The organism is Microbulbifer sp. TB1203, from assembly GCF_030997045.1.
GTDB lineage: Bacteria > Pseudomonadota > Gammaproteobacteria > Pseudomonadales > Cellvibrionaceae > Microbulbifer.
In genome coordinates this window covers 1-922,746 of sequence record NZ_CP116899.1, presented here as the reverse complement: position 1 = coordinate 922,746, position 922,746 = coordinate 1, and the positions used below count along the sequence as shown (strand labels likewise).

Annotated in this window: 786 protein-coding genes, 6 tRNA genes, 1 other RNA gene and 14 pseudogenes (1 of these 807 only partly in view); 318 read left to right on the top strand and 489 right to left on the bottom strand. The window is 60.1% G+C overall.

Features of this window, described 5'->3' with window-relative positions; translation table 11 throughout:
- From maiA to PP263_RS04000, 3 genes are all read left to right on the top strand, one after another.
- Positions 1-421, top strand: the 3' portion of a protein-coding gene (gene maiA / locus PP263_RS04010) for a maleylacetoacetate isomerase (RefSeq protein ID WP_308367079.1). 230 nt of this gene lie to the left of the window's left edge; 421 of the gene's 651 nt are visible here — the last part of the coding sequence; the start codon falls outside the window, past its left edge; its stop codon occupies positions 419-421.
- 55 nt (positions 422-476) lie between these two features.
- The gene (locus PP263_RS04005) at positions 477-1,322 is read left to right on the top strand and encodes an AraC family transcriptional regulator (protein ID WP_308367078.1); all 846 of its coding nucleotides are present in this window, start codon (positions 477-479) and stop codon (positions 1,320-1,322) included.
- Between the two features lie 81 nt (positions 1,323-1,403).
- On the top strand, positions 1,404-2,141 hold the full coding sequence (locus PP263_RS04000; protein WP_308367077.1) for an SDR family oxidoreductase: 738 nt from the start codon (positions 1,404-1,406) through the stop codon (positions 2,139-2,141).
- A 50-nt stretch (positions 2,142-2,191) separates the two neighbouring features.
- Here PP263_RS04000 and PP263_RS03995 read toward each other — a convergent pair whose 3' ends face one another.
- Together PP263_RS03995 and PP263_RS03990 are read right to left on the bottom strand one after the other, a co-directional pair.
- Positions 2,192-3,178 (bottom strand): mechanosensitive ion channel family protein, encoded by a 987-nt coding sequence (locus tag PP263_RS03995; RefSeq protein ID WP_308367076.1) that lies wholly within the window; start codon positions 3,176-3,178, stop codon positions 2,192-2,194.
- Between the two features lie 146 nt (positions 3,179-3,324).
- The gene (locus PP263_RS03990) at positions 3,325-4,494 is read right to left on the bottom strand and encodes a membrane dipeptidase (protein ID WP_308367075.1); all 1,170 of its coding nucleotides are present in this window, start codon (positions 4,492-4,494) and stop codon (positions 3,325-3,327) included.
- A gap of 39 nt (positions 4,495-4,533) precedes the next feature.
- Here PP263_RS03990 and PP263_RS03985 point away from each other — a divergent pair, with 39 nt between their 5' ends.
- The gene (locus PP263_RS03985) at positions 4,534-5,007 is read left to right on the top strand and encodes an LEA type 2 family protein (protein ID WP_308367074.1); all 474 of its coding nucleotides are present in this window, start codon (positions 4,534-4,536) and stop codon (positions 5,005-5,007) included.
- Positions 5,008-5,263: 256 nt separating this feature from the next.
- Here the strand turns inward: PP263_RS03985 and PP263_RS03980 are convergent, their stop codons facing one another.
- From PP263_RS03980 to PP263_RS03965, 4 genes are read right to left on the bottom strand one after another with little or no spacing between them, the layout of a single operon-like run.
- Positions 5,264-5,629, bottom strand: a complete 366-nt coding sequence (locus PP263_RS03980; protein ID WP_308367073.1) for a hypothetical protein — start codon at positions 5,627-5,629, stop codon at positions 5,264-5,266.
- Complete coding sequence (locus tag PP263_RS03975) at positions 5,622-6,176, bottom strand: sigma-70 family RNA polymerase sigma factor (RefSeq protein WP_183463597.1); 555 nt, start codon at positions 6,174-6,176, stop codon at positions 5,622-5,624. Before PP263_RS03975 ends, PP263_RS03980 begins: the two co-directional genes overlap by 8 nt.
- Before the next feature lie 12 nt (positions 6,177-6,188).
- Positions 6,189-6,995, bottom strand: coding sequence for a DUF6249 domain-containing protein (locus PP263_RS03970; protein WP_308367072.1), 807 nt, complete (start codon positions 6,993-6,995; stop codon positions 6,189-6,191).
- Between the two features lie 34 nt (positions 6,996-7,029).
- A complete protein-coding gene (locus tag PP263_RS03965; protein ID WP_308367071.1) occupies positions 7,030-7,293 on the bottom strand; it encodes a hypothetical protein in 264 nt (87 codons plus the stop codon).
- 107 nt (positions 7,294-7,400) lie between these two features.
- Between PP263_RS03965 and PP263_RS03960 the strand changes: the two genes are divergently transcribed.
- From PP263_RS03960 to PP263_RS03950, 3 genes are all read left to right on the top strand, one after another.
- Positions 7,401-8,003: a DUF924 family protein gene (locus PP263_RS03960; protein WP_308367070.1), complete on the top strand. Its 603-nt coding sequence runs from the start codon at positions 7,401-7,403 to the stop codon at positions 8,001-8,003.
- The gene (locus tag PP263_RS03955) at positions 8,003-8,620 is read left to right on the top strand and encodes a LysE family translocator (protein WP_308367069.1); all 618 of its coding nucleotides are present in this window, start codon (positions 8,003-8,005) and stop codon (positions 8,618-8,620) included. Before PP263_RS03960 ends, PP263_RS03955 begins: the two co-directional genes overlap by 1 nt.
- Before the next feature lie 325 nt (positions 8,621-8,945).
- Positions 8,946-9,299: a YebG family protein gene (locus PP263_RS03950; RefSeq protein WP_308367068.1), complete on the top strand. Its 354-nt coding sequence runs from the start codon at positions 8,946-8,948 to the stop codon at positions 9,297-9,299.
- Between the two features lie 119 nt (positions 9,300-9,418).
- Here PP263_RS03950 and PP263_RS03945 read toward each other — a convergent pair whose 3' ends face one another.
- From PP263_RS03945 to PP263_RS03930, 4 genes are all read right to left on the bottom strand, one after another.
- The gene (locus tag PP263_RS03945; RefSeq protein ID WP_308367067.1) at positions 9,419-9,814 is read right to left on the bottom strand and encodes an MAPEG family protein; all 396 of its coding nucleotides are present in this window, start codon (positions 9,812-9,814) and stop codon (positions 9,419-9,421) included.
- A gap of 121 nt (positions 9,815-9,935) precedes the next feature.
- Positions 9,936-11,249, bottom strand: a complete 1,314-nt coding sequence (locus PP263_RS03940; RefSeq protein WP_308367066.1) for an amidohydrolase family protein — start codon at positions 11,247-11,249, stop codon at positions 9,936-9,938.
- On the bottom strand, positions 11,246-12,595 hold the full coding sequence (locus tag PP263_RS03935; protein WP_308367065.1) for an amidohydrolase: 1,350 nt from the start codon (positions 12,593-12,595) through the stop codon (positions 11,246-11,248). The genes PP263_RS03940 and PP263_RS03935 overlap by 4 nt, the downstream gene beginning before the upstream one ends.
- A 133-nt stretch (positions 12,596-12,728) precedes the next feature.
- The gene (locus PP263_RS03930) at positions 12,729-13,049 is read right to left on the bottom strand and encodes a helix-turn-helix transcriptional regulator (RefSeq protein ID WP_308367064.1); all 321 of its coding nucleotides are present in this window, start codon (positions 13,047-13,049) and stop codon (positions 12,729-12,731) included.
- A 114-nt stretch (positions 13,050-13,163) separates the two neighbouring features.
- Between PP263_RS03930 and PP263_RS03925 the strand changes: the two genes are divergently transcribed.
- Positions 13,164-14,792, top strand: coding sequence for a PAS domain S-box protein (locus tag PP263_RS03925; RefSeq protein ID WP_308367063.1), 1,629 nt, complete (start codon positions 13,164-13,166; stop codon positions 14,790-14,792).
- 68 nt (positions 14,793-14,860) lie between these two features.
- Here PP263_RS03925 and PP263_RS03920 read toward each other — a convergent pair whose 3' ends face one another.
- The 7 genes from PP263_RS03920 to PP263_RS03890 are packed head-to-tail and all read right to left on the bottom strand — an operon-like array spanning position 14,861 to position 19,886.
- Positions 14,861-16,021, bottom strand: a complete 1,161-nt coding sequence (locus PP263_RS03920) for a glutathionylspermidine synthase family protein (protein WP_308368555.1) — start codon at positions 16,019-16,021, stop codon at positions 14,861-14,863.
- 13 nt (positions 16,022-16,034) lie between these two features.
- Positions 16,035-16,634, bottom strand: coding sequence for a DUF1190 domain-containing protein (locus PP263_RS03915; RefSeq protein ID WP_308367062.1), 600 nt, complete (start codon positions 16,632-16,634; stop codon positions 16,035-16,037).
- An 11-nt stretch (positions 16,635-16,645) separates the two neighbouring features.
- Positions 16,646-17,062, bottom strand: a complete 417-nt coding sequence (locus PP263_RS03910) for a DUF350 domain-containing protein (RefSeq protein ID WP_183463623.1) — start codon at positions 17,060-17,062, stop codon at positions 16,646-16,648.
- A 15-nt stretch (positions 17,063-17,077) separates the two neighbouring features.
- Positions 17,078-17,728, bottom strand: coding sequence for a YjfK family protein (locus PP263_RS03905; RefSeq protein WP_308367061.1), 651 nt, complete (start codon positions 17,726-17,728; stop codon positions 17,078-17,080).
- Positions 17,713-18,786: an ion channel gene (locus tag PP263_RS03900; RefSeq protein ID WP_308367060.1), complete on the bottom strand. Its 1,074-nt coding sequence runs from the start codon at positions 18,784-18,786 to the stop codon at positions 17,713-17,715. Before PP263_RS03900 ends, PP263_RS03905 begins: the two co-directional genes overlap by 16 nt.
- A gap of 3 nt (positions 18,787-18,789) precedes the next feature.
- The gene (locus tag PP263_RS03895; RefSeq protein ID WP_308367059.1) at positions 18,790-19,485 is read right to left on the bottom strand and encodes a PspA/IM30 family protein; all 696 of its coding nucleotides are present in this window, start codon (positions 19,483-19,485) and stop codon (positions 18,790-18,792) included.
- Positions 19,482-19,886 (bottom strand): DUF2170 family protein, encoded by a 405-nt coding sequence (locus tag PP263_RS03890; RefSeq protein ID WP_308367058.1) that lies wholly within the window; start codon positions 19,884-19,886, stop codon positions 19,482-19,484. Before PP263_RS03890 ends, PP263_RS03895 begins: the two co-directional genes overlap by 4 nt.
- 137 nt (positions 19,887-20,023) lie before the next feature.
- Here PP263_RS03890 and PP263_RS03885 point away from each other — a divergent pair, with 137 nt between their 5' ends.
- On the top strand, positions 20,024-20,323 hold the full coding sequence (locus PP263_RS03885; protein ID WP_308367057.1) for a DUF6471 domain-containing protein: 300 nt from the start codon (positions 20,024-20,026) through the stop codon (positions 20,321-20,323).
- A 50-nt stretch (positions 20,324-20,373) separates the two neighbouring features.
- Here the strand turns inward: PP263_RS03885 and PP263_RS03880 are convergent, their stop codons facing one another.
- Positions 20,374-20,673, bottom strand: a complete 300-nt coding sequence (locus PP263_RS03880) for a hypothetical protein (RefSeq protein WP_183463636.1) — start codon at positions 20,671-20,673, stop codon at positions 20,374-20,376.
- A gap of 66 nt (positions 20,674-20,739) precedes the next feature.
- Positions 20,740-21,291, bottom strand: a complete 552-nt coding sequence (locus PP263_RS03875) for a DUF1524 domain-containing protein (protein WP_308367056.1) — start codon at positions 21,289-21,291, stop codon at positions 20,740-20,742.
- Positions 21,292-21,721: 430 nt separating this feature from the next.
- Here PP263_RS03875 and PP263_RS03870 point away from each other — a divergent pair, with 430 nt between their 5' ends.
- Positions 21,722-23,743: a hypothetical protein gene (locus PP263_RS03870; protein ID WP_308367055.1), complete on the top strand. Its 2,022-nt coding sequence runs from the start codon at positions 21,722-21,724 to the stop codon at positions 23,741-23,743.
- A 242-nt stretch (positions 23,744-23,985) separates the two neighbouring features.
- On the opposite strand, the gene PP263_RS03865 is transcribed toward PP263_RS03870, so the two are convergent.
- The 3 genes from PP263_RS03865 to PP263_RS03855 all read right to left on the bottom strand — a co-directional run bounded on the left by PP263_RS03865 (position 23,986) and on the right by PP263_RS03855 (position 28,872).
- Positions 23,986-27,093 carry an efflux RND transporter permease subunit gene (locus PP263_RS03865; RefSeq protein WP_308367054.1) on the bottom strand — a complete coding sequence of 1,036 codons (3,108 nt, stop codon included), beginning with the start codon at positions 27,091-27,093 and terminating at the stop codon, positions 23,986-23,988.
- Between the two features lie 12 nt (positions 27,094-27,105).
- Positions 27,106-28,176 (bottom strand): efflux RND transporter periplasmic adaptor subunit, encoded by a 1,071-nt coding sequence (locus tag PP263_RS03860; protein WP_308367053.1) that lies wholly within the window; start codon positions 28,174-28,176, stop codon positions 27,106-27,108.
- A gap of 159 nt (positions 28,177-28,335) precedes the next feature.
- Positions 28,336-28,872: a TetR/AcrR family transcriptional regulator gene (locus PP263_RS03855; RefSeq protein ID WP_308367052.1), complete on the bottom strand. Its 537-nt coding sequence runs from the start codon at positions 28,870-28,872 to the stop codon at positions 28,336-28,338.
- A gap of 156 nt (positions 28,873-29,028) precedes the next feature.
- Here PP263_RS03855 and PP263_RS03850 point away from each other — a divergent pair, with 156 nt between their 5' ends.
- Positions 29,029-29,409: a YchJ family metal-binding protein gene (locus tag PP263_RS03850; RefSeq protein WP_308367051.1), complete on the top strand. Its 381-nt coding sequence runs from the start codon at positions 29,029-29,031 to the stop codon at positions 29,407-29,409.
- Between the two features lie 254 nt (positions 29,410-29,663).
- Here PP263_RS03850 and PP263_RS03845 read toward each other — a convergent pair whose 3' ends face one another.
- Complete coding sequence (locus PP263_RS03845; protein WP_308367050.1) at positions 29,664-30,872, bottom strand: RtcB family protein; 1,209 nt, start codon at positions 30,870-30,872, stop codon at positions 29,664-29,666.
- Between the two features lie 488 nt (positions 30,873-31,360).
- Here PP263_RS03845 and PP263_RS03840 point away from each other — a divergent pair, with 488 nt between their 5' ends.
- Positions 31,361-32,089, top strand: coding sequence for a pseudouridine synthase (locus PP263_RS03840; RefSeq protein ID WP_308367049.1), 729 nt, complete (start codon positions 31,361-31,363; stop codon positions 32,087-32,089).
- Positions 32,090-32,303: 214 nt separating this feature from the next.
- Positions 32,304-32,681, top strand: coding sequence for a hypothetical protein (locus PP263_RS03835; RefSeq protein WP_308367048.1), 378 nt, complete (start codon positions 32,304-32,306; stop codon positions 32,679-32,681).
- 183 nt (positions 32,682-32,864) lie between these two features.
- On the opposite strand, the gene PP263_RS03830 is transcribed toward PP263_RS03835, so the two are convergent.
- Complete coding sequence (locus tag PP263_RS03830; protein WP_308367047.1) at positions 32,865-33,704, bottom strand: 23S rRNA (adenine(2030)-N(6))-methyltransferase RlmJ; 840 nt, start codon at positions 33,702-33,704, stop codon at positions 32,865-32,867.
- 276 nt (positions 33,705-33,980) lie between these two features.
- Between PP263_RS03830 and PP263_RS03825 the strand changes: the two genes are divergently transcribed.
- Both PP263_RS03825 and ppnN read left to right on the top strand, forming a co-directional pair.
- A complete protein-coding gene (locus PP263_RS03825) occupies positions 33,981-34,949 on the top strand; it encodes an alpha/beta hydrolase (protein WP_308367046.1) in 969 nt (322 codons plus the stop codon).
- Between the two features lie 165 nt (positions 34,950-35,114).
- A complete protein-coding gene (gene ppnN / locus PP263_RS03820) occupies positions 35,115-36,491 on the top strand; it encodes a nucleotide 5'-monophosphate nucleosidase PpnN (RefSeq protein ID WP_308367045.1) in 1,377 nt (458 codons plus the stop codon).
- A gap of 497 nt (positions 36,492-36,988) precedes the next feature.
- Here ppnN and PP263_RS03815 read toward each other — a convergent pair.
- The 11 genes from PP263_RS03815 to uvrB all read right to left on the bottom strand — a co-directional run bounded on the left by PP263_RS03815 (position 36,989) and on the right by uvrB (position 47,645).
- Positions 36,989-37,065, bottom strand: a tRNA-Pro gene (locus tag PP263_RS03815).
- Positions 37,066-37,212: 147 nt separating this feature from the next.
- On the bottom strand, positions 37,213-37,569 hold the full coding sequence (locus PP263_RS03810) for a MerR family transcriptional regulator (protein ID WP_183457757.1): 357 nt from the start codon (positions 37,567-37,569) through the stop codon (positions 37,213-37,215).
- Positions 37,547-37,855, bottom strand: coding sequence for an integration host factor subunit alpha (gene ihfA / locus PP263_RS03805; protein WP_183457756.1), 309 nt, complete (start codon positions 37,853-37,855; stop codon positions 37,547-37,549). Before ihfA ends, PP263_RS03810 begins: the two co-directional genes overlap by 23 nt.
- 130 nt (positions 37,856-37,985) lie before the next feature.
- On the bottom strand, positions 37,986-40,385 hold the full coding sequence (gene pheT / locus PP263_RS03800; RefSeq protein ID WP_308367044.1) for a phenylalanine--tRNA ligase subunit beta: 2,400 nt from the start codon (positions 40,383-40,385) through the stop codon (positions 37,986-37,988).
- 206 nt (positions 40,386-40,591) lie between these two features.
- Positions 40,592-41,605, bottom strand: a complete 1,014-nt coding sequence (gene pheS / locus PP263_RS03795) for a phenylalanine--tRNA ligase subunit alpha (protein WP_308367043.1) — start codon at positions 41,603-41,605, stop codon at positions 40,592-40,594.
- Positions 41,606-41,729: 124 nt separating this feature from the next.
- Entirely contained in the window at positions 41,730-42,089 is a 360-nt protein-coding gene (gene rplT, locus PP263_RS03790; protein WP_308367042.1) for a 50S ribosomal protein L20, read from the bottom strand.
- A 36-nt stretch (positions 42,090-42,125) separates the two neighbouring features.
- Positions 42,126-42,320: a 50S ribosomal protein L35 gene (gene rpmI / locus PP263_RS03785; RefSeq protein WP_183457752.1), complete on the bottom strand. Its 195-nt coding sequence runs from the start codon at positions 42,318-42,320 to the stop codon at positions 42,126-42,128.
- Between the two features lie 144 nt (positions 42,321-42,464).
- Positions 42,465-43,007 (bottom strand): translation initiation factor IF-3, encoded by a 543-nt coding sequence (gene infC, locus PP263_RS03780; RefSeq protein WP_183457833.1) that lies wholly within the window; start codon positions 43,005-43,007, stop codon positions 42,465-42,467.
- Between the two features lie 14 nt (positions 43,008-43,021).
- On the bottom strand, positions 43,022-44,950 hold the full coding sequence (gene thrS, locus PP263_RS03775) for a threonine--tRNA ligase (protein WP_308367041.1): 1,929 nt from the start codon (positions 44,948-44,950) through the stop codon (positions 43,022-43,024).
- Between the two features lie 221 nt (positions 44,951-45,171).
- A tRNA-Val gene (locus PP263_RS03770) sits at positions 45,172-45,248 on the bottom strand.
- 387 nt (positions 45,249-45,635) lie between these two features.
- Positions 45,636-47,645, bottom strand: coding sequence for an excinuclease ABC subunit UvrB (gene uvrB, locus PP263_RS03765; RefSeq protein WP_374693694.1), 2,010 nt, complete (start codon positions 47,643-47,645; stop codon positions 45,636-45,638).
- Positions 47,646-47,796: 151 nt separating this feature from the next.
- Here uvrB and PP263_RS03760 point away from each other — a divergent pair.
- Positions 47,797-47,872 (top strand) — tRNA-Asn (locus PP263_RS03760).
- 105 nt (positions 47,873-47,977) lie between these two features.
- Here PP263_RS03760 and PP263_RS03755 read toward each other — a convergent pair.
- The 13 genes from PP263_RS03755 to gyrA all read right to left on the bottom strand — a co-directional run bounded on the left by PP263_RS03755 (position 47,978) and on the right by gyrA (position 64,830).
- Complete coding sequence (locus tag PP263_RS03755; RefSeq protein ID WP_308367039.1) at positions 47,978-49,936, bottom strand: nucleoside-diphosphate sugar epimerase/dehydratase; 1,959 nt, start codon at positions 49,934-49,936, stop codon at positions 47,978-47,980.
- A 45-nt stretch (positions 49,937-49,981) separates the two neighbouring features.
- Entirely contained in the window at positions 49,982-50,872 is an 891-nt protein-coding gene (locus tag PP263_RS03750; protein ID WP_308367037.1) for a glycosyltransferase family 4 protein, read from the bottom strand.
- On the bottom strand, positions 50,869-51,780 hold the full coding sequence (locus PP263_RS03745; RefSeq protein ID WP_308367036.1) for an NAD-dependent epimerase/dehydratase family protein: 912 nt from the start codon (positions 51,778-51,780) through the stop codon (positions 50,869-50,871). Before PP263_RS03745 ends, PP263_RS03750 begins: the two co-directional genes overlap by 4 nt.
- Positions 51,781-51,954: 174 nt before the next feature.
- On the bottom strand, positions 51,955-52,659 hold the full coding sequence (gene pyrF / locus PP263_RS03740; RefSeq protein WP_308367035.1) for an orotidine-5'-phosphate decarboxylase: 705 nt from the start codon (positions 52,657-52,659) through the stop codon (positions 51,955-51,957).
- A 75-nt stretch (positions 52,660-52,734) separates the two neighbouring features.
- Positions 52,735-53,925, bottom strand: a complete 1,191-nt coding sequence (gene lapB / locus PP263_RS03735; RefSeq protein WP_308367034.1) for a lipopolysaccharide assembly protein LapB — start codon at positions 53,923-53,925, stop codon at positions 52,735-52,737.
- Between the two features lies 1 nt (position 53,926).
- Entirely contained in the window at positions 53,927-54,235 is a 309-nt protein-coding gene (locus tag PP263_RS03730; RefSeq protein WP_308367033.1) for a LapA family protein, read from the bottom strand.
- A 68-nt stretch (positions 54,236-54,303) separates the two neighbouring features.
- Positions 54,304-54,612 (bottom strand): integration host factor subunit beta, encoded by a 309-nt coding sequence (gene ihfB, locus PP263_RS03725; protein ID WP_308367032.1) that lies wholly within the window; start codon positions 54,610-54,612, stop codon positions 54,304-54,306.
- Positions 54,613-54,753: 141 nt separating this feature from the next.
- Positions 54,754-56,433 carry a 30S ribosomal protein S1 gene (gene rpsA, locus PP263_RS03720; protein ID WP_308367031.1) on the bottom strand — a complete coding sequence of 560 codons (1,680 nt, stop codon included), beginning with the start codon at positions 56,431-56,433 and terminating at the stop codon, positions 54,754-54,756.
- A 188-nt stretch (positions 56,434-56,621) separates the two neighbouring features.
- The gene (gene cmk / locus PP263_RS03715; RefSeq protein WP_308367030.1) at positions 56,622-57,305 is read right to left on the bottom strand and encodes a (d)CMP kinase; all 684 of its coding nucleotides are present in this window, start codon (positions 57,303-57,305) and stop codon (positions 56,622-56,624) included.
- A gap of 73 nt (positions 57,306-57,378) precedes the next feature.
- Complete coding sequence (locus PP263_RS03710; protein ID WP_308367029.1) at positions 57,379-59,610, bottom strand: bifunctional prephenate dehydrogenase/3-phosphoshikimate 1-carboxyvinyltransferase; 2,232 nt, start codon at positions 59,608-59,610, stop codon at positions 57,379-57,381.
- Positions 59,611-60,714, bottom strand: a complete 1,104-nt coding sequence (gene pheA / locus PP263_RS03705; protein ID WP_308367028.1) for a prephenate dehydratase — start codon at positions 60,712-60,714, stop codon at positions 59,611-59,613.
- 78 nt (positions 60,715-60,792) lie between these two features.
- Entirely contained in the window at positions 60,793-61,872 is a 1,080-nt protein-coding gene (serC, locus tag PP263_RS03700; protein WP_308367027.1) for a 3-phosphoserine/phosphohydroxythreonine transaminase, read from the bottom strand.
- 381 nt (positions 61,873-62,253) lie between these two features.
- A complete protein-coding gene (gene gyrA, locus PP263_RS03695; RefSeq protein ID WP_308367026.1) occupies positions 62,254-64,830 on the bottom strand; it encodes a DNA gyrase subunit A in 2,577 nt (858 codons plus the stop codon).
- 372 nt (positions 64,831-65,202) lie between these two features.
- Here gyrA and PP263_RS03690 point away from each other — a divergent pair, with 372 nt between their 5' ends.
- The 5 genes from PP263_RS03690 (at position 65,203) to murQ (ending at position 70,152) form a co-directional block, all read left to right on the top strand.
- Positions 65,203-66,564: a TRZ/ATZ family hydrolase gene (locus PP263_RS03690; RefSeq protein ID WP_374693693.1), complete on the top strand. Its 1,362-nt coding sequence runs from the start codon at positions 65,203-65,205 to the stop codon at positions 66,562-66,564.
- Between the two features lie 90 nt (positions 66,565-66,654).
- Positions 66,655-67,356, top strand: a complete 702-nt coding sequence (ubiG, locus tag PP263_RS03685; protein WP_308367025.1) for a bifunctional 2-polyprenyl-6-hydroxyphenol methylase/3-demethylubiquinol 3-O-methyltransferase UbiG — start codon at positions 66,655-66,657, stop codon at positions 67,354-67,356.
- Positions 67,357-67,387: 31 nt separating this feature from the next.
- Complete coding sequence (locus tag PP263_RS03680; RefSeq protein WP_308367024.1) at positions 67,388-68,098, top strand: HAD-IA family hydrolase; 711 nt, start codon at positions 67,388-67,390, stop codon at positions 68,096-68,098.
- A 169-nt stretch (positions 68,099-68,267) separates the two neighbouring features.
- Positions 68,268-69,014, top strand: coding sequence for a YciK family oxidoreductase (locus PP263_RS03675; protein ID WP_308368552.1), 747 nt, complete (start codon positions 68,268-68,270; stop codon positions 69,012-69,014).
- A gap of 196 nt (positions 69,015-69,210) precedes the next feature.
- Positions 69,211-70,152: an N-acetylmuramic acid 6-phosphate etherase gene (gene murQ / locus PP263_RS03670; RefSeq protein WP_308367023.1), complete on the top strand. Its 942-nt coding sequence runs from the start codon at positions 69,211-69,213 to the stop codon at positions 70,150-70,152.
- A 199-nt stretch (positions 70,153-70,351) separates the two neighbouring features.
- Here the strand turns inward: murQ and glcF are convergent, their stop codons facing one another.
- From glcF to PP263_RS03650, 4 genes are all read right to left on the bottom strand, one after another.
- Positions 70,352-71,599 (bottom strand): glycolate oxidase subunit GlcF, encoded by a 1,248-nt coding sequence (glcF, locus tag PP263_RS03665; protein WP_308367022.1) that lies wholly within the window; start codon positions 71,597-71,599, stop codon positions 70,352-70,354.
- Positions 71,590-72,678 (bottom strand): glycolate oxidase subunit GlcE, encoded by a 1,089-nt coding sequence (gene glcE, locus PP263_RS03660; protein WP_308367021.1) that lies wholly within the window; start codon positions 72,676-72,678, stop codon positions 71,590-71,592. Before glcE ends, glcF begins: the two co-directional genes overlap by 10 nt.
- 50 nt (positions 72,679-72,728) lie before the next feature.
- Positions 72,729-74,159, bottom strand: coding sequence for an FAD-linked oxidase C-terminal domain-containing protein (locus tag PP263_RS03655; protein WP_308367020.1), 1,431 nt, complete (start codon positions 74,157-74,159; stop codon positions 72,729-72,731).
- A 194-nt stretch (positions 74,160-74,353) separates the two neighbouring features.
- The gene (locus PP263_RS03650) at positions 74,354-74,695 is read right to left on the bottom strand and encodes a hypothetical protein (protein WP_308367019.1); all 342 of its coding nucleotides are present in this window, start codon (positions 74,693-74,695) and stop codon (positions 74,354-74,356) included.
- Positions 74,696-74,849: 154 nt separating this feature from the next.
- On the opposite strand from PP263_RS03650, the gene PP263_RS03645 reads away from it, so the two are divergent.
- The 7 genes from PP263_RS03645 to PP263_RS03615 all read left to right on the top strand — a co-directional run bounded on the left by PP263_RS03645 (position 74,850) and on the right by PP263_RS03615 (position 81,117).
- Entirely contained in the window at positions 74,850-75,269 is a 420-nt protein-coding gene (locus tag PP263_RS03645) for a hypothetical protein (protein ID WP_308367018.1), read from the top strand.
- A gap of 80 nt (positions 75,270-75,349) precedes the next feature.
- A complete protein-coding gene (locus PP263_RS03640; RefSeq protein WP_308367017.1) occupies positions 75,350-75,994 on the top strand; it encodes a YceI family protein in 645 nt (214 codons plus the stop codon).
- Between the two features lie 168 nt (positions 75,995-76,162).
- Positions 76,163-77,320: a sigma-70 family RNA polymerase sigma factor gene (locus PP263_RS03635; protein ID WP_308367016.1), complete on the top strand. Its 1,158-nt coding sequence runs from the start codon at positions 76,163-76,165 to the stop codon at positions 77,318-77,320.
- 84 nt (positions 77,321-77,404) lie between these two features.
- Positions 77,405-77,953: an acyloxyacyl hydrolase gene (locus PP263_RS03630; RefSeq protein ID WP_308367015.1), complete on the top strand. Its 549-nt coding sequence runs from the start codon at positions 77,405-77,407 to the stop codon at positions 77,951-77,953.
- A 193-nt stretch (positions 77,954-78,146) separates the two neighbouring features.
- Positions 78,147-79,085 carry an ELM1/GtrOC1 family putative glycosyltransferase gene (locus tag PP263_RS03625; RefSeq protein ID WP_308367014.1) on the top strand — a complete coding sequence of 313 codons (939 nt, stop codon included), beginning with the start codon at positions 78,147-78,149 and terminating at the stop codon, positions 79,083-79,085.
- 44 nt (positions 79,086-79,129) lie between these two features.
- Positions 79,130-80,110, top strand: a complete 981-nt coding sequence (locus tag PP263_RS03620; protein WP_308367013.1) for a glycosyltransferase family 4 protein — start codon at positions 79,130-79,132, stop codon at positions 80,108-80,110.
- The gene (locus tag PP263_RS03615) at positions 80,092-81,117 is read left to right on the top strand and encodes an ELM1/GtrOC1 family putative glycosyltransferase (protein WP_308367012.1); all 1,026 of its coding nucleotides are present in this window, start codon (positions 80,092-80,094) and stop codon (positions 81,115-81,117) included. The genes PP263_RS03620 and PP263_RS03615 overlap by 19 nt, the downstream gene beginning before the upstream one ends.
- 71 nt (positions 81,118-81,188) lie before the next feature.
- Here the strand turns inward: PP263_RS03615 and PP263_RS03610 are convergent, their stop codons facing one another.
- Positions 81,189-82,289, bottom strand: coding sequence for a glycosyltransferase family 4 protein (locus PP263_RS03610; protein WP_308367011.1), 1,101 nt, complete (start codon positions 82,287-82,289; stop codon positions 81,189-81,191).
- Between the two features lie 205 nt (positions 82,290-82,494).
- On the opposite strand from PP263_RS03610, the gene PP263_RS03605 reads away from it, so the two are divergent.
- Complete coding sequence (locus PP263_RS03605) at positions 82,495-83,397, top strand: TraB/GumN family protein (protein WP_308367010.1); 903 nt, start codon at positions 82,495-82,497, stop codon at positions 83,395-83,397.
- Between the two features lie 65 nt (positions 83,398-83,462).
- Positions 83,463-84,740 (top strand): porin, encoded by a 1,278-nt coding sequence (locus tag PP263_RS03600; RefSeq protein ID WP_308367009.1) that lies wholly within the window; start codon positions 83,463-83,465, stop codon positions 84,738-84,740.
- A gap of 54 nt (positions 84,741-84,794) precedes the next feature.
- On the opposite strand, the gene PP263_RS03595 is transcribed toward PP263_RS03600, so the two are convergent.
- The 3 genes from PP263_RS03595 to PP263_RS03585 are packed head-to-tail and all read right to left on the bottom strand — an operon-like array spanning position 84,795 to position 89,583.
- Entirely contained in the window at positions 84,795-85,457 is a 663-nt protein-coding gene (locus tag PP263_RS03595; protein ID WP_308367008.1) for a class I SAM-dependent methyltransferase, read from the bottom strand.
- Between the two features lie 41 nt (positions 85,458-85,498).
- Complete coding sequence (locus PP263_RS03590; protein ID WP_308367007.1) at positions 85,499-86,023, bottom strand: GNAT family N-acetyltransferase; 525 nt, start codon at positions 86,021-86,023, stop codon at positions 85,499-85,501.
- On the bottom strand, positions 86,020-89,583 hold the full coding sequence (locus PP263_RS03585) for an indolepyruvate ferredoxin oxidoreductase family protein (protein ID WP_308367006.1): 3,564 nt from the start codon (positions 89,581-89,583) through the stop codon (positions 86,020-86,022). Before PP263_RS03585 ends, PP263_RS03590 begins: the two co-directional genes overlap by 4 nt.
- Before the next feature lie 243 nt (positions 89,584-89,826).
- On the opposite strand from PP263_RS03585, the gene PP263_RS03580 reads away from it, so the two are divergent.
- Positions 89,827-90,297 carry an Lrp/AsnC family transcriptional regulator gene (locus tag PP263_RS03580; RefSeq protein ID WP_078085981.1) on the top strand — a complete coding sequence of 157 codons (471 nt, stop codon included), beginning with the start codon at positions 89,827-89,829 and terminating at the stop codon, positions 90,295-90,297.
- Positions 90,298-91,259: 962 nt separating this feature from the next.
- Here the strand turns inward: PP263_RS03580 and PP263_RS03575 are convergent.
- Both PP263_RS03575 and PP263_RS03570 read right to left on the bottom strand, forming a co-directional pair.
- Complete coding sequence (locus tag PP263_RS03575; protein WP_308367005.1) at positions 91,260-91,772, bottom strand: shikimate kinase; 513 nt, start codon at positions 91,770-91,772, stop codon at positions 91,260-91,262.
- 53 nt (positions 91,773-91,825) lie between these two features.
- Positions 91,826-92,548, bottom strand: coding sequence for an acyltransferase (locus tag PP263_RS03570; RefSeq protein ID WP_308367004.1), 723 nt, complete (start codon positions 92,546-92,548; stop codon positions 91,826-91,828).
- Positions 92,549-92,620: 72 nt separating this feature from the next.
- Here PP263_RS03570 and PP263_RS03565 point away from each other — a divergent pair, with 72 nt between their 5' ends.
- The gene (locus PP263_RS03565) at positions 92,621-93,238 is read left to right on the top strand and encodes a class I SAM-dependent methyltransferase (protein WP_308367003.1); all 618 of its coding nucleotides are present in this window, start codon (positions 92,621-92,623) and stop codon (positions 93,236-93,238) included.
- On the opposite strand, the gene PP263_RS03560 is transcribed toward PP263_RS03565, so the two are convergent.
- From PP263_RS03560 to PP263_RS03515, 10 genes are all read right to left on the bottom strand, one after another.
- Positions 93,167-94,282 carry a prenyltransferase gene (locus PP263_RS03560; protein ID WP_308367002.1) on the bottom strand — a complete coding sequence of 372 codons (1,116 nt, stop codon included), beginning with the start codon at positions 94,280-94,282 and terminating at the stop codon, positions 93,167-93,169. The two genes, PP263_RS03565 and PP263_RS03560, sit on opposite strands and share 72 nt — an antisense overlap.
- Positions 94,279-95,043 (bottom strand): class I SAM-dependent methyltransferase, encoded by a 765-nt coding sequence (locus PP263_RS03555; protein WP_308367001.1) that lies wholly within the window; start codon positions 95,041-95,043, stop codon positions 94,279-94,281. The genes PP263_RS03560 and PP263_RS03555 overlap by 4 nt, the downstream gene beginning before the upstream one ends.
- Positions 95,043-96,425 (bottom strand): glycosyltransferase family 4 protein, encoded by a 1,383-nt coding sequence (locus PP263_RS03550; protein WP_308367000.1) that lies wholly within the window; start codon positions 96,423-96,425, stop codon positions 95,043-95,045. Before PP263_RS03550 ends, PP263_RS03555 begins: the two co-directional genes overlap by 1 nt.
- A 140-nt stretch (positions 96,426-96,565) precedes the next feature.
- Entirely contained in the window at positions 96,566-97,396 is an 831-nt protein-coding gene (locus PP263_RS03545; RefSeq protein ID WP_308366999.1) for an OmpW family outer membrane protein, read from the bottom strand.
- 305 nt (positions 97,397-97,701) lie between these two features.
- Positions 97,702-99,087 (bottom strand): glutamine synthetase family protein, encoded by a 1,386-nt coding sequence (locus PP263_RS03540; protein WP_308366998.1) that lies wholly within the window; start codon positions 99,085-99,087, stop codon positions 97,702-97,704.
- A 472-nt stretch (positions 99,088-99,559) separates the two neighbouring features.
- Positions 99,560-100,909, bottom strand: coding sequence for an aspartate aminotransferase family protein (locus PP263_RS03535; RefSeq protein ID WP_308366997.1), 1,350 nt, complete (start codon positions 100,907-100,909; stop codon positions 99,560-99,562).
- 331 nt (positions 100,910-101,240) lie between these two features.
- Complete coding sequence (locus PP263_RS03530) at positions 101,241-101,549, bottom strand: DUF6122 family protein (protein ID WP_308366996.1); 309 nt, start codon at positions 101,547-101,549, stop codon at positions 101,241-101,243.
- A gap of 4 nt (positions 101,550-101,553) precedes the next feature.
- A complete protein-coding gene (locus PP263_RS03525) occupies positions 101,554-102,225 on the bottom strand; it encodes a GntR family transcriptional regulator (protein WP_308366995.1) in 672 nt (223 codons plus the stop codon).
- A complete protein-coding gene (locus PP263_RS03520; protein ID WP_308366994.1) occupies positions 102,222-103,331 on the bottom strand; it encodes a hypothetical protein in 1,110 nt (369 codons plus the stop codon). The genes PP263_RS03525 and PP263_RS03520 overlap by 4 nt, the downstream gene beginning before the upstream one ends.
- 66 nt (positions 103,332-103,397) lie before the next feature.
- Positions 103,398-103,838 carry a lactoylglutathione lyase gene (locus PP263_RS03515; RefSeq protein ID WP_308366993.1) on the bottom strand — a complete coding sequence of 147 codons (441 nt, stop codon included), beginning with the start codon at positions 103,836-103,838 and terminating at the stop codon, positions 103,398-103,400.
- Positions 103,839-103,974: 136 nt separating this feature from the next.
- Here PP263_RS03515 and PP263_RS03510 point away from each other — a divergent pair, with 136 nt between their 5' ends.
- Positions 103,975-105,075, top strand: coding sequence for an aminotransferase class V-fold PLP-dependent enzyme (locus PP263_RS03510; protein WP_308366992.1), 1,101 nt, complete (start codon positions 103,975-103,977; stop codon positions 105,073-105,075).
- A 117-nt stretch (positions 105,076-105,192) separates the two neighbouring features.
- Positions 105,193-105,909, top strand: coding sequence for an SIMPL domain-containing protein (locus PP263_RS03505; protein ID WP_308366991.1), 717 nt, complete (start codon positions 105,193-105,195; stop codon positions 105,907-105,909).
- Positions 105,910-105,932: 23 nt separating this feature from the next.
- On the opposite strand, the gene PP263_RS03500 is transcribed toward PP263_RS03505, so the two are convergent.
- Complete coding sequence (locus PP263_RS03500) at positions 105,933-107,300, bottom strand: amidohydrolase family protein (protein WP_308366990.1); 1,368 nt, start codon at positions 107,298-107,300, stop codon at positions 105,933-105,935.
- Positions 107,301-107,486: 186 nt separating this feature from the next.
- Between PP263_RS03500 and PP263_RS03495 the strand changes: the two genes are divergently transcribed.
- Positions 107,487-107,618 carry a glutathione binding-like protein gene (locus PP263_RS03495; RefSeq protein WP_308366989.1) on the top strand — a complete coding sequence of 44 codons (132 nt, stop codon included), beginning with the start codon at positions 107,487-107,489 and terminating at the stop codon, positions 107,616-107,618.
- Between the two features lie 84 nt (positions 107,619-107,702).
- On the opposite strand, the gene PP263_RS03490 is transcribed toward PP263_RS03495, so the two are convergent.
- From PP263_RS03490 to PP263_RS03475, 4 genes are all read right to left on the bottom strand, one after another.
- On the bottom strand, positions 107,703-110,507 hold the full coding sequence (locus tag PP263_RS03490) for a pitrilysin family protein (RefSeq protein ID WP_308366988.1): 2,805 nt from the start codon (positions 110,505-110,507) through the stop codon (positions 107,703-107,705).
- Positions 110,508-110,720: 213 nt separating this feature from the next.
- Positions 110,721-111,686 (bottom strand): linear amide C-N hydrolase, encoded by a 966-nt coding sequence (locus PP263_RS03485; protein WP_308366987.1) that lies wholly within the window; start codon positions 111,684-111,686, stop codon positions 110,721-110,723.
- A 91-nt stretch (positions 111,687-111,777) separates the two neighbouring features.
- Positions 111,778-112,170 (bottom strand): Spy/CpxP family protein refolding chaperone, encoded by a 393-nt coding sequence (locus tag PP263_RS03480; RefSeq protein ID WP_308366986.1) that lies wholly within the window; start codon positions 112,168-112,170, stop codon positions 111,778-111,780.
- Positions 112,171-112,525: 355 nt separating this feature from the next.
- On the bottom strand, positions 112,526-113,602 hold the full coding sequence (locus PP263_RS03475; RefSeq protein ID WP_183457643.1) for a Glu/Leu/Phe/Val dehydrogenase: 1,077 nt from the start codon (positions 113,600-113,602) through the stop codon (positions 112,526-112,528).
- A 293-nt stretch (positions 113,603-113,895) separates the two neighbouring features.
- On the opposite strand from PP263_RS03475, the gene PP263_RS03470 reads away from it, so the two are divergent.
- The 12 genes from PP263_RS03470 to PP263_RS03415 all read left to right on the top strand — a co-directional run bounded on the left by PP263_RS03470 (position 113,896) and on the right by PP263_RS03415 (position 124,162).
- Positions 113,896-115,845 (top strand): VacB/RNase II family 3'-5' exoribonuclease, encoded by a 1,950-nt coding sequence (locus tag PP263_RS03470; RefSeq protein WP_308366985.1) that lies wholly within the window; start codon positions 113,896-113,898, stop codon positions 115,843-115,845.
- Positions 115,846-116,058: 213 nt separating this feature from the next.
- Complete coding sequence (locus tag PP263_RS03465) at positions 116,059-117,531, top strand: aminoacyl-histidine dipeptidase (protein WP_308366984.1); 1,473 nt, start codon at positions 116,059-116,061, stop codon at positions 117,529-117,531.
- A 396-nt stretch (positions 117,532-117,927) separates the two neighbouring features.
- Positions 117,928-118,758 (top strand): nucleotide-binding protein, encoded by an 831-nt coding sequence (locus PP263_RS03460; RefSeq protein ID WP_308366983.1) that lies wholly within the window; start codon positions 117,928-117,930, stop codon positions 118,756-118,758.
- Between the two features lie 127 nt (positions 118,759-118,885).
- Positions 118,886-119,626, top strand: coding sequence for a toll/interleukin-1 receptor domain-containing protein (locus PP263_RS03455; RefSeq protein WP_308366982.1), 741 nt, complete (start codon positions 118,886-118,888; stop codon positions 119,624-119,626).
- Positions 119,627-119,740: 114 nt separating this feature from the next.
- Positions 119,741-120,142, top strand: a complete 402-nt coding sequence (locus PP263_RS03450; protein WP_308366981.1) for a hypothetical protein — start codon at positions 119,741-119,743, stop codon at positions 120,140-120,142.
- 101 nt (positions 120,143-120,243) lie between these two features.
- Positions 120,244-120,681, top strand: a complete 438-nt coding sequence (locus PP263_RS03445; RefSeq protein WP_308366980.1) for a hypothetical protein — start codon at positions 120,244-120,246, stop codon at positions 120,679-120,681.
- A 104-nt stretch (positions 120,682-120,785) separates the two neighbouring features.
- Positions 120,786-121,316, top strand: a complete 531-nt coding sequence (locus PP263_RS03440) for a hypothetical protein (RefSeq protein ID WP_308366979.1) — start codon at positions 120,786-120,788, stop codon at positions 121,314-121,316.
- Between the two features lie 74 nt (positions 121,317-121,390).
- On the top strand, positions 121,391-121,870 hold the full coding sequence (locus PP263_RS03435; RefSeq protein ID WP_308366978.1) for a hypothetical protein: 480 nt from the start codon (positions 121,391-121,393) through the stop codon (positions 121,868-121,870).
- Positions 121,867-122,175: a hypothetical protein gene (locus PP263_RS03430; RefSeq protein WP_308366977.1), complete on the top strand. Its 309-nt coding sequence runs from the start codon at positions 121,867-121,869 to the stop codon at positions 122,173-122,175. The genes PP263_RS03435 and PP263_RS03430 overlap by 4 nt, the downstream gene beginning before the upstream one ends.
- A 128-nt stretch (positions 122,176-122,303) precedes the next feature.
- Positions 122,304-123,029, top strand: coding sequence for a response regulator (locus PP263_RS03425; protein WP_308366976.1), 726 nt, complete (start codon positions 122,304-122,306; stop codon positions 123,027-123,029).
- A gap of 171 nt (positions 123,030-123,200) precedes the next feature.
- Positions 123,201-123,434, top strand: a complete 234-nt coding sequence (locus PP263_RS03420) for a hypothetical protein (RefSeq protein ID WP_308366975.1) — start codon at positions 123,201-123,203, stop codon at positions 123,432-123,434.
- Between the two features lie 80 nt (positions 123,435-123,514).
- Positions 123,515-124,162: a hypothetical protein gene (locus PP263_RS03415; RefSeq protein ID WP_308366974.1), complete on the top strand. Its 648-nt coding sequence runs from the start codon at positions 123,515-123,517 to the stop codon at positions 124,160-124,162.
- A 137-nt stretch (positions 124,163-124,299) separates the two neighbouring features.
- Here PP263_RS03415 and PP263_RS03410 read toward each other — a convergent pair whose 3' ends face one another.
- A complete protein-coding gene (locus tag PP263_RS03410) occupies positions 124,300-124,761 on the bottom strand; it encodes a YccF domain-containing protein (protein ID WP_308366973.1) in 462 nt (153 codons plus the stop codon).
- A 52-nt stretch (positions 124,762-124,813) separates the two neighbouring features.
- On the bottom strand, positions 124,814-125,827 hold the full coding sequence (locus PP263_RS03405; protein WP_308366972.1) for a hypothetical protein: 1,014 nt from the start codon (positions 125,825-125,827) through the stop codon (positions 124,814-124,816).
- Between the two features lie 266 nt (positions 125,828-126,093).
- Here PP263_RS03405 and PP263_RS03400 point away from each other — a divergent pair, with 266 nt between their 5' ends.
- The 8 genes and pseudogenes from PP263_RS03400 to PP263_RS22655 all read left to right on the top strand — a co-directional run.
- Positions 126,094-128,451 (top strand): TonB-dependent receptor domain-containing protein, encoded by a 2,358-nt coding sequence (locus PP263_RS03400; protein ID WP_308366971.1) that lies wholly within the window; start codon positions 126,094-126,096, stop codon positions 128,449-128,451.
- Positions 128,452-128,515: 64 nt separating this feature from the next.
- On the top strand, positions 128,516-129,649 hold the full coding sequence (locus PP263_RS03395; protein ID WP_308366970.1) for an alkaline phosphatase family protein: 1,134 nt from the start codon (positions 128,516-128,518) through the stop codon (positions 129,647-129,649).
- Between the two features lie 144 nt (positions 129,650-129,793).
- The gene (locus PP263_RS03390) at positions 129,794-130,888 is read left to right on the top strand and encodes a hypothetical protein (RefSeq protein WP_308366969.1); all 1,095 of its coding nucleotides are present in this window, start codon (positions 129,794-129,796) and stop codon (positions 130,886-130,888) included.
- A gap of 282 nt (positions 130,889-131,170) precedes the next feature.
- Entirely contained in the window at positions 131,171-132,280 is a 1,110-nt protein-coding gene (locus PP263_RS03385) for a hypothetical protein (RefSeq protein ID WP_308366968.1), read from the top strand.
- Positions 132,277-134,187 (top strand): transglutaminase domain-containing protein, encoded by a 1,911-nt coding sequence (locus PP263_RS03380; protein WP_308366967.1) that lies wholly within the window; start codon positions 132,277-132,279, stop codon positions 134,185-134,187. The genes PP263_RS03385 and PP263_RS03380 overlap by 4 nt, the downstream gene beginning before the upstream one ends.
- Positions 134,188-134,338: 151 nt before the next feature.
- Positions 134,339-135,331, top strand: coding sequence for a recombination-associated protein RdgC (gene rdgC, locus PP263_RS03375; protein ID WP_308366966.1), 993 nt, complete (start codon positions 134,339-134,341; stop codon positions 135,329-135,331).
- Between the two features lie 45 nt (positions 135,332-135,376).
- Positions 135,377-135,535: pseudogene (locus tag PP263_RS22660) on the top strand (maltose acetyltransferase domain-containing protein); the annotation flags it as partial.
- Between the two features lie 240 nt (positions 135,536-135,775).
- Positions 135,776-135,925: pseudogene (locus PP263_RS22655) on the top strand (DapH/DapD/GlmU-related protein); the annotation flags it as partial.
- Between the two features lie 70 nt (positions 135,926-135,995).
- On the opposite strand, the gene gndA reads toward PP263_RS22655, so the two are convergent.
- Complete coding sequence (gndA, locus tag PP263_RS03365) at positions 135,996-137,516, bottom strand: NADP-dependent phosphogluconate dehydrogenase (RefSeq protein ID WP_308366964.1); 1,521 nt, start codon at positions 137,514-137,516, stop codon at positions 135,996-135,998.
- A gap of 269 nt (positions 137,517-137,785) precedes the next feature.
- Between gndA and PP263_RS03360 the strand changes: the two genes are divergently transcribed.
- The 15 genes from PP263_RS03360 to PP263_RS03290 all read left to right on the top strand — a co-directional run bounded on the left by PP263_RS03360 (position 137,786) and on the right by PP263_RS03290 (position 156,927).
- Positions 137,786-138,862, top strand: coding sequence for a TerC family protein (locus tag PP263_RS03360; RefSeq protein ID WP_308366963.1), 1,077 nt, complete (start codon positions 137,786-137,788; stop codon positions 138,860-138,862).
- Positions 138,863-139,011: 149 nt separating this feature from the next.
- Positions 139,012-139,548, top strand: a complete 537-nt coding sequence (locus tag PP263_RS03355) for a DUF2058 domain-containing protein (protein WP_308366962.1) — start codon at positions 139,012-139,014, stop codon at positions 139,546-139,548.
- A gap of 109 nt (positions 139,549-139,657) precedes the next feature.
- Positions 139,658-142,369 (top strand): S8 family serine peptidase, encoded by a 2,712-nt coding sequence (locus PP263_RS03350; RefSeq protein WP_308366961.1) that lies wholly within the window; start codon positions 139,658-139,660, stop codon positions 142,367-142,369.
- Between the two features lie 181 nt (positions 142,370-142,550).
- Positions 142,551-142,970 (top strand): MAPEG family protein, encoded by a 420-nt coding sequence (locus PP263_RS03345; RefSeq protein WP_308366960.1) that lies wholly within the window; start codon positions 142,551-142,553, stop codon positions 142,968-142,970.
- Positions 142,971-143,489 carry a PH domain-containing protein gene (locus PP263_RS03340; protein WP_308366959.1) on the top strand — a complete coding sequence of 173 codons (519 nt, stop codon included), beginning with the start codon at positions 142,971-142,973 and terminating at the stop codon, positions 143,487-143,489.
- Positions 143,486-144,190: an alpha/beta hydrolase gene (locus tag PP263_RS03335; RefSeq protein ID WP_308366958.1), complete on the top strand. Its 705-nt coding sequence runs from the start codon at positions 143,486-143,488 to the stop codon at positions 144,188-144,190. The genes PP263_RS03340 and PP263_RS03335 overlap by 4 nt, the downstream gene beginning before the upstream one ends.
- Complete coding sequence (locus tag PP263_RS03330; protein WP_308366957.1) at positions 144,187-144,648, top strand: GNAT family N-acetyltransferase; 462 nt, start codon at positions 144,187-144,189, stop codon at positions 144,646-144,648. The genes PP263_RS03335 and PP263_RS03330 overlap by 4 nt, the downstream gene beginning before the upstream one ends.
- A 166-nt stretch (positions 144,649-144,814) precedes the next feature.
- Entirely contained in the window at positions 144,815-146,743 is a 1,929-nt protein-coding gene (locus PP263_RS03325) for a TonB-dependent receptor domain-containing protein (RefSeq protein ID WP_308366956.1), read from the top strand.
- 297 nt (positions 146,744-147,040) lie between these two features.
- Positions 147,041-150,859, top strand: coding sequence for a cobaltochelatase subunit CobN (locus PP263_RS03320; protein WP_308366955.1), 3,819 nt, complete (start codon positions 147,041-147,043; stop codon positions 150,857-150,859).
- A complete protein-coding gene (locus PP263_RS03315; protein ID WP_308366954.1) occupies positions 150,856-151,332 on the top strand; it encodes a MotA/TolQ/ExbB proton channel family protein in 477 nt (158 codons plus the stop codon). The genes PP263_RS03320 and PP263_RS03315 overlap by 4 nt, the downstream gene beginning before the upstream one ends.
- A complete protein-coding gene (locus tag PP263_RS03310; protein ID WP_308366952.1) occupies positions 151,329-151,619 on the top strand; it encodes a DUF2149 domain-containing protein in 291 nt (96 codons plus the stop codon). Before PP263_RS03315 ends, PP263_RS03310 begins: the two co-directional genes overlap by 4 nt.
- Before the next feature lie 52 nt (positions 151,620-151,671).
- Positions 151,672-152,886 carry a zinc metallochaperone GTPase ZigA gene (zigA, locus tag PP263_RS03305; RefSeq protein WP_308366951.1) on the top strand — a complete coding sequence of 405 codons (1,215 nt, stop codon included), beginning with the start codon at positions 151,672-151,674 and terminating at the stop codon, positions 152,884-152,886.
- A gap of 266 nt (positions 152,887-153,152) precedes the next feature.
- Entirely contained in the window at positions 153,153-154,883 is a 1,731-nt protein-coding gene (locus tag PP263_RS03300) for a hypothetical protein (RefSeq protein ID WP_308366950.1), read from the top strand.
- Positions 154,884-154,946: 63 nt separating this feature from the next.
- A complete protein-coding gene (locus tag PP263_RS03295) occupies positions 154,947-155,843 on the top strand; it encodes a hypothetical protein (RefSeq protein WP_308366949.1) in 897 nt (298 codons plus the stop codon).
- Positions 155,827-156,927 carry a hypothetical protein gene (locus PP263_RS03290; protein ID WP_308366948.1) on the top strand — a complete coding sequence of 367 codons (1,101 nt, stop codon included), beginning with the start codon at positions 155,827-155,829 and terminating at the stop codon, positions 156,925-156,927. The genes PP263_RS03295 and PP263_RS03290 overlap by 17 nt, the downstream gene beginning before the upstream one ends.
- A 165-nt stretch (positions 156,928-157,092) precedes the next feature.
- On the opposite strand, the gene gcvA is transcribed toward PP263_RS03290, so the two are convergent.
- On the bottom strand, positions 157,093-158,001 hold the full coding sequence (gene gcvA, locus PP263_RS03285) for a transcriptional regulator GcvA (RefSeq protein WP_308366947.1): 909 nt from the start codon (positions 157,999-158,001) through the stop codon (positions 157,093-157,095).
- A gap of 173 nt (positions 158,002-158,174) precedes the next feature.
- On the opposite strand from gcvA, the gene PP263_RS03280 reads away from it, so the two are divergent.
- A complete protein-coding gene (locus tag PP263_RS03280; RefSeq protein WP_308366946.1) occupies positions 158,175-158,948 on the top strand; it encodes an SDR family oxidoreductase in 774 nt (257 codons plus the stop codon).
- Positions 158,949-159,106: 158 nt separating this feature from the next.
- On the opposite strand, the gene PP263_RS03275 is transcribed toward PP263_RS03280, so the two are convergent.
- From PP263_RS03275 to adk, 14 genes are all read right to left on the bottom strand, one after another.
- The gene (locus tag PP263_RS03275) at positions 159,107-160,402 is read right to left on the bottom strand and encodes a hypothetical protein (RefSeq protein ID WP_308366945.1); all 1,296 of its coding nucleotides are present in this window, start codon (positions 160,400-160,402) and stop codon (positions 159,107-159,109) included.
- The gene (locus PP263_RS03270; protein ID WP_308366944.1) at positions 160,338-161,075 is read right to left on the bottom strand and encodes a hypothetical protein; all 738 of its coding nucleotides are present in this window, start codon (positions 161,073-161,075) and stop codon (positions 160,338-160,340) included. The genes PP263_RS03275 and PP263_RS03270 overlap by 65 nt, the downstream gene beginning before the upstream one ends.
- A 20-nt stretch (positions 161,076-161,095) precedes the next feature.
- A complete protein-coding gene (locus PP263_RS03265) occupies positions 161,096-161,818 on the bottom strand; it encodes an anti-sigma factor domain-containing protein (protein ID WP_308366943.1) in 723 nt (240 codons plus the stop codon).
- A complete protein-coding gene (locus PP263_RS03260; protein ID WP_308366942.1) occupies positions 161,785-162,366 on the bottom strand; it encodes a sigma-70 family RNA polymerase sigma factor in 582 nt (193 codons plus the stop codon). Before PP263_RS03260 ends, PP263_RS03265 begins: the two co-directional genes overlap by 34 nt.
- Positions 162,367-162,499: 133 nt before the next feature.
- Positions 162,500-162,835 (bottom strand): multidrug efflux SMR transporter, encoded by a 336-nt coding sequence (locus tag PP263_RS03255; protein WP_308366941.1) that lies wholly within the window; start codon positions 162,833-162,835, stop codon positions 162,500-162,502.
- Between the two features lie 8 nt (positions 162,836-162,843).
- A complete protein-coding gene (locus PP263_RS03250) occupies positions 162,844-164,409 on the bottom strand; it encodes an AbgT family transporter (RefSeq protein ID WP_308366940.1) in 1,566 nt (521 codons plus the stop codon).
- 165 nt (positions 164,410-164,574) lie between these two features.
- Positions 164,575-165,582 (bottom strand): tryptophan--tRNA ligase, encoded by a 1,008-nt coding sequence (locus tag PP263_RS03245; RefSeq protein WP_308366939.1) that lies wholly within the window; start codon positions 165,580-165,582, stop codon positions 164,575-164,577.
- Between the two features lie 193 nt (positions 165,583-165,775).
- On the bottom strand, positions 165,776-166,879 hold the full coding sequence (locus PP263_RS03240; RefSeq protein WP_308366938.1) for a DUF3524 domain-containing protein: 1,104 nt from the start codon (positions 166,877-166,879) through the stop codon (positions 165,776-165,778).
- 109 nt (positions 166,880-166,988) lie between these two features.
- Complete coding sequence (locus tag PP263_RS03235) at positions 166,989-167,870, bottom strand: NAD(P)-dependent oxidoreductase (protein WP_308366937.1); 882 nt, start codon at positions 167,868-167,870, stop codon at positions 166,989-166,991.
- 6 nt (positions 167,871-167,876) lie between these two features.
- Entirely contained in the window at positions 167,877-168,674 is a 798-nt protein-coding gene (locus tag PP263_RS03230) for an undecaprenyl-diphosphate phosphatase (RefSeq protein WP_308366936.1), read from the bottom strand.
- A 10-nt stretch (positions 168,675-168,684) separates the two neighbouring features.
- Entirely contained in the window at positions 168,685-169,386 is a 702-nt protein-coding gene (gene tsaB / locus PP263_RS03225) for a tRNA (adenosine(37)-N6)-threonylcarbamoyltransferase complex dimerization subunit type 1 TsaB (protein ID WP_308366935.1), read from the bottom strand.
- 702 nt (positions 169,387-170,088) lie between these two features.
- Complete coding sequence (locus tag PP263_RS03220; RefSeq protein WP_308366934.1) at positions 170,089-170,796, bottom strand: hypothetical protein; 708 nt, start codon at positions 170,794-170,796, stop codon at positions 170,089-170,091.
- A gap of 397 nt (positions 170,797-171,193) precedes the next feature.
- Positions 171,194-172,195 (bottom strand): ferrochelatase, encoded by a 1,002-nt coding sequence (gene hemH, locus PP263_RS03215; RefSeq protein ID WP_308366933.1) that lies wholly within the window; start codon positions 172,193-172,195, stop codon positions 171,194-171,196.
- An 89-nt stretch (positions 172,196-172,284) separates the two neighbouring features.
- Positions 172,285-172,953, bottom strand: coding sequence for an adenylate kinase (gene adk, locus PP263_RS03210; protein ID WP_308366932.1), 669 nt, complete (start codon positions 172,951-172,953; stop codon positions 172,285-172,287).
- Positions 172,954-173,380: 427 nt separating this feature from the next.
- Between adk and PP263_RS03205 the strand changes: the two genes are divergently transcribed.
- On the top strand, positions 173,381-174,385 hold the full coding sequence (locus PP263_RS03205; RefSeq protein WP_308366931.1) for a 2-hydroxyacid dehydrogenase: 1,005 nt from the start codon (positions 173,381-173,383) through the stop codon (positions 174,383-174,385).
- 64 nt (positions 174,386-174,449) lie between these two features.
- Here the strand turns inward: PP263_RS03205 and mazG are convergent, their stop codons facing one another.
- From mazG to cysM, 3 genes are all read right to left on the bottom strand, one after another.
- A complete protein-coding gene (mazG, locus tag PP263_RS03200) occupies positions 174,450-175,262 on the bottom strand; it encodes a nucleoside triphosphate pyrophosphohydrolase (RefSeq protein WP_308366930.1) in 813 nt (270 codons plus the stop codon).
- Positions 175,263-175,408: 146 nt separating this feature from the next.
- On the bottom strand, positions 175,409-177,664 hold the full coding sequence (relA, locus tag PP263_RS03195; protein ID WP_308366929.1) for a GTP diphosphokinase: 2,256 nt from the start codon (positions 177,662-177,664) through the stop codon (positions 175,409-175,411).
- Positions 177,665-178,573 (bottom strand): cysteine synthase CysM, encoded by a 909-nt coding sequence (gene cysM / locus PP263_RS03190; RefSeq protein ID WP_308368550.1) that lies wholly within the window; start codon positions 178,571-178,573, stop codon positions 177,665-177,667.
- Between the two features lie 141 nt (positions 178,574-178,714).
- Between cysM and PP263_RS03185 the strand changes: the two genes are divergently transcribed.
- On the top strand, positions 178,715-181,552 hold the full coding sequence (locus PP263_RS03185) for a response regulator (protein WP_308366928.1): 2,838 nt from the start codon (positions 178,715-178,717) through the stop codon (positions 181,550-181,552).
- Between the two features lie 188 nt (positions 181,553-181,740).
- On the opposite strand, the gene acpS is transcribed toward PP263_RS03185, so the two are convergent.
- The 8 genes from acpS to PP263_RS03145 form a co-directional block, all read right to left on the bottom strand.
- The gene (gene acpS / locus PP263_RS03180) at positions 181,741-182,127 is read right to left on the bottom strand and encodes a holo-ACP synthase (RefSeq protein ID WP_308366927.1); all 387 of its coding nucleotides are present in this window, start codon (positions 182,125-182,127) and stop codon (positions 181,741-181,743) included.
- On the bottom strand, positions 182,117-182,869 hold the full coding sequence (gene recO / locus PP263_RS03175; protein ID WP_308366926.1) for a DNA repair protein RecO: 753 nt from the start codon (positions 182,867-182,869) through the stop codon (positions 182,117-182,119). Before recO ends, acpS begins: the two co-directional genes overlap by 11 nt.
- A 51-nt stretch (positions 182,870-182,920) precedes the next feature.
- A complete protein-coding gene (gene era / locus PP263_RS03170) occupies positions 182,921-183,820 on the bottom strand; it encodes a GTPase Era (RefSeq protein ID WP_308366925.1) in 900 nt (299 codons plus the stop codon).
- Between the two features lie 121 nt (positions 183,821-183,941).
- Entirely contained in the window at positions 183,942-184,622 is a 681-nt protein-coding gene (gene rnc / locus PP263_RS03165) for a ribonuclease III (protein ID WP_308366924.1), read from the bottom strand.
- Positions 184,615-185,055: a DUF4845 domain-containing protein gene (locus tag PP263_RS03160; RefSeq protein ID WP_308366923.1), complete on the bottom strand. Its 441-nt coding sequence runs from the start codon at positions 185,053-185,055 to the stop codon at positions 184,615-184,617. The genes rnc and PP263_RS03160 overlap by 8 nt, the downstream gene beginning before the upstream one ends.
- A 30-nt stretch (positions 185,056-185,085) precedes the next feature.
- Positions 185,086-185,865: a signal peptidase I gene (gene lepB / locus PP263_RS03155; RefSeq protein ID WP_308366922.1), complete on the bottom strand. Its 780-nt coding sequence runs from the start codon at positions 185,863-185,865 to the stop codon at positions 185,086-185,088.
- A 257-nt stretch (positions 185,866-186,122) separates the two neighbouring features.
- Positions 186,123-187,928 (bottom strand): translation elongation factor 4, encoded by a 1,806-nt coding sequence (gene lepA / locus PP263_RS03150; RefSeq protein WP_308366921.1) that lies wholly within the window; start codon positions 187,926-187,928, stop codon positions 186,123-186,125.
- A 268-nt stretch (positions 187,929-188,196) separates the two neighbouring features.
- The gene (locus PP263_RS03145) at positions 188,197-189,585 is read right to left on the bottom strand and encodes a DegQ family serine endoprotease (RefSeq protein WP_308366920.1); all 1,389 of its coding nucleotides are present in this window, start codon (positions 189,583-189,585) and stop codon (positions 188,197-188,199) included.
- Positions 189,586-189,760: 175 nt separating this feature from the next.
- Here PP263_RS03145 and mpaA point away from each other — a divergent pair, with 175 nt between their 5' ends.
- A complete protein-coding gene (mpaA, locus tag PP263_RS03140; protein WP_308366919.1) occupies positions 189,761-190,465 on the top strand; it encodes a murein tripeptide amidase MpaA in 705 nt (234 codons plus the stop codon).
- A gap of 55 nt (positions 190,466-190,520) precedes the next feature.
- Here mpaA and PP263_RS03135 read toward each other — a convergent pair whose 3' ends face one another.
- The 18 genes and pseudogenes from PP263_RS03135 to rpoE form a co-directional block, all read right to left on the bottom strand.
- Positions 190,521-192,119 carry an MFS transporter gene (locus PP263_RS03135; protein ID WP_308366918.1) on the bottom strand — a complete coding sequence of 533 codons (1,599 nt, stop codon included), beginning with the start codon at positions 192,117-192,119 and terminating at the stop codon, positions 190,521-190,523.
- Positions 192,120-192,211: 92 nt separating this feature from the next.
- On the bottom strand, positions 192,212-193,243 hold the full coding sequence (locus PP263_RS03130; RefSeq protein WP_308366917.1) for a sulfite exporter TauE/SafE family protein: 1,032 nt from the start codon (positions 193,241-193,243) through the stop codon (positions 192,212-192,214).
- 120 nt (positions 193,244-193,363) lie between these two features.
- A complete protein-coding gene (locus PP263_RS03125; protein WP_308366915.1) occupies positions 193,364-194,839 on the bottom strand; it encodes a cytochrome P450 in 1,476 nt (491 codons plus the stop codon).
- A gap of 22 nt (positions 194,840-194,861) precedes the next feature.
- On the bottom strand, positions 194,862-195,467 hold the full coding sequence (locus tag PP263_RS03120; RefSeq protein ID WP_308366914.1) for a chorismate pyruvate-lyase family protein: 606 nt from the start codon (positions 195,465-195,467) through the stop codon (positions 194,862-194,864).
- Positions 195,468-195,614: 147 nt separating this feature from the next.
- A complete protein-coding gene (locus tag PP263_RS03115) occupies positions 195,615-197,189 on the bottom strand; it encodes an NAD(P)-binding domain-containing protein (RefSeq protein WP_308366913.1) in 1,575 nt (524 codons plus the stop codon).
- 174 nt (positions 197,190-197,363) lie between these two features.
- Positions 197,364-198,467: a 3-deoxy-7-phosphoheptulonate synthase gene (locus PP263_RS03110; protein ID WP_308366912.1), complete on the bottom strand. Its 1,104-nt coding sequence runs from the start codon at positions 198,465-198,467 to the stop codon at positions 197,364-197,366.
- A gap of 481 nt (positions 198,468-198,948) precedes the next feature.
- On the bottom strand, positions 198,949-199,290 hold the full coding sequence (locus PP263_RS03105; protein ID WP_308366911.1) for a helix-turn-helix domain-containing protein: 342 nt from the start codon (positions 199,288-199,290) through the stop codon (positions 198,949-198,951).
- Positions 199,291-199,440: 150 nt separating this feature from the next.
- Positions 199,441-199,620: pseudogene (locus tag PP263_RS22650) on the bottom strand (hypothetical protein); the annotation flags it as partial.
- A 367-nt stretch (positions 199,621-199,987) separates the two neighbouring features.
- Positions 199,988-200,671: a CerR family C-terminal domain-containing protein gene (locus PP263_RS03100; RefSeq protein ID WP_308366910.1), complete on the bottom strand. Its 684-nt coding sequence runs from the start codon at positions 200,669-200,671 to the stop codon at positions 199,988-199,990.
- Positions 200,672-200,679: 8 nt separating this feature from the next.
- On the bottom strand, positions 200,680-203,790 hold the full coding sequence (locus PP263_RS03095) for an efflux RND transporter permease subunit (protein WP_308366909.1): 3,111 nt from the start codon (positions 203,788-203,790) through the stop codon (positions 200,680-200,682).
- A 10-nt stretch (positions 203,791-203,800) separates the two neighbouring features.
- Positions 203,801-204,955: an efflux RND transporter periplasmic adaptor subunit gene (locus PP263_RS03090; protein WP_308366908.1), complete on the bottom strand. Its 1,155-nt coding sequence runs from the start codon at positions 204,953-204,955 to the stop codon at positions 203,801-203,803.
- Between the two features lie 188 nt (positions 204,956-205,143).
- Positions 205,144-206,091 carry an L-Ala-D/L-Glu epimerase gene (gene ycjG / locus PP263_RS03085; protein WP_308366907.1) on the bottom strand — a complete coding sequence of 316 codons (948 nt, stop codon included), beginning with the start codon at positions 206,089-206,091 and terminating at the stop codon, positions 205,144-205,146.
- A 238-nt stretch (positions 206,092-206,329) separates the two neighbouring features.
- A pseudogene (locus tag PP263_RS03080) lies at positions 206,330-207,640 on the bottom strand (endo-1,4-beta-xylanase); the annotation flags it as partial.
- Positions 207,641-207,712: 72 nt separating this feature from the next.
- Positions 207,713-207,997: pseudogene (locus PP263_RS22645) on the bottom strand (cellulose binding domain-containing protein); the annotation flags it as partial.
- Positions 207,998-208,306: 309 nt separating this feature from the next.
- Entirely contained in the window at positions 208,307-208,756 is a 450-nt protein-coding gene (locus PP263_RS03075) for a SoxR reducing system RseC family protein (protein ID WP_308366905.1), read from the bottom strand.
- Positions 208,753-209,682, bottom strand: coding sequence for a MucB/RseB C-terminal domain-containing protein (locus tag PP263_RS03070; RefSeq protein WP_308366903.1), 930 nt, complete (start codon positions 209,680-209,682; stop codon positions 208,753-208,755). The genes PP263_RS03075 and PP263_RS03070 overlap by 4 nt, the downstream gene beginning before the upstream one ends.
- Positions 209,683-209,705: 23 nt before the next feature.
- Entirely contained in the window at positions 209,706-210,389 is a 684-nt protein-coding gene (locus PP263_RS03065; RefSeq protein ID WP_308366902.1) for a sigma-E factor negative regulatory protein, read from the bottom strand.
- A 169-nt stretch (positions 210,390-210,558) separates the two neighbouring features.
- Positions 210,559-211,173, bottom strand: a complete 615-nt coding sequence (gene rpoE, locus PP263_RS03060; protein WP_308366901.1) for an RNA polymerase sigma factor RpoE — start codon at positions 211,171-211,173, stop codon at positions 210,559-210,561.
- A 164-nt stretch (positions 211,174-211,337) separates the two neighbouring features.
- Here rpoE and nadB point away from each other — a divergent pair, with 164 nt between their 5' ends.
- On the top strand, positions 211,338-212,945 hold the full coding sequence (nadB, locus tag PP263_RS03055; RefSeq protein WP_308366900.1) for an L-aspartate oxidase: 1,608 nt from the start codon (positions 211,338-211,340) through the stop codon (positions 212,943-212,945).
- 49 nt (positions 212,946-212,994) lie between these two features.
- On the opposite strand, the gene PP263_RS03050 is transcribed toward nadB, so the two are convergent.
- Positions 212,995-213,444: a protein YgfX gene (locus PP263_RS03050; RefSeq protein ID WP_308366899.1), complete on the bottom strand. Its 450-nt coding sequence runs from the start codon at positions 213,442-213,444 to the stop codon at positions 212,995-212,997.
- Complete coding sequence (locus PP263_RS03045) at positions 213,419-213,664, bottom strand: succinate dehydrogenase assembly factor 2 (RefSeq protein WP_308366898.1); 246 nt, start codon at positions 213,662-213,664, stop codon at positions 213,419-213,421. Before PP263_RS03045 ends, PP263_RS03050 begins: the two co-directional genes overlap by 26 nt.
- 135 nt (positions 213,665-213,799) lie before the next feature.
- Here PP263_RS03045 and PP263_RS03040 point away from each other — a divergent pair, with 135 nt between their 5' ends.
- Both PP263_RS03040 and PP263_RS03035 read left to right on the top strand, forming a co-directional pair.
- Positions 213,800-214,843, top strand: a complete 1,044-nt coding sequence (locus tag PP263_RS03040; protein ID WP_308366897.1) for a folate-binding protein — start codon at positions 213,800-213,802, stop codon at positions 214,841-214,843.
- Positions 214,844-214,959: 116 nt separating this feature from the next.
- Positions 214,960-215,598: an RpiB/LacA/LacB family sugar-phosphate isomerase gene (locus PP263_RS03035; RefSeq protein ID WP_308366896.1), complete on the top strand. Its 639-nt coding sequence runs from the start codon at positions 214,960-214,962 to the stop codon at positions 215,596-215,598.
- Between the two features lie 243 nt (positions 215,599-215,841).
- On the opposite strand, the gene PP263_RS03030 is transcribed toward PP263_RS03035, so the two are convergent.
- A complete protein-coding gene (locus PP263_RS03030) occupies positions 215,842-216,006 on the bottom strand; it encodes a hypothetical protein (protein ID WP_308366895.1) in 165 nt (54 codons plus the stop codon).
- A 13-nt stretch (positions 216,007-216,019) separates the two neighbouring features.
- On the opposite strand from PP263_RS03030, the gene PP263_RS03025 reads away from it, so the two are divergent.
- From PP263_RS03025 to PP263_RS03015, 3 genes are all read left to right on the top strand, one after another.
- Complete coding sequence (locus tag PP263_RS03025) at positions 216,020-216,361, top strand: hypothetical protein (protein ID WP_308368549.1); 342 nt, start codon at positions 216,020-216,022, stop codon at positions 216,359-216,361.
- A 249-nt stretch (positions 216,362-216,610) separates the two neighbouring features.
- A complete protein-coding gene (locus tag PP263_RS03020) occupies positions 216,611-217,081 on the top strand; it encodes a hypothetical protein (RefSeq protein ID WP_308366894.1) in 471 nt (156 codons plus the stop codon).
- Entirely contained in the window at positions 217,074-217,292 is a 219-nt protein-coding gene (locus tag PP263_RS03015; RefSeq protein ID WP_308366893.1) for a hypothetical protein, read from the top strand. Before PP263_RS03020 ends, PP263_RS03015 begins: the two co-directional genes overlap by 8 nt.
- On the opposite strand, the gene PP263_RS03010 is transcribed toward PP263_RS03015, so the two are convergent.
- The 12 genes from PP263_RS03010 to PP263_RS02955 all read right to left on the bottom strand — a co-directional run bounded on the left by PP263_RS03010 (position 217,258) and on the right by PP263_RS02955 (position 231,538).
- Positions 217,258-218,814, bottom strand: a complete 1,557-nt coding sequence (locus tag PP263_RS03010; RefSeq protein WP_308366892.1) for a class I SAM-dependent DNA methyltransferase — start codon at positions 218,812-218,814, stop codon at positions 217,258-217,260. The genes PP263_RS03015 and PP263_RS03010 overlap by 35 nt on opposite strands.
- An 89-nt stretch (positions 218,815-218,903) precedes the next feature.
- Positions 218,904-220,439 (bottom strand): Fic family protein, encoded by a 1,536-nt coding sequence (locus tag PP263_RS03005; protein ID WP_308366891.1) that lies wholly within the window; start codon positions 220,437-220,439, stop codon positions 218,904-218,906.
- 3 nt (positions 220,440-220,442) lie between these two features.
- Positions 220,443-221,633 carry a hypothetical protein gene (locus tag PP263_RS03000; protein WP_308366890.1) on the bottom strand — a complete coding sequence of 397 codons (1,191 nt, stop codon included), beginning with the start codon at positions 221,631-221,633 and terminating at the stop codon, positions 220,443-220,445.
- 2 nt (positions 221,634-221,635) lie between these two features.
- A complete protein-coding gene (locus PP263_RS02995) occupies positions 221,636-222,556 on the bottom strand; it encodes a hypothetical protein (protein ID WP_308366889.1) in 921 nt (306 codons plus the stop codon).
- A complete protein-coding gene (locus PP263_RS02990; RefSeq protein WP_308366888.1) occupies positions 222,549-223,604 on the bottom strand; it encodes a nucleoid-associated protein in 1,056 nt (351 codons plus the stop codon). The genes PP263_RS02995 and PP263_RS02990 overlap by 8 nt, the downstream gene beginning before the upstream one ends.
- 46 nt (positions 223,605-223,650) lie before the next feature.
- Positions 223,651-225,051 carry a restriction endonuclease subunit S gene (locus PP263_RS02985; protein ID WP_308366887.1) on the bottom strand — a complete coding sequence of 467 codons (1,401 nt, stop codon included), beginning with the start codon at positions 225,049-225,051 and terminating at the stop codon, positions 223,651-223,653.
- Positions 225,048-227,834, bottom strand: coding sequence for a DEAD/DEAH box helicase family protein (locus PP263_RS02980; protein WP_308366886.1), 2,787 nt, complete (start codon positions 227,832-227,834; stop codon positions 225,048-225,050). Before PP263_RS02980 ends, PP263_RS02985 begins: the two co-directional genes overlap by 4 nt.
- Before the next feature lie 223 nt (positions 227,835-228,057).
- Positions 228,058-228,780 carry a uracil-DNA glycosylase gene (gene ung, locus PP263_RS02975; protein ID WP_308366885.1) on the bottom strand — a complete coding sequence of 241 codons (723 nt, stop codon included), beginning with the start codon at positions 228,778-228,780 and terminating at the stop codon, positions 228,058-228,060.
- Between the two features lie 122 nt (positions 228,781-228,902).
- Positions 228,903-229,490: a uracil-DNA glycosylase family protein gene (locus tag PP263_RS02970; RefSeq protein ID WP_308366884.1), complete on the bottom strand. Its 588-nt coding sequence runs from the start codon at positions 229,488-229,490 to the stop codon at positions 228,903-228,905.
- A 27-nt stretch (positions 229,491-229,517) separates the two neighbouring features.
- Complete coding sequence (locus tag PP263_RS02965) at positions 229,518-230,489, bottom strand: esterase-like activity of phytase family protein (protein ID WP_308366883.1); 972 nt, start codon at positions 230,487-230,489, stop codon at positions 229,518-229,520.
- 14 nt (positions 230,490-230,503) lie between these two features.
- Positions 230,504-230,986, bottom strand: a complete 483-nt coding sequence (locus PP263_RS02960; RefSeq protein ID WP_308366882.1) for a YajQ family cyclic di-GMP-binding protein — start codon at positions 230,984-230,986, stop codon at positions 230,504-230,506.
- Between the two features lie 15 nt (positions 230,987-231,001).
- Complete coding sequence (locus tag PP263_RS02955) at positions 231,002-231,538, bottom strand: YaeQ family protein (RefSeq protein ID WP_308366881.1); 537 nt, start codon at positions 231,536-231,538, stop codon at positions 231,002-231,004.
- A gap of 81 nt (positions 231,539-231,619) precedes the next feature.
- Here PP263_RS02955 and PP263_RS02950 point away from each other — a divergent pair, with 81 nt between their 5' ends.
- The 4 genes from PP263_RS02950 to PP263_RS02935 are packed head-to-tail and all read left to right on the top strand — an operon-like array spanning position 231,620 to position 234,437.
- Entirely contained in the window at positions 231,620-232,234 is a 615-nt protein-coding gene (locus PP263_RS02950) for a LemA family protein (protein ID WP_308366880.1), read from the top strand.
- 4 nt (positions 232,235-232,238) lie between these two features.
- Positions 232,239-232,982 (top strand): TPM domain-containing protein, encoded by a 744-nt coding sequence (locus tag PP263_RS02945; RefSeq protein WP_308366879.1) that lies wholly within the window; start codon positions 232,239-232,241, stop codon positions 232,980-232,982.
- Positions 232,982-233,593, top strand: a complete 612-nt coding sequence (locus PP263_RS02940; protein WP_308366878.1) for a TPM domain-containing protein — start codon at positions 232,982-232,984, stop codon at positions 233,591-233,593. The genes PP263_RS02945 and PP263_RS02940 overlap by 1 nt, the downstream gene beginning before the upstream one ends.
- Before the next feature lie 4 nt (positions 233,594-233,597).
- Complete coding sequence (locus tag PP263_RS02935; RefSeq protein WP_308366877.1) at positions 233,598-234,437, top strand: PDZ domain-containing protein; 840 nt, start codon at positions 233,598-233,600, stop codon at positions 234,435-234,437.
- Positions 234,438-234,481: 44 nt separating this feature from the next.
- On the opposite strand, the gene PP263_RS02930 is transcribed toward PP263_RS02935, so the two are convergent.
- From PP263_RS02930 to ffh, 17 genes are all read right to left on the bottom strand, one after another.
- Entirely contained in the window at positions 234,482-235,120 is a 639-nt protein-coding gene (locus tag PP263_RS02930) for a hypothetical protein (RefSeq protein WP_308366876.1), read from the bottom strand.
- A gap of 382 nt (positions 235,121-235,502) precedes the next feature.
- A complete protein-coding gene (gene lysS / locus PP263_RS02925; protein WP_308366875.1) occupies positions 235,503-236,990 on the bottom strand; it encodes a lysine--tRNA ligase in 1,488 nt (495 codons plus the stop codon).
- A gap of 100 nt (positions 236,991-237,090) precedes the next feature.
- Positions 237,091-238,186, bottom strand: a protein-coding gene (gene prfB / locus PP263_RS02920) for a peptide chain release factor 2 (protein ID WP_308366874.1) whose coding sequence is annotated in 2 segments (ribosomal slippage) — positions 237,091-238,113 and positions 238,115-238,186 — 1,095 coding nt in all. Because the reading frame shifts where the segments join, the coding sequence is not laid out codon by codon here.
- 441 nt (positions 238,187-238,627) lie between these two features.
- The gene (locus tag PP263_RS02915; protein ID WP_308366873.1) at positions 238,628-239,728 is read right to left on the bottom strand and encodes a permease; all 1,101 of its coding nucleotides are present in this window, start codon (positions 239,726-239,728) and stop codon (positions 238,628-238,630) included.
- Positions 239,721-240,116: a Cu(I)-responsive transcriptional regulator gene (gene cueR / locus PP263_RS02910; protein WP_308366872.1), complete on the bottom strand. Its 396-nt coding sequence runs from the start codon at positions 240,114-240,116 to the stop codon at positions 239,721-239,723. Before cueR ends, PP263_RS02915 begins: the two co-directional genes overlap by 8 nt.
- Positions 240,117-240,301: 185 nt before the next feature.
- Positions 240,302-240,742, bottom strand: coding sequence for a hypothetical protein (locus PP263_RS02905; RefSeq protein WP_308366871.1), 441 nt, complete (start codon positions 240,740-240,742; stop codon positions 240,302-240,304).
- A gap of 18 nt (positions 240,743-240,760) precedes the next feature.
- Positions 240,761-241,387 carry a LysE family translocator gene (locus PP263_RS02900; protein ID WP_308366870.1) on the bottom strand — a complete coding sequence of 209 codons (627 nt, stop codon included), beginning with the start codon at positions 241,385-241,387 and terminating at the stop codon, positions 240,761-240,763.
- A complete protein-coding gene (locus PP263_RS02895; protein ID WP_308366869.1) occupies positions 241,384-242,313 on the bottom strand; it encodes a DMT family transporter in 930 nt (309 codons plus the stop codon). Before PP263_RS02895 ends, PP263_RS02900 begins: the two co-directional genes overlap by 4 nt.
- A gap of 115 nt (positions 242,314-242,428) precedes the next feature.
- Positions 242,429-244,156, bottom strand: coding sequence for a single-stranded-DNA-specific exonuclease RecJ (gene recJ, locus PP263_RS02890; protein WP_308366868.1), 1,728 nt, complete (start codon positions 244,154-244,156; stop codon positions 242,429-242,431).
- Positions 244,157-244,286: 130 nt separating this feature from the next.
- A complete protein-coding gene (gene thrC, locus PP263_RS02885) occupies positions 244,287-245,678 on the bottom strand; it encodes a threonine synthase (protein WP_308366867.1) in 1,392 nt (463 codons plus the stop codon).
- Positions 245,679-245,822: 144 nt separating this feature from the next.
- Entirely contained in the window at positions 245,823-247,118 is a 1,296-nt protein-coding gene (locus PP263_RS02880; protein ID WP_308368548.1) for a homoserine dehydrogenase, read from the bottom strand.
- 237 nt (positions 247,119-247,355) lie between these two features.
- Positions 247,356-248,102 (bottom strand): thioredoxin fold domain-containing protein, encoded by a 747-nt coding sequence (locus PP263_RS02875; protein ID WP_308366866.1) that lies wholly within the window; start codon positions 248,100-248,102, stop codon positions 247,356-247,358.
- A gap of 263 nt (positions 248,103-248,365) precedes the next feature.
- The gene (rplS, locus tag PP263_RS02870) at positions 248,366-248,716 is read right to left on the bottom strand and encodes a 50S ribosomal protein L19 (RefSeq protein WP_308366865.1); all 351 of its coding nucleotides are present in this window, start codon (positions 248,714-248,716) and stop codon (positions 248,366-248,368) included.
- Positions 248,717-248,937: 221 nt separating this feature from the next.
- Entirely contained in the window at positions 248,938-249,702 is a 765-nt protein-coding gene (gene trmD, locus PP263_RS02865) for a tRNA (guanosine(37)-N1)-methyltransferase TrmD (RefSeq protein WP_308366864.1), read from the bottom strand.
- A 2-nt stretch (positions 249,703-249,704) separates the two neighbouring features.
- Positions 249,705-250,244: a ribosome maturation factor RimM gene (gene rimM / locus PP263_RS02860; protein WP_308366863.1), complete on the bottom strand. Its 540-nt coding sequence runs from the start codon at positions 250,242-250,244 to the stop codon at positions 249,705-249,707.
- Positions 250,245-250,261: 17 nt separating this feature from the next.
- On the bottom strand, positions 250,262-250,501 hold the full coding sequence (gene rpsP, locus PP263_RS02855; protein ID WP_078084810.1) for a 30S ribosomal protein S16: 240 nt from the start codon (positions 250,499-250,501) through the stop codon (positions 250,262-250,264).
- 383 nt (positions 250,502-250,884) lie between these two features.
- Positions 250,885-252,288 (bottom strand): signal recognition particle protein, encoded by a 1,404-nt coding sequence (gene ffh / locus PP263_RS02850; protein WP_308366862.1) that lies wholly within the window; start codon positions 252,286-252,288, stop codon positions 250,885-250,887.
- 162 nt (positions 252,289-252,450) lie between these two features.
- Between ffh and PP263_RS02845 the strand changes: the two genes are divergently transcribed.
- Positions 252,451-253,251, top strand: a complete 801-nt coding sequence (locus PP263_RS02845) for a cytochrome c biogenesis protein CcsA (protein ID WP_308366861.1) — start codon at positions 252,451-252,453, stop codon at positions 253,249-253,251.
- A gap of 54 nt (positions 253,252-253,305) precedes the next feature.
- Complete coding sequence (locus PP263_RS02840) at positions 253,306-254,577, top strand: HlyC/CorC family transporter (RefSeq protein WP_308366860.1); 1,272 nt, start codon at positions 253,306-253,308, stop codon at positions 254,575-254,577.
- 7 nt (positions 254,578-254,584) lie between these two features.
- On the opposite strand, the gene rnhB is transcribed toward PP263_RS02840, so the two are convergent.
- From rnhB to rpsB, 15 genes are all read right to left on the bottom strand, one after another.
- Complete coding sequence (rnhB, locus tag PP263_RS02835; protein ID WP_308366859.1) at positions 254,585-255,202, bottom strand: ribonuclease HII; 618 nt, start codon at positions 255,200-255,202, stop codon at positions 254,585-254,587.
- A gap of 91 nt (positions 255,203-255,293) precedes the next feature.
- A complete protein-coding gene (gene lpxB, locus PP263_RS02830) occupies positions 255,294-256,475 on the bottom strand; it encodes a lipid-A-disaccharide synthase (RefSeq protein ID WP_308366858.1) in 1,182 nt (393 codons plus the stop codon).
- Positions 256,476-256,604: 129 nt separating this feature from the next.
- Positions 256,605-257,384: an acyl-ACP--UDP-N-acetylglucosamine O-acyltransferase gene (lpxA, locus tag PP263_RS02825; protein ID WP_308366857.1), complete on the bottom strand. Its 780-nt coding sequence runs from the start codon at positions 257,382-257,384 to the stop codon at positions 256,605-256,607.
- A gap of 81 nt (positions 257,385-257,465) precedes the next feature.
- The gene (gene fabZ / locus PP263_RS02820) at positions 257,466-257,903 is read right to left on the bottom strand and encodes a 3-hydroxyacyl-ACP dehydratase FabZ (RefSeq protein ID WP_183457433.1); all 438 of its coding nucleotides are present in this window, start codon (positions 257,901-257,903) and stop codon (positions 257,466-257,468) included.
- Positions 257,904-258,022: 119 nt separating this feature from the next.
- The gene (gene lpxD / locus PP263_RS02815) at positions 258,023-259,093 is read right to left on the bottom strand and encodes a UDP-3-O-(3-hydroxymyristoyl)glucosamine N-acyltransferase (protein WP_308366856.1); all 1,071 of its coding nucleotides are present in this window, start codon (positions 259,091-259,093) and stop codon (positions 258,023-258,025) included.
- Positions 259,094-259,112: 19 nt separating this feature from the next.
- On the bottom strand, positions 259,113-259,610 hold the full coding sequence (locus PP263_RS02810) for an OmpH family outer membrane protein (RefSeq protein WP_308366855.1): 498 nt from the start codon (positions 259,608-259,610) through the stop codon (positions 259,113-259,115).
- Positions 259,611-259,677: 67 nt separating this feature from the next.
- On the bottom strand, positions 259,678-262,245 hold the full coding sequence (gene bamA / locus PP263_RS02805; protein WP_308366854.1) for an outer membrane protein assembly factor BamA: 2,568 nt from the start codon (positions 262,243-262,245) through the stop codon (positions 259,678-259,680).
- A 212-nt stretch (positions 262,246-262,457) separates the two neighbouring features.
- Positions 262,458-263,813 carry an RIP metalloprotease RseP gene (rseP, locus tag PP263_RS02800; protein WP_308366853.1) on the bottom strand — a complete coding sequence of 452 codons (1,356 nt, stop codon included), beginning with the start codon at positions 263,811-263,813 and terminating at the stop codon, positions 262,458-262,460.
- A 9-nt stretch (positions 263,814-263,822) separates the two neighbouring features.
- Positions 263,823-265,013: a 1-deoxy-D-xylulose-5-phosphate reductoisomerase gene (gene ispC / locus PP263_RS02795; protein ID WP_308366852.1), complete on the bottom strand. Its 1,191-nt coding sequence runs from the start codon at positions 265,011-265,013 to the stop codon at positions 263,823-263,825.
- 98 nt (positions 265,014-265,111) lie between these two features.
- Positions 265,112-265,957, bottom strand: coding sequence for a phosphatidate cytidylyltransferase (locus PP263_RS02790; RefSeq protein WP_308366851.1), 846 nt, complete (start codon positions 265,955-265,957; stop codon positions 265,112-265,114).
- Between the two features lie 232 nt (positions 265,958-266,189).
- On the bottom strand, positions 266,190-266,942 hold the full coding sequence (gene uppS / locus PP263_RS02785) for a polyprenyl diphosphate synthase (protein ID WP_308366850.1): 753 nt from the start codon (positions 266,940-266,942) through the stop codon (positions 266,190-266,192).
- A complete protein-coding gene (frr, locus tag PP263_RS02780; RefSeq protein WP_308366849.1) occupies positions 266,942-267,499 on the bottom strand; it encodes a ribosome recycling factor in 558 nt (185 codons plus the stop codon). Before frr ends, uppS begins: the two co-directional genes overlap by 1 nt.
- Entirely contained in the window at positions 267,496-268,233 is a 738-nt protein-coding gene (pyrH, locus tag PP263_RS02775; RefSeq protein ID WP_308366848.1) for a UMP kinase, read from the bottom strand. Before pyrH ends, frr begins: the two co-directional genes overlap by 4 nt.
- A gap of 154 nt (positions 268,234-268,387) precedes the next feature.
- Positions 268,388-269,251, bottom strand: coding sequence for a translation elongation factor Ts (gene tsf / locus PP263_RS02770; RefSeq protein WP_308366847.1), 864 nt, complete (start codon positions 269,249-269,251; stop codon positions 268,388-268,390).
- Between the two features lie 91 nt (positions 269,252-269,342).
- Positions 269,343-270,089, bottom strand: coding sequence for a 30S ribosomal protein S2 (rpsB, locus tag PP263_RS02765; RefSeq protein ID WP_308366846.1), 747 nt, complete (start codon positions 270,087-270,089; stop codon positions 269,343-269,345).
- Positions 270,090-270,393: 304 nt separating this feature from the next.
- On the opposite strand from rpsB, the gene map reads away from it, so the two are divergent.
- The 7 genes from map to dapE all read left to right on the top strand — a co-directional run bounded on the left by map (position 270,394) and on the right by dapE (position 279,222).
- Entirely contained in the window at positions 270,394-271,164 is a 771-nt protein-coding gene (gene map / locus PP263_RS02760; protein ID WP_308366845.1) for a type I methionyl aminopeptidase, read from the top strand.
- Between the two features lie 270 nt (positions 271,165-271,434).
- Entirely contained in the window at positions 271,435-274,170 is a 2,736-nt protein-coding gene (locus PP263_RS02755) for a [protein-PII] uridylyltransferase (RefSeq protein ID WP_308366844.1), read from the top strand.
- Between the two features lie 182 nt (positions 274,171-274,352).
- Positions 274,353-275,528 (top strand): succinyldiaminopimelate transaminase, encoded by a 1,176-nt coding sequence (gene dapC / locus PP263_RS02750; RefSeq protein WP_308366843.1) that lies wholly within the window; start codon positions 274,353-274,355, stop codon positions 275,526-275,528.
- A gap of 43 nt (positions 275,529-275,571) precedes the next feature.
- On the top strand, positions 275,572-276,240 hold the full coding sequence (gene nth / locus PP263_RS02745; protein WP_308366842.1) for an endonuclease III: 669 nt from the start codon (positions 275,572-275,574) through the stop codon (positions 276,238-276,240).
- A complete protein-coding gene (locus PP263_RS02740; protein ID WP_308366841.1) occupies positions 276,237-276,614 on the top strand; it encodes an ArsC family reductase in 378 nt (125 codons plus the stop codon). Before nth ends, PP263_RS02740 begins: the two co-directional genes overlap by 4 nt.
- Positions 276,614-277,645, top strand: a complete 1,032-nt coding sequence (dapD, locus tag PP263_RS02735) for a 2,3,4,5-tetrahydropyridine-2,6-dicarboxylate N-succinyltransferase (protein ID WP_308366840.1) — start codon at positions 276,614-276,616, stop codon at positions 277,643-277,645. Before PP263_RS02740 ends, dapD begins: the two co-directional genes overlap by 1 nt.
- 449 nt (positions 277,646-278,094) lie before the next feature.
- Positions 278,095-279,222, top strand: a complete 1,128-nt coding sequence (gene dapE, locus PP263_RS02730; protein WP_308366839.1) for a succinyl-diaminopimelate desuccinylase — start codon at positions 278,095-278,097, stop codon at positions 279,220-279,222.
- 96 nt (positions 279,223-279,318) lie between these two features.
- Here the strand turns inward: dapE and PP263_RS02725 are convergent, their stop codons facing one another.
- From PP263_RS02725 to PP263_RS02715, 3 genes are all read right to left on the bottom strand, one after another.
- Positions 279,319-279,699 (bottom strand): hypothetical protein, encoded by a 381-nt coding sequence (locus PP263_RS02725; RefSeq protein WP_308366838.1) that lies wholly within the window; start codon positions 279,697-279,699, stop codon positions 279,319-279,321.
- A gap of 8 nt (positions 279,700-279,707) precedes the next feature.
- A complete protein-coding gene (locus tag PP263_RS02720) occupies positions 279,708-280,259 on the bottom strand; it encodes a flavodoxin (RefSeq protein WP_308366837.1) in 552 nt (183 codons plus the stop codon).
- Between the two features lie 274 nt (positions 280,260-280,533).
- A complete protein-coding gene (locus PP263_RS02715) occupies positions 280,534-281,007 on the bottom strand; it encodes a Spy/CpxP family protein refolding chaperone (protein WP_308366836.1) in 474 nt (157 codons plus the stop codon).
- Between the two features lie 175 nt (positions 281,008-281,182).
- Between PP263_RS02715 and PP263_RS02710 the strand changes: the two genes are divergently transcribed.
- The 3 genes from PP263_RS02710 to PP263_RS02700 all read left to right on the top strand — a co-directional run bounded on the left by PP263_RS02710 (position 281,183) and on the right by PP263_RS02700 (position 284,051).
- The gene (locus PP263_RS02710; protein WP_308366835.1) at positions 281,183-281,884 is read left to right on the top strand and encodes a response regulator transcription factor; all 702 of its coding nucleotides are present in this window, start codon (positions 281,183-281,185) and stop codon (positions 281,882-281,884) included.
- A complete protein-coding gene (locus PP263_RS02705) occupies positions 281,877-283,253 on the top strand; it encodes an ATP-binding protein (protein WP_308366834.1) in 1,377 nt (458 codons plus the stop codon). Before PP263_RS02710 ends, PP263_RS02705 begins: the two co-directional genes overlap by 8 nt.
- Positions 283,254-283,367: 114 nt before the next feature.
- The gene (locus tag PP263_RS02700; protein ID WP_308366833.1) at positions 283,368-284,051 is read left to right on the top strand and encodes an SRPBCC family protein; all 684 of its coding nucleotides are present in this window, start codon (positions 283,368-283,370) and stop codon (positions 284,049-284,051) included.
- A gap of 71 nt (positions 284,052-284,122) precedes the next feature.
- Here PP263_RS02700 and rluB read toward each other — a convergent pair whose 3' ends face one another.
- From rluB to PP263_RS02675, 5 genes are all read right to left on the bottom strand, one after another.
- Complete coding sequence (gene rluB, locus PP263_RS02695) at positions 284,123-284,986, bottom strand: 23S rRNA pseudouridine(2605) synthase RluB (RefSeq protein ID WP_308366832.1); 864 nt, start codon at positions 284,984-284,986, stop codon at positions 284,123-284,125.
- Positions 284,983-285,969: an SMC-Scp complex subunit ScpB gene (scpB, locus tag PP263_RS02690; RefSeq protein ID WP_308366831.1), complete on the bottom strand. Its 987-nt coding sequence runs from the start codon at positions 285,967-285,969 to the stop codon at positions 284,983-284,985. The genes rluB and scpB overlap by 4 nt, the downstream gene beginning before the upstream one ends.
- Before the next feature lie 231 nt (positions 285,970-286,200).
- Positions 286,201-287,103, bottom strand: a complete 903-nt coding sequence (locus PP263_RS02685) for a ScpA family protein (protein WP_374693715.1) — start codon at positions 287,101-287,103, stop codon at positions 286,201-286,203.
- A gap of 103 nt (positions 287,104-287,206) precedes the next feature.
- Positions 287,207-287,830: an L-threonylcarbamoyladenylate synthase gene (locus tag PP263_RS02680; RefSeq protein ID WP_308366830.1), complete on the bottom strand. Its 624-nt coding sequence runs from the start codon at positions 287,828-287,830 to the stop codon at positions 287,207-287,209.
- Between the two features lie 407 nt (positions 287,831-288,237).
- The gene (locus PP263_RS02675) at positions 288,238-289,095 is read right to left on the bottom strand and encodes a PHP domain-containing protein (RefSeq protein ID WP_308366829.1); all 858 of its coding nucleotides are present in this window, start codon (positions 289,093-289,095) and stop codon (positions 288,238-288,240) included.
- 158 nt (positions 289,096-289,253) lie between these two features.
- Between PP263_RS02675 and PP263_RS02670 the strand changes: the two genes are divergently transcribed.
- The 7 genes from PP263_RS02670 (at position 289,254) to PP263_RS02640 (ending at position 294,279) form a co-directional block, all read left to right on the top strand.
- Positions 289,254-289,997, top strand: coding sequence for a VC0807 family protein (locus PP263_RS02670; RefSeq protein WP_308366828.1), 744 nt, complete (start codon positions 289,254-289,256; stop codon positions 289,995-289,997).
- A gap of 38 nt (positions 289,998-290,035) precedes the next feature.
- Positions 290,036-290,335: a YciI family protein gene (locus PP263_RS02665; RefSeq protein WP_308366827.1), complete on the top strand. Its 300-nt coding sequence runs from the start codon at positions 290,036-290,038 to the stop codon at positions 290,333-290,335.
- Positions 290,336-290,375: 40 nt separating this feature from the next.
- A complete protein-coding gene (locus PP263_RS02660; RefSeq protein WP_308366826.1) occupies positions 290,376-291,062 on the top strand; it encodes a TIGR04211 family SH3 domain-containing protein in 687 nt (228 codons plus the stop codon).
- Between the two features lie 82 nt (positions 291,063-291,144).
- Positions 291,145-291,729, top strand: coding sequence for a peptidylprolyl isomerase (locus PP263_RS02655; RefSeq protein ID WP_308366825.1), 585 nt, complete (start codon positions 291,145-291,147; stop codon positions 291,727-291,729).
- Positions 291,726-292,490, top strand: coding sequence for a pyridoxine 5'-phosphate synthase (locus PP263_RS02650; protein ID WP_308368546.1), 765 nt, complete (start codon positions 291,726-291,728; stop codon positions 292,488-292,490). The genes PP263_RS02655 and PP263_RS02650 overlap by 4 nt, the downstream gene beginning before the upstream one ends.
- 152 nt (positions 292,491-292,642) lie before the next feature.
- Positions 292,643-293,515, top strand: a complete 873-nt coding sequence (locus PP263_RS02645) for a DUF2520 domain-containing protein (protein ID WP_308366824.1) — start codon at positions 292,643-292,645, stop codon at positions 293,513-293,515.
- Positions 293,512-294,279 carry an RNA methyltransferase gene (locus PP263_RS02640; protein ID WP_308366823.1) on the top strand — a complete coding sequence of 256 codons (768 nt, stop codon included), beginning with the start codon at positions 293,512-293,514 and terminating at the stop codon, positions 294,277-294,279. Before PP263_RS02645 ends, PP263_RS02640 begins: the two co-directional genes overlap by 4 nt.
- A gap of 809 nt (positions 294,280-295,088) precedes the next feature.
- Here PP263_RS02640 and PP263_RS02635 read toward each other — a convergent pair.
- A complete protein-coding gene (locus PP263_RS02635; RefSeq protein ID WP_308366822.1) occupies positions 295,089-296,330 on the bottom strand; it encodes a carbohydrate porin in 1,242 nt (413 codons plus the stop codon).
- Positions 296,331-296,635: 305 nt separating this feature from the next.
- Complete coding sequence (locus PP263_RS02630) at positions 296,636-297,901, bottom strand: carbohydrate porin (protein ID WP_308366821.1); 1,266 nt, start codon at positions 297,899-297,901, stop codon at positions 296,636-296,638.
- A 748-nt stretch (positions 297,902-298,649) separates the two neighbouring features.
- Here PP263_RS02630 and PP263_RS02625 point away from each other — a divergent pair.
- On the top strand, positions 298,650-299,819 hold the full coding sequence (locus PP263_RS02625; protein WP_308366820.1) for a hypothetical protein: 1,170 nt from the start codon (positions 298,650-298,652) through the stop codon (positions 299,817-299,819).
- A 2-nt stretch (positions 299,820-299,821) separates the two neighbouring features.
- On the opposite strand, the gene PP263_RS02620 is transcribed toward PP263_RS02625, so the two are convergent.
- From PP263_RS02620 to PP263_RS02585, 8 genes are all read right to left on the bottom strand, one after another.
- Positions 299,822-300,721: an alpha/beta hydrolase gene (locus PP263_RS02620; protein WP_308366819.1), complete on the bottom strand. Its 900-nt coding sequence runs from the start codon at positions 300,719-300,721 to the stop codon at positions 299,822-299,824.
- 3 nt (positions 300,722-300,724) lie between these two features.
- A complete protein-coding gene (locus PP263_RS02615) occupies positions 300,725-301,825 on the bottom strand; it encodes an NAD(P)-dependent alcohol dehydrogenase (protein WP_308366818.1) in 1,101 nt (366 codons plus the stop codon).
- A 98-nt stretch (positions 301,826-301,923) separates the two neighbouring features.
- Positions 301,924-303,399: a benzaldehyde dehydrogenase gene (locus tag PP263_RS02610; RefSeq protein WP_308366817.1), complete on the bottom strand. Its 1,476-nt coding sequence runs from the start codon at positions 303,397-303,399 to the stop codon at positions 301,924-301,926.
- A gap of 65 nt (positions 303,400-303,464) precedes the next feature.
- A complete protein-coding gene (locus tag PP263_RS02605) occupies positions 303,465-305,987 on the bottom strand; it encodes a TonB-dependent receptor (protein ID WP_308366816.1) in 2,523 nt (840 codons plus the stop codon).
- Between the two features lie 119 nt (positions 305,988-306,106).
- A complete protein-coding gene (locus tag PP263_RS02600) occupies positions 306,107-307,072 on the bottom strand; it encodes a helix-turn-helix domain-containing protein (protein WP_308366815.1) in 966 nt (321 codons plus the stop codon).
- 212 nt (positions 307,073-307,284) lie between these two features.
- Positions 307,285-309,675, bottom strand: coding sequence for a TonB-dependent receptor domain-containing protein (locus PP263_RS02595; protein WP_308366814.1), 2,391 nt, complete (start codon positions 309,673-309,675; stop codon positions 307,285-307,287).
- 203 nt (positions 309,676-309,878) lie between these two features.
- Complete coding sequence (locus PP263_RS02590) at positions 309,879-311,198, bottom strand: MFS transporter (RefSeq protein ID WP_308366813.1); 1,320 nt, start codon at positions 311,196-311,198, stop codon at positions 309,879-309,881.
- Positions 311,199-311,227: 29 nt separating this feature from the next.
- Positions 311,228-312,049 carry a p-hydroxycinnamoyl CoA hydratase/lyase gene (locus PP263_RS02585; protein WP_308366812.1) on the bottom strand — a complete coding sequence of 274 codons (822 nt, stop codon included), beginning with the start codon at positions 312,047-312,049 and terminating at the stop codon, positions 311,228-311,230.
- Between the two features lie 141 nt (positions 312,050-312,190).
- Between PP263_RS02585 and PP263_RS02580 the strand changes: the two genes are divergently transcribed.
- A complete protein-coding gene (locus PP263_RS02580; RefSeq protein WP_308366811.1) occupies positions 312,191-312,646 on the top strand; it encodes a MarR family winged helix-turn-helix transcriptional regulator in 456 nt (151 codons plus the stop codon).
- A gap of 159 nt (positions 312,647-312,805) precedes the next feature.
- Here the strand turns inward: PP263_RS02580 and PP263_RS02575 are convergent, their stop codons facing one another.
- The 13 genes from PP263_RS02575 to PP263_RS02515 form a co-directional block, all read right to left on the bottom strand.
- Positions 312,806-313,822 carry an aromatic ring-hydroxylating dioxygenase subunit alpha gene (locus PP263_RS02575; protein WP_308366810.1) on the bottom strand — a complete coding sequence of 339 codons (1,017 nt, stop codon included), beginning with the start codon at positions 313,820-313,822 and terminating at the stop codon, positions 312,806-312,808.
- A 22-nt stretch (positions 313,823-313,844) separates the two neighbouring features.
- Positions 313,845-315,410: an AMP-binding protein gene (locus tag PP263_RS02570; RefSeq protein ID WP_308366809.1), complete on the bottom strand. Its 1,566-nt coding sequence runs from the start codon at positions 315,408-315,410 to the stop codon at positions 313,845-313,847.
- 37 nt (positions 315,411-315,447) lie between these two features.
- Positions 315,448-316,617: a 4-hydroxybenzoate 3-monooxygenase gene (gene pobA, locus PP263_RS02565; protein ID WP_308366808.1), complete on the bottom strand. Its 1,170-nt coding sequence runs from the start codon at positions 316,615-316,617 to the stop codon at positions 315,448-315,450.
- Between the two features lie 37 nt (positions 316,618-316,654).
- Positions 316,655-318,052 carry an aldehyde dehydrogenase gene (locus PP263_RS02560; RefSeq protein WP_308366807.1) on the bottom strand — a complete coding sequence of 466 codons (1,398 nt, stop codon included), beginning with the start codon at positions 318,050-318,052 and terminating at the stop codon, positions 316,655-316,657.
- 164 nt (positions 318,053-318,216) lie between these two features.
- Positions 318,217-319,203, bottom strand: coding sequence for an aldo/keto reductase (locus PP263_RS02555; RefSeq protein WP_308366806.1), 987 nt, complete (start codon positions 319,201-319,203; stop codon positions 318,217-318,219).
- 21 nt (positions 319,204-319,224) lie between these two features.
- The gene (locus PP263_RS02550) at positions 319,225-320,175 is read right to left on the bottom strand and encodes a Gfo/Idh/MocA family oxidoreductase (protein ID WP_308366805.1); all 951 of its coding nucleotides are present in this window, start codon (positions 320,173-320,175) and stop codon (positions 319,225-319,227) included.
- A 34-nt stretch (positions 320,176-320,209) separates the two neighbouring features.
- Positions 320,210-321,049, bottom strand: coding sequence for a class III extradiol dioxygenase subunit beta (locus PP263_RS02545; protein WP_308366804.1), 840 nt, complete (start codon positions 321,047-321,049; stop codon positions 320,210-320,212).
- A 4-nt stretch (positions 321,050-321,053) separates the two neighbouring features.
- Positions 321,054-321,449, bottom strand: coding sequence for a protocatechuate 4,5-dioxygenase subunit alpha (gene ligA / locus PP263_RS02540; protein ID WP_308366803.1), 396 nt, complete (start codon positions 321,447-321,449; stop codon positions 321,054-321,056).
- Between the two features lie 23 nt (positions 321,450-321,472).
- Positions 321,473-322,381, bottom strand: coding sequence for an amidohydrolase family protein (locus PP263_RS02535; protein WP_308366802.1), 909 nt, complete (start codon positions 322,379-322,381; stop codon positions 321,473-321,475).
- 2 nt (positions 322,382-322,383) lie between these two features.
- The gene (locus tag PP263_RS02530) at positions 322,384-323,403 is read right to left on the bottom strand and encodes an amidohydrolase family protein (RefSeq protein WP_308366801.1); all 1,020 of its coding nucleotides are present in this window, start codon (positions 323,401-323,403) and stop codon (positions 322,384-322,386) included.
- 6 nt (positions 323,404-323,409) lie between these two features.
- Complete coding sequence (locus PP263_RS02525) at positions 323,410-324,318, bottom strand: DUF1932 domain-containing protein (protein WP_308366800.1); 909 nt, start codon at positions 324,316-324,318, stop codon at positions 323,410-323,412.
- Positions 324,315-325,424 carry a 4-oxalomesaconate tautomerase gene (locus PP263_RS02520; protein WP_308366799.1) on the bottom strand — a complete coding sequence of 370 codons (1,110 nt, stop codon included), beginning with the start codon at positions 325,422-325,424 and terminating at the stop codon, positions 324,315-324,317. Before PP263_RS02520 ends, PP263_RS02525 begins: the two co-directional genes overlap by 4 nt.
- 1 nt (position 325,425) lies before the next feature.
- Positions 325,426-326,115 carry a 4-carboxy-4-hydroxy-2-oxoadipate aldolase/oxaloacetate decarboxylase gene (locus PP263_RS02515; RefSeq protein WP_308366798.1) on the bottom strand — a complete coding sequence of 230 codons (690 nt, stop codon included), beginning with the start codon at positions 326,113-326,115 and terminating at the stop codon, positions 325,426-325,428.
- A 149-nt stretch (positions 326,116-326,264) separates the two neighbouring features.
- On the opposite strand from PP263_RS02515, the gene PP263_RS02510 reads away from it, so the two are divergent.
- Positions 326,265-327,464 (top strand): LysR family transcriptional regulator, encoded by a 1,200-nt coding sequence (locus tag PP263_RS02510; RefSeq protein WP_308366797.1) that lies wholly within the window; start codon positions 326,265-326,267, stop codon positions 327,462-327,464.
- A gap of 95 nt (positions 327,465-327,559) precedes the next feature.
- Here PP263_RS02510 and PP263_RS02505 read toward each other — a convergent pair whose 3' ends face one another.
- Together PP263_RS02505 and PP263_RS02500 are read right to left on the bottom strand one after the other, a co-directional pair.
- On the bottom strand, positions 327,560-329,557 hold the full coding sequence (locus tag PP263_RS02505) for an alkaline phosphatase D family protein (RefSeq protein ID WP_308366796.1): 1,998 nt from the start codon (positions 329,555-329,557) through the stop codon (positions 327,560-327,562).
- Positions 329,558-329,718: 161 nt separating this feature from the next.
- On the bottom strand, positions 329,719-330,681 hold the full coding sequence (locus tag PP263_RS02500; RefSeq protein ID WP_308366795.1) for a hypothetical protein: 963 nt from the start codon (positions 330,679-330,681) through the stop codon (positions 329,719-329,721).
- A 324-nt stretch (positions 330,682-331,005) separates the two neighbouring features.
- On the opposite strand from PP263_RS02500, the gene PP263_RS02495 reads away from it, so the two are divergent.
- The 4 genes from PP263_RS02495 to PP263_RS02480 all read left to right on the top strand — a co-directional run bounded on the left by PP263_RS02495 (position 331,006) and on the right by PP263_RS02480 (position 337,048).
- Entirely contained in the window at positions 331,006-332,541 is a 1,536-nt protein-coding gene (locus PP263_RS02495; RefSeq protein ID WP_308366794.1) for an adenylate/guanylate cyclase domain-containing protein, read from the top strand.
- Entirely contained in the window at positions 332,534-333,610 is a 1,077-nt protein-coding gene (locus PP263_RS02490) for a hypothetical protein (protein WP_308366793.1), read from the top strand. The genes PP263_RS02495 and PP263_RS02490 overlap by 8 nt, the downstream gene beginning before the upstream one ends.
- A gap of 412 nt (positions 333,611-334,022) precedes the next feature.
- Positions 334,023-335,411 carry an MFS transporter gene (locus tag PP263_RS02485; RefSeq protein WP_308366792.1) on the top strand — a complete coding sequence of 463 codons (1,389 nt, stop codon included), beginning with the start codon at positions 334,023-334,025 and terminating at the stop codon, positions 335,409-335,411.
- Positions 335,408-337,048, top strand: coding sequence for a glycoside hydrolase family 43 protein (locus PP263_RS02480; protein ID WP_308366791.1), 1,641 nt, complete (start codon positions 335,408-335,410; stop codon positions 337,046-337,048). Before PP263_RS02485 ends, PP263_RS02480 begins: the two co-directional genes overlap by 4 nt.
- 194 nt (positions 337,049-337,242) lie before the next feature.
- On the opposite strand, the gene PP263_RS02475 is transcribed toward PP263_RS02480, so the two are convergent.
- From PP263_RS02475 to PP263_RS02430, 9 genes and pseudogenes are all read right to left on the bottom strand, one after another.
- Positions 337,243-339,966: a response regulator gene (locus PP263_RS02475; RefSeq protein ID WP_308366790.1), complete on the bottom strand. Its 2,724-nt coding sequence runs from the start codon at positions 339,964-339,966 to the stop codon at positions 337,243-337,245.
- A 675-nt stretch (positions 339,967-340,641) separates the two neighbouring features.
- A complete protein-coding gene (locus tag PP263_RS02465; RefSeq protein WP_308366789.1) occupies positions 340,642-341,496 on the bottom strand; it encodes a transporter substrate-binding domain-containing protein in 855 nt (284 codons plus the stop codon).
- A complete protein-coding gene (locus PP263_RS02460; RefSeq protein ID WP_308366788.1) occupies positions 341,486-343,477 on the bottom strand; it encodes a response regulator in 1,992 nt (663 codons plus the stop codon). Before PP263_RS02460 ends, PP263_RS02465 begins: the two co-directional genes overlap by 11 nt.
- A 227-nt stretch (positions 343,478-343,704) precedes the next feature.
- Positions 343,705-344,712 (bottom strand): ATP-binding protein, encoded by a 1,008-nt coding sequence (locus PP263_RS02455; protein ID WP_308366787.1) that lies wholly within the window; start codon positions 344,710-344,712, stop codon positions 343,705-343,707.
- A 305-nt stretch (positions 344,713-345,017) separates the two neighbouring features.
- Positions 345,018-345,194: pseudogene (locus tag PP263_RS02450) on the bottom strand (GMP synthase (glutamine-hydrolyzing)); the annotation flags it as partial.
- 245 nt (positions 345,195-345,439) lie between these two features.
- A complete protein-coding gene (locus PP263_RS02445) occupies positions 345,440-346,003 on the bottom strand; it encodes a hypothetical protein (RefSeq protein ID WP_308366786.1) in 564 nt (187 codons plus the stop codon).
- 745 nt (positions 346,004-346,748) lie between these two features.
- Positions 346,749-349,529, bottom strand: a complete 2,781-nt coding sequence (locus PP263_RS02440; RefSeq protein WP_308366785.1) for an immunoglobulin-like domain-containing protein — start codon at positions 349,527-349,529, stop codon at positions 346,749-346,751.
- Between the two features lie 296 nt (positions 349,530-349,825).
- A pseudogene (locus tag PP263_RS22640) lies at positions 349,826-350,095 on the bottom strand (GMP synthase (glutamine-hydrolyzing)); the annotation flags it as partial.
- 10 nt (positions 350,096-350,105) lie between these two features.
- Complete coding sequence (locus tag PP263_RS02430; RefSeq protein ID WP_308366784.1) at positions 350,106-350,333, bottom strand: hypothetical protein; 228 nt, start codon at positions 350,331-350,333, stop codon at positions 350,106-350,108.
- 126 nt (positions 350,334-350,459) lie between these two features.
- On the opposite strand from PP263_RS02430, the gene PP263_RS02425 reads away from it, so the two are divergent.
- Positions 350,460-350,684: a helix-turn-helix transcriptional regulator gene (locus PP263_RS02425; protein WP_308366783.1), complete on the top strand. Its 225-nt coding sequence runs from the start codon at positions 350,460-350,462 to the stop codon at positions 350,682-350,684.
- Between the two features lie 146 nt (positions 350,685-350,830).
- Here PP263_RS02425 and PP263_RS02420 read toward each other — a convergent pair whose 3' ends face one another.
- The 3 genes and pseudogenes from PP263_RS02420 to PP263_RS02410 all read right to left on the bottom strand — a co-directional run bounded on the left by PP263_RS02420 (position 350,831) and on the right by PP263_RS02410 (position 352,357).
- Positions 350,831-351,166: a hypothetical protein gene (locus tag PP263_RS02420; RefSeq protein WP_308366782.1), complete on the bottom strand. Its 336-nt coding sequence runs from the start codon at positions 351,164-351,166 to the stop codon at positions 350,831-350,833.
- A 124-nt stretch (positions 351,167-351,290) separates the two neighbouring features.
- A pseudogene (locus PP263_RS02415) lies at positions 351,291-351,452 on the bottom strand (gamma-glutamyl-gamma-aminobutyrate hydrolase family protein); the annotation flags it as partial.
- A 62-nt stretch (positions 351,453-351,514) separates the two neighbouring features.
- A complete protein-coding gene (locus tag PP263_RS02410; protein WP_308366781.1) occupies positions 351,515-352,357 on the bottom strand; it encodes a YihY/virulence factor BrkB family protein in 843 nt (280 codons plus the stop codon).
- Between the two features lie 422 nt (positions 352,358-352,779).
- On the opposite strand from PP263_RS02410, the gene PP263_RS02405 reads away from it, so the two are divergent.
- Positions 352,780-352,971, top strand: a complete 192-nt coding sequence (locus PP263_RS02405) for a hypothetical protein (RefSeq protein ID WP_308366780.1) — start codon at positions 352,780-352,782, stop codon at positions 352,969-352,971.
- Between the two features lie 137 nt (positions 352,972-353,108).
- Here PP263_RS02405 and PP263_RS02400 read toward each other — a convergent pair whose 3' ends face one another.
- The 4 genes and pseudogenes from PP263_RS02400 to guaB form a co-directional block, all read right to left on the bottom strand.
- A complete protein-coding gene (locus PP263_RS02400; protein ID WP_308366779.1) occupies positions 353,109-354,299 on the bottom strand; it encodes a tetratricopeptide repeat protein in 1,191 nt (396 codons plus the stop codon).
- Positions 354,300-354,576: 277 nt separating this feature from the next.
- Positions 354,577-355,049: pseudogene (locus PP263_RS02395) on the bottom strand (hypothetical protein); the annotation flags it as partial.
- A 92-nt stretch (positions 355,050-355,141) separates the two neighbouring features.
- Positions 355,142-356,719, bottom strand: a complete 1,578-nt coding sequence (guaA, locus tag PP263_RS02390) for a glutamine-hydrolyzing GMP synthase (RefSeq protein WP_308366778.1) — start codon at positions 356,717-356,719, stop codon at positions 355,142-355,144.
- Between the two features lie 188 nt (positions 356,720-356,907).
- Positions 356,908-358,395 carry an IMP dehydrogenase gene (gene guaB, locus PP263_RS02385; RefSeq protein ID WP_308366777.1) on the bottom strand — a complete coding sequence of 496 codons (1,488 nt, stop codon included), beginning with the start codon at positions 358,393-358,395 and terminating at the stop codon, positions 356,908-356,910.
- Between the two features lie 160 nt (positions 358,396-358,555).
- On the opposite strand from guaB, the gene xseA reads away from it, so the two are divergent.
- Together xseA and PP263_RS02375 are read left to right on the top strand one after the other, a co-directional pair.
- Complete coding sequence (xseA, locus tag PP263_RS02380) at positions 358,556-359,911, top strand: exodeoxyribonuclease VII large subunit (protein WP_308366776.1); 1,356 nt, start codon at positions 358,556-358,558, stop codon at positions 359,909-359,911.
- 60 nt (positions 359,912-359,971) lie between these two features.
- A pseudogene (locus PP263_RS02375) lies at positions 359,972-361,915 on the top strand (transporter substrate-binding domain-containing protein); the annotation flags it as partial.
- 220 nt (positions 361,916-362,135) lie between these two features.
- Here PP263_RS02375 and PP263_RS02370 read toward each other — a convergent pair.
- The 5 genes from PP263_RS02370 to pdxH form a co-directional block, all read right to left on the bottom strand.
- The gene (locus tag PP263_RS02370; protein WP_308366775.1) at positions 362,136-363,119 is read right to left on the bottom strand and encodes an NAD(P)H-quinone oxidoreductase; all 984 of its coding nucleotides are present in this window, start codon (positions 363,117-363,119) and stop codon (positions 362,136-362,138) included.
- 132 nt (positions 363,120-363,251) lie between these two features.
- Positions 363,252-365,540: a TonB-dependent receptor domain-containing protein gene (locus tag PP263_RS02365; protein ID WP_308366774.1), complete on the bottom strand. Its 2,289-nt coding sequence runs from the start codon at positions 365,538-365,540 to the stop codon at positions 363,252-363,254.
- A gap of 304 nt (positions 365,541-365,844) precedes the next feature.
- Entirely contained in the window at positions 365,845-367,137 is a 1,293-nt protein-coding gene (locus tag PP263_RS02360; protein WP_308366773.1) for an RDD family protein, read from the bottom strand.
- Positions 367,137-368,828, bottom strand: coding sequence for a molecular chaperone HscC (locus tag PP263_RS02355; RefSeq protein WP_308366772.1), 1,692 nt, complete (start codon positions 368,826-368,828; stop codon positions 367,137-367,139). The genes PP263_RS02360 and PP263_RS02355 overlap by 1 nt, the downstream gene beginning before the upstream one ends.
- Positions 368,829-369,066: 238 nt before the next feature.
- Entirely contained in the window at positions 369,067-369,705 is a 639-nt protein-coding gene (gene pdxH / locus PP263_RS02350) for a pyridoxamine 5'-phosphate oxidase (RefSeq protein ID WP_308366771.1), read from the bottom strand.
- A gap of 222 nt (positions 369,706-369,927) precedes the next feature.
- Between pdxH and PP263_RS02345 the strand changes: the two genes are divergently transcribed.
- The 7 genes from PP263_RS02345 to sodC all read left to right on the top strand — a co-directional run bounded on the left by PP263_RS02345 (position 369,928) and on the right by sodC (position 377,776).
- Entirely contained in the window at positions 369,928-371,532 is a 1,605-nt protein-coding gene (locus tag PP263_RS02345; RefSeq protein WP_308366770.1) for a 5-guanidino-2-oxopentanoate decarboxylase, read from the top strand.
- Positions 371,533-371,602: 70 nt separating this feature from the next.
- Positions 371,603-373,036: an aldehyde dehydrogenase family protein gene (locus PP263_RS02340; protein WP_308366769.1), complete on the top strand. Its 1,434-nt coding sequence runs from the start codon at positions 371,603-371,605 to the stop codon at positions 373,034-373,036.
- Positions 373,037-373,379: 343 nt separating this feature from the next.
- Entirely contained in the window at positions 373,380-373,595 is a 216-nt protein-coding gene (locus tag PP263_RS02335) for a hypothetical protein (protein ID WP_183463506.1), read from the top strand.
- 111 nt (positions 373,596-373,706) lie between these two features.
- Complete coding sequence (locus PP263_RS02330; RefSeq protein ID WP_308366768.1) at positions 373,707-374,906, top strand: glycine C-acetyltransferase; 1,200 nt, start codon at positions 373,707-373,709, stop codon at positions 374,904-374,906.
- Between the two features lie 119 nt (positions 374,907-375,025).
- Complete coding sequence (gene tdh, locus PP263_RS02325; protein WP_308366767.1) at positions 375,026-376,051, top strand: L-threonine 3-dehydrogenase; 1,026 nt, start codon at positions 375,026-375,028, stop codon at positions 376,049-376,051.
- Positions 376,052-376,232: 181 nt separating this feature from the next.
- On the top strand, positions 376,233-376,877 hold the full coding sequence (locus PP263_RS02320; RefSeq protein ID WP_308366766.1) for a GNAT family N-acetyltransferase: 645 nt from the start codon (positions 376,233-376,235) through the stop codon (positions 376,875-376,877).
- A 365-nt stretch (positions 376,878-377,242) separates the two neighbouring features.
- On the top strand, positions 377,243-377,776 hold the full coding sequence (gene sodC, locus PP263_RS02315) for a superoxide dismutase [Cu-Zn] SodC (RefSeq protein WP_308366765.1): 534 nt from the start codon (positions 377,243-377,245) through the stop codon (positions 377,774-377,776).
- A gap of 72 nt (positions 377,777-377,848) precedes the next feature.
- Here the strand turns inward: sodC and PP263_RS02310 are convergent, their stop codons facing one another.
- The gene (locus PP263_RS02310; RefSeq protein WP_308366764.1) at positions 377,849-379,063 is read right to left on the bottom strand and encodes a cation:proton antiporter; all 1,215 of its coding nucleotides are present in this window, start codon (positions 379,061-379,063) and stop codon (positions 377,849-377,851) included.
- A 121-nt stretch (positions 379,064-379,184) separates the two neighbouring features.
- Here PP263_RS02310 and PP263_RS02305 point away from each other — a divergent pair, with 121 nt between their 5' ends.
- Both PP263_RS02305 and PP263_RS02300 read left to right on the top strand, forming a co-directional pair.
- On the top strand, positions 379,185-380,273 hold the full coding sequence (locus PP263_RS02305; protein WP_308366763.1) for a PA0069 family radical SAM protein: 1,089 nt from the start codon (positions 379,185-379,187) through the stop codon (positions 380,271-380,273).
- Between the two features lie 107 nt (positions 380,274-380,380).
- A complete protein-coding gene (locus PP263_RS02300; RefSeq protein WP_308366762.1) occupies positions 380,381-380,671 on the top strand; it encodes a GIY-YIG nuclease family protein in 291 nt (96 codons plus the stop codon).
- A 207-nt stretch (positions 380,672-380,878) separates the two neighbouring features.
- On the opposite strand, the gene PP263_RS02295 is transcribed toward PP263_RS02300, so the two are convergent.
- From PP263_RS02295 to PP263_RS02250, 10 genes are all read right to left on the bottom strand, one after another.
- Positions 380,879-381,787, bottom strand: coding sequence for a LysR family transcriptional regulator (locus PP263_RS02295; protein WP_308366761.1), 909 nt, complete (start codon positions 381,785-381,787; stop codon positions 380,879-380,881).
- 88 nt (positions 381,788-381,875) lie between these two features.
- Positions 381,876-382,655 (bottom strand): aldolase/citrate lyase family protein, encoded by a 780-nt coding sequence (locus PP263_RS02290; protein ID WP_308366760.1) that lies wholly within the window; start codon positions 382,653-382,655, stop codon positions 381,876-381,878.
- Entirely contained in the window at positions 382,652-384,460 is a 1,809-nt protein-coding gene (locus tag PP263_RS02285; RefSeq protein ID WP_308366759.1) for an IucA/IucC family protein, read from the bottom strand. Before PP263_RS02285 ends, PP263_RS02290 begins: the two co-directional genes overlap by 4 nt.
- A complete protein-coding gene (locus tag PP263_RS02280) occupies positions 384,457-386,310 on the bottom strand; it encodes an IucA/IucC family protein (RefSeq protein ID WP_308366758.1) in 1,854 nt (617 codons plus the stop codon). The genes PP263_RS02285 and PP263_RS02280 overlap by 4 nt, the downstream gene beginning before the upstream one ends.
- Before the next feature lie 14 nt (positions 386,311-386,324).
- Positions 386,325-388,193 (bottom strand): IucA/IucC family protein, encoded by a 1,869-nt coding sequence (locus tag PP263_RS02275; protein WP_308366757.1) that lies wholly within the window; start codon positions 388,191-388,193, stop codon positions 386,325-386,327.
- A gap of 94 nt (positions 388,194-388,287) precedes the next feature.
- Entirely contained in the window at positions 388,288-389,292 is a 1,005-nt protein-coding gene (gene sbnA, locus PP263_RS02270) for a 2,3-diaminopropionate biosynthesis protein SbnA (RefSeq protein ID WP_308366756.1), read from the bottom strand.
- A gap of 137 nt (positions 389,293-389,429) precedes the next feature.
- Positions 389,430-391,577 (bottom strand): TonB-dependent receptor, encoded by a 2,148-nt coding sequence (locus PP263_RS02265; protein WP_308366755.1) that lies wholly within the window; start codon positions 391,575-391,577, stop codon positions 389,430-389,432.
- Between the two features lie 65 nt (positions 391,578-391,642).
- Positions 391,643-392,860, bottom strand: a complete 1,218-nt coding sequence (locus tag PP263_RS02260) for an MFS transporter (protein WP_308366754.1) — start codon at positions 392,858-392,860, stop codon at positions 391,643-391,645.
- 3 nt (positions 392,861-392,863) lie between these two features.
- Positions 392,864-393,859 (bottom strand): 2,3-diaminopropionate biosynthesis protein SbnB, encoded by a 996-nt coding sequence (gene sbnB, locus PP263_RS02255; RefSeq protein WP_308366753.1) that lies wholly within the window; start codon positions 393,857-393,859, stop codon positions 392,864-392,866.
- A 419-nt stretch (positions 393,860-394,278) separates the two neighbouring features.
- Positions 394,279-394,407, bottom strand: a complete 129-nt coding sequence (locus PP263_RS02250) for a hypothetical protein (RefSeq protein WP_308366752.1) — start codon at positions 394,405-394,407, stop codon at positions 394,279-394,281.
- A 93-nt stretch (positions 394,408-394,500) separates the two neighbouring features.
- Here PP263_RS02250 and PP263_RS02245 point away from each other — a divergent pair, with 93 nt between their 5' ends.
- The 5 genes from PP263_RS02245 to PP263_RS02225 all read left to right on the top strand — a co-directional run bounded on the left by PP263_RS02245 (position 394,501) and on the right by PP263_RS02225 (position 398,035).
- On the top strand, positions 394,501-394,821 hold the full coding sequence (locus PP263_RS02245; RefSeq protein WP_308366751.1) for a DUF3301 domain-containing protein: 321 nt from the start codon (positions 394,501-394,503) through the stop codon (positions 394,819-394,821).
- Positions 394,822-394,832: 11 nt separating this feature from the next.
- Entirely contained in the window at positions 394,833-395,045 is a 213-nt protein-coding gene (locus tag PP263_RS02240; RefSeq protein ID WP_183463474.1) for a DUF1653 domain-containing protein, read from the top strand.
- A gap of 67 nt (positions 395,046-395,112) precedes the next feature.
- The gene (locus PP263_RS02235) at positions 395,113-396,180 is read left to right on the top strand and encodes a saccharopine dehydrogenase NADP-binding domain-containing protein (protein ID WP_308366750.1); all 1,068 of its coding nucleotides are present in this window, start codon (positions 395,113-395,115) and stop codon (positions 396,178-396,180) included.
- Between the two features lie 260 nt (positions 396,181-396,440).
- The gene (locus tag PP263_RS02230; RefSeq protein WP_308366749.1) at positions 396,441-396,971 is read left to right on the top strand and encodes a phosphatase PAP2 family protein; all 531 of its coding nucleotides are present in this window, start codon (positions 396,441-396,443) and stop codon (positions 396,969-396,971) included.
- Complete coding sequence (locus PP263_RS02225) at positions 396,968-398,035, top strand: MJ1255/VC2487 family glycosyltransferase (RefSeq protein ID WP_308366748.1); 1,068 nt, start codon at positions 396,968-396,970, stop codon at positions 398,033-398,035. Before PP263_RS02230 ends, PP263_RS02225 begins: the two co-directional genes overlap by 4 nt.
- A gap of 248 nt (positions 398,036-398,283) precedes the next feature.
- Here PP263_RS02225 and PP263_RS02220 read toward each other — a convergent pair whose 3' ends face one another.
- On the bottom strand, positions 398,284-399,138 hold the full coding sequence (locus PP263_RS02220; protein ID WP_308366747.1) for an AraC family transcriptional regulator: 855 nt from the start codon (positions 399,136-399,138) through the stop codon (positions 398,284-398,286).
- A gap of 160 nt (positions 399,139-399,298) precedes the next feature.
- On the opposite strand from PP263_RS02220, the gene PP263_RS02215 reads away from it, so the two are divergent.
- Entirely contained in the window at positions 399,299-400,216 is a 918-nt protein-coding gene (locus PP263_RS02215) for a DMT family transporter (protein ID WP_308366746.1), read from the top strand.
- A 65-nt stretch (positions 400,217-400,281) separates the two neighbouring features.
- On the opposite strand, the gene PP263_RS02210 is transcribed toward PP263_RS02215, so the two are convergent.
- From PP263_RS02210 to PP263_RS02165, 10 genes are all read right to left on the bottom strand, one after another.
- Entirely contained in the window at positions 400,282-401,631 is a 1,350-nt protein-coding gene (locus PP263_RS02210) for an ATP-binding protein (RefSeq protein WP_308366745.1), read from the bottom strand.
- A gap of 15 nt (positions 401,632-401,646) precedes the next feature.
- Entirely contained in the window at positions 401,647-402,321 is a 675-nt protein-coding gene (locus tag PP263_RS02205; RefSeq protein WP_308366744.1) for a response regulator transcription factor, read from the bottom strand.
- A 19-nt stretch (positions 402,322-402,340) separates the two neighbouring features.
- Positions 402,341-402,658: a PepSY domain-containing protein gene (locus PP263_RS02200; RefSeq protein WP_308366743.1), complete on the bottom strand. Its 318-nt coding sequence runs from the start codon at positions 402,656-402,658 to the stop codon at positions 402,341-402,343.
- Positions 402,659-402,698: 40 nt separating this feature from the next.
- The gene (locus PP263_RS02195) at positions 402,699-403,256 is read right to left on the bottom strand and encodes a glycine zipper 2TM domain-containing protein (protein WP_308366742.1); all 558 of its coding nucleotides are present in this window, start codon (positions 403,254-403,256) and stop codon (positions 402,699-402,701) included.
- A 162-nt stretch (positions 403,257-403,418) separates the two neighbouring features.
- On the bottom strand, positions 403,419-404,753 hold the full coding sequence (locus tag PP263_RS02190) for an ABC transporter permease (RefSeq protein WP_308366741.1): 1,335 nt from the start codon (positions 404,751-404,753) through the stop codon (positions 403,419-403,421).
- Positions 404,750-405,934, bottom strand: a complete 1,185-nt coding sequence (locus PP263_RS02185; RefSeq protein WP_308366740.1) for an efflux RND transporter periplasmic adaptor subunit — start codon at positions 405,932-405,934, stop codon at positions 404,750-404,752. The genes PP263_RS02190 and PP263_RS02185 overlap by 4 nt, the downstream gene beginning before the upstream one ends.
- Entirely contained in the window at positions 405,931-406,983 is a 1,053-nt protein-coding gene (locus PP263_RS02180; protein ID WP_308366739.1) for an HlyD family efflux transporter periplasmic adaptor subunit, read from the bottom strand. Before PP263_RS02180 ends, PP263_RS02185 begins: the two co-directional genes overlap by 4 nt.
- Positions 406,980-407,960 carry an HlyD family efflux transporter periplasmic adaptor subunit gene (locus PP263_RS02175; RefSeq protein WP_308366738.1) on the bottom strand — a complete coding sequence of 327 codons (981 nt, stop codon included), beginning with the start codon at positions 407,958-407,960 and terminating at the stop codon, positions 406,980-406,982. The genes PP263_RS02180 and PP263_RS02175 overlap by 4 nt, the downstream gene beginning before the upstream one ends.
- Positions 407,948-408,628: an ABC transporter ATP-binding protein gene (locus tag PP263_RS02170; RefSeq protein ID WP_308366737.1), complete on the bottom strand. Its 681-nt coding sequence runs from the start codon at positions 408,626-408,628 to the stop codon at positions 407,948-407,950. Before PP263_RS02170 ends, PP263_RS02175 begins: the two co-directional genes overlap by 13 nt.
- 125 nt (positions 408,629-408,753) lie before the next feature.
- Positions 408,754-408,990 carry a DUF2188 domain-containing protein gene (locus PP263_RS02165; protein ID WP_308366736.1) on the bottom strand — a complete coding sequence of 79 codons (237 nt, stop codon included), beginning with the start codon at positions 408,988-408,990 and terminating at the stop codon, positions 408,754-408,756.
- 381 nt (positions 408,991-409,371) lie between these two features.
- Between PP263_RS02165 and PP263_RS02160 the strand changes: the two genes are divergently transcribed.
- The 24 genes and pseudogenes from PP263_RS02160 (at position 409,372) to PP263_RS02055 (ending at position 438,204) form a co-directional block, all read left to right on the top strand.
- Positions 409,372-411,243: a hypothetical protein gene (locus PP263_RS02160; RefSeq protein ID WP_308366735.1), complete on the top strand. Its 1,872-nt coding sequence runs from the start codon at positions 409,372-409,374 to the stop codon at positions 411,241-411,243.
- A gap of 835 nt (positions 411,244-412,078) precedes the next feature.
- Positions 412,079-413,206 (top strand): hypothetical protein, encoded by a 1,128-nt coding sequence (locus tag PP263_RS02155; protein WP_308366734.1) that lies wholly within the window; start codon positions 412,079-412,081, stop codon positions 413,204-413,206.
- 71 nt (positions 413,207-413,277) lie between these two features.
- The gene (locus PP263_RS02150; protein ID WP_308366733.1) at positions 413,278-416,205 is read left to right on the top strand and encodes an RHS repeat-associated core domain-containing protein; all 2,928 of its coding nucleotides are present in this window, start codon (positions 413,278-413,280) and stop codon (positions 416,203-416,205) included.
- A gap of 10 nt (positions 416,206-416,215) precedes the next feature.
- Complete coding sequence (locus tag PP263_RS02145; RefSeq protein WP_308366732.1) at positions 416,216-416,677, top strand: hypothetical protein; 462 nt, start codon at positions 416,216-416,218, stop codon at positions 416,675-416,677.
- Between the two features lie 185 nt (positions 416,678-416,862).
- Positions 416,863-417,105, top strand: coding sequence for a hypothetical protein (locus PP263_RS02140; protein WP_308366731.1), 243 nt, complete (start codon positions 416,863-416,865; stop codon positions 417,103-417,105).
- Between the two features lie 143 nt (positions 417,106-417,248).
- On the top strand, positions 417,249-417,716 hold the full coding sequence (locus tag PP263_RS02135) for a hypothetical protein (protein ID WP_308366730.1): 468 nt from the start codon (positions 417,249-417,251) through the stop codon (positions 417,714-417,716).
- Positions 417,717-417,787: 71 nt separating this feature from the next.
- Complete coding sequence (locus tag PP263_RS02130) at positions 417,788-419,614, top strand: DUF6531 domain-containing protein (protein WP_308366729.1); 1,827 nt, start codon at positions 417,788-417,790, stop codon at positions 419,612-419,614.
- Positions 419,615-419,684: 70 nt separating this feature from the next.
- Entirely contained in the window at positions 419,685-420,149 is a 465-nt protein-coding gene (locus tag PP263_RS02125; protein ID WP_308366728.1) for a hypothetical protein, read from the top strand.
- A 616-nt stretch (positions 420,150-420,765) separates the two neighbouring features.
- On the top strand, positions 420,766-422,064 hold the full coding sequence (locus PP263_RS02120; protein WP_308366727.1) for a DUF6531 domain-containing protein: 1,299 nt from the start codon (positions 420,766-420,768) through the stop codon (positions 422,062-422,064).
- A 63-nt stretch (positions 422,065-422,127) separates the two neighbouring features.
- On the top strand, positions 422,128-425,049 hold the full coding sequence (locus PP263_RS02115) for an RHS repeat-associated core domain-containing protein (RefSeq protein WP_308366726.1): 2,922 nt from the start codon (positions 422,128-422,130) through the stop codon (positions 425,047-425,049).
- Positions 425,046-425,411, top strand: coding sequence for a hypothetical protein (locus PP263_RS02110; protein ID WP_308366725.1), 366 nt, complete (start codon positions 425,046-425,048; stop codon positions 425,409-425,411). Before PP263_RS02115 ends, PP263_RS02110 begins: the two co-directional genes overlap by 4 nt.
- 446 nt (positions 425,412-425,857) lie before the next feature.
- A complete protein-coding gene (locus tag PP263_RS02105) occupies positions 425,858-426,151 on the top strand; it encodes an IS66 family insertion sequence element accessory protein TnpB (RefSeq protein ID WP_308366724.1) in 294 nt (97 codons plus the stop codon).
- A gap of 38 nt (positions 426,152-426,189) precedes the next feature.
- Positions 426,190-426,330 (top strand): annotated as a pseudogene (gene tnpB / locus PP263_RS22635) (IS66 family insertion sequence element accessory protein TnpB); the annotation flags it as partial.
- Positions 426,331-426,397: 67 nt separating this feature from the next.
- Positions 426,398-426,547 (top strand): IS66 family transposase zinc-finger binding domain-containing protein, encoded by a 150-nt coding sequence (locus PP263_RS22630; protein ID WP_374693689.1) that lies wholly within the window; start codon positions 426,398-426,400, stop codon positions 426,545-426,547.
- The gene (locus PP263_RS02095; RefSeq protein ID WP_308366722.1) at positions 426,498-426,674 is read left to right on the top strand and encodes a helix-turn-helix domain-containing protein; all 177 of its coding nucleotides are present in this window, start codon (positions 426,498-426,500) and stop codon (positions 426,672-426,674) included. The genes PP263_RS22630 and PP263_RS02095 overlap by 50 nt, the downstream gene beginning before the upstream one ends.
- 905 nt (positions 426,675-427,579) lie before the next feature.
- Positions 427,580-428,941: a hypothetical protein gene (locus tag PP263_RS02090; protein ID WP_308366721.1), complete on the top strand. Its 1,362-nt coding sequence runs from the start codon at positions 427,580-427,582 to the stop codon at positions 428,939-428,941.
- Between the two features lie 34 nt (positions 428,942-428,975).
- Positions 428,976-430,748: a DUF6531 domain-containing protein gene (locus tag PP263_RS02085; RefSeq protein ID WP_308366720.1), complete on the top strand. Its 1,773-nt coding sequence runs from the start codon at positions 428,976-428,978 to the stop codon at positions 430,746-430,748.
- A pseudogene (locus PP263_RS22625) lies at positions 430,723-431,370 on the top strand (DUF6531 domain-containing protein); the annotation flags it as partial. The gene PP263_RS02085 and the pseudogene PP263_RS22625, both read left to right, overlap by 26 nt.
- 93 nt (positions 431,371-431,463) lie before the next feature.
- A complete protein-coding gene (locus PP263_RS02080) occupies positions 431,464-432,537 on the top strand; it encodes a hypothetical protein (RefSeq protein ID WP_308366719.1) in 1,074 nt (357 codons plus the stop codon).
- 71 nt (positions 432,538-432,608) lie between these two features.
- Positions 432,609-435,533, top strand: a complete 2,925-nt coding sequence (locus PP263_RS02075; protein WP_308366718.1) for an RHS repeat-associated core domain-containing protein — start codon at positions 432,609-432,611, stop codon at positions 435,531-435,533.
- A 12-nt stretch (positions 435,534-435,545) separates the two neighbouring features.
- Complete coding sequence (locus PP263_RS02070; protein ID WP_308366717.1) at positions 435,546-435,947, top strand: hypothetical protein; 402 nt, start codon at positions 435,546-435,548, stop codon at positions 435,945-435,947.
- A gap of 345 nt (positions 435,948-436,292) precedes the next feature.
- A pseudogene (locus PP263_RS02065) lies at positions 436,293-436,481 on the top strand (transposase); the annotation flags it as partial.
- A gap of 75 nt (positions 436,482-436,556) precedes the next feature.
- Positions 436,557-437,678, top strand: coding sequence for a transposase (locus tag PP263_RS02060; protein ID WP_308366716.1), 1,122 nt, complete (start codon positions 436,557-436,559; stop codon positions 437,676-437,678).
- 154 nt (positions 437,679-437,832) lie between these two features.
- A complete protein-coding gene (locus tag PP263_RS02055; RefSeq protein ID WP_308366715.1) occupies positions 437,833-438,204 on the top strand; it encodes a DUF6404 family protein in 372 nt (123 codons plus the stop codon).
- Positions 438,205-438,423: 219 nt separating this feature from the next.
- Here PP263_RS02055 and PP263_RS02050 read toward each other — a convergent pair whose 3' ends face one another.
- From PP263_RS02050 to PP263_RS02040, 3 genes are read right to left on the bottom strand one after another with little or no spacing between them, the layout of a single operon-like run.
- Positions 438,424-439,788 (bottom strand): L-cystine transporter, encoded by a 1,365-nt coding sequence (locus tag PP263_RS02050; RefSeq protein WP_308366714.1) that lies wholly within the window; start codon positions 439,786-439,788, stop codon positions 438,424-438,426.
- A 51-nt stretch (positions 439,789-439,839) separates the two neighbouring features.
- Complete coding sequence (locus PP263_RS02045) at positions 439,840-440,265, bottom strand: TlpA disulfide reductase family protein (protein WP_308366713.1); 426 nt, start codon at positions 440,263-440,265, stop codon at positions 439,840-439,842.
- Positions 440,240-441,595, bottom strand: a complete 1,356-nt coding sequence (locus PP263_RS02040; protein WP_308366712.1) for a YihY family inner membrane protein — start codon at positions 441,593-441,595, stop codon at positions 440,240-440,242. The genes PP263_RS02045 and PP263_RS02040 overlap by 26 nt, the downstream gene beginning before the upstream one ends.
- Positions 441,596-441,963: 368 nt before the next feature.
- Here PP263_RS02040 and arsC point away from each other — a divergent pair, with 368 nt between their 5' ends.
- The 6 genes from arsC to PP263_RS02010 all read left to right on the top strand — a co-directional run bounded on the left by arsC (position 441,964) and on the right by PP263_RS02010 (position 446,599).
- The gene (gene arsC, locus PP263_RS02035) at positions 441,964-442,308 is read left to right on the top strand and encodes an arsenate reductase (glutaredoxin) (protein ID WP_308366711.1); all 345 of its coding nucleotides are present in this window, start codon (positions 441,964-441,966) and stop codon (positions 442,306-442,308) included.
- Positions 442,308-442,922: an NAD(P)H:quinone oxidoreductase gene (gene wrbA, locus PP263_RS02030; protein ID WP_308366710.1), complete on the top strand. Its 615-nt coding sequence runs from the start codon at positions 442,308-442,310 to the stop codon at positions 442,920-442,922. Before arsC ends, wrbA begins: the two co-directional genes overlap by 1 nt.
- Positions 442,919-443,266 (top strand): DUF2069 domain-containing protein, encoded by a 348-nt coding sequence (locus PP263_RS02025; protein WP_308366709.1) that lies wholly within the window; start codon positions 442,919-442,921, stop codon positions 443,264-443,266. Before wrbA ends, PP263_RS02025 begins: the two co-directional genes overlap by 4 nt.
- A 60-nt stretch (positions 443,267-443,326) precedes the next feature.
- The gene (sppA, locus tag PP263_RS02020) at positions 443,327-445,186 is read left to right on the top strand and encodes a signal peptide peptidase SppA (protein ID WP_308366708.1); all 1,860 of its coding nucleotides are present in this window, start codon (positions 443,327-443,329) and stop codon (positions 445,184-445,186) included.
- The gene (locus PP263_RS02015; protein ID WP_308366707.1) at positions 445,176-445,754 is read left to right on the top strand and encodes a hypothetical protein; all 579 of its coding nucleotides are present in this window, start codon (positions 445,176-445,178) and stop codon (positions 445,752-445,754) included. Before sppA ends, PP263_RS02015 begins: the two co-directional genes overlap by 11 nt.
- Before the next feature lie 128 nt (positions 445,755-445,882).
- On the top strand, positions 445,883-446,599 hold the full coding sequence (locus PP263_RS02010) for a glycine zipper 2TM domain-containing protein (RefSeq protein ID WP_308366706.1): 717 nt from the start codon (positions 445,883-445,885) through the stop codon (positions 446,597-446,599).
- Between the two features lie 170 nt (positions 446,600-446,769).
- Here PP263_RS02010 and PP263_RS02005 read toward each other — a convergent pair whose 3' ends face one another.
- The 3 genes from PP263_RS02005 to PP263_RS01995 form a co-directional block, all read right to left on the bottom strand.
- Positions 446,770-447,732: a hypothetical protein gene (locus PP263_RS02005; RefSeq protein WP_308366705.1), complete on the bottom strand. Its 963-nt coding sequence runs from the start codon at positions 447,730-447,732 to the stop codon at positions 446,770-446,772.
- Positions 447,733-447,735: 3 nt separating this feature from the next.
- Positions 447,736-448,128: a hypothetical protein gene (locus PP263_RS02000; RefSeq protein WP_308366704.1), complete on the bottom strand. Its 393-nt coding sequence runs from the start codon at positions 448,126-448,128 to the stop codon at positions 447,736-447,738.
- A 126-nt stretch (positions 448,129-448,254) separates the two neighbouring features.
- The gene (locus PP263_RS01995) at positions 448,255-448,662 is read right to left on the bottom strand and encodes a DUF3175 domain-containing protein (protein ID WP_308366703.1); all 408 of its coding nucleotides are present in this window, start codon (positions 448,660-448,662) and stop codon (positions 448,255-448,257) included.
- 112 nt (positions 448,663-448,774) lie between these two features.
- Here PP263_RS01995 and PP263_RS01990 point away from each other — a divergent pair, with 112 nt between their 5' ends.
- The 4 genes from PP263_RS01990 (at position 448,775) to PP263_RS01975 (ending at position 453,329) form a co-directional block, all read left to right on the top strand.
- Entirely contained in the window at positions 448,775-449,623 is an 849-nt protein-coding gene (locus PP263_RS01990; RefSeq protein ID WP_308366702.1) for an HAD-IIB family hydrolase, read from the top strand.
- Between the two features lie 28 nt (positions 449,624-449,651).
- Positions 449,652-450,875 carry a glycosyl transferase gene (locus PP263_RS01985; RefSeq protein WP_308366701.1) on the top strand — a complete coding sequence of 408 codons (1,224 nt, stop codon included), beginning with the start codon at positions 449,652-449,654 and terminating at the stop codon, positions 450,873-450,875.
- 15 nt (positions 450,876-450,890) lie between these two features.
- Positions 450,891-452,645, top strand: a complete 1,755-nt coding sequence (locus PP263_RS01980) for a sugar phosphorylase (protein ID WP_308366700.1) — start codon at positions 450,891-450,893, stop codon at positions 452,643-452,645.
- Positions 452,646-452,813: 168 nt separating this feature from the next.
- Entirely contained in the window at positions 452,814-453,329 is a 516-nt protein-coding gene (locus PP263_RS01975) for a hypothetical protein (protein WP_308366699.1), read from the top strand.
- A gap of 19 nt (positions 453,330-453,348) precedes the next feature.
- Here the strand turns inward: PP263_RS01975 and PP263_RS01970 are convergent, their stop codons facing one another.
- From PP263_RS01970 to PP263_RS01940, 7 genes are all read right to left on the bottom strand, one after another.
- Positions 453,349-453,702: a hypothetical protein gene (locus PP263_RS01970; RefSeq protein WP_308366698.1), complete on the bottom strand. Its 354-nt coding sequence runs from the start codon at positions 453,700-453,702 to the stop codon at positions 453,349-453,351.
- A gap of 147 nt (positions 453,703-453,849) precedes the next feature.
- Positions 453,850-454,215 carry a hypothetical protein gene (locus PP263_RS01965; RefSeq protein WP_308366697.1) on the bottom strand — a complete coding sequence of 122 codons (366 nt, stop codon included), beginning with the start codon at positions 454,213-454,215 and terminating at the stop codon, positions 453,850-453,852.
- Positions 454,216-454,517: 302 nt separating this feature from the next.
- A complete protein-coding gene (locus PP263_RS01960) occupies positions 454,518-454,955 on the bottom strand; it encodes a helix-turn-helix domain-containing protein (RefSeq protein WP_308366696.1) in 438 nt (145 codons plus the stop codon).
- Positions 454,956-454,963: 8 nt separating this feature from the next.
- Entirely contained in the window at positions 454,964-455,587 is a 624-nt protein-coding gene (locus PP263_RS01955) for a phage tail protein (RefSeq protein ID WP_308366695.1), read from the bottom strand.
- Positions 455,584-458,424: a hypothetical protein gene (locus PP263_RS01950; RefSeq protein WP_308366694.1), complete on the bottom strand. Its 2,841-nt coding sequence runs from the start codon at positions 458,422-458,424 to the stop codon at positions 455,584-455,586. The genes PP263_RS01955 and PP263_RS01950 overlap by 4 nt, the downstream gene beginning before the upstream one ends.
- Before the next feature lie 136 nt (positions 458,425-458,560).
- Positions 458,561-459,067, bottom strand: a complete 507-nt coding sequence (locus tag PP263_RS01945; RefSeq protein ID WP_308366693.1) for a hypothetical protein — start codon at positions 459,065-459,067, stop codon at positions 458,561-458,563.
- 51 nt (positions 459,068-459,118) lie between these two features.
- Positions 459,119-459,739, bottom strand: coding sequence for a hypothetical protein (locus PP263_RS01940; protein ID WP_308366692.1), 621 nt, complete (start codon positions 459,737-459,739; stop codon positions 459,119-459,121).
- A gap of 332 nt (positions 459,740-460,071) precedes the next feature.
- On the opposite strand from PP263_RS01940, the gene PP263_RS01935 reads away from it, so the two are divergent.
- Positions 460,072-460,869, top strand: a complete 798-nt coding sequence (locus PP263_RS01935; protein WP_308366691.1) for a hypothetical protein — start codon at positions 460,072-460,074, stop codon at positions 460,867-460,869.
- Between the two features lie 33 nt (positions 460,870-460,902).
- On the opposite strand, the gene PP263_RS01930 is transcribed toward PP263_RS01935, so the two are convergent.
- Positions 460,903-463,389: a protein kinase gene (locus PP263_RS01930; RefSeq protein WP_308366690.1), complete on the bottom strand. Its 2,487-nt coding sequence runs from the start codon at positions 463,387-463,389 to the stop codon at positions 460,903-460,905.
- A gap of 291 nt (positions 463,390-463,680) precedes the next feature.
- Here PP263_RS01930 and PP263_RS01925 point away from each other — a divergent pair, with 291 nt between their 5' ends.
- Positions 463,681-465,225, top strand: coding sequence for a sigma 54-interacting transcriptional regulator (locus PP263_RS01925; protein ID WP_308366689.1), 1,545 nt, complete (start codon positions 463,681-463,683; stop codon positions 465,223-465,225).
- Here the strand turns inward: PP263_RS01925 and PP263_RS01920 are convergent, their stop codons facing one another.
- Positions 465,226-466,473, bottom strand: a complete 1,248-nt coding sequence (locus PP263_RS01920; RefSeq protein WP_308366688.1) for an MFS transporter — start codon at positions 466,471-466,473, stop codon at positions 465,226-465,228. It lies immediately after the preceding gene.
- Positions 466,474-466,632: 159 nt separating this feature from the next.
- Positions 466,633-466,794: a hypothetical protein gene (locus PP263_RS01915; protein WP_308366687.1), complete on the bottom strand. Its 162-nt coding sequence runs from the start codon at positions 466,792-466,794 to the stop codon at positions 466,633-466,635.
- Positions 466,795-466,892: 98 nt separating this feature from the next.
- On the opposite strand from PP263_RS01915, the gene PP263_RS01910 reads away from it, so the two are divergent.
- Entirely contained in the window at positions 466,893-467,798 is a 906-nt protein-coding gene (locus PP263_RS01910) for a LysR substrate-binding domain-containing protein (protein WP_308366686.1), read from the top strand.
- 60 nt (positions 467,799-467,858) lie between these two features.
- On the opposite strand, the gene PP263_RS01905 is transcribed toward PP263_RS01910, so the two are convergent.
- The 21 genes from PP263_RS01905 to leuC all read right to left on the bottom strand — a co-directional run bounded on the left by PP263_RS01905 (position 467,859) and on the right by leuC (position 493,416).
- Complete coding sequence (locus PP263_RS01905) at positions 467,859-468,737, bottom strand: DUF1080 domain-containing protein (protein ID WP_308366685.1); 879 nt, start codon at positions 468,735-468,737, stop codon at positions 467,859-467,861.
- Positions 468,738-468,764: 27 nt separating this feature from the next.
- A complete protein-coding gene (locus PP263_RS01900) occupies positions 468,765-469,988 on the bottom strand; it encodes an MFS transporter (RefSeq protein ID WP_308366684.1) in 1,224 nt (407 codons plus the stop codon).
- Between the two features lie 96 nt (positions 469,989-470,084).
- On the bottom strand, positions 470,085-472,139 hold the full coding sequence (locus PP263_RS01895) for a DUF3488 and transglutaminase-like domain-containing protein (RefSeq protein WP_308366683.1): 2,055 nt from the start codon (positions 472,137-472,139) through the stop codon (positions 470,085-470,087).
- Positions 472,139-473,071: a DUF58 domain-containing protein gene (locus PP263_RS01890; RefSeq protein ID WP_308366682.1), complete on the bottom strand. Its 933-nt coding sequence runs from the start codon at positions 473,069-473,071 to the stop codon at positions 472,139-472,141. The genes PP263_RS01895 and PP263_RS01890 overlap by 1 nt, the downstream gene beginning before the upstream one ends.
- A 58-nt stretch (positions 473,072-473,129) precedes the next feature.
- Positions 473,130-474,041, bottom strand: coding sequence for an AAA family ATPase (locus PP263_RS01885; protein ID WP_308366681.1), 912 nt, complete (start codon positions 474,039-474,041; stop codon positions 473,130-473,132).
- A gap of 312 nt (positions 474,042-474,353) precedes the next feature.
- Positions 474,354-475,535: an O-succinylhomoserine sulfhydrylase gene (locus PP263_RS01880; protein WP_308366680.1), complete on the bottom strand. Its 1,182-nt coding sequence runs from the start codon at positions 475,533-475,535 to the stop codon at positions 474,354-474,356.
- A gap of 203 nt (positions 475,536-475,738) precedes the next feature.
- Positions 475,739-477,226 (bottom strand): amidophosphoribosyltransferase, encoded by a 1,488-nt coding sequence (gene purF, locus PP263_RS01875; RefSeq protein ID WP_308366679.1) that lies wholly within the window; start codon positions 477,224-477,226, stop codon positions 475,739-475,741.
- Between the two features lie 23 nt (positions 477,227-477,249).
- Entirely contained in the window at positions 477,250-477,744 is a 495-nt protein-coding gene (locus PP263_RS01870) for a CvpA family protein (RefSeq protein ID WP_308366678.1), read from the bottom strand.
- Between the two features lie 109 nt (positions 477,745-477,853).
- Entirely contained in the window at positions 477,854-478,495 is a 642-nt protein-coding gene (locus tag PP263_RS01865; RefSeq protein WP_308366677.1) for an SPOR domain-containing protein, read from the bottom strand.
- On the bottom strand, positions 478,476-479,732 hold the full coding sequence (gene folC / locus PP263_RS01860) for a bifunctional tetrahydrofolate synthase/dihydrofolate synthase (RefSeq protein WP_308366676.1): 1,257 nt from the start codon (positions 479,730-479,732) through the stop codon (positions 478,476-478,478). The genes PP263_RS01865 and folC overlap by 20 nt, the downstream gene beginning before the upstream one ends.
- A 114-nt stretch (positions 479,733-479,846) precedes the next feature.
- The gene (gene accD / locus PP263_RS01855; protein ID WP_308366675.1) at positions 479,847-480,701 is read right to left on the bottom strand and encodes an acetyl-CoA carboxylase, carboxyltransferase subunit beta; all 855 of its coding nucleotides are present in this window, start codon (positions 480,699-480,701) and stop codon (positions 479,847-479,849) included.
- 166 nt (positions 480,702-480,867) lie between these two features.
- Positions 480,868-481,707, bottom strand: coding sequence for a tryptophan synthase subunit alpha (trpA, locus tag PP263_RS01850; RefSeq protein ID WP_374693688.1), 840 nt, complete (start codon positions 481,705-481,707; stop codon positions 480,868-480,870).
- Positions 481,708-481,716: 9 nt separating this feature from the next.
- Entirely contained in the window at positions 481,717-482,934 is a 1,218-nt protein-coding gene (gene trpB / locus PP263_RS01845) for a tryptophan synthase subunit beta (RefSeq protein ID WP_183456005.1), read from the bottom strand.
- A 47-nt stretch (positions 482,935-482,981) separates the two neighbouring features.
- A complete protein-coding gene (locus tag PP263_RS01840) occupies positions 482,982-483,593 on the bottom strand; it encodes a phosphoribosylanthranilate isomerase (protein ID WP_308366673.1) in 612 nt (203 codons plus the stop codon).
- 138 nt (positions 483,594-483,731) lie between these two features.
- Entirely contained in the window at positions 483,732-484,625 is an 894-nt protein-coding gene (truA, locus tag PP263_RS01835; protein WP_308366672.1) for a tRNA pseudouridine(38-40) synthase TruA, read from the bottom strand.
- A gap of 133 nt (positions 484,626-484,758) precedes the next feature.
- Positions 484,759-487,662, bottom strand: a complete 2,904-nt coding sequence (locus tag PP263_RS01830) for a FimV/HubP family polar landmark protein (protein ID WP_308366671.1) — start codon at positions 487,660-487,662, stop codon at positions 484,759-484,761.
- Positions 487,663-487,857: 195 nt separating this feature from the next.
- A complete protein-coding gene (locus PP263_RS01825; RefSeq protein WP_308366670.1) occupies positions 487,858-488,853 on the bottom strand; it encodes an Asd/ArgC dimerization domain-containing protein in 996 nt (331 codons plus the stop codon).
- Between the two features lie 123 nt (positions 488,854-488,976).
- On the bottom strand, positions 488,977-490,092 hold the full coding sequence (gene asd, locus PP263_RS01820) for an aspartate-semialdehyde dehydrogenase (RefSeq protein WP_308366669.1): 1,116 nt from the start codon (positions 490,090-490,092) through the stop codon (positions 488,977-488,979).
- 76 nt (positions 490,093-490,168) lie between these two features.
- Positions 490,169-491,242 carry a 3-isopropylmalate dehydrogenase gene (leuB, locus tag PP263_RS01815; RefSeq protein ID WP_308366668.1) on the bottom strand — a complete coding sequence of 358 codons (1,074 nt, stop codon included), beginning with the start codon at positions 491,240-491,242 and terminating at the stop codon, positions 490,169-490,171.
- Between the two features lie 93 nt (positions 491,243-491,335).
- On the bottom strand, positions 491,336-491,983 hold the full coding sequence (gene leuD / locus PP263_RS01810) for a 3-isopropylmalate dehydratase small subunit (RefSeq protein WP_308366667.1): 648 nt from the start codon (positions 491,981-491,983) through the stop codon (positions 491,336-491,338).
- Positions 491,980-493,416 (bottom strand): 3-isopropylmalate dehydratase large subunit, encoded by a 1,437-nt coding sequence (gene leuC / locus PP263_RS01805; RefSeq protein ID WP_308366666.1) that lies wholly within the window; start codon positions 493,414-493,416, stop codon positions 491,980-491,982. The genes leuD and leuC overlap by 4 nt, the downstream gene beginning before the upstream one ends.
- A gap of 358 nt (positions 493,417-493,774) precedes the next feature.
- Here leuC and PP263_RS01800 point away from each other — a divergent pair, with 358 nt between their 5' ends.
- Together PP263_RS01800 and PP263_RS01795 are read left to right on the top strand one after the other, a co-directional pair.
- A complete protein-coding gene (locus PP263_RS01800) occupies positions 493,775-494,692 on the top strand; it encodes a LysR family transcriptional regulator (RefSeq protein ID WP_308366665.1) in 918 nt (305 codons plus the stop codon).
- Between the two features lie 38 nt (positions 494,693-494,730).
- Positions 494,731-495,480 (top strand): TIGR04219 family outer membrane beta-barrel protein, encoded by a 750-nt coding sequence (locus tag PP263_RS01795; protein WP_308366664.1) that lies wholly within the window; start codon positions 494,731-494,733, stop codon positions 495,478-495,480.
- Between the two features lie 165 nt (positions 495,481-495,645).
- On the opposite strand, the gene aroC is transcribed toward PP263_RS01795, so the two are convergent.
- Entirely contained in the window at positions 495,646-496,737 is a 1,092-nt protein-coding gene (gene aroC / locus PP263_RS01790; protein ID WP_308366663.1) for a chorismate synthase, read from the bottom strand.
- Positions 496,738-496,925: 188 nt separating this feature from the next.
- Complete coding sequence (gene prmB, locus PP263_RS01785) at positions 496,926-497,843, bottom strand: 50S ribosomal protein L3 N(5)-glutamine methyltransferase (RefSeq protein WP_308366662.1); 918 nt, start codon at positions 497,841-497,843, stop codon at positions 496,926-496,928.
- A 72-nt stretch (positions 497,844-497,915) separates the two neighbouring features.
- Here prmB and folE point away from each other — a divergent pair, with 72 nt between their 5' ends.
- Positions 497,916-498,455: a GTP cyclohydrolase I FolE gene (gene folE, locus PP263_RS01780; protein ID WP_308366661.1), complete on the top strand. Its 540-nt coding sequence runs from the start codon at positions 497,916-497,918 to the stop codon at positions 498,453-498,455.
- A gap of 129 nt (positions 498,456-498,584) precedes the next feature.
- Positions 498,585-498,929 (top strand): 5-carboxymethyl-2-hydroxymuconate Delta-isomerase, encoded by a 345-nt coding sequence (locus PP263_RS01775; RefSeq protein ID WP_183455972.1) that lies wholly within the window; start codon positions 498,585-498,587, stop codon positions 498,927-498,929.
- A 43-nt stretch (positions 498,930-498,972) separates the two neighbouring features.
- Here PP263_RS01775 and PP263_RS01770 read toward each other — a convergent pair whose 3' ends face one another.
- The 7 genes from PP263_RS01770 to PP263_RS01740 all read right to left on the bottom strand — a co-directional run bounded on the left by PP263_RS01770 (position 498,973) and on the right by PP263_RS01740 (position 506,251).
- Positions 498,973-499,839 carry an alpha/beta hydrolase gene (locus PP263_RS01770; protein ID WP_308366660.1) on the bottom strand — a complete coding sequence of 289 codons (867 nt, stop codon included), beginning with the start codon at positions 499,837-499,839 and terminating at the stop codon, positions 498,973-498,975.
- 117 nt (positions 499,840-499,956) lie between these two features.
- The gene (sixA, locus tag PP263_RS01765; protein ID WP_308366659.1) at positions 499,957-500,412 is read right to left on the bottom strand and encodes a phosphohistidine phosphatase SixA; all 456 of its coding nucleotides are present in this window, start codon (positions 500,410-500,412) and stop codon (positions 499,957-499,959) included.
- A gap of 28 nt (positions 500,413-500,440) precedes the next feature.
- Positions 500,441-500,857, bottom strand: a complete 417-nt coding sequence (locus PP263_RS01760) for a DUF4389 domain-containing protein (protein ID WP_308366658.1) — start codon at positions 500,855-500,857, stop codon at positions 500,441-500,443.
- 35 nt (positions 500,858-500,892) lie between these two features.
- The gene (locus tag PP263_RS01755; RefSeq protein WP_308366657.1) at positions 500,893-501,933 is read right to left on the bottom strand and encodes an NAD(P)H-dependent glycerol-3-phosphate dehydrogenase; all 1,041 of its coding nucleotides are present in this window, start codon (positions 501,931-501,933) and stop codon (positions 500,893-500,895) included.
- 205 nt (positions 501,934-502,138) lie between these two features.
- Positions 502,139-504,055, bottom strand: coding sequence for a molecular chaperone HtpG (htpG, locus tag PP263_RS01750; protein ID WP_308366656.1), 1,917 nt, complete (start codon positions 504,053-504,055; stop codon positions 502,139-502,141).
- A gap of 107 nt (positions 504,056-504,162) precedes the next feature.
- Entirely contained in the window at positions 504,163-505,356 is a 1,194-nt protein-coding gene (locus tag PP263_RS01745) for a serine hydrolase domain-containing protein (protein ID WP_308366655.1), read from the bottom strand.
- Positions 505,357-505,648: 292 nt separating this feature from the next.
- Positions 505,649-506,251: a peroxiredoxin C gene (locus tag PP263_RS01740; RefSeq protein ID WP_308366654.1), complete on the bottom strand. Its 603-nt coding sequence runs from the start codon at positions 506,249-506,251 to the stop codon at positions 505,649-505,651.
- 333 nt (positions 506,252-506,584) lie between these two features.
- On the opposite strand from PP263_RS01740, the gene PP263_RS01735 reads away from it, so the two are divergent.
- The 3 genes from PP263_RS01735 to bfr all read left to right on the top strand — a co-directional run bounded on the left by PP263_RS01735 (position 506,585) and on the right by bfr (position 509,019).
- Positions 506,585-506,797, top strand: a complete 213-nt coding sequence (locus PP263_RS01735) for a bacterioferritin-associated ferredoxin (protein ID WP_183455956.1) — start codon at positions 506,585-506,587, stop codon at positions 506,795-506,797.
- 138 nt (positions 506,798-506,935) lie between these two features.
- On the top strand, positions 506,936-508,264 hold the full coding sequence (locus PP263_RS01730; protein ID WP_308366653.1) for a DUF2254 domain-containing protein: 1,329 nt from the start codon (positions 506,936-506,938) through the stop codon (positions 508,262-508,264).
- A gap of 278 nt (positions 508,265-508,542) precedes the next feature.
- The gene (bfr, locus tag PP263_RS01725) at positions 508,543-509,019 is read left to right on the top strand and encodes a bacterioferritin (protein WP_183455952.1); all 477 of its coding nucleotides are present in this window, start codon (positions 508,543-508,545) and stop codon (positions 509,017-509,019) included.
- A 134-nt stretch (positions 509,020-509,153) separates the two neighbouring features.
- On the opposite strand, the gene grxD is transcribed toward bfr, so the two are convergent.
- Both grxD and PP263_RS01715 read right to left on the bottom strand, forming a co-directional pair.
- Entirely contained in the window at positions 509,154-509,486 is a 333-nt protein-coding gene (gene grxD, locus PP263_RS01720; protein WP_308366652.1) for a Grx4 family monothiol glutaredoxin, read from the bottom strand.
- 117 nt (positions 509,487-509,603) lie between these two features.
- Positions 509,604-510,977, bottom strand: a complete 1,374-nt coding sequence (locus PP263_RS01715; RefSeq protein ID WP_308366651.1) for an MBL fold metallo-hydrolase — start codon at positions 510,975-510,977, stop codon at positions 509,604-509,606.
- Positions 510,978-511,284: 307 nt separating this feature from the next.
- Here PP263_RS01715 and PP263_RS01710 point away from each other — a divergent pair, with 307 nt between their 5' ends.
- From PP263_RS01710 to PP263_RS01685, 6 genes are all read left to right on the top strand, one after another.
- Positions 511,285-512,469, top strand: coding sequence for an aspartate aminotransferase family protein (locus PP263_RS01710; RefSeq protein WP_308366650.1), 1,185 nt, complete (start codon positions 511,285-511,287; stop codon positions 512,467-512,469).
- Positions 512,470-512,488: 19 nt separating this feature from the next.
- Positions 512,489-513,400 (top strand): ornithine carbamoyltransferase, encoded by a 912-nt coding sequence (gene argF, locus PP263_RS01705; protein WP_308366649.1) that lies wholly within the window; start codon positions 512,489-512,491, stop codon positions 513,398-513,400.
- A gap of 797 nt (positions 513,401-514,197) precedes the next feature.
- Positions 514,198-517,098 (top strand): ribonucleoside-diphosphate reductase subunit alpha, encoded by a 2,901-nt coding sequence (locus PP263_RS01700; protein WP_308366648.1) that lies wholly within the window; start codon positions 514,198-514,200, stop codon positions 517,096-517,098.
- Between the two features lie 445 nt (positions 517,099-517,543).
- Positions 517,544-518,836 (top strand): ribonucleotide-diphosphate reductase subunit beta, encoded by a 1,293-nt coding sequence (locus tag PP263_RS01695; protein ID WP_308366647.1) that lies wholly within the window; start codon positions 517,544-517,546, stop codon positions 518,834-518,836.
- A gap of 348 nt (positions 518,837-519,184) precedes the next feature.
- Positions 519,185-519,676: a hypothetical protein gene (locus PP263_RS01690; protein WP_308366646.1), complete on the top strand. Its 492-nt coding sequence runs from the start codon at positions 519,185-519,187 to the stop codon at positions 519,674-519,676.
- A complete protein-coding gene (locus PP263_RS01685) occupies positions 519,673-519,969 on the top strand; it encodes a hypothetical protein (protein ID WP_308366645.1) in 297 nt (98 codons plus the stop codon). Before PP263_RS01690 ends, PP263_RS01685 begins: the two co-directional genes overlap by 4 nt.
- Positions 519,970-520,159: 190 nt before the next feature.
- On the opposite strand, the gene PP263_RS01680 is transcribed toward PP263_RS01685, so the two are convergent.
- The gene (locus PP263_RS01680) at positions 520,160-520,843 is read right to left on the bottom strand and encodes a hypothetical protein (RefSeq protein WP_308366644.1); all 684 of its coding nucleotides are present in this window, start codon (positions 520,841-520,843) and stop codon (positions 520,160-520,162) included.
- A gap of 190 nt (positions 520,844-521,033) precedes the next feature.
- On the opposite strand from PP263_RS01680, the gene PP263_RS01675 reads away from it, so the two are divergent.
- The 4 genes from PP263_RS01675 (at position 521,034) to PP263_RS01660 (ending at position 523,880) form a co-directional block, all read left to right on the top strand.
- Positions 521,034-521,789, top strand: a complete 756-nt coding sequence (locus PP263_RS01675) for an NYN domain-containing protein (RefSeq protein ID WP_308366643.1) — start codon at positions 521,034-521,036, stop codon at positions 521,787-521,789.
- Positions 521,790-521,796: 7 nt separating this feature from the next.
- Positions 521,797-522,513 (top strand): hypothetical protein, encoded by a 717-nt coding sequence (locus tag PP263_RS01670; protein ID WP_308366642.1) that lies wholly within the window; start codon positions 521,797-521,799, stop codon positions 522,511-522,513.
- Between the two features lie 43 nt (positions 522,514-522,556).
- On the top strand, positions 522,557-523,210 hold the full coding sequence (locus tag PP263_RS01665; RefSeq protein ID WP_308366641.1) for a DUF429 domain-containing protein: 654 nt from the start codon (positions 522,557-522,559) through the stop codon (positions 523,208-523,210).
- Positions 523,211-523,484: 274 nt separating this feature from the next.
- Positions 523,485-523,880: a polysaccharide deacetylase family protein gene (locus PP263_RS01660; protein WP_308366640.1), complete on the top strand. Its 396-nt coding sequence runs from the start codon at positions 523,485-523,487 to the stop codon at positions 523,878-523,880.
- Here PP263_RS01660 and PP263_RS01655 read toward each other — a convergent pair.
- Positions 523,872-524,813 carry an IS1595 family transposase gene (locus PP263_RS01655; RefSeq protein ID WP_308365347.1) on the bottom strand — a complete coding sequence of 314 codons (942 nt, stop codon included), beginning with the start codon at positions 524,811-524,813 and terminating at the stop codon, positions 523,872-523,874. The two genes, PP263_RS01660 and PP263_RS01655, sit on opposite strands and share 9 nt — an antisense overlap.
- A gap of 242 nt (positions 524,814-525,055) precedes the next feature.
- On the opposite strand from PP263_RS01655, the gene PP263_RS01650 reads away from it, so the two are divergent.
- The 10 genes from PP263_RS01650 (at position 525,056) to PP263_RS01605 (ending at position 533,872) form a co-directional block, all read left to right on the top strand.
- Positions 525,056-525,553, top strand: coding sequence for a hypothetical protein (locus PP263_RS01650; RefSeq protein WP_308366639.1), 498 nt, complete (start codon positions 525,056-525,058; stop codon positions 525,551-525,553).
- Positions 525,554-525,596: 43 nt separating this feature from the next.
- Entirely contained in the window at positions 525,597-526,364 is a 768-nt protein-coding gene (locus PP263_RS01645) for an SIMPL domain-containing protein (protein ID WP_308366638.1), read from the top strand.
- Between the two features lie 30 nt (positions 526,365-526,394).
- Positions 526,395-526,934 (top strand): signal peptidase I, encoded by a 540-nt coding sequence (gene lepB / locus PP263_RS01640; protein WP_308366637.1) that lies wholly within the window; start codon positions 526,395-526,397, stop codon positions 526,932-526,934.
- A gap of 93 nt (positions 526,935-527,027) precedes the next feature.
- Positions 527,028-528,107, top strand: coding sequence for an SGNH/GDSL hydrolase family protein (locus PP263_RS01635; protein ID WP_308366636.1), 1,080 nt, complete (start codon positions 527,028-527,030; stop codon positions 528,105-528,107).
- A 690-nt stretch (positions 528,108-528,797) separates the two neighbouring features.
- Positions 528,798-529,664, top strand: a complete 867-nt coding sequence (locus tag PP263_RS01630) for a hypothetical protein (RefSeq protein WP_308366635.1) — start codon at positions 528,798-528,800, stop codon at positions 529,662-529,664.
- Positions 529,665-529,673: 9 nt separating this feature from the next.
- A complete protein-coding gene (locus tag PP263_RS01625; protein WP_308366634.1) occupies positions 529,674-530,840 on the top strand; it encodes a DUF4785 domain-containing protein in 1,167 nt (388 codons plus the stop codon).
- A gap of 410 nt (positions 530,841-531,250) precedes the next feature.
- The gene (locus tag PP263_RS01620; protein ID WP_308366633.1) at positions 531,251-531,517 is read left to right on the top strand and encodes a hypothetical protein; all 267 of its coding nucleotides are present in this window, start codon (positions 531,251-531,253) and stop codon (positions 531,515-531,517) included.
- Positions 531,518-531,559: 42 nt separating this feature from the next.
- Positions 531,560-532,168, top strand: a complete 609-nt coding sequence (locus PP263_RS01615; protein WP_308366632.1) for a helix-turn-helix transcriptional regulator — start codon at positions 531,560-531,562, stop codon at positions 532,166-532,168.
- Positions 532,169-532,458: 290 nt separating this feature from the next.
- The gene (gene lepB / locus PP263_RS01610) at positions 532,459-532,995 is read left to right on the top strand and encodes a signal peptidase I (RefSeq protein WP_308366631.1); all 537 of its coding nucleotides are present in this window, start codon (positions 532,459-532,461) and stop codon (positions 532,993-532,995) included.
- 295 nt (positions 532,996-533,290) lie between these two features.
- Entirely contained in the window at positions 533,291-533,872 is a 582-nt protein-coding gene (locus tag PP263_RS01605; protein WP_308366630.1) for an SLATT domain-containing protein, read from the top strand.
- A 67-nt stretch (positions 533,873-533,939) separates the two neighbouring features.
- Here the strand turns inward: PP263_RS01605 and PP263_RS01600 are convergent, their stop codons facing one another.
- From PP263_RS01600 to PP263_RS01580, 5 genes are all read right to left on the bottom strand, one after another.
- The gene (locus PP263_RS01600) at positions 533,940-534,698 is read right to left on the bottom strand and encodes a carbonic anhydrase family protein (protein ID WP_308366629.1); all 759 of its coding nucleotides are present in this window, start codon (positions 534,696-534,698) and stop codon (positions 533,940-533,942) included.
- Positions 534,699-534,799: 101 nt separating this feature from the next.
- Positions 534,800-535,678, bottom strand: coding sequence for an aldo/keto reductase (locus PP263_RS01595; RefSeq protein ID WP_308366628.1), 879 nt, complete (start codon positions 535,676-535,678; stop codon positions 534,800-534,802).
- A 222-nt stretch (positions 535,679-535,900) separates the two neighbouring features.
- Complete coding sequence (locus PP263_RS01590) at positions 535,901-537,199, bottom strand: type II toxin-antitoxin system HipA family toxin (protein WP_308366627.1); 1,299 nt, start codon at positions 537,197-537,199, stop codon at positions 535,901-535,903.
- 5 nt (positions 537,200-537,204) lie between these two features.
- Complete coding sequence (locus PP263_RS01585) at positions 537,205-537,546, bottom strand: helix-turn-helix transcriptional regulator (RefSeq protein WP_308366626.1); 342 nt, start codon at positions 537,544-537,546, stop codon at positions 537,205-537,207.
- 17 nt (positions 537,547-537,563) lie between these two features.
- The gene (locus tag PP263_RS01580) at positions 537,564-537,701 is read right to left on the bottom strand and encodes a hypothetical protein (RefSeq protein WP_308366625.1); all 138 of its coding nucleotides are present in this window, start codon (positions 537,699-537,701) and stop codon (positions 537,564-537,566) included.
- Positions 537,702-538,047: 346 nt separating this feature from the next.
- On the opposite strand from PP263_RS01580, the gene PP263_RS01575 reads away from it, so the two are divergent.
- The 6 genes from PP263_RS01575 to PP263_RS01550 all read left to right on the top strand — a co-directional run bounded on the left by PP263_RS01575 (position 538,048) and on the right by PP263_RS01550 (position 545,697).
- Positions 538,048-539,091: an XdhC family protein gene (locus PP263_RS01575; RefSeq protein ID WP_308366624.1), complete on the top strand. Its 1,044-nt coding sequence runs from the start codon at positions 538,048-538,050 to the stop codon at positions 539,089-539,091.
- A 2-nt stretch (positions 539,092-539,093) separates the two neighbouring features.
- The gene (locus PP263_RS01570) at positions 539,094-539,678 is read left to right on the top strand and encodes a nucleotidyltransferase family protein (RefSeq protein WP_308366623.1); all 585 of its coding nucleotides are present in this window, start codon (positions 539,094-539,096) and stop codon (positions 539,676-539,678) included.
- Between the two features lie 150 nt (positions 539,679-539,828).
- On the top strand, positions 539,829-540,329 hold the full coding sequence (locus PP263_RS01565) for a 2Fe-2S iron-sulfur cluster-binding protein (protein ID WP_308366622.1): 501 nt from the start codon (positions 539,829-539,831) through the stop codon (positions 540,327-540,329).
- Entirely contained in the window at positions 540,322-542,583 is a 2,262-nt protein-coding gene (locus tag PP263_RS01560; RefSeq protein WP_308366621.1) for a molybdopterin cofactor-binding domain-containing protein, read from the top strand. Before PP263_RS01565 ends, PP263_RS01560 begins: the two co-directional genes overlap by 8 nt.
- 78 nt (positions 542,584-542,661) lie before the next feature.
- A complete protein-coding gene (locus PP263_RS01555) occupies positions 542,662-544,233 on the top strand; it encodes a PQQ-dependent sugar dehydrogenase (RefSeq protein WP_308366620.1) in 1,572 nt (523 codons plus the stop codon).
- Between the two features lie 126 nt (positions 544,234-544,359).
- Complete coding sequence (locus PP263_RS01550; RefSeq protein ID WP_308366619.1) at positions 544,360-545,697, top strand: MFS transporter; 1,338 nt, start codon at positions 544,360-544,362, stop codon at positions 545,695-545,697.
- Between the two features lie 33 nt (positions 545,698-545,730).
- On the opposite strand, the gene PP263_RS01545 is transcribed toward PP263_RS01550, so the two are convergent.
- Positions 545,731-546,054 carry a TfoX/Sxy family protein gene (locus PP263_RS01545; RefSeq protein ID WP_183455887.1) on the bottom strand — a complete coding sequence of 108 codons (324 nt, stop codon included), beginning with the start codon at positions 546,052-546,054 and terminating at the stop codon, positions 545,731-545,733.
- Positions 546,055-546,521: 467 nt separating this feature from the next.
- Positions 546,522-550,388, bottom strand: a complete 3,867-nt coding sequence (gene purL / locus PP263_RS01540) for a phosphoribosylformylglycinamidine synthase (protein WP_308366618.1) — start codon at positions 550,386-550,388, stop codon at positions 546,522-546,524.
- Between the two features lie 357 nt (positions 550,389-550,745).
- Here purL and mltF point away from each other — a divergent pair, with 357 nt between their 5' ends.
- Positions 550,746-552,227, top strand: a complete 1,482-nt coding sequence (mltF, locus tag PP263_RS01535) for a membrane-bound lytic murein transglycosylase MltF (protein ID WP_308366617.1) — start codon at positions 550,746-550,748, stop codon at positions 552,225-552,227.
- 144 nt (positions 552,228-552,371) lie between these two features.
- Here mltF and PP263_RS01530 read toward each other — a convergent pair whose 3' ends face one another.
- The 15 genes from PP263_RS01530 to sdhC form a co-directional block, all read right to left on the bottom strand.
- A complete protein-coding gene (locus tag PP263_RS01530) occupies positions 552,372-552,995 on the bottom strand; it encodes a TIGR04282 family arsenosugar biosynthesis glycosyltransferase (protein WP_308366616.1) in 624 nt (207 codons plus the stop codon).
- A complete protein-coding gene (locus tag PP263_RS01525; protein WP_308366615.1) occupies positions 552,988-553,662 on the bottom strand; it encodes a TIGR04283 family arsenosugar biosynthesis glycosyltransferase in 675 nt (224 codons plus the stop codon). The genes PP263_RS01530 and PP263_RS01525 overlap by 8 nt, the downstream gene beginning before the upstream one ends.
- The gene (locus PP263_RS01520; RefSeq protein ID WP_308366614.1) at positions 553,662-555,137 is read right to left on the bottom strand and encodes an FAD-dependent oxidoreductase; all 1,476 of its coding nucleotides are present in this window, start codon (positions 555,135-555,137) and stop codon (positions 553,662-553,664) included. The genes PP263_RS01525 and PP263_RS01520 overlap by 1 nt, the downstream gene beginning before the upstream one ends.
- Positions 555,137-555,820: a TVP38/TMEM64 family protein gene (locus tag PP263_RS01515; protein ID WP_308366613.1), complete on the bottom strand. Its 684-nt coding sequence runs from the start codon at positions 555,818-555,820 to the stop codon at positions 555,137-555,139. The genes PP263_RS01520 and PP263_RS01515 overlap by 1 nt, the downstream gene beginning before the upstream one ends.
- A gap of 153 nt (positions 555,821-555,973) precedes the next feature.
- Positions 555,974-556,921, bottom strand: a complete 948-nt coding sequence (arsS, locus tag PP263_RS01510) for an arsenosugar biosynthesis radical SAM (seleno)protein ArsS (protein WP_308366612.1) — start codon at positions 556,919-556,921, stop codon at positions 555,974-555,976.
- A gap of 98 nt (positions 556,922-557,019) precedes the next feature.
- Complete coding sequence (mtnP, locus tag PP263_RS01505; protein WP_308366611.1) at positions 557,020-557,928, bottom strand: S-methyl-5'-thioadenosine phosphorylase; 909 nt, start codon at positions 557,926-557,928, stop codon at positions 557,020-557,022.
- Positions 557,929-558,137: 209 nt separating this feature from the next.
- Positions 558,138-559,010, bottom strand: coding sequence for a succinate--CoA ligase subunit alpha (gene sucD, locus PP263_RS01500; RefSeq protein WP_308366610.1), 873 nt, complete (start codon positions 559,008-559,010; stop codon positions 558,138-558,140).
- A gap of 2 nt (positions 559,011-559,012) precedes the next feature.
- The gene (sucC, locus tag PP263_RS01495) at positions 559,013-560,179 is read right to left on the bottom strand and encodes an ADP-forming succinate--CoA ligase subunit beta (RefSeq protein ID WP_308366609.1); all 1,167 of its coding nucleotides are present in this window, start codon (positions 560,177-560,179) and stop codon (positions 559,013-559,015) included.
- A gap of 128 nt (positions 560,180-560,307) precedes the next feature.
- Positions 560,308-561,750, bottom strand: coding sequence for a dihydrolipoyl dehydrogenase (gene lpdA, locus PP263_RS01490; protein ID WP_308366608.1), 1,443 nt, complete (start codon positions 561,748-561,750; stop codon positions 560,308-560,310).
- A gap of 239 nt (positions 561,751-561,989) precedes the next feature.
- A complete protein-coding gene (odhB, locus tag PP263_RS01485; protein ID WP_308366607.1) occupies positions 561,990-563,210 on the bottom strand; it encodes a 2-oxoglutarate dehydrogenase complex dihydrolipoyllysine-residue succinyltransferase in 1,221 nt (406 codons plus the stop codon).
- 45 nt (positions 563,211-563,255) lie between these two features.
- Positions 563,256-566,084: a 2-oxoglutarate dehydrogenase E1 component gene (locus PP263_RS01480; RefSeq protein ID WP_308366606.1), complete on the bottom strand. Its 2,829-nt coding sequence runs from the start codon at positions 566,082-566,084 to the stop codon at positions 563,256-563,258.
- A gap of 212 nt (positions 566,085-566,296) precedes the next feature.
- Positions 566,297-567,001, bottom strand: a complete 705-nt coding sequence (locus tag PP263_RS01475; protein ID WP_281383025.1) for a succinate dehydrogenase iron-sulfur subunit — start codon at positions 566,999-567,001, stop codon at positions 566,297-566,299.
- 86 nt (positions 567,002-567,087) lie between these two features.
- The gene (gene sdhA / locus PP263_RS01470) at positions 567,088-568,860 is read right to left on the bottom strand and encodes a succinate dehydrogenase flavoprotein subunit (protein WP_308366605.1); all 1,773 of its coding nucleotides are present in this window, start codon (positions 568,858-568,860) and stop codon (positions 567,088-567,090) included.
- 3 nt (positions 568,861-568,863) lie between these two features.
- Positions 568,864-569,232: a succinate dehydrogenase, hydrophobic membrane anchor protein gene (sdhD, locus tag PP263_RS01465; protein ID WP_308366604.1), complete on the bottom strand. Its 369-nt coding sequence runs from the start codon at positions 569,230-569,232 to the stop codon at positions 568,864-568,866.
- Positions 569,226-569,600: a succinate dehydrogenase, cytochrome b556 subunit gene (sdhC, locus tag PP263_RS01460; protein ID WP_308366603.1), complete on the bottom strand. Its 375-nt coding sequence runs from the start codon at positions 569,598-569,600 to the stop codon at positions 569,226-569,228. The genes sdhD and sdhC overlap by 7 nt, the downstream gene beginning before the upstream one ends.
- Positions 569,601-570,136: 536 nt before the next feature.
- Between sdhC and gltA the strand changes: the two genes are divergently transcribed.
- Entirely contained in the window at positions 570,137-571,426 is a 1,290-nt protein-coding gene (gene gltA, locus PP263_RS01455) for a citrate synthase (protein WP_308366602.1), read from the top strand.
- Positions 571,427-572,011: 585 nt separating this feature from the next.
- On the opposite strand, the gene PP263_RS01450 is transcribed toward gltA, so the two are convergent.
- Positions 572,012-572,230 carry a DUF3820 family protein gene (locus PP263_RS01450; RefSeq protein ID WP_308366601.1) on the bottom strand — a complete coding sequence of 73 codons (219 nt, stop codon included), beginning with the start codon at positions 572,228-572,230 and terminating at the stop codon, positions 572,012-572,014.
- Positions 572,231-572,304: 74 nt separating this feature from the next.
- On the opposite strand from PP263_RS01450, the gene PP263_RS01445 reads away from it, so the two are divergent.
- The gene (locus PP263_RS01445; RefSeq protein WP_183455854.1) at positions 572,305-572,574 is read left to right on the top strand and encodes a hypothetical protein; all 270 of its coding nucleotides are present in this window, start codon (positions 572,305-572,307) and stop codon (positions 572,572-572,574) included.
- 45 nt (positions 572,575-572,619) lie between these two features.
- Here the strand turns inward: PP263_RS01445 and PP263_RS01440 are convergent, their stop codons facing one another.
- From PP263_RS01440 to dcd, 3 genes are read right to left on the bottom strand one after another with little or no spacing between them, the layout of a single operon-like run.
- Positions 572,620-572,805 carry a hypothetical protein gene (locus tag PP263_RS01440; protein WP_183455850.1) on the bottom strand — a complete coding sequence of 62 codons (186 nt, stop codon included), beginning with the start codon at positions 572,803-572,805 and terminating at the stop codon, positions 572,620-572,622.
- Positions 572,806-572,810: 5 nt separating this feature from the next.
- Positions 572,811-574,004 (bottom strand): NAD(P)/FAD-dependent oxidoreductase, encoded by a 1,194-nt coding sequence (locus PP263_RS01435; protein WP_308366600.1) that lies wholly within the window; start codon positions 574,002-574,004, stop codon positions 572,811-572,813.
- A gap of 17 nt (positions 574,005-574,021) precedes the next feature.
- The gene (gene dcd / locus PP263_RS01430) at positions 574,022-574,591 is read right to left on the bottom strand and encodes a dCTP deaminase (RefSeq protein ID WP_308366599.1); all 570 of its coding nucleotides are present in this window, start codon (positions 574,589-574,591) and stop codon (positions 574,022-574,024) included.
- Between the two features lie 234 nt (positions 574,592-574,825).
- On the opposite strand from dcd, the gene imuA reads away from it, so the two are divergent.
- From imuA to PP263_RS01410, 4 genes are all read left to right on the top strand, one after another.
- Positions 574,826-575,533 carry a translesion DNA synthesis-associated protein ImuA gene (gene imuA, locus PP263_RS01425; RefSeq protein WP_308366598.1) on the top strand — a complete coding sequence of 236 codons (708 nt, stop codon included), beginning with the start codon at positions 574,826-574,828 and terminating at the stop codon, positions 575,531-575,533.
- A 108-nt stretch (positions 575,534-575,641) separates the two neighbouring features.
- On the top strand, positions 575,642-577,153 hold the full coding sequence (locus PP263_RS01420; protein ID WP_308366597.1) for a DNA polymerase Y family protein: 1,512 nt from the start codon (positions 575,642-575,644) through the stop codon (positions 577,151-577,153).
- A gap of 129 nt (positions 577,154-577,282) precedes the next feature.
- Positions 577,283-577,573, top strand: coding sequence for a GIY-YIG nuclease family protein (locus PP263_RS01415; protein ID WP_308366596.1), 291 nt, complete (start codon positions 577,283-577,285; stop codon positions 577,571-577,573).
- 45 nt (positions 577,574-577,618) lie between these two features.
- Entirely contained in the window at positions 577,619-580,873 is a 3,255-nt protein-coding gene (locus tag PP263_RS01410) for an error-prone DNA polymerase (protein ID WP_308366595.1), read from the top strand.
- Positions 580,874-580,887: 14 nt separating this feature from the next.
- On the opposite strand, the gene PP263_RS01405 is transcribed toward PP263_RS01410, so the two are convergent.
- From PP263_RS01405 to PP263_RS01400, 3 genes are all read right to left on the bottom strand, one after another.
- A complete protein-coding gene (locus tag PP263_RS01405) occupies positions 580,888-581,289 on the bottom strand; it encodes a type II toxin-antitoxin system VapC family toxin (RefSeq protein ID WP_308366594.1) in 402 nt (133 codons plus the stop codon).
- A complete protein-coding gene (locus PP263_RS22620; RefSeq protein ID WP_374693687.1) occupies positions 581,289-581,498 on the bottom strand; it encodes an AbrB/MazE/SpoVT family DNA-binding domain-containing protein in 210 nt (69 codons plus the stop codon). Before PP263_RS22620 ends, PP263_RS01405 begins: the two co-directional genes overlap by 1 nt.
- A 204-nt stretch (positions 581,499-581,702) precedes the next feature.
- A complete protein-coding gene (locus tag PP263_RS01400) occupies positions 581,703-581,837 on the bottom strand; it encodes a hypothetical protein (RefSeq protein ID WP_308366593.1) in 135 nt (44 codons plus the stop codon).
- Between the two features lie 459 nt (positions 581,838-582,296).
- On the opposite strand from PP263_RS01400, the gene PP263_RS01395 reads away from it, so the two are divergent.
- The gene (locus PP263_RS01395; RefSeq protein WP_308366592.1) at positions 582,297-583,706 is read left to right on the top strand and encodes an ATP-binding protein; all 1,410 of its coding nucleotides are present in this window, start codon (positions 582,297-582,299) and stop codon (positions 583,704-583,706) included.
- A 220-nt stretch (positions 583,707-583,926) separates the two neighbouring features.
- On the opposite strand, the gene PP263_RS01390 is transcribed toward PP263_RS01395, so the two are convergent.
- The 7 genes from PP263_RS01390 to PP263_RS01360 form a co-directional block, all read right to left on the bottom strand.
- Complete coding sequence (locus PP263_RS01390; protein WP_308375608.1) at positions 583,927-584,904, bottom strand: transposase; 978 nt, start codon at positions 584,902-584,904, stop codon at positions 583,927-583,929.
- A gap of 34 nt (positions 584,905-584,938) precedes the next feature.
- Positions 584,939-585,109 carry a hypothetical protein gene (locus PP263_RS01385; RefSeq protein WP_308366590.1) on the bottom strand — a complete coding sequence of 57 codons (171 nt, stop codon included), beginning with the start codon at positions 585,107-585,109 and terminating at the stop codon, positions 584,939-584,941.
- On the bottom strand, positions 585,102-585,350 hold the full coding sequence (locus PP263_RS01380) for a hypothetical protein (RefSeq protein WP_308366589.1): 249 nt from the start codon (positions 585,348-585,350) through the stop codon (positions 585,102-585,104). Before PP263_RS01380 ends, PP263_RS01385 begins: the two co-directional genes overlap by 8 nt.
- Position 585,351: 1 nt before the next feature.
- A complete protein-coding gene (locus PP263_RS01375; protein ID WP_308366588.1) occupies positions 585,352-585,867 on the bottom strand; it encodes a hypothetical protein in 516 nt (171 codons plus the stop codon).
- A gap of 605 nt (positions 585,868-586,472) precedes the next feature.
- Entirely contained in the window at positions 586,473-586,664 is a 192-nt protein-coding gene (locus PP263_RS22615) for a transposase (RefSeq protein ID WP_374693686.1), read from the bottom strand.
- Between the two features lie 181 nt (positions 586,665-586,845).
- Positions 586,846-587,583, bottom strand: a complete 738-nt coding sequence (gene tfpZ / locus PP263_RS01365) for a TfpX/TfpZ family type IV pilin accessory protein (RefSeq protein ID WP_308366586.1) — start codon at positions 587,581-587,583, stop codon at positions 586,846-586,848.
- Between the two features lie 154 nt (positions 587,584-587,737).
- Positions 587,738-588,223 (bottom strand): pilin, encoded by a 486-nt coding sequence (locus PP263_RS01360; RefSeq protein WP_308366585.1) that lies wholly within the window; start codon positions 588,221-588,223, stop codon positions 587,738-587,740.
- A 657-nt stretch (positions 588,224-588,880) separates the two neighbouring features.
- On the opposite strand from PP263_RS01360, the gene pilB reads away from it, so the two are divergent.
- The 6 genes from pilB to yacG all read left to right on the top strand — a co-directional run bounded on the left by pilB (position 588,881) and on the right by yacG (position 594,401).
- The gene (pilB, locus tag PP263_RS01355) at positions 588,881-590,593 is read left to right on the top strand and encodes a type IV-A pilus assembly ATPase PilB (protein WP_308366584.1); all 1,713 of its coding nucleotides are present in this window, start codon (positions 588,881-588,883) and stop codon (positions 590,591-590,593) included.
- A 213-nt stretch (positions 590,594-590,806) separates the two neighbouring features.
- A complete protein-coding gene (locus PP263_RS01350; protein WP_308366583.1) occupies positions 590,807-592,018 on the top strand; it encodes a type II secretion system F family protein in 1,212 nt (403 codons plus the stop codon).
- Positions 592,019-592,024: 6 nt separating this feature from the next.
- Positions 592,025-592,909 carry an A24 family peptidase gene (locus PP263_RS01345; protein ID WP_308366582.1) on the top strand — a complete coding sequence of 295 codons (885 nt, stop codon included), beginning with the start codon at positions 592,025-592,027 and terminating at the stop codon, positions 592,907-592,909.
- A 294-nt stretch (positions 592,910-593,203) separates the two neighbouring features.
- Positions 593,204-593,815 carry a dephospho-CoA kinase gene (gene coaE, locus PP263_RS01340; RefSeq protein ID WP_308366581.1) on the top strand — a complete coding sequence of 204 codons (612 nt, stop codon included), beginning with the start codon at positions 593,204-593,206 and terminating at the stop codon, positions 593,813-593,815.
- Between the two features lie 100 nt (positions 593,816-593,915).
- The gene (locus PP263_RS01335) at positions 593,916-594,143 is read left to right on the top strand and encodes a hypothetical protein (RefSeq protein ID WP_308366580.1); all 228 of its coding nucleotides are present in this window, start codon (positions 593,916-593,918) and stop codon (positions 594,141-594,143) included.
- 48 nt (positions 594,144-594,191) lie between these two features.
- A complete protein-coding gene (gene yacG, locus PP263_RS01330; RefSeq protein ID WP_308366579.1) occupies positions 594,192-594,401 on the top strand; it encodes a DNA gyrase inhibitor YacG in 210 nt (69 codons plus the stop codon).
- Between the two features lie 194 nt (positions 594,402-594,595).
- On the opposite strand, the gene PP263_RS01325 is transcribed toward yacG, so the two are convergent.
- From PP263_RS01325 to rsmI, 29 genes are all read right to left on the bottom strand, one after another.
- Complete coding sequence (locus PP263_RS01325; protein ID WP_308366578.1) at positions 594,596-594,820, bottom strand: BrnA antitoxin family protein; 225 nt, start codon at positions 594,818-594,820, stop codon at positions 594,596-594,598.
- A gap of 1 nt (position 594,821) precedes the next feature.
- Positions 594,822-595,103 (bottom strand): BrnT family toxin, encoded by a 282-nt coding sequence (locus tag PP263_RS22610; protein WP_374693714.1) that lies wholly within the window; start codon positions 595,101-595,103, stop codon positions 594,822-594,824.
- A gap of 131 nt (positions 595,104-595,234) precedes the next feature.
- Positions 595,235-595,639, bottom strand: a complete 405-nt coding sequence (mutT, locus tag PP263_RS01320; RefSeq protein WP_308366577.1) for an 8-oxo-dGTP diphosphatase MutT — start codon at positions 595,637-595,639, stop codon at positions 595,235-595,237.
- A 10-nt stretch (positions 595,640-595,649) separates the two neighbouring features.
- Positions 595,650-596,852, bottom strand: coding sequence for a bifunctional glutamate N-acetyltransferase/amino-acid acetyltransferase ArgJ (argJ, locus tag PP263_RS01315; RefSeq protein WP_308366576.1), 1,203 nt, complete (start codon positions 596,850-596,852; stop codon positions 595,650-595,652).
- Between the two features lie 229 nt (positions 596,853-597,081).
- Positions 597,082-599,829, bottom strand: a complete 2,748-nt coding sequence (gene secA, locus PP263_RS01310; RefSeq protein ID WP_308366575.1) for a preprotein translocase subunit SecA — start codon at positions 599,827-599,829, stop codon at positions 597,082-597,084.
- A 139-nt stretch (positions 599,830-599,968) separates the two neighbouring features.
- Positions 599,969-600,904, bottom strand: a complete 936-nt coding sequence (locus PP263_RS01305) for a M23 family metallopeptidase (RefSeq protein ID WP_183455779.1) — start codon at positions 600,902-600,904, stop codon at positions 599,969-599,971.
- A 376-nt stretch (positions 600,905-601,280) separates the two neighbouring features.
- Positions 601,281-602,192, bottom strand: coding sequence for a UDP-3-O-acyl-N-acetylglucosamine deacetylase (gene lpxC / locus PP263_RS01300; protein WP_308366574.1), 912 nt, complete (start codon positions 602,190-602,192; stop codon positions 601,281-601,283).
- A gap of 450 nt (positions 602,193-602,642) precedes the next feature.
- Entirely contained in the window at positions 602,643-603,839 is a 1,197-nt protein-coding gene (gene ftsZ, locus PP263_RS01295; protein WP_308366573.1) for a cell division protein FtsZ, read from the bottom strand.
- A gap of 149 nt (positions 603,840-603,988) precedes the next feature.
- Positions 603,989-605,227, bottom strand: coding sequence for a cell division protein FtsA (ftsA, locus tag PP263_RS01290; protein ID WP_183455773.1), 1,239 nt, complete (start codon positions 605,225-605,227; stop codon positions 603,989-603,991).
- An 84-nt stretch (positions 605,228-605,311) separates the two neighbouring features.
- A complete protein-coding gene (locus PP263_RS01285; RefSeq protein WP_308366572.1) occupies positions 605,312-606,118 on the bottom strand; it encodes an FtsQ-type POTRA domain-containing protein in 807 nt (268 codons plus the stop codon).
- Positions 606,119-606,322: 204 nt separating this feature from the next.
- The gene (gene murC / locus PP263_RS01280) at positions 606,323-607,783 is read right to left on the bottom strand and encodes a UDP-N-acetylmuramate--L-alanine ligase (RefSeq protein WP_308366571.1); all 1,461 of its coding nucleotides are present in this window, start codon (positions 607,781-607,783) and stop codon (positions 606,323-606,325) included.
- A 1-nt stretch (position 607,784) separates the two neighbouring features.
- Positions 607,785-608,876, bottom strand: coding sequence for an undecaprenyldiphospho-muramoylpentapeptide beta-N-acetylglucosaminyltransferase (gene murG / locus PP263_RS01275; protein ID WP_308366570.1), 1,092 nt, complete (start codon positions 608,874-608,876; stop codon positions 607,785-607,787).
- Positions 608,876-610,084 (bottom strand): putative lipid II flippase FtsW, encoded by a 1,209-nt coding sequence (ftsW, locus tag PP263_RS01270; RefSeq protein WP_308368543.1) that lies wholly within the window; start codon positions 610,082-610,084, stop codon positions 608,876-608,878. Before ftsW ends, murG begins: the two co-directional genes overlap by 1 nt.
- 5 nt (positions 610,085-610,089) lie before the next feature.
- Entirely contained in the window at positions 610,090-611,538 is a 1,449-nt protein-coding gene (gene murD / locus PP263_RS01265) for a UDP-N-acetylmuramoyl-L-alanine--D-glutamate ligase (RefSeq protein WP_308366569.1), read from the bottom strand.
- Positions 611,539-611,665: 127 nt separating this feature from the next.
- Positions 611,666-612,751, bottom strand: a complete 1,086-nt coding sequence (gene mraY / locus PP263_RS01260) for a phospho-N-acetylmuramoyl-pentapeptide-transferase (RefSeq protein WP_183455763.1) — start codon at positions 612,749-612,751, stop codon at positions 611,666-611,668.
- A gap of 11 nt (positions 612,752-612,762) precedes the next feature.
- Entirely contained in the window at positions 612,763-614,136 is a 1,374-nt protein-coding gene (gene murF, locus PP263_RS01255; protein WP_308366568.1) for a UDP-N-acetylmuramoyl-tripeptide--D-alanyl-D-alanine ligase, read from the bottom strand.
- Positions 614,133-615,635, bottom strand: coding sequence for a UDP-N-acetylmuramoyl-L-alanyl-D-glutamate--2,6-diaminopimelate ligase (locus PP263_RS01250; RefSeq protein ID WP_308366567.1), 1,503 nt, complete (start codon positions 615,633-615,635; stop codon positions 614,133-614,135). The genes murF and PP263_RS01250 overlap by 4 nt, the downstream gene beginning before the upstream one ends.
- Complete coding sequence (locus PP263_RS01245; protein WP_308366566.1) at positions 615,632-617,392, bottom strand: penicillin-binding transpeptidase domain-containing protein; 1,761 nt, start codon at positions 617,390-617,392, stop codon at positions 615,632-615,634. The genes PP263_RS01250 and PP263_RS01245 overlap by 4 nt, the downstream gene beginning before the upstream one ends.
- Before the next feature lie 7 nt (positions 617,393-617,399).
- Complete coding sequence (gene ftsL, locus PP263_RS01240; protein WP_308366565.1) at positions 617,400-617,681, bottom strand: cell division protein FtsL; 282 nt, start codon at positions 617,679-617,681, stop codon at positions 617,400-617,402.
- A complete protein-coding gene (gene rsmH / locus PP263_RS01235) occupies positions 617,678-618,619 on the bottom strand; it encodes a 16S rRNA (cytosine(1402)-N(4))-methyltransferase RsmH (RefSeq protein ID WP_308366564.1) in 942 nt (313 codons plus the stop codon). Before rsmH ends, ftsL begins: the two co-directional genes overlap by 4 nt.
- A 218-nt stretch (positions 618,620-618,837) precedes the next feature.
- Complete coding sequence (gene mraZ / locus PP263_RS01230; protein WP_183455753.1) at positions 618,838-619,281, bottom strand: division/cell wall cluster transcriptional repressor MraZ; 444 nt, start codon at positions 619,279-619,281, stop codon at positions 618,838-618,840.
- A 561-nt stretch (positions 619,282-619,842) separates the two neighbouring features.
- Positions 619,843-621,039 carry a heparan-alpha-glucosaminide N-acetyltransferase domain-containing protein gene (locus tag PP263_RS01225; protein WP_308366563.1) on the bottom strand — a complete coding sequence of 399 codons (1,197 nt, stop codon included), beginning with the start codon at positions 621,037-621,039 and terminating at the stop codon, positions 619,843-619,845.
- Between the two features lie 22 nt (positions 621,040-621,061).
- Positions 621,062-623,188, bottom strand: coding sequence for a TonB-dependent siderophore receptor (locus PP263_RS01220; RefSeq protein ID WP_308366562.1), 2,127 nt, complete (start codon positions 623,186-623,188; stop codon positions 621,062-621,064).
- 184 nt (positions 623,189-623,372) lie between these two features.
- Positions 623,373-623,741: RNase P RNA component class A (gene rnpB / locus PP263_RS01215), an RNA gene on the bottom strand.
- Between the two features lie 398 nt (positions 623,742-624,139).
- Positions 624,140-625,756, bottom strand: coding sequence for a CocE/NonD family hydrolase (locus tag PP263_RS01210; protein WP_308366561.1), 1,617 nt, complete (start codon positions 625,754-625,756; stop codon positions 624,140-624,142).
- A 10-nt stretch (positions 625,757-625,766) separates the two neighbouring features.
- A complete protein-coding gene (gene ltrA / locus PP263_RS01205) occupies positions 625,767-626,972 on the bottom strand; it encodes a group II intron reverse transcriptase/maturase (RefSeq protein ID WP_308364412.1) in 1,206 nt (401 codons plus the stop codon).
- A 35-nt stretch (positions 626,973-627,007) separates the two neighbouring features.
- Complete coding sequence (locus tag PP263_RS01200; RefSeq protein ID WP_308366560.1) at positions 627,008-628,033, bottom strand: CocE/NonD family hydrolase; 1,026 nt, start codon at positions 628,031-628,033, stop codon at positions 627,008-627,010.
- Positions 628,034-628,061: 28 nt separating this feature from the next.
- Complete coding sequence (locus tag PP263_RS01195; RefSeq protein WP_308366556.1) at positions 628,062-629,375, bottom strand: ATP-grasp domain-containing protein; 1,314 nt, start codon at positions 629,373-629,375, stop codon at positions 628,062-628,064.
- A 359-nt stretch (positions 629,376-629,734) separates the two neighbouring features.
- On the bottom strand, positions 629,735-630,583 hold the full coding sequence (rsmI, locus tag PP263_RS01190) for a 16S rRNA (cytidine(1402)-2'-O)-methyltransferase (protein WP_308366555.1): 849 nt from the start codon (positions 630,581-630,583) through the stop codon (positions 629,735-629,737).
- 51 nt (positions 630,584-630,634) lie between these two features.
- Here rsmI and PP263_RS01185 point away from each other — a divergent pair, with 51 nt between their 5' ends.
- The 4 genes from PP263_RS01185 to PP263_RS01170 all read left to right on the top strand — a co-directional run bounded on the left by PP263_RS01185 (position 630,635) and on the right by PP263_RS01170 (position 634,175).
- The gene (locus PP263_RS01185; protein ID WP_308366554.1) at positions 630,635-632,560 is read left to right on the top strand and encodes a penicillin-binding protein activator; all 1,926 of its coding nucleotides are present in this window, start codon (positions 630,635-630,637) and stop codon (positions 632,558-632,560) included.
- A complete protein-coding gene (locus tag PP263_RS01180; protein WP_374693685.1) occupies positions 632,547-632,918 on the top strand; it encodes a YraN family protein in 372 nt (123 codons plus the stop codon). Before PP263_RS01185 ends, PP263_RS01180 begins: the two co-directional genes overlap by 14 nt.
- Before the next feature lie 72 nt (positions 632,919-632,990).
- Entirely contained in the window at positions 632,991-633,581 is a 591-nt protein-coding gene (locus tag PP263_RS01175; protein WP_308366548.1) for an SIS domain-containing protein, read from the top strand.
- A 3-nt stretch (positions 633,582-633,584) separates the two neighbouring features.
- The gene (locus PP263_RS01170) at positions 633,585-634,175 is read left to right on the top strand and encodes a BON domain-containing protein (RefSeq protein WP_308366547.1); all 591 of its coding nucleotides are present in this window, start codon (positions 633,585-633,587) and stop codon (positions 634,173-634,175) included.
- Positions 634,176-634,358: 183 nt separating this feature from the next.
- On the opposite strand, the gene PP263_RS01165 is transcribed toward PP263_RS01170, so the two are convergent.
- A complete protein-coding gene (locus PP263_RS01165; protein ID WP_308366546.1) occupies positions 634,359-635,549 on the bottom strand; it encodes an acetyl-CoA C-acyltransferase in 1,191 nt (396 codons plus the stop codon).
- A 225-nt stretch (positions 635,550-635,774) separates the two neighbouring features.
- On the opposite strand from PP263_RS01165, the gene PP263_RS01160 reads away from it, so the two are divergent.
- The gene (locus tag PP263_RS01160) at positions 635,775-636,371 is read left to right on the top strand and encodes a LemA family protein (protein ID WP_183455738.1); all 597 of its coding nucleotides are present in this window, start codon (positions 635,775-635,777) and stop codon (positions 636,369-636,371) included.
- A 130-nt stretch (positions 636,372-636,501) separates the two neighbouring features.
- On the top strand, positions 636,502-638,397 hold the full coding sequence (locus PP263_RS01155) for a M48 family metallopeptidase (protein WP_308366545.1): 1,896 nt from the start codon (positions 636,502-636,504) through the stop codon (positions 638,395-638,397).
- A gap of 41 nt (positions 638,398-638,438) precedes the next feature.
- Here PP263_RS01155 and PP263_RS01150 read toward each other — a convergent pair whose 3' ends face one another.
- The 9 genes from PP263_RS01150 to zapE all read right to left on the bottom strand — a co-directional run bounded on the left by PP263_RS01150 (position 638,439) and on the right by zapE (position 647,122).
- Positions 638,439-639,053 (bottom strand): Yip1 family protein, encoded by a 615-nt coding sequence (locus tag PP263_RS01150; RefSeq protein ID WP_308366544.1) that lies wholly within the window; start codon positions 639,051-639,053, stop codon positions 638,439-638,441.
- A gap of 247 nt (positions 639,054-639,300) precedes the next feature.
- Positions 639,301-640,521: a GGDEF domain-containing protein gene (locus PP263_RS01145; protein ID WP_308366543.1), complete on the bottom strand. Its 1,221-nt coding sequence runs from the start codon at positions 640,519-640,521 to the stop codon at positions 639,301-639,303.
- A 126-nt stretch (positions 640,522-640,647) separates the two neighbouring features.
- A complete protein-coding gene (locus tag PP263_RS01140; protein ID WP_183456101.1) occupies positions 640,648-641,043 on the bottom strand; it encodes a ClpXP protease specificity-enhancing factor in 396 nt (131 codons plus the stop codon).
- 120 nt (positions 641,044-641,163) lie between these two features.
- Entirely contained in the window at positions 641,164-641,790 is a 627-nt protein-coding gene (locus tag PP263_RS01135) for a glutathione S-transferase N-terminal domain-containing protein (RefSeq protein WP_308366542.1), read from the bottom strand.
- Between the two features lie 114 nt (positions 641,791-641,904).
- On the bottom strand, positions 641,905-644,106 hold the full coding sequence (locus PP263_RS01130) for a ubiquinol-cytochrome c reductase (protein ID WP_308366541.1): 2,202 nt from the start codon (positions 644,104-644,106) through the stop codon (positions 641,905-641,907).
- The gene (gene petA / locus PP263_RS01125) at positions 644,103-644,702 is read right to left on the bottom strand and encodes a ubiquinol-cytochrome c reductase iron-sulfur subunit (RefSeq protein WP_308366540.1); all 600 of its coding nucleotides are present in this window, start codon (positions 644,700-644,702) and stop codon (positions 644,103-644,105) included. The genes PP263_RS01130 and petA overlap by 4 nt, the downstream gene beginning before the upstream one ends.
- Positions 644,703-645,007: 305 nt before the next feature.
- The gene (gene rpsI, locus PP263_RS01120; RefSeq protein WP_308366539.1) at positions 645,008-645,400 is read right to left on the bottom strand and encodes a 30S ribosomal protein S9; all 393 of its coding nucleotides are present in this window, start codon (positions 645,398-645,400) and stop codon (positions 645,008-645,010) included.
- A gap of 15 nt (positions 645,401-645,415) precedes the next feature.
- Entirely contained in the window at positions 645,416-645,844 is a 429-nt protein-coding gene (gene rplM / locus PP263_RS01115) for a 50S ribosomal protein L13 (protein WP_183455722.1), read from the bottom strand.
- Between the two features lie 153 nt (positions 645,845-645,997).
- A complete protein-coding gene (gene zapE, locus PP263_RS01110; RefSeq protein WP_308366538.1) occupies positions 645,998-647,122 on the bottom strand; it encodes a cell division protein ZapE in 1,125 nt (374 codons plus the stop codon).
- Between the two features lie 201 nt (positions 647,123-647,323).
- Between zapE and PP263_RS01105 the strand changes: the two genes are divergently transcribed.
- Complete coding sequence (locus tag PP263_RS01105; RefSeq protein WP_308366537.1) at positions 647,324-647,782, top strand: ZapG family protein; 459 nt, start codon at positions 647,324-647,326, stop codon at positions 647,780-647,782.
- 55 nt (positions 647,783-647,837) lie between these two features.
- On the opposite strand, the gene sat is transcribed toward PP263_RS01105, so the two are convergent.
- Positions 647,838-649,028 carry a sulfate adenylyltransferase gene (gene sat, locus PP263_RS01100; protein WP_308366536.1) on the bottom strand — a complete coding sequence of 397 codons (1,191 nt, stop codon included), beginning with the start codon at positions 649,026-649,028 and terminating at the stop codon, positions 647,838-647,840.
- A 180-nt stretch (positions 649,029-649,208) separates the two neighbouring features.
- Between sat and PP263_RS01095 the strand changes: the two genes are divergently transcribed.
- On the top strand, positions 649,209-650,357 hold the full coding sequence (locus PP263_RS01095; RefSeq protein ID WP_308366535.1) for a trypsin-like peptidase domain-containing protein: 1,149 nt from the start codon (positions 649,209-649,211) through the stop codon (positions 650,355-650,357).
- A 103-nt stretch (positions 650,358-650,460) separates the two neighbouring features.
- Here the strand turns inward: PP263_RS01095 and hisD are convergent, their stop codons facing one another.
- The 5 genes from hisD to PP263_RS01070 all read right to left on the bottom strand — a co-directional run bounded on the left by hisD (position 650,461) and on the right by PP263_RS01070 (position 654,853).
- Complete coding sequence (gene hisD / locus PP263_RS01090) at positions 650,461-651,762, bottom strand: histidinol dehydrogenase (RefSeq protein ID WP_308366534.1); 1,302 nt, start codon at positions 651,760-651,762, stop codon at positions 650,461-650,463.
- 10 nt (positions 651,763-651,772) lie between these two features.
- The gene (gene hisG / locus PP263_RS01085; RefSeq protein ID WP_308366533.1) at positions 651,773-652,402 is read right to left on the bottom strand and encodes an ATP phosphoribosyltransferase; all 630 of its coding nucleotides are present in this window, start codon (positions 652,400-652,402) and stop codon (positions 651,773-651,775) included.
- Between the two features lie 99 nt (positions 652,403-652,501).
- Positions 652,502-653,764, bottom strand: a complete 1,263-nt coding sequence (murA, locus tag PP263_RS01080) for a UDP-N-acetylglucosamine 1-carboxyvinyltransferase (protein ID WP_183455710.1) — start codon at positions 653,762-653,764, stop codon at positions 652,502-652,504.
- A gap of 107 nt (positions 653,765-653,871) precedes the next feature.
- Positions 653,872-654,105, bottom strand: coding sequence for a BolA/IbaG family iron-sulfur metabolism protein (locus PP263_RS01075; RefSeq protein ID WP_308366532.1), 234 nt, complete (start codon positions 654,103-654,105; stop codon positions 653,872-653,874).
- A gap of 94 nt (positions 654,106-654,199) precedes the next feature.
- Entirely contained in the window at positions 654,200-654,853 is a 654-nt protein-coding gene (locus PP263_RS01070; RefSeq protein WP_308366531.1) for an ABC transporter substrate-binding protein, read from the bottom strand.
- Positions 654,854-655,098: 245 nt separating this feature from the next.
- Between PP263_RS01070 and PP263_RS01065 the strand changes: the two genes are divergently transcribed.
- The 13 genes from PP263_RS01065 to yjgA all read left to right on the top strand — a co-directional run bounded on the left by PP263_RS01065 (position 655,099) and on the right by yjgA (position 665,209).
- Positions 655,099-655,572, top strand: coding sequence for a hypothetical protein (locus tag PP263_RS01065; protein WP_308366530.1), 474 nt, complete (start codon positions 655,099-655,101; stop codon positions 655,570-655,572).
- A 55-nt stretch (positions 655,573-655,627) separates the two neighbouring features.
- On the top strand, positions 655,628-656,602 hold the full coding sequence (locus tag PP263_RS01060; RefSeq protein ID WP_308366529.1) for a KpsF/GutQ family sugar-phosphate isomerase: 975 nt from the start codon (positions 655,628-655,630) through the stop codon (positions 656,600-656,602).
- A gap of 200 nt (positions 656,603-656,802) precedes the next feature.
- On the top strand, positions 656,803-657,348 hold the full coding sequence (locus PP263_RS01055) for an HAD hydrolase family protein (protein ID WP_308366528.1): 546 nt from the start codon (positions 656,803-656,805) through the stop codon (positions 657,346-657,348).
- On the top strand, positions 657,348-657,914 hold the full coding sequence (gene lptC, locus PP263_RS01050) for an LPS export ABC transporter periplasmic protein LptC (RefSeq protein WP_183455700.1): 567 nt from the start codon (positions 657,348-657,350) through the stop codon (positions 657,912-657,914). The genes PP263_RS01055 and lptC overlap by 1 nt, the downstream gene beginning before the upstream one ends.
- A complete protein-coding gene (gene lptA, locus PP263_RS01045) occupies positions 657,901-658,443 on the top strand; it encodes a lipopolysaccharide transport periplasmic protein LptA (protein WP_308366527.1) in 543 nt (180 codons plus the stop codon). Before lptC ends, lptA begins: the two co-directional genes overlap by 14 nt.
- Positions 658,444-658,491: 48 nt before the next feature.
- A complete protein-coding gene (lptB, locus tag PP263_RS01040; protein WP_308366526.1) occupies positions 658,492-659,217 on the top strand; it encodes an LPS export ABC transporter ATP-binding protein in 726 nt (241 codons plus the stop codon).
- A gap of 168 nt (positions 659,218-659,385) precedes the next feature.
- On the top strand, positions 659,386-660,831 hold the full coding sequence (locus PP263_RS01035; protein WP_308366525.1) for an RNA polymerase factor sigma-54: 1,446 nt from the start codon (positions 659,386-659,388) through the stop codon (positions 660,829-660,831).
- A 233-nt stretch (positions 660,832-661,064) separates the two neighbouring features.
- Entirely contained in the window at positions 661,065-661,355 is a 291-nt protein-coding gene (gene hpf, locus PP263_RS01030) for a ribosome hibernation-promoting factor, HPF/YfiA family (RefSeq protein WP_308366524.1), read from the top strand.
- Positions 661,356-661,358: 3 nt separating this feature from the next.
- Positions 661,359-661,820, top strand: coding sequence for a PTS IIA-like nitrogen regulatory protein PtsN (ptsN, locus tag PP263_RS01025; RefSeq protein ID WP_183455690.1), 462 nt, complete (start codon positions 661,359-661,361; stop codon positions 661,818-661,820).
- 104 nt (positions 661,821-661,924) lie between these two features.
- Positions 661,925-662,785, top strand: a complete 861-nt coding sequence (gene rapZ / locus PP263_RS01020; RefSeq protein WP_308366523.1) for an RNase adapter RapZ — start codon at positions 661,925-661,927, stop codon at positions 662,783-662,785.
- Positions 662,786-662,803: 18 nt separating this feature from the next.
- Positions 662,804-663,073 (top strand): HPr family phosphocarrier protein, encoded by a 270-nt coding sequence (locus PP263_RS01015; protein WP_308366522.1) that lies wholly within the window; start codon positions 662,804-662,806, stop codon positions 663,071-663,073.
- Between the two features lie 178 nt (positions 663,074-663,251).
- Positions 663,252-664,619, top strand: a complete 1,368-nt coding sequence (gene mgtE / locus PP263_RS01010; RefSeq protein WP_308366521.1) for a magnesium transporter — start codon at positions 663,252-663,254, stop codon at positions 664,617-664,619.
- Positions 664,620-664,696: 77 nt separating this feature from the next.
- Positions 664,697-665,209 (top strand): ribosome biogenesis factor YjgA, encoded by a 513-nt coding sequence (yjgA, locus tag PP263_RS01005; RefSeq protein ID WP_183455682.1) that lies wholly within the window; start codon positions 664,697-664,699, stop codon positions 665,207-665,209.
- Between the two features lie 30 nt (positions 665,210-665,239).
- Here the strand turns inward: yjgA and PP263_RS01000 are convergent, their stop codons facing one another.
- From PP263_RS01000 to PP263_RS00965, 8 genes are all read right to left on the bottom strand, one after another.
- Positions 665,240-666,079 carry a hypothetical protein gene (locus PP263_RS01000; protein ID WP_308366520.1) on the bottom strand — a complete coding sequence of 280 codons (840 nt, stop codon included), beginning with the start codon at positions 666,077-666,079 and terminating at the stop codon, positions 665,240-665,242.
- 54 nt (positions 666,080-666,133) lie between these two features.
- The gene (msrB, locus tag PP263_RS00995) at positions 666,134-666,667 is read right to left on the bottom strand and encodes a peptide-methionine (R)-S-oxide reductase MsrB (protein WP_308366519.1); all 534 of its coding nucleotides are present in this window, start codon (positions 666,665-666,667) and stop codon (positions 666,134-666,136) included.
- Positions 666,668-666,717: 50 nt separating this feature from the next.
- Complete coding sequence (locus PP263_RS00990) at positions 666,718-670,890, bottom strand: YhdP family protein (RefSeq protein ID WP_308366518.1); 4,173 nt, start codon at positions 670,888-670,890, stop codon at positions 666,718-666,720.
- A gap of 183 nt (positions 670,891-671,073) precedes the next feature.
- Complete coding sequence (gene rng / locus PP263_RS00985) at positions 671,074-672,564, bottom strand: ribonuclease G (RefSeq protein WP_308366517.1); 1,491 nt, start codon at positions 672,562-672,564, stop codon at positions 671,074-671,076.
- Positions 672,561-673,181 (bottom strand): Maf family protein, encoded by a 621-nt coding sequence (locus PP263_RS00980; RefSeq protein WP_308366516.1) that lies wholly within the window; start codon positions 673,179-673,181, stop codon positions 672,561-672,563. The genes rng and PP263_RS00980 overlap by 4 nt, the downstream gene beginning before the upstream one ends.
- 127 nt (positions 673,182-673,308) lie before the next feature.
- On the bottom strand, positions 673,309-673,788 hold the full coding sequence (gene mreD, locus PP263_RS00975) for a rod shape-determining protein MreD (protein ID WP_308366515.1): 480 nt from the start codon (positions 673,786-673,788) through the stop codon (positions 673,309-673,311).
- Positions 673,775-674,617, bottom strand: a complete 843-nt coding sequence (mreC, locus tag PP263_RS00970) for a rod shape-determining protein MreC (protein ID WP_308368667.1) — start codon at positions 674,615-674,617, stop codon at positions 673,775-673,777. Before mreC ends, mreD begins: the two co-directional genes overlap by 14 nt.
- A gap of 96 nt (positions 674,618-674,713) precedes the next feature.
- Positions 674,714-675,748, bottom strand: a complete 1,035-nt coding sequence (locus tag PP263_RS00965) for a rod shape-determining protein (RefSeq protein WP_091386284.1) — start codon at positions 675,746-675,748, stop codon at positions 674,714-674,716.
- A gap of 463 nt (positions 675,749-676,211) precedes the next feature.
- Here PP263_RS00965 and gatC point away from each other — a divergent pair, with 463 nt between their 5' ends.
- From gatC to PP263_RS00920, 9 genes and pseudogenes are all read left to right on the top strand, one after another.
- Complete coding sequence (gene gatC / locus PP263_RS00960; RefSeq protein WP_308366514.1) at positions 676,212-676,499, top strand: Asp-tRNA(Asn)/Glu-tRNA(Gln) amidotransferase subunit GatC; 288 nt, start codon at positions 676,212-676,214, stop codon at positions 676,497-676,499.
- A 30-nt stretch (positions 676,500-676,529) separates the two neighbouring features.
- Positions 676,530-677,975, top strand: coding sequence for an Asp-tRNA(Asn)/Glu-tRNA(Gln) amidotransferase subunit GatA (gene gatA / locus PP263_RS00955; RefSeq protein ID WP_308366513.1), 1,446 nt, complete (start codon positions 676,530-676,532; stop codon positions 677,973-677,975).
- A gap of 159 nt (positions 677,976-678,134) precedes the next feature.
- Positions 678,135-679,601, top strand: coding sequence for an Asp-tRNA(Asn)/Glu-tRNA(Gln) amidotransferase subunit GatB (gatB, locus tag PP263_RS00950; RefSeq protein WP_308366512.1), 1,467 nt, complete (start codon positions 678,135-678,137; stop codon positions 679,599-679,601).
- Positions 679,602-679,732: 131 nt separating this feature from the next.
- On the top strand, positions 679,733-680,032 hold the full coding sequence (locus tag PP263_RS00945) for a PA4642 family protein (RefSeq protein WP_183455662.1): 300 nt from the start codon (positions 679,733-679,735) through the stop codon (positions 680,030-680,032).
- A gap of 12 nt (positions 680,033-680,044) precedes the next feature.
- Positions 680,045-680,884, top strand: coding sequence for a sulfate transporter CysZ (gene cysZ / locus PP263_RS00940; RefSeq protein WP_308366511.1), 840 nt, complete (start codon positions 680,045-680,047; stop codon positions 680,882-680,884).
- Between the two features lie 16 nt (positions 680,885-680,900).
- Positions 680,901-681,215, top strand: a pseudogene (locus tag PP263_RS00935) (YbjQ family protein).
- A 6-nt stretch (positions 681,216-681,221) separates the two neighbouring features.
- Positions 681,222-681,671, top strand: a complete 450-nt coding sequence (locus PP263_RS00930; protein ID WP_308366510.1) for a heavy metal-binding domain-containing protein — start codon at positions 681,222-681,224, stop codon at positions 681,669-681,671.
- Between the two features lie 9 nt (positions 681,672-681,680).
- Positions 681,681-682,460, top strand: coding sequence for a M48 family metallopeptidase (locus PP263_RS00925; RefSeq protein ID WP_308366509.1), 780 nt, complete (start codon positions 681,681-681,683; stop codon positions 682,458-682,460).
- Between the two features lie 257 nt (positions 682,461-682,717).
- Positions 682,718-683,884, top strand: coding sequence for a serine hydrolase domain-containing protein (locus PP263_RS00920; protein WP_308366508.1), 1,167 nt, complete (start codon positions 682,718-682,720; stop codon positions 683,882-683,884).
- A 27-nt stretch (positions 683,885-683,911) separates the two neighbouring features.
- Here the strand turns inward: PP263_RS00920 and rhlB are convergent, their stop codons facing one another.
- Both rhlB and PP263_RS00910 read right to left on the bottom strand, forming a co-directional pair.
- Entirely contained in the window at positions 683,912-685,411 is a 1,500-nt protein-coding gene (gene rhlB, locus PP263_RS00915) for an ATP-dependent RNA helicase RhlB (protein ID WP_308366507.1), read from the bottom strand.
- A 184-nt stretch (positions 685,412-685,595) separates the two neighbouring features.
- Positions 685,596-686,231, bottom strand: coding sequence for a DoxX family protein (locus tag PP263_RS00910; RefSeq protein WP_308366506.1), 636 nt, complete (start codon positions 686,229-686,231; stop codon positions 685,596-685,598).
- 67 nt (positions 686,232-686,298) lie between these two features.
- Here PP263_RS00910 and PP263_RS00905 point away from each other — a divergent pair, with 67 nt between their 5' ends.
- Positions 686,299-687,651 (top strand): MATE family efflux transporter, encoded by a 1,353-nt coding sequence (locus PP263_RS00905; protein ID WP_308366505.1) that lies wholly within the window; start codon positions 686,299-686,301, stop codon positions 687,649-687,651.
- A gap of 160 nt (positions 687,652-687,811) precedes the next feature.
- Positions 687,812-689,281 carry a succinylglutamate desuccinylase/aspartoacylase family protein gene (locus PP263_RS00900; protein WP_308366504.1) on the top strand — a complete coding sequence of 490 codons (1,470 nt, stop codon included), beginning with the start codon at positions 687,812-687,814 and terminating at the stop codon, positions 689,279-689,281.
- Here the strand turns inward: PP263_RS00900 and PP263_RS00895 are convergent.
- The 4 genes from PP263_RS00895 to hemA form a co-directional block, all read right to left on the bottom strand.
- The gene (locus tag PP263_RS00895; RefSeq protein WP_308366503.1) at positions 689,278-690,156 is read right to left on the bottom strand and encodes a cation diffusion facilitator family transporter; all 879 of its coding nucleotides are present in this window, start codon (positions 690,154-690,156) and stop codon (positions 689,278-689,280) included. The two genes, PP263_RS00900 and PP263_RS00895, sit on opposite strands and share 4 nt — an antisense overlap.
- Before the next feature lie 97 nt (positions 690,157-690,253).
- The gene (gene prmC / locus PP263_RS00890; protein ID WP_308366502.1) at positions 690,254-691,081 is read right to left on the bottom strand and encodes a peptide chain release factor N(5)-glutamine methyltransferase; all 828 of its coding nucleotides are present in this window, start codon (positions 691,079-691,081) and stop codon (positions 690,254-690,256) included.
- A 160-nt stretch (positions 691,082-691,241) separates the two neighbouring features.
- Positions 691,242-692,324: a peptide chain release factor 1 gene (prfA, locus tag PP263_RS00885; protein ID WP_308366501.1), complete on the bottom strand. Its 1,083-nt coding sequence runs from the start codon at positions 692,322-692,324 to the stop codon at positions 691,242-691,244.
- Positions 692,321-693,601, bottom strand: a complete 1,281-nt coding sequence (gene hemA / locus PP263_RS00880) for a glutamyl-tRNA reductase (protein ID WP_308366500.1) — start codon at positions 693,599-693,601, stop codon at positions 692,321-692,323. The genes prfA and hemA overlap by 4 nt, the downstream gene beginning before the upstream one ends.
- Positions 693,602-693,836: 235 nt before the next feature.
- Between hemA and PP263_RS00875 the strand changes: the two genes are divergently transcribed.
- The 11 genes from PP263_RS00875 (at position 693,837) to PP263_RS00825 (ending at position 702,548) form a co-directional block, all read left to right on the top strand.
- A complete protein-coding gene (locus PP263_RS00875; protein ID WP_308366499.1) occupies positions 693,837-695,618 on the top strand; it encodes a tetratricopeptide repeat protein in 1,782 nt (593 codons plus the stop codon).
- Positions 695,602-696,267 carry a lipoprotein insertase outer membrane protein LolB gene (gene lolB / locus PP263_RS00870; RefSeq protein WP_308366498.1) on the top strand — a complete coding sequence of 222 codons (666 nt, stop codon included), beginning with the start codon at positions 695,602-695,604 and terminating at the stop codon, positions 696,265-696,267. Before PP263_RS00875 ends, lolB begins: the two co-directional genes overlap by 17 nt.
- A 298-nt stretch (positions 696,268-696,565) precedes the next feature.
- Complete coding sequence (ispE, locus tag PP263_RS00865) at positions 696,566-697,453, top strand: 4-(cytidine 5'-diphospho)-2-C-methyl-D-erythritol kinase (RefSeq protein ID WP_308366497.1); 888 nt, start codon at positions 696,566-696,568, stop codon at positions 697,451-697,453.
- Positions 697,444-697,518, top strand: a tRNA-Gln gene (locus PP263_RS00860). Before ispE ends, PP263_RS00860 begins: the two co-directional genes overlap by 10 nt.
- A gap of 94 nt (positions 697,519-697,612) precedes the next feature.
- Positions 697,613-698,542 carry a ribose-phosphate pyrophosphokinase gene (locus PP263_RS00855; protein WP_308368666.1) on the top strand — a complete coding sequence of 310 codons (930 nt, stop codon included), beginning with the start codon at positions 697,613-697,615 and terminating at the stop codon, positions 698,540-698,542.
- 288 nt (positions 698,543-698,830) lie between these two features.
- Complete coding sequence (locus PP263_RS00850) at positions 698,831-699,463, top strand: 50S ribosomal protein L25/general stress protein Ctc (protein ID WP_308366496.1); 633 nt, start codon at positions 698,831-698,833, stop codon at positions 699,461-699,463.
- A gap of 11 nt (positions 699,464-699,474) precedes the next feature.
- The gene (gene pth, locus PP263_RS00845; RefSeq protein WP_308366495.1) at positions 699,475-700,077 is read left to right on the top strand and encodes an aminoacyl-tRNA hydrolase; all 603 of its coding nucleotides are present in this window, start codon (positions 699,475-699,477) and stop codon (positions 700,075-700,077) included.
- Between the two features lie 38 nt (positions 700,078-700,115).
- On the top strand, positions 700,116-701,207 hold the full coding sequence (ychF, locus tag PP263_RS00840; RefSeq protein ID WP_308366494.1) for a redox-regulated ATPase YchF: 1,092 nt from the start codon (positions 700,116-700,118) through the stop codon (positions 701,205-701,207).
- A 116-nt stretch (positions 701,208-701,323) separates the two neighbouring features.
- Positions 701,324-702,238, top strand: a complete 915-nt coding sequence (locus PP263_RS00835; RefSeq protein WP_308366493.1) for a DMT family transporter — start codon at positions 701,324-701,326, stop codon at positions 702,236-702,238.
- Positions 702,239-702,356: 118 nt separating this feature from the next.
- Positions 702,357-702,433, top strand: a tRNA-Met gene (locus tag PP263_RS00830).
- Positions 702,434-702,473: 40 nt separating this feature from the next.
- Positions 702,474-702,548 (top strand) — tRNA-Gln (locus PP263_RS00825).
- A gap of 32 nt (positions 702,549-702,580) precedes the next feature.
- On the opposite strand, the gene PP263_RS00820 is transcribed toward PP263_RS00825, so the two are convergent.
- The 11 genes from PP263_RS00820 to edd form a co-directional block, all read right to left on the bottom strand.
- The gene (locus PP263_RS00820; RefSeq protein ID WP_308366492.1) at positions 702,581-703,624 is read right to left on the bottom strand and encodes a sulfite exporter TauE/SafE family protein; all 1,044 of its coding nucleotides are present in this window, start codon (positions 703,622-703,624) and stop codon (positions 702,581-702,583) included.
- Positions 703,617-704,123, bottom strand: a complete 507-nt coding sequence (locus tag PP263_RS00815) for a tryptophan 7-halogenase (RefSeq protein ID WP_308366491.1) — start codon at positions 704,121-704,123, stop codon at positions 703,617-703,619. Before PP263_RS00815 ends, PP263_RS00820 begins: the two co-directional genes overlap by 8 nt.
- Before the next feature lie 9 nt (positions 704,124-704,132).
- Positions 704,133-705,695: a tryptophan 7-halogenase gene (locus PP263_RS00810; protein ID WP_308366490.1), complete on the bottom strand. Its 1,563-nt coding sequence runs from the start codon at positions 705,693-705,695 to the stop codon at positions 704,133-704,135.
- 34 nt (positions 705,696-705,729) lie between these two features.
- Positions 705,730-706,446, bottom strand: coding sequence for a SapC family protein (locus PP263_RS00805; protein WP_183455627.1), 717 nt, complete (start codon positions 706,444-706,446; stop codon positions 705,730-705,732).
- A 245-nt stretch (positions 706,447-706,691) separates the two neighbouring features.
- A complete protein-coding gene (locus tag PP263_RS00800; RefSeq protein WP_308366489.1) occupies positions 706,692-709,265 on the bottom strand; it encodes a TonB-dependent receptor in 2,574 nt (857 codons plus the stop codon).
- A gap of 419 nt (positions 709,266-709,684) precedes the next feature.
- A complete protein-coding gene (gene pyk / locus PP263_RS00795; protein ID WP_308366488.1) occupies positions 709,685-711,121 on the bottom strand; it encodes a pyruvate kinase in 1,437 nt (478 codons plus the stop codon).
- Between the two features lie 146 nt (positions 711,122-711,267).
- Positions 711,268-712,302, bottom strand: a complete 1,035-nt coding sequence (gene gap, locus PP263_RS00790; protein ID WP_308366487.1) for a type I glyceraldehyde-3-phosphate dehydrogenase — start codon at positions 712,300-712,302, stop codon at positions 711,268-711,270.
- Between the two features lie 47 nt (positions 712,303-712,349).
- On the bottom strand, positions 712,350-712,979 hold the full coding sequence (locus tag PP263_RS00785; RefSeq protein WP_183455619.1) for a bifunctional 4-hydroxy-2-oxoglutarate aldolase/2-dehydro-3-deoxy-phosphogluconate aldolase: 630 nt from the start codon (positions 712,977-712,979) through the stop codon (positions 712,350-712,352).
- Between the two features lie 68 nt (positions 712,980-713,047).
- Positions 713,048-713,758 (bottom strand): 6-phosphogluconolactonase, encoded by a 711-nt coding sequence (gene pgl, locus PP263_RS00780; RefSeq protein WP_308366486.1) that lies wholly within the window; start codon positions 713,756-713,758, stop codon positions 713,048-713,050.
- A 16-nt stretch (positions 713,759-713,774) separates the two neighbouring features.
- A complete protein-coding gene (zwf, locus tag PP263_RS00775; RefSeq protein WP_308366485.1) occupies positions 713,775-715,235 on the bottom strand; it encodes a glucose-6-phosphate dehydrogenase in 1,461 nt (486 codons plus the stop codon).
- 74 nt (positions 715,236-715,309) lie between these two features.
- Positions 715,310-717,127: a phosphogluconate dehydratase gene (edd, locus tag PP263_RS00770; RefSeq protein ID WP_308366484.1), complete on the bottom strand. Its 1,818-nt coding sequence runs from the start codon at positions 717,125-717,127 to the stop codon at positions 715,310-715,312.
- 752 nt (positions 717,128-717,879) lie between these two features.
- On the opposite strand from edd, the gene PP263_RS00765 reads away from it, so the two are divergent.
- Positions 717,880-718,929, top strand: a complete 1,050-nt coding sequence (locus PP263_RS00765) for a LacI family DNA-binding transcriptional regulator (RefSeq protein WP_308366483.1) — start codon at positions 717,880-717,882, stop codon at positions 718,927-718,929.
- Positions 718,930-719,015: 86 nt separating this feature from the next.
- Here PP263_RS00765 and PP263_RS00760 read toward each other — a convergent pair whose 3' ends face one another.
- The 4 genes from PP263_RS00760 to nagK form a co-directional block, all read right to left on the bottom strand.
- Entirely contained in the window at positions 719,016-720,335 is a 1,320-nt protein-coding gene (locus PP263_RS00760) for a sugar MFS transporter (RefSeq protein WP_308366482.1), read from the bottom strand.
- A 229-nt stretch (positions 720,336-720,564) separates the two neighbouring features.
- Entirely contained in the window at positions 720,565-721,683 is a 1,119-nt protein-coding gene (gene nagA, locus PP263_RS00755; protein ID WP_308366481.1) for an N-acetylglucosamine-6-phosphate deacetylase, read from the bottom strand.
- A gap of 25 nt (positions 721,684-721,708) precedes the next feature.
- Positions 721,709-722,740, bottom strand: a complete 1,032-nt coding sequence (nagB-II, locus tag PP263_RS00750; protein WP_308366480.1) for a glucosamine-6-phosphate deaminase NagB-II — start codon at positions 722,738-722,740, stop codon at positions 721,709-721,711.
- 20 nt (positions 722,741-722,760) lie between these two features.
- Entirely contained in the window at positions 722,761-723,699 is a 939-nt protein-coding gene (gene nagK / locus PP263_RS00745) for an N-acetylglucosamine kinase (protein ID WP_308366479.1), read from the bottom strand.
- Between the two features lie 545 nt (positions 723,700-724,244).
- On the opposite strand from nagK, the gene PP263_RS00740 reads away from it, so the two are divergent.
- From PP263_RS00740 to PP263_RS00730, 3 genes are all read left to right on the top strand, one after another.
- On the top strand, positions 724,245-725,564 hold the full coding sequence (locus PP263_RS00740; RefSeq protein ID WP_308366478.1) for a phosphate ABC transporter substrate-binding protein: 1,320 nt from the start codon (positions 724,245-724,247) through the stop codon (positions 725,562-725,564).
- Positions 725,565-725,616: 52 nt separating this feature from the next.
- Positions 725,617-726,480 (top strand): DUF6279 family lipoprotein, encoded by an 864-nt coding sequence (locus PP263_RS00735; RefSeq protein ID WP_308366477.1) that lies wholly within the window; start codon positions 725,617-725,619, stop codon positions 726,478-726,480.
- A gap of 72 nt (positions 726,481-726,552) precedes the next feature.
- On the top strand, positions 726,553-727,833 hold the full coding sequence (locus PP263_RS00730; protein WP_308366476.1) for an aminotransferase class I/II-fold pyridoxal phosphate-dependent enzyme: 1,281 nt from the start codon (positions 726,553-726,555) through the stop codon (positions 727,831-727,833).
- 181 nt (positions 727,834-728,014) lie between these two features.
- Here the strand turns inward: PP263_RS00730 and PP263_RS00725 are convergent, their stop codons facing one another.
- From PP263_RS00725 to PP263_RS00715, 3 genes are all read right to left on the bottom strand, one after another.
- Entirely contained in the window at positions 728,015-729,685 is a 1,671-nt protein-coding gene (locus PP263_RS00725) for a GNAT family N-acyltransferase (protein WP_308366475.1), read from the bottom strand.
- Positions 729,682-730,473: a UDP-2,3-diacylglucosamine diphosphatase gene (locus PP263_RS00720; protein ID WP_308366474.1), complete on the bottom strand. Its 792-nt coding sequence runs from the start codon at positions 730,471-730,473 to the stop codon at positions 729,682-729,684. The genes PP263_RS00725 and PP263_RS00720 overlap by 4 nt, the downstream gene beginning before the upstream one ends.
- A gap of 115 nt (positions 730,474-730,588) precedes the next feature.
- The gene (locus PP263_RS00715) at positions 730,589-730,921 is read right to left on the bottom strand and encodes a DUF1820 family protein (RefSeq protein ID WP_183455596.1); all 333 of its coding nucleotides are present in this window, start codon (positions 730,919-730,921) and stop codon (positions 730,589-730,591) included.
- A 181-nt stretch (positions 730,922-731,102) separates the two neighbouring features.
- Here PP263_RS00715 and miaB point away from each other — a divergent pair, with 181 nt between their 5' ends.
- The 6 genes from miaB to PP263_RS00685 all read left to right on the top strand — a co-directional run bounded on the left by miaB (position 731,103) and on the right by PP263_RS00685 (position 737,899).
- Positions 731,103-732,482, top strand: a complete 1,380-nt coding sequence (gene miaB, locus PP263_RS00710) for a tRNA (N6-isopentenyl adenosine(37)-C2)-methylthiotransferase MiaB (protein ID WP_308366473.1) — start codon at positions 731,103-731,105, stop codon at positions 732,480-732,482.
- A gap of 214 nt (positions 732,483-732,696) precedes the next feature.
- A complete protein-coding gene (locus PP263_RS00705; RefSeq protein ID WP_308366472.1) occupies positions 732,697-733,719 on the top strand; it encodes a PhoH family protein in 1,023 nt (340 codons plus the stop codon).
- 3 nt (positions 733,720-733,722) lie between these two features.
- Positions 733,723-734,196, top strand: coding sequence for an rRNA maturation RNase YbeY (gene ybeY, locus PP263_RS00700; RefSeq protein WP_308366471.1), 474 nt, complete (start codon positions 733,723-733,725; stop codon positions 734,194-734,196).
- 20 nt (positions 734,197-734,216) lie between these two features.
- Positions 734,217-735,089 (top strand): transporter associated domain-containing protein, encoded by an 873-nt coding sequence (locus tag PP263_RS00695; protein ID WP_308366470.1) that lies wholly within the window; start codon positions 734,217-734,219, stop codon positions 735,087-735,089.
- A 99-nt stretch (positions 735,090-735,188) separates the two neighbouring features.
- The gene (lnt, locus tag PP263_RS00690; protein WP_308366469.1) at positions 735,189-736,778 is read left to right on the top strand and encodes an apolipoprotein N-acyltransferase; all 1,590 of its coding nucleotides are present in this window, start codon (positions 735,189-735,191) and stop codon (positions 736,776-736,778) included.
- Positions 736,779-736,984: 206 nt separating this feature from the next.
- Complete coding sequence (locus PP263_RS00685; RefSeq protein ID WP_308366468.1) at positions 736,985-737,899, top strand: TIGR01777 family oxidoreductase; 915 nt, start codon at positions 736,985-736,987, stop codon at positions 737,897-737,899.
- A 60-nt stretch (positions 737,900-737,959) separates the two neighbouring features.
- On the opposite strand, the gene PP263_RS00680 is transcribed toward PP263_RS00685, so the two are convergent.
- The 3 genes from PP263_RS00680 to PP263_RS00670 all read right to left on the bottom strand — a co-directional run bounded on the left by PP263_RS00680 (position 737,960) and on the right by PP263_RS00670 (position 739,751).
- The gene (locus PP263_RS00680) at positions 737,960-738,364 is read right to left on the bottom strand and encodes a hypothetical protein (RefSeq protein WP_308366467.1); all 405 of its coding nucleotides are present in this window, start codon (positions 738,362-738,364) and stop codon (positions 737,960-737,962) included.
- 150 nt (positions 738,365-738,514) lie between these two features.
- The gene (locus PP263_RS00675) at positions 738,515-739,291 is read right to left on the bottom strand and encodes a YdcF family protein (protein WP_308366466.1); all 777 of its coding nucleotides are present in this window, start codon (positions 739,289-739,291) and stop codon (positions 738,515-738,517) included.
- Positions 739,292-739,298: 7 nt separating this feature from the next.
- Positions 739,299-739,751: a hypothetical protein gene (locus tag PP263_RS00670; RefSeq protein ID WP_308366465.1), complete on the bottom strand. Its 453-nt coding sequence runs from the start codon at positions 739,749-739,751 to the stop codon at positions 739,299-739,301.
- A gap of 111 nt (positions 739,752-739,862) precedes the next feature.
- Between PP263_RS00670 and leuS the strand changes: the two genes are divergently transcribed.
- From leuS to holA, 4 genes are read left to right on the top strand one after another with little or no spacing between them, the layout of a single operon-like run.
- Positions 739,863-742,472: a leucine--tRNA ligase gene (gene leuS, locus PP263_RS00665; protein ID WP_308366464.1), complete on the top strand. Its 2,610-nt coding sequence runs from the start codon at positions 739,863-739,865 to the stop codon at positions 742,470-742,472.
- Between the two features lie 48 nt (positions 742,473-742,520).
- On the top strand, positions 742,521-743,000 hold the full coding sequence (locus PP263_RS00660) for a hypothetical protein (RefSeq protein WP_308366463.1): 480 nt from the start codon (positions 742,521-742,523) through the stop codon (positions 742,998-743,000).
- Complete coding sequence (gene lptE / locus PP263_RS00655) at positions 742,997-743,521, top strand: LPS assembly lipoprotein LptE (RefSeq protein ID WP_308366462.1); 525 nt, start codon at positions 742,997-742,999, stop codon at positions 743,519-743,521. The genes PP263_RS00660 and lptE overlap by 4 nt, the downstream gene beginning before the upstream one ends.
- Positions 743,522-743,525: 4 nt before the next feature.
- Positions 743,526-744,527 (top strand): DNA polymerase III subunit delta, encoded by a 1,002-nt coding sequence (gene holA, locus PP263_RS00650; RefSeq protein WP_308366461.1) that lies wholly within the window; start codon positions 743,526-743,528, stop codon positions 744,525-744,527.
- A gap of 492 nt (positions 744,528-745,019) precedes the next feature.
- Here the strand turns inward: holA and urtE are convergent, their stop codons facing one another.
- From urtE to PP263_RS00620, 6 genes are all read right to left on the bottom strand, one after another.
- Positions 745,020-745,715, bottom strand: coding sequence for an urea ABC transporter ATP-binding subunit UrtE (gene urtE, locus PP263_RS00645; protein ID WP_308366460.1), 696 nt, complete (start codon positions 745,713-745,715; stop codon positions 745,020-745,022).
- Positions 745,712-746,545, bottom strand: a complete 834-nt coding sequence (gene urtD / locus PP263_RS00640) for an urea ABC transporter ATP-binding protein UrtD (RefSeq protein ID WP_308366459.1) — start codon at positions 746,543-746,545, stop codon at positions 745,712-745,714. The genes urtE and urtD overlap by 4 nt, the downstream gene beginning before the upstream one ends.
- Positions 746,542-747,759, bottom strand: coding sequence for an urea ABC transporter permease subunit UrtC (urtC, locus tag PP263_RS00635; protein WP_308366457.1), 1,218 nt, complete (start codon positions 747,757-747,759; stop codon positions 746,542-746,544). The genes urtD and urtC overlap by 4 nt, the downstream gene beginning before the upstream one ends.
- A complete protein-coding gene (gene urtB, locus PP263_RS00630) occupies positions 747,756-749,423 on the bottom strand; it encodes an urea ABC transporter permease subunit UrtB (protein WP_308366456.1) in 1,668 nt (555 codons plus the stop codon). The genes urtC and urtB overlap by 4 nt, the downstream gene beginning before the upstream one ends.
- A 314-nt stretch (positions 749,424-749,737) precedes the next feature.
- A complete protein-coding gene (gene urtA / locus PP263_RS00625) occupies positions 749,738-751,024 on the bottom strand; it encodes an urea ABC transporter substrate-binding protein (RefSeq protein WP_308366455.1) in 1,287 nt (428 codons plus the stop codon).
- Positions 751,025-751,052: 28 nt separating this feature from the next.
- Positions 751,053-752,201 carry a hypothetical protein gene (locus tag PP263_RS00620; protein ID WP_308366454.1) on the bottom strand — a complete coding sequence of 383 codons (1,149 nt, stop codon included), beginning with the start codon at positions 752,199-752,201 and terminating at the stop codon, positions 751,053-751,055.
- A gap of 334 nt (positions 752,202-752,535) precedes the next feature.
- Between PP263_RS00620 and PP263_RS00615 the strand changes: the two genes are divergently transcribed.
- The 20 genes from PP263_RS00615 to PP263_RS00520 all read left to right on the top strand — a co-directional run bounded on the left by PP263_RS00615 (position 752,536) and on the right by PP263_RS00520 (position 774,477).
- Complete coding sequence (locus PP263_RS00615) at positions 752,536-756,018, top strand: ATP-binding protein (RefSeq protein WP_308366453.1); 3,483 nt, start codon at positions 752,536-752,538, stop codon at positions 756,016-756,018.
- A complete protein-coding gene (locus PP263_RS00610) occupies positions 756,018-756,974 on the top strand; it encodes a response regulator transcription factor (RefSeq protein ID WP_308366452.1) in 957 nt (318 codons plus the stop codon). The genes PP263_RS00615 and PP263_RS00610 overlap by 1 nt, the downstream gene beginning before the upstream one ends.
- Before the next feature lie 494 nt (positions 756,975-757,468).
- The gene (locus PP263_RS00605; RefSeq protein WP_308366451.1) at positions 757,469-757,696 is read left to right on the top strand and encodes a hypothetical protein; all 228 of its coding nucleotides are present in this window, start codon (positions 757,469-757,471) and stop codon (positions 757,694-757,696) included.
- Between the two features lie 114 nt (positions 757,697-757,810).
- Positions 757,811-758,047: a DUF2188 domain-containing protein gene (locus tag PP263_RS00600; protein WP_308366450.1), complete on the top strand. Its 237-nt coding sequence runs from the start codon at positions 757,811-757,813 to the stop codon at positions 758,045-758,047.
- A gap of 9 nt (positions 758,048-758,056) precedes the next feature.
- Positions 758,057-758,674, top strand: a complete 618-nt coding sequence (locus tag PP263_RS00595) for a hypothetical protein (protein WP_308366449.1) — start codon at positions 758,057-758,059, stop codon at positions 758,672-758,674.
- 129 nt (positions 758,675-758,803) lie between these two features.
- Positions 758,804-760,360 carry an IS1182 family transposase gene (locus PP263_RS00590; protein WP_308366448.1) on the top strand — a complete coding sequence of 519 codons (1,557 nt, stop codon included), beginning with the start codon at positions 758,804-758,806 and terminating at the stop codon, positions 760,358-760,360.
- A 169-nt stretch (positions 760,361-760,529) separates the two neighbouring features.
- Complete coding sequence (locus tag PP263_RS00585; protein WP_308366447.1) at positions 760,530-761,075, top strand: hypothetical protein; 546 nt, start codon at positions 760,530-760,532, stop codon at positions 761,073-761,075.
- Positions 761,076-761,146: 71 nt separating this feature from the next.
- Complete coding sequence (locus PP263_RS00580) at positions 761,147-761,911, top strand: hypothetical protein (RefSeq protein ID WP_308366446.1); 765 nt, start codon at positions 761,147-761,149, stop codon at positions 761,909-761,911.
- A 561-nt stretch (positions 761,912-762,472) separates the two neighbouring features.
- Complete coding sequence (locus PP263_RS00575) at positions 762,473-763,396, top strand: hypothetical protein (protein WP_308366445.1); 924 nt, start codon at positions 762,473-762,475, stop codon at positions 763,394-763,396.
- 110 nt (positions 763,397-763,506) lie between these two features.
- Positions 763,507-763,881 carry a hypothetical protein gene (locus tag PP263_RS00570; RefSeq protein WP_308366444.1) on the top strand — a complete coding sequence of 125 codons (375 nt, stop codon included), beginning with the start codon at positions 763,507-763,509 and terminating at the stop codon, positions 763,879-763,881.
- Complete coding sequence (locus PP263_RS00565; protein WP_183455568.1) at positions 763,881-764,123, top strand: hypothetical protein; 243 nt, start codon at positions 763,881-763,883, stop codon at positions 764,121-764,123. The genes PP263_RS00570 and PP263_RS00565 overlap by 1 nt, the downstream gene beginning before the upstream one ends.
- 311 nt (positions 764,124-764,434) lie before the next feature.
- Entirely contained in the window at positions 764,435-764,722 is a 288-nt protein-coding gene (locus tag PP263_RS00560) for a hypothetical protein (protein WP_308366443.1), read from the top strand.
- A gap of 655 nt (positions 764,723-765,377) precedes the next feature.
- Positions 765,378-767,144: a hypothetical protein gene (locus PP263_RS00555; RefSeq protein WP_308366442.1), complete on the top strand. Its 1,767-nt coding sequence runs from the start codon at positions 765,378-765,380 to the stop codon at positions 767,142-767,144.
- Between the two features lie 147 nt (positions 767,145-767,291).
- Complete coding sequence (locus PP263_RS00550; RefSeq protein ID WP_308366441.1) at positions 767,292-771,062, top strand: hypothetical protein; 3,771 nt, start codon at positions 767,292-767,294, stop codon at positions 771,060-771,062.
- Between the two features lie 505 nt (positions 771,063-771,567).
- On the top strand, positions 771,568-772,125 hold the full coding sequence (locus PP263_RS00545) for a restriction endonuclease (RefSeq protein WP_308366440.1): 558 nt from the start codon (positions 771,568-771,570) through the stop codon (positions 772,123-772,125).
- Between the two features lie 97 nt (positions 772,126-772,222).
- Positions 772,223-772,747 (top strand): hypothetical protein, encoded by a 525-nt coding sequence (locus PP263_RS00540; protein ID WP_308366439.1) that lies wholly within the window; start codon positions 772,223-772,225, stop codon positions 772,745-772,747.
- A gap of 46 nt (positions 772,748-772,793) precedes the next feature.
- On the top strand, positions 772,794-773,270 hold the full coding sequence (locus PP263_RS00535; RefSeq protein WP_308366438.1) for a hypothetical protein: 477 nt from the start codon (positions 772,794-772,796) through the stop codon (positions 773,268-773,270).
- Positions 773,271-773,628: 358 nt separating this feature from the next.
- Positions 773,629-773,799, top strand: a complete 171-nt coding sequence (locus PP263_RS00530; protein ID WP_308366437.1) for a hypothetical protein — start codon at positions 773,629-773,631, stop codon at positions 773,797-773,799.
- Between the two features lie 6 nt (positions 773,800-773,805).
- Positions 773,806-774,201: a type II toxin-antitoxin system YafO family toxin gene (locus PP263_RS00525; protein ID WP_308366436.1), complete on the top strand. Its 396-nt coding sequence runs from the start codon at positions 773,806-773,808 to the stop codon at positions 774,199-774,201.
- Between the two features lie 9 nt (positions 774,202-774,210).
- On the top strand, positions 774,211-774,477 hold the full coding sequence (locus tag PP263_RS00520; protein ID WP_308366435.1) for a hypothetical protein: 267 nt from the start codon (positions 774,211-774,213) through the stop codon (positions 774,475-774,477).
- Positions 774,478-774,601: 124 nt separating this feature from the next.
- Here PP263_RS00520 and PP263_RS00515 read toward each other — a convergent pair whose 3' ends face one another.
- From PP263_RS00515 to PP263_RS00480, 8 genes are all read right to left on the bottom strand, one after another.
- Entirely contained in the window at positions 774,602-774,805 is a 204-nt protein-coding gene (locus PP263_RS00515) for a hypothetical protein (RefSeq protein WP_308366434.1), read from the bottom strand.
- Between the two features lie 35 nt (positions 774,806-774,840).
- Positions 774,841-775,479 carry an urease accessory protein UreG gene (ureG, locus tag PP263_RS00510; protein WP_308366433.1) on the bottom strand — a complete coding sequence of 213 codons (639 nt, stop codon included), beginning with the start codon at positions 775,477-775,479 and terminating at the stop codon, positions 774,841-774,843.
- A 131-nt stretch (positions 775,480-775,610) separates the two neighbouring features.
- Complete coding sequence (locus PP263_RS00505; protein WP_308366432.1) at positions 775,611-776,285, bottom strand: urease accessory UreF family protein; 675 nt, start codon at positions 776,283-776,285, stop codon at positions 775,611-775,613.
- A complete protein-coding gene (gene ureE, locus PP263_RS00500) occupies positions 776,266-776,718 on the bottom strand; it encodes an urease accessory protein UreE (protein ID WP_308366431.1) in 453 nt (150 codons plus the stop codon). Before ureE ends, PP263_RS00505 begins: the two co-directional genes overlap by 20 nt.
- A gap of 182 nt (positions 776,719-776,900) precedes the next feature.
- Complete coding sequence (ureC, locus tag PP263_RS00495) at positions 776,901-778,616, bottom strand: urease subunit alpha (protein ID WP_308366430.1); 1,716 nt, start codon at positions 778,614-778,616, stop codon at positions 776,901-776,903.
- On the bottom strand, positions 778,613-778,945 hold the full coding sequence (locus PP263_RS00490) for an urease subunit beta (RefSeq protein WP_308366429.1): 333 nt from the start codon (positions 778,943-778,945) through the stop codon (positions 778,613-778,615). Before PP263_RS00490 ends, ureC begins: the two co-directional genes overlap by 4 nt.
- Before the next feature lie 23 nt (positions 778,946-778,968).
- Positions 778,969-779,271 carry an urease subunit gamma gene (locus tag PP263_RS00485; protein WP_308366428.1) on the bottom strand — a complete coding sequence of 101 codons (303 nt, stop codon included), beginning with the start codon at positions 779,269-779,271 and terminating at the stop codon, positions 778,969-778,971.
- A gap of 27 nt (positions 779,272-779,298) precedes the next feature.
- A complete protein-coding gene (locus PP263_RS00480) occupies positions 779,299-780,180 on the bottom strand; it encodes an urease accessory protein UreD (RefSeq protein WP_308366427.1) in 882 nt (293 codons plus the stop codon).
- A 796-nt stretch (positions 780,181-780,976) separates the two neighbouring features.
- Between PP263_RS00480 and PP263_RS00475 the strand changes: the two genes are divergently transcribed.
- The 4 genes from PP263_RS00475 to PP263_RS00460 all read left to right on the top strand — a co-directional run bounded on the left by PP263_RS00475 (position 780,977) and on the right by PP263_RS00460 (position 787,358).
- Positions 780,977-782,452 carry an RICIN domain-containing protein gene (locus tag PP263_RS00475; protein ID WP_308366426.1) on the top strand — a complete coding sequence of 492 codons (1,476 nt, stop codon included), beginning with the start codon at positions 780,977-780,979 and terminating at the stop codon, positions 782,450-782,452.
- Positions 782,453-782,765: 313 nt separating this feature from the next.
- Complete coding sequence (locus tag PP263_RS00470; RefSeq protein ID WP_308366425.1) at positions 782,766-784,439, top strand: acyl-CoA dehydrogenase family protein; 1,674 nt, start codon at positions 782,766-782,768, stop codon at positions 784,437-784,439.
- Between the two features lie 223 nt (positions 784,440-784,662).
- On the top strand, positions 784,663-786,873 hold the full coding sequence (locus PP263_RS00465) for a molybdopterin cofactor-binding domain-containing protein (RefSeq protein WP_308366424.1): 2,211 nt from the start codon (positions 784,663-784,665) through the stop codon (positions 786,871-786,873).
- A gap of 2 nt (positions 786,874-786,875) precedes the next feature.
- Complete coding sequence (locus tag PP263_RS00460) at positions 786,876-787,358, top strand: 2Fe-2S iron-sulfur cluster-binding protein (protein WP_308366423.1); 483 nt, start codon at positions 786,876-786,878, stop codon at positions 787,356-787,358.
- Here the strand turns inward: PP263_RS00460 and PP263_RS00455 are convergent.
- Positions 787,345-788,202 carry a LytTR family DNA-binding domain-containing protein gene (locus PP263_RS00455; RefSeq protein WP_308366422.1) on the bottom strand — a complete coding sequence of 286 codons (858 nt, stop codon included), beginning with the start codon at positions 788,200-788,202 and terminating at the stop codon, positions 787,345-787,347. The genes PP263_RS00460 and PP263_RS00455 overlap by 14 nt on opposite strands.
- Before the next feature lie 78 nt (positions 788,203-788,280).
- Here PP263_RS00455 and PP263_RS00450 point away from each other — a divergent pair, with 78 nt between their 5' ends.
- Positions 788,281-788,562, top strand: coding sequence for a hypothetical protein (locus PP263_RS00450; protein ID WP_308366421.1), 282 nt, complete (start codon positions 788,281-788,283; stop codon positions 788,560-788,562).
- A gap of 342 nt (positions 788,563-788,904) precedes the next feature.
- Positions 788,905-789,696, top strand: coding sequence for a ThuA domain-containing protein (locus PP263_RS00445; RefSeq protein WP_308366420.1), 792 nt, complete (start codon positions 788,905-788,907; stop codon positions 789,694-789,696).
- Here PP263_RS00445 and PP263_RS00440 read toward each other — a convergent pair.
- Positions 789,683-790,450: an ATP-binding protein gene (locus tag PP263_RS00440; protein ID WP_308366419.1), complete on the bottom strand. Its 768-nt coding sequence runs from the start codon at positions 790,448-790,450 to the stop codon at positions 789,683-789,685. The two genes, PP263_RS00445 and PP263_RS00440, sit on opposite strands and share 14 nt — an antisense overlap.
- Positions 790,451-790,584: 134 nt before the next feature.
- Complete coding sequence (gene tnpA / locus PP263_RS00435) at positions 790,585-791,019, bottom strand: IS200/IS605 family transposase (protein ID WP_308365546.1); 435 nt, start codon at positions 791,017-791,019, stop codon at positions 790,585-790,587.
- 276 nt (positions 791,020-791,295) lie between these two features.
- On the opposite strand from tnpA, the gene PP263_RS00430 reads away from it, so the two are divergent.
- Complete coding sequence (locus PP263_RS00430; protein ID WP_308366418.1) at positions 791,296-791,682, top strand: BlaI/MecI/CopY family transcriptional regulator; 387 nt, start codon at positions 791,296-791,298, stop codon at positions 791,680-791,682.
- Positions 791,675-793,099 (top strand): M23/M56 family metallopeptidase, encoded by a 1,425-nt coding sequence (locus PP263_RS00425; protein WP_308366417.1) that lies wholly within the window; start codon positions 791,675-791,677, stop codon positions 793,097-793,099. Before PP263_RS00430 ends, PP263_RS00425 begins: the two co-directional genes overlap by 8 nt.
- A gap of 101 nt (positions 793,100-793,200) precedes the next feature.
- Here PP263_RS00425 and PP263_RS00420 read toward each other — a convergent pair whose 3' ends face one another.
- From PP263_RS00420 to PP263_RS00365, 12 genes are all read right to left on the bottom strand, one after another.
- Positions 793,201-795,207, bottom strand: coding sequence for an aminotransferase class V-fold PLP-dependent enzyme (locus tag PP263_RS00420; protein WP_308366416.1), 2,007 nt, complete (start codon positions 795,205-795,207; stop codon positions 793,201-793,203).
- 259 nt (positions 795,208-795,466) lie between these two features.
- The gene (locus tag PP263_RS00415; protein WP_308366415.1) at positions 795,467-795,871 is read right to left on the bottom strand and encodes an NUDIX domain-containing protein; all 405 of its coding nucleotides are present in this window, start codon (positions 795,869-795,871) and stop codon (positions 795,467-795,469) included.
- A 230-nt stretch (positions 795,872-796,101) separates the two neighbouring features.
- Positions 796,102-797,202: a phospholipase A gene (locus PP263_RS00410; RefSeq protein WP_308366414.1), complete on the bottom strand. Its 1,101-nt coding sequence runs from the start codon at positions 797,200-797,202 to the stop codon at positions 796,102-796,104.
- A 204-nt stretch (positions 797,203-797,406) separates the two neighbouring features.
- On the bottom strand, positions 797,407-798,132 hold the full coding sequence (locus PP263_RS00405) for a hypothetical protein (protein ID WP_308366413.1): 726 nt from the start codon (positions 798,130-798,132) through the stop codon (positions 797,407-797,409).
- 127 nt (positions 798,133-798,259) lie between these two features.
- The gene (locus tag PP263_RS00400; RefSeq protein WP_308366412.1) at positions 798,260-798,880 is read right to left on the bottom strand and encodes a nitroreductase; all 621 of its coding nucleotides are present in this window, start codon (positions 798,878-798,880) and stop codon (positions 798,260-798,262) included.
- 24 nt (positions 798,881-798,904) lie between these two features.
- On the bottom strand, positions 798,905-800,575 hold the full coding sequence (locus PP263_RS00395; protein ID WP_308366411.1) for a cyclic peptide export ABC transporter: 1,671 nt from the start codon (positions 800,573-800,575) through the stop codon (positions 798,905-798,907).
- 163 nt (positions 800,576-800,738) lie between these two features.
- Positions 800,739-804,563 carry an amino acid adenylation domain-containing protein gene (locus tag PP263_RS00390; protein ID WP_308366410.1) on the bottom strand — a complete coding sequence of 1,275 codons (3,825 nt, stop codon included), beginning with the start codon at positions 804,561-804,563 and terminating at the stop codon, positions 800,739-800,741.
- Entirely contained in the window at positions 804,560-814,036 is a 9,477-nt protein-coding gene (locus tag PP263_RS00385; protein ID WP_308366409.1) for a non-ribosomal peptide synthetase, read from the bottom strand. Before PP263_RS00385 ends, PP263_RS00390 begins: the two co-directional genes overlap by 4 nt.
- Positions 814,037-814,179: 143 nt before the next feature.
- Positions 814,180-823,923, bottom strand: coding sequence for a non-ribosomal peptide synthetase (locus PP263_RS00380; protein ID WP_308366408.1), 9,744 nt, complete (start codon positions 823,921-823,923; stop codon positions 814,180-814,182).
- Positions 823,924-824,126: 203 nt separating this feature from the next.
- Positions 824,127-828,734 carry a non-ribosomal peptide synthetase gene (locus PP263_RS00375; RefSeq protein ID WP_308366407.1) on the bottom strand — a complete coding sequence of 1,536 codons (4,608 nt, stop codon included), beginning with the start codon at positions 828,732-828,734 and terminating at the stop codon, positions 824,127-824,129.
- Positions 828,731-830,764 (bottom strand): AMP-binding protein, encoded by a 2,034-nt coding sequence (locus PP263_RS00370; RefSeq protein ID WP_308366406.1) that lies wholly within the window; start codon positions 830,762-830,764, stop codon positions 828,731-828,733. The genes PP263_RS00375 and PP263_RS00370 overlap by 4 nt, the downstream gene beginning before the upstream one ends.
- A 40-nt stretch (positions 830,765-830,804) precedes the next feature.
- Positions 830,805-831,800: a TauD/TfdA family dioxygenase gene (locus PP263_RS00365; protein WP_308366405.1), complete on the bottom strand. Its 996-nt coding sequence runs from the start codon at positions 831,798-831,800 to the stop codon at positions 830,805-830,807.
- Positions 831,801-832,010: 210 nt separating this feature from the next.
- Here PP263_RS00365 and PP263_RS00360 point away from each other — a divergent pair, with 210 nt between their 5' ends.
- Positions 832,011-832,220 (top strand): MbtH family NRPS accessory protein, encoded by a 210-nt coding sequence (locus PP263_RS00360; protein ID WP_308366404.1) that lies wholly within the window; start codon positions 832,011-832,013, stop codon positions 832,218-832,220.
- A 22-nt stretch (positions 832,221-832,242) separates the two neighbouring features.
- Positions 832,243-833,682, top strand: coding sequence for a diaminobutyrate--2-oxoglutarate transaminase (locus PP263_RS00355; protein WP_308366403.1), 1,440 nt, complete (start codon positions 832,243-832,245; stop codon positions 833,680-833,682).
- A 153-nt stretch (positions 833,683-833,835) separates the two neighbouring features.
- Here the strand turns inward: PP263_RS00355 and PP263_RS00350 are convergent, their stop codons facing one another.
- The 6 genes from PP263_RS00350 to PP263_RS00325 form a co-directional block, all read right to left on the bottom strand.
- Positions 833,836-834,687: a GNAT family N-acetyltransferase gene (locus PP263_RS00350; RefSeq protein ID WP_308366402.1), complete on the bottom strand. Its 852-nt coding sequence runs from the start codon at positions 834,685-834,687 to the stop codon at positions 833,836-833,838.
- 243 nt (positions 834,688-834,930) lie between these two features.
- Positions 834,931-835,884 (bottom strand): ABC transporter substrate-binding protein, encoded by a 954-nt coding sequence (locus tag PP263_RS00345; RefSeq protein ID WP_308366401.1) that lies wholly within the window; start codon positions 835,882-835,884, stop codon positions 834,931-834,933.
- A gap of 34 nt (positions 835,885-835,918) precedes the next feature.
- A complete protein-coding gene (locus PP263_RS00340) occupies positions 835,919-836,977 on the bottom strand; it encodes an iron ABC transporter permease (protein ID WP_308366400.1) in 1,059 nt (352 codons plus the stop codon).
- Positions 836,974-837,987 (bottom strand): iron ABC transporter permease, encoded by a 1,014-nt coding sequence (locus tag PP263_RS00335; protein WP_308366399.1) that lies wholly within the window; start codon positions 837,985-837,987, stop codon positions 836,974-836,976. The genes PP263_RS00340 and PP263_RS00335 overlap by 4 nt, the downstream gene beginning before the upstream one ends.
- On the bottom strand, positions 837,984-838,793 hold the full coding sequence (locus PP263_RS00330) for an ABC transporter ATP-binding protein (protein ID WP_308366398.1): 810 nt from the start codon (positions 838,791-838,793) through the stop codon (positions 837,984-837,986). The genes PP263_RS00335 and PP263_RS00330 overlap by 4 nt, the downstream gene beginning before the upstream one ends.
- Positions 838,794-839,008: 215 nt before the next feature.
- On the bottom strand, positions 839,009-841,291 hold the full coding sequence (locus PP263_RS00325; protein WP_308366397.1) for a TonB-dependent siderophore receptor: 2,283 nt from the start codon (positions 841,289-841,291) through the stop codon (positions 839,009-839,011).
- A gap of 86 nt (positions 841,292-841,377) precedes the next feature.
- On the opposite strand from PP263_RS00325, the gene PP263_RS00320 reads away from it, so the two are divergent.
- Positions 841,378-842,136, top strand: coding sequence for an alpha/beta fold hydrolase (locus PP263_RS00320; protein ID WP_308366396.1), 759 nt, complete (start codon positions 841,378-841,380; stop codon positions 842,134-842,136).
- Here the strand turns inward: PP263_RS00320 and PP263_RS00315 are convergent.
- Entirely contained in the window at positions 842,028-842,759 is a 732-nt protein-coding gene (locus tag PP263_RS00315; RefSeq protein ID WP_308366395.1) for a 4'-phosphopantetheinyl transferase superfamily protein, read from the bottom strand. The two genes, PP263_RS00320 and PP263_RS00315, sit on opposite strands and share 109 nt — an antisense overlap.
- A 119-nt stretch (positions 842,760-842,878) precedes the next feature.
- Positions 842,879-843,388: a GNAT family N-acetyltransferase gene (locus PP263_RS00310; protein WP_308366394.1), complete on the bottom strand. Its 510-nt coding sequence runs from the start codon at positions 843,386-843,388 to the stop codon at positions 842,879-842,881.
- Between the two features lie 309 nt (positions 843,389-843,697).
- Between PP263_RS00310 and can the strand changes: the two genes are divergently transcribed.
- The 4 genes from can to PP263_RS00280 all read left to right on the top strand — a co-directional run bounded on the left by can (position 843,698) and on the right by PP263_RS00280 (position 847,896).
- A complete protein-coding gene (gene can, locus PP263_RS00305; RefSeq protein WP_308366393.1) occupies positions 843,698-844,354 on the top strand; it encodes a carbonate dehydratase in 657 nt (218 codons plus the stop codon).
- A gap of 243 nt (positions 844,355-844,597) precedes the next feature.
- Positions 844,598-846,238 carry an FAD-dependent oxidoreductase gene (locus tag PP263_RS00290; protein WP_374693684.1) on the top strand — a complete coding sequence of 547 codons (1,641 nt, stop codon included), beginning with the start codon at positions 844,598-844,600 and terminating at the stop codon, positions 846,236-846,238.
- 229 nt (positions 846,239-846,467) lie between these two features.
- Entirely contained in the window at positions 846,468-846,980 is a 513-nt protein-coding gene (locus tag PP263_RS00285) for a flavin reductase family protein (protein WP_308366392.1), read from the top strand.
- 139 nt (positions 846,981-847,119) lie between these two features.
- On the top strand, positions 847,120-847,896 hold the full coding sequence (locus tag PP263_RS00280; RefSeq protein WP_308366391.1) for a glycerophosphodiester phosphodiesterase: 777 nt from the start codon (positions 847,120-847,122) through the stop codon (positions 847,894-847,896).
- Positions 847,897-847,955: 59 nt separating this feature from the next.
- Here PP263_RS00280 and PP263_RS00275 read toward each other — a convergent pair whose 3' ends face one another.
- The 9 genes from PP263_RS00275 to PP263_RS00235 all read right to left on the bottom strand — a co-directional run bounded on the left by PP263_RS00275 (position 847,956) and on the right by PP263_RS00235 (position 863,420).
- Positions 847,956-850,544, bottom strand: coding sequence for a TonB-dependent receptor domain-containing protein (locus PP263_RS00275; protein ID WP_308366390.1), 2,589 nt, complete (start codon positions 850,542-850,544; stop codon positions 847,956-847,958).
- A gap of 379 nt (positions 850,545-850,923) precedes the next feature.
- The gene (locus PP263_RS00270) at positions 850,924-851,868 is read right to left on the bottom strand and encodes a DUF4340 domain-containing protein (RefSeq protein WP_308366389.1); all 945 of its coding nucleotides are present in this window, start codon (positions 851,866-851,868) and stop codon (positions 850,924-850,926) included.
- Between the two features lie 180 nt (positions 851,869-852,048).
- Complete coding sequence (locus PP263_RS00265) at positions 852,049-854,940, bottom strand: Gldg family protein (RefSeq protein WP_308366388.1); 2,892 nt, start codon at positions 854,938-854,940, stop codon at positions 852,049-852,051.
- Positions 854,930-855,868, bottom strand: a complete 939-nt coding sequence (locus tag PP263_RS00260) for an ABC transporter ATP-binding protein (RefSeq protein WP_308366387.1) — start codon at positions 855,866-855,868, stop codon at positions 854,930-854,932. Before PP263_RS00260 ends, PP263_RS00265 begins: the two co-directional genes overlap by 11 nt.
- A 419-nt stretch (positions 855,869-856,287) precedes the next feature.
- Positions 856,288-856,560: a hypothetical protein gene (locus tag PP263_RS00255; protein ID WP_308366386.1), complete on the bottom strand. Its 273-nt coding sequence runs from the start codon at positions 856,558-856,560 to the stop codon at positions 856,288-856,290.
- A gap of 84 nt (positions 856,561-856,644) precedes the next feature.
- A complete protein-coding gene (locus PP263_RS00250; protein ID WP_308366385.1) occupies positions 856,645-857,910 on the bottom strand; it encodes an ATP-binding protein in 1,266 nt (421 codons plus the stop codon).
- A gap of 357 nt (positions 857,911-858,267) precedes the next feature.
- Positions 858,268-860,739 (bottom strand): ATP-binding protein, encoded by a 2,472-nt coding sequence (locus tag PP263_RS00245; protein ID WP_308366384.1) that lies wholly within the window; start codon positions 860,737-860,739, stop codon positions 858,268-858,270.
- Between the two features lie 42 nt (positions 860,740-860,781).
- Positions 860,782-861,981, bottom strand: coding sequence for a pyridoxal phosphate-dependent aminotransferase (locus PP263_RS00240; protein WP_308366383.1), 1,200 nt, complete (start codon positions 861,979-861,981; stop codon positions 860,782-860,784).
- The gene (locus tag PP263_RS00235; protein WP_308366382.1) at positions 861,978-863,420 is read right to left on the bottom strand and encodes an amidase; all 1,443 of its coding nucleotides are present in this window, start codon (positions 863,418-863,420) and stop codon (positions 861,978-861,980) included. The genes PP263_RS00240 and PP263_RS00235 overlap by 4 nt, the downstream gene beginning before the upstream one ends.
- A gap of 213 nt (positions 863,421-863,633) precedes the next feature.
- Here PP263_RS00235 and PP263_RS00230 point away from each other — a divergent pair, with 213 nt between their 5' ends.
- The 4 genes from PP263_RS00230 (at position 863,634) to PP263_RS00215 (ending at position 866,115) form a co-directional block, all read left to right on the top strand.
- Positions 863,634-864,260 (top strand): DUF2799 domain-containing protein, encoded by a 627-nt coding sequence (locus PP263_RS00230; protein WP_308366381.1) that lies wholly within the window; start codon positions 863,634-863,636, stop codon positions 864,258-864,260.
- 546 nt (positions 864,261-864,806) lie between these two features.
- The gene (locus PP263_RS00225; protein ID WP_308366380.1) at positions 864,807-865,055 is read left to right on the top strand and encodes a helix-turn-helix transcriptional regulator; all 249 of its coding nucleotides are present in this window, start codon (positions 864,807-864,809) and stop codon (positions 865,053-865,055) included.
- A gap of 7 nt (positions 865,056-865,062) precedes the next feature.
- Entirely contained in the window at positions 865,063-865,419 is a 357-nt protein-coding gene (locus PP263_RS00220) for a hypothetical protein (protein ID WP_308366379.1), read from the top strand.
- A 12-nt stretch (positions 865,420-865,431) separates the two neighbouring features.
- On the top strand, positions 865,432-866,115 hold the full coding sequence (locus PP263_RS00215; RefSeq protein ID WP_308366378.1) for a phytanoyl-CoA dioxygenase family protein: 684 nt from the start codon (positions 865,432-865,434) through the stop codon (positions 866,113-866,115).
- A gap of 266 nt (positions 866,116-866,381) precedes the next feature.
- On the opposite strand, the gene PP263_RS00210 is transcribed toward PP263_RS00215, so the two are convergent.
- The 22 genes from PP263_RS00210 to arfB all read right to left on the bottom strand — a co-directional run bounded on the left by PP263_RS00210 (position 866,382) and on the right by arfB (position 888,006).
- Entirely contained in the window at positions 866,382-868,208 is a 1,827-nt protein-coding gene (locus PP263_RS00210; protein WP_308366377.1) for a sulfatase-like hydrolase/transferase, read from the bottom strand.
- Positions 868,209-868,622: 414 nt separating this feature from the next.
- Positions 868,623-869,555: an FAD-binding protein gene (locus PP263_RS00205; protein WP_308366376.1), complete on the bottom strand. Its 933-nt coding sequence runs from the start codon at positions 869,553-869,555 to the stop codon at positions 868,623-868,625.
- Positions 869,552-870,304, bottom strand: coding sequence for an electron transfer flavoprotein subunit beta/FixA family protein (locus PP263_RS00200; protein WP_308366375.1), 753 nt, complete (start codon positions 870,302-870,304; stop codon positions 869,552-869,554). The genes PP263_RS00205 and PP263_RS00200 overlap by 4 nt, the downstream gene beginning before the upstream one ends.
- A gap of 20 nt (positions 870,305-870,324) precedes the next feature.
- Complete coding sequence (gene apbC, locus PP263_RS00195) at positions 870,325-871,419, bottom strand: iron-sulfur cluster carrier protein ApbC (protein ID WP_308366374.1); 1,095 nt, start codon at positions 871,417-871,419, stop codon at positions 870,325-870,327.
- A gap of 121 nt (positions 871,420-871,540) precedes the next feature.
- Positions 871,541-872,314 (bottom strand): ferredoxin--NADP reductase, encoded by a 774-nt coding sequence (locus tag PP263_RS00190; protein ID WP_308366373.1) that lies wholly within the window; start codon positions 872,312-872,314, stop codon positions 871,541-871,543.
- Positions 872,315-872,337: 23 nt separating this feature from the next.
- Positions 872,338-873,366 (bottom strand): putative sulfate exporter family transporter, encoded by a 1,029-nt coding sequence (locus PP263_RS00185; RefSeq protein WP_308366372.1) that lies wholly within the window; start codon positions 873,364-873,366, stop codon positions 872,338-872,340.
- Positions 873,359-873,679, bottom strand: a complete 321-nt coding sequence (locus PP263_RS00180) for a gamma-butyrobetaine hydroxylase-like domain-containing protein (RefSeq protein ID WP_308366371.1) — start codon at positions 873,677-873,679, stop codon at positions 873,359-873,361. The genes PP263_RS00185 and PP263_RS00180 overlap by 8 nt, the downstream gene beginning before the upstream one ends.
- Before the next feature lie 129 nt (positions 873,680-873,808).
- Positions 873,809-874,147, bottom strand: a complete 339-nt coding sequence (gene fdxA, locus PP263_RS00175) for a ferredoxin FdxA (protein WP_308366370.1) — start codon at positions 874,145-874,147, stop codon at positions 873,809-873,811.
- Positions 874,148-874,149: 2 nt separating this feature from the next.
- Positions 874,150-875,124, bottom strand: a complete 975-nt coding sequence (locus PP263_RS00170) for a HEAT repeat domain-containing protein (RefSeq protein WP_308366369.1) — start codon at positions 875,122-875,124, stop codon at positions 874,150-874,152.
- 8 nt (positions 875,125-875,132) lie between these two features.
- Complete coding sequence (locus PP263_RS00165; RefSeq protein WP_183459287.1) at positions 875,133-875,366, bottom strand: ferredoxin family protein; 234 nt, start codon at positions 875,364-875,366, stop codon at positions 875,133-875,135.
- A gap of 28 nt (positions 875,367-875,394) precedes the next feature.
- Positions 875,395-877,125, bottom strand: coding sequence for a fumarate reductase/succinate dehydrogenase flavoprotein subunit (locus PP263_RS00160; RefSeq protein ID WP_308366368.1), 1,731 nt, complete (start codon positions 877,123-877,125; stop codon positions 875,395-875,397).
- A complete protein-coding gene (locus PP263_RS00155) occupies positions 877,125-877,895 on the bottom strand; it encodes a GntR family transcriptional regulator (RefSeq protein ID WP_308366367.1) in 771 nt (256 codons plus the stop codon). Before PP263_RS00155 ends, PP263_RS00160 begins: the two co-directional genes overlap by 1 nt.
- Positions 877,896-878,024: 129 nt before the next feature.
- Positions 878,025-878,699, bottom strand: coding sequence for a c-type cytochrome (locus PP263_RS00150; RefSeq protein WP_308366366.1), 675 nt, complete (start codon positions 878,697-878,699; stop codon positions 878,025-878,027).
- Positions 878,692-879,183: a copper chaperone PCu(A)C gene (locus tag PP263_RS00145; protein ID WP_308366365.1), complete on the bottom strand. Its 492-nt coding sequence runs from the start codon at positions 879,181-879,183 to the stop codon at positions 878,692-878,694. The genes PP263_RS00150 and PP263_RS00145 overlap by 8 nt, the downstream gene beginning before the upstream one ends.
- Positions 879,180-879,779, bottom strand: coding sequence for an SCO family protein (locus PP263_RS00140; RefSeq protein WP_308366364.1), 600 nt, complete (start codon positions 879,777-879,779; stop codon positions 879,180-879,182). Before PP263_RS00140 ends, PP263_RS00145 begins: the two co-directional genes overlap by 4 nt.
- The gene (locus tag PP263_RS00135) at positions 879,779-880,633 is read right to left on the bottom strand and encodes an ABC transporter ATP-binding protein (protein WP_308366363.1); all 855 of its coding nucleotides are present in this window, start codon (positions 880,631-880,633) and stop codon (positions 879,779-879,781) included. The genes PP263_RS00140 and PP263_RS00135 overlap by 1 nt, the downstream gene beginning before the upstream one ends.
- 157 nt (positions 880,634-880,790) lie before the next feature.
- Entirely contained in the window at positions 880,791-881,474 is a 684-nt protein-coding gene (locus PP263_RS00130; protein ID WP_308366362.1) for a hypothetical protein, read from the bottom strand.
- The gene (locus PP263_RS00125) at positions 881,453-882,400 is read right to left on the bottom strand and encodes an ABC transporter permease (protein ID WP_308366361.1); all 948 of its coding nucleotides are present in this window, start codon (positions 882,398-882,400) and stop codon (positions 881,453-881,455) included. Before PP263_RS00125 ends, PP263_RS00130 begins: the two co-directional genes overlap by 22 nt.
- A gap of 65 nt (positions 882,401-882,465) precedes the next feature.
- Positions 882,466-883,827 (bottom strand): ABC transporter substrate-binding protein, encoded by a 1,362-nt coding sequence (locus PP263_RS00120; protein ID WP_308366360.1) that lies wholly within the window; start codon positions 883,825-883,827, stop codon positions 882,466-882,468.
- Between the two features lie 618 nt (positions 883,828-884,445).
- Positions 884,446-885,657, bottom strand: coding sequence for an OprD family outer membrane porin (locus PP263_RS00115; protein ID WP_308366359.1), 1,212 nt, complete (start codon positions 885,655-885,657; stop codon positions 884,446-884,448).
- Positions 885,658-886,408: 751 nt separating this feature from the next.
- Positions 886,409-887,461 carry an Ldh family oxidoreductase gene (locus PP263_RS00110; protein ID WP_308366358.1) on the bottom strand — a complete coding sequence of 351 codons (1,053 nt, stop codon included), beginning with the start codon at positions 887,459-887,461 and terminating at the stop codon, positions 886,409-886,411.
- Between the two features lie 131 nt (positions 887,462-887,592).
- A complete protein-coding gene (gene arfB / locus PP263_RS00105) occupies positions 887,593-888,006 on the bottom strand; it encodes an alternative ribosome rescue aminoacyl-tRNA hydrolase ArfB (protein WP_308366357.1) in 414 nt (137 codons plus the stop codon).
- Between the two features lie 110 nt (positions 888,007-888,116).
- On the opposite strand from arfB, the gene PP263_RS00100 reads away from it, so the two are divergent.
- A complete protein-coding gene (locus PP263_RS00100; RefSeq protein ID WP_308366356.1) occupies positions 888,117-890,099 on the top strand; it encodes a choline BCCT transporter BetT in 1,983 nt (660 codons plus the stop codon).
- Positions 890,100-890,145: 46 nt separating this feature from the next.
- A complete protein-coding gene (locus tag PP263_RS00095; RefSeq protein WP_308366355.1) occupies positions 890,146-890,664 on the top strand; it encodes a GNAT family N-acetyltransferase in 519 nt (172 codons plus the stop codon).
- 156 nt (positions 890,665-890,820) lie between these two features.
- On the opposite strand, the gene PP263_RS00090 is transcribed toward PP263_RS00095, so the two are convergent.
- The 3 genes from PP263_RS00090 to PP263_RS00080 form a co-directional block, all read right to left on the bottom strand.
- Positions 890,821-892,527: a sodium:solute symporter family protein gene (locus tag PP263_RS00090; RefSeq protein WP_308366354.1), complete on the bottom strand. Its 1,707-nt coding sequence runs from the start codon at positions 892,525-892,527 to the stop codon at positions 890,821-890,823.
- 9 nt (positions 892,528-892,536) lie between these two features.
- Positions 892,537-892,854: a DUF4212 domain-containing protein gene (locus tag PP263_RS00085; RefSeq protein ID WP_308366353.1), complete on the bottom strand. Its 318-nt coding sequence runs from the start codon at positions 892,852-892,854 to the stop codon at positions 892,537-892,539.
- 117 nt (positions 892,855-892,971) lie between these two features.
- Positions 892,972-894,279, bottom strand: a complete 1,308-nt coding sequence (locus tag PP263_RS00080) for a DcaP family trimeric outer membrane transporter (RefSeq protein ID WP_308366352.1) — start codon at positions 894,277-894,279, stop codon at positions 892,972-892,974.
- A gap of 166 nt (positions 894,280-894,445) precedes the next feature.
- Between PP263_RS00080 and PP263_RS22605 the strand changes: the two genes are divergently transcribed.
- The 5 genes from PP263_RS22605 to PP263_RS00060 all read left to right on the top strand — a co-directional run bounded on the left by PP263_RS22605 (position 894,446) and on the right by PP263_RS00060 (position 900,801).
- Positions 894,446-894,709, top strand: a complete 264-nt coding sequence (locus tag PP263_RS22605) for an acetyl-coenzyme A synthetase N-terminal domain-containing protein (RefSeq protein ID WP_374693683.1) — start codon at positions 894,446-894,448, stop codon at positions 894,707-894,709.
- 440 nt (positions 894,710-895,149) lie between these two features.
- Entirely contained in the window at positions 895,150-896,292 is a 1,143-nt protein-coding gene (locus PP263_RS00075; RefSeq protein ID WP_308366351.1) for an RICIN domain-containing protein, read from the top strand.
- Between the two features lie 406 nt (positions 896,293-896,698).
- Positions 896,699-897,505 (top strand): hypothetical protein, encoded by an 807-nt coding sequence (locus tag PP263_RS00070; RefSeq protein WP_308366350.1) that lies wholly within the window; start codon positions 896,699-896,701, stop codon positions 897,503-897,505.
- A 309-nt stretch (positions 897,506-897,814) separates the two neighbouring features.
- Positions 897,815-899,773 (top strand): acetate--CoA ligase, encoded by a 1,959-nt coding sequence (acs, locus tag PP263_RS00065; RefSeq protein WP_308366349.1) that lies wholly within the window; start codon positions 897,815-897,817, stop codon positions 899,771-899,773.
- 320 nt (positions 899,774-900,093) lie between these two features.
- Positions 900,094-900,801, top strand: coding sequence for a response regulator transcription factor (locus PP263_RS00060; RefSeq protein WP_308366348.1), 708 nt, complete (start codon positions 900,094-900,096; stop codon positions 900,799-900,801).
- A 129-nt stretch (positions 900,802-900,930) separates the two neighbouring features.
- Here PP263_RS00060 and PP263_RS00055 read toward each other — a convergent pair whose 3' ends face one another.
- Complete coding sequence (locus PP263_RS00055; protein WP_308366347.1) at positions 900,931-904,431, bottom strand: NahK/ErcS family hybrid sensor histidine kinase/response regulator; 3,501 nt, start codon at positions 904,429-904,431, stop codon at positions 900,931-900,933.
- Between the two features lie 143 nt (positions 904,432-904,574).
- On the opposite strand from PP263_RS00055, the gene PP263_RS00050 reads away from it, so the two are divergent.
- Positions 904,575-904,856, top strand: coding sequence for a DUF1540 domain-containing protein (locus tag PP263_RS00050; protein WP_308366346.1), 282 nt, complete (start codon positions 904,575-904,577; stop codon positions 904,854-904,856).
- A 294-nt stretch (positions 904,857-905,150) separates the two neighbouring features.
- Here the strand turns inward: PP263_RS00050 and PP263_RS00045 are convergent, their stop codons facing one another.
- The 7 genes from PP263_RS00045 to PP263_RS00015 form a co-directional block, all read right to left on the bottom strand.
- Positions 905,151-905,945, bottom strand: coding sequence for a siderophore-interacting protein (locus PP263_RS00045; RefSeq protein ID WP_308366345.1), 795 nt, complete (start codon positions 905,943-905,945; stop codon positions 905,151-905,153).
- A gap of 57 nt (positions 905,946-906,002) precedes the next feature.
- The gene (locus PP263_RS00040) at positions 906,003-907,859 is read right to left on the bottom strand and encodes a glycoside hydrolase family 2 TIM barrel-domain containing protein (RefSeq protein ID WP_308366344.1); all 1,857 of its coding nucleotides are present in this window, start codon (positions 907,857-907,859) and stop codon (positions 906,003-906,005) included.
- A 210-nt stretch (positions 907,860-908,069) separates the two neighbouring features.
- The gene (locus PP263_RS00035; RefSeq protein ID WP_308366343.1) at positions 908,070-908,957 is read right to left on the bottom strand and encodes a family 43 glycosylhydrolase; all 888 of its coding nucleotides are present in this window, start codon (positions 908,955-908,957) and stop codon (positions 908,070-908,072) included.
- Positions 908,954-910,087, bottom strand: a complete 1,134-nt coding sequence (locus PP263_RS00030; RefSeq protein WP_308366342.1) for a GDSL-type esterase/lipase family protein — start codon at positions 910,085-910,087, stop codon at positions 908,954-908,956. Before PP263_RS00030 ends, PP263_RS00035 begins: the two co-directional genes overlap by 4 nt.
- Before the next feature lie 105 nt (positions 910,088-910,192).
- Positions 910,193-911,410, bottom strand: a complete 1,218-nt coding sequence (gene manD / locus PP263_RS00025; RefSeq protein WP_308366341.1) for a D-mannonate dehydratase ManD — start codon at positions 911,408-911,410, stop codon at positions 910,193-910,195.
- Positions 911,411-911,675: 265 nt separating this feature from the next.
- On the bottom strand, positions 911,676-914,372 hold the full coding sequence (gene galB / locus PP263_RS00020; protein WP_308366340.1) for a beta-galactosidase GalB: 2,697 nt from the start codon (positions 914,370-914,372) through the stop codon (positions 911,676-911,678).
- A gap of 234 nt (positions 914,373-914,606) precedes the next feature.
- Positions 914,607-917,993 (bottom strand): glycosyl hydrolase 115 family protein, encoded by a 3,387-nt coding sequence (locus PP263_RS00015; RefSeq protein WP_308366339.1) that lies wholly within the window; start codon positions 917,991-917,993, stop codon positions 914,607-914,609.
- Between the two features lie 98 nt (positions 917,994-918,091).
- On the opposite strand from PP263_RS00015, the gene PP263_RS00010 reads away from it, so the two are divergent.
- Positions 918,092-919,021 carry an alpha/beta hydrolase gene (locus PP263_RS00010; protein ID WP_308366338.1) on the top strand — a complete coding sequence of 310 codons (930 nt, stop codon included), beginning with the start codon at positions 918,092-918,094 and terminating at the stop codon, positions 919,019-919,021.
- A gap of 195 nt (positions 919,022-919,216) precedes the next feature.
- On the opposite strand, the gene PP263_RS00005 is transcribed toward PP263_RS00010, so the two are convergent.
- Positions 919,217-922,018, bottom strand: coding sequence for a TonB-dependent receptor (locus PP263_RS00005; protein WP_308366337.1), 2,802 nt, complete (start codon positions 922,016-922,018; stop codon positions 919,217-919,219).
- Positions 922,019-922,746 lie beyond the last annotated feature (728 nt).

Below are 922,746 nucleotides of genomic sequence, written 5' to 3'. Positions count from 1 at the left end.
CGAACCCGCACTCCTGCCCCGGGATTCACTGCAAAGGGCGCGCATTCGCGCATTGACCTATACCATCGCCTGCGATATCCAACCGGTCCAGAACCTGCGAATACTCAAATACCTGCAGTCAGAGTTTGCGGTCAATGATGAGCAGAGAACCGGCTGGGTCCGCCAATGGATTCACGAGGGATTCAGTGCGCTGGAACAGCAGCTGGACCCGGCGCCTTTTGCCGCTGGCCCGACACCTTTTGCAGCTGGAGAGGAACCGGGACTGTTCGAGTGCTGCCTGATTCCACAGATCTACAACGCCGAGCGTTTTGGAATGGATATCGCCGACTACCCCGCAATCCACCGTATCGCCCAGGCCTGTGCGGAGATACCGGCTTTTGTCGACGCGCGGCCGGAAAACCAGCCGGACAGCACACTCTAACCTGACGACTCCGGATAACCGGTGGAGTCAGAAATACAGCCAGGGGGCTGCCGGAATGGGATCAGGTTCGACCAATAAAAGTGACAAGACACATACCCCGCCGGTCGTCGAGTACAACACCGGCGTCCCCGGGTTTCGTTTCCTGCGCGGCAGCAACGTCACCTTTTCAAAACCACGCACCATTGTCCACGCCGACTACACAATCAAGCTCACCACCCGCGGATTGGGCGCTCCAATCCGATACAAAGGTGCGCGGCACAAGCCCTGCTCCACCGGGCAGCTCAGTGTCTTTTCTCCCTTCGAACCCTTGATTGCAGGCAAAAGCGCCTACTCAACCAGTTTTGCATCGCTGGTCATAGAACCACATCTGCTGCACAGCGCCTGTGAAGCTCTCGATCGCTCCTCTCTCTCTTTTCACTCGCCGCATATTCTCCACACCGCACTCGCTCGGCAGCTGGCGGTACTGAACGCGGATATGGACACCGAACTGCCCACCGCCGATCTGGAGTTGCAGTTCAGCGAAGCTCTCGAACTTCTCCTGGAGATTCCCGGAAGTGAAGAAAAGCACCCGGCCCCCAAATTCGTTCTCCACACACGCGAACTGGTTTTGGATAACCTCGATAAAAATCTATCCGCGGAGACACTGGAGCGGGAACTGGGGCTGAGCCGCTTCCATTTGATAAGGCTGTTCCGCAAACACTACGGCCTCCCCCCCGGCGAATTCCGCACCTACGCCCGGCTATCGTTAGCTCGCAAACTGCTGGCCGGCGGGAGCAGCCAGGCCGAAGCGGCACAGGCCGCCGGCTTCTTCGACCAGAGCCACTTTCATCGCCACTTCCGCCGTGTGATGAATATCAGTCCGGGCGCCTTTCAGAAGGTGTTGAGACTCCGCGCCGGATAATCGCAGCCGAGCGCAAGATCGTACAAGATAAGCCCGGCTGGCGGCCCTACCCTGCCGATTTACACAGCACGGGAGGCAGCCATGATTGCAGAAAATAAAGTCGCATTGATAACCGGTGCAGGGCGCGGCATCGGCCGCGCTATTGCGCTCGAACTGGCCGATAGAGGTATCGACATCGCGGTTCACTACAACGAGAGCCGCAAGGAAGCGGCGGAAACCGTCAAACAGGTGGAACAGCTGGGGGGAAAGGCGTGTGCCCTTCAGGGGGATATCAGCCGCGTAGCCGATGTGGAAGCACTGTTCCAAAGCGTGGACGAATGCTTCGGTCGCCTGGATATCCTGGTCAACAATGCAGGAGTGGTGAAACCCTCTCCACTGGAATCCCTGTCCGGGGAAGTGTTCGACCAGATATTCGCCGTCAATGTCAAAGGCAGTGCCTTTGCCGCCAGAGAGGCCGCGAAGAGATTGGGGCTCGGCGGACGTATCGTCAATATCACCTCGAGCCGTGCCCACTTCGCCGCCGCCGGCACCACCTGCTATGCGGGCAGCAAGGCTGCACTGGAGTGCCTGACCCGTATCTGGGCCGTCGAATTGGGGGCGAAGGGAATCACCGTCAATGCCATCGCACCGGGCCCAACCACACCGGGCATGTTCGACCGCGCACCAGACTTCCTGCAATCGGCGGCCCTGCAGTCTTCACCCTTCGCGCGCATCGGAACCGCCAATGAGATCGCCTCTGTAGTCGCCTTCCTGTGCAGTGAAAGCGCCAGCTGGGTAACCGGCCAAGTGGTTCTGGTGAATGGTGGAGGCACCATATAGAAAGACTGCGTCACCTTGCTAAAACAGGGACCGCTTCAACTTTCGGTCAATTATTCAGGCTCCCCGCGCAAAGAGAGCGGCTCCTTGAAGGTAAGTGTCCGGTAGGGGAATGGAATCTCTATACCGGCACTGTCCAGAGCTTCCTTGATCGCGGTCACCACCTCGCCGCGGGACTTGCGTAGCGCCAGCGGGGTGGAACCCGTCCACCAGGTGACCTCGATATCGATACCGCTGTCGCCGAATTCCTGTGGAAATACCTGGATGGGATCGTCCTCCCGCACAAACTCGCAAGAGGCCACTGCTTTTTCGATCACCTCCACCGCCTCCGCCAGCTTCTCGCCGTAGGCCACTCCCACGGTTAGAGTGACCCGTCGCTTGATCCGGTCGGTGAGGATCTCACAGGGATTCTTGAACAGGAACAGATTGGGCACTATCACCAATTCTCCACTGGTCTTGCGGATCGCGGTATTGCGCACCTCCACCGCTTCCACCCGGCCGGTAATCCCTTCGCACTCGACAAAATCTCCCTCCTCGAAGGGAAAGCGCCACAGAATCAGGATGCCGGCAAAAAAATTCTCGAAAATATCCTTGAAAGCCAGACCCACGGCAACGGATAGCAGACCCAGCGCTCCCAGTGCCCGGGCCGGGGTCAGCCCGGGGAAAAGCACCATTGCCGCAAACAGAAAGCCGAGCACCCAGACCCCGATATTGATCAGGCGCACCAGCAATTCGCGCAACGACTTTCGGGACGTAGTGCGTTTGAATATGCGCCGCCCGGAATGCTTGATCACCAGGGCAATAATCCAGGTCACCAGCAATATCACAAAACTGGCAAGCACGTAGGGAACATGAACGAGAAAATTGTTCCAGATATCCGCCAGCGACTCCAGGATGGTCGTCACCGCCTCAGAGAAGGAAGTGGGTGCCATTTTGGCCAGTTCCAGTTCCTCCTGCGGTTCCTTCGGGTCCTGCGGCTGGGGATCCAGGGGATTCTGCTGGAGAAACATGAGAATGAAGAGCGCGGGAAGGGCTGCCATAAACCTTTGCAACTCCGTCTGTGATGAGGCATTGGCGGTTTTATGAATTTTAATCCTAGCAGTCGGCGGGGCTCAGGACGGTGGCAACTGCGCTGGCGGGAAATCCCGCAGGCTCATCGAAAATTATAGAGTCCCACCACATCACGTCAGGTCGGGGGCAGCTGCGCCAGGAAAAAATCCCGCACATTCTCCCCCATTACCTTGCGGATTTCCGTTTCGCTGAATCCCTGCCGGAGCATCTCCTCCGTCAGCAGGCCCAGCTCGCTCACATCGAAGGCCGTGATCACGCTGCCGTCGAAGTCTGAGCCCAGGGCCACATGCTCCAGCCCCAGCAGGTCGATGGCGTAGCGCAGGGTTTTGACGATACCCCGTGGGCTGGTCTCGCAGACGGCGGCGTCCCAGTAGCCGATACCGATCAGGCCGCCGCCGCCGGCGATCTCCTGCATCAACTCGTCACTAATATTCCGCGGCGTGTCGCAGGTCCCCTTGAGGCCGGTGTGGGAGAGAATCAGCGGGCGGTCCACCAGGTCCAGCACGTCGCGCACCACCTGCTCCGATGAGTGGGCCACGTCGATCACGATGGAGCGCGCGGCCATTTCCCGCACCGCCGCTCGGCCGAACTCCGTGAGGCCGGCACCGCTCCGGCCGTGCAGCGAGCCGCCCAGCTCGTTGTCGAAGAAGTGCTGCAGGCCCATCACCCGATAGCCGGCGTCGTAGAGCACGCCGATGTTCCCCAGTTCCCCTTCCAGCGGATGGGCGCCCTCGATACCGAGAATGGCCGCCAGCTGTTCGCCGCCCTTTGCGCGAGCCGCCAGTACCCGGCGCAAATCGGCGGCGTCGCGCACTAAAGCCAGTTGATCAGGGGCCCTGCGTTCCAGTTTGGTCACCCGCTCCGCATGGTGGAGGGCGCGCTGCAGCAGGCTGTTCCAGGTGCGCGGCGGCCAGCCCTGGACGATCGCCAACAGGGTGATATTGTCCACGGCTTTGGAGGAGTTCTCCCCGTAGTTCTGCCCCCGGGGGGATTTGGTCACCGCGGTAAACACCTGGATTGCCAGGTTGCCGCGGCGCGCCCGGGGAAGGTCCAGATGGCCGTAGTCCGCCTCATTCTCGAGGTTGCGGGCCCAGAGGAAGCTGTCTGCGTGCAGGTCGCCGACCACCAGGGAGCGATGCAGCGCGGCCGCCTCTTCCGACAGTGGAGGATACTTGGGGCCCGTACGCTTGTTCCGCCCCTGCTCGATGCCCGGCAGCAACAGCCACTTCCAGCCGGTGAACAATACCAATGCTAACGCGGTCGATAGAAAGAGAAGTTTCTTCATGCTTCGATATAACCGATATCAAAAACCCAGGGACTATCCGTGATACAACTATACCGCCCTCTCCTGCTTTCGCTGCTCGCCCTGCTGATTGGCGGCTGCGCCGTACTTTCCCCCAACTACCAGAAGCCCGAAGTCGAGGTCACCGCGGTGGAGCCGCTTCCGGCGGGCCCGGGCAACGACCTGCGCTTTCGCATTCACCTGCGAGTGTTCAATCCCAACGACTCCGAACTGGCACTCTCCGGGCTCTACTACACCCTGAGCCTCGCGGGGCACAAAGTGATTACCGGCACCTCCAGGGAACTGCCGCCCATCGCCCCCTACGGGCAGGACAATATCGTGGTGGATGCGACGGCGAGCCTGGTGGGCTCCATCTTCGCCGCGGCGGAGCTGATCGGCACCCAGCGGGAGTCGGTACCCTATGAGCTGGTGGCCAAACTGGGGTTGCGCCGGTCGATAGTGCCGTCGATTACCGTGCGCAAAGAGGGGGAAATCAGGCTGAACCAGCGGAAATAGGGTTCGCCGGGGGCGGGACATATAAAACAAGGGCGAACACAGGGTTCGCCCGGGACCGCCTAGAGCCTGTTTGGAATCTTGCACAGGGCTCTCCAGGATCGGGTGGGGTGCCTCTTTCCGGGACCGTATGAGGCAGGGATGCCGATTACGAGCGTACAGGGATGTATTTAAGGGGGGCGCCCAGCCCGTGTTCCGGAAAGAGGCACCCCGCCCGATCCCGCGCTCAAGGTGGGAAAACGAAGAATTCAAACAGGCTTTAACGCCGTGCGGCGAAAATGCCGCCGGCCATGGCTGCCAGGGAGGTGAGTATGCCCACCCCGATAAGACTGTAGAGGCTGATGGACTGCTGCGCGGCCTGGGCGAACACCTGGTCGAAGGGGAACTGCCAGGCTACGATCGTCGAGGCGGCCACCACCGCGGCATACTGTACGCGGGTGGCGCGGCGCTCGGAGCGCCTGGAGGGCGCCGGCAGGCGTGCCATCACGCGCTCGCAGAAGCCGTCGTCGTCCACATAGGGCTCGCTGAACTGCAGCTGCTGGCCCAGCCAGGTATCGAAATCCGGCTCGCCGCCCGCGCTGTTCCAGCTGTCTGTTCCGTCGCGATTGTTCAAACCGTTATCCACTGACTACCTCCTCGCGCCATGCCTGCAGCAGAGTCTGCAATTTGGCCCGCGCGCGATTGACGTGGGATTTTACCGTGCCCAGCGGCAACTTCATAATACTGGCCGCCTCCTCGTGGGAAAAGCCGCGCTGCATACACAGGTGCACCGCCTGGCGCTGGGCTTCGCTGAGCTCCTCCATGGCCGAGTTGAGATCCCGCGCCATGCCCAGCTGCTGGGCCTCCTCGACGCTCTCCTCCTGCTGTGCGCGATCCACCGCCTCCTGATCCACTTCCGGGGACTTCTTGCGCCGGTAGCTCATGACGAGATTGTAGGCGATACGGTACAGCCAGGTGCTGAAACGCGCATCCCCACGGAATGCCGGCAGGGCCTTGTAGGCTTTGATAAAAGCCTCCTGGGCCATATCGTCGGCCAGGGCCTGGTCGCCATCGCACAGCTGGCGGAGCGAGAAACGCAGCTGTGACTGATAGCGACGCACCAGGTGGGCGTAGGCCCGCTGGTCCCCGTCTTCGACGACGCGCCGGATCAAATCCTCGTCATTGAGGTCCATATACCGCTGTCCTTACGCCTGCTTGTTATCCAGTTTCCAGTTGACAAAGCGGGCGAGACCGATAAACAGCGGTATCAGGCCGAGACTACCGACCTCCACGCCAGAGGATATGCTCAGCCAGATGAATATCGCCAGGCCGACGGCGATCAGTGTGAATCCGCGGTCCTTCATATTGCGGGGGGACTCGCCTTCCATGGCATCCAACAGCTCCGGCGGGATATCGCGGCCTTCGGCCACCATGCGGTTGATGTTGTCCATCAGCAGCTGCTTCTTGCGGTAGCTGTTGCGGGTCACCAACCACACGATCAGTATCGGCGTACCGAACACCGCCAGAATCGCGATGATGGGAATCAACACGGCTATGTCTCCATCAAAGGGGAAATCGTCGCGATGGCCGCGAGGCCGATCGAAATCGCCAGGGATACCGATACTGATATTCTTCGGCACACTGTCCATGGCCTCTTCCACGACCAGGCCCTTCTCGTCGAGGATGCCCTTTTCCTCCAGCTGCTTGTAGATGCGCCGGGTCAGTTCGCCGCCGAACTCTTCGCCCAGGTCCAACTGGACATCGGTGCGCTTGCCCTGCCCGTCCCGGGTCTTGATCACCAGGGTGCCGTCATCCTCGCGCAGTATGCGCACCTCCTTCTCCTCCGGGGTCTCCGGCGCTTTCTCTGCTGCCGGCGGCTGCGGTGGTTCCGGCATGGTTTCGTCCTGCGCCGGGGTCTCTTGGGCCCAGCTGGCGGAGAGGCTCATCGCCGCCAGCAGGGCCATCAGCCAGCGGGCGCCGGCCCGCTGTGGGTGAAGGTTTCTCGCTCTCATTTTTTCGTGCTCTCGATAATGCTTCTGTTCCAAACTACGGTGCGGTCAACTGCGCTCCGGAAAACCGGACCGGGTTGCCCCCCGAGGACTCTTCGGCGAGCCGCACCGGGAAACGGGGGTAACTGCGCTCTTCACGCTCCTTCTCCCGGCACTCCGCCAGCTTGCGCGAAAAGGCTGCGTCGATCTTTTCGGAAAGCTGTTGCTGCACCTCCGCCAGGGGGACCGCCAACTCCGCGGCCTCCGCCTGCAAGCCCCCCAGCAACAGGGCCAGGGCGGCGTAAAATTGTACCTTTTTCATAGTTCCTGCGGTTAACATGGTCGCCTCCAGGTAGAATTTCCTTGTACATCCTAGAGACGATACCGGCGCAGCATCTGGATGCAGCGCGAGAAAATAAAGGAGCCGCAATGACAGAGCCCGCAGACGTACTGACTTTCTGGTTCGGCCAGGCGCAGCTCGACGCCGTCCCCAGCGCCGGGTACCGCCGGCGGTGGTTTTCCGGCGACAGCAGTTTCGACAGCCAGATAGAGGAGGATTTCGGCGCGCAGGTGGAGGCCGCCCTGGCCGGGGATCTGGCCCGCTGGCGCCAGAGCCTGGAGGGGGAGCTGGCCCTGGTGCTGCTGTGCGACCAGTTCACCCGCAACATCTACCGCGGCACCACCCGGGCCTACGCCGGCGATCCCCTGGCCCGTGACGTCGCCCTGGCGGTGATCGAACGCGGCGACGAGCGCAAGCTGGGCCTCTACCAGCGCGCCTTCCTCGGTATGCCCCTGGAGCACGGGGAGACCCCGGAGATGCAGGCGCAATCGGTGGCTTACTTCGACAGGCTGCGCCGCGACTACCTGAACGGCGCGGAGGCCGCCGCCCAGGCGGAGAACTTCTACCAGTATGCCCTCGCCCACCGCGAGGTCATCGAGGAATTCGGCCGCTATCCCCACCGCAACGCGGCACTGGGGCGGGAATCCACCCCGGCGGAGCAGAAATGGCTGGAAAAAGGGGGAGGTTTCTGATGGATTGGCTCTCCTGGATGTCCCTGGCCGGAATCTGCGCCCTGGGCGCCATGTCCCCTGGTCCCAGCCTGTTGATCGTACTGCGCAGCGCCGCCTCCGGGTCCCGCCAGGGTTTCGCCTGCGCCCTGGCCCACGGCGCCGCTATCGCCGTTTACGCCGGCCTCACCGCTTTTGGCCTGGCGGTGCTGATCACCCGCTCGCCGATGTTGTTTACCGCCCTGCAGTGGGCCGGCGCGGCCATGTTGATCTATTTGGGTTGGAAGGCCCTGCGTGCACCGGCGCCGAATCCCGCAGCGGCCGGCACTCCCATTCCGCACCAGTCAACGGGCCGCTCCGCGCTACAGGGGTTCGCAGTTGCCTTCTTCAACCCCAAGGTAGCCGTGTTCTTTACCGCCCTGTTCAGCCAGTTCGTGACGGAACAGCAGGCGCTCACCACCAAGCTGGGAATGGCCGCAATGGCGGCGGGCATCGACGCCGGCTGGTACTGCCTGATCACTTTGGCAGTCCTCGCCGGACGCAATCGTAACTGGGTCGGCAACTCGCTCGGGCACCGCCTGCAGCAGCTGTTCGGTGTCCTGCTGTTGGGGCTGGCGGCGCGGCTGGTGCTGACACTCTAGTTTTCAGAAATTGGAAAAGCGGCAAGGGAAGTGGGAAGTCGTGTTACAACAGACAGATAAAAAGAAGGCCCGCGCTGCGGGCCTAAACATCTTACTGCGGGGTCGTGGCGGACCACCCGTTTGGGGGGGAGGCAGCCCGCCACTGAGCCTATTATGGCAGCTGCAGCCTCTTTACGCGGACCGCTCAACGCACGCCCCGCTCCACTTGTCGCACCGCCGATAAATTTTACTTTCCGGTTGACACTGAACACTTACACATATACTGTACATTTATACAGACAAACAAAACGCGTTAACAAATTCTTAAAAATACTGGAGGCGCAGAATGGCCGTAGTAGCTGTGTGGAAATGCGATAGAGACGGAGCAATGTTCGACAACAAAAAAGATGCGGAAGAACACGATAAGATGCTGGAACTGGCCGCCAATATTACCTCGTTGATCGAGCGTCATATCGACGGTATCTCCGAACAGGCCGGCGAAGAAATCGGTCTGCTGCTGGCCAAGCGCAGGGACGACCTCGCCAAAGCCTGCAAGGGCAAACCGGAAGTGCTGCTGGAATCCGACGGAAGGGAAAGCAACGGAAGGGAAAGCAACGGAAGGGAAAGCAACGGAAGGGAATCCGAACAGCAGAATGAAACCAGCGAAGACCAGGTTACTCCCCTGGCCGCCAATCAATAGATTTTCACGATTCCATCCCTGTATCTGCCCGGCTTATGCCGGGCTTTTTTGTACAAGGTTCATTGCCGCAATCGGACTTTTCGGGTAATCCCTACACCGATCGCGGCCACCGGCCGCTCCTACAGGTTTTTCACTGCGAGCCCTATATCGATGGCGGCCAGAACCAGTATCACCACCCAACTGAGCCCGGTACCCCAGAAACGTCCCGGGTGGTAACCACCGCCGCTGGCGGTAAAGCCAAAGGCGTGCACCAGGCGCGCCAGCACAAAGACGCCGCCAAAAATATGCAGCCAGAATGCGGAAAGCCCACCCAGCTCCGCAATCAGCATCAGTATCAATGCCAAGGGGATATATTCAACGGCGTTGGCGTGGGCGCGCATACGGACTTCATTATCGGGGTCCCCGCCAGTGCCGAGGCCCACCTTGCCACTGTGGCGGAACTGCACTACGCGAAATGCCAGGGCGATCACCAGAATTCCGCAAAGGCCGGCGTAGAGGGCTGTGATATTGGCCATTTATATTCTCCTGTTAAAGGGCTTGTGTCGTAGGGTGCGCCGTGCGCACCGGAGTCGTTACCAGCGTTGCAATGGTGCGCACGGCGCACCCCAAGATCACAATTGAGAGGGTACTCTTAAATCAAAACTTGTAACCGAAGTCGTGCCCCTGCCGCGGCTTCAGGTAGCGGTCGCGCAGGCGGGTGGAGCGGTTGACCAGCGACTGGAGTTTACCGTCGATCAGCACCTCTTCCGCATAGCTGGTAACTTCCAGGGGATCGCCGCTCCACACCACGATATCTGCCACCGCCCCCGGTTCGATGGTACCGCCCTCGATACCGAACACCTCCGCCACATTGGCGCTGATGGACTTGAGCGCGTCCTCGTAGGGCAGACCATTGGCCACCGCGTTGCCCGCGGACTGGCGGGACAGATAGACATTGTGGGTGGAGGCGTAGTCCGGGCCTCTGATCAGCACAGTCACGCCCGCGCGCTTCATCTGTGCCGCGTTGTCCAGCCGCGCGCCCAGGCTCTCGAAAGAGATGGGCAGATTGTTCTGCGCGTCGACAATTACCGGCACCCCGGCCTCCGCCAACTGGTCGGCGACCATCCAGCCCTCGGCCCCACCGAGTACCACCAGCTTCAGACCGAATTCCCCGGCCAACTGGATGGCCTGCAGTATATCGCTGGCCCGGTTGACGGTGACCACCAGCGGCTGCTCTCCTCCGAGCAACGGCTGCAACGCCTCCAGATCGGCGAGGGAATGGTTCAACTCCCGCCATTCGCCGCGGCGGATCGCATCCCGGTTGGCCCGGTACTCCCGCGCCTCCTCCAGGGCATTTTTCACCTTGGCGTAGGCGCTGGCGCGGCTGCCACCGGCAAGTTGTCCGCCGGCCTCACCCAGGTAGGCCCTCTGCCCCAGGTCGGTGGCCACCACGCTGTCGAAACCGCCGTCCAGCCTGATCGCAAAACTGCGCCCGGCGAAAACCCGCTGGGGGTTGCCGGCAGTGTCGCCCCACAGCTGGATACCCGGTAGCACCAGCGCACGGGTGACGCCGCCGGCGCGGTTGAAGGGGATCAGAGTGGATTTGGGGTTGTAGGCGGGCAGAGGGTCGAAGGCGCTGCCGATGCTCTCGCCGGTCACCGCGTAGTCGTTGGTGGCGCTGGCGGCACCGATCTCGGTGAGTCCCAGTTCCGATACCGGCGCGATCACTCCCGGGGTCACCACTTTGCCGGCGGCATCGATCACCCGGTCGGCACCGTCGCCCAGGGACGGGCCCACCGCTTCCACGCGGCCGTCGCGGACCAGGATATCCGCCTGCTCGAAACTGCCGGCATCGGACAGGGTGTGCACCTTGCCGCCTTTGATCAACAGAGTTTCCGCCTGCGCAAGGGGCATGACCAGGCCCAGGAACAGAGTGCAGATGGCCGCTTTGTGTTTCGCTATCTTTTTCACAGCCGCTCTCCCTCCGCCTCCAGGATTCCCAGCTCGAAATCGCTGTGGGGCTGGCGCGCCTTATCCGCGCGGTCGTACATCAGTTCGCCGTCGATAAACACCATTTCCGCCTTGGTGTAAACGCTGAAGGGGTTGCCGGACCAGAGCACCACATCCGCCATCTTGCCCTTCTCCAGGCTGCCGGTCCGCTCGTCGATGCCCAGGGCCTTGGCGGGGTTGAGGGTCATCCACACCACCGCATCCCCGGGGCCGATATCGAAACCGGCGCGTTGCCCCGCGGTCATGGCCTTGGCCACCTCCTGGTTGAGGCGCTGGATGCCCACGGCGGAATCCGAGTGGATCATCGCGCAGGCCTCGGCCTGGTCGACGATGGCGATATTGGCCTCGGTCATATCGAAGGCCTCGTGCTTAAAGCCCCACCAGTCGGCCCACATGGCCGCGCAGACGTTGTTCTCCGCCAGCAGGTCCGCCACCTTGTAGGCCTCCACCGCGTGGTGGAAGGTGGAGATCTGGAAACCGAACTCCCTGGCGATATCCATCATGATCGCCATCTCCTCGCCGCGGTAGCAGTGGTTGTGCACGAGGATGTCGCCGTTGAGCACACCGGCCAGGGTCTCCAGTTCGAGGTCGCGCTCCGGCTTGTCACCACCGTTTTTCTCGTAGCCGTCCCACGCTTTTCTGTAGTCGGCCGCGGCGATCCACGCCTTGCGGTAGCCGGCCACATTACCCATACGGGTGGAGGGCGCAGTGCCCTTGCCGCCATAGACCCGCTTGGGGTTTTCGCCGCAGGCCATCTTCAGGCCGTAGGGAGCGCCGGGGAACTTCATGTCCTGTACCCGGCGGCCCGGCACGTTTTTCAGGGTCACACCGCGGCCCCCGAACAGGTTGGCGGAACCGGGCAGTATCTGCAGGGTGGTCACGCCGCCGGCCAGGGCCAGGGCGAATTGCGGATCCTGGGTCCACACCGAGTGCTCCGCCCACACCTCCGCGGTGTTCGGCGAGGTCATTTCGTTGCCATCCTCGGAGGACTCGATGGCCGGCGCGGGGTAGTCCCCCAGGTGGGAGTGCACGTCGATAATACCCGGGGTCACCCATTTGCCGCTGCCGTTCACCAGCAACGCCCCCTCGGGCGCTTTCAGCCCCTCACCTATCTCTGCGATTGCGCCGTCCTGCAGCAGCAGGTCAGTATTTTCCAGTTGCTCGCCGGTACCAGTGAGCAGAGTAGCCCCGACGATCAGCACCGGACGGGATTGAGTGACGGAGTAGGTGGAGGGAAAGGCCTGCTGACGGGCGAAATCCGCGGATTCGCCGCCTTTTTTGTCCCCCCCGCACCCGCCCAGAAACATTGCGGCGCACAGAGCGGCTGCAATGCAACAAGAGTGCAACTGCATAACAATCATCCAATTTATTGATATTGTGCGCACATGCTAACAGGAAGTACTTTTGCCGCCATTACCAAAACTGCCAACCTGTCCCTATTTACGATGAGCTGTATTTGCGCGGGGAAGACGCCCTCCGGCGCATGTCACCATCGGCAGGTGTCGCGCCCTCTTCCCTCTCCGCCAGTTGCGCAAAAAATGACTCCAGTTCGCCGAGATAGCCCAGTGCCGCCAGCAGTTGCACCAGCGCCGCCAGATTGCAGCCTCGCCCACTCTCGAACCGCTTCAAAGTGCTGAGGCCTACGCCGGAACTCTCAGCCAGTGCCTCCTGGGAAATATTGCGGACCAGGCGCAGTCGACGGAAGCGTTCCCCAAGGCGAGCCAGGACCTGCTGCTGTTCTGTAGCGTTCATCGGAGCCATAGGCATTTTTTCCGGTGAAAAGAAAATTATAGCTCTTTTATGAACCATTGTTCTCTAGACATTTTCCGATCAGCGTGATGCAATCCTTGCGAACCGCATATCCAGGATGGATCGATGGCGAACAATAAAATCCATATCGCTTCCACAAAAACCATCGCGGAATCCCCTCCCCCCTCACGGGATTCCCTGGAAATCTACCAGGCCCTGCGCAAGAGCGAGGAGCGCTACCGGGAACTGGTCGAGCACGCCAATTCCATTATCATCCGCTGGGACCAGAACGGCGTCATCACTTTCTTCAATGAGTACGCGCAGCAGTTTTTCGGCTACACCGAAGACGAGATCATCGGCCGCCACGTGGTGGGCACCATCGTTCCCGCCAGTGAAAGCACCGGCCGCGATCTGCGCCCACTGATGGAGCACATCTGCAACCACCCGGAAGAGCACCGCTACAACGTCAATGAAAATGTCACCAAGAGTGGCAGGCGGGTATGGGTAGCCTGGACCAATAAGATACTGACCGATGACAGGGGCGAGGCCATTGGCGTGCTGAGCATCGGCAGCGATATCACCAAGCAGCGCCTGCTGGAGGAAGAGCTGCGCCAGGCGCAAAAAATGCAGGCCATCGGTGAACTGGCCGGCGGCATCGCCCACGATTTCAACAATATGATTCACGGGATCAGCGGCTACGCGGAAGTGATCCACCAGATCACCGGCGACTCCCGCATCGCCGAATACGCCAACAACATTCTCACTACTGCCCACCACGCCGCGGAACTGACCAAACAGCTGCTGACTTTTGCCCGCAAAGGCTCCTACCAACTGACCGAATGCAACACCCACGAAATTATCCGCGATGTCTGCGCCATGCTGGAGCGCACCATCGACCGGCGCATTTACATCGAGCAACAGCTGGATGCCAGCCGGCCCCATGTCATGGGCGATCCGGCACAGCTGAAAAGCGCTCTGCTCAACCTCGGGATCAATGCCAAGGATGCCATGCCCGAGGGCGGCTCCCTGCGCTTCTCCACCTGCAACGTGTCGGTGAGTGAAGAGATCACCATTTCCGATTTCGAAATCGCTCCGGGTCAGTATCTGCTGATCAACGTCAGCGACAGCGGTACCGGCATGTCGGCGGAAATACGCCGGCGCATCTTCGAGCCGTTCTTCACCACCAAGGAAAGCGGCCGCGGTGCCGGCCTGGGCCTTGCGGCGGTCTACGGCACCACCCATCTGCACAAAGGCGCAATCCGCTGCCGCAGCAGCGAGGGCCAGGGCAGCAGCTTCGATCTCTACCTGCCCATTATCAAGGACGCCGCCAAGCAGTCGCGAACAGGCGCGGCAGAATCGCCCAGGGAGCGGAAAATTCGCATCATGCTGGTGGATGACGAAGCCATAGTGCGCAGCTATTCGAAAACCCTGTTCGAAATGCACGGCCACAGGGTGGAGACTTTTGCCTCTGCGGAAGAGGCGATCAGCCACTACCGGCAACACTACCGCGAAATCGACCTGGTGCTGCTGGATATGATCATGCCGAAAATGGATGGCGAGCAGCTGTTCGCTTTTCTCAAGCGCATCAACCCGGAGATTCGCGCGATCCTCGCCACCGGCTACAGTGTGGAAAGCAAGGTGCAGGAGATTCTTGCCGACGGCATTCTCGACTGTATCCAGAAACCCTTTACCTACGAGCAGCTGCAGCAGAAAATTGAAAAGCTGGTGGCGGAGGGAGTTTTGGCAGAGCCGTAGGGGCGCACCGTTTTAAAGCTGGTGTAGATATCCCGCCCGCGGTGCGCACAGCGCACCCTACGAAACGGCTAGCTGACGATGGCGTGCGGCAGGTAGCGGCTCATATCCTGGGTGATCGGGCTTCTGTCTTCGCGCATCGACATTCCCGCCGCCTCGTCGTCCACCAGCCAGCTGCCGATCAGAGTGTGGTTGCCACCGAACTGCGGCAGCGGGTGCAGGGCTTGGTAGATATAGCCCTCCTCGCCGTAGGGCCCATCGGAAACGGGAGCGACTTCGGCGCCGCGAACGATCGAGATATTGGCTCCCTCGCGGGAAAAGATCGGCTTTTTCACCAGCGCATCCAGATCCGAGGCTTTGTCCAGCTCGTCCTCGAAATAGGCCGGCAGCAGATTGGGATGCCCGGGAAAGAGCCGCCAGAGCATGGGCAGCAGCGCCTTGTTGGACAGAATCGCTTTCCACGGAGGCTCCAGCCAGCGGATGTTGTTTCCGCCGAGAAACTCGCCGTACTCCTCCCGGAACATAAACTCCCAGGGATAGAGCTTGAACATCCAGGTGATCACCCGGTCCTTCAGGTCGGTGAAATTGCCCTCCGCATCCCGGCCGATATCCTCGATATAAACAAAATGGCTGTCGATGCCGGCCTCGCGGGCGCAGTCCTCCAGGTACTGCACCGTACCCCGATCCTCTTCCGTGCCCTTGCAGCAGGCGAAGTGCAGCTCGCGCCCGGGGGTCAGGAAATGCAGGTCCCGAAAACGGTTGACGAGTTTTTCCTGCAGGCAGTTGAACTGGTCCGCCTGCAGCGGCAACGCGCGGCTGTCCACGTTGTCCTGCAACCACAGCCACTGCCAGAAGCCGGTCTCGTAGAGGCTGGTAGGGGTATCCGCATTGTTCTCGTACAGTTTCGCGGGGCCGCTGCCCGAATAGGCGAAATCCAGGCGCGAGTAGAGGCAGGGGTCGCCGTTGCGCCAGGACTCTCGCAAAAAATCCCAGTGTCCCTCGGGAATGCGGAAACGACGCATCAGTTCGTCATCTTCCACCACCCTGGCCACCACCTCCAGGCACATCTGGTGGATTTCCTCGGTGGGGGCCTCGATGTCCCTTTCGATCTGCTCCAGGGAAAACTGGTAGTAGGCGCTTTCATCCCAGTAGGGCTCGCCGTACATGGTGTGGAAACCGAAACCGAACTCCCGTGCCCTGTCCCGCCAGTGCGGCCGCTCCCGGATGGGCATGCGCAACACGGAATCAGCCTCCCCAGCCGCCCGAGCGCCCGCCGCCCCAGTTGGATTTGGCGGAGGCGACCGAACCGAAACCCCCGCGGGATACGGTGCGGGTCACCGTGGGCTTGGGCTTCATCGCCGAGCGGTCGACGCTGTAAGAGCCCTTGCCGTAGCGGCCGATCACCGTGCCGTCCGCGGTCATAATGCGGTTGTAATAGGATGAATGGGGGCGGGAGTAGCGGTAGACCGGATTGTAGTAACCGGAGTGGTAGTTCCGGTCGTTGAGCATGGAACCGATCATAAACCCGGTCATCAGCGGCATCCAGACGCCGGAACCGGTGCGCTGGCAGCTGTCGAACTCGGTTTCACACTGGGCGCGCCCCGGGTATTTGGGGCCGGTGCGCTCAGCCTCCGCCAGTGCCTTCTGATAGGCGGCCTCGCACTGCTGTTCGTCCAGTGAGGTATTGCTCACGCAGTCCTCGATAGAGGAGACCACCTTTACCTCTTCTTTCTGCGCACAACCCGCCAGGGCCGCCGCCACGCCGAGAGCCAGCGGGCGCATGAAAAAGCTTCTGCCGGCGGCTTTGCGCATACGGTTGAGATCGATATGTCTGCTACGTTTCATGGTGCCCCCAATCAATAAGACATACAGGCTGCGTTGAGCACGCCCACGGCAATGGTGGTCGCGGCCAGCATGATTCCCGCGCTGATCTCCCCCTCCTCGATACGCGCAACAATGCGCGGCATAAAACCGAAACGGATAATGGCGAAGGCGAGCAGCTGCGCGATCAGGGCAATCAGGGCCCAGGTTGCAAAATCCAGCAGGGAGACCGAATTGCTGGCGGCACCGCCGAGGGCAATGGCAAAACCCAGTACCGCACCGCCAAAACCAATGGCTGCGGCGGTATTTTTCTGCTCCTTGATCAGCTTCCACTCGTCATGGGGCGTCACCAGGGTGTAGAGAAACTTGAAGGCGATAAGCAACACCAGCGACAGACCAAAATAGGCCGCAAAATGCACAATACCGGTCAATAGATCATACTGCTGATCCATGGGGACTTCTCCTTATTATCCGTGAATAGTTAGCTGTGAAGGGGTCAGGGTGATTCCGGTGCTCAGCACCAGGCAGCGGCTCAGGTAACCGCCCTTTTCCAGTTTTTCCTCTGCCGAGAGGAACAGCGATTCGGTGCGCCCACCGGAAAGCTCGCGCTCGAACAGCATGGTGAACTGGTCGGTGGTGGAATGGTCTCCACCCTCCTCGTAGGTCTTTTCCGCCATATGCACGGGGTTGTGATACTCCCCTGCCGCGGTCCACACCCGTTGGTAGCTTTTATTCTCCAACATATAGCTGGATTGGCCGATTTCCCGCTCAAGCAGCTGGTTCCAGGCCTGCTCGGAAGCGATGTCCCGGGTGTCGTAAAAGTGGAACAATTTGACATCCACCACATGCTCGTCGCGGTTACCGCCCTCCGCCACTACCTGCAGCCAGGCGTCGTCGTCGGTGTAAAAGCGGTACACCCAGGTGCCGTCGAGATCGATGACCCCGGCCGCCTTGATAATCTGCGTGGGTGAACAGGATTCGATGGTCAACTCGTCCAACATCAGCTTGATGGCGAGCGGGTCCACCTCAAAACTGGCGCCCAGGCGCAGGCCCATAATGGACGGGGTCTGCACTGCAGGGGCCGGCTTGCTTATTCTCTTTATCAGCTTGGCAAACATTCTGTGGTCGCTTCCATGGCCTGATTTTTGATCGCGAAACAGCGTTTTTCATCCAGTCGCTCCGCGGAGATGTAATAGAGAGTATCCCCTTTCTCCACGGTTTCATCCAGCGCGGGATTGATATCGACCTTCTGCTCGCCGGCGCGCCGAACGCCGATCAGCGTGGCGGCCAGGTTGTGCTTGAAGTGATCGAACAGCCCACCCACCGGCAATGCAGCTTCACCCTGGTAGGGTACGCTGTACTGGGTCATTCCATAGGTACTGTCCAGCAGCTGGCGATGCAGGCGGGCGGAACCCGGGTCCAATGAGGACTTGGCCAGCAGCTCCACGGCCACCGAAGGGATACACTCGATCTTCGGGCAGTGCGCGCGCAACAACTCACCCACCGACTCATCCTGGAAATAGGCCGTTTTGTGGCTGTCCGGACTCACTTTATCGCAATAGAGAGCAGTGGTGAGGGTCACATCGTCCAGGGGGTTGTCGATAATAATCCGCGAGGCTCTGTCCAGCGCCGCCCGCTGCATGGTTTCGGCGTGGGAGAAGGATTCCACCCGCACAAAATCGATACGTTCCGGCAGCGGATTTTCAATTTCCACATCCACACACAGAACCACATGCCCGGCGTCGCCATTGGTCTTGGCCAGCAACAGCTCGACCAGGCGCAGGGTTCGGGGGCCATTCCAGCCGATAATAACCGTGTGATTCTTGAGATTGATCATACGCAAACCTTTCTTTCCCCGGTGAGCAAAATCGGAAATCGCAAATCCCACCTTGGTGATCACCATGGCGAACAAGCTCAGGCCCATGGGAATCACCCACAGACTGACCGCCAGTTTTCCCATCGGAGTCGCAGGGGAATAATCCCCGTAACCCACTGTGGAAGCGGTAACCACCAGCCAGTAAAGAAAATTCTCCCGGGCGATGATCTCCGTTTCACCGGCGGCGCTCAGCAACAGGTAACAGGTGGCCGCATAGAGCGCGACCGCAAAGATCACCGTGGAGAGATTGGCCCTAATAAAAAGCGACGCCAGAAGGCGTCGCACTTTATACAGCAACATGGATTAGGCCTTTTCGCGGCTTGCCAGCAGTTGTGCCAGTTTATCGCTTCCGCTGACCTGACCGCCCGGCTGGATCCCGGCCGCTTTCAGTTTGGCTTCCAGGCTGGAGCCGCTCTCATCCGCGGCCAGCTCTTCCGCCGCCTCCAGCTCGGCAGCGCGCTGCTGCTGTTTGTTCTTGATGCGCTCCAGGCTGTCCAGCGCAGTCTTGACCTTGCTGTTTGCCCCCATATGACGGGTGGAAACGGCAACCTGGGCCTTCTGCACCGACTCCGTGGCCTTGATCTGGTCGATCTGCTGCTCCATGCGGCGCACGTTGGTCTTGGCCTTGGCAATATTGCTCTTCAGGGAGCGCTCGGAATTGAGAAAACCTTCGAGCAGGCCCTGCTCGGTTTGCAGCTGCGTCTCCAGCTCCGCCACGCGCTCTGCGCACTCGATGGCGAGGCTCTCGTCGCCCTTCTCGCTGGCGGCAATGGCGTGGTTGCTGTAGCTTTCGATATCCACCTGCAGGGAGTTGACCTTGTTTTCCGCCAGCTTGCGCTTGGCCATGATTTTGGTCAGATTCTCGTCGCAGGATTTCAGTTCTGATTTGGCCTCGCGCAGCTCCTGATCCAGGATGCGAATGGACTGGCTGTCGACAATAGCCTCGGTACCTTCATTTACCGCACCGCGCAGGGCGGTCCAAATTTTTCTCAGGCTCATGCCACACTCTCCTTCTCAAGATGCTCTGCATACAGATCCAGGAAATCCCCCACGTTCGTGAACAGGGTTTCGATCTCCTCGACCACCACTTCCTCCTTACTGGATACCGACAGCGCACCGAAGGCAACGTAGTAGTCCTCGCCACCAATATTGTTGATACCGATAGTGGTGAGCGGCACCAGTTGGTGGGTCTGCAGGATCAGCTTGTTCAACGCCGTTTCATTGGCGACATCCGCGACGGGGAAGAGAATGGTTTCCACCACTATCTGTTTTTCGCCGGCATAGACAAAGGCGTCGACGCCCTCGTCATTGGAAATGCTAAGGCAGTCCCCCTCCGCCTCGACCACCCACTCCGGGTGGCGCTCGGCCAGTTCCTTAAGGTTCTCTTTGTTCCAGGTCATCTCGACTCCCTTTCAGGTGTGGAATATTGGTCACGAATATAGCAGCTAAAATAAAAGCGTCAATAGTTTATTAATAATTTTTGTTGCATATCTTCCACGTAAGACTATCATGGGTCACATCTTGAGCGAGGACATCTATGGACCGCAAACAAAGCCTGGAAAACCAGCGCGCGCTCACCCCTTACAAGCAGGCCATCGCCCGCTACGTGCGCGCCTCCATGGCCCTGAAGAGCGTGCGCTACAGCGACCTGGCCAGCGCGCTGGACGAAAGGGGCATTTCAGTCACGCCGGAAAACCTGCGCAGCAAGGTAAGCAAGTGCATGTTCTCCGCCGACCTGCTGGCGGCCATTATCGACGTACTCGGTGTGGAAGACAGCGCGATGCGGGATATTCTCAAACAGGCGCGCGAACTGCAAAGCCCGCGGGGGAAAATCTGACCAGGGGAAGGAATTTACCGGTACTCGGGAGAGGGAACCCCACAAAGCGGTCAATAGTGCAGCAGTTTGATGATAGGCTCGCCGTTATCGCACTCCCCCACCACCACTGGCTCAGTGATTTTCGAGCCCGCCTGCAGGATCTTGTTGCGGGGATAGGGGACAAAGCAGGCGTACCTGAAATCCACTGCCCAGTTGCACAGCAGGCGCCCCTCATCCTCCTCGTAGAAGCGCAATTGACAGAAGCTCAAAGTGGGGCTATCCCCCTCCACCTCCAATAGAAGAACACTATTCTCACCACTGCTGTAGGCAACCGGCAATATCAGACCGGCGGCGAGCAACCACTGCCTCATAAGGCCACCCGTTACAACGACCGACTCCAGTTAAGCTTAGCAGCGGCGGGCGTATTTCTCCTCTGCCTAGGAGCCTGCCGCCAGCGTCTGGAAGCGGCTGGCTTCCGCCAGTGTGGGCCGCAGGCCATACTTTTGCACAATCGCCATAAAGCGCTGCACGTAGAGAGCGGCCACAGGCGCATAGGGCGGCATCCACCCATCGGGCCCGCGATCCCCCTTGCTCTGGTTGCGGCCGTCGTCCACCAGCCAGAGGTTGTCCGGGTCTTCGGCAAACTGCCGCTTCAGTGCCCTATCCCAGTGGGCACCGCCGTGATCGTGGGCCCACTTCAGCGACACTATATGCTCCACATCCAGATCCGATGCCTTGGTATAAAAATTGCCCGTATAGGGGTCCATCCACATCCCGGTAGCCACCTTGCACTTGTCGGAGCGGGTAAACGTAACCGGAGCCAGGGAGTAGCGGATTAACAGCTCGTGGCGGGTGTCCTGACAGTCGCGATCAAAGTCTGACCAGCGCGGCAGCCAATCTGCTCTCTTATAGGAATCCGCCGGTACCGATGCGCTGACCAGCAGGGAGAAAAGGAATACAACTCGTGCAAAAATTGATCGAATACGCATACGACTTCTGCCAACCAAATTCTGGCACTATCGTACACAAAACTAAAAAAACGGAATATCGACCAATTCACTGAGTTTTGAGTCGCAGATTGGCGGCGGCCACTTTCAGCTTGGGCGCGTTGATAGCCGCTTAGAGCCTTTTTAGAATATCGCGAAGGGCTTTCCAGGGCGGAGCCTCTCTCCCACCCGGTCTGGCAGCTTTATAAGAAGACTTTAAACAGGCCCCTAAGTTAATGAGAGCAGGTCCGCGGCCGGCAATGGATGGATATATTTTGTCCAGCTGATTGCAGATTTGTCATATTCTTATTTCTATCAGCCCATCAAAAAAATAAGCGTTCCCATTACTGGCAATGAACGCAGGATACAAATATTATTTGACCGCTTCCATAGCGGAACATCACTGCATAATCAAAAGCTTCTAAGGAAACTTATGGATAATTTCGGCAAGGCCGCCATATTAGGGGGCTGTATGATGATCGCTGCCTGTGGTGGTGGTGGCTCGGATGACAGCGACGGTCCGGCACCAGCAACCAGGCTCAATTTCACCGTCCAGGGATCGGTCGTTGAGGCCGGAGCGGCGGACATCGAAATTGCTGTCGGGAGCGAGCGCTTCAACACTAATGCAGATAGCAACGGCGTTTACTCATTGGAACTCAGCTTGGATGAAGCCCTGGCAGGCATGATAGTCACCGCAAGTGCCAAGACTTCATCCAACAGCCAGTTGCACTATGTTTCGGTAATGGGTGAAGCCGGTGCCCTGGATGACGCTGCAGGTTCCGACAATATTCTCACCGCGGATGAAAACTCGTCCGTCAATCTTTCCGCAGTATCCACGGCAATATCAGCGCAGTTGAAGAGCGCGAATGGCGGCGAAATTTCCGATCAGACAGCATTGGAATCCGCCGCAAAAATGGTCGACTCCGAAGTCGTATTCGCTGTCGCAACTTCCATCATCCTTGCCATGGAATACCCCGATGACCCAGATCTGAGGCTGCCATCGGAATCGGCAGATACCTACGCCTTTGCCGGTGATTTGGAAATCTCTGCGGCGCATGGTGTGAATGCGAGATCAACCAACCCCGATCTGTGGAACAACACGCAAGCAGCGATTGCCAGCGATTCCAATCTGGTGCTGTCGCAACCTATTCAAAGCGCAGATGATGTTGCAGATATCTATTATTTCACAACGCCTGAAGCAAGCCTTACCGGTGTTTTCAACGGCAGCCGCCTAGTACTGAATTCCGGTGGCGACGGCACCATGAGTGCCAAGCTTGACGAAAGTGCCTTCAACTGGTCTCTAGGGGAGAGTGGTGTAAGTTTCGAAGGACTGGAACTGATATCAAGCGACGCACACCCTTGGGATGGCGATCTCGGCAAATCAGTTCACGAGCAAACCGTTACCCGTATCAACAACTTACGCTGGCTTTCCCTGGGAAAGTTGAGCGATGTGCTTCTGCTCGATATTGAAAGTTACACTCATTACCCTGATGGAGAATATCCTGACACCTCGCCCGTCGTTTCGCTGACTACCGGCACCGCCCTCAAGTCTGAGAACAGAGTCAACGCCACTAAAATTTTGCAGTTGGGTGTGGACTACAGCGTACCCAGATCCGTCACCGCGGGAGTGGTTAGCAGTCCCGTAAACGGCACCGGCGCCTCCCTGGAAGTATATGCTTCAAAGATCTCTTTTTCCGGCAGCCCAGGCCAGGGAGGTACAGCCTCGGTCACCGTTGAATCCTATAATGGCGATGGAACGCTGATCACCTCCGAGGAAAATGCAAGCTGGATGATTGCCGCCGATGGTAGCCTGCAGATTAGCTATGCCAATGGTGATAGCGCAAATCTGGTCTTTCTTTCTGAGAACCAGAACATTGCCAGCGTCAATCTGAAAACAACCCAGAACGCAGGCGTCTTTACCCGGAACAGCTTTCTGCTACTCAAGGAAGAGCCCTCCTGGACTGTGCTGTCCGCTCCCGGAATCTACCGTTATCCGTTTTCTTTCTTCGAGCCGCTCAATCATTTCTGGTTTGAAGTAAACGATAACGGTACGGCTCTAACAGTTTCAACCTATGACATGGATGAAAATGGCACACTTGAAGACAGCGAGTACTCTGTAATGCCTGGCCTTTGGTTGATCAATGACGATGGCAATATGCTAATACGTCGTTATCGCTATAACTTCGGCGGCTTCTGTATGCCGACCAGCTGGGATCCGGCGGACAACGACGAATGCGTGCTCTATCACGAGCGTGAATGGAACCTGCATCAGATAAACAGCGATGACGGGTACTGGATACACCATTACCATCGGTTCTTCTATGACTGGCAGAGGGAAAACATGTCCGACCCTACTGTCTCCGGTCATATTTTCTCATTCGGCTCGATAGATAATCGTCCCCAGTACAAGACAAACATGCGCCCGGTGAAAGTACCGCCCAATTTGCTCCCCTGATATAGCAACTACAAGAAAGGCCCGCGCAGTGGGCCTTGTGTTCCCGAAGAAGTCCTTCCTACTAGTGTGGTGTAAGGTACTAATGGTGTATATCAGACCCCCCCAAATTGTTCACAGTTAGGCGCCGCTCGCAGGGAATGGCCAGCCCTTTTCAAGAGGGGCAACGCGGCTGTCGACTCTACCAGGTCAAGAGAGAGGGCTCCCTTCGAGCGGACCGCTAATATAACGCTCTCTAAAGGCATTCACAGCAGCTCGGGCTCGACCGATTTATGCGGGGTATTCTCCAGTTGCCCGGAGGCATCGCCCCGCTCAACTTCGCTCTGCCCAACCTTATGGAAAACCGCGTAAAGCACAGGCACCGCGATCAGGGTCAAAATGGTGGCAAACCCCAGTCCACCCATAATTGTCACAGCCATATCGGCAAAGAAGGCATCGAAAAGCAGCGGTGACATACCGAGTATCGTTGTAACCGCGGCGAGGAACACCGGCCGCAGGCGGCTGACACTGGCCCGCTCGATGGCGGTCAGGCGCGGCAGGCCCTCCCGTGTCTGAACTTCAATTTCATCCACCAGCACCACGGCATTCTTGATCAGCATTCCCGAGAGACTCAGCACGCCCAACAGAGACATAAACCCGAAGGGCAAGCCGGATACCAGCAAACCGACCACCACACCCACCAGGCTCATGGGAACCACCAGCCAGATAATCAACGGCTCGCGCAGGGTACCGAACAGCAGCACCGATATCAGGATCATGATCAGGAAACCGACCGGCAAGCCTTTGCCGAGCGATGCCTGTGCATCTGAAGAGCGCTCGAACTCTCCGCCGAATTCGATTTTGTAACCGGGCGGCAATGCAATATTTTCAACGTCGGAGCGTATTTTTTCGAATGCAGCCATGGCGGTAACACCTTGTGGCGCAGTACCACTGACAGTGATAGTAGGCACCCGGTCGCGACGCTGGATAAGCCCCTCCTCCGCCGTAGTCTCAAACTTCTCCACCAGCTGTCCCGCGGGAATATAATCTTTCTGGTTCGGGCTCCACACCAGCCGGTCCGGCAACGAACCCACCTGGTTGCGATCCCCTGCCGGCAGCCGGGCGACAATGGGAATAATCCTGTCCCCACTTTCATAGCTGCCCACGCGATAACCCGATGTGGCAAACTGCAGGGTGCGGCTGATATCACTGTTGCTGATACCCGCAACACGCGCTCTTTCCCCGTCCAGGTGCGCCTTGATCAGCGGTTCCCGGGCACGCCAGTCGTGGCGCACGTCCTCCAGGCCCTTACTCCTGAATAAGTCTTGTACACCGCCCGCGAACTGCCGCAGGGTATTGAAATCCGCACCGGAAATTCGCACCTCCACGTCTGCTCCTCCCCCGGGGCCGAATACCAGCCTCTTGAAGGTGACCAGCGCCTCCGGGTGTGAATCGCGCAACTCCTGTTTCGTACGCTCGATGAGCGCCGGTATCTGCTCGCGGGTTTCAGTGCGTACGATCAACTGGCCGTACGAGGGATTGGGCGGTTCAGGAGCATAGGTCAGCATAAATCGATCGGCGCCCCGGCCCGCAACAGCGGTGACCGATTGCACCTCGTTCTGCTGCAACAGGTACTCTGAAGCTTCCTGCAGGGCCTGTTCGGTCCTGTTGATATCGCTACCCTGGGGCATGCGGTAATTCACGTAAAACAGCGGCGCATTGGAATTGGGGAAAAAGCCCTGCTTAACTAAGCCAAAGGCAAAGTAACTGATCAGGGTGACGACCACCAAAACCGCAATAGTGGACCCCCGGTGCGCGAGTGCACCGGACAGGGCATCCGCGTACATGCGATAAAATCTGCCGGCATAGGGATCGTCCCCTTCCGTGCCTTTTCCGGGGCGGAACAAATGGAAACCGAGGTATGGTGTTATCGTAATCGCCAGAACCCAGCTCAGCAGCAGCGATAGTCCGATTACGGCAAACAGGGAAAACAGGAATTCGCCGGTGGCGTCGTCGGAAAGGCCGATACCGGAAAAAGCCATAATGCCGATAATCGTGGCCCCGAGCAGCGGCCAGAATGTCTGCCGCACCACACGACTGGCGGCGCTCTGCGGCGACTCCTTCTTTTGCACTCCCATCAGCATGCCTTCGGCAACCACGATCGCATTGTCCACCAACATGCCCATGGCAATAATCAGCGCCCCCAGGGAGATTCTCTGCAGGTTCAGGCCGAGCAGATTCATGATCAGCACCGTGCCCATCACGGTCAGCCCCAGCACCACGCCCACAACCACACCGGAGCGCCAGCCCATAAACAGGCACAATACCAGGGTAACGATGACCACGGAGGACACCAGGTTTAGCAGGAAACCGTTGACGCTGTCCGCCACCACTTTGTGCTGCTCGTAAACCGGTTGTATTTCGACACCCAGTGGCAGCCCTTGCTTCAATTGCGCGAGCTTCTCCTCGACCCGCGTACCGACATCGACAATATTGGTATTTTGTGCACCGGCCACTCCGATCAGGATGGCCGGCAAGCCATTATAGTGAGCGATAAAATCCGGGTTCTCATCGTATCCCAGTGAAATGCTGGCGATATCGCGCACAGAGAGAAGAGCGGTGGAGCCCGGAACGCCAATCAGAATATTGCGGATAGCCTCCATGTCATTGGCCTGGTTATCCACCACAACCCGTGTACGCAGGTCCTTGCCCTCGATCTCACCGGCCTGCTGGGTGGAGCTCTCCGATTGCAATACCTGAGCCAGGTCATCCAGCGAGTAACCCAGCTGTGACAGGCGCGACTCGTCGATATCCAGGTAGGCGACTTCACCGATCACGCCCGAGCGCGAAACCTTGGCCACCCCCTCGACGGAAAGCAGCTCACGGCGGAGATACTTGGTGATTTCCCGCATCTCGCTGCGGGAAAAACCGTCGCCGGTAATCGCGTAATAGATACCGAACACTTCGCCGAAGTCATCGTTGACTACCGGCGTCATGGCACCGCTGGGTAAGCCGCTCTGGGCATCACGCACCTTGTGGCGCAACTCATCCCAGATCTGCGGCAACTCGTTGGAATCGTAATGATCCGCCATCTCAACGCGAATTTCCGACATACCCGGGCGGGAGGTGGAGGTCACGCGCTTGAGCTGGCCCATTTGCTGAATCGCCACCTCCAGCTTCTCGGTAACCTCCTCCTCGACCTGCAGGGCACTGGCTCCCGGATAGGCGGTGAAGACACGTGCTTCCTTGATAGTGAAAGCGGGATCTTCCAGGCGGCCGATATCCGCAATGGCCCAGAGTCCACCGACAAGGCAGATCAACATCAACAGCCAGCTGTATACGGGCTGCTTGATAAAAATATCAGAGATCTTCACTGCGGCTCTCCATCACTGCCTGTAGTTGCGAACGTTTGCACCTTCGTACAGGTGCTGCCCTCCGGCAGCGACGATGTTCATCGCCGACTCAATACCCCGGGTGATTTCCACAGAATCGCCGTCGGTGCTGCCCAGCAGTACCGATGTCTTGCTGACAGACTGATCACCGTTTATTCGCCATACGAAAGAAGAGCCATCCGCATCGGTTTGCACGGCTGACAGAGGAACCCGGTATGTGCGACCAGCCTCAGCCTGATTGAGCTTGAGATCTACCCGGGCGGTCATCCCGGGAAGTATCTGCACGTCTGCGGGCCGCGGCATACCCAGCTCGACGATATAAGTCTGCGTCACGCTATTGGCTTCCGCCTGATGCTCGCGGTACTCCAGCGGAAACTCCTTATCCGGCAAAAACTCAAACGACGCGGTGATGGATTTAACCTGGTCCCGGTCAATGGTGGCGAGCAGCTTCTCCGGGACTGAAACCTCAATGCGCACTTCGGATACATCCTGCAGACGAACGATGCCCTGCCCCGCCTGAACATTGGTATAGTTCTCGACGAGCTGCCGGGTTACCAGCGCATCAAACGGTGCTTTCAACTGCGTATACGCAAGGTCCTGCGCCGCGCTCTCAAGTGCGACCTTGGCCAGGCTGAAGTTGGTCTCGGTTTCATCCAACTGTTGCCTGGAGATCACATTGCGCTCAGCCAGGGACCGCTGCCGGGCAACGGTTTTTTCCAGCAGCTCGACATTGACCTCAGCTTCCCTGACCCGCCTCTTGAAATCCTGACTGTCCAGAGCCGCGATCAGCGTGCCCTTGGGAACAATCTCCCCTTCCGTTATTTTGAACTGATTCAACTTTCCCCCAACCTGGAAAGACAGGTCGAGCGTCTGTACGGCCCGCACCCGGCCGGCGAACTGCCTCTCCTCGATATCTCCGACATCGGAAATCGTTGCCATCTTGACAGGCCACACCGGGGCCTCATTCTGCTCATCGGCCCCGGAACCATTGCAGCCAATCAGCCCTGATGCGGCGGCCAACAGGAAAGGGAGCAGCCAGAAGCGGGAAGTATCAAAGAGTTTCATATCCAGTTCTCTGAAAATCGTTTTGGCTTAAGGGCATCTCTAAAAATCGTCGTTCCCGCGAAGGCGGGAACCCAGAAACCCATGGCTACTGGACCCCCGCCCTCGCGGGGGTGACGAGAAAAGAATTTTTAGAGGCGCCCTTAAGGAAAAAAGGGGAAATCACTCGATCTCTGCGGCCAATGCCAGCAGCCGCTTGCGCATGCGTTCAAGAACCGGGTCATCGGAGTCCATCACACCGAGTACCCGGCCCATGAAGAGACCGAGGGAGGCAAAACACAAAATCTGCGCCAAGTCAGGGTCTCTTGAAACGCTACAGACTTCGCGGCTTATTCTGGCATCGTGGGTCCTGATCGGGTCCAGCAAGCTGGGATCTTCCGCAACGGCGGCAATGAGCGCGCGCGGCAGGGCCTCCTCGTCCTCCATCAGCATGAACTGCGCGTGAATCCGCGCCGACAACTCGCCCCGCCCGGGCCCTCGGCTAGCGGTGTATTCATCGGCAATCTGGTCTTCGCGCGAAAGCGCCTCCTCCACCATGGCCTTCAGCAAGGCCTGCTTGGTGCCGAAATGATGCAGCAGCCCACCCTTGCTCAAGCCGCACTTGGCGGCGACTGCATCCAAGGTGAGCTTGCGCGCGCCCCTCTCCCGCACCACCTCTTCCGCGGCACGGACAATTGCAGTTTTGTCGACTTTGGACATATGACTCCTTGGAAATTTTTGGTCAAAACCGACCGGCTGGACGGTATGTTACCAGTGTAAACTGAAAGGTCAAGAGGCCTTCAGGGAACCGCTATAAATTTTCCCCGGCCCCCTCTATCATTCGGCCCGACACAAGCGTACTGACGACCGACCTCCATGACAGAAGAACTCTGCCCCTGTGGCTCCGGAAAGCCCTTGCAGCAGTGCTGCCAGCTGTACCTCTCCGGCCAGGCCTACCCCAATGACGCCGAAACCCTGATGCGCAGCCGCTACAGCGCCTATGTCACCGGCAACCTGTCCTATCTGCGCAAATCATGGCACCCGGAGACCTGCCCGGAATTGAATGGCGATGACCTGCAGACTCAGTGGTCAAGGCTGGAAGTAATCAGGAGTAAGCGGGGATTAAAAAAATCGGTGGTGGAGTTCAAGGCGTGGTATCTGGAGGATGGCGCAGAGCGCGCATTGCACGAAATTTCGCTGTTTAAATTGCACAAGAAGCACTGGGTATATGTCGGGCCTTTGGTGGGTTGGCCATAGAACGGCATTCGGAGCCCCACCGCACTCCACATAAAAAATCGCGGGAGCTTTTCCACTCCCGCGCTGCCTTCAACATTTTTTGTCTGTTGGCAAACCGCTCGCCGGACTTCGCCCTGACATGGGCACCACCCTTGCGAAGCAGAGGATTAAGCGCAACGTGATTGCGCGGCTTGTTCTTTTTCATAGGCATCTGTCCTCTCGTTGAAATTCAATAAATACCAGTTCTGGTTCTGTATTTTTCTCATTTTCCTCCTTTAACCTTTTACACAAATCACCTGGCGCAGTGTATGGACTACATCCACCAGGTCGGTCTGGTTCTGCATCACCTGATCGATATCCTTGTAGGCTGCGGGAATCTCGTCGATCACACCGCTGTCTTTCCTGCACTGGATACCTTTGGTCTGCTCCTCCAGGTCCCTGCGGGTAAAGCGCTTCCTGGCCGCCGTGCGGCTCATCTTGCGTCCCGCGCCGTGGGCACAGGAGCAGAAGGAATCGGCATTGCCGCGACCGCGCACAATGAACGACCTGGCCCCCATGGAACCGGGGATAATCCCCAGTTGGTCCTGCTTCGCGCTGATCGCCCCTTTGCGGGTCACAAAGACATCGCGACCGAAATGCTCCTCCCGCACCACGTAATTGTGGTGGCAGTTGATCGCCTCGGATGTCAGGGTGAACTCGGGCAACTGCTCGCGCAGGCAGCCGAGTACCAGCTTCATCATCTCCTGGCGGTTGACCCGAGCATACTCCTGGGCCCAGTTGAGCGCCTCGATGTAACCATCGAAATGACCGCAGCCTTCACTGAAGTAGGCGAGATCCCTGTCCGGCAGGTTGTGCATATGCCCCGCCATATCTTTCTTCGCCAGCTGGATGAAGTGCTGGCCGATCGCATTGCCGATACCGCGGCTACCGGAGTGCAGCATCACCCAGACCGCATTGCTTTCATCGAGACAGATCTCGATAAAGTGATTGCCGCCACCCAGAGTTCCCAGCTGGGTCACCCAGGTCTGCTGCGGCTGGCGCAGCTTCTTCAGCAACTCCGGATGCTTTCCGAACAGCCTGTCCGCACCGGGAGCAAGACGTTTGCAGGCAGATTCCCGGGCGTTGACCATCTTGTGACGGCCGAAGCCCACGGGTACTTTCACCTCAATGGCATCCCGTAATGCCTTCAGGTTGTCCGGCAGCTGGTGGGCATGTAGCGATGTACGCACCGCATTCATGCCGCAGCCGATATCCACACCCACTGCCGCCGGAATTATGGCGCTGACGGTGGGAATCACGGACCCCACGGTAGCGCCTTTACCCAGGTGCACATCGGGCATGGCCGCCACGTGTGAATGCACAATCGGCAGTTGGGCGATATTTTTCAGTTGTTGCAATGCCGCCGGTTCGATTTCATCGGTGTAGATTTTTACCGGTACAGTTCCCGGCGGCGCATTTTTGTTTAGTACCATTTTTACAGGCATAACAAATCCCTGGATTACTCCACGTTCTTTTTGAAATTGCCTTTCAAGGTATCAGAATGCAAAAAGCCCCGGCGTATGCCAGGGCTTCAGGAGGTTCTGGCTTGAAAGGCAGCATCACCTTTCAAGCGCGAGCACATGAAAGGTGTCAGATAGGCTGATTTTTTAGATGTTGATATCGCATTTCATGGCTCCTTTTTCATGCTCTTCTGTGGTCGCGGACCACAGCTTGCTGGAGGTTGTTCGAAAGAGGGCGCGAGTCTAAACAGCCGAAATAAAATGTCAATAAAAAAATGAGATTGGCAGTATAAAAAGCTGAAATAATCGTGAAGTGAATGCTGCAGTCGGGAATCGCTCCTTCGGCAGCATGAGCAAAGCGCAGCGTGCCCATCAAAACGGGGTGAGCACAAGCCCGCCATGGATTGTGCCCCTGGAGACTGACATGATCATATAATAGCTCCTGCCCAACTCCCCTGTCGGTAACAACGAGCATGCACCCGGAAATCGTCTTTGAAGATACCTATCTCATCGCGGCCTACAAGCCCGAGGGATGGTTGGTGCATCGCTCCGGGATAGATCCCCGTGAAGACAAAATTCTGCTGCAATACCTACGCGACCTGGTCGGTTGCCACCTGTACCCAATCCACCGCCTGGATAAACCGACCTCCGGGGTAATCATCTTCGGCAAAAGCGGCGAAATTGCCGCACAGGTCCAGGCACAGCTCGAAAGCGAGAAATCAGTTAAAAAATATATCGCCGTCTGCCGGGGCTACTGCCCCGAAGAGAACGTTATCGACTACCCGCTGCCGCCGGTCGCAGATTTCAAACACCAGCGCAAACGCCCCAAGGCCGACCTACCTCGCCAACCCGCAATCACCCTGTACCGCAGGTTGGCCACCGTCGAACTGCCCTATTCCGTCGACCGCTATCCCACCAGCCGCTATTCCTTTGTGGAAATACAGTTGAAGACCGGCCGCAGGCACCAGATCCGCCGCCACTTCAAGCATATTTCCCACCCGCTGATTGGCTGCCCAAAGTATGGCAAGTCGGTGCACAACCGCTTCTTCACCGAGCAGTTTGGCTGCAGCAGGCTCCTGCTACACGCCCTGCAACTCCAGCTGGACCACCCGGTGACCGGCAAACCCCTGAACCTGATCGCGCCGCCGCGCGGGCTATTCGCGTCATTAATTCAGGCTTTTGGCTGGCAGATACCGGAATAGTGCCTATCGCCGAAACGGGCACGGGCATGCAGCGCCATGCAAGAGCCTTAGAGTTGGTTCATAATCTTTCCGAGAGCAGCCGAATAGCATGTGACCAGATCTGTCGATTTGTTCACATTTTCCCGCATTGCGACCCCAGCCGAACCAATCAAATTGGGGGTTGGCCTTCCCAGTGAATAGACTTCCAAGCACATCGGAAGAGGAGGAAGTCACAATGCGTTTTCTAATACCCTTGATACTGATGTGCTCTCTCGCCGGCTATAGCCAAGCGCAAGAGCAACTCCGCCAGCTGCCCTCCGGTGCCACCGAGGTCCAGGTTAGGGGGCAGACTTACTATCAACACGGCAATACTTTTTACCGCTTTCATCCACAAGGCGGTTACTACTATGAGGTGAGAGCGCCCCGCGGTTTGATCAGGGCCGAGCAGCCGCACTTTTACCGTCGCAGCCTGCCGGAGCAGCGTATTCGCATAAATAGCGAAGAGGGATGTCGCAACTGGGCGGCGGAACACGCGAACCGCAACCCGTCCATAGGCGGTAAGATTTACATGCGCCAGTTCCATCGCTGCATGAACATGCTCCGTCAACAATAGACGGACATAGGGATCGTTCCCGCGCCGGCAGGACTCCGGGGCGGGAACGAATTTTTGCGCGAGCGAACGTCAGGCGCGCCCATATTTCTCACAAATCTCCTACCGCTAGAACCGGGCGCCGGTCACCCGCGAAACGCCGGATGGCGCAAACTGGTTCCTCGGCGCCCCCCAGCCAACCGGCGATCACTCCCCAACCAGGCTCTGCATACGCTGATGTTCCCCGCCATCCTCACTGAGCAGCCTCGCCAGCGGCGGCAGTAGTGGCGCCATTGTGGTCCGCAGTGTCCAGGGCGGATTAACCACAATCATACCGGAGGCCGTCATGCCACGGCCGTCGCTGTCGGCATGGATACCCAGCTCAAACTGCTCCACCCGGCGGATGCCCGAAGCGATGACTTGGCGCTCCAACAAGTCAATACGCCTGCGCTCCACCACCGGATACCAAAGCGCCACGGTGGCGGTGGGCATTTTTCGATAGATCAGCTTGAGCGCATCGACCACGCGTTGGTAATCCTGTTTCAGCTCGTAGGGCGGATCGATCAGTACCAGTGCGCGGCGGGACGGTGTCGGCAATAGCGCGGCGAGCCCCCTGAAGCCATCTTCCCCACGGATATGGATATTCCGGCCCGCGCAAGCCCGACGGAGCTGCTCGATATCGGCCGGATGCAGCTCGAACAGCCACGCCTTGTCCTGCGGGCGCAAGACGCCGCAGGCGATGGCGGGCGAGCCCGGGTAAAGCCGTAATCCACCACCGGCATTGTGGGCCATCACCCGATCCAGGTATGGCTGCAACGCCGGCAGGCCGGGATCTCCCGGCAGCAGACGGGCGATGCCGTTGCCGTACTCGCAATTCTTCGCCGCCATTCCGCCCTGGAGGCGGTACAGGCCAGCACCGGCGTGGGTATCTATATAGTCGAGGGGCTTGTCCTTCTTCTGCAGGTAAGCAAGGATTTCCACCAGCACAAGGTGCTTCAACACGTCGGCAAAATTGCCGGCATGAAAACCGTGGCGATAACTGAGCATGTGACCCGTCTGGATGATCTCGGTACGTCAATCGGGCCTGTGACCCGGACGGGCCAACGCGGCGGTAGGGAGCGCCTGGGGAGGGACGGGCCAACGGCTGGCCCACCAGGGATCTCGCGCGTAATTTATTCCACTACCGGGGCGGTGTAAACAGATATTGCGGCCTGCCGGGGCACGACAGCAGCCGGACCACCTCGAGCGACGAACCCTGTTCAATATCCGCTTAAACGATTACTCTGGCCGGAGTCATTGGCCAAGGAAGGAAAAGAGACAGCGATGAGCCAGAAACTGCCCTACGGACTGGAGCACTACGACATCCGATTTCGCACCGTACCCACCAGCGGCATCAGCCTGAATGTCGCCGAGGCGGGCGAAGGCCCCCTGATTTTCCTGCTGCACGGCTTTCCCGAGTGCTGGGCCAGCTGGGGACCCCAGATCAAATTCCTGGTGGACGAGGGTTACAGGGTGGTGGCACCGGAGATGCGTGGCTACGGCGACAGCGACGCCCCCAAAGACGTCACCGCCTATGACACCCTGGAGCTGGCAGCCGACGTCATAGGCCTGCTCGACGCCTACGGCCAGCAACAGGGCGTGATTATCGGCCACGACTGGGGCTGCATCGTCGCCTGGTACACCGCCTGGCTGCACCCCGAGCGTATCAAGGGCGTCGGCGGACTGAGCATCCCCTGGTTCGGGCGCGGGCAGACCGATACCCTGAGTGCGCTGAAGCGGCAGATGGGCGACAACTACTTCTATATTGTCGATCTCCAGAACGCCGCCGCCCATGAAGCACTGAACCGGGATATCCCCCTTTCCCTGGAAAAAATCCTTACCGGCCAGTTCGACCTGCTGCAGCAAGGTGGTGGCGACGCGGGCCTGCTGGAGCGCATCACGCTGCCGGAAAAGCGCCCGGACTACATGCCACAGGACTTCCTCGACTACATCGCCAGCCGCTACCAGCGCCACGGCTTCGAGCCGTCGCTGAACTGGTACCGCAATTTCGAACGCACCTGGCAGCGAACGGCCGCACAGAAAGACAACACCATCACCGTGCCGGCGATGTACCTGACGGGCAGCAAGGACTGGCCCCACCGCTATGCCGAGAGCATCGGCCTGGATATGCACCACCAATGCAGCGATCTGCGACTCTGTGAGGTGACAAAGGCGGGGCACTGGATTGGGCAGGAGGTGCCGGAATGGGTTAACGGCAAGATTGCTGAATTTCTTGCCTCGATTGGCCACTGACGCTTAGAGTCAAATTAAGTTTATACCGCCTGCCTCTATTATTAGAGTTATTTCAATCCAAAGCTTAATATATAAAGAGTGTAATCAACAACTTAGACTACACTTCTATAGCCCCGGTACAGCACTTCCTGTACTGTAGAATCTTTCAGCTTTATTGAGGGTTGCATGTCTACGGATCTCATCGATGCACAAGTATCACCAACCGAGCAGTTTGATATTCTATCCAAGTACGAAATCCACAAGCTCAGCCAAGAAAGCCGCGGCCCTCAATACCAGACTTTCCGCAACTGTTCTCTGGCCGTACTCAACAGCGGCAGCTATATAGATGACGGTAAAGAGCTTCTGGAAACCTATGCCGACTTCGATATTTCGGTTATCCCGACAGAACGCAGCGTAAAACTCCAGGTCAAAAACGCCCCTGCTATTGCTTTTGTAGACGGCAAGATGATTCGTGGTATCGCCGAGCACCTTTTTGCCGTACTCCGTGACATCATCTATGTGAACAGCGAAATCACCGGCGACCCCCGTTACGATCTGGTATCTGCGCAGGGGGTTACCGACGCAGTATTCCATATCCTACGTAATGCCGGCACTTTTGACCGGGCCCGCATACCCAGGTTGGTGGTGTGCTGGGGCGGGCACTCCATCTCAGCCGAGGAATACGATTACACCAAAACGGTAGGCTATGAGCTGGCGTTGCGACATCTCGACATCTGTACCGGTTGCGGTCCGGGCGCAATGAAAGGCCCAATGAAAGGCGCCACTATTGGCCACGCTAAACAACGCGACCGGTATGGTCAGTACCTCGGAATTTCCGAGCCAGGCATCATCGCGGCAGAAGCACCAAACCCAATCGTCAATCAGCTTATCATCATGCCGGACATCGAGAAACGATTGGAGGCGTTTGTACGCACCGGCCATGGAATTGTTGTATTTCCTGGCGGCGCAGGTACCGCCGAGGAGATTCTCTATCTTTTGGGCATACTCCTGCATGAGGAAAACAGGGAGCAACCCTTCCCGGTGATTTTTACCGGCCCAGCCAGCGCAGCAGGCTACTTTAGTCGCATCGACCAGTTTATTTCCTCGACTTTGGGCGAAGAAGCGAGATCAAGGTACCAGATTATTATTGATGACCCTCCGGAAGTGGCACGGCAAATGGCCGCAGGCATCCAAGAGGTCCAGCAACACCGCAAAGAGACCGGCGATGCCTATTACTTCAACTGGAAACTGAAGGTGTCAACAGAACTCCAACGACCGTTTGCCCCCACCCACAAGAATATGCTTGACCTCGCATTACACAAAAACCAGGAAACTTACCTGCTGGCTGCCAACCTGCGCCGCGCGTTTTCCGGAATCGTTTCCGGCAACGTCAAAGACGAAGGTATTCGCACCGTGGAGAAATATGGCCCATATGAATTGCGCGGCGACCCGGCAATAATGCACAGCATTGATACTTTGCTGGAGTCTTTTGTGAAACAACAGAGAATGAAACTGCCCGGCAAGGAATATATTCCCTGTTATCGAATCATTGCAGGCCAATAGTTAAAATCAACGCGCCCCTTACTGAAATTACTGCATCACATAACAGCTGACTCTTTCGCCGGCGCTGACATTGCCGGTTTTTCTATCGAAGACTTTTTCGACGGACCGCATGACGGGCATGCCTCTCTCCTCCCATTGCGCCAGTGCCTCTTTGGGATTCGTTGGTTGAGCTCAAATTGCATATCCAGCAATCGGAAAATATCTTTTTTGAGCTCTTCCCCGTGGGAAGCCCAGCCTCAAGACCTGCTCCAGCGCCAATTACGTATACAGTCCGTTTTGTCATCAAAAGGATAGAAATGGCTCGCTGCTTGAGGACGCGTGTTATCACCGGCCTCCCCCACAATTTCATTGTGAATGGTCAGCACCGATAATCGAACCGCTGAAAATGACCTGCGCCGAAACGAAGAATTTCCGCAGCACCATAGCCTTTCCCGCCCAGGTAAAGAGACGTCAAAAACAAAAAAGCCCGCTCAACGGCGGGCTTTTCGATCGAATAATGGTCGGGGTGGCCGGATTTGAACCGACGACCACCACACCCCCAGTGTGGTGCGCTACCAGGCTGCGCTACACCCCGACATAGCTAAACCAAACTCCTGTCTGCTCGCCTAGATCGGCGCTAAGTGTTTGATTTATAAGGAACATCGCTTGGCGATGAGGCGCAAATCATACCTAAGTGGCGGCGGATTGCAAGCCCGGATTTGCGCTTTCTGCGGACGCGGAATCAACTGTCCAGCAGGACCAGTACGCCCTCCAGCTCGGCGATCACCTGGGGCAGCACCTGTTGCAACTGGACGCTGTTGACCTTGTCGCTGCCCGTCTCCATCTGCAGGCGGGCTCCGCCGATAGTGTAGCCCTCCTCGTACAGCAGCGCGCGGATCTGGCGGATCAGGATCACGTCCTGGTGCTGATAGTAGCGGCGGTTGCCGCGGCGCTTGACGGGGCTGAGCTGGGGAAATTCCTGTTCCCAGTAGCGCAGTACATGGGGTTTGACTGCGCAGAGTTCACTGACTTCACCAATGGTGAAATAGCGCTTGCCCGGGATTGTGGGCAGTTCGCTATTGTTGCTTGCTTCCAGCATGTTCTTCTACTCGTGCCTTGAGTTTCTGTCCCGGCTTGAAAGTCACCACCCGGCGCGCGGAGATGGGAATCTCCTCTCCCGTCTTTGGGTTGCGCCCGGGGCGCTGGCTTTTATCCCGCAGGTCAAAGTTGCCGAAGCCGGAGAGCTTGACCTGCTCGTTATTTTCCAGCGCATTGCGGATTTCCTCGAAAAAATATTCGACGATCTCTTTGGCTTCACGCTTGTTGAAGCCCAGCTCCTCGAACAGTTTTTCGGCGAGCCCGGCCTTGGTCAGTGCCTCTGTCATTGGTTCCTACCAACAGATTCAGAGGCGTCCCGGCTCCGGATCGGAAGCGGCCCAAACCGCGGCGGCTTTCAACCCGGTCGCAGACGCTCTCGGGGTGCCAAACAACTCGCACCCCGAAGCATAGACCCGGTTAGCGCAAGCTGGCGTTGTATTTTTGTTCTAGTTGTCGGACCACCGCATCTACCGCGGCATTGATTTCGTCGTCGTTAAGGGTGCGCGACGAATGCTGAAACGTCAAGCCCATGGCGACACTTTTTCTATTGAAATCAATACCTTTGCCCTGATAGACGTCAAAAATCTTGAGGTCCGTCAAAGTTTCGCCGGCAGCTTCGACGGCGGTTTCCACCAGGCTGGCAGCAGGTACATCGGCGTCGATCAGCAGGGCCAGGTCACGGCGCACTTCCGGGAACTTCGACAGCGGGCGGAAAGCCGGCAGACGGGCCTGGCCGAGGGCCTCGAGGCTCAATTCGAATACGAAGGCGGACTTGGGCAGGTCCAGCTTCTTCTGCAGTTGCGGATGCAGGGCCCCCAGCACGCCGATCTCGACATCGCTGCGCAGTACCTTCGCGCACTGGCCCGGGTGCAGGGCCGGGTGCTGGCCGGCGACGAAGCGGAACTCGCCTTCGGCGCCCTCCCCGGCAACATAGTGGGCCAGCAGGGCCTCCACGTCGGCTTTGATATCGTAGAAATCCACTGCATCCTTGCCGCCGGTCCAGTTCTCGGCAAAGCGGCCGCCGTAGACCAGGCCGGCCAGCATCAGCTCCTGGCGCAGCTCGGTAACGTCATCGCCGCCCGGCACGAAGCGCAGGCCGGACTCGAACAGGCGCACGCGGCTCTGCTGTCGGTTCAGGTTGTATTGCAGCGCCTTGCACAGGCCCGGCACCAGCGAGGTGCGCATCACTGCCAGGTCGGCGCTGATGGGATTCTGCAGGGCTACCGGTTCGGCCTGGGGATCGAAGAGCGCGGCGGACTCGCGATCGATAAAGCTGAAAGTAATCGCCTCGTTGTACCCCCGTGCCAGGAGTGTCTGCTCCAGAACTTCCCGGGAGATCTCGCGCTCCGGCTGCGGCACTATATCCAGCGCGGCAGTGAAGCTCTCGCTGGGAATGCGGTTGTAGCCGTAGACCCGCGCCAGCTCTTCGAGCAGGTCCGCCTCTATGGCGATATCGAAGCGGAAGCTGGGGATGAGGAAGGTCCAGCCCTCGGCGCTCTGGTCGATCTTCTCCAGGCCCAGGCGGGTGAGGATATCGACGATCTCGTCGTCGGCCAGGGCCACGCCCAGGCCCTGCTCCACCCGCGCGCGGCGCAGGGTGATATGGCGCTCGGCGGGCATGAGTTCGCTCAGTTCGCGCAGGTGCACCGGGCCCGGTTCGCCGCCGACGATTTCCAGCAGCAACTGGGTGGCGCGCTCGACGGCTTTCTCCTGCAGCCGGTAATCGACACCGCGCTCGAAACGGTGCGAGGAATCCGTGTGCAGGCCGTAGGAGCGCGCCTTGCCGGCGATGGCCAGCGGGTTGAAGAAAGCGCTCTCGAGGAAAATATCGCGGGTGCTCTCGGTTACCGCACTATCCTTACCGCCCATGACGCCGGCCATGGCCAGCGGTTTCTGCTCGTCGGCGATCAGCAGGGTGCCGGCCTGCAGTTTGACCTCTTGGCCGTCCAGCAGGGCCAGTTCCTCGCCCTGCTCTGCCAGGCGCACCTTGATGCCGCCGCTGAGCTTCTGCAGGTCGAAGGCGTGCATCGGCTGGCCGAGTTCCAGCAACACATAGTTGGTGACGTCCACCACCGGGTCGATTGAACGCAGGCCGCTGCGGCGCAGGCGTTCCTGCATCCACAGCGGGGTCTGTGCATTGATGTCGATATTTCGAATCACCCTGCCCACGTAGCGCGGGCAGGCATCGCCGGCGTGCAGGGAGACCGGCAAGCTGTCGTCGATCTGCGCCGCCACCGGGGCGATTTCAGGGCCTGCGACCTTACAGCGGTTGAGCACGCCCACTTCGCGGGCGATGCCGGCGATGCCGAGGCAATCGGAACGGTTCGGGGTCAGGTCCACATCGATGGTTTCGTCGTCCAACTGCAGGTATTCCCGCAGCGCCTTGCCGGTGGGGGCGTCGTCCGGCAACTCCCAGATACCGTCACTGTCCTCGCCCAGTTGCAGTTCCGTTTGAGCGCACAGCATGCCGAAGCTCTCGACGCCGCGCAGCTTGGCTTTCTTGATTTTGAAGTCACCCGGCAGCACAGCACCCACCAGGGCGAACGGGATCTTGATGCCGGCGCGGGCGTTGGGGGCGCCGCAGACCACCTGCACCTCGCCATCCGGGTGGCCGGCAACCTTGCACACGCGCAGTTTGTCCGCATCCGGGTGCTGCTCGCAGGCGAGGATCTCGCCCACCACTACACCGGAAAATTCGCCCGCGACTTTTTCAACGCCGTCCACTTCCAGGCCCGCCATGGTGATCTGGTCGGCCAGTTCCTGTGCGGTCAGTTGCGGGTTTACCCATTCCCTCAACCAGGAGTTGCTGAATTTCATAGTGCTGTCTCTTTCTCTATTCCTTGGCGCTCTGCGCTCTGCTTCAGGCGCCGTGGCGGTCCTGCTACCGGGAGTTGTTTGCGAGACACGCCGTAAATACGTCCATGTAGGCTCTAATCGGCATCCCTGCCTCATAAGGTCTCGCAAACAACTCCCGGTATCAGGGCCTTCGCATCAGAGTTCGTATTCTTTCCGAGCTCCGGCCATCAAAACTGCTTCAAAAAACGCAGGTCGTTGTCGAAAAACAGGCGCAGGTCGTTGACGCCGTAGCGCAGCATGGCTAGACGCTCCACGCCCATGCCGAAGGCGAAGCCGGAGTAGGTTTCGCTGTCGATATTGCAGGCGGTGAACACATTCGGGTGCACCATGCCGCAGCCCATGACTTCCAGCCAGCCGGTACCGGAGCAGACGCGGCAGCCCTCGCCGCCGCAGGCAGTGCACTGAATGTCCACTTCCGCGGAGGGCTCGGTGAACGGGAAGTAGGACGGTCGGAAGCGTACCGGCACGTCGGCCTCGAAGAAGGCTTTCAGGAACTGGTCCACGCAGCCCTTCAGGTGCGCAAAGCTGACCCCTTTGTCCACTACCAGCCCTTCCACCTGGTGGAACATGGGCGAGTGGGTCACGTCGGAGTCGCAGCGGTAGACCCGCCCCGGGCAGATGATGCGGATCGGCGGCGCGGCCTTTTCCATGGTGCGGATCTGCACCGGGGAGGTGTGGGTGCGCAGCACCGTGGACGGATCGATATAGAAGGTGTCGTGCATCGCCCGTGCCGGGTGATGCGCGGGAATATTCAGTGCCTCGAAGTTGTGGTAGTCGTCTTCGATCTCCGGCCCTTCTTCCACGGAGAAGCCGAGATGTAGAAACAGCTCTTCGATACGGCGCATGGTGCGGGTCACCGGGTGCGCATTGCCCTGCTCTTCGCCGCGGCCGGGCAGAGTGACGTCGATGGTCTCCTCCGCCAGCTTGGCGTCAATTGCGGCCTGTTCCAGCTGGTCGCGGCGCGCGTTGATCTTTTCCTGCACCTGCTGCTTGGCTTCGTTAATCCTGGCACCGGCTGCCGGGCGCTCTTCCACCGACAGTTTGCCCAGGCTCTTCAGCAGCGCGGTGAGCTGGCCCTTTTTACCCAGGTAGTCCACGCGCACCTGATCCAGTGCCGCCAGGCCGTCGGCCTGCTCCACCAGCTCCAGCGCCTGTTCGGTGAGGGACTGCAAATCTTGCATCGAACTATTCCCGTTTGAATCCAACTTCGTTTAAAAAATAGCGGAAACTCCATAAAAAAATAGGGAAGGGCCATAACAGCCCTTCCCTATTTTTTGTATTCAGTCTTGCAACTGAAGTGGCAGCTTACGCCGCCAGGGCTGCCTTGGCTTTTTCAACTACGGCAGCAAAAGCGGCTTTGTCGTATACCGCCAGATCGGCCAGGACACGGCGATCCAGGGTGATCTCCGCCTTTTTCAGACCGGCGATGAGGCGGCTGTAGCTCATGCCTTCAGCACGGGACTGGGCGTTGATACGAGTGATCCACAGGGCGCGGAAGTTGCGCTTTTTAACGCGACGGTCGCGGTAAGCGTACTGGCCGGCTTTGATCACCGCCTGCTTGGCTACGCGGAATACGCGTGAACGCGCACCGTAGTAACCTTTGGCCTGCTTCAAAATTTTCTTGTGACGACGACGCGCCTCTACACCACGTTTTACACGGGCCATAACTCTATCCTCTTAAACCTGTTAGCGATGGGCCAATTACTTGGCGCGCAGCATACGATCGACCAGACCGGCATCAGACTTATTCATGGTCTGGGTGCCGCGCAGCTGACGCTTGCGCTTGGTGGTCATCTTGGTGAGGATGTGGCTCTTGTTGGCGTGCTTGTGCTTGTAGCCCGCAGCCGTCTTCTTGAAGCGCTTGGCGGCGCCACTGTGTACTTTTGCTTTCGGCATTTTGTACTCCAAAGTAATTATGCGCCTGTGGTCAGGCACCTAGTGTAAAAACCGCCGGCAAATACCGGCGGCATTGTGAGAGTGAGGAGGCAGCCGTCGCCCAATCACTTCTCCGAGCAGGTCCGGGAATGACTTCCCGGGGCCTTACTTCTTCTTTTTGCTGGGAGCAATCACCATGATCATCTGGCGGCCTTCCATTTTCGGCCGCTGCTCCACGGTGCCCAGCTCTTCCAGGTCTTTCTCGATGCGCTGCATCATTTCCATACCCAGCTCCTGGTGCGCCATTTCCCGGCCGCGGAAGCGCAGGGAAATCTTGGCCTTGTCCCCCGCCTCCAGGAAGCGGGTCAGGTTGCGCAGCTTGATCTGGTAGTCGCCGATATCGGTACCGGGACGAAACTTCATTTCTTTGATCTGCTGCTGCTTCTGTTTCTTCTTGGCAGCATTTTTGGCCTTTTTGGCCTCAAAAATGTGCTTTCCGTAGTCCATGATTTTACAGACTATCGGATCGGAGTCCGGCGCAATTTCAACGAGATCCAGATTGACTTTTTGCGCGGCCTCCAGCGCCTCTTCCAGGGTGACAATGCCCACCTGCTCGCCGTCGGCTCCAATCAGGCGCAGCTCTGACGCCTCAATCTGATCATTAATGCGGGCCTTTTTGGACCGTCCCTTGCTGCTGTCTCGTTTAATAACTATCGTCTCCGTCAATTTTCAGAAATAGACAAACGGCCGCGGCGATCCACGTCCCGGTCGAGGATCTCTAGGAATGACTCAAAAGTCATGGTTCCAAGGTCCTCACCGCTGCGTGTGCGCACGGCGACCGTTTGGCTCTCCACTTCCTTATCGCCGATCACCAGCAGATAAGGGACACGCTGTAGCGTGTGCTCGCGGATTTTAAAGCCGATCTTCTCGTTTCTCAAGTCGGCCGAGGCACGATATTGCAAAGCAGCGAGGCGGGCCTCCAGTTCGCGACAGTATCCGGCCTGCCGGTCAGTAATATTCAGCACCGCAACCTGCTGGGGCGCCAGCCAGGCGGGGAAAGCGCCCTCGTAGTGCTCGATCAGGATGCCGATAAAGCGCTCGAAGGAACCCAGCGCCGCCCGGTGCAACATCACCGGGGTCTGGCGGGAGCCGTCTTCCGCCACATACTGGGCGTCCAGGCGGCCCGGCATGGAGAAGTCCACCTGGATGGTGCCGCACTGCCACACCCGGCCCAGACAGTCCTTCAGGGAGAACTCGATCTTGGGGCCATAGAAGGCGCCCTCTCCCGGCAGCTCCTCCCAGGGCAGGCCAGCGGCGTCCAGGGCCTGGGCCAGGGCCTTCTCCGCCTTGTCCCAGCTCTCGTCGGAGCCCACCCGCTGTTCCGGGCGGGTGGACAGACGGTAGATAACCTCTTCGAAACCGAAATCCTTGTATACCGAGTGCAACAGGTCCATGAAATCGGATACTTCCGACTGGATCTGCCCTTCGGTACAGAAGATATGGCCGTCATCCTGCACGAAGCCGCGAACGCGCATCAGTCCGTGCAGGGAACCGGAGGGCTCACTGCGGTGGCAGGAGCCGAACTCCGCCAGGCGCAGGGGCAGATCGCGGTAGCTGCGCAGGCCCTGGTTGAATACCTGCACGTGGCAGGGGCAGTTCATCGGCTTGATCGCGAACTGGCGCTCCTCACTGGTGAGGGTGAACATGTCGTCGCCGAACTTGTCCGCGTGGCCGGATTTGCGCCAGAGAGAGAAATCCACCAGTTGCGGGGTCTTGATCTCTTTGTAGCCGTACTCGCGCTGGCGGCGGCGCATGTACTGCTCGATGGTGCTGTAGATAGTCCAGCCGTTCGGGTGCCAGAACACCATGCCCGGCGCCTCTTCCTGGATATGGAAGAGATCGTATTTCTTCGCCAGCTTGCGGTGGTCGCGCTTTTCCGCCTCCTCGATGCGGTGCAGGTAGGCCTTCAGGTCTTTCCTGTTGGCCCAAGCGGTACCGTAGACGCGGGTGAGCATCTCGTTGCTGGCGTCGCCGCGCCAGTAGGCGCCGGCCACCTTGGTCAGTTTGAACGCTTTCAGTTTGCCGGTGGAAGGCACGTGCGGGCCGCGGCACAGGTCCTCGAAGTCGCCCTGGCGATACAGGGAGATGTCCTGGTCACTGGGAATATCGGCGATGATTTTCGCCTTGTATTCCTCGCCCATATCGCGGAAGTACTTCACCGCTTCATCGCGCGGCATCAGTCGGCGGCTGACCGGAATATCTTCCTTCGCCAGCTCCTCCATACGCTGCTCGATTTTCTCCAGGTCCTCCGGAGTAAACTGGCGCTCGTAGGCGAAATCGTAATAGAAACCGTCCTCGATCACCGGGCCGATGGTGACCTGTGCACCGGGGTACAGCTGTTTCACCGCTTGGGCCAACAGGTGCGCGGTGGAATGGCGGATCACCTCCAGCCCTTCCGGCTGGCGGTCGGTAATAATTGCCAGTTCCGCGTCGCGATCGATCACATAGCTGGTGTCGACCTCTTTGCCGTCGACCACACCGGCAAGCGCTGCTTTGGCGAGACCGGGGCCGATATCGGCGGCGACTTCGTGGACGGAAACAGGTTTGGGGAATTCGCGACGGGAACCGTCGGGGAGAGTGACAACGGGCATTGTACTTCCTTTCTATCAGTGGCCGCCCCTACCAAAGGCAGCGTGAACATATGTTGTGAAGGCCCGGAGAGGCCGACAAAGCGGTGTATGGATGCACCGCCGCCGGCGTCAGCGCCGGCGCGAGCCCGGTAAAACCAGCAAAAATCACACTTTTTGCGCAGCTTTTGCCTGGGCGATCTTTGTAAATTGACAGGGATGTCAATTTACAAAGAGTAGGTAAATGGTAGACCCGAGCGGACTTGAACCGCTGACCTCTGCCATGTCAAGGCAGCGCTCTAACCAACTGAGCTACGGGTCTAAACCTTGCAACCCGGGAAGCCCGTGCTGCGAAGAGCGCGAACTTTAGCATCGGATTTTTGGGTTTTCAACAACTTGGTTTGATGTATGCAATCAGCGAGTCCGATCGCGGCCATGGGCGGATGGCCGCCCCGCCGCTCCTACAAGGTGGAATCGGACAAAACGACGGACGCTACGCGAAGGTCCTGATGCTGGGGGCTTTTTGCCAGACCTTTCACGGCCATGGATGGCCGTGGAGAGCGTACAGGGAAGTATTTAAGGGGGGCGCCCAGCCCGTGTCTGGCAAAAAGCCACCGGTAGCAGGGCCGCCACAGACGCCCAGTACGGAGGGCGGACCTGCGGCCCGCTTGCGGAGCTGGAGCTCCGCGGTCCCGGGCCCCCGGGGGGGCTACGGCTCTTCTTTCAGGCGGGTGATCTCGTCGCGGAGTTTGGCGGCGGCCTCGAATTCCAGGTTCTTGGCGTGTCCGTACATCTGCTCTTCCAACTCTTCGATACGCGCCCAGCGCTGCTGGTCGGTAAGCGGCTTGCGGTCCACTTTGTAGGCGCCCTTCCCTTCCGCCACCTTGCGGCGACCACGCGCCGGCACGCCCGGGGCGACGGCGCCTTCCATGATGTCCGCCACGCTCTTGCGGATGCCCTGAGGGGTGATGCCGTGGTCGGCGTTGAACTCCAATTGCTTCAGCCGCCGGCGCTCCGTCTCCTCCAGCGCGCGCTTCATTGAGTCGGTGACCCTGTCCGCGTAGAGAATGGCCCGCCCATGCAGGTTGCGCGCGGCGCGGCCGATGGTCTGGATCAGGGAGCGGTCGGAGCGCAGGAAGCCCTCCTTGTCCGCATCGAAGATGGCCACCAACGCCACTTCCGGCATATCCAGCCCCTCGCGCAGCAGGTTGATCCCCACCAGTACGTCGAACTCGCCGATGCGCAGGTCGCGGATAATCTCCACCCGCTCCACCGTATCGATATCCGAGTGCAGGTAGCGCACGCGTATACCGCTTTCGTCCAGGTATTCGGTAAGGTCCTCCGCCATGCGCTTGGTGAGCACTGTAATGAGTACCCGCTGGTCCGCATCCGTACAGCGATGGATTTCCGAGAGGACATCGTCCACCTGGGTCGACGCGGGGCGAATCTCCACTTGCGGGTCCACCAGGCCGGTGGGGCGCACCACCTGTTCCACCACCTGACCGGCGTGCTCTGCTTCGTAGGGGCCGGGAGTGGCGGAAACGAAGATAGCCTGCGGCGCCAGCTGCTCCCACTCCTCGAACTTGAGCGGGCGGTTGTCCAGCGCCGAGGGCAGGCGGAAACCGTATTCCACCAGCGTCTCCTTGCGCGAGCGGTCGCCGCGATACATGCCGCCGATCTGCGGCACGGTAACGTGACTCTCATCGATAAACAGCATCGCGTCGTCGGGCAAATAGTCGAACAACGTGGGCGGCGGCTGGCCGGGACCCCGGCCGGACAGGTAGCGGGAGTAATTCTCCACCCCGTTGCAGTAACCCAGCTCCTGCATCATTTCCAGGTCGTACTTGGTGCGCTGCTCCAGCCGCTGGGCCTCCAGCAGCTTGCCGTTGTCGCGCAGCTGCTTGAGGCGCTCGCGCAGCTCGTCCTTGATCTGGTCGATGGCGCTGACGATGGTCTCCCGCGGGGTCACGTAATGGGACTTGGGAAAGATGGTCACCCGCGGCACTTTTTTCAGCATTTCGCCGGTGAGCGGGTCGAACAGCGTGATCTCCTCGATCTCCTCGTCGAACAGGGACAGACGCACCGCCTCCATATCCGAGTCCGCCGGATAGATGTCGATCACGTCGCCGCGCACCCGATAGGTGGCGCGGCGGAAGTCGGTGTCGTTGCGGGTGTACTGGAGTTCCGCCAGGCGGCGCAGGATGGTGCGCTGGTCCACCAGGTCGCCGCGGTCCAGGTGCAGCACCATCTTCAGGTACTTGTCCGGGTCCCCGAGGCCGTAAATGGCGGACACAGTGGCTACCACGATCACATCGCGGCGCTCGATCAGCGCCTTGGTGGCGGACAGACGCATCTGCTCGATATGCTCGTTGACCGAGGCGTCCTTCTCGATAAAAGTGTCCGAGGAAGGGACATAGGCCTCCGGCTGGTAGTAGTCGTAATAGGAGACGAAGTACTCCACCGAGTTCCTGGGGAAAAACTCCCTGAACTCCCCGTACAACTGTGCCGCCAGGGTCTTGTTATGGGCCATCACAATGGCCGGCCGCTGTACCCGTTCGATGATGTTGGCCATGGTGAAGGTCTTGCCGGAGCCGGTCACACCCAGCAGGGTCTGGTGACTCAGGCCGTCTTCCACTCCCTCTACCAACGCCTCTATCGCGGCGGGCTGATCACCCGCCGGGCTGTAATTGCACACCACTTGAAACGGACGCGATTCCATAGTCTCCACCATTCTCCGGGCCAGTTCAGGATTGTAGGCACGGATATAAACGCTGACAAATCAATCAGTTAAAGCGAAAAAAAGGGGTTGACCTGCACCGGGGCCGTCTATAAGATACGCGCCATCTGAACGGCACTGGCCGCAAAGATATTCCGCCTTAGCTCAGTTGGTAGAGCAAATGACTGTTAATCATTGGGTCGCTGGTTCGAGCCCAGCAGGCGGAGCCAAACAGCAATAAAAAAGGGTCGCAGCAATGCGGCCCTTTTTTATTTTTGGCCAGTAAATTTTACCCACACTGGCCGGACGAGCAGCCCGGCCCCAACCAAAAACCACTAGCTGATCGTCCTGTCCTCCGCCACCGGCAGCCGTTTCACTTGTGCCGGACCCACGCTGCGCGTTGGTCCTTGCAGCCGCTGTTGGTTCCAGACTGTGTCCACCAGGCTGTGCTTGGGCATGTAATCCTTGACCGCCTCGGTCAGTGCGCGATGCACCCCCTCGCAGTCATGACGGCTGCAGGCGTCACGCAGTTCCCCCAGCAGGATTTGCAGCCGCTCACTGGAAAGCCGCTCCTCCTCCGCACGCATAATCATCGGGTGGTCGGTGCCGGAAACCTTATCCCCCAGCAGCAACTCCTCGTAGAGCTTCTCTCCCGGCCTCAGGCCGCTGATCTGGATCTCGATGTCCCCTTCGGGGTTCTCCTCGTCACGCACCGTGTGCCCCATGATGTGAATCAGTCGTCGGGCCAGATCGAAGATGCGCACCGGCTCGCCCATATCCAACACGAACACTTCGCCGTTGCGTCCCATACTGCCGGCCTGTAGCACCAGCTGGGCAGCTTCCGGTATGGTCATGAAATAACGGGTGACCTTGGGGTGGGTCACGGTGACCGGGCCGCCGGCGTTGATCTGGTCGGTAAACAGCGGGATCACCGAGCCGGAAGAGCCCAGTACATTGCCGAAGCGCACCATGCACACCCGGGTCTTGCCAAAACGACGGCCGAAATCCTGGCAGATGAGTTCCGCCAGGCGCTTGGTAGCCCCCATCACATTGGTGGGGCGGACCGCCTTGTCGGTGGAAACCAACACAAACTGCTCCACCTCGCAAGCCTCCGCCGCTTCCAACACCGAGAGCGTGCCGAGCACGTTGTTGTCCGCGCCCAGCACCACATTCTGCTCCACCAGCGGTACGTGCTTGTAGGCCGCGGCGTGGTAAATGGTCTGCACCCCGAAAGCCTGGATAATTTCTGCCATGCGGGCCCGATCGCGCACATCCCCCAAGAGCACGGTCACCGGCACCTGCAGTCCTTCATCCTGTTGCTGCTGGTAGAGTTCCCGCTCTATCTGGTAGAGGGAATACTCGGAAGTTTCCACCATCACCAGTTGCCTGGGGCTCCATTGCACTATCTGGCGACAGAGTTCCGAGCCGATGGAGCCACCGGCCCCGGTGACCAGCACCACCTTACCGCTGATGGACTCGGCTATCAGGGACTTCTGCGGTTCTACTGGCGCGCGGCCGAGAACGTTCTCGTAGATCTGAGACAAGTCGGAGGTGCGCCCGGCGCTGTCCACCAGCTCCTCCAGCCCGGGAATCACCTTTACCACCAGCCCCCGCTCGCGCAGGCTGCGGGTAATCTCCCGGCGGCGGCGCTTGGGAACGCCGGGCATGGCCAACAGCACTTCGGCAATATCCCGCTCGGCGACGATATCGAGAATATTGGCCGGGTTGTACACCAGCACGCCGTCGATCAGGGTGTTCTGTTTGGAGGCGTTGTCGTCGAAAAAGGCAACCGGCTTGTAGATTTCGCCGTGCACCAGCGCCTTGTAGAGCTGCAGCCCCGCGGTGCCGGCGCCGTAGATAGCCACCCGGGTTTTGTGGATCTCCAGCGCCATCTGGTAGTAGATGCGCACCAGCCAGCGGGAACCGCCCACGGCGATAAGCGCGAAACACCAGTAGATAACCGGAACGGAGCGGGGAACGCCCGCATAGGTGAGATAGGAAGCAACCGCCAGCACAACCGCCGAGGCAGTGACCCCCTGCAGAACGGCCACAATGGCCTGCTGGCCCATATAGCGGATCACTGTGCGGTAGAGCCCCAGGCGCATGAAGATAAAACTGCTGGAACCCAGAGTCAGCCCCAGGCAGATCAGCATCTCCATTTCCAGAGCCGGCGACAGGTCGTTGATCCGGATCGTCATGGCCACGAAAAATGCGCCGGCCAGCGCGAGCAGATCGTACAACAACATCAAAGCCGGCTTGTAGTGTTTCTGAGTTGTGCGTATGACGCGTTTCACTCCACCCCCTAAATTTTTTATTTCCTTGTCGCCGCCAGCGGCCGATCAACCCAGATCGAATAGCATCAACATCAGCGCCAGTATAGACGTGAACAGCATAAATCCCAGTTGCCGGTACAGAGTTCTCTTTACCCCGATACGGAGCGCGCTGCGCTGATAAAAATGTTCCCGGTGCGCTTCCCACCAGCGTTTACCCGCCGCCATGCGACGCAGCAATGTCACCGAGGCATCCAGCCAGAAGGGCGCAAAGATCACAACAGGTACAAGCAGATCGAAAACCCCCTGCTGCCAGCCGAACAGGCTCACCGCCACCGCCGCCAGACCGATGGCAGTGGAACCTGCGTCGCCCAGAAAAATATTTGCCGGAGGCCAGTTGTGGCGCAGGAACACCAGGGCGGTAACTACCAGCAAGGCACAGACGCCCGCCAGGTCTCCCTGCCCTCTCCATGCACAGATCAACCCCAGGGTGGCAAAACCCACGGCTGTCATACTGCCGGCCAGGCCGTCCATACCGTCCATAAAGTTGTAGAGATTGATCGTCCACACCCCCGCGACCACCAATAGCGGATACCACCACCAGGCCAGCGGCTGCGGCAGACCGACAACCACCAGTGCCACCGCCAGCAGGTGTACCGGTAGGCGAACCCGGGCGGAGACATGGCGCAGATCATCCAGCGCCGACACCGCCAACAGCAGTCCAAACCCGGCGAAAACCGATACTGGCAATACCGCCGGGCTCAACATCAGCGCCAGCGCACAGCCGGCCAGGAGGGCCCAGCCGCCGGTGCGGGGTACCGGCGCCTCGTGCAGGGAACGGTGATTGGGCAGATCCAGGGCCAGTTCGCGCATGCGCGAAAGCAACAGCGCCATCACCCCATAGCTTACCGCCGCCGCCAGCGGCACCAGAAAGAACCAGTTCCCGGGCAAACCGCTCACGAAACACCCCGCAAAAATTCGCTGTATCGCCCCTCGGCCCGCCAAGGGAGCGTGCTGCGCAAACGGGCGGCACTGTAGAGTTCACTCTGCTCCAATTCGAGCATCTTGTGCGCTATAGGCAGCCGGCGCAGGGGCCGCACTGGTGCCAGCAGCAGCCGCGTGAGCCAACCGCAGGCCCGGGTCCGCGCACCGCTGGCGGCAGAGGCGATGGCCGCCAGATCGTAAAAGCGCGGCTCCGCGGCGATAAATGTCTCCCGGTTGCAATCAGCCGCCTCCGCCACCAGCGCAATGGCCGCCAGCAGGTCCGACAGGCTGACAAAACTTCGGCAACCGCTGGCCGGCAGTGGTGCGAGACGCCCCCAGGTACGCAACAGCCCGCGCCAGCGCTGGGCGCGGGCTGCGGCAGAATCACCGCCGTAAACAGAGGCCGGGCGGATCAGGTTGAGTCTGCAGCGCACCGGCTCCGCGAGTAATTGCCGCTCCCCCAGCCACTTGCTGCGACCATAGACATCCGCCGCCGGAGTTCCGCTGTCCTCATTCGCCAGGACCCCCGCCGGCGGGCGCAGCGCCTTGACGCTGGAAAGGTATACAAATGACTCTGCGCCAGCGCTGTCAGCCGCGCGCAGCAGGGCTACCGGGCAATCACTGTTGAGCCAGCGCGCCAGATGTGGGTTGCGCTCGCAGTCGACGCGCCCGGCCAGGCCGGCCGCGTAAACAATCCGGTCTCCGGCACGGAAGAGCCCGGATAAATCGTTTTCGGGGAGGAGCGAGAAGGAGAGGTGTTCACAGCCCTCAGGGCCGCGAGGGGCGCGGGAGACGGACAACACCTCCTGCCCGACCGATACCAAGTAGCGGCATAGGGCTCCGCCGATAGTTCCAGTGCCGCCAATTACCACCCAACGCGCCATCTGTCTTTTCCGTGTGTTCTCTTGCCGCAATAATAACTGGCGGCGTTCCGCAGCGCTGCCAACTAGGCACGAGTTTCGTGCCGACCGGGGGTTTCCGCCGCGGCACACTCTATCAGTTTATTTCCCGTTTGTGGGTGCAATCGCATTAAGTGTCATTACACAAATGACTGTTTTTTAAGCAATTTCCGCGAGAATATCCCGTAGAGCAACCGCGGGCTCTGCCGCTGCAGTGATCGGGCGCCCGATCACAAGGTAATCGGCACCCCACTCCAGAGCCTGCTCCGGCGTGACAACGCGCCTCTGATCGTCGGCCGCAGAACCGCTCGGGCGTATCCCCGGTGTCACCAGGGTGAAATCGCCACCGCTGGCCGCGCGCAGCAATTGTGCCTCGCGAGCGGAGCAGACCACGCCGTCCAGGCCGCTACGCTGCGCCAGCTCTGCCAGTGCCAGCACCTGGTCCTGCAACGGCCGTGCCACACCGGTTTCCGCCAGTTCCTCCGGGGCGGTACTGGTCAACACCGTAACAGCGATCAACAGCGGCCTGCTCTCGCCGAACTCCTCCAGCGCCTTCATCGCCGCGCGCATCATCCGGCTGCCGCCGCTGGCGTGTACATTGACCATCCACACTCCCAGTTCCGCCGCAGCCCTGACCGCGGCGGCGACGGTATTCGGGATATCGTGAAACTTGAGGTCCAGAAAGACCTGGAAGTCCCGCGCCACCAGCTCCCTGACCAGCTGCGGTCCGGCGGCGGTGAACAGCTCCTTGCCCACCTTGACCCGACACAACGCCGGATCCAACTGGTCCGCCATTGCCAGTGCCGCATCGGCGTTATCGTAGTCCAGGGCGACGATTACTGGAGAAGAAACACGTGTTTGCAAAAAATATCTCTCTCTCAATGGTGCGCACGGCGCACCCTACACATTGATCATTGGTAACTGTTCATTGATCACTGATTATTCCCCCTCTACGCCCTTGACCGAGCGCACCGAATCCCAGTGCTTGCAACTGGGGCACAGCCAGTGCAGCTGGTTGCCGGAAAAACCGCAATTACTGCAGCGATAGTGGGGGCGACTGGCGATCAACTGGTCAATCAGGGTTTTCAACAGGGAAAGATTCTCCCGCGCGCGCCCCTCGGTGCTGTCGATATGCAGGTCGAGGAAGTGCCCCAGGCCGCGCAGCGACGGGCGCAGGGCCAGCTGCTTGCCCATAAAAGCCGCCGCTGCCGCCTCACTCTGACGTTGATGGATTCGCTCGGTCAGGGCGATCAGCACGCTGTTGGAGGGGTGTTCGCGCAGCAGGGTCTCCAGGTATTTATCGAGCCCCTTTTCGTCGCCCACCTCGCTGTAGCAGGTAATCAGCAGGTCGAGGGTTTCGGGAATATAATCCGGGCTCTGCCGCGGGATCCGCTGCAGTACCTTGATGGCTTCCTGCGGCCGGTTGAGCAGGTATTCCAGCCGGCCCCAGAGCAGGTTCGCGCGCACTGAATTGCGGTGGTATCCCAGTGCCGCGTCGATATGCTTGCGCGCGCTGAGGTAGTCTTTGCCATTGATCGCCTCCTCCGCCAGTTCGCAGCAGAAGTGGGCCTGGATCGGCGCCCACTCAGATGACAGTCGCTTGAAGCGCCGCCCGTGCAGCAGGTTGACCGCATGAATCGCCTTGGCCCACTCCCGCTCGTCCCGATACACCTCCACCAAGTGCTCCAGGCTGGTGTCGCGGAGTTCCGCTGAAGTCTCCACCAGCTCCTGCAGCAGGCGCTCGGCCCTGTCCAGCCAGCCGGCGGCAATATAGTCCCGGGCCAGTTCCAGCTGCGCCTTCTGCTGGCTGGCCCTGGGCAAACTGGGACGCGCCAGCAGGTTCTGGTGCACGCGGATAGCCTGGTCGTGCTCACCGCGCTTGCGCAACAGGTTGCCCAGGGCCAGGTGGGTATCGAAGGTGGCGCTGCTGACTTCCAGTGAGTCGATGAATTTGTCGATGGCGTCGTCGGGACGCTCGCTGAGCAGGTAGTTGAGCCCCTGGGCATAGGAGCGCGCCAGGGCCTGCTGCTTGTCACCGCAGTCCGCTTTCTTCCTGATACTCCTGCGCCCCAACAACCAGCCGATGGCAATGGCGGCGAGGAGAAAAAAGAAAAAGGCTAGATCGGCCAAGTTAGTCTCCGGACACCTGGCGGCGTACCGTGTAAAGTTCCCGTTCCAGGCGCTGCATTTGGCGCTCCAGTCCCCGCGCGCGGCGGCGCTCCGCATACAAGGGCAGCAGGCCGACGATAAACCCCAGCAGCACCCCGAACAACAGGAAACCGATCAACCAGAAACCCACACTGCCGGAGCGCAGCGCGTAGCCCCCGAGGCTGGGCGAGATGGTCTCGGGATTGTCCACCGCGAAGTAGATCCCGATGGCGATACAAAGGAGGGCGAGCAGCCCGTAGAAGAGACGCAACAGCCAGCGCAGGAATGACAAGGGAACCTCCATCTTCCGGAAGGTAAATCAATGGAAACAATTAAGGAACCTTTGAACAAGCTCCTCAATCATACTTGGCCTACCGTCTCATCGCGCATGCGCCGGTTGACTCTGTCGCGCAGCTCCTTACCCGGCTTGAAGTGGGGTACGTATTTGCCCGCCAGCGCCACTGCGTCTCCCGTCTTCGGGTTGCGGCCGGTACGCGGAGCGCGATAGTGCAGGGAGAAGCTGCCAAAACCGCGAATCTCGATGCGCTCTCCGCGCGCGAGAACCTCCGACATAGAATCCAACATCACCTTTACCGCCAGCTCCACGTCTTTCACCGGCAGTTGATCCAACCTCAACGCAATCCTTTCGATCAGTTCGGATTTGGTCATGCGCCCTGTCGCCTTATGTAAGTCATTGATTATTCTAGAGTAGAGCGGCAATCATCTAATAGAAAGCCGGACTGGGCAACCCCGGTCCGGCTTTCGGGTTGCCCCGGACAATCAACCCAGGGCCTTGATAACAAAGAATGTTTACTCTTTGTTGTTCATCTGCGCCTTGATCAGGTCGCCGATGGTAGCCGGCTGCATCTGCTCGGCCTGCTTCTTGGTGTGATCCTTGACCGCCTGCTTCTCGTCATCCTGGTCCTTGGCCTTGATGGACAGGCTGATCACGCGGTTCTTGCGATCCACGCTGGTGATCTTGGCTTCCACTTCCTCGCCTTCCTTCAGCGCGTTGCGGGCGTCTTCCACCTTGTCGCGGCTGATTTCAGAGGCGCGCAGAATACCTTCCACCTCGTCCGCCAGGGTGATGACCGCCTGCTTGGCGTCCACTTCCTTCACGGTGCCGGTCACGATGCTGCCGCGATCGTTGGTTGTCACGTAGTCGGAGAAGGGATCGGATTCCAGCTGCTTGACGCCCAGGGAGATACGCTCACGGTCGGAGTCGATGCCCAGGATAACAGTCTCGATTTCATCGCCTTTCTTGAACTTGCGTACGGCTTCTTCGCCAGCTTCGTTCCAGGAAATGTCGGACAGGTGAACCAGACCGTCGATGCTGCCGTCCAGGCCGATAAAGATACCGAAATCGGTGATGGACTTGATCTTGCCGGAGATCTTGTCGCCCTTGGCGTGCTTGCGTGCGAAGGCATCCCAGGGATTTTCCTGGCACTGCTTGATACCCAGGGAGATACGGCGGCGCTCTTCGTCGATATCCAGAATCATCACCTCGACCTCGTCGCCAACGTTGACAACTTTGGACGGATGGATGTTCTTGTTGGTCCAGTCCATTTCGGAGACGTGCACCAGGCCTTCGACACCCTCTTCCAGCTCGGCGAAGCAGCCGTAGTCGGTGAGGTTGGTTACCACAGCCTTCACGCGGCTGTTTTCCGGGTAGCGCTGCTTGATGGAGACCCAGGGGTCTTCGCCCAGTTGCTTCAGGCCCAGGGATACGCGCTGGCGCTCGCGGTCGAACTTGAGGACTTTCACGTCGATCTCGTCGCCGACATTCACGATCTCGCTCGGATGCTTGATGCGCTTCCAGGCCATGTCGGTGATGTGCAGCAGGCCGTCGATACCGCCCAGGTCCACAAAGGCGCCGTAGTCGGTCAGGTTCTTCACGATACCCTTGACGGTCATGCCTTCCTGCAGGCTGGCCAGCAGCGCTTCGCGCTCTTCGCTGTTCGCCGCTTCCATAACCGCACGGCGGGACACCACCACGTTGTTGCGCTTGGCATCCAGTTTGATGACCTTGAACTCGAGCTCTTTGCCTTCCAGGTGCGCGGTGTCGCGAACCGGACGCACATCTACCAGAGAGCCGGGCAGGAATGCGCGGATATTGGCCACGTCGACAGTGAAGCCGCCCTTGACCTTGCCGCTGATGACACCCTTGACCACTTCGTCGGCAGCGTGAGCTGCGTCGAGGATCTTCCAGGATTCGGCGCGCTTGGCCTTCTCGCGGGACAGACGGGTTTCACCGAAACCGTCTTCCACTGCTTCCAGGGCCACCTGGACTTCGTCGCCCACTTGCAGGTCGATCTCGCCCCTGTCGTTCATGAACTGGGCGGAGGGAATAACGCCTTCGGACTTCAGGCCGGCGTGTACTGTCACCCAGTCCTTGTCCACGTCGATCACCACACCGGTCACGATGGAACCGGGGGACATCTCTACGCTCTTCAGGCTCTCTTCGAAAAGTTCAGCAAAGCTCTCGCTCATTACATTACCTATATATGCGGGCCCGACCGGTGATGACTCAAACCTGAGCCGCTGGCTCAGGTTTTTAGTTTAGTCAACCGCCAGTCCGAACCCCACCGCGCTGCCAGCACGCGGGTCGGATTACAACAACGGCCGGGCGATTCTGGCTGACCCCGGCCGCTGTCGTTGAAAATTCTGTCTGTTGTGGCCTATGTGCGTTCGCGCACCAGCTGTAACACTCGCTGCAGGACACCGTCGATATCGATGCCCGTGCTGTCCAGCTCCACCGCGTCTTCCGCGGGAGCTAGGGGAGAGGCGGCGCGGTTTGTATCGCGCGCATCGCGGGCGCGGATGTCCTCCAGCAGGTCGCGGAGGCTAACAGAAACCCCCTTCTCCCGCAACTGTGCGAAGCGCCGCCGCGCGCGTTCCTCGGCGCTGGCAGTGAGGAATATCTTGACCGGGGCGTCGGGGAATACCGTGGTGCCCATATCCCGCCCGTCCGCCACCAGCCCGGGGGGCTGACGGAAGTCCCGCTGGCGCTGCAGCAGCGCGGCGCGCACTCCCGGCATGGCCGCAACTTTGGAGGCGGCCATACTGACCCGCTCCTGGCGGATATCGTCGGTCACATCCCGCCCCTCCAGCAGTGCTGCGGTTTTGCTATCGTGCAATTCGAAGCGGATATCCAGCCCGCCGGCAATCTCGGTGAGGGTGGCGTCGTCGGTCAGGTCCGCTTCGCGTTCCAGCGCCGCCAGCGCAGTGAGGCGGTAGAGAGCGCCGGAATCCAACAGGGCATAACCCAGCTTCTCTGCCAACAGCTTGGCGATGGTGCCTTTGCCGGAGCCGCTGGGGCCGTCGATGGTGATTACCGGGGGCTGTGTTCTGGTGTCGATCATAGATTACTTGTGCTGCCTGTCTTGTCTGGCGGGCCTAGGGCCCGCAAGCCGAGCTGGGGCTCGGCGCTCCCGGCTAACCGAGCTGCAAACGCAGTCCTGCACGGGTCGCCAACCCGGCAAAATCCGGGAAGGAGGTGGCCACATTGGCGCAGTGCAGTATGCGTATGGTATCGCGGGCGCGCAGGGACGCCACGGCAAAGGCCATGGCGATGCGGTGGTCGCCGAGGCTGTCCACGGTGCCGCCACCGAAGGCGGCGACCTCCCCCGCTCCCTGGATGACGATACCGTCCGGCGTCGGCTCAGCGTTGACACCGAGGATGTGCAGGCCGTCCGCCATGGCCTGGATACGGTCGCTCTCCTTGACCCGCAGCTCTTCCGCACCGGTCAGTACCGTCTCGCCCTCGGCGCAGGCGGCAGCAACAAAGATGGCCGGGAATTCGTCGATCGCCAGCGGCACCTGGTCCTCGGGGATACGGATGCCCTTCAGCGGCGCGTAGCGCACACGGATATCCGCCACTGGCTCACCGCCCACTTCGCGTTCGTTCTGCAATGTGATGTCCGCACCCATGGCACGCAGGATATTGATCACGCCGTCGCGGGTAGGGTTGATACCCACATGCTCCAGCAACACATCTGAACCGGGAGCGATGCTGGCCGCCACCATAAAGAAGGCCGCGGAGGAGATATCCGCCGGCACGTCAATTTTGCCTGCGGCCAGCCTGCCGCCGCCGCTCAGGCTGGCGCGGGCGCCATCCCTCTGAACTGAATAGCCGAAACCGGTGAGCATACGCTCGGTGTGATCGCGGGTCGGCGCCGGCTCGGTGGTGGAGGTCTCCCCCTCGGCGTAAAGGCCCGCGAGCAGCACACAGGATTTCACCTGCGCACTGGCCATCGGCAACTGGTAGTCAATGCCGTGTAGCTTGCGCGAACCTTTGATCTGCAGTGGCGGGCGGCCGTCCGGCCCCGTTTCGATCTCCGCGCCCATCTCCCTCAGCGGGTCGGCCACGCGGTTCATGGGGCGCTTGGACAGGGATTCATCGCCAGTGAGGGTCACGTCGAAGGACTGCCCGGCGAGCAGACCGGCAAGGAGGCGCATGGAGGTCCCTGAATTACCCAGGTACAGGGGACCCGGCGGCGTCTGCAGGCCGTGAAGGCCCACGCCGTGAATCACCACGCGGCCGTTCGCCGGTCCCTCGATCACCACACCCATGTCGCGAAACGCCTGCAGGGTGGCCAGGGCGTCCTCCCCTTCGAGGAATCCCTCCACCTCGGTCACACCCTCGGCGAGGGAGCCCAGCATAATGGAGCGGTGGGACATGGACTTGTCACCGGGAACCCGCAGGCTGCCTTCGACGGCACCGCCCGGCTGCGCGATAAAAGTAACTTCCTGTGTTTTCATAGATTCTGTGTACGCTTTTTTGGCCAACATTTTACTGAAATGATCCCGCGCCGCCTTGGCGCGGGTAAACACGCCCATCAGCTGGTCGCTGTCACCGGCGGCGATAGCGGCCCGCAGGGAGGACAGATTGGCGCTGTAGAGATCCACTGCCTTGAGAATGGCATCCCGGTTCGCCAGCATGATATCCCGCCACATCACCGGATCGCTGGAAGCGATGCGCGTGAAATCGCGAAAGCCCCCCGCAGCGTAGCGGAAAATGTTCTCGTTCTCGGCGTCGTGGGCCAGGGTGTCCACCAGGCCGAAGGCGATTACATGGGGCAGATGGCTGGTGGCGGCGAGCACCTCGTCGTGCTCTTCCACGGGCATATCCAGCACTTCAGCATTCACCGCCCGCCACAGTTGCCGGACGCGCCGCAAATGCTCCGGCCCGGTGTTCTCCAGCGGCGTGAGGATAATGCGGTGGGCGATATACAAATCGTCCCGCGCGGCGGCGACGCCACTCTGCTCGGACCCGGCGATGGGATGTCCGGGCACCAGGAAGTCCGGCACCTCGCCCCAGACCCTTTTAGCCGCCGCAACCACACTGCCCTTGACGCTGGCCCCGTCGGTTACCGTGACGCCAGCGGGCAGGTGTTCGCGCAGAATCCCGAACACCTCCTCCACCGCCAGGGTAGGCACGGCGACAAACACCAGGTCGCCGGGCCCCAATTCCGGCAGCACCTCGGTCAGCTCGGTAACGGCGCGATCGACAATTCCCAACTCCAGCGCCTGCTCACAGGTGCGCCGGTGACGCGCCACGCCGATCACCTCGCGGCAGGCACCGGCGGCTTTCAACGCCAGCGCGAGGCTGCCGCCGATCAGGCCGACGCCCACGACCACCAGCCGGCCAATCGCTCTGTCGGGCACTTACAATACCCCGCGCGGATAGGAACCCAATATCTTCATATCCGAAGCGCCGGCTCCCACCTCTTTAAGGGCTGCGGCGACATTTTCCGAATCCCGGTGGCCGACAAAGTCGATAAAGAATACATAGGTCCAGTTACCGGATTGCGACGGCCGCGTTTCCACCCGGGTGAGGTCGATCTTGTGGCGCTGGAAGGGCTCCAGCAGATCGTGCAGCGCGCCCGGCTCGTTGCGCATGGACACCATCAGCGAAGTCTTGTCGTCGCCGCTGGCCGGCACCGCCTGGGAGCCGATAATCAGGAAGCGGGTGGAGTTGTCCGGGCGATCCTCGATTTTCTCCGCCAGTACTTTCAGGCCGTAGAGTTCCGCCGCCATGTCGCCGGCGATGGCCGCCGCGTTCCACTCGCCCTTCACCCGCTTGGCGGCCTCCGCATTACTGGCCACCGCCACCCGCTCCACATTGGGGTAGTGGGAGTCCAGCCACTTGCGGCACTGGGCCAGGCTCTGGGCGTGGGAATAGATTCGGGTGATCGCGTCCGCGCGGGTGATATCGGAAATCATCAGGTGCTGGTGAATACGCAGCTCCACCTCGCCGCAGATCACCAGGTTCGAGGTCATGAAATTGTCCAGGGTGTGATTGATCACCCCCTCGGTGGAATTTTCCACCGGCACCACGCCGTAATTCACCGCGCCGGCTTCCACCTCGCGGAACACTTCGTCGATGGCCGCCAGCGGCCGGCACTGGGCGGAGTTGCCGAAATGCTTGAGCGCCGCCTGCTGGGTAAAGGTACCCTCCGGCCCCAGATAGGCCACCTTGACCGGCTCCTCCAGAGCCAGGCACGCGGACATGATCTCGCGGAACAGCCGCGCCATCTCCTCGTCGGTCAGCGGCCCCTGGTTGCGCTCCATGGCCTTGCGCAGCACCTGCGCCTCGCGTTCGGGGCGGTAGTAGAGAGCATCGCCGCCGGTGGCCTTTTTCACTTCCGCCACCTTCAGTGCGCACTCCGCCCGCTCGGAAATCAGACGGGCGATATCCCCGTCGATCTCGTCGATTCGGTCGCGCAATTCCAGCAGGCGTGGATCGATATTGTTCGATTGTTCAGACATCCAACCTGTTCCAATAGATAAATGGGCGGTCCTGCTGTCAGGACCTTTACAGCGAGGCTGCCGCTCAACCCAATGGCATCAGCCCACGCGTTTCTCAAAATCGGCCATAAAATTCACCAGCGCCTCAACCGCCTCCATCGGCACCGCATTGTAGAGCGAAGCGCGCATACCACCCACGGAGCGATGGCCTTTCAGGTTCAGCAGTCCGGCGGCCTCCGACTCCTGTAAAAACTGCTTGTCCAGCCGCTCGTCGGCCAGCACAAAGGGTATATTCATACGCGAGCGGCTGCCCTCGGCCACCGGACTGGAATAGAAATCGCTGCGGTCGATAAAGTCGTACAGCAGCGCGGACTTGCGCCAACTCAGTTCCGCCATGGCCGACACGCCCCCCTGCTCTTTCAGCCACTGGAACACCAGGCCGGAGAGATACCAGGCAAAAGTCGGCGGCGTATTATCCATGGAATGTGCATCCGCGGCGACTTTCCAGCTGAGGCTGCGGGGGATATCCGGCAGTGCCCGGTCCAGCAGATCGTCGCGCACTATGGCCACTGCAATGCCGGAAGGGCCGATATTTTTTTGCGCACCGGCGAAAATCACTCCGAAATTCTCCACCGGAATCGGCTGGGACAGAATACTGGAGGACATGTCCGCAACCAGCGGGCAACTCACTTCCGGCACATAACCGAACTCCACCCCGCCGATGGTTTCGTTGGGGACATAATGGAAATAGGCCGCGTCCTCGCTCTGCTGCCAGCTGTCCGCCGCCGGCGCATAGCTGAAATTGCGATCCTCGCTGGAGGCGACGATATTGACTTCGCCGTAGCGCCCGGCTTCCTCCATCGCCTTCTTCGCCCACTGCCCCGAGTGGATAAAATCGATTTTCTTTTGCCCGGCACCCAGCAGGTTCCAGGGCACGGCGCTGAACTGCGCAGTGGCACCACCCTGCAGAAACAGCACCTTGTAATTGTCCGGGATGGCGAGCAGGTGGCGCAGGTCCTGTTCCGCACGCGCGGCCACGGCTTCAAATTCCGGCGAGCGGTGGCTCACCTCCATCACCGAGCAGCCGTACCCGTCCCAGTCCAGTAATTCCTCCTGGGCCTTACGCAGTACCGGTTCGGGCAGTGCGGCGGGGCCGGAGCAGAAATTGTATTTTCTCATTGCAAATTTACACCTGCGAATAAAACAACAATCGTGATGCGAAGACCCTGTTGCCGGTGGCTTGCGGGACATTGACTCGGGTCATCCTTGGCCCTCGCCCTTCGGGCGCCCTGGGCGTCCAAAACGGCAGTCCTGCCGTTTTGTCTGCGGCCATGGATGGCCGCGGAGAGCGTACAGGGACATATTTAAGGGGGGCGCCCAGCCCGTGTCCGGCAAACAGCCACCGGTAGCAGGGCCGCCAATAAGCCCACTTGCTGGTACTCAGCGCCAGATGATGGGCACGCTACGCTTTGCCCATCCTACAGAAATTTACAAACCGCCAGGGACCGCCCAAAAAAGGCCGCGTTGCAACGCAGCCTTTTTGCAAGTATTGGAAAGGAATTATTCCTCTTCCCCTTCAGCTTCCTCGCTCTCCTGAATACGGGCCAGCCCCACCAGGTGCTCCCCTTCCTTCAAGCGGATCACCCGCACACCCTGGGTGTTGCGACTCAGGACAGATACCTCGTCCACGCGGGTGCGCACCAGGGTACCCTGATCGGAAATCAACATGATTTCCTCGCCCGGGTGCACCTGGCAGGCACCCACCAGTTCGCCGTTGCGCTCGCTCTCCGCCATGGCGATTACGCCCTGGGTGCCGCGGCCCTTGGTGGGGAAATCCTCGATGGCAGTGCGCTTGCCGTAGCCGTTTTCGGTCACGGTCATCACCGCGCCGCCCTCTTCCGGGATCACCATGGCGATCACCTGCTTGCCCTCGGCCATGCGGATACCGCGCACACCGCGGGACACGCGGCCCATCGAGCGCACATTGCTCTCGGAGAAGCGCGCCGCCTTGCCGGCGCTGGTAAACAGCACCACATCGCGCTCGCCGTCGGTGATCGCAGTGGCCACCAGGCGATCGCCCTCCTCCAGTTCTATCGCGCGCAGGCCCACGCTGCGCGGACGGGAGAAGGCAGTCAGCGGGGTTTTCTTCACCGTGCCGTTGGCGGTGGCGAAGAAGATAAAGTGGTTCTCGTCGTATTCAGACACCGGCAGCATGCTGCTGATCCGCTCGTCCGCCTCCAGCGGAAGCATATTGACCATCGGCCGACCGCGGGAAGCGCGGCCGGCGGTGGGCACTTCGTAAACCTTCAGCCAGTACACCTTTCCTTTATTGGAGAAACACAGAATGGTGTCGTGCGAATTGGCAATCAACAGGTGCTCGACGAAATCCTCGTCCTTCACCTGGGTGGCGGACTTGCCCATGCCGCCGCGGCGCTGGGCCTGGTAATCCGCCAGCGGCTGGCTCTTGGCGTAGCCGCCGTGGGAGATGGTCACCACCTTGTCCTCCGGGGTAATCAGGTCCTCCACGGTGAGATCCAGGCGGGAGGCGACGATGTCGGTGCGGCGCGCATCGCCGAACTCTTTCTCCAGAGTCTCCAGCTCTTCGCGGATCACCTGCATCAGGCGCTCGAAACTGCCGAGAATATGCAGGTAGCCGGCGATCTGCTCCAGGCGCTCGCTGTATTCGGCGAGCAGCTTGTCGTGCTCCATGCCGGTCAGGCGGTGCAGGCGTAACTCCAGGATCGCCTGGGCCTGGGCCGGGGAAAGATAATACTTTTTACCTTCCTGGCCGCCGGCGCCACCGTCGCGCAGGCCGTACTCCGCGGGCAGGTCGTCCGGGCGGCAGGCGTCGGCGCCCGCGCGCTCCAGGAACTGCTGCACCTCGCCCACCGGCCAGCCCTTGGCGAGCAGCGCCTCCCGGGCATCTGTCGGTGTTGACGAGGCCTTGATCAATTCGATCACCGGGTCGATATTGGCGATGGCGATGGCCAGGCCTTCAAGAAGATGTCCCCGCTCGCGGGCCTTGCGCAGCAGGTAGACGGTCCGACGGGTAACCACCTCCTGGCGGTGGCGAACAAAGTACTCCAGCAGTTGCTTGAGGTTCAGCACCTTGGGCTGGCCGTCCACCAGCGCCACCATATTGATACCGAACACATTCTCCAGTTGGGTCTGGGAATAGAGGTTGTTGAGCACCACATCCCCCAGCTCACCGCGCTTCAGCTCGATCACCACTCGCAGGCCGTCCTTGTCGGACTCGTCGCGCAGCTCGGAGATACCCTCGATCTTCTTCTCCTTCACCAGCTCGGCGATGCGCTCGATCAGGCGCGCCTTGTTCAGCTGGTAGGGGATCTCGGTGATGATAATGGTCTCGCGATTGGTCTTGTCATCGCGAATCACATCCGCCTTGGCGCGCACATAGATGCGCCCGCGGCCGGTGCGGTAGGCCATCAGGATACCGGCGCGGCCGTTGATGGTGGCACCGGTGGGGAAGTCAGGCCCGGGGATATACTCCATCAGTTCGTCGATGGACAACTCCGGGTTGTCGATCAGCGCCAGGCAGCCGCGCACCACCTCGCTCATATTGTGCGGCGGTATGTTGGTGGCCATGCCCACGGCGATACCGGAGGAGCCATTCACCAGCAGGTTGGGCACCCGCGACGGCAACACTTCCGGCATCCGCTCGGAGCCGTCGTAGTTGTCGATAAAGTTGACGGTCTCCTTGTCCAGGTCCGACAGTAGCTCGTGGGCCAGCTTGTCCATGCGGATTTCGGTGTAACGCATGGCCGCCGGGCTGTCGCCGTCGATGGAGCCGAAGTTCCCCTGGCCGTCCACCAGCATGTAGCGCAGGGAGAAAGGCTGGGCCATACGCACGATGGTGTCGTACACCGCGGTATCCCCATGGGGATGGTATTTACCGATTACGTCGCCCACGACGCGTGCGGATTTTTTGTACGGTTTGTTCCAGTCGTTCTTGAGTTCGTTCATGGCGAAGAGCACGCGCCGGTGCACCGGCTTCAGGCCGTCGCGCACATCCGGCAGCGCCCGGCCCACAATCACGCTCATCGCATAGTCTAGATAGGACTGCTTGAGTTCTTCTTCGATATTGATCGGAGAGATTTCTTTGGCTAATTCGCCCATGGTCTACGGCGTTCCTTTTTATAACGCGGGCCCTGTACCGGGGCCGGATAAGCGGGCGATTCTACCACAGTTTCGGGGCTCAGCAGCACGCTGTAGCGGGCTTCCAGGCGGCCCTGCTGCCGATGGCCTTTGCCAGACACGGGCTAGGCGCCCCCCTGTGAATACATCCTTGTACGCTCTCCACTGCCATCCATGGCCGTAACAAAACGGCAGGACTGCCGTTTTGGACGCCGAAGGCGCCCGAAGGGCGAGCGGTTCGGCGCTCCGAGCCAAAGATGGCCCGAGTCAACGCCCTGCAAAAGGCCACCGGCATCAGCGCCTTCGCTTCAAACTCCAACATTCCTTTCATCACGGACATTCGGGTCTTGGAGAATGGACTGGTATCATCCGGCAATCGTTAAACATTACTCCTACATCCACATGATCGACTCACTGATACACGCCCGCTGGGTTATTCCCGTCATCCCAGAACAAAAAGTGTTCGAAAATTGTTCGCTTGCAATCGACGGGGGAAAGATTCTCGCCCTTCTGCCCTCGGCGGAGGCCTCTGAGCGCTACCGGGCTAAAGAAGAGATCCGCCTGGACCGCCACGCGCTGATTCCCGGACTGATCAATACCCACACCCACGCCGCCATGACCCTGCTGCGCGGCCTGGCTGACGATCGCCCGCTGATGGAGTGGCTGGAGCAGCATATCTGGCCCGCCGAACAGAAATGGGTGGACCCGGAATTCGCCGCCGACGGCAGCCGGCTGGCAATGGCGGAAATGCTCAGGAGCGGCACCACCACCTTCTCCGACCAGTACTTCTTCCCCGAAGCCACCGCCGCAGCGGCGCGGGAAGCGGGCATGCGTGCGCAGATCGCCTTTCCGGTGATCGATTTCCCCACTCCCTGGAGCCGCAACGGCGACGACGCATTGGAAAAGGGCCTGGCCCTGCGCGATGACTACCGGGCCCACGAGCGCATCGGCGTGGTCTTCGCGCCCCACGCCCCCTACACCGTGGGCGACGCCACCCTGGAGAAGATCGCCATCTACGCCGCGGAACTGCAGGTGCCGGTACAGATGCACCTGCACGAAACCGCCGGCGAAGTGGAGCGCGCACTGGCGGAAACCGGCGAGCGCCCCACCGAGCGGCTGCAGCGCCTGGGCCTGCTCGGGCCCCAGACCCTGTGCGTACATATGACCGCAGTGAACGAGCGGGACATCGAGCTTTTGCGGGAGAGCGGCGCCCACGTGGCCCACTGCCCCAAATCCAACCTCAAGCTCGCCTCCGGCTTCTGCCCGGTAGACCGGCTGCTCGCCGCCGGGGTGAATGTGGCCCTGGGCACCGACGGCGCCGCCAGCAACAACGGCCTGGATCTGTTCTCCGAAGCCGGCACCGCCGCCCTGTTGGCCAAGGCGACAAGTGGCGACGCCTCCGCCCTGCCCGCCCATCGGGCCCTGGCCATGGCCACCATCAATGGCGCGCGCGCCCTGGGTATCGAGGACACCGCCGGCAGCCTGGAAGTGGGCAAGAGCGCGGACCTGGCGGCGGTGGACCTCAGCGCCCTGGAGCAGCAGCCCCTGCACGACCCGGTGTCACAGTTGATCTATACCAACTGTGGACAACGGGTCACGGATGTCTGGGTGGCGGGCCGACGGCTGCTGAAGGGCCGCCAGTTGCAGACCCTCAACGAAGTGGAGCTGGTCCAGCGGGCTCGGGAGTGGCGTGATAGAATTGCGGGCCTTGCTTGAAGAGGACCCGGCACAAGCCAGATGCGAAAGCGCAGCCGCCCGGGACTGTCATCCGAGCACCAAAAGGCCGAACGAAGTAACGGAAAATCCATGACCAACGTCGACCCCGCGGAAATCGCCAAATTCGAGCAACTCGCCAGCCGCTGGTGGGATCGCGAGGGCGAGTTCAAGCCGCTGCACGAGATCAACCCTCTGCGTGCCAACTATATCGACCAGCGCGCGCCGGTGGCCGGCCAAAAGCTGCTGGATGTGGGTTGCGGTGGCGGCATCCTGGCCGAGGCCATGGCCCAGCGCGGCGCCCGGGTGACCGGCATCGATATGGGCGAAGCGCCCCTCCAGGTAGCCAAGCTGCACGCCCTGGAGAGCGGCACACAGGTGGAATACCTGCGCATCCCCGCGGAAGAACTGGCGGCCGGGCAGCCCGAGAGCTTCGATATCGTGACCTGCCTGGAAATGCTCGAGCACGTACCCGACCCGGCCTCGGTAATCCGCGCCTGCGCCGACCTGGTCAAACCCGGCGGCCACCTGTTCTTCTCCACCATCAACCGCACCGCCAAAGGCTGGCTGTTCGCGGTGGTGGGCGCGGAATATGTACTGAAAATGCTGCCCAAGGGCACTCACGAGTACGCCAGGTTTATCCGCCCGTCGGAAATGGGCGCCTGGCTCCGTGACGCAGGACTGGAAATCCGCGACATCACCGGCATGACCTACAATCCACTGACGCGCAACTACAAGCTGAATCCCCGCGATGTGGACGTCAATTACCTGCTGCACGCGGTCAAACCTGCCTGAACGCAGCCCAGAAGTACGATTTACACAGATTATGAAAGCAGTACTGTTTGATTTGGATGGCACCCTCTTCGATACCGCGCCGGACTTTATCCACGTCCTGAACCAGCTGCGCCAGCAGGAGCAGTTGCCGCCGCTGCCGGACGCCGCCATTCGCGCCGTGGTCTCCAACGGCGCCCGCGCCATGGTCGAACTGGGCTTTGGCATACAGGAGGGCGACGCCCAGTTCGAATCCCTGCGCAAGCGATTCCTCGACCTCTATCTGGGCCATCTCGCGGTGAAAACCCAGCCCTTCCCCGGCATAGAGCCCCTGCTCGGTCAACTGGCCGCAGCCGATATCGCCTGGGGCATAGTCACCAATAAACCGCTCGTCTACACGGCGCCGCTGCTGCGCGCATTCCCGCACCTGCCCGCGGTGGGCGCGGTCATCTGCCCCGAACACGTGGTCAACCGCAAGCCGCACCCGGAGCCCATGCTGCTCGCCTGCGCACAGATCGGTTGCCACCCCGAAGAGGCCATCTACGTGGGCGACCATCCGCGGGACATCGACGCCGGCCGCGCCGCCGGCATGCCCACCATCGCCTGTAACTACGGCTATATCGATGACGGCGACGATCCGGCCGGCTGGAACGCCGATCACCTGGTGGATTCCGCGGAAGAAATCTGGCCGCTGCTGCAGCAGCACTACATTGAAAAAACGGGACTCGGGACTCGAGACTCGGGGCTCGGAAGCCCTGCCTTGTAGGAGCGGCGGGGCGGCCATCCGCCCATGGCCGCGATCGAGCTTGCTGCCAGCCGAGGGGTCGATCGCGGGCATGGCCCGCTCCTACAGGGCGCTGTCCTTGTAGGAGCGGCCGTTGGCCGCGATCAGACCACCGTATATCGCACAATCTGGAATTTGCATGTCTGAAGTTATCCGCGACTATCGAGCCCCCAAAGACCTGCTCAAGGACAAAATCATCCTGGTCACCGGCGCCGGCGACGGAATCGGCAAAGCGGCGGCAAAGACTTTCGCCGCCCATGGCGCCACGGTGATCCTGCTCGGGCGCACCACCCCTAAACTGGAAGCGGTTTACGACGAAATCGAGGCCGCCGGCGGCCCGCAGCCAGCGATCTTTCCCATGGACCTGAACGAGGCGAGCATCGAAAATTTCGAGCACTTCGCCGAGGCGGTGGACCAGGAATTCGGCCGCCTGGACGGCCTGCTGCACAACGCCGGCCTGCTCGGCCAGCGCACCCCCATCGCCAGCTACAACTTCGCCACCTGGCAACAGGTAATGCAGGTCAACGTCAACGCCGCCTTTGGCCTCAGCAAAACCCTGCTGCCGCTGCTGGAGAAATCCAAAGCGGGCTCCATCATCTTTACCAGCTCCGGCGTCGGCCTCAAAGGCCGCGCCTACTGGGGCGCCTACTCGGTATCCAAATTCGCCACCGAAGGCCTGATGCAGGTGCTGGCGGACGAACTGGACGGTGTCTCCAGCATCCGCGTCAACAGCATCAACCCCGGCGCCACCCGCACCAATATGCGCGCCGCCGCCTACCCGGCGGAAAATCCACAGACGGTGGCCACACCGGAAGAGATAATGCCCACCTACCTGTACCTGATGGGAGATGACAGCCTCGGCGTCAGCGGCAAGCAGTTCAACGCCCAGGCCAAATAGCGCAGCCTTTTCACCGGGCACAATGTAAGGTCCGGCCGCCTGTGCCCATCCGGGAAATATTTATCGATCAGGTTTTTTCCCGGATGACCACAGACGGCAGAACCGATCGGTGCCGCTGAACTTCGCCGCCACTGGTAACCGCGCCCGGGGGGCCCTATTCTGAAAGCTGGATATCCACGACAAGGGGGATAAATCCGTGGACCCCGAACTGATCCGCGAACTCGGCGGCCTCACCAGCGAAGCGCGCAACCCCGACACTCTGGACATAGACCTGCTGCCGACACTGGAAGTCCTGCAAAAGATCAATCGGGCCGACCGGGAGGTGCCGCAAGCGGTGGGCCAAGTGCTGCCGCAAATCGGCGCGGCGGTGGACGCGATTGTCGAAGCATTCAAAGCGGGCGGCCGGCTGGTCTATATGGGCGCCGGCACCAGCGGTCGCCTGGGCATTCTGGACGCGGTGGAGTGCCCGCCCACCTATGGCGTCGGCGAAGATATGGTGGTGGGATTGATCGCCGGCGGCGAGGCCGCCTTCCTGCGCGCCCAGGAGGGAGCCGAGGACGACCCGGAACTGGGCCGCCGGGACCTGCAGGATATCAACCTGAATGCCCGCGACCTGGTGGTGGGCATCGCCGCCAGTGGCCGCACCCCCTATGTGATCGGCGGCCTGCGCTACGCGCGCGAACTCGGATGCACCACGGTAGCGCTATCCTGCAACCCCACCGCCGCCATTGCCGATGAGGCGGATATCGCCATACTGCCCGACGTAGGCCCGGAAGTCCTCACCGGCTCCACCCGCATGAAATCCGGCACTGCGCAAAAACTGGTACTGAATATGCTGACCACCGCCAGTATGATTCGCCTGGGCAAGAGTTTTTTCAACCTGATGGTGGACGTCAAGGCCACCAACGCCAAGCTGGTCGGCCGCACCCGGCGCATTGTGATGGAGGCCACCGGCGTGTCGTTCGAGGAAGCGGACCGGGTACTCAGCCAGTGCGGCCACAATGCCAAACTGGCGATCATGATGATTCTGAGCGGCCTGGACAGGGAAGCCGCGGAACGCGCACTAAAAGAGGCGGACGGGTTTCTGCGCCTGGCGCTGCAGCGGGTGGAGAACAGCAAACAGGGAAAGACGAAATAAATCCCCTTCACTTCACGATCACGACGTAATCGAACAGCACCACCCTGTAGGAGCGGCCCATGGCCGCGATCGGATTATCCGTCTTTCCCGAACCTCGATCGCGGCCATGGACAGATTTTTGCTCCCTGCAAAATCTGCATTTCCGCCATCCCTGGCGGTCGCCGCTCCTACAGGTGCAACGCCAACTTATAGCGCTGTACTAATCGTTTGGCAGTGCCTCCGCCAGCAGTTCCAACCAGTGCCGCACCGGCGTCTCCGTACCTCCCTGCAAATGCAGCAGACAGCCGATATTCGCGGTGAGAATGGTCTGCGGCTCGCTCGCCTGCAGATTGGCCAACTTCCTGCGACGCAGCGCCTGCGAGAATTTCCGCTGCAATATCGAATAGGTGCCGGCGGAACCGCAGCACAAATGCGCGTCATTGATCTGCGGTAGATCCAGACCAAATCCCGCCAGCAGTCGCTCCACCCGGCCGTTCAAACCCAGGCCGTGTTGCAGGGTGCAGGGGCAGTGGAAAGCAAAACGACCGTTCAGGGCATCGGCGGGCAAGCGCAGAGATTTCTCTTGCAGCAATTCCTCCAGCAGCTCCACCGGATCGCGCATCAGCTGATTCAGCGCCTGCGCGCGCGCCGCGTAGTGCGGGTCATCGGCCAGCAACAACGGGTAGTCATGCAACTGGGCGCCGCAACCTGTCGCAGTGGAAACTATGGCGCGCACCTCGCGGCCCTGCGCCAGCTTCCACCAGCAGTCGACATTCCGCCGCGCCAGCTCCCGCGCTTCCTCCTCAGCACTGGTGTGCTGACTGACCGCCCCACAACAGCCGGCGGCGGCCGGTTGCAATAAGGGCACACCGAAGAAATCCAGAATGCGCGCAAAAGCAGTGTCAATTTCCGGGCGCAGCGACGGCTGCACGCAGCCGGGCAGTAGAATCACCGCCGCCGTCCGGGCTTCCACCGGTTTGCCCGGCAGCGGCCGGGCGCGCTTGCGTGACGGGAAATAAACCCGGCGCAGGGAAGCCGGCAGTAGCGGTGACGCGAGACGCCCCGCGGCGAGCAGGCCGCCAAACAACCGCGGCGACAACATCAGCTTGCGCAGCGCGACGCGCAGGCCGCGCTGGAAAACGTTGCGCGGTGCCAGACGCTCACTGGTGGTCCGGCCTATGGCCACCAGCTTGTGGTATTCCACCCCGGAAGGACAGGTGGTCTCACAGCTGCGGCAGGTCACGCAGCGGTCCAGGTGGGTGCGGGTCAGCTCTCCGGCGCTACCGGTTTCCAGCATTTCCTTGATCAGGTAGATACGCCCGCGGGGGCTGTCCAGTTCGTTGCCGGCGAGCAGATAGGTAGGACAGGTGGCGGTGCAGAAGCCGCAGTGCACACAGGCGTTCAGCACCTGCTCGGCGCGCTGCGCATCGCTCTCTTCCAGCAGTCCATCGAGCAGTTTTACCTGCATGCCTGCCCTCCACCGAAATACGTATTAAAGAGTTCGCGGTTAAACAGCCCCCGGGGATCGAAAGCATTTTTGATCCGCCGCGGCCAGTCGCCAGCGCCGCTGGCTACCGGAAGCGCGGGGCCGCGCAGTACACGCACAAACCCGCCCCGCTCCGCCGCCGCACGCTGCAGGGCCACACCATCGCCGTTGCGCACCCAGATACGCGCACCCTCCCAGTCGATCAGGGTCTCTTCAAGGGGAATATCCAACTCTGCGAAATGCGGCAGGACAACACAGGCGAGTTGCGGGGCGCTAAAGAATTCGTGGCGCAGGTTGCGCAACGCGCGCCAGTCGAAGGCGCTCGGCTCACCGCCCAGCTTTTGCAGCGCCGCTTTCAGCGCCGTCTTGCGCCCGCTGAGGCGCAGGTGCAGCTTTCCCTCCATCAAGCCGCCGGCGTCCCCCAAGCCGCTCGCACCCACAAAGCAGCTGGCGCGCAGCAGCGGGCGCAGCGCGCGCAGTTTTTCCCACCAGTCTGGCAATTGCCCGGCACTTACAGTAAAGCTGCGGTTCTCCGTGCACTCCGGTTGCGGCAGCAGGCGCAGGGATACATCGAGCAATACACCCAGGGTGCCGAGAGCGCCCACCTGCAGTCTTGAAAGATCATAGCCGGCGACATTCTTCATCACCTGGCCTCCAAAACTGACCAACTGGCCGCGGCCGTTCAACATGCGGCAGCCGAGCACAGTGTCGCGCAGGGACATACCGGCGGGGCGCGCCGGGCCGTCCCAGCCGCAGGCGATGGCACCGCCTATGGTGCTGTGCTCGGCGGGTTGCGGAACATCTGCGGCAAAGCGCTGCCCCTCGGCGGCGAGCAGCGCTTCCAGTTCGGCGATGGGCGTGCCCGCACGCACGCGCAACATCAGTTCGTCCGGCTGGTAGTCGATCACGCCGCGGTGCGCGGCCGTGCTGAGCGGGTTGTCCCCCAGTGCCAGGTTGAAATGGGCACGGCTGCCGCCGCCGCGGATTGCGACGGGCGTGTCCCCGGCCAGCGCCTGTTCCAGCGCGGCCTGCAATTCCAGGGTGCGATCCTGTTCAGCCACTGGGCATCTCTATAAATTCCCACCCTACGGTTTTCTGTACGCGGTTCGACTCAATCATGTTTTTTTCTCAGCACACGATACTCGCGGCAGTGCGCCAGCGAGGGAATCAACTTGTCCGGGTTCAGCAACCCGTGCGGATCCAGCGCTTTTTTAACTGCCAGAAACTGCTCAATCTCCGCGTCGCCAAACTGGATCGCCATCTGGTTGAATTTCTCTGTGCCCACTCCGTGCTCGCCGGTAATGGTGCCGCCCACCTGGATACAATACTCCAGAATATCCGCAGCCAGCGCCTCGACCCGTTCCAGCGCGTCCGGCTCGCGACCGTCGAACATGATGATCGGATGCAGGTTGCCGTCGCCGGCATGAAACACATTGGCCACCCGCAAACGGTACCCCTCGGCGAACTCGGCAATGGCCTGAAGCACATCGCCGATGCGGTGGCGCGGCACAGTGCCGTCTATACAGTAGTAGTCCGGCACCAGGCGGCCGATGGCGGGGAAGGCGCTCTTGCGCCCCTTCCACCAGAGCTGGCGCTGGTCTTCGTCCTGCGCCCGCTGCACCCGGGTAGCTTGGAATTTGCACAGCACCGCTTCCACCAGCGCCATTTCCGCCTTCACCTCCAGGGGATCGCCGTCCAGGTCGATCAATAGAATGGCCGCGGCATCCAGGTCATAGCCGGCCTGGCAGAACGCCTCGGTGGCGGAGATCACCAGTGCGTCCATCATCTCCAGTGCCGCCGGCACCACGCCGGCGCGCACTATGGCCGACACTGCATCAGCGGCGGCACCAATGCTGGCGAAATCCGCCATCAGGGTGCGTGTCTCGGCGGGTACCCGGGTGAGTTTCACAGTGATTTCGCTGACGATTCCCAGGCAGCCCTCGGAGCCGTGCACCAGTGCCAGCAAGTCGTAGCCCGGCTGTGCCAGGCATTCGCCGCCCAGGGTGAGTATCTCTCCCTCCCAGGTCACCAGGCGCAGGCCGATCACATTGTGCACGGTAACGCCATATTTTAGGCAGTGCACACCGCCGGCGTTCTCCGCCACATTGCCGCCAATGGAACAGGCGATTTGCGATGACGGATCCGGTGCATAAAAGAGCCCGTGCCGGACCGCGGCCTGGGAGATCTGCAAATTGGGCACCCCCGGCTGTACCCGGGCAGTCAGCGAATGGGTGTTGATCGCAAGGATACGATCCATGGGTGCCGTGACCAGTAGAACACCACGTCCATGCGGCTTGGCTCCGGCGGAAAGACCGGTGCCGGCGCCGCGGGATACCAGCGGCACCCGGTGCTCGCCACACAGGCGCGCCACGGCGACGATTTCCTTTTCCGACTCCGCCAGCACCACCGCCAGCGGGCGCTCGCAGTAAACCGGCAGCGCGTCGCTCTCGAAAGGCGCCAACTGCTCGCGCTCGGTCAGCAGCCGCTCGCGGGGCAGCAGTTGGCGCAGCTTGTGCAGCAGCTGGCTGCTGTTGTTATTCACGTCGCAATTTTCCAATCACCGCTTTCTTCGCCGACATTGTAGAAGAAGTGGGCTCCGGATAGGACAGATAGGGTCAGACAGATGCGGTGGGCGGGGTCAGCGACAGACCGTTCAATACTCAGGAGAGGCAGGGGTGGGGTGGAACAGAAAAAAATACCCGGGGGCTGCCCGGGTATTTTTTTATCTCCGGAAAATTACTCTTCCGCGTGATCGATCTCGTCTTCCGGCATTTCGTCCATGGCCTCCTCGGCCATTTCCTCTGCTTCGCTGGCAGCGGCTTCCATGGCGTCTTCGGCATCCTCCTCCATCAATTCGGGCGCGTCGGCGAATACATCGCCCTCCACCTCTGCCGTATCGTTGGTGGCAATGACGCCAGTTTCTTCGGCCGCTTCCGCTTCAGCCGCACCGGCCTCCTCCACCGCGGCATCCATCTCTTTTAAGATTTCATCCTCGGCGGTGGCGGGCTCCATATTCTGGTAGTAAAAATAGCCGCCGACGGCGGCGATGACGATTGCGGGAATAATGAGTTTCTTCATTTTCCAACCCCTGACAGTTCGAATTTATGGTTATAGACGGAACCTATTGTTCCACGGAGGTCAGACCAAAAATGTGACTGTTAGCACGTTTCCGTTTGTTTACTCCTAACCTCTGAGGCAAAATCTGCCCACCCAAACTAGCGAAACTGTCATTATGAGAAGTCTTCTGTTTATTCCCTGGCTTTTGCTTGCCGGTACTGCCGGTGCCGACTCCCTCGCCGATCAAATGCAGCGCTGCGCCGGGATGCAAAACGACAGCGAGCGACTGGCCTGCTACGACGCGCTGGGCAGCAGCCTGGAGCAACGGGCAGAACAAAGCTTCGGCCGCGAGCAGCAGCAGATCGCCGAGGAGGCACCGGATTCCATCAACGCCACGATCGCTGAAATCCGGGACGCCGCCTATGGAAAACTGCAGATCACCCTGACCAACGGCCAGGTCTGGCGGCAGAACGACAGCACCCGGGTGAACTGGAAAAGCGGCGATATGGTAATCATCGAGCGGGCACTATTCGGCTCCTTCTTTATGAAGCAGGCCGATGGCGGGCGCAGTATGCGGGTAAAGCGCGTGAAATAGAAAAACCAGGGATTGGAATTCCGCTGCAGCGGAAAATATTTTCCCCTATGATGGCGCGCACTCGGTAAAAAGGACCCGTCATGTATCGCCAACGGCTGTCTCTGCTCGCTCTCCTGCTGTGCTTTATTTCTGCCGCGGCGAGTGCCGAAACCGGCCGCTACCGGATAGATTCCGCCGCCTCCGACATCCACTGGCGCGTGTACCGCGCCGGCGCCCTCTCCGGACTGGGGCACAATCACGTGATCTCCGCCAGTGGCGTCAGCGGCAATGTCCAACTGGAGACGCCACCGCAGGAGTCCAGCTTCGAGCTCAACATACCGGTAGCGGCGCTTGTGGTGGACAACCCCGCGCTGCGCAGCCGCTACGGTGGGGACTTCTCCGCACAACCCTCGGCCAAGGCAGTCGCCGGCACCCGCGCCAATATGCTGGGCGATAAGCTGTTGAAAGGCGACCAGTTTCCCCAGATGCAACTCAGCGGCAGCGCCGTGGTCAGCAGTGGCCAACAGGTCGATATTCCGGTAACCATCCGGATATTGGGCCGCAGCATTGCGGTGCGCCTGCCCGCCACAGTGGAGTTCGACGGGCGCCAGTTGCGCGCGCGGGGCCAGTTTGCCTTGAGCCACCGGCAGTTGGGGCTGCAGCCCTTCAGCGCCGCCCTGGGCGCGCTGCGGGTGGCCGAGGACATCGACTTCAGCTACGACATCCGCGCCAACCGCACCGACTGACCATCCCCCCGCCCCATGCACCACCAAAACCTCCCAGTCACTCTTATCCAGGCGCAGAATTCTACATTCATCTATATTCAAGAGAACCGGACCACGAATTAGGCGCCAAACGGCCGCCGTGACGGAGGTCCGCGAGTCAGTCGCACAGCCAACAGAAGGTCTACGCACTTGTCCCGAGAAAACTTTTACTCAAGGGATGAAGAATGGCTGAAGGACACAGATGAACAGTTCCCCCGGAACAACCTCCCGGAGGAACCCACCAGCCCCGATGCTCCCCCGGATACCGAGCCACTCGATCCGGCGGAGTTATCCGCCGCCGAGGAGTCCGTCTCCGAGAGCAGCAGCACGCCGATGCAGACCTATCTCAAGCATCTGTACCGGCTGGAACTGCTGACTCCGGAAGAGGAACACACCACCACCTGCCTCCTGCGTGAACTGGAAGACAAGCTGATCGCCCTGCTGCAGAAGCGCGGCATCGAGCTGGTGCAGCTTCGCAGTGAAGGAGTGGAGCAGCGCGGCAGCACCGGCGCCTATGATCACGGCCTGATCATCGCCCGGGCCGAGGACCTGCTCGCCGACCGCAAGCTGCCGCAGCGCGATCGCAGCTCCCTGCAGAGCCTGCTGCGACGCTTCCAGGAGCAGCGAAAGAAACTGATCCAGTGCAACCTGCGCCTGGTGATCGCCATCGCCAAGCGCTTCCGCAACCCCTCGGTGCCATTTATCGATCTGATCCAGGAGGGTAACGTGGGATTGATGAAGGCGATCGAGCGCTTCAAGCCACAGATGGGCTACCGGTTTTCCACCTACGCCTACTGGTGGATACAGCAGGAGATCCAGCTCGCCCTGCGCCGCAACGACGATCTGGTGCGCCAGCCCGCCAATGTGCAGGATGACCTGCGCGCCATCTACCGCGCCATCGGCCAGGTGCGCGCCGAGGGCCTGCCCGCCTCGGACGAAAACCTGGCGAAATACACCGGCCTGGACCTGGAACGGGTGCAGAGCCTGCTCAAACTGCCCGGCCCCACAGGTTCCCTCGACGAACCGGTGACCGACGACCAGAACAGCACCCGCCTGGACTACGCACCGGCGGACGAACTCTTCAATACCGATGAACTGGTCACCAACCAGGAACTGGCCCAGCGCCTGCGCGAAGCCGTCGCGCGGCTGCCGGCGCGCCAGCGCACCGTACTCAACCTGCGCTACGGGCTCGTCTCCGACCGGGACTGTTCTTTCCGGGTTATCGGCGAGCAACTGGGCCTCAGCCAGGAGCGTGCGCGCCAGCTGCACTCGGATGCGCTGCGGCAACTGAAGCGACAATGGCGATAAGGGTGATCAGCGGGAGAAATAGGTCTTGCCAATGACGGATATCCCGCTAGGCTTATCGGTTGTCGATTTAAATAGTGATAAATCATGTATCGATTGCCGGCCGCCGCGCTGTTGTACGTCTTTTTAATCTCCTCTCCCGCCAATGCAGAACAGGAATTGATCGTCAGTGCCGGCAAGGGCCTGAACGATGCACTGATCCAGCGGCACTCCATCGCCAGCGCGGAAATGCTTGGCATTAACTATTCCTCCCGCTTCGCGGAATATGTAATCGGCGATAACAATTGGCAATGGTGGTTCCAGGGCAGCTACTCGCGCCTGCGGGAGGAGCACCGCGGAGAGACCCAGCACCAGAATATCCTGGAGCTGAAACCGGTGCTGCGCTGGTACCCGAAAGCGGAACCCCAGGGCTTTTTTGCCGAGGCCGGTGTGGGTGCCGCCTACCTGTCCAATCAAAGTTTCGGCGCAATCGACCTCACCACCAAATGGAATTTCGCCCTGCACTTTGCCGGCGGCTACCGGCTGCCCGGTGGTGATGTACTGTCGCTTCGTTACAGCCATTTTTCCAACGGCTACACCAATAGACCCAATCCGGGTTTCGATTTTGCGTCGATCAACTGGCATTTCAACTATTGATACCGGCACCCGGCTCTCCCCTGTAGGAGCGGCCGCTGGCCGCGATCAAACTGCGCTACAGGGAAAGATCGAACGCGGCCAACGGCCGCTCCTGCCGTTTCTTTGCTGACCCCGTCTCCACACAGTCATATTTCAATCAAACTCCTGTAACAAGGCCCGCACAAAATATCTCGCATAACCGAGCGGGGTGACCATGAACTTGACAATATGGACGTTGCGCGACGGCAATCGCGGCCATGAAAAGCAGGTGGACGGCCTGCTGCAGGGCCTCGCCAGCCTGCAATCCATTCGTAGCTACGGAATCGACTGCCGCTATTCCACGGCGGAAAAATGGCACGAGTGGCTGGACAATCGCTTTGTCCGCGGGAATCACCTTCCAGAACCGGACCTGATTGTCGGTGCCGGGCACAAAACACACCTGCCCCTACTCAGCGCCCGCAACCGCCACGGCGGCCGCGCCGTGGTACTCATGCGCCCCACCCTGCCCGCCAGCTGGTTCGACTATGCCATAGTTCCACAGCACGACCGCCCGCCCCTGCTCGGCAATGTGATCGCCAGCCGCGGGGTCCTGGCGCCGGGCAGCGTGAAAATAAGCACGGAAGAAAAACCCTGTGGCCTGATTCTTCTGGGCGGGGAAAATCGCTATTTCACCTGGAACAGCGCGCACATAGTGCGGCAACTGAATCGTATCTGCGAAGCGCGTCCGGACCTGCACTGGCTGGTAGCGGACAGCCGCCGAACCCCCGCTGACACCAGGAAAATGCTGGCGGCGCTGGGAGATCGATGCCAGTACGTCCACTGGCGCGATACCGGCAGCGATTGGCTGCCGCGGATTATCGCCGCCGCGCGGGAGATCTGGGTCAGCCCGGACAGCGCCTCCATGTTGTTTGAGGCCCTCAACAGCCATGCGGCGGTCGGCGTACTGAATCTGTCCCCCCGGGGACGTTGCAACAAACTGCTGCGCGGTATCCGCCAACTGAGCGAGTGCGGCGAAATCACCCCCTATCCCCTGTGGCAATTGCGCGGCTTTCCCAACCAGAGGCGCGCGCCACTCAATGAGCACCTGCGCTGTGCCCAGCTGTTGCTGGAGCGCATGGCCGGAGAAACCAATACCGGGTTGGCAACCGTATGATCCAGAGTATTTGTCATCTTATCGCCAGCCGTGAGCACGGCGGAATGGAAAAACACGTAGCGGACCTGTCCCGCTGGCAGGCGCACAACACCGGCGTCCGGGTATCGGTGATCGCCCACCCGCGTTACCGGGCCACCCTGGACGAGGCGGTGGATTTCATTCCACTGAACACCGACCGCAGCCGTCACCACCCCACGCTGATCTGGCGCCTGGCCAACCAGATCCGCGCCGGCGAATACCAGATCGCCCACGGCCATGGCAGCAAGTCCGCGCAGTTGCTCGCGGCGGTACAGAAATACACCGATGCCCGGCAGGTAATCACCCGGCACAACGTCCGCCATCCTCGCGACAAACTGGCCAGTGCCTTCAACGCACGCATTGCGGTCAGCCATACCGCGGTAGCCAACTCGCGCCTGTCCTGGAACATTATCCCCAACGGCGTCGACACCGTTGTCCGGGCCGCGGCGCCGGTGGAATTCCCCGGAGCCGCGAGTTCCACACTGCTTGTGGTCGCGCGTCTGGTCAAACTCAAGGGGATAGATCTGTTGCTGCAAGCCATGCCGGAGCTTCCGGATACCCAGCTGATCGTACTGGGGGAAGGTCCGGAAAAGGAAAACCTGCAAAAACTCAGCGACAGACTGCAACTGGGCGGCCGGGTGAATTTTATCGGCCACTCCGACCAGGTAAGCGCCTTTATGCGCGCGGCGGACCTGCTGGTAATGCCCTCGCGCAACGAGGGCGCCCCATACACCTTGATCGAGGCACTGCTGAACCACTGCCCGGTGGTAGCCAGCCGCGTCGGCAACGCCGGTGAATACATTCCCAACCAGTATCTGCTGGACGATCGCGAACCGGCCCACCTGGCGCAAAAGCTGCGCACCGCACTGCAGGATAAGCAGCGCCTGCGGCGGGACTTCGCCCCGGTCTTCGCCCGCGCCGGTAGGGAGCTGACCCTGGACAATATGGCCAGGGCCACCTGGCAGGTGTATGCGCAGCTGGTTTCCCAGTGCGCATCATCATTCTGAGCGACGGCGTCCCCGGCCATGTCAACCAGGCCCGGGGGCTGGCGGACTGGCTACGCCATTCCGGCCAATCCGTTTCCGTCCATGAAGCCGACTGCCGGCTGCGCTTCAAATGGCTGCGCCGTCCGCTGGCCTTCGCGTGCAACAGGCTGGAGCGATTTCCAACCTCCGCCCGGTGGATTCTGCGCTGCTACCGGATACAGCTGCCCACACAGCCCACGGATCTGATCGTTTCCGCCGGCGGCAATACCAGCTTCGCCAACAGCGCCCTGGCCCGGTATTGGCGGTGCCGCAATATTTTCATCGGCTCGCCACGGCACCTGTCCTGTAAAAATTTTTCCGCACTGCTGACCCTGGAGCCAGTCGCGGGATCACCGCCGAACAACCTTGTGATGGATTTTGCCCCGGCCCGCGTCGGCAGTGGAAAAGTAGAATCCAACCGCTGGGCATTACTGCTCGGCGGCGACGGCAGCGGCTACCGTTACCGGCGGCAGGACTGGACTAGGCTATTGCGCTGGGCCCGGGAGTGCGCGGAAGAAAATGATATCCGCTGGATTGTCGCCGGCTCGCGGCGCAGCCCCGGTTACCTGCGCCAACTGTGCGACCGGCACCTGCCGGAATCCTTCGTCGCCGCCAGCTGTTGGCCCGGAGACAGTTCGCCATCATTGGCGAACATCCTTCCCAGTGCCGAACGGGTTTTCTGCACCGAGGACAGCATGACCATGCTGAGCGAAACGATAAACCTGGCGCGGCCGCTGACCAGCCTGCGTCCGCAGTCGGCAAATATGCCGGGTCGCTACCGGCGGGCGCTGGAGAAATTCGAGGATATGGGATTGATGGAGAGGGTGGCCATTAGCGAGTTGGCCGGTTATCGGAATGGGAAGAACAGCAGAGCACAGGAAGCAATAATCAGTGCGGCGCGCCGACGGTTAATCACTCAGTTGTGGGAATTGATCAGCCCGCAGGCGGTAGAAATGGTGTGGGCGGCGCACCCTACTCCAACCCGGTAGGGTGCGCCGTGCGCACCGTTCAAAGCCTGTTTGGACGCTTGCGCGGACTCTCCGCGCCCGGCTCTGAGCTCTTAGCCGGCACAGAGCTCCTGGTAGACTTCCAGCGTCTGCGCCGTCATCTCTTCGAGACTGAAACCGGTAAAATCGATCGACTGCGGCCGGTCGAGAATCTGCAGGCTCGCCCGTACCAGCGCATCCAGATCGCCCCGCTCCACCAATCCCTGGGGAAAACAACTGTGCAGCACTTCCGCCGGACCGCCGTCGTTGTAGGACACCACCGGGCAGTTCATCGCCAGCGCCTCGGTAACCGTGCGCCCGAAGGGTTCCGGATGTTCGGAGAGGTTGTAGGTGATCTGTGAGCTGGCATAGAGTTCGCGCATATCGCGGCGCTGGCCCAGAAACAACACCTTGTCGCTGAGCCCGAGATCCAGGGCCAGTTGCTCCAGTTCCCGCGCGTACTTCTCTTTGCCCGTGTCCGCGGCACCCACCACCAGACCGAACACGTCATCCCGCTGGCGGGAGATGGCAGCGAGCATCTGCAGGAAGGTACGCTGGCCTTTCCAGGGAGTCAGGCGGGCGGGCATCAGTAGCCAGTTCTTGCCCTCCAGTTGCGGGTAGTCGTTGAGCAGGCGCAACTGCCACTGGCCGGAGATGGGGGCATTGCGATCGAACTCCCGGGTATTCACCCCCCGGTGAATCACCCGGGGAGGAGTGCGCAGCTTCTTGCCGTAATGTTGCTGTAAATAATCTGCCACACACTGGGATACAGCAATCACCCGCTCGCCGGAGGCCATGATCGCGCTATAGAAGTTGGCCGAGTAGAGACCGTGGGCAGTAGTCACCAACCGTGGACGCCGCCCTTCCGGCATGCCCCGCCAGGCGAGCCAGGCAATCCACGCCGGCATACGCGAGCGCGCGTGCAATACATCCGGTTGCAGCTCCTCCAACAGGCGCCGCAGGCGACCTACCAGGCGCAGCGACCAGAACGACTTTTTGTGTACCGGCATGTCGATATGCCGACAGCCCCGCAGGGTCAGGCGCGGCACCAGTTCGCCACCGTTGGAGATCACGATGGACTCATGCCCCAACCGAACCAGCTCATGGGCGAAATCCAGCGTGCCCCGTTCGACCCCGCCCCCGTTCAATTCGGGCAATATTTGTACGATTCTCATAGACCTGCTTGTGCACTGCGGTGGCCATTCAACCATTGTATTGTGATGGATTGGCGGTCGTTTGCCGAGCCGCAATACGCATTTTTGAAAACCAGTTCCATCCCGCGGGATACCACAAAGGCTTCTCCACCGCTGCCCCCGCGCAACTGCCTCATCCGGGCGCCGTGCTAAGATGCCAATCAACAACGACAAAGGGAGATGCCAAATGACAAATTCGCGACAGTTCCGCTGCTTGCCACAGCTGTTTCTCAGCTTTTTCCTGCTGTTCGCCACCGGCCTGGCCAGCGCTGCAAACGACCGGGGTGTTTTCTGGCAGGCGGAGAAGGACGGCCGCCGGGTTTACCTGCTGGGCTCAGTCCATCTGGCCACCGCAGACTTCTATCCCCTGCGCCAGCAGATCGAACAGGCCTACGCGGACAGTGGGGCGCTGGTGGTGGAAGCGGATGTACTGGCCGCGGAGGGCGACGCCGCGCTGCAGCAGCAGATTATGCAGGAGTCCCTCTACCCCACAGGGCGGAGCCTCCGCGACGACTTGTCCCCCGATGTCTACCGCAAACTCCAGGACTGGCTGCACAGCCGCCAACTGCCGGAGCCCCTGTTTGTCCGCCAGCGCCCCGCCATCGCCATGATCACCCTCAGCATGGTGGAAATGCAGTCCCAGGGGCTGGACCCCAGCCTGGGAATCGACCGCCACTTTCTCCAGCAGGCCAAACGGGACAAAAAAACCATCGTGGAATTGGAAGGCGTTCTGCAGCAGCTGCAATTGCTCAACAGCCTGGAGAACCCGGATCTGTTGCTGCGGCAGACCCTGGAACAGCTGGAAGAGATAGAGACCTTTGTGCCCAGAATGACCGGCGCCTGGAAAAAGGGCGATGCGGAACAGCTCTATCAGTTGGTGATCGGCGAGGGGCTCGCCGAAAACCCGGAATTCCGGCCACTCTACGACGCGCTGTTTTTCCAGCGCAATCGCGCCATGGCCGATAAAATCGTCCGCACCAGTGAAAACCACGACTCCCTGTTTGTGATTGTCGGGGCCGGCCACTTGGTGGGAAAAGAAAGTGTGGTCGAATTGTTGCAGAAAAAGGGGTTCAAATTGCAGCGGCTTTGACAGCTGCTACACTCGAAAGGCGCCAATACCGGATATAACTGCACAAGGCACACAGGGAGGTGTCGATGAACAAGCTGGCTAAAATCAGTGCCTTGGCTGGTGTAATTTTGTGCAATCCGGCAGTTGCCGACAAGGCGGAAACCAAGGGCGGCCTCAAAATCACCTCCGACGACGGCAATTTTTCTGCCGCACTGGGCGGGCGCATCCATTTCGACACCTACCTGTTCGACGAGGATATCGAGGACACGATCAGCACCACGGAGTTTCGCCGCGCGCGCATCACCCTATCCGGGGAGGCGTACAACTGGAAATACAAACTGGAGCAGGATTTTGCCGCCGGCAGTACCCTCTCCGGGTTTCGCGACGTCTATATCGCCACCGGCCTCGCCGGCGGTACCCTCACCATCGGCCAGTTCAAGCCCTACCGCTCCATGGAAGAGCTGACCAGCTCCAATGAAATCACCATGATGGAACGGCCCTTCACCAGTGGCACCGGAATATACCGGGGCCGCCAGTTCCAGCAGGGGGTTGGCTGGCATACCCACGTCAACTGCTACACCTTCGGCATCATGGCAATCAACCTGCGGGACGCCGGCACCCCGCGCAACGAAGGCCTGGGCGCCGCCAGTCGCTTTACCTGGACACCCATCAACGACGACATGAGCACCCTGCACTTCGGCATATCCCTCAGCCACGAAGATGCCAATCGAAATACGGAGCCTTTGGAAGCCGAAGTGATCTATGCCGGCCGGCGCGGCCCGCGCCAGCTGATAGCGCTCACTCCCGGCGGCGACAACTTCTTCTTCGGAGACTTTGGCGACGACGAATTCTTTATCGATGACGGCGGTGGCACGGTAAATTCCGCTGGCCTGGAATTGGCGGGAACCTACGGCCCCCTCTACGGGCAGGCCGAATACGTCTATGCGGACTACGACGGGGACTACTTTCTGTCGGAATTAACTTTCGTGGATTTTTTTGGCGTCCCTGCCCCCTTTGCCTGCGACCCGGTGACCGGCTGCTTTATCGACGATCAGCATGTGGATGCCTGGTACGTTATGGGCAGTTGGATAATCACCGGGGAACACAAGCCCTACAATGCCGGCAAAGCCGTTTTCAAATCCCCCAAGCCGGAGGGGAAATACGGTGCCTGGGAACTCACCGCCCGTTACGACATCATCAGAAACAGGGACATTCACGACCTGAAGGCGAGCAGCTTGATTTTCGGCCTCAACTACTACGTCAATCCCCGGGTGCGCTTTATGCTGAATGCCACTTTTGGCGATGACGACTTTACCGGGGACAAGACCAATCAGCTGGCGATACGGGCGCAGATGTACTGGTAACACGCTTCAACAGGGAATCGAAAACCGACAGCCTGCCCAGAGTTTCCCACAAACTTATCGAGCGTTGCCGGAAAATAACGCAACACAACCGGTTACTTCAATGACGACATTGTCAAAGCGATCGGACAGAGCCGTTTTCAGGCCCGCCAGGCTATCCTCCGAATTGGAGAAGATACCTTTTTTGTTGTAGAAATCCATCAGCCTCTTAGCCAGCCAGCCTCTGTCCACCCCCTCCTGAAGAATGGTCGACCCAAATACAGTTGCTCCAGGATTCATCAACTTTTTGAGATAATCCAATGCAACCGCCTTCTCTTCGATTGCGCCGGGAAGGCAGTGGAAAAGGTAATTTATACCCACGGAATCAAAGGGTTCTATGGGCTGTGAAATTTCTTCCAGAATATTTTGCTGGTAGGTCTCAGGGCGATACCGCTCTATCCGCTTTGATGCAAATTCCAGTGTGTTGGCATTCATATCCATCAGTGCAATCCTGGGGCCGTCCGCCGGAAACCGGCAACGGTCGAGGAAATAGCCGGTACCCACTCCCACATCCAGGTGATTGGAGGTTACATTGTTGTTGTAGTGCGACTCGATCAGGTGCGTCGGGCATCTCCAGATATAGCGATTGGATATTCCCAACACGATCAGGTCATAGGCCGAGAGTGCGCGCTTTGTGTAAACAGCCTGACCGGCTTCAATTTCCGCTGCTGTAGGTTTCACCTGTCTATCCCCCTCCTGGCTGAAAAGTGCCTGTTAACGAACTACAGGCCGGTAATGGAAAAATGGTGGCTGGTGATATTGAATCCTTCTCTCAGATAGAATCTGTGCGCTGGAAATCGCTGAACCCCGGAATCGAGATGCAACTGACTACAACCAATTTCCTTTGCATACTCCTTGAACCAGCCGATCAGGAACGCGCCAGCTCCGGAAGATCGATGCTCCTCATCAGTGACAAGGTCATCGATGTAGATATGCTTACCCCACGCCAGCTTTTGGCCGACAACAAACCCCGCCACACATAAAACCTTACCAGCAGATGTGACATAGGCCAGTTGATAGCCGGATTTCTGCTGTGATTGAATCTGGGCCTTAAGGCTGTCCAAGTTGTACTGGGGCCGGAGCTGCAAAAGAACCTTGCCGACCCTATCCAATTCATCTTCTGATGTTACCAACTGAACGTTCATAATCTCGTTTTCAGTTACGTAGTTACCTGTTTCACCCCACTCCCTGCCTTCAACGGGTGCATCGCCGCATCGCGCCCTGTGCTCTTCAGCCTGACCGGTCAACCCACCTGCTGCGCATGGGAGGGGTCGAAAACCTCCACCGACGGCACCGCGACACCGGCCTTGGGATCGCGGAAACGGACCAGCGCCACGTCGCGGAGTTCGCGGGCCTTCAACACACTGGCTTCCTTGACCAGGCCGTAGCCGCGAATGCCGTCTGGGTAACTGAGCAGCTCGATGGCCGAGGCGTGGTTACCGGCGTTCAGCTTGCCGAGCACCTCATCCACCAGTTGCTCGTACTCGCGAATCAGTGCGCGCTCCATTTTGCGCTCGGCGGTGTAGCCGAAAATATCCAGCGCGGTGCCGCGCAGGATTTTCAACCTGGCCAACAGAGCGAAGGCCTTGTACATCCAGCCCCCAAATTTGAGTTTGCGCGGCCGGCCCAGGGCTTTGTCGAAGGGCGCAATCAGTGGCGGGGCCATATTGAATTCCAGCTCGAAATCGCCCGCGAAGTTTTCCTCCAGTGCCCTGACGAAGCGGCCGTCGGTGTAGAGTCGGGCCACTTCGTACTCGTCCTTGTAGGCCAGCAGCTTGGCATAGTAGCGGGCCACCACTTCCGCCAGGGCTTCGCTGCCGGGCACCTTGAGAATCTCCGCATCCTTGACCCTGTCCACCAGCGCCTTGTATCGCTGTGCCAACTGCGCGTTCTGGTAGCCGGTGAGGAGTTCGACGCGATGAGCCACGATCTCCTCCAGGGTGCGCGGCAGTTGCGCTTCCTCGTCCCGCACCAACAGCGAGTCCAGGGCCTCGCGGTTGGCGGCGGCCAGCCGGCCAGCGGCAAAGCCCTGCAGGTTGGCCTCGATCGCCACGCCGTTCAATTCGATGGCCTGTTGCAGGGATTCCAGGCCCAGCGGCAACAGGCCCTTCTGCCAGGCGAAGCCCAGCATAAAAATATTTGCCGCCAGCGTGTCGCCCAGCGCGGCACTGGTGAGCTTGTGCCCCTCCACCGCGTCCAGTTGCAGCACCGCCTGGCCCAGGCTGTCCAGCACCGCCTGGGGCGAATGGCTGTCCTCCCGGCCCAGTACTGAGGCGGCGGTAGGGCTCAGGTGTGTGTTGACCACCGCCCGGCTATGGCTCTCGTCCAGCTTGGCCAGACAGGCGGCCAGGTTGCCGGCGGCGATCAGGTCGCAGGCCACCAGGCCGTCGGCGCGGCCGTCGGAAATACGTACAGCCTGCAGGGCTTCCGGCCGCGCGGCGAAGCGCACATGGGAATAGACCGCCCCACCCTTTTGCGCGAGACCGGTCTGGTCCAGGGTGCTGCAGGCCTTGCCTTCGATATGTGCGGCCATCGCCAGCAGCGCGCCGATGGTAACAACGCCGGTGCCACCGACGCCGGTAACCAGCAGATTGTAAGGTTCCGCCAACTGCGGAAGTTGCGGATCGGGCAGCCTGGCCGCCTCGGTGCGCAGCACGTCGCCCACACCGGCACGCTTGTTCAGCCTGCCGCCCTTGATGGTGACGAAAGACGGGCAGAAGCCGTTGACACAGGACATATCCTGGTTGCAGACGGTCTGGTTGACGCGGCGTTTGTCGCCCAGTGCGGTCTGGACTTTTTCCACCGCGATGCAGCTGGACTGCTGCACACAGTCGCCACAGCCCTCGCACACCAGTTCGTTGATAAACGGGCGCCCTTCCGCCTTCGGCAACAGGCCGCGCTTGCGCTTGCGGCGCAGTTCGGTGGCGCAGGTCTGGTCGTAGATGATGACGGTGCAGCCATCGGTCTCGCGCAGCTCCCGCATCACCACCGGCAACTGGTCGCGGTGGCGGATTTCCACCTGGGCGGGGAATTTCAGCGCGCCCTTGTACTTGTCCGGGTTATCCATCACCAATACCACTTTGCGCACACCCTCCGCCAGTACCTGGCGGCAGATCATGTCCGGGCGCAGTTCACCGTCGTGGGGCTGGCCGCCGGTCATGGCCACGGCGTCGTTGAACAGGATCTTGTAGGTGATGTTCACCTGCGCCGCCACGGAGGCGCGGATGGCGAGGAGGCCCGAATGGAAATAGGTGCCGTCGCCGAGGTTGACGAACACATGTTTTTCGCTGGTGAACGGCGCCTGGCCGACCCAATTGACACCCTCGGCACCCATCTGCGTGAAGGTGTAGGTCTCCCGGTCCAGCCACTGGGCCATGTAGTGACAGCCGATACCCGCCAGGGCGCGGCTGCCCTCCGGTACCTTGGTGGAGCGGTTGTGCGGGCAGCCGGCGCAGAACATGGGCAGGCGCGACACGCTGGAACCGGCCTGCTGCGAGATGCGCTCGGCCAGTGCATCGAGGCGCATCAGCCGGTGCCTGGCGCGCTCGCCCAGTTGTGCGCCGCCATGAGTCCCGCCGGACAGCAGCTTGCCCAGCACCTGCGCCACCACCGCCGGCGACAGCTCGCCGTACATGGGCAGCAGCGGGCGGTCGTGCTCGTCCACTTTGCCGATAATGCGCGGGAAATGCGGGTCCTGCAGATGGACGTTGTACAGCTCCTCTTTCAGCTGCACTTCCATCAGGCTGCGCTTTTCCTCCAGCACCAACAGGTAGTCCAGGTCGCGGGCGAACTCCTGGATGCCGGGCACGTCCAGCGGGTAGGTCATGCCCACCTTGAGTATACGGATTCCCAGGTCCCGCGCCTGCTGCTCGTCGATGCCCATATCCTCCAGGGCCTGCATCAGGTCCAGGTGCGCCTTGCCGGTGCTGACGATACCCAGGGTGGCGTCGGGGTTTTCCAGCACCACCCGGTTCAGCTTGTTGGCCCGGGCAAAGGCCAGGGCCGCCGGACGCTTGTAGCGCCACAGGCGCTCTTCCTGCTCCAGCGGGTTGTCCTGCTTGCGGATGTTCAGGCCGCCCTGGGGACGCTCGATTTCCGGATAGGTGAATTGCACCCGCTCGGGGTCCACGTCCACGGTGGCGGAGCTGTCCATATTTTCCGCGAGGGTGATCATCGCCACCCAGCAGCCGCTGAAGCGGGACAGCTCCAGGCCGTAGTGGCCGTAATCCAGCACCTCCTGCACGGTGGCCGGGTTGAGCACCGGGATATGCATGTCCACGAAAGCAAATTCGGACTGGCCGGGATAGGACGAGGACTTACAGCCGTGGTCGTCACCGGCGATGATCAGCGCCCCGCCCTTCGGCGAGGAGCCGGCGGCATTGGCGTGGCGGAAAGCATCGCCGGAGCGGTCCACTCCCGGGGTCTTGCCGTACCAGATACCGCAGACACCATCCACCTGGGCGCCATCGAACAAGCCCACCTGCTGCGAGCCCCACACGGCGGTCGCGGCGAGCTCCTCGTTGACACCGGGAACAAAGCGAATATTGTGCTGTAGAAGGAGTTGCTGTGCGCGGCTCAGTTGCTGGTCGTATCCACCGAGGGGAGAGCCGCGATAGCCGGAAATGAAAGTGGCGGTATTGAGACCCCGGACCCGATCCATGCGCATTTGGTCGATGGGCAAACGGACCAGGGCCTGAATCCCGGACAGCAGTACCCGCCCCTTGAGGGTGGTGTACCGGTCATCCAGGGAAATCTGCCTGACCTGGGTGCCCGCCTCGCGTTGGGGGCTCTCAACATACTCACTCATACGCCTCTTCCGGTTATCTGCCTAGCTCGAAACTGATTTCGGACTACCAGTCATTATTTTATTCCGGGCCTCTTGCCCTCCCGTTCTTGCGGGCACCGCAAGAAACACGGCCTTACCTGCGACGGGCTGGTCGGGCCATACTAGTGCGTTAAGGGCAACAGAACATTGCTTTATTTACGCATTTATGCATAAAATTATGACAGAAATCTCGACCAAATAACTATTTATAGGATGGGAGTTTATATGAAGCGTTCGACAGACCTGGATGATTTCGATCGCAAAATTCTGCGGGCGCTGCAGGAGAATGCCGATTATTCCATGGCGGAACTGGGAGACAAAGTGGGCCTCTCCCACACTCCCTGTTGGCGCCGGATCAAACGCCTCGAGGCAGAGGGTATCATTCGCGGCCGCGTCACCCTACTGGATCCCCGTAAACTCGACCTAGGGGTCACAGTATACTGCTATGTGACCATCCACAACCACGACGAGGAGTCCCTCAACAGTTTCGAATCCGCCGTGCAGGATGTGCAGGAGGTGGTGGAGTGCTACTCCACCAGCGGAGACAAGGACTACGTATTGCGCGTGGTGGTGGACAGCGTGGAGCACTACGAACAGTTGCTCAAACGCTCGCTGGTGCACCTGCCCAACGTGGCTTCCGTAAATTCCACTTTTGCGCTCAAGCAGGTGAAGTACACTACCCAGTTGCCGCTTTAATTTCGGGACTCGGGACTCGGGACAGAATACCGGAACTTGATGCGAAGGCCCTGATACCGGGAGCCGTTCGAGAAACGTTTGCCGATGAGGCTGTTGAACGAACGGCTACCGGTAGCAGGGCCGCCCGGAACCTCCCCTTCGGACCAGGGACTCGGGAAAGAATACCGGAGCCTGAAGCGAAGGCCCTGATACCGGGAGCCGTTCGAGAAACGTTTGCCGATGAGGCTGTTGAACGAACGGCTACCGGTAGCAGGGCCGCCCGGGACCTCCCTTCGGACCAGGGACTCGGGAAAGAATACCGGAGCCTGAAGCGAAGGCCCTGATACCGGGAGCCGTTCGAGAAACGTTTGCCGATGAGGCTGTTGAACGAACGGCTACCGGTAGCAGGGCCGCCCGGAACCTCCCCTTCGGACCAGGGACTCGGGAAAGAATACCGGAGCCTGAAGCGAAGGCCCTGATACCGGGAGCCGTTCGAGAAACGTTTGCCGATGAGGCTGTTGAACGAACGGCTACCGGTAGCAGGGCCGCCCGGGACCTCCCTTCGGACCAGGGACTCGGGAAAGAATACCGGAGCCTGAAGCGAAGGCCCTGATACCGGGAGCCGTTCGAGAAACGTTTGCCGATGAGGCTGTTGAACGAACGGCTACCGGCAGCAGGGCCGCCCGGGACCCCCCCTTCGGACCAGGGACTCGGGAAAGAATACCGGAGCCTGAAGCGAAGGCCCTGATGCCGGGAGCCGCTCGAGAAACGTTTGCCGATGAGCTGTTGAACGAACGGCTACCGGTAGCAGGGCCGCCCGGGACCTCCCCTTCGGACCAGGGACTCGGGAGAGAATACCGGAGCCTGAAGCGAAGGCCCTGATGCCGGGAGCCGTTCGAGAGACGATTGCCGATGAGGCTGTTGAACGAACGGCTACCGGCAGCAGGGCCGCCACGACTCCGGCTATGAGCTTCCCGGGCCCGTCAATCCAGTGTTTCCAGTTCTTTCAACACCTGGCCCAGCACCTGTTGCAGATCCCTGCCGTCGCAGTCCACGGTGATATCCGCGTATTTCCGATACAGCGCCTCGCGCTCGGCAAACAATTCCTCGAAACTCTGCCCGGGGGCCTTGGCGATGCCGCGGCTCTCGTAGTTGTGGATACGGCGGCGCAATTCAGCCGCGGAGCAATGGAGAAAAACAACCGGGCCCAGGAGGCGCAGGTTGGCCATACCCTCCGCGCTGTACACAACACTGCCGCCGGTGGCGATCACGTGGTTGGGCAGTTCGGCGCTGGAGATCACCTCCCCCTCGATACGGCGCAGGTTCAGATAATCGCTCCCGTCCATGATCTCCTGCAGGGTCTTGCCCTCCCGGGACTGGATCAGCAAGTCCGTATCGACAAAATCCATCGCCAGCTCTTTGGCCAGCAACACCCCCAAAGTACTTTTGCCGGCGCCCGGCATACCGATCAGAACAACGCTTTTGTATTTTTTCATTTGATTCGCTATCAACTATTGACCCGCAGGGTTGGAAACACCTGCTCACTTCTTCAGTCCCCCCGTCGCGGAAACAGCAGCGAACGCAACCAGCCCCACAGAGAGTTGCCCTCCAGTAGCATTTTATCCAGTTCGCCCAGGTTGTGCGCCTGGCGAAAGGCGTCGGCAAACAGAGCCTCGCGGGTGATCATACGACGCCCGGGCTCGATCCGCTTGATCTCCCTGGCGGGGTTGCCGGCCACCACGGTGTTGGCCGGTACGTCCCGGGTCACCACACTGCCGGCTCCGACGACGGAGTTGTCGCCGATGGTGACCCCCTTGCACACAATCGCGCTGTCCCCCACCCAGACATTGTCGCCGAGGAGCACCGGGGCGGTACAGCGAAACGGACGCGTACGATTATAGAGGCCGTGCCAGTCGGAGTCGGAGATGTACACATTGGCCGCGATCATGCAGGCGTTGCCGATAGTAATCGACTCCGCCGCGGATATACGCACCCCCGGGGAAATCAGCACAAAATCGCCGATGGTGATCCATGCCTCGCCGCCCCGGTGACCGAAGGTGGTGAGGCGGATGCAGTTGTCCGGAGTGGAAATCAGGTGCGGATAATTCCCCAAACGGATATTACCACCGAATACCTGCACCGAGGCCGGATGCATGACTTCCGGCTCCCGACCGACGGCGTCAAATTGCGGTAGCAGAAAGTGGCGGGTGCGCCAGCGGCGAAAACGCAGCTGGCATTTTTTCAACCAGTGGGGTCGGTGATCTTTGCGCATCGGCTTCGCATTGCTTTTCCGCCGGCGGCGGTTTACTGTTCGGGCACTTGAAAAAGCGCCAGTGGTATTTTCATGTCCCTCGAGCTACCCATCGATATTCACGCCGTCAAAGGTTTTCTCGCCGCCAGCGAGGGTGAGGCGCTGTACCACCTGGCCGTGGAAGCCTGCGGCCTGGGCGCCTGCCTGGAGGTGGGCAGCTACTGCGGAAAATCCACGTTATACCTGGCCTCCGCCTGCAAACTGGTGGACGGTGTGCTCTACGCGGTGGACCATCACCGCGGCTCCGAGGAACACCAGCCGGGCGAGGAGTACCACGACCCGGAACTCTTCGACGAAGACAGCCGGTTAATGGACAGCTTCCGTACCTTTCGCACCAATATTCGCGCGGCGCAGCTGGAGGACTGGGTGGTTCCAGTAGTCGCCCCATCTTCAGTGGCCGCAAGACGATGGAACACGCCCCTCGGTCTGGTATTTATCGACGGCGGCCATTCGCAGGAGGCGGCGATGACCGACTACCGCTGCTGGGCGCGTCATATCGTACCGGGCGGCTACCTGGCGATTCACGATATCTTTCCGGACCCCGCCGACGGGGGCCAGGCGCCCTACGAGATCTACAAGCTAGCGCTGGCTTCCGCCCAGTTCGAGCTGGTTGAGATGGTCGACACCCTCGGCATCCTGCGCCGGGTCTGACAACAACTTCACGGAAGTAAACAATCCGCTGGCCGGGGTCAGGCCGGCGAGCGCATCCGCCGCCAGCAGTATAGCTCCCACCGTCCAGGTGGTTTTCTCCTCCGGCCAGATGGCGCTGTCCCGGTAAACATAGCCGGTCCAGTAGCCGCCGTCGCCATCTCGCCAGCGGTGCAGGCCGCGGTAGAGTTTCGCCGCGCGGCCGGCTTCGCCCGCTGCCAGCAGTGCCATGGTCAATTCACAGGACTCCGCCACGGTGACCCAGGGCTCGTCGTTGACGCAGCGGCAGCCCAATCCCGCCACCACAAATTCATCCCATTTGCCCTGCAAACGCGTGCGCGCCGCGGTTGCGGAAAACACACCGGCGAGCACCGGATAAAACCAGTCCATGGAGAAGCGCGCCTTGCTCTCCCAGGTGCGATCAAAACGCTGCGGCTTCGTCCTCAACGCCTCCCCGAGCTTTTCCCTGCCCCGCTCCCAGCGCGGCCGCCCGCAGCCGAGGCTGCGGGCGATATTGATACCGCACTCCAGACTCTTGTAGATGGAGGAACAGCCGGTAATCAACGCATCCTCTTCGGGCCGTCCATCGGTATCCACCGCCCAGTGGATATCGCCGTGTTCCGTCTGCAGGTCCAGTACAAATTCCAGCGCCCGCTCGACGGTGGGCCAGTAGGCACGCAGAAAATTTTTGTCGTCGGTAACCAGGTAATGGTGCCAGACGCCAGTGGCGATATAGGCGACGAAATTGCTTTCGCGCCGCTCGCGATTGTGTATCCCGCCATCCTTGTAGGCCGCCCACCAGCTGCCGTCCGTCAGTTGCATCTCCGCCAGCCAGGCATAGGCCCTTTCCGCCGCGGCGTACTCGCCGGCCACGCTCAGCCCCATGGCCGCCTCCACGTGGTCCCAGGGGTCGGCGTGGCCACCGCGAAACCAGGGGATGCAGCCGTCCGCCTGCTGCTGCGAGAGAATATAGCCGGCACTGCGGTGTAAAAAATCCGCCGGAAAGAGTTCCGCGACGGGCTTGGCGGGCACGGCAAACTCAGTCATGCGGCGGACTCCACGGCCAATGCCGGAGTTTTCTGTTCCGGCAATGCCCTGAGCGGCTGCGGCGATTTGACAAAATACAGGACGATACTTTTTCCCAGCAGCGGATCGAGTAGTTTTTCCAGCAGCCGCGTAAGTCGAGGTTTCTGCATCAGATCCCAGACCAGCAGGCGGTGATAGAGGGCCAGCAGCCGGGATTCAGGCCTGCGCCACAGGAGACACTTGAGCCACCAATAGGGAGTATGCAACGCGTGGGCCTTGTGGCGGGCAAAACAGAGATGCCCCAGCTTTTCGATACTGCGGCGCAGCTCCCGCTCGCGAAAGATACGGATATGTCCGCCTTCCACCTGGTGATATTCATCACTCAAACGCCAGCAGATCCATTCGGGAAAATACGTCGGCACACTCGCCGCGAAGAGTCCCCCGGGTTTCAACACCCGGTCGATTTCCGCCAATACCCCGGTGTAGTCCTCGATATGCTCCAGCACTTCAGAGCAGATCACCACATCGAAGCTGTTGTCGGCAAATGGCAGTTGGAGGCCGTTGGCCACGCCGAGCAGCAGGCCGGGTGCCTGGGCGCCCTCTACAAATGGCTGTGCGCGCTCGCGTGCAGTCTGCACGTCGGCGAATTTCAGGTCGACGCCCACTACCTCCACCGGTTCGGAAACCAGCAGGTGAATCGCGTGACGCCCCTCGCCGCAGCCGAGGTCGAGCACTCTCTGTCCCGGCTGCAGGTCGAGTCTCTTCGGATCGACAGTGATCATCAGGCGGCCTCCGCACCGCGGCCGCCATTTTCCCGCGCCTTGCGCAGGGGCAATTCCGCGGACGGGTGCCGGCCCGGCACCTCGCGTCCGAGAATTTCCAGGTAGTAGTGCACCAGATGTTCGGCGGCCAGGCGCCAGGAAAAGTGCTGCTCAATGCGCTCCCTGCCCTTCTGTCCCAGGGTTTCCCGCACGGAGGCGTCGGCGAGCAGGCGGTCGAGGGCCTTCGCCAGTGCATCGCTGTCACCGGCGGGCACCACGATGCCCGCATCACCCACCACTTCCGGCAGCGCGCCGCCGTCGCTCGAAATCACCGGCGTTCCGCAGGCCATGGCTTCCCCGGCCGGCAGCCCAAAACCTTCGTAGAGCGAAGGGCACACCACCACAGAGGCGCTCGCGTAGTAGTCCACCATCTGCTGGTTGGAAATACCGGAAACAAATCGTACCGCAGTTTGCAGTTGCAAGTCGTTCAACAATCGTTCCGTGGCGCCGCCCTCCTGCAATCGTCCCACCACCAGCAGTTCCAGTTTGGGGTATTTCCCGCGCAGTGTGGCCAGCGCGTGCAGCAGAAAGCGCAGCCCCTTGAGGGGTTGGTCGGCGGAGGCGGTGGTCATGATGCGCAGAGGCGTGCGCGCGATATCGGGCTGGGGACGGAAAATATCCGTATCGATACCGTTATAGATCAACCGGATCTGATCCGGCGCCACCCCGAACTGCTCGACGATATCCCGCTGCGACTGTTCGGAGACCGTCACGATATGCCGCAGGCGGCGGGACACCCGGATCTGCATACGCAGGAAGTTGTGCCAGCGGCGCACCAGCAGGCGGTAGCACCAGTCGGGCGCCGCATCCAGGGCCAGCTGGCGGTCGCGGGTAATCGGGTGGTGGATGGTGGCCACCACCGGCAGGCCATCCCGCTCGATCTGCAACAACCCGTAACACAGGGACTGGTTGTCGTGCACTATGTCGTAGTGGCGGCCATGCTCGCGCAGGTACCTGGCCGCGCGCCGGCCAAAGGTGTAGGGCTCGGCGAAACCGCCGCTGAGCTTGCTCCACCACTCGAAAAAATCCGTCCAGGAGAGCAAGTGGCGAAGGCGCAGGGCGCGGGTGGGATTCTTCTCTTCGAACAGGTTGAGGCCCGGCATTTTGATTAGCCGCACCCGTGGGTCCAGTTCCGGGTAGGGTTGGCCGGAGATCACATCCACTGCGTGGCCGGCGTCCACCAACGCTTTGCTCAGGTAATACAGGTAAACGCCCTGGCCGCCACAGTGGGGATGGCTGCGGTAGCCCAGCAGGCAGATTTTGAGCGGCCGTGGCGGCACAGCTCCAGTGGACTGTCTCGACAGTGCACCAGGACCGTCTGCAAAATTCTCCAAGGCGGTCATAACATTCCCGGATTGTTATTCGAAATGACTGCGGCCATGCCGACGGGCGAAGAATACACGCTCGTTAAAATGACTGCCAGGGAGAATTTGTTCGCGGTATGAGGGCGGGCACAGGGCCCGCTATCGATCCCACCCGGGAGTCAGAAGATGAATTTATAGCCCACGCCCAGGTTCAACATCCAGGGGCTGTAGTCGAAATCACCACTTATACGAACCGGCACTGTCGTCGAGGCAGGGAAAGGTGCGGGCAGTCCGGTGACCGGCAGACCGTAGCCCAGCTCCAGGTCCGGCTCGGAATCCGCGTAGATCGCGGAGGCATTGACGATCCAGTTGCTGTCGTACCCCAGCAGGAAGTCCACGCCCACCTGGGCGGCCCCGCCGAAATCACTGCCCAGGTTCAGGATACCGTTGGCAAAGGTGGCTCCGCTGCCAAACACCGAGCGCACCTGCTTGAAATTCGGGCCGCGGTCGATGTCAGTGTAGTTCACCCCGAGGCCAACATAGGGCTGGATCAGGCAGCTGGGGTCGAGTGGATACCAGTTGATAAACAGGCTGGTGACATGGATGTCGAAATTACCCAGCCCCACTCTCGCTGACCCAACAACGGAACCACCGGCGATGGCAAAAGTATCCAGGTCCGCTTCGAGGCTGGCATCGTTGACGTGATGCAGCTCCAGGCCCCAGTGGTCCCGGAACAGCCAGACACCGCTCACGTACCAGGTGGTATCGTCGTCCAGGTCCATGTCGACTGTCCCAAGCACGTTCACGGTCGCCGGATCGTCCTCAACGTCCTCCTCGACCAAAAAGGGGATTCTGCGGGAGATAATCTGGTCGTCGTCCGGCTCCACAAAGGAGGCACCACCGCGGATGATAATGTCGCCTTCTTTGTAGTCTGCAAGTGCCGCCTGGGCGACGAGGCCGGCGCAGGCCGCGGCGGCCACACAGACGAGAAGGAACTTCAATCTCATCATGAGGCAACCCCTTTTAATTCTGAATAGTTCCTTCGCCGCGGTTGCGGTTCTCTCCATTATAGGCGGGGTTTTTCAGCCCGGAGGGCACGGCGGTCCACGACTGGCGCGTTATGAGGAGGGAAATTCCGCAGGAAGAATTCGAAAAAAATGCCCGCCAAAAGGCGGGCCAGGTTTCTCGAACACACTTTCAGGAGGAGAGTCATAAGCGCACGGTGCGCTTAGCTTTAGGTATAGCAGAGCTTCACTGGCAACCTCGGCGGTTGTCGCCCCAGCCTTTTTTCCCGCGTGAAAAATGACGTCTTCCTTCAGACACGGTGCAGGTAGCTCTGGTATTCCACATCGGTGATGCGGGCGCCGATTTCCGCTATCTCCTGGCGCTTCAGCAACACGAATATCTCCACGAACCGGGGGTCCAGATACTCCTGCCACAGCTGGCTGTGCTCGAAGCGCTGGAGCGCGGCACCCCAGGTATTGACCAGTTGTTCGCTCTCCACCTGATAGGCATCGCCCTCCACCGGCGCCGGTGCCTGCAGTGTATTTTCCAGGCCGTAACAGGCACCGGCGAGAATCGCGGCCAGCACCAGGTAGGGATTTACATCGGCACCGGCAATGCGGTGCTCGATACGCCGCGCGTCCGGGCTGCTGGCGGGCACCCGCAGTGTGGTGGTGCGGTTGTCGTAGCCCCAGCACAGATTCAGCGGCGCGTGGGAGCTTTCCTGAAAGCGGCGATAGGAATTCGAGTGCGGTGCGAAGAAGGCCATGGCATCGTTGGCGGTGACCAGCATGCCGGCAATGGCCTGGCGCAGCTGTTCGGAACCGGCGTCGCTGCCGTCGTCGAAAACATTTTTGCCGTTTTCGTCGAGCAGGCTGAGGTGTACGTGCATGCCGTTGCCCGCCTGGTCGCCAAACGGTTTGGCCATGGTGCTCACGCGATAGCCGTGGCTGCGCGCCACACCCTTGAGCAGGCGCTTGAACAGCAGTGTCTGGTCGGCGACTTTGACCGGGTCGGCACTGTGCAGCAGATTGATCTCGAACTGCCCGGGCGCGCACTCGGAGAGAATCGAGTCCGCGGGAATGCCCTGCGACCCGCAGGCGGCGCGCACGTCGGCGAAGAAATGCCGCTGTGCGTCCAGTTCGGAGAGGTCGTACACATCGGTGGAGGGCACCAGTTCGGTGTCGTTGTCGCTCACGGGGCGCGGCCGCGCCAGGTGATCCGCTTCCTCGCGCAGCAGGTAAAACTCCAGCTCGGTGGCCGCCACCGCGGTGTAACCCAGCTCTTTGAGCCGCACCACCACCCGCTGCAATTGTGCGCGCGGGTCGGCATAAAGCGGGGAGCCGTCCGCCTCGCGCAGCTGCATGTGCAGCTGCGCCGTCTCCTCCCGGTGCCAGGGCGCCAGGGAGATTGGCGATACCGGCGTACAGATGCCATCCGCGTCGCCGCTGGCGAAGACCAGCGGGCTGTTTTCGATATCCCGCCCCCACACGTCCAGGCTGACCGCGCTGCGCGGCATCTGCAGGCCGCCCTTCAACAATTTGTGCGCCGCGCCCGCCGGCAGCCACTTGCCGCGGGGGATGCCGTTGATATCGAAGATAAAGCCCTCGATCCACTTGAGATCGGGGTGCTCGCGCAGGAATGTTTCGGATTCCTGCAGGATTTCCGAAGGCGGCGCGAATTTTTTTTCCTTGGACATACATTGCCTTTGGTTATCGGGGGGCCTGGGTGATTGTAAGCCAGGTCCGTGGCGGCCCTGCTGCCGGGGGTTGTCCGCTCAACAGCCTCATCGGCAAAGGTTTTGCGGACGGCCCGATAGCAGAGCCTTCGCTTCAGGGCTCGGTACTTTTTCCAGAGTCCCGTGTCTCGGGTCCCAGTTGATTTAGGGCTCCACGATAAATCGCCGTGGAGAAAGGCCCGGGCGGCCCTGCTGCCGGTGACCGTCCGCTCAACAGCCTCATCGGCAAATGTTTCACGGACGGCCCCGGCAGCAGGGCCTTCGCTTCAGGCCTCGGTATTCTTTCCAATATCCCGGGCCCGGTTGGTTTGGGGCTCCGTAGTAAATCGCCGCATCGCCGCAGGTATCTGATGTCGCGATCGCGGCCATGGGCGGATGGCCGCCCCGCCGCTCCTACACGGGGCGGAGCTGGAGCTCCGCGGTCCCGGGAATATTACGCCAACGCCTTAGCGGTGTCGTCCAGCGCCCGGTGCGCCTTATCCACCAGTTCATCCACCTGCTCGGTGGTGAGAATCAGCGGCGGCGCGATGATCATGGTATCGCCGGTGGCGCGCATCACCAGGCCATTCCTGATGCTCATATCGCGGCAGACACCGCCGGCGGTGCACTTGTCATCAAAGCGCGCGCGGCTGGCCTTGTCCTTTACCAGCTCCAGGGCGCCTACCAGGCCCAGGCTGCGCGCTTCACCCACGATCGGGTGGTCCGCCAGTTCCGCCCAGCGTTTGGCCAGGTAGGGCGCGGTGACGTCGCGCACATTGTCGATGATGTTCTCATTGCGCAGGATATTGATCGTCGTCAGACCAGCCATGCAGGCCGCCGGGTGCGCGGAATAAGTGTAGCCGTGGGTGAACTCGCCGCCCTTGGCCTTGATCACCTCCGCCACCCGGTCGCCGACCATGGTGCCACCCAAAGGGAAGTAGCCATTGGTCACCGCCTTGGCGAAAGTCATCAGGTCCGGCTGCATGCCGTAGTAGTCGGCGCCGAACCACTCACCGGTGCGGCCGAAGCCGAAGATCACCTCGTCCATCACCAGCAGTATGTCGTACTGGTCCAGTATCCTTTTCACTTCCGGCCAGTAGGTTTCCGGCGGGATGACCACGCCGCCGGCGCCCTGGATCGGCTCGGCGATAAACGCCGCCACATTCTCCGGACCCAGTTCCTGGATTTTCTCGTCCAGGCAGCGGGCGGCGTGGATGCCGAATTCCTCCGGGGACATGTCGCCGCCCTCACCGAACCAGTAGGGCTGCTGGATATGCTCGATATAGTCCAGCGGCTGGAACTGCTTGCGCATGCCGTTCATACCACCGAGGCTGGCGCCGCCGATGGTGGAACCGTGGTAGGCATTCTTGCGGGAGATGATGATGCGCTTCTCCGGCTGCTCTTTCAGGTCCCAGTAGCGGCGGATGATCCGCAGGTTGGTGTCGTTGGCCTCGCTGCCGGAGCCGGTGAAGAAGACGTTATTCATGTGCGCCGGGCTCACCTCCGCGAGGGCGTCCGCCAGCTCGATGGAAGGCACGGTGGTGCATTGGAAGAAGCTGTTGTAGAAGGGCAGCGTGTTCAGCTGCTCGTAGATGGCGTCGGCGATCTCCTTGCGGCTGTAACCCAGATTGCAGCACCAGAGGCCGGACATGCCGTCGAGCATCCGATGGCCGTCGATGTCGGTGATGTAGGCGCCCTCGGCACCGGTGATCACCCGGGTTCCCTGCCTGCCCAGGTCGTTGAAATCGGTAAAAGGGTGCAGCAGGTGCTCGCGGTCGTGCTGTTGCAGTTGACTCTTGTTCATCATCTCGCTCCCGACTGTGCTGGCCGGGACGATAGCGATCCCGGCCCTCGAATTTGTGATCACATTTTAGTGTGGAGCGAGCCGGTTTCGCAACAGGAATTTGGAATCGGGACCCGGCAAAGAATATCGAAACTCAATGCGAAGGCTCTGATGCCGATGGCTGTTTACGGGACCTTATGAGGCAGGGATGCCGATTAGAGCCTACAGAGACGTACTTAGGGGGGGCGCCTAGCCCGTGTCCCGGAAACAGCCATCGGCAGCAGGGCCGCCACAGAGCATGCCAATGGACAGGAGCCCGGAAACAACACGGGACTTCACAGGCCCCTTCTGGTCAGAAGCCGCAGTCCACCGCATCCAGCAGCATATGGGTGATCAGACCGATACCCAGCAGGCGCACCGGCTGCCAGGGCAGGAACACCATGGCGCCGTACAGTGAGATGGGCAGCATCCTGTGCAGCGGGTGGAAGTTGATACTGCAGCGGTCGGGGGCGTAAACCGGATCTGCCAGCAGATGATCCAGATCCACCAGGTTGGCGGCCAGCATTATCAGCGCCGCCCTCTTCCAGATGGGCCGGAAGAAAAGCCAGGCGATGGCCACCGGCACCAGGATGTGCAGCGCGAGATGGATGTAGTTAAACACCGGCCTACAGCAACTCTTCCGCGGAAATGGAGCCTAGCCCCTCTTCGATATCCTGGCGAATGGCCGTGCGCACCCGCTGCACGTCGCCCGCGGCGATGGCGTCCAGCAGGTCCCGGTGGCGGTCCGGCAGCTCCTGTACGCCGAAGCGCTGGAACACCAGGTGCTGTAGCGGCGCCGTCTGCAGCCACAGGCTCTCGATCAGCGACAGGATGATATGTGGCCGCCCCAGGCGGTAGAGAGTGAAGTGGAATTCCAGGTTGGCGGTGACATACTCCTGTATGTCCCCCTCCTCCAGCGCCGCGGTGACCCGCTCGTCCAACTGGCGCAGTTGTTCCAACTCCTCCGGGCCCACGAATGGCAACGCCTGCTCTGCCGCCTGGCACTCCAGCGCCACCCGCGCCGCACATATCTCGGCGAGTTTCTCCGGGGTCATACTGGGCACAGTCACCCGCCGGGTATCGGAGAGTTCCAGGGCGCGCTCAGAAGTGAGCCGGCGCAGCGCCTCGCGTACCGGCATCGGGCTGCAGTCCAGCTCTGCGGCCAGGCCGCGAATGGTGACCGGATGGCCGGGCAGGAATTTGCCCCGCAGGATGGCGTCGCGCACCTGGTAGTAGACCCGCTCCTGGGTGGTGCGGTACTCCTCCTGGGGGGCACTGAATTCCTGCTGTTCGCTCATGCAGCCGTGATCCTGGTCAATTTATGCGGTATATCGTCGACACCGACTTCGACCATCTGGTCCTCTATGGCGCCGGTTTGCCACAGCTCGTAAAAGTCTTCCGCCACCTGTTTGCTCGTTTCCACCACTGAGGTCCAGTAGCTTACCCGCTCCGCCGTGCTGAGCTTGTAGAAATCGTCGCGGTCGGGGATCCTGCCGTAGGGCAGCTCGGCGGCGACAAACGCCGGCGACGGCGCCACCAGCAGGGTATTCTGCATGACCCCGCCCCGCACCCAGCGCCAGGCAAAGCGCTTGTCGAACCAGCCGGGCACCATATAGGGAAAGAAGTGCGGATACAACGCCAGCCCCTGCGGGTGGTCGAAACGCAGATCGAAATGGTAATCCGTGATACCGCCGTCGCGGTAATTGCCCAGCGGCGCGCCCAGCGGGTTCTGCACCCCTGTCATCACCAGGGGGATGGAACCGCTGGCAAGCACCGCGGCACACACATTCTCCGCCGACAGCGGCGTGTCGATGGTGCGCAAATGCTGGAAGCGCACCCCGGCGCTCTTCCCCGAGTGGAATACCACCCGGTCCCAGAAGGCACTCAGGGCGCGCCGCGACACCGCGTTGGCCAGCGCCGAGGCCAGCAGCGCCGGCCCCAGCAGCGCCCGCCGTTCGCTCGCCAGAGGGCCGCGGCCGCGAACGGCAACGAAATGGCTTTGCCAGACCGGATTCTCCGCCACCTGGCGGGCGCCCTCTTTGCCCAGTACTTCGCGCAGTATCCGCTCCCCGGTGGCTGTGATCTCTGCCGGCGTGGGCCTGGCCGAGGCATAAGTCTGGTGGATGTAGCCGTACTCCAGCCGCTCCAGGGCGCCCACGGAGTCCTCCATCGCGTAACACATATTGCGGAAACTGCCGATGGAGGAGCCCAGGCTGACGATGGGATCACTCCGGTCCCGGAAGAATTCGCCCATCAGCACCCGGTCCAGCTGGCTGATGACCAGCCACTTGGGCCCGCCTGAGGCGCCCACCAAAGTGGAGAACTGCTCCTGGCGGAGCCCCTCCTCGCGAATGCGTTTCGCCGCGGTGGCGCCGGCCAGCAACACGCAGGATGATTTTTTCACTTCTGACCTCTAAACAAACCTCTTCGAGCGAACACCGGGTTCGCCTCTATCCATCGTGCCGACAACTCACCACTCGCCGGTGTTCTCCATCGAGGCCCAGGGCTCCTGCGGCTCCAGGGGCTCGCCCTTTTGCAGCAGCTCGATGGAAATCCCGTCCGGCGAGCGCACGAAAGCCATGTGGCCATCGCGGGGCGGCCGGTTGATGGTGACGCCGCTGTCCATCAGCCGCTGGCAGGTTGCGTAGATATTATCCACCCGGTAGGCCAGGTGGCCGAAGTTACGTCCCCCAGTGTAGGTCTCCGGGTCCCAGTTGTAGGTCAATTCCAGGCAGGGGGTCTTGTTTTCGCGGGCGCTGTCCGCATCCCCGGGTGCGGCGAGAAAAATCAGGCTGAAGCGCCCTTTATCGTGATCGCTGCGGCTGATCTGCTGCAGTCCCAGCTTTTCGCAATAAAACTTCAGCGATTCCTCCAGGTCCGATACTCGTACCATTGTGTGTAAATATTCCACTGCAACTCCTCCTTCTCTGCGACTACAATCGCGGGACAAAATAAAAGCATATCAACGCGGATACCAGCGCGAAATGTATCAAAAATATTATCGACAATTCCTGCAGGCTCCCAATCGAGGGGAACCTGCGCTGCATATGGCATGCCACTCCCACCACTACTGGCCCGATGTGACCCTGGAAGCGGTGCAGCAATACTGGCGCGACGCGGCGGCCCTGGCCGACAACAAATGGGGGCCTCTCTTCGAAGAGAAAATTCCCGCATGGCAGCAGGCCGTCGCCCGCGTCCTCGCGCTGCCGGCACCGGAACGTATCGCCATTGCCCCCAACACCCACGAGTTGGTGTACCGCCTGCTCAGCGCCTTCGACCTGCGCCAACCGCTGCGCATTCTCACCACGGACGGCGAATTCTACAGCTTTGCCCGCCAGCTGCAGCGGCTGGAAGAGGAACCCAATGTCCGGGTCACCCGCATTCCCAAGGAGCCCTACGCCACCCTGGCGCAGCGCTTCGAGGAGGAACTGCACGGCGGCGACTATCAACTGGCCTACGCCAGCCAGGTATTTTTCGACTCTGGCGTGGTATTCCCGCAGCTGTTGGAGATCGCCGCGCGCAAACCCGAACGGACCGAGTTCGCAATCGACGGTTATCACGCCTTCTTCGCCCGCCCCACAGATCTCGCCGCAGTGGCCGACAAGGTGTTCTATACCGCCGGCTCCTACAAATACCTGGGCGCCGGCGAGGGGCTCTGTTTCATGAGCATTCCCGCCAATTGTAGCCTGCGCCCGCTCAACACCGGCTGGTTTGCCGAACTGGCAGAACTGGAGAACCGCGCGGAGCGCGTGGCCTACGCGGACAACTGGCTGCGCTTTGCCGGCGCCACCATGGACTACTCCACCCTGTACAAGGGCCTGGCGATATTCCAGCTGTTCGAACGCGACGGCGTTACCGTGGAAAAGATCCACCGCTATGTACTCGCTGCCCAGCGACGCTTTCTCGATACCATGGACAGCGCCGGACACCCGCTGTTGAACCGGGAAAATTTGATCCACCACGACCTGGAAAATGGCCACGGCCATTTCTTTACCTTCGACTGCGGCGACAGCGGGCGCTCGGAACAACTGCAGCAAGAGCTGTTGTCCCGCGGCGTACTCTGCGACCGGCGCAAACAGTTGCTGCGCCTGGGCTTCGCCATCTACCATCCGGAAGGGGAAACTTACCGGCGGGTATTTGTCTCTTGAATAAAGCACCGGACGCACAATCACTGTATATTCGCCTACGGAAAATTTTGCGATATTCACTCCCGGTTAAGGGTTCGTATGGAAAATCGCATCTCACCTGATCAAAAGGAAATCCTTATGAAGTTAAACACTCTGTTGATCGCAATTTTCACTCTGCTTGTCTCAACCGCTGCTGTCGCGGCCGAGAATTTCGATATCGGCAAGGATGGCATACTGCTGTCCGTCTCCTCCCGCGCGGAAGCCAGCCGCGTGCCGGACGTGGCCAATATTTCTGCCGGCGTGGTGACCGAAGACGTGGACAGCGAGAAGGCGCTGCGTAAAAACGCCGAAGAGATGGAGAAACTAATGGCCGCGATTAAAAAGGCCGGTATTGCCGACAAGGATGTGCAAACCAGCGGCATCAACCTCTCACCGCGCTACCAGTATCACCAGAACAGAAAGCCCGAGATCACCGGCTACCAGGCCAGCAATACGGTCAATATCAAGGTGCGCGATATAGATCGCCTGGGCAAGGTACTGGACGCCATGGCCGCCGAAGGCGCCAATCAGATTCACGGCCCCAGCTTCGAAATCGGCGAGCCGGAGCCGGTGTATGACGAGGCCCGCCGCAAGGCGCTCAAGCAGGCCCAGGCCCGTGCCGAGACTTACGCCGATGCTCTCGGGATGAAGGTGCGCCGCATCCTGAGCATTTCCGAAAACGGCAGCGACGGCCCGCCCCGCCCGATGATGCGTATGGAAATGGCCACCGCCAAAGCCGACACCACCACGCCGGTAGCGCCGGGGGAAACCACACTGGCAGTGAATCTGGATCTGATGTTTGAACTGGGAAAATAAATTCAGTGACCGGTGAACGATGATCAATGCGCGGCCGACGGGGTCACGGACAATTGGTCATTGTTCATCGATGATTGATTCTTGAATATCCGCCCGTCTTTCATCACAAACCGCACCCGCTGCAGCTCGGTGATGTCCTCTAGCGGATTGCCGGCAACGGCGATGATGTCCGCCCTCTTGCCCTCGCTGATGCTACCCAACTCGTCCTCGGCCTTGAGCAACTGGGCCGCGTTCCAGGTGGCGCTGCGGATGGCATCGGCGGGGGACATGCCACCCTGCACCATCAGTGCGAATTCCTGCGCGTTGTCGCCGTGGCGGCTCACGCCGGAATCGGTGCCGAAGGCGATCTTCACCCCGCGCCTGTGCGCCTCGGCAAAGGTTCCCTGGATCAGGGGGCCGATTCTCGCCGCCTTAGGGCGCACCAGGTCCGGAAAGAAACCTTCGATGGCGGCTTTTTTGGCCACCCAGTCCCCCGCCAGCAGGGTGGGCACATACCAGGTGTTGTGGCGTTTCATCAGGTCCATGGTTTCCTCGTCCATGTAGGTGCCGTGCTCGATGGAATCCACACCGGCGCGGATCGCCCGCTCCATGCCCTCTTTACCGTGCGCGTGCACCGCCACGGTAAAGCCGTAATCCCTGGCGGTGGCCACGATCGCCTCCAGTTCGTCATCCATAAACTGGGGGTTCTGGCCGCTCTTGGCCACGCTCAGCACGCCGCCGGTGGCGGTGATCTTGATCAGGTCGGCCCCGTCCTTGTAGCGTTGGCGCACCGCTTCGCGGGCACTGGCCGGGCCGTTTACCACCCCCTCCGCAGGGCCGGGGCTACCCATCAGGCTGTGGCGATAGCCGTTGGTCGGATCGGCGTGGCCGCCAGTGGTGGCGATGGATTTGCCCGCGGTAAAGATACGCGGCCCCTCGATGGTGCCCTTCTCGATGGCGTTGCGCAGGCTCACGGTCACATTGCCGCTGTCACCCAGGTCTCTCACTGTGGTGAAGCCGGCCCGGAGGGTGCGCCCGGCAGTGTCCACAGCGCGCAGAGTGTAGTCCGCCGCATTCCAGGTGAAAGTCTCCATATATGTGCGCGGACCGAACTCGAATGCCAGGTGTGTATGCATATCCACCAGGCCCGGCAACACCGTGTACTTCCGCAAGTCCACCAGTTTTTCGCGGTCGCGCTTGGCAAAGCCCTTCTGTACCGACGCGATGCGCCCGTTCTCCACGTGGATGGTGCGCTTTTCCAACAACTTGCCGCTCTCGCTGTCGAACAGCTGCCCCGCGTATATCGCCAGCGTCTCCGCCACAGCCTGGGTCGCGAAGAGTCCGGCACACAGGGCCAGCAGGATGCCGGCCGCACGCCCGCGAAGGTTTGTCGGATTGGTATTTGTTGTCATCGTCCCGCCTTCAGCGTCTACCTATAAACGATGCACAATCTAACCCATCTGCGGAGCTGAGAGAAAGCCTCAATGAAAATCTACGAACAGGTATTTCCGGAGTTCGGCGAGGAGAGCGGCAAAAAAGCCCTGAAGCTGAACAACCACTTGGCGGAGAATCGCTACCTGGTGTGAAATTATTTCCCGGTGGCGGATATCAGCATGGTGTGTTCACTGGATTTCGGCAAAGTGGCGGACCTGCGCCCGGGTGCGGAAGAGTACCTGAATCTGAAGCGCTGGCGCGACGAGGTGAATGAGCGGCCGAGCGCACGAGCTTGAGTGCTCGGCGACGCTGGATTCCGGCCTGCGCTGGAATGACGAATGGGCATAGGGACGAACTTTGTGTTCGTCCCTGGGCAATCGTTACTGCTCATCGATCACTATAACGGGACCGATATCCAGTGCCTCCACCTCTTTCCGGATCTTGTCCAGGTCTCCAACCACCACCCAGGTGAACTGGTCCGGGGCAAGGAATTCCCGGGCTGCCGCTTCCACCTGCGGCTGGGTAAGCGCCGCCACCCGCTGCGGGTATTCGGCGAGATACTCCGGCGGCAGACCCTTTTCCACCTGCCAGGAGATACCGGAGAGCAGCTGCCCCTTAGTCTGGTAGCGGGCGCTCTGCTTGAGTACTTCGTCATCGCGATAGTCCGCCAGCTCGTTCTCGCGCACCGGCTGGTCACCCAGGAAATCGCGATACTCCTTGAGCAGTTCCCGCATTGCCGGAGCGGTCTTGTCGGTCTGTACCGGAGCGAAAAGGATGTAGGGCCGCTGACCCACGGTATCCAGGGACACCGCACGGGCGCCGTAGGACCAGTTTTTGTCCTCGCGCAGATTCATATTCACCCGCGAGGTGAACTTGCCGGCGATAATATCGGCCATGGCGTCGAAGGCCTCGGCACCTTCGGGCCGCCAGGGGGGCATCACCAAGCCGGCCATTATGTAGCTCTGCTGGGCCCCCGGGCGGTCCAGCAGGTAAACCCTTGCCTTTTGCGGCCGTTCCACAGCCGAGATATTCACTTCAGGTAGTGATTCGCCCGGTGCATTCCAACCGGAGAAGGCGTTATTGAGCATGGGCTCGAGTTCCTTCCGGGTCACGTCCCCCACTACGGTCAGAGTGGCGTTGTCCGGGCGCACCCAGGTTTCGTGAAATGCCGTCAGATCATCGCGGTCGATGGCCTTAACCCCTTCCTCAGTGCCGGAGCCGGTCAACGGCGAGCCGTAGGGATGCTGCTCGCCGAACAGCAGCGGCGGCAGCGTGCGCATGGCCAGCCCCTGGGGCTGCGCCTTTTCCTGGGCAATGGCGTCGAGGCGGTTGGACTTCACCCGGGCCAGGTCCTCCTCGGCAAAGAGCGGCTTGGTGACCACGTCCGCCAGCAAGTCCAGGGAGGGCTCCAGTTGGCTCTTTAGCGCGGAGAGGGTGATGCTGTTGTAATCCAGCCCGCTGCCGGCGGAAATATTCGCACCCAGTTCTTCTTCCCGGGCGCTGAACTGCAGGCTGTCGTAATCACCGGCGCCCTCGCTCAGCATGCGCGCGGTGATGGAAGCCAGCCCCGGTTTATCGCTGTCCACCGCGGCGCCGCTGCGGAACTGGAGGTTCATGAACACGGCCGGGGTGTCGTGGCGCTCCGCCAGCACCACTTTGAGGCCGTTGTCGAGAGTGAACGCCTGTTGTTGCGGAAGCTCCAGCTCCACGGTTTTGTCCACCGCCGGCAGTTTGGAGCGATCCACGTCCTGCGAGGTGCTCGAGTACTCCGGCTTGGGCTTGATGATCAGCGTGTAGTTGTCGGCTTTCAGCCAGCGATTGGCGACCTCCTGCACTTCGGCGGCCGAGACCTCGGCATATTTTTGCAATCCGTCGATCAGGGCACCGGGATCGCCGTAATAGAATTCCGAGCGAGCCAGAATATCGCTCTTGCCGCCAAAGCCACCGTTTTTTTCCAGGCCTTTGACCAGTTCGGCAAATTCACTCTGTTTGATACGACGCAGCTCCTCGACGTCCACCCCCTGTTGCGCGAACGCCCGCAGTTCCTCATTCAGCAGTTTCTCGACCTTTTCCAGCGGCTGCCCGGGTTTTACGTCCACGACCACGATCAGTTGGCCCGCGAGCTGCCGCCCGTAATAAAAGGCGCTCACATTGGTGGCCACCTGTTCGTCGCGCACCAGGCGGCGGTAGAGCAGTGAATTCTTGCGGTTGGCCAGCAGGGAGGCGAGCAGGTCCAGGGCATCCTCCTCCTTGCTGCCGATGGCCGGTACATTCCACACTTTGTAGATACGGGTCTGCGGCACCTGGTCGAACAGGATTTCGCGCTTGTTGGGCTGCGCGGGCAGCTCCCAGTTTTTCAACCGCGGCGGCACCGAGGTGCTGGGAATTGCGCCGAAATACTGCCGCGCCTTGGCCATGGCCTGATCCACGGTGATATCGCCAGCGATCACCAGGATGGCATTGGCGGGCTGGTAATAGTCGGCGAACCACTGTTTCACATCTTCCAGGCTGGCCTGGTCCAGGTCCTCCATGGAGCCGATAGGAGTCCATGAATAGGGGTGGAAGGGTGGAAAGGTACTCTCGGCGATGGTATCGAAGGCCTTGCCGTAGGGGGCGTTCTCCCCCTGGCGCTTTTCGTTTTTCACCACCCCGCGCTGTTCGTCGAGCTTTTCCTGGCTGATGGCGCCGCTGAAGTGTCCCATGCGGTCGGACTCCATCCACAGCGCCATATCCAGCGCCCCTACCGGCACAGTTTCGAAATAGTTGGTACGGTCGTTATCGGTGGTGCCATTCATATCGGTGGCACCGGAACGCTGGAAGGGCTCGAAATATTCTCCGGGAAAATTTTCCGAGCCGTTGAACATCAGGTGTTCGAACAAATGCGCAAAACCGGTCTTGCCCGGCTGTTCGTCCTTGGACCCCACCTTGTACCAGATATTGACCGCCACCACCGGCACCTTGTGGTCCTCATGCACAATCACCGTCAGGCCGTTGTCGAGGGTCTCCTTGTGGAAAGGAATCTCTAGCTTGGGCGGCTCAATATAAGCGGCGTTATCGGCCGCCGCCGCCTTGCTGCTGGCCGCGGCCTCCCGATCCACGGTCAGGGCGCGTGGGGGCTCATCGCGCTCCCCGCAGGCGCCGAGCGCCAGGACGACAATAATCAAGGTGGGGAAAAGTCTGGGCATATCGCTTATCTGTCTCGCTGTGTTCTCGGTCTTCAAATTCGATCCGGTGGCGCCGGGCAGAGAAGCACCAGTCGGAATGAAAGCACTATAGACCCATTTCGGGCCCTTTTGGTTTCCGGCGGGCGCTCAGCGACATTGGGCAGCGGGTCAATGGGACGCCAGTGCGAGGCACACCGGCACTGTGCCCCGCGACTGCGTTTGAGGATCGGCGCCTCAGGCGAACAGGAAGGTGAAGGGTTCCGCCGGCACAAACCGGTCGTTGACCTCGCCCACCAGACCTTCGGCGGAAAGATCGACCCGACTGCAACGGCTCATATCGAGCTGATCCACGCGAACCCAGATAATATCCGGGCTGAACGAGGACTCGAACGCGTAAACCAGGCCGGTAAGGTCGGCGAGTGTGCGCCAGATGGTGGTGGAGATATACGGCCGCTGAGGGTCGGCAACGCCAAACGACTGGGCCGCATTGCACATTACGCTGAGCAGCGCGGCATAGGCCCGCCTGCGGCTCTCCGCCGGGGGCAGCCTGGCGAGATAATAACTGGCGCGCACAAACCGGTCCGCCGCTTCCGTGGTGCCCGGCAACCTCTCCCTGCCGCCGAAGCCCTCGTACCTGCGCAGATGATCCAGCTGCTGGTCAAAGGGAGGGGAATTGGTCATCACCCTGTAGGCGCGATCGTGGTGAACCCGCGGCGCGCCGTCGATGTACTCGACGATAGCGGAATCGCCGGTGGCATCGTCCAGAGCCAGGTGCACGGTTCCCCAGCGGCCGGACACCGGTTCCGCCTGGGGCCGCACCTGGAACGGGTGTTCGGCCATATAGGGGACACACTCGGTCACGGTGGCGAAGCGATCCAGGAAAAGCTGCGCCCACATGGACATGGACAGCGCGGGCAGGGAGGCATCCCGCGGTCCGTAATCCGACTCGGCCAGCCATAGAATATGCGCAGCCAGACCCCTCTCGTTGATCCCGTCCGCGGTGGCCAGATCATAGGCTGTGGCCACCAGGCTGCCGTAGTCCGCGCGCCAGGTTAGCGGATTGGAATCGCCATCGATACCGGTGCGTTCGATCTCCCGGGGCAGTACCCAGAGGTTGGTGCCCAGGCTCCGCTCCCAGTCCATGTTGCGCCCCACGATGACACCCTGCCCACTGTCGAGCCACAGAGCCCGCGTACACATAGGGTTTTCCCTCTAGTGGGTGTCCGGGACCTGGCCCCGGCTGGAACACACGGCTCGTCAGCCGCACTTCCCTGTGCCGCTCCAGTCATTCCTAATCATCGTCATCCATGTCTTGGTGTTTCTCTTCCCAGCGCTTTTTCTTCTCGGCTTTCATGGCCTCGAACTTGGCTTTCTGTTCCTCGTTGAGAACTTTTTCAAAGCCTTTGAAGTGTTTGTCTATCAGCTGCATCTTGGCAACCTGCACCTTGCCCAGCTGTGCACCCAGATTATCCAGGGTGCCCTGGTCCGCACCGGACTTTATGGCCTCCTTGACCTGTTTGTACAGGGCCCGGTTCTGTTCCTTGAGAGCCTTGCGCTCCGCCTTCATGGCATCGCGCAGGGCCTTCAGCTCATCCTTCTGCTCTTTTTTCAGGTCGAGCTTTTCCTCCCACTCTTCCATGTGTTCATGTATACGCTCGAAGTGGTCATGTGCCAGCACTTGCATTGGTACCGCTGTTACCAAAGCTGCCAGAGCCATACCGCCAATCGTCGATTTCCAGAGATTCATCGTTCACCTCACAGTGACCCTTGGAATGTCCCGCATACTCTAGAGTCGGCAGTGGCAAAGCCCAAGGGAATCCGCAGGTGATTTGTCGCAGGGGGCGCTGGAAATATTAAGCCGGGATATCTATTTGGAATAGATCTATTTGCGTGGGAGAAAAGCGGCTATTGGCAAGGGCCAAGATCTTGTCCGAACGAAAAAAATGGGCGCCGAAGCGCCCAATAAATGTCTCTACAGAGAGAGAAGCTATACAACGAAAATCGCCGGCAAACCCGGCTCAAATTCGCCCAGTCAAAATTCAGGCAGCTTCCGTGTCAGTTTTTTTTACTGCGTCCTCGTGTCCGAAACGCTCCTCCGCCACCCGGTCTGCCACATGGGCGGTGGTCTCGCCGCTCTCTTCGGCGCGCTGGAAGACCTCCTGCAGAGTGGTGCCGATGGTCTCGATATGCTCCTGCACCTGCGCCGGGTCGTAACTGCCCTGCTGCTGAAAGTAGACATCGATGATGCCGCCGGCGTTGATCACATAGTCCGGGGCGTAGAGCACGCCCCTGTCGCGCAGCACTTCCGCGTGGCGCTCCTCCGCCAGCTGATTGTTGGCGGCGCCGGCGATGGCACCCACCTTCAGGCGGGCGATGGTGTCATCGTTGAGCACCGCACCCAGGGCGCAGGGGGCAAAGAGGTCCGCGTCCAGGTCGAAGATCTCGTCGGCGCCCACCGCGGTGGCACCCAGCTCATCGACTGCGCGATCGATATTGTCCTGGAAGATATCGGTGATATAGAGTTCGGCCCCCGCCTCTTTCAGCAGTCGGGCCAGGCGGAAACCCACATTGCCCACGCCCTGAAGGGACACTTTGAGGCCGTTCAGATCGGTGCGGCCCCAGCGGTGCTCCGCCGCCGCCTTCAGACCTACGAACACGCCGTAGGCGGTGGAGGGGGAAGGATCGCCGCCGTGCTCGGAACCGTGAACCACGCCGGATACATAGCGGGAACGCTCGCCGATAATCTCCATATCCGCCACACTGGTGCCGGAATCCTCCGCGGTGATGTAGCGCCCGCCCAGGGTATTGATAAAATCCCCCATGGCGCGCAGCAGTTCCGGGGTCTTGTCCTTGCGCGGATCGCCTATAATCACTGACTTGCCGCCGCCCAGCTTCAGGCCCGCCATGGCGGACTTGTAGGTCATGCCGCGGGACAGGCGCAACACGTCGTTCAGCGCCTCGCCGTCGTCGGCGTAGGGCCACATGCGGCAGCCGCCCAGTGAGGGTCCCAGGTTGGTGTTGTGCACCGCGATAATCGCCTTCAGTCCGCTTTTGGCGTCCTGATAGAAAGCCACTTGTTCGTGCTTGTCGTAGGCGGAATGGGAAAAAATACTCATTAACTGTTCCTCTCCGGAGGCCGGTTCTACAGCTGGGGAACAACCACAGCCTTTCTGCTTATATCGGAAGTAAGATTATATCCACCATTCGGATAGCGGCTTTGCAAACTTTGCGCAGGAAGCCGGCAGGACGATTAAAATATAACGCCATAGGCAAAATTTTAGGATAAAGGGTCACATGGAAACATCGAAGCCCTTGCAGTCATCGACTGAACTTGTTGCTGCCATAGAAACTGGCCCGGTAACCTGCTTCTGGTAGAATCCGCGCCCAAATTGACCCATGGACCACCCCGATGCTCGACGCCGACGCCCTCAAACAGCTCTCCCAACTGAAATCCAATATCCGCTCCAGCAAGGAGTTTGCCGAGGGCCGGGTGCGCGGCAGCAACGGCAAATTCGGCTTTGTGGTACTGGACGACGGCCGCGAGGCCTTCCTGCCGCCGCCGGAAATGGAGCGGGTTTTCCCCGGCGACCGGGTGCGCATCAGCCTCAGCGACGAAGGCAAAGGCAAGCTCTCCGCGGAACTGGACGCCCTGCTGGAATCCGACCTCAAGTACCTGGTGGGCGAGTACGTCCAGCGCGGCCAGGGCCACTTCGTGCAGCCCAGCCAGAACGGCCTCAGCCGCTGGATCTTCCTGCCGCCCAAGGCCCGCGGCAAAGCGCAGCCCGGCGAGTTTATCGCCTGCGCCGTCAACCGCCATCCGTTCAAGGATGGCAAGGCCCAGGCGCGGGTGGAAAGCGTGATCGGCAAGCCGGACATGCCCGGCATCGAGCACGCCTTCGTGGTCGCCCAGCACCAATTGCCGGAGCGGTTCAGTGGCGCGGCGCTGAAACAGGCGGAGGAAATCAAAGGCAATCTGGAGACCCTCACCGCAGAACGCGGGGACCTGTCGGATATCGGCTTCGCCACCATCGATGCGGAGTCCACTCTGGATATGGACGACGCCCTCGCAGTCACCGAGCGGGACGGCGGCTGGACCCTGCATATCGCCGTGGCCGATCCCTCCAGCCTGATCGAGGCCGGCAGCCCCCTGGACAGGGAAGCCTTCAAGCGAGCCCACAGCCAGTACCTGCCCGGTGAAACCCTGCCCATGCTGCCCCCGGACCTGTGCGAAAACCTCTTCTCCCTGGTGGAGGGCGAACTGCGCCCGGCGCTGGTACTGCATATCGATATCGACAGCGACGGCGCCCTCGGCGAGAGCCGCTACGAGTTCGCCGCCATCCGCTCCCGGCACAAACTGAGCTACGACCAGGTCAGCCGGTTTATCGGGGGCGACGACAGCGCGGCGCCGGAGGCGCAACACCAGAGCCTACGCAGCCTGGCCGCAATGGGCGAGGCGCGGGCGGCCTACCGCGCGGGCCACTCGCTGATGATGGAGGATCGCCCCGACTACGAAATCCTGCTCAACGATCAGCGCAAGATCGAGCGCATCGAAAAGCGCGAGCGCAACGTCGCCCAGCGCATGGTGGAGGAAGCCATGCTCGCCGCCAATATCTGCATGGGCCGCGAACTCGCCACCCTGGGCCGGGGCTGCTTCTCCGTGCACCTGGGCTTCCGCGACGAGCGCATGGGCGAAGTAAAGAGCCTGCTGAAGGAACCCTTGCCGGAATACGCGGAGAAGGACCTGCACAAGCTGGAAAACTACCTGGCGCTGGTGAAACACCTGGAGGCACATCAGGAACCGGCGATGCAGAACCTGCTCGCGGTCCTCAAGCGCATGCTGCGCCCCGGTCAGCTCAGCAACAGCGCCGCGCCGCATCTGGGCCTGGGCCTGGAGGCCTACGCCACCGTCACCTCGCCGATCCGCAAATACAACGACCTGCACAACCACCGCATACTGCGGGCCGCCGCCGAAGACCGCCAACCCGAAACCCTGAGCGACGAGCAGATCGAGGCCCTGCAACAGAGCCTGGTCAACGGCCGCCAGGCCAACCGCGCTCTCGAACAGTGGCTCTACAGCCAGTTTATGCAGAACAAGGTCGGCCAGACCTTCAGCGGCAGGATCACCCTGGTCAACGGCGCCGGCCTCGGCGTGCGCCTGGACGACAACGGCATCGACGGCTTCGTGCGCCTGAACAACAACAAGAAGAACCTGCCGGAATTCGACGGCAAACACCTGATCCTCTCCCACAACGAAAAGACCTACCAGTTGGAGCAGCCGGTCACCGTGAAAGTCACCGCCGTGGACGTCGACAAACGCCGCATCGCCCTGGCCCTGACAGAAGCCGAACAACCCGAATAGCCCCCCGGGAACGCGGAGCTCCAGCTCCGCAAAAGCGCCGCAGGCGCTTCTCCCTCCCATTCATGGGAGAGGGGTCAATGCCAGAACCTCTATTCGTCGTTCCGGCGCAGGCCGGAACCCAGATACCTCCTGGGCTTCCGACCAACACTGACGCCGCGGCAAAACCGCACGCCCAGTGACAAACCAATTCCAAAAGAACCACTTGAGGCCCCGATGAGCAATATCGCCGAACTCAACCCCAACCCCCTCTGGCAACACTTCGCCAGACTCTGCCAAATCCCCCGCCCCTCCAAACACGAACAAAGGGTGGTGGAATATATCGTCGACTTCGCCAAAAACCGCGGTCTCGACGTCCAACTGGACGAGATCGGCAACGTCATCATCAAGAAGCCGGCCACCCCCGGCATGGAAGACCGCAAAACCCTCGCCCTGCAAAGCCACGTGGATATGGTCCCGCAGAAAAACGCCGACACCGACCACGACTTCCTTAAAGACCCAATCCGCCCCACTATCGACGGCGAATGGGTCACCGCCGAAGGCACCACCCTGGGCGCCGACAACGGCATCGGCGTGGCCGCCATCCTCGCGCTGATGGAATCCACCGACATCCCCCACGGCCCCCTGGAAGCCCTGCTCACCATCGACGAAGAAGCCGGCATGACCGGCGCCAAGAACCTGCAACCCGGATTCTTTGAAGCGGAGCTGCTGCTCAACCTGGACACCGAGGACGAGGGCGAACTCTATGTGGGCTGCGCCGGCGGCGTGGACATCAATGCACAACTACCCTATTCCGCCGAACCGGTGCCCGCGGACCACCAGGCATTCAAACTGAGCGTGCGCGGCTTGAGAGGCGGCCACTCCGGCCTGGATATCGACAAGGGCCGCGGCAACGCCAACAAAATCGCCAACCGCCTTATCGACACCGCCCAACGCGAGATTCCCGAACTGCGCATCGCCGCCCTCGACGGCGGCAGCCTGCGCAACGCCATCCCCCGGGAATCTTTCAGCACCATCACCGTGCCGGCGGATCTGGGGGTCAAACTGCAGAGAACCATCGCCAGTGAATGCCACGCAATCATTCGCGAACTGGACAACGAAGCCAAACTGGAAATTGCCCTGGAGGCCACCGAGGCCCCAGCCAGCGTGATGGACCAGGCCAGCCAACAGAAGCTGATCCGCGCAATCCGCTGCTGCCCCAACGGCGTCGAGCGCATGAGCACCGCACTGGAAGGCATCGCCGACACCTCCAACAACCTGGCCCGCGTGGTAACTCAGGAAGCTGAAGGCAAGAGCCAAGTCCGCATCCAGTGCCTGGTACGCAGCCTCTCCGACAGCGCCCGCGACCAGCACGGCCTCAACGTCGCCGCCGCCTTCGAACTCGCCGACGCCCGCACCTCCCTGGACAACGCCTACCCCGGCTGGACACCCAATATGCAGTCCCCGCTGCTGGCGCTGATGAAAGACGTCTACAAGGAAATGACCGGCGTAGAACCGGAAGTAAAAGTCATCCACGCAGGCCTGGAATGCGGCCTGCTGGCCAAGCCCTATCCTCATTGGGATATGGTTTCCTTCGGGCCGACTATCCGCCGGGCGCATTCGCCGGAGGAGCGGGTGCATATTGAGAGTGTGGGGAAGTTTTGGGAGTATTTTTTGAAGGTGGTGGAGGCGATACCCAAAGCGCAGTAGCTCCAATTCAGGCCCGGGCCCAGTTTGGTTCGGGCCTGATCCCGGCCCTTTCAATTTCTACAAAAACAAGTACGATCGTACCAGCCAATCCTCTAATCTTGCCACCAAGCCGTATTCAGTTGCCACAGGCTCTTGTTCACCCCAACAAATCTCATAAGTCATTGATTTTTATAAGGCCCGACCTACACAAATGAGCCAGAGTTCCTTCCTGCTTAAATAACCACAGGCTCGTGTTCACAGTGGAGAACCCAGTCGGATATGCTTCAAGCGGCTGATATTTATGGATTTTTTTATTAGGGCTGGGTACCCTTGTCCGACAACAAGAGCCAGGGAGATAAGGAGCCTATGGCTCGTAAATAAAACTGTTAGCACTCAATCGAGCATGGAGATATTGAGTTGAGAAAACCAAGATTATTTATAGCTTCATCTGTTGAGAGCTTATCGGTTGCTGAGGCTGTGAATGTAAATTTGGACCATGAATTTGAAGTCACCTTATGGAAAAATGGTACATTCAAGCTTTCATCATCAGCTATTGATGATCTCGTAGAGAAGTCATCGTTTGTAGATTTTGCACTCTTCATTTTTGCTCCAGACGATATAACCACGATAAGAAGTAGAAGTGAGCATGTTGTAAGAGATAACGTGATATTTGAAATGGGTTTATTTGTTGGAGCAATTGGTAAATCTCGCTCATTCATATTAAAGCCCCGCAATATAGAAATGCACCTTCCAACTGATTTACTGGGCGTAACTCCTGCTGATTACAATGCTAGTCGTTCAGACGGAGATTTGGTATCAGCAACTAATCGTGCTTGCTCATTGATAAAAGCAGAGGTTGAACGGTTAGGCCTAATAAATCATGAAAGCCTCTCAGAATCTAAAAAAATCATTGCTAACCCATCGAGCTACGAACTTAAAGAGCAGGACTATAAATTTTTGGCAGCTTGCCTGCAAAGTCATACTACAGATCCCGTGGGTTTACCGTTTCACAGAATTGCATACAATTTTCGTGGCTCAAGTGAAGCAACTTTACAAATATCGTTAATAAAACTTGAAAGAATGGGTTATTTGAGTAAAACCATAGAAACCGATCATCAGGATGGCTACGATTTTTACGCTTACTCTATTACTGATATGGGGATCGATGTGCTGTTGCAGAATGAGGACGTTCTCCATCCAAAAGCGCCAGAACTTACGCGAGACTTCACAAGTGATGTGCCATTCTAGTGCTAACGAGGCGCTGCAGGGCCACGGCTCACTTTGTGCACTTTATTGCGCGGTCGCTGCGCTCCCATTTTCGCGCAATAAAGCGCCCAAAATAAGCCGCGCCTGAGCGCGGCGTTAGCAAATACAAATGGAAAAACCGTATCACCTTTTTGTCTCTTACGCGTCGGAAGATGAGGCGTACGTAAGTCAGTTAGCGAAGTCGTTGAAATATCTAGGGCTCCGGGTCTGGTTCGCACCGTTGAGTCTGAAAATCGGCGATAAGTTGCTTGATTCCATCAATGCCGGATTGGTGGCATCTGAATATGGCCTAGTCGTTTTGTCGTCGTTTTACATTGAGAAATCCTGGACTAAGTATGAATTGGATGTACTGCATAGGCAGCATATAGAACAAGACAAGAGGCTTTTCCCACTTTGGCATGGTGTAGAAAAGAATCAACTGGATGCATGGAATCCTGGCTTGTCTGGAATTGTGGCGTTAAAAAGCACTGAAAGTGCGCCGTCTATTTCCGAAAAAATAGCTGAAGTCGTTTACCAAAGCTGCCCGCTTCGAGGAATAACTCCGTCTTATGAAAACCCACAATGGCGTTTTCTCCAGGGGCGCGGTGAACTGTTTGCAAATAACGAAGACGGTGGCACTTTCAATTTATTCGAGGCGGCGGAGTTTCCCGATAAATATTTTCCGTTGTATATCCATGATCGGACTTACACCAAAAAACAAATTGTGCTTGAAGTGGCGAAGGCGCTCTACTACCGAAGCCATGACGAATTGCGCTTATCACGTGAGCGAGAGGCTAGAATGAAAGCGCTTTGTAAAGAGCATGGTTATGATCTTGAGGCACCGGGTTTTGATCCAGCTATTTGTTGCTAACAAGGCCGTAAACTCGGACGCATTTTTCGTTCGCTGCCTCACTGCAAATTCGCCAGTTACGGCCGGCGTTATGTTTCTTCGAACCGTTTTCAGAGATAAATTAAGGAGAAAAAATTGAAATATCTGATTCGATCGAGCTTGATAATATCACTTATTCTATTCACAGGCTGTGCTGCAAATAAACAAAAATTGTCAGCCGACTTACAAAAAGAGCTTGATGAGCCGCTGTACTGTGAAGGTGAAGATCAATGTAAAGAAATGTGGGAGCGCGCTACATTCTTCGTCAACGCGAATGCTGGGTTTAAAATCCAGATCCATAATGACACCATAATACAAACATACAATCCTACAAATTCATCTCCTCGGCTGGCTTTCAGCATTACAAGAGAACCGTTAGGTGGTGGCAAGTACCAAATATGGACCAAAGTTTGGTGCGCTAATATGTTTGGTTGTCAGCCAAACCAATTTGAAGCTACTGCGAGGGCAAAGCGCTACGTCCGAACTGGTAGAAAATAAAGCATAACAATCACAACCACGTTTGCCCCTGCGGGGCCGGACCTCCGCGCTGCTCGCTCCGGCCCGTGTTGTGGGCGTTATAACTGGAGTCATCTAACATCATGGATATAAAAAAATTCGTAAGAGACACACTTATTCAAATATCTTCTGGCGTAAAAGAAGCTCAAGACGCTGTCAGAGAGAATGGTGGCTTTGTAAATCCTGCAGCTAGAGTTGCGGCAAAAGGTGATTCAAACTCACACCTGGTAACCATTGATAATGGCCAAGGCGTCTTTTTCGTAGATTTTGATGTTGCGGTAACTGTCACCGATGAAACATCAAATGAAGGTGAGGCAAAATTGAAAATTGCTTCTATATTTTCTGCCGGCGGGGGAGTGACCAATGCATCTGAAGCATCATCTACCAGCCGTATCAGCTTCAAAGTTCCTCTAGCACTTCCGGTAGATGAAGTTTCTCAGTCAAAAATGCTTCAAAAAGAGGAGCAGTCGAGAGCAAGAGTGAATCAATCGCTAAGGACCTCCGGGAATTGTCTAGGGTAATCAGTTATAAGGCAGTACGCTCCGGCGCTGCGCGCCTCCGCCGGACGGCCTACGCAATGCGCTTCGGCCGCCGCTGCTGGCAACATTACGTTGCAAGGTGAGCTATGAAGCTAGCATCAAGATTTATGCCTCCATACAAGCCAAAGAAGATGAATAAAATAGGCTTATTTGGGTTTCTAGTTGTAGTGGTAGCTATTGTAATTTATCAGCCAATTTATCTTGCGGCGATTTTAGGGGTTGCCCTACTGATAGTAGTTTGGAGTAAGTTTGAGCAGCCAAAAATTGATAGGTATTTTCAATCTCTAGGTAAAGAAAGAATTGGAATTTCAATTTGTGAGTTTTCTAGAGAGTTTGATACTCGTTCCGTAGATACATGGGCAATTAGAGCAACGTATGAACAACTTCAGGCCGCACTTCCTACTACGCATAAAATTCCCATCAAAGCCTCTGACAACCTAATTGAAACACTAAAGCTCGATGAGGATGATCTTGATTTGGACTTGGTTGAGGAAATAGCCCAAAGAACTAGAAGAAGCTTGAAAAACTTTGAAGCTAATCCATATTATGGAAAAGTCACTACGGCAAAAAATTTGGTGCTGCTTTTCAACCATCAGCCGGTGGCAAGTGCAACGTAACGAATAAGGATAGGTCGCGCGCAGGGACGGCGTTATCTTTACGAATTGTTCTGGAGAAATCAAAAGGAAATTAAGTGTCAGAATTACTACAGCTTAAATGTCTATCTGATGTAAGGAAAATTATATCTGATATTGAAACATATCGAGCCAGACCTGTTATAGAAGGAAAACATCCGACTTTGTATGAAGAGCGAAAGGAAGGGAAGTACCGAACTGTGATGGGAATTAGAGCATGTGACTATCAATTTTGCCCAGATGAAAAATGGGTTCTTCCAAATCTAGAAATGGGACTATCTTTTTCTGCCACTTGGGACAATCTAAAATTTGTCTATGGTATGTTTAAAAAGCGCGCAAAGAAAAAGCCGGTCGATATACATTGGGTTTTATCTGAAGCGGACATACCGCCCGGCTTAGCGTTTATGCAAGATAAAGAAAATGATGGCCACTATTTTCTAGCCGTTACTGAACGTATGCTGGTTGAGCAGCTAGTTGAAAAGTTAAAATTTGTGGCATTCAGAATGTCTGTTATTAAAGACGGAGGGAGAGCGTTGTGATAGATTTTTCCAGATATCCACATGTAAAAGACCTTATCCTTCATTACGCTGAAGCAATGGCTAGAAAAGAGGTAAGTAGAATAATGGAATCAGGTATAACCTCAAGGGAAGACGCAGAACTATTTGCCAAATTTATTTGGGAAATGGTCGGCCAAATGAACGAAGATGAGGAAAAAGGTGTTGAGGTTCTTGGCAGCACAGACAATAGTGAAATGATCCCAGACATAAGCTACGAACTCACAAAATTAATGAAAAAGGAGGGGTATTATAATGTTTGGGAAAAAATATCAAATGAGGAAATATAGCTAAAAATCTGCTATACGGATATTTTTGATTAACGCTAAATCTGGTAAAGTCAGCTAACGACGTACTGCGACTGGTGCACGAAAATACACATGCTTGAGAGTAAGTATTAGCGTCACAAGGAAAATTGATGAATATCTTAATTGCTGAAGATACCCCAATTATTCAAAGAATATATCAAAGCCTGATGGAGAGTTGGGGCTTCAATTATGATATTGCAATCAATGGCCAAGAGGCTGTTGAATATGCAAAAAACAACAGTAAGAAATACGACCTCTGCTTAATGGATGTGGACATGCCGATCATGAATGGCATAGATGCAGCGAGAATTATAAGAAAAACGGTGGATTACTTCCCTATCATGGCACTAACAGCAAATGATATATACAAAAAGGCCTGCCTTGACGCAGGAGTGGATGATTTTTCTACAAAACCATGTATACCTGAAAATCTTTTATCCAAGATAGTTCGATTAACTGTAAAATACACAAAAGTCGATTTTAGCAACAAAGATCTACGTATTACCAAGGAGACACCAATGACCCCTCAACAAGCCGCTGTTTTAAAGCAGCTGAAAGAACAAAAGCTATCCATGATCAGCATTTTTGGCACCTCAACTGAAGCAACATTTGTTGTTAATGAGGCAGTCCCTAAATACATTGAGAATGAATTCACTGAGAGCAACAAACAATCAGTAAGATTTCTGGACCACAACCCTGACGGGAAAGGAATATGTTGCCTGTTTTCAAAAACATCAATGGTAGTAAAGAGCTTCATGCTTGATGAAGACTTTGAAATAGAAAATCAGCATGAGATAAAAAAATTAAATGAAATGACAGTTGACATTGGCGACTAAATATTGCGGAAAGTTTCTCCACTCTGCCATCTCAGTTACGGAGTATTATTTTTTGCAAAAGCAATCAAGGGAGATCAGTAAAATGACAGAAGTCTTAAAAAATATATTGATTACCGCTGGTGATATTTATCGTTACTTTGGAAATACGCCGATTAATCTTTGTAAAGCAGCATGAAACTAGAAATATCATCACAATATCTAATGCTTATAGTATCTGCTCTTAATGATGCCATAAAATATAATGAGAGATTCCTAGAAAGTGAAACTATTCGTGACACCTCTGATTATGAAGAGCATTTACTCTGCCTGGAGCTATGCCAATCATGGCTTGAGGATGAGTATAAAAAAATTGCCAAGGAAAATAGTGGCCTCATGCCATATGAAAAGGTGATTGGGAGAATATAGCCTGTTTGCCTTTGGTAGCAATCTGCAGCATATTTTCCAGGCTTTCATTGAAAAATTTTACGATATAAGGATATTGACACATGTGCGAAATAATAGATGCTTTGAAAAGCGCTGGGATCAATTACATTTTCCATTCCTCCCGAGTTACCAATATCGGAAAAATCGCTGATAGTGGTGTAATTATCAGTGCCGCCACATTGGGACGTATAACACCTGGTTCTCGCAAGGATATACGTAGCGGTGGCGGAGCCTATGTTTACTTTCGTTACGTGCAGAATGTATGTGCTACCAAGTTCAATAGCTTTGGAACCCGCTGCAGCTTGGACAACAACATTCATTTCGTGATGCCAGTTGAAAAACTAGCGGACTACAATTGGTTCATCAGCTCTATTGATCTGAATGGAAAACTACCTAAAGGAGTTGGCAGCGGTGTGATTGACATGCCATCAGATAAAAAAATTGGGGTTATTAACTCTATTCAAAATTACCCCAATGATAAAAATGGGGAGATGGGAATTCATGATTGCGTGCAACTTTGTGATTTTTCGCACATTGTCCTTTCGGCTAAAAACTACAGAAAATACAAGAAGGACTATCTTTCTCTTATATCCAGCGCAAACGATATGAAAAAGTGCGCTGGAGAAACATCCCGCCTGAAGGTGGTTATTGGCTCTAACTCAGAGATATCCAGCGTGCGATTGGCCAACTCCTCGGGAATCATACAATGATGCTCAAATATTTGAACAACAGCTGAACCAGATTACCGATCGACACTAGATCTGTAGCGACCTGGATTTAAACCAAAAATGGGGCAGATCAATCTTTTGCGCTGTAACAGCAGCCAAAACCCTGCCCCGTTATTTGTTTAAGCAGATCTTCGAATCCCTGCCACTTCCATCTCGGCGTTAGCTTTACGCGCCGCCGCAGCCATCTCCTTACTCACAATCGTCTTACCAATCGGCCACAGGGCAATACCGGCCAGCTTCAGGTGCTGGATACCGAATGGAATCCCGATAATGGTGATAAAGCAGCACAGCGCACTGCACAGGTGCCCAATCGCCAGCCACAGGCCGCCGAATATAAACCAGATAATATTGCCGAGTACACCGAGTCCGCTGGTACCTATATCCTCCTGGTTCGACAACTCCTCACGGCTGATCGCTTCGCGGCCGAACGGCAGGAAGGTGAATTGCCCTATCACAAAGCAGGCCCTGGCCCAGGGAATGCCGACGATGGTGATTGCGGCGATTATCCCGGCCAGCCACCACATCAACCCCATAAACACACCGCCCAGGATAAACCATAAAAAGTTGCCAATAGCGCGCATATATTTCTCCCTTTTCCCTCTCATTCTCCAGTCAATGTTTCATTCCTACCGTCTATTCTGACGGTGTGGCGAGCACTCCTACAAGACCTTCGGCGCCCGCTCCCAGAATCAGGCTTTCTCCCGCTGCCAGGGTATAAAACCCCTCCCCCGGCAACGCCTGCCAGCTGTTACCACTGTCGAATGAGATATCACTGGCTGTCTTGCCGCTGGCGACACAAATGTTGTCAACACAGGCCATGGCCGTGCGCAGGCCGCGCTGGCCGTTATCTGCGCTCTGCCACCCATTGCTGGTGAGCATGGCCAGGTTGTTGTATTTACCCGGCCTGTCCCGATAGTCTCCGCCCATCACAAAGACTTGGCCGCGCCGGTTCAGCGCCAGTGCGTAGCCACCGGCTGTCTGGGTCTGCCGATGCAGGTTTACCGGGCTGCGCCGCCACCTCTGGCCGGAGTCCTCGCTGGAGTAGACCGAGGCCTGCAGCCCGCCAGTGGTAAACCAGGCCCTGCCTTTTGGACCTGTGATCAGGGTATTGCCGCTGGCGGCGAAGGCGGCTTCGTTGGGAAGTAACAGCGGGATTTTGTCTTTCGCGATGCGCGTCCAGGTACGGCCGCCGTCCTTTGTTACCATGACCACATAGTAGCCATCCACTGGGTCTCCCAGCAGCAGGCCGTGGTTGCGGTTCCAGAAGGCGATGGAGTCGAAGAAGCCGTCCTCGTCGGGGTTTTCATACAGCAGCTGCCAGGACTCGCCGCCGTCTTCGGTCAGGTAGAGCCGCGACTGTGCCCCGCTGCCGACACCCATCACCATGGCTGTCTTGTCGTCAAACAGGGCGATATCACGGAAATCGGTTACCGGCTCCTGTTTTACGGAAACATCCCGCCAGCTTTTGCCGTTGTCCGTGCTCTTGAAGACGGTATTGTCCGTGCCGCTGACCCAAAGGCTGTGCGGCCCTATGGCGCTGCCGCGCAGAGAGGCGCGTTTTTCCAGTTGTACCACCTGCCATTTGGGCAACTCGGCGGCGCTGGCGGTCCAGGAAAAGAATAACAGGCAAAAGAGGATACGGATCAAGAAACTAATCTCCGATTTGTTGAAGCTTCTGGTTACTATTTATTCGGTATTACAGACAATTGGTTTGTCCTGCTCCTGCCTTCCCACACCAACATTTCCGTCACTTTAAATTCATCGAAACGTAAAAGACAAGTCATCACAGCACGCCATTGTACGCCCGCAACAACCAGAGCAGTCGGGAAAGACTACCGGGCGCCGCCACATTGGGGCAACCCCAAGGCTGCCAATTAATCCGCACTACCATGGATATAATCGGGGATACCTCAATGAAAACCGCAAAAACCTACTTGGCTTCCGCCATTTCCCTCGCCACCGCCATGGCCGCCAATCCGCTGGCGGCGCAGGAGACCGATGGCCAGAAGCTGGAGGAAGTCGTGGTACTCGGTACCGGCATAACCTTTAACAGCAGTTCCGTTACCGAGTCGATGATCAGGCAACAGTCCACCATTACCAGCGTCAACGCCCTGATCGACAACCTGCCGGGGGTGTCGGTGAACGAGGGAGATACTTACGGCTTTGATGACTGGTCTACCAATATCACCGTGCGCGGCTTTACCACCAGCCTGGATGAGCAGCAGGTGGGCACCACCATCGACGGCATTCCCAACGGCGGTTCCGCCTACGGCGGCGGTTCCAAGGCCAACCGTTTTGTAGACCCGGCCAATATCGGCGGTGTGGATGTGTCCCAAGGCACTTCCGATATCGCCTCCCGCTCCCACGAGGCGCTGGGCGGCACCATCGATTACCGGACGGACGACCCGCTGGATAGCCGCCGCACCCGCGCCGAGGTATCCATGGGTGAATTCGATGCGCAGCGCCTGTATTTCCGCTACGACACCGGAACCTTTGCCGGCAATACCAAGGCCTGGATCTCCTATTCCAACCAGGAGGCCACTGATTGGATTACCGAAACCGCAGAGAACGAGCGCGAGCATCTCGCCGCAAAGCTGGTCACCACACTGGACGCGGGCACCATCAAGGCCTACGTCTCCTGGGACGATATTCACGAGGACAACTATCAGCGCATCTTTTCCGATGCACAGTTCGAACAGTTTCCGGAAGACGATTTCCTGACCGGCGAGTGGACCGGCATCCCCTATATCGACCAGCTATACCGCCGCGGCTGGTCGACCCTGAGGGAAAACCTGCTGGGCTATGTACAACTTGATGTCGATATCACCGACAGCCTGAACCTGGAGGGTGGAGTCTATTTCCACACGAACGAAGGCCGCGGAGATTGGGTACCTCCCTACCTGGTGGACGTCACCGACGACGGCACCGGCGGCCAGTCCGAATTCCTGGGCGGTACCACCACTAATAGCGCGGCAAGTATCGGGCGTTTTTACTATGTGGACACCAACGGCAATGCACTGACGCCAAACGTCGGTTGCGAATCCGATATCGTAACCATCTACGGTCAAGCCGACCCCGAATACGATCCTGCCTGCTACCCGGCCGGCGCCATCCCGGTGATGTCCTACCGCCACACCCACTACGAGAAAGAGCGTAGCGGCCTGACCCTGGACTTCACTCACACCGGCGATATCGCCGGAATGCAGAACGAATTGCGCGGAGGCCTCTGGTACGAGGACGCCACCCGCGACGAACACCGGGACTGGCACAAGATCGCGGATGCGACCCAGGGCCATGGGTTCGATTCCACCCCCTACTGGGTCCAATACGACCGCAGCTACCCGCAGGAAACCACCAAATGGTATCTGCAGGACTCGCTGACCATCGACTCGCTCACCCTGAACCTGGGTGTCAAACAGTTTCTGGTGGACGTATCCCGCGAGGACCTGTTCAACGAGTCTCCCGACGTGACCATCGATTCCGACTCAGACGTATTGCTGTCCGCGGGCTTGGTGTGGGAAACCCCACTGCAAGGCACCGAGGCATTTGTCGGCTACGCGGAGAACTTCAAGACAATCGGCGATAATATCCTGGAGCGCCCGGAATCCGACCTCGACAATATCGAGCCGGAAACCTCCGAAACCATCGAGCTGGGCCTGCGCTACGAGGCCGACAGCCTCTCCGCCACCGCCACCTATTTCCAGAACGACTTCGAGAACCGCATCATCTTCCTGGATAACAACACCGACGCGGGCCCCGACTACCTGATCGGCACCAACGGCACCTACTTCAATGCGGGCGGCATCGAGTCCGACGGCATCGAACTGCTGCTGAACTACGTTATCAACGATGCGTTTAACCTCTATGCCTCCTACACCATGATCGACGCCTCTTATCTTGGCACCGGCGACACTGCGGTGGACGAAGCCCTGGGGTTGGTGCCGGGCAACGATGTGATCGGTATCGCCGACCAGCTGTTTGTTGTTGGCCTGGACTGGAGTTCGGAACTGTTCTACGGCGGATTTTCCACCAAGTTCACCGGCGACCGTTATGTGGATCTCGCCAACACCTGGACGGCGGAATCCTATATGGTGACCGACGCCTACCTGGGCGTGAATCTGTTCGGTGCTACCGAATACCTGAGCGGCGTCAACCTGAACCTGGTGGTGAACAACCTGTTCGACGAGGACTACTTGGGCAGCGTGGTCGCCAATGGCGCCTGGATCGGTGCACCGCGCACTACCTCCTTGTCTGCCACCATCGATTTCTAAATCGCTGCCCAGCCAACCAGCGCGGGTGGGGTCTTCCCACCCGCCGTCTTGCCGCGGAATACCTATGAAATATTTCCACTCTACGCTGACTACGTTGCTGGTTTTGTTGTTCAGCGCCGGTGCCCACTGCGCCGACAACCTGGTGGTCGTCACCCTGGATGGACTGCGCTGGCAGGAGGTCTTTGCCGGTTACGACGAGGCACTGCTGGACAACAAAGACATCACCGAACATCCGGAAACCTTGCTGGAGAAATTCGGCGGCGGCACCGCGGAAGAAAGGCGCGAGAAGCTGATGCCCTTATTGTGGGGCACTGTGCAACAGCAGGGCGCTCTGCTGGGCAACCGCAATAAAAAGTCCACCATGGACATCACCAACACCTGGTGGTTCTCCTACCCCGGCTACAACGAAATACTGACTGGCCGGGCCGACCCCAAGATCAACTCCAATAAACCCATCCCCAACCGCAACACAACCTTCCTGGAATGGTTGAACGGGCAGCCGGAGTTTGCCGGTAAAGTGGCCGCCTTCGGCAGCTGGGATGTATTCCCGGCCATCATCAATCGCGAGCGCAGCGGTGTCTATATCAATGCCGGCTTCGAAAGTGCCAACTGGACAAATTTGTCGGAGCGCGCCCGCTTCCTGAACGAACTGCAGGCCCAGACGCCGAGCCCCTGGGCCAATGTGCGCCTGGACGCCTTTACCTACGGTTTTGCCAAGGAGTACCTGCGGAAGCACAAGCCGCGTGTGCTCTATATCGCATTGGGGGAGACCGACGACTTTGCCCACGACAAGGAATATCACCAATACCTGCGCGCCGCGCACCGCTCCGACCGCTTCCTTGCGGATCTGTGGCAGACGCTGCAATCCATGGACAGCTACCGCGACAATACCAATCTGATCATCACCGTCGACCACGGATGCGGCCGGGACGCGGATTCATGGCCGCACCACGCCAGCGAAGAGGCGGTAAAGCAGTATTTTAATGACCTCAACCAGTTCCGCGAGGACGGCATCGCCGGCGCCGACGAAATCTGGTTCGCGGCGCTGGGCCCAGATATCCGGAAAATCGGCGAAGTCTCCGGGGGCAAAGCGCTCTATCAAAACCAGGTGGCGGCGACGGCTCTCACGTTGCTTGAAAAGAGACCCGGCGACTTCGATAACAATATCGGCCCGGCCATGGAGGTAATCCTGAAATGAACCCGAACTCTACCATTTGGCCATCGCCTCTTATTTCGTTTACTTTGCGGGCACTATGACATATAAAACCTGACAGTCACCCGAGGAACGCGGATTGGGAGCCCCTATCGACACTCCTCCCCCAACAGCGCTGGAAGAATAATAATGAAACGCAAACTGATCATGCTTATTCCCGGCCTTGCCCGGGTCACCCGCTCGGCACAGCTTTCCGTCTTTGTGGACGGCATGGTTGCCGCCAGCGAGCGCGTTCCACTGACTGAAGTTTCCGATCCATCGGTACCGCCCGGCGTGCGCCGTTTGCGGGCGGAAACCGGCGGTCAGTCGAGTGAGTTCGACGTCATCGAAGCCTACTGGAACGACCTGGTTCCCAGCCTTTCCCAGGAACCCCTGACGACGAGATTCCTCCGCGGCTTCTCCCTGCTGTGGTTCTGGCTGATGAGTCCTCGCATATTTAAAGGCATTTTCCGACGCAAATACCTGACGTTTGGCCTCACCCTGTCTGTGCTCGCGTTTACCGTCTGGTACTTGAGTACTATTGTACTGTTTATCGAGGCGTTGAACGTGGAGGCGGGCAGCCCCTGGAGCCCGCTGGTTACATTCCTGAAGGACCATACCGCTGGCGGCTGGCAGGTGTGGGTACTGGCCAGTGCGCTTTCTGTGCTTATTCCCATTTCCCTGCTTGTGGACATCTCGGATTTTTCCAAGCGCTACATCACCAACGAACCCGCTGAACCGGGCCAGCCGGCAGTGCGCTTTGAGATAGTTAAGCGCGTGCGGGAACAACTGCAGGCACGGCTGGACCCATCGGAGTACTCCTCGCTGACCGTCGTGGGGCACAGTTTCGGTTCCGTGGTTGCCGTGGATCTCTTCGCCGATCTGCCGCCCGTCGGCGTACCGGTGAGGATGTTAACCATGGGTTCGCTGCTGGAGATATTGGGCAAGCAGGCTCCCTGGCTGAAGGACGAGGTCGCCACGCTGTCCCAGCGCGGCGACCTGGTGGAGTGGGTGGATATCAAGTCCCACTCAGACTGGTTCGCCAGCGGCGCCGATATTCCGGAGTCCCCACTTTGCCGGGAAGCCACTATTGGCTCTTACGGAACTTTCCCCGACAAGCTGGCTGCACGGGTACACGCCAGGTACTTCGACAACCAGGAGGCGGTCAACATACTGCTGGAAGATGTCGCGGCGACAGAAACCGGCAAATTCATAAATAAAGAAACGCCGCCGCAATTGGCCTGATCACACGGTCAACCCCGGGAAAAGCCGACTCTCTTTCTACACTGACAACCTGCACCCATAACCTGGCCTCCTACTTCGAGACTGTGGTCGCCAGCGACGATATGGAGCGCAACAAACCATACACGTAGGGTTACCTGCCCGCATTGATTCTCAGTCCCGCACCAGCGACACCCTGAACAAAATTTAACCACGGGCACCTTTCGAGCTCAGGTGTAGATCTGTCGGCATTTTTGCCATAATCGGCTGGGAAACTCAAAACCACAACAACAAACCGGGAACGCCATGAGTTCAGAAGCCGAACAGCTTTCCATACAGGCCATACAGGGAATTACCAGCCCCCCAGGGGAAACAGATATCTTGGCCCCTCCCGAATTGCACCTGCGAGCCCCCAGGTCCGTCCGCTGGGAGGTTTTCCTGTTTTTATCCACCCTGGGGCTCTACTTCTCGGTATACCTGTTTCGATTGGCGAGGGAACTCAGGACAATCACCGGAAAACCGCTGTCCCCGTGGCTTTGGATTTTTGTTCCCTTTGTCCTGCTTGCACAGATCTTCGCCTTCCCCAAGCTGCTGAGGTTGATCGAACAGGTTGAGTCGGAAAATTCTGTTCCGGATACTTGGGGTGACTGGAGCCCTCTCTGGGTGATCGTCATGTGTGCCACGACCTTGGTTTTCAATATTTCGGAAAAATTTGCTGTTCCGGACTGGCTGATACCTGCGGCATTGGCGGTAGCCTGTATTCTGTTTGCCGTATTCCACAACAGGGTCAACCGCATTCGCCGTTGTTACAAAGGCAGGGCCAGCTTCGATGGCAAGGAAAATGGCTTCAGCGCTACAGAGTGGGTAACGACGATTGTTCTATTTCCAATAGCCACCGCGCTCATGGCATTGGTTCTATTCTATTCCGAGCTGTTTGGTGGTGATGTCATCGAGGAACTGGACAGTGGCCAGATCTTCCACCACCAGGACTACCCATTCTCAATTTCCGTGCCCGAAGACGGCTGGTCTCTGGTGGATGTGGGTTCCCATTCGGATGGTACTGCCGTTATCGAGCTGGAGGGCCCCCTGGTCGATATGTATTACGTTGTCTTTTACCATGGCCCCGGGTCCAGCGTGGACGACATCACCAGTTTCAGAACCAAAGAAGCCATTTCGGAAATCGGCGATGCCGACTGCACCGCAGAGAGAACTTTCCTCGACAATAGCCTGAACATCAGCTCGCGCATTCAGTGCAAAGGAAAATACTTCGGCGACCCCAACATCGTCATCAGCAAAACGATAGAGACCAAAAACGGGCTTTACGAGTTGTACGGCAACTTTTCGGCTACTGAAATGACTTACAGGAACAATCTGGAAACTTTCCTGGCAATGGAAAAAGGATTCGGCGCGCGATGAAAAACCTCGGCATCTTCCTGCTGCTGCTAGCCCAGGCAAGCTCCGTGCTGGCTGACAACCTTAAGTTCGAGCCCGGCGTCCGCTGGAGCGGTGATACAAACCACGAACTGGTGGACTTCTCCAAAGCTTTTCTCGTGGACCCTGCCTTACCCGAAGCACTCACACAAATCCGCTATCGCCACAGGATCCATGTCGGCGTGGACAGGGTGACCCAGCGGATACAATCACTCTGGTATTACCCCAATGCCAGCGATGTCCAGGACAGTGGCAACGAGATCATCGCCTTCAACCAGGTGAGCGAGCAGCTCACCCTGCACTCTGCACTGTCCGTATCCGGCCGCGGAGAAACCAGGCAATTCGATCCCCAGACAATCCGTATCATAGATCCCGACAGGTACAACACCTTCTCGGATGTCAAACAGGCAGTCCTCGCCATTCCGGGCGTGGAGCGGGGAGGTGTCACCATCCTCGAATACGAGATCGAGCTGGACAAGTCCAAACTGGAAGCCTTCTGGTCCAGGATCATTTATCCCCACAGCTCTTTTGAGTATCGTAACTACGAGATCGTGGTAACCCACGACCCGGCGGTACACTTGAACCATCACTACGATGGAGATGTCCTGGATTGCTCAAACTCGGTTTCCGGCTTCTCCTGTTCCGCCGAATTGATCCCCGCTTTGAAGTCTGATCCCTCCGTATACTGGAGGGATGTAATCAATCAGTTGACAATCACCGAGGGGAAAAATTCATGGACAGATATCGCCGCCTTTATGCAGTCAAAGTTTAACACCGCTATGGCTCACGCGAGCGGTATTGATGCTCTCTTCTCCCGGCTGACCGGCGACAAGCCTGCGCTGGATGACAAGATATCGGCGATTCACGACTTTGTGTCCCGGGATATACGCTACAATTCGATGTCCGAGCAGGGGCACGCACTTACCCCACATAATATCGAAGACACAGCGAAAAACCGCTACGGAGATTGCAAGGACAAATCGGCGCTCCTGACCGCACTGTTAAAAAAACTGGGCCTGAACCCCGTTCCGGTTCTGGTGGCGACCGATCGAAAAAGAACTGGCCAGTTGACGATCCCGTCACTGGCTTACTTCAATCATGTCATCGTGTGCAACGACTCGGAAGACAAGCCGTTCTGCATTGATGCCACGGATACCACTACCGATTGGCGGAGCGTTTCCGGCTGGATACAGGGTAGCGCGGCTCTTTCCCTGGCGAACTCCACCGCGCCCTCCCACATCACTGAGAATCCCTTCCGCTGGCGCCTGGTATCCAACACCGAAATCCGCTTTGACAAACGTGGAGGCCAGACAGAGCGGAATTCCCGCGAATATATCGGTGAATACGCCGGCTCCATGCGCAGCATCCTGGAGGTCAAGTCGAAAGTGGAAAAACAGCAGTGGGCCGAGCAGGAGTACCAACAGGTAGTCAATGATACTGTACGACCGAAGTTTGAATTCTCAGGCATCGACCGCATACAGCCATCGCTGACACTCAAATCCGAGACAAATTACGAGCCCTTCCTGGACCCCACTGACGATGTCTTCTATGTGGAGTACGATTCCTGGCTCAGGAACGAAATCTCCAGCCTGGAAGTAAAAAATGTCCACTACGGATACGACTTCCCCGGTCTGAACGTTGAATCGCAGTATCGGTTCGACTTGGAGGATATCTGGAAGCTCTCCTTCCCCGGCCAAACACTCGCCCTGAAACACGAGTACGGCACTCTGGAGCGCCGTATCACCAGTAAAAACCCCAGCGGACTGACCGTTAAATCGGTACTTAAAATACCGGGCCGCTATATCGAACCCGATGAAATAGAGGCCTTCAACCGCTTCCTGTCCAAGTTGAAAGAGCAGGCGAAGATACAATTTTTGGCCACGAAAACTTAAGGCCTGTGCACACCAGCTCGGCGGTTATTCTTTAATCGATGACCGCCAGTCCGGGCTTTTCCCCTATTTTTTCGACACAGTCCCTGGCCCTTGCCGATCCCAATCCGCATAATTGCCGTTCCCGACAAATACAGAACAGATGGCCTGATGTATGTGGTTTAAGAATCTTCGCGTCTACCGCCTCACCAAAGAATTTGCCCTCACTGCCGAAAAATTGCACGAATTACTGGAGCCCGGCGCCTTTGTGCCCTGCGGCAGCCAGGATATGGCCCGCTACGGCTGGGTGTCACCGCTCGGCCGCCACGGCAGCCAGCTGGCGCACAGTGCCAATGGCTATTTGATGATCTGTGCCAAAAAGCAGGAGAAGGTGATTCCGGCCGCAGTGGTGAACGAGATGGTGGAGGAACGGGCCCAGGCCATCGCCGATAAGGAGGCCCGCAACGTCGGCCGCAAGGAGCGGCAGAACCTGAAGGACGAGGTGCTGCTGGAGATGCGCCCCAAGGCTTTCGCTCGCTCCCACCTGCAGTACGCCTATATCGCCCCGAAAGAGGGCTGGGTGGTGGTCAACGCCTCCTCAGCCAAGGCGGCGGAGGAACTGCTGGAAAACCTGCGCGAGGCGATCAGCAGCCTTTCGGTGGTGCCGCTGACGGCGAAGAATATCCCCCAGCAGACCATGACCCACTGGCTCACCGCCCCGGAAGCGCCGGCCCGGTTCGAGTTCGGCCATGAGTGCGAACTGCGCGATCCGCAGGACAGCGGCAGTGTGATCCGCTGCAAGAACCAGGACCTGTGCGCAGAGGAGATCCACAACCACCTGGTGGCCGGCCTGCAGGTGCACAAGCTGGGGCTGGTGTGGAAAGAGAGCGTCGAGTTTGTGATCGACGACCAATTGTCGATCAAACGCCTGAAGTTTGGCGACGAGGTGATGGAGAAAGCGGACAATATCGACGCCGGCGATGCGGCCCAGCGCTTCGATATCGAATTCTCGGTGATGACCCTGGAAATCTCCGCGCTGCTCACCGATCTGCTGGCTGCGTTTGGCGGTGTCAATACAGAGTCGGCAAGTGTCGAGGAGATTGTAGCTAAAGCCTCCCGCGCAGATTCGGAACGGACTGCGGCCGAGGTCGAAGAAGTGGTTTTCTGACGCAGCGCCCCAGCGTGATAAGGAACGGGAACAACGACCGCCAATATGAACGATTCCGAAAAAGAAAAGATGCTGCGTGGCGACCTCTACGACGCCTCCGACAGCACGCTTGCGCAGGAGCGGCTGGCTGCACGCCAGCTGTGTCGCGAATACAACCAGTACGATACCGGGGACCCGGACAGCCGTAGCCGTATACTGGCCCGTTTATTGGGCACCAAGCCGGACAACTGCACCATCGAACCTCTGTTGCGCTGCGACTACGGATACAATATTCACCTGGGTGAAAACTTCTTCGCCAATTTTGACCTGATCATCCTCGATGTCTGCGAGGTGCGTATCGGCGACAACTGCCTCTGCGGGCCCAGGGTCAGCATCCTCACCGCCACACATCCAACCGATGCCCAAACCCGTCGCAGCGGCCTGGAATTCGGGCAACCGGTGACTATCGGCAACAATGTCTGGATCGGTGCCGGTGCGATCATCAATCCGGGCGTCACCATTGGCAACGATGTGATCATCGGCTCGGGAGCGGTGGTCACCGGAGACATAGCGCCAGGGCTGATCGTGGGTGGCGTGCCGGCAAAGACGATCCGCGGATCAACCTGATCTGCGCGCCGGTATCAGCGCTGTTTTTGACCGCCGCCACGTGGGCCTACAAGGCTGATCAGACTTCCACCACCGGCCGCCCCGGCTCACTCCACTGTACGTGATACTTTTCCTCCTCCGGGCGGTCCACGCGGGAAAAGGTGTGCGCGCCGAAAAAGTCGCGCTGCCCCTGCAGCAGGTTTGCCGGCAGGGATTCCATGCGGAAGGCGTCGTAGTAGCTGAGTGCCGAGGACAGGGCCGGCACCGGGATGCCGAACAGGCTGGCATCCGCTACCGCGCGGCGCCAGTTGTGCTGGTTGAGGGCGATCTGCCCGGCAAAGAAATCATCCAGCAGCAGGTTGGACAGCTTCAGGTCCCGCTCGTAGGCATCGCTGATGGATTGCAGGAAAACCGCGCGAATAATGCAACCGGCGCGCCAGATGCGGGCGATCTCGGCGAAGTTCAGCTGCCAGCCCTGCTCCCGCGCGGCCAGTTTCATCAGGTCGAAGCCCTGGGCGTAGACGCAGATTTTGGCGCAGTACAGGGCGTCGTGCAGCTGCTCGATCACCTCGGCCCGGCGCGCTGGTTCCACCGGGGCCACATCCGGACCCAGCAGTTTCTTCGCCGCCCGCGTGCGCAGCACCTTGCGCGTGGACAGCGAGCGCGCGTAGACCGCTTCGGCGATGCTCGGCGCGGGACAGCCCACTTCCAGGCTGCTCAGCGCGGTCCACAGTCCGGTGCCCTTCTGGCCAGCGCGATCTAGGATGACATCCACCAGCGGCTGCTTGGTATCCGCATCCACGGTCGCCAGTACCTCGGCGCTGATATCGATCAGGTAGCTGTTCAGCGGTCCCAGGTTCCATTCGCGGAATACTTTCGCGATCTCCGCCGGGGTCATTTCCAGGGCGCTGCGCATCATGTGGTAGGCCTCGCAGATCAGCTGCATATCGGCGTACTCGATACCGTTGTGCACCATCTTCACGTAGTGGCCGGAGCCTATGGGGCCGATATAGGCCGCGCAGGGCTCGCCGCCGGAGACCGGCCTGCCGGGCTCGCGGCGCTCGATGGGCCGTCCGCTGTCCGGATCCACCTTGGCGGCGATGGCGTTCAACACCGGCTCGATACGGGTCCAGGCGTAGCGGTCGCCACTGGGCATCAGCGAGGCGCCGAAGCGCGCGCCGACATCTCCACCGGAGACGGCGGTGGTAAAGAAAATCAGCCGGCCCTTGAAGCGCTCACAGCGCTCCACCGAATCGGTCCACAGGCTGTTGCCGGTGTCCACCACGATGTCGTCGGCCTTCAGGCCGGCGTCCAAGAGCTTGTGGCACACGTCGTCCACCGGCGCGCCAGCCGGCACGGAGAGAATCACCAGGTGCGGGGATTTGATACGGCCCAGCAGTTCGGTGTAGGAACTGCAGGCCTCCACCCGCGGCGGCCGCTCGCCGCGCTCCCGGGCATCCTGCTCCAGCAGCGCATCGAGCCGGTTGTGGTCCAGGTCGAAGGCACAGACTTTGTAGCCGTTATCCGCCAGGTTCATGATCAGGTTCTTGCCCATCACTCCCGCGCCGATAAAGCCTATATCGCACAGTGAATCGGACATGGATTTCCCCACAAAAATTTGGCTGCCATCGGAAGGGCGCGGAGTATAACAACACAAGCCGGCCGCCGGGAGAGCACATTTTCACCAGCTACAATCGCGGAGAGACGGTCGTGAAGCGCAAGACTGCAGTATTCAGAACAATATTCCGAAAGGAGTAACCAGGACGCTATTTAAGTGTGGCTGGGCCGGCTCACTCCGATTTTTCGCCCCAACGTAATCTCGTCTATATACGGGCTGGGACCCGAGGCGACAGAGGCGCCGCACCCGTCATGATCTGGATCTGGATAGCATTTATCGGCTTTGTGCTGCTGATGCTGGCACTGGACCTGGGGATATTCCACCGCGAGGCCCATGTGATCGGCCTGCGGGAGGCGGCCATATGGTCCTCAGTGTGGATCGCCATGGGGTTGGCTTTTTCCGTATTCATCTACTTTGCCTACGAGAACAAGCTGCTCGGCCTGGGCATCGAACCGGATGCCGTCGACGGGCTGCTGAACAACGGCGCCAGGGCCACCGAGAAATACCTATTGGGCTATGTGGTGGAAAAGTCGCTCAGCGTGGACAACATTTTCGTGATCGCGGTGATCTTCGACTACTTTGCGGTACCGCGGCGCTACCAGCACCGGGTGCTCTTCTGGGGCATCCTTGGCGCCCTGGTGCTGCGCGGAGTGATGATCGCGGTCGGAGCCAGGCTGATCGAGGAATTCCACTGGATTTTGTACCTGTTCGCCATCTTCCTGATTTTGACCGGGCTCAGGATGTTGTTCCTCAAGTCCGGACCCGCGGACCCGGGCAGGAACCCAGTGGTGCGCCTGGCGCGGCGCCTGCTTCCGATTACCGACCGGTTCCACGGCCAGCACTTCATCCTGCGCGCCGGATCGGCGGCGTCCCGCGAGAACGAAATGCCCGGCGAGACCGCGGAGCCGGATCCGGTTGTCTCCGGGGCCCGCCCGGGGAGCCTGTTGCTGACGCCACTGGCGCTGGCCCTGATCGTGGTGGAGACGAGCGACGTGATCTTCGCCGTAGACTCCATCCCGGCCATCTTCGCGATCACCGCCGACCCCTTCCTGGTTTTTACCAGCAATGTATTCGCGATCCTCGGCCTCCGCTCGTTGTATTTCGCCCTGGCCGGGATGGTGGCCAGGTTTCACTACCTCAAGGCCGCCCTGGCCCTGGTATTGATGGTGGTCGGCACCAAGATGCTGCTGGCCGAATGGCTGAAACACGCGATCGGGGAGCGTTTTAACCTGTACCTGCTGGTGATAGTGCTGGCCATTCTGGCTTCAGGGGTGGTGGTATCGCTGATAGTCGAGCGGCGCGGCGGCAGGGGCAAGACGGGCCGGTAAAGCACCCTGGGGACGACTCGGGACTCCCCCGGTACCAACCGGGCGACGGCATCGGTTAGAATCCCACTCCCGGGCGGCCTCCGGCTCTTCCCACGAATTCCACCGCCGCAGGCCAGCGGCCCCACAACCGAATGCACAGGTAAGACACCATGGCCTCACTGCAAGACCAACTACTGAAAGCCGGCCTTGTCGACAAGAAGAAGGCCAAGCAGGTCAGCAAGGAAAAGCGCAAACAGGACAAGGTGGCGAAGAAATCCGCCCAGCCGGTCGTCGATGAAACCAAGGCGGCCGCGGAGCGGGCCCGAGCCGAAAAGGTGGCCCGCGACCGCGCGCTGAACGCCGAACGCGAGGCCGCGGCGCAACAGAGAGCCATCGCCGCACAGATCAAGCAGATGGTCGCCAACAACAGGCAGCCCAAGGGCAACGGCGATATCGCCTACAACTTTACCTTTGAAAAGAAGATCAAAACCCTCTACGTAACCGCAGCCGTACAGGAACACCTGGTAGCGGGGCGACTGGTGATCGTCGGGCTGGACGATCAGTTCGAGCTGGTGCCGCGGGTGATCGCCGACAAGATTGCCGAGCGCAACCCCGCCGCCGTGGTCCAGCCGCCGGCGGACAGCGCACCGGCCGGGGAAGACGATCCCTACGCCGACTACCAGATCCCCGACGACCTGATGTGGTAGCCGGGCATTCCCCTGCCAACCTTGAGAGTGTGAAGCGGTTTTGGGATTATTGGCCGGTGTTGGTCCAGACTGGACCGGCATACAACAAACACCAGAACCGTGACCGTCTATGAAGTCTCTCGCCCGCTTTTTGCTGTGCACCCTGCTGTTGCTGTCCCTGACCTCCTGTGGCGGCGGCGGGGGAGGCAGCGATAACAGCCCCCCTCCCAACGAACAGGGAGACGACAGCGGCAGTGACGACGGCGGCGACCAGCCCACAGACCCTGGCGACGACACCGGCAGCGATGACACCGGCACCACCAACCACCGGATAGCCGGCACCGTAACGGCCGAACGCTTCAGCGACACCGATTCCGACAGCAACGACCCACAGGCGCCGATCGTCCCCAACAACCAACCCTCCGAGGCCCAGTTGCTGGGCAACCCGGTGGTGCTGGGCGGGTTCGCCAGCGCCGAGGGCAGCGGCCAGGCGGAGCACCGCTTCCAGGCCGAGGGCGACAGCGAGGACTGGTTCAGCCTGTCCCTGTCCGCCGACCAGAGTATCCGCCTCACCATTCACGACTTTCAGCCCCTGTCTCCGCTGCAGAACGACCTGGATCTCTACCTTTACCAGTCGGATGCCCCCGACACCCCGGTGCAATCCAGCACCGGCGGTATCAGCGACAGTGAGTCCATCCGGGTCCCGGCGAGCGGCGACTATCTGTTAGAGGTGCGCGCCGTAGCGGGTATCAGCGCCTACACCCTGAAGATCGACAGCAGCGACGACCGCATCCTGCCGGCCTCACCCTCGGTGGGCGACGACTTCGCACCCGGCGAGCTGATCGTGAAGTGGAAACAGGCCCCCACCGTCGCCGCCCTCAACAACCGGCGACTGCAACCGACCGGTAGCCCGGCCCGGGGCAGCCGGCTGCGCCGCTACCGGCTGGCGGATTTCGCCGACTCAAGCCCACCGCGGCTGCACCCGGTACAGAAATCACACCCGCAGGCGAATGCCCACACCCTGGCCAAACTGCGCACGCTGATGGAACTCAAGCAACTCCAGGCGGACCCGGCGGTGGACTATGTGGAACCCAACTACCGCTACTACAGCCTGCGGGCCCCCAGCGATCCGCTCTACCTGCGCCAGTGGCACTACCGGAATGTTCACCTGCCCGAGGCCTGGGATATCACCACCGGCAGCGCCGACACCGTGGTCGCCGTACTCGATACCGGCATCTACAAAGCGCACCCGGACTTCGGGGGCAAACTGACCCCCGGTTACGACTTTATCAGCGACCCGGAGAGCGCCGGCGACGGCGACGGCATCGACGACGATCCGGAAGACCCAGGCGACCAGGCCCTGCAAAACCGCAGCTCCTGGCACGGCACCCATGTGGCCGGCACCGTCGGTGCATTCACCGACAACACCAGCGGTGTCAGTGGCGCCGGCTGGCAGAGCCTGGTGATGCCGCTGCGGGTCCTGGGAATTTCCGGCGGCAGCACCTACGACGTGGCCCAGGCGGTGCGCTACGCCGCGGGGCTCGCCAACGACTCGGGGGCGATACCCGCGCAAAAGGCCGGCGTGATCAATATGAGCTTCGGTGGCTCCGAATTCTCCCAGACCCTGCAGGACGCCCTCAGCGAGGCCCGCGCGCAAGGTGTTGTGCTGGTGGCCGCGGCCGGCAACGACAGCAGCGACACACCCACCTATCCGGCGGCCATGGAAGGCGTGATCGCCGTCAGCGCCACCGACTTCAACAACGAACAGGCCCCCTACTCCAACTTCGGCAACTGGGTGGACCTGGCCGCCCCCGGCGGCGACATGTCCGCGGATGCCAACGTCGACGGCTTCAGCGACGGCGTCCTCAGCACCTACGTAAACGAAACGAAAGGGGGCAACGAACTCTCTCCCAGCTACGCCTCGCTGCAGGGCACCTCCATGGCCAGCCCCCACGCCAGCGGCGTCTTCGCGCTGATGAAGGCCGTCAATCCCCAGCTGACCCCGGACGACATCGACGCCCTCCTGGCCAGTGGCCAGCTAACCACCGATCTGGGCGAAACCGGGCGCGATCCGGTCTACGGTTACGGCCTGCTGGACGCCTACAAGGCGGTGCAGGCAGCGGGACAGGAACCCGCTGAACCGGTGATCACCGCCGATCCGGAAACCCTGAACTTCTCCGCCACCCTCACCGCTCTCGAAGTGGAGATCCGCAATATCGGTGCCGACGGCGCCGCCGTATCCAGCAGTCCCCAGCCGGGCGCTGGCTGGATCAGTTCGGTGGAACCGATGGTTGTAGATACCGCCACCGGGTTCGGCACCTACCGGGTCACCGTCGACCGCACCGGGCTGACCGACGGCATCTACAACAGCGAAGTGGTTTTTCCCATGAACGGCACGGAGAACTACCACCTGCCGGTGAACCTGCAGGTGGGCAGCACCACCAGCGGCAACTACGCCGGATACTTGTATATCCTGCTGCTCAAAGCCAGCGACGAGGACGGCGACGGCATATCCGACTACGAGACCGTCCGCCAACTGGCCAAGTCCACCGACAACGGAGAATACACCTTCGAGTTCACCGGCGTGGAGCCCGGCAACTACACCATCGCCGCCGGCTCCGACCTCAATGCCAACGGCACCATTTGCGATCCGGGAGAGGCCTGCGGCTACTACCCCGCCAGCGGCCAGGAGGACAGCGTCACCGTCGACCGGGACCTGGAAAACCTCAGCCTGATCGCCAGCTACTATAGCGACGCAAACACCAGCGCCAGCAGCGCGGGCGGGGAGCAAACCGGCCAGCGCAGGCCCATCGGCAAGCTTAAAATCCGGCGGGCTGAATGACCCGGGGCGGCCCTTGGCCGCCCGTCAACGCTTTCCCGGCATCGGGGTCTTCGCATCACGACCGTTACAGCATTGGGCTCGAGCGCCGGCTGATAGCCATCAGCTTGTTCCAAAGCCATCTCCTCCATCATAAAATTCAGCTTTGCAAAATATCCATGGAATAAATCCACAAGGAGATGGAATGCCCAGCCCTATCCTCGCCCCGGTCATTGCCCTGGTCGCCTGGTCCCTGGTGATATGGCTCTGGATGTACGTCACCCGCCTGCCCGCCATCGCAAAAGCCCAAATAAAACTGGACCCCGAGGCCCCCCGCGGCGAACAGATGAACACCCTACCCGCACGGGTTCGCTGGAAGGCGGACAACTACAACCACCTGATGGAGCAGCCCACCCTCTTCTATGCCGTCGCGCTGTCGCTGGCGTTGATGGACGAAGGCAGCGGGGCCAACCTGGTTCTGGCCTGGAGCTACGTCGGCCTGCGCGTAATACACAGCCTGGTGCAGGTACTGGTGAACAATATCGAAGTACGTTTTGCGATTTTCATGCTGTCCACCCTGATGCTGTTCGGACTCACCTTCAACGCAATCCGGAACTTCTACTAGATGAATAATGGAATATTCGAAGCCCCCTGGAGCCGCCAGCTCAAATGGATAACCGCGCTGTCCTCGGCGCTGTTGCTGGGTATTCCATTGGTGATTCTCGCCAGAACACCGCAAGCCGAAATGGCCTGGCGGTCGGGCATGGTATTGCTGCCACTGGCTATACTGGCCGCCTGCGCCTTCTTTGCCATTCGCGGGTACGTTATCGACAGCAATGCACTACTGATCTGCCGTCCCGGCTGGAAAACACGGATTTCCCTGCAGGGCCTGCAAGAAGTGGGCGCGGACCCGAAGGCCATGGATGGCTCCATCCGGGTTTTCGGCAATGGCGGCCTCTTCTGTTTTGCCGGGCTCTATCGCAATTCCAGGCTGGGCCGCTACCGGGCTTTCGCCACTGACCAGGCGAGGGCCGTGGTGCTAAAATTTCCCGGGCGTACACTCGTAGTCACGCCGGACGACCCGCAAAAATTTGTCGCCGCACTGGAAAACAATAAAAAAACTGACAGAGAAACCGAAAGATGAAAAATATTTTTCTGGCCCTACTATTATCCCTTCTATCCCTGCCCCTCGCCGCCAATGCCCAGACTTCCTGCGTGATTTTGTTGCACGGCCTGGGAAAATCCAGCGGCTCCATGGAAAAAATGGAAAAAGCCATCGCAGCGGTGGGCTTTACCACCGTGAATGTGAGCTACCCCTCCACCGATCACCCGATCGAGGAACTGGCCGGCCCGGCGATAGCGCCGGCGCTGGACCAGTGCCGGGACCACGACCAGGTAAATTTCGTCACCCATTCCCTGGGCGGCATCCTGGTGCGGCAATACCTGAGCCAGGTGCAGATCGAAAACCTGAACCGGGTAGTGATGCTGGGCCCACCCAATAAGGGCAGCGAGGTGGTGGACAATCTGGGCAATTTCCCCGGCTTCCACTTTATCCTCGGCGATGCCGGCCTGCAGCTGGGCACCGGCGCCTTCAGTGTGCCCAACAAACTCGGCGCCGCGGAGTTCGATGTGGGCATTATCGCCGGCACCCGCAGTATCAATTTGATCCTCTCGCAAATGGTTCCCGATATCGATGACGGCAAGGTCTCGGTGGAGAGCACCAAACTCGAAGGCATGAACGACCACCTGGAAATGCCGGTGACCCACGTATTCATGATGAAAAACAAAAAAGTGATCGCCCAGGTCATCCACTACCTGAAAAACGGAGAATTCAGTCGACAATGATTCACTGGCAGTGGCGGTCTTTTGAGCAGCTTTCCCTCCAACAGCTCTACCAGATCCTCAGGGCGCGGCAGGAAGTCTTTACCGTGGAACAGGATTGTGCCTATCAGGACGCGGACTGTCTCGACCAGTATTCCTGGCACCTGATGGGCTGGTGTTCAGCTCCGCAGGGACAGGAGCTGGCCGCCTACCTGCGGGTGGTCTTCCCCGAAAAAAAATACCCCGAACCCTCGATCGGCCGGGTGCTCACCCGGGCTTCCCACCGGGGGACCGGCCTGGGCAGGGAATTGATGCGGCGGGCAATCGAATGTACCGGGCGGGAGTATCCCGACAGGCCGATTCGCATCTCCGCACAGCAGCACCTGCAGCGCTTCTATAGCGAGTTTGGATTTGAAAAGGTTTCCGAGCCCTACGAGGAGGACGGGATTCCACATATTGAAATGTTGAGAAAGCCCCTTTAGCTTCCGCCACCATTTGTCTGATCCTCCACCCCACCCACCCCACTGAGCACCTCCAACCTGTGGATTGACCCCGCCTCGCGCAGCGAGGCTGTTTGATTCGCATATTGATACGCCATATTGATACGTTATATCATCTCTTTTTTAGCCCAGGCCCGGAGCGGAGTCTATGAACGACAGTCAAAAACAGGTGTTGCTGGCAGGCATACTGGCCACCCTCCATGCGGCACCGCCGGCATCGGCCAGCGTCCAGGACACCTCCAATCGCATGGAAAATGTGGTGGTTACCGCTACCCGAACGGAGATTCAGACAAAGAACGCCCCCACCGGCTACTCCGAGGTAAGCCGGAGCGACATCGAGCGCAAAATGGCGAACACCCTCGCGGAAATGATCCAGGACGTACCGGGTATCGCGCTGGACAATGAAATGGACGGCCGCAGCCAGATTCGCATCCGCGGCTTTGAGCCCTCCCAGACCCTGATTCTGATCAACGGCCGCCGGATCAACAACACGGACGTTTTGCAGGGTCACAGTGATTTCCGCATGACACAGATTCCCACAGCGGCCATCGAACGGGTGGAGGTCGTTCGCGGCCCCACTTCCTCTCTCTACGGCGCCGACGCGCTGGGCGGAGTGGTCAATGCGATATTGCGCCCGCTCTCGGAGACCTGGACCGGACGGGTCCAGGGCCGCACCGGGCTGGTGGATAACCGCAATGGGGCCAGGGAACAGGGCCTGTCGCTTTATAGCGCCGGTCCCCTGACCGGAAATGTCGGCGCCCTGGTGAGCGTCGACGCAACAGACCGGGATGGCGTGCCCAACCCGGGCCGTGCCGGGGTCGACGAAATCGAGGGGCGGGAGTCCCTCAACACCCTCGGCAGCCTGTTTTATCATCCGGCGGAGGGCCATGAACTGGAGCTGTTTTTTACCGGCAGCGACGACCAGCGACGCGCGCGGCAGGGAGTCCGCGCCACCCGGGCAGTGGATATTTTTCGCTACAGCACCGGAATCCGTTACGACTATACCGGCGATCACTGGCGCAGCCGGCTCGACGTCTACCGCTCGCACAGTAAAAGCGAGTCCATCCACCTGAACAGAGATGAAAGGCACACGGACGATATCGTCGACCTGAGCGGTTCGTGGCAATGGGCGGACGGCCAGACCTTCACCCTGGGCGCCGATTACCGCGAGGAGCATTTCTGGCGTGAAACCAACGACGTGCGGGAGCACGACGATACCGTCGAACACCGGGGCATCCTGGTGCAGAATCGCAGCACCGCGCTCGACGAAAGGTTGATATTCACCCTCGGCAGCCGTTTCGACGACCACACCCAGTACTCCGGGGAAATCAGTCCGCGGGCAGGTGTGGTGTACGCCGTTACTGACAACACCCGACTCAAAGCGGATTACGGACGTGGCTTTTCCGCCCCCGATCTGCGCCGCTCCGCGGCGGACTACGATTTCACCTTCACCACCATTCCGCTGCGTATCCTCGGCAACCCCGACCTGGAACCGGAGCGCAGCGAAAGTTTCAGCGTCTCCCTCGAGCACGAAACCGAGCAGACCCAGGCATCCATTACCCTGTTCCACAATGACATCACCGACCTGATCGATCTGCACTGCATTGAAAATTGCCCACCCGGCAATCCGCCGGCGGGTGAAAACGAGGTGCGTATCTACACCAATGTGGATGCCGCGACCACTCGCGGAGTGGAGCTGGCTTACAGGCAACAGCTCACTCCCGCAGCCAGCCTCCACGCTAACTACACCTACCTGGATACCGAGAACGAGCAGACCGGTGAAGCGCTTGAAAAACGGCCGCGCGAACGCCTGAATCTATCGGTGATCGTTTCACCCTGGCAGGACGGCGAGTTGAATTTACGCAGCGAATATACCGGCGCGCAACTGCGCGGCAGCGAGTGGACCCGGGACTATACCCTGTTCCATCTGGGGCTGAGCCAACAGGTCACCCAGAGTCTGCGAGCCCGGACAGGAATTGACAACATCACCGGCCAGCGCCTGGCTGACATCGACGAAAATTACACCAACGAAATTCGCGGTCGCTACTATTACCTGGCCGTGGACTGGGAGTTTTAAGCGATGATCGCAATAACTCCCCTCCGGCTGCTGGTCCTTGTGCTCAGCCTGGGCATCGCTTCTCTTGCCTGGGCAGATGGCGAGACAACTACAGATCACGATAGTATTAAGTCAACGAATGACCGTGAAGCGAAGGCCCTGATGCCGATGGCTTTTTGCGGGACTGTCTGCGAGAGGGACCTCGCGGACAAGCCTCCAGGGATGGATTTAGGGGGGGCGCCTAGCCCGTGCCCGCAAAAAGCCATCGGTAGCAGGGCCGCCCAGCCCCCTAGCCAAGCGCCATTCGCTACAGACCTGATGCTGCTGGCCAATGAAACCGTGACGCCCGGCATGCTCGCCACGTTGCGGCAGCTCGGCGCGACACAAAGGGTCGCGGTATCGACCGCCCATGTCGACGATCTCCGGGACATGCCCACCAAAGCCAGACTGGCAGTAATTTTTGCTCCCAGCCACGACTTGGCGCCCAGTGAGCGGCTGACGGCACTGCGCAGGGAACTGGAAGCCGGCAACACACCTCTGGTCGTGATACACCGCGACCAGTTGGAAACAGAGCGCATACCGGTCGAAAAGGCGCGCCCGATCGCCAGCTATCTGTCGGAGGGCGGCAAGGCCAATATGGAAGCCCTGTTCCAGTACCTGACCGGCCCGCTATGGGGCCGGCACGACAAGCCGGCTCCCGATCCCATCCACTATCCCGAGCAGGGCTTTTACCACCCGGATTACGAAGGCCTGGTATTTACCGACGTCGCGGCCTACCGGGAGTGGTACGGCGATTTCAGTGAACGCCCGGTAATCGGTATTGCGATCCACGAAAATTATCTGCGCGATACGATGACCGCCTGGATCGACACCGCCATCGCCAGCGTGGAGGCGGCGGGCGCAGTTCCCCTGCCCTTTTTCATGCCGGTGCGGGGCGAGGGGCGCATGACGGCCATGCTGGCGCCCGATGGCCAACCGCTAGTGGATGCGCTTTTATTTTTTCGCGTTTCGCTTAATCCGGAAGGCCGGGCCGGGGATTTTGCCAGCCTCGGCGTACCGGTTTTACAGGGGTTGATTTACCGGGACGGCGACGAAAACGACTGGCGCCGGGACCAGGTGGGTTTTCCCCGCGGCAGCACCCCTTTCTATTTCACCATGGCGGAAATGGCCGGCGTCACCGATGCCACCGTGGTGGCCGCCGAGCGCCGCAGCGACCGGCAAATCGTCGCCGTGCAGCCGGAGCTGGATATCCTGGTGCGGCGGGCGCTCAACACAATTGCGCTGCAGCGTCTGCCCAATCGGGATAAGCGGCTGGGGATCTACATTTACAACTACCCCCAGGGCGACAGCAATTTTTCCGCTTCCAACCTGAACGTGCCCGCCAGCCTGCTCGCCACTTTCGAGGATTTGGCCCGGGCCGGCTACCAACTGGAGACGCCCTCGCTGGACAGCATCACCGAAGCGGGCAAACGATTGGTCAGCGCCTATTACCTCGACGCGGATCGCGATGCACTGCTGGCGGACGACCTGGCAACACTGTTTCCCCTGGCCGACTATAAAGCCTGGCTCGCCACCCGGGGAGAAACTTTTCGCCAGCAGATTGATGCCGAATGGGACGTCCCGGAGCGGGCGCCCACGCTGGTGGAGCGGGACGGCAAACAGTACTTCGTCATCCCCCGCCTCAAGCTGGGCAATATCGCGCTGCTGCCGCAGCCGTCGCGGGCGCTGAAGGATGATCCCGAGCGGCAGGATGCCTATCACGATACCGATCTCCCCTTCAGCCACGACTACCTGGCCAGCTACGCCTGGCTACACCGGGCCCATCAGGCCCATGCACTGATTCATTTCGGCACCCACGGTTCGGCGGAATTCGGACCGGGCAAGGCGCGCGGCCTGGCCCACGACGACGCCCCTCACGCGGTACTGGGCGAACTGCCCCACATCTACCCCTACATCGTCGACAACCTGGCCGAATCCACCCTGGCGAAACGGCGCATGCGGGCCACAATCATCTCCCACCAGACACCGCCCTTCGCCCCCGCAGCCCTCTACCACGAGTTGGTGGACCTTCACAACCTGGCCCACCACTGGATGTCCATGGACGACGGCGCCGCCCGGGAAAACGTCCGCGAGCAGATCGTCGCCTTGAGCGAATCCCTGTCCATTCATGCAGACCTGGGCTTCGCACAGGTACCGGAGGATTTCACCGAGTACCTGCACGCCCTGCACCGCTACATCCACGCCATGGCCCAGCAGAGTGAACCCATTGGCTTACACACACTGGGCCGGGCCGGAAAAGATGAGCACCTGCTGTCCACCACCATGCAAATGCTCGGGGACGAGTTCTACCATCTCACCACCGGCAGGCCGGCGGAAATCTTTGTCGGCGATTTTGCCACGGCGGTGACGGAATCCGAGCCCTACAAATTACTGCAGCGCCATTTGCTGGAGGATGCACCGACAGACTCGCTTCCCGCCCCATTGCGTAAACAACTGGAAACCGGTCGGGGGTATTTACGGGCGCTGCAAGACCAGCGGGAGACCCGCGCAATAATTCGTGCGCTGGATGGTAAATACATCCCGCCCTCCGTGGGCGGCGACCCCCTCCGCAACCCGGATTCCCTGCCCACAGGGCGAAACCTCTACGGCTTCGACCCGTCCCGGGTGCCCACCCGCGCCGCTTATAAAGCCGGCAAAGAGTTACTGCAGACCCTGATCGACCAGCACGTCGCCGATCACGGGCGCCCGCCCCGCCGACTGGCGTTCACCCTTTGGGCCATGGAAGTGATGCGCCACCACGGTGTTATCGAAGGCCAGGTGCTGGCGGCACTGGGGGTCGAGCCCGTATGGAACGAACGGGGACGACTGGAAGGCGTCGAGCTGATTCCGCGGAAGCAACTGGGTCGGCCCCGCATCGATGTCGTGCTCCAGGCCAGCGGTCTCTATCGGGACGCTTTTGCAAATACTCTCGGGCTGCTGGCGCAAGCGGCCAGCCTGGCCGCCGCGCAGGAGGAGGCGGACAACCCGGTGCGCGCACTGACCCTGGAGCTTGAAACGCAACTGCAGGAGGCCGGCGTGTCGGCGGACGCGGTGCGTCGGCTGAGTCGCACCCGCGCCTTCTCCGCCGCCCCCGGTCAATACGGTATCGGCCTGGACGACGCCGTGGCCGATGTGGATGCCTGGGCCGATGGCGAACAGCTCGATGAGGAACGACTGGGGCGTATCTTCCTCGACCGCCTCCAGCACGCCTACGGCCCCGACCCGGATCACTGGGGCGAGACCCTGCCGGGCATCAATCTGTTCGAGCGCCAGTTGGCCGGGGTCGAAGCCACGGTTTTCGCCCGCAGCTCCAACCTCTATGGGCTGCTGTCCTCAGACGATCCGTTTCAATACCTGGGCGGCCTCTCTCTGGGCGTTGAGGTCGCGGGAGGGCAAAGGCCCGAACTGTATATCGGCAATCTTCGCGATCCAAGGCAGGGGCTGCTGGAGCGGGCCGACCAATTCCTCAGCCGGGAAATCCGCACCCGCTACCATCATCCCCGCTGGCTGCAAAGCATGGTGAACGAAGGTTATTCCGGCACCACAGTGCTCCAGGACAGTATCGAGAATCTGTGGGGCTGGCAGGCCCTGGCCCCGGAGATGGTGCGGGACGACCAGTGGCAGCGCTTTTTCGAGGTCTACGCACAAGACGCCTACGAATTGGGCCTGGAGAAATGGTTCGAAGCGCAAAACCCCCAGGCGCTGACCCGGATCATGGAGCGCATGCTCGACGCCATTCGCACCGGCCACTGGCAGGCGGACGAGGCCACTCGCAAAGCCCTGCTGGAGCAATACCGGCAGTGGGCGGAACAACACGGCGAAGGCGATCCGAGCAGCGGGCGCCAGCAGTTTGTCGCGGAGGCGCTGGCCGGCTTCGGCCTCACCGGCGAAGCGCCTGCCGATGCCGCGGGCACATCGGCGCCGCAGCCCATCCGCGGACAGATCATGACACCCAGTGCGCAACCATCCGGTGGAACCGATTGGCAACAGTTCGGCTTTATTGCCCTGCTCGCCCTGCTGTTCCTGTCCGGCGCCTGGCGACAGCACCGCCGCACCCACGCAGTGTCCACGCATTCTGATATTGGAGAACCCGCATGACCGCACTGGAAATCACCATGTACGAACTGGGCCGGCTGTTCCTGATGCCCATTCTGCTCATCATTCTCGGTCTCTTCGGTTACGCCTTTTACAGCCTTGGGGCCTTTGCCCTGGAGGCATTGCAGCGCCGCCGGCAAAAAGCGCCCTGCCCGCTGCGGCGGCATCACCGGCAAAGAAAAGACGCCGACAGCGAAGAACTGGAGTTGGTCATTCTCCGTTACCTGGAACCCCTGCGCATCGTCTCACGCACCGCCCCCATGCTGGGACTGGTGGCCACGATGATTCCCCTCGGGCCCGCCCTGCTGGCCCTGGGTGACGGTGACCTGACCAGTGTCGGCGAACAATTGGTGGTGGCCTTTGCCGCGGTCATCCTGGCCCTGATCACCGCCTCCATAACCTACTGGGTCCTGACCGTGCGCCGCCGCTGGCTGTTGGGATCGCTGAAACAACTGGAACAGGAGATGAGCCAATGAGGCGTTTCCTGGATAGCGAAGATTACGACGATCCCATGTTGTCGGTGGTCAACGTTATCGACGTGTTCCTGGTGATCGTCGTCATGTTGTTGATCGTAGTGGCGCGCAGCAGCGTCGCCGCCCTGGAAAAATCCAGCGTGGAAAACAGCGGGCAAATCGTGCCGAAAGATATTGAAACCCTGGAACGCTACGAAACCAACGGCGATATGGGCGAAGGTACCGGCGTAAAGGCGGGCACCACCTACCGGCTGGAGGACGGCACCATGGTGTTTGTCCCGGACGAATAGTTCCGGTACTGCTCATAAATCAAAACAAAAATCGAAGAAAAGGAAAGGTATTTTGGCAAACGCTGAACAACACAAGCTGCCGGTTACCGTATTGTCCGGCTTTCTCGGCGCCGGCAAAACCACGGTGCTGAGCCATATCCTCAATAACCGTGACGGGCGCCGGGTAGCGGTGATCGTCAATGATATGAGCGAGATCAATATAGACGCCGCCGCGGTGCAGAATGACATACAGCTCAATCGCAGTGAGGAAAAACTGGTGGAGATGAGCAACGGTTGTATCTGCTGCACCCTGCGGGAAGACCTGTTGATGGAGGTGCGCCGCCTGGCCGGCGAGGGCCGCTTCGATTATCTGCTGATCGAATCCACCGGTATTTCAGAACCCCTGCCGGTGGCAGAAACCTTCACCTTCGCCGATGAAGACGGCACCAGCCTGTCGGATATCGCCACCCTGGACACCATGGTCACGGTGGTGGACGCGGTGAATTTCCTCCGGGATTACGACGAAGCCAAATACCTGCAGGACACCGGCGAACACCTGGGGGAGGAAGACGAACGCAGTGTCGCCGACCTGCTGGTGGACCAGGTCGAATTCGCCGATGTTATTCTGGTCAGCAAGACCGACCTGGTGGACGAGCCGACCCTGCAGAGGCTGATAGCCGTACTGAAAATCCTCAATACCGAGGCGGATATAGTCCCCATCCGAAACGGCCAGGTGGACATCAGCCAGGTGCTAGGCACCGGCAAGTTCAGTTTCGAGCGCGCCCAACAGGCTCCGGGCTGGCTCAAGGAGATGCGCGGCGAGCACATACCGGAAACCGAGGAATACGGCATCGCCAGCTTTACCTACACCGCACGTCGCCCTTTCCACCCGCAAAAGTTCTACGACTTTCTCCACGGCGACAACTTCCACGGCAAGCTGATCCGCTCCAAGGGCTATTTCTGGCTAGCCAGCCGGCCGGATTTTGCCGGGCATTGGAGCCAGGCCGGCGGCATCGCCCATTATGGCTTTGCCGGGATGTTCTGGAAGGCCGTGCCCCGGGACCGCTGGCCCGAGGACGAAGAATATCTCTCGTCGATTCAAGAAAACTGGCGGGAACCCTTCGGCGATATGCGCCAGGAGCTGGTCTTTATCGGCCAGGGTCTCGAGCGGGAACAGTTCGTCCAGGCACTGGACGACTGTTTGCTGAATGACGGCGAACTACTGGCCGGACGCGAGCACTGGCAAACCCTGCCGGACCCCTTCCCCGCCTGGGGGGAAGAGGCATGACCCAATGGCACTAAGTTAAGGATCGGCGGCGCGACTTTTGTAGGATGGGCAAAGCGTAGCGTGCCCATCAGGCCCAGAAGATGGGCACGCTACGCTTTGCCCATCCTACGAGGAGAGCCGGGTGCGAGACTCCAGTTGGTCCCAAGAAGGCACCGGCCGTGCGCGATCATCCGATATCCGCCTGTGTACACCAACAATCCACTGCAACTTTTTTAAAGGCTGTGTCGTATCCCCTGGTTGAGTTCAACAATAAAACCGGGGCTGCCATGAAACATTCCACTATTTTCAACATCCTGACTCTGGCTGCCGTGCTGGCGCTTTCGGCATGTGGGGGCGGTGGCGGAGGCGGGAGCAATGACGACACGCCGACACCGACGCCGACACCAACACCGACGCCCACGCCCGATCCGACCGATCCCGATCCGACCGATCCCGATCCGACCGATCCCGATCCGACCGAGCCCGATCCGGCCGAGCCCGTGTCGGCCACCTTTGAAAAATCACTGACTACCATGGGGTCAACCTTCAGTGTCGATGGGATGGTGACGCTACTGCGCAACGACGCGGACGAACTTTCACTGGAAAATCTCGATATGAGTGGGTTTACCCTCTACACGTTCGACGACGATCCGCTCGATAGCTCAGTGTGCACCTCTGAAACCTGCATCGATAACTGGCCCCCGCTGATCGCCACCGACAGCGATACGGCGACAGCGCCGCTGTCGATCATTACCCGCGACGACGGCAATCGCCAATGGGCACTGCGTGGCAAGCCGCTGTACTTTTTCGCCGGAGACAGCGCTGCGGGTGAAGTCAACGGCGAAGGGGTTGGCGGCGTCTGGGATACCGCCCTGGCCGAACCAATCGCACAGGTGAATGACGCAAGCAAGGGGGTGTATTTCGCGGCCTCCGGACGAATCGGAGTCAGCGACATGGACAGTGACACGGTATTCAGTGCCGTCCAGGAGGACCGTCTCGGCTTTGCCCTGTACACCTTCGACGTCGATGCACCCGGTGTCTCCAACTGCAATGATTCCTGCCTGGACCGCTGGCCGGCACTGCTCGCCGAAGAGGGCGATGTCGCCGCGGCACCCTACAGCCTGATTGAACGGAAACTTGGCAGCGACGGCGAGACCACGCTGCAATGGGCCTACCAGGGAATGCCGCTCTATTTCTACTTCGAAGATACCATCCCCGGCTCTACCCTCGGCGATGGGGTGGGTGGTGTCTGGCACCTGGCGCGGCCACAGAATACGCAGGTTGTCGATTCCCAACTCGGGTCGACCCTGGCGGTCAGCGGTCTCGCGATGAGCACCGACGACGATGCGGTCGATCCGGCACCGGTCCCGCTGCACGGTTTCTCCCTGTACACCTTTGATCCGGACAACAGCGGTGTCAGCAACTGCTCCGGTGACTGCCTGGCTGCCTGGCCGGCCCTGATCGCCTACCCGGGAGCCGTGGCAAACCCGCCTTTCTCCCTGGTTGAACGCAGCCCCGGTGTTATGCAGTGGGCTGTCAACGGCGAGCCGCTGTACACCTATGTCGGCGACGTGGAGCCCGGCGATGTGACCGGCGACGGCGTGGGCGATGTCTGGCACCTGGCACGCTTTGCTCCAGTCGCCGTGGCCACGGTAACACTTAACGGCGAAGAGATTCCGGCACTGACCGCACATGGCGACCTTATCGATGAGAGCGGTATGCCAAGCGATACGTACCAGGACTACACGCTCTACACCTTTGACAATGATACCGATGGTGTCTCCACCTGTTTCGGCACCTGCGCCGACATCTGGCCACCACTGTTCGCAACCGCCGATGCCCAGGACTTCGGCGATTTTACCGTAACCCGCCGCAACGATCCCAGCACCACCAGCGACGACGACAGCGAAGTTTACCAGTGGGCCTACAAGGGCGAGCCCCTGTACTTCTACGTGTCCGACAGCGGCCCGCGGGATACCGCCGGCGAATACGGCGCCTGGCACGTCGCGGTTCCCTGACGAAGCATAAGGCCGGGCTTTGCCCGGCCCCTTTATCGATTTCCGCGCTTTGAGGAATTCACAATGAATGTAAAACCCCTCTATCTCCTGCTGCTGGTGCTGGCGTTGGCAGCCTGTGATGCGGGTTCCGGGGAAGGCCTGGACGAAAACGGCATTCCTCTGGAATCGAGCAACGAGGAGGAAACTCCCAATGAAGAGAACCCTCCAGTTGAAGAACCTCCGCCCGCTGAGGAGCCTCCGGTTGAGGAGCCCCCGGCTGAGGAACCCGCCGACGGCGTCACGCTGGCCGAGTTGCAAACCGATATCTTCGGTCCTATTTGTGCCCAGTGTCATGTCGGCAGTGGCGCGCCCCAGGGGCTGCGTCTCGACAGTGAAGAGAACAGCTATAACTTTCTCGTCGATCAACCTTCCAGTGAAGACTCCAGCCTGTTGCGGGTCGATCCAGGCAATCCCGATAACAGCTACCTGGTGCACAAAATTGAGGGCCGCTCCTCGATTATCGGCAGTCGTATGCCGCTGGGCCAGGACCCGCTTTCCGACGCCGACATCCAGCGTATTCGCGACTGGATCGCCAACGGCGCGCCGCGCACCGGCACTGGTGACGCAAGTACCACAGTCACCGCATCTGCATTCGAATCCGGCGAAACCAAGGCAGTTTTCGGCATGCACTTCAGCCGCGCCCTCGATCCCGCGAGCCTGAGTAAAAACGCTGTGCTAGTGCAGTTCGTTTTCGAGGATTTCACCCTGGTCGCCAACACGGATGACTATGACCTGCACCTCGTTGCCGGCCAGGATCTAATCCTGGAAATGAACACCGAACCTTATGCGTCGGCCAAAGCTATCGACATTCGCTTTAACAGCCCACTCACCAGCACCGTTCTCGACTTTCGTGGACGTGTTCTGGACGGTGACGCCAATGATATTGACGGGGGGGAGCAGCACCATGTCCTGGACCTTTAAAAAGACCGCAACCGCGTTTGCAGCGCTGTTGTTCGCAATACCATTGACGCCGGCGCAAGCGGAGCCTTATCTCGCCTTCAAGACCGGCAACAAGTGTTCCGCCTGTCATGTCAACCCCATCGGCGGCGGTGCACGCAACACCTTCGGCAACTATTACGGCACTCATGTGCTGCCGGCACTTCCCGGCGACACACTGGGTTTCGATTCCGGCAGCCTTACTGAGAGCGTCCGCGTCGGCGCCAATCTGCGCGCGAACTTCCAACGTCACGAGGAGGACAATGCCGATGCAACGCAGGGATTTGAAACCCAAAGTGCCCAGGTGTATTTGCACTTTCAACCCAAGGGCTCCCGGTTTTCATTTTACCTCGATGAGCAGATCGCACCGGGAGCGGCGTTAAATCGCGAAGCGTTTGTCATGGCGAAATTATCCGGCAACCACTACCTCAAAGCCGGAAAAATCATGCTGCCCTATGGCATCCGCCTTGAGGATGACAGCGCCTTTATTCGCGAGGCGACCCAAATTACCTTCGACAACAGCGACAATGGCGTCGAGCTGGGACTGGATTTTGACAAGGCACTGTTTAACGTTGTGCTGAGCAACGGCACTGGTGCCACAAACAACGACGACGACAGGTTTCAATATGTCGTACGCGGTGAATATGTCGAAAGAAACTGGCGTATCGGTGGCAGCGCACTGGTCAACGAGTCCACTTCCGGGACGCGCAGGATATGGGGCGTTTTCGCCGGGGCCCATCTTTACGGCTTTACCGTGCTCGCCGAGGTGGACCAGATCAAGGACGAATCGTTAATCAATGCATTTGGCGGCGACACAGAACAAATTGTGACACTGTTTGAGGTTAACCGGGAACTGGGCAAAGGTATGAACCTGAAGGTCACGCACGAGACTTTTGATCCGGAGAGCAACACCGACAACAACGAGCGAGCGCGCAGTTCCGTCCTGCTCGAGTATACGCCCTTCGCGAACGTCCAGCTGCGCGGCGGCATTCGTAATGGCGATGATATACCACAGAGAGACCAGGGGAACTTCAAGGATCTGTTCGTGCAGGCGCACCTGTATTTCTGACGATAGGGACAACCACTTCTCCCTGTAGGAGCGGCCGCTGGCCGCGATCAGCTTCCCCTACGAAGCAAGGCCGATCGCGGCCAACGGCCGTTCCTACAGGGAAATATCGGCGACCGCCACCAGCCACCCGCTCGCCACGTTGTGAAATAACTTCTAAAGACCTGTTTACGCCGCCTCCTTGAGTAACCAATCCCGGAAGGCCACCAGCTTCGGCAAGCTGGAACACTCGGCGCGGTACACGACGTAATAGGCCAGGGGCGAAGCGAAGGTTATTTCCGGGAACGGCCGAACCAGGCGCCCGGTTGCCAGGTCGTCGTGCGCCATGACGCTGCGAGCGAGCGCGACACCCTGCCCCTCAATCGCCGCCTGCAGGACGGCCGCGGAATTGTTGATTTTCATACCACGCGCGGTGGCGACACCCGTCACGCCCGCTTTTTCCAGCCACGCGTCCCAGGTGGGAAAGCCCGCGTGGCCGTCCATCGACAGGTCGTGGATCAGGGTCTCCCGGGCCAGATCATTCGGCTTTTGCAAGCGCCGATACTCGCGTAGCAGTCTGGGCGAGCACACCGGGTAGACCTCCTCGTCCATCAGCTTCTCCGCCGTCAGTCCCGACCAGCTTCCCACGCCGTAGCGCACGCCGATATCGATCCCCCGGGCCAAGAAATCCACCGGCTTGAGGCTGGTGTCCAGGCGCACGTCCGTGTCGGGCCAGGCGACCTGGAAGCTGTCGAGGCGTGACAGCAGCCACTTGGCGGCAAAGGCCGGGCTGACCGTAACGGTGAGCACACCGCTGGCCGACCCCTCCTTAAGCCGTTCCAAACCCAGCGCCAACCTGTCGAAACCCGCACGGATGTCCGGCAACGCACGTTCAGCTGTCTCGGTGGGGAGGAGCCGAACCCGCCCGCTGGTAGCCCGGTGGAACAGGGGCGTGCCCAGCCATTCCTCCAATGTGCGCACGAGTTGGCCGACCGCGGCGGGGGTGACGTTGAGTTCGGCCGCCGCCGCGGAAAAGCTCTGATGACGGGCGCTGGCCTCGAACGCGCGCAGGGCGTTCAGATGGATGGGCGATTTCATAACGATAAAGTTTTTCTTTCAATGAGAGACACTTTATCTCGTTTGCCGGCCTTAGCAAATAAGCGAAGAATCCCGTTCAAGCCACCAGGCGGCTCCGGCGCCGGAAGCCCCGGACGCTGCCCGCTATAAATAGTTTTTCTTCCTATCCCAATAGAGAGTAGAGAGGTCTCACAATGAGCAATCAATTCAAAGGCAAGAAGCTGCTGGTCGTTGGCGGCACCAGCGGGATGGGCCTGCAGACGGCCCGGATGGTACTCGCCGAAGGCGGCAGCGCGGTGATTCTGGGCCATCGCCCGGAAAAGACCGAGGAGGCGCGCAGGGAACTGGCCGCCCTGGGCCAGGTTGCGGCGCTGACAGCGGACCTGACCAGTGAGGAAGGGCTGGCCGAGCTGCTCAAGACCATCGACGAGCAGCACCCGGACATCGACCTGCTGGTCAACGCGGCCGGTGTCTTCTTTCCCAAGCCCTTCCTGGAGCATCAGGACGCGGACTACGACCAGTACATGAAGCTGAACAAGGCGTTCTTCTTCATCACCCAGAAGATCGCCGCCAACCTGGTCGCCAGGGACCGCCCCGGTGCGATCGTGAACATCGGTTCCATGTGGGCCAAGCAGGCCATCGCGGCGACCCCGTCATCGGCCTACTCCATGGCCAAGGCAGGCCTCCATTCCCTGACCCAGCAGCTGGCCATGGAACTGGCACCCAAGCACATCCGCGTCAACGCGGTGTCACCGGCGGTGGTGCAGACCCCGATCTACGAGGGCTTTATCCCGAAGGCCGAAGTGAAAAGCGTCCTGGAAGGCTTCAACGACTTCCACCCGATCGGCCGCGTCGGCACCCCGCTGGATGTCGCCGAAGTGATCATATTCCTGCTGTTGGACAAAGCGAGCTGGGTCACAGGCGCTATCTGGAACGTGGACGGCGGCGTGATGGCCGGCCGCAACTGATTCTCACCGTCGGGCGTCACTGCGGCGCCCGACCAATAGCTGACTGCAGTTTCGATGCAGTGATCGATCGCAAACACTTAAACTCGATGAAGTGGGCGATTGGAGAAAAACTCCTTGCTGCAGATGAATTTGAGGCGCGGGCCCTTGCCAATTATGGGTCAATATTCAAAACTGTAATCCAGGTACAGACGCTGCTCATCGGGAAGGACAGCGCTCCGCGACGCAGATTGGTAATTGGCGTAGCGCAACTGGATGCGGTTCCGGCGGTCAATTTTAAGGATAAGATCGAGGTCGAATTCCCGCCCCCAGTCGACGTCATTGGTGACGCTCTCAAAAAAATGGTATCGCGCGTCGATTTTTAATGGGAATTTTCTCCAGCTCGCTTTTACCACACGATCAATCATTCCCTCGCTATCAATGGCGAAGGCTTTGTCGGCCCAGCCCTGGAAGTCGTGCGCTGATGCCAGCGGTGTGACAAACCCAACTCCCCCGCTGGCACCCAGACGTTCCTGCTCCAGCCCAACTTCAAGGGAGTGTAAAGCCAGCGCGAATTCAATACGCGAGTATGTATTTGTCGGCGCATCCTCGATCTGCATGCGCTTCTGCAGAGCACCCTCAATTTCCGAGCGCCACTTCAAACCGGCGATACGGCGCTCGAAGCTGTAGCGCAGACCGAGGCTGCGATTGGAGTCCGGCTCGGCATCACGATTGTCGATGTGATAGTAATAAATGCCCAGATCACTGAAATCCCACTCGTTGAAATGGGCGTTGATCAGGTGGCTGTTGTGCTCGTGATCCCCCCAAAAGCCACTCTCCTCCTGATCGCTGCCCCCGGGATAATAATCATCGTTCCGGGGCTGTCCGTCGGCATCGTCACCGAAAATCCGGTTGGCATTGGCGATGTAGGCATAAAACAGCCTGGACGCGCTGAGCAGCTCGTAACTGGCCGAGAGCGCATCGAAAGTCTGGTCGTTTTGCCAATAACCGTTGGAACCGATAAACCGCTGATTGTCCAGCGTAATACGTTGTCGCCCCAACAATATCTCCGTCTGGGAAAAAGTCAGAGCCAGTGCTGCCTGATTGATCTCCGTGCCAGGCGGATCGGGAATCAGGGGCTTATCGTTGAAACGAACACCATCGCTGTGCTCACCCTGCCAGCCGGTAGCAATGTGGTCGATCTCAGCCAGGGTGGAAAGTGTCTCGCTCCACTCGGATTTCAGCGCAAAACGCAGCAGCAGGGAAGTCGCGCGGCCGTCTGTATTTTCGTCATCGACAAAAGCGCCGCGCAGGCGGGATTCAAAATGCAGGTCGTGCTGTTGCGCCTCTGCGGGCCGGACAACAATCAAACTTAATCCGAGTGCGAGACTGAGCGATAGTGGACGTCGGAAGCTACCAGTCGTCGGCATTACCATCGTGCAAGAAGGTGACATGGCCCATTTTATCCATTTCTTCATAGAGCGGGTCCGGCATAGGGTTTTGCCGACAATCCATATACGTCATCGCCGGAAGAGAGTGGATATCGACGTGCTCGATCTGGTTGTCGAAGATATAAATCTTGTTTAGTTTTGGCAGGTTTTCATAGTGAAATACCTGCAGCTTGTTGTTATTGGCTTTCAACAATTTGAGTTGGGGCAGGTTTTTCAGAGACAGGGACTCCAGCTCGTTGCCGAACAAATACAGTGTTGCCAGGGAGGGCAGCTCGGCGAGCTCCAGCGATTGCAGTCGGTTGCGGGCCAGATTCAGCGTTTCAAGCTTCTCCAGGGGCGGCAGCTGGGCGTGAGCGATGTTATTTTTGTGCAGGGAAAGGCTTTTGAGGTTGGTAAATCCGGCCAGCCCCGCCAGGTCTTCGATTGCCTCGCCGTGGCAGCGAATGGCGGTCACCTGGTCGGCAGAGGTCCAGCCGTTTTTCTTCGCGAGCCGGGTGACACAGTCGGCGAAATGCGGATCCGCGAGACCGAACTCCTGAGCCCAGGCCATGGGAGCCAGAAAAACCATCAGTACGGCTAGCGGGAAACCGCGTGTTAAAATTCTTGTCATCACATTGGCCCGTTCAGCAACGGCTGCGCATGGTAGCACAGGGGAAGGCCGACAACTAAACGTGGACGGCAACATTGCGAACGCGTTCACTTTAGCCGCTACGAAATCCTTCAGGCGCGCTCATTGAGACGCACGCAGACCCCCTTGGCGAGCAGCTCATCACTGGGCTCGTCGATCGCGCTGCCCCCGTACTCTTCACGGGTCAGCATCAGGAAAGCGGAGTCGCGAATCAGGCGATAGCCAGCCTCGTCAAGCGACAACACCGACTGTTGCTTGTCGAATACCAGCAACGGGCGCACCTGCCCGTCGCGACGGGACGCCGCCCACAGTTGCACGCTATGATCCTGGAAATCAAATGTTTGCTCCCATTTCAGCCAGAGCTGCCTGCCATCGCTGGAGGTCAACGCGGTCAACAGGGGCTCGCCGTCATCAGCGAGCAGTACCGCGACATAATCGGCGTTTGGCAGTGCCGGTACCTGCTCGCGGTCGACGGCCCAGAATGCCACGCTGAATATCCACACGAATGACAGTGTCAGTGCGACGTACTTCCAAGGCCACTGCCATGTGCGAACGCTCTGCCGTCCTGGGTCATTCGCCCGATTGATGCGGGCCTGGATCCTTGTCCAGGTGGAGGACTTCGGAGCGCGGACCTGATTGTCATCCTGGATCGCCATAAGCTGCTCCTCCCAAAACCTGACTTCGCGCTGAAGCCAGGGATCTTCGCGCATGCGCGCTGCAAATGCCGCGCGCTCGTCGACGGGCAGGGTGCCGGATACATACTCGAAAGCGAGCCCCCGGTTCAATTCACCAGCTCGATCTTCGTTTCCAGACATTCTCTTAACCTCTCGGAGCCCCGGCGCAACCACGATTTCACCGTGTTGACCTTGGTATCCAGTGTCACTGCCAATTCCTCACGGGAATAACCGTAAAGATAGGCCAACTCGATGCATCGCCCGACTTTTACGTTAAGTTCGCGCAGGCACTCGTCAATCGCTCTTCGGTCCTGCCCCTGTTCAACCAACCCCTGCGGCGTATCGCCGGTGCTGGCGCTCTCGATACACTGCTCTTCATCGCCGGCATCGACGGGCCGGCGCCGGTGCTTCGCTTCCGCCTTGACCAGGTCCAATGCGCGGTAGCGCACGATACTGGTCATCCAGGTTAACGGCCTGGCCAGGTGCGGGCGGTAGGAGGCGGCGTTTTGCCATATCTGCACAAAGGCATCCTGCAGCACTTCGTTACTCAAGTCGTCGCTTCCGACTATGCGGTAGGCAATGCTGTTGAGAAAGCCGGCACAGCGGTCGTACAGATGTTGCAAGGCCTGCTGATCATTTATCGCACAACGCGCGATCAATGTCGCCAGTTCGTCGTCTTTCGCTTCCATCTAGGCGTCACGTTCCGGTTGAATTACACCTGAATCGGCGGTTTCGGCGTGGATTCAGGCTCCACGACATTACTGTACGCCGATGAGTCGCAAAAAGTTGCAGCTCCATCCGTTCCGGAAACGCTCTCATCCTTCAGCCCGGTACAGTCTCGGAAAAACCATGGATCACCACTACCCCGCTGACGATCATCGCCATCCCGATAATCGCCGGCAAATCCGGCACCTGCCGGTAAACGATGGCCCCGGCAACCGCCACCAGGAGGATGCCCACGCCCGCCCAGATGGCATAGGCGATGCCAACTGGCAGGGTGCGCAGCGCCAGGGACAGCATATAGAAGGCGGTGCCGTAGCCCAGCACCACAATCAGGGTGGGAATGGGCCTGGTGAACTGCTCCGAGGCCTTGAGCGCGGTGGTGGCGATGACTTCGGTAACGATCGCTATTGCGAGGTACAGGTAAGCTATTTTCATCGACGACCTCAGGGATAGGTGTAGCTGGCCTGCAACCCCAGCGGAATACCCAGCGACCAGTAGACCACCAGGAACAGCGACCAGCACACCAGGAATACTACTGAATAAGGCAGCATCATCGATACCAGGGTGCCGATCCCGGTGCCCTTCACGTAGCGCTGGCAATAGACCACCACCAGTGGGAAGTACGGCATCAGCGGGGTGATGATATTGGTGGAGGAGTCCCCCACCCGGTAGGCGGCCTGGGTGAGGTCCGGAGAAAAGCCGATCTGCATCAGCATAGGCACGAAGATAGGCGCCAGCAGCCCCCATTTGGCTGAGGCGGAACCGACGAACAGGTTGACGAAGCCCACCAACAGGATAATGCCGATCAGGGTCACCGGCCCCGGCAGATCCATCGCTGCAAGCGCATTGCCGCCCTTGACCGACAGCAGCGTCCCCAGGCCGGACTGCGCGAACTCGGCAATAAATAACGCGCAAAAAAACGCCATCACTATGTAGTAGGCCATGGAACTCATGGTCCGGGACATAGCGTCGATCACGTCCTTGGATTTTTTGAAGGTGCCGGCGGCATAGCCGAACACCACACCGGGCAGAATAAACAGCAGGAAAATCAGCGGCACAATGGAGCGCATCACCGGCGCACCGAAGGAGGCCAGCTGGCCCTGCGCATCCCGCAGTGCCGAGGTTCCCGGGATCAGCCAGGCCACCAGCCCGGCGATGCCTGCGACCATCACTGCCAGGGAGAGATAGAGCGCTTTTCTTTCGCGTCCGCCGAGGTCCCGGATCTCCGGCATTTCCTCGTCGTCGCCATCGATGGCGACTCCCTCCAGTCGCGGCTCGATGACCTTGTCGGTAAGCCACCAGCCCAGCAATACGATCACCACGGAGGAAGCGGAAGTAAAAAACCAGTTGTTCAGCGGGTTCAACTGCATCTGCGGATCGACGATCTGCGCCGCCGACTGGGTAAATCCCTGCAACAGCGGGTCGATGGCGGAGGGTACGAAGTTAGCGGAGAAACCGCCGGAGACACCGGCAAAAGCGGCGGCGATACCCGCCAGTGGATGCCGGCCGGCCGCATAGAAAATCACTCCGCCCAGGGGAATTACCAGCACATAACCGGCATCCACCGCGGTGTGGCTGACAATGGCCACCAGAATAAGCATCGGGGTGAGCAGCATTTGCGGCGTCACCGCCAGCAGTTTTTTCAGCACCGCGTTGATAAAGCCGCTCTGCTCCGCCACGCCTACGCCGAGCATCGCCACCAGCACCACGCCCAGCGGCGCAAAGCTGGTAAAGGTGGTGACCATGCCGGAGAGAAAACGGGCCATCTCGCTGCCGGAGAGCAGGTTGGTCACCCGGATGGATTCACCGGTTGCAGGGTGCAGCGCTTGGAAGTCGACACCGGAGAGCAGCCAGGAGAGAATCCAGACCACCACCATCAGGATCAGGAAGAGTACCGCCGGGTCCGGCAGTCGGTTGCCGACGACTTCGATAAAGTTGAGGGCGCGGTTGACCCAACCGTTCCCGCCGCCTCCGGGCTGATTGCCGGGGTCTGTCTGCGCTTCAGCCATCGGTAAACTCCCTGTTTCCTGCCTATTCTTCTGGTTCTTCTCTGTAGGAGCGGCGGGGCGGCCATCCGCCCATGGCCGCGATCGAACTCGCTACGAAGCTGGTCCGATCGCGGCCAGCGGCGGATGGCCGCCCCGCCGCTCCTACAAAGTACGATGCCGTGAGGGCTAGCGAATCCTGCGAATGCCCACCGCGTGGCGCAGCTTTTCGATAAAGGGCGTCGCATAGGCGCGGGCCTTTTCCGCGCCCTTTTCCAGCTCCACCTCGATCTGCGCCGGGTTGGCGAGCAGTTCGTTGTAACGCTCCCGGGCCTCGCCGATCTGGCTGTTGATCAGCTCGAAGAGCTGCTTCTTGGCTTCGCCCCAGGCGATGCCCTCCTCGAAGGCCTTGCGCATTTCCCCGGTCTGCGCCTCGCTGGCGAAGGCCTGCCAGATCTGGAATACGGTGGAGGTGTCCGGGTCCTTGGGCTCGCCCGGTTCCAGAAGGTTGGTTTTGATTTTGTTGATATGTTTTTTGAGCTGCTTTTCAGCCAGGAACAGCGGAATGGTGTTGCCGTAGCTCTTGCTCATCTTGCGGCCGTCCAGGCCCTGCAGCACCGCCACGTGGTCGTCCACCACCGCTTCGGGCAGCGCAAAGTGTTCACCGTAGTGATGATTGAAACGCTGGGCGATATCCCGGGCCATCTCGATATGCTGCACCTGGTCCTTGCCCACCGGTACCTTGTTGGCGTTGAACATCAGCATGTCTGCGGCCATCAGGATCGGGTAGCTGTACAGGCCCATGGTGACACCGAAGTCCGAGTCTTCGCCGTCGGCGCGGTTGGCGTCCACCGCCGCCTTGTAGGCGTGGGCGCGGTTCATCAGGCCCTTGGCGGTCATGCAGGTGAGCAGCCAAGTCAGTTCCGGAATCTCGTGGATATCGGACTGGCGGTAGAAGATCACGTTGTCGGTATTCAGGCCCAGCGCCAGCCAGGTCGCGGCGATTTCCAGGGTGGACCTGTGCACCAGTTCCGGCTCCTGGCATTTGATCAGCGCGTGGTAGTCGGCCAGGAAATAAAAAGACTGGTTGTCTTCCTGCTGGCTGGCGGCGATGGCGGGGCGGATCGCTCCCACATAGTTGCCCAGGTGGGGGGTGCCGGTGGTGGTGATGCCGGTCAGTACGCGCTGCTTGGTCATAAATCCTTCGTATTCCGTGCTGCATTTTCGGGAAAGGCCGAATAATAACCTTTTCCCGGCCGGGGTTGTATGGAAGGGACACTGCGCTTGACTATATCTCCATTTTTGTAGGAGCGGCCCATGGCCGCGATCGAACTCAGAGGTAACCCTGAAGACTGATCGCGGCCATGGGCGGATGGCCGCCCCGCCGCTCCTACAAGGGGTTGATCAGGCCTCCCAGCAAACTGCGGTAATCCGCGGCCAGATTTTGCCAACTGAGATCGGAAACATCCGGCACCGGCAGGGGGTCACCGCAACCGATGCGGTTAGCGCACTCGAGCATGGCCCTGCTCAGGTTGGCGGCGCAGGACTCGGTATCTTCGGGGAAGTGGTAACCGCCGCGGCCGAACCACTCCGGATAGGCCAGGCTGTCCGGCACCAGGGGCTGGCAGCCGGCGGCCACCGCTTCCAGCACCGCCAGCCCCTGGAAATCGTGCCGCGCGGTGGAGAGCACCCCGTGGCTCTCCCGCAACAGCCGTCGGTATTCCGCCCCGTCCTGGCGATAGCCCCAGGCGCCCAGTGCGTTGTGCTTTTGCAACAACTTGCGAATCCGCGCGAACTCCGCCGGTTGGCGGCGGAACTGCTGGCCGACCAGGTGCAGGGTAAAGGGCAGTTGGTGTTGTGCGAACCGGCGCAGCGCGGCCAGCAGGATATCCGGGCCTTTGTCGTGTTCCCAGCGGTGATTCCAGATAAAGGTTGGCTTATCCGGCCGCGTTCCCGGGCCGGAAAAGACCTCGGCTTCCAAGGGTACCGGCAGCACCCGGGATTTATCGGCAATCTCCCGGCAGAGGCCCGGGGGCACACAATCGGGGAAACGCCCGAGCAGTTCCTCCGCGCCTTCGAGCAGGGTGCGGCGGTTGTAGTCGGAATTGAACAGCAGCAGGTCGCCGCTGAGCGCGGTGTAAATATTCAGCAGCTGCGGCTCCACCGAGGCGAAGGCATCTGCACTGCGCGGATAAGCGAACTGGTTCTCGTGAAAATAAACCGCGGTGGGCACAGCGGCGATCTGCGGCACCAGGCCGCGCAACGCGGAGAGGTCGGTCATGGAAGTGGCGACGATCAGGTCCCAGGGCCGGCGCAGGGTTTCCGCCGCCTCTCCCCTGCCCCAGCTCAGGCTGTTGCCGCGGATGCGCCAGCTGAAATAGCGCGGCGGCAGTGCGTGCACCGTCCACTGCCATTCCGGAATCGCCGCCACTAAGCCCTTGCGCCAGCGTTTGTGGCTGTCGGCGTCGTAGGCGGAGAGCAGCAGGACTTTCATGCTTTATCCCCCTGTAGGAGCGGGCCATGCCCGCGATCGACCCGGATATAATCCACCCCTGATCGCGGGCATGGCCCGCTCCTACAGGTGTATTGATCGATATCGGCATTCAGTCAAAGGAACGCACATTCGTCAGTCGCGCCAGAAGGCTGGAGGTATCCCAGCGGCCGCCGCCCATGGCCTGCACCTCGCTGTAGAACTGGTCCACCAGCGCGGTGACCGGCAGCAGTGCGCCATTGCGCCGGGCCTCGTCGAGGACGATGGCCAGGTCCTTGCGCATCCAGTCCACCGCGAAGCCGTGTTCGTAGTCGCCGGCGAGCATGGTCTTGTAGCGGTTCTCCATCTGCCAGCTCTGGGCCGCGCCTTTGGAGATCACCTCGATCACCTGTTCCGCGTCCAGGCCCGCGGCCCCGGCGAAGTGCAGACCCTCGGCGAGCCCCTGGACCACGCCGGCGATGCAGATCTGGTTGACCATCTTGCACAACTGACCGCTGCCCACGGGCCCCAGCCGGTTGACCGCGCGCGCGTAGCAGTCGATCAGAGGATGGGCGCGCTGGTAATCGGCCTCTTCGCCACCCACCATCACGGTCAGGGCCCCGTTTTCGGCGCCCGCCTGGCCGCCGGACACCGGTGCATCCACAAAGCCGATCCCCTTTTCGCGGCCGATTGCCGCCAGCTCCCGCGCCACGTCGGCGGAGGCGGTAGTGTGGTCGACGAACAGGGTTCCGCTGTCCATGCCTTCAAAGGCGCCCCGATCGCCCGCTACCACTTGGCGCAGGTCATCGTCATTGCCCACGCAGGCGAATACCACCTCGGCATCTCGCGCGGCTTCCGCGGGGGTTGCACAGGCCTCTCCCGAATAATCCGCCAGCCACTGTTGCGCGCGGCTGGCGGTACGGTTGTAGACGCGCACCGAGTGGCCCGCCTTGGCCAGGTAGCCAGCCATCGGGTAACCCATCACGCCGAGACCGATAAAAGCGACTGTTTTCACAATAAATTACCCCCAGATCATCCAGATTAACGCGGCGCCCAGCAGCAGGCGGTAGATTGCAAAAGGAGCCATGCCGATACGGCTGATAAATTGCAGGAAGAAATGAATGCACAAGTAGGCGCTGATACAGGACAGCACAGTGCCCAGCAGTATGTCGCCCCAGGGCACCACTTCCAGGGACAGCAAATCGAAACTTAACAGCATGGCGCTAAGCGCAATCACCGGGATTGACATCAGGAACGAGAAGCGCGCGGAATCCTCGCGTTTCATACCCAGCATCAGGCCCGCCATCATGGTGATGCCGGAGCGGGAAGTGCCGGGGATCAGCGCCAGAGCCTGGGCGATTCCGATCGCCAGGGCTTTCTTCCAATTGAGCTGCGCCAATGTCCCTGTGCGCTTGCCCCGAATATCCGCCCACCAAAGCAGCACGCCAAAACCGATGGTGGTAGCGGCGATCACCGCTGCGGAGCGCAAATGCGTTTCGATGTAGCCCTTGAAAATCAGGCCGACAAGACCCGCGGGAATTGTGGCCAGTACGATCAGCCAGGCCAGGCGCCCTTCGTCGGTGTAGCGATTGTTCACCAGCCCACCCAGCCCGTCCCGCAACAGTACCCAGACATCGCGGCGAAAATATACCAGCACCGCGATCAGCGAGCCGAAGTGCACCGCCACGTCAAATGCCAGCCCCTGGTCCGGCCAGCCCAGCACTTCGGCGGGCAGAATCAGGTGGGCGGAGCTGGAAATGGGCAGGAATTCGGTAAGCCCCTGAATCAGGGCCAGAACGACAATCTGAATGGTTTCCATAGGGTGTTAACTACTGCGAACGGATTTTTTGTCTTTTCTGCCAGGTGACTTCATTGCGCAGGTACAGGGGCTCCAGTTCCTCCGCAGCCACTGCAGCGCCCTTCCGCCACAGCAGCAACGCCAATTCGGCAATATCCCGTGCGTGAATCTGTGCCCGACTGTCGATTTCCGTCAGCGGCGCCCCTGCGAATTCGGGGTAGTGCCAGCCGGGACCGGCACCGTACAGTGGTCCCGGCAGGTCGGCCCCACTCAACTGGTGCACCACCTGTTCGGGGTTCTGTACCGCCTCCGGGAGCAGGCTGTCGTGCGGAGCCTGGGCAGTGTAGACACCCCAGTAAACCTGCTGCATACGCGCGTCCAACGCGCTGGCGACTGGCGCCTGGCCCCATTCCGGGTGATCCCGCCGCGCCCCCGCGGCCAGCGCGGCGAGACTGGAAACCGGCACCACGGGCTTGTCTGCGGCAAAAGCCAGCCCCTGGACACAACTGATCGCTATACGCAGTCCGGTAAAGGAGCCGGGGCCGCGGCTTACCGCCAGGGTGTCCAACTGGCCGAGAGTGAGCCCGGCGTCCGCCAGCACCCGGTCCACCATGGGCAACAGGCGCTGTGTGTGATCCCGCTCCGCCTGTACAAACTCTTCGCGGGTCTGCCCGTCACAATGCAGGGCCACGGAGCAGGCTCCGGAAGTGGTGTCCAGGGCGAGGATTTTCACAGCACTCTCGATTCAATACTTAGCGAGGGGCGAATTGTGTCATGTCCCGCCCAATGAGTCATGCCATCCATTTCGCACAATCGAAGGTTACCCGAAGGGTGAGGGCCATGGACAAATCCGCAGGACGCGGATTTGGGCAGCTTTAGCTGGCCGAAGGCCGAGCCACAGGGATGTGGCGAGCCATTGCCCGAATGACAAAACGGCAGGGCCGAAGGCGCCGTGAATACCTGGAGCGGCCGGAACGGCCGTTTTGCACAGCCGAAGGCTGCCCGTAGGGTGAGGGCCAGGGACAAATCCGCAGGATACGGATTTGGGCAGCTTTAGCTGGCCGAAGGCCGAGCCACAAGGATGTGACGAGTCATTGCCCGAATAACTAAACGGCAGGATTGCCGTTTTGCACAACCGAAGGCTGCCCGAAGGGTGAGGGCCAGGGACAAATCCGCAGGATACGGATTTGGGCAGCTTTAGCTGGCCGAAGGCCGAGCCACAGGGATGTGGCGAGCCATTGCCCGAATGACAAAACGGCAGGGCCGAAGGCGCCGTGAATACCTGGAGCGGCCGGAACGGCCGTTTTGCACAGCCGAAGGCTGCCCGTAGGGTGAGGGCCATGGATGGCCCGAATGAAAAAGCCCCGGCCACAGCCAGGGCTTTGCAGGAGAGCCCCGTATACCACCGGGGGCTATTATCGCCGGCCGCTATAAACTACTGCTTCTTCGGCGGACGGCCGCGGCGGGCGGTCTTTTTCTTGGCAGCGGTCTTTTTGGTCGCAGTCTTCTTAGCTGCAGACTTCTTGGCGGCCGTTTTCTTGGGTGGGCGTCCCCGGCGGGTGGCCTTCTTCGGCGGGCGGCCGCGGCGGGCCGTGGTCTTCTTAGTTGCGGCCTTCTTCGCCGCAGTTTTCTTGGCTGCGGCTTTCTTCTTCGGACGGCCGGCCTTCTTCGCCGCTTTCTTGGCGGCCCTCTTGGCCTCCGCCTTGGATTTAGCCGCAGCTTTCTTCTCCAGGGCCTTGGCTTTAGTCGCGGCTTTCTTGGCAGCAGCCTTTATCTTGGCCGAGGCTTTTTTCTCCGCCGCCTTTATTTTCTTGGCATCCTTCTTGGCGCGATCCCTGGCCCAACGGGATTCAAAGGCTTTTACCGCTGCGGCCAGATCCTTCTCCGCTTTGGAAGACAGTTTTTCCGCCATCTCGGCCACTCTCTGTTTGGCGGCTTCCTCGGCTTCACGTACTGAGTCCATTGCTTTGGCCTTGGCTAGGGAGGTCTTGGCCTCGGCCATTTTGGCGCGCAAGTCTTTTGCTTTCGCATTCGCGCTGCTCAGAGATTTCCTCGCAGCGGCGGTACCACTTTTTTGCACCCGGGCCCGGGCCTTGGCGACGCGATCCAGCTGCGCATCCAGCGATTTGGCCGCCGAATCCACAGCCTTTTGCGCTTTGTCAATGGTCGGCGATACCGCTGCCGGTGATTTGGCTTTCGCGGGGCGTTTCCGCGCTTTCTTTTTCGCTACTCGTGCCATCCCTTATCTCCTCACTCGGTGGAAGAAATACCTCAGCAAACTCAAAAGTGTGCCGGCAGTATTGCCGTTTTCTCTCTCTGAAGACTTCCCATGAAAAAAACTGCCGGAAGGCAGCGGAAAAGTCATTTCAGGGTCAGTCGCAACGTGTAATTCGATGCAACTGTATCAAAGTTAATAAAAAAAACTGGCTTTGCAAGAAAAAAGGTCAAAAAAATGGATTTTTTTACATAAAAAGGGGATTTTTTTGGCAAATCCGCCCGCAAATCCGTTTTCGGCCGATTTGGAGCTGGCAAATGGGAATTTACTGGCGGTTGCCGGGCAGTTTTTCCTGAACAATTGCCGCCAGCACTTCGATATGATCCCGGCGCAGGTTTAGCGCGGGGATATAGCGGTAATCCTCACCACCGGCGTCGAGAAAATTAGCGCGATTCTCCACTGAAATTTCCTCGAGGGTTTCCAGGCAATCGGCGGAAAATGCCGGGCAGATCACGTCCACACTGGAAACGCCCTGACGTGCCCATTCGATCAGTTGTTTATCGGTATAGGGCTGTAGCCACTCCGCCTTGCCGAAGCGGGACTGGAAGCTTACCTGCCAGCGGTCCCTCTCCAGTTCCAGCTCCGCAGCCAGGTGTTCCGCCGTATCACAGCACTGGCGGTAATAGGGGTCGCCCTTGGCGATATTCACCTTGGGTATGCCGTGAAATGACAATAACAGCTTTTCCGCCGCCCCCCGCTTCCGCCAGTGCTCACGCACCGAGTTGGCCAGGGCGCGGATATATAAAGGGTGCCGGTAGTAATCCCGCACCAGGGTGATATCGGGAATATCCCGGTTATTGCGATACAACCGCGCCACCTGGTCGTAAACCGCCGCAGTGGTGGTGGCGGAGTACTGTGGGTAGAGTGGGAAAACCAGAAACGACCCGAAACCTTCCCGGCGCAAGCGCGCGACGGTTTCCTCCAGTCCCGGTTTGCCGTAGGTCATGGCGTGGGTAACGGTAATATCCGCGCGCTGACCACTCAGATATTCCTGTAGCAATTCCGCCTGTCGGCGGGTGTAGTAGAGGATGGGAGAACCCTCTACCGGCTCGCCGTCCGCGCTGCGACCCCAGATTTCCCGGTAGGCGGGAGCGATGCGGCGCGGCCGCAGGGGGAGTACCAGGCCGTACAAAATGGCCATCCACAACGGGCGGGGTATTTCCACCACCCTCGGGTCGGACAAAAACTCGCGCAGGAACTGCCGCACCGCGGCGGGCGTGGGCTCAGCGGGGGTACCCAGGTTCATCAGGATAACGGCGGTGGGCATATCAGAGGCCGGAAGACGAGGTCAGAAGACAGAAAGCGCGGCGGTATTCTCTATGAGCATGGAGCAGCCCTCCTGTTCTCAGCTTTCTGTCACTTGTTTTCTGAACCGGACAAGGCTTCGAGTACCTTTTCGCGAATATCGTCCATGGAACCCACTCCCATCACCTTGCGATATGTGGGTGCCGTCTCCGGGGAACGCTCGGCCAGCTCGCGATAAAACCCCACCAGCGGCTCGGTCTGCTCGTGGTAGACGGCAAGACGCTTGCGTACAGTCTCCTCGCTGTCGTCGCCGCGCTGTACCAGCGGTTCGCCGGTGACATCGTCCTTACCCTCTTCCTTGGGCGGATTGTACTCGACGTGGTATACGCGGCCGGATCCCTCGTGCACACGGCGCCCGGACAGACGCTTGACGATCTCCTCGTCGTCCACGGCAATTTCCAATACATAATCGATGACGACATCCGCATCCAGTAGCGCCTGGGCCTGGGGGATGGTGCGCGGGAAACCGTCGAAAAGGAAGCCGTTGGCGCAGTCCGGCTGGGCGATACGATCCTTGACCAGGGCGATGATCAGATCGTCGGACACCAGTTTGCCCGCGGCCATGATGTCCTTGGCCTGCTGCCCCAGTGGAGTCCCCTCTTTCACCGCGGTACGCAACATATCGCCGGTGGAGATCTGCGGAATACCGAACTTCTCTGTAATGAAGCGGGCCTGAGTACCCTTACCGGCCCCCGGCGCCCCCAGGAGAATGATTCGCATGGTCAGATTGCCTCTAGGTTCTGCTGGCGTTCCGATGCCCGCCGCGCCAAAAGAGCGCTACCTTACACGCTGGCCCTGAACAGGGCAAGATCGCGCGTTTACCGGGCACGGCCCGGTGCGCAACCTTGCTGCCCGCCAGGATGGCGGGGCCGGGGCCGGAACAAACATGTCACAGCCGTGCCAGGGATGGCGTGCACAAATCCAAATACCCGCAACGGCCGACCGGACAGCGCATTTATCGTCCATTGCCCAATGCGCGAGCTTGCGGCCCGTCAAGGTGGCGGATACCAGTCGATATGCGGCCCCTGTAGCCGCCGGAAGCGGCCAAGCCGGACCTGGGATGGCCGGCGGTGAACGGATACCGGAATGCCAAACTATGCTTTCCCTGATACCTCCGAACAAGAGATGACCAGGGGATCACTGATCAATGAAGATTGCCATCTACAACGCCCAGCCCTACGAAAAAAAGTATTTCGACCGCTACAACCGCACTCTCGGGCACGAACTTCTCTATGTCGACACCCACCTCGATGCCACAACCCTGGCCCTGTGCAATCCCAGTTCAGCGATATGCGTGTTTGTCAACGACCAGATCCAAAGGCCGCTACTGGAGCAAATGCGCGACCAGGGCGTCAGGATGATTGCACTGCGCAGTTCGGGCTTCAATCATGTGGATATTCGCGCAGCCAACGAACTGGGCATTCTTGTGGCCAATGTGCCCGGCTACTCGCCATACGCAGTGGCGGAACATGCGGTAGCGATGATCCTGTGCCTGATTCGCAAGGTGCTTCGAGCCCACGCGCGGGTGCACGAAGGTAATTTCTCTTTGGATGGCCTGATGGGATTCGACCTGCACGGCAAAACCGTAGGCGTAGTGGGCACCGGCCGGATCGGGTGCGTATTCGCGACCATAATGCGCGGCTTTGGCTGCGGGCTGCTGGGCACCGATCCGGTGGTTAACGAGAGATGCCTCGGCCTGGGCATGGAGTATGTGTCACTGGAAACCCTCTGCCGCCACTCGGATATCATCTCCCTGCACTGCCCATTGCTGCCGGACACCCATCACCTGATCGATGACCACGCCCTCTCGATGATGAAAAGCGGCGTTTGCCTGATCAATACTTGCCGCGGTGCAGTGATCGATACCCCCGCGGTCATCGGCGGGCTGAAATCGGGAAAAATCGGCTACCTGGGGCTGGATGTGTACGAGGAAGAGGAGAGCCTGTTCTTCGAGGATCACTCGGACACAGTGCTGAGCGACGACGTATTCGCCCGACTGCTCACCTTCAACAATGTGCTGGTCACCGGCCATCAGGGTTATTTCACCCGGGAGGCGATTACCGATATCGCCAGAACCACCCTCGCCAATGTGGCGGAGTTCGAGGAGACCGGCAGTTGCTCAAATCAGCTGATTGCACCCCTTGAACAGTAGTTAGTGGTTGGCGGCCCGTAGGGTGGATGCGCTGTGCTTATCCACCTTACAGGATAAATCCCCTTCAACGCTCCCGGTTCTTGGCCTGATTCCAGAGTTGATCCAGTTCATCGAGGGATGCATCCGCCGGCCGGCGCCCCTGGGATTTCAGTTCCCTTTCCACGGCGCCGAAACGGCGCTCGAATTTGCGGTTGCAGTGGCGCAGCGCACTTTCCGGATCAACTTCCAGGTGGCGCGCAGCATTGACGCAGGAAAACAACAGATCCCCCAGCTCCTCCCGGCTGTGCTCGCGGTCACCGCTGCTGACCGCTTCGCGCAGTTCAGCGATCTCCTCCTCGATCTTGTCCAGCACGCCGTCGATATCCGGCCAGTCGAACCCCACCCGCGCGGCGCGCTTTTGCAATTTGCCGGCACGGGTCAGGGCCGGCAGGCCGAGGGCGACGCCGTCCAGCGCCCCCGCCTCCCCTTTGGCGTGGCGCTCTTCCGCTTTGATGACCTCCCAGTTTTCCTTTACCCGAGCCTCGTCAACCGCCACGCTGCGGTTGTCGCCGTAGAGTTCCCCGCTCGGAAAAACATGCGGGTGGCGACGCAGCAGTTTGCGCACCAGGGTGTCGGTGATACGGGAAAAATCGAAATGGCCGGCTTCACTGCCGAGTTGGGCGTAGAAAATGACCTGAAACAACAGGTCGCCGAGCTCCTCGTGCAGGTGTTTGAAATCCTGCGCCTCGATGGCCTCGGCCACCTCGTAGGCCTCCTCGATGGTGGAGGGGACTATGCTGGCAAAATCCTGCTTCAGGTCCCAGGGGCAGCCGCCTTCGGGATTGCGCAGTTGTTTCATCAAATACAGCAGGTCTTCGACAGTGTATTTTTCTTGCACGGTATTTCCTTCTCCGTAGGGTGCGCCGTGTGCACCGAGATTATGTTGCGCGGTGCGCACGGCGCACCCTACGCCGGCCCGTTGCGGAGCTGGAGCTCCGCGGTCCCGGCATTCCACATTCCACATTCCGCATTCCGCATTCATCACTAGTGCAGTATCCGCCGCCGCGCCGAGGCCACGTTGGGCAGTTGGTTGATGCGGTGCAACACGCGGCTCAGTTCCTCGAAATTGCGGATCTCCGCGGTGAGCACCATGTCCACCGTGTGCTTGTGCTTGTTGGAACGCGTCTGCATGGCGGTGATATTGATGCGCTGGCTGTCGAGCATGGTGGTGATATCCCGCAGCAGACCGTGGCGGTCGTAGGCCTCGATCATGATTTCCACCGAATACAATTCCTTCGGCTTTTCCGCCCATTCCACCTGCAGTACCCGCTCGGACTCATCGGACTGCATGCGCAGCATGTTGGCGCAGTCCTTGCGGTGAATGGACACACCGCGACCCTGGGTGATGTAGCCCATGATGTCGTCGCCGGGTAGCGGGTTGCAGCAGCGCGCGATGTGGGTCATCAGGTTGCCGACGCCATCGATGTACACGTCCGCCTTGCCCTCGCCCCGGGCCACCGAGGCGGTGAGTGAGGGCAATTGCTCCACCCGGTCCACCCTGACCATGCGCTGGGCGGTGTTGAGCACCTGGCCCACACCGATGTCCCCCGCACCCACTGCGGCGTAGAGGTCGTCCAGGGAATGCATATTGAGCTTGCCGGCGAGTTTGTCGAAATCGAAATCATTCAAGGCCAGCTGCTTGAATTCCCCGTCGAGAATGCTGCGTCCGTCGGCGATATTCTGGTCCCGCGCCTGCTGTTTGAACCAGTGGATCACCTTGGCGCGGGCGCGGGAACTGGTGATGTAGCCCATGCCGGAAGAAAGCCAGTCGCGGCTGGGGGCCTCGCGCTTGCCGGTGAGGATCTCCACCTGGTTGGCGGTCTGCAGCTCGTGGTTGAGCGGCACTATGCGTCCGTCCACCTTGGCGCCCCGGCAGCGGTGGCCGATCTCGGTGTGGATCTTGTAGGCGAAATCCAGCGGCGTGGCGCCGCGGGGCAGGTCCACCACGTGGCCGTCCGGCGTGAACACGTAGATGCGCGTATCGATCTCGCTGGACTGCAGGTCGTCCTGCAGCGGATTGCCGCCCACCTCTTCGTGCCAGTCGAGGACCTGGCGCAGCCAGGAGATTTTCTGCTCGTAGCCGTCCTGCCCCTCCACCTGGCCGGACTTCCTGTCGGTGCCCTTGTAGCGCCAGTGGGCACAGACGCCGTACTCCGCCTCTTCGTGCATGGCGAAGGTGCGGATCTGCACTTCCAATACCTTGCGATCCGGACCGATTACCGCGGTGTGCAGGGAGCGGTAGCCGTTTTCCTTCGGGGAGGCGATATAGTCGTCGAACTCGTTGGGGATGTTGCGCCACAGGTTGTGCGCTATGCCCAGTACCGCGTAGCAGTCGCGCACCGTGGGCACCAGGATACGCACCGCGCGGATATCGTATACCTGGGAGAAGCCAATATTCTTGCGGCGCATTTTGCGCCAGATACTGTAGATGTGCTTTGCGCGGCCGTAGACCTCGCCGCGGATGTCCGCCCGCGCCAGCTCGCCGCGCAACAGCTCCAGCACCTGGTCGATATATTTTTGCCGCGCCAGGCGCTTTTCGTCCAGCAGGCGCGCTATCTGCTTGTAATCGTCCGTTTCCAGGTAGCGGAACGACAGGTCCTCCAGCTCCCATTTGATATGGCCGATCCCCAGGCGGTGGGCCAGGGGCGCGTAGACATCGGCCACTTCCCTCGCGACCCGACGGCGCTTGGCCGGGTCGGCATTCTTCGCCGCGCGGATCGCGCAGGTGCGCTCGGACAGTTTGATCAGCGCCACGCGCACATCGTCCACCAGCGCCACCAGCATGCGGCGGATATTCTCCGAGTGCTCCTCAACCGCTGCGCTTTTGCCCTCGCCCCCGGTTTCGGCGCTGCGGCTGCGGATCGCGGCCATGCGCAGGACCCCGCGGATCAGCTTGGCCACCGTCTTGCCGAACTCCTCCTCGACGGTTTTCAGAGGCAGGCGCTTTTCCCGCACCGCGCGGTAGAGCACCGCGGCGCACAGCGCTTCGCTGTCAATCTGCAGGTCGGCGAGTATCTCGGCCATCTCCAGGCCGGTGCGGAAGCTGCTGGCACCCTCGGCCCAGATATTCTCCGCGGCGATCGCCCGCTTCTCCGCCTCGGCGCTCAGTTCCGCGGCCCGGCGCAGGGTGACCAGGGCACCGCCGTCGAGCTTGGCCAGGGTCTGCACGTGACGCAGCCAGGATTCCAGGTCCAGCTCGCTGTCAGCGCCCAGAGAGTGGTGTTTTCTTACTTGAACCATCTAGTTGCCGAACTGGTTGCCGAACAAACCGGAAGACAGATAGCGATCCCCACGGTCGCAGATAATCGCCACTATGGTGGCGTGCTCCACTTCCGCAGACACCCGCAGGGCAGCGGCCACGGCGCCGCCGGAGGAGACGCCGCAGAAAATTCCTTCGACCCGGGCCAGTTTGCGGGTCATTTCCTCCGCTTCCCGCTGGCTGATATCCAGGGTTCGATCCACCTCCTCAGCGGCGAAGATACTGGGCAGGTAGGCGCTCGGCCAGCGGCGGATGCCGGGAATACTGGAGCCTTCGGTGGGTCTCAGGCCGATAATCTGCACAGCGGGATTCTGCTGCTTGAGATAGCGGCCACAGCCCATGATAGTGCCGGTAGTGCCCATGGAGGAGACGAAATGGGTGATCTCGCCGTTGGTCTGGCGCCAGATCTCCGGACCGGTGCCCTCGAAATGCGCCCGCGGATTGTCGTGATTGGCGAACTGGTCCAGCACCAGGCCACGCCCTTCCTCTTGCATTTTCAGTGCCAGGTCGCGAGCGCCCTCCATGCCCTCCTCCGCGGTCACCAGGATCAATTCGGCCCCGTAAGCGGTCATCGCCGCCTTGCGCTCGTCGGTGGCGCTCTCCGGCATGATCAGCACCATGCGGTAGCCCTTGATCGCCGCGGCCATGGCCAGGGCGATACCGGTGTTGCCGCTGGTGGCCTCGATCAGGGTATCCCCGGGCTTTATCCGGCCGCGGGCCTCGGCATGCTGGATCATCGACAGGGCCGGCCGGTCCTTGACCGAACCGGCCGGATTGTTCCCCTCCAGCTTGAGCAGGATGGTGTTACTGGTCTCGCCCTGCAGGCGCTGTAGCCGAACCAGCGGCGTGTTGCCTACGCAATCGGCGATTGTGGGGTAATCCATGGTGATGCGCGTTCCAGATTCAAACCTCAACGGAAGACAATGATCAGCGATCAGTGAACAGTTATCAATGAACCGTGACCAGACATTGATCATTGGTGGTCAATCGCTGATCATGGCGGCTGTTAACGAATAACCGATAACTGACCCATGGTACAGGATCCGCCCCCCCGCCTGCGCTCACTGCGCGCGATCGTGTTCCGCTTTGCCCTGGCGCCGGCACTGCTGCTGGCCCTGGTACTGGGCATACTGTTCAGCCTGCAGCAGCTTCACGAGCGCCGCCAGCTGCTGCTGAGCCACGGCCGCGCCAGCGCGGAGCAACTGGCATCGCTGATCCAGCTGAGCGGCAGCCAGCCGTCGGAACTGCGCAAGGAATGGCTGCACCAGAGCCTGCTGACGCTGATGCTGGAAAAGGACATGGTGCGCTCGGTGCACATCTACACCACCGATGCCGTCAAGGGAGTCCCCCTGAACGACGACAGCGGACTGCGGCTGCTGGCCGGCGTGGGCCCCCGTCCACGCGCCACCGTCAGCGCCGCCGAGCTGCACGGCCGCGCGCCTTTCATCTACGAGAAATCCGGCAGCCTTCAGGTGCTGCAGCCCCTGGAGGGAGATCCGCTCAGCTGCTGGCTGAGCATCGAATTGCACCGCCCCTACTTTATCGTCGGCACCTACCAGGTGGTGGTGGTACTACTGCTGGGACTGATCGTGTGCACCCTGGCAGCGCTGATGTGGTCGGTGTTCCTGTCCGAGCGCTTCGCCCGCTCCCTGGCGCGGCTGCGGGAGACACTCTCGGCCATCGGCGACGGCCGCTTCGCCGCCCGCGCCGGCGAGAGCTACAACCGCGAGCTGCACCAACTGGCGGAGCAGGTCAACGAGATGGCGGCGAACCTCGCCAACCACCAGCGGGATTACAAATCCAGCCTGCATCAGTCCATGGAAGACCTCCGGCAATCTCTGGACAGCATGGAAGAGCAGAACATCGAACTGGACCTGGCGCGCAAGAAAGCACTGGAGGCCAGCCAGGTAAAATCCGCTTTCCTCGCCAATACCAGCCACGAAATCCGCACACCGCTGAACGGCATCATCGGTTTTACCAACCTGCTTTTGAAAACCGATGTGGACGAATTGCAGCAGGACTACCTGCAGACCATCCTGCGCTCGTCGGAAAGTCTGCTCACCACGATCAACGATATCCTGGACTTCTCGCGCATCGAGTCCGGCAACCTGGTGCTCGACCATATTCCCATGGACCTCGGGCAACTGCTGGAGGAAACCCTGCAGATACTGGCGCCCTTCGCCTATGAACACCAGTTGGAACTGGTACCACTGATCGACAACCAATTGCCCACTACGCTGATCGGCGACCCATTGCGTATCAAGCAGATACTCACCAACCTCGTGGGCAGTGCGGTGCGCAGTTCCGAGAACGGCGATATCCCGGTGCGCATCAGTGTGCAGAGCGCCAGGGAGTCGGAACTGATGGTGCGCATCAGCGTCACCGACCTCGGCAATCGCATCGACGAACAGGGCCGCCGGGAACTGCGCCAGTTGGTTGAGCACAGCACCCGGCGGCACAGCCAGCAGATCAGCAGCAGCGGCCTGGGCCTGGCGATCGCGCGCAGCCTGATCCAGCGCATGCGCGGCAGTATCGGTATCGATGAAGTCGCCGGCAGGGGCTCGACCTTCTGGGTACACCTGCCCCTGCTGTTGGAACGCAACCGCGCCGGGCCGGTGCGCGACCAGTTTCCGGGCGCCCGCCTGCTGGTCGCAGACCCCAACAATATGACCCGCTTGCAGGTGGCGCAGTTGCTCAGGCACTGGCAGGTGGAAGCGATAGAGCTGGCGGATACCAAAACCCTGCAGCCGGCGGTGGAGCAGATGTGGCGCCACGACTCGCAGCCGGATGCGGTGATCATCGATACCGCCATCGCCGGTGGCGATTTCGAACGGTTCGTGGGTACGGTGCAGCAGTTGGTGGATACCTACCAATGCCGGGTCATTCTGCAGGGTTCACCGGTGGAACTGCGCCGCTGCTATGAACAGTTGCGCACTCGGGTCCTGACCTTTCTGCGCAAGCCGGTGACCCGCGACAACCTGCTGCGTGCCCTGCGCCGCGCCGCGCCACAATCGGGCCAGGCGCCGCGCATTACCGGCAGCCAACCCGCCCTGCCCTGGCCCGCCGCGCCGCGGGTGCTGGCGGTGGACGACCACAGGGCCAACCGCCTGCTGGTAGGGGAGCTCCTGCGCGCCCAGGGCGTGGACGCCACCGTGGCAGCGAGCGGCGAAGAGGCATTGCAACTCTGGCGACAGAGGGAATTCGATCTGATCTTTATGGATATCCAGATGCCGGATATGGACGGCATCGCCGCCACCCGCCGGATTCGCGAAGAAGAAAAAAGCCAGGGGAAGAGCGACAAGCGCATTCCGATCATCGCGCTCACCGCCCACGCCGGCGCCGAGGAAAAGGCCCGCCTGCTCTCCGCGGGAATGGACGACTACCTCAGCAAGCCGGTCAGCGAGGCGCAGCTAAGCAATATGATCAAGCGCTGGATGAAAATCCTGGCACCGGCGATGCCCGCCCCGGGACGCGAGCGGAGCCCGCGCCCGGTGGACATCAGCGAGAGCCTGGGCCTCAGCAACAACAACGCCAAACTGGCCCGCGACATGCTGCAGATGCTGCTCGATGGGCTGATGGTCGACGAACAGGAATTGAAGCGCCTGCAGGCCGAGGGGGATCACAAGGGGTTGTTCGAGCTGGTACACCGCCTGCACGGCGCCTGCTGTTATTGCGGTGTGCCGCGGCTACGGGAGGCCACCGCGAAATTGCAGGAACAGCTGCGCCCGCTGCAGGAGGAGGAAGAGGCGGAGGTCGACGGACGAAGCCTGGAGGCCACGGCGCGGGAAATCCGCGCACTGCACGACTGGGGCCAGGAGCAGGACCTGGACGCGTTGTTCGGCCTGGTGGCGAGGGAGGCGCAGGCGTAGATACTCTGCGATTTCAAATCCATTTCTTATTGACTCGTCATACCGGCGCAGGCCGGTATCCAGTCTGATAGCGTCTGGGTTCCGGTACCGGATCGGGTCCGGCATGACGTTCCTGTCCCGGAACGAGGAAAGTACGGTGTGGGCGGGCCTGCGGCCCGCTTGCCGAGCTGGAGCTCGGCGCTCCCAGGCTAACCGTTCTCGAAAACCACAAACGCCAGGGCAAAGTCCTTTTCGTCGGACAGGGTCAAGTGAATCCCGGTCACTCCCATCCGCTCCGCGCGCGCCTGCGCCTCCCCGCTCAGGATCACCTGCGGCGCTTCACCCCGGCGCCGGCGCACTTCGATATGCTGCCAGGAAATACCCGCACCGATCCCGGTACCCAGCGCCTTGCCCAGCGCCTCCTTGGCGGCGAAGCGCTTGCACAGGTAGGCGGCGCGGTTGGGGATCGCCAGTGCGGCAAAGGCCTCCCGCTCCCCCGGCGACAGCACCCGCTCCACGAAGCGGTCGCCAAAGCGTCGCCAGGCGGCCTCGATACGGGTCAGACTGCAGATATCCGTGCCGATACTAACGATCATCGTTTTTGTAGACCTGTTTGAACAATTCGCGGCTCTGCAGCGGCTTTTCCCCGAGCAGGGGCGCCAGCAGCAGCCGGGTCAGTCGCTTCGCCGGGGCCAGCAGCGCCCGGTCGAATTCACCACTGTGCCGGGCCCGTTCCAGGGCCTGCAGATCCGCGCCGGAAAATTCACCCACAGCCTGCCGGCCGCCCTGCCGGAAAACCGGCACAAAGCCGGTTTCATTTTCCAGCCGGTAATTGCCGTCGGCGGTAACCGCTTCCTGGCTGTGGGCACAGTAATCCAGCTGCGGGCAGCTGCCGAGTTCGTATAACAGCTGCAGTTCGAAACGTCGCAAAGGCGCCTCCAACTGCTCCGCGCTTTCCCCAGCCACTTCCGCCAGCCCTTGCAACAGGGTCTGGTAGCAGGCGAAAACCCCATATTGGGCCTCCCCCACCGCCAGCAGGCGCACCAGCAGCTCGTTGGCATAGAGCCCCGCGTAAACCGCCCGCCCGCGAAGCCAGAGCGCGCTGCCGGCACTCTCCACCGGACCCAGGGTTTTCAGTTCGCCGCGGCCCAGCAGGGAGATGAGCAGCGGGGCAAAAGGCTGCAGCGACTGCCGCCGGCGCTGCTTGTCCCGCCGCGCGCCGCGGGCCACACAGCCGATGCGGCCGAATTCCGGGGTGAGCAGCTCCAGGATCAGGCTGGAATCCCGGTAGGGCCGGGAGTGGAGGATGTAGGCGGGTTGCAGCGGCTGGTGTCTCATGTCTTTTCGAAGTCGGGAATCAATCGCGCAGCGCGGATCCCCGCACTCCGGTCAGTCGTCTTTGTAACCCAGGCTGCGCAGGGCGCGCTCGTCGTCGGACCAGCCAGATTTAACTTTCACCCAAAGATTGAGCATCACCTTGCTATCGAACAGCCGCTCCATGTCCTGACGCGCCTGGCTGCCGATCTGTTTTATGCGCTCGCCCTTGTTGCCGATAATAATGCGTTTCTGCCCGGCGCGCTCCACCAGGATCGCGGCGCTGATATGCAGGGTACTGCCCTCCTGGGCGAACTCCTCCACTTCCACGGTGACCTGGTAGGGCACCTCGGCGCCCAGTTGGCGCATGATCTTCTCGCGCACGATTTCCGCGGCGAGAAAGCGCGAGCTGCGGTCGGTGATCTGGTCCTCGGGGAAGAAGTGCCGGCCCTCCGGCAGGTGCTGCATGATCACTTTCTCGAGCGCGTCCAGGTTGGTGCCCCGCAGGGCGGAGATGGGCACAATTTCCGCCCGCGGATGCTGTTCCGCCAGGGCCTGCAGCTGCGGCAGCAGTTCGCCCTTGTCTTCCAACTGGTCCACCTTGTTGACGGCGATCACCAGCGGGGTCTTGAGGCCCCGCAGCCTGTCCGCCACCAGTTGGTCCCCCTCGGTCCAGCGGGTGCGCTCCACCACGAACACCACCACATCCACATCCCGCGCGGCGCTCGCCGCGGCGCGGTTCATATAGCGGTTGATGGCCTTGTCCGCATCGGCGTGCAGGCCCGGAGTATCGACGAAAATGATCTGGTTCGGCCCCTCGGTCTTGATCCCCAGCATATTGTGTCGGGTGGTCTGCGGTTTGCGCGAGGTGATCGCCAGTTTCTGCCCCAACAGGTGGTTCAGCAGGGTGGACTTGCCCACGTTGGGGCGGCCGACGATGGCGACATAGCCGCAGCGGGAGGGTTGTTCGCTCAAAAAAAATTCTCCGAAAGGTTTTGCCTGGGTCTGTGATTCTAGAAACCTGCGGGCGGCCCTGCTACCAGGGGCTTCGCATCAAAGGCTTAGGCTCTACCCGGGTCCCGACAAAATTGTAGGATCAGTTTCGTCCGGTCAGGCGGTTATAGGCTTCGGTGGCCGCGGCTTTTTCCGCCGCGCGGCGGCTGCCGGCCTCGCCGCGCACCGGTTTGTTCAGGCCGCTCACCTTGCACTCCACGACAAAGCGCTGGGCGTGCTCGGCGCCGGCAATATCCGCCACCGTGTACTCCGGCAGCGGGCGCCCGCGCGCCTGCAGCCATTCCTGCAGCTGTGTCTTGGGGTCCTTGGCGGTCTCCAGGGACAGGCTCTGCAGCCGCGGGGCGAACCAGGCCAGTACCCGCTCGCGCGCGGCCTCCAGGCCGGCGTCCAGGTAGATGGCGCCGATCAGCGCCTCCACGGCGTCGGCGAGTATCGAGGCGCGGCGGTGGCCGCCGCTTTTCATCTCTCCCTCCCCGAGGCGCAGACAATCGCCCAGCTCCATCTCCCGCGCCAGTTGCGCCAGGGTCTCCCCGCTCACCAACTGCGCGCGCAGGCGGCTGAGCTGGCCTTCGCGGCCCTTGGGGAACTGTTCGAACAGGGCGGCGCCGATAGTGAAGCCGAGAATGGAGTCGCCGAGGAATTCCAGCCGCTCGTTATTGCGGCTGCCGTGGGAGCGGTGGGTCAGCGCCAGTTCCAGCAGGTCCCGACGCTCAAAGGTATGGCCGAGCCGCTTGCACAGGCGCTCGAGTGAAAGGTCAGTCACGTTTACTGAATTGCTCCAGGTCTACCAGCGGCTTGCAGCAGAGTTCCGGCTTGGCCGTGTTGAGCTGCTTGTCGAATCTCATCACTACATCGATGTTGTAGATCAACGGCTGGCGCAATTCGTAGTCGATACTCACCAGCATACTGTCGGCGCCGCGAACAATCTTTACCGCCTTGGTGGGTTCACCGCGCACATTGTTGATCAGGAAAAAACGATCCAGCTCTTTTTTGATATCCCCCCGGCTCATGTCCCTGAGTTCGGCGTTTTCCGCCAGCTTCCTGAGCCCCTCATCGACGTAGTAGGCGTCGATATAGGCCGGCCCCATTTTCGATACACAGGTCAGGATAAAGCCGAATACCGCCACCACCAGCAGCCAGCCCCAGTAACTCATACCGCGCTGGTTGCGAAGGGAAGAAAAGTCATACCCACCCATGGATTTGCCCTCGATTTTTATTGTCGGTTTTTACTCGATGCTGCCCACCCGGCTAAAGCTGGGCAGGCTCAGCAGTTTGTCCCAGTGCATCCAAATGGCGAAGGCTTTGCCCACCACGTCGCGCTCCGGCACGAAACCCCAGGCGCGGCCGTCCAGGCTGTTGTCGCGGTTGTCGCCTATCATCAGGTAGTGCCCTTCCGGCACAACGCCGTGATAGTTGCTGTAGGGACTGGCGGGAATGCGCTTGGCCATCAGGTGGCGGCGGCCGTAGATTTCCTCCCACAGTACTTCCAGCTCCGGGTCGCCCGGTGGCAGCGCCTGGATCAATTCCTGGGGGGCGCGCTCGCCGTTGATATACAGCACATTGTTTTCGATGCGCACTTCGTCTCCCGGCAGCCCGATCACCCGCTTGATAAAGTAGGTGTCGTTCATGTGCGGCGGGAAGAACACCATCACATCGCCTCGCTCCGGCTCGCCGATATCCACCACCTTGGTGCGCGATACCGGCAGACGCAGGCCGTAGGCGTATTTGTTCACCAGGATGAAATCCCCGATCTCCAGGGTGGGCCACATGGACGCCGAAGGGATCTGGAAGGGCTCCACCAGGAAGGAGCGCAGCACAAAAACGATCGCCAGCACCGGGAAGAAGGACTTGGCATACTCCACCACTACCGGTTCCGCGGCGGCCTGGCCTTTGCCCTCGCCCCGCTTCTGCTTGCGGCGACGGGCCAGAAACAGGCTGTCAAACAGCCAGATAGCACCGGTGATTACCACCAGCCAGAGCAGGATAAGTGGAAAATTAATATCCATATCGGTCTCAAATAATCAATTAACAACGATCAATTGACAATAAACATGAACCCATGACCAGAAAATTGATCATTGATTAATTGTTTATCGGTCACCTGAATCCGTGACTTCAGGGCGGATGCAGAGTACAAGATATTGGCGTCACAGTGGATTTTCCGAGGGAGTGGCGTATCCGAGATTACGGCCGACTGAGGAAAATTCGCTGTGGCGTCAAGAGCTTATGCTCTGCGCCGTCATGAAGTCGCGGATTCAGGTGGTCATTGATCCACCTTCAGCACCGCCAGGAACGCCTCCTGCGGCACCTCCACGCGACCCAGCTGCTTCATGCGCCGCTTGCCCGCTTTCTGCTTTTCCAGCAGCTTTTTCTTGCGCGTGACGTCGCCGCCGTAACACTTGGCGGTGACGTTCTTGCGCAGCGCCTTGACCGTGGTGCGGGCGATCACCTGGCCGCCGATCGCCGCCTGGATGGCCACGTCGAACATCTGCCGCGGGATCAGCTCTTTCATTTTGTCCGCCATGGCTCGGCCTTTCTGCTGGGCGTGCTCCCGGTGCACGATCAGCGCCAGGGCATCCACCCGGTCGCCGTTGATCAGGATATCCAGTCGCACCAGTTTTGCCGGGTCGAAGCGCACAAAATTGTAATCCAGCGAGGCGAAGCCACGGCTCACGGATTTGAGACGGTCGAAAAAGTCCATTACCACCTCGCTCATGGGCAGTTCGTAGCGCAGCGACACCTGGCTGCCCGCGTACTGCATGTCCTTCTGCAGCCCGCGCTTCTCCACACACAGGGTGATTACGTTGCCCAGATGCTCCTGGGGCACCAGGATATTGGCCTCGACGATGGGCTCGCGCATCTCGGCGATATTACCCGGGTCCGGCAGTCGCGAGGGGTTGTCCACCGAGATGACCTCACCGTCGGTCATCTCCACCTCGTACACCACCGTGGGCGCGGTTGTAATCAGGTCCAGGTCGTATTCCCGCTCCAGGCGCTCCTGGATGATCTCCATGTGCAGCATGCCGAGGAAACCACAGCGGAAACCGAAGCCCAGGGCATCGGAGGTCTCCGGTTCGTAGAACAGCGAGGCGTCGTTCAGGGACAGCTTGTCCAGCGCATCGCGGAACGCCTCGTAGTCGTCGGAGCTGACCGGGAAGAGGCCCGCGTAAACCTGCGGCTTGACCTTCTGGAAGCCCGGCAGCATGGATACCTCCTCGGCACCCTTGGCGTGGGTCAGGGTATCGCCCACCGGCGCGCCGTGAATATCCTTGATCCCGGCCACCACAAAGCCCACCTCGCCGGCGCGCAGCACGCCGGTCTCTTTGCGCTTGGGGGTAAACACGCCCACGCTGTCCACCACATGGGCGCGACCGATGGACTTGGTGACAATTTTATCCTTGCTGCGCAGTGTGCCCTGCATCACCCGCACCAGGGAGACCACACCCAGATAGCTGTCGAACCAGGAATCGATGATCAGCGCCTGCAGGGGCGCGTCCACGTCCCCCTGCGGCGGCGGCACCAGGCGCACCAGATCCTCCAGCACGTCCTCCACGCCGAGGCCGGACTTGGCGCTGCAGCGGGTGGCCTCGGTGGCGTCGAGACCAATGATGTCCTCGATCTCTTCCGCCACCCGGTCCGGATCCGCCTGGGGCAGGTCCATCTTGTTCAGCACCGGGATCACTTCCAGGCCCTGCTCGATGGCGGTGTAGCAGTTGGCTACTGATTGCGCCTCCACCCCCTGGGCGGCGTCCACCACCAGCAGCGCGCCCTCGCAGGCCGCCAGGGAGCGGGACACCTCGTAGGAGAAGTCCACATGCCCCGGGGTGTCGATAAAGTTCAGCTGGTAGGTTTTGCCGTCCCGCGCGGTGTAGTCCAGGGTCACGCTCTGGGCTTTGATGGTGATGCCCCGCTCCCGCTCCAGATCCATGGAATCCAGGACCTGTTCAGCCATCTCGCGGGCGGTGAGACCGCCGCAGACCTGGATAAAGCGGTCCGCCAGGGTGGATTTGCCGTGGTCGATATGGGCAATGATGGAGAAATTGCGGATACGGGAGAGATCTGAGGCCACAGGAAAGTAGAAATCCTTGCAAAATCAATTTGTTAGCCAGCATCAGAGCCGGCAGCGTGGCGCAAGTCTATCAGGAAAAATGCGGAATGATGAATGCGGAATGATGAATGATGAATGCGGAATGCGGAATGGCTCTCCGGCACCCAGCACCGGCTGTGCACCAATTCCGCATTCATGAAGTGCGTCCCTGCACTTCACCCGCTTCGCGGGCAGCCTTCGGCTGTGCAAATCTGCTCCCGGCAGATTTGTCCGCATTCCGAATTCCGCATTAATTCTCATCAATCTGGATGGTGCGGAAGGTTGGCTGACCGGCGCGGAAGAAGCGTATTGGCAGCAGTTCGCCCTCGGGCAGTTCCTTGACCACCTTCTCGTAGTCTTCCATGTTCTCCACCTCATCGAACCCCAACTGGGCCACAATGTCGCCGCTGCGCAGCCCCGCCTTGGCGCCGGGCTTGCCCGGCACCACCTGCTTCACCAGGACGCCGGTGTCCACGCTCCAGCGCTGCTTGAGCGTATCGGGAATCTCGCTGACCACCAGGCCGAGGCGGCCGCCCACGTCGGGCGAGGAGGTCAGCTCGACTTCCTCGGCCCCTTCCAGCGCACCCACCTTGACCCGTACTTTCTTGCGCTCACCTTCGCGCATCAGTTCCACCGACACTTCTCTGCCGGGGGGAGTCTGTCCCACGATGTGGGGCAGATCGCCGACCACAATGATATCCTGGCCGTCGAAGCGGGTGATGATATCGCCCACGCGAATGCCTGCCTCCGCCGCCGGCGAGCCGGACTCAACCTGCGCCACCAGGGCGCCACTGGGCTTGCCCAGCCCCATGGCCTTGGCCAGATTCCGGTCCACATCCTGGATACCCACGCCCAGCCGGCCGCGGTCCACCCGGCCCTTCTCCCTGAGCTGCGCCACTACATCGCGGGCCAGGCTGGAGGGGATGGCGAATGACAGCCCGATGGAGCCGCCGCTGCGGGTGTAGATCTGGGAGTTGATGCCCACCACCTGGCCGTCCATGTTAAACAGCGGCCCACCGGAATTGCCGGGGTTGATGGCCACATCGGTCTGGATGAAGGGCACGTAGTTCTCGCGGCTCTCATTGGGGATGCTGCGGCCCATGGCGCTGACGATACCGGCACTGGCGGAGTAGTCGAGACCGAAGGGAGAGCCGATGGCAACCACCCATTCACCCACTTTCAGGTCGTCCGAATCCCCCCAGCCGACCGTTGGCAGGTCTTCGGCGTCGATCTTCAGCAGTGCCAGGTCGGAGCGCTGGTCGGTACCGATGACTTTGGCTTCGTACTCCCGGCGGTCAGTCAGGGTCACGACCACTTCGTCCGCGCCGTCCACCACATGGTTGTTGGTCACCACATAGCCGTCTTTGGAGATAATGAAACCGGAGCCCATGCTCGCCACCGGGCGCTGCTCGCGGCGGCGAGGTTCGAGGAGGTGCCGGAAGATGTCCGGAATCTCCTGCTGGTACTGGGGCGGCAGGCCGCCGCCATTCACACGGCTGCGTTCCATGGTGTTGATCTTCACCACCGCCGGGGAGTTCTGTTCGATCAGACCGGTCAGTTCCGGTAGCTCCCGGGCACAGGCAGATGCCGATATCAAGAGGCAGAGAGTCAACAAAAACTGCGTACAGCGTGTAACCATAAGTTTGTTACCCCTAATTATCCCTTCTAATATGCAATGAGTGTGTTCAGGATACCGCCCCGCAAGGGTTGCGCCCAGAAGTTATATGGGCAGTGGGGCGGCGTTCAACAAACAGTTAGTGGCGATTTCGCCGCAAAAGTTCTCTGCCCAGTGTAAAACAATGTTAAGGGAAGCCATGGCCCCACTGCGCCCCCGCACCGAACGCGGCCACTTCTGCCACCCCCGACTGCAGTACGGGCGCTCCGAACTGGGCGCCCCACTGCTCTACTTTCCCGCCCAGAGCGGCAATCCCCACGGCATGGTAATGGCCGGCACCCACGGAGACGAAGTGGCGGCGGTAGTGGCTCTGTCCTGCGCCCTCCGCACCTTGCCACCGGGACAACTGCGCCACCACGTGATATTGGCGGTGAACCCGGACGGCTGCCAGTTGGGGCTGCGCGCCAACGCCCGCGGGGTGGACCTGAACCGCAACTTTGCCACCGGCAACTGGCAGGGAATGGAGAGTGTCTATCGCTGGAACAGCGTCGCGGAAGAGCGCGATGTGCGCCTGAGTACCGGCAGCGTGGCGGGTTCGGAAGCGGAGACCAAGGCCCTGTGTCAGTTGATCGACCAGTTGCAGCCGGCCTGGATAGTGACTATCCACGAGCCGCTGGCCTGCGTGGAGGATCCGGAGGGCAGCGCCCTGGGGCAGTGGCTGGCGAGTCGGATGCAGCTGCCCCTGGTGGAGAATGTGGGCTACCCGACTCCCGGCTCCTTCAGCAGCTGGTGCGACGAACGCAAATTGCCCTGCATCACCCTGGAATTTCCACCGGTTTCCGCCGATGCGGCCAGCGAGGACTATCTCGACGTCCTCATCCAACTGCTGAGTAGGAAGGAATAGATCAGATTTCGGGAGAGAGCGGACCAATACCCCGCCGCCATTCAGGGCAAGTCGATCATACCGGCGCAGCCCCGGCCCTGCGCGACATCAGCAGCTGTATGTCCTCCAGGCGCAGGCCGCGGGTATCTATCCCCTTCCTGTACAGAACGGCGGCCGCCGCGGCCAGGGGCAAGGCGATAACCAGCGCCGAGACCGCCATATCCTCGAACAGTCCCAGCACCCCTACCGCCGCACCAAGAATGCCGCCGGCCTTGGAACTCGCCGCCACCAGTCCGGCACCCGTGCCGCGCAGGTGTACCGGGTAAATCTCCGCAGCATAGGGGATCAGCATTGCGATCACGCCACTGGCACTGACCAGCAGCAGAGCGATCATCGCCGAAATTGCGGGAGCGGAGTGGAACCCCAGGGACGTACACAGGCAGAACAGCAGCAGGGAGGCCGCCGTGAGGGCGACAAACAGCGCCAGGGTATAGATGCTGCTCCAGCGGTGGTAGAGCCAAATCACAAGCAGCACACCCGGCAGGGCAAGAAGCGCCGACCCCGCCAGCAGGGTATCGGCCTCACCAGCGAGGCCGATACCGCGCAGGTTTGTGGGCAGCCACAGGAGAAAACCGAAGTTCACCAGCCCCCAGGCGAGGCCCGACGCGACCAGGCCGAAAGTGATCCCCGCATAGGGTCCGCTGAAAAGCTGGCGGGCACTCGCCTTGGCAGGTGGATGTAGCGCCTCTTCCTCCACCAGCCCGCCGGTGTCCCGATGCGAAGTGCCGGCGAAGCGCGTCAACACACTGCGCGCTTCGGCTATCCGGCCTCGAGTGGCCAGGTAACGGGGAGATTCGGGAATAAAGCGGTTCAGGAAAATCAATACCAAACCACTCGGCAATCCCAACATCCACAAGATACGCCAACTGAACAATGGCTCAAGCAGTGCCGCCGCGCCGGATGCGAGCAGGTAGCCGGCAGCCGTACCCACTCCCCCCAGCGCCACCAGCAACCAGCCCCGGTGCGCCGCAGGGACTGACTCCGCCATCAGCGCAAAAGTGATGGGCAGCAGCCCTCCCGCGGACAGGCCCATCAGAAAACACATGATCAGGTTCCAGGAGAACGAGGGCATGGCACCACAGATAGCGGTGCCGATAAACATCAAAGCGCTCAGCAATACCGCCGCCCTCCTGCCGGACAGGTCCGACAACAGCCCCCATAACACAGAACCCAGAGTGGTACCGGTGAGCGCTACCAGCGCCAGGGTGCCGGCGCTCTGCGCACTTATTCCATACTCCTCAGTCATGCCTGGCATGACAAAACCCAGGGTGGCGGGCTTCATGACATCCACCGCCACCGCTACCGCCAGTACCGCTACCAGCTTCCAGTGCTCGCTGTTGAGAGGAACAGTGTCGGCCACATGAAACTGCACACCGCCCGCCCCATCCGCAGAGGACATCCGGGGCATCAGTCCATAGCCGGCCAGCAGCAGGCCCAAGGGTATAAGCCCCATGCCGACCAGCATGGTGACATCCATGGGCATACCCGCCATGTGGTAACCCATAGGTGCCGCGTGTACAAACATCGGGATATGCGCGAGCACGCCGGCGGTAATACCTATGCAACCGAGCCAGAAGGCAACAGGATGGTGAAAGGAGAGTCCACGGGAGTTCATCGGGTTACAGTCCTATACTGTTGCCTATCTACATGCCTCTCCTGCCTTATACACACTTCTTTCGGGACAGGAAAGATCACCGCCTGTGTCATTTAACTGGCCAGCGGTAGACCACTGCCCAGCACCTTGTCCGGAGATTGCAGCTCTTCGGCCGCCCGGAAAGCATTGGCGCCCGCGAGCCGGCTTCCCAGCTTGCGCAACCACTCGAAAACCAGCAGGCAAAGCCCCACGGCGCTCAGGGAGGCCAGCAATCCCAGTGACCCCAACGCCGCCCTCTCTGCGTGAAAGGTCCATACCAACTGGCCCACACAGAGCAGCGCCACGATCAGCAGGGTCAGTTTGCGATCGATCAGTGACACAATAAACACTCCCAGCGGGGCCCCCAGTATCACCACCGGGGCGGCCGCCAGCCAGTTACCATAGACCTCCGGGTGCCAGCCACCACCAACACTTTTTACCACCACGCCGACAACGGAGTTAAAGGCCATGATCACCACCGAGGTGGGAATAGCGATCTTCAGGTCCACTCGGCATAGCAGAACCAGCGCGGCGTAAATCACCATATCGATCCCCACCCCCGTCACCGACACCGCCGTGGCTCCCGCCACAGCCCCCAGGGCAAAGCCGATCCGGAAGTCCCGTCGCGGCTGCAAACCACCACTGCCGGAGTGGGCCGTGATCTCACGGAGGCGATACAGGTGCAAAATACCGAAGCTACCCCAGACCACTGCAAAGACCAGCTTGATCCACAGCTCCGGTACCAGCGGGGCGATCAACTGAATCCCCAGGGGAGTGCCCAGCAGCGAGCCGAGCATAGCGCCTTTAAGCATATTGCCGGCCAATGGCTGGCGCCGGGCAAGCAGGAAAAAACTCGCACTCACCATACCGATCGCCTGCACCGCAAAGCTGAAATCCCGCCCCAGGCTCGCCGGGGTGTCGAACAGGAGCACCAGCACCGGGAAACCAACTGTGCCGCCGCCCATGGGAGTGGAACCCGCTGCGTAACTGCCCAGCGCCATGGCCAGCGCCATCGGCCAGTGCTCCTTTGCCATCTGCCAGTTGTCCAGGCCGAATACCAAGAATGCCCAGACTGCGTAGAAGGCTGCCAGCCAAGTCATCCACATAAGTATCCCTTTTGTCGGGAATCGCCGATGCCGCCCGGTCAAGGCCGAACCGGAACAACCGCCCTGTGTAGACAGAGGAGCAATATTCACATTTGAAGTGTTCATTCCATTTGCTTCCCGTTAAATCCTTGGTGTCGCCACCATTCGATAGCTCTCCGGAACCAGAAACACACCCGGTATAATTTTATGTGCTCTTTTTTCACCGGGCGCTGCGGAAAACCTGAACCGATAAACCAAGTGCGCACAAAGCAGGAATATCTGCATGCGCCCCAGGTGCTCGCCGATACACCGTCTGGCTCCCAGCCCAAAGGGAAAGAACTTGTTCTGCAGATCCTTGCGCAGCTTTCCTTGCTCGTCAAGAAACCTTTCCGGATGGAACCTTTCCGGTTCATCCCATACCGAAGGGTCACGGGTAACGCTGTAATAGTTCACGATTACTGGGGTGTTTTTCTCTACGATATAATTGCCGATCATGGCATCACCCGTTGTCGCATAGTAGACCGCCGCCATAGGACTGATTGAAGTATGCCGCAACAACTCGTTTATAAACGCCTGCATATGGGGCAACCTGCTCCGATCCGACATCTTCGGGACACCATCGACCACCGCATCCAGCTCTTGTTGCAGAGTCTCCTGCACCTCGGGGTAACGAATCAGGTAGAGCAGCGCCCAACGCAGTGCGAAAGTTGGAACTCCGGTGCCCGCCCCAGCAAACTGAGTGAGAGAGCCGTTGACAACGTCCTGCTCATGAACCTGGAATTTATCGCGTTCCACAAGGGGAACCTGTCGCACCCCCCGCAACAGGTAATCGCACATGTCACGCGGATTGCACTCGTCAAACGACTTCTTGTGGTCATCGACATTCCTGGCTATATACGCACTCAGTCCGGTTATCCCCTCCTTGAAATTATCCAAAGAGTGCTTTCTGCTCAGATAAAAGAACAACCTCCATGCCCTGGGCAACAAGCCGAGCCTCACGGCGTTCATAAATCCGTTGGGAAGGAAGGTCAGACCATTTTCATTGAAGGACCGCTCGTCTTCCCGGGTACAGCTCCGGCCAAAAATTATCCTCTGGATGAAGCTGAGATTGGCGAGGGAAATGCAGCGGTTCGGATCGAAAGCACCTTCGTGCCTGGAAATGGTTTCGGACAGATGGTCGGCCTCCTGATGAAGCCAGGACTCCATCTCTCCCCACCTGCCTGCAAAATATTCCTGCATGGCCCCGACAAACAGGTCCCGATGCCGCCTCCATGAGTCTCCACTTTTCAGCTCCAGGAAATGGCGCTGTGGAGCCTCTCTGAGAATATCGAAGTCCGCGCGGTCACTGAATTTTCCATCTTGGTCCACCAGTGCGTCCCAAACGACTCCCAGATTATTCAGTACTACTATTTTCTTTCCAGCTACAGTTAACTGGAAAACATCTCCATATTTACCAGATAGCTCGCTGAGCTTTACATGCATCTTTCCATTGACAAAGGGAAGTACATTGTTAATCGACATTCTGGACGGGCCCGGCGGCTGTGAGTACAGCCCACCTATCGACCTTCCATCAAAGGCGCTGTCAAAGGCAGCCTCCTCTCTCGGTTCGAGATACATTTTCAATGCTCCTGTACAATTTTCAATTGATCGCCGAGAGCTTTTCCCCAAAGAGATCCTTGGGAGAAAACCGGATATTACGGAACCAATTTCTGGGAAATTTTTCCGTTATTCTCATCACCGGCTTGCCGCGGGAAAAAACCCGGTACGTCCGGTATAAAAGTGCTTCATTTTCACTGATGGAAAAGTACTTCCCCGTATTACCGGAACATTCCTCACCCCACTCAACAAGACTTTTGTAAGTTTCCACCTGGAAAAGATCCCACATTTTCCCAATGGGAGCCTTGGTTTTGAGCAGCATATCCGAAAATTTTCCATCCAGATTCTCCGGGGCGATGAGCGATTCCGCATAGAGATAGTTGATACCGGATAGCTTTCCCTGCAGAGTTACCGTACGTCGCCACAGAAGCTGCCCGGATAACAGTTCCAGCTCTGGAATATCGAAAGCCGTCGCACCAACTTCCTCGAAAATCTTCTGTGCACATAGACTTTCCCTCGATATCTCTTCCAGTAGGTTGGTCATGGTTCCATCTGAACTAAGCAGGATACGCTGAAACGTACTGAGCTCCAGACTTCTTCCCGCACAACCCTCTTCCCGCCGGAAAGTACTATCGGACAATCTGATCATGACAAACCCTCAGAAAAAAGATCTTTAACAGGAGACAGGCCCAAGCAGCATTCTGTGGCACCCGCCGTTCTCGTGTACTAACGTACAGCACCAACTCCTTGGCGACCGCCGCAATCATATCTCGCGACATTGTGAAACCGCCCTCAGCTATAGAGCTGGCTCGGCCCTGCTACTTTGCATAGCCCTGATACGAAACTGAGGTATACGAGGTATCACCTTGCAGAGAAATGCGCTTGCCTCCAGATAGGCGATGCGTCGCCAGGAGCTGATATTCGGGAATTCCAGCAGAAACTTTCTGGCTTCTTCGGGCATACTATGAGGTCCGGACAAGCGGTACTGGGCGGCGAACTGCGGGCCGTGGAGGAGCTTGACCCTGAGCTTTAGGTCCTCCCGGAGAGAGGGAATCCTGGGCATACAGCCCACCAGTTCCGCGAGAGAGTCCATATAGTGGCAATAGTTCACCAGAGAGGCCACTTTTGGCGTGATTCGGTATTCATTCCGCCAGTGTGCAGCATCCTCCCGGATGACTTGCCGCTGCTCCCCTATTGAAGGCAGCTGGGCCTTTCCGCTATACAATTGGGCCAGATAGCGGGATTGCATTTCCGCAATCACAGGCACTCCGCCTTGCTGGGGACGAGCGAAACCGACAAACGCCAATGACTCCCCAACTTCGGGGATGAACATCTGCTTGAAGAGATCCCTGGTATCGGAAACCTCCTTATCCAGGAAAGAAAATTCCAGTTTGTAACCAGTGCAGAACACAACTGCATCGATTTCCTCGCGAGTTCCGTCCTTGAAGATCACTCCCGTTTCGTCGAACTGCTTTATGCCGCCGATATTGGGAATCACCTTACCATCGGCAATAGGCTTGAACAGCCGTTCGTTTTTCGTAACCGCCTGGTGAAAAGACGGACCAGATTTCATCAGCCATTGACCACGAATCCTAAGATCCGGATTCCGACTATTGACATATCGCTTGAAAATCCCCTTAGTGATGCCGGCATGAAATCGGTGTGGAAGACGATTTACAATTCGAGAGGTTAGCCAGGAAGTATCTATTGTAAAATAGGTATCTTCCTGAAAAGCCATATATCGTGGGGCAACCGCATGATAGCGGCGAAGGGAGAGAACACACCTCTTTGCAACAGTGGATATCTCCGAGGTTATATCAGCGGAACTTTCTCCCAGACCGACACAAAGCACTCTCTTTCCCTCATAGAGACTTTTATCTCGGTAATACTTGGAATGAATGACTTCACCCTTAAAGTTTTCCAAACCTTCCACTTCGGGTATCTTCGGGCTCTGAAAGTGGCCGGAACAGACTATTACCGCATCAAACTCCAACCTTTCTACCTGCCCTCCGCGAGAAATCTCCACCTCCCAAAGCGCACTGTCTACAGATCTTCTAACCGATATTACTTCTGAACTGTACCTTATTTTTTCTGCGATGTTGAACTTGTCCACATAGGACCTAAGGTATTCACGATACTCAGCCTTGGACCAGAATTTCAGACGCTCATTTACCGGAATATAATCTGAATAGGCCATGAAATAGTTGGATATTGTGAGATGAAGGTCGTCATATATCTCATTTCTTGAAAACACCCCCCCGAGATTATCCAGGCGCTCAAAACAAACAACATCATGACCTTCATCTGTCAACTGTTTGATAGCTGAAATACCGGACAAGCCAGCGCCGATTACCGCCACGCACTTCTTCATGATCCGCTCCTAAAATAAAATAACAATAAATTTTTCCTGGACTAACGCCCGAATCAATCTACTTCAAGTCTTAAAAATTTAATCAATTCATTAATCATCAAATACTAAATCAGACTTCAAATATCCGGATTGTAAAATTACGACAGTTTTTAAAGTATTCTTCTATGCAATTTTTCATACAACTTCTGCCAGGGATTTTGGCGAAAACCTGGAGTCAATAGCCACAGAAATATCCCTACTCAAGCTGTGGATAGCTGTATGGGTATCCCCCCATCCAATACAGGGGTCTGTAATGGAAACACCGTATTTAAGTCCTCCGTCTTGTGCGTGATCCATAGACTGTCGCCCTTCATTCAAATGGCTCTCCAGCATGATTCCAACCACTGATCTCGACCCCTCCCGAATCTGTAGCCCAATCTCTCCTGCCACGTGCAACTGCCGTTTATGATCCCCTCTGGCATTTCCATGACTGCAATCCACTACAATACTGCGATTTACCCCGATATCCGCGAGAGTTCTGTCTGCCTCATAGACACAATCCCCGCCGTAATTTGGCTGCTTTCCGCCGCGCAGTATCAGGTGGGTATCGGCGTTTCCGGCACTTCTGGCGACTGTGATATAGCCGTCTTCGCCTATTTTCAGGAATCGATGGGAATTGGCGGCCGACTTCATGGCATTGGCGGCTATCTGTACATTGCCGTCTGTACCATTTTTGAACCCCACGGGCATGGGAAGATCACTGGCCATTTCCCGGTGAACCTGGGACTCCGTAGTGCGAGCGCCGATGGCGACCCAACTGACCAAATCTCCCAGATACTGAGGAATTACGGGGTCCAGCGCCTCGGTTGCACAGGGAAGCTCGAGGTCGGCCATAAACAGCAGCAACTCCCTGGCTCTGCACAGACCTTTTTCGATCTCGAAAGAGTTGTTGAGGTCCGGGTCGTTGATATAACCTTTCCAGCCCAATGAAGTGCGCGGCTTTTCAAAGTAGGTTCGCATCAGGATAAAGAGATTATCCTTGTACTTCTCGTGCAGCTCTTTAAGACGACAGGCATATTCCTGCGCGGCCTTGGGGTCATGAATCGAACAGGGGCCGGCTATGACCAGAAGCCTCGGATCCTTTTTTTGGATGATACGACTGACAGCCTCTCTCGATCTGACAATCAGTCTTTCTGCTTCTCTTCCGGGCGGGTACATAGTCCTAAGCTGAAGCGGGCTGATTATTTTCCCGCACCCCGGTGCACTGATGTTGTCCAGAATTTTCTGTGAAACTGACATATCTGAGCCTCGTGGATATTGGTGGTATTACGGTTATTCCGATATGAGCTATCTGCAAAATCTTGACTCAGGTTAGACCATGCAAAAGCTTAGAAAATAGTAAAATTGCGACACCAATTTTCATGAATTCAGGAAATTAAATATTTTCTGACAATACCTTTCCAAGCATTCTATATATGAGTCAGAATTGTGCATATAAAGTTAACTTTTTATTAAATAGCCCTAAAACTGTGCATATTATTTCCATCATTCTAAGTAATTTAGAAAATGCACCTTTCGCATACAAAATAATCCAAATTATTATATGACCGCACATTGTTGATGCATTTTCGCAACGAACAACCAGATCAATACCGCTGCAACACAAAAAAATAAACCAGGCCCATCCATTAATAGACAGGAAGTGAAACAACAAAAAAGCCGCCATATTTCAGGCGGCTGACAAATCCAATATATAAAGAAAGGCCAGAGCTGCCTGGCGTCAGGCTATACACTCGCCTCTTTCAGAAAACAACCGCTTTCGATATTCATTGGGAGTAATGTGATAGATATCCTTAAACTCCCGATTGAAGTGGGCCTGATCATAGTAGCCACAGCGATAGGTTATATCGAGGCAACTCAGGGAGCTATAGCTATCCAGCATTCTTCTGGCGAAGTCTGCACGCAGCAGTTTCATCAGTCTCTTCGGACTCATACCCACTTGCTTCTTGAACAACCTCTGGAGTTTTCTCACTTCAATACCAACCTCCTCAGCCAGATCCTGCAATCGGACATCGTAATGATTGGATGAGATATGCTTGAGAATACCAAGTACAAGGGACATGTTACCATCCGGATCAGACAGGTTGTATGTGAGCCATGTTTCAACAGAGGTTATCTTCTGCTCATCCGAAGCACATAACTCAAGGAATCTGAAGAAGTTCCTTGGAAGGATACAGCTAATTGAATAAAGATTGTTAAATGTATTATGCAATCTTCCCAGGTCAGCTTTAAAGAACAAACAAAACATACCTGGATTGAAGCGTATTCTTATTAAATTCACTTCCCCGCTTAAACGAAGTGTTACATTCTTCGAGTTTGCTCCATCAAAATAGACACCCTTTCCGAATATCTTGTCATCCAGCGTTATGGAACCTCCAAGATTTATAACAATTCCAACCCCCCATCCGGATAGAGATCTACAATTCTGGGGCGTTCAAATTTTCCAGATATTACTTGATAGCAGTTTATATACGAGGAAAGAATTTTCCCCGGCATGTATTTTCTATGTTGTTTACAATCCTGAATATAGCCTACGTCCATTTCACTCTCCATAATAACAACTAGAAATTTCCTTAATATTGAACAACCTCTCAGCCGTTTGTTTTTATATTCGTGCGATAACAGAGTAAGTTATCCCCCTCTGCCCCGCGGGCTTTCATAGCGAGGTGCGCCGTGCGCATCATTAACAATCACGCGATATTTCAACAATCAATACCTATTCATATTCACCCCTCCTTCACTAGAAAAATAATTTTTGTTCATTTTAAACTTGTATATTCCGAAGCGAAATTTTCCCTCGTGAAGAAGTTAACATGAGAAAGGATGGTCTCTTCAATAATCTCTATCACTTCCTGGCTGTAACCATCTTTCCCCCCCAACCGGCGTACAATAGAGCTCCGCCCAACAAGAAAAAACACCACCTGCCCAATTAATGTGTGGGCTTCCAGGGTAGCGCGGATATGGTCGTGCTCCAGTCCGGCAAGAACGGCTATGAGGCGACTGAGGATTCTGTACACACTATCGAACACTTCGTTGTAGAGGATATCGAATGCCTCCGTGGGATTGGCCTGTTCCCTCATTACCAGTAACAGCCAGCAACTTGCTTCATCATCCACAACAAAGGTTTGAATCATATTGCGCACCATGCCCTTCAGAATGACGTGGGCGTCCTCGGCTGTCAGGCCGACCATATGACTCTCTTTCTGGGATATCATGTCCAACCTGAACCGTTCCCGCATGCGTTCGGCGATATGACTTACAATTGCCAAGTAAAAGCTTCGCTTGTTTCCAAAATAATAAGCTATGGACCCAATATTCGATTCCGCCTCCCTGGCAATCATCCGGGTGGTAGTTCCCTTGAACCCATACTCTCCAAACAATCGCATTCCCGCGGATATCAGTTTTCCTGCCGTTTCGTCCGCCAAGTATTCTCTTATATTCATTCAATCACTCACTCACCCGTACTGTTTGGCATAGCTGCCGGGAGAAATGCCGAGTCGTTCTCCCGGACGGATTCCCCGATAAAGTAGCTGTAGAGCACCGGAACCACTCCCAAGCTCATCACCGTTCCTACCATAAGCCCGAAAGCCATGCCACTGGCCATACCGTAAAACAGCGGATCCCGGCCGATGATCAGGGGCAGAAACCCGAGGACAGTGGTCACCGTGGACATCACAATTGGCCGAAGACGGCGGACCGACGCTCGCACTATTGCTTCGGACATGGTAAGTGAAGGGTCCTTCCGGTCGATATCGATTCTGTCAATCAGCACAATTGCGTTGTTGATAATGATTCCGGCAAGACTGTAAATCCCCAGCAATACCATAAAACCAAAGTTGGCCCGCATGCACAGCAACCCCAAAGCCACCCCTACGATCACCAGGGGAATAGTGGCCACAATCAGCATGGGGCGTTTGAAGGAGTTGAATTGCCCTACCAGGAGAATAAAAATCAGACCCAGGCAGAGTGGCAGGTTTGCCTGCAGTGCGGCCCTCCCCTCCGCTGACTCGACCACCACGCCGTCGAATTCAATCCAGTGGCCTGGAGGCAGGGATTCCTGCAGGTGAGCCAGATTTTCCTCTACTCTAGGCTGCATGTCTTCCGCGGTCATATACTGGTTACGCCCCTGAACAGTGATACTGCGCACCAGGTTTTCCCTGTCCACCCGGTAATAACCGCTACTCAGTTTGACTCTGGCCACCTGATTGAGGGGAATCCCCTCCCCCGAGCCGCCCGACGGATAAACCGTGAGCGACTTCAAACGTTGCAGGCTTGTGCGTTCCTCACCCGCGTAGCGCAGTACAATGGGAATAATACGGTCTCCTTCGCGGTACTCGCTCAACTGATAGCCGTTGATAACACCTTTCAGCGAGCGGGCTATGTCCCCGGAGGTAATGCCCACAATGCGAGCCTGCGCCTGATCTACTTCGATCATCAGCGAGGGGATTCGCGCTTCCCAGCTCTGTTTTACGTCCAATGCTCCTGGCACACTGCGAAAGATGGTCTCGATTTCCCGGGCAGTGGAGAAGATCACTTCACGATCCGGCCCTTTCACCTGCACCTCCAGTACGGTACTGTCGGAGGGGCCGAGAAACATCCTGGTGACCTGGGCCGATACCTCGGGAAACTCCTGTGCAAGAATGGCGCTCACCCCCTGAATCACCTGCCCCATGCGCGTGCGATCGCGGATGTTTAGCACCATGAACCCTTTGTTGGGGGCCGGGTCCATCGGTGTCAGCGACAGCACAAACCGCGGTCCACCAAATCCCGCGTAGGCGGCGATACTGACGATCTCCGATGCCAGATCAGCATCGCCGCGCAGCCGGGCGCTGATTGCCTGCACTTTCCTATCCGCCTCTGTGGCAGCTATATCGGAAGGCAAATCGATATACATCAACACTTGGCTGCGGTCCGAATCAGGAAAGAATTTCTTCGGAACCATCTTCATCAGACCGACACAACTTATCAACATAACCCCCATAAAAATCAGGAAGGCCATGCGCCGGTGCATTACCCGGCGAAGCAGCCGTTCGTAGCGGCCCGCCATCCACCGGAACAGGCGATCAGAAAGGTTATTTTCGGCAGCAGAAGCCTTCAGAAATCGATGGCAGAGTGCCGGCGTAACCGACAGGGACAAAAGCCAGGAGGCCAGCAGGGTGATGGCAATAACAACGGATATGGATCGGGTGTACTCTCCAGCCACATGCTCCGCCAGCATCAGCGGGAGGAATACCAGAATGGTGGTGAGTGTCGAGGAAAGTAGGGGAACGGCCAGCTCGCCGCCTGTCTGCCGCAGGGCCTCGTCGCGGGAAGCGCCCCCTTCCAGCCGGGTTTTGAAATCTTCGGCGATCACGATGGCATTGTCGACGAGCAGTCCCAGGGCAATGATCAACGTCGCAAGGCTCATTCTCTCCAAAGTCAGGCCAGCAAATCCCATTACCGCCAGGGTTATCAACATCACGATGGGGATAATGGAACCGACGATAAGTCCGGTGCGCACTCCGAGAAACAGAATCACGACGGCCAATACAATGACAAGCGTCTGAATTACATTGGCACTGACCCCGTAGACGGCGTTTGCCACCTGTTCCGCCTGGAGGGTCATGATATCCAGTTGGTAGCCCGCCGGCAGTGTGGTTCGGATTTCTTTCAAGGCCTCCGCAACCGCATTCCCGTAGTCCAGGACGCTGTAGCCATCCAGCATCGAGATCGCGAACACGATCGCCCGCCGCCCGTTGAAGTAAGCCGTCTGCTCTACGGGCTCTTGGTGTCCTCGCTCTATTCGCCCCAAATCGCTCAGGCGGACAGTGCCGCGGCCGGCGGGAAGCTGGATCTCAGCCAGTTTCAACATTTCCAGGCTCCGGTACTCTCCGGATACCTGCAGGGCGAAACGCTGCTCCCCCGCCTCGATGACACCCGCCGGCGGCAATATATTGCGCTGCTGCAACTGGGAGGCCAATCTCAGCGGGGAGAGACCCAACTCGGCCATCCGGGCTTCCGGCAGGTCAACGAAAATCCGTTGAGGCTGAACACCCAGCAACTGCACGCGCCGGGTGCCCTCTATGGCATAAAGACGCGCGCGGATGTGCTCCGCCATTTCCACTTGCTCGGCCTGGGAAAAATGTTTGGCAGTGAGGGCTGCAGTCACCACGGCCACATCCCCGAAATCGTCGTTCAACACGGGAGTTCCAGTTCCCTCCGGCAGTTCTGCCCTGGCGGCATCAATCTGCTCGCGCACCTCGTCCCAGATCTGATCGAGATTGAAGTAGCGGTCGTGGATCTCCACATGGATCAGCGAACGCCCCCGGATGGAGGTAGAACGAATGTTTTCCACCTCACCCAGGGCACGTACATGCTCTTCAATCGGCTTGGTGATTTTCTCCTCCACCTCCTCCGCGGGCAGACCTGGAAAGCTGGTGCTGATCACGGCTTCACGGATGGTGATTTTCGGATCCTCTCGCGCCGGGAGGGAGAAATAGCTGAAAGCGCCGTAGACGACTGCCACCGCAGTGGCGAGGAAAACCACCGGGCGGTAACGGTAGGCCAGTTGGGATATATTCATCGCCGCCCTCTCAGTTAAAGCGCTCGGGGCCCAGCCCCAGCACCGCCACAAGATCTCCGGCAGAAACAAACTCCACTCCCCGGGCAACCACGCGATCGCCGACGGAAAGTTCTCCCGTGACCGTCGCCCGCTGTTCCCCTAGTGAAACAATCCGCACCTCTACGCGCTCCAGCTGTCTCTCCTTGGATACCCGCAACACATGGGCACTCTCGTCGGCCCCGTAGACCAGTGCCGTCAATGGAACGGCCAACTGCCCGGCGTTGACGGCACCCGCTGCGGACCGATCGGTGAACGCGAGACGGACCTCAGCAGTCATACCGGATCGGATTCCCCCCACCGGTTGTTCCACTACCAGCACCACCGGGTAATTGTTGGATGACTCCGGCTGGGTGCCGATATGTCGAACACGGGCGGGTATGCCGACTGCTCCCACCGCCGGGAGAGCAATAGATTGGGACACTTGCGCATCCAGCTTACCGATCAGGTTCTCCGGCACACTGGTCTTTATCTCGAACCCCTGGCGATCGGAGATCACTTCGAGGACGACCTGGTTGGAATTGACCCGCTCGGAGGGTTCTACATGCCGCCGGCTGACCGAGCCGGCAAACGGCGACTTCAATTTGGTCAGCCGGAGGTCGCGCTCCGCCATCCTGCGGGATACCCTGGCCGATTCGTACCGGGAGCCGGCCGTGTCCATCGCGGCCTTGGCGCTGTCCAGCCTCGCCTGGCTCACCACTCCCCGGTCCTTCAGCTGGCGCTGGCGCTCATGGTCCAACTTGCGTTCGCGGAAAGTGGCGAGGGCCTCGGCCTCGTTGGAAACCGTCAGCGCGTGGGCCAACTGATAGCGGGTGTCGTCCAGTTGCGCCAGAACCTGGCCTGCCTCGACCGGATCCCCCACATCCACCGACAGGTGCTCGATCTCGCCATTCACCTCAAAGCTCAGGGCCGACTGCTCGGCCGCCCGCACGCGCCCGGACAGGGTCACCACCTGCTCCACGCTGACACTCTGTACCAGCGCCGTGTCCACCACCCGCAGGGGCGGCGCGGCCGCGGTTTCCTCGGCGGAGCGGGAGCAGGCGCTCAACAGAAATATGGCACTCGCCAGTGCCAACACCCTTGGCCTCACAAGTGAGAAGTGGCCGCAAAGGGGTCTGCAGTCATTCATTGTTCAACCTCTTAATCAAATGATTAAGCGAACATATAATCATTTGATTAAATCCGCAATCAAACCCGCCTTACAAAGGTCTATTAGCGCGCCATCTTTTGGGAAATAAGAGATTTCTCAGAAGGACTGATTGACCACCAATGTCATCAACGGGAAGGACATCCGCTCCTCAGCTGATGCGATGGAAGTCAAACCCAGTAAACCCGGCCACCGGCAAAGCGCAACGGTGGTTGTACATCTTTTGCCAGCCAGGTGGGGCCGTCCAGGTCGAGGAAGCGCACCTTCTCCCCCAGCGGCCAGGCCGCGCGAATGGCCCGCGAGGTGCATAGCATGCACCCGAGCATCAGTTGGAAGCCCTGACGCCGGGCCTCTTCCGCCAGGGCCAGTGCCTCTGTGATACCACCGGTCTTGTCCAATTTGATGTTGACCATCTCGTAGCGGCCGCGCAGACGCGGCAGATCGGCGCGGGTATGGCAGCTTTCGTCGGCACAGATCGGCAAGGGGTGGGGGAAACTGGCAAGAAAGGCGTCGTCGTCCGCGGGCAGGGGCTGTTCCAGCATGGTCACTCCCAGGCCCTTCAGCTGCTGGCAGCGCTCCTCCAGGGCTTCCGCCCGCCAGGCCTCATTGGCGTCGATCACCAGCTGCGCGCGCGGCGCGGCGCCGCGCACCGCCGCAACCCGCTCCAGCACTTGGCGGTCGTCCAGTTTCAGTTTCAAAATACCGGCGCCCTGCCCCACGGCCGTTCCCGCCGCCGCGGCCATGGCCGCGGGGGTGTCGATCACCAGGGTCTGCACCGTGGGCAGGGAATCGGGTCCGGGATGCTCGGCGCCATTGCGCTTTGTCTCCCAGTCCGCAAGCGCGCAGTCCAGCGCGTTGCGAGCGGCACCGGCGGGCATGCGGGATTGCAGTTGATGGCGGTCCAGCCCTGCGGATACTTCCGGCAGCACTTGCTCTATTTCGGCAATCACCGAGTCGACGATCTCGCCATAGCGTGCGTAGGGAGTGCACTCGCCGACGCCGGTCACTCCCTCCCCGGTCACTTCCACCACGACCACCCGGGCCTCGGTACGCGCGCCGCGGGAAATCACGAATGCCGTGCGCAGGGGCCAACTCTCCGCGTAGCAGCGGGCGCGCATAGGCTCATCTCCAAATTCCCTGGAAATAACAGTTTAGGAGAGGGAGTCAGCGGTGGGAGGAATTCCGCATCCTGGCACGGAGTTCGCGGTGGGCAGCGCAATCCTTCTTATCGAGAAAAACAGCAGAGTCCATTGCGCGGCAAAAAGCAGCGCCCTTTTTTATACGGGCGCCGCTTCTTTTTGAGAGGCAATTTTTATCTATCGGTGGTGGAATTCCACCTGCGTTCCGATAAAAAATTTATCTATTCAGGAAATCCATCAGCCAGGTCATGGCCGGACGCGGAGTCCCATTTTCATGAATAAGGCCACTGCCGGTGACCCAGGTTCCGTTGACCACGTAACCCCACAGAGTGATCCCCGCCACTGACGGATGGTTGTAGAACATGGGGAACTGTTCCTGCATGATCTGGAGCTGCCTTTGATCGTTGGTTTCTGCGACGTCGTACTCGGAGACGTAAATCGGTAATCCCAGCGCCGCCACCCGGTTCAGGTTGTTCTCCAGATCCGATAAGGACCAGCCCTCGAGACCGTGTGCCTGCACACCGATAGCGTCCACCACGCCGGCGTTGACAGCGGGCCTCGCCATCTCGATAAACTCTGTGGTGTTCCAGCTCAGAACATTGTAATCGTTCAGGATCAGCGTGGCGTTCGGACAGTACTGCCGGGTCAATCGGAACGACTCGATAATCCAGTCGTTGCCGAAGGCACTTTGCGCGTACCCGGCCGGCGCATGCCCCGGCGTGGACTCGTTCACCACATCAATCATGGCCGTATCCGGGTAGCGCGCACAGAAATCGCGAATCCATTCCTCGATTTCCTGCCGCTGCTCCGCGGGGCTCAGATTATTGATCCAGCCCGGGGCTTGGTTTCCCCACACCATCGTGTGTTGCTTGAACGGAATGTTGTGTTCCCGGGCATAGTTGTACACCCTGTCCAGGCCGGCCCAGTTGTAGACATCTCTGGTTCCCTCGACTGAACCCCACTTGCCTTCATTTTCAGGCGTAATCTGGTCCCAGAACTGTACAAAGTCGGACCGGACCTGCCCAAAGGTGGTGATGTTGCCAACGAAGAAGTCGGGCAAACCACCACCTGAGCTACTGCCCGATGATGACGATGAACCCGACCCGGAAACCGGACCAAAATTGATGAGGCCGTTGCAGTGCAGCCACTCGCTGTTCGAACCGCCGCCGCACTGGTTGTTGCCCCAGACACCGGTATTTACACTCTGGTTCTCGGCTTGGCGGGTATCGCCGTTGACCTGGATGAAATCCACCTGCACATCCCGATCGGCGCCGTCGTCGTTGGTGAATTCCACTGTGATGTCACCGTCCAGAGCCGTCGCCGCCGAATAGTCCTCCATAGCAGTGGAAAGCGTCCAGGTCTGCACCGGACTGCCGCCCACCGCCAGGGTGATGGACTCCGCGCCAGTGGTTCCGCGCGCCCGCACCACAATCATATTGCCGCCGGAACCGGACGAACTGCTCGAACTCGAAGAGCTGCTGGAACTGCTCGAAGAGCTGGAAGACGAACTGCCGCCTGGATCGCCATCACCGGCACAGCTGGGCAGTTCGAAGCTGCCGTCGTGGATGCCCTGGAAACCGAAAGTGGTACTCTCCCCCGCCGCCAGGTTGCCGTTCCAGGCACAGCAGTTGCTGAACGACGGCGTCGCCGTGTCACCCCCGTTTTCGATGACGTTCCAACTGCTGGTGACATTGGCCGGCTCGCCGAAGTCGAGCTGCACGGTCCAGCCGTTGATGGTGTCCGGGCCATCGTTGGTCACCGTCACATCCAACTGGTAGCCGCTGCCCCAGACATTCGGAACCACGCTACAACTAAACGAAGCAAACGCCTGCGCAGCCGATAGAATACCGGACAGCAGCAGTATGAATCTGAATAGGATTTTCATTTGGCCACCTTGCCTATTTATATTATTAGTCAGTTAATATGGTAACGCTACCACCAACCGATTCTCTGAACTTTGTGTACAAAAAAGCATAGAGAATAGCGTGGAAAACAACAGGGGATAAATCTGACGCAATAAGTTGGTAGCGCTATCATTCAAGTTGAACCAATATGTTGCACCCGTCAAGCAAGATGCCCCGAAAAAAAGCATGGCGTCAGTTATTTTGGCGCTGAGTTCCTCAAATAGCAGGAATCAGCAGAGAGTCCACGCATGGAGCGACAGTGGCATCCACCATGCGGTGAAGGAGAGAAGTCAGTGGCGGGAAGCGGGTTCGATATGCAGCAGCTGCGGGGCAAAGGCGGGATCGGCGGCGTGGCCGCGACTGTACAGGCGCACCAGCACAGCGCCGGCGATCAAACCCAGCACGGCTCCGGCAATGGCACCGGTTTCTCCGGCCAGCCTCTCTCCGGCCAGTGCAGCCAGCAATAACGAAATCAAAGGCAGGAGATACACCAGCAACGCACCGCCAGCCAGCGTCCTTTCGGCAATGCCGATCACAGCGGAGTCATCGAGGGAAATGTGCTCCGGGTCGCGCCCGTTGAGCGTCACACGAATGCGCGACGCCCTGGCCCAGTAGTCCTCCAGTAGGCCAGTACCACACCCGGGCTTCGCGGCACAGCCGTGGCAGCCGCTGCGCTGGATGGTTTCCACCCACACAGCGTCCGCCTCAACGGCCACGATGCGGCCGCGCTCTTCGATCATTTGGACACCACCGCGCGCGCCAGCAGTCGCGCGGTGTCGTCGGGAATCTCGCCCACCACGGTCACGGTATAGGAGGTGTCGTCCACTTCGAGGCGATCCATATAAGCTACGGTAGCACCGCGGATAGCGCGTCCCTTGAACTCCAGCTCCCGGCCCAGCTGCTGCACGAAGACGCTGAAGACGCTGAGGCCATCGCTGAACACCAGCATGTCTCCATCCGGCAATGTGTGGGTGGCCACGGACTTGAAGCCGTCGGGTATCCAGCGCAGTTGCCAGCGGCTCTGCGCCGTGGCGCAAGCGCCGCTGTTGTCGATCCGGCGAGCGCTGGCGGACTGAGGTTTCAGCGCGCTTTCAGGGAGAGGGGAGAGATCCAGCCGTACAAACTGGTAGCGCTCCAGCACCCGGCCTTGCTCGCCCACCAGCATGGACTTCAGCGGCAGGCCCGTCTCCCGGTCCAGACTGACCACCATACCAAGACGGTGCTTGTCGCGGGGCCGCGCTTCAATCACCACTGTGTCGCGGTCGGCGATACGCTCTTCACCGTGCAGAAAGAATTGATAGGCGTTCTGAACTTCTGCCTGCCCGGCTCTGCTCCAGAGTGCGGCCCGCGCCATTGGGTTGTCCCCGCGCCGGCAGTTTGCACTGAAGCCGCGGCTGACCAGTTCGCGCGGTTCACCGCTCAGGTAGCGCACCCGCTCAATCTGTTCGCCGTTGCGCACCGCGTGCACCACCTGCAGGGTCTCCAGCATTCCCGCGTGTTCGAAAGTCACCAGGCCGCGGTACTCCAATTCGGTCACTGCTCGCGAGAGTTTGCCCAGCCAGTGCTCCAGTTGCTCCGATTCCTCCGGTTGCCTCTGTTCCTCGCTGGCGCGGGCGACTGGTACCAGTAACAACAAAGCCAACAGCACGCTGTTGGCTTTTCGCATGTATCCCAAAGAATGCATCGCCGCTACTGTCCGCTCTGTTCGCCGTAGGTGGCACGGGCAAAAGGCACCATGCCCTGGCTGCCCATGTGCGCGGCCTGCTCGGAGTGTTGGATCATCACCCGGTTCAGGTGGCGCATCAGCTCGGGAGGGGGTGCCTGGTGGAGCTGAGCCTGGCCGGCGACCGGGTTGTCGGGCACCAGGCGCGGAGCCGCGGTGCTCACCGCACGGGTATTGGGTGTCGGAACATAGAAGCCACTGGGCTGTGGCAGGGACTGCACCGGCTGCTGTTCGGGGCGTTCGGCCCCGGCAACCAAGTCGCCGCCGGGCTGGGGTTGGGAAAGCTGTTGCACGCCGAGGATGGCGGCAAGGGCCACGGTTGCGGCTACTGCACCGCGGGACAGAGAGCGCCGCCAGCGGCCCCGTGCCGCGTGGGCATTCGCCGCGCTCCCCTCACCGTGCGATTGGGACAGGGGCTCCTCCTGTGCGATGGCGGCGGAGATATTCGCCGCCAAACTGCGGTCGACCGACACCACCCGCTCGCCGCGCAGCACATTGGCGGCCAACTGGTAGCGGGACCAGCGTTCACCCACCTCTTTGGATGCCGCACTGGCTTTCAGCAGACGCTGCAGCTCCAGTTCACCGGCCTCGCCATCCATCAGTGCCGATAGCGATTCGTTCAGACGATCCTGATGATTCCCGTGGGACATAGGGGTTGAGCCTCTCTGTACAATCCGGCGCGGGAAGCGCCGGGACCCGTTGTTAGTTATGACCGGAGACCCGGCCGATTGTTTCTCTATATCCGGAAAATATTTGATTCCACGAGGCTGGAAAATCCGCCGGCCAACCCCACCCTCTTACAACCCCCCAACAAGGTGTTCAGCCGCGGTCGCCCAAGGTCTCCGGCTCCCCCGCCAGCACCGCCTGTACCGTGCGGTCTATGGCCTCACGGGCGCGGAAAATGCGCGAGCGCACCGTGCCCACCGGGCAGTTCATCACCTCCGCGATCTCCTCGTAACTGAGCCCCTCCATCTCGCGCAGGGTCACCGCCGAGCGCAGGTCCTCCGGCAGCGCGCGGATGGCCCCGTGCACCGCGGCTTCCAGTTCGTCGCGAAACAGCTCGCTCTCCGGGGTGTCGTTGTCCCGCAGCAGGTCGGCGCCGGAGTAGTATTCGGCGTCATCCAGGTCCACATCTGAGGATGGCGGGCGGCGGCTGCGGGACACCAGGTGGTTCTTCGCGGTGTTGATGGCGATTCGGTACATCCAGGTGTAGAAGGCACTCTCGCCACGGAAGTTGGCCAGGGCGCGGTAGGCCTTGATAAAGGCCTCCTGGGTGACGTCCTGCACTTCGCTGTGATCCTTGATAAAGCGGCTCACTACCGCGAGTATCTTGTGCTGGTATTTCAGCACCAGCAGGTCGAAGGCGCGCTTGTCCCCTTTCTGTACCCGCTCCACCAACTGGCGGTCACTCGGCGACGCCTGTTGCGCTGTCATCCCCTACTCCCGGCCAAAACGCTACGGCACCCACCGGCCGCCACGGCGCAAGCATTTATTCTGTGCAGTTCAAGACACTGGTGGTAGGGCATAAGTTCCGGGCCAAATCGACGAATGTAACATTGGCGCTATACTACGCGACCCTCAAGCACTAATAAAACTCTATGAGCGAACAGGCAAACTACGACGTACTGGTGATTGGCAGCGGCGCCGCGGGCCTCACCCTGGCTCTGCACCTGGCGGCGCGCCACCGCGTGGCCCTGCTGTCCAAACAGCGTCTGCGGGACGGCTCCACCTGGTTCGCCCAGGGCGGCATCGCCGCGGTACTGGACGAGATGGACTCGGTGGAGTCACATATCGCTGACACCTTAGACGCAGGCGCCGGACTCTGCCACCCGGACGCGGTGCGTCTCACGGTGGAAAACAGCGCGGCGGCGATCCAGTGGCTGATCGACCAGGGAGTCGACTTCACCCGCGAGCGCGGCGACTACCACCTCACCAAGGAGGGCGGGCACAGCCACCGGCGCATCATCCACAGCGCCGACGCCACCGGCCGCGCGGTGCACAGCACCCTGATCGACAGAGTGCGCGCGGCGGAGAATATCGACTGCTTCGAACACCATATCGCTCTCGACCTGATCCGCCAGCCGGACCCGCAGAAGGGCCGCTTCCGCTGCGCCGGGTGCTACGTGTACAACAAGCAGAGTGAAGAGGTGGAGCTGTTCCAGGGCCGAGCCGTGGTGCTGGCCACCGGCGGCGCCAGCAAGGCCTATCTCTATACCAGCAATCCGGACGGCGCCAGCGGTGACGGCATCGCCATGGCCTGGCGCGCCGGCTGCCGGGTGGCGAACATGGAGTTCAATCAGTTCCACCCCACCTGCCTCTACCACCCCAAAGCCAAGGCGATGCTGGTGACCGAAGCCCTGCGCGGCGAAGGTGCACAGCTCAAGCTGCCCGATGGCAGCCGCTTTATGCACCACTTCGATCCCCGCGGCGAGCTGGCGCCGCGGGATATCGTCGCGCGCGCCATCGACCACGAAATGAAGCGCCTGGGGGCCGACTGCCTCTACCTGGATATCTCGCACAAGGACGGGAGCTTCGTGCGCGAACACTTCCCCACGGTGTACAACAACTGTCTGCAGTATGGCATCGACATGACCCGGGAGCCGATTCCGGTGGTACCCGCCGCCCACTACACTTGCGGCGGGGTGATGGTGGACCAGTTCGGGCGCACCGACCTGGACCAGCTCTACGCCATCGGCGAAACCACCTTCACCGGCCTGCACGGCGCCAACCGCCTGGCCAGCAACTCACTGCTGGAATGCCTGGTGTACGCCCGCGCCGCGGCGCTGCATATCGACGGTGTACTCGACTCGGTGCAGCCGCCCCGCCCGGCGCCGGCCTGGGACGCCTCGCGGGTTACCGACTCGGACGAGGATGTGGTGATCTCCCACAACTGGGACGAGCTGCGCCGCTTTATGTGGGACTATGTGGGTATTGTGCGCACCCGCAAGCGCCTGCTGCGCGCCGAGCACCGGGTGAGGCTGCTGCAGCAGGAGATCCGCGAGTTCTACGCCAACTACCGGATCACCAGCGACTTGATCGAGCTGCGCAACCTGGCCCTGGTCTCCGAGCTGATCATCCGCTCGGCGCTGGAGCGCCGCGAGAGCCGCGGACTGCACTACTCCCTCGACTATCCTCAGCTGCGCGAGCTGGCGATGGACACCATCCTGGTGCCGGAGAACTTTGCCGACCAGCGGCAGTTTGTCTGACCGGGGGCTGAGATTGATGGGCACGCCCGCTGCGCGGGCTTTGCCCATATCACCGCGAATACCGCAGCGCCACCAGCAACCGCCGCCAGTCATCGGCATCCAGAGAGTCCCACGCCAGCACCAGCCGCAGCCGCCGCCCGCGCGGGTCGCATCCGTTGATCACGATCAGCCAGGACCAGAGCACCAGCTCGCCGGAAAATTCGACCTCCCGCTCGACGCCGTCTTCCTGCAGCCAGAACCAGCGCCGCTCGCGGGTGCTCAGCAGCCCCCGCACACGCCGCAGTCCCCGCCACTCAAACGCCGTATAGGCCAGCACCAGCAGGGCCGCCGGCAACAACAGAAACCAGGGCAAACGACACCACCACAACAGCAGCAACGCCTGTGCGGCAGTCAGCAACAGAAGGACAAACAGGAAGCGGGAGGGCGCCACGGCGCAGGTGAGCCGGGCGCTTCTTTCGAGATAAGCGGGATAACTACTGCTGTAATCCGGTGTTGTCACGGATCACCTGCACGATGCGCTGCAGCTCCGGATCATCCGGGTCCTCGCGGCGCAGGAACCAGGAGAACAGGTCCTGATCCTCGCACTCCAGCAACTGCTGATAGCGCCGCTGGTCGGTCTCGTCCAGGGTATCGTAGACATTATCCAGAAACGGCAGCAGCACCAGATCCAACTCCAGCATACCGCGACGGCTAGCCCAAAACAGGCGGTTGCGATCCATACTTCTCTTCCAACCAACAGTGAATGCCGCGCAGTATACCCGCTGGCCCCAAGAACCTGAAAAAGCGGCTTGAAAAAGCGCCCATCACCCCAAAATAATCCACCCTCAGACAACCCCCGATGGCAGGTGGCAACTATGGATCAACGTCAGTGGCAGGATTTTCTCAGTTCCGAAGGCGCCATCTGGGAGGATGTCGATACCCCCAATCCCGCTGCCCACTTCCCCGCCACCGAGGCAGACCTCCACCTGGTGGATCTGAGCCCCCTCGGCACCGTCTCCGTCGAGGGCCCGGACAGCCAGAAATTTCTCCAGGGCCAGCTCACCTGCGATCTGGTCACCCTGCCGGACAACCACAGCACTCTCGGCGCCCACTGCAACCCCAAGGGCCGCATGATCAGCGCCTTCAGCGCACTGAAACTGTCCCACAGCGAATTTTTCCTCCGCCTGCCCCGGGATCTGGCGCCTATCGCCCGCGACACCCTGGGCAAATACGCCGTCTTCTTCAAAACCGAACTGCAGGATATCGGCGACCGGGTCCGCTGGCTGGGACTGCAGGGACGGAATGCGCCCGCCCGCGCGTCGGAACTGCTGGGTCTGGACGACCTGACGGAGGGTGAACTGCGGATATTCGACTGCGGCGGTGAGCGCGCCATCGCCCAGGTGGTGAGCGATCAACAGGTCGCCCTGCTGGTACCGACACAGGAATCCGCAAATCTCTGGCAACGCCTGACGGCGTCGGCCGATCCGGCGGGCTACTGCCACTGGCTGCAACAACAAATAGCCGCGGGCATCCCCCAACTGCACGCCGAAACCAGCGAAATGTTTATCCCTCAGATGACCAATCTGCATCTCCTCGGCGGCGTAAGCTTCAAAAAAGGCTGCTACACCGGCCAGGAAGTGGTGGCGCGGATGCAATACCGCGGCGCCGCCAAGCGCCGCCTCTATCGCGCCCGCTGCACCTCCGGGGAAATCCCCGCCCCGGGGCTGGAAATCTATGGCGAAAGCGAACAGAGCATCGGCAATCTGGTGGTGGCCTGCCGCAGCGAACACGGCACCGAGCTGCTGGCGGTACTCACCATCGGCAAGGTCGCCACCGGCGAGGAATTGCGGCTGGCGGATGGGCGGGAGCTGGAGATCCTGGAATTGCCTTACGATGCGGAGGCGGACCCGTTGGCGTAGAACGCCCGGCTGACTCCTATGCCACCACTATTGGACTGACCACCTCACTCCTGATACCTTCTCGTCCTCACACTTGAGCCAAGCCAATTTCTTTTTTTTGGGGAACGAGGAGAATTATGAAAATCGCACTGATGAACGAGTTCAGCCAGGCGGCGAAGAACCCTATTGTGCTGGAACAGCTGAACAACGTGGCCGCGGAACAGGGCCATCAGGTTTTCAATGTAGGTATGGATGGTGACAACGACCACCGCCTCACTTACATTCACCTGGGCATCATGGCGGGCCTGCTGCTCAACTCCAAAGCCGTGGATTTTGTTATCAGCGGTTGCGGCACCGGCCAGGGCGCGCTTATGTCCCTCAACGCCCACCCGGGAGTAGTCTGCGGCTACTGCATCGACCCCTCCGACGCCTACCTGTTCGCCCAGATCAACAACGGCAATGCCCTGTCACTGGCCTTCGCCAAGGGCTTCGGTTGGGGCGCTGAGCTGAACTGCCGCTACATCTTCGAAAAAGCCTTCACCGGCGAGAAGGGCCAGGGCTACCCGCCGGAGCGCAAAGAGAGCCAGGTGCAGAACGCCGGCATCCTGAACGGCGTCAAGGCGGCCATGTGCAAGGACTACATGGAAGGCCTCAGGGCGCTGGATCAGGAGCTGGTCAAAACCGCCGTTACCGGCGAGCGCTTCCAGGCCTGTTTTTTTGAGTACGCGCAGGATCAGGCGTTGCAAGACTACGTGCGCAGCTTGCTGGACGGCTGAAGGTTGTCGGTAGTCTGATCGCAGCCAACGGCCGCTCCTACATAATTCGATATAATTCGATCAAAACCTTGTAGGAGCGGCCCATGGCCGCGATCAAACCACCAGCCGCCTCCGACCTTCAATCGCGGCCATGGGCCGCTCCCGGCCGGACCGCTCCCGGCCGGACCGCTCCCGGCCGGACCGCTCCCGGCCGGACCGCTCCTACAAGTGGCACAGTCTTTTCCGACGCCCCTTACCCTCTCCCTATACTTCCACCGCCACATGATCCAGCTCCGCCGCCTCCGGCAGCGCCCATTCAATCGGCTCTCCACCGTTTTTTTGCAGATAGGCGTTGGCCTGAGTGAAGGGACGGGTGCCGAAGAAACCCCGGTGGGCGGATAGCGGCGACGGGTGAGGAGCGCGCACCACCTCCGACGCCTACCTGTTCGCCCAGATCAACAACGGCAATGCCCTGTCACTGGCCTTCGCCAAGGGCTTCGCCTGGGGCGCCGAGCTGAACTGCCGCTATATCTTCGAAAAAGCCTTCACCGGCGAGAAGGGCCAGGGCTACCCGCCGGAGCGCAAGGAGAGCCAGGTGCAAAATGCCGGTATCCTGAACGGCGTCAAAGCCGCCATGTGCAAAGACTACATGGAAGGCCTCAAGGCGCTGGACCAGGAACTGGTCAAAACCGCCGTTACCGGTGAGCGCTTCCAGACCGGCTTCTTTGAGTATGCGCAGGATCAGGAATTGAAGGATTATGTGAAGGGGCTGTTGGACAGCTGACGGAAAAATCCTGCAATACCCAGTTGGCGCCCTGGCACACCGCGGGTGCCAACAGACTCATCAAAATCTATAACCGTAGCAGTTTCCAGCATATCCCCACTGGCATGAGGTGCGCCTGCATTAAAGCAGTCACCACTAACTCCTTCCCTAACGCCCCATGACTCGGACCGGCCTGCTCAAGTAGACAATCTTCACTTGTTGGCGGTATAGTAATCCGCCTCCAAGAATCACCACTGATATGGATATCATATGAAAACCCTCGAAAACATACTTATCTTCAGAGGCGACCTTGATCTCATTTACGATGGAAGCTCCAGACTGAATTTATGGAGAGCCGTACACAAAGATAATGTCGGGCAAAACCCACTGCATCCAGATTTCTATCCACGGATGATCAGAGGATCAATGCGCAGACCCGACATCGCTGTAAAAGAAATCGGCGGCGTTGAATATGTAGAAGCCGAGCTGGTAAAGGGCACATCTCTATTTGACAAATCAGGCACATTCGGATTCAAAAATTTCGAGTACTTTGAAATACCCGCCGGGACGGAAATCCCAACTGGACTAATCATCATCAAAGGCGAGTACAATCAGAAGTACAAAGCCACCCACTACTCCATATGCCCGAACCATAGAATGAGAAAAGATCTATTCATCAGGTTGTTGGATCGCTTAGCGTATAACGCCCAGTTCCAGAAGCGGAAAAATCAAAGTGTCTGATATTTCAATTGGCACCCTTATGATGGCAATTCAGGCAGTCAAAAAAGAGATTGCCAGGCTTGAACATCTATTAACGTCAGAAACGTTAACAGATGGTGCGGACGTTCAAGATTTACTGCTTTCCTATGAAGAAGCGGAATCTGAATTGAAAGGCCTGTACATAGAGAAACAAAAATTCACCAAGAATTACCCGAGTTACGAATCGCTCTAGCCCTTAAGTGCCCCCTTAATTGAGGGGGCACCACTTCTCCCCCCTGCAACTGCCCCAAAACCTCCCGAAAACTGTTGAGCCCCGCCTCCAGGTTCTCAATGATCTCCTCCGCCAGCTCATTCGGTTCCGGCAGGTTGTCGAGGTCGGTCAGGCTCTTGTCCTTCAGCCAGAAAACATCCAGGCTCGCCTTGTCGCGGGCGATCAACTCGTCATAGCTGAAGCTGCGCCAGCGCCCTTCGGGATTTTTCTCCGGGTGCCAGGTCGCCCTGCGCCGGTTGCGGTTCTCCGGCTTATAGCACTTGATGAAATCCTCCAAGTGCTCAAAGCGCAGCGGCTTTTTCTTCAAGGTGTGATGAATATTGGTACGGTAGTCGTAGAACCATACCTTCTTCGTCCACGGCTTGGGGCTGGCCTCGCGATTATCGAAGAACAGCACATTGGCTTTGACCCCATGGGCATAGAAGATACCGGTGGGCAGGCGCAGGATAGTGTGCAGGTCGGTGGTTTCCAGCAACTTGCGGCGAACGGTCTCACCGGCACCACCCTCGAATAACACATTATCCGGAACAACCACCGCGGCCCTGCCGGTGGTTTTCAGCATGGCGCGAATATGCTGCACGAAATTGAGCTGCTTGTTTGAAGTGGTGGCCCAGAAGTCCTGGCGGTTATAGGTGAGGTCGTCGGTTTCCTGCTCGCCTTCCTCGTTGGTAAAACTCATGGAGCTTTTCTTGCCGAACGGAGGATTGGCCAGCACATAGTCCACCGTATCGGATGGCGGCGCCACAAGGGCATCGTTGGGCGATACCGCGCCCTCGCCGTCGATCTCGCCGATGTTATGCAGGAACATGTTCATCAGGCACAGGCGGCGGGTATTGGCGACAATCTCGTTACCGGCAAAGGTGTCGTGCTTGAGAAAGGCCTTCTGCTTCCTGTCCAGCTTGTGGTTTTCCACCAGGAAATCATAAGCGGCCAGGAAGAAACCACCAGTGCCGCAGGCCGGGTCGGCAATGGTCTTGCCCGGCTCCGGGCGCACGCATTCCACCATGGCCCGGATCAGGGCGCGGGGCGTGAAGTACTGCCCGGCGCCGGACTTGGTATCCTCGGCATTGCGCTCCAACAGCCCTTCGTAGATATCGCCTTTGACATCGGCCCCCATCACCAGCCACTGGGTGCTGTCGATCATCTCGATCAACCGAGCCAGCTTGGCCGGGTCCTGTATCTTGTTCTGGGCCTTGGTGAACACCTGCCCCAGCAGCCCCTTCTTTTTACCCAGCGCCATCAGCAACTCGACGTAATGCACCTCCAGCTCGGCGCCCTTCTTGTTCTTCAGGGTTGTCCAGGCGTACTTCTTCGGTATGCCCACCTCTCGCTCGTAGGGTGGTCTGGCGTACTCATCCGCCATTTTCAGGAAGATCAGGTAAGTGAGCTGCTCCAGATAGTCTCCATAGCCCACACCATCGTCGCGCAACGTGGTGCAGAAACTCCAGACTTTGGAAATGATTGGGGCACTTGCTGGGCTCATTCGGGGTCCTTACTGCTGTAAAATGGTTTGTAAAAGTCGATGTTTACGGCGCTATCTGCCGTAAACCACACATTCAATAAACCAGGCTGTCATGCCTTGTGTTGTCTCAACCAGGCATGACCAACTGTGGTTAAACGATACTTTTGCAGTCGGCTGCGAGGTTTGTCAGGGATGGTCATTTCAATGAATCCCTCGTCCAGAGCCGGACGCAGATAGGCTTCGCGGAAGTGATCTTCATGCTTCAGCCCCAACGCGGCCTGGATATCCGTGCGCTTCATTTCCCCCTTCATCACAGCCAGCAGCCTTTCGACTTCCCCGGTGACTTCCCCGGTGACTTCCCCGGTGACTTCGGAGGTGACTTCTTCGGCAAAGCCCTCATGTACCGGCAAGCGAATCAGAAACGAGCTGCGCTCTTCGTCGCTTTCAAAGACCGGCGCGGGCGAGCCGTTGGCCCGCATGACCCGCAGAATCTTGGGGATGCCGGTGGAGCGGCCCTCGGTGAGATCAAGCTCCTTCAGGAACTCGCCAATGCGGCGGTTGCGGTAGCGGCGGCTGACGGCACGGCCCGCCTGCAAATCCGCCATGCGGATGGAGCGATCCGGGCCGGGGAAGCTCAACACCATCAGCTCTTCCGGGGTGATACGCACCTCGATCGGCTCGCGGATTTCATAGGAGCGATGATATACCGCATTCACCACCGCCTCTTCAATAGCCGCCAGCGGATAGTTCCAGAAACGCTCGGCCTGGGGCCGGTCCGGGTGCTTGACGACGGTTTCCTTCAGGTAATTGCGGGCGATGTAATCCACCGCATCGCGGGCAATGCGCCCCAGCGGGCCGCGAAATTCCTTTTCCTCGAAGCGGTCACCGCCCGGCCCATCGGGGAAATACACCACATCAATCTGGGTGGCCGGAAAGAACTGTTCCGGGTGCTCGTTGAAGAACAGCAGCCCCACGTTCTTGGGGAAGGCCATCTCCGCCGGGCCGCCGACCACATTCATGCGCCGCCCCAGCGCCTCGGCATCGAGGGTGGCGGCCTCGGCGGCCAACTCACTGCCGATCTCCTGCAGGAATTCGCGCATCAGGTGAGGTGACAGATCGGTGAGCCTGGCCCCCTGCCGGTAACGGTCATCAAACGGCACCGTCGCCGCCAGCGACAACAGCTCCCGCTCATTCGCTCCTTTGGCGCGCACCGTGCTGGTGTGCTTGCGCAGGTAAAACGCCCAATCCGCCTTCTTGTCGCCCAGTCGGGTTCTGGCTTTGTAGGGCCGGGTTTCCCCACCCGGCACCCACAGCACCAGAATCAGTTTGCCCTGCACTTCATAAGTGGCGGTCAACGGATGATAAGGCGGCTGAATGGCCGCATTGCCCAGGTTTAGCAACTCCTTCTGGATGCCGTCGATCTGCTCTGGCTGCAAACCCACAGGCGGCGAAACCGGTTGCCCATTCTTCTCTTCCACGCCCACCACCACATAGCCGCCGCCCAGATTGTGAAAATCATTGGCGAAGGCGCAGATGCTGTGCAGCACTGCCTCCGGGTTCCAGCCCGCCTTGTATTCCACCCGTTCGCTTTCGATGGTGCGGTGGTGGAGTAGGGAGTCGAGGTTGATAGGAAGTTTGGGGGGCATAATTCAAGGGTTCATAATAGCTTCAGTTTTCTCTTCCGCATCGGCATCAACATGAGACGCATTTTTTTCGGAAGAAGATTTTATATACTCAAAAGCACTATCTCTTATCTCTTGAATTCTCTGTATTATATTTTTTCTTATTTGGTTTTTACTGCCTTTTTCCACTCTTGGGAGTCGTTCAATGCTGAAATTGAACAATGTTCCTGAATAGTCTATGCCCTTTGAAGATTTACCTGAGAAGAAAAAATCGATACCGCACTCTCCAGCATTCGTGCCAAACTTGAATGTATAGGTAGCGGTCATCTTTACCAAAAAATAATATGGGTAGTATTTTTTATCATGTAGAAGAAATATTTTCCCAAGGTCCTTGCCATTGATCTTGATTTTTGTAACCCGCCCCTCCATCCACTCAATCTCTGGATCTTTAGGCAATGCCCCCGCCTCCTGATCTCGAATAATCTCAAAATCGCCAATCTCCTTGAAGCTAAATTCAGGCATATCAACCGAAGCCAACTTGAGGAAGAAACGGACACGCTCGCTGTTTTCAAAATCATCAAAGGCAATGGATTCCGGCTTTTCATCCCGTGTTATACCTTTTGACTTATAGAATTTCCCAATAGCGTTAGTGATCCCATCATTGATTCTATTCGTATCCTTGGAGGTACGAAACCTGTCAACCTCGACTTTCAAACCGTCACCAGAGGATTTTAGAGTAATTTCCGCCGGATAAACAATTTCTTGCTCTATCCAATCTTTACTGAAATCTAAAACTCTCAAAGAGTATATGATTTTCACATCGCCATCAGGATCAACCGATATGACCGGATCAGAAGCAAATTCCCTATCATCCTCTAACTGTATACCTTCAACTACCGAATCGAAATTCTTGATAAGTTCCGATTTCCATTCGGCATCAGCGGATGTCAGTTGCAATTTGCAAGATGAGTACTTCTTTCCGGATTCACGAACGAATGACTTTTCAACAAGCCGAGTGAACTCCCCTGGAGTTAGTAGGCATCCACTCAGCAGGGGCACGGTATCTGATTTTGAAGTGCTGCCAACAAATATGCCTTTTTCTTTCAGAGTCTCAGTAATCTCTCCGCTACTAATATGCTCGCTATTGAGCAATATACGCAAGCGATCTCCCCACAGCATAGCTCGCTCATAATCAAACTGTTTGGCGGGTGTTCCCATGTTCAGCACTCCAGGAGGTCGAGAATGGTCTCTTTGTAGCAAAACACTTTAATGTTCGCTTCCCTTTCTTGATAAGCCATCAAGACAGAATCTTTTTTCTGCTTGTCATCCGCAGGGTGATAACTTTCCAAGCCAATGAAGATATCCTTCACCCAACCATCTGAGAAGTCGAAAGCCAAGCTGCAAAGTTTATTCAGCGTTTCCTCGGAAAACCCTTGCTTGGCATACAGGCAGAGGGATGGCCTTTCCCCTAGAATAAACCTGATGGGGATAAGATCGGAGGCAATGAGTTCGATAGGCAGTATATAACCATATCGCTCATCATTATTAGCAATAACATTCCCAAGCTTTGGATAATAGAATTGATACTCGCCTCCATATTTTGTCGCCCTAAAATGGCTGATCGCCGCCTTGATAAAGGAGGCACGAGACATATCCATTAGATAGAGTGGGCAGTTTGATTTCAAATCCAACCGAATATGATTTAGGACTCGCCTGATATCTCTATTCAGATTTTCTCTATCTCCATGCAACCACACAAGCAATCCAGCATGTTTTTTTTGCTTACGTCCTTTGAAGTTTTGTATAGTCTGGCTAATCTCAGGACTAATCTTTGAGCAAGAAACTATCTCATCAAGTTCTGATAGATGCTCCTTAAGCGTAGTCCTAACACCTTGATCACCCCTTGGATAACCGTTCTTGGCGTTCTTTGAAGATACATAAACAACATCCGTTCGATCTTCATGAAGTGGACTATCATAGATAAAAATAAAGTCATTTCCATGAGTCTTCTCTCGGTTATGGGACTTGTCATTACATGGAACACTGACCCCTTTCAGGAGATTGCTCCAACCGATTAATTTCAGGAGTTCTTCCGTGATCTTTTCTCCGTTTTCACCGGAGGTTTTTGACGACTCACCCATTTCTGTTCTCCAGACTCACGTTTATCTGTATAGATTTCCCATCAACCTTGAAGTCCACATCACTAAATGAAAAATTTTCCGGGATTATCAAGGAGATATCACGCCCCAAACTAATGCGGCTAAATACTTTCTTCAATTTAGCCTGAAGGATTCTTGTCGACACGCTGATATCGCCCGAACTAATCAATCCTTTTCGCTCAATGATTCGATCCATCTCTACATCCCACACATCTGAAGAAACATATTTCCTCGATATATCCCTGATCTCCTCACCTACCACTTTATCTCTGACCGAACATAGCTCAGCCACTTCGCGACAGAACTCTTGCCGCGCCACGGGGCTTTCGATGTCTTCGCGAATTCTTTCTATTAGACTAACAGCCACAGAGGACTTAGTTGTTTCACTTGGAACCTGCTTGGCTTTCAGAAAATCGTCAATCCAGTATTTCGTCCGACTGCTTAGGCGATCAATCGCATAGATAATGTCGAAGTCTTCAACAATAAGAACCCCTTTATCAATCAATTCCGGATTAATGCCACTGTAGACTTCAAGCTGTTGCACCCCCCCTTCCGTGCGGGCTGAAAGGTACTGTTGCTTCGACTCCGACTTGTAGATGCCTATTGCAGACCTGTACACACCACCCACTTTCAAGCGATCAAAAAGAATAACGAACAGATCCCCCGATGCAATGTTTGGATGATGGGCTGAAGTATATAAATGGGTAGCCAGTTTTTTTGACAGTCCCACGAAAGAAGTTTTTTTGGAGAAAAAACTGGAAACATGATGCGCCACGTCGTTTAGCGCGATATCGCTCTCATGGCTCAACACATACTGATTCTTATCGCTAACGATGCCTCGCAAGTAGCCACCGAGTATTACATTAGAAATCCTGTCCGTAATCTCGAAGCACTGATCAGCCAAGGTCAACGGCTCTTCTCGCAGGCGGTTTCCAACCTGATGCAGCATAATAGATCGGACAACCGACTCACCGATTTCCAAGGGCTGGCTCTCAATTCTATTTATTTCAGAAACGCCTCCTTCCGTCATAACCCTTTTCCCTCTCCTCCAATATTCTTTGCTGCATTATTTCTCATTAAGAAAACCTCACCAACTGGCCAGAGAAGGCTTTTTTAAGGATGGACTGACGGAGAGCTACAGCCTTATCAAGTTGCAAGCTTACCTCATCCGACATTCGGTCAATAGCAGAAACCTTTTCATCAAGTGCATCTACAACCACCACCTGCTCCCCCAAAGAACAAAATGGGAATGGATACCCCTGCAACTTCTCCCCATTAATGTTTGACTGGTTAACGCCATCTGTTTTGACCGTATTTCCGTAGCCCTTCGCTATTAAAGAGTTCAGGAAATAATTGAGATATCGCCCATCCACAATGCTTGAAATATGGTTCACTCGGATTAGATATCCGGCAAACAGCGCCTCCCGCTCACCTTTGTAGATAGCTGTTTTCCCCACCAGCTCTGGACTATTGGTTCTATTGAACAGAACGTCACCCGCTTTTAATGAGTATTTTTCTATCTCTTCCTTATCAGATGTAAAAACCAAGTCAGACCAATCAATAATTCCACTCTGAAGGTTTCCCATCCGCACCACAGGAACATCCCCCTCCCCTGAGGATTTAGCCGAGGTTCCATATTCAACCCCACAGGTCATCAAACCAAGCCTTCCCCACATCCAACTTGGTGGAGATTCTGGAAGTGAGGAAAGAACCTCACCATCTAGGACGGATATCTCTTTAAGTGCTTTTGGCTTTGAGGGTTTCTTTCCCTCCTTGCCGTTCTCTTCCCACACCTTGACAGCCGACTTCCACTCTTCAAGCTGTTGCTGGTAGCGTTGTTCGCGCTCCTGCTGGATTCTGTCGAGGAGTTGTTCGGGGGACTCAAGCTTGTCGGGGTTTTGTTGGCGCCATTGTTCGGTGAGTTTGCCTTCGAAGGCGTGTTTGAGGACGGCCTGGCGGTAGGCTTTGAGTTGTTGCCGGGCAGTTTTCAGGGATTCGATGCCTTTGTCGAGTTCGGAGAATAGGGTTTCGATTTTGGCGACGATGTCCTTTTGCTCTTGAAGCGGAGGCACTCCGATTCTCAGGCGGTGTGCATCAGCTCTATTCAAACCCGGAATAGCAGTGGATGTTTCAAACTGCTTTAGGCGAAGACTCTTGAGTAAATAGTATGTAAATTTTTCATCAACAGCTTTCTTGGGCTTAACAAAGTAGGTCGTATCTATCGGCCAACAATTTCCTGGAGAAAAATGTACTTCCCCAGCAGCTCCTTTTCGGCCGACGATAACAACCGGCCCTTCCGTTACATAACTATCGTGATAACCAACAACCCCATTTGATCCATATACAGGATAAGGGCCGTCTTCTTTTCTGAACTTCTTAACTAGTCCTTTTCCATAAGCAAGCTCGTAGAGCTCACCGACTGTAGAACCTTCCCAATGGGACGGTAATGTGTCTTGATCCAAACTGCTATCTCTCACGCCACCAACTCCCGATTCAACTCCTCAATCACCCCATCCATCTGATCTCCAAACAACTGATACATCCGCCCCAGCCCACCCTTGCTATCGAATGGGGCCATTTCCAAGTCGTCGCGCTCCAGGTGGAAGGAACTGGTAATGTGGTCGCGGATCAGGGTGAGCCAGGTCATTTGTTCCTCGTTGAATTTTTCGCCGGCGCCGCTGTGGCGCTGGAAGATCCAGCGCTTGAAGTTTTCCTTTACGGTGGCGGCGAAGGGGGTGATGGTCTGGTCGACGCCGGTAACGCGGCGGATCAGGGCCACCAGTGCGGTCAGGTCGCTGATTGGGTTGTCGCCGCGGTAGTTGTCCAGATGGGCGTAGGCCTGCCAGACGCGCAGGGGGGCCAGTTTGGGCCTGTCCTGTTGCAGGGCGTCCAGCAGGGTTTTGATCATCTCAAAAGTGACTTCGCTCCGGCGGGCCGGGGTCTGGAAGTAGATGGCCAGGGCTTCGATCTGGTCGCGGTGCTGGTTCAGGTAGTCGGTGAAGTCCTGCACCAGGGCCTCGGCGTTGGCCCGGGTTTCACCGGCCCACTCCGCTTTCAGTACCTCGTCCAGGTCTTCGTGGACGATGGTCTGTTCCTTTTCGCGGCGGATGGTGTCGATCAGTTCGATCAGCTCGCCGTTGAAGACCTTGGCAGCCTCCCCTACCAGTTGGTCGCGGGCCTTGTCCCGGGCGTCGTCGCCGGGGTTGCTGTCCGCCGGTACCCGGGCAATTTCGCAGGCTTTCTGTTCCACCACGTCCGGGTTGATGGCGTTGAGCAGTTCGCCAACGATGAGGGTTAGCGGTATGCCATCGGCTTTTTCGCTGATGCGGGCGCGGTCTTTGTCGTCCAGTTGTTTGTCGAGGCGGGCGAGGCGGCCCGCCAGGGAGGAGACGCTGTCTTCGTCGCGGGCGGCGCCCATCATTACGCCCATGGCCAGTTCCTTGAGGGAGATGCCGGGTTTGGTGATCAGCGGCTGGCTGGCAGTTTTCAGGGATCGGGTTACGCCGATGGCATCGACGATGACGTAGTGGGTCTTGGCGCTGTTGGCGGAGGGGGTGACTTTTTTCAGGCCGTCCTTGTCCAGGGTGCGGGTGCCGCGGCCTTTCATCTGCTCGAAGTAGTTCTTGCTTTTCACGTCGCGCATGAACAGCAGGCATTCCAGCGGGCGCACGTCGGTGCCGGTGGCGATCATGTCCACGGTGACCGCGATGCGCGGGTCGTAGTCGTTGCGGAACTGGTTGAGCACGGATTTGGGGTCGTCCGCATTGTGGGTGATCTTCTTACAGAAGGCGTTGCTCTCGCCGAATTCCTCGCGCACGGTGTGGATGATGTCGTCGGCGTGGCTGTCGGTTTTGGCGAAGATAAGGGTTTTGGGTACTTCCTGCCGGCCGGGGAAGATGTCCGGCAGTTTGTCCCGGAAGGTGCGGATAACGGTGCGAATCTGGTCCGGGTTGACGATGTCTCGGTCGAGCTGTTTTGCCGAGTAGGCTTCGTCTTCGTCCTGGGTTTCCCAGCGGTTCTTGCGGGTGAGGCGTTCGCGCTTTTGTACCTGCTGACTGGCTTCTATAACGCCGCCGCTTTGGGTCTTTTGGGTTTCGATCAGGTAGACCTCGTTGCCGACGTTGACGCCATCGGCGACGGCCTTTTCATGGTCGTATTCGCTGACCACGTTCTTTTTGAAGAAGCCGTAGGTGCGGTTGTCCGGGGTGGCGGTGAGGCCGATCAGGTAGGCGTCGAAGTATTCGATCACCTGCCGCCACAGGTTGTAGATGGAACGGTGGCATTCGTCGATGATGATGAAGTCGAAGAATTCCGGGGGGATCTTTTCGTTGTAGATTACCGGCAAAGGTTGTTTTTTAAGCCCTTTCTTTTCCGCCAGGTTGTCTTCTTCGGTGGCTTCGTCCAGTTCTTCACCTTTCAGCAGCGAGTACATGCGTTGGATGGTGCTGATGCAGACCTGGCTGTCGCTGGCGACGTAGGACGACTTGAGCCGCTGCACGGTGTATAGCTCGGTGAATTTGCGGTTGTCGTCATTGGGCAGGTAGGCCATGAATTCCTGCTCGGCCTGTTCGCCCAGGTTTTTGGTGTCCACCAGGAACAGGATGCGCTTGGCCCTGGCGTGCTTGAGCAGGCGGTAGGCGGCGGTGATGGCGGTGTAGGTTTTGCCGGAGCCGGTGGCCATTTGCACCAGGGCGCGGGGTTTGTCGTCCTTGAAGGAGGCTTCCAGGTTGTTGATGGCTTTGATCTGGCAGTCGCGCAGGCCGTCGGTGTTGAGTGGTGGCAGCTTTTTCAACCCTTCGCGCAGGGTGCCTTGGTTGTCCTCAAGGCGCTCGTGCCAGCGGGCCAGTTCTTCCGGGCGGGGGAAGTGGAAGATTTCCCGCGAGCGCGGGGCCGGGTCGCGGCCATTGGTGAAGCGGGTGATGGCGCCAGTGCTCTGGTAGATGAACGGCAGGGGTTCCCGGTTGTTGATCCACTTGAGCTTGGCGTTGGCGTAGCCCTCAGCCTGCTCTTCGGCGCCCGTGATCTTGTGACCCCAGTCCTCCGGTTTGGCCTCGATTACGCCTGCGGCCTGCCTGTCCACGAACAACACATAGTCTGCCGGGCCGACATCCGTCTGGTACTCACGTACCGCTATGCCGCGCCCTGCATTGAAGTTGATAGTGTCCTTATGCTGGACCACCCAACCGGCCGCTCGCAGTTGCTGGTCGATATCATCGCGAGCACGCTGCTCCGGGTTCTGGTTGAGGGTTTCAGTGACCATTTTGGATTTCTTGTTGTGATCCGGCAAACAGAAGGACATAGGCTATTGCAGCTTGGGCGCTGGCGCAAATGGCTTCTCACTGGGAGTCTTGGCGCGGTTCGTGAGGTAGAGCCGTCGTTGGCCGTAATCGGTGCCCAGGGTTGCCGGCAGGCCCTTCGCGGCCAACGGCCGCTCCTACAAGCGGCCCGGCTGCGAACTCCTAAAATCCCCGGTAGTTGCCCCCTCACACCTCCACCGCCACATGATCCAGCTCCGCCGCCTCCGGCAGTGCCCAGTCGATCGGCTCTTCACCGTTTTTTTGCAGATAGGTGTTGGCCTGAGAGAAAGGTCGGGTGCCGAAGAAACCTCGGTGGGCGGATAGCGGCGATGGGTGAGGAGCGCGCATCACCCGGTGTTTGTTGCTATCGATAAAAGCGCCCTTCTTCTGCGCGTAGCTGCCCCAGAGAATAAACACCAGGCCCTCTCGCTGCTCCGCCAGTTTGTGAATGGCTGCATCGGTAAATTGCTCCCAGCCGCGCCCCTGGTGTGAACCCGCCCTGCCCCGCTCAACCGTGAGTGTGGCATTCAGCAGCAGCACGCCCTGCTCCGCCCAGGGCTGCAGGCAGCCGTGCTCGGGGGGATCGATCCCCAGGTCGGATTGCAATTCCTTGAAGATATTTTGTAGCGAGGGCGGTACGGGTACGCCGGGTTTTACCGAGAAACAGAGGCCGTGGGCCTGGCCGGGGCCGTGATAGGGGTCCTGGCCCAGTATCACCACTTTGACCTCTTCGAATGGGGTGGAGTTGAAGGCGTTGAAAATCTGCGGACCCGGGGGATAGATGACCTTGCCCGCGGCCTTTTCCTTTCGCAGGAACTGGCGCAACTGCTCCATATAGGGCTTTTCGAATTCGTCTTGCAGGACGGCGTACCAGGAGGGGTGGATTTTTATATTGTTTGGAACCTGCATAGTTTTTCCTTGGCTGTATCTCGCGGTTCCCTCTCCCCTTGGGAGAGGGCTAGGGCGAGGGGGCATCGTCGGTATGCCATCCCCTCTCCCCCGGCCCCTCTCCCGCAAGCGGGAGAGGGGAGTTAACGCAGTGCCTTTTTCACCCGTCGGCGCAGCTCGGGCACCACCTCCTCCTCGAACCAGGGGCGCTGGCGCAGCCATAAGGTATTGCGGGGGCTGGGATGGGGCAGCGGTAAATAGCCCGAAGGCAGGGCATCGCGAAAGTGACGCACGTTTTCCGTAATGCTCCCGTACCAGTGGGGCAGATAGTAACGCTGTGCATACTGCCCTATCAGCAAAGTGAGTTGCAAATTCGGTAGCTGTTCCAATAGCTTCCGGTGCCAGGCGGGCGCGCATTCCGGGCGCGGCGGCAGGTCGCCGCCCTTGCCGCGGCCCGGATAGCAGAAGCCCATTGGAATAATGGCGATGTGGGATTCGTCGTAGAAGGTATCCCGGTCCATCGCCAGCCATTCCCGCAGGCGGTCGCCGGAGGGGTCGTTCCAGGGGACGCCGGTGGCGTGTACACGGGTGCCCGGCGCCTGGCCGACGATCAGCAGGCGCGCGGATTTTGCGGCGCGCACTACCGGGTTGGGACCGAGGGGGAGCTGGTCTTCGCAGAGGCGGCAGTGGCGGACTTCTTCGAGGAGGGTGATCAGTTGTTTCCGGGCCAAAGTTTTTACCTCACAAAGGCGGCGGGCCTATGGCCCGCTTGCCGAGCTGGCGGCGGGCGCTCCCGAGCTCGGCGTTCCCAGGGGGAACCGGAAATGCAGCAGCAGCGCGCGGCGGTCGTTCGGGTCGGCGGCGCGGGCGACGTTGTTGTTGTCCAGCACCACGTGGATGCCGCTGGCGTCCACCGCCAGTCCCTCGCCCTTGCCGTAGCGGGTTTCCCGGTAGACGAATTTCGGGGCCTCTTCGATCGCCCGGTAGTCGATGCACCACTGCGCGCGCAGGGTTTCCGGGGAGCGTCGGCATACGGCGAAGGCGTTGCGCTCCAGGGTGAAGAGCGCACCGTCATAGTAGGCGAGGCCGGTGATGTCCTCGGAGCGATCCCGGAAATCCAGGCCAGCCACCGGGGGAATGGAGAATATTGCCGGTGCGGTGTCGGCGCGCAGCCGCACCAGGCCCCGGGGTTCCCGCTCCATGGCGATCCAGAAATCGTCGCCGGCCTTTACCAGTCCCTCGCCGGCGGCGTTGGCCTTCTGCAGGTAACCGCGCTCGCGCGCCTCCGCGGCCCAGCGGTACGGCAGCCAGGCAACCGACCCATTGGCCTCCAGCCGCGCGAGGCGGTTGTAGCGCTCGCTCAGCAGATAGGCAGTATCGCCGTCGCAGCTGATACCCTCGAAATCCATCGCCTGGCCGTCGCGGACCAGATCCAGTAGTGCCGCCATCGGGCCCGCCGATTCCCCGTCCGGCACATTCAGGCCTTGCAGGCGGGTGCGGGAAACCAGCGCAGCGCCCTGCCCGGCCAGGTCCAGGGCATAGATGTCCGCAGAATTTTTGTCGGATACCGCCAGCAATTCGCCATTGCAAAAGCTCAGCCCGGAAATATCCAGGCCGGCGCTGTCATTCAGCCAGTAGCTTGCCAGTAATTGCGCGGGGTGTACGGGAGCCGCCGATACGAAGGGCGGCAGCAATGTCAGCAGGCCGCCCAGCAGAAGATTTCTAAGCAAAAGGATTCCAGTGATCAATCGCGGAAGTTATTGAATTGCAGGGGCTGATCCAGTTCCTTCCCCCGCAGCATGGCGATCACCTGCTGCAGGTCGTCGCGCTTCTTGCCGGTGACACGCACCTGGTCGCCCTGGATCGCCGCCTGCACCTTGAGTTTTTCGTCCTTGATCATTTTAATGATCTTTTTTGACAGTTCTTTGTCCAGGCCGTTTTTCAAGGTGACCGGCACCTTCACTTGTTTGCCGGATTGCTCTTTCTCACCCACCTCCATGGCCAGCGGATCGATATCGCACTTGATCAGCGCCCCGCGCAGCATGTCCACCATCTGGTCCACCTGGATATCCGCCTCGGCGCGCACCACCAGGGAAAAATCGTTCATCTCCACCTCGGCGTCCACCCCCTTGAAGTCGAAGCGGTTGGTCACCGTGCGATTTACCTGGTCCACGGCGTTGGTGAGCTGATGCTTGTCCACTTCGGACACTATGTCGAAGGAAGGCATATTATTCTCCGTTTGCTATTTCCAAATTTCCGGGGTGACTTCCACGCTCTGTGTATCGGAGCTGAGCCAGAGCTGGCCATCCTGGATGGTCACATTCAGTTCCATATTGCGCGCCGCCATCGCCGCCATCTGCTCGCAGGCATCCGCCGGCAGGTGGTAGACACGCAAATTGTCGAAGCGCGCCAGCGCATCCCGATGTTTTTGCCACCAGATCGGCGCGGTGCGGCGCCCGTAACTGTACACCAATACCTGCGCGGCGCGGCCGCTGGCCTTGCGCAGGCGCTCTTCCGCCGGCAGGCCCACCTCGATCCACAGATCGATTTCACCGCTGAGATTCCTCAGCCACAGGTCGGCCTCGTCGTCGGAGGACAGGCCGCGGGTGAATTCCAGGCCGTCCGCGGCATTGTGGGCGAAGGCCAGCAGGCGCACCATCATCCGCTCGTCGGTCTCCGAGGGGTGGCGTGCCAGGGTCAGCTGGTGTTCGCCGTAGTAGTCCCGATCCATGTCGGCAACCTGCAGCCGGGCTTTGAAGATAGTCGCTTTTAATGCCATTACAGCTTCCTATTGGTTGGCGCCGCTGTATCCAGGAGCCAGCTATTCTTGGGGTCTCGGGACAAAATACGGGTATCCGGTATGCGTTCAGTGTTCACCGCCGGCCGCCGGGCCTTGCTGGGCGCCCTGTTCGGCCTCCTGGCCCTGGGGCTCAGCGGCTGTGGCATCAACAATATCCCCACCTATGACGAGCAGGTCAAAGCCGCCTGGGCCCAGGTGGAGAACCAGTACCAGCGCCGCGCCGACCTGATTCCCAACCTGGTGAAAACCGTCAAGGCCTACGCCGCCCACGAGCGCGAGACGCTGCAGGCGGTGACCGAGGCCCGGGCCAAGGTCAGCTCCATACAACTGGACCCGAACATGCTCGACGACCCGGCCAAGCTGCAGCAGTTCGAGGCCGCTCAGGCGCAGCTGTCCAGCGCCCTGGCCCGGCTGATGGTGGTGGTGGAACGCTACCCAAACCTCAAGGCGGACCAGAATTTCCTGGCCCTGCAATCCCAGCTCGAAGGCACGGAAAACCGCATCAGCGTAGCCCGGCGGGATTATATCGCCGCCGTGGAGCGCTACAACCGGGAGATACGCACTTTCCCAGGACGTATCTGGCACGCGCTCCTCTACCGGGACATGCCCCTGCGCGAGACCTTCCAGGCCACCAATGAAGACGCCGAGAAGGTACCGGAAGTGGACTTCCGGTGACGCGATGATCGAGCGCCGCATTCAGGTCGCCCTCCTCCTGCTCGCGCTGCTCTGTGCAGTCGGGGCGTTGGCGGAAACCCAATTCCCGCTGCTCTCCGGCCGGGTGGTGGACAAGGCTGGTATCCTCAGCCGGGACACCGTCTTCCAGCTCACCGAATTGATGCAGCAGCACGAAAAGAAGACCGGCAACCAGCTGGTGGTGGTCACAGTGCCCGACCTCCAGGGGCTCACTATCGAGGAGTACGGCTACCAGTTGGGGCGCCACTGGAAGATCGGCGAGAAGGGCGGGGACAACGGGGTTCTGCTGATCGTCGCGCCCGACGAGCGCGCAGTGCGTATAGAGGTGGGCTACGGGCTGGAAGGGGCGCTGACGGACGCTCTCTCCGCGAATATCATTCACACCAAGATATTGCCGAAATTCAAAAGCGGCGATTTCGACGGCGGTGTCACCGCGGGCGTGGAGTCCATTATCTCTGCGATCCAGAATGAGTACGTGCCCGAACCCACCGCGACCGGCGGCGACCGGCGCCTGGCGGTGTTGGTGGGCCTCTTCCTGCTGTTGGTGATGCTGCAGCTGTTCGGCACCTCTGTACTGGGAGCATCCGCTGCCAGCCGGGGATATCGCCGGGGCCGCTACGGCGGCTACTATGGCGGCGGCGGATTTGGCGGTGGTGGCATTGGCGGAGGCGGCGGTTTCAGCGGTGGTGGAGGTGGTTTTGGCGGCGGGGGGGCCTCGGGAGGATGGTGATGCTGGAAGGCCAACAGCGGCGCAAAGTCGCCGAAGCGATCAAAGAAGTGGAGTCGCGCACCGACGCGGAAGTGGTCACGGTACTCGCGCGGGAGGCGGACAGCTACCTGTATATCTCCACCCTCTGGGCCGCCTTCCTCTCACTGTTGCTGGCGCCTCTGGTGCAGTTCCTGCCCTGGTGGCTGGATTACCGCGAGGCCTTCACCCTGCAGTGGCTACTGTTTATCGTCCTGGCGGTGCTTTTCCGCTGGCGCCCGCTGACCATGCGCCTGGTGCCGAAAAAAGTGAAATACTGGCGGGCCGCCAACCTGGCGCGGCGCCAGTTCCTGGAGCAGGAACTGCACAGCACACGCGGGCGCCTGGGGCTGTTGATCTTCGTCGCCGAGGCGGAGCACTATGTGGAGATTCTCGCCGACCGCGGGCTGGCCGAGCGGATCACCGACGAGAGCTGGAGTGAAATCGTGGAAAACTTCATTCGCGAGATCAAGCGCGGCAAAACCGGAGAGGCTTTTGTGCACTGCGTGGAAAAGTGCGGGGAGCTGTTGCAGGAGGTCGCTCCGGTCAGCGAGATCAAAAACGAACTGCCCAATCACCTGATTATCCTGGACTAGCGCTATGAAACTGGGAAAACCTGTTACGTTGTTCATCCTCGGTACACTACTGGCCTTCGGCGCCTACTCTATCGGCTGGAATCGGGGAGAGAGCAACGGCGGCAACGGTCGGCTGTCACAGCTGTTCAGCTCCGGCAACGACCTGGAAGACCGGGTGAAAAAACTGGAGGATTCCCTGCGGGACTCCATTCAGATCCAGACCCGCCTGTTCGACCTGGTGGAGGACCTGAGAAGGCAGATGGAACAGGGAGAGCCGGAAGGCATGGAGACCCGCACCGCCGCCACAGTGGGACATGAGGAACCTCCCTACACTCCCCAGGATTCCCGTCAGGAGCGCTACCGCAAATATCGCGAGATGCAGCGCCAGCGCCTGATCGACGCGGGCCTCAACCCGGACAGGGCCGAATTCATTCTCGACAAGCAGGAGCGGTTCCAGTACGAACACATGCAGTTGACCTACGAATACCGCCACCTGGACGACAAGTCCACCGCGGAGGCAAACGCCCTGCGCGACAAACTGGAGACCTACAGCAACCCGCGCAAAATGTTCGAACACGAGCTGAGCCCGCAGGAGTTTGAGTTCTACCTGGAGGTCAACGGCGGGCGCCAGGAGCTACAGATAGACAATATCGTACCGGGCACGCCGGCCGCGGATATCGGCCTGAAGCCGGGGGACAAGATAGTTTCCTACAACGGCGAGCGCGTCTTCCACTCCGGTGATCTGCGTTCACAGATATACCGTGTGGACCCCGGAAAAACGGTACCGGTGGAAATACAGCGCGAGGGAAGCAGTAGTACTGAAACCATCTATGTGCCCAGCGGGCCGCTGGGGATTCAGGGATAGGAGGCCGCTGGCGATACGATAAACTCCACCGGCCGCCAGCTCCACTAGTCCTGTTTGTCAAAGAGCCCCGGTACGTAGATCCAACCGCGATTGGTATCCGCCGAATCCAGTTTCCAGGTGCGCTCCACCAGTAGCGCCCCCGGCAATACCCGCTCCGGCGTCCTATCGGCGCGCTCCTGCAAACCGGGAATAAACAATTGGTGCAGCCGCCGCGAAGCGAGATTGTTGTGCGGCTCCATGCGCACAGCGCCATAGCCATCATCTTTCGGCACTACGACCCGGTTGCCCAGGCCACGATATGCAAGCAGGGGATCCTGTACCCGGACGCGCATCAGCAAACCCATATCGCTCCACTCCGGCGGCACACAACACAGGTGTCGCGCAGCCATGGCCACATGTACGCCGTGGGCCTGGGCAAAGCGGGTGAGCTGCTCGAATTCAGCTTTGGCCACCCACCACCCCCCGGTCACCGCCTTGGAAAGCTCGGCACTGCCGCTGGCAAAACGGTACAGAATTGTGCCCCTGTGCAACTCGTGCCGGGCGGGGGAAATCATACCCCCGGTCTGGGAATAGGCCAGAACTCTGCCGCGCCCGTCCACCAGTGCACTTTTAGGGCGGGTATCCGCCCCCATGGCCCACTGGCGGCTGGTCGGCTCATTGAATTCCTCGCTGTTGACAAACATGGAACATCCCTCTTCTCATTGTTACAAAATTTTTTCCGGCAGCGGAATATTGGCTTTGGAAACTGATCGGATATCGCAGGCGGATAATAAAAGCTCCCACAAATGCCGATAACAACCCCAATGATTTGCGTCCAATAATACCTAAATCGCCCACCCATATGAAAAAAATAAATTCGGGTCAGAGTGAAATTTTAATACCCAGAATAAGAGAAGATTTATTCCGCTTCGACGCTGTTGCAGAGTGCAATCGGCAGCCACAGAAAGCCCTGAACCAGATTGGCGATCCGTTCACATTCATCTGCAGTGGGAGCAAGAAAGATATCTATGCAAGAGATCGGGAGGATCGGCCCCAATTACTGGGGCCGGGTAATAGACGATACGATTATTCCGCTGTGGTTTCCGGGCGCATATGCGGAAACAACAAAACATCGCGGATCGACGGCGAGTCAGTCAGAAGCATCACCAGGCGGTCGATACCGATGCCCTCCCCCGCGGTGGGCGGCATGCCGTATTCCAGGGCGCGGATATAGTCGGCATCGTAATGCATAGCCTCGTCGTCGCCGGCGTCCTTCTCCGCCACCTGGGCACGGAAGCGTTCGGCCTGGTCCTCGGCGTCGTTCAGCTCTGAGAAGCCGTTGGCGATCTCGCGGCCTCCGACGAAGAACTCGAAGCGGTCGGTAACGAAGGGGTTTTCATCATTGCGCCGCGCCAGCGGGGACACCTCGGTGGGATACTCGGTGATAAAGGTCGGCTGGTCCAGGCGGTGCTCGACTGTCTTCTCGAAAATCTCTATCTGCACCTTGCCCAGGCCCCAGCTGTTTTTCAGCGGGATTTCCAGTTTTTCCGCCACTGCGCGGGCGCTTTCCAGATTGTCGATGTCGGAGTGGCTGAGGCCGGGGTTGTAGCGCAGGATGGAATCGAACACCGACAGGCGCGCAAACGGCTTGGCAAAGTCGTAGCTGCTGCCCTGGTACTCGATCGTCGTCGAGCCCAACACTTCGGAACAGATGCCGCGCAGCATCTCCTCGGTCAGGTCCATCAGGTCGTTGTAGTCCGCGTAGGCCTGGTAGAACTCGAGCATGGTGAACTCGGGGTTGTGCCGGGTGGACAGGCCCTCGTTGCGGAAATTGCGGTTGATCTCGTAGACCCGCTCGAAGCCGCCCACCACCAGGCGCTTCAGGTACAGCTCCGGCGCCACGCGCAGGTACATGTCGATATCCAGCGCATTGTGGTGGGTGATAAACGGACGCGCGGTGGCGCCGCCGGGGATCACCTGCAGCATCGGCGTCTCCACTTCCATAAAATCGTGGCCGTTCAGGAAGCGGCGGATATAGTCGATCACCCGCGAGCGGATGCGGAAAACTTCGCGGGACTCCGGCGTCGCGATCAGGTCCACATAGCGCTGGCGGTAGCGAAGCTCCTGGTCGGCGATGCCGTGGAATTTCTCCGGCAGCGGGCGCAGTGCCTTGGTGAGCAGGGTGAACTCCTCGCAGGTCACGTAGAGGTCGCCCTTGCCGGACTTGTGCAGCGCGCCCTGCACACCGACGATATCGCCGATATCCCAGGCGCCGAAGCGTTCCTTGATATCCTTCTGCGCCGCCTTGTCCGCGTACAGCTGGATGCGCCCGGATACGTCCTGGATCACCATAAAGGGCCCGCGCTTGGCGAGGATGCGTCCGGCCACACAGGCGCTCTTGCGCAGCTCTTCCAGCTCTTCCTTGGTTTTTTCGCCGAACTCATTCTGCAGATCCGCCGCCAGGTTTTCGCGGCGAAAAGCGTTCGGAAAAGCATTGCCCTTTTCGCGCAGCGCGGAAAGTTTGGCGCGACGCTCGGCGATCAGTTTGTTTTCGTCTTGCTGGGTATCTGTCATGGGGGTCTTTCCAATGCGGAATGATGAATGCGGAATGCGGAATGTCTCGGAGCGATGAATGCCCTTATTCCGCATTCATCATTCCGCATTCCGCATTTATTTACAGGCCCGCTTTTAAACTCGCCTCGATAAACTGATCCAGGTCGCCGTCCAGCACTGCCTGGCAGTTACTGGTCTGCACTCCGGTACGCAGGTCCTTGATGCGCTGGTCGTCCAGCACGTAGGAGCGTATCTGGCTGCCCCAGCCGATATCCGCCTTGCTCTCCTCCATCGCCTGCTTTTCCGCGTTGCGCTTGAGCATTTCCTGCTCGTACAGTTTGGCCCGCAGCATTTTCCAGGCCTTGTCGCGGTTCTGGTGCTGGGAGCGCTCGCTCTGGCAGGCAACCACGATGCCGGACTCGATATGAGTCAGGCGCACCGCGGAGTCGGTCTTGTTCACGTGCTGGCCGCCGGCGCCGGAAGCGCGGTAGGTATCCTCGCGCACCTGGGACTTGTCCACCTCGATCTCGATATTGTCATCGATCTCCGGCGATACGAATACGGAAGAAAAGGACGTGTGGCGGCGGTTGCCGGAATCGAATGGCGATTTGCGCACCAAGCGGTGCACACCGGTCTCAGTGCGCAACCAGCCGAAGGCGTGGTCGCCAACGAAATGAATGGTGGCACTCTTGATACCGGCCACCTCCCCTGCGGAGACCTCTTCCAGGGTGGTCTTGAAGCCGTGGGCCTCGCCCCAGCGCAGGTACATGCGCAACAGCATCTCCGCCCAGTCCTGGGCCTCGGTTCCGCCGGAGCCGGCCTGGATATCCAGGTAGGCGTTGTTGGCATCCGTCTCGCCGGAAAACATGCGGCGGAATTCGAGAATGCCCAACTGCTGCTGCAAGCCCTCGATCTCCGACGAGACCTCGACCACCGAGTCCTCGTCCCCTTCCTCCACCGCCATTTCCAGCAATTCGCGGCAGTCGGAAATGCCGGAATCGAGGTTCTCAATGGTCTTTACCACAGTCTCCAGAGAGGAGCGCTCGCGGCCGAGTTCCTGGGCGCGGTCGGGATTGTCCCAGACACTGGGCTCGGCCAGCTCCAGTTCGACCTCGGTCAGGCGCTCTTTCTTGCTGGCGTAGTCAAAGATACCCCCTAAGAACGTCGGTGCGCTCTTCGAGGTCTTTCAGTTGGTTGAGGAGGGGATTGATTTCCATGAACTCTCGGATTCCGGACTGTGTTTAAAGCGGCGCGCATTCTACCGCAGCGCGATGGGGTGCTTCCAGCCGCGTTGGCGGATGTGCGGCGATTATCCACCCTCCGAACTTCGGAAAGAACGCCGCAACCCGGCGAGAAGGCCCTGGTGCCGGGGGCCGTTCGGGAAACGTTTGCCGATGAGGCTGTTGAGCGAACCGGCCACCGGCGCCAGGGCCGCCACTGAGCCGGGGCCCCTCCCCCAGCCCCTCCCCCGCAAGCGGGAGAGGGGAGAAAATCATCAGGAAGAATGCCGCAGCCCGACGCGAAGGCCCTGGTGCCGGGGGCCGTTCGGGAAACGTTTGCTGATGAGGCTGTTGAGCGAACGGCCACCGGCGCCAGGGCCGCCACTGAGCCGGGCCCCCTCCCCCAGCCCCTCCCCCGCAAACGGAGGGGAGAAATCATCAGCCAAAGTGGTTCATCAGCAGCCCGGCGACGATAATCTGCGGCAGGGTCAGCAGGGGCAGCGCCAGGGCAATGCGCCAGGAGCCGCTGGTGTCCTTGATCGACATCAACTCCGTGTAGTCGGTGGATACGCCGACCATCAGGAAGGCGAAGGCGTTGCCCGGCGCCGCCGCGCGGCTGAAGATATCCGCCGCCAGCGGCGTGGCCCCCTCGGAGCAGACCTCCAGCACCGTGGCGGCCACCAGAGTGGCACCCAACCCCAGCAGCGAGGGCCCGAACCACTGCTGGAACACCGCCGGATCCACAAAGGCGCGCACCAACACCGCCAGCACAATGCCCACCAGCAGCCAGCGCACCACCATCTGCGAACCGCGAATACCCTCCCAGAGCAGGCCCACGACGCTGTTGGGGGTCAACTCGCTCCGTTCCCAGAGTTCCGCCACCTCACCCCGCCAGTCGTAGTCGTCCGGCAAGTGCACCTCATTGGGATTGGCGGGCAGCCTGCCCCCTGCCACCAGCCGGTCCGCCAGGTAGCCCGCCAGCAGCGCGATCAGCGCGGAGCAGAGGATAAACACCAGGGTCCAATGCAAGCCGATCAGCGCGATCAGGATCACCGTGAGCGACAGGGAGTTCCACGGGCTGGCAATCAGGAAAGCCATCACCTGCCCCAGGCTGGCGCCCCGTTTGTACAACTGCATCCCCACCATCAATATGCCGTGGGAGCAGAGGTCGAAAAAGAGACCCGCCAGAGTGGCGCGCACCAGGCCCCGCACACTGCCGCCGCGCCCCAGTACCGAAATCACCAACCCTTGGGGAATCCGCGCCAGCAGGCCCACAAACAGCGCACCCGCCGCCACCCCCCACCACATGGTATGCACCAACTCCACCACACCAGCGCTCATGTGGTGAAGCCATTCCGGCAGCCCGGTGAAATCCAGCACCCAGTAGCTGGCGTAGAGCAACGTCACCAGGGACAGACTGATCCACAGCAGCCAGTCGATACGGCCGTGGGGCTCGTCGGCACAGCAGGCGGAAGCGTGCGGCTCCACCACCTGAGGTTCCGCCACCTCCTTTTTGGGGGAACAACACGGATCAGCCATGATCACCTCCCGCCAGGTTGTCCAGGATGGCGCAGTCCGGAGACTCGTCGCCGGCGCAGCTGTCCGCCAGAGCCCGCAGCGTCACGCGTATTTCGCGCAGGTTGCGCAGCTGTTCCTCAACGCGCTGCAGCTTCTCCCGCACCAGCAGCTTGGCGTCGTGGCTGCGGCGTGCCGGGTTGCGGTGCAGCTCCAGCAGGTCGCGCACCTCGTCGATGGCAAACCCCACCTCGCGGGCGCGGTGGATAAAGCGTAGCGTCTCCAGGTCCCGCTCGCTGTAGTCGCGATAGCCGTTTTCCGAGCGCCCGGGGGCCAGGAGATCGATGGATTCGTAATAGCGCAGGGCCTTGGCGGTAAGGCCGGACTTCCGCGCCGCCTGGGAAATATTCATAAAACCTCCCACATCAGTGTCACTTACGATGCAGGAGGATAAAGATTACCGCAAGAGGAAGGTCAAGCGGCCCGGAAGCAACCGGGACCCGCTGCTCACCGGCGGGCATCGGGCGGCAATTTTCCGGTGAACCTCCGCCGCCAAGCCCCGATAGAGACTCCGGCACAATCGGTTTGAGAAGAAATTCAGGCCCTGTTGTCCGGACAGCTCCCGCGCTCGTACTGGATCTGGTCTGCCGGGTCGAAACCCAGTTCCAGGGCCGTATCCAGGGATTTCTTGCTGACCAGGTGCAGGAGGATGTCCCCGGTGGCGCCCCCACACACACTGGGATACATCCGGTCGGTGCGGGCGGCGCAGTGGGATTCCTGCACCTCCACACCGTTGCCGGTCAGTTTTCCGCTGCTTTCCTCGAGGGTGGTACCGCCGCCCTCGCACTGACGGCTGCCGCGCGCCTCGAATACCCAGATCAACTCCTCCGGCCGCACCGCCGGTTTCTCGTCATCGACGGTTGGCTGTCCGGCGGTGGCGCCGGCTGCGGCTTCGTCAGCTTCGGTTTTCTTGCGCTCTCTCTGGTCGCAGGCGGCTATCGCCAGGACCAACAGCAGTGGTAAAAGGTATTTTTTCATCGATCGGGCTTCCTCCGTTTAGCCAAAAGCCAGCCAGCCTCCGACCATCAGCATCAGGGTGCCGGCGATACGGTTTACCAGGCGCACATTTTCACCGCGGTGCAACAGGCGGCTGAGGGTGCTCCCGCCACTGGCGTAAATCAGCAGGCACAGTGTCTCCAACAGCAGAATAATAGCAACCAGTACTGCCAGCTGCGGCGCCAGCGGGGAACTGTCGTTGAGAAAGGGGGGGAGCAGTGCGATAAAGAACGCCCACCCCTTGGGGTTGGCCACCGCGGTCACGAACCCCTGGGCTGCCAGCGCGCGGCGCGGCGGGGCGGGCGTTTCGCTCTCTTCCGCCAGAACCATCGCCATGCCGCCCCGCGCGCGCCACATCTGAATCCCCAGCCAGGCCAGATAGGCGCCGCCGAGGTATTTGAACAGTTGGAAGGCCGCCGGATACTGCAGCATCACCGCGGCGATGCCCGCCACCGCGGACACCGCCACCAGCGCCACGCCCGCCAGTTCGCCGACCATCATCCACAGGGTACGGCGGACGCCGTAGGTCATGCCCATGGTCAGCGCCAGGGTCATGCACATCCCCGGGGTGACGGAGACAAAAAAGAACGTGGGCACAAACAACGCCAGGGCGGACAAGTCGATCAATGGTGGCTCCCCGTGTGGTTACCGTAGTGGCTCGCCAGCATACCGGCGAGCATCAGCCCGCAACCCACAAGTTCTTTCACGCTCAGCAGCTCGTTGAGGAACAGCCAGCCCGCAACCAGAGCAAATACAGACTCCAGACTCATGATCACCGTGGCGTGGGAAGGCGCCGCGTGGCGCTGGGCCAACAGTTGGAACGTAAAGGCAATGGCGGTGGAGAAAATCATCATGTAGGCGATGGGCCAGGCCGCCGCGAATGCGGAAGCCAGCGAGGGCGCTTCCACAATCAGCGACGTCACCGCCGACAGCAACCCGCACACCAGGAACTGCACGCAGGCCAGGCGCAGGGCGTCGTAGCGGCGCACCAGGTAATCGGCGGACAGTACCTGGATGGCGAACACGAAGGCGCTGGCGAACACCATCAGGTCGCCGATCAATTGCGCCTCCTCGCTGAAATCCGCCAGGCCATAGAGACCCAGCAGCGCCAGCGCTATGCCACCCCAGGTCCAGTGATTGGTCCTATGGCCCAGAGACAGGCCGATCACCGGCACCAGCAGCAGGTAGAAACCGGTGATAAAGCCCGCGCGGCCAGCGGTGGTATAGAGCAGGCTGGCCTGCTGCAGCGCGGCGCCGAGAAACAGCCAGAATCCCAGCACTGCGCCACCGGGCAGGCAGGCCCGCCAGTCGTGTTTCACCCGGTGGCCGCCGTCCTCGCCGGGCTGGATCTCTTTACCAAGCCGCGGCGCCCGCCGGTAGGAAAACCGGTAGACAATGGGAATCAGCAGCAGACCGCCGAGAAAGAACCGCCAGGCGTTGAACGCCAGCGGTTCGATATGTTCCATGGCGATTTTCTGCGGCACGAACGCCAGGCCCCAGAAAAGGGCCGAGAACAGCAGCAGGACTTCGGCCTGGAGTTGTTTGCGTTTCATTTCGGCAGTTTCAAACTCTCATTGACTCGTCAAACCGCCGCGCGCCGATATCCAGTTCAGTGGCACCTGGGTTCCGGCTTGCGCCGGAGTGACGCAACGCATTGCGGCAAACGTATCAAGCAGGTTCCAGATGGCTTACCAGCAACTGAAGCGTTTCGCGTCCGCGATATTCGTTGATATCCAGCTTGTAGGCCAGGAGAATTTTTTCCGCCGGCTGCGGCCACTGGTCCCTGTCCACATTGAAGGCGATGGCGTCCAGGGCCCGCTGGGGTTCAGCGACCGGGGCCACCACCATTTTCAGGTGGCGGTCGCCGACGATGCGCTGTTGCAACAGCAGGAATTCACCGTCGAACACCGGCTCCGGAAACGCCTGTCCCCAGGGTGCGCAGTTGCGCAGTTGCGCGGCGGTGTGCAGGCTGAATTCCACCGCCTCCAGTTCGCCGTCGGTATCGATCACTGCTTCCAGTTGCGATTCGCTCAGGCGGTTGCGCACCGCCATTTCGAAGGCATCGGTAAAAGCGGCAAAGTTTTCCGATCGCAGGCTCAAACCGGCGGCCATGGCGTGGCCACCGAACTTCTCGATCAGGTCCGGATGCGCAGCCGCCACATCGCTCAGCGCGTCGCGAATGTGCAGACCGGGAATGGAGCGCGCCGACCCCTTGATCAAACCGTTGTCCCCCTCGGCAAAGGCGATGACCGGACGGTGGAATTTTTCCTTGATCCGGCTGGCGAGAATCCCCACCACGCCCTGGTGCCAGTTCTCGTCGTAGAGGCACAGGCTCCAGGGGATTTCGCCCTCGAGTTGCAGCTTTTCCAGCGCCGCCATGGCTTCCCGTTGCATGCCCTGCTCTATCGCCTTGCGGTCCCGGTTCAATCCGTCCAGTTCCGCCGCCAGATCGCGAGCCTCAACCGGGTCCCGGCTCAGCAGGCAGCGAATGCCGGTGCCTATATCGTCCAGGCGCCCGGCGGCATTGATGCGCGGACCGAGGATAAAGCCGATGTCGGTGGTGGACAGTTTGCGCTGGTCGCGCCCGGCCACTTCCAGAAGAGCACTGATACCCGGGCGGCAGTGGCCGGCGCGGATGCGCGCTATGCCCTGGTGCACCAGAATGCGGTTGTTGTGATCCAGGGGCACCAGGTCCGCGACTGTACCCAGGGCCACCAGGTCCAGGTACTCGGCCATATTCGGCGCGGCAATGCCACTTTCAGCGAACCAGCCGCACTCATCCAGCGCGCTGCGCAAACGGCTCAACAGGTAGAAAATCACCCCGACGCCGGCCAGGTGCTTGCTCGGAAAATCACAGCCGGGCTGGTTCGGATTGACGATGGCATCCGCGTCCGGCAATTGCGACCCGGGCAAATGGTGGTCGGTGACGATCACCGTCATGCCCGCGGCCCTGGCCGCGGCCACGCCTTCAATGCTGCTGATGCCGTTGTCCACGGTGATCAGCAGGTCGGGCCGGTAGTCCACTGCCACTTCGACGATTTCCGGCGTCAGGCCATAGCCGTAGTCGAAGCGGTTGGGCACCAGGAATTCCACCGACGGCGCGCCCATGGCGCCGAGCGCCAGCACCGCCAGAGTACTGCTGGTGGCCCCGTCGGCATCGAAATCGCCGACGATCAGAATTTTCCGCTGCTCGCGCACCGCCTCCACCAGCAGCGCCACCGCCCTTTCCACGCCCCGCATGGACTCGGGTGGGTACAGCTTCGCCAAGCGGTGGTCCAGCTGTGCCTCGCTGGCGACACCGCGACCGAGCAGGACCCGCTGGAGAATTTTCGGGGTATCAGAAGCAAAACGGCCAGTGGAGAGATCCACTGGCCGCCGCCGGATTTTCTTATTCATATTTTCCGTTTGCTGTTGGCTGTTGGCTGCGGGCGCAAAAGTGAGTGCCGGTCGCGGCCGCTCAAAGCGTAGGGTGCGCCGTGCGCACCATTGTACCGGTGCGCACGGCGCTCCCTACACTGTCCCCTGGTTACGCCAGGGCTGTCGCGATAAATTCGTGGACCTTCGCCAGGTCGTTGGGCAGTACCCGCATCCGTTCCTCGCGTTCGAACAGGCCCTGCATGTGCGCCGGCAGGGGGATCTTTTGCGTTGGCAGTGCGCGGGCAACCGCTTCCGGGAATTTTGCCGGATGGGCGGTGGAGAGGCAAACCATGGGCTGCTGGCGCGACTTGCGCTGCCGCCGGGCGGCCTCCACACCGATGGCGGTGTGCGGGTCCAGCAGGTATTCACTGGACTCGAACATCTCGCGAATCACCTCCACGGTGCGCAGGTCGTCCAGCCGGTGGGATGAAAAGACCTCCCGCGCCCTTTTCAGCGCCCGCTCCTCCAGGTGCATAGACACACTGCGATCGGCAAGCAATGCCGCCACCGCTTCGCCGTCGCGGTCGTAGAGATCGAACAGCAGGCGCTCGAAATTGCTCGACACCATAATATCCATGCTCGGCGACAGGCTGTGCACCAGCGGTTTTGGAGAGTGGTCGTTGTCGCTGATGCAGCGGTGCAGGATATCGTTGGCGTTGGTGGCGATCACCAGTTGGTCGATGGGCAGGCCCATCTGCCGCGCCAGGTAGCCGGCAAAAATATCGCCGAAGTTCCCGGTGGGTACGGAGAAGTTCACCGTCTTTTCCGGCGCGCCCAGGTTCACCGCGGCGTAGAAGTAATAGACGATCTGCGCCATGATGCGCGCCCAGTTGATGGAGTTGACCGCCACCAGGCGCCGGCCGTCCGGCAGGAATGACTGGTCGGCGAAGCTGGCCTTGACCATGTTCTGGCAGTCGTCGAAGTTGCCTTCCAGGGCGATATTGAACACATTGTCCGACAGTACCGTGGTCATCTGGCGGCGCTGAACCTCCGATACCCGGTTGTGCGGGTGCAGGATAAAAATATCGATGTTGTCGCAGTGGCGACAGCCCTCGATGGCCGCGGAGCCGGTATCGCCGGAGGTGGCCCCCATCACCACCACCCGCTCGCCGCGTTTTTTCAACAGGTGGTCGAACAGCTGACCGAGAAACTGCAATGCGAAGTCCTTGAACGCCAGAGTGGGGCCGTGGAACAGTTCCAGGATCCACTCGTTGGTATTCGCCTGCACCAGCGGCGCCACGGCGCTGTGGCGGAAATTTTTATAGGAACGCTGAATGATTTCACGCAGCTCTTCGTCACTGAGGTCTTCGCCGACAAACGGCTGAATAATCCGAAAGGCCAGCTCGCGATAGTCGAGACCCGCCATCCCGCGGATTTCCTCTGCGGAAAATTTCGGCAGGGATTCCGGCACATAGAGGCCGCCGTCGCTGGCGAGGCCGGTGAGTACGGTATCGGCAAAGGAGAGGGACGGCGCGCGGCCGCGGGTACTGATGTATTTCACGGTATTTTGATTCTGAAAAAGCTGAAAATTTATTGGTAGGAGCGGCCCATGGCCGCGATCGGGCTCGCGGAATACCGACAGACCGATCGCGGCCATGGGCCGCTCCTACAGGGAAAGTTCAAACCAGGAGCCGGCGCTTCCGGCCTAACCCAGCGGCTCCACACGAATGCGCACCACCTCGCCCTCGACGGTATCCAGGGTCTCTATCTGTGCCACCGCCTCGCGCAGACGGGCTTCCTTGGCGCGGCTGGTGAGAATCACCACCGGCACCAGGGCCTCGCCCTCGGCCGGCTCGTGCTGGATCAGCGCCTCGATGCTGATGCCCTGATCGCTGCAGATTTTCGCCACTTGGGACATGACCCCGGGCTTGTCCTGGGCGGAGATGCGCAGGTAGTAGCTGGTGATCACTTCGTCCATGGGCAGGACACTGGCGCCATCCTGATTGCCCGGAGCCACTCCCGCCGCGGGCACCCGCTGGTCCGGGAAGGCCTCCAGGGTGCGCGCCACATCCACGATATCGGCGATCACCGCGGAGGCGGTGGCCTCGGCGCCGGCGCCGGCACCGTAATAGAGAGTCGGGCCCACGGCATCGCCGTTGACCAGCACCGCATTCATCACCCCGTTTACATTGGCGATCAGGCGCCGCTGGGGGATCAGTGTGGGGTGCACGCGCAGCTCCACCCCCTGCTCGGTGCGCCGGGCGATACCCAGGTGCTTGATCCGGTAACCCAGTTCGTCCGCGTAGCGGATATCCTCGCTGGAGATGCCGCTGATGCCTTCCGTATAGACCTTGTCGAAAGCCAGCGGTATGCCGAAGGCGAGGGAGGCCATGATCACCAGCTTGTGGGCAGCGTCTATACCCTCCACATCGAAGGTGGGGTCCGCCTCTGCGTAGCCCAGCTGCTGCGCCTGGGCAAGGGCCTCGGCAAAGCTGCGGCCCTTGTCGCGCATCTCGGTGAGAATGTAGTTACCTGTACCGTTGATAATCCCCGCCAGCCACTGGATGCGGTTGCCCACCAGGCCCTCGCGCAGGGATTTGATAATTGGGATACCACCGGCCACCGCGGCTTCATAGGCAATGGTCACGCCCATCTCTGCGGCGGTGGCAAACAGTTCGTTGCCGTGCTCGGCGATCAGCGCCTTGTTGGCGGTGACGATGTGCTTGCCGTTGGCGATCGCCGCGAGCACCAGCTCCCGGGCCACGGTGGTGCCGCCGACCAGCTCCACCAGGATATCCACTTCGGGATTGGCGGCGACATCGAAAATTTCCCTGGTGACGTTCAGCGCGCTGGTATCACAGGCCGGGTTGTCCCGGCGGGCGCCGATCTGCACGATTTCCACCGGGCGGCCGCAGCGCGCAGCAATCTGTTCGGCGTTGCGCGCAAGCACATTGACGGTGCCGCTGCCAACGGTGCCCAGGCCACAAATACCGATGCGCACCGCGCGCCGGGGGGATTGGGGTTTCTGCCGCTGGGCTGCCTGTTCGGTGGTCTCTTCGACGGATGCGCTCACAACTTCCCTCCGCGCGGGTTACAGCGCAATAAATGGTGTGAAAGACGATAAAAGGACGACAACCATACTGAGGGATGGGGAGAAATGTCAATAAAATTGCACAGGGATAGCGCCCGGTGACAGGTGGCCAGCGGACAGGAAAGCAGCCGCTGACCAACCCGTCACTCAGATACCGAGGGCTTTCACCATGGTGTCAGGAGGCAGGTAGCCGGGCACAACGGTGCCGTCCTGCATTACGATGGTGGGGGTGCCGCGCACATCGAACACTTCATTGCCCAGCTTGTACTGTTTAGCCACGGGGTTGTTCTTACAGACATCGAGCGGCACGTTCTCGCGGTTTTTCAGTGCAGTCAGGGTTTTGTTGCGGTCTTCGGCACACCAGGCGGTGGCGATCTTGCGATACCCCAGGGAGTTCAGGCCGGCGCGGGGGAAGGCCAGGTAGCGCACTTCGATACCGCGCCTGTTCAGCTCCGGCACGTCCTGGTGCAGCTTGCGGCAATAGCCGCAGTCCACATCGGTAAACACGTAGATATGCGCCTTTGTCTCGCCTTTGGGGGAAAAGACGATCATTTCACCCGGGTCCTGCTCTTCCATCACCTCGACCCGCTGCTTGGTGCGGCGTTTCTCGGAAAGATTGACCAGGGAACCGCTTCCAACCTGGTACAGGTCGCCGAATACGAAGTGGCCGCCATCTTTGGAGACGAAGAGCGTGCTGCTCCCGTCCACTTCCACTTCATACAGGCCGCTGATCGGGCTCTCGCGCACCTCGCCGTAACTGGCCTTGGGATTGGCTGCGTGAAGGCGCGCCTTGATGTTTTTGGCCACTTCCGCGTCAACTGCTCCATAGGCGCTCTGTCCCAACAGGGCGAGCAGCGCGCCGATCATCATCAGCGGCTTATTGAAAAGGGTCATTATCGATAGCTCCTTGGTCTGCTTGCAGGCTTCGACTTGTGCGGCCGCTGCCGGTTCCCGCCAGTATGGCACCGGTTGGCAACAAATGCCTCGCTTGGCGTGTTTTAACATATCCCACCTCCCGGCACCATGAAATGCTCCGCAACGCCTACACCTTGGAGCCTCTCCCTCCCGCCCCTCCCACAAGCGGGAGGGAAGTTGGGCATCATAAAAAAGCCGGAGCATCGCTGCTCCGGCTTTTTTCACATCCCGGGGGAAAAGACTCAGTTGAGCTTTTCCTTGATACGCGCGGCCTTACCTGTGAGGCTGCGCAGGTAGTACAGCTTGGCCTGGCGCACGTCGCCGCGGCGCTTGACCTGGACACTATCCACCAGCGGACTGTGGGTCTGGAAGGTGCGCTCCACGCCCACGCCGTGGGAGATCTTGCGCACGGTGAAGGAGGAGTTCAAGCCGCGGTTGCGCTTGCCAATCACCACACCCTCGAACGCCTGCAGACGCTCGCGGTTACCTTCTTTTACCTTTACCTGAACGACCACGGTGTCGCCCGGAGCAAAGGCGGGAACTTCGCTTTTCAGCTGTTCCTGTTCCAGTTGCTGAATAATTTTGTTGGTCATTTGGAATACTCCCAAATAGTGGGCTCTCAAAAATCTACTGCGCGTGCGCCTGGCGGCGTCCGGCGGTGCTCGCAATGCTCATGTACTAAAGTACACTCCGCTTGCTGCGCTCCGGCGGCCACCACCAGCCACCCGCTCGCTACGATTTTTTAGAGAACCCTAGATTGTGTAGCTTCTCAGCTAGTTCACCGGATTACTCCCGCCTCACGGCGAATCCGACATCAAGTTTCTTCGGATTTCCACTCCTGCCGGGCTTCTTCCAACAGTTGCTTCTGCTCCCTGTCCAGCTCCAGCCGTTCCAGCAGATCGGGCCGTCGCTGTTGTGTGCGCGCCAGCGCCTGCTTGAGGCGCCAGCGGCGTATTCTCTCGTGGTTGCCGGAGAGCAAAACATCCGGCACCGCCCTGCCCCGATACTCTTCCGGGCGGGTGTAGTGAGGGCAGTCCAACAGCCCTCGGGCGAAGGAGTCCTCCACCGCCGACTGGTCATGCCCCAGTGCACCGGGGATGAGCCGGGTGATGGCATCCACCATCACCATCGCGGCCAATTCACCGCCGCTCAAGACATAGTCGCCGATGGACCACTCCTCGTCGACGAGCATATCGACAATGCGCTCGTCGATACCTTCGTAGCGGCCCGCCAACAGCACCAGGTTGCCCGCTTCGCTCAGTTGCTCCACGCCGGCCTGATCCAGCGGCCGCCCCTGGGGCGACAGATAGATAGTGCGCGCCGGGCCCGCCTCCCGGGCCCAGGCCCGGGCCTCACCCAACGCCTGATAAAGCGGCTCGGGCAGCATCACCATGCCCGGTCCGCCACCGTAGGGGCGGTCGTCCACGGTGCGGTGCCTGTCGCTGGTGAAATCCCGCGGATTCCAGCAACGCACCTCCAGCAATCCCTCTTTGACCGCGCGACCGGTGATCCCGTAATCGGTCAGAGCGGCGAACATCTCCGGAAAGATGCTTACCAGAGCGATGCGCTTGGCGCGCATCGCTAAAATTCCGGGTCCCAGACTACGGTGATCACACCGGAGTCCAGGTCGATATCGGTAATGTACTCACCCGGGAGGTAGGGAATCAGGCGCTCACTCTCGCCCTCCTTACCTCGCACTACCAGCACATCGTTGGCCCCGGTTTCCATCAGTCGTTCGACGCGACCGAAGTCGTAGCTGTGGCCCTCGAACTCGCTGACCACCCGCAAACCTTCGAGCTGGTGCCAGTAGTACTCACCCTCCGCCAGAGGCGGCATGGCGTCGCTGCGAATGGCGATGTCCCGCTGGCAATAGCGGGCAGCCCGGTCCCGGTCGTCCACGTCTTTGATATGGGCAATCAGGCCCTTGCCGTGGCGCCTGCCCCCGTCAATCTGCAGGGGCTCCCAGCCGTCCTCTCCCTGCAGCCACCACTCGGGAAACTGCAGGATGTTTTCCATCGGCTCGGTATAGGAGTGCACCTTGACCCAGCCGCGAACACCGTAAACCGCGGTGATGCGCCCTGCAGTGATCAAGTCAGCGGATTTGGATCCGTTTTTTGTCACGGGCGCAAACCGGTCGGTCAGGCGGATTCTTTCAGCAGCTTGCTGACCCGGTCGGAAACCTGAGCGCCCTGGCCAACCCAGAACTCGACGCGCTCGCGGTCGATACGCAGACGCTCTTCCTGACCGCGGGCAACCGGGTTGAAGAAGCCGACGCGCTCGATAAAACGGCCGTCGCGGGATTTGCGGCTGTCGGTGACTGTCAGGTGATAGAACGGACGCTTTTTCGCGCCGCCACGAGCCAAACGAATGGTTACCATGTAGCTTTCCTGTAGTTTCAACACACTTCGGCCGCCAGGAGCGGCCGAAAGAAAATCCGATGCCGGCAGTCGGCCGGCCTGAAAGGCGGCGTATTCTAATGGACTGGCTGGTGTTTGTATAGCGCCGGGGCTCGGTATGGATATCAGACTTCGAAGCGAAGGCTCTGATGCCGGGGGCCGTTCGCGGAACATTTACCGATCAGGTTGTGGAGCGAACGGCCACCGGCAGCAGAGCCGCCACGACGCCAGCAAGAACCGGGCGTAACGGCGGGCCTGCGGGCTGTTGCGGAGGAGCCCTCAGCGCTCACAAGGTAGCCCTCAGCGCTCACAACAAGGCGGCCTTCAGCCCTCAAAGGTTTAAGGTGACAGCTCCGCGCTCCCGGCTACTTCTTGCGAAAGCCGGGGGGAAGCCCCCCGGGCATCCCGCCCATGCCACCGCCGCCCATTCCCGGCATGCCGCCCATACCGCGCATCAGCTTGCTCATGCCGTTCCCCTTGAGCTTTTTCATCATCTTGCCCATCTGCTTGTGCTGCTTGAGCAGGCGGTTCAGATCCTGGACCTGGGTGCCAGAACCGGCGGTGATGCGACGCTTGCGGGAGCCGTTGAGGATATCCGGATTGCGTCGTTCCGCGGGGGTCATGGAGCCGATAATGGCATCCATGCGGCGGAACTCCTTGCCCATATCCGCCTGCTGCGCCATCTGGGCCATGCCGCCCATGCCGGGCATTTTCTCCAGCAGGGAGCCGAAGCCGCCCATATTCTGCATCTGCTGCAACTGGTCGCGCAGGTCTTCCAGGTCAAAGCCCCGGCCCTTCTGCACCTTCTTGACCAGCTTCTCGGCCTTGGCCTTGTCGATCTTCTGCTCCGCCTCCTCGATCAGCGACAGGATGTCGCCCATACCGAGGATGCGCGAGGCGATGCGGTCCGGGTGAAAGGTCTCCAGGGCGTCGGTCTTCTCGCCGACACCGATAAACTTGATCGGCTTGCCGGTCACATGGCGCACCGATAGCGCGGCACCACCGCGGGCATCGCCGTCCGCCTTGGTGAGGATCACACCGGTCAGGGGTAGCGCCTCGTTGAAGGCATTCGCGGTGTTCACCGCATCCTGGCCGATCATGGCGTCGATCACGAACAGGGTTTCGGCCGGATTCAGTTCGGTCTGCAGCTCGCGGATCTCGCCCATCAGCTGCTCGTCGATATGCAGGCGGCCGGCGGTGTCCACGATCAGTACGTCGGCAAACTGTTTGCGCGCCGCATCCACCGCGCCCTTGGCGATATCCAGCGGCTTCTGGTCCGCGCTCGAGGGATAGAAGAGCGCGTCCACTTCGCCGGCCAGGGTCTCCAACTGCTTGATGGCCGCGGGACGGTAAACGTCCGCGCTCACCACCATCACCTTTTTCTTCTCCCGCGCCTGCAGGTATTTGGCCAGCTTGGCCACGCTGGTGGTCTTGCCGGCGCCCTGCAGGCCCGCCATCAGGATCACCGCCGGCGGCTGTACCGCCAGGTTCAGCGGCGCAGCGGCCTCACCCATCACCTGAACCAGCTCGTCCTGCACTATCTTGACGAACTGCTGGCCCGGGTTGAGCGCCTTGCTCACTTTCTGCCCCACCGCCGCGGTGCGCACCTGCTGCACAAAAGCCTTCACCACTGGCAGCGCGACATCCGCTTCCAGCAGCGCCTTGCGCACCTCGCGCAGGGTGTCGCGGATATTGTCATCCGTCAGGCGCGCTTTGCCTGTGACTTTCTTCAACGCCCCCGACAGGCGGTCGCTCAGGTTGTCGAACATATAAACGTCCAGTGCCTCACTCTGCCCCTGTCTGCAGGAGCAGCCGCTCCTACAGAAAAAGGTGAAAACTGAAAACGCGGGAGTATAGCGCAGGCGGCCTTTCCAGCACAGGCGCGCTGTGACACACTGCCCGCCTATCGAATCGGAGACACGGATTTATCGATGGGGACATTCGCCCACTGGACGGCAATCGCACTTTATCTGGCCACCACCGCAGTGGCCGCCCTCGCCTTTGCGCGGCGGCGCCAACCCGCAAACGCCCTGTTGCTCGGCCTGCTCGCCGCCGCATTGCTGGCCCACGGCATCTCGCTGGCGTACACCCTGCGGGCGCCCGGGGGCTATCGCTTCGACCTGCTGGCCATGCTCTCGCTGGTGGCCTGGGCGGTAAACCTGCTGCTTCTGACCCTGGCGATCCGTCGCCCGCTCAACCTGCTGATCCTGATCATGGCCCCACTGGGAGCCCTGGCGGAACTGGCGGCGGTCCACTCCTGGGGCGGCGTGGCGCCGCGCCAGCAGCTGTCTGCCGGCATCGCAGTGCACGCATTGCTGTCCATCGCCGCCTATTCCCTGCTCGCCCTGGCCACCCTGCAGGCGATCTACCTCTACTACCTGAACCAGCAATTGCACAACCACAAACCCAGCGGCATCAGCCGCTTCCTGCCGCCGCTACAGACCATGGAATCCCTGCTGTTCGGGCTGATCGCCTTCGGCCAGCTGCTGCTCACCGCATCGCTGATCACCGGCTTCCTGTTTGTGGACGACTTCTTCGCCCAGCACCTGGTGCACAAAACCGCGCTGTCGATCCTGGCCTGGGTGCTCTACAGCATCCTGCTCTGGGGGCACTGGAAGCTGGGCTGGCGCGGCAATACCGCGGTGCGCTGGACCCTCGCAGCCTTCGCCGCGCTGATGCTGGCCTACTTTGGCAGCAAGCTGGTGCTGGAGGTCATTCTGCAAAGGGCTTGAGCCAAGTGGAATTCTGTTCCAATATTTCCGCTCACGAATAACAAGAGTTCACCCTTGAACGAGATACCCCTCGGCCTGATGTTCGGCCTGCTGGCTCTGCTGATTGTCATTTCCGCTTTCTTCTCCAGCTCCGAAACCAGCATGATGTCGCTGAACCGCTATCGCCTGCGCCACCAGGCCAAGAGTGGCCACCGCGGCGCCAGGCGCGCGATGGAGCTGCTGTCGCGCCCGGACAAACTGATCGGCGTCATCCTGATCGGCAACAATCTGGTCAATATTCTCGCCTCGGTGATCGCCGGCGCGGTGTTCACCCAGCTGTACGGCGATGCCGGTGTCATCTACGCCACCGCCGTGCTGACCTTCGTGATCCTGATTTTCGCCGAGGTCACCCCAAAGACCATCGCCGCCCTGCGCCCGGAGAAAATCGCCTTTCCCGCGTCCCTGGTACTGCGCCCGCTGCTGTGGCTGCTGACGCCGTTCGTCTGGCTGGTCGGCAGCATCTCCAACAGCCTGGCGCGCCTGGTTGGTGTAGAGGCCACCGCAGGCGCCGAGACCGAGCACCTGGCGCCGGAGGAACTGCGCACCGTGGTGTTCGAGTCCGGCGCCCTGCTGCCCAGCAAGCACAAGGGCATGCTGCTCAACGTGCTGGACCTGGACCAGGCTACGGTGGAGGACATAATGATCCCCCGCAATGAAGTCGTGGGGCTGGATACGGAAAACTCCGCCGAGGAAATACTGCAGCAGCTGGCGGAGAGCAGCTACACCCGCCTGCCGGTGTACGAGGGCGACATCAACCGCGTGGTGGGCATACTGCATCTGCGCCGCGCTGCGCAGATACTGCGCGACGGGCCCGAAACGTTCAGTGCAGACCAGCTCAAGTCTTACACGGATGAACCCTATTTCGTTCCCGAGGCCACTCCCTTGCCCACCCTGCTGATGAACTTCCAGAAGAAGAAGCGCCGCATGGGTCTGGTGGTGGACGAGTACGGCGAAGTGATGGGCATTGTCACCCTGGAGGACCTGCTGGAGGAAATCGTCGGCGACTTCACTGCCAGTCCGGTGCCCAGCGAAGACGAGGAAATCGTCGCGCAAAGCGACGGCTGGTACCTGATCGAGGGCGGCACCTCCATTCGCGATATCAACCGCACCCTGCACTGGGAACTGCCCACCGACGGCCCCAAGACCTTCAACGGCTTGGCTTTGGAACACCTGGAGAGTATCCCGGACGGCAATATCAGTTTCTACCTGGGAAGTTACCGGGTGGAGATTGTGGAGATGTCGGAGAAGATGATTGCGCGGGCGCGGGTGAGGAAAATGAAAAAATAGCCCGGCCTCAACCGAGCTCCATCACCAACTGGCGCACCGGGGCAAAACTCTGCCGGTGTATCGGGCTGGGACCCAAACGCTCCAGCGCCTCCAGGTGCGCCCTGGTCGGGTAGCCCTTGTGTTGGGCAAGGCCGTAACCCGGGTACTCGCGATCCAGCACCGCCATTTCCCGGTCACGGCTGACCTTGGCCAGGATCGAGGCGGCAGCGATTGCCTCTATCCGGCCGTCTCCTTTTACCACCGTATCGCAGTCATAGTGCCAGTCCGGTTTTCTATTTCCATCCACCAGCACAAATTCCGGTTGTGGCTGCAACTGTTCCACCGCGCGGCGCATGGCCAGCAGGCTGGCGTGCAGGATATTCAGTCGGTCGATTTCCGCCACCGTAGCGCGGGCGACGGCAAAGCAGAGCGCCCGTTCGCGGATCTGTCCGAATAGCTGCTCGCGCTTTTTCTCACTGAGCGTTTTCGAATCCGCAAGGCCTTCGATGGGCTTTTGGGGATTGAGGATTACTGCAGCAGCCACCACATCACCGGCCAGTGGGCCGCGGCCCACTTCGTCGACTCCGGCGAGCAGATCGCCACTATAGGCACAAATATAGGGTGGTAGTGGTTCTTTTTGTTCCATGGTGTTTTTTTTGTCGCCTTCTGTAGGAGCGGCCCATGGCCGCGATCGGTCTGCGCTACGAAGTAAGTTCGATCGCGGCCATGGGCTGGCCCTACACGGGGGTACTGTTCTGGTTTCCAGCCCGAATTTCGAGCAGTTTGCACACGGCATCCGCAGCCCGCTCAGAGGCGTGGCGCCGCAACTGCTGGTGCATATCATCAAATTCCCGCACCAGTTGATCCGCCATTACCGGATCATCGAAGAACTGCAGCAGCGCCGCGCCCAGGCTCTCGGGAGTGGCTTCGTCCTGCAAAATCTCCGGCACCAGATCGCGCTGAGCGAGCAAGTTCGGCAGGGAAACCCAGGGGGTGTGCAGCATACGGGAAAAAATCGCGTAGGACACGCCCCCCATTTTATAGGCCACCACCATGGGTTTTTTCAGCAGCAGTGTTTCCAGGGTGGCGGTGCCGGAGGCGATCAACACGGCATCCGCCGCCGCCATTGCCCGCTGCGAATCCCCCTCCAACAGAGTCACGGGTAAATCGCTATAGTCCGCCAGCAGCGACTTCAGTTCTGTCAACCGCTGCTCGTTGGCCGCCGGCAGGACAAATTTCAATTCGGACCGGCGCCGATGGCACCAGCGCGCGGCCTGTAAGAACAGCGGCCCCAGCAGTCGCACCTCGCCACCGCGACTACCCGGAAGCAACGCAATAACCTGCCCCCCCTCATCGAAACCCAGTTCCCGGCGCGCCGCCAGGGTATCCACCTGCAGGGGAATCTCATCCGCCAGGGGATGGCCGACAAAAGTGACCGGCACCTGATGCTCCCGATAAAAGCTCGCCTCAAAGGGCAGCAGGGTGAGCATATGGTCGACGGCGCGGGCAATTTTTTTGATGCGCCCGCGGCGCCAGGCCCATACCGAGGGGCTGACGTAATGCACGGTAGGAATGCCGGCGGACTTCAGCGACTCCTCCAGCGATAGATTGAAATCCGGGGAATCGATGCCGATAAAAAGATCCGGGGGATTATCGACGAAGTGCCGGCGCAGAGTGCGGCGGATTTTGAGCAGTTCTGGCAGGCGTTTCAGGGGTTCCACTAAACCCATTACCGACAACCGCTCCATGGGAAACAGGGATTTTGCACCCGCTGCCTGCATGCGTGGGCCGGCGACACCCTCCACTTCCAGCGATGAAAAGCGTTTTTGCAAAGCGGCGATCAGGCCGGCTCCGAGAATATCACCCGAGGCCTCGCCGGCCACGATACCAATGCGCAGGGGTTTGTTGTTGGTTGTCACTCGACGCAATCCTGTGCTTGTAGGAGCGGTCGCTAACCGCGGTAGCGGGCCTGCGGCCCGCAAGCCGAGCTGGAGCTCGGCGTTCCCAGGAAGCCGCCCCTACAAGCTGTCTGTTCTAAAGTCTTCCGCTCAGCGCACGATACCGCGGCTGGAGGATTTGAGGGAATCGATCCACGGCTGGATTACCGGCGACTCCTCTCGCAATTCGATCAGCGCTTCCAGCGCTTCCTGCAGGGTGAGACCGCGACGGTAGACCATTTTGTAGGCCCGGCTGATCAGGGAGATTTCCTCCCGGGTAAAACCGCGGCGACGCAGCCCCTCGGCGTTGATGGTCTTCGCCTCCGCCGGGTGGCCGGCCACCATTACATAGGCCGGCACATCCTTGCCGATGGCCGCTCCCATGCCGGTAAAGGCGTGCTCGCCGATCGAACAGTACTGGTGCACCATGGTAAAGCCGCCGAGAATCGCCCAGTCCCGCACCTGTACATGCCCGGCCAGAGCGACATTGTTGACCAGTATGGTGTGATTGCCGATTACACTGTCGTGACCCACGTGGGCATAAGCCATAATCAGGTTGTCGTTGCCGATGGTGGTTTCACCGCGGTCCTGGACCGTGCCCCGGTGGATGGTGACCCCCTCCCGAATCACGTTGTTGTCGCCGATGACCAGGGTGGTGTCCTCACCCTTGTATTTCTTGTCCGGGGTATCCTGGCCCACGGTGGCGAACTGGTAAATGCGATTGTTGCTGCCGAGTTTGGTGGGACCACTCAATACCACATGGGAGGCGATCTCGCAGCCGTCCCCGATTTCCACTTGAGGACCTACAATCGTGTAGGGACCGATGCTCACCCCGGAACCCAGAGTTGCCGACTCGTCGACAATCGCAGTGGGGTGGATAATCGTCTGCATTCTGCGCCCTGCTCCTCGCAAGCTGGAAAATCCCGCCAATTTAAACCCTGCGGGAAAGTAATGGAACCGAACCGGTCACAATCAAACTTTCTTGACCGCGCACAATACATTGGCAGAGGCCGCCAGTTCGCCTTCTACACTCGCCTTGCAGGCGAACTTCCAGATACCGCGGCGCTCGGAAACCACTTCGGATTCCAGTTGCAGCCGGTCGCCCGGCACCACCTGCCGCTTGAAGCGGACATTATCAATGCCGCCAAACAAATAGAGATAACCATCCTCGGGCTTTTGCCCCAGGGTTTTGAAACCGAGGATTCCCGATACCTGCGCGAGCGCCTCAACAATCATCACACCAGGAAAAATCGGTACATCGGGAAAGTGGCCATTGAATACCTCCTCATTAATAGAGATGTTCTTGTAGCCCTTGATATATTTGCCTTCCTCCAGTTCCAGAACCCGGTCCACCAGCAGGAAGGGATAGCGGTGCGGCAGGTATTCGCGAATTTCGCGTACGTCCATCATGTATATTATCCCCAGAAACCACTTCGGGGCCTAAGTGCCCTTCCCCATGCCTTAAGCACGAGCAGTGCACCTGCCCCGAAAACAACAAACAAAATTGTAACCGGCGGGTGCCGGTCAAATCATTCTTTTTCCCTGGACCGGCCTCCCTCGGCGACGAGCATTTCCAGCCTTCTCTCCAGATCCTTCAACCGCCGGGCCATCTCATCCAGCTGTCCGTAGCGCACGGCGTTGCGGCGCCAGTTGCGGCTGTCGGAAAAGGGAGTGCCGCTGGAATAGGAACCGGCACTGTCGATGGACTTGGTCACCAGGGTCCTGGCGGTAATATGACTGCCGTCCGCCACCGTTACATGCCCCACCACGCCGGCGCCGCCGGCGAGGGTGCAGCGGTTACCGATGGTGGCGCTGCCCGCTATCGCGGAGCAAGCGGCGATGGCCGAGTAGTCACCAATCCGAACATTGTGCGCGATTTGCACCTGATTGTCGATCTTGACCCCGCGACCGATCACTGTATTGCCCAGGGCACCGCGGTCTATGCAGGTACAGGCTCCGATCTCCACCTCATCGCCGATTTCCACTCCGCCCAGCTGGTGTATTTTGGTCCACTGCCCTCCGTGGGGTGCGAAGCCAAAACCATCGGCACCGATAACCGTATGGCTGTGGACAATACAGTCCCGGCCGATGGAGCAGCCGTGGTAGATGATCACTCCGGCATGGAGCCGGGTGCCGGCACCGATTTCACTGTCTTCGCCCACCACACAGTTGGCGCCGACAATCGCGCCGGCACCCACCCGGGCGCCGGCCTCGATTACCGCTCCCGCTCCCACACAGGCGGAGCCATCCACCTCGGCATCCTCGTGTACAGTGGCGGACGGATGGATGCCGGGCGCAGGCTGAGGGGCTGTGTCATAGAAAGTAGTGGCAAACGCGAAGGCGTAGTAGGGATCGTCGACGATCAGTGCGCTGACCGGGCACTCCACAGCCAGTTCCTCAGTCAACAATACCGCGCAGGCGCGGGTACCGGCGAGGAAGCGTCGGTAATTGGCACTGGCGAGGAAACTGACCTGGGAATCGCTGGCGTCCTGCAGGGTATTGAGGCCGGAGGGTACCCGTCCGGCGTCTGCTCCGGGAGCCAGGCACAAGCGGGCGCCCAGTTGTTCCGCCAACTGGGCCAGCGTTGGCTTGTCTGTCATCAAACGGAACTGCCGGAGATCACTTATCGGCGTTCATACGCTTGACCACGGCCTCAGTGAGGTCGGTATTGGGGCCGGCGTAGTAGGCGGAGCTGGCGTCCAGAACCAGATCCAGCTTCTGATCTTTGATAATCGCTTCCAGCGCGTTCTTGGCCTTGGGCGCCATGATCTTCTGGATTTCCTGGCCCACCTGAGCCTCCATGGCGCGCATCTTTTTCACCGTGGTTTCGAAGTCGGAGCGCTTGAAGTTCATCTTGCGCTGCTGTTCAGCTTTCTGCTCCTCAGACCAGGTCATGCCGTTTTTCTGCGCATCTTCAGCCAGCTTCTGCACTTCCGCGCGGATGGATTCCGCGCTGCTTTGCAATTTGGAGTACTCGGAGCTGGTCTTCAACGCATTGACTTTGGACTTGGCGATGTCAGTGCTCATGATGGCCGCCTGCAGATTGAATACCGCCACCTTGCTCTGCGCCAGAGCGGCACCGGAAATTACGATACCAGCGATCAGGACTGCGATCATTTTTACTGTTTTATGCACGTCGAACATTCTCCGTATTGCTTATTTATAGTGACTGACAACACTACCCTTAGAAACTGTTGCCAAGTGAGAACTGGAAGACTTCTGTCTCGTCGTCTTCGTTCTCCTGTAATGCCTTGGCCACGCTGAAGGTCAGCGGGCCGAAGCCGGTGATCCAGGTCAGGCCAACACCGGCGGAGACATTGATATGGTCGAGGTCCACATCGTAGCAGTTGAGCTGGGAAATACCACAGTTGGTATCGAAAACGTTACCCGCATCGATAAAAAAGGCCGACTGCATGGAGCGCTGGTCTTTGACAAAGGGGAGCGGGAAGATAATTTCCGCGCTGCCTTCGATCAGGATGTTGCCACCAAATGGGTCCGGATCACGGCGGGGGGCGGTTACGGCCAGCTCTCCTGTCTCCGCATTTTGTACATAACAGCTCGATACATTCCCCTCCGCATCCACCGCACATGCAGAAGGAATATACTGCTGGAATGGTGTCGACCTCGGACCCAGTGTATTGCGCTCGAAACCGCGTACCGAGCCAAAACCACCGGCATAGAAATTCTCGAAGAATGGCAGCTCGGTAGTATCGCCATAACTGTCGGCATACCCGAGCCTGGTGCGCAGGCGCAGGGTAAGGTCCCTGGTCAAGGGGCGGAAATACTGCGCGGTGTAGAGCAGCTTGTAGTACTCCAGGTCGCCACCGGGCAGAGCCACTTCCAGAGAGGCGCGTTGCGACGTGCCCCGGGTGGCGAGGATGCCCCGGTTCAAGGTAGAGCGCGCGTAGGAGGTAGTAACAGTAAAAGAGTCAAACTCGTCGCCGTTCAGGTCGACAAAGCCGTCAAGGTCCGTATTAAGAAGCGCCGGATCGATGGGCTCACTAAGGTTCAAGGCTTCACCGGCCTCTACCGCTTCGGTCAGTTCGGTGTCGATTTCAGTCACATCGGACGAGGAAATCATCCCGATCAGGCCGTCGATAGGAACCGGGCTGTCCTTGATTTCCTTGACCGAGCTGCTGCCGACACCGAGCTCCATGTGGCTGAGCCCCAGATTCAGGCCGACCCGGGAAATCTCAGATATCGGATAACCAAAACTCAGGCCTGCGCCGTAGGTTGTGGTGTTATAACTCGACAGGTTGATCTCGGAATAATCGCGCTCTTGATAAAATATATTGAAGCCGCGACTGACGCCGTCCGGAGTGAAATAGGGATCGGTGTAGGAGAAATTAAGCACCGTCTGGTAGCGGGAAGTATTCACCGCAAAACCCACCGACTTGCCGGTACCCAGCCAGTTGTTTTCCTGCACATTGGCACCGAGCACTACGCCGCTGCCCTGGGCGTAGCCGACAGTGCCGCCTATGGTGCCGGAGGGTTGCTCCTCCACGGTGTACTCCACATCGATCTGGTCGGAAGTGCCTGGCACCTCGGTGGTTTCCACCTGTACTTCCTTGAAGTAACCCAGCCGCTCCAGACGCACCTTGGACTGCTCGATGCGTGCGGAGGACGCCGAGGCGGATTCCATCTGGCGCATTTCACGGCGCAGCACTTCGTCGGTGGTGCGGGTGTTGCCACGAAATTCAATACGACGCACATAGGCGCGCTTGCCAGGGTCGATAAAGAAGGTGATTTTTACCGTTTTATCTTCCTCATTGGGCTCCGGGATGCCGTTCACCTCAGCAAAGGTATAGCCCTCGTTACCCAGACGCTTGGTAATGTAGTCGGAGGTGGTGGTCATCAGCACCTGGGAAAAGGTCTGCCCCTCACGCACCAGCAGGAGGCGACGGATCTCCTCTTCCGGCACCACCGGATCGCCGGCCAGCTCCACCTCGCTGACCTTGTAGACATCGCCCTCGGAGATATTGATGGTGATAAAGACACTGCGCTTGTCCGGGCTCAGGGACACCTGGGTGGAATCAATGCGGAATTCCAGGTAACCCCGGTCCAGGTAATAGGACTCCAGGCGCTCCAGGTCACCGGTGAGTTTTTCGCGGGAATATTTGTCGTCGCTGCGCAGCCAGGAAAGCCAGCCGGTGGTCTGCAGTTCGAAGATTTCCGCCAGCTCCTCGTCGGAAAAAGCCTGATTGCCGACAATATTGATGTGCTTGATGGCAGCCACCGAGCCCTCGTCCACCACGACTTTCAACTCCACCTGGTTGCGCGGCAGCTCCTTGACCTCGGTTTTTACGCTGGCACCGTAGCGGCCCTGGGCCACATACTGGCGCTCCAGCTCCTGCGCCAGGCCCTCGAGGGTGGCGCGCTTGAAAATCTGACCTTCCGCGAGGCCATTCTCCTCCATACCCTTGAGCAGGTCTTCGGTCTTGATGGCCTTGTTGCCGGTGATTTCAATCTTGGAAATTGCCGGCCGCTCGCGCACGGTTACCACCAGCACGCCGTTTTCCCGGCCTATCTGGATGTCCTGAAAGTAGCCGGTGCGGAAGAGCGCTCGGGTGGCCGTCTGGATATCCAGGCTCTCGATCTGGTCGCCGACCCGAACCGGCAGCGACGCGAACACGGTACCGGCGGAAACCCGCTGCAAACCTTCGACGCGAATATCGTTGACCACGAACGACTGGGCAAGGGCAGTCAATGGCAGGGCCAGGCCCAGCGAGGCCGCTTTCAGAAAGTGATTCATCTACTAATTTCCGAGTTCTTTATTCGCAATTCCAACCAATGAGAAGGGTGCCTTGCGGCTGCCCTCTCCCGGCCCTCCGGACCATCCATTAACTCACATCACCCCTGGCGCTCGCCCGCTTTACGGGCGCCCCTCCCGGGGCGCTCAATCGGCTATCCTGCCGATTTACCCCACAAGCGGAGAGAGGAATTTGATGGCGGCCTTCGGCCGCTTTATAAGCGCAAAATATCGTTGTACAGCGCCAAGCCCATAATACACAGCACCAGCGCCATACCCACCTGCAGACCGATCATCTGCACCCGCTCGGACACCGGCGAACCCTTGATGGCTTCAATACCGTAGTAGAGAAGATGACCGCCGTCGAGCACCGGGATAGGCAGCAGGTTGAGCACGCCGAGGCTGATACTAAGCAGCGCCAGCAGCGACAAAAATGACTGCCAGCCGGCGTCCGCCGAAGTGCCGGCCACTTTAGCAATGGTGATAGGGCCGCTCAAGTTCCGGGTCGAAAGCTGGCCCACAATCAGTTTTTTGAGGCTGTTGAGGGTGAACAGGGTTTTTTCCCAGGTCTCCTGCAACCCCTTGGCCAGGGCCCCGCCCAAACCATAGTGGTAGGTGCGCACCCGCTCCTTCGGCCAGGATTCCACCACCGGCAGCACACCGATGCGGCCGACTCGCTCACCGCTGTCCAGGGTCACCATTTCCGGAGTAACTTCCAGTAACCGGCGCTCGCCATCCCGTTCCACTTCCACGCGTACCGTCTCACCGCCATGGCTCCGCAGGTATTGGCTCCAGCTGTCCCAATCGCCGAAGGCCTTGTCGTCGGTGGAGAGAATTTTGTCCCCGGCTCGCAGGCCGGCCCGCTCCGCAGGGCTGTCGGGAGTCACCTGGGCCAGCTTCATACTGGCCGGAGGTGTCCAGAGCTCCAGCCCCGCCTCCCCCAGCGGGTCCGGCACTTCCTGCCCCGCCAGCCAGCGGTCTATGTCCGCCAGTGTATGGTATTCCAGATCGGAGTCCGGGTAGCGCACGGAGAATTCGATGCTTCCGGTGTCCCCCAGGCGATTCGCCAGGCGCCAGTTGAGCGCCTGCCAGGTGGGAGTAGGCTCGCCGTCGACGGCGATGATCTCCTGCCCCCGCTCGAGGCCGGCGCGCGCGGCAATACTGCCGGGCTGCACGGATTCAACGATGGGCACAGGACCCGCGGTACCGCCCATAAACACAGCCCAGAAGAGCACTATGGCCAGCACAAAGTTGGCTGCCGGCCCGGCCGCGGCGATAGCGATGCGCGCCCATACGCTTTTGCGGTTGAACGCCTGGTCCAGTTGGTCCCGGGGCACGGTGCCCTCACGCTCGTCGAGCATCTTTACATAGCCGCCCAGGGGAATCGCCGACAGGGTGAATTCAGTGCCGTGGCGGTCGTAGCGGGACACCAGGCGGCGGCCGAACCCCACGGAAAAGCGCAGTACCTTGACCCCACACAGGCGCGCCACCCAGAAATGGCCCATTTCGTGGAAGGTGACCAGTACGCCCAAAGCGATCAGGGCCCAGATGACTGTTTGAATAAAATCCATAAAACCTGTCTAACTCGTTGCGCGGCTGTTTAATTCTTCCAGCGCCCGCTGCGCCAGTGCCCGCGCACTGCGATCCGCTGTTTCGACTGCGTCCAGGCCAGTCAGTTCAACCGGTTCCGCGGATTTCATCACCCGCTCGATCACAGCCGGAATACTAGTAAATGCCAGCCCGCCCTGCAGGAAGGCCTCCACCGCCACCTCGTTGGCGGCGTTCAGCACCGTGGGAGCGCTCCCGCCGGCATCCATGGCCTCGCGGGCCAGCCGCAGGCAGGGGAAGCGGCGCGCATCCGGCGCCTCGAAGTCCAGGCGGCCCCGGGCGACCAGATCCAGCGCCGCCACGCCGCTGCCGATACGCTCGGGAAAAGCCAGCGCATGGGCGATGGGCGTGCGCATATCCGGCTCGCCCATCTGCGCCAGCAGCGAGCCGTCGCGGTACTGCACCATGGAGTGGACGATGCTTTGCGGGTGCACCACCACCTCCACCTGATCGGGCCGCGCGCCGAACAGCAGGCACGCCTCGATAAACTCCAGGCCCTTGTTCATCATGGTGGCGGAATCCACCGATATCTTGCGCCCCATGGACCAGTTGGGGTGGGCGCAGGCCTCATCCGGGGTGACCCGGTGCAGTTCATTCTCAGGGCGGGTGCGGAAGGGACCGCCGGAGCCGGTGAGAAGGATTTTTTCCACCCCCGCCTGATCGAGGTCGGCGCAGGGCTGGGGCAGGCACTGGAAGATGGCGTTGTGCTCGCTGTCGATGGGCAGCAACTGGGCGCCACTTTTCTCCAGGGCCTGCATAAACACCGGCCCCGCCATCACCAGGGATTCCTTGTTCGCCAGCAGGACCTTTTTGCCCGCCTCTACCGCCGCCAGGGTCGGGCGCAGGCCGGCGGCGCCGACAATCGCCGCCATCACCGCATCCACCCGCGGGTCCGATGCCACCCGGCAGAGCCCTTCCACTCCCCAGAGTATCTCGGTACCCGGCGCCTCTCCGGCCAGTTGCTCGCGGAGTGCCCGGGCACCTTTCTCGTCCGCCACCACGGCAAAACGCGGGGCAAAGCGGCGACACTGTTGTGCCAGCTCGGTCACACGTTCGCGGGCGGTTAGCGCAAACACCGAATAGCGCTGCGGATGGCGCGCCAGCACATCCAGGGTGCTGACGCCGATGGAGCCGGTTGAGCCGAGGACCGTAACGGATTGCATCGAGAATTACCTACCTCACTGCGAGTCGGGCAGAACCGGGGATTGTATCCGCTGGAGCGGCCGCCCCCACGGTAACAGACAGGCGCAATGCACCCATCTTACAAATATTTCGGCAGTTCACTGGCGAGCGCGGCCATGGTGAACACCGGCAGCGCCGCGGAGAGGCTGTCCAGGCGGTCCAGGATGCCGCCGTGACCGGGCAGTATACGGCTGCTGTCCTTGATACCCCGATGGCGTTTGAACATGCTCTCCACCAGATCACCGATCACCGAGGCCAGCGCGGTGACCAGCACCCCAAAGGAAAACAGCACACTGTTTTTCAGCGGCAACTCCAGCAGCAGGGAGACGCCGACCGCCAGGATCAAGCAGGCGACCAGGCCGCCGAAGAAGCCCTCCCAGGACTTGCCCGGGCTCACCTCGCGGGCCAGTTTGTGCTTGCCGTAGCGGCGGCCCACGAAGTAGGCCCCCACGTCCGCGGCCACCACCACGGCCACCACGAACAGCACCAGCCAGGCGCCGTGCTCCTGGCCCCGCAGGATCACCATCGACAGCCAGGCCGGCGCCAGCACCACCAGGCCGATCAGGCCGCGCGCCCAGCGGTTGCCCCACAGCATGGCGCTGGCGGGATAGCTCTGCACCCACAGGAATGCCAGCGCCCACCAACCGCAGGCCACCGCCAGTATCTGGCGCGCCCGCCCGGTATCCGGACGGGCGAAGTCCATGGCGAAGACGTACTGGGCGGTGCCCACCAGGCAGACGCCCAAGGCGGCGAGAAAGACAAAGCGCAGCGCGCGATTGAGGTTGGAAAGGTTGGCCCACTCCCAGCCACCGAGCAGAATCACTGCCACCGTCGCCAGGGAGAACCACTGGATGGGAAGGAAGAACAACACCCCGAGAAACAGAGCCACCAACACCAGCGCGGTCATTATTCTTTGTTTTAGCACCGTTACACCCTTAGAAGCTTGTCCATGAATAAAACATCACTGCGTGTTGGGGCGCAACCCGAAGGGGCGAAGCCATTTCCGCCAATCTCGACGTCATTCGTCGGCTATATGCAATAAGCCATGCAATAAGCACACCGCGCTCCCCGTTCCCTGCACTGGGCGAAAATGGCCGCTGTCGCAGCGACGTATTATTCATGGATAAGCTCTCAGTCCGATTTTCATCGCTTGGAACTCAGGCCTGTGCGGCCAAATCATCGCTGCTGCGGCCGCCATAGCGGCGATCCCGCCGTCGGTAGGCGGCGATAGCGGCGTCCAGTTCGCGCTCGTCAAAATCCGGCCACAGCGTATCTGTAAAATAAAATTCGCTGTAGGCCGCCTGCCATAGGATAAAGTTGCTGATGCGCTGCTCACCACTGGATCGGATCAGCAGGTCTACCGGCGGCAAATCCGCCAGCTGCAGGTAGTCCGTCAGCACCTCTTCGGTAATGGAGTCCGGCGCCCTCGTCCCGGCAGCCACTTCCTCCGCCAGAGCGCGCGCGGCGTTGGCGATATCCCAGCGGCCGCCGTAATCGGCTGCGATCACCAGGTTGCCGCGAGAGCACTCGCTGGTGATCTCTTCCGCCTCCGCAATGGCCCGCTGCAGCCTCGCCGAAAAGCGATCGCGCCGGCCGACCACTCTCAGGCGGACGCCCTCCTCACACATGCGCGCAGCCTCTTTGCGCAGGTAGGAGTGAAACAGGCTCATCAACAGTTCCACTTCCTTGGGCGGGCGCTGCCAGTTTTCACTGGAAAAGGCGAACAGGGTGAGGGCCTCCACCCCGCGGTCCCCGCAGGCGGAAATCAGGTCGCGGATACGCTCCACTCCCGCCTTGTGGCCCGCCGAGGGGGGCAGGCCACGGCGCGCGGCCCAGCGGCCATTGCCATCCATGATAATGGCGATATGGCGCGGGCCCTCACCCGGCGGCAGTACTTCGGCGGAATCCATCAAATTTCCATCAGGTCTTTTTCTTTGGCCGCCAGAGCTTTGTCGACTTCCGCCACAAACTGGTCGGTGATTTTCTGGATCTCGTCACCGGCGCGGCGCTCGTCATCTTCGGAGATCTCCTTCTCCTTGACCAGTGCCTTCACCTCCGCCAGCGCATCGCGGCGGATATTGCGAATGGACACCCGCGCGGTCTCCGCTTCTCCCCTGGCCTGGCGGATAAAGTTCTTGCGGGTTTCCTCGGTGAGCATCGGCATGGGAATGCGGATCACGGTACCGGCGGAGCTGGGGTTCAGGCCCAGGTCGGATTTCATGATGGCCTTTTCGATTTCCGGCACCAGGTTCTTTTCCCAGGGGGTCACGGAGAGGGTCCGGGCATCTTCCACCACGACATTGGCCACCTGGGAAAGGGGGGTGTCGGAGCCGTAGTAGGAGACCTGGATGCCGTCGAGAATGCTCGGGTGCGCGCGGCCAGTGCGAATTTTGTTGAAGTTGCCGGCCAGGGCGTCGAGCGCTTTGCTCATGCGCGCCTTCGCGTCTTTCTTGATATCTTCAATCACGGTTTCACTTCCTCTTCGATTAAGGTGCCCTCTTCGCCACCCACAACGATATTGAGCAGCGCGCCGGCCTTATCCATGCGGAATACCCGCACGGGCATGTTGTGTTCGCGGCACAGGCAGATTGCGGTTAAGTCCATCACCCCGAGCTTCTTGTCCAGCACCTCGTCGTAAGTCAGCTGGTCGTAGCGGGTCGCGGCGGGTTCCAGTACCGGGTCGGCGGAGTAGACGCCGTCCACCTTGGTGGCCTTCAGCACCAGCTCCGCGTCAATTTCGATGCCCCGCAGGCAGGCGGCGGAATCCGTGGTGAAGAAGGGATTGCCGGTACCGGCGGCGAAGATCAGTACTTCGCCCCGCTCCAGGTTGCGGATGGCGGCGCGGCGATCGTAGTGGTCGACGATGCCGCTCATCTGGATCGCGGACATCACACGGGAGGAAATATTGGAGCGCTCCAGGGCGTCGCGCAGGGCCAGGGCATTCATCACGGTGGCCAGCATTCCCATATGGTCGCCGGTCACCCGGTCGAGGCCCGCGGCGTGCAGCGCGGCGCCGCGAAACAGGTTGCCACCGCCGACCACCAGCCCCACCTGAACGCCGATACCCACCAATTGGCCTATCTCCAGGGCCATCTTATCCAGTACCTTTGGGCTGATTCCAAACCCCTGCTCGCCCATCAGCTCCTCGCCGCTGAGCTTTAACAGAATTCGCTTGTACTTGCGGTCTTTGACACCGGGCATCCGTTGGTCCTCTACTGGCACAGGCAGTTATTGCCGCGGAACATTACAACAATTTTGGTCATTTACACAGAGGGGTGCCCCGATGTGGCCCCAAAGAGCCCACCGAAAGCACCCCCACTGCGACCGGGCACCCTCCGGCACCCGATGTAAACGATTAAGAAGAGGATTTAACTTGCGCGGCAACTTCCGCAGCGAAGTCCACCTCTTCCTTCTCGATGCCCTCACCCACCTCAAAGCGGACGAAGGAAACCACTTCCGCGCCCTGGTCCTTGACCAGCTTGCCGATGGTCACATCCGGGTTCTTGACGAAAGGCTGCTCCACCAGGCTGTTCTCCTTGAGGAACTTCTTGATACGGCCGCCCATCATCTTCTCGACGATCTCAGCGGGCTTGCCTGCCATATCCGGCTGAGCCTTGATGATTTCCTTTTCCTTCTCCAGCAGGTCCTCCGGCATATCCTCCGGTTTGACAACCTGCGGGTTGACCGCAGTCGCGTGCATGGCCACATCGCGAGCGGTCTCTTCATCGCCGCCGCTCAGGGCGACAATCGCCGCGATACGGTTGTTGGAGTGCACATAGGCGCCCACCCGGGCCCCTTCCACCACCTGGATGCGGCGCACACCGATGTTCTCGCCGATCTTCTGTACCAGCGCTTCGCGGGCCTGCTCCAGCTCGCCTTCCATCAGTGCGGCGACGTCCTGCTGGCGGTCGGCAAATGCCTTGTCCACCACCTTCTCCACGAACGCCTTGAAATTGTCGTCGCGGGCCACGAAGTCGGTCTCAGAGTTGACTTCCACCAGCACACCGAAGCTGCCGTCTTCGGCCACTTTCGCCGCGACCACGCCGTCGGCGGCGGTGCGGCCGGCTTTCTTGGCAGCCTTCAGGCCAGAGGCTTTGCGCAGGTCTTCAATCGCCTTTTCGATATCGCCGTCCGCCTCGGTCAGTGCCTTTTTGCACTCCATCATCGGCAGGCCGGTGCGCTCGCGCAGTTCTTTTACCATAGACGCGGTAATCGCCATGATTCTATTCCTCGGAGTTCATTCACTAATTCGATAGTTGGAAAAAAGGGCCGTTTCACGGCCCTTTTTAAGTGCAGTGCTCACTACGGGATTATTCCGCGGCGGCCTCGTCGTCACTCGCTTCAACGTACTCGTCCTTCGCGACACCGCCGCCGGCCTCACCCACGCCGGCCAGCACCGCATCCGCCACCGCAGTGGTGTATAGCTTGATCGCGCGAATGGCGTCGTCGTTGCCGGGAATCACGTAGTCCACACCTTCCGGGCTGCTATTGGTGTCCACAACACCGATCACCGGGATACCCAGCTTATTGGCTTCCTGGATGGCAATGCGCTCGTGCTCCACGTCGATCACGAACAGCGCGTCGGGAAGGCCGGCCATATCCTTGATACCACCGATGGAGCGCTCCAGCTTATCCATCATGCGGGTGCGCATCAGCGCCTCTTTCTTGGTCAGCTTGTCGAAAGTACCGTCCTGGGACTGGACCTCCAGCTCGCGATAGCGCTTGATGGAGGCACGGATGGTCTTGTAGTTGGTGAGCATGCCGCCGAGCCAGCGGTTGCTGACATAAGGCTGCGCGGAACGCTCGGCCTGCTCTTTGATGGATTTCTGCGCGGCGCGCTTGGTGCCGACAAACAGAATTTTCTTCTTCTGTGCGGCCATCCCCTTGATCACCTGCAGGGCTTCGTTAAAAGCCGGAACAGTGTGCTCCAGGTTGATGATGTGAATCTTGTTGCGGGCTCCAAAGATGAATTCACCCATCTTCGGGTTCCAATAGCGGGTCTGGTGGCCAAAGTGCACACCAGCCTGCAGCATATCGCGCATGCTGACTTGCGGCATAATAGTAAACCTCAGTTTTACGGGTTAGTCCTCCACGCGCCCCATGTATCAACCCCACCCGGCGTAGCCAAGCGAGGCACCCAGACACATGTGCCGGTGCGTGTGCGGCGTTGATTTAGCCCCGGGACGACCCCGGAGCGGCGCGCTTTATACCATATTCCCGGAAGCGGGGGTAGTGGCTAGTGCGGCGCGCCCGCAACAATCGGGGGCCCGGGACCTCCAGGAGCGGGGATGGCGGGCTGTGCGCCGCGGCAACCAATCCGCTACAATACCGCGCCTCGCTGAACAGCAACCCGGGATTCTCATGACCTCAAGCACCAAGACACCGGAACAGATCGCCAAAATGCGCACCGCGGGCCGACTGGCCGCCGAAGTGCTGGAGATGATCGGCGAATATGTGGTCCCCGGCGTCACTACCGAAGAACTGGACCAGCGCTGTCACGACCATATCGTCAACGCACAGGATGCCATCCCCGCCTGCCTGGGATATCGCGGCTTCCCCAAATCCATCTGCACCTCCGTGAACGAAGTGGTCTGCCACGGCATCCCCTCGGACAACAAGGTGCTGAAGAAAGGCGACATCATCAATATCGATGTCACCGTGATCAAGGACGGCTGGTACGGCGACACCAGCAAGATGTATTTCGTGGGCAAACCGGCGCCCCACGCGGAGAGGCTGGTCAAAGTGACCCAGGAATGCCTGTACAGGGCCATCGAGATAGTCCGCCCGGGCACCACCCTCGGCGATATCGGCCACGTGATCCAGCAGCACGCAGAGAAGAACTACTACTCGGTGGTGCGCGACTTCTGCGGCCACGGCATCGGCGACGTGTTTCACGAGGACCCGCAAATACTGCACTACGGCAAGGCCGGCACCGGCCTGGCGCTGGAGGAAGGCATGACCTTTACCATCGAGCCGATGATCAACGCCGGCAAGCCCGGCACCCGCGTGCTTCGCGATGGCTGGACCGCGGTCACCGTGGACCGCCGCCTGTCCGCCCAGTGGGAGCATACCATGGTGGTGACTGCCGATGGGGTGGAGGTGCTGACGGCGCGGGGTGAAGAGAACTTTTAGAGTCAGGACTCGGAACCCGGACACAACGCCTCCACCTGTCATAGCGGCGGATGCGCTCAGCGCTTATCCGCCCTACAGTCGGAAAGAATACCAAAACCCGATGCGAAGGCCCTGATGCCGGGGGCCGTTTGCGGGACCTTCTGCGGCCATGGATGGCCGCGGAGAGCGTACAGGGATGTATTCACAGCGTGTCCCGCAAACGGCCACCGGTAGCAGGGCCGCTTCTGCCCCTCTTAAGAGCACACAAAGAGGTCCCAAACGGACAAATCAATGCAGCTGGCCAACACCCCCTACTTCGAGCGCCCCCTGTTCTTCTTCGACCAGGCCCGCTTCCGCAAGGCCCTGGCCGAGGGCGCCAAGCCGGCGCTGGAAATCTTCAAGGACGCCGCCGGCGCCGCCGACACCCAGATGGCCGAGCGCTTTCGCGAGGGCGAGGACGTGCGCACCCTGGTGCACGAGCGCGCGCTGTTCGTGGACTGCCTGCTGCACTACGCCTGGCACCAGTACCAGTGGCCGGACAACATCAGCCTGCTGGCGGTGGGCGGCTACGGCCGCGGCGACCTGCATCCCCACTCGGACATCGACCTGCTGATCCTCACCCACGGCAAGCCGGACCGCGTCACCGTGGACAATATCGAGCGGCTGGTGGCTTTCCTCTGGGACCTGGGCCTGGATATCGGCCACTCGGTGCGCTCCGTGGAGCACTGCCTGGAACTGGCCGCGGAAGACATCACCGTGGCCACCAACCTGATGGAATGCCGCACTGTGGTCGGCAACGACGCCATGCGCGAACGCCTGGTGAATCACATGACCCCGGACAAGCTCTGGCCGGCGGAGAAATTCTTCAGCGCCAAATACACCGAACAACGCGAGCGCCACAATCGCCAGCAGGCCTCTGAGTACAACCTGGAACCCAATATCAAGAACGCCCCCGGCGGCCTGCGGGATATCCAGACCATCGGCTGGGTGGCCAAGCGCTACTTCCGCGTGCGCACCCTCAAGCAACTACAGGGCAAAGGCTTCTTTACCGAGGAAGAGTTCGCCATCCTCCAGTCCGGAGAGGACTTCCTCTGGCGGGTGCGCTATGGCCTGCACCTGCTCGCCGGGCGCGCCGAGGAGCGGCTGCTGTTCGACTACCAGCGGGAGTTGGCGAAACAGTTCGGCTATGTGGACAGCGGCACCCAGTTGGCGGTGGAGCAGTTCATGCACAACTACTACCGCGTAGTGATGGCGCTGCGCGAACTGAACGACGTGCTGCTGCAGTTTCTCGACGAGGCCATACTGCAGCGCGGCCAGCGGCAGAGCGTGACCCCGATCAACGAGCGCTTCCAGCTGCGCGACAGCACCATTGAAGTGACCCAGACCCGGGTATTCGAGGAACAGCCCTCGGCGCTGCTGGAAATATTCGTGCTGATGGCGGAAAACCCCGATATCCAGGGCGTGCGTGCCTCCACCATCCGCCTGATCCGCGAACACCGCCACCTGATCGACGACAAATTCCGCTCGACCCCGGCCAACGCCGAACTATTCATGCAGCTGCTGCGTTCCCCCCGCGGCCTCTCCACCCAGCTCTCGCGCATGACCCGTTACGGCGTGCTGGGCCGCTACCTGCCGGAGTTCGGCCGCGTCACCGGGCAGATGCAGCACGACCTCTTTCATATTTATACCGTGGATGCCCACACCCTGCAGGTGGTGCGCAATATGCGCAGCTTTCGCAGCCCCGAGGCCTGGCAGAAATTCCCCATCGCTGCGGAAATTCTCTCGCGTTTGCGCAAGCCCGAACTGCTGTACATCGCCGGCCTCTACCACGACATCGCCAAGGGCCGCGGCGGCGACCACTCCAAACTGGGCGTGGTGGACGCCGACGCCTTCTGCCGTCGCCACCAGCTGTCCGGCCGCGATAGCCGCCTGGTGTGCTGGCTGGTGGAAAAACACCTGCTGATGAGCGCAGTGTCCCAGAAGCAGGACATTACCGACCCGGAAGTGGTGCACGATTTCGCCCGCACCGTGGGCGACCGCGAACACCTCGACTACCTCTACGCCCTCACTGTGGCGGACATCAACGCCACCAACCCGGAGCTCTGGAACAGCTGGCGCGCCAGCCTGATGCGCCAGCTCTACCAGGCCACCCGACGCGCCCTGCGCCGCGGCCTGGAGAATCCCATCGACCGGGAGGAAATCATCGAGGAGACCCGGGGCCAGGCGCGCAGCATGCTGCGCGCCATGGGCCTGCCCATGGCCTCGGTGGAAAATATCTGGGCGCAGATGGGTGAAGACTATTTCGTGCGCGAAAGTGCCGACAATATTACCTGGCACACCGCCGCCATCCATCAGCTGCACAGCGCCAGCGAAAAAGGCGAGCGCCGGGATACCCTGGTACTCACGCGCAATTCCGGCCCCGGCGAACACGACGGTGCGACGGAGGTTTTCGTCTACACCCCGGACCGGGCCAACGTCTTCGCCGCGGTGGTCACCGGCCTGGACATGCTCAACCTGGACATCCACGACGCGCGCCTGTACAGCTCCGCTTCCGGCTACACCGTGGACACCTTCTACGTGCTCGACGAATCCGGCCAGCCGCTGCTGGACGAGCCCCATCAGTTGGAACAGATCCGCAAAACCCTGCAGGAAGAACTGGCCCTGGTGGAGGACTACTCCAAAGTGATCCAGCGGCGCACGCCCCGGCGCCTGAAGATGTTCGAACTGGCCACCCGCGCCAGTATTACCACCGAGCCCGGTGACCAGTACAGCACCCTGGAAATCACCAGCGCCGACCGGCCCGGGCTTCTGGCGCGCATCGCACGAATCTTTATCACCCACGACCTGCGCCTGCACAACGCCAGGATTTCCACCCTGGGGGAGCGAGTGGAGGACACCTTCCATATCACCGACGCCGCGGGGGAACCGCTGCTGGACGAAGCCGCCAGCCGGGAGCTGGAAGAGAATATCTGCCGGGAGCTGGATGCGATTCAGAAGTCAGGGAACAGAGATCAGAAAACAGATTAAACACCGGGAAAAATACCGGAACTCAATGCGAAGGCCCTGATGCCGGTGGCCTTTTGCGGGACCTTATGAGGCAGGGATGCCGATTAGAGCCTACAGGGAAGTATTTACGGCGTGTCCCGCAAAAGGCCACCGGCAGCAGGGCCGCCACAGCGCCCGAAAAAACGGGGACTGGAAACACAAAAATGAATTCAAATATCGAAAAACTACAGCCCTATCCTTTCACAAAGCTGGCGGCGCTGAAAAAAGACCTCCAGGCACCGGCGCACCTGCCCCATATTGCGCTCTCCATCGGCGAGCCCAAGCATGAACCGCCGGAATTCGTGCGCGACGAACTGATCGACAACCTGGACAAGCTGGCCGCCTATCCCGCCACCAAGGGCATAGACTCGCTGCGCCAGGCCATTGCCCGCTGGCTGTGCCAGCGCTTTCAATTAAATGAAGTCTGTGCGGACACCCAGGTACTGCCCGTCAACGGCACCCGCGAGGCACTGTTCGCCTTCGCCCAGGCCGCGGTGTCCCCCGGCTCGAAAGTATTGATGCCCAACCCCTTTTACCAGATTTACGAAGGGGCCGCCCTGCTCGCCGGCGCCAGTCCGTCCTTTATCAACTGTACGGATTCAACCAACTTCAAGCCGGACTTCGCCTCGGTGCCGGAGAGCGCCTGGAAAGCGTGCGACCTGCTGTACATCTGTACCCCTGGTAACCCCACTGGCGCCCTGCTGGATGCGGAAGACCTGAAACAGCTGATCGACCTCGCCGATCGCTACGATTTCATCATCGCCTCCGACGAGTGCTACTCCGAACTCTACTTCGACGAAGCACAGCCACCGCTCGGCCTGCTGCAGGTCTGTGAGGAAATCGGCCGCGCGGACTTTCACCGCTGCCTGGTATTCCACAGCCTTTCCAAACGCTCCAACCTGCCCGGGCTGCGCTCCGGCTTCGTCGCCGGCGATGCGCGGATATTGGAAAAATTCCTGCTCTACCGCACTTACCACGGATGCGCCATGCCGCTGTACACCCAGTTCGCCTCCATCGCCGCCTGGCAGGACGAACAACATGTGCGGCATAATCGCGCGCTCTATCGGGAAAAATTTTCTGCGGTGCTGGACATACTCGACGGCTGCCTGGATGTGGCACCACCGCGGGCCGGCTTTTATCTCTGGCCGCGGGTCGGAGATGGCGAAAACTTCGCTCGCGAACTCTTCCGGCAGCAGAACATCACCGTGCTGCCCGGGGGATTCCTCGCCCGGGAGGCGGAAGGAATCAACCCGGGCGCCGAGTATGTGCGCATGGCCCTGGTGGCCACCCTCGAGGAGTGCATCGAGGCGGCGAAACGCATCAAAGCATTTTGCCAATAGAAAAGGCTCTCGCGGCCAACGGTCGCTCCTACATACACAGCAAATGGCAGTAAAAAACTTGTTAAAAAAGGAACGGGTAGAATTTATCCAGAAGCGCCTGGACGAACTCTACCCGGAGACCCCGGTTCCCCTGCACCACCGCGACCCTTACACCCTGCTGGTGGCGGTACTGCTTTCCGCTCAGTGCACCGATGAGCGCGTCAACCAGATCACCCCGGCCCTGTGGAAACTGGCGGACAACCCGGAGGATATGGCACAGGTCCCGGTGGAAAAGATCCAGGAAGTGATCCGCCCCTGCGGCCTGTCGCCGCAGAAATCCAAGGCGATCAGCAAACTCTCGCAGATACTGGTCAACGAGTACCACGGCAAGGTGCCCGAGAACATGGCCGCGCTGGAAACCCTCCCCGGCGTGGGCCACAAGACCGCCAGCGTGGTGATGTCCCAGGCCTTCGGCCACCCGGCCTTTCCGGTGGACACCCATATCCACCGCCTGGCCCAGCGCTGGGGTCTCACCAGCGGCAAGAACGTGGTGCAGACGGAAAAAGACCTCAAGCGCCTGTTTCCCCGTGAAAACTGGAACAAACTGCACTTGCAGATTATTTTTTACGGGCGCGAATACTGCACCGCCCGCGGCTGCGACGGCACCGTGTGCGAGATATGCACCACCTGCTACCCCGCACGCAAGAACCCCAAAAAGACGAAGAAGGCATGATTACTCTATACGGCATCAAGAACTGCGACACGGTAAAAAAGGCCCGCAAGTGGCTGGAAAAGAACGATGTGGAATACCGCTTCCACGACTTCCGGGAAGACGGTATGCAGAGCGTACCGCTGTCGGACTGGTTAACGGAATTCGGCTGGCAAGAAGTGCTCAACCGCCGCTCCACCAGCTGGCGCGCCCTCGGCGAAGAGCAGAAAAGCGCGATGGACAACGACTCGGCTCTGGCCATCGCCCAGGAAACCCCCACACTGATAAAGCGCCCGGTCACCGTCGCCGGCAACGAAATCCTGTTCGGCTTCAAAGAGGAGACATTAGCAGCAATGATTGAAAAGATAACAGCCCTGAACGGGAAGGAGATGGCCTGATGAGTGAAATTTACAGCATCGGATTCGGTGTCGGCACCTGCAACAGCAAAGGTGACTGGCTGGAAGTCTACTACCCGCAACCGCTGTTCAAACCGGAAGCAGAAACCGCAGCGGCGGTGGCGGAAGTACTGAAGGTGGACGACGGCAACCACACCATCGTCCTGGAACCGTCGCAGCTGCAGCCACTGGCGGAAAAACTGAACGCTGCCGGCGCCACAGAACAAGCGGAGATCCTGGAGCAGTTTGCCGGCAGCCAGAGCCCTCTGGTGGCGGTGGTACTGTACAGCGACGAGCCTCCACAAACGGTGCCGGAAGCCTACCTGAAACTGCATCTGTTATCCCACCGCCTGGTCAAGCCCCACCAAACCAGTCTGGACGGCATTTTCGGCAAGCTGGTCAATGTGGCCTGGACCAACCGCGGCGCCATCGACCTGGAAGAACTGCCCCAACGCCAGCTCGAAGCCCGCCTGAAAGGCGAACTGCTGGAAGTGTCCTGCGTCGACAAATTTCCCAAAATGACCAACTACGTGGTACCCAAGGGCGTGCGCATTGCTCACACCGCACGGGTGCGCCTGGGCGCCTACCTGGGCGAAGGCACCACCATCATGCACGAAGGCTTCGTCAACTTTAACGCCGGTACCGAAGGGCCGGGCATGATCGAGGGACGCATCTCCGCCGGCGTTTTCGTCGGCGCCGGTTCCGACCTGGGCGGCGGCAGCTCCACCATGGGCACCCTCTCCGGCGGCGGTAACATCGTCATTTCAGTCGGCGAAAACTGCCTGCTCGGCGCCAACTCCGGTATCGGCATCCCCCTGGGCGACCGCTGCACCGTGGAGGCCGGCCTGTATATCACCTCCGGAACCAAAGTGGCGCTGCTGGACGACAGCGGCAAGCTGGTGGAACACGTGAAAGCCCGCGACCTGGCCGGCAAATCCGACCTGCTGTTCCGGCGCAATTCCACCAACGGTGCGGTGGAATGCCTGACCAACAAGAGTGCTATTGAATTGAACGCGGCGTTGCACAGCAATTGATTCCGAGACCCGGGACCGCGGAGCTCCAGCTCCGCTTGCGGGCCGCAGGCCCGCTCATCGATCCGAAACAGGAGCCTCGTAACAAGCTCCCGGGCGGCCCTGCTACCGGAATTCGTTTGCGGGACACGCCGTGAACCCATCCATGGGGGCTTGTCTGCGAGGTCCCTCTCGCAGACAGTCCCGCAAACGAATTCCGGTATCAGCGCCTTCGCATCAGGCGTTCGTGCTCCGACCGCCACCGACTGAAAGGCTGGAAGAACTCTGGAGCAAAATGTGAAGGCCCTGGTGCCGGTGGCTTTATGCCAGACCGTTCACGGCCATGGATGGCCGTACAGGAATGTATTTAAGGGGGGCGCCCAAGCCCGTGTCCCGCAAATTGCTGCCGGTAGCAGGGCCGCCACGGCACCCGCTGCGGAGCTCCTATCACCGAACCGACTACGGAAAAATAAATGACCCCCACAGTAAAACTCGCCAGCGACCTGATCCGCCTCAAATCCGTCACCCCCGAAGACGCCGGCTGCATGGACCTGATGATCCAGCGCCTGGAAAAAATCGGCTTCAAAACCACCCGCCTGCGCTGGGGCGATACCGACAACTTCTGGGCTGTCCGCGGCGAAACCGGCCCGCTGTTCGCCTTTGCCGGCCACACCGATGTGGTGCCCACGGGGCCGGAGGAAAACTGGCAGCACCCTCCTTTTGAACCCACTGTCGACAACGGTTATCTCTACGGCCGCGGCGCGGCAGATATGAAGGGCTCACTGGCGGCGATGGTTGTGGCCTGTGAGGAGTTTGTCGCCGCGCACCCGGATCACAGCGGCCGTATCGCCTTCCTGATCACCAGCGACGAAGAGGGCCCGGCCACCGGTGGCACGGTGAAAGTGGTCCAGTGGCTGGAAGAGCGGCGGGAAAAAATCGACTGGTGCCTGGTGGGCGAGCCCTCCAGCACCGAGCGGGTCGGTGACGTAATCAAGAACGGCCGCCGCGGCTCACTGGGCCTGGAACTCAGGGTACTCGGCGTGCAGGGCCATGTGGCTTATCCACATCTGGCGGAAAATCCGATTCACACCCTCGCCCCGGCGCTGGCGGAACTCGCCGCTGAAGAGTGGGACAAGGGCAACGACTTTTTCCCGGCAACCAGCTTCCAGGTTTCCAATATCAATGGCGGCACCGGCGCCACCAACGTTATTCCCGGCGAAGTGAAACTCGTGTGCAACTGGCGCTTCTCCACCGAGACCACTGCAAAGGAACTGGAACGCCGCGCGCGCGCCACCCTCGACAAGCACGGCTTAAAGTATGAGGCGAACTTCAACCTCTCCGGCCAGCCATTTCTCACCGCCGAAGGCCCGCTGGTGGAAGCCGCGCAGTCCGCGATCCTGTCGGTAACCGGCGAAGCCACCCAGCTCTCCACCGCCGGAGGCACTTCAGACGGTCGCTTTATCGCTCCGACCGGCGCACAGGTAGTGGAATTGGGGCCGGTCAATGCGACCATTCACAAGGTGGATGAGTGTGTGAAAGCGGAAGACCTGGACAAGCTGAAGAAGATGTACCGGGAGATTCTGGTGCGGCTACTCACGTAGCACTCTGTAGGATGGGCAAAGCGCAACCTGCCCATCACAGCCTCAGATGATGGGCACGCTGCGCTTTGCCCATCCTACAAGCAGGCTACATGCAAACTAGTGCAGTCGCCGCCCGCGCCCGGTTTTCTCTGCTTCATTTGTCTCTGCTGACTCTTCGAACGGATGCGCCAGCACAAAGTAGTAGAGAACCTGGCGCTGGCCCTCGAATTCCGAAATCAAGTCGAAATTGAACTCGCCCTTCTCGCCGGGGCTGATCTCCACATAGGTCACATACTCCGGTTCGATAAACAACTCCGCCACCGGCCGCTTGCCCCGCAGCACCTGCACCAGCAGGGTACGGGCATCCTCTTCGGCGAAGCGCCAATAGTAGTCGTCGTCATCGTAGAACACCGAATCAGCGGTACCGGCGCGCAGGATACAATTGGGATGTTCCGCCAGCCAGGGCCAGAACTGCCTGAATTCGAGGGTAGTTTTCATGGGTGCACTCAATCGTCCAATTGCGCGACGCCGTCGGCGCCGCCCTCGAGCCCTAACTCCTCCGCGATCTGGCGGCACCAGAGATTGAGGCGCCCGGCGGTGAGCTCCTCCTGCTGGTCCTCATCGATAGCGAGACCGACGAAACAGTCCTCCCCCTCGATCTCCGCCTTGGAGGCCTCGAACTCGTAGCCCTCGGTGGGCCAGTGACCGACAATGGACGCGCCGCCGGCGACGATCACGTCGTGCAGCATGCCCATCGCATCCAGGAAATAGTCGCCATAGCCGAACTGGTCGCCGAGGCCGAACAGGGCCACGGTCTTGCCGGTGAAGTCGATCTGCTCCACATCCTCCCAGAAATCCTCCCAGTCCGACTGGATCTGGCCGAAGTCCCAGGTGGGGATACCGAAGATCAACTGGTCGTAATCGGCGATTTCCAACTGGGTGACGTCGGCGATATCGTGGATATCCACCCGTTCCTCACCCAGGCGGGCACGGATTCGAAAGGCCACCGCCTCGGTATTGCCCTCGTCACTGCCGTAAAACAAGCCGATTCTGCTCACATTCACTCCCCGTCTATGCCACCCCCTATCCGGCGGCGCGCTATTTTCCCAGCTATGGGGGGCGACAGCAAGCACGGGCATCCGGCCCATCGCAAGCCGACACCGACCCTACTTGTGGGTTGTCTCGACAAAGATGAGAGCAGGTATTCTGAAAATAAAAACACGCACCTCAGCTTCCGCGCAAAAAAAAGCCCCCGCATGGGGGCAAGGGGGTTACGACTCCTACCGGGCTGGGGTAGAAACTGCCCGATCGATCGCACCGGAGATGTTCAGACTATTCTTCGTCGCGCTCCTTCCAGCGCCGGAAATGATGGCGTCCTCCGCGCTCCTCTTTCAATTGCTTGAGCTTGGCCTTCTGTTCTTCGGTCAGGATTACTTCAAACTGCTGGCGCATCTGCTGCATTTCCTGCACCTTGGCCACGTGCAGCTTGCCCAACTGCGCTCCCAGTTCGTCCAGGGTGCCCTGGTCCGCGCCGGAGTCGATGGCCTCGCGCAGCTGCTTGCGCAACTCGCGCATCTGATCGCGCTGCGACTTACGGACGTCGCGATTGGCTTCGCGGTTGGCCTTCAGTTGCGCAACCTGGCCCTCGGTCAGACCCAGCTCTTCCTCCATGTGCTCAAGGAAATGGGAACCGTGGTGACGGGACATGGAGGTGTGGACGAAATCGTCCTGGGCCAGAGTGACTGCCGGTACCGACAGGGTACCCGCCAGCGCCAGGCTGCCCATCATCGCTTTCCATTTATTCATCGACGCATCCTCTAGTTTGGTCTCAGTAGGTGTATACGCATACTAGGAGAGCGCTATGTAAATAGGGGCAAACGCCGGTAAACATTTGTTAAGAACGGTAAAAGGTCCTGCGCGGCGTCGTATCCGGCGCCGGAGCTTTGCATATAATGGAGCCTGAACACACAGAGAGAAAACCATGAGCCGTATTCTGCTGGTCGACGACGACAGCGAACTGACCGATCTGCTACAGGAATTCCTTATTGGCGAGGGCTTCCAGGTCACCGTGGCCAACGATGGCGGCCGCGGCCTGGAACTGGCCAAAAGCCACACCTTCGACGCCCTGGTGCTGGATGTGATGCTGCCGGTGCACAACGGCTTCGACCTGCTGCGCAAGCTGCGGGAAGAGGCTTCGCCGGCGAGCCGCTCGCTGCCGGTACTGATGCTCACCGCCAAGGGGGACACCGTCGACCGCATCGTCGGCCTGGAGATGGGTGCGGACGACTATCTGCCCAAACCCTGTAACCCCCGTGAACTGGCCGCACGCCTGCGCGCCGTACTGCGCCGCGGCCGCATCGAATCCGATGAGCCCGGCACCCTGGCGAGCGGACCGCTGCGCCTGCTGCCGGCGGAGCACCAGGGCTACTGGAATGACCGGCTGCTCTCTCTCACCGGTGCGGAGTTCGCCGTGCTCAGGGTACTGGTACAGCACGCGGGCGACGTGGTGAGCAAGGAGATGCTGACGGAGACCGCGCTGGGCCGCAAACTGATGCCCTACGACCGCTCCATCGACGTGCACGTGAGCAATATCCGCAAGAAACTCGCCGAGTATGGCGCCAGCCGCGAGCTGATCATCAATATTCGCGGCGCCGGCTATATGCTGACCAGGTCCCATGCATAGCCTTTTCTGGAAGATGTTTTTCGGCGCCTGGATCACCGCGGTAGGGATGGTGGTGGCGACCGTTTACATTACCCATTTCCGCGAATTCGGCGATCCCAGGCAGGAAGAACGCTGGGAAGGACCGGCGCTGTTTCACGAGACGGTGCGCAAAATGCGCATGGCGCGACGCCACGGCCCGGAGAGCTTTCGCCACTGGCTGCAACGCCAGCCGCCCAAAGTTCAGCGCCAGGTGTTCGCCGTCGACCAGCACGGTCGCGAACTGCTGGGCCGTCCGCTGCCCGAAGACATGGCCCCCATGTTCGAACGCCTCAACTTCCGCAATCGCGAAACCCATAGGCTGGTACAAAAAAAACCCGCGGTGGGTTTTTTTGTTGCCCTGCGCGGCCCGGACAGCCTGCGCGTAGTGTTGATCGCCGGGCAGAGCAAGGAAACGCTGCTGCTGCGCTTCCTGTGGCGCAATTTCTGGCCGATATTGCTGCTGTCCATGCTCGCCTCCGGCGCCGCCTGCTACTGGCTGGCCCGTTATCTCAGCCGCCCCCTGGACCAGCTGCGCACCGCCACCCGGCGCGTGGCCGCGGGCGAACTGGACTATCGGGTTTCCCCCGGGATGCCCAGCCGCAATGACGAACTGGCCGATCTGGCGCGGGATTTCGACTCCATGACCGCCCAGCTGCAGGAATCCATGGCCGAACAGCGGCGGCTGATCAAGGACGTCTCCCACGAACTGCGCTCACCCCTCGCGCGCCTGCAGGTGGCCCTCGGCATAGCGCGACAAAAGGACACCGCCGGACTGGATGCGGAGCTGGACAAGATCGGCAAGGCCGCGGACTACCTGGAGGATATTATCGCCGACGTGCTCTCCCTGCCGGTGGCGGGAACCGACCAGCGACCGCTGGACGATGTGGTGGAAATCAACAGCCTGATCAACGCCCTGATCGAGGACCTGAAAGCCGAGGCGGATGAAAAACAGCTGAAATTCATTTTCGAAAGCGACTGCGAGGAAGCCCTGGTGGCCACCCGCGGCAGCTCGCTGACCGCCGCCCTGGAAAATATCCTGCGCAACGCGATCAACTACAGCCCCAGCAGCGGCGCGGTAAGGGTCGAAATTGAGATCCGCGACGAGCGATGCCGTATCCGCGTGATCGACTCCGGCAACGGTGTCTCCAAAGACGAACTCAAAGCCATTTTTCGCCCCTTCTACCGCACCGATACCGCGCGCACCCGGGAGAGCGGAGGTTTCGGCCTGGGTCTGGCCATCGCCCAGCGCACCGTATTGCACCATGGCGGTACCATCTCCGCCCGAAATGTTCCCGGCGCCGGCCTCTGTGTGGAAATAGATTTGCCACTGGTGGTGATCAATGAACAATGATCAATTACCGGCGGTCATCGTTCATTGGTAATTGTTCATTGGTAATTGATCATTGATAATCGAGCTCCGGCTGCAGTTGAGCCGCCCACAATGGATAATGAAAGGGCCCTTGCTATGCGCTGGATACTCTATATTCTGATTTTCCTGGTACTACTGGTACTCGCCGGCTTCCTGTTTCCCCGCGAAATCACCCTCGAGCGCAGCGTGTACATATCCAAACCGCCCGAAGCAGTCTTTCCCTACCTCAACAACTTCCGCAACTTCAACAGCTGGTCGCCCTGGTACCAGATGGACCCGGACACCGAGTACAGCTACAGCGGCCCCGAGGAGGGAGTGGGCGCGATGATGTCCTGGCGCAGTGACAATCCCAGTGTAGGCAGCGGCAGCCAGACCATTACCTCCAGCCAGCCCCACTCGCTGGTGCACACCGAGCTGGATTTCGGCGAGCAGGGCAAAGCCAACGCCGAATTTCGCCTGCGGCCCCAGGGCAGCGGTACCAACCTCACCTGGTGGTTCAACACCGATATGGGCGCGGGGCCCATTGCCCGCTGGACGGGGCTGGCCGTGAAACAGATGGTGGGCAAGTCCTACGAGACGGGACTGAACAATCTCAAGGAGGTAGTGGAATCCGCCGAAGCGCCGCCGGCAGAGTCGCAGATGGACAACGGCAGCGATTCCGAACTCCCCTCGGACGACGACGATGTGATGGGCGCGGAGCCGGACGATATGGATAGCGACGGGATGGAGGGCGAAACCCTTGAGGAGGAAGGTGAGGAGCCGATCGAGGAAAACCAGTAGGACTCGGGACTCCAGTAGGATGGGCAAAGCGCAGCGTGCCCATCCTACGCGCCACCCGACCTATTCCTCTATCATTTCTGCAACTTGCCGCGGCGCGGTGCCGACCCAGACGATTTGCGCAGCTTGCGCCGCTGGCGCTGCAGGTTCTGTTGTTCCGCCTGGGTCAGCGGACGCTGGCCCAGTTTGGGCAGGCCGGCGGTGATGCACAGGTCGTCAATCTCCTTGGGCTCCATCTCAATCCACTGGCCCACACGCACATGGGAGGGAATGAATACACTGCCGTAGCGCACCCGTTTCAGGCGGCTGACACGCACACCCTGGGACTCCCACAGGCGCCGGACTTCGCGGTTGCGCCCCTCCATCACCACGCAGTAGAACCAGCGGTTGTTTCCCTCGCCACCGCTGGGGACAATATCGGTAAACCGCGCCACGCCATCTTCCAGCAACACCCCGGTGAGCAGGCGTTTTTTCATTTCGTCGTCCACCTGGCCCTGGATGCGCACCAGGTACTCGCGGTCGATCACCGACGAGGGATGCATCAGCTTGTTGGCCAACTCGCCACTGTTGGTGAACAGCAGCAAGCCGCTGGTGTTGAAATCCAACCGGCCCACGGAAATCCAGCGCCCGGAGCGCAGGCGCGGCAGGCTGTCATAGACCGTGGGCCGCCCCTCCGGATCGTGGCGGGAACAGATCTCCCCCACCGGCTTGTTGTACAGGATCACCCGGCAGCGGTTCTCCTCCTGCACTGGCAGGCGGCGGCCGTCGAGTTCGATATGATCTGTATCGGTCACCCGCTCGCCCAACTCCGCCACCACACCGTTCACGGTCACCCGGCCCGCCTCAATCGCGCGCTCCATCTCGCGCCGCGAGCCCAGGCCGGTGCGGGCCAGTACTTTCTGCAGTTTTTCGCCCGCAGGCGAAGTGCTATCACTCATAGGGTGGCATTTTCCGATTGCGGTTCTTTCCCGGTTTCGTCTTCGGCTTCGACGGGCTCATCAGGTTCGGCATTTTCGACAAACAGGCTGCTCGGCGGGAGCTCCGCGGTTAGAGAGCCTTCGCTCACTGCACAGCTATCAGCTTCGGGGAATTCGTCTTCGACGATCTCCTCGCCTTCGCTGTCGGTGAACCCGGCCTCGGCTACTGTTTCCAAATCGCTACCAGAGTCCTGCAAAAGTTCATTTTCAAGCTGCTCTTCTTCGACTTCTTCCGGAGAGCCCACTTCGACGGGAGCATCTTCGCCTGTGTCTTCGCCCGACTCGGCGGGTTCGGCCGCTTCGGCTTCTCTCGATTCCGCTGCCGGCTCTGCGGAATCCGCGTCACTGTCGGCGCCCTGCTGCGGTTCGCCGCTGTCCAGTTGGCCCAGGTCCAGCGCCTGGTTCAGGCTGTCGATATCGCGGATCTCCGCCAGGGTGGGCAGGTCGTCCAGGGTGCTCAGGTTGAAGTAGTCGAGAAACTCCCGGGTAGTGGCGTAGAGCGACGGCTTGCCGGGCACATCCCGCTGCCCCACCACCTTGATCCAGCCGCGTTCGGACAGGCTTCTGACGATGTGAGAACTCACCGCAACGCCGCGGATCTCCTCGATATCACCACGGGTAATGGGCTGGCGATAGGCGATGATCGCCAGGGTCTCGAGAATCGCGCGGGAGTATTTCTGTGGCTTCTCCTCCCACAGGCGGTTGACCCACGGGGCCAGGTCTTCCGGCACCTGGTAGCGCCAGCCACTGGCCACCTGGCGCAGCTCGAAGCCCCGCTCGGCGCAACTGCCGGCAATTTCCTCCAGCACCTCGCAGAGCACCGCCTTTTCCGGGCGCTCCCCCTCGTCGATCAGGGACAGCAGCTTCTCCTCGGAGAGCGGTTGCCCTGCGGCCAGCAGTGCGCCTTCCACTATGCGGCGCAGTAGTTCCGGAGCGATTGTCATCTTCTAACTTCTAAACCTTGGAATCTTTCATTTCGAGTAACTACTCCCCCCGACAGTCCCCTCTCCCCCCTTTGGTTAGGGAGAGGGGGAGCCGGGCAGCCCCCCTCCCCCGGCCCCTCCCCCGCAAGCGGGAGAGGGGAGAGTAGTTACCATTTCGGACTGTGTAGGAGCGGCCCATGGCCGCGATCGATCTGTGCAAAAACCACTATTGATCGCGGCCATGGGCCGCTCCTACAAGGGAACCATTTCGGTGTCGGCTTCTTCTTCCGCTTCCGCGGCTTCGGGCTCCTGGCCCGCGGCGCGCACATGGATGGGGCCGAAGGCCTCGTTCTGTACCAGCTCCACCAGGGATTCTTTCACCAGTTCCATCACCGCGAGGAAGGTGACCACTACGCCCAGGCGCCCTTCCTGCACGGTAAACAGGCTCACAAAGGGCACAAACTGGCGGTGGCGGATTCTGTCCAGCACCTGGGTCATACGCTCGCGGGTGGAGAGTTTTTCCCGCTCCACCTGGTGGCTCTCGAACATGTCCGCGCGGCGGAGCACGTCTGCCAGCGCTACCAGCACCTCTTTCAGGTCGACATCCGGGTCGGGACGGGTGAGATTGCGGTCTGGACCCTGGGCAGCGGCCTGGTGGATATCCCGGCCCATGCGCGGTATCTCGTCCAGGTCCTCCGCCGCGGACTTGAAACGCTCGTACTCCTGCAGGCGGCGAATCAAAGCGGCCCGCGGATCCTCGCCCTCCTCTTCCTCTTCCTGGGGCGGGCGCGGCAGCAGCATGCGCGACTTGATCTCCGCCAGCATGGCGGCCATCACCAGGTATTCCGCCGCCAGTTCGAAGCGCATGGCCGTCATCATCTCCACATAGACCATGTACTGGCGGGTGATGTCGGCCACGTTGATTTCGAGGATGTCCAGGTTCTGCCGGCGGATCAGGTAGAGCAACAGGTCCAGCGGCCCCTCGAAGGCCTCCAGGATCACCTCCAGCGCATCCGGCGGAATGTAGAGATCGGCGGGCAGTTCGGTAAACGCCTGGCCCTGCACCACAGCGAAAGGCATCTCCCCCTGGCGCGGAGGCTCGGCGGACGCACTTTTTCCGGCGGTCTCCGGCCCGGCGTCCCCGGCGGCGGCCACTTCCGCGAGCACCTGCGCTTCCGCCTCGGCTAGTAACTCTTCACTGGACACGCTGCCCCACCTTCAAAAATGCAAACGCGCGATTATACATAGGTGCGCAGCTTCAACCGATAATTTCATCGATGGCACCGCAGCCCTCGCGCACCAGTTCCGGTTCGTCACCGGTGAGGTCCACTACGGTGGTGGCCTCCAGGCCGCAGAAGCCGCCATCGATTACCAGCTCCACCTGGTGCTCCAGGGTGTCGCGGATATCGTAGGGATCGGTGAGCGGCTGGCTGTCGCCGGGCATGATCAGGCTGCAGCTCATCAGCGGCTCACCCAGGGCTTCGATCAGCGCCTGCACGATGGCGTTATCCGGCACTCTTAGCCCTATGGTCCTGCGTTTGGGGTGCAACAGCCGGCGCGGCACCTCGGCCGTGGCGGGCATGATGAAGGTGTAGGGGCCGGGGGTGTGGTTCTTGAGCAGGCGGAACATCTGGTTGTCCACCTTGGCGTAGCTGGCCAGCTCCGAGAGGTCGCGGCACATCAGGGTGAAGTTGTGCTGCTTGTCCAACTGGCGGATGGCGCGAATACGCTCTACAGCCAGCTTCTCCCCCAACCGGCAGCCGATGGCGTAGGCAGAGTCTGTGGGGAAGATGATCACCCCGCCACTGGCGACAATATCTGCCGCCTGACTGATCAGCCGCCCCTGGGGATTGTCCGGATGAATCTGGAAAAACTGCGCCACTATATTGCCCCCAATATCTTGTTCAAGAAACTAGGTGCTAGTCTGCCACAAATGCACCGTGCCAAGCAGCCATCCATGGAGAATCCACCAGCCTGGCCGTCCTTGGCCGGGCGCCATGCTGCGCAACGAGCGGTATTAGGGCCTGTCCACACTAAATTCGATAGCCGCGTTGCCGCCCCAAAACGGGCCAGGCAAGGCGCGAGGAGCGTGGTTTAGCCGGCTAAATGAGCGACGAGCAACGCCGCATGGCCCGTTTTGGGGCGCAACCCGAAGGGACGGGGCCGTTTTTCCGCAATGCTGCGTTGCAGTTCGCTTATGTGGAATGACCACACGGCGCTCACTGCGCCTTGCCTTGCGAAAAAACGGCCTCCGTCGCGGCCATCGAATTTAGTGTGGACAGGCCCTAGTTAAACGCGCAGCATGGCCCATACCGGCTCGACGCCCTCAGGCAGTCTCACGCAGCCCAGTTCGCGCCAGGGCTGGTCCGGCTGGTGGAAGTCGCTGCCGAGGGAACAGCGCAGGGGTTCACCGCCCTCCCCCGCCACCAAATCCAGTAACTGGTGCAGTTCGCGGGTCTGCACCGGATTCTGGCGGCCACAGAGCAACTCCACGGCGCCGCCCCCCGCGTCCCGAAACTCCGACAGGAGTCGCCGCAACTGGGTGCGCGTCAGGCCGTATTTGAGCGGGTGGGCCAACACCGCGACACCACCGGCTGCCTTGATAGTGCCAATGGTATCCGCGAGCTCTGGCCAGTCCACCACCACGTCGCCCATTTTTCCCGCTCCCAGATAGCGCTTGAAAGCCTGCGCCATATCCTCCACGTGGCCCTTCGCCACCAGCCAGCGGGCGAAGTGGGGCCTGCCCAGCACTCCGCCGGCCAGCGCCCGGGCGCCCTCCAGAGCGCCTGGAAAGCCCCGCTTTTCCAGCCTGGCGGCGATATTCCGCGCACGCTCGTCCCGCAGCCGGTCGCGCAGCTCAATGGCGTCCCGCAGCGCCGTGGATGCCGGGTCAATATCCAGCCCGATAATGTGTACCTGGCGCCGCCCCCAGCGGGAGGAAAACTCGATGCCCGGCAGAACCGATACACCCAGCCGGTCACCGGCTTCTCGGGCCTCGGCCACTCCCGCCACCGTATCGTGGTCGGTGAGCGCCAACAGTGTCACACCGCAGGATTTCGCCCTCGACACCAGCTGTGCAGGACTTAAAATACCGTCGGATGCCGTGCTGTGGCAGTGCAGGTCCACCAGACCTGAATATGTGGTCACAGTCAGGATAACTACCTCCGGGTGGTTACACCCGCTTTGAACGTTTACCCGGCAGCGCTGTCGAACAGCGACCGGGGAGACCCATTCACCGCTGGCAGCGGTATCGTCAGCCGAAGTCTATCGTAAGGGATAGCGGGGCATTATCACCGGAACAGAGCATGACCGAAACCAACCCGACCACCGCAGCGACTGAGCAGAAGCCGAAGAAAGAGAGCCTTCAGCCGAAGAAAGAAAGCCTTCTGGCCAATCTGCTGATCAATATCGTCATTCCCACGCTGATTCTCACCAAACTGTCCGGCGACAACTGGCTGGGCACCAAGTGGGCCATCGTGGTGGCGCTGGCGTTTCCGCTGCTTTACGGCCTGCACGACCTGTACCGGTCCGGCAAGATCAATTTCTTTTCCGCCCTGGGCACTGTCAGTGTCCTGCTCACCGGCGGCATCAGCCTGCTGGAACTGGACGCCGAATATATTGCGGTCAAAGAGGCCGCTATCCCCGGCCTGCTTGGGATCGCCACCGTGGCCTCCCTCTATACCCGCTGGCCACTGGTGAAGACCCTGCTGTACAACGACCGAATCCTCGACACCGGCAAAATCGCCCGCGCCCTTGCCAACAGAGGCACCGAGAGCGCCTTCGAGCGCACCCTGCAGCAGGCCTCCTGGATGATTGCGTGCTCTTTCTTCCTATCCTCCACACTGAATTACATACTGGCCAAGGTGCTGCTGCAGAGCCCCCCCGGCACCGAGGCCTTCAACGAGGAACTGGGCAAAATGACCGCGCTCAGTTTCCCGGTGATCGCCCTGCCGGCCACCGCTATATTGATGCTGGTGCTGATTTTTCTGTTTCGCCGGATCGGCAAGCTGACCGGGTTGAAGCTGGAAGAAATCATGGTCCAGCAATAAACCGACAAAAGACATAAATAAGAGCAAAAGATATAAATATGTGGTACGCCATTATCAGTGAAGACGTCGACAACAGTCTGGCACTGCGCAAAGGCGCGCGGCCCGACCACCTGGCCCGCCTCAACCGCCTGAAAGACGAGGGACGCCTGCTCCTCGCCGGTCCCCACCCGGCGGTGGACAGCGAAGACCCCGGCGAAGCCGGCTTTAGCGGCAGCCTGGTGGTAGCGGAATTTCCCTCGCTGGAAGACGCCAGAGCCTGGGCCGATGCAGACCCCTATGTCAGCGCCGGTGTCTACGCCTCCGTGGTGGTCAAGCCATTCAAAGCCGTACTCCCATAAACCGAAAACACTTTTAACCGATAAAAAAGCTGTATCAGAAATGATGAACAAACTGACAGGCATGGCCGCGGCTGCACTGCTCGCCGCCAGCACCTTCACCGTCGCACAGACTGGCAGCACTCGCTATATCACCGACGAGCTGCACGTTCCCATGCGCTCGGGCAAAGGCAACGAATTTCGTATCCTGCACCGCGGCCTGCCCAGCGGTACCAAATTGACCCTGCTGGAAGACGCCCCGGAAGACGGCTGGTCGCGGGTGCGCATCCCCGGCGGCGAAGAGGGCTGGGTGCCCCGCCAGTACCTGGTTGCGGAACCGGTGGCAGAAATCAAGCTGCAGCGAGCGGAGGCTAACCTGGCGCGCTTCGAGAAAATGGAAGGCAACCTGGGCGGAGAAGTCCGCCGCCTGGAAGGGGAAAACCACAAGCTGGTCACCGCGTTACAGACAGCGCAGGAAAAATCCCAGCAACTGGAAAAAGAATTGAAGGAGCTGAAAGCCCTCTCTGCAGACGCAGTGGCGCTCAACCAACGCCACCAGAAACTGCTGCATCAACACGAACTTCTGAAGCAGGAACAGATAATGGCAGAGGCGGAAATCCAGCGCCTCTCCGGCAGTGATACCCAGAAGTGGTATATGTACGGCGCCCTGTCCGTCGGCCTGGGTGCTATCCTGGCCATGATAGCCCCGCACCTGCGCCCGCGCCGGCGGCGCTCCGAATGGGCCAATTGATTCCGGCACCGCGGAGTTCCAGCTCCGCAAGCGGGCCGCAGGCCCGCCATCCGGTAACAGCATAAAACAGGGAGCATGGACGATGCGTGTATTCTTCGCGGCACTTTTAACCGGCTTTCTCAGCCTGCCGGTGCTTGCCGAAAACCCTCAGGTGGAACTGCAAACCGACCTCGGCGGCATCCAGTTGGAACTCTATAAAGACAAGGCGCCGGCCACGGTGGAGAACTTCCTCGCCTATGTGGACAGCGGCTTCTACAACGGGGTGATTTTCCACCGGGTGATCCCGGGCTTTATGGTCCAGACCGGCGGATTGACTTTCGATTTCCAGAAAAAGGAAACCCGGGAGCCGGTGGCCAACGAGTCCGCCAACGGCCTCCAGAACCTGCGCGGTACCGTTGCCATGGCCCGCCTGAATGACCCGGACAGCGCCACCGCACAGTTCTTTATCAACCTGGTGAACAACGGCCACCTGGATGCGCAAAAGGACAAACCCGGCTACACCGTTTTCGGCAAAGTTGTTAAGGGGATGGATGTGGTGGACAAGATAGTCGCCGAACCCCGCGGCCTCTACCGGGCCTTCCCCGCCGCACCCAATACCCCCGTGCGCATACTGAAGGCAACACGCCTGAAGCAAAGCCCGGAAGCGGACGGCAACAAAGGGGAATAACGGTGATAGCCCTCAGTGTCAATCTCAATAAAATCGCGCTGATCCGCAATTCCCGCGAGGGTAACTATCCGGACGTGGTCGCCCACGGCCGTGTGTGTCTCGACGCCGGCGCCCAGGGCCTGACCGTGCACCCGCGCCCGGACCAGCGCCATATCCGACCCGGTGACGTGCGCGAGCTGGCCGAACTGTGCCGGAGCCGCGAGGGGATCGAATTCAATGTCGAGGGCAACCCCTTTGCCATACCCCTGAAAGACTACCCGGGACTGATCCCGCTGGTGCTGGAAACCCGGCCGGACCAGTGCACCCTGGTGCCGGACAGCAACGATCAACTCACGTCCGACCACGGTTTCGACCTCAAACGCGACGGTGTCCGCCTGAAGCCGATAATCGCCGAACTGAAGGCGGCCAAAGTCCGCGTAAGCCTGTTTATGGACCCGGATCTGGAACAGATAACACTGGCACGGGAAGTGGGCGCAGACCGGATCGAACTCTATACCGGCCCCTACGCCGAAGCAGTGGCCCACCAGTCCGGCGATATCGACGCTATTTTCGCCGCCCACAGTGCCGCCGCGGAACACGCGCGCCAGTTAGGGCTGGGAGTCAACGCCGGCCACGACCTCAACCTGATCAACCTGCCCCGTTACCGCACCCTGCCCGGCCTGCAGGAAGTTTCCATCGGTCATGCACTGACCGTGGACGCCATCAGTATGGGGCTGGACAATGCGGTCACCGCCTATCTCAATTGCCTAAGCGGCAATTAATTAATTTTTATAAGCGTGGCTGTAGCATGGGCAAAGCGAGTGTGCCCATCGTTTTTTACGGCACTTTGTGGTGAGCACGTCGCTTCGCTCCTTGCCCATCCCACAAGGACCCATTGCCAATATCAAACCATTTTTCAGGTGCGCGTTAGCCGATGTCCTTGACTCTCAATATTATCGGCGCCGGCAGACTGGGCCGGACTCTCGGCCGCCTGTGGCAGCAGCGGGGATTCTTCCGGATTCAGTCCATCTGCAATCACTCGCCACAGAGCGCCGAAACGGCGCGGAACTTTATTGGCGCCGGCAGGGTTTGCGATTCCATCGGAACGATGGAAAATGCAGACTGCTGGCTGATCGCCACCGGCGACCGGCAGATCGCCGGAGTTGCCGAGCAGCTGGGTCCCCGATTGAACGACAGGGACAACGCCGTGGTTTTTCACTGCAGCGGCGCACTCGGTTCGGAAATCCTGTCCCCCTGCCGGCCGGCGGCAATCGCCAGCACCCATCCGGTGCACAGTTTTGCCGATCCGGAAAAATCCCTGGGCAGCCTCGCCGGCAGTACCGTGGCGCTGGAGGGGGACCGGCCCGCAATCGAATTGTTGCAGCGCGCCTTCACCGCCCTCGACTGCGAACTGCTCACCATCGACAGCAGCAAAAAAGCTCTTTATCACGCCGGCTCGGTATTCGCCTGCAATTACCTCACTGCGCTGGTGGATCTGAGTCTGCGTACATTCTCCGCCGCCGGTATCGAGCGGGAACGGGCACTGGAACTGCTCAAGCCCATAGTGCTGCAGACTGCCGGGAACAATATGGCAATGGGCCCGGAGCAATCCCTCACCGGCCCCATTGCGCGAGGCGACGTGGATACGGTGCGCAGGCAGCTGGCTGCGCTGGCACAAACCGATACACAACTGGCCCAGTGCTACCGCCAACTGGGCCTCGCCTGTGTGGAATTGGCCCGGCACAATCAACTGCCCGGGCCTCTGGCCGAACAATTGATCGATTTACTGAGTGAACCACCCCGGTGAAAGATTCTCCCGAGTACCTCAAAAAGCGCGCTTTCTACGACAGCCTGCTCACCATCTACGGACGCAAGCCAGTGCTGGAGGCACTGGAAGACCTGACCCTGCCGGCACACAAGCTGCACCTGGCGGAAAGCAACCGTCGCGACCAGTTGATCACTCGTATCGAACAACTGGCGAATGAGCGGCGCATCGAAATCGCCTACTGGGACCGCAAGGGGCTCTCCCGGATTTCCAAGAACGCGCGGCAGGACCAGGGCGTGGCCCTGGACCTGGCCCTGCCCCACTACGGCAGGGCGGAGGAATTTTTGCGCACCGCAGACAAACCCTATGAGCTGCTCGCCCTGGACGGCATTACCAACCCGCAAAACCTCGGCATGATTATCCGCTCCGCCTGTGCCGGTGGCATCGATGGCATTATCCTGCCGAGCAAGGGCTGCGCGCAGATAGATCCACTGGTCATCAAAGCCAGCGTCGGCACCCTGTTCAAAACGCGCCTGCTGCGCTGTGACGATCTCGCTCCCACCCTGGCGGAATTCGCCAGAACCGGCGCGCGCATCTGCGCCCTCAGCTCCCATGCCAAAGATACCCTGGGGGAACTAAACGGCGGCGAAGCCACGGTTTTCGTACTCGGCAACGAAACCCGCGGTGTCAGCGACGCCACCGCCAAAACCTGCACCCACAGGCTGCGCATCCCCATGCGCAACGGTGTCGAAAGCCTCAACGTTGCAGTTACCGCAGCGCTGATCAGCTTTCGGCACCAGTTGTAATCCCTATCCCACCTCGAAACCCGGCAACGCCGTAATATTCCGGCAGCTGACCCGAAGGGCGAAGCACAGGGACGTGCTTCGCACAAAAGCGTCGGGAACGCTTTTGGTCAGCTTCAGCTGACCCGAAGGGCGAAGCACAGGGATGTGCTTCGCACAAAAGCGTCGGGAACGCTTTTGGTCAGCTTCAGCTGACCCGAAGGGCGAAGCACAGGGATGTGCTTCGCACAAAAGCGTCGGGAACGCTTTTGGTCAGCTTCAGCTGACCCGAAGGGCGAAGCACAGGGATGTGCTTCGCACAAAAGCGTCGGGAACGCTTTTGGTCAGCTTCAGCTGACCCGAAGGGCGAAGCACAGGGATGTGCTTCGCAAAACTGCACGGCGAGTAGTGGTCACACGCGCGGTACTCGCGAGCAGCCTTCCATGGGGCGCTGGCCGGCCCGGCCATCCTTGGCCGGTCGCACAAAAGCGCCGGGAACGCTTTTGGTCAGCTTCAGCTGACCCGAAGGGCGAAGCACAGGGACGTGCTTCGCAAAACCGCGCGGCGAGCAGTGCTCGCCAAGCGCGCGGTTTTGCCCACAGAATCTGTGGATATCTCTGTGAGCAAACTCCGGGAAAATCCCGCCAGCGCCCGTGACTTCGTTGTAACCCTTTTGTGAAGAAAATTTAACCAAAGCCAGAAGTGGTTAAAAATCAATGAGTTACAAACTGTAATAAATCGAGATTGGCAAGAAATTTTGCTAACTGAGGGGCTTGCGGTGGAGAGTTGACACTGTGGAAAGCTTGTCAGGTAGAGGGGCGCCTCGGCCCATTTTAGAAACTTACGCCGAATTGCACACCGAGCACGGTGGCGTCGGCGATCTTTCCGGTGCCGCCGGGGTTCTTGATGAACTGGATATCGGGCTGGATGTAGGCGTAAGGGGCCACCTGGATGCGGTGTCCGAGTTCGAAGACCATTTCATAGTCGACTGCACTGCCCCCAGCGGCGACCTGCTCGTCGGAATAGTCGTCGCTGAACTCGCCGTAGGTCACGAAGAAGACCGTGCGGTCGTCCGGGCGTTCAGCGAACAGGCCCCTGTAGTGGACACCGAGGCTGGACTGCAGTGGGATGATCGCCACTTCCTCCTGCGTGGTATAAGCCAGTGTCGCGAAAAGGTACAGCCCCTCCTCCGACCCGGGCACCTCACTGCAGAACTGGTAGTCTGCGCCGCCGTAGAAACGAGTGAACCTGTCAAGGGTATCCGGGCTGTTGAATTTATCCATGTCGAAGCCGATATTTTGATTCAACCCGCCGTAGAAACGTGCCGGACGGTCCTTGAACTTCGGCGTCCAGTCGTATTGCAGGAAGATCGATACACCGTCGTCACTGGAAAAACCGAAGTCGAGACCGTGCTTATCGGGGTCGAACATGTCTTCCGTCAGCTGAAAGAGACCCACCTGCAGGGTGTGCTCCTCGGCGAGCTTCGCCTTTATACGACCACCCCACACGGCGAAGGGATAGGCAGTCATCACGCCGTCGAAGAGGACGGCGCGGATCTGCCCGTTGACCGCATTGTTGAGCGAATAAGTGTAGAACGGCGAGCCAACGAAATCGTCCCCAGCGGTCATCCGACCGAATTTCACCAGGATGTCGTCATCGGCGAAGCCTTTTTCCAATGTGACGTTGTAGAGGAAAGTCGTCTGCCCGCCCACAACCTGCATGACGCTGTACTGGCTGCCGACTGACGGAGTGATGTCGCTGCCGTGTTTGTTGGTCGCGGACAGGGTGAAAACGGTGTCCTGCCAGCCGATGAGCTTTTCCAGGTCGAGATTTATTCCGGTGAAGAGATCGCCCGCATAGTTGGTCTCGGAGCGAATGCCGCCGGCGACATTGGAAGCGATAATCGCGTTGTAATAGGCGAAGAATTCAAAACCTTGTTCGGAAAGCTCGGTACGCCGACCGCCCCAGAACCCTGTGAGGCGATCGAAATAGGGGGTCGACACCTCATCGGAAGCAAAAAGCGGCGAAACGGCAAAGAAAGAGGCGAAAGAAGAACAAAGAGCGATCTTTTTCATGATGGGAGTATAGGAAGAAAAGTCCCCTTCCCAATCCGGCGATTCACAGCTATCCTCGCCGCCGGACTGGACCTTGCAGCACCTTGGCGCCACCCAGCTGGCGCATCATTGTCTGAATACCACAGCAGATACGCGGCACCGGCACGGCCAGCCATCAAGTCCTGCTACAGAGGTTAGGGAGTAGTTCATCCGACTCGAGTTCCTTGCATATTCCGGCCCATCCTGAACACCCATTCCGGTTTCAACGTGAACACCTTTACCTAATTTTCCGGAATCGGTGTTCACAATCAACCGGAATCCCCCTATTAGAAACTGATGCCGAATTGCACACCGAGCACGGTGGCGTCGGCGATCTTTCCGGTGCCGCCGGGGTTCTTGATGAACTGGATATCGGGCTGGATGTAGGCGTAAGGGGCCACCTGGATGCGGTGTCCGAGTTCGAAGACCATTTCATAGTCGACTGCACTGCCCCCAGCGGCGACCTGCTCGTCGGAATAGTCGTCGCTGAACTGGCCGTAGGTCACGAAGAAGACCGTGCGGTCGTCCGGGCGTTCAGCGAACAGACCCCTGTAGTGGACACCGAGGCTGGACTGCAGTGGGATGATCGCCACTTCCTCCTGCGTGGTGTAAGCCAGTGTCGCGAAAAGGTACAGCCCCTCCTCCGAACCGGGCGCCTCACTGCAGAACTGGTAGTCCGCGCCGCCGTAGAAACGAGTGAACCTGTCAAGGGTATCCGGGCTGTTGAATTTATCCATGTCGAAGCCGATGTTTTGATTCAACCCGCCGTAGAAACGTGCCGGACGGCCCTCGAGCTTCGGCGTCCAGTCGTATTGCAGGAAGATCGATACACCGTCGTCACTGGAAAAACCGAAGTCGAGGCCGTGCTTATCGGGATCGAACATGTCGTCCGTCAACTGAAAGAGACCTACCTGCAGGGTGTGGTCCTCGGCGAGCTTCGCCTTTACGCGCCCGCCCCACACGGCGAAGGGATAGGAGGTCATCACACCGTCGAAGAGGACGGCGCGGATCTGCCCGTTGACCGCGTTGTTGAGCGAATAAGTGTAGAACGGCGAACCGACGAAATCGTCCGTAGCGGTCATCCGCCCAAATTTCACCAGGATGTCATCGTCGGCGAAGCCTTTTTCCAATGTGACGTTGTAGAGGAACGTCGTCTGCCCGCCCACGAGCTGCATGACGCTGTACTGGCTGCCGACCGACGGAGTGATGTCACTGCCGTGACGGTTGATCGCGGACAGGGTGAATACGGTGTCCTTCCAGCCGAAGAACTTTTCCAGATCGAGATTTATGCCGGTGAAGAGATCACCCGCATAGTTGGTCTCGGAGCGGATGCCGCCGGCGACGTTGGAGGCGAGGATCGCGTTGTAATAGGCGAAGAATTCAAAACCTTGTTCGGAAAGCTCGGTACGCCGGCCGCCCCAGAATCCTGTGAGGCGATCGAAGTAGGGGGTCGACACCTCATCGGAAGCAAAAAGCGGCGAAACGACAAAGAAAGAGACGAAAGAAGAACAAAGAGCAATCTTTTTCATGATGGGAGTATAGGAAGAAAACACGCCTCCTTCCCCAATCCGGTCATTTACAGCCTCGCCCGAATGGCTGCTGTATATAGCCGGCAGCAGCCCGGTAATGACCCCTACTCTGTTCAATGGTGGCCGGCGGCTTGCTGGAGACGTCGTAGACAGCCGTTGGTTGGGCACCTTCTCGCTCAGCTCATAGAGCAGGTCCCAGCGCGATTATAAAGTCGACGGTTTCCATGACCCTTTACTCTGGCGGTGGACCGCCGCACAGAGCCGTCCACGCTGCCGGAACGACCCGGCACCTTGCCGCTGCCCAGCTGGTGCATCATTGTCCGAATGCCGCAGCAGATACCCGGCACCGGCCCGCCCATCCATTAAGTCCTGCTACAGCGGAGGTCAAACTGTGACTTAATCGTTTCGCATTTCCGACTTGTGAGTAAATTATCCTTTCCAATGTCGACTAATGGGTCGATTTTTTCTCACCTAGCGATTAAATTTTACGTTTTCAGCAATCTGGCCCAAATAGATGGAACATTTTTTCAAGCCCGGGTGCCGCACTTTGAGTGCATCTGTATTGGTTCTCCTCGTCGGTTGCGGTGGAGGTGGAAGTAGTTCCTCCGACTCGAACTCCTCAAGCTCGAGTAGTTCCACAAGCTCATCAGGTTCAAACGGTACTTCCTCCAGTACTTCCTCCAGCAGTTCCTCCAGTAGCTCCTCGAGCTCGAGCAGTTCTTCTGGTGGAGAGACATCATGTGCTCCGCTTGAGGATCGTTGGCGGCAAACAGTGGTCAACCTGGGCGAAGGTTATAACCCCGCTGTAAACAATGAATACACTCCAGCCATCCTCGCCCCGCTTCCCCAAGATGAAAGTTTACTGGCCTGGACAGAGCGCAGTACCGGGGACATTCAGTTAAGAAAACTTGACGCTGCCGATCAGGTTATTGCGAACCTGCCTTCGTTAGCCGGTCTTGAAGTTCACGATGCAATCGCAATCGAGAATGGTTTTGCTCTGGCGATCATGGAAAATGATCCGGACATCTATTCACCCAAGTACTGTCGTGGTGAGGAGACCCCGGACGAGAACGTGTGCGGAAAAATGGATGTCGTGCTCCTGAATGCCACAGGGGACCTGAGGGCTCGAACGACACTCACCAAAAAAGCCAACGTCGATTCAGTTGGAGCGCAGTTTATTTGGTGGTACGGTCATACAGCCCGTCTCGCAACCAATGGCTATGAAGTCGGTGTTTACTACCGCTCCGCGATGTCCACAGAACGACCAGGGGAAGCCGGCGAAGTTGATATTCATGCAGGCGACACCCTGAAATTTGTCAATGCGGACTCAGGAGCCCTGGTCAATGGCGGTTGGGATTGGGGTTGCAGTCATAGTTGGTCCGTGCGTTTGGCCCACAACGATTTCACCTGGGCAGCCAGCTGTCATGGAGATACCTACCCCAACGCAATGCGTTTGGCCCGTTTCAGCAATTTGACATCGCCGTCCTATACAAGCTGGCTGGATGATTCCGACCCAAGCGGTCGCGCATTGGGTGGCCTGGTGCCCAGCGAGTATGGTTTCTGGTTTAACTATATACAAACTGAGGGCGAGGACCTCGTGCTGAAGCTGGGGAAATTTGAAGATGCACAATCCAGCATGGCACAAACGCTTACGGTGAACGAAGCGGAGAACCTTGATGCAACCTATCCATTCCGCGCGTATATGGCAGCCTACGCTCAAGACAAACTGCTGTTGGGCTGGCGCGCGAACGGAAATCTAATTATTGCCGTTGCGGATGCAATCAGCGGAGAAATTATCGAAGGGCCTGTCACCACTTCTTTGAGCATTGACAATTTCCAGGATATGAAAACCGCTGCAAATGGCGATGTAGTCTGGGCCCACTCCGGTACCGATGGCAAAATCAAAATAAACCGTATCGCAGCGTGTTCCTCTGGCGATTAGATTCAGTAGAACAAAGAACCAAGAAATCCTGCGATATCGTCAATGGGCTCTGGGCCGAGGAACAAATGCATCATGCCTTTTTTGCAATGATAGCTTACCGGCACACCCGCCGACTCGAGACGCCTGGCATAGGCTTCGCCCTCACTGCGTAACGGATCGAACTCGGCGGTGATAATCAGTGCTGCCGGCAAACCGGCAAGACTGGTTGCGCGCAGCGGCGACGCGTACTCGTGTGTGCCGTCTTCCGGGGTGCGCAGGTAGTTGTGCCAAAACCACTCACCGGTGGGGCGTTCCAGCCCGTAGCCAGTGGCGCAATCCCGATAGGAAGGCGTGTCGAATGCGTGATTGGTGACGGGTACCTGTAGTACCTGGCCGGCTATGTCTGGATATTCCCGGTCCCGTGCGATCAGGGTTGTGACCGTTGCAAGGTTACCGCCGGCGCTGGTGCCGGCCACGGCCAGCCTGGCCGGATCACCGTTGAACCCGGCGGCGTTTTCGGCGACCCAGCACACCGATGCGTAGGCATCCTCCACGGCTGTGGGGAACTTGTATTCCGGCGCATGACGATAGTTCACCGAGACGACGAGGCTCGCCGCTGCGTTGGTGATTGCCCGGCAGGTTGCATCATCGGTGTCCAAATCGCCGATCGTCCAGCCACCACCGTGGAAATATACCACTACCGGGAAGGGGCCTGTCCCGTAAGGGGTGTAGATACGAATGGGGATTTCGCCATCGTTCACGGGGACTAACCGGTCCTCCACTGCGGCGACAGCTTCACCCTGTGGCAGGGACCGGGCGAATTGCCTCAGGTGCTCGCGGGCGGCCTCCACGGTAAGCGTGTGCAATCGTGGTTGGGCTTCCAGTTGCTCGATAATGGCCTGGGCAATGGGGTGTAAAGGCATAACTTAGCCTATTTTCAAAATGGGTTTGATGGTTTTGCCGGTTTCCGAATCGTGGATGGCCTCATTGATGTCGTCAAAGGCGTAGAACTTCACCATTTTGTCAAAGGGAAAACGGCCCTGGCGGTACAGCTCCACCAGTTCGGGGATAAACACATCGGGATTGGATTCCCCCTCGACAATACCGACCAGGCGGCGACCACCGCTCATGAAATGCACCTCGTCGAGCACGATTTCACTGCCCGGAGGAGAGGCGCCGAGTACGCCACAGGTCCCCCGGGGTGCGAGGCTGAGCACCGCCTCGCGGATTACCGGGGCGAGCCCGGTCGTGTCCAGCGCGTAGTGCAGGCCGCCGCCGGTGAGTTCGACAAGCTGTTCGCTGGCGCCGCCCTCGCGGGAGTCAATGACATGGGTGGCGCCGATCGCGCGGGCAAAATCCAGGCGATCGGGGTTTACGTCGACGGCAACAATGGTGGTGGCGCCGACCACGCGCGCGGCCATGACGGCCGATAAACCCACCGAGCCCGCGCCAAACACTGCAAAGGATTTTCCGGCGGTGACTTTGAGCGCGTTGATCACAGCGCCGGCGCCGGTCTGCACGCCGCAGGCGAGGGGGCCAAGCAATTCCAGGGGCACTTCTTGCGATACCTTGACGATATTGCGCTCGTGACACAGAGCGTGGCTGGCAAACGACGACTGCCCGAAAAAATTGCCGTGGACCGGTTCGCCATTGCGGGACAGGGCACTGCTGCCGTCGGCGCGGATGGCAAAAAAATTGCGCGGAAAAAACTCGTAACAGTAGCTGGATGCCTGTTCCAGGCAACTCGGGCAACGGCCGCAGGAGTTGAAGGTCATGACCACATGATCGCCGACCGCCACTTTGCTGACGGCCTTGCCAATCTTTTCAACCACGCCGGCACCTTCGTGGCCGAGGACCACCGGTTGCGGGGTCGGCAACAGGCCGTCCCGCACCACAATGTCGGTATGACAGATGCCCGTCGCCACCACGCGCACCAGGATCTCCGTGTCGCGCGGCTCTTCCAGGTCCAGAGTTTCCATTTCCAGTGGTGCGTTCGGTGCGCGGCAGACAGCAGCTTTTATTCTCATACTTGGTCTCCGATAAAAACGGGGTAACTACTCATCCCCACAGTCCCCCCTCCCCGGCCCCTCCCCCGCAAGCGGGAGAGGGGAGAGTAGTCACGGGATCAAAACGGGTATTGCGGCGGCGTATCCCTGATTGTGAGCCACTGCCAGCGGGTATATTCGTCGATATCGGCGGGGCCGCCCACCGATGAGCCGGCACCGGCCACCCCGGGGGCGCCGAAGGGGTTGTTGGCATCGTCGTTGACGGTTTGATCATTGACGTGCACCAGGCCGGATTTAAGCTGATCGGCGATACGCATGGCTCGCCCCACCGACGCCGAGATCACCGCCGCGGCCAGGGAGCCTTCATGCCGGTTCGCCAGTTGCAGGGCTTCCTCGTCGGTGTCGAATCCGATGACGCCGGTAACCGGCCCGAAACACTCCTCATCAAATGCGCGCATACCGGGTTTGACGCCGGACAACACCGTGGCCTGATGGAACAGGCCTTCATGCTCTCCACCAGCTTCGATCCTGGCGCCGGCGGCAACCGAATCGGCAATAATTAATTTGACCCGCTGCAACTGCTTGTCATTGATCACCGGGCCCAGTGCCACCTGGCCGGCGGCGGGATTGCCCACCGGCAGCTGCGCGGCTTTTTCCGCCAGCTCGCGGATAAAGGCCTCGCGAATCGGTTCCTGCACGAAGATACGGCTGGCGGCCATGCAGATCTGTCCCTGGTGCAGGAACGCCCCCCAGGCGGCGTTGTTGACGGCGACATCGAGATCCGCGTCGTCGAGAATAATCAGCGCGTTGTTGCCGCCGAGTTCCAGGGAGACTTTCTTCAGGTGTTTGCCCGCCAGTTCACCCACCCGGCGGCCCACGGCGGTGGAACCGGTGAACTGGATCATCTGCACATGGCGATCCGTGCACAGCGCCTCCCCGGCCTCCGCGGCACCCGGCAGGACGTGTAACACGCCCTCGGGCAGGCCCGCCTCCTCGAAGGCACGGGCGATCATGAAACCGCCGGATACCGGCGTTTGCGGATCGGGCTTGAGCACCACGGTATTGCCACAGGCGAGCGCCGGGGCCACCGCGCGCATGGATAACACCAGGGGAAAATTGAATGGGGAGATAATCCCCACCACACCCCTCGGCACCCGCCGCGCGAGACTCAGGCGCCCCGGCGGGCTCTGCAGCATCTCGCCGCAGGACTGCTGCGCCAGCGCGGCGGCGTGGTGCAGTATGGCAATGGCTTCGCGGACTTCATGCTGGCCTTTGGGGATAATCCCGCCGGTCTCGCGAGCGACATACACAGACAGCTCGTCGAAGTCCTGTTGCAGGATATTGGCCGCCTTGCGAAACAGTTCGGCGCGTTCGCGCGCACCCAGGCGGGCCCACTCGGCCTGGGCTGCGGCCGCGCCGGCGCAGGCGGTGGCGACGTCGGCGGCATTGGCGAACCCAACCCTGGACAGGGTCTCGCCGGTACCCGGTTCGACCACCTCACAGACACCGCCCTGGGAGGGGAACCAACTGCCGTTGAACAGCCTGCCCTGCCAGCGCGAGTCACTCAACAGTTTGTCGGATGCAGATAGGGACATGTTGTCGATACTCCTGGAATAATGGCAAAAAGGAGTCGCGGCATGCGGCTCTAGTGTTACCAGTGCTAGTAATCAAGTCTTAACGTCATGTGCCAGGTCCGGGGGCGGCTATAGGTGACGGTGGTCGCTCCCACCGCCTCATTGGCGTTGCCGGTGACGATATGGCGCTCATCGGTGAGGTTCTGGCCACCCAGCACCACTTGCCAGTTGGCAGCGGGCGGTTCAAAAGTGATGGAGGCGTTGGCCATGGTAAAACCATCCTGGATCAACGCCGGCGTGTTGACCAGGTCGCGGGCCATCTTGCCTTTGTAGATCACATCCGCGTGCAACAGCAGGCGGTAACCCCCGGCGACGCCCAGAGTATAAGTGCCCCCGAGATTGGCCGATTGCTCGGGAACGTTCATCAACTGGTGATCCAGGGTGATGCCACCGGCCAGCGCGATATCATCGAGAGAGCGGTACTCCGCGTCCAGGTAGCCGAAGCTGCCGTTGACTATAAAATTGTCCGTCAGGCTGGCATCCATCTCCAGTTCCGCACCGCGGATGCGGGCGTTGCCGGCATTGAAGAACCAGGGGACGCCGAAGGTGAAGGCCGGTGCCGCCACTACCTGGATATCCTCGTAGTCGGTGGTGAACAGGGCCAGATTGACGCGCATACGGCGGTCAAACAATTCCGATTTGATGCCCACTTCCCAGGTTTCCGCCGTTTCGGAGTCGTGTTCGGGCGGGTTTACCGGGTCCACCACGCCGGGCGGCGCCAGGGCCGCTGATACCGCCATCGGTACCCCCAGGCGAGTGGTCCAGCCACCGGTCTTGTAGCCCTGGGCAAAGGAAGCATAGGTGAGGGTATCTCCGCCGATATGGTATTCCGCCCCCACACGAACCGAGGTGTCATCGAAGTCCTTTTCGTTCTTGCCCGGCGGGAACAGCAACTCCAGGTCCCCCTCTGCGAAGCCGGGGAAGATCTGCGGCGGGAAGCCAAAGTTGCTGACAAACTGCGAGGTAAAACCACTGACCTCTCTCTGGCCGCCGGTAAAGGATTTTTCCTCCTCGGTATAGCGAATCCCGAAAGTCAGGCCCAGATTGTCCGTCAATTGATAGTTGTTGTGGGTGAACAGCGCGTAGGCCTTGTTTTCCAGATCGTTGGGGCCGAATACCTGCACCAGACCGGAGCCAAAGGTCACGGTATCGAGCAGATCGCCCTCTTCCTGGAAGTAATAGGCGCCGAGCACCGAATGCAACCTGCCGTCAAAGGCATCGACGTTGAGCTGGAATTCCTGGGCGAATTGCTCCTGGTTCATGGTAAACGAAGTGTCCAGGAAGCCCAGCGGCGAGCCATCCATATCCACGCCGAATACGGACTCCAACTCGCGATACGAGGTGATGGACTTGAGCGCTAGCGTGTCATTGATCGACCAGTCAATAGTGGTGTTCAGCCCCCAGGTATCGACGTCCGAATAGTTGCTGCCGGTGGAATAGCTCCTGTCCTTGTCGCCGGTGATGAAATGATCACCCCAGGGCAAGCGATTGCTGGTATCTGACAGCGGTTGGTTGACCGGGCCGCGGTCGATATCGCAAATGCCCGCGAGGGCAAAGGTCGGTGCGGGGCCCAGGGCAATGGTCGAGGGGTCAACGCCGTCGACGCAGCTGTTGTAGGCCAGTGCAAAAGGGAAACCCAGGCCATTGGTACCCACCAGTGTGGTGGCGTTGGCTTCCTCGCGGGCCCGGGTGATATCGCCGCTGAGACTCACTTCCAGGTCGTTGGAGGGGGTGAAGAGCAGTTTGCCCCGCAGGCTGGCGCTGCTCTCGCCTCCCTGCCGGTCGCCGCCGGCGCTGTCGCGAGCGCGAATATAGAGATCGGAGTCCGTGACAAAGCTGTCCCCGGTGTAGGTGGACCCGGTCACCGGGTTGACCAGGTTCACCGCGGAGGGGTCAAAGGGAATGCGCTTTTGATAGCCGTCCCGCTCGGTGGAGGAGAATGACACCGAGGAGTACAAGGTATTGTCCACCAGCGGGATGTCCAGGGTGCCGCGGACATCCAGTCGGTCATAGCTGCCCGTGGTGACCTCCATTTTGGCCATCAGCTCATCGCCGGGGCGGCGGGTAATCACATGCAGGGCCCCACCAATGGTATTGCGGCCAAACAGGGTGCCCTGGGGGCCTTTGAGTACTTCCACCCGCTCCACGTCCAGCAGGTCGATGGCGGCACCCACGGTGCGCGCATAATAGACACCATCCACATACAGGCCGACACCGGGCTCCATGTTGAAGGCGAAATCGTTCTGGCCGATGCCGCGGATAAAGGCGCTGATAATGGTTGAAGAGCCGGCGAATGGCGAGGCCCGGTCGATCTGGATATTCGGGGTGAAATCCGAGACCTGGGACACATTGGTCACGCCTTTTTCCTCCAGCTTGTCGGCGCTAAAGGCACTGATGGCAATGGGAACGTCCTGTATATTCTCGGTGCGCTTTTGCGCGGTGACCGTTACCTCTTCCAGTTGCTGTGCCGAGACATAGCCATTCAGTGTCAGTGTCGACGCCGCGCCCAGCAGGAGTAACTTGCCAACTCCATAGTTGTTCACTGTCATATGCTGCCCTCTCTCATTATCGTATTTATATTTATGGTGTAATCATAGGAGGCTGGGCGGCAGCAAACTTGTACTGTGGCGAAAAAAAAGAGGATTGATCCGTAGCGCAGAGTCCGCGTTTAACGAGACACTGCTGGCCTCGCACGGTAGCACTTGGGTGTCTCGCCGTAGCGGAGACGAAAACAGCGGCTGAAATAGGCCGAATCGTTAAATCCGGCACTGTGGGCGATACGGGTTACTGGCTGATCGAGATCGTACCGCAAACGCTCCGCGGCCCAGTCGAGGCGTTGATCACGGATATAGAAGGTGGGCGTCGTACCCAGTTCGGCAAACAGTGCCTGTACCCGTCGCTCCGACATGCCCGCCTCATTGGCCAGCATCTCGGTACCCAGGTCGGGATTCAGCAGATGTTGTTGCACCAGTGTTTTCAGTCGCTGTAGCGAGCCTCTGGTCTTACTTGAACCCATGTCGACGTTGTCATCACGGGGATTGCTCAACACCGGCTTCAGCAACTCCAGCAGTACGGGTTCCAGGTCATCGAGGTCGATGTCCTCGCGGTAACCGGGATCGCATTCCTGGTAAATCGTGTTCAACAGATTGAACAGCAGGCGGCCGTGCAGCGAGAAGGCCGTGACCCGCTGCATGATACGCGCGGAAATATCCGGGAAGTACTGCTGTGCCAGATTCTGAGGTAGCTCGAGAGCAAATATATCGCTTTCGGAGGAAGGCTCGATCAAATAGGAAGAGCGGTTTTCACAGACGGTCAAATCCCCCACTTGCAACCTGGCCTCCCGCCGCCCCTGGCGATTGATGCTGGTGCCCCGGTTCTGCAAATGTATCTTCAGGATATCCTGGTCACCGGGGACGTGGGTGCTGCTGGTGTTACGCCGGACAATCGCCTGATCAGAGAGGGCGCGCATAACGCCGATGCGCCCGACGTTGACGTGCAAAAGGCGGGCAGAGAAGTTACTGGCTGTACTGTCCACTGACATGCCGGTATAGAGGCTGGCAACGTGGTCATTCCAGTAGTCCAGCCGCCGCTGCGGGGCGACGGTTGCAGTATTGACGCGCAGGATAGGACTCATCGAACCCCCTACTGGTTTAAGGGAACTTAATCGCTAATTTTTATGTAATTACGGTTCAGTGTGTTCCTGATATCAACTGGTGCCAGACATCGTCAGCCAGTTCCGGGCACTCCCATTCGCAGGCCCTCAACCGCATGCCCTGCCCCGGCAAAAAAAAGCCGAGCGGTCGCCCGGCTCAAGCCAAGTCCTGTGAGGCTTGCCGAAGATTCGCACTAGAAATCGTAGGCCGCAGACAGCGTCCAGTTGCGCTGCCGGGCGTAGACGATTTCCCCATAGCCCAGGGTAGCCAGCGATGCGTTGCCCTGTACCGGATACAGTTCATCGGTCAAGTTATCCCCGCGCAGTGTGACCCGCCAGCCGGTGCCGGGTGCGCTCAGCGTCACGGAGGCGTTAACGGTGGTTACGCTGTCGTTCTGGGCGGTGAGTTCGGTGTTGGCAGCATCAAAGAACTGTGAATCGGTGTAGGCCACATCAACTCGCGGCATCAGTTCCAGGTCATCGCCATAGGTGAAGCTGTAGCCAACGCCCAGGTTTCCTTGCCACTCCGGTGTAAAGGGCAGGCTGTTGTCCGGCCCCACTGTGGCGTCCGCTCCCGGGATCTCAATGATGTCGTCAATCGAGTCATCGAGGTAACTGAACCCGCCATCGACAATCAGGCTGAGGTTGGGTGCATAGGTGAATTCCAGTTCAAACCCGTCGATGGAGGCACTGCCGGCATTGAACAACAGCGGCACTACGCCCTGACGATAGATGAGTTGTATGTCGCTGTAGGAAGAGGAAAAAACGGCGGCGTTGAATCGCAGGCTGTCACCGATGTTGGCCTTGATGCCCAACTCATAGGACTCCACCGTTTCCTCGTCAAATGTCACCGGGTTAAAGTCCGGCGTGGGGCTGTTGTAGCGCTGGTTGAAACCGCCGGATTTGAAACTGTCGGCGTAGCTGAGGTAGGTCATGACCGTCGGCGTCCAGTTGTACGTCAGGCTGGCCGAGCCCGTCATTTTCTGAAAGTTCTCGGTATATTCGTCCGGGCGGATAAACAACGGCCCACCGTCGGGGATGGCCGCATTCGGTAGCGGGTCCGGGTCGGGGTCGGTGGCCGGGAACAGATTGAATATCACCCCCTGCATGAATTTATCTTCATCGGTGTAGCGCAGGCCGCCGGTCAGGCTAAGGGCATCCGTCACGTCGTAGGTCCACTCCGTGAATACCGCCGTCGACTCGGTGCCCAGGTCGACAAACTGGAGGTCGCGGGTGCCGGGGCCGCCGTTCAGCAGCGAGGCGATAAAAGGGGGAGCCGGCGGAAAGGCCAGCGGCACCGTCACCCGATCAGAAGTGTCCTCGTCGAAATAGTACAGCCCCGTTATGCCGTGCACCCGGTCCGATGTAAAACTCAGCCGCAGTTCCTGGCTGAACTGCTCCGATGTGCTGGTGTAATCCGTAGTAATCAGGGTGAATGGTGTATTGTCCGCATCGCGAATGCCCGTCCAGTCGGTTTCCCGGTAGGCCGTGATCGAACGCAATTCCAGGGCGTCGTTCAGTTGCCAGGCCAGGGTACCCGAGGAGCCATAGCCTTCAAACGTACTCTCCACCGGCGCAGTGCCACCGTTGGTATAAGGGCCTTTATCGTAGTGGTTGTTGGCGCAGCGGGGGTCATCCGTATCGGGAACAAAGGGGGCGCCAAAGCGCGGGTCACCGGGCTCCAGCGGCGCAAACGGCATGGTCGCCCCGGGGCAGCCGGCGGCCACACTGACAATAGCCGGCACCGGCGCATTGGTGTTGATACCCTTGAAGACAAACGGTGAGCCGTGCTCATCCTTTTCCGTATAGTCGGCCCGCAGAATCACGTCCAGGGAATCCGAAGGCGTCCAGCGCAATGTTCCCTTCAGGGTGTAGCCGTTCTCGTTGCCCAGGTCCTGCCCGTCGAATTCCCGCGTAACGTAACCGTCCCGCTTGCGCGTACCCGCCGACAGGCGCAGTCCCAAGTCCTCATTGACCGGCAGATCCACGACACCATAAACCTGGTACAGGTTGTCGTCACCGAGTTCCGCGCTGATGGTTCCACCAAATTCGGTACCCGGCAGGCGGGAGTTGACGATGACCGCGCCGCCAATGGTGTTGCGGCCGAACAGAGTTCCCTGGGGACCCCGCAGCACCTGAACATCGGCGACATCGAGAAAATCCATGGCCGCGCCCACCGAGCGCCCCATATAAACATCGTCGATATAGAAGCCTACCCCCGGGTCCACCGCGGGTGTGGGGTCAAGCTGGCCAACACCGCGAATGAACACAACCGCCGCGGCATTGTTCCCGGAGAGCTGCCCGTAGCTGGTGAACTGCATACTCGGGGTGGCCCGATCGAGGTCCACCGTGGAAAAGATCTGGCGCCGCTCCAGTGCCTCGGCAGACATGGCGGTCACCGAAATCGGCACGTCCTGGAGGTTCTCCGCCCGCCGCCGGGCAGTCACAACCACTTCCTCCAGCTGCGCCACAGAGGCCTCCTGCGCCAGGGCGTGCGATCCAGGGCCCGCCAGGGAAGCCAGGGCCAGGCTCGAGGCAAGGAAATTACGGTTGAACAACACCGATACCGGTACACACTGTTTCATGAACTTCCCTCCGCTTCTTTATTATCTTTATGAGCACGGAACTTCAGCTCGTCATACGACTGCTATACAGTGTAGCTATCAATCAATATATTGCAATATTTCATAGCACTTCAACTTGTAGGATGGGCAAAGCGTAGCGTGCCCATCAAGGTCCCGGAAGATGGGCACGTCGCTACGCTCCTTTGCCCATCCTACGGCCGAAACTAGACGCGTGACAGGACACCGGCCTTGCCGCGCCGGAGCAATAACAACAGCATCACCGCCGCGACCAGTGACCCCATGGCCATGACAAAGGCGACGCTGGACAAACCCTGGCCACTTTCAAACAGCAGGCCGGCGACAATGGGCCCGAGGGCTGCGCCGCCCCGCCCCAAGCCGATAACAAAGCCCGTGCCCCCGGCACGCACTTCCGTGGGAAAGGACTGGGCGAAGATAGCGTACATACCGACGATGGCGGAGTTGGTGAAAAAGCCCGCCGCCGCGGCCACCAGGGCCAACTGCGTGAGATCCGCCTGCCCCCGACCGAATACGCAGACCATGACCGCTGCCCCCAACAGGGCCCCCAGTACCAGGGCCCGCACATTGAATTTGCGCGTCAACAGGCCGAGCAGGATGGAGCCGATGGCCCCCCCCACATTCGCCCAAACCAGCACGCCGCCGGCCAGGGAAGCGGAGAAACCCATGTCCACCACGATTTTCGGAATCCACTTCAGGATGAAGTAAAACGTCATGATGTGGGTGAAATAGGCTGCGGTCAGCAATATCGTGGTAGATGCCAGGCCGGGGGAAAACAACTCTGACCAGGAAGCGCGACGCACCTGCGCGAGCGCTTCCGGCAGCGAGGTGAGCGGCGGATGTCCCATGCGCGCCAATATGCCATTGATTCGCGGCAAGGCTCCCGCCGGACGGCGCTGCAACAGATAGGAGACGGACTCGGACAGGAACAGCCAGACCAGGGGAATCATCAGCGCGGTGACGGCCCCGCCGAATTGGAACACGGCCCGCCAGTCGAAGCTCGCCAACAGCACCGAGGCGATCGAACCACCCACGATCACCCCCAGGGGATAGCCGGTTGCCATGATCGCCACATTGGCATTGCGCCAACGGCTGTTGGAACACTCCGCGGTCATGGCGTTGGTCGCCGCCAGCATACCGCCGATACCCAGGCCCGTAACCAGGCGGATAACCGAGAGCATGTATACGTCGCGAGCCAGGGAGGCGAGAAACATACCGCTGCTCATGATCAGCAGACAGCCGAGGATAGTCGGCCTGCGCCCTGCCCGGTCAGCGACGCCGCCGAGAACCACCGAACCGACCGCCATGCCGATCAGTTCCATCGACAATACGACACCCAGCATTCCCCGGGAAATACCCCACTCATCGGCAATGCCCGGCGCGGCAAAACTGATGGCCAATACGTCGAAGCCGTCCAGTGCGTTGAGTAGGACACAAAGGATTACCGCGATGACCTGCAGGCGGCTCATCGGCGCATTGTCGAGCAATTGCTGTGGGGATGGTGTCATTATTATTTCCCGTGTCAGTGAGTGAGCTTTCAATCACCCTGCATATTGAGTTCGTAGGCCCCCAGGCCGGGTTTGTAGGTCTTGTCGTCGATAAACTGGCGAATGCCCTCCTTGCGCCCCTCGTTGTCAAAACTGTTGGCGGCCTCCTGGGCCCGCACCAGGTAATCCTCCGCGTTGTCGTAGGTCATCTCACCCACCCGGCGCACGGCATCCTTGGTCGCCTTGAGAGCCACCGGGTTTTTCTCCAGCAGCACATTGGCCACCTCGATGACCCGGTCTTGCAGTTTTGCCAGGGGCAAGGCCTCGTTGACCAGCCCCCACTCGGCGGCCTTGGCCCCATCGATATTCTCCCCCATCATGGCGTGATACATGGCATTGCGGAAGCCCATCAGCTCCACCGCCACTTTCGTTGCGCCACCGCCGGGCAGGATACCCCAATTGATCTCGCTGAGACCGAAGGTCGCCTCCTCGGCGGCAAAGGCGAGGTCGCAGGCGAACAACGGTCCGTAGCCGCCGCCAAAACACCAGCCGTTCACCATGGCGATGGTCGGCTTCTGGTACCAGCGCAGGCGCTGCCACCAGCCGTAGGCCTCACGCTGGGACTGGCGCACGGCGCCCAGGCCTTTCGCTTCAGTTTCGCGGAAGTATTCCTTGAGATCCATGCCCGCGCTCCAGGCCGAGCCCTCCCCGGTCAATACCAGTACCCCCACATCGTCGCGGAATTCCAGTTCGTCCAACACCTCCCGCATACGGCGATTCAGGGTCGGACTCATGCAGTTGCGCTTCTCAGGGCGATTGAATCGCACCCACGCGATGCGGTCACGCACGTCGCAGGCTACTGTGTCAGTCATATTGCTCTCCATTCATAAAAGCGGATAGTGACCCGCAGGGGTCGATGCGGTGATAATGGGAAGGTGCACCATGCGCCTGCCAGTTATGCTATAAAACATAGCATTCAATAATCGCAACTGCAACTAATAGAACTGACTGACATGACGACAAAGCGCCCTCCCCTGAGCGACCCCACCGACAACCTGCTGGGCTACCATCTGCGCCGGCTATCTGTTCTGATCATGGCCGACCTGTCCCGATCACTGGACAGCCTGGACCTGCGCCCTACCGAAGCCACGGTGTTGATGGAGATATCCACCAATCCCGGCATTACCCAAAGCCGGATTGGCAAAATTCTGTCCATCAAACGCGCCAACATGGCCCCACTCATCGCGGGCCTGATCGAACAGGGCCTGGTGGAGACCGCGCGCAAGGACGGGCGCTCGCTGGCACTGACACTCAGCGCCAAAGGCAAACGCGTTAACAAAAAGGTGATGTCGGCTATCGCGGAGCATGAAGATCGCTGTTTTGCCGTGTTGGGCAAGCGGGAAAGGCGGGAGCTGACCGAGCGCATCCGGGAGCTGTGGCAGCACCTGGACACGATTGAGCCGGAATAGGGGCCTATTCACGGTATGTCCCGCCACACGGCACTCACTGCGCCTTGCCTTGCGAAAAAACGGCCTCCGTACGGAATAGCAGGGCTATTTCAAGCTTTCTCAACGCAGAGTTGAGCGCTTTGGCACAGCGAGCTGTTACACAACTTTACTCATCGCCCACTAGATCAAGGTGTCAATAATACGGCGCGCAGCGGCAATGCCCGAGTCGATTTTGAGAGTAACCATGCGAGTTTCGCCGCCTCTGTCCATCGCTCTCTGCTGCCCCTCCAGCATTGCCACATCCTCCAGAAATACCCCCTCAATCCGTTTCTGGATATCGGCAGTCCGCTGTGCGTTGCCGCGATCAAAATTACGCACGAAATTCCACAGGTAGAGCGTGTTGCGCTCGTCTATCGGCGTGATGGCATTGATCACGTAAGCGTTGACCCCCTGCTCGCGATGTCCGTCCGGGCCACCGGTTCCAGCCACGGCAACCCCGACGTCGATGGCGATACAGGAAGGCGGAATAAAGCGGATAATCTGCCAGCGGTCACAGTGACCCTGATATTCCAGCGCGTTAGCGATTTCCGCCTTCCAGAAAGGCGCCGGGTCGTGATCGGGAATAACGCGGCGGACACTGACCTCGCCGTTTTCCACCGAGGTGTCGACCGGTGCCCCCGGCAGTTTCTCGTCACCGATGGTGGTGGAATGCACGTAGGTTTCGTGTGTCAGATCCATCAGATTGTCGACCAGTAATTTGAAATTGCACGCGATAGTCAATGTGCCGCCTTCTCCCACCCAGTCCGGGTGATCGTTCCAGCGTAGGTCGGGGATCAGGCGTTCATCCACCTTGTCGGTGTCGCCAATCCAGACCCAGACAAACCGGTGTCGCTCACTCAACGGGAAAGCGCGGACTCGTGCTTTCCTGGGTGGACACTCCTGGCTGGGCACGCGTGTACAGACGCCCTCGCCATTGAACTCCAGGCCGTGATAGGGGCACTGGAGGTCGCCGTTGTCCAGCACCCTTCCCATGGATAGCGGAGCCTGGCGATGCCAGCAGCGGTCGGCCAGTGCCACGGCCCTGCCATCGGGTTGCCGGTACAGGACGATGTCCTCTCCGCAGATGGTCCGGGCCAACGGTTCGTTGGTGACGTCCTGGCTCCAGGCCGCCGCATACCATTGGTTCTGGGGATACATGGCTTTCTCCTTCGGGGGTTGATCATGTCATTATCGAAATCGCCATCTCTCGCAGAGCCAGCCTGTCGATCTTGTTGACACCGGTGCGCGGCAGGCTGTCGACAAAATGTACTTCTACCGGCCGCTTGTACTTGACCAGCCGCTCCGCGCAATAAGCCAGTACATCCTCCTCCGACATGGAAACACCCGCTTCAAGCGCCACGAAGGCCACCAGCACTTCACCCAGGCGCTCCTCCGGTTTCCCGACCGCCGCCGCCTCGGCGATACCGGGCTTGGTCACCAGGCACTCATCCACCTCCCGCGGGTATACGTTGTAGCCCCCGGAGATGATCATGTCTTTTTTCCGGTCCACCAGGTAGACATAGCCTTCACTATCCACGTAGCCGATATCGCCGGTGTACAGCCAGCCATCCCGCAGTGTGGCGGCAGTCTCCCCGGAGCGATTGCGGTAGCCCCGCATCACCTGGGGGCCGCGCACGCGCAGTTCGCCGCGTTCACCGAGGGACAGCACCCGATCGCCCCGCTCCAGGTCCACGATCTGCAGTTCCGTCTCCGGCACGGGATGGCCCACCGACATGGGGCGGGGCTCCCTGTCGCCCGGGTTGAGGCACAGCGGCGCCCCTTCCGACATGCCCCAGCCCTCATAGAGATCGCAACCGGTCAACTCGCGCCACTTGCGATGCAATTCGGCGGAGCTGGGGGCGCCTCCCGTGAGACTGTACTTCAACGATGAAAACGCCAGCGTATTGGTCAGCGGGTGACTGGCCAATCCGGCATAGATAGGCGCGGGACCACCGCCGAACACCGTTACCTTGTGGTCCCCCAGTGCCCTCAGTACCCGTTCGGGGTCATAGCGCGGCACGATGATGTTGGTGCCACTGGCATAGACGGGAACCAAAGTGGCATAGCCCAGGCCCCAGATATGGAACATCGGGGCGACGCTGAGAAAGCGCTCGCCGCCGAACTCCAGGGGCCACATTGCGGCGTGCTGGTAAATGGAAAACAGCAGCGACCGGTGAGTGTGATCAACCCCTTTCGGCGCGCCGGTGGTTCCCCCGGTGTGAATGAGCAGGGCCGGGGAATCGGGCGCCGGCAAGGGCTCGCACGCGCCGGCAGCCTGCGCACCGGACGACAGTCGATCGATATCGCCCGGGACCAGGGGTAGGACAGATTTCACCCCGGCTTCCGAGGCCAGCGCCCCGGCTTTCTCCCGCATCTCGTCACTACAGATGATGGCCGCAAACTCCGCCGCCGATACGATGGGCAGCAGTTCCCGGTGTGTAAAGAAAGGGTTCAGTGGAGCCAACTGCGCCCCCGCGGCCATAACAGCGAAACTCGCCACCACGGTTTCGATGCTGTTGGGCAACATCACGGCAAGCCGTTCCCCGGTATGGCCCGTCTCCCGCAGCCGCAGGGCCAGGCCGGTCACTGCCCGGCCCAGTTCAGCGTAGGACAGACTTCTCCCTTCGCAGATCAGCGCGGTGCGGTCCGGCGTGCGCTCGACCGAAGCGTACAGCATGGCCACCAGGGAATCGTAGCGGGGTAGCGAATCCGAAATGCCGCGAGTGGATGTCAAATGCGATTGCATACGCTGGTCTCCTGTTGACATCAGCGGCCACCGCTTATCAAAGGGGCAGCCCGACGTAGTTTTCCGCAATCGCCGTCTGCGCCGCGGTGGATGAGGCGATGTAATCCAGTTCCGCCAACTGCATGCGCCGCTCGAAGGCGCCCTCATCGGGGAACCTGTGCATCAGGCGGGTCAGCGACCAGGAGAAGCGCTCGGCTTTCCATACACGCGCCAATGCGCGGCTGGCGTAATGTCTCAGCCCCTCTTCGTCATCGCGGGTAAACCAGCCGATCAGCGCGTCGGACAAGTAGGCCACGTCGGAAGCGGCCAAGTTCAAACCCTTGGCCCCCGTGGGGGGCACAATATGGGCGGCGTCACCGGCGAGGAACAGGCTGCCGTGGCGCATCGGCTCGAACACGTAGGAGCGCAGGGGCGCAATGGACTTTTCCAGCGACGGGCCGCGGGTCAAACGCGCGGCGGCCTCCGGCCCCAGGCGTAAAGCCAACTCATCCCACAAGCGATCGTCCGGCCACGCCTCCAGCGGCTCATCGATCGGGACCTGGATGTAATAACGGCTGCGGGTGTTCGAGCGCATGGAAGCCAGGGCGAAGCCGCGCTCGTGATTGGCGTAGATCAGTTCATCGTTGCAGGGCGGCACCTCGGCGAGAATACCCAACCAGCCAAAGGGATAGAGCCGTTCGTACTCCCTCCTCCGGCTACCGGGGATCGCCTTGCGCGAGGGGCCGTGGAAGCCGTCGCAACCGGCTATAACCCGCGCCTGTAACCGTTGCTGTACACCGTCCCGGAGAAAAGTGACGGAGGGAGCGTCACTTTCGACACCGTGCAGGGCCACATCCCCGGCTTCCCAGATGATCTCGAGATCCCGCCCCGGTGCCGCCGCGATCAGGTCCTTGGTCAGCTCTGTCTGGCCGTAGACCATCACCTGCTTGCCCGTGAGTCGGGCAACATCGATATGGATCAGCCGCGCCCCATCGGCGAGATAAAAGCCGTCGTGTGGCAGACCTTCGCCGTGCATGCGCTGATTGATTTCCAGGCGATCGAGGATATCCGTCGTGGTGCGCTCCAATACCCCAGCCCGAATGCGCCCCTCCACGTACTCCCGCGACCTGCGCTCCAGGACAACGCAGGCGACACCGGCCCGGCGCAGCAGGTGCCCCAACATCAGCCCCGCGGGGCCCGCTCCAATAATCGCGACTTGGGTTTTCATCGAATCACTCCGCAGGTGACAGGCTGAACCGGGAGGCTCAGATGGGATAGTGCCCCGGCTCGGTTTCCAGGGTAATCCAGCGCAGCTCAGTGAACTGGTCGATACCCGCCCTGCCACCGAAGCGCCCGTAGCCCGACGCCCCAACACCGCCAAAAGGCATTTGCGGCTCGTCGTGCACCGTCGGCCCGTTCACATGGCAAATCCCCGAGCGGATACGGCGCGCGACCCGCAAGCCCCTTGCGCTGTCGCGGGTAAACACCGCCGCGGACAGGCCGTACTCACTGTCGTTGGCAATGCGAATGGCATCCTCCTCGTCCGCGGCGCGGATGATCGCCACGATCGGGCCAAAGCTCTCGTCGCGGTAAATGTCCATGTCGGCGGTCACACCGTCCAGCACAGTGGCCGGCATCACCACCCCCTCCGCCTTGCCACCGGCTACCAGGCGGGCCCCCTTCGCCACGGCGTCGTCGATCAATGCGTTGACGCGGTCGACGGTGTCCCTGTCCACCACCGCACCCAGGGGCGTTTCACCCTTGGCCGGATCCCCCGCCGGCATGGAGCAGGCCTTTTCCGCAAACCTACCGACAAACTCGTCCGCCACGGCATCCACGACCACCAGGCGCTCGGTGGACATACAGATCTGTCCCTGGTTCATAAAGGCGCCGAAAGCCCCGGCTTTCACCGCCTCATCGAGATCCGCGTCCTCCAGTACCAGTAGCGGCGCCTTGCCTCCCAGCTCCAATAAGCAGGGCTTGAGATGTTCCGCCGCGCGTTTGGCGACAATCCTGCCGACCCGGGTGGAACCGGTGAAATTGATGCGCCTCACCGCCGGGTGATCGATCAGGGCACCGACCACACCATTGGCATCTTCCGGGGCATTGGTAACCACGTTGACCACCCCTTCGGGGAAGCCCGCTTCGGCAAACGCCTCCACCACCAGCTCATGGGTGCGAGGGCAGATCTCCGACGCCTTGAGAATGACACTGTTGCCGCAGGCCAGGGGCACGGCAATCGCGCGCACGCCGAGGATGATGGGCGCATTCCAGGGGGCGATACCGAGGATCACCCCCACCGGTTCACGGACAGCCATGGCGACGCAACCGGGCTTGTCGGAGGGAATCACTTCGCCGGCAATCTGCGTGGTCAGTCCCGCCGCCTCGCGGACCATCCCCGCGGCCAGCATCAGGTTGAACATGGCCCAACCCTCGGTGGCACCGACCTCCTGCATCATGGCCTCGACAAAGTCGCCGCGACGCGCCTCCAGGGCATCCGCGGCCTTGACCAGCACAGCCCGGCGGGCGTTGGGGCCCATTGCGGCCCACTCCGCGCTGGCGGCGCCTGCCGTGTCACAAACAGCCTGTGCTTCCTCGATGGACATCGCCCGGGCAGAGCTGGCGACCTCCCCGGTCAGGGGATTGATACGTTGGAAATTCATGAGCGGCCTCTCTTATTGTTATTACCTCTGTCTCATCGCACCGGGGCGCCGATAACGACGCCCGCCTCATATATTGCTATACGACATTACAATAATTTTGACGATATTGCACCCCCAAAAAGCTGGGAATAAGAAGCCACTACCCGACTCGTCCCCGCTTCGGATCAAACGTAATCCTCGGTATCAATTTCCGCCTGGGTAGCCGCCCCATACCGCGGACCACTGACCGTATTGGGTCCGATCAGTTGCGAGGCCTTCACCAGAATGTCCTCGCTGACCCCGACAGAGGCAGCGGCGAGATTCTCTTCCAGGTGGGCAAGCGACCGCGTACCGGGAATGGGGATAACGCAGGGGTCCTGCTCCAATAGCCAACACAGCGCCAGCTGGCTCATGGTGCAGCCCGCCTCCGCGGCCAGCTCCCGGAAATCGTCGCGCAAGCGGCAGTTGAGCGCGAAGTGCGGTGACTGAAAGCGCGGCATATTGCGGCGGATATCCCCGGGCTCCAGCGCCTCCGGATCGGTGACCGAACCGGCGAGGAAACCGCGCGCCAGGGGACTGAAGGCCACCAGCGCCGCACCCAGTTCCCGGCAGGTGTCGAGCAATGCAATTTCCGGATTGCGGGTCCACAGGGAGTACTCGGTTTGCACCGCCGCGATGGGGTGCACCGAATGCGCTTTGCGCAGGGTATCGGCGGAGACTTCCGACAGGCCAATCGCGCCGATTTTGCCCTGCTCCACCATCCGCGCCATGGTGCCGACGCTGTCCTCGATGGGCACGGATTTGTCCCAGCGGTGCAGGTAGTAGAGATCGATATGGTCCGTCTGCAGGCGCCGCAGGGCTTCCTCAAGCGTGGCCGTGAGTGTCTCGGGCCGGCCGTCGATCACCCGCTTACCGTCCACCCCGGTCATACCGCACTTGCTGGCGAGGAATATCTCGCCGCGCAGCGGTTTGAGCACCTTGCCGACCAGTTCTTCGTTCCTGCCAAAACCGTACAGGGCCGCGGTATCGAAATGACGCACGCCCAGTTCATGGGCCCGCAACAGCAGCTCCGCGGCATCCGCCGGAGCCGGCGGCGTGCCGTAGGCGTGACTCAGGTTCATACAGCCCAGGCCTATGGCGGGCCCCTGCCAGTCCGCGATACGGCGCTGCATCACTTCCCCCTTTTCGGCTCGTTATTTGGCATTTTCCAGCTGCTGTTCCAGGTCGTAGAGTACCTTGTAACACGGCAGCACACTGGCAACGCTGGCGTTGGGCTCGCGCCCTTCCCTGATCGCGGCAAAGAATTCGCGGTCCTGCAGCTCGATGCCGTTCATGGACACGTCCACGCGGGACACGTCGATGGGCTCTTCCCTGCCGTTGACCAGATCGTCGTAACGCGCGATGTAGGTACCCTTGTCGCAGATGTAGCGGAAGAAAGTGCCGAGGGGGCCGTCGTTGTTGAACGACAACGACAGCGTACAGATCGAACCCGCACGGGTCTTCAGCTGGATGGACATGTCCATGGCAATGCCCAGTTCGGGGTGGATGGGACCCTCCACGGCATTGGCCGCGATCACCTCGTCGCCAGTCTGGTACTGGAACAGGTCCACCGTGTGGGCGGCGTGGTGCCACAGCAGGTGGTCGGTCCAGGAACGCGGTTCGCCCAGGGCATTGAGGTTACTGCGGCGGAAGAAGTAGGTCTGCACATCCATCTGCTGGATGTGCAGCTCGCCGGCGCGCAGCTTTTTGTTCAGCCATTGATGGGAGGGATTGAAGCGGCGGGTATGGCCCACCATGCAGACCTTGCCGGTCTCCCGCTGTACCTTGAGTACCTCTTCCGCATCCGCCCAGCTGTCCGCCAGGGGAATTTCCACCTCCACGTGCTTGCCGGCGCGCATGCACTGGATGGCCTGCACGGCGTGCATTTGCGTCGGCGTACACAGGATGACTGCGTCCACTTCCGGCAGGGCCAGGCTCTCTTCCAACTCCGTGGTGGTGTGAGCCACACCGTATTTTTCCGCCACCTGGCGGTTCTTTTCCTTATCCCGACCGATGATGGAAACCACCTCCACACCGTCGATATTCCGTATGCCATCCAGGTGCTTGATGCCAAAGGCGCCGGGACCGGCCAGTGCAATTTTCATAACTGTGACTCCCGCAGAAATCGGTTTCCAGGTTTTAAGAGTTTTCCAGAATCAAATGCCCCACCGCGGTGTTGGAGGCGGGCACATGGTAAAAGCGATGTTTCTCGGTGACCCTGTCGTCGAGGGCGCCGCGCATGACCAACCACATCACCAGTTCGATGCCCTCGGAACCGGCCTCTCGCATGTATTCCACATGGGGCATTTGTGACAACCCCTCCGGGTCATTTACCAGGCGCTCGAGAAAATCGTTGTCGAACTCGCGGTTGATCAGGCCCGCGCGCGGCCCCTGTAATTGGTGGCTCATGCCGCCGGTGCCCCAGACCTGCACATTGAGATCGCCGTCGAAACTGTCCACGGCGCGGCGCAGCGCCTTGCCCAGCTCGTAACAGCGGCGCCCCGAGGGCGGCGGATAGAGCACCACATTGACGGCGATGGGGATCACCTTGCAGGGCCAGGCCCCGGGCTGGCCGAACATCAACGACAGGGGCACGGTCAGCCCGTGGTCCACGTCCATCCTGTTGACCAGGGTCAGGTCGAAGTCCTGCTGGATCACGGACTGGGCAATATGTGCGGCCAATTCCGGATGCCCCACCACTTCCGGCACCGGGCGGGGGCCCCAGCCCTCGTCCGCGGGCGGGAATTTCTCCCCGGTGCCAATCGCGAAAGTGGGCATCAGTTCCATGCTGAAGGCGGAGGCGTGATCGTTGTAGACCAGCAGGATCACGTCCGGCTTCTGCTCCTCGATCCACCGTTTGGAATACTCGTAGCCCTTGAACAGCGGCGCCCAGTATTCCTGCTGTGTTTTGCCGAGATCGATGGCGGCGCCGATCGCCGGTACATGCGAGGTGGTCACACCCGCGGTAATTCTGGCCATGGTTTTACTCTCCCGCGGTTTCGTTCAGGTAGCGGTTGCCTTCCGGCGAGCGGCCGCCGGACAACATCATCTGTGCGTATTCCTCCTGGCTCATACCGGTCATGGTGGCCGCGGCGTGCTGGAAACTGAGACCGTCAGTGGAAAAAATCTTGGCGAGAAAATAGATGTTGCCGCCGAGGTCGATCATGCGGTTGTAGTCGCGCTCCAGCACCGCCTGCTTCTGCGCTTCCGTCATCGACCACTCGTCCAGGTAGGCGCGCTCATCCGCCTTGAATCGTTCGCGGTTGTCCGCCTTCATCAGCGACATGCAAAACTGGTTCAGGTGATAGCCGACCCGCGCCATGTCCGCATCGAAGACAGTGGTGCCCGGTATATCGGCGTAGGGTTTGTCCAGGGACATAAGGTTCTCTCAGTCGTCGGTTCTCAATTCCAGTAGAGGCGCATGGGGTTATCCACCAGCAGCTTGTGCCGCAGCGCTTCAGTGGGCGCGATTCGGGGAATGACATCCACCAGATGGCCGTCGTCCGGCATATGGCTTTTCATGTTCGGATGGGGCCAGTCGGTGCCCCACAGCACCCGGTCCGGGAAGGTTTCAACGATGCGCCGCGCAAAGGGCACCACATCGGCATAAGCCGGCGGCCCCTGCTGCGACAGCCGTTCCGGGCAACTGACCTTGGACCAGAAGTTCGGGTTTTCCCGCAGCAGCTTGACGAACAGTTCAAACTCGGGGCCGTCCACGGGCTTGCTGACATCCGGCCGGCCCATATGGTCCACCACCACGGTCGTCGGCAGCGCGGTGAAAAAATCGTACAACTCCGGAAGCTCCCGGGCCTCGAAATAGATAACAATGTGCCAGCCCAGCGGTTTGATCTTCTGCGCGATATTCTCCAGCACATCGAAAGGCAAGGCGTTCACCAGGCGTTTGACGAAGTTGAAACGCACACCGCGCACACCGGCGGCATGGAGCCCGGCCAGCTCTTCGTCAGTGATATCGTTCCCCACCGTCGCCACGCCCCGCGCCAGACCGTTCGAGTGCTCGAGGGCATCCACCAGGGCGCGGTTGTCGGCGCCGTGGCAGGTGGCCTGTACGATAACGTTGCGGCTGAAGCCCAGGTGGTCCCGCAGTGCCCAGAGCTGCTCCTTCGAGGCGTCACAGGGTGTGTACTTGCGCTCCGGCGCAAACGGAAACCGGGCGCCCGGGCCGAATACATGGCAGTGGGCATCCACCGCGCCCGGGGGCGGTACAAACCGCGGCTTGCTCGGCGACGGGTGGAACGGCAGCCAGTCGGCGTCCATGGTAAAGGGCGAAGGCGCTGTGTTTGTTTCGCTCACGTTTATACCCCCCGCGCTTTCAGCGCCTTGTCCAGCCGCGGGTAAACCCTGCGCGCGTTGCCTTCGAAGACCTGGTAGCGCTGCTCTTCGCTGAGATTCAAGTTGTCCAGGTAGCGCTTGGTATCATCGAAATAATTGCCCGTCTGCGGGTCGATACCGCGCACGGCCCCCACCATTTCCGAACCGAACAGGATGTTGTCGATATCGATCACCTCGAACAACAGATTGATGCCCGGCTGGTGGTACACGCAGGTATCAAAGAACACGTTTTTCATCACGTGTTCATCCAGCGGAGGTTGTTTCAGCATGTCCGCCAGGCCGCGGTAGCGTCCCCAGTGGTAAGGCACGGCGCCGCCGCCATGGGGAATGACGAAACGCAGGTCCGGGAAATCCCTGAACAGGTCCCCCTGGATAAACTGCATAAAGGCGGTGGTGTCCGCATTGATATAGTGGGCGCCGGTGGCGTGGAAATTATGATTGCAGGAGCCGGACACGTGGATCATCGCCGGCACGTCCAGTTCCACCATTTTTTCGAAGAACGGATACCAGCTCCTGTCGGTGAGCGGCGCCGAAGTCCAGTGTCCGCCGGAGGGATCGGGGTTCAGGTTACAGCCCACGAAACCCAGTTCGTTCACGCAGCGCTCAAGCTCGGCGATGGAGTGAGTGATGGACACGCCCGGAGACTGGGGTAACTGGCAGACGCCGATGAAAGTCTCGGGATAGAGATCCACCACCCGCTTGATCAGGTCGTTGCAGGCGCGGGTCCACTGCTGGGACACCGCGTCGTTCCCCAGGTGGTGGGCCATGGCCGAAGCGCGCGGCGAGAAGATGGTCATATCGGCGCCGCGCTCGCGCAGCAGGCGCAGCTGGTTCTGTTCGATACTCTCGCGGATCTCGTCGTCGCTGATCCGCGGCAGTTCCGGCAGTGGCTTGCCGGCTTCGAAAGCGGCCAGCTGCGCCTCACGAAACGCTTGATGGGGCGCGGGGGCGGTGGTGTAGTGGCCGTGACAATCGATAATCATGGTCCCTTATTCTCCCTTGGTCGTGGAGGAGGTGAAATCGGTGCGAATGCGATCCAGCATGGGGACAAGCTCCTCCTCCGACAGCGCATCGGCAAACCCCGGCGCCCAGGCCTGGCGCTCGACGCAGGCGCGGCTCATCCAGGGATCGAGCCCCGCGTCGGCAACGGTCCGCGCCACCTCGCGCATTTCTTCCGACCGGCGCACACCGTGCTCCAGCGTGCGGGAAATCAGGTAGCGGGCGTGTTGCGCCCAGTCGGGGAGTGGGAACAGATCGTTGAGGGAGGTGAGAACCTCCTCCTCCACGCCGTAGTGCCGGGCCGCGAGCAGAGACTCAGAAATCAGCGCTTCCATTCCCTTGACGATGACGCTGCGGCACATTTTGGTGGCCGCGGCCCGCCCCGGCTCGGCGGAATAGAAGCTGGCGCCGGCAAAACCCAACTGCCGGGCCAGCGGTTCGAAGGTTTCCGCGTGCGGCCCGGCCAGGAGAATGGGCGAGCAAATGCGGCGCGGGCCGATGGGGGACATAACGGACGCTTCCACGTAGCGGCCACCGGCGGCGTCGACCAGATCGGCCGCGCTGCGCTTGGTCGAGGGCGCCACCGAATTGAGATCGAGAAACCAGCAGCCCTGAGGCAGGCCCGGCAGCACCGACGCCGCGGCGGCCAGGTCCTGGTCGGCGGTCACGGCGGAGATAACCAGCTCGCAGCCGGCCGCCGCTTCCCCCGCGCTGCGTGCCGCGCTCACTCCATCCCGCGCCAGCAGTGCATCCCGTGTACGGCTGGGCGCCGACCCGGGGTTGTCAAACTGCCGATCCCAGAGCCGCAGGGCGGTACCACCCCGGACCAACAGATCCCGCGCCAGGATGCCTCCCACTTCACCCAGCCCCAGCAGGGCCACCTGTCGAATCGCACTCATACCGTTTTTATCTCCGCATCCACCGCCGCGCCAGGCACCATGACCTCGCCGCGCATCAGCAGGCGGGCAGTGCGCAACAGGGCGGCCCGCCGCACCTGAAAACCGGATACCGCGCCGCTGCCGGCCACGTCCATTTCCACCGTAAAGAACCCGGTGGGGTGTTCGATATCCATCCGCGTGGCGCCATCCTGTGGCGTGAGTCCACTGACCTGTTGCGCCACCGATCCGGGCAGCAGGCAGCCGGTGGCCACGCTGACCGAGCCGAGCACGCCAATGGCCTCGTGCACCCGGTGGGGGATGAAGGTCCGGGTGGAGACAGCACCACCGTTCCGGGCCGGCGAAACCAGGCACATCTTGGGTACGGTTTTGTCCGATACATCGCCGAGCTGCATAGGCTCGCCCAGGGCAAGCCGTATGGTCTCCAGGCGCCGCTTCAAATCCGCGTTGGCCTCGAGCTCGGCGGGAGTTTCCGCACCGCTGATACCGAAGTCCGCCGCCCGCATCAGCACGACCGGCATACCGTTGTCGATGCAGGTCACCGCCACGCCTTCGACGCTGTCCACCGCGTTGCCGGTCGGCAGCATGGCGCCGCAACTGGAACCCGCGATATCGAGAAAATCGAGCAGTACCGGCGCCGCGCTGCCGGGAACGCCGTCGATGCGGGCATCGCCCTGGTACCGGACCTCTCCACCGGGGGTTTCCACCCGGGCGATGGCCAGGGCACCGGTATTGACCATATGGATGCGAACGTCGGTAAATTCGTCCCCCGCCGGCACCATGCCCTGCTCTATGGCAAAGGGACCGACGCCGGCCAGAATATTGCCGCAGTTCTGTCCGTCACTGACCTCCGCGCGCTCCACCACCACCTGCAGGAACAGGTAATCCACGTCGGCATCGTCGCGCCGGGAGGGACCGACCACGGCCACTTTACTGGTCAACGGATGCGCCCCACCCATGCCGTCGATCTGGCGTGCATCGGGGGAGCCCATGACCGCCAGCAACAGACGGTCGCGGGCGGAGGGCTCGGCAGGTAAATCGGAAGCGCGGAAATAGAGCCCTTTGGAAGTGCCCCCCCGCATCACCGAACAGGGAATCGCGGCTTGCAACTTACAGATCCTCCAGGGATTCCACGTAACGCAGCCCCTTCTCGGCCAGGCGTTCGCGCATGTTGTAGATGTCCAGGCCCAACTCGCCGGCGGCGAGCCGCTTGCGCTTTTCTTCCTCGTTGATCAGGCGCTTGCGTATTTTCTCCGCCGCTTCCGCGGCGCCCTGCCGGGGCACCACCACCACGCCGTCGTCATCCGCCACCACCAGATCGCCGGGATTGACCAGCGCGCCGGCGCAAACCACGGGGATGTTGACGTTACCCACGGTCTCCTTGACGGTGCCCTGGCAGAACACCGCCCGCGACCAGACAGGAAAACCCATTTCGGTCAGGGTGGCGATGTCCCGCACGCCGGCATCGATCACCAGGCCCACTACACCCCGCGCCTTCAGGGATGTCGCCAACAGGTCGCCGAAGTAACCGTCCTCGCAGGGGCTGAAGGGCGAAACCACCAGCACATCCCCCGGCCGGCACTGTTCCACCGCCACATGGATCATCCAGTTGTCTCCCGGAGCCACCTCACAGGTCACCGCGGGGCCGGCGATTTTCGCGGGGCGGTAGATAGGGCGCATATATGAAGCCATCAGCCCCCTGCGACCCTGCGCCTCGTGTACGGTTGCGGTTTCGGCGCCGGCATATTGCGCCGCGATATCCTCGGGGACGCGCTCAATATTGGTTACACAGACGCCCATTCAGCCTCCTCTTGTTTGATATGAACAGTTACTAAAAACTGCAAATCGGACGCTGCTCATTATTATCCAAAGCGCTTGAAATGCTATGTCCGATTACTGTCATACCCCATTAGATTTTTCTATAATGGCGTTCCCGACAAGGAGTGACCATGGACACTGTTCCCAACCTGCGGCATCTGGCTGCCCTCGCCGAGGCGGGCCACAGCGGCAGTATCAGCTCGGCGGCTCGCTCCGTGCACCTTTCCCAGTCCGCCGTGACCCAGGGCCTGTCCGGCATTGAACGGATGCTGGGGGCCGAACTGTTTAATCGCACCACTTCCGGCGTATTCCCAACGGCGGCGGGCAGGGTCTACCTGGAACGCGTCGAGCGCGGCCTGGCCTGGCTGAAACAATTGGAACGCGAGGCTAGCGGGCGCGGCGGCCAACAGGGATTACGGCGCTTGCTGACCGCAACACAACTGCGCGCACTGATCACCGTGGTGAACACCGGCAGTTTTAGTCACGCCGCCAACCAGTTGGGCCTGAGCCAGCCCAGCGTACAGCGCGCGGCGCGGGAGCTGGAAACCGTCAGCGGCCAGGAGCTGTTTCGCCGCTCACCCTTCGGTGTCGAGCCCACCTGGCGGGCACGGCAGATGGCCCGTTACGCCAACCTGGCCTTCGATGAAATACGGCAGGGTTTTGACGAGGTGCGCTCACTCACCGGGGACAAGTTGGTCGCCAGCCTGGCAGTGGGCAGCCTGCCCCTGGCCCGAACACGCATGGTGCCCCAGGCAGTCTCCCGCTTATTGCAGGTTTACCCTGAAACGCGGGTAAAAATTGTTGACGGCCCCTACGATGAACAACTCCACGCATTGCTACATGCCCAGATCCACATGATCGTGGGCGCCTTGCGCCACCCCCTGCCCAGCCCGGATATCCGGCAGGAGGTTCTGTTCGACGACCCCCTGTACATCGTGGTGCGGCCCGGCCACCCCCTGCTGGCGAAACGGCGGGCCAGCGCCAGGGAACTGAGTCGACTGGACTGGATTGCCCCCCGTGAGCGGACCCCCGCCCGGAAAGCTTTCAGCCGCTTTTTCCAGCGCGAGAAGCTAACACCACCGGAGCATGTGATCGAGTGCAGCTCGCTGGTCGCTATCCGGAGCCTGCTACAGGCTACCGATCGGGCCGCACTGTTACCCGCGCGACAGGTGGAAGTGGATGTGCAAGCCGGGCTGCTGGCGGTGATGCCGACCCCTCTGGCGGGCACCACTCGCGCCATTGGCATTACCACGCGCAACGACTGGAAACCCACCGCTGTGCAGGCGAGGTTTATCGAATTGCTTCGCGATTTCTCGACTCAGCGCGACTGACAACCGCGCTATCCGAAACACCGCTGTCAAACACTTGGCGAGGCGTCGTATCGTGCCTCACCGGCCTGAGGCGATCAAAAATCTCTGTGACAGTCTCAGTAGCCGGCGCGGCTGGGCTCGATTTTATCCGGCTCTTCGAGTTGATCTTTCGCCTGGAAACGCGTGCCACCGCCAGTGGCGTTCAGTTGGTGGATAGCGATCGGCGCCCCGTGCTCATCCAGTTCGACCAGACCGATCCCCGACTGATTCCACAGCCGCTCTCCCGCTTCCCGCCCCGCCGGCAGACTCGGAGTGATCCGCATCCGGCGGCGCTTGGTAAGCCAGTTCAGCGGTGAGCGCGACGCGTACAGCCAGCGGTTGAGGCGATCCAGAATTTCGAGCAGCTGCTGGGGGAATTCGTTTTTGATACCGCTGCTGGTGATCTGCCAGATCCTTGAGCTGGCGGAGCGGTGGCGCAGGCGAACGTCGTAGGCAAAGGAGTAATGCACGTCGCCGGAGAGGATAACGAAGGTCTCCGGTGTTCTGGAATGGCTGAAGATATTCAGCAGCACACTGGCCGCGCCGCGGTGGGCCATCCAGTTTTCCGCATCTACCGTGAGCGGCCGGCCAATCAATGTGAACAGCTGCTGCAGCGTCTCTATCAGCTTGACCCCGAACATCGGCGCCGGGGATACCACGATCACGGCCTTCTCCCCCATCACCGACTGCTGGAATTCCGTCAGCGCTTCCCAGTCCATCAACCCGGAGGGGCGGGCCGGAGAGACCTCGCTGCGCCAGCGGTGGGTGCGGGTGTCCAGCACCACCACCGGCGGCGATGTCGGCAGGCGGTAATGCCATTGACCGAAGCGCAGCAACTCGTCGATCAGTGTGTCCTGGACGGCATCCGGTAGAAATCCATTCCCGTCGACATCCCGCACCAGGTCCGTAACCAGCGGCATAAGTTCGCCAAAGGCCGCCGGGTCATTGCCCCACCCCTGGCCGAGCAGATAGCCGATCAGCGCGTTGCCGACGATCCGCCGCGAGAAAGGATGCTCATAGACGGTGGTTTCCCAGAGGGCGGACAGGTTCCAGTCGTCGGTGACATCGTGATCGTCAAAGATCATATACGTGGGAATGTGGGCCAGCGCTCTGGCGGCGCTGGGCAGTTCGTCGACGAAGCGGTCGATGTGCGCCTGCTCCTGCCGGTAGAGTTCGGCGTCTCCGGCGGCCAGGGCCGGAGGCTGCCGGTCGACCAGGCGCCAGCAGACCGGCGACCAGGCCAGCAGATACATGGCCGTGACCTCCGCCAGGGAAATCAGGTGGTTGCGGGCGTTGGCTGAGGAAAAAACCGGTTTGCGGGCGCCGCCGAAGAAACGCTCGATCAGCGCCACATTGCGTTCGGTGGCCGGCAGCAGCTGGTGGCGGTGGTAATAAGTGCGGGGATCGCCGCGCAGCGCTTTGCTGTCGGTCACGTCGGCGTCCGGCACCCGTTCCTCGAACAGTCCCAGCCGCTCGATAAGCTGGTGGATGGCGCGGAGCGTGGGCCCGGCGACATCGTCCGCGTAGACCTGGTCGCCCGTCAGCATCAACAGCGCCGGGCGCGCGTCAACATCGGCACCGGCAGCCGCCACCTCGGCATCGACCCGGACCAGGCCGTCGCCGGCCGGGTGATGGGGGCGCCGGCAGGAACCGTGAAAGACGCGGTCGAGACGACTTTTGAAAACGTAATCGGGATGGGTGGCGCCGGGCAGGCAGAGGTGCGGGGCCCAGTCCCGAATCCAGGCGACGTCGCCGCCCTTCTTCCCCGCCGCAACCACGCCCAGGTCATAGCCCACCAGGCTACCTTCGGGTACAGGCTCGTCAAAATCGACCTGGACCAGGTGCACGAAAGCGCACTCTCCCAGCGGGATTACCCGGACCTCCTCTTCCCGCAGGCGGCGCTCCCGGGAAGAGCCCGCCACTGTCAGACGAAAGCGCAGGGGCGCCGCCGCCGAAGTCACGAGCCACAGCGCCACACTGTCAGCGGTAGCCCGCCGGACGATGGGGCCGGCCAGCACCGGCGGCAGTGCACCGTCCACATGGCGATTCTGCGCCAACTCAGGCGGCAACTTCACAGCCCCTCCCCGAGCCGGTGGCCGACACGCGACAATATTCATCTGTCCGGTACAACTCAAAACGCCATTTAGCGATGGTATTTTCCTCCCACAGCAGAAATGCAACGGCTGCAACGAGCCGTGTTTTCTTTTTTAGTTGGGGGTCTTCGGGTTCGGGACGACTAGAGTATTTCAATCCCCTCGCACTTGTAGCGGCCGATCAGGGTATCCTCCTGCAGGATTTCCCCATCGAGATTGAAAGCGAAGAAATAGGTTTCGGTGTGGTCTCCGATTTCGACGCTTTTCAGGCCGATACACTCCTCGGGATGCCCGGGCACAATCTTGAAGGTGGAGGTGCCCCGCCCGGGGACAGGCTCGCCCAGGGGCACGATGCGGATATCACTGAAATCCTCGCTGGCGACAATCAGCCGGTTCGAGCCTCGGTAGCGGTCGTCGGCGTGTTTGTCATACGGCTCGTGGGAAATCTTGCGGGGAAAGAACAGCCACTCCCGGCGGTAGGGGTGCCACTCCGCCGCCTCGTGAATCACGTAGCCGTCCCCGTCCACGCCCAGCGCTTCGCGCATGCGCTGGTAGCGCTGGCTCCAGTCCACACTGGCCAGGCCGTAATTGCTATCGAGGATCTTGACCCATTCTTCAGCGGGATTTTTCCCGTGGCTGCCGATCACCAGTTGGTCCCCCCAGAGGGTGGCCCACTCGCTCTTGAAGCCCTTGAACACCTCGTCACCACAGCCGGCCATCAGGATATGCCGTGGGACCAGTTGATTCCCGTTGCGGATTTCGCACACCAGTCCGGTGCGATCATCAAAGGTCATCAGGCGTTCACCGAACATAACCAGTTCGGAAAACTCAGCCCCGCGTCCGCCCTCGGCAAGCAGGCTGATCAGCTGGTGTTCGCCCCCCTGTTCCGGCGGAATGTCCTCCAGGGTGTAACGTACCATGCCGGTGGCGCCGTCGATGTGGCGATACAGTCTGTCGTGGCGCAAGGTGGAGGCCCAGGCGACCTGGCCATTCTCCAGCTCAAGGCGCGACGCGTGGTCCTCATCGGTGATGATCGCCAGGGTGTATTCGGACGTGTCCCGGTCGAAGCGCTCAAGGCGCCGGATATCGGCACTCGGATTCTTCATCGGCGTGATTCCCGTGAACTGAGTGGCAGAGACTGCCAATGGTATCACGGAATAAAATGGCGGGGCCGGCCCGCCTCGGCCATGCCCCATACGCTTGGTGCCGTATTCAAAGGCCACCGGGCCCAACCTTGCCGCAGGAAGACCAAGAGAAGATGAGTGGTGGTGGTGACCTGCACACGTTCACCGGGCTCGGTCCGGACTTAGGGCGCCGGCCGGTGTCGGCGGCAGGACCAGAGTATCGCAGTCTTGCCGCCGCCCAAGAGCTGTTATAGTTCCATTCCCGCTCGCCGGGCTATGCATGACGAATAATGGAGAGCACGCCAGTTGAAAACCAAGATCAAAGCCGTTCTGCGGCCTGCCATCAGCGTGTTACAAAGGAGCCTGTATCGGTTCTTACCCGGCCATATCCCGATTGCGTTCAAACTGGCTCTGGTCATGACCCTGTTGCTGGTGCTGGGGATGACGAGCCTGGGCTGGTTTATCAGCAATAACCAGAACCGCCTGATGCGGGCGCAACTGCATGATTTCGGCCATACCATGGCGCTGCAACTGGCGAAACTCGCCAGTGAGCCGATTTTGTCGGAGGACAGCCTGAACCTGCGCATGCTGACCACCAACCTGGGCCTGGATGAAAAAGTCCTCGGCGCCGGTATTTACGCCCATAACGGCGAATTGCTGTCGGCGGCCGGTATCCAGCCGGACCGGGCCAATACCGTTTTCGATTCAACCGGGGTCATATCCGGGGTCATATCCCGGCCCTGGTTCTGGCGCACGGCGGACAGGCCGCCGGAACGGTTGATCAGCTTTATCGCCCCGGCCATCTACCAGGACATCCGGGTCGGCTCTGCGGTGGTGACCTTGTCGGCGTCGCTGATGGACCAGGCCGCGGCCAGGGCCCGCGATGCGATTATCTACGCCACGCTGGCCATGACCTTACTGGCGTCCTTGCTGGCCTATTGGCTGAGCCGGCGCCTGTCGCTGCCGATCCACCATCTGATGGAAGCAACCCGGGCCATCGACCGCGGCGACCTGGCGGTCCGGCTCGACGACCGGCGCAACGACGAAATCGGCTTTTTATTCGAGGGTTTCAACAATATGGCGGCCGGGCTGTTGAAGAAATCGCAGGTGGAGCAGGTCTTCTCCCGCTATGTATCAAAAAACGTCGCCGACAAGGTACTGGCCAATCTGGACGAGATCCGCTTGAGTAGCCGGCCGATCGAGGCGACCGTGCTGTTCGCCGATATCGTCGGTTTTACCGCGATGTCGGAAAAGCTGCAGCCGAGTCAGGTCTCCGAATTGTTAAACGAATATTTCTCTTATATTTCAAGCGCCTGTTCGTTGTATGGCGGGGTGGTCGACAAATTTATCGGCGACTGTGCGATGCTGGCGTTCGGCGTGCTGGAGGACGATACCGAGCACACATTCAACGCGGTCAGCTGCGCGGTATTGATTCAGCGGCTGGCGACGCAGTTAAACGAGCAGCGCCGCGCCGACGGCCGGCCCGAGGTGCATTTTCGCATCGGCATCAACTACGGCATGATGCTGGCCGGCAACCTGGGCTCCGACGACCGCATGGAATACACCGTGGTCGGGGATGCAGTCAACCTCGCTTCCAGGTTATGCTCCGTGGCCAGGCCGGATCAAATCATTATGCGAGAAGAACTATTTAACATTCTGCAGTCGCGCGTCATCGCGCAGGCCGGGCAGACCCTGCCGATCCGCGGCAAGTCGGCGCCGGTGAGGATCTATTCGGTGCAGGATATCCATCGCAAATTTCAGCCGCTGCTGCAGGCCAATCTGCAGGAGGTGCTGAACTATCAGGCCAATCAACAGAGCCGGCGGGCTGTCGGCCATGCCTAGTGTGGTGTCCCATACTAGCCGGTCAGCGCTGCTGCTATGGCTGTTGCTATTGCCGCTGCTGCCGGCCTGCAACCTTATACCAATGAAGCAGCAGGCGCTGGAAGGTTTTCCGCCCGACGCGCTGCAACAGGTCCGCCGGCAGTCGGCCGAACTCGACCGGCTGCAGAAACTGGATATTGCGACGCCGGTTCAGCAACAACAAATCAAACAATTGCACAGCGGCCTCCGGCAGTTCGAGCGTGACGTAATCCGTGCCGCGAGCCGGCTGGAGCAGCAGGACGACTGGCGCGGCGCCGACGGAATTTTTCGTGGCGCCACCGGCGCGCTGCCAGACAGCCAGATACTGAGTTCGGCGCGGCAGCAATTGGCCGAGCGGCGCCAGTTGCGCGAAGAGCTGGTGCGTATGGATCTGGCGATCCATCGCGGCGAGCAATTGCTGAAAGACGCCGATGCCTACCAGCGCCTGCGGCAAGTCAAAGGCCCCGGCCCGCTGACCTGGCTGGAACTGAACAGTTATCACCGCAAATGCCGTAAATCGGCCAAAGAGCTGCAGCATTATGCGCAGCGGGCATTGGAACGGCGGGACTATTCGCTGGCCCGCCGCGGTTTGCAGATTGCACAGCGTTTGTACGGCGACGACTATCAGCAGGACGACATCGAACGCGACCTGGCCCTGGCCGACCGCCAGCTTCGCCGGGCGAAACGCCAACCGGCCAAGGCCTCCTTTGACAACGGGGCTGTCAAGGCATTGCAGCAGGCGCTGGATGCCGGCGATCTGCTCGGCGCGCGACAACATCTGAACCGGCTACAGCAACGGTCACCGCGGCATCCGCAACTGTCGCCCCTGCAATCGCAGTTCCGGACCCAGTTAAACGTCCGGATCGAAACGGCGATCAAGCGGGGCAATGATTTATACAGCCAGGGCGATATCGACCGGGCCCTGGACGTCTGGCGCGAAGCCAAAACCTTGGACCCGGACAACGACGAATTGCTGACCAACATCGCCCGGGCCGAAAAAGTGCTGCATAACCTGCGGGCCCTGTCGGTATCGCCCAGCGCCGAATTTTAGTGCCCTACTCCCACTCGATGTAACCGGCAACTTGCTGGACAGGTCGCAGGTCACGCGGGAGATATACTCTATCCCGTTGATAATGCGGTTGGTGACCTTTTCAACCAGTTCGGAGATTTTTTGGCATCCGGGTGACAATAATCGCCTGAGAACCTGCCCGTTTTTTCTCCATTTACACCCCTTCCTTCCCGATCACCTGAGGACCTTGACAGCACTGCCACATGCGCAGCATATCTCGATGCCTATATTGAATACGCGCTTCTCCCCTGCGCCATTCGCCTGCAAACAGCCTCCCGGGGTGCATTACACTTCCAGCCGCAATGCTTGACAGGTAGGACCTGTAAGTGCAACTTAAGGTGATAGCGCTACCATAACGTGGATGAGAGCGATAAAAACAATAAAGGGAAAACCCATGAAGCGAGTCTCCCTCAGCCTGAAGGAGAAGCTGGGCTATGGCCTCGGCGACACCGCCAGCAATATCGTCTACCAGGCCGTGATCAACGTCCTGCTCTATTTCTACACCGACATCTACGGCATCACCGCAGCCGCCGCCGGTACCCTGATGCTGGTGGTGCGGTTGTTCGATGCGGTAACCGATCCCATCATGGGCGCCATCGCCGACCGCACCAGATCCAGGCACGGTCGCTACCGGCCCTGGATGCTGTGGGTGGCCGTTCCCTACGGTATGCTCGCCGTGGCCGCCTTTGTCACGCCCGGCTCCGATGCCGGCACCAAGCTGGTCTACGCCTATATCAGCTATGCCTTGCTGATGAGCGCCTACACCGCCGTCAATATTTCCTACTCGGCCTTGGGAGGCGTGATGACGGCGGACAGCGAAGAGCGCGCCAACCTGCAGACTTACCGCTTCGCCATGGCCATGGTGGGCGGCTTCCTGGTGACCACTTCCATTTTCCCGCTGGCGGCGCTGCTGGGCGGGGACAACCAGCAATTGGGTTTCCCCCTGGCCATGGCGGTAATGGCGGTTATCGCCGTACTCTGTTTCCTCGGCTGTTTTTCGCTGACCAGAGAGCGCCTACAGCCGGACGAGGGCGCGTCGAAGGCCAGCCCCGCCGCCGACCTGAAGGCCATGTTCAGCAATTCCCAATGGCTGCTCATCGCCCTGGCCACCTTGATCATCATGATCCGCGGCGCCATGCAGAGCGCGGCCAAGCCCTATTTTGTCGATTACTATCTGGTCAACACCATGAGCGGCTTCTTCGCCGATACCACTAACCTGCTGTCGATGTTTATGGGACTGACCATGCTCGCCGGTGTCGCCGGCGCCCTCACCGCCGGCTGGCTGGTGAAGAGATGGTGCAAGGTAAAAGTGATGAAGCTAGCCCTGTGCGGCACTATCACCCTGAACGCGCTTCTGTTTCTGGTGCCTCGGGAATGGGTGCTGCCGGCCTTGTCCCTGACCATGTTGTCCAACTACTTCCATATGATGTTCGTGCCCCTGCTGTTTTCCACCGTGCCCGATACCGTGGATTACGGATTGAAAACGACAGGCAGGGGCGCCATGGCCATGTTTTTTGCCGGCCACCTGTTCGCGCTCAAAGTGGGCAACTCCATCGGCGGCGGCCTTACCGGCTGGGTGCTGGCCTTCTTCGGCTACCAGGCCAATGTGGAGCAGACAGAGCAGGCACTGTTCGGCATTGTCTTCGCCTTTGCCGGCAGTTCCGTGATCGCGGGAGCACTCGTGATCGGCTGCCTGCACTTCTACAAACTGACCCGCGGTTGGCAGGAGTATCTCCCCGCCGGCGATTCGTCCCAACCCGTTCCATCTTCAAGTACGCCATGAACAGCAAAATCAGAAATCCGATTCTGCCCGGCTTCAATCCGGATCCCTCCATAGTGCGCGTCGGCGATGATTTCTACATCGCCACTTCCACCTTCGAGTGGTATCCGGGAGTACAGATCCACCACTCCCGCGACCTGGTGCACTGGCGCTTGACCGCGCGCCCCCTGGACCGCGCCGAATTGCTGGATATGCGCGGCAATCCGGATTCCGGCGGCATCTGGGCGCCCTGCCTGACCTACAGCGACGGCCTTTTCTGGCTGGTGTACACCGATGTAAAACGCCACGAGGGCTCCTTCAAGGACAGCCACAACTATCTCACCACCTGCGCCACCGTGGACGGCCGCTGGTCCGACCCGGTGCCCCTGAATAGCAGCGGTTTCGACGCCTCCCTGTTCCACGACGACGACGGCCGCAAGTGGCTGGTGAATATGCAGTGGGATATCCGCCCGGGCCGCCACTCCTTCAACGGCATACTGCTGCAGGAATACTGCCCGAAAGAAAAGCAATTGATCGGCCCCATCACCAATATTTTCAAAGGCACAGAGCTGCGCCTGACCGAGGCACCGCACCTCTACCGGCGCAACGGCTACTACTACCTGATGACCGCAGAGGGCGGCACCGGCTACGACCACGCCATCACCATGGCGCGCTCGAAAAAAATCACCGGCCCCTACGAGGTGGACCCGATAAAACATATCGTGACATCGAAGGATGATCCGCAACTGTCACTGCAGCGCTCCGGCCACGGCGACTGGGTGGAAACACCGCGGGGCGAAATTTATATTGTGCACCTGTGCGGTCGCCCCCTGTCCCTGCACGGCAACTCCGGCCAGCGCCGCTGTCCCCTCGGCCGGGAAACCGCGATACAAAAAGCTTATTGGAGCAAGGACGGCTGGCTGCGCCTCGACAACGGCGGCAACAGGCCGGATCTCGAAACGGATGTGCCGGACCTGCCACCGCACCCCTGGCCCGAATCCCCGCCCAGAACCACATTCGATTGCGACAGGCTGCCGCTGGATTTTCAGTGGCTGCGCATCCCTTGGGAAGAAACTCTGTTCTCATTGAAAGACAGGCCCGGTTACCTGCGCCTATACGGGCACGAGTCCATCGGCTCCTGGTTCAAACAGGCGCTGGTGGCACGACGGCAACAGGCCTTCCGCTTCACCGCCACCACCAGAATGGAATTCGAGCCGGACAATTCCCAACAGGCGGCGGGCCTGATCTGCTATTACAACGCGCACAAGTTCCACTATCTTTTTGCCAGCTGCAACGACGCCGGCCAGAGGTATCTCGCCATTTTGAGTTGTGAGGGGCAGCAGCAGTGGAATCTGAATTATCCGCACGAGAGCGTTAAGGAAATCCCCCTGCCGCGGGGTTGCGCCCTCTATCTGCGCGCCGAGGTGGACTTTGAAAAACTCTTTTTCTCCTGGTCTCTGGACGGGAAAAACTGGCAGCGTATAGATGTCTGCCTGGACTATTCGCTGATTTCCGATGAGGCCGGCCGCGGCGAGGGCAAGAGTTTTACCGGCGCCTTTGTCGGAATGGCCTGCCAGGATACCTCCGGTCGTCGACGGGCGGCGGACTTCGAGTTTTTTGAGTACCTGGAGCGGGAACCGGACCGGATCGAGCCACGGTAAAATGCCGCATCGGAATGCTCCGGTTCAATTTCCAGAGTTACGTCTAAATTTAAGGCGTCTTATCGAGTTCCTTCTCCGCAATTACTAAATAAGGAGGAAGGAAAGGACACCTCTCTCCCGGGACTCGGCAGAGTGATCTGCCGGGGATTTTGCTGACCGGTCTTGGTCCAGCGCCGGGCCCCATACTTCCACGTCTAGCTCCGCCGGGTGGGTGCATTCGACGCTTGCTCTGGCCCAGTGCCCTCTACCACGGCGTAGAGGTCTTCGGCCCGGGCCGGCTTGGTGAGGTAGTCGTCCATGCCGGCCTCGAGACATTTCTCTCGATCGCCCTTCATGGCATGGGCGGTCATGGCGATGATGGGAACGTGGGTGCCTGACTCCCGCTCGGCGGCACGGATGGCTCGGGTGGCGTCTAAACCGTCCATCTCTGGCATCTCGACATCCATGAGCAGGATATCAAACCGGCCCGGCTCGAAGGCCTCGACCGCCTCCCGGCCGTTGCGCGCGAGCGTGACATCGTGGCCGCGCTTCTCCAGGAGGCGGATGACCAGCGCCTGGTTCACCGGCGAATCCTCCGCGAGCAGCACCCGGCGGGTGCTGACGGCGCCGGGCCGGTCCTTGGACGGGGCCTTCTCCGTGGGGGCGCCCAGAACCTCGACGACGGCCGTCCACAGCTCAAGCTGCGAGACGGGCTTGGGCAAGGAGTGTGAGATCCGGGCGGACCGGAGGCGCCCGGGCTCGACCAGTCCCGCCGCCGCCGAGGAGAGGAGGACGATGGGCAGATCCCGCAGGGCGTCGTCCCCGCGGATCCGCTCGGCAACCTCCAGCCCCGACATCTCGGGCATCACCTGATCGAGCAGCACCAGGTCGTAGGGCGCGCCCGCCCCGACGGCCCGCCGCAGCTCCTCCAGGGCCATGGGACCCGAGCCCACCGCGGCGGGCTCCATCTCCCAGCTCTCGACGATCTCGGTGAGGATGCGCAGATTGAGGGGGTAGTCATCCACCACAAGTACCCGGCGGCCTTGCAGGAGGTCCCGCGACGCCCTGAAACGCGACACCTCGCCTGCGACCCCCAGACGGGCGGTAAACCAGAAGGTGCTGCCACGGCCCGGCTCGCTCTGGACGCCTATCTCCCCCCCCATCCGCTCCACCAGCCTCGCTGCGATGGCCAGGCCCAGCCCCACGCCCTGGCGGGCCGCGGGAGGCTTGAGCTGCTGGAAAGCCTCGAAGATCTCGGCCCGCTGCTCCTTCGGGATGCCGATGCCCGTGTCCTCCACCTCGAACCGGAGTACCACCTCCGAGTCGGCGCGGGAGACGGCTGAGACGTCCACCGCGACGTGCCCCTCGTCCGTGAACTTGACCGCATTGCTCACCAGGTTGTCGATGACCTGACGAAGGCGGAGCCGGTCGCCCTCGACCGTCAGATCCGCCAGTTCGGGAGGCAGGTGGTAGGCGAGCTCCAGACTCTTGTCCGCCGCAGGCGCCGCGTGGGAATGCATGGACTCCCCCAGCACGTCGTCGAGGCGGAGGGTGCCTTGCTCCAAGATCAGCTCACCAGCCTCGATCTTCGAGAAGTCAAGGACGTCGTTGAGCAACCCCAGCAGGGAGCTCGCGGACTGGTCCACAAGCCGCACGTACTCACGCTGGATCGGGTCGAGGTTGGTTTCCCTGAGCAGATCGGTGAACCCGAGCACGCCGAACATGGGCGTGCGCAGGTCATGGCTCATGCTGGCCAGGAACGCGCTCTTGGCGGCGTTGGCCGCCTCGGCGCTCTGGCGCGCGGCGCGTTCGGCCTCGGCCCGCCGGCGCTCGGTCAGATCGAGCACGAAGGCGACGCCCTCGTCCCGCGAGCCCTCGAACAGCGCGGCGCCGATGAGGACCGGCACCCGGCTGCCGTCCCGGCGGAGAAATTCCTTCTCGTACGGCTGACAGGCCCCCCCGGCCCGGAGCTCTTCCATGGCCCGGGCATCGGCCGCCTCGTGCTCCGGCGGAGTCAGCTCGGCCCATTGGATCCGGCCCGAGCGCAACGCCTGGCGGTCGTAGCCGATCATGCGGAGCATGGCATCGTTGGCGGCGGTGACCTCACCGGCCAGGGTCCAGAAGAACACCCCGATGATATTGGAGTCCACCAGCCGCTGGATGCGCGCTTCCCGCTCGCGCAGATCGGTATAGGCCCGCTGCAGGTTTGCGCACATGGTATTGAAAGCGGCGGCCACCTGGCCGAGCTCGTCCTCCGCCTCCTGGGGACCACGCGACAGCCGCAGCGGCGGCGGCGGGTTACGGAGGTCGTAACCTTGGACGAACCGCGCCAGGGTCGTCAGGTGACGGGTGACGAGGCGGTGGACGATGTAGAGGATGAAGGCGGAGACCAGGAAGGTCTTCAGGCCCTCGTTGAGCAGGATGACCAGGGCGGTGCGGCGCAACTCCCGGTACAGCTCGGTCAGGGTCGCCTCGACATAGAGGGTGCCGATCCGCTGCTCTGTTCCCCGGACGGAATAGAAGATGGGAAATTCCTTCGCCACGGCCCCATGGCTCGCCCGCTGGCCCGCGGTCACGACCAGAGGAGCCCTGTCTGCGATTTCGCGGATTTCGACGGCACGGATGTGCGGCAGCCGGACGATGCCATCCACTTGGGCCTGCAGGTACCCCTCGTCGAGTCGCCACAGGCCTTCGCGCAGGCTGCCGAGATAGCCGTATTCGATCTGCACGAGCTGGCTGTCGATCGCATCGACGCCGCGCCGATACTCGAGGTAGAGCTGGATGGCGGTGAGCGTCAGGGTGACCGCGAAGCTGAACAGCAGGACGCTGGCGAATATGCGCAGGCCGACCTGGCTACGCACCCGCGTGTAGAATGCCCGCAGTGCCTCCCCAACCCGCATATCTTTAATATGTCCTCCGACTTCCGACGGGCTGTCCATCGGATTGGTTCCCGCTGTCCCTCCTGTGTCAGGATAGTCGTCGCCTCTTCTGAGCTCCTGGCAGTAGGGGGCAGGTGGAAAGAGGTTGAGAGGTAGCCCGTGACTCGCAAGAGCGTAAGGCAAGCGGCGGGTAGCGTCCCTTCAAGCAGTATAACCTAGTGTAACTCCGCACCGCCTTGACCACCCGGTGGCGCGCAATCACCCGCAGCCGGCTGTCCGTCGGATAGGCGATCGCCTTCTCTTGCATGGCGCCCACGATCACCCGCTCGAACTCGGCAGACCGCACCGCCGCATCGATCGTGGCCTTGAGCATCTCATTCCTTCCCAGCCTCGCCGAGCGCGCGGCGGAAATGCCCGATCTACGTTGCATCACATGGCACCGTGGCCTCACCCACGACATCCGCGTGGCCAGCACCGCCAGCGGATGGCGCGGGTCATCTGATCCAGTCGGGCACGGAAGAAATCCGGGCCTCCTTGCGCTCCGGAGAATACCTCACTCACGGCTCCTATCGCCCCCAACACGGTTGCACACTCTAACAACTCGAAGCGACATTTACCCTGACAGAGGGGGAACAGACTTCACGGTGGCAACCTTGCCACCGTGAAGTCTGTTTTTTTATCGAATGCAGAATACTCTCTCAGTTCATTTGCTCCGTAATGGCTTAATTCATGTGCTTATTTTGTGTATTTTTTATAGAGATGATCGTACACACTAGTCCTTTTTATATGTTTTAAACCCTCTTCAAAGTCTTTTGCTAATTCCTTGCTCTTGAAAGCAGCTTGAAAATAGGTTCTCCCTGAAAAGATAGGATGATAAACAACCTCATCAGTTGTATCATACTTTTTACTCAATTGTTTTCGATGCCATTTAAAAACGGTTTCATCAACTATAATAATTTGGGATCGACCTCTCCAGAACATTTCATTTTGGCCCTTTTGACTATTATGTTCGATATAATATCTCTTGTAAGGTTTGGGTGGAGTGGGTTGGAAAAGTTCTTCAAAAGTAGCGCCAAGATCCCGATATGCATTTTCCCAAGCTACAATTGAATGCCCCACCAGATCGGAAATTTCATTGATTTTCAAGTTGTCTTTTTTTCTGGAAATGGCGTAATTATCAAAATATATAAAATCATCGACATAATACAACCCATCTCCAGGTACCTGCCGAACTGTGGCTACCGCGTCAATACCTTGTATAGTGAGCAATGCTTTCTGAAGTCGTTTGTTAGGCAAGTGAATGACTTCTAAAGTATGCCCTTTGTATGCCAGCGCCTCACGAAATATATCAATTTCTAATCCTTTCTTGGAGGACCCGATCACAAATGGTGGTTTGTCGATGCCAAATCCGACGACTACATTCTCTGAAAACCCTTTATCAGAAAGCAGGCACAATATGAAAAACATCATTATGAAATGTAGCTTTTTCGTAATGTCTACAGCAGACAGTTTGCCACCGGAATGATGCCTTTGATTCATATTGATCCATCCATAGCTTGATTGAACATATTTTCTAAAGTTAGTGTCCACCCAGAGGGTCTTGGCGCCGGGATGTGCTCGACGCTTGCTCTGGTCCGGTGTCCTCCACCGCGGCGTAGAGGTCTTCGGCCCGGGCCGGCTTGGTCAGGTAGTCGTCCATACCGGCCTCGAGACATTTCTCTCGATCGCCCTTCATGGCATGGGCGGTCATGGCGATGATGGGAACATGGGTGCCTGACTCCCGCTCGGCGGCTCGGATGGCTCGGGTGGCGTCGAAACCGTCCAGCTCGGGCATCTGGACGTCCATGAGCAGGATGTCAAACCGGCCCGGCTCGAAGGCCTCGACCGCCTCCCGGCCGTTGCGCGCGAGCGTGACATCGTGGCCGCGCTTCTCCAGGAGGCGGATGACCAACGCCTGGTTCACCGGCGAGTCCTCCGCGAGCAGCACCCGGCGGGTGCTGACGACGCCGGGCCGGGCCTTGGACGGAGCCTTCTCCGCGGGGTTGCCCAGCGCCTCGACGACGGCCGTCCACAGCTCAAGCTGCGTGACGGGCTTGAGCAAGGAGTGTGAAATCCGGGCGGACCGGAGGCGACCGGGCTCGACCAGCCCTACCGCCGCCGAGGAGAGGAGAACAATGGGCAAATCTCGCAGGGCGTCCTCCCCGCGCATTCGCTCGGCAACCTCCAGCCCCGACATCTCGGGCATGAGTTGATCGAGCAGCACCAGGTCGTAGGGTGCGCCCGCCCCGACGGCCCGCCGCAGCTCCTCCAGGGCCATGGGACCCGAGCTCACCGCGGCGGGCTCCATCTCCCAGCTCTCGACGATCTCAGTGAGGATGCGCAGGTTGAGGGGATAATCATCTACCACCAGGACCCGGCGGCCTCGCAGGATGTCCCGCGACGTCCTGAAGCGCGGCACTTCGCCTGCCACCCCCAGACGGGCGGTGAACCAGAAGGTGCTGCCACGGCCCGGCTCGCTCTGAACGCCAATCTCACCCCCCATCCGCTCCACCAGCCTCGCTGCGATGGCCAGGCCCAGCCCCACACCCTCGCGGGCCGCGGGAGGCTTGAGCTGCTGGAAAGCCTCGAAGATCTCGGCCCGCCGCTCCTTCGGGATGCCGATGCCCGTGTCCTCCACCTCGAACCGGAGCACCAGCTCCGGGTCGGCGCGGGAGACGGCTGAGACGTCCACCGCGACGTGCCCCTCGTCCGTGAACTTGACCGCATTGCTCACCAGGTTGTCGATGACCTGGCGGAGGCGGAGCCGGTCGCCCTCGACCGTCAGATCCGCCAGCTCGGGAGGCAGGTGGTAGGCGAGCTCCAGACTCTTGTCCGCCGCAGGCGCCGCGTGGGAATGCATGGACTCCCCCAGCACGTCGTCGAGGCGGAAAGTGCCTTGCTCCAAGACCAGCTCACCGGCCTCGATCTTCGAGAAGTCAAGGACGTCGTTGAGCAACCCCAGCAGGGAACTCGCGGACTGGTCCACAAGCCGAACGTACTCACGCTGGATCGGGTCGAGGTTGGTTTCCCTGAGCAGATCGGTGAACCCGAGCACGCCGAACATGGGCGTGCGCAGGTCGTGGCTCATGCTGGCCAGGAACAGGCTCTTGGCGCGGCTGGCCGTCTCGGCCGCATCCCGGGCTTCCCTGAGCTCGTTCTCGACCCGCTTCATCTCGGTGATGTCACGAATCACCCCCACCAAGTAGACCTCGCCGCGCACCTTCATGCGCGTCTTCTTGGTCGAGATGATCCGCCTCATCCCATCCGCGCCGGTAAAGCACTCCTCGTTGACGTTCTCCTGCCCGGTGGAGAGCACCACGTCGTCCTTCTTCCAGAAGACCTGGGCCTCGTCGTGCGGGAAGTAGTCGAAATCGCTACGGCCCAGCAGATCCTCACGGGGATACCCCATGAAGCGGCAGAAGGCGTCGTTGAGGGCCACCCAGTTGTGCTGCGTATCCTTCACGAACACAGGGTCCGCGAGGGCGTCAAGGATACTGGTGAGGAACTCGAAGTCGCCGAAGTCCTGTTGCACGCTTCCAACCTATCCCACGCAGTGTGGTGGGGCACACGCGCTAGACATCATCTTTGGAGTATAGGAAGAATAAAGGTTCTTTTCCGGGCCTCGCCACCGAGGTCCGATTCTTGTCACGGCCCAGGCGTCGCGCAATGCGCCGGGATCGCGCAGGTGGCGTTCCTTGCCCGGTCCCTGCCCGCGCGACACCAGCCAGTCGAACCGCCCAAATTCAACAGGCTGGAACCTCAAATATAGGGAATCACTATTTTTATCGCTGTGCCTTTGCCCACTGCCGTTTTGATCTGGATGCGGCCCCGGTGCTTTTCCACAGCGTACTTCACCGCGTCCATGCCGATGCCGCGACCGCTGACTTCCGTCACATTTTTCTTCAAACTGAAACCCGGCAGAAAAATTAAATTCACCAGTTCGTCCTGGCTGGAGCGGGCCGCATCCCGCTTGCTGATCAGGCCGCGGCGCACGGCAATGTTGCGCACTTGGCGGCTATCGATACCGGCGCCGTCATCGGCGATGCACAATATAAACATGCCGCGGTGCTGCCGCGCCATCAAGTGCAGGTGGCCGCGTTCAGCCTTGCCCGCAGCCAGTCGCTTGGATGAGGGTTCAATGCCGTGGTCCACCGCGTTGCGAATCAAATGCAGGAGACTGGCGAACAACAAGGTCATGCCGGCTTGAGGTAACGGCACTTCGCCGCCGCTGAAATGGATGTCGATTTTCTTGCCCAGCCTGCGCGCCAGCATATCGGCGGTATCTAAATACTTTTTTAACACCGGCGCCATGGTGGTGTGAGGCGGCGCCTGCACCTTGTTGTAGAGGGTGGGGATTTTCAGATTTTGCAGCTTTTCTGCCGGGCCCTGTTGCAAAGGGATGGGAATCAACCGCTGGGGCGATTTTCTGTTCTTCGCCGTTGACAGCTTGCGCAAGCCGGCAACAACTTCCCTACCCACATTCTGCGCCGACTTTTGCAGCCGCAGCCGCTCCATTTTGGTCAAGGGCGCCCGGCGGGTTTGCAGTTTGTGCAGATGATCCTCCATCTTGTGGGCCGCCGCCACCGCCGCGTCCAGGGCGTACACCGCCAACACGCCTTTGAGGGTGTGGACAAAACGATAGAGATCGTGCAAATCGATATGGCTGTGGGGCCGCTTCACGCCGGTGGAAATACACTGCAACAGTTCCCGTACTTCGCTCACAAAAATGGAATAACTTTCGGGATCGAAGGCCCGTTCACTGCTCATACACACTCTTCTTCTTTGTTGCGGTCCCAAAGACACCAGCGGCAAATCGTGACCCGAGTGGGCAATGCAGTCCAAAAAGGAACCGCGGGAGGTGAGTGCCAGACAAATGCGAATATGGAAACACCCCAATCACACGCCGCCACGAATCAGTATAATTTTTAATCACCCTCCAAACGGATACCGGCGTCACAGATTTGAAGTCTTGCGCGACTCGTCGAGGGAGAAGACCGCTTACGCAGCATCGGCGGTAAAGGCCAAACAGCCAGGCCTGGAAAAAGTGGGTGTCTAAAAATATTTCGTTCCAGTCACTCCCACTCGATGGTCGCCGACGGCTTGCTGGACACGTCGTAGATCACCCGCGAGATATGCTCGATCTCGTTGATAATGCGGTTGGAGACCTTCTCGATCAGCTCTTAGGGCAGATGCGCCCAGCGCGCGGTCATGAAGTCCACGGTTTCCACCGCGCACAGCGCCACTAAAAAAACGCCGCTCAATTCCCCATCCGGGCGTCGAAACAAATTCCGAGCCCCCGGGGAAGGATTCATGGCGTATCTCGAAAGGCTTTTCCGAAGGGAGTGGCTGGGCAGGGAGCACCAAAATTTCTTAAGGAAGTGTCATTCGCGTCAATACTATTTTTATATTTTCAACTTCACTTCCGGTCACATCGAAGCGCAGTTGCGTGGATATGCGACACTGAGACAAACCCGACCCACGACCGACGGTATCACTAAACCTCTATGGCTTTGGATGCTTTTAAAATCGCATTAAGGCGAACTAAATCACCATTGGTCCAACTTTCACCGCCGCGCTTCACAATATGCTTATGTAAGTTGCCCAGTTTACGGTAGCAATGAGTGCCTATGTGGCGGGGATCATTTTGTGTGAGCTCGTAGGACCCCGGCCATGCTTTGTAGATTTTATTTGCGGCTGACGTGATATATTTCCCTGCGTTTATATCTTTTGCTTCTATCGTAAAAATTTTTCCGCCCATCAGTGAGCTCGATTTCAAGTGTTGATTGCTACCCGCCCATAAAGGCACATTTCCGCTAAAAGTGTCCCATTCCATAGCGACGCTAGGGGTAGCTTTGGGATTAGAGGAAAAATTATCGAGCACACCGCCGGCCAGATGTGTCCATATATCCAGATCAATCTCCCAGCTTTGCATGCCGTTGGAACCCAAGGCCCCCATTCGGATACCATCCCGGGTCTGGCCCTGTTGCCCCCCATTATCCTTAGTCTGAAACAGGTTGTATTGTGCGGCGGTAAGAGAAACAGTAATCCAATTTGCCATTGCCTTGATCCTCTGGCCAGGTCCTTACCCGGACGATAAGTTAGAGTTCGAAACTGGGTTTATTAAATCCTAAATTCTCTCCGGCCACAATTTACTTATTTTAAGGCGCAGGAGGTAGCTGTTCTCGGCCATGCGCCGGCAATTCCCCGCCCCGCTCCACCAAATGGGCGGTGAATACCGGGTTCGAGGATTCGATAGAGAGGGGTTCGCTCGGGACGGTGGCGCTGGTAACGACCAGCATCCCTCTCCCGGGTGGCCGTCCCGGCCGCCGCCGTGTGGGGCATGATCCGCGTCCTTGCGATACTGTTTTTGCACAGTCTACCGTTCAACTGCGGAATCTTGAAACCTCAGCTGTGATGCCGGTCAGTACCAGACATTACCAGCCAGCATGGATCTGTGAATCAACGATGTGGACAAGTTCTGGAACCAGCGGTTTTCTGGGGTTCAAATGAACCAGGGGGATGAGCTGCAGTTAAGCTCTAATCCTTGATCCTGACGGGTGACTGGTGCGGATCAGTTCCGTAACCAACAGTGAGAACATCCTGGGTGCGCTGATTGCAGAAGTGGCGAAGGTTAAAATCTATGAGCCACAAACAGAGTGGCCCACAGATGCTGTGCGGGCTGCTGACCCAGGCTGGCTAATGGCCGCACACCCCATTTATTATTACAGGGTCAGGTCGGATGTCTGGGCACGTACGACGCGCCCAGTTGCTCGCCTGTTTCCGACGTCAATCGAATATCGGGTTCACTGCGGCTTGGAAGCGAACAGCCCGAATTCGCTGAAAGCCGTGAAGGTGCTGTCGCCGTTATTGGCTGTGATGTTGAGCCGGTAGTAGCGATAGGAGTCCGGACTTGCGACGGTGTAGGACTTCAACTCGAAGCGTTCGGCGAACAATTGGTCGCTTTGCGTGTCAAGCGTCGTCCAGGTGGAGCCGTCGTTGGAGCCCTGGAACTGCCAGTCCTTGGGATCGCGTGGGTTCTGTTCGAAGGGGCTGCTGATGACCGTATAGCGCTGGACGATCTCCGTGTGGCCGAGGTCATACTGCAGCCAGCCACTCACGCCTGAGTAGAACCATTGCGTCGCCGAGTTTTGGTCGAAGACGCTGCTGGCGTTATCCGGGTTGTTCGCACTGTCGTTGGCAGTGCCGCCGGTAGCGACGTTCACCAGGCGAATCGGTGTGGCGCTGTCCTCGGGAGAACTGTCGCTCGTGCCGGCGGAGTTGCTGGCCGTGACGGTGTAATAGTAGGTGGTGCCATTGGTCACCGACGTGTCCGTGTAGCTGCTGCCCTCGATGTCCGATGCGATGGTCGAGTAGGGGCCGCCGCTGGAGGTGGAGCGATTGACCGTATAGCTGGTGGCCCCGAAGGACGCCTGCCAGCGCAGCGGGACGGCGCCATCTCCCGGCGAGGCCAGTAGGGCGGCGGGCGCGGCGGGGGTGACGCTCGGCGCGCCACCGTCGCCGCCGGTGATCTGGACATTGCTGAAGGTGGCACTGTTCAGCGTTCCGTTATCGGCCGAGGAGACCACCAGGCCGACATAGATCGTATCGGGAACGGGGGCGTCGATGCGCCCGACATTGGTGGCGGCCCAGTTGGTGCCATCCGGAGACACGTAACCCGTTATGGCGTTCCCGATTCGCTCGAGCTTCACCCAGTACGATGGCAAGGATCCGGCGAGGACTTTGTTCCCGTAGTTGGTGCCGCCATACACGGCGAGGTTCTGCATGTTTTGCTCAAGGTTGCCCCCGCCGCTGATGGCCATCCAGCCGCGGGGAGCGCCCTCATCGAGGCTCGTGCGCATCATCACGCCCGCCTTGGCGGACAGGGTGGTGCTTTGGAAGGACTCGACTTTTGCGATGATGGCGCTGTCTCCGGTGATGGCCTTGTAAGCGAAGTGGGCGCTGTCGTTTGTGGACCAGATTTCGGCGCCCGCTCCCTCCACAGTCCATGTGCCCAGGCCGGCGTGGTAAGTAGCCTTGCCGGCTGGAGTGGCGCCGCCGAGATCAATACCGCTGAATCCCGAGGTAATCGAAGCGGTCGATGGGAAGTCGAGTTCCGGCGCAGGTACCGCCGTCGAGGTGTCAACATCCTTGAGGAACACAAAGCTGGCGCTGTCCACCGGCATCCAGAGACGCCTTTGTTCGATAAAGGGGGCCTGCAGGCCTTTGCGGAGGACGTAGGCACCATGAAGCTGAAAGAGCCCTATGTTCCCGCCGCCCCAGCCCCGCCAGCCGCGGTTGGTGACGTCAACGGTGTAGTATCTATCGGTGGTGCCAAAAGGCAGCGCTTCCGTGGGTACGAGCTCGTTCACCCGCGCGAAATATTCACCCGCCGCCAGCAGGCGGTTGTCAAAATCGGAGTAGATGTCGATGCCCTGCTTCCAGAGCGCTTCGGCGAGCATGACCAGTGACCGCATTTGCCCATAAGCGTGCCCCTGGTCGCGAAGGTAGTCGCCGAGCATACCGATGTCGTTGGAATTGCGCAGCCCGATATGCGCGAGCGTCCGGGCCTGGTAGACGACCTCGTCCAGCTTCTCGATATCGTCGTTGTAGATGGCCATCAGTCCAAGCGCGACGAGGGCCAGCGCGCCTTTGTTGGCGGCTCCGTACTGGATCTCACCATAGGGGTTCGACGCCGGCATCAGGACATCGTTGAAGTACTTCTTGACGATCGCCGTGTCTTCCTCGCTCCACCCCGACCAGGTACCGCGCAGGATGTCCGCGCCGCCAACGAACATGTAGGCATAGTCGCCCAGATCGAGCATCGACTCGCGACCGGAGAACTCAGTCTGGGTGGTGGCCCACTCGAGCAGGATCTCGCGCGCCTTTATCGCGTAGCTGTCGTCCTGGGTGAAATACCACATCCGCGAGAGATTCCAGATCGCCATCATGTCGACGCGCCACGGCCACAGATTCTCGTGGGGGGCACGGCTCACTTTCTCGTAAGGGCCCGCCATGGTATAGGTGGGCTGGGCCCTGCCGTCCCGCGCCAATTGGTCGTAGGCGGACTTCCACGGCTCCCTGCCCTGATCGACATACGCCTTGAGAGTCTCGAGGTCCGAGAGGCTGAGCGGAGCGCCCGGATGCGTGAAAGCGCGGACCTCGGGGTCGCCTGGATCCGTGACAACGGGACCCTCCGGGTCGCCTGGATCCGTGACCGGCGGCTCGGGGTTTTGCGACTCGGAGTCGGCCACCACTTCCACAGTGCGCGTCACCGAAACGCTGGCGCCGGCGGAGTCGGTGACGGTATAGGTGATGCGATAGCTGCCGGCCCTGTCGCTGTCCAGGGTCGAGTCCACTCGAATGCTGCCGCTGAGATCGCCGTCCTCCGCATCCGCGGCACTCGCGCCCGGGTCGCTGTAGCTGCTGCCGACGGTTATCTGCACACTGGCATCGCCGTTGAGGCTGATGGACGGCGCCTGGTTGGCCGAGAGGCTGTAGGTATGTTCTGAATCGCTGCTACCTCCGCAGGCACTTATGGCCAAGGATAAAGCCAGCACCAGGCCGTGGACCCTGCTGTTATTCATATTGCTCACTCAATGATCTGGCCGCTATGGGCGAATGTCCGTAATCGTTTACATCGGCGCGAAAGTTATCGACTCTGTCGTCGGACAAAAAGGGGGAATGTCGGAAAATTGTGACTTGCTGCGCCTTACGCACCTTGTCTGTTATTTTTTTTGCAGATTTTTATAGTTGGGATGCCGGAAAATTGTGACTTGCTGCTCCTTACGCACGCCTGCTCGGCAAATATGGAGAAACAAATCCGCAGTTCGAAGGGCGGTAGAGGACGACAAAGAAGGCGGGGCGGGAGAGCTCGAGCCACCTACTCCCCCCCAATAGTGGCCGGCAGCTTGCTGGACACGTCGTAGGTCACACGAGAGATATGCTCCATCTCGTTGATGATGTGGTTGGAAGCCTTCTCGATCACTTCGTAGGGCAGGTGCGCTCAAAGTCCACAGCTTCCACGACGCGCAGCCCACCAACTCGTAGCGTCGGCTGTCGCCGACATGTCCACGGGCTCGACCGGCAGGAACACCATAAAAGCCCAGTTGCTCTTGTAATACCACTCTGCTTTGTGCAGCTCTCCGATAAAGGTACTGGGGCTACCCGAATAGTTGATTCAAAAGCTTGCTAACGGCAAGAGCGTGCTCCTCAATAACGAGCGAATAATGATTACGAATTGCCCGGCTCGGTTGGTAGTCGCCGTTATCCAGGACGGTCTGTACCGACACCAGGGCCACCAGCTTGTCCACTTGGAGATAGAGGTCCTCCTCCAGCTTGGCTCGCGATGACAGCCCCGCGACCAGATTGTCTGTAGACTGCCGATACATTCTTCTCCCCTCCCCTGCTCAAATCCAAAATATTAGGGCCTTTATCCAGTCCAAATGTTGCTGACGGTACTATAGTTAGCATGAAATTACCCACATGTGGGTAGAGCTTTGTCTTATAACCCACATATGGGTAACAATCAACTTAAATTCCGCACCATCCTCGCCCGCCGGCTCCGAGCTGAACGAAAGGCCATGGGATTGGGTCAACAGGAGTTTGCCAGAAAATTGGCCATTAGCCAGTCAACACTGGCCCGTATCGAAAGCGGGGAGCAGAATGTGACCATCGACATGCTGGAGCTTATTTGCAGCCGTTTAAAATGCAAAATATCCGAACTATTGCCAGATCAATAGGAATTGATCGGTGCATTCCCTGGTGCAAAACAAACGTTAATCCAAGGGCAATGAGTGCAAACACTACCATTCCGATTTACTTATGGCAGATTCCACCGTTTGAGATCGTGAAATCTAGGAATCCACATCCATAGCCGGGTTGCCAGTCATAAAGACCGAGATCTGTTTCGTTCAACAAGGTCGATAAGGCGCAAATAGCGCGGATCTGCTGTCAGGTCAGGTTCGGTTTCCGCAATCAGTGCTAGCACCTTCGGTAGCCCGTATGGCGGACGGGTGAGGACCTGAGGTGTAGCTCTGTTCATCAAGTCCAGCGTCGCTTCAGGGAATAGAGCTGTAATCGGCTTTTCATCACTGATCTCTCGGGTGAACCGGTAGAACGGATGGTCATTTGTCTCCACCGGCACCAAGAACTTCTTTACCGCCTCGTAGACGACCCGGAAGCTATCGCCGGTGTCATCAAGCAGGCCAATCCACGCCCTCATCGATGCAGAGGTCCTGTATCGGCGTTCTCTCGGCCAGTCCTCGTTGATTAAGGGGATGACAAGTTTTGTCCAGCCATTGTCGTTTTTCTGTCCAACCTGCTGCAATCGTCAGCGAGGGCAACGCCAGCGCTGATTGCCCTTCCACCTTGACTTGGGCGTAGCCGAACTCGCGAATATTGCTGCCCTGCATCGTGCCGCCCAACTGGTGAAGTATGGTCTGCATACCGTAGCAGATGCCCAGTACCGGCACTCCCAGTTCGAATATCGCCTGCGGCGCGCCCGGCGAGCCCATTTGGCACCAAATCTGTTGTGAAACAACAACGCGCTGCTTAGAGGCTGAGGGCTCGCTCAACGCTGGGCCGCGCGACGAACTTCCGGCTGATTACGCTCCGCATTCACCTCGGCCCCCAACAGAAAAATAAAGGCTCCAATAAACAACCACAGCATCAAAACCACTACGGCCCCCAAAGCACCATACTGCGCGTCATATTCACCATAGTTAGACACATAGAATGAAAAAGCCAGGGAAGCAATAACAAATAACCCCGTGGCGAGCGCGGCACCAGGCAGTAGATTTCGCCAAGCCTGGCGTCGCTTTCTCGCAGGCGCAAAGCGATACAACACCAGAAACATACCTACCAGCAGAAGAATGAATATAACCCAGCTTGTTAATGTGGTGAAAATAGCGGCAGCCTGATGCGACAAGAAGGTTGAAACCAACACTGGAACAATAACAACGACGGCGATCGCGACGATGAAGGCTATCGCCGATGTCAAAGTTAGCAGTAAGGTCACCGCATTGACCTTCAGGAAACCACGATCTTCTTCCATGTCATAGGCAATATTAAGCGCCTCGGAAACCGCCTTCATGGCTTTATTGGCACTCCATAGAGAAATGATTATCCCGAATACAAAACCGAAAGTGAGAGATGAATCTGGAGTTGTGGCCAGGTCTTCCATGCGACTAGAGAGCACGGCCAACACTTCATCTGGAACTATACCACCGAGGCGCTCAACGTGACTTTGCACAGTCTGTGCATCAGCCAAAAGGCCGTAAATGGAAATAACTGTTGCCAGCGCCGGAAAAAGAGAAAAAAAGGCATAAAAAGCAACTCCGGCGGCAACCAGCGACAAACGGTCATCCTTGATACGACCTTTCACGCCAACCGCTGTTTTCTTGATCTTCGCCATCGTCGAGCTCCCGTGGGTTGCCAATGATTACTGCCCCACTAGTTTATCAAGTGAGGAGCATTAACCGGGCCAGCAAGTTTGCATTGACTGTTGGCTGATGTATCTGTGATGTAGATTCCTACGCAGACATTGATCTGTGTTTGCGAGAGTTCTGTCCGTGGATTCCCGCCTGCGCGGGAATGACGGAATGTAGCCCGCGAGATTGGCAGCAAATAGAGTGTCACTAACGCCAATGAACACGCTTTAGCTCGATCTCCGGCTTCTCGTCGTGTTCTGTCCTTCAAAAAACGGTGCTCAGGGATGGGGTCAGAGTAACGTTTTGGCACTATTTGGAACAGTTGATTTGGGCGGCAGAAATTTACTCTGATCCCAAATGTTATATTCTCCAGCGGACGCCCGTTTTCAGCGACCCTGACAACGGCGTGATGCGCACCTCCGTCACTTTCAATGCCGGCCTTGGCCGCTACCTTTTGATCACGCAGCAGGGTACGCAGGAGCGGGGCGGTTTCATCGGAATCTACGAGAGCGAGGCGCCCTGGGGACCCTGGGCCAAGGTGCTGTTCGAGGATCCCTGGGAACTCGGGCTGCAGAACGGCACGAATACCGTGTACTAGAACTTCTCAAACAAATGGACGAGCGCCGACGGGAGACGCTCGGCGATGATCTATACGGGCCGGAGCAGGGACAACTTCGGCGTCGTCATGGCCGAGTTCGAAACCGTATTGGACGAGTAGCCCGCTTCCCGCTGCGATTAGTTATGGATCTCCCGGTTGAGAGCTTCCAGTTTGGCTTCGTAAAGGGAGCGGGTGCTGACCCGGTAGGACTTTTCCATGGCCCTTTCCAGGGACGCTTCCGCGCTGCGCAGTCTGCCTGCGCGGTAATAAGCCTGGGCCAGGCCAAGATGGACCTCGTGCAGATAGGGGGCAAGTTCGAGGGCCCGTTTGAAGTAGCCGATGGCGCGGGAATACTCACGGTCGTCGTAGGCGGAGCGGGCCAACTGGAACCAGTGGAAGGGGCTCGGATCGTCCATACGATTGAGCTGCTCCTGTATCTTTTCCGCTTCCGCATCGCGTCCGGCCCGGCTGAGCAGCACGCGGTAGTTTTTCAACAAGCTGAGTTTCTCTTCCGCGTGCGCAATACCATACAGGTAAATTTCCTCGGCTTCGTCCTCATTTCCCACCCTGCCGTTGACCACGGCCAGCATGTTAAGCGCCTCTGAATGATCCGGGGCGTATTGCAGGGATTCCCGCGAATACCAGTAGGCTTTGGAATAGTCGCCTGCGATGATGGCCTCGGCGGCGATATTGCGGTAATACATGGCCATATAGCCGTTTCCGCTCAAGTTGCGGATAAACCTTTCCCGCTTGCTGGGGAAATAGTCTATTTTGATTCCACGGGCGGAAAGCACCCAGTTCTCCTCGGAGGGCGCCCACTCCGGGTCATATAAAATAGACCGCACATGGATGCCTTTCGCGACTATCGAGCCGTTGAGTTCAAACACCGGGGGGGCATCCACCAGCTCATAGCCGATCTCGATGCCGGCAAGTTCCGCCAGGGCGGTTGTCAAAATCGCCAGGGAGAGGCAATTGCCGGAGTTGGCAGCAAGGGCTTCGGAGGCGGTGAATGTTTCACCGTGGTAATCAAACCCGGTAGTCAATGATTCCAGATAGTAATACACCCGGCGGTGAACCGGAGTCGCTGCGTTGCCGGGGCTGTGCAGGTAGCCGAGAAAATGCCGGCGCTGCTCTTCGTCAAGCCGGTGGATCGCATCGGGACCGGGAATGACAGGCCTTTCACCGAAGCCCTCATTGCTGAAGACGAATTCCGAAACTTCGGAAACATCGGTAGATGACGTGCTCGCACAGGCCTGCAGGCAAAGCAGGGCACAGACCAGCAGAAATGCTTTGGAGGATTCCGGCAGAAAACGGTTCTGAACAGGCATATCCGGCACCTCCGTTATTAGCAAGTATAGGAAGCATAAACGTCCATTTCCGCGCTGGTCAACGGGTAATTCACGAGTGCCTGCCCGGCATCTACCCCGCTATCGCCGCGAAATCTCGCCGGACTTCGCCCAACTGGCCGTGAAATCCGTGCATTTTGGCCTCGCTTTCTGGCCACATCCATGGCTGCGGCCAAACGCCGCCCTGCCACTTCCTTAAGGAGCTCGACACGGGGTGTGAGAAACCAGCTTGGGGGACACCTGTCTGCCAGGCGGGGCGTCAATGGAATCGACCGGCGGGCGGCGCCCGGCTCTCAGGCAACGGGCTGGGCTCCCTTGCGGTGGCCCTGTCCTTCAGATGGTCGAGATCTTCTTGATCACCACCGGGTCTTCGATGCAAGCAATCACCTTCAGCGGCCCGCCGCATTCAGTACAGGTCTTGATATCGATGTTGAAGACACGCTTCAGGCGCTGCGCCCAGGTCATGGAAGCCCGGCGCTAAGCTGGCGTTGGTGGTTCATCCGATACCCTGGCCTTGTTGCCCTTGCCCCGCGCAGCCTTCGTGACCAGGGCGCGGTATTTTCTGTTGGGGACAAACACACCATGGAAGCGTGTCAGGTTGACTCTGGGCTTCGGCACCAGCGCCGCCAATCTTGCAATGGCCGCTCCTGCGCATCCCTGCGCCCGCGGCATACCGTACATCCTGTACATAAAGTCGAGCGGCTCAAAGATCACATGCGTGGTGCCATCCCGCTGTATTTTTGTACAGTCTACCGCTCAACTGCGGAATCTTGAAACCTCAGCTGTGATGCCGGTCAGTACCAGACATTACCAGCCAGCTCCGGTCACTCCCACTCGATGGTGGCAGGCGGCTTGCTGGACACGTCGTAAACCACCCGCGAGATATGCTCTATCTCGTTGATGATGCGGTTGGAAACCTTCTCGATCAGCTCGTAGGGCAGGTGCGCCCAGCGCGCCGTCATAAAGTCGACGGTTTCCACCGCGCGCAGCGCCACCACATATTCATAGCGGCGACCGTCGCCCACCACGCCCACGGACTTGACTGGCAGGAACACCACAAAGGCCTGGCTGGTCTTGTGGTACCAATCTGCCTTGTGCAGTTCCTCGATAAAAATAGCGTCCGCCTCGCGCAGGATATCCGCGTACTCTTTTTTCACTTCGCCGAGAATACGCACGCCCAGCCCCGGGCCCGGGAAGGGATGGCGGTACACCATATCGTAGGGCAGGCCCAGCTCCACGCCGATCTTGCGCACCTCGTCCTTGAACAGCTCGCGCAGCGGCTCCACCAGTTCGAACTGCATTTCCTCCGGCAGGCCGCCCACGTTGTGGTGGGACTTGATCACATGGGCCTTGCCGGTCTTGGCGGCGGCGGATTCGATGACGTCCGGGTAAATGGTGCCCTGGGCGAGGAACTTCACATCCTCGATCCTGGTCGCCTCGCGGTCGAAGATTTCGATAAAGGTGTTGCCGATAATCTTGCGCTTGGCTTCCGGTTCGTCTTCGCCGGCGAGGCGACTCAGAAATTCATCCTCGACGTCGGCGCGGATGACTTTGACCCCCATGTTCTCCGCGAACATTTTCATCACCTGATCGCCTTCGTTTTTGCGCAACAGGCCGTTGTCCACAAACACGCAGGTGAGCTGGTCACCGATGGCCCGGTGCAGCAGTGCCGCTACCACCGAGCTGTCCACGCCGCCGGACAGGCCCAACAGCACCTTGCCGCCGCCCACCTGATCGCGCACGCGGGCGATGGAATCCTCGATAATATTTTCCGGGGTCCAGAGTTTTTCGCAGCCGCACAACTCGATCACAAAGTGTTCGTAGATACGCATGCCCTGCAGGGTGTGAGTCACTTCCGGATGGAATTGCACACCGTAGAAATTTTTCTCCGCACAGTAGATACCGGCGATGGGGCAGGATTCCGTGGAGGCCATCAGCTCGAAACCGGGAGGCATTACACTGACCTTGTCGCCGTGGCTCATCCACACGTCCAGCAGTGCGTTGCCCTCTTCGTCGAGGTGGTCCTTGATGTCGTGCAGCAGCGCCGACTGGCCTTCCACCTTGACCTGGGCGTAACCAAACTCGCGGATATTACTGCCCTGTACCGCGCCGCCCAGTTGGTGGGCCATGGTCTGCATGCCGTAGCAGATGCCCAGTACCGGCACCCCCAGTTCGAACACCGCCTGCGGCGCGCGCGGCGAGCCCTCTTCGGGGACCGATTCCGGGCCGCCGGCGAGAATAATGCCCCTGGGGTTGTACTCGCGGATTTCCTCGTCGCTCATATCAAAGGCGCGAATCTCGGAGAACACCCCCAGTTCGCGCACGCGGCGGGCGATCAGCTGGGTGTACTGGGAGCCGAAGTCTAGGATCAGGATGCGGCTGGCGTGGATGTCTTGGGTCATGGCTTACTCAGAATTTGCGAGGAGAGTTCCTAAACCACAAACGGACCCGGAGGTCCGTTTGTAAAAACTTGGTGTCTTTTGTAGGAGCGGCCCATGGCCGCGATCGAGGTTCGGTTTAGCCGGGAAAATCGATCGCGGCCATGGGCGGATGGCCGCCCCGCCGCTCCTACAGTTGGTCCCGAGAAAAATTATCTCCCATTGATCGGGTAGTTGGGCGCTTCCTTGGTAATCTGCACATCGTGTACATGGGACTCGCCCATCCCCGCGGCAGTCACCCGCACGAACTGGGGCTTGGTGCGCATGGTCTCGATATCCACGCTGCCGGTGTAGCCCATGGCGGAGCGCAGGCCGCCCATCATCTGGTGCACGATCACCGACAGCGGCCCTTTGTAAGGCACCCGTCCCTCGATGCCTTCCGGCACCAGTTTTTCCGCGCCCTTGCTGGCGTCCTGGAAGTAGCGATCGGAGGAGCCCTGGTTGCGGGACATGGCGCCCAGGGAGCCCATGCCGCGGTAGGATTTGTAGGTCCGCCCCTGGTACAGCTCCACCTCGCCGGGCGCCTCCTCGGTGCCGGCGAACATGGAGCCCATCATCACCGAGTGGGCGCCGGCGACGATGGCCTTGGAGATATCGCCGGAGAAGCGGATACCGCCATCGGCGATCAGCGGCACACCGGTGCCTTCCAGTGCCTGGGCAACCTCGGCGATGGCGGTAACCTGCGGCACGCCGATACCGGTGACGATGCGGGTGGTACAGATGGAACCGGGACCGATACCCACCTTGACCGCGTCCGCGCCGGCCTCCAGCAGCTCCAATGCCGCCTCCCCGGTGGCGATATTGCCGCCGATCACATCCACCTGCGGGTGCATCTGCTTGATGCGTCTTACCCGCTCGATCACGTTGCGCGAGTGGCCGTGGGCGGTGTCCACCACCAGCACGTCCACGCCCGCTTCCACCAGGGCCGCGACCCGGTCGTCGGTGTCCGGGCTGGTGCCCACGGAGGCGCCCACGCGCAGGCGGCCGTCGCTGTCTTTGCAGGAATTGGGGTACTGCTCCGCCTTATTGAAATCCTTCACGGTAATCAGGCCGCGCAGCTCGAAATGGTCGTTGACCACCAGCACCTTCTCTATGCGGTGGCGGTGCAACAACTCCTGCACCCTTTCCGGAGCCGCGCCCTCGGGGGCGGTCACCAGGCGTTCCTTCGACGTCATGATGCTGGCCACACTGGCGTCCAGGTCGGTCTGGAAGCGCACATCACGGCTGGTGACGATCCCCACCAGGTTGCCCTTTTCCATCACCGGCACGCCGGAGATATTGTGGTGGGTAGTCAGAGCGATCAGTTCGCGCACTGTGGCGTCGGACTCGATGGTGATGGGGTCCTTCACGACCCCGGCCTCGAACTTCTTGACCGCGCGCACCGCCAGCGCCTGGTCCTCGATGGACATGCTTTTGTGGACGATGCCGATACCCCCTTCCTGGGCCAGCGCTATCGCCAGGCGCGACTCAGTCACGGTATCCATGGCGGCGGACACAATGGGGATATTCAGGGCGATATTGCGGGACAGACGGGTCTTCAGAGACACATCCTTGGCGGTCACTTCGGAGTAACCAGGCACAAGCAGGACGTCGTCGAAAGTGAGAGCTTCGCGCGCGATGCGCAGACCGGATTCAGACATATGACACTCAAACCTCAGGGAGCGGGATTGGGTATCGGCGCGATTATAGCCGCAATCCCCATGCCGGAGAAAGCCCAATCGTGCTTTTCAGGCAAACCACTTTACCTGTTTATACATTGCTGCAATATTGGCCCGCCAAATTTCCCTTCGGGAGTCCAAAATGCCAACTGAGCCGCCTAAAACCCACGGCAACCGCAGCGTCCTGTCGGTCGGCGACCTGAACCGGGAGGTCAGGCAACTGCTGGAGGGCAGCGTGCCCCTGCTGTGGGTGAGTGGCGAGATCTCCAATTTTGCCGCTCCCACTTCCGGCCACTGGTATTTCACCCTCAAGGACAGCCGCGCCCAGGTCCGCTGCGCCATGTTTCGCGGCCGCAACCGCACGGTGCGCTTCCGCCCCGAAAACGGCCGCGAGGTACTGCTGCGGGCCCGGGCCAGCCTCTACGAGGGCCGCGGAGAATTCCAGCTGATCGTTGAGCATATGGAGGAAGCCGGCTTCGGCGCGCTGATGCGCCAGCTGGAGCAGTTGAAAGCGAAGCTGCGGGCGGAGGGGCTGTTTGATCTGGAGCGCAAGAAACTGCTGCCGGCGCTCCCGGCCAATATCGGCATCATCACCTCCCCCACCGGGGCCGCCATCCGCGACATGATTCACGTGCTCGGCCGGCGCCACCCCGCCGCCGAAATCGAACTCTGGCCGGTACAGGTTCAGGGCCGCGGGGCGGCGGAACAGATTGCCCGGGCCATCCGCCTGGCGGGGCAGTCGGGCCGGCACGACCTGCTGATCGTCGGCCGCGGCGGTGGCTCCCTGGAGGACCTGTGGCCCTTCAACGAGGAGATCGTGGCCCGCGCCCTGGCCGACTGCCCCATTCCCACCATTTCCGCCGTGGGCCACGAAACGGATACCACCATCACCGACCTGGTCGCGGACCTGCGCGCCCCTACCCCATCGGCGGCGGCGGAAATCGCCAGCGCCAACGCCGCCGAACTGGCGCAGCGGGTTCAGCGGGCCAGCCATCACCTGCTGCGCGCCCTGCGCCACCAGCTGCGCCATCTGCGCCAGCAGGTGCAACTCACCGGCAACCGCCTCCGCCACCCGCGCGAACAACTGCAGAATCGCGCCCAGCGTCTCGACCATCTGGAGATGCGCTTGGGGGTCGCCGCCCGCCGGGTCCTGGACACCCTGCGCCACCGTCTGGACAGGGGGCTGCGCGACTTCGCCAGCTGCCACCCGGAGCGCCTGCTGCGGGACCGCAGAGAGCAGCTGCATTCGCACCGGGAAAAGCTGCAGCGGGCGATACAGCTGCGACTGGACCAGGACCGCGACCGCCTGGTTCACACCGGCCAGTTGCTGCACAGTGTCAGCCCGCTGGCGATACTGGAGCGCGGTTACGCCATAGTGCGCGACGACAGCGGCCGGGTGATCAAGGACACCGCGGCGCTGCGGCCCGGCGACAGGGTGCGCGCGCGCCTGGCGCGGGGCGAGTTCAGTGCAGAGGTAATGGAACAGGGACAGGCGTAAGCGACCAACCACCCCGCAGCGACGTTAGAATTCGACTGTCCCCTGTTGTCGGAGCCATAAATGCTTGGTCGCCGTATCCTCGCCTGCCTGTTGTTTACTGCCGTATTCGCCGCGCTCGGCGGCTGCGGCGAGGCGAAGCTGAAACTCGACCTGGGCCCGGAAGAGGAGATGCCCCGGGAACCCACTCCCCGCGAGCGCTTCGCCTTTTCCAATTACCGTGAAACCGGCGACCTGGACAAGATCCGGGAGCGCGGGGTTATCCGCTTCGTCAGCCTGACCGGCCCCCGGGAGGATTACCTTCCGCGAACCGCGGTTGTCTCCCAACAACATTTCGACCTGGCCAATAAGTTCGCCAAGCACCTGGGGCTGGAGGCCAAATGGGTACAGGCGGACACGCCGGAGCTGGCCATCGAAATGGTGGAGCAGGGCTATGCCGACGTCCTCGCGGACAACTTTACCGAGACTGAGGAAAGGCGCGAGCGCATTCAGTTCTCGGTGCCGGTAATGCATGTCTACCAGCAGTTGGTAACCGCCGGAGAGAAGCCGGATATCGACGACCTGTCACAGCTGCGCAATACCAGGATCGTGGTGCTCGAGGACAGCGTGCACGTGAAAACGGCGCGGGAATTGATCGCGAAGTTTCCCCAGGCCAACCTTACTGTCGAAGCCCTGCCACTGAATGACAACGTGGATGCGCTGATGGATTACACCCAGGAGCACCGGAATACTCTGGCCATATTCGACAGTAATGTGATCGATCGCATGCGCGACTACCGCGACGATGTTCAGGTGATCGCCAATGTCTCCGAACTGGACCGTATCGCCTGGGGCGCGCGGAAAAACTCTCCTTTTATGCACCTGGCCCTGAACAACTTTCTCACTATGAACCTGGTCAGGAGAGAATACAGGCGCGTCTCCGACTGGAAAGCCATCAAGGAATCCGGCGTTGTGCGCCTGCTCACCCGCAACAGCCCGTTCAGCTACTTCCTGTGGAAAGGTGTGCTGATGGGGTTCGACTACGATATGGCCAAGGCCTTCGCGGACCAGCACGACCTGGAACTCCAGGTAGTGGTGGTGCCCTACCAATACGACATCGTTGAGTGGCTCGAGGAGGGGCGCGGCGATATCGCCGGTGCCGCCCTGAATATTACCCAGGAGCGGATCGACCGGGGCATGGTATTCAGCACCCCCTACCTGGAAATGCCGCTGCAGGTCGTCAGCAATAAAAAGGACCCCCCGATTGCCACCCTTATGGATCTCAATGGACGCACCCTGACCCTGCGCACGCATTCCTCTTTCATCGAGTACGGGGAAGTGCTGAGAGACAGCGGTATCGATGTCAAAGTGGAAATCGCGGACCCGGAAGTCTCCTACCAGCAGCTGATCGATATGGTGGCGAGCGGCGAGGTGGACGCAACCCTGGCGGACTCCAGCGGCATCGCCGTGGAGGCGGTTCTGCTTTCGGAACTACAGCCCGGCGCAGTGATTACCGACCCCCTGCCCCAGGCCTGGATGATGCTGGCGAAAAACACCGAGCTGCTGGAAAAAGTCAACGACTTTATAAAAAAATTCCGCAAAAGCGATGAGTACAAACAAAAATACAAAGCCTATTTCAAGCCCAACAACCGCTTCGCGCAGAGAATACAGGCGCGTATCGTACCGGGTCAGGACCTTTCCCCCTACGATGCCCTGGTCAAGACCTCCGCCGCGGAACACAGCTTCGACTGGCGCATGGTGGTGGCGCAGATGTGGCAGGAGAGCAACTTCAACCCCAAGGCGGTTTCCCCGGTGGGCGCCCAGGGGCTGATGCAGGTAATGCCGCGCACGGCCGAGGAAATGGGCTACCCCCCGCCGCTGTTCGATCCCGAACGGGGCATCAAGGCGGGGGTCAAATACCTGAACTGGGTGCGCGACCGCTTCGACCCCAGTCTCTCACTGGACAACCTGCTGTGGTTTACCCTCGCCTCTTACAACGCGGGTTACGGGCACCTGCTGGACGCCCAGCGGCTCGCCGAAGAATTGGGACTGGACCCCAACGTATGGTTCGGCAACGTCGAGCAGGCCATGCTCAAATTGTCGGAACCTCGCTATTTCAACAACGCCCGCTACGGCTATGTGCGCGGGGCCGAACCGGTGCAGTATGTGCGCAATATCAGCAACCTGTACAAGGCCTATACGGACGTGGCTCCCAGCGAAGTGGCGGCGCGGTGGCTGGTGTCCGATATTATCCGCCGGGAGTCAGCACAATCTTGCCAATATGCCCGCTGGACTCCATCAGCCGATGGGCATCGCTCACCTGCCCCAGCGGAAAAGTGGCGGCAATCTGGGGACGGATTCTGCCCTCCTCGATCAAGGGCCAGACTTTCTTTTCCAGGGCACTGGCTATGGCCGCCTTCTCCTCCGCTGTCCGCGGTCTCAGAGTAGAGCCCGTGAGGGTCAGGCGCTTGAGCATCACCGGCAGCATATTCACCTGCACCCTGGCCCCCTGCAGGAAGGCGATGTTCACGATACGGCCGTCGCGGGCAGCGAGCTGGATATTGCGGTCGACATAGTCTCCGCCCACCATATCCAGAATCACATCGGCGCCGTGGCCGCCGGTGGCCTCGCGCACTACTTCGACGAAGTCTTCCGTCTTGTAATTGATCGCCTTTTCCGCCCCAAGTTTTTCGCAGGCGGCGCATTTCTCCGCACTGCCGGCGGTGGCGAATACCCGCGCACCAAAGTTTTTACCCAGCTGAATCGCCGTGGTGCCGATGCCGGAAGAGCCGCCGTGCACCAGCAGTATTTCCCCCGCTTTCAATTCCGCGCGGTCGAACACATTGCTCCACACGGTAAAGAAGGTTTCAGGCAGTGCCGCTGCCTCCACCATGGAAAGCCCCTCGGGCACTGGCAGGCACTGGGTGGCGGGCACAGCGACAAACTCCGCGTAACCGCCGCCGTTGGCCAGCGCGCACACTGTGTCACCGGGCTTCCAGCGCTGCACATTCTCCCCGAGTTCGACAATTTCCCCGGCAACTTCGAGCCCCAGCACCGCTGAGGCTCCGGGAGGGGGCGGGTACAGGCCCATGCGCTGCACGACATCCGGGCGGTTGACACCGGCGGCGGCGACCTTGATCAGCACTTCTCCCGCCGCGGGCTGCGGCTTCTCCCCCTCCGCCAGTTGCATCACTTCGGGGCCGCCGTGTTCGGGCAGGTCCATATAGCGCATGGATTTTCTCCGCTGTCATTTCTCCGTAGCAGATAATGATCTGCGGCCATGGGCCGCTCCTACAAGGTCTATCCCTTTTATGTAGGAGCGGCCCATGGCCGCGATCAAGCTGCCGGATAATTTTATGCGGGATCAGAGATCGTAGGTCAACTCCACCCCCACTACCCGCCCCTTGTTCAGCGGCGTGAAGGTGGCGCCCGTACCGCCCAAAGTAACCGGCAACTGGGTATTGTTGCCCTCGCTGACTTCGTCCAGCATGTTTTTGCCGAACAAAGCCAGATGGTAACTGCCTCCGCTGGGACTGTAGCCGACGCTGAAATCCAGCATATCCACTTCGCTCAGCATTCCCCGGTTGTTGTCGGTATAGGGCGAGGCGTCGCGGTGATTGAAGTTGATACGCGAAGTCAGGGTTCCGGCGGAACCCAGTGCCAGGTCGTGCACCAGGCCCACGCCGTAGGTCCAGGGCGCGAGGCGCGGAATATCCAGGCCAAGGTCTACCTCGTCGACCACGCCATCGCCGCTGATATCGCCGTTGACACTGTCGTAGTCGCCGTCCACATAACCGACACTAAAAGATAACAGCAGGCTGTCGCTGACCGCCGCCAGGGCCTCCAACTCGGCGCCGCGGATAGTCGCATCGGCGGTGTTGCGGATAATCTGCGCTACACCGGTTAACGCATCCGGCAGGTTTTCCTCGCGCTGCATCTCGTCGATGGTGTTGTGGAACAGCGCCATATTGGTTCTCAGGCGGCCGTCAAACCATTCGGCTTTGGCACCGACCTCGAAGCTGGTCTGCTCTTCCTGGTCGGTTACCTGGGGCGGATACGGCATGCCCGTCGCCGGATTGATACCGGCGTTGCGGAAATTATAACCGCCGCTACGAAAGCCCTTGGTCCAGAAACTGTACAGCTGGGCGTTGTCGCTCAGGTTCCACTGCAGACCCACTTTGGGCGTAAAAGCGCTCCAGGACTCGCTGTCCTCAAAATCGTAGGCGGCGCAGCCATCGAGGCTGCAGAGATCGAGCGGAATGGTGGCTATCTTCGCATCCTTGTCCTCGGTGGAATAGCGGCCGCCCAGGGTCAGCACCCAGGCATCGTTCAGGTCGATATCAGCCTGGGCAAAGACACCCAGCGCCTGATGGTCCTGCTCACCGCCACCGGTAATATCAATGCTCCCGCCCGCCAGCAACCGGTTCTCCAGATAGGCGATATCCTGGCTGAACCAGTAGACACCGGTGGTCAGCGCAGTGGCGCCGAAGCGGCCGGAGTAGCGCAGTTCGTTGCTCAGTTGGCTCTGGTCGATCGCAGTGTTGGCGTGGAAGCCAAACACTGGCAGGGAATCGATATCGCCGAGACCATGGGCCTCGTACTCGCGCCAGGCGAGGATATTGGTGACGGTACCGCCACCGAAGGCCACGTCCTGATTGAACTCCGCGATCACCTGGCTCCACTCGTCTTCCTGATAGCCCTCTTCATCCTGGGCCACCTCAAAGGAATCTTCGCTGTTGTCCCATTCGGTGATACCGAAGGCACCCGCGATCTGCGTTGCGCTGGGGTAGACCACTGGGCCATCAGGAGTGCTGATGATGAAAGGCTCGCTGCCGCGGTTCTGGGCCACGACACCGTCGGAATCCATACGGCCGTGCTCCATACGCACCAACAGATCCGCGGTTTCGCTCAGCTGCACACTGAAACTCGGGCGGACAAACCAGGTGTCGGATGCACCGGCGCTATCGTTGCCGGTGGCCAGGTTTTCGAACCAGCCCTGGTCGTTGTTGTAGTAGACGGTCAGGCGTCCGTTTACGGTACCGGAGATAGCGCCGTTGACAGTGCCCGCCGCTATGGTGTCCAGGTTGTCGGTTGTGGAGACCTTGAAGCGGCTGGCAAACTCCTCGCTGGGCCTCGCGGTCTTGATCACCACCGCACCGCCGGTCACATTGCGGCCGAACAGCAATCCCTGGGGCCCGCGCAGCACTTCGATGCCCTCGAGGTCGAACAGATCGGTCACGACACCGGCGTTGACCCCCAGGTACATGCCATCGACAAATACTCCGACGGTCGGATCAATCGACGGGATTGAACTGTTGACGCCCAGGCCGCGCACGGTGAAGTTGGCGGTATTCTTTACCGTACCCACATCGTCCAGCTGCACATTGGGCATTTTGAAGGCGAGGCTTTGCAGATCTTTGGTCTGCAAAGCCTCCAGCTGTTGAGAAGAATAGGCAGTGGCCGCCACCGGCACCTCCTGCAACTTCTCTGCCCGGGCCCGCTTGCGCGCGGTGACTTCCACCTCTTCCATAATGGTGCTTACCGAGCCCTCCGCCGCCTGTGCCGAACCCGCGCCACAGGAAAGCGAAAGCGCCGTCAGTGAACAGGCGGATATCAGTGTCAGATTGCTTTTACTATTGAACGGACGTTCCATGGTTTTCTCTCCATTGCTCTGTTTTATTGTTATATCGCAGCCGAAAACATCACGGCCGGTACAGCATGATTCCATTTATTTTTATAGTTGGAATCCCGACCAACAACCGCATTATTCCGGGTTGGTTCGCACACTTTGGTACGAACGATCGCTTGAAGATTACAGGATCATTTTCCGTTGCTAAAGAATATTTAGCGTGAATTTATACAGGTTATACGCGTTAGAATGTTTTTATCTCTCCGCTCTATTTCACATCTCGTATAAGAACTCAACTCTCCATCAATTTTACAAATAGTAGTCCACCCTACTGCCCTCCATTGCCTTTCAGGTATTCTTCCCGGCTTTTGCGATAATCGATCACATAGGTCCTGCTCAACCGGTCGTGAAGGAGGTTGCCACCAAGAAAACAATTGATAAACCAGCCGATCTTGAACAGCGGCAGGGTGAACATAAAACTGAAAATCCGCCACAGTCCGTGCAGGTAGCCGACACGCTTGAAATGGCGATCGGTGACCCGGTATCCCAGGAGATATTTGGCCGGCGTGGCCTGCCAGCGGGAACTCTCGGCGATCCAGGCCAGTACCAGGTAGCCGAGGATGGACACAAACAGGGCCGTGAAGCCGGCGTCCCCCTCGGATTTCCCCATGGCCCTGATCATGACCACCGAAGTGGCGAGTCCCACAACCACATACACCAGGAACACATCCAGCAGCAGCGCGAAAGCGCGGCCGAGCAGATTGCCGAAGTAGTAATAGTCGAGGCTCTCTTCCACGGGCCGCGGCTTCTGCTCCACCAGTTTTCTGCCGCCGCGCACGCCCTGAAGCGGGTTCGCTGCCTGTGGGTCGCCCTGCATCGCGTCGAATACCGCATTGCACAGGGTTTCACCGAACTCCCGGTACAGGTAGCCGCGGTTTTCCGACCAGCCGAACAGCATATCGCCATAGGCCAGGATATTGGCGGTAACCTGGGGGCGGTATTTCTGCTTGCGACCCTTTACCGGCGCCTCGCTGTTGAAGCGCGCAAAACGCTCGAAGACTCCCAGCCCCAGGTTCCAGTTGAACTCCTCCTCCAGGAGATAGGAACACTCGGCGAGAAAGCGCCAGGTTTCCTCCATGCCGATCAGGCGGTCGTTCTCCAGGGCCCGGTCCACCTGCTCCAGCACCTGGCGGTATTCGTCGATGCGCTTCTGCCGCTCGGTTTCCACGGCCGCGCTGCCCTGTTCGGGGGAAAGTTCAGGCGGTGCTTCCCGCTCCGCGACGGCAGTCTCCTCCTGCGGCGACGGCTGTTGTGTTTCCATTGCCGGCTGAGGATTGTCTTCCCCGGATTGAGCGCTCTCGATTACGGGCTGAGGGCTCTCTACCACCGGCTGAGGGCTCTCTACCACCGGCTGAGGGCTCTCTACCACCGGCTGAGGGCTCTCCACTAGGGGCTGAGGGCTCTCGGCAATAGTCAGCGCCCGTTTATAGGCGCTGTGCAGTTGCTGGAATTCCTGCGGCTTTTCGTCGGGCCTGGTCTGCTTCAGTTTTTTCGCATACGCGCGCTTGATCGCGCGCGCATCGTCGCTGGGCTCGATGCCCAGCAGCGCCCAGGGGTCCATCAGATCCAGTCCTCGCCATCCAGTTCGTCGAAGACTTCCTGCAGGCGGGCGCGGGCCTTTTTGATCTCCGCGGGGTTCTGCCTTTCCAGCACCCGGTCGAAGTTGCCCAGCAGCCGGGCGATATATTCCCGCCGCTCGCCCAGGCTGGATTCGTAGAGGCGCTCGCCGCGGGCGATCAGCGCGCGGTTCTCCTCGTCCTCCCGCGGGTGGAATTTCAGTTTGGACAATTTCTGCAGTGCGCTGGCCTTTTCCTCTTCATTCAGCGCACCGGGGGAAAACTCGATCAGCTTGTTGTGGGACTTGCCGGAGGAGACCACGGTGACATCCACTTCCAGCAGCCCGTTCATATCGTAGCTGTAGCGGATATCCACGGCCTCCTCGCCCTTGGGCGCCTTGGGTACGGGAACGCTCATCTCCCCGAGGTACACATTTTTCTTTACCAGGCGGTTTTCTCCCTGGTAGACATCGACGCGGACTTCGGTCTGGTTGTCGTGCGCGGTCCACACCCGGCGCACCACACTGACGGGCACCACGGTGTTGCGCTCGATAATCGGCATAAAATACTCGCCCTGTTCAGGGCTGTCCTCGTTGATCACCCCGGTACCCAGGGTGTAGGGGCAGACATCGGTGAGCACGATATCCTCCAGCGCCGCGCTCCTGGACTTGAGCCCGGCCTGGATGGCCGCGCCCATGGCCACCACCGTATCCGGGTCCAGGTGGCAGGAGGGCAGACGGCCGAACATCCTTCCCACCATCGAGCGGAACAGGGACATACGCGTGGAACCGCCCACCAGCACCACTTCGTCGATCTTCTGTGGCGGCAGGTCGGCATCGCGCATGGCGCGCTCGATGGGCCGCTTGCTGCGCAGCAACAGCGGTGTGGCGAGTTTTTCAAACCATTCGGCGGTGGCCGCCCATTCGATCTTCTGCTTGCCGATCTCCAGTTCCAGTCGCTGCTCCGGCTGCTGGCTGATGCGGCGCTTGGCGGTCTCCATCTGCATGGTCAGGTTTTGCAGTTGGCGCGGTGACAGCTGGTCCCTGCCCATTCCCTGCTCTTTCAGTACGCTGTCGATCATCGCCTCGACGAAATCCTCGCCGCCGAGGAAATTGTCCCCGGCGCTGGCGTGGACCTCCATGATGCCGTCAAAGAATTCCAGGATGGAGACATCGAAAGTGCCACCGCCCATATCCAGGATCAGGAAATTGCCCTCGCGCTTGTCGTGCAGGCCGTAGGCGATGGCCGCGGCGGTGGGCTCGTTGATCAACCGCTCCACTTTCAGCCCGGCCAGCTCGCCGGCGAGCTTGGTGGCGTGGCGCTGGTTGTCGTTGAAATAGGCGGGCACGCTGATGACCGCCTCGGTAACGGTTTCGCCCAGATGGGCCTCCGCATCCTCCTTGAGGGAGCGCAATACCAGTGCGGACAGCTCGGTGGCACTGAACATCTGCCTGCCCAGCGCCACCTTGTGATCGGTACCCATCAGCCGCTTGAAAGCGGCCACCGTGCGATCACTGTGATTGATCAACCGCTCCTTGGCGGTCTTGCCCACCACCAGCTTGCCGGCGGAATCCAGCCCCACCACCGACGGCGTGAGTACATCCCCAAGGCGATTGGGAATCAGCGTGACCCCCTCTTCCCCCAGAACGCCACAGGCACTGTTGGTGGTGCCCAGGTCGATACCGATAACAGCCATAGTTTTCCTTGTTAAATGGTAACTACTCACCCCTGTAACACTAAGCCGAGGCCTGGGCGGTCCTGCTGCCGGGAGCCGTTCGTTCAACAGCCTCATCGGCAATCGTCTCTCGAACGGCTCCCGGTATCAGGGCCTTCGCATCAAGCTCCGGTATTCTTTTTCCGAGTCCCGAAGGCGAGTAGTTACGTTAAATGTTTGGAATTATTTAGTTCGGGCTATTTATGGGAATACCCTGCTGTCAGGGAGAAAGCCGCTCTATCGTCCAGGGCCCGCTCTCTTCCCGCCGGTAGACAAAGCGGTCGTGCAGCCGGCGGCTGCCGCCCTGCCAGAACTCGACCGTTTCCGGCACCACCCGGTAGCCACCCCAGAAATCCGGCAGCGGCACCTCGCCTTCGCCGTATTGGGATTTGATCGCCTCGAACTGCTTCTCGAGCTGATCCCGCGACGGCAGTGCCTCACTCTGGCGCGATGCCCAGGCGGCCAGTTGGCTGTCCCGCGGACGGGTGCGAAAGTAGATGAGGGCGTCCTCGCGGCTCAACTGCTCGGCATGGCCACAGACGATCACCTGCCGCTCCAGCGACTGCCAGGGGAAAAGGAGGGAGACCTTCGGGTTGGCGGCGATGTCCCGCGCCTTGCGGCTTTCTAGATTGGTGTAGAACACAAAGCCGCGCTCGTCATAACCCTTGAGCAGCACGATGCGCTGGGAGGGCTGGCCGCCGGCATCGGCGGTGGCCAGGCACATGGAACTGGGGTCCGGCAGCTCTGACTCCACCGCCTCGCGCAACCACTGGGTGAAATGCTCCATCGGGTCCGCATTCAGATCCTCGCGGCGCAAACCGCCGCGCAGGTAGTCCCTGCGCCACTGATCAATTTCCATCGCTGTACTTCCTTCGTTGCTGAGCGGCTAAGTGTACTGAGTCCGCGGATTTTTCCCAATCCGTCCCCAATGCGCAATTTTTCTCGTTGCAGCCCGGAGCAATTGTCAATTATCCGGCGATTTTGTCCCACAATAAGCAGACTCTGCGGCCGCTTGCGCGCCCTGCGCGCGCCCGCTAGGCTCCTGAGCACTTTTGGACAAGATGAAGGAAAAAAAACCGCCATGTCCTCTGCGCCCAGCTGTGCCCAGGTGCTGATGCGCCTGCTGCGCGAATACCAGGTGGAAAAAGTCTTCGGCATTCCCGGCGTGCATACCATCGAGCTGTACCGCGGCCTGCCGGGCAGCGGACTGCAACATATCACCCCGCGCCACGAGCAGGGTGCCGCGTTTATGGCCGACGGCTACGCCCGCGCCAGCGGCAGGCCCGGGGTCTGCTTTCTGATCACCGGCCCCGGCCTCACCAACGCCGCCACCGCCATGGCCCAGGCTTTCTCCGACTCGGTGCCCATGCTGGTGATCTCCGCGGTGAATCGCCGCGAGGACCTGGGAATGGGCCGCGGCCGCCTGCACGAACTGCCGCGCCAGAGCGACGTGAGCCGCGGCTACTGTATCTGGCAGCACTCGCTCACCGCGACGGAACAGCTGCCGGAAGTGCTGGCCAGGGCCTTCCAACTGCTGGCGTGCAGCCGCCCGGGCCCCGCGCATATCGAGATCCCCATCGATCTGTTTTCGGCCCCCATGCCCGGCGAGTTGGAAGATTACCGGGCCTGCCCGCAGGCTCAACCGCCCGCCGCCGCTGAGGGGGCGATCTCCACCGCCGCCGGGTGGCTGCGAGGCGCCGAGCGCCCGGCAATCCTGCTGGGCGGCGGCGCCCAGGCTTGCGGCGCGGATGCCACGCAGATCGCGGAGAAGCTCGCCGCACCGGTCTTCCTGTCCCTGGCCGCCAAGGGCGTGGTCGACGAGCGCCACCCGCTGTGCGGCGGTGCCAACCTGAGTTTCGACTGCGTGCGCAAACGTATAGAGGATGCCGACGTGGTACTGGCGGTGGGCACCGAACTGGCGGAGACCGACCGCAACCTGGTGCGCGACAACTACGCTTTCCAGGGCAGGCTGATCCGCGTGGATATCGACCCGGCGCAGCTGGTGTGCAACGCCAACCCGGACCTGGCGATTCTCGCCGACGCGGGGGAAACCCTGAAACAGCTCAACGCCGCACTGTCCGAAGGCGACGCCGGTAAACGCAAAATCGCCGAAGACGAGGTTCGACAGCTGATCAGCGCCTGCCGCGAGGAGTGGTGGCCCGGTTCCGAGGCCCGCTACCCCTGGGTCCAGGCCCTGCGCGAGGCGCTGCCGGAAGACGGCATACTGGTTACCGACTCCACCCAATTGGCCTACAACACCAACTGCGCCCTGCCCCTGTACAGCGCCCGCAGCCATATCACCTGCACCACCGGCTACGGCACCCTGGGCTTCGCCCTGCCTGCCGCCATCGGCGCCAGGCTCGCCAGCCCGCGCGACGTGGTGGCGCTGATCGGCGACGGCGGCCTGATGTTTACCCTGGGCGAACTGGCCACCGCGGTGGAGCAGCAACTGCCACTGCCGATACTGGTGTGGAACAACACCGGCTACGGCGAGATCCGCGATTTTATGGATGAAGCCGAGGTGGCCCGGGAGGGCGTAGAGCTGCACACCCCCGATTTTGTCGCCCTGGCCAAAGCCTTCGGCGCGGAGGGCTGCCGGATCGACAGACCGGAACAACTGGGGCCGGCGGTGGCCGCCGCGCTCGCGGACAACAAACCCACTCTGATTGAAATCACAGCGTTGTAGGGTGCGCCGCGCGCACCGCAACGGCTCCCCGGTGCGCACGGCGCACCCTACCAGATAAGGCCGAACAACCATGACGACCCTTGCAAAACTGCACACCGACAAACTCTATATCGACGGCCAGTGGCAGACCTCCAAAGGCGGCAGCGGCCACCCGGTGATCGACCCCGCCACGGAAGAGGAAATCTGCCAGGTGGTCCAGGGCACCGCCGAGGACGTGGATACGGCAGTGGCCGCAGCCCGCAGAGCGTTCAAATCCTGGCGCAACACTTCCGCCGCCGAGCGCAGGGACTATCTCAACGCCATTGCCGATGGCATGGAGAAACGCAGGGAAGACCTGATCCAGGCGGTGTCCAAAGCCCTAGGCTGCCCGGCGCATATCACCAAGTGGCTGCACGTGGACGGCCCCATCTACGCGATGCGCTACTACGCCGAACGCACCTCGCTGATGGAAAAAACCGAGAAAGCCGGCCACTCCCTGGTACTGCGCGAACCGGTGGGCGTATGCGGCTTTATCACCCCCTGGAACTACCCGCTGCACCAGTTCGCGGGCAAAGTGGCGCCGGCGCTGGCGGCGGGCTGCACCATGATCACCAAACCCTCGGAGAACACACCGCTGCAGGATTATGTAATGGCGGAAATCATCCACGATGCCGGCCTGCCCGCCGGCGTATTCAACCTGGTGCCCGGCGCCGGGCCAGTGGTGGGCGCGGCACTCGCCGCGCATCCGGATATCGACATGGTGTCCTTTACCGGCTCCACCCGCGCCGGCGTGGAGGTGGCCAGGGCCGCCGCCCCCACCGTAAAACGGGTGACCCAGGAGTTGGGCGGCAAGTCGCCGCTGATCATCACTCCGGACGCAGACCTGGAGGCGGCGGTGCGCTGGGGCTGCGAGGATGTTTTTATCAATTCCGGCCAGACCTGCACCGCGCTGACCCGCATGCTGGTGCCCGCGGAGCGCTACGACGAGGCGGTGGCCATCGCCAAACAGGTGGCAGAGGAAGTGGTTTTGGGCACCGGCCCGGACGCGCTGATGGGCCCATTGTCGTCCGCGCGCCAGCGGGACATAGTGCGCAACTACATTGAGAAGGGTGTGGCCGAGGGCGCGCGCCTGGTGGCCGGCGGCGCCGAGACACCGGAGGACTTCTCCAAGGGTTTCTACGTCAAGCCCACGGTATTCGCCAACGTCACCAACGATATGACCATCGCCCGGGAGGAGATCTTCGGCCCGGTGACCTGCATGATTCCGTACAGGGATATGGACGAGGCCATCGCCATCGCCAACGACACCCAGTACGGCCTGTCCAGCGGCGTCTGGGCCCGGGATGCCGAGAGCGCCCTGCCGGTGGCGCGGCGCATCGAAGCCGGGCTCTGCTTCGTCAACGGCGGCGAATTCAATTACGACGCCCCTTTCGGCGGCTACAAGCGCTCCGGCAACGGCCGGGAATTCGGCGAAGCCGGCCTGGACGAGTTTGTCGAACTGAAATCCGTACAATTGCCGGAATAAACTTCCGCGCCGCCCTCACAGGGGGCGGCGCTGTTGACTGTCTACCCGGACATGGCTATCTTTGCCTCCACATCAAGAGAGTGGCTGACGCCAACGCCAACCTGCCAACCGGGGCAAGGTGGTTTGCTCTTCTACCAGTTTTGCTTTTTCTTCCCTGAAAAAGACAAAACAAGCCGATTGCGGCGCATGTCCGCAATCGGCTCCCGCCAAGCGGGCGGCACATCCCTGTGCCGCCGGCGGGAGTAGCGGAGCGATGGGGTTCAAAGCGAGCAATCCAACCGGATAGGCGAACGAAAGTTCGCCGCTCCCACGTCAGCCCTCCAAGCTTTTTATTGGAGGGACCATGTCCGCAGAACTGCAATCCAACAGCGAAGTCATCGAAATTCAGATTGCCGCCCAGCGCAGCCGAACCGCCGTGCGCGCCGTACGGCGAACCGACCGGCAGCTGCTGTGGCAGCTACTGTTCGACACCGCCGAAGAAGCGTTAAAATTCGCCACCAATTGTCGCGCCAGCGCCGAACCGGTAACGGCCCACAAGGCCTGCGAGCTGGCGGGATGACAACTAGACTTGTGCCAAAGGTCTGCAGGGCGGATACCGATCGGCAGCCCTGCCGATTGGTATCCGCCCTACGCGCCACAAGCGCCAAAATAAGGAGCTGACAACAACACCATGTCCAAGCCAGAACAATTCCTCCAGCACCTGCGCGACGAACTGAAACAGATCGAAGCGGACGGCCTCTACAAACGCGAGCGCATCATCACCTCCCAGCAGGCCGCGCAGATCCAGGTCAGCAACGAAACCGAGGTGCTGAATTTCTGCGCCAACAACTATCTGGGCCTGGCCAACCACCCGGACCTGATCCAGGCGGCCAAAGAGGGCCTCGACCAGTACGGCTTCGGCATGGCCTCGGTGCGCTTTATCTGCGGCACCCAGGATATCCACAAGGCGCTGGAATCCCGCCTGTCGGAATTTTTGCGCACCGAGGACACCATCCTCTACTCCTCCTGCTTCGACGCCAACGGTGGCCTGTTCGAAACCCTGCTCGGCCCGGAGGATGCGATTATCTCCGACGCCCTCAACCACGCCTCCATCATCGACGGCGTGCGCCTGTGCAAAGCGAACCGCTACCGCTACGCCAACAACGATATGGCGGACCTGGAAGCCCAGTTGCGGGCCGCGGATCAGGCCGGTGCCAGGAGCAAGCTGATCGCCACCGATGGCGTCTTTTCGATGGATGGGGTGATCGCCAACCTGAAAGCTGTCTGCGACCTCGCGGACAAATACAACGCGCTGGTAATGGTGGACGACTCACACGCCGTGGGCTTCCTCGGCGAACACGGCCGCGGCACCCACGAGTACTGCGACGTGATCGATCGCGTGGACATTATCACCGGCACCCTGGGCAAGGCCCTGGGCGGCGCCTCCGGCGGCTTTACCTCCGGGCACAGGGAAATTATCGAACTGCTGCGCCAGCGCTCACGCCCCTACCTCTTCTCCAATTCGCTGGCACCAGCCGTTGTCGCCGCATCACTGAGGGTGCTCGACATGCTGATGGAGGGCGGGGAGCTGCGCGAACAACTGCGGGAGAATTCCGCCTACTTCCGCCAGCGTATGTCCGAGGCCGGCTTTACCCTGGCCGGCGCAGATCATCCGATCATCCCGGTGATGATCGGCGACGCCGCCCTCGCCCAGCAGATGGCCGACAAGATGCTCGAGCGCGGCATCTATGTAATCGGCTTCTTCTACCCGGTGGTACCCAAGGGTCAGGCCCGCATCCGCACCCAGATGTCCGCCGCGCACACGAAGGAGCAGCTCGACCAGTGCATCGATGCCTTTGTGGAAGTGGGCAAAGAGCTGAATATCATTTGATCCAATTCCGATCGCGGCCATGGGCCGCTCCTACAGAATGGCTACTCACATTGTAGGAGCGGCCCATGGCCGCGAACGATCTCAAACGCTGGCACAGACCATCCGCACGGCACAGAACAATGAAAGCACTCTCGAAATTAAACTCCGAGCCCGGCATCTGGCTCACCGAAATCGCACCCCCGACCCCGGGCCACAACGACCTGTTGATCAAAATCCGCAAGACCGCCATCTGCGGCACCGATATGCATATCTACAACTGGGACGAATGGTCGCAGAAAACCATTCCGGTCCCCATGGTGGTGGGCCACGAATATGTGGGCGAGGTAGTGGGCATGGGCCAGGAAGTGCGCGGCTTCGAAGTGGGCGACCGCGTTTCCGGCGAGGGCCATATCACTTGCGGCCACTGCCGCAACTGCCGCGCCGGCCGCCGCCATCTGTGCCGCAACACCTACGGCGTAGGCGTGAACCGCCAGGGCGCCTTTGCCGAATACCTGGTGATTCCGGCACTGAACGCATTCAAGATTCCGGAAAATATCTCCGACGACCTGGCTTCGATTTTCGATCCCTTCGGCAACGCAGTGCACACCGCACTCTCCTTCGATCTGGTGGGTGAGGACGTGCTCATTACGGGTGCCGGCCCCATCGGCATTATGGCCGCGGCGGTGGCCCGTCATGTAGGCGCGCGCCATGTGGTGATCACCGATATCAACGACTACCGTCTGGACCTGGCGAAGAAAATGGGCGCAACCCGCACGGTCAATGTCAGCAACGAAAAGCTGCCGGAAGTGATGCGGGAAATCGGCATGACCGAGGGCTTCGACGTGGGTCTGGAAATGTCCGGTGTGGGCGCCGCCTTCCGCGATATGCTCAGCGCCATGAACCACGGCGGCAAGATTGCCATGCTGGGCATCCCCCCGGGGGAAATGGCCATCGACTGGAGCCAGGTGATTTTCAAGGGCCTGATTATCAAGGGCATCTACGGCCGCGAGATGTTCGAAACCTGGTACAAGATGGCCAGCCTGATCCAGTCCGGCCTGGACCTTACCCCGATCATCACCCACCAGTTCGCTATCGACGACTTCCAGAAGGGATTCGACACCATGGGCTCCGGCGAGTCCGGCAAAGTCATCCTCAACTGGCAGTAGCCCCCCCTGGGATCGCGGAGCTCCAGCTCCGCAAGCGGGCCGCAAGGGCCGCACTTACTTCTGCAGACCAGGCCCAAGGCCTGCGCGGAATGGATTGCAGGAAAGATAAGGCCGCTCGCCGAACCAGCTGACGATACGGCTCCACAATAAAAGCTTTCCACAAAAAAACAGGTAAAAAGCAATGTCTGAAATCAGCTTCCGCCCCTGTCATCCCCAGGATGTGGATCGGGCAGTTCCATTGATTTACAGCTCCGGACCCGCGGCATTCGACTACGTCTTCTGCGACTGCTCGGAACAGCAGTCGCTGGAGTTCCTGCGCCAGGCGTTTGTAGCCGGCAACTCCGAATTTGGCTACCGGCAACACACCGCGGCGCTGCTGGACGGCACCCTGGTGGGCGTTTGCGCCATCCGCGATGCGACACAGAACCTTGCATTCACACTCTCCGCCCTCCGCAGCATCGCAAGCTTCTACCCTCCTCTGGCCGCCATGCGCACCATTACCCGCGGACTGCGCACCGAGCTGGTAATACAGCCGCCAAAATCCGGAGTCGGAGTTATTTACCATCTCGGGGTTGCGCCGGAATTCCGTGGCCTCGGTATCGGCAGAAAACTTCTGCAAAAACTGCTGGAGCAAATTCACGAGAGAGGCCTGGAAACCGCCGCGCTCGACGTTGCGGAGACCAATCCGCGGGCAAAGTCCCTCTATAAATGCATGGGCTTTTCTGAGAAGCACACCCGCACGACCGGACTACATTCCCGCTTTGGCAGAGTACCGGATCACACCCATATGGAGCTTCCCCTAAACTCCGGGAAACAGCCAGTCTAAAAACCCAGCCCCACACCGAGACCGCATTTTCTAAGACTTCAAACAGGTTCCAAGACCCGGCACAGACCGCTAGCGGATCGGGGATACCTCGGCAGCGGGCTATACGACCAAAATCGAAGGAAATAACAGCTATCACTTTTACTTCCATCCGCTATTGGAAATGGAGATCGCTCTCTCCCCCATCCATCTCGACGACAGGTAAGCATGTGTACCCTGTCTGTTAATGCCTAAACTTGTGCGAGTCTGCGATTCCGCACTCCGGTGACCGTGCAGACAATGAGAGCCGGAAAGGAGATGGCGGAAACGCCATAGGTTTTTCGGAGGCCGCGGGGCACTCGAAACAGCAACACCATGAGGGTTGAACGATGCATGCTCGAGTCAAAACACTATTGGGTTTTACCACTCTGCTTTTATCCGGCCTGGTACAGGCGGATATCACCATTGAAATGCGCGCCGTAAACAAAGACGGCGTCGGAAAACCGATCGGCCAGGTGGTCGCCAGCGAAACGAAATACGGCGTCGTGTTTACCCCCTCCCTCACCGGGCTGACGCCGGGGCTGCACGGCTTCCATCTCCACGAGTTCCCCAGCTGTGAGCCCAAGGAAAAGGACGGCAAGATGACCGCGGCGCTGGCGGCGGGCGGACACTATGACCCGGCCAAAACCAAGCGTCACGGCCCCCCCTGGGGCGACGGGCATCTCGGGGATCTTCCCGCCATATTTGTCGACCCCAAAGGAAGTTCCACCAGCCCGGTACTGGCCCCCCGGCTGAAACTTTCCGACCTGAAGGGGCATTCACTGATGGTTCACCAGGGAGGGGACAACTATTCGGACCATCCGAAACCCCTGGGTGGAGGCGGCCCCCGTGTCGCCTGCGGGGTTATCAGCACATCCAAATAGTATCGGGCAATCCCGCCGCTACTTGCGTCACTTGCCGGGGATTTGCCCAATCTGGAAATCCCCGGACACAGACTATTCGGATAACCTGGTAATCAGCCAGCCGCTGCTGGTCCCCTGCACCAGCAGGGAAAACAGCACCACCCCGAATACCATCGACTGCACCATCCACCAGTAGGGCAGCTCCATAGGGATGGACAGCACCAGCGCGATGGCAATCACCCCGCGCAGGCTGCCCCAGCCCAGCAGCAGGCGCCAGGGCTTGGAGATTGGCGGCCCCACAAACCGCGCCAGGGGCGCAACCGTAAATATTGCCAGCGCACGCCCGCCGAGGGCGGCGGCAATGGCAATCAACATGGCGAACCAGTGCTGGCTGAACATTTCAAAGGTAATGGTCAATCCCATGATCACGAACACCAGGCCGGTGAGCGCCAGCGCCAGCCATTCCCAGGTGAACGCCGCTCCCACCAGCCGATCTTTGTCCCGCAGCTGCAGGCCGGCGCGGGCCACGATGGCACACATCATCACCGCGAGAATACCGGACACTCCCGCGATCTGTTCCGCCAGGTAAAAGCTGCCGAAGGCGGCCAGCACCAGGATCATCAGCGCCGACCCCACGGCGCGCAGGAACAGCACCAGGGCCACCGTCGCCAGGCCGCACAGCGCCCCCAGTGCCAGCCCGCCGATAAAGCTCCACGCAAAATGCAGCATCACACTGCCGAACGGCTGGACGCCGCCCTCCACTGACTGGGTTGCCAGGCCGAGCACCAGGCCGAAAAGTACTATCGCGGCGGTATCGTTAAACAGGCTCTCCCCTTCCATCAGGATCAGCAGATCCTCCCCCGCACCACTGCTGCGCAGTTTGGCAACCACCGCTACCGGATCCGTGGTCGCCAGTGCCGCGCCGGTCAGCAGCGCCGCTGTCCAGGGAAAGCCCGCTGGGTGATGGGTACCGTAGTAGAGCAGCGTCGCGGCAATCACCGTGAAGACGGCAACGCCCAAAATAGCCAGCAGCAATACCGGCCCCAGCCAGCGCTTCAGCGCCCGCGGGTCCAGTTGCCATGCGGCCTCGAAAATCAGCACCGGCAGAACGACGAAGAACACCAACTGGTTCAGGTTGTACGCCCGCAGGACTGCGTCGTAGTCGGTCACCGGCGGCAACAGCCCGGCGAGCACCCCGGCCGCCAGGCAGCCCAGTGCATAGTCAATGTGCAGGATGCGCGCCAGCACCAGGCCAAAGGCCACCGCCATCAGCAGATAGAGCACTTGACCGACTAAGGTTGTCACCATGGCATTCGGTTCCCTCCGCTATGTCCATGATCTTCAGTGTATGCCCGATTCACCCCGCTTGCGCAGGAGCGGCCCCTCAATTTAGACTGTACATATATACAGTTAATGAAGTGTAGCCGTCATGGCCGAAGAGGACACAGCCAACCCACCACAAGCCCGCAAGGGCCGGGGTGCCGCCAGCAATCTGGCCGGCCGCTTCGCCACCCGGGTAAGCCGGCGGGAGAACGACGGCTGGCAGCTGGAGGAGGAGCCGCCGGAGAGGCTGCTGACCGAGGCCATCGAGGAAAAGGCCCGGACTATTATCAGCAGCAACAGCTCGCCGGACCTGCCCTTCAGCCAGTCGATCAATCCCTATCGAGGCTGCGAGCACGGGTGCACTTATTGCTACGCCCGCCCTTCCCACGCCTATATGGACCTGTCCCCGGGGCTGGACTTCGAGAGCAAAATCTTTTTCAAACCCAACGCCCCGGAGCTGCTGGAAAAGGCCCTGCGCAAACGCAACTATGTGTGCAGCCCCATCGCCCTGGGTACCAATACCGATCCCTACCAGCCGCTGGAGAGAGACAAGCGGATTACCCGCCAGCTGCTCGAGGTGATGCAGCGCTTTCACCAGCCGGTGACCATAGTGACCAAGAGCCAACTGATCCTGCGCGACCTGCCGATACTGGCGGAGATGGCACAGGACGGGCTCGCCCAGGCCGCCATCAGCGTAACCACGCTGGACAATGACCTGAAAAGGAAACTGGAGCCGCGCACCGCCGGTCCCGCCGCACGCCTGCGCGCACTGGAGACCCTGAGCGGCGCCGGCATCCCCACCGCGGTGCTGGTCGCACCCATGATCCCGGCGCTGAACGACAGCGAACTCGAAGCCATTCTCGATGCCGCGCAAAAGGCCGGTGCGGAATTCGCGGCCTATATTCTCCTCCGCCTGCCCTACGAGGTGGCTCCACTGTTCCGCCAGTGGCTGCAGGAACACTACCCCGAGCGCGCCTCCCACGTGATGAGCCTGGTGCAGCAGAGCCGCGGCGGGCGCGACTACCGCAGCGACTTTTCCCAGCGCCAGACCGGCACCGGCGTCTTCGCCCAGCTGCTGCAGCAGCGCTTTCGCGTGGCGATTAAAAAACTCGGGCTGAACCGGCGCAGGCTGGCACTGGACTGCGGGCGCTTCTCTCCGCCTCCCGCAAGCGGCGAACAGCAGTCGCTGTTTTGAGGAGTTCAAATCGCTGACTTGTTCGCCTGCAAGCAGGCTCCGGAACTCCATTCGATTCCTGAGCCCGAGTCATTACAATAGGCGGCCGGAATTTCCGCGAGGCCACCTTGAACAACTGGTTTGTCTATCTGATACGCACCCGCAGCGGAGCCCTCTACACGGGGATTACCCGCGATGTGGAGCGCCGTTTCGCCGAGCACGCCAGCGGCAGCCCCAGGGGCGCCAAGGCGCTGCGCGGGCGCGGTCCGCTGACCCTGGCATTCCAGCACGCAGTTGCCGAAAGATCGGAGGCCCTGCAACTGGAGATGCGGATAAAAAAGTGGCCCAAGGAAAAGAAAGAGGCACTGGTGGCCGGCGATACCGCGCTGCTGGTCGAATGCCAGAGCGGATCGTCCTGATCCGCTCAGTAGGCCACTACCGTATACTCCTGGGAAGCTGTCGAACAGCGCCGCTGGGAGCCAGCCCCCGGATCGAGTCCAGGGCAGGCTCTGCTGGCGAATAACGGCGTTGCAATTCAGCACCGCCTTTTCGCCTGCAGGGCAGGCTCCCACAGCAGGCACAGTGCACAACCAAGCGGACGGCGCCTCGATCTGAACTCCGAAATCTTAGATCAACCGCGGCTTCATAATCTCCGCAATCCACGCCATAAACACCTGTACCCGCCTGGGCTGGTGCCGGCGGTTGGCGTACACCAGGGACACCGGCATGGGCGCGGGCCGGTACTGTGGCAGCACCTCCTCCAGTTCCCCCGATTCCAGATAGGGATGCACGCCGGCCTCCGGCACTTGGATAATCCCCAGCCCCGCCCGGCAGGCCTCCAGGTAGGCCGCGGTATTGTTGACGGTGACCGCTCCCTCCATGGGCAGGGATTTCTCCCTGTCCGGCTCATCCGGGTCGATATACTCGAAACCGGGCGGCCGCGCGCCGAGGGACGGCACATAGTGGACCAGCCGATGCCGGGACAGGTCCTCCAGGCTTCGCGGTGTACCGTGTTCCGCCAGGTACTCGGTGCTGGCGCAGCTCACCGTGCGGTAGTGGCCCAGCGGCCGCGCGATCAGGCCGGAGTCTTCCAGAGTGCCGACCCGCAACACGCAGTCGAATCCCTCGCGCACAACGTCCACAAAGCGGTCGGTGCTGCTCAGTTCTATCTCCAGGTCCGGGTGCCGGCGCAGGAATTCCGGCAGCCGCGGTATCACCAGGTCCCGCGCCACCGGCAGCGGCATATCCACGCGCAGGCGCCCGTGCAGCGCCGACGCATCCTCGCGGAAGAGGTTCTGCAACTCGTCCATATCCGCCAGCAGGTCCCGGCTGCGTTCGTAGAAAACCCGCCCGTCCTGGGTCATCTGCACGCTGCGGGTGGTGCGATGCAGAAGCCGGGTGCCGAGCAGGTTCTCCAACTGCCGCACCGCGCCGGACACGCTGGCGCGGGACAGGCCCAAGCTGTCCGCCGCAGCGGTAAAACTGCCCTGCTCCGCCACTCGCAGGTAGATCTGCAAGGCCTCCAATAATTTCACGCCGCTCGCCACAATTGTTCAAGAAGAGTGAACAGTCTAGTCCGGGAATTCTATGCGCTAACGGCCGGCATAGAGGCGGCTTTTCAAATCAGCGGGGACCGGCGTACTTTTCCAGATGCGCCGCCAGTCCCTTGCGAATAACGCCCCGATCCGTGCCCAGCACGAACAGCGACACCTTTTGATCCAGCCATTTCCCGTAATCCGCGTCCTCTCTCGGAATCGCACAGAAGGCGATGCCCGCCGCCGCCGCGGCTGCGGCGATACGCTCTATTCCCTCGATAACCGCGGGGTGGCGCGTCTGCCAGGGCAGGCCCAGCGCCGCGGACAGGTCCGCGGCGCCCTCCATCAGGATATCGACGCCGGGCACCTCGGCAATGGCCCTGCAGGCTTCCAGCCCCGCGCTATCCTCGATCATGGCCGCCACCAGTACCCGCTCGTCGGCCCTGCGGTTTCGCTCCTCCAGCCGGTCGCTGTGGTAGCCGATATGCCGGTGTACGCTCAGGCCGCGCTGTCCGGAAGGCGGGTAGTGGCACATGGCCACCGCTTGCGCCGCCTCTTCTTCGTTGCGAACCCGCGGAAAGACGATGCCTTCAGCGCCCGCATCCAGCAGTGGCGCAACCAGGTCCGCGCGCTCGAGCGGCACGCGAACCAATGCGGAAATACCCGAGGCACGCGCGGCGACGATCATATGGTCCAGGTCCGCGGGGTTCACCAGGCTGTGCTCGGTATCGAGAATCACGTAATCGAATCCCGCGTGGGCAATAAATTCCACCAACAGGCTCGAGGGCGTACAGCAGAAGAGTCCGTGCAACCGCTCTCCGTTATGCAGCCGTGCTTTCAAACTGCTCTGCGCTTGCAAACTACTCATAGTTGCACAACCTCCGGCTCAACCTCCGCGGCCCGCACGGCGCCGGCCGAGTGACCGAGCGGATTGGCGACGCGGATGTAGTGAGCGCGGCTGTCCGGTTCCCGGGTGAAACGGGTAATCATATTGGCCTTGCCCGGCAGGTCGGCGCCGGCAAGCAGCGGATCGATCAGTTCCCGGCGCAACGCACCGCCCTCTGTCTCCCGGTAATCTTCCAGCACCTGCCGCACCAGTTTCCACAGCGGAGCTTCGGATTCCAGGAAGCGGCCGCAGTGGAGGGCCGCCTGGCACAGGTTATTCACGAACAGGCAATAGACCACGCGCCGCCAGGCGGTATCGCGTTCGTGCAGCATGCTCTCCCGCGCTCTTGAACTTATGGATGGCAGCGCCTTTTCTGGCCAAAGAGAGTCGGACCAGCGCGAGCGATCGAGCTTGGTGCCCTCCATATCCCGCAGGATAATGCCCGCAACGGAACAGCCGTCGAGTTTTACCAGTACGTTCTGCAGGTGGGGTTCGAACGCCACGCCGTGTTCAAAGAAGGCGTGCAACACCGGCGGCAGCAACTGCCGGACGTAATCCCCGAACCAGCGAATGGCAGCGGTCGCCTCGTCCATGCCCGGGTGCCGCTGCCGGAAAGCGCGCACCAGCGGTGCGGTGTTCGAATGCCCGAGCACGTCCTCGGCAAACAGGGTGCCGGCCAGCTGGGCGCGGACTTCCGAATCACAGAATGGATTGTTCCGCAGGATGACGCCAAAGTGGCTTTGCAGATCCAGGCGTTCTTCGTTCTCCAGTTGCGGCAGGTCGACGGTAGCCGCCGCCGGTTCGGGCAACAGGGAAAAACCACTGAACCGATGCGCCAGCCCATCGATCACGGGCCGCAACAGCTTCGACAGCACCACGGCGCTTTCCAGTTCGTACCAGGCGTTTTTGCGCACGCTGTTGGTGATGCGCAGGCTGAGGGAGACCTTCAGAAAATAAGGGCAATTTCTGTTGAACAGGGTGCGTACCGACGCGGTCGGGCCGAACGCCGGGCCACAGGTACCCAGATATTTCAGAATACCCGAGGCCACGGCCTCTCTTACGGCGGACCTGCCCAACAGGTAGTTCGCCTGCCAGGGGTGGCAGGGAAGCAATGGCCACCCGTCGGGGTTCTCCTCCCGGCCCGGCGAGGCCAGGCGGCGGAACAGTTGTTTCGTCTCGTCCGGCTTGTCGCCCAATAATCGCAGGTACTGGGGAGCTACCGCGAAATAGTGCAGCCGGAAGGAACCGTGTAACTCGGGTGAATAGCGCATCAGTTCTTTTTCATTCCAGCCGTAGCGGCTTTTTGGCGCAGGGTGGAAGCTATGTCCGAAGATCAGCGCCGCTTCTGACTCCAGGTAGTCGTCGACACCATCCCCTGACCGATGACCTCGCACCAGGTGGTGATCGAGGATACGGGAAAGTATCTCGCGGCTGTTATCAATCTGTGCCAGCAGTTCCGGCTGGCCGTCCAGGCTGAAACGCCGGCACAATTCGCCCACTACCAGCCGCGGCAGGTCGCGCCAGGGGAGCGGCTCCGACACCCCATTGCCGGCCATGCACGGGCGACCCAGGTAGAAATGATTCCCGGTCACCGACGGGGCGCGCACCGACACCGAAATCCGCTGCCCGAGATACGGAAAATCAATGACAAGCAGGCACAGATCTTTCTCTTTTTCGTAGGACAGCAGATCGTTGGGCGAGGCAATTTCCCGGCAGTAGCAGTTGAGCAGGAAGTGCCCCGTGTACCGCCAGGCGAGTTCACCGGATTCTTGCGAAGCTTCTGTCATTGCGATTGCCCTCCCCGCTGGTTGGCATAAAACAGATACAGGGGATTATCGACGCGGTTGATCCGCAGCACTTTTTCCGATTGCAAGCGGCGCCGGGTATGCGCCTCCACCGCCACCTGCCTGGCGAAGAGATCAAAGCGCGAAAAACTTTCTTCCAACTCGGGAAATTCCGCCTGGTATCGGGCGATGCACTCGCCGGTCATTGTCCAGAAGCCGCTCTCCTCCAGGGCATAGTATTCGCTGAAAAACAGCGCCAGCTCAGAGAGATTCATGGAGAAGAAGGCGCTGTAAAGAAAATCCCTGACATCGTCCGCTTCCGCGGCGTGGATATAGGAACTGCGATTGTTGCCGAGATGTTCCTCGGGTGTTTCCCGCAGCAGGGAAAAGTGCTGCAGCCGGTCCGCGTCCGCGCGCAGGAAGCGCACACCGTCGTGGAAGTCCTTCAAGGCCACGCGCACTGGCGTGCCCCCGCGGTGCAGCAGAATCATATTCTGCCCGTGGGATTCGAGGGCAATGCCGTGCGCGTAGAGCATATGCACCAGGGGCGTCACCGCCGCTTGCAGCAGTTGTTCCAGCCATGGCCGCGCGCCGAAGCGCCTGACCCAGGGATCGATCAGCGGCACGCCGTCGCGGTCCAGGGCAGTGATGGCACTGAAAGGCAGCGCGCTCTCGCCCGCATCGAGATGGGAGTGCAGGCTCTCGCGCCAGATACAGGCCAGGCTGCCGGGCGCGGCCGGGCTGACCGGCGAGCGGTAGCTGAGTGCGGCAATTTCGCCGAGGAATACCGTGCGCAGCCGACCGCTCAGGTATTCGTCTTCGCCCGCGATGGCTTTCAAACCCTCGCTGATGGCGGGAGCATTGACCACCGTGTGTTCGGCCAGCCCGCGCGTGGTCGAAGTGTTCAGAATATTCAGGGCCAGTTTCAGATAGCAGCTATGCGGGCTGGAAATATTGGCCAGTGTGCGTATGGACTGCTGCGGCCGGTAGACGTCACCGCTTTCCCCCAGCACCACGATATGCCGGTGGTGCAGGTCCCAACCGTACTCCTCGGCGATCACCCGGCGCCATTGCCACGGATGCACCGGCATCAGCCGGTAATCGTCGGGGGACTCGCCCAGCGCGACAAGCTGCCGGCGCATTTCTTCCAGACAGCTCCCGCCGAGTTCGGTGGGCAGCAACGCATCCTGGCACGGTGCGGCCGCGCAGTGTTTTTTTCGCACCGCCAGCCAGATGGGCCTGACGATCGGGGAAAACTCCGGGCCGAACTCCCTATTGTCACGGACGTCGAAACCCATGCGCGACTTGTAGCAGGGGTGGTAGGGATGAGCGTCGCCCAGGCGGCTTTCCACGTCGTCGTAATCGCCTTCGCGCAAACAGCGGGAGTCGCGGGCGCTGTGTTGCAGCGCCATGGCGTCCTTGACCGCGGTGCTTTCCAGTTCGCGCTTGAAACGCTCCAGGTATTCGGGATGGACGGTGAAACTCCCGCGCAGCTCATCCAGGAAGCGGCTTATGGAATCGGCCTCCCGCGCACCGGCACCATCCGTGCGTATTACCGGCTCGGCGTTCAGTCGGATGCGCCCGAAACCCGGCCGCCGTATGCCCCTGCAGCTATAGGTCAGCGCTTCGCCGTCGCGATCCCGCCCGGAAAAAGAAAACAGTATTTCGCCGCCCTCCGGGCGCTCGGAGACTTCCAGGGTTTTTTCGTAGATCAGGGCCTGGATCAACTGTCGCAAGACGCGGCGGCGCGCCTGTACGAAGGCCGGCGAAGCAAAAACATCGGAGACGTCTCCGCCGTGAAAGAGTTCGCCGTCAACGCTTTGCCCGGTGACGGCGCTTGTTGGAATATTCACTGATCAATTTCCTATTAAACAGAGTCCATCAATGGATTGCGGGTTTCCCCGAGGCCGGCGGGCATGCCGGTTTCCCGGGTGCGCCGCATCAGGTAGGGGGTCAGCAAAAGCCGCGTCGGCCATCTGGGGTTATCCAGAAGCTCCCTGCGCAGCAGTGCTTTGGCGAAATCGGGCAGCTCCAGCTGTTGCAGCTGCCTGTGGCAGGATGTCTTGATGATTTCCCAGAAGACCTCCGCGTCCACGCCATAGGCGCTGGACAGGGTATCGGCGATGGCGTGCAGGTTGACCTGCACCCCCAGCGTCTGGAAATAGCGCAGCAGTTCCTGCGGCGAGAGGCACACCAGTGAGTTGGGCGTGGACCAGTCCATTAGGTAGCGCGGTGCCTCGATACCCGACTGGTGCACCCAGGGCGGAAAGAAGCGCAGGGTATCGTGGTCGCGCAGGACCAGCCCGCAAATTCGCCCTTTTTCAATCACCAGCAGCAGGTTCTGCCCGTGCACCTCGGGCATCAGGCCGTAGGAAAAGCAGGTAAAACACAGGGCGCACAGGTGATCGCACAGGGAGCGGAAAAATTTCTCCGGCGTCTCGCCGCCGTCGCGCAGCAGGGTTTCAAACGCCGGCACCCGGTCGCCCTCGGCCAGGGTGAATGCCGACATGGGCAGCAGCCGGCACTGCGGACTTTCCATACGGGGATAGCGGCGCAGCAGGCAGCTCAGGTGACCGGTGCGGTTGGAAAACATGGTCTCACCCGCTGGAGCGAAAGCCAGCCACTGGCGCTCGTCGCAGCAGAAAAATTTTCCCTGCAACGCGGGCTCGCGCCCGATAACCGATTCCAGAAGTTGTTGCGCCGCGGCACCGTTGTGCAGGTAGCGCGGCGGCAGTATGCGCTGCGCCCCCAGCGCGGCAATGGCCAGCGGCAGCTTGACGTGCACAGAGCCGCTTTTTGCGGCGGGCGCCAGGCTGCGCACGGATGAGGTGGGCGTGAAACCACCGAGGGATTCGGAGATGAGGACCCAATCGCCATTGCTGAATTCACTGGCAAACTCGGCGGCGAGGCGGCGTAGCTGCCAGGGATGTACCGGCACCAGGGTAAAATCATCGCCATCAAAGCCGCGGGCGGCAGCCGCTTGGCGCAGCGCCTGCAACTCTTCCGCTTCCAGCAGCGCCTCGGCAACGGCTGTGCCGCGCAAGTCCGGGCTGCCGACCAGGGATTCATTGCGCAGTGCCACCCAGGCCAGGCCGAAGGTGTCGCCGCTCTCGGCACCGTAGCGCCGGAATTCCTCCAGGGACCAGCCCGTCTTGGCCCGGGCCAGCGGGTGGAACGGCCGGTCGCGCAGCGCGCCCAACCGCTCCCAGGCCGGCAGATCGGCATCTTTCCGCTCGACGGCGGTCAACGCGGCGGGGATATTTTCCAGCGCCCATTCGGTCTGCGCCTCGGCCACCGCCAAGTCGTGCATAAAGCGGTCCATGCCGCCGAGGTCCGGCAGATCCTCACGCTCGGCCGCGCCGGCCAGGCATTGCATCAGATTGGCGGCGTCCAGCGCCACGGCGCCATCTTCCTGGCTTTGCAAAAGCAGCACCGGCAGACGGCTCAACCGGTAGGGCTGCACCCGCCGCTGCCGGCGGGCGCGGAACAGCAGTTGATCGGCACCGCCATTCAGGGGATAGCTGAAATAACATTCGCCGACGGCCAATGCGAAGTCATCGACTTCACTGTAGGCTCCGCTATCATCGATCAACCGCGCGCGATCCTGCAGGTGAAAGAGGTTTTCCTGTATCAGTGCGTCGACCAGTTCGCGCAGAATCCGCTCGGCTGCCGTGGCTTTTTCCACAGTGGGCGCGGATTGCCGTTCCACTATTTCTTCGTTCAGCCCTGTGGCCATAATCCTTTCCTTGTGCTGATTTAAACCTCAGGTTTCGGGGCGGTTCCGGGAATCCGCCGATGGCACAAGCCGGGACTGAATCCCGAAACCTGAATTAAACGATAACTGTCTCTCGAGCGGTGGCCCCCGCGCTGACCTCGGGCGGCCGGTAGCGCTCTTCCAGGCCGGCGCGCCACTCGGCGCTGTAGACCAGGTCCAGGTACCGGTCGCCGCGGTCCGGCAACAGGGTGAGGATTCTGGAACCACGGGGCACCCGCGGTATCAGTTTGCGGATGGCGGCGACCACCGAACCGGATGATCCACCGGCAAAAATTCCCTCGCTGTCCAGAAGGTCGAGACAGCCCTGGCAGGACTCCAGGTCGCTGACGTAGATGACGTCGTCGATCTCTTCGCGCACCAGCAATTCGGGCACGCGGCTGGCGCCGATGCCCGGCAGTCGGCGGCGGCCTTCGCTGCGGCCGAACAGCACCGAACCCAGGGCGTCCACCCCGATTACCTGCAGTCCCGGAAATCGCTCGCGCAGACGCCGGGAAATGCCCAGGATGGTGCCGGAGGTACTCACCCCGGCAACCAGGTAATCCGGCGCTTCCGGCAGTTGTCCGATCAACTCGGTCCCCTCGCCGTGGTAATGGCTGTGCCAGTTGCGCACGTTGGCGTACTGGTTGACCCAGACTCCGCCGGGCAGGGTTTCCAACAGGGTTTTCACCCGGCGGATGCGGGTTTCCAGGTAGCCGCCCTCGCTGTCCTTTTCGCGAACCATATCGACCCTGGCGCCGAAACAACGCATGATTTGCAAATTGGTACGGGAGACATTGGGGTCCACCACACAGGTCAGCTCCAGGCCGTAAACCCGGCACAACATCGCCAGGGCCACGCCCAGGTTCCCGGAGGTACTTTCGATCAGGTGACCGCCCCGGGGGATACTGCCGTCGCGCAGGCCCTGTTCGATGATGTACTTCGCCGGGCGGTCCTTGACGCTGCCGCCCGGGTTGAGTAGTTCCAGCTTGGCATTGACACTCACACCGCTGTCGCGGAAAAGCCGCGACAGGGATACCAGTGGTGTATTGCCGATGCAGCTGGCAATGGATTCATGAACCATGATCAATCTCCATATCGATGGAAATCCGTGTGGATTCCTAACCTCAAGCTTCAGAATTCGGGGCCCGAATTGTTGGCGCAGAGCCGTGTCGGGTGGCCCACCCGACCCGGCGTCCAGATCTAAACCTCGAAGGATTCCTACCAATCGACCCGATAGCCGAGGCGCAGCGTGCGGCCGCGGGCGGGGATATGGCTGGTGTTGGTGCTGCTGCGCAAAAGCTGGCCGTAGACGGTGAAGTAATCCTCGTTCAACAGGTTTTCCAGCCCCAGTTCGATGCTGCCGGTATTCAGGTTCCAGCGGCTAAGCCAGTCCAGAGTGGTGTAGCTGTCCACCGTGCGGCGGCCGAAGCCGGCGACGCCGTCCAGGCGGAAATCCTCACTGGCCGAATAGAGCAGCTGCAGGCGGTGCAACTGGCCGGCGGAACGGTACTGGCTGTAGGCGGTCATTTTCAGCGGTGGAATGCGGAAACCGTTCATGTCCTGAAAGCCGTCCGCGCCACTCGACTTTTCCTCGCCCTTCGCCCGGCTCACTGTAACCCCGCCGCTCCACTGGTCGTCGACCTGAAAATCCAGTGTCGCTTCCACACCGGAGATTTTCTCCTCGCTGCGACTGAGGGTCAGGCCAAAATTTTCGGTCTGTACGCGGCCCAGGTCCGAGGTGCTGCGGTAGAGGGCGAGCGAGGCCTGCACGGCATCCCAGTTGCCGCGCCAGCCGATTTCGATATTGTCCGTTTCAATGGCCTCGAGCTGCGATGAGTGGATATCGAAGTCGGAGTTGGCGTTGCGCACCTGAAGGCCCACATCGGGCAGTTCAAAACCCTGATTGAAGGCGAGATACCACTCGCTGTTGCCGCCGGGGGTGAATACCAGGCTGGCGTTGAACAGCGAAGCGTCGTAGTCGACGGTGCCGCCGCGGGTAACGGCCGGGTCCGGCTCGAGGGTCTGCGGCAGGGTGACGAAGTCGTCGAAGCTCATCTCCACCTGCTCGTGGCGCAGTCCACCGTCAAACGCCCAGCGCTCATCGAAGCGGTGGTGCAGCTGCGCAAAAGCCGCCGCGCTATCGTGGGTGATGGGCGGCATATAGGTTTTCCTGCCGGTGTAGTCGAAGACCAGCCCCCCGCTCTGGTCGTAGGCATCGCCGTCGTAGGTCAGTACCGGCATGGCGCTCTCGTCGCGCTGCAGGTCCATCCCCCACATCAGCTCCGTGCCGTCGGAAAAGGGCGTGGTCAGGGTCAGCCGCCCGCCGTAGACGGTGGCCTCCAGCTCCGTCTGCGCCAGGTGGCGGTTGTTGGACCGGGTGCGGGCGTCAAACGGATAGAAACGGGTCAGGTAGTCGCGGTGGAAAATCTGCGCGTGCAGTGCGCTGCCGGCGATATTCCGATTGAAATAATCGAGGCTGACAACCGTGTTTTCCGCGGTGTTCTGGTTTTCCATCTGCAGCCCCTTGATGGCCTGCGCGCGAACAGAGTGCAAAGGCTCCGCGGTTACACTGGGGTCGGAGGCGTAGTCGGTGTCCTGGTCCGCATCGTGATACAGCCCGGTGAGCTGCAGGCGCTGGTCAGAACCGAAGTTGCGCCCGAGCTTGGCGTTCAGGCTCCAGATATCCGCGTCGAACATGTCGCCCTGGCTGGGCTCCGGAGCTATGCGGTCGCCCTCGGCGTCGAAGTTGGCCCCCCTTCTTTCGGAGACCAGGTTCAGCGCATAGTCGAAGCTTTCGGCGGTGCCGAAAAACCCCTGGCGAAAGCGATAGTTTGCACCATCGGCATCGTAATCGGTCGGCGCGCTGAGGGAGAATCCCGTTTCCTTTTCATGACCCGCGGCGGCCTGCCGGGTGGTAATAAAAATTACACCGCCGGTGGCGCCGCTGCCGTAAATGGCGTTGCCGCCACGCACCACTTCGACCTTCTCGACATTTTCGGCGTGGATATTGAACAGGTCGCGACTCACACCGCGATTGGTATTCATCGGCACGCCGTCGATCAACACCAGTATGTCGCGCCCGCGCAAACTCTGCGCGTAGTTGGTGAAACTCTGCGAGGGCTGCCCCATACCGGGCACCTCGCGGGCGATGATCTCGGCCAGGCTGCCGCCGGCGTTGAGCTGCAGTTGGATATCCTCGCGCGCAATGGTGGTGACCTGCCGCGCCGGCGACATCACCGGTGTGTCCAGGCGGCTGCCGGTCACCTGGATTTCCTCGGTGTCCTGCGCCTGGGCGCAGGCCCCGGCGCTTGCAAGAATCCATACCAGTGCCGCTTTGGCGCTCCCGGATTTCATATCAGATTTCATGGTTATCCCCCCCTCTTTTGAATGTTTTTGTGAAAAATTCCTATCGATTACTGCACCGGCCCGCATCAGGCCTGCCGGGTTCTTCCCTCCTCCACCGGCTCGATTCCGGGCACCTCAGGGCACTTGAGGGCACAACAGGCCGCGGCCGCAAACAGCAGGGCGACCCAAACCAGAACAGCGTCCGGCTGCAACCACGGCAGCAGCGCCGCAACCAGCAGGGGCCCGAGGATCCGTCCGGAAACCAGATACCGCTTGGCCAGCCCGGCGCTCTCGCCCTGGCCCCCGGACGCCCGATGGGACAGGGCGAAAATCACCGACTGCGCCAGGGCGGTAAAGCAGGCGCCCTGCAGCAGGCGCAGCAGCAGTATCTGCCACAGCTCCCCGGCCAGCGGCAGCAGGCCCACCGAGAGGGCGCAACCCGCCGCCGCGAGTGCGAAACGGTGGCGCACATCGCCGCTGTCGTTGGCCCGCCCCCACCGGGGGGCGGCGAGCATGCCTGCGGCCCAGGCCGCGGCGTGGATGATGCCGGTGGCACTGGCCAGCGAATCGCCGGATACCCTCGACTGCAGAAACAGCACAAAGGTATTCACCAGTGCCATGGCACCCGCCTGGGAAAGACAGGCCGCCAGCATCCAGTAAACGGTAAAGGATCTATGGGATGGCAACGGGCGGGCGGCCATTTGCAGCGCGCCGTCCGCGGAACTCTTTGCATCCCCGCACGCGGGCTCGCGCAGCGCCATTGCCGCCATCAGTGCCGCGATGCCGGAAAATGCCGCGGTGGCAATCAGCAGCGGGCGCAGCGACCAGACATCCATCAGCAGGCCGCCGATTACCGGGCCGGTGAAGCAGCCACAGGCGGCAGCACTCTGCAGCCGGCCCAGTACCCGACCGCGCCGTTCAATGCCGCCAGCGGCACAGGCGAATGCGGTCAGGGTGACGCTGACCCCGCTGGCGCCTAATAGCAGTCGCCCGAGCAGGAAGCCGACGATGCCATCGCTCAGTGCAATCAACGACATGCTGGCGGTGAACAGCACCAGAGAGACCAGCACCATAAAGCGGTAACCGTAGCGATCGCAGGCGCGGCCGATGCGCGATGAAAAAACCAGTGCCGTCACTGCGGGCGCAGCCAGTGCAAAGCTGGCCCAAACCGGCGAATAACCCTCGCCGAGCTGAGCCAGGTACAACGGCATGAGCGGCACCATGGCCATCAGCCCCAGCGTGGCCACACACTGGCAACACCAGAGCAGGACCAGGTTTCCGCTGTTTGCTTGTACAGGGTTCATGGATTAGAACAGCGGCAGTTTCGTACCGGCGGACTGCTCGAGCGCCTTTTCGTAAAAGCGGCGGGCGCAGACCAGGTCGTCCACCGCCATGCCCATGGCGTTGAGCAGAATGATTTCTCGGGGCCATTCGCGCCCCGGCCGCGTGCCGAGCACCAGTTCACCCAGTTCGGCGTGCAGTTTCTCGCGGCTGAAGCGGCCCTCCAGCACCAACTGGTGGATGATCTTTTTTTCCCGGTTTGACTGTTCCCAGTCGTCGACCACCACTTTATCGGCGCGCTCGAACACTTCCTTGTGCACATCCATGATGGAAACGTTGCTGACAAACGCCCCCGGGCGGAGCCAGTCGTATTCGATATAGGGTTTGTCCGCCGTGGTGCAGGTAACCACCAGTTCTCCTTCCCCGACCGCCTCGCGCGCGCTTTGCGAGATGACACAGTCGAGGCCGGGGCGCAGCGCCTCGAGGCTCGACTTCAACGACACTGCGGCAGCCCCGTTGTGATCGTACAGGTGAACCCGCTCTATGCCGGAAAACTGCTCCAACAGGGTGATCAGCTGCATGCGCGCGATGGGACCGCAGCCGATGCAGGAAACACTGGAAAATCCCGGCAGGGCCAGGTGCCTGGCGGCCACCGCCGTCACTGCCGCGGTGCGCATACCGCTGATCAGGGCCCCCTCCATGATCGCGACCGGGTAGTTGCTGTGCGCGTCGTTGAGAACGATCAGGGCGCTCGCCCGGGGCAGGCCCCGCTCGCGGGGGTTGGCCTCGCGGCTGCCCACCCATTTGATGCCGGCCACCGGCCGCTCGCCACCCAGGTAACAGGGCATGGCGATAATGCGGTCGGCGATGTGGGGAGCGTCGGGCCAGCGCAGGTAGGGTTTCAGGGGCTGGACCGCCTCGCCCCGGGCGTGCAGGGCCAGACCCTCGGTGATGGCGTCGACATATATCTGGCTGGATTCGGCGCCGAGTCCGATAAGGTCGGACTGGCTGAGATAAAGCATTGTCGGCGGCACTGCTTCCTGTTTGATCCGGGTCGATCCGCTTGCAGTTTCCAGAGAATGTAAATCGGCTGTCGATGGCGCCATGAATCCCTCCAAACGCTTGATAATGGGAGTTATTGGTTTTACAGCCTTTCGGAGGCGGCGCTGTCAGCGCTCTTCCCGCCAGGCGGCTTCACGTTAACTTGAGAACTATTATCAAAAAGAAAACGTTCTCATTAACGATTGCTGCGCATTCTACACGCCAATAATTCTCATTTGCAACAAAAAACCACTATCAAGGCACAGCGCCTTCAGAGGGAATAGATCAGGGAAAAGTGGAACGGTATCGGGGGACCGATACCGGATGGGGGGCACTGGATATCTGCCAGAAAATTGGGCGAGAAACCTCTCTCTCCCGCCGGTTACTCGATGCCGGGCGACTACCAGGGAATCTCGCTGCCGTCGTAATTGAAAAAATGGCCACTCCCGCCCAGGTGGGCAGCGAGCAGGGTTTTCTTCAAACCGGCAACGCTCTCCTCCGCGGAGATCAGCGCATTGGGCCCACCCATATCCGTCTGCACCCAGCCCGAAGGATAGTACCGGGCATAACGACTCCTTCAGTGGTATTCTTGCGCCGTCCCGATGATAGCAACTACCTGTCAATGTACTACTCACTGAGCGATCTCTTCTGGCTGTTCCTGTTCATCCTCGCCGGCTGGTACCTATGGGCCGGCATGGCGGCCAAGGAACAGGTGCGCCGGGCCGCCGCCAGCCACTGCGCGCAACTGGGCGTACAGTTGCTGGACGACACCGTGGCCCTGATGCGCACCCGCCTCAAGCGCGACAGCCGCGGTCAGGTGCGCCTGCAGCGCAGCTACGAATTCGAGTTCACCTCCACCGGCGAGCACCGCTACGCCGGGATCGCCGTGCTGCACGGGCGGCGCATAACGCAGATACAACTTTCCCCCCACCACCTCGCCTGAACGGAGCACAGATGAAACGCGGAATCTATCGCCACTACAAAGGCGAGCGCTACGAGGTAATGGAAGTGGCCACTCACAGCGAAACCGGAGAGCGGCTGGTGGTCTACCGCGCACTGTACGGCGACTACGGCGTCTGGGTGCGACCGCTGGAAATGTTTGCGGAAAAAGTGGAAAGGGACGGCGAACTGGTGCCGCGTTTCCAACTGTTACAGGAATTTGACTAGCGCGACCGGGCGCCATTAATGTTGCCGCACCCCCGTCAACCGATCCAACAGATAAGGCCTCTCATCGGTGAACAATAAAAAAATAATGATCTACGGCGCCTACGGCTATACCGGCGAGCTGATCGCCCGCGAAGCCGTGGCCAAGGGCTACCGCCCGCTGCTGGCGGGGCGCAGTTCGCAAAAACTGCAGCCGCTGGCGGAAGAATTGGGACTGCCGGCCATGGCGGTCGGTCTCGACTCCAGCGAAACCCTGGAGCGCACCCTGCGGGATATCGACGTGGTGATCCACTGCGCGGGGCCCTTCTCCGCCACCGCCGAGCCCATGATGCTCGCCTGTATCGCCAGTCGCACCCACTACCAGGACATCACTGGAGAAATGTCGGTCTACCAACTGGCCCACAGCATGAATGCGGAAGCCAAAGCCGCGGGCGTGGTGCTCTGCCCGGGAACCGGCTTCGACGTGATTCCCACGGATTGCCTGGCGGCGGCGCTGCACAAGGCGATTCCCACCGCCACCCACCTGAGCCTGGGTTTCGATTCTGACTCCTCTCTCAGCCCCGGCACCGCCAAGACCTCCATCGAGAGCCTGGGCGTCGGCAGTGCAATAAGGCGCAACGGCGAGATCGAGATTACCGGCCACGCCGAAATCAGCCGCACCGTCGATTTCGGTCGCGGAGAGAAATTCGCCGTCTCGATTCCGTGGGGCGACGTGGCCACCGCCTACTACTCCACCGGGATTCCCAATATCGCCGTGTATATTCCCATGAGCCCGCGGCGCGCGAAAAAAATGCGGCGCATGAACAAATTCCGCTGGCTGCTGCGCAAGCAGTGGGTGCAGGACTGGCTCAAGCGCAAGGTGGACAAATCTGTACGCGGGCCCGGCGAGGAGAAGCGCGCGGAACAGCAGACCTGGATCTGGGGCGAAATACGCCACGACCGCCGCGGCGAGCGCAAGATCGGCCGGGTGGTCACCGCCAACGGTTACGATGTCACGGTGCACGGCTCCCTGGCGGTGATGGAATTCCTGCTCGACTACAAGGGGCCCGGTGGCTACTTTACGCCGTCGAAACTCTGCGGCTACGAACTGGTGGAGCGGCTGCCCGGTTCCGGACAGATCAAGATCGGTATCGATTGAACCTATGGGCACCCGGTGCGCACGGCGCACCCTACAGGCCCGCCCGAGTCCGAGTCCCGAGTCCCGAAGGCGAGGCCCCCCGGCGGCCCTGCTGCCGGTAGCCGTTCGTTCAACAGCCTCATCGGCAATCGTCTCTCGAACGGCTCCCGGCATCAGGGCCTTCGCATCAGGCTCCGGTATTCTTTCCCGAGTCCCGACATTTCACAAACCTGACATAATTCGGTCAATTCCGCGCAATACAAGCTTCGTACCTTGGCCCCATGCGAAGCTTACCTGTCACTCTGAAAAGCCTGGACGTATCCCTGGTACTGCATATGGCGGAGCGGGCGATGCGGCCGGCGTCGCGCAAACGCTACCTGTGGCTGTCGAAATCCGCGGACGGCTGGCTCTACCTGATCTCCCCCCTGATCGTGGCGCTGGCCAGCACCGGGGCGGCTGCAGTCCAATTTTTCTACCTTTGCGGCACCGCCTACGCGGTGGAGCGCTCCCTCTATTGGACCATCAAGAACACCACGCGGCGACTGCGCCCGCCCCAGGCGATTCCCGGCATGCGTTCAGTCATTGTCGCCCACGACCGCTTCAGCCTGCCTTCCGGACACACTTCCGGCGCCTTTCTGTTCATCACCCTGCTCTCCCAGGCCGGTAGTCCGCTGTGGCTGCTAGGCTATTTTTGGGCCGCGGGCGTGGGCACCTCACGCGTGGGCCTGGGCGTACATTTTCCCACTGATGTCTGTGCCGGCGCCGCCCTTGGAACCAGCGTCGGCCTGCTAATTTGCGGAGCCTTTTTGTGAAAATACTCTATGGAGTGCAGGGTACCGGCAACGGCCATATCTCCCGAGCTCGCGCCATGGCCGGTGCGCTGCAAAATCACCCGGACCTGGAAGTCCAATGGCTGTTCTCCGGCCGCGACCCCGACAAACTGTTCTGTATGGAAGCCTTTGGCGACTACTGGTGGCGCGAGGGCCTGACCTTCGTGCACCGGGAAGGCCAGCTGGACGGCATCGCCACCACCAGGCAACTGCATCTGCGCCGGCTGCTGCGGGATATCCGCGAACTGCCGGTGGACGATTTCGACCTGGTGATCAGCGATTTTGAGCCGGTCACCGCCTGGGCCGCCAGGCGCAGACGCAGGCCCAGCCTGGGCCTGGGGCACCAATACGCATTCAATTTCCCGATCCCGGCGCCGCGCTATCGGTGGCTGCCGCGGGCGGTTATGCGCGTCTTCGCGCCGGTGCAGAGCAGCCTGGGCATGCACTGGTATCACTTCGGCCACCCGATACTGCCGCCCATCGCCCAGCCCCACGGGCTGCCCGGCAGCGGCGGGCACATTCTGGTGTACCTGCCCTTCGAACACCATGGCCCGATGCTGGGGGAACTGGCACAGCTGCCGGAACGGTTTATCGTTTACGGCGCCCCGGTGGACCTGCCCGCGGCGGAGAATATCCAACTCAAGGCCCCCTCCACAGACGGCTTTCAACAGGACCTGGCCGATGCGCACGCGGTGATCTGCAACTCCGGTTTCGAGCTGATTGCGGAAACCCTGGCCCTGGGCAAGCCCATCCTGACCCGCCCCTTGGCCGGCCAGTTCGAGCAGGAGGCCAATGCCTGCGCCTTGCGCGAACTACAACTGGCCAGAGTGGTGGAGCGGGTGGACGCCGCTGCGATTCGCGACTGGCTGGACAACGATCCCGCCGGGGTGCGCATCCAGTGGCCGGATGTGGCTGGCGAGATAGTGCGCTGGATCGCCGACGGCCGCCGACAGACACCCGCAGAACTGGCCAACAGCCTGTGGGAACAGGTGGTGCCAGGACGCGGGGGCAGCGCGCTGGAGTCCGCGGGAGCCGCTGCTGAGTAAAGGCCAGAGACTTCCCATAGGTTGGGATGCGTCTCCGGGAATCCTAAGAGCCTGTTTGGACTCTTGCACGAAACTCTCCAGGGCCGGGTGGGGTGCTGCTTTCCGGGACCGTATGAGGCATGGATGCCGATTACGAGCGTACAGGGACGTATTCACAGCGTGTCCCGGAAAGCAGCACCCCGCCCGGCCCCGAGCACCCCGCCCGGCCCCGCACTGAGACCGAATCTTTGAAGACTTCAAATAGGCTCTCAGAGACTCCGCAGATACTGCCCCGGCGTCACCCCGAGATACCGTTTGAAGTGTGCGGCAAAATGGCTCTGGTGGGAGAAACCACAGAGCACCGCCACCTCCGCCTGCGGCAAGCCCGCCTCCAGCATTTCCCGCCCGCGCTGTACCCGCACCTTGTTCACATACTGGTGCGGGGTCAGCCCGGTGCTCAGCTTGAACATGCGCGCGAAATGGTAGCGGCTGAGGCCGGCGGCCTGTGCCAGTTGGTCCAGTTGCAGCTCACCGCCGAAATTCGCCTGGATATAGTCCCGCGCGCGGCTGAGCTGGCGGCCGCTCAGGCCGCCTTTCAGGGGTCCGTTCGCCGAGCGCGGCTGCACAAAGCTGCGGATCAGTTGCCCCATCAGTTCGTAGGTGCCTTGCTGCAATTGCAGGCGTTCGCCCCCCTCCACCCACGGTGTCTGCAGCAGCGCTTTGCAGGCGGCATTGATTCGCGGGTGCTCGAAGAAGGTCAGGTCGGGAATCTCCACCCGGCGCGGATCGTAGTCGAAGGACTCCAAGGCGAAGTGCCTCAAGCCGGCGTCGGAAATATACAGGTGAACAAATTCTTGGTACTGGCCCACTTCCCAAACGGAATCGCTGGTGGCCGGCATCAAGCAGAGTTTGCCAGGGGCGCCGAAGCCGTGTTCCGCATCCAGCCGCCGGGTGCGGTAGCCGCCGCGCAGGTACAGGCTGAGGGTGTGGTGTGCCACCTGGTGGTAGGCCACGCGGACTTCGCGGTTGCCCCACAGGGCCAGGGACAGATCCCGATTCAGGACACAGTGATTCAGGCGGCGGGCGCCGGCGCCATCCAGTGTCTCGCTAACGGTGGTTGTCACTGCTCTGCTCATAGGGGCCAAGCTACTGTGAAAAACGCCCCCGGACAATTCCCCGCCGATAAAAACCGCAAGAATCTGCTAAGCACCGCAATATCCTGCGCGATTCCCCAGGCGCTCCTCCCTATGCTGCCCATCCATTCGCAGTATCACGGAGTCACCCATGAACCTGTTTCTCTACGCCAGCACGGTATTGCTCTGGGGCACCACCTGGATCGCCATTCACTTCCAGATGGGAGAGGTACCGGTGCTGGTCTCGGCGTTTTACCGCTTCGCGATCGCCGGCCTGCTGTTCCTGCCTGCACTCATGCTGCTGCGCGGGGTGCAGAAAACCACGCTGCGGGATCACGGCTTCTTTGTGCTGCAGGGCGGCTGTCTTTTCTCGCTGAATTTTATCTGTTTCTACACTGCCAGCCAGTACATCGTCAGTGGGTTGATTTCGGTGGTGTTTTCCGCAGCGGTGCTGTTCAACGCACTGAACAGCCGGCTGTTGTGGGGAGAGCGCGCCGAGCGCGGTGTCTACCTGGCCGCGGCACTGGGTATCGCCGGCCTGATATCGCTGTTCTGGGACAGTATCGCCGGCGGCAACTTCGATAGGACCGCCGCCCTGGGGCTGGGCCTGTCGGTGCTGGGCACCTACTTTTTCTCCCTGGGCAATATGGTTTCGGTGCGGCACGCCAGGAGGGGGCTCAAACCCTGGACCTGCAACGCCTACGCGATGAACTACGGCGCGTTGATACTGCTCGCCTGCATTGTGGCCAGCGGCACACCCTGGAAACTGGACACCAGCCCGCTCTATCTGGGCAGCCTGCTCTACCTGGCAGTCCCCGGCTCGATCCTGGGCTTCACCGCCTACCTGAGCCTGGTGGGCCGCATCGGCGCCAACCGCGCCGCCTACGCCACGGTGCTGTTCCCGATAGTGGCGCTGAGCTTTTCCGCCTGGTTCGAAGGCTATCAGTGGACCGCGTTGAGTTTTGGCGGGCTGTTTCTGGTGCTGCTGGGGAATACGGTTTCGCTGGGTGGGCTGAGAGTGATCGGACAGTGGCGCTTGCGGTTTGAGCGGGAAAAAATCCCCCTGTAGGAGCAGCCGTTGGCCGCGATCGGTTTCCACTACGAAGCGAGCCCGGTCGCGGCCAACGGCCGCTCCTACAAAATCACCTCGATTTCAGTGCCGCCTTCGGGCAGGGATTTCGCGGAAATCTCACCCTGGTAGCTCTCGACGATATCCATCACCACCGCCAGGCCAATGCCCTGCCCCGGCTGCTGCTGGTCGGCGCGCACGCCGCGACGGGTGACCTGCTGCCATTGCTCCTCGTCGATACCGGGGCCGTTGTCGACGACGCGAAGTTGCAGCTGGCGCCCGTCGTCGCCATTGCGGATATCCACATCCAGCTTGCCGACACCGTACTTGTAGCCGTTGTCCAGCAGGTTGCCGAGGAGTTCCATCAGGTCGCCCTCGTCACCGTAGAACAGCGTATCCTCGCTGCACTGCAACTGCACTTCCGCGGGTTTTTCGCGATAGACTTTTTCCAGCGCGTCGAGAATTTTCCCCACCAGCGGCGCCACCGGCACACCGCGCAAAATAGATTTTGGCGAACTGGCCACCGCGCGCTGCAGCTGGTAGCTGATAATGCTGTCCATACGCTGCACCTGCTCGATCAGGCTGGTATAGGCGGCGCGCGGATCGCGGGAAAAATTCAATCCCTTCATCACTGCCAGCGGTGTTTTCAGGCTGTGGGCCAGATCCGCCATGGTGTGCCGGGTCTTTTCCCGCTGGCGGCGCTCGTTTTCAATCAGCAGGTTGAGGTTGTCGGTAAGGGGTTTGAGTTCGCGGGGAAAATCTCCCTGCAGGGTGTCGCTCCCCCCCTGCTGCATTCTGTGCAGCGCACTCGCCACCGAGCGCAGCGGCGCCAGGCCCCAACGCAATACCAGCCACTGCAGCAGTACCAGCAGCAGCGCCCCCAGGCCCAGCCAGCGCCAGATGGTGGAGCGGAACTGCTCCACCTGCGCCGCCAGCGGCGCCGCGTCTTCCAGTACCACAAAGGTAAACCGCTGTTCGTTGTCCAGCCCCCAGGCCACGCCCTGGAGAAAACTGCTGTACTGGACATCCTCCACCCCCTGCAATTCCAGACGGGTGTATACCTCGCGTCCCTGGGGCAGCGATCTGCTGGGCAGTTGCGGCAGAGTAAGGGCCGAGGCGGAGCGCCAGATTACCCGGCCCTGCTCATCGATCACCGCGCCGATCAGGCCGGAGTCCGGCTGGTTGAAACGCTCCTCCGGCAGCACCGGGGGAAATCTCAAACCGCCGTCGTCCGGCTCCGCCACCGCCAGCAGGGTGTACACATGCAGCTGGAGTTCCCGAGCCTTGGCCTCGTCCAGGGAGCTGCGATAGGCGTGCTCCAACACCCCGGAGATCAGTACCAGGAACACCAGCAACATTAAAGTGGTGACGAGAGTCAGGCGACCTTTGAGGGAGTGGAGCCAGGAGGAGAGCACGCGGTAAACGTCCCGCTATTCCGGTATCAGGAAACGGTAGCCGCGCCCGCGCAGGGTTTCGATGGGCTTGATCTGCCCGGCAGCGTCGAACTTCTTGCGCAGGCGGCCGATAAACACCTCGATCACATTGCTGTCGCGGTCGCAGTCCTGTTCGTAGATATGTTCGGTGAGAACGGTTTTGGATACCACTTCGTCCGGGTGCAGCATCAGGTATTCCAGTACCTTGTACTCGTAAGAAGTAAGCTCAAGTTCTTTGTCGTTGACCGTCACCCGCTGGGCGCTGGTGTCCAACACAATGGGACCGGCCTTGATCGCCGGAGAGGAAAAGCCGGCGGAGCGGCGCACCAGCGCATTGAGGCGCGCCAGCAGTTCCTCGGTGTGGAAGGGTTTTACCAGGTAGTCGTCGCCACCCGCCTCCAGGCCGCGCACCCGCTCCTGCCAGTGACCGCGGGCGGTGAGGATCAGGATGGGAAAGTGCCTGCCCTCTCCGCGCAGGGTTTCGATCACCTGGATGCCGTCCAGCTTGGGCAGGCCCAGATCCAACACCGCGATATCGTAGGGGTATTCCCGGCCCAGATAGAGCGCCTCCTCTCCGTCCGGCGCCTCATCCACGGTGTAGCCCGCTTCGCGCAGGGAAGCGGCCAGTTGTTGGCGCAGTACCTGTTCGTCTTCTACCAGCAGTGCCCGCATCGCTGTCTACCTCGCCTGTTTAGCGTGAAATACGCCCACTCTGTTTATCCACATAGACCACATACACCTGGCTCTTGTCGGACAGGCCCTTGATGCGGTACAGGCTGCGGCCACCTTTCTGCACTTCGGAAATCGCCAGTATCTTGCCTCCGTAGCGGCGCTTGACTATTTCCGCCGCCTGGTCGCGGGAAATGCCGTTACTTTGCACCCGGAGGAACTCCGCCTGATACCGAACGGAGCCGTCTATCAGTTCCGCATGCAGCGGCGCCGCGGAGAGACTGAGTAACAATGCCAACACAACAGAAGTTGGCCGAAGTGCAACGCTAACTGATTTCACGATAGTGCTCCTGTAACAACCGCTTTCCTACGCCTCCCTGTCAAAAAGCCGGGGCTACGTCGACGCGAACCCGGATTCTATCGCCGGGATGGCGGTCAGTGCGAGTCATATAGTGGCGACCATTATAGCGGTAGCGCACGTCGTAGCCGACCAGTTCGCGACGGGTAGTGTATTCATCCACCACCTGGCAGCGCTGCTCGGTGACATAGCGGGTGTGGCCGTTGCGCCGGCTCAGGTCATGGCCGATGGAGGCGCCCAGGGCCGCCCCCGCTACCGCGCCCACTTGTTTGTTGCGCTTGTGGTGACCCAGTTCATTGCCCAGCGCGGCGCCGATGATACCTCCGATAATAGTGCCGGTGGCGGAGCCGCCGCGCTCCCGGTAGGCCATCTGCTCGTCCCAGCAGCGGGTGCGGGGTTCGCGCACCTGGATGTCGGTGTACACCGGGGTGACGTCGGTGACCCGGGCGTAATCGTAGGAATCGCCGTAATCGCCATAGTCGTTGGGGTAGTACCCGTAGTCGCCGGCAGCGGCGGTCGTGCTGAAGCCCACGAGGCCGGCCACCAGGCCGGCGAACAGGAGGTTTTTGCGGATTTGCATGGTGGTTCTCCCTTTGTCCGATGGGAGCACTCTAGTGGGGGGTGACTGAATTGAAGCTGAACTGCACCTGCGGTTAGCAAATTCCGTGATCGCCTTCGGGCAACCGGCGCCGTTCCGGCGGCAGAGCCATAAGGCGGTGGTAGGCCTCGCGCGGCCGGTGCATCAATCACTCTGCAACGCATCAATCGGATTCAACCGCGAAGCCTTGATCGCCGGATAGACGCCGAACAGCAGTCCGATGGCCGCACAGACGGTAAAGGACAGCAGTATCGCGCGCAGTGACCAGGAAACGGCCCAGCCGGCGTAGAGGGCGATGACCTCCGAGAGCAGCACCCCGAAGAGGATGCCCAGCAGGCCGCCGAGGACGGCAATGGTGAAGCTTTCGATCAGATACTGGGTTCGGATATCCCGCCGGGTGGCGCCAACGGCCCGCAGCAGGCCTATCTCGCTGGTGCGCTCCAGTACGGTGGCGAGCATGATGTTCATGATGCCGATGCCGCCCACCAGCAGAGAGATGCCGGCGACACAGGACATGACGATATTGAAGATGGCCTGGGTCTCCATCTTCTGCGCCATCAGCGCCGCCGGCACCACCACAGTGAAATCCTTCACTTTGTTGTGGCGACGGTTGAGCAGATGGGTGATGGCCCGAGCCGCCTCCCGGGCGTCGGTGCCGTCGGCGAGCTGGAATTTGAGCTGGCTCACCTCCGCGGCGAGCGGTTGGTGGGGAAAGCGCTGCGCGGCGGTGGCGAAGGGAATAAAGACCTGGTCCTGCTCCGCGCCCAGGCGCACACCCTCGAATTCCGTACCCTCGACAAAGGGCGAATCCAGCACGCCGATCACGTAAAACCAGAGATGGTTGACCTTGATGCGCTCGCCCACCGCGGGGCGCCCGGAGAATAGCTGTCGCGCCACTGACTCCCCCAGCACCGCCACCTGGGCGAAGCGCTGTTCGTCCCCGTCGCTGATCAGGCGGCCGGCGGAGAGCCGGAAGGGAGACATGCGGAAAAAGGCCGGACTGACGCCGGTGGCCATTGCCTCGCTCTTGCCGAAGCGGCTGAACAGGCTGTAGGTCTCGATAGATTTCTGCGCGGCGAAGGCCTCGACGAAATCCAGTGTGGCCAGTGCCGCCTCGCCGTCGCGCAGGCTCAGGCCGGCCGACTGCTTGCGCTGTTCGTAGAGTTCCTGCCGTTCCAGTTCGGGGCTCTGCACGATCAGGTTGTTGAGCCCCATGGTCTCGATCATCCGCAGCGCCTCGCGCTCGGCGCCCTTGCCGATATTGAGCATCGCGATCACCGCGCCGACGCCGAAGATCATCCCCAGCAGGGTCAGCAGTGTGCGCAGCTTGTGCTGGGACAGTTCGGCGAGCGCCTCGCGGAAGCTGGCGAGCAGGGCCCGGCCGCTGCGGGACTGAACCGAAAACAGGGCCGAAAACAGGCCCGCGAGGGAAAACCCTGCGGAGTCTTTTTCCATCTCGTTTTGCCCGGCCGCACTCATAGCTCCACCTCATACAGGGCGATGCGGTCACCGGGGGCCAGCCCCCCGGTGACCTCGATATGGGTCGGCGTGGCCCGCCCGGGGGTCACATCACGGCGCTGGAAGCCGCCCTGCTGGTAGAGGTACACGTAGGCCCCGCCGCTGTCCCGGAACAGGCTCTGCATCGGAATTTCAATACACTTCTCGGGCTCGGCGACGCGGATTTGCGCGCGCACGCCGCGGCCGAGTTTGAATTGCCGCGAGTGTTGCTCGTCGAAGGCGGCCACCACTTCGTAGTATTTCTGCGGGTTGCCCCGTACGATGGAGGCCGGCGCCGCACTGACGCTCGTGACTGCAGCCGCAAAACGCTGCTGTGGCTGCGATTCGGACCAGACGGTAACCGCCTGCCCCTCGGCGAGGCCGATGGCCTCCCGCTCGGGTACCCACAGCCGCGCCTGCATCACGCTGATATCCGGCAGGTTGGCCACCTTGTGCCCCGGCCAGACCTGGCTGCCCACCTGGGGTTTTTCCCCGCGCCAGTTGGCGGCATAGGTGAGCAGGCCGTCGTGGGGCGCGACGATTTCCAGCTCGGACAGGCCCTCGTCCAGCCGCGCCAGCTTTGCACCGTGTTTCTGCTGCTGCACCGCGAGCACCTGCACCTCTCCTTCGGCACTGTTGGCAAAGCGCTGGTTTTTCCAGCCGAGATAGTCGAGCTTGGATTGCAGGTAGCGGGTGTCCATCTGGTCGTCGAGGATTTCCAGGCGCGACTTGAGGCGGTCGTCCTCTATGGCAAAGCGCTCGGCAAAATCCTTCTCCACCGACACCTGGCCCATATCCGTCAGTATCGCTATCTGCTCAGTGTCCAGGGCGCCGCGCTTCTCGCGGAGGTCCTCCGCGGCCTGGGTCAGCTCACCGCTGGTGGCAATCCGCTGTCGGCGCATCTGCTCGCCGTCGAAGCGCACTATCACATCGCCCTTTCTTACCTCGGAATACTCGGGAGCCAGCCAAGCGATAAATTTCGGCGGGCCCGACACCGGTGCCTGTATGGCGGTAGCGGACTCCGCCTCAAGTTCGCCCCGCGCAGACACCAGCGCCTCCCGCTCGCTGTAGCGGACGTGGTACAACACCGGCTCGGAACTTTTGTCGGCGCAGCCCGCGATGAACACCGCCGCGCCCAATGCGATTGCAGCCAGCCGTTTCACTTCGCCTCCCCCGCCACCAGTTGTTCGCCCGCGGGGGTTTTTACCGAGAGGGACGCAGTCATGCCGGGCTTCAAGGCCCCGCCGCCGCCCTCCTCCAGGCCCACCAGCAGGTCGATCACCCGGCGCCGGTCGCCGCTGGCGCGATCGCGCACCACTCGGCCCAGCTCGACAATGCGGCCGCGCCGAGTCATCCCCCGCGCACCGTCGATCACCACCTCGACTTCCGCTCCGGGAGCCAGGTAGGGCTTGTCCACTTCATCGGCCTGGGCGCGCACCTGCATCCGGCTCAGGTCGGAGATCTGCAACACCGGCTGGCCGAAACGCACGGACTCTCCCTCGGAGGCCTTCTCCCCGTTCCAGTTGGGAACGTACTGTACCAGGCCGCCGATAGGCGCCTTGACCTTGAGCTTGTCCACCTCCGCCTGCAGCACCGCGACCTCGCCTTCAGCTCGTTCCACCTTGTGCCTGGCCATGGAAATTCTCAGGGCGCCGGTGCGCTTGTGCATCTCGGCGAGCTCGCGGGCCAGTTGCAAGTCGTTGCCGGCTATCTCGAAATCGATGGCGGCCTTCTCACGCTCGTTTCTCGATAGGGAATGGTCGAGAATCCCGGCTCGGCGCTGGGCCTTGTCGAACTCCGCACGCATTTCCTCGATGGCCAGCATGTCGTCCCTGACCGTCTGCTCTTCCTTCAGGATGGTGTTGTTGAGTTCGCTGCGCAGCTGCTTCAGTTCGGACTGCTTTTCGATCAGCTTTTCGCGCACCGGCTTATCATCGAACTCGATCACCATGGCCCCCTTTTCCACCAGGGAATTTTCCGCGACCATGCGTTTGATACTGTACTGCCACATGCGGGTGATCGACGGCGGCGCCACCATAACGGAGCGCTCGGATTCCAACTCGCCGGGGATCGGCTGCAGGGCGGCATGTTCCACCGCGGATGTTTCGCCACTTTCTCCACTGTCCCCGCTGCAGGCGGCGAGGAACAGTGTCAGCAGGGCCGCCTGCCAGAGGGCACCTCTAAAAATCGTAGCGAGCGGGTTGTCCTTCATTCTTCGGCCCCCGGGAATTCTATACGCACCCCCATTCCGGGCAGCAGCTCGCCCGTGGTTTCCCTGGATGGCGGTGTTTCGGTGAATCTGAATACCAGCCGATAGTAGAGCCCTGGCTCCTGTCGCTGCTGTGGCTGGGTGGCAATATCGGTGAGCCGGGCGGGAAAACTGTGCTTGAGGCGGGAATCGAAGATAAGTTCGGCGGACTGCCCTTCGTGTACGCGGTCGATATCTATCTCGTGCAGCCAGGCTTCAATGTAGAGGTCGCTCAACGAGGGAATCTCGGCGATAAGCCAGCCGGGCTGGGCGGTCATGCCCACGAACACCCGCTCGCCGGTCCAGGGGTGTTTGCTGTAGAGCACCGGGCCGGCGCGCTCGGCGCGCAGGGTCATGGAAGCCAGCTGCGCGCGCTTATATTCCAGCTTGGCCTGGGAAGCTTCGATCTTGATCCGCTGCTTTTTCGCGGCGACTTGCCGGGTCAGCTGCGCCTGGGCCAGTTCCTCTCGCGCCTTGCGCACCGTGGCCTCGGCTTCCTTTTTCGCCACCTGGTAGGAGTCGTATTCGTAGACACTCAGGTACTGTTTGGGCACGGCGGCATCGATGCTGGCCTTTTTCAGCAGCAGTTGCTCGCGCTCGAGGGCGAACTTTTTCTCCAGTACCGTCTGCGCATTCGCGCTCTCGTCTTTCTGCAGCTTTTCGCGGGCGGTGTCCAGCGCAACGGTTTCCGACTCGATTTCCCCCTGGATGGCAGCGCCGTCGAAGACCGCCACGATTTCGCCGGGCTCGGCCACCTGCCCTTCCGGCATCAGCCACTGAACCTCCACCCGCCAGTTATCGGTCATCGGGGAGAAAAATGACTGGCTCTTCTCCGCCCGCAGCTCTCCTCCTAGTAGCAGCGGCGCCCCGCTGAGCAACAGCGGCGCCTCGCTGGCCAGCGCCGGCACCGACGTCAGTAACAGGAGGGCTAGGCGCAACATTTCGAGTCCTCCACCACTGCGCCGTCGCTCATGCGGATAATGCGCTGCGCGCGTCTCGCCACCTCCTGCTCGTGGGTAACCATCACGATGGTCTGCCCCTCGCTGTGCAAGGCGCAGAGCAACTTGAGAATTTCTTCAGAGGTCCTGCTGTCGAGATTGCCGGTGGGTTCGTCGGCAAAAATGACTTTCGGTCGGTTGATCAGCGCCCGGGCGATGGCGACGCGCTGGCGCTGGCCGCCGGACATCTCGTTGGGGCGGTGGTCGACCCGGTGGCCAAGCCCCACCCGCTCGAGCATTTCGATGGCGCGCTCGCCGGCATTTGCCGTGTCATCGCTCGAAAAGCGCAACGGCAACATGACGTTCTGCCGCGCGGTCAGGCGCGGCAGCAGGTGGAAGGTCTGGAAGATAAAGCCGATATGGCGATTGCGGATGGCCGAAAGGGATTCATCGTCGAAGCTCCCCACCTCGCGCCCGTCGAGCCAGTAATGGCCGGAGGTTTGCTGGTCCAGGCAGCCGAGGATATTCATCAGCGTCGACTTGCCGGAGCCGGACGAGCCCATCACAGCGACGAATTCGTTTCTTTCGATATGCAGGGAAATCCCCGAGAGTGCCACAACCCTGGCATCTCCATCGCCGTACTCCCTGCGCAGTTCCTTTATTTTTATCACGCGCCTATCCAGTATGAGACCTTCTCACCCGGCTCCTGCTCAGAACAATCGGCCAAATATTAATCAATTTACTTCTGTGGGGCAATACGCGCTGAGGCTATGGTGAAGAGATTCGCTGGCTGATGCTACCGTTTTTCCTTGAGTCGGGTTGGGATCGCCTCCATGGCTGTCGGGACTTTGAATTGATCCATCCTTCTTATTGGATAACCAACTCGTTTTCCTGGTTTTTTTCTTATCTGGTGTGCGTAATCGACCGCATCCGACTTATTTTCGAAGTTCTTGATGGAACGCTTTCCACCGTCTTTCTTTACCCCCCAACCGCCATAGCCGTCAGGGACTGCGTGGTATGCTTTTCTGGGCATTGCCGTCTCTCTGAGCAAGAAAGAGTGTGAAATCTGAGCCCGTACTGCTCAGGCCGCAATCTGCGGTATGTAGAAAGCGCTTATTAATACAACCTCAGCAGCTCAAAAAAGGCGCGTAAATCTTCTTCAAACCCTCATTTTTACAGAAAACCCAAGCTTCACTTATCAAATATTACGTGGTGCGGACCTATAAATTTTGTCTGCCCCGGTATTCCCAGCGACTACACCGCATCCCACTTCACCCACCAGCAACTCAGCAATGAGCAGACCAAGACAAAAGGAGATACGCCCCGCTGTAATGGCGTGTACTTGACCCTCATATACTTAGTGGTGTAAAACGGCGACGCAAGGAAGAACAAAGAACAAAGATAGTTGGTTGGCATGGGTATGTATCGACTTTTAATTGCTGCGGCCTTGAGTATGGTCACAAAGTGGGCTTTTGCAGCGGAAAACTGCACCGAAGTTTTTCATGGCGCTTATCCGGATTACCCTTCAGCATGGAGCGCCTGTACCACTGAATGGAATCAGCCGAACACATGCATTGGTGCGTCTCTTAATGGTGTGAGGGCTTTAGGTATTGCGCACACAGTTAATGGGATCGGACAAGATTATTACGCGCAAATCCAGGCTGGAGACTGTAGCAATCAGCCAGAAACAACAAATGGCTGGACTCTTCACTACTATTTCTATCTAAGCCAATGTCCTGAGGGGACTACGCCGAATCCAGAACTTGAAAATGCTTGTGTCTGCGAGCAAGGCACAATGAACTATTGGACGATGTCCTGCGAAGAGCTAGAAGTACCCCAATGCCAACCCCCGACCACCTACAACGAAAGCACCAGTCTCTGCCAAAAAGAATGCCCCATAGACAAACCCTGGTCCGACTCCGCACGCGACTGTATGCCTCCCCCAGAACCCCAGAGCTGCTCCAACCAGACCGGCGGCCCATCCAATCTGGCCGGCAACCCGATTAACTTCTTCAGTGGGCATAAGTTGCAGAGGGAGGTGGTCTTTGAGGGGTGCGGTGATTTCCCGCTGACCTTCTCCTGGCTCTACAACAGCTTCGGCAACCACCAGAAGAGCGGCGCCGGTTACAGCGTTGGTGCGGGCGTTGTCGGCGAGACGATGGTGCATACCGAGCAGCCACTGCCGTCTGGAGAGCAGCCTATCTCCCTGCCGCTCGACAAAGACCCTGCGCAGGAGTACACCGGCGGCTCCACCGAGCACTGGCGCCACAACCACAGCTACTTCCTGGCGCATTACGCACTGCCTGATGGCGTGACGGAGCGGCTGATTGCCTACCGTCCAAACGGCAGCGATCTGCATTTTGTCGATGAGAGCGGCACCTTTGTTGCCTTGGCCAACCGCAACTGGCGAGCCACCAAGGGTTTGGACGAGAGCCAGCGGCACACTGGCTGGACGCTGAAGGTCGATGGTCGTATCGAGAAGTACGACGCCGTCGGTCGCATCCTTCGCGTGGAGAATGAGCAAGGCAAAGGCATCAGCTACACCTATGGCGGCAACGGCGCTCAACAGGCATCCATCACCGACGACAACGGCAACAGCATCACCCTGGCCTACGCCGACGGCAAGCTCATACAGATCACCCGCAACGACGATGCCGCTTACCAGTTCGCCTACAACGGCAACAGCCTCCTGCAATCCATCACCTTCCCAGGCAGTGAGAGCCCGCAGCGGGTGTTTCGCTACGAGGACGCGCGGTTTCCGTATGCGTTGACTGGTGTTACCGATGAGGTGGGCAAGGTGTTCAGTAGCTTTGTCTACGATGAGCAAGGCCGTGCGATTCGCTCAGAGCACAATGGTGGCGCTGAGTCTGTCGATGTGGAATATGTGGATGCCAATACCCGGCGTTTGACCAATGCCTTGGGCAAGAAGGCCACATATCACTATGCAGATGTGAACGGGGTTAAGCGCACTTCTTCGATTGACGGCGAAGCCTCAGCAAACTGCGCGACTGCCAACAAGGGCTACACCTACGATGCCAATGGGTTTATAGCCAGTGAGACTGACTGGGAAGGTAATGTAACTACCTACACCCGCGATAACCTGGGGCGAGAGCTGACGCGGACCGAAGCTGCAGGTACTCCTGAGGAGAAAACGATCATTACCGAGTGGCATTCTGAGTTCAACGTGCAGGTCAAGGTCACCACTCCAGAGAGTGTGACTGACTATAGCCATGACGGAACAGGGAGGTTACTTAGTAAACGGGTTTCTCTTGCCGGTGATTCCTGATGATTATATTTATTGTTTTCCCGTTTCGTAAGCCGGCGACTCGTTCTTGTATCAATTAGCATCTAATATCAGTATTTATATGTTTCGTTTTTTAACGGTTTTAACTGTTTTTCTTTTTTCAAGCTCTTCAATTTCTGAAGGGGTTTGTGAGGAGAAATTTATTGGATTGTTTGGCACGAAAGCTGAGGCGTGTGCAGCGGTTAACGCTGCATCAGATCATCCTGTATATACTGGTGATCCTAACAGCTGTCTTCAGTATGGGACGCTTCTTAACTCAGAAACTGGTTTACGCTCAATTGATCTTTATAGATCGTATTACTCTTCGAACGACATTCCTCGGGCGTATGAATTTGCGACTTGTTCAACTAAGCTAAATGCCACTCCTGAAGATGCCTATGGGTATTCATGGTCAGCTCACTTTTATGATAGTGGTTTATGTCCTGAGGGCACTATCGCCTTACCGGAATCTGGCGGTGCTTGTGAATGTGTTGGCAATGCCTCGTATGATCCTGAAGCGCAAACATGTGAGGCTTTTCAATGCCAAGCACCAACTACCTATAACGCGGACGTTGGTCTCTGCCAAAAAGAGTGTCCCAGAGATAAGCCATGGTCCGATAACGCGCGGGACTGCGTAGCCCCACCAGAGCCCCAGAGCTGCAGCAACTTGGCCGGCAACCCGATCAATTTCTTCAACGGCCACAAGTTGCAACGAGAAGCCGTCTTTGAAGCGAGCGGCGAGTTCCCTCTGACCTTCTCCTGGCTTTACAACAGCTTTGGCAACCATCAGAAGGCCGGCGCTGGCTACAGTGTTGGCACGGGTGTTTCTGGCGAGACAATGTTACACACAGAGCAGCCGTTGCCCGCCGGCGAGCAACCTATATCCCTGCCGCTCGATAAAGACCCTGCTTCGGAATACACAGGCAGTGCCACAAAACACTGGCGCCACAACCACAGCTACTTCCTGGCTCACTACACCTTGGCAGATGGCGCGACAGAGCGAATGATTGCCTACCGCCCTAACGGAAGCGATCTGCATTTTGCGAATGAGAGTGGTGTCTTTGTTGCGTTGGCCAATCGCGACTGGCAAGTGACCAAGGATTTGGATGAGAACCAAGAGCACATCGGCTGGACCCTGAAAGTCGATGGCCGTATCGAGAAGTACGACACCGCCGGCCGTATCCTGCGCGTGGAGAACAAACAGGGCAAAGGCATCACCTACACCTACGATGGCAACGGTATCCAGCAGGAGTCCATTGCTGACGATAATGGGAACAGCATGACCCTGGCCTACACCGACGGCAAGCTGACCCAGATCACCCGAAATGATGGAACCGTTTTTGGTTTCGCCTACAACGCCAACGGCCTGCTGCAATCCATTACCTTCCCCGGCAGTGCATCGCCGCAGCGGGTGTTTCGCTACGAAGACAGCCGTTTCCCCAATGCCCTCACCGGCGTTACCGACGAGGTGGGCAAGGTTTACAGCACCTTTGCCTATGACGACCAGGGCCGGGCAATCCGCTCCGAACACAACGGCGGCGCCGAGTCGGTCGATGTGGAATATGTGGATGCCAATACCCGGCGTTTGACCAATGCCCTGGGCAAGCAGACCACCTATCACTACACGGATGTGAACGACGTAAAGCGTATTGCCTCAATTGACGGTGAAGCTTCAGCCAACTGCGCGGCGGCCAACAAGGGCTACACCTATGACGCCAATGGCTTTGTCGCCAGTGAGACGGATTGGGAAGGCAACGTCACCACCTACATCCGTGACAACCTGGGCCGTGAGCTGACGCGCACAGAAGCCGCTGGTACGCCCTCAGCACGGACAATCACCACCGAGTGGCATCCGACGCTGAATGTACCGGCCAAGGTCATCACACCGGAGAGCGTGACCAACTACAGCTACGACAGCTCTGGCCATTTGCTGGGTCAGAAGGTCACGCCGGTGGCCAATCCGTGACTGGGCGATAAGCAATTTGGCTTTTGTTGTCAATGGTTAACTGATTGCAAGAAGAATCTCAAGGAATCGATATGCACTTCACCAAGGCAGTCATCGCAGGGGCATTGAGCTTCCTGGTCGCCCACGGTACCAGCGCGGCGGTTACGGAGCAGAACTGGTCCTACACCTACACCACGGCGGGCAAGTTGGAGACCGCCAACGGTCCGCGCACCGATGTCCCGGACATCACCACCTATGGCTACGATGCGAACAACCGCCTGGCCAGCACCACCAATGCGCTGGACCATGTGGAGTCCATCCTGGTGTACGACGCCGGTGGTCGTCCCCTGAAGGTGCAGGATGCCAATGGCCTGCAGACCCACTACACCTATACGGTGCGTGGCTGGCTGGAGACAGTCACTGTCAAAGCGGCTGCCGGTGATCTGGTGACCACCTATACCTACGATCCCGTGGGCCAAGTCACCAACATTGCGTATCCCGACAGTTCCAGCGTCACCTTCGAATACGATGCCGCCCGCCGCCTGACCGCGGTGGAGAATACCCTGGGTGAGCGGGTGGAGTATGTCCTGGACCCCGCCGGCAACGTAAAAGAAGAGAAAGTGTTCGCTGCCGACGGCACCACGCTGGTGCGCTCCGTCAGCCGCAACTACGACGAGCTGAGCCGCCTGATCGATGTGAACGGCAACAACGGCCAGAACACGTCTATCGCCTACAACAAGAACGGCGAGCGCGTCTCCACCACCGACGGCAATCAGAACACGACCGGCGAGACCCGCGACGCCCTGGGCCGGGTCAAGACAGTCACCGATGCGGACACCAACCAGATTCAGTACACCTACGACAGCGCCGACCGCATCAAGTCCGTCACCGACCAGCGCGGCAACACCACCCGCTACGAATACGACTTCGCCGGCAACCTGACCAAGCTCACCAGCCCGGATACCGGTGTTACCGACTACGACTACGACGAAGCCGGCAATCTCAAGGTGCGCACCGATGCCAGGAGTGTCGTCACTAACTACAGCTACGACGCCCTGAACCGCCTGACGGCGATCACCTATCCCGGCAGCACCTCAGAGAATGCCGTCTTCACCTACGACAGCACGCTGAACGGCAACAAGGGCACAGGCCGCCTCACCGGCTACAGCAACGATTCCGGCTCTACGGCCATCACCTACGACGACCTGGGCCGGATCACCCGGCAGGACGACACCATTGCCAGCTGGAGCTTCAGCACCCAGTACAGCTATGACTCAATGGGCCGGATCGCCAGCATTACCTATCCCTCTGGTCGTATCGCCACCTACAGCCGCGACTCCTTGGGCCGTATCAGCGCCATCACCAGCAAAGACGACGCCCACGCCACCGCCCAGACCATCGTCAGCAACATCCAGTACCAGCCTTACGGCGGTATTGCGTCCATGGACTATGGCAACGGCATTACCCAGAGCTACACCTACGACCTGGACGGCCGACTGGAGACGGTAACCGCCACCGGTATCGGCAACATCCGCTCCGACTACTACACCTACGACCTGGCCAACAACATCACCGGCATCGCCGACAACTTGGATGCCAACAAAGATAAAGCCTTTATCTACGACAACCTCAACCGCCTGACGGACGAAGGCTATGTGGAAGGCCAGAAGAACTACCAGTACGACCCGGTAGGCAACCGCACCCAGAAGACCTGGACCAAGACCGACCAGAGTCAGGAGGCGAACGCCTACAGTTACGAAACCACCTCCAACCGCCTGATCCAGAAGGACGCCAAGGCTTGGGTAACTGATGCTGTCGGTAACACCATCAGCACCGACGACGGCGCCAAAACCTACACCTACAACCACGCCAACCGGCTGAAGACCTACACAGAAAACACCCAGCTCAAGGGTACCTACTACTACAATGCTCTGGGTCAGCGGGTGCGCACGGACAAGGCCGAGGACAACCTGCTGCACTACGACCTGAGCGGGCAGTATCTCGGCGAGACCAACATCGCTGCCAACGGCACCGACATCCAGAGCCAGATTGACTACATCTACCTGGACAACATGCCGGTTGCGCAGGTGGTAACCCAATACAGTGAAGGCCAAGTTCAAAGCAGAACCCTGACCTACCTGCACGCGGACCACCTGAACACGCCAAGAATCGGCACCGACAACAATGAAAAGATCGTCTGGCGCTGGGATAGCGATGCGTTTGGGCAAACCGAGCCAAACACCAATCCGGACAACGATGCCAATCAAACCGTTGTAAACTTGCGGTTTCCCGGCCAGATCAAAGGCAGCGAGGCACCGCATTACTACAACTACTTCAGGGACTATGATCCGAGCACTGGCAGGTACCTTCAAAGTGATCCGATAGGATTGGCTGGCGGTCCTAACACCTACGCTTATGTTTATAACAACCCCACAATGCTCTATGACCCATTTGGCCTCTTCAGTATGGACGATGTGTGGGGAGGAGTTTATTGGGCTACCGGAGGATGGTCACCGTCACAAGGGGCGGTTGATTTCTCTGCAGGATGGGGCGATATACTAAGTTTTGGTTTGACGCGTCAAGCTCGCGACTTGTGGGGTATCAACAACGTCAACATGTGTTCGGGTGCATACAAGGGTGGGGAGGCATTTGGCTTTGTAAATGGTTTGGCGCTCGGCTGGGCTAGTGGAACGAAAGCCGCAGCCAAAGCTGCCAGCGGAAACAATTGGGCAAACTTTTCGCACAGCCTTATCCCGAATCGGCTCTTGAAGAAATTTAATAACCCGAGCGCAAAATGGATGAATAAAACGGGCAATCGCTTAAATGGTGATTTTGTAACGCCTGCTATGCATACGCGGATGGATGCTGCGGCTAGATTTGGCTTAAGTCGAGAGTGGCTCGCAGCAAACCCCCTGTTTTCGCCATTTCGCCAGCTGATAAATCGAATTCCCTATGTGCCTGGTGCTGCAGCTTACGGCGCTGGCTCAGCTGCGTTGAACGGCTGTGGCTGTGGCAACTGAGGATTGCGAAATGACACTTTCTCTATCAGTAAAGATTAAGAGCTTTCTAGGCCTCTATGTGCTAACTCCGTTTGAGCAAGAGTTGCTCAAACGATTAAGCGAAGAACTAGAGCCAAGCGACCAAGAAGTGCTAACCTATCAACTTGCACAGTTCACGACCGTTCGCAGATTGATACGGCACCTTGATGAACCAAATGCCTACGGATTTACGAATTTCCACACGATGCAACTAGGCAAGGACGTATCTGCCAAGCGACAGACCAAACGATTCCCAACGGCTGAAAATGAAGCGCTGCTAGCCACTGCTCATGTAACGTTCGATGGAGGCGAAATCGGAGTACAGTTCTGGCTCGTCAAGGGCATCTTGTTCAGTATCGAATATCGCTCACCGCAGAAGGTATACTACCCACCTGACAACTACAGTATTGGGTCGCTGAAGCTATGGCCCAATAAAGCCAAGCTCCACTTGTAGAGTGCCTCCCATCGTAGTTTCAACCAAATTAGCGCTCGTAGGATTTTGCCACTATGCGCTTTAGGTAATTCCATGGACCCTGTAAAAGAATATATAAAGTATAAGCGCGAAGTGAATGAAATCTGGGATTTATAGATAATCTTGTGACCACAAAGAAAATCACAAAGGAATAATTAGCGGAAGATTTGACTAGAGTTAGAGAATCAACATTAGATTTTTCTCTCCGTATTCAGAAATATTTTTCGAAGCTTGATGATTCAGAATTGTTGCCCTACATTGAGGCCCGCGAAGATGAATACAGGATTGACTCGACAGATACGGCTGAAAAACTTGATGCCATTGCTGATTTATTTGTTTTTATAAGCCAGCCAAGTGATAGCTTGACTCAAGCACATAAGCGGCATATCAAACGGCTAGAATCTTTATGATTTAAAAGAGTTGGGGGCAGGATTTCAATTTTAGAGACAACCCAATACAGCGAAGGCCAAGTTAAAAGCAGAACCATAACCTAAAAAATCCCAAATGTCGTGATTTTATGTTCTTTGGTGGTGGGACAGAAAAGAGAAAACAATTGAAGAATTATATTATTTCAGTTATCACCTCCATCGCTGCATTGGCCCCACTTTGGGTTGATGCGGGGGAGGGTAAATCGCCAACAGAAATGTCCACATTGCAGAGCAGCATTGGAAAAGTGATTTTGAGTGCAGATTCATATTTAAGATATGATCACTCCGATACTAATCCGTTTGGAATTTCTCAAGCGTTTGTAATTTTCAAAGACGAGCACCAAAAAAACATTAAAACTCTTCCGGTTGATCAGAGAGTAGACTATTTTTGGGCTGGACTTTGGCACCTTGGCTTACAGGGTGGTTACTTAACAGAGTTTGTTGAATTGGTGTCTCTTGATTGTGCTGATGAATTTATTAAAAAACTGGAGCGCTACGTCAAAATGGAAGAAAAACTTCAGCGAAATAGAACTCGGCTGGCGATAGCAAAAACAATCCTTAATAACTTAAAAAGATTGAGAGCTAATCCATAACGAGCCATTCCTGAACGCCCACCAAGAAAAGGGGGTCGATAGAAGAGGCCGACTTTTAAATGGAGAAATTAATGAATAACAGACTTGGAATATTTTTTTTAATAATTTTAATTATTGTGCCAAGTGTTGCTGTTGCGGCCGGCTGCACTGAGCTGGTTCACGGTTATTATTTAACGCACGATGCTGCGCAACAGGCTTGCTCTGAAAAGTTCCATATGCCTGGGGGTTGCTGGCGTAAGTATGACTATAGAGAGGGTCGTTACTTTTATGGATATATGCACATTAAGGATGACTCCAATGGCTCAGACAATTTTGGGGGGCCCGAATTCTGCTTTCAGCTAGAGGGATCTGAAAACATTGAATATCATACCTATATAGTGCATAGGTTTGAGGTTGTACCCGATTGCCCTGAAGGCTATACCTTTGAGGAGCAAAAATGCGTTATCCCACAATGCCAATCTCCAACCAGCTACAACGATGCCACAGTTCTCTGCGAAAAAGAGTGCCCCATAGACAAACCCTGGTCCGACTCCGCGCGCGACTGCATGCCTCCCCCTGGACCCCAGAGCTGCTCCAATCAGACCAGCGGCCCATCCAATCTGGCCGGCAATCCGATCAATTTCTTCAACGGCCACAAGTTGCAACGAGAAACCGTCTTTGAAGCGAGCGGCGAGTTCCCTCTGACCTTCTCCTGGCTTTACAACAGCTTTGGCAACCATCAGAAGGCCGGCGCTGGCTACAGTGTTGGCACGGGTGTTTCTGGCGAGACAATGTTACACACAGAGCAGCCGTTGCCCGCCGGCGAGCAACCTATATCCCTGCCGCTCGATAAAGACCCTGCTTCGGAATACACAGGCAGTGCCACAAAACACTGGCGCCACAACCACAGCTACTTCCTGGCTCACTACACGTTGGCAGATGGTGTCACTGAGCGGATGATTGCTTACCGTCCGAATGGCAGCGATCTGCATTTTGCTGATGAGAGCGGTACATTCTTTGCTTTGGCCAACCGCGACTGGCAAGTGACCAAGGATTTGGATGAGAGCCAAGAGCACACCGGCTGGACCCTGAAGGTCGATGGTCGTATCGAGAAATACGACACCGCTGGCCGTATTCTGCGCGTGGAGAACGAACAGGGCCAAGGTATTACTTACACCTACGATGGAAATGGCGTTCATCAACAATCCATCGCCGACGATAACGGCAACAGCGTTGCGCTGGCCTACACCGACGGCAAGCTGACCCAGATCACCCGAAACGATGGAGCCGTTTTTGGTTTCGCCTACAATGCCAACGGCCTGCTGCAATCCATTACCTTCCCCGGCAGTGCATTACCGCAGCGGGTCTTCCGCTACGAAGACAGCCGCTTCCCCAATGCCCTGACCGGCGTCACCGACGAGGCAGGCAAGGTCTACAGCACCTTTGCCTACGACGACCAGGGGCGGGCGATTCGCACAGAACACAACGGCGGCGCCGAGTCGGTGGGCGTGGAATACGTGGATGCCAATACCCGGCGTCTGACCAATGCCCTGGGCAAGCAGACCACTTATCATTACGCGGATGTGAACGGAGTTAAACGCATTGCCTCGGTTGACGGCGAAACCTCAGCCAATTGTGCGGCAGCCAACAAGGGCTACACCTACGACGCCAATGGCTTTGTCGCCAGTGAGACGGACTGGGAAGGTAATGTCACTACCTACACCCGCGACAGCCTGGGCCGCGAGCTGACACGCACAGAAGCCGCTGGTACGCCCTCAGCACGGACAATCACCACCGAGTGGCATCCGACGCTGAATGTACCGGCCCAGGTCACCACGCCGGAGAGCGTGACGGACTACAGCTATGACAGCTCAGGCCACCTGCTGGGTCAGAAAGTCACCCCGGTGGCCAGCCCGTGATCGGGCAATGAGCTATTTGGTTTTTGTTGAAATGGTTAATTGATTACAAGAAGAATCTGAAGGAATCGATATGCACTTCACCAAGTCAGTCCTCGCGGGGGCATTTAGCCTACTGGTCGCCCACGGTACCAGCGCGGCCATCACGGAACAGAACTGGTCCTACACCTACACCTCAGCGGGCAAGCTGGAGACCGCCAACGGCCCGCGCACCGATGTCCCGGACGTCACCACCTATGGCTACGATGCAAACAACCGCCTGGCCAGCACCACCAATGCGCTGGACCATGTGGAGTCCATCCTGGAGTACGACGCCGGTGGCCGTCCCCTGAAAGTACAGGGTGCCAATAGCCTACAGACCCACTACAGCTACACAGTGCGCGGTTGGCTGGAAACGGTAACCGTCAAAGCCATTTCCGGTGATCTGGTCACCACCTACACCTACGACGGGCAACACCACCAGCTACGACTTACAAAAATAATCTTATGGAGTCCTGCTGAATATCAAAAGTCAGTCTTTCCAAAGATGTCCGTTTGAAGGCCATAAACTTAATCGCGATATTGCCTCGGGGAAACATGAGCAAATGGAAATTTGGCACAGATGGTATTTTCTAATGCGTAGTTTTTTAAAAGGATTGAGTGCAAAGTTTGGCCTTGGCTCTCTGAATAATATTTCTTTTTTTGTATTGCTTACTCTTTCTGCTGGTTATATTCATTCACAGGAGCTTGTCGGTAGAAAGATTTGGATTCCGCCCGGTAGCTGGGAGTTTGGCTACTCTACATTGGAGGAGGCTGGCAACGCCTGCTGTGCTAAGTGGGCAGAGTATTGGAATGGTTCTAGTCAGCCGTTTGTCAGTTGCGACGAATTGGTCTTGAATAAACATGATGTCTCTGGTGATTCATACTGGCAGTATTATACTTATTTGGAAAAAGCTAGATATGAGACTCAAAAGTATTGCTCAATAGGATCGGGCTTCTGTCCAGAAGGTCAAATATTTGACTTGAATATTAAGCGCTGTGTTTCTGTTTGTCAGAACCCTACTATTTACAATAATCAAACTGGACTATGCGAAAAAGAATGCCCCGCAGACAAACCTTGGGATGATACCGCACGAGACTGTATAGCCCCGCCAGAGCCCCAGAGCTGTGACAACTTGGCCGGCAATCCGATCAATTTCTTCAACGGCCACAAGTTACAACGAGAAGCCGTCTTTGAAGCGAACGGCGAGTTCCCTCTGAGCTTCTCCTGGTCCTACAACAGTTTCGGCAACCATCGGAAGACCGGTGCTGGTTACAGTGTTGGTGCAGGTATTTCCGGCGAAACCATGATGCATACAGAACAGCCGCTGCCGGACGGGGAGCAACCTATCTCCCTGCCACTCGACAAAGACCCTGCGCAGGGGTACACCGGCGACTCCACTGCGCACTGGCGCCACAACCATAGCTACTTCCTGGCTCACTACACCTTGGCAGATGGCGCGACAGAGCGAATGATTGCCTACCGCCCTAACGGAAGCGATCTGCATTTTGCGAATGAGAGTGGTGTCTTTGTTGCGTTGGCCAATCGCGACTGGCAAGTGACCAAGGATTTGGGTGAGAACCAAGAGCACATTGGCTGGACCCTGAAGGTCGATGGTCGTATCGAGAAGTACGACACAGCTGGCCGTATCCTGCGCGTGGAGAACGAGCAGGGCAAAGGCATCACCTACACCTACGACGGCAACGGTATCCAGCAGGAGTCGATTGCTGACGATAATGGGAACAGCGTTGTGTTGACCTACACCGACGGCAAGTTGACGCAGATCACCCGCAACGACGGAACCGTATATGGTTTCTCCTATAGCGGGAGCGGTTTGTTGCAATCCATCACCTTCCCCGGCAGTGCATCGCCGCAGCGGGGCTTCCGCTACGAAGACAGCCGCTTCCCCAATGCCCTGACCGGCGTCACCGACGAGGCAGGCAAGGTCTACAGCACCTTTGCCTACGACGACCAAGGGCGCGCGATTCGCACCGAACACAACGGCAGCGCCGAGTCAGTCGATGTGGAATACGTGGATGCCAATACCCGGCGTCTGACCAATGCCCTGGGCAAGAAAACCACTTATCACTACGCAGATGTGAGCGGAGTTAAGCGCATTACCTCCATTGACGATGAAGCATCAGCCAACTGTGCGGCGGCCAACAAAGGCTACACCTACGATAGCAACGGCTTTGTCGCCAGCGAGACGGATTGGGAAGGCAATGTCACCACCTACACCCGCGACAACCTGGGCCGCGAGCTGACGCGCACAGAAGCCGCTGGTACGCCTTCGGCCCGGACGATCACCACCGAGTGGCACCCTGAATTCAATGTACCGGCCAAGGTCACCACGCCGGAGAGCGTAACTGATTACAGCTACGACAGCTCGGGCCACTTGCTGGGCCAGAAAGTCACGCCGGTGGCCAGTCCATGACCGGATGACAAGTATTCGGCTTTTATTGATTAACTGATTACAAGAAGAATTCAAGGAGTTGGTATGCACTTCACCAAATCAGTCCTCGCGGGGGCATTGAGTCTGCTGGTGGCCCACGGCACCAGCGCGGCGGTTACGGAGCAGAACTGGTCCTACACCTACACCACGGCGGGCAAGTTGGAGACCGCCAACGGTCCGCGCACCGATGTCCCGGACATCACCACCTATGGCTACGATGCGAACAACCGCCTGGCCAGCACCACCAATGCGCTGGACCATGTGGAGTCCATCCTGGTGTACGACGCCGGTGGTCGTCCCCTGAAGGTGCAGGATGCCAATGGCCTGCAGACCCACTACACCTATACGGTGCGTGGCTGGCTGGAGACAGTCACTGTCAAAGCGGCTGCCGGTGATCTGGTGACCACCTATACCTACGATCCCGTGGGCCAAGTCACCAACATTGCGTATCCCGACAGTTCCAGCGTCACCTTCGAATACGATGCCGCCCGCCGCCTGACCGCGGTGGAGAATACCCTGGGTGAGCGGGTGGAGTATGTCCTGGACCCCGCCGGCAACGTAAAAGAAGAGAAAGTGTTCGCTGCCGACGGCACCACGCTGGTGCGCTCCGTCAGCCGCAACTACGACGAGCTGAGCCGCCTGATCGATGTGAACGGCAACAACGGCCAGAACACGTCTATCGCCTACAACAAGAACGGCGAGCGCGTCTCCACCACCGACGGCAATCAGAACACGACCGGCGAGACCCGCGACGCCCTGGGCCGGGTCAAGACAGTCACCGATGCGGACACCAACCAGATTCAGTACGCCTACGACAGCGCCGACCGCATCAAGTCCGTCACCGACCAGCGCGGCAACACCACCCGCTACGAATACGACTTCGCCGGCAACCTGACCAAGCTCACCAGCCCGGATACCGGTGTTACCGACTACGACTACGACGAAGCCGGCAATCTCAAGGTGCGCACCGATGCCAGGAGTGTCGTCACTAACTACAGCTACGACGCCCTGAACCGCCTGACTGCGATTACCTATCCCGGCAGCACCTCAGAGAATGCCGTCTTCACCTACGACAGCACGCTGAACGGCAACAAGGGCACAGGCCGCCTCACCGGCTACAGCAACGATTCCGGCTCTACAGCCATCACCTACGACGACCTGGGCCGGATCACCCAGCAAGACGACACCATTGCCAGCTGGAGCTTCAGCACCCAGTACAGCTATGACTCAATGGGCCGGATCGCCAGCATTACCTATCCCTCTGGTCGTATCGTCACCTACAGCCGCGACTCCTTGGGCCGTATCAGCGCCATCACCAGCAAAGACGACGCCCACGCCACCGCCCAGACCATCGTCAGCAACATCCAGTACCAGCCTTACGGCGGTATTGCGTCCATGGACTATGGCAACGGCATTACCCAGAGCTACACCTACGACCTGGACGGCCGACTGGAGACGGTAACCGCCACCGGTATCGGCAACATCCGCTCCGACTACTACACCTACGACCTGGCCAACAACATCACCGGCATCGCCGACAACTTGGATGCCAACAAAGATAAAGCCTTTATCTACGACAACCTCAACCGCCTGACGGACGAAGGCTATGTGGAAGGCCAGAAGAACTACCAGTACGACCCGGTAGGCAACCGCACCCAGAAGACCTGGACCAAGACCGACCAGAGTCAGGAGGCGAACGCCTACAGTTACGAAACCACCTCCAACCGCCTGATCCAGAAGGACGCCAAGGCTTGGGTAACTGATGCTGTCGGTAACACCATCAGCACCGACGACGGCGCCAAAACCTACACCTACAACCACGCCAACCGGCTGAAGACCTACACAGAAAACACCCAGCTCAAGGGTACCTACTACTACAATGCTCTGGGTCAGCGGGTGCGCACGGACAAGGCCGAGGACAACCTGCTGCACTACGACCTGAGCGGGCAGTATCTCGGCGAGACCAACATCGCTGCCAACGGCATCGACATCCAGAGCCAGATTGACTACATCTACCTGGACAACATGCCGGTTGTACAAGTGGAAACCCAATACAGCGAAGGGCAAGTCCAAAGCAGAACCCTGACCTACTTGCACGCCGACCACCTGAATACGCCGCGAATCGGTACCAATGCCAGTGAGGCTATTGTCTGGCGCTGGGACAGCGATGCGTTCGGCCAATCGGCACCGAACACCGACCCGGACAACGACACCAGCCAGACCGTTGTAAACTTGCGGTTTCCCGGTCAAATCAAAGGCAGCGAGGCACCGCATTACTACAACTACTTCAGGGACTATGACCCCACGACTGGCCGTTACCTTCAATCTGACCCGATAGGCCTAGTTGGTGGAATAAATACCTATGCCTATGTGGGAGGAAATCCGATTGGTTTCGCTGACCCATCAGGATTGCTCTTCGGATTTGATGCGGGCGAGCGATACGGCGATTCAGCGGCTCAGTACTGGGCGGATAAGCAAATACAAACGGGTAACGATCTTTACATGATTCCAGGATTGCTTGCTTCCCTTTGGACCCCGTGCACTAGTAATAGTACCGCCTTGACACTGGCATCAGGAGGGGCACTTGGAGCACTCACAAAAGGAGCTTCTTTTTCCAATTTCTTTTGGAATCCAAAGAATTTTCGATCAATAAGCCGTCAATATTGGAAAGCCCGAGGAGGCGCTGGCGGCAATAGTTTGGATCACTGGTTCTTCTCTCAAGCATCTGCCCGTAGCGGTTCAGTTCCCAAGGGGCTGGTAAACGGAGGCTGGAACCTGCTGGAGATGCCTGCATCGCTAAACACATGGCTTGGTTTTGCGCCGAACTGGGGTGGTACCCAAGCAGCATTGGCCAACATTGCCAGGGTTGGAATACAAATCGGGGTTCCAGGGCTTGCGGCTGCTTCTGGTTATGCGGGATATGGGATCGGATCTAAGGCAGTTCAAAACCAATGCGGGTGCCAATGATGATTGCAGTTTGTATAAAATGCGGAACCTTAAAGCGCGGACCGGCTGTTAGGTGCCCGAAATGTCGTTTTGAACCTCTGAGCCCAGAGGATAAAGCTAAGTCGCTCATTCTATCGATGGCTTATGAAATCGAAGGCGAGTATCGTGGTAAATCTAAAAACGAGTTGATAGCCATTTCGGAGGCAATACAGGCTGGAAGGCCTTATGCCTTTGACGAGGCTGAAGTTCGACTTGTTGTTGAGTACGCGGAGAAAGTTCTATCGCTATTCCCGAAACGAATTGGTATTGATGGACTGAAATGGCTTTTGCCTCCCTTGGCTGTTTTAGCCATTCTGTATCTTCTGCTATTTTATTCATCATAGGATTCAAGGCGGCGACTTTTGTTTCAGCAAAAAATCTGAGCGCCTTTTCAATACATCCACCGCTGCCGGTTCCCCCCGTAGGGGGGAGTGGTACTGGACACCCAGATATCAACGAATAACTTTTAGCTGAATACGAAAACTCAAAAACCCTGACAGATCACTCTGCCGGGGCTTTTTATTATCCGGTCTTGGTCCAACGCCAAGCCTCATACTTCACAATCATGCCCTCCAGCAACTCACGAGAGATTTGCTGCTCATCCTCGCTGAGCCGTTCCACCGCCTCGAACAGCAGCTTCATGCGCTCGCCGGGGCCGCTCGCTCCCCTCGAATACCAGCTCATCCAGGCTCACATGCTGTGCCTTGACCGTAAGCGCTCGATAAACCCCACCTAAAATCCAGTGTCTCTTCCGGATACGCTCCTGATTTTCAATGATCAGGAGGTCCATATGACGACCACACAGAGCAAATCCGATTTCTGGCAGCAGCACATCAACGCCTGGAAGGACAGCGATCTTTCCCAGGCAGCTTACTGCCGGCAGCACGACCTGAAGCTCAGCACCTTCACCTACTGGCGCAACAAGCAGAACAAGGCCCGGCGTAAACTGATGCCAGTGTCGATGCCAGCTCCGGAAACCCCGGTGGAGCTGGCTCTGCCCGCTGGTATCCACATGCAGCTGCCAGCATCGGCCCTGGAGCAAACTCTGCCGTTGATCTGGCGCCTGCTCCGGGAACAAGTCTGATACTACGGCCAAGGCAATCGGCACAGGTCTACTTGTACATGGAGCCGGTGGATATGCGCAAGTCCATCGACGGCTTGGCGGCACTGGTCGAGCAGGAGATGGATCTGTCCCCGGCTCAGGAGGTTCTCTTCGTGTTCTGCAATCGCGGCCGGGACAAGATCAAGCTGTTGTACTGGGAGCGCAACGGCTTCGTGGTCTGGTACAAGCGCCTCGAGAAGCAGCGTTTTTGTTGGCTGCGGCTGCCAGATGCAGGAGATCGGCGAGGGGATCAGCGAGCAACTGGACATCATCCCGGCCAAGATCCAGGTGATACAGAATGTCCGCAAGAAGTACGCCTGCAAGGCCTGTGAACACCAAGGCCAAGGAGCGCGGCGTGTACATTGGGCGCAAGCCTAAGTCCAACGAGGGGCAAGTGCAGGAGCTGAAGGCCAGACGCGAGGCGGGCACGCAGATCAAGGCGCTAATGGCTGAGCTCGGCCTCTCACGGGCCAGCGTGTACCGGCTACTGGGGTCCGAAGCATAATAGCCTTACACCGGCCTCGCCAAGATCGCCCCAAGCCGCTCCGCGTCACCAGTAGCTCAGCATTGAGCGGACCAAGGCGGAAGGGAGGCACAAGGCGCGGCCGGTGGACTCTGCGGCCGTCAAGAGATGGGGCTTTTGGTTGCGCAGGGTCAGCCTAAGGCCAAGGTTGCGAGGCAACTGAAGATGGGTTGAGTACGCTGTATAAATACTTGGCGTTGACTGATGGGTGTAGTGGAAGGGCGATAATTTTTATTAGCTACATCACAAATCTTACGAACATCTGGGAGAAAGCCTTAGTGTAATGGCGTGTAATTGACCTTCATGGCTATATGGTGTACAAACGAGAAATTCTAATATTTGACGGTTTTCAGCGTATGTGCCGTTTTATTTCTGGCTTGATATTTCTTTCGCTATCTTCCCTCGCATCTTCTCAAGATTGGTGCACTACGCTCGTTGTTGGTGTTTACGCAGATCATAGGGATGCTTCTGCAGCTTGTCATGCTGACACAAAAGCGAGCTGTAATCGTGTAGAGGCGCCTGCTTATGAGATCAATGTCGACTTGTGGGGGTATGCTGAATATGTAGATCCGCAATCGGGTGTAACCCATTACTGGAACGGCGCGTCGATGTGTGGCTATTCCGGTGGCGGCGGGCAATACTACGATTATCATACTGTTGATCGGCATTATTACTATTTGGACCAGTGCCCCGATGGTTCATCGCCTGCTCCCGAGCTTGGAAATGTCTGTGATTGTGATTCTGGCGAAATGAACTATATATCCATGTCCTGCGAGGAGCCAGAAGAAGCCAAATGCCAACCCCCAACCATCTACAACGAAAGCACTGGTTTCTGTAAAAAAGAATGCCCCATAGACAAACCATGGTCCGACACAGCACGCGACTGTATGGCTCCCCCAGAACCCCAGAGCTGCTCCAACCAGACCGGCGGCCCATCAAATCTGGCAGGCAACCCGATCAACTTCTTCAGTGGCCACAAGATGCAGCGGGAGGTGGTCTCTGAGGGGCGTGGGGATTTCCCGCTGACTTTCTCCTGGCTCTACAACAGCTTCGGCAATCATCAGAAGAGCGGCGCCGGTTACCGCGTCGGTGCGGGAGTGGTCGGCGAGACGATGGTGCATACCGAGCAACCGCTGCCGGCTGGAGAGCAGCCTATCTCCCTGCCGCTCGACAAAGACCCTGCGCAGGAGTACACCGGCGGCTCCACCGAGCACTGGCGCCACAACCACAGCTACTTCCTGGCGTATTACACGCTGCCCGACGGCACGACACAGCGGCTGATTGCGTATCGTCCCAACGGCAGTGACCTGCACTTTGTCGATGAGAGCGGTGTCTTCGTCGCCCTTGCCAATCGTAACTGGCGAGCTACCAAGGATTTGGGCGAGAACCAGCAGCACACCGGCTGGACCCTCGAGGTTGATGGTCGTATCGAGAAGTACGACACTACCGGCCGCATCCTCCGAGTGGAGAACGAGCAGGCTCAGGGCATCACCTACACCTACAATGGTAGCGGTACCCAACAAGAGACCATCGCCGACGACAACGGTAACAGCATCACCCTGGCCTACACCGACAGCAAGCTCACGCAGATAACGCGCAACGATGGCGCCGTTTATCAGTTCGTTTACAACGGCAATGGCCTCCTGCAATCCATCGCCTTCCCCGGCAGTGAGAGCCCGCAGCGGGTGTTTCGCTACGAGGACGCGCGGTTTCCGTATGCGTTGACTGGCGTTACCGATGAGGCGGGCAAGGTGTTCAGTACTTTTGTTTACGATGAGCAGGGTCGGGCGATTCGCTCCGAGCACAATGGCGGCTCTGAGTCGGTTGATGTGGAGTATGTCGATGAGAATACCCGGCGTTTGACCAACGCTCTGGGCAAGCAGACCACATATCACTACTCGGATGCGAATGGGTTTCAGCGTATTACTTCGGTTGATGGAGAAGCCTCAGCCAACTGCGCGGCAGCCAACAAGGGCTACACCTATGATGCCAACGGCTTTATCGCAAGCGAGACCGACTGGGAAGGCAATACAACTACCTATGTTCGCGACAACCTGGGCCGTGAGGTGAGACGCATCGAGGCGGCCGACACCCCGGAGGCACGAATGATTACTACTGAGTGGCATTCTGAATTTAATGTAGCGACCAAGGTCACTATGCCGGAGAGTGTGACTGACTACAGCTACGACAGCTCGGGCCGCGTCCTCGGTAAGCAAGTCACATCAATGGATAATCATATTCTACAGTGAGAAATTTGATTTTTTTGTCAACGGTGATCGGGATATGCGTCGTTTTATTTGTTTTGTAGTCTGTTTGCTTCCGTTGGCATCTCTTGCTGCTGTTGTAAATATGGGCACTTGGATAGCTGATGGTGACAATGTTTATCAGGCCTGTGAGTCTTTTAGAGTTAATAATGGTAGTGGTTTTTGTAAGGCTTTCCAAAAAGATCCGGGTGGTTATTATTACTCGTCATTGCTTGAGGACCGTTGGTTGTTTTATTGGGTTAATGATACATGTCCTGGTGAGTCGGTCCCAGATTTTGAAACAGGGAAATGCGGCTGCCCTGATGGCAAAGTTTTGAATGGCGATGGTCAATGCTATATTCCTAAGTGTCAGCCACCAGCTATCTATAATGACAGCGCCGGCCTCTGCAAAAAAGAATGCCCCATAGACAAACCCTGGTCCGACACCGCGCGGGACTGCATGCCTCCCCCAGAACCCCAGAGCTGCTCCAATCAGACCGGCGGCCCATCCAATCTGGCTGGCAACCCGATTAACTTCTTCAGCGGTCACAAGATGCAACGGGAGGTTGTCTTTGAGGGGCAAGGGGATTTCCCGCTGACTTTCTCCTGGCTCTATAACAGTTTTGGCAACCATCGGAAGACCGGCGCTGGTTACAGTGTCGGTGCAGGTGTTTCCGGTGAGACCATGGTGTACACAGAGCAACCGTTGCCCGCCGAGGAGCAGCCTATCTCCCTGCCACTCGACAAAGACCCTACGCAAGAGTACACCGGCAGCTCCACTGCGCACTGGCGCCACAACCACAGCTACTTCTTGGCTCACTACACGTTGGCAGATGGCGTGACAGAGCGGATGATAGCTTACCGTCCGAATGGCAGCGATCTGCATTTTGCTGACGAGAGCGGTACATTCTTTGCTTTGGCCAACCGCGACTGGCAAGTAATCAAGGATTTGGATGAGAGCCAAGAGCACACCGGCTGGACCCTGAAGGTCGATGGTCGTATCGAGAAATACGACACCGCTGGCCGTATCCTGCGCGTGGAGAACGAACAGGGCCAAGGTATTACTTTCACCTACGATGGAAATGGCGTTCGTCAACAATCCATCGCCGACGATAACGGCAACAGCCTTGCGCTGGCCTACACCGACGGCAAGCTGACCCAGATCACCCGCAACGACAGCTCTGTGTACCAGTTCGCTTATAACGGCAACGGTTTGCTGCAATCCATCACTTTCCCGGGCAGTGCGTCGCCGCAACGTGTCTTCCGTTACGAAGACAGCCGTTTCCTCAACGCGCTCACCGGCGTTACCGACGAGGCGGGCAAGGTCTACAGCACTTTTGCCTACGATGACCAGGGACGAGCTGTCCACACTGAGCACAATGGCGGCGCCGAGTCGGTCGATGTGGCGTACGTGGACGCCAGTACCCGGCGGCTGACCAATGCGCTGGGTAAGCAGACCACTTATCACTACTCGGATGTGAACGGAGTTAAGCGCATTGCCTCAATTGACGGCGAAGCCTCAGCCAACTGCGCGGCGGCCAACAAAGGCTACACCTACGACAGCAACGGCTTTGTAGCCAGCGAGACGGATTGGGAAGGCAATGTCACTACCTACACCCACGACAGCCTGGGCCGCGAGCTGACGCGCACAGAAGCCGCTGGCACACCCTCAGCCCGGACGATTACCATTGAATGGCACCCTGAATTTAATGTGCCGACCAAGATAATAACTCCAGAATCGGTCGTCAGTTATAGCTACGACTCTAGAGCTCGACTGGTAGATAAAGATGTCTCCCCGGCTGACGAAAATTGATGTAATTGGAAAATATGTTAGCGAGATTATAGAAATAATGCCCATATCTAAAAAGACCACTTTAGCTATTCTAGCCTGTTCTTTCTTCTTATCCCCATATACAAGCAAAGCTGACCCTAATCTGACAATGTATACAGGTTGCGATCTACTGGATATAGATGTGGTCGGTTACAATGAAAACGAAAAGCGTAGTTATGCAGTTACAAAAAATAGAGCAAGTTGTGATCCTCTTGTATATGCTGCCGATTACCCTGGAGAGGGATGGGTTTTAGTTAACCACTGCACTCAAAATAAGTACAGAGACGATCTTGCTTGTGGTGCTTACTGGCCATCCCTTTATGCCTTAAGTGACTCGCCGATTTGCGAGAGCCCTACAGAATGGAATGAAGTTTCTGAACGATGCGAAAAAGAATGTCCAATAGACAAATCTTGGGACGGCACTGCACGAGGCTGCGTGGCTACGCCAGAACCAGAAAGCTGTGACAACTTGGCTGGCAACCCGATTAACTTCTTCAGTGGCCACAAGTTGCAAAGAGAAACCATCTTTGCAGCGAGCGGTGATTTCCCGTTGACTTTCTCCTGGCTCTACAACAGTTTTGGTAATCGTCGTAAGACTGGTGCTGGTTTCAGTGTCGATACCGATTACACCGGGGAAACTGTGATTCATGTAGAACCACCAATAACGTCGCGGCGACAACTCGATTTCGAACTTCCTTTGGACAATAGTCTCTCAGGCAAATACATAGGCGGGGCTGCCAATCACTGGCGCCACAACCACAGCTACTTCCTGGCTCACTACACATTGGCAGATGGTGTCACTGAGAGGATGATTGCTTACCGTCCTAATGGCAGTGATCTGCATTTTGCTGACGAGAGCGACACATTCGTTGCTTTGGCCAACCGCGACTGGCAAGTAACCAAGGACTTGGATGAGAACCAGGAGCACATCGGCTGGACCCTGAAGGTCGATGGCCGTATCGAAAAGTACGACACTGCTGGCCGCATCCTGCGTGTTGAGAACGAACAGGGCAAAGGTATAACTTACACCTACGATCGGAATGGTGTTTATCAGCAATCCATCGCCGATGACAACGGTAACAGCATTACCCTGGCCTACACCGACGGCAAGCTGACCCAGATCACCCGAAATGATGGAACCGTTTTTGGTTTCGCCTACAACGCCAACGGCCTGCTGCAATCCATTACCTTCCCCGGCAGTGCATCGCCGCAGCGGGTGTTTCGCTACGAAGACAGCCGCTTCCCCAATGCCCTGACCGGTGTCACCGACGAGGCGGGCAAGGTCTACAGCACCTTTGCCTATGACGACCAGGGCCGGGCGATTCGCACAGAACACAACGGCGGCGCCGAGTCGGTGGGCGTGGAATACGTGGATGCCAATACCCGGCGTCTGACCAATGCCCTGGGCAAGCAGACCACTTATCATTACGCGGATGTGAACGGAGTTAAACGCATTGCCTCGGTTGACGGCGAAACCTCAGCCAATTGTGCGGCAGCCAACAAGGGCTACACCTACGACGCCAATGGCTTTGTCGCCAGTGAGACGGACTGGGAAGGTAATGTCACTACCTACACCCGCGACAGCCTGGGCCGCGAGCTGACACGCACAGAAGCCGCTGGTACGCCCTCAGCACGGACAATCACCACCGAGTGGCATCCGACGCTGAATGTACCGGCCAAGGTCATCACACCGGAGAGCGTGACCAACTACAGCTACGACAGCTCTGGCCATTTGCTGGGTCAGAAGGTCACGCCGGTGGCCAATCCGTGACTGGGCGATAAGCAATTTGGCTTTTGTTGTCAATGGTTAACTGATTGCAAGAAGAATCTCAAGGAATCGATATGCACTTCACCAAATCAGTCCTCGCGGGGGCATTGAGTCTGCTGGTGGCCCACGGCACCAGCGCGGCGGTTACGGAGCAGAACTGGTCCTACACCTACACCACGGCGGGCAAGTTGGAGACCGCCAACGGTCCGCGCACCGATGTCCCGGACATCACCACCTATGGCTACGATGCGAACAACCGCCTGGCCAGCACCACCAATGCGCTGGACCATGTGGAGTCCATCCTGGTGTACGACGCCGGTGGTCGTCCCCTGAAGGTGCAGGATGCCAATGGCCTGCAGACCCACTACACCTATACGGTGCGTGGCTGGCTGGAGACAGTCACTGTCAAAGCGGCTGCCGGTGATCTGGTGACCACCTATACCTACGATCCCGTGGGCCAAGTCACCAACATTGCGTATCCCGACAGTTCCAGCGTCACCTTCGAATACGATGCCGCCCGCCGCCTGACCGCGGTGGAGAATACCCTGGGTGAGCGGGTGGAGTATGTCCTGGACCCCGCCGGCAACGTAAAAGAAGAGAAAGTGTTCGCTGCCGACGGCACCACGCTGGTGCGCTCCGTCAGCCGCAACTACGACGAGCTGAGCCGCCTGATCGATGTGAACGGCAACAACGGCCAGAACACGTCTATCGCCTACAACAAGAACGGCGAGCGCGTCTCCACCACCGACGGCAATCAGAACACGACCGGCGAGACCCGCGACGCCCTGGGCCGGGTCAAGACAGTCACCGATGCGGACACCAACCAGATTCAGTACGCCTACGACAGCGCCGACCGCATCAAGTCCGTCACCGACCAGCGCGGCAACACCACCCGCTACGAATACGACTTCGCCGGCAACCTGACCAAGCTCACCAGCCCGGATACCGGTGTTACCGACTACGACTACGACGAAGCCGGCAATCTCAAGGTGCGCACCGATGCCAGGAGTGTCGTCACTAACTACAGCTACGACGCCCTGAACCGCCTGACTGCGATTACCTATCCCGGCAGCACCTCAGAGAATGCCGTCTTCACCTACGACAGCACGCTGAACGGCAACAAGGGCACAGGCCGCCTCACCGGCTACAGCAACGATTCCGGCTCTACAGCCATCACCTACGACGACCTGGGCCGGATCACCCAGCAAGACGACACCATTGCCAGCTGGAGCTTCAGCACCCAGTACAGCTATGACTCAATGGGCCGGATCGCCAGCATTACCTATCCCTCTGGTCGTATCGTCACCTACAGCCGCGACTCCTTGGGCCGTATCAGCGCCATCACCAGCAAAGACGACGCCCACGCCACCGCCCAGACCATCGTCAGCAACATCCAGTACCAGCCTTACGGCGGTATTGCGTCCATGGACTATGGCAACGGCATTACCCAGAGCTACACCTACGACCTGGACGGCCGACTGGAGACGGTAACCGCCACCGGTATCGGCAACATCCGCTCCGACTACTACACCTACGACCTGGCCAACAACATCACCGGCATCGCCGACAACTTGGATGCCAACAAAGATAAAGCCTTTATCTACGACAACCTCAACCGCCTGACGGACGAAGGCTATGTGGAAGGCCAGAAGAACTACCAGTACGACCCGGTAGGCAACCGCACCCAGAAGACCTGGACCAAGACCGACCAGAGTCAGGAGGCGAACGCCTACAGTTACGAAACCACCTCCAACCGCCTGATCCAGAAGGACGCCAAGGCTTGGGTAACTGATGCTGTCGGTAACACCATCAGCACCGACGACGGCGCCAAAACCTACACCTACAACCACGCCAACCGGCTGAAGACCTACACAGAAAACACCCAGCTCAAGGGTACCTACTACTACAATGCTCTGGGTCAGCGGGTGCGCACGGACAAGGCCGAGGACAACCTGCTGCACTACGACCTGAGCGGGCAGTATCTCGGCGAGACCAACATCGCTGCCAACGGCATCGACATCCAGAGCCAGATTGACTACATCTACCTGGACAACATGCCGGTTGCGCAGGTGGTAACCCAATACAGTGAAGGCCAAGTTCAAAGCAGAACCCTGACCTACCTGCACGCGGACCACCTGAACACGCCAAGAATCGGCACCGACAACAATGAAAAGATCGTCTGGCGCTGGGATAGCGATGCGTTTGGGCAAACCGAGCCAAACACCAATCCGGACAACGATGCCAATCAAACCATTGTAAACTTGCGGTTTCCCGGCCAGATCAAAGGCAGCGAGGCACCGCATTACTACAACTACTTCAGGGACTATGATCCGAGCACTGGTAGGTACTTACAGAGCGACCCGATTGGACTCAATGGTGGCATTAATACTTACGGTTATGTCGGCGGAAATCCTGTAAACGCCATTGATCCCAATGGATTAGACTGTATTGCGATCAATGGAAGTGTCACTTGTACAGTGCCGGATGGAGGTCCTACCATCACATTCCCCAGGCCCGGAGACTGGCCTGACACTCTGAATTCGAATAGCAGTAACTATCATTATTACAATATTCCTGTGCCATTAAATGGTGCCGATGCGGCTTGCGTAAAGCAGGGCATCGCCAATAATCCCACCCCGGGATCGCCATCTCCAGCAACCCCTAATGGCACGTCAAACAATGCTACACCTACAGGCGCCCAGAATTTTTTCAATACCATTGACTATGTCAGTTCATTTGGGAATGATCCCGGTGGCTACAATAATTCCCCAGTAAATTCATATCTCCTAAACAATGGTAGTGTTGTTGTAAATGTCACCTTGCCGGGGCATCCATTACACCCAGGATATGTGGCGCGTACAGTTAGTAATGGACAAGTCAATAACCAAGGAGAAGGGATAGGTTTCTTGCAGAGCCAATATAGCCCGGTTGCCGAGCAGATAAATGGCGTCTGGAATGGTCAAACGGCTGGAATTGTCAATAACTGTAGCTGCCAATAGGTGCTTTGTACTATGAACAATAAAAGAATTATATTGGCTTTTGTTTTTGCACCGCTGGTTCCAACAATCTATTTTTTAGGATTTATGGAGCCGGTTGGCAAGAATGTCATTCTGATGCTGCTGGTATACTCGATTTGCTTTAGCTACCTTCCGACCCTGTTGCTTGGATTGCCTCTGGTATCCTATTTGCGAAAAGTCCATCGACTGAATTTGGTAAATGTTGTAGCAATAGGGGCGGCTGGAGGGATGATCGTCTTCTATGTATTTGGGTTCGTTTTTTCAGCTATGTTGGATTCCTCTAAAAGTGTAACCCCTGCAATTTCAGAGCTGATTTGGGGAGCAATTTTAGGAATGTCTGTTGCTATCCCTTTCAGTTTGATAGCTGGAATCCCTTTAAGTGGACGAGACAACTAATAGCTTGTTGCGCACCCGTAGCACCGGCGCCAGCACAGCGACGGTGCTGTAGAGCGCCACACTGCCATCGTAGTTTCGACAAAATTAGCGCTCGTAGGATTTCGCTACTTTATGCCCGTTTTTCCACTTTTCGATCGTAGCTGAAAACGCTTTTTTGCCAAACTCCCCATAGTATTTGCCAACCCCGGCCGCGATATTTCCCACGCACAGTCGTAGTGTTTTCCACTATTCTTTCGGGGTGGCTGCAGGATATGTCTATCTTTTATGGTCTGATGGGCACGTGTTGCGTGTCTCGATAGCGTCGTAGTTTTTCCCAAATTAGCACTCGTAGGATTCTGATATTTTATAGACGATCCAGCGATTCTGCTCAAGATCATCCTGTTTTCTTACGCCAAAGGCATCACCTCCAGCCGCGAGATCCTGTGGCAATGTGAAAACAACATCATCTTCAAAGCCCTCTCCTGCGACGCCGTCCCCCACTTCACCAGTATCGCGAGCTTTGTCAGCGGCTACCCCGACGCCATTGAGTCTGTCTTCGAGCAGGTACTGCTTGTCTGCGACCAGCAGGGCCTACTGGGCAATGAACTCTTTGCCATTGACGGCTGCAAGATGCCTTCAGACGCCTCCAAAGAGCATTCCGGCACTTTCAAAGAACTGGAACAGAAGCGAGACAAAATCCAGAAGAAGATCCGGCATTGCATCGAAGAGCACAAACGGCTCGACGGGCGAAAGCCCAAAGAGCGAGACCGAAAGAAGCAGCTCGCCCAGGCCACTGAAACCCTCCAAAAGCACTTCGACAAGATTGATCAGTTCCTAAAGACGGCAACCCCAAGGAAGGGGCAAGGAAAGAACCAGAAAGAAGTAAAGAGCAACATCACCGATAACGAATCCGCCAAAATGACCACCAGCAAAGGCACAATACAGGGCTACAACGGTATTGCCGCCGTCGATAAGGAACACCAGATCATTGTCGAAGCCCAGGCCTTTGGCTCCGGCCAGGAACAGCATACGTTGAAGTCGATTCTGGACGGTATCAGAAAGCGGTATCGTGATACCGGAATCCATGACGATATCCTCAAAAGTCAGGTAATCGTAACCGCAGATACCGGGTTCTCCAGTGAGGAGAATAATGATTATCTCCGCAAAGAGAACATCAACGCCTACATCCCTGACAATAAGTTCCGATCCAGAGACAAAGCTTTCTCTAAGCAGAAAAAGAAGTATGGTAAGCGGAATCAGTACAATGCCAAAGGCCAGAAGAAGATCATCCCGGCCAGCGAATTTCAAATCGATGCCAAGAACAAGATCTGTATCTGTCCGGCCGGAAAGTCTCTTTGGTTCGTTGGTGAATCTCGACCTGTCAAAGGTAAAAGAAAGCTGGTCTTTGAAGGTAACCTGACCGACTGTCGCAGCTGCCAACTGAAAGACCAGTGTATGCGCAATCCAAGTGCCGCCGACACAAGGGAGGGGCACGGTCGCCAGGTATCGATTACAGTGACCAATGGCCACACTGCGACAGACTGGATGAAGCGACGCGTCGACAGCCAGGAAGGAAAGGTGATCTACGGGCACCGAATGTCCGTGGTGGAGCCGGTATTTGGCAATACAGGCACCAACAAGGGCCTAAATCGATTCACGTTACGCGGACTGGACAAGGTCCAGGGGCAATGGCGGATGTTCTGCTTGGTGCATAACATTGAAAAGCTGATGAATTATGGAGCGATTCACTGAGCCAGAAGGCTCTTGACGAAGCCTCTCGATTGACTGCGCAGATTGGATGACTATATGGAAGGACTGTGTTTAAATCGGGCTCAATGATCAATCAAAATATGGCTGGAAGAGCTGATTCTCCGAAATAGTTTTTCTACAGCCTCGTTAGGTGCGCATGACACAGTCCAGCAAACTCGAAAGCTACAAGAAGCACATGGCAGCTGTGGGCGTCGGCGAGGCCACTGCGTTCCCCCCTGCCTGGAACCTGCTCTGGTCCTTAGGGGCCAAGGTTCCGCCGCCTCCCTTCCTGGGCTTCGTTCCGCTTGTCCTGATCAGTGGCGGCTTTTTCGGGCCGCTGTTTGGGCTGGGTGCTTGGCTGCTCGGGAACCGCGGGCTACGGGAAATGCCGGCCAGTGAGGCTCTCTGGGTCGCGCTCATCACTGGCGTCGCATTTGGGCTCGCCATGGCCGCGTACTATCGCCATCTGGCGCGCAAGCACCGTTTGGGTTCGTGGGCTGCGTTCTCTGCCACCCGGCTGCGCACCTAACGATTCGTCCAAGCCGACGCCGCTTCGCGGCGCGGCTTAACTCAGGCGTTAGCGCTCCGATACAGATAACGCGCAAGATAGCGCAGCACTGCCGGGACTTTGCTGTTTTAGGTTTGGAGATAATCAAGCCCGCGTCTTCAGCTGCGCTTTCTCGATAAAGGTATCGATCACCTGAATCACCCGCCGCTTGGTAGAGGCGTCCAGCTTGTCAATATACGCCTAGCCTTCGATGATTTCCGGCCCCGGAACCTCCTCCCCCAACCATCGCTGTGTCAATGTACCCGCGGTCATGGCCCCGTTGACGTTCAGCGCGGTTCGCGCCATATCGATCAGCGGCTCCACCGAGATCAGCAGCGCGGCGATGGTCACCGGCAGTCCCATTGCCGGCAGCACCACCAGCGCGGCGAAAGTGGCCCCGCCGCCGACCCCGGCGATGCCGAAAGAACTGATCACCACCACCGCCACCAGGGTGGCGAGCCAGACGGGATCGAGCACATCGATTCCCATGGGCACCGCCACCATCACCGCCAGCATCGCCGGGTAGATACCGGCACAGCCGTTCTGGCCGATGGTGGCGCCGAAGGAAGCGGAGAAGTTGGCGATCGCCGGAGAATTGCGCAGCTCGTCGATCTGGGTCTCCACGTTGAGGGGAATGGTCGCCGCACTGGAACGGGAACTGAAGGCGAACACCAGCACCGGCCACACCTTGGTGAAATAGTGCAACGGACTGATGCCGTTCACCAGTAGCAACAGGCCGTGCACCACGAACATCAATGCAATGGCGGTGAAGGAGGCCAGTACAAAACTGAACAGGTTGAAGATATCCGCCCAGCTGGATTTTGCGATCAGCGCCGCCACCAGCGCCATCACCCCGTAGGGGGTAAAGGCCATCACCAGGCGCACCAGCTTCATTACCCAGACCAGGGCCAGATGCACAAAATTCTCGATCTGCGCACCCTCTTCCGGGTGCTCCCTGCGCACGCCCAGCGCCGCCAAACCGAGGAGTACCGCAAACACCACTACGGCTATCACCGAGGTATCGCGGCTGCCCGCCAGGTCGGAGAAAATATTTCTGGGAACAAAGGAAATCAGGATTTCGGGAATTGACAGGCCGCTCACCTGCCCCATGCGTTGGCTGAGCACTTCCACCCGCGCCGCCTCGCGCGCGCCCTCCACCAAGCCGGTTGCGGAAAGACCGAACAGCTGCGCCATCAACACGCCCACCAGTGCCGCCACCGCGGTGGTGCCCAATAGCACCGCCAGCACCGACACGCTGATCTTGCCCAGGGCCTGGGTGTTGCTCACCCTGACCACCGCGCCGAGGATGGAGACCAGCACCAGTGGCATCACCAGCAGGTATAGCAGATTCACATAGCCATCCCCCAACACCCCGATCCACGGCAGCACTTCGGCGGGATCGGCGCCCCAGCGCCGCGCCAGTTGCAGCAGGCCACCGAAGGCCACACCGAGCAACAGCCCGGCAAACACCGCCGGCGCCAGCCTCTCGTGGCGACGATGCCAGCGAAACAGCGGCCACAGGAGTGCGGCAAAGAGTAGCAGCAGGGAAAACGAACTGAGTTGCATAAAGTGCGCGCCCGGGAAAATCGTCTCAGTGAGTCTGGAGAGCCAGGGCCTTCACCCGCCCTCCGCCGACAGGGAAGCCACCGCCGCGTGGAGACTCTCCTCCGTCTGCGGTCCGACCAGGGTCGCACGCCAGCGGCCATCGATACCGATTACAAAGGTGCTGGGCAACACCGTCGGACGCGCCTGTCCCCAGCGGGCCGCCGGGTCGGCGGACAGCACCGGAAATTCGATGCCGAGTTTTTTTATCTGCTCTCGGGTGACCTCCGCGGGCGGCTGGTCGTAATTCACTCCCAGCACCAGTACCCCTTCCGACTCGCGGGCGAAGCGGTTAAGTTCGGGAATCTCCTCGCGACAGGGCGCGCACCACTCGGCCCAGTAGTTCACCAGCAGTACCCGGCCATCGGTCTCTAACTGTTTGCCATGGATGTCCGCCAGCGACTCCGCGTCGGACTCACACCCGCTTGTTGCGGCGGCCAACCACAGCAAGGCCACCTTCAGAATCCCCGTCAGACTTCCCCTTGCCACTGCCTTTTCCACCCGTCTTTTTCGTTTTCGTCTCGCGCCCGGAACTCTGTTCCGTCTCGTTTTCTTTATCCAGTGCCTCGCGAAACAGCTCCCCGAGATCCAGTGCCAGGCGTTCGCTGGCAAACTCCTGCGACTCCGCGAAGCGCTTCTCCACCTCCCGGTACCAGGGCTGGTTGTGCAGTTCCCGATGGTTGTGCAGGGACGCCAGCGCCGGGTTCAACCATTCCACCAGCTCCATCAGCGAAGTGGAATCCAGGTCTCGCGACAGTACGTAATCGTTGCGCTCCGTCTGGGCGATCATTTTCCTGTCCTGCAGTATCTGCCGGATACGCCGCCACTGCGCGGGTTTGATCGCAGCCCGGGAAATATCCTGGTCGCGCAGCGGCTGCCCCCCCTGGTATTTCTTGAAGAATTCCCACAGCAGTATAAGCGTGGCCACCACGTCGGAATATTTCCGGCCCTGGGCCGCCGCGTGGTACGCGGACAGGGTGCGCACCAGCACGCAGCCCGCCAGCACAATCATCCACATCAGGTAAACCCAGATCAGAAACAGCGGCACAAAAGCAAATGCACCGTAAACCGCCTGCACCGAACTGCGCGCAACCATAACCCCAAACAGATTCTTCGCCACCTCAAAAGCAAAGGCGGTAACCACCCCGCCCACCAGACCATGGCGCAACGGCACGCGGCAGTTGGGCACGGCGACGAACAGCAGGGTAAAGGCGGTGGCAGTAAAGATCCACGGCAGCACTCCCAGCACAATGGGCATCACGCCCAGGCCATCGTCCTCCGGCGAAAATATTTTTTGCGAAAACAGATAGGTGGAGGCAGCCAGTCCCGCGCCCAACAGGATCGGGCCCATACTGAGGATGGCCCAGTAGAGCAGGAAGCTGGAAACCCCGCGCCGGCCCCGGGGAATATCCCAGATGGAGTTGAAGGTCACCTCGATATTGCGCAGCATCAGCCCCGCGGTTATCAGCAGGATAGCAACGCCAACGCCGGTAAGCCGCTGGGCCTGGGTGGAGAAGTTGCTGATGTACTCCTGCACCTCGCGCCCACTCTCCGGCACGAAGTGCTCGAATATCTGCGCCTGCAGCCGGCTCTCCAGCCCGGCGAAATCCGGAAACAGCGACAGCATGGCATAGCTCACGGTGACCAGCGGCACTATGGCGAACAGGGTCATGTAAGTGAGCGCGGCGGCGTGCTGGCGGCAGTTCTTTTCGTTGAACAGCGTCCATAGGGAGGTGAGGAAGCGTCGCCAGCGGTGAATGGATTCCGTCATTATTTTTCCGTTATTGGATGTAAGAGCACCAGTACTCGCGCTTTCGGGTCCCGGAACCGAAAAGAATACCGAAACCTGATGCGAAGACCCAGCTGCCGGCGGCTGTTTGTGAAACATTTGCCGATCAGGCTGTGGAATAAACGGCCGTCGGCAGCTGGGTCGCCACTGGCCTTGCTTAAATGCTAAGGCCCTGATGCCGGCGGCCGTTTGTGAAACATTTGCCGATCAGGCTGTGGAACAAACGGCCGCCGGCAGCAGAGCCGCCACTAACCTCGTTTACAAGCCGAGGGGCGCCGCAGGCTCAGGCTCTTAGTAAGAGTCGGCACACTCGGTTAGAATACGCCAAACCTTAGCAGGATACCGCCTCAATGTGGACGATTTATCATAACCCCCGCTGTTCAAAATCCCGTCAGACCCTGCAACTGCTGCAGGACAAAGGGATCGATCCGGAAGTGGTGCTCTACCTGGAGACGCCGCCGGACAGGAAGACCCTCGCCGTTCTGCTGCAAAAACTCGGCATCCCCGCCCGCGACCTGCTGCGCACCGGAGAGGACGAGTACAAGGCCCTGCAGCTAAAAGACCCCGGACTGGGCGAAGAGCAACTGCTCGACGCCATGACTCAACATCCCAAACTGATCCAGCGCCCCATCGTAGTCAAAGGTGACAAGGCGGTGCTCGGCCGGCCGCCGGAAAACGTGCTGGAGCTGCTCTGATGTCCCAGGCGGAGCAATCGGAAGCCTACATCCTTATCCTCTATTACAGCCGCAACGGCGCCACCGCGAGAATGGCCGCGGAGCTGGCTCGCGGAGTGGAATCCTCCGGTATGGTCGCGCGCCTGCGCACGGTACCGAGGGTCTCACCGGATACCGAGGCCAGCCTGCCACCGGTCCCCGAAGAGGGCGCCCCCTATTGCACCGCAGAGGAACTGCGCAACTGCGCCGGCCTGCTGCTGGGCAGTCCAACCCGCTTCGGCAATATGGCCGCACCGCTGCGACACTTCCTCGACCAGACCGGCGACATGTGGCTGGACGGCAGCCTGGCGGGCAAACCCGCCGCGGTGTTCACGTCCACCGGCAGCCTGCACGGCGGCCAGGAGAGCACCCTTATCTCCATGATGCTGCCGCTGCTGCACCACGGCATGCTGATCGCCGGTATCCCCTACTCCGAGGCGGACCTGACGCATACAAAGAGCGGTGGTACTCCCTATGGGGCCTCCCACTGGGCGGGCCGCAACGGCGGTGAACTGAGCGCCGAAGAGCAGTCCCTGTGCCGCGCCCTGGGTGCGCGCATCGGTGCCCTTGCCAGTCAATTGCGGAGCCGGACGTGACCCCCCTGAAACGCAAACTGCAATTCGCCAAATGCCTGAACTGGATCTGCTACCTGGGCCTGCTGCTATTGTTTGTGGTGTGGAACCTGTTCCTGCCCGGCGGCTCGGTCAAATGGTGGATACTGCAGACACTGCCCCTGCTGCTGGTACTGCCGGGGCTGCTGAAAGGGCACTATCGCAGCTACCTGTGGCTCTGCTTTATCCTCTTGCTGTATATCACTGCCAGTATTGTCGACGTAATGATGCCCGGGCGCGGCTGGCAGCATGGCGTACTATTGCTGTTGAGCTTTACCCTGTTTATCTCCGCGATGATGACCAGCCGCTGGCAGCGAATACGCTATTAACCGGAGGGTTAATAGCTGTTTGAAAAGCGAATGTAGACCCTGCACAAGGAGCACCGAGGTTTGACTGAAGCAACCCATTACAAAGGATTTACCCGCAGATTTTTTGACGCCATCGGCGGGGCCATCACCTGGCTTCGCCGGGTGTTCACCAACCTGTTGTTCCTGCTGCTGTTGCTATTTATCGGCGTTCTCATCTTCGGCAAGGAAGAGCAACTGGTGATCCCCCAGGGTGCCGCCCTGCGCGTGGCGCCAAGCGGTTACCTGGTGGACGAACTCTCCCAGCCCTCCAGTCTGCCGGCGTTCTTCGGCGGCCCCCAGGCACCCGCGGAAACCCGGGTCAAGGACCTGGTGGATGCCATCGACAGCGCCGCCAAGGACAAGCGTATCTCCTCCCTGGTGCTGGAGCTGGACAGCCTGGTGGGCGCCAGCCTGAGCAAGCTGGAGGAAGTAGGCGGGGCGCTGCAGCGCTTCAAGGCTGCGGACAAGCCCATTTATGCGGTCGGCGATAATTACACCCAGGCCCAGTATTTCCTCGCCAGCCACGCCGACAAGGTCTACCTCAACCCCATGGGCTCGGTGCTGCTCACCGGTTTCGGCGCCTACCGCAACTACTTCAAAAGCGCGCTGGACAAGCTGAAAATCAATTTCCACGTCTTCCGCGTGGGCGACTACAAAGACTTTATTGAGCCCTACACCCGCGATGACATGTCCCCCGCCTCCCGCGAGAACAACCAACGCTGGCTGCACGAGCTCTGGGGCGAGTACACCGAGCAGGTCACCGGCCTGCGCAACCTGCCGCCGGAGGCCGTGGACACCTTTATCGAGCAGTTGCCGCAGAACCTGAAAGAACACGACGGCAGCTGGGCCGAGGCCGCCCTGGCGTATAAATTTGTCGACCAGTTGGCCAGCCGCCGCACCGCCATCGAGGAACTCAAGGAAACCATCGGCGCCAACGACGACAAGCAGAGCTACAAATCCATCGACGCCCTTGCCTATCTGCGCAACCAGAAACTCACTCATATCCCAACGTCCGAAGCCCCAAAGGTTGGCTTGATCTCCGCCAGCGGCACCATCGTCGACGGCGAGGCACCAGTGGGCCAGATCGGCAGCGAGAGCCTGGGCCAGTTGATCCGCAAGGCGCGGGAAAATAAAGTCAAAGCCCTGGTACTGCGCATCGACAGCGGCGGCGGCTCCGCCTTCGCTTCGGAAGCCATCCGCCAGGAACTGCTCGCCACCCGCGCCGAGGATATACCCGTGGTGGTCTCCATGGGCAGCGTGGCGGCCTCCGGCGGCTACTGGATCGCCACTGGCGGCGACCGCATCTGGGCTTCCCCCTCAACCATCACCGGCTCCATCGGCGTGTTCGGCGCTTTCCCCACCTTCGAGGATGCCCTGGAATCCCTGGGTATCTACAACGACGGCGTCGGCACATCCGACCTGGCCGGTACCATGCGCATCGACCGCCCACTGCCACCCGCCGCCGCCAGTGTGCTGCAGCAGGGGGTCGAGAACACCTACGCGCGTTTCCTGCGCATTGTCGCCGAAGCCCGTGGCAGCACGCCGGAGGAAGTCCACAAGATCGCCCAGGGCCAGGTATGGACCGGCCGCGCCGCGCAACAGCTGGGGCTGGTGGACGAACTGGGCAACCTCAACGACGCCATCGCCGGCGCCGCGCAGCTGGCGGAAGTGGAGGATTACCAGTTGGTGGAAATCCGGCGCGAACTCTCCCCCGGTGAGAAACTCCTGCGCACCCTGGCGGAGAATGTCGACGCGCGCATCTCCGCCAGCATCGAGGCCAACCTGCCCCTGGGCGCCTGGCTGAATACCCTGCAGCCGGTGCTGGCACCGATTGCCGAGCTGCGCGAATACCGCGATCCGCGCGCGCTCTACGTGCGCTGCCTGGTCTGCCGTGCGCCCTGACGAGGTCGCGGAGCCGGACGAAGCCACCCTGGACAGGGTTTACCAGGAGTACGTCCGGCTCAATGCCACCTGCAACGACTATATCCAGCACGCCCTGGGTGACATCCGCCTGTTCGGCGCCATCGGCGGCCTCCTGGCCTGGGACCCGCTCGCGCGCCTGCTCGAACTGGACAGCCGCCTGCAGCAGCCGGTAACTCCGGTTGGCTTCCTGGTGCTGTTGCTGGTGATGGCGCTGGTGATGTTCTTCGACCTGTTCAAGCAGTCGATTTTCTTCTTCCACCTGACGCGCATGCGCGAACTGGAACGGGTACTGAACCGTGCCGTCAGTGGCGAAACGGAACTCTTCCATATCGCCGGCGGCTGGCCGGCCTGGTTTCGGCTCCACCACTCCCCCGTGGCCCGCATCTTCTGGAGCATCTTTTACCTGCTGGTGGTGGTATTTCCCTCGACCATCCTCTATCTGCAGGGCTATGCCGGCTGGCTCCCGGCCTACCTGGCCACCGCCTGCATCCTGCTGTTCCTGCACGCGCGCTGTGCGCACAAACTGCTGAACTCGCTGGAACAATAGTTTTATCCCGCAGGCCGGGTGAACGCCGTCCCAGTTTGCCCGACTGCCTCTCTTCACGCCCGCCCGAAGTGGTACTATCGCGACAATTTCCCGACCGCCGCCAAGGGCGCGACAGCAGTGAGGTAACCATGAAGAACCTGAGCACTTTCGCCGCGATTGTTTTTACCACCGCCCTGGCCCTGCCAGTCCTGGCCGATCCGCCCGAGGGCCGGGGCTGGAAGAAGCACAAGCACGAGCGCCACGAGACCAAGGAGGAGTACTGGGACGGCAACTGCAAAGTGGAACGCAAGTGGGAGCGCAACGGCGATTACAAGGAAGAGCGCAAATGCAAGGGTGGCCATGAGTACGCCTACCGCGAGCCGGGTGCCCGGGTGGTTGTAGAGCTGCCCCCCTGGTTCGACCACCGAAGAGAAGAGCCGGTATACCAGCCGGACTGGCGCCCGGCCCCGCAACCGACCGCTACCCGCTGTAACAGCGCCCAGGTGGGACGGGTACTGGGCGGCCTGATCGGCGGCGTGCTCGGCCACCAGATCGGCGACGGCCGCGGCAATACCGCGGCGACCATCGGCGGCGCCATCGCCGGCGTACTGATCGGCGGCGAGGTGGGCAAGCGAATGGACGCCCGCAACCAGGCCTGCGTGGCCCAGGCCCTCGAATTCGCCCCCAACGGCCAGCGCATCAGTTGGCAGGGTGAAAGTGGCGAGGAATACGCGGTGGTGCCCGGGGCGATAGAAAAGCGCGGCGACACCTATTGCCGCAGCTTTACCGCGGAGGTCCAGGGCGGCAGCCGCAGCGACGGCACCGCCTGCCGGCAGGCGGACGGTACTTGGGTCAGCTCGCACTGATCGCGATGCGGAGGCCCTGATTACGAATCAAGCGACTGGGCGATCCTGCTGCCGAGGGCTTTTCGCATCATGACTATTGCTTAAGTGAGCAATAGAGGCTTTTGGGTGACCCAAACGGCTCCCGTCACTTTACCGGCGGGAGGGCCCCGTCCTATCTGCCCAGGACCGTGCTAAAGCCCGTAACTCCAACCCACCTCCAGTATCTTGTCGTCCTCCCCAAACGGCAGCTTGCCGGACGCGTAGCCGATAAACGCATAGCCGCGGTTGTTGTCACTGGGCATTCTCAGGGAGAACTGCAGCAGGCGGCTGCGATGGCGATTGGCATCGACAATGCGCTCGTCGGCATCCACCTCGCGAAAATACCGATAGTCATAGGCCAGTACTACCGGCTGGCCGTCAATCTGGGCGATCGGTGTGGTAATGGAGATTTCCCCGGTCAACCGATAGTAGGGCTCCAGTTCACCCAGCAGCGTCTCGCGCTCCGTATCCCGCTTCGGGTTCACCTCTCCTGCGCTCAGCGAAATCACTGGCTGGAAGTGGTTGCCGACGGTGAATTCCCCCCCGCTCTGGTAATCGGTGGCGGAACGGATAATTCCGGGCACGAAATCCAGCAGGTAGTAAAACTGCCGCAGCACTTCGTTGTCGCTGCCGGAGGGCAATTCGCCAATCGCGCTGAGGGAAAACACGGTATTGGCATCGTCGAAATCCTGGTCCGTCTCATAAGCCATATTGGCGTCGATATCCCAGGAACCCCAGGGGCACCGGTTCTCCGGCCCGGAACCGGCGGGCACTTGTCCGGGCTGTATGTCCACCGGCGCTCCGCCGCTCACCACCGGATCGGCATAGCAATCGCCGAGGGTGAAAAGCCGGTAGTCAAACCCGAACTCCATCAGATCCTGTGAGCGCACCTCGTCATCGAAGGAATAGGTACCACTGGCGGAAAAATCGAGGAATCCCACTTCGATATTTTTGAGTTCGAAATCCACGCCCAGCGCAGTGCGCTCGCTCTCGCTGGAGGTAAGAGTTGTCAACTCCAGCTTCTTGGATGCGGCTTTTATTTCGCCCTGGGCAGAAACGGCAGTAGCCACCGCCGATAAAAAGACAGCGTAGAAAAACCTGGCATGGAGTTTCATTTTCTACGCCTCCTGCACTTCATCGGCAAACATCAGCTGCTCGTCCAGCAGCACTGCCAGGTCGTCCAGGGTTTTGCCTTCGGGCTGGAAGAATACCTCGTAAACAGCGGTGTTGAGCTGCTTCAACAGTTGCGCATGGCCGCCATCCGGCACGACCCGCTCAAACCCGGGGCGATAGAAGTGAAACAGATAGGCGATAAACTTCTCTGCCAGATTGGATGCCTTGACCTCCCGGTGCGCTGTTGAGGCGTGGGGATTGAAGTAGTGCAGCATACTGATGGGAAAGCTGCCGGCGCCGGCAAAAGGGGTCAGTTCGGGGTTGAGCTGGGCCACCTCGTGGTGGGCGAGAATGCCCCAACAGGCCCCCGCGGCCATATTGACTTTACTCCAGGACATACGATCACTCCCTGTTCGTTATTGTTTGGTTGTTTGATCATCATGTCACACCAATGGCGTGAACATAATCACAACCGTGGAACCATAACCCGCCACCCCAATGCAGGGAAATCAAAATATCGCAGATCACTCTTCTTCGTCGCTCGACCGGTCAAAAAGATTGCGCAGTTCGTCCTTCGCCCTCTCCAGCCGCTCCCGCTCTTCTTTGGACAGATTGCTGCCGGCCCGGTTGATATAGAAAGTCAGCATGGACATGGCCGAGCGGTAGGGGGCCGACTTCCTTTCCGTACTGCGCTCCGCCGAGCGCTTGAGCGAACGGGCAATGGCACGCGGATCCTTGCGAGTGAAGACGCCCGGCTCCAGATCCAGCGCGTGGCTGGTTTCAGTCACCTCCTTGGACCAACGCTCGGATTTTGACGTAGCCACTGCGATACCCACCGTTCCAACCTCTCTTCCAAGGAAAGGTACTGTCCCGCCGCCATTTTCACCAGCCGAGGCACCAATCTGGTGCACACCCTCCTCCAGCAAAACCATACCCGTCACTTATGGCGCCAGATGGCGCCGGCGTACCGCCCGGCTAGCTCATAATTCAGGTTTGGCACTATTTTTGGATTGGATACCTTATGAACCGCAATTCAGCTCAGCGATGACACCAAACAGCCACCTTAACGGCCCCTGGCTGATCGCCAGCGACCTGGACGGCACCCTGCTGGACCACTACAGCTATTCCCACACCGAGGTGGACCACCTACTGGGCAGGCTGGAACGCCGGGAAATCCCGGTTGTGCTCAACAGTAGTAAAACCTTCAGGGAAATGCTGGAAATCCGCCGCTGGCTGCACAACCACCACCCGTTTGTCGTCGAGAACGGCTCGGCCATTTTCATCCCCACCGGCTACTTTCCCGATATGCCCGCCAATGCACGCGACGAAGGGAACTTCTGGGTGATCGAAACCGGCGCGCCACGGGAAGCAATACTGGAATATCTGAGACGCGATGCGGAACAAAACGGCGCCCCCTATCTGAGCTTTTCAGCCGCTACCACGGAAGAAATCGTGGCAGCCACCGGCCTCAGTACCGAGCGCGCACAGAGTGCCCGCCAGCGCAGTTATTCGGAGCCGCTGCTGTGGCGGGGCAGCGAGGCGAAAAAGCTCTCGTTTTGCGAACGCGCCTCCAAAGCCGGATTAGCCACCCTGGAAGGCGGGCGGTTCCTGCACCTGCTCGGACGCACCGACAAGGGCTCGGCCACCCTGACACTGCTGGAGGAATACCGGCGGCAACGGCACCGGGACTGCCGGCTGATCGCCGCGGGGGACAGCCCCAACGACCTGGACATGCTGCGGGCGGCCGATATCGCGGTGATCATTCGCTCCCCCAGCCATTCTCCCCCCCCACTAGAAGAACATCCGCGAGTCATCGTCAGCGAACTGCCGGGGCCAGCCGGATGGAACCAGGTAATGGAAAAGCTGTTTTTCAGCACCGATGAGAACGCGTGAAGACCCATAACCCCAACAGGAGCCTGCCGTGACTGATTTTTTCCAGAACGGTTCGATCACCACCCTGCACAATTTATCCCATCGCCCGCTGGAGGAACTGGAGCGGGAACTGGTGGAATTCTCCCGCCAGAGGCCGATGTCGCTCCTGCTGCCCTCCCTTTACTCGGAGCTGGAGGGCGAGGCATTGCCCAAAATCCTCGACGAACTTTGCCGTGTGCCCTATCTCTCGGAGATCGTCATCGGCCTGGACCGGGCCGACGAAGCCCAGTACCGCGATGCACTGGTTCAGTTCAGTAAACTGCCGCAGCATGTGCGCGTGCTCTGGAACGACGGGCCGCGGCTGCTAGAGCTGGACGCCGAGCTGGAGAAGCGCGGCCTTGCGCCGCTGGAGCCAGGCAAGGGGCGCAACGTCTGGTACTGCCTCGGCTATATCCTGGCTTCGGACAGGGGAGAGGCAGTGGCACTGCACGACTGCGATATCATCACCTATGATCGCCTGTTACTGGCTCGCCTCTTCTACCCCGTAGCCAATCCCAACTTCACCTATGAATTCTGCAAGGGCTACTATTCCCGCGTATCCACGGGAAAGATCAATGGCCGCGTGTGCCGTTTGCTGGTCACTCCGCTGATCCGCACCCTGAAAAAGATTTACGGCAATATCGACTACCTGGAATATATGGACAGCTTCCGCTATGCCCTGGCCGGGGAATTTTCCTTTCGTCGCGATGTGATCAACGACCTGCGTATTCCCAGCGACTGGGGCCTGGAGATCGGCGTGCTCTCGGAGATGCACCGCAACTACTCCACCAACCGCCTGTGCCAAGTGGATATTGCCCATCGCTATGACCATAAACACCAGAAGGTTTCCTTCGACGATGAAAACGCCGGGCTGTCGAAAATGTCCATCGATATTTCCAAGTCCCTGTTCCGAAAGCTGGCCACCCAGGGCATAGTGTTTTCCACCGAGACCTTCCGCAGCATCAAGGCCACCTATTTCCGCATCGCCCTGGATTTTGTTGAGACCTACCGAAACGATGCGATCATCAACGGTCTCGATTTTGATATTCACCGGGAAGAGCAGACTGTGGAACTCTTCGCCGTAAACCTGATGAAGGCGGGGCAAACCTTTCTCGAAAACCCGATGGAAACTCCGTTCATTCCCAGCTGGAGCCGCATCACCAGTGCCGCACCGGAATTTCTGCACAAACTGAAAGCCGCGGTGGAAGCGGATTACGAAGAGTTCAGCGCATAGCAAAACGGCCAACCTATGACCCAGACGCAACCGGAAATACCGATTCAGGAAGCTGTACAGCAGAAAGTGACGGATCACCTCGCGGTGATCTACCCGGGACACGATTGTCCGGCCATCGCCCGGGAACTGCTGAAACTGATGCGGCTGGACGAGGACTGTCAATCGCCTCTGGCCCACAAGAACCTGTGGGACCAGACCGACATAGTGGTGATCACCTACGCCAATACCATCCTAAAGGAAAATCAACACCCGCTGGAAACCCTGCACCACTTTCTGAAAACTCACTTCACCATGCTGATCAACAGCGTGCATATCCTGCCCTTCTTCCCCTACTCCAGCGACGACGGATTCTCGGTGGTGGATTACAAAAAGGTGAATCCCGAACTGGGGGACTGGAGCGACATCCTGCGTATCAGCACCGATTTCCATTTGATGGCAGATCTGGTGATCAACCATTGTTCCGCGCAGCACCAGTGGTTTGTCAACTTTCAGGAGGGGAAATCCCCGGGCAGGGACTATTTCTTCACTGTAGACCCGGACGAGGATCTTTCTGGAGTCGTGCGCCCGAGAACCACGCCCCTGCTACGGTCCGTTTCCAGTGGAGAAGAGACCAAGTACGTGTGGTGTACCTTTGGGCCCGATCAGGTGGACCTGGATTTCAGCAACCCCCGCGTATTGATGGAAATAGTGGATATCATCCGCCTCTACCTGGATATGGGAGTTCGCATCTTCCGCCTGGATGCAGTGGCCTTCGTATGGAAGAGGATAGGCAGCAGCTGTATCAACCTGGATGAAACCCACGAGATAGTACGCCTGTTGCGCACACTCATAGAGCATGCCGATCCCAATGTCGTAATCATTACCGAAACAAATATTCCCAACCATGAAAATCTCACCTATTTCGGCAACGCCAACGAAGCCCATTGTATCTATAATTTTTCCCTGCCACCGCTGCTGGTCCACACCCTTGTTTCCGGCAATTGCCACCATTTGAAAAGCTGGCTGATGAGCATGCCGCCGGCACAGAATGGCACCACCTATTTCAACTTTATCGCCTCTCACGACGGTATCGGCCTGCGCCCCGTGGAGGGATTACTGAGCGAGGAAGAGCAGGAAGCCCTGATCCAGACCATGGAAAACTTTGGTGGCAAGATTTCCTGGCGCGCTCTGGATGACGGTAACAAGAAACCCTACGAAATCAATATCTCTCTGCTCGACGCCCTCAAGGGAACCACCGCCGGGGAGGACCAATGGCAGATTGAGCGCTTCATCTGTGCCCACGCCATCATGCTGGCACTGGAGGGAATCCCCGCCTTCTACCTGCACAGCCTGGTGGGCACCACCAACGACTACCAGCGCATGCATGAGCACGGTCACAACCGCGCCATCAATCGCCGCCAGTGGCAGGAATCGGAGCTCAACAGAAAAATTGCCAACCGGAAAAGCCACCATCACCGCGTCTTCTATCAGCTTCGCAGCCTGATCCAGATAAGACGGGAACAGCCCGCCTTTCACCCCAACGCAACCCAGTTCACACTGCACCTGGGTGAGCAGATTTTTGCCTTCTGGCGGCAAAGTATGAATCGGCGGCAGAGCATCTTCTGCCTGAACAATATCTCCGACGAGCCACAGGTGGTACTGCTATCCAGTATCAACCTGACCGGCGGTGAGCACTGGAAAGACCTTATCAGTGATGAACTTTTCGATGATATGTCCGCCTCGGTGACCTTGGAGCCCTATCAGACCCTGTGGATCACCAATCGGTGGTAGCCAGAAAACCACCTTTCTTAAAAGCTTTAAGAATGTGACACTCATCACACAATTAAAATCGCGACATGACCGACAGCTGTGCGACAGCTAATAATCCGTAACCTGAGGCACCCAGAAGTAAGACAAAGCCTCTCGCACCATCATCAATGAATCCACAACGAGACAGCCATGAAACATGCAACCGCCCTGCTGTTACTGGCAGCAGCTGCCATCCTGACCGCCTGCGGTACCGTGCCGCAATCGCGCTCGCACTATATCGAACTGATCCAGAACCATAACGGCCTCGGCTCATCCCAAAAGCTGATCTACAGCAAGGAGGTCAACCGGCCCTTCGAAGTGGTGGTCGCCAATATCGAGAACAGACTGAACCAATGCGTACCGGAAGGTTATACCCAGACCTCCGTAAGAGGAAACCTCGCCTCTTCCAGCACAGTAACCAACAACCAGCGCATTGAAATCGTGAGTCCCAACAAGGCGGAGGTAACCGTGCAGCAACACCACACCGGCACCTATATGCAATCGGAAGGGGGCCTCTACCTGCTGGCGGCGGACGTGACCAAAGCCCAGCCCAACAAGGTACGGCTCGACTTTTACACCGCCAAGCACTATGCCCCTATTGCCGAAGCTATCGAAAATTGGGCGCAAGGCAGCGGCCAGTGTCACGGAATAGGCGGCATTGACTAACCAGATGCCATTTGACAGTTCAATCGGCGACAAACGCGATATGGCGGTTGCGGTCCTCCGCCTCCATGCATAAAAGTATCATGGACTCAACCTGCTGGCGTTCGCTCGGCGGAACTGCAGCCCTCAGGACCTGCAGTTCCGCACTCAGGTCAATAAGCTCCGCACGCTCTATCAGCACATCCGCATCCGCTCCCTGCTGATGCTGCCAGATTCTCCAGAGCAAGGGACAGCGGGCCTGCAGTTTGTGTATCAAAGGATACAGCCGCTTCCACTCCTCGTCTCCGATGTCGGACATCGACTCAGCCCGCCGACCGGCTGCCACGGCATCGCTGTCCAGGGAAGGGGTGTCCAGTAGAAAGATATCCCGAGCCATAAATACCAGGACCTTTGGCAGTAAAGTCTCATACCGGGAAACTTCTTCAGTATAAGGCACTCCAGTTGAAAGATATTTACTTCTAAATGTTTTGGCAGCTGGCGCGGAAGCCAACAGGCTCCCACGCCCTTCCCTGTCACGGTCGCCCTACCGGCAACCGGCGCTGTTTTCAGGGAACTGGGTAACCACCTCTCCGGTGCCCGGCTCGATCACTACACGGGCCCACTGCTCGCCGCTGGTGCCGATAACGTGCCCCATGTTTTTATCGTAGCAGATACGCCCGTCCGGCTGTACCGTGCGCTGGTCAGGAGCGGCCTGCACCGTATCGCACAGCTCCTGCCCGCCGAGCAGACCATTGCAGTAGCGTGCACCGGCACCACCGAACTTGCTTTTCGAAGCAAATGCACTCGTATCACAATGACGAGGATAGACGTGATCATAACTGTCTTGCGTATAGGCGCAGTCCGGGTCTCCCACCACATCTACATTGCTGGAGCATCCGATCAGAGACATTAATAGAAAGGGTATCAGATACACCATAGATCTGTTGAAAGTCTTCATAAAACAGTCCTCAATAGTCGTTAACAAAATAGGTTAAAAATATTTTTAACCACAGAAATACTAACGCATGATCTTTCGTAAGTTTTGAAAACAGATTTTCTGTAAAACCAGATCAAACCAAAGAAATTGCATAAAAAATAGAAAAATTTTTCACCTGCAAACACACGATATCCTGGACCAATCCGCGCACTCACCCGCCATAAAAAAACCGTGCCGCGTGGAATACCATGGCACGGTAAACGGAGGGGGTTCGGTTACGATCTGTTATCCAGGCGCGAATCAATGGCCGCAAAAAGATTGAGAATTGAATAGCGTGCCTCGCCCGGCAGTAGGCGCAGGGCCTCGATCATCGCGTACTCCTCGTCGCTGATACTGCGCCCTTTGTGCTGGTCCATCTGCCCGCGCCCGCAAAGCAGCCAGTCCAGCGAAACATCCAGTATCCGGCACAACCTGACAGCATTATCAGTGGAGATGGCCCCGTCCCGGCGCCAGCGGCTGATACAGCTTTCGTTTACGCCGAGTTCCAGTGCCAGCGGGTATACCTTGCGCACTTTGCGCGCACGCAATACCTGTTCCAGGCGCTCGCCCATCGAGTTTTCTTTACAGTCGGCCGGCCCCTGCGCGAGTGTGCAGGGCGCTGCGGGAAAACCGTCGTCGGGTGGCAGGCTCGCGGAGGCTTGCTGTATCTTCACGGTCAACCTCACAGACACTTGATAAGATAATTGACGTAGATATTGCGCGGCCGGGTTTCGCTGCTGGTGCGCGCCGGGTCACCGGCGGGCTTGGCCGGTGACAGACTCCCGGGCAGGATTGGATCGCCACTGGCAGTGGGTGTAGCCGGCGACGTCACCTGCCCCCCCTGAAACTGCTCCTGTCCGTCCCCGGGCGTGGCAAGCTGGTAGACGTGCTGGTGGTCCTGCAGCGCATCCTCCTGAACGGAGCCCACGCCGGAGTATTGGTCTCCGCTGACCGGAGACAGGCGCTGGTCCACATCCGGGTCCACAACTGCACCGTTGTCCACGCAGCGCAGGAACATCCCCCGGTAATCGGGCAGACAGAAAGTGTATTCACCATCCCCGCCGTACAGATTGCCGATCACCTCGAACAGCATCGGGTAGGCGGCGATACCCAGTTCGCGTCCGTCGCACAGCATCCAGCCCCAGTACTCCAGCCACAGCGCCGGTTGCGCGCTGTCATTTTCCTCACCGTCGCTGCCGAAGGGATCGGCCAGTTGCCCGGCATAGGGGCACACGACCCCCACCGGGACGCCGGAAATCCACTCCGCGGCAAATGAGGGCGGCGGTACAAAAGGAGGACTGATCATGACGTTTCTCCAGTGAATACCGGCAGCTCATCACCTTCCTGCAGTACGGTCATATCCGTGGGCACCACCAGCTCCCAGCTTTCCCCCCACTCTTCCTCGACCCCCGCATCGAAGGATTCCTTGAGGGCATTGGCCAGGTTGACGTAGCGGTAGTCCGGCGCCCCCTCCTCCTGCGGGCAAAACACCGGCGCCAGGGTATCGGCGCCCGGCCAGATCTGGCCGCTGGCAAGGAAGTAAAGCATGCGGAATGCGAAATCCGGCGTTACCGGCAACAGCACCCGGGCCAACCCCGCCTGCAGGAAAGCACTGAAGAGTTCGTCCTCACCGCGGTACTGCTGACTGATTACGGTGCCGACATCGTCTTCTGTCTTGACGGTAAAGGCGTAGGCCATTTCCCCCCAGGCCAGAGCGCGCTCCAGGAACTGCACGTAGCGCTGCCCGCCCAGGGCGATATTCCCGCTCTCCCCGGTCAGTTTTTCCACATGCCGGATCAGTTGCCGCACGATGTCCCGACGCAGTTCGTCGCGCACAACCTCGCGAGCACCGAGGGGGGATGGCTGATATACCCGGCTGGGCCAGGAGCCCACCATTTCGTAATAGCGCTCGCGCTGCCGTGTACAGCCAGTGGAAATGGCCTTGAAGGTTGCCAATTTCCATTCATCCAGTGCCTGTTCACCCAGTTCGGCCTCTATCTCCACAGCGACACTGTAGCCGGCGGGAGCTCGCAGGGATTTTTTCGGTGTGGAGACCAGAATTGCCGCCGGCACCTGGCCAGTCTGTCCACTCAGTTTGAGTTGCGCGGTTTCAGTTTCGCCCCCCGGATAGTCGTAACTCTGCTGGCCGACACTGACACAGAGCTTCAGGCTGTCGTCGCCGGGCGCGGGTGATACCGTCACATTCGCGGAAACAGCGCGATAGCCGGGCGCTACCGGGATCGATTGCCGACTCACCGGCTCGCCCCCCTGAAAGGCGGCACTGCTTATCAACCGGGGCTCCGGCGGCGGCTGTATATCCACCACATCGTACCCGGCGGCCAGCTTGGCATAGTAGGCGGGTGACTTCGGGTCGACGGAAATATCCTGGAAGTTTTTTACACCGAAATCGATCAGCGGCTGGGGCTCCCGCAGGGACAGGCCGCGAAGGCTGAAAGAGCCGGAGATATACCCCTGTGCCGGATTGCGCACAAGAAACTCCAGGATAAAGCGCTTGCCGAGAGTCACCGTCCAGCACTGGTAGACCTTATTGACCCAGCGGTAGATAGCGCGGAGATTATTGTCCATGCCGCTGGCATCGACACGCCGGACAGTGCAGCGCTCGTCCCGGTCGATACTGGCGCTGCTGCGCTGCCAGTGCAGCCGGCGAGCCAGGGAACCGGCAGCGCGCTGGGTCAACAGGCGCGCGGCGCGGGTGGCATCGCTGTTGGCCGTTGTCTGCGGCTTGCCGTCCACCGGCTGCACCGTCCCGTCCACGATCACCGTCAACTGCTTGGCCGGTGGGCCGTACTGGCTCTCGTAGTGGTACTGGAAATTCTCCTCCAGGGTGTTGAGGGCTTCCGCAAGCAGGTCCTGGCGCTGGCCGGACAATTCGTGGTCCACCTGCTGCAGGCCGCTGTCAGACTCCAGCTCCTCGACGCGGGATTCGCGCAGACGTTTCTCCGACGACTCCTTGTACTCGCCGCGCATTACGTTTTCTATACCGCTGACTTCGCCCAGGCAGTATCCCCGCAGTCGCTGCCTCACCAGCTTCAGGTCGCCGATGGCATAGGGAACCGGACCCGTATCCGCCACATCGCCCTGCGCGCTCTCGTTGGCCGCAGGGAGTGGAAACACGGTACCGGGCAACACCACCGTGGCCCGGATACCTTCGGCCAGGCGCTCCGCCGGCCAGAGAAGAGCGGGCTCAGGCGGGAGGACTTCACCGTCCCCATCGCTCTCCGGCGGTTCGGGCTCACTGGCAACAATACGCGCGATCAGCGTAGCCAGGGCCAGAGACGCCAGCAGCTGGTCCCCCAGTTGCCGGTTGAAGCCCGGCTGCACATTCAACGCCATCAGGTTTTGCCAACAGCGCTCCATTTGCCCGCTGTAGATTTCGCCGAGCCAGTATTCCCCTATAGCGCTCCAGCTCATTTCCAGCGCCATCTCCGTGCGCTGTTTGAACTCACCCAGGTCGACGGGGGGAGAGCGGCGAAACCCTTCATCCAGCGATGGCAACCGGTCCATGGGCGCACCCAGGGCATTGATAGTGCGCAGGTAGCGGCCGGTATAGGGCGCCTTCTCCGCCAGGAACAGGTCCGCCTGGTCCACCATCGCTCCCCGTCCTTGCTGGCGCGCCTCGACCAGTTCCCGGTAGAGGCTGTTCTGCGGCGCCGAATCGGTATCGTATTGTACGAAGCGATTCTCCAGTTCCACGGCGGTAATACCCGGCCACTGGGCCAGGTACAAATACGGGAACAGATCGGATTCCGGAGGGCGCTCGACGATCACCCCGATTTCCGCCGCCTCACTGTCGGGCGGCAGCGGAACCGGCGGTTGCGGGTCCGGGGAGCCCCCGGTAAACAGCAGTTCGTTCTGGGCCTCGCCGCCGGGGTACTCCAGGCGGGTAACCAACAGGCTTTTGGAGCTGGCCGTATAATGCATTTCACCGTTGACGGTCCGTTTTGGGTCTTGCGGGTCCTGCTGCCAGAAGTGCAGCGGGTTTTGCTTCTCGGGCAGAGGCAATGGTGCCTGGGCGATAATGCGCCCCAGCCATTCGACTTCTATGTAACCGCGACCGATACCGCCAAATCTCCAGCGAAAAATTACCGGTCCGATCTCTCGTTTTTCAGGGTAGTCATTCATAAATCGTTTCCAGATCTCAGCAATCAGCGGCAGATAGAGGATCGGCAGGCGAGCACAACTGCCGGTAATATGACAGTTGAGCTGCGCCATCCAATCACGCGGAGAGGCAATCCGGTTCGCGGCTAAAGCTCACTCCTCAGGGCGACGTAACGCGGATTCCCACAGTGTGCACATTGGGTTGGGTGGGAACTTCGATATAACGGGTCCAGCCTTCCTCTCCTTCGAATACCGTGTAAAAAGCATAGGCTGAGGTTATGGGAGAATTACCGGCACCCGCGATCAGGTCGAGGAGGTTGACATCACCGTCGACGCTTTCCGCCGAGAAATCCGTCTTCAGTTCGATATACAACGTCTGCGTCGGCGCCGCTTGTCCGTCCTCAGTCAAATAGACAACGCCGATATCGGCCCGGTTGGCGAAACCGGTATAGTGCAGCTCGCTGAATACCATGGCGGTTTCCTCAGAGTCGTTCGCCATTATCCAGTCTGTCAGCAAACGACTCATCACCGTTTTCACGGTGTCCTCGTTGAAGTAGTTGTTCGGCCCGAAATAGCCACTAAAGGAATCCGACTTGCCATTGAGATACCTTGCGGTTTCATCGGCGAGATTCCTCTCCACATATTGGGCCATGGTTGCAAAGGTCATCTGTGATCTCCTCTTTCAATACAGCCCCCGCAATGCGGGGGCTGCGGGGCCTTACGCCTGGGCAAAACTGCCGGTAGTGGCGTTGTAGTTGGCAGTGAGTTCGGTGGTGGAACCGCCGAAGGTCAGGGTGAGGCTGGGGCTGAAGATATCGGTGACCACCATGCCGTCCTCGATGTTGTGGTTCATAAAGATCTTGATGTTTTCGTAGGGCGTGAAGGTGGCCACGTGCTTGCTGGGCACCCAGTCCGCATTGATTGGCCTGTTGACGTAGGCGGTGCCGTTCACCTGCACGTTCTGCGCCAGCCCGAAAGTGAGGCCCGTGGCCTGGCTGAGCGGCGTCTGGTTGCTGACACCGTACTGGCCTTCGGAGAGCTGCCCGGAAGGAGCCGGCGTACCGAAATTGCCGTTTTGGAAGGCATACATCATCTGCTCCTGGGCCATCTCGTCGGACATCTTCTGGATGGTCGCACCGCCTTGAATCATGGTGGTGGAGGCATAGATGGCATACTCCTCCTCCCAGGTGATGGTGTTGTTCTCGAAGGGATAGAAGCACACCCAGGCAACGGGCTGGCCGTTGGCGGACTGCTTGATCAGGGTGACCTTTTCACCCGCTTTGTAGAGTGTGTCCAGGTCCTGTTTGCGAAAGTCGATATTGAGGGTATAGGTAGGCATCGGTATGACTCCTGTTAATTGAAAAATTAATCGCAGCGATGTTTGTGCTGCGGCCATGCGGTGGAAACCGTCTGACAGGAGTCTCTATCTCAAAAGCCATGCCAACTTTAAAATTCAATAAAAACAATAAGTTAGAGTCAGACAAGACAGACATCTCGGGTGTCGGCAGTGTCTGTTCCGACACTGCCGACACCGCCGACAGCGAATTCTTGTGACTGCAGGACAGGTGGGTATAATCGGTCTGTGCCGGAGAGCACTTCCGGCAAAAATAAATATTAAAAAAACTTTCAGGATAAGCGGACTGCCGCCAGGGCGGTCCTGCAGGAGGAAACATGGCTGTTTTCAAATCACTCGACACCGCCGCACCCGACTATATCGTCGATGTGGACTTCGATACCCAGACACTGGAACTGAAGCTGCCCATTCAGAACCTGTCGATCCTCGCCGGAAGCAATCTTTTGCTGCGTTTCCAAAACCTGCCCTCGGGCTGGTCCCCGATGGTGGAATTCAGCAACAACGACGGCCATACCATTATTGCCGGCGGCCCCTTCGAGCAGATAGTGGTGGGACGCAATCAGGTGCTGGCCATCAACGCCCAATCGGATACTTCCCTGTTCCAGTTCCGCGCCCTGATCCAGCGGGGATTCGGTGTCCACAATGAGAACAATTCCGCAATCATCTTCTCCCAATGGCTCCCCTTCGAACTGATGCGGGAATCCGAGGAAGAGCGCCTGATTACAATCCAGGTACTTCCGGACGGAGAAGGCCTGACAGTGAATCCGCTTCAAATCACTATCAAGGGGGGAATGCGGGTTGTCTGGGATTTCAGCGAGGTTGCCCAGGAGTATCACCAACCGCTGGTTGTCTACGGGCGGCCGGTACTGGAACAGCCACCGGCGGACCCCCAGACCTTTTTCGGCCCTCATGAAAGCTTTGTTTATCGCGGTAATACCCTGGTGGAGGGCAACGGTAATAATGGCATCAAGGGGATTTATCGTTACGGGGTTTATCTGATGGATATTCGCACGCGGGCGATTGTTGTAAGGTCCAGTGGTGATCCGCAGACGGATAATGAGGGGGATGCTGCGGGTACGATTCGCTCCCCCCTTCTCAAGGAAAACGTATACTGAAAAAAGAAGTGGATTAACCTTGACGCTGAAATCTTACTCAAAAAGCCAATATTTTTCTTTCATGAAAGGTGTAGCTGAAAAAATCGGAAGCTTGAACCAGCGCCTATCCATTCCGCCACGTATTGCTGCACGCGCGTTGACCAGTGCGGACTCGTTATCTCCGGAAAGTGCATATACTAATGCAGCCTGAAATGCGATTTCAGGCTCTCCGGAAGATTTTGCTAATGCACTCAATGTAATTTCAATAGCTGCACCGTATTTTCCCAAGTGGGCTAGACATTGAGCATCTACCATCTGACGGTAAGCATTTCCTTCCATCCCACTCTGGATCATCAAAATTTTTTGGTATAATTCAAGAGCTCTCTTTTTATTACCTAGCGCCATTTCAGCATCGGCCAGATTCAGCATAGTCACGCGATGCCCGGGCTGGAGCTCCAATGCATGCATAAAATGCTCCCTGGCCTCATAATACTCACCTTTGAGCATCAGGGCCAAACCAAGATTAACAAAATAACTGCGATGTTTTTTTCTCTCCAGCAGTCGCTCGTAGATTTCTATTGCACGACCAACATCACCATAAAGCAATTCCACAAGTCCGGACTGACCCAGAACAAGAGTATTATCGGGAGTTATTTTCAAAATCTCGAAAATATTAAACCTGGCCACCTCTATATCTCCGCTTCGGATAGCCAATATTACTGCGCGATACCTTAAGCTCCAGGGCGGCGGAGCCATAGAAATAGCTCTATTAACAAGCTGACTAGCTTCAGCCAAATCTCCACGCTTCTCAGCCAGACGAGATTTAGCCATGAATATCATGGGATCCCCCGGTGACAACTTACTTAATCTATATAGCAATTGCTCGGCGCCCTCCACATCATCCCTGTCTATAGACAAAGTAATTTCTCTCTGCAAAATAACCGTTGAATTCGGATAGTAGAGGCGAAGCCTACTCAACACTTCATCACAAATATCCAAATAATATTCATTATCAGTATCAGTAAATAAATCATGAGACAAATCCACAAGCAATATCTCTGCGGCCGGGAAAATTGATGAACCAGAAACAAGCCTGTATAGATCCTCAAATATTTTTTTTCGATCTCCGACACCTTTATATAGATTCGCGTATATTCCTGCAAAGTGGCTGTATGTATTACTAGAAATGGAGAGATAGTCGCCAACTTTTGATATATCAGAATTACGATATAGTGCTAAAATCTGTGAAGATATAGCCTGCGCACTGCGACTCACATCGCCTGTAGACACGAAAAACTGTACCTGATCGAGAAGAGCCCCATCATTAGTGCGAATTCTCTGCAGCTGCACATTGCCAAGCGGATTCTCTGGCTGAAACCGGATATGAATCCATTCATCGGAGCCTGATAGCTTCGCCAACTGCGTCAGATTAGACTTATCTGCCGGCGGTTGGTGATAGAGAATAGGCTGCACAGATCCAAGCAAGTGCAGCCCGTTAACAACACTGCTCCAAATTACTGCATCCAGCGGCGTCCCATCTCCCTTTTGATAGGACTCCGGCTGCGCCAGGAAGACGCGCAGCTGTCTCTCTGAGATACTGGGCTCAGAGACTAAATACATCAACAACCCCAGAAATACAGTAAAAATCACAGGCAACCAGCGTCGAATTACAGGCACGAAAAAAAATCGACGTTTTATCCTGGGCTTGGGCACATCGACACCGTCGCAAAGATCTCGCAGTACGACTATCGCATCACCGAGTGTCGAGAGACGGCGGTTGGGGTCTTTTTCCAACATCCGCAGAACCAGGTCAGCCAAGGTCGCCGGCACTTTCTGGCGTAGGATTTCGATACCTCTGGGCATGCGGTTAAGCAGACTATTGAGAGTGGCCGCGGGATTATCAGCGGAAAAGGGGCGCAGCCCGGTGAGCATTTCAAACAACACACAGCCGAGGGAGAAAATATCGCTGCGACAATCGAGCGCCCGCCCCATTACCACTTCCGGCGACATATAGGGAATGGTGCCGGCCAGCTGCTGCAGATGTTCTCCGCTGTCGGAAATGGTCTGCAATTCTTCGAACAGCCGCCAATGTGCCAGACCAAAATCCAGGACTTTGGCTCGACCGGTCAGGTCAATCATGATATTCGAGGGTTTGAGATCCGCGTGAATCACTCCCGACTGGTGGGCATAGTGAAGCGCTTCAGCAATTTGCAGCCCCAGGCGCACGGCCTTATCCAGGGCCATTCCATCTGGCAAAAGGTGGGCCGAAAGCGTATCGCCACGAATATACTCCATGGCAATACAAGGCCCTTCGCTGACAAAGCCGTAGATGGTGACGATACCTGGATGCTGCAGGGAGGAGGCAATTTTCGCCTCGCGAATCAACCGCTCGACGCGCCCTTCCGGGGCGCCGGCCGAATCGACATATTTGAGGGCCACATCGCGGTCGAGCACGCTGTCGCGAGCGCGGTAAACCACGCCCATACCCCCGCGGCCGATCCTCTCGACGACCCGGTAACCGGCAATGCTTGTCGGATCCAACACACTCCCCCGGGCATTGTTCCAGTGTCCTGTCTCATATTAAATGGTAATTTCAGCGGGCCGCCCGAAGGGAGCCCCCCAAATCGTCCACAGCTGCGTTGCAGCTCTTGAAAATGGAATGACCATTCCCTGCGAGCTGCGCCTAACTGTGAACAATTTGAGGGGCTCTGAAATCACCATTTAATATGAGACAGGACACTACCTTTGATTATTGTTCGGGATGCAACTTGGAACGCGGCGGCGACTATATCATAATCGACCGGAACCAGTTCTCAGGAGGAGTGCTGTGCTATGCCCATCGGCGACCGGGAAACAGACACATCGGAAGACACCCTGAGTGCCTCCCGCCGATTCCAGTTCGAAGGCGAACTACTCCTTCCCACACTTACCATTCTCTGGCATCCGGATCGCCGCTGCATCGGCGCCAGCACTCCCGTGCTATGGAATCGCGCCGGTGAATTCGAACTGTCCCGCTGGGCGCCGCTGTTCCTGCTGGGGGACGGCTCCGAATTCTCCCTGGGCGACCGCCGTATATCCCGCAACCCCCTGCTGCTGAAACAGCTGGCGGAGGGAATCTCGATTCAACCGCCCCCCACCACCATGCCGGTGCAGGTCGGCGCAGAACAGATTGAAAGCCCCCTCACAGTGAATGAACAATCGCTCGAGGACGGCATTGCCATCTGTCTTGGGCGCCGGGTGGCACTCTGCCTGCACAGGGCGCCACCACAGCGCGAACACTGCCCGACCCGCCTGGATTTGATCGGCAGCGGCCACCGTATGGGCCGGGTGCGGCAGCAGATCCGCCGGGCGGCGCATGCAAATACCAGTGTACTGATACGGGGGGAGAGCGGAACCGGTAAGGAACTGGTCGCCCGGGCCATTCACCACCTCAGCGGGCGGAGCGAACGGCCGATGGTCTCCGTGAATATGGCCACACTGGGCGGCGAGCTCGCCGCCGCCGAACTCTTCGGTGTGCGCCAGGGGGCCTATACCGGCGCCCGCACCAGCCGGCCGGGCCTGATTTGCGAAGCGGACGGCTCCACCCTGTTTATGGATGAAATCGGCGACGCCAGCCTCTCGGTGCAAGTGATGTTGCTACGGGTTTTGGAGGACGGCTGCCTGCGGCCACTGGGGGACAGCCGCGAGCGCAGTGTGGACGTACGCTTTATCGCCGCCACCGACCGTCCCCTGGAAGCCGACGTGGAACGGCCCTTCAACCAGCCCCTGCGGCGCCGCCTGGAAGCGGTGTGCATTCAGCTTCCCCCTCTGCGCCAGCGGCGTGAGGATTTCGGGGAATTGCTGGCGGGCTTTGTCACCGAGGCGGAGGCCGAACTCGGTCACCCGATCCACCTTCCCGCCGACTTGGTGTGCACCCTGGCCATGCAGCCCTGGCCCGGCAATGTGCGCGAACTCAGAAACTTCGTCACCCGCCTGGCCATCCATGCCAAGCCCGACGGAACCATTTGCTGGGATGACGAGCTGGCGGAGCAGCTGCACATCGACCCGCGAAAGGAGGAAGCCGACACGGCTCCCGCAACGAACCGCATCCGCTACCGGGACCCGGCCACCGTCTCGGAATCCGAGCTGCTGAGGGCGCTGAACGACAACGGCTGGCGGGTAATGCCCGCGGCCAAGTCCCTCGGCGTCTCGCGGACCTCCATGTACGCCCTGCTGAAACAGAGCCCTGAAGTGCGGGCCGTGGAGAAAATCCCCGAGGAGGAAATTTACCGGGTTATGGAACAGGGCCCGGACCTGGATGCCTGGGCGACACAGCTCAAGACTCCCCGGGAGGCCCTGAAACGCCGCGTCAGCACTCTCGAACCGGAGCGGGCATGATCAGGCGGGTTCGACGCCGGCTTCTCCACTGGTAGAAATCCGACCCAACCGCGCCTCATTGCCCTTCCCGGGCAATCCGGGAATGTTCTGCGCCAGCAGCAGGGAGACCGCGGCCATTCCCGCACCGCACCAGAACACCGCCGCCGGCGATACCAGCCACATTAATCCGAACAGCACTGGAATCACCACCGCGGCGATATGGTTTATGGTAAAGCTCACCGCAGCTGAGGCGGCGATATCCCGCTCGTCGACGATCTTCTGGAAATAGGACTTGATGGCAATGGCCATGGAGAAAAACAAGTGGTCGACGATATACAAGGCTGCGGCCACTTCCGCGCTCTGCACCAGGGCGTAGCTGCCGAACACCAGGATCAGGCCGATATATTCGATGGTGAGCGCGTTGCGCTCGCCGAAGCGCACGATCAATTTGCCGATGCGGGGAGCCACGAAGAGATTGAGCAGGTGGTTGAGGATAAACAGCGTAGCGATCTCGCCCACGCTGTAGCCGAATTTCTCCACCATCAGGAAACCGGCAAAGACCACGAATATCTGCCGGCGCGCGCCGCTCATGAAAGTGAGTGCGTAATAGAGCCAATAGCGCCTGCGCAGGATCAGTTTCTTGTGCTGGTTATGCGGCTGGGGAAACTCCGGAAACAGCAGCCAGACCGCCACCACCATCCCCACAGTAACGCTTCCGCCCAGCAGATAGATCCAGTGGTACTCCAACTGCAGCAGATCCGAAGTCAGCCATACCAGGCCATAGGCGACCAGCGAGGCCAGGGAGCCGGCGGCCACCATGCGCCCGAGCCAGATGGCCGAAGTCTCCTTCGGCAGCCACTGCAGCGCCAGTGAGGTCTTCAGCGCTTCGTAGTAATGGAATCCCGTAGACATCAGCAGCGTGGTCAGCAGCAGGCCCGCGGTGGTCGGGAACCAGCCGGTGAGCGCCACTCCCAGGCCGGTGGCGATCAACGCCAGGAAGGCCAGCCGCTGCTCGCGCACCAGCAACAGCACGAAGATAACGGTGAAAGCCAGAAAACCCGGAATCTCCCGCACGCTCTGCAGCAGGCCGATCTCGGCGCCGGTAAAGGCGGCCCGCTCGATCACGAAATTGTTGAGCAACGCCTGCCAGACACCGAAGGAAAGCGGCATGGCCGCCGCCAGCAACAACAACATGATTTCCGGACGGCGCCAGTTGTGCAGGGTACTCATTGGTGAACTCTTCTCGAACAGCTGTAGATACTTCGTCATACCAGTGCAAGCCGGTATCCAGTGCAATGGCCCCCTGGGTTCCGGCCTGCACCGGGGCGACGAAAGCGCGAGGTAGGGGAATCAGGCAGACATTCTAACCCTTCGGTCGCCGGAAGGGGGCCGCGCCGGGGAGGCGCGGCGAAGTGGCATAATTTCAGGTTATTTGATTCGGGACATGGCCTCCAGTCCCAGGCGCCGCGCGGTATCCCCCAGCAACCTCTCCAGGCGATCCGCCACGCGAACGGGTGCAGCTTCTCCGGCGGCGCTGGTTTTCTTTGCGGCACAACAATTTTCGTTGCTAACATAACGACTGGCTGACATGGCTGTCTCTCCCTGGCTGTTGAATCCGGGAGTTATTCTGCCGCCGGAACCCGCGGCAGACCAACGATCCATTCTTGAATAAATCATAAGAAAAACTTATGACAAAAATACTATCCCAACTGGGCGCGCTGCGCTGTGTCGAGGCCGCGGCGCGACACCAGAGCTACACCCGGGCCGCGGACGAACTGCATGTTTCCCAGGCGGCGGTCAGCCAGCAGATCCGCCAGGTAGAGGAAGTGCTCGGGGTAAAGCTGTTTATCCGCCGCGGCCGCGGCATGGTCCCCACCGCCAAGGGCAGGCAGCTCGCGGCACAACTGACGAAAGGGTTCCAGGCCATTGTCGACGGCGTCCACCAGATCCAGACCGAGCCGGTGGCGGGCACCCTGAATGTCACCACCACCCAATCCCTGGGCACCATGCTGCTGATGCCCAACCTGTGGAAATTCCGCCAGCAGCATCCGGAGATCAATGTGCGGGTGATGGTGTCCGCCGAAGTGGAGGACCTGAAGCACGGGGACATGGACGTAGCGATCCGCTTCGGCTTCTCCGAACACCCGGGGCTGCATCGGGCGATGCTGTTCGAAGATCCCCTGGTCGCCCTCTGCTCACCCCGCCTTCTGGAGCATGTGGACCTGTCCGACCCGCAGAATCTCAGGGAGTGCTGGCTGGTGGACGCCAACTACCGCCCCGGGCTCGACTGGCCGGCCTGGCTGAAACTGGCGAGGCTGGATTTCCCTCCCCACGAGATCAAGTGGCTGCAGGTCAACAACCTGGACATGGCGCTGAGCGCGGTGCTTTCCGGGCACGGGCTCTTCCTGGGCTCCCTCACCCTGTCGAAACAGCTGATCGACGCCGGCACCCTGGTCAAGCCCTTCCCCCACCGTATTGAAAACGGTATCCGCTACAGCTTCCTGTACGACGAATCCTCGCCGCGGGTCGAGCGGATACAGGTGTTCAGGGACTGGTTGTTCAAACTGGTGCGGGAGTCCGACGATATCGGCTGAAAGGCGTCCTGTCAGCACTCCGCCTGCAACTGCTGCGGCTTCTGACAAACGCCCCGTCAGCTACTGGAAATAGGTCTCGTATTGCTGCGGCATCGCCTTGATGGGGCGGATCTCGATGTCCTTGTAGAACACTTCCGCGGCTTCGCTCTGAATCTGCAGTTTGCCTCCGGTCAGAGGCTCGACCTTGCCGTTTACCACGTGGCGTGAATTCTTCAATGCCATGACGACCTTGCCGTTGGCAATGTGCACGCAGCGGTCTTCGTAACAGATCAGTTCGATCTGGTTCCAGTCGCCCTTGATCTCGACGTCCTCACCGCGGCGGCAGTGATTGGCGACCGCGCCGAACTGCTCGCCATTGGCGGCGAAGGTGAGCCAGGGCGCGCCCTTTTTGTAGCTATACAAATCGCTGCCGGCTGGTTTGGCTGCCGAGATGTCGATCTGCGCGTTTCCGATGGTCCAGTAGTCACCGATGCCTTCCTCGATGATCTGGAATTCCTGCGACTGCATCCACGAATGCCAATAGTCGACGCCGAACTCGCCCGTACTGTGGTAGAGCACGCCGGAGTCCTTGAGCTCGGTAAGACGCGGCTCCCACTTCCTGTCGCCCCATTTGAACCTGGCGCGAAAATGGTAGTTGGAAAACTCCTGTTTGGTGGCAGAGCTGCCGTAGATCTCGCCGCTGATACGCAACACCAGTGTGCCGTCATCATCGATGACCGAGAACACCCGTCTTTCGTCCTTGTTGAGACCGATGGGCTTGAGCGATTTCGGCGCAGTGCCGGTCACGACACCGTTGATCACATCGCCCGGGTAGCTCAGGTACACGTCCCACTGGCTGAAATCCTTGTCGAGCAGATTGTGCCACGACGAGTCAGCGGCATACGTCGGCAGACCATGACAGGCGATCAGTAACAATATGGCGCGGAGAGGGGTTCTCATTATTTCTATCGTCTTCAAGAAATTATTTCAGTTTTGGATTTGCACTGCGCGCAACGCGCCGCTCCATAATACCAGTACAAAAGCCAACAGGCTCAGAATCCCCGCCCACAGCAGCGTAGTGAGCGGCGCAGCGTATTCGCTGAGCGCGCCGGCGGCCAGGGCGCCCAGGGCTGCGGAGCCGAACAGCGCCAATTGGTAGATGGAAATAATCCGGCTGCGATACTGGTCCGGCGCCAGCAGCTGCACTATGCCGCGCCCCAATGCCGCGGAAGCGGCGGCCACCGCGCCCCAGCAGGCGCACAACAACATCAGCCCCAGCGGCGTGGGCCCGAAACTGATCGCCACCAATAGCGCCGCGCTGTACAGCAGGCACATCAGGATGCCCCGCCCGGGCTGTGCCCCCTGGCCCCGGCGCAGCAGGGTGACGGTGGCGGCGACAGTGCCGGCGACAAACGCCAGTTGCAGGGTCGCATAGTAGCTGGCGCCGCGGCCGCCAGCGCCACTATATTGTGCCGCCAGCAGCGGCAGCACCACCAGGAACACGCCGATATGCACGAAGCCATTGAAGGCCATCAGCGCGATCAGTTCACGCAGTGCCGGCCGGCGCCAGGCCTGCGACAGCCCATCAATAATCAATGTCAGCGGCAGTTTTTCCCTCGAAGGCACCCGGGGAGTTTTCTCGCGCAGGGAGAACAGGAAAACAGCGGCAATGGCCAGCACCGCCACCTGCACGGAAAGCAGCAACTGCGGTCCCCATTGGTCGAAGCGGCTCGCCAGCAACATGCCCACCGCCTGTCCGCCGTATTGTGCCAGCATCATCCAGGTCACGGTTTTCTGCACGCGGCTCTCGGTGGTGTGGCCCTTTCTATCCCGGGCAGTGCGCTGCACCAAGTTGTCCCGAGCCGGTTGCAGGAACGCGGTGCAGACACCGAGACAGACGCCGTAGAACAACAATACGAGCAAATCGGGCAGGCGCTGGGAAAAATACAGCAGCAGTCCGGCATGGCACAGGGCCAGGCCGACGCAGGCCAGGGCCGCCACCGCGGCGGAATCGCGCCTGTCCGCGAGAGCGCCGCCGAACAGCAAAAATACAAGGTTCGGCAGCAGCACCGATGCCTGGACCCAGCCCAGTTGCAACGCCGGCAGCCCCACCACTGCCAGCGCAATCCAGGGCAACAGTATGACCTGCAGGCCGGTGGCCAGGGAGGTGCCGCTGTAGCCGAGAAGAAATTTTTGCAGTCTTGCGGGCATATCGAGTGGTTAGCGGTTAATGGAAAGCAAGGGGTGGCAATTGTAGATACTTGTTTCGAATAAACTCTATTTACTCGTCATACCGGCGCAGGAACGTCATGCCGGACTCGATCCGGTACCGGTATCCAGTCTGGTGGCACCTGGATTCCGGCCTCCGCCGGAATGACGACTCACCACCCGCCATTGCCGCAACAGCCGGCGTAGTTGTTTTTCCGCCTCCTGGTCTTCGCAGTAGGCCGCTTTCTCGAAGGCTGCGGTGATGCGCTCGGCCATGGGCCCCAGATGCGGCTTCTCCGCGCGCACGCGGCGCGCGAAATCCCGCGGCGCCTCACCGGGGCGGCGTTCGATACCGGCGCGGGCCATGCGCCGGCAGAATTTGCGGTACAGCCGGCTGGCCGGCGGCAGGCGCCGGCTGCGGCCGCTCCACCAGAGCCAGGACAATACGCACAGCAGCGCCGCGCCCAGCGGCACGGCGATAAACAGAGCGATACGCAGTGGGGACACCTCCCCCAGAATCCGCTGCAACAGACCCCGCTGCCTGTCGCTATCGAAACTGACCACCGACTGATACCAGCGGTAGTTGATCATATCCCACTGCAGGCGCAGCCGGTTGAGCACGGAGATGCGGTGCAGAGGCAGCAGCGAGTCCTGCATAAACTCCTCCGCGGCGGCACTGCGCAGGCCGTCGCGAATACGCTCCGGGGAAACCGCCGCAGTGGGGTCAACCCGCTGCCAGCCCCGCCCGGGAATCCAGATCTCCGCCCAGGCGTGGGCGTCGTATTCGCGCACCAGCAGGTACTCCTCCTGTGCCACCCACTCGCCACCCTGGTAGCCCGCCACCACCCGCGCCGGCACGCCGGCGGCGCGCATCGCGAACACATAGCTGCCGGCAAAGTGTTCGCAAAAGCCCTGCTGGCTTTCGAACAGGAATTCGTCCACGGAATCCGCCCCCAGGGCCGGCGGCTTGAGGGTGTAAACAAAGCTCCGATTGTAAAACTGCAGAATCCACCGGGAGATCTCCTCGGTATCGGGATTTTTCGCGCGCAGTTCCTGCGCCCAGGCGCGGGTCCGCGGATTGCCTCCCCCGGGCAGTTGCAGGTTGCGGCTGCGCTCGAAGTCGCTCAACTCGGGAACAGCACCGAGAGTCTCCCGCGGCCAGGTGCGCACCTCGTAGGCAAAGCGGTTGTACACCGGCGCTTTCTTCAGCAGGCGGTCATCGGAGGTTTCCCCCACGCCATCGGTATCCGAGTGCGGCCGCGCCATGGCGAACAGCCAGCGGTTGTTGGTGGGCTCCTGGATCACCCGGTAGCGGTAGCGCGGACCCACCGCCGGCAGCGGCTGTTGCGGCGGCCCCCAGCTGACCCGGCCGCCCTCCCGGGGATCCACACCGAAACCCTGGCTCCAGCGCCGGCCGTCGAAATCCGAATAGACCAGTCCGCGCCAGTAGCGCTGCTCCGGCGGCGGCACCGGGCCGTCAAAGGCGATGCGCAGGGCCGGCTTGTCGGACTTGGACAGTTGCGCGAAATCCCCCGGGCTCATGGAATCGCTGATGCCGGTGCTGGCGCCACCGGTGTTTTGCGGCACCGCCCACAGCGGGCCCAGGCGCGGCATTACGATAAACAGCAGCAGCATCAGCGGCACCGCCTGGGCCAGCAGGCGCAGGGATAGCCCCAGGGCGCGGCGGGGGCGGGCGCTGGAGCTGCCCTGCTGGGCCGCCAGCGCGGCGGTGATCAGCACCACGCAGACCGCTCCGTAGAAGGCGTGGGGGATGGTCTGCTCGAACACGAACAGGGTGGCGGCGACGAAATAGGCCAGCAGCAGGCTGAGAAAGGCGTCGCGGCGGCTGACCAGTTCCAGGTTCTTCAGTGTGAAGGACACCGCCAGCAGCGCCACCATCGGTTCCAGCGCAAACCAGCGCCGATAGGAAAGCGCCAGGCCGCCCACCGCCAGGGCCACCGCCAGCAACTTGACGGTGCGCCCGGGCAGGTCGCGGCGGCCGCGGTAGACCTCCAGACGCCAGTAGACCGCGAAGGCCCAGGCGCAGACGATCCACAGCGGCAGGAGCGCAAATTGCGGCAGCAGCGCGGCGAACTGGGCGGCGAAGATCCACAGCAGGCTCTCCCGAGGCAGCATTTCCCTGCTCTGTGACATCAGGCCCCCTGCACCGGAAACAGCGCCAGCGCGCCCAGCACCCGCTGCAGATGCGGGTTGCCCAGCGCCGGGGCTATCTCGCTGCCCGGCAGGCGCAGGCCGTAGGGCGTCTGTTCCCGCTCCGCCTGCAGCGCCCAGTGGCACAGGTTGCTCAGCCGGGTTTCCACGTCGCGCCCGGCGAGCAGGTCCCAGTCGAGCCACAGGCGCGCATCGGCGCCGCTTTCGTACTCCTTGCTGTAGAGGTCGCGCCCCCCGGCGTATTGTTTCCAGGCCAGGTGACGCAGGGAGTCCCCCGGCCGGTAGGGTTTGAGGCCGGCGAAGTCGTCGCCGCCGCGCAGCTTCTGCTCGGACTCCCCTTCCCCCACGGTGGCGCCCACCGGCAGGGGGCCGGCGGATTTCGGGCGGGGGTAGACCAGGAATTCGATATCCAGGTCCACCGGGCTCCAGCAGCGGAACAATCCCAGCGGAAAGCGGCTCTCCACCCGCAGGCGCGGCGCGCGCTGCCGCCCGCGTTTGATCACCGGCAGCGCCACCTGCACCTCGGCGCGGCTCTGTTCACACAGGTCCAGTTCAGCGCCCTCTTCCGACGGCCAGAAAATCCGTATCCGCTCCCGGGACCGCCGCCCCTCGCGGCCGACCTCGATCCGGGCCTCGGCGTAGTCGCCGGCAAAGGCGGGGCGCGCTTCCAATAATTGCAACTGCACGCCGGACAGGTTGGCGAAGGTGTGTACCGGCAGCACCGCGAACAGACTGACCAGGAGGAAAGTGAGGGCGAACACCAGGTTGTTTTCGTAGTTGGTGGCCAGCAGCCACAGCAGCGCGATCACCAGCAGGAAGGCCATGCCGGCGCGGGTGGGGAGGATGAACAGTTTGCCGTGGTCCAGGCCGACGCTGCGCGCAGCGGGGGCGCGGCGGCTCAGCCAGCGTTCCATGATGTCGCGCCAGTGGCCGGCGGGCGAACGATCTGTGCTATTCGGGGCGGCCATGGAATCAGGCCGCGATGATATCGACCTGGTGCATCAGGCGCTCCACCAGATGAGTACTATCGCCGCTCTCACTGTGCAGCCGGTGCCCGGCCACCGCCGGCAGCACCGCCTGCACGTCCTCCGGCAGCAGGTGGCCGCGGCCGTGGATCAGCGCCCAGGCGCGGGCCGCATGCAACAGCGCCAGGGCGCCGCGGGGGGACAGGCCGACGGCGCATTCGGGGCTCTGGCGGGTGTGCTGCACCAGGCGTTCGACATAGTCCAGCAGGCTTTCGGAGGCCTTCACCTGGCCCACTAGGCGCTGCATTTTCTGCAGCGTGGCGCCGTCGATCCGCGGTTGCAGTTGGCGCAACTGCGCCCGCGGGTCGACACCGTTGAACAGCGCCCGCTCCGCCTCGCGGGTGGGGTAGCCCAGGCCGATGCGCATCAGGAAGCGGTCCAGTTGGGATTCCGGCAGCGCGAAGGTGCCCGACTGGTGCAGCGGGTTTTGCGTCGCGATCACGAAGAAGGGTTCCGGCAGCGGGCGCGTCTCGCCGTCGACGCTCACCTGGCGCTCTTCCATGGCTTCCAGCAGCGCGCTCTGGGTCTTGGGGGACGAGCGGTTGATCTCGTCCGCCAGCAGCAGTTGGCTGAACACCGGGCCCTCGTGGAAGCGGAACTGGCCGGAGTCCCGCTCGAAGATGGACACGCCGAGAATATCCGCCGGGAGCATGTCGCTGGTGAACTGCACCCGCTTGTAGGACAGCCCCAATACCTGCGCCAGGGCGTGGGCCAAAGTGGTCTTGCCCATGCCGGGCAGGTCCTCGATCAGCAGGTGTCCGCGGGACAACAGGCAGGCGAGCGCCAGCTTGACCTGGTGCTCCTTGCCCAGCAGCACCCTGCCGATATCGGCGACGATATGGGAAATCAGTTTTTGCACGGCGAATCCATTACTGCTCGGTTTTTTGTTCGGAGTTTCCGGGTAATTGGCCCTGTTCTGACTCCGTGGCGGCCCCGCTGCCGGGGGCTTTTTGCCAGACACGGGCTGGGCGCCCCCCTTAAATACGTCCCTGTACGCTCTCCACGGCCATCCATGGCCGCAGAAGGTCTGGCAAAAAGCCCCCGGCATCAGGGCCTTCGCATCGTGTTGTCGTTGTAGGAGGGCACAGTCGCAACTGAAGCGACAGTGCCAATAGTTAATCATAGGTGTTTGGCGCAAGGACTCTGCCATCGCCGTCACAAACAGCGCCAGTTACAGCTGCGCCAGCCCCCGCTTCAGGTCCCGCTGCAGATCCCCTATATCTTCCAGGCCCACGGAGACGCGGATCAGGTTTTCGGTGATACCGGCGCGAGCTTTATCCTCCTCGCTGAGGCGGCCGTGGGTGGTGGTGGCAGGGTGTACGATGGTGCTTTTGGCGTCACCCAGGTTCGCGGTGCAGGAGAAGATCCTGCAGTTGTCGATCACTTTCCACGCCTCCTCGCGGCCGCCGCGTACGGTGAAGCTGAACACACCGCCGAATGCGGACTGCTGCTTGGCCGCCAGGAGGTGGCCTGGATGCTTGGGCAGGCCGGCGTAGTTCACCTTTTCCACCGCGGCCTGCTCGTCCAACCACCAGGCCAGCGCCAGCGCGTTGCGGCAGTGGGCCTGCATGCGCAGGTTCAGGGTTTCCAGGCCTTTGAGGAACACCCAGGCGTTGAAGGGGCTCATGCTGGGGCCGGCGGTGCGCAGGAAGATCACCAGTTCGTCCATGATTTCTTTGCTGCCCACGGCTACGCCGCCTACGCAGCGTCCCTGGCCGTCCAGGTATTTGGTGGCGGAATGCACCACGATATCCGCGCCCAGTTCCAGCGGGCGCTGCAATGCCGGCGTGCAGAAGCAGTTGTCCACCACCAGCAGCGCGCCGGCGCTGTGAGCCAGATCCGCCAGCTGGCGGATATCCGCCACTTCGCACAGCGGGTTGGAGGGCGTCTCCATAAACAACAGCTTGGTGTCGCCATCGAGGGCGCCCTGCCAGGAATGCATGTCGGTGAGGTCCACGAAGGCCACGCGCACGCCGAACTTTTCCATATAGCGGGTGAACAGCGCGGTGGTGGTGCCGAAGACACTGCGCGAACAGATCACCTTGTCGCCGGATTTGAGCAGCGCCATGCACAGGCTGAGGATTGCGGCCATGCCGCTGGAGGTGGCCACCGCCGCCTCGCCGCCTTCGAGCGCGGCGATACGCTGTTCGAACATGCGCACCGTGGGATTGGTGTAGCGGGAATAGACGTTGCCGGTGGACTCACCGGTAAAACGCGCCGCGGCTTCTGCGGCGGAGGGGAATACGTAACTGGAGGTGAGGTAGAGGGCCTCGGAGTGCTCGCCCTCGGGAGAGCGGCTCTGCCCGGCGCGCACTGCCAGGGTATCCAGTGAATAGCCTTCGTCTTCGAACATAAACCGTCCCGGTTTTTTTTAAAGAGAGATGCTTTTTGCGGAGGCGGTTATGTTAACCGATATGGCGGAGAATGGCTCACCTGAGCGGGCCTTAGGCCCGCAAGCCGAGCTGGGGCTCGGCGGTGACTCGGCACATCCATTTGCCTCCGCCTCCGGCCGGCTTGAGAAGCTGCCCAAATTTGCTCCCGGCAAATTTGTCCCGGCTACAGCGCGCTGTGGCTGCCCTTGTTGTTTTTCGCCGCGTCGTTGCGCTCGGCGTGCAGTTGCTCCAGGTACTCTTCGTCCACGTCGCCGGTGATGTAGTTGCCGTCGAATACCGAGCAGTCGAACTGCTCGATCTCGCTGTTGCCTTCGGCGGAGCTGACCACCAGGTCTTCCAGGTCCTGGTAGATCAGCCAGTCGGCACCGATCTCCTTACAGATTTCCTCGGTGGTGCGATCATGGGCCACCAGTTCGCTGGCGGAGGGCATGTCGATGCCGTAGACGTTGGGATATTTCACCGCCGGCGCCGCGGTGGCGAAATACACCTTGGCGGCGCCCGCCTCCCGCGCCATCTGGATAATCTGTTTACAGGTGGTGCCGCGCACGATGGAATCGTCCACCAGCAGCACGTTCTTGCCGCGGAATTCCAGCGCGATGGGATTCAGTTTCTGACGCACGGACTTCTTGCGCTGTTTCTGCCCCGGCATGATAAAGGTGCGGCCGATATAGCGATTCTTCACCATGCCCTCGCGGAATTTCACCCCGAGGTTGTGGGCCACCGTCTGCCCGGCGATGCGCGCGGAGTCGGGGATGGGAATCACCACGTCGATATCGTGATCCGGGCGCTCGCGCAGGATCTTTTCCGCCAGGTGTTCGCCCTGGCGCAGGCGCGCCTTGTGCACCGACACGCCGTCCATAATGGAGTCCGGCCGTGCGAAGTACACGTGTTCGAAAATACATGGGTTGAGGGAGGGATTTTCCGCACACTGCTCTGCGTGCACCGTACCGTCCAGTTCGATATAGATGGCCTCGCCCGGCGCCACGTCGCGCACCAGGGTGTAGCCCAGCACGTCCAGGGCCACGGATTCCGAGGCCACCATATACTCGGTGCCCTTGTCGGTCTCGCGCTTGCCGTACACCAGCGGGCGTATGCCGTGGGGATCGCGGAAGGCGACGATGCCGTAGCCGACGATCAGCGCTACGCAGGCGTAGCCGCCGCGCACCCGTTTGTGTACCGCTTTCATCGCGGTAAAGATATCTCCCGCATCAGGCTGCAGTTTGCCCAGCTTGTGCAGTTCGTGGGCGAACACATTCAGCAGCACTTCGGAATCGGAATCGGTGTTGATATGGCGCAGGTCCTGCTGGAAGATTTCTTCCACCACTTCGCGCATGTTGGTGAGGTTGCCGTTGTGACCCATGGCGATGCCGTAGGGGGAGTTGACGTAGAAGGGCTGGGCAAGGGCGGGGCCGGAACTGCCGGCGGTGGGATATCGCACATGGCCGATGCCGAAGTTGCCAGTGAGCCTCTGCATATGCCGCGCGCGGAACACGTCGCGCACCAGGCCGTTGGCTTTCTGCTGGCAGAGTCGGTCACCATCGCAGGTGACGATGCCGGCGGCGTCCTGTCCGCGGTGTTGCAGCAGGGTGAGCGCGTCGTACAGCTGCAGATTGACGTCACTCTTACCGACAATACCGACAATACCACACATAGTTTTTGCCCCAGTGAAAACAGTCAAAAAAGATTTACAAAGAATTCCTTGAGCGCAGCGGCCGCCTCCCGCGCCCGATCCTCGAACTCCAGGAAGTGGGGAATCAGCACCGACTCCCGCCACCAGCCGTCCTCCTCCACCGGCACCAGAGCCGGGGCCACTATCAGCACCGTCAGCACGACAATGCCGCCGCGCAGCAGTCCGAACACCATCCCCAGCACCCGGTCGGTACCGGACAGCCCGGTGGCCTCTACAAAGGCAGACAGGGTCATATTGAGACCGGCGCCGGCGAGCAGGGTAAAGATAAACAGGATGGCGAAGGCGGCAATCGCCTGCAGCGAGGGGGTGTCCACCAGGCGGGAGAGCAGCGGGGCCAGTTCGTCGCGGAACATCATCGCCACCACGAAGGCCGCCACCCAGGTGAGCAGGGAAAGGGTTTCGCGCACAAAACCCCGACTGAGACCGATCAGCGTGGAAATGGCCACGATCGCCAGGATGGTCCAGTCAGCCCAATTCATTCAACCTACCCGCCTCGGCGGCTGCCGCGAAGAGCGCGCATTTTACAGTGATCGATGGTCAGTGAACAGGGATCAGGAAAGGGAATCGCGGAAGGATATGCATTGCGCATCAGGGCTTGAAACGCAGTACCAGAGTCTGCGCGCCGAGCAACTGGTCCAGCTCGCGCTTGGCCCCCCGGGCATCCGCCTCGCTGACTTTCGGGCCTACAAAAACCCGTACAAAGCGGCCTTTGTCGGTGGTCACTCCGCGGGTATAGGCCTTGTAGCCCTCGCCCATCAGACGCGTGCGGAGTCGTTCCGCGCGGGCTTCATCGCTGTAGGAGGCCACCTGCACTACCCAGGCGACCGGCAGGCCGCGGGCGTCGAGAATGGGTGGATCGTCTTTTTGCACCGCCGGTTTTTCGCTTTCCGCAGCAGGCTTTTGCGCAACATCTTCCTCCGGCGAGGCAGGAGGTTTGGAAGGCTGTTCCACCAATTCCGGCTGAAAGGCCTCTTCCGGTGCGGGAGCCGGGGCCACATCTGTCACCGGCCGGGGCTCGGCGATCTCGATGGGCTGGATATCCGGCGCCGGCGGGATCTGGCTGGTGGCGTCGATATAGCGGGCGCCCTCGCGGTCGAACAGGGTCGGCAGGAAGATCACCGCCAGCGCGGCGAGCACCAGCGCGCCCACGATGCGCTGCTTGAAGCCATCGTTCAGCCGGGCCCGCCTTACCGGGCCGTGTTTTGCGAGATCAAAGTCCCGGCTCGCCATCGCCGCCTTCTCGTATGCACTGTAAAACTTCCGCAACAGTAAAGAAGGAACCGAAGACAAGCAACCTGTCTTTGACACCGATCTCACCCAGGGCCCGCTCCAGGGCCTCTCGGACCGGCGCGCAGTCGGCGCGGATACGGCCTTCCGCCACGCCGGCGCTGCGCAGCCCGGCGATCAGCGCGGGGCAGCCGGCCGCGCGCTCGTTGCCCGGCAGCAGCGACGGATACCAGGTATCGACCTTTTCGACCAGGGGCGCGAACAGCCCCGGCAGGTCCTTGTCGGCCATGACCGCCACCAGTGCCCGGGTCTCGCCGGCAATGGGGTTGCCGTCAAGCCGGCGCGCCAGGTACTCCGCGGCCGCCGGGTTGTGTCCCACATCCAGCAGCAGCGAACGGCCCCTCCAGTGGATCTGCTGGCAGCGCCCCGCCAGCTCGAGCGGCGCCAGCGCCCCTTCGGCATCCTCCGGCAGCGCGTCGAGCACCGCCAGCGCGGTGACGGCGGCGGCGATACTGGGGCGCGGCAGGCCGGTGGGCGGCAGTTCGAGCTCGAACTCGCCAAAACGGTAGTCGGTGCCGCCGACCAGGAAGTCGCGGCCGATAAAATAGCTGGGGCAGCCCAGCCCCCCGGCCGCCGAGGCGACCGACAGCGGCGGCTCCGGATCGGCGCAGACAAAGGGGGCCCCCGGGCGCAGAATGCCGGCCTTCTCCCGGCCGATGACCTCCCGGTCGCTGCCCAGCCAGTCTTCGTGATCCACCGCTATGCTGGTGATCACCGCGATATCCGCATCCACCAGGTTGACCGCATCCAGGCGCCCGCCGAGGCCCACCTCCAGCAGTGCGAACTCCACACCGGCTTCCCGGAACAGCCACAGCGCCGCCAGGGTGGTGTATTCGAAATAGGTGAGGCTGACTTCGCCCCGCACGGCTTCCACCGCTTCGAAAGCGCGCACCAGTTCGACATCTTCCACCTCAATGCCGTCGATACGCACCCGTTCGTTGAAACGCAGCAGATGGGGGGAACTGTAGGCCCCCACCGAATGGCCGCCGGCGCGCAGCAGCGCCTCCATGGCGGCGATACAGGAACCCTTGCCGTTGGTGCCGGCGACAGTGATGACTTTGGGAGCCGGTTTCTGCACATCCAGCGCGCGCGCCACCCGGGCCACGCGGTCCAGGCCAAGTTCGATTTCCGTGGGGTGCAGCCGCTCGAGGCGGGAAAGCCAATCTTGCAGTGAGGACATAGATCAGAACAGAGATTTGTAGGAGCGGCGGGGCGGCCATCCGCCCATGGCCGCGATCGATCTCGCTTCGCAGCATAAAACGATCGCGGCCATGGGCCGCTCCTACAGGGTTATTTACGCAGCGGTCAGCTTGCCCAGCAACCGCGCAACCGTTCTGCGCATCTCCGCGCGGGGAATGATCATATCGATGGCGCCGTGCTCCAGCAGGAACTCGCTGCGCTGGAATCCCTTGGGCAGCTTCTGGCGGATGGTCTGCTCGATGATATTGGGGCCGGCAAAACCGGCGCGGGCGCCGGGCTCGGCGGCGTTGATGTCTCCCAGCAGGGCCAGGGAGGCGGACACGCCGCCGTAGACCGGGTCGGTCATGATGGAGATATAGGGCACACCGGCCATTTTCAGCTTCTCCAGCACCGCGGAGGTCTTGGCCATCTGCATCAGTGAGATCAGCGCCTCCTGCATGCGCGCGCCGCCGGTAGCGGAAAAGCACACCAGTGGGATACCCTCATCCAGCGCGCGCTGGGCCGCACGGGTGAAGCGCTCACCCACCACATAGCCCATGGAACCACCGTGAAACGCGAACTCGAAGGCCACCGCCACCAGGGGTTTGCCCTTCAGGGTGCCTCGCATGGCAATCAATGCGTCCTTTTCCCCGGTCGCCTTCTGCGCCTGGGTGAGGCGGTCCTTGTATTTTTTTACGTCCTTGAATTTCAGGCGGTCCACCGGCACCACGTCGGTGGCCAGCTCCTCGCGCTCCTCTTCGTCGAGGAACATATCCAGGCGGCGGCGGGCGCCGATACGGAAGTGGTGGTCGCACTTGGGGCACACATCCAGATTGCGCTCCAGCTCCGGGCGGTAGAGCATGGCGTCGCACTTGACGCACTTTTTCCACACGCCCTCCGGAACCTTGCTGGCGCCCTTGCGGCGCTCGGTGCGGATTACTGCGGGGACAATTTTTTCTAACCAGCTCATCTCGTCTTCCGATGGTTTTTTTCCAGGCCGGCGCTATTCTACCAGCCGGTATTTTTCAGGCTGAGAATTAAAACACTAAGCGAAACGGCAGACTTGGCCAGATCAGTCGCAGCACCGGGCTTTCTGGCCACTCCGCCATTCAGGTAGGTGCGCCATGCGCACCGGGTTACGCATCCAGTGCCGCGCGCATTTCGCCGACCAGCGATGTGATTTTGCCTTTGGCCTCGGCGGCATCCCGTGCCTCGCCGATGATGGATACCAGTACGCTGCCCACAACCGCACCGTCGCCAGGTTCACTCACCGCGCGGGCGGAGGCGCCGTCCTTGATACCGAAACCCACGCACAGCGGCAAGTCGGTGTGGCGGCGGATGCGCGCCAGGTTGTCCCGCACCGAATCCAGGTCCAGGTGCCCGGCGCCGGTGACTCCCTTCAGGGAAACATAGTAGACAAAGCCGCTGGCCAGCCGGGTAATCGCTCCGATGCGCTCTTCGCTGGTGGTCGGCGTGAGCAGGAAAATATTGCGCAGGCCGCGCTCGCCCAGCAGCTGATTCAATGGCCCCGCCTCTTCCGCCGGCAGGTCCACGGTGAGCGCGCCGTCCACACCGGCATCCCGGGCCGCATCGGCGAACTGCTCCGCGCCCATTTTTTCAATGGGGTTGGCGTAACCCATCAGGATTACCGGGGTCTCCCCGTCCTCGCGGCGGAATTCCTTCACCAGCTCCAGGCACTTGCGCAGGGATGACTTGTGCTCGAGGGCCCGCTCGTGGCCCTTTTGGATCACCGGCCCCTCGGCCATGGGATCGGAGAAAGGCACACCCAGCTCGATCAGGTCGGAACCGGCCTCCACCAACTGGTGCATCATCGGCACGGTATTTTCCAGGCCGCCGTCGCCGGCGACGATATAGGTCACCAGCGCCTTGCGGCCCTCGGCGCGCAGTTGGGCAAAACGGCGGTCGATGCGGTTTTCTGTTATCACGAAATCATTCCTAAAGCCGATCGCGGGCATGGCCCGCTCCTACACTTTGATGCCGTCGATGGCGGCTACGGTAAAAATATCCTTGTCGCCGCGGCCGGACAGGTTGACCACGATGTTCTGTTCCGGCGTCATGGTGGCGGCCAGCTTCAGCGCGTAGGCCACCGCGTGGCTGGACTCCAGCGCCGGCAGGATGCCCTCGGTGCGGGTGAGTTTGCGGAAGGCGTCCAGGGCCTCGCTGTCGTCCGCGGTTACGTATTCCACGCGGCCGATATCCTTCAGCCAGGCGTGCTCCGGGCCCACCCCCGGGTAGTCGAGGCCCGCGGAAACCGAGTGGGTCTCGATAATCTGGCCGTCTTCATCCTCCATCAGGTAAGTGCGGTTGCCGTGCAGTATGCCCGGCACGCCCTCGTTCAGCGGCGCCGCGTGACGGCCGGTGGCCAGGCCCTCGCCGCCCGCTTCCACGCCGTACATTTTCACTTCACTGTCATTCAGGAAGGGGTGGAACAGGCCGATGGCGTTGGAGCCGCCGCCCACACAGGCTACCAGGGCGTCCGGCAGACGACCGAATTCCTCCAGGCTCTGGCGGCGCGCCTCACGGCCGATCACCGAGTTGAAATCCCGTACCAGTTGCGGATAGGGGTGGGGGCCGGCAACGGTGCCGATAATGTAGAAGGTGTCATCCACGTTGGTGACCCAGTCGCGCATGGCCTCGTTCATGGCATCCTTCAGGGTCTTGGAGCCGGATTCCACTGGAATCACTTCCGCACCGAGCAATTTCATGCGGTAGACATTGGGGGATTGGCGCTTGACGTCCTCCGCGCCCATGTACACCGCGCATTTCAATCCCAGGCGCGCGGCCACGGTGGCGGTGGCGACGCCGTGCTGGCCGGCACCGGTCTCGGCGATCACGCGGCTCTTGCCGCTGCGCTTGGCCAGCAGCGCCTGGCCCACGGTGTTGTTTACCTTGTGCGCGCCGGTGTGATTCAGGTCCTCGCGCTTGAGCCAGATGCGCGCGCCGCCGGCCTGCGCCGTCAGCCGCTCGGCCAGGTACAGCGGCGAGGGGCGGCCCACGTAGTGGGCGAGATCGTAGTCGAAGGCGGCCTGGAATTCCGGATCGTCTTTCAGGCTCGAATACATCGCCTGCAACTCATCCAGCGCGCTGATCAGCGTCTCCGACACAAAACGGCCGCCATATGGACCGAAGTGCCCGCCGGCATCCGGATAAGCAGAAAAATCCACCACGTCTGAATCACTCACTTTTTAAAGACTCCGTTTCCCACTGATCACTAACCACCAACCACTCATCACCGGCCTTTGGCCGCCTGAACAAATTCCCTGACCTTGTTATGGTCCTTGCGCCCCGGCGTCGCCTCCACGCCGCCGCTGACATCCACCGCCTGCGGCCGCGCCGCGGCGATGGCCGCGGCCACATTGTCCGGGGTCAGGCCGCCGGCGAGTATGACTTCGCGCCCGCTGTCTTGGGGCACCCGCTGCCAGTCGAAGGTTTCACCGGTGCCGCCGGGCACCCCGGGGCGGTAGGCGTCGAGCAGAAATCCCCGCGCTTTCGGGTGCGCCGCCATGGCCGCGAGTACATCCAGGCCGTCTTTCATGCGCAGCGCCTTGATATAGGGGCGCCGGAACTGCTCGCAATACTCGGCGCTCTCATCGCCGTGGAACTGCAGCAGGTTGAGCGGCACCTGCGCCAACACCTGTTCAACCTCCGCCGCCGTGGCATTCACAAACAAACCTGTGAGGGTGACGAAGGGCGATACCCCCGCGGCGACAGCCGCCGCCCGTTCACCGTCGATACAGCGAGGACTGGCCGAGTAAAACACCAGGCCAAGGGCATCGGCACCGGCATCCACTGCGATCCGCGCATCATCGATAGTGGTAATGCCGCAGATTTTTACGCGCATTCGACCGGCCGTTCAAAATTAAAGGAGCCCGCGATACTAGCAGTTCCCGCGGGATGGGCAAAGTTGTTATGGGGACGACTGCCGCCTGTGATCGGGTTTTGGGATACTCGCGATCCAGGTCGCGGCCAACGGCCGCTCCTACAAAAGTGGCGTTTCCGCACCCAGCCCGCCGAGGGGCAGGGGCACCAGCAGCGGTCCCGGTTCCGATTCGGGCAGGTTGAACTCCCGTGGGTACTGCACATCCACCAGATAGAGCCCGAACGGCGGCGCGGTGACGCCGCCGGCGGTGCGGTCGCGGGACTCCAGGACTGCCTTCACCCACTCCGGCTTTCTCTCGCCGCGACCCACCGCCATCAGCACGCCGGTGATATTGCGCACCATATGGTGGAGAAAGGCGTTGGCGCTCACCTCCAATACGATCAGCTGGCCGACGCGGGCGATATCCAGGCGGGTGAGGTCGCGCACCGGGCTTTTCGACTGGCATTGGCTGGCGCGGAAGCTGGTGAAATCGTGCCGCCCCAACAGGTGGGCGGCACCTTTGCGCATGGCCTCAATATCCAGCGGGTGCTGGGTCCAAGTCACCTCCGCAGCGGCCTGGGCCGAGCGGGTGGGCGCGCTGTGGATCAGGTAGCGGTAGCTGCGCGCGCGGGCGGAGAAGCGCGCGTGGAATTGCGCCGGCACCTCCCGCGCCCAGCGCACCCGCACTGAATCCGGCAAGCGGGTGTTGACGCCCTGCACCCAGGCGCGCTGCGGCCGCACTGCGCGGGTGTCGAAGTGAATCACCTGGTTGGTGGCGTGTACGCCGGCGTCGGTGCGGCCGGCGCATACCAGGGTCACGGGCTCATTGGCGATGCTGGACAGTGCCTGCTCCAGGTGGGCCTGCACCGTCTCTGCGGCGGATGCCTGCTTCTGGAAACCGTGCAGGCGCGCCCCGCAGTACTCGACGCCCAGCGCAAGGCGGCGAAGGCCCGCGGGCAGTTGTTCGCCGGGGGGGACTTCGCCGTTGGGTTTGTAGATATAATCACGCTGCATTGCGTTTGTTCCACCTCTGATCGCGGCCAACGGCCGCTCCTACAACCGGTAGCGGGCAGCGGGTCTGAATCCCATCTCCCAAAATAAAAAAACCCCGCAGCCAGTGCGAGGTTTTTGGGGCGGGAAGCGGGCCTTACGCCATCCGCTCCAGCATCTCCTTCGCGCGGCGCTTGTGTTCGTCGCCGCCCTCCTCCACTACCTCGGAGAGGATGTCCTTGGCGCCGTCCCTGTCACCCATGTCCAGGTAGGCCTGTGCCAGTTCCAGTTTGGTGCTGACCTCGTCGCTGCCCTCGAGCAGATTCAGTTCGGAGTCCAGGTCGCTCTCCAAATTGAAGCTCAGGTCGCCCAGGTCCGCCGATGCGTCCTGCTCTGCGGCGGGCTCCTGGACCGCGGCCTGTTTCGGCTGGGGTTGCGGCTGAGACTGGGGCTGCAGTGGCTTTTCCTCGGCCACGGCGACGTCGGTATCGCTCTCCGCGGCCAGGGACCCATCCAGACCGGCAATGTCGTCCAGGTCGATGGAATCCAGATCCAGGCCACCGTCCAGCTCGCCGCCGAAACTCTCCAGGTCGTCCAGGGAGAGGTCTCCCAGGTCGTCCTCCGAAGCAATTTCAGAGGAGGTTGAGAAATCTTCCAACTCCGCAGCGCTGTCGTCCTCCATGGGCGAGAGATCCAGGTCGAAATCCAACCCGCCGTCGTCGCTCTCCGCAGTCTGCTCGGGCTCAGCGCTGTCGGTGCCCCCATCCATGTCGCCGAGGTCCAGCTCTCCACCGGACATCAGGTCGTCCAGGTTGAATTCCTCACCCTCGGATTCGGATTCCCGCTCGCCGGTGGTATCGCCACCCAGATCGGTATCCAGCTCCAGGTCGAGAGTGAATTCCCCGTCGTCATCTCCGGCGGTATCGCTGCCGCTGTCGAAGGAGAGGTCCATGGTCAGGTCGTCCAGCAGCGAGCTGTCGCCCTCCCCTTCACTTTCGAAATCGGAAGAAGAAGAGCTTTCGAAACCGGAGGAGGAACTCGCACTGGAGAAATCATCTTCAAAAGAAGCACTGATGTCGTCCAGTTGCGTGGCCTCCAGGGATTCGCTGGAGAAATCCATCGCCGGCGCCTCGAACGGCGGCGCACCGGCGATACTCTCGCGCAGGCGCGCGGCGCGGTCCGCAACCGGGCCGTCGCTGACGCTGAGCAGCTGGCGATAGTGATCGTCAAACTTGTCGATACTCTGCTGGTGCGCGTACACCTCGAGCAGCATCAGACGCGCCTCCACATTGTCCCGCGCAGTTTCCAGGCCGGCCAGCAGCTTATTCTCCGCGTCGCCGTACTGGCCCAGGGACAGGTGGATTTCCGCTTCCGAAACCGGATCGCCGGTATCCACGTCATCCAACTGGTCCAGGTCGAAATTGTCTTCGACCTGCACGTTTTCTACAGCGCTCAGGTTCTCGTCCACCTCGCCGAGTTCCGGCGCTGTGGCCAGGGTGCGCTCGGCGGCCATCTCCGCCTCAACCTGACGCATGGCCTCCTCTTCCTCTTTGCGGCGGCGCCAGGTGAAGAAACCGAACAGACCGATCAACAGGGCGCCCGCAGCGATCCCTATCAGTTGGATATTGTCCATCAGCCGGTCCACCAGGGTGGGCTCCGGCTGGGTCTGCACCGTTACCACCCGGTTGCGGTCGCTGTCCGCTTCCACCTCTTCCTCGGAGGTTTCCTCTTCCACTGGAGCTTCTTCCACCCCGGCAGCGGTTTCCGCTTCAGTGAACTCCTCGGTTTCCTCCGGAGCGCCATCGACGGCGGCCTCTTCGGAGCCGGAGTGTTCAGCGGCGGCCTGGACGGCCTGCATTTCTTCGTTGGAGACCTCTACCAGGCGCTCCATGGTGTCGATCTGTTCATCCAGCTCCGAGATGCGCTCCTGCAACTCCTCGTTTTCCAGGCGCGATTTGTCCAGTTCCTCCTCGGTAACCGTCAACTCGCCGGCCAGGGCCTCGCTGTCCCCAGTGCCGCTGCCGGAACCGGACAGGACGGACTCGTTGTCCCCCGGCGCAGCCAGACTCACCCGGCCCTCAACACTCTCAGCGGCGGGCGCTTCCGCGGTGGCCGCACGGGCGTCCAGCGGAGCCCCGGTGGCAGGTTCGTCGACCGAACGCTGGCGCCAGGATTCGTTCTGCGAGGCCACTTCGGCAATGGCTTCGGTAAGAGTGAGCGCGCGCACATCCTCGGCGCTGGGCAGGCGCAGCACCGCGCCCCGCTTCAGCAGGTTGATATTGTCGTTAATGAATGCGTCGGGATTGAGGCGCTGGATCGCCAGCATGGTCTGCTGCACGGAGAGACCATTGCCGACGCGATTGTCGACGGCGATTTCCCACAGGGTCTGGTTGGCGGCCACCGGGCCGTACACGCGGCTGCCGCTGTCGTCCTGAACCTGGGCGGTCTGTGTCTCACGGCGCAGCTCGAGCGGTTCTTCCGCCACAGGTTGCTGCGCTTCGGGCTCTTCCGCCGGCGGTTGCTGCTCCCGGGGTTCGGGTGCTTGCTGCGCCTGCACCGGCTCGGTCCGGGTCTGTTCGAGGGGTTTCTGCACCGGCGCCTGGCGGCGGACCTGCTGACGCTCTCGCTCGGCAGCGCGCACCGGCTGTTGCGCGATTTCGCCGGAGAAGGCTGGCAGATCCATCAGCAGGGTGTACTCCCGCAGCAACCGGCCGCTGGGCCAGCGGGTCTCCACCAGGAAATTCAGAAAGGGTTCGCGAATGGGAACACGGCTGGATATGCGGATCACCGGCTCGCCACCGGAATAGTCCACATCAAATTTCAGTTCGTTAAGCAGGTAGGACCTGTCCACGCCCGCCCGCTCAAAATCCTCGTGGCCGGCGAGGCGCACCTTGATTTCGTTGTCGCCAAGACCGCGTGTTTGCAGCAGTTTGATTTCTGCATCGAGAGGCTGATTGAGGGTCGAGTTCAGCTTGATCTCACCCAGCCCAAGCGCCAGAGCCGCGTTGCCACCCAGTGCGCTGACCAGACCAACCGCTAGTGCCAGCTTTCGCACACGCATATCCGATTCCCTTTATTGTTAGAATCACCGGGCATTTCCGAAATGTGCACCTTCAGAAAACCCCATCACTGTACAGTAAACGTTCAATGGAGCGATTGTCGCAACGACAGACTTCCATCCCGGGCGAATTACTCGCCATCCCCATTTAAACGAAGTTAAGAAGAAACCTTCACTATGGCGGCTAAGTATTAATTATCAGTGGTTTTTTAGCAACAAGTGAACAATCTGTGCGCAGTTCATTGCCACATCTTTACGCAGATTATCCGATGCTGTACAAAAATTAATCTGGTGCCTGCTGAGCAGGCTCTGCCGCAAGCGTCCGATCAGGGTCGCCTCACCGCCAACCGCCTCCTGCGCCGAAGGCCGTTCCATCAATTGAAGACGCGCGCCATTGCGCAACAGTGCGCGCAACTTGTCCAGCGCCACTTCCTCCTTTAATACAATGCGCAGGTTGGCCAGCTGGCCGTGAAACACCGACGCGGTGTTGATGCTGGCATCCACCGCAACGCTGTCGCCGAGCAGCCGGCGCAAGTCGTGCACCAACGCCAGTTCGCCGAGGCTGTGACCACTGGAGAGCAGTGGTTCGCTGGCGCTCAGTTGGTTGAATGCCAGGCGCTGGCCAATGGCCGGGTCCACTTCCGGCTCCTGACCGCTGAACAAACGCGCGGTCTGTGCGGCCATGGAATCCACCGCGGCCTTGCCCAGCGCAGACACCGGCTGGTTCAACAATACCTCCACCGCCTGCAACTGCCCGCGCAGTGGAAACAGTGCCTCCGCCACCATCGCCGCTCCCGGCACGGGCAGCGCCAGCAATCTGCGCTCCGCGGCGTCGATATCCCGGGGATTCAGCAGCGGATGGAGCAGGGTCACACTCTCATCGCCGCGGGTGTTATCCGCGCCGTCCAGAATCCAGGCACCGGCGGCCTCCGCCGCGGCGAGTGCCGCCCCCCCGACCTCGCCGCCCTTCAATAGCACCACCACCTGCTCCGGGGAAAAGGTGAACTTTTCCAGGGATTGCACCGGAATGCTGCGATTGGCAAACACCTGGGGATCCGCCACACCCTCCTCCTCTTCCAGCAGGCGAAGCTGGGCGGGCTCCACGATCCTGCGCTCTTCGAGTATTTCCAGCAGGGGGGCAAAGGCGGCGCTGTCTACGCCGAGGACTACCAGTTCACGGGAGGCTTCCGTCATAACAACTCACTTCGGATGGGCTGGCGGGGTAAAAGCGGGGCGATTATACCTGCGGAGAGAGAAGGGGAAAGCCGCCCCGGCAATGCGGGGCGGTTTTTTGCGACACAGGTAGGGAATTCCGGGTCAGAGCTTGCCCAGCAAAATCAGCAGCACCCGGCGCAGCGGCTCCGCGGCGCCCCAGAGCAGCTGGTCGCCCACGGTAAAGGCGGACAGGTACTCGGGGCCCATGTTCAGCTTGCGCAGGCGACCCACCGGGATATCCAGTTTGCCGGTAACCGCGGTGGGGGTCAGTTGCTGAAGAGTGGCTTCGCGCTCGTTGGGAACCACTTTTACCCAGTCGTTCGCGGCGCCGATCAGCTGCTCCACTTCAGACACGGGCACATCTTTTTTCAGTTTGACGGTAAACGCCTGGCTGTGGCAGCGCATGGCGCCGATGCGCACGCAGGTGCCGTCCACCGCTATCGTGGAATCGGTGCCGAGGATCTTGTTGGCCTCCACCTGCGCTTTCCACTCCTCGCGGCTCTGGCCGTTTTCTAACTGGGTGTCGATCCAGGGCAGCAGGCTGCCGGCCAGGGGTGCGCCGAATTCCGCGGAGGGAAAATCCCCGCTGCGCATGTTTTCCGCCACCTTGCGGTCGAGTTCCAGAATGGCGCTGGCCGGATCTGCAAGTTCGCCGGCCACGCCGTCGCGGATGGCACCCATCTGCGAGATCAGCTCGCGCATATTCTTTGCACCGGCACCACTCGCGGCCTGGTAGGTCATCGCGGATACCCACTCCACCAGGCCGGCCTTGAACAGCCCACCCAGCCCCATCAGCATCAGGCTGACGGTGCAGTTGCCGCCGATAAAGTTTTTCACCCCGGCGTCGATACCGCGATCGATCACATCGCGGTTGACCGGGTCCAGCACGATAATTGCGTCGTCGTCCATCCGCAGGCTGGAGGCGGCGTCGATCCAGGAGCCCTTCCAGCCCTGTTCGCGCAACTTTGGGAAAACCTCTTTTGTATAGTCGCCACCCTGGCAGCTGACGATGGCGTCCAGCTCCGCGAGGGCGTCGATATCATTAGCGTCGCCCAGGGGCGGCAGCTCGAGGCCGATATCCGGTGCTTTACCACCGGCGTTGGAGGTGGAGAAAAACACCGGCTCGGCGATATGGGCGAAATCGTTTTCCGCGCGCATGCGATCCATCAGTACGGAGCCGACCATACCGCGCCAGCCTATAAAACCTACTTTTTGCATTGCAGTATCCTATTGAATCTGTGGTCTTCTGGACCCCGGCCTGCGCCGGGGTGACGAGAGAAAGCGACATTAAGAATTAGAAAGCGGCCACCACTGCCGCGCCCATTTCCGCGGTGGATACCTTTTTGCAACCATCGGTATAGATATCCGCGGTGCGCAGCCCCTCGTCCAAAACTTTGCTGACAGCCGCTTCGATCGCATCGGCGGCCTCACCCCTATTCAGCGAGTAGCGCAGCATCATCGCCGCGGACAGGATGGTCGCCAGCGGATTGGCAATTCCCTGGCCGGCGATATCCGGCGCGGACCCGTGACAGGGCTCGTAGAGACCGAAACCGCTCTCGTTCAGGGACGCGGACGGCAGCATGCCAATGGAGCCGGTAAGCATGGCGGCGGCGTCGGAGAGGATATCGCCGAACATATTGCCGGTGACCATCACATCGAACTGCTTGGGCGCGCGCACCAGTTGCATGGCCGCGTTGTCCACCAGCATGTGAGACAGCTCCACATCCGGGTACTCCGGCGCCAGGCGATCCAGCACTTCGCGCCAGAGCACGGTGACCTCCAGCACGTTGGACTTGTCCACCGAGCACAGCTTGCCGTTTCTCTTGCGCGCGGCCTCGAAGGCGGTGCGCGCGATGCGCTCGATTTCCGACTCTTTGTAGACGTAGGTATTAAAACCCTGCTTCTCGCCGTTATCCAGGGTGCGGATACCCCGCGGCTCGCCAAAATAGATACCGCCGGTGAGTTCGCGCACGATCAGGATATCCAGCCCGGCCACCACCTCCGGCTTGAGGCTGGAGGCCTCGGCCAGCTGCGGATAGAGAATCGCCGGGCGCAGGTTGGCGTAGAGGCCCAGGCCGCTGCGGATTTTCAGCAGGCCTTTTTCCGGGCGGATTTTCGGCTCCACTTTGTCCCATTTGGGTCCGCCTACGGCACCCAGTAGCACCGCGTCGCACTGACGCGCCGCTTCCAGGGTGGCATCGGTGAGCGGCTCGCCGTATTCGTCGATAGCGGCACCGCCGATCAGGCCTTCGCTGAATTCCAGGTCCAGTCCGAATTTACTGTCCACGGCGCTCAGCACCGCCAGTGCCTGCTCGACGATTTCCGGGCCTATGCCGTCGCCGGGCAGGATCATGATTTTCTTGCTCACATCTGTTCCCTTAATTTATTCACCACTTCGTAGGGTGCGCCGTGCGCACCGTCCAAGGCCAAAGGTGCGCACGGCACACCCTACCTCACCAGATCACTTGACCGCGTCAAACAGCCAGGGCGACTGCTCGCGGCGCTTGGCTTCATAGGCGCGGATCGCATCCGCGTCTTCCAGGGTGAGGCCGATATCGTCGAGGCCGTTCAGCAGGCAGTGCCTGCGGAAGCTGTCCACCTCAAAAGCGATGGTGTCCCCGTTCGGCTTCACCACCTGCTGTTTTTCCAGATCGATGGTCAGCTCATAGCCTTCCTGCGCGTACATCTCCTGGAACAGCTGATCCACAACGACCTCGTCCAGCACGATCGGCAGCAGGCCGTTCTTGAAGCAGTTGTTGAAAAAGATATCGGCAAAACTCGGCGCAATTACCGCGCGGAAGCCGTAGTCGTCCAGGGCCCAGGGGGCGTGTTCCCGGCTGGAACCGCAACCGAAATTCTTGCGCGCCAACAGCACCGAGGCGCCTTTGTAGCGCGGAAAGTTCAGCGGAAACTCCGGGTTCAGCGGCCGCTTGGAGCAGTCCTGTCCCGGCTGGCCCTCGTCCAGGTAGCGCAGCTCGTCGAACAGGTTGGGGCCGAAGCCGGTGCGCTTGATGGATTTCAAGAACTGCTTGGGAATAATCAGGTCGGTATCCACATTGGCGCGGTCCATCGGCGCCACCAGCCCCGAATGTTGGGTAAAAGCCTTCATTGGACGGCCTCCTTTTGCATTTCGCGCACATCGACAAAGTGGCCGGCGATCGCCGCGGCCGCCGCCATACCCGGGCTCACCAGGTGGGTGCGGCCGCCGTAGCCCTGGCGCCCCTCAAAATTGCGGTTGGAAGTGGAGGCGCAGTGTTCGCCCGCGCCCAGCTTGTCCGCATTCATCGCCAGGCACATGGAACAGGAGGGCTCGCGCCACTCGAAGCCGGCCTCGATAAACACCTTGTCCAGGCCCTCTTTTTCCGCCTGGGCTTTTACCGCCTGGGAGCCGGGAACCACCAGTACCTGTTTGACGCTGTCGGCTTTCCTGCGGCCCTTGGCCACCGCCGCCGCCGCGCGCAGATCCTCGATACGGGAGTTGGTGCAGGAGCCGATAAACACCCGGTCCAGCTTGATATCGGTGATCTTCTGGCCCGCGTTCAGGCCCATGTACTCCAGCGCGCGCTGAATACCGGCGCGCCGGGTGGCGTCCGCCTCGGCCGCGGGGTCCGGCACCAGCGCATTGACCGGTGCCACCATTTCCGGAGAAGTGCCCCAGCTCACCTGCGGTTCGATTTCTTCCGCGGCCAGCTCCACCACTGCATCGAAAACCGCATCGTCATCGGAATGCAACCGGCTCCAGGCTTCCACCGCTTTATCCCACTGTTCACCTTTCGGTGCATAGGGTTTGCCTTTCACGTAGTCGAGGGTGACCTGATCCACCGCCACCATGCCGGCGCGCGCGCCCGCCTCGATGGCCATGTTGCACACGGTCATACGGCCCTCCATCGACAGCTTGCGGATTGCCGAGCCGCCGAACTCGATCGCATAGCCGGTGCCGCCGGCGGTACCGATCTTGCCGATGATCGCCAGCACCACGTCTTTCGCGGTCACGCCCGGGCCCAGTTCGCCGTCCACACGCACCAGCATGTTCTTCATTTTCTTCTGGATCAGGCACTGGGTGGCCATCACATGCTCCACCTCGGAGGTGCCGATACCGTGGGCCAGCGCCCCCAGCGCACCGTGGGTGGAAGTGTGGGAATCACCGCACACCACCGTCATACCCGGCAGGGTGGCGCCGGTCTCCGGGCCAATCACATGCACAATGCCCTGCCCCGGCTCATTGATGCCGAACTGCACCACGCCGAAATCCCGGCAGTTCTCGTCCAGCGTCTGCACCTGCAGGCGGGCGATCTCATCGCGGATGCCATCCAGGCCCGCGGCGCGCTCCGCCGCGTCCGAGGGCACGTTGTGGTCCGGGGTGGCGACCACCGAGTCGGTGCGCCAGGGTTTGCGCCCGGCCAGGCGCAGGCCTTCAAACGCCTGGGGCGAGGTAACCTCGTGGATCAGGTGGCGGTCGATATAGATCAGCGCAGTGCCATCATCGCGGCTCTTCACCAGATGGTCCTGCCAGAGTTTGTCGTAGAGCGTCTGCCCGGCCATCGCCGTGTCCTCTAAATGCGGAATAATGAATGCGGAATGCGGAATTTGGGGCAAGTCTAATACCGGGCATTGAATAACATCAATTTATATTTATTATATAGTGAAGTCCTTTATGGAATATGTGGTAGAGCCCGGCTTCAGCGCATTTTCGTAGGTTTCGGGACTCGGGACCCGGGGAAGAATACTGAGGCCTAATGCGAAGGACCTGATGTCGGGGGCTTTTTGCGGGACCTTCTGCGGCCACGGATGGCCGCGGAGAGCGTACAGGGACGTATTTAAGGGGGGCGCCCAGCCCGTGTCCCGCAAAAAGCCCCCGGCAGCAGGGCCGCCTCCACTGCCAACTACGGAGCCCCACCCAATGGAAATCCAGTGGCTAAAAGCCTTCTTAAGTATCGCCGAACAGGGCTCGGTCTCCGAGGCCGCGGAGCAGTTGCATCTTACCCAACCGGCTGTCAGCAAGCGCCTGGCCGCCCTGGAACAGCAGTTGGGCACACCGCTGTTCGACCGCATCGGCCGCAAACTGCAGCTCACCGACGCCGGGCGCGCACTGCTGCCCCGGGCGCGGCATATCCTCAACGAAGTGAGCGAGGCGGAACGGGAGCTGCGGGCCCTGGGAACGGAGGTGGGCGGCAGCCTGCGTATCGCCACCAGCCACCACGTGGGCCTGCACCACCTGCCGCCGGTGCTGAAGGAATTCAGCACCCGCTACCCCGAAGTGGCACTGGACATCAATTTCGTGGACTCCGAGCGAGCCTACGAGGCACTGATGGCCGGTGAGTACGAACTGGCGGTGGTCACCCTGGCGCTCAGGGAATACCCCAGCCTGGAAGCCCACGTCATCTGGCCCGATCCCTGTGTGGTGGTGGCCGCGCCGGACCACCCCCTGGCGCAGATGCCGGCTCTGGATCTTCCCGACCTGGCCCGCTACCCGGCCATACTGCCAGACCTGAACACCTATACCGGGCGACTGATCAAGCGCGAGTTCGACAACCGGGGGTTGAAGCTCACCGCCAAGCTGGCCACCAACTTCCTGGAAACCATCAAGATGATGGCCGGCGTCGGCCTCGGCTGGAGCGTCCTGCCGCGCACCCTGGTGGACGACAGCCTGGCGATACTGCCGGTGGAAAAACTGCACATTGTGCGCAATCTGGGGGTTATCAGTCACCGCGCACGCACCCTTAGCAACGCCGCCAGCGCCCTGCAGCAACTGCTTTTTGCAGCTGCTCACACTTCAGGGGAGGAGGCTGGCGCGAATAGCCGCACGACGGGAAAATAATAGTACACTTCCCCACAGCCCAATAACGGAGAGAATCCATGAGAAAAACAACACTTGTCCAGAGTCTGATTTTGAGCACGGCCCTGACCAGCGGCGCCGCCAGTGCCGATACCATCCTCGGCTTCGACGCCAGCGCCGGCGTCTGGCAGCCCAGCTACAGCGGCAATCTCGGTGCGGACGACTTCGACGTCGACGAGTTTTCCCTGGCGGAAGACAACATCACCTTCATCCAGGCCGCACTGGAACACCCGGTTCCGCTGATCCCGAATATCCTGGTGGCCCACAGCAGTGTGGAAACCGATGGTACGGCCATGCTGGGAAAACCCGTCACTTTTGATGACGAGACCTTCACGGCCAACACCGAAATCAGCGCCAATATGGACCTGTCCCACACCGACGCCACTCTCTATTACGAAATCCTCGACAACTGGGTCAACCTGGACCTGGGTCTGACCGCGCGCCGGTACGACGGCGCCCTGGAAGTGGCGAGCGAAGACCAGACGGAAAATATCGAGCTGGCCGGCGTACTCCCCATGGCCTATGCCATGGCCCGCTTCGACCTGCCGTTCACCGGCTGGTCCATCATCGCCCAGGGTAACGGCACCAGCTACCGAGGCGACTCCCACACCGACTTCACCGCCAAAGTGCGCTGGGACTTTATGCCCGCGGCGGACTTCGCGGTCGAGGCCGGCTACCGGATGATGACCCTGGACCTGAAAGAGCTGGACTCCCTGCAGAGCGATCTGGAGATCAAGGGACCCTACCTGGGGCTGAATCTCCACCTGTAAGGACTCGGGACTCGCAAGATTGTAAGGAGCGGCCGTTGGCCGCGATCGGACGGGATATAAACCACCGCCGATCGCGGCCAACGGCCGCTCCTACAGAAGAAGTGAACCGGCCCTCGCCGGTTTTCCGCTCATCCCTCCGCCATTCACAGAAACTTAACGCACGACTTACCCCGTTACGGTCACCACACCCGGCTGCACATCGCCGTTTTGCGCGCGCTGGCGCAGGGCGTGGTCCACCAGCACCAGGGCCATCATGGCCTCGGCGATGGGCGTCGCGCGGATGCCCACGCAAGGGTCGTGGCGGCCCTTGGTAACCACCTCGATGGGATTGCCGTGCACATCGATGCTGCGCCCGGGAAGGCGCAGGCTGGAAGTGGGTTTGAGGGCGATGTGCGCGATGATGTCCTGGCCGCTGGAGATGCCGCCGAGCACGCCGCCGGCATTGTTGGAGAGGAATCCCTCAGGGGTTATCTCATCGCGGTGCTCCGTGCCCTTCTGCTCCACGCTGGCGAAGCCCGCACCGATCTCCACGCCCTTGACCGCATTGATGCTCATCAGCGCGTGGGCCAGGTCCGCATCCAGGCGGTCGAAGATGGGCTCGCCCAGGCCCGCGGGCACGCCGCTGGCGTGCACCGAAATCCGCGCGCCGATGGAGTTGCCCTCCTTGATCAGCGCCTGCATGTAGTCCTCCATCTCCGGGACCTTATCGGCATCGGGGCAGAAAAAGGGGTTCTGCCCCACCTGGTCCCAGTCCAGCTTTTCCACCCGGATGGGCCCCAACTGCGACAGGTAACCGCGCACCTCTATACCGTACTGTTGGCGCAGCCACTGCTTGGCGATGGCCCCGGCGGCCACGCGCATGGCGGTCTCCCGCGCCGACGAACGGCCGCCGCCGCGGTAGTCGCGCAGGCCGTATTTCTGCCAGTAGGTGTAGTCCGCGTGGGCCGGGCGCACCTGTTCGGCGATATTGGCGTAGTCCTTGGAGCGCTGGTCGGTGTTTTCGATCAGCAGGCCGATGGGTGTACCGGTGGTCTTGCCTTCGAACACACCGGAGAGAATCTTCACCTGGTCCGCCTCGCGCCGCTGGGTGGTGTAGCGGGAAGTGCCGGGCTTGCGCCGGTCCAGCTCCAGCTGGATATCCGCCTCGCTGATCTCCAGCCCGGGGGGGCAGCCGTCCACGATACAGCCCAATGCCGGGCCGTGGCTCTCGCCGAAAGTGGTGACGCAAAACAGCTTGCCAAAAGTGTTGCCCGACATAATGTGAAATTCCCTGCCTGCCAATCAGTGATTTATCTAGTTCCGGAATTCAAGCTCGAGGCGGCTTTGTGCCACATTGAGCCATTTGAACTCTGAGACCCGGGTATATCCGAGGAAAGCGGCGCATTATAGAGGATTCGGGCGGCGGGTGATTGGATTGAAACGCAACCCGCTGCCGCGAACACCGATTACCGGCCGTTGAAAAACTTCCGGTAGGCCAGCAGTTCCTCGCGGCGGATCACAAAGACCCCGTGGCCGCCCTGCTCCAGTTCCGGCCACACGAAGGGCACCTGCGGAAAGGCCTCCTCCAGCGCCTCCCAGCTGTTGCCCACCTCGCACACCAGCAGCCCCTCCGGCTGCAGGTGGTCCACCGCCTCGCGCAGCAGCCTGCGGGTGAAGTCGAGGCCGTCGTCGCCGGAGCCCAGGGCGATCTCCGGTTCCGCACGGTACTCCGCGGGCATCTCCGCCAGGTCGCGGGCATCCACATAGGGGGGATTGCACAGGATCAGGTCGTAGCTGCAGCCCTCGAGACCGGAGAACAGGTCCGACTGCACGGCGCGCACCCGCTGGTTGAGATGGTGGCGGTTGATATTGATCTGCGCCACTTCCAGGGCCTCGGCAGAGATGTCGCTCAGGTCCACCCGCGCCTCGGGAAAGGCCATGGCGCTGGCGATACCGATACAGCCGCTGCCGCAACAGAGGTCCAGCACCGCCAGCGGCTCCCCCTGCAGCCAGGGCTGGAATTCACCGCGAATCAGCTCGCCGATCGGCGAACGGGGCACCAGCACCCGGCTGTCCACGTAAAATGGGATATCGCAGAACCAGGCCTCGTGGGTGAGATAGGGGGCCGGTAACCGCTCATCGACCCTCCGCTCCAGCAGCGCGATCACTTCGCGCCGCTCCTCCGTGGTCAGGCGGGCCTGCAGCACCTCCGGCTTGCTGTCCAGGGGCAGGTGCAGGGCGTGCATCACCAGCAGCAGAGCCTCGTCCCAGGCATTGTCGGTGCCGTGGCCGAACCAGAGCCCGGCCTCGTTGAAACGGCTGGTTCCCCAGCGGATATAGTCCAGCACCGTACACAGCTCGCTGGCCTCACGCTTTTCTATCATCAACTCTGTCCTTTACTAAGGGGTAACAAACGCTTAGGGTAGCGCGTCTTTCAATATCGCAAGTCAACCGAGATGAACGAACACTACGCGCGAATTATCGAAGCAATCGGCGAGGACCCGCAACGCCCGGGTCTGCGGGATACCCCGGCGCGCGCCGCCAAGGCCATGGATTACCTGACCCGCGGCTACCGGCAGACGGTGGACGAAGTGGTCAATGGTGCCCTCTTCCCCTCCGACTGCAGCGAGATGGTGCTGGTCAAGGATATCGAACTCTATTCGCTGTGCGAGCACCACCTGCTGCCGTTTATCGGCAAGGCCCATGTGGCCTATATCCCCGACGGCAAGGTGGTGGGCCTGTCCAAGGTGGCGCGAATCGTGGACATGTTCGCGCGGCGCCTGCAGATCCAGGAACAGCTGACGGTGGAGATCGCCGAGACCCTGCTGCGGGTCACCGGCGCCGCCGGCGTGGGGGTCATTATCGAGGCCAAGCATATGTGCATGATGATGCGCGGGGTGGAGAAACAGAATTCAGTGATGAAGACCTCCGCCATGCTGGGCACCTTCCGCTCCTCCCAGGCCACCCGCAACGAGTTCCTGTCCCTGATCCGCTGAACCCGGGCAAACCCCAAGGTGCGCCCGGCGCACCTTGTCCTTCCGCCCGGTATCACACTCTCCCCGGACTCCGCTGAGCCTTCTTCCGCTAAGCTTTATAGGGAAAACCGAAGCCGGAAAGAGACGCCCATGCCCCATCTGGTCATCGAATACGCCCACAAGCTGGAAGACAAGGTCTCCATCAGCGCGCTGGTCAGCGCGGCCCAGGAGGCCCTGAGCCAGACCGGGCTCTTCGCCCCCCACACCATCAAGACCCGCGCCCTTCCCTACCATCACTTTATCGCCGGGGAAAAGGGCGGCTGCTTCGTTCACGCCGAGGTGCGCCTGCTGGAAGGCCGCAACGAACAGGAGCGCGAAGCGGTGAGTTCCGCGGTGTTCAACTGCCTGTGCCAGTTTGCCGACGGGGTGCCGGCGGTGACGGTGGAGGTGCGGGAGATGGATCCGGGGTGCTATTCGAAGCGGCTGCCTTTTTGAGTCCCCTGTAGGAGCGGCGGGGCGGCCATCCGCCCCGCCGCTCCTACACGGTTTCGCTGCGCAGGAAGGGGCCGAACCATTCGGCGATGGGTTCGGCGCCCTCCTCCATGTGCAGGTGATGGCCGCCGGGCATTTCCCGCACCTCGATATTCCCGCGACTTTCCAGCACCGGGCGCAGGCGCCCGATCATATCGGCGATGCCCTCCTCGGCGATAACCAGGCGGATGGGCATGGTGGCCCGGTCCAGGAAGGCCTGCACCTGGGCGTTGTTGAGTTTGGCGGTGGAGGTGGACATCAGGCGGGGGTCGCTGCTCCAGGTCATCCCGCCGTCCAGGGGGCGGGTGCCGCGTTCGGTGAGAGCCTGGGCCGCTTCCCCGGAGAGGCGGAAGAGGCCGTTGCGGCGAGCCTCCACCGCGGCCTCCAGGCTGTCGAACCGACGCGGTTTGCGCCCGCCGTAGCGGGCCCGCTGGGCGATGGCCCTGGCGAGAATCTCCGGGGCATCGGCATCCTCCGCCGGCGGCGGCACCAGGCCGTCGATCAGCGCCAAGCGCTCCACCCGGTCGGGGAAGGTGCCGGCGGTGAGCATCGCCGCCACCGCGCCGCGGGAGTGGGCCAGCAGGGAAAACCTGCGCCAGCCCAGGGCGTGAGCCATGCCCAGCACATCCTCCACCTCCTCCCAGATGTTGTAGTTGGCATCCCGCGAGCGGTGGTAGCTGCGCCCGTGGCCGGCCATATCCACCGCCACCAGATCGAGCCCTTCCAGCAGCGGCGCCAGGCGGTCAAAACTGGCGCAGTTGTCCAGCCAGCCATGCAGGGCCAGCACCGGTTTGCCATCGGGACTGCCCCAGCGGCGGGCGGCGATGGTCTTGCCGTCGAATTCGAGATTTATTTCATGGGGGGATTGGTTCATGGGCGGCAGCATCCGGAAGAACGGACGGCCGATGTTGCAGTGGCCTGTGAAGGCTTGCAATGACCTCGGGGACCAGAAGTACTGGTCGATCGGATTGGCGCTCCCGGCATTCCGCATTTATTCAGGGTGTTGCAGCCACTCCAACTCGGCGCAGCCCGTGGCCCACACCTCCGCCTGCAGGCAGGCCAGGCTGGCGGTACCCAGGGAGTGGGCGTTGTCGCTGCCACACAGGCCGTTGACCAGCCTGCCCACCAGCGGCTGGTGGCTCACCAATAGCAGCGGAAAGCTTTTCGCCTGGCCCAGGGCATCGATAACCCGTTGGGGCGGGGTGCCGCCGATCAACAGCGGCTCGGTGATCACCGGCAGTCCCAGCGATTCGGCAACGATTTCCGCGGTCTGCTGGGTGCGCACAAAAGGGCTGGCCCAGATGGCGCGCACCTGCTCCAGCTCCTCTGCGCGCAACTCGCAGATCCGGGACACCTGGGTGCGGCCGCGTTCGGTCAGTTGGCGGGATTCATCCGCCGCCGCAGCCATGGGCTCGGCTTCACCGTGGCGCAAGATCAGCAGTTGCACGGATTTTCCTCGGGCCGGTGCGGGAATGTTACTCTTTGCCACCGCCTTTTTCGGTCTCCGCAGCTTCCTCGGAGCCCAGCTCTATGACTTCCTCTTCCCTCCCCTGTTCGGGGACCACTTCCGCCTCAACTTCCTCGGCGCTCTCGTAGCCGGACAGGTCCTCCATATCGGACTCTGGCCATTCGGAGAAGGGAAAAGGTTTTTCCTCGGTGTTGTAGATCAGAAATTGCAGCGTCTGGTAAATATAGGAGGCGATCTGGTCGCCGAGGCGGCGGAGGTTGTCGTTGGGGCCGCCGGTAATGATCGAAAACAGGAATTGCAGTACCACCACCGCGAGCATCACAATGCCGGCGATTTCCAGCAGTATTGCAAAGAGCACCATATACAGAAGGCGCAGCCAGTGGTTGCCGGAGGTCAGGTTCCGCTTCAGTTCTTCATTCTTCATGGGTGGATCACCATTAGGGTTTTTGCACTTTTTACCTATTTCTCAACCTTGACTGAGTAGGCCACGTCGAAGGTTTGCGCGCCCGACATCAAATCTCGAATTACCTCCGGAATCGGGCGCTCTTCAAATAATATGGCGTGAATCGCGGAAACCAAGGGCATATACACGCCCATTTCGTCCGCCTTGTGTTTAATCAGGCGCACGGTGTTGACCCCTTCCGCCACCTGGCCGATTTCCGCCACCGCTTCTTCCAGTGCGCGCCCCTTGCCCACCAGGTAGCCCACCCGGTAGTTGCGACTGAGATCCGAGGAGCACGTCAGGATCAGGTCGCCCACACCGGCGAGGCCGATAAAGGTCATGGGATCCGCGCCCACGGCCTCGGCAAAGCGCATCATCTCCGCCAGTGCGCGGGTGATCAGCAGGCTGATGGTGTTCTGCCCACGCTCCAGCGCCGCGGCCATGCCGGTGACGATGGCGTAGATATTTTTCAGCGCTCCAGCCAGTTCGACTCCGAACACATCGCTGCTGGAATAGATGCGGAAGGTCTCCGAGTGCAACACCTTCTGGATACTGGTGCACAGCGCTTCATCTTCGCTGGCAATCACCGTGGCGGTGTAATGCCCTTCGACAATTTCCTTGGCGAAGTTGGGCCCGCTGAGCACCCCCACGCGCATGTCGCTGGTCTCCTCCCGCAGGATATCGCTCATCAGGTGGAAGTTGCCGTGCTCCACACCCTTGGTGGTGGAGATCAGCATGGTACCAGCGGCGAGCAGCGGCGCCACCGAGTGCACCACTTCGCGAAAGGATTTGCTGGGGATGGCCACGAACACTATCCGGCAGCCGCGCACCGCCTGTTCCAGGTCGCTGGTAATCTGAAGTTCCGGGTGCAGCGGCACTCCCGGCAGGTAATACTGGTTTTCGCGCAGTTCGCGGCAGCGCGCGGCGCGCTCCGGATCGCGCATCCACTGGCGGGTGTCGTGGCCGTTACCGGCGACAATGTTGGCGATCGCGGTGCCGAAGCTGCCACCGCCCAATACGGCAATGGCAATGGACTCGCTGGTTTCCGTAGAAGTCATAAATCTGGTTTGTTTTGAGTTTTGCGGATTATAGAGGGCGGGCCGGGCCAGCCCAATGACAGCGGGAAAAAAATGTGAGTTTCGGTCAGTTCGCGTAAAAATTGAGCGATTGAGAGGTTGTAGGAGCGACCCATGGCCGCGATCAGTATCCCGGCAACCGGGCGAGTCCGATCGCGGCCATGGGCCGCTCCTACAGGGGAGCGAGCTAGGTGTTCAGTTCCAGCAGCAGCGCATTGAGCCGACGCACATAGTCCGCCGGATCGGCCAGCTGGTTGCCGGCGGCCAGGTTGGCCTGGTCCATGAGGATGTTGGTGAGATCCGCAAAGCGGTCTTCATCGGCCTCTTGATCCAGGCGCTGCACCAGCGGGTGGGAGGGGTTCAGCTCGAATATGGGCTTGGCCTCAGGCAGCGACTGGCCGGCCTGTTCGAGAATGCGGCGCATCTGCGGGCCCATATCCTGTTCGCTCACCACCAGGCAGGCGGGGGAGTCCACCAGGCGGGTGGTGGCGCGCACATCTTCCACGCGGTTTTCCAACACGCCCTTGACCCGCTCCACCAGCGCGCCGGCATCCTTCTCCACTTTTTCGCGCTCGGCCTTGTCCTCTTCGGTCTCGGCTTCGCCCAGATCCAGTGCGCCCTTGGCCACGTCCTGGAACTGCTTGCCGTCGAATTCATGCATATGCCCCACGAACCACTCGTCCACCTGATCGGTGAGCAGCAACACTTCGATGCCTTTCTTGCGGAAGACTTCCAGGTAGGGGCTGGATTTTGCGGTGGCGAAGTTGTCGGCACACACATAGTAGATGTGCTTCTGGCCGTCTTTCATCCGGCCCACATAATCTTCCAGGGACTGATCCTGTTTGGGCTCGTCGGTGTGAGTGGTGGAAAAGCGCAGCAGTTTGGCCACCTTTTCCCGGTTGGCGAAGTCCTCCGCCGGCCCCTCTTTCATTACACTGCCGAACAACTCCCAGAATTTTTGATACTGATCCGCATCCTTCTTCGCCAGTTTTTCCAGCATATCCAGCACGCGCTTGGTGAGCGCGCCCTTGATGGCGTCGGTATTGCGATCCTTCTGCAGTATCTCGCGGGAGACATTCAACGGCAGGTCGTTGGAGTCCAGCACGCCCTTGACGAAGCGCAGGTAGAGCGGCAGGAACTGCTCGGCGTCATCCATGATAAAGGTACGCTGCACGTAAAGCTTGAGACCGCGGGCGGCGTCGCGCTGGTAGAGGTCGAAGGGAGCGCGGGCGGGGATATACAGCAGACTGGTGTAATCCTGCTTGCCCTCCACCCGGTTGTGGCTCCAGGTGAGCGGCTCGTCGAAATCGTGGGAGATATGCTTGTAGAACTCCTTGTACTCCTCCGCCTTGATATCGCTGCGCGAGCGGGTCCACAGGGCCTGGGCGGCGTTGACCGCCTCGAATTCCGGCGCATTCTTCTCTTCACCCTCTTCCTCACCTTCGGTCGCCGGTGCTTCTTTCAGCATCTCCACGGGGATGGCGATATGGTCGGAGTATTTTTTGATGATGGAGCGCAGGCGCCAGCCGTCGGCGAACTCATTCGCCTCCTCTTTCAGGTGCAGTACCACACGGGTGCCGCGCTGCGGCCACTCGATGTTTTCCACACTGTACTCGGCCTCGCCGCTGCATTCCCAGTGTACGCCCTGATCGGCCTCAAGGCCGGCGCGACGGGTGAAGACGTCCACCTTGTCAGCGACGATAAACGCGGAATAGAAGCCCACGCCGAACTGGCCGATCAGGTGCGCATCCTTCTTCTGGTCACCGCTGAGGTTCTGCAGGAAGCTGGCGGTGCCGGAGCGGGCGATGGTGCCCAGGTTCTCGATGACCTCGTCGCGGCTCATGCCGATGCCGTTGTCGGTGATGGTGAGGGTGCCCTCTTCCCTGTCAAACTCGATGCGGATGCGCAGATCGGGGTCGTCCTGCAGCAGTTCCGGCTTGGACAGGGCCTCGAAACGCAGCTTGTCGGCGGCGTCGGAGGCGTTGGAAACCAGCTCGCGCAGGAATATCTCCTTGTTGGAGTAGAGCGAGTGGATCATCAGGTGCAGCAGTTGCTTGGCTTCAGTCTGGAAGCCGTGGCGCTCTTTTTGGGCCTCAACGGTCATGGATAGGTCTCCCCGATCAGATGAATCAGAACGAGGAGGAATATTGGGACAGGGTTTCCGGTTTCAAGGGCGGACCGGACACGCGGGGGCAAATCCTGCGTTTGCCTCTATCGGGTCATGGCGGTGGAGAGGGCGCCGTTGCCGGTGATATCAATCACGAAATTGGCGGTGAGGTCGGCGATTACCTGGGATTCCGCGTTCATCAGGATGACGATGCCGATCTTCTGCTTCTCCGAATAAGCCACCGCGGCACGGAAGCCGGCCACCCAGCCGCCGTGGTAGATAATGCGGTCGTTGCCTATGGTATACAGGCGCCAGCCCAGGCCATAGCCGGCGTGGGTGAGGTAGTCGCGCCAGATACGGTGGCGCATATGCCGCTGGGTCTCCACCCGCTCGGTGGTGATGTCCTGGATCACCTCCGGCGACAGCACCTTGGGGTAGTAGCCCATCTGCGCCTTCAGCCACTGCGCCATATCCGCGATGCTGGCATTGACCCCCGCCGCCGGCGCCGCCAGGTAGTACTCCTTTCTCACGGTCACCGGACTCCAGCCACGACCGGTCTGCACGTGGGGGGCGGCGCGGTTGTCGGAGGCCATGAAGCTCTCCCAGCCCAGAGAAGCATTTTTCATCTTCAGCGGAACAAAGAAACGCTCTTTCAACTGGCGCTCGTAGGTGACCCCGGTGGCCTTGTAGATCACGTCCTCGATCAGGCTGAACAACACATTCTGGTAGCCGTAGCAGTTGCCCGGCTTGCAGCGCGGATCGATATTGGCGAATTGGGGCAGGATCTTGGACAGCGGCTTGTTGTCTTCCAGGTAGTTGTCGTAGGCGTTGGGGGTCAGCCCGGATGAGTGGCTGAGCAGATGCTGCACCTGCAGCTGGCGGGACAGCGCGGGGGTCTTGAAGCTGAGCTCGGGTACATAGCGCACCACCCGGTCACCCCAGCTGAATTTCTTCTCGTGCTCCAACACCGCGGCCATGCTGCCGGCGAAGGTCTTGGATACCGAGGCCAGGCGGAACACCGTGTTGCGGTTCACCCGGGCTCTCTTGCCCTTGACCCGCACGCCGTAGGTGTTCATGGCCACCACCCGGTCGCCGTCCACAATCACATAGGCGGCTCCGGGGATATTCTGCTTTTTCAGCAATTGATGGAAATAGCGGTCGAAATCCCTGGCACTGGCGTCTATATCACCCGCAGCGCATACCGGCAGCCAGGCACCACAGAGTGCCGCCAGCAGGCAACGCAGCGCACTGCGCCGACGCCGAGGGAAAAAAGAGGACCATAAAGACAGAAATTTCATGCCGTACTTCGAGCCGCCGCGGCAGGGTGTAAATCTAAAATCTGTGTTTAAGACTAGCAGCCTGCGGAAAAATTCTCTCCCAAGGCCGACTGGCCGGACAAAGCGGGGCATTGTAGCTCAATGAGCGCGTGCCGGGGACATATCGGCGGATATGTAGATCGGAATGCCTCGGCGGCCGGAGACCAGCAGGGCATAGGGGTGACGGCAAGGCCAGAATGACACCTATTAAAAAGCCGCCCGAAGGCGGCTTCCCAGCATCAAATCAGCATTAAACGGGGATTTCCGTTGATGCTTACAGCTTCTCAGCGTGCTCGCTCAGGTAGGCGGCCACACCTTCCGGAGAGGCGCTCATGCCCTTGTCGCCTTCCTGCCAGCCGGCCGGGCAGACTTCGCCATGCTCCTGGTGGAAAGTCAGCGCGTCGACCATGCGCAGCATCTCGTCGACGTTGCGGCCCAGCGGCAGGTCGTTAACCACCTGGTGGCGCACCACGCCCTGTTCGTCGATCAGGAAGGAGCCGCGGAAGGCCACACCGCCTTCAGACTCGACGTCATAGGCCTGGCAGATCTCGTGCTTGGTATCGGCCACCAGGGTGTATTTCACCGGGCCGATGCCGCCGTCGTTGACGGAAGTGTTACGCCAGGCATTGTGGGAGAACTGGGAATCGATGGATACGCCGATTACCTCCACACCGCGCTTCTGGAACTCCGAGTAGCGGTGATCAAAAGCGATCAGCTCGGACGGGCACACGAAAGTGAAATCCAGCGGGTAGAAGAAAACTACCGCCTTCTTGCCTTTGATGGCTTCGCTCAGGGTAAAGGTGTCGACGATTTCGCCGTTGCCCAGTACCGCTGCAGCTGTGAAATTCGGTGCTGGTTTGCCTACCAGTACAGCCATGAGAACCTCCTCATTCCGATGATGGGTTAGTAAATTGAAACGACAATGTGGTCAATTTATATGCAATCGCTATAAATTGAATCAGATTTGATAGTGGCCCGCTATGATACACAGGCGCCCCTTTCAGTCCCATTAATTTTTTATATGGCTTCGATAGATGAGAGATTGACCTTTCTTCTTCTTTCGGTCACACCTTGCTCTCCCAACCGGGACGACCTTGATCTAGTATAAAAACTGGCCAGACACAGAATCTTATTGACACTCATTCTCACTTGCAATACGATCTTCGCAGATTCAGTTTTAGAGCAAAATTTGCGCCAGGGCTTATCGACGATGTACGTATGTATCTGTAAAGGCATTACCGACCGCCAGATCAAGGAAGCGGTCTACGACGGCTCCACGTCCGTCAAGGCCCTGCGCCGCCAGTTGGGCGTGTCCTCCCAGTGCGGCCGCTGTGCGGAGCTGACCCAGGAAATCATCGACGAGACCATGAGCGGCGGCATGGTGGCCGCGGGCAACAACGGACTCTTCTATTCCGCCGGCTGACCTAGCCCGGAGCCCTCGAGCCGCCCCTCCTCCCAAATACTCCTACAGCCAACCGGCAACACAGGCCCTCACGCCCTGGCGTAACTGCCCGCCTGTCCTATCTTTAGCGGAACACTTCCCTCGACTGCCGGCCGGCCCATGAAACAGTATCTGCAGCATCTCGGCGAACGCCTGCGTTCCAGCTTCTGGCTGGTGCCGGCGGTGATGGCGCTCGCCGCCATCGCCCTGTCCCAGGGCATGCAGCTGGTGGACCAGGTCGCGGGGCCCGCCGGCCTGCCGGGAATGAGCTGGATGCACCTGCAGGACCCGGACAGCGCCCGCTCGCTGCTGGCCATGATCGCCGGCTCCACCATCACCGTGACCGGCACCGTATTTTCCATCACCATCGTGGCCCTCACCCTGGCCTCCAACCAGTTCGGCCCGGGACTGGTGCGCAACTTTATGCGCGACCGCGGCACCCAATATACCCTCGGGATATTCCTCTCCACTTTTGTGTACGCACTGGTGACGATGCGCGGCATCGACGCCCAGACTGACTCCACCACCAACCTCGGCCTGGCGGTACACACCGCAGTGCTGCTGGCCCTGGTCAGCATCGCCTTCCTGATCTATTTCATCCACAACATGGCGCAGTCCATCCAGGTGGACAACGTCACCTTTCACATCAACCGCGAGTTCAGCGATGCCATCGACCGCCTCTACCCCAGTGCACACGACTACTTCGGCCAAGGTGCCGAGCGCTGCGACACCGATCGCCTGCCCCTGGGCGAAGACCGGCTCAGCGTCTTTAGTGCCAAGAGCGGCTATGTACAGACCATCGACCGCGAAAAACTGATCCGCTGGGCAAGCGAGCACGACTGCTGTGTCCGCCTGGAGTGCCACCCGGGCAGCTACCTCAATTCCTGGGCGCTGGTGGCAAGCGTATTCCAGCCGCCACGGCACCTGGACAGCGACACCATCAGCAAGAGTGTCGCCGGCGCCATCGGCACCGGTCACCAGCCCACCGCAGGGCAGGACGTCGTCTTCTCCATTCACCAACTGGCACAGATTGCGGTGCGCGCCCTGTCCCCGGGTATCAACGACCCCTACACCGCCTACGCCTGCATCGATCGCCTGGTGGACGGTATCGGCAAGGTGCTGCAGAGACCGCAACTGCCCATCTGTTTTCACGATGACGGCGGTGAGCTGCGCCTGGTAACCGTCGAGCTGGATTTCGCCGAATTGCTGCAAGCGGCTTTCGATGAAGTCCGCGAATACGGCCGCCAAAGCGGTGTAGTCATGCACCACTTGCTGAATACACTGCTCGATCTCACGGAAGTCTGCACCCGCACGGAAGACAGGCACGCGCTGAGAAGATATACCGACCGCCTGGAAGAAGACTGCGAAAAATTTATCGAAGACCGGTTCGATCGGGAAATTATCCAAAAGAAAATCTCAGGAATCCGCCAGCGGATCAACCTTCCCTGAACACCATTGGACAGGTCTTTTTCATCCGCAGGAAACAATCTAAAAGGGAATCATTCTCGTTGTAATTTTCTGCCGAATTCCCCTTAATTTCCCTGGTTTTTCCGCACACAAACAAAACTCGCCTTTTTCTTGACTTGCCCCAGCCGGAGACGCAAACTCCACCGGCATAGCGGCGGCGACTCTACAATATAGGTAGCAAAACGACTGCGGCTTAATCTAACAAATAGGAATATCCTGAACATCCATTCAGTCTCATCAGGGCCACAGGAGCAAAAGCTATGAAAGGCGATCCCAAAGTTATCGAACATTTAAACAAAGCACTGGGCAACGAACTGGTGGCCATCAACCAGTACTTCCTGCACGCCCGCATGTACAAAAACTGGGGACTGAAAGAGCTGGCGGAAAAGGAATACCACGAATCCATCGACGAGATGAAACACGCCGACTGGCTGATCGAGCGGATTCTGTTTCTCGAAGGTATTCCCAATCTACAGCACCTGGGTAAGCTGCTCATCGGGGAAGACACCGTGGAAATGCTCAAGTGCGACCTGAAGCTGGAATCCAAGGCCATCCCCGATCTGCGCGACGCCATTGCTCACTGCGAATCAGTGCGCGATTACGGCAGCCGGGAACTACTGGAAAAAATCCTCGAATCCGAGGAGGAACACGTGGACTGGCTGGAGACCCAGCTGGACCTGGTCGACAAAGTCGGCCTGCGGAACTACCTGCAATCTCAGATGGAAACCGGGGAGTAATCCCGAGCACAACCGACGGGCGGGATGACGAACCAGTGAGCGCTTGATTGAAACAGGATGTCCACAGTCATCCCCAAACAAAAAAGCCGCGGTAACCACCGCGGCTTTTTTGTTTGGGCAAAGAGGAAAAAAACCTATTCCCCGCCTTCGCTCTCGGCAGAGGCTTCTTCCACCAGGGTCTTCAGCTCGCCGTTTTCGTACATTTCCATAATGATGTCGCAGCCACCGACCAGCTCTCCCTTGACCCACAGCTGCGGGAAGGTCGGCCAGTTGGCGTATTTCGGCAGCTCGGTGCGGATATCCGGATTGGACAGCACGTCCACATAGGCAAAGCGTTTGCCGCAGGCCATCAGTGCCTGGGAGGCACGCATGGAAAAGCCGCACTGGGGTGCGTTGGGGCTGCCTTTCATATAGAGCAGGATCGCGTTGTCGGCTATCTGCTGCTTGATGTTCTCCAGTGTGTCCATAGGTATGACCAACCTCGATTAGAAAGTGTTTCGGCCCGGCGCCCGGCGCCCGTTCGCTGTTTTGAGGGGCGGGATTGTACCCCACCCAACCCACCGGTGCATCTCGCGACCAGTGCGCTAGTGCCCGCCCTGGTCCATCGGAAAGTCGCAGGCGCCCCAGGCCTTCATCCCCCCGAGCAGGTTGCGCACATCGGTGAACCCCAGGCGCAGCAAAATACTGACTGCAAGCCCTGCACGATGCCCGACCCCGCAGGTCACCACCAGGGTCCGGTCCCTGTCGAGGCCCGTCTCAGAGAGGCGCTCCTCGAGATACCCGACGTATAGATGGACCGCGCCGGGAATATGCCCGCTGTCAAACTCGCCGTCCTCGCGCACATCGAGTACCTGCATTTCATCGAGCCGGTCGATCAGTTCACGGGGGGTGATCACGCGGTTGTGCCGGAACGGGTGCCCACTGTTGCGCCAGCTACCAAAACCGCCGGCCAGGGCGCCCTCGACCCGGTCGATACCGATGCGGCTGAGATACAGCGCGGCAGTTTCCATGTCCTCGCCGCGGTCTCCCACCAAAAGTAGCTCCGTGGTTTCGTCGGCCAGCCAACCGCCAAAAACCGGCAAACCCTGCAACCAGATACTGTAGCTGTCGGCAATATGGCCACCCGCAAAGGCTTCGGGTTCCCGCGTGTCGAACACCTGCCGCCGCTTGCGCGCATCGGCAAACTCTTCCGGCCCCAAGAACCTGACCGCACCGAGAACCTCCGGTGGCTCCAGCCCGCCGTGCAGGTTCACCTTTTCCATCAGGCGAAAGTACGGCGGCCGCGGCAGCCGCTCGCCGCCTTTCTTGCGGGCAAATGCATCCCGGTCCAGGGTGAACACATCGTTGAGACGCCGCTCCTCACCGATGGTGGAAAACGGCTTTTCCGACATACCGCTGCCACACACGGACCCCGGCCCATGCGCGGGAAAAACCAACACGGTATCGCCCAACGCCTTCAGCCTGCCGTGCACGGAGTCATACAGTAATGCCGCATTCTCGACCGATTTATCGGTGTCCGGCAGATCACTGCGACCCGTATCGCCAAAAAACAACGTGTCGCCGGTAAATACGCCCCAGGGGATATCGGCCCCCTTTTCATAGACTGCGTAACACATACTCTCAGGTGTGTGGCCGGGGGTATGAAGGGCGCAAATTTTCAGGCTCCCCAGCGTGAAGCTGTCACCGTCCCCCAGCCGCAGGTCGCCATGGCCGAACAGCTCGTGCTCGCCATTGACTACCCGGGCCCCCGTCAATCTCGCCAGGTAGGCCGATCCCATTACGAAATCCTCCTGGCGGTGGGTTTCGATTACATGAGTGATGCGGCAGCCGAATTCACGGGCTGCGGCCAGGTAGTCGTCCACATCGCGGCGGGGATCCATCACCGCCGCGCAATTGCCGTCGGCAATCACATAAGCGTAGTGAGAAATGGCCGGGGTTTCGATACATTTGAATTTCATGATTTACTCGGCGCGATGGCGCGGAAGTGGTTTGGAATTCTCTGCCCATCGGATCAGGGAAAGCGGTGCTCTCAGAATAGTAAACATGGGGCTGGCGACGGTCCGCAGGGGCACCGCAAATGTCGCTGGAAAAAGATGGCCACACAGGGCCTTCAGCACCACACCAAGTGACCGCGCCGCGTAGCGCGCCACCACAAGTATGTTAGTATTGCCGGCTTTCCCGGGGAAACTGCGGACGAACGGCGCTCATGCCGAACTTTCTGCGGCTCTTCCGGTTTTTCAGGCCCACCATAGAGGAGACAGCAAAGTGGCCATTCCCGCACTCATGCAGAACTACGGCACCAGAACTCTGACCCTGGTCAGGGGTGAAGGCAACTACGTGTGGGACGACGCCGGCCGACGCTACCTGGACGCCATTTCCGGAATCGCCGTGTGCGGCCTGGGCCACTGCCATCCGGCAGTCACCGAAGCGCTGCAAGACCAGGCGCATACCCTGCTGCACGTGTCCAACCTCTACAATATTCCCGCGCAGGAACAACTTGCGGAGAAACTGGCAGCCCTGTCGGACATGGACAATGTGTTCTTTTCCAACTCCGGTGCCGAGGCCAATGAGGCGGCGATCAAGCTGGCGCGCCGGCTCGGCAACGAGCGCGGCCTTGCAGTGCCGCGCATCGTGGTGATGGAGGGGGCCTTCCACGGCCGCACACTCGCCACCCTTACCGCCACCGGCAACGAAAAGATCCAGCAGGGTTTCGCGCCGCTGCCGGAGGGGTTCCTGCGCGTGCCCTACGACGACATCGCCGCGATCGAAAAGCTGGCCGCCCAGCACAACGACATAGTCGCGGTGTTGGTGGAGCCGGTGCAGGGAGAGGGCGGCATTCGCGTGCCGGCACCAGACTACCTGAACAAACTGCGCGACCTGTGCGACAGACAGGACTGGCTGTTGATGCTGGACGAGATCCAGAGCGCCAACGGCCGCAGCGGTAAACTGTTCGCCTACCAGCACAACGGCATACTGCCGGACGTGGTCACCACCGCCAAGGGCCTGGGCAACGGCGTGCCCATAGGCGCCTGCCTGGCGCGGGGCAAAGCAGCGCAGCTATTTACGGCCGGCAGCCATGGCTCCACCTTTGGCGGTAACCCCCTGGCCTGCCGCGCCGGCCTGGCGGTGCTGGATACCCTGGAAAAGGAATGGTTGATCGAGCGCGCCGCAAAACTGGGGGAACAGCTGCTGCAACAGCTGCGCGAACAGCTGGCCGACTGCGCCGCGGTCCGCGAGATCCGCGGCCTGGGCCTGCTGATCGGCATCGAACTGGACCGTCCCTGTGCCGAACTGGTAGAACAGGCGCGCACCTGCGACCTGCTGATCAACGTCACCGCCGGCAACGTGGTGCGCCTGCTGCCACCGCTCACCCTGAGCGACGCCGAGTGCCGCCAGATCGGCGCCACCGTGAGCACACTGATCGAGAACTTTGCCCGGCAAGTGGCTTGAATTTAAGAGGGAACAACTTATGGCCAGACACTTTCTCACCCTGCTGGACCTGTCCGGGGATGAACTCAACGGCGTTATCGAGCGCGCCATCGAACTGAAAGCCCTGCGCGCCCAGGGCATCGCCACCGAGCCCTTCCGCGACAAGGTGCTGGGGATGATCTTCGAGAAATCCTCCACCCGCACCCGGGTGTCCTTCGAGGCGGGCATGGCGCAGATGGGCGGCAGCGCCATTTTCCTGTCTCCCCGCGACACCCAGTTGGGCCGCGGCGAGCCCATTGAGGACAGCGCGCGGGTCATCTCGCGCATGGTGGACATGGTGATGATCCGCACCTTCGGCCACAACGTGCTGGAGCGCTTTGCCCAGTACAGCCGGGTACCGGTGATCAACGCCCTGTCCGACAGCTACCACCCCTGCCAACTGCTCGCGGACATCCAGACCTTTGTGGAGCATCGCGGCAGCCCCCGGGGCAAGGTGGTGGCCTGGGTGGGCGACGGCAACAACATGTGCCACTCCTACATCAACGCCGCACGCCGCTGCGACTTCGAGCTGCGCATCGCCTGCCCAGAGGGTTACGAGCCGGACGAGGCCATAGTCGCCGCCGCCGGCGACCGGGTGAGCATTGTGCGCAAACCCGCGGAAGCGGTGCGCGGCGCCGACTGGGTGGCTACCGACGTCTGGGCCTCCATGGGTCAGGAAACCGAGCAGCAGGAGCGCAAGCGCGCCTTCCAGAGCTTCCTGGTCGACCACGAACTGATGAGTCACGCCAACAGCGGCGCCGTGTTCATGCACTGCCTGCCCGCCCACCGCGGCGAGGAAGTGAGCGGAGAACTGCTGGAGGACGAGGACATTTCCGTGGTCTGGGACGAGGCGGAGAACCGCCTGCACGCGCAGAAGGCGCTGATGGAGTTCCTGCAGGAGCACAGCAGTTGACCCCCTGCGGGCTGCCCCATACCCTCGTCATGCCGGCTTGGCCGGTATGGCGAGTCAATAGGAAGCTGGTTTGAAGCAGAGCACCTACACGATATTGTAAAACTTCTCCTGTAGGGGTGGTCGCCGGCTGCGGTCGTTTGCCGGCTAAACATCGTACAATAATGAAATAGGCGCCAAAACCCCCCGCCAGCCGAGTACCATTTTGCTCAAAGACTAAACAAACCGAAACAGTTATTGCTACGGTTAATTTAGCGCTCACTTACTATTAAAAAAAATTCTTAAAACCATCCCCGGGTAAAAAACCACTGTACAGGTTTAGCCATCCCCAGTAACGGCGGGCGCTGGCACGAAAGTGGCCACTGACAATTACCCGGCTACCCACAAATTATCCACAGCAAACTACGAAGTTATTCGCCTTGAAATAGCCCCTCTATCGCATTATCTTGTTGGTCAGTCGAGACGCAACCCCAATATATTGGGGTGCACCCCAGGTACAGCCCCTAGCCGACGGGGGCCGATCCGACCCCGGCGCCGCCATTGCGGCGCACCAGTCAGGCACAGCTTTCCAAAAGCAAATCAGAGGTAACCAGGCGGAATGGACTATCCGCCGCAGGCACCCGGAGGCCCCCATTCCAACCGGAGGGGCGCCGACGGCAAAGCGGCCTGTTCCCACCCCGGGGCCCGGAGGGCTGCCGGAAGGGAAAAACGAGGGACCCGTTACCGCCCAATATCCCCCTTCGAGGGTGCTGTCCGAGCGGACAGAAGCGGAAAAACAGTACATACACGCGGAGAAATTCATGCACACAGAGACAGGGCGCTCTCAATCCGTGCCTACGGAAAAAACAGCTACAACCAGGGAGCAGACCGGCGGCAACACCACCCTGGCCGCAACCGCACCGGGACAGATTCGCGTCATCAAGCGCAACGGTACCGTAGTGCCCTACGATGACAGCAAAATTTCCGTTGCGGTCACCAAGGCCTTCCTCGCCGTCGAGGGCGGTACCGCCGCGGCCTCCAGCCGCATTCACGAGCAGGTGGGCGACCTGGTGGCGCAGATCAGCGCCACCTTCCAGCGCCGCATGCCCTCCGGCGGCACCATCCATATCGAGGAGATCCAGGACCAGGTGGAACTGGCACTGATGCGCTCCGGCGAGCACAAGATCGCCCGCGACTACGTGCTCTATCGCGAGGAACACGCCCGCCTGCGCGCGGAGAAGGGCCAGCACAAAGCCGTCGCGGAGGCCCACCCCAGTATCCGCGTCAAGATGGAAGACGGCACCCTGGTTCCGCTGGATATGGAGCGCCTGCGCACCGTGGTGAGCGAGGCCTGCGAGGGCCTGAAGGACGTGGACGGCCAGGCGATCCTCTCCGAAGCGCTGAAGAACCTCTACGACGGCGTCTCCGAAACCGATATCAACACCGCGCTGGTGATCACCGCGCGCACCATGGTCGAGCAGGAGCCCAACTACACCTACGCTACCGCCTGCCTGCTGCTGGACAAGCTCCGCGCCGAGGCGCTGCGCTTCCTCGGCGTCGCCGAGCGCGCCACCCAGCACGAGATGGAAACCCTCTACGGCAAAGCCCTGGAAGCCTATGTGCAAAAGGGTATCGAGCTGGAACTGCTGGACCCGGCGCTGGCCACCTTCGACTTGGCGCAGCTGGGCGAAGCCCTGAAAGGCGAGCGCGATCACCTGTTCAGCTACCTGGGCCTGCAGACCCTGTACGACCGCTACTTCCTGCACTCGGACGAAACCCGCTTCGAGCTGCCGCAGATCTTCTTTATGCGCGTCGCCATGGGCCTCGCCATCAATGAAGACGATCCCAACGGGCGCGCGATCGAGTTCTACAATCTGCTGAGCTCCTTCGACTACATGAGCTCCACGCCCACCCTGTTCAACGCCGGCACCCTGCGCCCGCAGCTGTCCTCCTGCTACCTCACCACGGTGCCGGACGACCTGGAGGGCATCTACGGCGCCATTCGCGACAACGCCATGCTCTCCAAATGGGCCGGCGGCCTGGGCAACGACTGGACCCCGGTGCGCAGCCTCGGCGCCTACATCAAGGGCACCAACGGCAAATCCCAGGGCGTGGTGCCGTTTTTGAAAGTGGCCAACGACACCGCGGTGGCGGTGAACCAGGGCGGCAAGCGCAAGGGCGCGGTCTGCGCCTACCTGGAGACCTGGCACCTGGATATCGAGGAGTTCCTCGAACTGCGCAAGAACACCGGCGACGACCGCCGCCGCACCCACGATATGAACACCGCCAACTGGGTGCCGGACCTGTTTATGAAGCGCGTCTTCGAAGACAAGGAGTGGACCCTCTTCTCCCCCAGCGACACCCCGGACCTGCACGACCTGTTCGGCACTGCCTTCGAGGAGCGCTACGCCCACTACGAGCAACTGGTCGCCGAAGGCAAACTGAAGCTGCACAAGAAAGTGCGCGCGGTGGACCTGTGGCGCAAGATGCTGGGCATGCTGTTCGAAACCGGCCACCCCTGGATCACCTTCAAGGACGCCTGCAACCTGCGCAGCCCGCAGCAGCACGTGGGCGTGGTGCACTCCTCCAACCTGTGCACCGAGATCACCCTGAACACCCGGGCCAACGACGAAATCGCCGTGTGCAACCTGGGTTCCGTGAACCTGGCCCAGCATATCGAAGACAATAAACTCGATCAGGAAAAGCTGGCGCGCACCGTGAAGACCGCCGTGCGCATGCTGGATAACGTGATCGACATCAACTACTACTCCGTCGAAACCGCGCGCCAGTCCAACATGCGCCACCGCCCGGTGGGCCTGGGCCTGATGGGCTTCCAGGACGCGCTCTACAAGGCCGGCATCTCCTACGCCAGCGATGAAGCCGTAGCCTTCGCCGACGCCACCATGGAGGCGATCAGCTACCAGGCCATCTCCGCCTCCAGCGACCTGGCCGCAGAGCGCGGCAAGTACCAGAGCTATGAGGGCTCCCTGTGGAGCAAGGGCATACTGCCGGTGGATTCCATCAAGGTCCTGGCGGAGCAGCGCGGCGAGCAGTTTATCGAACAGGACACCAGCGCCACCCAGGACTGGGACAGCCTCCGCGCAAAAGTGAAAAAACAGGGCATGCGCAACTCCAACGTGATGGCGATCGCGCCCACCGCCACCATTGCCAATATCACCGGAGTCTCCCAGTCCATCGAGCCCACATACCAGAACCTGTATGTGAAATCGAACCTGTCCGGCGAGTTCACCGTGGTCAACCCCTACCTGGTGCACGACCTGAAAGCCCTGGGCCTGTGGGACAAGGTGATGGTCAACGACCTGAAATATTACGAGGGCTCGGTGCAGAAGATCGACCGCGTACCGGCGGAACTGAAAGCCAAGTACGCCACCGCCTTCGAGGTGGAGCCGCGCTGGATCGTCGATGCCGCCAGCCGCCGCCAGAAGTGGATCGACCAGGCGCAGTCACTGAACCTGTACATCGCCGGCGCCGACGGCAAGAAGCTGGACCTGACCTATCGCATGGCCTGGTACCGCGGTCTCAAGACCACTTACTACCTGCGCGCCCTGGCCGCCACCAGCACAGAAAAATCCACCGTGAACACCGGCAACCTGAACGCGGTGAGCTCAGGAGCCAGCGCCCCGGTAGCGGCAGCGCCCGCGCCGGCGGAAGTACCCAAGGCCTGCTCCCTCGACGACCCGGACTGCGAGGCCTGCCAGTAAAGCCCGGGACCGCGGAGCTCCAGCTCCGCTTGCGGGCCACAGGCCCGCTGGAACAGGCAAAAAGAACTCTCGGGGGAGAGCGTCGCGACCGCGCAAGCGCGGCCAAGACCATTCGCACCCGCCCGGCTCGAGCAGTGACAGAGCCGGAGCGGGCCGCGACCCGGGAGCGCCGGGCCAAACTCGGCAAAACGGCGGCACAGCCGCCCCTTGGAACGCCGAGCTCCAGCTCGGCAAGCCGGCGAAAGCCGGCCCTGGGAACGCGGAGCTCCAGCTCCGCAAGCCGGCGAAAGCCGGCCCTGGGAACGCGGAGCTCCAGCTCCGCAAGCCGGCGAAAGCCGGCCCTGGGAACGCGGAGCTCCAGCTCCGCAAGCCGGCGAAAGCCGGCCAAAATCAAAAGACAAAACCAGACACACACAGACAGAAAAGACGGATCAAAAGGCTAACTATGCTGAGCTGGGACGACATCGACACACAGCCAAAACCCTCAACCAAAGCCATGGCCAACAAAGCAACCGAACCGCGACCGACGCCGGAGACGCTGCAAAAAGAAGTAACAGAGCCAAACGCGTCCTACGCATCCAGCGCTCCGGCGTCGCCCGCGGCCCAAAGCAGCAATTCCACAGGGGGCTCCTCCACGCCCCCCTCCTCCGCCGTGGAAGCCGCGCGGGCCGCCGTAGCCAACCTGGACCCGGCCCCGGGCCTGGAAGAGCTGGAAATGGGCGCCGCGCGCATCGAAGTGGATGAGAAACGCATCATCAACTGCCGCGCCGACCTCAACCAGCTGGTGCCCTTCAAGTACGACTGGGCCTGGCAGAAATACCTGGACGGCTGCGCCAACCACTGGATGCCCCAGGAAGTAAACATGAACAAAGACGTGTCCATGTGGAAAGACCCCGAGGGTCTGACCGCGGACGAGCGTCGCATCGTGGAATACTCCCTGGGCTACTTCTCCACCGCCGACTCCCTGGTAGCCAACAACCTGGTGCTGGCCATCTACCGCCATATCACCAACCCGGAGTGCCGCCAGTACATACTGCGCCAGTCCTTCGAGGAGGCCATCCATACCCACGCCTACCAGTACTGCGTGGAGTCCCTGGGTATGGACGAAGGCGAGGTGTTCAACATGTACCGCGAAGTCCCCAGCGTGGCCAAGAAAGCCGCCTGGAGCCTCGCGCACACCGGCTCCATCAGCGACCCCAACTTCAAGACCGGCACCACCGAGAAGGACCAGGAGCTGCTACGCAACCTGATCGCCTTCTACGCGGTCACCGAGGGTATCTTCTTTTATTGCGGCTTCACCCAAATCCTATCCATGGGCCGCCGCAATAAGATGACCGGTGTCGCCGAGCAGTTCCAGTACATCCTGCGCGACGAGTCCATGCACCTGAACTTCGGCATCGACGTGATCAACCAGATCAAACTGGAAAACCCCCACCTGTGGACCGCCGAGTTCCAGCAGGAAGTGGCCCAGATGATCCTGGAAGGCATGGAACTGGAAGTGGCCTACGCCCGCGACACCATGCCCCGCGGCGTACTGGGCATGAACGCGAATATGATGGAGGAATACCTCCACTTTATCGCCAACCGCCGCCTGGTCCAGCTGGGCCTGAAAGAACAATTCCCCGGCGCCCAGAACCCCTTCCCCTGGATGTCGGAGATTATGGACCTGCGCAAGGAGAAGAACTTCTTCGAGACGCGGGTGATTGAATATCAGACGGGTGGTGCACTGCAGTGGTAAGTGCCCACCGGTAGCGAATTACTATATAAGGAAATGTAGTCGCTCACAGGAAGAGAGGTATTTAAAGCGGGCGAAAGCCCGCTTTTTTTGTACAGACTTAAGCACACAGCCAACCTTAGACGAAAATGATTTTTAGGGAACCCTAGATTATGGCGCTCGGATCACTCTCCGAAGAAGAATTTGCCAATCAACTTAACGAATTAGTTTCACCAGCGCATCCCATTCCATGCCGAACGAACACCAATTATCCAAGCTAGGAACACCTAGCAGATCCTTTGTATTATAAAGTCCCCGCCATAGAGTGCATGACTGGAAAAATTCTTCAAAACAAGGAGACACAAGGAAGTAATGAGCAATGAAAAATATGTCCATCAATTTAAAACAATGGATGACCTAAGAGCAATAATCAAGGAATTTGAAGGTGCACTGGCAAGACCAACCAGAAACTGGAGCCACCCAACTCTCTACCGAAAACGGGATGCCCAAGAAGGCGACAAGTTAGTTCAAGGCGTTAGAAAAAAGGATTGGCTGCTCTCCGAGGATGAAAAATGGGTTCTCCCTCACAATCAAATGGGGCTCTCTTTCTCATCCCATTGGCAACACCTGAAGGGTGTTTACAAGATGAAGCAAAAACACAACCCGGGGTTCCCTATCCATGTTTACTGGGTTCTGGAACAAGCCGACCTACCTCCTGGCCTGAAGTTTGAGTCGGACCACCAAAAGAAAGGTCATTATTTGCTCACCGTTACAGAGAAAATTCTGGTTCACCAATTGGTTGCCAAGTTAAGATGGGTCGCCGACAGAATGTCCGTAATCAAGGATGCCGGAGAGAATCTATGATCAAATACAAGTACGACGAAGAGAAAATCGTAGCCCTCTTTCTCGCCGAAGAAATCGGCGATTCTTTGGCTAAAGACATTATAAATAAGGGATATGTATCTTCAAAAGAAGAAGCTACACATCTTAGCAAGTTCTTCTGGTTAATGGTCAACAAATCTGCCGAAAGCAATCTCGAATTGCCATGCGAAGGCAGCGCCCAATACTGGACTGAGAAGCTTTATAACTCCATCGGCGGCTATCTTGAACGATCTGGTTACGAGGAACAATGGAATGATGAAATTGATAAAGCATAATACGAAAATAAATGGGGTCACACAAATAAATGGCAAAATAAATGGGGGCAGATCAACATTATGACACACCCCAATCAACCGAGAAAGAATATTAACTCATCGTGACATGGACAGATCAATATCTTGGCATAGAACAAGACAAAAAAAACCCAAAAAGTTTAATCCGCCTCCATCTATTAATTATTGCGCTTTACATGGCCGCTTTTTTTGCCAGAAATATGGTATGTCGTGCACCCTTGCCGGGGCGCTCACGCACGGTTTTGACCTCGACGTCAAAGCCGGCTTTCTTCAGCCGCTGAACGTACAGGGTGTCGGGCCCAGCCGACCACACCGCCAACACGCCGCCTGGCGTAAGGCAGTTGTAGATACAGCTGGTGCCATCGAGGGAGTAGAGCCAGTTGTTGTCGCTGTGGGTCAACCCCTCAGGGCCGTTGTCGACATCCAGCAGCACGGCGTCGTAGTCGCCGTCGTGCCTTACCAGTAGCTCACCTACGTCGCCGATATGGACGACGCAGCGGCTGTCGTCCAGGGGCCGGCCGGCGCAGGCTCCCAGTGCCCCGCGGTTCCACTCCACCACCTCGGGGATCAGGTCGGCGACAATGACCTCGGCGCAGGGCGGCAGTACCTCGAGGGCGGCGGCGAGCGTGTAACCCATACCCATGCCGCCCACGACCACACGGGCGCTCTTGTGCTTCTTCAGGTGGGCGCAGCCCAGTAGCGATAGCTCCCGCTCACTGTTAAAGCGGCGACTGTTCATTAATTCGCCGCGGGGGCCGCACAGGACGATCGAGAACTCCTGATCGCGCTGGCGAAGCTTGAGTGTCCCGCCGTCATTAGGAATGTGGGCAGTACCGAGTTCGACCCAGGGTTTCATGGCGTGTGCTCGCTGTGTGGCGGTGGAGATAGGGCGAGTAATGTAACATGAAGCCTCGCCGTATTGGTTAGCGATAAAAGATAAAGTGGATACCGGGGTCAGAGTGGATACCGGGGTCAGAGTAGATTTTTGACACCTGAAGCAACAGTCAAATATGCTCGACACATTACAAACTCATAGATAGAGCCAAATGAAAGACCTAGACGACCACAAGAAAGTCGCCGTCCTGATCGACGCCGACAACGCCCAGTACTCCAAGGTCAAGGCGATCCTGGATGAAATTTCAGCGCATGGCCATATCGTCATCAAGCGCGCCTACGGAGACTGGTCCAGCGATAACCTGAAGAACTGGAAAAAGTCGCTGAACGAGCTGGCCATCCAGCCGGTGCAACAGTTCGCCTATACCACTGGCAAGAACTCTACCGATGCATCGATGATCATCGATGCGATGGATCTGCTCTACTCCGAGCGCTTCGATGCCTTCGCGCTGGTGTCCAGCGACAGCGACTTCACCAAACTGGCCTCCCGCCTGCGCGAATCCGAGATGTTCGTATTCGGCGTCGGCGAGCGCAAAACACCGATTTCCTTCCGTAATTCCTGTGATGACTTTATCTTCACCGAGAACCTGGGCGGCGATGAATCCGCCCCTCCCAAGGCCACTGGCAAACCCAAAAAGCCCGAACAGAAGAAACCGCTGAATGATCCTGCCGAGCTGACCCCTCTGCTCACCAAAGCCTGGGAGCAGTACCAGGACGACGACGACTGGGCCAACGCCTCCGCCGCCGGCAGCTTCGTCAAGCGCTCCATGCCCGACTTCGACCCCAGATCCTACGGCTCCGCCAAGTTTTCACAGATTTTGGATAAGCTAAATGACGCCTTCGAGATCAAGAAAAGCAAGGGGAAAGGCAGCGGCAACCTTATCGTATATCGTATAAAAGAGCGCTAATAATGATGTGGCACAAATCGACATACGCAAAAACTTTCAATCATCATTACCTTTTCAGGAGTATGCTTTGAAACTCTGTCTTGCAATCTTGCTTTCCATCTGGTCAATTTCGTTATCCGCAAAAGTTATCGAGTCCATAGACAACATTCCGATATCAACGGAAGCTTCGTACGTATTCTTCTATCACGGTGCTATCGCCGAAGGGAAGAAAAATGATCCTGTATCCGAGCGCCATGGTCTGTATGACTTTACCGGACTGAAGCAGTCTCTGGATTCAAAATCCTATTACCTTGTAGCAGAGCATCGTGAAAGAAATGCCAACATCGAAAAGCATGCGAAAGAGCTGGCAAACAAGGTTTCTGATCTACTAAGGAATGGTGTAAATCCAAATAAAATCAGTATTGTAGGATTCTCCAAGGGAGGCGGTATTGTTGCCACCGCGGCCTCCCTGATAGACAATAAGAATATCCGGTACGTCTTGTTGGCCTCGTGTCCCAAGAGCAGCCAGGACGCGGAATGGCCGCCCTTCAAAGGCCGGTTACTTTCGCTATATGAAAGCGAAGACATTTGGGCAGACTCATGTATTTTCCTGGCAGACGGATCGCCAAGAGTGAGCGAGTTTAAAGAGATAGTACTGGAGTCCGGCCTGGGACATGGGGAGTTCTACCGACCGCATAAGCGCTGGCTTGCGCCGGTGCTCGCGTGGATTTCACCGGCAAGCTAAAAACGCTTAGAGCGGGCAACAGTATCGAAGTCATAGTCAAACATTGCACCAGCCAAACCTGTTCAGCGGCACAATAATCGGCTACGACCCCGGCGGTAGAAACGCACATGGGGTGGCAGCCTTGTGCTTTACGAGTGGCGAGCTTGCGGATATACAGATAAAAACACTAAATACCGCCGAACAGATCCTGGATTTTGCGGAGAAGTATCCCGATCTGAAAGCCGTCGGCATAGACAAGCTTACCTGCTGGTCGACTGGAGAGAGCGGCTGGCGGCCGGCGGACCGCTGGCTCAGAGAGAAGTATAGAGAAGTGATGAACAGTGTCGCCTCCCCCAACAGCCTCTACGGCTCGATGGGTATCAACGGTATGTCTGTACTGATCGCGCTGCGCAGTCAAAATGCCCCATTGGCGGTAACCGAAACCCAGCCCAAGGTTCTGTTTCATGCATTGACAGGCAAGAAGTACAACTACGACCAGCTGCACCGGGATATGGACAGGATGGCATCCGAATGCCTGGGAATACCCCTAGAGACCGATAATGACCATGAATGGGATGCCGTTATCTCCGCTTATGCCGCCTATGCCGGCCTCTCCGGCCAGTGGACAACGGATCTGCATCAAAGAGAGCGCTCCCAGCAAGAAAGACTTATCATGCCCTGCGGGGAAACCCGCTATTGGTGGCCAACAACCGCATAGAACCTTTCCATATGGGAGGATTGGAGCCTGACTCAATGACAGTAAAAGAGTTCAAATGAAGAACTTATTCCTCTTGTCTAGCTGCTGGAAAAAGGCCAAGAGTTAAAAGATATAACAAAGGGTATGAGATTAGGCCTCAGACTTCACATATGGAAATTAAAGCTTGCCGTTACTTCTGACATAATAGTCGGACTGATCGTTATGGTAAAAAAAGCACGACACCTTGAGAATGCGACTCAGTTATCGTCTGAAAACACAGGAATCTACCTGTACAATGTCCGCACTAGCAACAAAAATCGAGCAGACCATGCGTTACAAAATAGTCCTCATACTGTTACTCGCCGCCTCACCGTTCATCCACGCCAAAGAATTGGCGTTAACATTTGATGACGCACCCAGGAAGGCAACTGGTTACTTTGATGGCCCCACCCGTGCAAAAATGCTTCTGGCGGAGTTGGAAAAACACAAGATCCCGAAAGTGGCCTTTTTCTCGGTGAGCCAGAAGCTGGACCGGGAGGGCATGCAGCGCCTTCAGGCCTACAGTGATGCCGGCCATATCATTGCCAATCACACGCACTCACACCCTGACTTCAATGAGCTGAATCTACAGGATTATATCGATAACGTCGCCAAAGCCGACAAACTCTTACCTAATTACCACCTAAGCTAAGCCGAGTTTAAGCAATCTTTCCGGCATTGGTGGAGTCCGGAGAGAGGCGTAGATAAGCCGGGGAATGAGCGCGCAAAGATCGAATCTGCGGTTGAATCGGTACTGGAATTCCGCCAGATAGCGCTGCGCATATTTAGGCCGGATTGCGTGGTAGGTACTGCGCAAAGCGCTCTTTAAATTGCCGAGTACAGTATTCACCCAATAGAACTCGGGCTCTTCAACGGAAGCGCGGCCACCACCACAGACAATCTTATCGTGTGCGCAACCTGCTTCAGTGACGGCATTGAAACACGCGAGGCCATCCGAGATGACAGTGCTGCCTTCACTCAGATGGCGCTTACTCCAGGCGGAAATCTCGGTGCTTCGGAAACCCTTGATGATGGAGAGCTTGATCCGGGATGGCTGGCCTTCCTTGGTGGTTTCAACAGCGGCAACAAAGGGTGTCTTGCCGTCAGCGCCGCGTCCTGGCTTGCATCCGGTACGCTCGCCGCCAAGATAGGCGTCATCCAGCTCGATGAAGCCGGACAGCTTGTAGTGCTGGTCCCGCTCCAGCATTACCTGCATGAGCTTCTGCTTCATGCGCCAGGCAGCGTTGTAGGAGATACCCAGGTGACGGGCCAGCTCCATGCAGGAGATGCCCTTCTTATCCTGGGTAATGAGGAAGATACCAAGAAACCAGGTGGTAAGGGGTAGCTTGGTGGAGTCGAAGATAGTGCGCGAGGTTATCGACGTCTGGCGGCGACATCGGTTGCACTGCTTCAGCTTGCGGTGAGACAAGTCGCAATACTTGTCATGCCCGCAGTGGGGACAGCGGAATCCGTCTGGCCATCGCCACCGGCAGAGCGCATCGAAGCACTGGTCCTCGGTTCCGTGCTCCTTGAGGAATTTGGTCAAACTGATGCCCTTCTGGAACTGTACCTTGTTGCGAGCCATGGCGGATTCCCTTGCAGATCAACGAGATAACTGTATTTATATACAGGTAATCGTTACTTAGCAAGAGTGGTAATTAGGATACGTTTTAACCACAGATTCGACCTGTGCGCGCTTACTCCTCGGCTTGGCTTACCTTAGATGGTAATTAGGAACTCTTAAGTGGCTTCCCGACTTTTAAAAAGTGGTTTCGCTTCCCCTACTTGAGAGAGGGTAATACTACCGCCAAACGGGATGGTATGAGAATGTACCTGCAGGAAAACGGATATATTAATGCCTATATCACCCTCAACAATTACGACTGGTATATTGAAACGCTGTTCCAGGAGGCCATCGACAAGGGGATCAAAGTTGACCTGGAGAAGCTTAAGAATTTCTACGTCAGTGTCATAAGCGAAGGCATAGAGCATCACGATCAACTGGCAATAACTCACATCGGTCGCTCCCCGAAGCATGTACTCCTGCTGCATGAAATGGATATCACAGCGCTATTTGTAGGCGATCTGGCAGATTCCCTCAGGGAAGAAGGTTGGGATATCATCTCGCCGGAAAATGCCTACACAGACGACATCGCCAGCTACAAAACACAAAAGGTTCTGCGGTACAACCCGGGTAGAGTGGGTGAAATAGCCCTCGACAAAGGACAGAGTTCCAACCTGTGGCATCACACTCTGGATGAAAATTACTTGCGTGAACGCTTTAGAACCGAAGTTCTTGGGAGCGAAGCAGGTGAAGATTTTTGAAAGGCGTATTTCTGCTAGAAACCTATAGTAAGGTAAGATTTTTATGAAAAAATCCCTCTTCCTCTTTACCGCTTCTCTTTTGTCAAACTTTTGCTTTGCTGTACCCGAAATCAAGGGCACGCCGCAAGATCTGCGCGGACTACTCTACCCTTCCGATAATGTGGTAACCATCTCAGGCCACGCCGAAGAAAAGGCCTATTCAGATCAGGCAATCGTCAGCTTGGTCGTTACCACAGAGGAGAAGCAGTTGGCCGATGCAATCGCAAGCAACAGTGTTCTGCGGGATAGGCTAAGAAGTGCGCTCAACTCTGCTGGCATACCGCGGGACGCCATCCAAAATTCAAAGTTCTCTTCATCACCCCAGTATGGATGGTTCGGGAAGACCCCGAGCAGCTACAAAGTGATTAACCGAATGGCGGTTACCATCGACGAGGAATCCCAGCTGGAGGCAATAGCCCGGCTGGCGGACGAGAACCAGGAGGTGATATTGTCCGATACAACCTTCGAGCACTCCAATAAAGAGGAGTATAACAAAAAAATGAGGTCCATTGCCCTGCAACGAATCATGGAGCAAAAGGCTAACTACGAGCAGACATTGGGCGTCAAACTCACCCCTGTCGGCATCCGAAATGCAAAGATGGACTTTCAGGCGACCCGCGGCGCCATGGCTCTGGAAGAAGTAGTTGTAACCGGGTCACGAAAGGAGCGGGATGACTATGTTTCTCAATCCCTGGAGCCCTCATATCAAGCGCCGTCTTTTGATGAAATCCAGTATGAGGCCGAACTCTCGATTGATTTCAAAATTCAATAGCCGATAACGACAAATACTTACTAGAATGAAATGAAAAAATTACCAATTTTCCTTATTGGGGCAACAGGGGTTATAGCTCTGACTGTGTACCTCATTAACCCATTCGGCACTGCCACCCTGGATCCACGCGCAAGGATGTGGGGTATTATGTACTACCATATTCCATCCGCATCGATGATGCCGACGTTGAATCCTGGGGACTATATTCTGGTCAAAACCTTCGCCTACGCCAATACAACGCCAGAAATTGGGGATATAGTAGTCTACAAGCCACCGCAATTGGATGCCCCTTTTATAGGCAGAGTGATGGCCAGGCCTGGAGATAATATATCGGTCCAGGATTCTATTGCCATAGTTAATGGACAACGACAAGAAGAGAACTATATTTTAAAACCGGAAGGAGTCTGCTATATCCGGGATTTCCCCGAAACGACAGTTCCCGACGAGGCGCTTTTCATAGTCGGTGATAACCGTTGCAACAGCCGAGACTCGCGCATGTTTGGCACTGTCAGCCAGAATAATCTGATTGGCAAAGTATCTTATATTTGGGATTCTAGCGATAAAGATTAAGCGTAGAATCAAGAGATAGAACTTGACATTAAGGTCTCAGTGCGGACACTAGACCCAAACACTGATTACATCCTAAACCAGTATATAAAGCCAATGAAGAAATTATTTCTCTTGACGTCATCCCTGTGGCTAACCTTGTTATCCGGGGACCTCCTCGCAGCCGCCAAAATAGAAGCAGATGCCCCGGAACTGCTCTACACCGGCCGCATAGACTTCACCGACAAGAAAGCCCCCCAGCTCTCCTGGCCGGGCACCAGTATCAAGGCCAACTTTACCGGCACCAGCCTGGGCCTGGTGCTGGACGACCAGAAGGGCCGGAACTATTACAACGTGATTGTGGACGGCAATACCCTCCACCCCTATGTACTGGAGGCTAAGCAGGGCGAGCATAGCTACGAGATCTCCCGCGCCCTGGCGCCCGGCAAACACACGCTGGAAATCTACAAGCGCACCGAGGGCGAGGAAGGGGCCTCCGCCTTCAAGGGACTGCTCCTGGATGACAACGGCAAGCTGTCGCCCCCAACGCGACCGAAACGGCGGATGGAAATCTATGGCGATTCCATCACCTGCGGCATGGGCAACGAGGGTGCGGACAACGGCCGCGACGATCTGGCCTCGGAGAAGAACAACTACTGGGCCTATGGTTCCGTCGCCGCTCGTAAACTGGATGCGGAACTACACACCATCTGTAAGAGCGGTATCGGCATTATGGTGAGCTGGTTCCCCTTTATCATGCCCCAGTACTACGACCAGCTGAGTGCAGTGGGCGACAATGAGACCCAGTGGGATTTCAGCCGCTGGACACCGGATGTGGTGGTGATCAACCTGTTCCAGAACGACAGCTGGCTGATCGACCGGGAGAAGCGCCTGGAGCCCATCCCTTCCGATAAGGAGCGCATCCAGGCCTATGTGGATTTTGTACGCAGTATCCGCGCAAAGTACCCCGACGCACAGATTATCTCCGCCCTGGGCAGTATGGATGCCACCGCCAACGACAAGTGGCCTAACTATATCCGCGCAGCGGTCAAGCGCATGCAGACGGAATTCAACGACAAGAAGCTGGACACCCTCTTCTTCGATTACACCGGCTACGGCCAGCACCCCCGAGTGGCCCAGCATATCGACAACGGGGAGAAACTCACCGCCTTTATCAAACAAAAGATGGGTTGGTAGCGGACCCAGAAGAGAACTGATGCAGGCGAAAGCGCCAGCAAAAGCAGGAAACGGCCGGGGAATCCGGCCGATCCTGCAGGGCATTCGATGACGCCGTCGGCCACCTCGTATAATGATCTCCGCTCCGATTGTGATTCTGCCGGCAATTGCGTTTCCGGCACAACCTAAACCTTGAATAGCCAGGCCCATTCGACCGCCCAGTCAAAATACCAATTTTCCTTCCGGGATATTTTGTTTCCGCTATCGGTTAACAATTTGATCCGGAGTGGAATTTTGACAGGCACCTTGCTGGTTGAATTCTGCGTTATAACGCACTCTGATCTTGTCCTTTCAATAACAATATACTTGCTATTGGTTAATTCAGATGCCAAAGAGAAATGACAAAATACGAATTTACTGATTTTCGTTAACCGCATTGAAGTTTAACTTGAAAAAACAGTATTCAGCTGATATCAAGACCAACACCGGTTCCATTTATTTTTCGAGGTCGATAAGTTTCCGGTGGAGTAAATTTTGTAATACGGCACACATTTTTGCATTTATGTAGTACCCGGGTACTGAATGCATAATCTTAATTAGTCTTAATCATCCAGAATAAAAATAATACAAAAGCATTAATCCTCTTTCACTCTCCGGGCAAAACCCTATTGCTTACCTAACCACAATAGAGAGAAAGCAGGTGAAACAATCATGCAAATACGAACAACCTCCCTACTGGTGTCGCTGGTCCTGATGCTTGCCATACCGGCAGCTTCCCAGGCCGCCACAGGCATTGCTCTGGTACACGGTACCGGCCATCAATCAGACGCCTATAACGACTACTGGACCTATGAAATGGTGGAGTCCATTCGCCAGGGATTACCCAGCGGCGGCAATCTCCTGATAGTCAATTGTAATTTTGAAGAGTATATGTGGGACGACGCCGCTGCGGGGTGTCTGGCGACGCAGCTTTACGACTTTATAACTTCCATGAATATTGATGACCTGGTGGTTACCACCCATTCAAATGGCGGCAATGTGATGCGCTGGATATTATCCAACCCCACCTGGGACAGCCGCTACTCCACCATCATTGAAAATACCCGCTGGGTGAATGTTATCGCGGCCTCCAGTGCGGGCACGCCTCTGGCGGATGCCGTGATGGCGGGCAATGTATTTGAATCATCGGTGGGATGGCTGCTCGGCTACCAGAACGACGCCGTGCGTATGCAGCAAACCAGCTGGATGGATTATTACAATGAAAACTGGTTGCTGGGAACTTCCGGGCGTCCGTCGCTCCCGGTGGGTTTCTGGAATATTGTGGGCACGGATGTGGAAACCGCGGTCTGGGACTCCGACAGCTACTGCGGAGGGTACACGGAAAATCTCGGCCTGGAAGTAACCCAGGAGTGGCTGAGCAGCTGCTCTGATGGTTTTATCAACTGCTCGTCACAGAATGCCGCTGGCAACCTGTGGTTCTACGACCATGACAAAACCCGAGATGGCGAACCCCTCAGCCACAACCAGAGCCGGCGAAAGTGCTTTAATCTCGATGTTATCCTAAGAAACGACATTTGAGGTGACACAATGAAATCATTAATCATAAATTTGGTGACCTTAGCACTCGTATTTACCTCCTCGGCCTTTGCCCAGGATCTGGCCAACAATAAGCGGGAGAAGATTAGCTTCTCACAACATGTGGACAGCAGCATTGCACAGCGCCTTACTGATGTCGGTGCCATACAAAAAAGTCGGGTATTTTTCCGCAAAGTCAGCGGCGCAGAGCTGAATAGCGGCGTAGACCTGACCGTAGATGCAGATCAGGCCGTGATTCAGATCACTCCGCTCGACAGCGTCAGAAATGGAAAACGTATTGTCAACCGGGAAGTCCCTCGGGGAATGACCCTGTCCAACGGCGTACAGCGGCGGCGGGTTGACGATGACAGCATCGCTCTGCATCGAAAATCCCAAGGTCTGAGAGAGAATTTTCCAAAGTTCTACAGCCGTGCTCATGCCATGCGGGTGCCAAAGGATATGGGGCGGGGAAAGTTCAGGCTGGAGGCCAACGGAAACGCCAAAGATGATACAGACTATATCGTCTACGTCCTGGACAAAAACAGCGATATAGAACTGGAAGTACAAACGCCGAAAACCCGCTTCTCCCGCTCCGATAACCTGGTTCTGGACGCCCAACCCAGCCCAAAGTCCAAAGCCAAGATTGAGTCCATCTCATCCACTTTGGTGGCGCCCAACGGCAAACGCTACACGGTGAGCGGACGAATGGAAAACAACCGGTACAGGGTACACTGGCCAATCAAGGTTGACGCCCCATCCATGCCCGGCGAGCTATGGCAAGTCGAGGTACGCTCTACCATACGCAATTCAAGCAACGAGTCTATTGAGCGCGTGGCCGTGGTTTCAGCAAATATCTTCGAAGAAACCGCTGAAGTTTCCTCTGTCTACAGCGATGCTCAAGGTCTGAGATTGGCACTGGACGTGCAACAACCGGGGCGCTATGAAACCCGTGCGTTGGTATATGGCATTGCTCCCAATGGTGAGTACAAACCCACGCTGCTGAGCTATCAGGCCGAATGGTTCGAGCCCGGGCAGCGGGAAATGAAAATACCGGTGGATGACAGCACCCTGGTATCCTCCGGACTGGGTGGCCCCTATCGTGTACAAAATATTCAGTTGCTGGACCAGGGCCGTATGGCAGTACTTGAATACCTGCATGGCAATTGGGAATTAAAATAGCCAAGATCGGGGAGGCCAAGCAGCAATAGAAGGAATCGATTTATGGCCATGCTGTAAACGGCTTGGCAATGGGATCGCCACCGCGGTCAAATCTGAAGTCCAGCCTCTCCCCCAGCTCTTCTCCCCCTTGGGGAAAGGGGCTGGGGCTCTCGATATAAATCGCTCTCACCCCTCTCCTTTGCGCAAACTTTGATTGCTGAACCATCTCCGCCGCCGTAAGTATGGGCATGCCGGCATTACTGGTGACTTCGGTCAGGAAGGCGACTGATAATCATATCAGCATCTATATCAAGTACCAATACAGAAAAGCGCTATTCTGAACTATTCATCATCATTCCTAACTATTCCTTGGGAAAATACCAAGTGACGGCTAGCCTGGATCGCAGTCCATAAATCAATAGGGAGTTACTATGAAAACTTTTACTATAATTTTTCTTTTGATGGTCGACGCCGAAGTCAATGCCCTCAATATGGAAGCCCAGCAGCAGCCTATCTCGGAAGTTTGGACTGTGGTGAGCAAGGCATGTCCGTCAGAAACCAGTGACTATAAACTGAACAACCCCGATGAACCAATCAGTGTGCAGCTTGAAGATATTCATTGCGCAGATATCGTCAAAATGCTGATAGAATTCGATCGAGAACAGCCGACAACTGACGATAACCGCGGCGGGGGCTGACTTAAAGGGAGCTCGCTGCAAATATATTACAAAGATTAATTTATGAACAGCTTGGGAACTCAGTTCAAATTATTGCGCGCCGAGCGAAACTGGAGCCAGACGGAGGCGGCGCGCAAGATCGGTATTGAGCAGTCTTACCTGTCCAAGCTGGAGAACGATCAAGCTTCGGCTTCGATTGGCATCCTGAAGAAGGTCTGCCGTGCTTACAATACTGATATTACCACTTTGTTTCGCGATGTAGACCAGAATAGCCTCCGCGGTAATTTACATTATCAGTCTCTGCTGCTACAGACTCGCAAGAGAAAGAATCAAACCCTTCTCACTGCCTCCATGGCCTTCGGCCTGGCGGTTTCCGTAGCTTCGGTTTGGTTACTGAACGGACCGACGGAGGCTAAGCCGCTACAGCCTGTGCACGAAACGCTTTCTATGCACTTCGAAGATATTGAGGCTCGCCAGGCAATCGAGCTATTTGCCGAATTCGGCGGGCTCAAAATCCGTGGCTTAGACTTAGTCAGCGGAAAAATAGACAAATTGAAGCTGGAAAATACACCTTGGGATGCCGCACTGACCGAAGTCGCACACAAGTTGAATTTGCGCGCGGAAATCTCCGGCAGCTACGTAACCCTGGTGCCACAGCCCGACAGTGAGTAAATGTGTACAGCACGCCTAAACCAGCAACAATCAGCTCATTCCCGCAATAACCAGCGGCGCCACCAAACTGAGCACCGCTCCCTCATGCGCCATGTCCTGCATACGCACATTTCCCGTGCTCTAGGCAACGGCATTCGGCACACGGCTACCGACAGCACGCGCAACTCAGGAACCCATCTGTGTTTTTACGGCCTAACCTCATCATTTTCTGACTGAAAAGGAGTTAGCCATGAGACAGGGTCTTGCACGGGTACTCAGGGAGAATCGCTCTACCCTACTGTTCCCGATCCATGAAGCCCACCATACTGGAAGGCGATTATATCCTTGTCGATAAAATGGCCTACGATATCCGAGTTCCCTTCACCCACACCTCACTGGCACGGCTCGGCGAGCCGGAACGCGGCGATATCGTGGTATTCGATTCCGAAGCCAGCGGCAATCGGCTCGTAAAGCGGGTTGTGGGTATTCCCGGGGATGCGGTGGAGCTGCGCAACAACAGGCTGATCATCAATGGCGAACCCCTGTCATATACGCTCGCCAGCGAGTCCCCCTTCTTCCGGGAGGTTCGCAAAGACCTGCTGGGTGTGGAGCACTTGGTGCGGTTGCACAAGCGCGGCTCGGCAATGTCCAGCTTTTCCCCGGTCCGTGTTCCGCAAGACTATTATCTCGCCCTGGGCGACAATCGGGACAACAGCGCCGACTCCCGCGTAATCGGCCTTGTCCCCAGAAAAGAGATAGTCGGACGGGCCCACAAGGTAGTGCTATCCCTCGATTACGATAATCACTATCTCCCAAGGCGGGACCGTTTTTTCCAGCAACTGTTGTAAACCGTGGACTAAACACTTAGGCGAGAGGCCATTGGAGAAACGCCGATAGCCACCCCGCTTACCTCGGGTCTCTCCTGGTTGCCCCCGGCCAATTCAGCCTCCGGCACCATTCGACAGCTTCTGCCCGCCCCCTCCCAGGGGAGGGCGAAACCTCTCTCATCGCTGAAAATATAACCACCGCGCAACAATGGATCGGCGATTCTATTTGACCTTCAATGCCGGCACCCTGAGAATCCCACCGCCGACAGGCACAATGCCGCCCCGACAGTTGATATCCACAAGGAACGGTCCGTTCATGGCTAATATCCCCAACACCGTAGAAGTCCTGGAAAAACTCCGCTGGAACGCCCATCTGTGCAAACACAGCCATTTCCGCGCCTCCATGAGGGGGCGCAATATGCATGTGCTTTGCGGTGTGCCGATTGTGGTGATCAACCTGTTCCTGGGCTCGCTGTTTTTTTCGTTGATCAACGCCGAACTGCCGGACTGGACCAAGTGGACCGGCGCCGCGCTGGCACTGATCACTGCCCTGCTCGGTGGCGTGCAGACGTTTTTCAACTTCAAGAAGAACTACGAAGGCCACCGCGAGATGGGCAACGAGTACCTGGCCATCGCCCGCGAGTGCGAGCGACTGATCGCCCTCTACTTCGACGGCATCCTCGATCTGAACTATCTGTCACGCAAGATCGAGGAGCTAAACGAGCGGTACAGCAATATCAATCAGCGCGCCGAGGAATATATTGTCGCCGACCAGGTCTATCGCCGGGCATTGCAGGTACAGCAGAAAAAGGCCCAACTCGAACCGTCATTGGTACAGCAGATGCGTCAAAAACCCGAGGAACTGAGGACTGAACCTGTGGCAAACGCCCTGACCTGATTCCACGAAAAGTTACAGGCGGCTGCGTTTACCGTGAAGATTTACTCCGGGCCAATCCGGACGGCCCTCAGGTAACAAGCTCGATTCTGCCCCCGGTCAGATGGTACATACTACCGACTATTTTTATCTTGCCCTCTTTTTCCAGATCCGCTAACAGCGGGCTTCTGCGCCGGATTTCATCCACGGCGAGCCGGGCATTGGTGGCCGCCACCGCATCTACGAATCCGGCATTTTTGCCGCTGCGCTCGCCGTCATACCTGGTAGCTTCTACGGCGGGTTTAATGACTTCCAGTAGGCCGGTGAGATGCCCGAGTTCTACATTGTCGATCGCGCCCCGGATCGCGCCGCAGGCGGTGTGACCCATGACTAGGATCAGCTTTGCCCCCGCCAGGGCGCAGCCGAATTCCAGGCTGCCGACAATATCGTCGGTGCAAATATTGCCCGCGATGCGGGCGTTAAAGGTTTCCCCCAGTCCCGCGTCCAGGATAATTTCTGCCGGAGTTCGCGAGTCCATACAACTCAGGATGGCCGCCGCCGGATACTGCCCGGCAGCGCTTGCCCTTTTCTGGGCCAGGTAGTCGTGCTGGAGCATTTTTCCTTCGCGAAACCGCTTGTTGCCCTTCATCAGGAGTTCCAGCACCTGGTCCGGGGTCATCCTGTCGCGTTCTTCCTTGGTCAGTGCCGCGGCGTAGGTGATTCCGGGAAAGGAAGCCAGCCCGCCGACCGTCAGTCCCAGTGTACCCGCGCCAAAGGTGCCCTTTAGCAAGTCTCTGCGGCTGATCCGGGACCAATCGCCGCTCCCTGCCCGATCGGTTTTGTTGTGCATAGTCTGCCTCGAAAGATCATATGGCAAATCAAGTCTAGTCCGGATATTTGGGTTCGGTTCACGAAGGGTATGCGGAGCTGGAGCTCCGCGGTCCCGGGGGGTCAGTTTGGTACCGGTACTTTTTTGTTGATCTCGTGGGCGACATCCGGATCCGCGCCGAAGCGGTGGTTGCAATTGAGGTTGTCGATCGTCTTGATTTCCTCTTCGCTCAGCTCGAAGTCGTAGAGGAGAAAATTTTTCCGAATGTGATCCAGGTTTTCCGCTTTTGGGATCGCGATGCGCTGTTGCTGGATATTCCACTTGAGGATAATCTGCCCCGCGGTCACACCGTGCTTCTGCGCCAATTGGACAATCGCCGGGTCCACGACGGGTCTTGCCGTGGCCGGTACGCCGCTCCAGCTGCCGGAGCCCAGCGGGGACCAGCAGACAACGGCGAGCTTGTGGAACTGGCAGTAGTCCACCATTTCCCGCTGGGTGAGATAGGGGTGCAGTTCTATCTGGTTGCAGGTGGGCCTGACGCGGGCGAAAGTGGCGATCTGCTCGATATCGGACTTGCGGAAATTCGACAGGCCAAGCGCCCGCACTTTCTTCTCGTCGTACAGTTCCTCCATCGCCTCCCAGGTTTCCCGGGTATAGGCCGGCATCGGCCAGTGGATCAGGTACAAGTCCAGGTAATCCAACTGCAACCGCTCCAGGCTGCGCTCGAAGGCAGCCGCCGTACCGCGACCCTGCTCCGTGTCCCACACCTTGCTGGTAATAAACAGCTCCTGGCGCGGAAGGCCGGAATCCCTGATGGCCCGGCCGAGGGCGCGCTCGTTGCCGTAGACGGAGGCGGTATCGAAGTGCCGATAGCCGATGGACATCGCCTTGAGGATGGTGTCGGTGACGTAGCTGTTGTCCTGCTGCCATTCGTCGATGGCGGCGGTGCCGAATCCCAATTGTGGAATCTCGACACCATTGTTCAGCGTTATTGTGGTCATATCGAATCCCGTTTTACGGATCTGCATGGAGCCTGGCGCCAGAGTCGGCGCCGTCGTCAAAGGTAATTGTGAAAGTCAGTGTAGGGCAGCGCCGGGGACAGCGGTAGGCATGTGAGCCGATAGACGCCATGGGATCGGAGAGAGAGGAATAGGCGGGCCTGTGGCCTTCAGCCCAATAACTGGAGCCTTCAGCGCCAATAAACAGTTCCGCGCTCCCCAGGGTTACAGTAGCTGACGGTGGTTTTCGGCAATTTGTCGGACAAAACTTTCCTTCACCCCTGCTCTTTCGGCAAATTCCGGCCAACGCGCCACCGCGGCGGCGACCTCCTCAATAATGTCCCGCGGTTTCTTGATACTGATGGACTCAGCCACTATGACCAGATCCTCCAGGGTGAACTGATCGCGCTTGCCATTGATGCTCATCTGGTGCTGGTTGGTCCAGCGGCCGCCGGGGTTATGCGCGTAGGTGAGGTCGAAGGCCGGGGACAGGGACCACTCGCCCCCGCGGTCCATCAGGAAGGCGATATTTTTGGTGTGATCGTCCTGGTTGCGCGCCAGCACGTTGAATACCAGGCGCCGGTACTGCTGGATGGCCTCACTTTTGGGCAGGCCCAGTTCACGCATGACCGCAAAGGCCTGCTCGTAGGAGTGGGCGCCGGCCTGATTGAAGTCCAGATGGGCGATACCGCACAGGGAGAGCATATGCAGCTTGTCCCCGTCCACACGGTCAAAGCGCCGGGTCATAAAGTGGGCGCGGCCGTTTTCCTCCAGCAGGCGGGATTCCATCATCCCGACCCCGGCGGCCTGCGCCATTTGATAGTAGGCGTACTCGATACGGCCGAAACCCTGGGATTCGCCCAGCTCGATATCGTCCACGCCGTCGAATTTCAGCAGCCAGTAGTCGTAGCCCGACGGTGCCGGCACCTGCCCCGAACGCACATCGCCGGCGGCGTTCATCGCGATCACCGCCTTGGCTCGGGCACCACCGGCACTGGTGCCCACGCGCAGGATATCCGCCAGGGCGCCGGCATTCCCGCTGTCGTCCGCGCCCAGGCGCGAGGCCAGGTGCTCCTGCCGGTGGGTGACGGACTGGGCCAGCTTTACCAGCTCGGCGATCTCCACCGGCGCCGACTCGCGAAAGCGGCCGTCCACCGCCGGCTCGAATTCCAGCGCTCCCATACCGCGGTGGCCGGTGTAGCAGAGCCGCTCGATGGGGCTGAAATCCCCCGGCGTGCGGCCCTGCCGCGCCAGCCAGGCGTCGATGATCGCGTTGCCGAATTTGTCCGGCAGGGAGTCCGCCAGCAGGCCCGGCAGCCCGCGATAGGTCTCCCGACTCAGGCTGGGAAAGGAAAACAGCCGGCTGCCGCTGTAAATGGACATCACCACGGGGGACAGGTCCAGCCCGCGCTGCACGAACTCCGGATCGTACTCAAATACGCCGTAGCCATTCGGGTGCCAGGAAACGGCACCCACCCGGTCGCCCCAGAGTTTGACGGTTGCCGTTTCGATACGCTCTACCATGGGGTTTACCAATCCGATTCAGGTTTCTTTTTACCGCGCGGTGCGGCCTGGGAAGTGCCGCTGGCGCGCTGTCTCGGCCTGCCCCGCCGCTCCGCCAGCTGCAGCGGGCTGATACCCGGGTCCGGCAGGAAGGACTCCAGCCCGTCCAACTGCCCGAGCTCCCGCAGCACCGCCACCAGGCTGTCCAGCCGCCCGCGGCCGGACTCCAGCCCCTTGATTGTGGACACGGAGAGGCCGGCCCGCTCCGCCAGCTGCTCCTGGGTGATATCCCGCCGCAGGCGGTGCCCGCGCAGGCGCTCGCCGAGGGTTTGAAGGATTTGTTGGTCAGACTTGCCGTGAAAACTCATAAGAGGTTGAAAATCATCTATTGATTTCTAATTTTATACACAAAAGCTGCTTTTACAACTATTAAATAAAGAATACCAATAGATTTAAAACCAGCTATCATGCGGGCAGAATCGAAATTGTAGCTGGATTTTAAACCATTAATAACACCTTTCATGTATTGATCTTCTGCCGCCGACAGAAAACAGGTTAGCCCTGCTGCCTGGCACTAAGAGCCTGTTTGGAGTCTCGCGCAAAATCCGCCAGGCCGGTATGGGTGCCTCTTTCAGGGACCGTATGAGGCATGGATGCCGATTACGAGTGTACAGGGACGTATTTAAGGGGGGCGCCCAGCCCGTGTCCCGGAAAGAGGCAAAGAGGCACCCATACCGGCCCCGCACGGAACGGGACGATATGAAGACTCCAAACAGGCTCTTAGTTAAGCGATACAGGGCGCCATGCAACGCCCATGCTATTGCGGTAGTATTTCCGCCACGCCAAACAATAACCACAGAGCGAGCCGTATGGCGAACCAGCTCCAAGCACTGCTCGAACTCTGGCACCGCCACAAAACTACCCGCAAATGGGTGCTGGGCACCGTCTACAAAACTTCCGGCCCCTGCTACCGCAAGGCCGGTGCCATGATGCTGTTCGACGAACTGGGCAAGCACTACGGCCTGCTCAGCGGCGGCTGCCTGGAAGCGGATATCCAGCGGCACGCCCAGCGGGTGCTCGGGTCCGGCCTGTCGAAAACACTCTGCTACGACGGCAGCGACGAAGACGACCTGTCTTTTCAACTGGGTATCGGCTGCGGCGGCACAGTGCATATTCTGTTGCAGCCGCTGCTCGCGGAAAACCAGTATCTGCAGCTGGAGCAATTGCGCAATCACCTGCTCCGGCGCCAGCCCTGCCACTATCGGCAAAAAATTCCCACGGCCGGTGAAACTGTGGCGCGAATCTCTTCTTCATGGGCAATCAATTTCACATCCAGAGCGGAATTGCTCCACCTCGACGACGGCGACTGGCTGCAGACACCGGTCGCCCCCTTGCCGCACATACTGCTGATGGGAGCCGGCGCAGACGCGCGCCCCATGGCACAACTGTTTCTCACCCAGGGCTGGCAGGTGAGCCTGTGCGATCCCCGCCCCGCCAATGGTCGCTCGGCCTATTTTCCCGGGTGCAACAGTTACCACTGTCATCCTGACGAGCTATCCACTCAACTGGACTTACAACAGGTCGATGCCGCCGTCGTGATGAATCACAATCTCGAACTGGATGCAGCGGCTCTGCGGACACTGTATTTGCAACCGCTGAAATACCTGGGCCTGCTCGGGCCCATCAGCCGCCGGGACAGGGTATTGCGGCTGGCCGGGCTGACCCTGGAGCAGTTGAATGCATCGCTGCCCGCGCCGTTGCGCGCACCCATCGGCCTGAACCTGGGCGGCGAACTGCCGGAGAGCATCGCACTGGCAACCTGCGCGGAGGTACACGCGGTGTTGCACGACGCCGATGGGCGCACACTGAGCCCCGGCCCCAAATTAACCATAAAAACAGACGCGCCGGCGTAGCCATGGCAAGGACCCAGCCAATTATTCTCGCCGCCGGTGCCTCGAACCGCTTCGGCCACTGCAAACTGCTGCTTAAACACCGGGGCAGGACACTGTTGCAACACTGTGCCGATACACTGGCACCGCTGGGTCTCCCGACGCCGCTTATCGTGACCGGCGCCTGGCACCGGCAACTTGTCGATGCCCACCCGCAGCTGGACCTGCGCGAAAATCGCGACTGGCAGTCGGGCATGGGCGGCTCGCTCGCTTTCGCTATTCGGCAGCTGCCGGCGAGCTGTGATGCGGCCCTGGTTTTACTGGCGGACCAGGTGGCGATCGACAGCACGGATATCCGGCGCCTGCTGGAGTGCTGGACAGAATATAAAACCATCGTTTGCAGTTTCTACGCGGATCGCAGGGGCGTGCCGGCCGTTTTTTCCAGGGAGTATTTCCCGCAGCTGGCGAAGTTGAACAGCGACCGCGGCGCGCGCGACCTGCTGCGCTCGGAACAGTACGCTATCACCGAAGTGCCGGTACCCAACGGCGCCATTGATATCGACACACAACAGGATTGGAAGACCTGGAGATTGTGCCGAGGGCCGCGATGATCGCGCCGGGATCTGTGCGCTCGGTGCATTTTTGCGGCGTATATGCATGCTCATTGCACGTATTAGCCGCAAAAATGCGCTGAGCGTGCAGAGATCAAGCGAGGGCGTGGCCCTCGGTACAATATCCAGGTCACACTACGGAGAAAGCCCATGCAAATAACAGTCAACGGCTCTGCCCATAAGGTTGAAGTGGAAGAGGATATGCCACTGCTCTGGGTGCTCAGGGACGAGCTCAAACTCACCGGCACCAAATTCGGCTGCGGCGGCGGCTTCTGCGGCGCCTGCACCATACACCTGGACGGCCAGCCGGTGCGCGCGTGCCTGACCCCGGTCAGTTTCGCCGAGGGCAAAAAGATCACCACCATCGAGGGACTTTCCGCAAATGGCGATCACCCGCTGCAGCTGGCCTGGATAGAGCACAACGTGCCCCAGTGCGGCTACTGCCAGAGCGGCCAGCTGATGTCCGCCGCCGCGCTGCTGCAACAGACCCCCAACCCCGACGACAAACAGATAGACCAGGCCATGACCGGCAACCTCTGTCGCTGCGGCACCTATCCGCGTATCAAGTCCGCAATCAGCGCCGCGGCCAAAATGAAAGCCGCGGCCAAAATAAAAAGTGCCGCGACTAAGGAGGGAAACGCCGATGTCTGATACCACAGTAAAAAATATCCACCGGCGCCGGTTTCTCAAACTCACCGGCCTCAGCGCCGGCGGCCTGGTGCTCGGCGCCAACCTGCCCGGCTGGCAACCCGCCTGGGCCGCGGGGCTGGATAAAAACAACGAGTTCAATTTGTTCGTCAGTATCGACAGCGACGATACCGTATCGATCGTCTGCCACCGTTCGGAAATGGGCCAGGGTATCCGCACCGGCCTGCCCCAGATAGTCGCCGACGAGTTGGAAGCGGACTGGCAGAAGGTGAAAGTGATCCAGGGCCTGGGTGACAAGCGCTACGGCGACCAGAATACCGACGGCTCGCGCAGTGTGCGCCGCTTCTACGACACCATGCGCCGCATGGGCGCCAGCGCCCGCACCATGCTGGAAAGGGCCGCGGCACAGCGATGGGAAGTGCCCGCCGGCGAGTGCCGGGCGGAAAATCACTCCGTCATCCACACCCCCAGCGGCCGACGCCTGAGCTTCGGCGAACTGGCCGAAGCCGCCGCCGGGCAGCCGGTGCCGGATGAAAAAGATCTCCGTTTGAAAAACAGCACGCAATTCAAATATATCGGCAAACCGGTCAATACCGTCGATACACCGGACATGGTCACGGGCCGGGCACGCTTCGGCCAGGATGTGTATTTCGACGATCTGCTGATTGCCAGTATCGAGCGCGCGCCGGTACTGGGCAGCAAGATCACCCGTATCGACGACAGCGCCGCGCGCAAGGTGAAGGGCGTGGTCGCCATCGCACAGCTGGACGGCGGCGCGGAACCGCCGCTGTTCAACCCCCTGAGCGGTGTGGCGGTGCTGGCGTACAATACCTGGACGGCACAAAAAGGACGCAAACTGCTGGATATTACCTGGAGCGAAACCGGCCACAGCCAGCACGACAGCGACGCCTACCTGGAAGAACTGAAACAGGCGGTACAGGAACCGGGCAAGACCATCATCAATCACGGCGACGTGGACACCGCGCTGGCGGGTGCCAGCCGCAGCCACAGCGCCACCTATACCGTGCCCTACTTGGCCCACGCCGCCATGGAACCGCTTGCCGCTACTGCACAGGTCAGCGAAGGCGCTTGCGAAGTCTGGGCCTGCGTGCAGGACCCGCAGTCGGTGCAGCAGAACGTGGCCAGTGCACTGGGATTGAAGCCGGAGCAGGTAAAAGTCAACGTTACCCTGCTCGGTGGCGCCTTCGGGCGCAAGTCCAAGCCGGATTTTGTCGTCGAGGCAGCATTGCTAGCGAGAAAAATGCAGCGGCCGGTAAAAGTGGTGTGGAGCCGCGAGGACGATATGCGCCACGACTACTACCACGCGGCCAGCGCGGCGCACTTCCAAGCCGGCTTCAACGGCGACGGCAAGGTAGAAAGCTGGCTGCAGCGCACCGCCTTCCCCTCCATCAGCGGCACTTTCCAGGCCGGCGTCGACCGCCCCTCCAATTCGGAACTGCGTCTGGGCCTAGCCGATATGCCCTTCGCCATTCCCAACCGCAGGACCGAGACCCAGCGCGCCGATTACCACACCCGTATCGGCTGGTTGAGGTCCGTCTCCAATATCCAGAATGCCTTCGGCGTGTGCAGCTTCGCCGATGAACTGGCCTATTCAGGCGGCCGGCGCCCGGACGAATTCCTGCTGGAACTTATAGGCTCGGACCGGCATATCAACCCCAGCCAGGGGGACTACAAGTACGACAACTACGGCGAGGACCTGGAAAAGTTTCCCGTGGATACCGCGCGCCTGAAACAGGTATTGCGGCGCGTGGCGGCGAAAGCGGATCTGAATATGCGCGGGGATCACGAAAAAAACGCGGGTGAAGGCTGGGGCATTGCCGTGCACCGCAGCTTCCTGTCCTATGTGGGCATCGCCAGCAAAGTGCAAGTGCGCGACGGCCAGCTCAAAATCCTGGAGATGCACTGCGCCGCCGATGTGGGCCTGGCGGTCAACCCGGATCGGGTGCGTTCGCAGATGGAAGGGGCGATGATTTTCGGCATGAGCCTGGCGCTGATGGGCGAGATAAAAATGCAGAACGGCGCGGTGGTGAACAGCAACTTCCACGACTACCCGCTGCTCCGTATGCACCAGTGCCCGCCGCTGTCGGTCGAGCTGATCGCCTCCGAAGAACCCCCCGCGGGCGTCGGCGAACCGGGCGTGCCGCCGGTAGCCCCGAGCATTACCAACGCGATTTTTGCCGCAAGCGGGCAACGGATTCGCGAGCTGCCGATTAACAAACACCTGAAGATCGGTTAACTTGCCGCATCCAATGATCGACCCGGCGCTGTCTATTGCCGGGTCAACGCCTCCCGTTGTCTGTGAGTTTTCAGCTTTATGGATTTATGCAGTAAATGGATTATCGGCCTGTTGTTCGGCCTTTGCGCAACTGCCAGTACCGCCAATTACCAACCTTTGCCCGAAACCTGCGACGGCCTGCCCAAGCTTCCGGTCGGCACCGCGCCCGGCACCTGCCTGGGTCTTATGGTCAGCGCGGAAAGCGGCGCCGCCTTTATCAAACCCCGCAAGGCTCTCGAAATTCCAGACGGCAACCGGATTCTGGTTACGGATATGGGCGGCTGGGGTGCCGGCAAGGGGATTCTGTGGCTGCTGGAGTTTGAAGACAACCGCTACCGCAACCTGCGCAAAGCCAGCAGGCTCGCCACCGGCCTGAACCTGCCCCACGACATCAAATCCGGCCCGGGAGGTTATTTCTACCTGGGCGAAGCCGACAGGATCGTGCGTTTTCAACTTGAGGGGGACCGGATAACTGCGCAGGAAACGGTGATCGAAGGACTGCCGTTTGCACCCGGTAAGCACCTGCACCCCCTGACCAGCTTCGTATTCCTGCCCGACAACGATCTGCTGGTAAATGCCGGCTCGAAAAGCGACGATTGCGGACTCACCAGAGACCGCCCACAGTGTAATGAAATCGATTCCGTCGGTCTCAGGCGCTACCACTACCTGAGCGAAGAGCAGCGCTGGGACAGCAATTTCGAGCTCTACGCCAGCGGGCTGCGCAATTCCATGGCGCTGGTGGTGCACCCGAGCGGCACCATTTTACAGGGGGAAAACAGCACCGACCGGAAAGATGCCGAGGAGCCCTACGAGGAAATCAATATTATTCGCGAGGGCGGCTTCTACGGCTGGCCCTATTGCTTCAACCGCAAACTGGATACCGGCTTTATTCCCGACGGCTGCTCGCAGGCCGACTATATCGAGCCCTACAGCCTGATGCCGCCCCACGTGGCGCCGCTGGACATGATTTATTACAGCGGCGATCGACTGCCCATTCCCAAGGGCAGCCTGCTGATGAGCTGGCATGGATACCGGGTTATCGGCCACCGGCTGGTCAGCTATCCGACCACCGCGGAGGGTCTCCCAATTTTGGATAAAAATCCTGTTTTCAACCGCGATCCTATTCCGCCGGCCCGGGATTTCTCCCGGCATACCTTTTCCCCGCGAGGGGGCTCCGCGGGAGACGCGCAGCACAGGGAGATCGTCAGCCACTGGAACCCGGTCCAGGGACTGAGACCGGAAGGCGCGCCGGTGGGTCTGCTGCAGCTGAAGGACGGCTCCCTGCTCATCGTCGACGACAAAAACAAGGCGCTGCTGCGCCTTTCCAACGGTGAGGCCTATCGGGAGCACGGGCGGAAATACCAAACCGCGGATATCGACGGTATCCGCTTTGAAGGCGGCACCAGGCACCTGCTGCTGGAGCACTGCTCCGGTTGCCACACGGAGCTGAGCGGCAATCCCGGCGAGCTGCTGAACCGGCAGAGCGGCTGGCTGCGGGAGGAGGACGGCAGGACCCTGCTCGAACACCGGCTCACGGCCCCTTCCGGATTTATGCCGCCCACAGGGAGGCTGGCGGAAAACGAGATAGGAACCATCTTGCAGGCCCTGTAGCCAGTTGTTGAAAAATAACGGTTCCACTCCTCGTCGATGTCCGATTTACACAAGTCTCCACCGGAAAAGAGGAATAAGCTGTCGGGATAACGAAATCACTCCCGCCCCTCCGGACAAGAGGTGAATATGGAAGTTCTATCGCCCCGCAACACCGGTGCCGCACTGGTGGCGAATATTATCGACAGGGGTTCCATCAGCGCCCAGCAGTTGACCGTTATCGCTCTCTGCCTACTCTGCAATATGCTCGACGGTTTCGATATCACCGCCATGGCCGTGGCGGTAAACGCGATCGGCGGGGAGCTGTCGCTAAGGGAGGACAAGCTGGGGCTGCTATTCAGTTTTGCCCTGGCGGGGATGATGCTGGGAGCCATGTTCCTGGCGTCGGCTTCCGATGTGATCGGGCGCCGCAAGGTGATGATCGCCAGTATGGCGGCGATCGGAAGCAGCGTATTGCTGACCGGCTATGCCGACAACCTATGGCAACTGATAGGGCTGCGTTTCCTCAGCGGGCTGGGTGCGGGAGCCATGCTGGCGAGCCAGGCGGCTCTGGCCTCCGAGTACAGTTCGGTAAAATTCCGGGCCCTGTCGGTGGCCGCGGTAACCGCCGGCTATCCACTGGGCGCGATGGCCACCGGACTGGTAGCCGGTGAACTGTTGCCCGAGTATGGATGGCGAAGCCTCTTTGTGCTCGGGGGCACTATTACCCTGGCGATGGCACTGTTCGTTTACTGGCTGATCCCGGAATCCCTGCAGTTCCTGCTTGAAAAACGCCCGCCCGGGGCGTTGGTACAGATAAACAAAATCCTGCTCCGGCTCGGGCGCGAGCCCCTCAAAGAACTTCCCCTGATCAGTGCCGGGCGCAGCGGTGAAAGCAGTGGTGTCCTTGCCAATATGCTGGCGTTGTTGAACCCCGCCAATCGCCGCACGACGTTGAACCTCTGGCTCACCTTTTTCGTGTGCTTTTGCACGCTCTATTTCCTGATGAGCTGGATTCCCAAAATGGTGATCAATGCGGGGCTGCCGGAACAGACCGGCAACTATGCCTTTTCCCTGTTCAATATGGGCGGCGTATTGGGAATTTTTCTACTGGGGAGCCTGGCAACCCGATGGAAGCTGACCGGTCTGGTGAGCTTCTTTCTCATCTCCGCTGCTACAGGCATGATCATTTTTGCCCTGGCGCCCAGGGACGAAAGCCTGCTGCTGGCGTTGATCTTTTTGATCGGGCTGATGCAACAAGGCGGTTTTTGCGGGCTCTATGCCGTGGCGGCCAAGGTCTACCCCACAGGGATACGCAGTACCGGCGTCGGCTGGGCGGTCGGCCTGGGGCGGTTTGGCGCGGTGATCGGACCGGCGGTTGCCGGGGTGACCATCGCCTCCGGGGTCAGTATGGCGGGGAATTTCTATCTCTTTGCAGTGCCGATGTTGCTGGGCGGAGTCCTCGCCTACAGGTTGCAGGTCGAATAGCCCGGCCGGGACAAATTCTCCTCCTCCCGAAAATTATTTCGGCGGCAGAGAACCGGCAAACTCCACCCCGCGATTGACCCATTCGTCCAGGGCTGCTGCAATCGCATCCTCTTCCACATACACCATGCCTTTAAGCGGCCGGCCGGTGAAGTCCATCGGCCTGGTGTAGCGCTGCTCCAGGGCATCCTGGTAGTTGTCCGGACCCACTCGCACCATCAGTTCCTCACCCACTACGCCGCAGGCCATATTGCCGTTCAACATAAATGCCAGGCCGCCGAACATCTGCTTTTCCGTGAGGCCGTCGTTTCTCTGCAACAGTTCGCGCACTTTTTCTGCCAGGGTTTTGTTGTAAGCCATCGCAATCTCCTTAACGGGTTCTTGTTGGATACGAAATGACCGGGAATGGATGCGTGCAGCGCTTCAATACCGTCACTGCAGCGGATGGGAAATGGTTGGATAGGCTAGAAATAGGTACCTGCACCATACGCAAAAAATTATTGTGGATAACTTTTTTAGTGTAGCAGGAAATATGGGAATTGCCCGGCAGGCAGGGGAGAGATGCGATTGTAGGAGCGGCGGGGCGGCCATCCGACATGCCCGCGACAAATTTGTCTGGGCCGAAGGCTCCGCGAATACCTGGAGCGGCCGGAGCCAAATTTGGACGCCGAAGGCGCCCGTAGGGTGAGCGCCATGGACAAATCCGTCGGGAACGGATTTGAGCAGCTTTAGCTGGCCGAAGGCCGAGGCACATGGATGCGCCGAGCTATCACGCGAGTCAACGATGTTGATCGCGGGCATGGCCCGCTCCTACAACAACAAAATTATCAATCCACAAAAACCCGTGCATTGCGGAACAGGCGCATCCAGCCGGAATCCTCGTCCCAATCGTCCGGGTGCCAGCTGTTGCTGACCGCGCGGGCGACCCGCTCCGGGTGCGGCATCATGATGGTCACGCGGCCGTCTTCGGAGCACAGCGAGGTGATGCCGTTGACCGAACCGTTGGGATTGGCCGGATAGGTTTCGGTGATCTCGCGATTATTGTTCAGGTAGCGCATGGCGATGGTGCCGGACTGCTCACAGGTTTCCAACGCCTCCCGATCGGCGAATTCCACCCGGCCTTCTCCGTGGGCGACCGCCACCGGCATGTAAGAGCCAGCCATACCCTTGAACAGCACCGAGGGTGTCTCCTCGATGCCCACCAGCGCGAAGCGCGCCTCGTACTGTTCGGACAGGTTGCGCACAAACCGCGGCCAGTGATCGGCGCCGGGGATCAGCTCCTTGATCACCGAGAACATCTGGCAACCGTTGCACACCCCCAGGCTGAAGGTGTCTCCGCGTTCGAAGAACGCCTGGAACTGGTCCCGCGCGCGGGGGTTGAACAGGATGGTCTTGGCCCAGCCCTCGCCGGCGCCGAGCACGTCGCCGTAGGAGAAGCCTCCACAGCCCACCAGCCCCTTGAAGTCGTCCAGGGCCACGCGGCCGGCGAGGATATCGCTCATATGCACGTCCACCGCGGCGAAGCCGGCGCGGTGGAAGGCGTGGGCCATCTCCACCTGGCTGTTGACCCCCTGCTCCCGCAGTATCGCCACCTTGGGCCGGGACACCTTGCTGATGTAAGGCGCGCTGACGTCCTCGTTGAGGTCATAGCTCAGGTTCACCGACAGGCCCGGATCTTCCTTGGCTATGGCGGCGAATTCCTGCGCCGCGCAGTCGGCGTTGTCGCGCAGCGCCTGGATGCGGTAGCTGGTCTCGGACCAGATCTGCTGCAGTTCGGCGCGGGAACGGCCGAAGATCTGCACACCTTCGCGGGTGATGCACAGGTGCTCGTTGTCGTTCAGGAAGCCGATCTGGTGCGCCGGGATACCTCGTTCGCCGAAGGTCTTCACCAGCATCCTTGCATCGCAAGCGGGCACTTGCAGTACGACACCCAGTTCTTCGCTGAACAGCGCGGCGATTGGGTCCTCGCCCAGCTCATAGAGCTCCACATCCATACCAATGCGGCCGGCAAACATCATTTCCGCCAGGGCAACGAAAAGGCCGCCGTCGGAGCGGTCGTGGTAGGCGATGATCTTCTCTTCCCGCAGGGCCTCCTGCACCACCTCGAAAAAGCCTTTCAGGCGTTTCGGATCGTCCAGGTCCGCCGGGGTACTGCCCAGTTGGTTGTACACCTGCGCCAGGCAGGAGCCACCGAGGCGGTTTTTGCCCGCGCCCAGGTCCACCAGGACCAGTTCGCTCTCGCCCTTGTCGCGGCGCAGTTGCGGTGTCGCCACCTTGCGCACGTCGGTGACCGGGGTGAACGCGGAGATGATCAGCGACAGCGGCGCGGTTACCGCCTTGTCCTCGCCCTCGTCGTTCCAGGCGGTGCGCATGGACATGGAGTCCTTGCCCACCGGAATGGTAATGCCCAATTCCGGGCAGAGTTCCATGCCGACCGCCTCCACCGTGCGGTAGAGCTTTTCCTCCTCGCCCGGGTGGCCGGCGGCACACATCCAGTTCGCGGACAGTTTAACGTCGGACAACTGGCCGATCGGCGCGCAGGCGATATTGGTGATCGCCTCGCCCACCGCCAGGCGGCCGGAGGCCGGCGCATCCAGCAGCGCCACCGGGGTGCGTTCGCCCATGGCCATGGCCTCGCCGGCGTAGCTGTCGTAGGCCACGGTGGTCACCGCGCAGTCCGCCACCGGTACCTGCCAGGGGCCCACCATCTGGTCGCGGGAAACCGTGCCGGTTACGGTGCGGTCGCCGATAGTGATCAGGAAGCTCTTGCTGGCCACCGCCGGCAGGCGCAGCACCCGCTCGACGGCCTCGTTCAGGTCGATGCCCTCGGTCACAAACACTTCCGTTTCCACTTCCCTTTTTTTGGCGGTGCGGTGCATACGCGGCGGCTTGCCGAACAGCACTGACATGGGCAGGTCCACCGGTTTGGCGTCAAATTCCTTGTCATTCAGCCGCAGGTGCTTTTCTTCCGTGGCCTCTCCCACCACCGCGAAGGGACAGCGCTCCCGCTCGCAGATTTTCTCGAAGCGCTCCAAGTCCTTCGGCATCACCGCCAGCACGTAGCGCTCCTGGGATTCGTTACACCAGATTTCCAGCGGGCTCATGCCCGGCTCGTCGCAGGGCACGTTTCTGATTTCAAAGTTGCCGCCGGTGCCGCCGTCCTTCACCAGCTCCGGGAAGGCGTTGGACAGGCCGCCGGCACCCACATCGTGGATAAAGGCGATGGGGTTTTTGTCTCCCAACTGCCAGCACTGGTCGATCACCTCCTGGCAGCGGCGCTCGATTTCCGGGTTCTGGCGCTGCACCGAGGCGAAATCCAGGTCCTCAGAGCTGGTACCGCTGGCCATACTGGAGGCGGCGCCGCCGCCGAGGCCGATCAGCATCGCCGGGCCGCCGAGCACCACCAGCTTGGCCCCGGGCTTGAACTCCGGTTTCTCAATATGCTCTTCGCGGATATTGCCGTAGCCGCCGGCGATCATGATCGGCTTGTGGTAGCCGCGGCGCTCGCCGCCGAAATCCTCTTCGAAGGTACGGAAGTAACCACAGATGTTTGGGCGGCCGAACTCGTTGTTGAAAGCAGCGCCACCGATAGGGCCCTCGATCATAATGTCCAGCGCGGTGACGATGCGCTCCGGCTTGCCGTAATCCACTTCCCAGGGCTGCTCGTAGCCGGGGATCTGCAGGTTGGACACAGTAAAGCCGGTCAGGCCCACCTTGGGCTTGGAGCCGCGGCCCACGGCGCCCTCGTCGCGGATCTCGCCGCCGGCGCCGGTGCCGGCGCCCGGGAATGGCGCGATCGCAGTCGGATGGTTGTGGGTTTCCACCTTCATCAGCAGATGGATCGGCTCCCGGCTGAAACCGTACTCGCGGGTTTCCGGGTCCGGGTAGAAGCGGCCCGCCTCGCTGCCCACCACCACCGCGGCGTTGTCCGCGTAGGCGGACAGCACATTGTCACCGCCCTTCTGGTAGGTATTCTTGATCATGCTGAACAGCGAGCGCTCCTGGTCCTCGCCGTCGATGGTCCAGGTGGCGTTGAATATCTTGTGGCGGCAGTGCTCGGAGTTCGCCTGGGCGAACATCATCAGCTCCACGTCGGTGGGGTTGCGTTCCAGCTCCTGGAAGCTGGTGAGCAGGTAGTCGATCTCATCCTCCGCCAACGCCAGGCCCAGGGTCACGTTGGCGTCTTCCAACGCTTCCCGGCCGCCGTCGAGCAGGTTGACACTGGTCAGCTGGCGCGGCTTTTCCTCGCGAAACAGCTGTCCGGCCGCGTCGAAATCCGTCAGTACCGCCTCCACCATGCGGTCGTGCAGCAGTATCGCCAACTCGCCCCGTTCAGCTTCTGTTAATTCGACGCCGCTAATGTAGTAGGCGATACCGCGCTCCAGGCGATGGATCTGTGTAAGGCCTGCGTTGTGGGCGATATCGGTGGCCTTGGAGGACCAGGGCGAAATGGTGCCCGGGCGCGGCACCACTAAAAGCAGTTCGCCCTCGGGCTTGTGCTTTTCCTCGGTGGGGCCGTACTGCAGCAGCCGCTCCAGCAGCGCCTGCTCCTTCCCGTTCAGCTTTTTGCTGTCGGCGAAGTGGACGAACTCAGCGTAAACCTCACCGATCGCCGGTTGCAGGGCGCGCAGTTGGTTGAGCAGTTTTTGATGGCGGAATTTCGACAGTGCGGGAGCACCACGCAGAACTAGCATCGCGGGAGTTTGCCTCTTGTCTGAATTGGGGAAGCCGCGGCAGAAGATTGCACAGCGCCCCGGGATTGGAGAGGGCGCAATTTTACAGAAGTCGGGGCACAGAAGACAGACAAGCGTCCAACCGGATTGGCGCTCGATGCCACAAACTCCTGCCGGCGAAGCCCTTTACTACAATTACAGCATTGCCGCAAGTTGGCAGATCACAAAGCAAAAAACAGCGATTGGGCAATTCGTCACCTTATGGGGTAAAATTGGCAGACTTTGCCGGGACCGACTCAGGATGAGCGCACCGGCAGTTGGCCCGCGATGCAGGCATAACAGCGAATATAAAAGCTAAGGGAGTAGAGGGACCATCTTATGATCATGAAAAGCCGCATGTTGCGCTACAGCTGCCGCCTGGCGAAGGTCCTGGTGCTGGCCTGCTGTGCCCCCCTGCTGGTGGCCAGCAAGGCACCGGACACGCTGGAGCGCATCAAGACCTCCGGCAAACTGGTCGTGCTCTCACAAAACGGTCCCACCACCTACTACGAAGACGCCAGCGGCGCCCACACCGGTTTCGAGTATGGCATGCTGGAAGCCTTTGCCGACGAATTGGGCGTCAAATTAGTTATTCGCGATGTCCACGACCTGAACCAGATGTTCGCGCGCCTGGAAAACCCGGAAGAAGGCGCCCACCTGGCGGCCGCCGGACTCACCGTCACTCCCCAGCGCCGCGAGCAGGTGCGCTTCACCCCCTCCTATTTCGAGATCCGCCAGCAGGTCATCTATCGCCTGGGTGAAGACCGTCCGCGCAAAGTAAGTGATCTGGAAGAGAAAAAAGTCGCGGTCATCGCCGGCAGTGCCCACGCCGAGGAGATGCGTAAACTATCCCGGCGCTACCCGGGTCTGGTGTGGGAGGAAATCTCCGACGTCGACGCCATGGAACTGGTGGAGATGGTCAATGAAGGCAAATTTCACTACGCAGTGGTGGATTCCAACGCCTACGCAGTGCACCGCGGCCTCTACCCCAACACTCATGTTGCCTTCAACCTCACCCAATTCCAGCCCGTTGCCTGGGCTTTCCCCAACAGTGACGACGACAGCCTCTACCACGCCGCGCGTCTGTTTATGCTGCGCGCAAACACCAATGGGCTGGTGGCGGAGCTGCGCGAACAGTTCTTCGGCCACGTGAGCAAGCTGAATCCCGGTGGCGCCCAGGCCTTTGCCAAGAGCAGCCGCAAGCGCCTGCCCCGCTGGCGCGAAACCATGCAGGAAGTAGCGGAGAAATACGACCTCGACTGGCACCTGCTGGCGGCACTCAGCTATCAGGAGTCCCACTGGAACCCCCGCGCCAAATCCCCCACCGGTGTGCGCGGCCTGATGATGTTGACCCGCAACACCGCCCGCGAACTGGGCGTCAACCGCCTGGACCCGGCGGAGAGCATCGAGGGCGGCGCCCGCTACTTTATCAAGGTGCGCGACAAGATCCCCGAGCGCATCCGCGAACCGGACCGCACCTGGATGGCCCTGGCCGCCTACAACGTGGGCTATGGCCACCTGGAGGACGCGCGGATTCTCACGGAAAAAATGGGCGGCAATCCGGACCGCTGGGCCGATGTGCGCGACCAACTGCCGCTGCTGGCCAAGCGCCAGTACTACAAGCACACCAAACACGGCTACGCCCGCGGCTGGGAGCCGGTGACCTACGTGCAGAATATCCGCCATTACCAGGCCCTGCTGACCTGGAGCAGCCGCATCGAGGAACAGCGTATCGCCGCGGCCAATGACGAATCCGCGGAGGCACTGGCGGATAGCAGCGTCCCCGTGGCCGAGACTGCCGGTGCGGTTCCGGCGCTCTGATGGACCAACGGCACTCAGAACCCTCTCCCCTGTAGGAGCGGGCCATGCCCGCGACAAATTTGTCTGGGCCGAAGGCGCCCGAAGGGGGAGTCCCAGGGATGGTGCGAATCGCGAACCACCGCTGATCGCGGGCATGGCCCGCTCCTACAAATAAGCTTCCTTCCAGCCTTCAGGCAAATAATCCAGGTCCGCCGGCTCATCGATATCCGCCAGCGTCTCCAGCCACTCGCAACGCATATTGCACTGCACCATCCGTTTCCCCGTCTGCCGGGCAACCACCTCCGTGCTCCAGGAGATACCCTCAAACAGTGACGCCTCCACCCGGTTCAGGCCCAGCAACGCGTAACCGCCGTCGCGGGTGGGATAAATCACCGCATCGGACCTTTCCAGTGCAAACGCCGCCGTCTTCAGGTGTTCGGCGGTAAGCTGCGGGCAGTCGGTGCCCAGCAGCAACACCGACTCGCCGTTACCGGCGGCGCGGTTTGCGGCGCGCAGCAGCCTTTGTCCCAGGTCGCCGCCACCCTGGCTGGAAAGCGTCATATTTTCCGGCAGGGAGAAATTTTTCCAGTATGCATCGTCACAATCGGGGGTGACACATAGCTCCACAGGGCCCAGTTGCGCGCGCGCGCACAAATCCAGCGTATGCCGCAGCATTTTCCCTGCCAGTTGCGCCGCCCCCTCCGCACCCAGCTCCGGAATCAGGCGGGTTTTCGCCAGCCCCGGCAACGGCGCCTTGGCGAAAATGATCAGCCGCAAGGACTTATTCATAACGGCGCGCGAGGGTTTCCGCGGGCACTCCGCGCCAATAGGCGAAGCGCAGCCGCCACATCAACAATACCGTGCGCAGCACGCCGCGGGACTGCCAACGGCGCCCGGAGGTGGAAACCGGAACGCCGATACAGGCGGGGCGGGAAATTTTCAACAGGCGCCGACTCAACTCGATATCTTCCATTAATGGCTGTTCGGGAAAACCGCCGAGCTGCCCGAACTTTCGGCGGCGCAAGAAAATGGCCTGGTCTCCAGTGGCGATGCCACTGAGGCGCGAGCGCCAGTTGATCAGAGTGGCGATCAATGGAAACCAGAAGCTGCGCCCGGCAATGCGCACATCAAACCGACCCCAGCAGTATTTTTCCGCGAGCGCGCCTTCGATCAGTTCCAGCGCGTTTGCCGGCAGCTGCGTATCACCGTGCAGAAACAACAGTATTTCCCCGCGAGCCGCGGCGGCGCCACAGTTCATCTGCAGCGCCCTGCCCCGCGGCGATACCAGGACGCGCAGGCCGGCATCGCGCGCCAGCTGCGCGGTGCCATCCCCGCTGCCGCCGTCCACCAGGATAACCTCGCAGTCGTGCCGCCGTTGCCACGGCTGCAGTTGCTCCGCCAGATCCGCGATCAGATTTCGTTCGTTGAGCAATGGAACAACAATACTCAGCCGCATCACCCTCGTCTCCAACGGTGAAAGCGCTCAAGCCATTTCAGTATCTTTTCCGGCGCGTGCGCCCGCTTCCAGTTGCCGGCAGCGAACTTGTTGGCCTCGGCCATGGTGGGGTAGATATGAATGGTGCCGAGCAGCTTATTCAGGCCCAGGCCGTGCTTCATGGCCAGTATGAATTCGGCGATCAGTTCGGCGGCGCTCTCACCGACAATGGTTACGCCGAGAATTTTGTCTCGCCCGGGCTCTGTGAGCACTTTTACAAAACCGCGGTCGGCGCCGTCGACAATGGCCCGGTCCAGGTCATCCAGTCCGTAGCGGGTTACAGTAACGGGAATATTTTTATCTTTGGCATCCTGTTCGGTGAGACCCACACTGGCCACTTCCGGGTCCACAAAAACCGCGCGGGGCACCAGTGAGTAGTCCACGCGGAACTTCTTGATATCGCCAAACAAACCGTTGACCGCCGCGTACCAGGCTTGGTGCGCGGCCATATGGGTGAACTGGTAGGGGCCCACCAGATCGCCGGCGACAAGAATATGGGGGTAGCGGGTGCGCAGGTAACCGTCGGCCTGCAGTTTGCCGTCGTCGAGGATGCCCAGCTCCTCCAGCCCGTAATTTTGCAATCGCGGCCTGCGCCCCAGGGCGCAGAGCAACTGGTCGAACTCTACGGTTTCTTCGCCCCCCTCGTGGCCGAGGCGCGCGCGCCTGGTATTGCTCGCCGCATCCAGTTCACAGGCGATCGCCTTGTGGCCCACCAGCACGCGAACACCCTCCTCGCGCAGGCATCGCTCCACCACTTCGGAGGCCTCGCGGTCTTCCCGCGGCAGCAGGCGCGGAGCCATTTCCACCAGGGTAACCTGGGAGCCCAGCCGCGCAAACGCCTGGGCCAGTTCGCAGCCCACGGCGCCGCCGCCGAGCACCAGCAGCCTTTGCGGAATTTCCTCCCGCTGGGAAAAGCTGTCCCACAGGGTTTCGCTGGTGACATATCCTACCTCTTCCAACCCCGGCAGCGGCGGCACAAAGGGCTCGGCGCCGGTGGCGAGAATAATGGCGCGGGCGGTCAGGGTCTGTTCGCCGCCATCGTTCAAAGCGATGCTGACTGTCCAGGGATTCACAAGCTGTGCGCGCCCCCGCAGCACTTCCACCCCGAGATCGGTGTAGCGCTCCACGCTGTCGTGGGGTTCGATGCGGGCAATCGACTCCTGCACCCGCCGCATCACCGCGGGAAAATCGATGTCCGGTTCGCCCACCCGAAGCCCGAACTGGCCCGCCCGACGAATCTGCCGGGCCACCCGCGCACTCATGATCAGTGCCTTGCTGGGCACACAGCCGGTGTTCAGGCAGTCACCACCCATCTTGCCGGCTTCGATCAGGGTGACCTTGGCCTTTACTGCCGCGGCGATATAGGCGCTGACCAGCCCCGCCGCGCCGGCGCCGATCACGATCAGGTTGCGGTCGAATTTTCCCGGCTTTTTCATTAGTGACTGGCTCTGTAGCGCTTGATCCAGCTTAGTACCCACTTGGCCAACAGTGGAAACAAGCCCAACAGTACAAAAGACAATAGCAGCCCCGGCGACAATATATCGCCGACGCTTTTCATTTTGCCCAGCTGGGTGCCCGCATTGACGTACACCACCGTGGCCGCCAGCATACCCAGCTGGCTGACCCAGTAGAAAGTCCAGGTTTTGATGCGGGTCAGCCCCATGAGGATATTGATCAGGAAAAACGGAAATACCGGCACCAGGCGCAGGGCGAACAGGTAAAAGGCCCCATCCCGTTCCATACCGCTATTCACCTTCCGCAGGCGCCGGGCGAAACGGCTCTGCACCCAGTCGCGCAGCAGAAAGCGGGATACCAGGAAAGCCAGTGTAGCGCCGATACTGGACGCAAAAGAGACGATCAGTATTCCCCACCACAAGCCGAACAGCGCGCCGGCGGCGAGTGTCATGATCGCCGCTCCCGGCAGCGACAGGCCGGCGACCAGAATATAAAACAACATGAACAACAGGCCCACCAGAATCGGAGAAGCCCGTCGCCACTGTTCAAATTCCTCCTGCCACGTCTTCAGCTTTTCCAGGGTCAACCAGTGATGTAAATCAAAAAAGAAGAAGGCCAGTACCAGGGCAAGCAGAACAGCTATTAATAAAATTTTTTTGTTCATACAAACCCAGCTATTGGTTGTAGGAGCCTGCTTGCAGGCGACCAAATCGCCTGGAGCGATTTGGCGCAGCGAAGCTGCCCGAAGGGCCGAGCACAGGGATGTGCTCGGTAAATGACTACGGAGCTCCGTTCTTGTTCGCCTGCAAGCAGGCTCCTACAGGGCTCCACCACAGCTGCTGCCCTGCCCCGCGGTGCAGCCGAAGCAGTGATCGGCCACGCGAATCGGCGTGTTGTGCATATCCCCCTGCAATAAATCCCGCAGGTGCAGGCGCCCCGGCACCTCGATGCCCAGCTGCTGGTTGAAATCGCAGTCGTACAGGTTGCCCTGCCAATCCACGCTGACCAGGCTGCGGCACATAACACCATCGAGGTTGTCTGCGCTGTAGTTATCTTTGAGCAGCCGCATATAGTCGGCAAACTGGCCCTTGGATACCAGGGTGGAACCGAAGCGTTTGATGGGCATATTGGCCAGGGCGAAAAGCTGATTAAAAACGATGCCGAAATGCGCGGACAGCTCGCGGCGGTAATCCGCTTCCAGCGCCTTCTGGTCCGGCGGCAGGAAAGGCCCAAGGGGATTGTAGACCAAGTTGAGGAGCAGTCCGCTGCCCGGTTTTCCATAACCCAGGGTGTTGAGTTTTTGCAACGCGGCGATGCTCTTGTCGAAAACGCCTTTGCCCCGCTGCTTGTCCACGTTGTCCAGTGAATAACACGGTAGCGAGGCCACTACTTCCACTTTGTTTTCCGCGAGAAACTCCGCCAGGTTTTCCTGGCCCGGTTCGAACAGGATGGTCAGGTTGCAGCGGTCCATCACATGTACGTCCTGTGCCCGCGCGGACCGCACCAGATCGCGGAACCCTTCGTGCAGCTCCGGCGCGCCGCCGGTGATATCCAGGTTGAAAATTTTGCGGGCACGCAGCACTTCGGGAATCAGCGCCAGGTTCTCCGCACTCATCATTTCCCTGCGTGTGGGCCCGGCGTTGACATGGCAGTGCACGCAGGTCTGGTTACAGCGGTAGCCGATATTGACCTGTAGCGTGTCGATTTTCTCGCGGCGGATCGGCGGAAAATCAGAGACTTCCAATAGCGGCAGGGTTTCGTGCATATCTCTCAGTTCTGTAGGATGGGCAAAGCGCAGCGTGCCCATCGTTGTCCGGTTGATGGGCACGCTGCGCTTTGCCCATCCTACGGCTGGAAGCTCTATCAGACTTCCGCTTCTTCCACAGACTCTGTCGCAGTCAGCAGCGGTTTTATTACACGGGCCTTATCCTCCGGCATGACTTCCAGCGGTGTCACCAGGCCGCTGGTCAGCGCGGTATGCGCCGGGGACCGGGGTTTCTCCTCCCCCAGCAGTCGAATCGCCTCTGCGGCGATCCGCTGGGCGCGCGCGGCGTTCTGCTGCAGGTTGGCGATGGCCACTTCCGCGGTCACCGCGGCTTCCCGCGGGTGCCAGCAGTCATAGTCGGTTGCCATGGCCAGGGTGGCGTAGGCGATCTGTGCCTCCCGCGCCAGTTTGGCCTCGGGCATGTTGGTCATGCCGATCACCGAGGCGCCCATACTGCGATACCAGTGGGATTCCGCCCGGGAGGAAAACTGCGGGCCCTCAATACACACATAGCTGCCGCCGCGGTGCAATGTCGGCTGATCGCCCTGAGTGCTCTCCCCCTGAGTAAGACTGAAGGCGCGGGCGAGGCGGTCGGAGACTTCCGGGCATACCGGATCGGCCATGGATACGTGGGCCACTGCGCCGCCGCCGAAAAAGGTGTTATCCCGCTTGCGGGTCAGGTCGATAAACTGGTCCGGAAGCAGCATATCCAACGGCCGCACTTCCTCGCGCAATGAGCCGACTGCGGATAGGGAGAGGATATAGCGCACACCCAGTTGACGCAGTGCGTGGATATTGGCCCGATAGGGAACCTCGGAGGGAATCAGGCGGTGGCCGCGGCCGTGGCGGGCGAGGAAGGCAACCGTCACGCCGAGCAGCTCGCCGGTGACAATGGCGTCGGAGGGGGAACCGAAGGGGGTTTCAATCCAATGCTCGCTGGTATTGCTCAGTTCCTCCATCTGGTAGAGGCCGCTGCCGCCGATTACGCCGATGAGTGCCCGGGCCATGGTCGCTCCTTATCTGCTTGTTTCCGCGCAGTATAGGAGTGACTGTGGGGGATGTATATTGTTCGGCAGATGCCTGGTTGGCCCGTAAGAAAAAAGGCCGCCTCTGGTGAGGCGGCCTTTTCGATTCCTTGTAGGAGCGGCCCATGGCCGCGATCAATCTCTCAGTGAACGGAAAGTCCGATCGCGGCCATGGGCCGCTCCTACAGGCATTACCAGCCCGCAGCTTCCTTCAGCGCATTGCCGATCTCGGCCAGGGAGCGCACGGTTTTCACACCGGCATCTTCCAGCGCGGCGAATTTCTCGTCCGCGGTGCCCTTGCCGCCGGAGATGATCGCACCGGCGTGGCCCATGCGCTTTCCGGGAGGCGCGGTGACGCCGGCGATGTAAGAAACCACCGGCTTGGTGACGTTTTCCTTGATGTAGGCCGCCGCCTCTTCTTCCGCGGTGCCGCCGATTTCGCCGATCATGACGATGGCTTCGGTCTGCGGGTCGTTCTGGAACATTTCCAGGATGTCGATGAAGTTGGAACCCGGAATCGGGTCGCCGCCGATGCCCACGCAGGTGGACTGGCCGAAGCCGTGGTCAGTGGTCTGCTTCACCGCTTCGTAGGTCAGGGTACCGGAGCGGGAGACGATGCCCACTTTACCCGGCTTGTGGATATGGCCCGGCATAATGCCGATCTTGCACTCGCCGGGAGTGATCACGCCCGGGCAGTTCGGGCCGATCAGGCGCACGCCCAGCTCGTCGCACTTCACTTTCGCGTCCAACATGTCCAGGGTCGGGATACCCTCGGTGATGCACACGATCAGCTTGATACCGCCGTTGGCCGCTTCCAGGATGGAATCCTTACAGAAGGGGGCCGGTACGTAGATCACGGAGGCTTCCGCACCGGTGGCTTCAACCGCTTCTTTCACGGTGTTGAAAACCGGCAGACCCAGGTGTTCCTGGCCGCCTTTGCCCGGGGTCACACCACCGACCATTTTGGTGCCGTATGCGATCGCCTGCTCGGAGTGGAAAGTGCCCTGAGAGCCGGTGAAGCCCTGGCAGATCACTTTGGTGTCTTTGTTAATCAGTACTGACATGATTATTTACCCTCCGCCGCTTTAACCACTTGCTGAGCCGCGTCGGTCAGGCTGGTGGCCGCGATAATGTTCAGGCCGCTGTCCGCCAGGACCTTGGCGCCCAGCTCGGCGTTGTTACCTTCCAGGCGCACGACAACCGGAATCTTAACGCCCACTTCTTCCACTGCGCCGATCACGCCTTCCGCGATCAGGTCGCAGCGCACGATACCGCCGAAGATATTGATCAGTACCGCTTTGACGTTTTCGTCAGACAGGATGATCTTGAAGGCTTCGACCACGCGCTCTTTGGTCGCACCGCCGCCAACATCGAGGAAGTTGGCCGGCTTGCCGCCGTGCAGGTTGACGATGTCCATGGTGCCCATGGCCAGGCCGGCGCCATTCACCATGCAGCCGATATTGCCGTCCAGCGCGACGTAGTTGAGTTCCCACTTGGCCGCGTGCGCTTCGCGCGCATCTTCCTGGGAGGGATCGTGCATTTCGCGCAGGTCCGGGTGGCGGTACAGGGCGTTGCCGTCGATCACAACCTTGGCGTCCAGGCAGTGCAGGTTGCCCTGGGGAGTGATAACCAGCGGGTTGATTTCCAGCAGGGCCAGGTCCTTTTCCTTGAACATCTTCGCCAGGCCCAGGAAGATCTTGGTGAACTGCTTGATCTGGTCGCCCTGCAGGCCCAGTTTGAAAGCCAGCTCGCGCGCCTGGTAAGGCTGGGCGCCCACCAGCGGGTCGACGGTGGCCTTGAGAATTTTTTCCGGGGTCTCTTCCGCAACCTTCTCGATTTCCACGCCGCCTTCGGTGGAGGCCATGAAAACGATGCGACGGGTGGAGCGATCCACTACCGCGCCCAGGTACAGCTCCTGGTCGATATCGGTGCAGCTCTCAACGAGGATGCGGGAAACCGGCTGGCCGTTTTCGTCCGTCTGGTAGGTAACCAGGTTGTTGCCCAGCCACTTCTGGGCGAATTCTTCAATCTCCGCCTTGGAATCCACCAGCTTTACACCGCCGGCCTTGCCGCGGCCACCGGCGTGCACCTGGGCCTTCACCACCCACTTGTCGCCACCGATTTCGTCTGCTGCCGCTGCTGCCGCTGCCGGGGTTTCCGCTGCAATGCCTTTGGAAACCGGCAATCCGTATTCCGCAAACAGTTGTTTGCCCTGATACTCATGCAAGTTCATAGTTAATACCAATTCACTTTTGAAAATTTAGAGGTGGGGGATTCCCCCCTCTCCCCCGACCCCTCGCCCCTAAGGGAGAGGGGGGAGTTCTTGCCAAGTCCCGGGACCCTGGGTCCCGGGTCCCGTTGTTACTTGCGCTTTTTGCGGTTGGCGATATGGATCGCGTGGCCGTTCACTGCCAGCGCGGCTTCCTTGACGCCCTCGGAGAGAGTCGGGTGTCCGAACACGGTCATGCCGAGATCTTCGGCGCTGGAACCGAACTCCATCGCGATCGCCACCTGCTGCACCAGGTCCGCCGCGGAAGGGCCGACGATATGTGCACCCAGCACGCGGTCGGTTTCCGCATGGGCGATGATTTTCACCATGCCGTCCTTCTCGTTGGCAGCCACCGCACGGCCCAGGGCAACGAACGGGAACACGCCCACGTTGTAGGGCTCGCCATCCGCCTTCACCTGCTCCTCGGTGCGGCCCACCGCGGCAATTTCCGGGTGGGTGTAGATCACATTCGGGATCACGTCGTAGTTCATCATCGGCTTCTGGCCGGCAATGCGCTCGGCGACCACCACGCCCTCTTCAGAGGCTTTGTGGGCGAGCATGGGGCCGCGCACCACGTCGCCAATAGCCCACACGCCCGGCGCGGAAGTCATGCACAGGTCGTTGACGTAGATAAAACCGCGTTCGTCCAGCTTTACACCGGCGTCTTCAGACAGCAGGCCCTCGGTGTAGGGGCGGCGGCCGACGCACACGATCAGCTTGTCGAAGGTTTCCTGGTGCTCCTTGCCGTCTTTGTCCTGATAGGTGACGACAACTTCCTTGCCTTTTACCTCTGAACCGGTGACGCGGCAGGACAGGCGGATATCCAGGCCCTGCTTTTTCAGGATCTTTTGCGATTCCTTAGCAATCTGCTGGTCCATGACCGCGAGGAAATTATCCAGCGCTTCCAGTACCACAACGTCGCTGCCCAGGCGGCTCCATACGGAACCCAGTTCCAGGCCGATCACGCCGGCACCGATCACGCCCAGGCGTTTCGGGGTCTCGGTGAATTCCAGTGCGCCGGTGGAGTCGACGATAATCTTGTTGTCCACCGGAGCCGGCGGAATGTTCACCGGCACGGAGCCGGACGCGAGGATCACATTGTCCGCTTCGTAGACAGTGGTCTTGCCGTCAAAGTCAGTGACTTCCACTTTCTTATTGGACAGCAGCTTGCCGGTGCCATAGATGGAGGTGACCTTGTTGGCCGTAAACAGCCCGGCAATACCGCCGGTAAACTGTTTGACGATCTGGTCCTTGCGCCCGATCATTTTCTTGACATCGATTTTCACCTTGCCGGTGTCGATGCCGTGCACGTCGAGGGAGTCCTTGGCCTCGTGGTATTTCCAGGAGCTGTCCAGCAGCGCCTTGGAAGGAATACAGCCCACGTTCAGGCAGGTGCCGCCGTTGACGCCCTTCCCTTCCTTGTTTTTCCACTTCTCGACACAGGCGGTCTTCAGGCCCAGCTGCGCGGCGCGAATGGCAGCGACATAACCTCCGGGACCGGAGCCGATTATGATTACGTCAAATTTTTCCGACATGGTCTGTTCCAGGTTTTCGTGAATTCAATTTGTAATGGTGCGGCCTTCGGCCGCATTGCCGAGCTGGAGCTCGGCGTTCCCGGGGCGGCCTGCGGCCGCGATGCGAAGGCGCTGATACCGGGATTGTTTTGTGAGACCTTCTGCGGCCACGGATGGCCGCGGAGAGCGTACAAGGATGTATTCACAGCGTCTCACAAAACAATCCTGGCAGCAGTGCCACCACGAAGCTCAATCGAGCCTTAAATCTCCAGCAGGATACGGGCCGGGTCCTCGATCATTTCTTTGATCGCCACCAGGAAACCCACCGCTTCCTTGCCGTCGATCAGGCGGTGATCGTAGGACAACGCCAGGTACATCATCGGCAGGATTTCCACCTTGCCGTCCACCGCCATGGGGCGCTCCTGGATTTTGTGCATACCCAGAATCGCGGTCTGCGGCGGGTTCAGGATCGGTGTGGACAGCAGCGAACCGAAAACACCGCCGTTGGTGATGGTGAAGGTACCGCCGGTCATCTCTTCGATGGACAGCTTGCCGTCGCGGGCGCGCAGGCCCAGGTCGCGGATGTTGTTCTCGATATCCGCCAGGCCCATGTTTTCCGCGTTGCGCAGCACCGGTACCACCAGGCCCTTGGGCGCGGAAACCGCCACGCCGATATCCTGGTAGCCGTGGTAGACGATGTCGTCGCCGTCGATGGAGGCGTTCACCGCGGAGTAGCGCTTCAGCGCTTCCACCGCCGCCTTCACGAAGAAGCCCATAAAGCCCAGACGGGTGCCGTTGTGCTTCTTCTCGAACAGATCCTTGTAGTTCTTGCGCAGGTCCATGACCGGCTTCATGTTCACTTCGTTGAAAGTGGTGAGCATGGCGGTGGACTGGGAGGCATCCAGCAGACGCTCGGCGATGCGCTTGCGCATACGGCTCATGGGCACGCGCTTCTCCACGCGCTCGCCCGGGGCCACGGCCACTTCCGCGGCGGCGGCAGCCGGTGCGGCGGCGGGGGCTTTTTCCGCTTTCTGCACGTCTTCCTTGGTGATGCGGCCGCCCTTGCCGCTGCCGCTGACCTTGCTCAGGTCGACGCCCTTCTCTTCCGCCAGTTTACGCGCTGCCGGGTTGACCAGTTGATCGCCGCCGGCCGCGCTCTCCGCAGCGGGTTTCTCTTCCGCTTTTTTCTCTTCTGCCTTTTCTCCGGCACCCGCTTCACCGCCGGCGCCTTCTGCGCCCGCGGCCCCTGCGGTAAAGAGCGCAATTACCTCGTTGGACAGGACGGTATCGCCCTCGTCCTTGATAATTTCGCTGAGAGCGCCGTCTGCCGGGGCAACCACTTCCAGCACCACTTTGTCGGTTTCGATATCCACGATCAGTTCATCGCGGGACACGGCTTCGCCGGGCTTTTTATGCCAGGTGGCAACAGTGCCGTCCTGGACGGATTCCGGGAAAGTTGGCGCTTTAATCTCGATCGTCATTGTTCCTGTTTCCTGAGATTGACTCTACTAATTACTGCCGCCGATTTATTTGACGGTCAGCGCCTCATTGATGAACTTGTTCTGTTCTTCCAGATGGGTGGACATATAGCCCGCCGCCGGTGCGGCGGACGGCTCGCGACCCACATATTCCAGTTTCAGCTTCGGATGTGTTTCCGCCAGCAGGCGATAAAGGTGGTGCTGGCTGTGATACCAGGCGCCCTGGTTCATCGGCTCCTCCTGACACCAGGCCACACTGGTGAGCTTCTTGTACGCGGATACCGCCTCGGTGAACTCACCGTCCGGGAAGGGGTACAGCTGCTCGATACGCACCAGCGCCACATCCTCCTGCTCCCGCTCCATGCGCGCTTCCAGCAAATGGTAGTAAACCTTGCCGGAGCACAGGATCAGGCGCTTGACCTTGGCCGGGTCCACCCCGTCGTCCTGGATGACGTTGTGGAATCTGCCGTTGGCCAGCTCGTCCAGGCTGGAAGTGGCCAGTTTGTGGCGCAGAATCCACTTGGGACTCATGATCACCAGCGGGCGGCGCATCGGGCGGATAGCCTGGCGGCGCAACAGGTGGAAGATCTGCGCTGGGGTGGTGGCGTTGCACACCTGGATATTGTGCTCGGCACACATTTGCATAAAGCGCTCCAGGCGCGCGGAGGAGTGCTCCGGGCCCTGCCCTTCGTAACCGTGCGGCAGCAGCATCACCAGCCCGCACATGCGGCCCCACTTGTGCTCACCGGAGGTGATGAACTGGTCGATCACCACCTGGGCGCCGTTGGCGAAATCGCCGAACTGGGCCTCCCAGATCACCAGTGATTTGGGTGTGGTGGTCGCGTAGCCATACTCGAACGCCAGCACTGCCTCTTCCGACAGCAGCGAATCGTAGATATCGAACGCCGGCTGGCCCTCGTACATATTCTCCAGCGGCACATAGCAGGAGCCGTCCTTCTGACTGTGCACCACCGCGTGTCGGTGGGAGAAGGTGCCGCGGCGCACATCCTCGCCGGTGAGGCGGATCATGTAGCCCTCTTCCAGCAGGGTGCCGTAGGCCAGAGTCTCCGCCATGCCCCAGTTGAGCGGCAGGGCACCGCCGGCCATCTTGCGGCGGTCCTCGTAGATTTTGGCCACCTGGCGCTGCATCACCACACCATCCGGTATCGTGGTCATGCGGCTGGCCACATCCTTCAACTTGGTGAGCTCCATGCCCGTCTCGCCGGGAGTCTGCCAGTCGTGGTTCAGGTAAGGGGTCCAGTCCACAAACATGGACGAATCCGGCTCCTTCACCAAGCCGGTGGCCACGTCTTCGCCTCGATCCAGTTTGTCGCGGTAGTCGTTGGCCAGCTTGTCGGCGGCGGCCTTGTCGAGCACGCCCTCGTTGACCAGCTTTTCCGCGTAAAGGGTGCGGGTGGTCTTGTGCTTGCGGATGGCCTGGTACATCAGCGGCTGGGTGCCGGAGGGGTCATCGGTCTCGTTGTGGCCGCGGCGGCGGTAGCACACCAGGTCGATCACGATGTCCTTCTTGAACTCATAGCGGTAGTCGACGGCGAGGAGCGCAGCCAGCACCACCATCTCCGGATCGTCGCCGTTTACGTGCAGTACCGGTGCGTCGATCATCTTCGCCACGTCGGTACAGTACTCGGTGGAGCGGGCGTCCTCGCGCTTGCTGGTGGTGAAGCCCACCTGGTTGTTGAGCACGATATGCACGGTGCCGCCGGTGTAGAAGCCGCGGGTCTGGGACATCTGCAGGGTCTCCTGCACCACGCCCTGGCCGGCGAAGGCGGCGTCGCCGTGGATATTCACCGGCATCACCTTCTCGCCGGTGCTGTCGCCGCGGCGGTCCTGGCGGGCGCGCACCGAGCCCTCGACCACCGGCGCACAGATTTCCAGGTGCGAGGGGTTGAAAGCCAGTGCCAGATGCACCTCGCCACCGGGGGTCATCACGTTGGACGAGAAACCCTGGTGATATTTCACATCGCCGGAGGTATCCAGGGTCTTCTTGCCCTCGAACTCCTCGAACAGGTCGGACGGGTTTTTACCCAGGATGTTGACCAGGGTATTCAGGCGGCCGCGGTGGGCCATACCCATTACGATCTCCTTCACACCGTAGGTGCCGGAGCGGCGGATCAGCGCGTCCATCAGCGGGATCAGGCTCTCGCCACCCTCCGCGCCAAAGCGCTTGGTGCCGGGATACTTGGAGTCCAGGTGGCGCTCCAGACCCTCGGCGGCGGACAGCCGCTGCAGGATTTCGATCTGGACGTCGGTGCCGAAGTTGGGCTTGGCCTGGCTGCGTTCCAGGCGCTGCTGGAACCACTGCTGCTCGTCCAGGTTGGACAGGTGCATGATCTCAGCGCCCAGATTGCCGCAGTAGGTGCGCTCCAGCCCCTGGACGATTTCCCGCAGGGTCGCCTCCTCCTTGCCAAAGAAGAGATCACCGGTCTGGAAAGTGGTGTCGTAGTCGCCCTCGGTGAGGCCGTGGTAGTTGAGCTGCAGGTCGGGGACCTGCTCCCGCGCCATCAGGCCCAGGGGGTCCAGTGTGGCCTTCTTGTGACCGCGGTGACGGTAGGAGCTGATCAGTTGCAGGACTTTGACCTGCTTGCGTTCGTGTTCGATATTGATGGCGCCGGCCCCGGGGGCGACCAGCGGGCGGGTGCGGTGTTTGGCGAGTAACTCAAAATGTTGCCGCACTGCGGCATGGGAGACGTCGCCGACACCGTTCACCCGCGGGAGGCTGTCGAAGTAACTGCGCCACCCCTCCGGCACGCCGTTGGGATCGTGCAGATAAGTCTCGTACAGTTCCTCCACATAGGCTGCGTTGCCTCCGGAGATATGGGAGCTGCGCCACAGCTGCTCCATGGTACTTTCGTGCATGTTGATGCCTACCTCGTTGCGGTGCGCCCCTTTCCCGGCACCTCCACCGCTCTACTTTCCTTTATATTCACAAAAGGGGAAGCGCCAAAAGTCACCTCCCCTTTTTCACTTGGAACCGGCTCAAAGGCCGGTTTTCTTTTAGATAGGCGCCGCCGTTGGCGCCGAACCCATACGGAGGGTTCAACCGGGCTTGTTGATGCCTTGCCCCGCCGCTACACGGCGCGGGCCAGCAACATATGGCGGATATGGCCGATCGCCCGGGTGGGATTCAACCCCTTGGGGCAGACATTGACGCAGTTCTGGATACCGTGGCAGCGGAAAACGCTGAAGGGGTCATCCAGTTTGGATAGGCGTTCGTCGGTGGCCTCGTCGCGGCTGTCCGCCAGGAAGCGGTAGGCCTGCAGCAAGCCCGCCGGGCCGATAAATTTGTCCGGGTTCCACCAGAAAGACGGACAGGCAGTGGAACAGCAGGCACAGAGGATACACTCGTACAGGCCGTCGAGCTTCTCGCGCTCTTCCGGTGACTGCAGCCGCTCGATGGCCGGCGCCGGGGTGTCGTTCTGCAGGTAAGGCTCGATCTTCTTGTACTGCTCGTAGAACTGCTCCATATCCACCACCAGGTCGCGGATCACCGGCAGACCGGGCAGTGGGCGCAGCACCAGCTTGCCCTTGCGCGCCGCTTCCGAAAGCGGAGTGGTACAGGCCAGGCCGTTGCGGCCAGAGATGTTCATACCGTCGGAACCGCACACACCCTCGCGGCAGGAGCGGCGGAACGACAGGGTCGGGTCCTGTGCCTTCAGCAGCTCCAGCACGTCCAGCACCATCAGGTCCTTGCCCTGGGTGTCCAGCTCGTAGTCCTGCATATAGGGAGCTTTGTCGGTCTCCGGGTTGTAACGGTAAATGCTTACTTTCAACATGTTCCGCATCCAATGTCTTTGTAGGAGCGGCCGTTGACCGCGATCAGTTTCAACGTCGATCGCGGCCAACGGCCGCTCCTACAGAATTAATAGGTCCGAGCCTTGGGCTCGAAGGCTTCCACAGTGCTGGGTGCAAAGTTGACCGCGCGCTTGCCGACACGTTTCTCCGCCGGGAAGAACATGGAGTGGCACAGCCAGTTCTCGTCGTCGCGATCCTGGTAGTCCTCGCGGGCGTGGGCACCGCGGCTCTCGGTGCGCACTTCCGCGGCGATGGCGGTGGCCTCGGCCACTTCCAGAAGGTTCTGCAGTTCCAGCGCCTCGATACGGGCGGTGTTGAAAGCGCGGCTCTTGTCCTCCAGGCGCACATTGTCGATGCGCCCGCGCAGCTCTTCCAGCTTCTTCACCCCCTCGGCCATATAGTCACCGCGGCGGAATACGCCGAAGTGGTTCTGCATCACGTTTTGCAGCTCGGTGCGGAGGCTCGCGGCCGATTCGCCGTCGTTGCTGTTCTCCAGGCGGTTCAGGCGCGCCATCGCTGCTTCGATATCGGAATCGGACGCCTCGCGGTGCTCGATGCCCTCGCGCAGGGACTGCTCGATAAACAGGCCGGAGGCGCGGCCGAACACCACCAGGTCCAGCAGGGAGTTGCCCCCCAGGCGGTTGGCGCCGTGTACCGATACGCAGGCCACCTCGCCGCAGGCATAGAAACCTTCCACCACCTGATCGTTGCCGGAGGCATCCTGGGTCAGGGCCTGGCCGTGCACATTGGTGGGGATGCCGCCCATCATATAGTGGCAGGTGGGCACCACCGGGACGGGGTCCTTCACCGGGTCCACGTGGGCGAACGTCTTGGACAGCTCGCAGATACCCGGCAGGCGGCTGTTCAGCACTTCCTCGCCCAGGTGGTCGAGCTTCAGGAATACGTGGTCGCCATTGGGTCCGGCGCCGCGGCCGTCGAGAATCTCCAGCACCATGGAGCGGGCCACCACATCGCGGGAGGCCAGGTCCTTGGCGTTGGGAGCGTAGCGCTCCATAAAGCGCTCGCCATCCTTATTAATGAGGTAACCACCCTCACCGCGGCAGCCCTCGGTCACCAGCACGCCGGCACCGGCAATACCCGTCGGGTGGAACTGCCACATCTCGATATCCTGCACCGGCATCCCCGCGCGCAGGGCCATGCCCACGCCGTCGCCGGTGTTGATGTGCGCGTTGGTGGTGGAGGCGAAGATGCGGCCGGCACCGCCGGTGGCGAATACGGTGGCCTTGGATTTGATGAACACCACTTCGCCGTCTTCGATGCACAGCGCAATCACGCCCACCACGGCACCGTCCTGGTTCTTCACCAGGTCCACCGCGAACCACTCGTTGAGGAACACGGTGTCGTGCTTGACATTGTTCTGGTACAGGGTGTGCAGCAGCGCGTGGCCGGTGCGGTCCGCCGCCGCGCAGGTGCGCGCGGCCTGGCCGCCGCGACCGAAGTCCTTGGACTGGCCGCCGAAGGGGCGCTGGTAGATACGGCCTTCCTCGGTGCGGGAGAAAGGCAGGCCCATATGCTCCAGTTCGAATACCGCCTCCGGGCCCACGGAGCACATGTACTCGATGGCATCCTGGTCGCCGATATAGTCGGAACCCTTCACGGTGTCATACATATGCCAGCGCCAGTCATCCTGCGGATCGGCGCTGGCGATGGCACAGGTGATGCCGCCCTGGGCGGAGACCGTGTGGGAACGGGTGGGGAAAACCTTGGTGATCACCGCAGTCTTGAAGCCGGACTGGGCCATCTGCAGGGCCGCGCGCATACCCGCGCCGCCGCCGCCAATTACGATCCCGTCAAAGGCAATGGTTCGCATATTCGACATAAGTTACAGTCCCCACAGAATTTCAATGCCCCACGCCGTGTAGAACACGGCAACCGCGGCCAGCAGTACTTCTACCACAAGGCGCAGAACGGTGGCCTTGGGCCCCATCAGGCGGTTGGTAATGTAGTCGGTGACCACAGACCAGAGGCCGATCCAGGCGTGCACGATGGTGGAGAGCAGGGCCAACAGCGTGAACACCCGCATCCAGCGCTGGGCAAACAGGGCAGACCAGCTCTCGTAGCCAAAATCCTTACTCAGGAATATGAAACCCACTATAAAGAAGGTGTAAACCGCGAGCAGCACCGCAGTAGCGCGCTGGTACAACCAGTCAAAAGTGCCGCTGCGACCGAAGCTTGTAATTGTTGTTACCATAACCAGACCCCCGCCAGCAGAATAAGAACCGCGGAGACGGCCAGCACCAGTACGGCGCTGCGTCGACCGCCCTCAAGGGATTCGCCGATCCCCATATCCATCAGCAGGTGACGGATACCCGCCACCAGATGGTAGATAAGTGCCGCCAGCCCGGCCCAAAGGACCAGCTTGGCGGGAGTGCTGTCGAAGACCGCCGCCACTGTGGCGAAGCCCTGCTCGGATTTCAGGCTGACATCGAGCATGTACAACAGCAAGGCCACCACGGCGAAGAGGACAATGCCGGAGACGCGATGCAAGATGGAAACCAGAGCTGCGGCAGGAAGATTGATAGTGGAAATGTCTAAATTGACAGGTCTGTTTTTGTTCACAGGAAAAACACCTTGTTGCCCTGAACGACTGGGCGCCCGTTAGCTTTTCAAATGGAGGGGCTAGCTGCTTGCTGATCACTTCGCATACGACCTGCTGAAGCCTTGTACAAAGTGGCCTTACCATGGCGCAAGCCGCGCGGATTATAGGCATTCGATCCCCAAAACACAACGAGACTGCGCCGCTTACCGGCGGTTTACCACCTTGGCCGCAGGAAGAGGGGCGCGCCAGGCCGGCGAAATTTCCGAGAACAATCCCCCCGCCAGCCAGGGAAAAGCTCTGCAACGTAGGCCAGGAACCGAATATCCTGCCGCTACGGGACTGGCCATCCACCCGGTTTGGTTTGACAATTTGTGACGCGCCACTTAAGTTTGGCCCCGCTCGAAAGCCCGCTAGGGCCCTTTGGAGACCCAAAGACGAGCCCTGGATAAACGGCAGAGGCCGGATGGATACGGGCTGCAAGTGGGATCGATCGCGGCCAGGGGCCGCTCCAATCTCTCCCCGAAGCCGGTATAAAGAACAGTTTTAGGAGTCCGCAATGTCCGATAAAAAAGCGCAACTTACGGTCGACGGTATCGACGGCACCATCGAGATGCCCGTCCTCTCCGGCACCGTCGGCCCCGACGTTGTCGATGTCAGCAGCCTGACCGGCAAGGGCTTGTTTACCTACGACCCGGGCTTTGTGTCCACCGCAGCCTGCGAGTCCAAGATCACCTATATCGACGGCGCCAAGGGTGTACTGCTGCACCGCGGCTACCCCATCGAGCAGTTGGCGCAGAGCTCCGACTACCTGGAGACCTGCTACCTGCTGATGCACGGCGAGCTCCCCAACGCCGAACAGAAGAAGGAGTACGTCAGCAGCATCATGAACCACACCATGGTGCACGAGTCCCTGGTGAACTTCTTCAAGGGCTTCCGCTACGATGCCCATCCGATGGCGATGATGTGCGGCGTAGTCGGCGCTCTCGCCTCCTTCTACCACGACTCCCTCGACATCACCGACCCCGAGCACCGCAAGATTTCCGCCGACCGCCTGATTGCCAAGATGCCCACCCTGGCCGCCATGTGCTACAAGCACTCCAAGGGCCAGCCGTTCATGTATCCGGACAACAGCCTGAGCTATTCGGAAAACTTCCTGCATATGATGTTCGGCAACCCCTGCGAGGCCAGCAAGATTGACCCGGTGGTGGCCAAGGCGATGGATATCATCTTCCTGCTGCACGCCGATCACGAGCAGAATGCCTCCACCTCCACCGTACGCCTGGCCGGCTCCTCCGGCGCCAACCCCTTTGCCTGCATCTCCTCCGGCATCGCCGCTCTCTGGGGACCGGCGCACGGCGGCGCCAACGAAGCGGTACTGGACATGCTGCAGGAGATCGGCGACGAGAGCCGCATCGACGAGTTCGTCAAGCGCGCCAAGGACAAGGACGACCCCTTCCGCCTGATGGGCTTCGGCCACCGCGTGTACAAGAACTTCGACCCGCGCTCCCGTGTGATGCAGGGCATCTGCGACGAAGTCCTGGGGGCCATGGGTGTGGAAAACGATCCCCTGTTGAAGATCGCCAAGAAGCTGGAAAAGATCGCCCTGGAAGACGAATACTTTGTGGAGAAGAAACTCTACCCCAACGTGGACTTCTACTCCGGCATCATCATGAAGGCCATCGGCATTCCCACCGATATGTTCACCGTGATTTTCGCCACCGGCCGCACCGCCGGCTGGATTGCCCACTGGGACGAGATGATCTCCAACCCCTACAAGATCGGCCGCCCGCGCCAGCTGTACACCGGCTATACCCAGCGCGACTACATGCCGCTGAACCAGCGCTAAGTCAACGGCGCCCCGCAAAAAACCCGGCATTCGCCGGGTTTTTTATGGAATTTGCATCCCAGGACTCGACGCCGCTGGCCGCGATCAATCGATAGTCGGAGTGACTGGAAGTCCCGATCGCGGCCAGCGGCCGCTCCTACAGAAATCGAATAACAATCATGTTGTTTATTGCGTAAGTTGGTATGAACAGGTTTGTGAAAAAAGTCATACAGAAACTGCTCGCTCCTCGGGGCACGGGAAAGAACGCCAGCGCCAGATGCGAAGGGCCCGATGCCGGGGGCCGTTTGTGAAACGTTTACCGATGAGGTTGTTGAGCAAACGGCCACCGGCAGCTGGCCCGCCCAGGCCTTTCTTACTGGCAAGTGCGGAAAGCACACAGCAAAAGCGGCCGACGTTGTTTCGACCGCTTGTTTCAATATGACTGGAACTCACCGCTGTTTCACTCGCTGAAATCCTTCCAGACCAGTGGCCACCCGCTGTGGGTCTATTTACGGCTATGTCCAGTCTCGTTACGGACCGCTTATTATTTACTTCCCCCTACCCGGGCATTACTAGTTTAGCGTCGTCACGGCTGTTTCCAAGGAATCAACCCTCTTTCAGTGGCTTGATCAGCCCCTCCAGTCCCTCGATTTTGACTTCCAGGGCCAGCGCCATCAATCGGCCCAGCCGACCCTCGGGAAAACCCTTGTTCGCAAACCACAGCAGGTAGGCCTCCGGCAAGTCGATCAGCGGCCGCTCTGCATATTTGCCGAAGGGCATGGGCATGCGCGCGATATCCAGCAGGTCCTGTTTTTCGAAGGTCACTGTATTTTCCATTGGTTGTTCGATCTACCCCACCATACACTGGCTCAGGTCTACTCGCAGTAACAGAGGTGCTTATGAGTATTCAACTCCTCAAACGTCTGGGTCTTACCTTCCTGCTTATCGCCGCCCTGGGAAGTCTTGGCTGTGCCAATATGAATCCCACCGAGCGTCGGGTGGCCACCGGCGCAGGTATTGGTGCGGTAACCGGGGCCCTGATCAGTGGTGGCCGTGTGGGAGGTACAGTGGCCGGGGCTGCACTCGGGGCGGGTGCCGGCTGGATCTATGACTACGAGAGGAAAAGACACTTTTACTATGATCGATATGGCCGCCGCGTTTACCGGTAAAAGGCCGGGGGAATCCGTTTTCGGAGTCCCCCACTCTCTCAGCCTCTACAGTAGCTTGATTTTTGTCTTGCCGCAGCGCTGGCAGCGGTATTCGGTCACCAGTTTGCCCTGCTTCACATCAAACTTTTTCTCGGTGACCACCTGCCACTTGTGAAAACCATCGCGACACAGGCTGCTGCCCTTGTGTTTCTGCCAGGCAGTTTTGCGCTTGAAAGGCAGTATATCTCCCATAGCCGTCAGGCGACCTCCCCCGCCGCGTGGCCCGACGCCCAGGCCCATTGAAAATTGTATCCACCCAGCCATCCGGTCACGTCCAGCACCTCGCCGATAAAATAGAGTCCCGGCTGCTTTTTGCACTCCATGGTACGCGAGGATATCTCATCGGTGTCCACACCGCCCAGGGTGACTTCCGCAGTGCGGTAGCCCTCGGTGCCCGCGGGTACCAGTTGCCAGTGCTGCAGCTGTTCGCCGATATCCTTCAGTTCCGCCTGTGTGTACTGTTTTAATGGCAGGCTGGTAATTTTCCGTTGCTGGAGAAAATACTGCACCAGCTTTTTGCTCCACAGCTCCGCCAGCGCATTGTGCAGGTGGGTATTCGGCCTTTCCGCCCGCTGCTCCCCCAACCACTGTGCCAGATCCCGGCCCGGCGTCAGATCGAAGTCCACTGCCCGCCCCTCGCGCCAGTGGCTGGAAATCTGCAATATCGCAGGGCCACTCAGTCCCCGGTGGGTAAACAGCAACTGCTCGTTAAAACTGCCCGCATCGCAGCTGGCAGTGACCGCCACTGCGCTGCCGGGCAGCTCCCCCTGCTGCTCCAGTTGGCGCCTGTGCAGGGTAAAGGGCACCAGCGCCGGTCGGGTGTCGATAAGTTTGAGGTCGAACTGGCGCGCCACCTCATAGCCGAACCCGGTGGCCCCCATGGTGGGGATCGACAGGCCGCCGGTGGCGATTACCAGGGATTCGCTGTGCACCTCTCCCAAGCTGGTGCGCACGCAAAAACCTTTTTCCCGCGGCTCGATGGAGAAAATACTGCAACGGGTGCGAATCTGCACCCGGGATTCTCGACACTCGCTCAGCAGGAGATCGACGATATCCCTGGATTTATTGTCGCAGAACAGCTGACCCAGGGTTTTCTCGTGGTAGGCGATTCCGTGTTTTTCCACCAGGGCGATAAAGTCCCACTGGGTGTAGCGGGCCAGGGCCGATTTGCAGAAGTGCGGGTTGCGGCTGTAGAAATTTTCCGGCGCCGTATACAGGTTGGTGAAATTGCAGCGCCCGCCGCCGGACATCAGGATTTTCTTGCCCACCTTGTTGGCGTGGTCCAGCACCAGCACGCTGCGGCCGCGCCGACCGGCCACCGAGGCGCACATCAGCCCGGCGGCGCCGGCGCCGATCACCAACACGTCGGTTTGTGCGGGAAAGTCGCTCACGGGCGACGGGCTTTCGATCAGGCGCGCGGCAGGGTTACACCGCGCTGGCCCTGGTATTTGCCGCCGCGGTCCGCGTAGGACACGTCGCAGACCTCGTCGGACTCGAAGAACAGCATCTGCGCCACGCCCTCGTGGGCGTAGATCTTCGCCGGCAGGTTGGTGGTATTGGAGAATTCCAGTGTGACGTGGCCTTCCCACTCCGGTTCCAGCGGCGTGACATTCACGATAATGCCGCAACGGGCATAGGTGGATTTACCCAGGCAGATGGTCAGCACCGAGCGCGGAATACGGAAGTACTCCACGGTGCGCGCCAGGGCGAAGGAGTTGGGGGGAATAATGCAGGAATCCCCTTCCACATCGACAAAGCTGTTTTCGTCAAAGGTTTTGGGGTCCACGGTGGCGGAGTGCACATTGGTGAAGATCTTGAATTCGCTGGCGCAGCGCACGTCGTAACCGTAGCTGGAGGTACCGTAGGAGATCAGCCGGTCACCGTTGCCGTTGTGTCGCACCTGCCCCGGCTCGAACGGCTCGATCATGCCCTGCTGCTCGGCCATACGACGAATCCACTTATCGGACTTGATGCTCACTCCGCCCCCTAGTTGCTGTTGATTCTGCTGGTCAGCTCTTTTGGTCTTGTTGTCTCGACCGACAACGAGGCCGAATCATAGCCGGTTTGCGCTGTGCAAAAAAGTGCCAATCCCGTGCCAGCCCTCTTGCCGGCCCCCATCGACTACTGTATAAATTACCAGTAAATACTGTACACATATACAGACCCAATCCCACTGGGCAACAAATGCGCGCAGAAAGCGAGGGCAGAAACCGTGAACCGTGCCGAAAACTTCTTGCAAAACAACCGCTTAACCACGGAATCGAGACAACAGCGCCTGCAGCAGCTGCTGGCCCGGCCGGATATCTGGCAGGCCGCCAATGAACACAGGCGCCGCCGGCCGGGCATCGCCACCGGCTACAGCGCCCTGGACGCGCTGCTCGCCGGGCGCGGCTGGCCCCGCGGCGCCACCACCGAGCTGCTGGTGGACCGATCCGGCATCGGCGAAATCTCCCTGCTGCTGCCGGCACTGGCGGAGATCACCCAACGGGAAGAGATGGTAATCCTGGTCAACCCGCCCTATATCCCCTACGCCCCGGCCCTGGCCAGGGCCGGAGTCCAGTTGGAAAAACTGCTGATCCTGCATCCCCACGGACACAGGGATGAACTCTGGGCCGTCGAGCAGTCCCTGCAATCCGGCTGCTGCGGCGCCCTACTCAACTGGCAGGGCCGGGGGACTCCGGCGGACAAGGACCTGCGCCGCCTGCAAGTCGCCGCCCGCGAGGGCGAGGCGCTGCATTTCCACTTCCGCCCCGGCACCTCCGCCGCCAGCCCCTCCCCCGCCGCCCTGCGTCTGCAGCTGAGTGGAGACGGCGATCAGCTGGCGCTGCAACTGCTCAAACAACTCGGCGGCCAGTCCGGCCAGAAACTGCACCTGGCCCGCAACCCCGACCTGACCCGGCGCGACCGCCCATTACATTGACGATCCCCGGGACCGCGGAGCTCCAGCTCCGCCCCCCTGGGCGCGCCGAGCTCCAGCTCGGCTTGCGGGCCGGAGGCCCGCCCTGCAAACAAAGGTAGGAATAAGCACATGCTCTGGCTCTGCATCCAATTCCCCAAACTCCCCCTGGAAGCCCTTACCCGTGCCCAGCGCCACACCTCCAAGGCGGGCCCCCGGGCGGTTATCGAAGGCCAATTGATCGTGGACGCCAACGCCCCCGCCGCCGAACGCGGCGTGGAATGCGGCCTCACCATCGCCACCGCCTGCGCCCTTTGCGCGGACCTGGACCTGCTGCAGCGGGATATCCAGCGGGAGGAACAGCTGCTGCGCGAACTGGCCCAGTGGGGCTACAGCTTTACCCCTGTGGTCTCCCCCCAGCCGGCGGAATCCATCGAGTCCGGCGACGGCGGCTTCGCCTGCCTCTACCTGGAACTGGCCGGCAGCCTCAAGGCCAGCGGCGGCCTGCAACCACTGTTGCAACAACTGCGCCGCGAGCTGCGCCAGATGCGCATCAGCACCTTTATGGGCCTGGGCCACAGCCCCAGCGCCGCGCGCCTGCTCAGCCAGTTGCCGGAACACCGCCAGTGGCTGAAGGAAACCCGGTCGCCACCCAGCCCGCAGCAATGGCGCCAGTGGATCAGCTTTGCCCCCAGCAAACTACTCCACTGCAGCAACAAGACCATTGCCAAACTCTACGCCTGCGGCATCAAGCGCGTCAGCCAACTGCTGGCCATCCCCCTGTCCGAAGTGGGCAGCCGCTTCGGCCGCGACTTTATCGACTACCTGGCCCGCCTCAACGGCAGCCGCCACGACCCTGTGCCCAGCTACCAGCCGCCCCCGGAATTCCACAGTGAACTCTTCTTCCCCAGCCCGCTGGACAACAGCGAGCAGCTGCTGTTTCCCGCCGGCCGCCTGGTGCGCGAACTCTGCCGGCAGCTGCAGCGCCGACAGCTCTACAGCCAGCAATTGCGCTGGAAACTGGATTTCGGCCGCCTCGGCTGCAAGGTGTTCAGCGTGGAGACCTCCCGTCCCATGCTGGACCCGCAGCGATTGATCGCACTCACCAAACTGCAACTGGAAAGGCTCAAACTGGAACATCCGGTACAGGCCCTGAACCTCACCTGCGACCAGCTATCCCCGCTCAGCCAGGACGATGCGGACGACGACCTGTTTGGAGAAAACAGCAAACTTCAGCGCAGCCACCAATTGCTGGACAAGCTCCGCGCCCGCCTGGGGCACCAGGCCCTGTCCGGCGTCACCCTGAAAGAGAGCCACCTGCCGGAACAGGCCTGGCAGAGCGCCGACACCCTGGTGGTAAAGAGCCGCGCCAGCCGGAAAGGCCAAAGCCTGCACCCGGTCAGCGCCCCCAGGCCAACCTGGCTGCTGCCCCGACCGGACAGACTGCAAAACCGCGGCCACAAGCTCTTCCACCGCGGCGAACTCAAACTGCTCCAGGGCCCCGAACGTATCGACGGCTACTGGTGGCAACACAACCGCCACGCCCGGGATTACTACATTGCGCGGGGGGAGGAAGGGAGTCTTTACTGGGTGTTTCAGGATCTGACTTCGGAGGATTGGTATCTGCATGGTCTCTACGCCTGACCCCCCCCTCGTCATTCCGGCGCAGGCCGGAATCCAGAAATACCACCGAGCAACGAACTGGATACCGGTACCGGATCAAGTCCGGCATGACGTTCCTGCGCCGGTATGACGAATCGACAGGGGAAAAACATGGCCAGACAACCCTGTGTCTACATCCTTGCAAGCAAACGCAACGGCACCCTTTACACAGGTGTCACTTCAAACCTTGTACAGAGGGTCTGGCAGCACAAGAATGACTTTATAGAAGGGTTTACCAAAAAGTACAGAGTAAAAACCCTCGTCTGGTACGAACTCCACAGCACCATGGAAAACGCTATCAGTAGAGAAAAGTCCATCAAGAATTGGAAGCGAGCCTGGAAACTAAACCTGATCGAAAAATTCAATCCACACTGGCGAGATCTTTACCCGGAAATAGTCTAACCCCACCTCGTCATTCCTGCGTCGGCATGACGAAAGGCAAACCCAATGCAGTACGCCGAACTCTTCTGCCAAAGCAATTTCTCCTTTCTCCAGGGCGCCTCCCATCCACAGGAGCTGGTGCAAACCGCCCACAGGCTGGGCTACAGCGCCCTGGCCATTACCGACGAATGTTCCCTCTCCGGCATAGTGCGCGCCTACAAGGAACTGGAAACAATCAATTCCCATCGCTCTCGTCATCCCGGCGAATGCCGGGATCCAGAAACACCACTCAAGCTAATCTGTGGCAGCTTCTTTCGCCTGCAGGAAGGCGGGCAACTGGTCCTGCTGGCCCCCAACAAATCCGCCTACAGTGAACTCTGCCAGCTGATATCCACCTCCCGCCTGCGCGCGGAGAAAGGGCAATACCAAACCCACTTGCAGGACCTGCTGGACCTGTGTCGGGAAACTATCGCTATCTGGATTCCACAGGGAGGAAAAGCGCTATTTATCCCCGAAGAGCTAAAGCGGCATTTTGCCAACCGGCTCTATATCGCCCTCAACAACCCACTGGGCGGCCACCAGAACCAGAAAATCCTGGACCTGATGCAGTTTGCACAACAGGAACAACTGCCACTGGTAGCCACCAACGCAGTGCTGATGCACTGCCGCAGCCGCAAACCCCTCCAGGATGTACTCAATGCGAATTACCACAACTGCACCCTGGAACAGCTGGGCTACCGGCTGGAACAAAATGCCGAGCGCTACCTGCGCCCACTGAGCGATATCGCAGCCCTCTATCCCAGGGGGGCCATAGAGAGCACCCTCGCCATCGCCGACTGCTGTCATTTCAATCTCGGCGAACTGTGCTATCAGTACCCTTCCGAAGTTCTGCCCGCTGGAAAAAATGCCAGCGATTATCTGCGCGAACTGGTACTGGAAGGCGCCGCAAAACGCTGGCCGGGAGGCACCCCGGAGAAAATCGCCAAACAGATAGAAAAAGAGCTCGGAATCATCACCGAACTCCACTACGAACATTACTTTCTCACCATCTACGATATAGTCCAGTACGCCCGCAATCAGCATATCCTCCACCAGGGCCGCGGCTCCGCCGCCAACTCCGTGGTCTGCTACTGCCTGTTTATCACCGAGGTGGACCCGGAAAAGATCGAGCTGCTGTTCGAGCGCTTTATCTCCCGCGAGCGCAACGAACCGCCGGATATCGATGTGGACTTCGAGCACGAAAGGCGCGAAGAGGTGATCCAGTACGTCTACGGAAAATACGGCCGCCACCGCGCCGGCCTCGCCGCCACCAAGATCAGCTACCGCTTCAAGAGCGCCCTGCGGGATATCGGCAAAGCCCTGGGCATCGGCGCCGCCACCATCGAGCGGCTGCAAGCGGAGCGCGCTTGGTGGGACAAACTGGAAGACTTTCCACAGCAGATACAAAAAGCCGGTATAGACCCCGATAGCACCGCGGGCAAAATGCTGCCGAAACTGCTGCAACAGATTTACGGCTTCCCCCGTCACCTGTCCCAACATGTGGGCGGCTTCGTGATTACCGAACAGCCGCTGCACACCCTGGTGCCCATCGAAAATGCCGCCATGGAAGACCGCACCATCGTGCAGTGGGACAAAGAGGATATCGAAGACCTGAAACTGATGAAGGTGGATATCCTCGCCCTGGGCATGCTCACCGCCCTGCGCAAATCCCTGAGCTATATCGCCCTCTACGGCCCCAAACTCAGGCTGCAGGATATTCCCCGCGAAGATCCCGAAGTCTACGAAATGCTCTGCCAGGCCGACACCGTCGGCGTCTTCCAGGTGGAATCCCGAGCGCAGATGAGCATGCTGCCCCGGCTGCAGCCGCGCAGGTTCTACGAACTGGTTATCGAAGTCGCCATAGTCCGACCCGGGCCGATACAGGGCGGCATGGTGCACCCCTACCTCCGTCGCAAGCAGAAGCTGGAACCGGTTGTCTATCCGCACTCAAATTTGGAACCGGTACTCAACCGCACGCTGGGCGTGCCGATTTTCCAGGAACAGGTCATCCAGCTATCCATGGTCGCCGCCGGCTTCAGCGGCGGCGAGGCCGACGAACTGCGCCGGGCCATGGCCAGTTGGGGCAAAAACGGCAACCTGCTCAGATTCAAGGACAAACTGATTCAGGGCATGCTGAAAAATGGCTACGAAGCGGAGTTTGCCGAACAACTATTCAACCAGATGAAAGGCTTCGGCTCCTACGGCTTCCCCGAGTCCCACTCCGCCAGCTTCGCCCTGCTGGCCTACTTCTCCGCCTGGGTCAAATATCATCATCCCGCAGCCTTCTACTGCGGCCTGCTCAACAGCCAGCCCATGGGCTTCTACGCCCCCGCCCAACTGGTCTACGATGCCCAGCGCCACAACGTAAAAGTTCTCCCCATCGACGTCCTCCACAGCCACTGGGACCACCGCCTGGAACTCTACTCTCCTCTCCCACTTGTGGGAGAGGAGTTGGGGGAGAGGGCCCTCCCCTGTAAGAGCGGCCCATGGCCGCGATCAACCCAAGCCGAATACCTCGAAATACAAGAACCCTCCCAGGCTCTACCAACTTCTCACCCGTCATTCCGGCGAAGGCCGGAATCCAGCCCCCCAGCACTCCGCCTGGGCATGCGCCTGATCAAAGGCCTAAACGAACAAACCGCAATCACCATCTGCAAAATCCGGGCAGAACAGGGCTTTCACTCCCAACCCCAGTTCCGCGAACGCACCCACCTGCCCACCGACCAACTCGCCGCCCTGGCCACCGCCAACGCCCTCAGCAGCCTCTCGGACAACCGCTACCTGAACACCTGGCAATCCCTGAACGGCGAAATAACCGACCGCACCACCCCCGGCTACCACCCGGGCAACTCCCAGGAAGACAACAGCTACAGCGACTACACCAGCACCGGTCTCACCCTCCGAGAACACCCCATCGCCCTGCTGCGCCGACGGGACCACTACCGCAACCATCTGACTGCCGCACAACTGAAAGACTGCACCGATGGCCAACAGGTACAGGTTCTCGGCCTGGTGACCTGCAGGCAGAGGCCCGGCAGTGCTTCCGGAGTTTTATTTCTGACCCTGGAGGATGAAACCGGAGTGGTTAACGTGGTGGTGTGGGATAAAGTGCAGCAACGCTATCGCCGGGAGATACAGCGGGGAAATATCTTAGAGATTGAGGGATTGGTACAGCTCAATAAAGACCGGGGAGAAAGCCAGTATTCGGTTATCCATTTGATCGGCAAGAAGATCCGCGGCCTGGCCTGGCGGGAAATTCAGAAAGTGAGGAGTTTTCATTGAGATTTATTGACATACTATGGAAGCTCTGAGTAAGTGCATTTTTTTCGCTTATCGAAAAAAGTAACACCCTGCAACCCTTCAAAATGGTCATCGGCCGTTATCAACTCCGCACCATGGCGGCTCGCGGAAGCGTAAATAATCGCATCGGCAAAAGACAGCCGGTGTTGAAGAGCCAGATCCGCTGCCAGCAGGGCAATATTACTATCCAGCGCAACCACCTTACCCTGCTCCGTCCAGGCCACCGTCTCCAATGCCGCGACCTCTCCGCGCTCCCGCTTAACCCATTTGTAGAGCTCGAACTGAATGGAAGTTGGCACCAACAGCTGTTCGGTATCTGCGAGCCAAGGCTTGAAGTTCTCCGCCAGAGCACCGTCGGTCAACCACTCTATCCAACCGCAAGTATCCACCACGACCATCAGAACCGATCCCGGCGGTCACGCACTTCGAGTGTCGAGGCGCCACGCAACAGGCCTCGCATCTCATCCATGGATCGTACCGGTACCAGCTCAATCACAGAGCCCTTGACAACAACCGTGAACTTTTGCCCGGACTTCAGCCCAAGCTCCTCGCGCACAGCTTTGGGAATACCAAGTTGAAACTTGCTGGAAAGTGTAGCCACCGTCATTCTTACAAACCTCAGATCGTTGCCAGTTTGGTAAGAATAATACCTGCACTCGCCATACGCCAATCACCCTTCACAACAAAACCCGATGGCGATATTTGGTCACATTTTTCCTGGAAAAGCACACCCCGCGAGCAACAAACCCGTGCACGGTCCCCCAGTGCGGCCGCGGTACCCCAAACCGCTACGGAAGCCGGAGACCTTCACCTATCGCGGGCAGAGCATCACCTGGAACAGCCTGGCGAGTGGTGCGATCACTGCGGCGAAGGCATCCTCACCGGCCAGGACATAGAGGCCACCGAGGTCGCGCTGGCCGAATGCCGAGCGGAGCAGGCGCGCCACTACAAGACTATCCGCAAGCGCCAGGGACTGACCCAGCGGGATCTGGCCGAGACCTGCGGTGGGGGGTCAACACCCTCTCACGCTATGAGCGCGGTCCGCTCCCCTCTCCCGCTTGCGGGAGAGGGGTTGGGGGAGAGGGCGCGGCCGAAAGGCCGCTGTAGGAACCTGCTTGCTGTCGAGAGCGCAACTCCCCGCGCCTGGGGACCTGGCGCCTGACAAGGTCACATATAAGGGATAAGGCGACTCCCGGAACCGGAGCCATGCCAATCGGCGAACTCACCGACCGGGGCATCAGAAGAATCGATGGCAAATCGATGGAGTGCAGATTCGATGCAGAATCTTACCTCTATTTTCAACCAGACCCCTCCAAAACATACCCCTCTTTTAGACCTTACTTGTTGAAAATACACCCAATAATTGCCATCATCGGGCCACCCCACTCGCCCAAAAGACCTGAAAATGAATCGCAAGCAATTGATTTTACTGGAAAAATGGCTCAAAAAGGCCAACCGGAAACCGATTGTCCTGCGGGGCGCGAGGCAGGTTGGCAAGTCCACCCTGATCAGACTGTTTGCGAAACAGCAAAACCGGCCCCTGGCGGAAATCAACCTGGAGCGGCACCCGGACCTCTCCTCAGTCTTTGCAACCAAAGATCCAGTCCTACTGGTAAACCTACTGGAAGCCCTGCCCCGCACAGGCGCGATAGCTCCCGACTCCCTCCTGTTTCTGGATGAAATCCAGGCGGTTCCGGAAGCAATACCGGCACTGCGCTATTTCTATGAAGACATGCCTCAGTTGCCCCTGATTGCCGCAGGCTCTTTGCTGGAATTCGCCCTGTCCGACCATCAGTTCTCCATGCCTGTGGGCCGGGTCGAATACCTGCATATGGGGCCCATGACCTTCACGGAATTTCTGGACGCGCTGGAGGAAACCAGGCTGTCCGACACCATCCGCCGCTTCCATCTCGGCGAGGAACTCCACCCCATCATTCACAAACGGCTGCTGGAGTTGTTGCGAACCTACTATTTCGTGGGCGGCATGCCCGAAGCCGTGCAGACCTACGCCCACAGCCGGCGGCTGAAAGATGTGAGCGAAGTACACAACTCCATCATTGAAACCTATCGCGAGGATTTCCCGAAGTACATCGGCTCAAGAAATCTCTCCCGTATTCAGAGCGTGTTCAACTTCGCCGCCCGCAACGTGGGCACAAAGGTCAAATACAGCCAGTTCTCGAGTCAGGACAAGAGTGCCACCATCAAGGGGGATATCGAACTTCTGTGCATGGCCCGCGTCTTGTCGAAAGTAGTACACAGCCATTGCAGCGGCCTGCCACTGCAAGCGGACACCGAAGAGAAAATCTACAAACTGATTTTTCTCGATGTCGGCCTGATGAACGCCATCTGCGGCCTGAACTGGCAGGCAATCACACAAATGACCGACGCCCAGCTGATCAATGAAGGTGCCATAGCCGAGCAATTTATCGGCCAACACCTGCAGGACATCCTCTCTTCATCACCCAATCGGGAATTGACCTACTGGTTGCGGGAAGGCCGCGCCGCCAACGCTGAAGTCGACTATGTATTGGGATTGAATGGGCAGATACTCCCCATCGAGGTCAAATCTGGCGCAGCCGGCAGCCTGAAATCCCTGCACCAGTTTGCGGGCGAAAAAGACGTACCGCTGGCAGTGCGGTTCGATACCGGTCTACCCTCACAACAGACGATCCAAACCCAGGTCCGCAGGGCACAGCAGACCCTCGAAGTCAGCTACCGTCTGCTTTCCCTGCCACCCTACCTGGTAGAACGGCTGCCGGAATTGGTCCAGGAAGGGGCGGCAAATCTCGACTATCGAACGCATCCCCACCCCTGAAAACCGGCATGTGCAGCAATCGTTCACGACTGGGTCAAGCAAATGCAACGCCGCAGATGGCTGCTTAGCGGCCCGCCCGAAGCCCCCTCCTCTTCACCTGCCAGAGAGGGCCCACAGCCGCGTTGCCGCTCTTGAATAGGGCACTCGTTCCCTGCGAGCGGCGCCTAATTATGAACAATTTGGGGGGCTCTGATATACACAATTAGTACCTTACACCACACTAGGAACTGAACATTGACAACACAACCTTAACCTCCTGCAGGTCATCGCCTTCCTCAGCCAAACGCCCTTTCAGGCGCCGGATAGCCTGGCTCACCCCGCTATAGTGAATTCCCCCAAACAGCCGGCCTATCTCCGCCAATGTCATCCCCGCCCTCTCCTGGCAAAGCCACATTGCCACCGCCCGCGCCGGATTCCAGGCGCCCCGGCCCCGCCCGGGGCGGCCATAGATATCGGCGACCGCCAGATCAAAGGCCTCCGCCACCACAGCCACCAAAGAGTCACTGGACTCCGGAACCTGTAACATTCGCTCGCAACGGGGCACTTCACGGCTTATCTCCCCGGCCTCTCCCAAAACGCGCGCACGAAAGGAATCATCTCCCATAATCGGCGCTTGGCGCTGACTCTGATAGAAAGCCCGCATATCTGTGTCTACACCTTGCTCCACATAATCGCGGTACGCCCGGAACTTATTGCGGCGGCCAAGGGCCCCATAGACAAAATCCCGGTATAACCACTCCGGTAACGATGCGCGGTTGAGATAGGCCGGATAGCTGGACCAGGGGTAATCCTCCAACTCGCCGACGAGCGGCTTGCGCGTTTCGATGGGATTGCGGTGAATGTAGCGCGACAGCGACAACAGGTAACTGTCCGCATCCACCAGAATGGCCTTGTAGCGACCGCGAAACAAGGGGCCGTCCCGTCGGTGCAGTCGATTGAAACGCTGAGTATAGACACCGTTGATATGTCGCATGGCTCGGCTCAAATTGCCGCGAGGGGTATGCACGAGCAGATGATAGTGATTGCCCATCAGGCAATAAGCGTGGATTTGCAAATCGAAACGCCTGTGCGCTTCAGCAAGGGTATCGAGAAAGGCCGTATAGCAATCGCTATCACGGAATATAGTTTGTCGCGCCACGCCACGGTTCATCACATGGTACCAGGCACCGGGGAATTCCAGTCTAAGGGGGCGGCTCATGGATAAAAGCCTAGACGTTAAGACTGCTATTTTTCTATCTTGTCTTGCCCCCTATTTCTTGTCGCGCTTTCCTTGTTATTTCCCTTGCCTTCAACGCTGCCACCATCGCTTGCGACGGCGAGGATCTAGGATCAACTTCGTTTGGTAATACCGTATATTGCTTTTCTTCTTGGGAAAGTGTTTTTGGTTTTTTAGGTTCAGTCATCTTTGGCTTCCTTGGGTTTACTCTCGTCAATATCTATTTCTTCATCTGGCGTTAGCTCATCAATAACCATGTTGCCATCCTTGTCGGACCTTCCAGAGGCCAACTGGTCAGGTTCTTTAATATCGCGATGCTTTCGCATTTCTTGCATAGCACGACGTGCAGCAGCCAGCGCTTTTTCCTTATCGGACTTACCTTTTAGCTTTTCATTCTGCTTGTCTTTGATCTTTTTAATGTTTGCCATCTCATAACCTCCTGATACAGCAATCCTGGCCACTTATGTATGTAAATCCAAAGCTCACATAGTAATCTCTTACCGCAGCATTAACCGGATGCATAATTTTTATGTGATTTGCTCCCAGCAATGTGCTATAGGCAGTCAATGCCACTAGCATGGTTTCCACGAGCCGAATGTCAGTCACAGGGGCCTTTTCTATGTAATCGAGCCGTAAGCCGGTTCCCGCATAAGTCGGTCTGCCCAATGATAAACCAGCGAGCTTGTTATCCTTCCATGCTGCTGCTTCAAATCGTTTAGGAAATTTCATTTTCCATTCCTGCAAAGTGATCGGCCAATCCCAATCCTTGATGCGACCTGGCTGTTTATCCCATTGCTTGAACGCCGCATAGGTGCTGTTATCCACCAATTTTAGTCGTATGCTTTGATCGTCAAACACTTGATTAGCACTGTTTAGGGCATCGAGCCGTAATTTGTTATAGTGCCGTTCCAGTTCATCACGCATCCGTGGGCGTAAGCCAATCATCAGATATTCTCCTTTTGATGAAAGGCAATGATTGTATCTGCTCCATCTCTGACAGAGAATGAGGATTTACTCAACTGGCAAGTTTGCGGCTCATTTTGGCGCATATCTCCACGAAACTAACTAATTCGATTCCTCCTCACGAGATCGGGTCCGTGGGGAGGCAGGGGAGTGGGAATCCTCATGGAGTCCTGGACACTGCGGGAACTAATTCTGGACACCCACGAAACAAAGCGCATCTCACGCCAACCCCATTAAAATCCTTTCGCATCAACGCAAAAATACTGGCTATTCAACACTTGTACGAACAACCAGAAATGGGACTACCTCGTAAAGACCTGCTGTCCCTCGAGGCCACCCCCCTACTACCACTGTGTTTCCCGCTGCGTGCGCCGCACCTTTCTTTATGGGCGGGCCGAGCGTACCGGGCACATCGCCGCCAGTGGATTGAAGACAAGTTGCTGCAACTGGCCCAGGTGTTCGCCCTGCACGTCTGCGCCTACGCGGCGATGGGCAACCACTACCATGGGTGTTGCATGTCAACTCATAGGTAAAAGCCTAGACGTTAAAACTGTTATGTCAAGACTTGACCCCTACTCCCTGTTATGTCAAGACTTGACCCCTACTCCTCTCAAATTGCCGCGAGGGGTATGTACCAGCAGATGATAGTGATTGCTCATCAGGCAATAGGCATGGATTTGAAAATCAAAACGCCTGTGCGCTTCAGCAAGGGTATCGAGAAAGGCCGTGTAGCAATCGCTATCACGGAATATGGTCTGTCGCGCCACACCACGATTCATCACGTGGTACCAAGCACCGGGGAATTCCAGTCTAAGGGGGCGGCTCATAGATAAAAGCCTAGACGTTAAAACTGTTATGTCAAGACTTGACCCCTATTCTTGTTGAATTTTTGTGACCCCTAATTTTTTTCTAATTCTTCCTATTTTCCGTTGTGACCCCTATTCCTTTGACCCCTATTCCTTAGTAAGCCCAGGGCGCAAGGTCAACTATTGCAACAATTTCCGCCGATTGCTTCTTAATCAACACAACCATTGGCTTAACACTAGCCATCAGAGGCAGCCAAGCATCAGCTTCAGGCCACCGCTTAAGAACATCTGCAACTTGAGAAGAAGAGTTAAAATCTTCAAGCCGATCTAGAGGCTGGGCTCGAGCACTTATGTCTTCAACCGCAGCATTCAAAGGGCGGTACAAGTAAGGGCGATGCTGAAGATCTGCACCACCAAATACCGACTCAAAGACAATATCTGAATCGGCCTGAAGGTCATCAGGACGGACAGCCGCCACCCAGCGAGGCCCCAACACAGGCGGAGATGCATAATCGGGAGCAACTTTATCAGGAAAGCGGAAATCAATGTCAATCGGACGCACAGCGTCAAAACGGTCGGTAGTAAACACCAACCAGACAGGGCGCCCCTCCGCCACTGTATGCAAGCCGTAAATTAGAGCTCCGACTTGCAGAGCCGCAATAACTGCCAGATCGACCTTCAGCGTTTTCTTGCCCTTCTTGAAAACACAGAACGTCAGCACCGGTCCCAGCGTGACATCGACCAGCAACATCACTAGAAAAATATGTGTGACCCCCATCGCCACAGACAAAGGAGCCGGATACCAGATTTGAAATACCAGCAGCAGCGTAGCCAGCGCAACCAAAAAGGAGAGCAATAAATGGACTGCGAAAGCGCGAAGACGATCTAACATACCGAAACAACTCAACGATAAATCAATCCTACCCAGCTCAACGCTTCCCTGAACGAAAAGCCCCGCAATCGCGGGGCTTTTTCAGAGAGTCGGACAGGGAGCAAGTATCCAATGCAAGACAAGACAGCATTATCTCCCTGTCACGACTTACTGCTTACAGGCCGCCAAGAACGGCTTGACGGCAGCTAGCCGGGAAATATTTATAGTCTGCAGCAGCAGCATTGGTACCGCAGGACCAGCCCAGAATAGCATCTGTAGCGGCAGCCATTGCAGCTGTGCGCCCAGCATCAGTGGTCGGCTGCAAAATTATGTTTGTACCATCGATACTAGCAGCACCACTATTTTGAATTGCACCAGAAGTAATAACGCCGGCACCAGTTACCGTCAGGCCAGCAGCCATATATTTCGTGGTAGCAGTGGAACTACAGCCTGCAGCATTGGCGTTAGCAGGGAAGCTGCCGTTTGACTGTATAAACTCGGTAACCGCGTTCTTGCAGGCACCAACCTGCAAGTTGACTTCGGTGATTTTGGTACGGACAGTGTAATCCTGATAAGCTGGCAGCGCCACCGCCGCCAGAATACCGATAATCGCCACCACGATCATCAATTCAATAAGAGTAAAACCCTGTTGCTTTTTCATTGTAACCGTCTCCATACAGACTTTTGGTTTGGTGAATCCCGTGAGGGAGAGCATCCCGTGAGGAAGTCGCCGAATAAGATACAAGCTTTGTGCCAAGTATGGCAAGCGCGTAAATTGCCCTAAGCGGCATAAGTGGGAGGTGAGTCACACTCAAGTTGTCTATTTCTTGGTCGCATTTTTCCAGGGTAGACGTGCTAAATCCATTGCTGACGAAAAGTGTCAGTTTATGTCGGACTGAGACTCTGCTCGATTTCCCCCACTCAATGACTCGCCACATCTCTGTGGATTTCTCTGGACTCCGGCCTTCGCCGGAGTGACGAAACAGTCTTATTCAGGGTCCCCTGATCTGAAGTAACCGAATCTCAGCAAGTCGGGCTGATGGATACGCTGCACGCTGCCCGACTTAGGGGATTTTTCCATAAGCCGTAGCAAGGAGGGCAGATGTTGTTTGGCGACGGGAACTGATTTCGTTATATTGGCGGGGATGTTGCTGGCCTTGAATTCGCCTGACAGATTTTTGCTCCTGCAAAATCTGCATTTCCGCTGGGCGGCACCCGCCATCCATGGCGGTCACAACAGGCTCCTCCAACGGTAAAGGGGCCGCATTGAGAAGATCAAAAAACAAGCAGTCACTATCATGCAGTGGTCCCATTTCCTATGAGCGTTACCCAACTCTCCGGCTTGGCCAAACGGCTGGTGGCCGATCAGATTCTCGACGAGTCCACCGCCGTCTCTGCCTCCAAAGCGGCCCAACGGGAGAACCAGACCTTTGCCCAGCACGCCGTGGAGGCCAAGCTGGTCAAAAGCCGCGAACTGGCCAAGGTGGCCTCCCTGGCCTTTGGCTCACCACTGTTCGACCTGGGCGCCTATAACTTCGACCTGATCCCCAAGGGCCTGATCGACGAAAAGTTGATCAGTAAACACTTTGCCCTACCGCTGTACAAGCGCGGTAACCGTCTGTTTGTGGCGGTGGCGGACCCCACCAATCTGGCGGGACTGGACGAGATCAACTTCAATACCGGGCTGAATACCGATGCGGTGCTGGTGGAAGCGGACAAGCTGGCCAAGGCCATTGAGAGCTTCCTCTCCAATAGCGATATCGGAGGCGGCTTGGCGGGCATGGACGATGAAGAGCTGGACGCTCTGGATGTAGGCGGTGGAGCGGACTCGGAACCGCAAGACGACGGCGATCCCGGCGGCGACGAAGCACCGGTAGTGCGTTTCGTCAATAAGGTACTGCTGGATGCCATCCGCACCGGCGCCTCGGATATTCACTTCGAACCCTATGAAAAGAGCTATCGGGTACGCCTTCGTACAGACGGTGTACTACACGAAGTGGCCAAGCCCCCAATCCAGTTGGCCACTCGTATTTCCGCACGCCTGAAAGTAATGTCCAAGATGGATATCTCCGAACGGCGCGTTCCCCAGGATGGCCGTATCAAGATGAAGCTGTCCAAGACCAAAGCCATCGACTTCCGGGTTAACAGCCTGCCCACCCTGTGGGGTGAAAAAATCGTACTGCGGATTCTCGACCCCTCCTCAGCCAAACTGGGTATCGACGCCCTGGGCTATGAAGACGACCAGAAAAAAATCTATATGGATGCCCTGGCCCAGCCCCAGGGCATGATCCTGGTCACCGGGCCCACCGGTTCGGGCAAGACGGTCTCCCTGTATACAGGCCTGAATATCCTTAATACCCCTGAGCGCAATATTTCCACCGCGGAGGACCCGGTGGAAATCAACCTGGAGGGGATTAACCAAGTCAATGTCCACCCCAAGGTGGGGCTGGACTTCGCCGAGGCGCTGCGCTCTTTCCTGCGCCAGGACCCGGATATCGTGATGGTGGGGGAGATCCGCGACCTGACAACCGCCGAAATTGCCATCAAGGCCGCGCAAACCGGGCACTTGGTGCTATCCACTCTGCACACCAACTCCGCCCCGGAAACCCTGACCCGCCTGATGAATATGGGGGTCCCCACCTTCAATATCGCTACGTCGGTGAGTGTGATTATCGCCCAGCGCCTGGCACGGCGATTGTGTAGCGAGTGCAAAAAGCCTGTTACGCTGCCGCCGGAAGTACTTAAAGAGGAAGGTTTTGATGCGGTCAATATCCCGCAGAATGAGTGGAAGCTGTTTCAGCCAGTTGGCTGTGAGCACTGCTCCAAGGGTTACAAAGGCCGCGTGGGTGTGTATGAAGTGGTTCGCATCACTGATGGTATCTCCAGAATTATAATGGAGGGCGGTAATTCCATTCAGATTGCCGACCGAGCGCGCAAGGAAGGGTTCAACAACCTGCGCACCTCGGCGTTACGCAAGGTGGTGATGGGTGTAACCAGCCTGGAGGAGGCGAACCGGGTTACCAAGGACTAAAGAGTCCTGGAGCGCAGTTTGAAATTTGTACCTGCCCCTGTAGGAGCGGCCGTTGGCCGCATCGCGGGCTACGGCCCGCAAATGCATGGGCAGATTGTAGGATGGGCAAAGCGCAGCGTGCCCATCAATCTATGGTGATGGGCACGCTGCGCTTTGCCCATCCTACGGTTCGACAAGCGGTCGAAGTAATAACAAAAGACGGGAACAATAACCATGGCCAATGCCGCTGCAATCGCTTATGTCTACAAAGGCGTGGACACCAAAGGCAATAAGGTCGAGGGAGAGATCAACGGCACCAGCCCGGCACTGGTAAAGGCACAGCTGCGCCGCCAGGGGATTATTGCCAATCGGGTGCAAAAAAAGCCCAAACCACTGTTCGGCACCAAGAAGAAGGTCACGCCGGCGGATATTGCCTTGTTTACCCGCCAGATGGCCACCATGATGAAAGCTGGAGTGCCGCTGGTACAGAGCTTTGAGATTGTGGCCGACGGGCTGGACAATCAGGGGGTAAAGGAACTGCTCCTGAGAATCCGCGACGATGTGGCCTCGGGCACGGCCTTTGCCGATGCGCTGCGCAAACACCCACTGTATTTTGACGATCTCTTCTGCAACTTGGTGGCTTCCGGTGAGCAGTCCGGTGCACTGGAAACCATGCTGGACCGCATCGCCACCTACAAAGAGAAAACCGAGGCCCTCAAGGCCAAAATCAAGAAGGCCATGACCTACCCAATAGCGGTAATTGTGGTAGCTATAGTGGTCACCTCCATCCTGTTGATTAAGGTGGTGCCCCAGTTTGCGGAAACTTTTTCCAGCTTCGGTGCCGACCTGCCCGCATTTACCCAGATGGTGGTAGGTATGTCAGAGTGGATGCAGGCCAACTGGTTCTACGCCCTGCTGGCAGTCGTTATCGGTATTGGCGGTACTATAGAAGTGAAGAAACGCAATAAGAAGGTGGCTGAATTCTTTGACCGCCTAATGCTGAAACTACCTATCTTGGGAATTATTACCTACAACTCGATATCTGCTCGCTTCGCTCGCACCCTCTCCACCACCTTTGCCGCAGGTGTACCGCTGATTGATGCACTGAAGTCCGTTGCTGGCGCTACCGGCAATAGTCTCTACGAAGAAGCCACCTTAAAAATCCGCGATTCTGTGGCCACCGGCATCCCACTCAATGGCGCTATGCGCGCTTCCGGTCTCTACCCAACTATGCTAGTACAGATGGCGGCAATCGGCGAGGAATCTGGCGCGCTAGACGAAATGCTGGCCAAGGCCGCGGACTTCTACGAAGAAGCAGTGGACAATATGGTGGACAATCTTACCACCCTGTTGGAACCAATGATTATGGCCGTGCTGGGTATTTTGGTCGGCGGTTTGATGATTGCCATGTACCTGCCAATCTTCCAGCTAGGTCAGGTTGTGTAATCCGATATGCTGGAAACTCTGCTTTCGTATCAAGCGCTGCTTCTAGGCAGCGCTTTTATTTTAGGCCTGCTGATAGGCAGCTTCCTCAACGTAGTGATCTACCGCCTGCCCATTATGATGGAGCGGGAATACAAACGGGATTTCTACAGCTACTTTGAGACAACGCCCGACGCCGGCGAACAAAAGGAACTGGCCGAGCGCTTCAACCTGGTACTGCCCCACTCCCACTGCCCCAATTGCGATACGGAGATCAAGCCCTGGCACAATGTGCCGCTGGTCAGCTACCTGATGCTGGGGGGCAAGTGCGCTTTCTGCAGCACTTCAATTTCCAAACGCTATCCGCTGATTGAGCTGGTTACCGGAATCCTGACCGCGATTGTGGTCTGGCAGTTGGGCTTTACCTGGCAGGCATTGGCGGGCTGTGGGTTTACCTGGGCGTTGATTGCGCTGACCGGTATCGATTTCGACAAGCAGCTGTTGCCGGACAATATCACCCTGCCGTTGCTGTGGGCGGGGCTGTTGATTAATTATTGGCAAGTATTTGTGCCGCTGCAGGACGCGGTGATCGGCGCTATCGCCGGTTACCTGGTGCTCTGGTCGGTTTTTCATCTGTTCAGGCTGGCCACCGGCAAGGAAGGTATGGGCGCGGGGGATTTCAAGATTCTCGCGGCTATCGGGGCCTGGTTTGGGTGGCAGATGTTGCCGATGGTGATTCTGCTCTCGGCGGCGGTGGGGGCTGTGGCGGGGTTGAGCTGGAGTTTGCTGATGGGGCGGGACCGGAACCTGCCGATTGCGTTTGGGCCCTATCTGGCCGGGGCTGGGTGGATTGCTATGCTTTGGGGGGATCAGATCGTGGGCTGGTATCTGAGCTTTTCCGGCTTGACCGGCTGAGGCATCCGCGTCTTTTCCCTCTGTAGGAGCGGCCGCTGGCCGCGATCGACAGGTCAGTAGACATGGCGAGATTGTTCGCGGCCAACGGCCGCTCCTACAGGGGACCTCTTCAACATTCCGGGCTCAATAATATCGGCCTCCGCCGGTATGACGAACGACTAAAAAGATTGATTCGAAGCAAAGCTTTGTGGAGATAAGCTGGTTGGGATCGCGGCCATGGGCCGCTCCTACAAGGTGGTCCGGCGCAGCACGTGGACAGCCCACAATTTTTCGCAATGCCCTAGGGGTTAATTGATGCTGACTATCGGTTTGACGGGTGGCATTGGCAGCGGCAAGTCCGCGGCCGCGGCCTGTTTTACTGAGCTGGGTATCGATGTGGTGGACGCGGACTGGGCCGCGCGGGTGGTGGTGCAGCCGGGGCAGCCTGCGCTGGCGCAGATCGCGGCGCATTTCGGTGCCGGGGTTTTGCTGGAGAGCGGCGAGCTGGATCGCGCCCAGCTGCGCGCTATCGTGTTCGACAACACCGCGGAACGAGAGTGGCTGGAGCAGTTGCTACACCCGCTGATTCGCGAGGAGATCCTGCGCGCACTGAAAACCAGCAACGGCCCCTACGCTGTATTGGAGTCGCCGCTGTTAATAGAATCCGGCCAGTATAAACTGGTGGACCGGGTGTGCGTGGTGGACCTGCCGGAAGCGCTGCAGGTTGAGCGGGCCAGCGGCAGGGATCAGAGCGATCCGGAGGGGATCCGCAAGATCATGGCGGCGCAGCTGTCGCGCCAGGAGCGGCTGGCCAGAGCCGACGATGTGTTGAACAATGCCGGGGATCTGGACGGATTGCGGCAGCAGGTGGAGGCGTTGCATCGTCGCTATCTGGAGTTGGCATCCTCACAAGGGAACCAAGGTTAATCTCTGTCCTGCTTGTGCCGGGGGCCCCGATTCGACGGATTTGTGCCCTCACTGTAGACTCTGGAAGTCCCTCGCCGCTGCTGGGCTTCAAAGGTGGACCATGAGCAAGGCCTCTCCATTTGAATTTGAAAGTGTAAAAACCAACGCGGTAACGGAGGACATCTTTCAGGCCGTACGCGAGTCTCGCGAGGTATGTTCTCCGGAAATCCTGGCTCCGTTGAAAATTCTGGAGTTGAGCGGGCAGGAGACCAAGGATGGTAAAGTACTACCGGTTGCTGAGGCTTTCGAGCACTTACGTAACTTGCGCAAGCGCGGAGAGCCCGATTGACTTTCTGGCGCCCTGTCGACTAATCCCTGGAAGTAATTTTGATTTGTTATGGCAAAAGACACTCCGACTCTCTGTTGTCCCACCTGTAAGAAGCCCATTGAGTGGAATGAGAAATTTCCATTTCGGCCGTTTTGCAGTGAACGCTGTAAGTTGATTGATCTGGGAGAGTGGGCTTCCGAGGGGCACAAGATTCCGGGGGAACCGGCTTTCGATGATGTTTTGAGTGAGGAGTTGGATCGCTCCAAGACCCGTCATTGAATGGCAGTACCTCACTCCTCGCCTGTCTCCGGTAATTCGCCGAGCACGTCCCCGTGCTCGGCCCTTGAGGCAGCTTCACTGCGCCAACTTGCTCCAGCCGATTTGGTCGCCTGCGAGCAGGCTCCTACGGCGGGCCTGCGGCCCGTTGCCGAGCTGGAGCTCGGCGTTCCCAGGGGATGATTGCTGATGTTCAGTCAGCGGGACTCGTGCCATTTAAGGTCGACTTTCCGATGATGTGCCACGCAGTCCCTGAGGTACAGGTTGATCAGGCTTTGGTAGGGAATGCCTGTTTCTTCGGACATGCTTTTAAAGTAGTCGATAACATCCTCGCCCATGCGAATGGTCACGGACTTTTTGAGCTTGCTCGCGTAGGGATTTTTGCGGCTTTTCATCGATGCGAGATCGTATTCTTTCTTCATGCTAATTACCTCCGGGATAAAATTTCCGCTCAGACCGGGTAGCTTTACGAGCAGAAATAATACGAATGACATTACCTCTGTCTCGCTCACAGTGACAAACCAGGAGTAACCTGGCCTCGCTGCTCATGCCGAGCATCAGGAAACGATCTTCTTCGGCAGAGCTCTCTTCATCAAAGAACTGTAGGGCAAATTCGTCATAGAAGACAGACTGGGCCTCTTCAAACGAAACGTCGTGCTTCTTCAGGTTTGACGCGGCTTTCTTTGAGTCCCATTCGAAGCCAATCGTACATACAGCGTATGTACACAGTAGGATATGTCAATGGCCTGCTTGGGGATGGGTATAAGGAGAGCGGGCCTGCGGCCCGTTGCCGAGCTGGAGCTCGGCGTTCCCAGGGTTCGCCTGCAAGCAGGCTCCTACCGGCGGGATTTAGCCAGTTCGATGGCTTCGATGATGGCTCCGTTGGCTTCGGGGAACTGGTAGTCGTTTAGTTCGCCGGCTGTTACCCAAGCGGTTTCCTGGCCCTCCAGGCCGCGGGCTTCGCCGGTAAACTCTGTGACCCACCAGGTGTCCAGCAGCACGGTTTTTTCCAGGTAGTCGTGGCGGATTTCCGTCAGTGGCGCCAGGGTCTGGACCTCGATGGCCACTTCCTCGCGCAATTCCCGGGCGAGCGCCTCCTCTACCTTTTCACCCGCTTCCACCTTGCCGCCGGGAAATTCCCAGCGGCCGCCCATATGCAGGTGCTCCGGGCGGCGGGCGATCAGGATCTTGCCGTCCTCGCGCAGGACTACTCCCACGGCGACGTGAACAACCTTTCCCATCAGATGCGCCTTATGTCCGGTATTCGGCGTTGATGGTGACATATTCGTGGGAGAAGTCGCAGGTCCAGATATGCTCGCGGCAATCGCCGCGGCCCAGGTCCACGGTGATGGTGAATTCCGGCAGGCTGAAAACCTTCTGTCCGGCTTCTTCCGTGTAATCGGTTGCTCGGCCGCCGGCCTCCACCACCTGCACCTCGTCCAGGTAAATATTGACCTTCTCTGTATCCAACCGATCCAGGCCGGCATTGCCGATGGCCATTACCAGGCGGCCCCAGTTGGGGTCTGAGGCGTAAAGGGCGGTTTTGACCAGTGGAGATTCACCCACCTCAAAGGCGACCTTCAACGCCTCTTCGCTGGAGGCCGCTCCGGTTACCTCGACGGTGACAAACTTGGTGGCGCCCTCGCCGTCGCGCACTACGGCCTGGGCCAGTTCGATATGCACTTCGACAATCGCGGCCTTCAGCTGTTGGTACTCCGCGCTCCTGACATCGCCGATCTGCGGGCCTGTGGTGCCGCTTGCGATCAATACGCAGGCGTCATTGGTTGAGGTGTCACCGTCGATACTGATGCGATTGAAGGAGGCTGCCACCGCTTCCTTCACCAGTTCATCCAGCAGCGGTTGCGGCACGGCCGCGTCCGTCGCCACATAGGCGAGCATGGTGGCCATATTGGGCTGGATCATGCCCGCGCCCTTGGCGATGCCCACCACCCGGATTTGCTCTCCCGCAATTTCCACGGTGCGACTGGCAGTCTTGGCGACTGTGTCCGTGGTCATAATGGCTTTGGCGGCCTGCTGCCAGTTATCCACCTGCAGCTTTGCCGCGGCGCCGGGAATGGCATCCAGGATTTTTTGCAGCGGCAGGTGTTCGCCGATAACGCCGGTGCTGAATGGCAGTACTTGCTCCGCATCGATATTCATTGAGTCGGCCACTGCTGCGCAGCAGGCGCGAGCATCGCGCAGGCCGCGTTCGCCGGTGGCGGCGTTGGCGTTACCGGCGTTGATCAGCAATGCGCGGATATTGCCCTTGCGCAGATGCTCTTTGGCCACGGTGACCGGCGCCGCGCAGAAGGCGTTTTGGGTGAAGGTGGCGGAGACCGCGGCACCTTCGTTGATTTCGATCAGCAGCAGGTCGTCCCGCTGCCAGTTTTTGATTTTGGCGGGGACGGCAGCCAGGCGGATGCCGGGGATTTGAGGGAGTTTGTTTTGGGGCATTTTTTACCGCGGCCCAATGCCGCTCCTTCAAGATTAACTGACTATCGTCATTCCGGCGAATGCCGGAATCCAGATTTACGCCCGGTGGTTTCCTTCCTGGATACCGGCGTTCGCCGGTATGACGGAGTTTAATGGGCCTGCGGCCCGTTGCCGAGCTGGAGCTCGGCGTTCCCAGGGCGGAGCTGGAGGTCCCGGCCCCTCTCCCGCAAGCGGGAGAGGGAAGTTTGTATCAACGGGGCGTGGGGGAGGAAGCCAGCTTGCCGTGGCACTGTTTGTATTTTTTTCCCGAGCCACAGGGGCAAGGATCATTGCGGCCCACCTTGGGGCCGCGGCGCGTCGGCGGCGGAGCGGCCATGTCCGCTTCTTCCGCTTCGGGCATGGCCGAGGCCTGGGCGTGCTGCAGTTCCAGTTGCTGGCGGCGCTGCTGTTCCAGGCGGCGCTGTTCCATCTCTTCCATCTGCTCGCGGGTCATGGGCTCGACGTGGGCGAGGATGCGGATCACCTCGTGCTTGAGATTGTCGAGCATGCTCTGGAACAGGTGGAAGGACTCCCGCTTGAACTCCTGTTTGGGGTTCTTGTTGGCGTAGGCCCGCAGGCCGATGCCGGCGCGCAGGTGGTCCTGGCTCGCGAGGTGTTCCTTCCACAGTTGGTCCAGCACCTGCAGCATAATCTGCCGCTCGATGGTGGGCATCAGGTTGGCGTCGCCGGAGGACTCGGCTATGCGCTCTACCTTGGTCGCGTAGGCCTTCTGGGCCTCTTGGATAATTTTTTCGCGCAGGCTCTCCTCGTGCAGGGTGCGGTCTTCATCCAGCCACTGCTGAACCGGCAGCTCCAGGCCCAGTTCGCCGGCGAGCTGTTTTTCCAGGCCGGGAATATCCCACTGCTCTTCCACACTCTGCGGCGGCATGAAACCGGAGATCAGTTCGTTGACCACGTCCTCGCGAATCGCGGCAATGGTGTCGCTGATATTGTCCGCTTCCAGCAGTTCGTTGCGCTGGCCGTAGATCACCCGGCGCTGGTCGTTGGCCACGTCGTCGTATTCCAGCAACTGCTTGCGGATATCGAAGTTGCGGCCCTCCACGCGGCGCTGGGCCTTCTCGATGGCGTTGGAAACCATGCGGTGCTCGATGGCCTCGCCTTTCTCCATGCCCAGCATCTGCATAAAGTTCTTCACCCGGTCTGAGGCGAAGATGCGCATCAGGTTGTCTTCCAGGGACAGGTAGAAACGAGTCACCCCGGGGTCGCCCTGGCGGCCGGCGCGACCGCGCAGCTGGTTGTCGATGCGGCGGGACTCGTGACGCTCGGTGCCGATAATATGCAGGCCGCCGGCCTCGATCACGGTGTCGTGGCGCTTCTGCCACTCGGCTTTGATCGCCTCGATTTCCGCTTCGGTGGGCTCGCGCTGCTCTTTCTCGCGCAGCTCCTCGACCTCCGCCTCCCAGTTGCCGCCGAGCACGATATCGGTACCGCGGCCGGCCATATTGGTGGCGATGGTGACGGTGCCCGGGCGGCCCGCCTGGGCGATAATCTGCGCCTCGCGCTCGTGGTACTTGGCGTTGAGCACCTGGTGCTTGATGCCGGCCTTGGTCAGGCGCTGGGACATCGCCTCGGAGGTTTCGATGGAGGCGGTGCCCACGAGGATCGGCGCCTGCTTGTCACGGCAGTACTTGATGTCCTCGATAATGGCCTCCATCTTTTCGTCCGTGCTCAGATAGACCAGGTCGTTGAGGTCGTCCCGCTGCGTGGGTTTGTTGGTGGGTATCACCACCACGTCCAGGCCGTAGATCTGGCGGAATTCGAACGCCTCGGTATCCGCGGTACCGGTCATACCCGACAGCTTGGGGTAGAAGCGGAACAGGTTCTGGAAGGTGGTAGAGGCCAGGGTCTGGCTCTCGCTCTGGATCTGGACGTTTTCCTTCGCCTCCAGCGCCTGATGCAATCCCTCGGACAACCGCCGGCCCGGCATGGTACGGCCGGTGTGCTCGTCGATCAGTACCACCTGACCGTTCTGCACTATGTAATCCACATCTTTATGGAACAGCACGTGAGCGCGCAGCGCCGCGTGCACATGGTGCAGCAGACCCAGGTTGCCCGGGGAGTAGAGGGATTCTTCTTCCTTCAGGAGGCCGCTGCGTGCGAGCAGGTCCTCGATCAACTGGTGGCCCTCCTCGGTGAGTTCCACCTGGCGGGTCTTCTCGTCCACCGTGTAGTGGCCTTCGCCGCCCTCTTCCGCCCTCTGCAGCTGTGGCACCAGTTTGTTCATGGCCAGGTAGAGGTGCGAGGAGTCCTCGGCGGCGCCGGAAATAATCAGCGGCGTACGCGCTTCGTCGATCAGAATGGAGTCCACCTCGTCGACGATGGCGAAGTTCTGCGGGCGCTGGGTGCGGTCTTCCCTGCGCAGCACCATGTTGTCGCGCAGGTAGTCGAAACCGAATTCGTTGTTAGTGCCGTAAGTAATATCCGCCTGGTATGCCGCCTTTTTCTCCTCCGGGGGCTGCTGGGAGACGATCACGCCCACAGTGAGGCCGAGGAATTCGTACACCGGGCGCATCCAGTTGGCGTCGCGGCTGGCCAGGTAATCGTTCACAGTGACGATATGTACACCCTTGTCCTCCAGCGCGTTCAGGTAGGCGGGCAGCGTGGCCACTAGGGTCTTGCCCTCGCCGGTGCGCATTTCCGCGATGTGGCCCTCGTGCAGGGTCATGCCGCCGATCAGCTGGACGTCGAAATGGCGCAGGCCCAGGGTGCGGCGGCTGGCCTCGCGCACCGCGGCGAAGGCCTCCGGCAGCAGTTGATCCAGGGTCTCGCCATCGGCGAGGCGCTGCTTGAATTCCGCTGTCTTGGCTTTCAGCGCATCGTCGTCGAGCTGCTGGTACTCCTCCTCCAGCGCGTTCACCTGTGTCACCACGCGGCGCATGCGTTTCAGTTCGCGATCGTTTTTGGTGCCGAAGACTGCTTTTATCAGTGTGCCAATCATTATGTAGAAACCACTTGAATCTGGATTGCGGCGCGGGCCGCGGGAATCACCCGTAAAGGGGTGCAAGTAAACAGGAAGGCGCAACGACTGGCAACTCCCCGGGGGAGCTGCCGGTTGCGCGATACGGAGAGATTAGCTGTTATCTGCCGGTGCGGCGAATGTAGCTGGCGGGGTCTACCGGGCGGTCGTTCTTGTAGACCTCGAAGTGGACGTGGGGACCGGTGGAGCGGCCGCTGGAGCCCATCAGGGCAATCACCTGCCCCTTCTTCACCACGTCGCCCACTTTGACCTTGACGTCGCTATTGTGACCGTAGCGGGTCTTGTAGCCATTGCCGTGGTTGATTTCCACCAGCTTGCCGTAGCCGTGGCGATCCTCCGCCCAGGTCACCACCCCGGCGGCCACTGAGACCACGTCGGAGCCTTTCTTGCCGGCAAAATCCACTCCTTTATGCCAGGAGCGGCGGCCGCTGAAGGGGTCGGTGCGATAACCGTAGCGGGAGGACATCCAGCCGCGGCTGATGGGCCGGCCGGCGATAAACTGCTCGTCCTGCAACTGGCGCCTGGCCATTAGCGATTCCAGGGTGGCCAGTTGCATCTGGCGGTCTTCGATCTGATCGGACAGGTCGTCGATAACCTCGAGGAACTCCGGCGGCTGGTAGGGCAGCTCAGAGGCGCCGGCAATACCCGGGTCTTCCGGCCCACCCACGGCGGGGGCGTTGCCGAATTGGAATTCGCCCTGGTCCAACTTGGCGACAGTGGTGAGGCGTTCACCGAGAGCATCGAGGCGGGTAAGGCGGGCCTGCATTTCCGCCAGTTTTACGGTAAATGCCGTGAGCTGCTCGTGGGCCTGACGGTCGGCCTCTTCGATCTGCTGCTGCTGCTTGCGCAGAGCCTTGTTCCAGGCTTTCGCGGTGCGGGAATCGAAGGCATCCGTCTCCGCCACCGGCAGGTTGATGCCGATCCAGAAGGCTCCTACCGGTAAACCCAGCAGACACAGCCCCAGCAGCGCCCTACTCAGGCCGCCAAAGTTAAAGCTGCGCGTACCGCCGCGCTCATTGACCAGGATTACTTTCATAACAGGACAGGCGTGTGTGAATTACGACAATTTGTTGTTTTCGTATTGCTCTGTGCCGAAGCCCGACTACCCACTTCCATGCTTCGTCTCACGCCGTCCAGATGGCTGTTCAGCTGACTGACGTGCCCAATGTAACACTTGTCAGCTGACAAAAATTGTTACAAGCGCACAAAATTGTCAGGAACTGCTTCGTGGGCTCGTAGATACTCTAGCACTAGTCATACCGGCGCAGGCCGGTATCCAGTCCAGTGGCGCCTGGGTTCCGGCCTACGCCGGAACGACGAGAATGCGCCGCAGGGACGAACCTTGTGTTCGCCCAAACATATGTATGCTTCACAAAAAAACCGGCAATTTTCGTGCCGGTTTTCTGCTAAGCCTATACCGCCAGTATCGGTTTGACGTAGGAGATAGGCGCTTCCTCTTCGTCTTCGAAGGTCACCATCTCCCAGGCGTCCTCCTGCGCCATCAAGGTGCGCAGGGATTTGTTATTGAGGGCGTGACCGGACTTGTGCGCCCTGAACTCGCCGATCAGGCTGGTGCCCAGCAAGTAGAGGTCGCCGATGGCGTCCAGAATCTTGTGTTTAACAAATTCGTCTTCGTAGCGTAACCCGCCCTCATTCAGAATGCGGTACTGGTCGATCACAATGGCGTTGTCCACGCTGCCGCCCTGTACCAGGCCCTTGGAACGCAGGTACTCGATCTCGTGCATAAAACCGAAGGTGCGCGCACGGCTCACTTCCTTCACGAAGGAGGTGCTGGAAAAGTCCACCGAGGAAGTCAGGTTGCGCCCCTGGAATACCGGGTGATCGAAATCGATGGTGAAAGACACTTTAAAGCCGTTGAACGGCAGAAAGCTGGCTACCTTGTCGCCCTCTTCCACGGTTATCGGCTTCTTGATGCGCAGGAATTTCTTCGGGGCCGATTGCTCCTGGATACCCGCGGACTGGATCAAGAACACGAAGGGGCCGGCACTGCCGTCCATAATCGGCACTTCCTGGGCGGAAAGCTCGACGATAGCGTTGTCGATACCCAGGCCGGCCATCGCGGACAGCAGGTGCTCCACTGTGGCGATGCGCACATCGTCTTTGACCAGGGTGGTGGACAGCAGCGTGTCACCGACATTCTCCGCGCGAGCCTCAATTTCCACCACCGGGTCCAGGTCCACCCGGCGGAACACTATGCCGGTATCCACAGGCGCCGGCTTCAGAGTCAGGACGACCTTCTTGCCGGTGTGCAGTCCCACGCCGGTGGCGCGAATAGCATTCTTGAGTGTGCGCTGTTTGATCATAGATGTCGTGTTCTCTGGTAAAGAGGCGGCACAAAGACCGCAGCAAGCCGGCGACTATAGCAGAAAACAAACGCCAAAACCATAACTGGCATAACGGTCATTCCGTACAGTTCATCGCTCCCTAGCCTCAGTATAGCTCAGCGCGAGGACTTCGGCGCCAATTCCAGGCTGTAAACATCATTGTACGGCCTGTACCTGTCACACCGCTGTAAAAAATTGTTAACCCGCGTTGACCGGGGGCGGAGGCCCGGCCCTCCCGGGGGAGGGCCGGGTGACATGAGCAGGGTTTTCCGCCCCGGGTAACGGGGTTATTGACCGGACAGCGCCGTCCGCACCGGCGAGCCCGCATGCGGAGCTGGAACTCCGCGGTGATTCGCCCCATCCCTGGCGCTCTCCGCTTTGCGGGCGCCTGCGGCGTCCAAATCGGCAATCCTGCCGATTTGTCCCAGCCTAATCCGCCTGGCGGCGCAGGAACGCGGGGATATCCAGGTACTCCATATCCGCATCCGCCGGATTCAGCGTCGGGGCCGGGCGCTTGGGACGCTCGCTCTCGACCCGCGCGCGGTTGTCCGCACTCTCGCGACCACCCAGAGCCGAGGAATCGCGGGTATCGCGCATCTCCGCGCGGCGGGTGTTGTCCACCACCTTGGTGGGGCGCGCCGCTTGCTGGGCGCCCTCACCCAAACCCGCGGCCACCACGGTGACCCGCATCTCGTCACCCAGCTTGTCGTCCACCGCAGTACCGATCACCACGGTAGCGTCGTCGGAGGCGATCTCCTGGACGATTTCACCCACTTCGGAGTACTCGCCCAGGGTCAGCTCCTGGCAGCCGCCCTCTTCGCTGCCGGTGATGATATTCACCAGGATGCCGCGGGCGCCCTGCAGGTTGACGTTGTCCAGCAGCGGGCTGCGCACCGCTTTCTCCGCCGCCTCGCGGGCGCGATTCTCGCCCACCGCCGAGCCGGAGCCCATCATCGCCATGCCCATCTCGGACATAACGGTGCGCACGTCGGCAAAGTCCACGTTCATGATGCCGGGGCGGATCATCAGGTCGGCGATACCCTGGACTGCGCCCAGCAGCACATTGTCAGCCTCTTTGTAGGCACCCTTCATGGTCACCTTGCTGCCCAGCACCTCCAGCAGGCGGTCGTTGGGGATACTGATCAGCGAGTCCACCTTGTCGCGCAGTTCGAGGATGCCCTCCTCGGCCACCTGTGCCCGCTTGCGCCCCTCGATCTTGAATGGGCGGGTAACCACCGCCACGGTGAGAATACCCAGGTCCTTGGCGATCTCCGCTACGATCGGCGCGCCGCCGGTGCCGGTACCGCCACCCATGCCCGCGGTGATAAACACCATGTCCGCGCCCTGCAGCACCTCGGCGATACGCTCGCGGTCCTCCAGAGCCGACTGGCGTCCCACCTCCGGATTGGCACCGGCACCCAGGCCGCGGGTGATGTTGTTGCCCAACTGCAGGATGGTGCGCGCCTGAATATCCTTCAGCGCCTGGGCGTCGGTGTTGGCGCAGATGAAATCCACACCTTCCACTTCGCTGACGATCATATGCTTCACAGCATTGCCGCCGCCGCCGCCAACGCCGATCACTTTGATGACAGGCTTGTCCTGTACGCTATCGACTAGTTCGAACATCTCTGTTCCCCTTTTTTGCTCATGCCAAAATTGTTGTTCGTTCCTGATTTATTGATGGGCACGCTGCGCTTTGCCCATCCTACGCGGTCGAATTAATACCGCATTCCGCATTCCGCATTCCGCATTCCGCATTCCGCATTCCGCATTCATCAAAGGTTCCCGCGGAACCAGTGTTTCACTTTGTCCCACCACTGGTTTTCATTGCGCACCGGGCGGGGCCTGGTGGCATCGCTGCTTTCCTCCCGCTGCATGGCGTACATCAGCAGGCCCACGCCGGTGGAATAAATCGGGTTGCTCACGATATCGGTGAGGCCGGCAATGCCCTGGGGCACCGCCAGGCGCACCGGCATATGGAAAATTTCCTCTGCCAGTTCCACCGCGCCCTCCATCTTCGAGGAGCCACCGGTGAGCACCACGCCCGCCGCGCACAGATCCTCGAAGCCGCTGCGGCGCAATTCCGCCTGCACCAGCGTAAACAACTCGTCGTAGCGCGGTTCAACCACTTCAGCCAGCGCCTGCCGCGACAGGTCCCGCGGCGCGCGGTCGCCGACGCTGGGCACCTTGATGGTCTCGCTCTCCCGCGCCAGCTTGGCCAGGGCGCAGGCGTATTTGATTTTCAGCTCCTCCGCGTGGGGCGTGGGTGTGCGCAGGGCCATGGCGATATCGTTGGTCACCTGATCGCCGGCGATGGGAATCACCCCCGTGTGGCGGATGGCACCGCCGGTGAACACGGCGATATCCGTGGTACCGCCGCCGATATCCACCATGCACACGCCCAACTCCTTTTCATCCTCGGTGAGCACCGAGTAGCTGGAGGCCAACTGCTCCAGAATGACGTCCTCTACCTCCAGGCCGCAGCGGCGAATGCACTTCTCGATATTCTGTGCCGCGTTCACCGCGCCGCTGACCAGGTGCACCTTCGCCTCCAGGCGCACGCCGGACATGCCCAGCGGTTCCTTGACCCCTTCCTGACTGTCGATCAGGAATTCCTGCGGCAGCGTGTGCAGGATTTTCTGGTCTGCGGGAATGGCCACCGCGCGCGCGGCGTCTATAACCCGGTCCAGGTCCTGCTGGGTCACCTCGCGATCCTTGATCGCCACTATGCCGTGGGAATTCAGGCTGCGGATATGGCTGCCGGCAATGCCCGCGTAGACCGAGTGAATCTCACAACCGGCCATCAGCTCCGCCTCTTCCACCGCGCGCTGAATCGACTGCACTGTGGATTCGATATTCACCACCACACCTTTTTTCATCCCGGTGGATCTGTGCGAACCGATACCGACGATATTCAACTCGCCACTGTCGGAGACCTCGCCGACGATGGCGACTACCTTGGATGTGCCGATATCCAGACCCACGATCATGCGGTGATCGGATGCTTGTGTCATTTTTTACCAACCTCGCTGAACCGCTCCCGAACCGCATTGCCAATAACGGACCAGGAGACAGGGCTCGCCTTTTTAAACCTTGTTTTAATTCCGCTGTTTATCTTCTTTCCATCGCACCGCAACAGCATTGCTGTATCGCGTATCCACCCGCTCGATCTTTTCCAGGTGCGGCGCCAGTACTCCCCGGCTCAAGCTCAGGAAACGGTTTACCCGCTCCAGCAGCTCATCGTGCCCCAGGTGCAACTCCACGCCGGAAACCAGTTCCAGGTGCCAGCCGGCCAGATCGTCGAAGGACAACCGCTTCACCTCCATATCCCGCGTGGTCAACAGCCCCGCCAGCGCCCGATACTGCGACATGATGCGCTCCACCAGCTCCTCATCGCCCGCCAGTTCCGGCAGGCGCCCGGTGTGCATACCCGGCGGTCGCGGCAGCAGTTCGCCGCTGGCTACCAGCAATTTATCCTTTCCCCAGACCGCCAGTGGGCGCGCCTCTTCCACCTGCACCTCGACGCCCCGGGGCCAGCGCCGGCTGACCGAAGCGCCGACGATCCAGGGGTGCTGCAACAGCGCTTCGCGTATCGCACCTATGTCCAGGGAGAAAAAACCCCGCTGTAAAAACGGCAACAGGATTTCCTCCACCTCGCGCTGGCTCACCGCGCGAAACGGGCCCTCGACCCGCACATGCTCCAGCGCATCCACCCGGCTCAGTTCCGCAACCGGTGCCCGCTGCCACAGCCACAGACCCGTATAACTCAGGCCCGCCAGCAGGGCGATGGCCGCTGTCGCGAGCAGCAACGGAAGGAGTCTGCTGCGGCTTTCTCCTTCACGATTGTCCGCAATGCGCCGGGCGCCGCGCGGCGCGATTTGATGGGCACGCTGCGCTTTGCCCATCCTACGGTGTCTCCCCTGTAGGAGCCTGCTTGCAGTCGAAGGACAGTGGCAAGAGGCTCCCGGCATGCCATCCCTGGCGCAACACCTTCGCTTTCGTTCCGGCCCCGGCCCCGGCATCCTTGGCGGGTCGCAAAGTTGCGCACAAAGCGGTGCTTTGTGTACGCGCAACTTCGCCCTGCAAGCAGGCTCCCACAAAGTTCCGCATCACTCTTCCTTGTCACCCAGACGCCAGGCCGCCAGCTGCTGCGCCAGTGTGCCCACATTGCCGGCCCCCTGGGTCAGCACGATATCGCCCGGCTCCAGCAGGTCCGCGAGCACCGGGGGTACCTGCTCCACTTCCTCGATAAAAATCGGGTCCACCTGGCCGCGATTGCGCAGGCTCCGCGCCAGGGTACGGCCGTCCGCACCGGGTATGGGCGACTCGCCGGCGCTGTACACGTCCAACAGGATCAACTTATCCACCTGCGACAACACCTGCACAAAATCCTCGAACAGGTCCCGCGTGCGGGTATAGCGGTGCGGCTGGTAGACCATGACCAAACGCCGTTCCGGCCAGCCGTCGCGCACTGTCTGAATCGTCGCCGCCACTTCCCGCGGATGGTGGCCGTAGTCGTCCACCAGCATGACCTTTTCCGCATCGCCGTCATCGGTCACGGAATACTGGCCGTAGATCTGGAAACGCCGGCCCACGCCCTGGAACCCCCGCAGCCCCTCGCGAATGGCATCGTCCCCGATCCCCTCGTCGGTGGCCACGGCAATCGCCGCAGTGGCATTCAGCACATTGTGAATACCGGGGGTGTTCACACACACGTCCAGCAGGCTGCCGTCGGGACGCTGCACACTGAAATGGCTGCGCAACGGCTCCTGCTTCACCTCGCGTATGCGGTAATCATTGCCCTCTTCGAAACCGTAAGTGGACACCGGCCGCGACAGCTTCGGTATCACCTCGCGAACATTGGGGTCGTCGCCACACACCACCGCCAGGCCGTAGAACGGCAGGTTGTGTACGAAATCGATAAATATCTGTTTGACCTTTCCGAAGTCGCCGCCGTAAGTCTCCATATGGTCGGCATCGATATTGGTCACCACCGTCACCATCGGCTGCAGATGGATAAATGAGGCATCGCTCTCGTCCGCCTCGGCGATCAGGTAACGGCTTTCTCCCAGTGACGCATTGGCGCCGGCGCTGTTCACCAGGCCGCCGATCACGAACGTCGGATCTTTCTTGTCCGCGGCGAAAATCGACGCGATCAAACTGGTGGTAGTGGTCTTGCCGTGAGTACCAGCCACCGCGATGCCGTAGCGGTAGCGCATCAACTCTCCCAGCATCTCCGCACGGCGTACCACGGGTATGCGCTTCTTCCGTGCCGCCGCCAGTTCCGGATTATCGCTGTGAATTGCAGAGGAATTCACCACTACATCCACCCCGCGAATATTGTCCTCGCTGTGGCCGATCTGGACTTTTACGCCCAGCTCGCGAAGCCGTCCGGTCACCGGGGATTCGCGCAGGTCGGAACCGGAAACCTCGTACCCCTGATTCTGCAGCACTTCGGCGATACCGCTCATGCCGGCACCGCCGACACCGATAAAATGGATGCGGCGAATGCGGCGCATCGCGGGTACGCTGTAGCCGTTTTGTTGCACTGTGGGTTCTACCAGAGACATATCAACACCCTATCTCTTCGCGACAGGCGGCAAGCACCTGCTCCGTCGCATCAATTTTCGCTACCCGACGGGCCGCCTGAGCCATCGCCAATAACTTTTCCGGCTGCGTCAAAAATTCTTCCAGCAGCTCGGCCAGCTTCTCCGCGCTCAGCGTGTCCTGCTGTATCACCACTGCCGCTCCCGCCGCTTGCAGCCACTCGCCGTTCTTGGTCTGGTGATCGTCGATGGCGAAGGGGAAAGGCACCATAATCGCGCCCACACCCGCCGCGGCGATTTCCGAAACGGTCAATGCGCCGGAGCGGCAGATAATCAGGTCCGCATCTGCATAGGCTGCGGCCATATCCGCAATAAACGGCACCACTTCCGCCTGCACATTCGCCTGTCGGTAGGCTTCGCCCGCCACGTCCAGGTGGCGCTGGCCCGCCTGGTGCACAATGCGCGGGCGCAATGATTCGTCCAGCAGCGACACCGCCTGCGGCACCAGTTCGTTGATGGCCACCGCACCCAGGCTGCCGCCCAGTATCAGCAGCCGCAATGGCCGCTCCCGGCCGATACGCGCAGCCGGTTCCGGCAGCTGCGTGATCTCCGCGCGCACCGGGTTGCCCACTTGGCGGCCGCCGGGAAGCCCGCTGGGAAAGGCCTCCAGCACGCGGCTGGCGATGTGCGCCAGCAGGCGATTGGTGGTGCCGGCCACCGCATTCTGTTCGTGAATAATCAGCGGCACGCGGCACAGGCGCGCAGCCACGCCACCGGGGCCGGTGACGAAACCGCCAAAACCCAGCACCGCATCCGGCTTTATCTCTTTGACGATCTCCCGCGCCTGCCAGATCGCGCGGGAAATTTGCAACGGCGCCTTCAACAGGGCCAACTTGCCCTTGCCGCGCACGCCCTCCACGGTAATAAAGCGCAGTGGAATTCCCATATCAGGAATCAGCTGCGCCTCGATACCACGCTCGGTACCCAGCCACTCCACCTCTGCCCCGTGCTCGATCAGAGCGCGCGCTACCGCCAGCGCGGGAAATACATGACCGCCGGTGCCGCCGGCCATGACCAGGAATTTTTTTCCGGAGAACGGCGCTGTATTTTCGTCCATCAGGCCGCCTCCCCTTTTATACTGCGGTCGCCCAGCTGCAACGGGTTGAATATCGGCAGATGGCGCACCTTGTCTTCACCGGACATCTCGCTGTCCACGGCACTGTTCAATTCCCACTGCACCCTCAGCGCCAGCGCGAACAGCGCGCAGCAGACTACCAGGCTGCTGCCGCCGGAACTGACGAACGGCAGGGTCAGCCCTTTCGTGGGCAGCAGGCCCGATGCCACACCCATATTTACAAACGCCTGCCCTGCCAACAGCACCGCAATACCGAAAGCGAGCAGCGCGGCGAAAAATTTCTGCTGCGCCAGGGCTTGCCGCACCAGGCGCAGCAGCGACCAGGTGAGCGCAACGAACAGGCCGATCACCACCAGGCCACCGGCCATGCCCCACTCCTCGGACAGAATCGCGAAAATAAAATCCGTGTGCGCCTCGGGCAGGTAAAACAATTTCTGCACACTGTTGCCCAGGCCCACGCCGAACCATTCGCCGCGACCGAATGCGATCAGCGACTGGGTGAGCTGGTAGCCGCTGGCAAACTGGTCCCGCCAGGGGTCCAGGAAAGTGGTCAAACGCTGCAACCGGTAGGGGCTCACCATTGCCATCAGCGCCAGCGCGCAGGCTGCCAGGCCCACCAATAAAAATGTGTGTGGCAGGCGCGCGCCGGCGAGGAAGACCATCGCCAGCACCGTGCCGGAAATCACCACCACGGAACCGAAATCCGGCTGCAGCAGCAACTGCACCGCCACCACTCCGAGAATCACCACCGGTACCATAAAGCTGCTCCAGTGGCGCAGCTGCTGATTGCGGCGGGTCAGAAAGCTGGCGAAAAACACCAGCAGGCAGAACTTGGCAACCTCCGCCGGCTGTACGGTGATCGCACCCAGCGCCAGCCAGCGCCGGCTGCCGTTGACCTCGCGGCCGATACCGGGGACCAGTACCGCCAGCAGCAGCAGGCAGGCGAACAACAGCAGCGGCCAGGACAGCCCCGACCACACCGACAGCGGCACCTGGCTCACCACCAGCGCAACCGCGATTCCGACGCCGAGAAATAACAGGTGGCGCTTGAGGAAAAACCAGGGGTCCTGATAAATATCCGCGGCGAAGGCGATGGACGCGGAGGCCACCATCACAATGCCGATACTCGCCAGCGCCAGTACGCAAAATGGCAGCAGCCAGTCGTAGCGGGTATCCACTGTCTTTTCCATCTGGCTCACGCGGCACCTCCCCTCGGAGTGCCGACGCCGGCCAGTTCGACCACGGCGCGACGGAAATCGTCGCCGCGCGCCTCGAAATTCCGGTACATATCGAAGCTGGCGCAGGCGGGGGACAGCAGCACATAGTCTCCGGGCTGCGCCAGCGCGCGCGCGCGGGCTACCGCGTCTTCCATGGATACGGCGCGATGGTTTTCCAACTGCCCGGCAAATGCATCGGCGACCCTGTCGCCGTCCACACCAATGGTCACCAGGGCGCGCAGCGCAGCGGCGGATTCCGCCAGCGGCGCGAAGTCCGCACCCTTGCCGTCGCCGCCGGCGATCAATACGATTTTCGCGCTGCCGGTGGCCAGGCCGTCCAGCGCCGCGCGGGTCGCACCCACATTGGTACCCTTGGAGTCATTGACGTAGGTAACGCCCTCCAGGTCCAGGATCCGCTCACAGCGGTGAGGCAATCCTTTAAAGGTGCGCAGGGTGGACAGCATCGCCTCCATGGGCAATGCCACCGCGCAGCCCAGCGCCAGGGCCGCGAGCGCATTGGCCACATTGTGCCTGCCCACCATCGCCAGCTCGCCCACCGGCAGCAGTTTCTCCACGCCCCGGGCCAGCCACTCTTCACCTTCGCTTTGCACCAGGCCGAACTGCTGCAGGTCGGGCCTGTCCAGGCCGAAACTCCACTCGCGGCTGTCCTTCGACAGGGGCCCCCGGGTCAGCGGGTCCGCGCGGTTGACCACCAGCTGCCGCGCGCCCCGGTAGATCCGCTGTTTCGCCCGGTGGTAGTCGGCGAGGCTCTCGTAGCGGTCCATATGGTCCGCGCTCAAATTCAATATGGTGGCGACGGTGGGAGTCAGGGAGCCAGTGGTCTCCAGTTGGAAGCTGGACAGCTCCAGCACAAACAGCTGCGGCAGCGGCTCTTCTTGTTCCGCTGAGGGCTCTTCTTGTTCCGCTGAGGGCTCTTTTTGTTCCACTGAGGGCTCCAGCAGATCCAGCACCGGCACGCCGATATTGCCGCCAACGCGCACATCCACACCCGCCCGCTCGGCCATCAGGCCCAACAATGTGGTCACGGTGCTCTTGCCGTTGGAACCGGTAATGGCGGCAACCTCGGGCGGCCGCGACAGTTTTCTGAGTTCGCGGGCAAACAGCTCAATATCACCAATAACCGGGATACCTTCGGCCACAGCTTTTTGCAGGGCGGGCTCGCTCAGGGCGATGCCGGGACTGGCAATAATTTCGCTGGCATCGAGCAGTGTCTCTTCTTTCAGCGGTCCGCATTCCACCGGGACCTGGGGGAACTCCCGCTGAAACTGCTCCAGCCCCGGCGGCTGGCTGCGGCTGTCCACAACCACCGGAGAAAAACCGGCGCGCACCAGGAAGCGCACCACCGACTGCCCGGTAGCACCCAATCCGATTACGACTTTTTTCTCCGAGGTTGCAATCAATGTCATCGGTTTTCGTTTAACGTTGCCTGTAGGGTGCGCCGTGCGCACCGATCACTGTGTTTGGTGCGCACGGCGCACCCTACTTTCCAATCTCTGTAGAAGCCCGCCTGCAAGCAGGCTCCGGTCCAGGGAACTAGCGCAATTTCAACGTCGCCAGCCCCGCCAGTACCAAAATGACGGTGATAATCCAGAAGCGCACGATCACCCGGGGTTCCGGCCAGCCTTTCAGTTCAAAATGGTGGTGCAGCGGCGCCATGCGGAAAATGCGTTTGCCGGTCAGTTTGAACGACGCCACCTGCAGGATCACCGACACCGTCTCCATCACGAAGACGCCGCCCATGATGAACAGCACGATTTCATGACGGGTGATCACCGCGATAATCCCCAGCGCCGCGCCCAGCGCCAGCGCGCCCACATCCCCCATAAACACCTGGGCCGGATAGGTGTTGAACCAGAGGAAACCCAGCCCGGCGCCTCCCAGCGCCGCGCAGAAGACCGCGAGCTCGCCGGCGCCGGTAATCGAGGGGATATGCAGATAATTGGCAAATTCCACGTGACCCGCGAGATAGGCGATGACGCCCAGGGCACCGCCCACCATCACCGTGGGCATGATCGCCAGGCCGTCCAGGCCGTCGGTCAGGTTGACGGCGTTGCTCGAACCCACCACCACGAAATAAGTGAGCAGGATGAAAGACACCGGCCCCAGGTTGATTGCCACATCCTTGAAGAAAGGGAAGAAAAACTGGGTTTCCGCCGGGCTGGTGGCACTCATATAGAGATATACCGCCGCACCAAGGCCGGCGATGGACTGCCAGAAATACTTCCAGCGTGCGATCAGCCCGCGGGGATTTTTCTCCACAACTTTTTTATAGTCATCCACGAAACCTACAGCGCCGAAAACAAAAGTGACCAGCAACACCACCCACACATAACGGTTACCCAGGTCGGACCACAGCAGCGCGGAGGAAAAAATCGCCGCGAGAATCAGGGCGCCACCCATGGTCGGGGTACCGGATTTGCTCAGGTGCGTCTGCGGGCCGTCGTCGCGCACCGCCTGCCCCACCTGCAGCCGATTCAGCCAGGTGATCATGCGCGGGCCCACCACCAGGGAAATCCCCAGCGCGGTAAGCGCGCCAAAAATCGCGCGCACCGTGAGGTAATTGAACACCGAAAAGGCGCTCACATATTGTTGTAGAATTTCTGCCAGCCAGAGCAGCATCTCTTATCCTCTCAATCGTTCCCGGGCTCGGTCAGCGCCTGCACTACCAGCTCCATACGGGCACTGCGGGAACCTTTCACCAGCACCGTGGTGTCGTTATTCAGTTCATGGGAAAGCGCGGCGATCAACGGTGCTCTATCCCGGTAGTTGTGCAGCGGCCTCTGCCGCCCGGCACAGAAAGTGACGCTGGCCGCCGCGCTCAGCGACCCGAGGGTAAACAGGGTGTCGATACCGCGCTCCCGCGCCAGCTCTCCGACCTGCCTGTGCATGGCGTCCGCGTCCGGGCCCAGTTCCGCCATGTCGCCGAGCACCAGGATTTTTTTTCCGGGGCGCTGGGCCAGCAGTTCGATGGCCGCGGCCACGGAACCGGGATTGGCGTTATAGCTGTCGTCGATCACCGTCGCGCCCTGAAGCCCTTCGTGGGTCTGCATGCGGCCGGCCACGCCGCCCAGTTGGCTGAGACCGCTGGCAATTTCCGCGGCGGGTACTCCGGCGGCAAAGGCGCAGCCGGCGGCCACCAGGGCGTTGTGCACGTTGTGCTCGCCGAGCAGCTGCAGCCGCACCGGGTGCGCCAGGCCCTCCACCACCAGATCGAAAGCGGCGCAGCCGCGGGCGTCCAGTTCGATATTGTCGGCGTGAATCCCACAGTCGTGACCCAGGCCCACATCCAGGGTTTGGATGCCCTCGGGCATCTGGCCGCGCCAGTAATCCGCATAGCTGTCGTCGTCGTTGACCACTGCGGTGCCGCCGCTTTCCAGGCCGGTGTAGATCTGTCCCTTGGCCGCGGCGATGGCGTCCACCGAACCGAAGCCCTCCACATGTGCGGGCTTTACGTTGTTCACCGCGCTGACCTGCGGTTTGCCGATACCGCACAAATAGCCGATTTCGTCCGGACCGCTGGCACCCATCTCGAGGATCAGCACATCGTGGTCGGGACGCAGGCCGAACAGGGTCATCGGCAGACCAAACTGGTTGTTCAGGTTGCCGCGGGTCACACAGGCGTTGTGGCGCTGGGCAAAAATCGCCGCGAGCATTTCCTTGACCGTGGTCTTGCCGCAGGAGCCGGTGATCGCGATCACGCGTCCTTTGAATTGCTCCCGGCAAAGCCGGCCTATCCAGCCCAGGGCGACGGTGGTGTCCTCCACTATCCACTGGGGCAGTGCACTGCCGGGAATCTCCCGTTCCACCACCAGGCCCAGCACCCGCTCTTCCAGGTCGCCGACAAAGTCGTGGGCGTCGAAGTTCTCTCCCTTCAGGGCCACGAACAGCGCCCGCTCATCCAGCTTGCGCGTATCTGTGCACACGCGATCGAACTGCACCGAACCGTTGACCAGTTCGCCGCCGAAACGGTCTTGCAGTTGTTGCAGGGTGAGCGGGTTGATCACTCTGTGGCTCCTATCTGGCCGGCGGTGCGCTCACGCAGGACCGCGGCGGCCTGTTCGCGGTCGCAGAAATGAATTTTCTCCCCGCCGATAATCTGGTAGTTCTCGTGGCCCTTGCCGGCGATCAACACTATGTCGCCGGGCTGCGCCTCGCGCACGGCGCGGGCAATAGCCGCGCCGCGGTCGATTTCCACTTCCATATTGCTGGCCGCGCCCTCGAGAATATCGTCGATGATTTTTTGCGGGTCCTCGCTGCGCGGGTTGTCGCTGGTGGCGATGGCGCGGTCGGCCATTTCCGAGGCGATGCGGCCCATGGGTGCGCGCTTGCCGGTGTCGCGGTCGCCGCCGCAGCCGAATACGCACCAGAGCCTGCCGCGGCAGTAAGGGCGCGCCGCCGCCAGGGCCGCGCGCAGGGCCTCCGGGGTGTGGGCGTAGTCCACCAGCACGGTAACCTCGTCCGCGCTCTCCACCTGTACCCGCTCCATGCGCCCGGGCACTGCGCGGATATGGGGAAAGGCCGAGAGAATATCGTCGAACGGCATTCCCCCTGCGGCCGCAGCGGCCACCACCGCCAGCGCATTGTGAATATTGAAATCTCCGATCAGCGGCGCCACCAGTTCGCCGCTGCCCCAGGGGCTGGCGAGCTGTACCGAAAACCCGCTGTCCAGGCGGCGCAGGTCGGTGGCGTGCAGGTCGCCCGCCTGCAGGCCGTAAGTCACCACCTTCAGGTTGCGCAGCCTGCAGCGCTCCGCCAGCTGCGCGCCGAAGGGGTCGTCCAGGTTGATGATCCCGCGCTTGAGCTTGGGCAGGCCGAACAGTTTTTCCTTGGCGGCGCCGTAGGCGGCCATGGTGCCGTGGTAGTCCAGGTGATCCCGGGACAGGTTGGTGAAAATCGCGGTGTCGAAAGTGAGCCCGTGTACCCGGCCCTGGGCCAGTGAGTGGGAGGACACTTCCATGGCCGCGGCGCGCACGCCGCGATCGCGAAATTCCGCATATTCCGCCTGCAGGTGTACCGGGTCCGGGGTGGTGAGGCCAGTTTCCTGCAGCTCTATATCGCCGTCCTTCCACACGCCGTTGCCGATGGTGCCCATCACTGCGGCGCTGCCGAAATGCCGCGCCAGCAGTTGGGAAGTGAGGTAGGCACAGGTGGATTTGCCGTTGGTACCGGTCACCCCCACCAGGTGGATGGACTCCGTAGGGTGATCGTAAAAACGCGCGGCGATTTCCCCCACGCGCTTGGCCAGGCCCGGCACGCAGACCACTTCCACCCCGTTGCGGGTTTCGCTGCCCAGCTTGTCGCCGTCCGCCAGCACCGCGCCGGCGCCGGCCGCTATTGCCGCATCGATATAGTCGCGACCGTCCACCAGGGTGCCGCGCAGGGCCATAAACAGTTCGCCGGCGTGCACCTTGCGGCTGTCCAGCGCCACTCCGGTCACCGGGATATCGGGGATGCCCGCGTAGCCGGGCACCAGCTGCAACAGGGAAACCTTGTGCTGACTCACGATTTCGTACCTCTCAATTCCAATCGCCTGGCCAATTGCTGTTCCGGCGACGCCACTTCGGCGGGCGGCACCTGCAGCAGGCGCATCGCACCGGCCATCACCGCGCCGAACACCGGGGCGGCCACTTCGCCGCCGTAGTATTTGGCGTGCTTGGGATCGTCGATCACCACCACCGCGGCCAGGCGCGGCCTGTCCGCGGGGATAAAACCGGCAAATACCGAGCGGTAACGGTTGTCCACGTAACCCTGGCTGCCCACCTTATGCACCGTGCCGGTCTTTCCCGCCACCCGGTAGCCCTCGACAGCCGCGTGCTTGCCGGTGCCCCGGGGGCCGATTACGGTCTCAAGCATCGCGGTCACCTGCCGCGCCAGGGGTTCCTCCACCACCCGTTCGGCTTCGTCGGCTTTTTTGTCTTCCGATAAAACCAGCGAAACCGGGCGCTTGAGCCCGGCATTGGCCACCACGCTGTAGGCGTGGGCCAGTTGCACCGCGTTCACCGTCATGCCGTAGCCGAAGGCGAAATTGGCCCGCTCGATCGGGTGCCAGCGGCTACGGCTGGGCAGTATGCCCGCCACCTCCCCGGGGAAACCGCTGCCCACCGCCTCCCCCAGGCCCAGGCGGTAAAAGAGTTCGCGCAGTACGTTTGGTTCCAGATCCATGGCAACTTTGGTGATACCCACCTGGCTGGACTTGGTGATCACACCGGTCAGGTCCAGTTGGCCGTAGTTCACCGGGTCCACCAGGGTCTTGCCCGGCAGACGGATATAGCCGGGGCTGGTGTCGATCGGCGTGTGCGACTGGTAGCGCCCGCTCTCCAGCGCCGCCAGCGCGGTGAGCGGCTTGATGGTGGAGCCCGGTTCGAACTGGTCGATCAGCGCGCGGTTGCGCATGGCCGCCGCCGGGGTGCCCTCGCGGTTGTTGGGGTTGAAGGAGGGCTGGCTGGCCATGGCCAGCACGTCTCCGCTGCGGGTGTCCAGAATCACCATAAGGCCGGAGCTGGCCTCGTTTTCGGCCACTGTGCGCTTGAGTTCGCGGTAGGCCAGGTACTGCAGGCGCATGTCGATGGACAGGCGCAGGTCGCGGCCGGGGCGCGCCTCCCGCTCGGTGGCCAGGTCCTGCACCGTGCGGCCTTTCAGGTCCTTGACCACCTGCTGGCGGCCGGGTTCGCCGGAGAGCCATTGGTCGTAGGCCAGTTCCAACCCCTCCTGGCCGCGGTCGTCGATATTGGTAAAGCCGAGCAACTGGGCCACCACCTCGCCGGCCGGATAGAACCGGCGGTATTCCTTTTTGCTGTAGACGCCGGCAATGTCCAGGGACAGGGCCCTGCCCGCCTGGTCCGGCGACAGGTGGCGGCGCAGGTACATGAACTCCTTGTTGCGGTATTTTTCCAGGCGTTTGGCCAGGTCCGCCGGTTTCATCTCCAGGGCTGCGGCGAGGCGGCGCAGTTCGTCGGCGCCGGCTTCGCGCAGCAGCTCGGGGTTGGCCCAGAGGCTGTGCACCGGGGTGCTCACCGCGAGCAGTTCGCCATTGCGATCGAGGATGGCGCCGCGGTAGGCGGCGATCTCTTCGCTGCGAATGGTGCGCGCGCGCCCCTGGTCCTGCAGGAAGCGGTAGCCGCGCTCCTCCTCCGGCAGTACCTGCAAGCGTGCGAGGTGCAGGACCAGGGCCAGGGCAAGCAGGCACAGCAGGACCGCCACCAGCGCAAAGCGCCAGCGGGCGATACCCGGTTGTGGTTGCTGCTTTTTCACCGCGCCCATTTGCTCTCTAGTCCTCGGCCTTTTTAATCAATACCCGCTCCTCGGGAGCCGGCACGTGCATATTCAGTTTTTCCCGCGCCACCTGTTCGATACGGTTGTAGGCGGACCAGGCGCCGCGCTCCAGCAGCAGGCGCTCCTGTTCGTAGCGCAGCTCATCGCGGGTGTGCTGCGCTTCCACCAGCTCCGCAGTGAGTGCGCGGCTGCGGTGGGTGCTGTAAACCACCGCCAGCGAGGAGGTGATGGCGGCCAGCCATAGCGCGGCCACCACCAGTATCCTCTTCCCGCTCACGGCAGTTTCTCTCCACCCAATCTTTCGGCCACCCGCATTACCGCACTGCGCGAGCGCAGGTTTTCATCCACTTCACCGGCTTCGGCGCGGACCGCTTTGCCCATGGAGCGCAGTTTCCTTGCGATCTGCTTGTCCATCACCGGCAGGCCGCGGGGCAGTTTCGGCCCGCGCTCCTGGTCGCGGATAAAGCGCTTTACCAGCCGGTCTTCCAGCGAGTGGAAGCTGATCACTACCAGCCGCCCGCCGGGGGCGAGCAGTTGCAGGGATTTTTCCAGCGCCTGCTCCAGGTCTTCCAGCTCTCCATTGATATGGATACGGATCGCCTGGAACACCCGCGTCGCCGGGTGCTTGCCTTTTTCCCAGGCGGGGTTGGCTGCCTTGACCACTTCCGCCAGGTCCAGGGTGCGCCGGAAGGGCTTTTCTGCCCGGCGCCGCACTATGGCTGCGGCCATCCGCCGGGCGAAGCGCTCTTCGCCGTATTCCCTGAAGACCCGCGCCAATTCGGCTTCCGACTCGCTGTTGACCCATTCCGCGGCGCTGATGCCGCGGCTGGTGTCCATGCGCATATCCAGCGGGCCGTCCTGCATAAAGCTGAAGCCCCGCTCGGCCTGGTCCAGCTGGGGTGAGGACACGCCCAGGTCGAGCAGGATGCCGCTGACTTCTCCGCGATGTTCTTCGGCCGCCTCGTCCATTGTGGCGAAGGAGCCGTGCCAGATGGTGAAGCGCCTGTCATCGGCAAAGCGTTCGCCGGCGTAGGCCACCGCCTGGGGGTCCTTGTCGATACCCAGCAGGCGCCCCTCGCTGTTCAGCCGCTGCAGGATCGCCGCGCTGTGTCCGCCGCGACCGAAAGTGCCGTCTATATAAAAGCCGCCCGGGTCGGTGACCAGGGCGTCCACGGCTTCGCGCAATAGCACGCTGCGGTGCAGTTCTTGCGACAAACAGCTTTTCTCCTATCTATATATATCGGGCTTCCGGGCAGCCCTGCTACCGGGGGCTGTTTGCGGGACACGGGCTAGGCGCCCCCCTTAAATACGTCCCTGTACGCTCTCCACGGCCATCCATGGCCGCAGAAGGTCCCGCAAACAGCCCCCGGCATCAGGGCCTTCGCATCACGCTTGCCTACTCGTTTCGGGTTCCGAGTCTCGAGTCCACAACCTCACAAAGAGAGCGACGCCATCTCTTCCGGCATCTCGCCCTCTCCCTCACTGCTGTCGAGCCAGTCCATCCAGCGGTCCTCGCTCCACAGCTCCAGTTTCTTGCCCTGCCCCACCAGCATCAGTTTCTTTTCCAGGCCGGCGTATTCGCGCAGGGTCGGCGGAATCAGTACGCGGCCATTGCCGTCCACCTGCAGCTCGCAGGCGTAGCCGATCAGCAATCGCTGGGCGCGGCGCGCCACTTTGTTGAAGCTGGACAGGGCCTCGATTTTGGGCAGGATCTCCTGCCACTGGGGCTCCGGGTACACCAGCAGGCAGCGCTCTTCGGTATGGGCGGTGACCACCAGGCGGCCGGCACAATCTTCCAGCAGCGAGTCGCGGACCCGCGCCGGAATGGCCAGACGCCCTTTGGCGTCCATATTGATTGCGTGGCTGCCCAGATACACTTTTTGTCCAAGCCTGCTGTTCAAATACCCGTGGGTGCATTGTTGTGTGGTCGTGGGTTTGCGCGTTTTTCATCCACATACTGGTGAATACCCACTTACAAACTCAAATAAACCACCAAACTCCACAAATTTCCACTTTTTTCCACTTGCGACACTATAAATCTGGTCTGCGCAAAGTCAAGGAAATCAACGGCAAAATGCCGCGAAATCCCAGTAATTTCGCGGCCTGCAGGGGGTAACCGGTGAGTTGGCAGAGGGTTTTCGGCACCGCAATTGCGCCGTGAAGCAAGCACTTACTTATTCAAGATGAGATATTACTTTAACTTCGGCCTCGATGGGATTGAATCCGCATCTGTTAGCAAACACTAACAGAGTATTGACCGAGTGGCGGGAAATTCAACGACCAGGGGAAAGGGCGCGGGCGGGAATGCTTTTCCCGCCAGGTTCATTTCGGCAGCGGAACGGAGGGGAAGGAACCGCCCGCCGGTCAACTATGGTGCAAGATTGATGGACAGACTCCGGAAGCTGACCGCTGCCCCAAACGGGGCGCGGCCGCACCCGTCAGAGGTATTTGGCCCAGGCGCGGTTGGTGCCGTGCTTGAACCGGGCGAAGGCCCGAGTGGGGAAATAGAGCAGCGCCGACAGCAGTCCCGCGATCAGCCAGATCCACCAGAGGTGGTCGACACCGAAGCCTTCGCCATGGTTGGGGCCGAAAATCGCCAGCAGGATCTCGTAGCCGACCAGCAGGACGTAGAGGTGCAGGATGTAGAAAAACATCGGCACGGAACCGAAGGTCTCCAATATATCGGGCATTCTGCCGCTGCGGTTTTCGAACCACGCCAGCAGCAAAAACATCGCGCCCAGCGTCATCAACAGGAACGACAGCGACGGCGGGTATTTGGTGAAATTGACAAAGGACATCAATGTCTGCAGCGCAGTCTGCCCCTCAACCCAGGGAAGCGTTTCGCCATAGAGATTAAAACCGCGCAGCACCAGCAACAGCGCCAGACAGCCAAGTCCCAATGCCAGCAGCATTTTCCGACGGTGCACAGACTCCACTGCACGCGCGTAGAGTGGACCGGCAAAATATCCCAGCAGAATGACGCCAATCCAGGGCAGCACCGGATAGCTGATCTTGATGCGCAGGGTTTCGCTGTCCAGCAGGAAGCCGCGATCGTGGAGTATGGTCCAGAGGCTGTAGCCGAATTCGCCGGGAGAAAAACTGATCGGGGTCAACAGGTTGTGGCCGAAAACGATCAGGAAACCCAGCGCGCCGATTATCCAGTAGCGCAGTTTTACCAGCAGGGAGAGCGCGATCATGCTCAGGCCAATGGCCCAGATAACCTGCAGCCACAGGGTTTGATAGCTGCCAAGCCAGGAAAAATTGATCAGCGCCACCTCGAGGAACAATAGAAAAATTCCGCGCTTGAACAGAAAAGCGCTCGGCGAGCGGAACCCTCCTCTCGCCGGATGGGCGTACAGCCAGGCGGACAGTCCGGCCAGAAATATAAAAGTGGGCGCGCAGAAGTGGGCCGACCAGCGGGTAAAAAAAAGGCCGGGCGAGGTGCTGCTCACATCCATCGGATCGGAAACCTGCATATGCAGGTAGAGCCTTTCCCGCACGTGGTCGACCAGCATCAGCAGGATCACCAACCCACGCATAATATCGATCGACGCGATACGCGACCTGGTGGCAGTTTCCTCCGAAACCGCGGTGGCTGAAGTAAAAGCTGGCACTGTCGTAGATGTGCTGTTCATAGAATTGACGCTCCCTATCGCATTACAGACTGTAACGCATGCCCAGGGTATAAGTAAGCGGGGCGCCGGGCATGGTCCACCATTTGTGATAGGAACTGCTGTAGTACCGCTCGTTCAGAAGGTTGTCGATATTCGCAAAAAATTTCAGCTTGCCGACCGGCGAATAGGAGGCGAACAGGTTCACCAGGGTGTACTCCGGCAGAATATAGTCGGGGTCGATGGTTTCCCCCAGCCGCTCGCCCACATAGTTGACCCCCAGTCCCAGCATTGCCGGAGCGCCGCCGATTTCAAAATCCCGCGCGAGCGACAGGCTGCCGCTGTGCTCGGGAATATTGATCAGGCGGCTGCCTGCGGGTATGTCTACAATCCAGTCGCGATCAGTTACGTCCCTGCCGGTCTCGGCGTCCACATAGGCGTAGGTGAATTGCAGGCGCAGGTTTTCGGCGACTTCCCCGGACAGGTCGAATTCCACACCGCGGCTCTCCGCCTCGCCCAATGCGGCGGAGCCGCCGTTGACCAAGTCCGCGGTGAGCACATTGGATTTCTCCGCCCTGAACACCGCCAGGGTTCCCGCCAGGCGGCCGTCCTCCGTGGACATTTTGATACCGGCTTCATAGGACTTGCTTTCCTCCGGATCGAACGCCTCCCCGGAGAAATCGGAGCCGGTATTCGGCCTGAAGCCCTCCGCGTAGCTGGCGTAGAGCGACAGGTTGGGCGTCGCCTCGTACACCAGCCCGGCGCGCGGGCTGGTGGCGGTCTGGGATTCTGAGCTGCGGGTGCCCGCCAGGCGGTTGGTGATCTGCTGGTCGAAATCGTCGTAGCGCACCCCCAGCAGCATCTTCCACTGCTCCCCCAGGTCGATCTGGTCCTGAACATAAACACCCTGGGCGCTCTGCTCTTCGAACTTGTCGACCTGCGGCGTCGGCACCGGCTGCTCGCCGCCATAGACCGGATCGAAGATATCGATGGAATAAGTCGGGTCCATGGAGGCGAAGCCCACCCGCCAGCGGTGCTGGACGGTGCCCAGCTCGAACTCGTAGGCATCCACCCCCACCAGCAGGTGGTGGGTGAAACCGCCAGTGTCAAAGGAGCCGGTCAGTTCCACGCGGCCGGACAGGTCCTCCGCGTCGTAATCCCGGTAGCGGCGCTGCCGGGTCAATGTCCTGCCGTCCTCCAGCAGCAACTGCCGTCCGGCGGAGAGTTCGGCGTCGGCGGAGTACCCCTCGAAGGAAGACTCCCGGTAACCAGGCCCCGCCAGCAGCAACCAGCCGCTGTCCAACTGGTGCTGCAACACCACTTGGTGGCCGGTTGCCTCTATTTCCATGGGCCCGTTCTGCGGGTCGCCGAGAAACCGGCTCACCGGCAGCACATCCGGGTCGCCGTCGATGGCGACTATGCCGCGGTCGAACAGGGCCTCCTGCTCCACCAGTTCCAGTTCGTACGACAGGGATGTGCCGTCGGAGAGGTTGAACAGCAGCGAGGGATTCAACGCGTACTTCTGCGGCTCGGTATTCCTGTAGCCCTGGGCTTCGTCGTAGGCGCCGTTGACCCGAAAGGCGATACTGTCCGTCAGCGCCCCGGTGTAGTCCCCTTCCAACCGATAGGAGTCGTAGCGCCCGGCCGAGACCTGGACATAGCCATCGGTTTCAAACTGAGGCTTCTTTGTGACCAGGTTGATGGTTCCGCCCGGTTCGCTGCGCCCATACAGCGCGGAACCGGGTCCTTTCATCACCTCGATGCGATCAATATTGGAGATATCCCGGAGGCCGCTAAAGCCCCGGCCGGCATTGAAGCCATTGATCAGGTATCCGGAGGGTACATTTTCGTCACCGGCAAAGCCGCGGACGGCGAAGCTGTCCCAGAGCCCGCCAAAATTATTCTGGCGCGCCACGCCGCTGGCGAAATCCAGCGCGCCCTGAAACTCCACAACGCCCATTTCGGCGAGCGAATCACCGGAGAGAACCTGTATCGCCTGCGGCAGGGATTCCAGCGGAGTATCGCCGCGGTAGGGCTGCTTCTGGGAGACCACTACCACCTCTTCCAATTCCTGCTGGGAATAATCACCAGCCAGGAGGGAAGGGCTTCCCAATAGAAAAATGACGCCTGCGAAGATCGGATGTCGGGAAGGCAGCTTCGGTTTTGTTTTCATAATCAAGTCTTAGTTATGATGCATCATATCATTCTATGGTCCGCAGAGACTCCGATCAACAGTTGGGTCGCAGGGGTAAGAAAAGAAAAATTTCAGTCTTTCCGGAAGGTGGGAGATAAAACAAAGGGGGTAAAGAGCGAAAAGGGTTCCCCTCCGCGACTGACTCGCGGAGGGGAAGCTGAAATTGTCGAGCTGGCCTGTAAGCCGGGTTCTGTCGAGGACAATCATTCATCTGGGATGTGTGTCGCCACACACCTCAAGCGACCTACCCGCCCCCAGTGCGGGTCACACCTGTAGGGGGCCTATTTGGTCTTGCTCCGGACGGGGTTTACCATCGCCACAGACTGTTGCCAGCTGCGCGGTGCGCTCTTACCGCACCGTTTCACCCTTACCTGTGCCCGCTTTCGCGGGCCATCGGCGGTCTACCTTTCTGCTGCACTTTCCGTAGGCTCGCGCCTCCCAGGCGTTACCTGGCGTCCCACCCTATGGAGCCCGGACTTTCCTCCACCGCCCCACCCGAAAGCAGAGCGACAGCGATTGTCCGGCCAGCTCGCGGCGAAGGGTAATGTGGCGGGAGGGGGGATGCAAGGGATATCGGGACTCGGGACTCGGGACTCGGGACTCGGGACTCGGGACTCGGGACTCCAAAAGTATCGCGGAGTTTGAATCGAAGGCCCTGATGCCGGGGGCTGTTTGCTGGACCTTACGCGGCCAGGGACGGCCGTGTAGAGCGTACAGGGATGTATTTACGGGGGGGCGCCTAGCCCGTGTCTGGCAAACAGCCCCCGGCAGCAGGGCCGCCACTGAACTGGCTACAGAGTCCAGAGCCCGGAGCAGGCACCATAGCAATCGGGCGGTTGCGCGTTCTATTAGCGAGATCGATCGCGGCCATGGGCCGCTCCTACAGTTGATGCCTGCCAATTTCCAATTGCCTTCGAATACTTTTACTTTTCAGACCAGATCGCGGGGTATTTTTACGTCCCAGTTGTCGGAATAGACCCGTTTCTTTCCCTCGTAGGCGTCCAAGGCGGCGTGAATGCAGAAATGGGATGGGGTGGAATCGAGCACCGTGTGGGTTACCGTGCGGATTTCCCAGTCTCCCCGCCGGTAACCCCACTCCCAAAGCGTCTCCCCCCGCGGGGAGGTGTAGTCGTATCCCCGGTAGCTGTACCACTCCAGGGCCTTTCGCTGCATCTCCAGGTCCACCGATTCGATGTGAACGACGCCGTCATCGTTGATCACCTCCAGGGTGGAGATGTCGGTTTCCAGATCCCGGATCACACGCCACTTGTGCTGGCCCGCCTGGACCCTCCGGGTGGCCAGGGGCCGGGCACCTTCCGGCGGGGGAAAGGCGATGGCCTGATCCTCGGCATCCCGGCGGGGGCGCTCGGGCAGCACCAGGCGACTGACTCCGGTAAAGATGGTCAGCCGAGCCGGCTCCGGGGCCGGCCAGGCCAAGGGAAAGTAGGAGGTGGAGATCGACAGCCGCAGACGGTTGCCCGAGGGGAAGGAGTGGCCGATGTTGTTGAGCTCCATCCGGATGCGGTAGCGCCTGCCCGGCTCCAGGGGCCGGGGCGCCTCCGACCCTTCGCGGTGGGTGAGATTGAGCAGCCCGTAGGTCACCCGGGTCGCCTTGTCATCGGGGGCCACGTCGGACAGGCGGACGGCCAGCATCGCCACCGGCCGGTCGGCGGCGAGCTCCAACTCCAGCCGGGCGGCCCCCAGGATCTCCAGGGATTCCCCCAGTTGAGCGGAATCGAAGACCAATGCGCCGCCATCCTCTTCGCGCTGGTCGTGGGGCAGGTCCGGGGTAGCGGCATAGGAGCACCATTTGCCGGCGAATAGCCCCACCGAAAGGGGAGACTGTATGGTCATTATTTTCTCTGCCACTTCCGCCCCGGGCCATTCCAGGGTCCCGGGGCTGGCCAGAGTCAGGGGGCACTCCCGGGTGTTCGGCGAGGGCCACTCGGGTTCTCCAACCCAGCGGCCGGGGCGCTCCTCATAGAAGGTGGTGGGGGGCTCGTGATCCTGCATCCAGACCCGGAGCATGGGCTCCTCCATGATTCCGGTCTCCTTCCCCTTTAACCAGTGATCCCACCAACGCAGGCATTCCTGAAGGAACCCGATGGCGGGCCCGGGGATTCCCTGGTGGGGATACTTATGGCTCCAGGGCCCCACCAGGCCCAGGCGGGGCACCTGCAGCTTGGCCAGCAGCCGGAATACCGCGTTGGTGTAGCCGTCCGCCCAGCCGGAGACGGCCATTACCGGACACTGGATGGCACTCCACTCCTCGCAGACCGAGCCGTGCTTCCAGTATTCGTCCCTTCGCTGGTGGCGCAGCCACTTCTCCAGCCAGAAACCGCTGCCCCGGAGTCGCTGAAACCACAGTTCCCGCCATCGCTCCCCCACGATCTGCGGATCCGGCGGCAGAGAGTTGAAGGCGAACATGGTGGAGGCCCAGGAGAGGTTGTCCCCCAACAGGCAACCGCCCATATGGTGGAGTCGAGTCGCCCCGGGGACCCTCCCCCCGAGGCGCTCACAGAACCGGACGTGAACGTCTCCGCTCATCCGGCTCCTCCTACCCAGCCTGTCCATGTAATAAACGCCAATGGGCAAACAACCCCGGCTGTCTGCGCGCAATACGCTCCAACCAGTGGGTTGCTCGCCTCCTGTGGCCCCGCAGTCTTTTGAACTTGCGAGTTGCCCAAATTACGAGCCTACGGTCAATCCGCCGGAGGGTTGTATACAGCGCTGACTTGTAAAATGCGCTGTAGTAATTGATCCAGCCGCGGATCACCGCGTTGAACATCCTTGCCAAGTCTTCCAGTGACTTGTCGCTGCGCAGATGCAGTTTCCAGCTGCGTACTTCCTGCCGGATTGCTTTCGCCGCTTTGTTGCTGATCGCCGGACTGAAGTTGATGAAGAACTTTCCCTTCCGATTTTTCGATCTTCTCGGGCGAAAGGTGTAACCCAGAAAATCGAAACTGGTGGCGGGATAGTCCAGACGTCGATCGTCGTCTTTGCAGTAGACAATCTTGGTCTTCTCCGGATGAAGTTCCAGTCCACAATCTGCAAAGCGCTGTTCCAGCGCATTTTTCAGATGTTCGGCCTGCTTCCGTGTGCGGCAGTGACAAACACTATCATCGGCGTACCGCTCGAAGGGAATGCTCGGATAGTGCCTTTGCATCCACGCATCGAAGGTATGGTGCAAGAACAGGTTCGCCAGCAGAGGACTGACCACACCCCCTTGCGGGGTGCCCTTGGTCCTCTCCTGTAATGCCCCACCATTCAGTTGCACCGGGGCTGTCAGCCATCGCTCGATGTAGAGCAGCACCCATTTGTCTTGGGTGTGGTGGCGCACCGCTCGCATCAAGAGTTCATGATCGATGTTATCGAAGAAACCCCTGATATCCAGATCAACGACCCAGTCGTTGCGCCAGCAGCGCTTGCGCGCCTGTCCAATCGCCTGACGGGCTGACTTGCCCGGCCGATAGCCGTAGGAGTCCGGATGAAAATGACGTTCCAGGTCCGGCTCCAGGGCTTGTTTGACTACCATTTGGGCAACCCGGTCCGCAACCGTTGGAATTCCCAGTGGACGAACACCACCGTCCGCCTTGGGAATCTCCACGCGTTTGACCGGTGGGGGTATGTAGCTACCAGACGCCAGTCGATTCCAGAGTTTATAGAGATTGCCTTCCAGCTTCTCTTCAAACATCTCCAGGGTCTGACCGTCTACGCCTTCCCCGCCCTTATTGGCCTTGACTCGTTTGTAGGCTTCCCACACCTGACGTTTAGTGATAGGAAATGACTTCGCCTGATTCAAGAGTGTCCTCCCATTGCTGGTTGCACTCTTGTCTCAGGCTGGATAGGGCAACCCCTTCGCTCCAGCTCCATTACAGAGCCTTCCTCACTACTACAGGTTGCTCCGCCCCTGTACCCCGCATTGGTACTCAGATACTCGTGGGGCTTCCACTTGCATCGCTCCCTTAGCATCGGGGTGACAGGTTCCCACGTTCCACACAAGAGCCTGAGCCGTGTTCTCGCCGCCTTTATGCCGGACGCCGCCTGGGCAGTAGACAGGTTTCTCCCAGACTTATCCCGGGTTAACGACTTCCCCCCGGTTTTGACGTCGTCCCTACGCTTTCGACACGTCATCAGCGGTTCACTTGCGTTCGACTTCACGGCCCTTACCTGACCGGTTCTTGACCGGCCTTTTCCATACTCGCTCACTACCACACCTTTTAAGTGCAGCAGCAGTAGGTGGTTTGAAGCCTCCGCCTGCACGGCGGCTCCGAGGGGCCCGCCCTCATCTCTTGTGCAGCACGGCTGCACGGAGGATTCACATCCTCCAGTGCGCCTTCGTGGCGCACCGTCGTCCGCGTAGCGGTCGTCGGTGGAGGCCACACTCACCACGGCCTTGAGTTCCGGGGGCCTGAGGGCGGCGATCTGCAGTCCGTTGAAGCCGCCCCAGGAGATCCCGATCATGCCCACCTTACCGTCACACCAGGGCTGTCGGGCGATCCAGCGGAGGATCTCCACCCCGTCGTCGAGTTCCTGTTGCAGATACTCATCCTCCAACACGCCTTCCGAATCCCCGCTTCCGCGGATGTCCACCCGAACGCAGGCGTAGCCGTGGGCAGCAAACCACGGGTGCATGATGTCGTCCCGGGCCCGGGTGTTGTCCCTCCGGCGGTAGGGAATGTACTCCAGGATGGCGGGAACTGGATCGGCTTCGGCGTTCTCCGGCATCCAGATCCGCGCCGCCAGCCGGGTTCCGTCGCTCATCGGAATCGAGGCGTGCTCGATATCGCGGATCGGTCGCGGCAGGGGATCGATGATCTTCAAGGTTCGGCTCCTTCAAAGACGTCTGTCGTCATCCGGCCTGAGCCCGCCTCTCGCCGGGCAGAGACTGGAACTCCAGGGGCAGCCTCTTTACCAGTTCGCTGTAGTAGGCCTGGAGTTCGCGATGGTCCCGACCGCCCATGAAGATCACGGCTACCTCGTAGCTATAGACCTCCTGGCCGCGGAGTTCAGACAGACGATCCCCTTCCTTCACTTCGACCTGGATCCTTGCGCCGGGGAATTCCGACTCCAACGCACTGAGTTCGGCCGCGGTGGGAACCCGGGTGACGATCCCGTCCTCGAATCGGCGCAGCATGAATTTTGTGGCGACGCTGTGTTCGCCCTCCCAACGGGGAAAATCCGGCCGGCGCCCCAGCGCGACCTCCACCGCCACCTCGTGATGGGAGGCTCCGGCCACGTCGGCGAACAGGGGGGAATGGGACTTGGATATCCGGGTATTGACCTCCAGCAGCCGGACCCGATCGCTCTCCCGATCCCAGTAGAACTCTACGTTGAAGGGGGTGTCGTCCAGGTCCAGGGCAGGCACGGCCCGCTCGGTGACGGCCACCATCCGCTCCCTGACCTCCCGCGGCAGTTGGGAGGGAAATTCGTAGCGGGCGAAGGAGGAGCGCAACGCCCCTTCGCGAATGGAGTCCACCGTGCCGTAGACCACCACCTTGCCATGCTGGATATATCCCTCGAGGGTGCACTGCCAGCCGTCGATGGGCTTTTCCAGCACGCAGTGGTTGGCATCGATTTCCCGGGGAATGTCGGCCGGGAGACGGGCCCGCTCCATCAGGCGAGCGAAGGGATCGCCAAAGCGGCCGATCCCCTCCCGGATTCCCGACAAGGCCTGGCGCAGCTCCCGGGAATCCGCCACCCGATAGACCATCTGGGAGGAGAATCCGATCACCGGCTTGATCCAAAAGGGGAAATCCAGCTCGATCCGATCCTCCGCATCCGGGTCGAAGGGGTCCAGGCTCTGGAATTCAGGAATGTGCCCGGGGATCACCTCGCGCTGCCGAAGCCGGCTCCAGTACTTGTGATCGGCGATCAGGGTGGCGGCGAGGCTGGCCCCGGGAAGCCCGTGATCCCGGCGGAAGACGGCCAGAAGTGCCGTGGTGGGAAAGTCCCAGTGACCAATGATGGCATCCACCGGCACGCCGGCGCCGGCGAGTTCCCGCCTTCCCTTCTCGATCATGTCCTCGATGGGATAGGTCTCGGGGTTTACCACCATGTCATAGGGCAAAAGGCCGTGGAAAGCATAGGCGTCGGCATTGCGAATGGTCTGCAGCTGCCGGAGATGGAATTCATCCAGGCCGATGACAAAGACATGAGTCGTCATGCCAGCTCCCGCATTGACTGGTTGCGCTGCCCGGAACGGGTCCTCTAGGGAGATTAGTCGTTAACCGGGGATCGGGAGGGGGCTGGCCGGCCCCGGCTATCCGCCAGAGGTGGCGGCCGTTGTCGCAGCCCTTGATTCGGCTCCACTCGGTTCAATCGTCGATGGGGGGTTGTAGATATCAAGCTCTCACTGATTCGTCATACCGGCGCAGGCCGGTATCCAGTCCAGTGGCAATCTGGATTCCGGTACCGGATCAAGTCCGGCATGACGTTCCTGCGCCGGAACGACGACAGCACGTTGTAGGGGCTTCGCCCAAGTGGCTTTATCGATCAAGAGCAAACATAAGATAGGGTTCGCCCCTACGGGGACTTCTGCTCCAGACTCCAGTTATACAGGACCTTCTTGTTCACACCGGTGATTTCCGCACCCAGAGCGGCGGCGCGTTTGGGTGGAAGCTCCGCGAGCAGCAGCTTCATTATCCGCTCGGCCTCGCTGTCCAGCGCTTCGCCCTGGCGCCGCTCGGCGCCGCGCACCAGCAGCACGATTTCGCCGCGCTGCTGGTCGCTGTCCGCGCGCACCCAGGCGGCCAGTTCCGCCAGCGGGGCCAGGCGAATGGTTTCGAACGTCTTGCTCAGCTCCCGCGCGATCACCGCCTCGCGCTCGCTGCCAAAGGCTCCCGCCATCGCCTCCAGGGTGTCCGCCACCCGGTGGGGGGCCTCGTAAAACACCAGGGTGCGCTCCTCCCCGGCCAGTTGCTCAAACAGCTTCGACCGGGCCTGTGCTTTGGCCGGTGGGAACCCCTCAAAGCTGAAGCGGTCGCTGGGCAGGCCGGCGGCGCTGAGCGCGGCGACGAAGGCGCAGGGGCCGGGAACCGGCACCACTCGAATACCCCGCGCGTGCGCCTCCCGCACCAGGCGGTAGCCCGGGTCGGAAATCAGCGGCGTGCCCGCATCGGAAATCAACGCAACTGTCTGGCCCTGCTCCAGCCTCTGCAAAATCTGGCCGGTACGCCTGTCGTCCGAGTGGTCATGGTAGGCGACCAACGGCGTATCGATATTGAAGTGGGAAAAAAGTCTCCGACTGTGACGTGTGTCTTCCGCCGCAACCAGATCGGCGCATTGTAGAACTTCGACGGCTCGCGGTACCATATCGGCCAAATTACCAATAGGCGTAGCGACGATATAAAGCAGCGCCTGATCCGGCCCCATAGTTCACGACCCCATAGTTCAAACAAGAGTTAAGTTTTGCGGGAGAAAAATATGTCCGCCCCGTCCCGGCGTTCCCTTTACCGGCGTACGCCCCCGATTATTGCCGGCCTGCTGGCCCTGGCCCTGGCCGCCTGCCAGACACAGGCACCGAGGCCGGGTATACAGATTCCAGTGGCCGGCGACAGCGCCAGTCGCAGCAGCGCCGTACAGCTGCTGCACAGCGCCCGGGGTCTGCCTTCGCCGGAGCGCGACCGCCAGCGCCTGCAGGCGGCGGCCATTCTATACAAACTGGGCGATAACACGACCGCAAAGCAGGCGGTAACCGGCATCGAAGCGGAACAGCTGAACGACACACAGTACGCCCAGTACGCGCAAGTGTACGGCAGTTTGCTGGCCGCCGAAGACGAATTCTTCCGCGCCCTGGACCTGGCCGCCGCACCGCGCCTGGAAAATGCCTGGCTGCAGCTGCCGCCGGAAACCGCCCTGCCCCTGCGCAGCCTGCGCGCCGATTTATGGGGCCTGCTCGGCGACCTGGACAGCGCCATCGCCGAGCGCCGGCAGATTGCCGCCCTGGCCCGCGATGAGCGGGACGTTGCCGCCAACAACGACGGCTTCTGGCAACTGCTGACCCAGTTGCCCTCCAGCGAACTGCAACTGCGCGCCGCGGAGAGCACCGATTCCATCATGCGCGGCTGGTACCAGCTGGCCCTGCTCGGGCGCGACACCCAGACCGATATCAGCTCCCAACTCGCCGCCCTCAGCCGCTGGCGCCAGCAGTGGCCCCTCCACAGTGCCAGCCGCCAGCCGCCCCAGGCGCTGCAACTGCTCGAACAACTGGCCACCCAAAGCGCCGATCGCATCGCCCTGCTGTTGCCGCTTTCCGGATCTCTGGGAAGCGCCGGACGCGCAATCCGCGACGGCTTCATGGCCGCCTACTACACGGCCCTCGACTCCGGTGCCCCCACCCCCGATATCCAGGTGTACGACACCGGCACCCAGCAACCGTTTGAAGAGGTCTACCAAAGTGCGGTGGACAACGGCGCCCAGGTGATTGTGGGCCCCCTGGACAAACGCAAGGTCGCCAACCTGCTGGCGACGGAGAAACTGCCGGTGCCCACCCTGGCGCTGAACTATGCCGGGGAAGGGGACGACAGCGGCCGCCTCACCGACGACCTGGTGCAGTTCGGTCTCGCCATCGAGGACGAGGCCCGCCAGGTGGCCCAGCACGCCTATCGCCAGGGCCACCGCCAGGCGATGATCCTGGCCTCCGATGCCGGCTGGGGCCAGCGCGGCGCCGAGGCCTTTACCGAGGAGTGGCAGCGCCTGGGCGGCACAGTCAGCATCAGCAGGAGCCACCGCGACAACAGCAACTTTTCCCAGTTGATCAGCGATGCCCTGCTGGTCCCCGACAGCAAGGCGCGGGAGAGCGCCCTGCGCAGCAAGCTCGCGGCTCCGCTGAAGTTTACCCCGCGCCGGCGTGGCGACGTGGACATGATATTCGTGCTCGCGCAGCCGCAGCAGGCCCGGCAGATCAAACCCATGCTGACCTTCTTCTACGCCGGCGACCTGCCGGTATACGCCACCTCCCAGGTGTACTCGGGCGAGGTGAACTCCAACCGCGACCGGGATCTCAACGGCGTGCGCTTCACCGCCCTGCCCTGGCTGTTCGAGAGTGACAACCGCACCAAGCAGAGTATCGAGAAACAGGCGGCCCCGGCCCCGGCTTTCGCGCGTCTCTACGCCCTGGGCGCCGACGCCTTCCGCCTGTTCCCCCGCCTGCCCATGCTGCGGCAGTTCCCTCAGCAGCGGGTACACGGACTTACCGGCGCACTGAGCCTGTCCGCGGACGGCCGCATAGTGCGCGAACAGATATGGGCCCGTATCGAAAAAGGCACACCGGTGCCGGTGACCACGGCATCCGAGCCGGCGCCCGGCGACGAACCGATGGAACTCAGCGGCTACAGTGAAACTTTTTGACCGCCCCGCGGCCACAGGCAATGTGGGTGCACAGATGGAGGAGGCCGCGGCGCGTCACCTGCAACGCGCCGGGCTCAAACTGGAAGCGCGCAACTACCGCTGCCGCCGGGGCGAAATCGACCTGATCGCCCGCGACGGCGACACCCTGGTGTTCGTGGAAGTGCGCTACCGCCGCAACAGTCGCTACGGCTCCGCCGGAGCCACGGTGGACCACCGCAAGCAGCGCAAACTGCTGGCCGCCGCGGATAATTATTTGCAACAGCACAAGCTGGATTGCCCCTGCCGCTTCGATGTCGTCGCCATCGAGGGCGATGCCGGAAACATCCAGTGGATAACCAACGCCTTCGGAGCCCCGTAGGGGCGAACCTTGTGTTCGGCCCGGGTTCAGAATAAATGCAGGCGAACTCTGTGTTCGCCGATAAAGGAAATAATGGAACAGCGAGTTGTAACCCTCTTCCACCGCAGCCTGGAAGCCACCATGAACGCCGGCGAACTGCTCGCCCCGCTGATTGCCGAGGCCAGCGATATGGTGGTGCACACGCTGCTGGCGGAGAACAAACTGCTGCTCTGCGGCAACGGCGTGAGCGGCGCCCTGGCACAGAGTTTCTGTTCACAGCTGATAGGCGGTTTCCAGCGCGAGCGCCCGGGGCTGCCCGCCATCGCGCTGAACAGCGACGGCGTCTCCATCGGCACGGTGGCGCGCAATCACGGCCGCGCGGAATCCTTTGCGCGGCCGGTGCGCGCGCTGGGACAGCCCGGCGACCTGCTGGTAATCGTCAGCGGGGACGGCCGCGACTCCAACCTGGTGCAGGCCGTGCGCGCCGCTCGCGACCGGGATATGGGCATACTCGCCCTCACCGGCGGCGACGGCGGCGACTGTGCAGCCCTGTTGGATACCCACGATATCGAGCTGCGTGTACCTTCCGAAGTTGCGGCCGAGGTACACCAGGTACACCTGTTAACCATTTTCTGTCTGTGCGATCTGATCGACAGCAGCCTGTTCGGTGGCTACGAGGACTGAACCATGCATAAAATCCACACTACCCGCAAAACGACTCTTTTCACCGCCCTTGCACTGGCCGCTACACTGGCCGGCTGCACCACAGTGCTGGAGGCCACCCACGACGGCCCCATCCAACAGGATCCGGGCAAACGCTCCCTGGGCACCTATATGGATGACCAGAAAATGGAGACCGTCACCACCGTCAATATCAACAAGGCGCATCCGGACCTGAAGGCATCGAATATCAACGTCAATGCCTTCAACGGTGTCGTGCTGCTCACCGGCCAGGTCCCGGACAACGAACTGCGCCTGCTGGCCGGACGCACGGCACAACAGGTGCAAAACGTGCGCCAGGTGTACAACGAGATCCAGGTGCGCGGCAACGTCTCCCTGCTGGCCAGTTCCAGCGACGCCTGGCTGACCACCAAGGTCAAAAGCGTGCTGTTGGCCAACGATGAGATCGACAGCGGCCGCATCAAGGTGATCACCGAAAACGGTGTGGTCTACCTGATGGGACTGCTGACCCGCGCCGAGGCGGAACGGGCGGCGGATGTGACCCGCGGTATTGGCGGGGTGCAGAAGGTGGTCAAAGCCGTGGAATACATCGACTGACGTCCGCACAATTTGCAGGCTTGATTTCCTCTATCGATCGCGGTTGGGCCGCTCCTACAAAGTGCTAAGGAGTCTCTGATTAACGTCATTCCGGCGAAGGCCGGAATCCAGAAATCCGCGATTTCCTCTGGACTCCGGCTTACGCCGGAGTGACGAAATGGACTTATTTAGATTGAGCGGAAGTTAAACGCGCTCAATGGCCACCGCCGTGGCCTCGCCGCCGCCGATACACAGGCTGGCAACGCCCTTTTTCAGGTCGCGCTTTTCCATCGCCGCCAGCAGGGTGACGATAATCCGCGCACCGCTGGCGCCCAGCGGGTGGCCCAGGGCGCAGGCGCCGCCGTTGACGTTGACCTTTTCATGGGGCAGGTTCAGTTCGCGCATGGTGGACATGGTGACCACTGCGAAGGCCTCGTTGATCTCGAACAGGTCCACCTCGTCCGGGGACCAGCCGGTGTTGCCCAGCAGTCTCTGCATCGCCGCCACAGGCGCGGTGGTGAACCACTCCGGCTGCTGCGCGTGCTGGGCCTGGCCACGCAGTACCGCGAGCACTTTCAGGCCGCGGGCCTCGGCCTCGCTCTGGCGCATCAGCACCAGCGCCGCGGCGCCGTCGGAAATGGAGCTGGAATTGGCGGCCGTGACAGTGCCGTCCTTGCGGAACGCGGGCTTCAATTGCGGGATCTTGTCCGGGCGAGCGCTGCCGGGGCCCTCATCCACTTTCACCTCCAGGTCGCCGCGGCGGGAGTGCACGGTGACCGGGGCGATTTCCCGCTCGAAGGCGCCGTTCTCGATGGCCGCCTGGGCACGGGCCAAAGACTCCAGGGCAAAGTTGTCCTGCTCCTCGCGGGTAAATCCGTACTTGTCCGCGGTGGCCTCGGCGAAGCTGCCCATCAGCTTGCCGTCGTAGGCATTTTCCAGGCCGTCGAGAAACATGTGATCCAGCACTTCGCCGTGCCCCAGACGCATGCCGCCGCGGGCCTTGGGCAGTAGATAGGGGGCGTTGCTCATACTCTCCATGCCGCCGGCCACGATCACCCTGCCCTCGCCCAGCAACAGCGCGTCCCGAGCCATCATCACGGTCTTCATGCCCGAGCCGCACACCTTGTTTACGGTGCTGCAGGGAACCCCTTCCGGAATGCCCGCGCCCAGCGCCGCCTGGCGCGCCGGCGCCTGGCCCAGCCCCGCGGGCAGCACGCAGCCCATCAGTACCTCGTCCACGTCCGCGGGCGCCACGCCCGCGTCTTCCAGGGCCCCGCGAATGGCGGCGGCGCCCAGTTCCGGCGCGCTGGCTCCCGCCAGGGCACCCTGCATGGCGCCCATGGGCGTGCGCGCCATTCCGACTATCACTACGGGATCTGAAGTTACATCACTCATACCGGCCTCTCCCAAATCTATTGGCGGCCCAGCCGCCTGTCGTTATTGCGATCAGCATTATAACCGAAGGAGGCTCCTCCCCCGATATCCGCCTTTGACAGTAGGGATGACCCAAGTTTCTACGCCCTGATGTGACACAGAGCCACACCTCTCTGGTTCCCGCTGAACCCAAAACTTGAGTTAATATCGGCACCGGACACACAATCATTTTTTTTGGGAAGTACTATGGAAATCTCCACCATTGTCTGGCTGGTGGCCATCGCCGCGCTGATGTTCTACGTGGTGGGCATCTACAACAAACTGGTTTCGCTGAAAAACCGCTATAAAAACGCTTTTGCGCAGATAGAAGTGCAATTGAAGCGCCGCTACGACCTGATTCCCAATCTGGTGGAAACCGCCAGGGGTTACCTGAAGCACGAGCGTGAAACCCTGGAGGCGGTCACCAGTGCGCGCAACACCGCGCTCGCCGGCCTCAAGGCCGCCGCTGCCCATCCCGACAGCCCCGGAGCCATCACCGAGCTGGGCCACGCCGAGGGCGCACTGGCCGGCGCCCTGGGGCGCCTGAACGTGGTGATGGAGGCCTACCCGGACCTGAAGGCCAACCAGAACATGATGCAGCTCACGGAAGAGCTGACCAGCACGGAGAACAAGGTGGCCTTTGCCCGCCAGGCGTTCAACGATGCGGTGATGTCCTACAACATCTACAAGCAGAGCTTCCCGCCGGTATTTTTTGCCGGCTTCTTCGGCCACCGGGAGGATGCCAGGCTGCTGGAATTCGCCGATTCCGAGAGCTTCCAGGCCGCGCCGAAAGTGGAGTTTTGATCCCCCTGACTCGCCTTGTAGGAGCGGCCCATGGCCGCGATCGACCTATGCTGCGAAGCACCGCCGATCGCGGCCATGGGCCGCTCCTACAGGGAGTCCACAACCAACAAACCTGATCGGTTCAGCCTGAATGAATTTCTTCGAATACCAGGATCGCGCGCGGCGCAATAGCGCCCTGCTCGTCGCGCTTTTCTCCCTGGCGGTGGTATCGCTGATCACCATCACCACCCTGCTGGCGGCGGCGCTGGTGGCCTGGTCCCGCGGCCAGACCTTTTCCCCGGTAGACGGCCAGGTGCTGGGCTGGGATACGGTCGCCGCCATCGCCCTGGCAATCGCCGCAGTGATTGCCCTGGGCAGCCTCTACAAGCTGCGCCAACTGGCCGCAGGCGGACGGGCGGTGGCCGAGTCCCTCGGTGGGCGCAAGATCAATATCGCCCCGCACGGCGCTGCGGAGAAGCGCGCGCTCAATGTGGTGGAGGAGATGGCCATCGCCTCGGGTACTCCAGTGCCGGATGTCTATATTCTCGACGACGACGCCATCAATGCCTTTGCCGCCGGTTACAAGCCCGCGGATGCGGTGATCGGCCTGACCCGCGGCAGTATCGAAAAACTCAGCCGCGACGAACTGCAGGGCGTGGTGGCGCACGAGTTCAGCCATATTTTCAACGGCGATATGCGCCTGAATATCCGCATCGTCGGTCTGCTCAACGGCATACTGATTATCGGCCTGCTGGGCTATTGGCTGTTGCGCGGCAGCTACTTCGGCTCGGGCCGCAGCCGCAGTCGCGCCGCATTGCTGGGGCTCGGTGCCGGGCTGGCGGTGATCGGCTATACGGGAACTTTTTTCGGCAATTTGATCAAGTCGGCGGTGAGTCGTCAGCGGGAATTTCTCGCCGACGCCTCGGCAGTGCAATTTACCCGCGACAACAGCGGCATCGCCGGCGCGCTGAAAAAGATCGGCGGTTACAGCGGCGGCTCGCAGCTCTCCGCGAGCAACGCTGCCGAATTCAGCCATATGTATTTTGCCAGCGGATTGAAACGATCCTTCGCCAATCTGTTTGCCACCCACCCGCCACTGGATGAGCGTATCGTCCGGCTGGACCCGCAGTGGAACGGGCGTTTTCCCCGGGTGGAAGAAGCGGCCGCGGGGCTCGCCGTGTCCGCGGAGCGGGATGCCCAGGTAATGGGTATCACCGCGGCCACGCCCTTCGATACAGTGGCCGATGCCGTGGACAACAGTATCGGCAACCCCGACGAGCGGCAGATGCAATACAGCCGGCAACTGTTGCAATCGGTGCCCGGGGCGCTGCAGCAGGCCGCCCGCGATCCCTTCGCGGCCCGAGCACTGGTCTACCACCTGCTGCTACACAGGGACGAGGCACAGCGGCAGGCGCAACAGCAACTGCTGCAAAAAATTGCCCACCCTGCGGTGGTGCGGGAGATGCACAAACTGCAACCGCAACTCCAATCGCTGCCCGCCACCGCGCGCCTGCCGCTGCTGGATCTCTGCGTGCCGGCGCTCAAGGCGCTGGCGCCGCAGCAGTACCAGGTGTTCAAGCGCAACCTGATCAAGCTGCTGCGCAGCGACAACCGGGTGGAATTGTGGGAGTGGTCGCTCTATCGGGTATTGATGCACGCACTCGAAGGCGCGCCGGACCGCCATAGGCACTCGACGAAGTCCGCCGCCACCGGCGACGCCATGCGATTTATCCTCGCCGCTGTGGCCCACGCCGGAAACGATGCCTACCTGCCGGCCAAACGCGCCTATGAGGCCGGACTCAGGGCGTTGCAACTGGACATTACACCGCTGCCCGCTGCGGGTGACATCACCCTGCCGCGGCTGGACAAGGCCATCGCCATCGCCGGCTCCATCAAACCACTACAGAAACCCGCACTGCTGAAAGCCATGGCGGCAACCATGACCCACGACGGTGTGATAGCGGCGGAGGAAATCGAATTGTTGCGCGCGGTGGCGGACAGCCTGGATTGCCCTATGCCACCGGTGATCGGGGACAACCGTCGGTGATCGACGGCCAAAGAAGTGACATGTTGCTTATTGACCCCTGATCAACTCTGATAAACCGGCCCCATGCCCAGGCTCCACAGAATCACTGCCCCCACGCGCACTATTACCAACAGCACCAGGCCGACGGTGATTACTGAGTAGGCGTACAAAAAAGCCCGCTCCTTGCTCATGTTCATCAGGATAGGGATGCCTTCGAAGATCAGGTAGATGGAGTAGACTCCGGCCAGGCCGGTGACTGCGGCATTCAGCCACAGGTGCGGGTAGAGACCGACAATACCGGAGAGAAAGATCGGTGTGGTCACGAACACCGCCAGTGCGGTGCCCTCGTAGTGGCGCGTGGGTTCGTCGCCCTTGACGCCATAGGATCTGGACATCCAGTTGATGAATTCACCGAACAGGTAGACCCCAATCAACAGGGAGAAATAAGTCACTACCGCCAGGGCAGCGGCACTGCCGGGAGTCAGCCTCGCCACGTGATCGCCCACCCGGAAACCCACCAGGGTTACGCCGAAATAGCCTGCGACGCAGGGAATCAGCGCCAGTATCGGCACATGACTGAAGAATACCTGGGCGAAGGAGTGGCGCTCACTGCGAATGGCCTCCCACTCTTTGCCGGGATGGATAAAGATGCCGAGGGTATGGCTGAGGAATCGCACGCCCTATCTCCCTTTGCTGCCTTGCCTTGCAGTATGGTGGGCGGTGGCGGATTAACCAATAACGAGCGGGAATAGGGCGCCAGTTTGTTGCGGTTCATCCCCTCTCTCCCCAGCGGCGTTTGCACCTCCTGCTCTTCTATAGGGGAGCCCGTGGCCGCTGATTGGCCTGCGCTACGAAGCGAGATCAATCGCGGCCATGGGCCGCTCCTACAGGAAGGGGGACCGTCCCGAGTCCCGAGTCTCAAAATCACTTATGCACACAGACCCTGTTGCGTCCACCGCGCTTGGCCCGGTACAGGGCGCGGTCTGCGGCGCCGAGGACATCCTCGGGGGACCTCATCTCCCGGCTGCTGCTGGCCAGTCCCACACTGACTGTGGTCTTGATCACCTTGCCACCACCCTGCCCGCGCTTGCTGAGCGCACGGCTATCACCCTTGCGGGGACGGGAGGCACCGCGCAGACGCAGGGGGTAATCGGCGATTTTCTCCCGCATACGCTCCAGGGAACGACTGGCGCGCTCGTTATCTCCTCCGCGCAGAACCACCACAAACTCCTCACCACCGTAGCGAAAGGCTCGGCCGCCGCCGTAACGGTCGATCTGCCCGGCCACCATGCGCAGCGCCTGGTCTCCGACCTGGTGGCCATAGCGGTCGTTGAGCTTCTTGAAATGATCGATATCCACCACGGCGATGCTGTAGCGCCGCCCCAACGTAAGCAGATAGCGGCTGTAGGCGCGGCGCGAGGGAATGCCGGTAAGTTCATCGCGGAAAGCCAGTTCGTAGGCCGAGCGCAGTGCCAGCAGCGTCAGCAACAGACCGGCGGAGACCGCCACCAGCACCAGGGTGCCCTCCTCCGCACCGGTGTAATAGGCCCCAAGCAGCAAGAGCACGCAGGCGAACAGGCCCACCCCGATATGCTCCGGTCGCCAGAAGGCTCTCAGACCGGCGAACGCGGCTGCCGATATCAATAGCAGATCCTCCGATTGCACCCGTCTCAGGATATCCGGCAGCCAAGGGGGCAGTATTGATCCCACGGGGAAGTGCAGCCAGCCGGCCAGCTGTGCGGAGCAGCACCGCTGCAGTTCGGCCAGCGCCATCCCCTGGGCGGTTATAACCGCCATCAGCAGAACACCGAAGCCGTTTAGCGGGCTGCGGTCCTCGCTGATGGAAACCAGGGAAATATTGACCGCCGCCAATGCCAGGGCGAGACCCACAACCGTCTCACCGGCGGGGATCACCTGAAAGAAATTCACCGCCGTGTAACCCGCCAGCAGCAGTGCCGCGACAAAAGCCACCCGGCTCAACTTGAAGAAAATCCCAAGGGACAGGGCAATTCCCAACAGCAGGTAGGGCAGTTTTGGCAGCAGCAGCCCCCGGAAACTGAGCAGATTGAAATATTGCGCCGCAACCGCGGCCAACAACAGGCCGGGCAGCCAGCAATAGCGGAGCCGGTGCAGAAATAAAGGCATGACGGGCAAAAATTTTGTGAAATTTGCCGGCCATTATACCGGTTGAAAGGCGTGCCTGTGGGAATAGGTCTCAGGCCTTTGAAGTGAGAGTGGTGAGCGAATCTTTCATCCGCTCACCATCGGCTACTACTTCACCACCCGCAACGAGGGTTTCTTCGCGGACTTGCGCCCAAGGCTGGTGGGTGGGGTGGGCTCGGGTGGCTCCGGGGTCTCCTCCGCCTCGAACACCATGCCCTGGCCGTTCTCGCGCGCGTAGATACCCACTACGGCACCCACCGGTACCTGGATATCCGTGGGCACACCGCCGAAGCGGGCATTGAAGCGGATGGCGTAGTTGTCCATGGCCAGGCCTGCCACCGCGCTCTCGGAAATGTTGAGCACTATCTGGCCGTCTTCATTGACGTGCTGCTGGGGCACCAGTACGCCGGGCAGATGGGTGTCCACCAGGATGTAGGGAGTGCACCGGTTGTCGGTTATCCACTCGTAGAATGCTCGCAGGATGTACGGGCGGTTGGACGTCATATCCGGCTTACTCAAGTCGCTCTCCGCTATTATTGCCAACGAGGGGTCAGTGCTTGCCATCCATGGCGCGGCGCCAATCCGCGCACAAAGCGGTGCTTTGTCTACGCGCGGCCTGGCCCCTCAGCGCATTTCCCGTTCGTACTCGGTCAGGCTCTGCTGGAAAGCCTCACGGGAGAACAGGCGATCCATATAGTCCAGTAGTGGTTTCGCCTGTTTGGTCTTCGGCAAGCTGACCTCAAACTGCTCCAGACGCCACAGCAATGGTGCCATACAACAATCCACCAGGGAGAATTCCTCGTTAAAGAAATAAGGCAGATCAGTGAATAGTGGCGCTATCCCCGAGAAACTGTCACGCAGGTCTTTGCGGGCGGCGGCGACGTCTTTGCCACCGGCAAGAATCTTCTCCACCAGCGGGCACCAGTCGCGCTCAATGCGGTACATGATCTGACGACTCTGCGCGCGGGCCACCGGATAGACCGGCAGCAGTGGCGGGTGCGGGAAACGCTCGTCCAGGTACTCCATCATCACCTTGGTTTCGAACAGCACCAGGTCGCGATCCACCAGGGTGGGCAGAGAATTGTAGGGGTTGAGGTCAGCCAGTTCCGCAGGTTTGTCGTCGGGGTCCACATCTATAATATCGACGGATACTCCCTTTTCCGCGAGCACAATGCGCACGCGATGGCTGTAGTGGCTGCGACCATCGGAAAAGAAGGTCATGGAGGAGCGCTTGTTGGTCGGCACACCCATGTTCTAACTACCTCAAATTGATTGGCGGGCACGGCGGCCGGCCTTCTGTCAAAAAGCAAACAAGGGCGGCAGGCAGGCCCACCACCCTGTGAAAATATAAAGTCTACAGCTGCCTCAGTGGTGAACGTCCTTCCAGTATTCACGGTTCAACAGCCAGGCGAAGACAAAGAATACCAGGATAAATGCCAGCACGAAGAAGCCAGTGCGCTTGCGGCCCTCCGCCATCGGCTCGGCGACATACTCCATAAAATTAACCAGGTCGTAGACCGCCTGGTCGAACTGAGCCTGGTCCATGGAGCCCTTGATATCTTTCACCTGCAGGCTGCCGCACTCGGCGTCCATAATCGGGTTGCCCAGCTCATCGCGCACGGCATGGCCATGTTCGCGCTTGGGCCCGGGGGCGCACTCCGGCAAGCCCTGTAGCTCCATCAGCACGTGCGGCATGGCCACACTCGGGAACACCTTGTTGTTCACGCCTGTGGGGCGGCTGTCGTCCTTATAGAAACTGCGCAGGTAAGTGTAGAGCCATTCCGGCGAGCGGGCGCGGGCCACCAGGGTGAGGTCCGGTGGCGCAGCACCAAACCACACCTTGGAGTCCTCCGGACGCATGGAGATCTTCATCAGGCCGCCGATCTTGTCGTTGCCCAGCACCAGGTTCTGCATCATCAGCTCGTTGGGGATACCCAGATCCGTGGCCACCCGCTCCCAGCGGGAGAAATTAGCGCTGTGGCAACCCATGCAGTAGTTGACGAAATACTTGGCGCCCCGCTGCAGCGAGGGTTTGTCCTGCAGGTCGATATGGATGTAGTCCAGTTCGACCCCGCTCTCGGCACCCACCGCCTTGATGGGTAGGAAGGCCAGCAGCGCCACTATGATCAGGCCGCCAAATAGCACACCGAAAGTTTTGCCGCCGGAGGGGCTGGTGACCCGTTCAGGCTCCGGGTGCACCGCGTCGCGGCCAGTAAGCCACGGCAGTGCCGCGAAGAGCGCGGCGAACAGCAGGCTGGCGATACCGACAAACAGACTGGCCTTCCAGTTGCTGACCGCCATCCACAGGAAGAACACGCCCAAGACACCGCTCACCACCCAGGACGGGATGCCCTTGCGCTCCACCGGGTTGCTCCAGATGGGCATGGTGATGAAATAGGCGAAGTAAAACAGGGTGGCCACCTGGGCCAGGAAGTTGCGTCCCGGGGTTGGGGACTGAACCCCCAGGTAGCCGAGTACGATAAACACTGCAGCGAACACCAGCAGCAGCGCCTTGGGCAGCACGCCCTTATAGCGGATCGAGCGCACCGGGCTCTTGTCCAGCCAGGGCAGCACAAACAGGATCGCAATCGCCGCGCCCATGGCCACCAGGCCGAGGAATTTGGCGGTCAGCGGACCGATGTCGATGGTGACCGCACGCAGAATGGCGTAGAAAGGCGTGAAGTACCATACCGGCGCGATATGCGGCGGGGTCTTCAGCGGGTTGGCCTCCTCGAAGTTGGCGTGTTCAAGGAAGAAACCGCCCATTTCCGGGAAGAAGAACACCACCACGCAGAAGATGAACAGAAATACCGCCACGCCCACCAGGTCGTGCACCGTGTAGTAGGGATGAAAGGGCACACCGTCTCTGGGCACGCCGTTCTCATCCTTGTTCTTCTTGATCTCCACGCCGTCCGGGTTGTTCGAGCCCACTTCGTGCAGCGCCAGGATATGCAGCACCACCAGCAGCACCAGCACCAGCGGCAGCGCGATCACGTGCAGGGAGAAGAAGCGCGTGAGAGTAATACCGGAGATCAGGTAGTCGCCGCGGATCCACTGCACCAGATCCTCGCCGATGCCGGGGATGGCACCGAACAGGGACACAATCACCTGCGCGCCCCAATAGGACATCTGGCCCCAGGGCAGCACATAGCCCATAAAGGCCTCGGCCATCAGCACCAGGTAGATGCACATACCGAAGATCCACACCAGCTCCCGCGGCGGCTTGTAGGAGCCGTACATCAGGCCGCGGAACATATGCAGGTAAACCACTACAAAGAAGGCGGAGGCGCCGGTGGAGTGCAGATAGCGGATCAGCCAGCCCCACTCCACGTCGCGCATGATGTATTCGACGGAGGCAAAGGCGCCCTCGGCGGAGGGGTTGTAGCTCATCACCAGCCAGATGCCGGTGAGGAGTTGGTTGGCCAGTACCAGCATCGACAGCACGCCGAAAAAGTACCAGACGTTGAAGTTCTTGGGCGCGTAATACTTGCCCATGTGTTTGTCCCAGGCCTGGTAAATCGGCAGGCGCTGATCGACCCAATCCCCCAGTGCAGTTAGCCAGTTCATGCGCTGCCCTCCTGATCTACGCCAATCACGATTACGTCGTCGCTCTCATAGAAATAAGGCGGCACATCCAGGTTGGTGGGCGCGGGCACGCCTTTGTATACACGGCCGGCCAGGTCGTACTTGGAGCCGTGACAGGGACAGAAGAAGCCGCCCATCCATTCGCCGCCACCCAGGTCCGCAGCGCCCACTTCCGGGCGGTACATAGGGGCGCAACCCAGATGGGTGCAGAGGCCCACCAATACCAGCAAGTGCGGCTTGATGGAGCGGTTTTCGGGGTCCACATAGGGAGGCTGGATGGACTCCTCGGAATCCGGGTCCCGCAGCAGGGGCTCCACCTTGACCAGGTTTTCCAGCACCTGTTCGGTGCGGCGCACGACATATACCGGCTTGCCGCGCCACTCGACGGTGACCATCTGGCCCGGCTCCAGCTTGCTGACGTTGTATTTGACCGGCGCGCCGGCGGCCTTGGCCTTGGCGCTCGGATTCCAGGACTTCACAAAAGGCACGGCGATACCGACTGCTCCGGCACCACCGACTACCGAGGTGGCGGCGGTCAGGAAACGACGCCGCCCCGCGTTTACACCGTCATCACTCATGACGTATTTCTCCCATCACAGCGCCCCTTACTTCTGATGAAGAGGTCTGACCCAAACCCAAAAAACCTTCCGCACCGCTTTTTCGCGCGAATAAACCCCATAAATCAAGCGGATACAAATCCGCGCAATGTTAAAGAAAATGCCAAACTGATACAAGGCAAGCCGGCGGGAACGTCGGGAAACCCGCAGCGAACTGGCGAGGAAATAAGCAAAAATGACAAGAAGTGCTCAGCACCAGAAAATGCTCCCGGCACTGGCCCGGAACAAAAAAACCCGGCTGTAGCCGGGTTTTCCGTAGGAGTAGCTTAACGCTTGGAGAACTGTGGTTTCTTGCGCGCCTTGCGCAGGCCCACTTTCTTCCGCTCCACGGCGCGGGCGTCGCGGGTTACATAGCCCGCGGCGCGCAGCGGCTGGCGCAGCGCTTCGTCATACTGCATCAGAGCGCGGGTCAGGCCGTGACGGATAGCGCCCGCCTGACCGAAGGAACCACCGCCCTTTACAGTGACGTTAATGTCGAATTTTTCAGTCATTTCGACCATTTCCAGCGGCTGCCGCACGATCATGCGCGCCACTTCGCGGCCGAAGTATTCGTCCAGGGCACGGCCGTTCACAGTGATCTTGCCCTCGCCCTGCTCGATGAAAACACGGGCGGTGGAGGTCTTGCGGCGGCCGGTACCGTAGTATTGAGTAGTTGCCATAAAAGTATTTTCCGTTTAGATCGCCAGTTCAATCGGCTGTTGCGCCGCGTGAGGATGTTCGCTGCCTTTGTACACCTTCAGCTTCTTGAACATGGCGCGACCCAACGGACCCTTCGGCAGCATACCTTTTACGGCGCTTTGAATGGTGCGCTCGGGCGCTTTCTCAACTAGCTTTTCAAAGCTGATGGACTTGAGACCACCGGGGTAGCCGGAGTGGCTGTGGTAGATCTTGTCCTTGGCTTTGTTGCCGGTTACACGCACTTTTTCCGCGTTGATCACAACGATGTAATCACCAGTGTCAACGTGGGGCGTATACTCAGGCTTGTGCTTGCCGCGCAGACGGGTAGCGATCTCGGCGGAAATACGGCCGAGAGTCTTGTCCGCAGCGTCAACAATATACCAGTCGCGTGTTACCGCTTCCGGCTTGGCACTGTATGTCTTCATGTTATAAAACCTGCAATATGGCCCGAAACAAAAGGGCCGTCCCACAAAAGAGCGCGGATAGTACACAAGAGGTGTACGCTTTTCAAGCGGGTTTTGGGGCTGGGGCAGAAGCAGGGCCGCCACAGAGTTTCGGCCTCCCGCGCCAATCCCAACTCAATCCGGCCTATGGGGCCGCGCCAGGTACTCCCGGGACTGCATCTCCAGCAGCCGGCTGACCGTCCGCTCGAACTCGAATTTCAGGTGGCGCCCCCCGTACAGCTGCTCCGCCGGTACCTCGGCGGAGATTACCAGCTTGACGCAGCGGTCGTAGAACTCGTCCACCAGGTTGATAAAGCGCCGCGCCTGCGCCTCCATACGCTCGTCGAAGCGCGGCACATTGGCCAGCAGCACGGTGTGATACTCCCGGGCCAGCTCGATATAGTCATTCTGGGAACGCGGTCCGTCACACAGGTCACTGAAGTCGAACCAGGCCACGTCATCCGCCACTTTCAGCGCACGGATGTGCCGGCCCTCTATATCCAGCTCCACCTGCCCCTGTACCTCGCAGCCCTCCACCATCAGGCCGGCGAAACTCCGGGCCAGGCTGACGTCCGCCGAATCGTCCAGCGGCCAGTGATAGAGTTCGGCCATCTCCAGGGCGCGCAGGCGATAGTCTGTACCGCCGTCTACATTGACCACCTTGGTATGCCGCTCCAGCAAAGCGATGGCGGGAAGGAAGCGGGCCCGCTGCAAACCGTCCCTGTACAGCCCCGCCGGCTCGATATTGGAGGTGGCCACCAGAGTGACGCCGCGCCGGAACAGCGCGTCGAGCAGATTGGCAAGGATCATCGCATCGGTGATATCGGAGACGAAGAATTCGTCGAAGCAGAGCACCCGGACTCGCCCGGCAATTCGCTCCGCCACCTTTTCCAGCGGATTCCTCTCCCCCGCCAGGACCTTCAGTTCCCGATGCACCTCGCGCATAAAGCGGTGGAAGTGGGTGCGCTGCTTCTGCTCAAACGGCAGCGACTCGTAAAAAGCGTCCATCAGGTAGGTCTTGCCGCGACCCACGCCACCCCAGAGATAGAGCCCCCGCTCCGGCCCCCCCTGCCCCCGCCACATAGCGCGCAGGCGCTCCCGCAAGCCGCCCGCCTCCCCCTGCGCCAGCAGGCGCCGGTACAAATCCTGCAGTTGCTCGACTGCAGCTTCCTGGGCCGGATCGGCAATGAAGTCCGGGCGCTGTAAATCGCGCCGATAACGCTCCAGGGGCGAAAGCAACGGGCTGTTGGATGGGGACATCTACGGAAATAACCGATTGGCTGGTTGCGAAGGGCGCCACTCTACCAAATTCTCCCAGTGCGCGCCCAGTGGGGTGTAAGGCACTAAATGCGGATATCAGCGGCTAGCCACTCAAACCCGACGCCGGGCTCTGAATTGCGTATAATGACGGCACCGTCACGGACTGTCGGTGTCATTGTCAAAGTTGAGGAGAAAGTTTTCGTGCACTCTACATCGGTATTGATTCTGGTCGCTGTTCTCGGCCTGGCGCTGGGCGCGCTATTGGCCTTTCTCGCCGTCCGCAGCCGCAACGGCGTTGATCGAACCCAGGAACTGGAGCTCCGCCTGCGCGAAGCCAACAGCAAACTGGAGGACTTCCAGCTACAGGTCAACGAACATTTTGACCAGACTTCCCAACTGGTCCACAACCTGACCGAGAGCTATCGGGAAGTGCACGAATATCTGGCCAACAGCGCGGTGCGCCTGTCCAGCCAGGATATCGGCCGGCAGATGCTTGAGGCCGGCAGCGGCAAGCTGAGTGACAATGACGAGAATTTGATGGTAGCTCCACCGCGGGACTGGGCGCCCAAGGAGCCGGGTGCCAAAGGCACCCTGGCGGAGGACTTCGGCCTGGAAAAAGACCGGACGGAAGAAGAAGCCGAGGGCACCGCGAGCCGCTGATGCCACATCACAATGACCAGTGGCCCCCATGGCGCCACTGGTCATTGTTCATCCATCACTGCTTCTGGTAGTAATTCATCAGAATCTGAGCCACCTCCGGGCGGGAGAACTCCGGGGGCGGCGCAATACCGTCACCCAGCATTTCACGCACTTTGGTGCCGGACAGCAGGATAAAGTCCTCCTTGGTGTGGTCTGGCACGTCGCGCATCATCACCACCCTATTCAACTTTTTTGAGTAGGCCGTGTGATCGGCGCGGAAGATCTCGATTTCCAGCGCTCCCTCCGGGACCTTCTCGTCAAAGATGGTCTGCGCATCGAAGGCGCCGTAGTAATCCCCCACTCCCGCGTGGTCGCGGCCGACGATCAGGTGGCTGCAGCCGCAGTTCTGGCGGAACACCGCGTGCAGCACCGCTTCCCGCGGGCCCGCGTAGAGCATGTCGAAACCATAGCCGGTCACCATCACTGTGTTGGCCGGGAAATACAGCTCAACCATCTTGCGAATCGAGGCGTCGCGTACCGGCGCGGGAATATCCCCCGGCTTCAGCTTGCCCAGCAGCATATGGATCAGCACGCCGTCGGCGTCCACCGCCTCCAGGGCCATTTTGCACAGCTCCTCGTGGGCGCGGTGCATGGGGTTGCGGGTCTGGAAGGCCACCACCCGGCTCCAGCCGTGCTCGGTGAATTCGTTGCGGATTTCCACTGCAGTGCGGAAGGTATCGGGGAAATCGCTCTGGAAATAACTGAAGTTCAGCACCTCGATGGGGCCGGAAATCAGCTGGCGGCCAGCGGATTTGAAAGTGTTCACGCCGGGGTGCCTGTCGTCCAGGGTGCCGAAAACATGCTCCGCTATGGTATCCACCTGCTCATCGGACACGGTCTCGATGGCCTGTACATCCATAATCGCCAGCACCGGGTTGCCCTCCACATTGGGGTCGCGCAGTGCGATACGGGAGCAGCCTTCGATCGCGCTGGTATCTTCCACCATATTCACCACCGGCACGGGCCAGAAGAGACCGTCGACGGTGCGCAGGGACTCGGCCACACTCAGGGCATCGGCCAGGTTCATGTAGCCGTGCAGAGGATTGAAGTAACCCGCCCCCAGCATCACCGCATTGGCGGCCGCCGCGGAGCTGACCACAATCGACGGCAGTGACTCCGCCTCGTGCATCAGTTGGTGATGCCTTTCACTGTCGTACACAAACCGGGGCTGCAGCTCGACACTGCCGTGGGGACGGACCAGGGACATAGAGTTCTCCGAGAATAGATTCAGGGCGTGTTGGAATTTCGAGGCGCTCATTATACGGATCGGGCGCGAATGACCAATGGTTGGTGGCCCACTCCCCCCCACCAGCCCCTCTTCCGCAAGCGGGAGAGGGGAGCGCCCAATCCCCACCATGTATAATGGCGTCAAATCGAGGAGTCGAGAGTGTCCCTACAACGTTTTCTGCAAGACTGGATCGCGCCCGTCGGTATTGGCCTGGTAATCGCCGCGGCGCTGTTGCTGCTGTTCCCGCAGTTTCGCGGCGCGCCGGAAGGCCTCACCGGCAGCGCCACCGAAGGACCGGTGTCCTATGCCGATGCGGTCAATCGCGCCGCGCCGGCAGTGGTCAACATCTACACCCGCAAAGCGGTACCGCAGCGGCGTCACCCGCTGTTCGACGACCCCCTGTTCCGGCGCCTGTTCAACAGCATGAACCTGCCCCAGCAGGAGCGCATGCAGTCCAACCTGGGCTCCGGGGTCATCGTCAGCGATGACGGCTATATCCTAACCAATCACCACGTAGTCGACGGCGCCGACGCCATCGTGGTTCTGCTGGCAGACGGACGCGAGGCCCAGGCCCAAGTGGTGGGCAGCGATTCGAATTTCGACCTCGCAGTGCTGAAGATCACCCTGCCCAGCCTCACTGTCATCGAAGTGGGCGAGCCGGAGAAAGCCCAGGTGGGCGACGTGGTGCTGGCCATCGGCAACCCCTTCGGCGTGGGCCAGACGGTGACCCAGGGCATCATCAGTGCCACCGGCCGCTACCTGGAAAACAGCGGCACCGGCAGCTACCTGCAGAACTTCCTGCAGACCGACGCCGCTGTCAATCCGGGCAACTCCGGCGGCGCGCTGGTGGACGCCCACGGCCGCCTGCTGGGTATCAATACTTCCATCCTCAACCAGTCCGGCTACTCCGGCGGCATCAGCTTCGCGATACCGTCCAACATCGCCCTCAAAGTCATGCAGGACATTATCGAGTTCGGCCAGGTGGTTCCCGGCTGGCTGGGCATCGAGGCCCAGGCCATGAACCCTCAACTGGCGCGCTCCTTCGGCCTCAGCTCCAGCAACGGCGTGATCATCACCGCCATCTACAACCAGGGACCGGCGCACAAAGCGGGGCTCAAGCCCGGCGACGTGATCACCCATATCGACGGTATCCCCATCAACGACGGCCGACGCGCAGTGGCCCCCATGGCTACCATGGCCACCCTGCGTCCCGGCGATACCGTGTCGATCACCTTTATCCGCAACGGCGAGGAAAACACCGTGAACGCCACGGTGTCGGAAAAACCCAAGGCCCAGCGGCGCAGCTGAGCAAAACAACACCGGCACCTTTGTGAAACGCAACGGCGAATGGCGGGCCCTGGCCTGGCAGGCAACCAAAATTCCCGACGGCGAATAACTCCGCAGCCGGCTTTTATTCCTTGACCCGGTACTCCGCCGAGCGCGCATGCGCCTCCAGCCCCTCGCCCCGGGCGAGAGTGGCGGCCACACGACCAAGCTGGTCGGCTCCCTGCGGTGAGCAGTAGATCACTGAGCTGCGTTTCTGGAAATCGTACACCCCCAGCGGCGAAGAGAAGCGCGCGGTACCGCTGGTAGGCAGCACGTGGTTGGGGCCGGCACAGTAGTCACCCAGGGCCTCGGCGGTGTGACGCCCCAGGAAGATGGCGCCGGCGTGACGGATCTGCGGCAGGTAGCGCTCGGGGTTTTCCACCGAAACCTCCAAGTGCTCCGGCGCTATGCGGTTGGCCAGTGCGATCGCCTCATCGAGATTCTCCACCGCGATCAATGCGCCGCGCCCGGCCAGGGACTCAGCGGCGATATCCCGGCGCGGCAGTTCCGCCAATTGCCTCTGCAACGAATCCGCCACCGCCTTCAGAAAGTCCTTATCCGGGCTGACCAGAATCGACTGGGCCTGCTGGTCGTGTTCTGCCTGGGACAGCAGGTCCATGGCGACCCAGTCCGGATCGGTTTTGCCGTCGCAAATCACCAGAATTTCCGAGGGGCCGGCAATCATATCGATCGCCACCTGGCCGAACACCGCACGCTTGGCGGCGGCGACAAAGATATTGCCGGGGCCGACGATTTTATCCACCCGCGCAACGGACTCGGTGCCATAGGCGAGCGCCGCCACCGCCTGGGCGCCGCCAATGGTGTAGAGCCGGTCCACTCCGGCGATGGCGGCGGCGGCCAGTACCAGGTCGTTCAACTGGTTGTCCGGCGCCGGTACCACCATGGTCACACAGTCGACACCGGCAACCACGGCCGGAATCGCATTCATCAAAACAGACGAGGGATAACTGGCTTTTCCGCCGGGCACATAGATGCCCACCCTTTCCATGGGGGTAATCTGCTGGCCGAGCACGGTGCCATCGGCCTCGGTGTACTGCCAGGACTGCTGCAACTGGCGCTGGTGGTATTCGCGCACCCGCACGGCGGCCGCTTCCAGGGCCTCGCGCTCCGTGGAGGAAATTCGCTCCAATGCGGCAGTCAGCACTTCCGACGGCAGGCAAAAATCCTGCGCGCTTTGCAATTCGCGGCGGTCGAAACGGTTGGTGTATTCGATCACCGCGGCATCGCCGCGCTCGCGCACCTGCCGCAGGATTTCCGCAACGGTCGCCTCTACTCCGGCATCGGCGACGGACTCCCAGGCCAGCAGCTGCTCCAACTGCGCGTCGAAGTCTTTATCCCGGCTGTGTAACTGGCGAATATTGATCATCGATTACTGGTCATTGTTTATTGACGGCGGCGCTGAGCTTTTCAATCAGCGCGTTGATCGGCTGGTATTTCATTTTCATCGACGCCTTGTTCACAATCAGCCGGCTGCTGATCTGGGCGATGGTCTCCCGGGCCTCCAGGCCGTTGGCCTTGAGGGTGTTGCCGGTATCCACGATATCCACGATCTCATCCGCCAGCTCCATCAACGGCGCCAGTTCCATGGCGCCGTAGAGTTTGATGATATCCGCCTGACGCCCCTGGGCGGCGTAATAGCGCTTGGCGCTCTGCACAAATTTGGTGGCCACCTTGATGCGCCCGCGGGGCAGTTCCACTCCCTTGATCCCGGCAGTCATCAGCCGGCAGCGGGCAATGCCCAGGTCCAGCGGCTCGTAGACACCGTCCCCCATGTGTTCCAGCAGTGTGTCCTTGCCGGCTACACCCATATCCGCGGCACCGTGCTGCACATAAGTGGGCACGTCCACGCCACGTAGAATCAGCAGGCGCACGCCTTGCTGGTTGGTCGGAAAAATCAGCTTGCGGCTCTTGGAGATATTCTCCAGCGGTTCCAGCCCCGCTGCCGCGAGCAGCGGCAGGGTTTCCTGCAGGATTCTACCCTTGGTGAGGGCGATGGTAATTTGCATAGTGGTTATCGTTTTTTAGCGTTAACGACCGGGGCGCACTGTTCTAGATCGGGGCGGGCCTGCGGCCCGCAAGCGGAGCTGGAACTCCGCGCGCCCAGGCTATCCCGGCACCCGCCGAATATTCGCCCCCAACTGCCGGAGCTTCTCCTCGATACACTCGTAGCCGCGGTCGATATGGTAAATGCGATCCACGATAGTGGTGCCCTCGGCGATCATTCCGGCGATCACCAGGCTGGCGGAGGCGCGCAGGTCCGAAGCCATCACCGGGGCGCCCTTCAGTTTTTCCACGCCGGTGACTATCGCGGTATTGCCCTCCAGCAGGATATTGGCGCCCATGCGGTTGAGTTCATGGACCTGGATCAGGCGGTTCTCGAATATGGTCTCCACCACCGCGCCCTTACCCTCGGCCACCGCGTTCATGGCGGTAAACTGGGACTGCATATCGGTGGGAAAGGCCGGATAGGGGGCGGTGCGGAAGCTCACCGCCTTGGGGCGATTGCCCTTCATGTCCAGCTCGATCCAGTCGTCACCGCAGGAAATATACGCACCCGCCTCCTCGAACTTGGCCAGCACCGCGTCGAGAATTCCGGCTCGGGTGTGGGTCAGGCGCACCTTGCCGCGGGCGGCGGCGGCGGCGGCGAGGAAGGTGCCGGTCTCGATCCGGTCCGGCATCACGGTAAAAGTGCAGGGGTTGAGGCGGGACACGCCGTGCACCCGCAGGGTGTCGGTACCCACACCTTCGATCTGCGCGCCCATGGCGATCAGGAATTCCGCCAGGTCGACGATCTCCGGCTCCCGCGCGGCGTTGTGCAGCACCGTGGTGCCCTCGGCCAGTACCGCGGCCATCAGCAGGTTTTCGGTGCCGCCCACGGTGACCTTTTCCATCACGATATTGGCACCTTTCAGACGGCCGTTGGTGCGTGCACGGATAAAGCCTTCGTCGATGGTGATCTCCGCCCCCATGGCCTCCAGGCCCTTGAGGTGGATGTCCACCGGGCGGCTGCCGATGGCGCAGCCCCCGGGGAAGGACACATTGGCCACCCCGTGGCGGGCCAGCAGCGGCCCCAATACCAGGATGGAGGCGCGCATGGTCTTCACCAGCTCGTAGGGCGCGGTGAGGTCGTTGACCGAGCGGGGGTCGATCTCCACCCCCAGCTTTTCATCGATCGTGATATCGCAGCCCATACACCGCAACAGGGTGATCATGGTGGTGATATCGTTGAGATGCGGCAGGTTGTGGATGTGCACAGGGCCATCCGCCAACAGGGCCGCGGCGAGTATCGGCAGCGCTGCGTTCTTGGCCCCGGAAATTTTCAGGGTGCCGGAGATAGGGCTGCCGCCCTCGATAATTAATTTGTCCATTCAGTCTCGCGTCTTTTTAACTTGGCCGGTCTGACTTGACCGACCTGTGGCCAGCGGCGGCACATCCCTGTGCCGCATTATTGACCTTTTCAATTCTGATGTCGGCTTTACTGACCGGCTTCTTCCGGGGTAAGAGTCTGCATCTGCACCGCGTGCAGGGTGCCGTCGGCGATTTTGTCGCTCAGGGCGGCGTATACCAGCTGCTGTTTCTTCAACCGGCTGAGACCGGCGAAGGCGCTGCTCACAACGGTGACAATCAGGTGGCTGCCCTCGAAGGAGACATCCGCATGGCTCTCGGGAATATGCCCCTCGATCAGGGCTTTGATTTCTTCAGGTTGCATAGGCGGGGATTGGTCGGTTTGAAAACGGCGTGCAGTGTAGCGGAATTGAGCGGACAGCGCAGCCGTCACTGCGCTGTCCGGCACCGGCTGCAGGTCAGCCGACCTGGTCGGCAACCTTGTCCGCCGCAGACCAGTTGGCGATCACCTTGTCGATATCACCATGGGTCTGCATCGCCTGGGCGAACTGACTGCGGAAAGTCTTGCCCAGGTTGACCCCGTTGAGGATCACATTGATCAGCTTCCACTGCCCGGAGCGATTCTGCACCAGGGTGTAGGAGACCTTGGTCACCCCCTCGCTGCTGCGCACCTCCTGCAACACATTGACCCGTCTGCCGCCGGGGGCGGAACCGGGATTGACCACCTTGACCTCCATCTCGCCGAAGCTGGCCACGCCGCGGGCAAAGGTGGCCACCAGGTCCTTGCGGAACGCGCTGGCAAAACGCGAGCGCTGTGCGGCGGTGGCCTGCTTGGCGTAGCGCCCCATCACCCCGCGGGCGATGAAGTCGAAATCCACCACCGGCTCCAATACATTGTCCACTGCGCCGTAATAGCGCTGGGGATCCGAGCTCATGTACTGGGCATTGGCGCGAATCACTCCCAGCAGATTCTGGGAGACCCCTTCGATCATGACATACGGGTTCTGCGCAGCACTGGCAAAAGGCGCCCAACAGGCCAGCAGCAACACCCAGGCCATCGCTTTCACCCGCTGCAGGAAACCCACTCGGCTGTAGATATTCGATACGGTCACAAAAATTCTCCCATTGGCAAATCGTTCCTTGGATACATACGGCGCACAAAAGTGCCCTCGCGCGCCGTCAGCTTCCCGCCTACACCCGCTACCCGACAAAGCCCACTGGGCAAGGCTGACAGCGGCGGCGGCAAACTATACCATGGCGGCGCCCGGCCGTGTGGCGATGCATCACACCGGTGCAGTGATCTACCGCGCCGTCTCTACAAGGCACCGCATTTCACATCATTCATTATGAGGTTAGCATGTCGGAAGTCTGGCTGGCGGCGTTGGCGATCCTGGGAGGGCTCGTCGGTCTGCTGTGGAGCGCCGACCGCTTTGTCGCCGGCAGCGCCGCACTGGCGCTGCAGCTGGGACTGTCGAAACTGGTGATCGGCCTCACCGTAGTGGCTGTGGGTACCAGCCTGCCGGAACTGGCGGCTTCGATCGTCAGCGTCCTGCGCGGACACTTCGACCCGGCCCTGGGCAACATCATCGGCTCCAATGTCTTCAATATTCTCGCCGTGATGTCGGTACCCGGGATTATCGCCACCACGCAAATGGAAGATGCGGTATTCTCCCGCGATTACCTGGCCATGCTGGCGATCACCCTGATGCTGGTGGCGGCGATTGCCGCCAGCCTGTGGCGTCATCCCGCCAGGGGGCGCCTCGGCCGGCGCCTGGGCGCCCTGCTGCTGGCCAGCTACGTCGCCTATTATTGGCTGCTGTTCCACCCCTGAAACGGCAGCCCTCAAGCATCCTCTACACTCACAAAATTCACAACAGCGACAGCCCATGACCCAACAAGACCCCATATTGATAGCCGGGCGCCGCACGGTGCTGATGGAAACCGAAGCGGTGGCGGAGCTGGAAAAGCGCATCAACGACGACTTCAGGCGCGCCTGCGAACTCATCCTCCAGTGCCGCGGGCGCGCCATCGTCACCGGCATGGGCAAGTCCGGACATATCGGCCGCAAGATCGCCGCCACCCTGGCCAGCACCGGCACCCCAAGCTTCTTCGTGCACCCGGGTGAAGCCAGCCACGGCGATCTGGGCATGATCACCCGCGACGACCTGGTGATCGCCATCTCAAACTCGGGCTCCTCTGCGGAGGTTCTCACCCTGCTGCCACTGCTCAAGCGCCTGGGTATCCCCATGATCAGCATGAGCGGCAAGGCGGACTCACCGCTGGCACAAGCGGCGGACGCGAACCTGGATATATCCGTGGAAACCGAGGCCTGCCCTCTCGGCCTGGCCCCCACCTCCTCCACCACCGTCACCCTGGTGATGGGCGACGCCCTCGCAGTGGCTCTGCTGGAAGCCCGCGGCTTCACTGCCGAGGACTTCGCCTTCTCCCACCCCGGCGGTGCCCTCGGCCGGCGCCTGCTGCTGAAAGTGGAAGACGTGATGCACGCCGGCGACGAACTGCCCCGGGTAACCCCGGAAACCCTGCTGTCGAAGGCCCTGTTGGAAATGACCAGCAAGGGCTTCGGCATGACCACCGTGGTGGACAGTGAGGGCGCCCTGCTCGGCGTCTTCACCGACGGCGACCTGCGCCGGGTAATCGACCACAAGGTGGAACTGGACAGCGCCACCATGGACGAAGTAATGAGCCGCCGCCCAAAGACCGTCTCCGCGAATATCCTGGCCGCCGAGGCCCTGCGCATCATGGAGGACAACAAGATCACCGCACTGGTGGTGGAGGACGAGGCGCACCGCCCCACCGGCTTGCTGCATATGCACGATATACTGCGCGCCGGAGTTATCTGATCTCGGGGACCCGAAAAAGAAATACCGAGACTCCATGCGCAGGCCCTGCTGCCGGGGGCCGTTCGTGAAACGTTTGCCGATGAGGCTGTAGAGCGAACGGCCACCGGCAGCAGGACCGCCACAGTCCCCGGCTAAGAGCCCCGAAAACCGGCCTACGGCAAAAAAAGCCACCGCCATCCAACAGCTTTTAAGGACCACCAGTGATTTCTGAAGAAAAACTCAATAGCGCCCTCAAGCGCGTGCGCCACCTGGTATTGGACGTGGACGGCGTGCTCACCGACGGCAGGCTCAGCTTCGACAACAATGGCAACGAACTCAAGAGCTTCCACACTCTGGACGGCCACGGTATCAAGATGCTGCAGAAAACCGGCGTGCAGGTGGCCATCATCACCGGCCGGCGCAGCGCCGTGGTGGAGCGCCGCGCCCACGAACTGGGCGTGGGCAAGCTGATCCAGGGGCGCGAAGACAAGTTCACCGCGCTGCAGGAACTCTTTGCCGGTGAGAGCTACCGCCTGGAAGACATGGCCTATATGGGCGACGACTACCCGGACCTGCAGGTGATGACCCGCGTAGGCTGTCCCATTTCGGTCCCTAACGCCGCGCCGGCGGTGCGGGAGCGCGCCCTGTGGATCACCGGGAAGCGCGGCGGCGAAGGCGCCGTGCGCGAAGTCTGCGACCGCATCATGCATGCACAAGGCACATTTGAAGCCGCGCTGGCCCCCTACCTCGGAGACGGAGAAAACTGATGCGCACCTGGCTGCCACTGGTTATCGTCGTCGCGCTCATCAGCCTGGGGCTCTGGTTTGCCGAGAGCCCGCCAGAAGAACTGCTCGGCAAGCGCCCCACGCCGCAGCAGCACACCCAGGCCGCAGATCTGGTGATTCGCGATGCGCGCACCCGCCACTTCAATCAGGAGGGCACCCTCGCCTATCGAGTGGACGCCGAGCGCATCACCTACTTCCAGTTCGCCCGCCGCGACCGCGCCGATCTCACCGAGCCGCGTATACTCTTCTACCAGGACAAACAACCCACATGGCATACCGAATCGAAAACCGGAGTGGCTCACAACAACGGCCAACGGGTGGTATTGCGCGGCGATGTAAAAATCGATGAATTGCCGAAGCCCGGCGGTGTCCAATTGCGCACCCAGAGCATCACCATTGAGCCCCGCAAGGAATACGCCGAAACGGACAAAGTTGTTACCATTACCTCCGGTCCCAACCGCACCCAGGGCAAAGGCCTGCGCGCCTACCTGAATGAAGACCGGGTGGAGATCCTCTCAGAGGTAGAAAGCATCTATGAAACCAAATAAGTTCCTGCGGCCGCTCGCAGCCATCTCCGCACTGATCCTGATCGCGCAGGCCATAGCCCTGCCAGGCGATCGCGACCAGCCGATCAAAGTGGACGCAAAACACTTCGAAGGCGATCGCAGCAAAAACCTGTTTGTATACAGCGGCAACGTCGTGATAACCCAAGGCTCACTGCAGATTCGCGCCGACCGGGTGGAAGTCCACGGCAACGCCGAGGGGGAAATCAACCGCGTGATCGCCACCGGCAAACCGGCCCACTTCCAGCAACAGGTCCAGCAGAGCCAGAATCCGGTCAAGGCCCGCGCCGCACGCATCGAGTACACCGTCAGCTCCGACGAACTGCACCTCTCCGGCGATGCCCACGTGGACCGCGACGGCAACACCCTCACCGCCGAGCGCATCGACTACGACCTGACCAGCGAGCAGATGCAGGCCCGGGGCCAGTCCGGCGACGGGCGGGTGGAAATGATCTGGAAGCCGGAAAAGAAAAAGACCGAACAGCAGCCGGCAACCGGCGACGAAAACCAGTAGCAAGCAGCCCGCCGGATCAAGGGCTGCCGGATCAACCGGAATTAAAATATGCCAACGCTGAAAGCGTTACATCTCGCCAAGCAGTACAAGAAACGCAAAGTTGTCCAGGACGTTTCCGTCAGTGTCAGCAGCGGCCAGGTGGTCGGCCTGCTCGGCCCCAACGGCGCCGGCAAAACCACCTGCTTCTACATGATTGCCGGCCTGGTGCAGGCGGACGCCGGCCAGGTACTGATCGACGACGAGGACATCACCCGCCTGTCCATGCACGGCCGCGCGCGCAAGGGTATCGGTTACCTGCCTCAGGAGGCCTCGGTATTCCGTCGCCTCACAGTGCGCGACAATATCCTCGCCATTCTGGAGACCCGCAAGGATCTGTCCCGTGCCGAACGCCTGCAACAGACCCAGGAACTGCTGAAGGAATTCAACATCACCCACATCGAGGGCAGCCTGGGCATGGCGCTGTCCGGCGGCGAGCGCCGCCGGGTGGAGATAGCCCGCGCCCTGGCCACAGACCCGGACTTTGTGCTGCTGGACGAGCCCTTCGCCGGCGTAGACCCGATTTCAGTCAACGATATCAAGCAGATCATCCGCCACCTGCGGGACAGGGACATTGGCGTACTGATTACCGATCACAATGTGCGCGAGACCCTGGATATCTGCGAGACCGCTTATATCGTCAGCGAGGGACACATCATCGCCGCCGGCACCCCGGCGGAAGTGCTCGCCAACCAGCAGGTGCGCGAGGTCTACCTGGGGCACGAGTTCACCATCTAGCCGGCCCGCCCGGGCGAACACGAAGGTTCGCCCCTATAGTCCTACCATTCATCGCCTACCCCCAAAACCCGGCACAGTTTTTGCTTGCAAGCCGCGCCGCAGAGGGTTAGTCTGCAACATCCTGAATTTTCAGATGATTCATCCGCCGGATGCCTTGCAGTTTCCTCTATGAAGCAGTCCCTTCAAATAAAACTCGGCACTCAGCTGACCATGACGCCCCAGCTGCAGCAGGCTATCCGCCTGCTACAGCTCTCCACCCTGGACCTGCAACAGGAAATCCAGTCGGCGCTGGATAGCAACCCGCTGCTGGAGACCGAGGGCGAGGAGCCCGCAGAGACAGCCAGGGAGCAGAACACCCAGGAGCAACAGGCCGACAGCGGCGCCGCCAACGGAACCGAACAGGCGGCTGACAGCGACTGGAGCCACGACATCCCCGACGACCTGCCGGTGGACACCCGCTGGGACGACATCTACAGCGGCGGCAGCTACAGCGGAGGTGAGGGTGACGACCTGGCCCTGGAGCAGCGCAATTCGGTGCCGGACAGCCTGCACAGCCACCTGTTGTGGCAACTCAACCTCACCCCCCTGTCCGAACAGGACAAACTGATCGGTGAGACCCTGATCGATGCCATCGCCCCAAGCGGCTTTCTCGAGTCCCTCCCGGCGGAACTGGCCCCGGCCCTGAACGCCGAGGAAGACGAAGTCGTCGCAGTACTCAAGATCATCCAGCAGTTCGAACCCGCTGGCTGCGGTGCCCGCGACCTCCGCGAATGCCTGTTGTTACAGTTGCAGCAGCTGCCTGCTGACACCCCCTGGCTGGAGCAGGCACAGATCGTGGTAGGCAGCTACCTGGACCTGCTGGGCAAGCGCGATTTCCGCCAGTTGAGTCGCCGCACACGCCTGAGCGAGGCACAGCTGGGCGAGGTGGTGCGCCTGATCCAGACCCTGAACCCCCACCCCGGGGAGGCTTTCGGCGGCGAGGAGACCCAATATGTGGTGCCGGATATCATCGTCAGCCGCAAACAGCAGCGCTGGCTGGTGGAACTGAACCCGGAGACCACCCCAAAACTGCGCATCAACGGCGACTACGCCGCACTGATCAAGCGCGCCGACAATTCCAGTGACAACAACTTCCTGCGCGACCACCTGCAGGAGGCGCGCTGGTTCCTGAAGAGCCTGCAGAGCCGCAACGAGACACTGCTCAAAGTGGCCTCAAGTATCGTGGACAAGCAGCAGGGCTTTTTCGAGCGGGGCCCGGAAGCGATGAAACCCATGGTGCTGGCGGACATAGCCGAAACCATCGGTATGCACGAGTCCACCATCTCCCGGGTCACCACCCAGAAATACATGCTCACCCCCCGCGGCGTGTTCGAACTCAAGTACTTCTTTTCCAGCCATGTGAGCACCGACTCCGGTGAAGACGCCTCCTCCACCGCCATCCGCGCCATGATCCGCAAGCTGATCGACTCCGAGGAAGCCCGCAAACCCCTATCCGACAACAAGATCACCCAGGAACTGGACCACCAGGGTATCAAGGTGGCCCGGCGCACCGTGGCCAAATACCGGGAATCCATGGGCATCCCCTCCTCCAGCGAACGCAAGCGACTGGTCTGAGAGACCACTCGCAATCTCCCGGCAAGGTTTTACAGACCGATGGCGGCCCTTCCGGTCACAAATCTTCGACCCATATCGATATCCCGGTCAGGTTTTGCAGGCACCCAATTCCACCCAGCCCGCAACCAACGCCCAAACTTTGAGTGTATCCTTCCATTCTGGCTAACTTCCTAGTAGGGTTGCGGCCCAGACGGGAGCGGCCGGCAAGCGACGCACTCGATGAGGAGAAGTCCATGCAGATCAACATCAGTGGCCACCACGTGGAATTGACCGACCCCATCCGCGACTACTGCCATAGCAAACTGGAAAAACTCTCCCGGCACTACGACAACATTACCAATGCCCAGGTAATCCTATCGGTTGAAAAACTGACCCAGAAGGCCGAGGCCAGGGTGCATATGAACGGACACGATCTCTGTGCCACCTCCGAAGACGAGGACCTGTACGCAGCCATCGACGCCCTCTCCGACAAGCTGGACCGCCAGCTCAAGAAACACAAAGAGAAGTTGCAGAACCACCGATAAGCTATGACATTGGAAGCCCTACTCTCTCCCCGCCTGAGTCTTTGCCACCTGGCGGGGAGCAGCAAAAAGAAATTGCTGCTAAATATTGCCCAGGCCATCGCCGAAGAAAATCCACAACTGGATGCCGACACTATTTTCAACCAGCTCCTCGCCCGCGAGCGCCTCGGCTCCACCGGCATCGGCGAGGGGGTAGCCATCCCCCACTGCCGCCTGCCCGGCTGTGAGCGCCCCATCGGCGTGCTCTGCACCACCGAGCCGGCGATTGATTTCGATGCCGTCGACCGCCAGCCGGTGGACCTGCTGTTCGCGCTGCTGGTACCGGAGGACGCCGAGCAGGAACACCTGGAAACCCTGGCGGAAATCGCCGCCCTGTTCTCCGACAGCCGGGTGCGGGAAAAGCTGCGCCAGGCCCAGACCAGCGATGAGCTCTACGCCCTGGCCATCGACAGCGCCGCCGCAGCTTAGAAAACAGACAACAGAAGTCAGAGGGCAGAAAGGAAAATGACTTTACCCAGCGATCATTCGAATTTATTTTCTGTCTTCCTTCCTCTGGCTACTGACCTCTGAATATGCGCTTAGTGATTATCAGCGGCCGTTCCGGCTCCGGTAAAAGCTCCGCCCTGCAACTGCTGGAAGACGTCGGCTTCAACTGCATCGACAACCTGCCAGCCAGCCTGCTGCCAGAACTGGTGCGGCGGGTGCGCGAGCAGCCCCCGGTGGATAACCCCAGGCTGGCACTGGGCATCGATGCGCGCAACCTGTGGCAGGATGTACAGCAGGCCCCGCGGGTCATCGAGGAATTACGCGAAAGCGGCGTGCAGTGCGATGTTATCTACCTGGACGCCCGCTCACCGGTGCTGGTGCAACGCTTCAGCGAAACCCGGCGCAAACATCCCCTCAGCGACAACCGCACCCACCTGCTGGAAGCCCTCAACCGGGAAAAGGAATTGCTCGCCCCGCTGGCGGCCATAGCGGACCTGGTAATCGACACCAGCAGCCTCAGCCTGCACCAGCTGCGCGACCTGGTAAAAACCCGGGTGGTGGGCGAGGAATCGCCGGGCATGGCGATCCTGTTCCAGTCCTTCGGCTACAAGCACGGCGTGCCGGTGGACGCCGACCTGGTGTTCGACCTGCGCTGCCTGCCAAACCCCTACTGGATCGCGGAGCTGCGCCACAAAACGGGCCGCGACCCGGAAGTGATCGAATTCCTGCGCGCGCAGCCGGAAACCGGGGATATGGAGCGGGATATCGGCCAGTTCCTGCAACGCTGGCTGCCTTCCTACCAGCAGAGCAATCGCAGCTACACCTGTATCGCTGTGGGCTGCACCGGCGGTCGCCATCGCTCCGTGTATATGGTGGAACAGCTGGCGAAGGCCTTCTCCAGCCAGTTCGATAATGTGCAGGTCCGCCACCGCGAACAATCGCAGTAACCCACGTCGAAACAACCCATGCAGAAAAGCCAGATCACCATCATCAACAAGCTGGGCCTGCACGCCCGCGCCGCCAGCAAGTTCGCGCAGACCGCCGCGCGCTTCTCCTCCGACATAAAAGTGCACTGTCGGGGTAAGTGCGTGGACGGCAAGAGCGTGATGGCGCTGATGCTGTTGGCCGCCGGCAAGGACTGTGAGCTGGGACTGGAGGTCGAGGGCTGCGATGAGGAGGCCGCGCTCAGCGCCATCAGCGAGCTGGTGGCAGACCGTTTCGGCGAAGCGGAGTGAAAGGTAATGCGGAATGATGAATGCGGAATGCGGAATAGGGGCCAGCTGCCCGCTGTAGGAACGGCCGCCGGCCGCGATCACACGCCCAGCATCCACCGATCACGGCCACCGGCCTCTGTTGCGGCACGGACCACCATTCCGCATTCATCATTCCGCATTCCGCATTAAAGGAGCCTCCGTGCCCAACCCTCCCCCGGCTGAGATCCAGTTCCGCGCACAGAACCAGTTGAGCGAGCTGTTCGCTGCCCTCGACAGCGGCACCGGGCGCGAAGTCCGGCGCATGCTGGGCACTCTCACGCCACAGAGCATCGCCCAGTTGCTGGAGAGTTCACCGCCGCGGATCCGCCAGGTGATCTGGGAACTGATCGATAAGGAGGTCGAGGGCGAGGTCCTGCAGGAACTCAGCGACGAGGTACAGAGCCAGATCCTCGCCACCCTGGACACCGAGGAAATGGTGGCGCTGATGGAGGGGCTGCACGCCGACGATATCGCCGACATATTGCAGCAGCTTCCGGAGCGGGTGATGGCGGAAGTGCTCTCCGCCATGAGCGAGCGCGACCGCCAGCGGGTGGAGCGGGTACTCCCCTACGGCGAGGAGACCGCCGGCGGCCTGATGGACACGGACACCATATCCGTGCGCCCCAACCTCACCCTCGACGTGGTGCTGCGCTACCTGCGCCGCCACGAGCAGCTGCCGGAATCCACCGACAACCTGTTCGTGGTCAACCGCAAGGACCAGTACATCGGCCTGCTGCCGCTGGCAAAACTGCTCACCACCGACCCCTCGGTCACAGTGCGCGAGGTGATGAACACCGACGTGGAGCCGATACCGGCGGACCTCGCCGATAGCGAGGTCGCGCGTCTGTTCGAGAAGTACGACTGGATTACCGCGCCGGTGGTAGACCAAGACAACCGTCTACTGGGTCGCATCACCATCGACGACGTGGTGGATGTGATCCGTGAGGATGCCGATCACTCCTTGATGAGCCTTGCCGGCCTGGACGAGGAGGAGGACACCTTCGCGCCTATAAGACGCACCGCGCGGCGTCGCGCGGTCTGGCTGGGCATCAACCTGCTCACCGCCCTGCTCGCTTCCTGGGTGATCAGCCTGTTCCAGGGGACACTCGACAAGGTGGTGGCGCTGGCAGTGCTGATGCCCATCGTCGCCAGCATGGGCGGCGTGGCCGGCAGCCAGACCCTCACCGTGGTGATTCGCGGCATGGCCCTCGGGCAGATAGGCCGCAGCAACCTGAACTGGCTGCTCTCCCGCGAGCTGGGTTCCGGCGCCCTCAATGCCCTGCTCTGGTCGATGGTGATGGGCCTGGTGGCAGGTCTGTGGTTCGGCGATGCCAGGATTGCCCTGATCATCCTCGCGGCAATGATCATCAACCTGATTACCGCGGCCCTGGCCGGCGCCATATTGCCGGTGGTACTGCGCGCCATGCGCATAGACCCGGCCCTGGCCGGCGGCGTGGCGCTCACCACTGTCACCGATGTGGTGGGCTTTATGTCCTTTCTCGGTCTGGCGGCCTGGTACTACGGTTAACTGAAGAATGACGCAGGGTGCGCCGCGCGCGTACCCGAGACAAACGGTGCGCGCGGCGCACCTACGGGAAAAACAGAATGCACGAATACGACGATTTCGAAGAAGAACAGCCGAAAAGCAAAACCCGGGTAAAAAAGGAAATGCACCAGTTGCAGGACCTGGGCAAACAGCTCACCGAGCTGGGGGCGGCACAGCTGGCGGAGGTGCCGCTGGACCAGGATCTGCGCGAGGCGATCAATACCCTCCACCGCATCAAATCCAACGAGGCCCGCCGGCGTCAGCTGCAGTATATCGGCAAACTGATGCGCGGCGCCGACAGCGAGGCGATCGAGGCGGTGCTGGCCAGGTTCAGGGAGCGGGACCAACAGTATGTCCGTTTCGACAAGATGGCCGAAGACTGGCGCAAGCGCCTTCTGGACGGGGACAAGGCGGCGCAAAGCGAGTTTTTCGATCGCTATCCGCAGGCGGACCACCAACAGTTGCGCCAGTTGATCCGCGACTCGAACCGGGAAATCAAAACCGGCAAACCGCCGGCCAACCAGCGCAAGTTGTTTCGCTTCCTGCGCGACTTGTTTATGCAGGAATCGTAGGGGCGAATTCCGTTTGCCCCTACGCGCCGATCACCCGCCGCTGGTCTCCGCCTGCCACTCGAACAGGTTCATCTCGATAAAGAAGAAGGCCACCAGCCATAGAAAGGCGTCCCAGAAATCCAGGAAGCTGCCGTTTACCCCCCAGTAGACGGCGCACAGCAGCAGGGTGAAATACAACAGACCTTTCACCACCTGTGAATAACGCATCGCTGCGCCGGACAGTTGGTGGCGCAACTGCAGCCGCACGTCGAAGGCCAGGATCGCCACCACCAGCAGCCAGGCACCGGCGTTGATCACATCGGTCCAGGCCAGCCACTTGGTCTCCCGCCACACGGCCACCTCCCCCAGCACCCGCGCATCCGCCAGGCGCAGCAACCGGGCATCCGCCAGCGCCGCGCAGTTATCCGCAGTGAGGGGGACATAATCGTCTTGCCCCTGCGCCAGCGACCAGTTCCCCTGCGCCGCCAGCTCGCAGACCGGCTGCGCCGTCGGCAGCAGGTGGGTGAGCGAGGACATCTCGGCCACATAGCCATAGAAGGAGTAGACGATAAACAGGTAACAGAAGGCGGACACGGCATTGAGGGACCATTTCACCCAGCCCCGCAGCTTTTCGTCCGCGAGGACGAAGGTCTCCAGCTCGAAGACCATCAGCAGCAGCACCCAGGCCAGGGTGTCTATGGCATCGTTGTAGGCTTCGATCACCCTGCCCGCTTGCAACCCGTCGGCAAATACGGCACCGGCGGCGGCGTGATTTTCAATAAAGAAGGCGTAGACGTTGTAGGCGAGCAGCAGGTAGACGGTGTACTTGAACACCCGGAACAGGGCATAGCGGTTGACCGGAAACCCGGTCGAAGTGGCAACCTCGGTCATAGCAGCCTCTTTCGCTTTATTTATTGTGCTGAGGGCGCCCACAATATCGAATAATCATTCGGTTTTTGCAATAGTTGGTACGAAATCCAATGCCAGGGAATTGAGGCAGTAGCGCAGGCCGGTGGGTTCGGGGCCGTCCCTGAACACATGGCCCAGGTGCTCACCGCAGGCGGACAGCACCTCGGTGCGCTTTATCCCCCAACTGTAATCCTCGCGCAGTACAACATTTCCCGGATAGGCGATGTCCCAGAAACTGGGCCAGCCGGTTCCGGAATCGTACTTATGCTCGGAACTGAACACGGGCAGGCGGCAGCCGGCGGTCACATAGATTCCCTTCGCCTCATTGTGCAGCCACTTGCCGCTGAAGGCGCGCTCGGTGTCCTTCTCCCAGAGTATTTCGTACTGGTCTTCCGGCAGCAGTTGGCGCCACACGGATTTGGGAATCCGCGACAGCTCGTTGCCCGCGGCGATATGCGCCTTCGCTTCATCCACGGTCATGGACTGATCGCGTCCCTCATCCGCCTCGGTGCAGGCGGGCAGCGCGGCGGCGCCCAGGATGAGCGCAAACAGCAGAGTGGACCTGTTCATATTCGAAGCCTCTCTACCCACTGGTTCAGAGTCCTTCCCGGCGACACAGCTCACCCGGCGGGGGGCGGGGACAATTGGCTGGCCTTCGCCGCCGGTTCCCCCTCCGGCTGGCTCCGCGCCCGGACGGCTTCGTTGATCTGTTGCTCGGCGACGCTGCCCTGGCGTCGCGCGCCCTCGTCGTCGAACAGCCTGTCGAAGCGCACCTGGGGATCGGACCAGGCCCCGCTGATGCGGTAACTGACACTGGCCATTTTATTCATTTGCTTCTTGAACGCCTTGCTGATCAGGTAGACCCCCGCCGCGGCCGGCAGGCCGCCCGCCAACGCCGCCACCAGGGCCAGGTTGTTGCTCACCGGCAGGGTGGCCACCAGGGTCAGGTTCAGGTCCTCCCGTTTCAGGTTGACCCGCCCGGCCATCTGCAGCTCGCTGGTGGGTCCCTCCACCTGGATGGGAACGGCGATCAGCAACTGGCCGTCGCCCTCGAAAAGCACCTCGCCGCGCACACGGTCGAAGGCCATGCCACTCTGGTAGAGATCGGAAAAGTCCAGGCGCAGGCGTCGCGCCCAGGTATCGAAGTTGAACAGCGACAGCAGTCGCAGCAATGCGGAACCGGCGTTGTCCGAGGCGCGCAGGAAGCGCCCCTTGCGGATATCGATTTTCAGGTCGCCGGACAGCAGGTTGCCAGCCACTCGCGCCGGCGAACCGTCCCAGCGCAACGCAGTATCGAAGGTGGCGGATTCGCTCTCGATCGCCGGCTCCTGGCCCCATTGCCGCTGCACATACGCCAGGTCGCCCGCGCGCAGGCGACCGATAAACTGCGACGACTCGCTGCCGTCCTCCGCACGCATCCACATCAGTTGGGCACCCAGCCGGTTTTCGCCCTCACCGCGGCCCTCAACGAGCACTCCGCGCAGGGCGCCGCGGATATCGCTCACCACCAGGCGGTCGGGGGACGGGCGCAGATGGAATGACCAGCGGCCGAAATCCTCCTCTCCCAGGCGCAGGCTCTCGGTGCTGAAATCCACCTGCGGCAGGTCGGCGAAATCGTAGCCCGCCAAGGGGTCCGCCGCCGGCCCGCTCTCTCCATCGGCATCGGCGCTTTCCGCTTTCCTCTTTTCCAGTGCCGGCAGGCGCAGGTGGCTCAGTTTCAGCTGTAGCGGCGCCTCCCCGCCGAGCACCCCGCTCAGCCGGCCTGCGGCAGCCTCGCTGTCGAACTGCAGCTGCCAGTCCGCTCCCAGGCCGCGGCCCTGCAAGTGGATATGGTCTATCCCGGTGGCGCCCAGTTGCAGCCGGTCGGTACTCAGGTCCAGAGTCACTGGCAGGGGCCCCGGTTCCAGCGCTGTCGTCTTCCCGGTGGCCCTTTCGTCTCCATCGTAAACAGCCAGCAACTGGCGCCAGCGCGACAGGTCCACCCGGGGCAGATCCCCGGTAATCGCCAGGCTGCGCTCTCCAGGGAGGCGGGCCTCGGCGTTGAGTGCGATGGCGGCACGCTCCAGTTGGCCGTCCACCTTCCAGAAACGCCCCTGAAGGTGTTCACCGTAATCCAGGTGATAGAGGCTGCCCTCGGCGCCCACGGGCACCCGCAGTACGAAGTGAGTCTTGTCTTCCGCGAGCTTGCCCAGCGGCGCGGGCAGCTTCACCGACACCCCGGCCAGATCGGACGTCAGTTCCAGCACTGCCGAATAGGGCTTGTCCTTGGCCTGCGCGGGGATGGTCACCAGGGCCCGGTAGTCGAAATCACCCTCAAGCCAATCCATCTCGGGGCGGCCACTCCACTCCCCCACCGCCGCAGCGCTGTTGCGCCCGGTCACCACCACCTGGGTATCGCGCATCTCCCCCGCTCCCAGGTGCTGCACCCTGGCCTCCAACTGGCGCCCCCAGAGCTCACCGCTCAGGCTGGTACCCTCGAGACCGGCGTCGCTATCGTAGTGCACCCGCCCTCCCAGGCCGGTGATATCCAGCCTGAGATCCTGGAGGCTCAGGGCACCGCCCTGCAACTCCAGTTCCACATTCTGCCGCGCCGGCAACGGGGCGCCGCCCAGGGGCTGGGACAGGGTCAGCTCACCGCTGATCCCCCCGTCCAGTTTCCAATCGTCGAAGGCGGGGCCCAATCGTTCGCGCAGAGGTGACTGCCGCAGCAGCTTCAGGCCGTCGGCGGCGGGCCCGGACAGCTGTGCGCGCACCCCCAGCAGCGAGCCCTCGCCCACGGCGCTGGGGGTCACTCCCACCTCGATCTGCCGTGCATCGATGTTCCAGAGCTTGGCTTTACTGGCGTTGACCACCACCCGGTCGTCGTCGACCAGCAGCCGCGCATCCACCTCCCGAGCGGCGGGCCAGCCGCGGGCGTAATCCAGCTCGCCGCCGGCCAGATTCGCCGCCAGTTGTACCGTCTGCCGCTCCGGGTGCCGGCCCAGTTGCAGCAGCGCTTCCCTGTCGCCTTCGCGATAGGACGAGCCCCGGTAGACAAAGCCTGCGCTGGTTACCCGGCCGGGATTGCTCTCTCCCAAACCGCGATTCAGCCAGTCGCGCAGGTCGTCGCTCAGGGTGTAGGGCACCAGTGCTTCCTGCGCAGTAACCGGCGCATCGCGCAGGCCCAGGGCCAGGGTCAATTCGACGGCGCGGCTGTGGGGAACGAAAGGCAGCTCCAGCAAAAACTGGCCGGCGATTTCGCCCTCGTCACTGTGCAATTGCAGCCGGCCTGAATTGACCGTCACCGCATTGCCCTCGCGGTCCACGTTCCAGGCCACAGTGCCGCGGGCGCTGTGAAAACGGAAAGGCTCTTTGTAGAGCTGCGGGAAATGCGCGCTGAAACCCTCGCCGCTGTCCAGTTCCACCCGGCCATTGGCGCCATTCAGTTGCAAATAGCCATCCAGCCCTTCCACGGCTGGGGCACCGCGATGGGCCCCGGCGGCGATATTGTGCAACTGGGCGCCGAGAGTTATCTGTCCATCTGCACTGCGGGCGAGCTGGAGGTTGTTCAACTGGCCACTGGGCTCGAGCGCCTCGAGCCATGCCGCGGCATGTTCCGGGAGACAGTCCAAGCGCTGCAATATCTGGCTCCAGGCGGCCAGCTCAAGCCTGTCCAGGGACAATTGCAAACCGGTTTGCTCACTGCCGCGGGCCTGAAGATTGAGAGGGGGCATTTCCAGGTCGCGCCAGTCGACGCGAATATCCTGCAACGCCAGCTGCCAGCTACCTCCCGGCTGCCAGTTGCCGGATATATCACCGGAGAGGGATTGCAGCGGCTCCATCAGGGCCGGTTCACTGGGAATTTCATCCCCCTCCGGCACGTCGCCCTCTGCCCGGGCCAGGTCCATGCGTCCCAGGAGGCGGTAGCCCTGCTTGCCGCCACCCTTCAGCCACAACCGTCCCTGCGCCAGCTTGCGCCCGTTCCAGTGGTATTTTTCCGGCAGGGGAGTCAGCTGGTGCAGCAGAGCGACGATGTCTTCGTCCACCAGCAGTTCGTTCAGTTGGAGATAGCCGTTGAGGGAAAAGCGGGACTTGCTCCGGGGATTACCGCGCCCCTCCAGTACCAGGCGCAGGGTCTCGCCATGGGGCTGTTTGGTATGGGGGACCGTTGCAATGCCGACCGGCTCGCCGGCGGCGCGGGAGATAAATGCGCGTGCGCTCAGGCGGTGGAAGGAGCCGCTGTTCTCCAGCAGTACCTGGGGCAGCTCGATCTGTGCAGCCTGGCCTTCGGGCAGACGCAGGGTGAAACTGGCATTGCGCACCTGCACTTTCGGGCCCAACAGGAAGATGCGCGCGGGGTCTCCCAGGTGCAGTTGCCCGGCTTCCCCTTGTGAGGTTCCCCCCGGGGCGGCGGGCGGAAAGCCGTCTATATGCCAACCCCCATCGGCTGTGCGACTGAGTTGGGCGCTGAAGTCATCCACCTGCAGATTCTTCCACACCAACTCGCGGTTCCACAGGCTGGCCAGCAGGTCCAGGTGGAAGAGGCCGTAGCCCATGTGCACCTCGCCCTTCTCCCCCAGCCGCAGGCCATCCACCTGCAGGGCCACTTCCAGGGCCTGCCACCGCAGGGACAGGCCCTGCATCTCCACCGGGGCGCCGAGGCGCTGGGACAACCAGTCGCTGATCTGCGGTCGGTACTCCTCCACCTGGGGAGAGAGGATTCGCCCGGTCTGCACCAGGATGGCGAGCCCGATCACCAGCGCCACCGCCAGCAACCAGACTTTGCGCGCGAAAAGACGGAGCCAGCAGATCATTTGGGGGCTCCGGGTTCGGAACTCGGGACCGGGAACCATCGGGACCCGGGAGCGCCTGCAAACCGGCGTCGATGGAGCAGATTGACGGGCGCAGCGGAGTCGGGGGGCGGACAATGGTCTGCGCCCCGGCACAAATTCCTTACGCGTTCCAAAGTTCCGGGTCCCAGATCCCGGATCCCGGACCTATACCAGAACAATGTCATACTGCTCCTGGTTGTAGATAGGCTCCACCTGAAACTGTATCGGCCGTTCGATAAATTCTTCCAGATCCGCCACATTGGCCGATTCTTCGTCCAGCAGCAAATCGATCACCACCTGGCTGGCCAGTACCATGATCTTTTCGCTGTCGTAAGCTCGCGCCTCGCGGATAATTTCGCGGAAGATTTCATAGCACACAGATTCCGCGCTCTTCAGGGTGCCGCGACCTTCGCACACCGGGCAGGGTTCGCAGAGTATCTGTCCCAGGCTTTCGCGGGTGCGCTTCCGGGTCATCTCCACCAGCCCCAGCTCGGATACGCCGGTGATACTGGTCTTGGCGTGGTCCCGCTCCAGCGTTTTCTCCAGGGTGCGCAGCACTTGGCGCTGGTGCTCCGGGTCCCTCATATCGATGAAGTCGATAATGATGATGCCACCCAGGTTGCGCAGGCGCAGCTGGCGGGCAATGGCCGTGGCCGCTTCCAGGTTGGTCTTGAAGATAGTCTCTTCCAGGTTGCGGTGGCCCACGAAGGCGCCGGTATTGACATCGATAGTGGTCATCGCCTCGGTCTGCTCGACGATCAGGTAGCCGCCGGATTTGAGCGTGACCTTGTTGTGCAGCGCCTTGCGGATCTCCTCCTCCACACCGTAGAGGTCGAACAACGGCCGCTCCCCGGGATAGTGCTCCAGGCGCCCGGCGATTTCCGGCGCGTACTTGCCGGCAAATTCCACCGCGCGGCCGTGAGCCTCGCGGGAGTCGATGCGGATTTTCTCCGTGCAGGGACGCGCCAGGTCGCGCAGGGCGCGCATAAACAGCGGCAGGTCCTCATAGATCCCCGAGGGTAGCGGGCGGGTGTCGATGCGCTGCTCCAGATCCGCCCACAGTTTGTAGAGGAAGGGAATATCCCGCAGCAGTTCCCCCTCGCTGACCCCCTCGGCCACGGTACGCAGAATAAAGCCGCCGTCCCCGGACTGCCCGGATTCCGCCAGCTTGGCGGAGGCCTGCTCCACCAGCCCGCGCAACCGCTCGCGCTCTCTCTCGTCCTCGATACGGTTGGAGATGCCGATATGGCGGGTCTGCGGCATATACACCAGGTAGCGGGCGGATACCGACAGGTGGGTGGTGAGGCGCGCGCCCTTGCTGCCAATGGGGTCCTTGACCACCTGCACCACCAGCGGCTGGCCCTCGCGCACCAGGACGCGGATATCCGCCACCTCCGCCGGCTCGCGGGACTCCATACCCTCTTCGTCCAGGGGCGCGATATCCGACGCGTGGATAAAGCCGGCCCGCTCCAGGCCGATATCCACGAACGCCGCCTGCATGCCGGGCAGTACCCGCACCACCTTGCCCTTGTAGATATTGCCGACGATGCCGCGGCGCGCGCTGCGCTCCAGGTAGACCTCCTGCAGCACACCGTTCTCCACCAGCGCCACACGGGTCTCCGTGGGCGCCACATTGATCAACAGCTCTTCGCTCACGCGCCCCGCTCCATCTCGCACCAGTAAGGAATGGCAGCCTTTTCCAGCATCGGTACCACCGCCTCCAAGGGCAGCCCCACCACATTGCTGTAACTGCCGCTGATGGACTCCACCAGCGCCGCACCAAGGCCCTGGATGCCGTAGCCGCCGGCCTTGTCCAGCGGCTCACCGGTATTCCAGTAGGCCCGGATCTGTTCAGTGTTCAGATGTCGAAAGCGCACCCGGGTTTCCACCAGTTTGCTGAACTGGCGCTCGCTGCTGCGCAGGCAGACAGCGGTCAGCACCGAGTGCTCGACGCCAGACAGGGCCAGCATGGTGGATTCGAAATCGGCGAAATCCCGGGGCTTTTCCAGCACCCGGTCGCCCGCCAACACCAGGGTGTCGGCACCCAACGCCCAGAGGGAGGGGTCCGCCGCCCCGGCAGCTTTCAGCCCGGCGGTCGCCTTTTCCCGCGCCAGGCGCTGCACATAGTCCTGTGGGGTCTCGCCATCGGCGCGGATCTCGGCCACAGAGGGGGTTACGCGGGCGAAGGGCACGGCGATCTGCGCCAGCAGCTGCGCGCGGCGCGGGGAACTGGAGGCGAGGAGAAGTCGGCTGTCGGCGGAAGAATTACGCACTGATCACTACTTATGGTTATTTCCGTTGATGGCCCGGCGACAGATTATAGCGGAATTGTTCGAAAAATAACCGCTTCTTTACCCGCCGTTACTCAGAGGCTGTTCACAGCCTGGCGTTTCCGGCCGTTTACCGGACCTGCAGGCGCCCCGCCGTCAGTTCCAGCCAGGGAACCATCCAGGGCCACAGCAGGGCGCTGGTCACCGCCGGCCACAGGAAAGTCAGGCCGGGCACAGGCTTGCCCGCGAGACTGTGTACCCAGTTGCCCACCACCTGGTTGATTCCCACCAGTACGAAGACCCACAGCAGCTGCTGGGCCGGGTTGAAAGCGCGGGTGCGGCGGTAGGTGAGCAAACTGAAATAGGCCAGTACCGCCAGCGCCAGCGCGTGGGTACCCAGGGTGGCGCCGGTGACCAGGTCCTCCAGCAGCCCCACCACCCAGGCGAAGCCTACCCCCAGGCTCTGCGGCATCCGCGAGACCCAGAAGATTACCAGCAACGCCGTGAAGGCCGGGCGGAACCACAGCCAGTTCTGCGGCAGCGGCATCACCGCCAGCAGCAGCGCCATCAGTACGGTGACGGCGATAAACCAGCGGTTATTCGCCTCCACCGGACGTCTCCCCTTCGCTGATCACCGCCAGCACGAAGCGACTGCGGTTCATGCGCCCGCGGGGCAGTACTTCCACCTCGGCGAAGGCCCGGCCCGGGTCCCGTTTCACCGAGATCACCTCGCCCACCGGGTAGCCGGCGGGGAAGCGCCCGCCGAGGCCGGAGCTGAGCAGCAGGTCGCCCTCGCGGATATCACTGGTATTGGCCAGGTGGCGCAGTTTCAGCCGGTACAGATCGCCGGTGCCCTCGGCCACCGCGCGCACACTGTTGCGCAGCACCTGCACCGGCAGCGCGTGGCTGGCATCGGTGATCAGCAGGACCCGGCTCACGGAGTCCCCCGCCTCGATCACCTGCCCCAACAGGCCGCTGGCGTCCATGATCGGCGTGCCCTGTTCCACGCCGTCGTCGCGGCCCTTATCGATCATCAACACATGCTCCAGCGGGTCCGGGGACACGCCGATCACCTGCGCCACCAGCACCCGCTCGTCGACGGATTCCGCGGAGTTCATCAATTCTTTCAGTTGGGTGTTTTCCGCCTTCACCGCCGCCAGCAGTTGGCTGCGCTGTTCCAGCAGCAGTATCTGGCGTTTGAGACGGCTGTTCTCCTCCAGCAGCTCCTCACGGGTGCGCAGTTGCTCGCCCGCCCAGTCGCCGACACGCTCGGGAGCACCGGTGATCCAGTAGAAAGGGGCGGCCAGGTCTGCGGCGCGCTCGCGCAGCGGCTGTAGCCAGTCGGTGTAGAGACCGATAACAATCAGTGCGGCCGCCACCAGGCCCAGCACGAGGATGCGGGACTCCGGCGATGGGCCGCGGGTAAATAGCGGTTTAATATCCAGACTCCGTTCAGATGACAGAGGGTCGAAGACAGATTGTTATTGTACTTTGTAGGAGCGGCGGGGCGGCCGCTCCTACAGGGGAAGATCCAATTAGTTGGATACCAGATAGAGGCGGCTCTTGTCCATCATATCCAGCGCCTTGCCGCCGCCGCGGGCGACGCAGGTGAGCGGGTCGTCGGCGACGATCACCGGCAGGCCGGACTCCTCCATCAGCAGGCGATCCAGGTCGCGCAGCAGCGCGCCGCCGCCGGTGAGCACCATGCCCCGCTCGGCAATGTCCGAGGCGAGTTCCGGCGGCGACTGCTCCAGCGCGCTCTTCACCGCCTGCACTATGCCGGTGAGCGGCTCCTGCAGGGCCTCGAGGATTTCGTCGGAATTCAGGGTAAAGCTGCGCGGCACCCCCTCCGCCAGGTTGCGCCCGCGCACGTCGATCTCGCGCACCTCGCTGCCGGCGTAGGCGCAGCCGATCTCCTCCTTGATACGCTCGGCGGTGGCATCGCCGATCACACTGCCGTAGTTGCGGCGCACGTAGTTGACGATGGCCTCGTCGAAGCGGTCGCCGCCGATACGCACGGAATCGGAATAGACCACCCCGTTCAGGGAGATGATGGCAATCTCGGTGGTGCCGCCGCCGATATCCACCACCATGGAACCGCTGGCTTCCTCCACCTTCAGGCCGGCGCCGATAGCCGCCGCCATGGGCTCCTCAATCAGCCACACCTCGCGGGCGCCGGCGCCCATGGCTGATTCCCGGATGGCCCGGCGCTCCACCTCGGTGGACTGGCAGGGCACACAGACCAGCACCCGCGGGCTGGGGCGCATCCAGCTGTTCTCGTGCACTTTCTTGATAAAGTGCTGCAGCATCTTCTCGGTCACCTGGAAATCGGCGATCACCCCGTCCTTCAGCGGCCGGATGGCGGTGATATTGCCGGGAGTACGGCCGAGCATGCGCTTGGCTTCCACCCCCACGGCCTCGACGATCTTCTGGCCGTTGTAGTGGCGGATGGCGACGACTGAGGGTTCATCCAGAACTACGCCGCGATCACGGACGTAGATCAGCGTGTTGGCGGTCCCCAGGTCGATAGACAGATCACTGGAGAACATGCCCCGCAAACGTTTAAACATGGAATTCGGTTACCTTGTTCTAATTACAGCGCCCGGGGCGGGCGAAGTAGACGCGGATTCAGGCGTCGTTAAAGCCTAGTTAGTCCGCGCGGAAAATTCTGAGTTCCGGGCCGCATTTTTAAGGCCCCGGGGCCGGCGGTGCGCAGACCCCGGCCAGAATCGGCAAACTCTAACAACGGCGGGGATTCAGGGCAAGGCAGAAAGCCCGCAATTCCCACAAACCTCCTACTGCGGCGGCCCCATGGCACATGCCGGGCGGCTTTCACTCGGTCGGAGTGCTCGATGTACAATCTGTACGCCTGCGCTCTCCTCGGTCGCGAAAGCCACCCGGCATGCACCCTGGAACCACCTCGCTACGGAGGTTTGTGAGAATTGCGGGCTTATATGCTAAATTTGCCGACCCCCAGCCTCGCCCCGACCGAGGCAACTTTGGATTCGCCACCCGAGCTGGAGCCCGACCCCCATGGCCGTAGACACGCAAACTGTAGAAAAACTGGCAGAGCTGGCCCGTATCGCCATCTCCGAGGAAACCATCGACGAAGTCGGCAACCGGCTCGGGGAGGTACTGCAGCTGGTGGACCAGCTTCAGGCGGTAAGCACCGAAGGCGTGGCGCCCATGGCCCACCCTCTTGACGAAATCCAGGTATTGCGCGCCGACGAGATCACCGAATCCAACCGCCGCGAGGAATTCCTCGCTCTGGCACCGCAGTCCGAAGGCGGGCTGTATCTGGTCCCCAAAGTGATCGACTGAAACGCCCTCACAGAATAATCAGGGAATTCCATGCATCAGCTAACCATCGCAGAAATTATTCGCGGGCTGCGCGACAGGCAGTTTTCCAGCGTCGAAATCACCGGCCACCTGCTGGGCCGTATCGAACAGCTGGACGGCAACTACAACAGCTTTATCACCGTGACCCCGGAGCTGGCCCTGCAACAGGCCGCTGCGGCGGACGAGCGCCTCGCCGCAGGCGACGCGCCAGCCCTGTGCGGCGTGCCCCTGGCCCACAAGGATATCTTCTGCACCGAGGGCGTGCGCACCAGCTGCGGCTCGAAAATGCTCGACAATTTCACCCCGCCCTACGACGCCACCGTGGTGGAGAATTTCAACAATGCCGGCGCTGTGACCCTTGGCAAGACCAATATGGATGAGTTCGCCATGGGCTCCTCCAACGAGACCAGTTACTACGGCCCGGTAAAAAACCCCTGGAACACCAACTGCGTGCCCGGCGGTTCCTCCGGCGGCTCCGCGGCGGCAGTGGCTGCACAGTTGGCGCCCGGCTCCACCGCCACCGATACCGGCGGCTCCATCCGCCAGCCGGCGGCACTGACCAACACCACCGGGCTCAAGCCTACCTACGGGCGCGTATCCCGCTGGGGCATGATCGCCTTCGCCTCCAGCCTGGACCAGGGCGGCCCCATCGCCCGCAACGCGGAGGACGCCGCCTACCTGCTGTCGGCAATGGCGGGCCACGACCCGAAGGACTCCACCAGCCTGGACCGGCCGGTGCCGGACTACATCGCCGGACTGAACGGCGATATCGCCGGCCTCAGGATCGGTGTCCCCGCGGAGTATTTCAGCGACGACCTCAATCCGCAGGTGGCCGCACGGGTGCAGGACGCGTTGAAAGAATATGAAAAACTGGGCGCACAGCTGGTGGAAGTCAGCCTGCCCCACACCCACCTGGCGGTGCCCGCCTACTACGTGATCGCACCGGCGGAGGCCTCCGCCAACCTGTCCCGTTTCGACGGCGTGCGCTACGGCCACCGCTGTGAAGACCCCAGGGATTTGCGCGACCTGTACATGCGCTCCCGCGGCGAGGGCTTCGGCGAAGAGGTGCAGCGGCGCATTCTCGTGGGCACCTACGCTCTGTCCGCCGGCTACTACGACGCCTACTACAACAAGGCCCAGCAGGTGCGCCGGCTGATCAAGCAGGACTTCGTGCAGGCGTTCGAAAAAGTGGACGTGATCATGGGGCCCACCACCCCCTCGCCGGCCTTTGCGCTGGGGGAGAAAAAAGCCGACCCGGTTGCCATGTACCTGGAGGATATCTACACCATCGCCGCCAATCTCGCGGGACTGCCCGGCATGTCCCTGCCCTGCGGCCTGGTGAACAACCTGCCCGTGGGCCTGCAGATTATCGGCAACTACCTGGATGAGGCGCGCATGCTCAACGTCGCGCACCGGTATCAACAGGTAACCGACTGGCACAAAGCCAGCGCGGTTTAAGAGGCTGGGCGCGATGCGGCTTTTCGGGACACGCTGTAAATACGTCCCTGTACGCTCGTAATCGGCATCCATGCCTCATACGGTCCCGAAAAGCCGCATCGCACCCAGCCTTGTGCCACCGGCAATTTTTGGACTCCGAACAGATTCAGGAGAAATCACGTGGAATGGGAAATCGTTATCGGGCTGGAAGTCCACGTCCAGCTCGCCACCAAATCAAAACTCTTCTCCGGCGCCAGCACGCGCTTCGGCGCGGCGCCCAATACCCAGGCCTGCGCCATCGACCTGGCCATGCCGGGGACCCTGCCGGTGCCCAATGAGGAGGCTTTCCGCGACGCGGTGATGTTCGGCCTGGCGATGAACGCGGAAATCGGCAGGCGCTCGGTGTTCGAGCGCAAAAACTATTTCTATCCGGACCTGCCCAAGGGTTACCAGACCACCCAGCTCGCGCAACCGATCGTCGGTCCAGGGGAAATCGAGATTCACCTGGAGGACGGCTCCAGCAAGAAGGTGCGCCTGCACCACGCGCACCTGGAAGAGGACGCCGGCAAATCCCTGCACGAAACTATTTTTGAAACACATGGCCACGGCATGTCCGGCATCGACCTGAACCGCGCCGGCACACCGCTGATCGAGATAGTGTCCGAACCGGATATGCGCAGTGCCGCGGAAGCCGTCGCCTACCTGAAAAAAATTCACAGCATCGTCACCTACCTGGGCATTTCCGACGGCGATATGTCCCAGGGCTCCATGCGCTGCGACGCCAACGTCTCCGTGCGCCTGAAGGGCGAGGAAAAACTCGGCACCCGCACCGAGATCAAGAACGTCAACTCCTTCCGCTTCGTGGAAAAAGCCATCGTGGTGGAGGCCCAGCGCCAGATCGACCTGATCGAGGACGGCGGCAGTGTGGTGCAGGAAACCCGCCTCTACGACGCGGACAAAAACGAAACCCGCTCCATGCGCAGCAAGGAAGTGGCCAACGACTACCGCTACTTTCCCTGTCCGGACCTGCTGCCGGTGGAACTGTCCGAAGACTATGTGGAAATGGTGCGCAGCCGGCTGCCGGAACTGCCGGATGCCAAATACGCGCGCTTCCAGAGCGAATACAGTCTCTCCGCCTATGACGCCGACCAGTTGACCCAGGAGCGCGCGGTCGCCGACTATTTTGAAACCGTGGCGAAAGAATCCGGCGAACCCAAACTGGCCGCCAACTGGGTCATGGGCGAGTTGGCCGCGCTGCTGAACCGGGAGGAACTCCCCATCGAGCGCTCGCCGGTTTCCGCCGAACAGCTGGCGGGGCTGATTGCGCGCATCACCGACAACACCATTTCCAGCAAGATCGCCAAGCAGGTGTTCGAGGCCATGGCTGCCGGTGAGGGCGATGCAGACGCAGTGATCGAAAAACGCGGCCTGAAACAGGTCAGCGACACCGGCGCCATCGAAAAAATGGTCGACGAGGTGATCGCCGCGAGCCCCGCGCAGGTGGAAAACTACCGCAAGGCCGAGGAGGCCAAGCGGCCGAAGATGATGGGCTACTTTGTCGGCCAAATCATGAAAGCCTCGAAGGGCCAGGCCAATCCGCAGATGATCAACAAGATCCTGAAGGAAAAGCTCGACGCCCTCCTGTAAACCAAAAGAACCTTGTAGGAGCGGCCGTTGGCCGCGATCGATATTCGTATATGGCATCGAACCCGATCGCGGCCAGCGGCGGATGGCCGCCCCGCCGCTCCTACAGGGAAGAGTGAATTAAGGAAAAAATTGTGAGCCTGAAGAAAGACAAACAAAAAGTCCTCGGCGAAGTCTTCGACGACGAGCGCATTGCCGGCTTCCTGATCGGCGAACCACCCGAGGGCGTGACCCGTGACTACTACCTGCTGGAGCGCGCCTACCGCAGTATGAAAGCGGAAAATTTCGAAACCTTCGTGCGCCTGTTCCGGGAACAGAACCTGGACCTCAACAGCCCGGGGCCGGACGGCAAGACCCTGCTCGCACGTATGGAGGAGCACCGCCAGGGCAGCGACTACGCGGCCATCCTGCGGGCCGCCGGGGCCAAGCTTTAAGGAGCGGGCGCCATGACCTCCAACCCGGTGCACGGCGTGAACGCGCTGATCTACGGCGCAAAGCTGCTGGCCCGGCGCGAACTGCGCCCGTTCATCATAGTTCCGCTGCTGATCAATCTGGTGCTGTTTATCGTGCTGACCGCAGTGATGCTCTCGCAGCTGGGTGGTCTCGCGGACTACCTCGGCAGCCTGCTCTCACACACGCCGGTGGATACCGGGAATATGTCCTGGTGGGAGGCCACCATGGCCAAGGGCGCCGCCTGGGCCGCCGATGTGTTCCGGTGGCTGGCCTGGGTAATCGCCCTCGCAGTGCTGTTGCTGTTCTTTTTTGTCTACGGCTACGTCTTCGCCATTATCACCAATATTATCGCCGCACCGTTTAACGGCTTCCTGGCGGAGAAGGTCGAGGAGCTTCTCACCGGCCGCCCACCGCCCGCGGAGCCCCTGGGTCGCATGATATGGCGCACCCTGGGGCGCGAGCTGCGCAAACTGAGATACTTTATCGGCTGGGGCCTGGTGATCCTGGTGGTGGCCCTGTTTACCAGCTGGACGGTATTTATCCCCGCGGTGATGGGCGCGCTTTGGGGCGCCTGGTGCATGGCGATCCAGTATATCGACTACCCGCTGGACAACCACCAGCGCCCCTTCGATGAACTGAAAAACATACTGCTGCGCAAAAAGCTCACCACCCTGAGCTTCGGCGGCGCTGTGATGCTGGCAAAAATGGTGCCCGTACTGAATATTTTCGTGATGCCGGCGGCGGTGGCCGGCGGTACTGCGCTGTGGATAGAGCGGCTGCGGCAGCAGGGGGATCCGGGCACCGGCCAGGTTATTGAAACACAAGACCAATAAGTAAGAAGGAAGCAGTATGCTGATTACCAATACCGAAACATTTCCCGGCAAGACCATCACTGCCGTTCACGGCGTCGTATCCGGCAGCACCGTCCGCGCCAAACATGTGGGCCGCGATCTAATGGCGGGGCTGAAGAACATCGTGGGCGGCGAGCTCAGGGGCTACACGGAGCTGCTTACTGAGGCCCGAGACTAGGCCTTGGAACGTATGGCGCAACAGGCCAGGCAGGTGGGCGCCAACGCGGTGGTGAACGTGCGCTTTTCCACCTCGGCGGTATCCGCCGGCGCCTCGGAAATCTATATCTATGGCACCGCCGTCACCGTGGAGTAAAGCACCATGATCGAGCTATGGATTTTTCTCACCCTGCTGGTCACCGGCTATGGCGTGGGGCAGTTTCTGGAAAAGCGCCATTTCCGCAGCATCGAAGAACGCGAGCGGGCGCTGCTCCAACTGGCCACCACCAGCAGCCGCAACCCGATTGGAAAAGTGGGCCACATTACCCGCGCGGAACTGGTCAGGGGCAACTGCTGTATTTCCGTGGACTATTTCAAGCGTATCGCCGCGGGCCTGCGCGCCCTCTTTGGCGGCACCGTCGGCAGCTATGAAACCCTGCTGGATCGCGCCCGGCGCGAAGCCACTCTGCGCCTCAAGGAATCCTGCCCCGGCGCCACCCAGATCATTAACCTTCGGGTGGATACCTCCTCGATATTCCAGGGTCAGGGCCGGCAGACGGGCACTGTTGAAGTGTTGGCCACCGGCACGGCAATCTATACCGAGCCGAAATAAACCCTGGAAATGCAATATCGCCCCCGACTGCCGGAACACAACGTCAACATCCCCCGCCGCCACCCGCTACGGGACTTCGGCCAGTTGCTGGCCGGTCTTGGGGTGATACTGGCAGTCATCTACCTGGCGCTGGGGCTGCTGGTGGATACCGCGGTCGATCACCTGTCCGCCGAAACGGAGCTGGCCATCTACGATGCCATGAACCTGGAGGCGCTGGGAAAAATCTTTGCCAGCGAGAAAGAAGCCGGGGAGCAACTGGCACTGACGGAATCGGTACTGGAACAACTGCTTCCCTGCGCAGGCCTGCCCTATCCCATCTCATCGCACCTGATCGCCTCACCGGAGCTGAACGCCATGGCCTTTCCGGGCGGCGCCCTGGGGATCACCTCCGGCCTACTGGAAGCAGTTCACAGCGAGGGCGGGCTGGCCTTTGTGCTGGCCCATGAACTGGCCCACTTCCGGCACTGGGACCATTTGCGCGGCCTGGGCAGGGGGATAGTGCTGGTGACCGGCGCCGCAGTGGTCACCGGCGGCAACGCGGATCTGGGTGCCTTGCTGAATCCGGCGCTGAACCTGCAGATGGCGCAGTATTCCCAGGCACGTGAAAGCGCGGCGGACCGGGAAGCCCTGGCCCTGATGACCTGCGCCTACGGCAATACCGAGGGCGCGGGCGAGTTGTTCCAACAAATGCTGAAGCGGAAAGAGGAAAAGGGTTATCTGGGCCACTATTTCTCCAGCCACCCGCAGACCCGCAAGCGGCTGGAGGCAATAGAAGCTTTGGGCCATTAAAGGGTAAATTCCGGCAGAAAATCGCAACTGAGTTCGGGTCAGAGGGGAGTAGCACTAAGTTAAGCGATAACCCTGATGCGAAGGGCCTGATGCCGGGGGCTTTTTGCGGGACTGTCTGCGAGAGGGACCTCGCGGACAAGCCTCCAGGGATGGATTAAGGGGGGGGCGCCCAGCCCGTGTCCCGCAAAAAGCTCCCGGTAGCAAGACCGCCCGAGTCCTTAACTTGGTGCCATTGGGGTCAGAGGTAAAAAACCATTATGTTGAAGTCCGTTTTGCTCGCAGCCGCGCTGCTGTTGCCCTGTGCCCAGGCGAGCGCCCAGCCTCTAAATACCCTCACCGAACAGTTTGACGCGGAGTTCCGGCAAAAACTGGAGGAGGCCGGCATCCCCGGGGGTGCCTATGCGATAGTCCAGGGCGATAGGATACTGCTGGCGAGGGGCCACGGCCTGCGCGCACTCGCTTCTGAGGACAAGATAGATCCCGATACGGTATTTCGCATTGCCTCCGTGTCCAAGACCTTTGCCGCGGAGGTGACCGGGCTGGTGGTACGCGAGGGGAAATTGAACTGGGAAGACCGGGTTAACCGCTTCCTGCCGGAATTCCGCTTCAAGACGCCCGAAAAATCCAAGGCACTGCAGGTGCAGCACCTGCTGGGACAGAGTTCCGGCCTGGTACCCAATGCCTACGACAACCTGCTGGAAGCCAACCAGCCTTTGGAGCGCATACTGCCGCGCTTCCGCGAACTGGACCCGCGCTGCCAGCCCGGACACTGCTACGGCTACCAGAACATTCTGTTCAGCCTGGTGGAGCCCATACTGAAAGAGGTCACCGGCACTCCCTATGGGGAGCTGGTGGACACGCGTATCTTCCGCCCACTGGAGATGCACCGCGCCTCGGTGGGCAGGGATGCTTTCCTGGCCGCCGAAAATCGCGCTCTGCCGCATATCAAGCGGGACGGGGAATGGAAAACCGGCGAGGTCAATGCGAATTACTACCGGGTGTTGCCCGCCGCCGGCGTCAATGCCAGTGTCACAGACCTGGGTAAATGGCTGATCGCACAAATGGGACACAAGCCGAAGGTGATTCCGCCGCAACTGGTGGAGGAGATCACCCGCAAGCGGGTGCGCACTCCCAAGGACCTGCGCCGAAAAGCCTGGCGCGATCACCTGCAGGACGCCCACTACGGGCTGGGCTGGCGTATCTATCAGGTGCACGGGGAGGATCTTGTGTACCACGGCGGCTGGGTACAGGGCTATGTGGCGGATATCGCCTATTCACGGAGACTCGGCGTGGGCCTGGTGGTGCTGCTGAACGCGGAGAGCAGCGTGATCAGTGAGATTTCCGCAGGCTTCTGGGCCCGGCTGCTGGAGCCGGCCCGGCTGGCACAGCACCAACCGGTTCTCAATACAGAAGAGGCGCACTGACCCCAGTGCAGTGCGCGGAAAGCTAAATCAGCGGCGCGGACGGCGGCCACCACCACCAGCACCACCGCCACCGCGGCGCCCGCCGCGACTGTCGCCGCCGGGTCCGCTACTGCGTTTTACTTTTACCTTGGGCGGCTCCACCAGCAATTCCTCCGGCGGCTGTTCGCACTTGAGCTTTTGTCCCAGCAATTGCTGGATCGGCTCCAGGCGCATGGCATCGTCCTCGCAGGCGAAGCTGATGGAGGTGCCGGTCTTTCCGGCACGGCCAGTGCGGCCTATGCGGTGGACGTAATCCTCCGGTTCCTCTGGCAGAGTGAAATTCACCACGTGACTGATGCCCGCGATATGGATGCCGCGGCCGGCCACGTCGGTGGCCACCAGCACCTTGGTCACGCCCGCCTTGAAATCTTCCAGGGTACGCACGCGTTTGTTCTGGGGAATATCGCCAGACAGAATGCCGGCGCTGAAGCCGTGCGCCTCCAGGTTTTCGTGCAGGCGGCGGCACTGGTCGCGGCGATTGGCAAAGACGATCAGGCTGTCCACCTCGTCGCTCTGCAGGATGTTGTACAGCAGGGTGTACTTCTCGTCGCTGGCCGCCAGGTAGACCCGCTGGTCCACGCTGTCGGTGGCCACCCGCTCCGGCTCGATCTCCACGATCACCGGGTCCTGGGTCCACTGTTCCACCAGGGAGTCCACTTCCGGGGTGAAGGTGGCGGAGAAGAACATGGTCTGGCGGTGGGTCTTGCGCGGAGTCTGGCGCACGATGCGCCGCACCTGGGGGATAAAGCCCATATCCAGCATGCGATCGGCTTCGTCGATCACCAATACTTCCACCTGGTCCAGGTAGCAGTCCCGGTTGCTGGCGAAGTCCAGCAGGCGGCCGGGAGTGGCGACCAGTATATCCACCAGGCGCTCGTTCAGGTTGCGCTGCTGTTTCTGGTAGTCCATGCCGCCCACCAGAGTGTGGATCTCCAGATCCGTGTATTTGCACAGGGCCTTGGCGTCGTCGGCGATCTGCATCACCAGCTCGCGGGTGGGGGCGATGATCAGCGAGCGCGCCTCGCCGGCGTAGCGCTCGCCCTCAAACGGGTTCTTGAGCAGGTCATCGATAATGGTGATCAGGAAGGCGGCGGTCTTGCCGGTGCCAGTCTGGGCCTTGCCCACCAGGTCGTGGCCGTTGAGGGTGTGGGGCAGCGAGCGGCCCTGGATCGGCGAGCAGTACTGGAAACCCTGGTCGTAAATGGCGTGCATCAGCTCCAGGGGCAGATCCAGGTCGTGGAAACGCACCTTGCCTTCCTGTTCCGGCACCTGAAACTGGTCCAGGGACCAGGGAGCCTTGGCTTTCTGGCCCCCGCCACCGCGCTGCCCGCCCCTGCCGCGGCGGGGATTGCCCCTGTCCGGGCCGGCCGGCTCGGATTGGGAGTTCTTTTCTCCCTTGGGCCGAGGACCCTGCTCGGGCCTGGAGCCCTCGGGCTGAGTGTCCTGTTCATCTTTGGACGCGGAACGGCGGAACAACTTTCCTATCAAGTGAAATACTCGCTCAAATGCTTACAAATTCGCCGGGAGCGAATTTGAACGCCGTAGGTGACCGCCGGATGGTGGGAATGCAGATTTGTAGGAGCAAAATCTGCCGCCCGCAGGGCGGACGCCGTGAACGGCGTGGGTTAAATAATCGGCGAGTATAACATCTATATGGGCCGGAGCCCGAACTCTATCTACGCGGGGGCGACTGTTTGGCGCAGTGGCGGCAGATCCAGTCATCCAGGCTGACAAAGCGCCCCGCCCCGCTGAACAGCAGCGCGAGCAGCATGACGAAGTAGGTAGCGGCAAACTCTATGCCGTTTTTCAACACTGTGAAGTTGCCCGCCTCGGTGAGCCAGCCGTAGTTGCCGTGCTCCTTGAGCAGGGTAATCGCCCGGCCCTTGCGCGCCGCCGCCTCGGCGATCAGGTCCTGGCGCCACTCCCAGGGCATGACCAGGGTCTGGTCCGGCAGCGCGGACCAGCCGTATTGCCAGTGGACGGTCACCGCAGCCACCGCCATCACCACCATCAACGGTATCGCCGCCAATCGCACCCCCAGCCCCAGCAGCAGTGCCACACCGCCGACCAGTTCGGTCAGTATCGCCAGCCAGGCCATCAGCAGCGGCGCCGGCAGACCCAGCCCCCAGTCGGGATTGCCAAACCAGGCCGCCACACCCTCGATACTGCCGATTTTATTCATTCCCGAGAGGATAAAAATCGGAGCCAGGTATAGGCGCAATACCAGCGGGCCCAGCCAGTCCAGCGAGCGCACGCCGCGCAAAAAAATCCCGTAAAGCCGATTGAACCCACCCAGTGCGCCATCCATAATCCCGCCCTCTTTATTGCAGTTGATTTTTCCTTTAGTCGGCGCGCCGCTCCACCTGTTACACACCATGCCCAAACTCTACCGCCGCGCCGCCGCCACCGAACTCTCGCACCTGACCACCCTCGGTGGTCCGCTGGTGGTGAGCAACCTGGCGGTGGTCAGCATGGGTGTGACCGACACCATCGTCGCCGGCCGCGCCAGCGAAGTGGATCTCGCCGGCCTCGCCCTGGGCTCCAGTATCTGGGCGGTCTGCGCAGTGACTCTGATCGGCCTGCTGGCCGCGGTCTCGCCGGTGGTGGCGCACCTGCGCGGCGCGCGGGACGAACCTGGCTGCGCCCGGCAATTGCAGCAGGCGCAGTGGATTGCCCTGATCGGTGGCCTGGTTGTGGTGGGTGCATTGCTCGCGGTGCCCTGGTGGGGCCAGTGGATCGATACCGAGGAACCGGTGCGACGGGTGATGCAGCAGTACCTGCTGGCACTGGCCACCGGTACCCTACCCTTCGCCATGGGCACGGCCCTGCGCGGTTATTGCGAAGGAATGGGCCGGGTGCGGCCGGTGATGCGCATCTATCTCGCGGCCGCGGTGCTGAATATTCCGCTGGATATCCTGATGGTGTTCGGCGCGGGGCCGGTTCCGGCCATGGGCGGCGCCGGTTGCGGCTGGGCCACCAGCCTGGTGAGCTGGTCCATCGCCGCCGCGCTCTTCTGGCATGCCGGCAGCGATCCGGCCTATCGCTCCCTGAAACTCAGCTTGCGGCCTCCCAGGCCCCACTGGCCCACCCAGCGACACCTGATGGCTGTGGGCCTGCCCGTTTGCATCGGCGCCGCCAGCGAAGTGACCTTCTTCGCCAGCCTGACGATACTGCTGGCCCCCTACGGCGCCACCATAGTGGCGGCCCACCAGATAGGCCTGAGTATCGGCTCTATCTTCTACCTGGTGGCCCTTGCACTGGCCCAGGCGCTGAGTATTCGCACCGCGCAGTTGCTGGGCCAGAACCGCCCCAAACGCGCGCGTTTTACCAGTGCAGTCGGGGTCGGCAGCGGGCTGCTGTATGCCCTCGCCACCGGCGTGCTGCTGATCGCCCTGCGGTACCCCTTCGTGCTCGCCTATACCGCCAACGCGGATATCATCGCCGTGGCCACCAACCTGCTGTTGCTGTGCGCCGCCTTCCAACTGGTGGACGTGGCCCAGGCCATGTCCTGGGGCGCGCTGCGCGGCTACCGGGACACCCGCGTACCCATGGTCCTGCAGATATTCTCCTACTGGCTGGTGGGACTCAGCAGCGCCTATTGGCTGGGGGAGAATCTCTGGGGTGTGTACGGCTACTGGACCGGTCTCTGTATCGGACTCGGGGTGGCTTCCATTCTGCTCGGCCTGCGTCTCCGGCGCACCAGCCACCGGGCGATACCGGCAACCTGATCCGCGTTTTCGCCGACCGCCGCGCAGTTCGCCGGGAACGCTTTCGCTATACTGCCCGTCCAAGTCGCCTATGAATCACCAACACAAGATCCAACGGAGTTATTGCATGTTTCTGCGCCCGCCTTTGCGTCGGCCTCTGCTGTGTTCAGCCCTGTTTTTGATGTCCGTCTCCACATTCGCACTGACCGAGCAGGAGGACGACCCGGAAGGCGGCGTGCCCCAGGCGGAAAATATCGAGTTGGACAGGCCCATCGACGAAGAGGTCGTTATTCCAGCCCCGCAACCGGAAACAAAACAGCCGGAGTCAAAACAGCCGGAACCGGAGCAGCCGGAATCAGAGCAGCCCGAAACGCAAGCCCCCGAAACCGCTGCCGGCAGCGACGAAGCGCAAAGTCCCCGGGAGGAGAGCGCCGAAGATAAAGCGGCAGCCGGAGATACCGCCGTCCCGGAAGACAAGCCGGTCGCAGTGGAAATCGCCAAACCCCTGCGTCTCCTCGGCTCCGAAGTACCGCCGGCCACCTCGACCCGTCTGGCCTGGTCGCCCAGCCAGCACTTCGAGGGCGTCTACAGTGCCACCCCGGTATTGGTGGTCAATGGCGCCAAGCCGGGGCCGTCCCTGTGCCTTACCGCGGCGATCCACGGCGACGAACTCAACGGCATCGAGACGGTGCGCCGGGTGATGTACAACCTGGACCCGGCCAACCTGAGCGGCGCGGTGATCGGCGTGCCCATCGTCAACCTGCAGGGCTTTCACCGCGGCTCCCGCTATCTCACCGACCGCCGCGACCTCAATCGCCACTTTCCCGGGGATCCCAACGGTTCCTCCGCCTCCCGTATCGCCCATTCGTTTTTCCACGAGGTGATCGTCCATTGCAACGCGGTGGTGGACCTGCACACCGGTTCCTTCTACCGCACCAACCTGCCGCAGTTGCGCGGCGACCTCACCAACCCCAAGGTGGTAAAAATGACCAAGGGCTTCGGCTCCACCGTGGTGCTGCACAGCGACGGGGCCAAGGGCACCCTGCGCCGCGCGGCGGTGAACGCCGGCATTCCCACAGTGACCCTGGAAGCGGGCGCCCCCATGGTGCTCGACGAAGTGTCGGTGAGCCACAGCGTCAAGGGCATCCGCACCCTGCTGAACCAGCTGGATATGGTGAGCAAGTTCCGCCTCTGGGGCGACCCGGAGCCGGTTTATTACAACTCCACCTGGCAGCGCGCCACCACCGGCGGGATCATCTTCAGCGAAGTGAAACTCGGCGAGTCCGTGCGCAAGGGAGACCTGCTCGGTACCGTCACCAACCCGATCACCAACGTGCGCAAGGAAATCCGCTCCGAGTACAACGGCCGGGTGCTGGGCATGGCCATGAACCAGGTGGTGCAGCCGGGCTTTGCTGCCTACCACATCGGCATCCAGGCACCCCAGGAGCAGATCAGCCCGCCGGAGGAAGTGACCGCGGAGAGCCCGCCACCGGAGCAAGAAAAAACCGAAGGTACAGTAGAAGGTGCGGCAGAAAGTGCTGCGGAAAGTGCGGGAACCACTACCGACGAGCCGGCCCCCGAAAAACCCGCCTCCGGGGAACCGGTGGAGAAGCCGCAGGAACCGGAGACTGTGGAGAGCGACGAAGACTAACTGATCACCATCAATTGAATGGGTTCCGGCTGCAGAGTGATATGTTCAATCGCGAAGCGTTTGATCAGAGCCTCCCGCAGCCGCTCCAGCACCCCGGGCCAGGCCTGCAGGTCGTCCACCACGATATGCGCGGAGAGCGAAATGGTGCTGCTGTCTAAACGCCAGATATGCAGGTCGTGCACCGAGCGCACACCCTCCACCGCCGCCATGGTCTCGCCCACCACCGGCAGGCTCAGCTCCCGCGGCACCCGCTCCATCAGCACATCCACCGCGTCGCGCAGCAGGCGCAGGCTGGAAATCAGGATCAGAATGCAGATCAGCAGTGACAGCAGCGGGTCTATCGGCGTCCAGCCGGTAAAATAGATCACCGCACCGGCGGCCAGCGCGGCCACCGAGCCCAGCAGATCGCCCATCACATGCAGCAGTGCGCCGCGGATATTCAGCGTCTGCTCACCGCGATGCAGTGTCCAAGCCACCAGCACATTCACCAGCAGGCCGATGGCAGCAATCACCATCACTGTGTCGCCCTGCACCGGCTGCGGATCGCGCAGGCGGTTTATCGCCGCGTAGGTGATACCGGCGATAATCAATAGCATAAACACCGCATTGACGATCGCCGCCAGCACCTCGGCGCGCCCCCAACCGAAAGACAGCTCCCGGTCTGCCGGCTTCCGCGCCAGCAGCGCGGCCACCGCGCCCAGCGCCAGTGCCAGGGAGTCGGTGGCCATATGTCCCGCGTCGCCGAGCAGCGCCAGGGAACCGGACAGCCAGCCCCCCACCGCCTCGACCATGGCGAAGGCAAAGGTGATTACCAGGCCCCAGACCAGCGGGCGCAGGTGGCCGCTGCCGCGGCGATGGTGGACGTGGTCGTGCACGGATTCCCCTCTGTTAACTCTATCTCTTCGGGCCATGCCCGCGATCAGGCTCAGATCGCGGGCATGGCGGATGGCCGCCCCGCCGCTCCTACAGGTATTATTTCCGGCCCAGCGTCAGCCGTTCCCAGCCGGAGTAGTCTTTGCGGCTCTCGATATTATTTAAACCGGCAGCGGCAAATATTTTGCGCACTGCCTCGGCCTGCTGCCAACCGTGCTCGACGATCAGCCAGCCACCGGGCTGCAGGTATTCGATACTTTTCTGCGCAATCCATTCGATGTCCGCCAGCCCCTCGCGCGCGGCTACCAGCGCCGAGCGGGGCTCGAAACGCACATCACCCTCCTCCAGGTGCGGATCGGCGGCGTCGATATAGGGCGGGTTGCTGAGAATCAGGTCGAATTGCTGCGGCGGTATCTGCGCAAACCAGTCACTCTGCAGAATCTGCACCTTGTCGAGTTTGAGAGCGCGGCGGTTCTTCTCCGCCAGCGCCACTGCCTCCGCGGATTTTTCCGCAGCGACTATCCGCCAGCCGGGTTTTTCCGAAGCCAGCGCCAGGGCGATGGCACCGGTGCCCGTACCCAGGTCCAGCGCACGCAGGGTTTCCTGCGGACAGAGCTCCAGCGCGGTTTCCACCAGCAGTTCGGTTTCCGGGCGGGGGATCAGGGTGGAGGCGTCGACCTTGAGCGGCAGCGACCAGAATTCCCGCGTGCCGGTGAGGTGGGCCACCGGTTCGCCGTTTTTGCGGCGCTCGAACAGCGCATCGAACTCTGTCTGCTCGGCTTCACTCAACTCGTATTCCGGCCAGGTGTAGAGCCAGGTGCGTGGGCGGCCGAGGACATGGCCGAGCAGAATTTCGGTATCCAGGCGGGCGGTGTCGCTGTCGGCGAGTCCGGCGCTGCGGGCGAGGTTTTGTTTGACTGTGCTCATTTTGAATGCGTGTAGGAGCGGGCCATGCCCGCGATCAGGTTTTCAGTAATGGCAGACTCAGATCGCGGGCATGGGCAGATTTTTGCTCCTGCAAAATCTGCATTTCCGCCATCCCTGGCGGTCCCCGCTCCTACACCAACCACCACCCACAAACCACTGATCACTGCCCGAGGGCGGCCAGCTGATCCGCCTGGTGCTCGGTGCGCAGTGGCTCGATCACTTCGTCCAGCGCGCCCTGCATGATTTCGTCCAGCTTGTACAGGGTGAGACCGATGCGGTGATCGGTGACCCGGCCCTGGGGGAAGTTGTAGGTGCGGATACGCTCGGAGCGGTCGCCGCTGCCCACCAGGTTGCGGCGCGCATCGGAAATCTCCTGCGCGGCGGCGGACTCCTGCTCGCTCTGCAGCCTGGCCTGCAGCAGCGCCATGGCCTTGGCGCGGTTCTTGTGCTGGGAGCGCTCGTCCTGGCACTCCACCACGATGCCGGTGGGCAGGTGAGTGAGGCGCACCGCGGAGTCGGTCTTGTTCACGTGCTGGCCGCCGGCGCCGGAGGCGCGGTAGGTGTCCACGCGCAGGTCCGCCTTGTTGATCTCAACCGCGTCGCGCTCGTCCGGTTCCGGCATCACCGCCACCGTGCAGGCGGAGGTGTGGATGCGGCCCTGGGATTCGGTTTCCGGCACCCGCTGCACCCGGTGGGCGCCGGACTCGAATTTCAGTTTTGCGTAGACATCCTCGCCGGCCACCCGGGTGATGATTTCCTTATAGCCGCCGTGTTCACCGGGGTTTTCGCTGATGATCTCGATGCGCCAACCCTGTTTTTCCGCGTAGCGGGAATACATGCGGAACAGGTCGCCGGAAAAAATCGCCGCCTCGTCACCGCCGGTGCCGGCGCGGACTTCCAGGAAGACGTTCTTGCGGTCGTTGGGGTCTTTCGGCAGCAGAAGCGTCTGCAGCTCCCGCTCCAGCGGCTCCAGTTGCGTCTCCGCTTCGCGCAGCTCCTCCTGCGCCATCTCGCGCATCTCTGCATCGCTCTCACCCAACATCTCCCGCGCCGCGGCCATGTCGTCCTGCAGCCGCTTGTAGCGGCCGTAGCACTTCACCACCTCTTCCAACTCGGAATACTCGCGGGACAGATCGCGGAATTTGTCCTGGTCGCCGATAATGTCCGCATCCCCGAGCAGCGCGGACACCTCCTCGTGACGTTCCACCAGGTTTTCCAGCTTGTTCATTACCGAATCTTTCATTCGTCTTTTTTACTCTCTGCTTCTGTTTCCGCGAAGGGGTCCAGGCCGACGATTTCCCGCGCCAGGCGCAGCCGCTGCAGGTCCCCTTCGGCGGTGGCCCGCCTGAGATTGACCGTGGGGGCGTGAATCAGTTTGTTGGTGAGGGAGCGGGCCAACTGCTCCAGCAGCCGCCGCGGGTCCTCGCCCTTGTCCAGCTGCAGCAACACTTTTTCCAGCTCCGTGTCGCCGATCTGCTGCGCGCGCTGGCGGTAATTGCGGATGGTGTCCACCGCACCCAGGGCGCGGTGTTCGCGCATAAACGCACTGGCTGCGGCATCGACAATGGTGTGGGCGGCCTCGGCGGCCTTTTCCCGCGAGCGCTTGCCCTCGTCGATCACCCCGCGCAGGTCGTCGACGGTATAGAGGTAGACGTCGTCCAACTGGCCCACCTGGGGTTCGATATCCCGGGGCACGGCGATATCCACCATAAACACGGGCCGGTGGCGGCGCAGCCTGAGGGCCGATTCCACCGCGCCCTTGCCGAGGATCGGCAGCTGGCTGGCGGTGGAGCTGATCACGATATCCGCCCGCGACAGGTGCTCGGGGATATCCGCCAACAATATGGCCTCTGCGCCGAAATTATCCGCCAGCTGTTCCGCGCGGTTCAGGGTGCGGTTGGCGACGATCAGCCGCGCAACCCCCTGGTCCAGCAGGTGCCGCGCCACCAGTTCGATGGTCTCCCCGGCGCCGATCAGCAGCGCCGTCTGCTGCCCCAGGTCGGTGAAGATGCGCGACGCCAGGGATACCGCGGCGTAGGCCACGGAAACCGGGTTCTCGCCGATGGCGGTCTCGGTGCGCACCTTCTTGGCCACCGCGAATACCTGCTGGAAGACACTGTGCAGCAGGCTGCCGACGCTGCCGCTCTCGCGCGCAACCGCGTAGGCGGACTTGATCTGGCCCAGGATTTGCGGCTCGCCCAGCACCAGGGAATCGAGGCCACAGGCCACCTGCATCATATGGCGCACCGCATCCTCACCGCGGTAGCTGTAATGGCTGGCAACCAGTTGCTCCCGGGGTACCTGGTGATAGTCCGCCAGCCACTCCAGCAGCCGCTCTTCCGACACCTCGCCGTAAATCTCGGTGCGGTTGCAGGTGGAGAGTATCGCCAGTTCCGCACAGCCCAGGGCTTTGCGCGCATCCGCCAGGGCGCCGGGCATCACCTCCGGGGCAAAGGCCACCCGCTCGCGCACCTCGATCGGGGCGCTGTCGTGGTTGATACCCAGGGCGAGGATTGGCATAGGCTCCTGTCGGCGTTAAATCTGGTGGTGGCAGCGGACTGCGGGAGCGCATTTTCCCGGGCGGCCGCGCCGCTTGCAAGCGAGCCGGCGGTTAAATTGAGGGTTTAAAAAGACGCAGACTTTGCTTTTGCGAACCCTGAGCACGGTCCGGGGGTCCAATCACGACTAGAATTATACGGCGATAACCGCTCAAAAGACGCCACCTGATGCCCCCGTAACGTACGGATACGCCCTTATGCCTCCAGCAATCCCGGCCCGCCTCTCCCGCCCGCTTTCCCACAAGTCGCTACTCGCCGCGGCCGTCTGCGCGCTGCTCGGCGCCTGCGCCCAGCAACCTGCCCGGGAAGAGACTCTCCCGGAGCCGCAGCCCCAGCCCGTGGCGCCCGCAGAGGAGAAAGCCGACGCCCGCCCCTTCCCCATCGAGACCTTCTACACCCTGCTGGTGGCGGAGGTGGCCGGCAACCGCGAGCAGTATGACGTGGCCCTGGCCAACTACTACTACCAGGCCGAGCGCACCAAGGACCCCGGGGTGGCAGCCCGGGCCACCCATATAGCGCGCTTCCTCAACGCCCGTCGCGCAGCGCTGCGCTCGGCGCAGCTGTGGGTGGAACTGGAGCCGGAAGAGGTAGAAGCGCAGCTGGCCGCCACCGCCGAACTCGCCCTGGCGGGGGAGCTGGACACAGCGCTGGCCCACGCGGAAAAAGCCCTGGACCTGGGCGGCGACGCCCCGCTGCAATCCCTCGCCGCCGCCGCGGTGGCGGATGAAAAAGTGGAAGAGCAGACCCTGGCGGAATTTCGCCGGCTGGCGGAGAAGTATCCGCAAAACGGCGAGGCGGCCCTGGCCCACGCGATGATGCTGCGCGCCCAGGAGCAATACCCACAGGCCCTGTCCATCGTCCACCGGGTGCAGGAACAGCACCCGGAAATGCTCGATGCGCCGCTGCTGGAAACCCACCTGCTGGTGGACCAGAACCGGCGCGAAGAGGCCCTGCAACTGCTGGAAAACCTGGTGCGCACCTACCCCCAGGAGAGCCGCCTGCGCCTGCAGTATGCGCGCCTGCTGATCCGCAAGGACCTGGACCTGGCGCAACAGCAGTTCGCCGAACTGGTGGCCCAGCGCCCCTACGACGGCAACATGATCCTGTCGCTGGCGCTGATCCGCTTTGAAACCGACAACCTTACCCAGGCCAAACCCCTGTTCGAGCGCCTGCTCAAGCTGGATCAGCACCAGTCCGCGGCGCACTTCTACCTGGGCAGCATCGCCGAGCGGGAAAAGGATGTCGACGGCGCTATCGCCCACTACCGCGCAGTGGAGCCCGGCGGCGATTATGTGGAGGCGATTACCCGCGGCACCCAGTTGCTGGCCGCCGCCGGCCTGGCGGGGAACAACCGCGACTGGTTTGCCGAACTGCGCCGGCGGCACCCGGAGCAGGCGGAACACTTTTACCTGCTGGAGGCGGAACTGCTGAACAAGCACGAGCGTCACCAGCAGGCCCTGGAACTGCTCGACAAGGCCCTGGAGCAGCATCGGGAGAGCGGCCGCCTGATCTACGCCCACGCCCTCACCAGCAGCCACCTGGGAAATTCCGCCGCCTACGAGAGCGGCCTGCGCAAACTGCTGGAACGCGATCCGGACAACGCCACTCTGCTCAACGCCCTGGGTTACAAACTGACCGAGGACGACACGCGCCTCGACGAGGCGCAGCAGTTGATCGCCCGGGCACTGCAACTGCGCCCGGAGGATCCGGCTATTATCGACAGCATGGGCTGGGTACAGTACCGTCTGGGCAATCACAGCGAAGCGGTAAAGTATCTGCGGGAAGCCATGGAAAAACTGCCAGACCACGAAATCGCCGCGCATCTGGGCGAAGTACTCTGGGTGCAGGGCGATCGCGAACAAGCTGTGCAGGTCTGGCAGCGCGGCCTGGAAATCAATCCGCAGAGCAAAGTCATCCCGGCGGCCATGAAGCGGCTGCGCGACAAAGGGGGAGTGGAGCAGCATGTTTCTGAATCTTGAAAAAACGGGTCTCTGGAAAATCGCGGCACCCAGTGAACGCAGGGCGCTGCAGCGCCTGTTTCTCGGCTGGGTCGCCCTGGCACTCGCCGCCTGTGCCGGCCAGCAGTCGCAACCGCAGCCGCGGCCCCCGATTGCGGCGGAATCGCCGGCGGCACAGCTCCAGCACTGGACCATCAACGGCAAACTGGGTGTGCGCTCGCCGGGGGAGAACGGCAGCGCCAATCTGCAGTGGTGGCAGCGCACCGCACAAAACTACCGCATCCATCTCAGTGGCCCGCTGGGCGCCGGCACCACGGTGATTACCGGCACGCCCGCCGGCGTGACCCTGCAAAAAGGCGGCGAGGTGCCGCTGCAGGCCGCCACCCCGGCGGAGCTCACCGCAGAGATTCTCGGCTGGCCGTTACCGGTGGCGGAAATGTACTACTGGGTGCGCGGCATGGCCGCGCCCGGTGCGCCGGTGGAGGGCCAGCAAAAGAGCGGCCAGGGGCAACTGCAAAGCCTGCAGCAGGCCGGCTGGAACCTGAACTTCAGCGGCTACCAGAACGTCGGGGCCTACGTCTTACCCACCCGCATAGTGGCGGAAACCCGCCAGGCGGCGGGGCCTGTCAAAGTGACGCTGGTGATCAAGGAGTGGTTGCCGCAAAATTAGTGTCCTGTATGGTACTAAATAGTGACACCAGCGGGCCGCTAAGCGGCCAGATGCAAGGCGCACTTGCGCCGGCGTAGTCATTCTACGTCAAGCAAGTGCAACGCCGCAGATGGCTGCTTAGCGGCCCGCCCGAAGGGAGCCCCCCAGATTGCCCACAGCCGCGTTGCAGCTCTTGAAAATGGAATGACCATTCCCTGCGAGCTCCGCCTAACTGTGAACAATCTGGGGGGCTCTGGTATCACTATTTAGTACCATACAGGACACTACGCCCATCTTTTTTTGCCGCAACCACAAACTTATGCCCGACCTGCAACTGCCGGCACCGGCCAAGCTGAACCTGTTCCTGCGTATCCTCGGCCGTCGCGAAGACGGCTACCACCGGTTACAGACCCTGTTTCAACTGCTCGATTTCGGCGACCAGCTGGACTTCGAGCTGCGCGCCGACAGCGAAATCAGTGTCGATGCAGGCAGCCTGCAAATCCCGCTGCGGGAGAACCTGATCTATCGCGCCGCGCATTTGCTGCAACAAAAAACCGGCTGCACCGGCGGTGCACATATCCGCCTGCACAAAAACCTGCCCCAGGGCGGCGGCATCGGCGGTGGCAGCAGCGACGCCGCCACCACACTGCTGGGGCTCAACCAACTGTGGCAATGCCACCTCACCCTCGACGAGCTCGCGCAACTGGGCCGGCAGCTCGGTGCGGATGTGCCGGTATTCGTACGCGGCCGCACCGCCTGGGCGGAGGGCATCGGCGAAGTGTTGACTCCAGTGGTTACCGAGACCCGGCACTACCTGGTGCTGGTGCCGGACTGCCAGGTGAGCACCGCGGCGGTGTTCGGCGATCCGCGTTTGACAAGAGATTCTGCCCCAATTACATTAGCGCACCTTCGCGACAGGTGGTTGGACAGCGAATGGCTGGAAGAGTATTCCGGCAACGATTGCCAGCCCCTGGTCGAGAGCCTCTATCCAGCGGTACGCGCGGCCAGAGAATGGCTGCAACAGTTTGCCAGAGCGCATCTGACCGGTACCGGGGCCTGCGTTTTCGCGGCTTTCGATTCGGCGCAAACGGCGGAAAGCATTCTCGCCAAAGCGCCGACCGGATGGCGGGGCTTTGTCGCCGCGGGGGTACAGAAATCCCCCGCGCACCGACAACTGAAAGCTGTTTCAAAAATTACTGGGGCGTAGCCAAGCGGTAAGGCAGCGGGTTTTGATCCCGTCATGCGTAGGTTCGAATCCTACCGCCCCAGCCATTCAAAGGTCAGAGGACAGAAGTCAGAAGACAGTCGCCTCACAATCCATCCCTCCTCCTCAATCGAAACACAAGGTACTCTCGTGGCTGACTTAATGGTGTTTACCGGCAACGCAAACCCGGAACTGGCACAGAAAGTTGTCGACCATATGGCGATCCCCCTGGGCGAAGCGGTGGTAAAACGCTTCTCCGACGGCGAGATCGCGGTTGAGATCACCGATAACGTGCGCGGCCGCGATGTGTTTGTAGTGCAGTCCACCTGCCAGCCCACCAACCGCAACCTGATGGAGCTGATCCTGCTGGTGGATGCCCTGCGCCGCGCCTCCGCCGGCCGCATCACCGCGGTGGTCCCCTACTTCGGCTACGCGCGCCAGGATCGCCGGGTGCGTTCCCAGCGGGTACCCATTTCCGCGAAAGTGGTGGCGGATATGATGGTGAGCGTGGGTATCGACCGGGTACTGACCGTGGATCTGCATGCGGAGCAGATCCAGGGCTTTTTCGACGTGCCAGTGGATAATGTCTACGGCTCCTCGGTACTGCTGGACGACATCGAGCGCCAGGGCTACGAGGACCTGGTGGTAGTCTCCCCGGATATCGGCGGCGTAGTGCGCGCCCGCGCGGTGGCCAAGAGCCTGGACTGCGAACTGGCGATTATCGACAAGCGCCGCCCGGCGGCCAATGTGGCCGAGGTAATGAACATCATCGGCGAGATCGACGGCCGCACCTGCCTGCTGGTGGACGATATGGTGGACACCGCCGGCACCCTGTGCAACGCCGCCAATGCCCTCAAGCAGCACGGCGCCAAAAAAGTGGTGGCCTACTGCACCCACCCGGTGCTGTCCGGCAACGCGATCGAGAACCTGAACAACTCGGTGCTGGACGAGCTGGTGGTCACAGACTCCATCCCCCTGGGCGACAAGATGCAGCGGGCACCAAAGATCCGCCAACTGACCCTGTCCGCCATGCTCGCCGAGTCCATGCGCCGGATCAGCAACGAGGAATCCCTGTCGGCGATGTTTCGCTGATCTGAACCTATCCAGCGCCACCAAGGACAAATCTTGGGTTCGCCTTCTCAGAACTGGGCAAGACGAATATCTCGATGCTAAGGCCACGGAGATGACAGGAGGGCGAGACCCGCGCCTCGGACAAGGGCAACCGCCCCCACTGGCGCCTCACCGCCAATTCCCTTAGAATACGCGCCCGCCCGGCCCCGCCGGGCGTTTACTATTGGGCCCCGGTGGCCCGATTTACTTCAACGCCAGAGCGATCCGGTCGCAGGTCGCCCTGGGCAGACAACCCGAGGTTTTAATCCCATGTCTGATATCACATTGAACGCCAACGTCCGCAGCGACGAGGGGAAAGGTGCGAGCCGCCGCCTGCGTCGCCAGGAAGGTCGTGTCCCCGGCATCGTGTACGGTGGCAAGGCCGAGCCGCAATCCATCTCCGTTCTGCAGAAGGAGCTGTTCAAGGCCCTGGAAAACGAAGCCTTTTTCTCCTCCGTCGTGTCCCTGGACGTGGACGGCAAGGCAGAGAAAGTGATCCTGCGGGATCTGCAGCGCCACCCAGCCAAGCAGCAGCTGCTGCACGTGGATTTCCAGCGGGTGTCCGGCGACACCAAGGTCCATATCAAGGCGCCCCTGCACTTCCTCAATGAAGACACCTGCAAAGGCGTCAAGGCTGGCGGCATTGTGTCCCACACCCTGACCGAGCTGGAAATCAGCGCCCCCGCCGCCAAGCTGCCGGAGTTTATCGAAGTGGACCTGGCCGACCTGGAAATGGACGGCACTATCCACATCTCCGACCTGAAACTGCCCGCCGGCGTCGAGTCTGTTGCCCTGTCCCACGGCCCGGACCACGACCTGGTTGTCGCTTCAGTACACAAGCCCCGCGGCGCTATCGAAGCGGCAGCCGAGGGTGAAGCTGAAGGCGAGAGCGGCGAAAGCTAAGAGTAAGCACATTGTCGAAAGTACCGGATACGCCAATCCAGTTGATCGTGGGCCTGGGCAACCCCGGCCCCGAGTACGACCGGACACGCCACAACGCCGGTGCCGACTTCGTCGCCGAGCTGGCGCGCCGCCATGGCGCCCAGCTCGTGCCGGACAGCAAATACCGCGGCCTCAGCGGCCGGGTGCGGATCGGCGGCGAAGATATCCGCCTGCTGATTCCCACCACCTATATGAATCGCAGCGGCCAGTCCGTGGCCCCGCTGGCGCACTTCTTCAAGATACCCGTCCAGGCAATACTGGTGGCCCACGATGAACTGGACCTGCCACCGGGCACCGCGCGCCTCAAATCCGGCGGCGGCCACGGCGGCCACAACGGCTTGAGGGATATCATCTCCGCACTGGGCAACAATCGCGACTTTATGCGCCTGCGCCTCGGTATCGGCCACCCGGGCAGTGCCCGCGATGTGGTCAACTATGTGCTCCAGCGCGCCCCGGGCGCGGAACAGGAGCAACTGGCAGACGCCATCGACCGCGCCGTCGACGCGATGCCCATTGCCGCTTCCGGCGACTGGGGTGCGGCCATGAAAGAACTCCACACCAACAGCAAAACGTAGAGCGCGCGCGGCGCACCCTACGCAACCGGAAAAACACCATGGGTTTTACTTGCGGTATCGTCGGACTGCCCAACGTAGGCAAATCCACTTTGTTCAATGCCCTCACCAAGGCGGGTATCGACGCGGAAAATTTCCCCTTCTGCACCATCGAGCCCAACGCAGGCGTGGTGCCGGTACCGGACCCGCGCCTGGATAAGCTGGCAGAGATCGTCAAGCCCCAGCGGGTGATCCCCACCACCATGGAATTCACCGACATCGCCGGTCTGGTGGCGGGCGCCTCCAAGGGCGAGGGCCTGGGCAACAAGTTCCTCGCCAATATCCGCGAAACCGACGCCATCGCCCATGTGGTGCGCTGCTTTGAAGACGACAACGTCATCCACGTGGCCAACCAGGTGCACCCGGTATCGGACATCGAGGTAATCAACACCGAACTGGCGCTGGCGGACCTGGAAACCGTGGAGAAGGCCCTGCAGCGCTTTACCCGCGCCGCCAAGGGCCAGGACAAGCACGCGATCCGGATGAAGGCGCTGCTGGAAAAGATCCAGCCACACCTGAACGAGGCCAGGCCGCTGCGCTCCATGGGCCTGGGAGAAGACGAATTGGCGGATCTCCGCGAACTGAGCCTGCTCACCGTCAAGCCCACCATGTATATCGCCAACGTGGACGAGGACGGCTTCGAGAACAATCCGCACCTGGATGCGGTGGCCGCCATCGCCGCGGAGGAAAACGCGGTACTGGTGCCTATCTGCAATAAACTGGAATCGGAAATCGCCGAGCTGGACGACGACGAGAAGCAGGAATTCCTGGAAGAACTGGGCATGGAGGAGCCGGGCCTCAACCGCGTGATCCGCGCCGGCTATCAACTGCTGGGACTGCACACCTACTTCACCGCAGGGGTCAAGGAAGTGCGCGCCTGGACCATCCCCGTCGGCGCCACCGCGCCCCAGGCCGCGGGCAGGATCCACACGGATTTCGAGAAAGGTTTTATCCGCGCGGAGGTGGTGAGCTACAGCGATTTCGTCACCTACAACGGCGAAGCCGGCGCCAAGGAAGCGGGAAAATGGCGCCTGGAAGGCAAGGACTATATCGTCGCGGACGGCGACGTGATCCATTTCCGCTTTAACGTCTAACGACGAACAACTCCTTTTTAGTAGGAGCGGCCGTTGGCCGCGATAGATAGCCAGCCCGACTCTGCGCCGACTATGCCCATCGCGGCCAACGGCCGCTCCTACCGGCGCCTCACCACATGACCCAATCCAACTGGAAAATCGGCCTGCCCCTGGCACTGATCACCGTATTTATGTGGGCCCTGCTACCCATTGCTCTCAAGGGTCTGCTGGACACCATCAGTGCCACCACCGCCACCTGGTACCGCTTTGTGGGCGCCGCGGTGTTGGCCGGTGGCTACTATAGCTGGTCGCACCAGCTCAACCTGCGCCAGCTGTTCCAGCGCGCCCTGCTGCCTTTCACCCTGTGCGCGGTGATCGGCCTGCTCACCAACTACCTGACCTACGCCTCCGGCCTCAAGTTCATCACCGCCGGCGCCGCCCAGATCGTCATTCAACTGGCGCCGCTGATGCTGTTGATCGCCAGTGTGTTCTGGCTGGGGGAGCGCTTTTCGCCGCGCCAGTGGCTCGGGGTCCTGCTGGTGGCGGCGGGCCTGCCGCTGTTCTTCAACCAGCGCCTGCCGGAGCTCGTGAGCGGCGCGGACAGCGAATACCTGATGGGGCTTGGGCTTATCGTGGTGGCGGCGATCGGCTGGTCAGTGTACGGATTCTTCCAGAAGAAAATCCTGGCCCACGCCACGCCGCAGGACCTGCTGGTACTGATCTACTTCGCCGGCACCGTTAGCTTCCTGCCCCTGTCGGAGCCCACCAGCGTCGCACAACTGGACTGGCTCGGTTGGCTGCTGTTGCTGTTCCTCACCGCCAATACCCTGATCGCCTATGGCGCCTTCGCCAAGGCCCTGGCCAGTTGGGAGGCTTCCCGCGTCAGCGCCACCCTGGCCCTGGTACCGCTGACGACCCTGGCCCTGAGCGCCGCCATAGGCGCACTGTGGCCCGGTTATATCGAGGTGGAACCGTTGAACTGGATCAGCTGGCTGGGCGCCCTGGCGGTGGTTTGCGGCTCTCTTCTCGCCGCTGTCGGAAAAGGCCGGTGACTGCGCTAACCTACTGAAAAGACAGCGAAAACAGGGGTTGACAGCCCCGCTTCAGGGCCCGATAATGCGCGCCCTCGGTTGGCCCGGAAATCACCCCGGACCTGAGCCGGGTCAAAGTGGCAAGGTAGCTCAGCCGGTTAGAGCGCAGCACTCATAATGCTGAGGTCGGGAGTTCAAGTCTCCCCCTTGCTACCATTTTCAATCGGCGAAAATATATTTTTCGCCGTCCCGATACTGGGGCGTAGCCAAGCGGTAAGGCAGCGGGTTTTGATCCCGTCATGCGTAGGTTCGAATCCTACCGCCCCAGCCATTTTTTCAAATCGTGAAAACTTCCCAAGCGGCTCACAGGCCGGTCGAGACGGGTACCTGCGGCCCGGAATGTATAGTGCGATCGGCATCCACCCCGGCCAACCGCATTCCGATACGCCTTACCCACTCAAAACCGAGAATACAAATCCCGAGCGACATTGCAGCGAGGGCCAGCCCCCACGGGCCGAGCACCGCACTCTCCTCGAAACAGGTCCATACAAACTGCCCCACGCAGAGCATCGCCACCACCAGCAGTGTAGGCCGGCGGCCGATACGGCTCACCACAAATACCCCCAGCGGCGCGCCCAGCGCCACCACCGGCGCCGCGGCGAGCCAGTTGCCGAACACGCCCGGCTGCCAGTCACCACTGAGGCTTTTCACCACCACACCGACGACGGAGGTAAACGCCATAATCACTACCGAAGTGGGAATCGCGATCTTCAGATCCACCCGGCACAGTACTACCAGCGCCGCGTATATCACCATATCGATACCCACGCCGGTCACCGCCGCGGCAAAGCCGCCCGCCAGTAAACCCAGCACCAGGCCCAAACTGAAATCCTGGCGCTCCCGCCCGCGGGCATTGCCGGTGAAAGAAGTAATTTCCCCCAGGCGGTACAGGTGCAGAACGCCAAAGCTGCCCCAGAGAACTGCAAAGGTCAGCTTTATCCACAGATCCGCCACAAAGGGGGCAATCAGAAATATGCCCAGGGGTGTGCCGACCAGACTCCCCAGCATAGCGCCGCGCAACATCGACCAGGCGAGCGGCTGCCGCCGGCACAGGATAAAGATACTGGCGCTGACCATACCGATGGATTGCACTGCAAAACTGAAATCCCGCCCCAGACTCGCCGGCATATCGAACAGGAGCACCAGCACCGGAAAGCCCACGGTGCCGCCCCCCATGGGAGTGGAACCGGCAGCGTAGCTGCCCAGCGCCATGGCGAGGGCCATCGGCCAGTGATCCTCAGCGGTTTGCCAGTGGCCGAGCACCGCCACCAGAACAAGCCAGCTGCCATAAAAAACCGCCAGCCACAGCCCCCAAAGCCAAAGCCTGTTTCTTCCGGCACTAAACATTGACACTTACCACGTCTTTCCGAAGAGGCCCCCGGGCAAAAAACTGCAGGAAATCGCTGTGGTGCAGGCTGTTTGCCACAGCCCTGTCCGCCATCGCGCGAAACTGCCCCAGCAGAGCATCGCCCCGCTTCTTATCCAGTTGAATTCCGAGTCTGGGATAATGCTGCATGCCGTAGAGCACATAGCGGTAATTCAAATCGGAAAAAATGCTGGCAAAGGTGCCGGCAAAGTCCTGGAACTCACAGATTTTTTCGCTCCACAACTGCAACTGCGCCTTGAGCCATGGGCAGTGTTCCAACGTTTCGGGAGCGGAGCGCCAGAAATCGCTGTCATCCCGATCGCTCAGGACGCCGATAATGCCAATATCGGGGCTCTCAATAACATTGATAACGAAGTTCTCGCCCGCGCCGTTAAAATAGCGATTGAGGTAAAGCGCGGTCATCCAGCCAGCGGAACCGCCTCCGACGATATTGATAGTTCTGGATTTACGATCAGGCATGGAATTTATCTAAACTTTTTGCAGCCCGTATTGTTTGATTTTTTCTATTAGCGCCCGGTGCGGAATCAAGCCACTACAAATTTCATCGGCCAACCCCGAATTTCTTGAGAACTGTCTCTCAGCCTGGGAAATATCTCCATACCGGGCCCGCGCGTGCTGAACTTCCGTATGGAATTCCATTCCGTAGAGCACATACAGGTAGTTGGCCAGGTTGAATACCTCCGCCTTGCTCGGGAAATCGTATTCGGTGGGTGGCTGGTATCGCCACAGCTCAAGCTTTTCCCGCAGGGAATCCGGCAGCCCCTCCCTGTTTTCCAGCCAGAAGGGATTATCCATTCGCTGGGAAAGGCAGTAGTGCAACTTGATAAAGTCGATCACACTGTCCCAGGCACTTCCGGCGCGACGGTTGAAATTCCCGGCCACCAGTTCCATCGATTGGACCGAGGTGGGGAATGTTTCCGCAAGCATTCTCGCAGTGGCGTCGTACACCAGCAAACCAGTGGCCTCCAGGGGCTCGACAAACCCCTGCGACAGACCTATGGCGACACAGTTCTTATGCCAGAATTTTTCCCGATAGCCCACACACATGGGAATCCTGCGGTACTGGACGCCCTCCGCCTGGGGCCCCAGATAATCGCGCAGCACCTGCTCCGCCCGCTCATGGCTGGTGTGGTCGGAACTGTACACATAACCGGCGCCCCGGCGCGCCGACAGCCCGATATCCCATATCCAACCCGCCTCCCGGGCACTGGCGATGGTATAGCTGGGGATGAGGGCGTCCACGGACGGATAGGGAGCCTGTGCCGCCAGCGCATAATCCGCAAACAGGACGTCCCGCTTGTCGATAAAACGCACCCCGAGCGCCTGCCCGAGGAGCAGCGAGGAAAAACCGGTACAGTCCACAAACAGGTCCGCACGCAGCTCGCCGAAGCGATCAGTTACCAGCGACTCGATAGCGCCGTCATCACCGAGCTTGACCTGCTGGACCTGGGCGAGAAGATGTTCGACCCCGAGGTTCTCGACCGCATGCCTGGCGAGCAGGCGCGCGAATTTCGCGGCATCCAGGTGGTAGGCATAATTGACCACCCCCGCATATTCCGCATGCGTCACCAGCTTGGGCCCCAGGCCCAGGTCACACACCCTGCCCTGGACCGATACCGCATCGGTGAACACAGGCCGCTCCCTGCCCTGCAGCAGCCACGCAGGGATCAGGTCGGCACTCTTCTGGTCGGGATAATCGAATATATGGTGGTAATAGGCGGGCCCGGGAGTGCCCGGCGGGCGCACCCAGTCCACAAACTTGATGCCCTGCTTAAAGGTGGCATCGCATTCGCGGACAAACTCCGTCTCGCTGATACCGAGATAGTGCAGGGTCTGGCGTATTGCGGGTACGGTGCCTTCACCGACGCCGATGGTGGGAATATTCTCCGATTCCACCAAAGTGACCTTTACCCCGTCCGGCGAGCGGGAGGCCAACTTCCTGGCGAGATGGGCGGCGGCCAGCCAACCCGCCGTGCCGCCGCCGACCACCAGAACACGTCTTATCTGCCCACTGTTGTTATTCTTATCCATGAGCCCAATCGCATCTGGCGGTTACATCACATCATCAGGCACTTGCCTGCATCTTGGCCAATTTGGACAGCTGATGCAGGGATCCCAGCTGGGCGTATATAGGCGGCAGGAAACCCCGCTTGCGGAAGTCCTCAAACTGCTCTTCACTCAGCTCGTTGAGCTTCTTCTCATCGACGATATAGAGCCCGTTGAGGTTGATCTTTTCCTCTCCGGCGTTGACTGAAACCGATTGAGCCGTCAGCAATTCCATATCGACCAATACCTTTACAAAAGCTTTGGTCATCTGGTCGCTCTCCAGGAAACTGACCAGAGTCTGCTTTTTGGTCTTCAGGTAGTCCGTCTCCTCGCCCGATTCGGTAAACAGGGCATTCCCCTCCTCCTCGGTCACCAGCGGACTGTTCTCGATCAGAGCGACCATCAACTGCTCCTGCTCCTGGCCATTCGGCGCCAGCACAAAGGGATGGTTGCGGATACAGCCCGGCACAAATACGCCCTGCCATTGGCCGTCCTCTACAAACAGGTTCTCCCCCACCTTCAGGCTCAACAGAGCCACCGACTGGAACTGCCCGGTATCGGAATTCTTGACAAAAACAATCGGGTATTCGGCCCCGAGGCGGCTGAACTCGTGCGCAGTCACCGGAACCATATGGCTGTTCTTCACATGCTCAAAGCTGCCCAGCTCGCTCACCTTCAGGTTGCGGTGAACGTCGCTGCGCAGGGGAACGATTTTGGGGGCTTGGTTAGTCGTCATACAACACCATTGGATTGATCTGGTTATTCTGATTGGAGCCGGAGAGTATATTTTTTATACGACCAGATTTCCATAAGCAATTTGAGCCAACCCGGCAGGCCAGAGGGCCCTTCTCAGGGTGCGCCGACGGCAAAACCGCTGTCTTGCACGACCTATGGCCGCCCCCAGAGGGCCGTGGATGGCCCGAATAAAAAGGGAAGTCAGAGACCCCCCTTTTCCATACCTACTCCAATCGGCATTCTGGCTCAGAACCTGGCGGAAACCCCCAGATCAATCCGACGAGCGTATTCGTACTCGTACAACGGGAATCCAGAAGTGAACCCAGATCCCGGAGTAATTTCAGCATTATTGCCGTACTGAGTCGCATCCTCCTCCAGAAGATTCGTAGCATTCAACTTAACATCTATATTGTCGGTAACATGCCACAATGCGCTCAGATCAAGAGTGCCGAAATCATCATGCAGGCGGTTGCCATAGGAACCTGTCTCGCGAATCATATACTCGCTTCGCCAGTTGTACGCCAAGCGAACGGAGAAGAGGTCATTTTCATAATAACCCGTCAGGTTATAAACATGCTCTGAACTGTCGCTCAGTACTGTTCGGCCATCCGTATAAGTATCAGGATTCGTTTCGGTATCAGTATTGGTGTAGTTCAAAATGGTACCAAAACCATTACCGAAATCCTGTTGGTAGCTCAGTTCAAAGCCCTGAATAGTTGCGTCATTGTTGTTGTCTTTGACCTGAACTGTCCAACCAGCCGCTTCCTCCTCGGGACGAAGAGCTCCGGCAAATGGAATTTCAACAGCAGTCGCGTCAGTGTTGCTATAGGTAACGAAGTTCTTCACATCCTTGTAGAAGACAGCACCAGACAAGAGCGAACCTTCAGTGAAGTACCATTCAAGACCGATATCGAACTGATTGGCAATAAACGGATCCAGATCCACGTTGCCGATAACCCAGAACTGATTGTCGGCAAGATCATCGTCTGTACCAGACACCTGTGGATTGACATACATATCTACATATTGAGGGCGCGCCATGACACGGGCGGCCGAGGTACGAAGGATGACATCATCACTCAGATCCATAGCCAAGTTAAAGCTCGGCAGGAATTCAGAGTAATCACCGTCTATGTCCTCTTTCAAATAATTGCCATCGGCATCCTGCAGATAGTAAATAGAAGAGGCATCAGTAGTAACGTAACGCACACCAAAATTACCGCGCACATTATCGCTACCGAAAGTTGCCATCACGTAGACCGCGCTATTGGTTTCATCAACCTCACTGTAGGAACCCAGATCTTCCTCTTTGCCAATAGTAGCGGATCTGGCCCAGTCCTTAGCCGCATCAGCATCGATTTTTGGTATCTCGTAGCTGCCGGCGTCTATGGTTCCATCCAGAACCTCAGCAGTGGGGATCGCCGGATCGAACGAGGAACTCAGTAAGTAAGTGTATTTACGGCTGCTGGTATTGTGGTCGGACCACTTCAGGCCTGCTTTAATCGCATTGATCGCACCAAATTCCACATCGAATTCCAGATCCGATTGAAAATAAGTCTCATCGTCTGTCTTGGGTGTGGCATTGTAGTTAGCGCCTGTTCCCATAGCCAGTGAGCCGGGATCATAGCTGCTCATGTCGAAGCTACCGAGGTCCCAGGATTGCCCTCCGAAGAAGTCGTAAGTGCCATCTACAGGGGTACCACCAGATCCATCATCCAAAACCATTTCAAAATCAGTACCACCGGAGGAAGTGGTTCTTCCCGCCTGGAAACTGAGAACATAGCCGTCACCGGAATAATCGACACTCAGATCGTAAACGTCCGAGCTCATGGTGGCTTCGCGAGGTCGTGCCTGATAATAAGCAACCGCTATCGGCCCGCGAGCCGTAGTGCCATTGATTTGATCCGCGGGATCAACAGTGATCGGGTCGCCATTTTCGTCTGCACACCAGCCGCAGTTACCCTGGGTAAGCCACAGAGCATAATTGGTGTTATCCGCCTCCATTTTCATATCGATAGCGTTAAATACGATATCCAGGCGGTCGTTGGGCTGATACTGAAAAGTGGCGGTAACCGCTGAACGCTTGCGCTCTTGTTCGAAAGCCACGGGACCGGCACCCCACTCCCAGAAAGCTTCATTTCCCTGGCGCTGCAGGCTGCGTTCCTGGGAAACAGCGGAGACCAACACACCGAAAGTTTCAGAGTCGTTTTTCCAGCTGGCAAGTCCCGACGTCTGCGGGTCTACTTCACTGGAATCCGATTGGTAGGAGCCTTCCAACGACCCGTGCAAAGTCATGGAATCCAAATCCAGCGGTTTGCGGGTATTGATTTCGACGGTGCCGCCCACACCACCTTCCGCCAGGTCGGCCTGTGCACTCTTGTATACTTTGATGTCACCAACCAGCTCGGACGGCAGCAGCTCATAGTTGAAACTGCGCTTGGCCGGCTCCAGTACAAACCAACCGGTGGAGGCGACGCTCTGGCCGTTCAGGGTGGTCAGGGTCAGATCGTTACCGGCGCCGCGAATAGAAACGGCGGCACCTTCGCCAAACTGACGCTGGATGGTTACGCCGGGTACACGCTGCAGTGATTCGGCGACGTTTTTGTCCGGGAATTTGCCGATATCTTCGGCAGAGATTGCATCTACAATCGCGTAGGAATCGCGTTTGGTGCTGAGGGCGTCCTGGAGCGAACCGCGAATACCAGTTACGGTAACCTCTTCCAGGGCTTCACCACTTTGGGCCAGAGCCAGTGGTGACACCAGGCCGCCACTGAGCATGGCCGCACTGATGGAGAGTGCAAGTTTGTTGCGCTTGAGCATCGATGTCCCCTTCCTTTTTTATTGATATAAAGGTTTGGTTAGAAATTTTTTCATCTTGTCCCCCAAATGATAGCGCTGTCATTATTTCTTATGATAGCGCTGTCATTTCCATCGTCGACAATACACAGAAAGAAAATAAAAAGCTACTGCCTCGGCGACAATTTGGCGAAAGGTTTGATTGATTTAGCGCAGGTCCGGTAAACAACCGGCGCTCAGAGATGAAAATACTTTGAGAAACAATAACTTATAGATAATTTCGAGCGAGTCGAAAAATAGTTATTTATGACAGTTTAGGCACTTCCACTTGTCTGAAATTGATCAGAAAACCGCCAGGATGAAAGGCTTATTCAACGGAGATTTTTGAAGCATCTGCCCTGCCCCACGCTTGGCGCAGGGGGCAGAGACAGACCGGTTAAATATCACTCAATTTCCTTGATACGCATAGAGCTGGTGTGTCCGCCCACGTTCAGGCGTTCACCCTGGGTGATCAGAATCCGCTGGCCCTTTTGAAGGTCCAGGCGGGAACCGAGCACTTCGATGATCGAGTCGGTCAGGTGGCCCAGGGGCACCGAGGCAGGATCGAATTCCACCGCTTCCACGCCGCGCAGCAGCACCAGTTGGCGCGCCACCCGCGGGTGGCGGGTAAGTGCGTAGATGGGCAGGTGCGTGGTGGCCCGGGACATGATGCGCGGGGTGCGCCCGGACTCGGTGAGCGCAGCCACCGCGCACAGGTTCTCGACCCGCGCGGCCACGTCGATGGCCGCCTGGGCGATCACCGTGTCGATGCGGTCGGAGGCGCTCTGGTTTGCGGCCGGTCGCGGTACGCTGCCCAGGTACTGTTCCGCCCCCACGATCACCTCGGCCATGGATTCCACCGCGGCCACAGGAAAGTCGCCGGCGGCGGTCTCGGCGGAGAGCATCACCGCATCGGTGCCGTCCAGCACCGCGTTGGCCACGTCCATCACTTCGGCGCGGGTGGGCGTGGGGCTGGTGATCATGGATTCCATCATCTGGGTCGCGGTGATCACGCCGCGGTCCAGGGCATTGGCGCGGTTGATCAGCTTTTTCTGCACGCCGATCAGGGCCGGATCGCCGATCTCCACGCCCAGGTCGCCGCGGGCCACCATAATGGCATCGGCGGCGAGGATCAGGCTGTCCATCTGCTGGTCGTCGGCTACCGCTTCAGCGCGCTCCACCTTGGCGACGATGGCTGCCTGGCTGCCCGCCTTCTGCATGGCCTGGCGCGCGGTCTCCAGGTCCTCGGCGCAACGGGGGAAGCTCACCGCTAGGAAATCCACATCCAGTTCGGCGGCGAGAACGATGTCCCGATAATCCTTTTCTGTCAGCGCGGGGGCTGAAAGGCCGCCGCCGAGAAGGTTGATGCCTTTGTTATTGGACAGTTTGCCCCCTTGGAGCACCCGGCAGAAAAGTTTCTGCGGAGTGGTACCGGTGACTTCCAGGCGGATCTTGCCGTCGTCCAGCAGCAGGATATCGCCGGCCTTGCAGTCGCTGATCAGGGTCGGGTAGTCCACACCCACGCGGTGCTGGTCACCGCCCTCTGCCGGACAATCGGCATCCAGGGTGAATTCGCTGTTGTTCTCCAGCCAGATACTGCCCTCGGCAAAGCGGGCAATACGGATTTTTGGACCTTGAAGATCCCCCAGTACCGCGACCAGCTTGTTTTGCGCGGTGGCCGCGCGGCGCACTTCCGCCACGCGGCGGCGGTGGTCGTCGGCGGAGCCGTGGGAGAAGTTGAGGCGCACGATATTGACACCGGCACGGATCATTTCTTCGATCACATTGGGCTTGTCAGTGCCCGGGCCGAGGGTGGCGACGATTTTAGTATGGCGAATCATAGTAACCAGTTAGAGTTATTTGGTGAGACTGGAGAGATTAATCCCCTCTCCCACATGCGGGAGAGGGAAAAATAAGCGCGGGCCTCGCGGCTCGACGCGGAGCTGGAGCCTTCAGCTCACCTAAAAAGCTCCGCGCTCCCGGGATATCAGGCAGTTTCGGCTACGCGCTCCTGCAACTGCAGCGCTTCCGACATCGCCAGGCTGGTGTCCAGCATGCGGTGGGAGAAGCCCCACTCGTTGTCGTACCAGGCCATCACTTTGACCAGGTTGCCGTTGACCCGGGTGTGGTTGGCGTCGAAGTGGCTGGAAGCCGTGGTATGGTTGAAATCCACGGATACCAGCGGCTGGTCACAGTAGGTCAGTACGCCGCCGCTGGTTTCCGCCGCTTGCTGCATAATGCTGTTGACCTCTTCCACTGTGGTTTCGCGACCGGCGATAAACTGGCAGTCCACCAGGGAAACATTGTTTACCGGCACACGCACGGCCATGCCGTCGAGCAGCCCCTTGAGTTCCGGCAACACCAGGCCCACCGCCGCGGCCGCACCGGTTTTGGTGGGGATCATATTGTCGGCGGCGGCGCGGGCGCGGTAGATGTCCGCATGCACCGCATCCTGGGTGTTCTGGTCGTTGGTGTAGGCGTGCACGGTGGTCATAAAACCGCGCTCGATGCCCAGCTCCCGGTGCAGCGCCTTGGCCACCGGCGCGAGGCAGTTGGTGGTGCAGGAAGCGTTGGAAACCACTTTGTGGTCGGCGGTGAGTTTGTCATCGTTTACGCCGTAGACCACAGTGAGGTCTGCATCCTTGGAGGGCGCGGAAATCAATACAGCTCTGGCGCCGGCGGCCATATGTGCCGAGGCCGAGGCCTTGTCTGTAAAGCGTCCGGTACATTCCAGCACCAGGTCCACCCCAAGTTCTTTCCAGGGCAGTTGTGCCGGGTCGCGCTCCTGGCACACCCGCACGCGGTCACCACCGATCACCAGCGCATCGCCATCGACAGATACCGGCGTGTTGAAACGGCCGTGGATGGTGTCGAAACGGGTCAGGTGCGCGTTGGACTCCACCGGAGCCAGGTCGTTGATGGCCACCAGCTGTACGCGATCGCGATAGCCGGATTCGTAGATAGCACGGGTTACATTGCGTCCGATTCTGCCGTAGCCGTTAATGGCGATCTTTATTTTCATCTCGCTTTACCTTCAATATTTTGGATTTTCCAACCAGCCGCGCTTTCTCAACCTTTCAGCGCGGCTGCCTCTTTCGCCAAGCGGGTAATCTCCCCCCAGTTCTTTTCCACGACCAGGGAGGAAGCCGCCATCCAGGAACCGCCCACACACATCACGTTGGGCAGCGCCAGATATTCCGCTGCATTGCCCGGGCCTATTCCGCCGGTGGGGCAAAACTGTACCTGCGCCAGGGGACCGGCAATGGACTTCAGCATGGGCACGCCACCCGCTGCCTGGGCGGGAAAGAATTTCTGGTAGCGATAGCCCCGCTCCAGCAGGCGCATTACTTCAGACGGGTTCGCAGCGCCGGGCAGCAGCGGTACCGTGGAACCTTCCGCGGCATCCAGCAGTTTTTCGGTGGCACCCGGGCTTACCAGAAAGCTCGCGCCGGCGTCCACGGAACGCTGTAAATCATCACCGCTCAGTACAGTGCCCGTGCCCACATGGGCGTCCGGCAGGTGTTTGGCTATCCGCTCCACCGCCGGCAGCGCCGCCTCGGTACGCAGAGTGATTTCCAGCACGTTCAGGCCCCCTTCCACCAGCGCTTCGGCCAGCGGCAGGGCGTCTTCGACATTATCGATAACCAGGACCGGGACAACTCCGGCCTGCTCCAGTATTTCGGAGATATTCTTTTGCATCATCAAATTCCAAATTGCTCGTTGTAGCGGACCTGCGGCCCGCGGGCCGGGCTGATACCCGGCGGCGTTTACGGTGCCCAGTAGACAGTGACCGGTTTCAGGCCCTGTTTGAGAATACTGCGCACCGGCATTTCCAGTTCGTCGCTGCCCAGCAACGCCTCGCGGTAGACCCTGAGTTTCTCTTCACCGGTGATCAGCAGCTTGATATCCCGCGCCTGCAAAATTGCCGCAAGGGTCAGGGTCATACGCTCGGTGTGGCTACCGGTGACTTCACTCTGCTGCGCGGTAATCGCGCGGCAGAGCTGATCGGACTGTGGGTCCAGCGCCTCCTGCAAACCCTGGGCGTGGGGAAACAGCGAGGCGGTGTGGCCGTCGCTGCCCATTCCCAGTACACAGACGTCGAAGGGTCTGGGCAGTTCGCTGTAGACCTGCTGGCAATCCGCCTCGCCTTCCGCGGCGGTAGCGTGGGGCGTTTTCATTCCCAGGAAGGGTGCTCCCGAAGCATTGTTCTGCAGCAGGTTGTCCTCGATAAACGCGTGGTTGCTGCCGCTGGCCGTTTTGTCCACCCAGCGCTCATCCACCAGGGCGACTGTAATCTGCGGCCAGGGAAGCGGCCTTTTTGACAGGGCCTGGTACACGGGCTTCGGCGTGCTGCCACCGGAAACCAGGAAGGCCGCCTGACCGCGCTCCTTGATGCCCAACTGCAGCGCACTGGCACAGTCGTTGGCCAGGGCCAGTACCAGACGCTCGCGATCCGGATAAAATTTCTCTTCTACCATTGCGCCCACCCCGATGTTATTGCGCGTTGAACCAGTGGCGCCCGTCCTGTTCCAGCAGGTCACCGGCCGCCTGTGGCCCCCAGCTGCCGGCGCGGTAGAGCTGCGGCTGGTTATTGGTCTCGTGCCAGTGATCAATGATCGGATCCACCCAGGCCCAGGCCGCGGCCACTTCGTCGCGATGGATAAACAGGGCGGAGTTGTTGGCCGCCGCATCCAGCATCAGGCGCTTGTAGGCGTCGCTGCGGAAGGTGTCGTAGGTGTCCGACAGGGTGAGGTTCAGCTCCACCGGTCGCAACTCCATGGTCAGGCTGTCCATTTTCTTCGCCATCAGCACCAGCTTGATGCTCTCCTCGGGCTGCAGGCGGATCACCAGTCGGTTGGGTAATACATCTCCCGCCTCTGGGCTGAATACCCGGTGAGAGACTTTTTTGTATTGGATTACGATTTCCGCACAGCGCTTTTCCATGCGTTTGCCGGTGCGTAAATAGAAGGGCACACCCGCCCAGCGCCAGTTGTCGATATGGGCGCGAATGGCGACGAAGGTCTCCGTACTACTGGAGGCCGCTTCCAGCTCCTCCAGGTAGCCGGGCACCAGCTCGGTGCCCAGGCCGCCGGCCACGTACTGGCCGCGCACAATATTTTTGTCCACCGTATTACCCGCCAGCGGGCGCAACGCTTCCAGCACTTTGATTTTTTCCGCGCGAATATTTTTTGCCGACATGCTGTTGGGGGATTCCATCGCAATCAGGCACAGCAGCTGCAGCAAATGGTTCTGGACCATATCGCGCAACGCGCCGGTCTCGTTGTAGAAACCGGCCCGCCCTTCCAGGCCCACGGTTTCCGCGATGCTGATCTGGATATGGTCGATGGACTTGGCGTCCCAAAGGTGCTCGAACAGCACGTTGCTGAAACGCAGCGCCAGCAGGTTCTGTACGGTTTCCTTACCCAGGTAGTGGTCTATACGGAAAATATTCTCTTCCGGGAAATAACTGGCGATCTTGCTGTTGATTTCGTCGGAGGTCTGCGCGTTGTAGCCGAGGGGTTTTTCCACCACCACCCGGGACTGGCCGTTGATCAGCCCCTTGAGAGACAGGTTTTCGCAGCAGGGGCCGAATACCGCCGGTGGAATCGCCAGATAGAAGAGCCGCACGCGATCCTCTTCGGCGCGGAGGATATCCGCCAGCTGGTCCCAACGATCGTCCGGCTCGGCGATATCCAGGGCCACTGCGCGCAACAGTTGGCTGAAAGCCTGCCAGGCGGAATCGCTGTACTCGCCGTCGCGCAAATGGGTCTTCAGTGCCTCTTGGGCAGTGTCCAGGTACTGGTCGGCGTCTTCCTGGCGACGGCACACCGGAAAAATGCGGCAGCCTTCTGCCAAACTGCCCTCCAGATGGGCTCGGTACAGTGCGGGAATCAGCTTGCGCAGGGCCAGGTCGCCGCCGCCGCCGAATAACACCATGTCGAAAGGAGTAGCCATAAATTTGCTCTTAAAATTTCTGTATTTTTCCCGGTGCTCCACCGCCACAGACGGCTATCGCGCACCGGGAAGCATCAAAACAATATGCTGGCACCGCTCTCCGCACCGCTGGCCAGCGCGCGCATATTGGCGAACAGTTCGCGTCCGGTACCGCGGGCGCTGGCAGACAGGTCGCACTCCGCCGGTTCCCGTGCAGCCAGTTCGGCGTCGTCCACATCTACACGCAGGATACCCGCCTCACAGTCCAGCTCGATCAGGTCGCCGTCCCGGATTTTGGCGATGGGGCCGCCGTCGACTGCCTCCGGGGATATATGGATCGCCGCCGGCACCTTGCCGGAAGCACCGGACATACGCCCGTCGGTAATCAGTGCCACCTTGAAACCGCGGTCCTGCAGCACGCCCAAGGGTGGGGTCAGCTTGTGCAGTTCCGGCATGCCATTGGCGCGGGGGCCCTGGAAGCGCACCACCGCAATAAAGTCTTTGTCCAGTTCGCCGGCCTTGAAGCTGTCGATCAGTGCGTCCTGGTCGTGGAACACCACCGCCGGCGCCTTCACTTTCAAATATTCCGGTTTGAGAGAGGAAATCTTTATCACACTCTTACCGAGGTTGCCCTCCAGCAATTGCAGGCCGCCGTGACTGGAGAAGGGATCGCTGACGGGGCGGATAATCGTCGTGTCGCCGCTCTTCTCTGCGGTCGGGCGCCACACCAGGCCGCTCTTGTCTTCGTTGAGGAAAGGGTCGTAGCAATAGGGTTTGAGGCCGGAGTCGCCCAATACCGTGTGTACATCGTCGTGCAGCAGGCCGGCGTCCAACAGTTCGCGAATCAGGAGTTGCATGCCGCCGGCGGCGGCGAAGTGATTGATGTCCGCAGTGCCGTTGGGATACACGTGGCACAGCAGCGGCACGATGTCGGAGAGCTCCGCCATATCCTGCCAGGTCAGCTGAATGCCCGCCGCGCGGGCCATGGCCACCAGGTGAAGGGTATGGTTGGTGGAACCACCGGTGGCCAACAGGCCGACGATGCCGTTGACAAAGACTTTTTCCGTGAGAATTTTCGAGAGGGGCGTGAACTGGCTGGGCTCGGTGATCCGCACCAGTTGTTTTACCGCTTCATCGTTGAGCGCGTTGCGCAACTCGGTGCCGGGGTTTACGAAGGAGCTGCCGGGCAGCTGCAGGCCCATGATTTCAACCAGCATCTGGTTGCTGTTGGCAGTACCGTAAAAGGTACAGGTGCCCGGGCTGTGGTAGGAGGCACTCTCCGCTTCCAGCAGTTCCTTGCGCCCTACCTTGCCCTCGGCGTACAGCTGGCGCACCCGCACCTTTTCCGCATTGGACATTCCGGTGGGCATGGGTCCCGCCGGTACGAATATCGCCGGCAGATGGCCAAAGGCCAGCGCACCGATCACCAGCCCGGGGACGATCTTGTCGCAGATCCCCAGGTAGAGGCCGCCCTCGAAGACATCGTGGGAAAGGGCCACCGCGGTGGACATGGCGATCACATCGCGGGAGAAAAGTCCGATTTCCATACCGGGGCGACCCTGGGTCACACCGTCGCACATGGCGGGTACGCCGCCGGCCACCTGCGCGCTGGCACCGTTGCGCGTCGCGGCTTCTTTCAGCTGCTGCGGATAGGTACCGTAGGGTTGGTGCGCCGATAGCATGTCGTTGTAGGCGGTGACTATCGCCAGATTGGGCCCGCGCCCGGAGGCGATCAGGTTTTTGTCGCGGTCGCTGGAAGCGGCGATGGCGTGCGCCAGGTTGCCGCAGGACAACCGGGCGCTGGCGCGACCCTCGATATGCTCGCGCTCTACTTGAGCGAGGTATTCCGCGCGCGTCTCCTCGCTGCGCTGGATAATCCGCTCGGTAACCGCCTGGATTTTGCTTTGTACCATAAAGATCCGTAACTCAACTGGTTGTGTAGGATGGGCAAAGCGAAGCGTGCCCATCGCACGCTGTAATCAGACGGCAAATCCGAGCGCTGCGGCGCCGGCCTTTGTCCGCCGGTAGTCTTCGGTCAGCTGCGCGGTGGAACCCAGCCGGGTAGATCGCTACTTTCCAATTGTGTTGTAGCGCCGCAGCCAGCCCTTCCCCCAGTTCCACGCCACACAGGCATGAGAATAAATTTCCAAAATAATGCCCAGACCAAAAATCTTGTGCTCATACAGGGCAATCAGTGCATCCAAAGGTACGGAGCCAGCAGCTTGTGTAGCAGAATTGTGTTGCGCGGAAACCCTCGAAACCGATGGCAAATAGCAAGGCCGCCATTATGTAGTAAAATTACAAACACTTTCAAGTGCCTCAATTCACTTTCCACCTGGAAGGATACCGACGCATCTTCAACCTTCACCACTTCCGGCAAGCCTCCGCACAATCTGGGGTGTAGAACCGGGCGCCGGTCAGGGAATTGGCGTTGTTTACTCTTCTCTACCGACAGGCGCTGTACCCTCCCGCAATAAATGATAACGCTGTCATGTCAACAAAGAATCTCATCACAAGATGGACTGTCAATTGGTTTTGTAGTTTTCCTTCACAACGGGAATGAGCGGACCTCGAGTTCTACCGTCCCCCAGGTGCCCTGTACGCACCTCCCCAGTCCCCGGTGTTAGAATGCCCGCCTCGGCCAAAACAAGGACAAGCGCCACCGATGAAAGCCACGATCAACGACGTCGCCGCACAGGCGGGCGTTTCCATCAAGACCGTTTCCCGGGTGATCAACAACGAGCCCTCGGTTCGTCCGACCACCAGGAAGAAAGTGATGGAGGCGGTAGAGGCGCTCAACTACCAGCCCAACCTGGCGGCGCGCAACCTGGCTGGAAGCCGCTCCTACACCATCGCGTTCATCTACGACAACCCCAACGCCTACTACGTGATCGATATGCAAAACGGCATACTCGAGGCCTGCAAGGCGCGCGGTTATGAACTGCTGATCCACCCCAGCAACTCCAAATCCGCCTCGGTGCACGACGAACTGAAGAACCTGGTGGAGCACTCAAAAATTGCCGGCCTGGTGCTCACCCCGCCCTTCTCTGAAACCCAGGCGGTGATCGACACAGTCAAATCCCTCAAAGTGGATTACGTGCGCATCGTCTCCAGCGCCGCGGCGCTGGAGGACGAGGAAAACTGTATCCAGGTGGACGATAGCGCGGCGGCTTTCGATCTCACGCAACACCTGTTGCAGCTGGGACACAAACGCATCGGTTTTCTCTGTGGAGGCGAGGAGCACGTATCCACTTACGGCCGCCTGGACGGCTACAAGCGCGCCCTACAGCAGGCGGGTCTCGCCGTGGACCCGAACCTGATCCTGGAGGGGGAGTACTCCTTCGACTCCGGGGTTCAGGGGGCCAAAACCCTGTTGCAGTCCGCCGAGCCACCCACGGCGATTTTTGCCAGCAATGACGAAATGGCTGCGGGTGCACTGTTTGCCGCACGCCTGATGAATATCGATATTCCGGGACAGCTTTCCATCGTCGGCTTCGAGGACAGCCCCTTCTCCCGCCAGACCTGGCCCAAACTCACCACCGCCCATCAGCCCAACAACGAGATCGCCAAGTGCGCTGCGGCGCTGGTACTGAGCAAAGCGCGCGGCAAGGGCGCGACGGAAAGCGGCACCGCGACCAAGGAGGCGGGAATCGTGCGAGAATTTATTCCGTCGCTGGTAGTGCGGGACTCCAGCGGGCCGGTGCCGGAACAATAAACAGCATTCATCGGTTATTGGTAAAAAAGCCCTCACAGGGAGGGCAGGATGACGAGAGTCAAAGAGAAAAGCAGCAGTAAAAAGTGCTACTTCCAGCTGCGCATCTTGTGACCTTTGAGTGCGTAGAACAGGATAAACAGATAGCAGGGCAGCGCGATCCAGTACCCCATCCGGGTTTCACCTGTGACCTCCGCTATGGGGCCATAACCGAACAGCGGAATGATCGCGCCGCCGGCGATCCCCATAATCAGCAGTGCGGAGCCCTGGGCGGTAAACCTGCCCAGCCCTTCCAGCGCCAGCGGCCAGATGGAAGGCCATACCAGCGCATGGGCCAGGCCCATCAGGGCGACAAAGGTCACGGTATCGGGCACAACCGGAACACCGCTCCAGCCCCACAGCACGCCGGCGATCCCGGTACTTTCGGAAGAGCCGAATACCGCACCCAGGACACAGAGGCTGCCGGCGACGGCGGAACCCAGCAGGGCCTGCTGCTGGCTGATAAAGCGTGGAATACCGAAGACCCCGATCAGGTAGCCGATCACCATAAACACCATGGTGTAGGAAGTGAGCGAGGAGAAGTTGGCCAGGCCCAGGCGCTCGCCGTACAGGCCGATGGTGTCGCCGGCGATCACCTCCACGCCCACGTATGTGAACAGCGCCAGCGCGCCCAGAACCACCTGGGGAAATTGCAGGACACCGGATTTGCTTTCGCTGTCTTCGGTCTTGTCTTCCTCGATATCCGGCAGGCCGGAAAACTTGACCAACCCCACCAGCAGCGACAGCATGACAGCCATATAGATATAGGGCATGACCAGGCGGCTGGACACTTCCTCCAGTTTGGCTGTGCGCTCCGCCTCTTCCAGCCGGGCAATCGCCTCAGTATTGAAATCGCTCAGCCCCGAGAGTACCAGGGCGGTAAATGCGATGGGAGCGAGCACCCCCGCGCCCTTGTTTAGAATCCCCATCACCGCGATGCGCGTGGCCGCGCTTTCCGCCGGGCCGAGCTTGACCACATAGGGATTGGAAGCGGTCTGCAGGATAGTCAAACCGGCGCCGAGGCCGAACAGCCCCAGCAGAAATATCGGAAAGCTGCCGGTCTGCGCCGCGGGGATAAATACCAGTGACGCTGCTGCCATAATTGCCAGGCCAATCGCCATACCGTCCCTGTAGCCAGTGCGGCGCAGGATATACGACATCGGCAGTGCCATCACCGTGTAGGCGATATAAAAGGCGAAGGTGACGAACAGGGCCTGAAAATCATTCAGGTTGCACAGAATTTTCAAAAACGGAATCAGTGACCCATTCAACCAAGTCACAAAACCAAAAATAAAAAACAACATGCCGATAATCGCCATCGGCAACAGACTGCTTCTCGACCTACTCTGGGTTGCTACTGCGGCTTCCATAGGAGCACCTTCTTTATCGTTATGATGTTTTTTGGAAATTTATTTTTAAGAGCCTGTTCAAAGGCTTCGAAAATTCGACCTCAGTGCGGGGCCGGTATGGATGCCTCTTTCCGAGACACGCTGTAAATACGTCCCTGTACGCTCGTAATCGGCATCCATGCCTCATACGGTCCCGGAAAGAGGCATCCATACCGGCCGGGCGAGCTTCGCGCGAGATTCCAAACAGGCTCTAAAAAACTTTCCTGCCACCTATCCAGGTTTTCTCAACCTCTAACTTCTCATTCAGCAAAACCATGTCTGCAGGCCCGCCGGCTTCCAATCGGCCGGCTTTCAGCCCCAAAAACTGCGCCGGGTAGAGAGCGCCCATGCGCAGCGCCTCGGTCAAATCCACACCGCACCAGTCGCGGATATTGCGCACTGCCCCGATCATATCCAGGTGTGACCCAGCCAGTTCACCGGTGGTTGAGGTAAGCCTGTCACCCTCCCGGGTCACCACCCGATCGAACAGCGGAAAACTGGTTTCGTCGCTGCCCACCAGGGACATGGCATCAGTTACCAGCATGATTTTTCCGCGCGGCTTGGCCTTGAGCGCCAGCTGCATGGCCTCGGCGCAGACGTGGTGGCCGTCGGCGATCAGTCCGCACCAGGCGTCGTCGGTGATCAGCGCTGTTCCCACCATCCCCGGCTCACGGGACTGCAGCGGCGACATGGCATTGAACAAATGGGTAAAGCCCGTGGCTCCCACAGCCACCGCCGCCGCGGCCGTCGCGCCGTCGGCATTGGAATGGCCCAGACAGACTTTCACCCCCAGGGAAACCAGCTTGCGGATATCGTCCACCGCGACATTTTCCGGTGCCAGGGTGACTACCTTGACCCCAAGGTCGTCGCGGGCGTAGATGGCCAGCTCCTCTTCGCTGAGGGGGCGGATAAAGTCCGCTTCATGGGTGCCTTTCTTCGGCTCGCTCAGGTGCGGCCCCTCGAAATGCACTCCCAGCACACCGGGCACCTCCTCACGCAAGGCGGTGCTGACCGCATCTGCCGCCCGTAACATCACGTCCACCCGGTCGGTGATCAAGGTGGGCAAGAACCCAGTGGTGCCGTAACGCGCGTGAGCCGCGCCAATTTTGCCCAGCGCGTCCACGCTGGGGTCGTTGTTGAACAGTACCCCGCCACCGCCATTCACCTGTACGTCCACCAGCCCCGGGACCAGCAGGCCATTAAGGCGCTCGGCAGCGGCGGCCGCCTCGCCGCCCAGGGACTGAATACGTCCCTTGTCGTCCACAACGAGCGGAATATCGCGATGCATCTGTTCGCCGTCGAAAAGCTGTTCCGCGATCAGTGTACGCACTACAGAAAACTCCAAATTCAGCGGGTCAAAGGGTCCGGGTGACTTTTTTCAGCCCGGCGGGTTCGTCCGGGTTGATGCCGCGGCTGATCGCCACATGGGCCACGTCGATATAAAAACGTTGCAGCAGCGCCAGAGGAGCCACTCGCGGGTGCACCCCCTTGCTCGGCACGTGCAGGTTCACCAGGGTGCCGCCGCGGCGGATGATGTCGGCGATTTGTTCGCTGTGTGCCTCGAAGGATTCGTCCTCGATGGGCACGTTGACCACGGTGAGCTTCTGCTCCACCAGGGTCACCGGACCGTGCAGGAATTCCGCGCTGGAGAAAGACTCCGCGTGGATATTGCATACTTCCTTCAGCTTCAGGGCCAGTTCCCGGGTAATGGCATAGCCGGGGCCGCGGCCCAGTACCACTAGGTTTTTTACCGACGCCAGGTCCTCCGGACGCAACTGGATGTCGGAGTGGACCGCCTCTTCCAGGGTCTGCGGCAGTGTGCCCACCGCGTCGAGCAGTTCCTCGTCGCGAGTCCAGTTGGCCACCAGTTGCAGCACCGCGGAGAGGGTCGCCAGGTAGCTCTTGGTGGCGGCGACCGCTTTTTCCGGCCCCGCCTTCAGCGGCACCATCAGGTCGACGATATCGCCGATGGGCGCTGTTTCGTCGTTGACCAGCGCCACCGTGTAGGCGCCCGCCTCTTTTGCCATTCTGGCCTGGGCGAGGATGTCCGGGCTGCGACCGGACTGGGAGATCACCAGCACCAGGGCGCCCTCCAGCTTGAGCTTTCTGTCGTATACGCTGGATACCGACGGCGCCGCGGCGAAGGTGGGCGTGCCCGTTTCGATCTCGATCAGGTACTTGGCAAAAACCCCGGCGTGGTCGGAGGAACCGCGCCCCACAATCATCACAAAACGCGGCGGCTCGCGGCGCAGGCGCTCGCCCAGTTGCGCCATGGTGTCGGCGTTGTTGCGCAATTGCTCGGCGATGCGCCCCGGCGCTTCGCGGGCTTCGGTTTCCATTACGGTGGTGGGTATCGGTGTCGCCTCGGAGGGAGTTGCTGCGGTCATGGAAAGTCTCTGCTCCTCGATCAGCCAAACAGCGCTTTGCTGCCGGTGTTTTTCCCAGATTCTCCAGCATCCCGAGCCAGGGATTGCTGCGCGAAATAAACACAGCCGATTTCCGGCGCGTCCAGCGGCTCGGCCAGGCGCTTGACCACATGGGGGGCGAGCCAGGGTCGCAGGCGGGGCGCCAGGCCGCCGATCATGGACAGGCGGGGCGGATTCAGCTCCAGCAGCTTGTCCGCCAGGGCGCTGATATAGGCGGCGCCGTCGCGCACGATGGACACCGCCACCGGATCGCCGGCCTCCGCGCACTCGATCACCGGCACCGCCAGGCGCGCGTAGTGGCTGGAAGACTTGCCGCCGATTTTCTCGAACACTTCGCTGGCGTCGCTGCTCCCCAGGGCCTTGAGCAGTTCGCCCTTCAGGCGCGAATCCTCCGCCAGGCCGTCCAGGGCCAGGAACAGGTACTTGACCGCCTCCATGCCCATCCAGGCGCCGCTGCCCTTGTCGCCGTGGGGAAAGCCGTGGCCGCCGATCAATTTACTGCGGCCGTTGACCCAGGCGTAGCCACAGGAGCCGGTGCCGGCGATGATCACCGCGCCGTCGCCGCCGCGGTGGGCGCCGAGGCAAGCCGAATGCTGGTCGGTGGTGAGATACATTTTCCGGAAGGGATGGGCCCAGGAGGCCATCTCGTTGTACAGGCGCGGCATATTCACACCGGCCAGGCCCACGCCCGCCACCAGCTCTCCCAGGATTTCCGGCGGCAGCTTGGCGTCGGCCAGCGCGAGGGCGGCGGAGCGCACGATGGAATCGATGGTCTGGGCATAGCCGTGCAGCGGGTTGGCCGGGCCGGCGACACCGGTACCGAGCAGGCGATTGTCGGCATCCACGACAGAGGCGCGGCATTTGCTGCCGCCGCCGTCGATGCCAATAAAAAGTGTATCCCTGTCTCTCAAAGCAACCATCTGTATCGGCCTCTAAGATTTTGTATTGTTATGTGTTTTTACCGGGCTTCCCAATACATTTCCCCCGGAAACCCGGCCGACGCACACCCACGCGGAGTGGCGCCAATGCCAATATAGGGGAGATACTACACCAGAAATGACAGCGTTGTCATCTAGTTTCTGTAAAAATCGCCAACAGAGGGCGCCGACTGAGTTCCTTGCTACTCAAAAAACACAGGTTCCATGCTGGCGTTGATGAAGTATATAGGTTCTTGTGTACCAGCTCATATCCACGGCGCCGCAGCCGGCACTTATCCGCACCTGCGGATGATGTGGCGTGCAGGCGAACGGGTTGCGGAGCTCTGCCCTCTTCGCCTGACAGATTTTTGCTCCTGCAAAATCTGCATTTCCCCTGGGCGGCACTCCGCCATCCATGGCGGTCACAGCAGGCTCCTAAGGGCCACCATGCAGGGCCTTCCTGCAGGGGAATGCCGTTCACCAAACTGTAATAATTTCGTCACATTTTTCTGCGATAAACCGGCGGCCAAAAACACAGGAGGTCGCCGATGGGGAGTTCGATCAGGCGCGGGGGTATCGCGCTGCTGTTGTGCCAGTTGCTGCTGGCAAATCCGCTGATCGCGGAAACACAAACACTGTTTCGACTCACCGGCTCCAACACCATCGGCGCCGAACTGGCCCCCATGCTGGTAAAAGGCTATCTGCAACACCTCGGCGCGGAGAACATCCGGCAACGCAACGAAGGCGAGCGCCACTGGATCAGTGCACAACTCAAAGGCCGCGCTGTGGAAGTGCCCATCGTGGCCCTCGGCTCCAGCACCGGTTTCAAGGCGCTGAACAGCGACAGTGCCGACATCGGCATGGCCTCGCGCAGAATCAAGCGGAGCGAGGTGGAGATGCTGGCGCGTTTCGGCGACCTGGCCGGCGCTGAGGCGGAGCATGTGATCGGCCTGGACGCGCTGGTGGTGGCGGTCCATCCCGACAACCCGGTATCCCAGTTGAGCATCGCACAGTTGCGCAAAATCTACCGGGGTGAAATCCGCAACTGGCGCGAACTGGGCGGCGCCGACCTGCCTGTCCGTCCCCTGCACCGGGACACCGAGTCCGGCACCCGGGCCACTTTCGATGAAGAGGTTTTTGGTGGCAGCCACCCCGCCGCGGGGGTGTACGAAGTGTCCGGCAACGCGGAGACCCACCGCATAGTCCTGCAACAGGCCGGCGCTATCGGCTATCTGCCCTACGCCGATGCCGGAGACGTCAAAAAACTGGCCATCAAGGCCGGCGAGTTGGCGGCGGTGGTGCCGGACCCGGGCATTATCGCCACCGAGGATTTCCCCCTCACCCGCCGGCTCTACCTGTACAAGAATCCCAGCCGGCACAGGCCCCGGGTCGACGACTTCCTGCACTTCACCGAATCGCCGGCGGGGCAACGCCTTGTGGCCGAATCGGGGTTTATCGATCTCACGCCGGTCGCACTGAAAATTCCCCCCTACCCCAACGCCCCCGACGCCTACCGCGAGTTGATGGCCTCCGGCGAGCGCCTGAGCATCTCATTCCGCTTCGCCGACAGCAGCTCGGAGCTGGACAGCCGCGCGCTCAAAGACCTGCGGCGACTGCAGACGTTTATGGAAGAGCACGCCAACCGCGAGCTGAGCCTGACCCTCGTCGGCTTCTCCGACCAGAAGGCCAACAGCACTATCGCCGATATCATCTCGCGTTTTCGCGCCCTCAAGGTGCAGGGCGCGCTGCTGCGCGAACACCAGCTGGGCGACAGCCGGGTACTGGCCCTCGGCGCCTTCGCCCCCCTTACCGCGGACAGCCAGCGGGCACCGGTGAAGAACAGCCGCGTGGAGGTATGGATAAACTGACTCGGCTATGCTTGTGGTCGGCTTACCGGGTGACCGCCACAAGGAAGAACCTATGACCCTAGGGGTAAATCAACTGCCGGACCGGATACTGCGCCTGCTTCCGGCTACGACCCTGTTGTTGCTACTGGCCAGCTGTTCCAGCGTGCAGCTCGCCTACAACCATATGGACCGCTGGATACGCTGGCATCTGGACGATTATGTCGACCTCAAGGGCACCCAGAAGCAACAACTGGCGGCGGCACTCGACAGCTTCCACCGCTGGCACCGACAGACCCAACTCCCCGACTACGCCAACTACCTGGAACAGCTGGCCGACCGGGTACAGCAGAGCCAGTTCACTTCGACCGAACTGCAAACCGTGGAAAAGCAGGTGCGCGTCTTCTGGGACACCGCCAGCACCCAGTTCTACGACCTCCTGCTGCCGCTGGCCGCGACACTGGACAGCGGCCAGATCGATGAGTTGGAGGAGAACCTGCAGGAAAAGCGCGAGGAATCGCTGGAGAAATGGCGCTCACCGGAAAAAATACAGCGCCGCCGGCTGAAACAGATACGCAAGCACAGCCGGCGCTGGCTCGGCAAACTCAGCGGCGAACAGGAAGCCCTGATCGCCGAATGGGTCGCGCAGGTGGAATACAACCCGCTGCTGCGCGACCGGCAGCGCCAGCTGTGGCAGGCCCGCGTTATCGAACTCCTGCGCCGCAAGCCCGACGGCTACCTGCAACAGCTCCGCGACCTGATGGTAAACCCCGAGCAACTCTGGTCTGATGAGTACCGTCGGATGCAGGACCAACGCCACCGGCAAATCCGCTCCCTGAGCGAACGGATACTCGCCACCATCACCCCCGAGCAGCGCCTGCACCTGGAGGCGGCACTGCGCAGCCACGCCGGGGATTTTCGCAGCCTCTCCCACGAATAGGATGCAAGAGTTCCCGCGAAACTGCTAAGCTCGCCGCTTCCATTCACCGGCCAAACCAAACGAGGAAACCCCGTGCGTATCGACTCCGCCAGAAGCGACCAGTTGCAAGAGTGGGAAAGTGAACTGAGCGCGCAGTACCAGCGTATCTGCCAACACGAATTGAGCCTGGACCTGACCCGCGGAAAACCCTCCGCGGACCAGTTGCACCTGTCGGACGGGCTGGACGGGATTCTCAACGGAGACTACCGCGCCGCCGACGGCACCGATACGCGCAACTACGGCGGCCTCGAGGGCCTGCAGTGCGCCCGTGAACTGGGCGCGGATATCCTTCAGGTCCCCACCGAAGAAGTGATGGCCGCCGGCAACAGCTCCCTCACCCTGATGTACCACGCGGTGCTCACCGGCTACCTGTTCGGCTTTGCCGGCAACACCCCCTGGCGGGAGATGAAGTCGCCCAAGTTCCTCTGCCCGGTGCCCGGCTACGACCGCCACTTCTCCATCTGCGAACAGCTGGGCATCGGCATGGTGAATGTCCCCATGACCGCCACGGGCCCGGATATGGACGCGGTGGAAGAGCAGATCCGCGGGGACTCCGAAATCATCGGCATCTGGTGCGTGCCCAAATTCTCCAACCCCACCGGGGTTACCTACGACAAGGAAACTGTGGACCGCCTGGCGCAGCTGGGCCAGTTCGCCAACCCCGGCTTCCGCATCTTCTGGGACAACGCCTACGCGATTCACGACCTGGAGCATCAGATCAACCTGCCCGGCATTCGCGAGGCCACCCACGAAAACGACACCGGTGACTCGGTGCTGCAGTTCGCCTCCACTTCCAAGGTGACCCACGCCGGTGCCGGCCTCGCCTTTGTCAGCGCCAGCGAAGCAAACCTGGCCTCGCTGAAAAAGCAGATGCAGGCCATGACCATCGGCCCGGACAAGGTGAACCAACTGCGCCACTCGCGCTTTTTCGGCGAGTTCACCCTACTCCGGGAGCATATGCAGAAGCACGCGCAGATACTCAACCCGAAATTCGAATGTGTGCAGAGCCAGCTGGAGAAGGCCTTTGCGGATACGGACCTGGGCACCTGGGAAGAACCCAAAGGTGGCTATTTCGTTTCTTTCAATACCCGTCCCGGCTGCGCCGCGGCGGTGATCCAACTGGCTGCGGACGCCGGTGTCAAACTCACCCCCGCCGGCGCCACCTTTCCCTACGGCAAAGACCCCGAGGACCGCAATATCCGCATCGCTCCCAGCTTCCCGCCCCTGGAGGAACTGGATACCGCCATGTCGGTGTTTGTGCTCTGCGTGAAGCTGGCCAGTGTGCGCAAGCAGCTAGGTATGAATGCGGAATGATGAATGCGGAGTGCGGAATGGCACGAGCTGGGCATTCACGAAGTGCGTCCCTGCACTTCACCCGCTTCGCGGGCGGCCTTCGGCTGTGCAAATCTGCTCCCGACAGATTTGTCCGCATTCCGCATTCCGCATTCCGCATTCCGCATTCCGCATTCAGCATTCAGCATTCAGCATTCAGCATTCAGGAAAGATAGCGCCTGGCGAATTTCGGATCCACCTGCTCCAGGTCCACCACCACGAGCCCGTCCACCGAATCACAGAAATCCGGGTCCACATTGAAGGCGTGAAAGCTGGTGCCGCCGGGCCGGGTAACCGAGGCGTACTTCTTGAAGAGCGGCGGCAGCATCACTCCCTCTTCCTTCAGGATTTTTTTCAGCTGCGCCATATCCTCGCCGGCATCGCCACTCAGCACCGGCAAATCCTCCCGTGCCTCCGCAAACGGCAGGCGCGCATCCCCCAGTGGCTCGTCAGTGGCAAAATGGTGAAGGAAATAGCGCACTATCGCCGACTTGGCGCGCACGGAAAAATTGCCCGGCATAGAGACGGGGCCAAACAGATAGCGCACCCCATAGCGTCCCACCCAGCGGCCGATACCGGACCACAGCAGGTCCAGGCCACGGCCGCGCCAGTACTCCGGGAGCAGGAAGCTGCGCCCGAGTTCCGCGGAGCCGGGCAGGCACTGCCGCGGCGGGCGCGGGTAGTTGAACAGGGTACTGCTGTAGATCTGCTCCGCTTCCAGGCGGTCGGTTTTCGCCAGGCGATAGGCGCCGGCGATCTGTTTCTTTTCCCGGTCCCACAACAGCAGATGGTCGTAGTGGGCGTCGAAGGCGTCCCAGTCGCGGCTGTGGCCGGTGCCCTCGCCCACCGCGCGGAAGGCGATTTCGCGAATGCGCGACAGCTCGCGCATCACCGGGCAGTCCGCCCGTTGGCGGTAGAGCTTGACCGCGAACTCACCCTGCTCGATCAGGGTGTCGCAGCTGCCCATCACCTGCGCCACCTCCTCCCCGGGCTCCGCGGGGGCAATTATTTCCGGGCCCAGCGGGCACGGGGATTTGTGCAGCCGGTGTACATACCGGCGCCACAGGTTGGCCTGGGCGCGGGGTGTCAGCGGCCAGTCGCGAAAGTGCTCCGCCGCCACCGCGCTGCCGATGCGGATATCGATGCCGCGGCTGGTCTGCTTGAACATCTCGCGCACCAGCCACAGGGTCGACAATGGCTTGTTGACCATGGAGAGGCCGTAGAACCAGAGGGAATTGCGCCCGCGCACCTGCACCGGCAGTATCGGCGCGCCGGTTTTCTCCGCGAAGCGCGCAAAGCCCGGGTTCCAGCGTCCGTCGCGCACGCCCTGGGGCGTGAGCCGGGATACCTCACCGGCGGGAAAAACGATGATGGCTCCACCGCCGTTCAAGTGCCGGTAGATCCCCTCCACATCCGAGCGTCGGGTGCGCCCGTTGAAGTTGTCCACCGGCAGCAGGTAGGAGCGCAGCGGTTCAATATTCCACAGCAGCTGGCTGGCCACCGCTTTCACATCCTTGCGCACCCGCGCCACCATATCGATCAGCGCCAGGCCATCGAGACTGCCCAGTGGGTGGTTGGAAACGATCACCAAAGGGCCGGTGGTGGGAATCCGCTCCAGCTCAGAGGGGTTTATGTCGTAACGGAAATCGAAATAGGCGAACACCTGGCGGATAAAATCCAGCCCGCCCAGATGCGGGTAGCAGCGACTGAAGGTCCGGATCTGCTCCTCGCAGCAGATTTTCTTCAGCGCCGCAGAGGCCAGCCGGCGCGAAGGCTTCTGCGGTGCAGCGCTGTACCAGGGGTTTTTCTGCAACAAGTCTTCAAGTTGAATCATGCCGCCACCGCCTCTGTCATGATGTGCGCCAGTTTGGGCGCTCGGTGCCAGTGCAACAGTTCCAGGCGGCCGTCGGGCTGCTCCACCACGGCGGTCATGGAATCCACCCAGTCGCCGCAGTTGGCGTAAGTGATTTCCTGTCCCCCGGCGCCGCTGTGGCGGATGCCGGCGCGGTGGATGTGCCCACAGATCACTCCGTCCAGGCCGCGGCGGCCGGTCTCGCGAATGGCGACCTCCTCAAAGCTGTTCATCATGCGCTTCGCCGCCTGCACACGATTCTTCACGTGGTTGGCCAGGGACCACCAGGGCTTGTCGAAGCGCCCGCGCCAGTAGTTGATCCAGCGGTTCAGGCGCAGCATCAGGTAGTAGCTGTGGTCGCCGATGTGATAGCTGATGGGATTGATATTGATCTGGTGCTCGAACTGGTCGCCGTGGGTGACCCAGTAGCGTTTGCCGTCCCTCGCGGTGTGCACCCAATCGCGCTCCACGCGGATATTGCCCAGGCGCTTGCCCGCCCAGCTGCGCATGGGCGCATCGTGGTTGCCGGGAATATAGATGACTTCAGGCGTCCGGCTGGAGAGCTCGGACAGCATGCCCAGCAACAGGGAGGAGGCCTGACACCAGCTGCCCCGGCCCTGGGACAGGGCTTTCATATCGAAGATATCGCCGACCAGGTAGACGGTGTCGGCGCGGTTCTGGGCCAGGAAATCCGCCAGCCGTTGCGGCTCGCTGTCCCGGCTGCCCAGGTGCACGTCGGAGATCCAGAGTGCGCGATAGCGGTTGCTCATAGCAAAGTCCCAACTTTCGGTTGGGGTAACTTTGCAGGGCTTTTCTTACAAAAAAGCGACGGTCAGTTGAAGCTTGTATTGCAGGGATCGCCCGACCCTTTGGCCGGACGGAGCGCTACTCGGTATCGCCGGGATGGCGCATGGGGGCGGGAAACGGGAACTGGGTGACCTTGTCGCCCTTGGCCTCGACGATCTTGCCCACGCCTTCCTTCTCCACCTCGTCGATACGCACGATACTGTGCATGGGGATATAGGAGCGGGTCACCGAGGCGAATTCGCTCTTGAGCTTCTCCTCGCTGGGGTCCACCACCAGTTGGGCCTTCTCGCCAAAGACAAACTCCTCCACCTCGATAAAGCCGTACATATCGCTCTGGTAGATGGCCCGGGCGTAGAGCTCGTACACCTGGTTTTGGTTGTGAAAGATGACTTTGTAGATAGGATTCGCCATATGCGTCTCAAAAAGGTCCTGGCCAGGGAAATAGTAGTGTTAACAGGCCCCTCCGGGTCGGAGCTCCGCTCGAAAAAGCGGGCAAGGATAACAGCCCCAAATATAGCCGTCTATGCAGTCCGGGGCGGTATCGCTATAATGCCCCACCATTTTGACTGAACAGTTTTTAACCAGGCGCGATATGTCCGAAACCACGCCCCAAACAAGGGTGAAAAAGCTCTATATCAAGACCCACGGCTGCCAGATGAACGAGTACGATTCGTCGCGCATGCGCGACCTGCTCGGAGAGTCCCACGCCATGGTGCCCACCGACGATCCGGAAGACGCGGACGTACTGCTGGTCAACACCTGTTCCATCCGCGAAAAGGCCCAGGAAAAGCTGTTCCACCAGTTGGGCCGCTGGAAGCACCTGAAGGAAAAGAATCCCGACCTGATCATCGGCGTGGGCGGCTGCGTCGCCAGCCAGGAGGGCGAGGCCATCGCCAAGCGCGCGCCCCACGTGGACCTGATCTTCGGCCCCCAGACCCTGCACCGGCTGCCGGAGATGATGCAGACCAGAGCACAGAAGAACGGCGCCGTAGTGGTGGACGTCAGCTTCCCGGAAATCGAGAAATTCGACCGCCTGCCACAGCCGGAGGCGGACGGCGCCACCGCTTTTGTTTCGATTATGGAGGGTTGCTCCAAGTACTGCACCTTCTGCGTGGTGCCCTACACCCGCGGTGAGGAAGTGAGCCGTCCGGTGGGGGACGTGCTGGAAGAAGTGGCACACTTGGCGGACCAGGGGGTGCGCGAAGTGAACCTGCTGGGGCAGAATGTGAACGCCTACCGCGCCCCCGGCAGCGACGGCCAGATCGTCGATTTCGCCGAGCTGATCACCTATGTAGCGGCCATCGACGGCATCGACCGCATCCGTTATACCACCTCCCACCCTGTGGAGTTCTCCGACGCGCTGATCGATGTCTACGCCGAAGTGCCGGAGCTGGTGAACCACCTGCACCTGCCGGTGCAGAGCGGCTCCGACCGCATCCTGATGGCGATGAAGCGCGGCCACACAGCGCTGGAGTACAAATCCAAGCTCCGCAGGCTGAAGAAAATCCGCCCGGATATCTCCCTGTCTTCGGACTTTATCATCGGCTTTCCCGGCGAGACCGAGCGCGACTTCGAGGCCACCATGAACCTGATCCAGGAGGTGGGTTTCGATACTTCCTTCAGCTTCATCTACTCGCCGCGCCCGGGCACCCCGGCGGCGGATCTGCCGGACGACACTCCCGCGGAGGTCAAGAAGCAGCGCCTGCAACTGCTGCAGAACCGCCTCAACCAGCAGGCCGCGGCCATTTCCCGGCGCATGGTGGGTAACACTGAGCGGGTGCTGGTAACCGGCGTGTCGAAGAAAGACCCGGGCCAACTGCAGGGGCGTACTGAAAACAACCGGGTGGTCAACTTCCGCGCTGGCGATCTGGGGTTGATCGGCAGGTTCGCGGATGTGCTGATCGAGGAGGCACTGCCCAACTCGCTGCGCGGGGTTCTGGTGGCCTCGGAATTGGACGGTCCGCTGGGGTAATTCGACAGTCTTTTCCCTGTAGGAACGGCCGTGGCCGCGATCAATATACGAGTGCCCACAAAGTCAGGTCGCGGCCACGGGCCGCTCTAATACCGCAACGGTATAAAGGGTCGGACTGTTTAGAACCTATTCGTCACACTCTACCCTTTCCCATACCGGGAAAATGGGTATACCCTAGCAATGAACCCCCTAAACAAAAGGTGCCGAAACCAATTTGGAAACTCATACCCTCGCTCACAGTATCACTCTTGAGCCCAACGACGCCCGCCGCCTGGCCAGCCTCTGTGGCCAATTCGATCAACACCTGCGCCAGATTGAACAGCGATTGGATATCGAGATCCGCAATCGCGGCAATCAGTTCGCCTTTTACGGGGAGCCCGAGTCCGCCCGCGCCGCCGGCGAACTGCTCAGTTCTCTGTATCGGGAAACCGGCGACCGCGACCACCTGACACCGAACGAGGTCCACCTCGCCCTGCAGGAGTCCGGCGTCGAGGAGTTGCTGGAGAAACCGGCGAGCGAGGGCACGGAAACGGAACAGGTGGTGCTGATCCGCACCAAGAAATGCTCCGTGCGCCCGCGCGGTCTCAACCAGCGCAAGTATGTCCGCGCTGTGCAGAACAACGACATCAACTTCGGCGTGGGCCCAGCGGGTACCGGCAAGACCTATCTGGCAGTGGCCTGCGCGGTAGAGGCCCTGCTCAAGGACCAGGTGGAGCGCATCCTGCTGGTGCGGCCGGCGGTAGAGGCCGGCGAGAAACTCGGCTTCCTCCCCGGCGACCTGAGCCAGAAGGTGGACCCCTACCTGCGCCCGCTGTACGACGCCCTCTACGAAATGCTCGGTTTCGAGACCGTGGGCAAACTGATCGAGCGCAATGTGATCGAGGTGGCACCGCTGGCCTATATGCGCGGGCGCACCCTGAACAACGCCTTCGTGATTCTCGACGAGAGCCAGAACACCACCCGGGAGCAGATGAAGATGTTCCTGACCCGCATCGGTTTCGGCTCCACCGCGGTCATTACCGGCGACCCCAGCCAGATAGACCTGCCCCGCGGCCAGGCCTCCGGCCTGCGCCACGCCATCGAGGTACTGGGCAAGGTGAACGGCATCAGCTTCACCCATTTCGGTGCCAAGGATGTGGTCCGACACCCGCTGGTACAGCGCATCGTCGAGGCCTACGACACCTATGAAGCGGCCCGCGACGCCCTGGCCGGCAAACCGGACGAAGACGCAGCCTAGCGCATGGATCTTCGACTCGACGTGCAGCGGCCCAGCCGCTGCTCCGGCCTTCCCAGCGATGAACAGATAGCGGCTTGGGCGCGCGCCGCGATCGGCGATGCGCGCGAATCCGCGGAACTCAGTGTGCGCATCGTCGACGAGGACGAAAGCCTCGCGCTCAACAGCCGCTATCGCGGCAAAGACAAGCCCACCAACGTCCTGTCCTTCCCCGCCGATCTTCCCGAAGAGTTGGGCTTGCCCCTGCTCGGCGACCTGGTTATCTGCGCCCCGGTGGTCGCCCGGGAAGCGGACCAGCAGCATAAAGCACCCCCTGCGCACTGGGCACACATGGTGGTCCATGGCACACTGCACCTTCTGGGCTACGACCATATTGAGGACGCGGACGCGGAAATCATGGAAGGCCTGGAAACCCGGTTGCTGGAGGGATTGGGATTCCCCGACCCCTATACGGCAAAAGAATTGGACGAACACGAGTAACCCGGAGCATGGCCACATCCATGACCACAGACGAACCCCCAAGTAGTCGCTCTTCCGGCAAATCCCGATCGGGGGAGAAAAACTGGCTGGAAAAGCTTCTCGGCGCATTTTCCGCAGAGCCCAAATCCCGAGACGAGTTGCTGGACATCATCAAGGATGCCGCGGAAAACCAACTGGTGGACGCGGAGGCCCTGTCCATCATCGAGGGCGCGCTGGACGTATCCAGCCAGCAGGTGCGCGAAATCATGATCCCCCGCTCGCAGATGGTGGTGGTCAGCCTGCAGGACAAGCCCGAGGAGTTCCTGCCCAAAATCATCGAATCCGGCCACTCCCGCTTCCCGGTAATCGGTGAAAGCGTGGACGATATCCGCGGTATCCTGCTGGCCAAGGACCTGCTGCCGCTGGTACTGAAAGGCGTGAAGGAATTTCAGCTCGAGGACATCATCCGACCGGCCAATATCATTCCCGAGAGCAAGCGCCTGAATATCCTACTGCGCGAATTCCGCGAGAACCGCTACCATATGGCGGTAGTGATCGACGAGTACGGCGGCGTCTCCGGCGTAGTCACCATCGAGGATATCCTCGAGGAGATCGTCGGCGAGATCGAGGACGAAACCGACGAGGAGGAAGCGGACAGCTTTATCCGCAAGGTGGGCGACAACGATTTTATCGTCAAGGCCCTCACCCCCATCGAGGATTTCAACCACTATTTCGACAGCGAACTAAGCGACGAGGAGTTCGACACCATCGGCGGCCTGGTCATGCAGTCCTTCGGCCACCTGCCCGGGCGCGACGAAGTCACCCGGCTGGGGAATTTCACCTTCCGCGTGCTCTATGCAGACAACCGGCAGGTTCACCTGCTGCGGGTGAGTCGGATGAGGAATGCGGAATGAGGAATGCGGAATGGCGTGGGATGGATAAGCGCAGCGCACCTGCCGACAGACAGTTGGAATCAGGCCAGCACCAAAAATTGGAGCCGATCCGGGGACTGAATGAGTAAACATTCCGCATTCCGCATTCCGCATTCCGCATTGGCGGCCGCCGCCGGCGCCTTGCTAACCCTCTCCCTGGCCCCTTTCGGCTGGTGGATCTGCGGCCTGCTGTCCCTGTCGCTGCTGGCCTGGCTGAACCTGCGCGCCGCCGGCGAAGGCCGGCAGCTCGGTGGAGGCCGCAGCCTGTGGCTGGCGCTCTGCTATGGCCTGGGCCTGTTCGCCAGTGGCGGCTCCTGGGTGTATGTCTCCATCACCCAGTTCGGCGGCTCATCGGTCCCCCTGGGCCTACTGCTCACTGGTGCCTTTGTGTCCATTATGGCGCTGCTGCTGGCACTGCCGTTTTACTTCCTCGGCCGGTTTACCGACAACAAAATCAGCTTCGCCCTCGCCTTCGCCGCCCTTTGGTTTGTCAGTGAGTGGCTGCGCAGCTGGTTCTTCACCGGCTTCCCCTGGTTGTTTGCCGGCTACGCCCATATCGGTACCTGGCTGTCCGGCTGGGCGCCGGTGATAAGCGTCTATGGTATTGGCCTACTGCTGGCCTTCACCGCGGCCGTGATTGCGCTGGCCGCCAGCGGGCGCCTGGCGCCACTGCTGACCCCGGAAAACAAACGCGCACACATCGCCCTGCTGCTGGCAGCGGCCCTCCCCTGGCCACTGGGCGCACTGCTGTCACAGGTGGAGTGGACGGCACCGGAAGGGAAGGAAATCTCCGTGGGCCTGGTGCAGGCCAATATTCCCCAGGAGAAGAAGTGGTTGCCGGAGTTCCGCGGCGAAACCATCAGCCGCTACCAGGACGGCACCCGGGCCCTGAGCGAACGCGGCGTGGACGTGATCGTCTGGCCCGAGGCGGCGCTGCCGCTGTTCTACCACCAGGCACCCAACCTGATGCAGGCGCTACAGCGCAACGCGGAAAACAGCGGCATCGACCTGATCAGCGGGGTACTCTACGACAGTGATGACAACGGCCTGCGCATAATACACAACTCGGCAGCGGTATTCGGCCGCAGCCCGCAGGTATATCACAAGCGCCACCTGGTGCCCTTTGGCGAATATGTACCGCTGGAGGAATGGATTCGCGGCACTATCGAATTCTTCGACCTGCCCACCTCCTTCATTCGCCCGGGGGGTGAAGGCCAGCAACCGCTGCACGCCGGCGGTGCCAGCTGGGCCCCGCTCATCTGCTACGAAATCGTCTACCCGCAGATAGTGGCGGACAGCGCCCTCTCCGCCCAGGTGCTGCTGACCATCAGCAACGACGCCTGGTTCGGCGACTCCATCGGTCCGTTGCAGCATATGCAGATGGCGCAAATGCGCGCGCTGGAAACCGGCCGCTATCTGGTGCGCGGCACCAACACCGGCGTGACCGCCATCGTGGACCCCCGCGGACAGATCATCGACAGGCTGCCGCAGTTCGAGCGGGCCGAACTGGTCGGCCGGATCCGGGCGGTGAGCGGCAGCACGCCGTTTATGCTCGCGGGCGTCTGGGGCGTCTTCGCGCTGGCGCTGCCGATGCTTGTTTCCGCGCAGCTGTTGCGGCGCAGAAGGACCTCGCGGGCGGATACGCCGCTGGTTGGCGAGGCATCGGACTGAGCCGGTAGTGCCCATACAGGGCACTAGTGTGGTGTGCAGTACTAATTGTATATATCAGCTAGTACGGCGTATAAATTTGCCGCTTACCTCTCCACTTTCACCTAAACTGCGCATAAGCCGTATCACAGTGTCGGCGCCCTCTACCGTCCCGCGTCGTCCGCGATACGCCAAGCCTCTAACCAAATGCCGGCACGGATGCCTTCCCTATGCATTGTTTAATCAGCGGCGGCACTGGCCTGATCGGCCGCCTGTTTTGCCAGTATTGGCTCGCCCGCGGCGATACGATTACGGTGCTCAGCCGACGGCCCGAACAGGTGCGCGACCTCTGCGGAGAGACGGCCGTGGGCTGCCGCAGCCTTACCGAAGTCCATACACCGGTCGACGTGGTGGTGAACCTGGCGGGCGAGCCCATCTCGCGCCGCTGGAACAGCAAGCGCCGCGCAGAGATTCACCGCTCCCGCCTGGAAATCACCGAAAACCTGGTGGAATGGACCCTCTCCCAGGAACAGCGGCCGTCTTATTTCCTCTCCGGTTCCGCGGTGGGTTACTACGGCGACCGCGGCGGTGACCTGCTGCGGGAAAGCAGCGGCCCCGGCGGGGGCTTCGCGGCACAGCTGTGTCGCGACTGGGAGGCCGCCACCCTTCCCCTGCAGCGGGCCGGTGTCTGCGTGGGTATTATGCGCACTGCCATAGTCCTCTCCACTCGCGGCGGCGCGCTGACGCAGATGCTGCCGGCCTTTCGCCTCGGGCTGGGCGGCCCGCTGAGTTCCGGCGAACACTGGATGAGCTGGATTCACGAGGAGGATATCGTGGGGCTGATGCTGCACGTCATCGACCACCGGCTGTGCCAGCCATTCAACGCCTGCGCCCCCGAAGCGGTGACCAACAACAGCTTCGCCCGTCTGCTGGCCAAGCAGTTGCACCGCCCCAGCCTGGTGCGCACACCCGCGTGGACGTTGAAACTGATGTTCGGGGAAATGGCCGAGGAACTGCTGCTGGCCAGCCAGAGAATGGAGCCGCGCACCGCCCTGGACAGCGGCTACACCTTTCGCTTTCCCACCCTGGAGCAGGCGCTGGAAGACCTGCTGGCCCCGCCGCAGGGGAGGAAAGCGCGAGCCTGACCCCAGCTCCCTAAATACCGACCTCCGCCGGTATGGCGAGTCAATGGGCGCTTGAGGCCGCTACGCAGCCTCAACCGGGCGGTTGAGGGCCTGGGCCAGGTAGCGGCGACCCGACTCCCCCACCACCTGCTCGGCGCGGCACTCCATGGGCGCAGTACCCACCCACTGGGCGTGCCAGCGGTACCATTGATGCTCGTCGCCCTCGCCACGCAGCTCGACGAAATCCACCTGGGTGGGATCGAGGTTGAACTCGCGCACAATCTGCCCGGCAAAAGTCTCGAAGTTCTTGCAAACCTGCGCCGCCCTGTCCGTGCCGCTGCACAGAAACACCAGTTGGCGGTCGTCCTGCTGCCCCTGCCTGAAACCCAGCCACACCGGGCGGTTGAGACGATTGTGCAATTGGATTGGGGAAAAAGACGAAGGGATGCCCGTCATCTCGAAAGTACCTCTCTCATTGTTGTCCACAGCCGTCACTCCACTTCTACAGTTGCCGGCAGTCCGATCAATCGACTGTGAGCCCCCTACCCGGACTTTGTCGGGTAACGCGTTTTCAACGATCTTCGAATTCCGGTGTCGGGTTGACTGTTTAAGAGCTGTCATCGCCCCAAAGGTTCCTCAACAGGAGGATCTCACCGGCGGCAGGGCCGTCCAGTGGTACCACCGACGCGCCAGCCATTCCCGCCAGTACACCTGGGTGCGCAGCAGTGCCGGGGCGCTGGGCAACCAGCGCAGCAGTCCGCTCTGCGCCCGGGGCAGCAGTTCAGCCGAAGTGCCCACCGGCAGGGGCTGCACCTGCAGGCCAGAGCGGGCAAACACCTCCGCGGCGCGGGGCATATGCCACCAGTGGGTCACCAGCACCACACTTTCCACACCGGAATCGTGCAGCAGCGCCGCACTGTTGACCGCATTCTCTGCGGTTGTTCGACTGCAATTCTCGCGCCAAGTCACCGGGCGTTGAAACAGCTCCTGTATCACCCCGGCCATCAGTTCGGCCTCCGGGGCCCGCTCCCCTTCGTATACCCGCCCCCCGGAAACCATCAGCGGCAGCTGCGAGGGAGCCTTTTCCATGGCCCAGATCACCCGCTCCAGGCTGGTGGCGGAAAGGCGCTCGTTACCGGAATTCTCATCCCGGTAACGGCCACCGCCCAGAATCACCACCGCTTGGGGCACCGCCTCCGGCGCCGGCGACATCCTGTTCAGCCGCTCCCCGAGCCAGGAGGAGAAGGCCGGTGTTGCGCAAGTCCACAGGACGGCAAAGGAGAGGATAGCAAGGGGCAGTGACAATTTGGCGAAAGGCGAAGTGGCGGGGAAAAGCCACAAGACAAAGGCCAGCAACAGGCCCAGCAAGGGGAGGAACGGCGGCATCACCAGAGCGGCCAGAGTGGTGTGCACTTCCACCCTATTCGTCCAGGCCGCCTTCGATCTGCCGGAAGCAGCCGTAGCCGCAGCGGTGGCAGGGAGTGATCTGGCTGTTCTGCGGCGGCATGGCCCGGTAGCCACAACCCAGGCACTGCAGCTCTTCGCCAGCGCCGACCCGCTCCCCGGCCAGGGCCCAGGGCTGGCCCCGCCGGATACAGCGCATCAGGTTGGGCCAGGCGGTCTCGGTAGGGTCGGCGGCATCCAGCAGCCAGTCGCCGGTGCGCTCTTCCAGTGTCCGAATTTCACCGCCCAACCCGCGCATATAGTCTCCGGCACGGTGCAGATCATCTTTCAACCAGGCGCGCAGGAAGGCCACCTTATTCGCGGTGAGATCTTCCACCGCCAGTTCGTCCTCTATCAGGTTCTCCAGGTCCCGGCGCAGTTCTTCTGTCAGGTCCTCGTCTTCCGGCGGCAGCTTCGGTTCCTTCGTCACGGCATCCCTCCTATAATTCGGCGCTTCGGCATCGTAAACGATGTCGCTCCTACAGGGTAGGTTGAAAATTCCCCCCTCAAATTTCGATCACAGAGTATAGGTCCCCAATCGATGGAAGAGCAGTACAACCCCTCCGCAGTCGAAGCGTCCGCCCAGCAGTTCTGGGAGGAGAAGAAGAGCTTTGAAGTGACGGAGGACCCCAGCAGGGAGAAGTTCTACTGCCTATCCATGTTCCCCTACCCCAGCGGCAAGCTGCACATGGGCCATGTGCGCAATTACACCATCACCGACGTGATCTCACGCTACCAGCGCATGCAGGGCAAGAATGTACTGCACCCCATGGGCTGGGACGCCTTCGGCCTGCCCGCGGAGAACGCAGCCATCCAGAACAAGACGGCGCCGGCCAAATGGACCTACGCCAATATCGATTACATGAAAGGCCAGTTGAAGGCGCTGGGCTTCGGCTTCGACTGGTCCCGGGAACTGGCCACCTGCCAGCCGTCCTACTACCGCTGGGAACAGTGGTTTTTCACCCGCCTCTATGAAAAGGGCCTCGTCTACAAGAAGAACTCGGCGGTGAACTGGTGCCCCCACGACCAAACGGTACTGGCCAACGAGCAGGTGGAAGACGGCTGCTGCTGGCGCTGCGGCACCACCGTGGAGCGCCGCGAACTGGCACAGTGGTTTATAAAGATCACCGACTACGCGGAAGAACTGCTCGCCGACCTGGACAAGCTGCCCCACTGGCCAGAGCAGGTGCGCACGATGCAGCGCAACTGGATCGGCAAGAGCAAAGGAGTGGAGCTGAGCTTCGCACTTCCGCAGGCCATCGCCGGCGTCGATCACTTCGATGTTTACACCACCCGTCCGGACACCCTGATGGGCGTCACCTACGTCTCCCTCGCCGCCGAGCACCCCATCGCCCTGGCGCTGGCGAAAGACAACCCCGGACTGAAGGAATTTATCGCCGAGTGCAAGAGGCAGTCCCTTTCCGAGGCCGATATGGCCACCATGGAGAAGAAAGGGATGGACACCGGTATCAAAGCCATCCACCCGATCACCGGCGAGGAGGTTCCGGTGTGGATCGCCAACTATGTGCTGATGGACTACGGCTCCGGCGCAGTGATGGCGGTGCCGGCCCACGATCAGCGGGACTGGGAATTCGCACACAAATACCACCTGCCGATCAAACAGGTGGTGGAACCGGCGGACGGCGAAGCCATCGATTTGGAAAAGGAAGCCTTCGTGGAGAAAGGCCGGCTGATGAATTCCGGCCCAGGTTTTGAACAGTTCGACGGACTCGATTTCAGTGCCGCCTTCGACGCCATCGCCGAGACCCTGAAGGCCGCGGGCAAGGGCCGCGTCGCCACCAACTACCGGCTGCGCGACTGGGGCGTATCCCGCCAGCGCTACTGGGGCGCCCCCATCCCCATATTCAACCTGGCAGACGGCGGCGAGATCCCGGTACCGGCTGACAAGCTGCCGATACTGCTGCCTGAGGACGTGGAACTGGACGGTGTCCAGTCGCCGATCAAGGCAGACCCGGCGTGGCGCAAAGACGAGCTGAACGGCAAGCCGGTGGAGCGCGAGACCGACACCTTCGACACCTTTATGGAATCCAGCTGGTACTACGCCCGCTACACCTGCCCGGATTTCGACCAGGGAATGCTGGACCCGGAGCGCGCCAACTACTGGCTGCCGGTGGACCAGTACGTGGGCGGTATCGAACACGCCATCCTGCACCTGCTCTACGCGCGCTTCTTCCACAAGCTGATGCGCGACGAGGGCCTGGTGAACAGCGACGAACCCTTCGAGCGGCTGCTGTGCCAGGGCATGGTGCTGGCGGAATCCTTTTACCGAGAAACCGACGGCCACAAGATCTGGATTGCCCCCTCCGACGTGGAAGTAACCCGGGACGACAAGGGCAAGCCGGTAAAGGCGGTGCAGCGTTCCACCGGTGAGGAAGTGATTCCCGGCGGCGTGGTGAAGATGTCCAAGTCGAAGAACAACGGCATAGATCCCCACGCCACAGTGGAGCAATACGGCGCGGATACCGTGCGCCTGTTCACCATGTTCGCCGCGCCGCCGGAACAGACCCTGGAGTGGCACGACGCCGGCGTGGAGGGCGCCAGTCGATTCCTGCGCAAACTGTGGAAGACAGTACACAGCCACCGGGCTGCCGGCGGCAGCAGTGCAAACATCGACACCGATGCGCTCAACGAACAACAACAGCAGCTGCGCCGCAAGACCCACGAGACCATCCAGAAAGTCAGCGACGACTACGGTCGCCGCCAGACCTTCAACACCGCCGTGGCCGCAGTGATGGAACTGCTCAACGAAGTGGGCAGGCTGGCCGAGCGCGAAAGCGCTCAGGGCCTGGCGGTGGAACGGGAAGCACTGCAGGCCGCTGTACTGCTGCTCGCGCCCGTGACTCCGCATATCTGCCACAGCCTGTGGCAGGCGCTGGGCAACAGCACACCGCTGGTGGACGCGCAGTGGCCGCTGGTGGACGAAAACGCACTCGTGCGCTCCAGCATCACCCTGGTGGTGCAGGTGAACGGCAAGGTGCGCGCGAAGTTTGAAGCCCCTGCCGACGCGGACAAGGAAACCCTGGAGAAGCTGGCGCTGTCCAACGACAACGTACAGAAATTTATCGGCGACGCCACGGTGCGCAAAGTCATCGTCGTGCCGGGTAAGCTGGTCAACATTGTTGCGAAATAATGTGACCGCGCGCCGCCGGGGAAACCGCACACTTCGGGGGATCGGGCAGTGAAAAATCGATGGGCAATCCTGGTGGCCGGCCTGTTGGCCACCGTTCAGGTAGAGGCTGCGGAGCTGAACAGGGAACTCGTCGGCGACTGGTTGAGCCTGTGCAAAAAGGCCTCGGGCAATTACCTGCAGGTCACCAGCAGTTTCACCGCCGACGGCGATTACACGGCCAAAACGGTTTTTTACACCGATGCCGGGTGCAAGCAGACCATGGGAATGGAAATCATCTCCAGTGGCAAATACCAGCTCGGTGAGTCAGTATCTGCTGAGGGCGGCGAATCGGCGCGGCAAATCGATATCGATGTGCACGAATTACGCAGTGGGGGCATGCAGTTGCCCGGCGGCAAACAGAAAATCCTGCAGATCATCACCATTATCGACGGCAAGCTGATCTTCGGCGATGCACCTGGAATACAGGCAGTCACCAAAGGCGTGCGGCCGCAGAAACTCAATCACACTTTCTATTCGCGAAAACAATGAAACAAAACTTCAATCGCATCCTGGTCCTGTTCACCCTCATCGCCATCGCCAGCTGTGGCTGGCACCTGCGCGGCGCGCCAAAGAACTTCCCGCCGGGCAGCCAGCTGTATATCTTCGCGGAGGACCCGCGCAGCGATATCGCCGAGGAACTGACCCGCCTGCTGCAAAACAGCGGCCTGCCCATGGCGGAAACCCCCGAGGAAGCCGACTACGTACTGATCATTCACAAGGAAATAGAGCGCAAGCGCACCGTGGCGGTGGACGCCAGGGGCCGCGCCTCGGAGTACGAACTGATCACCAGCGCCATCTACAGCGTGCGCGACAGCAGCGGCCACACCCTGCTGAACCACGCCGAGGCAGACGTCTACCGCACCCTGGAGTGGGACGACAACGAAGTGGTGAGCAAGGGCGAGGAGGAGATCCTGCTGCGCGAGGAAATGCGCCGCGAACTGATCGGCCGCATTATCGACCGGCTGCGCCGCATCGACGTCAATGCGCCGGCGGAAGACAAGAGCTACTGATCCAGTGCGCATTAATCCCGGACAACTGCAGCAGAATTTGAACAAGGGCCTGGCCCCCATCTACATCGTCTCCGGCGACGAGCCGCTGCTGGTGCAGGAGTGCTGTGACAGCATTCGCGCCGCCGCCAGGAAACAGGGATTCAGCGAGCGCGAGCTGCTGCACGCGGAACACAACTTCGACTGGGGCCTGCTGTTCGCCTCCGCCGGCAGTCTGTCCCTGTTTGCGGAAAAGAAAATCATCGAGCTGCGCCTGCCAAGCGGCAAGCCCGGCGACAAGGGCAGCAAGGCGCTGCAGGAATTCGCCGCCGTCAGCGACGGCGACCTGCTGCTGTTGCTGGTACTGCCCAGGCTGGACCGCTCCCAGCTCAACAGCAAGTGGATCAAATCGCTGGAACCAAAAGGCGCATTGATACAGGTGTGGCCGGTGGACGCCCGGGAAATGCCCCGCTGGATTCACCAGCGCCTGCGCGCTGCGGGGCTGGATGCGGAGCCGGAGGCTATCCAGATATTGGCCTCCCGTGTCGAGGGCAACCTGCTGGCCGCCAGCCAGGAAATCGAAAAGCTCAAGCTGCTCAGCACCGACAACCTGATCACCCCCGAAACCATGAGCGACGCGGTCGCCAGTTCCGCCCGCTACGATGTGTTCGGCCTGATCGACAAGGCCCTTGCCGGCGATGCCGAGGGCGCAATCAAAACCCTGCACGGCCTGCGTGCCGAGGGTGTAGAGGCACCGGTGGTGCTCTGGGCCCTGGCGCGGGAAATCCGCGGCCTGCTGGAAATCGGCGAGAAGCTGGAGCAGGGCCAGCAGCTGGCACGCCTGGTTCGCATCCAGAAACGCCAACCTCTGGTGCAGGCCGCCCTCGCCCGCCTGCGCCCGCGCCAGTTGGAAGGCCTGTTGCTGCGCGCCCGCGCGGTGGACGCCGCAATCAAGGGCGGCAAAGACCAGGACCCCTGGACGGGGCTGCTGGAACTGACGCTGAACCTGTCCGGCAGGCGCAGCGTCTGACCCGAATGGCACGAAGTCGTAGGATGGGCAAAGGAGCGTAGCGACGTGCCCATCTTCCAGGACCTTGATGGGCACGCTACGCTTTGCCCATCCTACAAATATGCCGATTTTCGGCTTAAGGTAGCGGTATTAGCGTCTGACCCGGATGGCACTAAGTTAAGCGGAATCTCCCTGTAGGAGCCTGCTTGCAGGCGAATTGAAGTCGCGGCAGGGCACCGGGAATGTTCGCCTGCAAGCAGGCTCCTACAGCGCAATCCTCAGGAGCAGGAGCAGCTCGGAGCTTAACTTAGTGCCATTCGTGTCTGACCCGGATGGCACCGGGTTAAGGAGAAACCCTGTGGGAGCCAGCCCTGCCGGCGAAACAAATATTGCCGATAGCACCGCCCCAATCGCCTGCATGGCAGGCTCCTACAAACTGGCTACAGAAACTCTCAACTCAGTATCATCCACGCCTGTCCCCAGTGCTACCAAGTTAAGGCTGGCCCGAAATCTTCACACCGCCAGGTACTGCCGAATCAAACCGTCGTCCAGTTTCGCCATTTGATCGGCGGCCACAATCCGCCCCTTCTGCATCAGACGGAACTCGCGCCCAACGCGGCGGGCGAAGCCCAGTTTCTGTTCCACCAGGATGACCGTCAGCCCGTCCTCCTCGTTCAGCATCCGGATCACATCGCCGATCTGGCGCACGATGTTGGGCTGGATGCCTTCATTGGGTTCGTCGAGGATCAATACCTTGGGATCGATCACCAGTGCGCGCCCGATGGCCAGTTGCTGTTGCTGGCCGCCGGACAGGTCACCGCCACGGCGGTGCAGCATGTCCTTCAGTACCGGAAACAGTTCAAAGATCCGCGGGGGAATCCGGCGCGCCTTGTCCTTGCGGGCCGGCAGTCCGATCTGCAGGTTTTCCTCCACCGTCAGCAGCGGAAAAATATCCCGCCCCTGGGGCACATAACCGATGCCGAGATGCGCGCGCGCCTGTGCCGCGCGCCCTTCAATGGGCTTGCCCCCGAACAGAATGCGCCCGTCGCTCGCCGGCAACAGCCCCATCAGGCACTTGAGCAGGGTGGTCTTGCCGGCGCCATTGCGGCCCATGATGCAGGTGCACGAACCTTTTTCCACATCCAGGTCGAGATCCCAGAGAATCTGCGTACCGCCGTATTTCTGGTTGAGTTTTTCGATTCGGATCATGCGCCCTCCCCCAGATAAACCTCGATCACGTCGGGATTGTTCTGCACCTGGTCCATGGTGCCCTCCGCCAGTACCGTCCCCTGGTGCAGTACCGTCACCGTGCGCGCAATGCTGCGCACGAATTCCATATCGTGTTCCACCACGATCACCGTGTGCTCGCCGGCCAGGGAGGTCAGCAGTTCCGCGGTGCGCTCGGCCTCTTCCGCGGTCATGCCCGCAACGGGTTCGTCGATCAGCAGCAGGCGCGGCTCGGCCGCCAGCAACATGCCGATTTCCAGCCACTGCTTCTGCCCGTGGGAGAGAGCGCCGGCAAGTTGGTAGCGCGCCTTCGCCAGCCCGATGGTTTCCAGCACTCGGTCGATGCGGTCGCGCTGCTCACCGTTGAGGGCTGCGGTCAGGGCAGACCAGGCGCCCTTACCGCCTTTCAGGGAGAGCTCCAGGTTGGTGTACACCGTGTGTGCCTCGAACACCGTGGGCTTCTGGAATTTGCGCCCGATACCCAGCTGCGCAATCGCCGCCTCGTCGTGCGCCAGCAGGTCGATGTTCTGGCCGAACCAGGCGCTGCCGCTATCGCAGCGGGTCTTGCCGGTGATCACGTCCATCAGCGTGGTTTTGCCCGCGCCGTTGGCCCCGATCAGGCAACGCAGCTCGCCGTCGTTCACATAGAGATTCAGATCGTTCAACGCCTTGAAGCCATCGAAACTGACACTCAGCCCCTCGATGTACAGGATCACCTGATGTGAGACGTCCACGGCCCGCTGGCGCGGTACCAGAAATGGCCAAGTGGTATCGCGTCGCAACAGTTCGCGTGCCTGTGCCGTTACGTTCATGCCCGAGCCTCCCCAGTGATCGGTTCAGCAGGCGCATTGCCTGCTGAAACTTCGCCTGTATTATTTTCCCCTCGCGTTTCCGCATCTGTCGTCCGGGCGCGCTGCAGCAGGCCGACGAGGCCTTTCGGCAGCAGTACGGTGACCACCACGAACAGGGTGCCGAGGGCAAACAGCCAGCCGTCCGGCATCACCGCGGTAAAACGGGTCTTGGCGTAGTTCACCAGCAGGGCACCGACTATGGCGCCGTACAAGGTGCCGCGGCCGCCGACCGCGACCCACACCACCACCTCGATGGAATTGAGTGGCGAAAACTCGCCCGGATTGATGATGCCTACCTGGGGCACGTAGAGCATGCCCGCCACCGCCGCCACCACCGCGGAATAGACGAACAGCCACACCTTGTAGCGCTCGGTGCGGTAGCCGAGAAAACGCGCGCGCGGCTCGGCATCGCGGATGGCCACCACCACGCGCCCGAGCCGCGAGTGCACGATGGCACGGCTTGCGACAAAGGTAAGCGCCAATAGCAACGCCGTCGCCATCAGCAGGGCCACGCGGGTGCCATCTGCCTGCAGGTCGAAGCCGAGTATGTCCTTGAAATCCGTCAGGCCGTTGTTGCCGCCGAATCCCATCTCATTGCGGAAGAAAGCCAGCATCAGGGCGTAGGTGAGCGCCTGGGTCATGATCGACAGGTATACCCCGGTGACGCGCGATCGGAACGCCAGCCAGCCGAACACAAACGCCAGCAGACCTGGCACCAGCAGGGCCATCAGCAGCGCGAACCAGAACTGGTCCATACCCTGCCAATACCAGGGCAGCTCCTGCCAGTTGAGGAACACCATGAAATCCGGCAGGTCCGGATTGCCGTAGACACCGCGATCGCCGATCTGGCGCATCAGGTACATGCCCATACCGTAGCCGCCCAGCGCAAAGAAGGCGCCGTGACCGAGGCTCAGGATGCCGCAGTATCCCCACACGATATCCACCGCCATCGCCAACATGGCAAAGCACAGGTACTTGCCCATCAGCGTGATGGTGTAGGTGCTCACGTATAGCGGCGATTCGGCGGGCAACAGCAGGTTGGCGGCCGACATCAGCAGCGTGACCCCGAGCAGGATCGCCACCAGCAGCGAGGAACCCTTGCCCGGCGCGCGCAGCCGCGCCAGCGCGCCGGCCAGGTTGCCAAACAGGGATCGGTTGTGTTCCGCAGTCGTCATTCGGCGGCCCTCCCGCGCTGAGGAAACAGCCCCTTGGGCCGCTTCTGGATAAACAGGATCAGGCACACCAGCACGATGATGTTCGCCAGCACCGCGCCGGTGGCGGGCTCGAGGAACTTGTTGGTCACACCGAGGGAGAAGCCACCGACGAGGGTACCGAGCAGATTGCCGACACCACCGAACACCACCACCATGAATGAATCGATGATGTAGGACTGCCCGAGATTCGGCCCCACATTGGTCAACTGGCTCAGCGCCACACCGGCCACACCGGCGATACCCGAGCCCAGGCCGAAGGTCATGGCATCCACCAATTCCGTGCGCACCCCCATGGCCTTTGCCATGTCGCGGTTCTGTGACACCGCGCGCACATTCAGGCCCAGGGAAGTTTTCTTCAGGGTCGCCAGCAGCAGCGCAAATACGGCGAGCGCAAACAACAGGATGTAAAGGCGGTTAAAGGTGACAGAGAACACCGGGTTGATAGCGAAGGCGCCGCTCATCCAGCCGGGCGTCACCACCGGCATATTGAGCGGTGAGAAAATCGTGCGCACTGCCTGTTGCAGGATCAGGCTGATACCGAAAGTGGCCAGCAGGGTTTCCAGCGGGCGCCCCTGCAGGTGACGGATGACACCGCGCTCGATCAATACCCCCACACCACCCGAAACCAGGAACGCCGCCGGTACCGCCACCAGCAGGGAGTATTCGATGGCGCCGGGCATCAGCTGTTGCACCACGTAGGTGGTATAGGCGCCGAGCATGATCATTTCACCGTGGGCCATGTTGATCACGCCCATCACTCCAAAGGTGATGGCCAGACCGATGGCCGCGAGCAGCAGCACCGAACCGAGGCTCAGACCAAAAAACAGCTGTTCCATAAAACCGTAGAACGCTATACGGCTCTCAATTTCTTCCAGCGCTTGCTGAGCAGCCACGCGGATTTTCCTGTCGCTTTCGCGCTCGTCGTCGAGCAGGCGCTGCAGCTGGTTGCGCACCGGCGCTTCGAGACGCCCGCTCATCACGGTGATAGCCGACAGCCGCGCGTCCGTTACGCTGGAATCGCGCAGCTCCACCATCGCCTGCGCCAGTTCAATCAGTTCGCTCACCCTGTCGCTCTGGCCGGCGTCGGCGGCGACCTCCAGCAGGCGCATATTCTGCGGGCTCAGGTCATCCAGGATTGCCAGCACTGCGCCCTCCTTTTGCGCCTCAGTGCCGTGCATCAGATCAACGCGGGCAATGGCATCGCGCAGGTGGCTGCGCAGGCGGTTGTTCACACGGACTTTCTTGATCGAACGACGGGACTGTACCCCCAGGTCCTCCCCGGTAAAGATATCGCTGCCGACCTGCTCGCCGGCCGGGTTCTTTTGTACCGCCATCAACTGGCCGGTCTCGCGGTGGTAGTAAAGGTCTCCCGCGAGCATGGTGGCAAAGAGCCCGCGCATCTCGCGGCCACCGGAACGCTCGAGCTGGTCCAGCACCTCTGCGCTCTCGCGCAGGCTGGCCTGGGTGAGCCGCGTCAGTAGTACCTGGCGATCACCGCCGGGTTCCTCGGACGCCGGCGTGGCGGACGGCGCTGCCTGCTCCGAAACGGCACTGCCGGCGCTCGCGGCCGGCAGTGTCGTCACCAGCGCCAACAGCAGGCAACCGGTCAATAGCAAATGCTTCACTTGTTCAACCCCATGTGAACTTACCGAGAGGTAACTACTTGCCTCCAGGACCCGGGACTCGTAGGGTGCGCCGTGCGCACCAAAAAGCCTGATACCTGCACCAGCCTGGGGCCGGTGCGCGCGGCGCACCCTACGAACCGAAACTTGAGGGCATCTCTAAAAATCGTCATTCCCGCGACTCGTCAGAGCAGCGAAGCTCACGCGGGAATCCAGAAACCCCGTGGCTACTGGACCCCCGCGTTCGCGGGGGTGACGAGAAAAGAATTTTTAGAAATGCCCTTGAATTATTTATATTTTGGCAAACCGCAGATGGATTACTGCCCTTGGCCTCCGCAGGCCTTGGCCTTGGTGTTGTAGTTGCCGCATTTTATGGGCGCGGTCCAGTCGGCGATCAGGTCTTTGGAGCCCGGCAGGAAGTCGGACCAGGCATCGCCGGCCACCAGGCCGTCGGTTTCCCAGACCACTTCAAACTGGCCGTCGTCCTGGATCTCGCCGATAAAGACCGGCTTGGACAAGTGGTGGTTTTTGTTCATCCTGGCGACGCCGCCGGAAAGGTTCGGGAACTCGATACCGATCATCGCCTGCTCCACCGCGTCCACATCGGTGGTCTCCGCCTTTTCCACCGCCTTGGCCCACATGTTGAAACCGATATAGGTGGCTTCCATGGGATCGTTGGTTACCCGCTTTTCATCGCCGGTAAATTTCTTCCACTGCTGGATGAAGTTCTCATTGGCTTCGCTGTCCACGCCCTGGAAATAGTTCCAGGCCGCCAGGTGACCGACCAGCGGACGGGTATCGATGCCGGAGAGTTCTTCCTCGCCCACAGAGAAGGCAACCACCGGAATGTCTTCCGCGCTGATGCCCTGGTTGGCCAGCTCTTTGTAGAAAGGCACATTGGCATCACCGTTGATGGTGGACACCACCGCGGTCTTCTTGCCCGCGCCGCCGAACTTCTTGATGTCGGCGACGATGCTCTGCCAGTCGGAATGACCGAAGGGGGTGTAGTTGACCATGATGTCTTTTTTGTCGACCCCCTTGGCCTCGAGATAGGCTTCGAGGATCTTGTTGGTGGTGCGCGGGTAGACGTAGTCGGTGCCCGCCAGTACCCAGCGCTCCACTTCCAGGTCGTTCATCAGGTAATCCACCGCCGGAATGGCCTGCTGATTCGGCGACGCTCCGGTGTAAAAGACGTTCTTGGAGGACTCTTCCCCCTCGTACTGCACCGGGTAGAACATCAGGCCGTTCAGCTCTTCAATCACCGGCAGCACGGACTTGCGCGACACAGAGGTCCAGCAGCCGAAGATAACGTCGACCTTCTCCTTGGTGAGCAGCTCGCGGGTCTTCTCCGCAAACAGCGGCCAGTCGGAGGCCGGGTCCACGACCACCGCCTCGAGTTTTTTCCCCAGCAGGCCGCCCTTCCTGTTCTGCTCGTCCACCATCATCAGGACCGTGTCCTTGAGGGTGGTTTCACTGATGGCCATGGTGCCGGACAGGGAGTGCAGCACACCGACTTTGATGGTGTCGGCAGCCATAACCGCCGCGCTCAATACGCTGGTCCCGGCGGCCAGTGCCAGTCCGGTGACGAATTTTTTTACGTTCATAAGATTGATCTCCTTTTTTGACAGGTCCTTACAGCTGCACCTGCATACCGAGGTTGATAATGTCCACATCGTCGCCGGCGTAGCCGCTGGCGTTGGCATCGCCACTGACAAAGCTGAGGTTGAAGCGTGTGTTGTGGCCGTTAACCACGTAGTTGAGTCCCAATTCGGCAGAGCTGCTGCTGTCGGCATCGGAGGGATCGTTTTCCACCAGACGCAGATAGGGCTGGAATTTGCCCGGGCCGGTGCTGTTGGAGAACAGGTAAGCGGCGGTGACAAAGGCGGAATCGCCGTCAAACAGGCAGAAGCAGTCGCCTGCGGAGGGCGGAGAGGCCAGCGTATAGTCGGTGTCAAAGCTCTTGTATTCCGCTTCCACCGTCACTACGCCACCGCCGCCGAGCACGGTTTCGGAAAGCAGGTCGAGGGTGTAACCCGAGAAGTCACCGGCGCTTTCCGCGCTGCCGGTGCCGTCGGCCTGGCTCTGCAGCGACAGGGCCAGGGTGAAGATGTTGCCGAGGTCACCGTAGTAGGTGGAGCTGGTGTAGTAGCCGGGATTGGCTTCCATGTTCAGGAAGTTATACGCAAAGCGCGCGGCGTACAGGCGTTTGTCGTCAGTGTTGCTGTAATCTTCCAGGCCGTAGAAGGCACCGGCCGCATACTGGAACTTGCCGGCCGTGCCCCAGAAGGTAACCCCTTCATCGCGGCCGATAAGACCCGCCTGGCCACCCTGGTCAGACGGATAGAGGGGCTGGCGGTACTGGTTCCAGCTCAACGCGTAATAGGGCCCGCTCATCTCGATACGGTCCGCGGGTGTGAGCATGCGGCCGGCCCAGATATTGAATTGGGGCGAGAACTCAAACTGCGCAATAGCATCGAGCACATCGACGCTGTCGCCGTCCCGCTGCTGCAGGTTGAAGGTAAACTTCACATTCTCGTGCAACTGGCCGGCGGTATAGACGCGGATATCCGGCAGGGAAAAGTCACTGTCGCCGTCGACGGATTCAAACTGCGAACGGAAGCCGGCGCCGATGCTGAACCACTGCCCGCCTTCCATTTCCACCTTCTTGCCCGCCAGTGCCGGCAGCGGTGCCGCTGCCAGCCCCAGCGCCGCCAGTATGCCGGTGCTGCGCCACAAGGCCCCGCCTTGCCGCGCGTGCGGCCTGTTGATCAACTGTTCCATACTTGCCCCCCTTGATTATCGATCGGTTGTTTTTTGCTGGTACCGATTATTCGTCGGGGACTACAGGGGCTCCATACGCAGATTGACCTACGCATCTACGTCATTTGACGGTTTTTTCAGGAACACGACGACATATACTAAGGAAGGGGGAATTTGCAGGCCTCCGGATTGAAAGGCAGTGATCCTAATATCGCTACCTTAAGCCGCAAATCGGCATATTTGTAGGATGGGCAAAGCGTAGCGTGCCCATCAAGGCCGCGGAAGATGGGCACGTCGCTACGCTCCTTTGCCCATCCTACGGCTGAAACAACGCTCAAGGTAGCGGTATTAGGCAGTGACCCCGGTGGTTGAAATGTTCACGGGCAACAACGATAACGACAACAGGCAGGCCATGCGACCCGCACAGCAGGTATTCCGCGTCCGGCGGCATTACAACAAGTGGGTGGGAGACGAGACGCTCGAAGATTTCGCGCTGCGTTTTACCGCGGTGCGCGGGCGCCGTTGGTCCATCGAACAGGTCGCCAAAACGGCACTGGGCGCCACGGCGTTCCTGGCACTGGAGGCCATAGCCGCATCGGTAACCCTGAATTACGGCTTTACCAACACCGTGGCCGCGATGCTCGCTGTGGCGGCGGTGATCTTCATAACCGGATTCCCGATCAGCTACTACGCCGCCAAACACGGGCTGGATATCGACCTGCTCACCCGCGGCGCCGGTTTCGGCTACCTGGGCTCCACCATCACTTCGCTGATCTACGCCTCCTTCACCTTTATCTTTTTCGCCATCGAAGCCGCCATCCTCACCTCCGCGCTGCACGCCCTGTTCGGTATTCCTCCATTCATCGGCTACATCCTGTGCGCGCTCGCGGTGATCCCCATCGTGACCCACGGCATTCACGCGGTCAGTAAGTTCCAGATCGGCACCCAACCCCTGTGGCTGCTGCTGCAATGCCTCGCGCTTTTCACGGCGGCCTGGTTCGAACTCTCCCGCGTGGAAGACTGGACTCAGTTCGCGCCACAACAGACGCCCGGCAGTCACAGTTTCGACTGGATGCTGTTCGGCGCCGCCGCGTCTGTCTTCTTCGCCATGGTGGCGCAGATCGGCGAGCAGGTGGACTACCTGCGCTTCATGCCGGAAAAAACCCGCGAGAATCGCTACCGATGGTGGTTCTGGCTCACCCTGGCCGGTCCCGGCTGGATACTGATCGGGCTGATCAAAATGTTGCTCGGTTCCTTCCTCGCCTACCTCGCCTTCACCGGCGGTGCCTCCGCAAGCCAGGCAACCGACCCGGTATACATGTATCAGATGGTCTTCAACTACGTGACCCAGTCCCCCACCATGTCACTGATGCTGGCCGGCGTGATGGTGATCATCTCGCAAATGAAGATCAACGTGACCAACGCCTACGCCGGGTCCATTGCCTGGTCGAATTTTTTCTCGCGGCTGACCCGCAGCCATCCCGGCCGCGTCGTCTGGCTGGTGTTCAACGTGAGCATCGCGCTGATCCTGATGGAGCTCGGTATTTACCGCGCACTGGAAGGCGTTTTGGGAATTTTCTCGCTCGTTGCCATCAGCTGGCTCGGCTGCCTGTCCGCCGACCTGATGATCAACAAGCCGCTGGGCATCAGCCCTTCCTATGTGGAGTTCAAGCGCTCGCACCTGTACGACTTCAACCCGGTGGGAGTCGGCTCCATGCTGTTCGCCTCCGCCATCGGCATTGTCTGCTACCTCGGCTACCTCGGTGACGGAGCGAAGAACTTCGCCAGTTTTATCAGCCTGGCGATCTGCTTCGTCATGGTGCCATTGCTGGGCATCGCCACCCGCGGCCGCTTTTATCTCGCCCGCCACACCGACTTTCCCCTGGCGCCCGGTGAGGTAGCAGTCATTCCCGCGGTAGAAACGCCGCAGGCAAACCAGTCGCCGCTCACCTGCTGCATCTGCGAAAACCAGTTCGAGTCCCCAGATATGAGCCACTGCCCCGCCTACCGGGGCCCCATCTGCTCCCTGTGCTGCTCGCTGGATTCCCGCTGCCTGGACAGCTGCAAGCCGGACGCGCGTTTTTCACGACAGCTTGTCGCATTGCTGAAAATGCTGTTGCCGGAGCCGATCGTCAACGGCATCGACTCGCGGCTGGGGCGCTTCGCCCTGCTGCTGATGGGCGTCAGCCTGTGCATCGCCGGTTTTTTTGCCCTGGTCTACAGCCAGATGCAGCCGGCCACCGCCGCCGAGGCCAAACTGCTGCAGGACACCCTGTGGACCCTGTTCGTGGTGTTGCTGCTGGTGGCCGGGGTGCTGTCCTGGCTATTCCTGCTTACCCATGACAGCCGCGTGGTGGCCCAGCTGGAATCCAACCGCCAGACGCGCCTGCTGCTGAACGAGATAGAGGCGCACAAGGAAACCGACCGCGCGCTGCAGCTGGCCAAGGAACAGGCCGAAAGTGCCAACAGCGCCAAGAGCCGCTACCTGTCCGGCATCAGCCACGAGCTGCGCACGCCGCTGCAGTCGATCCTCGGCTACGCACAGCTGCTCGACCAGCAACAGGATATACCCGAGCGACACCGCAATGCGCTGCGCATCATCAGGCGCAGCAGCGAATATCTCACCGACCTGATCGAGGGGTTGCTGGATATTTCCAAGATCGAGACCGGCCGTCTCGACATCTACCGCAACCAGGTGCGCCTGCCGGAGCTGATCGAACAGATGGTGGACATGTTCCTCCCACAGGCGGAGGCCAAGGGTATCCGCCTCTACTGTCATATCCACAACCCGCTGCCATCCACCGTCATCGCGGACGAGAAACGGTTGCGGCAGATACTCATCAACCTGCTCTCCAACGCCATCAAGTACACCCGCGAGGGACAGGTGGATTTTCATATCCGCTACCGCAATCAGGTGGCGGAATTTTCCATCGTCGACACCGGCATCGGTATTCACCGCAACGATATTGCGCGCATCCTCAAACCCTTCGAGCGGGTCCGCAACGGCGTTGCCCCGGTGGCTACCGGCACCGGCCTCGGCCTGACCATCTCGTACCTGTTGACGGAAATCATGGGCGGGGAGTTGCGGGTGGAAAGCGAACTGGGCAAGGGCAGCAACTTTACCGTTTCGCTGCTGCTCTCGTGGGTGGACTCCGCGCACCACCAGGCGATACCCGCGCAACAAATCGGTGGCTACGTCGGCCCGCGGCGCACCGTGATGGTGGTGGACGACGAGCCCATCCACCGCGGCCTGATTGCCGACCTGCTGGCCCCGCTCGGTTTTTCCCTGCTGGAAGCCCAGAGCGCTGAGGACTGCCTGGCCCTGGTAAGACAACACAAGCCGGATCTGTTCCTGCTCGATGTCAGCATGCCCGGTATGGATGGCCTGCAACTGGCGGAAAATCTGCGCGACCAGGATATCCGCGCACCGATCATCATGCTGTCCGCCGACGCGCAGGAACGGCATCTCAAACCCGGGGGGCCGGGCGCGGACGCCGCCCATCACGATGCCTATCTGGTCAAGCCGCTCAACAACCGCAAGCTGCTCGACACCATCGGCCGCTTGCTGGCGCTGCAGTGGGAGTATGCCGCGGACAAGCAGCCGCAGCGGGCGCGCCCCGGCAAGCGGGAAGTGCAGGAACCGCTAGCAGACCATCCGTTGCTGACCGAATTGCTCGCCTACGCCCGCATCGGTTACCGCAACGGCGTACACACCACGCTGGACAAGATCGCCGCGGGTAAAATTACCGACCCGGGGCGTATCGACCAGTTCCGCCAGTTGGCCGATACCATGCGTTTTGAACAACTGAGTGAAGCACTGGAAGAGAGGGAGTGTTAATGAGTCACGACAACGCCACTGATGCCGTCCGACCATCCGCACATGGCCCTTCCGCCAACTGTAGCGATATCGTCCTGGTCGTGGACGACTCTCCGGACACCCTGAGCCTGATCAACGACACCCTGGAACAGGCCGGCGTCAACGTACTGGTCGCGCTGGATGGCAACCAGGCACTGAATATCGCCCGGCGCCTGCGCCCGGACATGATCCTGCTGGATGCGGTGATGCCGGGGCTGGACGGTTTTGAAACCTGCCGCCTGTTGAAAAGCGACCCGGAGCTGGCGGCGATCCCGGTTATTTTTATGACCGGACTCACCGATTCCGACAATATCGTCAAGGGGCTGGAATGCGGCAGTGTCGACTACCTGACCAAACCCATCCAGCCCGACGAACTGCTGGCGCGCATGCGCGTTCACCTGACCAACGCGCGCCTGACCAGCAGCGCCCACCAGGCCCTGGACTCCACCGGCCAGTTCCTGTTTACCGTCGACCTGGAGGGCAGGATGCAGTGGGCCACGCCGCAGACCTACGCACTGCTGAGCAGTGCCGGCGCCACCGAAGGCGAGCGGCAACGGCAGCTGGTAGAAGCGTTACAGCAGTGGCTTTCACGCCAACCTGCGGCCAGCCAGTCCTTGAAACTCCCGCATCTGCAAAAACCACTGGAAGTCCGGTTTATTGAACACCGGCGGGATGGCACCTGCCTGCTCAGGTTGCAGGATGGCGGCCGACCGGCGGGCGAGGAGCTGCTGCGGGAAAGGCTGTCGCTGACCAAGCGCGAATCAGAGGTACTGTTCTGGATTGCCAACGGCAAAACGAACCGGGAAATCGGCGAAATTCTCGCAGTCAGCCCGCGCACTGTGAACAAACACCTGGAAGGGATCTTTTCCAAGCTGGGCGTGGAGAATCGTACGACGGCGGCAGGCGTCGCCATCCGCACGTTGAATGCGGATTCCTGAGCGAAGCCTTTTTCAGCCCGGGTTTGCGGCGGCCCGGACTACTCATCCCTTGTAGGAGCGGCGGGGCGGCCATCCGCCGTTGGCCGCGATCAGCGAGCGGGTGTGCTATGTGCAAATAGCGGCACAGAAAAAGACCAACAACGGAAGCCAATCTCTTGCCGTCAATACTTTATTTAGGGAGTCTATGAACAAGTCCCGAGATGTCCCTGGCTTTCAAAGCGGTTCACAATCAAGGCGCAACTCCGCGGGAATATCTAGACCTTTCAAGACAAAAGGCTTTTCACGCCAGCCCTATTGAAACCCATCCGCATCCGTCCGCCGATAGTAGGCGCGGTGATCACTTTGCCCAAAGCGGGAACCACACACCCGCGTCCTGTAGCCTTGACGTGGCGGGGCTTTGCGGGCATTCTGCGTAAAATTTCACCAAGAGATATCGGTCTTGGGCAAAGTGGCCTTGGGGGCCACTATATAAATGTTAGATTGCTGGAAGCGTCATGAGCACAACAATTACCCTGGACGATGATGTGGCGCTCGTGCTGTTCGAATTGCTCGCATCTGAGCGAATCGAATCCGAGTTGCCCGGCCTCGAAGCACCAGAGCGGAACGCTTTGTGGGCACTATTAGGTTGCCTTGAGAAGAACCTTGTCGAACCGTTCTCGTCCAAATATGCGCAGCTTCTTGAAGAAGCCAGAGCATCACTCGTGAAGCGTTTCGGCGAATGAGCACGAGGCAATCTAACAATTCGCTGGAGCCGACGCCGGTGACCAAAGCGCGCTTCGTTCGGTTCAGCAGCGGCGCGGCTCAGCTCAATCGTTACATTTACAGGAGGTTTCATCATGGCTAAAAAGCCACCGTCTCAACACGTTGTAAAAAGCTCTGATGGATGGGCAGTAAAAAAAGGGGGCTCGACTAAGGCTACAAAGGTATTTTCTACTCAGAAGGAGGCCGTGACCCATGGACGTAGCATCGCTAAAAATCAAAAGGCTGAGTTTTACGTTCATGGTAGGGATGGAAAAATTCGAGAAAAGGATAGCTATGGTCGAGACCTGCACCCGCCAAAAGACAAAAAATAAGGCGGTAACATGCCACGTGATTTCGAGAAAAACGTATTTGTAAACTGCCCCTTTGATAACGATTTTAGACAGCTTCTGCTTGGCGTTGTGTTTACAATATTTTATTTCGGCTACAAACCTAGACTTTCTTTAGAGCGTGCTGATTCAGCTGAGAATAGAATCGATAAGATCACTGATCTCATTAAGGAATCAAAGTTTGGAATTCATGACCTGTCTAGGCTGGTGTCCACAGCAAAAGGAGAGGTCTATCGCATGAACATGCCTTTTGAACTTGGGATTGATTACGGCTGTAAGAAGCTTAAAGGCGGGAAATGGAAAGAAAAGAAAATACTGATACTTGAAAAGGAACGCTATCGCTTCCAACAAGCCATATCTGATCTCTCCGGCTGCGACATTAAAAGTCATGATGACGAAGTGGATAAAATAATCTGCTCTGTTCGGGATTGGTTTATAACTGAAGAGCTTGGTAGAGGCGATAGCGGCAACATGGTATGGGACCGGTTTAATGATTTTCAAGCGTACCTATACGATGAAGTAGTCGAGAAGGATGGCCATAAATCTACTGATGATGTTCAAGTTTCGGAAATAATTCATCACATGAACGAGTGGTTCGCAAAGAAAATGTAACAAGTGTAGGCTGTCGAACAAATTACTCGCTGCGCTCGCAATCTGCCGCAGCTACACGCGTTCAGGCTGTAGAAAAATTCTTAAAACCCAGCGTTTTTTGGTAAAATTTGACCCTCAAAGGGAGGGGATATGCCAAATTTCAGAAAATACAGCTACAGCCAGGACGCCATGGTCGTCATTAACTTCGAAGACCAACTCCAGCCTGCCACTTTCGAGTTCACTCTCCACCGTTTGATCGACGGGCGTATCGACCTCTCCCCCTTCTACGACAAATACAGCAATGATCAGGGCGGCAGAGCCGCTTACGATCCAGCGATTCTGCTCAAGATCATCCTGCTTGCCTACGCCAAAGGCATCACCTCCAGTCGCGAGATCCAGTGGCAATGTGAAAACAATATCATCTTCAAAGCCCTCTCCTGCGACGCCGTCCCCCACTTCACCAGTATCGCGAGCTTTGTCAGCGGCTACCCCGACGCCATTGAGTCTGTCTTCGAGCAGGTACTGCTTGTCTGCGACCAGCAGGGCCTACTGGGCAATGAACTCTTTGCCATTGACGGCTGCAAGATGCCCTCAGACGCCTCCAAAGAGCATTCCGGCACTTTCAAAGAACTGGAACAGAAGCGAGACAAAATCCAGAAGAAGATCCGGCATTGCATCGAAGAGCACAAACGGCTCGACGGGCGAAAGCCCAAAGAGCGAGACCGAAAGAAGCAGCTCGCCCAGGCCACTGAAACCCTCCAAAAGCACTTCGACAAGATTGATCAGTTCCTAAAGACGGCAACCCCAAGGAAGGGGCAAGGAAAGAACCAGAAAGAAGTAAAGAGCAACATCACCGATAACGAATCCGCCAAAATGACCACCAGCAAAGGCACAATACAGGGCTACAACGGTATCGCCGCCGTCGATAAGGAACACCAGATCATTGTCGAAGCCCAGGCCTTTGGCTCCGGCCAGGAACAGCATACGTTGAAGTCGATTCTGGACGGTATCAGAAAGCGGTATCGTGATACCGGAATCCATGACGATATCCTCAAAAGTCAGGTAATCGTAACCGCAGATACCGGGTTCTCCAGTGAGGAGAATAATGATTATCTCCGCAAAGAGAACATCAACGCCTACATCCCTGACAATAAGTTCCGATCCAGAGACAAAGCTTTCTCTAAGCAGAAAAAGAAGTATGGTAAGCGGAATCAGTACAATGCCAAAGGCCAGAAGAAGATCATCCCGGCCAGCGAATTTCAAATCGATGCCAAGAACAAGATCTGTATCTGTCCGGCCGGAAAGTCTCTTTGGTTCGTTGGTGAATCTCGACCTGTCAAAGGTAAAAGAAAACTGGTCTTTGAAGGTAACCTGACCGACTGTCGCAGCTGCCAACTAAAAGACCAGTGTATGCGCAATCCAAGTGCCGCCGACACAAGGGAGGGGCACGGTCGCCAGGTATCGATTACAGTGACCAATGGCCACACCGCGACAGACTGGATGAAGCGACGCGTCGACAGCCAGGAAGGAAAGGTGATCTACGGGCACCGAATGTCCGTGGTGGAGCCGGTATTTGGCAATACAGGCACCAACAAGGGCCTAAATCGATTCACGTTACGCGGCCTGGACAAGGTCCAGGGGCAATGGCGGATGTTCTGCTTGGTGCATAACATTGAAAAGCTGATGAATTATGGAGCGATTCACTGAGCCAGAAGGCTCTTGACGAAGCCTCTCGATTGACTGCACAGATTGGATGACTATGTGAAAGGACTGTGTTTAAATCGGGCTCAATGATCAATCAAAATATGGCTGGAAGAGCTGATTCTCCGAAATAGTTTTTCTACAGCCTCGTTAACCGTCCAAATTATCTGAAAATATGAATATTGATATAATTGCGAAACTAGCCGCACCAGTTATTACCGCGATAGCCGGTTTTGTATTGAAGGCATATTTTGAAGCTAAGCCAAAGCTAGTGACATACTTAGTTCATGCTTCTGCAATCCCTCTTCACGATGACAATGGTACAAATGTCAACACACATAGCATTGTCGTAAGAAATTCAGGAAAAAAAACCGCAAATAATATTCGGATAGGTCATATTTTCTTGCCCAAGAGTTTCCGGCTTTTCCCTCAGCTTACTTATGAAGTTGAGGGTGAAGTACATGGTCCCGCTGAAATCCTTATTCCGACATTAGTACCTGGGGAACAGGTTAGCATATCGTACCTATACTTTCCGCCTATTCTCTGGAGCGGGATTCACGCGTACTGTAAATGCGATGAGACATCGGCCAAGTACTTGAATGTCATTCCCAGCCAGCAGATGCCCGCAGTTCAGAAGAGTATTCTTTGGGCGTTACTTTTTATTGGTGCTTCAACTGTCGTATATTGGAGTTTTTTGTTGGTTTGGGAGTGGGTGCAGTGATCACGGTTAACAAGGCCCTGAACTTCGCGGCTGCCGATTATGGCAACGTTAAGAGTCGACAATAGAAAGCAATGAGCAAAAAATTTGATATTTCAATATTCTTCTATAGCCTGGCACTATTTTCTGGGATTTCATATCTTTGGGGATTTTGGATAAAGTTTGATCTAAATATCCTTTCATATGTCGCCATCACCGACATAGTGAAAGTATCAGTGTACCCGGCATTGCCAGCAATTGGAGCTCTTGGCATATATTCTGCAATTGACGGATTCAATACAGTATCAAAAAAACAGTATGATGAAGATCTTGCGAAGAGCGGAAAGCTCAATAAAGGCTTTACGTATTTTCTTAAGTTTTATGGTTTTGCACTTGTTTTGTTAAGTTTAGGCGGCTCGGCATATACTGCTATTACAGAGGATGGGTACATGCGGTTGCGTGGCCTTTATCCTTTGATTTCGATGATATTGTTTCTATACATAATATTCAGCAATAAATTTTTATTGAACATACCTGTCAAGTTAAGAGTTTTCGTGGTTTCGATAGTCTGTTTTTTGCCAACAGTTGCATTTAATACGGGATATTCGAATGGTGAAGTGGCTGTTGATCACGGTGCGGAAGGTTTCTACGTAGTAGGAGCTGGCCAATGTTCATCTACAGACTCTGAAAAATTTAGATACATAAGTGTTCTTGGCAGTAGGCTTTTTACAATATCGTCAAAGGATAATAATATTTGCATTACTAAGTCAGAAGACTTTAGATTGATTAAGTACAACGAAGACGATCATAAAAAGGAACTTAACGCGGACTCAGAAGAAAACTCACCACCTGTTAGCTGAATGTTATTTTTCTGAGGTCTACGAAAGGGGCACACTCTTAATTAACTGTTAAATGACCTATGGATTACAGTGAATTTAAAGATTTAGAGGCGAAAGTTAAGGCAATCCGAAAGGTACGAAATGCTATTTTGCGCCTACCAAATCTTATAGAGCTGGGGAACAAGGAGCTGGGAAGTCATGTGGAGCTGCTATCTGCGGCTCAGGATGCACTCAAACTCCACGAGGAGAAATATGCTATTCACTCTGAGAAATGGCCTAAACAACCAAAAAAATCTAAGAAATCAAAGAATAAAAGAAAGAGAGGACGGTCCCAGTCGAAAAAGCCGGCTTTACAAGGTAGCGTAATGTTAGGTCTATCTGGAAAAACGTCCTCTAGAAATTGGAGGCACACCAAGTGAATCCATTTACCAGGCAATGCAGCCGACGGCCAACTCTGTGCACCTTTTGCGCGGTCGCTGCGCTCCCATTATTGCGTAAAATGCGCACAAAGTTGTCCGCGACTGATTGCGGCGTTTAATTTTAATCACTTCGAGACAGAATATGAGTGAAGAGTCCGAGTTAGTGAAAGCAATACTGGAATTAAAGCAAGAGAGTAACCCAGTCAAAGATTATATTTACCCTTTTTTGATTACTTCTCTTGCAGCATTTCTCGGACTATTTTCAGTCAAATATCAGAAGTATATTGATGCGCAAAAAGAAAAGCTGGAAGTGGCGAATAATTGGGTAGTCAGCTTTCAAGGTGCATTTGAAGGACTTATCTCCATAAAAAGAACTTACAAGGGAAAGCTATCTGATGATCCATTGCAAAGAACATCCGCTGTTCAGGAAATCATACATAGCGCAACGAAGATAGATCTCGATTTGGGTGGCCTTTCTTTTCTAGTTCCAGAGAAATCTGACACTGAGGCTTTAGAGGATAAATGGAGAAGCCTTCCTAGAATTAACTCAATGAAGAAGAACTACAATTTCCTAATCGAAGTTTGGGGGAAAAGAAACTTACATGCAGCCATAATCATACCCAAGATTATTAAGGTTCATGCAGAGAATGGGGTAGCCGATATGTCATATCCAAAAATAATTGAATGTGTTGGCCAGGAAGAGTTTTTGCCTTATATGGACTTGACTGAGTATGCAATAAAAATGACTGACGATCTTCTAATTGAAATATATGATTTTGTTTCAAATTTTGAAAAAAGTGCAAAAGAGTGTATTGATATTTTTAGAGTTAGAAGTTACGGACAAATACTTACGTACAAAAATGAAAATGCAGAAGTTAAAGACTGTCTCGAAAAGTCTCCAGCGCTAGATTACGCACATCTTTCTCAATTATTTAATGTCCCAGAAGAACATTTAAGGGCAAAATACCACACTGGATATGAAGATCTTGTGTATGTTGAACCAGAAGTCAAAGATCCAATAGAAGAGAATATACACAATTTTAAAGAACGTGAACGCCTAAAGAAGAAGCACCGAAAATGGTGGTAAAAAAATTTAACAAAGCGCTGCTGTCGGACAAATTTTCCGCTGCGCTCCAAATTTGCCCGTGCTGCGGGCGTTAGAGCTTAATTTCTTAATCAACAGAAGGAGAACAGGAAGTGAATGTTGAAGATTTATTTATGGCGCCAGAGGATCTATTTCGTCTTGGAAACTCTACAGATCCACGTCTCACAAATGTACGGAGACCCAAGGATATAGATACAATAGAAGTCAATGGGATTCTTGTTGTTGTATCAAATGGTAAAGGAGTTTCACTTTCAACCAAGGAAAGACTAGACTCTACCCCTATGTCTGGCTGGGTTTGGAAAATCCCTAGACATACTGTCGTACCAACTGGACTAAAACTTATCAATGATCGCCCAGGGCATTACAGTATATGTCCAGTTTCAAACATGCCTCTTGATGAGTTCAAGGGGCTTCTTTCTAAATTGGCCATGAAGTGTCAAAAGGTATTTAAGAAGCAGGTTTCATAATGAGTGTTCTACGAGAGCTTAAAACCTCACTTTTAGACTGGGAAGCTAGAGTCGTTTTAGAATCTCTTTCAAGAGAAATTCAGCGATTAAAAGATATAGCAGAGAACTCTACTGATGAAGATGAAGCTGCTGATGCTGGCAATGATTGCTTGGAGGTTGTCGGCTTGAAAGAGCGCCTAGAAACAGAGGCAGCCTCTGTTTTCGGAGATCAAATCAAAGATTTCAGTCGCGACGAGGTCTAGCCAACAAGCCGAACAGAAGGACTTGGCCGATATTCAAAATATCACCCACTGGCGAAAGATGGCTTAACGAATCAAGTCGCGCGCAGCCGCGACCTTATCCAAATATTCTTGCAGCCAATACTTTATTTAGCACCAGAGACCACTTATACTGTACATGCATCCAGCCTCTACAATTTACCAAAGAGGATGGACAGCAAAGGAAGTAAGGAAAGAAGGCCAAATACCGGTCTCTTTTATAAAAAAGGCGCTGGCCCTGGGTGCTACCAACACCCAAGACCAGCTAACCATCACCGACTAAACAGGAGTCGACAATGGCTGACGCGAAGTTTACTCAAAACCCCTCCCCCTGTCACAGCCTTCAGGCGCTGACAGCCCACCCCACCGCTGACCCGGTCATCTTCTTTGACCGGTCTGCCAAGCCCCTTGATTTACTGGATACGGCCAATCACCGTCTGGGCGCTGCCCAGAGACTGCTGGAACTCACCGCCTCTGACGACGTACAGAGTGCCGATAGCCGCGCGCTCAGCGTGGTATCCGAAGCCGCCTACCTGTTGCTGTCCGACGGCTACGACCTGTTCCGAGCTCTGACCAGCGACTAGAGCGCACTAATATCGGCCACCGGCAGGTGGCCGGAAAGATCCCCAAGCCCGGCCAGCAATGGCCGGGCTTGGAGGACTACCACCTGCACTTCCCAACCGGGTGAGCGTATTGCGTAAAAATTGGACACCCGCTAAACAAAAGGCTTTTTGCGCCAACCCTATTGAAACCCATCCGCATCCGTACGCCGACAACCACCGCGTTCAGCGCCGTCTTTCATAAACGCCCTCGATCGTTCATGCAGCATTGGCAACACGAGTGCCAATGGAAAAACGATCACTGAGGCCGATATCTCGGCACAAAATCCAAAATCGTCAAAAATCACAATAGAAATAAGTAGTTACCTCTCCCCCTGAAAATGGGATAGCAGGCGCAGTGATCGCTTTGTCCAAAGCGGGAACCACACACCCGTATCCTGCAGCCTTGACGTGGCGGGGCTTTGCGGGCATTCTGCGTAAAATTTCACCAAGAGATATCGATCTTGGGCAAAGTGGTCTTGGGGGCCGCTATATATTAAGGGTCTCATAATTGTCTTCACAGTTTTTCAGGACATATCGCGGAAATGCCTATTTTTTAGACCTTTCTTCAAGAAACTTCTGAAATTTTAGTAAAGACAATTTTGAGACCACTAATAAATGTTAGCAAGGAGGTAGGATAGTGCCAGAAAGACTCAGATTGACTAAGAATGCACAATTTTACAGAGTCAATGAGCCTGTAGAAGATGAGCTAGTTAAAAATATCCTGGACACTGCCTCTGACAATATGAATCCAGATAGTGGATTTGTAATTGATGTGTTTAGGCAGGAACGGAACTTGGACGAACAAAGTTTAAGTTATATCTATTCAGCTAGGGTATTTCCTTCTAGTCGGCCAGTTTATTTCTTAGACGATAATTTCGAAGACAAAGTTTATGCATTTATATTGATCATTGAGATTGGCGACTATCTTGCTGTTCTAAAGAAGAGCTGTACCAACATATTTGACCTGATGGACGAAAACTTTACTCTTGTCGGCAGCAAGGAGTTTTCATCGTCATTCTCTGATGATGATGTAGAATTTCAGAGGTTGGCGCTTAGAAATATGACGGTTTCAGATCGCGCAATGAGATCTAGATCGTATGAGGCGGCTGACTTAAAAGGCTTGCTGTCTACTCACTCAGCAGGAAGATCAATCCCTTACTACTTTAAGCTCCGACAAGGGGCCAAAATCAGATCTATATCAGGAACTGGTCGGGTTGTTGAATCATCTAGTAGAGAAACAATCGATAATGTCGCTGTATGGGTTTCCGAACAAATCAATCTAATAGAATCTCCTAGCAATACAAATTTCTTAGATGCTTTCGCAAGTAAAGTGGAGCTAAGTGAAGTCTTAACGATTTGTTCGCCGAATGCCATCCTTATAGAGAGTCCTTCCTTGTTTGATCGCCTGAAGAAGGATGGTGTCCCAGTAAAATATAAAACAAAGAAAGGAAAAATCATCAGCGCTTCCAATCGCGTCTACAAAAATCTAGAGTCTGCACTGGAGAAAGTATACGAGATAGATTCAGATTTAAACATCATCGGTGTTAATGACGGTTCCCGGATTCGAGCCAACAAGAAAAGTCTGACTTTATATTCAAAATACCTTACAAAGTTCCGTGTGTCTGAAAACGGGAAGTTAGTAACCCTTCAAAAGTATATTGTTAAGCACGGGTTTTATAGTGTTACTTTTGACGACCCAAAATACATGTACTTTATGGGGTCGTGTTTCGAAGATTCTTCTGGGGTCTCAGAGATCGACAACATCCTCGAGATATTTCAACCAATAGAGGCAATTCCTGCCGTCAATTCGGAAAAAGGTAGCTTTACGGAAGAAAGCGAAAATTTTACAGAAGACTCAATGTTTGATGTCATTGAGAAGATTCATGCTGAAGATGATTATATATTTTGTGATGATCTAGGTGATGAGTGGGCAGATCATATAACCTTTAATAAAGAGAACTCAAACATATGCTTTATTCACTCAAAACATGGTGACCCCAGCACATCAGCCAGCAACTTGCACGATGTTGTGGGCCAAGGAATTAAGAACCTTGGAAACATGTATTTTGATGCGAATGCTATGCTATCGAAATTAGATAAAACCTTTAAGAATTATTACAAGTCAGGAAAAGGTATCCAGACGAGAATACCGAGGATACGAAAGGGCAACATCGATGATTTTGAATGGTATCTGGCGAACTTGCTTAAAGATTACAAGCTCAATCGCAGCTGCATCCTATGCTGTTCATTCCTTTCGATCTCAGACGTTACAGATGAGTTTAATAAAATAAAAGAAGGAAAGCCTGTGAGAGGGAATATTGTCCAGCTATTATGGATTATTTCTTCCTTCGCGCATGCGGTCAAAGATATGAACGCAAGGCCAATAATATATTGTGCCGAGTAATATTGCTAACAATGCCATGCACGCGACAAGCGCGTGATGGCGGCGGCGTTATACGATGCAGAGATGAAATTCGCTTTCGACCCATTGCGGGCTGAACAGATCATATAATTAGAACTCAAGACTACCGCGCAATAAAACGGAGTAACTATGGGTGGTTGGCATGTTACGGAAAATGACATTAAAAACTGGACTGCGACAGATAAGCGTAGATCTGAAGAGTTACTCCCTCAGCTTATTTATAAACTTATCTTAGCTTCATGCAGTCCGAGAAAAATCGATTTCCCGTTTGGAGACTCTGTATCTACAGGAGGCTGGGATGGAGAGTTGGAAGTTGATCAGGGGAATTTATTTGTGCCTTCGGGCGTGTCAGCTTGGGAATTTGGAACCGATAAAAGCGTTAACTCTAAAGCTAATGATGATTATGAAAAGAGAACCAAGGATCCTGAGCCATTTGATAAAAAGAAGACTACCTATGTATTTGTAACTTCGAGGCATTGGAAGGATAGATCCAAGTGGGAAGCCGATAAAAACCTTGATGAAGAATGGGGTAGCGTAAAAGCAATTAATGCAAGAGTTTTATGTGATTGGCTAGAACAGTGCCCGGCAGTCCATCGTTGGTTTGCACAGTTAATAGGAAAGAGGTGCTCTAACTTATGGGATATTGAACAGAGTTGGTCAAAGTTTTCTAATATCACAGAAATTTCACTCACTGATGAATTCTTCCTTCACAACAGGGATGAACTATCGGATCGTTTGAAAGACTCTTTATTGGGAGATCCCGCTAGTTATACAGTATGCGCCAAATCTATTAATGAATCCCAAGGGTTTATTCTTTCGGTCATATTTAAAGATGCTTCTCTAAGCTCTAAATTTCTAACAGTACTTGACCAGTCGACCTGGGATGATATTGCTTCATCTAAATCTCCACTCATATTAATGCCTATTAATTTTCAGCCAAGCGGTGTTGGCGATGCTGTGAGCAATGATCACATTGTTATTTTGCCCACGGATGAATCAAGTCAGCAGACCCCTCTTATTCGTTTAGACAAACGGCCTCGGTTGGTTCAGCAGGAGGCTATACAAAAACTCGGCTTTAACGATAGTCAAGCGTCTAAGTTATATTCTGATACTAAAGGCTATTTGGAACCTTTGCTGAGACATGAAATATTAAGGCCCCGTGAATATATTGCCCCAAAGTGGCCAGCAGAAATTGATGCAGATGTCTTATTTTCAGCTTTATTCGCTACTGAGTGGAATTTGAATAATGATAATGACAAAGATATTTTGTCCGCTTTATCTGGTATGGATTACGATCAACTTGAAAAGCAATTAGATAGGTTGTCCACTTATTCTGACACGCCGATCCGTAGAGTTGGTACGGTTTGGCAAGTGATTTCTAAGATTGACTTTTGGCTGAATATAAGAAATTTAATGTCCATGTCCCATATCGATAGGCTTGGGGACATTTGCGGCAAAGTATTGGGAGATATTGACCCGTCATATAACATGGACCCTGATGAAAGATGGATGGCTTCAGTTAAGGGTAATACGCCAAAATACTCTGGGCTATTAAAAAGGGATATAGCCGACACATTAGCTCTGCTGTCAACTTATAGTGATGATCATTCCTCTCAGCTTGGAGGAGTATCAGTTAAAAGTAAAATTGAGCTATGGCTTAGCAAGCTTTTTAAAGAAAATAATACGACAGAGTTTTGGTATTCCTTGGGGAGATCTACCTCGCTCCTGGCTGAAGCCGCTCCAGAAGTCTTTCTTGACGCGGTAGATAGTTCTTCGTTAGGTGAAAGTTCACCATTACTCGGCCTATTTAACTCAGAAGCCGAAGATAGTTTTACTGGAGGATGCTATCATTCTAATCTTCTATGGGCTTTGGAAACTATATCTTGGAATAAAAACTACCTCACTAGAGTCTGCCAAGCTCTGGCAAGATTGTCTGAAATAGATCCAGGTGGTAGATACAGTAATAGACCATTTTCATCCTTAGTCGATATTTTTATTGGTTGGGTTACATATAGCTCTGCTACTCATGATGAACGGGCCAATCTTATTAAAGAGGTGCTTTTAAAACAGTATCCTGATGTTGCCTGGAGATTGATGCGTGATTTATTGGTTGGTAATACGAGGATGACTAGTGGGTTAGCTAGTCCAGATTATCAAGATTGGGCTGAAGGGGTTAATAAATCGACAAAACAAAGCGACTATTTTTCATATGTCGGAAAAATTGTGGACATGATGATCGCTGAAGCCGACAAAGATCCAGATAACAGATATATTGATTTGGCCAGTAACTTTGACTCCTATACCGTTTCTCAGCGCGAAGCAATCATTGGAAAATTACTATCAGTTGATGTTGATAATAGATCCGATGATTCCCGAAAGAAATTGCTCCAGCGTTTAAGAGATTTAATCTCTAGGCACCGAGAGTTCTCAGATGCAGATTGGGCATGGCCAGATGAGGTGGTTACTAAATTAGAAGAGGTCTATCTTCACTTTAACTTTGATAGTCCAGTGCTCAATGCGAAATATCTTTTTGATGACCATTGGCCTGACCTGATTGACCCTGTAAAAAGAAGAAAAGTGCCATATGAAGAAAGGCAAGCATATCTAGATTCCTTGCGAGTAGAAAAACTAGAAGAATTATATGATGAGTCTGGGGTTGATGGCTTTAAAGAATTATTAGAAAGCTGCAAATTTCCTCGACTTGTAGGTTTTTCATTATACAAGTCTAAACTCAAGGACTTTTTTATTGATGATTTGGTTGTTTGGTTGGATCAAGATGATAGCTATCAAGAGTGTTCAAATGGATATTTTTCAGCGATGACGCATTCCGACTTTGCAGGTGCCAAGAAAATTCTTAGCGAACATCCTCTCATCGATGCATACATAAAAAGTCAAATGTTAGTAAATTTCCCTGTTATTAAAGAAACATTCGATATTCTTGAAAAATGTGATATTTCTGTACAAGAGAGCTATTGGCATAGAATAGAATATTACTTTGTTCAGGATAAAGATTCCTCATTGGTAGAGTACATTTCTAGAAATCTACTGAGAAATGGTAGGCCTGTGGCTGCCGTTGATGCATTTGCCCAGTCTCTTCACCGAGGTGCTAGTGCGGGAGATATGGATGCTAAGCTTGCTCATCAAATACTTATTAAAATCGCTACTAACCCTGAGGATATTGATAGAATCCCTATAGAGAGTGTAAGCCATGATATCACCCAGGCAATAAAGTTTATTCAAGATTCTGGTCAATGTAGTGACGAAGAGGTATTACAGATTGAATGGTTGTATGCGAAGGCATTTCGCCATCATGATTTCTCTCCAACTTTTATTCATAAATCAATTACAAAGGACCCTTCGAACTTTATCCAATTAATAAAGTGGGTGTTTGTCAGAAAGGATGGTGTTGAAGAAGAGGAGGCCATGCCTGAGGAGCAAGCTAAACAGGTTGCTAGTGCGGCGTGGAATATACTTGATACTTTACACCTTTTGCCGGAAGATGATTTTATTGAGGAATGGGTTTCGGTTGCTAGGGAACAGTTAATTGAATGCGGAAGGTTAGAAATTGGCGACCTGTATATAGGGAAATACCTATCCAAATGTCGGCCAGATGAAGAGGATGGAATCTGGCCTAAAAATTCAGTTAGAGGCATTATAGAAACTTTAAAAAGTGAGTCTTTCGAAGATGGTATAATCAATGGAAAATTAAATTCCAGGGGTGTTACCACAAGGCATCCATATGCTGGTGGAGAACAAGAGCGGAAGTTGGCCGAAGGGTATCAAAAGGACTCAGAATCAGTGCAGTTGATATACCCACGAACAGCTAAAATATTAAGGGGACTTGCAGAACATTATCGTTCTGATGCTAATTATCATGATCAGACTGTAGATTTGAATTAGCCGAATATTTAGGTAGGCATTTAAGGGCTAATTTTTACGGTTCATCCGGGTTTTGGGCGACTACAGACTAAGTACCGTATAATCGGGTAGCCGAGGGTCTCTAACCCTCACCCCCCACAACACCCTGCATGCGGGTCCGCACAGGGCGTTTCACTGAGAATGGTGAAGCTTGATCCATTCGTCTCGCAGCTCGTACAGTCCTTGAGATTTCAAATAAGCATTGGATAATGCCTGGTTAATCCCAGGGGTTTTGGAACTGCGCCACGGGCCTTTGCTGGTAATGCCACAGCCAACCGCTGTATGAACGTGAACACCTCCCTGGAAATGGGATAGTAGGCGCGGTAATCACTTTGTCCAAAGCGGGAACCACACACCCGCGTCCTGTAGTCTTGACGTGGCGGGGCTTCGCGGGCATTCTGTGTAAAACTTCACCAAGAGATATCGGTCTTTGGCAAAGTGGTCTTGGGGCCACTATATAAATATTATGCATGAGTCGATCAGTACCATGAGTAGAGAATTTCAAGACGTTGACATTTCTCCTGAGCAGTTTGAACTGCAGGTAAGAGAATGGTTACAGAACGCTGGCAATAATCTGGCTGGCTTTTCCGTGACTCACCTTGAACGCTTAAAAGGAGACAGTGGTGAGTACGAGATCGACGTACATGTAGAATTCTCAGTATTTGAGCAGGCAATTGTCAAAGTCCTCATTGAATGCAAAAAGTACAAGAGTCCGGTGAAACGCGATGTCATTATGGTGCTGGAATCAAAAATTAGAGACTCGAATGCTCATAAGGGTATGGTGTTCTCTACCTCTGGATTCCAAAGCGGTGCAATTGAATATGCATCAAGGCGAGGTATAGCCACTATTGGCGTGCAGCATGGGCATACAAACTACTTCACAAAGTCTTTAGGCGCCCTGCCTGCGAGCCCTCCTCCTTGGGTTGAAACGTCAGATTACATTGGTTGGTTCATTCGGCAAAATGAGCCAGGCGTCCAAAATTTCAGTCTCGTGGAAACAGGCAGGACCGAGGCAATCCATGAATGGTTAAACGAAAATGCATAACAAGGCCAAGCACAGCAATAACTTTTCCGTTGTGGCTTCGCCTCCACTACGAAGCTGCGCGTGTTGGCCGCATTAACCTTCCCGCTAGGAGGATCCATTGCAAGACCTAACTTTAGCAGAATCTCTTACTGGTCTATTCGGTATGTTTCTCATGCTTTTTGTTCTGGCGATAATTTCCGGAGCACTATTAAAATTACTGCTATTTATGGTCCCGGTGTTAGCGTTTCCCACCTATATCGGCCTGATCTATCTAGAGTATGGTTTCTCCTTCTTCAAGAATAATCGTAATAAACGAATACTCTCAGTACGATTCCCAAAAACTGACCCGTATAAGCGAATAATGAATGCATCAGCTGCATTTATAACGTTTAATTTCCTGCCTTACATCCAATTTTTGATTGACAAGCTTTCTTCTCCAAATGGTCATGTGGAATTACTTAAGGAAATGACTCGTGGAGAAGTGATTCATCCGGTTTTAATGTTTCTAATATTTGTAGCACTATTGGCAATTTATTTGGTAAGCTACTTCTTCGGGGAAGAGAAAGATTCCAGTCCAACAAGTAAATTGGAAAGGCTAGCAATACCACAACTATGGAAAGTGGTTGCGGCAAAAACGGGTTAAAAATTCGTTCCAGGGGACGGCCAACGCTATGCAAAGAGCCTTAAAAATGGATGAACATAGATACAGATTAATTGATCTTTCCATAAAGAGCTTTGCCCTTATGGGAGCCGCTATTGCATTTTTTTCGGGAATTTATCAGTTTCAAGAATCTAACGAGAAAGACTATAAACTCGAATTTTGGAATAAACAGTTGGAAGTGTGCTCCAAAGGTTCAGAGCTAAGCACAAAGCTAGCAATTGATGTTGAGGAGAAAATAAAGCAAGATGATATTTACGCTCTTTATCAAATTATTTATGGTGATGCGCGCTATTTTTTAACTGACAAACCTCGTGATGATTTGATGGCTGTAATGCAACATGGAGTTAATTGTAGTGGTGAGCGTATTTCTGAAGATGAATGCAATCACAACTACTTTAATAGCGTTGTACTTCGTTTTGCGCAAAGTTGTAGGGATATGCTCGCCAAGTCTTGGAATATGTCATTACATACGATAAATGATGGGAGAAGGTGGATCTACGATTAGGTTGGCATAACCAGTCGACCCAGGGTACAGGCCACAATATGCACCTTTTTCGCGGGTCGCAGCGCTCCCATTGTCGCGCAAAAGGCACACATTACGGCCTACCCCTGATCTCAATGTTGTGCCCCTAATAGAAAGATGAGAATTTGTATACGTTGTACACTAAATGTAAGAAAAATATTCAAAATAATGAAAAGTTCTACCCAGAATGCGGAGCTGAAATTAATGATGAGAAGAGCGATAAAAAATGGAAAACAGTAATAACTGCTGTACTTTCAGGTTTATTTCTGAAGGGCATGGGATCAAGCCTTACTTTTCCTACAGCCTCGTTAGCTATAAGAACCAGAGGAGATATAATCTTATGAATGAGTCAAACAAACCTGTAATTATTCAGAAGGAAAAACTTGCTTCTGTTGATAAGAGTAGGCGCATCACTAAAGCAGAAATTATTGAATCTGCGAAACGTGCAGAGAAAAAAGTTTTGCAGGAAACCGAAACTGAGAAGCCTACTAAATTTATTGAAATGGAGTAAGTCTTAATGGAGGTTAAGGTATTCGTAAGTCCTCTTCTCAGGGAAACATGCGAAACGGATAGGCTTTCAACGCTTATCCGTGATTTCAAAAAGTACAAAATTGAGGGGATAAAACCGGAAATATTTGGTAGAGATGTCCCATATGAATTTCCGGCTTCAGTCGCTCAGGCAGATATGCATCATATTCATGTTAAGGATAAAACATCGAGAAAATGGCATATTCAAAAGTTGGATTTTTATAAAACGAGCGATACTGCGCTGATATATTGTAAGGGGTTTATGCATATCAACTACTATTGCTTATTGGGATTTTTGGTGGAAGCTCATGAAACATACAAAAGTAATCCAATGTATCTTCTAAGTTTGGCAGAAGACGCGGAAAGGTTTAGGTCAAAATTTTAAGAGGGTTTTATGCAAGAAATTGAGTGGAAAGAAGGGGTTCCTTCGTTAGAAGGCTTATATTTTATTGCTGTTCGAATGGGGCCAGCTGCGGGGTGTTATGATTTTGCAAATTGGAACGGATCTTCATGGGAAAAAAATATAGAGGGCGATGTAGTTGCTTTCTGCGATGCAGGGAGTTTTATTCAGCAAATTTCAATTAAATGGCCTTTTGCTGATAATACGGAGTTAAGTTCAGAACCAAAATCTGGTAACGGAACTGAATTTGAAGAAGTTTAGCTAACAAGGTGCTCCACCTGACGGACAGTTTACTATGAGCACCTTTATGCGGTCGCTACGCTCCCATGATACGCAAAGGTGCTCTGCCCCCTGATCTCACGCTATGGTGAAGACAACGCTATTGCTAATCACGATCTCTTTTACGCTGCCGGTGCCGGAAAATCAACACGGCACCGGCCGCCATCGCCAGCGCCATCAGCAACCACACCAGATGATGCAATTCATGTATGAGGCCGGGGGGAGCATGGCCTTCGTGTGCCCAACCGAATACACAAAAGCCTGCGGAAAACAGCGCTAATAGTGCGGAAAAAATATGCTTGTTGGTCATTGTCGATCTCTCTGCCGGAGTTGTTGAAAAGGAATCTAAGCCGTCATTGCCGGTTTATCGTCCAGCATGCCCTCGCGGACAATAAACTGGATAATGTCCCGCAACCCCTCTCCCGCCTTGAGATTCGAGAATACGAAGGGCCGTTCGCCGCGCATTTTCTTCGCGTCCCGGTCCATGACTTCCAGTGAGGCTTCTACCAGTGGCGCCAGGTCAGTCTTGTTGATAATCAGCAGATCGGAACGGGTAATACCCGGCCCACCCTTGCGCGGGATCTTGTCACCGGCGGATACGTCGATGACGTAAATGGTGAGGTCAGACAGTTCCGGGCTGAAGGTTGCGCTCAGGTTGTCGCCACCGCTCTCCACGAACACCACATCCAGATTGCCGTGACGGGCCACCAACTCGTCGATGGCCGCCAGGTTCATGGATGCGTCCTCGCGGATCGCCGTGTGCGGACAGCCCCCGGTTTCCACGCCGATAATGCGGTCGGCGCTGAGCGCTTGGTGACGGGTGAGAAACTGGGCATCCTCCTGGGTATAGATATCGTTGGTCACCACGGCGATGTCGTAGTGGTCGCGCAGGGCCCGGCATAGCTCCCGCAGCAGCGCGGTCTTACCCGAGCCCACCGGTCCGCCGACGCCGACCCGCAGGGTTTGCCTGTTGGCCTGATTCATACTTCCTCCACAATATTTCTTTATCGATCATAACTACTCTCCCCCGGGGGAGGGGGCTTTGATCAGGCGCCCCCTCTCCCTAACCCTCTCCCCCAAAGGGGGAGAGGGGACTGTTGGAGCAAGTAGTCCGATCAGGATCGAAACAACCGGGTGTACATGTGTTCGTGTCGCGCACTGGCGATGGCCAGTGCCGGCAGTCCACTGCCCAGTTCGCTGTCATCCAGACTACGCGCGCATTCGATCGCAGCGGGCACCTGCAGCTGTATTTCACCCAGCAGCCTTTGGGCCTGAGTCTGGCCCAGCGGGACCAGCTTGGTAGCCGCGGCGACCTGGTTTTCCAGCCAGGACCACACCAGACCAGCCAGCGCCGCATTTTTGTCGATCTGCCAGTGGCGGGCAGCCAGCGCAAACGCGGTAACGAAACTTACCTCCGTCTCCGCCAGCGGATCGGGAACTTCCAGCTGCGCCAGCAGGCGCATCAGGGCGTTGCCGGTAGCGGTATCGGTCAGCAGCAGTTCCCGGGTTTCCCGGCACGCCAGCGCGTAGCGGTTCCAGTAGCGCAGCCTGTCCATCGCCCCCTCTTCCAGCGCCTCGTAGCAGCGCAGCAACAGCGGGCAGTCCACGTGCGCCAGGCCGTGTCGCAACTGCAGTTCCAGCCATTCGCGGGTTTCCTCCGCGCTGCGCACCCAGCCGGCATCGACAGCGTATTCCAGCCCCTGGGAGAAGGCGTAGCCTCCCACCGGCAAACTGGCACTGGAGAGCTGCAGCAGCCGCAACAGGCTCGCGTCAGTGGTGGTGATGGCCATGACTGTAGGCGCCGGACTCCGGGACAAAAACATCTTCTTCGCGGGTCAGGCTGAGCCCCAACAGCGCGAGCATTTCCTCGAGCACATGATCCGGCTTGATGCGCAGCCAGCGCTCGCCCACCTGCAGTTTCACGTGGCGGTTACCCAGGTGGTAGCAGGCGCGGCTGAAGGTCAGCCAGTCGTCGCTGCGGGCGGTGGTCACCGCCTCTTTCGCTCCCTCCACCAGGACGTGCCTGCCGCAGGCGCTGCGCAGTACCTCGCCCACCTGTAGCGGCTTACCCCGCTCGAGGAATATCCGCACTTCCTGCCCCTCGCTCGACTGCGCCCGCAGCCGGCCCTTGTCGCGCTGCAGGTGATCCAGCACCACGCGCGCGTCGATGGTTGGGGGCGTTTGCGTGTCGAGGCGTTGGTAAATTTCCAGCATGGTGTTCATCTCTCTGGTAATTCTCTGCAAGTAAATACTCGCGCCCTGTAGGAGCGGGGGGGCCATCCGCCCATGCCCGGGAACAGAGGCCGATCGCGGGCATGGGCGGATGGCCGCCCCCCCGCTCCTACAAAGTGGTTCCTTTAAAGTTAATTCGGGTTCCCTGTGGGTGAGTAGTTACCTCTACCACATCAGAACAGGCAGTAGCGCTGCGCCAGTGGCAGTTCGCTGGCGGGCTCACAGGTGAGCAGTTCACCATTGGCGCGCACCTCGTAGGTCTGCGGGTCCACGGTAATTTCCGGCAGCCAGTCGTTCAGCAGCATGTCGCGCTTGGTGATTGCGCGGGTGTTCCGGCAGGCAACCAGGCGGCGATGCAGGCCGAGGGCCTCGCCGATGCCAGCGTCCAGCGCGGCCCGGGAGGTGAAGGTCACGGAAGTCTTGGTCGCGGCAATCCCCAGGGCGCCGAACATGAGCCGGTAGTGCACCGGCTGCGGTGTGGGAATCGAGGCATTGGGGTCGCCCATGGGCGCCGCGGCGATCATGCCGCCCTTGAGGATCAGCGACGGCTTGATGGCAAAAAAAGCCGGTTTCCACAGTACCAGGTCCGCAAGTTTGCCCACTTCGATGGAGCCGACCTCGTGGGCGATACCGTGGGTGATGGCGGGGTTGATGGTGTACTTGGCCACGTAGCGCCGCGCGCGGAAGTTGTCCGCGCCTTCGGTCGCGCCCCGCGCATCTTCGGGCAGGCAGCCGCGCTGCACTTTCATTTTGTGCGCCGTCTGCCAGGTGCGGGTGATCACCTCCCCCACCCGCCCCATGGCCTGGGAATCGGACGCGATCATGCTGAAGGCGCCGAGGTCGTGCAGTATGTCCTCCGCGGCGATGGTCTCCTTGCGGATACGGGAATCGGCAAAGGCGATGTCCTCCGGAATACTGGTATCCAGGTGGTGACACACCATCAGCATGTCGAGGTGTTCATCGACCGTATTGAGTGTGTAGGGCCGCGTCGGGTTGGTGGACGACGGCAATACGTTGGGCGAGGCACAGGCCTTGATGATATCCGGCGCATGGCCGCCGCCGGCGCCCTCGGTGTGGTAAGTGTGAATGGCGCGGCCCTTGAAGGCTTCCAGGGTATCGTCGACAAAACCGGACTCGTTCAATGTATCGGTGTGGATCGCCACCTGTACGTCGTAGCGCTCGGCCACGCTCAGGCAGTTGTCGATCGAGGCCGGCGTGGTGCCCCAGTCCTCGTGCAGCTTGAGCCCGCAGGCACCCGCCTGCAGCTGCTCTTCCAGTGAAGCCGGCAAACTGGCGTTGCCCTTGCCGAGAAAGCCGAAATTCATGGGCAGGCTGTCGGTGGCCTGCAGCATTTTGCCGATATTCCAGGGCCCCGGCGTGCAGGTGGTGGCATTGGTGCCCGTGGCCGGCCCGGTGCCGCCGCCGATCATGGTGGTGACGCCGGACATCAGCGCCTCTTCCACCTGTTGCGGGCAGATGAAGTGGATATGCGCATCAATGCCGCCGGCGGTGAGTATGGAACCCTCCCCGGCAATCACTTCCGTGCCCGGGCCGATGACGATGTCCACACCGTCCTGCACGTCCGGATTGCCGGCCTTGCCGATGCCGGCGATGCGGCCCGCCTTGATGCCGACGTCGGCCTTGACCACGCCCCAGTGATCCAGGATCAGCGCATTGGTAATCACCAGGTCCGCGGTCTCTTCAGAGCCCAGCTGGCTCTGCCCCATACCGTCGCGGATCACCTTGCCGCCGCCGAATTTGACCTCGTCCCCGTAGCGGGTGAAGTCTTTCTCCACCTGCAGCCAGAGTTCGGTATCCCCCAGGCGCACCCGGTCACCGGTGGTGGGCCCGAACATCTGCGCGTAACTGTGCCTGTCCATGCGACTCACGACGGCTGTACCTCCGCATTTTCATCCAACGGCCCCATGACTTCGGCGCGGAAGCCGTAGACCCGGCGCGCGCCGGCGTAGGCGACCAATTCCACCTCGCGCCCCTGCCCCGGTTCGAAACGCACCGCCGTGCCGGAGGCGATATTCAGGCGGAAACCACGGGCTTTTTCCCGCTCGAACCTGAGCGCCGGATTCACCTCGTAGAAGTGGTAGTGGGAGCCCACCTGCACCGGGCGGTCGCCGGTGTTTTCCACTCTCAGGGTCACGGTCGCGCGCCCCGGATTGAGTTCGATGTCGCCGTCGGCGACTTGTATTTCCCCTGGAATCACGGGCGTCTCCTCAGGTAATCGGGTCAGGTAATCGGGTTGTGCACTGTGACGAGCTTGGTGCCGTCGCGGAATGTGGCTTCCACCTGTACCTCGTGAATCAGCTCACTGACGCCGTCCATGACCTGGTCTGCGCGCAGGATTTCCCGGCCGTAACTCATCAGTTCCGCCACCGTTTTGCCGTCGCGGGCGCCCTCGATAATTTCCATGGTGATCAGCGCCACCGCTTCCGGATAATTCAATTTGAGCCCGCGCGCGAGGCGGCGCTCAGCCAACAGCGCCGCGGTAAATACCAGCAGCTTGTCTTTCTCTCTCGGCAGTAATTCCATAATTTCCCCAACAAATAACCGACAGGTTCAGGTCGACCAGATACGCGGCGGGCAGGCGTCGCGCCCCAGCAACGGGGGCCGCAACAGCGCCCAGATCCGCGCCAACAGCTGCCGCATCGCAAAGGCGCAGCGGCCGAGGCAGCGCACCACCTGGAATTCCCCCACCACTGTGATCGCCGCCAGACAATCCGCTGCGCTTTCCCGCAGAAGGGTGCGGCACTGCGCCAGCACAGATTCGTCCGGCACCTGGGCGAAGGGGCCCATTACTAACAGGCCGGTGACGGGAAAGCCGCGCAATCCGGCCGCCGCCGATAGCAGGTCCGCCCCTGAGCCGTTCTGGTCAAGAGCGCCGTTCTGGTCAAGGATGCCGTTCAGGTCGAGGCGCTCCACAAACAACGGCAGCCCGTCGCGGCGGATTTCCAGCCGCTGCGACAGCGCACCGGCACTGAAAGTCTCCCCGCAGGCCGGCAAACCCAACGACGTGATCTCCCAGCAGGCAAAGCGACTTCCCTCCGCGAGTTCCACCAGCATGTCCAGGCGCGCATCGGCACCCGGATAGACAATATTTTCCAGCGGCAGCCATTCCAGCGAGCTGCCCGCCGCGAGCCGCAAGCGGACCTCCTGGCACTGCTTCAATCCGTCGCCGCGGGCCCGGTACACACGCCCCGCGCCGGTGGTGGTCACCAATGCCCGCGCACCGGTTTCCGCCTCCACCCGGATATCCAACTGGTCCCCGGAAACCAGCCCCCCCGGCGGGTGCAGCAGGTAGACATGTGCCAGGTCGCGACCCTCGGGGTAAAACGGCTTCTGCACATACAGCGGGCCGCGATGGCGGCTGTGCGCGAGCCGACAGCGGCCACCGGATTCCTGGAACCTGAGATCCAGCCCCGCGTACCAGCGATTGTCCACAGCGGGCGGAAGTTCCGGCCTTTTTGCAAGCGCGAGCTGGTTCATGAAAATCGGTCACACACTGCGAATACACCCAGGCAAACAGGATCAAAATCGTTGCGGCAGATGTAAACAAGAACAGGTAAGAATGGGTATGCGTCAATTGACGTAGTTTCCTGCGCCCGGCACTCGAAGACCCCGCACCTGCCGGGGAGGATATTCGGATGGATGGTCCGATGCTGCGCGCCGCGCGGGAGACGCCGGGATCAGGGGCGGGCGCGATGCCCCTGGGCGGCCGGCTGGACTCACTCTCAACCTGTCCGGTAGCCGCTGCGAAGGGACCTGGCCGGATCAGGAGCGCCATATTGGTATGACACTACTCGAAACGAGGCACAAACTCGGGTTTACTTCTGCGTCAGCAAAACCCATCTTTCCCGACGCACTGAGCGCCACACTAATAATTAAAAAGTTTTTATTTCAACAAGATAACTATCAAAACTTTATATCCGTACCAGCCTGTAAGCACCAATTGGTAAAGCCATTCCCGGTTGCGCAACCAGAATGCCCGTGCAAGTATCGCCATACCATATGACATCCAAGTCATATTGGTCAGGCAATGCTGCCGTACCCATTGCCCGAAAACGCGAGCTGAACCCGAAGTGCCAGCAGACACGATTCAGTGATTCGTTATCCAGGTGAGAAATTCAATTTGGATTTCGCGCGGCACCCAGAGCACCTGCAATCCAGGCGCTGCTCGCCAGGGACCGGCTCTTTTCACTTGAAGTGATACCAACAATTAAGGACGAGAGAATCAGCGATGAAAATTCAATTTCACAAAACCGCATTGCACAGGCTGTTTGCCCTGGTCGTGCTTTTATTCACCCTGCCCTTCGGCGCACTGGCCCAGCCCGAAGGCTTTGCCAACCTCAACGGCGGCACCACCGGTGGCGCCGGCGGTAGCTCGGTGACCGTGAACAACGGCACCGCTCTGCAGAACGCCATCGACAATGCCTCCGGGCCCATCACCATTTACGTCGACGGCACCATCACGCCGGGCAATTCCTCCGACAACAAGATCAACGTGAAAGATACCTCTGATGTATCGATCATCGGCGTCGGCAGCCGCGGCCGTTTGAATGGCATCGGCATCAAAATCTGGCGCGCCAGCAACGTGATCATTCAGAACCTGACCATTCACCAGGTGAACATAGGAGACAAGGACGCCATTAGTATCGAGGGACCGGCCAATAATATCTGGGTGGACCACAACGAAATCTACGCATCCCTCAATGTCGACAAGGACTATTACGACGGCCTGCTCGACAGCAAACGGGGCGCCCAGTACATCACCATTTCCTACAACTACTTCCACGACAGCTGGAAGGCCTCGCTGCACGGTTCCTCCGACAGCGACAGCGGCAATCGCTATATCACTTTCCACCACAACCGCTGGGAAAACATCAATTCCCGCGCGCCGCTGTTCCGCTTCGGCTACGGGCATATTTACAACAACTACTACAACAATATCGAAAGTACCGGCATCAATTCCCGCATGGGCGCGCTGCTGCGGATCGAGAACAACGTGTTCGAGAATTCGCAGAACCCCCTGGTGTCTTTCTACAGCAATGAAATCGGCTACTGGGACGTGCGCGGCAATATTTTCAACAATGTGCGCTGGGTGAGCGGCGACGGTGTCACCGCCGGGCCCAACGTCTCCTCTACCACCACCTATGACCCGCCCTACGGTTACAATCTGGATTCCGCCAGCAGCGTCAAAGACCGTGTCATCGCCTGCGCCGGCGTCAACAAGGGTTCCAATTGCGGCTCCGGTGACGGTGGTGGCGGCGGCAACAACAGCACCATCAACGGCACCTACCGCATAGCGCCGGTCCACAGCGGCAAGTCCGTCGACGTGACCTCCTGCGGCACCAGCGGCGGCACCAATCTGCAACAGTGGAGTTGGCTCAATAACAACTGCCAGAAGTTCAACATCACCCCGGTGGACGGCATCTGGCACCGCATCTCACCGGTCAACGCCCCGGCCATGGCCCTCGATGTGGACTCCTTCTCCACCAGCAACGGCGCCAACATCATGCTGTGGGAATACTGGGGCGGATCGAACCAGCAGTTCCGCTTCCAGGGCTCCGGCACCGGGCGCTGGCGAATCATCAACCGCAACAGCGAACTCTGTATGGATGTGTCGGGTGCTTCCAGCGCAGACGGCGCCAATATCCTCCAGTGGACCTGTATCGCCGGAAGTACCAATCAGCAGTTTGAGTTGATTCGCCAGTAACGACTTCTTCCCGGTATTTTCAGTGGAGTCTCCTTAGTCTCAATACTGTTGAGCTAAGCCATGTTTGTAGGAGCCTGCTTGCAGGCGAACAGCTAACGGAGTTCCGTTCTCGTTCGCCTGCAAGCAGGCTCCTACAGGGTGCCAGTCGGCTTACATGCGCGCCAGAAAAATGACCAACCGGAAAAACCAGGTCCAAAAATTGGATGGTGGCGTAACCACCAGCGTCACTTTTGGGCAAGTCCGGCGCCGATCCTGTCACTAGACTACTCTTTCCCCGGAGTCATCGCCTATTGATGGGCCAGCGAGAGTACCAATGTCCGATAAAACATCGCCATCCGAATTCGCCTATACCCACAAGGTCTCCAACCAGGTACCCCCCCTTACCGGCCACAATCTCTACGCCGGCGACGCGGCGCTGCGCGAAGCGGTTGAGCACAACGGCGGACACTGGGCGGAGGACGACCTGCAGCGCTACGGGGAAGTGTGCGGACGCCCGGAGATGATCGAGCGAGGCTATCTGGCCAATGAATTCAAACCCATCTTCGAAAGCCACGACCGCATAGGCAACCGCATCGACCTGGTGCGCTACCACCCCGCCTACCACCAACTGATGCAGCTGGCCCTCTCCGAGGGACTGCACAGCGCCCCCTGGACCGATCCCAAACCCGGCGCTCATGTGGTGCGCGCGGCCAAGTACTACCTGCACAGCCAACTGGAGGCCGGCCACGGCTGCCCGGTAACCATGACCTTCGCCTCGGTGCCCTCCATCAGGCTGAATCAAAAGCTCGCCGACGAGTGGCTACCGAAAATCACCGCCCGCGGCTATGACTCCAGCAACCGGCCGCACACGAAAAAATCCTACCTCACCATCGGCATGGGCATGACCGAGAAACAGGGCGGCTCCGATGTGCGCGCCAATACCAGTACCGCCACACCGGTCGGTGGCGGCGCCTACGAGTTGGTGGGCCATAAGTGGTTTATGTCCGCGCCCATGTGCGATGCCTTCCTGATGCTGGCCCAAATGGAAAAAGGAGGGACACCCGGCGGCCTCAGTTGCTTCCTGGTGCCCCGCTGGCGTCCGGACGGCACGAAAAACCCGCTGCAGATACAACGCCTGAAAAACAAATCCGGCAATGTTTCCAACGCCTCTTCCGAAGTGGAGATGCGCGGCGCCCTCGGCTGGCTGGTCGGCGAGGAGGGGCGCGGGGTCAACGCCATTATCGAGATGGTCGCGGTCACCCGCTTCGACTGCATGATCGGCTCCTCCGCCGGCCAGCGCCAGGCCGCGCTGCAGGCCATCTACCACTCCAGCCAGCGTAGCGCCTTCGGCAAAACCCTGATCGACCAGCCGCTGATGCAGAACGTGCTCGCGGACCTGCAATTGGAGGTGGAGGGCTCGGTGGCCATCACCATGCGCACCGCCCGGGCGCTGGATCACCTGGACAAAGAGCAGGAAAAACTGCTGATGCGCCTGGGCACCGCGGTGGGCAAATACTGGATCTGCAAACGCACCCCGCACCACGCCTACGAGGCCATGGAGTGCCTGGGCGGCAACGGCGTGGTGGAAAACTTTATCACCGCGCGCCTGTACCGAGACGCGCCCATCAACGCCATCTGGGAGGGCTCCGGTAATATCCAGGCGCTGGATGTGCTGCGTGCGATCGGCAAAACCCCCGCGGTACTGCTGGCCTGGTACGACGAACTGGAACGCAGCGCCGGCGCCGACCCGCGCCTGGACAGCGCCATCGCCAGGCTGAAAAAACAAATGGCGGACATGGACGACCTGGAATACCGCGCTCGCCAACTGGTAGACCAGATGGCGCTTACCATGCAGGCACACTTGCTGGTACAGGGCGGCAACAGCGCCGTGGCAGAGGCATTCATCGCCTCTCGCCTGGGTGCCGAGGGCACCAACAACACCGGCTGCCTGCCCACCGGGCTGGATGTGAAAACCCTCATCGAGCGGGGCAATCCCCTCTCTGCATAACCTTCCCTTTGCAAGCCCCCTGATGGGGGGCACCGCCTTCCCCGACCGCCGGCGAGGACACCAATGAGGCGCCTAAAACCACCTGGGTGATCCACACAGCGCCTTCAACACGGATTTCGTCCACTTATCCCACAGTCCTTTATCCTGATCGTCGGGATTTTATAGCCTGTAGCCACTTTCAACAGGCGCAGCCTATGCCCCCCTTCCTGTCAGGTGAGCGAGTATGCGGAACCCGCACAGACGTAATTTCCTAAAAATATCGGCACTGACAGCCGGTGCCATGCTGGTTTCCATCACCTTGCCCGTGCGCGCCCGAAGCAGTAGTGCACAACAGCCGGTATCTCCCCAGTGGTGTGTGTATGTCAGCATCAACAGGGACAACTCCGTCGTCATGCAGTCCCCCATTATGGAGATGGGACAATTCATGCGCACCGCGGGACCGATGATACTGGCCGATGAAATGGATCTGGACTGGTCCCTGATTCGCTTCAGCCTCGATATGCCCACTTACCTGAAGCGCAACCGGGAGGGAGACCTGGTCTACGACCATGCGCAAATAGGCACGGGGGGCAGCCAGACCCTGAAAAACAACTGGACCTACCTGCGCACCGCCGGCGCGACGATCAGGCGCATGCTGATAGAAGAGGCGGCGGAGCGGTGGGATTGCAGCCCGGACCGACTGACGGCCAAACTGAGCCAGATAATCGACACGCGCACCGGCCGGAAATTCAGCTACGGGGATCTGGCCGAAAAAGCCGCGCGCAGACAGGTGGATACCAGTCAGCTTAACCTCAAGCAACCCTCCCAGTTTCATATCATGGGTAAAAGCCAGCCGGCCATCGACGCCAGGGAAATCGTCACCGGTGCTCCCCTGTTTGCTATTGATGAAAACTATGCCAATGCCCTGCTGGTGGCCATAGATCGAGCCCCGACCATGGGGGCGCAAATTGCCGGCTACGACAAAAAGGCTGCCCTGGCAATTCCCGGCGTCAGACAGCTTGTGGAAATGCCCCACGAAAGTGGGCCCCACTGGCCGGATGGAAAGACCCAGCTTCGCGCCGCCGGAGTCGCCGTTCTCGCGGACAGCTTCTGGGCCGCCATGCGGGGCAAGGACGCACTGAAAACAACCTGGAAAGACACCAATCAATATGCGGGATTGAACTCCAAGGCGCACAGGGAAACCCTCAAAGCACTGGCCCGGTCCGATCAACCGGGCAAACAGCTGCGCGATGACGGCAAGGTGGAGCAGGCACTGCAACAAGCCGATACGGTAGTGGAGCACTGCTACGAACGCGCGTTTCTCGCCCACGCCTGCATGGAACCCCTCAACTGCATCGCCGATGTGCGCAAAGACAGCGCCACCGTGGTGGTGGGCCACCAGTGGCCCCACGTGGCGGCACTGGAGGTGGAGGATATCGCGGGCATAGACGCCCTCAAGGTGGAAGTGATCAACAAACGCATGGGCGGCGGCTTCGGTCGCAAAGGCGCGGCGGATTATCTGCGCGAGGCCATCTGGCTCAGCCACAAAGTCGGCCAACCGGTCCAGGTAATCTGGACCCGTGAAAACGATATGGAGCGGGACTTCTTCGCCCCCGCAGCGGCAGTACAGATACGCGCCGGCCTGAAACAGGGACGGATTCACGGCTGGCATATGCGCCAGGCGCAAACCGCCGGCGAGGCGGAATCCCACAATTTCCCCGCACACCTGGTAAAGGACTGCCGGATTGAAAGCCTCGCCGGCAATGAACCCTTCCCCTTGGGCACCTGGCGCGGCCCCAGGCAGATGCAGCAGGCCTTTGCCATAGAGTCCATGCTGGATGAGCTGGCCCACGAGGCCGCTGCCGACCCGCTGGCATTCCGGCTGGCCCTGATGGAGCCGGCCAAGGCCCACCCCATTGATTACTGGGCCGCCGGGCACCTGGACTCGGGGCGTATGGCCCGCTGCTACCGCTCCGCCGCCAAAATGGCAGGCTGGGGGCGGAAGCTGAAAAAGGGCGAAGGGCTGGGCATCGCCGGGCACTTTACCTTCGGCACCTATGTGGCCTTTGTGCTGCAGGTACATTTGGATGACAACAAACAGCTTTCCCTGCAAAAGGCCTGGGGCGCCATTGATTGCGGCTTCGCGGTGAATCCCAACCATATCCGCGCACAGATGGAAGGCGGCCTTCTCGATGGCCTGAATGCCGCACTGTTCAATGAAGCCCTGATAGAGAACAGCCGGGTACAGACCCGAAATTTTGGCCAATTGCGCTGGATGCGCATGGGGGAAGCTCCGCTCGAGATTGAAACAGAGATCATCGAAAGTGACGAAGAACCCACCGGTGTTGGCGAGCCCCCAGTCCCGCCCGCGCCGGCGGCCCTGGCCAACGCCATCTTTGCCGCCAGCGGCCTGCGTTTGCGCCGTATGCCATTTTCAGAGCACATCAGGATTTAACTATGGCCATTCACTTTTCCGTGAATCAGCAAGAGGTCGAGGTGGGCCCGGATGAAGAGGAGATGCCGTTACTCTGGTTTCTTCGCGAAAAATTGCGCTTGACCGGCAGCAAGTTCGGCTGCGGCATAGGCCAATGCGGTGCCTGTACAGTACATATGAACGGCACTGCTGTACGTTCATGCCTGTTACCCGTCGGGCAGTTGCAGGGCAGTCAGATCCGCACCATCGAAGGCCTGTCGCCCACAGGGCAGTTACATCCGGTGCAACAGGCCTGGCTGGATCAGGACGTCCCCCAATGCGGCTATTGCCAGGCCGGGCAGATCATGGCGGCAGTTTCGCTGCTGGAGCGCATCAATCAGCCGACGGACCAGCAAATTTCCGACAACATGACCAACATCTGCCGTTGCGGCACCTATACCCGTATTCGAAAGGCCATCAGGCAGGCGGCGGAAGCGCATGCCGAAAAGGCCGCTACTGAAGCTTGAACTGCTGCAACTCCCTGCGGTACTTCTTGCTCAGGGCCAGTGTTTGCCCGTTTTTCAACAGGACTTCACCGCCTCCCGATGATCGCCCGGTGATCTGGCTGATGGCCTCCCGATTGACGATATAAGAGCGGTGAATGCGCAGGAAGCTGTCCGCCGGCAGCTTTCGCTGTAATTGCTGCATGGTTGAACGAACAAGATAACTCGCTTCTTCGCAATGCACTTCCACATAGTTGCCGGATGCGCTTAACCACTGGATCTGTTCAATGGGCAGCAGGGTTTGGCCGCTGCCTTTGTTCACCAGAATAGACTCTGGACACTGTTCCGGTGCGGTGACCTCGCCTGCGTCCGGCGTTGTCGAAGTCCGCCGGACAGCCTTGGGGCAAAGGTAGAAGCGCCACACCAACAGCACCACCAAAGACGCCACCAGATAGCGTGGAAACAGAATTACCAGGCTGGCGATTTCGTCTCCTGTCTTTGCCATCAGATCAAGGCTGATCCTGATCACCAGGGCGACAACCAGCAGCATGGCCACCCCCAGCCATGGCTCGACCGACTTGTCACTGGCATGGTTGTAGCGTCGCAAGAACCTGAGTGCAACAGGGGTAAGAATCAACCACGCCCCCCATTCCCGGCAAGCCCAACCCAAGGTATTCCAGGCCACCGCCCAACTGACAGGGCTGGACAAAAGGACTTGTTTGTAAACCAGGCAGTAGCAGGTCAAGGCAACCAGGTACAGACCCCAACCCACCATGGGTGCGACCACATCCCTGGCTCCAAAGCTGAGTAGCCTGTGCCGGTGTGAAGGGACCATTCGAGAGGTGAATGTCGATAGCTGTTTAAACATGGTTGTTCAGTGCTTCTGCCTTCCAGTTTGCAAGTTTGAATGGAGCCGTGACTTAGGCCCTAACATTATCGCAGTGGGGTGTCGGGTCAACATGTTCACCTTCCCGGCAGCGGGCGGGTCGCCAGCCAGGAACCGCCGGCAGCGAACAGCAGCCCCAGCACCGCCAGCAGTCTCCAGTCCGCCCCCAGACCGCACCAACCCTATCACGCCGACATCCTACGCTGGGTGCGCACCATCGGCGACGTGGTGTTTATCGTCAGCGCCCTGGCGGTGTGCTGGCAGGTGGTTAAAGGGCTCTTTCTCCCGGATATTCCCGCATTGATCGAAGCCCCTATTTCTGCCCGAGCCCGCAATAGCTGAGATAAAACTGCTGCGCCGTATGTCCGCCGTGGTTCGCATGCAGATTGGGAACTGCCCGGCGGCGGTGCAGTGCTTCGCGGTCGCCTTTGTAGTCGATGGCCCCAGCATGCCGTCGGGATAAGCGCGAAGTGAAAAGACACGGCCGGGGCGGCACAGCCGGGTTTCGCATCCGGCGCCACGGCAGTTTTCACTGTTTTCAGCCTACTGGCAGCAGAGACGCCGGTAGCGGCCCATGGCCGCGATCTGTATCGTTTACGGGCCGCACCTACACTTCAGGCATAGCCCTCTGCCCCGTTTCCCGTACAATTGCGTCAGATCCTGCAACCACCCTAGGAGCCACCTATGCGGAATAACAATAATCGCGCTCTCCGCCACCTGATATACCTGATTTGCAGCTTACTGCTGCTCCCTCCGCTGAATACCGCTGCGGACGCAGCTGCGGAAAAACCCCGCATTCTGGTGTTTTCCAAAACCAGTGGCTGGCGCCACGAGTCCATTATCGACGGCAAAAAGGCGCTGCTGGAACTCGGGCAGAAAGAAGGCTTTGGGGTGGACATATCGGAAAACGCCGGGCTCTTCACTGAAAACACATTGAGCAGCTACGACGCGGTAGTGTTTTTGAGCACCACCGGCAGTATATTTAATAGCGCCCAGCGCAAGGCTTTCGAAAACTATATCCGCTCCGGCGGCGGCTTTGTGGGAATTCATTCCGCCACCGATACCGAGTATGAATGGCCCTGGTACAACAAGCTGGTAGGAGCCTATTTTGCCGGCCACCCGGAACAACAGGAGGCGGAAAAGGTGGTGTTGGATTTCGGACACCCGTCCACCCATTTTTTAAAGGCGGAGCTGGACGGCAACCGCTGGCGCCGTTTCGACGAGTGGTACAACTTCAAGTCCATCAATCCGGATATCGAAGTGCTGATGAATCTGGATGAAAAAACCTACGAGGGCGGCGAGAACGGCGAAAACCACCCCATCGCCTGGTACCACCAGTACGACGGCGGCCGCGCCTTTTATACCGCGGGCGGGCACACCAGCGAGAGTTATCAAGACCCCCTGTTTGTGCGGCATATTCTCGGCGGCATTCGCTACGCGATTGGAGAACCCGGCGACGCCGTCAGCGAAAACTGAGGTAAAACTGCTGCGCCGTGCGCCCGCTGTGGTTGGCGCGCAGCATGGCGAACTGTTTGGCGGCGGTGTGCAGTTGTTCCCGATCGCCTTGGTAGTCGGCGAAATACTGGTCGACCATTTGGAGGTAGGTGGGCCAGTCGGCGGGATAGAAACTGAGCCAGAGGCCGAAGCGGTCGGCCAGGGAGAGGGTTTCCTCCACACTGTCGCCGTAGTGCAGTTCGGTACCCACTATCCGGGTCTGCTCGTTGTCCCGCACATCTTCCGGCAGTAAATGCCGACGGTTGGAGGTGGCGTAAAGCAGGACATTTTCCGGGGGCAGTTCCAGGGAGCCGGCGAGCACGGTCTTCAGGCCCTTGTAGCGGGAATCCCCCTGCTCAAAGGAAAGGTCGTCGCAGAAAAGGATAAATTTGTAGTCCCGCGCGGAATCCGTATCCAGCAGGTCGACGATTTCCGGCAGGTCGTCCAGGTCCGGCAGATTCACCTCCACAAAGCGCAGATCGGCGTTACCGAATTCATTGAGCAGCGCCTTGACCAGGCTGGATTTACCGGTGCCACGCGCACCCCACAGCAATGTGTGGTTGGCGGGTTCGCCGCGGAGGAATTTTTCGGTATTTTCCAGCAGCTGCTGCCTCTGGTGGTCGATACCTACCAGCTGTTCCAGGCGTATGGGGTCCAGGCGGCGCACCGGTTTCAGGCGGGCGTGTCTGGCGCGCCAGATGGCGGCGGGGGTGTTCTTCCAGTCCAGTGTTTGCATAGTTTGTGGGGGTTTTGTCCTCTACTTGTAGGAGCGGCGGGGCGGCCCTCCGTCCTACAGGGTAGAAATGCGGTAAAAATCAGCAACCACCCGCAGAGCGGGTGGTATGATGAAAGCCCCCAGAGGGGGCTATGTTACAGCCCCGTCAGTCTCATCTGCTCCTGACGGCGCTCTTCACTTTCTTGATTCTTGATGTACTCTCGAATCATCTGCTCATCTAAGCCAACCGTGCTAACACAGTAGCCTCTGGCCCAGAAATGCCTACCGGTAAAATTTCTCTTCACCTGCAAGTACTCACGAAATATTCGAATCGCCGACTTGCCCTTCAGAAGCCCTACCGTATGAGCCACGCTGAACTTCGGAGGGATCATTAACAACATGTGGATGTGGTCCCTCATTGCATAACCCTCAACTAGCTCAACTCCCGCTTGGCGGCAAAGATCACGGAATATGGCTCCGATCTCTCTGCGTAAAGTCCCAAATATCGCCTTTTTTCGGTACTTCGGGACAAATACTACGTGATACCTGCAATAATGCTTGACGTGAGCTTGGCTCTGCCAATCTCTCATATGGCCTCCTAATAGAACTTGCCGGTTCATGGGAGGCCATATTCTCTACCCTGCACGACTGAACGGCAGAGCCCTGTCAAGTCTCACCGCCAGAGGCGGTGGTTTACCTATGTGTTAATTATTTCTTGTCCGGGGTCTTTTTACCGCCTTCCTTCACCACCCGCAACATCGACTCGTCGGAGCGGGAAATCAGGCCGTGACTCTCTTCGGCGACACAAGTTGCATACATGCGACATCTGTCGTACATTAATCCCATCAGTCACAAGGCAGGCCCTCATGAATCAGCAACCCTCAGCCTCGGAGCTGGCCATTCTCAAGGCCCTCTGGCAACAGTCACCTCTCAGCGCCCGCGAGATCCACCAGCAGGTTGAAGAGCAACTGGGCTGGTCCTATTCCTCCACCCGCAAGACCTTGGACCGCATGCAGGACAAGGGCTTGTTGCAGGCCTTCGAAGTGCATGGGCTCAAGGTGTTCGAGGCCAGGGCGGACAAGGTCAAGACTCTGGCCGCCTATGCCCGGGATTTCGCCGAGCGGGTGCTGGAGATCAAGGGGCCGGTGCCGGCCTCCTTCTTTGCCGGTAGCGAGCTGCTCAGCGAAGCCGAGTTGAAGGAACTGGAAGCGCTGCTTGCCACTGGAGGAAAAAAGGGGGGCGAAGATGACTGAATGGCTTGCCCAGTTGGCCCTATCCAGCCTGGTCTCCTTGGCCATCGGTGCCGCGATGCTGGGTATGCTGGTGCCGCTGGCCCGTCGCCTGGACTGGCTGGACGGCTGGCGCGAGCCCTGGCTGGCCGCGGCGGTGCTGACCTTCGCCAGCTTCTGCCTGGGTTTCCTGCCCGCCGTGGAAAAGGCGCCGGCCATCGAACTCAGCCTGTCGGCGTTGGCGGCGTCGACCCAGGCTGGCCCCGATGTCGCCGAACTCACAGCGGATATGGATGGCGCGGCATTCTCCTGGCAGTGGATGCTGCCGGGCTGGGGGCTGATCTGGGCCCTGGGCGCTGTCATCGGCCTGGGTCGCCTGCTGTTGGGCCAATGGCGGCTGACCGGGCTGGTCGGGCGGGGCAAGTCCCTGCCGGCAGAGGGCGAGCTGGCCCGGCACCTCGGGGTAGTGGATGCACCGAAGGGACTGAGGCTGGTGCTGGTGGAAGAGCGGATCTCCCCCTTTGCCACGGCCCTGCCAAGACCGACCCTGGTGCTCAGCCAGTGGGCGCTCGACAAACTGTCCCTCGAGCAGATCCGCCTGGTTCTGCGCCACGAACTGGAGCACCTGGCGCGGCGCGACCCCCTTGCGGTGCTGGGCCTGCAATGGATGGCGGCACTGCTGTGGTTCAACTGGCCGCTGAAGGCGCTGGCGAAACGGGCGGTGGACGCCCTGGAACAGGGCTGTGACGAAGAGGTACTCAGAAAAGAAAACCCGAAACGGCGAAGGGCCTACGCAGAGGCAATGCTGAAGACCCTTCGCCAAACCGCGACAGCTCACGCCAATGATCCTGTCGCGGCCTTCTCAACGCAAAACAAGAGGAGCTTTACCTTGAGAATCCATCACATTCTGAACGGCAAACAGAGCGCCCGCAAGGGCTCAAATACCGCACTGTGGTCGCTGACCCTGGCCGGCGGCGTGCTAATGCTGGGGATGCAGCCCCAGCTGGCCCAGGCCGACAAGGTCGCGGAAGCCTTTATCAACCCGCTACCTGAGGCCAAGGTCACCTCCGGCTTCGGCATGAGGCCCTGGCCCATCGAGGACGCGGAGCACAAGAAGAAGCGCCTGCACAAGGGCATCGACCTGGGCGCGCCCAGGGGCACCCGGGTACGGGTACCGGGGGCCGGAGTGGTCATCTTCTCCGGCGCCAAGGGAGCCAGTGGCGAGGTGGTGATCATCGACCACGGGCAGGGTGTCGAAACCCTCTATGCCCATCTGGACAAGCGCCTGGTGAACAAGGGCGACAGGGTCGAGCAGGGCCAGATCCTCGGCCTGGTGGGCAGTACCGGCAAGGCCACTGGCCCACACCTGCACTGGGAGTTGCGCCGGGACGGTGAGGTGGTGGATCCGGCCAGCCAGGTGCAGGTGCTGGCGAAGCAGTAGAGGAGACCGAGGCGCCCCTGTTCTGTTCGACGCACAGGGTTCCCTCTGTAGGAGCGGTGGGGCGGCCATCCGCCCCACCGCTCCTACAGGGGGGGATTGACCTACTTGTTGGAAACGCTTTTCTTCCGCGACTTCTCCCTGCCGCCCTCCCCGTCTTCTTTCACCACCCGCAACATGGGCTCGTCGGAGCGGTAGATCAGGCCGTGAATCTCGGTGGCGGTCTGGCCCTGCAGCAGTTGCTGAAGGAACTGCACTATCTGCGCAGAGATCTCCTGGCCGGGGACCAGTACCGGGATGCCCGGGGGATAGGGCACGATTTCATCAGCGCTGGTGCGGCCGATCAGGTTTTTCGTGGCCGTCACCCCGTTGTCCATCAGTGGCAGTTCCTCGGTGTCGGCGAAGTAGGCATCCGCCGGCAGGCAGGTGAGGCGGGTGAATTCCGGCAGGCGACGCGCTGTGCCGGCCTGGGGGCGTTTGCGGGGGTGGCGCGCCAGTTGCTTGAAGGCATGGATCAGCCGCAGCAGTTTGCTCTCGGTACTGCCCAGGGTCACCAGGACGCTCACGGTGTTGTAGGTGGTCTTTTCCACCTGGATGCCGTACTGGTCGAACAGTTTGATCTGCATCTCCTTGCCGGAATAGCCGCTCGCGGAGATATCGATGGTGACTTTGGTGGGGTCCAGGCGGATGTTGTCCCCGGCCAGCGGCTCGGGGATCAGGTCCTCGCGGGTGAGCGCGCGGAAGACACCGGTGGCGTCCACTTCCCGGCGCAGGGTCTCCACCATCTGCAGGCAGCGCTTCAGGCAGGCGTAGCCCTCCATGGCCATCTGTTTGCGCGCCACATCGAGGCTGGCGATCATCGCGTACTGCGGGCTGGTGGAGGCGTGCATATTGAGGTTTTCACGGAAGCGGAACTCGTCGAAGTCCGGGTCCTGCACGTGAATCATGCTGGCCTGGGAAAAGGCCGAGAGCATCTTGTGGGTGCTCTGGGTCACGTAGTCGGCGCCGCACTCCAGGGCGGTGGGGCGCAGTTCCGGATGGAAGTAACCGTGGGCGTACCAGGCCTCGTCCACCAGCACCTTGACGCCGCGCTCGTGGGCGTAGTCGATAATCGGCTTGAGATCATAACGCAGGCCGTCGTAGGTGCAGGAAGTGATCACCAGCAGGCGCGCGTCGCCGTGCTCGTCCAGGGCCTGCTCGATATCGGCGCGCTTCACCGGACCGTAGATACCGAATTCCGGGTGCAGGACCGATTTTAGGTACACCGGCTCACAGCGGTTCAGCACAATGGCGTGGTGCACCGACTTGTGACAGGCCTGGTCGACGATGATCTTGCCACCGCCGCCGAGGATCTGCTGGATCACCACCTTGTTGGCGGTGGAGGTGCCGTTGGTGAGAAAGAAGGTGTGGCGCGCGCCGAAGGTCTGTGCCGCCAGATCCTGGGCCTCCTGGATGACCGAGTGGGGCTCCAGCAGGCTGTCGAGCACCTGTACCGACACCGACAGGTCGGTGTTGAACACATGCTCGCCCATAAAGCGGTAGAAATCCCCCACCCAGGGGCTGTTGCGCAGGCTGTCGCCGCCGGAGTGGCCGGGGGTGTGCCAGGCGTCGCGGGCGGAAAACACGTATTCCTTCAGGGTGTCGGCGAAGGGGGTGGAGGCGCGGCGGGCGATAAACGCCTGCACCAGGCGGAACATCTGGTTGAAATTGCCCTCGCGGCGGTCGAAGAGTTCATCGAAACGCTGACGCACGGAGACGGAAATGGTGCAGCCCTGGGCGTCTGCAGAGGAACCCTGGGCCACCAGGAAGACGTTCAACTGGGCCCGCAGGCCGTGCAGCCGGTCCACCAGTTCCTCCGCGGCGGCCAACTGGTCGGGGGTGCTGCCACCATCCACGATCAGCGCCTGCAGGTTGTCCTCTTCGCGCAACAGTTTTTCCACCGCACCAGCTCCGGTGGCCTCGAAATACAGGCCGTAGGGGTTTTCGTGCTGCGCGGCGGTGGCATTGAGGGCATCGACCCAGTCACCGGCGAGCTTCCGGTCAGCGCTTACCAGGGCCACACGGCACTCCAGTGGCTGGCGGCGCTCACTCAGGTTGCCCAGATCAGGCATTGTCAGTTCCAAACCCATAATTCTTATCCATCAGCATAGCCCGGATATTCCCCGGAACTGCCGTCTAATCAATTTAACTCTTTGATTTTATTTGGTTTTTAAGATTCACGGCACGGACAAACCCATGCACCGCGGGCGCAAAGCCAGGGGGCAAATACTAAAGGAGCCGGGCGGGGAATGCCTCAGGCGGATAGTATTTAGCGATATTTGCCAAATGGCAGGGTGAAAACCAAATCCGCTGTCGCCGAAGGCGGTTAAATTAGAACTTTGCGCTTCTCACCCGGCCGTCGAACCGAAGGCATTCTTCGACGCGCTGACGCTGTACCGGCGACAGTGCCGACAGCGGGAAGTAGCGCAGTTCCGAGTGCTCGTCGGACAGTGCGACTGCGCCTTCGTCGCTGAAGTGGGCGCGAAAGATAAACACATGGGAGTTGTAGACCCGGTGGTAGTAGATACCGCTCAGGTAGTCGATGCGCACCGCGCGACCCAGCTCCTCGCGGCACTCGCGCAGCAGCGCCTCGTGGATTGTCTCACCGGGGTCCAGCGCGCCGCCCGGCAGGCCCCAGTTCTTGTCCGCGTAAGTGGCGCGCAATTGCAGCACTTCACCCAGTTCGTTGGTGATCACGGCGTGGGCGCTTAGTCGATAGGTGTCTTCGAAGCTCATGGGTTCTGCACTTTGTGTCACCAGAGCTCAGGGCCTGGAACGGGCCTGCGGCCCGGCCCTCTCCCCCAGCCCTCTCCCGCAAGCGGGAGAGGGGAGCTGTTCTCTCGGGCACTCCTCATTCATTATTCCGCATTGATGAGGCGCATCCCTGTGCCTCACCCGCTTCGCGGGCATTTGTCCGCATTCCGCATTCCGCATTCCGCATTCCGCATTCCGCATTCCGCATTCAGTTAGAACCCCTGCGCCAGCTCTATACCGACCCCCAGCGTCTGCACCGTTTCATCGTAGTCGATCAGGCTTTCACCGTAACCATTGAAGTATTTCACGTAGCCGCGCACCCGGTTGCCGATGGGGAAACCCCAGTTCAGCTCCACAGCGCCGCGATTATCGGAGCGCAGGTTGTTGCGCAGCATCATGGTCACACTGTGGGTGGGGCCTCGGTATCCGCCCCTCAGCTCGAAGTGCCCCAGGTAGGCTTCGATATCCGGGTTGTCGTCCTCCTCCGGATCCTCGGGAATGCGGTACCAGGGTTTGAAGGAGAGGAAATAGCTGTCCCGCTCGAAGATAAAATGGGCGTAGATGCGGTTCCAGCTGCGCGAGAAATCGCCGCTGCGGCCGTTGGACTGGTGGTTGACCGCCAGCTGGTTGGCCACATTGCGGAACCCCAGCAACTGCCAGTCGTTGAGCCAGGTCATGATCAGTTCCGGCTCGTGGTTGGTTTCGCGAAACGGCGACGAGTCGTCGGAGTTATAGGCCTGCCAGAAGCTGCGATTGGTGTAGGCCAGGCTCATAAACGATGCCTGGCCGAGAAAACCGCGCCACACCGGCACCTGTACCGAGAGTTGGAACTGGATTTCCACCGGGTCCAGTTGAATGGTTTCGCCCTCCGCTTCCCGGCCCTCCAGCCCGGCGCGGTCGGGCGAGGGATTGTACACCGCCGGCAGCAGGTAATTGGGTTTGTGGGAGGCGAGGGTAAAGGGGTTGTTGGCGGCATCGCGAATCGCCTGGGCGCGCTCGCTGACGCTGGGCTCACCGGCGGGAAGCGCCTGTTCCGGCTCCGGCTCGCTCACCGTGGCGAATATCGGCCGCGGCTCGCGCTCCGATGGATCCCGCCGCGCCTCCTCTGAACAAAAGAGGCGCATTTCCTCCAGGGTAGTGTCGGCGGGAGCCACCAGCAATTGTTCGCTCAGGCATACTTCCTCGCGCTCCTGCGGGGTCAGCGCCTCTTCCTCTTCTTCCGCTGCGCCCTGGGGCTCCGGTTCCTGCGCCCAGGCGAAGCACGCGATAGAGATCCATAAAACAACGCTGTGAAATAGCTGGCGGCGCGACAAAACACCCTCTCCCTGTAGGCCGGTTGCGCCGCAAGCTTACACTGAGAAAAGAGAAATTGCTGCGTTGGAGTCGGTGCCCTTGTAGGAGCGGGCCATGCCCGCGATCTGAGCCCGATCGCGGGCATGGGCGAATGGCCGCCCCCCCCGCTCCTACAGAGAGGTGTAGGCCGATGACCGATCGTACCAGGATAAATCCGACGACTGTTAAGCCGCGATCCCGGCCAACTGCGGCGACCACTCCAGGTCCCGCAGGCGAACCTGCCACAAGCGGCCGGTGCTGCTGGGCCAGTCGTAGCCCACCAGCAGGCCGCGGCCGTCCACATAGCAGTGAGCGTCGCGCTCCGCTTCGTCGCCGTGGTAGACGTAACCGCTCACTTCCGTACCCAGTTCCTGGGCGCCCTGGGTGGCGGCATCGCCTGCCATGGGTCTGGCACTCCGGTGGCTGACCCGCGGCGCCAGCAGTTTGCCCCGCTGCGAGGGATCGACAATATCCGGCATGACCACTTCGCAGCCTTCCCGGAATTGCCGCAGTTTCAACAGCAGCGGCCCCATAAAGATCCGCATCAGGGGGAACAGCAAGCGCCCCCGACCTTCCAACTGCGTCTCCTGGGGCCCGTTGGGGCCTGTCCAGTGCGCCTCTATGGGGTCGCCCATTTCCGGCGCCGCCTTCTCGGCAGTGAGTAATCGGTAGTGGGCCCTCACTTCATCCACCTGATCGCGCCAGTGGATACGGCACTCGCTCACCAGGCCCGCGCTCAACAGCGCCCGCACCTCGATCCCGAAGCCCTGTTCACCCACCAGCCGCCGGCTTACCAGCAGGCGCCGACCCAGCCTGTCGTGTCCCAGTTGCCAACTGTCCTGGACCGGCATCTCGCGTCCATCGCAGCTGTATTGGTAGCGTCCCTGCGCCAACGTTTCGCTCAATTTCATGGCGAACCTCCTTGATTAACTCGCGCAGCAAGTTGCAGTACGCGGAGACAATCGCTGCACCAAGTATTGCACAGGAGAGGGCTTTACGCCGGGGTAGGAAGCGGTTGATTATCAGTGGTTAGTGACCCTAGTCACCATCCCAGGGACGCAGGCCGGCGGCCTCCCATTCCCAGGTCACGGAGGCGAAAGAGCGGCGCTTGCGCGGGCGCGCCTTGGCCGGCTCCGGCGTGCCCACCGAGAGCGCGCCCACCACACTGTCCTTATCCGCCAGGCCCAGCTGGCGCCACACCAGCGGATGCTGTTCCACCGTGTGCCAGATGGCCCCATAGCCCAGGGCGTGAATCGCCAACAACATCTGCTGGCAGGCGGCAGCGGCGGACATCTGCTGCTCCAGAACCGGTATCCGGTGGCCAGAAACCACTTCGGCGCAGACAAAAATCATCATCGGCGTATCGGCAATTTCCTCGACGAAAGCCCGCAGGTCCGCGTCGCTGAGATCGCGGCCGGAGTAGATTTCCCGCACCACTTCGGAGAGCTCGCCCATCCCCCGCCCACGCACCACGACAAAACGCCAGGGCTTGAGATTACCGTGGTCCGGCGCCGACATGGCCGCCTGCAAAATGATTTCCAGTTCGTCTTCCCCTGGCACCGGGTGGCGCAGCAGGCTGCGCACATAGGAACGCCGGGTAAGCAATGCCTCAATGGCATCCATGGCCGGTCGCCCCCGGCCCTTTTCGATCGATGACATAACTTCCCTTCAATAGCTTTATTTTTACCGCGCCTCCGACACGCGGTCGTGTGAAACTTCCGTTTGCAGTTCGCCGGCAGCAACCCAGGATACAAGCTTCCCGCTGTCCAGCTTGTAGACCCGGTCCGCCAGGTGGAAGTAGCGGTCGTCGTGGGTGATGGCGATCACCGTCTTTCCGGCCGCTTTCAGTTCCGGCAGCAGCTCGCGATAAAACACCTCGCGAAACGCCGGGTCCTGGTCCGCCGCCCACTCGTCCAGCAGCAGCACGGGGCGGTCCTCCATATACAGCAGCAGCAGCGCCAACCGCTTGCGCTGCCCCTGGGACAAGGCGGTGGTGGACAGGCGCCCCGCCTGCACGCGGACCTTGCCATCCAGCGCCAGACGCTCCAAGTAGTGCTCCACTCGCGCATCCACATCGCTATCCCGCCCCCGCTCGTCCAGCACATCGGCAAACAGATAGAAATCGGGAAAGATGGTGGCGAAATAGGCCCGGTGGTCCGGGGCGCTGAACTCGTCCAGGGGCACGCCGTTAAGGGCCACACTGCCCTCGCCGGGCAGGTAGAGGCCGGTGAGCAGCTTGCCCAGGGTGGACTTGCCGCTGCCGTTGCCGCCCACCAGGAAGATGAGTTCGCCGCGGCGAATGCGCAGGTCCAGGGGCCCCAGGTGAAAGCCCGGCTCTCCGCCCACGCCCGGATAGCGGTAGCCGGCCCCTTCCAGTGCCAGTTCCCGGAAAGGGGGCAGCGGCTCGCTGCTGTCGGGGCCGGAGTAATCCTCCGCCCGCCCCAGCTCCAGGCGGTCGATCGCCCCCAGGGCGACGCGGCCGCGGATCACCGCGGGCACCGCATCCAGGATGGTGGCGATGGGCGTGCGCAGGAACATGGTCGCCAGCACATATCCCACCAGCACCTCCCGGGTCACCAGACCCAAGGCGGTACCGGCGAAGAATACCGCCCCCAGCAGCAGGAATATCAGCGCCGTGGTCCAGTTGAGGTTCACCGCCCAGAGCGCCTCGGCGCGGGTGGCGGCGCGCATCGCCTCTTCCGCTGCCGGCTGCAGCCGCTGCAGGAACAGGTGGCGCCGCCGCGGCCGGCTCAGCCCCAGTTCGTTGCGCCCCTCAACGGCGGCCTCGAACTGCTGGAACAGGGTGTCGTCCAGTTGCCGCACCCGGCGCATCAGGCGCTTGACCCGCCCGCCGAGCAGCACATCGCCCCAAATCGCGAGGGCAATCACCACCTGGGTGACCAGGAACAGGACCAGGTCCAGCCACGCCAGGTAGGCCATGCCCGCGATCAGCAGCAGGCCGTTGTAGACGGCGATGGGCAACTGCTTGAAGGCGGCGGCGACCACGGTGATATCCCGGGTGAGGGCGTTGTAGACCCGGGGTGCGCCCAGGGATTCGAGCCGCTCCAGCGGGGTGCCCAGCACCCGCGCCACCAGTTGCAGGCGCAGCCGGTACACCAGCCCCTGGCCCAGGCGCACCAGCAGCACCTGGGCGCAGACGCCGCAGGCAAACACCAGTGCCACCAGGCTCCCAAACAGCCCCAGCGCCGCGCCGGTGTCGGCCATGCCGCTCTCCAGGGTGTGGTTGATCCAGGCGATCAGCCCGATACCCGCCGCCGCGCTCAGGGCGCTGGCCAGTATTGCGAGCAGGAGTTGCCAGCGCGCGGGGTGCAGTAATGTCGTTATCGATTGCATATTCCTTGTCCCTTCTGCCGGCGTCCCGGCCCCTCTCCCCCAACCCCTCTCCCGCAAGCGGGAGAGGGGAGCTATTCTTTCGAGCCCTGGTAGGATGGGCAAAGGAGCGTAGCGACGTGCCCATCGCCCGGGGCCCTGATGGGCACGCTACGCTTTGCCCATCCTACGAAACCGGCGACCGGCTTTCCGCCAGCCGTTCCAGCAACTGGCGGTGGAGTTCCGCCGAGGCCGGGATGGAGAAGTGGTCCGTCTCCAGGACCCCGCCCCACACCGGCCGGCGGCTGTAGGGCTGCCAGGCCGCGGGATCGCAGGGTCCCTCCCGGCAGGTCCACACCCACAGGGGTACGTCCACCCGCGGCAGCGGCGCAGCATACATCAATTTCTTGAACGCCCAGCGGGCCGCCACCCGCTCGCGAATCCAGTCCGCCGGCACGCCACCTCCAAGGGCCTCGAGTAAATCGGGCCGGGACAGTGCCAACTCCGCGCCGGCGGCGTAGTCGCAGCCGGCGATCTGCCCGGCCAGCGACCGGCGGCAGCCAGCCGGCAGCGCTATGCCCCGGGTCTCGCAGTAGTGATCCAGGTCCGCCAACAGTTGCCCCGCCTCGTCGCCGGCCCCCTGCAGGGTGTTGCCGGGGTCGTAGTCGAGCAGCGCCAGCCCCTGCACCCGAAACCCTCTCGCCTGGAGTTTTCCGCTCAGCAGCAGCGCGAGGCGCGCCGCCAGGCTCCAGCCCACCAGCACCAGCGGGATATCCCGCAGGGTATCCGGTATCGCCGCTGTATGGCCCTCCAGCAGCCGCTCCAGGCAGTCGGGATCGCTCTCGTCCGGGACCGCGCTGCCCGCTGCCAGACCGTAGAGGCTCACCCGACCGCGCAGCGCGTCGATCAGTGGGCGCAGGGGCAGCAGGTGGCCGGAGACGGCGTGCAGCACTACCACCACCGGGCCCTCGGGCACCTCGCCGTAGCATTGCCAACGCCGCGGCTCCGGGTCGCCGGCAATAGTCGCGGCCAGCGCGCGCACCGTTTGCGCGTCGAACAGCAGTGTGGTCGGCAGCGCCCGCCGCAGCCGCTCGCGCAGGCGCGCCACCACCTTGATCGCGGCCAGGGAATGGCCGCCGATATCGAAGAAATTGTCGGTGACGCCGATATCCTCCCGGCCCAGCAGTTCCCGCCAGACCGCCAGTATCGTCCGCTCCAGCTCTCCCTCCGGGGGAATCGGGGTGCGGCTGCCGGCCCGCCGCACCAACCCCGCCAGGGCTCCGCGGTCGATTTTGCCGTTCTCCCCCAGGGGCAGTGTGTCCACCGGCAGGATACGCGCCGGCACCATATAGTCCGGCAGCTGCCGCGCCAGGGCGGAGCGCAGCCGTTCGGCGAGGCCGTCGTCCGGCGCCGCCGCCAACAGCGCCACCAGTTGCGCGCGGTCGCCCTCCCCGTCCACCAGCGCCGCCACCCTGTCCGTTCCGGCGGCCGCGCGCAGGGCGCGCTCCACCTCTTCCAGCTCGAAGCGAAAGCCGCGCAGTTTAACCTGATTGTCCCGCCGGCCGAGGATGCGTATGGCGCCATCGGACTGCTGCAGCGCCAGGTCGCCGGTACGATACAGCCGCCCGTTGCCGAAGGGATTCGCGGTATAGGCCACGGCGGTGGCCTCGGGGTTGCCGAGGTAGCCGCGGGTGACTCCGGGGCCGCCGACGCAGAGTTCCCCCGCCTGCCCCCGCGGCACCGGCCGCCCGGCACCGTCCAGCAGGTGAATGCGGTTGCCGCCGATCGCCGAAGTGAGCGCAGTGTCGCCGCCGGCGGGATTTATCTCGGACCAGAGCACCCCGACGGTGGTCTCCGTGGGCCCGTAGTGGTTGAAGATACGGCAGGCGGGAGCGGTGTCCGCCAGCCGTCGCAACAGCGCCGCTCCCACCGGTTCGCCCCCCAGCACCAGCCGCTGGCGCGGCAGCAGAGCGGCGGCATCCTGCCCCTCGAGCAGCGCCTCCAGGTGCGAGGGCACTATCTTCAGCACGTCCAGGGGCCACTCCGCCTGGTAGGCGGCGAAGGCCCGGCCGTCGGTGGCCGCGGCCCTGTCCAGCAGGTGCAGGCAGCCGCCGCGGACCCAGGCGGGAAAGAGCACCGTATTGCCCAGGTCCGCCACCAGGGACGACACCAGGCCGTAGTGCCCGCCGGCGGGCAGCGCCAGGGCCTGAATCGCCGCCTCGCAGTAGTGATTCAACTGGGCATTCTCCACCTGCACCCCTTTGGGCCGGCCGCTGGAACCGGAGGTGTAGAGCACATAGGCGAGATGCTCAGGTAGCCGGGGCGCGGGGCGCAGCACCGCCGACTCCCCTTCGGCGGTGGGCCAGTCCAGTATTTCCCAGGGCCCCGCCGGGCAGTCGTCCTTATCTTCCGCCAGCAACACCGCCGGCTGTGCATCCTCGAGAATATTCTGCAGGCGCGCGGCCGGCTGTTGCGGGTCCAGCGGCAGGTAGGCGGCCCCCGCCTTGAGCGCCGCCAGCATGGCGATCACCGCTTCCGGCCCCCGCGGCAGGTATAGAGCCACAATCCGCTCCGGGCCGGCGCCGGCGGCCTGCAGGGCGGCGGCCACCCGGTCGCTGGTCCCGTCCAGTTCGCGGTAGCTGTATTCCCGCGAGCCGCAGCGCAGCGCCGCCCGCCGCGGATGGCCCGCGGCGGAGGCGCGGAAGCAATCGACGATATCCGCGGCGCGGCCCACCGGCTCGCGGGGCTCCAGTGCCGCGCTGCCCTCGTCGTCGAGCAAAATGTCCAGCTCCACCAGCGGCGCGTCCGGACGCTCCAGCGCCAGTTCCAGCAGCCGCAGCAGGCGCGCCAGCAACCGGCGCATCTGCCCTTCCCGGTAAAGCCCGGTATCGAACCACAGGGACAGCTGCCCGTCCCCGCTGTCGGTGCAGACCGCCTGCAACAGCAACTCGCAACCGCCATCGAGCGCATCGGCCTGCAGCGCCCGCCGGTGCGCCTGGCGGCGCCAGCGGAACCCCGCCTGGCGGCTGGGCCGCCACAGGGGTAGCAGTTCCGGGAGACTCGCGTATTCCTGCCAGTCAGCCAGTTCCGCCAATTGCGCCGACAGCTCCCGGACCAGGCCGCGCAGTGCAACCCGTTCGGGCAGTTGGCAGGCCAGTGGCAACAGCTGTTCGAAGAGCCCAAGGCTCCCGGCCAGTTCGCCGTAGTCCTCCCGGCAATCGTGGAAGTGGCCCAGTTGCAGGCCGTCGCGGCCGGTGAGCCGGCCCAGCAGCGCGGTCCAGACCGCGAGCAGCGGCACCGACCCGGCGCAATCCCACTCTCCAGCCAGGTCCGCAAGCCGCCGCTGCAATTCGGCGGGAAACGGACACTGTACCCACCCCGGTTCGCCGCCCGGGGAGCCATAGACCTCCGGCAGGCGTCCGCCGGACAGGCGGTCCAGGCCCTGGTTACGCCAGAATTGGGCACCCTCGCCGGTCTCGCCATCCTCCCGCTGCAGCTCGCGAATCCAGGACACATACTCCCGGTACTGCATCGGCGCCTCGCCGGCCTCCGTTGCGCCGCACGCGCAGGCGTCCAGCAGTTCATCCCGCAGCCGCAGCAGGCTGGGCTCGTCCACGGAAAGGGTTGGCAGCCCCAGCAGCAGGCGGCTGCCGCCTAGATGGTCGCGGTAGAGCCAGGCCACCAGATCGGGCCGGCTGTCGGCGGCGGCCGCCTCCGCCCGGCAGCGCCATACCTGGGGTTCCACACCCTCCTCCGCGCTGCCGGCGCACCAGTCCAAGCGCAGTTCCCCCGGTTCCAGCACCAGCTGGCGCAGTCCGCTCCAGCCCTCCGGCTGGCGGTAACGGGTGCGCAGGGCCTCGTGGCGGGCCATCAGTTGGCGCAGGGCCGGCTCCACCGAGGCGGCGTCCCCTCCCTGCCCCAGATCGAGCCAGGCCCAGCGCAGGGCCGGCGCCGAATCGGCGAGGGCTTTCTGTTGCGGCGAGAGGGGTTCGCCGCCGGTGTCGAGATTCACGATTGCACCTCCTCCTTGATTTTCCGCTCCCACGTTTCTTCCCCATCGGGCAGCGGCGCCTCCACCTCGTCGCGGCGGTAGAGGCCGCCCATGGCCACCGCGATGCGCCGCTCTCCCTCGAAGGGGTCCCGGGCGTGGGCCGCGAGCATATTGTCCAACATCACCACGTCTCCCCGGCGCCAGTCGAAGCGCACCGCGAAGCGCTCGTAGGCATCGCTGATCAGCGCGATCGCCTCCGGCTCCAGGGGTTCGCCGTCGCCGTAACAGACGTGCCGCGGCAGCCGCTCTTCGCCGCCGGCGGCGAGCAGTTCCCCGCGCACGTCGTCGTCCAGGAAAGCGGAGTGGTAGAGCTGGATCTGGTTAAAAAAACTCAGTTCGCCGGTAACCGGGTGGCGGATCACCGCCGGCCCCCGCTGGCGGGTGTGCAGGCTGTCCCCTTCTCCCCAGTGAAAGCGGATGCCGCCCTCGCGGCAGATGGTCTCCACGGCTTCCCGGCTGTCGGTTTTGAAGAAGTGCTGCCAGCTGACATCGATGCGCCCGTCGAAATTGCGGATATACAGCAGTTGTTTGCGCTGCAGCTTGTCCCGCAGCCAGCCGGGCAGCGCCTGGTACAGTTGGCGGCAGTCGACGATCGGGGTGGCGCCGCCCACCGCTGCCGGCAGCTCGCAATAGAACCACTGCCGCCGCGGCCAGCGGTGCTGGTGGGCGCTCTCGTTGTGGAACAGGATCATGCGGTCCGCGGGATAGGGGGTGGAGCGGTAGATCCGCTCCCCCACTTCCTTCTTGGGCAGGTCGCCGTACTGGCCGTAGAGCTCAGGGTAGAGGGCGCGGCAAAAGCGCTCGAAGTCCACCGCCGTTGGCAGGCGGAAGCCGCGGAACAGCAGGCCGCCGTGCTGCCCGAGCCACTGTTCCACCCGCTCCCGGTTGGCGGCGGCCCAGGCGGCCGGGTCCAGGTCAGGATCGCGATTCTCTACCAGTAGCGGGAAGGCCTGCCCCTCCCGCAGCGGGCGACTCTCCACCGGTGCCGCCGCCGGCGCCGCGGCGGCCGCGGGCCGGCGCCGGAGTTTGCCCAGCTTGGACAATTTGCGCTGCTTCTGCGCGGATGAAGCCATGCTCTCCTCACCTCCGGGGTGCAGATCGAATTCGCTCAGGGGAGTATCCGGCGCGGCCAGGGCCTGGCTCAGCAACCCGCAAAAGCGGTCGCGCAGGCGCTCGATGGTCTGGCGCCGGAACAGGCTGGGGCGGTAGACCCAGCGCATCTGCAGCGCCTCCTCCGTCTCGCTGGCGAAAAGCGCCATGTCGAATTTGGAGTGGTGTTGGGCGCCGGGCCGCGGGGTCACCTCGATACCCGGCAATTCCCGCCGCTGGCGGGGGGTGTTCTGCATTACCAGCAGCGCCTGCAATAGCGGGTGGGTGTTGCGCTGGCGCGGCAGGCCCACGGCCTCCACCACCCGATCGAAGGGCACCTGCTGGTGGGCGAAGGCGTCAAGGCACACCTGGCGCACCTCCTCCAGGTTACCGGCAAAACCGGCGTCCGGCCGCGGCTTCAACCGCAGCGCTATCAAGTTGACGAAGAAGCCGATCAGGGACTCGGTCTCCGCCGGTTCCCGGTTGGCCACGTCGGTGCCGATCACCAGGTCGCGACTGCGGGTCTCCCGGTAAAGCACCAGGCCTAGGGCCGCCAGCAGCAGCATAAACAGGGATACCTGCCGCTCGCGGGCGAAGTCCCGCAGGGCCCGCCACTCGGCGCCACCTAGTTGAAAGTCCACCCCGTCGCCGCGGCCGTCGTCCCGCTCCGGCCGCGGGAAGTCGAATGGCAGCGCCAGTTGCGGCGGCATACCGGCGAGGGTCCGGCTCCAGAAGGACAATCCCTCCCCGTACTGCGCCCGGCGCGCCTCCGACTGCTGCCAGGCGGCGTAGTCGACGTACTGCGCCGCCAGGGGCGGCAGTTCCTCGCCGCCGTAGCAGGCGATCACCTCGTCCAGCAGCAGCGCAGTGGACCAGGCGTCCGAGGCGATATGGTGCTGCACGAACTGGCACACGAAGTCCCTCTCCTCTCGCCGGTAGAGGCGCACCCGCAGCGGCGCCTCCCGCTCCAGGGCGAAGGGACGGCAGGCCTCTCCGCTCAACCGGCGCTCCAGCCCGGCCTCGCCCTCCCCGGCGGGCAGCTCGATTTCGGCGAAGTCCACCGGCAGGGCGTCGTGTATGCGCTGCACCGGTTCGCCGTCCGTTGGGTGGTAGGTGGTGCGCAGGATTTCGTGGCGGGCGCTTACCTGCTCCAGCGCATTGCGCAACGCGCTGTTGTCGACGGGCCCGCGCAGTTCCACAGCGAAGGCCATATTGAAGCTGGCGTCCGCCGGGTCCAGTTGCTGCATAAACCAGACGCGGCGCTGGGCATCGGACAGGGGCAGGTCCCCGCCTCGCCGCACCGGGGTGATTTCGGTCCGCACGGCGTCGGCCAGCGCCTCCGCCTGGCGGGCCAGTACAGGCCGCTCGAAAAAGGTCTTCAGGGGCAGCTCCAGCCCCCTGGCGCGCAAGCGGGAGCGGACCTGGGCGGCGCTGAGGGAGTGGCCGCCCAGGTGGAAGAAGTTGTCGTCCGCGCCCAGTTCAGCCACGCCCAGCACCTCGCGCCAGATCTCCGCGAGCAGTTGCTGGTCCGCGGTGAGCGGCCCCGCGGCGACGCGGCCTGTGATTTCGTCGCCCGTCTCCGGCAGCGCGGCCCGGTCCACCTTGCCGTTGCTGTTCAGGGGCAGGGTCTCCAGCGTCTGGTAACGGGCGGGCAGCATGCACTCGGGCAGGTGGATCGCCAGATGCGCGCGCAGGGTCCCGGCGTCGACGTGGCAACCGTCGCGGTTCACCCAGTAGGCGGCCAGTTCGCCGGACCGCAGCGCCACCGCCGCCTGGCGCACTGCCGGGTGCCGCCGCAGGGCGATCTCTATCTCCCCCAGTTCCACCCGGAAGCCGCGCACCTTGACCTGGCTGTCGGTGCGCCCCAGGTACTCCAGGCGGCCGTCCGGCAGCCAGCGGGCGCGATCGCCGGTGCGGTAGAGGCGGCCGCCGTCGCCGGCGAAGGGGTCCGGCAGGAAGCGCTCCGCGGTCAGCCCCGGGCAGCCGGCATAGCCCCGGGCCAGACCGAGACCGGCGATATACAGTTCGCCCGCCACACCCGGCGGCACCGGATTGAGCTGGGCGTCCAGCACATGGCAGCGGTTGTTGAGCAGCGGGCGTCCGATGGGCACCGCAGTCTTCTGTTTTTCCGTCACCGGGCAGCAGGTGGACCAGACGGTGGTCTCGGTGGGGCCGTAGACGTTGAACGCCGCCCGCGCGGCCCGGGCCAGGCGTGTGGCCATATCCGCCGGCAGCGCCTCGCCGCCGGCGAGGGCGACCACACCGGAAAGAGCTTCCACGCTCTCTTCCAGCAGCAGGCTCCAGGTGGCCGGCGTGGCCTGCACCAGTTGCACGTCCCGCGCGCGGATCAGCGCCAGCAGCGCAGCGGGGTCGCGGCGCTGGTGGTCGTCGGCGATCACCGCGGTGCCGCCGCGGGCCAGGGGCAGGCAGAATTCCAGACCGGCGATATCGAAGGTGATGGTGGTGAGCGCCAGGAAGCGCTCCACTCCCTCCAGTGGCAGCGCCCGCTCCATCGCCAGCAGGAAGTTGGCGAAATTGCCGCGGGAGATCTGTACGCCTTTGGGGCGACCGGTGGAGCCGGAGGTGTAGAGGGTGTAGGCGAGATGATGGGGTTCGGCGGGGCGCGGATCGCGGCCATGGGCGTATGGCCGCCCCGCGGATGGCCGCCCCACGGATGGCCGCCCCACCGCTCCTACAGGGGGGAGTTGGGCCTCCAGTTCGGACCAGGTGATAGTGGGAATAGCCAGACGGGGATCGCGGCCAGCGGCCGCTCCCGGCCGGACCGCTCCCGGCCGGACCGCTCCTACAAGGGCCCTCTCCCCCGGCCCCTCTCCCGCTTGCGGGAGAGGGGAGAACTGGTCCGCACACAGAAGCAACGCCGGAGTTGCCTGCTCCAATATGTATCCATTTCGCTCCGCCGGATGCGCCGGATCGATTGGCAGGTAGGCGGCGCCGGCTTTCTGGATGCCCAGCAGGCAGATTGCCAAACGCTCGTCCCGCGGCAGGCAGAAAGCCACCAGCGCTTCGGGGGCGACGCCCCGGGCCAGCAGCCAGTGAGCCAGTTGATCGGCGCGCTCCACCAGTTCGCCATAGCTCAGCCGGCGCTCCCCGCTGATCACCGCGGTGCGCTGCGGATGGCGGCGGGCGGCGGCGTCGAAGCGGACCACGAAGTCCTCGATTTCGCTCTGCGGCGTCGCCTCTCCCGCCGCTGGCTGGGTCGCGGACGGCAGCTCTAGGGTGGCCAGGGGCGACGCGGTGGCCGCGGCGAGGCGTCCGAGGAGTTCGATATAGTCCTCCGCCATCCGCGCCACCGTCTCCTCTCGGAACAGGGCGGTGGGGTATTCCAGCAACAGCGCGGTGCTCCCTTCACCCTGCTCCCCGCGCTGTTCGAAGAGATTGAAGGCCAGGTCGAACTTGGCGCTGACCCGCTCCGGCGCCAGCGGCTCCACCGTGAGCCCGGGCAGTTGGATGCGCCGCTCGCCGCGGTGGTCCACCTGGTAGTTGAAGGCCACCTGAAACAGGGGCTGCCGGGAGAGATCCCGCTCCACTTCCAGGGATTCCACCAACTGCTCGAAAGGCAGCCCCTGGTGTTCCAGGTCCTCGCGGTGCCGCTGTCCCACTTCCCGCAGGTAATCGCCCAGGAGCTGGCCGGGGCACAACCGGCAGCGGTGCACCAGGGTGTTGAGAAACGGCCCCACCAGGTCCTGGCTGCGGGGGTCGTCCCGCCCCGCCACCGGTACCCCGACAGTGAAATCCGCCTGGCCGCTATAGCGCCACAGCAGCAGCTGGCAGGCCACCAGGCAGACGGTGAAGGGGGACACCCCCAGGCTTCGCGCCAGGGCGTCCACTTCCCGCACCCGCTCCGGCGGCAGAGTTCTTTCCAGCCGTCGGCCCGCGGCCTCCCAGCGCGCCGGCCGGGGCTTGTCCAGGGGCAGGGACAGGTCGAAGCGGGTGCCGTCGAGCCGCGCCCGCCAGTAGTCCAGCAGCGATCCGGCTCCCCGCTCATCCAGGGCTCGGTACTGCCGTACCGCCAGGTCGAGGAATTCCAGTTCCCGACCGGGGAAATCGGCCTCCCGACCCTCGGCGGCGGCACGGTAGGCCTCGGCGAAGTCCCCCACCAGCAAACCCATGGACCAGCCGTCCACGGCGATATGATGGACGTTCACCAGCAACCGGTAGTCGTTTTCGACCGGCTGGAACAGGTCCACCGCCAGCAGCGGGCCCCGCTCCAGGTCGAAGGGCCGGGCTGCGGCCCGGCCCGCCGCCTCGCACCAATCCGCCTTCTCCGCGGAGTGGTCGCGGAAGGAGAACTGAGCCTGCTCCGCCACCCGCTGCCACACCTGGCCGCCCTCCTCGAAGAAGCGACAGCGCAGGGACTCGTGGCGGTCCACCAGTTGCCCGAAGGCTCGGCGCAGGGCCTGTGTATCCAGGGCGCCGCGAATCGCCAGCAGTTGGCAGACGTTGTAGGCGGCGCTCTCCGGCTCCAGTTGCTGCAAGAACCAGAGGCGCCGCTGGGTGGGGGACAGGGGTTGGGGCTGCTCTCGATCGACGCGGGTAACGCGGGTAATAGAAGAGGCAGAGGCGGGCCTGCTACCGGGGGCATTTTGCGGGACACGGGCTAGGCGCCCCCCCGGTGAATCCATCCCTGGAGGCTTGTCCGCGAGGTCCCTCTCGCAGACAGTCCCGCAAAATGCCCCCGGCATCAGGCCCTTCGCATCGAGTTCATCGCTCGACTCAACCGGACGCAGCACCGCAACCAGCGCCCGCGGCGTCGGGTGTGCCTGCAGCAGCCGCGGGGTCAGCTCTATATCCAGTTCGCGGGCGCGGGCGACCAGTTGCAGGCTGAGGATGGAGTCGCCGCCGGCTTTGTAGAAATCGTCGTCCGCACCCAGGTCGGGGCGACCCAGCAGTTCGCGGAACAGGTCGCGCAGCTGGCGAATATGGGTATTTCCGGCCAGCTCCGCGTCCTCGGCCATGGCCCGCAGGCGGCCGTCGGCGGCCACCTGGCGCGGGGTCAGGGACAGTCCGGCGCGGGCCGCCAGGGCGATCAGGCGCAGGCTGAGGATGGAGTCGCCGCCGAGCAGGAAGAAGTCGTCGTCCGGGCCCAGCCGCTCCACCGGCAGCAACTGGCGCCAGATATCCGCCAGTTGCGCCTCGGTTTGGCTCAGCGGACGCTCTTCCCTGTTCTCCCGGGGCTGGCCTATCCCGGGCAGGGGCAGCGCGCTCCGATCCAGCTTGCCGTTGACGTTCAGGGGCAGGCGCTCCAGCGGTATCCAATGGGCGGGTACGAGATAGTCGGGCAGTTGGTCGCGCATGCGCGCCCGAAGCGCCTCCAGGTCGAAACCCTTCTCTTCCGTCTGCAGGTAGGCCACCAGTTGGCGGCCGCGCTCCAGCGCCGGAGCCAGCACTGCGGCGGCAGCCACTTCCGGCTGTTCACCCAGCCAGCGCGCCGCCTCCCCGGGCTCCACCCGGTAGCCGCGGATCTTGACCTGGTCGTCCAGGCGCCCCAGGAATTCCAGTCCGCCGCGGGCGTTGACGCGCACCCGGTCGCCGGTGCGATAGCTGCGTCCGCCGTCCGTCGCCGGCGGGAAGGCGGCGGCGGTCAGCTCCGGCTGCCGCCAGTAGCCCAGCGCCAGCTGCGGACCCTGGATAACAAGTTCACCGGCCGCGCCCCGCGGTACCGGGTTGCCGTCGCCGTCCAGTACCAGCAGGCGGCAGCCGGGCAACGGGGTGCCCAGCGGAAGGTAGGGTCCGGCGCTCTGCGCGGCCGGATCGACCGGCTGGCAGCAGACTCCCACCGTGGCCTCGGATGGGCCGTAGTGATTGACTATGCGCAACTGCGGCGCCAGGGCGCGCAACTGCTTTACCAACGCCGACTCCAGGCCCTCGCCGCCGAGTACCAGGGTGTCCCGGGGCAGCAGTCGCCGGGGCTCGGCTACCGCCAGAAGACCCTTTAAATGAGAGGGGGCGATCTTGAGGCAGTCCAGGGGCTCGCGGGCCAGGTAGTCCGCCAGCGCCGGCGGGTCGAAGGCCCAATCCGGGTCCGGCAGCACCAGGGTGCCCCCGCTGCACAAGGCGCTGACCACAGCGGTCAGGCCCAGATCCGCGGCCACCGTGGCCAGGGTGCCCCAACGGGCGCCCGCGGGCAGTTGCAGCCGCTCGGAGATGGCGGCGGCATAGTGGGCGAGTCCGCCGTGGCTTGCCAGCACCCCTTTAGGACGGCCGGTGGAGCCGGAGGTGTAGAGCAGGTAGGCGGGGGCTTCGGCGCGGCTGCGGCTCTCCTCCTCTTCGGACCCGCCTTCGGGCCAGTGGTCCAGGACCATCACCGGGCAGTGGTCTGCCAATTGATCGGACTTCTCGTAGGATGGGCACAAATCGGCAGGATTGCCGATTTGGACGCCGAAGGCGCCCGCGAAGCGGGCGAGCGCCAGGGATGGCGCGAGTCCAAGCGCAGCGTGCCCAGCGGCTTTGATGGGCACGTCGCTGCGCTCCTTTGCCCATCCTACGGGAACAGCATCCGAAGTGGATAGGATCAGGGCGCAGTCGCTGTCCTCCAGCAGTTGCCCCAGGCGCCCGGCCGGCTGCGCCGGGTCCAGGAACACCGCCGCCGCACCCAGGCGCCAGCAGGCCAGGGTGGCGGCGATCTGCACCGGGGTGCGCCGCAAGCACAGGGCCACGCGGTCGCCCTCCCCCACGCCTTCGCTTCGCATCCGCCGCGCCAGCGCGGCGGCCGCCCCGGCCAGTTCCCGGTAGCTATAGCGGCCGTGCGGGGACACCAGGGCACAGGCGTCCGGCTGCCGCCGGGCCAGTTCTTCCACCCGCCGGTCCAGCAGTTGCGGGGGCTCCGCGAGCGCGGGCGCGACGAGATCGCTGACGGCGTCGGTCCAGCGCAGTTGGGACAGGCGCAGCCCCGGGTTGCCGAGGACCTGTTCGAAGAGTTGCTGCAGGTGCGCGAGCATCTGCCCGGCGGTGCTGCGCTCGAATAGTTCGTCGCTGTACTCCAGGTCCAGGCGCAGGCACCCGTCCGCCAGTTCCACCAGGCGCAAGGTGAGATCGAAGCGGGCGTGCTGCTGCTCCGGCTCGACGATTTCCACTTCCGCGCCGGGCAGTTGGAAACTGCGGCTCTCCGGCAGGCTCAGTTGCACGAACATGGCCCGGAACAGGGGCTCGGTGTCGCCGCCAGCGGCACGGCCGATCAGGGCGGGCAACTGCTCGAAGGGGACATCCGGGTGGTCGAAGGCGGCCGCGGTAACCTCGCGGGTGCGCCTCAGGGATGCGCCGAATTCCGGATCGCCATCCAGGTCGTGGCGCAATACCAGGGTGTTGAGCAGCGGGCCGATCAGCGGTGCCAGTTCCGGGCGCCCGCGGTTGGCGATGGAAGTGCCCAGGCAGAGATCGCGGTCGCCGGAGTACCTGGCCAGCAGCCAGGCGAAGGCGGTCTGGCCGTAGATATACAGGGTGGCGCCGGCGTCCTTGGCGGCCCGGCGGATGCGCTCGCTCAGTATCGGGTCCAGCGGGCGGCTCAGGTTGCCGCCGCTGAAGCGCCGGTCGGCGACTGGGGGGCGCGGTCTGTCCAGGGGCAGGTTGAGAGCTTCCGGGGCATCGCTCAGGACCCCGCGCCAGTGCTCGCACTGGGACCGGTAATCGTCGCTCTCCATCCACTCCCGCTGCCAGAGGGCGTAGTCCCGGTACTGCACCGGCAACTCCTCCAGCCGGGGTGGTTCGCCGGCCAGCTCCGCCCGGTAGCACTCGGCCACCTCCCGGTTGAGCTGCTGGGCGGACCAGGCGTCGAAGGCGATATGGTGGATGGTGAAAAAGAGCCAATGGTCGCCATCGCCGGTGTCGAACAGGCGGATGCGCAGGGGCGGCTCCCCCTCCAGGTCGAAGCGCTGCGCCAGTTGCCGCCGGTATTCGGCCCGGCACCAAGCGGCGCTGTCGCCGTCCATCGACGCCGGTTGCGCCGCCAGCGCCGGCGCCCATTCGGGCAACACCTCCTGCCGGGCTTCGCCGTCACCGCCGGCGATATAGCGGGTGCGCAGTATCTCGTGGCGCCGGATTACCTGCGCGGCGGCGCGCTCCAGGGCGGCCAGATCCAGTTCACCGTGGAAGCGCAGCACCGAACAGAGGTTGTAGAGGGCGCGCCCGCTCAGTTCCTCGGCGGCCAGGAAGCGGCGCTGGGCCTGGGACAGCGGGTAGCGCGCCGGCTCCGCGGCGGGTTGCGCGGCGATGGGCAGCCGCCAGGCGTCTATGCCCTGGGCGGCCAGGCGGGCGCGGAACTCGCGCCGCTTCTCCGTCGGCAGGGCCGCCAGGCGGCGGGCGATATCCATTGGGTCGGGTTGCTTCATCTCTGTCTCTTAGCTAACAAACTTTTTAAGCCTTTTCAGGGTCCCGGATATTTCCTGTAGGAGCGGGCCATGCCCGCGATCGGTGTTTGTCTCCGCCTCGATCGCGGGCATGGCCCGCTCCTACAGGGAGGATCAGAACCGCATCATTCCTCGAATTCCGCCAATAGCTGGCTCATCGCATCCAACTCCTTCCGGGCACGGCCGCCGGCCGCTTCCACCTGTTGCGCCAGGGCGGCGATGGTGGGGGCTTCGAACAGGGCGCGCAGGTCCGGCCTGACGCCGAACTCCCGCTCGACCCGGCCGATCAGGCGCATGGCCAGCAGCGAGTGGCCGCCCAGTTCGAAAAAGCTGTCCTCGATTCCCACCCGGGGCAGCGCCAGCAGTTCCCCCCAGATTTCCGCCAGCCGCTGCTGCAGCGGCGTGGCCGGGGGCACAGAGGCGGTGCGGGCCAGGTCCTCTCCCTGGGGGCGCGGCAGCGCGCGGCGGTCGATCTTGCCGTTGCTGTTGAGCGGGAAACTGGCCATCGGCACCAGGGCGAAAGGCACCATATAGGCGGGCAAACGCCGTTTGAGGTGCTCGCGTATGGCGGCGGTATCCGGCTGCCCGTCCGCCTGCACCCAGGCGATAAGGCGCTGCTGTTCATCGGCCATGACCACCGCCTCACGCGCCCCGGGCCAGGCCCGCAGCAGGGATTCGATCTCGCCGGGCTCGATGCGGAAACCGCGCACCTTGATCTGGAAATCGGTGCGGCCGATGCACACCAGGGCGCCGTCGGCGCGGCGGCGCGCCAGGTCGCCGGTGCGGTACATACAGCCGCCGGGCACATCCGAGAAAGGGTCCGGGAGGAAGACACTGGCGGTCTGCCCGGGGGCGTGCCGGTAGCCACGGGCCACGCCGTCGCCGGCGATATAGAGTTCCCCCACCGCCCCGGGGGGCACCGGCTGCAGGCAGTCGTCCAGCAGGTAGCAGCGGGTGTTGGCCAGCGGGAAACCGATGGGCACCACCCCCCGCTGCTCGCCCTTCACCGGCTGTGCGGTGGACCACACGGTGGTTTCCGTGGGGCCGTACATGGCGGTCAGTTGCACACCCGCCTGGCGCAAGCGATCGGCCAGCTCCGCGGGCACCGCCTCGCCCCCGATCAGGCCGTGGATCGCCGGCCAGCCACTGTCCCGGTGCGCCAGCAGCAGCTGCCAGCTGGCCGGGGTGCCTTGGAAGACCGTGGCCTTTTCCAGCTCTTCAAACAAGGCGGCACCGTGGGCGGCCACTTCCGGCGCCACCAGCCGCACCCGGGCGCCGCGGATCAGGGGCAGAAACAGCTCCGGCTTGGACATATCGAAGGCGGAGGTGGTGGTGGCCAGCCAGCAGTCCCCCGCATCCAGTGGCAACTGGCGCTCCATGGCGTGCAGGAAGTTGGTGAGGTTGGCGCGGGTGATCTGCACGCCCTTGGGGCGGCCGGTGGAGCCGGAGGTGTAGATGACGTAGGCAAGTTGGTCGGGACTCTGATCGCGGCCATGGGCGGATGGCCGCCCCGCCGCTCCTACAGTTAGCTGTTCCGCCTCCAGTTCTGACAGGACCACGGTGGGCATCGGCGAGTTGGGAGCGCGGCCAGGGGCCCTCTCCCCCGGCCCCTCTCCCAGAGGGAGAGGGGAGTTGGGTCCGTCCGCACACAAATGCAACGCCGGAGCCGCCTGCTCCAATATGCGCCGATTGCGCTCCGCCGGCTGCGAGGGATCTAGCGGCACATAGGCGGCACCGGCCTTCTGCACCGCCAGCAGCGCCGGCAGCAGGTGGGGGCCGCGCTCCAGGTGTACCGCCACCAGTTGGTCCCGCCCTACCCCGTGTTCGCGCAGGCAATGGGCCAGGCGGTCGGCGCGGCGGTTCAGTTCGGCGTAGCTGAGGGACCAGTCCCGGGACTCCACGGCGATGGCATCGGGGGTGGCCGCCGCCTGTTTCTCGAAGCGGGCCACCAGGTCGTCCTCCCGCCAGTCCAGGGGCACCTCGGTGTGGTTCCACTGCGCCGCTGGCGCCTCCCGCTCCAGGGCCAGTTGGCACAGCCGCGCTTCCGGTTCGGCGAGCATGGCTTCCAGCAGCCGTTGATAATGCTCCGCGTAGCGGGCCGCGGTAGCGGGCAGGAACAGGTCGGTGCTGTACTCCAGGGTGCAGTCCCAGCCTTCCCCGGCCCGCTCCACCTGCAGGGCGATATCAGCCAGTACGAAATCGTTCTCCACCGACAGCCGCCGGGCAGGCAGGCCGGCGAATTCGCCCTCTTCCGTCGCGGGCAGTTGGATCAGGTTGAACAGGGCCTGGAACAGCGGGGCGCGGCTGGGGTCCCGATCTATCTGGAGGACGTCCACCAGTTCCTCGAAGGGCACATCCTGGTGCTGCTGGGCGTCCAGCAGCGTCCGCCGCACCTGCTGCCAGAGTTCCTCCACCGACTGCCCGGTTGCCAGGGAACAGCGCAGCACCTGGGTGGTGGCGAAGTAGCCGATCAGCTGCTCGGTGTGGCCGTGATGGCGCTGGGCCACCGGCACCCCCAGCCACAGGTCCCGCTGGCCACTGTAGCGGGACAGCAGCAGCTGCCAGGCCGCCACCAGCGGCACGAAGGCGGTCAGTCCCTGCTCACGGCAGGTCTCGTCGATCCGCTCCGCCAACGCCGCCGGCAGCGGAAAGCGGTGGCGGCTGCCGCGATGGGTCGGCCGCGCCGGGCGCGGCAAGTCAGTCGGCAGGTCCAGCAGCGGCGGCTCGCCGGCCAGTTGTTTCTTCCAGTATTCCAGCTGCTCTTCGATCCGCGCGCGACCGGCGGGGCCCCGCCACCAGGCGGCTACATCCGCGAATCGCAGCGGTAGTTCCGGCAGCGCCGCCCGTCCGCCGCCGCTGTGCTGGCGGTAGAGGGCGCCCAGTTCCCGCACCAGTATTTCCAGGGACCAGGCGTCGGCTGCCATATGGTGTACGGTGAGCTGGAGCACGTCCGACTGCTCCGGCAGCCGGTACACCGCCAGGCGCCAGAGGGGGCCGCGCTCCAGATCGAACTCTGTCTCCGCCTCGGCGCCCAGCAGTCCGGGCAGCTCGGTTTCCGTGCAGGGCAGCGGCGGGCGCGGGGCACCCGCGGCCTCCGGCTCCAGCAGGACCTGCAACAACTGGCCGTCGCGCTCGGCGAAGACGCTGCGCAGGCTGTGCTGGCGCTCCGCCAGGTCCATGGTCGCGGCGCGCAGGGCGCGGGACTCCAACTCTCCGTCCAGACGCAGGGCCAGGGAAAGATTGTAGGCGCGACTGCCGCCCTCGAAGCGGTGGATAAACCACAGCCGCTGCTGGGTGAAGTGCATGGGCGCGGGGCCGCCCTCGCCCCGCGGCGGTATCGCCTCCACCGACTCACTTTGCGCCAGGGTCGTCGCCAGTTCCGACAGCACCGGCCGCTCGAACACCCGGCGCAGGGGCAGCTGCAAACCGCAGCGCTCGCCGAGGCGGGCCACCAAGCGGGCGGCCAGCAGGGAGTGGCCACCGAGGGCGAAGAAGTCGTCATCGGGGCCGACGCTGTCGCGCTCCAGTACCTCTCGCCAGATCTCCGCCAGGCGGTGTTCCCAGGGCGTCATGGCTCGGCCGGCGGACGTGGACTCTGGGGCCTCCGGCGCGGGCAGCGCGCGGCGGTCCACCTTGCCGCTGGCGGTCTGCGGCAGTGCCGCCAGGGGCACCAGCTGGGCGGGCACCATATATTCGGGCAGGCGCGCGGCCAGATGCTCAACCAGTTCTGTCTGTTCGCCGGGGCCGCTGTAGTAGGCCACCAGGCGTGCGCGGTCGCCCTCCCCGAGTACCATCCCCGCCGCGGCTTCCACCGCCGGGTGGCTCTCCAGCATCGCCTCTATCTCGCCCAACTCGATACGGAATCCGCGCAGCTTGACCTGGAAATCCCGCCGCCCTAGGTATTCGAGGCTGCCGTCGGCCACCCGCACCCGGTCTCCGGTGCGGTACATGCGCGCGCCCGGTTCCGGGCTGTAGGGGTCCGGCAGGAAGGCGGCAGCGGTCAGCGCAGGCGCGCCGAAATAGCCGCGGCCCACGCCGGCACCGGACAGGTAGAGCTCGCCGGCGGCACCCGGGGGCACCGGGCGCAACTGGTCGTCGAGCACGTAGCAGGCGGTGTTGGCCACCGGGGTGCCGATGGGTACCTGCAGCGGCGCCCCCCCGGTTCCGAGCGGCTGAAAAGTGGCATAGACGGTGGCCTCGGTGGGGCCGTAGCCGTTGGTCAGCACAGCGCCGCGGCCGGCGATGGCCTCGGCCAGGGCGCCGGGCAGGGCCTCGCCCCCGGCGATGGCGCGAATGCCGTCCCAGGGTTGTCGGCTGTGGCGGACCAGCAGGCGCCAGCTCGCGGGGGTCGCCTGAACCACAGTGATTCGATGACGCTCCAACAGGCGGTCGATCGCCGCCGGGTCGCGGGCCTGGTGGCGGTCCGCCAGCACCGCGGTGGCGCCCGCGGCCAGGGGCGCAAGCAGTTCCACCACGGCGATATCAAAGGTGCAGGTGGTGAGTGCCAGTACCCGGTCGCCGGCGCCCAGGTTCAGGCGGTGGTCCAGTTCCGCGAGCAGGTTGGCGAGGTTGCCGCGGGTGATGGCGACACCTTTGGGGCGGCCGGTGGAGCCGGAGGTGTAGAGGAGGTAGGCGAGTTGCTGGGGGTTTACCGGACTCTGATCGCGGCCATGGACGGATGGACGCCCCGCCGCTCCTGCAGGGGGGTGTTCAGTTTCCAGTTCTGACAGAGTCAAGGTGGGTACCGGCGCGTTGGGATCGCGGCCAGCGGCAAGGGCCCTCTCCCCCAACCCCTCTCCCGCAAGCGGGAGAGGGGAGCCGTCGGTGCACAGGCATAGAGCTGGAGCGGCCTGCTCCAGTATGTCGCCATTGCGCTCCGCCGGCTGCGCCGGGTCCAGCGGGACATAGGCGGCGCCCGCCTTGAGGACCGCCACCATCGCCATGGGCAGGGACAGGTCCCGTTGCAGGCAAAGGGCGACGCGATCCTCCGGGCCTATGCCGCGGCGGCGCAGGGCCGCAGCCCAGCGGTCGGTGATCCGGTCCAGTTCGCCGTAGTCCAGGGCCGTCTCCCCGGCCACCAGGGCGATCTGTTCGGGGGTTTCGGCGGCTCGGCGGCGGAACAGTTGCAGCCAGTCCTCCGGCTCCGCCTTTTCGCCGCGCAGGATATTGCCGCGGTCCGCGGGGAGAGACAGTTCGCCGCAGGGCATCCGCGGCTGCCGCAGCAGCGTGGCGAGCAGCTGGCAATAGTAGCCGGCCATGGTGGCGACGGTGCTCTCGCGGAAGAGGTCGCGGCTGTACTCGAAGTGAAGCTCAAAGCCGGCATCGCTCTCGTGCACATCCAGCTTGAGGTCGCACATAGCGGTGTCCGGGCGGTTGTCCACCGCTTCCGCCAGCACGTCACCGAGGTCGAAGCGGTCCAGCGCCATGCCGGGCAGGTAGTTGAACATCGCCTGGAACAGGGGGTTGTAGCTGAGCTGGCGCTCCAGGCCCAACTGTTCAACGAGGTAGTCGAAGGGCAGGTCCTGGTTCGCCTGGGCCTCCACGGACTGGTTGTGTAACTGCTCCAGCAGGACTTCCAGAGGCTCATCCGGGAGCAGCCGGGTGCGGTAGACCAGGGTGTTGACGAAGCAGCCTACGAGAAGCTGCACCGTCGGGTGATGGCGGTTGGCCACCGGCACGCCCACGAAGATGTCGTCGCTGCCGCTGAAGCGGTGCAGCAGCAGTTGGAAGGCGGCGAGCAGGATGGCGAAGCTGCCCCGCCCCTGCCGGCGGCCGAGTGCTTTGACTTCTTCTGCCAATTCCTCCGGCAGCGCGACGGTATGGCGGCCGCCGCGCCAGCCGGCGCGCTCGGGACGGGGGAAGTCGGCGGGGAGTTCCAGGGGCTGCCGGCCCCCGTCCAAGCGCTTCCGCCAATAAGCCAGTTGACGGCGGCAGTCCTCCCCTTCCATCCATTCCCGCTGCCACAGGGCGTAGTCCGCGTACTGCAGCGGTAGCAGCTCGCGGGTCGGCGCAGTTCCATCGGTGAGGGCGCGGTAGTGGCTGCAGAAGGCCTCGATCATCAGGCGCAGGGACCAGCCGTCGGCGACGATGTGGTGACAGTTGATGGCCAACGCGTGCTCTTGGGGCCCAAGTCGATATAGACGGGCCCGCAGCAGCGGCCCCCGCTCCAGGTCGAAGGGATCTTCGGCGTCCGCGGCCAGGGCGCCGCGCAGCGCGGTTTCCGGATCGCTTTCCGCGGCCAGGTCCACCAGCGGCAGTTCCACTTTCAGTTCCGGTTCGATCAGTTGCACCGGTGTGCCGTCGCGGTTGGCAAAGCGGGTGCGCAGCACTTCGTGATCGTCCACCAGCCGTTGCAGGGCGCGGCGCAGGCAGCGGCTGTCCACCTCGCCCGTCAGGCGCACGGCGCCGGGCAGGTTGTAGGCGGGGCTCTCCGGTTCCAGTTGCTGCAGGAACCACATGCGCTGCTGGGCGTAGGACAGGGGCAGCTCTTCCGGCCGCGGACCCGGTTGCGGGCCCGGGTCGCCGGCGCCCTCTTCTCTCTCCAGCCACTCCGCCATGGCGGCGATGGTGGGGTGTTCGAAGACTGTGCGCAGGGGGATGTCCCGGTCCAGTTGTCGGCTGAGTTGGCCGATCAGTTGGGTGGCGAGCAGGGAGTGGCCGCCCAGTTCGAAGAAGTTGTCGCCGGTGCCGACCCGCTCGAGGTCGAGCACTTCCCGCCAGGTTTCCGCCAGTTGCTCTTCCAGCGGGGTCTGCGGGGCGCGGTAGCGGGCGGCGCTCTGGGCTGAGAAGTCCGGTGTGGGCAGGGCCTTGCGGTCCACTTTGCCGTTGGCGTTCAGGGGCAGGTGCGGCAGGAATATGAAGGCCGCGGGCACCATGTAATCGGGCAGGGCCTCGGCGGTGAATCGGCGCAGTTGGTCGATTGCGGGTTGGGGTTCCGCCACCAGGTAGGCGACGAGTACGGCGGCGCGGCGCTCGTCCTGGCGGGCGAGCACCACTGCTTCGCGCACCTGTGGGTGCCGGTGCAGGCGGCTTTCGATTTCGCCAAGTTCGATGCGGTAGCCGCGCACTTTTACCTGGTGGTCCGCGCGACCGACGTATTCCAGGTCGCCATTGGGCAGCAGGCGGGCGAGGTCGCCGGTGCGGTAGAGGCGCGAGCCGTCGGCGGCGAAGGGGTCGGGCACGAAGGCGGCGGCGGTGCGCGCGGGTTCCCCGAGGTAGCCGCGCCCCACGCCGGTGCCGGCTACGCAGATCTCTCCCACTGCGCCTTCGGGAAGCAGTTCCAGGCGGTCGTTGAGGAGGTAGAGGCGGTTGTTGAGGGTGGCGCGGCCGATGGGGACGTTGTGGGCCGAGTCCGGCAGGGGGCCGGTCAGCGGGTGGAAGGCCACGTCGTCGGAGCACTCCGCGGGGCCGTAGGCGTTCATCGTCGGCACTTGTGGGAAGCGTTCGCTCCAGCGGCGGGCCAGTGCGGGGGGCAGGGCCTCGCCGGTGGGGAGCAGCCAGCGCAGGTTGGAGAGGTCGGCGGTGTCACTGGCAGAATCCAGGATGCCCTGCATCAGCGAGGGCACTATTTCCAGGATGGTGATGCCGCGGTCCTGTGCCGCTTCCACCAGCGCCTTCGGGTCCTGAGCCACACAGTCCGGCAGTATTTCGGTTCTTGCGCCGAGGATGGCGCCTGCCAGGCATTGCCAGACGGAGATGTCGAAACATTGGGAGGCGGTTTGGGCGATTACGTCGCCCTCGTTTAGGCCGAGGCCCGGGACCAGTGGCTCCGAATCCGGCACAGTGGCGGGCCTGCTACCGGGGGCTGTTTGCGGGACACGCTGTGAATACATCCCTGTACGCTCGGCGTCGGCATCCATGCCTCCGACGGTCCCGCAAACAGCCCCCGGCATCAGGCCCTTCGCATCGCGTTTGTCGCGCCATTCAGCGCCTGGGGTCTTGCCCAGCATATTGTTGAGCATGCCCTCCCTGGTCACCATGGCGCCCTTCGGCGTGCCGGTGGAGCCGGAAGTGAAAATCACATAGGCCAGGTTGGACGGCGATACCGCCACCCGGGGATTTTCGCAGTCGCGCAGGGGCTGGGCGTCCATATCGAATACCAGGCGCTCCGGTGCATTGGGTATTTCGAGGGATTCGAACTCCCCGCCGCACAGCAGCAGCGCCGGTCTCCCCTGTTCCAGTACCGCGGCGAGGCGCTGCGGGGGGTGGGTTGGGTCCAGGGGTATCCAGGCGGCCCCGGCCTTTAGCACCGCGATAATCGCCACCACCAGCGCCGAGCCGCGCTCGTCGAGCAAAGCCACCAGGTTGTCCGGCCCCACGCCGCGGTCGATCAGTTGTTTTGCGAGCAGGTTGGCGCGGGTGTTGAGTTCGCCGTAGCTGAGGGTGCGGTCTCGGTAGCGGATCGCCACGCGCTCCGGGTGGCGCCGGGCGCGCTCCTCCAGCCGGCTCACATAATCCGCGCCCACTGGTTTTTGCGGACCGGGAGCCCAGTCCCGGAGTTGGCGGTCGCGCTCGCTGTCGGTGAGCATTGGGAGTTCGCCGAGGCGGGCGCCCTGCCCCGCTTCCAGGGTTTCGCCCATGCGCAGCAGCAGGGCGGTGAAGTGTTCCAGCATCCGCTCCACCGAGGGGCCGGTGAAGCTGGCGGTCTGGTAGGTGATCTGCAGGTGCAGGCGTTCGCCGGGGATCACTACCACGGTGATGGGGTAGTTGGTGTGGGTGCGGTTGGCGGCGTCGCGGACGATAAATTCCAGGTTTTCCTGCTTGAGGCCGGCGTCCAGGGGGGCGTTTTCGAAGACGAACAGGCTGTGGAAGAGTTCGCCGTCCACTTCACTCCACTGCTGGATCTGCGCGAGGGATACGCTTTCGTGTTCGCGCAGGGCGAGGTTTTCCCGCTGCAAGGTTTGCAGCCAGGGGCCGGGGGGTTCGTCGCCGCGGACGCGGCAGCGCAGCGGCAGGGTGTTGATAAACAGGCCGACGATGGATTCCATCCCCGCCAGTTCCGCGGGGCGGCCGGCGACGGTTACGCCGAAGAGTATGTCGCTTCTGCCGCTGTAGCGGGACAGCAGCAGGGCCCAGGCGCCCTGCACCAGGGTGTTGAGGGTAATTTTGAAGCGGCCGGCAATCCGCTGCAGCTGCGCAGTCCGCTCCGCGGACAATTGGTGCACGCAGTCCACCACCGGTTCCCGGGCGTCGAGGCCGGGGCGGTCGATGCCCAAGGGCGTGGGTTCGGCGAAGCCGGCCAGCCGGCCCTGCCAGAAGGTCTTGTGGTCCTGCGGATTTTTCTGTTCCAGCCAGCGGATAAAGTCCCGGTAGGGTCGGGGTTTGGGTAGTTGCAGGGATTCTCCGCGGCACAGGGCGCGGTAGTGCTCGAGGAAGTCCATCATGATGATGGAGAAGCACCAGGCGTCCATCAGGATATGGTGATAGCTGCGCACGAACTGGTAGGTATCCGGGGCCAACTTGAACAGGCGCACCCGCATGAGCGGCGCGCGGGTGAAATCGAAACCGCGGGTGCGTTCCTCGCGCAGCAGTTCCTCCAGGCGTTGTTCCCGGGTTTTCAGGTCCAGGTGCGACCAGTCCTCGTACTCCACCGGCAGTTCCACCCGGCGGTGCACCACCTGCAGCGGGCGTTTTTGTTTCTGCCAGACGAATGAGGTACGCAGTACTTCGTGGCGATCCACCACTTTTTCCCAGGCCTGGCGGAAGCGCACCAAGTCCAGGTCCGCCATTTCCATTACGTGGCGGTATTGCAGCAGGTACATGCCCTTGTCCGGATGCATCAGGCTGTGGAACAGCAGTCCCTGCTGCATCGGTGCCAGTGGGTAGATGCTCTCGATATTTCTGGAGATGGACTTGGCCTTGTCGCTCATGGTGCTTCTCTGCTTACAAATTCGAAAAGAATCTTTTTTGATGGGCACGTCGCTGCGCTCCTTTGCCCATCCTACGGCTCTACAAAGTTCCCACATGTAGGAGCCTGCTTGCAGGCGAAAAATGCAGAACTCCGTAGCCGTTCGCCTGCAAGCAGGCTCCTACAAGGGACACGTAGGATGGGCAAAGCGCAGCGTGCCCATCATCAGGACTCCAGGGTTTCCAGCAGCCCTTGGAGTTCGTCGTCCGACAGCCCCGCCTCGGGGAAGTCGGACGCGGTGACCCGCCCCGCCGCCGGGTCGGCGCAGTGGCGTACCAGGGCCGCGAGTTCATAGAAAAAGGTTCGGGCCAGGTTGCGCACTTCTTCGTCCCCGTGAACCGCCGGCACATAGCGCCACTCCGCCCACAGTCGGCCGTCCAGGACCAGGGCGTTGACGTCCAGCCAGTGGCTGCGCAGGTTTTCCTCTGCCCGTGCACCCGGACAGGACCACTCCTCGATACGGAACAGCTGTGACTCCCCGCCCCACTGGTCGAATTGGCCCAGGTAGTTGAAGGTGATCAGCCCCGCAGGGGGCGGCAGCTCCGCCCCGCGCAGGAAGCGCAGCAGGCCGTAGCCGAGGCCGGATTCCGGAACCGCGCGCAGCGCCTCCTTGACCGCGATCACCGCGTCCTCGTCGGATTCCTTTACCGGCAGGGCCAGGGGATAGCGGCTGGTAAACCAGCCCGGGGAGCGGCTGACGTCCGGCGCCCAGTCGCCGGGGGCGCGGCCGTGGTTTTCAAGCTCGACCGCCACCCGATCCACGCTCAGCCATCGACCGACGGCCCGCGCCAGGGCGGCGAGCATCAGGTCCTGGGCGTTGGTGTTGTAGGCCTCGTGACATCCCCCGAGTAATTGCGCAGTGGTTTCGGCATCCAGGCTCAGGGTGCAGGTGCGGCTGTCGGCGTAGCGGTTGGGGGCCTCGGGCAGCGGCGGCTGGTCTTCCAGCTGTTGCCGCCAATAACCGAGTTGCCCCTCCAGGTCCGGCCGTGCGGCGCGCTGCGCCAGTGCCTGCGACCACTGGTGGAAGCCGGCGGTGGGCGATGACAGTTCCGCTTCCCCTCCCGCCTCGTCCGCGAGATACAGCTGCTCCAGCTCGCCCAGCAGTTGGCGCCAGGTCACGGCGTCGACGATCAGGTGGTGGGCGGTGCACAGCAGGCGGCAGGCGGCGGGGAAATAAACCAGCTTGATCAGCGGCGGTCGGTCCAGGGCAAAGCCCTGCTGGTGGGATTCCAGGCGCGCCGGATCGGGGGTTGCGCCGTCGATCGCGAAGACCCGCGCGGCCATATCCGATTCCCAGGGTTGGTAACGCTGCCGCCAATGCCCACTATCGTTTTCGAAACGCGCCCTAAGAACCGGATGCCGCTGCAACAGCGCCGCGACGGCACGCTGTAACCGGTCGGTTTCCAGGGTGCGCGGTACATCCAGCAGCAGGGACTGGTTCCAGTGGCCGGGCTCGGGCTGCTCCAATCCGAAGAACCAGTGCTGGATCGGGGTCAGCGGGAAATCGGAATCCGGGGCCGCGGAGCCGCCGGATTGCACCGCCGGATCTTCTGTCCGCTCAACCACCCGGGCCAGGGCGGCCACGGTCTGGTGTTCGAAAATCATCTTAGGGGTCAGGTGCAGGCCCTGCTGCTTGGCGCGGGCGATAATCTGCAGGCTGAGAATGGAGTCGCCCCCCACGGCGAAGAAATTGTCGTCGGCGCCGATACTGTCGTTGCCCAGCAGTTCGCGGGTGATGGCAAGCAGCGTCGCCGCGGCGCCGTCGATATCGGTATCCCCGGCGCCTTCGGTTGCCGTCGGAGCGGGAGCTTCCGGTTCCGGCAGCGCGGCCTCGTCCAACTTGCCGTTGTTTTTAAGAGGCAGCGTCGGCAGCAGTACCCAGGCGGCGGGCAGCATATAGTCGGGCAGCTCCGCCGCCAGCGCTTCCCGCACTGCGTCCAGTTCGCCCTCTTCGCACACCAGGTAGGCCACCAGGCGGTTCTGCCCGCGGCTGTCCGGGCGGTTGACCACCGCGGCGTCGCGCACCTGGGGCCGGGCCTGCAGGCACCGGGCCACCTCGTCCGGCTCCACCCGGTAGCCGCGGATCTTCACCTGGCGGTCGATGCGGCCGAGGAAGTGCAGTTGCCCCTCCCCGTCGATCTTCACGCGGTCGCCGGTGCGGTAGACGCACTCGCCATCCCGCTCGACGAAGGCGGCCGCGGTGAGTTCGGGGCTGTTCAGGTAACCCTGGGCCAGGGTGGGTCCGCCCAGGCAGAGTTCGCCGGCAATACCTCGGGGCAGCAGTTGCCCGGCGGCGTTGCGCACGCTGGCGGTCACATTTGCCAGCGGGCGGCCGATGGGGATTTGCCGGGGCGGCGGGTCCACCACTTCGCAGGCAATGGCGCCGACGGTGGCCTCGGTGGGGCCGTAGTGGTTGAGAATGCGCAGGCCCGGCGACAGGGCCCGCACCTGCTCCACCAATTCCGGGGACAGGGCTTCGCCGCCGCACACCAGGCACAGCCGCGGCAGCAGCCGGGCCGGCCGCGAGGCCACCAGCAGTGCCTTGAGGTGCGAGGGCACCAGCTTCAGGCAGTCCACCGGCTCACGCTCCAACTGGGCGACCAGTTCCTCGGCGTCGAACGCCAGGGATTCGTCCAGCAGCCGCAGGCTGCGCCCGGTGAGCAGGGCGCCAAACAGGGCGGTGTAGCCGAGGTCGGTGGCGGTGCTGGCCAGGCTGGCGAGGCTGGCGCCTGCGGGCAGTTCCAGGCGCTCCGCCACCGCCTGGGCGTAGTGCTGCAGTGCCCCCTGGCCGATCACGACACCCTTGGGGCGGCCGGTGGAGCCGGAGGTGTAGATCAGATAGGCCGGCGCCTGCGGGTCTGTATCCTCCGCCAGGGCACCGGGCAGCGACGGCCAGCCGGCACTCGCATCCAGCCAGGCGGTGGCGGTTGGCAGCCAGTCCGGCCGCTCGCCCAGGCCCACCGCCAACCGCGGTGCGGCGTCCTCGCAGCCCCAGGCCAGCCGCGACGGCGGCCACTGGGGGTCCAGGGCCACATAGGCGGCACCCCGCTGCCAGCCGGCGAGCATCGCGGTCACCAATTCGGCGCCGCGGGGCAGACACAGGGCGAGGCGGTCGCCGGCACCCAGGCCCTGCTCTTTCAGGGCAGTGGCGCAGCCGTTGACCCGCTCCGCCAGTTCTCCGTAACTCAGCGATTGCCCATTGCAATGGATGGCCGCGGCCCGCGGCCGCTCCCGCACCTGCCGGGCGAAGGCGCCCCGGGCGCTGGCATCGGGCCAGCTGCGGGCCTCCCCGGCCAGCCGCGCGGCCATTTCCCGCGGCGGCCACTCGAGGTCCGCCAGGCGCCGTCCGAGCCAGTCCGGCGAGCGGCGCACCAGTTCCAGGAACAGGTCCCGCAGCCGCGCCACCGTGGCCCGGGCGTAGAGGGCGCGGTTGTAACGCCACTTGCCCAGGAAGCCGTCCTCCCGGTCCACCACCACCAGGTTGAGTTCGTGGGCTGCGCCGCGCTGTTCCGCCAGCAGTTGCTGCTCGATCACCCGCTCGCCGACAGTCAGCGACTGCTCCCGGTTGAGGGTGAACATATGCTGGAACAGGGGCGCGCGGCCCGCGTCGCGCTCCGGCCGCAGTTTTTCCACCAGGGTGGCGAAGGGGTAGCGCTGGTGTTCCAGGGCCTCGTTGACCTGCCGCCGCACCCGCCGCATCCAGTCCGTCAGGGTAAGGCTTTCGTCCGGGCGGCAGGCCAGCACCAGGGGGTTGACCAGGTAGCCCACCAGTTCCCGATGTTCCGGCGCCAGGCGCCCGCCGCTGGGTGTGCCGATGGTGAATGCCCGCTGGCCCGACAGGCGCCCCAGGAACCACTGGAACAGGGCCAGCCAGTAGATATAGGGGGTGACGCCCAACTGCCGCGCCGCCTCCCGCAACTGGCGGCTGTCCGCGGCGGTCAGCGCAAAGCCGATCTCCTCGCCGTCGAAGGTCTGTTCCGCCGGGCGCGGGAAGTCCAGGGGCAGCTCCAGGCCGGGCACGCCGTTCAATTGGCGGCGCCAGTAATCCAGGTGGTCAGCGCCCCGCTCGCGCACCGCGCGGGCCTGTTCCGCCATCCAGGCGCGGTAGCCGCCGGTGTCCGCTTCACCCGGCTCGCCGCCGAGAATCAGTTCGGCAAAGTCCCGCAGCAATATCTCGAAGGCGGCGAAATCGGCGGCGATATGGTGCACCACCAGCAACAGGTGGAGACCCGTCTCCTCGTTGTCGCTCTCCAGCAGCAGGGCGCGGCAAGCCTGCCCCGCCGCCAGGTCCAGGGGACGGTCTGCCTCCCGGGCCAGTTGATCCCGGAGTTCACCGCCGGAGAGGCCCGCCAGCTCCAGCGGCCGCGGCGCCCTCTTTCCATCCAGCCACTGCACCGGCTCGCCGTCCCGCTCACCGTAGGGGCTGCACAGGATGGGGTAGCGTTTCTGCAGTCCGGCGAAGGCCCATGCCACTGCGTCGGTGGAGATATCTGCGTGCAGGCGGGCGGCGAAGGCCAGGTTGTAGGCGCTGCTCTGCGGCGCCATGCGGTTGAGGAACCAGAGGGAACGCTCGTTGGCGCCCAGGGGCCGCGCGTCGAAGTAGTCGGGCTCCTCCCGCAGGGCGGCCAGCAGTTCCGCTTTGTTTTCGCGAAGACGCTCGCGCAGGGCTTCGTCCAGGGCGCCCGGGGGTGCGCGGAAGCCCAGATTGCCGCCGTCAACGGAGAGGGCGATGCCCCGGGACCAGCAGTCGTGCAGCAGAGTCCGGGCCGTCACAGCACGCCCTCCTGCCAGGTCTCGACTTCCCGGGCCTCGTCGGGAGAAGCCAGATAGCCGGCCAGCGCCTCCACCGTGGGGTAGCGCCAGAGGATATCCGGCTCCAAGCGCACCCCCAGGCGGGTGGACAGCTCGTGATTCAGGGTCATGCCGGCGACGGAATCGAGTCCGCTGGCCTCCAGCGCCAGGTCCGGGGTTATCCGCTCCACCGGCCGCTTCGTCTGGCCGGCGATCCAGTGGCAGATCCAGCGGGCGATACCGGCGGCGTCCCCCGCCGGAAGCTCCGGGGCCTCGCCCCCGGTGTCACCCTTCGCATTCCACTGCTCGACCAGCTTGAGTTCGCCCAGGGAGTAGGCGCGGCGCGCGGCGGTGCGCTGGATTTTGCCGCTGGTGGTGCGCGGCAGGGACGCCGGTGCGATCAGCGCCACGGCGTGCAGTTGGAGGTCGTGCTCCGCGGCCACCGCCGCGCAGATGTCGCGGATCAGCGCGACCGTGTCCATGGCGCCGGACTTGCCGGCGGCGCGGCGATCCACTTCCTGCACCAGCACAGCGGCTTCAGCCTCCCCGGTGTCCAGGGCAAAGGCGGCGCCGCCGTGGGCGATCAGGTGCGGGCTCACCGCCTGGGCGGTGGCCTCGATATCCTGCGGGTAGTAGTTGCGGCCGCGGACCGGGATCAGTTCCTTGATGCGGCCGCAGACGAAGAGCCGTCCGTCGTGCAGGAAGCCCAGGTCGCCGGTGCGCAGGTAGGGCCCCTCGCCCTCGAGGCGCGCGCCCAGGGCCTCGGCACTGAGTTCTTTCTGACGCCAGTAGCTGCCGGCCACGCTGGCACCGCACACCCAGATCTCCCCCACTTCCCCTTCGGGAAGCAGGTTCTGCTCCGCCGGCTCAACGATCCGCACCTGCATCTCGCCGTTGAGCCGGCCGGAACTCACCAGGGTGCGACCGCTGTCGGCGGGGCACACCCGTCCCCGTGCCAGTTCGGATTCGTCGACGGTCAGGGTGCTGTAGCCGCCGCTGGACGTACCGGTGACCATCAGGGTGGCCTCGGCCAGCCCGTAGCAGGGCGCCAGCGACTCCGGTACCAGGCCGGCGGGGGCGAAGTGTTCCGCGAAGCGTTCCAGGGTGGCCGCACGCACCGGCTCGGCGCCGTTGAAGGCGATGCGCCAGTTCGACAGGTCGAGTTCCGCCACCTGCTCCGGGGCGATCCGCTCCACGCAGTGGTCGTAGATAAAATTGGGCCCGCCGCTCACGGTGGCGCCGCTGCGGGCCATCAGCTCCAGCCAGCGCAGCGGCTGCTGCACCACCAGCGGCGGCAGGGTCAGCAGGGTGCGGCAGCCGCTGAACAGCGGGGTGAGCATCTGGCCCACCAATCCCATATCGTGAAACAGCGGCAGCCAGGAGACGAAAATATCCTCCGGGGCGATGGCCATCTCCCGTTGCATCAGCGCCACATTGTGCAGCAGGTTGGCGTGGCTGATCGCCACGCCCTTGGGCGTGCCGGTGGAGCCGGAACTGTATTGCAGCAGGGCGATGTCGCCGGCTTCGATCCCGGGTTCGCGCCAGTGCCCGACCCACTCGCCATCCTCGGGAGAGACGGCCACCACCGGGCAGGAGAGCGACTGTTCGCGCGCCCAGTCGGATACCGCTTCCAGGCCCTCGCCGTCGGTGAGCAGCAGGCCGGCCTCACAGTCGCCGGCAATCGCCCCTATCCGCTGCCAGCCCCGCCGCTTGTGCGGGGGTCGGTAGGCGGTGACCGCAATCATGCCCGCGTAGAGCGCGGCGAAGAAGCCGACGATATAGTCGATGCCGTTGGGCATGGGGATCAGCACGCGGGTGCCGGGGCCGGCCAGCGCCTGTAACCGCGACGCCAATCCGCGGGCGCGGCGGTCCAGCTCACCGCAGGTGAGCCGCTCGCTCACTTCGCGGGCGTCGGCAAGGAATTCGAAGACCACTCTGTCGGGTTGCTGCGCGGCGCTCTGGCGCAATTGGGTTACCCAGTGTTCCGCGCGGGAGGGATTTTTTCGCTGCATCCTGTAGCTTTCCTGAATTGTTTTTTGATTTTTGCCCGAGCTATTCCGGCTGCGGACAGGGCTCCGCCATGGCGACCACCACCTTGCGCTCCCCGCGATAGGTACTGCGCCCGTGAGCCACCAGCATGTTGTCGAGCATCATCACGTCGCCCTGCCGCCAGGGAAAAACCACCTGGCAGTCGTCGAGCACTCCGCGGATTTCGTCGAGGGCCGTCTCCTCGATGGGAGCGCCGTCGCCGTAGTAGACATTGCGCGGCAACTCCGCCTCGCCCACCACGGACAGCAGGGTTTCGCGCACCTGGGGCGCCAGGTTGGAAAGGTGAAAAAGATGGGCCTGGTTGAACCATACCGGCTCCCGGGTGACCGGGTGCACGGCGACCGCCTGGCAGCGCTGCCGGGTGCGCAGTTCGCCGTCGGGCTTCCATTCGAAATCGATTTGATTGGCGCGGCAGAAACGCTCCACCGCGGAGCGCTCTTCAGTGTTGAAGGCCTGCTGCCAGGGCAGGTCGAGACCGTTGCCGTAATTGCGCACGTACATCAAGCCGCGGTCGGCAAAGCGCCTGCGCAGTCCGGCGTCCAGGCGGCGGTACACTTCCCGGCTGTCGGCGATGGGCGTCTCGCCGCCGGACTCGGCCACGCGGATACTGTGAAACCAGATTTTCATTGGCCACTGCAGGGTGTAGGACTGCTCGTTGTGCAGCGGAATCACCTGGTGGGCGGGATATTCGGTGGAGGTGTAGACCCCCTTATTGAGCCGGGTGCGGGGGGTGGATGCGTAATCGTAGCTGAGCAGGTCGTGGCCGAAGGCACGGGCGAAGGCCTCGAAGTCCTCCTCGCCGGAGAAAGCGAAATCCCTCAGCAGCAGGCCGCCCGTCCGGTAGAGATGTCTGTCCACCAGCAGGCGGATATCCTCGATACAGCTTCGCCAGTCTGTCCCCGGTTCCGTCGGGGTCAGCACCAGGGGCAATTCTCCCCCGCTCGAATCCCTGCCCTGCTCCCCTGCCGTGGAGAGCGCTCCTGTTGTCACGCTGGTCATGCGGCTCCTCAATGTGTGTTCGGTTATTCCATACCCCGGCGACGCAGTGAATTTACAGAAGGGACAGCCAAATTACAATTGATAATCGTTCGCGTTTATCTTCTAATGTGAATTCCTTCTTAAAACTCAGGGTTCGAGGTTGGGACAGGGCCTCCGCTGTGGCACAAAGTGCGCCACGCCCCAAAACAAAACGAATGAGGAGATAAATCCATGAGCATGGACGACCCGGATACCCGGTTCACCGTGGTGATCAACGAGGAAGAGCAGTACTCCATCTGGCCGGATTACAAACCAGTGCCGGACGGCTGGCGCGAAGCCGGCAAGAGCGGCACCAAGGAAGAGTGTCTAATCTTTATCGAGGAAGTGTGGAGAGACATGCGCCCCAAGAGCCTGCGCGAGGCCATGACCAGGGAACATTGATCACAGCGAGGGAACGCCATTCATGGACGCTATCGTGTCGGGGCAGCCGACCCCGGACTCCGCCGGGCTGCCCGGCTTTGACCTGGCCAGCTTTGCCGGCCAGCCGCTTCGCCAATTGGACGGCAATGAAATCCTCGAGCGCCAGGCGCAGCGGGAATCCAATGCCCGCAGCTACCCGCGGCGCCTGCCGCTGGCCCTCGCCGAGGGCCGCGGCATCTACCTGCGCGACACCGCCGGGCAACTGTATATCGATTGCCTGGCGGCCGCCGGCACCCTGGCCCTGGGTCACCACCACCCGGCCACCACCAATGCCATCCAAAAGGCCCTGGCGGACGGTCTGCCACTGCAGACCCTGGATCTCGCCACGCCGCTTAAGGACCGCTTCGTCTCCACCCTGTTCGATCTGCTGCCCGGCACCATCGCCGGGCGCGCGAAGATCCAGTTTTGCGGCACCTCCGGCGCCGACGCGGTGGAGGCGGCGATCAAGCTGGCGAAAACCGCCACCGGCCGGCAGACGGTGGTCGCTTTCAGCGGCGCCTATCACGGCATGACCCAGGGCACTCTCAGCCTGATGGGCAACCTGGCGCCCAAGCAGCCCCTGGGGTCGCTGTTGCCCGGGGTGCAGTTCCTGCCCTTTCCGCAGCTGAAGCGCTGCCCCCTGGGCCTGGGCGGCGAGGCCGGCATCGACGCCAACCTGCAACTGCTGGACACCCTGCTCACCGATCCGGAATCCGGCGTGCTGAAACCGGCGGCGGTGATCGTGGAAGCCGTGCAGGGAGAAGCCGGCGCCCTGCCCGCCCCACCCCGCTGGCTGCGCGGCCTGCGGGAGCTGACCCGACGCCACGGCATAGTACTGATCCTGGACGAGGTGCAGGCGGGCATGGGGCGCACCGGCAGGCCCTTCGCCTTCGAGCACGCCGGCATAGAGCCGGACGCTATCGTCCTCTCCAAGGCCATCGGCGGCGGCCTGCCGCTCTCCGTGCTGGTCTACGATGAGGCCCTGGACACCTGGGAGCCCGGCGCCCACGCCGGCACCTTCCGCGGCAACCAACTGGCCATGGCCGCCGGCACCGCGGTGATGGAAACCCTGCGCAGCGAGCAACTGGACGCACAGGCGGAATCCGTGGGAAACCGCCTGCACAGGGCACTGGCCAATCTTGATAACCCGCTGATCGGCGAGGTGCGCGGGCTTGGATTAATGCAGGGCGTGGAGATAGTGGACCCGGAGAGCGAGCCCGATGCCCTGGGCAACCGGCCTCTCGATGGCAACCGCGCCCGCGCGCTGCAGCGCGCCTGCCTGCAACGGGGCTTGATCCTGGAAGTGGGCGGACGCCATTCGGCGACGCTGCGCTTCCTGCCGCCTTTGATTATTCGGGCCGATGAGATGGATGTTGTTGTCGAGCAGTTTGCGGAGGCTGTTGCCGAAGTAGCAGGCTGTGCGGATTTTTCCGGGGCGGCGTAGACTGCCCGGTACTAAGTTAAGGGTCGCTAAGGCAATTTTTTTGTAGGATGGGCAAAGCGTAGCGTGCCCATCAAGGCCCGAAAGATGGGCACGTCGCTGCGCTCCTTTGCCCATCCTACAAGGAGAAGCGGCTTATCTTAGTGCCATTGACCTCTACCCGACTTCAAAAGAAGTAATACCGAAAATCCGATTGACCGGCATATCGGGTTCCGGCCCCTTGTACATCCGCGCCGTCTCGAATACGACCTTCATGTTGTAGCGCTTCGCCAAATCCACAGCCGCTGGATTGACTTCCGGTACGTCGAGATAAACGGAATCTGAGGGCTGAACTGCGGATCTCAGCGCCAGAAACAGTGATTCAGCCAGTTCCGGACTGTCCGCAAAAAGCGGACCGATTTTATACCCGGAGCGGCACTTGCGGAGCACGCCGTAACCTGCAAGCTTTCCCTCATGCCTGATCCCGAGAGCAGTACATTCAGGTTGCTCAATCCAGGCCTTGATAAAATGCGAACGGTCTGCGGGGAAGAAGGGGCGGTCATAAGCAGCGATGGTTTCAAAGGGCAGGGATGACAACTTTACGATTTCAGCGTTTGTCGGGAAATCTCCACCACCAACCCCTTCATAGCGACGATTGCGAAAAGCGAGCTTGAAACCGGACTTTTTGTAGCTGTCCTGCTGCGCAACGACCCCATCCAGGCCGACATTGCACCCCTGCAGATACTGTAAACCTGCATTCCAGATCTGGAGGCCGTATCCATGTCCCCGATACTCGGGTTTGACAATATAGAAACCGAGAAAACCAAAAGTATCGCTGTATTTCACTACGGATATCGTAGCGATAGGCTCTTCACCGAGATAGCCGATAAGGAAACCCTGAGGATCGGCGGTGCAATAGCAATCTGCGTCGTATATGCCGGGATTCCAGCCTTCTGCCGCGGCCCAGGATACCGCGATATCTACTTCCTTTCGGGTTGCGGTTTTGATGGAGTAGTTTTTGTTTTGCATAGCTTTCCAGATTCCGAATGGGCCAGTCATACTAACCAGAACTCCTAGACGGCTTGTGTCACGATTTTCTCCATTATGACCGGCTGGTTTAAGAAGGAGACTTTTCTTGGATCGACTCGTAAGATTCAATCGCTGCAGACAGCATTGTTAAAACCAAACTCAACGTTTGCCCAGCACGGGCCTGCGGCCCGTTGCCGAGCTGGAGCTCGGCGTTCCCAGGGTTCGCCTGCGAGCAGGCCTGGCTCAGTTGGTTTTGGCCTTCGCCCGAATCTCCTCGGCCCGGGAAACCCTGTCCCGCTCGGCAATATGGGAGAACAGCAGCGAGGCGGTGCCCAGCAGTCCGCCCATGGATTCGCCGTATCGGCTGCGGTTGAAATAGAGGAACTGGCCGTGGCGGACGGCGAAGAGTTGACGCCATTGGGCGGATTCGCGGAAAGATGCGGTCTGCTGCCGGGTGTTGAGCAGGGGTTCGTAGGTGTCGATGATAAAGTCCGCATCGAAATCCCCCACCCGCTCCAGGCTGTAGGGAACGTGGAAGCGGGCCTTTTTGTACGCCTTGGGGTGGCCCAGGCCCAGGTCGCGGATGGCTTCGTCTATACCGCCGCGGCCGATCAGTTGAAAATTGTCTTCGTAGATTTCCAGGGTGGTTACAGTGATGGAATCAGGGTTTGGCACCAGGCGGCGGAATTCTTCCAGCATCCAGCGGTACTGTTTGAGCTGGTCCTGGTAGCTGCCCCGGCGGCCGACCAGGTCGGCCAGTTGCCCGGCGTATTTCTTGATGCCCTCTTCCTGTACCGGGAGTATCACCACCGGCGCTATGGCCGAGAGTATCGGCTTCAGTTCCCGATGGTAGGAAAGGCCGAGAATCAGGTCCGGCTTGAGTGCGGCTATAGCCTCCAGGTCCGGCGACTTGTGGCCGCCCACGTACTGAATACCGGAGACGTCGAAGCGGTGCTCGACACCGCGGAACAACGGCTCGGACATCAGCTTTTTGCGGCCGGTGGAGCCGCAGGGTTTGACGCCCAGTTCCATCAGCTGCACGGTGAGACTGAAGTCGTGCAGCGAGACCACGCAGCGGGGGTTTTTCGGCACTTTCACTTCGCCGAAACGATTTTTGAACACACGGGTCTCCGCCGCCTGGGCAACGACGCCAAAGGCCATTACCAGCAGCAGCAACAGGGTTTTACTCCAGGACATTGCTTTCTCCTACTTCTTATCCAGTTCTTCTTATTCAGTTCGCAAATTCCCGGCGGCGGGCTATCAGAAAAATAAAATAGGGGGCGCCCACTATCGCGACCACCAGCCCCGCGGGCAATTGCAGCGGCGCAAATACCCAGCGCCCCAGGGTATCCCCGATCAGCACCAGCAGCGCGCCGCTGAGCGCAGCCAGCGGCAGCAGTATGCCGTGGCGGTCCCCGCAGCACTGCCGAGCCAAGTGCGGCCCGATCAGGCCCACGAACACCATGGTACCCGCGGTGGCCACAGCGCTGGAGGTGAGCATCACGCTGGCCAACAGCAGAACAGCCAAAGTGCGGCGCTGGGAGAGGCCGCGGCTGGAGGCCACCGCCGGCCCCAGTTGCAACAGGTTGAGCTGGCGGAAGGCGAACATCGCCGGCACCCCTGCCAGCAGGAACCAAAGCGCCAGCACCTGTACCTCGGTCCAGGTGACCTTGTGCAGGCTCCCCCCGAGCCACATCAACGCCGACTCCACCCGGTCGATATCCCCGTAGGTGAGCAGCAACTCGGAAACGGCCTGCAACATGGCGGTCGTACCTATTCCCACCAGGATGAGACGCAACGGCGAGAAATCCCCCCGCAGGGCCAGCATCAGGATGAACACCGCCACCACGAGGCCACCGGCCAGTGCGGTCAGCGGCAGTAGATAGACGGGCACCAGCCCGGGAAACAGCACCAGGGACATCAGCATGGTGACACTGCCGCCGGCCTCCACGCCGATCAGGCCGGGGGCCGCCAGGGCGTTGCGGGTGAGCGACTGCAGTATCACGCCGGCCAGGGAAAGGCAGGCCCCCACCAGCATGGCGGCGAGGATACGCGGCATGCGCAGCTGCCAGAGCACCTGGTGTGCCATCGCACCTTCACCGGAACCGGACGGCTGCCACAGGCCTGCCCAGACCTGCTGCCATCCCAGGGGAAAACTGCCCAAGGTCGCAGCGGCCAACACAGCGGCGAAGAGCCCCAAGGTCGTCAACAAAATCCAGCCCAGGTCCAGGGGACGGAAGCGCAGGGAAAATTCCCCGAGGCGCAGCGCCGCCGGGGCCGCCCACTTCATTTCACCCTCCGAATCACCAGGGCGATAAATAGGGGCCCGCCGATCATCGCGGTGACTATGCCGGTGTTGATCTCGTAGGGCCGCACCACAACCCGGGCCAGCAGGTCGGCCAGTACCACCAGCAGGGCCCCCACAATTACCGAGTAACCGAGTATCCATCGGTAGTCGGCATTCACCACCAGGCGCACCGCGTGGGGCACCACCAGCCCCACGAAGCCGATGGGGCCGGCCACGGCCACCACACTGCCGGACAGCAGTACCACCGCCGCCAGCCCCACCACTTTCAGCCGCAGGATATTGACCCCCAGCCCGGCGGCAGCCCGCGCTCCCAGGCGGTGGGCGTCCAGCGAGCGCACCTGGGACAGAGCCAGCAGCAGGCCGATCACCAGGTAGGGGGTTACCTGCAGGAGTTTGCTTACGTCAGCGGCGCCGATGGCGCCGGTGAGCCAGTGGCGCAGCTTGTCGAGTCCCTGCTGGTCCAGCAGCAGGACGGTGGCGGTCATCGCCGAGAAGAGCGCGGCCACCGCGGCCCCGGCGAGGGTGAGCCGCACCGGGTTGTGGGCGCGGCCGCCCAGCAGCGCCACTATCACCGCGGCGGAGACCGCGCCCAAGAAGGCGTACCAGGGGAGATAGGCGAAATCGGTTCCGGGCACCATCAGCAGGCCCGCCACCACAAAAAAGGCGGCGCCGCCGTTGATGCCGAGTATGCCGGGGTCCGCCAGGGGGTTGTCGGTGATCGCCTGGATCAGCACACCGGCCACCGCCAGCACCGCCCCCACCACCACGGCCACCAGCAGCCGCGCCAGGCGGCTGTCGCGCACCACGGCGTGGTCGAGGTCGGTTGGGTCGTATTGGAACAGGGCTTGCCAGGTGGTGGCCCAGTCCAGGGCCTTGGCCCCGAGCCCCAGGTGCAGGAAGGCGGTAAACAGCAGCACTAGGCCGAGCAGGCCCAGGCCGGCGAACGACAGCCCGGGCCGGCGCGCCGGCGACAGCCCGGCCGCGTCGCTCACAGGCTGGCCTCCCGCGACACCAGTTCCAGTTCGGCGGACTCCGTGCGCGGGACGCAGAGGGGGTTGCCGGAGTGCGGGTCGCGGATGATATGCGCCCTGAAGCCGAACACGGCTTCCAGGTTGTCGGCGGTGAAAACCGCGGCCGGTTCGCCCTCGGCGTGGATGCCGCCGCCCCGGAGCATGATCAGGTGGTCGGCGTAGCAGGCGGCCTGGTTCAGGTCGTGCAGCACCGCCACCACCGTTTTGCCGCGGGCGGCGAGATCAGCCGCCAGTTGCAGCAGCTCCACCTGGTGGGCGATATCCAGGTAGGTGGTGGGTTCGTCCAGCAGCAGCACCGGGGTGTCCTGGGCCAGGGTCATGGCGATCCAGCAGCGCTGGCGCTGACCGCCGGAGAGTTCCGTCAGGGGCCGTTGCAGCAGGTGTTCGATATCGGTCAGGGCCACGGCGGCATCCACCGCCCGCTGGTCTTCGTCCGACCACTGCCGCCACCAGTTCTGCCAGGGGTAGCGCCCCTGCATCACCAGTTCCCCGGCGGTGAGGCCCACGGGAGTGCCGGTAATCTGCGGCAGCAGGCCGATGCGGCGGGCGATATCCCGGCGGGAGAGGCCGGTGAGTGGGTCAGTGCCGAGGGAGACGTTGCCGCTGTCGGGCTTCACCAGTTGCGCCAGCACGTTGAGCAGGGTTGTCTTGCCACTGCCGTTGGCGCCGACCAGCGCGGAGAAACGGCCGGCGGGTATCGACAGGTCGATGCCGTCGAGTACGCGCTGGGTTCCGAAGCGGACACTGATGCCTCTGGCGTTTAGCAACTGGCTGGCTCCCCTGATAAAACTGCCGCGCCACCCGAAGGTGGCGCAGCTTTTTCCAGCGACAGGTTATACCACAGGGGTGGGACTGAGTGGGACTGAATCGAGATTCCGGATGGATATGGAACGGATGACCCACCCTGTAGGAGCGGCCCATGGCCGCCCCGCCGCTCCTACAAAGTATTTCCTCCGTTCAGTGCCATCCCGCAAATCAACTTTTACAGCTCATAGCGCACGCTGGCATATACCGTCCTCGGCTCGCCGACATTGATGCGGAAAGCGTTGAGGTTCGCCGGGTAGTATTCCTTGTCGGTGACGTTCTTGATCCCCGCCTGCAGCTTGACCTTCGAGTCACTCGAAACCGGCAGGTAGTACCACGCGGCCAGGTCGAAAACCGTGTAGGAGGGCAGCTTCCAGGTGTTGGCGTCGTCCCCCTGGCGGCTGCCGGTATAGACCGCGCCGGCACCCAGGCCGAGGCCGCGCAGGCGGCCGTCGACAAATTCATAGGTGCTCCACAGCCGCGCGGAATCCTCCGGGACGCCGTAGGGGGTGTTGCCCTCGTTGCCCCGGCTCTCTTCGCCGTCGTCGACGATTTCGGCATCCACGCGGGCGTAGCTGAAGATCAGGTTCATACCGTCGACGACCTGCACCGAGCCCTCCAGTTCCAGACCGCGGCTGTCCTCCTCACCATTCAGGCGCAACTGCAGGTTCTCCGCCTTGGCCACGTTGCGCCGGTTGAGGTCGTACCAGGCCAGTGACAGGCGCACGCGGTCGTCGAACAACTGGCTCTTGACGCCCAGCTCCACCTGCCTGGCCTTTTCCGGATCGAGGTTATCCGGAGAGGTCACGCCGGCGGTGATGTCGGTGTAGTTGGGCTGGAAGGATTCGCTGTAGGCGCCGTAGGTGGATACGCCCGGTATCACTTCGTAGAGGACACCGAGCTGGCCGCTGAGATTGTGGTTGTGGTCGGATTCCTCGCGTTTTTCCGGCGCCGCATTTTCCACGAAAGCGACGGCGCTCAGCGCGGTGTAGTAGGCGGTCTGCTCGGCCTCGCGCTCGAAGTAGTCGTAGCGCAGGCCGGCGAGCAGGTTGAGGCGCTCGGTGAGCTGCGCCAGGTTTTGTACCGACAGGCCCGCCTCGTGAGTCACTTCGTCGTTGCGGCTGATTTCCGTCTGGGTTTTCGGCGCCGCCAGCGCGGGCTGCTCATCCGCATAGATATCGATGATGTCCACGGCGTAGGTGTAAATGCCGGGGATGCCGGCTCCGGTCAGCGCGAGGCCGTCGGTGTGGTCGACACCGCGGCGATAGTAGTTGGCGCCCACGTAGAGATTGTTGTCCACACCGCCGAGTTCAAAGGTGCCGCTGAGACTGTTGGAGACAAAGAAATCCTTTTCGGTAACGTCCAGGTTGGCGTCGTGGGTGCGCGCCAGCCGGCCGTTGCTTTTCTGCACCGCGCGGGTGGTCAGCCCGGGGTTCAGTCCCGCCGCCGGGCGGGCCTGGTAGTCGTCGAATTTTTTCTCGAAGGCACCGATCTTGAAGCGGTTGGTCCAGCCGTTATTGAAGTAGTGGTCGTAATCCATCTGCACCAACAGGTCACGGCTGTCGCGGATATCGAATTCGCTGCCCAGGCGCCGCTCCCGCGGGATATCGGCGATTTCCAGCTCGCCGTTTTCGCTTTCCACCGCGACAGTGCCGCGGTCGATGGGCACTTCCTGGTCGTTCAGGCTGATCCGGAAGGTGACTTCGTCCCGCTCCGTGGGCATCCAGGTGAGCGACGGGGAAATGCTCAGCCGCTCAATACCGGTCGCTTCGGTGCCGTCGGTGGTATCGACTTCGCGAAAGGTCTCCGAGTCCTCAACCGCGACCACGGTTCTGTAGAGAAGCCTGTCGGAGCCGAGCCGGCCGCTGCTGTCCAGCGTCAGTTCCCGGCCGCCGTGCTCGTCCATATCGAGCTGCAGGGAAGTGGCGTCCTGGGCCCGGGGTTTTTTGGTGACCACATTGATAATACCGCCGGGGCTGACCTGGCCGTGGAGAATGGAGGCGGGACCCTTGACCACTTCCACCTGCGCGATGTTGGAGACGTCGATCTGGTAGCGGGCGCTGACCGGGTTGCCGTCCACGAACAGGTGGTTGTTGGCGATGCCGCGAATCAGGAACTCGTCCTCCGCGCCGCCGAAGCCGTGGGCGCGGGTTACACCGGCGACGTTGCGCAGCACGTCGCTCAGGGTCCTGGCGTTCTGGTCCAGGATCACCTGTTCCGGGATCACCTGCACCGAGCGCGGCAGTTCGTCGGTGTCCGCATCGAAACCGGTGGCGGCTTCGGATTTGTCGAACACGTAGTTGCTCATATCGGTGCCGTACACCGCCACCGTCTCTATTCTTTCGGAGGATTCCTCGGCTTCCGCAGCGAGAGCCGGCAACTGGGCCGCCATGGCGATACCGGCGCAAAGCATCCGGGTTCCACCCCCAATCAGCCGCCAGTTCCTGTTCGTATGACCCATAGCACCTGGCTCCTTATTCTGTTCTTTTTCTGAGGTGCGAAATTCTACCATTTGATCCGCTTAATGATAATACTTATCATTAAGAAATGACTCCTTCCCCCCTGACTCTCTTTTGTTTCCCCTGCGCCGGCGCATCCTCCGCCATGTACCGTCCCTGGCGAACATTGCTCGGTGGGGGAATCGAACTGATTCCGCTGGAATATCCCGGCCGCGGCACCCGGTTTGGCGATCCCTTCGCGACGACGGTGGATGGGCTGGCGGCGGAGATGGCCCGGCGGGTGCGCGCTCAGGGCGCTTCGCACTATGCGCTTTTTGGGCACAGCCTCGGCGCCGTTATCGCGTTTGAAACCGCGTGCCAGCTCCGGGAGCTGGGCCATCCGCCGGCTCGGGCGCTGATTGTTTCCGCGCGCCGCTCGCCGGAACTCCCCGTCCCTCCCCGCCGCCTGCACGACGCGCCGGACAGAGACGTGATTGAATTTCTCCGCGAACTCGGGGGCACTCCCGAGGCCGCGCTGCAAATGCCGGAAATGCTGGAACTGCTGCTGCCGGTGCTGCGCGCCGATCTCCGTCTCTACGAAAACTACCGCTTCCGGCCGGGGCTGCCGCTGGACTGCCCGATCCACGCGCTGGCGGGCCGGGAGGACAGCGGCACTTCGGTGGAAAATATGCGGGCCTGGAGCACCCACACCCGCAGCACCTTCAGCCTGGAATTTTTCGCAGGGGGACACTTCTATATTCAGGAGCACCAGTCCGCAGTACTGGAATACCTCAACAGGCTACTCACCGATGGATCGGAGGTTTCGGCGGCGGAAACCGGGGAGACCGTCGGCTCGCCGTGCACTTGAAAATAGCGCACGCCGCAATGGGGCTCTAGCGGAGCGGCAACGCTCAGGTGAAAGTCGCCCCCCTGGCGGCTCCAGCAGTGCCAGCGGCTTCCATTCACTGTGGCGGACGCGGATTCGTCCGACAATATCTCGCAACAGAAACTGGCCGGGGGAGTGGAAAACCCGGTCCCCAGCGCCTTGAGGATGGCCTCCTTCACCGTCCACAGGCGAAAAAAGGCGGTGTAAAAGCAGCCCTTCCCCGCCAGCCACTCCCGCTCCTGCGGGTGAAAAACCTCCGCGGCCAGGGCTTCGCCGTCATTCAGCTCCCGCTGCCGCTCGATATCCACACCCACCGGAAAATCCGCTAGAGCCACCGCCAGGCAGGGCCCGCTGTGACTGAGGTTGAACTGGTACCTGTGGGCGGGCTCCAGGCTGGGTTTTCCGTGCGCCGAGTGGGCAAAGCGCCAGTCCCCTGGAGCGGTGGTGGAATCGTAATGGCTGATCAGCAGCCGCTTGAAAGTGTGCGCCTGCACAAAGGTGCGCCGATCCACCTCCCGCAGGAACCGCTCGCTGCGCTCGCGCTCCTCGCGGCTCAGGCAGGGTGGAAGGTCGGGGAATTCGCGGGTAAACCAGACATCGAGCACAAATGAAAACCTTTACAATTCGTTTCCCAACGTAGGGTGCGCCGCGGGCACCGGGGAGCGCTTGGGATCACACAGCTCCGAACCGGTGCGCACGGCGCACCCTACGACTGCGAGCTGGCCTACAAATACCGCTGCCAGAACTGCGCCGTGCCCAACGCCTCATCCAGCGCGTAGGGCTTGAAGCCGGACCTCCGGTATGCGGTCTGCGCGGGCAGGTTTTTCTCCAACACCTCCAGGGTCAGCTTGCAGCAGCCGCGGTTCTTCGCCTCGCGGGCGACAAAATCCAGCATCGCGGTGCACACTCCCGCTCCCCGCGCCGCGGCACTTACCACCACATCGTGAATATTCACCAGTGGCCGGCAGGTAAAGGTGGAAAATCCCATAAAGCAGTTCACCAGGCCCAGCGCCCGGTCATCGTCGCCATCACCGTCATAGGCGAGCACACTGAAAGCGCCGGGGAATTCCGCCAACCGCTCCAGCAGATGCTCGCGGCAAAACTCGGACAGGGGCTCACCGCCGCCAAAAGGGTCCCGGGCGTATTCGTCCATCAGTGCCAGGATATCCTCCCCCTGTCGGGAGTCGCGATAGTCCGCCATCACCACCTGCACCCGCGCCGCCACTTCACTCATTGTTGTTCTCCCGCTCTCCACATCCCGCCATTGCATCGCTTCTCCCCGGAAAAAACCGCCGGTAACTGCTCACCCGCGCCCGCTGTGCCAACAACCAGCGCACCCGCTTCCGAAACCGGGACAGCGGACCCGCCCGGTAAAGGCGGCGGCGGTGTCGGTGAAAACGGCTCTGTCTCCTTGCCATCGATCAACCCTCCCTTGTTTGTTCGTGGCAGATTAACAAAACCGGGACGGATTCGCTTGGCCGGGGACCACAAAATGGCTATCCTGCCGCACTAGTGAATAGCCAGTCATTGTTGGGGAACCGCGTTGCGCCCGCTCAAGCACCTGATCGAGAACAATTTGCAGTGGTCGCTCGCCACCCGGCAGGAAAAACCGGATTTCTTCCTCAAACTGTCGAAACAGCAATCGCCGGAATACCTGTGGATCGGCTGCGCCGACAGCCGCGTGCCCGCCAATGAGATCGTCGGTCTTCTGCCCGGCGAACTCTTCGTGCACCGCAACGTGGCCAACGTGGTGGTGCACACGGACCTCAACTGCCTCTCGGTTGTGCAATACGCGGTTGAGATTCTCAAGGTCAAGCACATTATCGTCTGCGGCCACTACGGCTGCGGCGGCGTGCAGGCGGCGCTGGATAACCAGCAACTGGGGCTGATCGACAACTGGCTTCGCCATATCCAGGACGTACGGGACAAGCACCACACCCTGATCGATCTCTTCCAGCAGAAGGAACGGATGGACCTGCTGTGCGAACTCAACGTGCTGGAGCAAGTGATCCACGTGTGCCAGACCACCATCGTGCGCGACGCCTGGAAGGCCAAACAGCCGCTCTCGGTCAACGGCTGGGTCTACGGCCTCACGGACGGCCTGGTGCACGACCTGGGCATCTCCATCACCCACCCCGGTGAAATCGCCGAGATCTACCACAGCGCACTGACCAATATCGCCCAGCGCGACAGCGAATAGAGCCGCATCGAGAGCCAGGAGAATGCCGCCAGGCACAGGCGCAACACCTATTGCGACGTCCTCCGGAGGATTTTTTCGCTTATTTTTCCTAATATGTCCGGCCGATTTATTGGTAATCTGGCTCTGCCAGATTTTTTTATCGCGGGCCTTAGGTTCACAAACTACTCATCGGCTCTCCAGGACGGGGGGCGCCTCGCAGAACTCCTAAAGCTCGCTTGTGTGAAGGTTGCGCCGGGGGGATACATGTCTGATTACCGCGTTTGGGAATGCCAGATTTGTGGCTGGATCTACGACGAATCCAAGGGCTGGCCGGAGGACGGCATAGCGCCCGGCACCCGCTGGGAGGATATTCCCGACGACTGGTGCTGCCCGGAATGCGGCGTCGCCAAGGCGGAATTCGAGATGCAGCCGGTAGCCTCCGAACCCCGCCGGGAAGAACCTGAAATCAACGCTCCCGTCCTGCAAACCGGAACCGCCGAAGCGCCCGCGACTGCCGCCGCCGGCTATCGCATCTGGGAGTGTATGGTGTGCGGCTGGGTGTACGACGAATCCAGGGGCTGGCCGGAAGACGGCATAGCACCCGGCACCCGCTGGGAGGACATTCCCGATGACTGGTGTTGCCCCCAGTGCGGCGTCAGCAAGGAAGAATTCGATATGGTGCTGGTGAACGAGGCCGAGCCGCAGCCGGCGGCCAGCCCCGAAAGCGCCCCCGGAGAGGGAGACCCCGTGGTGATCATCGGCACCGGCCTCGCCGGCTACCACTTGGCAAAGGAATTCCGCAAACTGGACAGCCACACACCGCTGGTGATGATCACCGGCGACGACGGCACTTCCTACTCCAAGCCCCTGCTCTCCGCTTCCCTGGCCCACGGCAAGACCCCGCAGCAACTGGCCACCGCCTCCGCCGAGGAAATGGCGCGGGAATTGAACGCGGAAATCCTTGTGCACACCCGTGTCACCGGCATCGACGCGGAACCCAGAGTCCTCACCCTGGTACCCGAAGGCGGCGGCCACAACGCGGAACTGCGCTACGGCAAACTGGTGCTGGCCACCGGCGCCGGCTGCCGGCCCCTGCCCCCCATCGACGGCGACGGCCGCGCGCGCCTGTTCCGCATCAACAGCCTGTCGGACTACCACCGTTTCCGCACCGCCCTGGTGGGGCGCCGGCGGGTGCTGTTGCTGGGCGCCGGGCTGATCGGCTGCGAGTTCGCCAACGACCTGACCCAGGCCGGCTACGAGGTGGAGATGGTGGACCCGCTGGACTGGCCCCTGGCCACGCTGCTGCCGGAGGCCGCCGGGCGCGACCTGCAGCGCACCCTGGAGGCAGCCGGTGTCCGTTTCCACGGCAACACCCGAGTCACCGATCTTTCCCGCGACGGCGGGGGGCTTCGCGCACGGCTGGACAACGGCGAAACCCTACACGCCGACCTGGCCCTCGCCGCCCTGGGCCTGCAGGCCAACACCGGCCTGGCCGAGGCCGCCGGCCTGGCGGTGGACCGCGGCATCCTGGTGGACCGCCACCTGCAGACCAGCAACCCCGATATCTACGCCCTCGGAGACTGCGCCGAGGTGGACGGCCACCTGCTCTACTTCGTGGCTCCCCTGGTCAGCTGCGCCCGCGCCCTGGCCGCCACCCTCACCGGGAATCGGAGCAAAGTGCACTACGGCACCATTCCCGTGGCCGTGAAAACCACCCTGCGCCCCACCGTGGTGTGCCCCCCGCGCCGGGGCGCCGAGGGCGATTGGCAGATCGACGCCGGCGAGGGCGGCGTGCGCGCAGAGTTCCGCGACGCCGGCAACCGCCTGCTGGGCTTCGTCCTGACCGGCAGCGCCATCGCCGCCCGGGACGCGCTGACCGCCGAGTGTGCGCCGCTGATGGATTAGTGGGCTTTGACTCGTCATACCGGCGCAGGCCGGTATCCAGGCCAGTGGTATCGGGGTCCGGTACCGGCTCAAGCCCGGCATGACGTTCCTGCGTCGGAGCGACGAAAGCGTGTTGCGCGAGCGTAGCTTCTGTCCGCCCGCGCCCCAAAAAATGCAATACGCGCAAACGAGCCGCTTTTCCCGTAGAATGGCCGTCACGACCAACTTTGCACAAGAATTGACCAGAAGTATGACGGCAGACAGCACTCAAGCCCTCTCCCCGGCCCTCTCCCGGAGCCGCGCCCTGCGCGACACCCTGGGCCAGTTCGCCACCGGCGTGACCGTGGTCACCACGCGTGATGCCGGCGGCCAGCCGGTGGGCATGACCGTCAACAGCTTCAATTCCGTCTCCCTGGACCCGCCGCTGGTGCTCTGGAGCATCGACAAACAGGCCCTGAGCTACAACGCCTTTACCGCCAACGAGCATTTTGCCGTGCACGTACTCAAGGCGGACCAGCAGCATATCTCCAACCTCTTCGCCGGCCGCGGCACCGACAAATTCGGCCAGGTCCACTGGCATTCCGGCCCGGCGCAACTGCCACTGCTGGACGACTGCGCCGCCCACTTCCACTGTCGCCGGATGCAGTGCATTGACGGCGGCGACCACACCATCCTGCTCGGGGAAGTGCTGGAATTCACCGCCAGCGGCGGTGAACCGCTGGTTTTCCACCGGGGCCGCTACCGCGCCCTGGCTGGGGACTGACTCCTGAATTGCCAGTCAGGCCCATTTCAGTGCCAAATCATCCAAAAAGGGTCACAAATAACGGTTGCTCTGTAACCGCAGCGTCATACTTAATGGGCACGCTCGCGCTGTTGTTGACTAGGCCACGAGGTGAGGATTAATGGAAACCCCAGGCACCCTCTTCTGCTTCGCCCACCGCGGCTACCGCCAGCGGGCCACTGAAAATACCCTGCAGGCCATAGAGCACGCACTGGAATTCGATATTGACGGTATCGAGATCGATATCTGGAATGTCGGCGGCCAGATACTGGTCAAACACGACCGTCGCCTCGGCCGCCTGATCGCCGGCAGCGAGCTGCTCACGGAAATGTGCCCCAATGCCCTGCGCGAAAAACTGCTGCCCTGCGGCGGCCGTATTCCCACGCTGCGCGAAGTGCTGGAGCTGGTCTCCAACAACATACAGCTCAATATCGAAATCAAAGGCCCCAACTGCGCCGCACTGGTGGCGCGGGAACTGGAATCCTACGTGCGCGACAACGGCGCCTGTTTCGAACAGTACCTGATCTCCTCCTTCGACCACCGCCAGGTCTACGAGAGCCTGCAACTACTGCCGGAAGTCCGCCGCGGCGCCCTCCTCGCCGGCATCCCCCTGGACCTAGCCGCCTGCGCCGAATCCCTCAAAGCCTACTCCATGCACCTGAGCCTGGAATTCGTAGACGCGGACCTGATCGCCGACGGCAAGCGGCGCGGGCTGAAAAACTACGTGTACACAGTCAACAACGAAGAAGACCTGCACCTGGTCGCCGCCATGGGCGCCGACGGCGTTTTTACCGACGAGCCGCGGCTGATTATGGATTACAACGCGGGGGTTACTGCGGAGATGTTGATGCAGCAGCAGGAGCAGGCGAGTGATAGGGATTTGCCGCAGGCGCAGTGACGGGAAATTCACCTGCGAGCGGACTCACTGTAAAAGCCCGCTCGCAAGTGACAGATGGATTAAAACTCGGCGCTGGCTCTCAGGTACCAGAAGCCACCGTTAAATCCGAAAGGCGAAGTCAGGGACTGGCGCACCCCCAGGAACTGCAGGGTGGGATCAGCCTCGTCATCCGGCTGTACATCGAAGATATTTTCCCCACCCAGGGCAAGCTTGTAGTTGTCCTTGATAGTGAAAGTTGCTTCCAGGTCAACCAGCACCTCGCTACCGTAGCTGGAAGCATCGGAGGCATCTCCGGGCCCAAAGAGGCCGAAGGTGGACTCCCAGCTGCTGTAACGGTTCAGGCGCAGATAACCATTAAACAAGCCGCCGGTATCATAGGAAAAGGTGAGTGTAGTGCGGTCGCTCGGCACCTGATTTTCCAGGTCGAATACCCGCGATTCGTTGATGGTATTGGCGGCGACGCTGGTCACTTCCTGTTTGTTGTGATTGTGGCGCAAGTCCACGGTCAGCAGGTTGCCGGCCAGTTCGAAGTCGCTGGTAACCGCCAGGTCGATACCGGAAACTTCCGAATCATAGGCATTCACGAAATAGTTCGCGTTGCTTCCTTCCAGCAGGGCGGCATCTTCGATCCCAGCATTGGCCAACAGGTCCACTTCCGCAGCACCGATGGTATTGTTGCGCAATGCCAGGCGATCCTCGATATCGATATTGTAGTAATCGATGGTCACGTTGGTGTTGTCGAACGGGGAAATCACCAAGCCGAGGGTAAAGCTCTGCGACTCCTCCGGTGTCAGCGAAACCGCACCCAGGGCTTCCGCCACCGGGTGGTTGACCGGGTAAGTACCATTGGGAATCAAGTTTCCGCTGGAATCGGAAGTGGTGGTGACGTTGAGGGTATTCACCTGTCCCGGTGTGGGCGCGCGGAAGCCGGTGTTGGCGGTGGCGCGTACGGCAAAGTTCTCGGTGAAATCGAAACGGCCTGAGAGCTTCCAATCGAAGGTGGAACCGAACTCCTCGAAGTCCTCGTGGCGCAAGGCGGCCCCCAGGGTCAGTCGGTCGGTAATATCCGTCTCCAGGTCCACATAGCTGGCCCAGCTGTCGCTTTCGAAGCTGCCCGCAGCTTCCAGCGGGAAGCCCTGGAAACCATCGGAGCCCACACCAAATTGTGCCGCGGTGGGGCCGGATACTCTGGAAGCCTCGTCACCGGCGCCAATCTTATAGGTTTCGTTGCGCCACTCCACGCCGAATGCCAGGTTCAACGGGGAGGCGAAGGCGGCTATGTCGATGGGTTTGACGAAATCCGCGTTAACGCTGGTTTCTTCCTGGGTCAGGGTGCCCGGGTTAAAACTGGTGGGAGACAGTGCGCCCAGGCTCGGGTTGATGGAATCCTTGAGCACATAGGACACCTCGCTCGCCGCAGTGCGCGCGCGCAGGTCCCAGCTGATGCCATTGGCCCATTCGCCGCGGGCACCGACCACCGCGGAGAGGTCCTTGATATTGGCTCCGAACTGCGGGTTGTAGCCGCCGGGGAACTGACTGTAGATGGGGTTGCGCAGCACGTAGCCGCTGGGGCTGGAGGAGTCCGCCACCAGGTAATTGGAAGGGTCCAGGCCCTGGGCGATAATATTGGCGACCAGCGACGGCGGCGCCGGATCGGGCATAAAGTTTTCATCGGCATCCACTTGCAGGGTGCCGCGGGCGGTGAATTGGTGTTCCGGGTCCAGTACCGGGCCGCGATAGAAGAAGTCGGAAATAGTCTCGTTATCCGAGTAGCCGAAGTTGCCGTACAGCTCGGTGCTGTCGCCAATCTCGTAGCCGGTATTCACGAACAACTTGAGCGTTTCCACCTCCGGATCGCCCCAGCGCTGGCCCAGGCCGTCCAGCGGCACTTGGTCGGCGCCGACCACGCTGCCGACGAATTCCGCATCGGGGCGCGCCTCGCCGCGCCAGGTCTTGTCTGCGGTGGAGTGCTCGACGGTGGTGTTGACGAAGCCCCGGTCGCCCAGACCGAAACCGGCATTGGCGGCCACACTGGTGCGGGTGCCGTCGCCCTCGAAGTACTCGCCCCGCTGCGCGGAAACGCTGAACCCCTCGGCGGCGTCCTTGAGAATCACGTTGACCACCCCGGCGATGGCGTCGGAACCGTACTGGGCCGAGGCGCCGTCGCGCAGTACTTCCACCCGCTTGATGGCGGCGGAGGGGATCGCGGAGAAGTCCACGGCCTGGGCACCCTGGTTGGTGGTGCCCAGCGGCGCCAGCTGCAGGTTGACCAGCGCGGAGCGGTGGCGGCGGGTGCCGTTGACCAGCACCAGGGTCTGGTCCGGGGACAGGTTGCGCAGGGTCACCGGGCGAATGAACGATGTGCCGTCGGCGATGGGAAAGCGCTGGGTATTGAACGAGGGTGCAATTTTGGCCAGGGACTCGGTTAGGTCGAAGCTGGCCTGCTGGGAAAGGTTTTCACCCCCCACCACATCGATCGGCGAAAGCGTCTCGAGGGGGGAGACACCCTCCTTCCGGGTACCGGTTACCACCACTTCCTCCACGGTATCGTTGGACGGCGTTTCCGCGGTCTGCGCCGAACCGATGGTGGGAAGTGCAAGTGCCGCAGCGATGGCCAGGGACAAAGGTTTAAAGGAATAGCTGTGCATAGTATGCCCGTCCTCTCTCATTATCATTATGAAGTCGAACATCGCGCCTTGTCTTACCCCAAGACAAATAGCACGATGTCGTTTAATAGATTTTCTTGTTTGTCACGCGAAGGCGTTGGGGGGAGAATATTGCAATCGGGTGGGGGCTTCAATTGATTGTTGTGGTTGGGTAAAAACGCCAATAATGTCACAGTGATTCTGATAGACCGCGGGGTCCCGGGAGATTTCGAGGGGTCGAAAGTATCCACCATGTAGGAGCGGCCGTTGGCCGCGATCGATCTGTGATTTGAACCACCGTTGATCGCGGCCAACGGCGGATGGCCGCCCCGCCGCTCCTACATGGGATGGGCGGCTGCGGCCCTGGAGTCAGTCGCGGAAATCAGCTCTTAGCCGCTTCCTTTTGCTCCTCACCCCCCTCCGCTGTCTGCTGCGGCTCGCCCTCTTCCTCTGACTTCCGTACCAGCTGCGGCCGGCGCAGGTCGGCGATGCGCTCGTAGTTGTAGCGGCTCAATTCGAAGAGCTGCTCCCGGTCGCTGCGGCGCACGAAATATTTGTCGTCCGCGTGCAGGAACTGGTAGCTGAACTCGCCGCCATTCGCGGTGACCTGGATTTGCAGCGGCTCGGCTTCCGGCGCCTCTTCCGCGGGCTTCTGTATCCGCAGGCCGGACAGGGCGTTCGCCAGTTCGCGGGCCTTGTCCGCGTCCAGCTCACCCTCCGCCTCCGCGAACTGCCACTCGCCGTCGACTTTGCGCAGCTGGTAGTCGGGCCCGCTGATCGACTCCAGCTCACCGGCCGCCAGCAGTTTTTTGTCCAGCCACTCCTCGCCCTTGGCAGGGATTTCGTAGCTGTTCAACTCCACCGCGTAGATGGCGTCGTCGCCGGCGCGGCGCAGGTGCACCCGGCGGAAGCCCGGCGAGGTGCCGATAAAAAACTCCGTCGCCACTTCGCCGTCACTGTACAGACGGAGCCGCTTCTGGAATTTTTCCTCGCCCACCTCGAAGCGCTCGCGGGCGGAGCTGGTAGTAGCCACCGGCCAGCCGCTGCGCATCTCTGCGAGTTTGTCCAGCAGGCCATCAATTTTCGCAGCGTCCACCGGTAAGCTGTGCAGTTCCGGCAGCCGCCATTCGCCACCATTTTTCTGCAGGGTGACGGAATTGTCGTCGGCGCTGATTTCCAGTCTCTGCAGTTGCTCCCGCTGCAGGGCCAGCAGTGGTTCGCTCTGTTGCTGCAGTTCCTGCTGGCGGTGTTCCCGCCAGAAGAGCCCGGCGGCCAGCACCAGCTGCAGGGCGAGAAATCCACTCAGGTAGAATTGCAGTTTTTTCATGGGTTTTTTCCTTCTAATTTGTAACTACTCACTCATAGGGAACCTGCATTGGCTTAAGCGAGCCACCCTGTAGGAGCGGCGGGGCGGCCATCCGACATGCCCGCGATCGGGCTCTGTTCGCGGGCATGGCCCGCTCCTACAGGGGTGAGCGGTTACCTGTTGATTTCGCCGCGTCGCCCCCTATCCCGCGAGCAGTTGACGGTAGCGGCTCTGCCGCGCGCGCTTGCGCAGCTGCTGCACAATCGCCACCAGCGCCAGGGCGAGGGCGGCACAGATATAGTTCAAGTATTCCCAGAACAACTGGGTACCGTGTTCCATGGGTGGCAGGGTGCGGTTGAAGTGGCTGCGGGAACGAATGCTCAGCAGCCCCGCATCCTCCAGCGCCCAGTCCACACTGTTGGCCAGCAGCTGCAGGGTGTTCAGGTATTCACTGCCCGCCGCGGAGCCACTCATGCGCACCACCTGGTCGCGCAGGAAATCGTTGGACGAGAAGAGAATAATGCGCGCGGATTCCGGCGAACGGCCGATCAGCGACGGCAGGGTCTCCAGCTCGCCGGCTTTCTCCTCCGCGTTCTCCTCCTCAGTCTCTTCCTGTGCCGCCAATGGCGAAGTCTTGCCGGCGAAGTAGGAATCGAACCGGCCGGCGCTGATCACACCGAGCAGTTGCGCGCCCTGCTCCCCTTGCGGTTTGAAACCGCTGACCGCGCCGTTTTCCAGCCGCGGCATCACATCGGTGGAAGTGGACAGCCAGCTGCCCGCGGAGCTTTTCAGCAGTTCGGTGACCTGGCGTCCGCCCTGCTTCTCCCTGTCCACGCGGATGGGCGATGCCCAGCTCAGGGTGGCCTGGGGCAGGCCGGCGGTGATGGGGCTGCCGCCGTTCAGTCCCTCTCCGCGCACGTCGACGAAATAGGGGTAGTCGAGCATGCGCAGCTCCTGCATCTGGAAGCCGCCGATATTGCGGCTGACCGGCACGGGAAAGGCGCTGTTCTGCGGGTCCAGTACCAGTTTCTTGTCGATGTCGAGGCCGTTGTGGGCGAGCCATTTTTCCAGGCCGCTGGTCACCGGGGACAGGCTCAGGCTGCGGTTGCTGAGGCTGGCGCTATAGGGCGAGGTGGCGGCGACCACGGTGCCGCCCTGCATCAGGAACTGGTCCACCGCGAACAGCTGCTTCTCATCCAGGTTTTTCGGCGCGAGCAGCAGCAGGATATCCGCGGCGCCGGATACCCGGCCGTCGCTCAGGTCCTCGCGCTCGATATTCAGCTCGGCGCCGAGCAGGTTTTCCAACTGGCTGAAGCTGGGCCCGCCCATGCCGAACTGCCCGTGCATGGCATCGCCGGGTGGGGTCACCAGGGCCACTGTCTTGGTAAACCCGCTGGCAAAGCGCTTGATGCCCGCCTCCAGGTTGCGCTCCAGTGTCTCCTTCTTCAGGTCGTCCAGCGGAATCTGTACCACCTGATCACCGCGTCCCAGGGTCAGGTAGAAATAGAAGGTATCGGCGCTGAACAGGCCCGCGGCCATCGGCTGGAAGCCGTAGTCGTCGGCGATCTGTTTGGCCACCGCGCCGCCTTCCGCATCCGGGTCGATAAAGCGCACCTGCAGCCGCCCGCGGGCGTCTGTCTGCAGCTTTTCTGTCACTTCGTGCACCGCGCTCTTGAACTCCACCAACTGCTGCGGCAGATTTTCGTCCGCGGACACATAGGCGTTGAACACCAGTTCGCCCTTTACCGTATCGAACAGGTTGCCGCCGGCCTGGTAGCCGTGCAGCACCTTGCGGATGGCGCGGGTGACGTCCAGTTCCGGGTTGCGCAGTTGCACGTCGATATCCGCCTCGCTGGCCGCCTTCACTTCGATCAGGTCGCGGAAGCCCAGCACCTGGAATTCGTCGCCGTACTGCACCAGCACATCGAAGTAGGAGCTGACGATGGAGGCCTGGTAGCGGTCCGCCACCTGCAGGGGCACCGGCGCTATGCCGTATTTCTGGTTGGCCTCCTTTTCCAGTTCCGGTTCCCGCGCCGGGTCCACGAACTCCACCCGTACCTTGCCGCCGCCGGCCACCTGGTATTCCCGCAGCAGGTCGCGCATCTGCGGCACCAGCGGCGAGAGCAGCGGGTGGGTCTTGGCGCTGAAGTAGCCGCGGATCAGCAGCGGCTCCTGCAGCTGGTCCAGGTACTGGCGGGTGGCCGGGGAGATGGAATAGAGGTTGCCGCGGGTGGCGTCCACGCGCAGGCCGTGCACCTGACCCAGCCACAGGTTGGCCCCCAGGGCGTTGGCCACCAGCAGCGCGGTGACCGCGCGCCAGCGGTTGCGATTACCGGCGTCACCGCCCGCGGACCAGCGCTCGCGCTCCAGCACCAGGGTGTTGAGGGCGAGAAATACCGCGACCATGCTCAGGTAGTAATAGAGGTCGCGCAGGTCGATCACCCCGCGGGTGATGGCGTCGAAGCGCGAGCCGGTGCCCAGCAGTCGCAGCCATTCGGCGGCGGTGTTGCCGAAGAATCCGGTGACCAGCGGCGAGCCCAGCAAATAGAAGAAGCCGCACAGGGCCGAGGCCAGGATCAGGCTCACTATCTGGTTGTTGGCCCGCGCGGATACGAACAGGCCGATGCTGAGATAGGCGGCACCCAGCAGGAAGGTGGCGAGATAGCCGGCCCACACCGGCCCCCAGTCCAGTTCGCCCATCAGCGAAACCGTGACCGGCAGCGGCAGGGTAATGAGCAGCGCAATGGCCAGCAGCGCCAGGCAGGCGGCAAACTTGCCCAGCACGAAATGCCACAGCCCCGCGGGCTGGGTGAGCACATGCTCCAGGGTGCCGCTGCGCCGTTCCTCGCTCCACAGGCGCATGGTCAACGCCGCGCACAGAAAAATCAGCAGCAGCGGCATCCACTCGAACAGCGGGCGAACGTCGGCGATATTGCGTGAGAAGAACGCCTCCCCCCAGAAAAAAACGAACAGGCCGATGGCCGCAAAGCTGGCCAAAAACAGATAGGCGATGGGCGAAGCGAAAAACAGAGTGATTTCCTTGGCGGCGATTCGGCGCACCAGGGAACCGTGAGACAGATTGTTATGCGGCATGGCTCAGCTCCTCCTTCCCGTTGACCGCGGCCTTCTCGTTCACCTCCCGGAACAGGGTCTCCAGGTCCCGCTGCTCCGGCTGCAGCCGGTAGAGTTCTCCGCCGCCCTGCACTACCGCGCTGGCGACGGCGGCACCCACCGCGCGCGGATTGGCATCCGCCTCCAGGGCGATGCAGTAGTGGCCCTTGCCCCCGTCCTCCACCGAAGCGACGCCATCGATCTCCGCGATGCCGGGCGCGGCACTGGCCTCCAGCAATAGCCGGTTGCCGCGGCGCAGCGCGTCCAGGCGCTCGTCCACCGCCAGCCGACCGGCGCTGACGATCAGCACCCGATCGCAGAGCGCGTCCACCTCCTGCAGGATATGGGTGGAGAGGATCACCGTGGCCTCCCGGGAGATTTCGCGGATCAGCTCGCGCATCTGCTGGGTCTGGCTCGGGTCCAGGCCGTTGGTGGGCTCGTCGAGAATCAGCAGCCTGGGCTGGCCGAGAACCGCCTGGGCCACGCCCACCCGCTGCTTGAAGCCGCGGGACAAGGTGTTGATGGGGGAATCCAGTTTGGCCGCCAGTTGGGTGGCGGCTATGGCGCGTCGGATCTCCGCGCGTTTTTCGTCGCCGCTGAGGCCCTTGAGGTCGGCGGCGTAATCCAGGTAGTCCGCCACGCTCAGTTCCCCGTAGAGGGGCAGGTTTTCCGGCAGGTAACCCAATTGGCGCTGGATGCGTTTGGTATGGACGGCCAGATCCAGGCCGTCCATGCGCACGCCGCCGGCGTCCGGTTCCAGGTAGCCGCTGAGCATTTTCATGATGGTGGTTTTGCCGGCGCCGTTGTGTCCCAACAGACCGACGATCTCGCCCTTGCCAATGGCGAAGCTGACGTTGTCCACGGCCTTGAAGGCGCCGTAGCAACGGCTGAGGTTGCTGACTTCCAGCACGATGTCCTCCTTTTTTTCTACGGTTTATTCTTCTCCGGGTAACTGCGGAATGGCGGGCTCAGCGCGGCGGAGGACGGGCCGCGAGGCGCTTGTCAGTCGAGGAAACCATTGCTCTTATTCCGGTAAAAACAAAGCTCAAACGAGTGATGGGCGGTTAGATAGGGGCAGTTGGGAAAAGTTCAAGTGGTGGGTAACAGCTGCTGTAGAGTGCGCCGCGCGCGCGGAAATAGCGCCCGGGCCGGTGCGCACGGCGCACCCTACGCGGCACCGGGGCGCCGACGAGGTGGGAACTGCGGAGCTGGAGTTCCGCGGGTTAAAAGACTGTTTTCGGAAGTGAATCAGGCTTCTGTAGGAGCGGCCCATGGCCGAGATCAGAGTCTGGTGTCAACTGGGAAGCGGACCCCGGCCATGGGCCGCTTCTACAGTTTGCTGGAAGGAATTACTCGTAGCGGTCCCGGCCCGGCGTATCCTCGCCGTTTCCCTTTACCGGCAAAGTTTATCTTGCTCAGGTCCCAGGTGCGGCGGCCCGGCAGGTAGAAACCACACTTTTCGATAGCGATATCGCTGATGGTTTTTTTCCGCCGAGTACCCTTGAGTTTGGCGTGTTCCTTGATTATGGCATCTTCGGCGGCGTATTCGTTGTCGGCGAACTTGAGGAAGATCAGCCCCCAGCACCGGGGTGGCGTATTCACTGGATTTGAGATCGCTGTTGGCGCGCAGGTTGTCGGCCGCGGCCCAGGGGTCGTTTTCCAATTATTTCAGTTGTTCTGCGTTCATTAGTTACTGCTTTCAAATTTGGGGGTCAGCACACTGACCGGAACGGCGAACAGCCGCTCGCCAAAGGGCAGTATGTTTTCCCCATCGTAAAACACCACACCTGCGGCAAACTGTTTGCCGCAGGCATCTTTCAGTTTATTCAGGCCTTTGAAATCACTTTGGGTGACGGTGGCGGCGGCCTTGATTTCTATGCCGGCCAGTTGCCGGCTCTGTTCGATGACGATATCCACCTCCACTTTGTCCTTGTTGCGGAAGTGATAGAAAGCCAGGTTTTCTTCGTGCCAATCCGCGTATTTGCGCAGTTCCTGATAGACGAAGGTCTCCAGCACCTGGCCGAGCAGCGCCTTGTCTCCCCAAAGGGCCTGGCTGTTGACGCCCAGCAGGGCACAGGCGAGACCGGTGTCCGCGAGATGCATTTTCGGGGTTTTGATCAGGCGGCTGAGCCGGTTGTTGTGCCAGGGCTGGAGTTGCTCGATCAGGAACAGCTGTTCCAGCAGCGCCAGGTATTCGCGGATGGTGGGTCGGCTGATGGCAAAAGGGGCGGCGAGATCTGAGGCGATGAACAAGCGCGCCGTTTGGCCAGCGGCGAGGGTGATCAGCTTGGGCAGGATGTCCAGGTTGTGGATGCGGGCTATTTCCTGCACGTCCCGCTGTATCAGGGTGCTGATGTAGTCCCGGTACCAGGCCCTTTGCCGCCTGGCTGTGTCGCGGGCAATGGCTGCGGGATAGCCGCCGCGGCAGAGGATTTCCGCCAGGGAATCGCCCAGGCGCGGATAGTTGCTTCGCTTTGCGGTGGCTGCCAAGTCGGCATTGAACAGCTGTTCGAGGAAAGTCGGCTTTTCGCCGGCAATTTCGCACTGTGCCAGTGGGCGCAGGCGGATGATCTCCATACGGCCGGCGAGGGAGTCGGCCAGTTTGGGCAGCAACAGCACATTGGTGGAGCCGGTGAGGATAAAGCGCCCGGGGGTGCGGTTGCTATCGACACTGGCTTTGATGCTGGTGAACAGTTCGGGGGCGCGCTGGATTTCATCCAGAATGGCCTTGTCCGGCAGGCTCTGGACGAAGCCCACCGGATCGGCCTTGGCTGCCTGCAATTGGTTGTCGTCGTCGAAGGTGATGTAGCGGTAACCCCACCGCTCGCCCAGGCCGCGGGCCAGGGTGGTTTTGCCGCTTTGCCGGGGTCCGTGGATGAGCACGACAGGGGTATCTCTCAGGGCTTCCTGCAGTGCCGTTTCGGCGTACCTGTCGTAGATGGGGTTATCCATGGCTGGTTCTGGCGCGGGTTTTCGCTACTTATGGGCGACCAAGTGTAAACAAGGGTTCGTCCAGATGAAAGGAAATGCTCGTCCAAATGAAAGAATGGTTTCGGCCAAGTGTAAATTTGACTGGTGGTGGCCGGTTGGTCAGACAGATCTCGGCACCGGGGGCGCCAGCGAGGTGGAGCTGCGGAGCTGGAGCTCCGCGGTCCCGGGGGGGGAAGGTTAAAAGAGTGGTTACGGAAATGAATCAGGCTTCAGTCTTTCGCCTTCCTGTAGGAGCGGGCCATGCCCGCGATCGAATCTCGATGGCGACAAGTCCGATCACGGCCAGCGGCCGCTCCTACAATACGGCAGCCGGCGGAATTACTCGTAGCGGTCGCGGCCGGGAGTGTCCTCTCCGTTTCCCTTTACCGGCGGCGGCGGCAGGGCTTCCGATTCCAGCTCGCGGCGCAGCAGGTGGGAACGGGTTTCCTCCAGTTCGTGCAATCGCTGCTGAACCCGCCCGTTGAAGGAGTGCTCCGGGAACGCCCCCCGCTTGTCTGCGCGGCCCACTTCCAGGCCGGTGAGCAGGGCCAGCGCTTCGTCCACTTCCTTCACCGCGCAGATGGAGAATTTTTTCTCACGCGCCGCTTCGACCACCTCCTGCTTGAGCATCAGGTGCTGGATATTGGCCGCGGGAATAATCACACCCTGGGTGCCATCCAGCCCCCGCGCCCGGCAGAGTTCAAAGAAGCCCTCGATTTTTTCGTTGACGCCGCCCACCGCCTGCACCTGTCCGAGCTGGTTGACGGAGCCGGTCACCGCATAGCACTGCCGCAGCGGCACCCGGGCGATGGCGGACAGCAGCGCACAGAGTTCCGCCAGGGAGGCACTGTCGCCGTCCACGGGACCGTAGGACTGCTCGAACACCAGGCTGACGGATAGAGACAGCGGCTGCGACGGGGCGTAGCGGTTGGCGAGGAAGGCGCCCAGTATCAATACGCCCTTGGAGTGCAGCGGCCCGCCCAGTTCCGATTCCCGCTCTATGTCCACCATCTTGCCACTGCCCAGGCGCGCGGTGGCGGTGATCCGCGCGGGCCGACCGAAGGCGGTGTCCCCCAGCGGGATGATGGAAAGGCCGTTGACCTGGGCCACCTGTTCGCCGGCCACATCGATCATCAGGATGTCCCGCTCGATCGCCTCCTGCAGCCGCTCCTGCAGCTGGCGCTGGCGGTATTCCCGCCGCTCTATGGCCTGTTGCACATGCGCCCTGCCCACCTGCCCGCTCTCTTCCCGGCGGCAGAAATAATCCGCCTCGCGCAGCAGTTCGACCAGTTGCCCGCGGTGCAGGGACAGTTTTTTTGCATCCCCGGCGAGACGCGCCGCCTGCTCGATCACCCGCGCGACCGCCTCTTTAGACAGCGGCCGCAATTTTTCCCGCTTGGCCAGGGCGAGCATCTGCCGCGCATAGGCGGCCACGCTGTCGCGCTCGCGGGTAATGTCCTCGGAGAAGTCGGCGAAGACCTTGAACAGCTGGCTGAACTCCGGATCGTAGGTCTTCAGCAGGTAGTACAGCCAGCGTTCGCCGATCAGCACCACGGTGACATCCAGGGGTATGGGTTCCGGCTCCAGGGTGATGGTGGACAACAGGCCCATCTGCAACTCCAGGGGCTGGATGCGGATCTCCGCGGAGCGCAGGGCCCGCTTCAGGGTCTCCCACACGAAAGGTGTCATCAGCAGGCGGCGGGCATCCAGGATCAGGCAACCGCCGTTGGCCCGGTGCAGGGCACCCCCCTGGATCAGCATAAAGTTGGTGGACAGGGTACCCATCTGCGACTCGTGTTCGATCCGCCCGAGCAGGTTGGTGTAGATGGGATTGTCCTCGTAGACTACCGGCACCCCTTCGGCCCTCTCATTATCCACCAGGACATTGACGCGAAAGCGGGTAAATTCCGGCGAGTGGATCAGCTTGCCGAGAGAAATGCCTTCCTTTTCCCCGCGTTCGCCGGCAGCGCGAAAGTCGTCGGCATTTTCGATCGCCTCGTGCTTGATGCTCCGGATAAACTCCTGGACATGGCCCAGCCCCTGGTAGCGCTGGAGCAGCCAGTCGATCCGCTCATCCAGGGTCAGGTGCAGAAATTCGCGATCCAGCCGCTTGAGTTCCCTGGTCAGTTTCTCGTGCCAGCGCAACGCGCGCCCGAGGGTTTCCTTGAGATCGCTGTTGACCTTTTCGATATTTTCCTTGAGCCGCTCCTGCTCCTCTTCCGGCAGTTCGGAAAATTTCTTCGGGCTGATAAATTCACCGTCGATCAGCGGCCCGATGGTATAGCCGGAGGGTGTCCTCATCACGCCGATACCGAGATCTTTGGCGCGGTCTGACAGTTTGCCCAGGGCCTTCTCCTCGCGGTCCTCCAGTTGCTGCTTGAGCTCATCATGGCGGGCGCGGTATTCGTCGCTCCGGAAAATATCGGGAATGGCGGTCAGCAAATGCTCCAGTAAATTCTCGGTGTCGCGCTGTAGTTGGTGCGCCGTACCGGCAGGCAGGACCAGCGCCCGGGGCCGGTGTTCCTCTTTGAAATTGTGGATGTAGCAGAGATCGGATGCGGGCTCCCGCTGCTTCGCCCAGGCGGAGACCCGTTTGTTAACCAGCGAGTGCTTGCCCAGCCCCACGGAGCCTGCAACATAGAGGTTATAACCGCCACCAGGCATATCCACCGCGAAATCCAGCGCCTCCAGGGCCCGGTCCTGACCGAACGGCCGGCTCTCCACGGCTTTCTCCGCCGCCGGCTCCAGCTCAAGCCACTCCAGGGGACAGTGCTGATACAGTTGATCCGGCGACAGCGGGGCAGGTTTCATGTGGGCGCCTGAGTTATGCAGTGATCCATTAAAAATATAGACTCAGCCGAAATCCTGCCGCTCCATCCACGGAATAATCCGCTCAAAAGCCAATTCGATACTCCTGATGGAGGTGGCGTAGCTGATGCGCAGGGCGTTGCGGCAGGACTCGCCGAAAGTGTCACCGGCGATGGTACAGACGCCGGTCTCGCGCAGCAGGCGCAGGGCCACATTGTTGCCGTTCACCCCTTCCGGCAACGATGGAAACAGGTAGAAGGCTCCTTCCGGCATATACCCTTCCAGGAATGGCGTCTGCTCCACCAGTTGTACCAGCCGGTTGCGGCGCTTCTTGTAGGTCTCGTTGATCTCGTCGATAAAGTTGCGCTCGCCTTTGAGCGCGGCCACGCCGGCCCACTGGCAGGGGGTGTTGGCCACGGTGGTGGTGAACATATGGTAGCGACGCAGTTTGCGGATAGCGCCCTGGCTGGCGATCATCCAGCCGATGCGCATGCCGGCCATGCTGAAGGTCTTGGAGAAACTGCTGATCACCACCACGTGGTCCAGGTCCGAGCAACACGAGAGCACGCTGGCGTAGTCGCGGTTGTCGTACACCAGGTGGTCGTAGACTTCGTCGCTGATCACATAGATGCCGCGATAGGCAGCCTCCTGCACGATGGTCTCGATGGTTTCGCGGGGATAGACGGTGCCGGTGGGATTGCTGGGGGAATTCAGCACTATGGCGTGAGTATTGATGTCGATGGCATCGATCACCTCCTGCGGATCCAGTTGGTGATTGTTCTCCGCCCGGGTGGGTATGTACCGCACTTCGCCGCCGTTCATGCGAATCAACGGTGCGTACAGCATAAAAGAGGGGTCCGGCACAATAAATTCCCGCCCCGGCGCGGACATCGCTGTAAGCGCCAGGTAGATCGCCTCAGTGGCACCGGTGGTGACCAGGATATTTTCCGGCGACAGCGGCCGGGCGTAGCGCTCGCCGTAGTATTCCGCCAGCGCCTCCAGCAGTTCCGGCAAGCCGGCGTCCATGGTGTAGCCGGTCTGGCCCGCCTCCAACGCATCCACCGCCGCCTGGATCACGTGGGGCGGCGCCGGCGCGTCCGGCTGGCCGATGGACAGGTGAATCACATCGTCCATGGTGGCGGCCAGGTTCACCATCTTGCGGATGCCTGGCACCGGGATGGTGAGCAGCGCCGGGTTCCAGACCGGGTCCTCCGATTCGTAAAAATCGAAATCCAGGTGGCTCACACTTCCTCTCCCTCTGCGGCGTCGGTGTAAAACAGTTTCGGCCGCCTGTCGGTCAGCGGCGCCGCTTGCTGGTAAGCCTGGCCGGCGCGCAGTACCGTGACATCCTCGAAGCGCCGGCCCACCAATTGCAGGCCTATGGGCAGGCCGTCGGAAGAGAAGCCGCAGGGCACCGAGAGCGCCGGCTGGCCGGTGAGATTGAAGGGGTAGGTATAGGGCGTCCAGGAAGGCCAGCGGGTGCTGGGCCAGTCCACCGGCACCTCGCGGCCCGCCTTGAACGCGGTGATCGGCAGCGTAGGTGTCAGCAGCAGGTCGTATTTGCGGTGGAATGTCGCCATGCGCTCACACAGCGCCGTGCGCTCGTTGACCGCCGCCAGGTAGTCGAGCATGGAGAGTTGCGACGCTTTCTCCGCCACCGCCACCAGTTGGGAATCCATCAGCGCGCGCTGGCGCTTGTCGATGGTGCGCAGCGCGTTGGCGGCACCGCTGTAGAACAGGTGGCCGAAGGCCGCCAGGGGATCGTCGAACCCCGGCGCCACCTCGGTGATTTCGGCGCCCAGGGACTGCAACAGGTGCGCCGCCTCGCGCACCGCGGATTCCACCTCCGCATCCACATGCACATAGCCGAGGGTGGCGCTGAAGGCGATGCGCAGGCCGGAGAGCAACTCGCGGGGCTCCCCGGCAATAGCCGCCAGGTAATCGATATGGCGCCGGGGGATGGCATTGGTATCGCGGTCGTCCGCCTCACTTAATACATTCATCAACAGTGCGCAGTCGGCCACCGTCCAGGTCATGGGCCCGGCGTGGGCCAGGGTGCCGAAGGGGCTGGGTGGCCAGTGGGGCACCTCGCCGAAGCTGGGTTTCAGCCCCACCAGACCGCAAAATCCCGCGGGTATGCGGATGGAGCCGCCGGCATCGGTCCCCAGCGCCAGCGCTCCCATCCCCAGCGGTACCGCCGCAGCGCTACCGCCACTGGAACCGCCGGCCGTCTTGTCGGTATCCCAGGGGTTGCGGGTCACGCCGTCGATGGGGTTGTCCGTCACGCCCTTCCAACCGAATTCGGGGGTCGTGGTCTTGCCCAAGGGCACATAGCCGTTGCGCGCCAATGCCGCCACCGTCGGCGCCTCCTTGCCCAGGGTAGAGGAGGGATTGACCGTCTTCGAGCCCTTGAGAGTGGGCCACATGGGCGTGAGGAACACATCCTTGATCGCCACCGGCACCCCGTCCAGCTTGCCTTTCGGCTCGCCGGCCAGATAGCGCTGCTCCGACTCCCGCGCAAACGCCAGAGTGGTTTCCTCGTCCACCAGACAATAGGCATTCACCGCCGGATTGCAGCGCTCGATCTGGCGCAACATGGCCCGGGTTACTTCCACCGGGGAAAAAGACTTGTCTTTATACCCGGTCAGCAACTCCGCCGCGGTCATGCGGACAAAATCACTCATCGGCATTCCCTCTTCTTCTGGCTTTATCCCCCTAGCCTAGTAGGGGTGGCGCCTTAATACCGGGTAGGGGCGCGGATTCGCGTGGACTCAACCGCCCCGATGACCGCCGGTTAAATTTGTGACGCATGTCTCACTTTAGATGTTTGCTTCAGGGTGCAGTCAGCCTGGATGGGATAAATTGCATCTCGACGCATCCTGTGACGGGAACAGACAGTGAAATCAATAAGCAGAATAATTCCACTCGCGGTCCTGGTCTTGCTGGCCGGCGGCTGCGCCACCATGAGCGAAGAGGAGTGCCTGATCGCCGACTGGCACGCGATCGGCTACGAGGACGGCGCCGCCGGCCTGCAGGTAACGCAGTTGGGCAAGCGCCGCGAGGCCTGCGCCGACCATGGCGTGCGGCCGGATACCACCGCCTACCGCGCCGGCCGCGACGAGGGGCTGCAGCTCTACTGCACCGAACACCGCGGCTTCCGCCTGGGGCGCGCCGGCGGCGGTTACAACGGCGTCTGCCCCGCAGGCCTGGAGGGCCTCTTCCTGCGCGGCCACCAGGCCGGGCGCGAGATCTACCTGGCCAGGAGCGCCGTGAACCAGGTGGCCGGCGCTATCAGCGAGCGACAACAGGAGCGCGAGCACATCCTCGACGACATCACCGAAATGAGCGCGCACCTGATCAGCGACGAGGCCACCAAGGAAGAGCGTATTACGCTGTTGGCCGATATAGCCCGGCTGAAGGATCGCCACAGTGAGCTGGGCGTGGAAATCGAGGATCTGCAGTATGAACTGGCAATGCGCGAAGCGGAGTACCAGGAAGTGCAGGCGCGCTCGCCCTATCAGTAGGAAATGGCTCGAGCCTGTTGCCTCGGTGGTTGCGGCCATGGGCAGCTCCTGCAAGGAGCAGACGGGCATCGAGCATATCGAGTTTCTGAATGTTTTGGCGTTCGTCGGAAGCTTTAGCGGCCGGTACTCAATTGACCTATTCAATAGAATCTCTGGTGACAAACGACTTGGAGAAACGGAAAGCAAGGAGATCTCCTCGTATGAAAGCCGAATTCTCCCCATGCAGATTGCGCCTTGGGAAAAATTGTATCAGGCCATCCCAGCGGATTCGGTTGTGCTTACTTCACAATACTATTTAGAGCCATACCCGGCCTATTAAGCATCTTCTTAATAAACCACAGCCCTCTTCTTATAAACAGTTACAGCAAGCAGCTCCTCTCCGACCCATACAGACCAGTAGCGAGTACTTTTATACCTTTCAACTCGAATAAGCTGGCAGACAGGAGTCATCGCCTCTTTTTTCATCAGGCTCACGCATGTGTGATATTCACACACATTCAAGCAAAACACCTGCTCTAATGTCAAGCGTGTCAAGTCCACACACTTATGAAAAAGACCCAAGATAGTAAATTCAAGAACATTATCGGCCCCCAGGTGAAGGCGGCTCGCCTAGCTTTTGCCCCGCCGCTTTCACAGGATGCCCTGGCCGGGCGTCTGGCCAAGTGGGGGATTTCCTTGGACCGCAGCGCCATTTCCAGAATCGAGAGCCGGGAACGCTACGTAATGGATTATGAAGCCGTGGCTCTGGCGAAATGCTTAAAAGTCTCTATTGGATATTTATATCAACAAGAATGATCTAAAAATGGCAACTGAAACAGTCACGCTATACCGCCCTACTGGCCCGGAAGAACTAGAACTTGTCAGGCAAAGCGGCTTCAAACGTTGGCCCCAAAGACTGCCCGGGCAACCTATTTTCTATCCAGTGACAAATGAGGCCTATGCCAAACAAATCGCAACTCAGTGGAACATCAAAGACAGTGGCATCGGCTATGTCACGCGGTTTGAAGTCAAAAAACCTTTTATGGATCGCTACCAGATTCAACAAGTTGGCGGATCTGATCACACCGAGTGGTGGATTCCGGCCGAAGAACTTGAAGAGCTGAATGACAACATTGTGGGATTGATTGATGTGATTGGCGAATACCATAAAGAGTCATAAGAAATAAAAAAAATGTTTCATCATTATCCGCAGACCCAGCGGAGCGAAATAACCAATCACCTTGCTGAATTCGAAAAGCTGGGTTACACATTAGTGGAATCCGTTATTCCTCAGGAGGAACTCCGCTCTATAGAGCGCTGCTGCAGCCAGCTCGACCTATCCCGAGCTGGCGCCAGGGATCTGCTCGCACTTGACTGGTGTGCCAATATTGCGAGAGTTCTTCGAGAGCATCCGACAATTCACGCAATGTTGCAAAACTCTCTCACCGCAATCCAGTGCACTCTTTTCGTCAAGAACGACAAGCGCAACTGGCTGGTACCACTACACCGGGACCTTGGCATTCCGGTCAAAAACAGGGTGGAATCTCCAAACTGGTCGGGATGGTCGGTCAAACAGGGAACCCTTCACGCCCAACCACCTGAGTCGGTACTAAAGGGGCTGGTAGCTGTCCGGCTTCATTTGGAAGACACTGGAGTGGACAATGGAGCGCTTCAGGTCGTCCCGGGGTCGCATTTGTTGGCCGAGGATAAAGGTAAGCGAATCTTCTGCACTGCCCCCAAAGGCGGCGCACTTGTCATGCGCCCTCTTCTGTTACACGCCTCTTCAAAAGTGAGAAATGGTACCCGTAAGGTGCTCCATTTCGTATATGGCCCATCGCAGTTACCGGACGGAGCTGAATGGGCGAATCCGGTGTAAAACTTGCCAATAGCGAATAGCGGGCACGCCGCTTCGCACCTTGCTCATCCTACAGCTCTGCTCCTTTCACTCCATCCGAGGATTCATTGTAGGAGCCTGCCTGCAGGCGAATGGCCAAAGCTCTGAGCTGGCAAATACTCGGGCGGCCGACCATAGCGGTGGGTGGGCCTTTAAATTACAGCTGCCTGGGGCGAGGATGATCGCGGCCATGGGCCGCTCCTACAAGGTGCCCCTCCCCTATTTTCAGGAGAGGGACATTGAAGAGGCTAGCGATAGAAGGCTCCCATATCTTCCAGCGCCCGCACCAGGGGAGCGCGGTCGAAGGCGGATTCGGTTCTGGTGTTGTAGTCCAGGTCGTACACCTCGCCGCCGCCAAGCTGTTCGAACTGGTAGATCAGTTCGCCCTGGCGCACCGCCTTGCGGGACCAGCTGTTGAACAGCAGCGTCCTGTCCGCGGGCAGTGGAGCCAGCATGTCGATACCAGTGGTGTAGTCGGACAGCGGGTTGTTGCAGCCGAGGGCGTGCTTCATCAGGGTCGGCGCCATATCCAAGTGGCTGCTGATGCCGTCGATACGCTGTGGCTCGCGGCCGGGCCAGTGGATCACCATGGGCACGCGGGTCTGCCACTCGGAAAAGTTGCTGTTGTGGCCCCAGAAATTTTTGCCGGTTTCGTTGAATTCCTGGCCGTGGTCCCCGGTGATCACCACGATGGTGTTGTCCAGCAGTTGCTCTTGCCGCAGGCGCTGGAGGATATCGCCGATCAGCCCATCGTTGAAATGAATGGAACTTTTGTAACGGTTGAGAAACGGCAATGGATCGTAGTCGTTGTCCAGGGCCAGGTAGTTGACATTCTCCACTACCGGCTGGAAGGCCGGCGGGGTGTCTTCCGGTATGGCGAAACCGTGGGGTGCATCGAAAAACAGGAATCCGAAGAAGGGTTTCTCCCGTTCTCCCTCATCGAGATAACGATTAAAGTGCTCCGCGATATAGCGGTCCGCCGCCACCGTGGACTGTTTTTTCAGTTCCCGCGGCGGCCAGTGCAGTTCTTCCTCCGGCAATTGCGCAAAAACCGTCTTGTCAAATTCCGGGCTGTTCAGCGGCGCGCTGCCGTACAGGAAAAAGTCGTAGTCCTTCTTCTGCAGTTCGGCCATCAGTGCGGCGCCGCGCTGGCGGCCGAGCATATCGAACCAGTAGCTACCGGGCAGGCCGTAGAAGAAGCTGAATACACCGAAGCGGGTGGCATTGCCGTTGCTGTAGTGCCGCTCGAACTGCAGGGCATTTTGCGCGAAGGCATAGGTATTGGGCATCACCTGTGGGTCGAGCATATCGAAGCGCAGGGAGTCCACCATCAATACCAGGATATTGGGCGGCGTCTCCGCACTGCATTGCAGGGGAGTCCGGGGATATTGCAGGCTGCCGCCCCTGGATTGTGGCAACCGATCTGCGGTTTTCACTTTCACGCCCAGGTCGCGCATCAGCCCCTTGGCGGTCACCGGCTGGGCCCAGGGTATGTAGCGCAGCTGCGCGGTCACCGGGGTGTAGCCGGCGGCGTCCCCCCAGGCGTAAAGCAGCTGGCCACAGATCATCACCGCGGCACTGGCCGCGGCCAGGCGGCCGCCCGATGGCAGATGCCGGCGGGCGATAAAGCGCGCGAGCAACCACTGTCCCAGAGTGATCGCCGCCACCGCCGCCAGGGACAGCGCCCACATCAGCGGCGAGAAGGCGAGGATATCGCCAGCGGCGCCGCCGGTTATCAGATTCCACACCATGCTGTTGAGATGGAAGCGGTAGAGTCGGAATACCTCGTGGTTGACGCACACCAGAATCAAGCCGGCGGTGAAAATTCCCACCGCCAGCCAAAGCGCCAGCCGCCGGTGCCACAGGCCCGCCAAGCCCGCGGGCAGTGCCAGCAGCGCCGCCAGGAACAGGAAGTGGCCGGGCAGCGCCAGCGAGAGGAACAGCAGGGACCAGCCGTTGTGGATGGATGCGGAGGTAACCAGGGTGGCGCTGATCAGTGCGGCCAACAGGCCGTTTGTGGCGCCATACCAGCAGAGCCAACTGAAAAAGCCTTTGCGGGAATCGGTTGCGGGCATATGTCATCAAACTGCAATAAATCTGGGCCCGCAGTTTAGAGACGATAGCACCGCTAGGCAATCCGCCCCCCTCTGCAGGGCCGCACCACGCCGGCGGCGACGCCGGGAAGGTCTGGAAGCACCCACTATCAGCATGCCCGTAAAGAACCGCCGGTAGCAGGCCCGCCCAGGCCTTAACTTAGTGCCATTGAGGCCCGAACCTAATACCGCTACCTTAAGCGTTGTTTCGGCCGTAGGATGGGCAAAGGAGCGTAGCGACGTGCCCATCTTCCGGGGTCTTGATGGGCACGCTACGCTTTGCCCATCCTACAAATATGCCGATTTTCGGCTTAAGGTAGCGGTATTAAGGCCCGAACCCAATGGCCATAACGGGCCTGATGGCCAAAATGCCCCTCCCAGTGTTCCGATAGCTTGCTAACACAATTGCGCCTCCAACTCTGGTAAGACATCAAACAGGTCTGCAACCAAACCGTAATCCGCGATATCAAAAATAGGGGCGTCAGCATCTTTATTGATAGCAACCACCACTTTCGAATCCTTCATTCCGGCAATATGCTGAATAGCTCCAGAAATACCCACCGCTATATACAGCTCAGGGGCTACCACGCGACCGCTCTGGCCTACCTGCAAATCATAGGGAACGAAGCCTGCATCCACCGCTGCCCGGGAGGCACCGACCGCTCCATCGAGTTTTTCCGCCAGAGAATACAGCAATTTAAAATTCTCACTGCTGCCGATTGCCCGCCCGCCGGAAATCACCACCTTTGCGGTACCCAGATCGGGCCTCTCTGATTGTCCAACTTCGATCTTGATACGACGGGAGAGCTGTAAATCGAAAACCTTATCCACAACTTCTAAACTGCAGGCTTCCGTTCTTTGCGTAACAGGAGGAAAAGCCGATGTACGGACAGTCATTGCCTTAACTTTGTCATGCGACTGGATCTTCGCAATCAGGTTTCCTGCATAAATAGGCCGAAGAAAAACATCAACATCTTCAATATACAAAACATCAGTAAGTGGCTGAACGTCCAGCAATGCTGCCAGCCTCGGCATAACGTTTTTGCCAAAAGTATTGGCGGAAGCGAGAATATGACTATAGGAGGGCGCCAACTCCGCCACGAGTGAAGCGAGGTTTTCTGCCGACAATGATTCGTAGCAAGGATGGTCAGCAAGTATCACATTGGTCACACCTTCAAGATAGCGGGCGTCCTCAGCAACTGCCCGGCACTCACTACCGGCCACCAACAGGCTGATATCCTCGCTGACTGCCAGTGCCGCCCGCACAACGTTAAGGGTAGTCGCATCCAGTACACCTTCGCTGTGCTGCGCAATAATCAATACCTTCATAGAATCACCTTCGCCTCGTTCTTTAGCTTTTCAATCAGAGCGGTCACCGAGTCAACCTTTATTCCAGGCTTACGCTCGGACGGAAGACTGACCCCCAACAATGTTTGCCTGGGACGGGTATCCACTCCGAGATCACCCAGCGCCATGACTTCCAGAGGCTTTTTCTTAGCCTTCATGATGTTGGGTAGAGAGGCATAACGCGGCTCATTGAGACGAAGATCCGCCGTCAACACCGCTGGCAGCGGCAGTTCCCAAACTTCTGAACCGCCGTCGATTTCTCGCGTTATTGCCACCAGATCACCGATAATATCAATGGTCGAACAGAAAGTACCCTGAGGATAGCCACAAAGCCCGGCCACCATTTGTCCCGTCTGGTTATTGTCGTTATCAATACCCTGCTTACCAAAAATAAGTAGATCCGGATGTTCCCTGTCAACTATGCTTTTCAGGCACTTGGCGACTGCCAATGGCTCCAGGGGACTATCTACTTCGACTAATATTCCCCGATCGGCGCCCATAGCCAGGGCTGTACGAATCTGTTCCTGTGCCTGCTTCTCACCAACAGATACAGCTATCACTTCGCACTGGTCGTTCTCATCCTTGATTCTTAGAGCCGCCTCAATGGCAATTTCACAAAAAGGATTGAGTCCCATCTTTGCCAGGCTCAGATCGACATCAGACCCATCATCCTTAGGTCGTGCTTTTACGTTGTAATCAATAACGCGCTTTACGGGCACAAGGATCTTCATGGTTCTAAAGCCTCATTAATCTATAGTGAATCAACAATTTGTATCTCGGGCGCAGCAGCACCGCGCCGATTGGTCTTCCAAAGTTCAATGCCTACCTTGTGAGCAAGCGCAATATAGGATTGCGCCAATGTACTGCCGGGCGACGCAACCACTGTAGGCGAACCGCCATCCACATCAGCTCTGATTCGCTTATCCAACGGCAGAGATCCGAGCAACTGCACCTGGTAATTGTCAGCCAGGTACTGAGCCCCACCGGAGCCGAAGACGGTTTCCTCGAAACCACAATTTGAACACCGATGTGAGGCCATGTTCTCTACAATCCCCAATACCGGGATTGAAACCTTGTTGAACATCTCCAGCCCCTTGCGCGCATCAATTACCGCCATTTCCTGGGGAGTAGTAACCACTATCGCGGCGGATACATTAACTTTCTGCGCCAGAGATATGTGAATATCTCCCGTTCCGGGGGGCATATCGATTATCAGGTAATCCAGGTCTTCCCATAGAGTATTTTCCAACAGTTGCTGCAGGGCCCTCACCGCCATTGGCCCCCGCCATATCATCGGCGTTTTATCCTCCGACATAAACGCAACCGACATGGACTTCAAACCGTATTTCCTGATTGGGTTTACATATTTCTGATCCACAAGCTCCGGCTTTATGTCGTTATCGATTCCCAACATAGTGCGCAGACTCGGGCCATATATATCCGCATCCAGTATCCCTACCTTGGCCCCTTCAGCCTGTAATGCCAGCGCCAGATTCACAGAGGTTGTCGATTTACCTACGCCCCCCTTCCCCGACGCCACCATAATAATGTTTTTGACGTCCTTGAGCTTCCCCTGGCGGGCGATCAATGGTGAGGTAAATACCTCACCGTTGATATGCACGGTGACACCCGGGATACCGGCTTTCTCCAGTTCATTGCTGAGTGTCATTGCCAAAAGGTTACTCTTCGACTGCATCTGCAAACCGATTTTCAGATACAGCTCCACGCCACTTTCACCAATATTGATTGACTCTATAGCATCCAGTTCATTGTAGCTGGAGCCAAAGGGGGTATACCCAATCTCTCCCAATACTCTGCGTATACTTGCTTCAGTTACCTCTGACATAAGCGTCCTCACCTTTCTGTACCAACTGGCATCCTGTGCGACGTGTTCGGTGAATATCCCAGCCACAGTCCAGCGGCAACCGTAAAGCCACCCGTGCGCACGCTACGTTATGAAACAATATCTAAGATTCGACAAATGCTCGCTCAATGACATAACTTCCCAGCTTGCCATGATGAGTCTCTGTAAAGCCCAGACCATCCAGAATTCCAGCGCAGTCTTTCAACATAGAAGGGCTTCCACATAACATCACGCGATCCACCTCCGGATTGAAAGGCGGCATAGCAATATCATCGAACAGCTTTTCGGAATTAATCAGATCCGTCAACCGACCCTGGTACTGGTGATCTTCCCGGGTCACAGTCGGGTAATAGATAAGCTTCTCCCTGACGTCATCTCCCAGATATTCATGCTCTGGCAAATGTTCAGTAATCAGTTCCCTATAGGCCAGCTCGTTAACTCTCCGAACACCGTGCGTCAAGATGACTTTGTCGTATGCCTCATAGGTCTCTGGGTCCCGAATAATACTCAGGAAAGGCGCCAGACCGGTCCCTGTACTTAGCAAGTAGAGATTCTTTCCCGGGAGCAGGTTGTCGATCGTCAAAGTCCCTGTTGGCTTACTGCTAACATATATTTCATCACCCACCTTAAGATGTTGAAGTCGCGACGTCAGCGGACCATCGGGGACTTTGATGCTGAAAAATTCCAGCTCATCCTGGTAATTGGCGCTGGCAATACTGTAAGCACGAACCAGGGGGCGGCCGCCATTATCCAGGCCAATCATGGTAAAGTGACCATTCTTGAACCGGAATGATCTATCCCTCGTCGACTTAAAACTGAACAACGTGTCGTTCCAGTGGTGTACTTCAGTAATACTCTCTTTCATTAAATTCGCCACGTCAAATCTCCTCTCGTATCTATTTAAATAATCAAAAGCAAAGACATCGCCGCAATGAACAGGGTATTAATGATTATCAACAACAACGGCTTTCCACCAATACGCCAGAGGTCGACCAGGTTGGTTTTGGCCCCCAATGCAGCCATCGCCATCCACAGACAGGCTTGCGAAATATCACCGAGCAGGACTGTACCCTCTTGAGGAAGAGCCTGGGCGTTTGCGAGGATCACAAAACCAACAAACGCTATGAGAAACGGAGGGACTACTCGACGAAAACCACCGACTTTCGCCTCAGGCCTGTGATAGATCAGTGCCAGTATGACCACTGTGGGTACGAGCAAGGCGATCCGTAGCATCTTTGTATAAGTGGCCAACTCTGCAACGTCGGGCGAGATCATCTCACCTGCGCCAAAAACCTGGACAACGTCATGAATACTCGCGCCGATAAACAACCCCATCTGTTCCGCTGTCATTCCCATGCTGGTCAGCAGCCCTGGGTAGAGAATCATGCAGACGGTGCTGATACCGGTTACCGCTACAACAGTACACAACAGGTGCTTTTCAATTGCCTTGTTGCTCGGCAGTACCGATGCCACGGCCAGTGCGGCGGAAACTCCGCAGATTCCAACGGCTGCGCCCGAAATAGTGCCCCTGACAGGGTCAATCTTAAAAAGCCTGGCAAGAACTATGCTAAATATTATGGTGCCGGTCACCACTGTGCTGACCAGTATCAGTGGCGCGACTCCCAACTCTGTCATTTGATCGAAGCTAATCCGGATTCCCAGAATCGCCACGCCAGCCCGTAATACCGTTTTTGCGCAGAAATCCAGGCCCGGGGAAAACTCTTGATACTGGGATATAGCCTGGAACGCCATGCCCAGAAGCAGCGCTCCGAGTATTTTTGACGTTCCATAATGATCAGAGAGGTAGCTGGCCCCCAAAACAAGTAACAGACAAAACGATATCCCCGGAAGGTACTCGATGATTTTTTTTCTGGCGCTGGTGGCGGACCTCCAAATATACCTTGTTTTTACAGCCTCCAATTCACTCATCAAGATAATCCTGTGCAAGTCCCTGGCCTATGGCGAACAAATAGGGCCAAGGGTAGATCCCGCGATCATGGCCATCGGAAAATTCAATCTGCAGCGCGTTATTCCCCATTAACCTGGCTGAGCGCATTTCGGTTGACTCTGTAACAAGCACAACACCCACCACCCTCCGGGCCCGGCAGCTGGAACAGGCGCAATAACGGCGCAACTCGCTTCCGGCGATATGACTCTTCTCTCCGCCTTTCCAGACAATTCTGAGCTCACCCGCGGCTTTATCGAGGGTGACCTGGACCGGTGGATACAACACTTCATTCATGCGTACACCTCTATCTCTGAGCGAGCCATCCGCTGCCTTCAAACCCCGACGTGCTTGAGCTTAAGTGCGACATACAAAGCGCCTCGACGCGAGACTTGCAACAACTTGTTATGACAAGTTGCTGCAAAGTTAAACCTGCTCAGCGTCCAATACCAAGAACTGACGCTTATCAGGCTTATCAGCCCAGTCATCCGCATCCGGTAACGGATCCTTCGTCGAAGAGATCTCTGGCCACCGCGTGGCCAGCTCAGCGTTGATTTCGATAAAGTCGACAAACTCCTCCGGCAACTCACTTTCCTCGAAGATTGCATCGACCGGACACTCAGGAACGCACAGAGCACAGTCAATGCAGACTTCCGGGTCAATCACCAGGAAATTGGGGCCTTCATGGAAGCAATCGACAGGGCAAACATCCACACAATCGGTAAATTTACATCTGATGCATTGCTCGGTTACAACGAACGTCATAACTAACCTCCAATTCCAGCCACATTGGATTCAATTTTTGATTTGGCCCATCGAGCCAGCTTCCTGACATCCGGATCGTTGTCATTAAGGGCCTCTTCGACAATAGGCATCCCCTCCGGCCGGGCAATCTCACCGGTAGCGGCTACCGCCGCCTTGCGCAGGTTGCTGATGGGATTGGAGGCGCACTTGGCCAGGGCCGGCAAAGCGGCGGCCAGACCAATCTTACCCAGGGCTTCCGCTGACTTTTCCTGAACCTGCCACATTGCGTCATCCGTAACCGCTGCCATTAACGAGTCGACCGCCGCCGCAACACCCAAGCGGCCTATGCTCTTGGCCGCTTCTGACCGAACAAGCCAGTTAGCGTCTGAAAGGCCATTAATCAGTGCTTTTTCCACTTGACCCGGATCAGCGTAAACCAGAGTGCCGATAGCTGCGCGGCGCACTTCCGGATCGGCGTCCGTACCCGCGATAGATATTAACTGCGGCAGATTTTCATTTTCCTGTAGGTAGCCCAGAACGCCGACCGCTTCCCGCCGCACATTGGCATCGGGATGGTCCAGAAACTGGAGCGCGTGCGGCCTGGCTTCCTTGAGCCGCAGTTGCTTAAGCGAGCGAAGAATAGAAGCCAGCACAAAAGGATCACTCTCCTGAAGCGCTTCTATCAGGGCCGGCGCAGCATCATCGTCCTTTAAGTCGGCCAGAGCGTTGGCGGCGGCATTGCGCACGTTCTGGTCTTCTGAGGTTAAAGCCCCTACGAGAGCATCCATCATGTCGCGCGGCTCGAACTCATCAATCATTCTTGCCGCTTCCATCCTTACCGCCTCATCTTCATCACCCAAGGCGGCAATGAGCAACCCGACAGCTTCTTCTTCCGGACTGTCTACCAGGTCCAGCACCGCCACCCGACGTATACCTGGATCGGAGTCTCGCAAGCGCTCGGCCAATGAACCCAACAAAGGGTTTGAATAATCAGACATCGTTCACCTCAACTCAGCAAATAAGGAATGTTCACCGTAACGGCGTCTGTCGGGCAATCCGCCTCACAGGGCATGCAGTACCAGCACTCATCGTACTTCATGTGCGCTTTTCCGGTCTCTTCATTGATCCACAACACATCTAACGGGCAGACGTCGATACAGGTTCGACAACCCTTATCGGCGATACATTTATCGTCATCCACGACGACAGGAACCATAGAAATCTGGGATGCAGTTGGCATAAACTCTCTCCTGAATGTCCGCTAATGGTTAGCCGGCTTGCACTCGCAACTGTTGATAGGCATTCTTCTCTTCGTCATCGAGCTCTACAACGTACGGCTCAATCTCCCTCTTACGACACGTCATATTATTGTTCTCATCTTTGAACAACTGGACATGACAGAACCAGTTTTCATTGTCCGTCTCGGGGTGATCGACATAGTTGTGGTACAGCCCCCAGCGACTCTCCTCTCGATAAAGGGATGCAACTGCCGCCATCTGTGCGCAATCAAAGATGTGCTGCGCTTCATTTGCACGCAGTAGCTCATGGGGATCACGGGCGTACAAATAGGGAATATCATTTTCCATTGCCCGTATACGGGCAAGTCCGATATCCATTTTTTTGCTTACCTTGGGTGGCTGAAGATAGTCATTAACCAAACGTCGAACTTTGTATTCAAACTGGCTGGGCGGTATTCCGTCAGTGCGTTTTAACGGCGCCAGAATACGATCTCGTTCCGCAATAATGTAGTCTTCATCCAGCTTCGGAACATCGCGCTCGCGCGCAAACTCCACCGCATTTTCGCCGCAGATCTCTCCGTAAACGAAAGCCCCCAGCATATAGCTGTGGGGAATAGACGCCATATCGCCAGCTCCGTACAGGCCCGGCACACTCGTCTCGCCCTTTTCATTGATCCAAACTCCCGAGGCGGAATGGCCGGCACAAAAACCAATTTCCGAAATATGCATTTCCACCATCTTCGTTCTGTAGTCCGTACCACGACCATCGTGAAAACGGCCACGACTGGGGCGCTCGTTGGTGTGCAGAACGTGCTCAATTTCCTGGATGGTTTCCTCGGCCAGATGATCCAGTTTAAGGAACACAGGGCCGTTCCCGCCTTGGAGCTCATTGTAGAACTCCATCATCATCTGTCCGCTCCAGTAATCGCACTCTATGAAGCGATCGCCCTTGGCATTGGCGGTATAGCCGCCCAGGGGCCCGGTAACATAGGCACAGGCCGGTCCGTTGTAATCCTTGAGCAGGGGGTTGATCTGGTAGCATTCCAAACCGGTCAGTTCGGCACCCACATGGTAAGCCATGGAGTGGCCGTCACCACAGTTGGAGGGGTTCTCATAGGTGCCGAACAGGTAGCCTGACGCCGGCAGACCAATACGGCCGGCCGCGCCACTGCACATGATCACCGCCTTTGCCCGAACCACAATCACTTCGGCGTCCCGCGTACCCAGCGCGATACAGCCGCTCACCACACCGGCTTCATCCTTCAGAAGGCGGATTGCCTGATAGCGGTTCTCGACCTTGACCCGATGGCGCCGGAGGCGACGATAGAGAATCTTTTTGACATTGTGCCCCTCCGGCATTGGCAACACGTAGGTACCCAAATGGTGTACCTTTTTCATGTCGAACTCGCCAGTTTCATCTTTCTGGAAGTAAACACCCCATTTATCCAGCTTCTGAATCATGCTGTAGGAACGCTGGGCGTAAGCCATGACGCCTTTTTGAAGGAGAATCCCATCGTTAGCTATGGTGATCTCTTTTACGTAGTCTTCCGGCGTTGAATGGCCGGGTACAACGGCGTTGTTCAAACCATCCATACCCATACTGATGGCCCCGGAACGCTTAACGTTGGCCTTTTCCAGAAGCATGACGCTCGCGTCTGGATTTTTTTCTTTTGCGGTTACGGCAGCCATTGGTCCGGCCGTGCCGCCACCAATAACCAATACATCAACATCCATAACTTTTATGTCATCAGGAATTGCCATTACTTATCCTCTTGGATGGGAGCGTTCTTTGAAGGATCGCGTTGTATTTGGAAGCGATATTTATAGGAATCACCGCGGAAAGCGAGATATTCGAAATCAATGGGCTTGCCAGTGCTGTCACGGGTCAACCGCTCCACCCACATAATCGGGCTGCCCTGTTCTATTCTCAGAAAATTGGCGACGTCCGCATCTGCGGGGCGCGCTTCCAGGCTTATTTCAGCCTCGCCGAGCTCTATTCCCAGCTGATTTTCGAGCATCGGAAAGATGTCCTGGCTCAGATCCTTCGAAAAAAGCGCTGCACCAATAGACATCGGAAAGTAGGAACTGTCTACTGACACCGGATCGCGGTTGAGGTATCGGACACGCACAACTTCCACTACCCTTTCTTTGGCGGTAACCCCCAGATTTTCCTGCACATTCTTACTTGCGCTGGTTTCGCGAATACTGACCAGGCGTGCAGAGGTCTCATAGCCCTGAGGCTTCATTGCCTCATCAAATCCCTGTAAGTGCTTAATGTCCTGAGTCGCCTTGGGTTTGCTGGCGAAGGTACCTTTTCCCTGCGCTGAAAAAATAAGCCCTTCACTATGAAGATCTCTCAGAGCCTGCCGGACAGTAATGCGACTCACGCCGAAGCTCTTCATTAGCTCACTTTCCGAGGGCATACGCTGATAAGGCGCATATTCTCCCGCGAGGATTTGCCTCTTCAGCGCTTCTTTTATCTGAAGATAAAGCGGTTGATGCGACATATCTTTCGGTTGCAGTGGTTTCATAGATTCTGCCTCCTGTAGTCTTCTATATTACTTATTATGACTTGTTATAACAAGTAAAATATAAGCTAATTTTAGAGAAATTTTGTCTAACCACTGCATCTACTAAAACCTATTCAAACATGCCTTTCTTTAGTGCACCTCTGTGCTCTGTTGAAGTGCACAAGAACTTGTTTTTTCGCGCTCAAAACGCGTCAATGACAAGTAATAAGCAACGGCTTCCACTTCCTCCCCGGTAAGCTTTCTGACCGCATTTTGCATTGCCATACCCTTATCGTTGTTACGCACACCCTCCCTGAAATCAATAATCTGTTTACGCAGATATTGACGGTGTTGAGCGTCGAGCCATGGTATCGAAGGGTCACCGCTGCCATGACAGCCGACACAGGCAGGGACATCGTCCCGACCTGTGCAGAATGTTGATCGCCCCAACTTGTAGCGCTTGTTATCCAGGGGAGCGTCCAGGTCCTCCAAACCGGCCTCAGGTGGGGGAAGCTGGGCAAAATAGCTGGCGACACGTTCCAGCTCACCCGGCTCCAGTTCAGAGAGAATTGAACGCATCTGGCCGTTGTCGTTATCCCTTCTACCCGTTGAAAAATCCAAAACCTGGCGAACAATGTAAGCTTCATTCTGCCCGGCGAGCTTGGGGAACTTGTCCACATGGCTAATCCCGTCCGCGCCGTGACACAGAGCACAGGTTTCCCAAGGTGCCATCCCCTTCTTATCAATCATTCCCGCATTGCCAATAGCTCCACCCAAAAGGGCCAGAGCAACAAGAGGCAGTTGCAGGAAAAGGGGCTTACTCATGATGCGCTTCATGGGATGCTGAGCCATACCCTGCCAGGCGGGCCTTGACAGGCATTGTGAATGATTTGGTTGCACCGTTGCTGAACACCAGAGCGACGTCAATATGGTCACCCTCGCCAAGCGTCCGCTTCGGTTTTTGCATCATTAGATGCAGAGATTCCGGTTCAAACTTTACTGTTTCTCCAGGCGCTATACTCAGACGCTCCAATGCCTCCATACCTGCTATTCCCTCCACCACCACGGAGCGATGTATCTCAACTGACTCAAATACTGAACTCATCACCTCAATCAGAGTCATTTCTTCTGATGAAGTGTTTGTCAAGGTAAAATAGCCCGCCCTCACCAAAGAAGGTACGTCTGGCTGCCAGGCATCAGCAACAGTCAATTCAGCGGTAGAGTGAGTATCTTTCCGCTCAGCACCACTTACCCAATGGGTCATCGCCAGGGTAATAGCGAAGGTACACACTGGTAACAGCGCTCTCATGACCTTTTCCTTTTTCGGATCAAATGAGTTAGAAATTCCGAAACTTCCTGTACATCGAGAGGTTGGCTTACCTCCGCTACCAGCTCCGCTTTCGGATTGATTACCGCTATGGCTGCGGTGTGCGTAACGTCATAGTGCGCACTGCCGGGCCGGGGTTCTCCCAGCCGGTAAAAGCCACCTATGCCGGATACCAGGGTATCAATTTGCTCCACCGGACCCGTAATGCCGACATTGTCAGGGTGGAAATGGGCCAGGTATTCCGCCAGAACCGACGCATCCCGCTGCGGGTCCACCGCCAGAAATACGATTTCCGGAATTCGCGCCGGTGAAAACTGCAATCCCAACTCTGCTCGAACGGCTTCCAGCTTCATGAGGGTTACCGGGCAAACATCAGGGCATGATGTGAAACCGATAAATATCAGCGTCCACCGTCCCTTCAGCCGATCCAAGTCGTAGATCCTTTTGTGTTGGTCCAGCAGTGAAAACTCGGGAAGTGGCCTGGAATCCTTGAAAATCCGGGTTCGCTCTCCTGAGCCATGTGCTTCTGAAAATCCACAAAGAATCAGACAGGAAACAAGTGCCCATATAACTCTCATTACCACTCTCCCGACCCCGAAAATGCCTTAAGACTCTCCTCGCGAATGAATGAAAGGCACTTTCGCTTAAGCCTAACGAACTCATCGCTGGTCGCCAGCTCGCCCTTTCTCGGCCTCTCCAAATTCACACTCAGGTCGGCGATAATGGACCCCGGGCTGGTACTCATAATCAAAATTCTATCAGCCAGGAAGATCGCTTCATCAACATCGTGAGTTACGAACAGTACCGTGATTTCAAATTCCGACCAGATATCCAGCAGGCTCTCTTGCATAATCAGGCGGGTCTGAGCATCCAAGGCACCAAAAGGCTCGTCCATTAGTAACACATCGGGATAGTTAGCCAGAGCTCGAGCTATGCCGACCCTTTGTTGCATACCACCGGACAGCTCGCCGGGCAGCTTATTGGCGATTTTGCTGAGCCCTATCATCGACAACAGGGTATTGGCAATGGAATCACATTCACGTGAACTATGACCGGCCAACTTTGGACCGAATGCTATGTTTTGATGAACGGTTTTCCACGGGAATAGCGAGTATTGTTGGAATACCATTCCCCGGTCCGGCCCCGGGCTGGTCACCGGATGATCGTCCACCAACACCTGGCCGGTGGTCGGCTTCACATAGCCTGCGACAGAATTAAGTAAAGTTGATTTGCCACAGCCTGACGGCCCGAGAATACAGACAAATTGCCCTGGCTGTATGTCTAAGCTGGTTTTTTCAACGGCTCTATTGAAGGTTGCCCCTGATTTAAAATCAATTGTGACGTTATCAATTTCTATATGCCCCCGACCGGCCGCCTTTTTTCGACCGGGTTGCATTCTTGGATCCGACTCCACTACGAGCTTCATATTCATTACTTGCTCCAACTCCAGGATCTAGGTTCTAGTTTTATCGTAACTACTCTCCCCTCTCCCGCTTGCGGGGGGAGGGGCCGGGGAGGTGCGCTGACTGGCTCCCCCTCTCCCTAACCCTCTCCCCCAAAAGCGGAGAGGGGGCTGTCGGGGTGAGCATCTACGTTTTATCTATATCAGGTAAATATCCAGCGGCAACATATAATGCTGATAACAACAATCCCAATCCGGCCATATGCAGCCACCACCCTATGGGTTCAAGCCATAAGGAAGTTGAGACCCCTAAGCCCATCATGGCCAGGCCGACCACCCAGCTTGGGGTAGCACAACAGACCACCCAGGAAAGTGAAATCGAGGTCAACGCAACAAGGCCAGCACCTACTCCCCCCGTGGCTTTCGCGGCCCACAGATTCCGCTTTGAACAGCTGGCTTCACCGATGCTACGGACAATCAGGAAAAGCACCCCAAGAAGAGCGCCGAATATCATTATCTCCAATACCTTTATCGGTGCTACAAATAAACTCCACTGCGATATCCCTATGCCGAAGTCGTAGTTCATGTATCCAATCTCAAACAGCCATTCATCGTTAATTATCACCAGTCTGTCTGACCACGATGGTGTAGAGGCGATAATTCTTCCCACATTCTCGAGCCAGTCATAAGTAGTAACGTAGTTTGGCCACTGTTGGAATTTGATCATCGGTGCCGAAAGCAACACTATGTAGTACAGCAGCGTTAATCCCGCGCCAGCACCAAGACAAAGAGCCTTATTTCTTCGGGCCAGACGAAGGCTGATCCTGAATCTCCTCATATAGTCGCCAGCTAGTGCGTGGTTTTTTTCCATCGCAGTGATGGAGCCATAGCCAGACGGACCAGATATGTGGACAAGGACCCCAGGCCGCCGATAACAAGCATTCCAACGATAATGTCGGGATAATTAATCAGTGAATAGGCGTTCCAGGTAAAGTATCCGATACCATACTGGCCGGAAATTATTTCTCCCGCCAGCAGCGAAAACCAACTTACCCCCATACCAATGGCAAGCCCTGCAGCGATACTGGGCAGAGCTGCCGGCAACACCACATGCCAGAAGATATCCAGACGTTTGGCCCCCAAGGACAGGGCTGCCCGCACTAGCACTTTGGGCGTCTGTTCAACGCCGTGCACGGTATTGAGGATGATCGGAAACAGCGCCCCCAGGAACGTAATGTAAATAATGGATGACTCTTCTGTTGGCCACATAAGAATGGCCAGGGGAATCCAGGCAACTGCCGGTATGGGCCGAAGCACCTCTATATATGGAAGAACGGCGGCTCTCGCGGATCGGGACCTGCCAACCATAACCCCAATCACAACTCCCAGGATTACCGCGAGCGAGTAGGCAATGAGTATTCGTTTGATGCTAACCTGAACATGGGTATGAAATTCTGAATCAGTACCATGCACAAGAAAAGCAGACCCGACCGTTCCCGGAGACGGGACATTTTCAAAGTTAATGAAATAGTTAAAGTTGTACTTGGTTGCGTAATGCCAGATCAATACCCCTGCTATTATCGACAGGGATCCAATACCAACCATCTTGATCTTATCGAGATTAAAATATCTTGAAAACAGGCCACTCAGTCTATCAGATTTGTTTTCAATGGCGCTTTCATTCCCTTGAACCGAAGCATTACCAATTTCGGATCCATCCTTGACAGGATCGACCGGCCTGTCGTAATCCTTAGGGATATCCATACTGATAGCTTTATCAGATAACAATGTACTCATTACTGCCACCATTCACTAACGTTCTAGAATCAGCGGATAATTTATATCGCTGCCGACATCTCAATTTAACTGGAGTAACCTTCGATAGCCTGTTCCAGTTGCATAACCATGCCCTTGTTCTTCATTGCATAGGTATCGGCATCCGGTTTTCTCAGGAAGGCTTTGAAACCGTCTGAAGATTTGACAAAAAAAGCGGTTTTACCGAAAAGTTTCAGTCCCGTTGCTTCATCGTATACGTAGGTAGCGTTCAATTTTGCACCTGTCTCCCTGAACTCTTTGATAGCCCTCAAAAAATCATCTATTGAGGCGTAGGATATGATGCCGTTTCTGGAGTGCCAGATTTCCACCGGTAGCTGTGCGTTGGCAACACCAGGATCAACGATAGTATTCTTTTCCGCGTCGTAATCGATACCCAGATCGGAGTAAGCTTTTTTCAGGTAGTCTTCCGTCACCCATTCCTCAAAATCGAGTGGGGGCATATTCATCTCTTTAGTTAGGACACCATGATCCGCTTTCAGGGCTTCTACCCATTTTGGTTTAATGGTTGGATCGAGCGTAAGATGTCCACCTTCTGAAAAATAGATATAGAGCACTTCTTTCTCGACACCGGTCCAGTTCTCCATCATAGCAACCGCCTTGACTGGATCTGCCTTGATCCATTGCCCCGCCTCATGCACCGCTTTAATAAAAGCAATAGCAACTTCAGGGTATTGATCCAGAAAGTCTTCACGCACAACGACACCATGAAGATAAGGTATGCCTGTCTCTCTACCGTCATATATTTTGCGGCCGGTTCCCCTGAACTCCATTAACTCAGACCAGGGACAAAAATCCGCATGGGCATCAATTCGGCTGGAGGCTATATTCGCTGCTCCTACGGCGGGGCTTTGATTCTTTAAGGCATAGTCCTTTGCGGGAATCCCTTCGTCCTGCATAGCTTTCAACAGCATCCCCCAAGCTGCGCTCCCTACGGGAACCGATACTTGCTTGCCTGCGAGTTGATCAATGGTGTAAATATCGGAATCGACCGGAACGACAATGGCATTACCACTACCTTTCAGGTTATAGCCAGTACCGGCGATATACTTGGTGCGTAAGGATTTTGTTTCCTGGAACTTGGCCCCGTTCACAATCAGTGGGTAATCACCCATTACTCCAAAGTTCAACTTGTTAGCCATCATCTGGTTGGTAATTGGGCCACCAGAGGAGTAATCGCTCCAGGAAATTTCGTAATCAGCATCAGTATATTTCCCTGACCTGGGAAGGTGCTTCTCCAACAGCCCCAACTCCTTAACGACGATACCCGCCGTGTAGGTGTCCGTACACATACTTTGATGCCCTATCGCAATGCGTATCGTCTCGGCGCTCGCCGTATTCGTCAGAGCCGCGGCCATAAATATTGCTGTGAATAGCTTGGTTATTGTCATTGTCATCCCCCGGTAAGGTTATTACCCAACTTGTATTGCCATGTTATAACGACCTACCTAGTAGTTGCATAAGCCGTGCCAGAAACCCGTCCCCCGCACCTCCGAGTGTATAAGTCATTAATTCATAGATCTTTTTTAGGGAGCTCAGAATCTTTTTAATTCCTTAGAGAATCTTCCCCCATATAGGAAAATGCCCCGCTATTGCGCCCGCGCATCAATACCGCACCCTATAAGCGCACAGTCGGCCTACATGCCTGTCGCCGGGCCAATACAAGTAAGACAGATCACTCATCCCGTAGTATCTCTATCGAGGTGAAAAAGATGACACGGGACACCACATTACGAAGAACAGTCATACAGTTGGTTAGAATAAGGAAGGCTACCGCTGCTGAAAGTTTCGTATTTCGGGAGTCGGAGCGCGCGGGACCCTGATTTTTCAGGAGTCGAGATGAAAGAGAACAGGAAGGTGCCCCTGGGGCGATGGACTTGCTATTAGCCCGGCAACCAAACAGAACATCCCTGATCTATTTGGTTGTCGCCCGCGGAATACTCGCGGATGGCCGCCCGGTGAAATTGCTTGTATTTCAAGGGCTCGCGTCGGCCGGCGGCGGCACTTTTTTAGAAGGCAAACTGGGTCTGGAACCGGTGATTGATCTGTTCAACAGAATCGACATCGGACGTCACCAGCTCCACTCTCCATCGAAAGGATAAACCTTCCAGATACTGGTCAAGTGCATAAACCACGTCCAAGTCGGTCGCCTCCCGATCCGGCACCTGATCGAAATCAAATGTTGCATAACTGAGTTTTACATCCACTTTGCTGGAAAAACTGTGATTGAAGGTTACCTTGAATGCCTTACCGGCATCTACGTTCTCCATGGTCTCCAACATATTGTTAGTATAAAGCGGGCTGGTGGAGAAACTGAAAGGAGCCAAAAATGCACCATTACGAAAAGCGGATTCTTCCGTAGCGACACTGTTATAGGCCAAAGTGACCTTTGAGCTTCCCATTGTCGTACCAAACTTAACACCGTAAAGTCTTGAATCGACTCTGCCAACTATTTCGTCACCGCTTTCACGTTGTGTTGCATATTGCGCGCCCACAAAGGGTTTGATACTGGGGGATATCGAAGCGCTGTAGCTACCGTTGAGGTACAGGGTGTCAAAGAACTCCGAAACCCGGGTAAACCATGCTTCCAACTTTATAGGCCCAGCTCCGTATACCGCTCCCAGGTTAGCCAATCTACCTGTTTCGGAGGGGATAGCAGCTCCGTACCTGCTCGCCGTCCAGGAACCTATATCCACAAATGTTTCACTATTACGATTCTTGATCTCACTAAGGTAGTTGGCCTCGAAGGTGATATCTTTCAGGCTTTTATTGGTAACGCTGTACCCCTGAAACGTAAATGGGATCATGAAAGCATCGCCGGAGTTGGCAAAAGGCGTATTGACTTTCTGTCGACCCAGGGTAGCTACGGAATGGCCAGCGTCAAATTTCAGATAGGCCTCTCCCAACACTTCCAGATCGCTGCCCAAACGGCTGTTCACCTTGTTTGGGTCGTCGTCATTCGTACCGAGATCCTGAGCGGTGTAATATCCTGCACCGATCTTGATTGGGCCCATCTTACCGGTCTCAGCGCGTAGCGCTCCTCCTAAGGAAAATGCACTTTCATCGGTACGATCCTCATACTCTCGGGTGTTGTAATAGGCTCTGATGTTTCCATCCAGGCTTCCGTTATCAAATATGTCCCTTAATTGATCTTCGGAAAATGCCAGCGTAGAGAACCCCGACACCCCTGCAAGCAGGATCAGCTTTTTGATTGTATTCATGTAACCCCCATAATCTGAAAATTTCAGCCTGCTCCGTCACAGCTGAGCAATGCCCCGGTTTGCGTGAAGTCCACTTGTACTAATAAGATATAACGACTCAGGATTAATAAAGCGATTTCTATGCCAAAACCGGATTGGAGACCTGCGCTGACACCAAGGCCTTGTATTTCATTACTTTTTAGCTCGTTTATTTACCAACCCGCCAGTTGTCTACCGACCTCTATCAGACGCTGAACGCCCTACATTGGCCCAACAATGCCCGCAGAGCGGAAACTATTCATGCAAGCAGGGCAACGGATTTATAACGACTAGTACAAGTTCAGTAGCGAATTACAAAAGGGCGATCAAATATTTTCAGATAGGCGATGGGAAGAGTGCACCGAGGTATTCGAAAGCAGCTTTCGGCAGTGTCTCTACTGAGAGAGAGGCTGGGGTTAGATGATCATGCCGAGAGATAACTTCTATCGCAGTTTCTCGCTTAACAGGGTATCCATCCCTTTCCGGGAAAGATCATGGATTTTTTTCCTAAAATACTGGGCCGCTTATGGGTATTCATCAATCCCTCCATGGAGGAGATCGGCTCGGCCGTGAGCACCCGACTGGATTTGATTCCATTTCACTTGATGACGGCAGTGCTTGAATCAAGCCGTCAGATGGGTCATTGCCGGTCACTCCTTTCAACCAGCCTTTTCCGGAACGAAGACTGACGTTCCACGGCCCTATTCGCCTGCAAGCAGGCTCCCGCAAATCTTCAAAGAGGTTTGGGTCGGGGCACATTCAACTTTTCCGCCCAGGGCTCCAGGTCCTTCATGATGGAGGGGTAGAGTTCCACCCCCTCTTCCAACTGCCGCGCCCGGGCGGCCCAGGCGCGCTGGCCGGGCACGCGGGCCGGGGAGTCGCCCTCGCTGCGGCTGTTTTCCCACAGGTGGCACAGCGCCCTGGTCTGGCGCAGGAAATCCTCCTGCGGGCCGAATGCTTGGGGATCGATAATCTGCAGGAATACCGAATTGGCCTCATCGTCTCCTTTCGATTCCTCGTCTCCCCGGCCGTAACCGCCCAGGGCCATGGACAGCACCTCCAGCATGGCGCTGAGCGCCGCTCCCTTGTAACCGTGATCGGCGCCGCCCACCGGCAGGATGCTGCCGCCGTTTTCGAAGGCGGCCGGATCGTCGGACAGGTTGCCCTCGCTGTCCTTGAGGTATTCGCCTGGCAGCTTCCTGCCCTCCCGTTGCGCCCGGCTGACATAGCCGCCGGCGGTGACCGACATGCTGATATCGAACAGCAGCGGGTAATCCCCCGCCGGAGCGGCGAAGGCGATGGGATTGGCGGAGAACAGCGGGTCTATGCCGCCCTGGGCGCTGACGGTGTTCTCCGATGGGGTGGAGCAGGTCAGCAGGGCCACGTAACCCTTTTCGACGACTGGCGGCAGATAGGCAGCCAGGCAGGCGATATGCTGGCTGCGGCGAATGGTGGCGGTGACCATTCCCTGCTCCGGCAGCCTCTCCAGCGCCTGCTCCACCGCCTGGGTGAGCACCCAGGGGCCGGGCAGAAAGTCCGCATCCCAGTTAAAGCAATTGCCGCGGTCGGCGAGCACCCGCGGCTCCCCCTCGCGTCGGGATTCGCCATCCAGCAGCCACTGCAGGTTGCTCGCCACCCGGTTGAGGCCGTGGGTGGTGAAACCCAGCAAATCCGCCTGCAGGAAAACATTGGCCATCACCGAGGCCCGTTCTTCGGTGAGGCCCGCGCGCCGGAAGAGTGTGGTGGCAAACTGTTGCAGTTCACCGGCGTCGTAGCGCACAGACATAAAAGCTCCTCTTCGATGTTTTTGTGAACCGCAGCCGTGGGTGCGCCGTGCGCACCGGGAAGTGCTGGAGCTCACATCCGCTCCGAATGGTGCGCACGGCGCACCCTACACTCACCACCAACCACCCGCCACTATTCACTGACCTTACCACGCCACGCCTTTATCTGCCCCCGCCGCGTTTTGTTCTGCAACCGCCGCTCTTTCGCGGCTCTGCCAGGCTTAGTGGCGACGCGCGTCTTGCTCGTCCGTGTCGCCTTCTCGATCAGGGCGCACAGCCGTTCCAGTGCATCCGCGCGGTTTTTTTCCTGGGTGCGGAAGCGCTGGGCCTTGATTACTGCCACACCATCGGAAGATATACGCCGGTCGCGCAGGGCCAGCAGACGCTGCTTGACTTCCTCCGGCAGCGAGGAGGCACGGATATCGAAGCGCAGGTGAATCGCGCTGGCCACCTTGTTGACATTCTGGCCGCCGGCGCCCTGGGCGCGCACCGCGCTCAGCTCCACCTCGGATTCGGATATTTTCAGATCTCTAGAAATTTCAATCATGAAAAAACATCTGGTTATTCGCGAAAAATGTAAGTATGGGATCAGCTACGTTAGAATAAGGCGCTATTTTAACCCGCCGCGCTCGCAAGCAGCACCGAGGAATAGCAGCCATGAAACCTCCCAAAGGGGACAAAAAAGCCCATTTCGACCCCCCGGTATTCTACACGGCCACCGGGGTACTGCTGTTGCTGGTGGCCTACGCGGTGCTATTCGCCGACGACGCCACCGCACGCTTCAAGGCTCTGCAGGCGGGTATCGTGGCCAATATGAGCTGGTACTACGTACTGGTAGTGGCGATCGTCCTGATCAGTGTAGTGACGATCGGTGTATCCAAGTTCGGCGAGATCAGGCTCGGGCCCGAACACGCGAAACCGGATTACGGGTACGGCTCCTGGCTCGCGATGCTGTTTTCCGCCGGTATGGGAATCGGCCTGCTGTTCTTCGGTGTCGCCGAGCCGGTGATGCACTACCTGTCACCCCCCGTGGGTGAGACCGGCACCGTGGCTGCCGCGCGCGAAGCCATGGTGCTCACCTTTTTCCATTGGGGGCTGCACGCCTGGGCCATCTACGCCATCGTCGCACTGATCCTGGCCTATTTCAGCTACCGCCACGATCTGCCGCTCACCCTGCGCTCGGCGCTCTACCCGATGATCGGCGAGCGCATCCACGGCCCCATTGGCCACGCGGTGGATGTCTTTGCCATTGTCGGCACCGTGTGCGGCGTGGCCACTACTCTGGGCTATGGCGTGCTGCAGATCAACGCCGGGCTCAATCATCTGTTCGATATTCCGGTGGGCACGGGGCCGCAGGTGGTTCTGATCGTGATCACCACCATCCTGGCCACCATCTCCGTGGTGATGGGCCTGGACCTGGGCATCAAACGGCTGTCGCAGCTGAATATGGGGCTGGCGATATTCCTGCTGATGATGGTGCTGCTGCTCGGCAGTACTGTGTACCTGCTGCAGACCTTCGTGCAGAACTTCGGCAGTTACCTTTCGGTAATGGTGAGCCGCACCTTCAATCTCTACGCCTACGCACCCACCGACTGGCTGGGGGGCTGGACCATTCTGTATTGGGGCTGGTGGATGTCCTGGTCGCCTTTTGTAGGGCTTTTTATCGCGCGGATCTCCCGCGGGCGTACCATTCGCGAATTTATTGTCGGCGCCATGCTGGTACCCGCTGGGATCACCTTGCTGTGGATGACGGTGTTCGGTAATTCCGCCATTCATATGATTCTGGATGAGGGGCTGACCTCACTGGGCCGGATAGTGAGCGAGAACGAGTCGCTGGCGCTATTCCAGTTCCTGGAACAGTTCCCCATGCCGGGGTTCTTTTCCTTGCTAGCCGTGGTGATGGTGGTGGTCTTCTTTGTCACCTCGGCGGATTCCGGGGCCATGGTGGTGAACATGCTCTCCTCCCACGGACGCGACGATACACCGGTATGGCAGCGCATCTTCTGGTGCGGCCTGATCGGTGTTGTGGCCATCGCCCTGCTGCTGGCCGGCGGGCTGCAGTCCCTGCAGACGGCGGTGATTGCCAGCGCCCTGCCCTTCTCCGTGATACTACTGGTGGCCATATACGGGCTGATCGCGGCTCTGCGCAGGGACACGGCCAAGCGGATTGCACTGAGCGCGCCGGTGGCTCCCGCCAGCCTGGGCAGTCCCGTCTCCTGGCAGCGGCGACTGAAAAACCTGGTGCGCCTGCCCTCGCTGGAGGAAGTTCGCGAGTATATTCGCGAGGTGGGGGAACCGACGCTGCAGGAATTTGCCAGCGAGATGGAGAAAAACGGCTTTTCCGCAACGGTCAGCCGGGTGAATCACTCCGTTTGCCTGGAAGTGCTCCAGAGCGGGGAAATCGATTTCATCTACGGCATACATCCCAAGGCCCACCTGAAGCCCAGCGCTCCCAATCCTGACGCGGAACTGAATGACGAGGTGGACGACGGCTCCCCGGAAAAATATTTCCGCGCGGAAGTGCACCTGCAGGAAGGCGGCCAGGACTACGACGTCATGGGCTGGACCAGGGACCAGTTGCTCACCGATATCCTCGCCCAGTACGAGCGTCATTTGCAGTTTTTGCACACGGTTCGCTGAAAGACATCTGCGGTGTAAGATTGCATTTTTGCAATCTGACAGCCTTATGACCCCGATAAAAACCGAGCGCCTGCGACTGCGCCGCCTTACCGAAGACGACGCGCCGCTGATACTGGCGGTACTGACCGATCCCGACTTCCTGCGCAACGTGGGCGACCGCGGTGTACATAACAATGAAGAGGCCCGCCGCTATATCGCCGACGGCCCCCAGGCCATGTACCACGAGCACGGTTTCGGCCTCTATCTGGTGGAACTTGCGGACGGCACGCCCGTCGGTACCTGCGGCCTGATCAAGCGCGATGGACTGGACGACGTGGATATCGGCTTCGCCTTTCTCCCCCGCTTCCGCGGTCGCGGCTACGCCCGGGAGGCCGCGCGGGCGGTGATGCGGTATGGCCGCGAGGCGTTGGCCTTGAAGCGCATAGTAGCCATTGTCCTACCGGATAACGCGCCCTCTGTACGCCTGCTGGAAAAAATCGGCCTGCGTGTCGAGGGGAAAGTCACATTGCCGGGGGACGACGAAGAGCTGTTGTTGATGGCCTGGGAGGCCGGCAATTCGATGTAATCTCGTAGACCTCATGGATTGCACTGCTTATGAAATAGGCCGCAAGCCATGAGGTCTACAATGAGATCCCAAGCCCATAAAGAGCAAAAAAGGCGAGACACTTTTGAGGGAACCCAAGTGTCTCGCCAAGGACCGTAAGGTGTTTTCAGTCAGGGATCAGTGCGCACTGGCCTCTCCCGCTCCTTTCGGGAAGCGGATGCTCTCCACCATTTCCTGCACATGCGCCGGCGCTTCGCTGGTAACCCTGGCAACCGCAATCGCCACCACGAAGTTGAGCATCATGCCCAGGGTGCCAATTCCCTCAGGGGAAATACCGAACCACCAGTTTTCCGGGCTGTTGGCCGCCGGGTTGATAAACTTGAAGTAAATGATATAGGCCGCGGTAAAGAGAATGCCGGAGAGCATACCCGCGATCGCCCCCTCCTTGTTCATGCGCTTGTAGAAGATGCCCATGATAATCGCCGGGAAGAAGGACGACGCCGCGAGACCAAAGGCGAAGGCGACCACCTGCGCCACAAAGCCCGGTGGATTGATTCCCAGGTATCCCGCCACACAGATGGCCACCGCCGCGGCGATGCGCGCGTAGCCCAGCTCCTGCTTGTCGGTAATATTCGGCATCAAATTCCGTTTCAACAGATCGTGGGAAATCGACGTGGAGATTACCAATAGCAGGCCCGCGGAAGTGGACAGCGCCGCGGCGATACCACCGGCGGCCACCAGCGCGATCACCCAGGCCGGCAGGTTGGCGATTTCCGGGTTGGCCAGCACCATAATGTCGCGGTCGATGGTCATTTCGTTGCGTTCGTCACCGGCGTAGAACATGCGGCCGTCTTCGTTCTTGTCTTCCCAACTGATCAGGCCGGTGCGCTCCCAGTTGTCGATCCAGCCGGGTGCCTCGGCGTGGGGTGTGCCCTCGCCTTCCGGCCCGTTGATGGTGTCGATCATATTCACTCGCGCAAAGGTGGCGATGGCCGGCGCAGTGGTGTACAGCAGGGCGATAAACAGCAGTGCCCAGCCGGCGGATTTGCGCGCGTCGCGCACCTTGGGCACGGTAAAGAAACGCACGATCACATGGGGCAGACCGGCGGTACCCACCATCAGCGCGGCAGTGATAAAGAAGACGTCGATGGTGCTCTTGGTGCCCGAGGTGTACTCGGTAAAACCCAGTTCCGTCGACAGGCCGTCGAGCTTGTCCAGCAGGTAAGTGCCTGAGCCATCGGCCAGTTCAGAGCCGAAGCCGATCTGCGGAATCACGTGGCCGGTCATCATGATGGAGATGAAAATCGCCGGCACCAGGTAGGCGCAAATCAGCACGCAGTACTGAGCCACCTGGGTATAGGTGATGCCCTTCATGCCGCCGAGCACCGCGTAGAAGAATACCACCCCCATGCCGATGATCACCCCGGTGGTGATATCCACCTCCAGGAAGCGGGAGAAGACCACCCCCACACCGCGCATCTGTCCCGCCACATAGGTGAAGCAGACAAATACCGCGCAGATTACCGCCACGGTACGCGCTGTATTCGAATAGTAGCGGTCGCCGATAAACGCGGGCACGGTGAACTTGCCGAATTTGCGCAGGTAGGGCGCCAAGCACAGTGCCAATAGCACATAGCCGCCGGTCCAGCCCATCAGGTAGACGGCACCGTCGTAGCCCATAAAGGAGATCAGTCCGGCCATGGAGATAAACGAGGCCGCGGACATCCAGTCGGCTGCGGTGGCCATGCCATTGGCCACTGGGTGTACACCGCCGCCAGCCACGTAGAAATCGTGGGTAGAGCCTGCGCGGGACCAGATGGCGATACCGATATAGATTACAAAGGTGGCACCGACAATCAAAAAGGTAAGGGTTTGAATATCCATGATGGGCTCCTATTGACCGAATTCTTCTTCGAGTGCTTCCTCGAATTCTTCTTCGTTTTCGTGGTCTTCATGCACGTTGTATTTGCGGTCCAGCGTATTCATCTTGACCACGTAGACCACGATCAACAACAGGAACACATAAATGGAGCCCTGCTGGGCGAACCAGAAGCCCAGCTTGAATCCTCCCAGCTTGATGGCATTGAGCACATCCACCAGTAATATTCCGAAACCGAAGGACACCGCAAACCAGATGCACAGCAGCGTGAGCATCAGGCGCAGGTTCTCCCTCCAGTAGTCTTTGGCGTGTTGTTCGCTTTCGAAACTCATCTTTTTATCTCCGCACTTATTATCAATTTATCGGAATCTTCTCAGGTCGTGAACCCGGCGAAGGCCGGGTCCAGCTCTCCGGAGCATGGATTCCGGCATACGCCGGAATGACGAATGTCAGAAAACATACTTGACGGAAAACTGCAGGCGCCTCAGTTCGCCTTTGTCGTCCGCCAGTATACCACTCACATTCTCCACCTCCTTGTTCGCCAGGATATATTCGCCTCCCAAGGTGATTTTGGGAACCGGCGAATAGAGCAGGTTCAGGTGCATGCTCCGGTAGTCTGAGGCGGTGGTGTCGGACACGGTATCCGGGTTGTCCGCCGTGGAGGCCGACAGCACCAGGTTAGTGCGCAACTGGTCGCTCCAGAAATGTCGCAGTGCAATGAAGCCGCCACTCTGGTCGATCAATTCAATATCACCATCCCCTTCAATAATACCGGACCGAAAACCGTTCAGGCCCATATAGCGCCCCAGGGCATTGCCGGAGCTGAGCATAAAACGGATATCGTCGCGCCCGAACTGGTATTTGCCGGATACGCTGACCGCATAACCGCGCACCGATTCCTCCACGGCATCCTCTTCGTAGGCCAGCTCCCGGCTCATGGAGGCCACCGAGTAGCTGAAGTTACCGAGACTGTTGTTGTAGCGCAACACGATATCCGGCACGCTGTTGTCGTCGTAGGGGTTCTCCGTGCCATTGTACAGGGTGGTAGCCGGGTTCTCCGCGGAAACCTGGATACTACCACCGCCGATTTTGTGGGTGTAGCGCAGCTGCGGCTGGCGCTCGAAAATGGTGCCCGCCGGGCCGACAAAATCCATGCCCTCCGGCAGCGCGCCCACATTGAAAAAAGTGGACCAAGTCTGACCCGCAAGCAAACTTCGGTTCTCGTCGATATGCCAGTCCACATAGGCGTGGCGCAATCGCTGGGAATAAGAGTTGCTGATGCGCTCGTCGCCCTGGCCGCTGGCCATGGCATCGACTTCCAGATGGGTGTTCACGTGGCCGCGGGCCAGGGCCGTGTGGCTCTTGATAAACAGCCGCGAAGACTTGGCGTGGGAGTGGTACTTGGTATCCCCGTCCTCGCCGCCCACCGGAATGGTGGAGGGCACCAGGAAATCCTCGCCGATGCCAGCGGTGGCGGAACTCCCGTCGGAGTAGTCGCTGAACTGGCTGTCGAGCTTGATAAAACCGCCGAACTCGATCTGCGTGCCCTCTTGCGGCTGCTCCGGCTCCGGGTTGTCCACCATCTCCCGGCGCTTTGCCTCTTCGGCCAGCTGTGAAACCTGCGCCTGTAGTTCCTCGATGCGCAGTTGCAGTTCCTCGTTGGTAGCCTGCGCCACTGCCGCCAGCGGGATCATCGCCGATAAAGCCAGGACGCCCGTGGACGGGCGGAACACGGTATTGCTCTCTCTACTGGACATTCCTTCATCCTCCCGAAATTGTTTTTATTCCGGGTGCAGATGTAATCCCTTATTCGCGAGCAGGGCTATTAACCATTGGTCTAAATCGGGAGTAATTTCGACTAATGTCTAATGGCGAAGCGGAACTGATTTCGACTTATGTCTAATACGCACCGTCAGAGCGGAAATGCAGAATGCCGGTAATTATATGACCGAAGAGGCCCCCTGTGTCCCGAGAAACGGTCCATCCAGTCCCCGCGGCCTTGCCGGGCAATCCCTGATGAACGAAGCTGACTATTTCGAACAGTACAGTCATTCTATCAATGACAACGAGGGATTCTGGCGCGAACAGGGTCGGCGGCTGGACTGGATCAGACCCTGCCACCCAAGTGAAAGACGGATTCTTCGCCAAGGACGACCTGCATATCCGTTGCGCGCAATCTATCCTTAGTGTAGGGGCTTCCTTTATACAACATCGGGTAAGGATTACATCCTTTGTAGGGATTAGGGAGTGGATTCTGAATAGCCATAATGAATAGTTCACATAGTTGCTCTCTATTCATCACTTAAGCATATGCTTGCGACCGCCATCACAATACCGTGGCGGATAATTCTATAAAGTTCTGACCTATCCAGTAAAGCAGCCTGTAGAAGCCTTCGAACGTCATCTTTCAATGAGAAATCAGCGAGAGATCCAGCGCAAAACGAATTGCTTTCTGGATTTTTCCGAACTGGATCTTGAGCAGTTTCCAGCAGCAATACTAATTAACAGCTCAAGTTTCGGAGTTATTAATAAACGCCATGAAGACGAAACCGATATGGTCATTCCTCCGAAAGGAGGCATGGAAGAAAATACGTAAAATAAACAAGTCAGCATCATGAGGATGATTCATGAACATTAAAGGAAAAATCGGTAACCTGATCCGCGCAAGCCTGGCTGTATCGCTAATGACAGCCGGTAGTGCAGTTCAGGCTGTCACCGTCGATCTTCTGGTTTTGTACGACGGCTATTCAGCCAATTACTTCAGTAATCAACCTGAAACGGCAATGCAGAACTGGGTGACCCAGATCAACAACGCCTACCAGGACAGCCAGGTTGACGTTCAGTTGCGTCTGGTGGGCGTCATGCCACACGAAGAACCCGGCTCGGACATGGGCGCGGTATTGGAAAATTTGCGTGTCGACGAGGAAGCCAACAACCTGAGAAACCAACTGGGCGCTGATTTCGTCACCCAAATACACCAGCAGGGCAGTTGCGGCATCGCTTATTTCGCCGTTGCTTCCGAGTGGGCCTGGAGCGTAGTGGGACCGGATTGCGGCCCGATGACCATGGCGCATGAGTTGGGACACAACATGGGACTGGCCCATTCACGCCGTCAGGGCGATGAAAGCGGAGCACGGTACCGCTACGGACTGGGGCACGGTGTCGATCAAACGTTCGGTTCCATCATGACTTATTACTGGTTGTTCAACGCGCCGCGCGTGTCAAATTTCTCCAATCCGCGAATAACATGCAACGGTGAGCCCTGCGGAGTTGAAGAAGGCCAGCCGGATGAAGCCGATGCGGCCAAGGCGATCCAGAATGTTCGCGGGGAAATCGCCGAGTTTAGACCCACCAGCATCAGCGGCGGCAACAGCAGTACCTTGCTGAGCAGAGTTGGCAGTAAGTGTATGGATGTTTCTGACCGATCAACTGATAACTACGCGAATATCGTCCAATGGGATTGCTGGGGCGGTGATAATCAACAATTTGAATGGAAGGATCTAGGTAACGGCTATCATCAACTTGTGGCACAACACAGTGGAAAATGTATCCGGGTATCGGATGGCGATGTATACCAGTATGATTGTAACGATAATTACTGGACTGAGATGTTCGAAAGAATAAGTGCAGAAGGCGGGTATTACATCCTGAAAAACCGCGATTCAGGATCATGTCTCCGCGTAGAGAACTCCTCAGACTCTAATGGGGCAAATATTGTACTGGCAAGTTGTGATACCAGCTGGTGGAGCCAGCATTTTTCCTTCGAGTAAGTCAGCCTTGCAGGTGAGCACCGCCGGTGCTCACCTTTTTGCGCATATAGCTCAATGCAGATTTTCTGTATGGCTCGACCTAGTGTGGTGTAAGGTACTAATTGTGTATATCAGAGCCCCCCAAATTGTTCACAGTTAGGCGCAGCTCGCAGGGAATGGTCATTCCATTTTCAAGAGCTGCAACGCAGCTGTGGACCCTCTCTACCAGGTGAAGAGGGGGGGGGCTCCCTTCGGGCGGGCCGCTAAGCAGCCATCTGCGGCGTTGCACTTGCTTGACATAGATGACTATGCCGGCGCAAATGCGCCTTGCATCTGGCCGCTTAGCGGCCCGCTGATATATACAATTAGTACCTTACACCACACTGATGCCAGCCAAACTGCTCAATAGCTTGATAGAGAAGAAAAAATGAGGAAAAAAACGCCGGGGATACTGATTCTAGCCACCACAATAGTGGCGATTGGTTTTTTTGTTTTTCGGGATACGTTCACGCCTTCACTATCCGGGGATGCCTCCAGCCGCTCATCCGCTTTTAAACCGATTCCCTCCGATAAAACAGGCAATACGATGCCCGATGTTGTCGAAAAGGCCGATAACATGCCCGAGGATGAAGACGCAGTGGACGACAACGGTGACGGCGTTGAAGACCTGCAAGCGAGGTATGCCGAAGTTTCAAATAATCCCGATTATCCGCAGTTGGAAGCGCGGCTGGAAGCAATGCAAGAGCGCCAGCCGGGTAGATCGTTTGATCCGGAGAAGGTGGTGGAGACAATGGCCCGAACCGAAGCCTGGGAGCGTGTCGCAACGCATCCCGATGATCTGCCGCTGACTTCTGAACAAAAATTTGACGGCCGTGAATTTATTCACTTTAACCCGTTGCGTATCGAAACGTTGATGCCGGGAGACACACTGAAAATTCCAGTTTGGCAGTTGGGAACGAATTTTGAAATGCGCGTTGATTATGCGGAAACCCATAAAAACGGCAGCGTTACCTGGCACGGGCATCTCGAAAACTACAATGAATCTCATCGCGTAGTCATCACCGTGGGAGAAGGTTTGAGTCTGGCCGGTATTGATACGCCTAACGGGCACTACGTGTTGCAGGCTCACGGCGAATCGGGCTGGATCGCTTCCAGCGAAACGCTTTTTAAACGCAATGAACACGAAACCGATATGGTCACTCCTCCGAAAGGGGGACCGGAAGAAAATCCGTAAAATAAAAAGTCAATATCATGAGGATGGTCTGTCAACGTTAAAAGAAAAATCGGCACATGATCCGCGCAAGCTTGGCTGCGGCGCCAAACAGCCCGCCTGGCGCAGTCACGCTGATCCAGCGGTTTGGCTCGGCAGGCCCCCACCAGAGCCCAGCTCGCCCAACTGGGGCGCATGCCACCGCCCGCCATGTCGGCCGCTTACTAATGCCTAAGTTGCGGAAGCGGAACTGATTTCGACTTATGTCTAATACGCACTACGGGTGCGGAAATGCAGAATGCCGGTAAGTTATAAGACCGAAGAGGCTCCGCTGTGTCCCGAGAAACCGTCCACCCAGTCCCCGCGGCCTACGCCGAACGATCACTGCTGAACGAAGCCGACTATTTCGAGATGTATAGTCGCTCCATCGACGACAGCGAGGGCTTCTGGCGCGAGCAAGGCCGGCGGCTGGACTGGATCAAGCCCTATACCCAGGTGAAGGACGTGTCCTTCGCCAAAGACGACCTGCATATCCGCTGGTACGCCGACGGCACCCTGAACGTCTCCGCCAACTGCCTGGACCGGCACCTGGTCGAACACGGTGACAGCACCGCCATCCTCTGGGTGGGCGACGAGCCCGGGACCTCCCGCGAGATCAGCTACCGGGAACTGCACGCCGACGTGTGCCGCTTCGCCAACGGCCTCAAATCCCTGGGCGTGCGCAAAGGCGATGTGGTGACCATCTACATGCCGATGATTCCCGAGGCGGCGGAGGCCATGCTCGCCTGTGCCCGCATCGGCGCCGTGCATTCGGTGGTTTTCGCAGGCTTTTCCCCGGAGGCGCTGGCCGGACGCATGGACGACGGCAAATCGCGCATCGCAATCACCGCCAACGCCGGAAAGCGCGGTGGCAGATCGGTGGTACTGAAGGAGAATGTGGACAGTGCCGTGGCCCTGTGCCGGGAGACCTCGGTGGACAAAGTAGTGGTGGTCAATTACACCGACGACGAAGTCCCCTGGAATCCCGCCCGCGACTGCGACTACCGCGAACTGGTGGCACAGCAGAGCGACGACTGCGCAGCGGAGGAAATGAGCGCAGAGGACCCGCTGTTTATCCTCTACACCTCCGGCTCAACCGGCAAACCCAAAGGCGTACTGCACACCAGCGGCGGCTACCTCACCTACACCTCCCTCACTCACGAATACGTCTTCGACTACCGACGCGGCGAGCGCTACTGGTGCGCCGCGGATATCGGCTGGGTCACCGGCCACTCCTATATCATCTACGGTCCCCTGGCCAACGGCGCCACCACGGTGATGTACGAGGGCGTGCCCAACTACCCGGACGTGACCCGGGTGGCGCAGATCATCGACGAGCACAAGATCGAAATCCTGTATATCGCCCCCACCGCCATCCGCGCGCTGATGGCCGAGGGCGACAGGCCCACCGCCGGCGCCAGCCTGGAGAGCCTGCGCCTGCTGGGCACCGTGGGCGAGCCCATCAACCCCGAGGCCTGGAACTGGTACCACCGCAGCTTCGGCCGCGGCCGCTGCCCGATCGTGGACACCTGGTGGCAGACGGAGACCGGCGGCGCCATGCTCACCCCCCTGCCCGGCGCCACTGCGCTCAAACCCGGCTCCGCCACTCGCCCCTTCTTCGGCGTGCGGCCGGCGCTGGTGGACAACGAGGGGAACATCCTGGAGGGCGCCGCCGAGGGGAACCTGGTGCTGCTGGACAGCTGGCCCGGACAAATGCGCACGGTGTTCGGCGACCATCAGCGTTTCGTGGATACCTATTTCAGCACCTTCGAGGGCATGTACTTCACCGGCGACGGTGCCCGCCGCGACGCCGACGGCTACTACTGGATCACCGGACGCGTGGACGACGTGCTCAACGTGTCCGGCCACCGCATGGGCACCGCGGAACTCGAGAGCGCCCTGGTGGCCCACGAGGCGGTGGCCGAGGCCGCGGTGGTGGGTTTCCCCCACGAGATCAAGGGCCAGGGCATTTACATCTATGTGACCCTGAACAGCGACCAAGAACCCAGCGAGGAGATGCGCCAGGCCCTGCGCAACTGGCTGCGCAGCGAAATAGGTCCCATCGCCACCCCGGATGTGATCCAGTGGGCGCCGGGCCTGCCCAAGACCCGCTCCGGCAAGATCATGCGGCGCATTCTGCGCAAGATCGCCGCGGACGAGTGCGACCAGTTGGGGGATATCTCCACCCTGGCGGACCCGTCGGTGGTGCAGCAGCTGATCGACGGCCGCGTCGCGCTGGCGCAGACGGCCTAACCCGGGAACGCGGAGCTATTCTTGGAGCGCTGAAGGCTCCAGCTCCGCAGGCTCGGGACTCGGGACCAGGAAAATACTACCCCTGTAGGAGCGGGCCATGCCCGCGATCGATATCACTTCGTAGCTAAGGCCGATCGCGGCCATGGGCCGTTCCTACAGGGAGAAGGAGAACGTACCGGTAGGGAAAAGCCGCTCAGCCGTATTCCAATAGCAATAAACAATAACAAAGTCTCAAGACACCCGCGTACACTACAAAAAGTATAAAATTCGAGCGCGCTGCCCCTGCCCAAGGGGCTATTGATGATGAGGGAGCGATGGCCATGCACTTGTATGCCGAGGATGCGGTACCTAAGTTCATAGTCGCTGACGACCACCCACTGTTCCGCAGCGCCCTGCGCCAGTCCATCACCCAGACTTTTCCCGGTGCCGAACTGTACGAGGCGGAGGATATGCAGAGCCTGCAGCGCTGCGTGGCCGGGCACAGCGATGCCGATCTGTTGTTACTGGACCTGCACATGCCGGGCGCGCGGGGCTTTAGCGGGCTGATTTTTCTCAGCGGCCAGTGTCCGGAGCTGCCGGTGATGGTGGTGTCCGCCAACGAGAAGCCGGAAGTGATGTGTCGAGCGATCGACTACGGCGCCTGTGGTTTCCTGCCCAAGTCGGCGCCGGCGGAGACCATCGCCCGGGCGCTGCAGCAGGTACTGGCGGGAGAGATCTGGTTGCCGGAGGCGGTGGCCGGGCACTGCGGCCGGGAATCCCCGGAGCTGGCGGTGGCCGATGTGGTGGCCTCGCTGACTCCCCAGCAGTTCCGCGTGGCCACCATGCTCGCGGAGGGGCTGCTCAACAAGCAGATCGCCTACGAGATGAACGTCACCGAGGCCACGGTGAAAGCGCACCTCACCGCGCTGTTCCGCAAACTGAGCGTCAGTTCGCGCACCCAGGCGGTACTGGCCCTGGGCAGCCTGGATGTGGAGCCGCCGGGGCAGTTCACCCCGCCGCCACCGAAGCCCTCGCCGGCCCTGGTCTAACCGTTGGGAACTCGCAATGTCGTGCTGTAGGAGCGGCGGGGCGGCCATCCGCCATGCCCGCGATCGGCCTGTGGGTTTAACCACTTCTGATCGCGGGCATGGCCCGCTCCTACAGGGCTCGTCCGCATACTAACCACTCTCCATCACCACCGGCTGCCTCGCCAGCCGTCGCACCAGGTTGCGCAGCGCCGCCGGTTTCACCGGCTTGGACAGGTAGTAGCAGCCCCGCTCCACCGCGGCCTCGCGCACCTGTTCGGAGATGTCCGCGCTGATCAGTATGCCCGGCAGCGGCTGTCGCCAGTGCCGGCCCAACCCCTCCAGGGCGCCGATACCGGTCTCCTCCCGATCCAGGTGGTAATCCACGATCACCAGTTGCGGCGGCTCGCCCCCGGGCCAGACCGCCAGGGCCTCGCCCAGGGAGCGGGCCGCCACCACCCGGCAGCCCCAGCCCGCCAGCAGGCTCTGCATGCCCCGCAGGATCGACTCCTCGTTGTCGATACACAGTACCCGGATTCCCGACAGGTCGCCGCCCGCCGCCAGCGGCTGCGGCCGCGGCCGCGGCGCCACCTCGGCCCGGCCCAGGGGCACGCGGATACCAAACAGGGAACCGCGGCCCGGCGCGGACTGCACGCCGATGGAGTGCTGCAGCAGGTCGGCGCTGCGTTTGGCGATGGCCAGGCCCAGGCCCAACCCCTTGTCTGCGGGCCTCTCCGCGGAGGACAACCGTACAAATTCCTCGAAGATCTGCGCCTGGGCTTCCGGCGCTATGCCCGGACCGGTATCCCACACCTGGATTTCCAGTTCCTCCCCGCGCCGGCGCACCCCCAGCAACACCCGACCGCGAGTGGTGTAGTGCAGCGCGTTGCTGAGGAAATTCTGCAGGATGCGGCGCAACAGGTGGCGGTCGGTGTACACCCAGGCGGCAGTGGGCGCATAGCGCAACAGCAGGCCGCGGCTGGCGGCGATGGCCCGGAACTCCAGGGTAAGGGCGTCGAGCAGTTCCCCCAGCGGAAAGTGCTCACGCCTCGGGGTGAGGTTGCCGGCGTCCAGGCGGCTGATCTCCCGCAGCGCGCTGATCAGTTGCTCCGCCGAGTTGAGCGCGCTGTCCACATGCGCCATATCCTTCAGGGTCTTTTCCCAGGCACAGCTCTCAGCCTTCTGCTGGGCGGAGGCGATAAACAGGCGCGCGGCGTTGATCGGCTGCAGCAGGTCGTGGCTGGTGTGGGCGAGGAAGCGGGTCTTGGCCGCGTGCAGCTCCCGCATCTTCGCCTCCACTTCGGCGCGGCGGCGGTTCTCCGCCTGCAGCGCCTCGTTGCTGCGCAGCAGCTCCGCGGTGCGCTGCTGCACCCGCTCTTCGAGAGTGCGCTTGTTTTCCTCCAGGGCGTCCACCGCAGCGCGGTAGTCGCTGATATCGGTAAAGGTGGTCACGAAGCCGCCGCCGGGCATGGGCGTGCCGCGCACCTCCACGATGGTGCCGTTGAACAGTCGGCGCTCGAAGCGATGGGCGCTGCCGTGGCGCAGCAGTTCCAGGCGCCGCTCAATCTCCGCCTCGATGTCCACACCTTCGCCATAGAGGCCGCGCTCAGCGTTGTAGCGGTACAGATTCGCCACCGGGCAGCCGATATACAGCAACCGCTCCGGGTAGTCGAACAGCTCCACATAGTGCCGGTTCCAGGCCACCAGGCACAGTTCCGCATCTACCACGCTGATGCCCTGGCCGACGGTCTCCACCGTGGTTTGCAGCAGCTCCTGGCTGAAACGCAGCTTCTGTGAGGTACCGTCCACCAGCCGCGCGATATCCTCCAGGCCAAAGGGCCGGTTGCTGCGCAGCAGGTCCACCACTTGGTGTGCGGTGGCGGACCCGACGATACCCGCCAGAATGCTCTCCGACTCCTGCACTACAAAACGCGGCGCCGCATCGTCCGCCAGCAGACGCTGCTGGCTGCGCCGCTCGAAGCCGCTCCAGATCTCCTCGAGGCGCTCCGGCCCCACGAAGGGCTGCATCAGGCTGCGTAGCTGGCCCACCTGAATGGCGGTCAATTCCAGGTCGGCGCTGCGGTCCAGCTCGGTCAGTTCCACGAAGGCGTCCGCCTGGCGGCGATCGCGGGCCTGCGGGCGGCACACAAGGGACACCGCGGCGAACAACAGCAGGTTGACCAGCAGGCTCCAGAAGACGCCGTGGCTCAGCGGGTCCAGCTCCGACAGGCCGAACAGCTGCTCCGGCCTCAGCCACTGCTGACCGAACAGGCCCTGGGAGAGCAGCAGGTGCTGCGGATACACCGCCGGCAGCACCAGACAGTAGAACCAGAGCCCGTAGCCGGCCACCAGTCCCGCCAGCACCCCCAGGCGGTGGGCGCGGCGCCAGTAGAGGGCGCCGATCAGCGCCGGTGCCAGCTGCGCGGCGGCGGCGAAGGACAGCAGGCCGATAGACGCCAGCGGCGCCACCCCGGTGATCGCTTTATGCATGCCCCAGCTCATCAGCAGCAGCAACAGGATGCTGGCCCGGCGGATCAGGCGCAGGTGGTTGCCTAAGGACGCGGCGGACAGGCGGGTGTAGCGGCTAAGGAACAGCCACAGTGGCGCCACCAGTTCATTGGAAATCATCACCGCCAGGGTCACCGCGGCGACGATCACCATGCCGGTGGCGGCGGAAAAGCCGCCGATGTAGGCGAGCAGGGTCAGCGCGCTGTTGCCGCCGACCATGGGCAGGGTCAGTACCAGGCTGTCCGGTTCCGGCAGCCCGAGGGCCAGCATCGGCTCCCCGACCAGGGCGATGGGCAGGATCAGCAGAGAGAAGAGCCCCAGGTACAAGGGCAACAGCCAGCGCGCGGTGCGCAGGTCGCGCTGGTCCTGAAACTCTACCACCGCCATATGGAACTGCCGCGGCAGGCAGACGATCGCCACCGTGGCCAGCAGGGTCTGGGTTAGGAAATTGGCGTCCGGCACCAGGGGGTCCAATTGCCCGGCGGAAAGCACATCGCCGCCGTCGAGCAGCAGCCCGGCGGCCAGCGCGGCCACCGCGCCAAAAGCGAACAGCTTCACCACCGACTCCAGGGCGATGGCCGCCACCACCCCGCGGTTGCGCTCGCGCCCCTCCAGGTGGCGGGTGCCGAACAGCATGGCGAAGAGCCCCATCAGCAGCGCGGTGGCCAGGGCGGTGTCGAGATCGATAAAACTGCCGGAGCCCGGCCCATCGCCGACCGTGTCCCAGGCCATGGTCACCGCGCGCAGCTGCAGGGCGATATAGGGCAGGCTGCCGACGATCGCCAGCAGGGTCACCAGCGCGGACAGCCCCTGGCTCTTGCCGTAGCGGGAACCGATAAAGTCGGCGATGGACGTGACCTTCTGCCGCTCACTCACCAGCATCAGCTTGCGCAGGAAGCCGCCGCCGAACAGGAACAGCAGCATGGGGCCCAGGTAGATGGGCAGGTAGCTCCAGGTACTGTTGACCGCCTGGCCCACGGCGCCGAAGAAGGTCCAGGAACTGCAGTAAACCGCCAGGGTCAGCGCGTAGACCAGGGGGCGGTAGCGCAGCAGCCAGCTCTTGCGCCGCTCGGCGCGCCAGGCCACCCAAAACAGCACCGCCACGTACAGCAGGGCAAAAACCAACAGGAAGGGTTTGCCGATCATTCGCTCACTCCGCGCGACCTTTTTTGTCTATTTGTCGCTTCTGTGCACTTTATAACTGATTGGGAGTGGGAGAGGCTATTGGCGATTGGTCGATGCGTGGGCTAGGCTCCAACGTAAGTCCCTAGCAGCCCGGAGAGGCCGTCATGATTATTGCAACCGATATGCCGGAAGTGACCCAGTGCGCGGTGACCCAGTGCGCCTACAATGCCGGCGCAGCCTGCCACGCCAGAGCGATCACCGTCGGGGAGGGTGACGAGCCCGACTGCGACACCTTTTTCGGTAATTCCCATCATACCAAGAGTGCTCGTACCGCCGGTGTTGGCGCCTGCAAGATGACCGACTGCGTGCACAACGACGACCTGGAGTGCTCCGCGGATGGCATCAAGGTGGGCCCTTCGATCAACTGCCTGACCTATACCCACTAGTTTGTAGGATGGGCAAAGCGCAGCGTGCCCATCAATGGGGGATGATGGGCACGCTGCGCTTTGCCCATCCTACGCCCCTAACCCTACCGCAGGGCGAACCAGATGTCCGCCCATTGCGTTTTCGTCGTTCCGGCGTAGGCCGGAATCCACGTGCCACTAGACTGGATACCGGCCTGCGCCGGTATGACGAGTCAATGAAAACTTGATTTCAAACAGATATCTATAACGCTCTCGCGTCATTCCTGTGCATACTGGCATGACACGTCAATAAAAGCTTGATCGGAAACAGAGCATCTACAGGTCCGCTTCCGGGTCCTCTCTCTTCGCCGCCTTGTTGCCCTCATCGGGCTCACCCATTTTCCAGTAGCTGCTCGCGTAGACATCGCCGCGGCCGACATCGCGCTCCTTTTTGAAATAGGCGCGCAGGCTGCGCATGGTGTCGAACTCACAGGCGGCCCACACATTGACCCGGCCCGGCTGCCACGGCAGCGCCCTTACCGCATCCGCCAGCACGGTGTTGGGCCTGTCCGGGTGCGGATTGGTCACCCAGTGAAATTCCACACCCGGCGGCGCGTCTATCTCCTGCCTGTCCCCCTCTTCCAGGATCTCGATCACCGCATAGCCCCGGGCGTTCCGCGGCATCCGTTCCAGATTGACGCTGAGCGCCGGCAGCGCGGTCATATCGGCGGCGAGGAAAAACCAGTCGGCCTGCATATCCACCAGCTTCTTCGGGCCCGGGCCGAGCACGGTGATGCGGTCGCCCTCCGCACAGTCCATCGCCCAGGCGGAGGCGGGACCGTTGTCGCCGTGGGCGACGAAGTCCAGGTCCAGCTGCAGAGCTTGTGGGTCGAAAGCGCGGATGGTGTAGGAGCGCAGACGGTTTCTCTTGCCCCTTCTGTCCACTGCCTTCACCCCCATCGGCGCCAGCTCGCTCTCCCCTTGCGGCGGGAACACCAGCTTCACATAGCCGCTCGCCTGGTCTTCGGGAAAGCCCCGCAGATCCTCCCCGCCCAGGGTTATGCGGATCATATTGGGAGTCAGTTGGCGCTTGCGGACAACCGTCAGCAGACGCGGTTGTGGAGTAGCCATGAACAGCTCCTGTACAGCTCCATTTCGCGCCAGTGTACCGACAAATTTTCCCCTCAACTAATCCAGTTTGCCCGCGCCGGACTCAATCTCTTCATAATATTCCCTCAACACCCCGAAGGCCTTTTTCTTGATGCCTTTATCATCGATCAGGCCTTTGCGGTTCCAGCCCTGCTGATAAATCGGATGGTTTCTACGGGGTGAGCGGAAATCCGCCAGTATCCAGGGAGAGAGACCGCTGTAGTTGTCCGGCATCCGCTTGAACATGGCCACCTGTTCTTTGTAAAACCACTCCTGGAACTCTTCGCTCCAGCGGGTTTTCTCGTCGGCATAAAAACCACCTTTGGCTCCGGCCCCGGTTTCGCTGAAGAACAGCGGCTTGTCATAGGCGACTTCCCACTTTGCGGTGCGGCAGTCATCCGGCAGACCGCCGTACCAGCCCAGATATTCATTCACCGATACGATATCGGTAAATTCACCCAACGGATCGTCGATGCGGTTGACCCCTTCGTTGTAGCCGACTTCCAGCGCCGCGGAAATCAGGCGGCTGTCATCGAGGGATCTGGCCTTATCGATCAGTGATTTCATAAAGCTGGTGCGCAGGGGGCTGACTGGTGTCTCGTTGCCGACAGACCAGATGATCACCGAGGCCCGGTTCCTGTCCCGGACGATCATTTCCTCCAGTTGGGTTTTGGCCTTGCCCAGCACCTCATCACTGCCGAAGTCGATAGTCCAGTAGACGGGAATCTCCGACCACACCAGTATTCCCATGGCATCTGCCATACGGGTCATCTGCTCGTTGTGGGGATAGTGAGCGAGGCGCACCATGTTGGCGTTCAGTTCCTTCGCCCAGGTGAGGAGCTGTTCCGCGTCCTCCGTACTGAAGGCCCTCCGCACCTGCTGGGGAATCTCCTCGTGAACACTGATGCCGCGCAGGAATACCTGCTCGCCGTTCAACAGTATCTTTTTGCCGGCGGTCTCGATCTTGCGGAAGCCGATGCTGTCCGTAAGCGTCTCGCCGTTGAAGTCCAGCTTCACCTGGTACAGCTTGGGGCTGCCGGGAGACCAGAGCCCCAGGTCTTCCAGCTCGAATTCGAATTCCAGCCGGCTGCCGCTCACCGGGAAACGGCGCTCGAAGCCGAGTTCCGGGACGGCGATGGTCACGTCGCCCTTGCCGGCCTCCCTGTTCAGGTCGACGCTGCCGGACACCAGAAAGCGGCTGTCCTTCTTGGCCTTGCGGATATCCTGTGCCGGGTCCAACTGCAGGGCATACTGCTGAATAAAATTGTCCGGCGTGACCAGCAGCTTGACGTCCCGGGTGATACCGCCGTAGTTCCACCAGTCGGTATTGACCGTGGGAATTTCCTGCGGGTGGCGTTTGTTGTCCACCTTCACTACGAGGAAATTGTCTTTGGTCTTGAGGACATCCGCGGGGATTTCAAAGTTGAACGGCGTAAAGCCACCCTTGTGCATGCCCAGCTTTTTGCCATTCAAGTAGACATGAGCTTCATAGTTGACCGCGCCGAAGTACAGGAATGCCCTCTCTCCCCTTTTCAGTTCTCGCAGGTCGAAATCCCGCTGGTACCAGATGGTACCTTCGTAGTAGGTGAGCGTATCGCTCTGGGAATTCCAGTCCCCGGGCACTTGAATGGTGTAGGGGTCCCGATAGCCGTGTTCCAGCCGGTCGAGCTTATCCTTCGCCACCGGCCGGTTCCAGTAGGCCTCCCGGTCGCCCTCCCCCCGCTCCTTGTACCGGTAGGTATAGAAGCCGGTTTCGTAGGGATCGACGATATAGTGCCAGGTGCCGTTCAGAGAGATCGACTCCCTGCTGTCGGTGTTGACGATCAATTTTTCCATCGCTGTGGAGTCCAGGGCAATCAGGGTAATTGCAAAGAAACTCAATAATTTTTTAATCATAAGCATCACATTGTTACGAAGATTAGAGGGTCAGAACCCTGGGAACGCCGAGCTCCAGCTCGGCAAGCGGGCCCGTGGCCCGCCCGGGCGAACACAAGGTTCGCCCCTACCAAGTACGCTCGTCATTCCCGCGCCGGTATGACAAGCCTATAAATACCGGATTTTAAACAGAGTATCTACAAATCGCCATTTACCCGATCAAGTCGCTTTTTATTTCAAAGGCGGGATTTCTATCGGTTGAATCGTGCCATCATCATTGTAAGACAGCGGCGCCATGGATACACGCCGCTCCCAGTGGCTGGGCCCCTCGACATGATAGAAAAGATACCACTGGTCTTTGAAGTCGGTAATCGACCCATGAACGTTGAACGAATGGCTATCTATTATCTCTCCCTTGAATTCAAACGGGCCCAACGGGCTCTTGGCGGTGCTGTAAAGCATTCGATTGGCTTCACGCTGTTCGGGTGGCCTGGTGGGATAGCTTGCGTAGTAAATTCCATTGCGTTTGTGAACCCAGAGGCCTTCGTAGAACCCGGTCATATCCAAACGCTGAATTGGCCCATCGCGGGTAATCATGTCTTCTTTTAATTTCACCACGCCCAGCTGCTTAGCGCCGCCGACGTATAGATATGCCTGACCATCGTCGTCTATAAAAACATTGGGATCGATCATATATTCAATTCCCGCCTCATGCTTTTTCACCAAGGGCTCGCCAAGTGCGTCCTTAAATGGTCCGACGGGTGAGTCTCCTACGGCTACGCCAATCTGTCCTCCTGCGGTAAAATAAAAATAGTATTTTCCGTTTCGCTCTATGCAATCCGGCGCCCATGCCTCCTCATCAGCCCAGGCAATGTCTTCGAGGCTGAAAATGACACCATGATCGGTCCATGTCTTCATATCGTCCGTGGAAAAAACATGCCAATCCACCATGCCTTTCCAGTTGCGAGCGCCCTTGGCATCGTGGGACGGATAAACATACAGTTTTTGACCAAATACCCGCGCGGACGGATCAGCGTGGAAATCGGGCAGGATGACCTCCTGGCCGAATGCGGAGGTTGCTGCCAGCAACCCCACTGCAATAACGAGAGGTTTTTTCATGGATTCGAACTCCGTGTACTGTCCAGGTAAGGCTTTAAAACAGGAGCCAATTGTTTGGCGACCTTTGCATGACCCAGAGGGGATGGGTGAACACTCGGACTGCTTTTCTTTACATAGTCTACCGGATTGGCAGTTCCATACCCCTCAAGCCACCCGGTGGTGTCAATATAGTGAACCTTGGCATCACCCGCTGCGATTCTGGCATCTACCGCATTTTTGACTTCAGACTCAAACCAACCGTTAAACAGTCTTAGACCGAATATCTCGGCGTTGGGGTAAATGTGCCTCAGGTATGCCAGGAAATCGATGTAACGACTTTGGAAAAGCGCCGGTTCGATGTCGGTGTAATGATCGTTTGAGCCCAGGTTTACGACAATGGCCGCAGGAGTATAGGTTGAAAAGTCCCAGTTTGACGTTGTTGTGTAATTGGGTGTTTGCAATTTGGAATAGGCGGATTCCATTCCTACAGGATGCGCTCCGTATCCATCCACAAGCGCTATGCCAGGATCTGAAATCTGCGTATGCTCGACACCCAACGAGTCGCCGACCAACCATGCAAATGCAGCGCCATTCCCATAGGCGGTATCCGCACCGGTAGTAATCGAATCACCAATGAACTCGACGATCCTATTGTTGGAACTGGAAGGTGCTACCGTCTTTGCACCCGAATCAAGAACCAAACCGTTAAATGCGATTTCATTTTCATCAAACTGTGCTGCAACCCTTAGCGTATGCGTTCCTGAAGGTAGCCCGTTAGGCGTTAAATCAACAGTCCCATTGACATTGCTGAACAATTTATCAGCGGCATCGTCAATCTTCACAAGAAGTGTCGCTGTTTTGTTTAACTTGATTTGTACATTCGCACCCGTAAACCTGACCTTCAGGTATGCTCCACCCCAATAGCTGTGATAGGAATCCGGATCACTTTTGTCCCAGCGGCCGTAATACTCTATATTGGGGTCAGCAGGCTGTACGGCCGTGAATTGTTCAAATTCTGCTGAATTGTCCAATAGTGGCGCATGTCCAGCCCCACTGCTTGTTTCTGCGGCATAAAGCGCCTTCTCATTAGCACATCCTGATGTACTGATTAACAATGCCGTGACTATGAAGAAGATTGCGTATTTTTTCATTTTCTCAAACCAACTCTTAAGGGCAGCGACCGGCCGCATTGGCGGCCGGGAGGGCATTGAACAGTTTTTTCTTGAGGCGGTTAAAAAATTTACTGCCCTGGGCGATTACCAGTTGAACAAGGTTCCGTCCTGCAGGCGGTTTACCGGCAGGTAGGCGGGCTTGTAGGGGTACTCGGCTGCCAGCTCTTCGTTGATATCCACACCATGACCGGGCTTGTCCCCGGGATACAAGTAGCCATCGGCAAAGTGATAATCGTGCGGGAATACTTCATCGGTTGCTTCAGTGTGCGGCATATATTCCTGGATACCGAAATTGGGCACCCAGGTATCGAAGTGCAGCGCGGCGCCCATGCACACCGGGGACAGGTCCGTGGCTCCGTGACTACCCGTACGCACATGGTAGAGGTCAGCCAGGTTGGCAATACGGCGCAAATGCGAAATGCCGCCCGCGTGAACAACAGTTGTGCGGATATAGTCGATCAGCTGCTCGGTAATCAATTGCTGGCAGTCGTGGATAGAGTTGAAAACCTCTCCGACCGCCAGAGGGGTGGTCGTATGCTGGCGAATCAGGCGGAAACTCTCCTGGTTTTCAGCGGGCACACTGTCTTCCATCCAAAACAGGCGGTAGGGTTCCAGATCTTTGCCTACCCGGGCCGCCTCTATCGGGGTGAGGCGGTGGTGAACGTCGTGGAGCAGGTGGTGCTCGAAACCAAATTTCTCGCGCAACCTGTCGAACAGTTTGGGGACGAACGCCAAGTACTTTTCCGTCGACCACCGGCTCTCGGTAGGCAGGGCGGCATCGGCCGGTTCGTAGTGTCTTCTGTCCTTGCTGTTTTTGCTGACCCCGTAGGTAGACGACAGGCCGGGAATGCCGCTCTGGGCGCGAATCGCCTTGTAACCCAGCTCAATAGAGCGCGCAACCTCATCCACGGTTTCCTCAATATCGCCGCCGTTGGCGTGGCCATAGACCATAACGCCGTCGCGGGACTTTCCCCCGAGCAACTGGTAGAGCGGCAAGCCGGCAATTTTGGCTTTGATATCCCAGAGAGCGGTATCCACCGCCGCAATCGCGGTCATGGTCACCGGCCCCCGACGCCAATAGGCACCGCGATAGAGGTACTGCCAAATATCCTCGATCTGCTGCGGGTCGCGACCGATCAGGCAGGGCACCACGTGATCCTGAAGATAAGACACCACGGCCAGCTCCCGGCCGTTGAGGGTGGCATCACCCAGGCCGTAGACGCCTTCGTCAGTCAGCACCTTCAGCGTCACAAAATTTCTGCCCGGGCAAGTCACAATCACCTTGGCGTCTATGATTTTCATGGTCGGTATCTCTTTGAATTGAACGGCACCAGGATAAGCCGGCTCTCCTTGTAGGATGGGCAGAGGAGCGCGGCGACGTGCCCATCTTCCGCGGCCTTGATGGGCACGCTTCGCTTTGCCCATCCTACAAAAATTGCTGCACTGACTCTTAACTTACTGCTCTTCCTGTTTGAGTTAACTGCCGTAGGGTACGCCGTGCGCACCCTACGACTGATCGCGGCCAACGGCGGATGGCCGCTCCGCCGCTCCTACAGGGAGGGAGTAGTTACCCCTCGGCCGCGATATCGATCACCGCATCCCGCAGGCCCTCGCCCGACACGGTGAGCTTGATCTCGCCCGCCTGACCCGGTTTGGCACGCACGATCGCCAGGCACAGGCCGTTGAAGGCCGCGCGCTCCGCCGAAGCGAAGGACACCATGCTGGTGGGATCGCCATTGTCCGTCGCCACCAATTCACCGGGCCCCTCGACGGTGAAGGTGAGATCGTTGTGCGTCCGGGGTACCACCAGCCCGTCTTCGTCGACCACCTTCACCGTCACGAAGGCCAGGTCGAGGCCGTCGGCCCGAATAACCGGCCGATCCGCTTCGGCTTCGAGCGCGGCCGGTGCGCCGGTAGTGCGCACACTGGCTGTGGCCCATCGTTCGCCCTTCTTGTAGGCCACCACTTTCAACTCACCGGGTTGGTATTTCACATGGTCCCAACGCAAACGGTACTCGTATTCCCCCTTTTTCCTGCGCCCCAGGGATTCGCCGTTCAGGAACAGCTCCGCTTCGTCGCCCGAGGTGAACACGTGCACCGGGGTCACCTCACCGATACGCTCCGGCCAGTTCCAGTGCGGCAGTATGTGCGCCATGGGCAGGTCGGGCCGCCAGTGGGACTGATAGAGGTAGAAGCGATCCTTCTTGAATCCAGCCAGGTCGATGACGCCGAAGTAGGAACTGCGCGAGGAATAGTAGGGCGTGGGCTCGCCCAGGTAGTCCCAGCCGCTCCACACGAAGCCGCCGCCGACATAGGGATGCTTCGCCAGGGAGCCGAAGACCTTGTCGGCGGAGGAGCCGAAGGGCGTGGTGTAGAGTTCGTAGGCGCTCACCTGGCCGGACTGCGGATCGCCGCCGTCGCCGTCCTTGACCGGCGCACTGATTTCCCCGGTGACGGGGAAAAGGTACTCCCCGCGGGAGCTCACGGCGGCCGCGTTTTCGCTGCTGAAGATCAGCTTGTCGGGAAAGGTTTTGTGAAATTCCGGGTACAGCGGCGCGGTGCGTATACCCGGGAGACCGGCGTAGGCCGGCGCGTCGCGGATGCCCTCACCCTGGTAGTTCAGGCTGATGGTGTCCATCACCCCGGGCAGGGGCATATGCGGCTTGGCGTAATTCATGGCCGCGGCCGTCGGCCGGGTGGGGTCCTCTTGTTTGGCGATCTCGTGGAGACGCTGCGCCACGGCCGCCCCGGCCTCATCCGTGTACTGCTCGCCGACTTCGTTGCCGACGCTCCACATAATTACCGAGGGATGATTGCGGTCGCGGCGAATAAAGGCGCGCAGGTCCGGCTCATGCCAATCCGGAAAGATAAGATGGAAATCCAGCGGTGTTTTCTTCCGCTCCCACGCATCGTAGATTTCGTTCACCACCAGAAAGCCCATCCGGTCGGTCAGCTCCAGCAGTTCGGGCGCGGGCGGATTGTGGGCGATGCGAATGGCATTGGCGCCCATCTCGCGCAGCATCTCCAACTGGCGCTCGGCCGCGCGGACATTAAAAGCCGCCCCGAGGGCGCCCAGGTCGTGGTGCTGATTGGCGCCCTGCAGGTAGACGGGCTCGCCGTTGACGAATACCCCCTGCTCCGAATCGAAGCGCAGCTCGCGAATGCCGAAGCGGGTTTCGTAGCGGTCGAGGGTTTGCCCGTTCTGCTCCAGGGTAGTTACGGCCACATAGCGGTGAGGCGTCTGTGTGGGCGGCGGTCCCCAGAGGCGGGGTTTTTCAATGGTAACCGCGCTCTCCAGCTCGGCACTTTCACCGGCGGTCAGCGCAACCTGAAGCGGCTCGAAACGGGCAACCGCCTCCTCGACTTTCCGGCCCTCCGTATCCAGCGCGTATATTTCTGTAGCCGCGGTCACGGCGGCGCCCTTGTCCGAGTCGTTATCGATGGACACCGCCAAATGGACCCTGGCGAAGGCTTCGGACACCTGGGGCGTGGTGACGCGGGTGCCCCACTGGCCAATATGGACGGGATGGGTTTTGGTCAGCCAGACATTGCGGTAGATGCCACCCCCCGGATACCAGCGCGAAGAGTCGGGCGGGTTGTCCACGCGGATGGCCAGTTGGTTCTCGCCACCCGGCACCACGAAGGGCGTGATATCCAGGCGCCAGGACGCGTAGCCATAGGGCCAGCCGCCGACCAGGTGGCCGTTCAGCCACACCATGGCGTAGGACATGGCACCGTCGATATCGAGGAAAATGGATTTGCCGGCATCCGACGCCGGAATATCGAGCTTGTTCCGGTACCAGGCCACCCCGGGGCTCGGCAGGCGGCCCATGCCGCCGCCGACTGCGGCATTCTCGCCGGGCAGGAACGGGCCCTCGATCGCCCAGTCGTGGGGTACACGCACGGTTTCCCAATTGCTGTCGTCAAACCCGGTTTGTACGAACGGGAAATCCCTGCCCGGGTCGCCCGATGGGCGCTGGAACCGTTTGGCGGGGTCTTTGATGAAGTCGTTGGCCGTGGGCAGAATCCAGGGCTTGAGCACCGGCGTGTCCGACTCGACTGCGACCGCCTCTGTGGGTTTGGCGTCGGCGGGCCGGTCGTCCTGGTGCTCTTTCACCTCCGGGCGAACATCGTAGATCAGCCCATCGGCGTCCTCCAGCGACGCGTATTTCATAAAGCGCCAGCCTTGATCGAGCAGAATCCGCTCGCGAACGGACGCTTGCGGCGACCCGGCAAGGTCGCTCGAACCCTCACGGTTGGCCATTTGCTTATCGCAAGCGCATAACAAGGCACCGATACTGAAAAACATTATCGTCCGGACAAAGAGAGTTTTTATCGTCATCTTTTTCGCTCAATCGGAGATTATCGAAATGGATATCGCTTTGAGTATTGATATTTGACACTCACGTTTTTTATTCACGTATTGGGTGTTGAATTTTTCTCTCCCAACTTTCTTTCCCAACTTAACTGGACACACGTGGCTTATTACGTCCTAACCCTAACGGTCACGGTTTATTCTTGTCGGAGATGGCCCGACATAAGACGGCTTCAAGCCTCCAAAATCAATCGTGACTCGGTCAACACTGACAGAGGGATCTGTCCCCCATAGCTTGAATCGGTACTTGCCGGGGGCAAGATCCAGTTCCCCGGTTCCGACCATACGGCTTTCCAGCACATTGTCCTGCCAAGGCTGCGCCCCCGGGTCACCCATATTGAATGTAATCCACCGGGGGGCCTCATCATCAATGCTAATGGCGCATCGCAATTGCCGGGATACATCCAGAGGAAAAGCCGGAACAGCCTCTACGATAATCTCGGCTTTTCCGCCCTCGACGACAACCACTTCATATTCCAGAACGGGGGATTCCTGACGAACCTGCGACAAATCCTCAATGTACCACCCTTGCATCGGCTCCAGCAGCATGGCCGAACCACTTCGCCCCAAACCGGCTACCAAACGCCAGGAGGCCACCCTTCCCCCCTGTTTTTGGCTGTACTGGCTGGCTGGCATGGAAATTGCGCCATTAGTCTCTATGTAGGTGCCAGACGGGGCATTCAATTCTTGATTGAATACTGAGACATCTACACGGTAGCGGTGCTTTCCATCGGTAATTTCTATGTCGCCGTCGATGTCCTGGCCGACAGGTGCCTTATCATAGTTGACGGTTACCCAGATACGCTCCGAGTCATCCCTCAACAACCCCCCGTCATCACTTAGCTCTATCCAGGGAGCACTGGTTTTAGCCGACCATTCCTGCAGATCCTGTCCGCGGTTAAAAATGTCGATAAAACGGCGCTCTTCGGTATAACGATTAAATGCCGGGAGACGATTCTCTTCCGTAAGCACCGAAGACAGCTGTCGGGATTCCTGCACGAATTCCACCCCATACAGTTTTGCCCCGTCCCCGCCGGGATGGATCGTCAGTTTGTTCAAGCCGGGCCGCAACACATAATCTTCGACCTCGAGCTTCTGTATCCGGCCAACTGAACCGTCCACCCTGATCGATTTATGGTCATTGAATGTAACCCACCAGGAATTACTATCCTGATCCGGGTGGTCGACCGACAAATTAAGGGTATGAACCCCTCCGGGCCCTCCCTCAAAATAGAATTCAAAGACGGCTTTTGTCGGGCTGTCCACAACATAGGGAATCGTATCCCACGAGTCCGGGCCGGGAATGGTGCGTTTGCTTCCCTTCCCCGGCCATATCAGAAAGGTACCATCCGAATCATTCCCTGTCGCAAGCTCCCCGGATATGTTGGCCTCCGAAGCGCTTATGGTTACCTTCGATTCCCGGGTTTTGATGTCGGGAAGTGATCCAGCCTGCGGTTTTAACGGTTGCGGTTGCCCCTCAATAGCGACACCAACTCCACCAGCGTGTTTTGTTTCAATGCGAGTCGTAATCGGTTCAAAAAATACCGAGGAGCCTTCCTGGTATCCGGGACGATAATCTACAATATGTTCCCATTTGCCACCGGCAACCTCCTGGTTGTAATGGCGGGTCAATTGTTTAATCCGATCGAATGCCGCAAACGCCGAATCGCTCATCCGGTTCGCTGCCGCCCGGCCCTGCTTGGCGTACTCCCTGCTTTTATAGGCATACAACCACTTCTCGTTCATCGCGGTAGCGCCGGCAATGGGATAGTACACCAGCTGAAAGTATGCATCCGAGGCCTGCTCGGGAAGCTCTTTCGAGATTTTTTCTGCGAGGGTATTCAGATCCTGGTAACTGCGCACCCGCTGCTCGACCTCATCACCGTAATGCCACAGGCTGTACAGAGGGTCGCGAACGGGCGGATACCCGGCCCATTGGGATTCATTGAAGCCCATGAATTCAGGTTTCCGTTCGGTGGCAAGCCGGTAGTACTCCCACATCATGTCGGATATCGCTTTCCCATGTTGTTGGGAAATATCCCGTGAAGCAACCGTCTCAAAAAAGTCCCGCAGGTTATCCGGCGTCCATGAGTCGATATTCCAGGCGAGATCCATAAAAAATTCGGTCTCCCACTCGCGGCGTTTCAAATCCCCCACATTGGCAATCCATATGCGATCCATGTTCTGCAGGCTGGCGCGGGTCATTTCGCGCCAAATCAGCGCAGGCGATGTCGGGGACAGCCAGATATAGGGATGAGGCGCCCCGAGATAGGACAGATGATAATAAACCCCCGCACCGCCGGAGCGGTGTTGCTCAGCTTCATTGGAAAACCGCCGGATATATCCATGGTTATCTTCCGGCCATATGATGGTTATCTCTTCCGGAATCTCCAACCCGTTTTCATAGATTTCGAGCACTTCTTTATAGGGGGTAAACGACTGCGGAACTTCGGACACATCATCATTGATATGCTGTTTGAGCAGTCCCCGCTGATCTGAAATTACCTTTTCGAGCAGACTGACCTTGTCTTCCATGGAGCCGGCGCCCACCATGCCCGTGTCGTGAATGCCTCGCATACCTACCGTGTACATGGAGTTCAGCCCCCGGCTTTCCTTCACACGCTGCTCCCAGTACTCGTAAACGGAGGAGGCATTGGTTTGATAATTGAAATCCCCCTGCGTGTGGTGATCCCATTCTCCCACGTTGTTTCGAAGCATCGGCTCGGCGTGGGACGTTCCGACCACGATTTCCCATTCCCGCGCGGTTTCCGGATTCCCCGGAACCTGGAAAAATGGCACCGTGTTCGGGTGCATCGCCGGCCATAGTATATTGGCTTTCAGGCGCAGCATTAGCTCGAATACTTTGGCATAGGTTTTGGGGCCTATATTGCCAACTGACGGCTCAAACGTCTTGGACGCCCAGGGTTCAAGACCCCATCCTTCATCATTGAGAAAGATCCCCCGATACTTAACCGAAGGAGAGGTGGAAAAGGTGTCCTGGTTGCTTACGGATAAAGAGTTCTTCTTCTCAACCGGCACATCCGCCCACCAGTACCAGGGAGAAACACCCATCTTTTTTGAAAGGTCAAACACTCCGTAAGCCATGCCCCTCGGATCACTGCCCACGATAAACATCGCCTGATCGATGCCCGCAGCAGGCTCGGCTTTAAACATATACCCGTACCTCTCCCATTCTCCTGTGAGGCGAGAGGTGTCGATATATCTGCGAATCATCCCGGACGTGACATCCCCAAGGACAATCGCATTCCCTACCACGTTTTCGAGGCTGGTATATACTTCCGGTTTTCGACCGGTGATCGCCTCTATATCCTGAGCCAGTAAGTGTGCGACTATGGGATTTAAGGTAGAACCCTCGACATCGTAAACAATGGAAACTGTTCTGTTTTGGTCTGCAATGGTAAATTGTTCATCGACTGGTTGGCAGCCGACTATCGGCATCAATAAAAGAAGCCACCCCAACAGGGCGAGCACACTTGCGTTATAACGCATAACATTTACCATCAAGACTATTCTTGTCATTCTCCCCTACCGAAAACAAATATTATTATTTATCATACATTTAAGCAACAAGTAGAACGAGACCTGCAATGACTAAAATCACGGTATTATTCGCCTTCCTGTTTGGGGTAGCGGCTTCGGCGGATGCCCAGGAAACCATTCCCCTGTACTCCGGCGAAATCCCCAACGCCATCGAAGCCCCTGACGAGGAATCCGTCAGGGACCCCTCCGCGAAGCACACCTTCAAATTGAAGGTGTCCCGCCCCACACTATCGGTCTACCTGCCGGACCCGCAACAGGCCAACGGGACCGCGGTCATCATCTGCCCCGGCGGTGGCTACACCGGACTGTCCGTCGTCAAGGAGGGCAGCGAGGTCGCCAGGGCCTTCAACGAAATGGGCGTGGCCGCTTTCGTGCTCAAGTACCGCACCCCGAGCGACCGGTATATGACCGATAAGACCACCGGCCCTTTGCAGGACGCGCAGCAGGCCCTCCGGGTGGTGCGCCGAAACGCGAAAAAATGGCGCGTCGATCCCGGCCGTGTGGGCATCGTCGGCTTTTCCGCCGGCGGCCACCTGGCCTCCACCGCCGGCACCCACTTCGATCGCCCGGTGGTCGCCACCTGGAAGAGGGACAACCTCAGACCCGATTTCATGGTACTGGTTTACCCGGTTATCAGCTTCACCGAGAGGCAGGCACACCCGGGCTCGCGCGCGAACCTGCTGGGGCCCGAGCCGCCCGAAGCACTGATCCGGCGCTACTCCAACGAACTCCAGGTAACGGCCGAAACCCCTTCCACTTTTCTGGTCCACGCCGGCGACGACCGGGCGGTACCAGTCGGAAACAGTATTGCCTTCTACCAGGCTCTGCACGCCCAGGGTGTATCGGCACAGCTCATCGTCTACCCCGAGGGCGGCCACGGCTTCGGCCTGCACAACCCCACCACCCCGGACAGCTGGATCGAGCGTTGCCGGGACTGGCTGGCGAGCCGTGGCCTGCTGACCGCGCAGGACACGTAAAAGGTTGTAGAACGGCAGCATGCAGTGAACATACAGCATGACCATCAAGGGGTTAGAAGTGGTTTCACAACGTAGGGAGCGGATGCTTGGCGGTGGCCACCGGAGCCCAGGAAGCGCAGTATATACGCAGCACTTGAGCATTCCGGGCACCGCCAAGCGATACCTTCTCTCAGAGAAATCCTGAGATTGGGTTTATCAGAACCTCGCATTAATACCTATAAGATAACGCGGTCCGGCATACTCGATTAAGCGCATACGCTCCTCGACATCCGCATAGTGAGAGACCTTTTCATTGGTCACATTTACTGCCGATGCAGATACCGTGATGTTCTCGGTGAGATCATAAGAAGCGCGCAGATCCAGTTGTCCATAGGCGTCAACATGCCTGGGCAGACCTCCATCTTCCCGGCGACTCAGGTAATTGCCGCGCCAGTTGTAAGCAGCGCGGAATTGAAACCCATCCTTGTCGTAGAAGCCGATAATGTTGTAGGTGTCTTCGGCAAACCCTTCGAGTCCTGCCTCCGGTTCCCGGACATTTTCCAATCCAAGCTCTTCTACGGAGTCATCTTTACTGGTGAGGTGAGTGTAGTTCGCCTGGACGCCCAATCCGCTGAGGATTCCCGGGAGGTAATCGAAGTGATGCAAAGCGGCAACTTCGACGCCGGTAATGCTGCCGCCCGACCGGTTTTCCTTTTGCGTAATCGTTTCAACCAGATTCCCGAATCCGGGCACATCCACAGTTGAGTCGACATAGGCTCCATCGACAAAGATATCCGGAGAGTGATCCTGGGTGATGATTGTCGAAATGAAGTTGCTGAGGTCCTTATGGAAGAAGTTTACCGCATAGGCGTCACCATTGTCGCTGTAGTATTCCAGGGACAAGTCGAACTGCTTGGCTTCGTAAGGTTCAAGATAGGGGTTGCCGCCACCGCTGGAGAAGGTTCCCGCGTGGTTGTTGCTGTACCAACGATTAACACCGATATCCTCGATCTTGGGACGACTCATCACTTTGGATGCCGCCGCGCGGGCCACAAAGCCGTTGGCGAAGTCAAGGCTGAAGTTGGCACTGGGCAGGAAGCCGCTGTAGCTGTTGTCGATGGTAACCGCTCGATCTTCGGTAAAGGTCGTGTCTATCAAGGGCTCACCGCTACTATTGACGCCGGCCACCATCGACAGGCGGTCTCTTCTGTGGCCGGTTGACGAAGTGTCGGTTTCCAGGTAGCGCAGACCAAGGTTACCGCGCCATTCGTAGGCCCCAAGCTGACCTTCAAAGTTGAACTGGGTATAAAGCGAGGTTGTTTCTTCAGTGGTTTCTACAGAGGCGTTCTCAATCAACTCCTTTTGTGGCCAGTCATCACCGCGTAGCTCCTGGATTGCAGCGTGGTACGCATCGATATCATCGACCAGGATAAAATCTCTCGGAAAGTTTCCATCCTCTTCCGAAAGGAAGTCACTGACTGAACTCACCGAGAACACGGAATCCGGCATGTCCCGGAAGGTGCCACAGGTATTGTATTGGCGCAGGTTGGGATCGCCCCAGGAAATATCCTTGTTTTTGCAGCCGTCCGGCGCTGCAAAAATATCTTTCGACTTGGTGCGGTCACCGTAAGCTATACCGGCATCGATGGACACCAGAGTGCCCATATCCATATCATAGCTTGCATCAAATTTCAGATCTGTTATTTCATCTTTTAGACGGGAATCCCGGACGTCGTTCCAGTGCGCCCTGGCGTTGGCCGGGTCAGCGTAGTCAACGGTGGTCGCAAACTCCACGACATCACTGTTTAACGTATTGTAGGTAAACTCATTCAGGCCGTCGTCACCATTGATATAGTTCGGCACCATCGAGTGGGAGGCAACGGTTGCATCCGCCTTTGATATGGAAGCATCGAAATTCAGTGACAGCCTTCCGAATTCGGCTTTGCTGTTAAAGCCAATAGCCTTGGTTTCAGATTCGGTGCCGCTCACACTGAAGAAGCCGTCCAACGGGTGGCCGCGCATATCCTCCGCACCCTGAAATTTTTCAGCTGCCAGAATGGTGTTGTTGTCTGAAACCACGACATTCCGCCATCCATTGCGCTGGAGCGGAACCTGCAATCCCTGGCCGAGCGCCACATTCCCGAAGTCGCTGTATAACAAGTCCAACGTGTGGGTAAAGGTCTCGGAAGGAGCCCATTGCAAAGTGACGTTGGCAGCGGTTCTTTCACGCTCTTCCTGGGCGATTCCGAATTGATGGCGACCGGCAAACCGGAGTTGCTCGGGTGTTACGACCTCGCCTTCGGTGTTGACGATGTCACCAGTGACGGCGGTGGCCGGCAGAACGCTCCAGTGGCTGGTGGAGGTGGAATCGATACGGTTTGACGACTCCTGCATGGAAAGGCCCACAAGAACGCCAAAGGTGTCATCTGCAAAGGTATTACTGAAGATGCCGGAATACTGAGGACTGTAGTCGCCGGACAGCGCATTGTGTTTGCTGTTGATCGAACCGGCGATCTTCAATCCCGGATCATCTAAAGGGCGGGCTGTTTTAACATTGACATAGGCGCCAATGCTACCGGCAGGTGTTTTCCCCATGGGGGTTTTGGCAACGTCCGCCCCGGAAATCAACTCTGAAGCGAGTATCTGAAAATCGAAGTCACGCCCTTCTGATGTGGTTGCCAGTGTACGTCCATTGAGCTTTACAACGTTGAAGGCGGGCCCAAACCCCCTTACGGTAATTTTTGACCCCTCCCCGCGGTCGCGGTCAATACTCACGCCGCTTATCCGCTGCAAGGATTCTGCCACGTTTTGATCGGGGAACTTACCGATATCTTCAATGACGATGCTGTCTTGAATGACTGAACTATCTCTCTTCAGTTCAGACGCTGCCTGCAAGCTTTTGCGAATCCCTAGTACCTCCACTTCCTCTACTAATGCAAGCTCCTCTCCCACAACACCGGATGAAATCATCGCCAGGATAGCTGCTGCCAATTTATTTTTATAAAACATGATGGTCATAGCCTCTCTCTATCAATCTTTAAAATTCCAGACATCCAGAGCAGCCTTTCTCCAATGCAAGGGAGACTTGATACTCGCCAACCCATTGAGAACGACGCCGCAGAAAGACGGAAAGTATGTGTAGCCTATGTAATGTTATTTATACTATAAGTACTACAATACGATTGTTGCCAATCCCGACCCTAAAGTCAACAACACTGTGATGCATCCATGCAGGAACGGGCTGCCAACACCCTCCCTCCCAAGATGAATGGTGCAGCACGTGTGGTGTGGTCGTTAAAGGTTTTGCTCTCGAAACAGAGGACGAAAAAGAAATAATGTTGTCGCCGGTAACTATTCAGCAACTTTTATCCCATAACCGCACTAAATCCAGGAAATCCTCCCAACAACATACACCTTCAGCTGTCAATGACGTTGGGGCGATCACCCTGCCAGTGCGGACGTAATGGCATACCTGACTTTGAGTGATATTATCACGCTCATTGAGGATCAGGTTAAAAATTGAACATCATCAAAAGCAGATTTAGCCTGGAGTTCAAGCTGGAGGCAGCGCAGTTAATTGTTGGCCAGGGGAATAACAGTAAGAGCCGCTTGCGAAGCTAGGGGAGTCAGCAAATCTACCATGGAGTCGTGGGTGCGGAGGTTCCGCTCACGTGTTGAAGAAGAGAAAGAAATCCTAAAAAATTCTACCACTCTCTTGATGTCGGACTCGCCGAACGATTGGGAAC

Coding starts and splice junctions, on each gene's coding strand:
- PP263_RS03575 (WP_308367005.1), bottom strand. CDS start 91,772: ATGAAAAAATACAAAAGCGTTGTTCTGATCGGTATGCCGGGCGCCGGC.
- PP263_RS02445 (WP_308366786.1), bottom strand. CDS start 346,003: ATGGCAAATTGGATTACTGTTTCTCTTACCGCCGCACAATACAACCTG.
- PP263_RS03445 (WP_308366980.1), top strand. CDS start 120,244: ATGGATATAAAAAAATTCGTAAGAGACACACTTATTCAAATATCTTCT.
- PP263_RS01620 (WP_308366633.1), top strand. CDS start 531,251: ATGAAAACTTTTACTATAATTTTTCTTTTGATGGTCGACGCCGAAGTC.
- edd (WP_308366484.1), bottom strand. CDS start 717,127: ATGGTACAAAGCAAAATCCAGGCGGTTACCGAGCGGATTATCCAGCGC.
- PP263_RS01830 (WP_308366671.1), bottom strand. CDS start 487,662: ATGCGTGTGCGAAAGCTGGCACTAGCGGTTGGTCTGGTCAGCGCACTG.
- PP263_RS22605 (WP_374693683.1), top strand. CDS start 894,446: ATGCAGAATGCCGGTAATTATATGACCGAAGAGGCCCCCTGTGTCCCG.
- PP263_RS03510 (WP_308366992.1), top strand. CDS start 103,975: ATGGCATGCCACTCCCACCACTACTGGCCCGATGTGACCCTGGAAGCG.
- PP263_RS03070 (WP_308366903.1), bottom strand. CDS start 209,682: ATGCGAAAAGCCAACAGCGTGCTGTTGGCTTTGTTGTTACTGGTACCA.
- PP263_RS02370 (WP_308366775.1), bottom strand. CDS start 363,119: ATGCGCTATATGGACCTGCCCGAACACGGCGGCCCCGAAGTGATGCAA.
- urtA (WP_308366455.1), bottom strand. CDS start 751,024: ATGAACGTAAAAAAATTCGTCACCGGACTGGCACTGGCCGCCGGGACC.
- PP263_RS00145 (WP_308366365.1), bottom strand. CDS start 879,183: ATGAGAGCGCTGTTACCAGTGTGTACCTTCGCTATTACCCTGGCGATG.
- PP263_RS02930 (WP_308366876.1), bottom strand. CDS start 235,120: ATGTTTGTCAACAGCGAGGAATTCAATGAGCCGACCAGCCGCCAGTGG.
- PP263_RS02110 (WP_308366725.1), top strand. CDS start 425,046: ATGATGATTGCAGTTTGTATAAAATGCGGAACCTTAAAGCGCGGACCG.
- PP263_RS00075 (WP_308366351.1), top strand. CDS start 895,150: ATGAACATTAAAGGAAAAATCGGTAACCTGATCCGCGCAAGCCTGGCT.
- PP263_RS00165 (WP_183459287.1), bottom strand. CDS start 875,366: ATGCCAACTGCATCCCAGATTTCTATGGTTCCTGTCGTCGTGGATGAC.
- PP263_RS02265 (WP_308366755.1), bottom strand. CDS start 391,577: ATGAAATCTGATATGAAATCCGGGAGCGCCAAAGCGGCACTGGTATGG.
- gatC (WP_308366514.1), top strand. CDS start 676,212: ATGGCCGTAGACACGCAAACTGTAGAAAAACTGGCAGAGCTGGCCCGT.
- PP263_RS01920 (WP_308366688.1), bottom strand. CDS start 466,473: ATGACGAAGTATCTACAGCTGTTCGAGAAGAGTTCACCAATGAGTACC.
- PP263_RS03300 (WP_308366950.1), top strand. CDS start 153,153: ATGAAACATTCCACTATTTTCAACATCCTGACTCTGGCTGCCGTGCTG.
- PP263_RS03485 (WP_308366987.1), bottom strand. CDS start 111,686: ATGTGTACGCGGGCTCTGTGGCTCGACAGTGGGCAGGGTGTCATCGTG.
- PP263_RS02480 (WP_308366791.1), top strand. CDS start 335,408: ATGAACAGCAAAATCAGAAATCCGATTCTGCCCGGCTTCAATCCGGAT.
- PP263_RS00245 (WP_308366384.1), bottom strand. CDS start 860,739: ATGAAACCTGCCCCGCTGTCGCCGGATCAACTGTATCAGCACTGTCCC.
- PP263_RS04000 (WP_308367077.1), top strand. CDS start 1,404: ATGATTGCAGAAAATAAAGTCGCATTGATAACCGGTGCAGGGCGCGGC.
- PP263_RS00720 (WP_308366474.1), bottom strand. CDS start 730,473: ATGAGCAACCGCTATCGCGCACTCTGGATCTCCGACGTGCACCTGGGC.
- PP263_RS02895 (WP_308366869.1), bottom strand. CDS start 242,313: ATGAAACGCAAACAACTCCAGGCCGAAGTCCTGCTGCTGTTCTCGGCC.
- miaB (WP_308366473.1), top strand. CDS start 731,103: ATGTCCGAAACCACGCCCCAAACAAGGGTGAAAAAGCTCTATATCAAG.
- PP263_RS03105 (WP_308366911.1), bottom strand. CDS start 199,290: ATGTCCCTTGTACTTGGTATTCTCAAGCATATCTCATCCAATCATTAC.
- serC (WP_308367027.1), bottom strand. CDS start 61,872: ATGAGAAAATACAATTTCTGCTCCGGCCCCGCCGCACTGCCCGAACCG.
- PP263_RS01915 (WP_308366687.1), bottom strand. CDS start 466,794: ATGTCAGCCAGTCGTTATGTTAGCAACGAAAATTGTTGTGCCGCAAAG.
- PP263_RS01065 (WP_308366530.1), top strand. CDS start 655,099: ATGTCGGAAGTCTGGCTGGCGGCGTTGGCGATCCTGGGAGGGCTCGTC.
- guaB (WP_308366777.1), bottom strand. CDS start 358,395: ATGTCTGAATCCGGTCTGCGCATCGCGCGCGAAGCTCTCACTTTCGAC.
- PP263_RS01605 (WP_308366630.1), top strand. CDS start 533,291: ATGGCTAATATCCCCAACACCGTAGAAGTCCTGGAAAAACTCCGCTGG.
- PP263_RS03645 (WP_308367018.1), top strand. CDS start 74,850: ATGAGAAGTCTTCTGTTTATTCCCTGGCTTTTGCTTGCCGGTACTGCC.
- PP263_RS03315 (WP_308366954.1), top strand. CDS start 150,856: ATGACCGCACTGGAAATCACCATGTACGAACTGGGCCGGCTGTTCCTG.
- PP263_RS01955 (WP_308366695.1), bottom strand. CDS start 455,587: ATGATCAGTCCTCCTTTTGTACCGCCGCCCTCATTTGCCGCGGAGTGG.
- wrbA (WP_308366710.1), top strand. CDS start 442,308: ATGTCCCAGGCGGAGCAATCGGAAGCCTACATCCTTATCCTCTATTAC.
- tdh (WP_308366767.1), top strand. CDS start 375,026: ATGAAAGCACTCTCGAAATTAAACTCCGAGCCCGGCATCTGGCTCACC.
- PP263_RS02560 (WP_308366807.1), bottom strand. CDS start 318,052: ATGAATTTCCAACGTATCAATCCCCTGACCGGGGAGGTCGCCAGCTCT.
- PP263_RS00560 (WP_308366443.1), top strand. CDS start 764,435: ATGGCTGACGCGAAGTTTACTCAAAACCCCTCCCCCTGTCACAGCCTT.
- pheA (WP_308367028.1), bottom strand. CDS start 60,714: ATGTCTGAACAATCGAACAATATCGATCCACGCCTGCTGGAATTGCGC.
- yacG (WP_308366579.1), top strand. CDS start 594,192: ATGGCAAAAGACACTCCGACTCTCTGTTGTCCCACCTGTAAGAAGCCC.
- PP263_RS02610 (WP_308366817.1), bottom strand. CDS start 303,399: ATGTCCCTATCTGCATCCGACAAACTGTTGAGTGACTCGCGCTGGCAG.
- PP263_RS02345 (WP_308366770.1), top strand. CDS start 369,928: ATGTCCTCTGCGCCCAGCTGTGCCCAGGTGCTGATGCGCCTGCTGCGC.
- PP263_RS02615 (WP_308366818.1), bottom strand. CDS start 301,825: ATGAGAATAAAAGCTGCTGTCTGCCGCGCACCGAACGCACCACTGGAA.
- PP263_RS02510 (WP_308366797.1), top strand. CDS start 326,265: ATGGACACTGTTCCCAACCTGCGGCATCTGGCTGCCCTCGCCGAGGCG.
- PP263_RS00345 (WP_308366401.1), bottom strand. CDS start 835,884: ATGTCCTGGAGTAAAACCCTGTTGCTGCTGCTGGTAATGGCCTTTGGC.
- PP263_RS03380 (WP_308366967.1), top strand. CDS start 132,277: ATGAAAAACCTCGGCATCTTCCTGCTGCTGCTAGCCCAGGCAAGCTCC.
- PP263_RS03890 (WP_308367058.1), bottom strand. CDS start 19,886: ATGACCTGGAACAAAGAGAACCTTAAGGAACTGGCCGAGCGCCACCCG.
- PP263_RS02330 (WP_308366768.1), top strand. CDS start 373,707: ATGTCCAAGCCAGAACAATTCCTCCAGCACCTGCGCGACGAACTGAAA.
- recJ (WP_308366868.1), bottom strand. CDS start 244,156: ATGAATAAGAAAATCCGGCGGCGGCCAGTGGATCTCTCCACTGGCCGT.
- PP263_RS01905 (WP_308366685.1), bottom strand. CDS start 468,737: ATGAGAACCCCTCTCCGCGCCATATTGTTACTGATCGCCTGTCATGGT.
- PP263_RS03125 (WP_308366915.1), bottom strand. CDS start 194,839: ATGTATCTCGAACCGAGAGAGGAGGCTGCCTTTGACAGCGCCTTTGAT.
- PP263_RS01745 (WP_308366655.1), bottom strand. CDS start 505,356: ATGAAATTTCTGTCTTTATGGTCCTCTTTTTTCCCTCGGCGTCGGCGC.
- ftsA (WP_183455773.1), bottom strand. CDS start 605,227: ATGACACAAGCATCCGATCACCGCATGATCGTGGGTCTGGATATCGGC.
- PP263_RS01760 (WP_308366658.1), bottom strand. CDS start 500,857: ATGAAGAATGAAGAACTGAAGCGGAACCTGACCTCCGGCAACCACTGG.
- PP263_RS03900 (WP_308367060.1), bottom strand. CDS start 18,786: ATGTTGCTGTATAAAGTGCGACGCCTTCTGGCGTCGCTTTTTATTAGG.
- PP263_RS00875 (WP_308366499.1), top strand. CDS start 693,837: ATGCCTCCAGCAATCCCGGCCCGCCTCTCCCGCCCGCTTTCCCACAAG.
- PP263_RS00185 (WP_308366372.1), bottom strand. CDS start 873,366: ATGAGTGAATTGGAGGCTGTAAAAACAAGGTATATTTGGAGGTCCGCC.
- urtD (WP_308366459.1), bottom strand. CDS start 746,545: ATGAACGTAACGGCACAGGCACGCGAACTGTTGCGACGCGATACCACT.
- leuC (WP_308366666.1), bottom strand. CDS start 493,416: ATGGCCGGGCAGACGCTCTACGACAAACTCTGGCAGGACCATCTGGTG.
- rplS (WP_308366865.1), bottom strand. CDS start 248,716: ATGACCAACAAAATTATTCAGCAACTGGAACAGGAACAGCTGAAAAGC.
- PP263_RS01840 (WP_308366673.1), bottom strand. CDS start 483,593: ATGCGCGTAAAAATCTGCGGCATTACCACTATCGATGATGCGCGGATC.
- PP263_RS00385 (WP_308366409.1), bottom strand. CDS start 814,036: ATGAAGCAACCCGACCCAATGGATATCGCCCGCCGCCTGGCGGCCCTG.
- PP263_RS00590 (WP_308366448.1), top strand. CDS start 758,804: ATGCCAAATTTCAGAAAATACAGCTACAGCCAGGACGCCATGGTCGTC.
- PP263_RS01685 (WP_308366645.1), top strand. CDS start 519,673: ATGATCAAATACAAGTACGACGAAGAGAAAATCGTAGCCCTCTTTCTC.
- grxD (WP_308366652.1), bottom strand. CDS start 509,486: ATGGACACACTGGAGAACATCAAGCAGCAGATAGCCGACAACGCGATC.
- PP263_RS01015 (WP_308366522.1), top strand. CDS start 662,804: ATGCAGAAAAGCCAGATCACCATCATCAACAAGCTGGGCCTGCACGCC.
- PP263_RS03045 (WP_308366898.1), bottom strand. CDS start 213,664: ATGGATCGCAACCGCCTGTTTTGGGCTAGCCGTCGCGGTATGCTGGAG.
- PP263_RS00340 (WP_308366400.1), bottom strand. CDS start 836,977: ATGAAGTGGGCGGCCCCGGCGGCGCTGCGCCTCGGGGAATTTTCCCTG.
- PP263_RS01135 (WP_308366542.1), bottom strand. CDS start 641,790: ATGGGTGTGCCGACCAACAAGCGCTCCTCCATGACCTTCTTTTCCGAT.
- lysS (WP_308366875.1), bottom strand. CDS start 236,990: ATGACAGATACCCAGCAAGACGAAAACAAACTGATCGCCGAGCGTCGC.
- PP263_RS02705 (WP_308366834.1), top strand. CDS start 281,877: ATGCATAGCCTTTTCTGGAAGATGTTTTTCGGCGCCTGGATCACCGCG.
- thrS (WP_308367041.1), bottom strand. CDS start 44,950: ATGCCCGTTGTCACTCTCCCCGACGGTTCCCGTCGCGAATTCCCCAAA.
- PP263_RS00155 (WP_308366367.1), bottom strand. CDS start 877,895: ATGAAACCACTGCAACCGAAAGATATGTCGCATCAACCGCTTTATCTT.
- PP263_RS00215 (WP_308366378.1), top strand. CDS start 865,432: ATGTTTCATCATTATCCGCAGACCCAGCGGAGCGAAATAACCAATCAC.
- PP263_RS01520 (WP_308366614.1), bottom strand. CDS start 555,137: ATGAAAAAGCCGGGAAAATTCGACCGCAACCTGATCGTGATCGGCGCC.
- PP263_RS03470 (WP_308366985.1), top strand. CDS start 113,896: ATGCTCGACGCCGACGCCCTCAAACAGCTCTCCCAACTGAAATCCAAT.
- PP263_RS00515 (WP_308366434.1), bottom strand. CDS start 774,805: ATGACCAACAAGCATATTTTTTCCGCACTATTAGCGCTGTTTTCCGCA.
- PP263_RS03965 (WP_308367071.1), bottom strand. CDS start 7,293: ATGAAAAAGGTACAATTTTACGCCGCCCTGGCCCTGTTGCTGGGGGGC.
- PP263_RS00600 (WP_308366450.1), top strand. CDS start 757,811: ATGGCTAAAAAGCCACCGTCTCAACACGTTGTAAAAAGCTCTGATGGA.
- recO (WP_308366926.1), bottom strand. CDS start 182,869: ATGAGACACCAGCCGCTGCAACCCGCCTACATCCTCCACTCCCGGCCC.
- leuD (WP_308366667.1), bottom strand. CDS start 491,983: ATGAAGGCTTTTACCCAACATTCGGGGCTGGTGGCGCCGATGGACCGC.
- PP263_RS02570 (WP_308366809.1), bottom strand. CDS start 315,410: ATGCAATCGCATTTGACATCCACTCGCGGCATTTCGGATTCGCTACCC.
- PP263_RS03130 (WP_308366917.1), bottom strand. CDS start 193,243: ATGTGGATGACTTGGCTGGCAGCCTTCTACGCAGTCTGGGCATTCTTG.
- sbnB (WP_308366753.1), bottom strand. CDS start 393,859: ATGCTTTATCTCAGCCAGTCCGACCTTATCGGACTCGGCGCCGAATCC.
- relA (WP_308366929.1), bottom strand. CDS start 177,664: ATGGTTCAAGTAAGAAAACACCACTCTCTGGGCGCTGACAGCGAGCTG.
- PP263_RS01600 (WP_308366629.1), bottom strand. CDS start 534,698: ATGCACAACAAAACCGATCGGGCAGGGAGCGGCGATTGGTCCCGGATC.
- PP263_RS03320 (WP_308366955.1), top strand. CDS start 147,041: ATGCTGCTGGCCAATGAAACCGTGACGCCCGGCATGCTCGCCACGTTG.
- PP263_RS00760 (WP_308366482.1), bottom strand. CDS start 720,335: ATGGAAGCCGCAGTAGCAACCCAGAGTAGGTCGAGAAGCAGTCTGTTG.
- PP263_RS03280 (WP_308366946.1), top strand. CDS start 158,175: ATGAGCAATCAATTCAAAGGCAAGAAGCTGCTGGTCGTTGGCGGCACC.
- PP263_RS02940 (WP_308366878.1), top strand. CDS start 232,982: ATGCTGGAAGGCCAACAGCGGCGCAAAGTCGCCGAAGCGATCAAAGAA.
- PP263_RS00275 (WP_308366390.1), bottom strand. CDS start 850,544: ATGCACAGCTATTCCTTTAAACCTTTGTCCCTGGCCATCGCTGCGGCA.
- PP263_RS03250 (WP_308366940.1), bottom strand. CDS start 164,409: ATGGCTGAAGCGCAGACAGACCCCGGCAATCAGCCCGGAGGCGGCGGG.
- PP263_RS02430 (WP_308366784.1), bottom strand. CDS start 350,333: ATGTATCGGCAGTCTACAGACAATCTGGTCGCGGGGCTGTCATCGCGA.
- murC (WP_308366571.1), bottom strand. CDS start 607,783: ATGTCTCTGGTAGAACCCACAGTGCAACAAAACGGCTACAGCGTACCC.
- PP263_RS03040 (WP_308366897.1), top strand. CDS start 213,800: ATGGATCAACGTCAGTGGCAGGATTTTCTCAGTTCCGAAGGCGCCATC.
- argF (WP_308366649.1), top strand. CDS start 512,489: ATGGCCAGACACTTTCTCACCCTGCTGGACCTGTCCGGGGATGAACTC.
- PP263_RS02205 (WP_308366744.1), bottom strand. CDS start 402,321: ATGCGGGCACTGCTGGTAGAAGACGAACAGGTACTGCGCCAACAACTG.
- PP263_RS03360 (WP_308366963.1), top strand. CDS start 137,786: ATGATCTGGATCTGGATAGCATTTATCGGCTTTGTGCTGCTGATGCTG.
- PP263_RS00765 (WP_308366483.1), top strand. CDS start 717,880: ATGAAAGCCACGATCAACGACGTCGCCGCACAGGCGGGCGTTTCCATC.
- PP263_RS03995 (WP_308367076.1), bottom strand. CDS start 3,178: ATGGCAGCCCTTCCCGCGCTCTTCATTCTCATGTTTCTCCAGCAGAAT.
- hemH (WP_308366933.1), bottom strand. CDS start 172,195: ATGCCCACCGCCGTTATCCTGATGAACCTGGGTACCCCCGCTGAGCCC.
- PP263_RS03620 (WP_308367013.1), top strand. CDS start 79,130: ATGGAAAAACACGTAGCGGACCTGTCCCGCTGGCAGGCGCACAACACC.
- PP263_RS02005 (WP_308366705.1), bottom strand. CDS start 447,732: ATGAAACTCCATGCCAGGTTTTTCTACGCTGTCTTTTTATCGGCGGTG.
- adk (WP_308366932.1), bottom strand. CDS start 172,953: ATGCGAATCATTCTCCTGGGGGCGCCGGGGGCCGGTAAGGGTACTCAG.
- PP263_RS00810 (WP_308366490.1), bottom strand. CDS start 705,695: ATGGATAAGAATAACAACAGTGGGCAGATAAGACGTGTTCTGGTGGTC.
- PP263_RS00160 (WP_308366368.1), bottom strand. CDS start 877,125: ATGGCAATTCCTGATGACATAAAAGTTATGGATGTTGATGTATTGGTT.
- PP263_RS02715 (WP_308366836.1), bottom strand. CDS start 281,007: ATGAATAAATGGAAAGCGATGATGGGCAGCCTGGCGCTGGCGGGTACC.
- aroC (WP_308366663.1), bottom strand. CDS start 496,737: ATGTCGGGCAACACTTTTGGCAAGCTGTTTTGCGTCACCACTTTCGGC.
- PP263_RS00405 (WP_308366413.1), bottom strand. CDS start 798,132: ATGAAATTGAGCGAAACGTTGGCGCAGGGACGCTACCAATACAGCTGC.
- PP263_RS01615 (WP_308366632.1), top strand. CDS start 531,560: ATGAACAGCTTGGGAACTCAGTTCAAATTATTGCGCGCCGAGCGAAAC.
- PP263_RS03000 (WP_308366890.1), bottom strand. CDS start 221,633: ATGGGAACACCCGCCAAACAGTTTGATTATGAGCGAGCTATGCTGTGG.
- sucC (WP_308366609.1), bottom strand. CDS start 560,179: ATGAACTTGCATGAGTATCAGGGCAAACAACTGTTTGCGGAATACGGA.
- PP263_RS03065 (WP_308366902.1), bottom strand. CDS start 210,389: ATGTCCCACGGGAATCATCAGGATCGTCTGAACGAATCGCTATCGGCA.
- PP263_RS03545 (WP_308366999.1), bottom strand. CDS start 97,396: ATGATGAGATTGAAGTTCCTTCTCGTCTGTGTGGCCGCCGCGGCCTGC.
- PP263_RS03825 (WP_308367046.1), top strand. CDS start 33,981: ATGAGCCAGAAACTGCCCTACGGACTGGAGCACTACGACATCCGATTT.
- rpmI (WP_183457752.1), bottom strand. CDS start 42,320: ATGCCGAAAGCAAAAGTACACAGTGGCGCCGCCAAGCGCTTCAAGAAG.
- PP263_RS01410 (WP_308366595.1), top strand. CDS start 577,619: ATGCAGTACGCCGAACTCTTCTGCCAAAGCAATTTCTCCTTTCTCCAG.
- PP263_RS03535 (WP_308366997.1), bottom strand. CDS start 100,909: ATGAACAAGAGTCAACTGCAACAGCACGACCGCGAGCACCTGCTGCAC.
- PP263_RS03915 (WP_308367062.1), bottom strand. CDS start 16,634: ATGAAACGTAGCAGACATATCGATCTCAACCGTATGCGCAAAGCCGCC.
- rapZ (WP_308366523.1), top strand. CDS start 661,925: ATGCGCTTAGTGATTATCAGCGGCCGTTCCGGCTCCGGTAAAAGCTCC.
- PP263_RS02175 (WP_308366738.1), bottom strand. CDS start 407,960: ATGTTGCGCCTAGCCCTCCTGTTACTGACGTCGGTGCCGGCGCTGGCC.
- PP263_RS02180 (WP_308366739.1), bottom strand. CDS start 406,983: ATGAAGGACAACCCGCTCGCTACGATTTTTAGAGGTGCCCTCTGGCAG.
- pdxH (WP_308366771.1), bottom strand. CDS start 369,705: ATGGAAATTGATCAGTGGCGCAGGGACTACCTGCGCGGCGGTTTGCGC.
- PP263_RS03555 (WP_308367001.1), bottom strand. CDS start 95,043: ATGATCACTGTCGATCCGAAGAGACTCGACCTGCAGCCGGGACAGAGA.
- rpoE (WP_308366901.1), bottom strand. CDS start 211,173: ATGACAGCGCAACAGGCGTCGCCGAGTGACCGCCAGTTGGTGGAGCGG.
- PP263_RS01350 (WP_308366583.1), top strand. CDS start 590,807: ATGGCCAATGCCGCTGCAATCGCTTATGTCTACAAAGGCGTGGACACC.
- PP263_RS03875 (WP_308367056.1), bottom strand. CDS start 21,291: ATGCGTATTCGATCAATTTTTGCACGAGTTGTATTCCTTTTCTCCCTG.
- PP263_RS00200 (WP_308366375.1), bottom strand. CDS start 870,304: ATGAAGATCCTTGTGCCCGTAAAGCGCGTTATTGATTACAACGTAAAA.
- PP263_RS01935 (WP_308366691.1), top strand. CDS start 460,072: ATGGCTGTTTTCAAATCACTCGACACCGCCGCACCCGACTATATCGTC.
- PP263_RS03415 (WP_308366974.1), top strand. CDS start 123,515: ATGTGCGAAATAATAGATGCTTTGAAAAGCGCTGGGATCAATTACATT.
- mtnP (WP_308366611.1), bottom strand. CDS start 557,928: ATGGCCCGGGCACTCATCGGCGTAATCGGCGGCAGCGGCCTCTACCAG.
- PP263_RS00120 (WP_308366360.1), bottom strand. CDS start 883,827: ATGACAATAACCAAGCTATTCACAGCAATATTTATGGCCGCGGCTCTG.
- PP263_RS03680 (WP_308367024.1), top strand. CDS start 67,388: ATGAAAGCAGTACTGTTTGATTTGGATGGCACCCTCTTCGATACCGCG.
- PP263_RS01700 (WP_308366648.1), top strand. CDS start 514,198: ATGCACACAGAGACAGGGCGCTCTCAATCCGTGCCTACGGAAAAAACA.
- PP263_RS02530 (WP_308366801.1), bottom strand. CDS start 323,403: ATGATTATCGATTGTCACGGCCACTACACCACCGCCCCCGCGCCCCAT.
- PP263_RS00800 (WP_308366489.1), bottom strand. CDS start 709,265: ATGCTCAAGCGCAACAAACTTGCACTCTCCATCAGTGCGGCCATGCTC.
- PP263_RS00460 (WP_308366423.1), top strand. CDS start 786,876: ATGGCCATTCACTTTTCCGTGAATCAGCAAGAGGTCGAGGTGGGCCCG.
- lptE (WP_308366462.1), top strand. CDS start 742,997: ATGAAACAAAACTTCAATCGCATCCTGGTCCTGTTCACCCTCATCGCC.
- PP263_RS02660 (WP_308366826.1), top strand. CDS start 290,376: ATGATGAACAAACTGACAGGCATGGCCGCGGCTGCACTGCTCGCCGCC.
- PP263_RS00580 (WP_308366446.1), top strand. CDS start 761,147: ATGAGCAAAAAATTTGATATTTCAATATTCTTCTATAGCCTGGCACTA.
- PP263_RS01695 (WP_308366647.1), top strand. CDS start 517,544: ATGCTGAGCTGGGACGACATCGACACACAGCCAAAACCCTCAACCAAA.
- PP263_RS00835 (WP_308366493.1), top strand. CDS start 701,324: ATGACCCAATCCAACTGGAAAATCGGCCTGCCCCTGGCACTGATCACC.
- trpA (WP_374693688.1), bottom strand. CDS start 481,707: ATGCCCGCGATCGGCTTTAGGAATGATTTCGTGATAACAGAAAACCGC.
- PP263_RS02105 (WP_308366724.1), top strand. CDS start 425,858: ATGACGACCACACAGAGCAAATCCGATTTCTGGCAGCAGCACATCAAC.
- PP263_RS03525 (WP_308366995.1), bottom strand. CDS start 102,225: ATGAGCGAACAGCAGGAATTCAGTGCCCCCCAGGAGGAGTACCGCACC.
- rsmI (WP_308366555.1), bottom strand. CDS start 630,583: ATGGGGCCGGATCAGGCGCTGCTTTATATCGTCGCTACGCCTATTGGT.
- tfpZ (WP_308366586.1), bottom strand. CDS start 587,583: ATGTTAGATCGTCTTCGCGCTTTCGCAGTCCATTTATTGCTCTCCTTT.
- PP263_RS00820 (WP_308366492.1), bottom strand. CDS start 703,624: ATGTTTAGTGCCGGAAGAAACAGGCTTTGGCTTTGGGGGCTGTGGCTG.
- prfA (WP_308366501.1), bottom strand. CDS start 692,324: ATGAAAGATTCGGTAATGAACAAGCTGGAAAACCTGGTGGAACGTCAC.
- PP263_RS00735 (WP_308366477.1), top strand. CDS start 725,617: ATGACCCTAGGGGTAAATCAACTGCCGGACCGGATACTGCGCCTGCTT.
- PP263_RS01775 (WP_183455972.1), top strand. CDS start 498,585: ATGCCCCATCTGGTCATCGAATACGCCCACAAGCTGGAAGACAAGGTC.
- pobA (WP_308366808.1), bottom strand. CDS start 316,617: ATGAAAACCCAAGTCGCGATTATTGGAGCGGGCCCCGCGGGGCTGATG.
- PP263_RS00470 (WP_308366425.1), top strand. CDS start 782,766: ATGTCCGATAAAACATCGCCATCCGAATTCGCCTATACCCACAAGGTC.
- PP263_RS01130 (WP_308366541.1), bottom strand. CDS start 644,106: ATGAACTGGCTAACTGCACTGGGGGATTGGGTCGATCAGCGCCTGCCG.
- gcvA (WP_308366947.1), bottom strand. CDS start 158,001: ATGAAATCGCCCATCCATCTGAACGCCCTGCGCGCGTTCGAGGCCAGC.
- PP263_RS00205 (WP_308366376.1), bottom strand. CDS start 869,555: ATGAAGGTATTGATTATTGCGCAGCACAGCGAAGGTGTACTGGATGCG.
- PP263_RS00920 (WP_308366508.1), top strand. CDS start 682,718: ATGTTGAAGTCCGTTTTGCTCGCAGCCGCGCTGCTGTTGCCCTGTGCC.
- ppnN (WP_308367045.1), top strand. CDS start 35,115: ATGTCTACGGATCTCATCGATGCACAAGTATCACCAACCGAGCAGTTT.
- PP263_RS01165 (WP_308366546.1), bottom strand. CDS start 635,549: ATGAGTGATGTAACTTCAGATCCCGTAGTGATAGTCGGAATGGCGCGC.
- ureE (WP_308366431.1), bottom strand. CDS start 776,718: ATGAACACCATGCTGGAAATTTACCAACGCCTCGACACGCAAACGCCC.
- pyk (WP_308366488.1), bottom strand. CDS start 711,121: ATGATTCGCCATACTAAAATCGTCGCCACCCTCGGCCCGGGCACTGAC.
- PP263_RS01285 (WP_308366572.1), bottom strand. CDS start 606,118: ATGGGCAAAGCGCAGCGTGCCCATCAAATCGCGCCGCGCGGCGCCCGG.
- PP263_RS00685 (WP_308366468.1), top strand. CDS start 736,985: ATGCATTGTTTAATCAGCGGCGGCACTGGCCTGATCGGCCGCCTGTTT.
- PP263_RS00740 (WP_308366478.1), top strand. CDS start 724,245: ATGGGGAGTTCGATCAGGCGCGGGGGTATCGCGCTGCTGTTGTGCCAG.
- PP263_RS02490 (WP_308366793.1), top strand. CDS start 332,534: ATGCCTAGTGTGGTGTCCCATACTAGCCGGTCAGCGCTGCTGCTATGG.
- PP263_RS00085 (WP_308366353.1), bottom strand. CDS start 892,854: ATGAGTTTCGAAAGCGAACAACACGCCAAAGACTACTGGAGGGAGAAC.
- arsC (WP_308366711.1), top strand. CDS start 441,964: ATGTGGACGATTTATCATAACCCCCGCTGTTCAAAATCCCGTCAGACC.
- rpsB (WP_308366846.1), bottom strand. CDS start 270,089: ATGCCGCAAGTCAGCATGCGCGATATGCTGCAGGCTGGTGTGCACTTT.
- PP263_RS03630 (WP_308367015.1), top strand. CDS start 77,405: ATGTATCGATTGCCGGCCGCCGCGCTGTTGTACGTCTTTTTAATCTCC.
- PP263_RS03400 (WP_308366971.1), top strand. CDS start 126,094: ATGAAAACCGCAAAAACCTACTTGGCTTCCGCCATTTCCCTCGCCACC.
- lnt (WP_308366469.1), top strand. CDS start 735,189: ATGAGTAAACATTCCGCATTCCGCATTCCGCATTCCGCATTGGCGGCC.
- PP263_RS02125 (WP_308366728.1), top strand. CDS start 419,685: ATGCACTTCACCAAGTCAGTCCTCGCGGGGGCATTTAGCCTACTGGTC.
- PP263_RS00360 (WP_308366404.1), top strand. CDS start 832,011: ATGAGCATGGACGACCCGGATACCCGGTTCACCGTGGTGATCAACGAG.
- dapE (WP_308366839.1), top strand. CDS start 278,095: ATGACCCCCACAGTAAAACTCGCCAGCGACCTGATCCGCCTCAAATCC.
- PP263_RS01555 (WP_308366620.1), top strand. CDS start 542,662: ATGGATTTATGCAGTAAATGGATTATCGGCCTGTTGTTCGGCCTTTGC.
- PP263_RS03935 (WP_308367065.1), bottom strand. CDS start 12,595: ATGTTTCTGGGCGGGTGCGGGGGGGACAAAAAAGGCGGCGAATCCGCG.
- PP263_RS00475 (WP_308366426.1), top strand. CDS start 780,977: ATGAAAATTCAATTTCACAAAACCGCATTGCACAGGCTGTTTGCCCTG.
- PP263_RS00565 (WP_183455568.1), top strand. CDS start 763,881: ATGAGTGTTCTACGAGAGCTTAAAACCTCACTTTTAGACTGGGAAGCT.
- PP263_RS00110 (WP_308366358.1), bottom strand. CDS start 887,461: ATGTCTGTGCGCTACGACGCCGGTGAACTGCAACAGTTTGCCACCACA.
- asd (WP_308366669.1), bottom strand. CDS start 490,092: ATGCAAAAAGTAGGTTTTATAGGCTGGCGCGGTATGGTCGGCTCCGTA.
- PP263_RS00355 (WP_308366403.1), top strand. CDS start 832,243: ATGGACGCTATCGTGTCGGGGCAGCCGACCCCGGACTCCGCCGGGCTG.
- PP263_RS02955 (WP_308366881.1), bottom strand. CDS start 231,538: ATGGCATTAAAAGCGACTATCTTCAAAGCCCGGCTGCAGGTTGCCGAC.
- PP263_RS01175 (WP_308366548.1), top strand. CDS start 632,991: ATGGAACAGCGAGTTGTAACCCTCTTCCACCGCAGCCTGGAAGCCACC.
- apbC (WP_308366374.1), bottom strand. CDS start 871,419: ATGTCAGAGGTAACTGAAGCAAGTATACGCAGAGTATTGGGAGAGATT.
- PP263_RS00030 (WP_308366342.1), bottom strand. CDS start 910,087: ATGAAAAAATACGCAATCTTCTTCATAGTCACGGCATTGTTAATCAGT.
- PP263_RS02740 (WP_308366841.1), top strand. CDS start 276,237: ATGATTACTCTATACGGCATCAAGAACTGCGACACGGTAAAAAAGGCC.
- PP263_RS03950 (WP_308367068.1), top strand. CDS start 8,946: ATGGCCGTAGTAGCTGTGTGGAAATGCGATAGAGACGGAGCAATGTTC.
- coaE (WP_308366581.1), top strand. CDS start 593,204: ATGCTGACTATCGGTTTGACGGGTGGCATTGGCAGCGGCAAGTCCGCG.
- PP263_RS00220 (WP_308366379.1), top strand. CDS start 865,063: ATGGCAACTGAAACAGTCACGCTATACCGCCCTACTGGCCCGGAAGAA.
- PP263_RS00040 (WP_308366344.1), bottom strand. CDS start 907,859: ATGATTAAAAAATTATTGAGTTTCTTTGCAATTACCCTGATTGCCCTG.
- secA (WP_308366575.1), bottom strand. CDS start 599,829: ATGATTGGCACACTGATAAAAGCAGTCTTCGGCACCAAAAACGATCGC.
- PP263_RS02010 (WP_308366706.1), top strand. CDS start 445,883: ATGAAGAACCTGAGCACTTTCGCCGCGATTGTTTTTACCACCGCCCTG.
- ftsW (WP_308368543.1), bottom strand. CDS start 610,084: ATGGAAAAGACAGTGGATACCCGCTACGACTGGCTGCTGCCATTTTGC.
- lolB (WP_308366498.1), top strand. CDS start 695,602: ATGTTTCTGAATCTTGAAAAAACGGGTCTCTGGAAAATCGCGGCACCC.
- lpxD (WP_308366856.1), bottom strand. CDS start 259,093: ATGACAGACAAGCCAACGCTGGCCCAGTTGGCGGAACAACTGGGCGCC.
- PP263_RS03240 (WP_308366938.1), bottom strand. CDS start 166,879: ATGAAAGTCCTGCTGCTCTCCGCCTACGACGCCGACAGCCACAAACGC.
- PP263_RS00900 (WP_308366504.1), top strand. CDS start 687,812: ATGTCCGTCTCCACATTCGCACTGACCGAGCAGGAGGACGACCCGGAA.
- dapC (WP_308366843.1), top strand. CDS start 274,353: ATGAATTCAAATATCGAAAAACTACAGCCCTATCCTTTCACAAAGCTG.
- PP263_RS03625 (WP_308367014.1), top strand. CDS start 78,147: ATGAACTTGACAATATGGACGTTGCGCGACGGCAATCGCGGCCATGAA.
- PP263_RS03895 (WP_308367059.1), bottom strand. CDS start 19,485: ATGAGCCTGAGAAAAATTTGGACCGCCCTGCGCGGTGCGGTAAATGAA.
- sodC (WP_308366765.1), top strand. CDS start 377,243: ATGCATGCTCGAGTCAAAACACTATTGGGTTTTACCACTCTGCTTTTA.
- PP263_RS01895 (WP_308366683.1), bottom strand. CDS start 472,139: ATGTCACAGAGCAGGGAAATGCTGCCTCGGGAGAGCCTGCTGTGGATC.
- cmk (WP_308367030.1), bottom strand. CDS start 57,305: ATGATCGACACCAGAACACAGCCCCCGGTAATCACCATCGACGGCCCC.
- PP263_RS01170 (WP_308366547.1), top strand. CDS start 633,585: ATGCATAAAATCCACACTACCCGCAAAACGACTCTTTTCACCGCCCTT.
- PP263_RS03075 (WP_308366905.1), bottom strand. CDS start 208,756: ATGATCGAAGAGCGCGGCCGCATCGTGGCCGTTGAGGCGGACGCTGTG.
- PP263_RS02130 (WP_308366729.1), top strand. CDS start 417,788: ATGAATAACAGACTTGGAATATTTTTTTTAATAATTTTAATTATTGTG.
- PP263_RS02950 (WP_308366880.1), top strand. CDS start 231,620: ATGCGTTCAGTGTTCACCGCCGGCCGCCGGGCCTTGCTGGGCGCCCTG.
- PP263_RS00925 (WP_308366509.1), top strand. CDS start 681,681: ATGCAATATCGCCCCCGACTGCCGGAACACAACGTCAACATCCCCCGC.
- PP263_RS00265 (WP_308366388.1), bottom strand. CDS start 854,940: ATGCCGCATAACAATCTGTCTCACGGTTCCCTGGTGCGCCGAATCGCC.
- guaA (WP_308366778.1), bottom strand. CDS start 356,719: ATGACCCAAGACATCCACGCCAGCCGCATCCTGATCCTAGACTTCGGC.
- PP263_RS01660 (WP_308366640.1), top strand. CDS start 523,485: ATGTCCGCACTAGCAACAAAAATCGAGCAGACCATGCGTTACAAAATA.
- PP263_RS02655 (WP_308366825.1), top strand. CDS start 291,145: ATGCGTGTATTCTTCGCGGCACTTTTAACCGGCTTTCTCAGCCTGCCG.
- PP263_RS02145 (WP_308366732.1), top strand. CDS start 416,216: ATGACACTTTCTCTATCAGTAAAGATTAAGAGCTTTCTAGGCCTCTAT.
- PP263_RS03465 (WP_308366984.1), top strand. CDS start 116,059: ATGAGCAATATCGCCGAACTCAACCCCAACCCCCTCTGGCAACACTTC.
- PP263_RS00380 (WP_308366408.1), bottom strand. CDS start 823,923: ATGAGCGACAAGGCCAAGTCCATCTCCAGAAATATCGAGAGCATCTAC.
- PP263_RS01625 (WP_308366634.1), top strand. CDS start 529,674: ATGAAATCATTAATCATAAATTTGGTGACCTTAGCACTCGTATTTACC.
- murG (WP_308366570.1), bottom strand. CDS start 608,876: ATGGACGAAAATACAGCGCCGTTCTCCGGAAAAAAATTCCTGGTCATG.
- PP263_RS00095 (WP_308366355.1), top strand. CDS start 890,146: ATGACCCCGATAAAAACCGAGCGCCTGCGACTGCGCCGCCTTACCGAA.
- PP263_RS02160 (WP_308366735.1), top strand. CDS start 409,372: ATGGGTATGTATCGACTTTTAATTGCTGCGGCCTTGAGTATGGTCACA.
- PP263_RS00080 (WP_308366352.1), bottom strand. CDS start 894,279: ATGTCCAGTAGAGAGAGCAATACCGTGTTCCGCCCGTCCACGGGCGTC.
- PP263_RS00525 (WP_308366436.1), top strand. CDS start 773,806: ATGGAGGTTAAGGTATTCGTAAGTCCTCTTCTCAGGGAAACATGCGAA.
- PP263_RS01950 (WP_308366694.1), bottom strand. CDS start 458,424: ATGAATGACTACCCTGAAAAACGAGAGATCGGACCGGTAATTTTTCGC.
- PP263_RS00005 (WP_308366337.1), bottom strand. CDS start 922,018: ATGACCATCATGTTTTATAAAAATAAATTGGCAGCAGCTATCCTGGCG.
- pgl (WP_308366486.1), bottom strand. CDS start 713,758: ATGGTAGAAGAGAAATTTTATCCGGATCGCGAGCGTCTGGTACTGGCC.
- PP263_RS00225 (WP_308366380.1), top strand. CDS start 864,807: ATGAAAAAGACCCAAGATAGTAAATTCAAGAACATTATCGGCCCCCAG.
- pheT (WP_308367044.1), bottom strand. CDS start 40,385: ATGAAATTCAGCAACTCCTGGTTGAGGGAATGGGTAAACCCGCAACTG.
- PP263_RS01360 (WP_308366585.1), bottom strand. CDS start 588,223: ATGAAAAAGCAACAGGGTTTTACTCTTATTGAATTGATGATCGTGGTG.
- PP263_RS02525 (WP_308366800.1), bottom strand. CDS start 324,318: ATGAGTGCGATTCGACAGGTGGCCCTGCTGGGGCTGGGTGAAGTGGGA.
- PP263_RS00455 (WP_308366422.1), bottom strand. CDS start 788,202: ATGTTTAAACAGCTATCGACATTCACCTCTCGAATGGTCCCTTCACAC.
- folE (WP_308366661.1), top strand. CDS start 497,916: ATGAACGAACACTACGCGCGAATTATCGAAGCAATCGGCGAGGACCCG.
- PP263_RS01730 (WP_308366653.1), top strand. CDS start 506,936: ATGAAACAGTATCTGCAGCATCTCGGCGAACGCCTGCGTTCCAGCTTC.
- PP263_RS02585 (WP_308366812.1), bottom strand. CDS start 312,049: ATGACTGACACAGTAGCCTGCGACGTGCGTGACCGCATCGCGTGGGTG.
- PP263_RS01390 (WP_308375608.1), bottom strand. CDS start 584,904: ATGAGCCGCCCCCTTAGACTGGAATTCCCCGGTGCCTGGTACCATGTG.
- PP263_RS01825 (WP_308366670.1), bottom strand. CDS start 488,853: ATGACGGAAGCCTCCCGTGAACTGGTAGTCCTCGGCGTAGACAGCGCC.
- PP263_RS02915 (WP_308366873.1), bottom strand. CDS start 239,728: ATGGCTGATCCGTGTTGTTCCCCCAAAAAGGAGGTGGCGGAACCTCAG.
- PP263_RS03970 (WP_308367072.1), bottom strand. CDS start 6,995: ATGAGAGCGAGAAACCTTCACCCACAGCGGGCCGGCGCCCGCTGGCTG.
- PP263_RS03920 (WP_308368555.1), bottom strand. CDS start 16,021: ATGCCCATCCGGGAGCGGCCGCACTGGCGGGACAGGGCACGGGAGTTC.
- PP263_RS03340 (WP_308366959.1), top strand. CDS start 142,971: ATGAATAATGGAATATTCGAAGCCCCCTGGAGCCGCCAGCTCAAATGG.
- PP263_RS02085 (WP_308366720.1), top strand. CDS start 428,976: ATGCGTCGTTTTATTTGTTTTGTAGTCTGTTTGCTTCCGTTGGCATCT.
- PP263_RS02725 (WP_308366838.1), bottom strand. CDS start 279,699: ATGAAAACTACCCTCGAATTCAGGCAGTTCTGGCCCTGGCTGGCGGAA.
- PP263_RS02425 (WP_308366783.1), top strand. CDS start 350,460: ATGGGTAACAATCAACTTAAATTCCGCACCATCCTCGCCCGCCGGCTC.
- PP263_RS00905 (WP_308366505.1), top strand. CDS start 686,299: ATGCCCAAACTCTACCGCCGCGCCGCCGCCACCGAACTCTCGCACCTG.
- PP263_RS01380 (WP_308366589.1), bottom strand. CDS start 585,350: ATGGCAAACATTAAAAAGATCAAAGACAAGCAGAATGAAAAGCTAAAA.
- PP263_RS01210 (WP_308366561.1), bottom strand. CDS start 625,756: ATGAGCGGAGACGTTCACGTCCGGTTCTGTGAGCGCCTCGGGGGGAGG.
- PP263_RS00990 (WP_308366518.1), bottom strand. CDS start 670,890: ATGATCTGCTGGCTCCGTCTTTTCGCGCGCAAAGTCTGGTTGCTGGCG.
- PP263_RS03255 (WP_308366941.1), bottom strand. CDS start 162,835: ATGAAAATAGCTTACCTGTACCTCGCAATAGCGATCGTTACCGAAGTC.
- bfr (WP_183455952.1), top strand. CDS start 508,543: ATGAAAGGCGATCCCAAAGTTATCGAACATTTAAACAAAGCACTGGGC.
- PP263_RS02550 (WP_308366805.1), bottom strand. CDS start 320,175: ATGAAAATTGCACTGGCCGGTCCCGGCGCCTTTGGCATCAAGCACCTG.
- PP263_RS00595 (WP_308366449.1), top strand. CDS start 758,057: ATGCCACGTGATTTCGAGAAAAACGTATTTGTAAACTGCCCCTTTGAT.
- htpG (WP_308366656.1), bottom strand. CDS start 504,055: ATGACCGTTGAGGCCCAAAAAGAGCGCCACGGCTTCCAGACTGAAGCC.
- fdxA (WP_308366370.1), bottom strand. CDS start 874,147: ATGACGTTCGTTGTAACCGAGCAATGCATCAGATGTAAATTTACCGAT.
- PP263_RS00115 (WP_308366359.1), bottom strand. CDS start 885,657: ATGAATACAATCAAAAAGCTGATCCTGCTTGCAGGGGTGTCGGGGTTC.
- odhB (WP_308366607.1), bottom strand. CDS start 563,210: ATGACGATCGAGATTAAAGCGCCAACTTTCCCGGAATCCGTCCAGGAC.
- purF (WP_308366679.1), bottom strand. CDS start 477,226: ATGTGTGGTATTGTCGGTATTGTCGGTAAGAGTGACGTCAATCTGCAG.
- PP263_RS01445 (WP_183455854.1), top strand. CDS start 572,305: ATGAGTATTCAACTCCTCAAACGTCTGGGTCTTACCTTCCTGCTTATC.
- map (WP_308366845.1), top strand. CDS start 270,394: ATGACCTCAAGCACCAAGACACCGGAACAGATCGCCAAAATGCGCACC.
- PP263_RS01910 (WP_308366686.1), top strand. CDS start 466,893: ATGACAAAAATACTATCCCAACTGGGCGCGCTGCGCTGTGTCGAGGCC.
- PP263_RS03090 (WP_308366908.1), bottom strand. CDS start 204,955: ATGAATGACTGCAGACCCCTTTGCGGCCACTTCTCACTTGTGAGGCCA.
- PP263_RS01970 (WP_308366698.1), bottom strand. CDS start 453,702: ATGGCTCGGGATATCTTTCTACTGGACACCCCTTCCCTGGACAGCGAT.
- PP263_RS01305 (WP_183455779.1), bottom strand. CDS start 600,904: ATGAAAGTAATCCTGGTCAATGAGCGCGGCGGTACGCGCAGCTTTAAC.
- PP263_RS01060 (WP_308366529.1), top strand. CDS start 655,628: ATGACCCAACAAGACCCCATATTGATAGCCGGGCGCCGCACGGTGCTG.
- PP263_RS01980 (WP_308366700.1), top strand. CDS start 450,891: ATGACCCAGACGCAACCGGAAATACCGATTCAGGAAGCTGTACAGCAG.
- ung (WP_308366885.1), bottom strand. CDS start 228,780: ATGCAGGTTCCAAACAATATAAAAATCCACCCCTCCTGGTACGCCGTC.
- PP263_RS02575 (WP_308366810.1), bottom strand. CDS start 313,822: ATGTATCCCCAGAACCAATGGTATGCGGCGGCCTGGAGCCAGGACGTC.
- PP263_RS00055 (WP_308366347.1), bottom strand. CDS start 904,431: ATGATCGGCAAACCCTTCCTGTTGGTTTTTGCCCTGCTGTACGTGGCG.
- PP263_RS00445 (WP_308366420.1), top strand. CDS start 788,905: ATGCGGAATAACAATAATCGCGCTCTCCGCCACCTGATATACCTGATT.
- PP263_RS02410 (WP_308366781.1), bottom strand. CDS start 352,357: ATGGCGAAGATCAAGAAAACAGCGGTTGGCGTGAAAGGTCGTATCAAG.
- PP263_RS00440 (WP_308366419.1), bottom strand. CDS start 790,450: ATGCAAACACTGGACTGGAAGAACACCCCCGCCGCCATCTGGCGCGCC.
- PP263_RS03880 (WP_183463636.1), bottom strand. CDS start 20,673: ATGAGGCAGTGGTTGCTCGCCGCCGGTCTGATATTGCCGGTTGCCTAC.
- PP263_RS01585 (WP_308366626.1), bottom strand. CDS start 537,546: ATGAGTTTTCACGGCAAGTCTGACCAACAAATCCTTCAAACCCTCGGC.
- PP263_RS01755 (WP_308366657.1), bottom strand. CDS start 501,933: ATGACTTCTACGGAAACCAGCGAGTCCATTGCCATTGCCGTATTGGGC.
- PP263_RS00420 (WP_308366416.1), bottom strand. CDS start 795,207: ATGCCTGATCTGGGCAACCTGAGTGAGCGCCGCCAGCCACTGGAGTGC.
- PP263_RS02810 (WP_308366855.1), bottom strand. CDS start 259,610: ATGATCGCAGTCCTGATCGCTGGTATCGTAATTTCCGGTGCCGCTCTG.
- ffh (WP_308366862.1), bottom strand. CDS start 252,288: ATGTTCGACAACCTGAGCGACCGCCTGTCGGGGGCGTTGAAGAAAGTC.
- rdgC (WP_308366966.1), top strand. CDS start 134,339: ATGTGGTTTAAGAATCTTCGCGTCTACCGCCTCACCAAAGAATTTGCC.
- PP263_RS00130 (WP_308366362.1), bottom strand. CDS start 881,474: ATGGAAAAAAACCACGCACTAGCTGGCGACTATATGAGGAGATTCAGG.
- PP263_RS02070 (WP_308366717.1), top strand. CDS start 435,546: ATGAACAATAAAAGAATTATATTGGCTTTTGTTTTTGCACCGCTGGTT.
- PP263_RS02290 (WP_308366760.1), bottom strand. CDS start 382,655: ATGAGTAGTTTGCAAGCGCAGAGCAGTTTGAAAGCACGGCTGCATAAC.
- PP263_RS00270 (WP_308366389.1), bottom strand. CDS start 851,868: ATGAAAAAACTGCAATTCTACCTGAGTGGATTTCTCGCCCTGCAGCTG.
- PP263_RS01795 (WP_308366664.1), top strand. CDS start 494,731: ATGAGAAAAACAACACTTGTCCAGAGTCTGATTTTGAGCACGGCCCTG.
- rnhB (WP_308366859.1), bottom strand. CDS start 255,202: ATGGAACAAAAAGAACCACTACCACCCTATATTTGTGCCTATAGTGGC.
- PP263_RS00235 (WP_308366382.1), bottom strand. CDS start 863,420: ATGAGTGATTTTGTCCGCATGACCGCGGCGGAGTTGCTGACCGGGTAT.
- PP263_RS00100 (WP_308366356.1), top strand. CDS start 888,117: ATGAAACCTCCCAAAGGGGACAAAAAAGCCCATTTCGACCCCCCGGTA.
- PP263_RS00850 (WP_308366496.1), top strand. CDS start 698,831: ATGTCTGATATCACATTGAACGCCAACGTCCGCAGCGACGAGGGGAAA.
- PP263_RS02960 (WP_308366882.1), bottom strand. CDS start 230,986: ATGCCTTCCTTCGACATAGTGTCCGAAGTGGACAAGCATCAGCTCACC.
- PP263_RS01525 (WP_308366615.1), bottom strand. CDS start 553,662: ATGCGGCTGAGTATTGTTGTTCCATTGCTCAACGAACGAAATCTGATC.
- PP263_RS03850 (WP_308367051.1), top strand. CDS start 29,029: ATGACAGAAGAACTCTGCCCCTGTGGCTCCGGAAAGCCCTTGCAGCAG.
- ligA (WP_308366803.1), bottom strand. CDS start 321,449: ATGTCCCTGGACAAACCCTACGCCGATATACCGGGCACCACTGTCTTC.
- hisG (WP_308366533.1), bottom strand. CDS start 652,402: ATGCAAATTACCATCGCCCTCACCAAGGGTAGAATCCTGCAGGAAACC.
- PP263_RS01195 (WP_308366556.1), bottom strand. CDS start 629,375: ATGACGACTCATGTCTTTGTCATCGGCCTGGATGAATTCCATCTCCGG.
- PP263_RS03440 (WP_308366979.1), top strand. CDS start 120,786: ATGAAGCTAGCATCAAGATTTATGCCTCCATACAAGCCAAAGAAGATG.
- mraY (WP_183455763.1), bottom strand. CDS start 612,751: ATGCTGCTCTGGCTGGCAGAAATTCTACAACAATATGTGAGCGCCTTT.
- PP263_RS00170 (WP_308366369.1), bottom strand. CDS start 875,124: ATGTCTGATTATTCAAACCCTTTGTTGGGTTCATTGGCCGAGCGCTTG.
- PP263_RS03205 (WP_308366931.1), top strand. CDS start 173,381: ATGAAGATTGCCATCTACAACGCCCAGCCCTACGAAAAAAAGTATTTC.
- PP263_RS00210 (WP_308366377.1), bottom strand. CDS start 868,208: ATGCCCGCAACCGATTCCCGCAAAGGCTTTTTCAGTTGGCTCTGCTGG.
- lpxC (WP_308366574.1), bottom strand. CDS start 602,192: ATGATCAAACAGCGCACACTCAAGAATGCTATTCGCGCCACCGGCGTG.
- PP263_RS03830 (WP_308367047.1), bottom strand. CDS start 33,704: ATGCTCAGTTATCGCCACGGTTTTCATGCCGGCAATTTTGCCGACGTG.
- PP263_RS01680 (WP_308366644.1), bottom strand. CDS start 520,843: ATGAAACCCTGGGTCGAACTCGGTACTGCCCACATTCCTAATGACGGC.
- PP263_RS02260 (WP_308366754.1), bottom strand. CDS start 392,860: ATGAACCCTGTACAAGCAAACAGCGGAAACCTGGTCCTGCTCTGGTGT.
- PP263_RS03610 (WP_308367011.1), bottom strand. CDS start 82,289: ATGAGAATCGTACAAATATTGCCCGAATTGAACGGGGGCGGGGTCGAA.
- leuS (WP_308366464.1), top strand. CDS start 739,863: ATGGAAGAGCAGTACAACCCCTCCGCAGTCGAAGCGTCCGCCCAGCAG.
- uvrB (WP_374693694.1), bottom strand. CDS start 47,645: ATGGAATCGCGTCCGTTTCAAGTGGTGTGCAATTACAGCCCGGCGGGT.
- PP263_RS00125 (WP_308366361.1), bottom strand. CDS start 882,400: ATGAGTACATTGTTATCTGATAAAGCTATCAGTATGGATATCCCTAAG.
- PP263_RS03745 (WP_308367036.1), bottom strand. CDS start 51,780: ATGGCGCGTTGGGTGGTAATTGGCGGCACTGGAACTATCGGCGGAGCC.
- PP263_RS03295 (WP_308366949.1), top strand. CDS start 154,947: ATGAATGTAAAACCCCTCTATCTCCTGCTGCTGGTGCTGGCGTTGGCA.
- PP263_RS03455 (WP_308366982.1), top strand. CDS start 118,886: ATGGAAAAACCGTATCACCTTTTTGTCTCTTACGCGTCGGAAGATGAG.
- PP263_RS02340 (WP_308366769.1), top strand. CDS start 371,603: ATGACGACCCTTGCAAAACTGCACACCGACAAACTCTATATCGACGGC.
- PP263_RS03605 (WP_308367010.1), top strand. CDS start 82,495: ATGACAAATTCGCGACAGTTCCGCTGCTTGCCACAGCTGTTTCTCAGC.
- PP263_RS01415 (WP_308366596.1), top strand. CDS start 577,283: ATGGCCAGACAACCCTGTGTCTACATCCTTGCAAGCAAACGCAACGGC.
- PP263_RS03410 (WP_308366973.1), bottom strand. CDS start 124,761: ATGCGCGCTATTGGCAACTTTTTATGGTTTATCCTGGGCGGTGTGTTT.
- PP263_RS03005 (WP_308366891.1), bottom strand. CDS start 220,439: ATGCCCCCCAAACTTCCTATCAACCTCGACTCCCTACTCCACCACCGC.
- PP263_RS02365 (WP_308366774.1), bottom strand. CDS start 365,540: ATGGAACGTCCGTTCAATAGTAAAAGCAATCTGACACTGATATCCGCC.
- PP263_RS03585 (WP_308367006.1), bottom strand. CDS start 89,583: ATGAGTGAGTATGTTGAGAGCCCCCAACGCGAGGCGGGCACCCAGGTC.
- PP263_RS00620 (WP_308366454.1), bottom strand. CDS start 752,201: ATGGAACAGTTGATCAACAGGCCGCACGCGCGGCAAGGCGGGGCCTTG.
- murA (WP_183455710.1), bottom strand. CDS start 653,764: ATGGACAAATTAATTATCGAGGGCGGCAGCCCTATCTCCGGCACCCTG.
- PP263_RS01655 (WP_308365347.1), bottom strand. CDS start 524,813: ATGGCTCGCAACAAGGTACAGTTCCAGAAGGGCATCAGTTTGACCAAA.
- fabZ (WP_183457433.1), bottom strand. CDS start 257,903: ATGATGGACGTACGCGAAATTCGCGAATACCTGCCGCACCGCTATCCC.
- hpf (WP_308366524.1), top strand. CDS start 661,065: ATGCAGATCAACATCAGTGGCCACCACGTGGAATTGACCGACCCCATC.
- PP263_RS00320 (WP_308366396.1), top strand. CDS start 841,378: ATGACTCCTTCCCCCCTGACTCTCTTTTGTTTCCCCTGCGCCGGCGCA.
- PP263_RS02485 (WP_308366792.1), top strand. CDS start 334,023: ATGAAGCGAGTCTCCCTCAGCCTGAAGGAGAAGCTGGGCTATGGCCTC.
- PP263_RS03385 (WP_308366968.1), top strand. CDS start 131,171: ATGAGTTCAGAAGCCGAACAGCTTTCCATACAGGCCATACAGGGAATT.
- PP263_RS03990 (WP_308367075.1), bottom strand. CDS start 4,494: ATGAAGAAACTTCTCTTTCTATCGACCGCGTTAGCATTGGTATTGTTC.
- PP263_RS02555 (WP_308366806.1), bottom strand. CDS start 319,203: ATGCAGCGCCGTATCGCGGACTGGCAGGGGCCCGCCATAGGCCTGGGC.
- PP263_RS00140 (WP_308366364.1), bottom strand. CDS start 879,779: ATGAGAGTTATATGGGCACTTGTTTCCTGTCTGATTCTTTGTGGATTT.
- PP263_RS01440 (WP_183455850.1), bottom strand. CDS start 572,805: ATGGGAGATATACTGCCTTTCAAGCGCAAAACTGCCTGGCAGAAACAC.
- rplT (WP_308367042.1), bottom strand. CDS start 42,089: ATGGCCCGTGTAAAACGTGGTGTAGAGGCGCGTCGTCGTCACAAGAAA.
- PP263_RS03355 (WP_308366962.1), top strand. CDS start 139,012: ATGGCCTCACTGCAAGACCAACTACTGAAAGCCGGCCTTGTCGACAAG.
- PP263_RS01160 (WP_183455738.1), top strand. CDS start 635,775: ATGGAAATCTCCACCATTGTCTGGCTGGTGGCCATCGCCGCGCTGATG.
- PP263_RS03010 (WP_308366892.1), bottom strand. CDS start 218,814: ATGAGCCCAGCAAGTGCCCCAATCATTTCCAAAGTCTGGAGTTTCTGC.
- lptA (WP_308366527.1), top strand. CDS start 657,901: ATGAAACCAAATAAGTTCCTGCGGCCGCTCGCAGCCATCTCCGCACTG.
- PP263_RS02230 (WP_308366749.1), top strand. CDS start 396,441: ATGCGAAGCTTACCTGTCACTCTGAAAAGCCTGGACGTATCCCTGGTA.
- PP263_RS00610 (WP_308366452.1), top strand. CDS start 756,018: ATGAGTCACGACAACGCCACTGATGCCGTCCGACCATCCGCACATGGC.
- bamA (WP_308366854.1), bottom strand. CDS start 262,245: ATGAATCACTTTCTGAAAGCGGCCTCGCTGGGCCTGGCCCTGCCATTG.
- PP263_RS01515 (WP_308366613.1), bottom strand. CDS start 555,820: ATGAACAAAAAAATTTTATTAATAGCTGTTCTGCTTGCCCTGGTACTG.
- PP263_RS02250 (WP_308366752.1), bottom strand. CDS start 394,407: ATGGGTGGGCCCAATGCGCTGATCTCCGCGGAGGAGAGCGTTGCCGGT.
- PP263_RS01155 (WP_308366545.1), top strand. CDS start 636,502: ATGAATTTCTTCGAATACCAGGATCGCGCGCGGCGCAATAGCGCCCTG.
- PP263_RS02605 (WP_308366816.1), bottom strand. CDS start 305,987: ATGACAGTGAACAACTATGGAGTTGGCAAGTTACTCCTGCTGGGCGCG.
- PP263_RS01965 (WP_308366697.1), bottom strand. CDS start 454,215: ATGTCTCTGATCGGATGCTCCAGCAATGTAGATGTGGTGGGAGACCCG.
- PP263_RS03020 (WP_308366894.1), top strand. CDS start 216,611: ATGAAAACCCTCGAAAACATACTTATCTTCAGAGGCGACCTTGATCTC.
- PP263_RS01245 (WP_308366566.1), bottom strand. CDS start 617,392: ATGGGCGCGGTGAAAAAGCAGCAACCACAACCGGGTATCGCCCGCTGG.
- gap (WP_308366487.1), bottom strand. CDS start 712,302: ATGAAAATAAAGATCGCCATTAACGGCTACGGCAGAATCGGACGCAAT.
- PP263_RS01650 (WP_308366639.1), top strand. CDS start 525,056: ATGTACCTGCAGGAAAACGGATATATTAATGCCTATATCACCCTCAAC.
- PP263_RS22615 (WP_374693686.1), bottom strand. CDS start 586,664: ATGAATCGTGGTGTGGCGCGACAGACCATATTCCGTGATAGCGATTGC.
- PP263_RS01770 (WP_308366660.1), bottom strand. CDS start 499,839: ATGAACCAATCCCCCCATGAAATAAATCTCGAATTCGACGGCAAGACC.
- acpS (WP_308366927.1), bottom strand. CDS start 182,127: ATGATCGTTAGTATCGGCACGGATATCTGCAGTCTGACCCGTATCGAG.
- PP263_RS02620 (WP_308366819.1), bottom strand. CDS start 300,721: ATGCCTTTACACCCCATTGCCCAGGCCATTATCGAGCAACTGGAAGCC.
- ycjG (WP_308366907.1), bottom strand. CDS start 206,091: ATGCGCGCCCGCTGCTACGCGGAGAGTTGGCCCCTGCGCACGGCATTC.
- PP263_RS01000 (WP_308366520.1), bottom strand. CDS start 666,079: ATGACCGAGGTTGCCACTTCGACCGGGTTTCCGGTCAACCGCTATGCC.
- PP263_RS02710 (WP_308366835.1), top strand. CDS start 281,183: ATGAGCCGTATTCTGCTGGTCGACGACGACAGCGAACTGACCGATCTG.
- PP263_RS03110 (WP_308366912.1), bottom strand. CDS start 198,467: ATGTCAGTTTCACAGAAAATTCTGGACAACATCAGTGCACCGGGGTGC.
- PP263_RS02515 (WP_308366798.1), bottom strand. CDS start 326,115: ATGGGCGTCTGTGTAACCAATATTGAGCGCGTCCCCGAGGATATCGCG.
- PP263_RS03350 (WP_308366961.1), top strand. CDS start 139,658: ATGAAGTCTCTCGCCCGCTTTTTGCTGTGCACCCTGCTGTTGCTGTCC.
- PP263_RS03540 (WP_308366998.1), bottom strand. CDS start 99,087: ATGTCCAAGGAAAAAAAATTCGCGCCGCCTTCGGAAATCCTGCAGGAA.
- PP263_RS01595 (WP_308366628.1), bottom strand. CDS start 535,678: ATGACCACAATAACGCTGAACAATGGTGTCGAGATTCCACAATTGGGA.
- PP263_RS02310 (WP_308366764.1), bottom strand. CDS start 379,063: ATGGTGACAACCTTAGTCGGTCAAGTGCTCTATCTGCTGATGGCGGTG.
- PP263_RS02155 (WP_308366734.1), top strand. CDS start 412,079: ATGTTACACACAGAGCAGCCGTTGCCCGCCGGCGAGCAACCTATATCC.
- PP263_RS01335 (WP_308366580.1), top strand. CDS start 593,916: ATGAGCAAGGCCTCTCCATTTGAATTTGAAAGTGTAAAAACCAACGCG.
- sat (WP_308366536.1), bottom strand. CDS start 649,028: ATGTCCCTGGTCCGTCCCCACGGCAGTGTCGAGCTGCAGCCCCGGTTT.
- PP263_RS01325 (WP_308366578.1), bottom strand. CDS start 594,820: ATGAAGAAAGAATACGATCTCGCATCGATGAAAAGCCGCAAAAATCCC.
- PP263_RS01630 (WP_308366635.1), top strand. CDS start 528,798: ATGCAAATACGAACAACCTCCCTACTGGTGTCGCTGGTCCTGATGCTT.
- PP263_RS00010 (WP_308366338.1), top strand. CDS start 918,092: ATGACTAAAATCACGGTATTATTCGCCTTCCTGTTTGGGGTAGCGGCT.
- cysZ (WP_308366511.1), top strand. CDS start 680,045: ATGACCTCCAACCCGGTGCACGGCGTGAACGCGCTGATCTACGGCGCA.
- PP263_RS02545 (WP_308366804.1), bottom strand. CDS start 321,049: ATGGCCAGAATTACCGCGGGTGTGACCACCTCGCATGTACCGGCGATC.
- lptB (WP_308366526.1), top strand. CDS start 658,492: ATGCCAACGCTGAAAGCGTTACATCTCGCCAAGCAGTACAAGAAACGC.
- PP263_RS00430 (WP_308366418.1), top strand. CDS start 791,296: ATGAATCAGCAACCCTCAGCCTCGGAGCTGGCCATTCTCAAGGCCCTC.
- zapE (WP_308366538.1), bottom strand. CDS start 647,122: ATGTCCCCATCCAACAGCCCGTTGCTTTCGCCCCTGGAGCGTTATCGG.
- PP263_RS02580 (WP_308366811.1), top strand. CDS start 312,191: ATGACGACAAAGCGCCCTCCCCTGAGCGACCCCACCGACAACCTGCTG.
- PP263_RS00370 (WP_308366406.1), bottom strand. CDS start 830,764: ATGCAGCGAAAAAATCCCTCCCGCGCGGAACACTGGGTAACCCAATTG.
- PP263_RS02305 (WP_308366763.1), top strand. CDS start 379,185: ATGGCCGAAGAGGACACAGCCAACCCACCACAAGCCCGCAAGGGCCGG.
- PP263_RS00965 (WP_091386284.1), bottom strand. CDS start 675,748: ATGTTTAAACGTTTGCGGGGCATGTTCTCCAGTGATCTGTCTATCGAC.
- uppS (WP_308366850.1), bottom strand. CDS start 266,942: ATGGATTCCGCCGAAGTACTGCCGCCGGGTGAGGGCCCGCGCCATATC.
- xseA (WP_308366776.1), top strand. CDS start 358,556: ATGCCAACTGAGCCGCCTAAAACCCACGGCAACCGCAGCGTCCTGTCG.
- lepB (WP_308366631.1), top strand. CDS start 532,459: ATGAAGCCCACCATACTGGAAGGCGATTATATCCTTGTCGATAAAATG.
- PP263_RS01635 (WP_308366636.1), top strand. CDS start 527,028: ATGAAGAAATTATTTCTCTTGACGTCATCCCTGTGGCTAACCTTGTTA.
- PP263_RS02245 (WP_308366751.1), top strand. CDS start 394,501: ATGTACTACTCACTGAGCGATCTCTTCTGGCTGTTCCTGTTCATCCTC.
- PP263_RS00585 (WP_308366447.1), top strand. CDS start 760,530: ATGAATATTGATATAATTGCGAAACTAGCCGCACCAGTTATTACCGCG.
- PP263_RS22630 (WP_374693689.1), top strand. CDS start 426,398: ATGCAGGAGATCGGCGAGGGGATCAGCGAGCAACTGGACATCATCCCG.
- nagK (WP_308366479.1), bottom strand. CDS start 723,699: ATGGTTGCTTTGAGAGACAGGGATACACTTTTTATTGGCATCGACGGC.
- PP263_RS00785 (WP_183455619.1), bottom strand. CDS start 712,979: ATGCAAAAGAATATCTCCGAAATACTGGAGCAGGCCGGAGTTGTCCCG.
- dapD (WP_308366840.1), top strand. CDS start 276,614: ATGAGTGAAATTTACAGCATCGGATTCGGTGTCGGCACCTGCAACAGC.
- PP263_RS00400 (WP_308366412.1), bottom strand. CDS start 798,880: ATGTCATCGATCGAAAAGGGCCGGGGGCGACCGGCCATGGATGCCATT.
- PP263_RS03420 (WP_308366975.1), top strand. CDS start 123,201: ATGAAACTAGAAATATCATCACAATATCTAATGCTTATAGTATCTGCT.
- PP263_RS03345 (WP_308366960.1), top strand. CDS start 142,551: ATGCCCAGCCCTATCCTCGCCCCGGTCATTGCCCTGGTCGCCTGGTCC.
- PP263_RS03565 (WP_308367003.1), top strand. CDS start 92,621: ATGTCCCTCGAGCTACCCATCGATATTCACGCCGTCAAAGGTTTTCTC.
- PP263_RS03640 (WP_308367017.1), top strand. CDS start 75,350: ATGTATCGCCAACGGCTGTCTCTGCTCGCTCTCCTGCTGTGCTTTATT.
- PP263_RS01715 (WP_308366651.1), bottom strand. CDS start 510,977: ATGAAATTCAAATGTATCGAAACCCCGGCCATTTCTCACTACGCTTAT.
- PP263_RS03855 (WP_308367052.1), bottom strand. CDS start 28,872: ATGTCCAAAGTCGACAAAACTGCAATTGTCCGTGCCGCGGAAGAGGTG.
- PP263_RS03835 (WP_308367048.1), top strand. CDS start 32,304: ATGCGTTTTCTAATACCCTTGATACTGATGTGCTCTCTCGCCGGCTAT.
- PP263_RS03870 (WP_308367055.1), top strand. CDS start 21,722: ATGGATAATTTCGGCAAGGCCGCCATATTAGGGGGCTGTATGATGATC.
- PP263_RS03275 (WP_308366945.1), bottom strand. CDS start 160,402: ATGAAGAAATGGATAAAATGGGCCATGTCACCTTCTTGCACGATGGTA.
- PP263_RS02190 (WP_308366741.1), bottom strand. CDS start 404,753: ATGAGTGCGGCCGGGCAAAACGAGATGGAAAAAGACTCCGCAGGGTTT.
- PP263_RS03925 (WP_308367063.1), top strand. CDS start 13,164: ATGGCGAACAATAAAATCCATATCGCTTCCACAAAAACCATCGCGGAA.
- ureG (WP_308366433.1), bottom strand. CDS start 775,479: ATGAATCAGGCCAACAGGCAAACCCTGCGGGTCGGCGTCGGCGGACCG.
- PP263_RS01740 (WP_308366654.1), bottom strand. CDS start 506,251: ATGGCTGTACTGGTAGGCAAACCAGCACCGAATTTCACAGCTGCAGCG.
- zwf (WP_308366485.1), bottom strand. CDS start 715,235: ATGGCTACTCCTTTCGACATGGTGTTATTCGGCGGCGGCGGCGACCTG.
- PP263_RS03945 (WP_308367067.1), bottom strand. CDS start 9,814: ATGGCCAATATCACAGCCCTCTACGCCGGCCTTTGCGGAATTCTGGTG.
- PP263_RS00050 (WP_308366346.1), top strand. CDS start 904,575: ATGATTATTGCAACCGATATGCCGGAAGTGACCCAGTGCGCGGTGACC.
- PP263_RS03690 (WP_374693693.1), top strand. CDS start 65,203: ATGGACTGGTATCATCCGGCAATCGTTAAACATTACTCCTACATCCAC.
- PP263_RS03245 (WP_308366939.1), bottom strand. CDS start 165,582: ATGACCAAGCAGCGCGTACTGACCGGCATCACCACCACCGGCACCCCC.
- PP263_RS00280 (WP_308366391.1), top strand. CDS start 847,120: ATGGAAACCCCAGGCACCCTCTTCTGCTTCGCCCACCGCGGCTACCGC.
- PP263_RS03095 (WP_308366909.1), bottom strand. CDS start 203,790: ATGAATATATCCCAACTGGCCTACCGTTACCGCCCGGTGGTTTTCCTC.
- PP263_RS00290 (WP_374693684.1), top strand. CDS start 844,598: ATGTCTGATTACCGCGTTTGGGAATGCCAGATTTGTGGCTGGATCTAC.
- PP263_RS00395 (WP_308366411.1), bottom strand. CDS start 800,575: ATGCAATCGATAACGACATTACTGCACCCCGCGCGCTGGCAACTCCTG.
- PP263_RS02440 (WP_308366785.1), bottom strand. CDS start 349,529: ATGAATAACAGCAGGGTCCACGGCCTGGTGCTGGCTTTATCCTTGGCC.
- PP263_RS02990 (WP_308366888.1), bottom strand. CDS start 223,604: ATGACGGAAGGAGGCGTTTCTGAAATAAATAGAATTGAGAGCCAGCCC.
- rseP (WP_308366853.1), bottom strand. CDS start 263,813: ATGGATTTTATTCAAACAGTCATCTGGGCCCTGATCGCTTTGGGCGTA.
- PP263_RS03115 (WP_308366913.1), bottom strand. CDS start 197,189: ATGAAGAAGTGCGTGGCGGTAATCGGCGCTGGCTTGTCCGGTATTTCA.
- rluB (WP_308366832.1), bottom strand. CDS start 284,986: ATGAGTGATAGCACTTCGCCTGCGGGCGAAAAACTGCAGAAAGTACTG.
- tsf (WP_308366847.1), bottom strand. CDS start 269,251: ATGGCGATTACCGCGTCTATGGTAAAAGAACTGCGCGAGCGCACCGGC.
- PP263_RS03260 (WP_308366942.1), bottom strand. CDS start 162,366: ATGGAAGCGAAAGACGACGAACTGGCGACATTGATCGCGCGTTGTGCG.
- ubiG (WP_308367025.1), top strand. CDS start 66,655: ATGACCAACGTCGACCCCGCGGAAATCGCCAAATTCGAGCAACTCGCC.
- PP263_RS02475 (WP_308366790.1), bottom strand. CDS start 339,966: ATGGACAGCCCGTCGGAAGTCGGAGGACATATTAAAGATATGCGGGTT.
- PP263_RS01035 (WP_308366525.1), top strand. CDS start 659,386: ATGAAGCAGTCCCTTCAAATAAAACTCGGCACTCAGCTGACCATGACG.
- PP263_RS00365 (WP_308366405.1), bottom strand. CDS start 831,800: ATGACCAGCGTGACAACAGGAGCGCTCTCCACGGCAGGGGAGCAGGGC.
- PP263_RS02165 (WP_308366736.1), bottom strand. CDS start 408,990: ATGCCCAGAAAAGCATACCACGCAGTCCCTGACGGCTATGGCGGTTGG.
- PP263_RS03330 (WP_308366957.1), top strand. CDS start 144,187: ATGATTCACTGGCAGTGGCGGTCTTTTGAGCAGCTTTCCCTCCAACAG.
- prmB (WP_308366662.1), bottom strand. CDS start 497,843: ATGATAGAAAAGCGTGAGGCCAGCGAGCTGTGTACGGTGCTGGACTAT.
- PP263_RS03490 (WP_308366988.1), bottom strand. CDS start 110,507: ATGCCCAGACTTTTCCCCACCTTGATTATTGTCGTCCTGGCGCTCGGC.
- ihfA (WP_183457756.1), bottom strand. CDS start 37,855: ATGACAGAGGCACTGACCAAGGCCGGGCTCGCCGAAAAACTGTTCGAG.
- murD (WP_308366569.1), bottom strand. CDS start 611,538: ATGACATTGATTGCAACCTCGGAGAAAAAAGTCGTAATCGGATTGGGT.
- PP263_RS01395 (WP_308366592.1), top strand. CDS start 582,297: ATGAATCGCAAGCAATTGATTTTACTGGAAAAATGGCTCAAAAAGGCC.
- PP263_RS01560 (WP_308366621.1), top strand. CDS start 540,322: ATGTCTGATACCACAGTAAAAAATATCCACCGGCGCCGGTTTCTCAAA.
- PP263_RS01575 (WP_308366624.1), top strand. CDS start 538,048: ATGGCGAACCAGCTCCAAGCACTGCTCGAACTCTGGCACCGCCACAAA.
- PP263_RS01530 (WP_308366616.1), bottom strand. CDS start 552,995: ATGAATAAGTCCTTGCGGCTGATCATTTTCGCCAAGGCGCCGTTGCCG.
- PP263_RS01480 (WP_308366606.1), bottom strand. CDS start 566,084: ATGCACGAAAGTACCATGGAGCAGCTGTGGCGCAGCTCCCATATCTCC.
- PP263_RS03185 (WP_308366928.1), top strand. CDS start 178,715: ATGGTACAGGATCCGCCCCCCCGCCTGCGCTCACTGCGCGCGATCGTG.
- PP263_RS02500 (WP_308366795.1), bottom strand. CDS start 330,681: ATGAAGAATCCGAGTGCCGATATCCGGCGCCTTGAGCGCTTCGACCGG.
- PP263_RS04005 (WP_308367078.1), top strand. CDS start 477: ATGGGATCAGGTTCGACCAATAAAAGTGACAAGACACATACCCCGCCG.
- PP263_RS01870 (WP_308366678.1), bottom strand. CDS start 477,744: ATGAATTGGGCTGACTGGACCATCCTGGCGATCGTGGCCATTTCCACG.
- PP263_RS01580 (WP_308366625.1), bottom strand. CDS start 537,701: ATGAAAGGTGTTATTAATGGTTTAAAATCCAGCTACAATTTCGATTCT.
- hisD (WP_308366534.1), bottom strand. CDS start 651,762: ATGATCAATATTCGCCAGTTACACAGCCGGGATAAAGACTTCGACGCG.
- PP263_RS01570 (WP_308366623.1), top strand. CDS start 539,094: ATGGCAAGGACCCAGCCAATTATTCTCGCCGCCGGTGCCTCGAACCGC.
- PP263_RS02700 (WP_308366833.1), top strand. CDS start 283,368: ATGCGCTGGATACTCTATATTCTGATTTTCCTGGTACTACTGGTACTC.
- PP263_RS01590 (WP_308366627.1), bottom strand. CDS start 537,199: ATGGTAGAGCGTATCGAAACGGCAACCGTCAAACTCTGGGGCGACCGG.
- PP263_RS01075 (WP_308366532.1), bottom strand. CDS start 654,105: ATGCAACCTGAAGAAATCAAAGCCCTGATCGAGGGGCATATTCCCGAG.
- PP263_RS00805 (WP_183455627.1), bottom strand. CDS start 706,446: ATGACGACTAACCAAGCCCCCAAAATCGTTCCCCTGCGCAGCGACGTT.
- scpB (WP_308366831.1), bottom strand. CDS start 285,969: ATGACAATCGCTCCGGAACTACTGCGCCGCATAGTGGAAGGCGCACTG.
- prmC (WP_308366502.1), bottom strand. CDS start 691,081: ATGAGCACAGTCAAACAAAACCTCGCCCGCAGCGCCGGACTCGCCGAC.
- PP263_RS02590 (WP_308366813.1), bottom strand. CDS start 311,198: ATGACACCATCCCCACAGCAATTGCTCGACAATGCGCCGATGAGCCGC.
- PP263_RS00520 (WP_308366435.1), top strand. CDS start 774,211: ATGCAAGAAATTGAGTGGAAAGAAGGGGTTCCTTCGTTAGAAGGCTTA.
- PP263_RS03885 (WP_308367057.1), top strand. CDS start 20,024: ATGGACCGCAAACAAAGCCTGGAAAACCAGCGCGCGCTCACCCCTTAC.
- PP263_RS00550 (WP_308366441.1), top strand. CDS start 767,292: ATGGGTGGTTGGCATGTTACGGAAAATGACATTAAAAACTGGACTGCG.
- manD (WP_308366341.1), bottom strand. CDS start 911,410: ATGAAAATCATAGACGCCAAGGTGATTGTGACTTGCCCGGGCAGAAAT.
- PP263_RS01940 (WP_308366692.1), bottom strand. CDS start 459,739: ATGCCTACCTATACCCTCAATATCGACTTTCGCAAACAGGACCTGGAC.
- PP263_RS02595 (WP_308366814.1), bottom strand. CDS start 309,675: ATGAAACAGTGTGTACCGGTATCGGTGTTGTTCAACCGTAATTTCCTT.
- PP263_RS03500 (WP_308366990.1), bottom strand. CDS start 107,300: ATGACAACAAATACCAATCCGACAAACCTTCGCGGGCGTGCGGCCGGC.
- PP263_RS03135 (WP_308366918.1), bottom strand. CDS start 192,119: ATGAACTCCCGTGGACTCTCCTTTCACCATCCTGTTGCCTTCTGGCTC.
- PP263_RS03145 (WP_308366920.1), bottom strand. CDS start 189,585: ATGGTTACACGCTGTACGCAGTTTTTGTTGACTCTCTGCCTCTTGATA.
- PP263_RS03100 (WP_308366910.1), bottom strand. CDS start 200,671: ATGAATATAAGAGAATACTTGGCGGACGAAACGGCAGGAAAACTGATA.
- PP263_RS02150 (WP_308366733.1), top strand. CDS start 413,278: ATGCACTTCACCAAGGCAGTCATCGCAGGGGCATTGAGCTTCCTGGTC.
- PP263_RS03580 (WP_078085981.1), top strand. CDS start 89,827: ATGAAGCGTTCGACAGACCTGGATGATTTCGATCGCAAAATTCTGCGG.
- PP263_RS03325 (WP_308366956.1), top strand. CDS start 144,815: ATGAACGACAGTCAAAAACAGGTGTTGCTGGCAGGCATACTGGCCACC.
- PP263_RS00310 (WP_308366394.1), bottom strand. CDS start 843,388: ATGAGTGAAGTGGCGGCGCGGGTGCAGGTGGTGATGGCGGACTATCGC.
- PP263_RS03910 (WP_183463623.1), bottom strand. CDS start 17,062: ATGGATCAGCAGTATGATCTATTGACCGGTATTGTGCATTTTGCGGCC.
- ychF (WP_308366494.1), top strand. CDS start 700,116: ATGGGTTTTACTTGCGGTATCGTCGGACTGCCCAACGTAGGCAAATCC.
- urtC (WP_308366457.1), bottom strand. CDS start 747,759: ATGACGACTGCGGAACACAACCGATCCCTGTTTGGCAACCTGGCCGGC.
- PP263_RS01145 (WP_308366543.1), bottom strand. CDS start 640,521: ATGCCTTTATTTCTGCACCGGCTCCGCTATTGCTGGCTGCCCGGCCTG.
- PP263_RS02635 (WP_308366822.1), bottom strand. CDS start 296,330: ATGAAAAAGATCGCTCTTTGTTCTTCTTTCGCCTCTTTCTTTGCCGTT.
- tnpA (WP_308365546.1), bottom strand. CDS start 791,019: ATGAGAGATTGGCAGAGCCAAGCTCACGTCAAGCATTATTGCAGGTAT.
- PP263_RS02275 (WP_308366757.1), bottom strand. CDS start 388,193: ATGGCCACAGGGCTGAACGAAGAAATAGTGGAACGGCAATCCGCGCCC.
- nadB (WP_308366900.1), top strand. CDS start 211,338: ATGAGCGAACAGGCAAACTACGACGTACTGGTGATTGGCAGCGGCGCC.
- PP263_RS03905 (WP_308367061.1), bottom strand. CDS start 17,728: ATGTTTGCCAAGCTGATAAAGAGAATAAGCAAGCCGGCCCCTGCAGTG.
- PP263_RS03550 (WP_308367000.1), bottom strand. CDS start 96,425: ATGACCGCCTTGGAGAATTTTGCAGACGGTCCTGGTGCACTGTCGAGA.
- PP263_RS02355 (WP_308366772.1), bottom strand. CDS start 368,828: ATGGCTGTTATCGGTATCGACCTGGGCACCACCAACAGTGCCTGTGGC.
- PP263_RS03475 (WP_183457643.1), bottom strand. CDS start 113,602: ATGAGTATTTTTTCCCATTCCGCCTACGACAAGCACGAACAAGTGGCT.
- PP263_RS01900 (WP_308366684.1), bottom strand. CDS start 469,988: ATGCCCGCAAGACTGCAAAAATTTCTTCTCGGCTACAGCGGCACCTCC.
- ptsN (WP_183455690.1), top strand. CDS start 661,359: ATGACATTGGAAGCCCTACTCTCTCCCCGCCTGAGTCTTTGCCACCTG.
- hemA (WP_308366500.1), bottom strand. CDS start 693,601: ATGCCAATCCTCGCCCTGGGTATCAACCACGACAGCGCCCCGATCGAG.
- PP263_RS02000 (WP_308366704.1), bottom strand. CDS start 448,128: ATGTCCTGGAGTAAAGTCAATATGGCCGCGGGGGCCTGTTGGGGCATT.
- PP263_RS01225 (WP_308366563.1), bottom strand. CDS start 621,039: ATGAACAGCACATCTACGACAGTGCCAGCTTTTACTTCAGCCACCGCG.
- PP263_RS00415 (WP_308366415.1), bottom strand. CDS start 795,871: ATGAGCTTCGAAGACACCTATCGACTAAGCGCCCACGCCGTGATCACC.
- PP263_RS00035 (WP_308366343.1), bottom strand. CDS start 908,957: ATGAAAAAACCTCTCGTTATTGCAGTGGGGTTGCTGGCAGCAACCTCC.
- rplM (WP_183455722.1), bottom strand. CDS start 645,844: ATGAAGACATACAGTGCCAAGCCGGAAGCGGTAACACGCGACTGGTAT.
- PP263_RS00815 (WP_308366491.1), bottom strand. CDS start 704,123: ATGCCTGATCGTAAATCCAGAACTATCAATATCGTCGGAGGCGGTTCC.
- PP263_RS02665 (WP_308366827.1), top strand. CDS start 290,036: ATGTGGTACGCCATTATCAGTGAAGACGTCGACAACAGTCTGGCACTG.
- gndA (WP_308366964.1), bottom strand. CDS start 137,516: ATGTCCGATTCACTGTGCGATATAGGCTTTATCGGCGCGGGAGTGATG.
- PP263_RS01945 (WP_308366693.1), bottom strand. CDS start 459,067: ATGACCTTTGCAACCATGGCCCAATATGTGGAGAGGAATCTCGCCGAT.
- PP263_RS01550 (WP_308366619.1), top strand. CDS start 544,360: ATGGAAGTTCTATCGCCCCGCAACACCGGTGCCGCACTGGTGGCGAAT.
- PP263_RS02055 (WP_308366715.1), top strand. CDS start 437,833: ATGACACAGTCCAGCAAACTCGAAAGCTACAAGAAGCACATGGCAGCT.
- PP263_RS01475 (WP_281383025.1), bottom strand. CDS start 567,001: ATGTTGAAAGTAAGCATTTACCGTTACAACCCGGAGACCGACAAAGCT.
- PP263_RS02060 (WP_308366716.1), top strand. CDS start 436,557: ATGCCTTCAGACGCCTCCAAAGAGCATTCCGGCACTTTCAAAGAACTG.
- PP263_RS00855 (WP_308368666.1), top strand. CDS start 697,613: ATGGTGTTTACCGGCAACGCAAACCCGGAACTGGCACAGAAAGTTGTC.
- folC (WP_308366676.1), bottom strand. CDS start 479,732: ATGTCCTCACTGCAAGATTGGCTTTCCCGCCTCGAGCGGCTGCACCCC.
- PP263_RS01865 (WP_308366677.1), bottom strand. CDS start 478,495: ATGGCGAGCCGGGACTTTGATCTCGCAAAACACGGCCCGGTAAGGCGG.
- PP263_RS02400 (WP_308366779.1), bottom strand. CDS start 354,299: ATGCCTGTTCAGAACCGTTTTCTGCCGGAATCCTCCAAAGCATTTCTG.
- PP263_RS00530 (WP_308366437.1), top strand. CDS start 773,629: ATGAATGAGTCAAACAAACCTGTAATTATTCAGAAGGAAAAACTTGCT.
- nagB-II (WP_308366480.1), bottom strand. CDS start 722,740: ATGACCGCAGCAACTCCCTCCGAGGCGACACCGATACCCACCACCGTA.
- PP263_RS02215 (WP_308366746.1), top strand. CDS start 399,299: ATGAACCTGTTTCTCTACGCCAGCACGGTATTGCTCTGGGGCACCACC.
- PP263_RS00325 (WP_308366397.1), bottom strand. CDS start 841,291: ATGGGTCATACGAACAGGAACTGGCGGCTGATTGGGGGTGGAACCCGG.
- trmD (WP_308366864.1), bottom strand. CDS start 249,702: ATGCGCGCCAAGCGCATCGCTCTGGTAAGCATCTTTCCGGAGATGTTC.
- lpxA (WP_308366857.1), bottom strand. CDS start 257,384: ATGCAGACGATTATCCACCCCACTGCGATTGTCGACGAGTCGGCAACT.
- ihfB (WP_308367032.1), bottom strand. CDS start 54,612: ATGACCAAATCCGAACTGATCGAAAGGATTGCGTTGAGGTTGGATCAA.
- PP263_RS03505 (WP_308366991.1), top strand. CDS start 105,193: ATGAAGTTAAACACTCTGTTGATCGCAATTTTCACTCTGCTTGTCTCA.
- accD (WP_308366675.1), bottom strand. CDS start 480,701: ATGAGCTGGTTAGAAAAAATTGTCCCCGCAGTAATCCGCACCGAGCGC.
- PP263_RS02090 (WP_308366721.1), top strand. CDS start 427,580: ATGGCTCCCCCAGAACCCCAGAGCTGCTCCAACCAGACCGGCGGCCCA.
- PP263_RS01735 (WP_183455956.1), top strand. CDS start 506,585: ATGTACGTATGTATCTGTAAAGGCATTACCGACCGCCAGATCAAGGAA.
- PP263_RS01420 (WP_308366597.1), top strand. CDS start 575,642: ATGCTCTGGCTCTGCATCCAATTCCCCAAACTCCCCCTGGAAGCCCTT.
- PP263_RS02995 (WP_308366889.1), bottom strand. CDS start 222,556: ATGGGTGAGTCGTCAAAAACCTCCGGTGAAAACGGAGAAAAGATCACG.
- PP263_RS01995 (WP_308366703.1), bottom strand. CDS start 448,662: ATGGTTTTGCTGGAGGAGGGTGTGCACCAGATTGGTGCCTCGGCTGGT.
- PP263_RS00425 (WP_308366417.1), top strand. CDS start 791,675: ATGACTGAATGGCTTGCCCAGTTGGCCCTATCCAGCCTGGTCTCCTTG.
- PP263_RS02980 (WP_308366886.1), bottom strand. CDS start 227,834: ATGGTCACTGAAACCCTCAACCAGAACCCGGAGCAGCGTGCTCGCGAT.
- PP263_RS02115 (WP_308366726.1), top strand. CDS start 422,128: ATGCACTTCACCAAATCAGTCCTCGCGGGGGCATTGAGTCTGCTGGTG.
- gltA (WP_308366602.1), top strand. CDS start 570,137: ATGTCCGATAAAAAAGCGCAACTTACGGTCGACGGTATCGACGGCACC.
- PP263_RS01375 (WP_308366588.1), bottom strand. CDS start 585,867: ATGATTGGCTTACGCCCACGGATGCGTGATGAACTGGAACGGCACTAT.
- PP263_RS01890 (WP_308366682.1), bottom strand. CDS start 473,071: ATGGAACGCTGGCTGAGCCGCCGCGCCCCCGCTGCGCGCAGCGTCGGC.
- purL (WP_308366618.1), bottom strand. CDS start 550,388: ATGCTAGTTCTGCGTGGTGCTCCCGCACTGTCGAAATTCCGCCATCAA.
- PP263_RS01975 (WP_308366699.1), top strand. CDS start 452,814: ATGAAACATGCAACCGCCCTGCTGTTACTGGCAGCAGCTGCCATCCTG.
- PP263_RS03120 (WP_308366914.1), bottom strand. CDS start 195,467: ATGATCAGATTGTCCGATAGTACTTTCCGGCGGGAAGAGGGTTGTGCG.
- PP263_RS02335 (WP_183463506.1), top strand. CDS start 373,380: ATGTCCGCAGAACTGCAATCCAACAGCGAAGTCATCGAAATTCAGATT.
- PP263_RS03160 (WP_308366923.1), bottom strand. CDS start 185,055: ATGGGTGGGTATGACTTTTCTTCCCTTCGCAACCAGCGCGGTATGAGT.
- pyrH (WP_308366848.1), bottom strand. CDS start 268,233: ATGCCCGGTGTCAAAGACCGCAAGTACAAGCGAATTCTGTTAAAGCTC.
- ybeY (WP_308366471.1), top strand. CDS start 733,723: ATGGATCTTCGACTCGACGTGCAGCGGCCCAGCCGCTGCTCCGGCCTT.
- PP263_RS02420 (WP_308366782.1), bottom strand. CDS start 351,166: ATGAGGGCGTGGATTGGCCTGCTTGATGACACCGGCGATAGCTTCCGG.
- PP263_RS00545 (WP_308366440.1), top strand. CDS start 771,568: ATGAGTAGAGAATTTCAAGACGTTGACATTTCTCCTGAGCAGTTTGAA.
- PP263_RS01405 (WP_308366594.1), bottom strand. CDS start 581,289: ATGGTCGTGGTGGATACTTGCGGTTGGATAGAGTGGTTGACCGACGGT.
- PP263_RS03650 (WP_308367019.1), bottom strand. CDS start 74,695: ATGAAGAAACTCATTATTCCCGCAATCGTCATCGCCGCCGTCGGCGGC.
- PP263_RS02240 (WP_183463474.1), top strand. CDS start 394,833: ATGAAACGCGGAATCTATCGCCACTACAAAGGCGAGCGCTACGAGGTA.
- mltF (WP_308366617.1), top strand. CDS start 550,746: ATGATCATGAAAAGCCGCATGTTGCGCTACAGCTGCCGCCTGGCGAAG.
- PP263_RS00015 (WP_308366339.1), bottom strand. CDS start 917,993: ATGCGTTATAACGCAAGTGTGCTCGCCCTGTTGGGGTGGCTTCTTTTA.
- sdhD (WP_308366604.1), bottom strand. CDS start 569,232: ATGGTAACAACAATTACAAGCTTCGGTCGCAGCGGCACTTTTGACTGG.
- PP263_RS03840 (WP_308367049.1), top strand. CDS start 31,361: ATGCACCCGGAAATCGTCTTTGAAGATACCTATCTCATCGCGGCCTAC.
- arfB (WP_308366357.1), bottom strand. CDS start 888,006: ATGATTGAAATTTCTAGAGATCTGAAAATATCCGAATCCGAGGTGGAG.
- PP263_RS00485 (WP_308366428.1), bottom strand. CDS start 779,271: ATGGAATTACTGCCGAGAGAGAAAGACAAGCTGCTGGTATTTACCGCG.
- PP263_RS01385 (WP_308366590.1), bottom strand. CDS start 585,109: ATGACTGAACCTAAAAAACCAAAAACACTTTCCCAAGAAGAAAAGCAA.
- PP263_RS02320 (WP_308366766.1), top strand. CDS start 376,233: ATGTCTGAAATCAGCTTCCGCCCCTGTCATCCCCAGGATGTGGATCGG.
- PP263_RS00930 (WP_308366510.1), top strand. CDS start 681,222: ATGATCGAGCTATGGATTTTTCTCACCCTGCTGGTCACCGGCTATGGC.
- PP263_RS01140 (WP_183456101.1), bottom strand. CDS start 641,043: ATGACGTCCAACCGCCCGTACATCCTGCGAGCATTCTACGAGTGGATA.
- PP263_RS00070 (WP_308366350.1), top strand. CDS start 896,699: ATGAGGAAAAAAACGCCGGGGATACTGATTCTAGCCACCACAATAGTG.
- PP263_RS00060 (WP_308366348.1), top strand. CDS start 900,094: ATGCACTTGTATGCCGAGGATGCGGTACCTAAGTTCATAGTCGCTGAC.
- lepB (WP_308366922.1), bottom strand. CDS start 185,865: ATGGATATTAATTTTCCACTTATCCTGCTCTGGCTGGTGGTAATCACC.
- truA (WP_308366672.1), bottom strand. CDS start 484,625: ATGCAGCGTGATTATATCTACAAACCCAACGGCGAAGTCCCCCCCGGC.
- urtE (WP_308366460.1), bottom strand. CDS start 745,715: ATGATCCGAATCGAAAAACTCAACCAGAAATACGGCGGTACGCAGATT.
- gyrA (WP_308367026.1), bottom strand. CDS start 64,830: ATGGGCGAATTAGCCAAAGAAATCTCTCCGATCAATATCGAAGAAGAA.
- PP263_RS02600 (WP_308366815.1), bottom strand. CDS start 307,072: ATGAGTCCTATCCTGCGCGTCAATACTGCAACCGTCGCCCCGCAGCGG.
- PP263_RS02935 (WP_308366877.1), top strand. CDS start 233,598: ATGAAACTGGGAAAACCTGTTACGTTGTTCATCCTCGGTACACTACTG.
- PP263_RS00535 (WP_308366438.1), top strand. CDS start 772,794: ATGGATGAACATAGATACAGATTAATTGATCTTTCCATAAAGAGCTTT.
- PP263_RS02945 (WP_308366879.1), top strand. CDS start 232,239: ATGATCGAGCGCCGCATTCAGGTCGCCCTCCTCCTGCTCGCGCTGCTC.
- PP263_RS02905 (WP_308366871.1), bottom strand. CDS start 240,742: ATGAAAAAATACCTTTTACCACTGCTGTTGGTCCTGGCGATAGCCGCC.
- PP263_RS03310 (WP_308366952.1), top strand. CDS start 151,329: ATGAGGCGTTTCCTGGATAGCGAAGATTACGACGATCCCATGTTGTCG.
- PP263_RS02755 (WP_308366844.1), top strand. CDS start 271,435: ATGCAGCTGGCCAACACCCCCTACTTCGAGCGCCCCCTGTTCTTCTTC.
- pilB (WP_308366584.1), top strand. CDS start 588,881: ATGAGCGTTACCCAACTCTCCGGCTTGGCCAAACGGCTGGTGGCCGAT.
- galB (WP_308366340.1), bottom strand. CDS start 914,372: ATGGCCAACCGTGAGGGTTCGAGCGACCTTGCCGGGTCGCCGCAAGCG.
- lpdA (WP_308366608.1), bottom strand. CDS start 561,750: ATGTCGGAAAAATTTGACGTAATCATAATCGGCTCCGGTCCCGGAGGT.
- nth (WP_308366842.1), top strand. CDS start 275,572: ATGGCAGTAAAAAACTTGTTAAAAAAGGAACGGGTAGAATTTATCCAG.
- PP263_RS00350 (WP_308366402.1), bottom strand. CDS start 834,687: ATGCAAAACAAAAACTACTCCATCAAAACCGCAACCCGAAAGGAAGTA.
- rpsP (WP_078084810.1), bottom strand. CDS start 250,501: ATGGTAACCATTCGTTTGGCTCGTGGCGGCGCGAAAAAGCGTCCGTTC.
- sdhA (WP_308366605.1), bottom strand. CDS start 568,860: ATGTCGAATATGCGAACCATTGCCTTTGACGGGATCGTAATTGGCGGC.
- PP263_RS00605 (WP_308366451.1), top strand. CDS start 757,469: ATGAGCACAACAATTACCCTGGACGATGATGTGGCGCTCGTGCTGTTC.
- PP263_RS02050 (WP_308366714.1), bottom strand. CDS start 439,788: ATGCAACTCAGTTCGTTTTCCCTGCTGCTACTCTTTGCCGCACTCCTG.
- PP263_RS02040 (WP_308366712.1), bottom strand. CDS start 441,595: ATGACGGAATCCATTCACCGCTGGCGACGCTTCCTCACCTCCCTATGG.
- PP263_RS00045 (WP_308366345.1), bottom strand. CDS start 905,945: ATGGCTACTCCACAACCGCGTCTGCTGACGGTTGTCCGCAAGCGCCAA.
- PP263_RS02455 (WP_308366787.1), bottom strand. CDS start 344,712: ATGAGCAGTGAACGGGCCTTCGATCCCGAAAGTTATTCCATTTTTGTG.
- PP263_RS03335 (WP_308366958.1), top strand. CDS start 143,486: ATGAAAAATATTTTTCTGGCCCTACTATTATCCCTTCTATCCCTGCCC.
- PP263_RS00250 (WP_308366385.1), bottom strand. CDS start 857,910: ATGGATAACCCCATCTACGACAGGTACGCCGAAACGGCACTGCAGGAA.
- PP263_RS02875 (WP_308366866.1), bottom strand. CDS start 248,102: ATGACCCTTTTCAATAAGCCGCTGATGATGATCGGCGCGCTGCTCGCC.
- PP263_RS02075 (WP_308366718.1), top strand. CDS start 432,609: ATGCACTTCACCAAATCAGTCCTCGCGGGGGCATTGAGTCTGCTGGTG.
- gatA (WP_308366513.1), top strand. CDS start 676,530: ATGCATCAGCTAACCATCGCAGAAATTATTCGCGGGCTGCGCGACAGG.
- arsS (WP_308366612.1), bottom strand. CDS start 556,921: ATGCACGAAACCCTGCCGCTATTGGAAGTCTCTGATTTTCCGCCGATC.
- PP263_RS03395 (WP_308366970.1), top strand. CDS start 128,516: ATGAAATATTTCCACTCTACGCTGACTACGTTGCTGGTTTTGTTGTTC.
- PP263_RS03265 (WP_308366943.1), bottom strand. CDS start 161,818: ATGTCTGGAAACGAAGATCGAGCTGGTGAATTGAACCGGGGGCTCGCT.
- PP263_RS03390 (WP_308366969.1), top strand. CDS start 129,794: ATGAAACGCAAACTGATCATGCTTATTCCCGGCCTTGCCCGGGTCACC.
- msrB (WP_308366519.1), bottom strand. CDS start 666,667: ATGAACAGGTCCACTCTGCTGTTTGCGCTCATCCTGGGCGCCGCCGCG.
- PP263_RS02670 (WP_308366828.1), top strand. CDS start 289,254: ATGACCGAAACCAACCCGACCACCGCAGCGACTGAGCAGAAGCCGAAG.
- PP263_RS01220 (WP_308366562.1), bottom strand. CDS start 623,188: ATGAAAACAAAACCGAAGCTGCCTTCCCGACATCCGATCTTCGCAGGC.
- PP263_RS00135 (WP_308366363.1), bottom strand. CDS start 880,633: ATGAATATGAAGCTCGTAGTGGAGTCGGATCCAAGAATGCAACCCGGT.
- PP263_RS00090 (WP_308366354.1), bottom strand. CDS start 892,527: ATGGATATTCAAACCCTTACCTTTTTGATTGTCGGTGCCACCTTTGTA.
- cueR (WP_308366872.1), bottom strand. CDS start 240,116: ATGAATATTTCCCAGGCGGCGCGGAAGTCCGGCCTTACCGCCAAGGCC.
- PP263_RS01645 (WP_308366638.1), top strand. CDS start 525,597: ATGAAAAAATCCCTCTTCCTCTTTACCGCTTCTCTTTTGTCAAACTTT.
- PP263_RS01690 (WP_308366646.1), top strand. CDS start 519,185: ATGAGCAATGAAAAATATGTCCATCAATTTAAAACAATGGATGACCTA.
- PP263_RS00180 (WP_308366371.1), bottom strand. CDS start 873,679: ATGAATGAAGTGTTGTATCCACCGGTCCAGGTCACCCTCGATAAAGCC.
- PP263_RS00725 (WP_308366475.1), bottom strand. CDS start 729,685: ATGATTCAACTTGAAGACTTGTTGCAGAAAAACCCCTGGTACAGCGCT.
- PP263_RS22620 (WP_374693687.1), bottom strand. CDS start 581,498: ATGACGGTGGCTACACTTTCCAGCAAGTTTCAACTTGGTATTCCCAAA.
- PP263_RS01545 (WP_183455887.1), bottom strand. CDS start 546,054: ATGGCTTACAACAAAACCCTGGCAGAAAAAGTGCGCGAACTGTTGCAG.
- PP263_RS00910 (WP_308366506.1), bottom strand. CDS start 686,231: ATGGATGGCGCACTGGGTGGGTTCAATCGGCTTTACGGGATTTTTTTG.
- PP263_RS03845 (WP_308367050.1), bottom strand. CDS start 30,872: ATGCCTGTAAAAATGGTACTAAACAAAAATGCGCCGCCGGGAACTGTA.
- PP263_RS02845 (WP_308366861.1), top strand. CDS start 252,451: ATGGGGACATTCGCCCACTGGACGGCAATCGCACTTTATCTGGCCACC.
- PP263_RS03425 (WP_308366976.1), top strand. CDS start 122,304: ATGAATATCTTAATTGCTGAAGATACCCCAATTATTCAAAGAATATAT.
- argJ (WP_308366576.1), bottom strand. CDS start 596,852: ATGCCCCAAAACAAACTCCCTCAAATCCCCGGCATCCGCCTGGCTGCC.
- petA (WP_308366540.1), bottom strand. CDS start 644,702: ATGAGTGATGACGGTGTAAACGCGGGGCGGCGTCGTTTCCTGACCGCC.
- yjgA (WP_183455682.1), top strand. CDS start 664,697: ATGCACGAATACGACGATTTCGAAGAAGAACAGCCGAAAAGCAAAACC.
- PP263_RS01800 (WP_308366665.1), top strand. CDS start 493,775: ATGGAAATCCAGTGGCTAAAAGCCTTCTTAAGTATCGCCGAACAGGGC.
- PP263_RS03230 (WP_308366936.1), bottom strand. CDS start 168,674: ATGGAAACCATTCAGATTGTCGTTCTGGCCCTGATTCAGGGGCTTACC.
- PP263_RS03560 (WP_308367002.1), bottom strand. CDS start 94,282: ATGACTGAGTTTGCCGTGCCCGCCAAGCCCGTCGCGGAACTCTTTCCG.
- PP263_RS00285 (WP_308366392.1), top strand. CDS start 846,468: ATGACGGCAGACAGCACTCAAGCCCTCTCCCCGGCCCTCTCCCGGAGC.
- ftsZ (WP_308366573.1), bottom strand. CDS start 603,839: ATGTTCGAACTAGTCGATAGCGTACAGGACAAGCCTGTCATCAAAGTG.
- PP263_RS00715 (WP_183455596.1), bottom strand. CDS start 730,921: ATGGCGAATCCTATCTACAAAGTCATCTTTCACAACCAAAACCAGGTG.
- PP263_RS03930 (WP_308367064.1), bottom strand. CDS start 13,049: ATGGCTCCGATGAACGCTACAGAACAGCAGCAGGTCCTGGCTCGCCTT.
- PP263_RS01565 (WP_308366622.1), top strand. CDS start 539,829: ATGCAAATAACAGTCAACGGCTCTGCCCATAAGGTTGAAGTGGAAGAG.
- PP263_RS03810 (WP_183457757.1), bottom strand. CDS start 37,569: ATGCTGGAAGCAAGCAACAATAGCGAACTGCCCACAATCCCGGGCAAG.
- PP263_RS00695 (WP_308366470.1), top strand. CDS start 734,217: ATGACCACAGACGAACCCCCAAGTAGTCGCTCTTCCGGCAAATCCCGA.
- PP263_RS03480 (WP_308366986.1), bottom strand. CDS start 112,170: ATGCAAGTGCTGGCACATGACCACTTCGAGCGTATACATGAACACATG.
- PP263_RS02645 (WP_308366824.1), top strand. CDS start 292,643: ATGTCCTTGACTCTCAATATTATCGGCGCCGGCAGACTGGGCCGGACT.
- PP263_RS03975 (WP_183463597.1), bottom strand. CDS start 6,176: ATGGACCTCAATGACGAGGATTTGATCCGGCGCGTCGTCGAAGACGGG.
- PP263_RS03035 (WP_308366896.1), top strand. CDS start 214,960: ATGAAAATCGCACTGATGAACGAGTTCAGCCAGGCGGCGAAGAACCCT.
- PP263_RS01925 (WP_308366689.1), top strand. CDS start 463,681: ATGCCCATCGGCGACCGGGAAACAGACACATCGGAAGACACCCTGAGT.
- ispC (WP_308366852.1), bottom strand. CDS start 265,013: ATGCAATCCGTTACGGTCCTCGGCTCAACCGGCTCCATCGGCGTCAGC.
- PP263_RS03860 (WP_308367053.1), bottom strand. CDS start 28,176: ATGAAACTCTTTGATACTTCCCGCTTCTGGCTGCTCCCTTTCCTGTTG.
- PP263_RS01880 (WP_308366680.1), bottom strand. CDS start 475,535: ATGTTCGAAGACGAAGGCTATTCACTGGATACCCTGGCAGTGCGCGCC.
- PP263_RS03960 (WP_308367070.1), top strand. CDS start 7,401: ATGACAGAGCCCGCAGACGTACTGACTTTCTGGTTCGGCCAGGCGCAG.
- PP263_RS01185 (WP_308366554.1), top strand. CDS start 630,635: ATGTCCGCCCCGTCCCGGCGTTCCCTTTACCGGCGTACGCCCCCGATT.
- mpaA (WP_308366919.1), top strand. CDS start 189,761: ATGGCCCCACTGCGCCCCCGCACCGAACGCGGCCACTTCTGCCACCCC.
- ispE (WP_308366497.1), top strand. CDS start 696,566: ATGCCCGACCTGCAACTGCCGGCACCGGCCAAGCTGAACCTGTTCCTG.
- PP263_RS01990 (WP_308366702.1), top strand. CDS start 448,775: ATGACACCAAACAGCCACCTTAACGGCCCCTGGCTGATCGCCAGCGAC.
- PP263_RS00465 (WP_308366424.1), top strand. CDS start 784,663: ATGCGGAACCCGCACAGACGTAATTTCCTAAAAATATCGGCACTGACA.
- rpsA (WP_308367031.1), bottom strand. CDS start 56,433: ATGAGCGAGAGCTTTGCTGAACTTTTCGAAGAGAGCCTGAAGAGCGTA.
- glcF (WP_308367022.1), bottom strand. CDS start 71,599: ATGCAGGTAAAACTGCTCGATGGACTGCTGGAAGAGAGCGATGCGCAG.
- lepB (WP_308366637.1), top strand. CDS start 526,395: ATGAAAAAATTACCAATTTTCCTTATTGGGGCAACAGGGGTTATAGCT.
- pheS (WP_308367043.1), bottom strand. CDS start 41,605: ATGCAAGATTTGCAGTCCCTCACCGAACAGGCGCTGGAGCTGGTGGAG.
- PP263_RS01675 (WP_308366643.1), top strand. CDS start 521,034: ATGAAAGACCTAGACGACCACAAGAAAGTCGCCGTCCTGATCGACGCC.
- PP263_RS02285 (WP_308366759.1), bottom strand. CDS start 384,460: ATGACAGAAGCTTCGCAAGAATCCGGTGAACTCGCCTGGCGGTACACG.
- lptC (WP_183455700.1), top strand. CDS start 657,348: ATGCGCACCTGGCTGCCACTGGTTATCGTCGTCGCGCTCATCAGCCTG.
- PP263_RS02195 (WP_308366742.1), bottom strand. CDS start 403,256: ATGCAAATCCGCAAAAACCTCCTGTTCGCCGGCCTGGTGGCCGGCCTC.
- PP263_RS03955 (WP_308367069.1), top strand. CDS start 8,003: ATGGATTGGCTCTCCTGGATGTCCCTGGCCGGAATCTGCGCCCTGGGC.
- PP263_RS03600 (WP_308367009.1), top strand. CDS start 83,463: ATGAACAAGCTGGCTAAAATCAGTGCCTTGGCTGGTGTAATTTTGTGC.
- PP263_RS03290 (WP_308366948.1), top strand. CDS start 155,827: ATGTCCTGGACCTTTAAAAAGACCGCAACCGCGTTTGCAGCGCTGTTG.
- sucD (WP_308366610.1), bottom strand. CDS start 559,010: ATGTCAGTACTGATTAACAAAGACACCAAAGTGATCTGCCAGGGCTTC.
- rpsI (WP_308366539.1), bottom strand. CDS start 645,400: ATGGCAACTACTCAATACTACGGTACCGGCCGCCGCAAGACCTCCACC.
- PP263_RS00505 (WP_308366432.1), bottom strand. CDS start 776,285: ATGGCCATCACCACCACTGACGCGAGCCTGTTGCGGCTGCTGCAGCTC.
- mutT (WP_308366577.1), bottom strand. CDS start 595,639: ATGGGAAAGGTTGTTCACGTCGCCGTGGGAGTAGTCCTGCGCGAGGAC.
- PP263_RS02360 (WP_308366773.1), bottom strand. CDS start 367,137: ATGGACCCCTGGGCGCTGCTGGGCATCGAGCCCAGCGACGATGCGCGC.
- PP263_RS00150 (WP_308366366.1), bottom strand. CDS start 878,699: ATGAGTAAGCCCCTTTTCCTGCAACTGCCTCTTGTTGCTCTGGCCCTT.
- PP263_RS03570 (WP_308367004.1), bottom strand. CDS start 92,548: ATGCGCAAAGATCACCGACCCCACTGGTTGAAAAAATGCCAGCTGCGT.
- PP263_RS01345 (WP_308366582.1), top strand. CDS start 592,025: ATGCTGGAAACTCTGCTTTCGTATCAAGCGCTGCTTCTAGGCAGCGCT.
- sbnA (WP_308366756.1), bottom strand. CDS start 389,292: ATGGTTCATGAATCCATTGCCAGCTGCATCGGCAATACACCACTGGTA.